This is a genomic window from Streptomyces sp. NBC_01077 (genome assembly GCF_045162855.1).
Lineage (GTDB): Bacteria > Actinomycetota > Actinomycetes > Streptomycetales > Streptomycetaceae > Streptomyces.
The window spans coordinates 7,518,367-8,441,112 of record NZ_CP108669.1; the positions used below are offsets into that span (position 1 = coordinate 7,518,367).

Sequence of the window (922,746 nt, forward strand, 5' to 3'; positions counted from 1 at the left end):
ACGCTGGCCCGCCACGTCGAGGGCGCGTCCCACATGGCCGAGGGCTACACCCGTGCCAAGGCCGGCAACATCGGTGTCTGCATCGGTACCTCGGGCCCCGCCGGCACCGACATGATCACCGGTCTGTACTCGGCGATCGCGGACTCGATCCCGATCCTGTGCATCACCGGCCAGGCCCCGGTCTCGAAGCTCCACAAGGAGGACTTCCAGGCCGTCGACATCGCCTCGATCGCCAAGCCGGTGACCAAGGCCGCCACGACCGTCCTGGAGGCCGCGCAGGTCCCCGGCGTCTTCCAGCAGGCCTTCCACCTGATGCGCTCCGGCCGCCCCGGCCCGGTCCTCATCGACCTCCCGATCGACGTCCAGCTGACCGAGATCGAGTTCGACCCGGAGACCTACGAGCCGCTGGCGGTCTACAAGCCGCAGGCCACCCGCGCCCAGGCCGCGAAGGCACTGAGCTTCCTCCTGGAGTCCGAGCGCCCGCTGATCGTCGCCGGTGGCGGCATCATCAACGCCGACGCGTCCGACCTCCTCGTCGAGTTCGCCGAGCTGATCAACGTCCCGGTCATCTCCACTCTGATGGGCTGGGGCACCATCCCGGACGACCACGAGCTGGCGGCCGGCATGGTCGGTGTCCAGACCGCGCACCGCTACGGCAACGCGACCTTCCTGGAGTCGGACTTCGTCCTCGGCATCGGCAACCGCTGGGCCAACCGTCACACCGGTTACAACATGGACGCGTACACCAAGGGCCGGAAGTTCGTCCACGTCGACATCGAGCCCACCCAGATCGGCAAGATCTTCGCTCCGGACTACGGCATCGCCTCCGACGCCAAGGTCGCGCTGGAGCTCTTCATCGAGATCGCCAAGGAGCTGAAGGCCGCCGGCGAGCTGCCGGACTTCTCCGCCTGGGCCGCCTCCGCGCAGGAGCGCAAGGCCACCCTCCAGCGCCGGACGAACTTCGACAACATCCCGATCAAGCCGCAGCGCGTCTACGAGGAGATGAACAAGGCCTTCGGCCCGGAGACCCGCTACGTCACCACCATCGGTCTCTCCCAGATCGCGGCCGCGCAGTTCCTGCACGTCTACAAGCCGCGCCACTGGATCAACTGCGGCCAGGCGGGCCCGCTCGGCTGGACCATCCCGGCCGCCATCGGTGCCGCCACCGCCGACCCGGAGACCCCGGTCGTCGCGCTCTCCGGCGACTACGACTTCCAGTTCATGATCGAGGAGCTGGCGGTCGCCGCTCAGCACAAGGTCCCCTACGTCCACGTCCTCGTGAACAACGCCTACCTGGGCCTGATCCGTCAGGCGCAGGGCAACCTGGGCATCAACTTCGAGGTCAACCTCGAGTTCGAGAACATCAACACCCCGGAGATCGGCGTCTACGGCGTCGACCACGTCAAGGTCGCCGAGGGCCTGGGCGTCAAGGCGATCCGCGTCACCGACCCGGAGAAGCTGGGCGAGGCCCTGGAGCAGGCCAAGAAGCTGGCCGTCGAGCACCAGGTCCCGGTCGTCGTCGAGGCCATCCTGGAGCGCATCACGAACATCGCGATGAGCAAGACGGTCGACATGAGCGACGTCACCGAGTTCGAGGAGCTGGCCACCGAGCCCGGCCACGCCCCGACCGCGATCAAGGCCCTCCAGGTCTGATCGGCCCGAGCAGCCAGATCCGTCTGAACGGTCGGATCCGTCCGAACGGTCAGATCCGTCTGAACGGTCGGATCCGTCTGATCCGGGAGTCCTGACACGGCCCCCGCCCCGAGGAGCACCGGGGCGGGGGCCGCCCCGCGTTCACGCGCCCGTCAGCGCTGCGCCCGTACGAGCACCGCGCCCGCCTCCGTCCACTCGTACAGGACCGACCGGCCCGCCCGGTCCCGCCGTACGAGCCCGGCGTCGAGCAGCACCTTCAGATGCCGTCCCACCGAGCCGAGTCCCTGCCCGGTCTGCGCCACCAACTGGCTGGTGGACTTGGGGTGTTCGAGCCGTACGAGCACCCCGGCGCGCATCCCGCCCAGCAGCGCGCCGAGCGCCTCGGGCACGACCGGTCCCGTCGCGTCCGTCAGGGCGCCGGAGCACGCGTACACGATCGCGAACCGTTCGGATCCCGCCCAGGAGACCCAACCCCGGTTCGGTGTCACGGGGACGAAGAGCAGCCGGCCGCCGTCGACCGATCTCGGGGGATAGGCGCGGGGGTTGACCTGGAGCCGCCCGTCGCCCAGCCACCGCATCTTCCCCGGGCACAGCTCGTCGAGTGCCGCCGCCCACCCGCCCCGGCCCAACAGGGCGGTCCGCGCCACCACATCGGCCTCCAGGACCCGGCGGCGGCGCGGCCAGTCGGGCAGCACCGTCTCCCGCCACACCCACTCCAGGACCTCCGTCATGCGCCGTGGCAGGTCCTTCGCCGTGTGCAGCGGTTCCGGTACGGGCCCGCCGACCGCGACCTCCAACTGGGTTACGGCATCGACTTGTTCGACCTCGCGGACCGCCACGACCTCCTCCTCGAAGGGACGCTCGGGCCCGCCCGTCGGCGTCGGCGTCAGGAAGTCGGCGTTCCACGTGCGTCCGATGGCCGCCCGTACGAGCAGCGCGTCGAGCGGTTCGGCGGCGAGGCGTTCCCGGTACGCGGGGAGGTGCGCGGTCAGCCAGGCGCGCTCGCCCGGGTGGGCGCCGGCGGCCGCGTGCAGGGTCATGAGGGCCGCGACCGTCTCGGCGAGCGGAGAGACGACGAATCGGCTCCCGGCGAGGGAGTCCGTACCGATCTGCCACCAGCCCATACCGCACGCCCCCGTCGTTTCGCCTCTCCGCGAAACAATAACGAGACCACCGCCGGCCCCCGAGACTCCCCGGCATGCCCCGCTACCGCGACCTCTTCCGTACTCCCGAGTTCACCCCGCTCTTCCTCACCGGCGCTGTCCACACCGCCGCCCAGACGGTCGTCGGGCTCGGGCTCGCCACGCTCGTGTTCCGCGCGACCGGCTCCCCGCTCCTCTCCGCGCTCGCGCTCTTCGGGCCCTCGCTCGCCCAGCTGATCGGCGCGACCACCCTGCTCTCGGCCGCCGACCGGCTGCCGCCGCGCGCCGCGATCGCCGGGATCGCGCTCTTCTTCGCCCTGGGCACCGCCCTCCTGGCGGTCCCCGGGCTGCCGACCTGGGCGGTCTTCGTGATCCTTCTCGCCGAGGGGCTGGCCGCCTCGCTCGGCGGCGGCGTGCGTCACGGGCTCCTCAACGAGATCCTCGCCCGCGAGGACTTCCTCCTCGGCCGCTCGGTGACGAACATGGCCGTCGGCGTCTGCCAGATCGGCGGGTTCGCGGCCGGCGGCCTCCTGATCGCCCTGCTCTCGCCGCGCGGCTCGGTCCTCGTGGGCGCCGGGCTCTACCTCGCCGCCGCGCTCCTCGCCCGTCTCGGCCTCGGGGCGCGTCCGCCCCGAGCCGCGGGCCGGGCCTCGGTCGGCGAGACCTGGCGCACCAATCGGCGGCTGTTGTCCTCGCCCGCGCGCCGCCGCTGCTACCTCGCCCTCTGGGTGCCCAACGGGCTGATCGTGGGCTGCGAGTCGCTCTTCGTGCCGTACGACCCCGAGCGGGCCGGCCTCTTCTTCGCCTGCGCCGCGCTCGGGATGCTCGCCGGGGACACCGCCGTCGGCCGCTTCGTACCGGCACGGCTGCGCGGCCGGATCCGCTTTCCGCTGCAGGCGCTGCTCGCGGCCCCGTTCCTGCTGTTCGCCCTGGACCCGGCGGTGCCGCTCGCGCTGCTCGCGGTGACGGTCTCGGCGGCCGGGTACGGGGCGAGCCTCCTGCACCAGGAGCGGCTGATGGCCCTGGTGCCGGAGGAACTGGGCGGTCACGCCCTCGGCCTCCACACCTCGGGGATGCTCGCGCTCCAGGGGGTGAGCGCGGCGCTGGCCGGCACCCTCGCCCAGTACACGTCACCGCGTACGGGGATGGTGCTCCTCGCCCTCGCCTCGCTCGCCGTGACGTTCTGGCTCGCGCGGGCCGACGGGAGGGCGCAGGGACCTACCGAGGCGTCGCCGAGCGGATCACGACCGTCTCCTCGCAAGGACCGTCGGCGAACAGCTTGAGCGACTCCACCTCGTCCTTGTCGGCCGACAGGCCCCAGCGCAGTTTGGTGGACACCCACTCGCCGACGTAACGGCAGTACTGCGCGGCGTCCGAGGGCACCCACTCGGCCGGGTCCCGTCCCGCCTTGTCCTGCCGGCTGCGGGCGGTGACGGCGACGAGGGTCGCGGTCGCGCCCTGGTCGTTCGCGAACCGTTCGCGCCGGGCCGCGGTCCAGCCGGAGGCCCCCGACTCCCAGGCCTCGGCGAGCGGGACGAGGTGGTCGACGCGGAGGGCGGCCGGGTCGGAGACGCTCTGGCCGTCGTAGTACGAGGTCCAGCGGCCCCCGGTCAGTGCGCAGCCCTTGCCGGCCGTGGGCGCGTCGACGGCCTCGGAGAGCAGGACCTCGGAGCGGGTGTCGCAGCCGTCCGACGCGTCGAGGCCGGCGTTCCAGTGGGGGAACGCGCTCTCCCGGAAGCCGTCCGGGTCCTCGGCCGCCTCGGTGAGCTCGGCGAGCGCGTCGGGCAGGAGGACGACGTTCGCGGAGAGGGCGGGGGAGGGGATGGCGAGCGGGGACAGGATGAGGGCGAGCGGGGTGAGCCCGCGCAGCAGGTTCTTGATCATGTGCGAGTGGATAGCGCCGGGCGCGGGGTGCGGCGGGCCCGAATCGCGGTGCACTCCTCCGAGCGGGTGCGGATCTTCACCGCAGAAACGATGCGCTGAGCGATGCGCTCCGGGGCTGTACGCACAAAGCCCCCCGGGGGTCGTACGTACAAAGCCCCCGGGGCCGTACGTACAAGGCCTCGGGGCCGTACGCACACAAAGAAGAGCGCGGAACCAGGGACCGTAAACCTGGTTCCGCGCTCTCCGGCTTGTGACCGCCCGACGGCACGAGGCTGGCGCGACAGGACGTTCGCGCCGCCGGGCGGAGTCTGGGGGATTCCCTCGGGGGACTCCTTCGGGAGGGGCCCTCGGGGGGGAGTCCTTCGAGAGAGGGCGTTGGGACCGCGGCGGTGCCGACGGGCGGCCGGTGCACCCCTCCTTTCAGGTCAAGAAGGGGGACCGGCGCCCTTACCACCGCACTGGCTCGGCGCCGCCGCGGTCCTCACGCTTGTCCGGATCACCGGCCACCCCTCATCCGGGTCGGCGATCCGGACCACGTACGACACTGACCTCCCGTCAGGTGTCGTACGCAGTCTGGGTGTTGCTGGTCGGTCAGTCCTCGCGCAGGGCGTTGACCGCCTCCGCCACGCGCTTGCCGTACTCCGCGTCGGCGGCGGCGAAGTGCGCGAGGTTCTTCTCGATGACGTCCTCGCGGGACACCTGGGACAGACCGCCGGCGATGTTCGCGATCAGGCGGCCCTTCTCGTCCTCGGACATCAGGCGGTAGAGCTCACCGGCCTGGAAGAAGTCGTCGTCCTTGGTGTGCTGCGGCGCCTCGTGGGTGCCGGTCCAGCCGTGGATCGCGAGCGGGGCGGAGAGCGCCGCTTCGGTCTGGGCCGGGCCCTGGTACGAGTTGGGCTCGTAGTTCTTGTCGTGGCGCGAGCCCTGGCGGGTGGCCATGAGACCGTCCCGGCCGTAGTTCTCGGCCACGGTCGCCTTGGGGGCGTTCACCGCGAGCTGGGTGTGGTTGACGCCGAGGCGGTAGCGGTGGGCGTCCGCGTAGGCGAAGAGGCGGCCCTGGAGCATCTTGTCCGGCGACGGGCCGATGCCCGGGACGAAGTTGTTCGGGGAGAACGCGGCCTGCTCGACCTCGGCGAAGACGTTGTCCGGGTTGCGGTCGAGGACCAGGCGGCCCACGCGCTGCAGCGGGTAGTCGCTGTGCGGCCAGACCTTGGTGAGGTCGAACGGGTTGAAGCGGTACTCCGCGGCCTCGGCGGCCGGCATCACCTGGACGTACAGGGTCCACGAGGGGTTCACACCGCGCTCGATGGCCTGCAGCAGGTCGGTCTGGTGCGAGTTGGCGTCCTTGCCGACGAGCTCGGCGGCCTGGTCGGCGGAGAGGCTCCGGATGCCCTGGTTCGTCTTGAAGTGGTACTTGACGAAGAAGGCCTCGCCCGCCTCGTTGGTCCACTGGTAGGTGTGCGAGCCGTAGCCGTTCATGTGACGGTACGAGGCCGGGATGCCGCGGTCGCCCATGAGCCAGGTGATCTGGTGGGTGGCCTCGGGGGCGTGTGCCCAGAAGTCCCAGACGTTGTCCGCCTCCTGCTTGCCCGTGAAGGGGTCGCGCTTCTGGGAGTGGATGAAGTCGGGGAACTTGATCGGGTCCTTGATGAAGAACACCGGGGTGTTGTTGCCGACGAGGTCGTAGTTGCCCTCTTCGGTGTAGAACTTCAGCGCGAAGCCGCGCGGGTCACGGACGGCGTCCGCGCCACCGAGCGAGTCGGCCACGGTGGAGAAGCGGATGAACGTCTCGGTCCGCTTGCCGACCTCGCCGAGGAAGTTCGCCCTGGTGAACCCGGTGACGTCGTCGGTCACCTCGAAGTAGCCGTACGCACCGGAGCCGCGGGCGTGCACCACGCGCTCCGGGATCCGCTCACGGTTGAAGCGCGCGAGCTTCTCCAGCAGGTGCTGGTCCTGGAGGAGGAGAGGGCCACCGACGCCGGCGGTGGCGGAGTTCTGGTTGTCGGCGACGGGGGCGCCGGACTCGGTCGTAAGCACGCGCTTCGACATCGTGACCTTCCGTACGGGAGCTCTGCTGACGGTCCGAGGAGCGTAAATTCGGCTCGAACGTGACGTCAACAGTTTGTTGAAAAGGAAGTGTGGTGTTCCGGTCGGCGGCGGCGCCTGGGCGCGACAGGACAGTTGTCAGCGCCGCCGCCGACCGGAAGTCTGGGGCCCCCGCTCGCGGGGGCGCTGGATCAGACCTGCTGGCCGGAGAGGCGCTCGACGGCGCGCAGCAGGGCCGAGTGGTCCAGGCCGCCGTCACCCTGGGCGCGCAGCGAGGCCACGAGCTGGGCGACGACCGCGCCGACCGGGAGGGCCGCACCGACATTGCGGGCGGCGTCGGTGACGATGCCCATGTCCTTGTGGTGCAGGTCGATCCGGAAGCCGGGCTTGAAGTCCCGGTTCAGGAAGTTGTCCTTCTTGCGGGTCAGCACGGTCGAGCCGGCCAGGCCGCCGTTGAGGACGTCGAGGGCGGCCTGGAGGTCCACACCGGACTTCTCCAGGAAGACCACGGCCTCGGCGCAGGCCTGGATGTTGACCGCGACGATCAGCTGGTTGGCGGCCTTCACCGTCTGGCCGGAGCCGTGCGGGCCGCACAGCACGATGGTCTTGCCGAGCGCCTCCAGGACCGGGAGGGCCTCGTCGAAGTCGGCCTTCTCGCCACCGACCATGATCGAGAGCACGGCCTCGATGGCGCCGGCCTCGCCGCCGGAGACCGGGGCGTCGATGACACGGATGCCCTTGGCGGCGGCGTTCTTGGCGAGGTCGACCGAGGTCTGCGGGGTGATCGACGACATGTCGACGATCAGCGCGCCCTGCCTGGCGTTCTCCAGGATGCCCTCGGGGCCGTAGGAGATGGCCTCGACGTGCGGGGAGGCGGGCACCATCGTGACGATGACGTCGGCGTCCTTGACGGCCTCCGCGATCGACGCGGCGGCGTTGCCGCCGGCCGCGGTGAGGCGGTCCAGCTTGTCCTGCTCCAGGGTGAAGCCGGTGACGGAGTAGCCCGCCTTGATCAGGTTCTCGGACATGGGGGAGCCCATGATGCCGAGGCCGATCCAGGCAATCTTGGGAAGGTTGCTCATGAGGGTGCCTCTCAAAACAAGGTGGTACGGGGAGGGGGCCTGCGTCAGCGAGCCGGGCGGGCCTCGGCGGGCAGCCACTCGAAGGACGCGGCGGCGTCGGCGGCCTTGTACTCCAGGCCGATCCAGCCGTCGTAGCCGGCCTTCTTCAGCTCGTCGAGGAGCTGTTCGAGCGGCAGGTCGCCGGTGCCCGGCGCGCCACGGCCCGGGTTGTCGGCGATCTGTACGTGGCCGGTCTTGGCCGCGTACTCCGCGATGACCTGGCTGACGTCCTCGCCGTTCATCGACAGGTGGTAGATGTCGAGGAGGAACTTGGCGTTGCCGAGGCCGGTGGCCGCGTTGACCTTGTCGATGACCTCGATCGCGGAGGGGGCGCTCACCAGCGGGTAGAGCGGCGACTCCGGCTTGTTGAGGGTCTCGACGAGGAGGATCGCGCCGATCCGGTCCGCCGCACGGGCGGCCAGGACCAGGTTCTCCAGGGCGAGGGAGTCCTGGATCTGCGGGTCCACGCCTTCGACGCGGTTGCCGTAGAGCGCGTTGAGCGCCTTGCAGCCGACCGAGGCGGCGAAGTCGGCGGCCACCTCGATGTTGGCGCGGAAGCGGTCCGACTCCTCCCCGGGCACGGAGAGGGCTCCGCGGTCCGGGCCGGGGAGCTGGCCGGCGTAGAAGTTCAGGCCCACCAGCTGGGTGCCGGCGTCCTCAAGGGCTTTCTTGAGGGCGTCGAGCTCGCTCTGCTCGGGGGTGGCGGTGTCGATCCAGGGCCACCACAGCTCGACCGCGGTGAAGCCCGCCGCGGCGGCGGCCGCGGGGCGCTCCAGGAGCGGGAGTTCCGTGAAGAGGATCGACAGGTTCACATCGAAGCGCTGGTCCGTGCCTGCGCCTACTGAGAAGCGGGCCATGAGGGGCGGCGCTCCTTCCGTATCGCGGAAGTAAGTTTCTGTCTGACGGAATGTTGCAAGGCAGGGGAGGCGCTTGTCAAGAGGTCCCCGCAGGTCCGGGGCTCCCGCAGGCCGGAGCGGGGCCGTAGCGTGGGGCCATGGTGCGTTTGAGAGTGGAGTTCACGACCGAGCCGTTCGACCTCGACGAGGCGCCGGCGCACGCGGTCGTGGCCCGTGAGGTCATCCAGTCGGCCCAGCTGGACGCGGTCGACGTCGGCCCCTTCGGCAACACGGCGGAAGGCGGCGCCGACGAGGTGCTCACCGCCGTCGACGCGCTGCTGCGCAAGTCGCTCGCGGCCGGGGCCACCCGCGTCTCGCTCCAGGTCAATGTGCTCGGGGAGGACGAGAAGTGAGCGAGCGCCCTGCGATCGATGCGGTGACCGAGCACCCCTCGGTCGATGCGATGGCCGAGCACCCTCTCGTCGCGGCCGTGAAGCCCCTGGTCGACGCCATGGGTGCGGAGCTGCTCGTCCCCGGGCAGGCGGAGGCCGACGATGTCGTTCTGTCCTGGGAGGGAGAGGACGTGCTCGCCGTACGGCTGCCGCAGCTGTCCGAATCCCTCGACCACATCCTCGCGGCGATGGAGCGGCGGCACGGGATGCCGCTGGCCGGACTGGACCGCAAGGCCAAGCAGGAAGCCGTCCGGCTCCTGGAGGCGCGCGGGGCCTTCGCGGTACGCCATGGAGTGGAGACGGTGGCGGGTGCACTGGGTGTCAGCCGCTTCACCGTGTACAACTACCTCAACAGGGAGACCGCCCTGAACAGGGAAAAGGCCGCCAAGGGCGAGTAGTTGATCATGTATGGCCACAAGCCGTCGTCCGCATGTCGGGACGACGGCTTTTGCATGGCCGAGTTTTCAACAAAGTGTTGACGTGATGTTGCGGAGGGCGTTAGCTATCCGCAGCCCGTCCGACGCACAGCGAAAAACAGCCACGGAGGCTTCCCGTGACTTCAGGTACGACACCGGGCCTCACCCGGTTCAACACCTCCGCGGACAGCGAGGCCCTCGCCGCGCTCCACGAGGTGTGTTCCAGTTCGGCGTGGGGGAGCAAGATCCTCGCCCAGCGCCCGTACTCCACCGCCGAAGCTCTCTTCCTCGCCAGCGACGCCGCCATGGCCGAGCTGACCGCAGAGGACCTGGCCGAGGCGATGGCGGGGCACCCGCCGATCGGTCGTCCGAAGGCAGGGGACCCGACCTCCTCCCGCGAACAGAGCGGGATGGCCGGCGCCTCGGCAGAGCTCAAGACCGAGATGCTCGAACTCAACCTGGCCTACCAGGACACGTTCGGACACGTCTTCCTCATCTGCGCCACCGGCCTGACCGGCGAGCAGATGCGCGACGCGCTCCGGCAGCGGATCGGCAACTCGTCCGGGGAGGAGCGGGAGATCGTCCGCACCGAACTGGGCAAGATCAACCGCATCCGGCTGACCCGACTCGCAGAGGAAGAGAGCTCCGCATGAGCACCGACACCACAGCCTCGGTGTCCACGCACATCCTGGACACCAGCATCGGCCGCCCCGCCGAGGGCGTCGCCATCACGCTCGCGGCCCGCAGCGGCTTCGACGCGGAGTGGGTCGCGCTCGGTGGCTCGGCCACCGACGCGGACGGGCGCTGCAAGGACCTGCCGGCGCTGCCGGAAGCAACCACCCACGTACGACTCGACTTCGAGGTCGAGACGTACTTCTCCAAGAAGCAAGCCGAGGCGCAGCAGGACGCCCCCCGCGTAAGGGACAGCGGTGCGTTCTTCCCGGAGGTGGCGATCACGTTCGCTGTCAAGCCGGGCGAGCACTATCACGTACCGCTGCTGCTCAACCCGTTCGGCTACTCCGTTTACCGAGGGAGCTAGCAGACATGCCCACGATTCTCGGCCAGAACCAGTACGGCAAAGCAGAGAACCGCGTCGTCAAGATCACGCGGGACGGCGACACCCACCACATCAAGGACCTCAACGTCTCCGTCGCCCTCTCCGGCGACCTCGACGACGTCCACCTCACCGGCTCGAACGCCCACTGCCTCCCCACCGACACGACGAAGAACACCATCTTCGCGTTCGCCAAGGAGTACGGCATCGAGTCCGCCGAGCAGTTCGGCATCCACCTCGCCCGCCACTTCGTGACGAGCCAGGAGCCGATCAAGACGGCGCGCATCCGGATCGAGGAGTACTCCTGGGAGCGCATCGCGTCCTCCGAGGCCAACTCCAAGTTCATCGGGGCCGAAGAGGTCAACCACTCCTTCGCCCGCAAGGGCCAGGAGACGCGGGTCACCCAGATCACCTACGACGGCGAGAAGTGGGAGGTCATCTCCGGCCTCAAGGACCTCGTCGTCATGAACTCCACCAACTCGGAGTTCTGGGGCTACATCAAGGACCAGTACACGACGCTCCAGGAGGCGTACGACCGCATCCTGGCCACGCAGGTGTCCGCCCGCTGGCGGTTCAACTGGACCGACGACGACCAGCGCATGCCCAACTGGGAACGGTCCTACGAGCAGACCAGGAAGCACATGCTCGAAGCCTTCTCGGAGACGTACTCGTACTCCCTCCAGCAGACGCTGTACCAGATGGCCACGCGCATCATCAACCACCGCTCGGAGATCGACGAAGTCCGCTTCTCGCTCCCGAACAAGCACCACTTCCTGGTCGACCTCGAGCCCTTCGGCCTCAAGAACGACAACGAGGTCTACTACGCCGCCGACCGCATGTACGGCCTCATCGAGGCCACCGTCCTCCGCGACGGAGCAACGGCGCAGATCCCGGTCGACATGACCAACCTCTAAGCGGCGTCCGAGTGACCGGCCCCCGCCCGCCCGCAGTCGGGCGGGGGCCGCACCGGACCGGAGGGACTCTCATGACACAGCCCGCAAAGGGGCCGGCACCCGCCGAAGGCCCGTGTTCCACCCCACCGGACACCACACACCAGGTCCATCCGGTGGACGAAAAGCTCCCCGCCTCGCGGCTCGTCCCCGCGGCGCTCCAGCACATCGCCGCCATGTACGCCGGCGTCGTGACCCCTCCGCTCATCATCGGTCAGGCCGTCGGCCTGGACGCCGCCGGAATGACCCGGCTCATCGCGGCCAGCCTGCTCATCGCCGGCTGCGCGACCATCCTGCAGACCCTCGGTGTACGAGGCTTCGCCGGCAACCGGCTGCCGTTCGTCAACGCCGCCTCCTCCGCCGGAATCGCGCCGATGCTCGCCATCGCCGAGACCAGCGCCCCCGGTCACCAACTCCCCGCCATCTACGGCGCGGTGATGGTCGCCGGAGTCTTCTGCCTCGCCGTCGGACCCTTCTTCGGCAGGCTCCTGCGCTTCTTCCCGCCGCTCGTCACCGGCGTCGTCATCACCCTCATCGGGGTCACCCTGATGCCCGTGCCGGTGAGCTGGGCGCAGGGCGGCGACAAGACCGCCGCCGACTTCGGCGCCATGAAGTACCTGGCGCTCGCCGGCTTCACCCTCGTCGTCATCCTGCTCTTCCAGCGCTTCGGCAAGGGCTTCGTCAAGCAGATCGCCCTGCTGCTCGGCCTCTTCATCGGCACCCTCGCCGCGATCCCCTTCGGGATGGCCGACTTCACCGCCCTGCGCGAGGCGCCCGTCGCGGCCCTGCCGGCCCCCTTCGCCTTCGGCGCCCCCGAGTTCCAGCCCGCCGCGATCCTCTCCCTGTGCATCGTCATGCTGGTCCTGATGACCGAGTCCAGCGCCGGCATGCTCGCCCTCGGCGAGATCTGCGAGCGGCGCAGCGACGGCCGGACCATCACCAGGGGACTGCGCACCGACGGCATCGCCACCCTGATCGGTCCCGTCTTCGGCGGCTTCCCGACCTCGGCCTTCGCCCAGAACGTCGGCGTCGTCTCGCTGACCCGGGTGCGCTCCCGGTACGTGGTGGCCGTCGCCGGCGGCGCCCTGCTGGTCCTCGGCGCCTTCCCGGTCCTCGGCGCGGTGGTCTCGATGGTCCCGATGCCCGTCCTCGGCGGCGCCGGCATCGTCCTCTTCGGCTCGATCGCGGTCAGCGGCATCCGCACCCTGTCGGAAGCCGGACTCGACGACAGCTCCAACATCATCCTGGTGGCCGTCGCGCTCGGAGCGGGCATCATCCCGCTCGCCGCGCCCACCTTCTACGCCGAGTTCCCCGCCTGGGCGCAGACCGTGCTCGGCTCCGGCATCAGCGCGGGCGCGCTCGTCGCCGTTCTGCTGAATCTGTTCTTCCATCATCTCGGCACCCGGAGCCGTCACGCGGCCCCGGCACTCAAATCCTCCTAGGGTCCTGCCGTGCCCACATCACCCCAGAGGAATGAAGGAACCACCGCCATGGCAGCACCTGCGGCAGCCCAGCGCATCGTCATCGAGAACGCGGCGATCGCGACCGTCGACGCGAACGACACCGAGTACGCCTCCGGCTACCTCGTCGTCGCGGACAACAAGATCGAGTCCATCGGTGCCGGCAAGGCTCCCGAGGGACTGGAGAACGTGGTCCGGCGCATCGACGCCACCGGCCATCTCGTCACGCCCGGTCTCGTCAACACCCACCACCACTTCTACCAGTGGATCACCCGGGGCCTGGCGACCGACCACAACCTCTTCAACTGGCTCGTGGCGCTCTACCCGACCTGGGCGCGGATCGACGAGCAGATGGTGCGCGCCGCAGCCCAGGGCTCGCTGGCCATGATGGCCCGCGGCGGTGTCACCACCGCCATGGACCACCACTACGTGTACCCGGTGAACTCCGGTGACCTGTCCGGTGCCATCATCGGCGCCGCCTCCGAGATGGGCGTCCGCTTCACCCTCGCCCGCGGCTCCATGGACCGCAGCGAGAAGGACGGCGGCCTGCCGCCGGACTTCGCCGTCGAGACCACCGAGGGCGCGCTCGCCGCGACCGAGGAGACGGTGAAGAAGTACCACGACGCCTCCTTCGACGCGATGACCCAGATCGCCGTCGCCCCCTGCTCGCCCTTCTCCATCTCCACCGAACTCCTCCGGGAGGGCGCGGCGCTCGGCCGCCGCCTCGGGGTGCGCATGCACACCCACGGCTCGGAGACCGTGGAGGAGGAGAAGTTCTGCCACGAGCTCTTCGGGATGGGCCCGACGGACTACTTCGAGTCCACCGGCTTCCTCGGCGAGGACGTGTGGATGGCGCACTGCGTCCACATGAACGACTCCGACATCGCGGCCTTCGCCCGCACCAAGACCGGTGTGGCGCACTGCCCCTCCTCCAACGCGCGTCTCGCCGCCGGCATCGCCCGCGTCCCCGACATGCTGAAGGCGGGCGTACCCGTCGGCCTCGGCGTCGACGGCACCGCCTCCAACGAGTCCGGCGAGCTCCACACCGAGCTGCGCAACGCGCTCCTCATCAACCGCCTCGGTGCCCACCGCGAGGCCGCGCTCAACGCCCGCCAGGCGCTGCGCCTCGGCACCTACGGCGGCGCCCAGGTCCTCGGCCGTGCCGACAACATCGGCTCCCTCGAAGCCGGCAAGCTCGCCGACTTCGTCCTGTGGAAGATCGACGGCCTCGGCCACTCCACGATCGCCGACCCGGTCACCGCCATCGTCTTCGGCGCGGCGGCCCCGGTCACGGCCTCCTTCGTCAACGGCAAGCAGATCGTCGAGAACGACCGACTGCTCACCGTCGACGAGGACACCATCGCGCGCGACGCGCGCGCGGAGGCACAGCGTCTGGCCCGCATCGCGGCCCAGGGCTGACCCTCCCCATGGAGTCCGACCGAGGGGGACGGCCCTCGGTCGGTCGCCGCGGACCCGAGCGGGGTCCGCGGCAGCCCGACCGGGAGGTGCCGTACGCAGAAGACGTACGGCACCTCCCGGGACGGTGATACCTGCCCGCACCCCCACCGGGCACGCTCACCGGGCATTCCGTCCCGCGTCGCGACTCCCCACGCACGCACACCGCACCATCCCGCAACGAGCCGCACCTCCTGCACCCGCACCGCATCGCACCACCTCCTTGACCCCCGCGTCGCCGCCGACGTGTAACCGACCGGAGGAACCGCCGTGGCCGCAAAGCCCCAGGTTCGCAATGCACAAGACGCAGGCTCCGCCCCCGACGACCGCGAGATACATCCGGTCGACGAGAAGCTGCCCCCGCTGAAGATGGTCACCAGCGGTCTCCAGCACGTGGCCGCCATGTACGCCGGGGTCGTCGCCCCGCCCCTGATCGTCGGAGCGGCCGTCGGCCTCTCCGGCACCGAACTCACCTTCCTGACCGGCGCCAGCCTCTTCACCGCGGGTCTCGCCACCTTCCTCCAGACGCTCGGGGTCTGGAAGATCGGCGCCCGGCTGCCGTTCGTCAACGGCGTCACCTTCGCCGGCGTCGCACCGATGCTCGCCATCGTCGACACCACCGACGACAAGACCGACGCGCTCCCCGTCATCTTCGGCGCGATCATCGTCGCCGGACTCCTCGGCTTCCTCGCCGCCCCCTGGTTCTCCCGCCTCGTGCGGTTCTTCCCGCCCGTCGTCACCGGCACCGTGATCACCCTCATCGGTGTCTCCCTCCTCCCGGTCGCCTTCGGCTGGGCCCAGGGGCCCAATCCCGCGGCCGAGGACTACGGTTCGACCACGTTCCTCTCGCTCGCCGGCATCACGCTCGTCGTCGTCCTGCTGCTCCGCCGCTTCACCCGCGGCTTCCTCAAGCAGATCGCCGTCCTCGTCGGCCTCGTCATCGGCACCCTGATCGCCATACCGTTCGGCGTCACCGACTTCTCCCCGGTGACCGAGGCGGACATCGTCGGCTTCCCGACGCCCTTCCACTTCGGCGGCCCGCAGTTCGCCCTTGCCGCGATCATCTCCATGTGTGTGGTCATGCTGGTCTCCATGACCGAGTCGACCGCCGACATGCTGGCGCTCGGCGAGATCGTCGACCGGCCCGCCGACGAGAAGACCATCGCGGCCGGACTGCGCGCCGACACCCTCGGCTCCGCCATCAGCCCGCTCTTCAACGGCTTCATGTGCAGCGCCTTCGCGCAGAACATCGGCCTCGTCGCCATGACCCGGATCCGCAGCCGCTTCGTCGTCGCCTGCGGCGGCGGCTTCCTCGTCCTGATGGGCCTCTCGCCGGTCGCCGCCTCGCTCATCTCGGTCGTCCCCCGGCCGGTCCTCGGTGGCGCGGGCGTCGTCCTCTTCGGTTCGGTCGCCGCCAGCGGCATCCAGACCCTGGTCAAGGCCGGTCTAGAGAAGGACAACAACGTGCTGATCGTGGCGGTGTCGCTCGCCGTCGGCATCATCCCGATCACCGCGCCGGAGTTCTACCACGCCTTCCCGGAGACGGCGAAGATCATCCTGGACTCCGGCATCTCGACCGGCTGCGTCGCGGCGGTCCTGCTCAACGTGGTCTTCAACCACCTGGGCAAGGGCCGGGACGACGACGAGGTCACCGCGCCGATGGAGCCCGGCGAGGAGATCTCCGGCAGCCACACGGCCAAGGCGGCGCACGTCCACTGAACCCGCCCGCTGCCCCACCGCCCGCCCCGGTCCCCGCGCACGCCGCGGGGCCCGGGGCCGTGGTGCTGATCAACCCCAACACCTCCACCGCCACGACCGCGATGATGACCGCCCTCGCCCGGCGCACCCTGGGCAGTGCCTTCCCCGTCCGTGGCGTGACGGTGCCGCGGGGCCCGCGCATGCTCACCGACCCGGCCGCGCTGAGGGCCGCCGCCCCGGAGGTCCTCGCCGCGGGCCTCCGCGCTGCGGCCGGCGGAGACTGCGCGGCCCTCCTCATCGGCGCCTTCGGCGACCCGGGCGCGGCGGAGCTGCGCGCGGCGACCGATGTGCCCGTGGTGGGCCTGGGCGAGGCTGCCCTCAGGGAAGCGGCCGCCGGCGGAACCCCCTTCGGCATCGCCACCACGACACCGCTCCTGGCCGAGGCCATCACGGCCCATGTGACGGCCCTGGGCCTCGCCGACCGGTACACGGGCCTCCGCCTCACCACCGGAGCACCCGAACGCCTCTCCGCCGAACCGGAGTCGCTCCTCGACGAACTGGAGCGCGCCGTCCGCGCCTGCGGGGAACGGGACGGGGCACGGGCGGTCGTCATCGGCGGCGGCCCACTGGGCGACGCGGCGGAGCAACTCCGCACCCGGTGCGCGGTCAGGATCGTGGCCCCGATCCCGGCGGCGTGCCGCGAGATCGCCCGCCTGCTGCGCGGGTGACGGCCGGGGCGCCCGGCAAGGCTCCGGTGGTGGTCACGGCGCCCGTTCACGCGCCCGTTCACCGATCCACTCACCGCTCCACCGCGAGCCGCCGACGGCACTCCTGGGCCAGCGCCGGGTACGCGGCGGCGATCGCCTCGTACAGCCGTCGCCGCAGCAGCCGCTCGGCCTCGCCGCGCCCGGTCTCCCCGTACAGGCCGTCGAGCAGTGCCTCGTACCGAGCGAGGGCCTGCCGCAGATAGCTCACCTGCCACCGTACGAGGGCGCCGGCAGGTGCTTCGCCCGATGCCTTCGGGGGTGTCCCGCCCGGAGGCGACCCCGGGCTCCGTGCCCCCAGCAGCTGCCGGTGCCGGACCGCCCGCCGCTCCAGCTCGGGCCCCGGCAGCCGGGGCACCTCGATCGGTTCCGCGCGGATCGCGGCCAGGACGGCGGCCCGGCGCCGCTCGGCGTAGGCCGCCGCGGCCGAGGAGCGGGCCGGCGAGAGCGCCGACGTCTCCGCGAACTCGGGTGTCCGCTCCACCGTTTCGACCCGCGCCAGGAGGTAGAGCCGCAGCGGCGCGAGGGACCAGCGGCGCGGGTCGCGGCCCTGTACATCGGGTGTGCCGAGCAGGTCCCGCACCATCGTGTCGGTCCAGCCGCGTCGGCGTACCCCGGCGAGCGTCACATAGGTCGTACGGTCCGTCATGATTCCCCCAGATTCGACTACGGAGCGTGATGTTCTCAGTGAAGCGCAGGCCACTGACAGCGCCCCCTTGCCGGAGCCGGTCCGACTGTGCGATATAGGTCTGGACCTTTCCGACGGACGGAGGCCGGCCCGTGCAACGCCCGCTCGCCGCAAGCCTGTTGACTGCTCTCACGCTCGCCCTCACCCTCACCCTCGCCGGGTGCCAGGGCGCCGCTGTCTCGGAGGTCGAGGACACCCGCGCCCCCACCGTCCCGTCCGGCGTCACCGCGACGGCGGGCAGCGCGAGCACGGTCCATGTGATGTGGAGCGCGGCCACCGACGACCGGGCCGTCACGGGGTACGCGGTCTACAGCGAGGGCCGCAAGGTCAAGGACCTCCCGGCCACCACCCTGATGACCGACGTGGTCGGCCTGGCCCCCGCCACCCTCCACCGCTTCACGGTCCGGGCCCGCGACGCCGCCGGCAACGTCTCGCCCCCGAGCGTCACCGTCACCGCGACCACCCTCCGCGCCGTCGCCGAGGACCGCAGGCCCCCCGGCGCGCCGTCCGGGCTCCGCGCCACCCCCGACGGCAGTCGCGCCGTGACCCTCCGCTGGTCCGCCTCCGAGGACGACACCCGGGTCACCGCGTACGACGTCTACCAGGCCGACACCCGCATCCACACCGTGCCCGGCACCGCCACCACCGCCCACGTCACCGGACTGCGCCCCGGCACCGCCTACGCGTTCACCGTCCGCGCCCGCGACGCCGCCGAGAACTCCTCCCCGGACAGCACTCCCGCCGACCTCACCACGGCCCCGTCCCCCGGCGCCCCCGCGAACACCGCACCCACCCGCCTCGCCGCCACGGCGACCAAGGGCGAGATCACCGTCACCTGGACCCCACCGGACACCGGCGCCCCGGTCACCCACCACGAACTCCACCTCAACGGCACGTTCGCCACGACCATCATCTGGGGCACCGCCCCACCCCCCGGCCGCGCCACCTACACCTTCCCGGTCCAGGACCCCCCGGGCACCCGCTACACCGTCACCCTCCGCGCCCAACTCCCGGACGGCACCTGGGGCGACTTCTCGGCACCGCGGACGGTGGTGGTGCGCTGACGGAGTCGCGGACTGGCCGAAACCGCCCCCTTTCGCCGCGCACCGCCTCCCCTCACCCTGCGAAGCAGGGGATGCAGCGGGCCGCTGGGGGGCGCCGATGTTCGAGCCGTTGTCCGGTCCGTCGTCCGACCGCCCGTCCGACCCGCTCTACGTACCCGCGTTGCCCGCGCGCCGGAACGCCCTCGACGCGTACGACTCTCTTCCGCCCCGGGTGGGCGCGTGCGTGACGCCGCTGTGGAGCATCCCGCCACGGGTCGGCCGGCTCCGCACCATGGGCCGGCGCCCGCCCCACCCGCTCGATCCCGACCCGGCCGCGCTCGCCGCCCATCTGGGGGCCGTACTGCACCGGATAGAGACCGTGCAGCACGGTCGGCCCGCGTGGGTGGACGCCTTCCACGTCGAGGACCAGGCGTGGCCCTTCGCCACGGCCGGCCTGCCGGGTGCGGCACGGACCTCGCTCCGGCCGGTGACGGGCGTCGGGCGCGCCGCCGGGCAGCAGACGGCCAGCGCCGAAGCGGCTCGCGCGAGCGGCAGCGGCCTCGGCATCCGGGTGTTCCTGACCGGGCTGCCCGACGAGGAGCTGAGGGACGAGGTCGTCCTTCTCCTGGACCGGATCGCGTTCGCGCACTGCCCGTTGGACCTGCTGCTCGACCTCGGGGCCGTCGTCGACGAGCACTGCCCGGCGGAGAAGTGGGCGCTGCGCGCCCTCGCCCTGCTGGGCCCCCTCCACCGCTGGCGGACGGTCGTCCTGCTCGCCGGTTCCTTCCCTCCCGCGTACCCCGACGACTACGGGGCACCGCTCGCGGAGGCGCAACGGTTCGACTGGGACGTCTGGCACATGCTCGTCGACGGGCCCGACCGCCCGGAGGTACGCGTCGTCTACGGCGATTACGGGGCCGACCACACCGGAGGCGCCGACCGGCCGGTGGCGGTGGGCGGCGGTTCCCCCTGGGGCATCGTGCGCTACACCACCGAGCGCACGTTCCTCCTCGCGCGCGTGCCCACCCGGGGACTCGACCACGCGGACGCGATCCGCGCGCTGGTCCAGGAGATCGTGTGCGCGGAGGGCTTCCGGGGAGCCGAGTTCAGCGCGGGGGAGCGCTGGCTGGTCTCCTGCGCGGCCGGAGCGGGCAGCGAGGGTGTCGGCGGTCCCACGATCTGGCTGCGCACGGGACACGTCCAGCACATGGCCCAGGTCGTCCGCGCCCTGCGGAGACGCCCCCTGACACCCCTGCCGAAGCGGGTGCGATGATTCCTGGCCCCCTCCGCCTGCGTCGTACGTCCGATTCGTCCCTGTCGAACTACCCTGGGAAGCGTGGCCGAGACCGTTCTCACCAACACCGGGCTCGACAGCTTCCTCGACGGAACCTCCGAGCGCCGCGACCCCGTCTTCGTGCGTGCCGCGGAAGCGGTGCTGGGGCTTCTGGCCCTTCGTGGGGCCGATCGGGGGTCCGGGGTGCCCGAGCCCACGCCCGGTCTCGTCCGGCAGCTGCTCGTCGAGGATCTGCCGACGTTCGTGTACGCGCCTCCAGGGGCGCTCGCCGTCTATCCCGACGTGGTCGGGCAGCTCGCGGCGCGCTTCGACGGGGCTCGGGGCGAGCAGGTCGCCGTGGCGGTCAGGGATGCCGTCGGTGACTTCGAGCGGGCCATGACCGACCCGGGGAACCTGACCTGGCACCGGTGGTACGCCTCGCTGCTGCGGACCTGTGGTGCCGACCTCGCCGACCCCGAGGACGTACGGCGCCGGCTCGCCGCCCTCGACGGGGCGCCGCTGCCCGACGGGGTGCACCGGGCCGATCTCATGGGGCGTACGGCCCTCGCGGACGTCCTGCTCGCGGAGGCCCTCACCCGCGCGTACGTACGGGACGCCGAGGCGCCGCCCGCCGCCGGGCCGCTGCTCACCGACCACGCCGTCGCGACCGGCATCGGGCAGGTGGCCGCCGCGCTTCAGGACCGGTGGACCGCCGCCGGGCTGGCCGAGCAGCTCGCCGGGCCGTACGCGCGCTTCGCGCCCGGGCCGGACGACTTCCCTCACCTCGTCCTCGCCGACGCCCTCCTCGACGAGCACCTCGACCACTACGGCGACATCGCCGTCCCCGTGCCCCCGCCGCCCGTGATCGAGGCCGGGCCCGTCGAGGAGGACGCGAACACCCTCATCACCGCCGTCGAGGAGCTGACCGAGGAGGAGTTCGAGCCGTACGGCGGGGAGGCTCCGCATCTGCTCTACGTGGTCTACCGGCGCGGATGCTCGGCCGAGTCCGTCGCCCGCAAGGCCGCCGAGTACGAGGACTGGGCCGTCGACCCGGCCCTGGAGGACCTGCCCGTACCGGTACCGGCCGAGGCACCCGACCCGTACGCGACCCCGCCCCTGCCGGAGCTCGTACGACTCCTCGGTACGGCCGAGCTGACCGAGGCCGACCGGGCGAAGCTCGAAGGGCCCGCCCGCGACCTCGCCGCCGTCCTCGACCGACTCGCCGCCACCGGCCTGGTCTTCCGCACCGGCGACGCCTTCGGGCTCACCCCGCGCGGCGCCGGCGTCGTGCGCTATCTGCTCGGGGTACGCGGGATCGCCGCGCCCGACGCCGCCGGGGCCAGGGCGTGGAGCGCGCCCGAGGTCGTGGCCGCCGCCGGGGGTTGGCCCGACTGCGTCGCCGCGCGCGTGCTCGCCGACTGGCTCCACGCGCGCGGGGACACCGCCGACGCCTGGTCGCGGCTGCTCGCCGCCCTCGGCACCGTCCACGCCGGCACCTCCGACGCCGCCGCCACCCGTGGGCTGTTCGCCGTCCTGGACACGGCCGCCGCCCCGCCCGAAGCCCTGCGCGGAGCCCTCCGTGACCCGGTGATCGGCGCATACGCCCATCAGGCCCTCCGTGCGTGCGGTGAGCCCTCCGACCTGATCCAGGTGGGGATCTCGGCGCGGGCGCTGTTCGTGCTCGACGCGCTGCCCGCCAAGAAGGGGCCCCTGGAGTCCCGCCGTACCGCCTTCGACACGGCGGCCGCGGCCTGGCCGGGCGGTTCCGCCGCCCTGGTCCGGGCGATGAGGGCGGCCGACCGGCACGAGGCCGAGCGGGTCCTCGGCCCGCTCGGCCTCGTGCCGCCGGCGTGATGCTCAGCCGGCCGTGAGGTACATCCCCGACGGTCCCGACCCCGCCGTGTTCCGGCAGGTCTGGTTGCCCGTCGGGCGGGCGTGGATCAGAGCCAGGCAGCGGCCGAGGGCCTGCTGGCCGTAGGCGTTGGGGTGCATGGACTCCTGGACGAGCCCCTGCGTGCTCTGGCTGTCGATCCAGCGCGCCCACTCGCTCGTCGTCCCCGACGCGGGCACCGTCGACGTGACCTGACGGCTCGCCTTCGCGCACACCTCACGCCCCTGGAGGGCGTCCCGGAGGTCCATGAACTGCACCCCCTTGGCCGCCGCGACGCCCTTCAGCCGGTTGGCGAGCTGCGGGACGAGGGAGTCACGGGCCCAGTCGGAGTCGCTGTTCCAGAAGGGGCAGCCGCCCGTGTTCGTACGGGACCAGCCGCTCTCCCCGTACCGGTTCTCGGCGGCGCGCGGGATGGGTGAGGGGTACGACTGAAGGACGATCCGGTAGTCGGAGGAGCTGTATCCGGCGCTCGTCATCACGGCCCGGATCTCGTCGACCGAGCGGCCGACGTCCGCCATGACGCCGTCGATCTTCGCGTCGACCTCGGCCTGCTGGTCGTCGGCGCAGTACGAGTACCAGACGATGTAGTCGGTCGCGCAGGCCGTGATGACGTCCGCGAACCCGAGGTCGTTGCCGCCGATGGAGAGGGCGATCAGCTCCACGTCGTGCGAGGCGGCCACGGCCGCGAGCTGGTCGGCCTGCGGGGCCTCGCCCTTGTACGCCCGGCCGCCCTGCGAGGCGCGGAAGAGGTTCTCCGTCGTCGCCCCGGAGCAGGCCAGGTTGATCAGGGAGCTCGCGATCGGTCCCGCGCTCCGCACCTCGGCGGTGTCCGAGCGGTGACAGCCGCCCGCGGTGGTGCCGTACACCCGGGACGGGTCGTAACCGCTGCCCGTCCAGGCCCGGTCGGTGCCGTTGCGGCTCCCCGAGTTGGTGAGGCTGTTGCCCAGCCAGCGGCCGGCTTCGCCGGAGATGTAGCTGTCGCCCATGGTGACGACGGCGGTGGGCCCGGTGCCGGGGGCGGCGTGGGCGGAGGGGGCGGCGACGGAGGCGAGCCCGGCGGCGGTACACAGTGCCAGGAGTGCGCGCAGCGCACGGTGGGGGGACGAAGGCATGGCTGTGCTCCTGCGGTACGCAGTGACGTGGGGGACAGCCGCCGGCCGGTGGCATGGCGGAATCTGTCACCCCCCGGCTTGTTACCGCTAGGTAGCTGCATATCTCGGTTCCGTCACGTCCCCTGTGACGACACAGGGCTCCGCCCCCGGTACGTGTGCGCGTACCGGGGGCGGAGCCCTGTTCAGTGGTTGTTCCGTGGTCGTACGGGAGGCTGTTCGGCAGCTGTGCGGGCAGCCGGTCAACAGGTTCCGCGTACGAGATCCACGAGGTCAGCCGACCAGCTGCTCGTACGCGGGCAGCGTCAGGAAGTCCGCGTAGTCGGCGTCGAGGGAGACGTGCAGCAGCAGGTCGTGGGCCTGCTGCCACTTGCCGGCCGCGAAGGCCTCCTCGCCGATCTCCGCGCGGATCGCGGCCAGTTCCTCTGCGGCGACCTTGCGGGCCAGCTCCGGAGTGGCCGTCTCGCCGTTCTCGAAGACGACGCCGGCGTTGATCCACTGCCAGATCTGCGAGCGCGAGATCTCGGCGGTGGCCGCGTCCTCCATCAGATTGAAGATCGCGACGGCGCCGAGGCCGCGCAGCCACGCCTCGATGTAGCGGGTGCCGACCTGCACGGCGCTGACCAGGCCCGCGTACGTGGGCCTGGCGTCCAGCGAGTCGATGGCGATCAGGTCGCCGGCCGCGACGGAGACGTCCTCGCGGAGGCGGTCCTTCTGGTTCGGCTTCTCGCCGAGGACGGCGTCGAAGGAGGCCATCGCGATCGGCACCAGGTCGGGGTGGGCGACCCAGGAGCCGTCGAAGCCGTCGCCGGCCTCGCGGTCCTTGTCGGCCTTGACCTTCTCGAAGGCGACCTTGTTGACCTCGGCGTCCTTGCGGGACGGGATGAACGCCGCCATGCCGCCGATCGCGTGCGCGCCGCGCTTGTGGCAGGTGCGCACGAGGAGCTCGGTGTACGCGCGCATGAACGGGGCCGTCATCGTGACCGCGTTGCGGTCGGGAAGGACGAACTTGGCGCCGCCGTCACGGAAGTTCTTGACGATGGAGAACAGGTAGTCCCAGCGGCCCGCGTTCAACCCGGCGGCGTGGTCGCGCAGTTCGTAGAGGATCTCCTCCATCTCGTACGCGGCCGTGATTGTCTCGATGAGGACCGTGGCGCGGACGGTGCCCTGCGGGATGCCGACGTAGTCCTGGGCGAAGACGAAGATCTCGTTCCAGAGGCGGGCCTCCAGGTGCGACTCCGTCTTCGGCAGGTAGAAGTACGGGCCCTTGCCGAGGTCGATCAGACGCTGGGCGTTGTGGAAGAAGTACAGGCCGAAGTCGACGAGCGCGCCCGGCACGGGGCGGCCGTCGAAGGTGAGGTGACGCTCCTCCAGGTGCCAGCCGCGGGGCCGCATGACGACGGTGGCCAGCTGATCGGCGGGCTTGAGGGCGTACGACTTGCCCGAGCGCGGGTCCGTGAAGTCGATCTTCCGGCTGTACGCGTCGATCAGGTTGAGCTGGCCCAGGACCACGTTCTCCCAGGTCGGCGCGGAGGCGTCCTCGAAGTCCGCGAGCCAGACGCGCGCGCCGGAGTTGAGCGCGTTGATCGTCATCTTGCGGTCGGTCGGGCCGGTGATCTCGACGCGGCGGTCGTTCAGAGCCGCCGGGGCCGGCGCGACCTTCCAGGAGTCGTCGGCACGGATCGCCGCGGTCTCCGGAAGGAAGTCCAGGGTGGAGGTGCGGGCGATCTCGGCGCGACGCTCCGTTCGGCGGGCGAGGAGCTCGTCCCGGCGCGGGGTGAACCGCCGGTGCAGTTCGGCGACGAAGGCCAGGGCGGCCTCGGTGAGCACCTCTTCCTGACGCGGCAGGGGCTCGGCATCGACGACGGCCAGGGGGGACGGCGCTGGTGCGGACATGAACTGTCACTTCCTTCAGCGGACTTCACGGGCGGTGCCAGGCGGCCGCCGGGCGTCGCGGGACGGCACGGAGTGCCGCAGGCGCCGAGATACGGCCGCAAGCGCCTTCTGTACGAGCAAGCGCTTCTGAACAGTGGATACTAGTTTCCTCATGGTGGAAGTTCAATGGTTTGTTGATGTCGAGATTCTCCGGATCGACAGACCATGGCGCTGGGTGCCACGCCCTTCACTCCAAGTGCGCCAGATCCTCCTCGGTGTCGATGTCATAGGGCTCGGCCACATCCGAACAGTCCACCGGGGTGATCGCATCCCGGTGCGCCGCCAGATAGTCCCGCGCGCCCCGGTCGCCCACCGCGAGCTCGGCGATCCCCGCCCAGTGCCCGGCGCCGAACAGCACCGGATGGCCCCGCTGCCCGTCGTACGAGGCCGCCGCGAGCGAATCCCGCGAGGCGTACGCCGCCCGGACCCGGGCCACCGCCTCCGCCCCGATCCCCGGCTGGTCCACCAGGAGGACGAGCGCCGCGTCCACCCCGCGCGGATCGGCGGCCAACGAGGCGAGCCCCGCCCGCAGCGACGAACCCATCCCCTCGGCCCACTCCGGGTTCTCCACGAGTACACACCCGGGCAGCTCCGCCCGCTCCCGTACGACATCGGCCGACGCGCCCAGGACCACGTGCACCACCTCGCACCCGGCCGCACGCAGCACCCCCACGGCGTACTCGACGAGGGGACGCCCCCGGTGGGTGAGGAGCGCCTTGGGCCGCCCGCCGAGCCGCCGCCCACCCCCGGCGGCGAGCAGCAGGCCGGCGACGACGGGGGAGCGGTCGGCGGTTCGATCATGCGCTGTTGTCATGAGGACGTCTTACCTCACCCGGCGGAATGACACGGTCGCCTGAATTCCGGTGGCGAAGGGTGGCGCGCCGGGGTGGCGAAGGAGTTAACTGACCGCTACTCACGGCGCCCGACCGACCACCGTCCGGCGGGTCGGCTCGGAGTGTTCGGAGTATGGAGTTCTGCGCACAGTGTCGTGCGAGGGGGAGAACCATGTTGCGAAGCGTGGGGCAGAGGCGAGTGACCGGCGAGGGCGTGGACCCCAGGGTGGCCGAACTGCGGTCCGCCGTGTCCCGGCTCCGACGAGAGCTGGCCGCCCATCGCGTCGAGTTCGCCGACCGGGGCATCGCCGAGGACGAGCTCGCCGCCCTGGACGCGATGGCGCTCAGCGGCGCGCCCGAGGTTCGGCGGCTGCGCCGCTCGCTGCTGCTCGTCGCGGGATCGGTCGGGTCCGTCAGCGCGCTCGCGGAGGGGCTTGCCGGGGTCCGGCGCGCGGTGGAACTCTTCGGGCCGCCGGCGCCGCGGGGGCCGGTCGACTGACAGCGGTGCGTCGACGCCGGCCTGTCCGGCGGATCGGGCTCGGACGGTGACTAGCGCCTGATCAGCCGGCGTGCCGTCGCCGTCGCCACCGCCGCCGTGCGCGAGTCCACGCCCAGCTTCGCGAACACGTGCACCAGATGGGACTTCACCGTCGCCTGGCTCAGGAACAGCACCTTGCTGATCTGCTGGTTCGACAGGCCCTCGCCCACCAGCTGGAGCACCTCCAGCTCCCGCCTCGTCAGCGCCTCCGCCGGCATCCGCATCCGGTCCATCAGCCGGTGCGCCACCGCCGGGGCGAGCGCCGACTGGCCCGCCGCCGCCGTTCGGACCGCCGCCGCCAGCTCCTCCGGCGGCGCGTCCTTCAGGAGGTAACCGGAGGCGCCCGCCTCCACTGCCGCCAGGATGTCCGCGTCCGTGTCGTACGTCGTCAGGACCAGCACCTTCGGCCCGCCGGGCGCCGCCGTGATTGCCGCCGTCGCCTCCGAGCCGTGCATCCCGGAGCCGAACTGCAGGTCCATCAGGACCACGTCCACATCCCCGGCGGCGGCCAGCTCCACCGCACGCTCGGCGGTCGCCGCCTCCGCGACGACGGCGAAGTCCGGCTCCGTGTCGAGGACCGCGCGCAGGCCCGCCCGTACCACCGGGTGGTCGTCGGCCAGGAGAAGGCGGATGGTCATGCTTCAGACTCCAGCGGGAAGAGGGAGGGACACGGCGACGGCCGTGCCCTGGCCGGGGGCGGACTCGACGGTGAACGTGCCGCCCAGCGACTCCGCGCGCGAGCGCATCGCCGGAAGCCCGAAACCGCCGTCGGAGGACGGCCGCACCGAACCGGGCTCAAAGCCCCCGCCGTCGTCGACCACGTCCAGGGTCACTGAGGCGTCCATGAACGACAGGGTGATCTCCGCCCGCGAGGCGCCCGCGTGCCGCACCGTGTTCGCGAGCGCCGACTGAGCGATACGGAGCAGCGCCACCTCGTAGGGGGTAGGCAGCTCGACCGGCGTACCGCTGATGGAGAAACGGACCCGCGGCCCGGCTCCCGGGCCGCCGTTCGGACTCGTGCCCGCGTCGCCGGCCCCCGGGTCGCCGTACTGACTCGTCCCCGCGTCGTCGGGATCCGGACCGGGCCCCGGCTCGCACAGGCGCTCCAGCGCCGCCGCCAGCGAGCCGTGCTCCAGGTCCGGTGGTGACAGCGCCCGGACGAAACGTCTGGCCTCCGCCAGGTTGTCCTGGGCCTCCCGCCGGGCCCGGTCGATGTGACCGGCCGCCGGTGAACCCGGCGGCAGCGCACGCTCGGCAGCCCGCAGCAACAGCTGGATCGAGGACAGGCCCTGGGCGAGCGTGTCGTGGATCTCGCGGGCGAGCCGCTCCCGCTCGGCGAGCGTCCCCGCGTGCCGTTCCGCCGCCGCAAGCTCCGCCCGCGTCTCGATCAGCTCCTCGATGAGCCGCCGCCGCCGCTCGCTCTCCCGGTAGAGCGCGTGGTAGCCGAGGACCGTCGCCACCGCGACCGCCGCGCCGAGCAGCGGCCCGATGAAGACCCCCGGGTTGAGCGCGGCGCCGTGCCCCACGTACGAGAGGATCGCCGCGCCCGCCGTCAGGGCGACCACCGGCAGCGACCAGCGGGCGGGCAGCAGGTGCAGCTGGAGGAAGTAGAGCGGGAAGGCCACCCAGAGTGCCTCCGGGGTCAGGCACAGCATCGCCAGCCAGGACGCGCCGAGGGCGGCCAGCCAGACGCCGGCGGCCCGCTGCGAGTTCCGTACGGACGGCAGGTACGAACCGGCTGCGTAGACGGCGCCCGTCAGCACCGCGAGCGCCGTCCCGGCGGCCGAGCCCGCCCGTACCGCCGCGAGGGCGAGCAGGCCCGCCATCAGCAGGTGCAGACAGAGGCGCAGTGCGCGGAGGGCGGGGGTGAGGGGACGCCGGGCGGGGTGGAGGGAGGAACGCCGGGTGGGGTGGAGGGAGAAACGCCGGGTGGGGTGGAGGGAGAAACGCAGATCCATGTTCCCTCCAGCCTAGACAGCGGCAGACAATCCGGACTCAACCGAAAGTTTGATTACGGAGCCATCCGTGGCGCGATGCCCGGGGGGTGCCCCGCCGACCACTCTGGTCAGCATGTTCGTCGCATGGAGAGACCTCAGATTCGCCAAGGGGCGATTCGCCCTCATGGGCACCGTGATCGTGCTGATCACCCTGCTCGTGGGGTTGTTGTCCGGGCTGACCGCCGGACTCGCGCGGGAGAACATCTCCGCGATCACCGGTCTGCCCGCCGACCGGCTGGCCTTCGCCGCGCCACCGGCCGGGCAGTCGGTCTCCTTCACCAACTCGACGGTGACGGAGGAGCAGTGGCGCGAGTGGGCGGGCCGGCCCGGAGTGACGGCGGCGGCGCCGCTCGGCATCCGTACGCTCAACGGCGCCGCCGGGGACCGTACCGCCGCCGTGTCCGCCTTCGGTACGGAGCCGGAGAGCGGGCTCGCACCCGTGGCGCCCGCCTCGGGGACGGCCGTCCTCTCGGAGTCGGCGGCGGAGGAGCTGGGCGTCTCGGCCGGTGACCCGGTCCGCCTCGGCCCCCTGGAGCTCACCGTCGCGGCGGTCGCCGGCGACGCCTCGTACAGCCACACCCCGGTGGTGTGGACCTCCCTCGACGACTGGCAGCGGCTCGGCCACAGCGGCACCACCGTGCAGGAACAGGCCACCGTGATCGCGCTGCGCGGGGAAGGGGCGACCGACTGGGGTGCGGGCGACAAGGCCGTCGGCACCGAGGCCCGGACCGTCGACGACGCCCTCACCGCCATAGGGTCCTACCAGGCCGAGAACGGCTCGCTCCAGCTCATGCGCGGCTTCCTCTTCGCCATCTCCGCTCTCGTCATAGGAGCCTTCTTCACCGTCTGGACGATTCAGCGAAGCGGTGACGTGGCCGTGCTGAAGGCGCTCGGCGCCTCGACCCCGTACCTGCTCAAGGACGCCCTCGGGCAGGCGGTGCTGATGCTCACGGCGGGCACGCTGCTCGGTACGGCGCTCGCAGTCGGCATCGGCGCGCTGGTCAGCGGCGGGAACGTGCCGTTCGTCCTCGAACCGCTGACCGTCCTCGGGCCGGCTGCCGTGATCGTGGTGCTCGGTGTGCTCGGAGCGGCGCTGTCCATCCGGCGGATCACCGCCGTCGACCCTCTCACCGCGCTCGGGAGTGCCCGATGAGTCTTGTCCTCGATGACGTCACCCTCACCTACCCGGACGGCGACGGTCGGCTGACCGCGCTCGACGCGGTCTCCCTCACGGTTCCCGCGGGCTCCCTCACGGCCGTCGTCGGTCCGTCCGGCTCCGGCAAGTCCAGCCTGCTCGCCGTCGCCGCGACCCTCGTGACGCCGGACCGGGGCCGGGTCGTCGTCGACGGTACGGACACGGGCGCGCTGGATGCGGCCGGGCGGGCGGCGCTGCGGCGGGAACGGATCGGGATCGTGTTCCAGCAGCCCAATCTGCTGCCCTCGCTCACGGCGGCCGAACAGCTCCAGGTCATGGCGCACCTGTCCGGCCGCCCGGCGAAGTCGGCCCGGAACCGGGCGCTGGAGCTGCTGGACGCGGTGGGCCTCGCGGACCTGGCCGAGCGGCGGCCGCACCAGCTCTCCGGCGGCCAGCGGCAGCGGGTCAACATCGCGCGGGCGCTGATGAACGAACCGGCGGTGCTGCTGGTCGACGAGCCGACGAGCGCGCTCGATCACGAGCGGGGGGCGGCGGTGGTGGAGCTGTTGGCGGGGCTGACGGTGGGGCGGGGGACGGCGACGGTGCTCGTCACCCACGACCGGACGCATGTCGCTCGCGCGGAGAGGGTGGTGGAGGTCCGGGACGGCCGGCTCTCGGAGCGGGTGGCCCGGGTCTGAGACGGTCTCGCCCCGCGGGCCCGTCCCCGCTGAGGGCACTTGCCCCCGTTGGAGGCGCCTGCCCCGTTGGGGCCCGCCCTGATGGGGGCACCCGCTCCCCGTGGGGCTTCGCCCCTGCCCCCGTTGGAGGCGCCTGCCCCCGTTGGGGGCACCCGCCCCGTCCGTTGGGCTTCGCCCCCGCCCCCGTTGGGGGCACCCGCCCCCGTCCGTTGGGCTTCGCACCCGCGCCCGCCGCCCGCCGTGTGGGCAATCGTCCCGCAGGGCGGGACGGGTGGGCACACGGGACGGCGCCCTCGGCGGCGCCTCCGCCCCTTGTGCCTGGACCCGCACCAAGCAGTGGCGGCGCACCTGTGGTGCGGGTTCAGGCGCGGAAGCCTAGGCCCGGCAAGGGGCGCCGTTCCGTTGTGCCCACCCGTTCCGCCCCTGGGGGTCCCCCCGGACGGAGTCTGGGGGAGGAACAGTTGCCCACAACGGGGGGTGCGGCCAGGGCCCGCACTCGGCCAGGGCCCGCACCCGTGCGAGGCGCGCACCGCAGGGGTTACGACCCCCCGTTGCCCGTCGTGTTCGCCAGGGCCGTCGAGAGTTCTCGGGCTACTTCCTGGAGGATCGGGACGATCTTCTCCGTGGCCGCTTCCGTGACGCGGCCCGCCGGGCCCGAGATCGAGATCGCCGCGGCGGTGGGGGAGTCCGGGACGGAGACCGCGAGGCAGCGGACTCCTATCTCCTGCTCGTTGTCGTCGACCGCGTACCCCGTCTCGCGGACCGCGACGAGTGCGTCGAGGAAGCCGTCCGGCGTGGTGATGGTCTTCTCCGTGGCGGCCGGCATGCCGGTACGGGCGAGGAGTGCGCGGACCTCCTCGGCCGGGGTGTGCGCGAGCAGTGCCTTGCCGACACCGGTCGAGTGCGGCAGCACCCGTCGGCCGACCTCGGTGAACATGCGCATGGAGTGCTTGGACGGCACCTGCGCCACGTACACGATCTCGTCGCCGTCGAGCAGCGCCATGTTCGCGGTCTCGCCGGTCTCCTCGACGAGCCGCGCGAGGTACGGGCGGGCCCAGGTGCCGAGGAGGCGGGAGGCGGACTCGCCGAGCCGGATGAGGCGGGGGCCGAGCGCGTACCGCCGGTTGGGCTGCTGGCGTACGTAGCCGCAGGCGACCAGGGTGCGCATCAGGCGGTGGATGGTGGGGAGCGGGAGTCCGCTGCTGGCGGAGAGCTCGCTCAGCCCGACCTCGCCGCCGGCGTCGGCCATCCGCTCCAGGAGGTCGAAGGCACGCTCAAGGGACTGGACGCCCCCGCTTGCGGCGGGTTTGGCGGCGTCGGTGGTGCTGGCGCTGGACGTCGGCACGTCAACGGTCCTTTCGGGGCAGGCGGGCAAGGCAGCAGCCTACCGGCCCATCGGCCGGGGTACACGGTCCCGGTGTCGGCGTCCGCGCCGGTCAGGACGTGTTTGTCCGGTGTCGCAGTCGGCCCGGAGCGGTCCGGGTCAGCCCCGCATGTACGGAGCTACGTTCTACTGTACGAAATTTACATTCCACTTCGTGGAAACATCCAAGCGACGTTCGGCGGCTGACGATGGAGGCGGCGATGCTGGAAGTGTGCCCTTGACGGCATGTCGTCCGGAAGTGAAGACTCCTTCAACAGTTCGTTGAATTTCTCCTTGAAGCACTGGAAGAAGGGGTACGGGGTGGACGTCAACCTGGTCCTGCGCTCGACGCGTGTCATCACCCCCGAGGGGACACGCCCGGCGTCGATCGCCGTGTCCGGTGGGACGATCGCGGCCGTACTGCCGTACGACGCCGAGGTACCCGCCGGCGCCCGGCTCGAGGACGTCGGCGACGACGTCGTCCTGCCCGGCCTCGTCGACACCCACGTGCACGTGAACGACCCCGGCCGCACCGAGTGGGAGGGCTTCTGGACCGCCACCCGCGCGGCCGCCGCCGGTGGCATCACCACGCTGCTCGACATGCCCCTCAACTCGCTGCCGCCGACCACCACCGTGGAGAACCTGCGCGTCAAGCAGGAGGTCGCCCGCGCCAAGGCCCATGTCGACGTCGGCTTCTGGGGCGGCGCCCTGCCCGACAACGTCAAGGACCTGCGCCCGCTCCACGACGCCGGCGTCTTCGGCTTCAAGTGCTTCCTGTCGCCCTCCGGCGTGGACGAGTTCCCCGAGCTCGACCAGGAGCAGCTGGCGACCTCCCTCGCCGAGATCTCCGGCTTCGGCGGCCTGATGATCGTGCACGCCGAGGACCCCCACCACCTCGCCGCCGCGCCCCAGCGCTCCGGCGGCGCGTACGTCGACTTCCTCGCCTCGCGGCCCCGCGACGCCGAGAACACGGCGATCGAGAACCTGATCAACCAGGCCCGCCGGCTCAACGCCCGCGTCCACGTCCTGCACCTCTCCTCCTCGGACGCGCTGCCGGTCATCGCCGCCGCCAAGGCCGAGGGTGTCAAGGTCACCGTCGAGTCCTGTCCGCACTTCCTCACCCTCACCGCCGAGGAGATCCCGGACGGCGCCACCGAGTTCAAGTGCTGCCCGCCCATCCGCGAGGCCGTCAACCAGGACGCGCTGTGGCAGGGGCTCGCGGACGGCACGATCGACTGCATCGTCTCCGACCACTCCCCGTCGACGACCGACCTCAAGACCCCCGACTTCGCGTCCGCCTGGGGCGGCATCTCCTCGCTCCAGCTCGGCCTGCCGGCCATCTGGACCGAGGCCCGCCGCCGCGGCTACGACCTGACGGACGTCGTCCGCTGGATGTCCGAGGGCCCGGCCCGGCTCGCCGGACTCGGCCGCAAGGGCGCCATCGAGGCCGGCCGCGACGCCGACTTCGCCGTCCTCGACCCGGAGGCCACCTTCACGGTCGACCCGGCCGAGCTCCAGCACCGCAACCGGATCACCGCCTACGCGGGCAAGACCCTCAGCGGCGTCGTCACCTCCACCTGGCTGCGTGGAGAGCGGATCGCCGACCGGGGCACCCTCGCCGAGCCCTCCGGCCGCCTCCTCGAAAGGAACAACTGACGTGTCCGCCACACCCAGCTCCGGCATACCCTCCTTCACCGGTGACGCGAGCCCCTACGGCGGCGGCGACCCCTACGCCGACTACCGGACGGCCGACTTCCCCTTCACCCAGTACGCGGACCTCGCCGACCGGCGCCTCGGCGCGGGCGTCATCGCCGCCAACGACGAGTTCTTCGCCGAGCGCGAGAACCTGCTCAAGCCCGAGGCCGCCGAGTTCGACCCCGAGCACTTCGGCCACAAGGGCAAGATCATGGACGGCTGGGAGACCCGCCGCCGCCGTGGCATCTCGGCCCAGCAGCCGCACCCCACCGAGGACGACCACGACTGGGCCCTCGTACGGCTCGGTGCGCCCGGCGTCGTCCGCGGCATCGTCCTCGACACGGCCCACTTCCGCGGCAACTACCCGCAGGCCGTCTCCGTCGAGGCCGCCTCCGTCCCCGGCTCGCCCTCGCCCGAGGAGCTCCTCGCCGACGACGTGAAGTGGACGACGCTCGTCCCGCGCACCCCCGTCGGCGGCCACGCCGCCAACGGCTTCGCCGTCGACGTCGAGCAGCGCTTCACGCACCTGCGCGTCAACCAGCACCCCGACGGCGGCATCGCCCGCCTCCGCGTGTACGGCGAGGTCGCCCCCGACCCGGCGTGGCTCGGGGTCCTCGGCACCTTCGACCTCGCGGCCCTGGAGTACGGCGGCCAGGTCGAGGACGCGTCCGACCGCTTCTACTCCCCGGCCACCAACACCATCCAGCCGGGCCGCTCCCGCAAGATGGACGACGGCTGGGAGACCCGCCGCCGGCGCGACAAGGGCAACGACTGGATCCGCTACCAGCTGGTCGCCGAGTCCGAGATCCGTGCCGTCGAGATCGACACCGCGTACCTCAAGGGCAACAGCGCCGGCTGGGCAGCGCTCTCCGTCGCGGCCGAGGGGTCGGAGGAGTGGACCGAGATCCTGCCCCGGACCCGCCTCCAGCCCGACACCAACCACCGCTTCGTGCTCGGCACGCCGGCGGTCGGCTCCCGCGTCCGGATCGACATCTACCCGGACGGCGGCATCTCCCGCCTCCGCCTCTTCGGCTCCCTCACGGAGGCCGGTACGGCCCGGCTCACGGCCCGCCACCAGGAACTGGGCGGCTGACCGGCCCCGTACGAGCAGGCCGGGGGTACGCCCCCGGCCGCCCATGAACTGGGTGGGCACGACACCCCGCCCGGCACGCGAGGGCGCACCGGACCGACAGCACCGGTGCGCCCTCGCGCCTCCTCTTTTTTTGGGGCTCGGTTCGCCTCCGGGGCGCTGCAGCCGGGCTCACAGGGCCGACCGTGCTCACCTCCTTCGTTCCTCAGGAGGCTCCGCGCGCTCGGCCCCGATCCCCCGGCGCGCCCCTTCGGCTCACTCGCCGAGGTCCTACCCCGACAGGGTGCCGTCCTGCCCCGGCCGGGGCCCCGCCCATGCGGCGAGGTCCCGTCGGTGTGGGTTACGCCGCGTGCCCGCCGTCCACCGAGAACTCCGCGCCCGTCACGTACCGCCCCTCCGGCCCCGCCAGGAAGGCGACCATCGCGGCCACCTCGTCCGCGGTGCCGAAGCGGCCGAGCGCCGTCATGGCCGTCTGGCCGTCCGCGTACGGTCCGTCCGCCGGGTTCATGTCGGTGTCGGTCGGGCCGGGGTGGACGACGTTCGCCGTGATGCCGCGCCCGCCCAGCTCCCGGGCGAGGCTCTTCGTCAGGCCGATCAGGGCCGTCTTGCTCATCGCGTACAGCACCCCGCCGGGACCCGGCACCCGCTGGGTCATGCAGCTGCCGATGGTGATGATCCGCCCGCCCTCCGGCAGGCGGCCGGCCGCCGCCTGAGAGGCGAGGAAAGCGCCCCGGACGTTCACGGCGAGGACTCGGTCCACGTCCGTGAGGGCCAGGGACTCCAGCGGGCCGAGGACACCGGCGCCGGCGTTGTTCACCAGTACGTCGAGCCGGCCCAGGGCGTCCGCCGCCCAGTTCACCGCGCCCGCCGCGTCCCCGGCGTCGCCCGCGTCCGCCCGCAGGGGCAGCGCCTTGCGGCCGGTCGCCTCGATCCGCGCGGCGACCTCCTTGGCCCGCGCCTCGTCCTGGACGTAGGTGAAGGCGACGTCGGCGCCTTCCTGGGCGAGGCGCACGGCCGTGGCCGCGCCGATCCCGCGGCTGCCGCCCGTCACCAGAACCGCCGTGCCGTTCATCGTGGACATCCCGATACCTCCGTGGACAAGAAGCCATTAGTGGTTGCGGGTTCAATGAAAGTCGGTGGGGCGTCCCGACGCTGGCGGGAATCGGACGGCGACCCGACCAGCGATGACTTTCGCCGGGCTGTGCCGTCTGCACTGGTGAGACACGATGGACCGGAGACGAAAGGGCACCACCATGGCCACGCTCAGCCTCACCCAGTTCCTGACCCTCGACGGCGTCCACCAGGCCCCCGGCGGCCCGGAGGAAGACCCCAGCGGCGGCTTCGTACACGGCGGCTGGTCCGTTCCGTACGGGGACGAGGACTTCGGTCGGTACATGCAGGACGTCTTCACCCGGCCGACCGCCTTCCTCCTCGGCCGCCGCACGTACGAGATCTTCGCCGGCTACTGGCCGAAGCAGACGGACCCCGCCAACCCGATCGCCACGAAGCTCAACGCCCTCCCCAAGTACGTCGCCACCACCACCCTCGACTCCGCCGACTGGGCCGGGACCACTCTGCTCCGCGGCGACGTCGTCGAGGAGGTCACGGCGCTCAAGGAGCGCACCGACGGCGAGATCCAGATGCACGGCAGCGCCGGTCTCGCCCGCACCCTGCTCGACCACGACCTGATCGACACCCTGCGTCTGCTCGTCTTCCCGGTGATCCTCGGCACCGGTGGCCGCCTCTTCGGCGACGGCGTACGCCCCACCGCCTTCCGGCAGACCGACGGGCGCATCACCGGTTCGGGCGTCGCCGTCAACACGTACGAACTGGCGGGCCGCCCGACGTACGGCAGCTACTGATCCGCCGGTCGGCGGCGGACGGCTGCGACGGCAGAAAGGTGTAGCCGCCACAGGCCCGTCCGGGTACGGTGATCGCTCCACGTGCGAGCCGTCGAAGTCTCCACCTCGCCCCGAGAGTTGGAGAAACGGCCGCAATGTCAGCTTCGTCCTCGATCGCCGCCCCCGTGCCGCTCGGCGCCCCGCGCCGGGCCTGGCTCACCGACCTGCCCGTCCTGCTCGTCGCCGTCGTCTGGGGCGCCAGCTATCTCGCGGCCAAGGGCATCACCACCACCCACACCGTCATCGCGGTCCTCGTGCTGCGGTTCGCGGTGGTGCTGCCCGTCCTCGTCGTCGCCGGACGGGCCAGACTCCGGGCGCTGAGCGCGGCCCAGTGGCGCGGCGCGGCGGCCCTCGGGCTGATCCTCAGCGGGATCTTCCTCCTGGAGACCTACGGCGTCGTCCACACCTCCGCCACCAACGCGGGCCTGATCATCAGCCTCACCATGATCTTCACCCCGCTCGCCGAGGCCGCCGTCACCAGGGTCAGGCCACCGCGCGCCTTCCTCGGCGCCGCCGCCCTCTCCGTGGCCGGCGTCGTGCTCCTCACCCAGGGAGGCGGGTTCACCGCCCCCTCCCTCGGCGACCTGCTCATGCTGCTCGCCGCCCTCGCCCGTACCGTCCATGTCCTGGCGATGTCCCGGATCAAGGCGGTCCGGTCGGCCGACTCGCTCTCCCTCACCACCGTGCAACTCGGCTCCGCCGTCGCCGTCTTCGCCGTCATCGCGGCCTTCCCCGGCACCGGCTCCTCACCCTGGGCGGTGGCCCTCGACTTCGGCCCGCGTGAGTGGGGCGGACTGCTCTTCCTCTCCGTCTTCTGCACGCTCTTCGCCTTCTTCGTGCAGATGTGGGCGGTCCGCCGCAGCTCCCCGTCCCGGGTCAGCCTCCTCCTCGGCACGGAACCGCTCTGGGCCGCCGCCGCGGGCATCGCCCTCGCCGGCGACCGCCCCGGGATCCTCGGCCTCGCGGGCGCGATCCTCGTTCTGGCGGGCACCAGTTGGGGCCGCCGGGCCGCCGACGACGACGCCGGGTAGGTTCTTCGATCATGCGTTCACTGGTCTATGACAACGAGTTCCGCGCCCGTGCCCGGCGTACCCAGGGCTGGGGCCTCGGCCTGTTCACCGTCGCCGCCCTCCTCTGGGTCTGGTTCGGTGTCCTGCTCCTCACCCCGTACGAGGACGGTGACGGCGGCGGCAGCCCCTGCCCCTCGCTCCTCACCAGCGAGTACGTCCACGACGAGGATTGCGTCGAGTCCCGGGACTGGCCCGGGCTCCTCGCCCTCCTCGGCGGTTCCGTCCCGTTCGCCGTCGTCGGCGGCGCCCTCTACACGAGCGGTTCCGTCTCGCACCGCATGGCCGAGCACCTCGCCGAGGTGACCCGCCTCAACGCGACCAGCGCCTCAGCCGTACGGGAGTGATCAGGACTTCGCCACCCGGTCCGACACGATCATGAGGACCAGGCCGAGCACCGCGATCACGATGTTGGCGAACAGCTCCCGGCCCTCCAGGAACCACACGTTCTCCGTGAGGAACCGGGTCACGCCGAGGAGGCGGAACCAGCCGTCCGTCAGCTCGCGCACCACCCCCGCCACACCGAAGAGAGCGAGCAGGAAACCGGCGACCTCCAGAAACTTCTTCATGAAGTGATCATGACGGGGGCGGGGGACCGGCCGCGTCCGCCTCAGGTCCACGGTCACCGCGACCAAAGTACCGACCTCCGCGACTTCGGTACCGGCCCGGCCGCCGATGCCCCGCCCGGCGCCCCCGGCTGCGTACATTGCCGATATGACTCGTACGGACCGGCAGCGCTGGCTGCTCCCCTCCCACCTGGTCGAACCGGGCGGGAACGGGGCGGCGCGGCCCCGCCGTACCGTCCGCGACTGGATCGTGGACACCTCGCTCTTCCTCCTCGCGGCCTTCGTCGGCCTCCTCGCCGCCGACACCAGCGCGCAGTACACCAGCGAGGCCGTCACCCTCGTAGACCAGCTCCTGGGCGCCGCCGCCTGCTGCGCCCTCTGGCTGCGCCGCCGCTGGCCGGCCGGGCTCGCGATCGCCCTCTCGCTGCTCAACATCGTGGCCCCGGTCGCCGCCGGCGCCCTCCTCGCGAGCCTCTTCAGCGTCGCCGTACGCAAACCCTTCCGCGAGGTCGCCGCGATCGGCGCGCTCGCCGTCGCCGCCTCCACCGCCCAGGCCTTCATCCGGCCCGACCCCACCACCAACACCGGGCTCTCCATCGCCCTCGGCTTCACCCTCATCCTGCTCGTCACCGCCTGGGGCATGCTCGTCCGCTCCCGCCGCCAGCTCGTCGAGGCCCTCAGGGAACGCGCCCGCCGCGCCGAGGCCGAGGCCGAACTGCGCGCCGCACAGGCCCAGCGGCTCGCCCGCGAGGCCATCGCCCGCGAGATGCACGACGTCCTCGCCCACCGGCTCACCCTGCTCAGCGTGCACGCCGGAGCCCTGGAGTTCCGGCCCGACGCCCCGCCCGAGCAGGTCGCCCGCGCCGCCGGGGTCATCCGCGACAGCGCCCACGAAGCCCTCCAGGACCTCCGCGAGATCATCGGCGTGCTGCGCGCGCCCGGCGAGAACGGCGACGGTGACCGGCCGCAGCCCACCCTCGCCACCCTCGACGCACTGATCGAGGAATCCCGCGAGGCCGGGGCGGACGTCGTCCTCGACACCACCGTGGCCGAACCGGCCGCCGTGCCCGCCGCCACCGGCCGTACCGTCTACCGCATCGCCCAGGAGGGCCTCACCAACGCCCGCAAGCACGCCCCCGGCACCACGGTCACCGTCACCGTGCGCGGCCGCCCCGGAGAGGGCCTCACCGTCGACATCCACAACCCGGCACCCGCCGGACCGGTCCCGCACGTCCCCGGCTCCGGCCAGGGCCTCATCGGACTCACGGAAAGAGCCGCCCTCGCCGGCGGCCGGATGGAACACGGACCGGCCCCCGACGGCGGGTTCGCCCTCCACGCCTGGCTACCGTGGCCCTCATGACCATCCGGCTGCTCATCGTCGACGACGACCCCCTGGTCCGCGCGGGCCTCACCTTCATGCTCGGCGGTGCCGAGGATCTGGAGATCGTCGGCGAGGGCGCCGACGGCCGCGAGGTCCCCGAACTCGTCGCCCGGTACGCCCCCGACGTCGTCCTCATGGACATCCGCATGCCGCACGTGGACGGGCTCACCGCCACCGAACGCCTCCGCGCCGAGCCCGGCGCCCCCGAGGTCGTCGTCCTCACCACCTTCCACGCCGACGAGCAGGTGCTGCGTGCCCTGCGGGCCGGTGCCGCGGGCTTTGTACTCAAGGACACCCCGCCGGCCGAGATCGTCGCCGCCGTCCGCCGGGTCGCCGCCGGGGACCCGGTGCTCTCCCCGGCCGTCACCCGCCAGCTGATGACCCATGTCGCCGGGCAGCCTGAACAGTCCCCGCGCACCGCGGCCGCCGGCCGCCTCACCGAACTCGCCGACCGTGAGCGCGAGGTGGCCGTCGCCGTCGGCCGCGGACTCTCCAACGCCGAGATCGCCGCCGAGCTGTACATGAGCGTGCCGACGGTCAAGACCCACGTCTCCCGAGTCCTCGCCAAACTCGGCCTCAACAACCGCGTCCAGATCGCCCTCCTCGTCCACGACGCGGGCCTCCTGGGCGAGGACGACCAGAACTGACCGGTCAGGTCCCGGACCGGTCGGCTAGGGTGATCCGATGTCCGTCATCGAACTGGGGGAGTACGGCGCGGACTTCACCGCGAACCCGTACCCCTACTACGCGAAGCTCCGTGAGGCCGGTCCCGTCCACGAGGTACGGATGCCCGACGGCTTCCAGTTCTGGCTGGTCGTCGGCCACGAGGAGGGGCGCGCGGCCCTCACCGACCCCAGGCTCGCCAAGTCCCCTTCCGTGATCGGCATACGGCCGCCGGAGGAGGACATCATCGGCGTCCACCTCCTCTCGGCGGACGCGCCCGACCACACCCGACTGCGCCGCCTCGTCACGGGCGAGTTCACCGGCCGCCGGGTGGAGAGCCTGCGCCCCCGCATCGAGCGGCTCACCGCGGAGCTCGCCGACGCGATGGAACCGGCCGGCCGCGCCGACCTCGTCGACGCCTTCGCGTACCCGCTGCCGATCACCGTCATCTGCGAGCTCCTCGGGGTCCCCGCGGCGGACCGCGACACCTTCCGCCGCTGGTCGACGGAGCTCGTCACCCCCACCGGTGACCGGAGCATCGCCGAGGCCATGGAGGCCTTCGCCGCCTACCTCGACGAGCTCATCGAGGACAAGCGGGCCGCGGGCCCCGCCGACGACCTGCTCTCCGGCCTGATCGCCGCCCGCGCCGAGGACGGCGACCGGCTCTCCGGGCCCGAACTCCGGGCCATGGCCTATCTGTTGCTCATCGCGGGTCACGAGACGACCGTCAACCTGATCGCCAACACCGTCCGTAATCTGCTCACCCACCCCGAGCAGCTCGCCGCCCTGCGCGCCGACCCGGCCCTCCTGGACGGGGCGATCGAGGAATCCCTGCGGTACGACGGTCCGGTGGAGACCGGCACCTTCCGCTTCACGCGGGAGGCCGTCACCCTCGGCGGGGCCGAGATCCCGGCGGGCCAGAGCGTTCTCGTCGGCATCGGGGCGCTCGACCGCGACCCGGCACGCTTCGCCGACCCGGACCGCTTCGACATCCGCCGGGACACCCGCGGCCACCTGGCCTTCGGCCACGGCATCCACTACTGCCTGGGCGCCCCGCTCGCCCGTCTCGAGGGCCGGATCGCGCTCCGGACGCTCCTGGACCGCTTCCCCCGCCTCGAACTCGACCCCGAGGGCGAGCCCTGGGAGTGGCTCCCCGGCCTCCTCATGCGCGGAGTCCGGCACCTCCCGGTCCGGTGGTGACGGTGGCCGGCGCCTAGGGAGGTGTCGTGTGGATCGGGCCGGGCCCGCCGAGGAGTGCCTTGTGGATCGGGTCGGGCCCGCCAGGGAGTGTCGTGCCGGTCAGGCCGGGCCTGCCGGGGAGTGCCTTGTGGATCGGGCCGGGCTCGCCAGGGAGTGTCGTGCCGGTCAGGCCGGGCCGGCCCGGGGGATGTCGTCCACCCGTACCGGACGACGCTCCCGCCGCGAGCGCTCGCACGCCTCGGCGATGCGGAGCGCCGCCAGGGCCTCCCGCCCGTCGCACGGGTTGGGCGCCTCGCCCCGGACCAGGCGTACGAAGGCGTCCAGCTCCGCCTCGTACGCGGGGGCGAACCGCTCCAGGAAGCCGGGCCAGGGCTTCCCCGGCGAGGCCGACGCCCAGGGTTCCACCGAGGTGAGCGGGGTGCGGTCGTCCAGGCCCACCGCGATCTGGTCCAGGTCGCCCGCCAGCTCCATGCGGACGTCGTACCCGGCGCCGTTGCAGCGGGTCGCCGTCGCCGTGACGAGCGTGCCGTCGTCCAGGGTGAGGAGCGCGGAGGCCGTGGACACGTCCCCGGCCTCCCGGAACATCGCGGGGCCCGCGTCCGACCCCGTCGCGTACACCTCCACGACCTCCCGCCCGGTCACCCAGCGGACGATGTCGAAGTCGTGCACCAGACAGTCCCGGAAGAGACCGCCGGAGAGCGGAAGGTACGCGGCAGGCGGCGGCTCCGGGTCGGAGGTCGCCGCCCGTACGGTGTGCAGCCGGCCGAGCCGCCCCGAGCGCACCGCCTCGCGCGCGGCCCGGTACCCCGCGTCGAAGCGCCGCATGAAGCCGAGCTGGAGCTCCGTACCGGCCTCCGCCACCGCCGTGAGCGCGGTCGCCGTCGCCGTCACGTCCAAGGCGATCGGCTTCTCGCAGAAGGCCGGGAGTCCGGCGCCCGCCGCGCGGGCGATCAGCTCCGCGTGCGCCGCCGTCGCCGAGGCGATCACCACGGCGTCCAGGGCGTGCGTGAACAGTGCACCGACGTCCGCCGCGGCCTCCGCGCCGAGCGCCCCCGCGACCCCGGCCGCCCGGCCGGCGACCGCATCCGCCACGACCAGCGACTCGACCTCCGGGTGGCGGGCCAGCACACCCGCGTGGAAGCTCCCGATCCGTCCCGTACCGATGAGTCCGATGCGCATGGCCCCACCGTGGAGCCGCCCGCCCCCGGTGTCAAGGATTTGTCAGGACAACCGGACGTCACGACTTCCCGTCATCTGCGCACCGGGCTACGCTCCCCCCGTGTCCAAGCAGTCCGGCTCCTCCCTGCCCCCGCTCTCCGTGGACCGCACCAGCCCGGTCCCGCTCTACTTCCAGCTGGCCCAGCAGCTGGAGAGCGCCGTGGAGAACGGGACGCTGACCCCGGGCACCCTCCTCGGCAACGAGATCGACCTCGCCACCCGCCTCGGCCTCTCCCGCCCCACCGTCCGCCAGGCCATCCAGACCCTCGTCGACAAGGGCCTCCTGGTCCGCCGCAGGGGCGTCGGCACCCAGGTCGTGCACAGCACCGTCCGCCGGCCGATGGAGCTGAGCAGCCTGTACGACGACCTGGACGCCGCCGGACAGCTCCCCGCCACCCGGGTCCTGGTCAACCGCGTCGAACCCGCGACCGGGCAGGTCGCGGCGGCCCTCCGCATCCCCGAGGGCAGCGAGGTCCACTACCTCGAACGGCTCCGCACCGCACACGGCGAGCCCATGGCGTACCTGCGCAACCACCTGCCCGCCGGGCTCGTGGACCCGGACACCGCGCGCCTGGAGACCACCGGCCTCTACCGGATGCTCCGCTCCGCCGCGCTCACCCTGCACAGCGCCCGCCAGGCCGTCGGCGCCCGCGCCGCGACCGCCGCCGAGGCGGCGCTGCTCGACGAGCGGGAGGGTGCCCCGCTGCTGACGATGGAACGCGTCACCTTCGACGACACCGGCCGTGCCGTCGAGTACGGCTCCCACCTCTACCGGGCCACCCGCTACTCCTTCGAGTTCCAGCTGATGGTCCGTCCGTAGGCCGTACCCCACCGGCGGGAGGGGCCGGACACAGGCCCCCTGACAAGCGCCACGACCCGCATGACCGATACTGCAATGCACGACTGCAATGCACGCAGAAGGACACAAAGGAGGGCACGGCCTCGTGACCAGGCTTCGGACAGGAGGGGTACGCGCCGCAGTCGGCGCCGTGCTCGCGCTCGCGCTCACAGGGGCGCTCGCCGGGTGCAGCAGCACCGGCGGAAAGCGGGCGGAGGACGCCCGCAAGGCCGCCGAGGCCCAGGGCAGGGCGGCCGTCGACACCCCCCGCTGGACCTTCGCCATGGTGACCCACTCGGGTGACGGCGACACCTTCTGGGACATCGTCCAGAAGGGCGCCAAGCAGGCCGCCGTCAAGGACAACATCAACTTCCTCTACGCCCACAGCGACGAGGCCCAGCAGCAGGCGCAGCTGATCGACTCGTACGTCGCCAAGGGCGTCGACGGTCTGATCGTCACCCTCGCCAAGCCCGACGCCATGAAGGCCGCCGTCGAGAAGGCCGTCAAGGCGGGCATCCCGGTGATCACCGTGAACTCGGGCGCCGCGCAGTCCAAGGCGTACGGGGCGCTCAGCCACATCGGCCAGGACGAGACCGTCGCCGGCGAGGCCGTCGGCGAGGAGCTCGACAAGCGGGGCAAGAAGAAGGCGCTCTGCGTCCTGCACGAGCAGGGCAACGTCGGCCACGAGCAGCGCTGCGCCGGAACGAAGAAGACCTTCGACGGCGAGCTCGTCAACCTCTACGTCGACGGCACCAACATGCCGGACGTCAAGGCCTCCATCGAGGCCAAGCTCCAGTCCGACAAGGACGTGGACGCCGTCGTGACCCTCGGCGCCCCCTTCGCCGATGCCGCCGTCCAGGCCGCCAAGAGCGCCGGGAGCAAGGCCGAGATCGACACCTTCGACCTCAACGCCAAGGTCGCGACCTCCCTCCAGGCCGGCACCCTCGGCTTCGCCGTCGACCAGCAGCCCTACCTCCAGGGCTACGAGGCCGTCGACCTGCTCTGGCTGTACCGCTACAACGCCAACGTCCTCGGCGGCGGCAAGCCGGTCCTGACCGGCCCGCAGATCATCACCAAGGACGACGCCGCGAAGCTCGTCGAGTACGCGGAGCGGGGCACCCGATGAGTTCCACCGCCCCGGTGTCCGGACCCTCGGGCCCCTCCGGCATCGACCACGTCGACGAGCGGCTGCTGCGCACCACCCCGCTGAAGAAGCTGCTCGCCCGCCCCGAGCTCGGCTCGGTCGTCGGCGCGATCGCCGTCTTCGTCTTCTTCTCGGTGGCGGCCGACAGCTTTCTGAACCCGTCCAGCCTCGGGACCGTGCTCTACGCGGCCTCCACCATCGGCATCATGGCGGTCCCGGTCGCGCTGCTCATGATCGGCGGCGAGTTCGACCTGTCCGCCGGTGTCATGGTCACCAGCTCGGCCCTGATCTCGTCGATGTTCAGCTACCAGATGACGGCGAACGTCTGGGTCGGCGTCGGCGTCTCGCTGCTCGTCACCCTGGCGATCGGCGTCTTCAACGGCTTCATGCTGACCCGTACGAAGCTGCCCAGCTTCATCATCACGCTCGGCACCTTCCTCATGCTGACCGGCCTGAACCTGGGCCTCACCAAGCTCATCAGCGGCACCGTCTCCACCAAGACCATCGCCGACATGGAGGGCTTCGACTCCGCCCGCAAGCTCTTCGCCTCGCAGGTGACCATCGGCGGCGTCGAGTTCAAGGTCACCATCCTGTGGTGGCTCGGCCTGGTCGCGCTCGCCACCTGGATCCTGCTCCGCACCCGCTTCGGCAACTGGATCTTCGCGGTCGGCGGCGGCGCCGACGCGGCCCGCGCGGTCGGCGTCCCGGTCTACCGGACGAAGATCGGCCTCTACATGGGCGTGGCGTTCTGCGCCTGGATCTCCGGCCAGCACCTGCTCTTCTCCTTCGACGTCGTCCAGTCGGGCGAAGGCGTCGGGAACGAGCTGATCTACATCATCGCGGCCGTCATCGGCGGCTGTCTGATCACCGGCGGATACGGCTCCGCCATCGGCTCGGCGGTCGGCGCCCTCATCTTCGGCATGACCAGCAAGGGCATCGTGTACGCCGAGTGGAACCCGGACTGGTTCAAGTTCTTCCTGGGAGCGATGCTCCTCCTGGCGACCCTGCTGAACGCCTGGATCCGCAAGCGCGTGGAGGCCACCAAGTGACGACGGCCACGAAGACCGAGTCCGCTCCCCTCGTCGAGCTCGACGACGTCAGCAAGTACTACGGCAACATCCGCGCCCTCGAAGGGGTCTCCCTGGAGGTCCGCTCCGGCGAGATCTCCTGCGTCCTCGGCGACAACGGCGCCGGCAAGTCCACCCTCATCAAGATCGTCGCCGGACTCCACCGGCACGACGCGGGCACCTTCCGCATCGAGGGCGAGGAGGTCACCCTCGCCAACCCGCGCGACGCCCTCGACCGGGGCATCGCCACCGTCTACCAGGACCTCGCCGTCGTCCCGCTCATGCCGGTCTGGCGGAACTTCTTCCTCGGTTCCGAGCCCACCAAGGGCTCCGGCCCCTTCAAGCGGCTCGATGTCGACCTGATGCGACGGACCACCCGCGAGGCGCTGCTCCGCATGGGCATCGACCTGCGCGACGTCGACCAGCCCATCGGCACCCTCTCCGGCGGCGAGCGGCAGTGCGTGGCCATCGCCCGGGCCGTCCACTTCGGCGCCAAGGTCCTCGTCCTCGACGAGCCGACCGCCGCGCTCGGCGTCAAGCAGTCCGGCGTCGTCCTGAAGTACGTGGCCGCCGCCCGCGACCAGGGGCTCGGCGTGGTTCTCATCACCCACAACCCGCACCACGCCTACCTCGTCGGCGACCGGTTCGTCCTGCTCAAGCGCGGGGTGATGGCCGGCAGCCACACCAAGGGCTCCGTCACACTCGACGAGTTGACCCGGCAGATGGCCGGCGGCACCGAGCTGGAGGACCTCCGCCACGAACTGGAGCGTCCGTCCGGAACGTGACGGTCTCCTCCCGCGCCCGTCCATGATGTAACGGCCCCTTGACACCCCACCTGGCAGAATCGGAGCCGATGAGTACCTACCGCGACCGCGCGCTCCCCCAAGCTCTGCGAGCAGGGGGTGGCTCCAGGGGCTCCGCCCGCGGCACCGTGCTGCGGACCGTCGGCACCCGGGAGCGGCGCTCCCATCTGACGGCGCCCCGGGTGCCGACCGTCGGCATCGACATCGGCGGTACGAAGGTGATGGCCGGTGTCGTCGACGCCGACGGCAACATCCTGGAGAAGCTCCGCACGGAGACCCCGGACAAGTCCAAGAGCGCCAAGGTCGTCGAGGACACCATCGTCGAACTGGTCCTGGACCTCTCCGACCGGCACGACGTGCACGCCGTCGGCATCGGCGCGGCCGGCTGGGTGGACGCCGAGCGCGCCACCGTGCTCTTCGCCCCGCACCTCGCCTGGCGCAACGAGCCCCTCCGGGACGCCCTCCAGAGCCGTCTCGCCGTCCCCGTCATGGTCGACAACGACGCCAACACCGCCGCCTGGGCCGAGTGGCGCTTCGGCGCCGGCCGCGGCGAGGACCACCTCGTCATGATCACCCTCGGCACCGGCATCGGCGGCGCCATCCTGGAGGGCGGCCAGGTCAAGCGCGGCAAGTACGGGGTCGCCGGCGAGTTCGGCCATATGCAGGTCGTCCCCGGTGGCCACCGCTGCCCCTGCGGCAACCGCGGCTGCTGGGAGCAGTACAGCTCCGGCAACGCCCTGGTCCGCGAGGCCCGCGAGCTGGCCGCGGCCGACTCCCCGGTCGCGTACGGGATCATCGAACGGGTCAAGGGCAACGTCCCCGAGATCACCGGACCGCTCATCACCGAGCTCGCCCGCGAGGGCGACGCCATGTGCATCGAGCTGTTCCAGGACATCGGCCAGTGGCTCGGCGTCGGCATCGCCAACCTCGCCGCCGCCCTCGACCCCTCCTGCTTCGTCATCGGCGGCGGCGTCTCGGCCGCCGACGACCTGCTCATCGGCCCCGCGAGGGACTCCTTCCGCCGCCACCTCACCGGCCGCGGCTACCGCCCCGAGGCCCGCATCATCCGCGCCCAGCTCGGCCCCGAGGCGGGCATGGTCGGCGCCGCCGACCTCGCCCGGCTCGTCGCCCGCCGCTTCCGCCGCGCCAACCGGCGCCGGGTGGAGCGGTACGAACGGTACGAGCGTTACGCCCAGGCCCTGCGCAACGGGACCTCGGGCCGGGCCGCCCGTACCCCCGAGGACCCGCCTTCATGACCGTGCCCCACCAGTCCACCCCTCCGCGCACCCCGCAGGACAAGCTGCCCGAGGACCGGCGCCACATGATCCGCCGCCGCTGGCTGACGGCGATCATCATCGTGCTGCTCGTGGGCATTCCGGCCGGCTATCTCGTCATCTCGGCAGGTCAGAGCCGCGACAGCGGCCGCGACAAGGAACGCGAGTCCTCGGCGGCCGGCCTCCAGACGAACTGGCCCTCGCTGATGAAGCGCCGGGTCTTCGAGGTCCCGGTCCCCGCCGGGGCCTGGGACGTCGCCTACTACGAGACCAGCAACTGGAAGACCAGCCGGCTGTACGTCCAGTTCACGACGACCGCCGCCGGCCTCGACGGCTTCCTCGCCGAGTCCGGCACCGGCCGAGCGGAACTCACCCCGGGCCGGATCACCGTCGGCGAACGCGACGCCGACATCGCGGGCTGGACCTTCGCCGAGGGCATGAACTGGGCGGGCACGACGGTGAAGCACGAGAAACCGCGCCCGACGACCGACCTCACGGTCGACCTCACCGACCCGGCGTTCCCCCGGGTCTACGCGGTCTCGACGACGAGCCCCTGACAGCGGGCGAATCAGCGGACACCGGTCGCGTCAGCGGCAGCCGGGGTCTGTTCCGAGGATCTGGCAAGAGCGCCCGACCGTCCTGCGGTCAGGCGTTCTTCTCCATGCCCGGGCGCAGGCGGGCCAGCAGGGCGTAGAGGGTGGTGGTCTCGTCCGCGTCGAGGGTGTCGAGTGCCCCGCTGGTGGCCTGCATCTCCTCGCGGACGCGGCGGATGATGTCCCGGCCCTCGTCGGTCGCCACGACGTTCTTGACGCGGCGGTCGGAGGGGTCGGGCTCGCGGCGGACCAGGGAGCGGGCCTCCAGGCGGTCGATGATGCCGGTGACGTTGGAGGCGTCGCACACGAGCAGGGTGGCGAGGGCACGCATCGGCAGCGGGCCGTTGAGCTGAGCGAGGACCTTGGCCTGGGTGGAGGTCAGACCGTGGTGGGCCGCGGCGGCCGCGAAGTCGCGCCACTGGGCCGTGCCGATGGCGGCGAGGAGCTCCATGAGCTGGAGCCTGGTGGGGGTCTGGGAGGTCGTCGCGCTCATGGGTCGAGCGTACTCAGAACACTTGACATTATCAATTGTTTACTTGACCACCTCAAGTATCCCGGTCTAACGTCGACGAAGTACTTGATGACATCAAACATCGACGATCTGAAGCAGTGACGCTCCGAAGCGCCGACGTTGCCGAAGCACTGAAAAGGCCCTCCTCTGCCATGAGCCACGCCCCCACGCCGTCCGCCGCCGATCCGCGGCGCGAGACGGTCATCGTCTTCGCCCTGAGCCTCGCCGCCATGGTCGTCTCGATGATGCAGACCCTGCCGGTCCCGATCCTCGGCCTCATCCGCACCGACCTCGGCACCTCGACCGCCAACGTCAGCTGGGTGACCACCGCCACGCTGCTCTCCGCCGCCGTCTTCACCCCGCTGCTCGGCCGCTTCGGCGACCAGCACGGCAAGAAGCCCACCCTGGTCGCCGTGCTCGGCGTCATGGTCGTCGGCTCCGTCGTCGCCGCCCTCGCGACCTCGCTGCCCCTGCTGATCCTCGGCCGCGTCCTCCAGGGCGCCGCCACCGCGATCTTCCCGCTCGCCCTGTCCGTGCTGCGCGAAGAGGTCAGGCCGCAGAAGCTGCCCGGCGCCATGTCGCTGGTCAGCGGCACCCTCGCCTTCGGCAGCGGCCTCGCGCTCGTCGCGACCGGCCTGCTCACCTCCGGCTCCGACGCCGACTACCGCAGCGCCTTCTGGATGGCGACCGGCTTCGCGGCGCTCGCCCTGCTCGCGGTCGTCTTCCTCGTCCCCGCGACCCGCCACAAGACGGGCGGCCGGACCGACTTCCTCGGCGCGCTGACCCTCGGCATCACCCTGCTGCTGCTCCTGCTGCCCATCTCGCAGGGCCACGAGTGGGGCTGGGCCTCGGCCCGCACGCTCGGCAGCTTCGCCGGCGCGGCGGTCATGGCCGTCGTCTGGGTGCTCACGGAACAGAAGGTCCGCGAACCGCTCGTCGACATGAAGATGTTCGTCCACCGTCCCGTGCTCATGGCCAACCTGGCCGGCATCCTCGTCGGCTTCGGCATGTTCGCGAACTTCCTGGGCGTCTCGTACCTGGTCCAGATGCCCGAGGCCCTCACCGGCTACGGCTTCGACGCCTCCATCCTGCGCGCCTCGGTCCAGTTCCTGCTGCCCGGCGCGATCGTCTCGCTGCTCGCCTCCCCGATCGGCGGTCAGCTGGTCCGCCACCGCGGCCCGCGCACGGCCCTCGCGCTGGCCGCCGGCCTCGGCGCCGTCGGCTTCGCCTGGCTCGCCCTCGACCACGGCCACACGGTGTCGGTGATCGGAGCGGGGGTCGTCGTCGGCGCGGCCGTCAGCTTCGGTTACGCGGCCATGCCGGCCGTCATCATGTCGAGCGTCCCGCACCACCAGAGCGGCATCGCGAACGGCATCAACTCCATCTCCCGCTCCACGGGCAGCGCGATCGGCAGCGCGGTCGTCACCACGATCCTCGCCTCGCAGACGATCGAGCACCTTCCGGCCGGGGTCCCGCCCCTGCCGGCGGAGTCCGGCTTCACCCTCACCTTCTGGATCGGTGCCACGGCGTTCGCCCTGGTCGCGGTGATCGCGGGCCTGGGTCTGCGTGGGCGCGCCGCGCCCCACCCGGCTGCCGCGCCCGCGCCCGCGCCTGCGCCCGAGTCCGAGTCCGAGTCCGCGACCGCCCCCGCTCCGGCTACGGAGAAGGCGACGGCGTCCTAGGCGAGGTCCGCTTCGCCGGAGCGGCGCTCGGGGTTCGGTCGACACCTGCTGTGTCGACGTCCTCACCGAGCGTCGCTCCGGCGAATCTTCACATGGTGGGAGTGGAGGGAACCCTTCCCCTTACATCGTTCCGCCGTGCGCCGGCCGTACTCCCGCCGTTTGAGGGGTCTATGTCCCCTTGCGTTCCGCCGGCGCGACAGAGGGTCGATTTCTGTTACTCGATCCTGCGGAGAACCTGTGGCGATCTGCCGGTGATCTGTCAAATAGATCGAAACGCCCTTCGTTTCGGTGATGAATTCGTGTGCCACGGCACGTCAACTCGGTTGGCCGGGCAACCCGTTCGCGTGCTTACATCTGCACATCGCGGCTGCCGTCGGAACGGTGCTTGATTCCGGCCGGGATAAAACATTCACATGAATTGAAGGGTGCGCCCACATGCGTAACGACATCGAGACCCGTGAGATCGCCGACGCCGAGCTGGACGCCGTTTCCGGCGGCCTTTCCATCTCCGGTGGCCTCGCCGGCGCCGTGGTCGGCGACGTCAGCACCGTCCTCGGCACCGTGACCTCCCTCCAGACGGTCCAGGGCGTGCAGGCCCTGCCGGGCGTCGTCACCGGCCTCGCCGGTGTCAACGTCGGTATCGCCGGTATCTGAGCGGTATATCCGTGAACCCCGGAACGCTTTCCCGTTCCGGGGTTCACGGCTGCCCGCCACGCCCTTGGCCGGTGGGCTTCGGCCGGTCAATTCGGCAGCCCCGTAAAGAATGCAGTCGAAGGAAGAGTCCGTGCAGTTCCGTCAGAAGGCGCTTTCTAAGCTGCAATCGCCCGAAGAACTCGACCTGCCCGTACGGTTCGCGCGCCCGCAGGGCCGGCTCGTGCTGGCCGTCACCGTCGTGGTCATGGCCGCCGCGAGCTTCTGGGCATTCACCGGATCCGTGTCCCCCAAGCTGAGCGCACCCGGCGTCCTCACCCGTGCCGAGGGCAGTTACCTCCTGCAGAGCCCGTTCGCGGGACAGGTCACCGCGGTCCTCGCCGAGGAGGGCCAGCTGGTGTCCCCGGGCGCACCCCTCCTCAGGGTCCGGACGGGTCAGGGGGACCGGGACGTCCGCGTGGTCGACGGAGGGCGGGTGACGACCCTCCTCGCCAAGACCGGTCTCGTCGTCACCACCGGCGCCGACGTCGCGACCGTGGAACGCGTGAAGAACCCGGACGACCCGCTGGTGGCCATGCTCTACGTGCCCGGCGGCAGCGGCGCGTCGATCCCCGTCGGCGCCCAGGTCGACCTCGGCGTCCAGTCCGCACCCCAGCAGAGGTTCGGCGTACTGCGCGGCCGGGTCAAGGCGGTCGGCCGCGCCCCCCAGACACCGGCGCAGATCAGCGGCTTCCTCGGCGACAGCGGGCTCGCCGCGCAGTTCGCCCGGCAGGGCAACCCCGTCGCGGTGCTCGTACAACTGGAGCGCTCGACCGCGACCCCGTCCGGCTACCGGTGGTCCTCGGCGGACGGGCCCCCGTACGCCGTCGACTCCACGACACCCGTCACCGGAACCGTCCACCTCGCCGCGCAGCGCCCTGTCGATTGGCTGCTTCCGTGACCGCGTCGCCCGACACGACTCCCCAGCTCGATTGGCTCCGCCCGTGACCGCGTCGCCCGACACGACTTCCCCGCTCCCGTCCGCCGGGCAGCGGCGCCGCCGTCCCGCGCCCCAGGGCGGTGCCCGTCGCCGCCGCCCGGAGCCGGCCGGCCGGAACCCCCGGCGGCGCCGGCCCGTCCCCAAGGGCCGTACGCCCCGCCCCGTACGCACCCCCACCGTGCTGCAGATGGAGGCCGTGGAGTGCGGCGCCGCCGCGCTCGCCATGGTGCTCGGTCACTACGGCCGGTTCGTCGCCCTGGAGGAGCTGCGCATCGCCTGTGGCGTCTCCCGCGACGGGTCCCGCGCCAGCAACCTCCTCAAGGCCGCACGCGGTTACGGCCTGAAGGCCAAGGGCATGCAGATGGATCTGGCCGCGCTCGCCGGCGTGGGCCCCCCGGCCATCCTGTTCTGGGAGTTCAACCACTACGTCGTCTACGAGGGCATCGGGCGCCGCCTCGGCCGCCGGGGCGTGTACATCAACGACCCGGCCAAGGGCCGGCGGTTCGTCCCCATGGACGAGTTCGACACCAGTTTCACCGGCGTCGTGCTCACCTTCGAGCCCGGCGAGGGCTTCCGCCGCACCGGGCGCAGGCCCGGCGTCATGGGCGCGATGCCGGCCCGCCTGCGCGGCACGTCGGGCACCCTGCTCGCCGCCGTGCTCGCCAGCCTCCTCCTCGTCGTGGTCGGCGCGGCGGTGCCCGCGCTGAGCCGTACGTACATCGACATGTTCCTGATCGGCGAGCAGACGTCCCTGCTCGGCGTGCTCTTCGCGTCGATGGCGGCGGCCCTGGTCCTCACGGCGGTGCTCACCTCCCTGCAGCAGTCCAATCTGCTGCGCGGCCGCATCATCTCCTCCACGCTGGGCAGCGCCCGCTTCCTGCGGCATCTGCTCAGACTCCCCGTCGCCTTCTTCTCCCAGCGCAACCCGGCCGACCTGGTCCAGCGCCTGCAGTCCAACGACGCGGTCGCCGAGACGCTGGCACGGGACCTCGCCGCCGCCGGCGTGGACGCGGTGGTCGTGGTCCTCTACGCGGTGCTCCTGTGGACGTACGACCCTCAGCTGACGGTCGTCGGCATCGGCATCGCGCTGCTCAACGTCGTGGCCATGCGGATCGTGATCCATGTGAGGGCCACCGACACCCAGAAGCTGCGCGCCGAGAGCGCCCGGCTGACCAACACCTCGTACAGCGGCCTGCAGCTCATCGAGACGATGAAGGCCACCGGCGGCGAGAACGGCTTCTTCCGTCGCTGGGCGGGCCAGCACGCCGTCACCCTCGACGTGCAGCAGCGCCTCGGCGTGCCCAGCATGTGGCTGGCGATCGTCGCCCCCACCCTCGCCGCGCTCAACAGCGCGCTGATCCTGATGATCGGCGGCCTGCGCGCGGTGGAGGGTCACCTCTCCGTCGGACTGCTCGTCGCCTTCCAGGCGCTGGTCACCAGTTTCACCGCGCCGATCACCCGCCTCAACGGTGTGGCCGGACGCATCCAGGACTTCGCGGCGGACGTCGCCCGCCTGAAGGACGTCGAGAACTTCCCCGTCGACCCGCTCTACTCGCGGCGCGAGCCCGCCGCCGCCACCCGCCGCCTCAAGGGCCACGTGGTCCTCGACGGCATCACCTTCGGCTACAGCCCGCTCGACGCCCCGCTCCTGAAGGACTTCTCGCTCTCGGTCGGCCCCGGGCAGCAGGTCGCGCTCGTCGGGGGCTCCGGCAGCGGCAAGTCCACCGTCTCGCGGCTGATATCCGGCCTGTACGCGCCCTGGGAGGGCACCATCCGCATCGACGGCATGCGGCTCGAGGACATCCCGCGAGGCGCGCTCGCCGCCTCCGTCTCCTTCGTCGACCAGGACGTCTTTCTCTTCGAGGGCACCGTCCGCGACAACGTCGCGCTGTGGGACCCCTCGATCCCCGACGAGGCGGTCGTGGCCGCCCTCGAGGACGCCGCCGTGTACGAGGTGATCGCGCGCCGCCCCGGCGGCATCCACAGCCGGGTCGAGCAGGACGGCCGCAACTTCTCCGGCGGCCAGCGCCAACGCCTGGAGATCGCACGGGCGTTGGTGCGCCGCCCCAGCGTCATGGTCCTGGACGAGGTGACCAGTGCCCTGGACGCGGCGACCGAGCGCCTCGTCATCGACAACCTGCGGCGCCGCGGCTGCGCCTGCGTGGTCATCGCCCACCGGCTGAGCACCGTCCGCGACAGCGACGAGATCGTCGTCCTGGACCGGGGCACGGTCGTCGAACGCGGGCGCCACGAGCACCTGCTCGCCGCGCGGGGCGCGTACGCCGAACTGGTCAAGGAGCACTGAGGTGACGTCCCCCCACCCCGCACCCGTCGCAGTGGACCCTGTCGTGGCCGCCCTGGGCGGACTCGGCTCGCCCGTCGACTGCACGAACATGCGCAGCCTGTCCCTGGAAGGGCCCCTGGTCCTGTGGCTCGTCGTCGAGGGCGAGCTGGACCTGTTCGCGATCGACGCCGCGCAGGAGGGCCACTGGCACTTCCTGGGCCGCCTCGCACCGGGCACGCTGCTGCTCGGCCCGGCCGAAGGCCCCGGACACACCCTGATCGGCCGCCCCCTGCAGGGCTGCCTGCTGCGCCGCATCGAGCTGCGCGAGCTGCCGTACGGGTACGGGGCGTACGGACCGGGGGAGCACGGGCAGGGGGAGTACGGATACGGGCAGGGCGAGTACGGATACGGGCAGGGGGAGTACGGCGTCGCCGAGGTGCCGTTGAGCCCCCTGGAGAACGCCTTCGCGCTCGGCATCGGGCGCGGCCTGCGCGTCCTCTACCAGGCTCCGCTGGAGAGCCGCGCCACCGCCGGCCCGGGCGCGGCCGACGACGACATCCTGTGGATGCAGATCAGCCCGGGCAGCGTCCAGTACAGCGCTGTGTACGAGGGCTACGACGGGTACGACACGGCGGCCGCGCTCCTCGTCGACGGGGCGATGTGGCAGGGCATGGTCGATCAGCAGTACCGGCTGCTGTACGCCCTGGACAACTGGATCGAGCAGGTCGAGCGCGCCCATGAGGACCGCACGGCGGCCGGCATCGAGGCCGGTGAGGCCGCCCGTACCCAGGCGGACCAGGCGCTGCTCGCCTCCATCGGCCGCTCCGGCGGCCGGTCGCGCAGGGCCTCCGGGCGCGGCGGGAGCGCCGCCGCCGATGACGCCGCCTTCGCCGTGTGCCGCCTGGTGGCCCGCGCGACGGGCATCACCCTGTCGGAACCGGTCGGGACCGGCGCCGACGCCGGGCGGATCGACCCCGTCGAACGCATCGCGCTCGCCTCTCGGATCCGCACCCGGGTCGTCAGCCTCCACGGGGCCTGGTGGCGCGAGAACAGCGGGCCCCTGGTGGGACGGCGCGAGGAGGACGGCGCGCCGGTCGCCCTGCTGTGGCGGCGCGGCGGATACGAGGCCGTCGACCCCGCCACCGGCAGCCGGGAGCGTGTCGGCAGCGCCGACGAGGGCACCTTCGAGCCGGCCGCCGTCATGTTCTACCGCCCGCTGCCCGACGGGAAGTTGGGCCTGCTGCGGCTGCTCCGCTTCAGTCTGCGGGGGACCGGCGGGGATCTGCGCAGCCTCCTCGTCGGCGGTCTGGTCGCCGTCGGCCTCGGCGCGCTCGTCCCCGTCGCCACCGGCAAGGTCCTCGGCGAGTACGTACCGCACGCCGAGGACAGCCTCATCGTGCAGACCGCGCTCGCACTCATCGCGACCAGCGTCGTCTCGGCCGCCTTCATGCTCCTGCAGAACATCGCCATCCTGCGCGTGGAGGGCCGCATCGAGGCCACGCTGCAACCAGCCGTCTGGGACCGGCTGTTGAGGCTGCCGGTGACGTTCTTCACCGGCAGCTCCACCGGGGAGCTGGCGAGCGCGGCCATGGGAGTGAGCGCCATCCGCAGCGTGCTGTCCGGCATCGGCTCGGTCTGCCTGCAGGCGAGCACCGTCGGCACGATGAACCTCGTCCTGCTCCTCTTCTACAGCGTGCCGCTGGCCATGGCCGCGCTCGCCATGCTGCTCGTCATCGCCTCGCTCTTCCTGGGGCTCGGACTCTGGCAGCTGCGCTACCAGCGGCAGCTGCTCGGGCTCGGCAACAAGCTCAACAACCAGGCGTTCCAGACCCTGCGCGGGCTGCCCAAGTTGCGCGTGGCCGCGGCCGAGAGCTTCGCCTACGCCGCCTGGGCACGCGAGTTCGCCCGCACCCGGGAGCTGCAGCAGCGGATCGGCCGGATCAAGAACGTCATCACGGTCCTCAACGCGGTCTGTCCGCCGCTGTGCATGCTCGTGATGTTCATGCTGCTCGCGGGACCGGCCCGGGGCAGCATGTCCGCCGCCGAGTTCCTCACCTTCAGCACCGCCGTGACGATCCTGCTGTCCTCGGTCACCCAGCTGACCGGCGCGCTCATCTCGGCCGCCGCCGTACAGCCGATGTTCGAGCAGATCGGGCCGGTCTTCCGGGAGACCCCCGAGGTACGCGGCTCCAGCACGCAGCCGGGGGTGCTGGGCGGAGGAGTCGAGGCGAAGAACCTGTCCTACCGGTACACCGAGGACGGTCCGCTCGTCCTGGACGACGTGTCGGTCCAGGTGCGGCCGGGCGAGTTCGTCGCGCTCGTCGGGGCCAGCGGCTGCGGCAAGTCGACCCTGCTCCGCCTGCTCATCGGCTTCGACAGGCCGGTCGCGGGCAGTGTGCTGTACGACGGGCAGGATCTGGCGGCGCTCGACCGGGCGGCCGTGCGCCGCCAGTGCGGCGTCGTCCTGCAGAACGCGCAGCCGTTCTCCGGATCGATCCTCGACTGCATCCGCGGGGCCGAGCCGTACGCACCGGAGGAGGCGTGGGAGGCGGCCGCCATGGCCGGTCTGGCCGAGGACATCAAGGCCATGCCGATGGGCATGCACACCATGCTGTCCGACGGCGGCGGCACGGTCTCGGGCGGCCAGCGCCAGCGGCTGATGATCGCCCAGGCCCTCATCCGCAAGCCGCGCATCCTCTTCCTGGACGAGGCCACCAGTGCCCTGGACAACGAGGCCCAGCGCGTGGTCATCGAGTCCACGCGCACGCTGCGCGCCACGCGCGTCGTGATCGCCCACCGGCTGTCCACGATCATGGACGCCGACCGGGTGATCGTCATGGCGGACGGCCGGGTCGCCCAGCAGGGACCGCCCGCCGATCTGCTCGCCGACACGAGCGGTCCGTTCCACGAGCTCGTACGCCGCCAGCTCGGCTGATCGACGGGCCGCGGCGGATACGTGGGGAGGGCATATTTCGGAATCCGAGCCTCCCGCACAGAAAAGGCCGAATGCCTCGACGGAAGGGTCTCCGATCGGGGAAGCTGTCCCCAACAGCCCCTCATATGGGCGCTGTTGAACATTTTCTGCATCATTCCGGGGGAGAAGATGACAAGACCCACTCGCCGTTGGCTCGCGCACGCGGCAGGCGTGGCAGCCGCGGCGGTACTGATAACCGGCGGTACGGCCGGCGTCACGTTCGCCGCCGAGACCGACCGCGCGGCCGTGGTCGCCGGCACGTGGTTGCCCACGGTCGACATCGCCTCGAACTTCGGCGTGGTCGCGACCCCGCATCCGGACACCGTCGGCTGCAACGGATACAACGTGGTCGGGACGGGGACCGCCACCGGCAAGCCGGTCGGCAGTGCCACCTGGGCGCAGACCGAGGTGGTGTGTCTCGCGACCATCCCCGGCAAGTACGACATCAAGGGGACGCTGACGCTCACCGAGGCCGACGGTGACAAGCTCAACTTCAGCTACGCGCTCACCGCGCCTGTGTCGACGGCCACCCTGGTCTACCCGACCGGAACGTTCAAGATCACCGGCGGCACGGGCAACTACGCGATGGTACGGGGCAGCGGCAAGATGAACGCCCGGGTCAACCTTCTCGATCACGATCACGTCAGCGCCACGCTGGTGGGCGACATCGAGTACCTGGGCTGATCCGACGCACTGACCTCAGGTCGGGCGGATGTGGGTGACGGCGGGCTGCCGTCACCCACCCTCAGGGCCAGCACCCTCAGGGCCAGCACCCTCAGGGCCAGCACCCTCAGGGCCAGCACCCTCAGAATCACCACCTTCAGAGCCGTCACCCACCCTCGGAGCCGGCTCCACCCTCGGAGCCGGCTTCGTCCTGCTGACGGCGCAACCTCCAAGGGGCCGCACCATGAAGAGCACGATGCAGGACCGCGAGCTGCTGGTCCGCGACCTCCTCGCACACGGGCAACGCGTCTACGGAGACAGCCGGGTGGTGCGATGTGCCGACGGGCGGACCGCACGGTCCTTACAGACCTTCGCCGACATCGCCGGCCAGGCCGAGCAACTCGCAGCGGCGTTGGCCAGGCTGGGCGTGCAGCTCGGCGAGCGGGTCGCCACACTGGCCTGGAACACCCCCGAACACCTGGTGGCCTATCTCGCCGTACCGAGCATGGGCGCCGTACTGCACACCCTCAACCTGCGCCTCCATCCCGACCAGTTGGGCTACATCGTCGAGCACGCCGAGGACGCCGTCCTCCTGGTCGACTCGACCCTCCAGGACATGCTCACCCCCCTGCGGGACCGGCTCGGCAGCGTACGCCACGTGGTCGTCATCGGCGGTGCGCCGGAGGTCGACCTGCCCGGGCACATCGCCGTGCACCGCTGGGACGAGCTCCTTGCGGCCGAGCGGCCCGGCTTCGTCTGGCCCGACCTGGACGAGCGGGAAGCGGCGGCGCTCTGTTACACCACCGGCACCACCGGCAACCCCAAGGGCGTGGCCTACAGCCACCGCTCGATCTCCCTGCACACGCTCGGCGTCTCGGGCGGCGCCGGGTTCGCGATGCACGACGGCGACCGCGTCCTGCCGATCGTGCCGATGTTCCACGCCAACGCCTGGGGCTGGCCGTACTCCGCCTGGCTGGCGGGCGCCGACCTGATCATGAACGGGCGCCAGCTGCACACCCCGGACCTGGCCCGGATCATCAACGAGGAGCGGCCCACCGCGGTGGCCGCCATCTGCACGATCTGGAACAGCCTGGTCCACCACGGCGAGCAGCACCCGCTGGACCTGAGCAGCGTACGGCTCGCGGGCTGCGGCGGTGCGACACCGCCCCGGGCCCTGCTCCAGCAGCTCAAGGACCGCTACGGGGTTAGCCTGAAGCAGGGCTGGGGACTGACCGAGACCAGCCCCCTGGCCACCTTCGCGGTCCCCCCGCACGGCACCCCGGACGAGGACGAGGTCGGCTGGCTCGCCAAGAGCGGCCGGGTGATGCCCTACGTCGAGGTGCGCCTGATCGCCGAGGACGGCACCGAACAGCCCTGGGACGGAACCTCGGTGGGCGAACTGGAGCTGCGCGGACCGTGGGTCACCGGGTCGTACTACAACACTCCGGACTCCCCGGAGAAGTTCCACGACGGCTGGCTGCGCACCGGCGACCTGGGAGTGATCGAGCCGGGTGGCTGGGTGGTGGTCAGCGACCGGCTCAAGGACGGCATCAAGAGCGGCGGCGAGTGGATCTCCACCATCGAGCTGGAGAACGCGATCATCGAGCACCCCGCGATCCTTGAGGCGATCGTGGTCGGTGTGCCCGACCCGCGCTGGGAGGAACGCCCCCTGGCCTGCGTCTCGTTGGTGCCGGGCGCCGAGGCCGACGGGGACGAGCTCCGGGAGTTCCTGACCGGGCGGGTGGCGCGCTGGTGGGTCCCGGAACGTTGGTCGTTCGTGGACGCGGTGCCCAAGACCAGCGTCGGCAAGTACGACAAGCGGGCGGTGCGAGCGCTGTACGCGGAAGGGGCGCTGGACGTCTGGGTCCCGCGCGCCCCCGCCGCGCAGGGCCCCACGGAGAGCGGGCCGCCGCAGGAGTGAACGGCGGAGCGGCGCGCCGGACGACCCGAACCACGTGGATCATCCGGCGCGCCGCTTGCCGCACGGCTCGGGCCGCCATTCGGTGCGCTGCTTCCCGTTCGCCTCAGGCCGCCATTCGGTGCGCCGCTTCCCGTACGCCTCAGGCCGTCATCCGGCGCGTCGCCTCGGTCAGCAACTCCCGCTGCTGGTCGAGGTCGAGGCCCAGCTCCCGTACCAGCCGGAGCGTCAGCACCAGACGGGCCTGGATCGTCGCCTCGGGATCCGGGTGCTCACCGCCGGGCGGCGTGCCCCCGTTCAGGCCGTCCGCCATCAGGCCCTCCAGGAACGCCGGGTCGAAGTCACCCGCGCCGGCGTCGAGCGAGCCGAGGAACTCCGCGACGTAACCGCCGATCTCCTGCGGTGTCGCGCCCTGCGGGAAGCGGCGACGCGCCGCGATCCCGAAGGCGGCGCCGACGGCCTGCCCGTAGTGCGGGTCGGTGGGGTCGAGGGCGGCGGACTTCTGTGCGAACCCGATGAAGTCGAACGCCAACAGTGCCCCCAGCACATCGAGTTCGGTGTCGGTGGCACTGGTCATGACGGCCGGCCTTCTGTCGTGGGCGGAGTGGTGGCGGTGGTGCGGGCGGCGGTGATCGCCGCCGCGACGTGCTCGGCATCCCGGCCGACGAAGCCGATCAGCGCCGAGCCGCGGGTACGCATCCGGTACAGCCCCAGGTAGTAGCTGCCGGGAAGCGCTCCCGTGCCCTCGGTGTGACGGGGCTGCCCGGCCTCGTCGAGCATGGCCGGGTCGAGCCAGCTCCAGTCGGTGCGGTAGCCGGTGGCCCAGATCACCGTGGACGGCTTGATGCGCTCACCGTCCGCGACGAGCAGTTCGGAGCCCTCGGCCGCGGTGATCCGCCCCACCGCCCGGATCCCGCCCGCCGCGACGAGCTCGGGCACGCGGTCGCCGACGATCGGGTCGGGGGCCTCCATGTTCACCGGCAGGCGCATCACGCCGAGGACGCTCATCCACCAGAACATGTCCCGTCCGAGGACGGTCTGCGGCAGGGGCGGCGAGACGGCCTCGCTGCAACTCAGCACCACACTGTGGGTCTTGGAAAGCTCCGCAGCTATCTGCCGACCGGAGTTGCCGTCCCCGACGACCACGACGGTGCCCGGCGGCACCTGCGACGGGCCCTGGTACTCACTGGTGTGCAGGGTGGGCACGTCCGGGCTCAGCCCGTCGGCGAAATCCGGGACGCGGGGGAGTCCGAACGCGCCGGTCGCGATCACGACCTGCTCGGCCCGGCACTCGCCGTGCGTGGTGGTCAGCAGATAGCCCCCACCGTCCCTGCGCACCGACAGCACCCGGTGGTCGGCAAGCACCGGAAGGCCGAACCGCTCGGCGTAGTCCCGAAGATACGCCACCACCTCGTCCTTGCCGGGGTAGTGCGCCCCGGGGCCGGGGAAGGCCAGGCCCGGCAGCCCGGAGAACTGCGCGGACGTGAACAGGGTCAGCGAGTCCCAGCGCCGCTCCCAGGTCTCGCCGACCTCGCTCCCCGCGTCGAGCAGCACACACCCCACGCCGGCCTGCCGCAGGTGGTACCCGACGGCGAGGCCGGACTGGCCCGCTCCGACGACTGCGACCGGCACGGTGGCCGGCAGCGCGCTCGTCGGCTCGCCCGCCTGCCGACCCTTCGGGTCGGCCTGATCAATTCGCATACCGAATGTCCTCACTTCTTGGACCAGGACCCGTGGAACCCGAAGGACCGGTCCGGGGTGGATCGGCCGGGCCGCCGCAGGGACGGCCCGGCCGGGCGGGTCAGTTGGCGTCGAGAGCCCGGCGCAGCTCGTCCGCGAGGACGCGCAGCCGCTCGCCGCTCATCACCGTGTAGTGGTCGCCGGGTACGTCGACGAGGGCGGCGTCGCCGGTGAAGTACTCCATCCAGCGGGACGCGGTCTCGACGGTCGCGCCGCCGTCCGCGGCCCGCAGCGACAGCACCCGCCCGGCGAAACCGGTGGGGGCGTGGCGCAGGAGGGCCCGGTAGTTGCTCTGGAAGCGGCCGACGATGGAGCTCAGCGTGTCGAGGTCGATGTCCTCGGACAACGCCCCCGCGGCACGGGCCTCGGCGTGCAGCACCTCGACCGGCGGGCGGCCGCCGAAGGCCTCGGGCGGCAGCTTCCAGTCCACTCCGGCCAGGCCCGCCAGGTCACGGGCGAACCAGGACAGCAGCACCTCGTCGGAGACCGGCGCGCCCGTGGCCGGGCCCGGCTGCTCCATCAGGTCGATCACTGCCAGCAGGTCCACCTCGGCGCCCGACGAGGAGAGTTGGGCCGCCATCTCCAGGGCGATCACTCCGCCCATCGACCAGCCACCGAGCCGGTACGGTCCCTCGGGCAGTGCCTCGCGGACCGCCGCGACGTAGTGGGTGGCCATGTCCTCGACGCCGATCAGCTCCGTGTCCGGCAGCTGCAGGGCGTAGAACGGCTGGTCGTGGCCGAGGAGTTCGGCGAGCTCCGCGTAGCAGAGCACGTCACCGCCGACCGGGTGGACGAACACCAGCGGAGTCCGCCAGCCGGTGGTGCGTACCGGTACGAGCGCCCTGCGGCCGTCCTCGCCGCTGCCGGCCTGCCGGACCGCCTCGGCGAGGAGTTCGATGGTCGGCCGGGCGAAGAGGGTGGACAGCGGCAGGCTGCGGCCCAGACCGCGGGCGATCCTGGCCATCAGCCGCACAGCGAGGAGCGAGTCCCCGCCGAGATCGAAGAAGCTCGCGGTCACCCCGATCTCGGTCACACCGAAGAACTCCGCCCAGATCTCGGCGAGTCGGCGTTCCACCTCGTCGCGGGGCGCGACGAAGCCGGTGCCTTCGACCGCGACCTCGTCCGGCGCGGGCAGCGCCGCCCGGTTGACCTTCCCGTTGTCGCTGAGCGGCAGCTCGTCCAGGACGAGGATCCGCTGCGGCACCAGATGCTGCGGGACGACCTTGCGCAGCGACTCGGTGATCCGCTGCTCGGTGTCGTCGCGCCCGTCGTCGAGGACGACGTAGGCGATGAGCCGCTTGGGCCCGTGCTGCTCGCCCGCCGCGACGACCGCCGCGGCCCGTACTCCCTCGCACTGGGTGAGGGCGGCTTCCACCTCGCCCAGTTCGATGCGGTAGCCCTGGATCTTGACCTGGGAGTCCTGCCGGCCGAGGAACTCGATGGTGCCGTCCGGCAGGAAGCGCCCGAGGTCGCCGGTGCGGTAGAGACGTTCACCGGAGACCGGGTGGTGCAGGAAGGCGGCGTCGGTCTTCGCCTCGTCGTTCAGATAGCCGCGGGCCAGACCGACCCCCGCGATGTAGAGGTCGCCCGGCACCCACACGGGGCAGGGCCGCATCGCGTCGTCGAGCACGTGGAAGCGCTGGTTACGCATCGCCTTGCCGTAGGGAATGCTCACGCAGTCGTCGTTGATCTCCCCGATGGGGTGCAGGATCGACCAGATCGACGCCTCGGTGGCACCGCCGAGGCTCCACAGCTCGGCGTCCTCGAGCAGCAGCCGGATCCGCCCCGGCAGGGTCACCGGGATCCAGTCCCCGCTCATCATGACCAGCCGCAGCGGCAGCCCGGTGAGCCGGTTCGCGAGGGCGTGCTCGGTGAACATCTCCATCAGCGCGGGCACGCTGTTCCAGATCGTCACCCCGTGCTCGGTGACGAGCTCCGCCCAGCGGGCGGGCTCGCGGTGCGCGGCCGGCTCGGGCAGCACGAGCGCGCCGCCCGCCGAGAGCAGTCCGAAGACGTCGTAGACCGACAGGTCGAAGTGCATCGCGGACAGTCCGAGGGCCCGGTCCGCCGACGTGACGCCGTAGCGCTCGTTGACGTCGACCACCGTGTTCAGGGCCGCGCCGTGCTCGATCATCACGCCCTTGGGCAGCCCGGTGGAGCCCGACGTGAAGATCACATAGGCGAGGTCGGTGGGCTGGGCGCCGGACGGGCCGAGCGGCTCCGCCTCCCCCTCCTCACCCTCGTCCTCGGCCCGCACCACGGTCCTGGCCACACCCTGCGGCCAGTCGGCCGACTCGTCCACCCACGGCTGGGTGACGACGCGGCTGATCCCGGCACTCTCGAGCAGCACCTGCAGCCGCTCGGCGGGCACCCGGGCGTCGATCGGGACGTACGCCGCCCCGGCCCGCAGGATGCCGAGGGCCGCGACGACCTGCTCCCAGCCCTTGTCCATCACGATCGCCACCAGGTCGCCGGGGCCGGCCCCCTGGGCACGCAGCCGGTGCCCCACCTGGTGGGACCTGCGGTCGAGGTCCGCGTACGTCAGGGTCAGCGCCTGCGAGATGACCGCGGGCGCGTCCGGCGTGGCCGCGGCCCGGGCGAGCACCGCGTCGTGCAGCAGTCCGTCGGGTACCGGCCCGTCGGTGGCGTTGGCCGCGGCCCGCACGTCCAGGTCGGCCGCCGGTGCGAGGGCGGGCCTGGGCCGTTGCCAGGCCGCCGGGTCGCGGGACAGGTCGCGCAGCGTCCGCTGGTAGGCGGCGAACATGGCGTCGACGCAGCCCGCCGGGAACAGTTCCTCGATCACGTCCCAGTTCAGGAGGAGCGCACCGGCCTCCTCGACGGCCTGGTGGTCCAGCCACACCTGCGGGGTGCGGACGGAGCTGCTCACCTGGCGGCCGTTCTCACCGATCCCGGCCAGGTACTGCACGACTCCGCCCTGCCCGCCGTCCTGCCGGTCCGCGATGTTCACCAGGCTGGTGAAGACGACCGGCGCGGCGGCCCGCACCGAGGCACCGCGGGCCCGGTTCAGCTCCCTCAGCACCTGCACACCGCTGACCTGGCTGTGCTCCATGTCGCTCCACAGCCGGCGCTGGACATCGGCGGCCTGCGTGGCGAACGTGTCGATGGCCGAGTCGCGGATCTCCAGCATCAGGGTGGTGGAGAACTGGCCTATGACGTCGCCGACCTGCGGATGCAGCGGCAGCCGGTTGAAGTAGAGCAGGTTCAGCGAGAAGTCGGGAGTGGCGCTCCACTCCGCGATCACCTGTGCGTACGCGGTGCACAGAGCCGCGGAGGGGCTGACCCCGGCTGCCGTGGCGTGCTGCTTGAACCGGTCCCAGTCCTCCTTCGGCAGGGTTGCGCCACGGTGGTTGAACACCGGCCGCTCCAGGCTCGACGGGCTGACGGCCAGCGGCAGTTGGGGAGCCGGCGGCAGGGTGTCGAGCCGGTCCCGCCAGTAGGCGAGCGCCCGGTCGTACTCGGGCCCGCCCTCCAGGGCGCGAGCCTCCTCGAGGTAGTCCCGGTAGCGCAGCCGCAGTTCGGGCAGCGTCTCACCGCGGTAGTGCGCGGCCCACTCCTTGAACAGGATCGACGTGCTGAAACCGTCGATGATCAGGGCGTCGAAGCCGGCGTGCAGCCGGATCACCCGGTCGTCGATCCGGGTCACCCGCACGTCGAACAGCGGCCAGCGGGCGGTGTCGAAGACCTGGTGCCGCATCTCCTCGTGGACGGCGGTCAGTTCGGCCTCGCGCCCGGCCGGGTCCAGGGCGGAGACGTCGGTCTCCCGGATCACGTAGGCCGGGACATCGCGCTGGATGCGCTGCTCGCCCTCGGACGTGAAGACGGCCCGCAGCATGTCGTGGCGTTCGATCATCGCCCGGAAGGACGCGCCGAGCCGGTCCAGGTCCACGCTCTCCAGGTCGATCTCGATCTGGAAGTACGTGGAGGTGTTGCCGAGTTCGAAGGCGTCGCCGCGGCCCACGAGGTACGCCTGCTGGAGGTCGGTCAGCCCGAACGGCTCGTAGCGCTCGGCGTCTTCCCCGGGCGCGACGGCGACTTCACCGTCGGCCTGCGGGGTCTCCGCCTCCTGCGGGGTCTCCGCCTCGGTGGCGCCGCCGAGGGCGGCGATGACGTCCTCGGCGATGTCCTCGGTGCTGCGGCCGTCGAGGAACGCCGTCATCGGCAGCAGGACGTCGAACTCCTTGTTCAGCGTCGTCCGGATCTTCATCGCGATCAGCGAGTCCAGGCCGAGCGCCTGCAACGACTGCCGGGCGTCGAGCCGGGCCGCCGTGGTGCCCAGCGCCCGGGCGACGGTCCGGATCACGAAGGCCCGCGCCGCGTCGGGTGCGACGCCGGGTATCGCCTCGGGCGCGTCGGCCGGGGCCGGGGTCATCGGGGTGAGGGCGGGCGTGGCCGGGGCCGTCGTGGTCGTGGCCGGCGGTCGGGGCGACGGGGCGGGTGTGCGTACAGCCGCAGGAGTGTGTCCGGCCGTGCGTACGTGCTCGGCCGCGGGTACCCGTACCCCCGCGGGTTCCGGCGTCGGCCGGGTCAGTGCGGGGGCGAAGCGGACGCCTTCGGCCTCGGCGACCAGTCGGCCGTGCGCGGAGACGAGCCGGATACGCGCCCGGGTGCCGCCGTCGAACAGTTCGGCGTGACATCGGAGCCCGTCCTGGGGCCCACCGCGGTCGTAGTGGACGAAGCGGTCGAGACCGACCGGCACGAGGGCCGGTCCGTCCGTGGGGAAGCAGGCCAGCGCGGTCTGGAACATCGCGTCGACGAGCCCGGGGTGGATCAGGTACGGCTCCGTCTCGCCGGGCACGGCGGGCCGGAGCTCGGCCGTGGCCTCGCCCCGGCCGAGCCTGATCCGCTCCACCCAGCGGGCGGCGGAGCCCAGATACATGGCGCGCTGCCACAGCAGCCGGTACAGCTCGTCGCCGGTCAGCTCGCGTCCCGAACCGACCGGTGCGAGCGTCACCGTGGGGGCGGCCGCCGCGCCCGACTGGGCCCGGCCCTGCGCGTGCAGCTGCCAACCGCCGGCCGAGTCCTGGGCGTAGTAGCGGAACGCGCCTTCGTCCACGATGAGTTGGGCGACACGCCGCCCGGTGGCTGGAGCCGTCGTCTGGTCGGCACCGGCCGGTTCAAGTACCAGGTCGACGGGCAGTTCCAGGTCCTCGACGGACACCGGTCCCGGCCCGGAGAGTTCGACGACCGCCTCGATCAGCGACTCCACGAACACCCCGGCGCTGACCACCGGCCGCCCGCCGACGACGAAGTCGTCGAGGCAGGGGTGCGCCAACGGGTCGAGCGTCGGGGCGAACTGCACCTCCGCGAGCGGCGACGACGGCAGCCGAACGCCCAACAGGCCCACCGGCTCGGCAGGGTGCTCCGCTGGACGCGACTCGCTGCGACGCGGGGCGGCTGCGGGTTCGGGTTCGAGCCAGAAGTGCTGGCGTTGGAAGGGGTAGGAGGGGAGTTCGATGGTGCGGGCGCGGTAGGGGGCGAGGATGCTCGGCCAGTCGATGGTGGCGCCGTGGGTCCAGGCTTCGGCGGCGGATTCGATGAAGCGTTCGAGGCTGCCGGTGTGGCGGTGGAGGGTGCCGACGACGGCGCCGGTGTCTTCGAGTGTTTCGGCGATGCCGGAGGTGAGTACGGGGTGTGCGCTGACTTCGATGAAGACGACGTCGGGTGCGGTGAGTTGTGTGATGACGTCGGCGAGGCGGACCTTGCTGCGCAGGTTGCGGAACCAGTAGGCGCCGTCGAGTTCGCTGGTGTCGAGGACGCTGCCGGTCACGGTGGAGTGGAAGGCGATGCGTCCGGTGCGCGGGGTGACGTCCTTCAGTTCCCGGGCGAGGGTTTCCTGGATCTCGTCGACGTGGGCGGAGTGGGACGCGTAGTCGACCGGGATTCGGCGGGCCCAGACGTTCGTGGCTTCGCACTGGGCGAGGAGCTCGTCCAGTGCTGCCGGTTCGCCGGCGACGACGGTCGAGGAGGGGCCGTTGACGGCTGCGATCGAGATGCGGTCGGGCCATGCGGTGATGAGTTCTTCGGCGTGGGTTTCGGGGATGCTCAGCCAGGCCATTCCGCCGCCGCCGGACAGGACGCGCAGGGCTTTGGATCGTAGGGCGACGACGCGGGCGCCGTCCTCCAGCGTGAGGCCGCCTGCGACGACGGCGGCGGCGATCTCGCCCTGGGAGTGGCCGACGACGGCCATCGGGTTGACGCCGCTGGCGCGCCAGAGTGCGGCGAGTGCGAGCATCATGGCCCAGGAGGCGGGCTGGACGACGTCGACGCGGTCGAGACCGGGTGCGTCGTCCTGGCCGCGCAGGACGGCGGTCAGTGACCAGTCCACGAACGGCGCCAGAGCCGCTTCACACTCGTCGATCACCTGAGCGAAGACGGGCGAGGAGTCCAGCAGCTCGACTGCCATCCCCACCCACTGCGACCCCTGCCCCGGGAACACGAACACGACAGAAGCTCCGGACGCGCGGCCCGGCTTCGCGCCGGAGACGGCCGCGGTGACGGCGTCGACCTCGCGGGAGGCGAGTGCGTCGAGGCCGGCGAGGAGCCCGTCACGGCCGTCGGTCCCGGGGACCAGGGCCCGCGACTCGAAGGCCGAACGGTTGGCGGCCAGGGAGAACGCCACGTCGGCCGGGCTGAGCTCGGGCCGGGTCCGTACGTACTCGGCCAACCGGCCCGCGGTCTCAGCCAGTGCGTCGGCCGAGCGGGCCGACACGAGCCACGGCAAGGCTGCGCCGTCGAGCCGGACGGCATGGTCCGGAGCCGTACGCGGCTCCTGGGGTTCCTGCGCCGCGTCCTCGGTGACCGGCTCGGTCGGGGCTTCGGCGAGGATGACGTGGGCGTTGGTGCCGCTGATGCCGAACGACGAGACGCCGGCCCGTCGGGTCCGGTCGCCGGACGCGGGCCACGGGCGCGGTTCGGTGAGGATCTCGACGCCGCCGGTGGCCCAGTCGACCAGTTCGCTGGGCTTGCCGACATTCAGGGTGGCGGGCAGCTCGGCATGCCGGAGCGCCATGACCATCTTGATGATGCCGCCGACACCGGCGGCCGCCTGCGCGTGTCCGAGGTTGGACTTGAGCGACCCGAGCATGAGCGGCTGGCCGCCGTCGCGCTCGCTGCCGTATGTGGAGAGGAGGGCCTGTGCCTCGATCGGGTCTCCGAGGACCGTGCCGGTGCCGTGCGCCTCGACCGCGTCGACTCCGGAGAAGGACACCCCGGCGTCGGCCACGGCGGCCCGGATCACTCGCTCCTGGGCGGGTCCGCTGGGTGCGGTGAGTCCATTGGACGCACCGTCCTGGTTGACGGCGGTGCCGGCGACCACGGCCAGGACCTCGTGGCCCAGCCTTCGGGCGTCGGACAGCCGCTCTACGACGAGTACGCCGACACCCTCGGCCCAAGCGGTGCCGTCCGCGTCGGCGGAGAACGACTTGCACCGGCCGTCGGCCGCGAGCCCCCGCTGGCGCGAGAACTCGATGAAGGTGTTGGGAGTGGACATCACGGCGGCGCCGCCCGCGAGGGCGAGCGAGCACTCGCCGGACCGCAGGGCCCGTACCGCGAGATGCAGTGCGACGAGGGACGACGAGCACGCCGTGTCGACCGTCAGTGCCTGACCCTGCAGCCCCAGCGTGTAGGCCACCCGGCCGGTGGCGACGCTACCGGCGGTGCCGGTCAGGAAGTGGCCCTCGGCCTCCTCCGGCATCCGGCCGCCACCGCCGTAGTCGTGGTACATCACTCCGGCGAACACGCCGGTGTCGCTGCCGTGCAGCGTGCCGGGCGCGATTCCGGCCCGCTCAAGGGCCTCCCACGACACCTCGAGCAGCAGCCGCTGCTGCGGGTCCATCGCCAGTGCCTCACGCGGCGAGATCCCGAAGAACGCGGGGTCGAACTCGGCGGCCTCGTGGAGGAACCCACCGTGTCGCACGTACGACGTGCCGGAGTGGTCCGGGTCGGGGTGGTAGAGGCCGTCGAGATCCCAGCCCCGGTCGGTCGGGAAGTCGGAGATGACATCGCGCTGCTGCGCGACGACCTGCCACAGCCCCTCGGGGGAGTCCACCCCACCCGGGAAACGGCACCCCATGCCGACGATCACGATCGGGTCGTCGTCCGTACGCGGTGCGACGGCGGCGACGGGCTGCGGGGCGGCACTCTCGGCACGCTCCCGCGCGAGCGCCAGCGTGAAGTCGACGACTGCGGTGGGCGTGGGGTGGTCGAAGACGAGGGTGGCCGGAAGGCGCAGGCCGGTCGCGGAGTTGAGGCGGTTGCGCAGCTGCACCGCGAGCAGCGAGTCGACGCCGAAGCTCTTGAACGGCTGGTCCGGGTCGATCCCGTCCGCCGAGTCGCGGCCGATGACCGCCGCGAGCTGCGTGTGGACGAGGTCGAGCAGCAGGCGGCGGCCCTCCTCCTCGGACATCCGGCCGAGCTTGCGGCGCAGGCTGGACTCGCCGGCGCGCCGCTGCGGGACCCGCACCAGCGAGCGCAGCACCGGGGACAGGGTCCCGTTGAGCGCGTCGGAGCGCAGCGCGGCCGGGTCGAGACGGGCCGGTACGAGTACCGCGTGGTCGTCGGCGAGCGCACGGTCGAGGAGTTCGAGGCCCTGCTCGGTGGAGAGCGGGGCGATTCCGCGGGTCGAGAGGGTCTCGTCGTCCAAGTGGCCGGTGAGACCGGTGCGTTCGGCCCACAGGCCCCAGGCGAGAGAGGTCGCGGGGCGACCGGCGGCCCGGCGGCGGGTCGCGAGTGCGTCGAGGAAGACATTGCCGGCGGCGTAGTTGGCCTGGCCGGGGTTGCCGAGCACACCCGCCACCGAGGAGAACAGGACGAAGGCCGCGAGATCCTGGTCCGCGGTCAGTTCGTCGAGGTGTGCGGCGGCGTCCACCTTGGGTCGCAGTACGGCGGTGAGCCGGTCCGCGGTCAGCGACTCGACCACGCCGTCGTCCAGCAGACCCGCGGTGTGGACGACGGCGGTGAGCCGCACGCCGGTCAGGAGCTGCGCGAGCGCCTCGCGGTCGGCGGTGTCACAGGCCGCGAGGGTGACCTCGGCACCCAACTCGGTGAGTTCGGCGGCGAGTTCCTCGGCACCGGGTGCGTCGGGGCCTCGTCGGCTGACAAGCAGCAGGCGGCGAGCACCGTGCTCGGTGACCAGGTGGCGCGCGACCGACGCGCCGAGCACGCCGGTTCCGCCGGTGATGAGCACGGAGCGGTCCGGGTCGAGCGGGGCGGCGCCGGCGGGATCGGCGACGGCGGTGTGCCGTACCAGCCGAGGGGCGAGGATCGTGCCCGCCCGCAGGGCGAGCTGGGGCTCGGTGAGTACGGCCCCGGGGGCGGTGGCGGTCTGGAGCGCCTCGTCCGAATCCAACAGGGCGAAACGGTCCGGGTGTTCGGACTGTGCGGTCCGGATCAGACCCCACACGGTGGCCTGGGCGGGGTTCCTGACGTCGGGGCCGACGGCGCCATCGGTCAGCACCAGCAGTCGGGAGCCGGTGAAGCGGGCGTCGGCCAGCCATTCCTGGACCAGACCGAGCGCCCAACCCGCCGCCCGATGTGCGTCCTCGGCGAGGCCGGCTCCCGTGATCTCCGAGTTCTGCGATGAGCCCGGACATCGTACGGCGACGATCTGCGGCACGGGGTCCGGGACGTCGGCCAGGTCCGCGACGAGGCAGACGTCGACGTCGGCCGTGGCGGCCGGGACCGGCTGCCACTCCACCCGGAACAGCGAGTCGGATCCGCGGTCGGCGGCGAGGTCGGCGGTGAAGGGCCGCATCGTGACGGCCTCCGCGGCCAGCACGGGCTTGCCCGCGCTGTCCGCGACGCGCAGGGTCACCCCGTCCTCGCCCCGCGCGCTGAGCCGCACCCGCAGGGCGTCCGCGCCCTCGGTGTAACGGGTCACGCCGGACCACGAGAAGGGCAGAACGGTACCGCCGTCCTCGCGGAGCAGGCCGACCGCGTGCAGGGCTGCGTCCAGCACTGCCGGGTGTACGCCGAAAGAGGCGGCGTCCAGCTCGGCGGGCAGGTTCACCTCGGCGTAGACGTCGCGACCGCTGCGCCAGGCGGCGCGCAGGCCCTGGAAGGCGGGGCCGTAGTCGTAGCCCGCCTCGGCGAGGGTGTCGTACCGCGTCTCGACGTCGATCTCGTGGGCGCCGGGCGGCGGCCACTCGGCGAAGTCGAAGTCAGCGGTGTCGTCGTCGAGGTCGAGAAGGGCCGCGGCGTGCCGCGTCCAGGGGGTACTCGGGTCGGCGTCCTGCGACCGGGAGTGCACGGCCAGCTCCCGCTGCCCGCTCGCGGTCGGCGGTTCGACGGTCACCCGGAGCTGTACGGCTTCGCCGGGTGCGAGCACCAGGGGTGTCTGGAGGGTGAGTTCGGCGAGCCGGCGCCAGCCCATCCGGGCGCCGACGGCCATCGCGAGTTCGAGGAACGCGGTGCCGGGCAGGAGCACGGTGCCGAGCACCGCGTGGTCGGCGAGCCACGGCTGTGTGTCGAGGGCGAGCCGCCCCGTGTACACCAGCCGGTCCTCCTCGACGAGCTCGACCACGGCGCCCAGCAGAGGGTGCCCGGCCGAGGCCAGACCTAGTCCGCGGGCGTCGGACGCTGCGGGTTCGGGTTCGAGCCAGAAGTGCTGGCGTTGGAAGGGGTAGGAGGGGAGTTCGATGGTGCGGGCGCGGTAGGGGGCGAGGATGCTCGGCCAGTCGATGGTGGCGCCGTGGGTCCAGGCTTCGGCGGCGGATTCGATGAAGCGTTCGAGGCTGCCGGTGTGGCGGTGGAGGGTGCCGACGACGGCGCCGGTGTCTTCGAGTGTTTCGGCGATGCCGGAGGTGAGTACGGGGTGTGCGCTGACTTCGATGAAGACGACGTCGGGTGCGGTGAGTTGTGTGATGACGTCGGCGAGGCGGACCTTGCTGCGCAGGTTGCGGAACCAGTAGGAGCCGTCGAGTTCGCTGGTGTCGAGGATGCTGCCGGTCACGGTGGAGTGGAAGGCGATGCGTCCGGTGCGCGGGGTGACGTCCTTCAGTTCCCGGGCGAGGGTTTCCTGGATCTCGTCGACGTGGGCGGAGTGGGACGCGTAGTCGACCGGGATTCGGCGGGCCCAGACGTTCGTGGCTTCGCACTGGGCGAGGAGCTCGTCGAGGGCTTCGGGCTGGCCGGCGACGACGGTCGAGGAGGGGCCGTTGACGGCTGCGATCGAGATGCGGCCGGGCCATGCGGTGATGAGTTCTTCGGCGTGGGTTTCGGGGATGCTCAGCCAGGCCATTCCGCCGCCGCCGGACAGGACGCGCAGGGCTTTGGATCGTAGGGCGACGACGCGGGCGCCGTCCTCGATGGTGAGGCCGCCTGCGACGACGGCGGCGGCGATCTCGCCCTGGGAGTGGCCGACGACGGCCATCGGGTTGACGCCGCTGGCGCGCCAGAGTGCGGCGAGTGCGAGCATCATGGCCCAGGAGGCGGGCTGGACGACGTCGACGCGGTCGAGGCCGGGTGCGTCGTCCTGGCCGCGCAGGACGGCGGTCAGTGACCAGTCCACGAACGGCGCCAGAGCCGCTTCGCACTCGTCGATCACCTGAGCGAAGACGGGCGAGGAGTCCAGCAGCTCGACTGCCATCCCCACCCACTGCGACCCCTGCCCCGGGAACACGAACACGGCTCGGGAAGAGGACACACCGTTCTCGCCGTCGACCTCGCCCGAGGCGAGTGCGTCGAGGCCGGCGAGGAGCCCGTCACGGCCGTCGGCTCCAGGGACCAGGGCCCGCGACTCGAAGGCCGAACGGTTGGCGGCCAGGGAGAACGCCACGTCGGCCGGGCTGAGCTCGGGCCGGGTCCGTACGTACTCGGCCAACCGGCCCGCGGACTGGGCCAGGGCATCGGCCGAACGCGCCGACACCACCCAGGGCAGGGCTGCGCCGTCCAGGCGAACCGCATCGTCCGGACTCTTCGGAGTCGCCGCCGAGGGTTCCTGCGCCGCGTCGTCGGTGACCGGCTCGGTCGGGGCTTCGGCGAGGATGACGTGGGCGTTGGTACCGCTGATGCCGAACGACGAGACGCCGGCCCGTCGGGCCTTGTCCTCCGTTGCGGGCCACGGACGAGGCTCGGTCAGCACCTGCACACCGCCTGAGGCCCAGTCCACGAGCTCGCTGGGCTTGCTCACGTTCAGCGTGGCGGGAAGTTCGCCGTGCTGCAGTGCCATGACCATCTTGATGACGCCGCCGACACCGGCGGCCGCCTGGGAGTGCCCCAGGTTCGACTTGAGCGATCCGAGCATGAGTGGCTGGCCGCCGTCGCGCTCGCTGCCGTACGTGGCGAGCAGGGCCTGTGCCTCGATGGGGTCTCCGAGGACGGTGCCGGTGCCGTGGGCCTCGACGGCGTCGACCCCGGAGAAGGACACTCCGGCATCCTGCACGGCGGCGCGGATCACTCGCTCCTGGGCGGGTCCGCTGGGGGCGGTGAGTCCGTTGGACGCACCGTCCTGGTTGACAGCCGTACCGGCGACCACGGCCAGGACCTCGTGGCCCAGCCGTCGGGCATCCGACAGCCGCTCCACGACGAGTACGCCGACACCCTCGGCCCACGCCGTACCGTCCGCGTCGGCGGAGAACGACTTGCAGCGGCCGTCGGCCGCGAGCCCCCGTTGGCGTGAGAACTCCACGAAGATGCCGGGTGTCGACATGACCGTCACGCCGCCGGCGAGGGCGAGTGAGCATTCGCCGGACCGCAGGGCCTGCACCGCGAGATGCAGTGCGACGAGGGATGAGGAGCATGCCGTGTCGACGGTCAGTGCGGGGCCCTGGAGTCCCAGGGTGTAGGCCACGCGGCCCGAGGCCACACTCGATGTCGTTCCGGTCAGTCCGAACCCGGCGGCACCCGCCGCCGCCTCACCCAGCCGCGGACCGTACTCCTGGGCGATCGCACCCAGGAATACGCCCGTTGACGTGCCGTGCAGCGTGCCGGGCGTGATTCCGGCCCGCTCCAGAGCCTCCCACGACACCTCGAGGAGCAGCCGCTGCTGCGGGTCCATCGCCAGTGCCTCACGGGGCGCGATCCCGAAGAAGGCGGGGTCGAACTCGGCCGCGCCCTGCAGGAATCCACCGTCGCGCACGTAGGACGTGCCGGAGTGGTCCGGGTCGGGGTGGTAGAGACCGTCGAGGTCCCAGCCCCGGTCGGTCGGGAGACCCGAGATGACATCGCGCTGCTGCGCGACGACCTGCCACAGCGACTCGGGGGAGTCCACCCCGCCCGGGAAGCGGCACCCCATGCCGACGATCACGATCGGATCGTTGGTGCCGGCCTCCAGCTCGCGGACCCGCTGACGGGACTGGTGGAGGTCGACGGTGAGGCGCTTGAGATAGTCGACGAGTTTGTCGTTGTCCGTTGTTGTCATGGCGATGATGCCCCCGTAGGCGTCGTGGAGCTGTGCGTGCGCGCGGGCCGGGCATGGCGGGCACGCCCGTGAGACGTGCCCGGGCGTGCCGCGCGCGGTGAACAGGATGAGCAGGGTGGGGTCCGGGCGATGCGGACCTGGAGTCAGAGTTCGGAGTCGATGAACGCGAGGAGTTCGTCGACCGAGGCCGACTGGACCCGTGCGGTCAGGTCGTTGTCGTCGGCCGGGGCCCGCTGAGCCGGTACACGGGCCACCAGTGCCTGGAGTCGTTGGACGATCTCGGCTCGGACGTCGTCCTGGGTGTCGTCCGGCAGTTCGGCGAGCGCCGCTTCGAGACCGTCGAGTTCGATCAGACCGGGGACGGCCTTCGAATCGGTGGCAGCGACGGATTCCGTGTCGGTCGGGGCCAGTTCGGTGTGCAGCTGGGCCACGACCGACAGCGGCGTGGGGTAGTTGAAGAGGAAGGTGGCGGGCAGCTTCAGACCGGCACTGGTCTGCAGCCTGTTGCGCAGTTCGACGAGGGTGAGCGAGTCGCAGCCCATGTCCTTGAAGGACCGGTCGGCGGGAATGCCGGCCGCGGAGGAGCGGCCGAGCACGGCGGCGGTCTGCACCCGGACGAGATCGAGGAGCAGTTCCTCCCGCTCGGCCGGGCTCAGCGTCGCCAGCCGGTCGCGCAGGGTCGCGGTCGTCGGGGCCGCGGCGGTGGTCGCCGCCTGGGCCGGTCGCGGTGCGGCCGGGGCGAGGTCCCTCAGTACGGGAGGGAGTTGGGTTCCCAGAGCGCCGAGGGCGCTGCGGTCGAGGGGTGCGGGCACGAGCGCGGCGGTGTCCATGCGCAGGGCCGCGTCGAGCAGGGCCAGGCCCTCCGCCCGGTCGATGGGTGCGAGGCCGGTTCGGGCGATCCGCCCCCGGTCGGCTTCGGACAGGGCCCCCGCCATTCCGGCGGCGCCCGGCCGTCCCGCGGTGTCCGCCCACATTCCCCAGGCCAGGGAGAGCGCGGGCAGGCGCTGTGCCCTGCGGTTCTGGGCCAGGGCGTCCAGGTAGGCGTTGGCGGCCGCGTAGTTGCCCTGGCCGGCCCCGCCGACGACGCCCATGACGGAGGAGAAGAGGACGAAGGCCGCGAGGTCCTGGTCCACGGTCAGTTCGTGCAGGTTGCGGGCCGCGATGGCCTTGGGTGCGAGCACCGTGTCGAGGCGTTCGGGAGTGAGCGCGGTGATCACACCGTCGTCGAGCACCCCTGCGGCATGGACGACGGCGGTGAGCCGTACGCCCGTCAGCAGCTGCGCGAGCGCGTCGCGGTCGGCGGTGTCGCAGGCGGCGAGGGTGACCGCGGCGCCCAACTCGGTGAGTTCGGTGGCGAGTTCCTGTGCATCCGGTGCGTCGGGGCCTCGTCGGCTGACAAGCAGCAGGCGGCGAGCGCCGTGCTCGGTGACCAGGTGCCGCGCGACCAGTCCGCCGAGGGCGCCGGTGGCGCCGGTGACCAGGACCGTACCGTCCGGGTCGAGGGCGGCGGGCAGGGTGAGCACCACCTTGCCGATGTGCCGGGCCTGGCTGACGTAGCGGAACGCCTCCGGCGCCCGGCGGACGTCCCACGTGCTGAGCGGCAGGGGGGTGAGGGCTCCCGACGACAGCAACCGCAGGACGTCCGTGAGCAGTTCGGCGATCCGCTCGGTCGGCTCCTGGAGCAGGTCGAAGAAGCGGTAGTCCACCCCGGGGTGGTCGGCCGCGATCAGGTCCGGGTCGCGCAGATCGGTCTTGCCCATCTCCACGAAGCGGCCGCCGCGCGGCAGCAGCCTCAGGGAGGCGTCCACGAATTCACCGGCGAGCGAGTTCAGGACGACGTCCATGCCGCGGCCTTCGGTGGCCGCGCCGAACGCGGTCTCGAAGTCCAGGGTGCGGGAGGACGCCAGGTTCGCCCCGCCCAGGCCGAGGGCCTGCAGGGCGTCCCACTTGCCGGGGCCCGCCGTGCCGTAGACCTCCGCGCCCAGATGACGCGCCAGCTGGACGGCGGCCATCCCGACGCCGCCCGCGGCGGCGTGGATCAGGACGCGCTCGCCCGCGGCCAGGCCGGCGAGGTCGACGAGGGCGTGGTAGGCGGTGAGGAACACGATGGGCGCGGACGCCGCCTGGGCGTACGTCCAGTCGGCGGGCATGGTGGCGACCCGCCGGTGGTCGGCGACGACCACCGGGCCGAACGCCCCGGAGAACAGGCCCATGACCCGGTCGCCGACGCCGAGACCGGTGACGCCGGGCCCGACCTCGGTGATCACACCGGCCCCTTCGAGGCCGAGCAGACCGGGGTCGCCGGGGTAGAGGCCGAGGGTGTTCAGTACGTCGCGGAAGTTGACGCCCGCGGCGCGCACGGCGATGCGTACCTCGCCGTCGGCGAGCGGGGCCAGGGCTTCCGGGCAGGGTTCGAGCGCCAGGTGGTCCAGGGTTCCGCGGTCGCGCACCCCGAGCCGCCAGGCGGTCACCCCGGCAGGGGGAACCAGGGAGCCGTCGGCCGTCGCCCGGCCGAGCATCGGCACCAGCAACGACTCGTCCCGTACGGCGAGTTGCGTCTCCGTGCCGATCAGCGGCAGCGCGGTACGGCAGTCGGAGGCGGACTGCACGTCGAGGAGCCCGACCCTTCCGGGGTTCTCGGTCTGCGCCGAGCGGGCCAGACCCCATACGGCGGCGCCGTCGGGGTCCACGTCGGCGTCCGGCGCCGTGGCCACGGCCGCCCGGGTGACGAGCACCAGCCGGGAGTCGGCGAGCCGGTCGTCGGCCAGCCACGCCTGGAGCAGAGCGAGCGCCCGGTGTGCGGCGGGCGGGGAGCCGGGCGCCGGACCGTCCCCGAGAGTCGCGAGGTCCCCGAGAGTCGCGAGGTCCCCGAGATCCCCGAGATCCCCGAGATCCGTGAGATCCCCGAGGTCCCCGAGATCCCTGAGATCCCCGAGATCCGTGAGATCCGTGAGCGGTGCGAAGACCACCGCGGGGGCGGGAAGCCCCGCGTCGAGGGACTGGCCCAGGGCCGTGAGGTCGGCGTACAGCGGGCCGACGCCCAGGTCGGCGGAGCCGAGCGCGGCGGCCGACGGAGCCGGTTCCTGGTCCGCCGTGGCCGGTATCCAGTCCAGTCGGTGGAGCGACCGTGGGACGGCCACGTCGTCGCTCACCGGGCGCAGGACCAGCTCCTCGACCTCGGCGATGACCGCCTGGGCCTCGTCGAGCAGCGTCAGCGACACCGCGTCCGGTCCGGTGGTGGTGATCAGGACGCGGGCGGTACGAGCGCCGGACTGACGGATCGTCACACCACGCCAGGAGAAGGGCAGCAGGCGACGGTTGCCGTCGTCCAGCGCGGTCATGACGATCGGGTGGAGGGCCGCGTCGAGCAGCGCCGGGTGCAGCCCGTAGGAGGCGGCGTCGGTGACGGACGGCGGCAGGGTGACCTCGGCGACCAGGTCCCCTCCGTGCCGTGACGCGGCGCGCAGGCCCTGGAAGACCGGGCCGTAGGCGTAGCCCGCGGCCGCCAGTTCGTCGTAGCAGCCGTCGACGGTCAGGGGTTCGGCCTCGGCGGTGGGACGGTCCACGGCGGTCGCGGGGGCTCCGTCGTGCGGGGCGAGGGTGCCGGTGGCGTGCAGGGTCCACGGCTCGATGGCGCCGTCCGGCGTCTCGGCGCGGGCGTGCACGGTCAGCGCGCGCTGACCGTCGTCGCCGGGCGCGGCCACGACGACCTGCACCTCGGTGCGGCCTTCCTCGGGGATCACCAGGGGGGCGATCAGAGTGAGTTCGGCGACCTGCGGCGTACCGGTCTGCGAGCCCGCGCGGGCGGCGAGTTCGAGGAACGCGGTGCCGGGAAGGAGGACCGAGCCGAGGACGGCGTGGTCGGCGAGCCAGGGGTGGGTGCGGCGGTCGAGCCGGGCGGTCAGCACGGCCTGCCCGGATTCGGCGAGTTCGACTGCGGGGCCGAGCAGCGGGTGACCGGCCGGACCTTCGGTGCCGTGCGCGGTCAGCCAGTAGCGCTCCCGCTGGAAGGAGTACGTGGGCAGGCCGGGCGTCGGTCCAGGGCCGAACACCGCGTGCCAGTCCGGGCCTCGGCCGCGGACGTGCAGGGAACCGAGTGCGGCGGCCAGGGTGCGGTTCTCGGACCGGCCGCGGCGCAGCACCGGGACGAACGCCAGCGCGTCGTCGTCCAGACAGTCCCGGCCCAGTGCCGACAGCACTCCGTCCGGGCCGAGTTCGAGGAAGGTCCGCATCCCGAGGCGGTGGAGTGTGGCCAGACCGTCGGACATGCGTACTTCCCGGCGCACCTGCCGGACCCAGTAGTCGGCGGTGACGTCGACGGGTTCGCCGGTGACCGTGGACACCATGGCGATACGCGGCTCCGCGTACCGCACGCCCGCGGTGACGGCCGCGAACGCGTCGAGCATCCCGTCCATGCGGTGGGAGTGGAAGGCGTGACTGACGACGAGGCGGCGCGTCTTGCGGCCGGCGGCGGCGAACGTCTCGGCGACCTGCTCGACGGCCTCGACGTCGCCGGAGACGACGACGGCCGTGGGGCCGTTGACGGCGGCGATGCTCACCTCGTGCTCGCGGCCTTCGAGCACGGCCCGGACATCGTCCTGCGTCGCCTGGACGGCCAGCATCGCGCCGCCGCTCGGCAGGGCCTGCATGAGCCGACCGCGCGCGGCGACCAGCGCACACGCGTCGGGCAGGGTGAGGATCCCGGCGACGTGGGCGGCGGCGAACTCGCCGATGGAATGGCCGAGTACGGCGTCCGGAGCCACACCCCGGTGCTCAAGGAGCCGGAACAGCGCGACCTGGAGGGCGAAGAGCGCGCTCTGGGTGTTCTCGGTCCGGTTGAGTGCCTCGGCGTCCTCGAACATCACCTCGCGGATCGGCGGGGTGCCGGGCACGGAGCTGCGGCAGGTGTCGAGTTCGCCGCACACCGCGTCGAGGGCGGCGGCGAAGACCGGCTCGCTCTCGTACAACTCACGCCCCATGCCGACACGTTGGCTGCCCTGCCCCGTGAAGAGGTAGGCGAGGCCGTCGTCGGGGCGTGCCGTGCCGAGGGCCAGGGCCGAGTGCGCCTCGCCGCGGCCGAGCGCGGCGAGCGCCGCGACGGCCTCTGCGCGATCCTCGGCGGTGACGGCCGCGCGGTGGTCGAGGGCGGTACGCGTGGTGGCCAGGGCGCGCCCGAGTTCACGGACGGACACCTCGCCGAGGGTGTCCAGCGCGCTGACGAGGGCGGTGGCCTGGGCGCGCAGCGCCGGTTCGGTACGCCCGGACAGCACCCACAGGGGGGCGGAGTCGTCGTCCTCGGGGTCGGTTCCGGACGCGAGGGCCGCGGTCGGGGCTTCGGCGAGGATGACGTGGGCGTTGGTGCCGCTGATGCCGAACGAGGAGACGCCGGCCCGTCGGGCCCTGTCCTCGGTGGCGGGCCACGGGCGCGGCTCGGTGAGGACTTCGACGCCGCCCGCGGCCCAGTCGACGAGCTGACTGGGCTTGCTCACGTTCAGGGATGCGGGAAGTTCGCCGTGCTGCAGTGCCATGACCATCTTGATGACGCCGCCGACACCGGCGGCTGCCTGCGCGTGCCCGAGATTGGACTTGAGGGATCCCAGCATCAGCGGTCGGCCGTCGCGCTCGCTGCCGTACGTGGCGAGGAGGGCCTGTGCCTCGATGGGGTCTCCGAGGACGGTGCCGGTGCCGTGGGCCTCGACGGCGTCGACCCCGGAGAAGGACACTCCGGCATCCTGCACGGCGGCGCGGATCACCCGCTCCTGGGCGGGTCCGCTGGGGGCGGTGAGTCCGTTGGACGCACCGTCCTGGTTGACAGCCGTGCCGGCGACCACGGCCAGGACCTCGTGGCCCAGCCGTCGGGCATCCGACAGCCGCTCTACGACGAGTACGCCGACACCCTCGGCCCACGCTGTGCCGTCCGCGTCGGCGGAGAACGACTTGCACCGGCCGTCGGCCGCGAGCCCCCGCTGGCGTGAGAACTCCACGAAGATGCCCGGTGTCGACATGACCGTCACGCCGCCCGCGAGGGCGAGTGAGCATTCGCCGGACCGCAGGGCCCGTACCGCGAGATGCAGTGCGACGAGGGATGACGAGCATGCCGTGTCGACGGTCAGCGCGGGGCCCTGGAGTCCCAGGGTGTAGGCCACGCGGCCCGAGGCCACACTCGATGTCGTTCCGGTCAGTCCGAACCCGGCGGCACCCGCACCCGCCTCACCCAGCCGCGGACCGTACTCCTGGGCCATGACACCGGCGAACACTCCCGCCTGGGTGCCGCGCAGCGAGTCCGGGGCGATTCCGGCCCGTTCCAGGGCCTCCCAGCACGTCTCGAGGAACGCGCGCTGCTGCGGATCCATCGCCAGCGCCTCACGCGGCGAGATCCCGAACAGCTCGGCGTCGAACTCCGCGGCGCCTTCGAGGAAGCCACCGTTGCGCACATAGGTGGTGCCCACGTGGGCGGGGTCGGGGTGGTAGAGGCCGCCGAGGTCCCAGCCCCGGTCGGCCGGGAAGCCCGAGATCACGTCGCGCTGCTGGGCGACGACCTGCCACAGCGACTCGGGGGAGTCCACCCCGCCCGGGAAACGGCACCCCATGCCGACGATCACGATCGGATCGTCGTCCTGATCGGGACGCTCCTCGGGGGCCGTCGCGTCATGCTGCCCGTCGGCGAGCAGCGCGGCCAGCGCGGCGGGGCTGGGGTGGTCGTACACCACGGTCGTGGGGAGCTTGCGCCCGGTGGCGGTGACGAGCCGGTTGCGCAGCTCGACGACCATCACCGAGTCGATGCCCAACTCCTTGAACGTCCGCCGCGGTTCGATCTCGGCGGCGGAGTCGTAGCGGAGAACGGCGGCGGTGTGCGCCCGTACGAGCTCCAGGGCGGCCGGGCCGGTCAGCGAGCGGCGCGGCTCGGCCTCCTGTGCGTCCGCCGTGTCCTCCGGCAAGGCCGAGGCCTGCGCCGAGGCCTGCGCCGAGGCCTGCGCCGAGGCCTGCGCCGAGGCCTGCGCCGAGGCCTGCGCCGAGGCCTGCGGCATCGGCGCGGTGGCGGCCGACGGCAGGGGCCGGGCGACGGCGGGCTGCCCGGAGATCCAGTGGCGGCGCCGCTGGAAGGCGTACGTCGGCAGCTCGGCGCGCGTGGTGCCGGCGGGCAGAACGGCGGACCAGTCCACGTCGGCGCCGTGGCAGAACGCCTCGCCGAACGCGAGCAGCAGTCGCTGCGGGCCACCCTCCTCGCGACGCAGCGTGCCCAGTGCGGCGACCGGCAGGTCCGCGGCCTCCGCGGTCTGCTGGACGGCGAGCGCGAGCACCGGGTGCGGGCTCATCTCGATGAACAGTTCGTGCCCGGCGTCGAGCAGCGCCCGTACGACGGGCTCGAACTGCACGGGCTCCCGCAGGTTGCGGTACCAGTAGTCGACGTCCAGCTCGGAGCCGTCGAGCGCCGTGGCGGTCACGGTGGAGTGCAGCGGCACGCTTCCGGCGCGCGGGGCGATCCCGGCCAGGTCGGCCGGCAGGGTGTCGCGTACGGCGTCGACGTGCGGGCTGTGCGAGGCGTAGGCGACCGGGACGCGCCGGGTGCGGACGTCCTCGCCGTACTGCGCGGCCAGGGCGTCCAGGGCGGCCCCGTCACCGGCGACCACGGTCATGCCGGGCGAGTTGACGGCGGCCACGCTCAACCCCGGGTATGCGGCGAGGTCCTCGCGTACCCGGTCGGCGGGCAGCGACACGGTGAGCATGCCCCCGCCTCGACCGGCCAGCGCGCCGAGGGCGGCGCTTCGTACGGCGACCAGTCGGGCCGCGTCGTCCAGGGTGAGGGCGCCGCTGACGGTGGCGGCGGCGATCTCGCCCTGCGAGTGACCGACGACCGCAGCGGGTTCGACACCCGCCGCCCGCCACAGGGCGGCCAGCGCGACCATCACGGCCCACAGGGCGGGTTGCACGACGTCGTCGCGGTCGAGGGCGGGCGCGCCGGGTCGGCCGCGCAGCACGTCGGTCAGCGACCATGCGCGGTACGGGCGTAGTGCGCGCTCGCAGTCCTCGATGACCTCGGCGAAGACGGGGGCGCTGTCGAGGAGTTCCGCGGCCATGCCGGCCCACTGCGAGCCCTGGCCGGGGAAGACGAACACCGCTTCACGGGCGGCCTGGTGACTGCTGCCCTCGACCGCGGTCCGGGTGACCCGGGCGTCGGCGACCGCGTCCAGGGCGGTCAGCAGCGCGGTCCGGTCGGCGCCGACGAGAACGGCCCGGTGGCTGAAGGCGGTGCGGTCGTGAGCGAGGGCCCGGGCGATGTCGGCGATATCGACATCCTGGTGTGCGGCGAGGTGTTCGCGGAGCCGGGCCGCCTGGGCGCGCAGCGCTTTGTCGCCGCGTCCGGACAGCACCCAGGCGAGGGAATTCTGCGCGTCCGCCTCCGTCGGCTCTTCTGTCTTGATCTCGGCGGTTAAGGTGGCGTCGCCCGGCCACTCGCCGAGCACCAGATGGCAGTTGGTGCCCCCCATTCCGACCGATGTCACACCTGCGACGAGCGGCCCGTCAGGATTCGGCCACGGACCGGCTCCGGTGACGGCGGCGAGCCGTAGATCGGCGAAGGGTATCTGCGGATTGGGGGTCCGGTAGTTCAGGGTCGGGACGAGTTCGCGCTCTTTGAGGCAGAGAATCGTTTTGACGAGTCCCGCGATGCCCGCGGCCCCTTCGAGGTGGCCGATATTCGTCTTGACGGAGCCGAGCCTGAGAGGATTGTCCGACGTGCGGGACGGGGCGAAAACGGCTCCCAGAGATGATGCCTCGATGGGGTCGCCGACCCGGGTGCCCGATCCGTGAATTTCGACGTACTGCGCTTGTTCCAACGGTATTCGCGCATTTTCCCAGGCATCGCGTATGACGCGTTCCTGGGCTTTTCCATTCGGGGTGGGAAGGGTTTCGCTCGCGCCGTCGCTGCCGATTGCTCCCCCGTGCAGCACGCAATGGATACGGTCCCCGTCGGCTATCGCCCGGCTGAGGAGTTTCAGCGCCACCACACCGCCGCCCTCACCCCGGACATAGCCGTTCGCCCGGGCGTCGAGAACGTAACATCGACTGTCGGGCGAGAGGCTGCCGAAGGCGGCCAGGGCCTGGGTGCTCTCCGGGGCGAGGTTGAGGTTGACGCCGCCGGCCAGCGCCATGACGGACTCGCCGCGGCGCAGACTCTCGCAGGCCAGATGCACCGCGACCAGCGCCGACGACTGCGCGGTGTCGACCACCATGCTGGGGCCCCGCAGGCCGAGGACGTAGGAGACCCGGTTGGCGATGATGCCCCGGTGCAGCCCGGTCACCGTGTGCGCGGAGGTGGCGCCGGGACCGGCCGCGTGGGTGAGGGCCGTGTAGTCGTCGGCGATCGCGCCCATGAAGACGCCGGTCACGGTGTCGGCGAGCGTGGCCGGGACGAGGCCGGCGTCCTCGAGCGCCTCCCAGGCGAGCTCGAGGACGAGTCGCTGCTGCGGGTCCATCGCGGCGGCTTCGCGCGGGGAGATGCCGAAGAACTCGGCATCGAAGGTGTCGACCTGCGGCAGAAATCCACCGGGGCGCGGCGAGCCGTCGTCCAGAGCGGCGAGGTGCGCGCGATCCGCGGGAGGCTCCGCTATGGCGTCGCGGCCGTTCCTGAGAAGGTCCCAGAATTCGGTGGGACTTGCCCCACCGGGAAAGCGGCAGGAAAGTCCGACGACGGCCACCGTACGGTCGTCGACCTGGTCGGATGCCTGCTGCGGCTGTCCGTCCCGGACCGGCCGTACCACGTTTTCCGCCGTACTGTCTGCTGAGCTTCGTACCGTGTTGTCTGTCGGCGTTTCTGCCGCCTGAATTTGGGCATGGCGGATCATGATGTTCTTGCTCCCCCCGTGAAGCACGATCAACGGCACGGCCGACTCGGCGGCCCAGCCTGACTCAATCTCAATTTGGACCCTAGCATCGAGTCGGCGCTCCGTAAACCAATGGCCAGGGCCCGGAGTTGGTCCAAGAATCAATTTGCCGCGTAATCGGGGGGAGCGGCTTCGAGGACTCGTCTGCCGTAACCGTCCGGTTAACCGCGAGGAAACAGCGCGTACTTGTGTGGAACGCGCATTCTCGCTTCAGGACGCATATGCCGCAGGAGAGACGGTCCTCCGTCGGCCAAAGCCTCCCGGCCCGATGACATCACCCTGGGTCGTGAGACAAGGGCGAAAATCAGCCGGGCCAGGAGTCCGGAATCCCCGGGGGCGAACCACGGAGAAATCGGTGGTGCGGGCGTTCGCGGGCTCGCGGACCACGGGTCGGGCCGTGGCCCGGTCACCGGGAGGCGGCCGGGATGTTTCTGTCGGCAGCCGGCTCGCCCGCGGCCTTCGCCGCCGGGTCCGCCTTGGTGAGGGTGCAGACACCGTCCACGCACTGGCGCTCCAGACGCCCTCGGGAGATGGTCTGCGCCAGGCCGACCATCCAGCAGGTGGGGCAGCCGCGGAAGGCGATCAGGGCCAACGGGGCCGCCAGCAGGGTGGCCGGTCCGGCGACGGGCACCATGGCGATCGAGCCGATGATCAGCCCGAAGCCGATGACGCCGCGCGCCAGGTGGCGCGGGACGGACTTGCTGGCGAAGTTCATGTCGTTCGCCGGGGGCTTTGTGGTGACCTGGATCTGGTCGCCCTGTGCGGGCTTCACGATGTTCACGGTCGTGACTCTCCTCCGACTGGGTGGTCGATGGCTTGATCAAGCCGCCTGGTCGGTGGCTTGATCGGGTGCTTGGTCGATCGCTTCCAGCGATTGACGCACTGCTGCGCGTGCTCTGTGCAGCCGGGACTTCATCGCGGCGTTGCTCAGGCCGAGAGAGTGGGCGACGGCCCTGCCCGGCAGGCCCTGAACGTCCCGCATGATCAGGACCTGCCGCTGGTCGCGAGGCAGGGCACCGACCGCGGCCGCGATCCGCTCCACCTCCAGCCTGTGCAGCACCGCTTCCTCGGCGGACGGCTCCGCGGACGCATCCGATCCGGCCGGCGTCTCGTCGTTGCGTGAGACGAGCGTCCGTACCTGGCGGAGGCATTCGTTGCGCACGATCCGGAACATCCATGAGGCGAGCGCGCCGGTGGCCCGCAGGGTGCCGATCTTCCGGTAGAGGATGATCAGCGCCTCCTGCGCCGCGTCCTCGGCGTCCTGCGGCGAGGCGCACAGCGACTTGGCGAACTTGCGCACATGGGGCTGCGATTCCATGACGACGGTGGTGAGCGACGTGACGTCGCCGTCCTGAGCTGCCTTGATGAGCCGCTCGTCCGGCCAGGAGAAACGTTGGTTCATGTGCTACTCATACCCGGAAGGCGCCCCGCGCGCAGGCACTCGTCAGCTTCGGCTCTTGTAGCGCCGCATGAGGTGCCAGCTGCACGCGCCCACGAGCAGGACTCCGATGACTACGATGGCCGTGACCATGGTGTTTCTCCTGTGTTCTGCCGGCGCCGTTCGGCCGGTACACACATAAGAGACGGCAGGGTCCGGAGAGGATTCACCTCCGGCCGAAGTTTTTTTCCGGACCCGTGCGCGGCCCCGCCGCCGCACCGAGGCGGGCCACGGCCTCGGCGACGGTCTCGGTGGACTTGCAGAAGGCGAAGCGGGCCAGCCACCGGGGGGCGTCGTCGCGGTGGTGGAAGGCGGAGCACGGGATCGCCACCACTCCGGCACGCGCCGGCAGGTCGCGGCAGAACTCCACGTCGTCGGTGTAACCCCAGCCCCGCACATCCGCCAGGACGAAATAGCCGCCCTCGCCGGGGAAGGCGGGCAGTCCCGCCGCATTGAGCCCGTCCGTCAGCAGATCGCGGCGGGCGGACAGCTCCTCGCGCAGTTCGGCGGTCCAGCCCTCGACGTCCCACAGCGCCCCGGCCACGGCGGCCTGGAAGGGCGTGCCGGCGGCGAAGGTGACGAACTGCTTCACGGAGAGGAGGGCGTCCACCAGCGGGGCCGGCCCGCAGGCCCAGCCGATCCGCCAGCCGGTGACGTTGAACGTCTTGCCCGCCCCGGAGACGACGAGGGTGCGCTCCCGCATGCCGGGCAGGGCGGCGATGGTGCGGTGGCGCCGCCCGTCGTACGTCAGGTGCTCGTAGACCTCGTCGGCGACGACGATCACCCCGTGCTCACGGCACAGGGCGGCGACGACGGCGAGCTCCTCGTCGGTGAAGACCTTTCCGGTCGGGTTGTGCGGGGTGTTGAACAGCAGCACCCGGGTGCGCGGCCCGAAGCCGGCCCGCAGCGCGGCCTCGTCCAGGGCGAAGCCGTCCTCCCCCGAGGCCAGGGGTACGGTCACCAGCCGGGCGCCTGCCAGGTCGGCGCAGGCGGAGTAGGCGTCGTAGCAGGGGTCGAAGGTGAGGACCTCGTCCCCCGGGTCGCAGAGAGCGAGCAGGGCGGCCGACAGCGCCTCGGTGGCACCGGTGGTGACGACCACCTCGGTGTCCGGCCGGTACCGGACACCGGTGGTGCGCCGCCGGTAGGAGGCCACGGCCTCGCGGAGCTCGGGGAGCCCTGCCGCGGGGGAGTACTGGTTGAGGCCCTTCTCCACGGCCGCGGTGACCGCGGCCGTCAGGGCGGCGGGGGCGGCCATGGCGGGCGCCCCCTGCCCCACGTCGACGGCCCCGGTACGGACGGCCAGGTCCCTCATCTCGCTGAAGACCGAGGGCCGGAAGTGCTGTATACGGACGGCCCGGTCACGGACCGGGGCCGTCGCGCGGGCGGCATCGTGCACGGTGTCCGGGGCCTCTTCTCGTGTGTTCCTGGACGTCAGGAGAGATCTAGCCCTGTGCCAGTTCCGCGCGGATGGTGTCCCCGTGGTACCAGGGGTTGCCGGCGGCCTCGGAGATCAGGTTCCGCGACTCGGTGTCGTAGACCCGGCCGAGGTCGAGGGTGAGGTACTGGATCAGTTCCAGCGCGGTGAAGTACTTCCGCATGAAGGTGGGCTGGTCCAGCGGGATCACGGTGACCTCGATGTTGCGGTTCTGCGGCAGGTCACTGGTCAGCAGGCGAATCAGGTTCGCCATCTTCTGCTTCGTGTACTCGTCGTCCTCGTCGTCCTGGAGGATCAGCACGCTGTGCTTGCGCGAGGGGTCGGAGAGGGTCGCGACCTCGCTGTGGCAGAACTCGTGGAAGTAGTTCCGCGTGGCCGGGACCATCGCGATCTCGTTGAGGTGCATCTTGGCCAGCTTCAGCAGGCTCTCGTGCCACTTGGGAGACGCCAGCATGATGACGTTGGCGTCCTCGCTGCGGGCCGCTGCCACGCGGGCCAGCTCCCGGTGGGCCGGGGTGAAGTCGCTCTCCAGGTGGTCGGGGAGCGCGGCCACCTCGGCACGGAAGTCCTGGGAGATCAGGCCCAGTTCGTAGAACATGTCGAGGAGGATCGCGAAGTACTGGCCGACGTGGAACAGCGGGTACTCACGGTCCGGCTCGCTGAGCTGCCAGCGGGCGATGGAGACGCCGTGCTCCGTGCCGAGGTCGCCCAGCTTGCCGCCCGAGGTGAGCAGCAGCACCCGGTCGTGGGCGTGCGCGAGCCGGTGGAAGACGTGCAGCGGCTCGGTGGAGTGGCCGCTGTAGGAGCTGAGGATGACGAGCGTCTGCTCGTCCTCGATGACGGACTCCGGTATGAGGTAGCGGAAGTCGTAGTCGTTGAAGACGTGGAATTCCAGCTCCGTGTCGATGGAGGTGAAGAAGGCCCGGACGACATCGGACACGATGGCCGAGCAGCCCATGCCGGTGAAGACGACACGCTTGAAGTGACCGTTCTTCATCCGGTCCCGGAGGGCGGGGGTGATCTCGGCGATCGAGTACTCCTCCGGCTTGTGGAAGCCGCCCCGGTACTGCTTGGTCAGGAACTCCTCGTACCGATCGATACGCGACTGCATGGGGTGTTGCCTTTCGATTGTCCGTGCGGTGGGAGGTTGAGGGCGCTTTCGGGTCCGGCGTCGCATGCCGCTACCACATGAACTGGCCGCCGTCGACGATGAACTTCTGGCCCGTGATGTAGGCGGCCTTCGTGCTCACGAGGAACTCCAGCGCGTCGGCCATCTCCTCCGGGCTGCCGATCCGGCCCTGGGGGATCTCGGCCAGCAGCCGGTCCCGGTGTTCTTCTTCGTCGGTGCGGAACCGCGTGCGCATCTCCTCGGTGTCGATCATTCCGGGGATCAGGGAGTTGACGCGGATGGTCGGCGCCAGTTCCAGCGCCAGGCACTTGGTGAGGTGCAGCAGACCGGCCTTGCTGGCGCAGTAGTTGGCGCCGTTCAGCCGCGGGCGGATGCCGGTGGTGGCCGCCACGTTGACCACCGATCCGCCGCCGGCCGCGAGCATGGCCGGGGCCAGGGCCCGGGTCATGTAGAAGGGGCCGGACAGATTGGCCGCGAGGACCTGGTCCCAGTCCGACGTGGACATCTCCAGGAACGGTCCGTCGATGTTGCGGCCCGCGTTGTTGACGAGCACGGAGGGGGTGCCGTGGGTGTCCAGGACGAGCTGTGTCACCCGGGCGACGTCATCGGGGTCGGACACGTCTGCGCGCAGGGCGGTGAACCCGTCGCCCAGTTCCTTCGCGGCGAGGTCGGCGGACTCCTGGTCGCTCCGGTAGAGGGCGACGACCCGGTGGCCCGTCGCGACCAGCCGCCGGCTGAGGCTCACTCCGATTCCCTTGGTGCCCCCGGTGACGACGGCAAGGCGTTCCTGCATTGAAGCTCCCTCGAACTGGCGGCTGTTCGGGGATCACCCTTCACGGCGGGAGCGCGCGTATCCAGAACGTCGCCATGCTGGTAGTCCGACTACCACTCCCGCCGCCCGCCTGCGGCACCCGCTGTGGGCTGCCCTTTCGCCTCCCGTGCCGCCCGGCGCGCCCGGTGCTCAGGCGGGGCGCTCGGCCATGACGACCAGGCCCGGCCCGCTGTACTCCTCCGGGGGAAGCCGAAGCTCGGCGACCGTGCGCAGTCCGGCCTGCTCGATCAGGTCCACGAGCTGTTCCGGCCGCCATTTGTGCGTCGTCCAACGTACGGGTACACCCCCGTACGCCTCGGTGCGCAGCAGGTCTTCGTCGCCGACGTGTGTCGCGGTGATGAAGTGCCCGCCCGGCTTCAGGGCGCGCGCGAAATGGGCGAGGACCTGAGGAAGGACGTCACGGGGGAGGTTGAAGAGCGACCACCACCCGAGCACACCGCCGAGGGACGCCTCGCCCAGATCGAGATCGGTGGCGGAGGCGACGTCGAAGCGGCATTGCGGATGAAGCCGGCGCGCGTTCTCGATCATCCGGGGCGAGAGGTCCACCCCGGACACGTCGAGTCCGCGTTCGGCCAGGTAGGCGGTCACCGTTCCCGGTCCGCAGCCGACATCGAGGACGGGCCCGAGCCCGTTCACGGTGTCGGCGAAGGCGTCGATCGACGCCTTGAGCCAGGGATGACGACGGATGTCGCCGATTCCCGTCGTCACCACCATGTCGGCGTAGTTGTCGGCCACTCGGTCATAGGACTCACGGACCACGTCGAGATCGGCCGGGCGGTCAATGTGGTGTTCACGCATCAGGCAACGATAGGGCTGCGTGCCGGCCTTGGGGCCGCTAGGGGTGGGACCGGATCACTCCGTCACGGGGAGGCACTCGGCGAGCAGGTCGACCACGTCCCGCCAGGCTCGCTGCGCGTGCCGCGGGTGGTAGCCGACGCCGGGTACCACGGCGTGGTCGACCGGCGGGTGGTGGAAGGCGTGCAGGGCGCCGCCGTAGACCACGAGGCGCCAGTCGACGCCCGCGGCCTCTATCTCGGCGGTGAACGCCTCCCGTTGCGGGGGCGGCATGATCGGGTCCTCCGACCCGACGCCGGCCCACACCGGGCAGCGAATGCGCGCCGCCTCGCCCGGTCGGCCCGTGGTCAGTGCGTTGACCGTCCCGATCGCGCGCAGGTCGACGCCGTCGCGCCCGAGTTCCAGCGCGATCGCACCCCCGGTGCCGTAGCCGACGGCGGCGATCCGGCCGGGGTCGGTGCGCGGTTCGGCGCGCAACACGTCGAGCGCCGCGTGGCCGATGTCCCGCATGCGGTCGGGGTCGGCGAGCAGGGGGGTCGCCCGCGCCAGTATCTCCCCGGGGTCGGTGAACCAGCGTCCGCCGTTGATGTCGAAGGCCAGTGCCACGTACCCCAGCTCGGCCAGGGTGTCGGCCCGTCGGCGCTGGAAGTCGTTCAGCCCCGGCCCCTCGGGCCCGACCAGGACCGCGGGCCGGCGGTCGACACCGGCCGGGAGTGCGAGGTGCCCGACCATCGTCAGGCCGTCGGCCGGGTACTCGACCGTGCGCGTTGTCACCCCTGTCATGGGACCGGAGTGTAGTGATCGCCGTGCCGTGCCGGGCCGGTCTCCTCATCGGCGGAACAGCGCGAGTGTGCCTCTGACATGCGGTGATGACCCACGGGAGCCGACACAAAGCCATGGTGCCGGAGGGAGTGTCGCCGAGACGCGGGTCGGAGGGGCCACGAGGTGATCCCCCTGTGCCGCGCGGTGTCGGGGCCGGACGCGGGACCGCCCCCGATGGCCGGAAGTGGCCGCCTCGGCCGCGGCGCGGCCGTCGACCGGCTTCCAGTCCGTGGATCACCGCTTCCGCATCCGGACCGTGCTGCCCTTCCCGGTGCCAGGCCGGTCGCGTCACACCTGGCCGGATTCGTTTCCCTATTCCTTCTGTATGTACCGTTCTTGACGGGACGGCAGTCGGCCGCCTGCGGGCAGCGGCGCTGTCGCACGCGCAAATAGCTGCGTTTTCAAGCCAATTGAACGCGCCGGAGGTGGGATCTCCGCTCTCAGCGAACGATTCGGCAGCCGTGCCGCCCCCGGCATGACTGCGTGTTAGCTTCGCCATATGTGAGGGTGGGGGGTGTTCGCTCCCACTTCGCTGACCGAATGGACGGAGCCCGGCCGGACCGGGACCTCGCAAGGATGAGGAGTGAAATCACATGGGCGATCAGCAGTTCCCGCTCGCATCACACCGGATGCCGCCTTACGGCCTCGACGGATACGGTGACGCAGCCGCCGGTGAGGCCGTTTACAACCGGCTTCTCAATGACCGGATCGTCTTCCTCGGAAAGGAAGTCGACGACGACATCGCGAACCGGATCACGGCGCAGTTGCTGATGCTCGCCGCGGACCCGACCCGTGACATTTACCTGTACATCAATTCCCCGGGCGGATCGGTCACCGCGGGAATGGCCGTGTACGACACGATGCAGTACATCAAGAACGACGTCGTCACCATCGCCATGGGATTCTGCGCCTCCATGGGCCAGTTCCTGCTCACCGCCGGCACGCCCGGCAAGCGCTTCGCGCTGCCGCACACCAAGATCCTCATGCACCAGCCGTCGGCCGGATTCGCCGGTACCGCCTCGGACATCAAGATCTACGTGGACCAGCTCAAGCGCACCAAGCTGGAGATGGCCGAGCTCATCGCCCAGCACTCCGGCCAGAGCACCGAGACGATCACCCGCGACTCGGACCGCGACCGCTGGTTCACCGCGCAGGAGGCCAAGGACTACGGCCTGATCGACGAGGTCATGCAGTCGACGTCGGCCCTGCCCGGCGTGGGCGCGGTGGCGCCCCGCTAGCTTTCCCCCGCCTCCCGGCGGATCCAGCACCCATTCCCACCCGGAGGTCCGTGCGCTGTGAGCACGCCCACTTCTTCCCCAGCACCCGTCCCGGCCGGCTCCGGTGCCATGCTCCCGCAGAGCCGCTACATCGTGCCGCGCTTCGTCGAGCGCACGTCGCAGGGCACCAGGGAGTACGACCCGTACGCCAAGCTCTTCGAAGAGCGCATCATCTTCCTCGGCCACGAGGTCGACGACGTCGTGGCGAACGACATCATGGCCCAGCTGTTATGCCTGGAGTCCATGGACGCCGACCGGGACATCTCCCTGTACATCAACTCGCCCGGCGGCTCGCTGACGGCGCTCACCGCCGTCTACGACACCATGCAGTTCGTCAAGCCAGACATCCAGACCGTCTGCCTGGGGCAGGCCAATTCGGTGGCCGCGGTGATCCTGGCCACCGGTACGCCCGGCAAGCGCTCGGCCCTGCCCAGCGCCCGGATCCTCCTGCAGCAGCCGCGCAGTCACGGTACGCAGGGCCAGGTCTCCGACCTGGTGATCGAGGCCACCGAGGTGCAGCGCCAGCGTGAGCTGGTGGAGGGCATGCTCGCCCAGCACACCCGGCGGGACCTGACCCAGATCCGTGAGGACGTCGATCGGGACTACGTCCTCACCGCGGAGCAGGCCCTGGAGTTCGGGCTGATCGACCACGTCATCAGCCCGCGCTCCCTCGTCCGCTGACGTAGGTACGCCCGTCGGATCGGTCACGTCCGCCGGGGTCTTCCGGTCACCGGCCTGACGTCCGCGCCAAGCCCGGCGGGGCCGGGGAGTTCGCTCCCCGGCCCCGCCGTCGTCGCTGCTCAGTGACCGGACAGCTGTGGCAGGTGGTAGACGACCTCCAGTGACGGGTGCATGCCGTCGGCGAGGATGACAAGGCGCATCGGGACCGTGCCGCGCCGCGGGTGGCGGAGCCGCCGGAACTGCGGCTCCGTGTTGAGCACCCGGGACTCGTCCCACCAGGTCCGGAAATCGCCGCTGACCTGCTTGAGGTCCTCGACCGTCTCGCTGAAGACGCTCCGGCCGGGGAAGCCGGCCGACACCGCGCGCAGCCTGCCCACCTGGTCCCGGGCGTCACGCCGCCAGTCGGCCAGCCGTACCCTCGCCTCGGGCGCGGTGAACAGCCACCAGAGCAGGTTCCGGCGGGCCTCCGGCATGCGCCCGAAGTCCGTGTACCACTCGGCGGCGGCCTCGTTCCAGCCCAGGATGTCGCCCATCTTGTTGACGACGTAGGCGGGGTTGGGGCTCAGCGAGTCGGCCACCTGCTGCAGTGCGCTCTCGGTGGGGGCGTGCCGCCTTTCGATGCGTTGGGGAAAGGTCCGGCTGTGGACGAGCTGGTGGATGTACTGGCGCTCGTGTTCGGCCAGATTGAGGGCGCCGGCCAGGCTGTCCAGGACCTTGTACGAGGGGGAAACGTTCCTTCCCTGTTCGAGCAGCGTGTACCAGGTGAGGCTCAACCCCGCGAGCGCTGCCACTTCTTCCCGACGGAGGCCAGGGGTACGCCGCCGGGGGCCGTTCGGTAGGTCGACGTCCGCCGGGCTGAGACTTTCACGTCGAGTGCGTAAGAAATGGGCGAGTTCTTGCCTGCTGACTTCGTTGTCCAAGGCAACGCAATTCATCAAATTTCTTCTTCCCCGCTAAAGAATTCCACGAATCCCCCGTCGTGAGGAGGTGCGCCGTGTCCACACGGAGTCGGCAGTCCCGGTCAGGCCCACCGGTACCGCAAACCTCCCTGCGACCAGGGGGTATTCCCTGTACTACGAAGGAGTCCATGTTCCATGGGCAGCCTAATGCATACGCGGCTGATGAATTGAGATGGAGATCAATGTTTGGGTGTGATGGCAAGCGGGTATTGCGGATTGTCTTGGGAGTGATTTCTGGCCACCATCGGCCCGGGGTGTCCAACCGGCCGTCAACGGGACGCAATTCCGGCTGCAAAGCATGTGGGGTCCGACAGGAAGCAGGCACGGCCCGGCGGAGGGGCGGCCCGTGCCTGCTTCCTGTGCTACTCGCTCACCTCTCCGAAGGGCCCCGCCCGAAGCCGTGCTCCGCCGCCCGCGCCACGTGCTCGGCGACGGCGGCGACGTGCGGCTCCTCCAGGAGCACCAGATGGTCACCGGGCACCTCGACCACCTCGACCCGGCCGGTGGTCAACTCCCGCCAGCCGTTGGACGGATCCTCGTGGAGGCTGCTGGCCGCACCGTGCATCGGCTCGAGCACCTTGGGCAGCGGGGCGGTGGCCCGGAGGAGTACGAGGTCCTCGTGGGCCTGCTCGGGCCGGTAGGTCAGCAGCGCGTGCCAGTGCGCCTTGAACATCGCGAACAGGCGGCGTATCGAGGCCTGCGACCCCTCCGTCGGCAGGATGCCCGCCGCCGTGGCGCGTTCCACGACGAAGTCGAACTTGCCGTCGGCGTCGAGGCCTTCGGGAATGGCCTCGAGCGGGGTCTCGCCACCGCGCTCCATCCACAGCAACTCCCAGAAGAACCACTCGAGGAGCGAGGCGTCGGCGACGCTCGGCCGCTCCCCGGGGGCGACCGCGATCGGGTCGATGAGGATCAGGGAGGCGACGTCCTCGGGATGGGTACGGCGCAGCTGCCGGGCCATCTCGAAGGCGATGAACCCGCCGAACGACCAGCCGCCGATGACGTACGGTCCGTCGGGCCGGGCCCGCCGGATCGCCTCCAGGTAGCGGGCCGCGATCTCGGGGATGGAGTCGGACGGTTCGACGCCCGGGTGGGTGCCCGCGGCCTGCAACGCGTACACCGGCCGGTCCTCGGGCAGGTGCTTGGCCAGCCCCATGTAGCAGAGAACGTTGCCGCCCAGCGGGTGGACGAGGAACATCGGCGGGAGACTGCCCGTCGTCCGGATCGGGACGACCGGGTCGTAGGCCACGCCCGCCTCCCGCTCCCGCAGCCGCTCGGCGAGGCCGGCGACGGTGGGGGTGCCGATGAGCGCCGACAGCGGGACGTTGACCCCGAAGAGCTTCTCGATCGTCACCACCAGCCGCATCGCGGTCAGCGAGGTGCCGCCGAGCGCGAAGAAGTCGTCGTGGACCCCGACCTCCGGCACGTGCAGGAGCTCCGCCAGCACCTCGGCCAGCGCGCGTTCCCGGGCGTCGCGCGGCGCCACCCGCCCGGCGCTCGCCCGGGAGGCCAGCGCGGTACGGCGCAGCTGCGCGTCGTCCCGCTTCCCGCTGGGGGTGAGCGGCAGCGCGGGCAGCCACTCGAAGTGCGAGGGCACCATGTAGTCGGGCAGGAGCCCGCGCAGCCGCGCCCGGAGGTCCTCGACCGGAGCCGCTCCCTCCGCGCCGACGAGGAAGGCCGCGAGGAAGGCGTCGGCGCCGTCGCGGTGCCGGGCCACGACCGCGATCTCGCGGACCCCGGGGTACTCGTCGGTCAGCTTGGCCAGCGCCAGCTCCACCTCGGCGAGTTCGACGCGGAAGCCGCGCACCTTGACCTGGGAGTCCTCCCGGCCGAGCCAGACGAGGTCGCCGCTCGGCAGGAGGCGGGCCAGGTCGCCCGTACGGTACAGGCGCTCGCCCGGCTCCCCGAAGGGGTGGGGGACGAAGCGCTCGTCGGTCAGGTCGGGCCGCCCCAGGTAGCCGTGGGCCAGGCAGACGCCGCCGATGTGGATGACGCCCTTCGCGCCGGGCGGCACGGGCCGCATGGCGGCGTCGAGCACGTACAGGTCGATGCCGTCCAGGGGCCTGCCGATCGGCGGCAGCGCCGGGAACTCCGCCGGGTCACCGGACATCGTGAAGCTGGTGAGGAGGTGGGTCTCGGTGGGGCCGTACTGGTTCTCCAGCACCGTTCCCGGCACCGCGGCGCAGAAGCGGCGGATCTCGTCGGTGACCCGCAGCTGCTCGCCGGAGGAGATGATCACGCGCAGCGCGGCCGGGCGGATGCCGAGGGCTTCGGACGCCTCTGCGAGTTGCTGCAGGGCGACGTACGGCAGGAACACCCGCTCGACCGCCTCCCGGTCGAGGAGCCGCAGCAGCGCGGGCATGTCCCGCCGCTCGTCCTCGCGGACGAGCTGGAGGGTGCCGCCGCCGCACAGCGTCGAGTAGATCTCCTGGAAGGAGACGTCGAAGCTCAGCGGCGCGAACTGCAGCGTCTTGCCGCCGGCCGCCCCGCTGGCCGCCGGGATCTGCCACTCCATGTAGTTGGCCAGCGTCCGGTGCGGCAGCACGACGCCCTTGGGCTCACCCGTCGACCCGGAGGTGAACAGGATGTACGCGGTCGTCTCCCCGGTGACGACGGGCAGCGTCACCGGCTCCGGGCCGTCGTCCACCGCGAGCGCCTCGTCCAGCGGCAGCACCTCGGCGCCCGGGAAGAGGGCGGCGTGGCGCGCGGGAGCGAGTACCCGGAAGGGATCCGAGCGGTCGACCATCAGCGCGAGCCGGTCCGCCGGGTACGTCACGTCCATGGGGACGCAGGCCGCGCCGGCCTTGGCGATGCCCAGCACCGCCGCGACGACCTCGGGCGAGCGGTCCATCGCCAGGCCGACGCGGGAGCCGGCGCCGGCGCCCAGGCGCACCAGGCGGCGGGCCACCCGGTCGGCGGCCTCGCCCAGTTCCCGGTACGTCCACCGCTGGTCCTCGAAGGCCACGGCGATCGCGTCCGGTGTCGCGGCGACCCGCTCGTCGAAGCGGTCGGTGACCAGGGCGGGCAGCTCGGCGCGGGGGGAGACGGCGGCGGCCGGGGCGAGGAAGCCGAAGTCGACGGCCTCGTCCGGCCGTTCGACGATCCGGCGCAGCAGATCCAGGTAGACGCGGCCGAGCCGGTCGGCCTGCGCCCGGGTGAAGACGCGGCCGTCGTGGTCCATGCGCAGCCAGATCCGCTTGTCGGCGGGGTCGACGACGGCGTTGACCAGGAGCTTGAAGTTCGTCTCCTCGTAGGTGCGGAAGTCCGTCAGCTCCACGCCGGTGTGGTGCAGCAGTTCGCTGAGGACGCGCGGGTTGACGTAGTTGAAGGCCGTCTCGATGACGGTGTCGCCGCCGAGGTCCTCCTGGATGGCGCTGAGGGGGTAGTGACGGTGAGGGTGTGCCTCCTGCTCCTGCAGATGGGCCTCGCGCACCACGTCCAGCCAGCTGCGGTGGCCCGGACCGATGCGCAGGGGCGTCGTACCGAGGAACAGGCCCGTGACCCGCTCGGCACCGGCGAGCTCCGGTCGCCCGTGCGTGACGAGGCCGGTGACCACGTCGTCCGTGCCGCCGAACAGCCGCAGCAGCAGGCAGTGCGCGGCGAACAGCACGGACTTGATGGGAACGGACCGCTCCCGGGTGAAGCCGCGCAGCGCGTCCCCCAGCCCGTCGGGGAGCTCCACCCGGTGCGCGAAGACGCCCTCCGAGCCCGGCGCCTCGTAGGGCCGGAAGCCGTCGAGCGGTACGGGCTCCGCCCCGGCGAGCTTGCGCCGCCAGAAGCTCCGGCCCGCCTCGGAGGCCAGGGCGCGCCGCTCGTCGACCACGTAGTGCGCGGCGGACGGCAGCGACCCGTCCGCGACGGGCTCCACGTCCTGCCCGGCCTCGTGCAGGTAGTCCTGGAGCAGCTCCCGGACCAGGGTCGCCACGCTCCAGCCGTCGAGGATCGCGTGGTGGAAGCTGAAGACGAGCTCCACCGAGTCCCGCAGGGCGTGGGCGCGGAAGAGGTAGAGCGGCGGGTGGTCGAAGTCGTAGGCGTGATGGCGGCGTTCCTCGATGTGCGCCCGGATGACGGCCTGGGCCTCCTCGGCACCGGCCTCGCGCAGATCGACGGTCTCAAGCCCGCTGTCCACCCGCGGGTGGACGGTCTGCAGGGGTTCGGAGAAGCCGGCCAGCGCGAAGCCGGAGCGCAGCACCGGGTGGCGCGCGGTCAGCCGGCCGAACGCGGTGCGCAGCGCCTCCTCGTGCCACGGGAGACGGAACGAGTAATGGAAGACGTCGTGGTAGACGGCCGAGTTCTCGTGCTCGCGGCTGTGATAGAGCAGGCCGAGCTGGAGACGGGTCGCGGGGTAGGCGTCGGCCAGGCCGGCCAGACGGGCCCGGTCCACGGTGGGCACCAGGGCGAAGGGCTCGAGCGGCGCCGCGTCCGCCGGGGCGGCCGAGCTGCGCACGCGGCCGGCAAGACCGGCCACCGTGGGGTTGAGCACCAGATCGGCCAGGGTGAAGCGGACGCCCCGCTTCTCCGCGAGGGCGCGGATCCTCAGCATGAGGATGGAGTCGCCGCCCAGGGCGTAGTAGTTCTGGTGCACCCCCACCCGCTCCACGCCCAGCACCTCGGACCAGACGGCGGCCAGCGCGGCCTCGACCTCGTCGCGCGGTGCCTCGTCACCTGCCGCCGAGGCGTCGGGCGCCGGGAGCCGGCGGCGGTCGGTCTTGCCGTTCGGGGTCAGCGGGATCGCGTCCAGCCGCTGGAAGTGGCCGGGGATCATGTACCCGGGCAGGGTTGTGGCCAGGTGACCGCGCAGCACCGCCGCGTCCAGCTCCTCCTCGGCGGTGTAGTAACCGACGAGGAAGGTGCCGCGGTCGGCCGACCGGTGGTCGGTGACGGCCGCCGTCCGGACGCCGGGGCAGGTCGCCAGGCGGTCCTGCACCTCGCCCAGTTCGACGCGGTTGCCGCGGATCTTCACCTGTCCGTCGATCCGGCCCAGGTACTCGATGTCACCGCCCGCCAGGCGGCGTACGAGGTCGCCGGTGCGGTACATGCGGCCGCCGGGCACGAACGGGTCGTCGGCGAACTTCTCCCGGGTCAGCTCCGGCCGGTTCAGATAGCCGCGGGCCACGCCCACGCCCGCGATGCACAGCTCGCCGGGCGCGCCGACCGGCTGCGGGCCGCCGTCCGGGTCCAGCACGTACAGACGGGTGTTGTCGATGGGCCGGCCGATCGGCACGCGGCCCACCGGCCGTGCGGGGTCGGCGGGGCAGTCGAAGAACGAGACGTCGACGGTGGCCTCGGTCGGCCCGTAGAGATTGACGAGCCGGGGCGCACCCTCTCCGGCGAAGAGCCGGTTGAAGCGGTCCACCAGGGCGGGCGGGAGCGCCTCGCCGCTGCAGAAGACGTGGTGCAGCGAGCGGGCGTCGTCGAGCAGCCCGGGGGAGTCCTCGAGGAGGTCCAGGAACGTGGCGAACATCGACGGGACGAAGTGGACGACGCCGACCCGGCGGCGGGCGATCGTGTGGAGGATCTCCCGCGGGTCCTTCTCGCCGCCCGGCGGCAGCAGGGCGAGGGAGGCCCCCTCGACGGCCCACCAGAACAGCTCCCACACCGAGACGTCGAAGGAGATCGGCGTCTTCTGCAGCAGGACGTCGCCCTCGCCCACGGGGTAGCGGTTCTGCATCCACGCCAGGCGGTTGATCACCGAATGGTGCTCGACGACCACCCCCTTGGGCTTGCCCGTGGAGCCCGAGGTGTAGATGACGTAGGCCGGGTCGCGCGGGCCGGCGGCCGGCTCCAGGGGCCCGCCGGAGGTCTGCGGGAGATCCTCCACGTCCAGGACGGGCACCTCGCCACCGGTCACCGCACCGGCCCCGCCGCCTGCCGCCCCGCCTGCCACCAGGACGGCCTTCGCACCCGAGTCCTCGATGAGGAAGCGGATCCGCTCCGCCGGGTAGTCCGGGGCCACCGGCGTGTAGGCGGCACCCGACTTCAGTACGCCGAGGATGGCGGCCGGCACGGAGAGGCAGCGCTCCATCAGCACCGCGACGCGGTCACCGGGCCGCACCCCCCGCTCCCGCAGCACGCGCGCGATGCGGTTGGCCCGCTCGTCGAGCCCGGCGAAGCTGAGCGACTGCCCGGTGGCGTCGTCGACGACGGCCGTACGGTCCGGGGTGCGGGCGGCCTGCTCCTCGAACAGCCCGTGGAGCGTCCGGTCCGCTGCGTACTCCCGGGCCGTGTCGTCGCAGCCGTCCACCAGCGCGGCCCGCTCGTCGTCGCCCAGCATGGAGATCCCGGCGAGCGGCCGGTCCGGGGCGTCGAGGGTGCGCTCGATGATGGCCTTCACGTGGCGGCCCACCGCCTCGACGGGGAAGTCCTCGTCGAAGATGTCGCAGCCGTAGTCCACGTCGACGAGAACGTCGCTGACGTCGTCGAGCTCGTTGACGACGACCGCCAGCGCGTCCGTGTCGTGGGCGCGGGCCTGCACCACGGTCCCGTAGGACAGGCCGGGTATCTCCAGTTGCCGCGGCCAGCGCAGGTGGGCGATGGTCACGTCGAACAGGCGGCGCGGCCCGTCGCTGCTGTGCAGGGAGGCGTCCCGCAGCACGTCGCCCAGGGCCAGCCGCTCGTGCGGCTTGAGGGCGCGGGTTGCGTCCCGGACCTCCGCCACGAGCTCGCCCATGGTCTTGCCGCCCGTCGGACGGGCCAGCAGCGGCAGGGTGTTGGCGAAGTGGCCCACCGTCCGCCGCTGTTCGTCGGTGGGACGGTTCAGCAGCGGGACGCCGAGCACGACCTCCTCGGTGCGCAGCACACGGGAGAGGTAGACGGAGAACGCGGCCGAGACGAAGGCGAAGACCGACTCGCCGCGCTCGCGGATGCGGTTCACCAGGGCCCGCTCGACCACGAAACTGTGGCGGGCGCTGCGCCGTGCGCCGCTGGCCTCCTTCCGCGGGAAGAACTCGGGGACGACGCCCGCCATGGTCGCGCGGAAGTGGTCCCGGTCCGCCTCGTGCTCCCGCGAGGCGCGGTAATCGCCCTCGGCGCCCACGAAGTCGACGTACTGCGGGGCCTCGGCCGTGAGCGGGGCACCGGTGCGCAGGACGTGCTCGTAGTCGGCACGGACCCGCGTCATGAACAGGTTGAGGCCCCAGCCGTCGGCGACGATGTGGTGGGCCTTGACGTGCGCGTGGACGACGGAACCGGACTCCACGAGGAGGGTCAGCTCGGACGTCCGTCCGCCGCGCAGGTCGAAGGGCCGGTCGAAGGAGTCGCGTATCCATCGGCGGCAGGCGGCCGCCGGATCGGGTGCGGTACTCAGATCGACGGTGCGGACCTCGGGGGCGTCGGCGAGCCACTGGTGGGGCGTGCCCTCCACCTCGCCGAACCGCAGCCGGAACGCGTCGCCGGCCTCGGCCGCCCGGTGCAGGCATCCCGCCAGTACACCGAGGTCGACGGAGCCCTGGAAGCTGTCGTAGATCTGGCAGTTGAACTGGGGGTTTCCCGGAAAGTTGGAGTTCGCCGCCCAAACGTCACGCTGATACGCCGTCAGTGGGGTACGCGCATTGGCATTCACAAGTTTGGTCCCCTCGCACAATTCTGCTGATCCGCGCCCGATCCTGCCCGGCCGTGCGGAACGCATCCAGAACGCGGGGATCCTGGTAGTCGCAGTACTGGGTTGATGGGGTGGTTTTCGGTCGTGTAGCCGAACAGGTTCCCGGTCGTCTTTGGGGCTCCGACGGCCTTGAGTGCAGGGATGCGGAAGGGAGCACCACACGATTCACGCCACCAAAGGTGGATGTCGAGGCATGAGGGGCCTTGTGTGATCACCGGAGTTTGTTGTTGCCTCTGGTGCATCGAAACCCGCCCAGGCAAGGCGTACTCCATGTCCGAGATGGAGCACTGGGAGGGCTGGCTGTGGCCATCGACCGGCAGCACCGGACGGTGCCGGACTTCACCACGATTCGGCCGAAGTCGCGTGCCCGAGGCCCGCGATATTGCGAAGGGGATCACCATGACCGAACCGTCGGCGACCGCCATGGACGAACTGTGGAAACTGGTGTACACCAGTTTCCGGTTCCCGTTCCTGCATGCCGCACAACGCCTGGAATTGTTCACCCGGCTCAACGAGCGGCCGGGCAGCACCCTCGAAGAGATCACCGAAGCGCTGGGTCTCGAAGAACGCGCGGGACACGTGCTGATGCTGGGGTGCAGCGCGTTCGAACTCGTCCGCAAGGACGGCGACGGGTATCACAACACCCCGGCGACCGATATCTTGGCGGGTGACCCCGACGCCTTTATGCCCGTCATCATCCGCTACACCCAGGAGATGTTGTACCGGCCGGTGGGCTGGCTCTACGAATCGCTTGTGCAGAACGAGAACCTGGGGCTGGATCGCGAACTCCTCGCCGGATCGGCGGCGACCACCCTCTACGAGCTTCTCGCCCAGGACGAGAACCTCGAGAAGGTGTTCACGGCGATGATGGAGCACCAGAGCCGCTCGGTGGTCGAGGACATCGTCAGCGCCGTGGACTTCTCGTCGTACCAGCGTGTCCTGGACGTCGGCGGGGGGACCGGAACCAACGCCATCAGCCTCGCCCAGCGATGGCCGCACCTCCGGGCGACCATCCTCGAACTGCCGAACGTGGCGAAGATGGCGAACGACCGGATCGCCGAGGCCGGCCTGTCCGAGCGGGTCAGCGCGGTCGGAACCGACATCATGCAGGACGAGTTCCCCACCTCGTCCCACGACTGCGTCCTCTACTCCCGGTTCCTCGAAATCTGGTCCCCGGAGCAGGTCCGCAACCTCTTCGCGAAGACCTACCGCGCACTGGAGCCGGGCGGTCACATGGTGATCGTCGCCTGCGCCCAGGACGACGACGAGACCGGTCCCGCCCACGCCGCGTTCATGTCGGCGTACGTCCAGACGGTCGCGTCGCCCGAGGGCCGCACCTACACGCCGCGGGAATTCGAGCAGTGGTACACCGAAGCGGGCTTCGAGCCGCTGGATCGCCAGTATCCCGGGCGGTTCGACGTCATCCTCCGCGCCCGCAAGCCCGCGGCCGGCTGAGTCGCCGTCGCCCAGAGAGTCGCAGAAGCGATGGCCGGCCGCCTTGCTCGGCGGCCGGCCGATAGGAGCGGGAAATGACGCAGCAATCCACACGCAAGGCCCTCATCGTCGGGGCCGGGATCGGCGGGCTGGCGGCCGCGGCCACGCTGCGCCGGGTCGGTGTCGAGGTCCAGATCTTCGAACGGGCTCCCGAGCTGCGTCCGGGGACCACGGCGGTCTCCCTGATGTCCAACGCGGTCCTCGCGTTGCGCACCCTGGGCATCGACATCGCGCCGGGTCTGGACAAGCGCGGTGAGATCTTCGACGAGCTGAAGTTCCTCACCAAGCGCGGCCGGACGATCAGGGCGCTTCCGTTCCGTGAACTCGCGGACCGGCTGGGCGCGTCGAACCACGCCGTCCACCGGGCCGATCTCCAGCAGACGCTCCTCGACGCGCTCGGCGACGACCAGGTCATCGAAGTGGACGCCGCTGCCACGGGGTTCGTGACCGGCGACGACGGCGTCGAGGTGACCTTCGAGGACGGACGGAAGGCCTCGGGCGACATCCTGATCGGCGCGGACGGCTTCAACTCCGCGATCCGCCGGCAGGTCGCGGGCGCCGACGAGCCCCGGCCCGGCAACTACGTGTGCTGGCTGGCGACGGTGCCCTTCAGCCATCCGCGGCTGACCAAGGGCTACGCCGCGCACTACTGGGGGCGGGGCCAGCGCTTCGGCCTCGCCGACATCGGCCACGGGCGCGCGTACTGGTGGGGGACGAAGAACGTCCCCGCCTGGGTCTCCGGGAACCCGCGGCTCGGCAAGGAGAAGATCGCCGGTCTCTTCGCCGGCTGGGCCGACGAGGTGCAGGAGGCGATCCGGGTCACCCCCGAGGAGACGATCGTCACCATCAACGCCCAGGACCGCCCGTTCCTGCAGCGGTGGGGCACCGGACGCATGACCCTGCTCGGGGACGCGGCGCACCCGATGCTGGTGAGCCTCGGCCAGGGCGCGGCGCTCGCCATCGAGGACGCCGTCGTCCTCGCCGAGCACCTCAAGGACGCCACGGACCTGTCCTCCGCCCTGCGCGGCTACGAGGACGAGCGCCGGCCACGGACCGAGGCCCTGGTCGCCGCGGCGCGTGCGCTCAGCGAGACCGAGCAGCTGGACGGCCAGTTCTCCTCCCGGATGCGCGACCTCTACTTCCGGTTCGCGCCCATGTCCAAGTTCACCAGCCAGAACGAAGCGGTCCTCACCTGGCCCCCGCTGGGATGACCACCCCGTGACCGTCGGCGGCCGGCCCGCGGCGAGCACACAGGCGCCCGCCGCGACGGCGGACCATCCGGCCTTCCCCCACGTCCGCGGGCCGGCCGCCCGCCGGCCGGCCGCATCCGTCCAGGAGCAGTCAGGGATCTGTCCCACCCACTGTTCAGCCTCGACCCGTACGCGACCGATGCCCACGCGGAGGCCGAACGGCTGCGCGCGGCCGGGCCCGTCGTACCGGTCGACGTGGTCGGCGTGGCCCCTGGGCGGTGAGCCGCCACGCCGCCGCCCAGCAGATACGGTCCCGTAGGTACATCTGCCAGTAGCGGTCGCGCGACGCCACGCGTCATGGGGGGCCGCCGCTACAGGGCGGCGTCCGCTCGCGGCTCCTGTCCGCGTGGGCTCGCGCCCGCTTCCGGCTTCTGCTGCTCGGCGCCGCCCGCCGGGACGCGTACCGTCGCAAAGACGAGCAGTGAGGCCGCCGCGCCCAGCGCCGCAGCCACGACCAGCACCGCGTTCAGGCCGGACGCGAACGCCTCACGCACCAGGTGCGCCATCTCGGCGCGTTCACCTTCCGGCCAGCCGGCGACGATCGACCGCGCTTGTCCGCCGCTCAGAGCGACGGCCGCCTCGTGCGGGTCCGGGACACTGCCGTCGGCCTTCAGCACCCTCTCGATCCGCGACTGGAAGATCACGCCGAACACGGCGATCCCCAGGGCGAAGCCCAACTGGCGGAAGGTGTTGACCGCACCGCCCACCATGCCGCCGCGCTCCGGCGGCACCGTGGCCAGGGCCGCCGCCGACAGACTCGGTGTCACGAGCCCGACCCCCAGACCGGAGACGACGAGCCCCGCCACGAGGCTGCTGCCCGAAGACTCCGCGCCGAGGGTGGCCTGCATTCCCGCGCCCAGGGCGATGAGCGCCAGCCCTCCTCCGATGGATGCCCGGGGCGGCCAGGGACCGAGGCGGCCCGCGAGCGCCGAGACGGCGAACGCGGAGGCGCACATGGGCAGGATGTACAGACCTGCTTCGACGGGCTCGTACCCCAGTACGGACTGCATCCACAGCGACTCGAACAGCAGATAGGCGAACGCGGCGCCCTGCAGGAACAGGGCGCTGATCATGATCCCGGTGAACGACGGCCTGCGGAACAGCGACAGGTCGAGGACGGGGTGCTCGTGCCTCGTCTCGACCACGACGAAGAGGGTGAGGGCGACGGCCGCCACTGCGAACAGGCCGAGCGTGGAGGATGCAGCCCAGCCGTCGGAGTGGGCTCGGATCAGCCCGAACGTGAGGGCCCCGCATGCCACCGTGAAGGTGACCATGCCGAGCACGTCCGCACGCTGCCGCCCCTGGCCCTTGGCCTCTCGTACCGAACGCAGGGTCATCACGACGGCGGCCAGGCAGACCGGCAGGTTGACGAAGAAGATCCATCGCCAGTCCAGGTACTGGGTGAGGACTCCGCCGACCACCGGCCCGGCCGCTGCGGCGACCGAGTTGGTGGCCCCCCACACGGCGAACGCCACACCCCGCTCCCGGCCGCTGTAGTGCATGCCGAGCAGGGCGATCGTCGTGCCGAACATCCCGGCGGCGCCCAGTCCCTGTACCGCCCGGGCGCCGATCAGCACACCCACGTTCGGGGCGACCGCGCACACCAGCGAAGCCGCGGTGAAGACGATCAGCCCGACGAGATACACCTTCCTGCGGCCGATCCGGTCGGCGCGGGAACCGACGCCGAGCAGCAGCGACGCCAGTGCCAGAGCGTAGATGTCGACCACCCACTCCACATCGGGGAGCGTGGTGCCGAGGTCCGCGGCCATGGCGGGCAGCGCCACGGTCACGATCGTGACGTCCAGCAGAAGCATGAAGGTGCCCAGACAGATCGCCGCCAAGGGCCACCACTTGCGCATCCGAACCCCTTACCTGCCCGCTGCACCGAAGAGGTGCCCCCGGCGGCCCCATGATCCACGGCGGAGCGCCGTTTCCCCCCAGGACCCGCGCGCCACGCCCATCGCGTGGACCGCAGGGAGGTATGCCTAGGGCCGCCTGGAGGATCAGCGGTGGCAGGTCGGAACACGCGCTCATAGCTTCGCCGTATGACCAGACGACAGATCGCCTACCTGGCATGCACCGTGACCCTCGTGGTCTCGGGGATGGGGGCCGCCGCTCCGACGGCCGACCATCGGACGGTGCACCGGGTCAAGCCGGGCGAATCGATCCAGCAAGCAGTGGACGCCGCGAAGCCCGGGGACACCGTCGTACTCTCCCCCGGCACCTACCGTGAGAGCGTCCGCATCACCACGTCGAACCTGACCCTGCGGGGCTCGACCGTCTTCCCCACCGTCCTCGTACCCGGCAAGGCCGCCGCCGACGACGTGTGCGCCAAGGCCGGCCACGGCATCTGCGTGACCGGCACGGACAGCAGTCCCGTCGAGGGCGTCACCGTGCGCTCGCTGACGCTCAGGAGCTTCACCAAGAACGGCCTGTGGGCGTCGCAGACCGACCGGCTGAAGGTCCACCGGGTGACCGCCGAGAAGAACGGCAACTGGGGCATCGCCCTGGAGCGCTCCGTACGCAGCGTGCTGACCCACAACGTCGCCCGGGACAACGCCGACGCCGGACTGTTCGTCTCCAACACCACCGACACGGAGGCGGGCGCCGTCGACACCAAGGGGACGGTGATCAGCCACAACCGAATCTCCGGCAACCGGATCGGCGTCACCGTGCGGCGCCTGCGGAACCTGACCGTCGAGCGCAACGAGGCGACCGGGAACTGCGCCGCCGTGTTCGTGGTGGGCGACGAGTCCACTCCGCGCGCCGGGGCGATGAGCCTGCGCCGGAACAACATCCACGCCAACAACAAGCACTGCCCCAAGACCCCCCGACTGCCCTTCCTGCAGGGCTCGGGAATCGTCCTCACCGGCGCCGAGGAGACGCTGGTGGCGGAGAACAGGATCGTGGACAACGTCGGCGCCTCGCCGCTGTCGGGCGGCATCGTGCTCTTCAAGAGCTTCGTGGGCGCCCTCAACGAGCGCAACGAGATCCGCGACAACGTCGTGCTCCGCAACGGCTCGGCCGACCTCGCCAACCGGGACACCGGCAAGGGCAACACCTTCCGTGGCAACACCTGTGGGGTCTCGGAGCCCGCAGGCATGTGCTGACGGTCTGCTCCGCTTCCCCACCCACGGCACCACAGCACAGACAAGGCGACAGATGACGACTGTTGATCCGGTTCCCCCGACTGTCGATCCGGCTCCGCCGCCGCCCATGCGGCTCAGGGAGCTCGTGTTCGGGGCGGCGCGCGCCGCCGCCGTACGCGCGGCCGTCCGCCTCGGTGTGGCGGACGCCCTGGCCGACACGCCCATGACCGTCGAGGACCTGGCGGCCGCGGTGAAGACCCAGCCGAGAACACTGCGGCGGCTGCTGCGCGCGCTGTCCTGCCAGGGCGTCTTCACGGAGCACCCCGACGGCACGTTCGCCCACACCGAGATGTCCCGGCTGCTGCGCGAGGACGATCCGCACAGCCTGCGGTACATCGCCCTGTGGTGCACGGAGCCGTGGACGTGGGACGTCTGGCCGAAGCTCGACGAGGCGGTGCGCTCGGGCCGCAACGTCTTCGAGGACGTGTACGAGAAGGAGTTCTTCACCTACCTCAACGAAGAGGCGCCCGAGTCCGCGTACGTGTTCAACCGGGCCATGACGACGTCCAGCCAGCAGTCCGCCCGGGACGTCGCCGACCTGCTCGATCTGCAGGGGGCCTCCTCGGTCGCGGACATCGGAGGGGGACAGGGGCACGTCCTGGCGAGTCTGCTGGAGCGGCACCCCACCCTGAACGGCACGCTGCTCGACCTGCCCGGGGTGGTGGACAACGCCGACCCGCGCCTGCGGGACGGCGGCGCGCTGAGCCCCCGGGTCCGTGTCGTGGCCGGCGACTGCCGTGAGGACATCCCGGTCCAGGCGGATGTGTACATCATCAAGAACATCCTGGAGTGGGACGACGACAGCACCCGCAGGGCGCTCGCCAACGTCCGCAAGGCGGCGCGTCCCGGCGCCCGGGTCGTCGTGATCGAGAACCTCGTGGACGACACGCCCTCGATGAGGTTCACGACGGCCATGGACCTGCTGCTGCTCCTCAATGTCGGCGGTGCGAAGCACACCCGGCAGAGCATGGTCGACCGGCTGACGGACGCGGGGCTCGTCATCGGCGAGATCCGGCCGGTCAACGCGTACCTCCACGCGTTCGAGTGCACCGTTCCCGTCTGACGGGGGCGAAGGAGGGAAACCCGAGGCCGCCCGCTCCGCGTAGTTCGCGGGGCGGGCGGCCTCGGGTTTCTCTGTCGTGCGTACGCGCGGGAGATCAGGAACGTGCGTCCCGCTCCCAGCGGTAGAAGCACTGCGCCATGGCGTCCTTGGGGCTGCGCCACGTCTGCGGGTCGTACGCGCTGACGTACGCCGACAGCTTCTCGCTGGCGTCCCGGAACTCCGGGTGCCCGGTCAGCTTCGCGATGGCCGGCGCCGGGTCCTGTTCCGACTCGATGAGGTGCAGGTACACGTCGCCGAACTGGAACAGGCGACGCCGGGTGACGCCGACCAGATGGGGGAGTTCGCCACGGTCGGAGGCGGCGAACACGTCGGCGATCGCCGGCGCCGAATCGGGCGCCATGCGGGCGACGATCAGAGCGTGGTGCATCGAGCGTCCTTCCTGGGTGTGCGGGTGTGCGGGTGTGCAGGCGTGCGCGGCCGAGTGCGGTCAGCCGGGCAGGACCGAGGCGCCCCGGCGGTCGCGGGCGACCTGCTCGATGCGGTCCCGGATGAGGGCCATCTGCGTGCGGGAGTTGCGGTTGATGTTGTCGGTCATCCAGGCGTCGTCGACCGGAGCCTCGGGCTTCATGGCGAAGTCCTGCACCCAGCGCATGTGGACGCCGGCCGGCGTCTCCTCGTACTCCCACCGGATGTTCATGTGGTCGAACGGGCCGGTCTCGACGCGACGGGCGCGGACGGTCCGCCCGGGGCGGTCCACCGTGCGCTCCGACACCCAGCTCCAGACCTTCCCGGACTCGTCCGGGTGCATGGTCAGGCGGAAGGTCGTCGAGTCGCCCTCGCGGGAGAGCACCTCGAGCGCGGCGTACTCGCTGAAGAGCTGGGGCCAGTTCTCGATGTCGTTGGTGATGTCCCAGACGAGGTCGAGCGGGGCGTCGATGGTGATGCTGTTGTCGGTGTGACCGGACACGTCAGGCTCCCGTCTTGAGGGCGCTGTTGACCAGGCCGAGGAACTCGACGGGCGTCTTGCAGCGCTCGGCGTCGGTGGGCAGCGCCACGCTGTACCGGTTCTCCAGCTCGCCGACGATCCCGAGCAGGCCGAGCGAGTCGAGGCCGAGGGTGGTGAACGGCGCGTCCGGCGCCTTCTCCAGCTCCCGGGCGTCGACGGTGACCCCGGCCGCCTGCTTCATCAGCGCGGCGAGTTCGTCGAAGGTCAGTGCGGTGGTGATCATCTGTGCTCTCCTTCCCGCCCGGTCCTACCGGGCGGAGTCGTCGCCGCGGCGCACGACCAGCGCCGCGTTGGATCCCATGAGTCCCCGGCTGAGGACGAGGGCCGTGCGCAGCTCGGCGGGGCGAGCGCGGGACATCACCAGATCGAGGTCGTGGCAGATGTCGAACACGTTGGGGGTGGGGGGCACCAGGCCGTGTTCCATCGCGAAGACCGCGGCGGCGGCGTCCAGGACGGGCGCCCCGCAGTAGGCGCGGCCGATGCCCGTCTTGGGCGCCGTGACGGGTACGCGGGTGGCGTGTGCCCCGAGGGCGTCGGCGATCGCCAGCGCCTCGGCGCGGTCCGCCTCCGGCACGCCCAGGGCGTCGGCGAAGACGACGTCGATCTCCTCGGGGGCGCACTCGGCCTCGTCGAGGGCGACACGGATGGCGCGGGCGAGTCCCTCCCGGGACTCCTCCCATCGGGAGGCGCCGGTGAACGTGGCGCCGTGGCCGGCCACGACGGCCCGGACGGCCGCTCCCCGGTCGCGGGCACGGGACTCGTCCTCCACGACGAGCATCGCGCCGCCCTCCGCCGGGACGAAGCCGCAGGCTCCGGCGGTGAAGGGCCGGTAGGCGCGGTCCGGGTCCTCGACGGTGCTGAGCTCCGGGTATCCGAGCTGGCACACCATCGAGTACGGGGCGAGGGGCGCCTCGGCGGCGCCGACGATCACCGCGCCCGTTCCGCGTCGTACGGCCCGAGCGGCGTGGGCGATGCCGTCCAGGCCGCCCGCCTCGTCGCTCGCGACCACTCCGCACGGCCCCTTGAACCCGCTCCGGATGGAGATCTGGCCGGTGCTCGCGGCGTAGAACCAGGCGATGGACTGGTACGGCCCGACGAACTTGGATCCCTGGCTCCACAGCTTCTGGAGCTCCCGCTGGCCGAACTCGCCGCCGCCCGAACCGGCAGCGGTGACCACGCCGATCGAGAAGGGCTCCTCCGGGTCGTCGCGGGCGAGGCCGGCGTCGTCGAGGGCGAGTTGGGCCGCGGCCATGGCGTAGTGGCTGAACCGGTCGGTCTGGACGAGGAAACGCTCCTCGATCAGGGCGGAGGCGTCGAAGCCCCGGACCTCGCCCGCGACCTTGAGCGGCATGTCCTCGCAACCCTCGCGGGTGATCCGGTCCAGTACGCCGAGCCCCTCCCGGACGGACTTCCAGTACGCGTCGGCGCGCAATCCGTTGGGGGCGATCACACCGATCCCGGTGACGACCGCGCGCCGTGGGCGCTCAGTGCTCATCGTGTCCTCCCACCCGGCCCTGTCAGGAGCACCGCGGACTGGAAGCCGCCGAATCCGCTGCCCACGGAGAGCACGTTCCTGAGCTTCCGGGGGCGGGCGGTGCGCGGCACGTAGTCCAGGTCGCACTCGGGGTCGGGGGTCTCGTAGTTCGCCGTCGGAGGTACCACCTGGTGCTTCAGCGCGAGGACGCAGGCGGCCACCTCTATCGCGCCGATCGCGCCGAGCGAGTGCCCCACCATGGATTTGATGGAGCTCATGGGCGTGTCGTAGGCGTGTGCGCCCAGGGACCGCTTCACGGCTGCGGTCTCGTGCCGGTCGTTCTGCCGGGTGCCCGAGCCGTGCGCGTTGACGTAGTCGATCAGCGTGGGGTCGAGCCGGGCCTGGTCGAGCGTGGAGTCGATCGCCCGGGACATCTCCAGTCCCTCGCCGGTCAGGCCGGTCATGTGGTACGCGTTGCCGAAGGTGGCGTAGCCGCCGATCTCGCAGTAGATGTGCGCACCGCGGGCCCTGGCGTGCTCGTACTCCTCCAGGACGAGGACCGCCGCGCCTTCGCCCATGACGAAACCGTTGCGGTTGTTGTCGAAGGGCCTGGAGGCGTGCTCCGGGTCGTCGTTGTCGGGCGACGTGGCCTTGATGGCGTCGAAGCAGGCCATGGTGATCGGGGAGATCGGGGAGTCCGACGCCCCGGCGATGCAGACGTCCGCGCGGCCTTCCTCGATGGTGTGGAAGGCGTAGCCGACGGCGTCGAGGCCGGAGGTGCATCCGGTGGAGACGGTCTGCACCGGGCCGCGGGCGCCGAACTGTTCGGCCACGACGGAGGCGAGCGTGCTCGGAGAGAACGCCATGTGCAGCTTGGGGTCGGCCGCGCGGTGGTCCACGTCCCACCGCCGGCCGCCCGCGCTGACCAGGACGTAGTCGTGTTCGAGCCGGGTGGTGCCGCCGACGGCGCTGCCCAGGGAGACGGCGACGCGCCAGGGGTCTTCGGTGTCGGTGTCGAGTGCGGCGTCGCGGACGGCTTCCCCGGCGGCGACGACGGCGAACTGGATGTACCGGTCGGCGTGGCGGCTCAGGTCCGGGTCCAGTCCGTGGTCCGCCGGATCGAAGTCGCACTCGGCGGCTATGCGGGAGCGCAGCCCGACCGGGTCGAACAGGGTGATGCCGCGGGTCGCGGTACGGCCGGCGGCGAGGAGGTCCCAGAACGCCTTCGCTCCGGTGCCGCCCGGAGCGACCACACCGATGCCGGTGACGGCCACTCGCCGGGTCACTCGATGGCCCCGCTTCGCTCGGAGACCTGTGCCGGGTCGTGCACGGTCGGGTGCGGGCCCGCGGCGGCGAACTGGGCCTCTTCGGTGACCTCCGTGTCGACGTGGCCGAGGCTCGGACGCGGGGCGAGCGGGCCCAGGTGGAAGACCATGCGGGCCTCCACGTCGCCGACGTTGCGGAAGCGGTGCCGCATGTCGATCGGGATCAGGAGCCCCTGATCGGGCTGGAGTGCGTACGTGTCGCCGTCCAGGTCCACTTCCAGCGCGCCCGAGACGACGTACACGAACTCCTCGGAGTACGGGTGGTAGTGCTCGCCGATGCGCTCGCCCGGCTGAACGATGGCCAGGCCCATGAAGCCGCTGGTGGCACCCACGGTGGCCGGCGTGAGCATGGCCCGCAGGTCACCTCCCCGCCTGCGGTTGGGTTCCGTCTCGCTCAGGTTCACGATGCGTGGACGTTGCTTGAGCATGGTTGATACCTCCGGATGTGCCAGGGACGTGCGGGGGAGCGGCTGCGGCGGGGGCAGCGAGGGGCCGTCAGGAATGCGCCGAGCGGTCGGTGACCGGCAGCATGTCGGCGTGCGACAGGAGCCGGTTGATGTTGCGCTCCGTCTCCAGGGAGCCCTCGACGCCGATCGCGGCGCCGTCGAGGAGGCGTTCCACCTCCGCGGCCTTCCGGGCGCCCTTGAGCCCGAGGGAGGCGACGGGGTCGAGGTCGAGGTCGCCCGTGATGTCGATGAGGCGCACCACGATGTCGTCGCGCTGGAACACGGTGCTGCCGTACACCGGGCTGCCCGGATCGTCCGCCGCGGCCCGGTCCTGCTGGGCGAGCAGCTGGGCAAGCTCCATCCCGCAGCCTTCCTTGGCCGGGTAGTACAGCGCGTGCCGTCGCAGGTCGGCCGGTGCCGCCCGGCCGGACACCACGTGCTGGACGGCCGGGAGCGCGGCCCGGGTGAAGAACACACGTGCCGACTCGGGGTCGGTCAGGTCCCGGTCCTGCTCCAGGTACGGGTTGATGGCCTCCTCGACCGCTCGTACCTCGGGCTGACGGGCGACGTGCCGCAGTGCCGCGAGGAGGTCGCCCTCCACCTCCACGGCACGGACGACGCGGTTGCCGTGCATGAAGAGCGAGGTGCGGCGCAGCCGGGTGTTCTCGTCGACCTGGGCCTTGGGCGACTCGTACCCGGCGAGGAGCTCCGCCACCTTCGACTCGGAGCCCGGCTTGACGGTGAAGGTGAGGGCGTGACGTGCCACACCGTCGCCCACGCGGGCCTCCACCTGCGCGCCCGCCGATGCCGCGGCCCGCGAGGCCGGCTGAGCAGGACTGGTCTCCCGGAGGATGCTGTAGCGCATCGAACGGGTGTCCCGGACGCAGCTGTGCATCGGCTTGACGGTTTCGACGTGCTCCTCGCTGTTCACCCACGCGAGGAACGGCGGCGCGCTCTCCCACTCGCTGGTGATGAGCCACTGCGAGGGGTTCTCGATGGACTGGCAGAGCTGGTCACTGATGTGACCGGGAACGGAGGCGACCTGCTTGCGCATGAGTTCGTACGCGTCCAGGAACTGCTGCTGAGCTCCTTCGTACAGGTCGAGCAGGAGGATCACCCGCAGCCTGGAGCCGTCGAACACAGACTGCGAGATGCGTCCCGAGGGGGCCATCCGGCACACCTCTTCTCTTCTCGGTGGGGGGTGGGAACGACCTACGCGAGCGAAACGCCGGGGTCGTCATGTGTTGATGGTTGACAGGAGCGCCGACAGCGCGCGAGCCCGATAAAGCGGACGAGTGAACCGCGTGTCATCCGGGTGCCCCCGGCACGCGGACCCGCCCCCGAAGGGCTTGACTCTGCATCCCATCCCCGACTCGCGTCGCAGTGGACGCCGGAGACGAACAATGAACCGATTCGACGTGGCCGGCGAAGCAGCCGGTCACCGCACGCCCGTACTCATCGTCGGCGGCTCGCTGGTGGGCCTGTCCACCTCGCTGTTCCTGGGGCGTCTCGGAGTGCCGCACACACTGGTCGAGCGCCATTCGGGCACCTCGATCCACCCGCGCGGCCGCGGCAACAACGTGCGCACGATGGAGCTGTTCCGTGGAGCCGGGGTCGAGCAGCGGATCAAGGAGGCCGCGTCGGTCCTGGCGCACAACAACGGCATCCTGCAGACGCCGAGCCTGGTGGGCGATGTCGGCGAGTGGCTGTTCAGGGAGATCGACCCGGGCGGCGGGGTCGCCCGCTTCAGCCCCAGCGGGTGGTGCCTGTGCAGCCAGAACGATCTCGAACCGGTGCTGCTCGAGCGCGCCGGGGAGCTGGGCGGAGATCTGCGGTTCTCGACGGAGCTGATGTCCTTCGAGCAGGACGCCGAAGGGGTGACCGCGCAGGTCAAGAGTCGCGACACCGGTGAGCACACCACCATCCGCGCGGACTACCTCGTCGCGGCGGACGGCCCGCGCAGCCCGGTTCGCGAGGGGCTCGGCATCGGGCAGAGCGGTCCGGGCGCCCTGTTCCACAACGTGAGCGTCACCTTTGTCTCCCGCGGTCTCGCGGACGTCGTCGGCGACCGGCACTTCGTCGTCTGCTACCTGACGAACCCGGAGGCCGACGGAGCCCTGCTGCCGGTCGACAATCGGGAGCGCTGGGTGTTCCACGCTCCTTGGCACCCCGAACACGGCGAGACGCTGGAGGAGTTCACCGACGAGCGGTGCAGGGAACACATCCGGCGGGCCGTGGGGGTGCCGGACCTCGATGTGGAGATCACGGGCAGAGCTCCCTGGCACGCGGCCGAGAGGGTCGCCGAACGGTACGCGGACGGCCGGGTGTTCCTCGTCGGCGACTCCGCCCACGAGATGCCGCCCACCGGGGCGTTCGGCTCCAACACCGGTATCCAGGACGCGCACAACCTCGCCTGGAAGCTCGCCGCCGTCCTGGGCGGCTGGGCAGGACCCGGCCTGCTCGCGTCCTACGACGCGGAGCGCCGGCCGGTGGCGGAGGCGACGAGCGCCCGGGCTTCGGCGCGGTCGGTCGAACACAGCCACCCCGGGTACGTCCCCGGCCCCGGATCCGGCGGCCCCCAGGGAAGGAAGGGCGGCATCCTCAACCAGGTGCTCGGCTACCGCTATCCGCAGGGCGCCGTCGTGGGCGCCGACCGGACGCTGCCGGCCGTGCCCGACGGACTGCGGTTGACGGGCGAACCCGGGAGCCGGGCACCCCACATGTGGCTGAACCGCGCCGGCACCCGGGTCTCCACCCTCGACCTGTACGAGCGGTCCCTGGTGCTCCTGAGTTCCGCGGACGGCGCCTGCACGTGGCACACCGCGGCGACACGCGTCGGGCAACAGCTGTCGGTGCCGCTCGACTCGTACCGGATCGGCGACGGGCCCGAAGCGGAGCTCTCCCCCGCGAGCGACACGGACTGGGCGGAGGCCCACGGCGTCACCACGGACGGCGCGGTGCTGGTCCGCCCCGACGGGTTCGTCGCGTGGCGGTCCGAAGGGGCGTCGGCTGATCCCGGAGCGGCGTTGCAGCAAGCCCTCACGGAGATCCTGGGCCGGGCTGGTCTTCGAGGCCGGTGATCGACCGGCCGGCTCATCGAGGAGACGCACTCTAGCCCGTTCGCGCGCAGGGCGCATGTTCGTTCCCGAGCACCGCACGGGCACCCGTGACCTGCGGCGATGATCACCAGCAAGGGAGATCAAGACCCCGACCGGGGGACATCGCGCTCGATCCTCGCGTTGCGGTGGCCGCCGGTCGGGGATCTTCTCGTGAACGGAGCACAGCACAGGCGCCGCGCGGTCCAGCCGGCCAGGAAAGCTCCGTCGAAGGAGAGAAGAAGCATGCGTCTCGTACGTACAGGTACCCAGCTCGCCCTGGTCCTGAGCGCCCTCGTCCTGTCCGCACCCTCCGCCGTCGCGGCGCCCGACGGTGGCGTCCGGGTCAATCCGGGGAAGGCGGCCCCCGGCACCACCGTCACCGTCAGCACCACCGCCTGCGGCAAGGAGACGTACGGCAAGGGCGAGTCGGTGGCGGGCGGGAAGTTCCACCTCCTGCCGGGCGACCGGAAGGGCGTCCTGGTGGGTGAGTTCACGCTCCCGCTGGACGCCGTCTCCGGCACGGACACCGTGACCCTCAAGTGCCCGCCCCGCATCAAGCAGACCGTCACCTACCAGATCTCCGGCCGGCCGAACGGTGCCGTGGAAGCGGGCTTCGGCTGGGCCGCCACCGCCACCGCCACCGCCACCGCAGCCGCGGACGGGGGCGACAGCGGCAGCCCGTACGCCCTCGGCGCGCTGCTCCTCGGCGGCGCCGCCGCGGGCGTCCTGATCAGGATGCGCCGCCGCGTCACCGCCGCCCGGAACTCCGTCTGAACCCCGCCCCACGCCCCACAGCCATGGCCCCGGCTCCGCGAGGAGATCCGGGGCCCGGCCACGCTGCGGAGGCGCGATCCGCATGAAGAACGGTTCCGGGCCGAAGCCCGACGGGGTCGACGTGTTCGGGCCCACCCGAGCTGCGGCTGATCACCTGCGGCGGCGACTGGGCGAGCGACACCGGCCATCGGGCCGACACGGTGGTCTACGCGACCCTGACAGGGACGAGACCGCGCCGGGACCGGATGCCCAGGTGCGGGGCAGGAGCCGTTAGGTTCGACCCGACGCTGTGAGTGACGGCGAGAGATGAGAGGGTCTTGCGGGTGAGTGAGACACCGACGAACACCCTGCAATACCGCGTCGACGGGCGAGAAGACGCTCCGGTCCTGGTCATCGGGCCCTCTTTGGGCACCACATGGCACAGGTCGTAGGACCCTTCCACGGCAGTCCGCGCAGTCCATGCAGTGCGAAAACTGCACGGTGCGCGGCGCTCAGTCCGCCTCACTCAGCAGAGACTGTGACACCTCGTGACACGAGGAAGCCCCGACCGGGAGACCCCCGAGCCGGGGCTTCGTCGTGTTTGTGCAGTACCGAGGCTTCGCCAAAACGTGCCAGTTGTGGGGTGCTCCCGGGCCACTGCCGGCACAACTACACGGCGCTGTCCTGTTCAAGGCCGCCAAGCGTCCTTGGTGGAGGCGCTGACCGGCCCGGTGCTGCACTCGGACTCCCCGCTTTCGAGCACACGAAGCAGGGAGGACGACATGACGCCTGAGCAGGCGTCGCGATCCTCGGCCACCCCGAAGAGCGACCGCTTCGGGCGTCCTGCTCGTCTTCGTCGAGGCGGGCGCGGAGGTTGTGATCCTCGGCCGTCCCGAAGGACGACCGCCATTGCTGCCAGTCTCAGCGCCTTCGTCGGCCGTTGTGATGTTGTGATCCTCGGCCGCCCCGAAGAGCGACCGCCGTTCGTGCCCCGTGAAGTGCCTCAGGGCCTTCTGATTCAGTTGCGATCCTCGGCCGCCCTAAAGGGCGCCCGCCATACTGGAGGCCAGTGCAGAGGGTCCACCACTGGTCGTTGCGTTCCCCGACCGCCATCCGTAGACGACGGGGTTTCCCGTGGTGAGCTCGATGTTGTGATCCTTGGCCGCACCGAAGAGCGACCGCCTTGTCTGTCCAGTCGATCTCGTCCCCGAGTACCACCGGGTTGCAATTCTCGGTCGCCTTGAGGGGCGACCGCCATGCGGCACTTGTCGGCGACTGCGAGCTTGTATACGCCGTTGCGATCCTCGGCCATGCTGAAGAGCGACCGCCGTCCTTGCCGGGGAGGCAGTTCGACGGCTTGTCGGCGGAGTCGCGATCCTCGGCCGCCCCGAGGTGCGACCGCCATCACATCCCGACTCGCGCCTCACCGCCAGCACGGAGGTTGCGATCCCCGGCCACCCCGCAGGACGACCGCCATGCGGGCGGGATGACAAGGCCGCCGCCGCCCTTGGGGTTGCGATCCTCGGCCGCCTCGAAGGGCGACCGCCATGTCGCTGTCCTGGTTCCTCGGTGACGGGGACGGGTGGTTGCAATCCTCAGCCGCCCCGAAAGGCGACCGCCATGCCGGAGGTGAGGACGACGCGGGCTGCGGCGTTGTCGTTGCGTTCCTCGGTCGTCCCGAAGGGCGACTGCCATAGGGCATCAAGCCGCGGCTGCGGCGCATCCCCTACGTTGCGATTCTCGGCCGCTCTGAAGGGCGACCACCATGCCGACGGCATCCAGTATGGGCCGCTGCTCATCGAGTTGCGATTCTCGGCCGCTCTGAAAGGCGACCGCCGTGTGCTGCAGGTGACGGTGCGGCGAGTCGACGAGGAGTTGCGATCCTCGGCCGCCCCGAAGGACGACCGCCATCGCCGAGCACCAGCTTGTGCGCGGTGTGCCCCAGGTCGCTGCGGCCCTCGGTCGCCGTAGCAGACGACCGCCACAAGTCGGCCCGGCCGGCCTAGCTCATGCGGGTGCGGTTGCGATCCTCGGCCACCCCGAAGAGCGACCGCCATCCGGTGCGATCGTCGCATACCCGACCCGACAGGGGTTGCGATCCTCTGCCACTCGAAAGGGCAACCGCCATCCTGGACCCGGCCGAGGAGGAGTACCTCGCCCTGTACGAGGTACGATCCTTGACCGCTCCGAAGAGCGACCGCCATATCGCAGGGCAGCAGCCACAGGTTGTCGCTGCCGGGGTTGTGATCCTCGGTCGCCTCAAAGGGCGACCGCCATTTCGCCGTGGTCCAGGCCCTGGCCATCACGGTGCCGACGTTGCGATCCACGACCGGTCCCGAAGGGCAACTGTCATCCGGCATCCCCTGGACGTCACCAGGGCCGTGTACGACGTTGCGATCCTCGGCCACCCCGAAGGGTGACTGCCATTCCTCGGCCCAGTCGTCCACGTGGGCCCGCAGACTGTTGCGATCCTCGGCCACCCCGAAGGGCGACCGCCATGTCGTCGGCCTCCCACCACGCGTCCTTCATGTCGTGGTTGCGATCTTCGGTCGCCCCGAAGGCCAGCCGCCATGAGACCGGCGGTTCGAGTCCGTCGCTTGGCACAGGGCTGTGATCCTGGTCGCCCTGAAGGGCGACCACCATGTCGGTCTCGCTGTCGACGCCGATGGTCTCTAGGTGCGGTTGCGATCCTCGGCCATCCCGAAGGGCGACCGCCACCCACTGGCGTGCGCCATGCCCTGTGTGAGCACCGTCTGGTTACGGTCCTCGTCCGCTCCGAAGGGCGACCGCCATGTCGTTCTGGGTGAGAACTCCACCCTGGCGATTGGGGTTGCGATTCTCGGCCGCCCCCGAAGGGTGACTGCCACAAGGACGGCGGCCTTGTCGGTGGGGGTGTAGGAGCCGTTGTGATCCTCGGTCGCTCCGAAGGGCGACCGCCATGATGCTCACCGCCTCCTACATTCCCAACATGCTGCCGTTGCGATCCCCGGTCGTCCTGAGGAGCGACCGTCATCCCGCCGGCAGCCTCCAGATCGGCCGTGGCGAGGAGGTGTTGCGATCCTCGGCCACCCCGAAGGGCGACCGCTATGCAGACGTCGACGCTGACCAGGGCCCGGTCGAGGCGGTTGCGATCCTCGATCGCCCCGAACGGCGACCGCCATGTCGGCGTTCGAGGTGTGCGTCAACGTGCCGAGGCAGTTGCGAACCTCGGTCGCCTCGAAGGGCGACCGCCACCTTGCCGATCACGAGGCCCGGCTCGATGCGCTGGAGTCGCGATCCTCGGTCGTCCCGAAGGACGGCCGCCGTCCGGTCACCGAAATCTTCCGGGCGTCCCCGGCGTGCACGTTGCGATCCTCGGCCACTCCGAAGGGCGACCGCCATGCGGGCTCAGCTTACGCAGGTTGATGACGATGTCGTTGTTGCGATCTTCGGCCGCCCAGAGGGGCGACCGCCATCCCACAGGGCGTCGCCCGCCTCGCCCGCCATGTCGCCGTTGCGAGCCTCGGCCGCCCCCAAGGGCGATCGCCATGGGACTGATCCTCCATGACCCGATCGGCCTCGTCGATGTTGCGATTCTCGGTGGCCCTGAAAAGCGATCGCCATCCTACGCACTCTCGGTCATCGCCTGCTTCTACGCCCTGTTGCGACCTTTGGTCGCCTCGACGGGCGACCGTCATCCGTGAGCGCTGCCGAGTCAATCCCCACGATCCTGACCGTTGCGACCCTCGGTTGCCCGAAGGGCGACCACCATTCAGCGAGCGGGTGCTGATCGACCCCCGCACCGCGAAGTTGCGATCCTCGGCGGCCTCGAAGGGCGGCCGCCATAGCGCAGGGTGTTCTCCACGCCGCTCACGCCAGCGTTGTTGCGAGCCTCGGCCGCCCGAAAGACGACCGCCATGCGGAGACGTTCTCCGGTGGCGGGGTCGGCGAGATCGTTGCGATCCTTGGTCGCCCCGAAGAGCGACCGCCATTCCACGTCGGGCCGTCGGCGTAGTCCGTGGTAACGCGGTTGCGATCCTCGGTTGCCTCGAAGGGCGACCGCCACTTGATGATCTCCATCGGCAAGCACCAGGCGTAGCCGTTGCGATCCTCAGCCGCCCCGAAGGGCGACCGCCATATGACGCCGACTCGATCTGGACCGTCGAGGGCAACACGTTGCGATCTTCGGCCACCCCGAAGGACGAACGCCATCTGGCCTCACGACCGTCCTCGGATATCTGAGTAAGGTTGCGACCCTCGGCCGCCCCAAGAAGCGACCGCCATGCCATGCTTGCCGCCCAGGGCGACGAAGCCTCGATGTTGCGATCCTCACCCTGCCATCTCGGCGGCCTTGCGGTAGGAGAGGGTGTTGCGACCCTCGGCCGCCTCGAATGGCGACCGCCATTCGAGGTTGGGCGTATCGATCGGCTGGTTCTCGAGGCTATTGCGATCCTCGGCCGCCACGCAGGGCGACCGCCATAAGGCCGGCTGGTACGCCCACGCGCACATCCCGGAGTTGCGATCCTCGGCCGACCCGAAGGACAACCGCCATCTCGGCGGGCTGTGACAGCCGGCCGTCGTTACGGCCTGTTGCGATCCTCGACCGTCCCGAAGGACGACCGCCATCTTGACCTCCTGCTCCGGCACTACGAAGTGTCGGTGGTTGCAATCCTCGGCCACCCCGAAGAACGACCGCCATTCTCCCAGTCCAGATCGACGCTGGTCTGCTCCTCGGTGCGATCCTCAGTCGCCCCAAAGGACGACCGCCATAACAAACTTCCCGCCGCCGGAGGAGGCGATGACGATTTTACAATCCTCAGCTGCCCCAAAGGACGAACGCCATAAACGGCTCGCATGTCGAAGCAGGTCTTCCTCGCTGTTGCGATCCTCGGCCGCCCCAAAGAGCGACCGCTATCTCTTCCCATTCGCGCCTTCGCCGTGCATGAAGACGTTACGATCCTCGGCCGCCCCGAAGGACGACCGCCATACTCGCGCTCCCCGCTTGCGAGCTTGCTCTCAGGGGGTTGCGATCCTTGGTCGCCCCAAGGGGTGACCGCCATCCCTCGACGGAGCAGCGGGCGTTGAGCTGGTCGTAGTTGCGATCCTCGGCGCCCCAAAGGCCGACCGCAACCCAGGGATCTTGAGGCCGGAGGCGGGATTCAGGGGGTTGCGATCCTCGGTCGTCCCGAAGGACGACCGCCATCGCGGCCGGCGTCGTGTGGATCGCCCAGCGAGAGAAGTTGCGATCCTTGACCGCCCCGAAGGATGACCGCCATTCAACACCCGGCCCGACTACCGCACCATCACCCGCGAGTTGCGATCCTCGGCCGCCCTGAAGAGCGACCACCCTTCAAAGTCGCCTCCGCGAAGTTGAAGTAGTCCTCGCCGTTGAGATCCTCGGCCGCTCCGAAGGACGACCGCCATCCCTGCCGGGGCATCGAACCGACCAGGAGCCCGAAGTTGCGATCCTCGGTCGCCCGAAGGGCGACCGCCATCAGCGCCCTTGCCGCCGAAGAGAGCGAGACCGGTGTAGTTGCGATTCTCGGCCGCCCCGAAGAGCGACCGTCATTCGACCTGGGCGAGGGTGCCCTCGGTGCCCTTCCAGTTGCGATCCTTAGCAGCCCCGAAGGACGACCGCCATGTCCCCGCAGCCGCTCGACACCTTCTGCCCCAAGACGTTGCGATCCTCGGTCGTCCCAAAGGACGACCGCCATCGGTCGACTGGCCCGTTAGAGCCTTGTCGAGGCCGTCGTTGTGATCCTCGGCCCCTTCGAAAGGCGACCGTCATTCACGGGCGACGATGCCCGGGAACACGACCTCCTTGTTGCGATCCTCGGCCGCCTTAAAGGACGACCGTCATCGGCCTGCCGACCGGCATCTACGGTACCGCCAAGCAGCTGCGATCCTCGGCCGTCCCAAGGAGCCCCACCATCCTGTTGGGGCCTCGGCTGTGTCAGTGGGCCATTTTAGGGTGCTGGTTCCAGGGAAGTCGTCGGTTCGGCGGTCAGGGGGTCAGGTGTCAGAGCGTGGATTGTTCGCCCATAGTCGTAGTCCGCGGTCGGGGTGCAGGCATCGGCTGGAGGATCATCTGCGTGGCTCGGCTGCTTTGGCCAGGGCTTTCGCCGAGGGTTTCGGTGCTGGGGATGTGGCCGAGTACCTGGCGTTGGTGCATGACGTCGGGAAGGGTTGTTGCGCCTGGCAGGATCGCTTGATTTTTCATGCCGAGTCGACGGGTAAGCCGGTGGGGATTCCTCATAAGGAAGCGGGCACGGCGCTTGCCGCGCGGACGGTGGGGCGTCAGCTCGCTGCAGTGGTGCAAGGGCATCACGGAGGGCTGCCGGATCAGAACAAGATCAAGGATGTTCTGGCCGAGCTCCGGGGGACCGGTGTGGATGCGGAGCGTGCTCGGGAGGCGACGGAGGCTGTGGCCCGGGTGGTGCCGGAAATTCTTCGAGAAGGCCGCATCCCGCCGCCGGCCTGGCTTTCGGGACTCGGATCGCCGCAGAGGCAAGCACTGGCGCTGGATGTGTTCACACGCATGGTGTTCAGCTGTGTGGTCGATGCGGACTATCTCGATACCGAGGCCCACTTCGCCGGCATAAAGCCTCGTGCTGCCGCGCGTGCGGACATGAAGATGCTACTGAAGCGCTTCGAGCAGCGCAGGCTGCGGCTGCTTGCCCGGCGTGTGGCTTCACCGGTGGATGAGTTGCGTGAGCGGGTGTACGCGCAGGCGCTGGCGGCGGCCGAGGGCGCGCCGGGTATGTATGTGCTGCATGTGCCGACGGGCGGGGCGAAGACGATCGCGGCGGGTGGGTTCGCGCTGCGGCATGCGGTTGAGCATGGTCGGGGCCGGGTGGTGTTCGTTGTTCCGTACATCAGCATTACGCAGCAGAACGCCGAGGTGTACCGGGAACTCCTCGACCCCGCCCCGGACAGTGACGAGCAGCCTGCCGTACTGGAGCACCACAGTTCGGTGGAGCTGGACGAGGAGGAGGGGGCGGGGGCCTGGGCGCGCATGGCGGCGGAGAACTGGGACGCGCCTGTTGTGGTTACGACGACGGTGCAACTGTTCCAGTCGTTGTTCGCGTGCAAGCCCTCCGTGATGCGCAAACTGCACCGGCTGGCCGGCTCGGTGATCGTGCTGGACGAGGTGCAGGCTCTTCCCGACCGGCTGCTGATCCCAATCCTGAGTGTGCTGCGCGACCTGGTGGAGCATTTCGGGGCCTCGGTGGTGCTGACGTCCGCAACCCAGCCTTCCTTCTGGTCTCTCGCGCAGTTGGACGGGCTGCCGCGGCACGGCGTGATCGAGGATGTGACCGGGCTGTTCGAAGAGCTGCGGCGGGTGGAGTACGACTGGCGTCTGGGGCCTGACGTCACGTGGGAGTCAATCGCACAGGACATCGCCTCCGAAGGCGGCGAGCAGGTCTTGACGATCGTGAACACCACACGGGACTCGGCGCGACTGCACCGCCTCTTGAGCAGTGCGGAGGGCGAGGCGCGGGTCACGGCGCCGGTGTGGCACTTGTCGACGAGGATGACGGGCGAGCACCGGCGCGAAGTGATCAGGCACGTACGCGGTGAGCTCGCGGCCGGCCGTCCTGTGCATGTGGTCTCCACGTCGTTGATCGAGGCGGGTGTGGATGTGGACTTCCCGCGGGTGTATCGGGCGTGGGCGCCGGCCGAGGCGTTGCAGCAGGCGGCGGGCCGCTGCAACAGGGACGGCCGTCTGGACAGGGGGACGGTGGTGGTGTTCCGGCCGGCCGACGGTGGCGTACCGAAGGACTTGTCGTACAGGGCAGCTCTGGAGGCGACGGGGGAGTTCTTCGGGCCCGGTGATGCTTCGGCTCCGGACGATCTGGAGGCCCTGGAGTGCTACTACGAGAAGCGCTGGGCGCTGCAGGGCACTGACGGACGGTCGATGGGCGAGGGAATTCAGCAACTGCGCCGACTCTGGGACTTTCCCGCCGTCGCAGAGGCGTTCCAGATGATCGACAACAGGTATGCGCAGTCCGTCGTCGTGATCCGTGCGGAGAACACCGACGAGGAGCGCGATGCCATCGAGTCCGACATCGCACTCCTGCGCTCTTCCTACCCGGCAGGTCCGGAGCCGTTGCGCCGCTTGCAGCCGCACATGGCGACCTTGCCGCGATATGAGGTCGCCGAGGCACTTCAGGCCGGTCTGGCGGAACCGGTGATCGGCGACCTTGTCGTGTGGCGGGGGCACTACGACCCGGTGCGCGGTCTGGATACGGATGATCCCGAGGATCGGGGCGGCTATGTTCTTTGATGAGGGATCGCGTCCTGCGGCTGGTGGCGCATGCGAGGATGGGTTAAGAACCATTTCTGAGGGTTCTTAGCGGTCATCTGATTTTGAGGTTGACCGAGGATCGCAATGTCTCGTCTACTTATCGTATCGACGGGTATCTGGGCGGTGGGCGACAGGCTTTTCCTGTCGCCCACCGCCTTTTGTGTGTGTCGTTGGAGAAATGCATCAACGGTTATGGAACGGTGCTGGAGTCAAGTGCTTTCGATAGGTAGAAGAGACGAAGGAGCGTTAGATGGCACGGTTTTACGTGGACGGGCTGCCAGTGCTGGCCGCAGTGGTGATGATCATTATTGTGGTTATGATCTTCCACCTTGACCTCTCCGCGCGAGTCGATCTGAAGTGCCGCCTCGGTGTGCAGCGCGGCTGAAGCCCCCCGTGAGCAGCGGTTTTTCCGATTCCGGGATGCATTGTCAGTGCCCCCGCCTACAGTGCGGAATCACTAGGGGGCAGAGCGTGACCTGATGCCCCGTTGGTTCCGCATGCCCTCGTCGGGCCCGTCGCCGGACGGGACCGACAAGGGCGGCTGTCAAGGATGGGGTGTGAGGGGATGAGGACGACGGTGCCCGCTTCCAGCAGGATGCGGCGCGGGAACGAGGGGTGGGTCTATCCCGACCTGGTGGTGGAGGTGTGGGGCGAGGCGGCGTGCTTCACCCGTCCGGAGCTGAAGACGGAGCGGGTCAGCTACCAGGTGATGACGCCGTCAGCGGCCCGCGGAGTGCTGGAAGCGATCTTCTGGCGCCCCCAGTTCCGCTACGTGGTGCGGAAGATCGAGGTGTTGCGGCCGGTGACCTGGCTACGGGTGCGCCGCAACGAGGTGAAGTCGGTGATCACCGCCCAGGAGGTGAAGAAGCTCCAGACGGACCGGCGTCACCGCTACGACGTAGAGAAGGACCGGGACCAGCGCAGCACACTGGCGCTGCGGGACGTCAGATACCGGATTCACGCGCAGATCGTGGTGAGTCCCGAGGCTCTGGCCGGTTCGGAGAAGTATCCGCCGGCGTCGGAGGAGAAGTACCGCGAGCAGCTGCGCCGCAGGGTGGAGCGCGGTGCGTGTTTCTCGCAGCCGTTCCTGGGGTGCCGGGAGTTCACCGCCTCGTTTGGGAAGGCCGATCCGCGGCAGCGGGCGGTCCCCTTCGACGAGGAGCTCGGGGTGATGCTGCACTCGATCGAGTACGGGCCGCAGGGGGAGCGCTATCGGTGGTTTCGTGCGTCGGTCGTTGACGGTGTGCTGGAGGTGCCGGAAGAGCCGCTGCCGGACGAGGCGGTCGCCATGCGGCTGACGGCCTGGCGTGCTGATGCGGCGGAGGGCTGATCGGTGCTGCTGCAGCGTTTGGTCGAGTACGGCGACAGGATTGCCGGTGAGTTGCCCGCCGAGTTCTACCGTGAGAAGCAGATCCACTGGGTGCTGGACATCGCCGCGGACGGTTCGGGCATGAAGCTCCGCAGCCACAAGGTGTCGGGCCGGCAGCGGGACCAGGCGGTGAGCATGCCGGTCCCCTACGTGCAGCGGTCCGGTACGAAGGTCCCTCCCTACCTTCTGGTGGACACGGCCGAGTTCGTGCTCGGTGTGCCGAAGAAAGCCAAGGACGGCAGTGTCACGGAGAAGGACCGGGACGAGGCGTGGCGGCGGCATGACGCCTACCGCGACTTCGTACGGCGCTGGGCGTCATCGGCGGACGAGCCGGAGGCGAAGGCAGCAGAGGTGTTCTTCTCGGCCGGCCGGGCCGGGCTGGAGCTGCCCGATGAGGTCGAGGCCAAGGACACGGTCGCGGTCATGGTCGGTACCCGTTGGCTGCACGAGCTGGACTCGGTGAAGCAGCTGTGGGCCGAGGAGGTACGGGCGCGTAAGGGCGGTGCCGCAGAGCGCACAGGACTGTGCCTGGTGTGCGGGGAGCACCGGGCCCTGCTGGCCACCATCCCCGAACCGGTGAAGAAGGGTGCCGTCCCGACAGCGGGCGGCAGCAACGAAGGCCAGCTCATCAGCATCAACGCCCCGGCCCAGGGACGCGCCGGAATGACGCAGCTGGTGAACACACCGGTCTGTCACCGATGCGGCGGCCGAGCCATGGCGGTCCTGAACCACTTGGTGGCCTCCGAGCGTCACCGGCGCCGTTTCCGGGACGACGGAGTACTGCTGTGGTGGACCAGGAAGCCCGACCCGGATTCCGTACTGGCCATGTTCTTCGACGACCAGCCGGAAGCGACCGACATCGAACACCTCATCGACTCGATGAACAAAACCCCGAGCCCCGCGGCCGCGCAGCGGACCGACACGGATGCTTTCTACAGCCTGTCCCTCGGACTGAACAACGCCCGCCTGGTCGTCCGAGACTGGATCGAGGTCCCCCTGGCCGAGGCGAAGAAGAACCTGGCCGCCTGGTACGCCGACCACGGCGTCTGGGACGGATGGACAAGGCGGACCCGCTATTTCCCCCTGTGGCAGATGGCGCTGTCCTGCGGCCGCTGGCAAGGCGAGCGCTACGCACCCGACAGCGCCCCCCACGGCCTGGAGGCCGAACTGCTCCACAGCGCCCTGCACCATCTGAGCCCACCCGCCCGCGCCCTGCCGCTCCTCCTGCAGCGCATCCACGCCGACCGGCGCGTCGACGCTCCGCGTCTGGCGCTGCTGCGGCTGCTCCTGACCCGTTCCTCCAACCCCCAGGACCGTTTGATGCCCCAGCTCGACAAGGACAGCGAAGATCCCGCCTACCTATGCGGCCGGCTCTTCGCCGTCCTCGAAGCCGTACAGGAAGCCGCCCTCCCCGACATCAACACCACGCTGCGCGACAAGTACTTCAGCGCCGCCGTCGCCGCCCCCGGGATCACCCTGCGCCGGCTGTTCACCGATGCGGGAGCGCACTTCAAACGGCTGCGCCGAGACAGGGTGGCCGCGCACAAGGCGCTGGAGAAGCGGCTCTTCGAGATCTACAGCAAGGTGAGCGACGACCTGCCCGGACATCTCACCGACGTCCAGCAGGGCCGCTTCATCATCGGCTACGCCCACCAGCGCCACGACGACATCCTCCAGAGGCAGGCCGCCAAGGAACGCAAGCAGGCCGCCATCCCCGCACAGCAGGACGCGCCCGCCCAGGAACCCGCAGCCGTCTGAGAAGGCGCACCCCGCTTCCGACCATACTCAGCCCACTCGAGGAGTCGCTCCCACCATGACCGCTGCCCACCTGGACCCCACGCGCAAGCACGACTTCGTCTTCCTCATCGAAGCCGTCGACTCCAACGCCAACGGCGACCCCGACAACGGCGGCCTGCCCCGCACCGACCCCGTCAGCGGACACGGCCTGATCACCGACGTCGCCATCAAGCGGAAGATCCGCAACACCGTCGCCCTCATCAACACCCTCGAACCCCGCGAAGGCCGCGAGATCTACGTCGAGGCCGGCACCGCCCTCAACACCCAGCACGAACGCGCCTACACCACCGGCTCCGCACACGACCAGAAGTCCGCGCAGGAATGGATGTGCCGCAACTTCTTCGACGTGCGCATGTTCGGAGCCGTCATGACCACCGGCAAGCGCGACAAGCAGGCCGGCCGCGTCCAGGGCCCCGTCCAGATCGGGTTCTCCCGCTCCATCGACCGCATCACCCCCCTCGACATCGGCATCACCCGCGTCACCCCCACCAAAGAGGAAGACCTCAAGGCGTGGCTCGAACGCGGCGAGAACACCGACGGTAAGAACAAGGGCAAGGAGACCGAGATGGGCTCCAAGCACGTCGTGCCCTACGCCCTGTACCGAGGCACCGGACACTTCAGCGCCCCCCTCGCCAAGCGGACCGGCGTCACCACCGACGACCTCACCCTGTTCTGGCGCGCCTTCGAGATCATGCTCGAACACGACCGCGCCGCCGCTCGCGCCAACCTCGCCCTGCGAGGTCTGTACGTCTTCACGCACGACGACGCCTTCGGCCGTGCCCCCGCCCACGAACTGTTCGAACGGATCACCGTCAAAGCCCGCGACGACGTCAACGCTCGCAGCTTCTCCGACTACGGCACCGTCGAGATCCGTGACACCGACCTTCCGCCCGGCGTCACCCTGACCACCCTCGCCCCACGTCCCCTGGGATGACGCCACCCGACCCCGCACAAGGCGGAGAGGGAGTCCCCTGCAGGTCTCCCTCTCTGCCTTGGAGCACTACGCCTACTGCCCCCCGCCGATGCGGCCTCAACCTCCTGGAAGACGCCTTCACCGATGATGCCGCCACCATCCGGGGCACCCACCTGCACCAACGTGACTACACCCCCTGGGGGACCTGCTCACCATGTACGGTATGGGACCTCACGTGGCGGTCGTCTTCTACGGCGACCGAGGGTCTCAACATCGAGCAGGTCACCGGCAAGGCGCAGCGATGGGCCGCGTGGCGGTCGTTTTCTACGGCGACCGAGCCCTGTCTGCCAGCGCCGGACGTCCCGCCCCCGGCCGCCGCACCCGCCCATCTGGCTCGACGGCGTCGAGTTCAGGCCAGGCCACGGCTGACGCAGCCCTTAGAGACCCCCGCTGCCCACGCCACCGCAGCAATCCCGCCGTGCCCCAGCTGCTGGGCCTCCGCGCAGTACAAGATCCGGCGCTGCCACTCGTTCAGATACGGCGTCACCGCCTCAAGCTTCACCTGTAACGACCCGTCGACCCATCAGAGCGCCCAATACCACACCAACGAACCCAACTACCACAAGCAACCCACTAATTCTGTGCCCGGGAGGCCGCTTCAGCTGGCGCCAGCGTTCCAGCCCGGAACTTTCTGATTCGTCCCCGCTCGGCTGTCTTCTGCCGGCCGCGGTCTGGACCCTGAGGTCCCGGCCGGAGTTACGTCGTCCACTGGGCCAGGGTCAGCCAGTGCGCTTGAGAGTGGTGGACGGCGGGGAGGCCGCTGCCGTCATCTGTTCGCGCGTACCGGAAGGGAGCGTCTGGCGTCAGACCCCCTTTTGCGCGTTGGAGACCGTCGAATTGCAGGCAGCGTACGGTGCCCGAGGCGGGTTCCGTGTGGGCCAGCAGCCACGGCGCCAAGGGGAGCAGGGTGCCGTCGCGGGAGGTGAGGATGGGTTGTCCCGTGATCACCGGTGTAGGCGTCGACACCGTGCTGGGGGCCGGCTTTCCGACCCCGTGAAGAGTGAGTACCTCAAGGGTGTACTGGGTGCCGTCGTAGGTCATGGAGGTGGGCACCGCGAGATCTGCGCACCAGGAGGATGTCGCGCGGTGCGCGAACCGGCGCAGCAGCTGGTCGAGTTGGTCAGCCTGGTCCGCTGTGGGGGTCTCCCGGCCGTGTGCGAGGGCGTTGCGTACGGAGATGAGGCTCTGGATCGGCTGGTGATCAGCTCGCTCCGGGGTGATCCAGGAATGTACTCGCCGGAAGTCGCTGCCCGCATCAGGCCGATTCGCGAGTGCGGTGCACAGGTCGAACCAGGTGCCCATGCTCGGGGCTGCCAGCCGGTCCGGCGTGATTCCCCGTAGTGGTGCGGGCGGGGTGCTGCTGAGCCCCAGAACGGCAGCGAAGCGCAGGATCGACTCCAGCGCGTGCAGGCCCTCGTGGATCTTCTTGTCGGGATCGGTGGCGCGGACATATCTGGCCAAGCGATGGGCCAGGGGAGTCGGCAGGCGGTGGGTGGCGACCTCCAGGGATGCGCCCAGGCGGTCGGTGAGGGTCGCTGCGCATCGGTCCAGCAGTTCTTCTCCGGCGGTGTCCTTGACGACCCAGTCGACTGCATCGAGGCGGAGCGCCTCGATGACCTGCTGCTTGGAGCCTTCGCCGGACAGGACGAGGCTGGGAATACGGCATTTCCGCTCTTTGAGCTGCCGCAGAAGCCACAGACCACCCCATTCCTCGGGCGGCATCTTCATATCGATCAGCAGGAGGTCGAACGGGTGGGTGTCGATCGCCTGCAGAGCGGTGTGGCCGTCCGCGGCGAAGCGCAGGCGGGCGCCTTCCTTGTGTAGCGGCCGGCACAGCGTGCGGGCCACGTCCATCTGGTCGTCGGCAACCAGGATGCGCAGGTTGGCCAGTCGCTGGGTCATCCAGACTCCGGTGGCGTAGAGGGAGTGAGTGGCAGGGTGGTGAGCCACGCGGTGCCGGAGGGCGTGGCGATGAGGCTGAGTTGTCCCCCGACCTTGGCCAGCAGCGAGCGGACTCCCAGGAGGCCGAGGCCGTTGCCTCCGCGCTTCGTGCTGCGGATTCGCTTGCCCGAGTTCAGGGCGGCGGCGATGTCCGAGGGGAGTCCGGGGCCGTCGTCGGAGATTTCGACGGCAGCTTCGTAGTCATCGGCGGTCCAGTCCAGGGCGATGGCCCCGCCGTTGCCCAGCACTTCGATCGCGTTGCCGACCAGGTTGTCGAAGATGGCGGTCAGGGAGCGTGCGCCCAGTGCGACGTGGACGGTGCTCTTGGCCGTGGGGATCGACAGCGAGATGTTGGCGGGGAGCCGGGTGAGGACTGCTCCGGCATACTGACGGAGGAAGGCTCCGAGCTCGACGCTCTCGGTGTCGCCCGAGGCGAGCATCGACGTTGCTGCGCGCAGGCGCAGCGCGATGGTGTGTGCCTCGTCGAGGTGCCGGCTCGCGGCGAGTTGTTGTTGCAGCCGGGCTGTGCGGCTCTCGGCGGGCTGGAAGTTGGCGAGGCGGGCGGCGACAAGTTGGTTCTTCAGATCGTGCAGGAGGTCCGCCACGGCTGCGCGGTAGGGCTCCGGGCTGGGTTGGAGTGCAGCGAGGACGGCATGGGTGATCGGTCCCGGTCGGGGCGGGGCCTCTGTCATGGCGACGATCACGTCGATGCCCTGTTCGGCCGTCTCTACGGTGATTGCTTTGCTGGCTGTGGACCAGAGCGAGCACACCTCCTCCAGGACGCTCGGGGAGGGTGGTTGAGTAGACCGGAATCCCAGCCGTAGCGGCTGCTCGGCGAGGACTTCGACGGAGGTTTCTCCTCCGTCGGAGGCGAGGGCGGACAGCGAGGCGTCGAGGACGGCTCGCGCCCGCCCGGAGATCCGGACCGGGGGAAGCGCCGGCAGGGCCTTCAGCCGGCCTCGGTGAAGGATCCGCCAGTCGTCGGCGAGATCGGGCAGCAGGATGTCGGGATCGTCGGAACCGAGGCACCGGTAGACGTCGCACAACTGCACCAGGTGACGTACATGTGCCGTGGTGATGGCTTCGGGGGTCTCGATCCGCTCCAGGGTGTCTATCGCCCGCACCAGGACGGTGTTGATGGGGTCTGGGACAGCGGGTTCCTCGACGGCCTTACGGAACGCGTCCCGCAGATGGCTGTCGGGATGCAGGGGAAGATCGAGGTTCAGTAGTTCATCCACGCCAACGGCCCACTTGAGCAGCGCCGGAGCGTCCGAGGCGAGATGCAGCCCGAAGAGGCGTGCGGTGATCCATCGTTGCGTGGGAACCGGGGCGGCGTTGAGCAGATAAGCCTGCTGAGCGAGGAGGAACCGGGCGAGGGAGCGGGCCGCTTCCTTGGCCCCGTCAAAGGACCGGGCCGGGGACCCGTCGGCGAGGCGTTCGAGGACACTGAGCACAGCCAAGGACGCACTGTGCTTCGCGGGTACCTTGCCCGCAGCGGCAGCGCCTTGCATTCTGAGCGTGACGCCCAGCGCCTTGCTGTCCAGGACGGCGGTCGCCGTATACCGCTGCAGGTGGTCAGGCCCGGTGACCGTGTGCTCGTAGGTCACGGGGAGCTTCATGAGGCTGGCCGTGCGGGCCAGGCGCGTGGTGGGTTCGACCGGTGGTGGTGCGCTCGGTGCCACCAACTGCCATGTGGGGGCCCATTCTTGCGGCCAGCGGTCGGCCAGCGATCCCTGGAAGCCCCCAGCTTCGGAGACTGCGCCGATCACGGCTTGGAAGGAGTCGGCCCCAATCTCCAAAGGTATGCCGAGGGATCGCTGACCTGCTCCGAGGAGTAACCCTGATGCCAACCCGACCTCGTGGAAGGCGGTGTTGTACACGCTGTTGGGGAGAGTGGTGAAAGCGAATTCGGCGGGGGGCGCCACGACGATGCGTCGTGCAGTGGCGAGCAGATGCTCGTAGCCGAGTATCTGGGCTCCCAGGTAGGCCAGGGCCTGGTAGTCCTGCTGATGGCATCTCTCCATCTGATGGCCGTTTTCGTACGCCCATGAGGCGTGGACGAGTGCCTGGGAGAGCAAGGGGCGTGACGTCTCCGGAAGGGAGAAGAGCGTCTCCAAGCGCCGCACGGTGTCTACATGGGCACGCGATGCGTGGATTTCCTGGGCGGGCGGCGGCGGTGAGACCGCGGAATCCCGCGCCGTAAGGACCTGAGGCAAGTGCCGTTGCAGGAAGTCGAGCGCGGCCAGCTGCGCGGCGGTCTTCTTGTTGCTGCCACTTCCCTCGCCGGCCCGCCGACGCGTGTCGGTGACGACGGCCCGGAACACCGGGGCGTGATCGGGACCACCGCGCCCATAACCCCAGGTCAACGCTGTGTGGCCCAAAGCTTCATACAGGGCGGTCTTCGGGTCGTTGATGCTGGATGCGATCTCGCGCTGCTGCGTGGCCAGGTGCCCATCGAGCAGTCGTCTTGCTACTTCCTCCTCGCCTTCCAGGCACAGCACACCAATGACTTGGTGGCACAGAAGAGTGGTCACCTTCGGCGGAAGCGCATGTCTGTCGAGTCCCACGCTCAGGGCCGCGGACTTTCGCAGCCACTCCTGACATGCGGCCCAGGCCGGGAAGGTAGCGACAATCCGGGCAACATCTGCGCTCATCGTCCCGGACGTGGGATTCGCGATCCTGCGGTACCGCTCTACTGCGGCCGTCTTCCACAGGAACGCGCTGCCCAGCCGACCAAGTGCGTCCAAGGAGGTCTGTGTGACACCTGGTAGCGCGCCCCGGCTCTCGAAGAGGTACGACCGGTGAACCAGCGCCGTGGCGATCGCGTTCCGTGCACCGTCTCTCGGAGCGGGAAGCCCCAGGGCGTCCAGGTGCGCGAACGCCGGCGCGGCCTCGCGGACTCGCGCCTCAACGGAATGTTCAAGCACGCCAAGGCGCGCCCTGCTCCGATCATCCTCAACGGCCGTCATGCACGCACCCCACCCCGCTGGACCGTCAGCTCCCGACGAAACAGTATGGCCGGGGCGCAGAGGGAGGAGATCAAACTTCGCGTGATTCAGGCGATGTTGGCCAGTCGGCACGGCCCGAATCCGTGCACTGCCTCCGCCGCCTGGGGCTCCATCGGCGACGTTGCCGCGTCCATCAGGTGCTGGAATCGCTGTACTCCGGCCCGCCGCTTTCGAGGACCCGGACCAAGGACGCGGTGACGACCCGCGTGCTGCGGCCGATGCGGAGCACGCGGCACGGGAACTGGCCTTGGCGCACCAGGGCGTAGCCCTTGGCCCGGGAGAATCCGAACGCCTTGGACGCTTGCGTCGTTGCCGGTCGCAAGTGGGTGGGGAATCAACCGATTACCTGTCTTCTCCGGCCAGGTTGAGCACCGGTTCGGGCGAAGTCCCCCGGGCTGTGGTCGGGTCATGCGGGTGTGCGGGATCGGTGGGACGGTTGTGCGGTGCCATCCCGGACGGGGTCTGACTCATGACATTTCTGACCGAGGTGTCCTGGTGTCACAGTGTCGGCTCTTGGGTGGGGATGGTGCGTTGTCGGTACCGGGGCGGCGGGGTGTGTCCCGATAGGGGCCTGCCGATTGTTGTGGCGTCCTCACGATTCTGACCGCCCGACGCGGCCCGGTACCGGCAACGCGACACGCCATCGGACCGGAAGGGGAACGGGCATGTCTGGTACGTCGCCTGCTCCGAAGACCCGTCGTCGCCCCCCTGGGGGGGAGGCGGTGCTGGGAGTGGACACGCACCGCGATACGCATGTGGCGGCGGTGCTCTCCTTGACGGGGGCAGTGCTTGCCACCGACGAGTTCCCGGCCACTGCGGTTGGATACCGCGATCTTCTGCAGTGGGCGAGGAAGTTGGGAGCCGTGAGGCAGGCCGGGGTGGAGGGGACCGGCTCCTACGGGGCGTCGCTGTCGCGTTATCTGCTGGGCCAGGGTATCGACGTGATTGATGTGAATCGGATGGACCGGGCCGATCGCCGCCGGCGCGGCAAATCGGATCCGTTCGATGCCCAGAACGCGGCGCGAGCCGTACTGAGCGGGCGGGCCCGCGCCCGGGCCAAATCGGGCGACGGACCGGTACAGATCGCGAGGATGTACAAACTCACGAAGGCGTCGGCGGTCAAGGCCCGCACGCAGGCCATCAACCAGCTCAAGGCCGTCCTCGTCACTGCTGATCCCGCCCTGCGGGAAGAGTTGGCCGGATTGGGTAATGCTGAACTCTTCCGTACCTGTGCGCGGTTCACCGACGCGAGCAGTCACGAAGAGGGCGGCGAGGAGTCGGTGCCGCAGGCCACCCGCACCACCCTGCGCCTGCTGGCCCACCGGATCGGCCAGCTCTCCGAGCAGATCCGGGACGTGGACGCACGTCTGGCCCGGCTCGTGAAACGCCATGCCCCGCAACTCCTCGACGTGATGGGCATCGGCCCGGATACCGCCGTGACCCTGCTGATCACGATGGGGGACAACCCTGAGCGTCTGGGCAGTGAGGCATCCTTCGCCGCGCTGTGCGGGGTCAGCCCCGTCGAGCGATCCTCAGGCGCGCGGCAGTACCGTCGCCTCAACCGCGGCGGCGACCGGCAGGCCAACGCCGCCCTGCACCGGATCGTGCAGACCCGCCTGCGCTTCGATCCCCGCACCCAGGAGTACTACGAGCGCCGTACCCAACAGGGCAAGACGCGGCGCGAAATCGTCCGATGCCTCAAACGCTACGCTGCCCGTGAGGTGTTCCACCTGGTCAGGACCACCCACTCGTACCCGACGCTATAGGGGCTGTCGTGACAGATGAAGGTGTGAACCGGTGAGCGAGACCAAGATCGATACGCTGCAGTACCGCGTTGACGGGCCAGAACAGGCTCCCGTCCTGGTCATGGGGCCGTCCCTCGGTACCACATGGCACATGTGGGACCGGCAGATACCTGAGCTCACCCGGGACTGGCGGGTCGTCCGTTTCGACCTTCCCGGGCACGGCGGTGCGCCTGCCGAGGCCTTCACCTCCGTAGCCGAGCTCGGTGACCGGCTCCTCGCCACCCTCGACACGATCGGCGTGCAGCGCTTCGGGTACGCGGGCTGCTCCCTCGGCGGAGCGGTGGGCCTCGACCTGGCTCTGCGAGCGCCCCACCGGGTCGCCTCGCTCGCCCTGGTCGCCACGTCGCCCCGGTTCGGCAGCGCCGACGAGTTCCGCCAGCGCGGTGTCATCGTCCGCGCCAACGGCCTGGAGCCGATGGCCCGCACCGCGCCCGAGCAGTGGTTCACCTCCGTGTTCGCCGGTGCGCAGCCCGCGATCGTGGACTGGGCCGTGCAGATGGTCCGGGCGACCGACCCCGCCTGCTACATCGCCGCCTGCGAGGCCCTCGCCGTCTTCGACGTGCGGGACGCCCTCGACCGGATCACCGTCCCCGCGCTCGTCCTCGTCGGCTCGGAGGACCAGGTCACCGGTCCCGCCGAGGCCCGCACCCTGGTCGCCGGGATCGCCGACGCCCGGCTCGCCGTCGTCCCCGGTGCCTCGCACCTGGCCCCCGTCGAGCAGCCCGCCGCCGTCACCGACCTGCTCGTCGAGCACTTCGCCGGCACCGCCCCGGACACCAGCGGCACCCTGACCGTGCCGCCCCTGCCCGCGGCCCCGGCACCCGTGGCCGAGCCCGCCCCGGCCGCCGAGCCCGCCGAGGCCGCCCGCCCCGACCCGTACGAGAAGGGGCTCGGGCTGCGTCGCGAGGTCCTCGGCGACGCGCATGTGGACCAGGCCCTCTCCGACGACGCCGACGGTGCCTTCCAGGACCTGGTCACGCGGTACGCCTGGGGCGAGGTCTGGAGCCGGGACGGTCTCGACCGGCGTACCCGGAGCGTCGTGACCCTCACGGCCCTGATCGCCGGAGGCCACCGGGAGGCCCTCGCCGACCACACCCGCGCGGCTCTCCGCAACGGGCTGTCGGCCGAGGAGCTGCGCGAGATCGTGCTCCACGCGGGCGTGTACTGCGGCTTCCCCGCCGCGGAGACCGCGCTGCGCGTGGTGGCCAGGGTTGTCGAGGAGGAGACGACGCCCCCGGCGTAGCCTGGCCCCGTGAAGCTGACGAAGAAGTCCCACGCGTGCGTGCGGCTGGAGAAGGACGGGCGGACGCTCGTCCTCGACCCCGGCATGTTCACCGAAGAGGACGCGGTCCTCGGGGCCGATGCCCTGCTCGTGACACACGAGCACCCCGACCACTTCGACGAGAGCCGTCTGCGGGCCGCCCTGGAGGCCAACCCGGCCGCCGAGATCTGGACGCTGCGCAGCGTCGCCGACCAGCTCTCGGCGGCCTTCCCGGGCCGTGTGCACACGGTCGGTCACGGCGACAGCTTCACGGCGGCCGGGTTCGACGTCCAGGTGCACGGCGAGCTGCACGCCGTGATCCACCCGGACATCCCGCGCATCACCAACGTGGGGTACCTCGTCGACGGTGGCGCCGTCTTCCACCCCGGCGACGCGCTCACCGTGCCCGACCGCCCCGTGGACACGCTGCTGCTCCCCGTCATGGCTCCGTGGAACAAGATCTCCGAGGTCATCGACTACGTGCGCGAGGTGAAGCCGCGCCGGGCGTACGACATCCACGACGCGCTGCTCACCGATCTCGCGCGGCCCATCTACGATCGCCAGATCGGCGCGCTCGGCGGCACCGACCACCTACGGCTCGCCCCCGGCGCCTCCGCCGAGCTCTGAGCCCGGCACGGCGGCGGCGGCCGCCCGGCGAGGCGTCGATTGTCGGACCCCGCACGTAGGCTTGCGCACATGCGCATCGCCACCTGGAACGTCAATTCGATCACCGCCCGGCTGCCCCGACTCCTTGCCTGGCTGGAGAGCAGCGGCACGGACGTGCTGTGCATCCAGGAGACCAAGTGCACCGCCGAGCAGTTCCCCACCGAGGAGCTGCGCGCCCTGGGGTACGAGTCCGTGGTCAATGCCACGGGCCGGTGGAACGGCGTGGCCCTGGTTTCCCGCGTCGGCCTCGCGGACGTGGTCACGGGCCTGCCCGGCGGCCCGGAGTACGACGGGGCCGAGGAGCCCCGGGCGATCTCCGCGACCTGCGGCCCGGTCCGCGTCTGGTCGGTGTACGTGCCGAACGGCCGGGAGGTCGCCCACGACCACTACGCGTACAAGCTGCGCTGGCTGGAGGCCCTGAAGGCGGCCGTCGCGGAGGACGCGGCCGGGGACCGCCCCTTCGCGGTCCTCGGCGACTACAACATCGCGCCGACCGACGACGACGTCTGGGACATCGCCGTCTTCGAGGGCGCCACGCACGTGACGGAGCCGGAGCGGGCCGCGCTCGCCGGCCTCCGTGAGACCGGTCTGACCGACGTGGTCCCGCGCCCCCTCAAGTACGACCACCCCTTCACGTACTGGGACTACCGCCAGCTCTGCTTCCCGAAGAACAGGGGCATGCGCATCGACCTGGTCTACGGCAACAAGCCCTTCGCCGAGGGGGTCACGGACAGCTACGTGGACCGCGAGGAGCGCAAGGGCAAGGGCGCCTCGGACCACGCACCCGTCGTGGTCGACCTCGACGTGTAGAGGCCGCCCGGCCCCGGTACGCATCCGGTGTCACCACCCGGCGGCGGGAACGATCTCCGCGCGCCGGGTGGTCGACCGGGAGGTGACGGTGCGAGGCTGTTCGGATGAACATTCCATTTCTGGACAACTGGCGCAAGCGGCATGAACCCGAGTCGGCCGACTCCCCGCTGGTCGCGGCCTTCGACCGTGACCCCGAGGGGGTGGCCGAGTTGCTCGCCGAGTGCGAGTTGCTGCGCGCCCGTGTCGGGGAGTCCGGGGTGACGCTCGACGACACCCCGAACTCCCTCCAGGAGCTCGACCAGCTGCCGCCCCGCTGGCGCGACGATGCGGAGGAGCTGCCCTGGTTCGGGAACGACGCCGGGCTCTACCTCGGCACCGTGATCGTGCGGAACGTGCCGGGTGCCCGCTGGCAGGTGTGGCCGGGTGGCGGTCCGGCGGTGCGGCTCGCCTCCGGCCGGGAGATCCAGGTCGTCGAGGCCGGTCTCGACTGGGCGATGACGGGCTCGCCGGAGCTCTCCCAGGTGTACGCCGAGGCCGCCGAGTACTGATGCCGGCACCCCGCACGGGCCGGTCCCGCACCGCTGTTTACGCCACCCTTTTGCAGTAAATACGGCTTATTCCTGTTTCATGCGTGTCGGGCGTGAAGTCCCTTTTCTGGTGGATAGTTTGCGCTGACTCGACACCGCTGAGAAATGGGGCAGGGCAGCGTATGGCCGTCGTCGATCCGCTGATCGAACTGCGTGGCGTCAACAAGCACTACGGCACGTTGCACGTCCTCCAGTCCATCGATCTCACCGTCGGCCGGGGAGAGGTGGTCGTCGTCATCGGCCCGTCCGGATCCGGCAAGTCCACTCTCTGCCGGGCGATGAACCGCCTGGAGAGCGTGGAGTCGGGCGAGATCGTCATCGACGGACAGCCGCTCCCCGAGGAGGGCAAGGCGCTCGCCCGGCTGCGCGCCGAGGTCGGCATGGTGTTCCAGTCGTTCAACCTCTTCGCGCACAAGACCGTCCTCGCGAACGTCTCCCTTGCGCAGAGCAAGGTACGCAAGCGCAAGAAGGAGGAGGCGGACCGGCGTTCGCGCGAACTCCTCGAACGCGTCGGACTCGCCGCGCACGCCGACAAGTACCCGGCCCAGCTCTCCGGCGGCCAGCAGCAGCGCGTGGCCATCGCCCGCGCCCTCGCCATGGACCCCAAGGCGCTCCTCTTCGACGAGCCGACCTCGGCCCTCGACCCCGAGATGATCAACGAGGTCCTGGAGGTCATGCAGCAACTCGCCCACGAGGGCATGACGATGGTGGTCGTCACCCACGAGATGGGCTTCGCCCGCTCCGCCGCCAACCGCGTCGTCTTCATGGCCGACGGGAAGATCGTCGAGGACCGCGCGCCGGAGGACTTCTTCACCGCCCCACGCAGCGAGCGCGCCAAGGACTTCCTGTCCAAGATCCTCAAGCACTGAGCGGGGTGGGAACCATGCAGCGTTCGCACCGCGCCCTGGCCGCGCTCACCCTGCTGCTCGCCGTGACGACGGCGCTCGGCGGCTGCGGCAGGGAGGGCAGCCCGCCCGTCAAGGGCCCCCAGCCCGACCAACTCCCCGTCTATCAGGTCCAGTCGGGCTTCACCCTGCCCGACTCCCCTACCTGGACCCGGGCGAAGAAGCGCGGGCATCTCGTCGTCGGCGCCAAGGAGGACCAGCCCTACATGGGTGAGCGGGACCCGGCCACCGGCCGCTACTCCGGCTTCGACATCGAGATCGCCAAGATGATGGCGGCCTCCCTCGGCTTCGACCCGGCCGGCATCGCCTTCCGTACGATCGCCTCGGCCAACCGCGAAACCGCCCTGCAGAACGGGCAGATCGACTACTACGTCGGCACCTACACCATCAACGACAACCGCAAGAAGCTCGTCGGCTTCGCCGGGCCCTACTACCTCGCCGGCCAGTCCCTCCTGGTCCGCACCGACGAGAACGACATCAAGGGCCCCCAGGACCTGGCGGGCAAACGGGTCTGCTCGGCCGCCGGCTCCACCCCGTACCAGCGGATCGAGAAGGACTACCCGAAGGCCGAACTCGTCGCCTACGACACGTACTCCGCCTGCGTGGACAACCTGCTGACCTACCAGGTCGACGCGGTCACCACCGACGACACGATCCTCATGGGCTACGCCGCCAAGGTGCCGGACGAACTCAAGGTCGTCGGCAAGCCGTTCTCCGAGGAGCCGTACGGCATCGGCGTCCCGCGCAACGACAACGCCCTGCGCTTCGCCCTCGACGACGCCCTCGCCGTCCACGAGAAGAACGGCGACTGGAAGAAGGCGTACGACGCCACTCTCGGCCTCTCCGGAATCCCCGCCCCGACACCGCCCGCCATCGACCGCTACCCGGCGAGCTGACCGGAGGAACCTCCCGACATGGACGTCCTGACCGACAACCTCTCGCTCTACTGGCAGGGATTCCTCGGCACCGTCGAACTCACCGTCTACGCCTCCGCGTTGGCCCTGGTCCTGGGCTTCCTCATGGCCTCGTTCCGGGTCGCGCCCGTGGGCTCCTTCCGGGTCTTCGGCACGGTCTGGGTCACCATCCTGCGCAACACCCCGCTGACCCTGCTCTTCTTCGCGGTCATGCTGGGCCTGCCCCGGTTCGGACTCGTGCTGCCCTTCGAGCTGTTCGCGGTCCTCGCGCTCGGCTGCTACACCTCGGCCTTCGTCTGCGAGGTGCTGCGCTCCGGCATCAACACCGTGCCGCGCGGGCAGGGCGAGGCCGCCCGCAGCCTGGGAATGAGCTTCGCCCAGACCCTCGGCACCGTCGTCCTGCCCCAGGCCTTCCGGACGGTCATCTCCCCGATCGGCTCCACCCTGATCGCCCTCGCCAAGAACTCGGCGATCGCCGGCGCGTTCAGCGTCACCGAACTCCTCGGCACCTACAAGACCTTGAGCGAACTCGGCTACAACATCGTCTGGACCTTCGTCTGGATCGCCGTCGGATACCTCATCATCACCCTCAGTATCAGCGCCCTCTTCCACGTCATGGAGAAGCGCTGGGGAGTCGCCCGATGACCGATTCCACCGCCCTCTACGACATCCCCGGGCCCCACACCCGGCGGCGCCACCTCCTCTACGGCCTCGCGTCCACCGTGGTGATCCTCGCGCTGGCCGGCTGGATCCTCTATCTCCTCTTCGACAACGACCAGTTCACCTCCACCAAGTGGTCGCCCTTCCTCTACAAGGGCATCCAGGAGCTGTTGCTCGAAGGGCTCGGCAACACCCTCAAGGCCTTCGCCTACGCCTCGGTGCTCTCGCTCGTCCTCGGCGGGGTCCTGGCCGCCGGGCGCCTCTCCGAGCACCGGGTGCTCCGCTGGATCTCGACCCTGTGCGTCGAGTTCTTCCGCGCCATGCCGGTCCTCGTGATGATCTTCTTCATCTTCGTGGCGCTCAAGGTGCAGCCGCTGCCCGCGCTCGTCGCCGGACTGACCCTCTACAACGGCTCGGTGCTCGCGGAGGTCTTCCGCACCGGCATCCACGCCGTCGCCCGCGGCCAGGGCGAGGCCGCGTACGCGCTCGGCATGCGCAAGACGCAGGTCATGACCTACGTCCTGGTGCCGCAGGCCGTCCGCGCGATGCTGCCGGCCATCATCAGCCAGTTGGTGGTCGCCCTCAAGGACACCTCGCTCGGATACCTCATCACCTACGAGGAGTTCCTGCACGCGGGCAAGCTGATCGCCTCCAACCTGGACTACGACCTGCCGTTCATCCCGGTCGTCCTGGTGATCTCACCGATCTACATCGGGATGTGCATGCTGCTCTCCTGGTTCGCCACCTGGGTGGCCAGGAAAGAGCGCCGCAGCCCGAAGACGAAGGCCGTGGACGTCGCTCCGGCCGAACCAGAGACGCTGCTGCCGGGACCGCAGTAGCGAGCGAGAGCCGCACCCGCCCGGCAGCAGCCGGTGATCACTCCTTCCGCAGCGGTACCGACACGAACGACGGGTCGGCCGAGGGGGAGGAGAAGGTCAGCTGCGCGCCGGTCGGGTTGTGCTCGATGTAGAGCGGATCGACGGTGTCGACGACCAGCGCGAGGCGGTGCCCCGCCGGTACGTCGTACGCCGTGGAGAACAGCTCCAGATCGACGCCGAACGGCTTCCCGGGGGTCCGGTCGTGGAAGGTGTACGGGGCGTTGCTGACCAGCTTGCCGACGCCGAGCGGACCCACGTCGTAGAGGTACGCGACGAGGGTGCCGCTCTCCTCGGTGGAGGTGACGGTGGTGTGCACCTTCACGGTGCCGCGCACCCGCTGCGGGGTGTCGTACCGCTCGGACTGCCAGACGCCGGCGAAGGCACGGGGGAGCAGGGGGACGGAGACGACGGGCGGGGTGCGGAGGAACTGGTCCAGGAGGTTGGTGAGCAGGGTGATGCCGCCGTTGGCTCCGGAGTCGACGTTCGCCCAGACCCGCTGCGTACCACCGAGGTCGAACTTCCGCTGGTTCGCGTTCACGGACTTCCAGTCCGCGTAGCCCTCGTAGCCGTCGGTCGAACGGGACTTGAGCTGGACCGGCTGCTCGCGGTCGATGCCGTTGTCGACGTCCTTGAGGTAGCGGTCGAACCAGCGGTGGGCGCTGGTCCAGGTGTCGTTGGGCAGCCCGAACAGGCCGGTGGCCTCGGCGGTGGCGTGGTCGCCGGGGCGGAACTCGAGCCGCTTGGGACCGGTGAGCTTCTCGAAGAAGCTCGCGTACTGGTTGGGCGGGAAGATGGTGTCGCCCCAGGCGTTGCCGAGCATGATCGCGGCGCCGTTGGCGTTGATCCGGTCCAGCTGCTCGACGGCGGAGCGCTTGCGGCCCCAGGCGATCATGTCCTCCTCCTTGTCCAGGTTGGAGGAGAGGAAGTCGCCCAGGATCTGCTTGAGTTCGGGCCCGGGGCGGCCGGTGAGGTAGCCGGCGCCGCCGAGCAGGGCGGCGGCTTGGAGGTGCTGGGTGCGGCCGCTGTAGATCGACTCGATGAGGTCCGCCCAGCCGCTGAGCGCGGCGACGGCCTTGATCCGCGGGTCGTGGGCGGCGGCGAGAAGACTGATCCCGGCGCCGTACGAGACGCCCGCCATGCCGATGTGGGCCGGGTCGGCGGAGGCGTTGGCGAGGGCCCAGTCGATCACCTTGGAGGCGTCGGCGATGTCCTTGGGTCCCGCGGTCTCGATCTCCCCGCCGGACTGCCAGAAGCCGCGCGAGTTGTAACTCACCACGATGTAGCCGGAGTCGGCGAGTTGTTTGGCCTGGGCGAGGTACTCGATCTGGGGCATGGCCCAGCTGGTGGGCAGCACGATCAGGGGGAGGCGGGCGCCGGCGACCGCTCCGGCGGGGGTGACGACGTTCGCCTTGAGGACGGTGCCGCCCTCCCCGGCGATGTCGACGAAGCGGATGCCGGTGCCGGTCGTCTCTCCGGTCTCACCGGCCTGGGCGGCGGGGGCGAGCCCGAGGGCCGCCCCGGCCACGAGTGCGGCCGAGACGGCGAGGGCCAGGGATGTGCGCACGGGTCACTCCTCGCTGGGGTACCGCTGGGGAGGCGGTACCGGTGCACTGATGGGGGGCAGTGAAAGTGACCCGACGGTAACCGGCGCGCTTTACCCGTGGTAACCGGTCGGTAAGTTACGTGCGGGTAACGATTGATGGCCGGGTGTCGCCGTCCAGGAGGGCGACGGCCTCCATGAAGTCCGTGTGGGCGTTCTCGTACCGCTTGGCGGCGACGAGGAACGTGGCGCCGGTGGCTGGGCTCGCCCGACTCTGCCAGCCGGGCGAGGATCCGCAGGGCCTCCTGTCGATCCGCTCCGGCCTCCTCCCGTCGACCGACCTTGAACCCGTACGAGACCAACGCCCGTGCCGGCTTCGGCAGATACGCCGCCGGCTCACCGTCGTCAGCACCCGGTCCTGGGAGAGGCTCGGCCGGTCCGATCCGAGCAGCATCGTCCGTGCCCGCAGCACAGCATCATGGTCGACGTTCTCGGAGTGATTCGCGACGGCGATTCCGGGATCCGGGGGGAGGGGCCGCACAAGGCTGTCGAGGTGTGCGATCAGTCCTACGAGAACCGCCTCTGACCCGTCATGATGGATACGTCTTCACCCCTGACTGGGAGGCGCGGTGCAGGAGTCGAGCGGCGTACCGGACGTCTTCGACCCACGGATCTACGCGGCCGGGATCCCGCACGACCGCTTCCGTGACCTGCGCGACCGCGCGCCCGTCGCCTGGCAGGAGGAGCCCGAGATCCTGGGCTGGCCCGCGGGCTCCGGGTTCTGGGCCGTCACCCGGCATGCCGATGTGGTCCGGGTGCTGAAGGACCCGGGCGCGTACTCGTCCTGTCTCGGCGCCACCCAGATCCGCGACCCCGATCCCGCCGATCTGCCCTTCATCCGGCGCATGATGCTCAATCAGGACCCTCCCGGACACGGTCGGTTGAGGCGTCTCGTCAGTCGGGCCTTCACCCCGGGCCGGATCGAGCGCTTCGGCGTCACCGCGCGCGAGCGGGCCCGGCAGCTGCTCGCGGACGCGATCGCCGGGGGCGGCGAGGTGGACCTCGTCCGGGCCGTCACCGACGACTACGCGCTGCTCAATCTCACCGATCTGCTCGGAGTGCCCCCGAGTGACCGGGGCCTGCTGCACTCCTGGACCGAGCGGGTCATCGCGTACCAGGACCCCGACGAGCCACCCGTCCTCGACGACGAGGGGCGGCCGGTCAACCCGCGGTCGCCCGCGATGCTCGCCGAGATGTTCGGCTACGCCCAGGAGCTCGCCGCGTACAAGCGCGCCCATCCCGCCGACGACGTGATGAGCGTGCTCGCCACGTCCGAACTCGCCGACGCCGAACTGGAGATGTTCTTCTTCCTGCTGACGGTCGCCGGAAACGACACGGTCCGCAGCGCCGCCCCCGGCGGACTCCTCGCCCTCACCGAACACCCCGACGAGCAGCGGAGGTTGTGGAAGGGTGAGGTCTCCATGGACACGGCGGTGGACGAACTGCTCCGCGTCCACCCGCCCGTGCTCTCGTTCCGGCGCACGGCCGCCACCGACACCGAGCTCGCGGGGCAGGCGCTCCGGCGCGGCGACAAGGTCGTCGTCTTCCACGCCTCCGCCAACCATGACGAGCGCGTCTTCCCCGACCCGCACCGCCTGGACCTCGGTCGAAGCCCGAACCCGCACGTGTCCTTCGGTGACGGCCCCCATGTCTGCCTGGGTGCGCACTTCGCCCGGCTTCAGCTCCGTGTGCTCCACGAGGAGGTGCGGCGGGCCTGTGGTGGTCTGGAGCTCGCCGGTTCGCCCCGGCGTCTCGTCTCCAACTTCATCAACGGCATCAAGTCGCTGCCGGTTCGGCTGCGGGAGCCGTCCTCGCCGCTCGCGTGACATCGGCCACGAGCTCGACCACATCGGGGCCGTACGCCTGCGAGTTGACCACCTTCAGGAGCAGTACGAAGGAGCCGGAACGATGGCGGCGCGCCAACTCCGGGTAGTGGCGGGCGAGATAGCGGGTCGCCGCCTGGTTGGTGATGGCCCGCTGGCCGCAGAAGAGGAAGACGGGCCGGCCGCCCTCGCCGGCGGTGAGCCGGGCGAGGATCACGTACTCGCAGACCCCCACCTCCGAGCGGTAGCTCTCTCCGCCGACCACGAACGCGCCGCGGTCCGGGCCGGGTTCGACCTCGACGTTCACCTCGATGCCCGGGAGAAGGGTCGCCAGATGGGCCGCCATCCGCCGATTCGAGTAGGGGCCGCCGACGCAGAACTCCGTCCGGTCGCCGAAGCCCTGGTGGGTCTGATCGTGCGAGAGGATCCGGGCCTGCGCTCCGCAGTCCTTGATCAGGGCGGACAGTTCGAGCAGCGCGAACACGTCGAAGCGGTGTACCGAGCGGTCGCCGCCCGACTCCCTGTTCACGACGAGCAGGCACTCCGAGTTCCCCGGAAGCCCGAAGAAGTCCTGCTTGCGGCGGAGCGTCCGCCGCCAGAGGTACGTGCGGCCCAGCCAGCCGAGCGAGGCGCTGACCCCCGTCGCGAGCACCCCGAGCACGATGTTGCGCAGGTCTTCGTCCATGGGCGCGCATGCTAGCGGGGAAACGGCCTCCTGTTCGAGGCGGTCCTGACGGAAGGTGCCGAGGGAAGTTACGCTGCGCGGACGGTCATTGACTGGAGGTAGGGAATGCGTCGCTCCGCCGCTGGCAAGGTCTCTGTTCTCGCCGTCGCGGCGACGGTGCTCTCGATGGGTGCCGCCGCCCCGCCCACGGCCCCACCGATCGTCCCACCGACCGCGCCACCACTCCCGGTCAAGGAACCCGTGGCCGTCGGCTACGGCGGCGCCGTCGCCAGTGTCGACGCCGACGCCTCGGCCGCCGGCGTCGAGGTGCTCCGCAAGGGCGGCAACGCGGTGGACGCGGCCGTCGCCGTCGCGGCCGCGCTGGGCGTCACCGAGCCCTACTCCGCGGGCATCGGGGGCGGCGGCTACTTCGTGTACTACGACGCGAAGAGCCGCACGGTACACACCGTCGACGGCCGCGAGACCGCCCCCCGCTCCGCCGACACGAGCCTCTTCGTCGAGAACGGTGCGCCGATCCCCTTCGAGGAGGGCATGACCAGCGGCCTCGGAGTCGGCACCCCCGGCACCCCGGCGACCTGGAAGACCGCCCTCGACGCCTGGGGCAGCAAGCGGCTCGGCACCCTGCTCGAACCCGCCGAGCGGCTGGCTCGCGAGGGCTTCACCGTCGACGCCACCTTCCGCGCCCAGACCGCCGGCAACGAGGCGCGGTTCCGCGACTTCCCCGCCAGCTCCGAACTCTTCCTGCCGGGAGGCCAGTTGCCCGCGGTCGGCTCGGTCTTCAAGAATCCCGACCTGGCCCGTACGTACAAGACGCTCGGCCGCGAGGGTGTCGGCGCCCTCTACCGGGGTCCGCTCGCCCGGGACATCGTGAACACCGTCCGTACGCCCCCGGTCCGCGAGGGCGCCACCCGGAAGGTCCGCCCGGGTGATCTGACGGAGCGGGATCTCGCCGCGTACCGCACCGAGTTCCGCAAGCCCACGAAGGTCTCGTACCGAGGTCTCGACGTCTACGGCATGCCTCCCTCCTCCTCCGGCGGTACGAGCGTCGGCGAGGCCCTCAACATCCTGGAGGGCACCGACCTCGCGAAAGCCTCCCAGGCCCGCTATCTGCACCGCTTCATCGAGGCGAGCCGCATCGCCTTCGCCGACCGGGGCCGCTGGGTCGGGGACCCGGCCTTCGAGTCCGTGCCGACGCGCGGGCTGCTCTCCCAGCGGTACGCCGACGCGCGCGCCTGCCTGATCCGGGACGATGCCGCCCTGACCAGCCCCCTCGCGCCCGGCGACCCGAACAGCCCGGTGCCGTGCGCGAGCGATGGTACGGCGGCCCCGACCACGTACGAGGGGGAGAACACCACCCACCTCACGGTGGCCGACAAGTGGGGCAACGTCGTCGCCTACACCCTCACCATCGAGTCCACCGGCGGCAGCGGGATCACCGTGCCCGGCCGGGGCTTCCTGCTCAACAACGAGCTGACCGACTTCTCCTTCGCCCCGGCGAACCCGGCCGTGCACGACCCGAACCTGCCCGGTCCGGGCAAGCGGCCGCGCTCCTCGATCTCCCCGACGATCGTCCTCGACCGGCACGACCGGCCCGTGCTCGCGCTCGGGTCCCCGGGCGGTGCGACCATCATCACGACGGTTCTCCAGACCCTCACCGGGGTCGTCGACCGGGGGCTCCCGCTCGTCGACGCGATCGCCGCGCCGCGTGCCAGCCAGCGCAACCAGGCCACCACCGAACTCGAACCCGGGCTGTGGAACAGCCCGGTCAGGGCGGAGCTCGAAGCCATCGGGCACGGCTTCCGGCAGAACCCGGAGATCGGGGCGGCGACGGGTGTCCAGAGGCTGCCGGACGGCCGCTGGGTGGCCGCCGCGGAGTCGGTTCGCAGGGGCGGCGGGTCGGCGATGGTGGTCCGGCCGGCGGGGAGGTAGCGCCGAGGGGGCGCGCATGTGCCCTTCCGAGAGGGGCCGGGCGGGTATGCGCCCTGCCGCGAGAGGCCGCGTGTGCGCCCCCTCGCGTCCTACAGCGCCGTCAGCACGCGCGGGCCCTCGTCCGTGATCGCCACCGTGTGCTCCGCGTGTGACGCGCGCGAGCCGTCGAGCGTGCGGATCGTCCAGCCGTCGCGCGCCGTGTAGTGGTCGTCCGTGCCGCCGCCGATGAGCATCGGCTCGATCGCGAGCACCATCCCGTGGCGCAGCTTCATGCCCCGGCCCGGGCGTCCCTCGTTGGGGACGCCCGGGTCCTCGTGCATCGTGCGGCCGATCCCGTGGCCGCCGAAGCCGTCCGGGACGCCGTACCCGGCGGCGCGGCACACCCGGCCGATCGCGTGTGCGATGTCGCCGATGCGGTTGCCGACGACGGCGGCGGCGATGCCCGCCTCCAGGGCCTCCTCCGCCGCGGCGATCAGCCGGGTGTCCTCCGGCCTGGCCCGGCCGACCGTGAAGCTGATCGCGGAGTCGCCCGCCCAGCCGCCGAGGAGCGCACCGCAGTCCGCGGAGACCAGGTCGCCCGGAGCGAGCCGGGTGTCGTCCGGGATGCCGTGGACGATGGCGTCGTTCACGGAGAGGCACACGACCGCGGGGAACGGCACGGGCGCCCACTCCGGGCGGTAGCCGAGGAAGGGCGAACCGGCGCCGGCCTCGGCCAGGACCTCCCGTGCGGCCCGGTCCAGCTCGGTCAGCGGGACCCCGGGCGCCGCCTTCTCCCGTACGGCCGCGAGGGCGCGGGCCACCACGCGTCCCGCCTCACGCATCGCGGCCAGGTTCTCGTTCGTCTTGATCTCCACCATGCCAATTACTATACCGGTATTAGTATGGCTTCATGGTGCGCACACCCCTGACCCCCGAAGAGCGCGAGCGCGGCGAGCGCCTCGGCCTGTTCCTGCGCGAAGCGCGCGGCGAACGGTCGATGGTCCAGATCGCCGCCGCTGCCGGCCTGTCCGCCGAGACGCTCCGCAAGATCGAGACCGGCCGGGCCCCGACCCCGGCGTTCTTCACCGTCGCGGCCCTCGCCCGGGTCCTCGGCCTCTCCATGGACGAGCTGGTCGTCCGGTGTGCGCTGGTGCCCGTCTGACGGGCCGGCCGGAGCCGAACGCCGAAGCGGGAATTCGGTGGCACACCGGACCGGTACAGACGATCATGCGACGCATGAGCGACGAACCCGCACGATGGACCACGGCGACCGTCTACCCCGACATGTGGGCGGACCCGGACGACGACCCCCGCAACAACAACGGGGGTTCCAGTCCGGAGGGCGAGGCGGCGACGCTGCGGGACTTCCTGAGGGACTACCGCCTGACCCTTCGGATGAAGTGCGAGGGGCTGGACGCGGAACAGCTGGCCCGCCGGTCGGTCCCGCCGTCGACCATGTCGCTGCTGGGTCTGATCCGGCACCTCGCCGAGGTGGAGCGGGACTGGCGCAACTGGATCAGCGACGGTGAACCGCTGCCGAAGCTGTACGGCAAGAAGGACTCGGACTTCGACGGGGCCGTCGCCGAACAGGTCGTGGTCGACGCCGCGTACGCCGATCTGGAGCGCGAGCAGGCGGCGCTCGACGCCGAGCTGGCCGAGCACGCGGACCTGGGCGCGCGCGTGGGGAAGGACAGGATCGCGATCCGGGAGCTGATGGTGCACCGGATCGACGAGTACGCCCGCCACTGCGGACACGCCGACCTGCTGCGCGAGTGCGTCGACGGCAGGGTGGGCCAGTAGACCGAAGGCCGAAGGCCGGGGTGGTCGGTCGGTAGTACGCGTGCCCCGGACGCCGGCGCGACATCCGGGGCCCCCTCGCCCGTCCTCCGGGCCGAGACCGCCGGCTAGACCGAGACCGCCAGCTGTACGCGGCTGTGCCGCGGCTCCTCGATCTCGTCGAGGAGCGCCCGGGCCAGGTCCGGGTGGGCGATCCGGCCGGGGCCGTCGATCACCGTGCCCACGGCCGTCCGGTAACCCCCGGTCACCTCGGCCTCCGCGTTCAGGTCCTGTGGCGGTACGACCATCAGCCAGTCGAGCTCCAGTCCCGCCTCGGCGGTCAGCAGCGCGAACTCGGCCACGTGGCCCTGTGAGAACACCCGCCACTGTTCCGGGAATTCGGGCGCGTCCATGATCCGCACCCCCGGCTCCGTCTCCAGTGTCGTGGCGATGCCCAGGGTCAACAGCCGTCGCACGCCCGCCTCCTCGAGTCCCGCGATCAACGCCTTGGCCGCCGTCGTGAAGTACTCCTCCGAGGAGACGTCGAGGCGGACCGACGCGTTCACGGCGGCGTCATGGCCGGCCGCCAGGGCGGCCACCGAGGCCGGGTCGGTGACATCACCCCGTACCAGCGTGACCGAACCCCCGGCCAGATCCGGGTACTTCGACGGATCGCGGACCACCGCGGTCACCCGGTGACCCCGGGCCACCGCCTCCGCGACGGCCGCGCGGCCGACCCGTCCACCCGCTCCGAAGATGACAATGTTCCTGCTCACGGCGTTGCTCATGTCGTTGCTCATGGCAGGACCGTAGAACCGGAGTACCTGGTTACTTCAACGGTACTGGGCTAGCTTCGGAGGCATGAACCAGCCGCTGCCCGCCGACCTCTTCCACGATCCGGACTGCTCCGACCGCGCCCAGCCCATCCGGGTCGGCGGCAAGTGGACCGCCCTGGTGCTCCGCTGCCTGGAGGACGGACAGCCGCGCCGCTTCTCCGAGCTGCGCGTCCCGCTCCACTGGATCACCCCCAAGGTGCTCACCGAGACCCTGCGCACGATGGAGCGCGACGGCTTCCTCACCCGCACCGTGTACGACGAGAACCCGCCGCGCGTCGAGTACGCGCTGACCGCGCTCGGCCGCTCGCTGATCGATCCGCTCGACTCCGCGTGCGCGTGGGCCCGCGCCCATGTCCCGGAGATCACCGAGGCCAGGACGGCGTACGCGCAGAGCGGCTGACCCCGGGGCCGGTCATCAGCGGTGACGGCCGCGCCGGCCGTCCCGGACGGCCTCTTCGTCGCCCGGGAGACCCTGACCCACGCCGCCGACCCGACCCCGGCATAGGCTCCCGGGCATGATGCCCGAAGAGCTGCGGCGCGGCCGCTACGTCAGCCTGACCACCTACCGGAAGAACGGCACGGGGGTCGCGACACCCGTCTGGTACGCGGTGGACGGTGACGAGCTGTACGCCTGGACCCGCACCGACTCGTGGAAGGTCAAGCGGCTGCGGAACGACCCGAGGGTCGAGGTCGCCGTCTGCGACGTGCGCGGCAACATCGCCGAGGGCGCCGAGCGCTTCAGGGGAAAGGGCCGCCTGGTGGCGGGGGAGGAGCTGCGCCGGATCCGGGGGCTGCTCTCACGCAAGTACACCTGGCAGTACTGGCTGACCGACGTGCCGGCCATGATCGTCCGGCTCGGGAAGCGCCCGCACACCGGGATCGTCGTGCGATTCGGGTGAATTGGGCGGTAGGGCACGCGTAGGAAAACGGTCCGTAGTCGTCCCGTAACACGACTGCGGTCCAATACCCGCGGACCGGAAGGTTCCAGTCGACGGCGGGGCAGGTGCGTAGCGCATGACGGTGTATCAACTCCCGGTGGAAGTCGCCACGTTCAGACACTGGCTGACGGATCTCGCGCGCCGCATCCCGCCCGGCGGCGGTTGGTACGGAGTCTTCGCCGAACGCGACCCGGAGGGGCTTCGCGCCTGCTTCGACGGGACGGAGATCCTGCCCTGGGACGTCGTCGAGTCCCTGCTCCGAGACGCCGGAGAGGCGGTCGAGGGGCCGCTCGCCGTCCGGGGCAGAACGCTGTACGCGGAGGCCGCCGGCGCCCACGACCGCCGCCCCGGCGGAGCGGCGGCGCTCACCGAACGCCGCGAGCTCATGGAACGCGAACGCCGGTACGCCGAGTCCCGGGCCCGCGAACTGGGCGACCGGCTCCGCGCGACCCCGGCCCCGGGCCCGGACGACACGGCCCGCCTGGAACACGACCTGGCCTGGACGCGCGACGACCACGCGAGGGCGGTGGCACGGGTCGCCGACCTGACGGCCCGGCTCGCGCGGCTGGCGGAGTGGGGGGACGGCGGAGGGACGGCGGGGCCGACCGGGCCGGGGCAGGCGGCTTCGGGCGGGGCCTGGTCGGGGCGGGGACCGGGACCGGCGCCGGAACCGGTTCTGTCGCAGGCCGGTCCGTCCTCGGCCCCCCTGCCCCCCGCCCCGCCCGCCGGGCCCCCCGCCCGCCCCGCCAAAGCCAAGCGCCGCCCCCGTGGCGCGCGCTACGCGTGGCTCGACGACAGCGCCGAGGACCAGGGGCCCGTGGTCGCGCCCGCACCCGTTCCCGTACTCCCGACCGGGGGCGCGGCTCCCCGAGGGGCCCGGTTCGGGGGCGCCGCCGCGCCCGGCGGGGCCGATGGCGCCCGTCCGGCCGCCGCCCCCGGGGCCGATCACGCCGAGGTCGCCCGCGCCGCCGCCAACGCGGTCTACGCCCTTCAGCGGCTCCGCGTCCAGGGCCGTAGCGGCGAAGCTCACGCCCTGCTCTGCGAGGCACTCAACGGGCCGCCCGCCCGGCTGCCCGCCCTCGCCGGGGAGCTGCACCGGGCCGGGCTCGGCGCCGACTGGTCCATCCTGCTCTGGGAGGCGGCCTCGCTCCCGCCCGGCCGGCTCGCCGCCGTCGCGGGGGTGCTCGCCGACGCGGGCCGGGCCGCCGACTGCGAGCAGCTCCTACGCCAGGGGGTGGCCCGCCCCGTCGAGGAGCTCGCCGGGGCGTGCGCCGCCCTGCGTGCCGAGGGTCACCACCGCGAGGCCCACGCGCTGCTCACCGCCTTCGTCCGGGTCCGCGCTCCCGAGGACGCGGCCCGCCTCGCGGCCGAGGACCCGCGCGGGCTCGCCCCCCAACTCCTCGAAGCCGCCCGAGCGGTGTCCGCGGCCCGCGAGCGCGACCTGCTGCACGCCCTCCGCGTGGCGGGTCTCGCGGGCGCCTGACAGGCCCGGCGGGGCGCCGGGGAGGGGTGGGATGCCCACCCGGTGAGGCGGTCCCCGCGCCGCATGTGTCAGGCATGCCCGTACGTGTCGGTACGTGTCCGACGTGGACCACTCGGGTATGAAACATGATCGACCCGGCCGCTTCCCGGCGGCGGTCTTGCTCCGGGGTGTGACGGGGCTTACGTTCTCCTCCTACGCACCGCATCTACGTGCGTAGAGGCTCTCTGACGCCGTGCCGAAGGAGCAGATCATGACCGACGTCGTACGCGCCGCGCTCGTCCAGGCGACCTGGACCGGCGACACCGAATCCATGATCGCCAAACACGAGGAGTACGCCCGGGAGGCCGCCCGTCAGGGTGCCAAGGTGATCGGCTTCCAGGAGGTGTTCAACGCCCCCTACTTCTGCCAGGTCCAGGAGCCCGAGCACTACCGCTGGGCCGAGCCCGTCCCCGACGGCCCCACCGTCAGCCGGATGCGGGACCTCGCCCGGGAGACCGGGATGGTGATCGTGGTGCCCGTCTTCGAGGTCGAGAGCGAGGGCTTCTACTACAACACCGCCGCCGTGATCGACGCCGACGGCAGCTACCTCGGCAAGTACCGCAAGCACCACATCCCCCAGGTCAAGGGCTTCTGGGAGAAGTACTACTTCCGCCCGGGGAACGCCGGCTGGCCGGTCTTCGACACCGCCGTCGGAAGGGTGGGGGTCTACATCTGCTACGACCGGCACTTCCCCGAGGGCTGGCGCCAACTCGGGCTCAACGGAGCCCAGCTGGTCTACAACCCGTCGGCCACCCACCGCGGTCTCTCCTCCTACCTCTGGCAGCTGGAGCAGCCCGCCGCGGCCGTCGCCAACGAGTACTTCGTCGCCGCGATCAACCGTGTCGGCATCGAGGAGTACGGCGACAACGACTTCTACGGCACGAGCTACTTCGTCGACCCGCGCGGCCGGTTCGTCGGTGACGTCGCCTCCGACAAGACCGAGGAACTCCTCGTCCGCGACCTCGACTTCGGGATGATCGAGGAGGTGCGCCAGCAGTGGGCGTTCTACCGGGACCGACGCCCCGACGCCTACGACGGGCTGGTGCAGCCGTGAGCAGTCTCTTCGACCGGCACAAAGCCGTCATCCCCGACTGGGTCGCCCTCTACTACCGCGACCCCATCGAGATCACCCACGGCGAGGGCCGCCACGTCTGGGACGCCGACGGACGCCGGTACCTCGACTTCTTCGGCGGCATCCTCACCACCATGACCGCCCACGCCCTGCCCGAGGTCACCAAGGCCGTGGCCGAGCAGGCCGGCCGGATCATCCACTCCTCGACGCTCTACCTCAACCGCCCGATGGTGGAGCTCGCCGAGCGGATCGCCGGACTCTCCGGCATCCCCGACGCCCGTGTCTTCTTCACCACCTCCGGCACCGAGGCCAACGACGCGGCGCTGCTCCTCGCGACCGCGTACCGGCGGTCGAACCAGATCCTGGCCATGCGGAACAGCTACCACGGCCGTTCCTTCTCCACGGTCGGCATCACCGGCAACCGTGCCTGGTCGCCCACCAGTCTCTCGCCGCTGCAGACCCTGTACGTCCACGGCGGCGTCCGCACCCGCGGCCCGTACGCCCAGTACACCGACGAGCGGTTCATCGAGGCCTGCGTCGCCGACCTCGAGGACCTCCTCGGCCACACCCGGGAAGTCGCCGCGCTCATCGCCGAACCCGTCCAGGGCGTCGGCGGCTTCACCGCCCCGCCCGACGGTCTGTACGCCGCGTTCCGCCGGGTGCTCGACCGGCACGGCATCCTGTGGATCTCCGACGAGGTGCAGACCGGCTGGGGCCGTACCGGCGAGCACTTCTGGGGCTGGCAGGCGCACGGCCAGGCCGGGCCGCCCGACATCCTCACCTTCGCCAAGGGCATCGGCAACGGCATGTCCGTCGGCGGGGTGGTGGCCCGCGCCGAGATCATGAACTGCCTCGACGCCAACTCCATCTCCACCTTCGGCGGTTCACCCGTCACCATGGCCGCCGGGCTCGCCAACCTCTCCTACCTCCTGGAGCACGACCTCCAGGGCAACGCGCGCCGGGTCGGCGGTCTGCTCATCGAGCGGATCAGGGCCGCCTGCGCAGGAGTCGAGGCGGTACGGGAGGTCCGCGGCCGCGGCCTCATGATCGGCATCGAACTCACCGAGCCGGGCACCGACCGGGCGAACCCGGACGCGGCCTCCGCCGTCCTGGAGGCCGCCCGCGAGAACGGCCTGCTGATCGGCAAGGGCGGCGGCCACAACACCAGCACCCTGCGCATCGCCCCACCGCTCTCCCTCACCGTCGCCGAGGCGGAGGAGGGCGCCGCGATGCTCGAACAGGCCCTCAGAGGCGTGTAGTTCCGCTGTCCCCCCGCCGTCCCGCCGTATCGAGCAGGGAGAGTCCCGTGAGCACCCGAACCGTCATCCGGGGCGGCCTCGTCGTCACCGCCGCCGACGAACTCCACGCCGACGTGCTGATCGAGGACGGCCGCGTGGTCGCCCTCGCGGCCCACGGCTCCGACGCGGCGGCCGCCTGGACCGCCGACCGGACGATCGACGCCACCGACCGCTACGTGCTGCCCGGTGGCGTCGACGCCCACACCCACATGGAGCTGCCCTTCGGCGGCACCTTCGCCTCCGACACCTTCGAGACGGGCACCCGCGCCGCCGCCTGGGGCGGCACCACCACCATCGTCGACTTCGCCGTCCAGACCGTCGGCCACAGCCTGCGTGAAGGACTCGACGCCTGGTACGCGAAGGCCGACGGCAACTGTGCGATCGACTACGCCTTCCACATGATCCTCTCCGACGTCAACGAGCACACGCTCAAGGAGATGGACCGGCTCGTCCAGGAGGGCATCACCTCCTTCAAGCTCTTCATGGCCTACCCCGGCGTCTTCTACAGCGACGACGGCAAGATCCTGCGCGCCATGCAGCGCTCCGCCGACAACGGCGGACTGATCATGATGCACGCCGAGAACGGCATCGCCATCGACGTGCTCGTCGAGCAGGCCCTCGCGCGCGGCGAGACCGACCCCCGCTACCACGGGGAGGTCCGCAAGGCGCTCCTGGAGGCCGAGGCCACTCACCGGGCGATCCAGCTCGCGCGGGTGGCGGGGGCGCCGCTCTACGTGGTCCACGTCTCGGCGGAGGAGGCGGTCGCGGAGATCGCGACCGCCCGGGACAAGGGGCTGCCCGTCTTCGGCGAGACCTGCCCCCAGTACCTCTTCCTCTCCACCGACAACCTCGCGGAGCCGGGCTTCGAGGGCGCGAAGTACGTGTGCAGCACCCCGCTCCGGCCGAAGGAGCACCAGGCGGCGCTCTGGCGCGGACTGCGGACGAACGACCTCCAGGTGGTCTCCACCGACCACTGCCCGTTCTGCTTCACGGGCCAGAAGGACCTCGGCCGCGGCGACTTCTCGAAGATCCCCAACGGCCTTCCGGGCGTGGAGAACCGGATGGACCTCCTTCACCAGGCCGTCGTCGACGGGCACATCTCGCGGCGCCGCTGGATCGAGATCGCCTGCGCGACGCCGGCCCGGATGTTCGGCCTGTACCCGCAGAAGGGCACGATCGCCCCGGGCGCCGACGCCGACGTCGTGATCTACGACCCGCACGCCGTCCAGACCCTGTCCGCGGACACCCACCACATGAACGTCGACTACTCCGCGTACGAGGGGAAGACGGTCACCGGCCAGGTCGAGACGGTCCTCTCACGCGGCGAGCTCGTGATCGACCAGCGCAAGTACGTCGGTCACGCCGGGCACGGCACCTTCACCCCCAGGTCCACCTGCCAGTACCTGGGCTGAGTCATCCCAGGACCGAACCGCACCGAATCGAACTTGGAGGTCCCGCGTGGACTTCGGACTTGTCCTGCAGACCGACCCGCCCGCCTCGCAGGTCGTCGGGCTGATGCGCCGGGCGGAACGCAACGGCTTCCGCTACGGCTGGACCTTCGACTCCGCCGTGCTCTGGCAGGAGCCCTTCGTCGTCTACAGCCAGATCCTGGAGCACACGACGAAGCTCCACGTCGGCACGATGGTGACGAACCCGGGAACGAGGACGTGGGAGGTCACGGCGTCGACCTTCGCCACGCTCAACGACATGTTCGGCAACCGGACCGTCTGCGGCATCGGCCGCGGCGACTCCGCGATGCGCGTTGCCGGCCGCAAGCCGAACACCCTGGCCCGCCTGGGCGAGGCCATCGACGTCATCCGCGACCTGGCGGAGGGCCGCGAGGCGGTGGTGGACGGCAGCCCGATCCGCATCCCGTGGATCAAGGACGGCAGGCTGCCGGTCTGGATGGCGGCGTACGGCCCGAAGGCGCTCGCCCTCGCGGGCCAGAAGGCGGACGGCTTCATCCTCCAGCTCGCCGACCCGTATCTGACGGAGTGGATGGTGAAGGCGGTGCGGGCCGCCGCCGAGGAGGCCGGCCGCGACCCCGCCGCGGTCAAGATCTGCGTCGCGGCACCGGCGTACGTGACGGCCGACGGCTCGGCGGACGCCCTGGCCCACGCCCGCGACCAGTGCCGCTGGTTCGGCGGCATGGTCGGCAACCACGTCGCCGACCTCGTCTCGCGCTACGGCGAGCACTCCGACATGGTCCCGGAGGCCCTGACCGCGTACATCAAGGACCGGCACGGTTACGACTACAGCCACCACGGCCGCGCCGACAACCCGTCCACCGACTTCGTCCCCGACGAGATCGTCGACCGCTTCTGCCTCCTCGGCCCGGCCGAGGCCCAGATCGAGAAACTACGGCGGCTGCGGGAGTTGGGCGTGGACCAGTTCGCCGTGTACGCCATGCACGACGCGAAGGAGACGACGATCGACGCGTACGGCTCCGAGATCATCCCGGCCCTCGGCTGACACCCGTTGCCGAGGCCCGGACGGGAGCGATGCCGGCGCTCCGGCGGGCCCGGCCGGCGCGTTCGGGCTGACTACGATCAACCGATGAACACCACCGTCCTGCTCAAGGCCCCCGCGACGCCGACTGCTCCCGCTCTTCTCCTGCGCCCCTGGCGCGTCGACGACGTGGCCGAGCTGGTCGAGTCGTACCGGGATCCCGATCTGCGCGGTCAGGTCAGTGTGCCGATGGAGAGCGAGGCCGACGGACTGGCCTGGGTGGGGGCCCAGGAGGGCGGCTGGGCGGCGGGCGTCCGGTTCTGCTTCGCCGTCCTTGAGGAGCCCTCCGGCGCGGAGCCGCAGCGGCTGGCGGGCAGCGTGGTGCTCAAGGAGGTCGCCCCCGGCAAGCCGTCCGCCGAGGTCGGCTACTGGACGGCGGCACGGGCCCGTGGGCGAGGCGTGGCGCCCCGAGCCCTGGAGGCCCTCACCGCCTGGGCGTTCGACACCTACGGGACCGACGGCCTGGAACGTCTCGAACTCCTGCACCAGGTCGACAACCTGGCTTCCTGTCGCGTGGCGGAGAAGTGCGGCTACGCGTTCGACAGGATCCTGCCGTCGGCGCCTCCCGCCTTCCCGCTGGACGGCCATCTCCACGTACAGGGGCGGGTCGTAGGCGTTCGGCGTACACCGGCGTGATGCGCGGGTCTACCCGCGCCTCACGCCGAGTGGAAGAATCGGAGCCCCACTCCGTGGCCACAAGTGGTCCTTGACAGACCACGATGGAGCCGCTCCGGCATGGCACCCCTCGCCCCTCATCGGGGCGACACCTCGTTCCGTCCTCCCCGCCGAACGAAGGGTTCCTCCGTATGACCGCAACCGTCCCCCCGGGAAGACCGACCGGATCCACCGAACTCACAGGACTCGACGGATCCACCGGACCCGCCGGATCCACTGCAGCCGGCGGCCGGGTCGAACTCGCCCCAGGCGCCGCCCCCGCCGACCCCCGCTTCGTCAACGAGGACCTGCTCCCCGTCCCCGTCGCCCAACGCCGCTGGACCACCTACAACTTCGCCGCCCTCTGGGTCGGCATGGCCCACAACATCCCCTCGTGGATGCTCGCCTCCGGTCTCGTCGCCCTGGGCATGGACTGGAAGCAGGCGGTCCTCACCATCGCCCTCGCCAATGTCGTCGTGCTGCTGCCGATGCTGCTCACGGGGCATGCCGGACCCAAGTACGGCATCCCCTTCCCCGTCCTCGCCCGCGCCTCCTTCGGGCTGCGCGGGGCGAACCTGCCCGCTCTCGTCCGGGCCGGGGTCGCCTGCGCCTGGTTCGGCATCCAGACCTGGATCGGCGGCCAGGGCGTCTTCGTCCTCCTCGACAAGGTCTTCGGCGGCGGCTGGGCGGACGCGGCGAGGATCGGCGGCCAGCCGTGGACGCTCTGGCTCTGCTTCGTCCTCTTCTGGGCCCTCGAACTCGCCATCATCTACCGGGGGATGGAGGCCCTGCGCCGCTTCGAGAACTGGGCCGCGCCCTTCGTCATCGTCGGCGCGCTCGTCCTTCTCACCTGGATCGCGGTCAAGGCGGGCGGCCTCGGACCGCTGCTCGACCAGCCGTCGAAGCTCGGCTGGGGCGCCGACTTCTGGTCCGTCTTCTTCCCCGCCCTCATGGGCATGATCGCCTTCTGGGCGACGCTCAGCCTCAACATCCCCGACTTCACCCGCTTCGGCGCCGGCCAGCGTTCCCAGATCCTCGGTCAGACCCTCGGACTCCCCACCACCATGACCTTGTTCGCGCTGCTCTCGGTGCTCGTCACCTCCGGCTCGCAGGCCGTGTACGGGGCGCCCGTCTGGGATCCGGTGGCGCTCGCCGCCAAGACCGACAACGTCTTCGGACTGCTCTTCGCCCTGGTGACCGTGCTGGTGGCGACCCTCTCCGTGAACATCGCGGCCAATGTCGTCTCCCCGGCGTACGACCTCGCCAACCTCGCCCCGAAGCTGATCAACTTCCGTACGGGCGCGCTGATCACCGGTGTCGTCGGCGTGCTCATCATGCCGTGGAAGCTCACCGCCACCCCCGAGCTGTACATCTTCACCTGGCTCGGCCTGGTCGGGGGTCTCCTCGGTACGGTCGCGGGCATCCTGATCGCCGACTACTGGCTCGTCCGCCGTGCCGTCCTCGACCTCGAAGGGCTCTACCGGGCCGACGGGCCCTACTGGTACCGGGGCGGCTGGAACCCGGCGGCCGTGCTCGCCTTCGCGGTCGGCGGCGTCCTCGCCGTCGGCGGCTCCCACTCGGCACCCGGCACCGGGCCCTTCCCCGAGGACGGGCTGATTCCCCTCCTGAAGCCCCTCGCCGACTACGGCTGGGCCGTCGGCCTGGCCGCCTCGCTGCTCCTCTACACCGTCCTCATGAGGCGCGGGGCAGCCGGCCGATCGTCCGCTCGATCCAGCTGAGGTAGGAGCGCACACGGGTGTTCACGGCGGGAGTGTCGGTGGCGCACTCCTTGCCGTAGGACACCAGACCGACGACGTACGGCCGCCCCCGGACCACCCGGACCAGGGGGCCGCCGGAGTCGTACTGACAGGTGTCCCGCCCGGGGGCGTACGTGCAGATCTGGGTGGGGGCGACCTGCGCCATGCCCCGGCTCGCGCAGACCGAGTTGCTCATGGTGGTGAGGGCCACGGTCCGCAGGACGTCGGAGGTGCGGCCGCCGAACGAGGTCGTGCCCCAGCCCGGAACCTCGACCCGGGTGTCGTCGGAGCTGCCGGGGGCGGACGCGGCCGGAAGGCCGATCGGGCGCACATCGCGGTTGAGGGCGACCGGCTCGGCGAGCTCGACGAGGGCGATGTCGTTCTGCTGGGTGCCGGAGTCGTAGTCCGGGTGCGGGACGAAGCGAGCGGCGGTCGCCAGGACCGCGTGCGGGCTGTCGGCCCCGGTGGTCAGATCGTGGTCGCCGAGCAGCACACCCACGCGCGGGGGGCTGCTGTACGAGCCCGTCAGACAGTGGGCGGCGGTGAGGACGTACCGGTCGCCGATCAGCGCCCCGCCGCACATCACCCGTCGTTCGAGGACGTCCACGAGTCCCGCCATGAACGGGTACTGGTGGGGCCGTGCCTCCTTTCCGCCGACCACCGCCTGCGCCGGCGGCGCGATTCCGAGGGGGCTCACCGTGAGCACCGCGCCCGCGACCGTCGCCATGAGCCTCTTCGCCCGTCCCACCTGATCTCCGTACCGTCGACGCCGTGTTCCCGGGCCGAGGGAGTGCGGAGACGTTTCCGCACGTCTCCCACACACTGTTCCGGCCCGCCTGGGCTCAACGACGCGGGCCCGATACGGTCACCTGAACACGGGGCCGGATCGGTGACCGATGCCGTGACCGATGCCGTGGTCGGTGAGTCGGTGAGTTGGTGAGTCGGTGAGTCGGTGAGTCGGTGAGTCGGGGACTCTGGCGACCAGGCGTGAGTCAGCGGTCGGCGTCCGGGGCCCAGCCAGGGACGTGCGCCGCCGCTGCCGCATCCCAGGCAGGGGCCCCGCCGGGGAAGGGCCAGGCGCGGGTGATGTCGGGGGAACCGAGGACCGACCGCAGCACGTCCGCGAGACGGCGGCTCTCGTACGCGATCCGCGACGCGGCGAGCGGGCCCTCCATGGCGGCGACCCGCTGCTCGTACTCCGCCACGGGACGGGCCGCGCAGAGCGCCACCCACTCGGCGTCCGCGGCCCGCGACAGCGTCAGCACCTCCGGTCGTCCACCCTCCGCGAGCGCCGCCGTCAGGCGGTCGTGGCCGTCGAGCACCACGGGGGAGTTGAGTCCGCTGATCCACCAGGCGAACACCGGCGGCAGAACACCCTCCCGGTACTGACGGCGGTACGCCTTCACCCGCGGCGCCTCCGGGTCCGACAGCGCCCGCAGGGGCAGCAGGTCGCGCGCGTCCTCCACCGGATCGCCGTAGCCGAACCAGGTCAGATGGCCCCGGTCCGGGTCGTGGGCGAGGAGTTTGGGCCAGTTGGCGTCCACGAACCACCGGTCGACGGGCGGGGCCAGCAGCCACTCGCCCGCGTGGAGCGGCCCCTCGGCGGCCCCGCGGAGCTCCGCCTCCGCGTACGAGGCCCAGCGCGCCGACCACTCCGCCGAGCCCGACGCCGCGAACTCCGCGACCGCACGCGCCCGCTCGGCCCGGAGCGGGGCGAGCGGGGAGGCGTAACAGCCGGTGCGCGCGTAGTGCAGGCCACGGTGGGTGGCCCGCTGCCGGGCGAAGAGCACGGGGACGGCGCCCTGCAAGAGCACCAACCGCCGCCCGTCGGCGCACTCCATCCGCAACTCCGGCTTCACCGGCCCCTCGACACGCATGCCGCCACCCTACGCAGCGGGCCCGCCTGCGGGGCGCGGGGGCCGGGGCGGCGCCCCCGGCGCGGCTACGGCACCCGCCCCGTCCACTCCGCCGTCCCGAACTTCGACTCCGCCAGCTCCTTCGCCCGCGTCAGCTCGTCCTCCGTGACATGGCCCTCCGACAGGCCGTACCGGACCCGGAAGGAGGCGATCATCCGCTCGATCACCGTCTCGCGCGGCAGGCCCGTCTGGCGCCGCAGCGGGTCGACCCGCTTCTTCGCGCTCTTCGTGCCCTTGTCGGAGAGCTTCTCGCGGCCGATCCGCAGGACCTCCGTCATCTTGTCCGCGTCGATGTCGTAGGCCATCGTCACGTGGTGCAGGACCGCCCCCTGGCCCGTCACCATCCGCTTCTGCGCGGCGCCCGCGATCTTGCCCGCGTCCGTGGCGATGTCGTTGAGCGGCTGGTACCAGGCCCGGATGCCCATGTCGCCGAGCGCGCCGAGGACCCAGTCGTCGAGGTAGGCGTAGCTGTCGGTGAAGGACAGGCCCTGCACGAGGGCGTCGGGCACCGAGAGCGAGTACGTGATCGTGTTGCCCGGCTCGATGAACATGGCCCCGCCACCGCTGATCCGGCGCACCACCTGGATCCCGTGCCGCTCGGCCGCCTCCGGGTCGACCTCGTTGCGCAGGGACTGGAAGCTGCCGATGACCACAGCCGGGGCGCCCCACTCCCAGACCCGCAGGGTCGGCGGCCGGCGGCCTGCGGCCACCTCGGCCGTGACGACCTCGTCGAGCGCCATGTGCAGGGCGGGGGACTGCGGCGGCTCGTGGATCAGCTGCCAGTCGTAGTCGGTCCAGTCCGTGGCGTGGGCGAGGGCGCGGCGGACCGCGATCCCGATGCCCTCCGTGGTCAGTCCGAACATCTGTGTGCCCGGCGGCAGCGTGGCGTCGATCCGTGCCGCGAGCCCGGGGGCGTCCGTGTCGACGGGGGCGCCCTCCAGAGCGCGGTCGATCGCCAGGATCGCCTCGTCCGGTTCCAGGAAGAAGTCGCCCGCGACCCGGACGTTCCGCAGGACCCCGTCCTCGGCGTCGAGGTCGACGACCACCAGCTTCCCACCGGGAACCTTGTACTCACCGTGGTACGCGCCGTGCACGGAACCCTCCCTGCATGTAAGGGGTGAACTCGGCCAAAGGGTACTCCCCGGGGAAACAGAGGGTGACAAATGCGCCGGTCCGCCTGTCAGTGCCCCGTGCTTAGCTGGACACATGAGCGAAGAGTTCCTTGACCACGTCCTCGCCGGCCGGACGACCGAGGTGGAGGAGGCGGTCCGCAAGGCGGCCGCCGCCGAGATCATGCCGCGCTTCCGGCAGCTCGCCGCCGACGACATAGTCGAGAAGAACGGTCCGCACGACCTGGTCACCGTCGCCGACCGGGCCGCCGAGGCCCATCTCACGGCCTCCCTGACCGCCCTGCTCCCCGGCTCGGTGGTGGTCGGCGAGGAGGCCGTCCACGCCGACCCCACCATCTACGACGCCCTGCGCGGCGACGCCCCCGTCTGGATCGTCGACCCCGTCGACGGCACCCGCCAGTTCGTCCACGGCGACCCCGGCTTCTGCACCCTCGTCGCGCTCGCCCAGCACGGCGAGCTGCTGGCCTCCTGGACCTTCGCGCCCGCCCTGGACGAGTTCGCCGTGGCCGTACGCGGCCGGGGCGCCACGCTCAACGGACAGCCGCTGCACGCCGGTTCGCCCGCCCCCGGCGCGGTCCTGGAAGTCGCCACCTCGCACCCCGACTACACCACCCCCGACCAGAAGCGCGCCCTGCTCGGCCTGGTCACCGAGGGTGTGAGCCCCCGGCCCTGCGGCTCCGCCGGACTCGAGTACCTGGCCGTGGCGCGCGGCACGCTCGACGCGACCGCCTTCTCCTGGGAGTACGCCTGGGACCATGCGGCCGGACTCCTCCTCGTCACCGAGGCGGGCGGCGCGCACACGACCCTCGCGGGGGAGCCGTTCAGGATCACCGGGGGGAACGCGCTGCCGTTCACCGCGGCCCGGGACACGGCGACCGCCAAGCGGATCCTGAGCCTCCTCGGGGGCCGATGAGGGCGGCACCACCACCGGCCTATCCTGGGAGCCTTGGCCATCGGCTGACGAAGGAGTCCGAAGGTGTCGAAGGTGACGTCGATGCTCGATGCCGTCGTCGTCGGGGCGGGTCCCAACGGACTGACCGCCGCCGTCGAACTGGCCCGCCGCGGCTTCTCCGTGGCCGTCTTCGAAGCCAGGCCGACCGTCGGCGGGGGCGCCAGGACCGAGGAGCTCACCCTCCCCGGCTTCCGCCACGACCCCTGCTCCGCCGTGCATCCCCTCGCGGCCGGTTCGCCGGTCTTCAAGTCGATGCCGTTGAAGCGGTACGGACTTGAGTGGCTCCACCCCGAACTGCCCATGGCGCACCCCTGGGACGACGGCACCGCCGCCGTCCTCGCCCGCTCGGTCGCCGAGACCGCCGCCTCCTTCGGGCCGCGCGACGCGGGGGCGTACCGCAGGCTCGTCGCGCCCTACGCCGGCAAGTGGGACACCCTCGCCCGGGACTTCATGCAGCTGCCGCTGACGGCGCTGCCCCGCGACCCGGTCACCCTCACCCGCTTCGGCCTCACCGGACTGCCGCCGTCGACCTGGCTGATGCGCCGCTTCCAGGACGAGAAGGCGCGGGGGCTCTTCGCCGGGCTCGTCGCCCATGTCATGGCCCCGCTCGGCGGCTTCGCCACCGGCGCCGTCGGCCTCGTCTTCGCCCTCGCCGCCCACGCCGGCGGTTGGCCCATGCCCCGGGGCGGCTCGCAGTCCATCTCCGACGCCCTCACCGCGTACCTCAAGGACCTCGGCGGCGCCGTCCACACCGACTTCGAGGTCAAGCGACTCGACGACCTGCCGCCCGCCCGCGCCTACGTCTTCGACACCTCACCCACGGCCCTCGCCCGGATCGCCGGCTTCGGCGGCCACTACGACCACTACCGGTACGGCGCGAGCGCCTTCAAGATCGACTACGCCCTGGACGGCCCCGTACCGTGGACCGCCGAGGAAGCCCGCCGCGCCGGAACCGTCCAGATCGGCCCCACCGCAGGGGAGATCGACACCGCCCTGCACCGGGCCTCCACCGGCACCGCGCCCGACGCGCCCTTCCTCATCACCGCCCAGCCCAGCCTCGTCGACCCCTCCCGTGCCCCCGAGGGCAAGCACGTGTTCTGGGCGTACGGACATGTGCCGAACGGCTGGCGGGGCGACCTCACCGAGGCGATCGAGCGCCAGATCGAGCGCTTCGCCCCCGGCTTCCGCGACCGCGTCCTGGCCCGCGCCACCGCGGGACCGCCCGAACTCGCCGCGCACAACGCCAACTACGTCGGCGGCGACATCGCCTGCGGCGCCGCCAGCGGCCTCCAGCTCCTGCTGCGCCCCACCCTCTCGCTCCGCCCCTACGCGACCCCGCACCCGGCGGTGTTCCTCTGCTCCTCCGCCACCCCGCCCGGCCCCGGCGTGCACGGCATGTCCGGCCACAACGCGGCGAAGGCGGTCTGGCGCCGGTTGCGAAAATAGACTGCCCCCATGGCGAAGTACTTTGACGTGCACCCCGACAACCCCCAGCAGCGCACCATCGGCACGGTGGCCGACAGCATCCGGAACGGCGCGCTCGTCGCGTACCCGACCGACTCCTGCTACGCGCTGGGCAGCCGACTCGGAAGCAAGGACGGCATCAGCCGCATCCGGGCGATCCGCGACCTCGACGACCGGCATCACTTCACACTCATGTGCCAGAACTTCTCCCAGCTGGGCCAGCTCGTGCACATCGACAACGACGTCTTCCGCGCGGTCAAGGCCGCCACCCCCGGCCCGTACACCTTCATCCTCCCCGCGACGAAGGAGGTTCCGCGCGCGCTGCTGCACCCCAAGAAGAAGACGGTCGGCGTGCGCATCCCCGACCACGTCGTCACCCAGGCCCTGCTCGCCGAACTCGGCGAACCGCTGCTCTCCAGCACCCTGCTGCTGCCCGACGAGGCGGAGCCGCTGACCGTGGGCTGGGAGATCAAGGAGCGGCTCGACCACCTGGTGGACGCGGTCCTCGACTCCGGCGACTGCGGAACCGAACCCACCACGGTCGTCGACTTCTCCAGCGGCGAGCCCGAGATCGTCCGGCGCGGGGCGGGGGACACCACGCGGTTCGAGTAGAGCGCGCCGCGAGCAGGCCACCGCTCGCGAACCGGCCCTTACGGTCAGGACCGTGACCGCCGTACGGTCGTGCGAGCACTTGCTCGCCACAGCCGAGGAGGACCGAGTCCCGTGATCGTCATCGCCCAGGTCAGCGACATCCATGTCGACGGGGAACCGCGCAGCGTCGACCGCACCCGTGCGGTCCTCAGGTACCTGGAGGAGCTGCCGTACGACCTGGCGGCCGTCCTCGTCACCGGGGACATCGCCGACCACGGGACGGCGGACGAGTACGCGGTCGTCCGGGAGCTGCTGAACTCCCGTCACCCGCTGCTCGTCTGCCCCGGCAACCACGACGACCGCGCCGCTTTCAGGGCGGGCCTCCTCGGTGGGACGGAGGGGGCCACCGCCCGCCCGGACGCGCCCGTCAACCAGGTGCTCCGGGGCGAGGGCTTCGTCGTGGCCCTCTGTGACTCCTCGGTGCCGGGCAAGGACGAGGGATTCCTTGAGGACGAAACGCTGGAGTGGCTGGACGGCGTCCTCGACGCCACCCCGCGCGAGGTGCCCGTCCTCGTCGCCTTCCACCACCCGCCGGTCCCGCTGCACACCCCGTACGTGGACGGGATCCGGCAGTTCGGCGAGGAGCGGCTCGCCGCCCTCGCCGAGCGCCACCCCCACCTCACGGCCTTCCTCGCGGGCCACGCCCACACGGCGGCCGCCACCACCTTCGCGGGGCGCCCGCTGCTCGTGGCCCCCGGGGTCGTCTCCGCCCTCCGCCTCCCCTGGGAGAACCCGGGCCCGGACTCCCCGCACGTCCACCTCGACCTGCCGCCCGCGCTCGCCTTCCACGTCCTGGGCGAGGACGGCAGGCTGACCACCCACTACCGGACGGTCACCGTCTGACCGCGACCGCTGTCAGAGGTCACCGTCTGACCGCGACCGCGACCGCGACCGCGACCGCAGCCTCGACCTCGACCGGGGACAGGGCGGCTCGACGACGATGTCGTTTTCTCGCCAGCCCGCGAGTCGTCCGTCCCCGATCCTGGACTCATGCACACCGACACCGAGCGCTGCGTCCGGGCCGTCCAGTCGAAGGACGCCCGCTTCGACGGCGTGTTCTTCACCGCCGTCCGCACCACCCGGATCTACTGCCGGCCCAGCTGCCCGGTCGTCCCGCCCAAGCCCGAGAACATGGAGTTCCACGCCAGCGCCGCCTCCTGCCAGCGCGCCGGATTCCGGGCCTGCAAACGGTGCCGGCCCGACACGAGCCCCGGCTCTCCCGAGTGGAACGTGCGCGCCGACGCCGTAGCCCGTGCCGTACGGCTCATCCAGGACGGGGTCGTCGACCGGGAGGGCGTTCCCGGGCTGGCCCGGCGGCTCGGCTGGTCCACCCGCCAGATCGAGCGCCAGCTCCTCGCAGAGCTGGGCGCGGGCCCGCTCGCCCTCGCCCGTGCCCAGCGCGCCCAGACCGCGCGGGTCCTCATCGAGACCACCCCGATGCCGCTGGGCGAGATCGCCTTCGCGGCCGGCTTCTCCTCGATCCGCACCTTCAACGACACCGTCCGCGAGGTCTTCGCGCTCACCCCCGGCGAGCTCCGCGCCCGCGCCGCCCGCCCCGCCCCCGACCGGGCGCCGACCCCCGGGGTGATCAGCCTCCGGCTGCCGTTCCGCACCCCGCTGGAACCCTCCAACGTCTTCGGCCACCTCGCCGCGACCGCCGTCCCGGGAGTGGAGGAGTGGCGCGACGGCGCCTACCGCCGGACCCTCACCCTGCCGTACGGGCACGGCATCGTCGCCCTCGCGCCCCGCGCCGACCACATCGCCTGCAGGCTCTCGCTCACGGACCCGCGCGACCTCACCCACGCCATCAGCCGCTGCCGCCGGCTCCTCGACCTCGACGCCGACCCCGTCGCCGTCGACGAGCGGCTGCGCGCCGACCCGCTGCTCGCACCGATCGTCGACGCGGCACCCGGCCGCCGGGTGCCCGGGACCGTCGACCCCGCCGAGTTCGCCGTACGCGCCGTCCTCGGCCAGCAGGTCTCCACGGCCGCCGCCCGTACCCACGCCGCCCGGCTCGTCACCGCGCACGGCACTCCCGTCGACGACCCCGAGGGCGGCCTCACCCATCTCTTCCCGAGCCCCGAGGCGCTCGCCGCCCTCGATCCCGAGACCCTGGCCCTGCCGCGCAGCCGCCGCACCACCCTCCTCACCCTGGTCCGGGCCCTCGCCGACGGTTCGCTCACCCTCGGTCCCGCCGACGACCGCGAGGAGGCCCGTGCCCGGCTGCTCGCCCTGCCCGGATTCGGTCCCTGGACCACCGAGATCATCGCCATGCGCGCCCTCGGCGATCCCGACGCCTTCCTCCCCGGCGACCTCGGTGTCCGCCGAGCCGCCGAAGGGCTCGGCCTGCCGGGCACGCCGGCCGCTCTCACGGCCCGCGCAGCGCACTGGCGCCCCTGGCGCGCGTACGCCGTCCAGTACCTCTGGGCGACCGACGACCACCCGATCAACCACCTGCCCAGCGAAGGACACTGAACCGCCATGGCCCCCATCGTCCGGCACACCGTCATGGACAGCCCGTACGAGCCGCTGACCCTGGTCGCCGTCGACGGCGTCCTCAGCCGCGTCCATATGACCGGGCAGCGCCACCGTCCGCCGGAGGAGAGCTTCGGCGAGCCCGACCCGCGTCCCTTCGGCGAGGCGATCCGCCAGCTCGACGCCTACTTCGCGGGCGAACTCACCGAGTTCGACCTGCCCTTGCGCCTGATCGGTACGGAATTCCAGCTCCGCGTCTGGGAGGAGCTGTGCCGCATCCCGTACGGGGAGACCCGGACGTACGGCGAACTCGCCGAGCTCCTCGGCAACCCCAGCGCCTCCCGGGCCGTGGGCCTGGCCAACGGCAAGAACCCGGTCAGCGTCATCGTCCCCTGCCACCGGGTGATCGGCGCGGGCGGCGGCCTCACCGGTTACGGGGGCGGGCTCGACCGCAAACAGCGTCTCCTCGCCTTCGAGTCGGGCCGCGACGCGACCCTCTTCTGACGGGACGCCTCGCGGTGTAGGTTCCGGGCATGGCCAAGGTCAACATCGCGCTCGACGCCGAACTCGTCGTGGAAGTCATGGTTCTCGCCGGTGTCGGCAACCCCCAGGACGCCGTCGAGGTGGTCGTCCGTGACTACATCGCCCGCGGACACCGCACGGAGGCACGAGCCGTCAGCCGCGACGAGGCGGAGCGCACCGGCGAGATCGTTCCGCCGGAGCCTCCGCAGGGCTGAGCGCCGAACAAGGTTGAGCGCCGAACAAGGCTGACCCCGAACAGGGCTGACGCCGAACAAGGCTGAGCGCGCGCATGGTTGAGCCCTGTGACCTCCTGACATTCTCCTGGCCTGTTTCTCTCCATAATTCAGTGCCGCCCCGACCATGATCGAAGTAGTGTGCGACCGGCTCCTGTGTGGCATGCACATGACGGGCCAATGTGGACGAAATGATCGGCAACAGGAGAGACTCATCATGCGCGTCAAGAGAACCGCCCGACTCGGGGCGTCCGTCGCTGCTTTCGCGATGGGCGTGCTGTGTCTGGCAGCACCCCAGGCCCAGGCTCAGGCTCAGGCGACCGGCTCCGATGCGACGGCCGCCGTCACCGTCGCACCGGACTGCCAGGGGATCTGCGTACTCGGCGTACGCGCCGCGACCCACCCGGAATTCGACCGCTTCGTCATCGACCTGGGCGAGGGTGCCATCCCCACCTGGACGACGAGCGTCCAGACGACCCCGCTGACCTGCTGCGGAGACGAGACCAACGAGCACGTCGTCCCGATCCAGGGCGCGCAGTACCTGAAGATCTACCTCTCCCCGGCGACCCGCTACGACTTCGCCAACCAGACGTCGGTGTACACCAGCCCGGACTTCCAGACGTACGGCTTCCCCAGCCTCAAGGGCCAGGGCCTGACCGACATCGTCGATCCCGAGGCGCGGGCGTTCCACATCGGACTGGCGCTCGGCGACCACTCCTCGTACCGGATCTTCAAGCTCACCGCCCCGAACCGCATCGTGGTCGACATCAACCACTGAGAGGTTCACGCACCACCGGCTGTGTCCCGCACCATCCTCCCTCTTGTGTAAAGGACAGAACCTCGTGCCACCTCGCATACGTCCGTCAGGACGTAGTGGATCGACCGCCTCCGGCGGCTCCGGCGGATCGCGGAGCAGGACCCTGACCGCGGCCCGTCTCACCACCGCCGCCGCGACCACCGCCCTCCTCGTGGGCCTCCTCCCCGGCATGGCGCTGGCCGCCGACGCCCCGCCGGCCGGCGCCGCCGCCGGCTGGTCGGCGCAGCCGGGGACGAACTCCGGCGGTGGGGCGACCCCCGACCGGGTACCCGCCGCCGACCGCGCGAAGACCATCGGCTCCGGCTACCGGGCGTCCAAGGACCGGGCGTGGACCACGTCCGGAGACGCCCGGGGCTTCCACGTCCTGGTCGCCGACGCCAAGGACGGCTACGCCTGGAAGACGGCGGCCACGCTGTACGAGCCCGGCTTCGACACCGACGCCTGGATCGGCAACGCCTGTCTGACCCGCTCCGGCAAGCGGGCCGTGGTGGCGTACGCGCCCCGCACCTTCACCAACAAGCCCGAGCTGATGGTCCGCGGCGCCTTCACTGCCGTCGTGGACCTGGCCACCGGCAAGGTCACCAAGCTGGCGAACACCGCCTCGCTCGCCTACTTCTCCCCGGGCTGCGGCACCGGCGAGAAAGCCGTCTTCACCCAGCTCACCCACGACGGCGAGAAGCAGAACGCCACCCGGCTGATCAGCGTCGACACCGTCACCGGCAAGAGCTCCGCGCCGGTACGCCTGGACGGACAGGTCACCTCCGCCGTCCCCACCGACCAGGGCATCGTCGCCGCCCACGGCTACCGCCTGGTCCGCATCGGCACCGACGGACGCGAGACGGAGATCGCCCGCACGGCCTCGGTCCCCTTCCAGCTCCGCCCCGACCGCTCCGGCGGTGTCACCTTCATCGAGCGCCTTCCCCAGGCAGCCGCCGGTACGAAGGCCGGGGGCGCCAGGTCCACCGCCAAGTCCGCCGGTGCCGACGCCACTTCGGCGACCGCCGAGGAGAGCGTGGCCCGGCGCGTCGACGCCCGGCAGATCCGACAGGGCAAGGCCGCCCCGACGACGCTCGCACGCGGCCCGCTCGCCGGCTGGGACCTGTCCTCCGCCGCCGACGGCACGGTGTACGTCACCGGAAAGGCCGCGACCCAGGGCGCGCTCCCGGACGCGGTGAAGAACCCCGGCACGCTCGCCAAGGACGACCGCATGTCCACCCTCGGCGACGCCGCCGTGGGCACCTCCTGGGCTCCCGGGTCCGACGCTCCGCTCGCCGACCAGAACACGGCCGACGAGCCCCGCTCCGTACGCACGCAGCTGCGCGTCCTCGACACGGGTGCGAAGGTGACCCTGCAGACCGAGCCCGGCGCCGAGCCCCTCGCGCCGCAGCAGGTCGCGTCCGGCGGTGCGATCTCGCCCGCTCTGAAGGTGCCGTCCGGCCCCACCCGCACCACCACGGGCGCCAAGTCCGGCTCCGGCGCCCAGAGTTCTGTCGCCGGTAAGGCCACGACCGCTGCCCTGGCCGCCGCGGCCGCCTCGCCCAACGACCCGGTGGAGGCCGAGCGCATGTGCGCCGTGCCCCGCGGTGACGTGAAGAAGCAGGCCCTGCAGCCGACCCCCCGCCAGGCGGAGTGGGCCGTGGACCAGGCCGTGATCGACGGTCTCTACTCGTGGGCCAACCGCCCGGCCAACTGGAACAACACCGGGATGTCCGCGTACAGCCCGCAGGTGCTCTTCCCGCTGCCCGTCCTTGAGGGCGACCCGAACGGTGTGGTCGACCGCGCCGACGAGTGGCACATCCCGGCCCAGATCCTGCTCGGTGTGACCGCGCAGGAGTCGAACATGTGGCAGGCCGCCCGGACCGTGGTCCCGGGTGTCTCCGGCAACCCCCTCATCGGCAACTACTACGGCATCGCGTACTCCGCGAGCGGCACCCAGTCCGACCCGTGGGCCGTCAACTGGGCCAAGGCCGACTGCGGTTACGGCATCACGCAGGTGACCGACGGCATGCGCCTGTCCGACACCCAGCTGTCGCTCAAGCAGAAGGAGGCCGCGGCGCTCGACTACTCGGCGAACATCGCGTACGGCGCCCAGATCCTCGCCTCCAAGTGGAACGAGACCCGGATCTCCGGCATGACCGTCAACGGCGGCAAGCCGAAGTACATCGAGAACTGGTTCTTCGCGCTCTGGGCCTACAACTCGGGCTTCCACCTGCAGTCCGCGGCCGGCAGCAACAGCGGCAAGTGGGGCGTGGGCTGGACCAACAACCCGGCCAACCCGCTGTGGAAGGAGAACCGCCTGCCGTTCCTGGAGTCCTCCTCCGGTGGCGACGACTACTCGCACGCCGCGCACCCGCAGGACTGGCCGTACCAGGAGAAGGTCATCGGCTGGGCTGCCCGCCCCATCTCGGCGCTGTTCAAGCCGGGTGACATGCAGGCCGGTTACAAGGGTGCGTGGTGGAACAACACCCCGGCCCGCACCCGGGCCAAGCCCCCGAACATGCTCTTCTGCACCGCGTCCAACGACTGCGACCAGAGCAAGATCGTCGACGGTGCCTCCAACAAGACCGGCATGGGCCCGTGCACGCTGCCGGGCGACCCCGACGACTCCAACCCGCTCTACCTGAAGTGCTGGTGGCACGAGTCGGTGACGTGGAAGAACTGTGAGGCGGCCGCCGAGTGCGGCAACCCCATCCACCGCTTCAACAACACCGACTATCCCGAGCAGCCGAACGAGAACTCCTCGTACCCGCCGCTCTGCAACTCCGGCCTCCCGTCCAGCACGTTCATCGTGGACGACGTCGCCGCCGGCGTGACACCCATGGGCCAGACGGGACACACCTGCGGCGTCAGCAACTCCGCCGGAACGTTCGGATTCACCTTCACCGACTCCAACGGCACCTACCCCGGCAAGATCGACCTGCACCAGATCGGCGCCGGCTACGGCGACCACTTCTGGTTCACCCACACCCGCAAGGCGTCCGACACCGACGGCGCCCGACTGAAGACCACCGGCACCTGGACCCTGGGCCGCACCCTGGACCAGTGGGTCCGCGTCATGGTGCACATCCCCGACCACGGCGCCCACACCCAGCAGGCCAAGTACGAGATCGACACCGGCAGCGGTTCCTTCACCCGTACCCGCACCCTGGGCCAGGAGCGCAAGGCCAACAGCTGGGTCTCGCTCGGCGTCTACAAGGTCTCCGGCACCCCGCGCGTGAGGCTCGCCAGCACCACGCTCGACGGCACCGGCGACGCGGACGTGGCCTGGGACGCCGTCGGCTTCCAGCCGCTGGCCGCCAAGCCGAAGCACATCGTCGCGGTCCTCGGCGACTCCTTCACCTCCGGTGAGGGCGCCGGTTCCTACTCCGTGGAGAGCAACAAGGACCACGGCACCAGCGAGTGGAACGCCTGCCGACGCAGCTCCAACGCGTGGGGACGCAAGCTCGTCCTGCCCGGCACCACCGAGTCGCTCGGCGCCATCGCCGACACCTGGGGCTCCGCCGCCGAGCTGGGCTTCGTCGCCTGCTCGGGCGCGATGACGAAGAACGTCGCGTACGTGCCGAGCGGCAACAACCCGCAGAGCTACGGCGAGGGCCAGTTCGGTGAGGTCCGCCAGGTCGACTCCGGTGTGCTCAGCGACGACACGACACTGGTCATGCTGACCCTCGGCGGCAACGACGAGGGCGGCTTCGCCACCGCCATGCAGGAGTGCGGCAGCCTGAGCGACTGCAGCAAGGACTCCGGCTTCCTGCCGAAGTACAAGGCGATCGTCGACCGCATGATCGCGGACCTCCGGCACGTCATGGACGGCATCGCGTACAAGGCGCCGAACGCGCAGATCATGCTCATGGGCTACCCGGAGCTGCTCAGCCGTACGGTGAAGTGCGCCGGTTCGCTCTACTACGACATGTCCGAGGTCGGCGCCCTCGCGCAGCTCGTCAACTACGCCGACGACCAGCAGAAGGCGATGGCCGACAGTCTGCGTGCGACCGGCATGAAGATCGAGTACGCCAACCCGGTCGGCACGTTCGTCGGCCACAGCGGCTGCGACGACCCCGAGTGGATCAACAAGTTCGTCCTCGGCCCCAACGGCGACGGCGACTTCCACCTCGGAGACCCGGCGGCCGTACCGGCCTCCTGCCTGTGGGGCGCGATGGGCGGCAGCTGCATCAGCCGCGAGTCCTTCCACCCCAAGAGCGCCGGCACCACCGGATACGCTGACGTCATGCGTCAGCGGTTGAGCGCCATCGGTTACGCCGGAACCCCCTGACGTGTCAGGAGATCCCGGCCGACGCACCCGCCTGCTCGCGGGCGGGTGCGTCTGGACCCTCATCGGCGCGCTGTTCCTGGCCGTCGTCGGCCTGCTGCTGGCGTCCGCCATGGTGACGGGGTTCTTCGACCGTCCCCAGGAGCCGCCCAAGAAGGACTTCGGCACGGCGTCCGGCGCCGAGGTGACCCGGCTCAAGCTCCAGGACGCCGCCGCCGACGGCACGCTGGGGTCCGAGGAGATCGCCGAGGCCGCAGGCACCGGCCGGTGGCACCGGGCGGACGCGGACACGCAGATCCGGATCACCGTCGCCTACCCGGACGCCCCTGGCGCACCGGGGGACTGCTACCGCTTCGACATCCCGCTCCCGCTCGACCAGGACACCCGGGTGGCGCTGCCGACACCGGGCCGGGGTTGTGAGGGAACGGGCGGGAACTGAGCCCGAAGGGCCGGCCGGAGACTCTCCGGCCGGCCTTTCCCCTGCCCGGGGGCGCGTCAGCCGGCCTTTCCCGTGCCCGGGGGTGCGTCAGCCGGACCGCTCGGCCAACCGCACGGTACGCGCCGCCAGTTCACCGATCCCCACCCCGTCGAAGCCGAAGACGGCGCTGCGCACCCGGTCCCGCAGCGGCTCCGACCACTGCGGCGGGATCGCCGCCGCCCCGCACATCACACCCGCCACAGAGCCGGCCGTCGCCCCGTTGGAGTCCGTGTCCAGGCCCCCGCGCACGGTCAGCGCGATCGTGCGGGTGAAGTCCCCCTCCCCGTACAGGAGTCCGGCGGTCAGCACGGCCGCGTTGGGGACGGTGTGGATCCAGCCGAGCCCCGACGTCCGCTCCGCCTGCGTGGTCAGCGTGGCGGACCGGTCGAGCCCCGCCTCGTACAGCGCGATCGTGTCCCGAACGGTCCGGGCGAGCCGGCAGCTCGCCGGGATCGGCTCCAGGGACGACTCCAGGGCGGACCGGATGTCCGGCGCGGTGAAGGCCGCCGCGATCAGCGCGGCCGCCCACATGGCCCCGTACACCCCGTTCCCGGTGTGCGAGAGGACCGCGTCCCGCCGGGCGAGCGAAGCGGCCCGGCGTGGATCTCCCGGACAGGTCCAGCCGTGGATGTCGGCCCGGATCAGCGCGCCGATCCATTCCTGGTACGGATTGTCGTACGTGGCCGTCAGGGGCGGCTTCAGCCCGTTGGCAAGGTTCCGGTAGGCGGCCCGTTCGGCGGTGAAGGTCTGCAGGTACGGCATCCGCAGCAGCCACTCCCGACCCACCTGCTCGGTCGTGAAGGCGGAGCCGTACGTCTCCAGGAGGTGCAGTCCCAGGATCGACCAGTCGATGTCGTCGTCCCGGCAGCTCCCGTCGATCCCCCCGCGCACACACCGCTCCCAGTCGGGCCGCAGCTCGAAACCGGAGGCCCCGGGCGGCGGGGGCGGCAGGTAGTCCGTCAGCGGGAGCGCGCCGGTCAGACGCAGATAGGCGTCGATGTGCTCCCGGGTCCAGTGGTCACCCTGCTCCACGGGCTTGCCGAGCATGTTCCCGGCGATCCGGCCCGTCCAGCCGCCCAGGACCCGGTCCGCGAGCTCCTCGTGCGTGAGGCCCATACCTCCGGTGTACCGAATCGGGCGGCCGGGCGCGCGCCGAGGCCGACCGCTCAGCCCTGGGGGCCGTCCTCCGGCGCGTCCGAGTCGGTACGGGCCTTCGCCGCCCGGCGCAGCCGGTGGTGACGGGCCCCGCCCTGCTCGGTGATCGCCTCGCCGACCAGGGCCCGTACCGCGTCCCCCAGACCATGCAGGGCGTGGTGCCGGGCCGCACCCGCGCCCGGATCCTCCCGCAGTTCCTTCAGGAGCGCCCAGCACAGCACCAGCATCACCACCACGAACGGCAGCGCCACCAGGATCGTCGCCGTCTGCAACGAGCTCAGACCGCCCACCACGAGCAGCACGGCCGCCACGGCGGCCATCAGAACACCCCAGGCCACCACCAGCCAGGTCGGCGGATTCAGCGAACCGCGACTCGTCAGCGAACCCATGACGAGCGAGGCCGAGTCCGCGCTGGTGATGAAGTACGTCATCACCAGGATCATCGCGATGACCGAGGTGACCGTGCCGATCGGCAGCGCCTCCAGCATCGCGAACAGCGAGGCCTCCGCCCCGTCCTTCATCGTCGCCGCCAGGTCCGCGGCGCCCGTGGACTCCAGCCGGATCGCCGTACCGCCCATCACGCAGAACCACACCACCGTCGCCCCGGACGGCACGAGCAGCACACCCACCAGGAACTCCCGGATCGTGCGGCCCCGCGAGATCCGGGCGATGAAGGTGCCGACGAACGGCGCCCAGGACAGCCACCACGCCCAGTAGAAGATCGTCCACGCCCCCAGCCACTTACGGTCGGTGAACGCGCCCGTCCGGCTCGCCATCGGCAGCAGCTGGTGCAGATAGCCACCGACCGAGGCCGGGATCGTGTCCAGGATGTAGACCGTCGGACCGAGCAGGAAGACGAACAGCATCAGACAGCCCGCGAGGACGATGTTCATCGTGGAGAGCCACTTCACGCCCTTGTGGAGCCCCGAGAAGGCCGACAGGACGAAGGCCGCGGAGAGCGACACGATGATGATCAGCTGCGTCGCCGTGGAGTCCGCCACGCCCATCGTCAGGTTCAGCCCCTCGGAGACCTGGAGCGCGCCGAGCCCCAGACTCGTCGCCGTGCCGAACACCGTCGCGAACACCGCGAGCAGATCGATCGCCCTGCCCGGCCACGAAGCCGCCCGGCGCGCCCCGATCAGCGGCACGAACGCGGAGCTCAGCCGGTTGCCGCGGCCCTTGCGGAAACCCGCGTACGCCAGGGCCAGGCCCGCGATGCCGTAGATCGCCCACGGGGTCAGCGTCCAGTGGAAGAACGAGTACTCCAGAGCCGTACGGGCAGCGGCACCGGTCCCCGCCGGGACGCCGGTCGCCGGGGGAGGGGCCAGGAAGTGGGTCAGCGGCTCCCCGACCCCGTAGAACATCAGCCCGATGCCCATGCCGGCGCTGAACATCATCGCGATCCACGCCACGTTGGTGAACTCGGGCTCCGAGTCGTCCGCGCCCAGCCGGATCCGGCCGAAACGGCTCAGCGCGATCACCACGCACAGCACCAGGAACGTGTCCGCGGCGACCACGAACAGCCAGGCGAAGTTGTCGAGCACCCACCGCAGGGCCGAGGACGAGGCGCTGTCGAAGGAGTCCTCGCCGAGGGCGGCCCACGCGACGACCGCCACGACCGCCGCCATCCCGATCCCGATGACCGTGCCGTCGGGCCTGTGCTGCTCCTGTGGGGCCCGTTCGAGCGGTTCCGTACTCATGTGACCCCACTATGGTGCGAAATATCAGCCGATCCGGGGGTGGCACGCCGTCCGGCGGTACGGATAGGGTCGGCCTCGGCGCGACTGCACGTTCGAAAGCAAGGGATGCAAGGTGACGGACGGGGCAGCAACTCAGGTCGCTCACGTACTCGTGGCAGCCGACAAGTTCAAGGGCTCGCTCACGGCCGTGCAGGTCGCGGAGCGGGTCACAGCAGGACTGCGACGGGTGATCCCGGAGCTCGCGGTGGAGACCCTGCCCGTCGCGGACGGCGGCGACGGCACCGTCGCGGCAGCCGTCGCGGCCGGATTCGAACGCCGCGAGGTCCAGGTGACGGGCCCGCTCGGCGAGCCGGTCACCGCCGCGTTCGCGCTGCGCGACACCACCGCCGTCGTCGAGATGGCGGAGGCCTCCGGCCTGCAGCTCCTCCCGGCCGGCGTGTTCGCCCCCCTCACCGCGACCACCTACGGCTCCGGTGAACTGCTCCGCGCGGCGCTCGACGCCGGCGCGACCACCGTCGTCTTCGGCGTCGGCGGCAGCGCCACCACCGACGGCGGAGCCGGCATGCTCGCCGCGCTCGGCGCCCGCTTCCTGGACGCGTCCGGCGCGCCCGTGGGCCCCGGCGGCGCGGCCCTCGCCGACCTCGCCACCGCCGACCTCACCGGCCTCGACGCCCGCTTCGCCACGGTCGACCTGATCCTCGCGAGCGACGTCGACAACCCGCTCACCGGCCCCAAGGGCGCCCCCGCCGTCTACGGCCCGCAGAAGGGCGCCACCCCGGACGACGTCCGCACCCTGGACGCGGCGCTCGCCCACTTCGCCACCGTCCTGGAGAAGGCCATCGGCCCCAAGGCGGCCGAGGCGGCCCTCGCCCCCGGCGCGGGCGGCGCGGGCGGCATCGGCTACGGCGCCCTCATCCTGGGCGCGAGCTTCCGGCCCGGCATCGAGCTGATGCTGGAGGTCCTCGGCTTCGCCCCCGCCCTGGAGCGCGCGACCCTGGTCATCACCGGCGAGGGCTCCCTCGACGAGCAGACCCTCCACGGCAAGGCCCCGGCGGGCGTCGCCGCGGCGGCCCGCGCGGCCGGCAAGGAGGTCGTCGCGGTCTGCGGCCGGCTGGCCCTCCCGCCGGAGGCCCTCGGCAAGGCGGGCATCCGCCGCGCGTACCCGCTCGCGGCCCTGGAACCCGACCCGGCGAAGTCCATGGCGAACGCGGGCCCGCTCCTGGAAGAGGCATCGGCGAACATCGCGCGCGACTTCCTGGCGTAAGCGCGCGGCCCGGTTGTGGGCCCTCGCTCCGCAGGGGCCGCCCCTTGCCGCGGCCGCCGAGCCCGGGGGGACCCCCATGCGGGACGATTGCCCACACGGGGAGTGGGCGGCGGGCACCGCCCTGGGGTGCAGGCGCAGGGCGGAGGCACCCCCTGGGGCGCAGGCCCAAGCAGGACGGGGTACAGCGGGGGTGGCGCGGTCGCCCCCGGCAGGGTTTCCGGCGCAGGGGAACGCCTCGGTCTCAGCCGCCCGACGCCGTCAGGCGGAACGCGTCCAGCGCCAGCGTCATCTCCGTCAGATCCCGCGGCCGCGACAGCGACCGCGCCGTCAGCTGCTCCAGCCGTCGCAACCGGTTGAAGACCGTGTTGCGGTGGCAGTACAGCCGCCCCGCCGCCCGCCCCGCCGACCCCTCGCACTCCAGCCACGCGTCCAGCGTCTCCAGGAGCACCGCCCGGTCCGCCGGGTCGAGTTCGAGCAGGCCCCCCAGGACGTCCGAGACCAGCAGGCTCGCCACCTCCGGCTGGCCCACCACCAGCGCGCCCGCCATCCGCCGGTCGAGCCGTACGATCTCGCGGCTGCCCGGCGGACAGGTCCGCAGCGCCAGCTCCGCGAGCCGCCGTGCCCGGCCCAGCTCGGTCAGGCCCACCACCACCGGACTGATCCCGCCGGGCCCCGGGCACCGCCCGTCGAGGAGTTCCGACAGCGCGTCCAGACCGGTGTCCCCGGCGAGCGCCACCACCCCCAGCTCACAGTCGGCCCCCATCCGCCACAGGAACCGCACCCCCTCGCCCTGCACCTGCCGGTGGAACGGCTCCCGCTCCTCCCGCCGGTCGTAGCGCAGCACCACCACCGCGTACCGCCCCTGCTCGGGCAGGTCCAGGCCCGCCGCCGCCCGCGACACCAGCTCGGGCGAGCGCTGGCCCTGGAGCAGCGCGTCCAGGAGTGCCTGGAGCTGCTCGTCCGTGCGGCGGCGCAGTTCGAGCTCCGTCGTCCGGTACGCCTCCGACGCCGTGTCCGCCTGCGCGTCCACGGCCGACCACACCGTCGTCGCCGACTGCATCAGCGCCGCCAGCTGCGCCGTGTCCGTGCCCGCGCCCTCGATCAGCGCGTCCCAGACGAGATGCCCGGCATGCCGGTAGGCGTGCACGACCAGTTCGAGGGGCATGCCCTGCGCGGCCCGCCGCCGGCCCATCTCGTCCGCGTGCTCCAGGTCCCGCCGGGGCGAGCTCCGGGGCGCCGAGATCATCTCGATCCCGATGCGTATCGCCTCCTCGGCCTCCTGCCAGTGCTGGTCGTACGGCAGGATCCGCCCGTAGGCGGGCTCGTACGCGTGGAGTTCCCTCAGATGCTCGTCCACCAGCTCCGGCACCCGCTCCAGAAGCGCCGTGCACGCCTGCGCGAGCACCTTCCAGTCGTCACCGGTCCGCCGTCTGCGCCGTCCCATGCCCGGAGGATCCACCGCCCCGGCCCCCGCCGCACAGCCCTGACGCGCAGCGTTGTGCGCATGCACAGCCCTTCGGCGCGCCCGCTGGTCACCGGCAGCGATTCGGCCGCGGGCCGTGGACGCGCGGTCCGGCGCGGTGTTGGGGTGAGCGCCATCGAACGGCCGAGTAACAGGAATCGGCCGGGAAAACCGGAAAAGGGGAACCATGGGAGGTACCGCACCCGCCCTCGAGGTGACGGACCTGACGGCGGGATACGGACCGGTACGCGCGTTGCGGCAGGTGTCGCTGACCGTACCGGCGGGTGAGGTCGTCACCGTCCTCGGAGGCAACGGAGCCGGTAAGTCGACACTGTTGCGGGCGGTCTCGCGCACCCTCCGGTTCCACGGCGGCGCCGTGGTCTCCGGCACGGTGAGCCGCGAAGGGCGGCCGCTCGACGGGCTGCCGCCCGACCGCGTCGTCGCAGCCGGAGTCTCCCAAGTGCCCGAGGGGCGCCAGGTCTTCGCCCGGATGACGGTCGAGGACAACCTGCGCGCCGGCGCGCTCGGCAGGCGCGGCGGCCGGGCGGCGAAGGCCGCTTCCCTCCGCCGGGTCCACGAGCTCTTCCCGGTCCTCGCGGAGCGCGCCCGTCAGCCGGCCGGGCTGCTCTCCGGCGGCGAGCAGCAGATGCTGGCCGTCGGCCGCGCCCTGATGGCCGGGCCCGGTCTGCTCCTGCTCGACGAACCCTCGCTCGGGCTCGCCCCGCTGATGGCGGCCCGGATCGCGGACGCGGTCCGGGAGATCAACGCCCAGGGCACGGCGGTGCTGCTCGTCGAGCAGAACGCGGCGCTCGCGCTGCGGCTCGCCTCCCGCGCGTACGTCCTGGAGGTCGGCGAGGTCACCCTCTCCGGCCCGGCCGCCGAACTCGCCGCCTCCGACGAGGTACGCCGCCGCTATCTGGGCGTGGTCGACGAGGACGCCGCCGCCGACGCGGCCCGCGCCCGCGCCACGCACCCGGTCCTGTCCCGCTGGGAGGAACCCCGATGACGTCGCTGCCCCCGCCACCCGGCGCCGAGCCGGAGCCCGGGGCCGGCAGCCCCGGCGGCCCCGCCCCCGAGCAGGCCGCCCCCAAGGCCCCCGCCCCCGACGTCCCCGCCCTCGAAGTCCGTGATCTCACCGTCCGCTTCGCCGGGCTCACCGCCCTCGACGGCGTCGGCTTCACCGTCCGGCCCGGCACCGTGCACGCCCTCATCGGGCCCAACGGCGCCGGAAAGTCCACCTGCTTCAACGTGCTCTCCGGCGTCTACCGGGCCACCGAGGGCTCCGTACGCCTCGGTCCGCACGAGCTGACCACGCTGCCCCCGCACCGGATCGCGGACCTCGGCGTCGGCCGGATCTTCCAGAACCTGGCCCTCCCGCCCCGCGCCACCGTCGAGGACAGCCTGATGCTCGGCCGCCACCGGCTGACCCGGACCGGCTTCGTCGCCGCCGGGCTCCGGCTCCCCTCGGCCGCCCGCGAGGAGGCGCGCCATCGCGCCAGGGTCCGGGAGATCGCCGCCTTCGTCGGCCTGGAGCAGCAGCTCGGGCGACCGGCGGGCTCCCTCCCGTACGGGCAGCAGAAGCTCGCCGAACTGGCCCGCGCCCTCTGCATGGAGCCGAAACTCCTGCTGCTCGACGAGCCCGTCGCCGGCATGACCGCCGACGAGCGGCGCCGTACCGCCTCGGTCATCGCGGGGGTCCGCGACAGCCTCGGCATCTCGGTGCTCCTCGTCGAGCACGACATGGGCCTGGTGATGCGGCTCGCCGACTCCGTCACCGTCCTCGACTTCGGCCGCCGGATCGCCGACGGGGCACCCACCGACGTCCAGAACGACCCGGCGGTCGTCCGCGCCTACCTCGGAGAGGAGTCCGCCGCGTGAGCACCTTCGCCGAGTTCCTGATCAACGGCATCTCACTGGGCTCGATCTACGCCCTCATCGCCCTCGGTTTCGTGGTCATCTTCCGCGCCACCGAGGTCGTCAACTTCGCCCACGCCTCCCTCCTCCTGGCCGGCGGCTACGTCACCGCCGTCCTCCACGACGAGATCGGCTTCTGGCCGGCCCTGCTCGCGGGCATCGCGGGCGCGGCGGTGGTCGGCGCGGCCGTCGAGTTCTTCGTGATGCGCCGTCACCGGGGCACCGACCACAGCGTCCTCGCCATCGTCACCATCGGCGTCGACATCCTCCTCGCCACCGAGCTGACCCGCCGGATCGGCACCGACATCCTCACCCTCGGCGACCCCTGGGGCGACGCCGTCGTCACCGTCGGCGGGGTCACCATCGCGGAGACCCGGATCGCCGCCCTGCTCGCCGCGGCCCTCCTCATCACCGCCTTCCTGCTCGCCTTCCGGTACACCTCCTGGGGGGTCGCCATGCGGGCCGCCGCCGAGAACCAGGAGACCGCCGCCCTCATGGGCATCCGGCTCGGCCGGGTCTCGATCGGCGCCTGGGCGGTCGCCGGCGGTCTCGCCGCCGTCGCCGCGCTCTTCCTCACCGTCTTCCCGACCCCGGGCCTGGAGCGGGCCACCTCGCTCGCCGCGCTCAAGGCCTTCCCGGCCGCCATCCTCGGCGGCCTGGACTCCACGACGGGCGCCCTCGTCGGTGGACTTCTCGTCGGTGTCACCGAGTCCCTCGCCACCGGCTACCAGGGCGACCTGGCGTTCCTCGGCCGGGGGATCGGCGATGTCGCCCCGTATCTCGTCATGGTCGCGGTGCTCCTGATCCGACCGGCCGGACTCTTCGGCACGAAGGAGCTTGCCCGTGTCTGAGACCCTCGCCCGGAGCGGTCTCCGGGTCCGTACCCCCGCGGTGTACGGGTGGGCCGCCGCGGCTCTCGTCCTCATCGCCGTCCCCTTCTACCTGGACCGGTTCTGGCTCCAGGCGGGCCTGTTCGCGATGGTCGCCGCCCTCGGCGCGATCGGCATCAACCTGCTGACCGGCGCCACCGGACAGCTCTCCATGGGGCACGCCTTCTTCCTCGCCGTCGGCGCCTACGGCTACTGCGCCTTCGCCGGGGACGGCACCGACGGGCTCGCGGGTCTCGGCCTGCCCGGCTGGCTCGCCGCCGTCCTCGCGGTCGCCCTCGCGGGCCTCGCGGGCGGCGTGTTCAGCCCCATCGCGGGCCGGCTACGGGGCGCGTACCTCGGTATCGCCACGCTCGCGCTGATCTTCATCGGTCAGCATGTGCTGTTCAACGCCCATGACCTCACCGGCGGTTACAACGGCCGCGCGGTCCCGCCGCTCTCCCTCTTCGGTCTCACCTTCGACGACACCGAACTCCTCGTCGCCCAGGTGCCGTTCGGAGCGGTGGAGAAGCTCTGGTACCTCGGTCTGGTCCTGCTTCTCGGCGGGGTGCTCTTCGCCCGGGGCGTCCTCCGGGGGCGCCCCGGGCGCGCGATGAACGCGATCCGCGACCACCGGATCGCCGCCGGCGTCATGGGTATCCCGGTGGCCCGCTACCGCGCCGCCGTCTTCGTCCTGTCCTCGATGTACGCGGGTCTCGCCGGCGTCCTGCTCGCGCTGGTCTTCCAGCGCACGGTGCCGGAGTACTTCGGCATGGCGCTCTCCCTCGAATACCTGGCCATGATCGTCATCGGCGGTCTCGGCTCGGTCGCGGGCGCGGTCGCCGGAGGCGTCTTCGTCTCCCTGCTGCCGCAGCTCCTCAACCGCTACAGCGACGCGCTCCCGCTGGTCTCCGCCCCGGGCACGGGCGGGATCGCACCGGGGGAGGCAGCGCGCTACCTGTACGGCGCCGCCGTCGTCGCGGTGGTCCTGTTCCTGCCCGGAGGCCTGGCCCGGCTGGCGGCCGGAAGGCCGGGAAAGCCCGGAAGACCCGGAGGATCCGGAGACCCCAAGGGCGCCAACAACCCCAAGAGCCCCACAGTCACCGACCCCACCCCCACCCCCACTCACACCCCGTCCAACGAACCCTCAGGGGAGGCACGATGAACCACAGACGACAGGCCGTGCGGGGCCTGGCCGCGGCGCTCGCCGCACTGGTCGCCCTCACCGCCGCCGGATGCAGCTCCAAGGCGAAGACCGGCGACGGCAAGCAGACCGGTGCGGGCGGGGTGAAGACCGGCGAGGGCGTCACCGACAAGACGATCTCGCTCGGCGCGCTCACCGACATGACCGGCGTGTACGCCACCCTCGGCAAGAGCGTCACCCAGGCCCAGCAGCTGTACGTGAAGCAGGTCAACGCCGCCGGCGGGATCTGCGGCCGGCAGCTGGAGCTGACGGTCCGTGACCACGGCTACGACCCGCAGAAGGCGCTCGCCGCCTACACCGAGCTGGAGCCGAAGGTCGTCGGCTACACCCAGTTCATCGGCTCCCCGTTCGTCGCCGCCGTCAAGCCCCGGGTCGACGGCCAGGACAAGGGCCTCGTCCTCCCGCAGGCCTGGTCGGCCTCGCTGCTCGGCTCCCCGTACATCCGTGTCCTGGGTGCCACGTACGACGTCGAGACGATCAACGCCGTCGACTTCCTGGTGAAGGAGAAGGGCCTGAAGTCGGGCGACAAGCTCGGCCACGTCTACTTCGAGGGCGACTACGGCGAGAACGCACTCAAGGGTTCGAAGTACGCGGCGGAGAAGGCGGGCCTGACCGTCGTCGAGCAGAAGATCAAGCCCACCGACAACGACATGTCGGCGCAGGTCGCGGCACTCAAGCAGGCCGGGGTGAAGGGCATCGTCATCAGCGCGGGTCCGCGCCAGGCGGCCTCCCTCGTCGGGGTCGCCGCCGCCACCGGCCTCCGCGTGCCGGTCGTCGGCAACAACTCGGCCTTCGCCCCGCAGCTGCTCGGCACCCAGGCGGGTCCCGCCCTGGAGAAGATGTACTGGTTCGCCTCCCCGAGCCTCCCCATCGGCGCGGACACCCCGACCGCGAAGAAGCTCGTCGCCGACTACAAGGCCGCCTACCCGAGCGACTCCCTCGACAACGGCATCGTCGCCGGCTGGACCGCGGCGAGCGTCTTCGGCGAGGCCCTGAAGAAGGCCTGCGAGGGCAAGGACCTCACCCGCGAGGGTGTCGACAAGGCGCTCCTGACGATGACGGCCTACGACGCCGGCTTCGGGATGAGCCACAACCTCGGCGACCCCAAGGCCCCGTCGTCCCGTGAGTCCGTCATCATCCAGCCGGACAAGACGGTCCCCGGCGGCATGCGCACGGTCCGTCAGCCCTTCGTCGCGGACGCCGCGAAGTCCTACACGCCCTGACCGGCCGGGCCCTGGTCCGCGAAGCCCGTCCGCCAGGACGCGTGGGCCGGGGTCCAGCCGAGGGCACGGGCCCGGGCGTTCGCCGCGCCCCGGGCCCAGGGCGCCCGGCCCTCGCTCCTCCCGGGCGCCGGGACACCCAGGGCCTGCGCCAGGACCGGTAGCCAGGCGTGGCCGGGCGCGGGCTCGTCGTCCACCACGTTGTACGCGCCCGAGGGCCACGCGAGAGCCCGTACGGCCGCCTCGGCGGCGTCGGCGACGTGCACGAAGGAGCTCACCGATCCGTCGGCCGCCGTGCTCCCGAGGAACCGGGCCGCCGGGTTCCCGGCGAGCGCGGCGGCCACGGCGCCCCCGGGGGCGTACCAGGTTCCGGGGCCGTACAGGATGCCGTACCGCAGGACCACCGCCTCCGGCAGCTCGGCCACCCCGGACTCCAGGCCCTGCACCCCCGCGACGATGCGGGACCGGGGCGCCTCCTCGGTCGGGTCGAGCGGGACGGACTCGTCCGCGGGCCCGTCCCCGGGGGCGTACGCCCAGCTGATCGACTGCGCGACGATCCGTCGCACGCCGGCCGCGCGCGCCGCGTCCACGAGGTTCCGGGTGCCGTCGATCCGGACCCGGTTGTTCGCGGCGCCATCCGCAGCCCCGAGGTCCGTCAGCTGATGGATCACCGCGTCCGGCGCGGCCTCGGCCACCGCACGGCGCACCGCCCCGGCGTCCAGGACGTCCACGGGGCGCGGTCCGCGCCGGGAGATGCCCACGACGTCGTGACCGGCCTCCTCGAGCAGGGGCACGAGCTGACGACCGACGGCGCCCGTGGCGCCCGCGACGAGTACACGCATGATCCACAGCCTAGAAGATCGTCACACGCGCGAAACAACGCGGTGTGAAGCTCCAGGCCATGAACACATCGATCGAGGAGAACCGCTCCCACCCGCGTCTCCCTGACCTGCTGGGCGCCTACCACCTGGTCAACCAGGCCGAGAAGGGCACGCCCGTCGCGACGGTCGCCGAGCTCCCGGCCGTATACCGGAGCGAGGTCGAGGACCCGGCCGCCGCCTTCACCGCCGACACGGTGCTGCTCGCCACTCCGCCGGGCGACGACCTCCCGGCCGGCTGTGTCGTCCTCAAGGCACCGCGCGAGGGCCGCGCGCCCGAGATCAAGCGGCTCTGGGTCGCCCCCGAGGCGCGCCGCAAGGGGATCGCGAAGGCCCTCATGGCCGAGGCCCTGCGCCGGGCGGCGGCCTCCGGCGCCTCCGCCGTTCGCCTCACGGTCTGGAACTGGCGGGAGGAGCCGGTGGCCCTCTACCGCGCCCTCGGCTTCGCGACCGTCGCGTCCTGGGACGAGCGGCCCGACCTCCTCTGCCTGGAGAAGACCCTGGAGGAGACCTTGGTGAAGCCCCTGGAGAAGCCCCTCGCGACGGCCGCCGACCGGATCGAGCGGCTCACCCCCGACGAGGTACGCGCGCATGCCTCCGCCGGTCTCGCCGCGCTCCTGGTCGACGCGGTGGACGGCGGGGCCTCCGTCGGCTTCCTGGCACCCCTGGAGGCCCCGGACGCGGCCGGTTGGTGGACCCGCGTCGCCGAGGAAGCAGCCGAGGGCGTACGGGACGTCTGGGCGGCCCACGGCCCCGACGGGAACCTGACCGGCGTCGTCACCCTGGTCCGCGGCGGCGCGGCCAACGGCGGGCACCGCGGCGAGATCGCCCGCCTCCTGGTGCACCGCTCGGCCCGGGGCCGAGGCCTCGGGTACCGGCTGCTCGCCACCGCCGAGGCCCACGCCGCCGCCTCCGGCCTCACCCTGCTCGTCCTGGACACTCAGACGGACAGCCCGGCCGAGCGCCTGTACCGGGGCGCGGGCTGGACGGCCGCCGGCACGATCCCGGACTTCGCCGCCGACCCGTCCGGCGTCCTGCGCCCCACCACGCTCTACTACAAGCGCCTCGGCTAGCCCCGGGCATGCGAAAGGGCCCCGGAGGCGATATCGCCTCCGGGGCCCTTCTCGTACATCTGCACCGTGCGCTACGGCAGCTGTGCCGCCCGCGCCTCCCGGCTCTCACGCCGGTTGCCGCGGAAGGTGTTCACTCGGCGGGCCGTCGCGAAGAGGGGGATCACGGCGCCCATCACGACCTGCAGCGCGCAGCCGGTCTGGAGCAGGAACTGTCCGCCCGGAGCGTCGAACGCCCAGGCCGCCAGCATGCCCATCGCACCGACGATCCAGCTGAGCATCGCCACCGCGAGGATGCCCCGCGGCTTGGGGTACTCGACCCGGCTCACCATCAGCCAGGCGACACCGATGATCGCGAGCAGCGTCGGGATGAACGGCAGCTCCAGGAGCACGATCGAGACCACCGTCAGCGCACCGAAGGGGCTCGGCATGCCCTGGAACATGCCGTCCTTCATGGTCACGCAGGAGAATCTCGCCAGCCGCAGCACCACCGCGAGGAGCACCACGATCGCGGCCACCGCCGAGACCTTCTGCTGCGCGTCGTCCGCGACCATCCCGTACACGAGTACGAAGTAGGCCGGGGCCAGACCGAAGCTGATCAGGTCCGACAGGTTGTCGAGCTCGGCGCCCATCGGGGAGGAGCGCAGCTTGCGGGCCACGATTCCGTCGAAGAGGTCGAAGATCGCCGCGGCCAGCATGAGGATCACGGCGGTGGCGGCGCTGTTGCGCGCCATGCCGGACTCGGTGCTGCCCGTCAGGTGCGGGATGAGGATGCCCGTGGTGGTGAAGTACACCGCCATGAATCCACACGTGGCGTTACCGAGCGTGAGGGCGTCCGCTATGGACAGCCTCAGCGACAGCGGCATCTCCTCGGCCTCTTCGGCCGCTTCCGCATCGGTGCCGGCGACCCAGTCGGCGGCCCGTGTGTCGGGATCAATCACGGTCAATGCGAGTCACCCCCGCTGTGGTGGCCTGGCCGACCTCGACGGCGACCTCGACACCCTCGGGGAGGTAGATGTCGACGCGCGAGCCGAAGCGGATCAGACCGATGCGGTCACCCTGCTCGACCTTGGTCCCCTGCGGGATGTACGGCACGATGCGCCGGGCGACGGCGCCCGCGATCTGCACCATCTCGATGTCGCCGAGCTCGGTGTCGAAGTGCCAGACAACGCGCTCGTTGTTCTCGCTCTCCTTGTTGAACGCCGGGACGAACCCGCCGGGAATGTGCTCCACGGACGTCACGGTGCCGGCCAGCGGCGCGCGGTTGACGTGGACGTTCAGCGGGCTCATGAAGATGGCGACCCGGGTGCGCCCGTCCTTCCACGGCATGATGCTCTGCACCACACCGTCGGCGGGGGAGATGACCCGGCCCTGAGCGATCTCACGCTCGGGGTCGCGGAAGAACCACAGCATGCCGGCCGCGAGCGCGGTGGTCGGCACGGCGATGGCCGCGGCCCGCCTCGACTTGCGCGCGCGCACGAGGCTGAGCGCCGCGGTGGCGACGGTCGGCAGAAGCCACGGCGATGCTCCGCGCGCGAGGCGTACGCCCGTGAGGCTGTCGCGGTGTGCAGAGGTTTGGCTGTGGGGCATGGATGACCTTCGTAGCGGATGATGCCGCACTGGCAACGGGGGACGGCGGCTTTCCCGCGATGCTATCGGTTGCGGGGCGCAACTGGGTAAGCCAGGAACCGAGTCGACGGCCGGAAGACGAACACAGGGTGTGATCTTCTTCGCGGCCGAAACGACTCAAAACCGACAATCAACCCTGGAATCGGTACTCCTCGAGCAGCCGACGACCAATGATCATTTTCTGGATCTCGGCGGTACCTTCACCGATGAGCAGCATCGGCGCCTCACGGTAGAGACGCTCGATCTCGTACTCCTTCGAGAACCCGTAGCCGCCGTGGATGCGGAAGGCATCCTCGACGACCTCCTTGCAGTATTCGGAGGCGAGGTACTTCGCCATCCCTGCTTCGAGGTCGTTTCGTTCCCCGGAGTCCTTTTTGCGTGCTGCATTCACCATCATCGCATGAGCGGCCTCGACCTTGGTAGCCATCTCGGCGAGCTTGAACTGAATCGCCTGGTGCTGGGCGATCGCCTTGCCGAAAGTGTGACGTTGCTGGGCATACGAGACGCCGAGCTCGAAGGCACGCTGCGCGACGCCACAGCCACGGGCCGCCACGTTCACGCGGCCGACCTCGACGCCGTCCATCATTTGGTAAAACCCTCGGCCGGTGACTCCGCCGAGGACCCGATTGGCCGGAATGCGCAGTCCGTCCATGATGAGTTCGGTGGTGTCGACGCCCTTGTAACCCATCTTGTCGATCTTCCCGGGGATGGTGAGGCCGGGGCGGACCTCTCCGAAGCCGGGCTCCTTCTCGACGAGGAAGGTCGTCATCGACTTGTGGGGGGCGGTGCCCTCCGGGTGTCCTTCGTCACTCCGGACGAGAACGGCCACCAGTGACGACGTGCCGCCGTTCGTCAGCCACATCTTCTGGCCGTTCAGGACGTACTCCTCGCCGTCCTTCACCGCCTTCGACGTGATGGCCGACACGTCCGAGCCGAGAGCCGGCTCCGACATCGAGAACGCGCCACGCGTCTCGCCGGCCGCCATCCGCGGAAGGAAGTAGTCCTTCTGCTCCTGGGTGCCGTGCTGCTTCAGCATGTACGCCACGATGAAGTGGGTGTTGATGATGCCGGAGACCGACATCCAGCCACGCGCGATCTCCTCCACGCACAGCGCGTAGGTGAGGAGCGACTCACCCAGACCGCCGTACTCCTCGGGGATCATCAGACCGAAGAGGCCGAGCTCCTTGAGCCCGTCGACGATCTGCTGGGGGTACTCGTCGCGGTGCTCCAGCTCGGTGGCGACCGGGATGATCTCCTTGTCGACGAACTCCCGGACGGTCTTGAGGATCTCCTGCTGGACGTCCGTGAGCCCGGCGGTCTGGGCGAGTCGGGCCATGGCTACTTCTCCGTCTTCTTGGCGGGCTCGATCAGCTCGGGGCGGCCGGGCTGCTCGCCGCCGCGCTCCTTGATGTACGTCTCGGTGGGGACCATCACCTTGCGGCGGAAGACACACACGAGGGTGCCGTCCTGCTTGTAGCCCTTGGTCTCGACGTAGACGATGCCGCGGTCGTTCTTCGACTTCGACGGGGTCTTGTCGAGGACCGTGGTCTCGCCGTAGATCGTGTCGCCGTGGAAGGTCGGCGCCACGTGCCGCAGCGACTCGATCTCCAGGTTGGCGATGGCCTTGCCGGAGACGTCCGGCACGGACATGCCGAGCAGCAGCGAGTAGATGTAGTTGCCGACGACGACGTTCTTGCCGAAGTCCGTCGTGTTCTCGGCGTAATTCACATCCATGTGCAGCGGATGGTGGTTCATCGTCAGCAGACAGAAGAGGTGGTCGTCGTACTCGGTGACCGTCTTCCCGGGCCAGTGCTTGTAGACGGCACCGATCTCGAACTCTTCGTAAGTGCGGCCGAACTGCATCGGAATCAGGCCTCCGGGATCTCGAACTTGCTGGTGCGCTGCATACCGGCGGCACGGCCCTTGCCGGAGATGACCAGGGCCATCTTGCGGGAGGCCTCGTCGATCATCTCGTCGCCGAGCATCGCGGAGCCCTTCTTCCCGCCGGCCTCGGACGTGTAGTAGTCGTACGCGTCGAGGATCAGCTCGGCGTGGTCGAAGTCCTCCTGCGAGGGCGAGAAGATCTCGTTCGCGGCGGCGACCTGGTCCGGGTGCAGCACCCACTTGCCGTCGAAGCCCAGGGCCGCGGCGCGCTGTGCGACGGCCTTGTAGCCCTCCGGGTTGCGGATCTGGAGGTACGGGCCGTCGATCGCCTGGAGGTTGTTGGCGCGGGCGGCCATCAGGATGCTCATCAGGATGTGGTGGTACGCGTCCGCCGGGTAGCCGGGCGGCTGCTCGCCCACGACCAGCGACTTCATGTTGATGGACGCCATGAAGTCGGCCGGGCCGAAGATGATCGTCTCGACGCGCTGGGAGGCCTGCGCGATCGCGTTGACGTTGGTGAGGCCCTGGGCGTTCTCGATCTGCGCCTCGATGCCGATCTTGCCGACCTCGAAGCCCATCGTCTTCTCGATCTGCGTCAGCAGGAGGTCGAGCGCCACGATCTGCTGGGCGTCCTGGACCTTCGGCAGCATGATGCAGTCGAGGTTCTGGCCGGCGCCCTCGACGACCGTGACGACGTCACGGTACGTCCAGTGGGTCGTCCAGTCGTTGACGCGGACGACGCGGGTCTTGCCGGTCCAGTCGCCCTCGTTGAGGAACTTCACGATGGTGTGCCGGGCCTCGGGCTTGGCCAGCGGGGCGCACGCGTCCTCCAGGTCCAGGAAGACCTGGTCGGCGGCGAGGCCCTGGGCCTTCTCGAGGAAGCGCGGGTTGGAACCGGGGACCGCCAGGCAGGAGCGGCGGGGGCGGAGCCGGTTCACGGGGCTGGTCATGCGGGGACCTCCAGGGAGTCGAGCTTGTTCGCTGTCCGGATCTCGTCGACGATACGTCCGATGATCTCCGTGATACCGAAGTCCTTCGGTGTGAAGACGGCGGCCACACCCGCACGCTTCAGTTCTGCGGCGTCGGCGTTCGGGATGATCCCGCCGACGATGACCGGCACGTCGGTCGCGCCCGCCTCACGGAGGCGGTCGAGGACGTCCGGGACCAGCTCGGCGTGCGAGCCGGAGAGGATCGACAGACCCACGCAGTGCACGTCCTCCGCGAGGGCCGCGTTCACGATCTGTTCGGGTGTCAGCCGGATGCCCTGGTAGACCACCTCGAAACCGGCGTCACGCGCGCGTACGGCGATCTGCTCGGCCCCGTTGGAGTGCCCGTCCAGACCCGGCTTGCCGACGAGCAGCCGCAGCCGCCCGACGCCCATCTCCTCGGCGGTCCGCGCCACCTTCTCCCGTACGAGAGCAAGCGGCGTGCCCGCTTCGGCCGTCACCGCGACCGGGGCCGAGGACACGCCCGTCGGGGCGCGGAACTCGCCGTAGACGTCCCGCAGCGCCCAGGACCACTCCCCGGTCGTGACGCCCGCACGCGCGCACTCCAGGGTGGCGGCGAAGAGGTTGCCGTCACCGGCAGCCGTCGCCTTCAGCGTCGCCAGGGATTCCTGGGCGCGGGTCTCGTCGCGGTTGTCGCGCCACTCGTGGAGGGCGGCGACCACGCGCGCCTCGTTCGCCGGGTCCACCGTCATGATCGCGGTGTCCAGGTCGGCGGTGAGGGGGTTCTCCTCGGTCGCCTGGAAGATGTTGACGCCGATGATCTTCTCGTCGCCGGCCTCGATCCGGGCGCGCCGCTCGGCGTGCGAGGAGACGAGCTGCGACTTGAGGTAGCCGGACTCGACGGCGGCCATCGCGCCGCCCATCTCCTGGATGCGCTCGATCTCGGCCAGGCACTCCTCGACGAGCGAGTCGACCTTGGCCTCGATGACGTGCGAGCCGGCGAAGATGTCCTCGTACTCCAGGAGGTCGGACTCGTGGGCCAGGACCTGCTGGATGCGGAGGGACCACTGCTGGTCCCAGGGCCGCGGCAGGCCGAGCGCCTCGTTCCAGGCGGGCAGCTGCACGGCACGCGCACGGGCGTCCTTGGAGAGGGTGACGGCCAGCATCTCCAGGACGATCCGCTGGACGTTGTTCTCCGGCTGGGCCTCGGTCAGACCGAGCGAGTTGACCTGCACGCCGTAGCGGAACCGGCGCTGCTTCTCGTTCTCGATGCCGTACCGCTCGCGGGTGACCTTGTCCCAGATGCGGCCGAAGGCGCGCATCTTGCACATCTCCTCGATGAAGCGGACGCCCGCGTTCACGAAGAAGGAGATACGGGCGACGACCTCGCCCTTGCGGTCCTCGGGGACCTGGCCGGAGGCGAACACCGCGTCGAGCACGGCGATCGCGGTGGACATCGCGTACGAGATCTCCTGGACCGGAGTGGCTCCGGCCTCCTGCAGGTGGTAGCTGCAGATGTTGATCGGGTTCCACTTCGGGATGTTGTTCACCGTGTAGGTGATCATGTCCGTCGTGAGGCGGAGGGAGGGGCCGGGCGGGAAGACGTGCGTCCCGCGCGACAGGTACTCCTTCACGATGTCGTTCTGGGTGGTGCCCTGGAGCCGGGTGACGTCCGCGCCCTGCTCCTCCGCGACCACCTGGTAGAGCGCCAGGAGCCACATCGCCGTGGCGTTGATGGTCATCGAGGTGTTCATCTGGTCCAGGGGGATGTCCTGGAACAGCCGCCGCATGTCACCGAGGTGCGAGACGGGGACGCCGACCCGGCCGACCTCGCCGCGGGCGAGGATGTGGTCGGGGTCGTACCCGGTCTGTGTCGGCAGGTCGAACGCGACCGACAGGCCGGTCTGGCCCTTGGCGAGGTTGCGCCGGTACAGCTCGTTGGACGCCTCGGCGGTCGAGTGACCGGCGTACGTCCGCATGAGCCACGGCCGGTCCTTCTGGCGCTCAGTCATCTATGGTCCCGGGCTCAGATGTTGCGGAAGCGGTTGATGGCGTCGATGTGCTGGGCGCGCATCTCCGGGTTGCGGACGCCGAGGCCCTCCTGCGGCGCGAGGGCGAGGACGCCGACCTTGCCCTGGTGGAGGTTGCGGTGGACGTCGTAGGCGGCCTGGCCGGTCTCCTCCAGGGAGTAGACCTTCGACAGGGTCGGGTGGATCTTGCCCTTGGCGACCAGGCGGTTGGCCTCCCACGCCTCGCGGTAGTTGGCGAAGTGCGAGCCGACGATCCGCTTGAGCGACATCCACAGGTAGCGGTTGTCGTACTCGTGGTTGTAGCCCGAGGTGGAGGCGCAGGTGACGATGGTGCCGCCCTTGCGGGTGACGTACACGGAGGCGCCGAAGGTCTCGCGGCCCGGGTGCTCGAAGACGATGTCCACGTCCTCGCCGCCGGTGAGCTCGCGGATGCGCTTGCCGAAGCGCTTCCACTCCTTCGGGTCCTGGGTGTGCTCGTCCTTCCAGAACTTGTAGCCCTCGGCGTTGCGGTCGATGACCGCCTCGGCGCCCATCGCCCGGCAGATGTCGGCCTTCTCCGGGGAGGAGACGACACAGATCGGGTTGGCGCCGCCGGCCAGGGCGAACTGCGTGGCGTACGAGCCGAGGCCGCCGCTCGCGCCCCAGATGAGGACGTTGTCGCCCTGCTTCATGCCGGCGCCGTTGCGGGAGACCAGCTGGCGGTACGCGGTGGAGTTGACGAGGCCCGGGGACGCCGCCTCCTCCCAGCTCAGGTGGTCGGGCTTCGGCATCAGCTGGTTCGACTTGACGAGCGCGATCTCCGCCAGGCCGCCGAAGTTGGTCTCGAAGCCCCAGATGCGCTGCTCGGGGTCGAGCATCGTGTCGTTGTGGCCGTCCGAGGACTCCAGCTCGACCGAGAGGCAGTGCGCGACGACCTCGTCACCGGGCTTCCACGAGTTCACGCCGGGGCCGGTGCGGAGCACGACGCCCGCGAGGTCGGAGCCGATGATGTGGTACGGCAGGTCGTGGCGCTTGCTGAGGTCGCTGAGCCGGCCGTAGCGCTCCAGGAAGCCGAAGGTCGAGACCGGCTCGAAGATCGACGTCCAGACCGAGTTGTAGTTCACGGAGCTGGCCATGACGGCGACCAGGGCCTCGCCCGGGCCGAGCTCGGGCACCGGCACGTTGTCGAGGTGCAGCGACTTGCGCGGGTCCTTGTCGCGGCTGGCGAGCCCGGCGAACATCTCCGTCTCGTCCTTGTGGACGGTGACGGCGCGGTACGACTCGGGGAGCGGGATGTTCGCGAAGTCGGCGGACGTGGAGTCCGAGGACTGGATCGCGTCCAGGATGTCCTTCACGGGGTTGCCTCCGGCGGTGCGGCGTCCTGAGGGGAGGACGCGCTGAGGGTTACGTCTGGGGCTGCTGCTGTGGAGGTGTGCCGTCGGTTCGGCGGGGTGGTGCGGGGCCGCGCCTGGTGGGCGCTGAGGGTGCCTGTGACGCAGGCGTCCGGGCGCACAATCACGATCGCTTGTGGGGACAGCCGGCGCACGAGGAGACCTCTGCGCGCCGGCCGCCCGGACAACATCAACGTATGGCACGCCGTGTCACGTGACAAGGCACTGCGTGCCAACAATTTCACTCATATGCAATCTGCCGGTCACATGTGAGCGATGATCGATCGAATCGCAGGTCAAAACGGACGAAGGCCGCCCCCGGAGAGGGGCGGCCTTCGTCGTGAGAAGCGTGGGGCGGATTCCGCGGGGCCCTGAGAGGGTCAGTTCTTCGTCAGCGCCTGCTGGATCGTGCGCATGACCTCGTCGAGCGGTGCGTCCGTACGGGCCACGGCGACCACCACGTCGCCCGTGGTGGAGGCCCGGACGGCCGGGGCCGGCTCGGTGGTCCCCGGGGAGGACGAGGAAGGGGCCGGACGGCCCGCGCCTATGCCCGAGCCGAAGGTCTCCCGGACGATCGCGAAGGCGTGGTCCAGCTGGCTCTCCACATCGCCCTGGCCGCCCGCCCGCAGCCAGCGGCGCAGGACGTGGTTGTGGGCCGTGACGACCGCGGAGGCCGCCACCTCGGCGAGCAGCGGGTCGTCGTTGCCGTCGTGGTGGTCGCGCTCGTCGAAGTGCCCGAGGAGATAGCGGGTGAACAGCCGCTCGTAGCGGGCCACCGAGGCGATCTCCCGCTCCCGCAGGGTCGGCACCTCGCGCGTGAGCCGGTAGCGCTCCACGGAGACCGCCGGGGACCCCGCGTACATCTTCATGACTTCCTTGATGCCCCGGCACACCGTGTCGAGCGGGTGCTCGTGCGGCGGCGCCGCGTTCAGCACCGCCTCCGCCCGCACCAGGGTGTCGTCGTGATCGGGGAAGATCGCCTCTTCCTTGGAGCGGAAGTGCCGGAAGAAGGTCCGCCGCGCGACGCCGGCCGTGGCCGCGATCTCGTCGACCGTCGTGGCCTCGTACCCCTTGGTCGCGAACAGCTCCATCGCGGCCGTTGCGAGCTCCCGGCGCATCTTGAGCCGCTGTGCGGCGGCACGAGTACCCGCCGCGCTCTCCGGAGCGTCGGACGGGGACGTGGCACGGGGTGTCTTCGCGGCCTTGGGCATGGTCCGAACGTACTGCATCGGAGGGGGAGTGTGCCCAGGTGGGGGCGGGGAGCCCCCCGGGACACCGACGGTGCCCGGGGGGCTCAGCAGACCACCCCAGCCGGCCGCTCCGGGCTCAGCGTCGGGCATATTCGCGGAAGCCGCGCCCCGTCTTGCGGCCCAGGCAGCCGGCCGCCACCAGGTGCTCCAGGAGCGGAGCCGGGGCGAGGCCCGGGTCCCGGAACTCGCGGTGCAGCACCTGCTCGATCGCCAGCGAGACGTCCAGACCGACCACGTCGAGCAGCTCGAACGGGCCCATCGGGTAGCCGCCGCCCAGCTTCATCGCGGCGTCGATGTCGTCCAGGGTCGCGTAGTGCTCCTGGACCATCTTGATCGCGTTGTTCAGGTACGGGAAGAGCAGCGCGTTCACGATGAAACCGGCCCGGTCGCCGCAGTCCACCGGGTGCTTGCGGATCTTCGTGGTGACCTCGCGGACGGTCGCGTGGACGTCGTCGCCGGTCAGCACCGTACGGACGATCTCGACCAGCTTCATCGCCGGCGCCGGGTTGAAGAAGTGCATCCCGATGACGTCCTGCGGACGCGAGGTGGCGCGGGCACAGGCCACGACCGGCAGCGAGGAGGTCGTGGTGGCGAGCACCGCGCCCGGCTTGCAGATCTTGTCGAGCCGCGCGAACAGCTCCTGCTTGATCTCCAGGTCCTCGGCGACCGCCTCGAGCGCCAGATCGACGTCGGCGAAGGCGTCGAGCGTGCCCGCCGGGGTGATCAGGGCGAGCGTCGCGTCGCGCGCCTCGCCCGTCATCCGGCCCTTGTCGACCGAGCGGGCCAGCGACTTCGCGATCCGGGCCTTGGCCGTGTCCGCCTTCTCCTGGGAGCGGGCGGCGAGGACGACCTGGTACCCGGCCTTCGCGAAGACCTCGGCGATGCCGGAGGCCATGGTGCCCGAACCGGCGACGCCGACCGAGCGGACCTCACGGCCGCCGGCCGCGTCGGCGGAGCCGAGCGGGGTCAGCGCGTCCCGCACGACCTCGCCGGAGCCCGGCGCCTCGTACGTGTAGAAGCCGCGGCCCGACTTGCGGCCGGTCAGACCCGCCTCGCTGAGCTGCTTGAGGATCGGGGCGGGGGCGTGCAGCCGGTCGTGCGAGTCCGCGTACATCGCTTCCAGGACCGTACGGGCCGTGTCGACGCCGATCAGGTCGAGCAGCGCCAACGGGCCCATCGGCAGACCGCAGCCCAGCTTCATCGCCGCGTCGATGTCCTCGCGGGAGGCGTACTTGGCCTCGTACATGGCGGCGGCCTGGTTCAGGTAGCCGAAGAGCAGCCCGTCCGCGATGAAACCGGCCCGGTCGCCGACCGCCACCGGCTCCTTGCCGAGGTCGAGGGCGAGCCGCGTGACGGCCTCGACGGCCCGCGGATCGGTCAGCACGGAGGAGACCACCTCGACCAGCTTCATGGCCTGGACCGGGGTGAAGAAGTGCAGGCCGAGGACCCGCTCGGGGTGCGCCGAGTCGGCGGCGAGCCGGGTGACGGAGAGCGCGTTCGTGCCCGTGGCGACGATCGTGCCGGGCCGGACGATCCCGTCGAGGGCCCGGAACACCTCCTGCTTCGCCTCGTACGACTCGGGCACGACCTCGATCACGAGGTCGGCCTCGGCGGCCGCCTGGAGGTCGGAGAAGGTACGGAAGCGGGCGAGGACGTCCTGCCGCTCCTCCTCGGTGATCCGCTCGCGGGCCACCGCACGGGCGGTGGAGGCCTCCAGGGCGGCGACGGCCTGGGCGGCGGCGGTGTCGCTGATGTCGATGCCGATGACCTCGCGGCCGGCACGGACGAGGACATCGGCGATACCGGTGCCCATGGTGCCGAGACCGACGACGGCGATGGTGGAGAGAGGGGTGTCCATCAGGGGACTCCTGAGAGGAAGAGTGACGACTGAGAGCAGTGCGCGCACGAAAGGGCGCGGGAAAGAACGAGGGCGCTGCCCGGAGAAAGGGCTATGCCCTGGGAAAAGGGGCGACGGACTCTGTCCCGGAGTCACGTCGAAACTGCCGAACCGACAAACACCCACAACGGCTGCGTCACCAGGCCGTTGTGAGAAGCGCGGGGGGTGGCCCGCTCACCTGAGACTAACCGGCGGGTAACGAGCGCGCCAGTCCCGGGAAGTTGAGGAAAATGTGATCTGGATCGCGGATAGGCTCGGATTCATGGAATGCGCCGAGGATCCGGAATTCTGCTCGATGATCGATCGATTGCGGGACGAGATCGAGAATGACACCGGAACCGTCCCGGCGGCATTCGAACAGCTCGCGGAAACCGGCGACCCCGAGGAACTGCACCACGTCCTCACCGCACCCGGACAACCCCTCTGGGCCCGCGAGATCGCCGCCTACGCCCTCGGTGTCGCGGGTGACCCGCGCGCCTTCGAGGCCCTCGTGCTTCTCCTCAACCACCGTGACCCGGAGCGCTGCGTCACCGCCGCACACGCCCTGACCCGGCTCGGCGACCCGCGCACCGCCCGGGCGGCCGCCTCCCTCGCCACCAACGAACTCCGCGTCGCCTACGCCCTGCTGCCCGTCCGGCTGCTCGCCGAACTCCGCGCCCCCGAGTCCGTACCGGCGCTGATCACCGTCCTCGAACGGCGCCTGCCCGCCGACGACCCCCACTGGCGGGTCGGCCTCGCCTGCGTCGAGGGCCTCGGCGTCCTCGGCGACCCCCGGGCCCGTCCCACCCTGGAGGCCGCGCTGCCGCACCCCCGGCTCGGCGCCGCGGCGGAAGCGTCACTGGGCCGACTCGACACCGCCCACTGAGCGAAGACGCGGGCGGGAGACGCCGGCCGTCCCGGGCTCCCGCACGTCATCCCGCGCCCGCTCCGGCACCCGCTCCCGCGTCTTCTCCGGCACCAGTGCGAACGCCTCGATCTCCACGAGCAGTTCCGGGCGGACGAGTGCCGACACCTGGACCGCCGAACTCGCCGGCAGCGGCGCCCCCGCGAAATGGGCGTCCCGGGCCTCCCGTACGGCCGGCAGGTGGGCGACGTCCGTGACGAAGTACGTCAGCTTCACCACGTCCCGGAACCCGGCGCCCGCCGCCGCGAGGCAGCGGTCCAGGTTCGCGAAGACCTGACGGGCCTGTGCCGCCGCGTCGCCCTCCCCGACCACCGCGCCCGAGGAGTCGAACGCGCACTGGCCGGATATCGCGACGAAGCGGCCCGTCCCCCACACGACATGGCTGTACTGCGGGCTGGCGGCGATCCCGTCGGGAGCGGGGACGTGGGTGAGGTGGCTCGTCATGCCCCACATCCTCGCGCACGCCACTGACAATGCCCGCGCCCCCTCGGGGCGCGGGCACGGGCGGGCATCGTCAGTGGGTTCTCCGACGTCAGCGCACGTGGCCGAGGAACCCGTGCAGGGCGCTGCCGGCCGACTCGCTCCTGGCCGGGACGGACCGCGTCATCGGCTCCGGCTTCGGCTCCGGGAGCGCCGCGCAGACCGCGTCCACCTCGGCCTCGCCCTCGGCGCGCGGGACCTCGCCCGTGGCCAGGTAGGTGGCCAGGTGCTCGTCCAGGCAGTCGTTCCCGCCGAGGCTCACCCCGTGGTTCCCGCCGCCCTCCTCGACGACGAGGCTGGAGCCGCGCATCAGCCGGTGCAGGGCGACCCCGCCCTCGTACGGCGTCGCCGCGTCGTCCGTGGCCTGGAGGATGAGGACCGGCGGCACCTGGTCGTTGGTGACGTCCGGCGGGGTCAGCGACTCCACCGGCCAGAACGCGCACGGCGCGTTGTACCAGGCGTTGTTCCAGGTGGAGAAGGGCGCCTTGGCGTGCACGTCCCAGCTGTCCTTGCGCCAGACGCTCCAGTCGCGGGGCCAGCCCGCGTCCCGGCACTGCACGCTCGTGTAGACCGAGTAGCCGTTGTCGGCGGCCGCGTCCGCCTCGCCGTACCGCTCGTACGCCTCCGTCAGCGGCGCCGCGTCGGCGTCGTTGACGTACGCGGAGAACGCCTTCGCGAGGCGGGGCCAGTAGCCGTTGTAGTACCCGCCGGGCAGGTAGGTGTCCTCCAGCTCGCCGGGTCCGACCTTCCCGCCGGCCGGCTTCGCGCGCAGGGCGTCGCGCATCCGGTACCAGGCCGCCTCGACCGCCGCCGGGTCGGTGCCCAGCTTGTACACGGTGTCCTGCTTGGCCACCCAGGCCATGAAGTCCTTGTGCCGGGTGTCGAAGGCGTAGTCCTGCGCGATGTTGTCCTCGTACCAGACGCCGTGCGGGTTGACGACGGAGTCCAGCGCCATGCGCCGCACCCGGTCCGGGTGGAGCCGCGCGTAGACCGCGCCCAGGTAGGTGCCGTACGAGTAGCCGAGGTAGTTGATCTTCGGGGCGCCGAGCGCGCGGCGGATGGCGTCCATGTCCCGGGCGGTGCTCACGGTGTCGATGTACGGCAGCACGTCCGCGTACTTCTTGCCGCAGGCCTCGGCGAAGGACTGCGCCCGCTCGACCGCGAGCCGCTCGCTCGCGGCGCCGTCCGGCACCGAGTCCGGGCGGACCGGGGCGAAGTGGCCGGGCTTGCAGTCGAGCGCGGGCTCGCTCTTGCCGACCCCGCGCGGGTCGAAGCCGATCACGTCGTACTCGGCGGCCACCTTCGGGGGCAGCGAGGCCGCCACGTACCCGGCCATGCCGCGGCCGCTGCCGCCGGGCCCGCCCGGGTTCACGAGCAGCGGCCCCTGGAAGGTCTTCGCGGTGTGCGGGACCCGGGTGAGGGCGAGGGTGACGGTCCGGCCGGCCGGGTCGTCGTGGTTGAGCGGCACCTTGAGGGTGGCGCACTGGAGCTTCGGGTACGCCTCGGTGGCGCAGCCGGTCCAGGCGAGCGGGGGGAGCGGGCGAGGGGTCGGTTCACCGGCACCCGCGGGGGCGGCGGGCAGGACGGTGACCGTCCCGGCGACCAGCGCTCCTGCGGCGATCAGCATTCCTGCGCGTGGGGTCATAGGGCGTCCGTGCCCCGAACGGGCCGTGGCAGGACCTGTTCCGGCCAGAGTTGACCCGAACGGACGGGATTCCGACGGCGTGTCAGGTGACCCGGTCCGATGATCGGAGGAGCGCGGTCGGGGGTGCGGCGGTCGCTCAGAGGAGGGTCAGCTGCTCCGGCGCCGCCGCCGACTCCGGTTCCTCCGGTACGGGTGTCCGGCGCGCCGCGCCCCGGTGAGCGGGTCCGATGCCGAACTCGGCGGCCAGTTCGTGCACCTGACGGGTGATCCGGCGCTGGTACCACGTGGGCGCGTAGGCCCCGTCGGCGTACATCCGCTCGTATCGCCGCACCAGGCCGGGGTGGTGGCGCCGCAGCCACTGCATGAACCACTCGCGGGCACCCGGCCGCAGATGCAGCACGAGCGGGGTGACCGAACTCGCCCCGGCCTCGGCGATCGCGCGGACCGTGTCCCGCAGCTGCTCGGGCCGGTCGCCGAGGAAGGGCACCACCGGGGCCATCAGGACCCCGCAGTCGATGCCGTGCTCGCCGAGGGTGCGGACCACGTCGAGCCGGCGCTGCGGCGAGGGGGTGCCCGGTTCGATCGTGCGCCACAGCTCCTCGTCGGTGAAGCCGACGGAGACGGAGATCCCGACCTCGGTGACCCGGGCCGCCTCGGTGAGCAGCTCCAGGTCGCGCAGGATCAGCGTGCCCTTGGTCAGGATCGAGAAGGGGTTGGCGCGGTCGCGCAGGGCGGTGAGGATGCCCGGCATCAGGCGGTACCGGCCTTCGGCCCGCTGGTAGCAGTCGACATTCGTGCCCATCGCGATGTGCGCGCCCTGCCAGCGGGCCGAGGCGAGCTGGCGGGCCAGCACCTCCGGGGCGTTGATCTTGACGACGATCTGGGAGTCGAAGCCGAGCCCGGTGTCGAGGTCGAGATAGCTGTGGGTCTTGCGGGCGAAGCAGTACACGCACGCGTGCGTGCAGCCCCGGTACGGGTTGACCGTCCATTCGAACGGCATCCGGGAGGCGCCCGGCACCCGGTTGAGGATGGAGCGGGCCCGCACTTCGTGGAAGGTGATGCCCCGGAACTCGGGGGTGTCGAAGGTGCGGGTGGTCACCGCGTCCGTACCGAACAGCGCGATGTCGGCGGGAGCGGCAGGGGTGTCGCCCAGATTGTCCCAGCGCATGGACGCCTCCTCGATGACTCTGCTTCGACCGTTCGCTCAGAATAGAACACGTGTTCCCTTGATCGCTGCAACCCGGATTTCGCACCCCGGAGCCCACGTGGTTCTCTTGGCCCACACCCCTGAGGAACCATGAGCTGGAGGAAGTCAATGGCGCAGGTCGAGGCCACCACGGAACGGATCATCGCCGCCGACGCGGAGACGGTGTTCGACGCGCTGGCCGACTACAGCGGCACGCGCGCGAAGCTGCTCCCCGAGCACTTCAGCGAGTACGAGGTGCGCGAGGGCGGCGACGGTGAGGGCACGCTCGTTCACTGGAAGCTGCAGGCCACCAGCAAGCGCGTCCGCGACTGCCTCCTGGAGGTCACCGAGCCCACCGACGGGCAGCTCGTCGAGAAGGACCGCAACTCCTCCATGGTCACCACCTGGCTCGTGACCCCCGCCGGTGAGGGCAAGTCCCGCGCCGTCGTCACCACCGTCTGGGACGGCGCCGGCGGCGTCGGCGGCTTCTTCGAGCGGACCTTCGCGCCCAAGGGCCTCGGCCGGATCTACGACGCCGTTCTCGCCAAGCTGGCGGACGAGGTCGAGAAGTAACGCCCGGAGCGTTCACCGATTCGAGTGGATCGCCCGCACCCCCGTATCGGCGCCCCCCGTGCGCCGGGGGCGCGGGCCCCCTCGTAAACACGCTGATGAGCGACCCAAGTGCGCCGTACCGCAGGGCCGTTCAGGTCTCCGGACGCCACTGACCTACCGTACCGCCCGACTTGCTCCCTCTTCGTGCCCAATGCGAAGAATGGCGCGGCGCAGACGCCGTGACGAGGGGAGCAGGTACGTGGGTGCGATCACGATCGTGAAATCCGCCGAGGACGGAGAGGTACCGGCGGATGCGGAGGGCGCGGAACGGCTCGCCGCGGGCGGCCCGCCCGCCGACCTCGCCCCACCGCCCGCCCCCGCGCCGGCCGACCACCTCGACCCGCGCCGCGTCCGGCTCGTCTTCTGCGGACTGGTGCTCGCGCTGCTCCTCGCCGCGCTCGAGCAGATGATCGTCGCCACCGCCCTGCCGAAGATCGTCGGCGAACTCCAGGGCCTCGACCGGATGTCCTGGGCGATCACCGCCTACCTGCTGACCGCCACCATCGGCCTGCCGGTCTACGGAAAGCTCGGCGACCTCCTCGGCCGCAAGGGCGTCTTCCTCTTCGCCATCGTCGTCTTCGTCATCGGCTCGGGACTCGCCGGCTGGTCCCGCAGCATGGACGAGCTCATCGCCTTCCGCGCCATCCAGGGCATCGGCGCCGGCGGCCTGATGATCGGCGTCCAGGCGATCATCGCCGACATCGTCCCCGCCCGGGAACGCGGCCGGTACATGGGCCTGATCGGTGCCGCCTTCGGCCTCGCCTCCGTCGCGGGACCCCTGCTCGGCGGCTTCTTCACCGACCACGTCTCCTGGCGCTGGTGCTTCTACTTCAACGTGCCCTTCGGGCTCGTCACCCTGGCCGTCGTCGCCGCCGTCCTCAAACTCCCCAAGCCCACGGCGCGCGGGCGCTTCGACGTCCTCGGCGCCCTCCTCCTCGCCGCCGCCTCCACCTGCCTGGTCCTGCTCACCAGCTGGGGCGGCACCGAGTACGCCTGGGACTCCCGCGTCGTCCTCGCCCTCGCCTGCGGCGCCGCCGGAACCACCCTGCTCTTCCTGGTCGTCGAGTACTTCGCGCCCGAACCCCTCATCCCGCTCCGGCTGTTCCGCGACTCCGTCTTCACCGTCACCGCCCTCGTCGGCGCCGTCGTCGGCATCGCGCTCTTCGGCGCCGCCAGCTACCTCCCCAGCTTCCTGCAGATGGTCGAGGGCGCCACCGCCACCGAGTCCGGCCTGCTGATGCTGCCCCTCATGGGAGGCATCGTCATCGCCTCCGTGGTCTCCGGCCAGCTCATCAGCCGCACCGGCCACTACAAGATCTACCCGCTGCTCGGCGGAGCCCTCTCCGTCCTCGGCATGTGGCTGCTCTCCCGCATGGACGTCGACACCCCGCGCCTCCAGCACAGCCTCTGGCAGGCCGTCCTCGGCACCGGCATCGGCCTCGTCATGCCGGTGCTCGTCCTCGCCGTGCAGAACTCCGTACGCCCCGCCGACCTCGGCACCGCCACCAGCGCCCACAACTACTTCCGCCAGATCGGCGGCAGTGTCGGCGCCGCCGTCTTCGGCACCGTCTTCGCCTCCCGGCTCGACGACGCGCTCGGCGACCGGCTCGCCGGCGTCCTCTCCGGCGGCGCGACCTCCCTGCCGCCCGCCGAGTCGATCACCCCGCAGACGGTGCACACCCTGCCGCCCGCCGTACGCGACGCCTACATCCAGGCGTACGCGGACGCGATGCCGCGCATCTTCCTCTACCTCGTGCCGGTCCTCGTGCTCGGCCTCGTCCTCGCCTTCTTCCTCAAGGAGAAACCGCTGGTGACCCACCACAGCCCCACCACCGAGGCCAACGACTTCGGCGGCGTCCAGGCCGTCCCGCACGCCCGGCACGCCGCCCCCGCCTCCGCGACCGCGTCCTTCGCCGCCCCGCACGCCGGGCTCCCCGTCTGCGGCACCGTCCAGCACCACGACGGCAGCCGCGTCCCCCGGGCCGCCCTCACCCTCATCGACGTCCAGGGCCGGCAGGTCGGCCGGGGCGCCAGTGGCGAGGACGGGCGGTACGCGCTGAGCGTCCCCGGCAGCGGTGCGTACGTCCTCATCGCGGCGGCCGGCGGGCACCAGCCCCAGGCCGTCTCCGTCACCGTCGGCGACCGGCCGGTCGAGCTCGACGTCGTCCTCGGCGGCGCCGGCCGGCTCGCCGGCAGTGTCGTCACCGCCGACGGGACACCCGTACGGGACGCGGCCGTCACCCTCACCGACGTACGCGGCGAGGTCGTCGCCTCCACCCGCAGCGGACGCGAGGGCGGGTACGTCATCTCCGAACTGGTCGCGGGCGAGTACACGCTCGCCGCCAGCGCCCCCGCCTTCCGGCCCGCCGCGCTCCCGGTGAGCGTCCAGGCCTCCCGCGAGACCCGCCAGGACATCGAGCTGGCCGGCGGAGCGGTGCTGCGCGGCACGGTACGCGCCGGTGGCGGGCGCCCGGTGGAGGACGCCCGGATCACCCTGCTCGACGCGGCCGGCAACGTGGTCGACACCCTCACCACCGGGGCCGACGGCACCTTCCGCTTCGTGGACCTGTCCTCCGGCGAGTACACCGTCATCGCGGCCGGCTACCCGCCCGTCGCGACCGTCCTCCAGATGGCCGGCGGGGGCCGCACCGAGCGCGACCTCCAGCTCGGCCACCAGGACTGAGGCCGCTCCGCGGGGCCTTCAGGCGGATCTCAGGAGGCGGTCGACGCCCTGCGCAGCGTGCTGATGCAGGAGCTGATCGCCTCCTGGAGCGCTTCGAGGCGCTGGAGCATGTCGTCCTCGAAGATCTCCTCCTCCAGGACCTCGTCCAGCGTCAGCTCCTCGAAGACCTTCGTCGCCTTCTGCAGGCTGTTGTAGAACTTCGTCCGCCGCTCCTGGACCCGCAGCGCCGGATCCTCCTCGACCGCCTTGGCGACCAGACCCTTGACGGTGTCGTACGCCTCACCGGCCCACTCGCCCGCCTCCTCGGAGTCGTCGAGCTCGTCGAGGAGCGACAGATGCCGCTCGGCCTCGGCCCGCAGCTCGGCCGGCGCCTCCACGGTCTGCCCGGCCGGGGTCTTGATCTGGCCGTTCTCGACGATCTGGCGCACGTACCCGATGCGGTCGGCCGCCTTCGCCTCGCTCGCCACCGCCTTCTTCAGATCGTCGGTACGCGCGAAGGCGCGGGCCATCTCGGTCTGAAGGGCCGGGTCCTCCTTCATCCGGTCGAGCAGCGCGCCGCGCGCCGCCTCCGCCGTCCCCGGGTCGGCGAGGATCGCGGCCCGCAGCGCCGTCGGGTTCTCCGCGACCTCCAGGGCCTTCGTCGGCCGGATGCCCTCCGCCTCGGCCGCCGCGCTGATCGCCTGACCGCGCACGGACGAGGCGCTGTTGCGGGACGTGTAGTACGAGAGCCAGACGTCCGCGTCGGGCAGTTCGACGTCCTCGCCCGGGACGAGCACCTCGAACTGCGGGACGAGACCGTCGTCGGCCGCCATGTCCCAGGCCTTGTAGTAGCGCATGACCCGCTCCGGCGAGCACCCCGCGAGCTCCGCGAACGCCTTCGCCGAGACCTTCGTCGCGGCCGTCCCCTCGGCGGGCTGGCCGCCGGGCCGGACACTGCGCGCCACCTTGAGCGCGAAGGCCCAGCCGCCGGTGCGCGCGTAGACCCCGAAGTCCTGGGCGTCACGGACGACGACGGGGTCGAGGTCGGCGGCGGGCTCCGCTGCCGAGGGCTCGTCGACGGCGGGGCTCGCGGAAGCCTCCGCGGCCTCCGGCTCCGGCTGCTGGACCCAGAACTCCTCCGACGTGTCGGCGGGCGCGGGGACGACGGGGGAGGTGTCGGACGGGTCGAGGGCGATGGTCACCGAGAGCACTCCGGAAGGTCGGGTACGAGAACTGCGGCCGACAGCCTATACGCACCCCTTGACGATGTTTCGTCCGATTCGATGTGCCGAATCTCCGGAAAATCGATGGCACGGTGCGCGGCCGACGGCCAGGATGCTGCCATGACCTACGGAATCGAGCTTCACTTCGCGCGATGAGCGCCCCGCACGAGCGCCCTACGCTCGCACCCTCCCTGTACGCGTACGCCAAGGGCCTGCGCGACAGCGGCCCCGACGGGCCGTCGCCCCGCCGCGGCCACCCCCTCCCCGACACGGCACGACCCCCCGGCCGCAGAGGCCTCCGCCACCACGAGGCCCGCGCCGCCGTCACCGACATCCTGCTCCCGCTCCTCGACGCCCCCGACCCCGCACGGGCCGCCGCCGAAGCGGAACGCGCGCTCGCTGCGACGGGCGTCGTCCGGGAGCAGACCGTCTTCCATGCGGCGGCCGCCGTCGAACCCCCCGAAGAACCCGCGGCCCGCGCCCGTACCCGGTCGTTCGCCCGACACCTCGTCCGGACCGGAACGACCGTCCCCGGCGTATCCGCCGGACTCGGGCTCCTGAGCCGACTCGCGGAACCCGAGGACATCCCGTACCTGCGCGTCCTCGGCCTGCTCGACGGACTCGTCCACCCCGTCGACGGCGCCCTCGCCCACCTGGACCGGGAGGCCGCCGCTCTGGTGTGGCTGATCCACCGGACCCAGGGCGAGGAACTGCGCGGCCTCGTCGACGTCCTCGCCACCGAGGACCGGGCCGCCGTGCCCGACCGGCTCCTGAAGATCCCCACGGAGGCGCGGGGAGTGGGGCCCGAGGTCGCCCGGCGGGTCGCCGAGGCCGTCGGCCTCGCCGGACTCCTCCGGACGGACCCGGCCCCCGGGCTCCTCGCACGGGCCGTGGACCTCCTCGCCCGGATGACCAGCAGCCGGGACTACCACGCGGAGGTCCTGCGGTACGGAGAAGCCGTCGACCTGTACGAGTCGGTGGCCGCCCACGCCCACCGACTGCCCCGCGACGTGGACCACCGGGCCCGGCTACTCACCCTTGCCCTCGACCTGCACAGCGGGGCCTCGCACCTCCTCCCCTGGCCGCCCGGCCGCCGTGAGGCGCTCCACCGCACCCTGCTGGACACGGCGGCGTGGCCGGGGCCGGCTCCGGCCGACCCGGACGGGCGGCGGCGCGCCGACTGGATCCGCCGTACGGCACGTCAGCTGCGCGCCGCTCCGCCGGACCCGCCCCGGTTCCGGATCGAGGTGGCCGTCGCCGACCCCGGAGACCCGGACGTCGTCGAGACCCGCGTCCTGATCGACGGACGACCCCTCGTGCCGGAGGCGTTCGGCCCGGGGCCGGGCGAGTCCCCCGAGCGGCTCCTCGACAGCGGAGCGCTACGGGCCACGCCCGAACCCCGGGAGGTGCGCCTCGCCGAGGCGTACTGCACCGAGGGCTGCTGCGGCGCGCTGTACGTGACCGTGCGGCGCGAGGGCGAGCACGTCGTGTGGAGCGACTGGCGGCGGCCGGGCGGACCTGTCGCCCGGCCGGACCTCCCCGCGTACCGCTTCGACGCCGTCGCATACGACGCCGAGATCGCGCGCGCCGAGCACGACCACGGCTGGACCTGGCCGGCCCGGCGCACGGCCCGGCTGATCACCGCCGGGCTACGCGACCACCCGGACCTCCTCACCCGCTGGGGCCTCCGCCAGGGCTGGATCAGCACGGACTTCCGCGAGCCGGACACGACCGTGGTCACCTTCACCGGACCGCCGCTCGGTGGCCCGGGCCGGAACGGGGCGGCGGGGGAGCCCCGCCAGTTCCTGTGGCGGTTGCCCGACGACGGCACCCCGCCCGAGGAGCGGTCCGCAGCCGCCCTGCGTCGCCTGGCCGAGGAGGACCCCAGGGGGTATCCGGAAGCGTCGGGGTGATCCTTACGGCCGTCCCGGTGAGCGCCAGTGGTCCACTCCAACGACGGTTTTCCACAGGGGTGGTGGGGCCGCCGGGCGGCGCGTACGGTGCCAGACATGAAGATCCTCATCAGCGCCGACATGGAGGGCGCGACCGGTGTGACCTGGCCCGCCGACGTGCTGCCCGGGACGCCCCAGTGGGAGCGGTGCCGCTCGATGTTCACCTCCGACGTGAACGCCGCCGTCCTGGGCTTCTTCGACGGCGGCGCGGACGAGGTCCTCATCAACGAGGCGCACTGGTCCATGCGGAACCTGCTCCTCGAGCGGCTCGACGAGCGGTGCGAGATGCTCACCGGGAAGCACAAGTCCCTCTCCATGGTCGAGGGCGTGCAGCACGGGGACGTCGACGGCATCGCCTTCGTCGGCTACCACACGGGCGCCGGCACCGAGGGCGTCCTCGCGCACACCTATCTCGCCAACTCGATCACCGGCGTCTGGATCAACGGCGAGCGGGCGAGCGAGGGCCTGCTCAACGCCCATGTGGTCGCGGAGTACGGCGTCCCCGTCGTCCTCGTCACCGGGGACGACCTCACCTGCGAGGACGCCCTCGGCTACGCGCCGGAGGCACCCAAGGTCGCCGTCAAGGACTACGTCTCGCGGTACGCGGCGGTGTGCCGGACCCCGGCCAGAACCGCCGCCGACATCCGGGCGGCGGCCAAGGCCGGCGCCGCGCTCGCGGTGCGCCACGAGCCGGTCCGCGGCGGCCCCTTCACCATGGAGCTGGAGTTCGACGCCGAGCACCTGGGAGCCGCCGCCACGGTGGTTCCCGGCGTGGCGCGCAGCGGGGAGCGGCGCGTCACGTACACCAGCGAGACGATGTACGAGGCAATTCGCACGTTCAAGGCGGTCACGACCATCGTCTCGGCCGCAGTGGAGGAGCAGTATGGCTGAGGAGGTCCGGGGCCCGGACACGACAGCGCTCGACGAGGTGGTCACCTTCACCTCGGAGCTCATCCGTATCGACACGACCAACCGGGGCGGCGGCGACTGCCGTGAGCGGCCCGCCGCCGAGTACGTCGCCGAGCGGCTCGCCGCCGCCGGCATCGAACCCACCCTCCTGGAGCGGACCCCCGGCCGCACCAACGTGGTGGCGCGCATCCCCGGCACCGACCCCTCGGCCGAGGCGCTCCTCGTCCACGGACACCTGGACGTGGTGCCCGCCGACCCCGCCGAGTGGACCACCCACCCCTTCTCCGGCGAGATCCGCGACGGGGTCGTCTGGGGACGCGGCGCCGTCGACATGAAGAACATGGACGCGATGGTCCTGGCCGTCGTCCGCTCCTGGGCCCGGCAGGGCATCCGGCCGCGCCGCGACATCGTCCTCGCCTACACCGCCGACGAGGAGGCGAGCGCCGAGGACGGCTCCGGCTTCCTCGCCGACCGGCACGCGGCGCTCTTCGAGGGCTGCACGGAGGGCATCAGCGAGTCCGGGGCGTTCAGCTTCCACCCGCAGCCCGGCACCACCCTCTACCCGATCGGGGCGGGGGAGCGGGGCACCGCCTGGCTCAAGCTGACCGCCCACGGCCGGGCCGGCCACGGCTCCAAGGTGAACACGGCCAACGCCGTCACCCGCCTCGCCGACGCCGTCGCCCGGATCGGCTCGCACACCTGGCCGGTCCGGCTCACCGCGACCGTCCGGGCCGCCCTCACCGAACTGGCCGCGCTGTACGCCATCGACATCGACACGCGCGCGCCCGACCTCGACGTGGACCTCCTCATCGACAAGCTCGGCCCCGCGGCCGCCCTCGTCGCGCCGACCGTCCGCAACAGCACCAACCCGACGATCCTCGACGCCGGTTACAAGGTCAACGTCATCCCGGGCCAGGCCGTCGCCTACATCGACGGGCGGACGCTGCCGGGCACCGATGAGGAGTTCGCCGCGACCATGGACGAGCTGGCCGGGCCGCACGTGGAGTGGGAGTTCCACCACCGCGAGGTCGCCCTGGAGGCTCCCGTGGACTCGCCGACCTTCGCGAAGCTGCGGGCCGCCGTCGAGCGCTTCGACCCGGACGGGCACGTCCTGCCGTTCACCATGTCCGGCGGCACCGACGCCAAGCAGTTCTCCCGGCTCGGCATCACCGGCTACGGCTTCTCGCCGCTCCGGCTGCCCCCGGACCTCGACTACGGGGCCCTCTTCCACGGCGTCGACGAACGCGTCCCCGTGGACGCCCTGCACTTCGGCGTCCGGGTGCTCGACCACTATCTGAGGACGGCGTAGAACCGTGACCGTTCGGGTATCGCCATGACCGTTCGCGCAACACCGTGACAGGGGGAGCAGAGATGGCCAGGACCACGGCCGCCCACGGCAGCTGGCCGTCACCCGTCGACGCGGCGCTCGCCGCCGCCCACGACGGGCGGCCCGAGTATCCCGGCGTCGTCGGCGACGAGCTGTGGTGGACCGCACCACGCCCCACCGAGGGCGGCCGTCGCGCCCTCGTGCGGCGGCGCGCCGACGGCACCGAGGAAAGCGTGCTGCCCGCCCCGTGGAACGTCCGCAGCCGGGTGATCGAGTACGGCGGCCTGCCCTGGGCGGCGGTCGCGCGCCCGGCGGGCGGACCGCTCGCCGTCTTCTGCCACTTCCCGGACCAGCGGCTCTACGCGTACGAGCCGGATGCCGCGCCCGGCACGGAGCCCCGGCCCCTCACGCCCGTCTCCGCGATCGGCGGCGGACTGCGCTGGGTGGACCCGGTGATCCACCCGGACCGGGGCGAGGTGTGGTGCGTCCTGGAGGAGTTCACGGGCCCCGCCCCGACCGATGTCCGCCGGGTGCTCGTCGCCGTACCCCTCGACGGCTCGGCCGCCGAGGACCGTGCGGCGGTACGTGAACTCTCCGACGGGCGGCACCGGTTCGTGACCGGCCCCCGGCTCTCCCCGGACGGGCGCCGGGCGGCCTGGATCGCTTGGGACCACCCCCGGATGCCCTGGGACGGCACCGAGGTCCAGCTGGCCGAGGTCGCCCCCGACGGTACCTTCCAGGGAGCGCGAACCGTCGCGGGCGGGCCCACCGAGTCGATCCCACAGGTCGACTGGGACGCGGCGGGACGGCTGCTCCTCACCAGTGACCGCACCGGTTGGTGGAACCTCTACCGGGCGGAGATCGACGCGCGCGGCGGCCTGGGCGAACCGGCAGCACTCTGCCCCCGCGCCGAGGAGTTCGGCGGACCGCTCTGGAAGATCGGGCTGAACTGGTTCACCCCCCTGGAGAACGGTCTCATCGCCGTCGTCCACGGCAAGGGCACCACCACCCTCGGCATCCTCGACCCCGAGCGCGGCGCACTCGTCGACGCGGCCGGCCCCTGGACCGGATGGGCCTCGACCCTCACCGCCCACGGCAGCCGCGTGGTCGGCATCGCCGCCTCCCCGCACAGCTCCTACGAACTCGTCGAACTCGACACCCGCACCGGCCGCAGCCGGGTCGTCGGCGCCGCGCACAGCGACGCCGTCGACCCCGCCTACCATCCCGAGCCCCGCCTCCGTACCTTCACCGGCCCCGGCGGGCGCGAGATCCACGCGCAGGTCTACCCGCCCCACCACCCCGGGTTCACCGGCCCGGAGGGCGAACTGCCGCCCTATGTGATCTGGGCGCACGGCGGCCCCACCGGACACGCCCCGCTCGTCCTCGACCTGGAGATCACCTACTTCACCTCGCGCGGCATCGGGGTGGCCGAGGTCAACTACGGCGGCTCCACCGGCTACGGCCGGGAGTACCGCGAGCGGCTGCGCGAGCAGTGGGGCGTCGTCGACGTCGAGGACTGCGCGGCCGTCGCCGAGGCGCTCGCCGCCGAGGGCACCGCCGACCCGGCCCGGCTCGCCGTCCGCGGCGGCAGCGCGGGCGGCTGGACGACCGCCGCCTCCCTCGTCGCCACCGACGTGTACGCCTGCGGCACGATCATCTACCCCATCCTCGACCTGCGGGGCTGGGCCACCGACGAGACCCACGACTTTGAATCCCAGTACCTCCACGGCCTCATCGGATCGATCGACGACGTCCCCGCCCGGTACAAGGAGCGCTCGCCCATCGAGCACGTCGACCGCGTCACCGCGCCCTTCCTGCTGCTCCAGGGCCTCGACGACGTCATCTGCCCGCCCGCGCAGGCCGAGCGCTTCCTCACCCGTACCGCCGGCCGGGGCGTCCCGCACGCCTACCTCGCCTTCGAGGGGGAGGGGCACGGCTTCCGCAGGGCCGACACGATGGTGCGCGCACTGGAGGCCGAACTCTCCCTGTACGCACGGACCTTCGGCGTCACCAGGACGGACGTGCCCGACCTGGAGTACCGGACGTGACCGTGCCCGATCCCGCCTCCGATCCAGGCCTCGACGGGGGCGCGGCCCTGCCGCACGTCAGGTCGCTCACCCGGCCCGAGCGGCTGCGGCCCGGCGCGCGGGTCGCCGTCGTCGCCCCCAGCGGGCCCGTTCCCGAGGAGCGGCTGAGGGCGGGGCTCGACATCCTCCGCGGCTGGGACCTCGATCCCGTCGTCGCCCCGCACGTCCTGGACACCCACCCCACCGTCGGCTACCTCGCGGGGGGCGACCGGGCCCGGGCCCGGGATCTGACCGAGGCCTGGTGCGACCCCTCGGTCTCCGCCGTCCTCTGTGCGCGCGGCGGGTTCGGCGCGCAGCGGATGGTCGACCTCCTCGACTGGCGGGCGATCCGCGAGGCCGGGCCCAAGGTGTTCGTCGGCTACAGCGACATCACCGCCCTGCACGAGGCCTTCGCCGTCCGGGCCGGTTTCTCCGCACTGCACGGTCCGATGGTCGCCGCGGGGACCTTCCTCTCGGACCCACGCACCCAGGAGTCGCTTCGGGCCACGCTGTTCGAGCCCGAGTCGGTACGGACGCTCGGCCTGGACACGGCACGGACCCTGGTGCCGGGCCGGGCCCGGGGCGTGACGCTCGGCGGCTGCGTCAGTCTCCTCGCCGCCGACCTCGGCACCCCGCACGGCCGGCCCACGGCCCGCGGCGGGCTGCTGCTCCTGGAGGACGTGGGGGAGGAGCCGTACCGGCTCGACCGCATCCTCACCCAACTCCTGCGCTCCGGCCGGCTCGACGGGGTCGCGGGCATCGCCCTCGGCTCCTGGGCGGAGTGCGGCCCGTACGAGGAGGTGCGGGCGGTCCTCGCCGACCGGCTCGGCGGGCTCGGGGTGCCGGTGGTGGAGGAGCTGGGTTTCGGCCACAGCGAGACGGCGCTGACCATGCCGCTCGGGGTGTCCGGCGTACTGGACGCGGAGGCGGGCACCCTCACCCTCGATGTGCCGGCCCTGCGCTGAGGAGCGGGCGCGGGGCCGCTGAGGCGGCTGCCGTCCGCGCCGATGCTCTCACCGATCGGTGACGACCGTCTTCACTGAATCTCCGTCAACAACCTTTGCCCGGCGCATTGACGGGGTCTTACACGTGTCACAGCATGGGCGCTGCCCGGTACCTACCAGTCGGTAGGTGCGGTGGGTCTCTCGGCGTCGTCCTCAGCGTGGAGGTCTCTGTGTCCCGTGCCGTGCCCCGTTCCCGCAAGGCCCTCGCGCTCGTGGCCGGTGCGGCCGCGCTCGCCGTTCCCCTGACGCTCGCCGCGCCCGCGAGCGCTGCCGAGGCCGAGACCCTCACCGGCGCGTACACCGTGGCCCCGCTCCGGTTCACCGTCGAGGCGGGTGGCCGGAGTTGTGTCGTCGACGCCGACCTCTACCGGCCGGCCGGTGTGGACGCCGGGCATCCCGCGCCCGCCGTCCTCGCCACCAACGGCTTCGGTGGCAGCAAGAGCGACGGTTCCACCGACGCCATCGGCAAGGCCTTCGCCGAGCGCGGCTATGTCGGCCTCGTCTACTCCGGCCTGGGTTTCGGGAAGTCCGGCTGTCTGATCTCCCTCGACGATCCGGCGATCGACGGCCGCGCCGCCGCCCGGCTCGTCGACTTCCTCGCCGGCAGCCGGGCCGCCGACGACGGTACCCGCGCCGACTTCGTCACCCAGGACCGTGAGGGCGACCCGCGCGTCGGCATGATCGGCGGCTCCTACGGCGGGGCCGTGCAGCTCGCCGCCGCCTCCGTCGACCGCCGTATCGACGCCATCGTCCCCCTCATCACCTGGAACGACCTCGCGTACTCCCTCGCCCCCAACGCCGCCGACCGTGACACCCCCGGCGTCTTCAAGTGGCAGTGGGCGAACGGCTTCTACCTGATGGGCGAGGGGCAGCCGCTGCTCGTCCCCTCCCTCGACCCCAGCCGGATCAACTCGCTCCGCTGTCTGCACTTCGTCACCGACGCCTGCGACACCGTGCGGCTCCTCAACTCCGGCCGCTACCCGAAGGCCGAGACCGAGAAGATGCTCGCCTACGCCCGCAGCGTCTCCCCGGTCTCGTACGTCGACCGCGTCACCGCCCCCACCCTGATCGTCCAGGGCCAGGCCGACACCCTCTTCAACCTCAACGAGGCGCGCGCCACCTACGACCGGCTGCGCGAGCGCGGTGTCGACACCCGGATGATCTGGCAGTCCTGGGGCCACAGCGGCGGCCAGAAGCCCGGTGAACTCGACCTGGGGCAGGGGAACCTGGAGTCCAGCTACGTCGGTCAGCGCGTCCTCGCCTGGTTCGACCGGTATCTGCGGCAGAACCCGACCGCGGACACCGGCCCCGCCTTCGCCTGGTACCGCGACTGGCAGAGCGGCTACGGCACCGCGGCCGGGGTCCCGGCGCTCAGCCGGCGGCTGTACCTCTCCGGCGACGGCAAGCTCGTCGACAACCGTACGAAGGTCGCCCGGGGCTCGCGGACGTACAGCAACTGGCTCTTCCCGACGAGCCATTCGGAGTCCTCGCTCGCCGGGTTGATCGGGCTGTCCGACCCCCGGCCGTACGACACCCCCAGCACGTACCTCGGCTGGACCAGCGCCCCGCTCACCGCGCCCGCCGACCTCGTCGGCGCGCCGAAGGCCACCCTGAAGGTGGACTCGCCGGTCGCCGAGCGCGTCCAGGGTTCCGGCGACGCCGCCGACAAGCTCGTGCTCTTCGCCAAGCTCTACGACATCGCCCCCGACGGCACGAAGACCCTGGTCAACCGCCTTGTCGCGCCGGTGCGAGTGCCGGACGTCACCCGCCCCTTCACGGTCGAGCTGCCCGCCGTCGTCCACCGCTACGAGACCGGCCACCGGCTGGAGCTGGTGATCGCGGCGAGCGACACGGCGTATTCCGGCAATCGCGGCATCAAGCCGGTGACGGTCGTCAGCGCCCCTGAGGACACCGGGACGCTCGAACTGCCCCTGGTTCAGGGGCGGGTGGGTTAGGACTGGAGCGTCGCGTACCCCGGGCGGACGATCTCGTCGATCAGCCGCTGCCGCTCCGGCAGCGGCAGGAAGGCGGCCTCGAGCGCGGCGACCGTGAACTCCTCGAAGACCTCCGGGCCGTACCCGAAGGCGTCCACCATGTGCTGGAACTCCTCGCTCATGGTGGTGCCGGAGACCAGCCGGTTGTCCGTGTTGAGCGTGATCCGGAAGCCGAGGCGGCGCAGCTCGTCGATCGGGTGTGAGGCGTAGTCCTTCGCGGCGCCCGTCTGGAGGTTGGACGTCGGGCAGACCTCCAGGGCGATGCGGTTGTCCCGGACGTACGAGGCGAGCCGGCCCAGGGTGCCGTCCTCGGCGATGTCGTCCGTGATCCGCACGCCGTGGCCGATCCGCTCGGTGCCGCAGACCTGCACGGCCTCCTGGATCGACTCCGCGCCGACGGCCTCTCCCGCGTGGATCGTGAAGTGGCAGTTCTCCCGCTTCAGGTGCTGGAAGGCGGGGAGGTGACGGGCCGGGGGGTTGCCGATCTCGCCGCCGGCGATGTCGAAGCCGGCCACGCCCTTGTCCCGGTGCGCGACCGTGAGCTGCGCGATCTCCAGGGAGCGGTCCGTGTGGCGCATCCCCGTCAGGAGGGTGCGGACGGTTATACGGCCGCCGGAGCGGCGCTCGCCCTCACGGAAACCGTCGTTGACGGCCTCGACGACCTCGTCGAGGGTCAGGCCGCCCTGGAGGTGCTGCTCCGGGGCGTAGCGGATCTCGGCGTAGACGACGCCGTCCGCCGCCAGGTCCTCGGCGCACTCGGCCGCGATGCGCGTGAGCGCCTCGCGGGTCTGCATCACCGCGCAGGTGTGGGCGAAGGTCTCCAGGTAGCGCTCCAGCGAACCGGAGTCGGCGGCGTCCCGGAACCAGACCGCGAGCGCGGCCGGGTCCTCGGTCGGCAGCGCGGTGTAGCCGCACTCCCGTGCCAGCTCGACGATGGTCGTGGCGCGCAGCCCACCGTCGAGGTGGTCGTGGAGGACGGCCTTGGGGGCCCGGCGGATCCACTCGGAGACGGTGGCGGCGGCAGGCGTGGCAGGGTTGTCAGACAAGTGCATGGCGGGGAAGTGTACGCCACGGGGGAGGGGTGCGCTGTGACGGCCCCGGCGGGGGGTCGGGACGGCTGTCCGGCAGGGGGTCGGGAAGGTGCCCGGCAGGGGGTTGGGAAGGTGCCCGGCGAGGTGGGGGAGGCGGTCCGGCAGAGGGTGGCGAAGGCGGTCCGGCAGGGGTGGGGAGCGCGGCCCGGCGGGGAATCCGCAGGGCCGCCCCCACCTAGTGGGACTGCAGCACCGGCAGTGCGGGTGCGCCCGTCGGGAGCATGTGCTTGGCGGCCAGGACCGGGGTCTCGCCGACCCGTACGACCTGGGTGATCAGCACGGCCGGGGTGTCCGCCGGGCGGCCCAGCTGGTCCCCGCGCCGCCGCCCGAGCAGTGTCGCCGTGATGCCGCTGTGTGCGCTGAGTGCCGTCTCGCGCGAGGCCCCGACCAGGACCGAGAGCATGGAGACGGCAGGCCCGCGCGCGGAGCCGCCGGCCGTCGCCGGGGTGCCCGTCCGTGCCGGAGTGCCCGCCTCCGTGAGCGCCCCGGTCCCCGCCCGGGTGCCCGACCCCGCCGGCGTCTCCGCATCCGCCGAGGTTCCCGTCTCCGTCGCCCGCAGGGCCCGTGCGAACTCCGGGTGCACCCGGTCGAGCAGCTCGTCGGCCGCCGCCCATTCGTGGCTCAGCGCCGCCGCCGTACCCTCTCCGGTCAGCACGGACTCCCAGAACCGGAGCTCCGCGCGGGCCGGGGCGAGGAGGTGCTGGGTGGTGAAGTCGGTCGGCTCCTCGACGGTCCGCAGCAGCGCCCGCACCCGCAGCGGCGTCCCCGCGCCGATCAGCTCCTCGAGCGGCTGGACGTGCTCGAACCCCCGCCGGGGCGGCCGGTCGTTGACCGTCCGGCCCACCCCGCGCCGTACAGTCAGCAGGCCGTCCTCCTGGAGCAGCAGCAGCGCCTCGCGCAGGGCGGGCCGGCTCACGCCCAGTTCGGCGGCGAGCTTCGGCTCGGAGGGGAGCGTCGAGCCCGGCGGGTAGGTGCCGTCGTGGACGGCGTCCGCGATCCGCTCGTAGAGCGCCACGACCGGTCGCCGCCGCTGTCCGCTGACCGCCACGGCCGCTCCTCGTCTCGGTTCCGGTCGGATCCGGCCGGTCCCTGCTGTGGTTCCGGCCCCGGCTCCGACGGTGTCCGGCACCACGGTAGTCGGCCCACGTTGTCTGACAAGTCACCCGTACGGCTCTCCTCGCCGTCACGGTGAGGCTCCGCCCACCTCATTCTGGTCCCACGGCTGTGGCCGGGTACGACCGACGGCACGACGGAGGAGAGGGCCGGGCATGAGTCCCAACGAGACGTCACGGACATCGGGCGGGGGCAGGTCCCGGTTCACCGAAGCCCTCACCCCTGGCCGGATCGGGATGATGGCGCTCGCCGTCATCACCCTGGTCTTCATCTTCCAGAACACCGGCGAGGTCAAGATCCGGCTCCTGATCCCCGAGGTGTCCATGCCGCTCTATCTGGCCCTGCTCGCGACCGCGCTCATCGGCGCCGCGTGCGGGTACTACGCCGCGACCCGGAGGCGGAAGTGAAGCGGCGCGCCGTGGTGGGGGCGGGCGCGGTCCTCGCCCTCGCGGCCGTCGCCGTCACCTCGACGGAGGAGGCCGGCGCGGCCGACGACGCCGGGACCCGTCCGGTGCCCGACTTCCTCGGCCGCGGCCTGTGGCGGGTCTTCACCCGGCTGGACCCCCGTACCCGGCTCGACGTCCACGACGTGAGCGGACGGGACCGGCGGGTGCTGTGGCCGCCGCGGTGGCAGGTCGTCACGCAGTACCCGGCGGCGGGCACGGGCCTCGACCGCCGCACCACCGTCATGATCGGAGTCGTACGGAAGGGAGAGAGCTGCCCGCCCCGGGTGCGCACGGCGCGGCGCTGAGCGCTCCGCACCCCACCCGCGGCCCTTGCCCTCCGCGCGGCTTAGCCTGGCCGTATGTCCGACGATCTTGGCCGGTATCTCGCCGCCGGGCCCCGTGTGGGCCTGCGCGCCTTCTCCCTCGACGACGCCGAGGAGTTCACCGCCCGCGCCCGCGAGAGCCGGGAGCTCCACCGGCCCTGGCTGTTCCCGCCGTGTACGGCGGAGGCCTACGGCGTCTACGCCTCCGCCCTCATCGAGGAACCGGCGCGCGAGGGGTTCCTGGTGTGCGAGCACGGAGACCCACACGGCGGGATCGCCGGCTTCCTCACCGTCAACAACATCGTCCGGGGCGCGTTCCGCAGCGGTGCCCTCGGTTACGGCGCCTTCGCGCACGCCGCCGGGCGCGGCCTGCTCACCGAGGCCCTCGGGCTGGTCCTCGCGTACGCCTTCGGGCCGCTCGGACTCCACCGTCTCGAAGCGAACATCCAGCCCGGCAACGCCCCCTCCCGCGCGCTCGTCCGCCGCGCGGGCTTCCGTCTGGAGGGCTTCTCGCCCGCGATGCTGCTCATCGACGGGGCCTGGCGCGACCACGAACGCTGGGCGATCACCGCGCCGGATCCCGAGGACGCGACCGGTGAGGGTGACGCCACTCAGCGCTTGTAGTTGATCTTCATCGTGTCGAGGTCGGTCACGGTCGAACGCAGTGCCTTGTACCCGTGGCCGAGCTCCCCGAGCGCGGTCTCCACCCGGTCCTCCGCGAGCGCGCCCGCCATCTCGTCGCCGTCCTCGGCGTCGGAGACGACGACCAGGCGGTACGAGAAGTGCTTCAGCGTCCGGTCGTAGGCCAGCGAGCCCTCCTCCGTGAACCGCATCGCGATCAGCCCGTGCGCGTCCACCTCGGCGAGCAGCCGAGTCCGGCTCTCCTCCGACAGACCGTCGAACGTGCCGCGCACGATGACCCGGTAGGTGTGCTGCGTGCCCATTCCTCGTACTCCCTGCGCCCTGGTTCCCCGGCCGCCCGACGGCGCACCGACCCTCCACCCTACGGCGGCGGCCGTCCGCGCCGCCGGGATTTTCCGGGCACCCCGCGCCCCCGGCCCGGCCGTAGCCCGAGCCCCCGGCTCGGTGAAGCCCGACGCCGAGAACCCCTGGTCAGGAAGGCCCCCGGCGTGTTCCATGGGGCGATGACGACCGTACGACGTGCCGTACTGACGCTGCCCGCCGCCCCGTTGGGCCCGGACAACCCTCTTCCCGCACTGCGGGCCCCCGCCGGGGCCGGGGCCCACGCGGTCGACCCGCGGACCCTCGCGGAACTCCCGCGCGACATGGCCCGGGGCATCGGCCGGGCACCCCTGCGCAGCCTGCTGCCCGCCCCCGTCCGCGACGGCTACGGCCGCGAGCGCACGCCCGCGGAACTCGACACGATCGTGATCGAGAACGACCGCCTCCGGGTGACCGTGCTGCCCGGTCTCGGCGGCCGGATCCACTCCCTCCACCACAAGCCCACCGGACGCGAACTCCTCTACCGCAACCCGGTGTTCCAGCCCGCGGCGTTCGCGCTCAACGGCGCCTGGTTCTCCGGCGGCGTCGAGTGGAACATCGGGGCCACCGGCCACACCACCCTGTCCTGCGCGGCCCTCCACGCGGCGACCGTCCGCGCACCCGACGGCGGGCCGATGCTCCGCCTCTGGGAGTGGGAGCGGCTGCGCGACCTGCCCTTCCAGGTCGACCTGTGGCTCCCGGAGGACTCCGACTTCCTGTACGTCGGGGTCCGGATCCGTAACCCCCACGAGCGCCCCGCCCCCGTCTACTGGTGGTCCAACATCGCCGTTCCCGAGGACCGCCGCGTCCTCGCGCCCGCCGACGCGGCCTGGCACCACGGCTACGAGCGGGGCCTGCGCCGGGTCCCCGTACCGGTCACGGAGGACGGCGCCGACCGCACGTACCCGCTGAACAGCACCCATGCCGCCGACTGGTTCTACGACCTGCCCGAGGAGCAGCGCCGCTGGATCGCCGCCCTCGACACGGACGGCACCGGACTCGTCCAGACCTCCACCGACCCGCTGCGCGGCCGCAAGCTCTTCGTGTGGGGTACCGGGCGCGGCGGCCGGCGCTGGCAGGAGTGGCTGACGGAACCGGGCACCCCCGGCTACGCCGAGATCCAGGCCGGACTCGCCCGTACCCAGCTGGAACACCTGGAGCTCGCGGGCGGCGCGGAGTTCAGCTGGCTGGAGGCCTACGGACCGCTCGCCGTCGACCCCGCCACGGCGCTCGGCGACGACTGGACGGCGGCCCGTTCCGGCGTCGAGTGCAGCCTGGCCGGCGCCCTGCCCCGTACCGCCGTCGACGCGGCGTACACGGCCTGGCGCGAGGGCGCGGCCGACAGCGCGCCGGAGGAGGTCCTCGCGGCCGGCTCCGGCTGGGGAGCGCTCGAAGTCCTGCGGGGAGGCTACGAGCTGCCCGGTACGCCGTTCCCGGAGTCGACGCTCGGACCCGAGCAGGAACCCTGGCGGGAACTGCTGCGCACCGGCGTCCTGCCACCGTCGGTGACCGGCGCCGCACCGGGAACGCCGCCGGTCCCACCACTGGTCGCGCCGCTGGTCGCTTCGCCCTGGCGGGACATGCTGGAGACCGCCCCCGCCGACCCGTCCACCGAGTACCAGCTCGGCATCGCCCAGTGGCACGCGGGTGATCGCGCCCAGGCGGTACGGAGTTGGGAGCGGGGACTCAAGGAGGCCACCGTGCGCTGGCCCCTGCTGTACTGCCTGGCCGTCGCCGACCGGGAGGACGGTCACCCGGAACGGGCGGCCGAGCACTTCACGGAGGCCTTCGCCGACCACCAGGGAACGGAGGGCGGCACGGATCGCGAAGGAGAGGACGGTGCGGATCGCGAGGGCGTGCGGGCCACCGTCGTCGCCGCTCTCGGTCGTGAGGCGCTCGACGCCCTCCTCGCCGTCGGCCGGCCCGACCGGGCGCGGACCCTCTGGCACCGGCTGCCCGAGCCGGTCCGGCGGCGCGGGGCCTTCCGGCTGTTCGATGTCCGGCTGCTGCTCGCCGAGGGCCGGCGGGACGAGGCCCGTGCCGTCTTCGACGAGGGCTTCGAGGTCGCGGACCTGAGCGAGGGCGCCGAGATCCTGGGCGAGCTCTGGGCGCGGGTCACCGACGAACTCCTCCCGGACACCTATGAGTTCAGGATGCGACCGAGCTGAGAGCGGGCCGCTCAGGGGGCGCGGTCGCTACCCTGGAAGGGGCGGCGACCGTGGGGTATCGGGGGTCCGGAGATGGCGGCATGGGCGACACAGGAGTGCCGGTGCGGTCATCCGCGATTCCGTCACGGGGCACCCCGGTTCTCGGGAGCCTGCGAGGCCTGCCTCTGCGGATCCTTCGAGATGCCCCCGGCCCCGGTCCTCAAGGACGAGCCGCCCCCGCCCCCGGAGCGGGACCGCACCCCCCATCCGAGCTGCCCTCTCCAGGACCCGGACTGCCTCGGATTCCACGACTTCTCCTAGACCCGCGCGGCAGATCACGGGCCGTGAAGAAGTACGTCGTCCTCACGTCGTACCCGCTCCCGCGGTAGTGCAGCGGCGACCATGGGAACGGGCACCTCTCGCGCCGAGGGGTGCCCGTTCCGCGGTTCCGCACAGGAGGTACGTGAATGGCGCGCACGCGCGAGGTCTACTCCTACGACTACGCGGCGGACTTCGGGCTCAGCGGCCTCGCCGGCACGCTCTGCGCCCGTGCGACGCTCCGTCTCGACGACCTGGTGGTGCTCGACATCGCCGAGTCCGAAGCGGAGGACGACGACCTCCAGCTCAGCGCCGACGTACGGCTCCTCCTCGGCTCCGCGCTGCCGGACGAGGTGCTCCACACCGTGTGGCTCGCGGCCGTACGCCGCTGCTTCGACCCCGCCGAGGAAGGCACGGACACCCGGGCCTGGCTGGACCGGGTCGCGGAGCTGTGCCCGCCGCGCGCACCGGAGCGCGAACCGTACGAGGTGAAGTCCCTGGACGAGGTGCGGCCCGTGGTGCCGGAGGGGGAGCTGCGGACGGCCGTGGCGGCGGAGATCGAGTCGGCCGCGGCCGGCCTGGAGCTCCGCGTCGCCGTACCGGGGATCGTCCCCGCCCTCCTCCGGGTCGTGCGGGAGGCGGACGCCGACCTCGGGTTCCGGCTGTTCCTGAGGGCGCTCAAGGCGTACTCCGTGCCCGTCGGGGCGGACGCGTACGAGCGGCTGCTCGCCATCGGTGACACGCTGGCCTACCCATGGGCCGTCGTCCACGACGAACTGACCGTGCGCTGGCGCCCCCTCGACCCGGGCCGTCGCGACTTCGCATCCGGCCGCTTCGGGCTGCCGACGCTCGCGGCCGTCCTCCGCGGGACGGAATGGACGTACCTGGGCACCCCGCGCGAGCACATCCAGCGGCTCGCCGACGACGGCCCGGGGCGTTCTCCGGGTGCGTCCGCCGCGGTACTTCTCGACGACGTGTGGCGGCTCCTCGACTCCGCCCTGCCGGAGGAGGCGGTCGGTCTGCTGTGGCGGACCGCCGCCAGGCGCCTGTACGTCCTCGGCGAGGAGGAGTTCGACGCCGACGGGCGGGCCTGGCTGGAGCAGGTGTCCCAGGTGTGCCACGCACACCTGGGAGAGGTCGACCCCGCCTACGCGCCCTTCCTGTCTCCCGCCAGGACCGATCTGACGGAGGCGGTCCTGCGGGAGGTCCGCGAGGCGGTCCACGCCGACGCGGAGGAGGTGCGGGGAGTGGCGCGGGTCCTGGAGCACGTGGTCACGGCGGTCGACCCGGACCTCGGCTTCCGCTTCCTCCTCCAGGTCCTCTCGGCGTACGGGGTCCCCGTCGCCGCCGACCGGCGGGCCCGGTACCGGGCGCTCGCCGGGCAGTTCGGGTTCGGCGACGACCACGTGGAGGACGTGCTGCCCGAGGACCGCCACGGAGGGGCGTAGCCCGTCCGTCAGGACACCCGGCACAGGATCTCGCCGTGCGGGACCATGAACCAGGCGTCCTCCCGCGTACCCCACTCCCGCCAGGCCTCCGCGATCGACGTCAGCTCGGCGCCGGTCGCGTGGCCGCCGTTCACGGCCAGGTCGGCGTAACCGGAGCCGGTCGTACGGTCCGCCCACATGCCGCTCCACCAGGCCCGCTCCTCGGGCGTGGCGAAGCACCAGGTGGCGGCCGTCGTCGTGATCTCGGTGAAGCCGGCCTGCCGGGCCCAGGAGAACAGACGCCGTCCCGCGTCCGGTTCGCCGCCGTTGGCGCGGGCGACCCGGTGGTACAGGTCCAGCCAGCCGTCCAGAGCGGGCCGTTCGGGATACCAGGCGAAGGCCCCGTAGTCGCTGTCGCGGGCCGCGACGACACCGCCGGGGCGGCACACCCGCCGCATCTCGCGCAGTGCCTGGACCGGGTCGCCGACGTGCTGGAGCACCTGATGGGCATGGACCACGTCGAAGGAGTCGTCGGGGAAGTCCAGGGCGTGCACGTCGGCGACCGCGAACTCGACGTTCTCCAGACCGCGTTCGGCCGCCACGGCGCGGGCCTTCGTCAGGACGTCCTCGGCCGCGTCGACGGCGGTCACCCGGCCGGGCGCGACCAGGGCGGCCAGGTCGGCGGTGATGGTGCCGGGCCCGCAGCCCACGTCCAGGACGTCCAGGCCGGCCGAGAGCGCGGGCAGCAGATAGGCCGCGGAGTTGGCGGCGGTCCGCCAGCTGTGCGAGCGCAGGACCGACTCGTGGTGACCGTGGGTGTAGACGGCCGTCTCATGGGCCGCGGGGCGCGCGGAAGGGGCGGAGGCATGCGTCATCGAAGCGACTCCCTCGGTGTGGGTGCGTGCTCACCACCGTACGCACGGATGTCGAATGATGAGACCCGCGTCTTGTCATTTGGACAGGATGCCGGTCGAACAGGACGCCCCGGTAGCGGAGTTCGTCGGGAACCGACCTGACGAACCCCGTGTGACAGCACCATGAACGGGCCGTCCGGACCGCCTTCGCGCCCCTAGGATCGGCCGCGCCGCCGCCCGGTGGCGCGCCTCTCCCACGTGCCGAGGAGTCCCGTGCCGAACTCGCCCGCGCCCGCCCGCCGCTCCCTGCTGAAGGTCCTCACAGCGGCCCCGGCGGTCTCCGCCCTCGGCGGGCTCGCCACCGCCGCACCCGCATCCGCACACGCCCGCACCGCACAGGCCGCGCCCGGAGCCACCGGCCCCGTCGGTCCACTCGCGCCGCCCCAGGTCCCCCTCGCCGCGCCCGGCATCGTCAAGGCCCTCCCGGCCGGGTACTTCACCGTCCGGGGCACCAACGCCGAGGCGCGCTTCGACAGCTTCGGGGACACCGGCGCCCTCACCCCCACCGACCGCTTCTTCGTCCGCAACCACACCACCACCCCCGTCCTCGACGCCGCCGACTGGCGCCTGACCCTCTGGGGCGACGGACTCCACGGCCGCAGCCCGGTCCACTTCACGTACGGGCAGCTCCGCGACCTGCCCTCCGTCACCCGTACGGCCCTGATCGAGTGCGCCGGAAACGGCCGCAGCCTCTACGCGAGCCAGCAGGGCGAGCCGGTCACCGGCACCGCCTGGACCCTCGGCGCCGTCGGAGCCGCCCGCTGGCGCGGGGTGCGCCTCGCCGACGTGCTGCGGAGGGCCGGCATCGCCCGTGACGCCGTCGACCTCCAGCCGCGCGGCCTCGACGACCCGTACGTCTCCGGCGGCGTCGACTACGGCCGGGTGCGCCGCCCGCTGCCGGTCGCCAAGGCCTTCGACGACGTGATCCTCGCGTACGAGATGAACGGCGAGCCCCTCCCGTACGACCACGGCCATCCCGTCCGGCTCGTCGTGCCCTCGTGGGTCGGCATCGCCTCCATCAAGTGGCTCGGCGACATCGAGGTCTCCACCCGCCCGCTCACCTCGCCCTGGTCCACCGACTGGTACCGCCTCTTCGGCCCCGCCCACCCCGAGGGCGGCTCCACCCCGATCAGCCGCCAGACGATCAAGTCCGCCTACCAGCTGCCCTTCGGCGCCACCCTGGAGGCCGGCCGCGTCCACCGGCTCACCGGCCGCGCCTGGTCCGCGCTCGCGCCCGTACGGACGGTCGAGGTGTCCACCGACGGCGGCGCCCACTGGCGGCGGGCCCACCTCCACGACACCCCCCGGCGGGACGGCTGGGTCCGCTGGAGCGTGCCGTGGCGCCCGCGCGGCACCGGTCCGGTCACCCTGCTCTCGCGGACCACCGACACCGCCGGCAACACCCAGCCCGAGCGGGCCGTCCACAACACCCAGGGCTATCTCTTCAACGCGATCGTCCGGCACCCGGTGACCGTCGTCTGACCCGCCCCACCCGCGGCCGGCGTCCGTCGCGTCCGGACCCGGCACCCCGGCCGTCGCCTGAAGCGACGCCTGGAGCGGCGGAACCGGCCGAACCTTCGTATAAAGGTCACGGGGTGCCGTGCCGGCGCCCCCGTGCGCTCAGGAGGTACGGGACATGCGGCAGACGGCTCCGGACGGCCGTGGCCCGGTGCGCTACGGCCCTCCCGCCCCCGACACCGGCCTGCCCGTCCTGCCGGTACTCGCCGGACTCCTCGCGGCCGCCGCCGGACGGACCACCCCCGAGCCGCCCGGCGGCGGCCCCCTCCTCCGCGAGGCCGCCTCCGGCTACTGGTGGCGCCGAGGCCTGCGCACCCACCCCGAGGACGTGGTGGCGGGCCCCGGAGCCCCCGCGCTGCTGCTCGCCCTGATCGCCGCCCACGGCGGCGACCTCCTCCTTCCCCGGCCCTGCCCCGCCTGGTGGACCCCGCAGGCCCGCCTCCTCGGCCGCCCGGCCTACCACGTGCCGACCCCCGCCGAGGCCGGCGGCGTACCCGACCCGTACGCCCTTCTGGAGACCGTCCGGCGGATCCGCGCCGAGGGCGGCACCCCGCGCGTCCTGCTCCTGTCGGTCGCCGACGACCCGACCGCCACCGTCGCCCCGCCCGAACTCGTCCGCGAGGCCTGCGAGGCCGCCGTCGCCGAGGGCCTGCACGTCATCAGCGACGAGACCTGGCGCGACACCCGCCACCACCCCGAGGACACCGTGCTCCTCAGCCCCGCCGAGATGTGCCCGGACGACGTGACCGTCCTCTCCGACCTCGGCGGCGCGCTCACCCCGGCCGCCTGGCCCTGCGCCGTCGCCCGCTTCCCGCCCACCGATCCGTCCCGCGCCGACCGCTGGACCGACCGCAGGGCCCGCGTCCTCGACGTGCTCACCGCCCTCGGGGCCGTCGTCCCCGGGCCCGTCGCACCCGCCGCCGCGCACGCCCTGGACGAACCCGAGGACGTCACCGTACGGGCCAGGCGCGCGGCCGCGATCCACGGTCGCGTGGCCGCGGCCGCGCACCGCGCGGTCCTCGCCGCCGGGGCCCTCGCCCGGCCGCCGCAGGCAGGCCGCCACCTCTACGCCGACCTCGGGCCGCTCCGGTCCGGACTCGCCGCCCGGGGCGTCACCGACTGCCTGGAACTGGAGAGCCACCTCACCGCGCGGCTCGGAGCCCCGGCGACCGGCGGCCACCGCTTCGGCGACGAACTCGGCGCCCTGCGCGTCAGGTTCGGCACGGGCATGTTCCTGGGGGACACGGAGGAGGAGCGGGCGGAGACGCTCGCCGCGCAGGACCCGGAGGGGCTTCCCCATGTGGCCCGCAGACTCGCGGAGTTCGAAGGAGCCCTGGAGGAACTCCGGTGACAAGGCCTCGAATCGAACTCCGGCAGCAGCCCCCGCCCCGTACCGCGCACGACGGAGGTGCCCCGTACCTGCGGCGGCCCTCACCCCGAGTTCCGCACGGCCGAAGCGCCCGGCACCGGCGACCCGCACCACCCGCACGAGCCGCCTCTCCGCACCGGCGACCCGCACCACCCGCACGAGCCGCGCAGAACGGAGCCCGCAGATGACGGAACGGACGGCACACCCCGCGCGGGCCGCACAGGCCCCGTACCAGCCCGATCCCGCCACGGCCCCGGCCCCTTCCCCCGCGCCCGCTCCCGTCCTCCAGCCCGTCGGGCGGCTGCGCCTCGACTGGCCCCGTAGCTTCGCCGACCGGCTCACCGCCCCCCTCCCCGGCGTGCGGGCCCTGGCGCGGCTCGCCCGCGAGGGTGCCGTACGTCCCCGCCCCGAAGGCCTCCGTGACATCCCGCTGCTGCCCTTCGAGCCGGGCCCGCTCCCGCCCGCCGGTCCCGACACGTTCGCCATCACCTGGGCGGGGCACGCCAGTTGGGTGCTGCGGATGGGAGGTCTCACCGTCCTCACCGACCCCGTCTGGTCCCGCCGCATCTTCGGCACCCCCGCCCGGCTCACCCCCGTCGGCGTCCGCTGGGATGACCTGCCGCGCGTCGACGCCGTCGTCATCAGCCACAACCACTTCGACCACCTCGACGCCCCCACCCTGAAACGCCTTCCCCGGCACACCCCGGTCTTCGTCCCCGCCGGCCTCGGCCGCTGGTTCGCCCGCCGACGGTTCAGCCGCGTGACCGAGCTCGACTGGTGGGAGGCGGCCGAACTCGACGGCGTGCGCTTCGACTTCGTCCCCGCCCACCACTGGTCCAAGCGCACCCTCCTGGACACCTGCCGCTCCCTGTGGGGCGGCTGGGTGCTCACCGACCGGGCCGGGCGGCGCGTCCACTTCGCGGGCGACACCGGCTACGGCCACTGGTTCGCGGAGATCGGCCGCCGGTACCCCGGCATCGACCTGGCACTGCTCCCGATCGGCGCCTACGACCCCCGCTGGTGGCTCAGCGACGTCCACACCGACCCGGAGGAGGCGGTCCGCGCCCACCAGGACCTGGGAGCGCGCCGCATGGCCCCCATGCACTGGGCGACCTTCGTCCTGTCCTCCGAGCCCGTCCTCGAACCCCTCACCCGGGTCAGGACCGCCTGGGAGCAGGCCGGGCTGCGCCGCGAGGACCTGTGGGACCTGCCGGTCGGCGGCTCACGGGTGCTCGTGCCCTGACACCCCGCTCACCTTCGGCCGTCCCCTGACCCGCCGCCACAGTGCGGGCACCGCGCTGATCAGCACCGTGAGGCCGACCGCGGCGACGACTCCCTGCCACGGCTCCGGAAAGAGCGAACCGCCCAGGATCCCGATCAGCTGGTACGTCGCCGCCCACGCCAGACAGGCCACCGCGTCGCCCCGGACGAAGCGCAGCAGCGGCATCTCCGACAGCAGGCACGCCAGCATCACCGGGATCCGCCCGGCCGGCACGAGCCGGGACAGCACGAGCACCGACACCTGATGGGTGTCGAGCCGCTCCTGCGCGTGGGCGAGCCGCTCCGGCGTCACCCGGCCCCGCAGCGCGGCGAGCCACCGCGATCCGTTGCGGGACCGGACCCCGCGCTGCCCGAGCCAGTAGAGGGCGGTGTCGCCGAGGAGCGCGGCGGCCGCGGCCACCAGGAAGACGAAGAGCAGCGCGAGCGGCGACGTCTGGTGGAACGCGACCACCGCCGCCGAACTGACGATCGCGCCCGTCGGCACGACCGGCACGAGCGCGCCGAGCGCCACGAGGAGGAACAGCGAGGGATAGCCGACGGCCTGCTGCGTCGACTCCGGCGGCAACTCCCGCACCGCCGTCACGATCCCGGTGAGCCCGTGGATCACCGGGCGCCCCCCGGCAGGACGGTCGTTCCGGGCGAGGACACGGTGCGTGTCGCTCCCCGCCTCACCGCGCCACCTCCGGACGTACCCGCTCGCCGTGGGCGAGCAGATGCACCGCCACCTTCGGTGCCAGCCGCGCCGCGTGCCGTACGAACTCGTCCCCCGGCGCGTGGAACTCGTGCGGCCGGATCCCGTCGAGCCCGATCGGCCAGTACGTGCCGTAGTGCACCGGGACCGCCGCCGCGGGCGACAGTGCGGCGAGCGCCTCGGCGGCCCGGCCCGCGTCGAGGTGGCCGTGCCCGAGGTACGGGCCCCAGCCGCCGACCGGCAGCAGCGCCACGTCCACCGGCCCCACCGCCTCCGCCATCCCGTCGAAGAGCCCGGTGTCCCCGGCGAAGTACGTCCGCGCCTCGCCCTCGACGACGTACCCGAGCGCGGGGGCGCGGTGCGGCCCGACCGGCAGCCGCCGTCCGTCGTGGAGCGCCGGCACGGCCCGTACCGTCACGCCCTCGACCGTCACCGTGTCGCCCGGCTCCACCTCGGTCAGCCGCACCCCGTTCCCGTCGAGGCGGCGCAGCCCCGGCACGGCGGCGGGGGCGCCGCGCGGCACGACGAGGAGCGTCCCGGGCGCGAGCCGGGCCAGCGAGGGCAGGTGCAGATGGTCGGAGTGCAGATGCGAGACGAGGACCGCCTCGGCGACCGCGGCCTCGGGCGGCGGCAGGGCTCCGCGCCGCCGCCGCAGGTGCGCGAGCCGTCGCGCGAACAGCGGATCGGTGAGGAAGCGGACCCCGGAGTCCTCGACCGTGCAGGTCGCGTGACCCCACCAGGTGACCTCCACCGGCATGCCGCCTTCCGTCGTCGCGGGCTCCGGCCGCCGTTCACGATGTCCGCGGTCGTACCCTCACTCCGTATCGAGGGTAAATGTCCGGAGCGGGCACCGGAGGATGTTCGGCCGCGCCGTCCCGCAGTAGGGTCGGCGCATGGACGACGTTCGGGTGGCGGCGATCGCCAGCCTCACCCCGCTCGAAGAGCTGGACAGCGACCCCTTCCTTGTCGACACGCGTGGTCAGCACGCGGTGTGTGCCCGCTGGGCCGACGACAAGGGGTACGTGGTCGCCCGCCAACTGCTGTTCTACGGGATCCGTCCCGACCACGCGGCGCTGTGGATGGACGTGGAGGCGGGGGCGGTCGACCTGTTCGTCGCCGCCAACGAGCGCGTCCTCGCGCGCGCGTTGACCTCTGTGCCCGGCTTCCGCGCCGAGTGTGCCCGGCGCGGGGTGCGGGTGGAGACCGCCTGTCCCGACGAGCCGGTGTACGAGCCGGTGTACGACGCGGCGGCCAAGGCGGGCGTGCACCGGCGGCTCTCCATGCCGACGGCCGGGTACGACGGTTCCTGAGCCGCCCCTGCGGGCCCGACCACCTGACGTACGACCTGGGCTACGACCGGGAGCCCCGGCCCCGTACGCGACCTGACGTACGACGTGACCGCAGGGCGGCAGCGGTCGGCCCCTCCCGCAGGCGACCTGACGTACGACCTGACACACCCGTGCCGATCGCCGTCATTCGTTTTCCCCGCCGACCGTGGGCGTTGTGCCACGCTTGAGGCAGGAAACGGGCGAAAGGTGAAGCGGGCGTGGGTGACGGGCGATGGGGTGGCGCCGACCGCTGGCGGGCCGCGGGCAGAGCGCTGGGGCGGGTGATCGTGGTGTGGGCGGTGTCCACGCTCACGATGCTGATCCTCGCCGGGCTGCTCCCGGCCTTCGAGCTCCAGTCCGCCGACGGCGACAGCTTCACGAGAACGGCGCTCACCGCCGCCGCCGCGGCCGGCGCGTTCGGTCTGCTCGGCGCGCTCGTCTGGCCCCTGATCGTGCGGGCCCTGCTGCTCGTCCCGGCCCTCGTGCTCGGCCTGCTCGTCTTCTTCCTCAACGGTTCGATGCTGCTCGTCGCGCTCTGGCTGATCCCCGACGGACGCGGCGCCGCCGACCCCGAGACCGCCGTCGTCGTCGCCGCCGTCATGTCCGCCGTCGCCTCCGCCACCTCCACCGGCCTCGCCGTCCGCGACGACGACGCCTACCGGCGCCGGCTCTACCGGCTCACCGGCCGCACCCGCCCCCGCGCCTCGGACGACGCTCCCGAGCAGATCCCCGGGACGGTCTTCCTCCAGCTCGACGGCGTCGGCCACCACGTCCTGCGCGGCGCCGTCGCCGACGGGCTCATGCCGACCGTCGCCGCCTGGATCGACGCCGGCCACCGGCTCACCCCCTGGCGCACCGACTGGTCCAGCCAGACCGGCGCGAGCCAGCTCGGCATCCTGCACGGCTCCAACGAGGACGTGCCCGCCTTCCGCTGGTACGAGAAGGACACCGGCAGGCTCATGGTGTCGAACAGGCCGGCCGGCGCCCTGGAGCTCCAGCGCCGGGCCGTGCGCCGCACCGGGGACGGCGGCCTGCTCACCGTCGACGGGGCCTCGCGCGGCAACCTGTTCAGCGGCGGTGCCGACCAGCTCGCGCTCGTCCTGTCGATGGCAGCCCGGCGAGGCCCGCGCAACCGCTCGCGCGCCGGCTACTTCGCGTACTTCTCCGACCCGGCCAACGCGGTCCGCACCGCCGGATCGCTCGTCACCGAGTGCGTCCGCGAGATGTTCCAGTCCACGCGGGCGCTGCTGCGCCGCGACACCCCGAGGGTCTCGCGCGGCGGCACGTACCCCTTCGTCCGCGCCTTCGCGACGGTCGTGGAGCGGGACGTGGTGGTCTCGGCCGTGATGGGGGACATGCTCGCCGGGCGGACCGCCGTCTACGCCGACCTCGTCGCCTACGACGAGGTGGCGCACCACTCGGGCCCGCACGGCAGGGACACCGACCAGGTCCTCCGCCGCCTCGACCGCTCGATCGCGCTGATCGCCACCGTCGCCGAGCACGCCCCCCGCCCGTACCGGATCGTGCTGCTCTCCGACCACGGGCAGAGCCCCGGCGAGACCTTCGAAGGCGCGTACGGGCTGACGCTCAAGGACCTCGTCAGGGCCGGGTGCGGACTTCCCGTGCCGCGGCGCGTACGCCGGACCCGCAGCGGTTCCGAGGCGCGGGACGCGGCCGGGGACGCGCTGCGGCTCGCGCTGCACCGGCCCGTGGACGAGACCGGCGAGCGCGCGCGGGAGCTGCCCGCCCGGCCCTCCGAACCCGTCGTCCTCGCCTCCGGCAACCTCGCTCTCATCTCGTTCCCCGACGTGCCGCACCGGATGACCCGGGAGGAGATCGACCGGCGCCACCCCGCCCTGCTCCGCACTCTCGCCCACCATCCGGGCGTCGGCTTCGTGCTCGTGGCGAGCGCCGAGCACGGCTCGGTGGTGCTCGCCCGCGACGGGGTGGAGGTGCCGGTGGCCGAGCTCGACGACGGGGGACCGCTCGCCGTCTTCGGGCGGGGCGCGGCGCGGGCGGTACGGCGCACGGACGGCTTCCCGCACGTCGCGGACATCATGGTCAACTCGATGTACGACCCGGCGACCGGCACCGTGCACGCCTTCGAGGAGCAGATCGGCTCGCACGGCGGCCTCGGCGGCGAGCAGTCGCACCCCTTCCTCCTCTCGCCGCCGGACCTGTCGCCGCCCGTCGGCGCGGGGGAGGAGATCGTCGGCGCGGAGCAGGTGCACCGGGTGCTGCGGCGCTGGCTGCGGGAGTGCTCGGGTCCGCAGGTCCCGCTGGAGATCGCGCCGCCCACGGACGGACCGGAGTCACTTCTCCCGGTCGACGAGCCCGTCGCGCAGGACAAGAACCACTAGATCCCGGGTCCCGACCGCCGCTGCGACGCCCGTGTGGTGAACCGGTGAATCACGCGCCTCACCCGTAGGCCGCCCGGGCGGATCTCGAGTCCGGGGCGCCGTGCCGGGACCCCGGCGGGGCAGTACGGATCTCCGTGAGCCCCACGCTCGAGCCGACCGTCACGCCCGCCACCCCGGCGGGCCTCCCGGCGCGCGCGAGGCCGGGGCACCGAGGTCGTCGCCCGGTCCCGGGGCGGCGCCTCTGGATCGTGTTGCTCCTCGTCCTCGCCGCGCTGCTCGGCACCGGGGCGTCCGGCACGCTCACCGGCGGCGCCGAACTCCGGCCCGCCGCCTCCCCGGCGTCCGACCCGAGCGGCGAGATCCACGACTCCGCCGCCACCGAGGCCGGACTCCCCGGACGCCCCCGACGGCACCGGACGGGCCGTCGCCCGGTCAGGCCCCTGCGCCTGCCGTACGGCGCCCGAAGGCACCGCCGGACCCCCGCCCCCGTACCCGCCGCGCGCGGCGACGCGCTCCGGTGCGTGGTGATGCGCTGCTGAGAGGCCCAAGCCTCCCCGCAGTCCCTCCGACATCACCCCCCCCGCACCATGAGGAGCTTCGCCATGCCCGTCGACCCGTTCGCCGTTCTCCAGGCCCTGCTGCGCGCCGAGGCCTCCCGGGCCCAGCGCTCCGAACGCCGGGCGCCCGAGCCCGCCGGCCAGGCGGCGGAGCCCGCCCCGGCTCCGGCCGCCGAGCCGCCCACGTACCGGGAGGACCCCGCCCGCTGATCCTCCGTCACCAAGCGGCGCGGGCCACGGCGAAATCCGATGTGCGTACCGGCATCCGGGCGTACGAGGGTGTTCCGATGACCTCGACCGACCGGAACACCAGCCCCGATCGGTCCGCCGGACCCGCGTCCGGCCCGGGCCAGGAGGCAGCGCAGGGCCCCGAGTCCACCCGGGACCCCACCCCCGGCACCGCCCCCGGAACCCCTCCCCGCCCGTCCCGCGCCGCGCCGCCGACCTCCTCGCCTCCACCGACGGCGCGCTCCTCATGGGCGCCCCCGACTTCTCCCCGATCTCGTACGGCGTCGACGCCCCCCACGGCCACCGCTACGGGGCCGGGGCGGTCGACGGCTGGGCCGCGGTCCTCCCGCCACCCGGCTGGACCGCGGCCGACACCACCCGGCTGCGCGCCTTCATCGGGCACCGGCCGGCGGAGTACTGAGACCGGGGCCGGCGCGGTGTTCGCGCGGTGTCAGGTCAGTACCGTGAACGCGTGTTCCCTCAGGCCCCGTTCCAGCCGCTCGCGCAGCCGGAGCGCGGTCGCGCCGAGGCGGTCCTCCTCGCTCACCGGCAGCGAGAAGCCCACCGCCGAGTGCACCCCGCCCACCGTGATCGGCACGGCAGCGCACACCGCGCCCAGGACGTACTCCTCCCGCTCCACCACCGGGGCGCCCCGCCGGACCCCGGCGAGACGGCGCATCAGCGCCTCCTCGTCCGGCACCGTCCGCGGCGTCAGCCGGTTCACCGGCCGCCGCGCCAGATAGGCCCGGCGGTCCTCCGCGTCCAGCTGGGCGAGCAGACACTGTCCGAGCGCGTGGGCGTGGGCGCTCGCACGGAACTCCACCCACTCCTCGACGGCCGGACGCTCCGGGGTGTCGACCACGGTCACGAGGTCGATCTCGCCTCCGGCCAGGACGGCGTAGTAGACGGCCGCGTCCAGCTCCTCGCCGAGCACCCGCAGCCACTCCGGAAGCCGGGCACCGCGCCCCTGCCCCGCCCCGGTGAGCCGCGGCGCGGCGGGCCCGAGCCGGAACGCCCCTCGCTCGTTCCGCAGATGCCCGTCGTGCACGAGGGTGCGCAGCAGGTGGTACGTGGTGGGGAGCGGCAGGCCCGCCATGCGGGAGAGACGCTTGGCGGTCAACTCGTCGTGTTCGGCGACCAGTTCGAGGAGGGCCAGGGCGCGCCGGACGGAGCCTATGAGAGTGGGGCCGGTGGGAGGCATGGGGCCAGTGTGACCACGCCGACGCGTCGGTGTGGTCACAGCGCACAAGCCTTGTCCGATCGGCCCGGTGAGGTACGGGGGAGCTCGACGATCCTCCAAGACGGGGGACGGGGGCGCGCGGTGGTGCGCGCCGCGGGCCCGTGCGTCAGACCCCTGCCGCAGGCCTCTGCCCTCCCGGCCCCCGGCGTCTGCCCGGCGGGCCCCTTGCCTCTGCCCCTGCCGCCCTCCTCCCTCAGCCCCGCCCTCTGCCCCTCCCTCGGCTCTCTCAGGCCTCCCCGGGTCCTCCCTCAGGCCGCCTTCACGGCCTCGAACGCCCGCGCCTGCCGGCGGCCGTGCAGCCAGACCAGGACCGCCGCGACGGTGGCGAGGGCCACCAGCGCCACCAGCGCCGGGACGAGACCGACGAGCGGGCCCGCCGCCAGACAGCACACGCCGCCCAGGGCGAGGGCCGTCGGTCGGCGCCCCGTGGTGCGCAGCACGATCGCGGCGGCGCCCAGCAGATACACACCGACGCCACCCGTCAACGACCAGGCCACGACCCCGTGGAGAGGTTCGGCGAGGCCGTAGTGGCCGGTGTCGGCGACCTGTTGGAGGACCTTCTTCATACCGAGAGCACAGAGCACGACGCCCGCGACCAGCGGCAGGTGCAGGAAGGTGTACACGTCCCGCGCGAACCGCGTGCGGTCGTCGCCCTGAAGGCCGGCGAGCCGGTGCTCGGCCGCCTCGCCGAGCTGCCGGAAGTACAGCCGCCACAGCCCGGCCGAGAGCAGCAGCCCGGCGGCGGAGGCGCCGAGCACGGCGACGGTGAGCGGGAAGCCGGAGACGCCGACACCCATCGCGACGATGGACTCGCCGAGCGCGATGATCACGATGAGGCCGTGCCGCTCGGAGAAGTGCCCGGGGGAGTTGACCCGCCAGCCGGTCGCGCCGGTGACGTAGATCCCGAGGTAGTCGATGGCCACCGCCCCCAGCCACAGCAGGAGTTGGACCCGGCCGCTGTACGCGCTGCCGATCAGGAGCAGCGCCAGCGGCGGGACGACGGACGTCAGGGCCGTACGGCGCAGAGTCGCACGCAGGCCCGGGTCGCCGGGGCTGGAGATCCAGTACGAGGCCAGATGCAGGACGCGCACCGCCCCGTAACAGAGCACGAACACCAGCGGCGCCGAGAGCCCGCCGGGCGCGTCCGCGAACACGTCGGGCACGGCGAGCGACACGATCAGGACGACGGCCATGACGGTGACGAGGACCCCGAACAGGGCGCCGGAATCGGCCCGTACGACATTCCCCAGCCAGGCGAAGCAGCACCAGCACCACCACAGCAGCGCCAGCACGACCATCGCACCGACCACTCGCACCGGCGAGGGCGCGGCCGCCATCAGGGCGGTGACCTGGGTGATCGCGTACACGAACACCAGGTCGAAGAAGAGCTCCGCGGGCGTCACCGCGTGATCGTCCCCGGTGGCCACCATGCGGGCCCGTTCCCTGTTCCACGCCATCTGTCTCTCCCCCTCCGGGGAGACCACTCCCGGCCACCCCGGCGCGAACAATACTCACGCCCGGGGCGCGCTGACACCGTGTTCCGCGTCCGGCCGAACCGCCCCCACGAGCCCCCGCACGACCACGCGTCGACCGCCCGCATTACCTCCGGCGTAATCGACCCCCGCCGGCCCGCGCGGCATGCTCAAGGACACCGGAACCCGGGCGGCGCACTCCGCTCGGGCTCCGGGTCCACCACCAGCACGAACGTCCCCCATGGAGGGTGATCCGCCATGTCCCAGGCCCTGCTCGCCGGTCTTGCCCGCACCACCCGTCCCCAGTCCGCGGTGCGCCGGTTCCTCGCCCTCGACGCCGTCGTCACCGGGGCCAACGGCATCGCCTACGCCGCCGCCTCCGGCCCGCTGGGAGAGTTCCTCGGGATCGACGCGGACCTCCTGCTCGCCCTCGGCGTCCTGCTCACCGTCTACGCCGCCGGGGTCGCCGGGCTCGCGAGCCGCCCGCAGCCCCCGGCGCTCGGCGTGAAGCTCGTCGTCGACATCAACGCGCTCTGGGCCGCCCTCAGCGTCGTCGCCCTCGTCGCCTGGCTGGAGCCGACCACCGCCGGCCTGGTGTGGACGCCGCTCCAGGCGGCCACCGTCGGCGGCTTCGCCCTGGCGCAGTGGGCGGCCCTGCGGGCCGTCGCCGCTAGCCGCTGAACGCCGGCAGGGCCTGCAGGTACGCGACCGTCGCCGGGTCGGCCGGGAGGAACGTCTCGATGGCAAGCTCGGCGACCGTCACGTCCAGCGGGGTGTTGAACGTCGAGATCGACGACACGAACGACAGCACCCGCCCGTCGTGCTCGATCCGCAGCGGCAGCGCGAAGTACGGGTACACGTCCTCCGGCCCCGGGGCGCCGGGCCCGCACCCGTCGTCCGCGCCCGGCGGCAGCGGATACGCCGTCACCTCCGCGTACAGCGCACGCAGCGACTCCGAACGGGCCAGACCGATCTGACGCTCCATCTGGTGCAGCAGATGCCCGCGCCACTCCGGCAGGTTCCGGATCCGGGGCGCGAGCCCCTCAGGATGCAGGGTGATCCGCATCGCGTTCAGCGGCGGGGTCAGCAGATGCTCCGGCAGCCCGTCGAGCAGCAGCCCGATGGCCCGGTTGGCCGCCACCACCGTGTACGAGCCGTCCACCACGAGCGCCGGAAACGGCTCGTACCCCTGCAACAGCCGCTCGATGCCCGCCCGCAGCGTCTCCAGCCGCGGCGCGTCGAGCGGCGACTCCGCGTACCGGGGCGCGTACCCGGCGGCGAGCAGCAGCGCGTTCCGCTCTCGCACCGGCACCTCCAGGTGCTCGGCGAGCCTCAGGACCATCTCCTCGCTCGGCCGCGACCGGCCCGTCTCCACGAACGAGATGTGCCGCGCCGAGGAGTCCGCACGCAGCGCCAGCTCCAGCTGGCTCAGCCGTCGCTGCTCACGCCAACCGCGCAGCAGCGGCCCCACCCCCGTGTCGCTCACGACAGTTGTCATGGCCAGACGGTATCCCAGAGGGGGACCCGGGTAGTTTCCCCCCGGGACCCCTGTCCGTCACCCGCGCCACCCGACCGGAGGGAGCACCGCCGTGCCCACACAGCCGCTGTCGCAGAAGGAGATCGAGGACCGACTGCGGGAGCTCCCCGGCTGGTCCGTCGGAGACGACCGCCTCACCCGTGAGTACCGGCTCGGCGACCACTTCGCGGCGACCGCGCTCGTCGTCCACGTGGCCCAGATCCAGCAGGAGCTCGACCACCACTCGGATCTGACCCTCGGCTACAACACCGTCGGCCTGTCCGTGAACACCCACTCCGCGGGCGGCGCCGTCACCGAGAAGGACTTCGAACTCGCCGAGCGGGTGGAGAGGATCGCCCCGGGCCACGGTGCCGCCTGACGTACAGTCACCTGCTTCACCTGCTTCACCTGCTTCACCTGCTTCACCTGCACCACCTGCTGCACCTGCCTCTGTCTCCTCGGGGCGCCCCGGAGTTCGTACGATCACCCGCTTCCGTCTCCTCGTACGATCATCGGCATGGCGGAGACCGTGCTCGACTACGAGGCCGAAGCAGCGCACTACGACCGGACCCGGGGCGGGGTGCCCCGGGCCGGCGCGGCGGCCGAGGCCGTCCTGCGGCTCGTGCCGCCCGGCGCCCGCACCCTGCTCGACCTGGCCTGCGGCACCGGCCTCGTCACCGAACGGCTCACCCGGACCGGACTGCGCGTCTACGGGGCCGACGCCGCGCACGCCATGCTGCGGGTCGCCGACGGACGCGCACCCGGCCGGGTCGTCCGCGCCGACGCCCGGCGACTGCCGCTGCCCGACGCCTCCGTGGACGCGGTCGGCGCCGTCTGGCTGCTGCACCTCGTACCGTTCGCGGCGGAGATCGTCGCCGAGGCCGGCCGCGTCCTGCGCCCCGGCGGCGTCCTGATCGCCACCGTCGACAAGGACGCCGCCCACGACGTCGGCAGCGACATCGACGCGATCCTCCGCCCCCACCGCTCGGCCGAAGCGGCCTCCGACCGCGCCGACCTGATCACCCGGTACGCCGCCGCCCACGGCCTCGAACCCGCCCCTGGCACCCACTTCACGGGACACGGCCAGGCCGCCACCCCGCGCGACACCGTACGGAAGCTGCGCGCCGGGTACTTCGCCTCCTGGTTCCCCGGCGACCCGGCGACCGTCGAGACGCTCGCCACCGCCCTTGCCGGCCTCCCGGACCAGGACCGTCCCCGCGGCGATCCCCGGTACCGGCTCGCCTGCTTCGTCCGACGGGCCTGAGGCTCCGCGACGCGCTGGGTCAGGCCCCCTCGCTCGCCCAGGCCGTGTCCGCGAACGCGCGGAAGGAGCGCGGCTCGCGGCCTAGGACCCGCTTCACACCGTCCGTCACCGAGGCGTTGTGGCCGTCGAGGAGCGTCGCGAAGAGCCCCGCGAGCCACGCGGCCTCCGGGGCCGGAAGCCCGAACCCGGTGAGGAGCCCGGCGTAGTCGGCCTCGGACACCGGCTCGTAGGCCACCGGACGCCCCGAGACGCGCGAGATCTCCGCCGCCACCTCCGCGAAGTCCACAGGCCGAGGCCCCGTCAGCTCGTGCACCCGCCCCGCGTGACCGTCCGCCGTCAGGGTCTCCACGACCACGTCCGCGAGGTCGTCCGCGTCGATGAACGGCTCCGCCGTGTCGCCCGCAGGGAAGACCACCGCGCCCGCCGCGACCCCGTCCGCGAGCAGCCCCTCGGAGAAGTTCTGCGCGAAGAACGAGGCCCGTACGACGGCCAGTTCCACCCCGTCGGCCGCCGCGCGCAGGGCCTCCTCCGCCACGACCGCCTCGGGCTCCCCCCGCCCGGACAGCAGCGTCAGCCGCCGTACGCCCTGCTCCACGGCCAGACGGCCGAAGGTCTCCATCGCCTCGACCGCCCCCGGGGCGGCGAGATCCGGGTAGTAGGCCACGTACGCGGCGTCCGCGCCCCGCAGCGCCGGGGCCCAGGTCTCCGGGGCCTCCCAGTCGAACGGGGTCGCGCCGGTACGGGACCCGGCACGCACGGTCGCCCCGCGCGCCGTGAGCCGCTCGGCCACGCGGTGCCCGGTCTTGCCGGTGGCGCTCGTGACCAGAATGGTGGTGCTCTGCTTGCTCTGCGTGTTGTTCGTCTGCGTCGTCATGGGTCAAGACTCCCGCCCACGGCCCCCGCCGCCCATGCTCCGCCGTCTCACGCCCCTATGTCTCCGTCTCACCGGCCCGCCTACGCTGGTGACATGGACGCACTCGCCGGACTCCTCGACGGACCCCGCGCCAGGGGCGCCTTCCTGCTCCGCATGATCATGGAGCCGCCGTGGTCCGTCCGCATCGAGGACGGCGCCCCGATCTGTCTGATGTGCGTCACCGAGGGCGAGGCCTGGATCGTCCCCGACTCCGGCGAGCCCGTCCTGCTGCGGCCCGGGGACATCGCCATCGCCCGTGGCCCGGAGCCGTACACCGTCGCCGACGCCCCTGACGCCCCGCCCCGCGCCCGGATCGGCCCCGACGGCCTCTGCACCACCCTCACCGGGGAGCCGCTCGCCGAGAGCATGCGGCTCGGAGTCCGCACCTGGGGCAACGCGCCCGACGGCAGCACCACCGTCCTCGTCGGCACGTACCTGATGGACGGTGAGGTCGGCCGGCGGCTGCTCGACGCCCTGCCGGGCCTTCTGCACCTGCCCGCCGACGTGTGGAACTGCCCGCTCATGCCCTTCCTCGACGAGGAGATCGCCCGCGACGAACCCGGGCAGACCGTCGTCCTCGACCGGGTCCTGGACCTGCTGCTCATCGCCGGGGTCCGCGCCTGGTTCTCCCGGCCCGGCGCCGAGGCCCCCGCCTGGTACCGGGCCATGGGCGATCCGGTCGTCGGCCGCGCCCTCCGGCTGCTCCAGGACGACCCCGCCCATACCTGGACCGTCGCCTCGCTCGCCGCGAAGGCGGGCGTGTCCCGGGCGGCGCTCGCCCGCCGGTTCACCGAGCTCGTCGGCGAGCCCCCGATGGCGTATCTGACCGGCTGGCGGCTCGCACTCGCCGCCGACCTGCTGCGCGAGACCGATGCCACCGTCGAGTCCGTCGCCCGCAAGGTCGGCTACAGCGGCGCCTTCGCCCTGAGCGCCGCGTTCAAGCGGGTCAGGGGCGTCAGCCCACAGGAGCACCGCGCAGGGGTATGACGATCTGAGCAACACAGGATCGATTTTCTTGCCGGAACGGCAACACTTCTCGCGCTCCGGACCGACTCGACGCACGCTGGACCCATGAGTCAGCACAGCGCAACGCACCACGGCCACTCGCACGGCGACGGGCACGGCCACACCCCCGCGGACCAGCACACCCCCGGGCACAAGCACAGCCACGGTTCCCACCACGACGGCACCCACCTGGACTGGAACGAGCTCGCCCCGCTCCTGGAGCGGCAGGCCGAGATCGAGAGCCCCGCCTACGCGGACGCCGCCGCCTGGCTGGGCACGCTCGCCCCCGTGCAGGGCGTCCGCCGGATCCTCGACGTCGGCAGCGGCCCCGGTGTCGTCACCGGCGTCCTCGCCGAGGCCTTCCCGGCCGCCCGGGCGGTCGCCGTCGACGGCGCCCCCGAACTCCTCGCCCGCGCCCGTGAACGCGCCGAGGCGCACGGCCTCGGCGCCCGGGTCTCCACGCTCCACACCGAACTCCCCGAAGGCATCGCCGACCTGGGGAAGGCCGACCTGATCTGGGCCGGCAACTCCCTCCACCACATCGGCGACCAGCGGGCCGCGCTCGTCGAGTTCGCCGGTCTGCTGAACCCCGGCGGCCTGATGGTCCTCGTCGAGGGCGGGCTGCCCGCCCGGCACCTGCCCTGGCACATCGGGTTCGGCCGGCCGGGCCTCGAAGCGCGCCTCGACGCCGCCAACGCCGACTGGTTCGGCGAGATGCGCGCCGAGACCCCCGGGCACAAGGACGAGCCGGACGACTGGCGGGCGCTCCTCGCCGGCGCGGGCCTCACCCCCGCCGGCACCCGCACCTTCCTCACCGACGTCCCCGCGCCGGTGTCCCAGGTCGTACGGGAGCTGGCCCTCACCCACTTCGGCCGGATCCGTGACGGCTTCGGTGACCGGCTCGACGCGGACGACCTGGCGATGGTCGAACGGCTCCTCGACCCGGCCGACGAACTGTCCCTGCACCACCGCACGGACCTTTTCCACCTCACCGCCCGCACGGTCCACACCGCCCGCAAGGGCTGAGAACCACCGCGCCCGAACACGCCCCCCCGCGAGGCCTCCACGGGCCCCCGCGGGTCAGGACACCGGCTCCAACCGCCACCACTGGAACGGGGAGTCGGTGTCCTCCCACTGCCGTACGTTGCCGCCGTCGTCCTTCGAACCGTCGGCCACCTCCAGGAACAGCCCGCTGATGAAGCTCACCAGCGCGACCGTCCCCGGCGACTGCAGGTCCTGCTCGATGATCCACTCCTGCGCGCCGAAGTTGTTCGCCTTCCACTGCTGGATGTTGGCGCCGTTCTCCGTGGACGCGTTGGCGACGTCGAGCCGCTTGCCGCTGGCCGCGTTCACCAGGTGGTAGAGCCCGCCGCCGTTCGGCACGGCGGTGATGTGCCAGTGCTGCCCGGCAGCGCCGCTCTCGACGCCCTGCTGCACGTTGGCACCGCTGCGGCCCGACCCCTCGTACACCTCCAGGAGCAGCCCGCTGGCCACGTTCCGCACCCGGTAGAGGCCCTCCTCGACGGGCACCGGAGAACCACCACTCACCGAATCGACTCCCTCACTCCACCACTCGGCCTCACGGTCCGCCGTCGACTCTATGCCGGGGGTACGACAACGGCGCCGAGGTCCGGATGGACCTCGGCGCCGTCGTCGTCGCGCCGTCGCACCTCTGCCGTGGCGCGGTTGTCACAGCGCCACCGTCACCGAGTCTTCAGGCGCCGAGTCTTCAGGCGCCGACGTTGAACTCCGCCGGGTTCGGGCCCAGACGGCGGTTCTCGTCGAGCGCGGCGATCGCCGCCAGGTCCTCGGCGTCCAGCTCGAAGCCGAACACGTCGATGTTCTCCTGGATACGGGACGGGGTGACCGACTTCGGAATCACCACGTTCCCCAGCTGGAGGTGCCAGCGCAGCACGACCTGGGCCGGGGTCCGCCCGTGCTTGCGGCCGATCGCGACGATCGCCGGCACGTCCAGGAGCCCCTTGCCCGAGCCGAGCGGCGACCACGCCTCGGTCGCGATGCCGTACCGGGCGTGCGCCTCGCGGGCGGCCTGCTGGGGAAGCTGGGGGTGGAGCTCGATCTGGTTGACGGAGGGCACGACCGAGGTCTCGCCGATCAGCCGCTCCAGGTGCTCCGGGAGGAAGTTCGAGACGCCGATCGCCTTGGCGCGCCCGTCCGCGTAGATCTTCTCGAACGCGCGGTACGTGTCGACGTACGCGTCCTTCGCGGGCACCGGCCAGTGGATCAGGTACAGGTCGACGTAGTCGAGACCCAGCTTGTCGAGCGAGGCGTCGAAGGCCTTCAGCGTCGAGTCGAAGCCCTGCTCGCTGTTCCACAGCTTGGTGGTGACGAACAGGTCCTCGCGGGCGATCCCGGACGCGGCGACGGCACGGCCCGTGCCCTCCTCGTTGCCGTAGATCGCGGCGGTGTCGATCGAGCGGTAGCCGGCCTCCAGAGCGGTCGCCACGGCCGCCGCCGCCTCGTCGTCCGGCACCTGCCAGACACCGAAGCCCAGCTGCGGCATCCGCACGCCGTTGTTCAGAGTGACCGAGGGAACCTTGCTGTCCGTGCTCACGTGGAGTGGATCCTTACGTCGTCGCGGGTCTTGCGTACTACTCCCAGCGTCAACGATCGGGGGCCGTCCCGCATTCCGCTTCCCGCGGTGCGTCCCCCCGGAACGGCTCAGCCGTACAGCGCCGCGACCTCCGCCGCGTACGCCCGCTCGATCGCCTTCCGCTTCAGCTTCAGCGAAGGCGTGAGCAGTCCGTGCTCCTCGCTGAACGGATGCGCGAGGATCCGGAAGGTGCGGATCGACTCGGCCTGCGAGACCAGCGTGTTCGCCGCCACCACCCCCCGCCGGATCTCCGTCTCCAGCGACGGATCGCGTACGAGCTCCGCCGCTGCCAGCGGCGCCCGCCCCTGCATCGCGAGCCAGTGCTCCACCGCCTCCTGGTCGATCGTGACGAGCGCGGCGATGTACGGCCGGTCGTTGCCGACGACGATGCACTGGGCGATCAGCGGATGCGCCCGCACCCGCTCCTCCAGACCCGTCGGAGCGACGCTCTTGCCGCCCGAGGTCACCAGGATCTCCTTCTTGCGCCCGGTGATCGTGAGATAGCCGTCCTCGTCGAGGGAGCCCAGGTCGCCGGTGGCCAGCCAGCCGTCGTTGAGGACGGCGGCGGTCGCCTCGGGAGCGTTGAGATAGCCGGAGAAGATCTGGCCGCCGTGCAGCCACACCTCACCGTCCTCCGCGATGTGCACCGTCGTCCCAGGCACCGGCTGCCCCACCGTGCCGTACCTCGTCCGCTCCGGCGGGTTCGCGGTCGCGGCCGCCGAGGACTCCGTCAGGCCGTACCCCTCGAAGACCGTGACCCCCGCACCCGCGAAGAACAGCCCCTGCCGGCGGTCCATCGCCGAACCGCCCGACATCGCGTGCCGCAGCCGCCCGCCGAGGGCCGCGCGGACCTTCCCGTACACCGTCTTCTCGAAGAACTGGTGCTGCATGCGCAGCGCCGCCGAAGGCCCCGGGCCCGTCCCGAAGGCCTTGTGCTCAAGCGCCTCCGCGTAGGCGACCGCCACCTCCACGGCCTTGTCGAACGGGCCTGTCTTCCCCTCGCGCTCCGCCTTGCGGCGCGCCGCGTTGAAGACCTTCTCGAAGACGTACGGAACGGCCAGCACGAAACTCGGCCGGAAGGCGGCAAGGTCCGGGATCAGCTCCGCGGCCGCCATCACCGGCTGATGTCCCAGCTTCACCCCGGTCCGGACCGCCGCGACCTCCACCATCCGCCCGAAGACGTGCGCGAGCGGCAGGAACAGCAGCGTCGACGCCTCCTCACCCGGCCGCGAACGGAACACCGACTCCCAGCGGCCCACCAGCATGTCCGTCTCGAACATGAAGTTGGAGTGGGTGATCACACAGCCCTTGGGGCGGCCGGTCGTCCCCGACGTGTAGATGACCGTCGCCACCGTCTCCGGGGTCACCGCCCGCCGGTGCCGGTGCACGACGTCCTCGTCGATGTCCGCCCCCGCCGCCGTCAGCTCGGCCACCGCGCCCGCGTCCAGCTGCCACAGGCGCTGGAGCCGGGGCAGCCGGTCGATCACCGAGCCGATCGTCATCGCGTGGTCCTCGTGCTCCACCACGCATGCCGTGACCTCGGAGTCGTGCAGCATCCAGAAGACCTGCTCGGCGGAGGACGTCGGATAGACGGGTACGGGCTGCGCGCCCAGCGTCCACAGCGCGAAGTCGAAGAGCGTCCACTCGTAACGGGTGCGGGCCATGATGGCGACCCGGTCGCCGAACCGCACACCCTCCGCGATCAGCCCCTTCGCGAGGCCGAGCACCTCGTCCCGGAACCGTGCGGCCGGCACGTCCCGCCACTGCCCGTCCGGGCCCTTCCGGCCGAACGTGATCCGGTCCGGCTCCGTCAGGGCACGCTCGAACACGGCGTCCGCCAGACCGCCGACCTGAGGCGCCGCCTCGACGGGCGGCACGGTGAACTCGCGCACTGACCTGCTCCTCGACGGCTCGATGGCTGGAAAAGCTCGTTGTAGCGCTCCGTACGGCGCGGGTGACGGTACCCCACCCGACTGCCCGGCGGGAGGGCCTTCACCAAGCCGGGACATTCCGTGTTCTCACAGGTCAGGATGGGTGGCAGAGTCAAGTCACAGGTGCTGCGGGGCCGTTACCGACCGCTCGGTACGTCCATCGGGCGCGAATCTCCACGGAATCTGTACGGGCCGCTCACGGGCCGCCACACCACGAGCCACGGCACCTGCACGCGCCGGGCCCCCTCAGCCCGGCCGGTGCAGCCGGTCGCCGCCCGCCAGGATCGCCTCCGCCAGCGCGTCCGCCGCCTCCTGCACCGTCCCGCCCCGGCGCCCCGCGCGCAGCACGAAGCCGACCTCGCCGAGCTCCGGCAGCCCCGCCCGCGCCGCGACCGGCACGAGCCCCGGCGGCACCAGGCCTCGCGTGTGCGCCATCACGCCGAGCCCCGCGCGGGCCGCCGCCACGTTCGCACTCAGGCTGGAACTCGTACACGCGATCCGCCACGACCGGCCCTGCGCCTCCAGGGCCTCCAGGGCCCGCGCCCGGGTGATCCCCGGCGGCGGGTACAGGATGAGCGGCACAGGACGGTCGGGATCCAGCCGAAGCCCCGGCGCGCCGATCCAGATCAGGGAGTCCTCCCACACGAGCCGCCCCTCGCTCTCCCCACCGCGCCGCTTGGCCAGGATCAGATCCAGCCGGCCCGCCGCGAGCCGGGCCTGGAGCGTGCCGGACAGTCCGACCGTCAGCTCCAGGTCGACCTCGGGATGCTCGCGCCGGAACGATTCCAGGATCTCCGGCAGCCGGGTCGTCACGAAGTCCTCCGACGCCCCGAAACGCAGCCGCCCGCGGAGCCGTGTCCCGCCGAAGTACGCCGCCGCCCGCTCGTGCGCCTGAAGGATCGTGCGCGCGAAACCGAGCATCGCCTCGCCGTCCTCGGTCAGCGCCACCCGATGCGTGTCCCGGGTGAACAGCGGCCGGCCGGTCGCCTCCTCAAGCCGTCGTACGTGCTGGCTGACGGTCGACTGACGCAGCCCGAGGCGGTCCGCGGCCCGGGTGAAGCTCAGCGTCTGGGCCACGGCGAGGAACGTGCGCAGGTGCGTGGGCTCGTACACAGGACGACCGTAGCGCCTGCCGAGCTGCTTATCGCGATCCGTGATGACAGTCAGTGCCCTGTACGGGATTCCCGATCACCGAGCCCTGGGCCAGGATGGAAGGCACGACCCACCCCCCCCGCAGTGCACAGAGCAGTGGAGCCCATGACCGTCCGTACGCCAGCCCCCACCCCACGGCGAAACCGCCCCCGTACGTCACGCCGCACCCTCCGGCTGCCGTCCTGGCTGCCCGTCGACGGGTACATCCTGGCGCTGCTCGGCACGGTCGCCCTCGCCGCGCTCCTCCCCGCGTCCGGAGGCGCCGCCGACGTCGCCGAAGGGGCGTCGACCGGCGCCGTGGCCTTCCTCTTCTTCCTCTACGGGGCCCGGCTCTCCACCCGCGAGGCCCTCGACGGCCTCAAGCACTGGCGGCTCCACCTCACCGTCCTCGGCAGCACCTTCCTGCTCTTCCCGCTCCTCGGACTCGCCGCACGAGGCCTCGTGCCGACCGTGCTCACCCCCCAGCTCTACAGCGGCCTCCTCTTCCTCTGTCTCGTGCCGTCCACCATCCAGTCCTCCATAGCCTTCACGTCGATCGCCCGCGGCAACGTCCCCGCCGCGATCTGCGCGGGGTCCTTCTCCTCCCTGGCCGGCATCGTCCTGACCCCGCTGCTCGCGGCGCTGCTCCTCGGCAACAGCGCGGGCGGCCTCTCCGCCGACGCGGTCATGAAGATCGTGCTCCAGCTCCTCGCGCCGTTCCTGGCCGGACAGGTCCTGCGGCGCTGGATCGGCGGCTTCCTCGTCCGCCACAAGAAGGTCCTCGGACACGTCGACCGGGGCTCGATACTCCTCGTCGTCTACACCGCCTTCAGCCAGGGCATGGTCGCCGGCATCTGGCACCTGGTGACCCCGGCCCGGCTCGGCCTGCTGCTCGCCGTCGAGGCCGTCCTGCTCGCCACGATGCTGGCCCTGACCTGGTACGGGGCCGGGCGCCTCGGCTTCGGCCGGGCGGACCGGATCGCGATCCAGTTCGCCGGCTCGAAGAAGAGCCTGGCGGCGGGACTGCCCATGGCCAGTGTCCTCTTCGGCCCCCAGGCCGCGCTGGCAGTGCTCCCGCTGATGCTCTTCCACCAGATGCAGCTGATGGTGTGCGCGGTGATCGCGAAGCGCCGCGCACGGGACGCAGAGGGCACGGCGGAGGGTGAGGTGGAGACGGACGCGACCCCGAGCGTCCCCTCCGTAGGCCGGATCACACCCACGACCGCCCCTCGATGATCATCGGGGCCGCTACGGTGCTCCCATGCCCGCATCCGATCCCGGCCTGACCGCACTCGATCCCCGCCGCACCGCGCTCGTCCTCGTCGACCTCATGGAACGCATCGTCGCGCTGCCCCTCGCACCCCGCCCCGGCACCGACGTCCTCACGGCCGCCGCCCGGCTCGCCGACACCTTCCGTGCCGCCGGCGCCCCCGTCGTCCACATCCGGGTCGAGCGGCCGAACGTCGACGCGCAGCCGCCCGGCAGCGAACTCGTCGCCGACCTCGTCCGGGACGGCGAACCCGTCGTCGTCAAGCGCACCATCGGCGGCTTCCAGGACACCGGACTCCACGAGCTGCTCACCGGCCTCGGCGCCACCACCCTGGTCCTCGGCGGCATCGCCACCAACCTCGGCGTCGAGTCCACCGCCCGCGCCGCCTGCGACCTCGGCTACGACCTCGTCTTCGCCGAGGACGCCATGACCGCGCTCACCGCCGACGAACACCGCGCCTCCGTCGACCTCGACTTCCCGCGCCTCGGCACCGTCGCCCCCGTCTCCGCGATCACCCTGGACTCCGAGATCACCCGGGACGGCCCCGCGTGACCCCGGTCCCGATACGGTACGGGGCCCGCCCCTGCTCCCTCGTCGTCTGCCGCGGCTGCTGCTGCGGCGACGCCCGCAAGAACCCCGGCACCGACCACGCCGGACAGCTCACCCGCCTCCGGGAGGCCGCCGCGGCCTCCGGCGGCCGCCTCGTCGTCCGTACGAGCGACTGCCTCGGCCCCTGCGCCCAGGCCAACATCGTCGTCGTCCAGCCGTCCACCGAGGGCCGGCGGCGCGGCGGCCGGGCCGCCTGGGTCGCCTTCACCCTCGACGACGACGCCCTCGACGACATCCTCGCCTGGACGGCCGCCGGCGGCCCCGGAATCACCCCGCCCCCGGCCACCCTCGCCCTCCAGATGATCGACCCACCGAAGAACTGACCCCACCCACGGCGTCCGCCGACGCCGTGGGGCCCGTGTCGCGCCCGGGCCGTTGTCACGGTCGGCCAAGGGGTGCGGGTGAATCTTGGTGGTTTACGTCACCTGTTACCCATCAGTCGCTGGCAAGACTGGGGAATCCTGCCGGACGATCGAACCACCGAGGGGGTCCCGGGATGACGGGCACTCGCATTGCCGCGCTCGGGCACTACCAGCCCGCCAAGGTGCTCACCAACCACGACCTCGCGGAGTTGGTCGACACCGACGACGCGTGGATCACCAGCCGGGTCGGTATCCGCACCCGGCACATCGGCGGGCCCGACGAACCCGTCGACGAACTCGCCGCGCACGCGGCGGGCAAGGCCCTGGCCACCGCCGGACTCACCCCCGACGACATCGACCTCGTCCTCGTCGCGACCTCCACGGCCATCGACCGCTCGCCCAACACGGCCGCCCGCGTCGCCGCCCGCCTCGGCATGGCCTCGCCCGCCACCATGGACCTCAACGTGGTCTGCGCCGGGTTCACCCACGCCCTGGCCACCGCCGACCACGCCGTACGGGCCGGCGGCTCCCGCCGCGCGCTGGTGATCGGCGCCGACAAGATGAGCGACGTGGCCGACTGGACCGACCGCACCACCTGCGTCCTCGTCGGCGACGGCGCGGGCGCCGCGATCGTCGAGGCCGTGGACGACGAGGTGCCGGGGGCCGCGCCCGGCATCGGCCCCGTCCTGTGGGGCTCGGTCCCGGAGATGGGCCACGCCGTCCGGATCGAGGGCACCCCGCCCCGCTTCGCGCAGGAGGGCCAGAGCGTCTACCGCTGGGCCACCCAGCAGCTGCCCGCCCTCGCCCGGCAGACCTGCGAGCGGTCCGGCATCTCCCCCGAGGAGCTGGCCGGCGTCGTCCTGCACCAGGCCAACCTGCGGATCATCGAGCCGCTCGCCGCGAAGATCGGCGCCGTCAACGCGATCGTCGCCCGCGATGTCGTCGACTCGGGCAACACCTCGGCCGCCTCGATCCCGCTGGCCCTGGCCAAGCTCGTCGAACGCGGCGAACTCGCCTCCGGCGCCCCGGTCCTCCTCTTCGGCTTCGGCGGAAACCTTTCGTACGCGGGCCAGGTCGTCCGGGTGCCGTAGGGCCTGTCCGGCGGATCAGGGTCGGACGGGCCCCAGGGGAGCTCTTCCGGTCCGGGGGCGGCGGGGCGGTCGCGCCCCACCGTGGTCGCGCCCGGTTCCGGCCGTGCCCGGGTTTCGGCCGTGCCTCGGTCGCGGCTGTGCTTCGGTGGCGGCCGTGCCCCGTTCGGCGGAGCCCGGTGGCGGCGCGCCGGTGGCGGACCTAGCTTCGATCGCGGTGAGGGTCGTCGCTTTCCGGGCACGGAATCGCTCCGTGGTCGAGCCCCTCCCGTGATCTGGAGGACCGCCATGCGCGCCATACGTGCCGCTTCCGCCGCCCTGCTGAGCGCCGCCGCCGTGGTGGTCACGGTCGCGCCGGCGGCCCTGGCGGGCGAGAACGACCAGAACATCACGTCGTTCGGCTTCTCCGTCAGCCCCGAGACCGTCGCCCCCGGCGGCACCGTGACGCTGAAGTCCGACGGCTGCGAGGTGCCGTCGGTGACCGTCACCTCCGGGGTGTTCGACACCGTGACCCTCAACGAGGGCCGCTCGGGCAACGCGACCGTGGACGTCGACGCCAAGGCCGGCGCCCAGTACGAGATCTCCTTCGACTGCAAGGGCGAGCGCGGCACCACCACCCTCACGATCGCCCAGGGCAACACCGGCGGGAACACGACCGGGCACAACGAGAGCATGCCTCCCGCAGCGCACAAGGGCGTGAAGGCCGGCTACGGCACAGCCGCCGCCTCCGGCGCGGACACCGAGGGCCTCGGCGTCACCGAGGTGGTCACGGGTGTCCTGCTCATCGCCGGAGCGCTCGGCGCGGCCGTCGTCCTGAGCCGCCGCCGCCGCGACGCCGACGGCCGCGTATGACGGCCGGGACCCCGGGGGCCTGAAACGGCCCCTCCGCCCCGGTGTGACGAGGTCCGGGGCGGAGGGGCGCCAGCACGGCGGGCGCCCGTACGCGGGCGCCACCGCGTGCGCGAACGCGGCGCGTCCCGAGCGAAGACGACCTGAACGACGGCCTGCGCGAGGGCCCGAGCGACGGTGCCAAGACGGCTCGCATCACGACGTGCGGACGGCGCGAAGACTGCGCTGCGGCGGTGCGGATACGGCGCGCTCACGGCGCGAGGAGGAGGGCGGGCGTGGGGCGGTCGGACGCGACGCAGCGGGTGCGACGGGACGGACGGACGTGACGGGGCGGCCGGACGGTGGGGCACGGCCGGACGCCGTGGGCCGGCACGGCGCCTGGGGCCTCATCGCCGTCCTCCTCCTCGTCGGCGTCCACCTCGTGCGCGGCGGTACCGAGGAACTCCGTGCCGACGGCCCCCCGCAGCCCCTCTCCGCCGCCGCACCCGACGTCGCCCGGGCCGAAGCCGCGCTCGCCCCCGCCTCCGTACCCGACCCGCTGCCCGCGTCGACCCCGGTCCGGGTCCGCGTCCCCGCCGTCCGGATCGACGCGCCGATCACCAAGGTCGGGCTCGACGCCGACGGCTGGATCGATGCCCCGCCGCCCGAGGAGAACCGGCTCGCGGGCTGGTTCACCGGCGCGGTCACCCCCGGCGAGCGCGGCACCGCCGTCGTCGTCGGCCATGTCGACACCCCCGGCGGCCGGGCCGTCTTCTACGACCTCGGCGCCCTCGGCAAGGGACACCGCGTGGAGATAGCGCGCCGCGACGGCCGGACCGCCGTCTTCGCCGTGTACGGGGTCGAGGTCGTCCCCAAGGAGGGCTTCCCCGCCGAGCGGGTCTACGGCGACGCCGGCGTGCCCGAGCTGCGCCTGATCACCTGCGGCGGCACGTTCACCGAGGAGCACGGCTACGCGGGCAACGTGGTGGTCTCGGCCCGCCTGGTCGAGGTCCGCTGATACCGCTCGCGCCGGACGGCGACCGGGCGGCCGAGCCTTCTCCCTCCCCCGACCCCGCCTTTGTCCCCAACCGGGAAAAAGTCGGGCTGGATTCCTGCTCAACTTCTTCCCACTCCGGTACGCCGCTGCTACGTTCCCCTCGAAAGCCCGCAGACGAGCGTGTGCGAGAGGGAGGGGCGCGTGAGACGCATGACGGCACGACCTGCCAACCGGCATCAGGCGCGACTCCTCAGGCTGTTGCGCGACGGAGGACCCAACTCCCGCGCCCAGCTGGGAGATCAGATCGATCTCTCCCGCTCCAAACTCGCCGTCGAGGTCGACCGGCTCCTGGAGACCGGTCTCGTCGTCGCCGACGGCTTCGCCGCCTCGCGGGGCGGCCGTCGCTCACACAACATCCGGCTCGCGCCCGAACTCCGCTTCCTCGGCATCGACATCGGCGCCACCTCCATCGATGTCGCCGTCACCAACGCCGAGTTGGAGGTGCTCGGGCACCTCAACCACCCCATGGACGTCCGCGAGGGCCCCGTCGCCGTCTTCGAACAGGCTCTGTCGATGGCGGCGAAGCTCCGCTCCACCGGACTCGCCGAGGGCTTCGACGGCGCCGGCATCGGCGTCCCCGGACCCGTCCGCTTCCCCGAGGGCGTCCCCGTCGCGCCGCCGATCATGCCCGGTTGGGACGGCTTCCCCGTACGGGAGGCGCTCAGTCAGGAACTCGGCTGCCCCGTCATGGTCGACAACGACGTGAACCTCATGGCCATGGGGGAGCAGCACGCCGGTGTCGCCCGCTCCGTCGGCGACTTCCTCTGCGTCAAGATCGGCACCGGTATCGGCTGCGGCATCGTCGTCGGCGGAGAGGTCTACCGCGGCACGACGGGCAGCGCCGGCGACATCGGACACATCCAGGTCGAACCCGACGGCCGCCCCTGCGCCTGCGGCAACAACGGCTGCCTGGAGGCCCACTTCAGCGGTGCAGCCCTGGCCCGCGACGCCGAGGACGCGGCGCGCGGCGGCAGGTCGGAGGAGCTCGCCGCCCGGCTCGCGGCGGCCGGCCGGCTCACCGCCGTCGACGTCGCCGCGGCCGCCGCCGCCGGTGACGCCACCTCGCTCGCCCTCATCCGTGAGGGCGGAAACCGGGTCGGGCAGGTCATCGCCGGACTCGTCAGCTTCTTCAACCCCGGTCTGGTGGTGATCGGAGGCGGTGTCACCGGCCTCGGTCACAACCTCCTCGCCAGTGTCCGCACCCAGGTCTACCGGCAGTCGCTGCCCCTGGCCACCGGCAACCTGCCCATCGTCCTGGGTGAACTGGGCCAGACCGCCGGCGTCACCGGCGCGGCCCGCCTCATCAGCGACCACCTCTTCTCCCCGGCGTAACGCGCCCGCGCAGCTCGCCGACTCCCTCCCCGGTGGTGTGTGGGCATTCGCTCCTCCCCCCCCCAACTCCGTCCGGGGGGACCCCCAGGGCGGAACGGGTGGGCACACACCGCCCACCGGCCCGCACCCCCGGCCCTCGCCCAGGCGCCACCCGCACCCGCCGTACCCACCCGCACCACGCACCCTGCCCCGCGTACCCCACACCCGCCGGACGGCCACCCGCACCCGCCGAGGGGATCCCCGCCATGCCCGAAGAACACCCGCCCCTGCTCACCATGTCCGGAATCACCAAGTCCTTCCCCGGCGTCCGCGCCCTCGACGGCGTCGACCTGGAAGTCGCGCCCGGCGAGGTCCACTGCCTCCTCGGCCAGAACGGCGCCGGCAAGTCCACCCTCATCAAGGTCCTCGCCGGCGCCCACCAGCCCGACGAGGGCCGGATCACCTGGAACGGCGAACCCGTACGGCTCCGCTCCCCGAGCGCCGCCGTCCGCCTCGGCATCGCCACCATCTACCAGGAACTCGACCTCGTCGAAGGCCTCTCCGTCGCCGAGAACGTCCACCTCGGCCACGAACCCACCACCGCCGGATTCGTCCGCACCCGCGCCGCGCGGGAGACCACCGCCGCACTCCTGAAACGCCTCGGCCACCCCGAGATCGACCCGGCCCGGCGCGTCGGCGAACTCTCCGCCGCCCAGCGGCAGATCGTCTCCATGGCCCGCGCCCTCTCCCACGACGTCCGCCTCATCGTCATGGACGAACCGTCCGCCGCCCTCGACCCCGACGAGGTCGCCAACCTCTTCCGGATCGTCGCCGACCTCACCGCCGACGGCGTCGCCGTCGTCTACATCTCCCACCGCCTGGAGGAGATCCGGCGGATCGGCGACCGCGTCACCGTCCTCAAGGACGGCCGCGCCGTCGCCCGCGGACTGCCCGCCGCGACCACCCCGACCCGTGACGTCGTCGCCCTCATGACCGGCCGGGACGTCCCGTACGTCTTCCCCGAACGCCCCGCCCGCCCGCCGACGGGCGAACCCGTCCTCCGAGTCCAAGGTCTCGCCAGGAAAGGGGAGTTCGAGGCCCTCGACCTCGAACTGCGCCCCGGCGAGATCGTCGGCCTCGCCGGGCTCGTCGGCTCCGGCCGCTCCGAGATCCTGGAGACCGTCTACGGAGCGCGGAAGCCCACCTCGGGCCGGGTGACCGTCGACGGACGGCCCCTGCGCCCCGGCAGCGTCCCCGCCGCCGTCGCCGCCGGACTCGGCCTCGCCCCCGAGGAACGCAAGGCGCAGGGCCTGCTCCTCCTCGAATCCGTCACCCGAAACGTCTCCGTCTCCTCCCTCGCCCGCTTCTCCCGGGCCGGCTGGATCGACCGCGCCACCGAACGCGAGACCGCCAGGACCGCCACCCGCACCCTGTCGCTGCGCCCCGACCTCCCCGACGCCCCGGTCCGCACGCTGTCCGGAGGCAACCAGCAGAAGGCGGTCCTCGCCCGCTGGCTGCTCCGGGGCTGCCGCGTCCTCCTCCTCGACGAACCCACCCGAGGCGTCGACGTCGGCGCCCGCGCCGAGCTGTACGCCGTCATCCGCGGCCTCGCCGACGACGGCCTCGCCGTCCTCCTCGTCTCCAGCGAGGTCCCCGAGGTCCTCGGCCTCGCCGACCGCGTCCTGGTACTCCGCGAAGGCCGCGTCGTCCACCAGGCGCCCGCCCGTGACCTCGACGAACACCGCGTACTCGACCTCGTGATGGAAGGGAGCCCTGCGGTATGACGCTCACCACCCCGGCCAAGGCGCGGCCCCAGGAGGGCCGTTGGCGCGCACTCGGCCTCAGGGCCGACGTCCGCAACCTGTCGCTGCTCGGCGTGCTCGCCGTACTGATCGCCGTCGGCGGTCTCACCCGGCCCGCCGAGTTCCTCGCCACCTCCAACCTCCAACTCGTCCTGACCCAGGCCTCCGTGATCGGTGTCGTCACCGTCGGCATGACCTTCGTCATCACCAGCGGCGGCATCGACCTCTCCGTCGGCGCGATCGTCGCCCTCGCCTCCGTATGGGCCACCACCCTCGCCACCCAGGAGTTCGGCTTCGCCGGCATCCTCTTCACGGCGGTCGCCGTCGGACTCGGCTGCGGACTCGTGAACGGCGTCCTCGTCGCGTACGGCGGGATGGTCCCGTTCATCGCGACCCTGGCCATGCTCGCCTCGGCCCGCGGTCTCGCGCTCCAGATCACCGACGGCAAGACCCAGATCGTCACGGTCCCGTCCGTCCTCGACCTCGGCGTCCCCGACGCCTACGTCCTCGGGATCCCGCCGCTCGTCCTCGTCTTCGCGGCCGTCACCGTCGCCGGATGGCTGCTGCTCAACCGGACCACCTTCGGCCGCCGCACGATCGCCGTCGGCGGCAACCCGGAGGCCGCCCGCCTCGCCGGCATCGACGTACGCCGCCAGAGGCTCTTCCTCTATCTGCTCTCCGGACTGTGCTGCGGCGTCGCCGCCTTCCTGCTCGTCGTGCTCGCCGGCTCCGGCCAGAACACCAACGGCAATCTGTACGAGCTCGACGCCATCGCCGCCGCCATCATCGGCGGCACCCTCCTGAGCGGCGGCCGGGGCACCATCGTCGGCTCCGTCCTCGGCGTCCTCGTCTTCACGACCATCACCAACATCTTCGCGCTCAACAACCTGCAGAGCGACGTCCAGCAGATCGCCAAGGGCGCGATCATCGTCGCCGCCGTCCTGGTCCAGCGCCGTACGGTCCGCGACGGCGACACCTGACCGGACACCGGAGACCGGACGGCGAGAGCCTGCCGGCCCGCCCCGCACCCCCCCCGCACCCGCCCCCTTCACCATCACCCCTCGGAAGGGATCCACCGCCATGCCCGAAACCAGCCGCAGACACCTCCTCCTCGGCGGCGCGGCCGTCTCCGCCGGCGCCCTGCTCACCGCCTGTACGAGCAACGAGCCCAAGAATCAGGCGCCCGTCGCGAGCGCCGCCCCCGCCGCCGACGACAAGCCCGGTACCCCCGTCACCATCGGTTTCGCCGGCCCGCAGGCCGACCACGGCTGGCTCAACGCCATCAACGAGAACGCCGAGCGGCGCGCGAAGAAGTACTCCGACGTCACCCTGGAGATCACCGAGGGCTCCAACGACACCGCCATCCAGATCGGCCAGGTCCAGACCCTCATCAACAAGAAGGTCGACGTCCTCGTCATCCTCCCCGCCGACGGCAAGGCCCTCACGCAGATCGGCCTCCAGGCCATGAAGGCCGGCATCCCCGTCATCAACCTCGACCGGATCTTCGCCTCACCGCAGGCCTACCGCTGCTGGATCGGCGGCGACAACTACGGCATGGGTCTCAACGCGGGCAACTTCATCGGCGAACAGCTCAAGGACAAGCCGAACGCCACGGTTGTCGAACTCGCCGGCATGGACAGCCTCGAACTCACCAAGCAGCGCACCCAGGGCTTCGACGACGCCCTCAAGAACTACCCCAACATCCGCAAGGTCGCCCGCCAGGCCGCCGACTTCACCGTCGAGTCCGGACAGGCCAAGATGGCCCAACTCCTTCAGGCCCAGCCCAAGTTCGACGCCCTGTGGAACCACGACGACGACCAGGGGGTCGGCGCGCTGCGGGCCGTCGCCCAGGCCGGCCGCAAGGACTTCCTGATGGTCGGCGGCGCCGGCGCCAAGGCCGCCATGGACGCCATCAAGGCCGACACCGGCGTCCTCAAGGCCACCGTCCTCTACCCGCCGACCATGGCCGCCTCCGCGATCGACCTCGCCCGCGCCCTCGGCCAGAAGAAGGGGATCGGCGGCATGTCCGAGCTGGAGATCCCCGCCTCGATCACCCTCTACTCGGCCGTCGTCACCAAGGAGAACGTCGACGAGTACCTGCCCACCGGCTTCAGCTGACCGGCCCGCACCCGGACGGCCCGCACCCGGGCCGTCCGACCGGACCGGCCCCCGGCGGCCCGACCGCCCCCGGGGAGCAGCAACTCGCCGCACCACGAAACGGAGGAACCGTATGGAACAGACGGAGAGCGGGGCCGCACCGCCGACGCTCGGCATCGGCATGGTCGGCTACGCGTTCATGGGAGCCGCCCACTCCCAGGGCTGGCGCACCGCAGGCCGCGTCTTCGACCTGCCGCTGCGCCCCGTCCTCGCCGCCGTCGCGGGCAGGGACGCCACCGCCGTACGGGCCGCCGCCCGCCGGCACGGCTGGGCCGCCGCCGAAACCGACTGGCGCGCGCTGATCGCCCGCGACGACGTCCAGCTCGTCGACGTCTGCACCCCCGGCGACAGCCATGCGGAGATCGCCGTCGCCGCCCTGGAGGCCGGCAAGCACGTGCTGTGCGAGAAGCCGCTCGCCAACTCGGTCGCCGAGGCCCAGACGATGGCCGCGGCCGCCGAGGCGGCCGCGGCCCGGGGCCAGATCGCCATGGTCGGCTTCAACTACCGCCGGGTGCCCGCCCTTTCGTACGCCCGGCAGCTCGTCGCCGACGGACGGATCGGCGCCCTGCGACACGTCCGCGTCACCTACCTCCAGGACTGGCTGGTCGACCCCGCCTTCCCGCTGACCTGGCGCCTGGAACGCGAACACGCGGGCTCCGGGGCCCTCGGAGACCTCGGCGCACACGCCGTCGACCTCGCCCAGTACCTGGCGGGGGAGCCGCTCGTCGGCGTGTCGGCGCTCACCGAGACCTTCGTACGGAAGCGCCCGCTGCTCGCGGGCGTCGCCGCGGGCGGTCTCGCCGGGGGAGCGGGATCGGAGGCGTACGGACAGGTCACCGTCGACGACGCGGCCCTGTTCACCGGGCGGCTCGCCTCCGGCGCGCTCGCCTCCTTCGAGGCCACCCGGATGGCCTCAGGCCGCAAGAACGCGCTCCGGCTCGAGATCAACGGGGAGCGTGGCTCGCTCGCCTTCGACCTGGAGCGGCTCAACGAACTCTCCTTCCACGACCACACCGAACCGGCCGTCTCGGCGGGCTTCCGCCGCATCCTCGTGACCGAACCCGACCACCCGTACCTGGAGGGCTGGTGGCCACCCGGTCATGCGCTCGGCTACGAGCACACCTTCGCCCACCAGGCCCGCGACCTGGTCCACGCCGTCGCCACCGGCATCGCCCCGGCGCCCTCCTTCGCCGACGGCCTCCAGGTCCAGCGGGTCCTGGCCGCGGTGGAGGAGAGCGCCCGGAGCAACGCCGTCTACACCCCGGTCCACACCCCCGTCGACACACCCGTACCGAGCTAGGAGGCGCCCGACCGTGCCACGACCCTTCACGCTCTTCACCGGCCAGTGGGCCGACCTGCCCCTGGAGGAGGTCTGCCGGCTCGCCCGCGATTTCGGCTACGACGGCCTCGAACTCGCCTGCTGGGGAGACCACTTCGAGGTGGACAAGGCCCTCGCCGACCCGGCGTACGTCAAGGGCAGGCGCGAACTGCTCGACGCGTACGGCCTGAAGTGCTGGGCGATCTCCAACCACCTGGTGGGGCAGGCCGTCTGCGACCATCCCATCGACGAGCGCCATCAGGCGATCGTGCCCGCCCGCATCTGGGGCGACGGCGACGCCGAGGGGGTGCGGCAGCGGGCCGCCCGTGAGCTCGCGGACACCGCGCGGGCCGCGGCGGCGCTCGGCGTCGACACCGTCGTCGGCTTCACCGGCTCCTCCATCTGGCATCTGGTGGCGATGTTCCCGCCGGTCCCCGAGCGCATGGTCGAGCGCGGCTTCGAGGACTTCGCCGAGCGATGGAACCCGATCCTCGACGTCTTCGACGCCGAAGGCGTCCGCTTCGCCCACGAGGTGCACCCCAGCGAGATCGCCTACGACTACTGGACCACCCAGCGGGCCCTGGAGGCGGTGGGCCGGCGCCCCGCCTTCGGGCTCAACTTCGACCCGAGCCACTTCGTGTGGCAGGACCTCGACCCCGTCGGGTTCCTGTGGGACTTCCGCGACCGGATCTACCACGTGGACTGCAAGGAGGCCCGGAAGCGGCTCGACGGCCGCAACGGGCGGCTCGGCTCCCATCTGCCCTGGGGCGACCCGCGGCGCGGCTGGGACTTCGTCTCCGCCGGACACGGCGACGTGCCCTGGGAGGACGTCTTCCGGATGCTCCGGTCCATCGACTACGCCGGGCCCGTCTCCGTGGAGTGGGAGGACGCCGGCATGGACCGGCTGACCGGCGCCCCCGAGGCGCTGTCCTTCCTCAAGCGGTACGACTTCGACCCCCCGGCTGCCTCCTTCGACGCCGCCTTCGGGAGCGCCGACTGAGGTGAACGCGCAGGTCCGTGCCTGGCGGTGGAACGCCGCCGGGCCGGTCCGCGCTGCCCCCGAGAGCCTTTGTCCTCTCGCGGGGAAAAGTTCGACCGCACAGGTGCACAAGGGCTTTCCGTGGTGGACGAACCCGGCTACGGTCCCTGATGTGTACATGGCGTAACAGCGTGATGTGACCAGCGTGACGGCGCACGCCGGTCCCCGGACAACCCGCACACCCGGCCCGACTCCGGAGGACACCCGTGCACAGAAAACGACTCCGCGCCAGGAAGTCGCTCGCCCTACTCACCATCGGACTGCTCGCCCTCGGCGCCCCCCAAGGCCTCGCCGCCGAACCCGAAGGCCCCGCCGCCTCCACCCCCTCCGACGCCTCAGCCGCCGAGGAGTTCCAGCAGATCACCCTCGCCAAGGGCGGCGAGGAGGTCGGCGAACCCATGTCCCTCGCCGTACTCCCGGACCGCAGCGTCCTCCACACCTCCCGCAACGGCGAACTCCGCCGCACCGACGCCGCCGGCAACACCACCGTCATCGGCACCGTCCCCGTCTACTCCCACGACGAGGAAGGCCTCCAAGGCATCGGCCTCGACCCGGACTTCGCACAGAACAGAGCCGTCTACCTCTACTACGCCCCACCACTGACCACCCCCACCGGCGACGCCCCCGAGAACGGCACCCCCGCCGAACTCGCCCCCTACGACGGCGTCAACCGCCTCTCCCGCTTCACGCTGAAAGCCGACGGCACCCTCGACAACGCCAGCGAGAAGAAGGTCATCGACATCCCCGCCACCCGCGGCATCTGCTGCCACGTCGGCGGCGACATCGACTTCGACGCCCAGGGCAACCTGTACCTGTCGACCGGCGACGACTCCAACCCCTTCGCCTCCGACGGCTACACCCCCATCGACGAACGCCCCGGCCGCAACCCCGCGTTCGACGCCCGCCGCACCTCCGGCAACACCAACGACCTCCGCGGCAAGATCCTCCGCATCAAAGTCGCCGACGACGGCACCTACACCGTCCCCGAAGGCAACCTCTTCGCCCCCGGCACCGCCAAGACCCGGCCCGAGATCTACGCCATGGGCTTCCGCAACCCCTTCCGCTTCAGCGTCGACAAGACCACCGGCGTCCTCTACGTCGGCGACTACGGCCCCGACGCCGGCGCCGCCGACCCCCAGCGAGGCCCCGCCGGACAGGTCGAATTCGCCCGCGTCACCAAGCCCGGCAACTTCGGCTGGCCCTTCTGCACCGGCAAGAACGACCCCTACGTCGACTACGACTTCGCCACCAAGACCTCCGGCGCCACCTACGACTGCGCCGCCCTCAAGAACGACTCCCCGTACAACACCGGACTCGTCGACCTGCCGCCGGCCGAACCCGCCTGGATCCCCTACAACGGCGGCTCCGTACCCGAGTTCGGCACCGGCTCGGAATCACCCATGGGCGGCCCCGTCTACCGCTACGACCCCGCCAACCCGTCCCCGGTGAAGTTCCCCGAGGCGTACGACGGCGACTTCTTCGCCGGCGAATTCGGCCGCCGCTGGATCAAGCGCATCGACCAGGACACCAACGGCACCGTCGCCTCCATCAACGCCGTCCCCTGGACCGGCACCCAGATCATGGACATGGCCTTCGGCCCCGACGGAGCCCTCTACGTCCTCGACTACGGCACCGCCTGGTTCGGCGGCGACCACAACTCCGGCCTCTACCGCATCGAGAACGCCACCGGCGGACGCTCCCCGGTCGCCGAGGCGAGCGTGAACAAGACCTCCGGCACCGCCCCGCTGAAGGTCGCCCTCTCCTCCGCCGGCACCACCGACGGCGACGGCGACGTCCTCACCTACACCTGGGACTTCGGCGACGGCGGTACGTCCACGGCCGCCAACCCCACCTACACGTACCGCAAGAACGGCACCTACACGGCGACCGTGACGGCGAAGGACGCGAGTGGCCGCACCGGCTCCGCCTCCGTCCACATCGTCGTCGGCAACACCGCACCCAAGGTCACCCTCGAACTCCCCGCAGAGGGCGCCCTCTTCTCCTTCGGCGACGACATCCCCTTCAAGGTCACGGCCACCGACCCCGAAGACGGCCCCGTCGACTGCGCCAAGGTCAAGGTCACCTACGTCCTCGGCCACGACAGCCACGGCCACCCCGTCACCTCCGCCAACGGCTGCACCGGCACCATCAAGACCTCCGCCGACGGCGGCCACGACGACGACGCCAACATCTTCGCCGTCTTCGACGCCGAATACACCGACGGCGGAGGCGGCGGCCAGGCCGCCCTCACCACCCACGACCAGGCCAAACTCCAGCCCCGCCACCGCCAGGCCGAGCACTTCGACGCCCAGAACGGCGTCAACCTCTTCGACAAGACCCAGGCCAACGGCGGACGCACCGTCGGCGACATCAACAACGGCGACTGGATCTCCTTCAAGCCCTACAACCTCGCCGGAGCCACCAAGCTCACCGCCCGCATCTCCTCCGGCGGCGCCGGCGGCTTCCTCGAAGTCCGCACCGGCTCACCCACCGGCACCCTCCACGGCTCCGCGCCCATCCCCGTCACCGGCGGCTGGGAGACCTTCCAGGACATCGACGTACCCCTGCGGAACCTGCCCCGGAAGACCACCGAACTCTTCCTCGTCTTCAAGGGCGGCACCGGCGCGCTCTACGACGTCGACGACTTCACGCTCTCCAGCACCCCCGCGAACCGCAACGCCAAGCGCGTCCTCGTCTTCTCCAAGACCGCCGGCTTCCGCCACGACTCCATCGGCACCGGCATCACCGCCCTCAAGGAACTCGGCGCCGACAGCGACATCATCGTCGACAGCACCGAAGAACCACGCCAGTTCACCACCAACAACCTCGCCCGCTACGACGCCGTCGTCTTCCTCTCCACCACCGGCGACGTCCTCGACACCGACCAGCAGAAGGCCTTCGAGAACTACGTCTCCACCGGCGGCGGCTACATGGGCATCCACGCCGCAGCCGACACCGAATACGACTGGAGCTTCTACGGCGGACTCGTCGGCGCCTACTTCCAGTCCCACCCCCAGATCCAGCCCGCCACCGTCCGCGCCGAAGACCACACCCACCCCGCCACCGCCCACCTCGACGGGCCCTGGCAGCGCACCGACGAGTGGTACAACTACCGCACCAACCCCCGCGACCAGGCCCGCGTCCTCGCCACCCTCGACGAAACCACCTACCAGGGCGGCACCATGAAGGGCGACCACCCCATCGCCTGGTGCCAGACCTACGGCGGCGGCCGCTCCTTCTACACCGGCGGCGGCCACACCAAGGAGTCGTACACCGAACCCGCCTTCCGCCAACACCTGCTGGGCGGCCTCCGCTACGCCACCGGACAGGTCAAGGCCGACTGCCGGCCCCAGACCGGCTACCGCGACCTCTTCAACGGCGAGACCCGCGAAGGCTGGAAGCAGGCCGGACCCGGCGGCTTCGACATCACCGACCGCGAACTCCACTCCACCGGCGGCATGGGCATGCTCTGGTACCAGGCCAAGGAACTCCGGTCCTACTCCCTCACCCTCGACTGGAAACTCACCGGCGACGACAACTCCGGCATCTTCGTCGGCTTCCCCGCCAGCGACGACCCCTGGTCCGCCGTGAACAACGGCTACGAGATCCAGATCGACGCCACCGACGCCGCCGACCGCACCACCGGAGCCGTCTACGGCTTCAAGTCCGCCAACCTCAAGGCCCGCGACCAGGCCCTCCGCCCGCCCGGCCAGTGGAACACGTACGAAATCCGCGTCCAGGGCGAACGCCTCCAGGTCTTCCTCAACGGCATCAAGATCAACGACTTCACCAACACCGACCCCGCCCGCAGCCTCACCAGCGGCCACATCGGCATCCAGAACCACGGAGCCGCAGACCAGGCCGCCTTCCGCGACATCCGACTCAAGGAACTCCCCTCCTGACGGGAGCCCCACTCCGGGCCCCCGCACTGACGGGGGCCCCACCCCGGGCTCCGCGCTGAGGAGAGCCCCAGCCCCACCCGGACTCCCGCACCGCCGGGAGTCCCACCCCGGGCCCCCGCACTGAGGGGACCCACCCCGGGCCCCCGTTCCCTCGGGAGCCCCCGGGGCTCCCCACCCGCGGGAGCCCCCACCCGGACGACGGTGGGCGGGGCGGCGCCGTACCCCCCGCCCACCGTCACCACCCCCAACCCTCTTTCCGTTGGACGAGCAGGGAGGCCGACGCCATGACCCACGCACCCCGCACCGGAATCTGGCTCATAGGCGCGAGAGGCTCCGTCGCCACCACGACCATCGCCGGCTGCGCCGCCCTCGTCGCCGGACTCCACCCACCCACCGGCATGGCCACCGAAACCCCCGAACTCGCCGACGCCGGCCTCCCCCCACTCGCCTCCCTCGTCTTCGGCGGACACGACACCACCGACTGCCCGCTCCCCAAACGTGCCGAACAGCTCACCACCGCCGGAGTCCTCCCGTACGGCCTCACCCCCGCCCTCACCAACGAACTCGAGACCGCCGACCGCGAGATCCGCCCCGGCGGCCCCGCCCCCGGCGACACCCGCACCGACGAACAACTCGTCACCGCCTTCACCCACGACCTGACGGACTTCCGCCACCGCATTGGCCTGGACCGCGTCGTGGTCGTCAATGTGGCCTCCACGGAGCCGGCGTCGGGGGGCGTCGGGCTCCCACCCAGCACCCTGTACGCGGCCGCCGCACTCCGCGCCGGGTGCCCGTACATCAACTTCACCCCGTCCACGGGCCTGCGCCACCCCACCCTCGCCGCCCCGCTCGCCGCGAGCGGACTGCCGCACGCGGGCCGCGACGGCAAGACCGGCCAAACCCTCCTGCGCGCCGTGCTCGCCCCGATGTTCCGCCAGCGGGCCCTGACCGTACGCGCCTGGTCCGGCAGCAACCTCCTCGGCGGCGGCGACGGAGCCGCCCTCGCCGACCCCGCGGCCGCGGCCGCCAAGAACGCCGGCAAGGAACGCGTCCTCACCGACACCCTCGGCCCCGGCGTCGAAGGCCAGGTCCACATCGACGACGTCCCGGCGATGGGGGAGTGGAAGACCGCCTGGGACCACATCGCCTTCGACGGCTTCCTCGGCACCCGCATGATCCTCCAGACCCTCTGGCAGGGCTGCGACTCGGCCCTCGCCGCACCTCTCGTCCTCGACCTGGCGCGCCTCACGGCCCGCGCCCACGAGAAGGGCCTCACCGGCCCGCTGGAAGACCTCGCCTTCTACTTCAAGGACCCGGAAGGCACCCCGCCGGCCTCGCTGGCGGACCAGTACGACCGCTTGCTGACCTTCGGCCGCACGCTGGGAGAGGCGTCTGGCCCGAAGGACGCGGGAACGGAGCCGACCCGATGACCAGGCGGCGTACCGGACGGGCACAGGCGTGGGCGGAACTCCTCCGCGTATCGGCGCTGTTCTCGGTGCCCGGCGACGCCCTCGCGGGCGCGGCGGCGGCCGGGGCCCGGCCGGGCCGGGGCACGCTCTGCGCGATCGGCGCCTCGCTCTGCCTGTACGAGGCGGGCATGGCCCTCAACGACTGGGCCGACCGCACGGAGGACGCCGCCGAACGCCCCCACCGCCCGCTGCCCTCCGGCCGCATCACGCCGAGCGCCGCCCTCACGGCCTCGGCGGCCCTGACGACGGCGGGTCTGGCGCTAGCCTCCCGCGCCGGACGCCCGGCCCTCGCGGTCGCCACCGCCCTCGCCACCACGGTCTGGGCCTACGACCTCGGCCTCAAACACACCCCGGCGGGCCCCGCCACCATGGCCACGGCCCGAGCCCTGGACCTCCTCCTGGGCGCAACAGCCTCGACCAGCGGGGACAGCGCCGCCCACCGCCGCGCCGCCCACGCCCTCCCGTCCGCCGCCCTCCTCGGGGCACACACCTACGCCGTCACCGCCGTCTCCCGCCACGAGACCCAGGGCGGCTCCACCCGCACCCCGCTCGCCGCACTCGCCGTAACCCTGACGGTGGCGGGCGTGGCATCGGGGGCGGCATCAGGGGCAGTGCCGGGAGTGGCATCGGGGGCGGTGTCGGGCGGCCTCACCGGGCGCCGATCCGGCAGCCCCGCCGCTGTCTCCCCCTCCGGGGGGCCCGCCCCCGCCCCCCGCCCCCGCCCCACCCTCCCCACCCGCCTGCCCCTCTCCTCCCGCCGGCCGCCCTCCCGTGGTCTCGGCTCCCTCCTCGCCCTGGCCTATGCGCGTACCCCCGCCACCCTCCTCCTCCATGCCGCGCTCAACCCGTCCGCGGCGCTCACCGAGCGGGCCGTCGGTGGGGGGATCCGCGCCACCATCCCGCTCCAGGCCGCGCTCGCCGCCCGCGCCGGGGCACCGGGCACCGCGCTCGCGCTGCTCGGTCTCGTCCCGGCCGCGCGTGCCCTCGCCCGGAAGGTGAGCCCCACATGAGCACCGCCCGCCCCGCCGCCCGCAACCTCGCCCCTTCCCGTATCGAGCCCGCCGCTCAGCTCACCGACCCGTCCCCGCTCCACTCCTCGGCGCGCCCCCGGCTCGGCTACGGCACCAACGGCCTCACCGATCTGCGGCTCGACGACGCCCTCGGGCTCCTCGCCGACCTCGGCTACGACGGCGTCGGGCTGACCCTCGACCACATGCACCTCGACCCCCTCGCCCCGGACCTGGCCGCCCGCACCGCCCGGATCGCGCGGCGCCTCGGCGAGTTGGGGCTCGGGGTGACCGTCGAGACCGGCGCCCGTTACGTCCTCGACCCCCGCCGCAAGCACGGCCCGTCCCTGCTCGACCCGGACCCCGAGGACCGCGCCGCCCGGGTACGGCTCCTGCTGCGGGCCGTGCGGGTCGCGGCCGACCTCGGCGCACACGCCGTGCACTGCTTCAGCGGCATCCTCCCCGCCGACACCCCGGCCGACGAGGCCTGGAAACGGCTCACCTCCTCGCTCACCCCTGTCCTGGAGGCCGCGGAAGCCGCCCGCGTCCCCCTGGCCGTCGAACCCGAACCCGGCCACCTCCTCGCCACCCTCGACGACTTCCACCACCTGCGCGGACTCCTCGGCGACCCCGCGCCCGCCGTCCTCGGCCTCACCCTCGACATCGGCCACTGCCAGTGCCTCGAACCCCTCCCTCCCGCCGACTGCGTACGCGCCGTCGCCCCCTGGGTGCACCACATCCAGATCGAGGACATGCGCCGCGGTGTGCACGAGCACCTGCCGTTCGGCGACGGTGAGATCGACTTCCCGCCCGTCCTCGCCGCCCTCGCCGAGCTGACCGCCGCCGGCTACCCCGGGCTGACCGTTGTCGAACTGCCCCGGCACTCCCACGCCGGCCCCGAACTCGCCCGCACCTCCCTCTCCTTCCTGCGCCGGGAGACCCCGACATGCTGACCCTCAGCGCCACCGCCGCCGCCCGCGCCTGGCTGGACTCCGCCCTCGCCGAGGCCGAGGCCCGCACCCCCGGGTGGGAGGAGCGCTTCGTCGCCGCCGGACGGCACTGCGGGCACGAGCACGCGGACGAGGCCCGCACCCTGCTCCTCCGGGCCGCCGGCGCCGACCCTGACACCCTCGCCCGCCTCTACCACCACGGCACCGCCGCCGAGCGCCGCGCCGTCCTCCTGGCCCTCCCCTCTCTCGTCACCGGCCCCGAGGCCCTTCCCCTCGTCGAGGACGCCCTCCGCACCCACGACACCACCCTGCTCGCCGCCGCCCTCGGCCCCTACGCCGCCACTCACCTCACCCCCCACGCCTGGCGGCACGCCCTCCTCAAATGTCTCTTCTCGGACGTCCCCGTCACCGTCGTCGCCGGACTCGCCGAGCGCGCCGCCGGTGACGGCGAACTCGCCCGGATGCTCACCGACCACGCCGCCGAACGCACCGCCGCCGGCCGTGCCGTCCCCGCCGATCTGTCCCGCGTCCTCGCCCTCACCGCCCCCACCGAGGAGTCCTGATGCGCATCTTCGACCCGCACATCCACATGACCTCGCGCACCACGGACGACTACCGGGCGATGTACGACGCCGGTGTCCTCGCCCTCGTCGAACCCTCCTTCTGGCTCGGCCAGCCGCGCACCTCGCCCGACTCCTTCCTCGACTACTTCGACTCCCTCCTCGGCTGGGAGCCCTTCCGCGCCGCCCAGCACGGCATCGCCCACCACTGCGCCCTCGCCCTCAATCCCAAGGAGGCCAACGACCCCCGCTGCGTCCCCGTCCTCGACGCCCTGCCCCGGTATCTCGCCAAGGACGGCGTCGTCGCCGTCGGCGAGATCGGCTACGACTCCCTGACGCCCGCCGAGGACACGGCGCTCGCCGCCCAGCTCCAGCTCGCCGCCGACCACGGCCTGCCCGCCCTCGTCCACACCCCGCACCGCGACAAGCTCACCGGCCTGCGCCGCACCATCGACGTCGTGCGCGAGTCCGCGCTCGCCCCGGACCGCGTCCTCCTCGACCACCTCAACGAGACGACCGTCAAGGAGGCCGCCGACAGCGGCGCCTGGCTCGGCTTCTCCGTCTATCCCGACACCAAGATGGACGAGGACCGTACGGTCGCGATCCTCCAGGAGTACGGAACCGCGCGCGTCCTGGTGAACTCGGCCGCCGACTGGGGCCGCAGCGACCCCCTCAAGACCCGCGCGGTCGCCGAGGCCATGCTCACCGCCGGCTTCACGGACGACGACGTCGACCAGGTCCTCTGGCGCAACCCCGTCGCCTTCTACGGGCTCAGCGGACGCCTCCACCTCGACCTCCCCACCCCGGCGGACCTGCACGAGGGCAACTCCGTCCTCCGCGGCGGGGAATGAGGCGCCCCCATGCGCTTCCGCCACCCCGACGGTTCCACCGTCCACCTCGCGTACTGCACCAACGTGCACCCGGCCGAGACCCTCGACGGCGTCCTCGCCCAGCTCCGCGACCACTGTGAGCCCGTCCGCCGCCGCCTCGGCCGCGACCGTCTCGGCATCGGCCTCTGGCTCGCCCGCGACGCCGCCCACTCCCTGATCACCGACCCGGCCTCGCTCCGCGCCCTGCGCGCCGAACTCGACCGCCGCGGGCTCGAAGTGGTCACCCTGAACGGCTTCCCGTACGAAGGCTTCGGTGCCGACGAGGTCAAGTACCGCGTCTACCAGCCCGACTGGACCCGCCCCGAACGCCTCGCCCACACCACCGACCTCGCCCGGCTCCTCGCCGCGCTGCTCCCCGAGGACGTCACCGAAGGGTCCGTCTCGACCCTGCCCCTCGCCTGGCGCACCCCCTTCGACGCCGGGGCCGCCGCCACCGCCCGTACCGCCCTGGCGACGCTCGCCACACGGCTCGACGCCCTGGAGGAACTCACCGGGAGGAGCATCCGCATCGGCCTCGAACCGGAGCCCGGCTGCATCGTCGAGACCGTCGCCGACGCCGTCGCCGCGCTCACCCCCGTACCGAACCCGAGCCCAGTACCGAGCCCGAGCCGCGTGCCGAGCCCGACCTCCGTATCGAACCCGAGCCGCGTACCGGGCTCGGCACCCGGCTCCGTGACCAACTCCGTACCGAACCCCCGTATCGGCGTCTGCCTCGACACCTGCCATCTCGCGACCTCCTTCGAGGACCCGCGCACCGCCCTGGACTCGCTCGCCGCCGCCGGAATCCCGGTGCCCAAAGCCCAGCTCTCCGCCGCGCTCCACGCGGAGCACCCGCACCTCCCCGAGGTCAGGGCGGCGCTCGCCGCGTTCGCCGAGCCCCGCTTCCTCCACCAGACCCGCACCAGAACCGCCGCCGGTCTGCGCGGCACGGACGACCTGCCCGAGGCCCTGGCCTCATCCGGCCACCACGCCACGACCACCCCCGGTCTCCCCGACGCGACACCCTGGCGCGCTCACTTCCACGTCCCCCTGCACGCTCCCCCCGCCCCTCCGCTCAGCTCCACGCTCCCCGTCCTCCAGGAGACCCTCGCCCTCCTCGTGGGCGGCCCGCACCCGCGCACCCATCACCTGGAGGTCGAGACGTACACCTGGCAGGCCCTTCCTCCCGAAAGCCGTCCCCGCACCAGGGCCCGGCTCGCCGACGGCATCGCCGCCGAACTGACCCTGGCCCGCGACCTGCTGACCGACCTCGGCCTCAAGGAACTGCCATGAGCGACCCCGCACCCGCAGCCGCACCTTCTGCCACACCCGCACCGGCACCCACCCCCCTCCTGGTCCTCGACGTCGTCGGTCTCACCCCACGTCTCCTGGCGCACATGCCCCACTTGGCCGCCCTCGCCCGAGGCGGATCCCAGGCGCCGCTCTCCACCGTCCTGCCCGCCGTCACCTGCACCGCCCAGACCACCTTCCTCACCGGCACCCTCCCCGCCCAGCACGGCATCGTCGGCAACGGCTGGTATTTCCGGGACCTCGGCGACGTCCTGCTGTGGCGCCAGCACAACGGCCTCGTCTCCGGCGACCGCCTCTGGGACGCCGCCCGCCGCACCCACCCCGGCTACACGGTCGCCAACATCTGCTGGTGGTACGCCATGGGCGCCGACACCGACATCACCGTCACCCCCCGCCCCGTCTACTACGCCGACGGACGCAAGGAACCCGACTGCTACACCCGGCCCCCCGCTCTGCACGACGAACTCACCGAGAAATTCGGCACGTTCCCCCTGTTCCACTTCTGGGGGCCCGGCGCCGACCTCGTCTCCAGCCGCTGGATCGTCGACGCCACCCGTCACATCCTCCGCACCCGCCGCCCCGACCTCGCCCTCTGTTACGTCCCGCACCTCGACTACGACCTCCAGCGCTACGGCCCCGACGACCCGCGCTCCTTCCGCGCCGCCGCCGCGCTCGACACCGTCCTCGCCCCGCTCCTCGCGGAGGCGCGGGCCGAGGGCCGTACGGTCGTGGTCCTCTCCGAGTACGGCATCACCCGGGTCGAGCGCCCCGTCGACATCAACCGCGCCCTGCGCCGTGCCGGCCTCCTGGAGGTCCACACCCAGGACGGCATGGAGTACCTGGACCCCATGACCTCCCGGGCGTTCGCCGTCGCCGACCACCAGATCGCCCATGTCTACGTCAAGCGCCCGACCGACCTGCCGGCCGTCCGGGAAGCCCTCGCGGACCTCCCCGGTCTGGAACGGCTCCTCGACGACGACGGCAAGAAGGAGCACGGCCTCGACCATCCGCGCTCGGGGGAACTGGTCGCCCTCGCCGAGCCCGACGCCTGGTTCACGTACTACTACTGGCTCGACGACGCACGCGCCCCCGACTTCGCGCAGCTCGTCGAGATCCACCGCAAGCCCGGCTACGACCCCGCCGAACTCCTCATGGACCCGCTCGACCCCTACGTGCGGATCAAGGCCGCGAGGGAGATCGCCCGCAAGAAGCTCGGTATGCGGTACCGGCTCGCGGTCGTCCCTCTCGACCCCTCACCTCTTCGCGGCAGCCATGGCCGCCTCCCCGCGAGCGATGACGAAGGTCCGCTCATCCTGTGCTCCACCCCCCGCGCCCTGGACGGCCGCGTCGCGGCCACCGATGTGAAGAACCTGCTGCTCAGGCTGGCCGGAGTCGACGAGACCCCGACCTGAATCCGTGCAGCCGACCGAATCGATCCAGCTGGATCACCAGCTGGATCACCAACTGAATCCAGTGAAGCAGGCCCCTCCGACAGCCAAGGAGTTATCCACAGATGAGTCGCACTCGCCGTACCGAAGCCGCCAACGACCCCGAGCTCGTCCACAGGCTCAGCCGGCGGAACATGCTGGGCGTCGCGGCCGGCGCGACCGCCGCCGCGCTCCTCGGCGCGGCGGCCCCCGCCGCCGCGGCGGCCGGGACCACCGAGTCGCCGGGCCACGGCCACGGACAGGGACACGGCCGCCCCGTCCTGCCGCCCGGCCGCCTCGGCATCCAGCTCTACTCACTGCGCGACAAGGTCTCGACCCTCGGCTTCGCCGCGGTCTTCGCCGAACTGCAGAAGTACGGCTACGACGAGGTCGAGTACGCCGGCTACAGCCAAGGCTCCGCAGGCCCCATCAGCCTCGCCCAGCTCAAGCGCCTCACCCGCGACCACGGCCTGCGTCCGATCGGGAGCCACGTCGGCTACTACGCCAGCGACCCGGCCGCGTACACCTTCGCCCAGAACCTCGACCGCGTCCTCGACGACGCCGCCGCCCTGGGCCTGCCCCACATCGGCACCGCCTCCGGGCCCTGGCGCTACGGCTCCACCGTCGACGGCTGGAAGCGCTGCGCCGAGGAGTTCAACCGATTCGGCGCCGCGGCACGGAAGCGCGGCATGAAGTTCTACCAGCACAACCACTCGGAGGAGTTCTCCTTCGCCAGCGACCGCCCCGACGTACGCCTCTACGACGTCCTCCTCGCCGAGACCGACCCCGACCTGGTGCACCTGGAGATGGACATCTTCTGGGCGTACGTCGGCCAGTACCGCTACTCGACCCGCCCTGACGGCACCCCCGCCCCCTTCGATCCGCTCGACTACGTCCTCGACCAGCCCCACCGCTACCCGCTCTTCCACGTGAAGGACGGCGACCGAGACGACTCCGCCGTCCCCTACGGCTACCGCATGACGGACGTCGGGGACGGAGACATCGACTACCGGCGGTTCATATCGGCGGTCAACCGCACCCGCCACGGCCGGAACGCCCACCACTGGCAGGCCGAGCACGACAACCCCGTCGACTCGCTGACCTTCGCCCGCAGGTCCAGCGCCCACCTCCACTCGCTGCGCGAGAAGGGCCGCTGATCCATCGGACCGCCTCGAACCCCCTCGACAGGGGGTTCGAGGCCGCCGAGCGGCGCACCGCCGCACTCTGTGTGAGTGAGCGGCAGCAGCCCGTACGTACAGTCGGGAGAATCCGGACTTGATCAAGGACTGCGAGGCGGCTTCACCCCACTGACCACGGAAAACGCTGGTGAAAGGCACCGGGAACCCCTGGTAGAGTTACACCTGTCGCCGCGAGGGAAACCCCGAAGCGACAGACACCTTGTCCGGGTGGCGGAATGGCAGACGCGCTAGCTTGAGGTGCTAGTGCCCTTTATCGGGCGTGGGGGTTCAAGTCCCCCCTCGGACACCAGCGGAAATGCCGGTCGATCTTGTATCGACCGGCATTTCGCATTGTGCGCGGGGCCCCCGCCGGCCCGGGGTGGCAGGGTGAGGGGCCGCTTATCCTGGGGGAGTGATCGAGAACCTTCCCCCTTGTCCCCAGTGCTCCAGCGAGTACACCTACGAGATGAACAATCTGGTGGTGTGCCCCGAGTGCGGCCACGAGTGGGTGCCGGCCGCCGACGGTACGAGCGGTGACGTCGCCGCGGAGGCGAGTGGGGAACGCGTGATCAAGGACGCCGTCGGCAACGTGCTGAACGACGGTGACACGGTGACCGTCGTCAAGGCCCTCAAGGTCAAGGGCAACCCCTCCGGGATCAAGGCGGGCACCAAGGTGCGCAACATCCGCCTGGTCGACGGCGTCGACGGTCACGACATCGACTGCAAGATCGACGGCTTCGGCGCCATGCAGCTCAAATCCAGCGTGGTCAAGAAGGCCTGAACCGCCACCGCCGCGGCCACCGCCACAGCCCCACCGGCGCCGCCTCCTGCCGTCGCCTCCCCTCGCCCCGTCCCTGCCCACCACCGCCCTACTTCTTGCGTGCCACCACCAGGCGGCACCGTGGGCTTCCGTCCTCCCGGTCACCCAAGGGCTCGACCGGGCTGAGGGTGACCTCGAAGCCCGCGTCCTCCAGGCGGGCGCGGACGTCCGCGAGGCGGAAGGTGCGGTAGTACATGACGAACGGCGGGCGCCAGAGCGCGTTGCGGACGCGCATCGTGGTGTCGAAGCCCCAGAGGATCCAGTAGAGGCGGGAGCCGACCGGGGGTGGGGCCGCGACGGGGAAGGCGAACGTGCCGCCGGGGCGGAGCGACGCGTGGACCTGGGCGAACAGGGTCCGCTGCTCGTCCGGGAGGAAGTGGCCGAAGGCTCCGAAGCTGACCGCCAGGTCGAAGACCGGGGCGAAGGGCAGGGCCAGGGCGTCGGCGCGGACCAGGCCGGCGGTGGGGTGGGCGTCGCGGGCCCGGGTCAGCATGCCCGTACTGAAGTCGACGCCGGTGATCGGGCCCGCGCAGACCGCCCGGAGGACGCCGAGTCCGGCGCCGGTGCCGCAGCAGACGTCGAGGCCCGAGCCGAAGGGGCCGAGGGTCTCCAGCGTGTGGGTGACCGCGCTCAGGAGGCGGTCGGAGGTGCGGAAGGGCGTCGCGTCGAACTTGTTCGCGAGCAGGTCGTAGCCGTGCTCGACGGAGGAGAGGGCCTGAACGGTCAGCTCGCGGAGGCTGGGACCCTGCGGGGTGAACATGTTCCCGACCCTATGCGTTCAGGGACCGCACGGGGCGAACATGCCCGACCCTGTCCCGCCACGGCCCGCTGACGTCAGAGCGCGCTGCGCACCGGCGGCCCGGCCCAGGACGGTGCGATCCCCGTCAGCTGGCAGACCAGCAGGTAGAGGGGGATGGGCGGCGTGTAGGGGGAGGTGCCGTCGGGGTGGTGGATGAGGCGCGGCAGGCGGTCCGGGATCTCGGCGCCACGCGCGTAGCAGGCGGGCAGCGGCCAGGTGACGTCGAGGTCGGAGCCGGCCGGGACCAGCCACCACCACCAGTCGGAGTCCGCGTAGACGCAGCCCTTGGCGGGGAGGCGGGAGAGGATCTTGAAGCCGAAGCGGGCCGGGACACCGACGGCGTCGCAGCCGAGGCCGGTGTGCAGTCCGACGGGGACGGCGAGGCGGGTGGCGCCCAGGTCGCGAGGGCGGGCGGAGCCGGTGGCACCTCGGGCGTCGGGGCGGGGCTCGGGTGAGCGGCGGGGTTCCGGGGCGCGGCCCGTGAGGGGGGACCTGCGGGCCCCGGGGAGCAGCGGGATCATGCGGGTGGCCATGGACCTCAGCATGTCTCCCCCATGCCGTGGGCCAGTTCCGCCCAGACGACCTGGGCCGTGCCGTGTCCGGTGCGGTCGGCGCCCCAGGCGGTGCACAGTGCGTCGACGATGAGGAGTCCGCGGCCGCGTTCGTCCTCGCCGCAGTCGCGTATCCGCGGTCCTGCCGGGCCGCCCTCGTCCCGGACGGCTATCCGCAGGGTGTCCTCGCCCTCGCGGAGCTCGCATATGAACCGGTCGCTGGCGGTGTGCACCACGGCGTTGGTGACGAGCTCGGAGACGACCAGGGCCACCGTGTCGCGGATGTCGGGGCCGCAGCCCCAGAGGATGAGCCGTTCCTCCGCGAGCAGGCGGGCCCGTGCGACCGCGGACGTGCGGGCCGGGAGCTCGAAGGCGAAGCGGCGGACGGTATCGGTCTGGGGCTGTGGGCGCGGGGCCATGACTCGGGGACTCATGAGACCTGAAGGCTGCGCGTTACCAGAAGCCACGACCGGTTCCTCACAACAGTGGGCAGGACTGCCGTACGGCGCTGTCGCCGTGGCGCGGTGGCGCACGGCGGCAGCGTGTACTGGTTCACCGGAACACTGTCCTCCTGAGTCGGACACTTGGCAAGTGGCACTCTGGAAATTGCAGAGTGCCGTGTTCTCTCTAGCCCTGCTTCGTGGCACACTCGTCGAAACAGTGCGTCGGGGAGGTCTGAGAGTGAGCGAGCCGCGGTCCGCCCCCACGGTGGGACAGGTCGTTCTCGGCAGGCGCCTGCAGGATCTGCGGGAGCGAGCCGGCCTGAAGAGGGAAGAGGCCGCGAAGATCCTCCGGGTGGCCCCGGCCACCGTCCGGCGGATGGAGACCGCCGAGGTCGCGCTGAAGATTCCGTATGTGCAGCTCCTGTTGAGGGAGTACGGGATCACGGACTCCGAGGCCGAGGGGTTCATCGCCCTCACGGAGGAGGCCAACCTCCCCGGCTGGTGGCAGCGGTTCCACGACGTGCTGCCCGGCTGGTTCTCCATGTACGTGAGCCTGGAGGGGGCGGCCAGCCTCATCCGGGCCTACGAGCCCCAGTTCGTCCCCGGTCTGCTCCAGACCGAGGACTACGCCCGCGCCATTCTGCGCAGCGGGGCGGTCGGTGGCGGCAGTGATGCCGGCAAGGACGAGGACGCCGAGCGGCATGTAGCCCTGCGGATGGAGCGCCAGTCCCTGCTGACCAGGGAGGACGCCCCGAAGTTCTGGGTGATCATGGACGAGACGGTGTTCCGCCGACCGGTCGGTGCCGGGCCCGAAGTGATGCGCGACCAGCTCGACCGGCTGCTCGAAGCGTCCGAGCTGCCGAACGTCACCCTGCAGATCGCGGAGTTCGCGTCCGGCCACCACCCCGGCACCTACGGACCGTTCGTCCTCTTCCGTTTCGCCATGCCCGAACTGCCGGACATGGTCTACAGCGAGTACCTGACCGGCGCCGTCTATCTCGACGCGCGCCCCGAGGTGGCATCCCACCTGGAGGTCATGGACCGCATGGCGGCTCAGGCCGCGACTGCACAACGCACGAAGGAGGTTCTCCGGAATCTCCGCAAGGAGCTGTGAATGGATCGCATATACAACGGCATGCCCGCCGCTGAGCTCGGTGCCGAGGGTTGGCACAAGCCGTGGAGCGGCGGGAACGGGGGCAACTGCGTGGAGGCCATGAAGCTGGCCGACGGCAGAGTCGCCGTGCGACAGTCCGCAGACCCTGAAGGACCAGCGCTCATCTACACCCACGGGGAGATCGCAGCTTTCATCCAGGGGGCAAAATCCGGTCAGGCTGACTTTCTGCTCACCTGACCCCTTCCGCCCCACCCCTACCGTCGCGTAACTCTTGCTGTAGCGCCACTCGTTCATCCCGACCAGGAGAGCCGATGACCCAGGACCCCGCATCCGTACGGATCGACACCAGCACGCCGCATCCGGCACGCATGTACGACTGGTTCCTGGGCGGCAAGGACAACTACCCGGTCGACGAGGCGATGGCGCGCCAGCTGCTCACCGTCGACGCCCGGGGCCGGGACATGGCCCGCGTCAACCGGGCCTTCATGCACCGCGCCATCCGCTGGCTCAGTGCCCACGGTGTGCGCCAGTACCTGGACGTCGGTACGGGCATCCCGACCGAGCCCAACCTGCACCAGATCGCGCAGGGGGCCGCGCCGGACTCCCGCATCGTCTACTGCGACAACGACCCGATCGTGCTCGCGCACGCGGCCGCCCTGCTGCGCTCGACCCCGGAAGGGGCCACCGAGTACATCCAGGCGGACGCCCGCGAACCCGAGATCATCCTCGAAAGGGCTGGAAAGGTCCTTGACTTCGACCAGCCCATCGCACTGTCGATGCTGGCACTGCTGCACTTCGTGGGGGACGGGGACGGCGCGTACGAGCTGGTCCGCAAGCTCGTGGACCAGCTGGCGCCGGGCAGTTACCTGGTCCTCTCGCATGTCACCGGGGACTTCAACCCCGAGGGCGCGGCGGAGGCGGTCGCGATGTACAAGGCGCGCGGGCTGACCCTGCGGCCCCGCTCGCGGGACGAGCTGGCCGCGTTCTTCGACGGACTGGAGTTCGTCGAGCCCGGGGTCTCGCTCACCGCCGAGTGGCACCCGGAGCTGGGCGAGCCGGTGCCGGTGCCGGGCGACGAGCCCATCCCGGGGTGGGCCGCAGTGGCCCGCAAGCCCTGACCCGACAGGAACAGCGCGAAGGAGGTCCGCCGACATGTCGTCGGCGGGCCTCCTTCTGTTTTACGACCTGTTCTGCGGCCTGGTCCATGGCTCCACCGGCCTGGTCCATGGCTCCACCGGCTTGGTCTACGGCTCCACCAGCGTCACCAGGAAACTCCGCGCCGGGCCGACATTGCCGGCCGCGTCGATCGTGCGGTACTCGATCGTGTGCGTGCCGTAGTCGGGCGTCGCATCGTCCCACGGCACCGCGCGGGACCGGCCCAGCTTCCCGTACACCAGGTCGTCGATCACCGTGCCGCCCGGCGAGAAGCGGAACGGCGCGTCCGCGTCCGTCGGCCAGCCGTAGTACGTGTACCAGCCGTCGCCGTCGACGCGGAACTGGTTCACCACCGCGCCCTCCTGGTCGTCCCGCGCGGTCAGCCGCATCGTGAACGGACCGTCGTAGACGTACTCCACGGGGCGTCCGGGTCGCCGTACCGTACGCAGGGGATCCGACAGCTCGTACGAGGCCGAGGCCGGGCGGGCGTCCACCGTCCAGTTCAACTTCTCGCCCGTACCCGCGAGATGTGCGGTCAGGGTGTGGATGCCCGGAGCGAGACGGAGCGAACGCAGGTCCAGGTCACGGTCGTTGGGACCCGTCCCGACGGGCCGGCCGTCAAGGCGCCAGCGCACGGACGGGGTCCGGTCCACCGGGTGGGTGGTGTCCGCGTGGACGACGGAACGGGCGCCGACGGGTGAGCCGGTGGGGGTGTGGCCGGTGAACGCCGGCCCGGTCCCGTCGGTGTGCACGGTGCCGAGGGACGGGTCCACCGTCCAGCTGACGGTCCGGGTGAGCGCCGCCGAGGCGCGGACCGCCGGGTCGCGGACGAAGGGCGTCGGGTCGGTGACCGTCGCCGTGAGCGTGTGCGGGCCGGGGGAGAGCCGCAGCTTCCGCAGGTCGACGGTGCGGGCGCCGTGTGTGGGCAGGGTCCGCCCGTCCAGTCGCCAGGTCACGGTGAGCGCACCGCCCACCGGGTGCAGGGTGTCGACCCACACCGTCCGGTCCGCGCCGATCGATGCCGTGGTCGGTGTGTGGTCCTGGACCAGGTTCACCTTGGCGGAGATCGCCTGGACCATCACCTCGCGCTCCACCTGGTCGAAGGCGTAGCCGAGGGTCTTCATCAGGGAGTGGCGGCTCGGGCGCCAGACGCCCTTCGTGCTGTACATGCCGCCCTCGAAGCGGCCGATGACGCCACCCGACTCGCTCTCCTCGCCGAGCCAGCGCCACCACTTGGCCCGCTGCTCCAGCATGTCACGCTCCGTCAGGAGCGTGTGGTGGGTGGACGAGGGCTCGGGACCGGAGTACGACTCGCCGGGCACGCCGCGCGCGTAGTAGTCGTACTCGTCCTGGAGGCCGCCGAGTGAATGGCCTATCTCGTGCGGGGTGATGAGGGAGGAGAGTGCGTTGCCGCCGGATGCGGTGGCGTAACTGCCGCCCGCGCCACCGTAGGTGGAGCTGTGCGCGAGGGCGACGATCTGCCGGTTGGCGCGGCTCGTGCCGGGGACGAGGTCGGCGAGTGCGGCGGCCTTCCGGCTGTCGACGGTCAGCAGCCGCTGGACGCTGTTCGGGTTGCAGCCGCCCCAGAACCCCATGTCGAGCGCAGTATCGCGCGCGGGGGCGTCCAGGGCGGGGTCGCAGTCGACGCCCGATTCGGCCGAAGGGGCCTCCACGGCCCACACGTTGATGTACGAGCGGTAGGAGGCGAAGGGCTCGATGCTCCACAGGGTGTTCAGATGCCGTTCGAGGTCCGCGCGGAACGCCGGCATCTCGGCGGTGGTGTAGCCGTCGCCCATGAACACCAGGTTGAACCGCCGGTCCGCCGGTCCGGTGGTCTGTACGGGGACGACGACCGGACCGTCACCGGCCGTCGGCGTCTCGGCCGCCGCCGGTACGGTTCCCACCAGACCGGCGGCCAGCAGGCAGACCGCGACGATGCGGGCCACCTCTCGTCGAACTCCCGTGCGCTGTGAGGTCATGGGGCGCGAGCCTAGGCCGCGCCCCCGGCCGCGTAAAGATGTTCGTCAGCCGTACAAGCAGGTGTCGATTCAGCGCCGGAGGTACGCCAGACCCGCATGCTCCGCCGTGTAGCCCTCCACCAGCCGGCGGGCCACCGTCACCGAGTCGACCAGTGGATGGAGGGCGAAGGCCTTGACCGCGGTCGCCCGCGAGCCGCTCTCCGCCGCCGCGAGGACCTCCCGCTCCACCGCCTTCACGGCCGTCACCAGGCCGACCGCGTGGTACGGCAGCGGGGACACCGACACCGGGTGGGCGCCGTTCGCGTCCACGAAGCAGGGCACCTCGATCACCGCGTCCGCGTCGAGCGCGGCGAGCGTCGTGCCGTTGCGCACGTTGAGGATCAGCGTGGCCCGCTCGCCCCGCGCGATCGCCCGCATGAGCGCCAGCGCCACCTTCTCGTAGCCGCCCGACTCCAGGTCCTCCTCGTCGCGCTCCCCGATCCCGGCGGCTTCCCGGTTGGCCGCCATGTAGGTGGCCTCCCGGTCGGCGAGCGTACGGTGCCAGGCGGCCAGGGCCGGCGTGTCGGGCTTCCCCATCTCCTCGTAGAAGCCGGCCTGTTGGTCGCGGAGATAGGCTCCGCGCGTCCGCTCCGCCGTCCGGTAGGCGTGCACGGCCTCCCGGTTGAAGTAGTAGTAGTGCAGGTACTCGTTGGGGATCGCACCCAGCGAGCGCAGCCACTCCGGGCCGAACAGCCTGCCCTCCTCGAAGGAACCGAGCGCCTCCTCGTCGGCGAGCAGTCGCGGCAGCTCGTCGCGGCCGCCGATCCTCAGACCCCGCAGCCAGCCCAGGTGGTTGAGGCCCACGTAGTCGATCCAGGCCTCGTCCGGGTCGGCGCCCAGGATGCGGGCGACCCGGCGGCCCAGGCCCACGGGGGAGTCGCAGATGCCGACGACCCGGTCGCCGAGGATCCGGGACATCGCCTCGGTGACCAGGCCCGCCGGGTTGGTGAAGTTGATGACCCAGGCGTCCGGGGCGAGTTCGGCGACCCTGCGTGCGATGTGCACCGCGACGGGTACGGTCCGCAGTCCGTACGCGATGCCGCCGGCCCCCACCGTCTCCTGGCCGAGCACGCCCTCGGCGAGCGCGATCCGCTCGTCGGCGGCCCTGCCCTCCAGACCGCCGACCCGGATCGCGGAGAACACGAAGTCGGCCCCGCGCAGCGCCTCGTCCAGGTCCGTCGTCGCCGTGACGCCGGGCGCGTCCGGCACCCCCTCGCCCTGCTCCGCGAGGACCCTGGCGATGGCCGAGAGCCGTCCCTCGTCGAGGTCGTACAGCGTGACGTGGGTGACCCGCCCCTCGGCGTGGTCGCCGAGGAGAGCGCCGTACACCAGCGGCACCCTGAACCCGCCGCCTCCGAGAATCGTCAGTTTCATGCTCGTACGCTACTCGGCTCCACCCGCTGAGCAGCGGGGTCCCGGCCCGGCGTCCACGCGGCCGTCCACATGCCGGTACCGGCCGCCGGCATCGCGGCGGCGACCGGACGCCCGTTCCCCGCCGCCCCGCCTCCCCGGTGGGCGCAGCGGCCCCGCGCACGCGGTGGGGGACAATGACGGCATGTCCCGACGCAAGACCCGCCCCCGTACGTCCCCGGCCCGCCCGGCCACGCCCGCCGTGACCCCGGAGTCCCCCTGCCCCTGCGGTCTCGATGCCTCCTACGGCGCGTGCTGCGGCCGGTTCCACACGGGCACGGGCGGCACCGCGCCCACCGCCGAGCAGCTCATGCGCTCCCGCTACAGCGCCTTCGTCGTCCGCGACGAGGCCTATCTGGTGCGCACCTGGGCGCCGGAGACACGTCCTGGCGAGGTCGACTTCGACCCCGGACTGCGCTGGACCGGCCTCGAGATCGAGTCGGCAACCGAGGGCTCCGCCTTCCATCAGCACGGCACCGTCACCTTCACCGCGCGTTACCTCCAGGGCGGCGAGCCCGGCGCGATGCGCGAGCGGAGCCGTTTCGCCCGCCATGAGGGCGCCTGGGTGTACGTGGACGGTGACGTCACCACGTAAGGCCGCGTCACCACGTAAGGCCGCGTCACCGAGTAAGGGCGCGTCACCACGTAAGACCGCGTCACCGAGTAGGGGCGCGTCACCACGTAGAGGAAAGCCGGGTCAGCTGACCCCCGCCGAGACCTTCGGCCGTGCCGCCGGGAGGCCGTTCGCCAGGTCCTCGGCGACGATCTTCTTGGCGATGGCGTCCGTCGCGACCCGCAGTTGGGGACCGCTGGGGCGGCCACTCTCCTGCTCGATCCGGTCGGAGAGCCAGTCGCCCCACGCGTGCGTGATGACATCCGCCTCGCGTTTGCCCGCCGGGGTGTGGGAGAGCAGGCTGCCGTCGCGGGTCAGGAAGCCCTCGTCGACCATCCGCTCGAAGACCGGCAGCAGCACCTCGGGCGGGACCCGCCGGCCCGCCGAGATCAGACCCAGGCTCGCGTGCCCGACCGTCCGCGTGAACAACTCGACCTGCATCACCGCCCACGCCCCGGCCATGTCGAGCCGGGTGTCGGAGGTGTCGACGATCCGCCGGGCCGTGTCACGGTCGATACGGCGCAGGATCCGGCCCACGGACAGCTCCAGGAGCTTCGCCGAGTCGCCCGACATGGTGGGGGAGGCGAAGCCCTCGCCCATGTCGGGTGCGGCGGCGCGCGCCGAGTCGCGGAGTGTCACCTGCTTGAGGAAGAGCGCGACGACGAAGCCGACGGCGGCGACCGGCACCGTCCAGAGGAAGACGGTGTGCAGGGTGTCGGCGTAGGCGTTGACGATCGGCTCCGCCACCTGGTCCGGCAGGCCGTGCACCCCGGCCGGGCTCTGCGCGGCCTGCGCGAGCCCTGCCGGGTCCACGCCGAGGCTCTCGGCGACGGCCGCGGCCTCGGCGACCCCGGCCGCGAGGTTGGGCTTGAGGGAGTTGACGTAGATCGTGCCGAAGACGGCGGTGCCGAAGGAGCTGCCGAGCGTACGGAAGAAGGTGACGCCGGAGGTGGCGGTGCCCAGGTCGGCGTAGTCGACCGTGTTCTGCACGGCGATGGTGAGGACCTGCATGCACAGGCCGATGCCGACGCCGAGCACGAACATGTACAGCGACGCGAGCCAGGTGCTGGTGCCCGGCTCCATGAGCGACAGCAGGTAGAGCCCGAGCCCCATCACCAGACAGCCGACGATCGGGAAGATCCGGTAGTGGCCCGTCTTGCTGACCACGTTGCCGCTGAAGATGGACGCGATGAGCAGGCCGACGACCATGGGGAGAGTGCGGATGCCGGAGACGGTGGCCGAGTCCCCGTCCACGTACTGGAGGTAGGTCGGCAGGAAGGTCATCGCGCCGAGCATGGCGAAGCCGACGACGAAGCTCAGCACGGAGCAGACGGTGAAGACCGGATTGCCGAACAGCCTCATGGGCAGCATGGGTTCGGCGGCGCGGGTCTCCACCCAGCAGAACAGGGCGAGGGCGATGACGCCGCCGGCGAAGAGGCCGATGATGACCCCGGACGTCCAGGCGTACTCGTTGCCGCCCCAACTGGTCGCCAGGATCAGGGCGCTGGAACCGGCGGCGACCAGCGCGATGCCGGCGTAGTCGATGATCGGCTTGCTCGCCGACCGTACGGAGGGGATCGTGCGGGCGGCGGCGATCACGACCAGGATCGCGATGGGCACGTTGACGTAGAACGCCCAGCGCCAGCTGAGATGGTCGGTGAACAGACCGCCGAGCAGCGGGCCGATGACGGTGGAGACACCGAACACGGCCCCGATCGCGCCCTGGTACTTGCCGCGTTCACGCAGCGGGATCACATCGGCGATGAGCGCCATCGAGGTGACCATGAGGCCGCCCGCGCCGATGCCCTGGAGGCCGCGCCAGACGATCAGCAGCGTCATGTTCGTGGCGAGTCCGCAGAGGAACGAGCCGGTGATGAAGACGACCGCCGAGATCTGGAAGATCACCTTGCGGCCGAAGAGATCGCCGAACTTGCCGACGAGGACGGTCGCGACCGTCTCGGCGAGCAGGTACGAGGTGACCACCCACGACATGTGGGCGGCGCCGCCGAGGTCCGACACGATCGTGGGCAGTGCGGTGCCGACGATCGTCTGGTCGAGGGCGGCGAGGAGGACACCCAGCATGATCGTGCCGAAGACGATGTTGCGGCGGCGGCTGTCGAGCACGGGTGGCTCGGTGGCGGCCGAGGGCGCGGGCGCTGCGTCGCTGGTCGTGGTCACTCTCGCAGCGTCACACCGGCCCCGACCGGGTGCATGCGGGGGACGGCCGAACGGGCGGACCGGCCGGGGCGTGACGGACCGGACCCGTCAGGGGTGAAGAGGCAGGGCCCGCCAGGGCGTGACAGGGCCGGACCCGTCAGGGCATGACGGGCAGTTTGGGGTGGTGCTTGGCGAGGATCTTGTTGGCCCGTGCGAGCGCGGCGAGGGCGTGCTCGCGGTCCGCCCGGTCCTCCGCGCAGAGCGGCCCCCGGAAGCGGTACACCTCGCGCGCCGCGCAGTCCGCGTCGATCTCGGCCTGAAGGACGTGCAGCGGCAGGCAGGAGCCGATCAGCGCGGCCACACGGTCGGGGATCGGGACGGGTACGAGGCGCGAGGGCGAGGTGATCACGGGTCAGTCCTAGTGGGTCCGGGAGGCGTACGGAAGGGTCTGCTCTCCATACGTACCGGATCGCCGTACAGGTTCCGGCACGGCGATGTCGCGGTGGGGCAACGACGCGGCGGCCCTCCGGCGGGGCGCGCGTGTACCGGAGCGGGGAAGCGGGTAAGGGCGCCGGGGGCGGACGGAGGCGTTCTCGCAGGTACGGGCGCGGGTGGCCGCCGCGGGAATGCGCACGCTCCCTGTGTATCGCCCGTATGTACGGCGAACGCATGGTCGATAAATGGGTGTTGGGCCCGTTCGGGCTCCGGCGGAGTGTGAAGCATCTCACTCTGCGGATTGGCGGATTCCGGACGGCGGCGCCGGCCGGCGCCGGCCTTCAGGATCTGTCCGACGGATCAGGCCCGGGGCCGCGGCGCGTTCGGCCCCGAGCCACCGGACACCCCCTAGGTCAAGATCTCGGACAGCTCGTACGAGACGGGCTCGTCCAGCTGCCCGTACCCGCAGGACTCCGGCGCCCGGTCCGGACGCCACCGCTTGAACTGGGCCGTGTGGCGGAAGCGGTCGCCCTCCATGTGGTCGTAGCCGACCTCGCAGACCCGCTCGGGCCGCAGCGCCACCCACGACAGGTCCTTCTTCCCCGACCAGCGGCTCGGCGCACCCGGCAGCCGCGCCCCCGCGTGCGCCGCCTCCTCCGCCCATGCCGCCCACGGGTGCCCGTCCGGCGGATCCATCCGGAGCGGTTCCAGCTCCTCGATCAGCTCGGCCCGCCGCTGCGCGGTGAAGGCCGCGCACACGCCGACGTGCTGCAGGGCGCCCTTGTCGTCGTACAGGCCGAGCAACAGCGAGCCGACCACCGGTCCGCTCTTGTGGAAGCGGTAGCCGGCCACCACGACATCTGCCGTCCGCTCGTGCTTGATCTTGTACATGAGGCGGGCGTCGGGCCGGTACGGCAGATCGAGCGGCTTGGCGATCACCCCGTCGAGGCCCGCGCCCTCGTACTGCTCGAACCAGCGCGCGGCCAGCTCGGCGTCGCGGGTCGCCGGGGCCAGATGGACCGGCGCGTCGACTCCGGCGAGCATCCGCTCCAGGGCCTCCCGGCGCTCGCTCAGCGGGGTGTCGAGCAGCGAGTCGTCCCCGAGGGCGAGCAGGTCGAAGGCGACGAACAGGGCCGGGGTCGTCGCGGCCAGCATGCGAACCCGGGAGTCGGCCGGATGGATCCGCTCGCTGAGCCGGTCGAAGTCGAGATGCCCGTCGTGCTCGATGACGATCTCGCCGTCGACCACGCAGCGCTCCGGCAGCCGGGCCGCGAGCGCCTCGACCAGCTCGGGGAAGTAGCGCGTGAGGGGCTTGCCGGTACGGCTGCCGATGACGAGCTCCGGCCCGTCGCGGTGCACGATCGCGCGGAAGCCGTCCCACTTCGCCTCGTACTGCATCCCGGACGGGATCCGCTTGACCGACTTGGCGAGCATCGGTTTCACGGGCGGCATCACCGGAAGATCCATGAGGCGATTGTCCGGTATGCGGGACTTGTCGGCGAGCCCTAGGCTGACCGGCATGGCAGGCAAGGCGGCAGCGGTGGAACTGGAAGTCGGCGACCGGACCGTACGCGTGTCCAACCCGGACAAGGTGTACTTCCCCGAACCCGGCTACACCAAGCTCGACATGGTCAGCTACTACCTGACCGTCGGCGACGGAATCACGCGCGCCCTGCGCAACCGCCCCACCACCCTGGAGCGCTACCCCGACGGGGTGACCGGCGAGTCGTTCTTCCAGAAACGCGCCCCGAAGTACCTGCCCGACTGGATCCCGACCGCCCACATCACCTTCCCCAGCGGCCGGTCGGCGGACGAGATGTGCCCCACCGAACCGGCGGCCGTGCTCTGGGCCGCCAACCTCGGCGCCGTCACCTTCCACCCGTGGCCGGTACGGCGGGACGACACCGACCACCCCGACGAACTCCGCATCGACCTCGACCCGCAGCCCGGTACCCACTACGCCGACGCCGTCCGCGCCGCCCACGAACTGCGGGCCGTCCTCGACGAACACGGACTGCGCGGCTGGCCGAAGACCTCCGGCGGACGCGGCATCCACGTCTTCGTCCCGATCCTGCCCAACTGGACGTTCACGCAGGTCAGGCGGGCGGCCATCGCCTGCGGCCGGGAGCTGGAGCGGCGGATGCCGGAGCAGGTCACCATCAAGTGGTGGAAGGAGGAGCGCGGCGAGCGGATCTTCGTCGACTACAACCAGACGGCCCGGGACCGCACGATCGCCTCCGCCTACTCCGTACGCCCGCGACCGCACGCACCCGTGTCGGCGCCGCTGCGGTGGGAGGAGGTCGACGACGCCGTGCCGCAGGACTTCGACATCAGGACGATGCCGGTCCGGTACGCCGAGGTGGGCGACGTCCACGCCGACATGGACGACGAGCGGTTCAGCCTGGAGTCCCTGCTCGAACTGGCTCGGCGGGACGAGGCGGAGCACGGCCTCGGTGACCTGCCGTACCCGCCGGAGTACCCGAAGATGCCGGGCGAACCGAAGCGGGTGCAGCCCAGCCGGGCGAAGAAGAAGCCGGCGGAGGAGACGGAGGCGACGAAGACATCGGACGGGGGCGCGGCGGAGGACGCGGACTGACGGGGAGGCGGGCGGAGGCTACCCGGTCCGTTCGCCGGGATCCCGTCGCTCCGCCGGGGCGAGCAGCAGGACCTCCAGGGCGCGAGCGCAGGCCCGCGCCTGCGCCAGGTACCAGTCGAGCCGGGCGTCGGTGATCAGCTCCGGGGTCGCCCGGACCGCGAGCGCGAAACGCGCGTGCCCCGCCCGCTCCAGGACCGGCACGGCCACGGTCCGCACCCCATGGGCCGACTCCCCGTCGTTGAGGGCGTACCCGGCCTCCCGTACGCGTGCCAACTCCGCAGCAAGGGCCGGAGGTTCGACGATGGTCCGCTCGGTGAACGCGTACAGCGGCGGCAGGGAGCGCGGGCCGGCCTCGCCCGCGCGGGGCCACGCGAGCAACACCTTTCCGAGCGCCGTCGAGTGCAGGGGCCGGCGCAGACCCACCTTCGGGGTCACCGAGCCACCCGCCACGATCACCACGTGCGGGCCGCTGCGCAGGGCCAAATCGGCCGTGGCGCCGGTCCGTTCGGCGAGATCGGAGAGCTCGGGAGCCGCCAGGTGCAGTCCCCGCTGGTGGTACGAGAGCCGTCCCAGCTCCGTCATCGCCGGGCCGAGCCGGTAACGGGCGGTCCGGGCGTCCTGCTCCAGGAACCCCGCGCCGAGCAGGGTCCGGGCGAGCCGGTGTGCGGTGGACGTGGAGAGCCCGAGCCGCCGCGCGAGGTCGGAGGCGCTCAGGTCGGGCCCGTTGTCGTGGAAACAGTGCAGCACATCCAGTGCGCGGCGGACCGCCTGGGCGCCCGCCGGGGGTCGGACGGTGCCGGCCTCGGTCGTCATAGGGTTCGCTCCCCGTGGGTGATCGGGCTCCCACGCTCCCACATCGCGGGAGCCGCATCGGGGTTCGGGCGAGGTCGGAAACACGCCGTTCATACGCAATCCCACATCGTGGGAGGCAAGTTGTCGGCGGCGGAACTTCCGTGGCAGGGTTCCGGCCAAGCCACCACAGCGGCACCGAGCCGGAGGGAGCAGGGCCAGCCATGAACGCACGACGTACCGCACGACGTACCCGGCGATGTGCGCCCACCGCCTCTCCCGTGCCGCTCGTCCTCACCCGACGCCGCCACATCGACCTGGAGCGCGTCGCAGGGGCCGGCTGTCGCTGACGTGTCGCAGGGCTGACCTCGTCGGACCTTGCCGAACCTTGCCGAACCTCGTCGGATTTCGTCGGCGGAGTCCCTTGCAGAGAACGTCTCGGCCGGTGGGCCGACGTCTGCCCGATGTGAGAACCGGTCTCACCGCGAGAGGCGCCTCCGGCCGAGAGTCGCCTCCTCGCGAGACCGTCCACGTTCCCGTCGCGTGCCCATCGACCCGACCAGCGCAGCCACTTCGCCGTCAGTTCTCTGTCACCTTCACCCCGGCCGCGCCTTCGCCGTCGCTCGACATCCCGACGCGACCGGCGTCGCCGCCCCCGCCGTCCCACCTCACCCCGGGAAGCCCTCCATGACGCATGCCCGCGTTCCCGACACGCTCTGGTTCACCCGCTGCCCCGTGCCCACCGCCACCGGTGTCGCCGCCGATCGCGGCTGGCTGGACCGGGAGTTCGCGCCCGACGGCATCGCCGTCCGCTCCCTCCAGGACGCCGAGCCCGGCGCCGACCGTGCCACCCACTTCACCCACGCCCTTCCCGGACTCTTCCGTGAGGGCGGCAACGTGCCCGCCCTGTGGGCCCGTTCGCGCGGCGAGCGGACCCGGCTCGTCGGGCTCACCTGGATCGAGGAGCGTCAGGTCGTGCTCGTCGCTCCCGGCTCCCCGGTGCGCGGAGCCGCCGCCCTGCACAGCCTGCGGCTCGCCCTGCCCCGGCACTCCGTCCCCATCGACTTCTGGCGGGCGATGGCCCTGCGAGGCTTCGAGGGGGTCCTCGCCTCCGCCGGGTACGGACTCGGCGACGCGGTCCTCGTCGACGTACCCGCCGACGGCCATCGGGGCCAGTGGGCCGCCGAGCTGGACGCCCTGCGCCGGGGCGAGGTCGACGCCGTCTACGTGAAGGGCGCACTCGCCGTCGAGGCGGCCCGCCGCGCCGGGGCCGAGGTGGCCGTGGAGCTGGACGCGCTCCCCGACCCCGCGCACCGCGTCAACAACGGCACCCCCCGTCCCCTCACCGTGCACCAGGACCTTCTGGACGAACACCCCGAGCTCGTGGCCCGATTCCTCGCCGTGCTGCTCCGCGCCGCCGACTGGGCCGCCGACGAGCCGGCCGAGGTCGCCCGGATCCTCGGCGCCGAGACCGGTGCGGGTGCCGAGGGCGTCGCGGGGGCCTACCGGCCCGGCATCCATCGCACCCTCCACCCGGACCTGTCCGACACCCGGCTCGATCTGCTCGCCCGGCAGGAGGTGGCCCTGCGTGCCCACGGCTTCCTGCCGGAGGTCGTGGACGTACACACCTGGGCAGACCCGGAGCCCCTACGACGGGCCCGGCAGCTGGCGGCCGCCGCCCGGGCGGAGCCGTCCCCGCAGCCGATTCCGTAACCCGCCGCGCCTCAACCCGCCGCTCCGTAACCCCGCTCCCGCCGCCCTCCCGAATCTTCCGAATCTTCCGAAGGACGACCGTCATGCGCCCAGTCACCCCGCCCGCCGCTCGCGCGGCTCTCGCGGCCGTCGCCGCACTCGCCACTCTCAGCGCCTGCGGCGGCAGCCCCGCCACGGACTCGGCCGCCGGCCAGGGCGGCGGTGGTGCGAAGGGCGCCGTCACCATCCGGATCCCGGACCCCGGGAACGCCGGCGTCCTCGCCCGTGGCAAGCAGGACGGCAGCCTCGACAGGGCTCTCGCCGCGGTCGGAGCCAAGGTGGCGTGGACCGGCAGCGCCGGTCCCTTCGCGCCCGCCGCCCAGGCGATGAACGCCGGCCGGCTCGACATCGCGACCGGCTCGATCACCTCCGGCATCACCTCCCTCTCCCAGAGCCCCGGCTTCGCCTTCTTCACCGCAACGGCCCCCGACCCCGTCGGCGAGGGCATCCTCGTCCGCGAGGGCTCGGACATCGACTCGGTCGAGGACCTCGTCGGCCGCAAGGTCGCCGTCAACAAGGGCGGCACCGGCGAGTACCTGCTCCTCAAGGCCCTCGCCAAGGCGGGTGTCCCCGCCGACAAGGTCGAACGGGTCTATCTGCGCCCCGACCAGACCGCCGCCGTCTTCAACGCCGGGCAGGTCGACGCCTGGGCCGTCTGGTCCACCTACGCCGTCGCCGAGATCGGCGCGGGCAAGGCCCGCTTCGTCGCCGACGGGACCGCCATCGGTTCCGACAACTACAGCCTCAACGCAGTCCGTTCGGGTTTCGCCAAGGACCACCCCGAGGTCGTCAAGGCGCTCTACGCCTACCTCCACGACAACAGCGCGAAGGAGAAGCGAGACCCGGCCGCCTATCTCAACGTCTTCACCGACGCGGGCCCCACCGCCGTCAACGGCAAGGCCAGGGAGGTCCAGATCTCCTTCACCGGCAAGGCCGGCACCGTCGACCCGATCAGGCCCGAGGACATCAGGCGCTTCGAGACCGTCGCGCAGTTCTACGCCGACCAGAAGGTCACTCCGCACAAGGTCGACATCGCCGACCATCTCCTCGACATCGAGAAGCTGTCATGACCGCCACCGCCTCCGAGCCGACCACCGTCGCGGAGCCGGCCCCCGCGTCCGTCAGCGAGCCGGCCACCGCCTCCGAGCCGGCCCCCGCGTCCGCCTCCGCGCCCACGAAGGCGGCACCGGCGGACGACGGCACCGCCGGACTCGTCACCCCCCGCCCCCAGGTTCGCCGTCCTCGCTCCCGTACGTACTCCCTCACCGTCCGCACCCTCGGGCCGGTCGCCCTCCTCGCCCTCTGGTGGACCTCCTCGGCCACCGGGCTCCTCACTCCCGACGTGCTTGCGTCACCCTCCCAAGTGATCGACGCGGTAGCGGAGTTGTGGGGCAACGGGCAGCTGTCCGACGCGCTCGCCACCTCCCTCACCCGCTCGGGGATCGGGCTCGTCATCGGTCTCGCCGCCGGACTCACCCTCGGCATCACCACCGGCTTCACCCGGCTCGGTGACGAGCTGCTCGACTCCTCGCTCCAGACCCTCCGCACCATCCCCTTCCTCTCCCTCGTCCCGCTCTTCATGGTCTGGTTCGGGATCAACGAGACCGCGAAGATCCTGCTCATCGCGGTCGCGACCACTTTCCCGATGTACGTCTCCACCAGCGGGGGCGTCCGCAACACCGACCGCAAGCTCGTCGAGGCCATGCGCAGCTTCGGGCTCGGCCGGCTCGCGATCGTCCGCCAGGTCGTCCTCCCCGGCGCCCTGCCCTCGCTCCTCGCCGGGCTGCGGCTCTCCATGACGCTGAGTGTCATCGCGCTCATCGCCGCCGAGGAGATCAACGCCACCGAAGGCATCGGCTATCTGATGTCCCAGGCCCAGAGCTACGCCCGTACCGACATCCTCGCCGTCTGCATCCTCGTCTACGGTCTGCTCGGCCTCACCGCCGACGTCCTCGTCCGCGGCCTGGAGCGGGTCCTCATGCCCTGGCGCACGGCCGGCCCCGGGGGAGGAGCCCGATGACCACGTCCACGACGTCCCCTCCGGCGGCGGTACGCGTGCGAGGTCTGCGTCGGGTCTTCGGTACCCGACCCGTCCTCGACGGTCTCGAACTGACTCTCGCTCGCGGCGAGTTCCTCGCCCTTCTCGGTGCGAGCGGCAGCGGAAAGACGACGCTGCTCCGCATCCTCGGCGCCCTCGACGGCGCCGACGGGGGAGAGGCCCTCGTCCCCGAGGCCCGCACCGTCGTCTTCCAGGAACCCCGGCTCATCCCCTCCAAGAAGGTCCTCGCCAATGTGACCGTCGGTCTCCCGCGCGGCGCCGCGACCCGGGCGACCGGTCTGCGGGCCCTCGCCGAGGTCGGTCTCGAACGTCACGCCGACGCCTGGCCGGCCACGCTCTCCGGCGGCGAGGCCCAGCGGGTCGCCCTCGCCCGGGCCCTGGTCCGCGAGCCCGAACTCCTGCTCCTCGACGAGCCGTTCGCCGCGCTCGACGCTCTGACACGGCTCCGGATGCAGGACCTGGTCGGCGAGCTGCGCCGGATCCATCGCCCGGCCGTGCTGCTCGTGACGCACGACGTCGACGAGGCCGTACGCCTCGCCGACCGGGTCGCGGTCCTGCGCGACGGCCGGCTGGTCACCGACGAGCCCGTCACCGTGGCCCGCCCCCGCGACCCGGGCGACCCGGCCTTCGTCGCCCTGCGCCGCCGCCTCCTCGCCGATCTCGGCGTCCACGCTCCCGAGGAATCTCCCGAATCCGCCACCGAGCCCAGCCCCGAACCGGCCCCCGAGCCCAGTCCTGGTCCCGCCGCCGATCCCGCCCCCGAATCCACCCCCGCATCCGTCCCTCTCGAAGGAGCGTCCGCATGAGCGTCGTCATCGGTGTCCACCGCAGCAACCCCTCCCTCTACCACCTCTCCCGGCTCGGTTATGCCGAGGAGGAGCTGGCCGCGCTCGGCGAGACCGTGACCTGGCACCCGTACACCGACGGCGTCCGCACCGGCGCCCATCTCGCCGACGGCACCATCGACTTCGGCGGCACCGGGTCCACCCCGCCCGTCACCGCACAGGCCGCGGGCCACGACATCGTCTACACCGCCGTTTCGGCGCCCCGTCCCGACCACGGCGCCCTCCTCGTCCCCGAGGACAGTCCGGTCCACACCGTCGCCGACCTCAAGGGCGGCACCGTCCACCTGGCCATCGGCTCCTGGCAGACCCATCTCGTGGCCAAGGCCCTGGACGACGCGGGCCTCTCGTACGCCACCGACATCACCCCCGTGCGCGCCGGCTCGGACAGCGAGGAGAAGCTCCGTACCGGCGCGATCACCGCCTGGGTCGCCCAGGGCGCCGAGCTCGCCGCCGCGCGACGCACCGGCGGCCTGCGCACCCTGGTTCGTACCGGCGAGGTCATCACCGACCGGTCCGTCTTCTTCACCCGCCGCGACCTCGCCGAGCAGCGGCCCGAGGTGGTCGAGGCGCTCACCCGGGCGCTCCGGCGGGCCGACGCCTGGGCCGCCGCGCACTCGCGCGAGGCCGCCGAGATCGCCGCCGCCGACCAGGGCGGCACGGTCGACGACTGGGAGACCGCGCTGCGCGCCCTGCCCTGGACGATCGAGGAGGTCGGCGAGGAGTTCGTCGCCGAGCAGCAGCAGGCGGCGGACATCTTCCACCGCACCGGATTCATCGACCGCGCGATCACCGTCGCCGACGCCCTGCCCCGGAAGGCCTGACCCTCATGACCTCCCCGGCACCCGAAGTCCTCTGGTACATCATCCCGCGCGAAGGCGCCTATCCGTGGGAGCCGGCGGGCCGCCGCCCCGTCGATCTCGGCTATCTCACGCAGCTCGCCGGGACCGTCGAACGCCTCGGCTACAGCGGTGCGTTGCTCGCGACCGACCTCTACGACGTGTGGCCGCTCGGGTCGGCGCTCGCGGCCGCCACGAGCACCCGGTTCAAGCCCCTGCTCGCCGTCCACCCGGGTCTGATCGCGCCGACCCTGCTCGCCAAGATGGCGCTGAGTTTCGACAACCTGTTCGGTGGGCGGCTCCGCTTCAACGTGGTCAACGGATCGACCGCGTCCCTGCGCGAGTACGGGCTCCACGTCGAGCACGACGAGCGGTACGAACTGAGCGCCGAGTACTGGTCGATCGTGAAGCGGCTCACGGCGGGCGAGGTCTTCGACCACAAGGGCCGCTTCTACGAACTCAAGGGCGCCGGCGCCTCGTTCCGCGATCTTCGGCCCGTCCAGGAGCCGCACGTCCCGCTCTGGTTCGGCGGGTCCTCGGCGCCCGGCGTCGAGATGGCGGCCGAGCACGTCGACGTGTACCTCACCTGGGGCGAGCCTCCGCACCTGCTGAAGGAGAAGCTCGACCACGTCAGGGCCCGGGCCGCCGCCCACGGCCGTACCCTCCGCATCGGCCTGCGCCTCCACCTCATCGTCCGTGACACCGAGGACGAGGCCTGGGCGGCGGCCGACCGCCTCCTTGACGTCACCAGCGAGGCGACGTACGCGCGGCAGCTCGGTGAGCGGGCGGGGGAGGACGGTGTGGGCTGGCAGCGCCAGTTCCGCCAACACGGCGGCAAGGTGCCGGCCAGGGCGCGTGAACTGGAGACGTACCCGAACCTGTGGCCCGGCATGGGCCTGTTCCGGCCCGGCCCGGGAACGGCGCTGGTCGGCTCCACGGCCCAGGTCGTGGAGCGGCTCAAGGAGTATCAGGACCTGGGCGTGGACACGTTCATCCTGTCCGGGAACCCGCTCCTGGAGGAGGCGTACCGGGTCGCCGAAACGGTCCTCCCGGCGTTGGGTGTCGCTCGCTGAGGTCGGAGCCGGTCCTGATCCTCGCCGGAGCCGCCGAAGAAGGCGGCCCGCCCGTCATGGACGGAGACGACCGGCGCGTCGAAGGGGCGGGCGTCGCCACCGGGCTCCGGAGCGTCTTCGGTGAGCGTCCGGCCTCGTGACAAACCCTTTCGGCGCGCCGCATTGATCGAACGTTGATGGCCCGTTTACGCCCCTCCGGCAGTGTCTACGGCATGCAGACCGACACGACCGTACTGACCGCACCGGAGCCCGACATGTCCTGGCAGGAGACCGCTCTGTGCGCCCAGGCCGGACCGGAGTTCTTCTTCCCGGCGCCCGGCTCCTCCACCCGCGAGGCCAAGCAGCTGTGCGGCGCCTGCGAGGGGCGGGTGGCGTGCCTGGAGTACGCGCTGAGCAACGACGAGCGGTTCGGCGTGTGGGGCGGGCTCTCCGAGAAGGAGCGGTTCCGCCTCAAGCGCCGAGCGGGTTGAGCGGGCGCGCGGACGCCTCGGCGCGGGGGTACGAGGGGTCCGGGGGCGCAGCAGGACGGGCGCGGCAGCTGATCACAGCCTGCCGCGCCCGTCTCGTGTCGTCGCTCGCGACCGGAGGGTCGCTCAGCCGGTCGTCCGTTCGGTCGTCCGGCCGGTTGCCCGGTCCGTCGCTCAGCCGGCCGCGCGCGCGGCCATGCGGGCCTTGCGGGCGGCGAGCTTCTCGTCGAACTTGCTCGCCTCGGAGTCCAGACCGTTCAAGTACAGACCCAGCTCCTCCTGTGCCTGCAGCCCCTCCGGCCCGAGGCCTTCGATCTGGAGGACCTTGAGGAAGCGCAGGACCGGCTGGATGACGTCGTCGTGGTGGATGCGCATGTTGTAGATCTCGCCGATCGCCATCTGCGCCGCCGCCCGCTCGAAGCCGGGCATGCCGTGTCCGGGCATCCGGAAGTTGACCACGACGTCCCGCACGGCCTGCATGGTCAGGTCGGGAGCCATCTCGAAGGCCGCGCCGAGCAGGTTGCGGTAGAAGACCATGTGCAGGTTCTCGTCGGTGGCGATACGGGCCAGCATCCGGTCGCAGACGGGGTCGCCGGACTGGTGGCCGGTGTTGCGGTGCGAGATGCGGGTGGCGAGCTCCTGGAACGCGACGTAGGCCACGGAGTGCAGCATCGAGTGGCGGTTGTCGGACTCGAAGCCCTCGCTCATGTGCGCCATCCGGAACTGCTCCAGCTTGTCCGGGTCGACGGCGCGCGAGGCGAGCAGGTAGTCGCGCATCACGATGCCGTGCCTGCCCTCCTCGGCGGTCCAGCGGTGCACCCAGGTGCCCCAGGCGCCGTCGCGGCCGAAGAGGCTGGCGATCTCGTGGTGGTAGCTGGGGAGGTTGTCCTCGGTGAGCAGGTTGACGACGAGCGCGATCTTGCCGATCTCGGTCACCTTGGACTGCGCCGGGTCCCAGGCCTCCCCGTCCTCGAAGAAGCCGGGGAAGTTACGGGCGTCGGACCACGGGACGTACTCGTGCGGCATCCAGTCCTTGGTGACCTTGAGGTGCCGGTTGAGCTCCTTCTCCACGACCTCTTCCAGCGCGTAGAGCAGCCGCGCATCGGTCCACCCTGTCGAGCTGCCGAGGTGGGGAGAGGTGAGCGTCACGGGGACTCCTGGGGACGGAGGAGGGCATACGGGCATACCTACGGATTCGTAGGTTACGAGACCGTAGGTTAAGGCTCCGTAAGGCGTCGGCCAAGCCCGTCCTGGCGATGTCCGGTTACGTTCCGTTATGTGCGCTGCTCTGGTGGGGTGCCGGAGACGCAGGTCACGTCCTGATGGCTGTTCGACGGTCGTGCGGCCGACTACGCAGAGCAGATACCCGGCGGCTCGGTGCAGTCGGTCGGCGCCCGAAGCGGATGGCGCTCCGGTGGGAGCGGAGGCCGGTCGTCCGGTCAGAGCAGGTGGTCGGCAGCGCCGGCCTTCACCGCGGAGATCAGCGCCCGCAGCGCCTCCACCGAGTCGCTGACGTACGCGCCGGGGGTCAGGGTCGAGCCGATGTAGGCCCGGCCCGTGTCGTCGAGGCCGAATCGGAAGCAGTTGGCGCCCTCGCTGCAGAAGGCCTCGTCCCAGTCGATCTCGACGGTGGGGTTGGCGGACCGGGGTGCGACGGGGGCGCCGGCGGCGGCAGGGGTGAGGGCGGTGGAGGTCGTGAGGTTCATGGCGTGGGGGTCCTTCACAGTTCCTGGGCGACGGTGCGGACGAACGCGCGTGAGTCTTCCGTGGACAGGGCGAGCGCGCGCAGTCGGTCCAACAGGCCTCGGTATCGGCGCAGTTGCATGTCGGCATCGAGGAGGAGGGAACCGTGGGAGGAGTCGAGCTGCACGGTGTCGAGCTGTGCCACGGGCGCGGCCACATAGGTGAACGACTGGCCCGCTCCGGGGAAACCCCCCGCGGTGAAGGGGATGACGCGCACGGACACCGTGTCCAGCTCGGAGTGCGCCAGGATGTGCTCCAGTTGCTCCCTGGCGACCTTCGGTCCGCCGAACTGCATGCGCAGTGCCGCCTCGTGGATCACCGCCTCGTACGGGACGGGCCGGTCCCGGTCGAGGACTTCCTGGCGGCGGAGCCGGAGGGCGAGCCGGGCCTCCAGGTCGGGTCCCGGCAGTGGGGGGACGGCGGTGTCGAAGACGGCCCGCGCGTGCTCCTCGGTCTGCAGGAGGCCCGGGATGTGTGTGGTGACGGCGGTGTGCAACTCCCGGGCGTGGTACTCCAGTTCCGCGATGTCGATGAGCGCGGGCGGCAGCAGCCCGCGGTGCTCCTCCCACCAGCCGCGGTCCCGCTCGTGGGCCATGGCGGCGAGGAGGTCGACGAGTCCGGTGTCCGGGCAGCCGTAGTTGAAGGCGAGGGTGCGGACGCGCTCGGCGCTGATGCCGAAGCGGCCCGACTCGATGTTCGGGATGCGGGTGCGGTCGACGCCCAGGAGGGCGGCGGCCTGCTGGGCCGACATCCCCGATTGTTCGCGCAGTCTGCGCAGCTCGCTCCCGAGTCGCTGCTGTCGCGCGGTCGGGCTGCTCCTGGGTGGCACGCTCGCTCTCCCCTTCGTCACGTGACGCCGTTATGGCCGGAATGGCACAAGTACCCGCAAGTAGTAGCACTGTGCTCCGCTTGTGCGCTACGGTCGGTAGCGCCAGTCTCACACGGGGCTACCGACCGTGTGGAGGGACCCCCATGCACCCCCATGCACAGGAAATGTGAGCAACCCGATGAAGGGCGCCCTGCGTTGCCTCCCGTCCGCCGTCGCGGCCGGGCCCATACCTCCCGCCACGGAGAACCTCAGCTACTCGATGCTCCTCCCAGGAGGCGCCTACTGTGCCGGACTCGCGCGCCGGTCGATCGAGTCACTCCTCGACCGGCACGGCCTCGACGACCTCGGTGAGACCGCCGCCCTCGCCGCCTCCGAACTCGTCGCCGCCGCCTACCGGTTCACCCCCGACCGGGAGATGATCCTGCGCGTCCGATGGCAGTACGAGGCGCTCCGGATCGTGTTGTACGACCAGCATCCGGCCCACAACTCACCCACCGAGGCCGAGGGATGCCGCGACCGCCGCAGCCGCAGCATGTGGCTGCTGGCCGCGGCGGTCGACGCGCACGGAGGGGACTGGGGACTCGCCCCCGTCCTCACCCCCGGCGGCGGCACGAAATCCTGGGCGTTACTCCACCGCTAGGGGGTGTCCCGCCGATCATGGCCGGGGCCGCGGCCGGGGCCTGATCCAGTCCTATCGAGGGCTCGGCGCCGTCCCCCGTACCTCCTCCTCCGTCGTCGGCCGCAGCTCACCGTCGAGCAGCAGCCAACGGGTGATCCCGAGCGACTCCAGGAACGTCACGTCGTGGCTCGCCACGATCAGCGCCCCCTCGTACGCGTCGAGGGCCGCCGTCAGCTTCCGTACCGATGCCATGTCCAGGTTGTTCGTCGGCTCGTCCAGCATCAGCAGCTGTGGAGCCGGCTCCGCGAGGAGCAGCGCCGCGAGCGTCGCCCGGAACCGCTCTCCGCCCGAGAGGGTGCCGACGGGCTGATCCGCCCGCGCACCCCGGAACAGAAACCGTGCGAGCCGTGCCCTGATCGCGTTCCCCGTCGCCGTGGGCGCGAACCGGGCCACGTTCTCCACCACACTCAGCGCGTCGTCGAGGGCATCGAGCCGCTGTGGCAGGAAGCGGAGCGGCACCCGCGCCTCCGTCTCGCCCGCCAGCGGCTCGAGCTCCCCGGCGATCGTCCGCAGCAGCGTCGTCTTCCCGGCGCCGTTCCTGCCGACCAGCGCGATCCGCTCCGGACCGCGCAACTCGAACTCGCCGGCCACCCGGGCCCCGTACCGCAGCTCCAGGTTCCGCAGGAACAGCACCTCGCGGCCCGGCGGCACGGACGTGCGCGGCAGCTCGACGCGGATCTCGTCGTCGTCCCGCACCGCCTCCACGGCCGCGTCGAGTCGCTCCCGGGCGTCCGAGAGGCGCTCCGTGTGCAGCGCCCGGTGCTTGCCCGCCGAGACCTGGGCCTCGCTCCTGCGGTTGTTCGCGACGATCTTCGGAACGACCTTGTTCTCGAAGCTCTTCTGCCCGTACCGCTTCCGGCGGGCCAACTTCATCTGGGATTCGGCGAGTTCGCGTTTCTGTCGCTGAACGTCCGCCTCGGCGACGCGTACCATCCGCTCCGCCGCGTCCTGTTCGGCGGCGAGCGCCGCCTCGTAGTCGGACCAGGCGCCGCCGTACCAGGCGACGGAACCGTCCCGCAGATCGGCGATCTGGTCGACGCGCTCCAGGAGTTCACGGTCGTGGCTGACCACGACCAGGACACCGGACCAGTTCTCCACCGCCTCGTACAGCCGCGCGCGGGCGTGCCGGTCCAGATTGTTGGTCGGCTCGTCGAGGAGCAGGACGTCGGGCCGGGCCAGCAGCAGCGCGGCCAGGCGCAGCAGGACGGACTCGCCGCCCGACACCTCGCCGACGGTCCGGTCGAGACCGACGGCGCCGAGCCCGAGCTGGTCGAGGGTGGCACGGGCCCGCTCCTCCACGTCCCAGTCGTCGGCGAGGGCGGTGAAGTGCTCCTCCGCCGGGTCGCCCGCCTCGATGGCGTGCAGGGCGGCCCGCTTCGCGGCGATGCCGAGGATGCCGTCCACCCGCCGGGACGTGTCCAGAACCAGGTTCTGGGGCAGGTAGCCGAGCTCGCCGGTCACCTGGACCGTGCCGGAGGCCGGGGTCAGTTCGCCGGCGATCAGCCTCAGGAGCGTGGACTTGCCGGAGCCGTTGACCCCGACGAGCCCGGTGCGGCCGGGGCCGACCGTGAGCCGGAAGTCGTCGAGGACCTCGGTGCCGTCGGGCCAGGAGAAGGAGAGTGAGGTGCAGGTGATGAACGTGGGGTGATGCGCCATGGAGGCCTCCCGGATGCGTGAGCGCAGGCGTGACGTGATGCGACGCGTGGAGACACCGAGGCGCGGGCTGTCTGTCGTAAGAACGGCTCGTACGCCGAGGTCGAGAACGGCACACGCGGCACAGGGGGCACGCGCGGCGCGGTGTCTCGCAACCTCAGACGAGCAACGTCCTTCTCCGATCAGACGACGACTTGGTCGGTATGAACCGTAGACCGGGGCGCGGGAGGGCGGCAAACGAATTACGGATCGACCCGTGGGCGACCCGGGATCGGGCGCCGGCGGGTGCTACGGATGGTCGCGCAGCAGTTCCGCCAGATCCTGGTCCCAGTCCAGGTACTGGTGCTCGCGCCCGGCCGGCACCAGGTGCTGCGAGCGCTCCAGGAAGAGGCGCAGTTCCGAGGTCCGGACGTGGACCATGGCCACCCCCTCCGGGGCGTGGAACTCGACCACCGTGCGGTCGTACCCGTACGGACGGAGGCGCACGTCCCCGACCCCGGCGGGGCGCTCGACACCCTGGACGAGCAGCTCCCGCGCGAAGGCCCAGGAGACCTCGACGCCCTCCAGGGTCGCCGGAGGCGGGAAGGCCATGCTCACGGCGTACGGGTCCTCGCGGTCGTACCGCAGGGTGGCGGGGACGGTCTCCATCCGCGGAGCGGATGCGACCAGTCGGGCCTGGACGGCCTGCTCGATGACGGCGGACAAGACAGGCTCCTTTCACACGGGTTTCGGATCCTGTGCGTCTCCCCGACACCAGGGCACCTGACACCTGACAAGACGAGCGGAGCGGCCGGAACGTGCACTCGGGACCCACGTGACCTGCGTCACCGCACGCGCACGGCGGCGCGCGGACGCGATCGGCGCAGGTCGGCGCAGGTCAGCGCGGGTCAGCGCTGTTCGGGGACGTCGTCCTCCGGTTCGGCGCAGGGGCCGGAGTGGTCGCAGTACGGCTGGTTTCCCGAGGCTCCGCAGCCGCAGAGCATCACCCGTGTCTCGTTCCGGTCGCCGTACGCACCGCTCACGAGCAGGTCCCCGCGCATCACGAGCTGGCCGGACGGCGTGCGGCGGACGGACGTGGGGGAGTCCGGGTGCTCGACGGAGCCGTCCGCCGGGTGGTACTGCAGCGCCCCGGAGGGACAGCGGCGGACGACCTCCGCCACCAGACCCGCCTCGGCCGCGTCGGGCAGCACCCACGGACGCCGGGAGAGATCGAAGACCTCGGGCAGGCCGTGCACGCACTCGGCCGCGTGAAGACAGCGCCGCGGCTCGAAGGTGACGGTGATGCCCTCGCCCTCGTACTCCTTGAGCTTCGGCTTCTCGTCGGGCGCCCGCTCGTTCGTACGGTCGGTCATGGCATCCAGCCTAGGAACGCCCGGCGGGGGACGCACCCTGGACGGGGAGCGGTCGGGGGTACTAGCTTCCGGCGCCATGACGTCCATGGGGAAGACGAGAAGAATGATGTCGGTGGGGCTGATCGGGGCGGCGCTCGCGCTGACCCTGGCCGCCCCGGCGCGGGCCGGGGAGACCCCCGCGGCAGCGACCGACGGGCAGCCGATACCGACGGGCACGGCCGACACCGCCCGGCGAGGAACACCGGCCGACAGGGTCCCGACCGATTCGACGGCGGCGACGGATACAACGGCGGCGACGGAAACGACGGCGGCGGCGAGGGATACGACAGCGGCGACGGACATGACGGCGACCGACACGGCGGCGGCGGGCTGGCAGCTGACGCCGACCGGTACCGACGCCCGCTTCCGCGGGCTCGCGCCCGTCGACCGCCGGACCGCCTGGGCAGCGGGCTCCAAGGGCACGGTGCTGCGCACCACCGACGGCGGCCGGAGCTGGCGAAACGTCTCGCCGCCGGGCGCGGCCGAGCTGGAGTTCCGCGACGTGGAGGCCTTCGACACCCGCCGGGCCGTCGTCCTCGCCATCGGGGAGGGCGAGGCCTCGCGCGTGCTGCGCACCGAGGACGGTGGCGCCACCTGGACCGAGTCCTTCCGCAACACCGACCCGCGCGCCTTCTACGACTGCATGACCTTCTTCGACCGCCGGCACGGACTCGCCATGAGCGACCCGGTCGACGGGAAGTACCGCATCCTCTCCACCCGCGACGGCGGCCGCTCCTGGCAGGTACTGCCGAGCGCCGGGATGCCGGACGCGCTCCCCGGTGAGGCGGGCTTCGCGGCGAGCGGCCAGTGCCTGGTGTCGGCCGGTCCGCGTGACGTGTGGCTGGCGACGGGCGGCGGGGCCACCGCGCGCGTGCTCCACTCCGCCGACCGGGGGCTGACCTGGACCGCCACCGTCTCCCCGATCCCGGCGGGGGACCCGGCCCGGGGGGTCTTCGGCCTCGCCTTCCGCGACCGCGCGCACGGCATCGCCGTCGGCGGCGACTACCGCAAGGACCAGCCGTCCCCGCAGGCCACCGCCGTCACGCGGGACGGGGGCCGCACCTGGCGTGCCTCGGCCACGCCGCCGCCCGCGTACCGCTCCGGTGTCACCTGGCTTCCGCACAGCAGGAACGCGGCGCTCGCCGTCGGCCCGACCGGCACGGACCTCACCACCGACGGCGGCCGCACCTGGCGCACGGTCGACACCGGCTCGTACGACACGGTGGACTGCACGCCCGACGGCTCCTGCTGGGCGGCGGGCGAGAAGGGCAGGATCGCCCGACTGGTCCGCCAGTAGCAGGAGGGACGGTCAGCAGGAAGGACCGTCAGGAGGGAAGCTGCTCCCGGTACGCGGCGAGTCCCTCGGCCGTCTTGGTCGCGTAGAACTCCGTGATCCGGTACGCGCACACGCCCTCGGCGCTGAACGGGTCGGCCGCCGCGATCTTCTCGATCTCCGTGCGGTCGACCCCGGCGGCCAGGATCACGCCGCCGTCGCGCGGGTTCTTGCGCCCCGAGGCGACGAAGACGCCGGCGGCGTACTGCGCGTCGAGCCACTCGATGTGCGCGTCGAGCAGCGCGTCCACGCGCTCGACGGGCGCGGTGTAGGTCAATTCCAGTACGAACATGATCGTCAGGCTACCGGGCGCGGCCCGGACGCCGGTGGCCCCGTCCCAGCCCCCGGACGCGGCCCGGGAGGCCCCGCCCAGCGGTTTCCGCGACACAGCTCTGGGTGCGGGTCGGCGGCCGAACATAGGGTGGCCCGCATCATGACGATCATCGAGATTCCGGCGGGCTGGCCCGCCGACGAGACTGCGGCCCGCGCTGTCCAGCAGGAGCTGTGCGGACGGCTCGTACGCGACGAGGAGGGGCCGGCGGTCGGTGAAGGGCATGTCACCGGGCTCGACGTGGCCTACGACGACGAGCGCGATCTCGTCGCCGCCGCGGCCGTCGTCCTCGACGCGCGGACCCTGGAGGTGGTGGAGCAGGCCACGGCGGTCGGCCGGGTCTCCTTCCCGTACGTCCCCGGGCTGCTCGCCTTCCGGGAGATCCCGACGGTCCTCGCCGCGCTCGACCACCTGACCGCCGACCCCGGCCTGCTCGTCTGCGACGGCTACGGCCTCGCCCACCCCCGCCGCTTCGGCCTCGCCAGCCACCTCGGGGTGCTCACGGGCCGGCCGTCGATCGGGGTCGCGAAGAACCCGTTCACCTTCACGTACGAGCAACCCGGCTCAGAGCGCGGTGACTTCGCCCCACTCCTGGCCGCCGGCGAGGAGGTGGGACGGGCCCTGCGCACCCGGGCCGGGGTGAAGCCGGTGTTCGTCTCCGTCGGCCACCGGGTCTCGCTGGCCAACGCCTGCGCCCACACCCTCCACCTCACCCCCCACTACCGCATCCCCGAGACCACCCGCCACGCGGACTCCCTGTGCCGCCGCGCACTGAAGGAGGCACTCGGCGAGGTCTGAGCCGGCTGGCGAGGGCGCCGAGGGCGGTCGTCAGGTCTCGGTCTTCCGCGTCTCCGTGCGTTCAGCAGGCGGCGTCGTCCACCCGTACTCACCGCTTCCTGAAGTATTCGATCAGACGCGAGTAGCTGTCATCGGCATGACCGTCCTCCACGGCCCTGTTCACCAGGTCGAGGGTGTAGCCGGGGAATTCGACGTCGATGTTCCGCGCCCGGCTCTCGCGGACCAGGTCCTCGACCGAGGGGCGATGGTGCTGGAGCGCTCCGTACGGCGTCGCGTACTCGCCACGGTCGATCTCGTCGGCGATCACCGGGAGGGACGACAGCAGAGCGGCAACGGATGCGCCGGCGTCGTCCAGGAACCGCTTCACCCCGATGCCCTCGCTGGACAGCAGCGCAGCCGCGTGCAGGAATCCGTTGAGCGCGCCCCACATCGTGCCGTGCACGGCCATCCCGTACAGGGCCGGCACCCCGGCGTCGGCCGAGATCAGCGTTCCCCGGCCACCGAGGAGCCGGAGCGTGGGATGAAACCGGTGGAACACGGCGTCGGAACCGCCGTAGAAGATCACCGTCTCCGCTCCGCCGATGCCGGGAGCGATCGTCATGATCTGCCCGTGGAGGTACTGAGCGCCCTGATCCTCGACCCACTCGGCCATGGACCTGGCCTCTGCCGATGTCCCGTCCGTGAGGTTGAGTACGGACCGGCCGGAGAGCGCGTCGCCCGACGATTCCAGAACCGCGCGGGCCGTCGCGTCGCCCTTCACGCTGACGACCACGAGAGGACTGGCGGCAACGGCGTCACGGACGGTCGCGGACCACTCGGCCCCCTTGGCGACCAGGCGATCGGCCTTCTCCGGCGTACGGTTCCACACCGTGGTCCGGTGCCCGCCGTCCAGGAACGCGTCGGCGAGTGCGAAGCCCATCTCGCCCAGACCGGTCACGGTCACGGCCGGCTGGGCATCGGTTCGTGCTGAGACAGTGTTCATCGAATAGCCCGCTTCCCGGTCGCAGTGGTCCAGCCCGTCCATGGCCGCCACAGGTGGTGCGCGAAACGCTAGAACCTGAACCGAAGTTGAGGTCAAGCGGATCTCACCCGCCCGCGTCCGGAGAGGGTTCAGAAGATCGAGCACGAAAGCCGACCCTCCGTCAGAGGGCGAGCTGACCAGCTGAGTACCTGTACGGATACCGGGCGGTGCGGACGACCGGCAGAGTGGGGGCATGACAACACCCCTTTCCGTTTCGCCGCGTTCCACCGGGCGCGGCCTGAACCTGATCCTCGACGGGGGCGCTCCGGTCGCCCTGGCCTGGGTCTGCGCCATGCTGTACGTTCTCGCCGCCTGGGCCCTGGTGTGATCGGGCGTCTGCGGTGCCTCGTTCTGGATTGCCCGGATGCCCGGGAACTCGCCGAGTTCTACCAGCAGTTGATAGGCGGCGAGGTGGACAGCCCCGAACCCCGGTGGGCCGTCGGGGAGGGGTCCGCCGTGTTGCGTGGTGACGGCGGTCCCGTCCTCGCCTTCCAGGGTGTGGCCGATCACCGGCCGCCCGTCTGGGGTGCGCCCGAGCAGCAGTTCCACCTCGACGTGCGGGTCGACGACCTGGATGTCGCCCACGAGGCCGTCCTCGCCCTCGGGGCCGAACCGCTCGACGACGGCGGTGGCGACGCGGCCTGGCGTGTCTACGCCGACCCGGCCGGTCACCCCTTCCGTCTCGTACGGCCCTGATTCCTCCCGTACCGTCGGCCCGCGCCGCTCAGCCTCGGTGCGCCACCCTGAAGCGGATGCCCGCCGCCCGGAGCCGGTCGATGAGCGCGTCGCCCATCGCCACCGCCGTCGTCACCTGGCCCGACGTCTTCGGCAGCGGGTCGAAGGCGAGGCTGAGGGCCGACTCGGCGAGCATCTTGGCCGTCTCGTCGTACCCCGGGTCACCGCCCGACACCTCGGTGAACACCCGGCGTCCGCCGCCCTCGCCGACGAAGCGCACCGAGAACCAACTCCGCGCGCGTCGCTCGGCGGACGGGCCCTGGCCCGCCTGGTATCGCTCCATCAGCCACGCGCGGAACGGCGGGAGTTGGGCCGCAGCGACGCCCGCGCCGACGGCCGCTGCGCCGCCGAGGGCCATGGGGAGCGTCTTCACGGAGGCGTAGTGCCGGTAGCGGAAGTCGGGCCCGTACCGGTCGAGGGCCGCCGCCGAGCGGGCCACGACCTGCGGGTCGAGCGTCGGCAGCGGCAGCGCCCAGGTCCCGGTCTCCCGGCTGAACCGCGGTCCGCCCAGCGGCGCACGGGCGCGTCGGCTCACCAACCTCGGTTCGTGCAGCCGCCGTTCGTGCGCCGCCCGCAGGATCTCCCGGCCCCGGCCGAACGCGGTCAGCGCGGACGCGAAGGTGCCACCGGAGAACTGCGCCCCGGCCCGGACGAATCCGTCCACCCGGAGCGGGACGTCCTCCGGGAGCTGCTGGACGGTGAAGTACACGCCAAGGTCGTGCGGGACGGAGTCGAAGCCGCAGGCGTGCACGATCCGGGCGCCGGTCTCCCGGGCGCGCGCGTCGTGCCGTACATACGTCAGGTCGACGAACTCGGCCTCGCCGGTCAGGTCCAGATAGTCCGTGCCCGCCTCGGCGCACGCGCCGACGAGCCCGTCGCCGTACCAGACGTAGGGGCCGACCGTCGTGGCCACGACCCGTGCGGACTCGGCGAGTTCGCGCAGCGAACCGGGGTCGGCGGCGTCGGCGACGACCAGCGGCAGCTCGGCGCAGTGCGGCCACCGGGCGGCGAGCCGTTCGCGCAGGGCCGTGAGTCCGGCCCGGTTGCGCCCCGCGAGCGCCCAGCGGCACTCCGCCGGGGCGTGTCCGGCCAGATACTCGGCGGTGAGCTCGCCCACGAATCCGGTCGCCCCGAAGAGGACCACGTCGTATCGCCCGGACCCGCTCTCCGGGCCGGTGCCGCCCTGCGGCTCCGTCCCGGCCCCGCGCCCCGCGCCCGCCCCTGTGTCCATCCAGCCCCTCATTTCGGCCGTACCGCGCCGCCGTGCGCGGTTGTCGTCGTCGGCGGAGGATAGCGGGTCCCGCGCCGTCCCCCCCTGCCGCCCTACCCCCGGTTACCCGACCCACGCCCCTCCGGCAATTTCCAAGCGCTTGCTCGGCCGGGGGGCTTGTGCCGAGTGGAACGCATTCCTAGCATCTCTGGTGTTACATCATTGGTGTCACACATGCCTGGGGGCTCGATGAGCACGACGCACACCGCCGGGAACGGCCCGCTCACCGGGGTACGCGTGGTCGAACTCGCCGGCATCGGCCCCGGCCCCTTCGCCGCGATGCTCCTCGCCGACCTCGGCGCAGACGTCGTCCGCGTCGACCGCCCCGGCGGTCCCGGCCTGGGCATCGACCCGGCCCGCGACCTCACCAACCGCAACAAGCGCTCCGTCCGCGTCGACCTCAAGGCGGCGGACGGCCCCGCCACCGTCCTCGACCTCGTCGCCCGCGCCGACATCCTCATCGAGGGCTACCGGCCCGGCGTCGCCGAACGCCTCGGCGTCGGCCCCGACACCTGCCTCGCCCGCAACCCGCGCCTCGTCTACGGCCGGATGACCGGCTGGGGCCAGGACGGGCCGCTCTCCGCGACCGCCGGACACGACATCGGCTACATCGCGATCACCGGCGCCCTCGGCATGATCGGCCCGGACCCGGACGGCCCGCCCACCATCCCCGCCAACCTGGTCGGCGACTACGCGGGCGGCTCCCTCTACCTCGTCATCGGCGTCCTCGCCGCCCTCCAGCACGCCCGCGCGCACGGCGAGGGCCAGGTCGTCGACGCGGCCATCGTCGACGGCACCGCCCACCTCACCACCATGATCCACGGCATGCTCGCGGCCGGCGGCTGGCAGGACCGCCGGGGCGTCAACCTCCTCGACGGCGGCTGCCCCTTCTACGGCGTCTACGAGACCTCCGACGGCGGCCACATGGCGGTCGGCGCCCTGGAGGAGCAGTTCTACGCGGAGTTCGTCCGCCTCCTCGACATCGAGGAGGTCGCCCCCGCCCGCCGCGACTTCGCCCGCTGGCCCGAGCTGCGCAAGGCCGTCGCCGACCGGTTCCGGAGCCGTACCCGCGAGGAATGGACGGCCGTCTTCGAGAACAGCGACGCCTGCGTCGCCCCCGTCCTCTCACTGCGCGAGGCGCCGTCCCACCCGCACCTCGCCGCGCGCGGCACCTTCGCCGAGCAGGGCGGAATCGCCCAGCCGGCCCCCGCGCCCCGCTTCTCCGTCACCCCCGGCACCCTCCGTACGGGACCCGCCCTGCCCGGCGCCGACACCGCCGAGGTCGCCCGCGACTGGGCCGTACCAGCCCTCGAGAGCCCGACCCGGACCCGGGAGTCCGACGCGTGAATCGCCCGACCCACACCCAGGAGACCGACGCATGAAGCGCCAGCTCTACACCGCCGACCACGAGGCCTTCCGGGCCACCGTCCGCACCTTCCTCGACAAGGAGGTGCTGCCCCACTACGCACAGTGGGAGAAGGACGGCATCGTCGCCCGCGAGGCCTGGCTCGCCGCCGGACGCCAGGGGCTGCTCGGCCTCGCCGTCGACGAGGAGTACGGAGGCGGCGGCAACCCCGACTTCCGCTACGGCGCCGTCCTCGCCGAGGAGTTCACCCGGGCCGGCGCCCCCGGGCTCGCCATCGGCCTGCACAACGACATCATCGGCCCGTACCTCACCTCGCTCGGCACCGAGGAGCAGAAGCGGCGCTGGCTGCCCGGCTTCTGCTCCGGTGAGACCGTCACGGCCATCGCCATGACGGAACCCGGCGCCGGTTCGGACCTCCAGGGCATCCGCACGACCGCCGAGGACCACGGCGACCACTGGATCCTCAACGGCTCCAAGACCTTCATCTCCAACGGCATCCTCGCCGACCTGGTGATCGTCGTCGCCCGCACCACCCCGGAGGGCGGCGCGCACGGCCTCTCCCTCCTCGTCGTCGAGCGCGGTGCCGAGGGCTTCGAGCGCGGCCGCAATCTCGACAAGATCGGCCAGAAGTCCCAGGACACCGCCGAACTCTTCTTCAACGACGTCCGCGTCCCCAAGGAGAACCTGCTCGGCGAGCTCAACGGGGCCTTCCTGCACCTCATGACCAACCTCGCCCAGGAACGCCTCGCCATCGCCGTCGCCGGTATCGCGGGCGCCGAGCACCTCCTGGAGATCACCACCCGCTACGTCAAGGAGCGCGAGGCCTTCGGCCGTCCGCTCGCCCGGCTGCAGCACATCCGCTTCGAGATCGCGGAGATGGCCACCGAGTGCGCCGTCACCCGGACCTTCGTCGACCGCTGCATCGAGGAGCACACCGATCCGGACGGGGCCGGTCTCGACGCCGTCCACGCATCCATGGCCAAGTGGTGGGCGACGGAACTCCAGAAGCGGGTCGCCGACCGCTGTCTGCAACTGCACGGCGGATACGGCTACATGAGCGAATTCCCGGTCGCCCGCGCCTACACCGACGGCCGGATCCAGACCATCTACGGCGGCACCACCGAGATCATGAAGGAGATCATCGGCCGTTCCCTCCTCGGCTGACCTCCCCCTCGACCTCCCCGCGGAACCCCACCACCCTCAACCCTCGCGAAAGGCTTTCCGTGAGCACCGAAGCGTACGTGTACGACGCGATCCGCACCCCGCGCGGACGCGGCAAGGCCAACGGCTCCCTGCACGGCACCAAGCCGATCGACCTGGTCGTCGGCCTCATCCGGGAGATCCAGACCCGGAACCCCGGCCTCGACCCGGCCGCCATCGACGACATCGTCCTCGGCGTCGTCGGCCCCGTCGGCGACCAGGGCTCCGACATCGCCCGCATCGCCGCCATCGCCGCCGGACTCCCCGACACCGTCGCCGGCGTCCAGGAGAACCGCTTCTGTGCCTCCGGCCTCGAAGCGGTCAACATGGCCGCGATGAAGATCCGCTCCGGCTGGGAGGACCTCGTCCTCGCCGGCGGCGTCGAGTCCATGTCCCGGGTGCCGATGGCCTCCGACGGCGGCGCCTGGTTCGCCGACCCGATGACCAACCTGGACACCAACTTCGTCCCCCAGGGCATCGGCGCCGACCTCATCGCCACCATCGAGGGCTTCACCCGCCGCGACGTCGACGAGTACGCCGCCCTCTCCCAGGAGCGGGCCGCGGCCGCCGTCAAGGACGGCCGCTTCGCCCGGTCGATCGTCCCCGTGAAGGACCGCGCGGGACTGACCGTCCTCGACCACGACGAGTTCCTGCGCCCCGGCACCACCGCCGACTCCCTCGCGCGGCTCAAGCCCTCCTTCGCCGACATCGGCGAGCTCGGCGGCTTCGACGCCGTCGCCCTGCAGAAGTACCACTGGATCGAGGAGATCGACCACGTCCACCACGCAGGCAACTCCTCCGGCATCGTCGACGGCGCCTCCCTCGTCGCCATCGGCTCGAAGGAGGTCGGCGAGCGGAACGGACTGACCCCCCGCGCGCGGATCGTCTCCGCAGCCGTCTCCGGCTCCGAGCCGACCATCATGCTGACCGGCCCCGCCCCGGCCGCCCGCAAGGCCCTCGCCAAGGCGGGCCTCACCATCGACGACATCGACCTGATCGAGATCAACGAGGCCTTCGCGGCCGTCGTCCTGCGCTTCGTCAAGGACATGGGCATCACCCTGGACAAGGTCAACGTCAACGGCGGCGCCATCGCCCTCGGCCACCCGCTCGGCGCCACCGGCGCGATGATCCTCGGCACCCTCGTCGACGAACTGGAGCGGCAGGACAAGCGCTACGGCCTGGCCACCCTCTGCGTGGGCGGCGGCATGGGCATCGCCACCGTCATCGAGCGCGTCTGACCGTCCCGTCCGAACCCCTCTTCACGGATCCACGGAGAAGCAGAGACATGAGCGAGAGCACCACCATCCGCTGGGAGCAGGACGCGACCGGGATCGTCACCCTCGTCCTCGACGACCCGAACCAGTCCGCCAACACCATGAACCAGGCCTTCAGGGCCTCGATCATCGCGATCGCCGACCGTGTGGAGGCCGAGAAGGACTCCATCCGCGGCATCATCTACACCTCCGCGAAGAAGACCTTCTTCGCCGGCGGCGACCTCAAGGACATGGTCAAGGCGGGCCCCGAGCACGCCCGGGACATCTTCGACTCCGCCATCGAGATCAAGAACGCGCTGCGCCGCATCGAGACCCTCGGCAAGCCCGTCGTCGCCGCGATCAACGGCGCCGCGCTCGGCGGCGGCTACGAGATCGCCCTCGCCTCCCACCACCGCGTCGCCCTCGACGCCCCCGGCTCCAAGATCGGCCTGCCCGAGGTCACCCTCGGGCTGCTGCCGGGCGGAGGCGGCGTCGCCCGTACCGTCCGTCTCATGGGCATCACCGACGCGCTGCTCAAGGTGCTGCTCCAGGGCACCCAGTACGCCCCCGGGCGCGCCCTCGACAGCGGCCTCGTCCACGAGGTGGCCGCCACCGCCGAGGAGATGATGGCCAAGGCCATCGCCTTCATCGACGCCCACCCCGAGTCCCGGCAGCCCTGGGACGTCCCCGGCTACCGGATCCCCGGCGGCACCCCGTCGAACCCGAAGTTCGCCGCCAACCTCCCCGCCTTCCCGGCCAACCTGCGCAAGCAGCTGAACGGCGCGCCCTACCCGGCGCCGCGCGCCATCATGGCCGCCGCCGTCGAGGGCTCCCAGGTCGACTTCGAGACCGCCATCACCATCGAGAGCCGCTACTTCACCGAGCTGGTCGTCGGGCAGACGGCGAAGAACATGATCCAGGCGTTCTTCTTCGACCTCCAGGCCGTCAACTCCGGCGCGAGCCGCCCGAAGGGCATCGAGCCCCGTCCGGTCCGCAAGGTCGCCGTCCTCGGCGCGGGCATGATGGGCGCCGGCATCGCGTACTCCTGCGCCCGCGCCGGCATCGAGGTCGTCCTCAAGGACGTCTCCGCCGAGTCCGCGGCGAAGGGCAAGGCGTACTCCGAGGCCCTCTGCGCCAAGGCGGTCTCCCGCGGCCGTACGACCCGGGAGAAGGCCGACGCGCTCCTCGCCCGGATCACCCCGACCTCCGAGGTCCGGGACCTGGCGGGCTGCGACGCGGTCATCGAGGCGGTCTTCGAGGACACCGCGCTCAAGCACAAGGTGTTCCAGGAGATCCAGGCCGTCGTCGAGCCCGACGCGCTGCTCTGCTCGAACACCTCGACCCTGCCGATCTCCGTCCTCGCCGAGGGCGTCGAGCGCCAGAGCGACTTCATCGGTCTGCACTTCTTCTCGCCCGTCGACAAGATGCCGCTCGTCGAGATCATCAAGGGCGAGCGGACCGGCGACGACACGCTCGCCCGCGCATTCGACCTGGTCCGGCAGATCAACAAGACGCCGATCGTCGTCAACGACTCGCGCGGCTTCTTCACCTCCCGGGTGATCGGCCACTTCATCAACGAGGGCGTCGCCATGGTCGGCGAGGGCATCGAGCCCGCCTCCGTCGAGCAGGCCGCCGCGCAGGCCGGCTACCCGGCCAAGGTCCTCTCCCTGATGGACGAGCTGACCCTCACGCTCCCGCGCAAGATCCGCAACGAGACGAAGCGGGCGATCGAGGAGGCCGGCGGGACCTGGGCCACCCACCCGGGCGAGGCCGTGATCGACCGCATGGTCGACGAGTTCGGGCGGCCCGGACGCAGCGGCGGCGCGGGCTTCTACGAGTACGCCGAGGACGGCAAGCGCGGGAAGCTCTGGCCCGGCCTGCGCGAGCACTTCGCCAAGCCCGGATACGAGATCCCCTTCCGCGACATGCAGGAGCGGATGCTCTTCGCCGAGGCCCTGGACACCGTCCGGCTCCTGGAGGAGGGCGTCCTCACCTCGGTCGCCGACGCCAACATCGGCTCCATCATGGGCATCGGCTTCCCGGCCTGGACCGGCGGTGTGCTCCAGTACATCAACGGTTACGACGGCGGTGTCGCCGGATTCACCGCACGCGCGCGTGAGCTGGCCGCGACGTACGGCGAGCGGTTCACCCCGCCCGCCCTCCTGGTGGCGAAGGCCGAGCGGGGCGAGGTCTTCACCGACGCCTGAACGGTGCCGGGAGCTGACTCCGCACCGGCCTTCACCGACGCCTGAACGCCGTCCTCAGTTCCTCGCTCAGCGAGCGCTGGAAGGCCGTGAGGAGGGCCTGGACCACCATCGGCTGCATGTGCGCCGAGAGCGACCTCATCGCGCTCAGGTGGTCCGGGTCCTCCCCGCTCTCCCGGTACGGGCTCCACACCTCGTCCCGGAACAGCCGGGAGAGCTCCTGGGCGGCGGCGCGCGCGTGCTCCAGGAGAACGGTGCGGGAGGCGAGGATCGTCTCGTGCTCGATGGGGACGTCGAGCAGCTCGACGCCGAGCCGCAGCAGCGCCCCGTCGAGCCGGAACGTGTCGCCGTCGACGGTCCGGTCGAGCACGCCCATCGCCGCCAGCCGGTCCACGTCACGCTCGGTCAGCTCCCGCCCGGCCCGCCGCTCCAGCTCGCGCCGGGTGATGGACTCGGCGGACTCCGGCGCCCAGGAGGCCACCAGGGCCCGATGGATCGCCAGGTCCTGCGCGCTGAGGTCGGCCGGCAGCTGCTCCAGGTACCGCTCGATCGCGGCGAGCGTCATCCCCTGCCGCTGGAGCTCCTCGATGAGCGCGAGCCGGGACAGATGCCCCTGCCCGTAGTGCCCGACCCGCCGCGCCCCGATGACGGGCGGCGGAAGGAGCCCGCGGGTCCCGTAGAACCGCACGGTCCGCACCGTGACCCCGGCCCGCGCGGCCAGTTCGTCGACGGTGTAGCTGGGCCCGCCCTCCTCGTCGCTCCCGACGCCCATCCGAGGTGCCTCGCTTCCGCTCCACTGCCGAATCCGGCCGCTGAGGCCGACTGGGACAGTATTGCTGTCTCACCAGAGCTGTAAAAGACCATCCACGCCGCCTGATCACGGTTGTAGCCTCGCGAGATGACTGCGACCTTCGACGAAGCCGTCCGCGCTCGGCTGCGCGCGCCTCTCATCTGGTACGTGGGCACGGTGTTCCCCGACGGTGCGCCCCAGGTCAGCCCGATGTGGGTGGATCTGGAGGGAGACGGGGAGCTGATGTTCAACACCTCGGTGGGCCGGGTGAAGGAGGAGAACCTGCGCCGCGACCCCCGCGTCTACCTCTCGCACGCGGACGCCGCCGATCCCTTCGACCGCGTGCAGATCAGCGGAGAGGTGGCCCGCTTCGTCGAGGGCGACGAGGCACATGCGCGCATGGACCACCTGGCCCGGAAGTACCTGGGCGTGGACCGTTTCGAGTGGACCATGCCGGGCGAACAGCGGGTGGCGGTGATCGTGCGCCCGCTCAAGGTCCGCCACATCGTCGGAGTGGAACGCTTCCGCCCCGGAGGCCCGGTCCCCGCACCCTGACCGGGCCGAGGACGGGGCGCTGTCAGACCCGCCCCATAGCGTGATCTTCACCGGGTCGAGCCCCTCGTCGTTCGGCGGGTCGTGGACCGGGGGATACCGGTCACCGTGTACGACTTCGGCGCGTAACGGGCGGGGGGCGGGGTGTCGCGGGGGTCGTCGGGCCCGGGGGGCTAGAGTCTGCGGCTGTTCGAACTGGGGAACGAGAACAGGGGAGTCAGATGTACACGCAACTCAGGGAGACGGCGCAAGAGTTGGCCGGAGTCCTGTGGCGGGAGCACACCGTCTACCGGGAGCGGGGCGGTGGTGTGGTCATCCGGGGAGAGCATGTGCGCCGCTGGATAAGCCTCGGTCCGACCGGGGGCAAGGACCAGGCGTTGCTGCGTGCCGGGCGGCTCCTCGACGGGGGCACCACGGCCCCGGCCCGTACCGAGGTGGTCGTCGACCTGACGGCCGGGACCACGGAGCTCGCGGCGGTCTGTCGTCGGCTGCTCGCCGATGTCGCCGCGGTCGTCGAGCCGGCTCCGGCTCCGTCGGGGCGGTCGGGGCGGATGGGTGCGTCCGGAAAGCCGGGCAGGCAGAGCGCGCAGGGCAAGCAGGGAAGGCCGGGTCGGACGGCGCGTGCCGCCCGACCCGGCCCGGCCCCGTAAGGAGCGGCACACGAGCCTGGGTTCCTGGGTCGTGCTGCTCTGTGTCGCCGGGGTGCTCGGTGCATGGCTCTACAGCCTCTTCGGCAGCGGATACGGGTACTGAGCCCCGTCAGCCGCCGGCCTTCGGGTCAGGTCAGGAGCCGGTGACCGGGTAGTGGTCCGAGAGGTTGGTGTACGTGTAGCTCGTGCCCCAGCTGGAGACCGTCCACGGGGCGCTCTTCTCCAGGATCACGTGGTTGGTCCAGTTGGCGGGCCGGGCGTTCCCCGACCGGTACAGGACGTAGTCGAGGTCCTCGCGCGGGTCGTCCGGGTACCGCTCGGAGGCGATCGAGTTCAGCTCGGTGTCGAAGGAGTACGGGTGGCCGGTGCGTGCGTCGGCCGCCACCAGGCCCGCGTCGGCGAGCATCGTGCCGTACTCGGGCGTGTGCGAGTCGACGTTCATGTCGCCGGCGACGACGACCTGCTCGCCGGCCGGGATGTTCTTGGCGTCGAGGAAGGCGTCGATCGCCTTGAACTGGCGGCTGCGCATCTGCGCCGCCTCGCCCGCCGAGCAGCCCGGGTCGGTGGACTGGGCGTGGGTGCCGAGGACGTGGACGCGGCTGCCGTTCACGTCGAGCACGGCGTACGCGAAGCCCTTGTTCGACCACCAGTCGGCGCCGCAGGCGTCCTTGTAGACGTGCTGTTCCTTGCGGATGATCGGCCACTTGCTGAGGATCGTCACCCCGCCGTCCTCGGGGGTGGTCGCGGAGTAGGAGCCGCCGGTGGCGTCCCAGCCGCTCTTGCTGCGGCCCACGACCGGGGTCTGGTACGGGTACTGACCGGCGGAGTTCGCCTTGAGGGCGTCCGAGGCGGCGTTGTCGAAGGCCTCCTGAAGGACGACGACGTCCTGCCCCTGGTACCAGGAGGCGGCGGGGATCGCCTTGGCCCGGTGGTCCTGGCCCCAGTTCGGGTAGAGCGTCTTGGAGAACAGGAACGCGTTGTACGTGAGCACCTTCAGCCGCGGGGCCTCGGCGGCCGCCTCGGCGGAGGCGGCGGTCGCGCTCGGGGCGGTCGCGGCCAGGGTGGCGGCGGCGAGGGCCAGGGAAAGGGCGGCGCCGGGGGCGCGGCGGAGCGCGGCGAACGACACGTGAACTCCCATGAGGGTGTGGGGGGTTGTGCTGGCGCGGCACATACAATCAGCCGGGGTTACCTTCCGGTAGCCTTTGGGTGCCGGGAATCTGGCCGGGCCCGCACGAACATGCCAACTCTCATGCGAGAGTCTGAATTGTCCCTTTTTGAACCAGGTAGAATGCGCGCATGACCCTCGCGAACTCGACGATCTTCAAGACGGACCTTGGTCCGCTCAACCCTGTCTGGGCGGAGCTCATCCTCGGCCTGGTGCTGTTCGGACTCACCTTCCTCTTCCTTGCGAAGGGCATCCTGCCGAAGATCCGGCGCACCCTCGACGAGCGCGAGGACGCCATCGACGGCGGCACCGAGCGTGCCGACGACCTGCGCTCCGAGGCCACCCAGATCCGTGAGCAGTACGAGGCCGAGCTGGCCGAGGCCCGCCACGAGGCCGCCCGTATCCGTTCCAAGGCCGTCGAGGAGGGCTCGGTCGCCATCGCCGCCGCCCGCGCCGAGGGCAACGCCGAGCGTGAGGCGATCCTCGCCGCCGGTGCCGAGAAGATCGCCACCGAGCGCGCCGCCGCCGAGCGCGAGCTCAACGCGGACGTCGACGCCTGGGCCCACGCCCTCGCCGCCCGCATCGTCGGCGAGCCGGTCGGCGCGGACCGCGGCTGACCCGTACTCCCCGGAAGGGGCCGTCACCAGGGGCCGAAGCGCCCGGGTGACGGCCCCTTCGTCATGGGTGCAGCCTGGAGTGTGAGGAGAAGCCCCATGGAACGTGTGAATCCCGGCGACCGCGTCGATCCCGTCGACCCAGAACATCTCGCTGACCCAGACCGTCTCGTCGATCCTGCCGATCCTGCCGATCCTGCCGATCCTGCCGATCCTGCGGATACCGTCGATCGCGATCGCGATCGGGGTCCGGCCGGCGATCCGGTGCCGCCGCCCGTCGGCGGCGTGCTGTGGAGCGTCGCCGGCGACATCCGGGCGCTTCTGATGCTTCCCGCCGCCCTCACGATGCAGGTCGCCCACCCCGCGATCGGTGCCGGAGTCGACGCCCACTCCGTCTTCCGCACCGACCCCTGGGGCCGGGGCGAACGCTCCCTGCGCTCGCTCCAGCTGTGGATCTACGGTGGCGAGGACGCCGCACGGGAAGGGCGCAGGCTTCGGAAGCTGCACCGCGACATCCAGGGCACCGACGCCCACGGGCGCCGCTACCACGCGCTCACCCCCGCCTACTACTCCTGGGTGCACGCGACCGGCTTCCCCGTCTACACCTGGGGGCTCGGCCTCCTCGCCCGCCCCCTCACCGAGGCGCAGGAACGGCAGCTGTACACCGAGTGGCTCCAGGTCGGCAGGATCCTCGGCATCCACGACCGGGACATGCCGCAGACGATCGAGGAGTTCTGGCCGTACTACCGGAAGGTCCTCGCGGAGGAGCTGGAGGCGACCGTCGTCGTCAAGGAGCTGCTCGACACCGACCAGCCGGTGCCCGCCCCCGACCGGGGCCCGTTGGCGCTCCGGCTCGCCCTCCGGCTGCTCTGGCCGGTCCTGCGCCGTCCGTTCCTGCGGCTGCGGGCCTTCCTCACCGTGGGGCTGATGCCGCCGGACGCCCGGGAGGCCATCGGGCTCGAATGGACGGACGGGCAGGAGCGCGCGCTGCGCCGGTTCGCCCGGGTGGTCAGGGTCGTGGTCCCCGTCCTGCCGGAGCGGCTGCGCTATCTGCCGCTGGCCCGAAAGGCCCGCGAGGCCGCCCGCCGCGGCACGCGCTGACGGACGGCCATGGTGACCGTACGGCTCCGGTGGCCCCGTAAGGCCTGCGCGACCGTACGGCTCCGGTGGCCGTACCGTCCGCGTGACCGTACGGCTCCGGAGCACGCACGAGTCCGCCGACTGACCGGTGGCCGTACGGCCACCGGTCACCTCACGGCTCAGTGCGTGCCGTGTCGCTCCGACTCGTGGACCGTGTTCGTCGCCGCGATCTTCTTCCAGGACTTCGGCTGTGCCGGCTTCGGCTGCGCGGCCCGCGGAGCCGCCGAGCGCGCGGCCGGGGTGCCGGACGCCGGCGTCGCGGCCGGCGCGGACAGGCCGACGGCCGCCGCCGTCGAGGCGGACGGCTTCGACGGCTGGTACAGCCAGGTGTCGAAGAGCTCGGCGAGCGGCTTGCCGGAGACCCGCTCCGCGTACCGCACGAAGTCGGCGACCCGCGCGTTGCCGTAGGCGAACTGCTGCGGCCAGCCCTTCAGGATCGCGAAGAAGTCCTCGTCGCCGATCTCGTTGCGCAGCGCCTGGAGTGCCAGCGCGCCCCGGTCGTAGACGGCGATGTGGAACTGGTTCTCCGCGCCCGGGTCACCCGGCTTCACCGTCCAGAACGGGTCCTCGGCGGTCCGCGTGGCGTACACGTAGTCCGCCAGCTCCTGGGCCGTGCCCTCGCCCTCCTTCTCCGACCACAGCCACTGGCTGTAGCGGGCGAAGCCCTCGTTGACCCAGATGTCCTTCCAGTCGCGGACGGACACGCTGTCGCCGTACCACTGGTGCGCCAGCTCGTGGACGACCACGGACGCGTTCGCGCCGTTGGCGAACTGCCGCGGGCTGTAGAACGGGCGGGTCTGCGTCTCCAGGGCGAAGCCGCTGGTCACGTTCGGCACGTACCCGCCGAGGGAGTTGAAGGGGTACGGCCCGAAGACCGACTCCAGCCACTCGGCGACCTCGGTCGTGCGCTCGACCGAGGCGCGCGCGGCGCCGTCGTTGTCGCCGAGGTCCTTGCTGTACGCGTTGAGGACGGGCAGCCCGTTCGCGGTCCTGTCCGTCGTGATGTCGAACTTGCCGACGGCGAGCGTGGCCAGATACGTGGCCTGCGGCTTGTTGGAGCGCCAGTTGAAGCGGGTCCAGCCGAGGCGCGAGGACTGCGACTGCAGCACGCCGTTGCTGATGGCCTGGGTGCCGTCCGGAACCGAGACGGAGACGTCGAAGGTGGCCTTGTCCAGCGGGTGGTCGTTGGACGGGAACCACCAGGCGGCCGAGTCCGGCTCCTGCGCGGCGACGCCGCCGTCGGGGGTGCGGGCCCAGGCCGTCCAGCCGTCGATCTTCACCTCGGAGGGCTTGCCCGCGTAGCGGACGACGACCGAGATCGCCTTGTTCTTCTCCAGCGGGGTGGCCGGGGTGACCTCCAGCTCGTGGGCGCCCGAAGCGGTGAACTTCGCCAGGCGGCCGTTGACCCGTACCTCGCTGACGGCCAGGCCGATGTCGAGGTTGAACCGGGACAGGTTCTGCTTGGTGGTGGCGACGATCGTCGCCGTGCCCTCCAGGAGGTCGGTGGTGGGCTGGTACTTCAGGCGCAGGTCGTAGTGGGAGACGTCGTAGCCGCCGTTGCCACTGGTCGGGTAATAGGAGTCGCCGATGCCCGGGGCCCCAGGGGTGAAGTCGGCCGCCGATGCCGGGATCGCCAGCAGCAGGGAGGCCGCGAGGGCGCTCGGAACGATGATTCTGCGGTGCACAGGTGCTCCCCAAGTCATAAGAAACGTAAGACGCGCGGGTGGTCGTCGGTCCTTAGTCCGGACACTATTCAGTCCCCCGACACACCGTCACGTCCAGAGGACCCCCTGTCACACGATCGCCATTCGGCCGACATGAACCCATCCGTCCCTGGAATCACCGCACGTCGCCGGCGGTCAGATCGAAGCCTCGTCGGCCGGCGAAGGCACGGCGCACGGACGGAGGACCATGAGCGAGTCCTCCAAGGTCGCCACCATGGCGAAGGGGAACCGGTCGAGCTCGAGACAGAGCGCGACGTCATCGGGATGGACTCCTTGACGCACGCCCTCCGCCAGCTCGTGGGCGGCGCGCGACTCGCCGGCGCGGCGGAGGAATTCGGCCGCATCCGTCGCAGCCCCGGTGGCCCTCCGGGCGATGTACTGAGCGCACGCCAGATCTTCGTCGGCGTGCCCGTCCTCGCCGGTGACCACGAACGTGACACTGCCGCACTCGCGGGTCCGCAGGACCCGAGCCGTCGCCTCCGCCACCACGAAGCCGGCACACAGCACCAGCGACGCCTCCTTGACCGCGAGGGCGCCGACCGTCCCGGCCGTGGTCTTCTGCACGACGGTCCGTCCGCCGAGGTCCAGAGACCGCAGCAGGCCCGGCGAGTTGACGGCGTCGAACCCGGGCGCGGACGGGCCGTCCTTGAGCGCCACCCACCCCGGGTGGCGAGTCTTGAGCGCCAGGGCCTCGTCCAGCGACTCGGCGAGAACGATCTTCTCCGCCCCTTGGGCAAACGCCCAGGCGGCCACCGTGAACGCACGCATGACGTCGACCACGACGGCCACGGACGGGGCTTCGACCAGCTCAGGGATACCAAGGAAACGAGCGTCCATGCGCTCATGATCACGCACGCTCGATCCGAAGCACCCGAACAGTGACGCGCATCACATCGACCCGGTCTCCGTGCGCGGAAGGCACTCTTTTGCGCGGGAGTTGACCGGGGTACCTTCCGGCCCATGCCGATGCGAATGCGGAGAACCCGCGGAGCCCGACTGCCGTACGGAACCCTCGTGGCCGCGGCCACGGCCGCCCTGCTCGCGACCCTGGTCACGCCCGCCGGGGCGCAGCCGGAGCCCGCCGGGCCCGCCGTGCGCGCGCCTTCCGGACCCGCCGTGTCGTCCTCGCCCTTCGTACGCGAGTCGCGGCCCGTTCACTCGTACGCCGACGCCATCCGTGAGTCCGTCTGGGTGGACACCGGCCTCGACGGCGACGGTGACGGGCGCGCGGACCGGGTCGCCGTCGACATCGTCCGCCCCCGGGAGGCCGCCGCGGCCGGCCGGAGGATCCCGGTCGTCATGGACGCCAGCCCGTACTACGCCTGTTGCGGACGCGGCAACGAGGGACAGAAGAAGACCTACGACGCCGACGGAAACCCCGTCCAGTTCCCGCTCTTCTACGACAACTTCTTCGTCCCGCGCGGCTACGCCTTCGTCGCCGTCGACCTCGCCGGCACCAATCGCTCCGACGGTTGCGACGACGTCGGCGGGCGTTCCGACGTCCAGTCGGCCAAGGCCGTCGTCGACTGGCTGAACGGCCGTGCCCGCGGCTACACCTCCCGTACGGGGGACACCCGGTCCCGCGCCACGACCTGGAGCACCGGGAACGTCGGCATGATCGGCAAGAGTTGGGACGGCACCATCGCCAACGGCGTCGCCGCCACCGGCGTCGAAGGGCTGAAAACGATCGTTCCGATCGGCGCCATCTCCTCCTGGTACGACTACTTCCACTCCCAGGGCGCCCCGCTCTACAACGCCAACCCGAGCTGGCTCTCCGAGTACGTCAACAGCCCCGAGGCGCAGGCCCGGTGCGGCGCCGTCCAGGACCGCATCGCCGCCGGCACCCCGTACAGCGGCGACCGCACGGCCGCCTGGGCCGAGCGCGACCACGTACGCGACGCCGGCAAGGTGAAGGCGAGCGTCTTCGTCGTGCACGGGCAGCAGGACCTCAACGTGCGCGCCAACCAGTTCGGCCAGTGGTGGGACGCCCTCGGCGCCCAGGGGGTCGAGCGGAAGATCTGGCTCTCCCAGGCCGGCCACGTCGACCCCTTCGACTTCCGGCGCGCCGACTGGGTCCGCACCCTGCACCGCTGGTTCGACCACTACCTCCTCGGCTACGACAACGGCATCGACCGTGAGCCGGTCGCCGACATCGAGCGCGCCCCGGACCGCTGGACCACCGACCGCCAGTGGCCGCCGCGCGCCACAGCGGCCACCACGCTGCGCCCCGCCCCCGGTACGGCAGCCGGTCCCGGCGTCCTCGGCCGGGCGCCCGCCGCCCCCGGCTCCACCGCGACCTTCACCGACGACCCGGGTCTGGGCGAACTCGACTGGGCGGCCCGGATCGACAGCGCGACCCCCGAGAAGGCCGGGTTCGTCACCCGTCCCCTCTCCCGTGAGCTGCGCGTCTCCGGCTCCTCCAAGGTGACGGTCACCGCCACCCCGACCACGGCCACCGCGCACCTCTCCGCCGTCCTCGTCGATCTCGGACCCGACACGATCCGCGACTACGGGGCCGCGGGCGAGGGCATCACGACCCTCACCGACCGCACCTGCTGGGGTGCGAGCACCTCCGGTGACAGCGCCTGCTTCAAGGAGACCGAGGCGCGCACGGCGGACGTCGGGTACACGGTCGTCAGCCGGGGCTGGGCCGATCTCGGCACCTGGGCCGACCCGCGCAAGGAGCGTCCGCTGACCCCCGGCAGGGCGTACACGATGACCCTCGACCTCGCCGCCACCGACCATGTCGTCCCGGCCGGCCACCGTCTCGCCCTGATCGTCGGCGGCACCGACAAGGACCTGCTCGACCCTCCGTCGACCACTCCGACCCTGACCCTCGACCTCGCCCGCACCTGGGCGAGACTGCCGCTGGTCGGCGGTGCCGAGGCCTTCGGCCGAGCCACGTCGGGGCCGTACCCGGTCGTGCCGTCACTCACCCCCGCCGTCCCCTCGCTGAGCGGTGCCGTACCGCCGGCCGCCGTCACCGGTCCGCGTCTCCCGGGATTCGGAGCCGCTCGATGAACCCCCGTACGGCGCACCGGAGTTCCCGGCGGGCCCTCGCCCTCGCGGCGGGCGCCGCCGCCCTCGCGCTGCCGCTCGTCACCGTCCCGGCGAAGGCGGCGGACAGCGCGCCCGTGAAGCCGCTCCCGCGCACCGGATTCGAGACGAGCCGGGGCGCCCGATGGACCACCGACGCGGAGGAGCGGGACTTCCTCGCGGCCGTCGACCGGGCGAGCGCACGGCTGTCGCTGCGGGTCATCGGCACCACCGCGCAGGGCCGCCCGCTCCGGCTCGCCACCCTCGGTACGGGCCGCACCACCGTGCTCCTCGTCTGCAGCCAGCACGGTGACGAGCCCGCGGGCCGCGAGGCCTGTCTGAGCACGGTGCGCGACCTCGCCCACGGCCAGGACCGGGAGACCCTGCGCTTCCTCGCCCGGACGACCCTCCTCGTCGTTCCCACCGCCAACCCCGACGGCCGCGAGGCCGACACCCGGGGCAACGCCGACGGCGTCGACGTCAACCGCGACCACCTCGCGCTGCGCACCGCCGAGGCGCGCGCGGTCGCCGTCGTCATCCGCGACCGGCGGCCCGAACTCGTCTACGACCTCCACGAGTACGGTGCCACCCCCCGGTACTACGACAAGGATCTGCTCGCCCTCTGGCCGCGCAGTCTCGACGCCGACCCGCACGTCCACGACGAGTCCCGGACCCTCTCCGAGGAGTACGTCAGGCCCGCCGCCGGGCTCGCCGGGTACAGCAGCGGCATCTACGGCATCTGGACCGACCCCCTCACCGGCAAGCCGCTCAAGCAGGTCGCGGGCGACGGCCAGGAGCGGATCCTGCGGAACACGGCCGGGATCAAGCACTCCGTGGGCCTGCTCGTCGAGACCCGGGTGGACGCGTTCGACGAGGCCGAGCAGAACGACCCGGCGCTCAACCACCGGCGCCGGGTAGCCACCCAGCACGCCGCCCTGGAAGGCGCCTTCGCCTACCTCGACGAGCGGCGCGGACCGCTCACCGCCGCCACCGCGGCCGCCCGGCGCGCCGGATACGCCGACCGGGGCCCGGTCTTCCTCGGCGGCGCCGACAACGATCCGCCGGAGGCTGCGGAGATCCTCGCCGACCCGCCGTGCGGCTACCGCCTGGACGCTGCCCAGTACGCCGAGGTGGGCGACGAACTCGCCCTGCACGGCGTCGCCGTACGGCCTGAGGGTGCAGGAGTGTTCGTCCCCCTCGCCCAGTCGCGGCGCGCGCTCGTCCCGCTGCTCCTGGACGCGCGGGCCACCTATCACCTCGTCAGTGGGAGTCCTGTGGAGGAGTGTTGACGATCACGTGGCCCACGGGCCCGGGTGGCGTGAATCCATCGTTTGCCGAGGTAAAGTTACCGACTGGTACTGACCATGCCTCGAACAGGTCCCCACGGCCTGGAAGTTGGAGAACACCATGCGCACCACCACGACCGCACGTCGTGCCCTCACGACGATGCTCGCCACGACGCTGCTTGCCGGCGGCGTGCTGCTCGGCCAGACGGTGACCGCCGAGCCCGCGGCCGCAGCCAAGATGACCTGCAACATCAGCCAGCTGAAGAACGAAGCCCGACAGGAGCGCAACCGCGCCGCGCAGCTCAGGGGTCTCGGCGCCCACGCGGAGGCCCGCAAGGCCCTCGCCCACGCCGACGCCCTGGAGACGCGCGCCCGCCAGTGCGAGGACGCGGAGAACAACAGCAAGCCGCCGATCTGGCAGTAGGAACACGCGCCGGAAAAGTAGTCCGGTGAGCAAACGCGGGGCGGACGGGGTCCGAAAGGACCCCGTCCGCCCCGCGGCCGTTCTCAGGCCTCCGCCAGCTCCGCCGCCCGCTCCGCACAGCCCCAGGCCACCGTCACGCCCGCGCCCCCGTGTCCGTAGTGGTGCACCAGGCGGCCGCCGCCCGGCAGCGGGACCGCCTCGATCCGGACCCCGCCCACCCGTGCCGGCCGCAGGCCCACCCGGTGGCCGAGCACCCGCGCCCCCGCGATCTCCGGCCGCACCCGCGCGCACCGCGCCACGATCGCCGCCGCCGTCGCCGGATCGGGCTCCGTCCGCTCGTCGTCCTCCTCGGCCGTCCCGCCCAGGATCAGCCGCCCCGGCTGTGGGAAGAAGTACGTCGTCTCGCTCGACCCGGCGTCCGCCGAGGTGAACCACTCCTCGATCCCCGGGTTCTCGACCAGGACCAACTGCCCCCGCACCGGCCGCAGTCCGGGATCCGGTACGAGCTCCCGCGCCGCCGCGCCGGTGCAGTCGACGACCACCCGCGCCCCGGCCGCCGCCTCCTCGAAGCCGGTGACCGTACGCCGCTCGACGACCCCGCCCGCCGCCTCGAACCGGCCCCGCAGCCACGCCAGATGGACCGGCATGTCGATCAGCGGCAGACGTGCGGCAAGACCCACGTCGTACGGCCCCGGCACCTCCTCGGGCGACAGCTGCCGCAGGCCCGGCACCTCCCGCGCCCAGGCGCCGAGTCCGTCCAGAACGGTGTCCGCGTGCACCCCGGGCACCCACCGCACCCCCGTCCGCTCCGGATCGGCGGCCAGTTCCTCGTACTCGCGCAGGGAGACCAGCGCCCAGGCGCCCGCCTCGTCCTCCGGTTCGATCCGGTACGGCCACCACAGCGCCCCCGCCACCGCCGAGGTCGTCGCCGTCACCTCGTCCCGTGACCAGACCCGTACCCGAAGGCCGCGCTCCGCCAGCGTCACCGCGGTCGTCAGTCCGACGACCCCGCCACCCACCACGATCACGTCGCTCTCCATGCCCGGGACCGTACCGGGACCGGGACATTTCCGGGACGGCCCAGCCATGGAACAGGGCCCCCGACCGCGGAATGCTGGATTCATGCCGGCCGCGTACACGACTCTCGACCTCGCCCCCGCCCTCCTCCCGGGCGGTGGGGGCCTCCTTCCCGGGGCCTTCCCCAGGCCCCGCCCCCGCCCCGAGGACGTCGACCTCGTCGTCGACGGCAGGCCGCTGCTCCACCGGCTCGACGAGGCCGACGGCATCGACACGGTCTCGCCCCTGGCGGGCGACCTCCCGCCGGCCCTCCGCGCCGAGCACGTCCGCGGGCTCCTCGACTCCGACGCCGACTCCACTCCCTCGCTCCCGGGCGGCCGCCGGGTGATCTACTCCTGCCCCGACTGCGAGGACCTCGGCTGCGGAGCCGTCACGGCCGTCGTCGAGCGGGACGGGGAGGACGTCGTCTGGCGCGACTTCGCCTGGCAGACCGGCCCCACCGCGGACCCGGCCCGCGACGGCTACCCCGGCGTCGGCCCGTACCGCTTCCACGGGGCGACCTACCGGGCCGTCCTGCGGCGCCTCGGGGCGGAGCCCGACACGGAGCCCGACACGGAGGAGCTCCGGACGGAGGCTCGTGCGGCGGCCCCCTGGGAGGCCCCCGCCCCGCGCCCCTGAGCGGGTTCTTCCGTCGCCTAGAATTCGTTCCCTGATGACTGCAACCCTCGTCGCCAAGGACCTCGCCGCCGGCCACGGCGAACGCACCCTCTTCGCCCAGCTCGACCTCGTCGTCGCCCCCGGCGACGTGATCGGCCTCGTCGGCGTCAACGGCGCAGGCAAGTCGACCCTGCTGCGGCTGCTCGCCGGGCTCGACACCCCGGAGGAGGGCGAGCTCCGGCTCTCCCCGCCCACCGCCGCCGTCGGCCACCTCCCGCAGGAGCCGGAGCGGCGCGCGGGGGAGACCGTGCGGGAGTTCCTCGCCCGGCGCACCGGCGTCGCCGCCGCCCAGATCGCCATGGACGAGGCCACCCAGGGCCTCGTCGACGGCACGCCCGGCGCCGACGACGCGTACGCGATCACCCTGGAGCGCTGGCTGAACCTCGGCGGCGCCGACCTCGACGAGCGCGCCGAGGAGGTCGCCGACTCCCTCGGCCTGACCGTCGGCCTCGACCAGCCGATGACCTCCCTCTCCGGCGGCCAGGCCGCCCGCGCGGGCCTCGCCTCCCTCCTGCTCTCCCGCTACGACGTCTTCCTGCTCGACGAGCCCACCAACGACCTCGACCTCGAAGGTCTGGAGCGCCTCGAAGCCTTCGTGAGGGGGCTGCGCGCCGGGACGGTCGTCATCAGCCACGACCGCGAGTTCCTCACGCGTACCGTCACCAAGGTCCTCGAACTCGACCTCGCCCAGCAGCAGATCACGCTGTACGGCGGCGGTTACGAGTCGTACCTGGACGAGCGGGACAGGGCCAGGCGGCACGCGCGCGAGGACTTCGAGGAGTACGCCGGCAAGAAGGCGGCCCTCGAAGCACGCGGTCACATGCAGCGGTCCTGGATGGACAAGGGCGTCAAGAACGCCCGCCGCAAGGCCACCGACGGCGACAAGCTCGGGCGCAACGCGCGCAGCGAGGCCAGCGAGAAGCAGGCCGCGAAGGCCCGCCAGACCCAGCGCATGATCGAGCGACTCGACGTCGTCGACGAGCCCCGCAAGGAGTGGGAGCTCCGCATGGAGATCGCGGCCGCGCCGCGCTCCGGCTCGGTCGTCGCGACCCTGCGCCAGGCCGAGGTGCGCCGGGGAGACTTCTCCTTCGGCCCCGTCACCCTGCAGATCGACTGGGCCGACCGGGTCGCCGTCACCGGGGCCAACGGCGCCGGGAAGTCGACCCTGCTCGCCGCCCTGCTCGGTCGGCTGCCGCTGGACTCCGGCGACGCGGTCCTCGGCTCGGGCGTCGTCGTCGGCGAGGTCGACCAGGCCCGCAAGCTCTTCCACGGTACGGAGACGCTCCTGGAGGCGTTCTGCGCGGCCGTGCCCGAGACGGAGCCCGCCGAGGTCCGCACCCTGCTGGCCAAGTTCGGTCTCAAGGCCGTCCATGTGATGCGGCCCGCCACCACGCTCTCCCCGGGCGAGCGGACCCGTGCCGCGCTCGCCCTGCTCCAGGGCCGGGGCGTGAACCTGCTCGTCCTCGACGAGCCGACCAACCATCTGGACCTGCCGGCGATCGAGCAGCTTGAGGCGGCGCTCGACTCGTACACCGGCACGCTGCTGCTCGTCACCCACGACCGGCGGATGCTCGACGCGGTCCGCACGACGCGGCGCATCGAGGTCGCCGACGGCAAGGTGACCGAGCTCTGATGACGGCCTCGTATCCGGTGTGCCGGGCCGCGAGGACGGCCCGGTGCGGCGGGCAGGACCCGCGATGACGGTTTCGTTCGGGTGGGGACCCGTCGAGGCGCGGGTTCTCGCCCCCTCGGCCGCCTGCGTGGTCGTCGTGGACGTGCTGTCCTTCACCACCACCGTGGGCGTCGCCGTCGAGGCCGGCGCGGCCGTGTATCCGTACCGGTGGCGGGATGCGACGGCCGTCGCGTACGCGAAGAGCGTCGGGGCGAGCCTCGCCGTGGGGCGAAGCGAGGCGACCCCCGAGCACCCCTGGACCCTCTCCCCGGCCGCCCTGCGAGCCGCCCCGACGCCGCCGCGCCTGGTCCTGCCCTCGCCGAACGGCTCCACCATCGCGGCCGAGGCCGGTGACGCGACCGTCGTCGCCGCCTCCCTGCGCAACCACTCGGCCGTCGCCCGCTGGCTCACGGACCGGGGGTACGGCTCCGCCGGACGCCCCCTCGCGGTGATCGCCTCGGGCGAGCGGTGGCCGGACGGTTCGCTGCGGCCGGCGCTCGAAGACCTGCTCGGCGCGGGCGCGGTCCTCGCCGGGCTGCGGGCCGCGGGCCCGCACGTCCTGACCCCGGAGGCGACCGCGGCGGCCACGCTGTGGTCGGCGACGGAGGACCCGGTCGCCGCGTTGCACGGCTGCGACTCGGGCCGTGAACTGTACGAGTACGGCTTTCCGCAGGACGTGGCCGTGGCCGCCGAGACCGACAGCTCGACGACCGTCCCCGTTCTCGTGGACGGCGCATTTCAGGAGGCACCATGACCGACGACGTCATCACCCGGCTCATCTCGATGCTGGACGACCTCGACGCGGACGTCGACGCGACGATCGACCTCGCCGACGAGATCGCGGCGGGCGGCGACCGGGCGCTGCTGCCGCGTCTGACGGCCGAGCTCGACCGGGCGATCGCCGAGCGGAACGCGTACGCGCGTGAGCTGCTCGGCGGTGTCGTCGCGGGCGTGGGCGGTACGGAGACCCTCCCGGTCCTGGTGCGCGCCTCCGCCGTCGACCTCGGTGACGACCAGGACGGCCTGGCGACCGAGATCGTCGACCTGGTCCAGGCGGACCCGAAGACCGCCCGGAGTCTGCTCCAGCCCCTCACGGAGGACGACGACCTCTCCGTCGCCAATCGCGCCGACTGGGCGCTGCGCTTCCTGCCGTAACGGCGCCCGCGCGCGAAGAGGCCACAGCCCGGTGGGCTGTGGCCTCGTTCACGTGGACGCGGGGGTCAGCGGTCTACCAGAAGGCGCTGCAGTCGATCTTCTCCGTGCCGGAGTCCTTGATGCAGACGCGGTAGTAGCTGGTGCTGCCGCCCAGCATGTTGGACCAGTCCGAACCGGGGTCGGGGAACGTGACCGAGAGGCTGCGCTGGAACCCGGTGCCGTAGCCCGACCACTTCTCGATGTAGCCGTACTTGTCCCACCAGTTGTTGGGCCCGGACGGGTCGGTGACGCGGACCCAGGCGGCCTGACACGCGGGGGACCAGCGCAGCTCGGCCTTGAGGCTGCCGTCGGCTGTGGCGGTCTGCTTGGTGACGGCGTCGCCGTCACAGCCCATGGAGACGGGACCCTTGTTGTCGCAGCCGGCGCCGGAGCAGCCGGCGGCGTACGAAGTGCCCGCCAACGGGATGAGGGCCATGGTCATCGCGGCGGCCGAGACCGTCGCCGCCTTCGCGATCATGCGCTTCATGGACGTGCAACCTCCAGGAACAAGGAAGATTTCAAGCCCCCCGTGGGGGCCGAAGCTGATCATGGTGGCTTGTTCTGAGCGCGTCAACGGGTAAATCGGGCGACCTTCCTGGCGTCTTGACGCCCGTACGTGAAGAGGCCACAGCCCGGTGGGCTGTGGCCTCGTTCATGCGGACGCGGGGGTCAGGGTCTACCAGAAGGGGGTGCAGTCCACCTGGTCCGTGGCGGCGGGGTCGCTGATGCAGGCGCGGTAGTAGGCGGTGGGGCTGCCCAGCATGTTGGTCCAGTCATTGCCCGAGCTGGGGAACGTCACCTGGAGGCTGCGCTGGAACCCGGTGCCGCGGCCCGACCACTTCTCGATGACGCCGTACCGCTCCCACCACATCTCACCGTTGGTCGTGACCCGGGCCCAGGCCGCCTGGCAGGTGGGGGACCACCGCAGCTCGACCCTGAGGCTGGAGTTGGTGCGGGACGTGGCGCTGCCCTTGGTGACGGCGTCGCCGTCACAGCCCATGGAGACGGGACCCTTGTTGTCGCAGCCGGTGCCGGAGCAACCGGCGGCGTACGAGGTGCCGGCGAGCGGGATGAGGGCCATGGTCATCGCGGCGGCCGAGACCGTCGCCGCCTTCGCGATCATGCGCTTCATGGTTGTGCAACCTCCAGGAACAGGAAGATCGTGCGCCCCCCCGTGGAGGCCGAAGCCGATCATGGTCGCCTGTTCTGTGCGCGTCAATGGATTAATTCGGGCCACCTCGGTGCGGTGGCCGGACGACGCGGGGCCGCCCCCGCGCCCCCGGTCGAGGGGTACGGGGACGGCCCCGGCGATCCGGTCGGAAACCGCCTCCGACCTCGGCGTTCATCGACGCTTGCGGTCGCCCTCGCCCAGCAGTCCTGCCTTGCGCAGCGCGTCCGCCATGGCACTGTTGGAGGGCGCCGGTGCCGGCGAACGTTCCCGGCCACCCCGGTCCCCGCGGTCGTTCCGGTTCCCGCCCTCGGCCTTGCGGCCGCCGCCGCCCTGCCGCTGCTGCGGCGGCCGGCCGGAGCGCTCGCCCCGGTCTCCCCGCTCGCCTCGCTCGCGCTTGGGCGCCCCGCCCTGGCCACCCTGGCCGGGCTCGTCGTCGAGCCGCAGCGTCAGCGCGATCCGCTTGCGCGGGATGTCCACGTCGAGGACCTTCACCTTGACCACGTCGCCGGGCTTCACCACATCGCGCGGGTCCTTGACGAAGGTCTTCGACAGGGCCGAGACGTGCACCAGGCCGTCTTGGTGCACGCCGATGTCCACGAACGCCCCGAAGGCGGCCACGTTGGTGACGACGCCCTCCAGGACCATGCCGGACGCCAGGTCGCCGATCTTCTCGACGCCCTCCTTGAAGGTGGCCGTCTTGAACGCCGGTCGCGGGTCGCGGCCCGGCTTCTCCAGCTCACGCAGGATGTCCGTCACCGTCGGCAGACCGAAGGTCTCGTCGACGAAGTCGTCGGCGCGCAGCGAGCGCAGCGTGCCCGTGTCACCGATCAGCGCGGCGACCTGGCCGCCCGTCGTCTTCGCCATCCGGCGCACCACCGGGTACGCCTCCGGGTGCACCGACGAGGAGTCGAGCGGGTCGTCGCCGCCACGGATGCGCAGGAAGCCCGCGCACTGCTCGTACGCCTTCGGGCCGAGCCGGGCCACGTCCTTCAGCGCCTTGCGGGAGCGGAAGGGACCGTTGGCGTCCCGGTGCGCGACGATGTTCTCCGCGAGACCGGAGCTGATGCCCGAAACCCGCGAAAGCAGCGGCGTGGAGGCGGTGTTGACGTCGACGCCGACACCGTTCACGCAGTCCTCGACCACGGCGTCCAGCGAGCGCGAGAGCTTCACCTCGGCCAGGTCGTGCTGGTACTGGCCGACGCCGATGGACTTCGGGTCGATCTTCACCAGCTCCGCGAGCGGGTCCTGGAGCCGCCGGGCGATGGAGACCGCGCCGCGCAACGACACGTCGAGGCCCGGGAGTTCCTGCGAGGCGAACGCGGAGGCCGAGTAGACCGAGGCGCCCGCCTCCGAGACCATCACCTTGGTCAGGTTCAACTCGGGGTGCTTGGCCAGGAGTTCGGTGGCCAGCTTGTCGGTCTCGCGGGAGGCCGTGCCGTTGCCGATCGCGATCAGTTCGACCGCGTGCTCCTTCGCGAGGCGCGCCAGCCTGTCAAGCGCCTGGTCCCACTTGTTGGCGGGGACGTGCGGGTAGATCGTGTCGGTGGCCACGACCTTGCCGGTCGCGTCGACCACGGCGACCTTCACGCCCGTACGGAAGCCGGGGTCGAGGCCCAGCGTCGCCCGGGTACCGGCCGGCGCGGCGAGCAGCAGATCGCGCAGGTTCGCCGCGAACACGCGGACCGCCTCGTCCTCGGCGGCCGTCCGCAGCCGCAGCCGGAGGTCGATGCCGAGGTGCACGAGGATGCGGGTCCGCCAGGCCCAACGGACCGTGTCCTGAAGCCACTTGTCGCCGGGGCGCCCCCGGTCGGCGACACCGAAGCGACTCGCGACGATCCCCTCGTACGAGGAGGGTCCGGGGGTCTCGGAAGGCTCCTCCGGCTCCAGGTCCAGGCTGAGCACGTCCTCCTTCTCGCCGCGCAGCATGGCGAGCACCCGGTGCGAGGGCAGGGCCGTGAAGGGCTCGGTGAAGTCGAAGTAGTCGGCGAACTTCGACCCGGTCTCCTCCTGCCCGTCGCGCACCTTGGCGGTCAGCCGGCCGCGGCTCCACATGCGCTCGCGCAGCTCGCCGATGAGGTCGGCGTCCTCGGAGAACTTCTCGGCGAGGATCGCCCGCGCGCCCTCCAGGGCCGCGGCGGCGTCCGCGACGCCCTTGTCCGCGTCCACGAAGGCCGCGGCGGCGGCCGTCGGCTCCACCGACGGATCGGCGAGCAGCCCCTCCGCCAGCGGTTCGAGGCCGGCCTCACGGGCGATCTGGGCCTTGGTCCTGCGCTTCGGCTTGAAGGGCAGGTAGATGTCCTCCAGGCGCGCCTTGGTGTCGGCGGCCCGGATGCGGGCCTCGAGCTCCTCCGTCAGTCTGCCCTGCTCGCGTACCGAGTCGAGGATCGCCGAGCGGCGGTCCTCGAGCTCGCGCAGATAGCGCAGCCGCTCCTCCAGGGTGCGGAGCTGCGCGTCGTCGAGCATCTCCGTCGCTTCCTTGCGGTAGCGCGCGATGAACGGCACGGTCGAACCGCCGTCGAGCAGCTCGACGGCTGCCTTCACCTGTCGCTCGCGTACGCCGAGCTCCTCGGCGATCCTTGCTTCGATGGACGTCGTCACGGTGTCCCGACTCGCCTTCTCGTGCCTCAAGCTTGCGAGTGCATTGTGCCGGGTCGGTCACCCGTACGCGGTAACCGACCCGTCCCGCGCGCGTCCCCGCGCGTGCGCAGCGCACTTCCGCGCGCCCGGGGTCACCCTCCTCGGCGGGTGAGGCCCGTGGTCATCCTTCGCCGGCGGGGCCCGCGGTCACTCCTTGCCGACGAGATCCGCCGGGAAGGCGCCCGCGACGGCCGCCGTGACCAGGAAGCCGCGCCCCAGCTCGGTGAGCCGCTCGACGCCGGCCGCGCCCAGGTGCTCGTACGGGGCGGCGTCGAGCCGGTCGGTGTGCTCCTCGACCTCGGCCCGCAGGGCCGTACCGGCCTCGGTGAGCTCACCGTCGGCGTCGAGCAGCCCGCGCCCGCGCAGCCGCTCCCTCGCGGCCTCCCAGTCGTCGCGCCGCCAGCCGCGGGAGCTGAGCGCCCAACGCGGCGCCATGCCCTTGCCGGTGGCGGTGTGGGAGGCGAGGGCCTCGACGGGGTCGAGCCCGGCCGAGAGGAGGGCCGCGAGGTGCCCGTCGCCCCGGTGCTCGCGCAGCAGCGTGGCGGCGTACCAGTAGGCGAGGTGGGGCTCCGCGGGCACGGGCAGGTCGGCGTGGGCCGAGTACAGCGGCCGGGCGTGCCGGGTGCAGGCCTCCGTGGCGCGCAGGGCGAGCCCGGCCGCCTCGGCCATCTCCGGGGAGGCGACGGTCTCCTCGCCGAGCAGTCGGCGCATGGTCGCGTCGGCGGTGCGCAGCCGCGCGTCCAGGACCTCGGCGGGGGAGGCGGTCTCCCAGACGGCGGGGAGGTGCTTGGAGAGCAGCTCGTGGTTGTAGTTGTAGAACGTCGCGGCGACGGTGCCCGCGCCGACCGCGCCGAGGGCGGCGCTGCGCGAGGCGAGCCGCATCGCGCTCTGGTCGGTGAAGCCGAGGGCGCCGAACTCGCGATCCATGTCGGGCGAGAAGTACAGCGTGGAGTGCAGTGGGTTGAGGGCGTTGTGGCAGCGGCGTCCCGCGCGCGGCGGCAGAGCAGTCGTCGTCATGCCCTGAACGTTACCGACTGGTCGGTACGACGGGAACCGCCGAGACCCCTCCCGCGTGCGCGATGGCAGAAAAGGTGGGGTCGGCGTCATTGCGGCCGTCGTCGCCCCCTCGGAGGATGGTGCCATGACGCAGCGACCCGTTCTCGTCGTTCTCTTCGACGGCGTGCAGAGCCTCGACGTGACCGGCCCCTTCGAGGTGTTCGCCGGTGCCGGCCGAGCCGCCGGCGACCCGTCCGCGTACCCCATCCGCACCGCCTCCCTGGACGGCGGACCGGTCCGTACGCACAGCGGGCTGCGGCTGCTCCCCGACACCACCCTCGACGAGGCCGTCGCCGGCGGCGCCCCGCACACCCTCGTCGTCCCCGGCGGCGACGGCACCCGCGCACCCGACCCCGCCCTGATCGACTGGCTGCGCACCCACGCCCCGGGCGCCGGGAGGCTGGTCTCCGTCTGCACGGGGGCGCTGCTCCTCGCCGAGGCCGGGCTCCTCGACGGACACCGGGCGACGACCCACTGGGCCGCCTGCGACCACTTCGCCCGCTCCTACCCCGAGGTCGACGTGGACCCGGACCCCATCTTCGTACGGGACGGACGGCTCTCCACCTCCGCCGGGGTCACCGCCGGCATCGACCTGGCGCTCGCCCTGGTCGAGGAGGACCTCGGCCGGGACGTGGCCCTCACCGTCGCCCGCCATCTGGTCGTCTTTCTGCGCCGCCCCGGCAACCAGGCCCAGTTCAGTGCCCAGCTGGCCGCCCAGACCGCCCGCCGGGAGCCGCTGCGCGACCTCCAGCAATGGATCAGCGAGCACCCCGACGGGGACCTCTCCGTGGAGACGCTCGCCTCCCGTGCCCGGCTCTCGCCCCGCCACTTCGCCCGCGCCTTCCAGGCGGAGACGGGTACGACCCCCGGCCGCTACGTCGACCGGGTGCGGCTCGAACACGCCCGCCGCCTCCTGGAGGAGAGCTCGCGCGGCGTCGAGGAGGTCGCCCGCGCCGCGGGCTACGGCACCCCCGAGGCGATGCGCCGCGCCTTCACCAAGGCCCTCGGCACCGCGCCGGCGGACTACCGACGCCGCTTCCACATACCTGTCGACTGACCACACATTCGTCCAACGAAAGGGACCATCGTGCAGATCGCCGTCCTGCTCTACCAGGGCTTCACCACGCTCGACGCCGTCGGACCGTACGAGCTCCTGGCCCGCCTCCCCGGGGCCGAGACCGTCTTCGTGGCCAAGGAGGCCGGCCCCGTCCGCAACGACCAGGGCAGCCTCGCCCTCGTCGCGGACAGGACGCTCGCCGAGGTCCCGAGCCCGGACATCGTCCTCGTCCCCGGCGGTCCCGACTCCCGGGAGGCCATGAACGACCCGGAGATCCAGGCCTGGCTCCGCACGGCCGACGAGACCAGTACCTGGACCACCTCGGTCTGCACCGGCTCCCTGATCCTGGCCGCCGCCGGAATCCTCGACGGCCGCCGCGCCACCACCCACTGGCTGGCCTACGAGGAGCTCAGGGCGCTGGGCGTCGAGCCCACCGGCGAGCGGGTCGTCTTCGACGGCAAGTACGTCACCGCCGCCGGGGTCTCCTCCGGCATCGACATGGCGCTGCACCTGCTCGGCCGGATCGGCGGGGACGAGCTCGCCCAGACGATCCAGCTGCTCACCGAGTACGACCCCCAGCCGCCGTACGACGCGGGATCGCCGGACAAGGCCCCGGCCGCGATCGTGGCGCACTGGCGGGGCGAGAAGGTGGAGACCCTGGGCCGGTAGCGCCGAGCCCGGGCCGTCCCCGGGTTCAGGTCCCGTACGTGAAGCGGGGCGCCCGGCGTTCCAGGAAGGCGGCGACACCCTCCGCGGTGTCGCCGCTGCCGCGCGCCTGCTCCGCCCAGTGGGCGTCCCGGTCCAGGCGCCCGTCGGCGAACTCCTTGGCCGCCGCCTGGGTCAGCAGTGAGCGAGAGGCGAGCACCCGGGCGAACTCGGCGACCCGCTTGTCCAGCTCGCCCACCGGGTGCAGCTCGTCCACGAACCCGGTCCGCAGCGCCCGCTCCCCGTCGATCAACTCACCCGAGAAAAGCAGGTACTTGGCGGTCGAGGGCCCCACGAGCGCGGCGAGCCTGCGGGTCGACGAGGACGGGTAGACGATGCCGAGTTTCGACGGGGTGATCCCGAAGCGGGCGCCCTCCTCGGCGAACCGCAGATCGCAGGCGGCGGCCAGCTGGCTGCCGCCCCCGACACAGAAGCCCCGGACGGCCGCCAGGGTCGGCCGGGGGAAGGCCGCGAGCGCCTCCTCGGCCCGTACCGCCAGCGTCTGCTGCTCGTCGCCGGGCTCCCGGAGCGCCGAGATGTCGGCGCCCGCACAGAAGGTGTCGCCCTCACCCGTCAGGACCAGGACCCGGACCGCGGGGTCGGCGGCGAGCCGGTCCAGCACGCCGGGCAGCGCGCGCCACATGCCGGCGCTCATCGCGTTGCGCTTGGCGGGATTGGCGATGGCGACGGTGGCGATCCCGTCCGTGACGCTGTCCTTCAGCTGCGGCTCCATGGGCCGGATGCTATCCGCCGTACCCGAACGTACGATCAAGAAGGGGTCGTCCCGAGGAGGCACCGCATGGCCAAGGACGCCCACGAGACGCACGAGGACCCGGATCCCGTACGGGACATGGTGCGCGAGGGGAAACGGCTCAACCGGAGCTTCAGCTGGCTGGCCGTGCTCGGCGTCCTGCTCGTCCTCGGGGGTGTCGTCGGCCTGATCTACACGGGCCTCGCCACCCTGACCTCCATGCTGCTCTTCGGCTGGCTGCTGCTGATCGGCGGGTTCGTGGGGCTGCTCCAGGCGATCCAGTCGCGGGGCACCAGCTACTTCTGGCTCGCGGTGGTGGTGGCCGCCCTGAACATCGCCGCCGGGGTCGTGGTGATCCGTCACCCGGAGGGCTCGGCGGAGGCGCTGACGATGTTCGCCGCCCTGCTGTTCCTGACCGGCGGTCTGTTCCGGCTGGTCGGCAGTGTGGTGGTGCGCGGGCCGCAGTTCGGCTGGACCCTGCTCCAGGGCGCCTTCGGGCTGCTGCTCGGTCTGCTCGTCCTGTTCGACTGGCCGGACAGCAGCCGGTACGTTCTCGGGGTCTTCTTCTCGCTCGCGCTGCTCTTCGACGGCCTCGGCCTGGTCGCCATCGGGGTGGGCGGGCGACGGATCGTCGGTATGGTGACGCCGACACCGGTGTCCGACGTGCCCGCGGAGCCGTCAGAAAGCGAACCCGATCGGTCGAACAACTGACGTCGGCATACTCACCCGATCAGAAAGCGGCCGATAAGTGTCGACTTCTGGTCAGTAGGCCGGTCCGCCCGCGCGCATTGCCAAGACTCGATCCGTGGCGAGAATCGAGCACGAGGGTGGGAACCGTACCGTGGAGAACCACGGGGGTGGCCCCACCCGGCAACCGTCCTACGAAGGAGTCTGGCGCTTCACCGCTGCCGCGGTCGACGTCTCCGTCCCGCAGGCCCGGCACGCCGTACGCGACCTGCTGGTCCGCCAGGGAGTCCCCCTCCATGAGGAGATCATGGACGGCCTGCTGCTGATCGTCTCCGAGCTGGTCACCAACGCCGTGCGGCACGCGGCGCTGCTCTCCCCGGAGATAGCGGTGGAGGTGGCCATCGGCCCCGAGTGGATCAGGGTGTCCGTCGAGGACAACCACCCGTACCGCCCCAAGGCCCTTGAGGCGGACTACGGGCAGACGGGCGGCCGCGGACTGCTTCTGGTCCGCGAGATCGCCCAGGAGGCCGGCGGCGCCTGCGACGTCGAGCACACCGCGAGCGGCGGCAAGATCATCTGGGCGGCGCTGCCCCTGGCCCCGATGGCACCGGGGCCGGGAGCCGCGATCCACCAGCCGGTCGTCACCAGCCCCCGGACGGACCCGTCAGTTCCCTGACGGCCGGACGCGCCGCGTCGAGCACCGTCATGAACCAGGCGGAGAAGGGCGCGGCGGCATGGCGCTCGGCCAGCTCGGCGGCGGTCACGAAGACGGTGTCCTCGATCTCCTCCGGGTCCGGCCGCGGCTCGGCCTGCACGAGGCCGACGAAGAGGTGGTTGAACTCCTGCTCCACCAGGCCGGAGGCCGGGTCCGGGTGGTTGTAGCGGACGGTGCCCGCCTCCGCGAGCAGCGTGGGCGAGACGCCGAGCTCCTCGAAGGTCCGCCGGGCCGCCGCGGCGAACGGCGCCTCGCCCGGGTAGGGGTGGCCGCAGCAGGTGTTCGACCAGACGCCGGGGGAGTGGTACTTGCCGAGCGCCCGGCGCTGGAGCAGCAGCCGGCCCGACTCGTCGAACAGGAAGACGGAGAAGGCGCGGTGCAGCAGGCCGGGCGCCTGGTGGGCGGCGAGCTTCTCCGCCGTGCCGATGGTCGTCCCGTCCTCGTCGACCAGTTCGAGCATGATCGGCGCCGGGGCTTCGGACGGCTGGACGCCGTTCGAAAGGATCTCCGGCATCTCCGGCGAGATCTGAGCCGCGGTGGCTGGTGTGGTCGGCATACCCATCCTTCGCTTCGGTCCTCGCCCCGGTGGGGCCACCTCAGTCTGCCGTACAAAAGCGGCTTGTCCGTACTTCGGAGGCCGGACGTGGCCGCTCCCACCGCACCGGAGTACAACCGGCGCGATGGGGGCGGAGTGACGGCGACGGGGCGACTAGACCCCGAAAGCCGCCGGATAGACGAGCGTGCCCGGCGGAACGGGTACGGCGTCGTCCAGGACGAGCGCCATCATCGTCTCGTCCGGAGCCTCGAAACCTGGCTTGATTCCGTACTCAGACGCACGTACGAACCCGAACCTCGGGTAGTACTCCGGATGGCCCAGGACGAGCACGAACGGCTCGCCCCGCAGCCGCGCCGCGTCGAGCACCGCCCGGACGACGGCCTGCCCGGCCCCCGTCCGCTGGTACGCGGGCGCCACCGAGACCGGGGCGAGTGCCGCCGCGGGGGCGTCCCCCACCCGGCAGCGGGTGATCAGCGCGTGCGCCGCGATCGAGCCGTCCGGGGCCTCGGCCACGTACGACAGGCCTGGGAGCCAGGCGTCGGGGTCCCGCCGGAGCGCGTCCACCAGATCGGCCTCCGCCTCCGATCCGAACGCGGCCGACACGACCGGCCAGATCGCCGAGGCGTCCTCGCCGGTCTCCGGACGGGTGCGCCACCGCGGATCCGCCGGCCGCAGGACGAAGCCCGCGTACCCGTAGTCGGAGCCGTGCTCGCGCCGCAGCGCGATCTCGGCGCGGGCCCCCGACACCGCCTCGGCCATGCCGGGCACGGTGGTGTCCGCCGCATCGGCGTGTGTGGCGAGCGGACCGTAGTACTCGGCCCAGTCGCTCTCGGGCTGCGGGACGGTCCCCAGGACGTGGTAGCCGGCCCCGATCGCCGCCGCCGAGAGCGCGGCGACGGTACGGAGCGGGTAGTGCTCCTCCCAGAACGCGCGGGCCACGGGGCCGGGCTCCTCGGTGGTCCAGACGCACTCGGTGAGCACCAGGGTGCCTCCGGGTGCCAGCAGCCTGCGCCACTCGGCGAGCGCCCGGTCGAAGCCCAGGACGAAGACCGAGCTCTCGGCCCAGACCAGGTCGAAGGAGCCGTCCGGGAACGGCAGTGCGCCCATGTCGGCGCGGAGGGTACGGATCGAGCCGTCGAGCCCGCGGACGGCGGCGGACCGCCGCAGCTCGGCGAGGAACGGTTCGTGAAGGTCGACGGCGGTCACCTCGGCGCCCGCCTCGGCGGCCAGGAGCAGCGCGGACCGGCCGGGGCCGCAGCCCAGGTCGAGCACGCGCGGACGCTCGGGCAGCATCCCGGAGAGCGCGAGGAGCCGACGCGTGGTGGCGTCGGAACCGGGACCCTGCCGCGGAAGGCCGTGGTGCAGGGTGAAGAAGGAGTCGTGCAGAGCGTTGTCGGACAACGTGGGAAACCCTTTGTGAGAGGGCCCCGGCCGACGACGTGACGGACCGGTGGGAACCGGGATCAGGTCAGCCGGAGACCCGGAGGCTGAGGAAGGACCGGGTGCTGCCGCTCGGGGCAGCCTCCATCGCGACGGTCATCAACCTCAGCTCCTCTCTCCACACGTTCGTGCGAAAAGACTAACAGGGCGCGGTCCTCACAGGCAGAGCTTCGCCTCGTGCTCCGCGTGCCCGACCGGCTCCAGCTGGAAGGTGCAGTGCTCCACGTCGAAGTGCGAGCCCAGGCATCCCTGGAGCGAGTGCAGCATCTTCTCGTGCCCGACCGAGTCGAGCGCGCCCTGGTCCACGACCACGTGCGCGGAGAGCACCGGCATCCCCGAGGTGATCGTCCAGGCGTGCAGGTCGTGGACGTCCTCGACCCCGGGCAGGGCCAGGATGTGCGCCCGTACCTCCGCCATGTCGACGCCCTTGGGGGCCGCCTCCAGGAGCACGTCCAGGGTCTCGCGCATCAGCTTGACCGTACGCGGGACGATCATCAGGCCGATCACGATCGAGGCGATCGGGTCGGCGTACTGCCAGCCCGTGGCCAGGATGATGCCGGCCGCGACGATGACGGTGACCGAGCCGAGCGCGTCGGCGAGCACCTCCAGGTAGGCCCCGCGCACGTTGAGGCTGTCCTTCTGGCCCCGCATGAGCAGCGACAGCGAGATCACGTTGGCGACCAGACCGATCACCGCGAACGCGATCGTGAGACCGCCCTTGGTCTCGGCCGGCTCGATGAACCGCTGGACCGCCTCGTACAGCACGTAGCCGCCGACGCCGAGGAGCAGCAGACAGTTGGCGAGCGCCGCGAGGATCTCGGCCCGCGCGAACCCGAAGGTGCGGTTCCCCGAGGGCGGCCGGTTGGCGAAGTGGATCGCGAGCAGCGCCATCGCGAGGCCGACCGCGTCGGTCGCCATGTGCGCCGCGTCGGCGATCAGCGCGAGCGAGTCGGCGAGCATGCCGCCGATGATTTCGATCACCATCACGGAGAGCGTGATGCCGAGCGCGATGCGCAGCCGGTTCTTGTACGCGGCCCCGGCTGTGCCCGTCGGCGCAGGACCGCCGTGGCTGTGCCCGTGGTCGTGTCCAGCCCCCATGGCGTGGCCTCCAGATCGTGTCGTCACGTGTGCCCCAAGTCGCAAGTGAACTACGGGTGGGGGGTATGCGCAACACGGTACTGAACACCGTTGTCATGTGCTCTGACCTGCGGTGATGCATTCAGGACCGGCCATGGCGGGAAGGCGACGCCGGGGGCCCCCGCGGGCGGCCGCGGCCGTCGTTTTGATCGGCGGGCCACCGATCGCCCATGATGATCTCCGCAGGGCGAGGCGCACCCGCGAGGACGTGCGTGGGCCCGGGGGAGTCCTGCCCGCGAAGCCTCGGTGAACTCACGCTCCGTTCATCCGATAGCCTCAGCCGACGTGTCGCCGCCCCGTGCCGGGCCGCACCGCCGCGCCCGGGGCCGCCATGGGTCCCGCCGGCCCCTCCGCCAGCTCCAAGGAGTGAGTTCGTCTGTCGACCGCCATCCTCACCGGCCCGCCGGCACCCGGATCCTCGCTCGACGGAGATCTGCGGTCGCTCGGCTTCGACGTCCGGACCGCCTCCGGCGCCGATGGGACCGGCGCCCTGCTGGCCACCGTCCCGGCGGGTGAGCGCGTCGCGCTCGTCGATCCCCGGTTCGTCGGGCATGTGCACGCGCTGCGCCTCGCCCTCACCGACCCCCGGTTCCCCGCGGCCGCCGCACCCGGCGCGCTCACCGTGCAGAACGGGGCCCGCCCCGCGCTGGTCCGCGCCCTGACCGCCACCGGGGCCGCCGGCACCGACGACCTCACCGGCACGCTCGCCGACGCCCTCGACGCCGACGGCGTCGCCGTGCACCGGCCCCAGCTCGGCACGCTCGTCGCCGCCGTGCCCACCGACGCCGAGGCCCGCCACGAGGCCCGCGCCGCCGTGGACGCCGTCGACGACGAGGCCGTACGCCTCCGCTCGGCCGTCAAGGCCCACGACGGCTTCTTCACCACCTTCTTCATCAGCCCGTACTCGCGCTACATCGCCCGCTGGTGCGCGCGGCGCGGACTGACCCCCAACCAGGTCACCACCGCCTCGCTGCTCACCGCGCTGATCGCGGCCGGCTGCGCGGCGACCGGCGAGCGCGGCGGCTACATCGCGGCCGGCGTCCTGCTCCTCGTCTCCTTCGTCCTCGACTGCACCGACGGGCAGCTCGCCCGGTACGCGCTGAAGTACTCGACGATGGGTGCCTGGCTCGACGCCACCTTCGACCGCGCCAAGGAGTACGCCTTCTACGCGGGCCTCGCCCTCGGCGCGGCGCGCAACGGCGACGACGTCTGGGCCCTGGCGCTCGGCGCGATGATCCTGATGACCTGCCGGCACGTCGTGGACTTCTCGTTCAACGAGGCCAACCACGACGCCACCGCCAACACGAGCCCCACCGCGGCCCTCTCCGACCGGCTCGACAGCCTCGGCTGGACCGTCTGGGCCCGCCGGATGATCATCCTGCCGATCGGCGAGCGCTGGGCGATGATCGCGGTCCTCACCGCCGTCACCACCCCCCGGATCGTCTTCTGGGCCCTGATCATCGGCTGCGCCTTCGGCGCCTGCTACACCACGGCCGGCCGCGTTCTGCGCTCGCTGACCCGCAAGGCGCAGCGCACCGACCGGGCCGCGCAGGCCCTGGCGGACCTCGCGGACTCGGGGCCGCTCGCCGCGATCACGAACCGGATCCTCGGCCGCACCGGCATCCTGATGCTTCCCCCGCTGGTCCTCGCGCTGATCGCCACGGGCGCGATGATCGCCGCGGCCCTCGCGACCCCCTTCGGGTCCGACCAGACCGTCGTCGCCGCCGTCTTCTACGTGGTGTTCTCCGGCGCAGCCGTCGCCCGCCCCCTCAAGGGCGCCCTCGACTGGCTGCTCCCGCCGCTCTTCCGGGCCGCCGAGTACGGCACGATCCTGATCCTCGCGGCCCGCTCCGAGGTGAACGGGGCCTTGCCCGCGGCCTACGGACTGGTGGCCGCCGTCGCCTACCATCACTACGACACGGTGTACCGCATCCGCGGCGGCACCGGCGCGCCGCCCACGTGGCTGGTGCGCACGATCGGCGGTCACGAGGGCCGCACGTTGCTGGTGACCGTCCTCGCCGCCCTGCTGGCGAGCCGTGGCAACGACTTCACCCTGGCGCTCACCGCCCTGGCGGTCACCATCGCGCTTGTGGTGCTCGCGGAGTCCATCCGCTTCTGGGTGTCCTCCGGAGCACCCGCCGTACATGACGAAGGAGAAACAGCATGATCGGTCTCGTACTGGCAGCCGGTGCCGGACGGCGTCTGCGCCCCTACACCGACACGCTTCCGAAGGCCCTCGTGCCTGTCGACGGTGACACCACCATCCTCGACCTCACGCTGAAGAACTTCGCCGAGATCGGTCTCACCGAGGTCGCGATCGTCGTCGGCTACCGCAAGGAGGCCGTCTACGACCGCAAGGACGCCCTCGAGGCGAAGTACGGCCTCAAGATCACCCTCGTCGACAACGACAAGGCCGAGGAGTGGAACAACGCCTACTCCCTGTGGTGCGCCCGTGAGGTCCTCAAGCGCGGTGTGATCCTCGCCAACGGCGACACCGTCCACCCGGTCTCCGTCGAGAAGACCCTGCTCGCCGCCCGCGGCGACGGCAAGAAGATCATCCTCGCCCTCGACGCGGTGAAGCACCTCGCCGACGAGGAGATGAAGGTCATCACCGCCGAGGGCAAGGGCGTCCAGCGCATCACCAAGCTGATGGACCCGGCCACCGCCACCGGCGAGTACATCGGTGTCACCCTCATCGAGGCCGAGGCCGCCGAGGAGCTCGCCGACGCCCTCAAGGTCACCTTCGAGCGCGACCCCGACCTGTACTACGAGGACGGCTACCAGGAGCTCGTCAACCGAGGCTTCACCATCGACGTCGAGCCCATCGGTGACGTCAAGTGGGTGGAGATCGACAACCACGACGACCTCGCGAAGGGCCGTGAGATCGCGTGCCAGTACTGACCCGGCTGATCCCCTCGCCGGTCGTCGTCGACATCCGCCGGGGAGCGCTGGACGACCTGTCCGCGCTCCTCGCGGACCAGCGGATCTCCAGCAACGGCAAGATCGCCGTCGCCATCAGCGGCGGTTCGGGCCTCAAGCTGCGTGACCACTTCGCCCCCGAGCTGCCCGGCGCCGACTGGTACCCGGTCGCCGGCGGCACCATCGACGAGGCCGTGAAGCTCGCCGACGCCATGCGCGGCAAGCGGTACGACGCCGTGGTCGCCCTCGGCGGCGGCAAGATCATCGACGTGACGAAGTACGCGGCGGCCCGGGTCGGGCTGCCGCTGGTGGCCATCGCCACCAACCTGTCGCACGACGGGATCTGCTCGCCGATCTCGACCCTGGACAACGACAACGGCCGGGGATCCTACGGTGTCCCCACCCCGATCGCCCTCGTCATCGACCTGGACGTGATCAGGGACGCGCCGGTCCGCTTCGTGCGCTCCGGCATCGGCGACGCGATCTCCAACCTCTCCGCCATCGCCGACTGGGAGCTCTCCCACCAGGTGACCGGGGAGCCCGTCGACGGCCTCGCGGCCGCGATGGCCCGCAGCGCCGGCGAGGCCGTACTCCGCCACCCCGGCGGCGTCGGCGACGACGACTTCCTCGTCACCCTCTCCGAGGGCCTGGTGATGTCCGGCATCGCCATGTCGATCAGCGGGGACAGCCGGCCCTCCTCGGGCGCCTGCCACGAGATCAGCCACGCCTTCGACCTGCTCTTCCCGGCCCGCGCCGCCAGCCACGGCGAGCAGTGCGGTCTCGGAGCGGCCTTCGCCATGCACCTGCGCGGCGCCGGCGACGGCTCCGCCCAGATGGTCGAGACCCTGCGCCGGCACGGGCTCCCCGTCAGGCCGGAGGAGATGGGCTTCACCGTGGACGAGTTCGTCCAGGCGGTGTCCTTCGCCCCGCAGACCCGGCCGGGCCGCTTCACCATCCTCGAACACCTCGACCTGTCCGACGACCAGATCAGGGACGCGTACGCCGACTATGCCAAAGCCATCGGTAGCTGAGCTCCGCCCGGTCGTCCACCCCCCGGGTGTGAAGGACCGGCGCAGCGGGGAGCACTGGGGCGGCCGCCTGTACATGCGGGAGATCTCGCTCAGGATCACCCGGCGGCTCGTCGGCACCAGGATCACGCCGAACCAGCTCACGTACGTGATGACGCTCGCGGGCGTCCTCGCGGCACCGGCCCTGCTCGTGCCCGGAATCCCCGGGGCGCTGCTCGGCGCGCTCATGGTCCAGCTCTACCTGCTGCTCGACTGCGTCGACGGCGAGGTGGCCCGCTGGAAGAAGCAGTTCTCGCTCGCCGGGGTGTACCTGGACCGGGTCGGCGCCTACCTGTGCGACGCGGCCGTGCTCGTCGGCTTCGGCCTGCGCGCGGCCGACCCGTGGGGTTCGGGCCGGATCGACTGGCTCTGGGCCTTCCTCGGCACCCTCGCGGCCCTCGGCGCCATCCTGATCAAGGCCGAGACCGACCTCGTCGGTGTCGCCCGTCACCAGGGCGGTCTGCCGCCGGTCAAGGAGTCGGCCTCCGAGCCGCGCTCCTCCGGCATGGCGCTGGCCCGCAGGGCGGCCGGGGCGCTGAAGTTCCACCGGCTCGTCCTCGGCATCGAGGCCTCGCTGCTGATCGTCGTCCTGGCGATCGCGGACCAGGTCAGGGGCGACCTGTTCTTCACCCGTCTCGGTGTCGCCGTCCTCGCCGGCATCGCCCTGCTCCAGACCGTGCTGCACCTGGTGTCGATCATGGTCTCCAGCAGGCTGAAGTGAGGCCTGCCGTGAGTGCGCCGCTCAAGGTGGGAGCCGTCGTCATCACGATGGGCGACCGCCCCGACGACCTGCGCGCGCTGATCGACTCGATCGCCGAGCAGGAGGGCGACCGCGTCGAGGTCGTCGTCGTCGGACAGGGCACCCCGGTCACCGGGGTGCCCGACCGGGTGCGGACCGTCGACCTGCCGGAGAACGTCGGCATCCCCGCCGGCCGGAACGTCGGCATCGAGGCCTTCGGCCCCGGCGGCACCGACGTCGACGTCCTGCTCTTCCTGGACGACGACGGGCAGCTCGCCCACGCGGACACCGTCGAACTGGTCCGGCAGGCCTTCACCGCCGACCCTCGCCTCGGCATCATCACCTTCCGGATCGCCGATCCGGAGACCGGGGTCACCCAGCGCCGGCACGTGCCGAGGCTCCGTGCCTCCGACCCGATGCGCTCCTCGCGGGTGACGACCTTCCTCGGCGGCGCCAACGCCGTCCGCACCAAGGTGTTCGCCGAAGTGGGCGATCTGCCGGGCGAGTTCTTCTACGCGCACGAGGAGACCGACCTCGCCTGGCGCGCGCTCGACGCCGACTGGATGATCGACTACCGTTCGGACATGGTGCTGCTGCACCCCACCACAGCGCCCTCCCGGCACGCCTCGTACCACTTCAACGTGGCCCGCAACCGAGTCTGGCTGGCACGCCGCAATCTTCCCGCGCCCCTGGTGCCGGTGTATCTCGGCGTCTGGCTTCTGCTCACCCTGGCCCGTCGGCCCTCGCTCCCCGCGCTGAAGGCATGGTTCGGCGGATTCCGCGAAGGCTGGAAGACCCCCTGCGGACCGCGCCGCCCCATGAGGTGGCGTACGGTGTGGCGGCTGACCCGGCTGGGTCGCCCCCCGGTCGTCTGACATCGTGGTACCGACGTGCCGCGCATCTTGAACACGAAAGTTTCGACTTGTGAGTGACACACAGCAGGGCGGGGCGGTCGCGACGAGCGCGCCCCCGTCCGTCGACGACGGCCTGACCCCGGCCGCGCTCGCCGAGAAGTACGGGCTCTCGGTCAGCGGCGCCCGGCCCGGACTGTTCGAGTACGTCCGCGAGCTGTGGAGCCGCCGCCACTTCATCCTGGCCTTCTCCTCGGCGAAGCTGACCGCCCAGTACAGCCAGGCCAAGCTGGGCCAGGTGTGGCAGGTGGCGACCCCGCTGCTGAACGCCCTGGTCTACTACCTGATCTTCGGGCTGATCCTGGACGCCGGCCGCGGCATGACCAAGGACGTCTACATCCCGTTCCTGGTCACCGGCATCTTCGTGTTCACCTTCACCCAGAGCTCGGTCATGGCCGGCGTCCGGGCGATCTCGGGGAACCTGGGCCTGGTCCGGGCCCTGCACTTCCCCCGGGCCACGCTGCCCATCTCGTTCTCGCTCCAGCAGCTCCAGCAGCTGCTGTTCTCGATGATCGTCCTGGTGGCGATCGCGATCGCCTTCGGCAGCTACCCCTCGGCCCGCTGGCTGCTCCTGCTCCCGGCGCTGTTCCTGCAGTTCGTGTTCAACATCGGCCTCGCCCTGATCATGGCCAGGATGGGCTCCAAGACGCCCGACCTCGCCCAGCTGATGCCGTTCGTGATGCGGACCTGGATGTACGCGTCCGGTGTGATGTTCTCGATCCAGACGATGCTCGCCGACAAGCCGGCCTGGATCGCCGACATCCTCATGTACAACCCGGCGGCCGTCTACATGGACCTCATCCGCTTCGCCCTCATCGACGGCTACGGCGCGGAGAACCTGCCGGCGCACGTCTGGATGACCGCGCTCGCCTGGGCCCTGGTCTTCGGCATCGGCGGCTTCGTCTACTTCTGGAAGGCCGAGGAGAGGTACGGCCGTGGCTGACATGAACACCAACCGGTCCGACGTTCCCACCGTCATCTGCGACGACGTCCACATCGTCTACCGGGTCAACACCGGAGGCGGCGGCAAGGGCAGCGCCACGGCGGCGCTGAGCCGGATCGTCGGCCGCGGCAAGGCCGAGGTCACCCGGGGCGTCCGCAAGGTCCACGCGGTCCGCGGCGTCACCTTCACCGCCTACCGGGGCGAGGCCATCGGCCTCATCGGCTCCAACGGCTCCGGCAAGTCCACGCTCCTGCGTGCCGTCGCCGGGCTGCTCCCCACCGAGAGCGGCAAGGTCTACACGGACGGTCAGCCCTCGCTCCTGGGCGTCAACGCGGCCCTCATGAACGACCTCACCGGTGAGCGCAACGTGATCCTGGGTGGCCTCGCCATGGGCATGAGCCGCGAGGAGGTGCGCGAGCGCTACGAGGGGATCGTCGACTTCTCCGGCATCAACGAGAAGGGCGACTTCATCAGCCTGCCCATGCGCACGTACTCCTCCGGCATGGGCGCCCGGCTCCGCTTCGCCATCGCGGCCGCCAAGAACCACGACGTCCTCCTCATCGACGAGGCGCTGGCGACCGGTGACCGCAAGTTCCAGATCCGCTCCGAGGAGCGCATCCGCGAGCTCCGCAAGGAGGCCGGCACGGTCTTCCTGGTGAGCCACAGCAACAAGTCCATCCGGGACACCTGCGACCGGGTGCTCTGGCTGGAGAAGGGTCAGCTCCTGATGGACGGGCCCACGGACGAGGTCCTCAAGGCGTACGAGCGGGAGACCGCCCGCTGATCCTGTGCCCCGTGTCGTCGTGCCGCCCCCGCCTCTTCCGGCGGGGGCGCTTCGTTTTCCGCGCGTCGCGCCGCCACCTGGAATGTTCATGCTGGCAACATCGGGCAGGATGAGCCCATGGCAGCGATCTCGGGGGGAAAGACCTATCACCACGGCGATCTGCGCAACGCGCTGATCTGCGCCGCCGTCGACCTGGCCACCGAGGGCGGCCCCGAACGGGTCGTCCTGCGCGAGGCGGCCCGCCGGGTCGGCGTCTCGCCCACCGCCGCCTACCGGCACTTCGACGGCCGGGGCGAACTCCTCCGTACCGTCAGGAGCCACGCCCAGCGCATGCTCGCCGACGCCATGGAACGGGCCGCGGGCCGCGAGCCCGGCGCCGACGACCCCGCCCTCGCGGCGGAGCGCCGGCTCGCCGCCCTCTGTCGGGGGTACGTCGGCTTCGCCGTCGACCAGCCCGGCCTCTACCGGGCCGCGTTCTGCGTGCCCCGCCCGGCCGAGCCCGACGAGCTGACCCCCGGGCAGCAGGTGCCCGAGGCCGAGATCCGCGCGTTCACCCTGCTCCGGGAAGCCCTTGAGGCCCTCGCCCGCGTCGGCACCCCGCGCCCGGCCGTCCGACCGGCCGCCGGTGCCGCAGCGTGGTCGGCCGTGCATGGACTGTCACTTCTCCTGCTCGACGGGCCTCTTCGGCGCCTTCCCGCGCAGCGCAGGAACGCCGTCGTCGAGACCACCCTCGCCATGGTCGTCTCCGGAACGCGCGCCCTCTGACCTCCGTACGGAGCCGAACTCCCTTGCGGTGCGGGAGGGTTGACGACTCGTACGGGTGAGGTCCGGGGCGCCGGGCACCCCGGAATGGCGACGGCCGTCGTACAACGTAAGCTGGACCGGTCTGTTTCGCGGCAAGTAGGGCGATACCCCACGGCCATCGGGCCACCAGGGGGCGGCTCTACGGGCAGGGGTCGGCGGCGTGTCCGAAATAGGATGGATTGACTCGGCAGTGTAGAACGGGAGACGTGACGGCCATGACGCAGAATCTCCAGCTCCACGAGGGTCTCGCCGTCCCTCCGTCGGGCAGTGACCTGTGACGGAAACCCGGCAGGCGCGCACCGACGCCTCCTCGCGCGCCACCCTCGGCAAGGCCGCGGACGAGAACTTCCCCGTGGCCCCCTTCTTCCTGCCCCGGGCCTGGCGTGACGACCTGATGGCGGTCTACGGCTTCGCCCGCCTCGTCGACGACATCGGAGACGGCGACCTCGCGCCCGGCGGCGCCGACGCCCGCCACCTCGGCCTCGACCCCGAGACGGCGCGGGACCGGCTCGCCTTCCTCGACGCCTTCGAGGCCGACCTCCGCCGCGTCTTCGACGGCACCCCCCGCCACCCGCTCCTCCAGGGGCTCCAGCCGACCGTGCGCCGGTGCGGGCTCACCCCCGAGCCCTTCCTCGGCCTGATCGCCGCCAACCGCCAGGACCAGCAGGTCAGCCGCTACGAGACGTACGACGACCTCCTCGCGTACTGCGAGCTGTCCGCCAACCCCGTCGGCCGGCTCGTCCTCGCGATCACCGGCACCGACACCCCCGAGCGGATCCGGCGCTCCGACGAGATCTGCACCGCCCTCCAGATCGTCGAGCACCTCCAGGACGTCGCCGAGGACCTCGGCAACGACCGCATCTACCTTCCCGCCGAGGACCTCCGGCAGTTCCACGTCACCGAGAGAGACCTGGCCGAGCCCACCGCCGGCGCCTCCGTCCGCGCCCTGATCGCCTTCGAGGCCGAGCGGGCCCGCGACCTGCTCCACGCGGGCACCCCGCTCGTCGGCAGCGTCCACGGGCGGCTCCGGCTCCTCCTGGCGGGCTTCACCGCCGGGGGACTCGCGGCGCTCGACGCGATCACCGACGCCGGATTCGACGTGCTGACCGGCCCGCCCAAGTCCACCAAGCCGAGCCTGATGCGCCAGGCAGGAGCGGTTCTGCTCCGGGCGCGGAGAGAGGGGTGAGCGCGACCGTGGAGGCACAGCCCCAGCCGTCCGCACCGGTACAAGCCGCCTACAGCTACTGCGAGGCGGTCACCGGACAACAGGCGCGGAACTTCGCCTACGGAATCCGGCTGCTGCCGACCGAGAAGCGCCAGGCGATGTCCGCGCTGTACGCGTTCTCCCGGCGCGTCGACGACATCGGCGACGGCACCCTCGCGCCCGAGGCCAAGCGGGAACGCCTGGAGGCCACCCGCGCCCTGCTCGACCGGATCCGCGCCGGCGGGATCGACGAGGACGACACCGACCCCGTCGCGGTCGCCCTCGCCGACTCGGCCCGCCGCTTCCCGATCCCGCTCGGCGGCCTCGACGAACTCATCGACGGCGTCCTCATGGACGTGCACGGCGCGACCTACGAGACCTGGGACGACCTCAAGGTCTACTGCCGCTGCGTCGCCGGGGCCATCGGCAGGCTCTCCCTCGGCGTCTTCGGTACCCAGCCCGGCGCCCCGGGCGCCGACCGCGCCCCCGAGTACGCCGACACCCTGGGCCTCGCGCTCCAACTCACCAACATCCTCAGGGACGTACGAGAGGACGCCGGGAACGGGCGGACCTATCTGCCCGCCGACGACCTCGCCAAGTTCGGCTGCGGCGAGGGGTTCGGCAGCGAGACGCCGCCCGCCGGCTCCGACTTCGCCGGGCTCGTCCACTTCGAAGTGCGCCGCGCCCGCGCCCTGTTCGCCGAGGGCTACCGGCTGCTGCCCATGCTCGACCGGCGCAGCGGCGCCTGCGTCGCCGCCATGGCGGGCATCTACCGCCGCCTCCTCGACCGGATCGAACGCGACCCCGAGGCCGTACTGCGCGGCCGCGTCTCGCTGCCGGGCCGCGAGAAGGCGTACGTCGCGGTGCGCGGTCTCTCCGGCCTCGACACCCGCACCATCGCCCGCCGCACCGTCAGGAGGCGCGCCTGATGCTCCCGTACGCCCCCGCCCGCCGGGCAACCCCGGACACCGTCCCGGCGTCCCTGCCCGCGACGACCCGAACGGAGGCCGCGTGACCCACGAAGGAACCGGGCAGCACACCCGGCAGCCCCACGCCGTCGTCGTCGGCGGAGGGCTCGCCGGGATCACCGCCGCGCTCCAGCTCGCCGACGCCGGCGTGGCCGTCACCCTCCTCGAAGGCCGGCCCCGGCTCGGCGGCCTCGTCTTCTCCTTCCGCCGGGGCGACCTCACCGTCGACAACGGCCAGCACGTCTATCTGCGCTGCTGCACCGCCTACCGCTGGTTCCTCGACCGGGTCGACGCCGCCCGGCTCGCCCCGCTCCAGGACCGTCTCGACGTCCCCGTCCTCGACGTCGGGCACCCGCGCGGGCCCCGGCTCGGCCGGATCCGCCGCGACAACCTCCCGGTACCGCTGCACCTGGCGCGCAGCCTCGCCACGTACCCGCACCTCTCCCTCGCGGAGCGGGCCTCCGTCGGCCGGGCCGCGCTCGCCCTGAAGAAGCTCGACCCCGCCGACCCGGCGCTCGACGGCATCGACTTCGCCACCTGGCTCGGCCGGCACGGACAGTCCCCGCGGACCGTCGACGCCCTCTGGGACCTCGTCGGCATCCCCACCCTCAACGCCCCCGCCCCGCAGGCCTCCATGGGGCTCGCCGCGATGGTCTTCAAAACCGGTCTGCTCTCCGAGCCCGGCGCCGCCGACATCGGCTGGGCCCACGTCCCGCTCGGCGAACTCCACGACACCCGGGCCGCGAAGGAGCTCGACGCCCTCGGGGTCCGCACCGCGCTCCGTACCAAGGCCGAGCGGATCTCCCGTACCGACGACGGGCGTTGGGCCGTCGACGTACCCGGCGAGACCCTCGTCGCGGACGCCGTCGTCCTCGCCGTACCGCAGACCGAGACCCACGGCCTGCTGCCCGAGGGCGCCCTCGACGACCCCGACCGGCTCCTCGACATCGCCACCGCGCCCATCCTCAACCTGCACGTGGTCTACGACCGCAAGGTGCTCAAGCGGCCGTTCTTCACCACCCTCGGCTCCCCGGTGCAGTGGGTCTTCGACCGCACCGACTCCTCCGGACTCACCGGCGGCGGCCAGTACCTCGCCGTCTCCCAGTCCGCCGCCCAGGACGAGATCGACGAACCCGTCGCCGCCCTCCGCGCGAAGTACCTCCCCGAGCTGGAGCGGCTGCTGCCCGCCGCCCGCGGCGCCGGGATCCGCGACTTCTTCGTCACCAGGGAGCGGACGGCCACGTTCGCCCCCACCCCGGGCGTCGGCCGGCTCCGCCCCGGCGCCCGCACCCAGGCACCGGGGCTCTACCTGGCCGGGGCCTGGACCGCCACCGGCTGGCCCGCGACCATGGAGGGTGCGGTCCGCAGTGGTTTCAGCGCCGCCGGCGCAGCGCTCTCCGCCCTCGGCCGCCGCCATGACCATCCGCTGCAGGAGGCGGCATGAGTGTGAGTACCGGAACAAGAGGAGAGACCGTGCCGACTGTGCCGCCGGGTAATCCGGCCGTCGACACCGCGGACGTGTCCGCACTGCTGGAGCGGGGGCGGACCCTGTCCACCCCCGTACTGCGGGCGGCCGTCGACCGCCTCGCGCCGCCCATGGACACCGTGGCCGCCTACCACTTCGGCTGGATCGACGCGCAGGGCAACCCCACGGAGGGGGACAGCGGCAAGGCCGTCCGCCCCGCGCTCGCCCTGCTGTCGGCCGAGGCCGCGGGTGTCGCCCCCGAGGTCGGGATCCCCGGCGCCGTCGCCGTGGAGCTCGTCCACAACTTCTCGCTGCTGCACGACGACCTGATGGACGGGGACGAGCAGCGCCGCCACCGCGACACCGTGTGGAAGGTGCACGGACCCGCGCAGGCCATCCTGGTCGGCGACGCACTGTTCGCCCTGGCCAACGAGATCCTGCTGGAGCTCGGCACGGTGGAGGCCGGCCGGGCGACCCGCCGGCTCACCACCGCCAGCCGCAAGCTCATCGACGGCCAGGCCCAGGACATCTCCTACGAGCACCGCGAGCGGGTCACCGTCGAGGAGTGCCTGGAGATGGAGGGCAACAAGACGGGCGCCCTGCTCGCCTGCGCCGTCTCCATCGGTGCCGTCCTCGGCGGGGCCGACGACCGCACCGCCGACAAACTGGAGGAGTACGGGTACCACCTCGGGCTCGCCTTCCAGGCCGTCGACGACCTGCTCGGCATCTGGGGCGACCCGGAGGCCACCGGCAAGCAGACCTGGAGCGACCTGCGCCAGCGCAAGAAGTCCCTGCCGGTCGTCGCCGCCCTCGCCGCCGGCGGCGAGGCCTCCGAGCGGCTCGGCGAACTGCTTGCCGCGGACGCCAAGTCCAACGACTTCGACACCTTCTCCGAGGAGGAGTTCGCCACCCGCGCGGCCCTCATCGAGGAGGCCGGAGGACGCGAGTGGACCTCCCAGGAGGCCCGCCGCCAGCACGCGATCGCGATCGAGGCCCTCGACGAGGTGGACATGCCCGCCCACGTGCGGGCGCAGCTCACCGCGCTGGCCGACTTCGTCGTCGTACGGAAGAGATGATCACCATCACCCTGATATGAGTTCGCGGTCGCCGGCCGGTGCCACGCGGCGCCGGCCGACGGCAGACCCGTAGAAGCAGAAGTAGCCGACTGCGCAAAGGGGAAGCCATGACAGCGACGACCGACGGAAGCGCCGGGGCCGTGGGCCCCCGGGCAGCCGCGGCCAGCACGACGAACGAGCCCCGACGTGGTGGTGCCGCCGCGTCGGGGCTCGACGGGACCATCGCGCCCGGCGCGTCCGGCCTCGACGAGGCCGCCGCGCGGGCGGCGGAACGGGCCGTCGGGCATCTGCTCGCCCGACAGGACCCCGAGGGCTGGTGGAAGGGCGACCTGGAGACCAACGTCACCATGGACGCCGAGGACCTCCTCCTCCGCCAGTTCCTGGGCATCCTCGACGCCGACACCACGCGCGCCGCGGCCCTCCACATCCGCCGCCAACAGCGCGAGGACGGCGCCTGGGCCACCTTCTACGGCGGCCCCGGCGAGCTCTCCGCCACCGTCGAGGCCTATGTGGCCCTCCGGCTCGCCGGAGACCTGCCCGAGGCCCCGCACATGGCCCGGGCCGCCGCCTGGGTCCGCGCCAGGGGCGGCATCGCCGCCGCCCGGGTCTTCACCCGGATCTGGCTCGCCCTCTTCGGCTGGTGGCGCTGGGAGGACCTGCCCGAGCTGCCACCGGAACTGCTCTTCCTGCCCAAGTGGTTCCCCCTCAACATCTACGACTTCGGCTGCTGGGCCCGGCAGACCATCGTGCCGCTCACCGTGGTCTCCGCGAAGCGCCCGGTCCGCCCCGCACCCTTCCCGCTCGACGAGCTGCACACCGACCCGGCCCGGCCGAACCCGGCCCGGCCGCTCGCCCCGGCCACCGGCTGGGACGGGCTCTTCCAGCGGCTCGACAAGGCCCTGCACGTCTACCACCGGGTGGCGCCGCGCGCCCTGCGCAGGACCGCCATGAACCTCGCCGCGCGGTGGATCGTCGAGCGCCAGGAGAACGACGGCTGCTGGGGCGGCATCCAGCCACCCGCCGTCTACTCGGTCATCGCCCTCCACCTCCTCGGCTACGACCTCCAGCACCCCGTCATGCGCGCCGGACTGGAATCGCTCGACCGGTTCGCCGTGTGGCGCGAGGACGGCTCGCGGATGATCGAGGCCTGCCAGTCGCCCGTCTGGGACACCTGTCTCGCCACGATCGCGCTCGCCGACGCGGGGCTCGACCCCGACCACCCGGCCCTGGTGAAGGCCGTGGACTGGATGCTTGACGAGGAGATCACCCGGACCGGGGACTGGGCCGTACGACGGCCCGGACTGCCCCCGGGCGGCTGGGCGTTCGAGTTCCACAACGACAACTACCCCGACATCGACGACACCGCCGAGGTGCTCCTCGCCCTCCGCCGGGTCAGCCACCCCGACCCCGCGCGGGTGGAGGCGGCCGTCGCCCGGGGCGCGCGCTGGACGCTCGGCATGCAGTCGCGGGGCGGCGCCTGGGGAGCCTTCGACGCCGACAACACCAGCGTCCTCCCCAACAAGCTCCCGTTCTGCGACTTCGGCGAGGTGATCGACCCGCCCTCCGCCGACGTGACCGCCCATGTGGTGGAGATGCTCGCCTTCGAGGGGCTGGCCAAGGACCCCCGTACCGGCAGGGGAATCGAATGGCTGCTCGCGAACCAGGAGTCGAACGGCGCCTGGTTCGGCCGCTGGGGTGTCAACCTCGTGTACGGCACGGGCTCGGTGCTCCCCGCGCTCACCGCCGCCGGGCTGCCCGTCTCCCATCCGGCGATCCGCCGGGCCGTCGGCTGGCTCGGGGCCGTGCAGAACGAGGACGGCGGCTGGGGCGAGGACCTCCGCTCCTACCAGGACGACGAGTGGATCGGGCGCGGCGCCTCCACCGCCTCGCAGACCGCATGGGCACTGATCGCCCTCCTCGCGGCCGGCGAGCGCGACTCCGGACCCGTCCGGCGGGGCGTCGCCTGGCTGGCCGAGACCCAGCGCGAGGACGGCTCCTGGGACGAGCCCTACTTCACCGGTACCGGCTTCCCCTGGGACTTCTCCATCAACTACCACCTCTACCGTCAGGTCTTCCCCCTCACGGCGCTGGGACGCTACGTGTACGGGGAGCCCTCGCCCGGCAAGGGCCGCTGATGGGGCGCGAGCCGGGCCCCGGCGCCCCACCGCCGCTGCTGATCGCCTGCGCCCTCGGCATCGAGCAGCTCGCCCTGCGCACCGGGGACCGCGCCGGGGCCCCCGGGCCCGTCACGGTGCTCCGTACGGGCATGGGGCCGGACCGGGCCCGCAGGGCCGTCTCCCGGGCCCTCGGCGAGCAGGGGTGGCAGGACGCCGCCGTCATCGCCTCCGGCTTCTGTGCCGGGCTCTCGCCCGGCATGCACCCGGGGGATCTGATCGTCGCCGACGAGACCCGCGGCCCCGACGGCAGGATCTCCTGCGCCGGGACCGAGCTCCTGGTGAAGGCCCTGGTCAGGGCCCTGCCCGGGCGGGCCGTCCACACCGGTCCGCTGACCGGATCCGACCACGTCGTGCGCGGTCCCGAGCGGGCCGCGCTGCGGGCCACCGGCGCCATCGCCGTCGACATGGAGTCCGCGGCGACCCTGCGGACGGCCCGGGCCGCCGGAGCGCTCGGGGACGGGCCCTACGCCCGCCCGGTTGCGGCCGTCCGGGTGGTCGTGGACGCTCCAGAACATGAACTGGTCCGGATCGGCACGGTACGCGGGGGAATATCGGCCTTCCGCGTTCTTCGTGCCGTCCTTCCCGCATTCTTCGAATGGCACCGTTCTTTGCTGCTCCCCAGGAGGTGAGCGAGTTATGGCCATGCCGCTCCGTCAGTCCATCCGGGTCGGGACCTACCTCTTCGAACAGAAGCTCCGCAAGCGTGAGAAGTTCCCGCTGATCGTCGAACTGGAGCCGCTGTTCGCCTGCAACCTCAAGTGCGAGGGCTGCGGAAAGATCCAGCACCCGGCAGGTGTCCTCAAGCAGCGCATGCCGGTCGCCCAGGCGGTCGGCGCCGTCCTCGAGTCCGGCGCCCCCATGGTGTCCATCGCGGGCGGCGAGCCCCTGATGCACCCTCAGATCGACGAGATCGTGCGCCAGCTGGTGGCCAAGAGGAAGTACGTGTTCCTCTGCACCAACGCGATGCTGCTGCGCAAGAAGCTGGAGAACTTCACGCCCTCGCCGTACTTCGCCTTCGCCGTGCACATCGACGGCCTGCGCGAGCGGCACGACGAATCCGTCGCCAAGGAAGGCGTGTTCGACGAGGCGGTGGCGGCCATCAAGGAGGCCAAGCGGCGCGGATTCCGCGTCACCACCAATTCGACGTTCTTCAACACCGACACCCCGCAGACCATCATCGAGGTCCTCAATTTCCTCAACGACGACCTCCAGGTCGACGAGATGATGATCTCGCCCGCGTACGCGTACGAGAAGGCCCCAGACCAGGAGCACTTCCTCGGCGTCGAGCAGACCCGCGAACTCTTCAAGAAGGCCTTCGCCGGCGGAAACCGGCGCCGCTGGCGGCTCAACCACTCGCCGCTCTTCCTGGACTTCCTGGAAGGAAAGGCGGACTTCCCGTGCACCGCCTGGGCCATTCCGAACTACTCGCTCTTCGGCTGGCAGCGACCCTGCTATCTCATGAGCGACGGATACGTCCCGACGTACCGCGAACTCATCGAGGACACCGACTGGGACAAGTACGGCCGCGGCAAGGACCCGCGCTGCGCCAACTGCATGGCGCACTGCGGCTACGAGCCCACCGCCGTCCTCGCCACCATGGGCTCCCTCAAGGAATCCCTGCGCGCGGTCAGGGAGACCGTCTCCGGGAACAACGCGTGAGGACGGGGCGGCGATGAGCGGCGAGGAGTTCGACCTGCGGGCGCTGCTCGCCGAGCGCGGCGGCGAGCGGTACGAGCTGCACGCCCGCTACCTCAACCACCAGCTGCCGCGCATGCTCCACACCATCGGCTTCGACAAGGTGTACGAGCGGGCCGAGGGCGCCCATTTCTGGGACGCCGACGGGGTCGACCACCTCGACATGCTCGCCGGCTTCGGCGTGATGGGCCTCGGACGGCACCACCCCGTCGTCCGCCAGGCCCTCCACGACGTCCTGGACGCCCAGCTCGCCGACCTCACCCGCTTCGACTGCCAGCCACTGCCCGGACTCCTCGCGGAGCGGCTGCTCGCCCACAGCCCGCACCTCGACCGGGTCTTCTTCGGCAACAGCGGCACGGAGGCCGTGGAGACCGCCCTCAAGTTCGCCCGGTACGCCACCGGGCGGCCGAGGGTCCTCTACTGCACCCACGCCTTCCACGGGCTCACCACCGGCTCCCTCTCCGTGAACGGCGAGAACGGCTTCCGGGACGGCTTCGCCCCGCTGCTGCCCGACACGGCGATCGGGCTCGGCGACCTCGACGCCCTGGAGCGGGAGCTGCGCAAGGGCGACGTGGCCGCCTTCGTCGTCGAACCCATCCAGGGCAAGGGCGTCCACGCGGCACCGCCGGGCTTCCTGCGCGCCGCCCAGGAGCTGCTCCACCGGCACGGGGCCCTGCTCATCGCCGACGAGGTGCAGACCGGCCTCGGCAGGACCGGCGACTTCTACGCGTACCAGCACGAGGAGGGCGTCGAACCCGACCTGGTCTGTGTCGCCAAGGCGCTCTCCGGCGGCTACGTGCCGGTCGGCGCCACCCTCGGCAAGGACTGGATCTTCAAGAAGGTCTACTCGTCGATGGACCGGGTCCTGGTCCACTCGGCGAGTTTCGGGTCCAACGCGCAGGCCATGGCGGCCGGGCTCGCCGTCCTCTCCGTCATGGAGAACGAGGGGACGGTCGCGCACGCCCGCCGGATCGGCGACCTGCTCTCCGGGCGGCTGAAGGAGCTCGTGCCCCGGTACGAGCTGCTCCACGAGATCCGCGGGCGCGGACTGATGATCGGGATCGAGTTCGGAAGGCCGTCCTCCCTGGGGCTGCGCGGGCGCTGGACGATGCTCCAGGCGGCCCGCAAGGGACTCTTCGCCCAGATGGTCGTCGTCCCGCTGCTCCAGCGGCACCAGATCCTCACCCAGGTCTCCGGGGACCATCTGGAGGTGATCAAGCTGATCCCGCCGCTGGTCATCGACGAGGCGGACGTGGACCGGTTCGTGACCGCCTTCACGGCGGTCATGGACGAGGCCCACGGCGGTGGCGGGCTGATGTGGGACTTCGGGAAGACCCTGGTCAAACAGGCGGTGGCGCAACGCTGACCCGTACGACCCCGGGTTTTTGCCTCGGAGGCAAGAAACTTGCCTCAGAGGCACGATCCTGGCGGAATGGACGCATGGACCACGTCCCCGGGGGAACCTCCCCGGACCCCGCCACCCCGGGCGTCCCGCCCGACGCCGCCACGTCCGGCGTCCTGGCCGACCCTGCCACGTCCGGCGCCCTGCCCGACGTCGCCCCACAGCTGCGGGCCCTGCGCCGCCGTCGGGGACTCACCCTGGAAGCCGCCGCCCAGCGGGCCGGCCTCTCGCCCGCCCACCTCTCGCGTCTGGAGACGGGGAACCGGCAGCCCTCGCTTCCGATGCTGCTGGCCCTCGCCCGCATCTACGGTACGACGGTCTCCGAGCTCCTCGGCGAGACACTGCCCGAGCGCGACCCCGTCGTCCGGGCCGGCCGCTCCGAACCCGTCGAGGCCGACGGCTGGATCTACCGCCAGCTGGGCGGCGCCGGGCGCGCCCTGCAGTGCCTGCGGGTGCATGTGCCGTACGCCACCCGGGCCGACATCGTGCGCGTCCACCCGGGTGAGGAGTGGATCCACGTCCTGGAGGGCCGGGTGCGGCTCGCACTCGGCGAGGCCGTGCACATCCTCGATCCAGGGGACAGCGCGCACTTCGACTCGCTGACCCCGCACCGGATCGGGGCGGCGACCCCGGGCGGGGCCGAGCTGCTCTTCGTCCACACCCTGATGCAGAGTCCCGCGGCCGAGCTGTGCCTCGGCGACGGAACTCCGCATCGGCGCTGATCCCGCGTACTTCCTTCGACAGAAAAGGACCGAGATGTCCGAGAAGTCACGACCTGTCACCGGCGAAGAGCGAGGCGAGGGCAAGTTCCCCAAGGGTCTCGTCCTGCGCCTCTTCGCCTATCTGATCGCCGGGCACCTCTTCGCCGGCTTCCTCTACCTGCTCTTCATGCTGGGCGGGCAGAACCAGTAGGTCCTGGTCACGCCTCCGTGAGGAGGCGCTCCCGCAGGCGCGCGAGGGTCTCCGGGGAGAGCTTCAGGCCCTCCGCGAGGTAGGTGTCCACCGAGCCCCAGGTCGCCTCGATCGTCTCGAAGGCGCCCCGCAGATACTCCACCCGCGCGTCGAACAGCGGGCTCAGCAGCTCCATCACCTCGGGCGACATCGCGTCCGGGGCGGTGGAGCTGCGGCGCACCTTGTAGCGGCGGTGCGGGTCGTTCGACTTCACGTAGTCGGCCTCGATCGCCTCCCGCTCGACCCCGAGGGCCAGCAGGGTGATCGCGATGGAGAGCCCGGCGCGGTCCTTGCCGGCCGCGCAGTGCATCAGGGCGGGGAGGCTGTCCTCCGCCAGGGAGTGCAGGATCCGGCTGTGCTCCCCGGTCCGCTCGACCACCATTTTCCGGTACGAGTCGGACATTCGGGTCGCGGCCTTGCCGTCGCCGAGGATGTCCCGCAGCTGCTCGATGTCGCCGTCGCGGACGAGCTTCCAGAACTCCTTGCCGTCGGCCGGGTCGTTGAGCGGTATGTTCACGTTCCGTACACCCGCAAGGTCGACGTCCGGGCCCTCGACCTTGCGGTCGGCCAGGTTCCGGAAGTCGAAGACGGTGTGCAGCCCGAGCGAGTCGAGGAAGGCGACGTCCTCCTCGGTGGCGTGGGCGAGGTGGCCGCTGCGGAAGAGGCGGCCGGGGTGCACGGCACGCCCGTCCGTCGTCGGCAGGCCGCCCACGTCCCGGAAGTTGCGGACCTCGGCCAGCTCGGGTTCGTTCGCTTCGGTGGGCGGGACCTGCGGCAGCTGCTGCGTCACGGATGCTCCTGGGGGTCGACGTTCGGGTACCCGACGCGTGGTCGGTTCCAGGGGCAATCATCCAGGTGAGGCCGTGATGGCGCACCCCCCTGGACGGGAATGGGCGATCTGTCCGAATTTGAGGCGTTGTGTATAACGCGCCCTGTTTACAGGCGAGATGAGACCCGGCGCGTGAGCAGGGTCATAGAAGTGACGGATCGTGGCCGACGGGCCGGAGCAATTGCCGTACGGAAAAAGGAAATCGAAGGTCCGTCATCCACGGAGGGTGACCGGAATTCCGGGTGAAAGGCCGTACGGGGAAAGCCGGAAGAAATCATTGGCTTGTTCGCGCCGACCCGGCTCGTCTAGCGTCACCGTCAATCCGGTCGGACCGCCGAATCCTGCCACCGTCCGGAATTCCACTCATCCCATGCGTGGCAGGAGCGGGGGACCCAGGAAGTACGCCGGTCCCGCGACGCAGGACGGCTCGGGGTGAAGCCGCGTGAGAGCGCGGCCGGACATCTCCAGTCCGAACCCGACAGCTCACCTCGTAGGCGCCGGAGAGGAATTCGCCATGCCCGCGAAGGGTAAGCACCGCCGTCCCAAGAGCAACCCCCTGACCCGCGGAATCGTCGCCGCCGGTACGGGAGGCGCCGTTGTCGCCCTCCCGCTCCTCGGTGCCACCGGCGCCCACGCCGCCGAGCAGGCCGCCCCGGCCGCCGCTCCCGGCCAGGCCGTCACCGCCGCCGCCCAGGTGAAGGCCCCCGCCGTCGCCGAGGCCGCGCCCACCACCGCCAAGGCCGCGCCGAAGACGTACTCCGTCGTGCGGGGCGACTACCTGTCGAAGATCGCCGCCGAGCACCACCTCACCGGTGGCTGGCAGAAGCTGTACGCGGACAACCGCCAGGTCGTCGGCGAGAACCCCTCGCTCATCCTGCCCGGAATGAGGCTCACCCTCGGCGCCAAGAGCACCGCTCCGGCCGCCGCGCCCAAGGCCGCCGCTCCCAAGAGCTCCGCGAAGGCCTCTTCGAGCGACTCCGCGAAGAACGGCGACACCTCGCGCGCCTCCCGAAGCAGCGAGCGTTCCGCCGCCCCGGCCGCGAGCACGCAGTCGTCCGGCTCCTCTTCCTCGGCCGGCGCGACCTCCTCCTCCGGCTGGGTCGCCCCGGTCAGCGGCGGCATGTCCACCCCGTACCGCGCCGCCGGCTCCATGTGGTCCTCCGGCTACCACACCGGTGTCGACTTCATGGCCTCCACCGGCACCACGATCGTCGCGGTCGGCCCCGGCACCGTCTACTCCGCCGGCGACGGCGGCGCGTACGGCAACCAGGTCGTCATCCAGCACGCCGACGGCACCTTCTCGCAGTACGCCCACCTCTCCTCGATCTCCGTCTCCGCCGGCCAGACCGTGAGCGGCGGCGAGCAGATCGGCCTCTCCGGCGCGACCGGCAACGTCACCGGCCCGCACCTGCACTTCGAGATGCGTACCGGGCCGGAGTACGGCTCCGACATCGACCCGATCTCCGCCCTGCGTCAGCACGGTGTGAACATCTGACGCCCCGTCGTCACTCGGAGGCCCGGCACACGCGTGCCGGGCCTCCGGCGTGTTCCCCGTCTATTCCGGCTTGGCAAATTCTTTATCGGTGGCATATGTCACCCGGCGTCAACCCCTCCTTACGGTCGCGTAGGTCACATCCGAAAGGGAAGGATGTGCTCCCGTGGCAGACGATTCGAGATCAAGAGACAAGAACGCATTCGGGTCGTACGCGGCGATCGGTGACAGCTTCACCGAGGGCGTCGGAGACCCCGGGCCCGACGGGACGTACGTGGGCTGGGCGGACCGCTTCGCGGTGCTGCTCGCCGACCAGCTGCCGGAGCACGACGCCTTCCGCTACGCCAACCTGGCCGTACGCGGGCGCCTCCTCGACCAGATCGTGGCGGAACAGGTCCCCCGGGCGAAGGAACTCGCCCCCGACCTGGTGACCTTCTGCGCCGGCGGAAACGACATCATCCGCCCCGGCACGGACCCCGACGACGTCGCCGAGCGCTTCGAGCGCGCCGTCGCCGAACTGACCTCCGCCGTCGGCACCGTCATGGTGACCACCGGCTTCGACACGCGCGGCGTCACGCTCCTCAAGCACCTGCGCGGCAAGATCGCCACGTACAACGGGCACGTCCGGGCCATCGCGGACCGCTACGGCTGTCCGGTCCTCGACCTCTGGTCCCTGAAGTCCGTGCAGGACCGGCGCGCCTGGGACGACGACCGGCTGCACCTCTCGTCCGACGGCCACACCCGGGTCGCCCTGCGCGCCGCCCAGGTCCTCGGCATGCCGGTGCCGGCCGACCCGGACCAGGCGTGGCCGCCGGTACCCCCGCGCGGCACGCTCGAGGTGCGCCGCGACGACATCCACTGGGCCAGGGAGTACCTCGTGCCCTGGATCGGCCGCCGGCTGCGCGGCGAGAGCTCCGGCGACCACGTCGAGGCGAAGCGCCCCGACCTCATGCCCCTGTAGTTCCGGGGACCGCAGGCGGGTGCACGCCGGCGGGGATCCGCTCCAGGATCCCGCCGGCGAACACGTCGTACAGCGGCAGCGTCTCCAGATGGACGTAGCCGATGTGGCAGTCGCAGACGGCGAGGGGGCAGGCCCGGGGGCGCAGGGCGGCGCGGTACGAGCCGTCGTACAGATTCCCCAGCTCGGCCTTGACGAAATGGCAGCGCCGTACCGTCCCCTCGCCGTCCACCGAGATCACCGACTCCCCGGTCCGGCAGGGCAGCCCCGCCGAGCGGTGCGGATGACGGCTGTACGGGAAGAGCGGGTCGATCCGCGTCCACCCCGCGGCCTCCGCGTCGGTGTACGAGTGGCCCTCCGCCGCGTTCACCCAGAGGTAGACGTGCGGCGGCAGCGCGGCCCGCAGCCGACGGGCGTGCTCCGTGTGCTCGGGGAGCCCGACGACGCCGACACTGAAGCGGATGCCCCGCTCCGCCAGCTCCCCGCACTTGGCGAGGAAGCGCTCGTACGGTGTCTGCCCCGGGTGGTACGTGCACCAGAGCGCCACGCTCTCCGGGTCCGCGTCCGCCAGCCATTCGGTCCGGCAGCTCAGATTGGTCTGGATCGCCACCCGCTCGACGTGCGGGAGCCGCGACAGCTCGACGAGCGCCCGCCGGTACCAGGAGCGGACCAGGCCCTCGCCCCACGGGGTGAAGAGGATGCGCAGCCGGTCCTCGGTCTGCCCGGTGGCCCAGCCGGTGAACCGCTCCAGTGCGGCCCGGTCCGCGCGCAGCTGTTCCCGGCTGTCCCGGCGCTTGGCGAAGGGGCAGTACGGACAGTCGAAGTCGCAGGAGGAGAGCGGCCCGCGGTAGAGCAGCGTCAGGTCCATGCCCGGGACCGGGATCGGTGACGGTGCCAGGTCGGTGCCCGTACCCGGGATCGGCGACGGTGTGAGGTCCATGGCCGCCCCCTACTTCGGCTCGTACGCGGCCATCGCGGCCCGCACCGAGGGGGAGAACAGCTCCGGGCCGAGGCCGTCCGAGTGGGCGAGGCCCTCCGGGGACAGCCGGAGCAGCCCGGCCGGCGCCTCCTCGTCCAGCCACCCGAACGCCTCGAACCGGCCCAGTTCCGCCGGGAAGTCCGCGAACGGCGAGGCACCGAACCGCTCCTCGTACCCCGCGAGCGGCATGCCCTCGGCCTGAAGCAGCGACTGGAGCAGATGGCGGCGGCGGGCCTCCCCGGCGTCGACCCACCGGCCGACCTCGGCCGTCGAGAAGTCCGCGGTCTCCGTGTAGGCGTCGATGATCGTGCGGATCTCCCGCATGTCGACCGCGTAGTCGAACGAGTAGTGCAGGGCCGAGGTGTACGAGCGGGCCCCGCAGCCCAGGCCGATCATCCCGTCCGTCTGGCAGGCGTAGTCGTCGGGGCCGAGCGGTGCGGCGTCCGTCCGCCGGAACATCCGCATCGACACCTGCTCGTAGCCGTGCGCGAGGAGATGGTCCCGGCCGTACCGGTAGAGGCGCAGCCGCTGCTCGTCCCACTCCCGGTCGGCGGCGGGGGAGATCCGGCCGAGGCCGGTGAGCGGCCGGACGTACAGCGGATAGAGGTACAGCTCCTCCGGGCGCCAGGCGAGGGCGGCGTCGAGCGAGTAACGCCAGGACTCCTCGGTCTGTCCGTCGATCCCGTAGATCAGGTCGATGTTGAGCACGGGGACGCCGGCGTCCCGGATCCGGCCGAGGGCCGACTCGACGTCGGCGCGGCGCTGGGGCCGGACGGCCGCCCGTGCCTCGGCCTCCACGAAGCTCTGCACCCCGATGCTGAGCCGGGTCGCGCCCCGCTCGGCGAGCAGGACGAGGCGGTCGGCGGTCGCCGTCGCGGGCGAGGTCTCCACGGAGAGCGGCACCGCCCGCAGATCCACCCCCATCCGCTTCTCGGCGATGTCGCAGAGCCGCTCCAGCTCGCCGGCGGTGAGGAAGGTGGGCGTGCCGCCGCCGAACGCCGCCGTCGCGAACCGCACCGGGGCCTCGTCGCCGAGGGCCTCGCGGACGGTGGCGGCCTGGCGGTCGAGGGCGTCGAGATAGCGGGTGGTCAGCTCGTCGGGGGCGCCGATCCGGGTGAAGAGGTTGCAGAAGCCGCAGCGGACCTCGCAGAACGGTATGTGCGCATAGAGGGAGAGCGCGTCCTTCGGTTCGTCCCGCCAGAGCGCGGCGAGGGAGGGCACCGGGCCGGGGAGGGGCCGGTACGCCGTCTTGTGCGGGTAGGCGTAGACGTAGCTCCGGTACGGACGCGGGGTGGCGCTGTCGCTCATGCCACGGCCTCCCGCTCCGGGCCCGCGAGCTCGAACTGCGCGTACGGGACGGTCCACACGACCTCGTGGCCGATCCGGTGACCGGTGTGGCCGTCCTCCCCGTACGCGGTGCCGTGGTCGGAGCAGACGATCGCGAGACACGGACGGCGGCCGCTCATCGCGGCGAAGAGCCGCCCGATGTGCCGGTCGACGTACTCGAGGGCGGCCGCGTGGGTGGCCCGGGAGTCACCGGTCTCGCGGGTGGCGCCCGGCAGGTGGAACCAGTTGGGCTGGTGCAGTGCGGACACGTTGACGAAGAGGAAGAGCCGCCGCTCGTGCGGGAGACCGGCGACGACCTCCTCGGCGCGGGCGACCTGGGACTCGAAGGACGTGGGAGAGGCGACGCCGAACGAGGGCTCCCAGTGGCTCTCCTGGAACAGGTCGGGGAGCACGCTGCCGAGCGGCGGCTGCCTGTTGAAGAAGCCGACACCACCGACGCAGACCGTCCGGTAGCCCTCGCCCGCGAGGGCGGACACGAAGTCCGGCGTGTCATGGACGTACGTGCCGTCTGCGGTCGTCTCGCTGCCCGCGAAGCGCGCCGCGAACAGGCGCGGGTGCGGGCCGGGGGAGGCCGGGGTCGGCAGGAAACCGGCGAAGATCGCCTGGTGCGAGGCGTACGTGAAGCTGCCGGGCGCGTGGCGCCGCTCCCAGACTCCGCCGGGGAGATGGCGGGCCAGGTTCGGGATGCGGCCCGCGGCCGCGAGTTCGACCGCGACGTCGTACCGCAGCGTGTCGAGGGTGACCAGGAGCAGATCGTGGCTCCCGACGATCGTGTTCATGTCGGGCTGGTTCACGCGGTGCTCGTTCCTGTGGTGCTGGTGCTGGTGCTGGTGCTGGTGCTGGTGCTGGTGCTGGTGCCGGGGCCGGGGGTGGGGGTTGGGGTGGGGAGGAGGGTGGTGCGGGTGGGGTGCTGGGTGTGACGGTCCGGGAACTGGGCGGCGACCTGCGCCGCGTACGTGTCGAGCCCCTCCGCTCCGCTGCCGGGCAGCCCCGTGAGGCCCGGCAGCAGATCGCCGAAGGCGTTGACCTCGCCCACGGCGAAGCGGCGCCAGCCCGTGGCGGGGAGCAGGTCCACGCCCACGCACCGCGTGCCGGGGAAGACCGCGGCGGCCCGCTCGCACACGTCGAGCGCGTCCGTCCACCGAGCGCCGGCCGCGGCGATCGCGGCCCGGGCCGCGTCCAGATCGCCCCTGGTCCCGCCCAGATGCAGATTGGTCATGGGGGAGCGGCTGGTGCGGAGCACCGCGTGGGTGGCCCGCCCGTCGATCACCACCACCCGCACGTCGGCCGACCGGCCGCCCTGGGCGGCCTTGGGCAGCCAGCGCTCGACGTGCAGGCCGTCGGGGGCGAGCGCGTCGACGATCGCGGCGACCTCGCGCTCACTCGTGTAGCGCCGTACCCGCAGGGAGTTGAAGAGCCGTCCGTCGGGGGCCCGCTCCACCGACGTGGTGGCCTGGACCCGGCCCGCGCCGTTCGACTCGACCGCGAGTACTCCCGAGGCGGAGGAGCCGTGCGCGAGCTTCACGAAGACCCGGCGCAGTCCGGGCCCGGCGGTCAGGGCCCTGACGTCCGCCCAGCCGCGTACGGCGGGGGCGGAGGGTCCGGACGTCGGCGACTCGGGCACGGGTACCGCGGCTTCGCGGAGCAGGCCGTGGCTCAGCCGCTTGTCGAAGAGGTCCGCCAGCTCGGCGGGATCGTCGACGAGAACGGCGCCCGCCGCGGCGACGGACCGGGCGAGCTCCGCCGTGGCGGTGACGAACCGCTCGTACCAGCGGCCGGTGCCCTCGACCCGCGCCGGATCGTCGACCTCGCGAAGCAGCCGGTCGGCCTCCGTGTCCTCGCCGGGCGAGTCCAGGCGTACGGTCTCGCCCGCCGCGAACCGTGCCCGGCCGCGCAGCACCTCGGGCCAGGACACCACCCGCGCCTCGGGCAGCCCGGCGGCCCGCAGCGCGTCCTGGAAGAACGCGACGCGGCGGCCCGCCGGATCGCCGACGACCACGAGGCGCGGGCGGGCGGTCATTCGGCGACCGCGACGTACCGGTAGACCTCGCCGTCGCCCTCGTCCTCCGGCTCCTGCGCGTCGTCGAGGTCGACGGTCACGCCGTGCGGGGCGAGTGCGGCGAGCAGCCGCTTCTGCACGGCCTCCGACAGGTAGTGGTGGGAGAGGTCGAGGTGGGTGAGGTGGGTCAGCGGCTGTCCGTCGAGCAGAGCAGCCGCGCCCTCGTCCGTGAGGACGCCCATCGACAGGTTGAGCCGCTCGATCCGGGCGAGGACGGGGGCGCCCGCCACGGCGGCGGCGACGGCGTCCTGGATCACGCTGTTGCACAGGCCGAGCGAACGCAGGGCGGGGAACGCCGATCCGGAGAGCAGCGGCGCCAGGTCGTCGGCCGTGCTGTCGCCGCCGTACTGGTCTGTCCCGAGCCAGAGTTCCAGGTTCTCCAGAGCCGGCAGGTCACTGCCCACGATCCCGCGCACGACCTCGGCACCCAGACCGCCGGTCTCCACGATCAGACTCTCCAGACCGTTGTGCCGGATCGAGGGGAAGGCCAGGTCCGTGCCGCCGCGCACCCCGAACTCCCGCAGGGCCGGATAGGCGGCGAGCAGCGGAGTCACGTCGGACTGGACGATCCATGAAATCTCGCAGTCCTCGCCGGCCATGTCCCCCAGGAAGACCGCCTCCAGGGCGGTGAACCGGTTGTTGGCGGCGATGAGCGCCGTGACGATGTCGGCCGACGAGGTCTCGTACGCCTCGTCCCAGCCGCCGACGACCAGCGCGCGCACCCGCCCCGCGTCGACCGACGTGAGGAACCGCTCGAACTGCGCCCCCCACTGCTCGTCGTCGCCCTCGCAGTAGGTCGGCGAGGAGAGCCGCCAGGCGACGGCCGCCGCGTCCGGGAGCTCGATCCGCGTGTCCGTGTCCGGGAAGTGGAACACGGGCAGGCCGTGGAATTCCTCGATGTAGTGGCCAACGGTCATGACTGCGCTCCCGGCAACGGACGGCGTGGATCGGCTGATGGCAAGAGTTCTACCAAGCGGCACCGACAACGCCCTCCGGCGGGTGGGCCTCCGAAGCGTGCGGCGTCGATTGTCAGACCCGGCCCCTAGCGTCGTTCTCGTGTTCGGCCGTACCGCGCCGAACGGGGAGGGAGAGCCATGTACCGGCAGGGAGACGTGCTGTTCGCGCCCGTCGAGGAGACGGCGGTTCCGGCGCGGGTGAAGGCGGCGACGGGGGAGCCGAGGGACGCCCGGCGCCGCCTGGTCCTCGCCCTAGGCGAGGTCACCGGGCACGCCCACGCGATCCCCGGGCCCGGCCGACTCGTGCGGGAGCCGGGGCCCTTCGGCCCGCTGCTGCTCGAACTGCCCGAGGGCGGCCGGGTGGTGCACGAGGAACACGCCCCGATACCGCTGCCCAAGGGCTGGTACCGGGTGGTGCGCCAGCGGGAGTACGTGCCCGGGGCGTACCGGATCGTCGCGGACTGACCGAGAAAGACCTGGGGGCTCCCACATGAACCACGCCGACATGAACCACACCACCGCACAGGACAGGTGGCGGTCCGTCGCCGCGGCCACCGGGCCCGCCGACCGGGCCGCCGCAGAGGCCGGAGTCCGGCTCGCCTACCGCACGGCGGGCCTCGCCGAACCCGCGCGCGTGCTCTGGGCGGACTCTCCGCTCGCGGCCGTCACGCTCGTACGGGGGCTGAGCGGGCAGGGCCGTTCGGTACGGGACGAGGTGCGCACCCGGCCGTGGGCCGAGGAGCGCCGGCGTCTCCACGACGCCCTCGGCCCCGCGGGCTGGGCGGCCCACTGGCAGGCGACCGGGGCCCACCTCTGGGACCTGACGCGCAGCCTCGCCGATCGGATACGGGCCGGGGTGACGGAGGCCGCGACGTCCGGCGGCTCGGCCGGTCCGGCGGGCTCCGCCGTTTCCGTGGAGTCCGGCAGGGCCGCCGGCCCGGCCCCTTCCGTGCGGGAGGCGACCGCCGTGCGGCTCGTGCTGCTCGACGCGGTGCTCGGCCAGCACGACGCCGCCTGGCTCGCCGCGTTCGACGGGCAGGGCGACCGCCTCGCCGGTCTCGCCGCCGTCGCCGAACACGCGGGCTGGTGGTGGCCGTACGAGAACGTCGCGGTGGTCTGCGAGCGGCCCGTCGAGCTGCACCGGGACGAGGCCGGGCGCCTCGACCGGGGCGACGGGCCCGCGCTCGCCTTCGCCGACGGCTTCGCCCTGCACGCCTGGCGGGGCATGACGGTGCCCGCCGCGTTCCTCGCGGGTCTCGCCGGCCTCACCCCCGAGCGGATACGGGAGGAGGAGAACGCCGAACTGCGGCGCGTGATGCTGGAGTACTACGGCTACGACCGCTACCTGGCCGCCTCGGGAGCCCGTCACCAGCACCGCGACGAGACCGGTGTCCTGTGGCGGATCGAGCTCGACGACGACGAGGACGTGGCGATGGTCGAGGTCGTCAACTCCACGCCCGAGCCGGACGGCAGCCACCGCACGTACTGGCTCCGGGTCCCGCCCACCACCCGGACCGCGCGGGAGGGCGTCGCCTGGACCTTCGGGCTGCACCCCGACGCGTACGAGCCGCTCGTCCAGACCTGAGCGCGCGACCCGGCAGCGGCGGACGGCGGCGGCAGCCCGGCCGGCACGGAGAAGTGACGGGTGGGGAGAGGTGACTGGTACGGAGAGGTGAAGGGAGCCGACGGTCAGGAGTGGCGCACGGGAGGCGGCGGCGCCGGGTGCTGGGATGTGCCCGCCGGAGCCCCGGCACCCAGCCTCGAAGGGACCGCCTGTGACGATCCGCCGGCCCAGCGCCGCCCGTACCGCCCGTCTGCTCGCCGCCACCGCCGTGCTCGGCGGCCTGCTCGTCGGCACCGCGGCCCCCGCCCTGGCCGCCGCGCCCGAGCGGACGGCCCCGCGGGTCGCCGCCCGGGCGGAGGCGCCCGCGACGGTCACCGTCACCGGCCACGGCCGCGCGGCCGCCGCGCCCGATCTGGCGATCCTCTCCGTGGGCGTCGAGGCCACCCGCAAGACCGCGAAGGAGGCGATGGCCGCGCAGAAGACCGCTGCCGAGTCCCTTCTCGCCGTGCTCCACAAGCAGGGGATCGCCGAGCGGGACATCCGTACCGACAGCCTCTCGCTGTCCCCGGTCTACACGCAGAACGCCGAGGGCGAGAGCAAGGTGACCGGGTACCAGGCCGGGCAGGCCTTCTCCGTGAAGGTCCGGGAGATCGACAGGGCCGGGCAGGTCATCGGCGCCGTCAACGACGCCACCGGGGACTCGGGCCGGATCAACGGTGTCGTCTTCGACGTCGCCGACCCGTCGGCACTGCGGGTGAAGGCACGCGAGGCCGCCTACCGGGACGCGTACGACAAGGCGGCGCAGCACGCCCGGCTCAGTGGCCACCAGCTCGGCCGGCTGGTCTCGCTCGGCGAGGGTGAGTCCGTGCGCCCCGGACCCGGCGCCGCCCCCGGCGTCGCCGCCGACGAGGCGAGCGTCCCGCTGGCCCCGGGCGAGATCGAGGAGCAGGTCACGGTCTCGGCGGTCTTCGAGCTGGTGTGACCGGGTGAGGGCCGCCCGGTGGCCCCATGAACCGGTGGCTAGCCGACGGCGGGCACGCCGTCGCCGGCGACGTCCTCGCCCACGCTCGTGCTCACACCCACGCTCCCGCCCTCTTCCGGCAGGTTCAGCTCGCGGTCGAGGGCGGCGTCGGCCCATCGCAGCATCGCGGTGCGGGAGAGGGAGCCGGCGTAGGCCGTCGTCTGGACAGCGAGGCCGTCGAGGAAGGCCGTGAGCCGCCAGGCCGCCGCGGCCGGGTCCGTGCAGCGGAACTCCCCGGCCTCGGCCCCCTCCGCGATCACCCGGGTCAGCGCCGCCTTCCACTCCTGGTCGAGGGAGGCAGCGACCCGACGGAGCTCGGGGTCGCGCAGGGAGGCCGCCCAGCCCTCGATCCACAGCCGCCAGCCCTTGGCCTGTCCGGTCGGCGCGTACCAGCGCACGGCGGCCCGGAGCCGGCGCACGGCGGTGGAGCGGCGCCCGAGGAGCCGGCGCAGATGGGCCAGGTCGGCCTCGGCGGCATGCGCGAAGGCCGCGGCGACCAGCTGTTCCTTGGACGAGAAGTGGTAGAGCACCAGGGCGTTGCTCACCCCGAGCGCCGAGGCCACGTCGGCGATCCGGACGGCCGCGACCCCGCGCGCCTCGATCTGCTCGACGGCAGCCCGCAGCAGCTCCTCGCGCCGCTCGGCCACGCTCAACCGCACTCTTGCCACGCCACGCAGCCTACACAGCACATGACAAGGGCATGATCGTCAACGGCTCCGGTTCGGGGCGGGCTCAGTACCAGCCGTAGCGTTCGGCGATCTGCGGCAGCCGCTCGTCCACCAGCGCGTGCGCCGCGGCGCGCGGGCTCGTGCCGTCCGCCTCCGACCGGTCGAGGATTCCGTCGACGAGCCCCCGCATCGCTCCGCGTACCCGGTCGAAGGCCTGGTCGGCGTCGGCCTCGATGTCGCCGAAGAGCGTCCACCACCACCAGGCGTTCGTGCACGAGTTCACGACCACATCGGGCAGCACCGTGACCCCACGCGCGGCGAGTGCCTCCTCGGCCTCCGGCAGGACCGGCATGTTCGCCGCCTCGGCGATCCAGCGGGCCGTGATCCGTCCCTGGTTCCCGGCGTCGATCGCATACGAGACGGCCGCCGGGACCAGGACCTCCGCCTCGGCCGCGAGCCAGGCGTCCCCGGGCTCCTCCCGGTCGCCGGGCCGCAGCGCGGAGCGGTCGACGGCGCCGTGGGCGTCGCGGGCCGCGAGCAGCGCCTCGACGTCGAGGCCGTCGGGGTTCACGATCGTGCCCCGGACGTCGGCCACGGCCACCACCCGCAGCCCGGCCCGCGCCAGGAACCGGGCGGTCGCCCCGCCCATCGTGCCGAGCCCCTGCACCGACACCCGGGTCCCGGCGTACGTCCGGTCGGCCCGGTCGAGGGCGGCGAGCACGGACTCGGCGACCCCGAGACCGCCGACCAGCTCGTCGAGGCCGATGCCGTCGACCTCGATGGCGAAGGCATCGGCGAGCCGCTTGCGGGCCGCGGCCTCGTCGTCCAGGAGCGGGTACACGGCCTGCACGGAGGAGACGAGGCCCGCCTCGGCCACCGCGCGGTCCACCAGGTCCTGGGTGAGCCCCAGGTCCTCCCCGGTGGTCCAGAACCGCTCGACGTACGGCCGCATCGCGCGCAGGTAGCGCACGAGGACGCCGTACGCCTCGGGGGAGCGGGGGTCGCAGTCGATGCCGCCCTTGGCGCCGCCCAGCGGGACGTACCGGGCCTTCGGGTCGTAGTGCAGGGCCTCCTTCATGGTCATTCCGCGGGCGAGTCCGGCGACCTCCTCCGCCGTGCAGCCCTCGCGCATCCGCAGGCCGCCGCTGGCCACTCCGCGCACCAGCCGGTCGACCACCAGGTGGCCCCGGCGGCCGGTGACGTGGTCGGTCCAGCCGACGGAAAGCAGGGGGGCGGTACTCATCGGACATCTCCTCGGGAGGGACGGGTGGGGCCGGGCGGGCCGGTGTGCCGGGCGGCCGCGCATGGCGGCCGGGCGGCTGCTCGGGACGGGCAGCAGTACTGAATGACGGTTCAGTATGGCTGACCGTCCCGACCGTTCGCGGCGCGGGCCGCCCATAATGGAACGACCCCCAGAGATCAGGAGGTCCTGTGACCGGTACCGGCTCCGACCGTTCGCCGCGGGCCCGGCTGCGCGCGCTGCGCCCCGAGTCCTTCGGCGCGGACCCCACGGGCGAGCGCCTCGCCCGCATCCACCGCTCGCCGAACTTCGCGGACGGGATCTTCCAGAACCCCGAACCCGCCCGACGCGGCCCCTCGGGCTCCAGTGTCGAGTTCGCCAAGATCTACTTCGACAAGGAAGGCCGCTCGCGCCGCGCCCCCACCGGCACGATCCCGGTCCACCCCACCACGGTCGCCGACCTGGCCAGGCCCCCGGCCACCGGCCTGCGCCTGACCTGGATGGGGCACTCCGGCGTCCTCGCCGAGATCGACGGCCACCGGGTGCTCTTCGACCCGGTCTGGGGCGAGCGCTGCTCCCCCTTCCCCTTCGCCGGCCCCAAGCGGCTCCACCCCGTGCCCGCCCCGCTCGCCGCGCTCGGCCCGGTCGACGTCGTCGTGATCTCGCACGACCACTACGACCACCTCGACCTGCCGACGATCAAGGCGCTCGCCACCACCGACACCGTCTTCGCGGTGCCGCTCGGCGTCGGCGCGCACCTGGAGCGGTGGGGGGTGCCCGCCTCCCGGCTGCGCGAGCTGGACTGGAACGAGTTCACCGAGATCGGTGAACTGCGGCTCACGGCGACCCCGGCCCGGCATTTCTGCGGCCGCGGACTGCGCAACCGGCAGATGACGCTCTGGGCCTCCTGGGTCGTGACGGGACCCTCCCACCGGATCTTCCACAGCGGGGACACCGGGTACTTCTCCGGATTCAAGGACATCGGCGCGGCCCACGGCCCCTTCGACGCCACCATGATCCAGATCGGTGCCTACTCGGAGTTCTGGACCGACATCCACATGACCCCCGCCGAGGGCATGCGGGCGCATCTCGACCTCCAGGGCGGCGGGCCCGCCGGTGTGATGCTGCCGATCCACTGGGGCACGTTCAACCTCGCCCCGCACCCGTGGGCCGAACCGGGGGAGGGCACCGTCGAGGCCGCCACCGGAGTCGCCCAGCGGATCGCCCTCCCCATCCCGGGCGAGCCCTTCGAGCCGGGTGCCGAGCGAGTGCCCGACAACCCCTGGTGGCGTCCCGTCGCCCGTGTCCCCGCCGGCGGCTGGGCGGGTCCGGCTCTCACCGACGGTGACGATTCGCTCGCCGGCGTTTCGCACGGGAAAGCAGACGCGAACGCGGACGTGAACGCCGGGCGGACGTCCGGCGAGCCCGGCACGGACGCCGGCCGGGGTGCGCCGGAGGCGGCACGGACTCCCTGAGGCCGAGAGCGGACCTGACGGTTCGCACCCCCTCCGGGGATTCCGGTCGGGAACGATTTCCGCAGAGGGCGGAGGTGTGAGAACACCTCCGCCCTCTTCCGTTCCCGGTGCCCAACGCCCCTCCGCGTCGCGACGTCGACTTTCGGCCGAACCTTCTCGGCCGGTCGTGCAAGGGGCGATACCAGAGCGGGCCGCTCAACGGGTAAGTTTGCCAACTGCGCACCGCACATGAACGGTTGACGACTACAGTGTGTGGTTGGTGATCATCGGTAGGCTCTTCGCACGCACGTCGCACACCCCGTGAACCGCCCCTTGCAGTCCCCCCGTAGTCCACCCCCGTAGCTCACCCGCAGTACGCCGATTCCTGGGCACGTACGTACCAAGGACACTCATGTCTCAACTTCGCGCACCCGCCTCGCGGTCCGATCGACGCGAGGGCGGGCGGCACGGCCGGTCAGGCGCCCGCCCCGCCCCCGGCACCGGTAGCAACCCCCCGGCGCAGCCCCCCGCGTCGCACCCGGCGGAAGCCCGCATACGCCCCCAACTCCTCCGCACCTCCGTGCTTCCCGCCGTCGCGGTCGCGCTGGGCGGAGCCGCGGCCGTGCTCTTCACCATTCGCTCCACCGGAGCCACGCCGACGCCCGGCCTCTGGGCCGCGCTCACCGGCGCCGCCGCGATCACGGTCGCCTCCGTGACGGCCGCCGCGCTCGGCGCGGACCGGGTCGCCAAGGCGGTCCTCGACCGCTGCAACGCCCTGCGCCGCACCAGCGCCCGCGGCCAGAGCGAACTGCATACGATCATCGAACAGTTGCGCAAGGGAGAGGGGCTGCCGCCCCGTCCCGCCATGCCGACCGGCACCGCGTCCGGCGACGAATTCGACCTGCTCTCCCAGGAGCTGACGCGTTCTCACGAGGCCGCCGTGGCAGCCGTCGTGCAGGCGTCCAGGCTCTCCAGCAGCGTCGGCAACGAACAGAAGGTCGAGGTCTTCGTCAACCTCGCCCGACGCCTGCAGTCCCTGGTCCACCGCGAGATCCAGCTCCTCGACGAGCTGGAGAACGAGGTCGAGGACCCGGAGCTGCTCAAGGGCCTGTTCCACGTCGACCACCTGGCCACCCGCATCCGCCGCCACGCCGAGAACCTCGCCGTGCTCGGCGGTGCCATCTCCCGCCGCCAGTGGTCGAACCCGGTCACCATGACCGAGGTGCTGCGCTCCTCCATCGCGGAGGTCGAGCAGTACCCCCGTGTGAAGCTCGTACCCCCGATCGACGGTACGCTCCGGGGCCATGCCGTGGCCGACGTCATCCACCTCCTCGCCGAACTCGTAGAGAACGCGACGCTGTTCTCCGCGCCGCACACCACGGTGCTGCTCCGCGCGCAGTACGTCACGGCCGGCCTCGCGATCGAGGTCGAGGACCGCGGTCTGGGTATGCCCGTCACCGAGCAGAACAAGATGAACGCCCTGCTCGCCGACCCCGACCAGGTCAACGTCGCGCACCTGCTCCAGGACGGCCGCATCGGACTCTTCGTCGTCTCGGCCCTCGCCCGCCGGCACGGCATCGCGGTACGTCTGCAGTCCAACATCTACGGCGGAGTCCAGGCCGTCCTCGTGCTCCCGCAGGGCCTTCTCGGCGCCGACCCGGAGGGGCTGGCCCAGCACGAGCGCCAGGCCGCGGCGACCGCCGGTTCCACCGCGGTCCCGCCGAACCAGGTGCAGATGCAGACCCAGCCGGCGACGCAGCCGCACGCGCCGTCGCAGCCCGCGCCCGCGGTCGCCGCCCCGATGACGGCCCCGGTCCCCATGCCGGCGCCGATGACGGCCCCGGCACCGGCCCACCCGCAGGCGCCCGTGCCCGTCGCCATGAGTACGACGGCCACCACCGGACCCGTACCACACTCCGTACCCTCCCCGGAGCGGACCGCCGTCCGCCACGAGGAGGCCCCCACCCCCGATCCGCTCGGCCACCCCCGTACCACCGGGCGGTCCAACGGGTACACGGACTCCGGTCGTACGCCCGCGATACCGGCGCAGTCGGCCGGCGCGGGACACTCCGGCCCGCCGGCCTCCCTCCTGTCGCCGCTCCCCCAGGCGCCCGAGGCCAACGGCCGGCCCGTGCTCCCCAAGCGGCGCGCCCAGGAGCACATCGTCCCGCAGCTGCGCGACGAGCCCGTGGCCCGCAAGCCCGAGGAGCACGCCCTGCACGACCCCGGCTTGATGGCCGCGTTCCAGCGCGGCATCGGTCTCGCCGAGTCCCAGCCCGCCCCCCATGAATCGCTGCGTCCAGGCGACGCGCACAAGGAGTAGACACCATGGCGAGCAATGTGCCGACCGGCCATTCCTCGGACCTCGACTGGCTGCTGAGCGGACTGGTCCAGCGGGTCCCGTACACCCGCAACGCCGTTCTGCTCTCCTCCGACGGCCTCGTGAAATCCGTCCACGGCCTCGACCCCGACGCCGCCGACCACATGGCGGCCCTCGCCTCCGGCCTGTACTCGCTCGGCCGCAGCGCGGGCGCCCGGTTCGGCGACGGCGGCGAGGTGCGTCAGGTGGTCGTGGAGCTCGACTCCACCCTCCTGTTCGTGTCCACCGCGGGCTCCGGAACCTGCCTGGCGGTCCTGGCCGGGCGCGAGGCCGACGCCGCGGTCCTCGGGTACGAGATGGCGATGCTCGTCAAGAGCGTCCGGCCGTACCTGGTCACCCCCGCCCGGCAGGCAGCCGGAGCGGTGGGCGGCATCGGCCGGCGAACGTGACGACCCCCCAGGAAGGGCCCTGGCTCGACGACGCGGCCGGCCGGCTGATCCGCCCGTACACCGTCAGCGGTGGCCGGACCAAGCCGACCACCGCACTGGATCTGCTGTCCATGGTGATGGCGACCGGATCGTCACCCCAGGTCCACATGGGTCCCGAGCACAGCCTGGCCCTCGGGCTGTGCGACGGGCCCACCTCGGTGGCCGAGATCGCGGCGCACTTACGGCTCCCCGCCGTGGTCACCAAGGTCCTGCTCTCCGACCTCGTGGACTGCGGGGCACTCACCGCCCGCGCTCCCCGGTTCCACGCCAACCCAACCGACCGTTCCTTGCTGGAGGCAGTGCTCGATGGCCTACGACAACGGCTCTGAGCGCCACGACAGTTTCGCGACCGACCCGTTCCCCACCGCGCTCAAGATCCTGGTGGCGGGCGGCTTCGGAGTGGGCAAGACGACCCTCGTGGGCGCGGTCAGCGAGATCGAACCGCTGAGCACCGAGGAACTGCTGACCTCGGTCAGCGCCGCCACCGACAGCCTGGAGGGCGTGGAGTCCAAGACCACGACCACTGTGGCCATGGACTTCGGCCGCATCACGCTCGACGACCGCCACGTCCTCTATCTCTTCGGCACCCCCGGCCAGGAACGCTTCTGGTTCATGTGGGACGAGCTCTCCGAGGGCGCGCTCGGGGCGGTCGTCCTCGCCGACACCCGCAGGCTCCAGGAGTGCTTCTCCGCCGTGGACTTCTTCGAGCGGCGGGGCATCCGGTTCGTCGTGGCGGTCAACGAGTTCGACGGCTCCTTCCGCTACGAACCGGACGAGATCCGGTCCGCGCTCGACCTCAAGCCGGACGTGCCGGTCGTCCTCTGCGACGCCCGGATCTCCAGCTCCGGCATCCGCACCCTGCTGACCCTCGTTCAGCATCTGCTCACCACCATCCCGGCCGCCGTGCCGAGCTACGGAGCCACGCCATGACGTACGACCCCACCGGTCACCTCCTGCTGACCCCCGTCGACAAGGACGCGCCGGCCCGCGTGGAGCGGCTGCGCGAACTCGGTCTCGGGGAGCGGCCGGAGCAGGCGTTCGACGAGTTCGCCCACCGCCTCGCGGACGTGACCGGAGCTCCGTTCTCGATGGTCAACTTCATCGACGAGAACCGGCAGTTCTTCGCGGGGCTGCACACCCCCGAGGGCACCCACTCGGGCAGCGACCTGGGTGCGGCCGCCGCGGGTGCCGGTGGCGTCGGCCGCTTCATGGCGCGCGACCACGGCTACTGCCCGCACGTGGTGGTGCGACGCAAGGCGCTCGTCCTGGAGGACGTCTGCGACTACCCGCGCTTCGCGGGGAACCCGGTCGTGGACGAGATCGGCATCCGCTCCTACATGGGGGCGCCGCTGATAGACCGCACCGGCGTCGCGCTCGGCACCATCTGCGTGGTCGACACCGACGTCCGGCCGTGGGGGCGCGCCGGACTCGAGACGATCAAGGCGATGGCGGCCGAGCTGATGGAGCAGATCAACCGTCGCGAGGACGGCATGTTCTGACCGTCACCCTGTGACACGCCGGGAGCCCCGGTACGGCGACGGCCGTACCGGGGCTCTTGGCATCGCGGGGGAGGGGCGGGCTGGGAGGGGTCGGTCCGTGTGTCAGGAGTGGACGGGCTCCAGATCCGGTGTGCGGACCAGCTCGGAGAGGCGCTCCGACCAGCTGCCCTTGTCCTGGCCGAGAGCGACCTCGGCCAGCCGCAGGAGCTGGATGTCGGAGGTGCCGGCCGGGGCGAAGATGTGGTGCGCGTCACGGAGGTACCGCTCGATGGCCCGGTCCGTGAAGAGACCGGCGGCGGCGTGGATCTCCATGGCGTTACGACCGGAGTCGATCGCCGATTCGACATTGACGAGCTTGGCGTTCATCAGCTCGGTGTCACAGGAAAGCCCCTGGTCGAGCAGGTGTACGGCGTGGTACGCGGCGAGCCGGGCGGTCATGAGGCGGGACTGCATCTGGCCCAGCTTCAGCTTGACCGTGGGGAGGTCGTGGAGGGGCTTGCCGTACCGGATGCGCTCGGAGGCGAACCGGGTGGTCTCCTCCAGGATCGCCTGGTGGATGCCGAGGGAGACGGCGGTGAGGTTGGCCCGCCCGTACAGAACGCTGGACGAGTACGCGACGGAGAGGCCGTCACCCTCGTCGCCGAGGCGGTTGGCGGCCGGAACCCGGCAGTTCTCGAAGATCAACTCGCCGAAGCTGAAGCCGTGGAGCCCCATGGACGGCTGCTGCGGACCGGTCCTGAACCCCGGGCGATCGGATTCGACCAGGAAGGCGGTGAGACCCTTCGAACCCGGACCGGTCCTGACCACGACGCCATGCAGATCGCCGACATGGCTGTTGCCGACGTAGACCTTGCTGCCGTTGAGGATGTAGTCGTCGCCGTCACGCACCGCACTGGCGCTCATACCGAGGACATGGCCACCGGAGTCGGGCTCGGTCACCGCGATGGTCGGCAGGCACTCGCCCGCGGCGACCGCCGGCAGCCACGTCTTGCGCTGCTCGTCGCTGCCGAAGTGGACGATCTTGGCCGTGCCCAGCTGCGAGGCCTGGACCATGGCGCCCATGGCGCCGCTGACTCGGGAGAGCTCCTCGATGATGATCGTTTTGGCTAAGTGGCCGGCGCCCATGCCGCCGTATTCCTGGCTGACAGTCGCACCCAGCCAGCCCTGCTCGGCGATCAATCGGGACAGCTCGTGGTGAACCGTACGGGACGCCTCCATCTCGGCTATCCGCGGTCGAACCTCACGTTCCGCGAAGTCGCGGACCGTCTCCCGGAGCTGATGATGAAGGCGACTACTGAAGTAACTGTCCATGCGAGTGCCTCTCCCCTGCGAAACGCCTGACCGGTTGTCCGGTCAGGTGGTGCATCGGCAGTGGTCCCGTCCCGAACAGGCCGACCACTTCATGGTGTTGATCTTTCTGGGACGGATCAATATCGCCACGATATTTGTCCGAAACCGGAGCGGTTGACGATTGAATCCGACTGTGTTTCGTGTGGTCTGGGCCTGCCGGGCCCGATCCGCCGGACATTCCCCGAGGGCGTCTTTCTGCCACATGCCAGCGGCAACCAGGCCGTGGGCATATGACCATGAGAGCGCCCGGCTCACCACATGAGCACCTTCATCCCCAGAGAAGTGGCATTTCGGAATGCCTTCCGGTCCCCTCCCTGCCCGGCTGACGCGCCCCTCCGACCCGCCGGACACCGCTTTCGCGCCCTGCGGACAGGCGCGCGGACGTGCACCCTGGCGCGCGGGAACGTCACGGAGGGTGAGTAATCGACTCCTCGCGCGCGCCGCCCCCCGGGGGCCGGAAAGGGTTCGTGAGCACCGGGGAAAGTGCGGTATTGTTCTCATGCGCGTCCAGCCAGGGGAAACCCCAGGTCAGACGGGCAACGGGACGTGGCGCAGCTTGGTAGCGCACTTGACTGGGGGTCAAGGGGTCGCAGGTTCAAATCCTGTCGTCCCGACTTGTGAAAGTCGGAGGTCAGAGGCCGTTTCAGAGTGATCTGAAACGGCCTCTGACTCGTTTTTGGGGACCAGTCGGGGACCAACTCGCCTTGACCGCTCAGCGGGCGACCACGATCGGGCTCGGCAGGGACCGCGGCGCGCGGAGCACGCTGAGGTGTGCGGAAAAGGCGGCGCCGACGGCGGTGATCTTGTGAACGTCGGGGTGCCGGTGCCCGGCGAGGCCTCCGGGAGCCGGGGTGGTCCGGCGCCGGACGGTCCAGATCCACTTGATGGTGTCGATGTCTCCCACCCGGCAGCCGGACGCCTTGCCGATGCGTGCGGCCGTGCACGCGGCGAAGAGGACGGCCTGGCCCCAACCCCGGTACTCGCCGCGGGAGGCGGCGGCCCGGTCAGGGCTTGAGGAGGGCGGCTGCCTCGCGGGCGGCGTCGATGGCTCCGGCGCGCGCGGCTTGCCGGTCGTCGTCGCTGCGGGCGTAGGCGACGGAGATCACCATGTTGCTGCGGCGGAAGACGACTTGCGCGGTGATGTTCTTGCCGGGGACGGGCGGCCGGTAGCGGAGGACGGCCTCGTCGCCGAGGCCGAGCAGGTCTTCCTGGGTGCCCTTCTCCCAGAGCGGGTCGACGTCGGCGCGCTGCTCGCGCATGTCCTCCTGGGCCAGCTCCGTGTTGAGGCGGCTGGCGAAGAGATGGACGTTGGCCCGGTACTTCCCCTTCTCGCGAGGCGCGGCCCAGGTGCAGGACGCCACGTCCTCGCGTCCGCCGTACGACTCCGGCACGAGCCGGTGGATCGTCTCGGGGGTGACGAGCCGGCAGAACGGCTTCGGATCGGCCTTGAAGTCGCCCTCCTGCGCGCGGTCCCACCACCGCCACGCTCCGAAGGCGGCGAGGGGTAGGGCGATCAGGGCGATCGCCGCGGCGAGGGCGCGATGCGAGGGCGCGGCGGGCTTGGAGGGTGTGGTCACCGCCGCAGCATAGGTGCCCCGGTCCCGAGGGAGCGCGGGGGACGACGACATGCACGAGCTCGTCAGCGGTCAGGGTGCGTTCAGTGGCCGGCCGGGCGGACCAGGCCGGTGTCGAAGGCGAAGACGGCCGCCTGGGTCCGGTCGCGGAGCCCCAGCTTGACCAGGATGCGGCTCACGTGGGTCTTGACGGTCTGTTCGGCCACGACGAGACAGGTCGCTATCTCCGCGTTCGACAGGCCCTGGGCGACGAGGGTCAGGACCTCGGTCTCCCGCTCCGTCAGCACCCCGACGCGGTCCTTCTGGGGGCTGCGCGGGGTGGCACTGAGCCGGGAGAACTCCATGATCAGACGTTTGGTGAGGTCCGGGGCGAGCAGGGCGTCGCCGCGCGCCACCACCCTTACCGCCTCGGCGAGTTCGGCGGCGGAGGCGTCCTTCAGCAGGAATCCCGAGGCGCCGGCCCGCAGGGCCTCGTAGACGTACTCGTCGAGGTCGAAGGTGGTCAGGACGAGGACCTTCACGGTGGAGCCGGCGGCCGCGGTGAGGACGCGGGTGGCCTCGATGCCGCCGGTGCCGGGCATGCGGATGTCCATGAGGACGACGTCGGGCGAGAGTTCCGCGACCTTGGTCACCGCGTCGGCGCCGTCCACGGCCTGACCGACGACCTCGATGCCGGGTTCGGCGTTGAGCAGCACCGTGAACCCCTGTCTGACCATCATCTGGTCGTCCGCGATGAGGACGCGGATGGTGCCGCTGGTCATGTGCCGTCCTTGGGGGTGTCGAGGGGCAGGGTGGCGGTCACCTCGTAGCCGCCGTCGGCGGTCGGCCCGGCGACCAGCTCGCCGCCCAGCATGGCGGTGCGTTCCCGCATGCCGAGCAGGCCGTGGCCGAGTCCCGGCGAGAGCGGAATGGTGGCGGGGTCGACGGGGCGCGTGGCCGGGGCGTTGGTGATCCGGAGGGTGAGTCCGGTGGTCAGGTAGCCGGTCTCCACCCGCACCGGGGCTCCCGGCGCGTGCCGCATCGCGTTGCTGAGCGCCTCCTGGACGATGCGGTACGCGGACAGCTCGACGCCAGGCGAGAGCCGGCGGCGTTCTCCGCTGGTGGCGGTGTCGACGGACAGGCCGGCGGCACGGACGTTGTCGAGCAGCTCGTCGAGCCGGTCCAGGGTGGGTTGCGGGGTGTGCCGTACGGAGTCGGCCGCCGCGTCCTCCGCGCGCAGGACGCCCAGGACGCGGCGCAGTTCGGTCAGCGCCTCGACGGCGTTCTGGCGGATGCCCGCCAGATTCTCCCGCAGTTCCTCGGAGGGGTTCTCGACGAGGTGCGGGGCCACCTGAGCCTGGATGGAGATCACGGACATGTGGTGGGCGACGACGTCGTGGAGTTCGCGGGCGATCCGTCCGCGCTCCTCCAGGACGGTGCGCATGGCCCGCTCCTCGGCGGTGAGGACCTCCTGCGCGACCAGTTTGTTCCGGGCCACCCGGCTCAGCCGCAGGGAGGCGCCGACGACCGCCGCGATCGAGAAGGCGAGCGTGCCGCCGGCCACGTCCTCGTTGTGCACGATGTCCGAGGGCACGGCCGCGCTGCCAAGGCCGGAGAGCACGGTGAGCAGGAGCGTGACGGCGGTGACAAGAGGGGGGACGCGCAGCGCGAGGAGCAGCACCACGAAGGTGTGCACGACGATGCCCCAGATGCTCCAGGGCCAGAGCAGGTCGGGGCCGACGGTCGCGTCGGTGATCTCGGCGGTCAGGAACAGGCTGAGCGTGGACAGCCACCAGGCCGGCACCGGTCGGCTCAGGGCGAGGACGAGGGAGGCGGCCTGGAGGACGACGAGGAGTTCGACCGGGGCGGTGAGGACGGTCATCGCCTCGCCGTACTCGGCCATCTTGGCGACGCCCGCGAAGACGGCGAGCAGCACGAGGTGTCCGTGCGGCAGCCAGCCGAACCAGGTCTGACGGGGCAGCGGGTCGCGGGCCGTCGTCCACAGGTTCCGGCGCAGCGTGCTCGGCGCCCCGCGCAGGGCAGCGCCCAGCGCCCGCCCGTAACCGTCCCCCACCCGTTCCCCCTTGTCGGTCACGTCCACCCTATGCACGCTGTACCTGCTTCCTCGCGGCGGGTCGCCGCGCCCGGGACGGACGGCGGCCGCCCGCTTCGTACGTACGGAAGACGGCGACGCACGCGAGCAGCGCGAGCCCGAACACGGGCAGCCAGGCGAGCCGTGCGAGGACCCAGTCGTATCCGTCGGGGACGGTGTGCAGACCGGTCAGCGGGCCGTGCCCGGTCAGTCCGCCGGCGAGGAGGCCCAGCATCGTGACGGCCATCATCGCGGTCTGGTGCCACAGGAAGACCGTCATGGCACTGAGGTTGAGGAGGGCCACGGCCGCCCACGCGGCGGGCCGGCTCAGGGTCCGGCGCAGCGGGCCGACGAGCAGGAACGCCGCTCCGCACTGGGTGATGCCGAAGGTGACGGCGGCGAGCGTGGGCGGGTTGAGGTTGGAGACGGCCGCGCCGGGCACGCCGACCATGGCCGCCGGATAGCCGGCGAGGACGACGAGCAGGACGGTGGCCGGCACGCCCGTGATCAGCAGGGTCCATCCGACGGGCCGTTCCCTGATGCCGTGCCGGGCCCACAGGGCGCCGAGGCAGTACGGAACGAGCCAGCCGGCCGCCACGTTCGTCCAGCCGAGCCACTCGGGTCCGCCGAAGCCGAAGCGGATCACGTCGATGTGCAGGACGACCGCGAACGGCCACAGCGGGTGCACCCTGGCGACCAGCGGGGTCGCCGCCGTGAGGGCGGCGAAGACCAGCAGGAACCAGAGCGGGGAGAGAACGAGCTTGCCGAGCGTGTACACGGTCTGCCAGGGCACCCCGCCCAGGGTCATCGCGAGCGCCGCGGCGGCCCACACGGCGAGGACCACGGCCACGGGCCGGAACAGCCGGCCGAGGCGCGCGGTCAGCCAGTCGCGGTAGGACGTGCCCTGGACGAGGGCGGCGGTGTGGCTTCCGGCGGCGACCCGCCCGCCGACCAGGAAGAAGACGGCCAGCGTCTGGAACACCCAGGAGACCGGGGTGAACTCGGGCAGTCGGCTCAGCGGGCTGACGGCCCGCAAGGTGCCGCTGTCGGTGTTCAGGGCGGTGACGAGCCAGTGTCCGAGGACCACGCCGAGGATGGCGAGGGCGCGCAGGGCGTCGAGGGCGCGGTCGCGGCCGGGCGGGGTGGCGGCGTCGATCCGGCGGGCGAGGTCACGCATCGGCCGGATCCCGTCCCGCGACGATCCGGGCCATGTTCCGCAGGGGTACGGAGCCGGGGAGGAGATAGTCACTGTGGCCGCCGGTGCCTGCGTCGAAGACCCGGGCGCCGAATTCCGGGGCGACGGGGTCGGTGCCGAAGCCGAGTTCCCCGAACGCCAGGGAGACGCGGACGTGGGGGACATGGGCGACCCAGTCGTCCGTGCCGCGGCCGGCCCAGACAGTGGCCGTGGTGGCGAGGTCGGCGGCGCGGTCGGCGCCGGTGCCGGGGCTGCCGTAGAGCACGAGGTCGGCGACGGGGAGGTGGTTCGCGGCCTCGGCGCAGACGACGGAGCCGTACGAGTGGCACAGCAGTGTCAGGCGCGCCCGCGGCGCGGCGGTGGCCAGTTCACGGACGAAGGAGGCGAGGAGCGGGGCGCCCTCCTCGGCGCGACCGGGAGTCGTCGCGGCGGCGCTGAGGGTGGCGGGGGTCCGGTAGCCGAGCCAGGCCAGGACGGCCGTCCCGCGGCCCAGTTCGCGCTGCAGCGCGGCGGCGCCGGACCGGAAGCGGTGGCTGTCGAGCCGGGTGTCCGAGCCGGGAACGAGGACGGCTATCCGGGTGGCGCCGACGAGGTCGCCGAACACCTCGACGCTGCGCCCGCCGTCTCGGCCGTCGAAGGAGAGGAGTTGGTGGTCCTCCCCGGCCATGGCCCGCAGGGTGGCGGCGCGTCGGTGGTCGCCGTGGGCGTCGGCCATGGCCTCGGCGGCCCGGACGGCGGAGCGGTTGGCGGCGTACCGCGCGGCGAGTTCGCCAGGAACGGCGAGCGAGAGGGGAGCGAGCGGGGCGGGGACGGGCGCGGGCACGGCGGCCGGGCCGGCAGCACCGACGGTGGGCACCGCCACCGAGGCGGCGACGAGGGTGGCGAGCAGGGTGCGGCGCAGGCGACGGCTGCGCGGGCGGGACGCCATGGAGTGGTCCTTCCGTACCGGGGTGCTTCTCGATTCCGGTGCCGAAACTATGGATCACGCCAGGTAACCGGCGTCCCACCAGGGGGGACACTTGCCGCGTAGCTCTGGAGTACTACGGGTATGGGGTGTCGAGGGGGCTGGTCCGGCTCCCTCGCACGGCTCCTCGCCCGACACACCGCGCATTCTGTGCGGTTCGGGCCGCGAACAACCGGCCGCCTGTCGCGGGCCGTGGCTTCCCGGCCGGTCGTCGCTCGCGACCGGTAGCGGCCTGCGACCGGTTGGTCAGACGAAGGCCGGTGCGGGAGCGGGCAGGTAGGGGGTGATGTTGCGCCAGGCGCGCTCGATGTATTCCTCCTTCTCGCCGACCGGGGCGACATAGTGCAGCGCGCTCTCGGCGGCGTCGGTGCCCTGGAGGCGGGCGATGATCCAGGCGGCGAGGTACTGCGAAGCCAGGCAGCCGCCGGCGGTGGCGATGTTGTCCTTGGCGTAGAAGGGCTGGTTCAGTACCTCGACGCCGGCGGCGACGACCCAGGGCTTGGTGATCAGGTCGGTGCAGGCGGGGATGTCGTTGAGCAGGCCGAGCCTGGACAGCACGAGGGCGCCGGAGCACTGCGCCGCGATGAGCTGGCGCGAGGGGTCCAGGCGGCGAAGGATGTCCATGATCGCCGGGTCTTCGACGACCTCACGGGTGGCGATGCCGCTGCCGACGATGACGGCGTCAGCGGCGCACGCCTCCTCAAGGGTGGACATCTGCTCGATGACCACTCCGTTCATCGACGTCACCTTGGGACCGGGGGTGGCGATGGTGACGCGCCAGTCGTCGGTCTTGATGCGGTTGAGCACACCGAGCGCGATCAGGGAGTCGAGCTCGTTGTAGCCCTCGAAGGTGAGGATGGCGATGTGCACGGCGGCTGTCCTTCCGGCTGGGTGGGTGGGTATGGACGTTAGGGACCCACGAACAGGACAGTCAAAGAATTGTCATGCGTACAATCCGGTGCCATGACAGCCCCGCGGTACAAGACGCTGGTCGACGCGCTCGCATCCGACATCCGGAGCGGGCGGCTCGCCGCAGGCGCGCGGCTGCCGACACACCGTGGGCTCGCCGCCCGTGAGGGCATCGCCGTGGTGACCGCGACGCGGGTGTACGCCGAGCTGGAAACGATGGGTCTGGTGAGCCGGGAACAGGGCCGCGGCACGTTCGTGCGTGACGTCGCGGTGCCCTCCGGTCACGGCATCGATCAGCAGGTCGTCGCCACCGGCGCGGTCGACCTCAACTTCAACTATCCGTCACTGCCCGGGCAAGCCGACCTCCTTCGGCAGGCCTTGCGAGAGATGGCCACCTCCGGTGATCTCGACACGCTACTGCGCTACCAGCCACATCCGGGGCGTCCCCAGGACAGAGCTTCGATCGCACGGCACCTGAGGCGTCGGGGAATCACCGCTGACGCGGAGCGGATCCTCGTCGTCAACGGTGCGCAACACGGCCTGGCCGTCACCGTCATGGCCGCGCTCAACGCCGGCGACGTCGTCGCGGTCGACACGCTCACCTACCCGGGTTTCAAGGTGCTGGCGCATGCCTTCCATCTCGACCTGGCGCCCATCCCCTCGACCGCCGACGGGCCGAATCTCGATGCCCTCGAGAAGCTGTGCGCGACCCGCCCCGTGCGCGCGATCTACACCATGCCCACCTTGCACAACCCGCTGGGCTGGGTCATGCCGGCAACCGACCGAAACCGCCTGATCAAGATCGCTCGGCAGCACGGGTCGCTCATCATCGAAGACGCCTCCTACGCCTACCTGGTCGAGGACCCTCCGCCGCCGCTGGCCGCCACCGCGCCGGACATCACCGTCTACGTCTCGGGACTGTCCAAGAGCATCGCCACCGGCCTCCGGGTCGGCTTCGTCGTCGCCCCGCCGTCTGTGGTGCCGTTGCTCGAACGCGCGATCCGGGCGACCACCTGGAACACCCCGGCCCTCACCACCGCGATCGCCTGCAGATGGCTCGACGACGGCACGGTGGATCACCTGGAAGCGCAGAAGCGAGACGACGCCAAGGCCCGCCAAGCACTGGCCGGACGAGAGCTGGCGGGTCTACCCCTCATCAGCCACCCCTCGTCCTATTTCACCTGGCTGCCGCTGCCGGAGGACGCACGCGCCGATCGCCTGACCGCCACCCTCGCGCGTCGGCACATCTCGGTAGCCACAGCCGAGCCGTTCTGCACCTCGATGCACACACCACAGGCAATCCGCCTCGCTCTGGGCTCGACCGATCTGGACAGTCTCCGGTCGACCCTGCGGACGGTGCGGCAAGTCGCTGTCGAGGACGCCTACGCCTGAACTCCTTCTGGTCGGCCGATTCGGGCACGACGTCGAAGGGCCCCGCTGCAAGCAGCGGGGCCCTTCGACGTTCCCCGCCCACCTGCGGTTGTGCAGGGCGGCCGACCCCGGCGCTCCGGTCGTCGCTCACACCGGATCCCGGGGGCCGCAGTGTCTCGGCGCGGTCGGCGGGAGCGATGGCGCGCATGCGGCTTCTTCCGGCCAACCCTTCGGTTGATAAAGGGATTTGACGCGTAGTCCTGCTAGTTTCGGCCGCAGTCTGACGGAGTCGGGGGGACTCATGGGACGAGAACGGGGCACAGGTACGTACGCGCACTCCCGCGCGGCGAGCGCGGCGTGCGGCACATGCGGCATGGGCGGGAGGCGTCGGTGAGTACGCCCACGCCGAGCCCGAGCCCGAGCCCGACCGGCACGGCGTCGCCGAGTGCCAGCCCGAGCCCGCAGCCCACCACGACACCGACACCCGGCACGACGCATCTGCCGTCGCCGGGGCAGCCGTCGGGCACGCCCAGCCAGCCGACGCCGTCGCCGAGCCCGAACGCGCCGCCGACCCCGCCGGTCTCCGGTCCGCCGCCCCAGCTGCCTCCGCCGACCCCGCCCGCCGTGACCAACCCGTGGACGGGCCCCGGTGGCTTCGACGTCCAGCCGCTTCATCTGTACCAGGTGTCGACGGCCCTCTCCGTCGAACAGCAGTCGTTCCACAAGGCGCTCGTACAGTTCCTCGACGTCCACGCCGGCTACTCCAAGGTCGGCGGATCCGGCACCGTCACGGCCGAGTTCGCCACCCAGTACGCCGCGGTCGTCGCCCTGCTCATGGAGGTGCACGGCAAGGCCGTGGTCGCCATCGGCGGCGCGGCGGTCGGCTTCACCACCACGGCCAACAACTTCCGGCAGGCGGACGCGGCCACCCACCCGCTCAATCCGCCCTTCACGCCACAGCCGCCGCCGCAGGTCATCTCCGCGCCGCCGGCGTACACGGCCCCGCCGCCGTTCGGCGTCCGTGACGGCAATGCCGTCGACGAATTCGCCGACATCTTCGACGACGGCGACATCCCCGGCTCCCTGATGCGCACCGTGATCGAGGAGGCGCTGCGCACCGGCCGCGCGCTGGAGATCCTGCCGCTCCCGAACTACCTCAGGGTCAACGACCTCTCGCAGGCCTGGCTGCCGTACCAGACGGGCCTCGGCATCATCCAGGGGCAGCTCAACGGCACCGTCGACGCCATCACGGACCATACCAAGGGCGACTGGCACGGGGCGATGCTGCAGTTCGTGTCGTCCCTGTGGGGCACGACGGCCTGGGGCAAGAACACGGTCGCCTACGAGTGGGGGCACAAGCCGCCGACCGGCGCGGGCACCAGCCTCCCGGTCTTCGGCGTCCTCAGCACCACGGCCCAGATGCTGGCCCAGGCCGTCCGCTCGTACGCGGAGGCCGCGGAGAAGGTCCGCACCGAGCTGCGCGAGATCCTGTACCGGGCCATCAAGGACGCCCTGGCTCTCCTCGACGTGACCGACCTCAAGGATTTCTTCGGGAACTTCTTCGAGCGCCTCAAGAAGCTGTGGAAGGGCCTGGGCGCCGCGGTGCTCCTCAGCATCGACACGGACGCCGTCAACCGGGCCGTCGACACCTACGAGACAGCGCTGCGGGCACAGATCCAGGTCGTGAAGAACCTGCTGGAGCCGCTGCGGGAGGCCTCGCGCGCGGTGCCGACCTTCCAGTCGGAGTCAGCGAGGGCGGAGGCGTTCGGGTCGCGTTCGCTCTTCGAGTTCGACCGGTCGATCGTCCCGCTCGACGAGCAGTCCCGGGACCCGAACGTCAGGTTCGGCATCGACCTCGCGTCCATGGAGTGGGAGCGCAACGATTTCCAGCCCCCGCCCCCGGAGGCGCTGAGGCCCGGCAAGGAGGCCCACACGATCGACAAGCACATCGGACTCACCCCGGAGCAGCTGATGCACCGGCTGCGCGACCAGGGCGGCGCCGACGCGTCGACGTTCCGCGACCTTCCGTCCGCCCAGCAGTACGTGCAGACCGCGGTGAACGACCCCGCGAAGAAGACCGAGCTGGAAACCTGGATGCGCAACCAGGAACGGAAGGTCGCCGACGGCACCTTCAAGCCGGGATCCGTCAAGGCCTGGGACTTCCCGGTCACGGACGGGAACGGGCAGCCGGTGGCCGTGGGAAGCTCCGTGAGCCAGGCGGACTTCGCCGCGTCGGGCTACTCGGCCCAGGCCAAGAACGTGCACACGGTGCACGTGGTCCTCGCCTACTCGCCCGAGTCGAAGTCCTTCTACGTGCTGACCGCCTATCCGAAGGCCCCTTAGCATGCGACAGGTGACCGAACCGACCGACGCCGTCCTCACCAGCGGGGTGCTTGCCCGCCTCGTCGACCTCGCCGCAGCCTCGCGGAACCCGGGGGCCGCCCCGTTGGAGGACGAACTCCAGCGCTTCTCCCGCCTGATGCAGGACTCGCACACCATCGCCTGGGTCATGCCGTTCGACGCGGTGGCCTCGCTCCTCGATGGTCTGGCGGACGAATACGGCACGGAGCGGTTCGCGGAACGGCCGACCGTGTTCCGTGACCGGCTCGCCCGGGCGGCCGGCGACGAACCTGTCGACACCTTCCTGAGTTCCCTGGCGGCACTCGTCCGCGCCCCCTGGTTCGGCGACTGCCCGGGCTACGACGAACTCCCGCTCTCGCAGTGGGAGGCACTCGCCCGTTTCGACGTCGTCAACGAGTTCGCGTCACAGCTGCCCACCGGTGAGTACGACAGAGACCCGGAGGCGGAGGCACGTGACCTGGTCGCCATGGACCACCCCGACTGCCACGGCAGAATCGCCGATCTCGCGGGCCAGCTCCAACGAGTCCTCTACATGTTCCGCTCGCCCGCCGAGCTCGACGCGGCCTTCGCGCCCGTCATGCCGTCGGTGACGACCGCGCGGCTGCGGCTGCTGCTCGACGCCGTCCACGCCCACTTCGCAGAACAGCACTGACCGGGGAGTCGCCGCCATGCCCATCGAACCGAACCTCGCCGTGACGGACGAGGACCTGAAGCGTCTCGCGGACGACCTGGACGCCATGCGGACGCACATCGACGGGCAGGTGCGCCGGATGGACGCGATCGTCGACCGGGCCGAGGCACGATGGCGCAGCGAGGCGGCGACGGCGTACCGGAAGCTGCACCGGGAGGCCGGCGCGGACGCCGTGCGGGTCCGGGAGATTCTGGGAGTCCTGGCGACGGCGGTGCGGATGAGCCGGGACGGGTTCACGCGCCAGGAGCTGGACACCCTGCGGCAGTTCCGGGCCGAGACGAAGAAGGTCGACATCGACGCCGAGGTACGGGAGCTGTCCGGCGAGGGGCCGAGCGGCGCGGATCCCGGTGAAGGTCCGGCACCGACCAGCCGGATCAGCGAGCTCTGAACATCCGCACCACAGAGGGGGAAACGTGAACGACGACGGCTCGATCACCGTCGACCTGGTCGCGCTGCGCGAGATAGGCGGCGACCTCGAGGACATCGTGAAGAAGCTCAACGAGCGCCTGAGCGCGCTGTACGACCGCACGGTGCCGGTCGTCCTCGCCTGGCAGGGCGAGGCCCGCGAGGCCTTCGTGGACGAACTCGACCGCTGGGACCGGCAGATGGAGGACCTGCAGGCCGCGCAGAAGTGGCTGCACGCCGTCGTCACCACCGGGCACGCCAACTACTCCGCCGCCCAGCGGGCCACCCTGCGCGGCTGGGGCGGGGCCTGACATGACGACACCCCCCGCACCCCCCGCCCCGGCCCGCGCCGACCGCGCCGCGACCTTCCCGGACCGGGCGACCGCCCAGTGGGCCACCCAGCAGGTGATCGCGCTGAACGAGCAGGTCATCCATCGCTGGCTCGCCCAGTCCACCCGGCAGCGGCTCGTGATCGAGGCCGCCTGGCCCTCGCGGCCCGGTCCGGTGGGCACACTGCTCACCACCGGGATGGCGCTGGCCGGCCAGGAGCCGATCGCGGTGCGCGCCGCCCGGGTCGTGCTCCGCCGGACCGGATCCGGCGAGCCCGGCGCGTACCCCTTCACCGTGCACTCCTCCCTGCCCGTCGACCTGTAGAGGCATCCGTGTCCCTGAACCCCGCCGAGCACGACCGCAAGTACGGCGAGCTCGACCAGGTCGTCCGCGCTCACCTGGGACTCGGTCCGCACGCCCCCGAGGCGGTGGCCGGCTATCTGCGGCAGACCTGGCGCACCCGGCCCTGGGCCATCGCCGTCGCCGCTGAGCAGCTTCGCGTCTACGCCGACAATCCGCCGGGACGGCTGCGGCTGCGGCTCGGCGAGTACTACCGACTGCCCGACGTGGGGCTGTCGCCCGACGAGCTCCGGGACTGGCTCACGGGCCTCGCCGGCCGGCTCGACGAGAGCCTGGCGAACGGTCAGGCGCCACCGCCTGCCGCGCCCACGACACCATGGGAGTGGCGGACCCGCTTCCCCGAGCTGGCGCAACTGCTCGGCGGCTGGTTCTCGCAGGACATGCCGGACGAGTTCGGCGACCACGAGGCCGCGCTGGCCGACTACCTGGAGGGCACCGACACGGGGCTCGTCGCCCAGCTGACGGGGGAGCTGCACGACCTCCTCGCCCTCGGCCTCGACGAGGACGGCCTGGCCCTGGCGCTGGTGACGCTCGGCGCGGAGGTCGAGCCCCCGGTGCCGTTCACTCCCGGCGCCTGGCTCGCCACGCTCGCCGTACGGCTGCGCGGCTGAGCCTGTCCGTGATGCGGCCCGCGGTGATGTGGTGTGCGCGCACGACCTGGGGCCGTCCCCTCGGTAAAGGCAGACCCGGGAAACCTGACGCAGCGCTGCCAGGCCGGCTCAGGTGGTGAAAGGGGTGCCGTCCAAGGTCCAGTGAGGGTCGGCCGTGATGCCGAGGGCGGTGTAGACGTGCGCGGCGACGTCGGCGTGGTGGAGGGGTGACGGGGCGGTGCCCGGGGTGAGGCCGGGGCCGCACGCGGCGATCCAGGCGGTGCGCTCCTGGTGGCTCCGTCCCCCGTGGCCTCCTTCGTCGCGGTGGCCGTGGTCCGTCACCACGATGACCGTCCACTGCTCCGCTCCGTGGCGGGGGCGGGCGCGTACGGCGGTCAGGAGCCGGCCGAGGCGCCGGTCCGCGGTCTCGATCGCCCGGCGGTACTCCTTGCCGCAGCCGAGGAAGTGGGCGGTCTCGTCGACGGCGCCGAGGTAGACGAAGCCGGCGTGGAGGGTCTCGTCGAGGCCGAGGAGGTGTTCCGCGTCGTCGGTCACCCTCTCGTCCACTTCCTCCCAGGCCTCGGGGGTCTCCTCCTGGGGTGCGATGTAGCGGAGCCTTGTGGGGGCGACGAAGAGGGGGCCGCCCTGTTGGGCGAGGAAGAGCGGCGCCCAGCCTCCGACGGCGAAGGTGCGTCGTCCGCAGTCGTTCGCGAGGCGGGTCGTGAAGTCGGGGAAGACGTCGAGGCGGTTGCCGTCGAGACGGTTGGCCCAGACGCCGTGCTTGGAGACACCGACGCCGGTGACGATGGTGGTCCAGCACGGGCCCGACATCGTGGGCGTCACGGAGTCCACCTCGACGGGGGCCAGGAAGCCCGCGCGGGCGATCCCGTCGAGGTGGGGGGTGTGCAGTTCGGGGAGCAGGTCGAGGCGTACGCCGTCGATGCCGATCACCAGTACGCGGGCGTTGTCCATGGGGGGTTCCAGGGGAGTCGGGGGTGGGCGCTGAGGGGGGTCAGGGGCCGAGGCGGCGGAGTCGGATCAGGCTGCTGGCGTGGTCGCCGGCGGGCAGCCGCGGGTCGATGCCGTGGTGTACGAGGGCGGCACCGCTGTGGACCTGGTTCAACTCCTGGTCCAGGTAGCGCGCTTCGGGGTCGAGGGCGGGCAGCCGCACAGGGTCGGGGCGGTGCCCGAAGCGGGTTGCGGGGCGCCAGGTGAGGAGCACGTGCTCGCTGTCGTCCGGTGCCGCGTAGTGGACGGCGGCCACGGGCCCGGCGGCCGGGGCGACCCGGTACTGGTGTCCCCTCTGGACGAGCGGGCGGATCAGCTTGTACGCGGCCACGAGTTCGGCGGCTTCCGCGAGTTCCTCCTCGGACCAGGAGGTCAGGTCTCCGCCGAGCCCCAGCGCGCCGGCCATGGCGACGTGGAAGCGGAAGCGCAGGGGGGTGCGCCGGCCGGTGGCGGGGTTGGGGCTGTCGGTCACCCACGCGGCCATGGCCTGGGCGGGGAAGAGCTGACCGAAGCCGTTCTGGATGCCGATCCGGTCGACCGGATCGGTGTTGTCCGAGGTCCAGGCCTGATCGGTGCGGGCGAGGATGCCGAGGTCGACGCGCCCGCCGCCGCCCGCGCAGGCCTCGATGCGCAGACCGGGGCGGGCGGCGCGGAGCCGGTCCATGATGCGGTGGACGGCCCGTGTGTGGTCGATCCACAGGCGGTCGGGGTCGGGGTGGCCGGCCCAACCCGCCTCGGTGAAGGCCCGGTTGGCGTCCCACTTGAGCCAGTCGACGTCGTTCTCGCGCACCAGGTGGTCGAGGGTCTGCTGGGCCCAGGCCTCGACCTCGGGCCGGGCGAGGTTCAGCACGAGCTGGTTGCGGAGTTCGGTCGCGTCGAGCCGGGGGGAGTGGACGACCCAGTCCGGATGGGCGCGGTACAACTCGCTGTCACGGTTGACCATTTCCGGTTCGACCCACAGCCCGAAGTCCATGCCGAGGCGGTGCACCTCGTCGGCGAGCGGGCGCAGTCCACGGGGGAAGGCTTCGGGGCGAGGAGTCCAGTCACCGAGTCCGGACCGGTCGTCGCGACGGGTGCCGAACCATCCGTCGTCCAGGACGAAGAGTTCGGCGCCGACGCGGGCGGCGAGGTGGGCGAGGCGGATCTGGCCGGCCTCGTCGACGTCGAATCCGGTGGCCTCCCACGAGTTGTAGAGCACCGGCCGGTCCCGCTCGGGTCCGGGCAGTACGTGCCCGCGGACGTAGTGGTGCCAGGCGTGACTGGCGGCGCCGAAACCGTGCGGCGTGTACAGCCCGGCGTACACCGGTGTGCGAAGGCTCTCGCCCGGCTGCAGGGTCCAACTGAGCCCTTCGTGACCGAAGCCGCCGGTCCAGGTGGTCCGACCGCTCGGGTCACGGTGGACCGTGACCCGCCAGCTCCCGCTCCAGGCGAGCGCCGTGCTCCAGACCTCACCCCGGTCCTCGGTCGCGGTGCCGTCGTCGAGGGCGAGCCAGGGACTGGCGTGGTGGCTGGTGAGACCGCGACGGCTGGTCAGTACGGTCTCGGCGACGGGAAGCCGGTCACGCCGGAGCTGGAACTCGCTGTTCCAGCCCCCGATCAGATGGCTGAGCCGGTAGTCGGGCAGCGGGGGAGCGGTCCAGGACGCCGAGTCCAGCCGGTCGACGGTGATCGGATCCGGCGGACCGTCAGCGGCCCCGGTGTGGGTCAGTTCCGTCCAGCGCTCGATGACGTCGGTATCGCTCCGGACGCGGTAACAGAGTTCGGCCCGCAAGGGGCGGTGCCGGTCGTCGAGGCGCAACCGCAGTTCGCCGCCGTCGACGGTGTGACCGGCGAAGCGCCACTGGGCGCCCCGGGTACCGTCGGCGAAGCGGACCTGAAGGCCGGCCGGGCCGAAGCGCGCCCCGGTCTGCGGAGCGAGTTCGTCCGCGGCGGCGTCGGCCTCGAAGCTGCTCGCCGAGGGGGAGATCGCGTCCGGGACCTCGGCGAGCGTCGCGGTGTCGAGCGGCCGGCCCCAGTAGAGGTGTCGGGGGCTGCCGTCGGAGGCGAGGCGCAGCGCGTAGAGGCTGTTCGGTGTGCGCAGGACCGCGAGGCCGAGGCCGGGATCGAAGGTGACGGGCGGAAGCGTGGCGTGCACGGATGGATCCCCTGAGGTGTGGTGAGGAACAGGGTTGAGTCCAGGGCGACTTGGCGACTACGTCGATACAACGCCGTTGAGGCGGTGAGGTGTTCGAGACGTCCTGGAGGGGGCACGGAGGCGGCCCTGAGCGTAGGTCGGCCCCAACTCCCAAATCAATACTGGAAGAAGTTATTTATTTGCTCTATGTTGCTCCCGTGTTTCGACATCACCCCCAGCCTCTGGTCAGTGCGCCGGCCGAGACGGCGGTCCTCTCCCTGCTCCTCGCGGAGGGACCCCTCAGCAGAGTGGAACTGGCACGGCGGACCGGACTCTCCTCGACCGCGGTCACCAAGGCGGCCAGGCCCCTCATCGACGACGGCTATCTGTACGAACTCCCGCCGGAGCGCACCGCGCCCGGTGCAGGCCGGCCGGTCAACCCGCTCGCGGTCGCTCCCGACCGGGAGTACTTCATCGGACTGAAGATCACCTCCGGCCAGGTCTTCGGCGCCGTATGCGATCTACGGGCCGGGATCAGGGCCACCGCCGCCCGACCGCTCGACGACTGCACCCCCGAGGTCGCCGTCGGCCTCGCCGCCGAGCTCGTCGACGAACTGCTCGACACCGAGCCCGAGTTCCGGGCCCGGACACGACACCTCGGTGTCGCGGTGAACGGGGACGTGGACCGCGACAGCGGCCGGGTCCGCCACTCCGGCCTCCTCGACTGGCGCGACGTCCCGCTCGCCGAACTGCTCACCGCTTCCACCGGCCTGGCCGTCACCGTCGAGAACGACGTCCGGGCCCTCACCGTCGCGGAGCACTGGTTCGGCGAAGGCATCGGTACCGAGTACTTCGCGCTGGTCACCATCGGTGCAGGCGTCGGCTCCGCCCTCGTCGTCAACGGGCACCTGCTCAGGGGCGCGTACGGTGTCGCGGGCGAGGTCGGACACTTCTGCGTCGACCCGACCGGTCCGCGCTGCCGCTGCGGCGCGCGCGGCTGCGTCGAGGCGATCGCATCGACCGGCGCGATCCTCGCGGCGGTCCGCCAGGTCACCACGAAGCCGCACCTCACGTTCGACGAGGTCGCCGACATGGCCCGGGACGGCCACCCGGCGGCGCGCGAGGCCTTCGCCAGGGCCGGACACGCCATCGGGGTCGGCATCTCCGCCCTGGTCAACCTCGTGGGCCCGGAGCGAGTCGTCGTCAGCGGTGAAGGCGTCGACGCGTACGACCTGTTCAGCCGCCACATCCAGGACGCGTACGCCGACCACGCCTTCGGAGCGGCTTCCCGGTGCCCGTTGTCCCTGCGGCCGCTCCCTTGGGAGAAATGGGCCCGGGGCGCCGCCGCCGTGGCCATCCAGGCACTCTTCCCGCAGTACGCCGCCACCACCACGATCGGCGCCGGCTGAACTTCCCGCAGCCGTCGCGTACGACTCCCTGGCCGACGCCCTCCTCTGCCGGCAAGCAATGACGAAGGCACCGGCCAGGCAGCACATCCGCCCCGCCACACCCACAGAGAAGGATGCGACATGAGCACACGCAGACCAGAGCTTAGCCGACGCGGATTCCTCGCCGGGTCGCTGCTCGTCGCCGCCGGGAGTGTCCTGTCGACCGCCTGCAGCACCGACCCCACCGGCGGCTCCTCCTCCGGAGCGAAGACCACCCTCAACGTCTGGTACCACGCCTACGGCGAGGCCGGGACCCAGCAGGCCGTGCTCCGCTACGCCACCGCCTTCACCAAGGCCAACCCCGACATAGCCGTGAAGGTGACGTGGGTTCCGGGCGACTACTCGAGCAAGGTCAACGCGACCCTGCTGACCGACGCCGCCCCCGACGTCTTCGAGATCGGCGACTTCAGCGAGAGCCTCGCCCGCCGCGGCCAGATCGCCGCGCTCGACGACGTGTACGGCACCGCCAGGAGCGACTTCAACAAGAACGCCGTCGAGGCCGTCACCGTCGACGGCAAGCTCTACGGCGTCAAGATGATCGACGACGTCATGATGCTCTACTACCGCAAGAGCGCCCTGGCGAAGGCCGGGATCACCCCGCCCACGACCTTCGACGGTCTCGTCAGCGCGGCGAAGGCCCTGAGCACGAAGAAGACCAAGGGCCTGTTCGTCGGCAACGACGGTCTCGGCGACTCCGGGAGCCTTGCCGTCTTCTCCAACGGCGGCGACCTCGTGACCCCCGACGGCAAGGTGGCCTTCGGATCGGCACAGGCACTCGAAGCGCTCAAGGACCTGAAGCGCCTGCACGACGACAAGTCGCTGCTGCTCGGGTTCACCACCGACTGGTGGGACCCCGCCGCCCTCACCCAGGGCGTCGTGCCGATGCAGTGGAGCGGCCTGTGGGCGATGCCCGCGATCAAGTCCGCGCTCGGCGACGACTTCGGCGTCCTGCCGTGGCCCGCCTTCAAGGCCGGCGGCACACCCGTCGTCCGCGTCGGCGGCTGGACCAGCTGTGTCAACGCCAAGGGCAGGAACGTGGCCGCGGCGAAGAAGTTCGTCCAGTGGCTGTGGGTCCAGCAGTCCGACCTGCAGAAGGACTTCGCCGAGAGCTACGGCTTCCACGTCCCGCCGCGCAGGACCGTCGCGGCATCCGCGGAGAAGCTCTCCCAGGGCGCGGCCAAGGAGACCGTGGTGCTCGCCGAGAAGCACGGGAAGCACTTCCCGGGAACCTGGGACACCGCGGTGAGCGGCGCGTTCAATGCTGCCGCGATGAAGATCGTCGAGGGGCAGGGCGATCCCGCCGCCCTCCTGGCCGACGCGGTGAAGAAGGCCCAGAGCGAGATCGACAAGCAGCTCGGCCGATGAGTCCGGCGACGGACCTCACGCTGAAGGGTGAGCGGGCCGGGCGCCCCGCGGCCGTCCCGCGGGGCGCCGCCCGGACCGGTCGGGCACGTCCCGGCCGGTCCGGCTGGGCCGCGTTCGTCCTGCTGACCGCGCCGATGCTGATCGGCCTCGGCCTCTTCAAGTACGTCGCGATCGGCTGGAGCTTCCTGCTCAGCCTCAGCGACGCGCGCGGCACCATCGCCCTCGGCCACTGGGTCGGACTCGAGAACTACCGTCGGCTCCTGTCCGACCAGGCGTTCCGCGACTCCCTCCTCCAGATCCTGCTGTTCACCGCCTTCATCGTGCCGCTCACCTTCGCCGCCTCGCTCGGTCTCGCCCTCCTTGTGCACCGGATCAGAAGGGGCCGGGCCCTGTTCCGTACCACCTTCCTCATCCCGGCGGCCGTCTCGTACGTCGCCGCGTCACTGCTGTGGAAGATGTCCCTGTTCAACGGCCTCCCGGCGGGCATCGCCAACACGATCGGAGGATGGTTCGGAGCAGAGCCAGTCCCCTGGCTCCAGTCCACCTCGCCGCCGCTCTACTGGGTCGCTCTCGTCACCCTGCGGCTCTGGCTCCAGGTCGGCTTCTACATGGTGCTGTTCCTCGCCGGACTGCAGGCCATCCCCAAGGAGCTGTACGAGGCCGCCGCACTCGACGGCGCCACCGGCCGGCGGCTCCTGGCCAGGATCACCCTGCCGATGCTGCGCAACACCTCCGTCGCCGTACTGATGCTGCTGTTCATCGCCGCCTTCCAGGCCTTCGACGAGTTCTACAACCTGTTCAACAGCGGCCTCTCCGGGACGGCCACCGCCCCCGTACAGACGCCACTGGTCCACCTCTACAACACCGCCATGGGCAGCCAGAACTACGGCATCGGCTCCGCCGGAGCCTTCGTGCTCACCGCCCTCATCGTCGGAGTCACCCTGCTCCAGGGCCGGTTCACCGGATTCGGCAGGAGCGGAGAGTGAGACGCACATGATCACCCTGCCCGGACTGTCCCGATCCGCTCGCCTCCTCGCACGTGGTCTGCTCGTCGGCCTCCTCACCACGGCCTTCCTCGCGCCCTTCTACCTCATGCTCCGCAACGCGCTCATGGACTCGCAGAGCCTGACGGCGCCGGAGTGGACGTGGTGGCCGTCGACGATGCACTTCGAGAACTTCACCGCCCTCTTCGACGACCCCGCCGTCGCCATGGGCCGGGCCCTCGGCAACTCGCTGCTCATCGCCGCCGTCACCGCGCCGGTCTCCACACTCCTCGCCTCCGCCGCCGGCTACGCCCTGGCCCGGATCCCGGTCCCGGGACGCGGCGTGGTGCTCGCACTGATCGTGGCCACGCTGATGATCCCCGGCTCGGTCACCTTCGTGCCGACGTTCGTCGTCGTCGGCTCCATGGGCGGCGTCAACACCCTGTGGGGCATCATCGTGCCCGGTCTCTTCAACCCGTTCGCGGTGCTGCTCTTCCGCAACTTCTACCTCCAGTTCCCCAGCGAGATCGAGGAGGCAGGCCGGCTCGACGGCCTCGGCTGGCTCGGCCTGTACCGCCGGATCGCCCTGCCGAGCTCCGGAGCCATGCTGGCCTCGCTGGGGGCACTGTCCTTCATCGACAGCTGGAACTCCTTCCTGTGGCCGCTGGTCATCGGACAGGACCCGTCCGCCTGGACCGCGCAGATCGCGCTGTCCACCTTCCTCACCTCGCAGACCGTCAACCTGCCCGGCCTCTTCGCCGGTGCCGTCGTCACCATCACGCCCCTCGTCGTCATGTTCCTCGTCGCCCAGCGGTACATCGTCGAAGGCATCGCCACCAGCGGCCTCAAGAGCTGACCCCCACACCGCACGCACCTGACCCCCACACCGCACGTACCCGTACCCGCACCACGTACAAGGCAGGCACAACTCCCCACCCGTAAGGAGCCCCCGTGACACCCCGATTCACCCTGCTCCGACGCGCGACCGCAGTCCTCGCCACGTCGTCCGCACTCCTCCTCGGCACCCTCACCCCGAACACCGCCGCGGCGGACCCAGGGGCGGCGCCTACCCCGGCCCTCACCGGCGAGCAGCTCGCCGCCTCGTGGACCGCCCCGCTGTCGACCCGGGACCGGTACGTCGTCGACGCCGACGGCGACCGGTTCAAGCTCAAGTCCGGAAACTGGGCCGGCGCGCAGGGCACCTGGCAGGGCAGCGGAGACGTCGGCGACGTCGCCAACCACCAGGCCAGGCAGATGTCGCACAACATTCCGCTCGGCCTGGACAGGAAGCCGATGGCCCAGATCCTGGCCGACTTCCACGCCCTCGGCCTGAACAGCATCCGGCTGCCGTTCGCCAACGCACTGATCCACGACACCAGCGTCGTTCCGGACTCGGCCGTCACCGCCAACCCGCAACTCAAGGGCAAGACCCCGCTTCAGGTGCTCGACGCCGTCGTCGGGGCCCTGACCACCGACGGCTTCGCCGTCGTCCTCAACAACCACACCACCAGCTACCGCTTCTGCTGCGGCCTGGACGGCAACGAACGCTGGAACAGCGGTCAGTCGACCCAGCAGTGGATCGACGACTGGGTGTTCCTCGCGAAGCGTTACCAGGCCGACAAGCGGGTCGTCGGAGCGGACCTGCGCAACGAGGTCCGCCGAGACACCTGGAACGACCCCAACTGGGGCTGGGGCAACGACCACGACCTCAACAAGGCAATGGAAGAGGCCGGCAACAAGATCCTGCAGGCCAACCCGGACATGCTCGTCGTCATGGAGGGCATCAACTGGCAGGGCATACCCACCGACCTGACGCCCCACGGCCGCCCGACGCTCACCCCGGTCGCCACCCTGTCCAACACGCTGATCCGCTCCGACAAGCTCGTCTACGCGGCCCACTTCTACGGCTACACGGGCCCCAACCACACCGGCGCCACCGGCACGGGCGAGACACACGACCCGCGCTACGAGGAGTTCACCCCCGCACAGCTCGCCCAGGTCGTCGACGACCAGGCCCTGTTCGTCACCCGAGCCGGCCAGCACTTCACGGCACCCGTGTGGATCAGCGAGTTCGGCGCCGCCGGCCGAGGAGACATCGACGCCAGGGAACGCGCCTGGTTCGGCAACTTCACCGACATCCTGGTGAGGAACGACACCGACTTCGCCATCTGGCCCCTGGTCGGCTGGACCGACACGAACGGCACGCCGCAGGACAACTGGGCCATGGTCAACTACAGCGCGAACGGCACACGGCTCGGTGTCATGGACGCCGGCGACTGGCGCGCCACCGACTGGAACAAGCTCGTCAACGCCCCCGGCCGAACCGGCCGGATCGCCCCGGCCCCGCGCTGGAACATGCTCAACCTGGACCACGCGGACTACAACGTCTCCGCCACCATGCTCGCCAAGCCGGACTGGTCCCCGGGCAACCGCAAGGGCAACTGCCCGGACGGCCAGCGCGTGACCGGCCTCGCCCGGAGCAGCGGCCGTGGCCTGTGCACCGACGCCGGGCAGCCGGCGAAGGCGAGCGGCTCCTGGACCGTCGTCACCGACGAGCGGTACGTGACCGGGGGCGACTGGGCGAGCGGCTACAACAAGCTCCAGTGCCCCGACCGCACCTTCGCCGTCGGCTACAGCGTCAGCGGCAGCGCCATGGCGGCCCTCCTCTGCGCGCCCGCCGCCGCCCCCCTTCCCACCACCGGCCGCGTCCTCTGGTTCGACCACGGCGACAACCGGCCCCTGACCGGAGGATCGACCGCCAGCGACTGGGCGCCCGGCTACTACAAGGGCCAGTGCGCCGACGGCGAGTACCTCGCCGGCGTCGCCTTCACCTGGAAGTGGAACCACGGCGGCGTCCCCGACGCCGTGCTGTGCCGCCCGCTCGCCTGAACCGCCCGACCCGACTCCGGCCGGCCGACCCGACTCAGGGTCGGCCGGCCACCGCCCTGCCCCTCGGGATCGAACCGCAGGCCCGGCCCCCCTCCGCCTCGACCACCAGGGAGCCTCCCGTGCCCACCGAACTCCAAGCGGTCCTCTTCGACATGGACGGCACGCTCGTCGACACCGAGCGACTCTGGCGACGTACGGTCGAGGATGCGGCCCTCGACCTCGGCCTCGTCCTCACGGACGCGGACCTGGCGTTCGTCCTCGGCAGGGCGATCGACGCCTGCGCGGAGTACCTCTCCGCCCGTGCGGCCGGCCGCGCCGAGCCGTGGAGGCTCTCCGGGTCCCTCGAACGGCGCTTCACGGAACTGGTACGACAGCGGGTCGACCCCCTGCCCGGCGCCGTGGAACTCCTTCGGGCGGTCCGCGCCGCGGGGGTGCCCATGGCACTGGTCTCGGCCTCGCCCCGGCCCGTCGTGGACACCGTCCTCGACGTGCTCGGGCGACACCGTTTCTCCACGTCCGTCGCCGCGGGGGAGACCCCCCGCACCAAGCCGTTCCCCGACCCCTACCGGGCGGCCTCGACCGCCCTCGGTGTCGATCCGACCCGCTGCGTCGCCGTCGAGGACACCCCGACCGGCATCGCGTCCGCGGAAGGGGCCGGCTGCACGGTCCTCGCGGTGCCCTCGTTCGCCGCCATCCCCCCGGCACCACGCAGGACGATCGTGCACAGCCTCCTGGACGTGGACCTCACGCTCCTCCGACGGCTCGCCGCCGCTCCGTGAGAGCACGGCGCCGGATGACGCCGTGCTCCCGGCCGGCGGCGGGCGACGACGGCGCCGCGTCACCCGTGGCCGCGCCTCGCGATCACGAAGGGCTCTTCGATGAGACGGACGGTCCGCGGTGTCACGGGCACCGGCCGCGTCCACGCGGCCGTGGTGTCCGCCACCTCCTCGAGGCGCCAGTCCCGGCAGATGCCGTCGAGCGCCAGCGGATAGAGGGTGAGTGCGCCGTCCCGTGCGATGTGCATCCTGACGAACCCCTTGTGGTCGTCGATGGACTGCCCGGACATCTGCCACTCGGCGACCAGCCCCTGGTTGGACCACAGCACCCACAGGGCGAAGAGCTGGGAGCCGAGGAACGCACCTGCCACCGCGGCGACGACCAGCAGGATCGCCAGGAACACGAGCCTGTTCCAGGAGGACGGGACCGACCGGGCGATGGTGACCGTGAGGGTCAGTGCCGCGGCGGTGACCGCCAACTGGAACAGCACGGCCACGACCGGACCGGACGGCGCCCTGGGCCGTCGTTCGCGCAGCAGCCCGCTCCACCAGCCGATCACGAAGGGCAGGAGGAAGAAGGCGGCACTCGTGCAGAGCAGGCCGATCAGGTCGTCGCCGCCGGCGGTCCGCAGGGCCTCGACGGGATTGTGTCTGCCCTCGGCCAGCGCGAACACGCCGCTCATGATCAGGGTCAGGACGATCTGCAGTGCCCCGGCAAGGACCGCGAACCCGGGGTTGCGCCGCGGGAGCCAGTGCCGCGACCAGGGCTTGGCGATCGCGCGGGCGAGCGAGCGGGACTCCGTCGCATCCGGATACGTGTGCTGTGCGAGGGCGAACTCCGGCGGCGGGTCGTCCTTCTCCCGCATACGCGAGGTGGCCGGCGGCAGCGGCAGAGCCTTGGGGAGCCTGTGCGTGGCCGCCAGGTACGCGCCGCCCAGGCCGCACGTCACCATCTGGCGCCGCCGGGGGTCCGGAGGCAGGGCGTCGTCGGCTTCGGGCCCGTCGTCGGGCAGCCGTTCCGCGTAGCGGGCGTAATGGTGCTTGTCACCGGTCAGCCAGAGTCGAATCGACGCGCCCGTCTCCTCACGCTTCCGCGTGGTCCGGTCGAACCGGGTCCGCACGATGTTGCGGTCGAACCAGTGCAGGGAGTTGAAGGCGTTGGGCTCCTCGTCGCTCTTCACCCAGGTGGGCGCGGCGGAGCAGACGATCACGCTGTCGCCCGGCTGCAGCCGCGGCGAGAGGTGGGACTCGAAGTAGCGCCGCTGCGGATCGTCGAAGTAGGAGCCGAGTTGGCTGTCCAGCCCGACGAGCCACCAGCGCTGCGGCAGCTCCACGGCGAAGTAGCTCCGGGTCTGCCGGGTCTGCCAGCCGCCGATGGGACTCTCCTGGGCGAACACCCGCAGGAACGCGGTGAGTCCGTCGTACCAGTCGTGGTTGCCGGGAAGCGCGACCATGAGCGGCTCGTCCGGCGCCGACGGGAGCGCGGCGCGGTAGGGCCCCTTCATCCGGTCCTCGTACGCGGTCGTCGACGCCACCGGGTACACCTGGTCCCCGCCGAGCACGAGCAGCGAGCCACGAGGGAGCGGGCCGGGTCCGGCGACGGCGAGGCGGTCCTCCGCCAGGGCGGACGCCACGGAAGCCGTCGCCTCGAATCCGTCGCCGAGGTCCGCGACGAAGTCGATCCAGATCTCCTCGGCGCTGGGATCAGCCAACGGTGCCCGCAGGAGTCCGGCTTCGAGCGCGCCCTGGATCTCGCGCTTGTCCGAGTAGTCGGCGAACACGGCGGCCAGCCCTACCTTGACCGCCGTACGTGTCAGTTCCTTCGGTGCCAGCCAGCGCACCGGTTCCTGGGGGGTGAACCTGAGCGCCTCCATATGCTTGCGCAGCTCATGGACGTCCACGACGGCTCCTCATCGGTCACAGCGGAGACCAGGGCAGGACTTTCTGCGCGTACACGTCCCACAACTTGCCGAGGAAGAACTGCCCGAAGCGCCCCAGCGTGGTCACTCTGCCGGGCAGCGTCGGGGCTTCGACCCGGAAGGTGGTGAGTTGCTTCAGGAAGTCGGTGGGGCGGATGTGCACGGATCCCGAGGCCACCGACTCGGCTTCGGACTCTTCGCCGGCGTCGACGTGGCCACGGAGAACGCGCGTGTAGAGGACGGACGTGTCCTTCCAGACTCCGCGCCGGGAGTCCTCACTGACGTCCTTGTACCCGGTGAGCGTGAGCGGGTGACCGGCCCGGTCGGTGAAGAACAGACGGTAGTGCATCCGCAGGTGCTGCGGGTCGGAGTGCTCCACGAACAGCTGGAAGGTTCCTCGCTCGACCGGCAGGCGCCCGCCCAGTTCCTGGCAGACGACCTCTCCGTACAGTGCGCCCTCGTGCTCCGGATCGACGAGGAAGCGGTCCACTCCCCGGATGTCGACCGTCAGGTGCACGGAGATGTCGGCGGTTGTGCCACCCTCCGACGCGACGGCCTTCCGGACGTCGCTCTCCCCGAAGACGACACGGCCGACCATGCGTTCCGTGAAGCGCAGGCGGGTGGGGTCGTCGGGGCGGCCCGGAGGGGCACCGGGCTTCCAGGGAATCCCCTGGGCCGTGCACCAGCGGCGAGCACCCTGGACTCCGAGTTCCACTGCCTGGGCGAAACGGTCCCTGCTGAAGTTGATGAGGTAGTTGAGGGGGACCTCGGCGCTCAGGAGCCGGACATCGATCAGGCGCCCGAACTCCCCGTCGCCCCCGCTGCGGATGGCCGTGTTGCTGGCCTCGATCCGGCGCAGCCAGTGCTGCAGCTGACCGTTGGCCACCGTCTCGATGATGTGGAAGTAGTTGGCCACGAAGCCGTTCCGCCAGCGGTGGCGTCGGCTCACGGTCCAGATGATCCACAGTTCGTCACAGCCTCGCCGGATCGCCTCCTCGACGTTTCCGTCGGTCAGATAGACCGGGTCGATGTACGTCTGTCCGTCGATGACGACGGGAGGGAACCACATGGGGAGCGCCACTCCGGCACAGAAGCGGTCCTCGTCCATGCGGTCGGCGGTCACCGCCTCCAGTTCGTTGGAGCTGAAGTTGTAGAGGTTGAAGGTGGCCTCCCGGTCGGTCGCCCGGATGCGATCCCAGTCCAGACCCCAGTCCGGGAAGACGCGACGCCGATAGCCGTCCATCGTGAAGAGGGAGCGGGCGTACGGCCCCTTCGGCCACTCGCGCCAGTTCAGGCTGACGCCCTTCAGAGGAGAGAGCGTGCGCCAGTTGTCCGCCATCTCGCGCCCGGACATCCCCTGGCAGTACATCGCGAGGTTGAACACACCTCCGCTGGCGCCGTCGACGTGGTCGAACGTGAGCTCGGCCTCGTCGAGCAGGACCTGGAGGACCCCGGCCTGGTAGGCCACCTTCAGCCCGCCGCCGGCGAGGAGGAGAGATCTGCGCGGGGATCCGCCGCGGCGCTCGGCGCCCTGTCCGGTCGTCATGAGGGGCTCACAGGGTTCTGGTGGTCCTCGATGATGCGGTCGGCCGACCGGTCGGCCAGCGCCGCGATCGTGAGCGAGGGGTTCGGGCCCACGGGACCGGGCAGCACCGAGCCGTCGGCGATCGACAACCCCGGATAGCCGTACACACGGCCGAAGGAGTCCACCACGCCTTCCCGCGCGGTGCGCCCCATCGGCGCGCCGCCCACGGGATGCACGGTGATGAGACGGTTGAGCAACCACAGGGGATTCGCGGCGTAGCGTCCGCCGAGACTGTGGGACACGCTCTTCATGGTCTCGTTCATCTGGTCGAAGTACTGATCGGACGCGGCGAGCTGCCAGTCGAGGTCCAGATACCCGTCCCGGAGGAACATCCGGCCGTTGGGGACGTCCCTTCCCATGCCGAGCAACGGCAAGGATGTGGCGGTGAACAGCCCCTTGCCCATGGCGTCACCGATCTGTCGTCCCACCCGGCTTCCGGCGGTCCTGGTCAGCTGCGACCAGCCTCGCCGCAGCAGGAACCTCGCGACCCGGTTGGACAGGGTGAGGACATTGTGTTCGACGAGCCAGTTGAGGAATTCCGGGTACCCGGCGTCCTCGATGTAGAAGCCGCGGTCGCTCGCGCCGCTGCCCTTGCGGTCCACCCGCATCGCACTGGTGATGACCGGGCCGAAGCTCGGCTCCAGCAGGCGCGGCACCGTCTCCCCGGGCCGGTCCTGACGCCTCTCCCGTGCTTTCAACACCAGCCCGAGGAAGTCGCCGTTCCCGGAGAAACGCGTACCCAGTGCCGGGCTGAGCGCGGGAAAGGCGCTGCGGTTCCTCAGCAGCAGATAGGTGGTGCCGAGCGTACCGGCGGAGAGAATCAGCCGCCTGGTCCTGACCGTGTGCTGTTCGGGGGGAGCCGAGGGATCTCCGTCCCCGGTGGCGTCGTGCTGGATGTACGAGACCAGGAACCCCTCTCGGACCGGTTCGAACGAACGGACCTCACAGAGGGTCCGGATGTCCGCCCCGAGCCGGTCCGCGGCACTGAGGTACGTGAAGTCCAGGCTGTTCTTGCTGCCGGAGTTGCACCCCAGGTCGCATTCCCCGACAAGCCGGCACGCATAGCGCGGGCTGTGGTGCAGATTGTCTTCTCCGCCCTCGAGAGGAGCGCCCGGCACCGGGGGGTCACCGAAGGAGACGGCCAGCAGCGGAAGTTCCCACGGAAGCCCCAGCCGTTCGGCCGCCTGTCGCATGGCGACGGTCTTGGGCGTGCTCCGGTAGGGCTCCACATCGAAGGGGTACCTCCGCGCACCCATCATGGTCTCGACGCGGCCGTAGTACGGATCGAGGTCCTCGCGTGTGACGGGCCAGTTCTCGTACCCGCCGTCGAACGCCTCGTGGACGAACCAGCTCTCCGGCTTCCGGATCATCACATTCGCGTAGATCAACGAGCCCCCGCCCAGCCCGCTGGACACCAGCGCGTCCATCTTCGAGAAGCTCCACATGTCGTACATCCCGAACAGCCGGGAATCCGGATCCCAGAAGTTCTTGGCCGCTTCGTGGGGACTCCGCGGAAAGGATCCGGGCGGGAACGGCTTTCCTCTTTCGAGGAGGCATACGCGAAGGTCGGCCTCGGCCAGGCGGTACGCGGTCACGGACCCGCCGAATCCGGACCCGACGACGACGGCATCAAAAACGTCCACGCTCGCCACCTCTGGAAGCCGAAAGCAAGGCGGAGCCGCAACTCACGCCTTGACTTCCCCCCGTCTGTAGCTACTGCATGCACGATCTCCTTCCATGGTCGGCCCACGTGTGGTGACGCGCATGTCGAAGGGCCGGTCCGGCCGGGGCGTCGACGACACCCGGACCGCACCACGACAGCGCGGCGTCACCACCTCGGGGTGGTGACGCCGCAGTGTCGGAATCGGTTACCGGGGGAGTGTCGCTCGACCGGTCACCGGGGGAGTGTCTACTTGCCGGACCACGCGTTGTGGATGGTCAGCGTCGACGTGTTGCCCTGCTTGTCCGTGACCACGGCGGAGAGCGAGATCGCGCGGTCCTTCGCCGGACTCTTCACGGAGATCGCGCCGTTCCGGACCTGCACGGGCTGCCAGGTCGTCCCGTTGTCGTAACTCACCGAGACCACGAGCGACTTGAGGTTCTTCCCGGCCGCCGAGCCCTGCACGGTCACCGGGACCACGACCGGCGCGTGCTCCGGGGAGCGCGAGGTGAGGTCGACGGGGGCCGCGAAGCGGACCGTGGACACCGGCAGCGCCGTGGTGGCCGTGACCTGCTTCGAACGGAACGTGAAACCGGCGTCGACGCGGGTGGCGGCCCCGGCGGCGTTCGCCGGGCGCTCCACGGAGGTCACCAGCCGGTACTCGGCGTCGCCGGCGTCGACCGTGAAGGGCTGCGAGCCGGTCAGCGGGTCGTCGTTCTCGCCGACCTTGACGCCGTCGCGGTACAGCGTCGACGTGGCCGAGGTGTACGGCGCGAGCCCCGGGTGACCCTTGCCGTCGGCGAACAGCGGCACGGACCCGATGAGCTGCTGCTCGCCCGTCGCCGGGTCGGGTGCGGTGCGGAAGACGCCCATGTTCGCGCCCAGGAGCGGTCCGAAGACGCCCGTGTTGAACGTCTCCCGATACGTCCCGCCGGCCTCGTAGCGCTTCGGCCGGACCATCTCCCAGCTTCCCTCGAACGCCGGGTAGCCCCACCGGTCGGGCTCGCCCACCTGGTTGAACCTGGTGAGCCACTCGACGCCGTCGGCGGTGGAGACGTAGAACGTGCGCGTGCCCGGCGCCGGCTGGGGATCGGAGAATCCGTTGCCCTCCGGCGCGCCCGGGATATGGGCGTACGGGGAGACGAGAGCGGACTTCCCGGGGGCGGAGGCACCGAGACCGACCTTGAGCGTGGCCAGCTCGTTCGCCTTCACGTGCTTGGTGTAGCCGGTGTCGACCTTGCTCGCCTTGCCGCCGAAGGCCACCGAGTACTGGCTGGTGGCGTCCTTGATGAAGTGCGCGTCCCAGGTCTGCAGGAGCGAGCCGTCGGTGACGGCCGGACCCATGTGAGCGGTACGGAAGCCCGTGAAGCCCCTGAGGACCCAGCCGTTGCCGACGCGGCCGATGTCGGTGGCGGTGCGCTCGTAGTACGTGCCCCCGTAGTCCACCGTGTCGAGGCCGGGCACGGTGAGGTCCACCGGCTTGGTGGTGCGTGCGTCGGCGGTGACCGTGGTGTCGCCGGAGATCTCCAGCTTCGGCTGGGCGATCCAGTCGGTGCCCTTGGTGTAGTCCGACGGGTCCTCGTAGACGGCCGTGTTGAACGTGTACGAGCCCTTGGGCACCCGGATCGTGTGGCTGCCCGGCTCGTTGTCGATACGGGTCTCGAAGCCGGCGGCGGGGCCGGCGACGCCGATCAGCGTGCTGGAGAAGTTCTGGGCGTCGGCGCCGTCGCGGCCGACGGCCCTGAGCGTGACGTCGTAGGACTCCGCCTCGCGGACGGCCACCGCGGCCGTCCGGACGGACTGGCCCGCGGCGGTGGCGGTGACGTAACCCGAGTAGGTGCCGTCGGCGTCGCCGATCCTGGTGTCGGCGGTCAGGTCGACCTCGGCCTTGCCCCCGGCGGGCACGGTCACCTTGGAGGCGCCGAGCGTGAAGAACCCGGCCGGGGCCGGCTTGCCCTTCGGGTCGAGCGGGGACACCGACAGGTCGAGGGTGACGTCGGTGGTCCCGAGGTTGCGGTACGCGACCTTCCGGGTGAGGGGCTGGTCGTCGGTGTGAGGCCACTGCGCCATGCCGAAGTTCAGCGAGACCGGATCGGCGATGACGCTCTGGGCCAGCGCCTTGTCGATCTGGATCCGGCCCGCGCCCTGCTGGAAGGCGGTGTAGTCGCCGCCCTTGGTGGACGCGGTCAGCGCGCCCTTGAGCTCGGTGGACTTCCAGTCCGGATGCTGCTGCTTCAGGATCGCCGCCGCGCCCGCGACGTGCGGGGTGGCCATGGAGGTGCCGTCGATCTGCAGGTACCCGGGTGCGGGGTGCGGTGTGCCGGGGCGCGTGTCGATGGCGCTGCCGGCGGCGGCGGCCGCGGTGATGGCCACGCCGGGCGCGGTCACGTCCGGCTTGACGGCGCCGTCGCCGACGCGCGGGCCGATGCTGGAGAACGGTGCCAGCTTGTCGTCCTTGTCGACGGCGCCGACGGTCAGCGCGGCGTCCGCACTGCCCGGCGAACCCACCGTCGAGTCGCCGTACTCGCCGTCGTTGCCCGCCGCGATGGCGAACAGGATGCCCTTCTCGGCGGACAGTCTGTCGACCGTGGCCTCCAGCGGGTCGACGCCGGGGCTGTCGGGGCCGCCGAGGCTGAGGTTGACCACGTCGGCGCCTTCGGCGGCGGCCCACTCCATGCCCGCGATGACGGCGGAGTCGTCGCCGAAGCCCTCGTCGTCGAGGACCTTTCCGCTGATCACCTTGGCGCCGGGGGCGACGCCCTTGTAGAGGCCACCGGACTTCGCGCCGGTGCCCACGGCGATCGACGCGACGTGGGTGCCGTGTCCGACGCGGTCCACCGCGTCGGGGGAGGCGGAGAAGTTCTTCTCGCCGACGACCTGGGGCCCGAGGTCGTCGTGGGTCTTGTCGACGCCGGTGTCGAGGACGGCGATCTTGACGCCGGTGCCGTCGTACCCGGACTCCCACGCCTTGTCGGCGCCGATCTGCCGGACGCTGCGGTCCAGGCTCGCCGTACGCACCCCGTCCAGCCAGACCTTGCCGATGCCGGAGGCGGTGGCGCGTGCGCCGCTCCTCTGCGGGTCGGTCAGCGCGTCCCACACCCTGGCGACGTCGTCCTGGGGCGTACGGATGGCGTCGGCGTCGAGGGTCGGGAACGTGCGCCGCAGTTGGGTGTCGCCGGCCGCACGGACCTCGGCCCGTGCGGCACCGGCACCCCCTTCGTACTGCACGATCAGCTTGAGCCCGTCCCGATGGCTCTTGCGCAGCTGCGCGTCGGTGAGCACGTCGAGGTCGAAGAGCCGCTGGTCCAGCCGGCCGGCGGATATCAGGCGCTGCGCGTCGCTGGGCACCACGAGAGTGCGGTCCTTGATGCGCTGCACCTGTACGGGTATGTGCTCACGGCCGGCGGCGGACTCGAAGCCCACCATCCGGCCCTTGGCGTCCACGACCACGCGGTCGCCCGTGATGAGCGGGATCCGCTGGTTGCCGTCGGCGCGTGCGGTGTCCGGTGCGGCCGTCGCGTACGCGGCGATCGCCGTCGCGGGGCCGGTCATGCCTGCTACGAGCGCCACCGATGTGGCCGCTGCGATGGTGAAGGCGCGTGCTCTCTTCACTTGTGCGCGCAAGTCTCCCCCAGGAGCTTGGGATGAGGTCGAATGGTCGGTTCCGGCCGGGGACGCGATGACGCCCGCCGCCGGTCAGCGCAGTATGTGAGGTGATCAACGGCGGGGCGGGCGTGGAGGATTGAGGCCGCGTGGTTTCAAGCCATCTCGAAGCCGGGGAGTTCGATGGGACCACGACGGCGGTGTGACGGCTGTGTGACGGCCGATCGATGCTTGTGCGACACCGGCCCGGACCGACCCGTCCGGATCGCAGTCCCCGCGCGCTTTTCGAGGGCCGGCGCCCTCACGGTCGGAGGCTGTCCCTCCCCTTGGCCGTATCCGCACCCGGAGGGAACGGCCTTCCCCCCCGGGCACGGGACACGACCGCCGAGCCGGCGGGGGTCAGCCGAAGTCGGGGATCGGATGGTTCGGGGCGAGCGCCGCGGCGATGCGCTGGGTGATGACGTGGGCGCTGTGGCCGTCCGTGGCGGTGGGGCCGTTCGTGGTCGAGACGGCGATGGCCAGGCGCTCGGACGGGAGGTAGGCCTGGGAGGCGGAGTAGCCGAAGAACAACGGGTGTTGGGCGACCCAGTCGCCCAGGACGAGCAGGCCCATGCCGTAGTGGGTGGCTTCGGTGTTCGCGAGGCAGACCGTCGCGGGGCACGTCCTGGTCTCGTGGCCCAGGCCGACCGTCCCCGGGTTCAGGAGCTCCTGGTACGAGGACGGGGACAGCAGCTCTCCCGAGCCGATGCCGACGGCCGAGCGGGCCAGGTCGCAGATGTCGGTGGTCTGTACGGCGCCGGGGGCCGTGGTCCACGAGGGGTTCCAGAAGGTGGACTCCTCGTACGTCCCGCGGTCGGCGGTGAAGGCGTGCAGGACGGGCTCGGGGATGTCGGGCGTGAAGCTGTTACGGGTCTCGCGCAGCCCGAGGGGGCCCAGGACCTGCCGCTTGAGCAGGACGTCCAGCCGGGTTCCGGTGATCTTCTCCAGGGCGGCGCCCAGCAGGACGAAGTTGGCGTGCGAGTAGCTCCAGTTGGTGCCCGGCTCGTACCACCGCTGCCTGCCGGTCGAGATGGCCACCAGTTCCCTGGCCGTCCACTGGCGGAAGGGATTCGCGGAGACGGTCTCACCGAAACCGGGGGTGGTGACGTAGTCCACGAGACCGGTGGTGGAGGCGGCCAGCATCCGCAAGGTGATCCTCTTGCCGTCCTTGAGGTCCGGCAGCCAGCGCGCCACGGGGTCGTCGAGACCGACCCTGCCCTGGTCGACCAGGCGCAGGAGAGCGGTGCCCAGGTAGCTGATCGCGATGTTGCCGTTCCTGAAGTGCATGGCGGGGGCGGCCGGTACGCCCGTCATCGACTCGCCGAGCGCGGTGGTGACGACCTCGCGGCGGTCGACCGTGACCCGCAGGATCACGGATTCGAGGTCCATCTCCGCCTTGGCCTGCTCGGCGATCCGAAGGACGTCGCGTGCCGGGCCGCGGTCGGGCAGCCGGGAAGCGTCGCAGGGCCGGCGATCGTGGCCGTCGCCGGTGGAGCCGCCGACGGCCGTGACGGGGGCGCCGAGCGCGAGGAGCGCGGCGAGTGCGGTGACCGCGACGGCGCGGGACCGGAACGGGGAGCGAGCTGATCTCATGGCGGGAGTATTGGCCGGGGCGCACCCGCACCGCGGCGGAGTCGCCGTCGACCCGCACCCATGTCACCCGTCAGGCCCGTCCGTGCGGGTCTTGCTCCGCCGGCCTGTCCGACCCTGACCCGCCGGGCTCCTCCTACGGGGTGTCCGCGCCCGCGGTCAGCCACGAGCCGATTCCCGGGAGCGCGTCCGGCCCGCTGTCACCCTCCACCGACACGACGAGATCGGCGATGGTCGTCGCTGCGAGCGAGGCCCGCCACGCGGCTTCCGCCGCCCCCATCGCCCGGGCGATCGGGCAGGGCTTCGTGCACTTCTCGGGTGGTGTCGCCAGCGGCCCGCGCTGCCGGATCTCGGTACAGACGAAGGCGGGATCGGGCCCGTCGACGGCCCGTACGACGTCGAGCAGCGTGATCTCGGCGGCCTGCCTGGTCAGCACGTATCCGCCGGTCTTGCCCTGGACGGATCGCACGAGACCCGCCCGCGACAGTGCCTGCAGCTGCTTGGCCAGGTAACTCGGCGACACGTCGTGCAGCTGTGCGAGGCGGGCCGCCGGTACCGGTCGGCTCGCCGCCGTCAGGACCACACAGCAGTGGAGCGCCCACTCCACGCCACCGGACAGTTTCATGTCGCCTCCCCATTTGACTCGGATACAGACTATCCGAGTATCATCTCGGACATCGGGTATCCGAGTTTGCGTCCCGGGGTCACGACCGACCCACGAAGGAAGGCACACCATGAAGATCACCGTCATCGGCGGCACCGGCCTCATCGGCTCACAGCTCGTCGCCGTGCTCCGGAAGGCCGGCCACGACGTGGTTCCGGCCTCACTGTCCTCGGGGGTCGACCTGCTCACCGGCGCCGGCCTGGACGAGGCTCTCGCCGGCGCCCACACGGTCGTCAACGTGTCCAACTCCCCGACCTTCGACGACCAGTCCCCCGCCTTCTTCCGCACCACCGTGAGCAACCTGCTCCGTGCGGGCGAGCGAGCCGGAGTGCGCCACCAGGTCGCCCTCTCCATCGTCGGCGTGGACCAGGTCCCCGACCTGGACTACTACCGCGCGAAGGTGGTCCAGGAGGACCTGCTGCGCAACGGCCCCACCCCGTACTCGATCGTCCGCGCCACCCAGTTCTTCGAGTTCATGGACGCCGTGATCTCCTGGACCGCGACCGACGGCGAGGTCCGTCTCCCCGCCACCCCGCTGCAGCCCATCGCGTCGGCCGACGTGGTCGCCGCCCTCGCCGGCGTCGCCACCGCGGAGCCGCTCGACGGGACCCTCGACGTCGCCGGACCCGACGTCCTCACGCTGGACGAGATCGGCCGGATCACCCTGGCCGCCCGGGGCGACGACCGCCGCGTCGTCGTCGACGACCAGGCGGGCATGTTCGCCGCCGTCCGCGGCGACGTCCTCACCCCCAGCCCCGACGCCCGCCGGGCCCCCACCCACTACCGCGACTGGCTGGGCGCCGTCCTCGCCGGCTGATCGGGATCCCGCGAGCGAGTCCTACGACGGCCGACGGCCGGCCGTCGTAGGGTCGGAACCGATCCCGAGGAGGACCTCTGATGCGCAGCGTGACCTACTCGATGGGCGTCTCACTCGACGGCTACATCGTCGGGCCGGACGGCGGCTTCGACTGGACGGTCCCCGACGAGGAGGTCTTTCGCTTCTGGATCGACGAGATCCGGGGGGTCGGCGTCCACCTGTTGGGGCGACGGCTGTACGAGACGATGCTGTACTGGGAGACCGCCGACCAGGACCCCTCGCTCGACGACTCCATGCGCGAGTGGACCGCGCTCTGGAAGCCGCTCCCCAAGGTGGTGTTCTCCACCACGCTGTCGACGGTGCAGGGCAATGCCCGCCTGGTCTCCGGCGGCCTCGCGGAGGAGATCGAGCGGCTGCGCGCCGAGCCGGGGGAGGGCGACATCGCGATCGGCGGCGCGACTCTCGCCGCCGAGGCGGCCTCGCTGGGTCTGATCGACGAGTACCAGGTCGTGGTCCACCCGGTGCTGGTCGGCGGCGGCATTCCGTTCTTTCCCCGGGACGAGCGCAGGGTGGATCTCGAACTCGTCGAGACCCGCACCTTCAGTGCGAGATTCGTCCACCTCCGCTACCGCGTGGCACGCCCGGCCGTGTAGCCGATCTCCCGGGTGATCGGCCCGACCGCGTCACGGCCTAGGGTCCGGCCGATCATGCCGCTCGTTACGGTGACGTCGAGGGAGGGGCCTGATGAGTGCAGTGGAGTTGAGTCGGGCGGAAGCGGTTGCGCTCGTGCAGCGGATCATGGAAGCGGACTACGTCTCCGAAGATGAGGTGAACGACAGGCTGGACATGGCTCTGGCCTGCCCGTCCGGTCACGTCAGCGGCCTGGTCTTTTGGCCGCCGGAGCGGGAGTTGTCGGCCGAGGAAGTGGTCGACCTGGCCTTGGCGCACCGGCCCATTGCCTTGTGACGCCGGTACTCAGCTGCGGAGCCAGATCATGAGGGCTGCTGCGGTAGCGGTGCCAAGGAAGACGTAGCCGCGTTTGTCGTAGCGAGTGGCGACTGCCCGGTGCTGCTTTAAGCGATTGATCGCCCGTTCGACCGTGTTGCGTCTCTTGTACCGCTCCTCGCTGAAGCCGGGTGGCCGTCCGCCGCGTGAGCCTTTGCGCAGGCGGGCGGCCCGGCTGTCGGTCTTCTCCGGGATCGTGTGTCGGATACCCCTCCGGCGTAGGTACTCGCGGACGGGGCCGTTGCTGTAGGCCTTGTCTGCTGCGACGCTGTCCGGCTTCTCGCGGGGCCTGCCCGGCCCGAACCGGGGGACGCGGATCTTCTCCAGCACCGGCTGGAACTGGGTGCAGTCGGCCCGCTGCCCTGGCGTAACGACCAGGGACAGCGGGCGGCAGCGGCCATCGGCACTCAGGTGGAGCTTGCTGGTGAACCCGCCGCGCGAGCGGCCCAGGCCCTCACCTCCTGCACCACCTCCACCAGGCGGGCGGTGAGGCTCTGCCACGCCGTCTCGTCCTGGTGTTCTAGCGGTTCGACCCCCTTTGACACAGGGGCAGGCGGCGGGTCAGTACGGGCTCCGGCCGCGTGCTGGTGGGCGCGGACGATGGTGGAGTCGACCGAGATGTCCCAGTCGATCTCGCCTGCGGCATCCGCTGCGGCCTGGACCTGCTGGAGGAGACGTTCCCAGGTGCCGTCGGCCGACCACAGGCGGTGGCGTTCGTAGACGGTCTTCCATGGTCCGAACCGTTCGGGCAGGTCACGCCACTGCACCCCGGTCCGCACCCGGTGCAGAATCCCGTCGATCACCTGCCGGTGATCCCGCCACCTGCCACAACGCCCATTGCTGACCGGCAGCAATGGCCGCAGCCGTTCCCACTCGGCATCACTCAGATCACCCCGCCCCATGCCCACATCAACGGCTGGGGCACGCCGGGCGTCACATGACCGGCACGACACCTTCGTGCCGGCCGCCCTGCGGCCTGGAGAGGAGGACCCGGCGTGTCGGCGGGTCGATCTTTATGACGATGACAGTGATCTCCTCTCCGACCTCGAAGTCTTCCAGCGGACTTACCGCAGGGCCGCCGTGGGTTTCTCTGAAGGGGACCAGCCCGGCAATCCCGTCCCCGAGGTCGACGATGATGCCGAAGGGAAGCACCTTCTCCACCGTCCCACGGAGTTCCTGACCCACCGCTGTACGGTCGCCGAAAGCCTGGAGGGGGTCGGGCTGCAGTGCCTTCAAGGACAGTCTGGCCTCCGCGTTGTAGGTGTCGAACTGGAGGAACTCGCACGAGACACGCTGGCCTACCTGAACGACATCGGTGGGAGCGTCCATGTGCCGCCAGGACAGTTCGGGGATGACGATGAACCCGACACCAGGGAAGAGGGGATGGGCAGGCCCGTCGTCCAGGGCCACGAAGACCCCGAACGGCTCGATCGCCGCGACGGTGCCGGACAGGATGTCGCCGCGGTGCAGGGACTCCAAAAATGCCCAGAGTTCTGGGCTCTCAGACTGCCAATCCATACCGTCACCCTGGCACACGACATCGCGGGCCGACCATGCCCTCGACCGGCTGGAGCCCCTGCCATGTCTCAGCAGCCGATCAGCGGCAAATGCTACCGCCGGCGGATCCTTCTGAATCGGGCTGTCAATTTGGTCTGGCGGGTGCTGAACCGATCCATCAGCCTGATCGCCATGTCGTGGCGGAGCTTGCAGGCCCAGTCGTAGGCAGCTTCACCGTTGACCACGAGATGTGGATCAGCACCGTATGCCAGGAGGATCGCGGTCAGTGCGCTGTCGATCGGTTCCCCCGACTGGTTCGCGACATCGACTTCTGTGTCGATGGCGTGCATCAGCAGAGTCATCTGGCTGCAGACCTCGTCAGCGTCGGCTCCCTCGTCGAGGATGCGCGTGAGCGTGGCATGGTCGCTCAGCTCCACCGCTTGGTGAGCGGGCGTCCAGGGGTTCTTGCGATTCAGGGCATCCGCCATGGTCATTGAGGCATCCACCCAGGGCATTCTGCCCGATGGAACGCGACCTTGATCGTCCGGACAGGTCCTAGTAGTGCTTTGTTAGGTGGTGTCGTAGGGCTGCCATGGGACGGTCTGTCGGCAGATGGGGCAGGTGCCGGTCCAGGTGGCGATGAGCTGTTGGAGGAGGTCCAGGGCCTGGTAGAGGGTCAGGCCCTGGCAGGGGCTTTTGGGTGTCTCCGCTGTTCGGTCAGGAACAGGTGGGCGGCGGTGACGAGGGTGACGTGCCGGTGCCAGCCGGCGAACGAACGGCCCTCGAAGTGGTCCAGGCCCAGGGCTGTTTTCAGCTCGCGGTAGTCGTGCTCGATCCGCCACCGGGCTTTTGCCAGCCGGACCAGATCCCTGGCGGGGATATCGGGTGGCAGGTTCGAGATCCAGTACTGCACCGGTTCGCGCTCGCCCTCGGGCCACCGGGCGATCAGCCAGGACAGCCCGATCGTGCCGTCGGCGGCCGGTTTCGGGCGACGGCCCGCGAGCCGGACGCGCAGGAAACGAAGTGCGAGCTCATCGCCGCCTTCGATCCCTTGCGCCAGGTCACGGTCCGACCGCGGCCGCGACCTGCGGCCAGTATGTGCTCGCGCAATGACACGGGCCGGGTGCGGTAGCGGGGCAGCGGCCTGGGGCCGAGCCCGCCGTACTCGGGCTGGTGCGGCACCGCGTCCCGGCCGTGGGCGGTCATCTCGCCCTTGGCCTGCAGCACCCAGGCCAGGCCGCGTTCGTCCAGGCCGTGGCGGAAGTCGGCGTTCGCGCCGTAGCCGGTATCGGCGACCAGGACGGCGGGCCGCAGCCCGGAGCCGGCGAGTTCGTCGAGCATGTCCAGGGCGAGCTGCCACTTGGGACGGTGGCGCTCGTCGTCGGGGATCCGGCAGGCCCGCCTGCGGGCCTGGGCGTCGGGACCGTCCCAGGCGGCGGGCAGGAACAGGCGCCAGGACAACGGGCACGAAGCCTCCTCGGAGGCGGCGTGGACACTGACGCCGATCTGGCAGTTGCCGACCTTGCCCAGGGTGCCCGAGTACTGCCGGGCCACCCCGGCCGAGGAACGGCCTTCCTTGGGGAAGCCGGTGTCGTCCACCACCCACACCTGCGGCTGCACGACGGCCACCGCCCGCCACGCCAGCCGGGCGCGCACGTCCCTGACCTGCCACGTCGAGGTCGTGATGAACTGCTGCAACTGCTGGTGATCGACACCGAGCCGTTCAGCCATCGGCTGCATCGACTTCCTGCGGCCGTCCAGCAGCAGCCCCCGCAGATATAACGCGCCCTTCGCTCTCTGGTCCCGACGCACCAACGGCGCGAACACCTCCGCCGCGAAACCCTCCAACCGGCCCCGCACCGCGGCAAGCTCCCCAGCCCTCATACAGCCAGCGAACTACCACCCACCCACCACGACAAGACCACCAAACAAAGCACTACTAGTCGAACGGGTCGAGCGTGACGTACGCCTGCTGCGGGTTGCCGTCGTGCACCAGCGATTCGTGGGCGCCGACGTCGTCGAAGGCGAAGCCGTACGCCTTGCCGTCGACCATCTGGGCATGGATCTTGCGGGAGTAGTGGTTGGTCACCGAGTCCTTGTAGAAGCCGGCCGACGAGGTGTCCGGCTGGTTCGGGTTGGTGAGCAGCGTGGAGCGGTTGTAGCCCGCGCAGAGGGTACGTGAGATGGGGCCGCGTACCTGGTCGTTCGGGGCGTCGAGGTGCTTGTAGCAGCCGAAGACGCTGTCGGAGTCGGGCTTCTGGAACGAGGTGACGACGGCGCCGGAGCCGTTGGTGAAGTTCATGACGTTGCCCGAGACCCGGCCGAAGTACTTCACCGAGGGCTGGTTCGCGAACGGCGTCACGGTCAGGGTGGATGTGGCGTACGTGCTCCAGACGCGGTTGATGTAGTCGTTCATGACCCCCGACGGCAGCGCGCCGGCCTCGATGCCGTGGCCCGGCGCCAGGGCACGCAGCACCGTGCCGTCGGCGCGGGTCTGGATGAGGTTGGCCCAGCCGCCGGGCTGGCCGCGCAGTGCGTCGTAGAAGCCCCGGTAGCCGCCGGGCTTGAGGTGTCCCGTGTTCGCGACGGTGCCGTCGGGGCGCTTCACGCCGACGGCGTACGGCGCCGAGACCATGTCGACCTGGGTGCTGTTGATCCAGAGGCCCGCGTCGTTGAGCGTGTACTCGGACCAGTTGAAGAGGATGTTCCTGTTGGGGTCGCTCGGATTCTGGACCGCGGGCTGTACGAGGCCGCCGGTCGCCAGCTTGAACACCAGCTTCTGTCCGTAGCTGAAGTAGATCCGGCCCGAGAACTTCGGCAGCCGGATGGTCATCGACCCGCCGTTGCTCGGACCGGCGATGGCGGCGTCGGGCGCCGGCACGGGGGTGGACCCTCCGGCAGGCCAGGGATGGAAGGTGCCGTTCGCGTCCGCCCATCCCTGCCGGCCCGTCGAGAGCTCGGTGCCGAGGTTGTAGACGTAGACCTGCTCGCCGCGGCCGGAGTTGTTCGTGAACGTGAGCGGAATCGTCGCGGGGACGGCGGCCTGGACGGAGTCGGAGGGCCCGGCGACGGTGACAGCGGTGCTGATCAACGCGGCGGCGACCAGGGGGACGAGTGGGGCGCGAGTGCGCCTGCGATGTGCGGACATGTGGGGCTCCTCGGAGGTGGGGGACTCCGTGCGTGGGGGAATCCGTGGGAGGGGTCTGCGAGAGAGGTCTGCGGGAGGGGTCTGTGGGAGGTAGCTGTGCGAGGTGTCCGTGGGAGGGGGAATCCTGGGGGAGCGGGTCCTGAGAGCGCTCTCAAGAATGGTGACGGTGAGATGGACCTGTCAATGCCTGCGGGTGATTCGCGTCCTCTCCGAGGGTGTCGGGGTGCGTTCGGGGCGGCCGATCGGCTCAGGCGCGGCGCGCCTCGGCCGTGCGGGCGGTGCCCGGTGGAGGATTGTCGGGAGGCGGTCTCGGCGCCGACGTCCAGGAGATCGACGACGATCGCCGGCTGCCCTCAACTCCCCCACTGCAAGAAGAGATTCGGCCATGAGACTGTTCGAGCGCCCTCCGTACCGTGACGAGAACCTCCGCGTCACCTCGGCGGCGACGTGACCACCGCCTCGCGCGGGGACGCGCCGGGCGACGGACGCTACGGCGAGGCCGTGTTCCGTCCCGAGCGGGCGGGTGAGGGCGAGCGCATCGACCTCGGCGCCCTCGCCTACGACGACATCACCCTCGCGCGGCTGCGTGCGCTCGGGGCCGGTCCGGGATGGCGGTGCCTGGACGTGGGCGCCGGCACGGGCTCGGTCTCCCGTCGGCTCCTCGACGAGGCCGGGGTGACGGGTGTGCTCGCCGTGGACCGTGACGTACGTTTTCTCTGCGAGCGGCCGGTGACCGGGCTCGACGTGCTGGAGGCCGACGTCACCGCCTCGGACTTCGCACCCGGGCGGTTCCGGCTCGTCCACGCGCGCTTCGTGCTGATGCACCTTCCCGAGCGGGAGCGCCTGATCACCCGACTCGCCGAACTCGTCGAGCCCGGCGGTGTGCTGGTGCTCAGCGACGCGGTCGACCTGACGAGCGACCGGACGCCCGCCACTCCGTACACCACGGTGATGCGGGCGATGTGGCGGGCGCTGCGGGACACCATCGGCACCGATGTCTCCTGGGTGCCGTCGTACCCGCAGCTGCTCCGCGGGGCGGGCCTCGTGCCCGTCGCCGCCGAGATTCATGTGCCGCCGCTGCTGCCGGGCAGTCCCATCAGCCGTTTCTGGGCGGACACATGGGAGCGGAGCAGGGCGCCGATGCGCGCCACCGGCCTGGTCGACGACGCTGTCGTCGACGCGGCGATCCGGTATCTGGGTTCCGACGCATGTGCCGCGCTGTCGGCAGGCATGCTCACGGCCTGGGGGTGGAAGCCGGAGGAGGGCCCGCGGTGATCCGCCGCCCCCGCGCTCTGCCCTGCCGTCGCCACCCGGCCGGCAGTTCTGATCACGGCCGTCAGATCTTTCACCACCTCTCCATGCAAGGCGCTTTCCCGGCCATGGGTGCGGGGTTCCCTCTGCGGATGGTCCGTTGAACGCCGTCGGCCAGGGGGAATGATCTCCGCCGGATGTGGCGGGACTGTCGTCGCCCGCCGGGCGGGGGCGATGTGCGGCCTTCCGCCCTCTTGTCATGCGCACATACCTTGTCCCCGGTCCGCAGTCAGGAAGCCACCGGACGGGGGAGATCGATGCCACCCACACGCCTGTCGACGCGCGCACGATCACTGGTCATCGGCGCGATTCTGCTCGCCTTACCGGCGCTCACGGTCACACCGTCGGCCGCCACCGCCGGCGAACGCCCCGGGACGCGGGAAAGAGCGGCCCAGGAGCAGCCGGATCTGCCGTACCCCGACATCGACGTACGCGGGAACAAGCGCGTCGCGCCCACGGCCGCGCAGCTGCGCGCCGCGAAGGAACTCGACGCCACGGCCGTCCGCTGGGGCCGGTTCGGTACGCCGAGGCTGCTCACCCCGCAGGGCCGCAACTCCCTCACCGCCGCCGGCACCACCACCGACCCGCGCACCCTCGCGCTGGACCACATACGCGACCACGCGGCCCTCTACGGCTTCTCCGCCGCCGATTTGGACACCCTCACCGTCGTCAGGTCGTACCGCACCGAACACAACGGCGTACGGCATGTCTTCATCGGCCAGAGCGACCAGGGCGACCGGGCTGTCCCCGTGCACGGCGCCCGTCTCTCGGTAGCCGTCGACGCGGCAGGCCGCATCCTCACCGTCACCGGCAGCCTCGTCCCGGACGCCCGCGCCACGGGCACGGTCACCCTCGACAAGCGCGCCGCGCTCGACCGGGCCGCGGCCTCCGTCGGCACCGATCCCGCCTCCGTCGCCCCGTCCGAGGCCTCGTCCGACACCGCCACCGGAACGCGGGTCACCTTCCCGCTCGCCGACGGCACCGCCCGCCCGGCCTGGCGCACCACCCTCACCGCCGACAACAAGCATCTGTACGACATCGTCGTCGACGCCGGGAACGGCACCGTCCTCCTGCGCACCGACCTCACCAGCAACGAGGGCCCCGAGGGCCGGGTCTTCACCGCCCAGAACCCCACCCTCGGCAGCGCGACGACCGTCCCCTTCAGCGGCCTGGGCCGCTCCTGGGTCACCGGCCGGGTCACCACCGGCAACAACGGCGAGGTGTCCCACGACCCCGACGGCCAGGAGACGCTCGGCCACCAGCCCCAGACCCCGGCCGCCGGAGACCCGGCCTACCAGCACTTCGACCACACCTTCACGGACGCCTTCCGCACCAGCGGCGGCACCGACCTCACCACCGACCGGGACGCGGTCGTCACCCAGGCCTTCTACTACGCCAACCGCATGCACGACCACCTCTACGGGCTCGGCTTCGACGAGGCGTCGGGCAACTTCCAGGAGGACAACCTCGGCAACGGCGGTGCCGGCGGCGACCGCGTGCAGGTCTACGTCGACTTCGACGCCAACGGGGACTCCGCCTGCAACGCCGACTTCGGCACCCCCGCCGACGGCCAGAACCCGACGATGCGGCTCTTCGTCGGACGCGCCTCCTGCGACAACCACAACGTGCACCGGGCCATGAACGGTGACACCATCGCCCACGAGTACAGCCACGGCCTGTCCCACCGGCTCGTCGGCGGCGGCGAGATGGGCGACGGCGTGCAGACCGGCGCGCTCGGCGAGGGCTGGAGCGACGCCGTGGCCACCTCGCTGTGGAACGACCCGGTGTACGGCGAGTACAACAACGGCCGAGCCACCGGCATACGCCGCGTCGCGTACAACAACAGCCACCTCACCTACGCCGATCTCTGCGACGACGGCAGCTGCAGCGTGCACGCCGACGGCGAGATCTGGGCCACCACCATGTGGGACATGCGGACCGCGCTCGTCGGCGCGTACGGCTCCGCCACCGGCAAGCAGCGACACGAGCAGCTGATGGTCGACGGCATGAAGCTCACGCCGTCCTCGCCCGACTTCCTGGACGCCCGCGACGGCATCCTCGCCGCCGACCGCGCCAATCACGGCGGCGCCGACCAGTGCCTGCTGTGGGGCGTGTTCGCCCGCCGGGGCATGGGTGCGAGCGCCACCTCGCCGAGCCAGGACCAGGCCAACCCGGCGACCGACTTCCCGGCGAGCTGCCGGCCCACCGCCGACGCGGGCGGGCCGTACACCACCAAGGAAGGCGCCGACGTACGGCTCGACGCGAGCGGCTCCACCGTCCCCGGTGGCGGCGGCAGCTACAGCTGGGACCTCGACGGCGACGGCGCCTACGACGATGCGACCGGCGTCAGCCCGCTCTTCGACCGGGTCGGGCAGGACGGCACGTACACCGTCGGCCTGCGCGTCGGCAACGCGGCCGGGGCCGACACCGACACGGCGACCGTGACCGTCACCAACGTGGCGCCCTCGGTCACCTTCAACGTCCAGGGCCCGCGTGAGGAGGGCGGCAAGCTCACCGTCTCCGGCACGGTCACCGACCCCGGCTGGCTCGACCCGCTCACCGCCACCATCGACCCCGGCGACGGCAAACCCGTCCCGCTGTCTGGGCAGTTGGAGAACAACCGCCCCGACGCCACCCTCACCTTCAGCCGCGCGCTCGCCTTCGGCGACAACGGCACCTTCACCGTGAAGATCTGCGGCAGCGACGACGACACCAGCACCTGCCGCGAGACCGAGGTCACCGTCGCCAACGTCGACCCGACCGTCGCCCTCGACAAGACCGGGGCCGTGCCGCTCGCCGGTGGGCGGACACTCGTCGTCCACGCGGGCGAGGAGAAGCGGTACACCGCCCGGATCACCGACCCCGGCAGCGACGACGAGACCATGCGCTGGGCGTGGGGCGACGGGACACCTGCCACCACGACCACCTCGCTCGTCAACCCGCCGGACACCGACCCGGCCCGCAGCCCCAGCGTCCAGCCGCGCGACCTGACGGACGCCCAGGCCCACACGTACACCAAGCCCTGCCTGTACGACCTGTCCCTCACGGCTCGCGACGACGACGGCGGCACGGGGACCGACGGGCTGCCCGTCATCGTCCAGGGCAACGCCCCGCTGTCGCTCCTCGCCGACATCTGGTACGTCAAGTACCTGACCGGCGACCTCACCGGGCTCGGCAAGGAGACGCTGGACTGCTATCTGAAGATCGTCCAGCACGCGAGCGCGGTGTTCTCCGAGAAGGTCGACGTATCCACCCAGGACAAGGCCGCGAACGTCCTCTTCCTCAACCTGCTCCTGGACCCGAAGCGTTCCCTCGACCGCCAACTGCTCGCCGCCTGGCTCAACTTCGCCAACGGATCCTTCGACCCGTACGAACTCGTCGACACCGACAACGACCTGAAGGCGGACACCCCCTTCCTGGAGGCCGTCCAGAACGCCGAGAAGGTACGCCTCGACCCCGACGCGACCAGGCAGCAGCTCTCCGCCCAGGCGGCCATCCTCACCTGCATCAACATCCCGCTGGTATGACCGCTCGTATGCCACGGACGACGTTCCTGCCGCGCGCCGCCGCCGCCCTGCTCCTCGGGGTGGCGGCGGCCGCGTGCACCGATGACGCCCCGCAGGAGCGGCCGACCCCGCCCGCCCGGACGTCCACCCGCGCCCCCGGCTCGACGCCGAGCCCGCCTCCCGCCCCTGCGACGACGACAACGGCACCCGCCCCTGCGACGACGACAGCAGCACCCGCGTCGCCGTCCGCCGCCCCGGCCGTCCTCACCCAGGACGACACCGGCCGCACCGTCACTCTGCCCCTCGGTGACACCACCCAGCTACGCCTCTCCGGCCGTTGGCGTGAGGCCGTCCCCACCGTCGAGGGCGCGGCGATCGTCCTCGTACCGGTCGACTTCGAGTCCGATCCGGGCTACCGCGCCTGGGACGTCCGAGCCGTCGGGCCGGGCGAGGCGGTGCTGCACACCGCCGGACAGCCGGGCCTGCGGTCGCTGCGGATCACCTTCCGGATTCGGTGAGGACTGAACGGTGCCTCCCGTCATGGCCGACACGCCGACACCCTGGCCCCGGGCCATCAGGGGCAGGTCCGGAACGCGCCGAGTGAGGCGAGCAGGGGCAGGAGCCGGCTCCGCGTCGTCGCCGGGGCGACGGGCGGTCACCCGCCGGGGGTCATCGCGGACAGGCCCTTGCGCAGGTCTTCGGGGTTCATGACCGGCGAGTAGTGGATCCTGGCGTGGAGCTTGAGGAAGAAGGGCTCCGAGATCTTCGGCATCTGCGAGGGATCGTCCAGGTCGAAGAACAGATACGCCGTCCGGCAGCCGTCCTCGACGGTGAAGTAGGCGGCTTCGGGGCGGATCGCCTGCAACGTCTCTTCCATGATCTTCTGCAGGGTGCCCTGTCTGATGGCCTCGTTGGAGGCCGGGGTGTCCATCTGAACCTTCAGGAGCATGCGCATGGCGTGGCCTCTCCCGACCGGGCGGGCGGTCCGTTCGCTACACCCTCGACACCCGGACGCACTCAGTTCCAGCGTCCTCCTTCCCCTCCGGCGCGACCACTCGGCGGGCGGTGCCCGTCGTGGCGCCGCCGAGGATGATCGAGCCCGGAAGGGCCGGGCCCGGCAACGGGCTTTCCGCCACCGACGTCCACCGCGTGGGGTCCGCCATCGCCGCCTCGGCCATCCGTACGCGCTCGTGCCCGTGTCCGTCCCCGTGCCCAGGCCCCGCCCACCACCCCGAGCGCCGCCGCCGCGTACGCGGCCGTCGCGGCATCGCCGCCCACGAGGTAGGCGACCGCCCCGGCGAGTGCGACGCCCAGCCACTCCCAGCGGCCGTCGAGAGCCACCAGGGCGACCAGAAGGAGGGCGTACCAGGAGTAACCGGGGGTGAGGAGGAGGAAGGCCGTGCCCGTGGTCAGCAGGGCGCCGCGCCACGGGTGCTCCGGGTCGCCGCGCCACCAGACCGCCACCGCGACCGCCGCCGTGACGAGCGCCGCGACCGGGGGCGCCCACGCGTCCGGCAGGACGAACCGGAGCAGGAGATAACGGCCGCCCGCGCCTGCGTCGTCGTACCCCTCCTCCCGCGCGTAGCCGCCCAGATACCCGAGGACGGAGCCGTCGGAGAGCAGGACGTACGGCAGATACAGCAACCCGACCGTGGCCACCGCCGGTGCGAGGACCGCCAGGGCCGTACGGGGTCGTCGGGCGCCGGACACCGCACCCGGCAGCAGCACGACGGGCAGCAGCTTCGCGGCGATCGCCAGGCCGAGCAGCACACCGCCGGTGACGCGGTGGCGCGCCACGACGAGGAGCCCGGCGACCGAGAAGAGGACGGCGAGGACGTCGACATGGGCGTTGTTCACGGCCTCGACGGGGACGACCGGGGACCAGGCCCAGAGAGCGGCCCGGTGGGGGTCGCCCCGGCGGCGCAGGGCCAGGACCAGGACGACGGTGACGGCCAGGGAGAGGAGGGCGGCGCCCGACTGGAGGCCTTTGTGGCGGGCGTCGTCCGGCGACAGGGCGTGGACCACGAGGAACCAGACCTCGGCGGTCGGCGGGTAGATGGTGTGCACGGTGGGGCGGTTGATGCGGGTGCATGTGCCGTCGCCGAGCGGAGCGAGGCCGACCACCTTGCCGCTGCCGTTGCCGTCCGTGCCGCTTCGCCCGCAGGTCGCGCCGTCGGGAAACAGCCATGCGTCACGCAGCCCGACGAGAGCCGGGTCGGCGGGTGCGTGGTCGTACGGGGAGATGCCGGCGGCCTGCACCCGGCCGTCCCACGCGTACCGGTAGGAGTCCGTGCTCGTACGCGGCGCCGCCACGAGCCCGGTGGCCGTGACCGCGACCGCCCCGGCGAGGACCAACGGGACGACCGCGCGTGCGGGCGCGTGGCGCAGGGCCACGACGGCCGCCGCGAACAGCGCCCACGCACCCGCGTATCCGGCGAGGAAGCCGGCGCCGCGTGCGTCCCCGTGGAGCAGGGCGGCGAGGGCGATGGTCAGGACGAGGAGCAGCAGGGCGGTGAGGACGACGGGTCGGGTGCGGGCCATGGGCGCAGCCTGGCAGCGCACGCGGGTGGTGAGGGGGCGACCCGTCGGGGCGTTCGGGTTTCGTAAGGTGTCGAACCCTCCGTGCGGGCGCTCGCGGCGGTGTCATGGACGGCATGACCTCCAGCAGGCCCTCCCGCAAGCCCGCTCCCAAGTCCGCCCGCAAGCGCGTCCACGAGCCCGCCCGCAAGCCCTTCCGGGTGCCCGGACCGTCGCGCTCCGCCCTGTCCGTGCTCCGCCCGCCCGCGTTCACCGGGCGGCTGCACGACGCGAGAACGGCGACGGCCGTCGGCCGGTGGCTCGGTGCGGCCTTCGCCGTCTGCTTCGTGACCGGTCTCGTCAGCCACTACCTCCAGCATCCGCCCGCCTGGCTCGCCGACGACCTGCCCGCCCGGCCGGTGTGGGGCTACTGGCTCACCCAGGGCCTGCACATCGCCACCGGCCTCGCCGCGATCGTGCTGCTCCTGGTCAAACTCTGGACGGTCTACCCCCGGTTGTTCGTCCGGCCCCCTGTGCGGTCCGTGCGGCACGCCCTGGAGCGACTGTCCGTCGCGGTCCTGGTGGCCGCGGCCGTCTTCGAACTGCTGACCGGGCTGCTCAACATCGTCGAGTGGTACCCGTGGCCGTTCTCGTTCATCCAGGTGCACTTCGCCGTCGCCTGGGTCGTGACCGGGTCGATCCTGCTGCACGTCGCCGTCAAGACCCCCGAGATCACGGCCCATTGGAGCAAGCGCTCGACGGGCACGCTCGCCCTGCCGGCCGAGGACGCCGTCGACCGCCGTTCCCTCCTGCTCGGCATGGGCGCCGCCGTCGGCGTGGTCACCCTGACGACGGTGGGACAGACCGTCACCCCGCTGAAGACGTTCGATCTGCTCGCGCCCCGACACCCCGACCACGGGCCTCAGGGACTGCCGGTCAACCGGACCGCCGCGGCGGCCGGCGTCACGGCGGGCGGTCTGGCGGAGTGGCGACTCGAGGTCGCGGGCCCCCGGCCGTACGCCCTCACGCTCGACGGACTGCGGGCGATGGAGCAAGCGCGGGCGCGGCTGCCGATCGCGTGTGTCGAGGGCTGGACCGTCCAGGCCGACTGGGGCGGCGTGCCGGTGCGGGCCCTGGTGGAGCGGGCCGGCGGGCGGCCGGGCCGGGTCGCCCTGCGGGTGACCTCGCTCGAAGTGAGCGGCGCCTACCGGGTGATGGAGATGGGCGAGGAGTACGTCGACGATCCGCTCACTCTGCTCGCCCTCACGCTCAACGGGCGTCCGCTCTCCCTCGACCACGGTTTCCCGGCCCGCGTCATCGCCCCCAACCGGCCGGGGGTCCTGCAGACCAAATGGGTACACCGACTGGAGGTGCTGTGAGCACGCCGCAAGGATCGATGCCAGAAGGACCGACGCCCCAAGGACCTGCGCCACAGGGGTCGATGCCGCGGGGGCCGACGACGACGCACGTGCTGCGGTACGTGGTCGGCGGGACCGGTCTGGCGATGATCGGTCTTGGGGCATGGCTCGTCGTGGAAGAGCCGGACCCGGTGGGCGTGTCGGTCTGGCTGGCCGGGGCGGTCGTCCTCCACGACGGGATCCTCGCCCCGCTGGTCCTGGCCGTGGGGCTGCTGCTCGCGGGCCGGCGCGTGGCGCCCGAACGGGGCCTGTTGCGAGGGGCGTTGATCGTCGCCGGCAGCGTGGTCCTGGTGACGCTTCCGCTGCTCGTACGGCCGGGGGAGCCGCCGAACCCGTCGGCACTGCCCCTGCCGTACGGGCGGAACCTCGCGATCGTCCTCGCGGCGGTGGCCGCGGCGACGGGCGCGCTGTATCTCGTACGGCGGAGGCATGGGCCCGTACGAAGCCCGCGGGTGATCGTACGGGCGTGGCGGGAGCGGCGTCAGAAGCGTGAGCCCGCCGGCGACTGAGGCGCGAGGGACAGGAAGGGGCGGTCCGCGACCGTCCAGCTCTCCCTCACCGCCCAACCCGCCCGGGCCGCGTGGGCGGACAGGGCCCGGGTGCCCACCCGGGCCCAGGGGAACGGCCCTCCCCGGCCCCCGCGGCCGTCGTCGACCCGTACCTCGCAGCGCTCGTCGACGTCCACGGGCGCGCACTCGGCGATGACGAGGCCGGTATGGGACACGACCTGGCGCAGCCGGCGCAACAGGGCGGCCGGGTCGCCGCCGATGCCCGCGTTCCCGTCGATCAGCAGGGCCGTGTCCCAGCGGCCCTCCGCGGGCAGTGGGTCGAAGACCGACCGGCACAGCGCCGTCCCGCCGAGCCGTTCGGTGTGGGACACCGCCTCCGGGCTGATGTCGATGCCGAGCGCGCGCCGGCCTTCGGCCGCGAGGGCGGCGACGAGCCGCCCGGGGCCGGAACCGATGTCCAGGACCGTGCCACGGCAGCGTTCCAGGACGGACCGGTCGGCGGAGTCGGGTGCCTCGCACCAGCGCTCGACATCGAGAGGCAGGAGCCATCCGTCGTCCCGGCGCAGGAACAGCGGGCCGCGCCCGGTGCGCAGGGCGTCGGTGTACGGGTCGGAGCGCCAGGTCGTCGTCGGGTGCAGGTGCCCTGTTCCGGTCGTTGTCGTGGCCACGTGGGCTGCTCCGGTCGGCACCGGCACGCGCGCTGATCCCGTGGTCGGGGTCACGCGACCGCTCCCGGCGCCGTGCTCGTTCCAGGTGCTGTGCTCGCGCTCGTTCCCGCGCCGCGCCGCATGCCCGCGCCCGCTCTCGGCCCCGCGCCGGGCTGCATGCCCGTGCCCGCCCTCGCCCCCGCTGTCGTCAACTCCCTGTAGAGGGTGGCGAATCGGGTCCCGGGTGCCGAAGCCGCCACCCGCCGCGCGTCCTCCGCCGTGTCCACATCACGGAGGACGGACAGGGTGCCGATCCGCAGGCCGGCGGCCCGCAGCCGGTCGTACTGCACGGCGCCCGTGTCGGGCCGGGACATCGGGACGCCGAGCAGGAGGGCCGGGTCCGGGACCGCGAGGCCGAGGGCCCAGAAGCCGCCGTCGGCCGCCGGGCCGAACCAGGCGTCGTGGCCGTCCCCGCGCAGGGCAGGGGCCAGGAGCTCCGGGGTGATCTGCGGGGTGTCCATGCCGATGAGCAGCGCGGGGCCGTCGCAGGCCGCGAACGCGGCCGCGAGCCGCACGTCGAGGCCGCCCTTCGCCTGGGGGACGACGACGAAACCGGGCGGGAGCCAGGGGCCGGGCTCCCCGTCGAGCACGAGGACGTGCCGGTCGGCGGGGACGCGCGCGGCGGCCATGAGCGTGTCCGCCAGCGCGGCCTCGGCGAGGAACGCGGCCTCGGCCGGTGTGAACGGGGGCGTGAGCCGGGTCTTCACGCGCCCCGGCAGCGGCTGCTTCGCGATGACGAGGAGCGTGGTCACGCGCGCCCACCTCCGGTGCGTACGGGCTCGTCCAGTACCCGCCGCATGTCGTGCACGGCCTGGTACGTGCCCCGCCAGGTGCCGGTGACCTTGGACCGGCCCGCCCGGGGTAGGTACGGCACGTCGACCTCGCGTACCCGCCAGCCCGCGTCGGCGGCCCGGACCACCATCTGCAGCGGGTAGCCGCTGCGCCGGTCGGTGAGACCGAGGCCGAGGAGCGCCTCGCGGCGGGCCGCACGCAGGGGCCCGAGGTCGTGCAGCCGCAGCCCGGTGCGGCGGCGCAGCAGCCACGACAGGGCGAAGTTGCCGGCCCGGGCGTGCGGCGGCCAGGCGCCGCGTCCGGTGGGGCGGCGGCGGCCGAGGACAAGGTCCGCCGAGCCGTCGGCGACGTCGCGGACGAGCCCGGGCAGCAGGCCGGGATCGAGGGAGGCGTCGCAGTCGCAGAAGCAGACGAACTCGGCTTCGGCGGCGAGGAGCCCGGCGTGGCAGGCGGAGCCGAAGCCCCGCCGGGGCTCGTGCACGACGGTGGCGCCGAGGCCGGCCGCGAGCGCGGCCGAACCGTCGGTGGAGCCGTTGTCGACGACGATCGGGCGCCAGCCGGCCGGGATCCGGGCCAGGACCCAGGGCAGGGCCTCGGCCTCGTCGAGACAGGGAAGGACGACATCTACGGTCATGGGTGTCACGCGTCTCACCGTAGGAACCGCAGGGCCCTTCGGGGCCGTTCCACTCCTTACGAAACGCGGACGTCGGCGCGCGTACCCCCTGGCGGCCGTGGCCGCCGGGGAGGGCGGATGCGAGGCTGTCCGCCATGAACGAGCGCGAAGCCCCCGGAACCGCCGCCCGGATTCTGGTGGTGGACGACGATCCGACGGTGGCCGAGGTGGTCACCGGCTATCTGGAGCGGGCGGGATGCGCCGTCGAGCACGCGGCCGACGGCCCCGACGCGCTGCGGAGGGCGGGGGAGCGGTGGCCGGACCTGGTCGTGCTCGACCTGATGCTGCCGGGTCTGGACGGTCTCGAGGTCTGCCGGAGGCTGCGCGCCACCGGTCCCGTACCGGTGATCATGCTGACCGCGCGCGGCGACGAGGAGGACCGGATCACCGGCCTGGAGGTGGGCGCCGACGACTACGTCATCAAGCCGTTCAGCCCGCGCGAGCTGGTGCTGCGCGTCGAGTCGGTGCTGCGGCGGACCCGTACGAGCACGGGAGCCGCGTCCGTACTCCGCTCGGGAGACCTCGTCGTCGACCCCGCGACCCGCAGGGCCACCCGATCCGGAAGCGAACTCGCGCTCACCCTGCGGGAGTTCGACCTCCTCGCGTACTTCCTCGCGCACCCCCGTACGGCGCATGCCAGGGAGGAGCTGATGCGACGGGTGTGGGGCTGGGACTTCGGCGACCTGTCCACCGTCACCGTCCATGTCCGGCGCCTGCGCGCCAAGATCGAGGACGACCCGGCCCGGCCCCGGCTCATCGAGACGGTGTGGGGCGTCGGCTACCGCTTCGAGCCCGGCCGCGAAGGCGCGGTGGCGTCGTGAAGGACGTCCTGCTCATCGCCGTGTTCGCGCTCGCGGGAGCCGCCGGCGCCGGCCTCGCCGGCGCGGTGGTCCTCCGGCTCGTCCGGCACCGTTCGGTCACCGTCTCGCTGACCGTCGTCGCCGCCGTCACCGTGACGGCGATGCTCGCCGGTACCCTAGCCGTCGCCCGGGCGATGTTCCTCTCCGCGCACGATCTGTGGGTCGTGACCGTCGTCATCGCGATGGCGGCCCTCGTCTCGCTCGGCACCGCGCTCCTCCTCGGCCGGTGGGTGGTGACGCGCAGCCGCGCGCTCGCCCGCGCGGCACGGGACTTCGGCGACGGCGGGAGCTTCTCCGCCCCCGACGGAGCGGCCACCGCCGAACTCGCCGCCCTCACCCGTGAACTGGCCGCCACCAGCGTGAAACTGGACGCCTCCCGGCGTCGTGAGCGCTCCCTGGAGGCCTCGCGCCGGGAGCTCGTCGCCTGGATCTCGCACGATCTGCGCACCCCGCTGGCCGGACTGCGGGCGATGTCGGAGGCCCTGGAGGACGGAATGGCGGCCGATCCGGCCCGCTACCACCGGCAGATCCGTACCGAGGTCGAACGCCTCACCGCCATGGTCACCGACCTGTTCGAACTCTCCCGCATCCACGCGGGTGCGCTCACCCTCAGTCCGAGCCGTCTCTCCGTGTACGACCTGGTCGGCGACGCCCTGAGCGGCGCCGACCCGCTCGCCCGGGAGAGCGGCGTCCGGTTGGTCGGGGAGGCGGTCGAGGCCGTTCCCGTCGAGGTGGACGGCAAGGAGATGACCCGGGTCCTCGCCAACCTCCTCGTCAACGCCATCCGCCACACCCCGGCCGACGGAACCGTCGCCGTGGCGACCGAGCGGCGCGACGGTGCCGTCGTCCTGTCCGTCACCGACGGCTGCGGCGGCATCCCTGCGGAGGACCTGCCCCGGGTCTTCGACACCGGCTGGCGCGGTACGGAGGCACGTACCCCTCCGGCGGGGGCCGGGGACACCCCCGCGGCGGGGGCGGGCCTCGGCCTCGCCATCGTTCGCGGCATCGTCGAGGCCCACGCCGGCCGCACCGAGGTACGCAACGTGCCCGGCGGCTGCCGCTTCGAGGTGACGCTGCCGGCTGCGGCGAGCTGATCACGCCCCTACCTGGCTGGGGGTCGCCGAGGCCCGCTGGCCCGCGTGGGCGAAGGCCGTCATGCCGGTGGTGAAGTCGATCCCGGGCCGCCAGCCGAGGTCCCGGCGCAGCCGGGACGAGTCCGCGGTGATGTGGCGGACGTCGCCCAGCCGGAACTCGCCGGTCACCACCGGAGCCGGTCCGCCGTGCGCGTGCGCCAGGGCGGCGGCCATCTCGCCGACGGTGTGCGGGTCCCCGCTGCCGGTGTTGTAGGCCGTGAGGGTGCCGGGGGGCAGTCCGGAGCCGGCGTCGAGGGCGAGCACGTTGGCCGCCGCCACGTCCCGTACGTGCACGAAGTCCCGGCGCTGGGCGCCGTCCTCGAAGACACGGGGCGCCTCGCCGCGCGCGAGCGCCGAGCGGAAGAAGGAGGCCACGCCCGCGTACGGGGTGTCCCGGGGCATCCCCGGGCCGTACACGTTGTGGTAGCGCAGCGCGAGCACCGTGCCGTCCACCGAGCGGGCCCATGCCGCCGCCAGGTGCTCCTGGGTCAGTTTGGTCGCGGCGTACACGTTCCGGGGGTCTGCGGGCGCGTCCTCGCCGACCAGGCCGGGGGCGAGGGCCGAGCCGCACGCGGGGCAGCGCGGTTCGAAACGGCCCGCCGCGAGGTCCTCGGGCCGGCGGGCCTCCGGCCGGACGGGACCGTGGCGGGGGCACTCGTACCGCCCCTCCCCGTACACGACCATGGAGCTCGCGAGGACGAGCCGGCGCACACCGGTCTCCGCCATGGCCGCGAGCAGTACGGCCGTGCCGAGGTCGTTGCAGCTCACGTACTGCGGGGCGTCGGCGAAGTCCTTGCCGAGACCGACCATCGCAGCCTGATGGCAGACGGCGTCGATCCCGCGCAGCGCCGCCCCGACGCTCCGGGGGTCCCTGACGTCGGCGTGCAGGAACTCCGCCGCCGCCGAGGTGGTCGACGGGTCCGGGGCGGTGTGGTCGGCGCCGGGGCGGGCGGCCGGGTGGGCGCTGGGCAACAGCGCGTCCAGTACGACCGCTTCGTGGCCGGCCCGCCGGAGCGCCGTGACGATGTGCGAGCCGATGAAACCGGCTCCTCCTGTGACGAGTACGCGCATGGGCACGACGCTACGGACGGGGGTCGTGGTGCGGGTCGGTCCACGCCGGGCCGTAAGACTTCCGTCATCCCGGCGGTGGGGTTCCGCGCGCCTCGTCCCGCTACTGGCCCACGGCCGTGTCCAGCGCGGGCTCGATCCGCCGCAGCAGGCCCGGCCAGCCGTGCCCCATCCCGTCGAACGCAGCCTTGCCGAGCGGCGAGTCGAGGTCGAATCCGGCGTGGTCGAGGAAGAGCCGCGTACCGGTCCCTTCGGCCTCGAGGCGCCAGGTGATGGTGGTGTCCAGGCTCCCCGGGGCGAAGCTGTAGCGCAGCAGGCGCTCCGGCTCCACGGCGAGTACCTCGCACTCCTGGTGACCCCACTGCCCCATGTCCAGGGTGAAGCGGTGCCCCACCTCGGGGCGCACGTCCCCGGCGGCCCACCAGCGCGCGTGCAGCTCCGGGTCGGTGAGCGCACGCCAGACGGTCCGGGGCGGGTGGGCGATGAACTGGTCGCAGTGGATGGTCCGGAGTTCGGCGGTCATGGGGATACGTCCTTAGCGCTGTTGCTGTCGCTGTTGCCCTTGTCGTCGGTGCTGCTGTCGCTGATCTCGTCCAGCACGTCCCGCAGGGCGCCCATGCGGGCGCGCCAGTAGTGCTCGAAGGGGTGCAGCCAGTCGCCGACCTCGGCGAGTGGCTCCGGCCGCAGGTGGTAGTAGCGATGGCGCCCGCGGGGCTCCTCGCGTACCAGCCCGGCCTTCCGCAGTACGGCGAGGTGCTCGGAGACGGCCGGACGGCTGAGGGAGAACTCCCCGGCCAGGTCGCCGGCCGGGCGTGGCCCACCGATCAGCCCTTCGAGCAGTTTGCGCCGGACCGGATTGGCCAGCGCGCTGTAGACGTCGACGGTTGGCATGTCGACAGGATGCGTCGGAGATCTCCGAAGTGTCGACTTCTTCCGACGCGTCGGGTGGGGAGTGGAGCGGTGGGCACGGCAGCCGTCGAACGGTCGGCGCGCGAGGGGCCGTGTCCGGTGCAAGGCTGAGGGCGTACCTGGCGTACCCCGGAAAAGTGAAAGGCCATCGCCATGATCACCACCGACTTCGTCCCCGGCTCCCCCTGCTGGCTCGACCTCGGCGCCCCCGACGTCCCGGCCGCCGCGGCCTTCTACGGCGGCGTACTCGGATGGGAGTACGAGTCGATGGGAGAGGAAGAGGGAGTGGGGGAGGGGGCGGCGGAGGACATGGAAGGCGGGATGTTCCGGAGCGACGGAAAGATCGTCGCCGGGCTCGGCAAGCTCACCGAGGAGGGCGCGCGCTCGGCCTGGATGATCTACTACAGCGTCGCCGACGCGGACGCCGCGACCCGGGCCGTGGAGGAGGCGGGCGGCACTGTCCGCGTCGCACCGATGGACCTCGGCGAGTGGGGTCGGATGGCGCAGTACAGCGATCCGCTGGGCGGGCAGTTCGCCGTCTGGCAGCCGGGCTCGAACAAGGGTGTCGAGCAGGTGGACGCGCCGGGCTCGCTGTCCTGGACCGAGCTGTACACGAGTGACGCCGCGGCCGCGAAGCAGTTCTACGGCAGCGTTTTCGGCTGGCAGTTCAGTGACATGCCGATGCCCGGCGGGGAGGGCACGTACACGATCATCACGCCCGCCGGACTCCCCGAGGAGCGCATGCACGGCGGCCTCATGCAGGTGGCCGAGGCGGACCTCGCCCTCGCGCACGGGAGGCCGTACTGGCACCCCGTCTTCGCGGTCGCCGACTGCGACACCGCGGCCGCCAGGGTCACCGCGAGCGGCGGCAACGTGCAGATGGGCCCGGACGACGCGGAGGGCGTGGGCCGGCTCGCCGTCTGCCTCGACCCGTCCAAAGCCGACTTCGTGGTCCTCGCCCCGTCCGCCCCGTCCGCCGGCTGAGCGACGACGGTTCGGCGCCCGGCCGGGGCGCTCCTGGCCTCCCGGCCGGCCGTCGGACTTGCCTCAGCGGCCCAGTCGCGCATCCAGCCACTGGAGGATCTCCGGTGTCACCGGGTCCGTGATGTCGGCGAACTCCTCGTGCTTCTTCAGGAACTTCGCCACGTACGGGCAGACCGGCACGATCCGCATCCCGGAGGCGCGCACGTCGGTCAGGGCCTCCTCGACCAGGATCGACGCGAGGCCCTGGCCCGCGTAGGCGTCGTCGATCTCGGTGTGGAAGAAGACGCGCCGGTCGTCGCGGTCGCGGTACGCCGTGAGGCCGGCGCGCCGGTCGTCGACCAGGATCTCGTAGCGGTGGCGGGCGTCGACGTTGCGGACGACGGGGGTGGTGGTTTCCTGCTCGCTCATGACGTGCCTTTCGGGTCGAAGGGTGCGTGGGCCTCGGGGGTCAGGCGCGAGGCGGGTCTCCGTGGGGAGGGTTTCCGCGGGGCGGGTTTCCGCGGGGCGGGTTTCCGCGGGGTGTGAGGGTGGCGTTCGGCAGGGTCGGGGCGGGGAGGCGGTCGCCGGGGTAGCCGTCGACGTGTCCGAAGCGGTCGGAGGCACGTTCCCATTCCTCCCTGGCCTCGACGATGTCCTGGTTGCTGCGGCCGACGAAGTTCCACCACATGACGATCTCCTCGCCGAAGGGAGTCCCGCCGATGAGGACCGCCCGCGCGCGGTGGTCGGATTCGTTCGTCAGGGTCAGGGTCTCGTGTCCGGTGCCGACGTAGCCGAGTTCGGCCGGGCGGAGGGACGTTCCGGCCAGCCGGACGTCTCCTTCGTCGACGAGCAGGCCGTGCTCGAAGTCCGGGTCGACGGGGAGCGTGACGGTGGCGCCCGGATCGAGGAGGAGTTCGGCGCCGAGGAGCGGGGTGAACGTGGCCACGGGGGAGGTCTCACCGGCGAGCGTGCCGAGGAACACCCGGAGTTCCGCGCCTTCGACCCGCACCGGCTTCGGGGCGTGGTGCTGGAAGTCGCGGTCGGCGTGGCGGTGTTCGTCGGGCAGCGCCACCCACAGCTGCACCCCGTGCAGGACGGTGGTGCCGGGCGTGGAGACCTCGGTGTGGCTGATGCCGTGGCCGCCGGTCATGAGGTTCAGTTCCCCGGGCCGTACGAACGCGTGGCTGCCCAGGCTGTCGCGGTGCTCGATCTCCCCGGTGAAGAGCCAGCTCACGGTCTGCAGGCCGGTGTGCGGGTGGGGGGCGACGTCCATGCCGCCGGACTCGGCGACCTCGTCGGGGCCGTAGTGATCGGCGAAGCACCATGCTCCGATCAGCGTCCGGGACCGCTGGGGCAGGGTGCGCCGTACGGTCATGGCGCGCGGGCCGCCCAGCGGGACCTCCCGCGCGGAGAGGATCTCGACCTCTGTGTCGTCCATGCCCGACCCCTCGCAATCCGCTCTCACGCAGCGATATAGTTTCGCTTTCAACAACTATGACGATCATAGCCCCCGAACCCGTGACGCGCACGGATTCCTCGAAGGAGCGCAAGGTGAGCGACGTGACAGTGGTCCAGGAGAGCCGACGGATCTACCTCGACAAGCAGAGCCCCGCGGCCTACCGGGCGCTGGTCCACACGGCCGACGCCGTCCGTGCGACCGCCGCCGAGGCGGGCCTCGACCGGATCCTGGTCGAACTGATCAACCTCCGCGTGTCGCAGATCAACGGCTGCGCCTCCTGCCTCGACGTCCACACCAGGGCCGCCCTCCGAGCCGGCGAGACCACCCGGCGCCTCGGCGTGCTCCCCGCCTGGCGGGACACCGAGCTCTTCACCGCACGGGAACGCGCGGCCCTCGCCCTGGCGGAGGCCACGACCGACCCGGCGGACGGCCGCGCGCAGGACCGGGCGTACGACGCGGCCCGCGCGGTCCTGAACGATGACGAGATCTCCGGGGTGATCTGGGTGGCGATCACCATCAACGCGTTCAACCGCGTCTCGATCCTGAGCCGTCATCCCGTACGGGAGTCGGGCCATGCCGTACGGGACGCAGTACCCGGACCGCCGGCAGCCGACGCCACTGCCTGACCCGCTCTCACCGGTCCCGCCTGCCGGGCGTGCCCGTTCAGGCAGCCGATGCTGCCCGGGTGTACCTGGCGGTCCGCTCCGCCGACCGGCTAGGCATGGAGGATCGCGTTCTCTCTTCGAATCGAGCCTCCTCGTGAATGCCCGAGACACTTCCGGAACGACTGACGCCGGGACGTCCGATCGCGTCCCGGCCCGTACGGCGGCCGACCGGGCGCCCGGAACCCACCCCACGGCCGGCTTGGCCCTGCAGCGCGGCGCAGGCAACGCCGCCGTCGTCCAGATGCTGCGCGAGGCCGGGCATCCCTGGGCCCAGGAACCGCACCAGCACGGTGCGGGCTGCGGCCACGGCGGCGAGCGGCACGATGTGCAGCGCTCCGCCGTGCACGACGTCCTGCGCACCGGCGGGCGGCCGCTCGACGAGGGCACCCGTACCGACATGGAGGCCCGGCTCGGCGCGGACTTCTCGGACGTCCGAATCCACGACGACGGTGCCGCGAAGGCGTCGGCCGCGGAGGTCGGCGCCCGCGCCTACACCTCCGGCAGTCACGTCGTGATCGGAGACGGCGGAGGTGACCGGCACACGCTCGCCCACGAGCTGACCCATGTCATCCAGCAGCGGCAGGGGCCTGTCGCGGGGACCGACAACGGCGCGGGCCTCCGTGTGTCCGATCCGTCCGACCGGTTCGAACGCGAAGCCGAGACCAACGCACGGCGGGTGATGTCGTCCTCCGGGTCCGCCCGCCCCGCCGCGCGGGAGACGGACGCGTCACCGCAGGTGTCGGATGCCGTCCAGCGTGCGCCCGTGGACTCCTCGAAACAGGGCGGCAGGGTGCAGCCCGACACGCCTTACGAGAGGCCGGCGGAGCAGATACCGCCGCTCGGTCTCGATGCCATCGAGATCTCGAATCTCGAACCGCCCGGTGTCGCCCCCCTGACGGATGACAACACGGTGGCCATTCGCGCGGATCACTCCGGCGACATGTACCACGTAAGAGCGGCCCTGGTGACCGCCCCGGACTGCAATCTGCTCATCTACGGTGTGACGGACGCGAATGAGCGTACGGCGCGAGCAATGGTGGCCCTCCACAAGGATCTTGAGACCGCTGGGCGGAAGATCTACTGTTCGCGCGATTCGGTGAACAAGCTCAACCGCAAGTCGAAGAAGGGGGGCAAGGTCTCCGCGAACGGGGACACGCTGTCCACCAGGTACTTCACCGATGTACTGCAAGGAACGGATCAGGAGGGGATCGAAGCGTTCCACAACGCGTACGCGCAGCCGGACGATGACACCCGTGCCGCTTTCGACGCATCACCCGAGGTGCAGAAGTTCAGCGAAGGTGTGCCGTACGTCCTCGTGAACTTCCGCGACAGCGGCCACAGCGGCGTGGGCAACGCCCCTGCGCTCGACACCGGCACGGAGGGGATGGGGCAGATCATCGAGGCGGTCCGGAGCCGACTGGGCAACGACGTCCAGATCGTTCCCATCGGAGGATTCCCGGCGGGGGAGACGGCCGAGACGTGGGGAGACCGGCCGCACCTGGTCAACTACTGGACATGGAACTGGGGTGACGGCGTTCCCAATGACCGGAGGAGTCAGCTCGGTCTTCTCCACTACCTCAAGAACAGATGCAACATTCGCGGCGCCATCGGAATGCGCAGTGGAGTCACCGACCAGTTCACCCTGGCGGGGATAAAGACGATCTCCATCGACATCACGCCCTACCAGAATCAGCGCGACCTCGCGGGCGGTGGCATGCTGAATCATCCCTCCAAGGGATGGGACCGCGGAATGAAGATGGAGCGGGTCTTCGGCCCGAAGTACGGCCGGGTCTTCCTCGGCGATGCCCGAGCGGCCGATACGGAGACGACCGGAGCCGACTGGGCCGGAGCCTTCACCGGGGCCGACGAGCAGACGATCGCCGACGCCATCTCCTTCTACCTCGGAGAACCGGGATCGATGTACGAGGAAGAAAGCGGCATTGCTTCGCAAGCGGCTTACCAGCACCGGTCGCATCCGATGCATGATCGTGCCATCGAACGGTGGATGTCGGCGGCGGACGCGGAGGACGTGTCCGTCGAGCGGAAGGCGATGGTGCTCCAGCAGATCCGGGATCAGCTGAAGGCAGCCCGTAGGACCATCCAGGACCCGGTCGTCAAGAAGCGGTTCGACAGAGCGTGCAGGGCGTACATCGGGTGACGGCAGGGCGTGCCGTCATGGCCGGCGAGCCGCCTGGGTCGGGCCGGGCTCGTACAGGAGCTGCAGCCCCGCCGCCCCGGTCGGCATCCCGTTGGTGGTGCTTTCGGACGGTGTGGGCAGGGAGCGGCCGTGTCCGTCGGCGCGGCGGGACGTTGTGAGGGTGTGACCTCTACACGACGTATCTCCTCAGTCCTCGCCGTCGCCGCCGCCTTCTCGTGCCTCGGCGCGTCCGCGGCGCAGGCCGTCGCCACCACCAGCCCGCTCGGTCCGCCGATCAATCCGGTCAGCGAGCTCGACGCCCTCGCCACGACCGGGATCCCGGAGGAGTCCAAGGCCCAGTTCCCCGGCATCGCCGGTCAGCTCGGTGGACTCGGCCGGCTGAACGAGGTGAACCAGCTCCACCAGCTCACCGACTTGGCAGCGCCGGCCACCGGGCTGCTCCCCGAGATCTCCTGACCGGTCCTCCGGGCGGACGAGCCGGCACCGTGCGGACAGCACGGTGCCGGCTTCTTCGTACGCGGGCGCGGTCCGGTGTCACCAGCCGAAGCGGCGGTCGACCAGCGCGGCGAACTCCTCGAACGACAGGACGCGGTCGCCGTTCTGGTCGGCCTCGTCGAACAGGGCCGAGGCGTCGTCGTCGTTCCCCACGCCCCAGACGGGGATCACTCCCTGTGCGGCGAGGGTCGGGCCCTTGGCCCGCAGGGCGTTGATGACCTCGATGCGCGTCAGGGTGCCGTCGTGGTCGAGGTCGAGCGCGTCGAAGAGAGTACGGGCCTTGTCGCTCATCATGTGTCCTGTCCCTGTGGCCGTGGCTGGTGCGTCGGCCGACGCGTCCCTGGGGTGAAGGACGCAGGGTTCGGCCCCCGCGTTGCCTCGGGCACGTCATCGAGCCTAGTCCCGCACGACGGACACGCGGCGGACCGGAGTCGTCGGGAGGTCGTCCGCAGGTTTCCCTCGGTGCGGCCGGGGTGTCCGTGGCGGCCGATAGGGTGGGTGAATGGTCCTTTCCGACGGTTCCGCCGTGATCTCCGAGGCAGCGCAGGTGCTCCACCGCGTCTTCGGTTACAGCTCCTTCCGGGGCGAGCAGCAGGAGATCATCGAGCAGGTCGTCGACGGCGGCGACGCCCTCGTGCTGATGCCGACCGGCGGCGGAAAGTCGCTCTGCTACCAGATCCCGGCCCTGGTCAGAGACGGCACCGGCGTCGTGGTCTCACCGCTCATCGCCCTCATGCAGGACCAGGTGGACGCGCTCAGGGCCCTCGGGGTGCGGGCCGGCTTCCTCAATTCGACCCAGGATCCGTACGAGCGGCAGGCCGTCGAGCAGGCCTTCCTCGCCGACGAGCTCGACCTGCTCTATCTGGCTCCCGAGCGCCTCCGCACCGAGGGCACCCAGCGGCTCCTCGACCGGGGCAAGGTGTCGCTCTTCGCCATCGACGAGGCGCACTGTGTCGCCCAGTGGGGCCACGACTTCCGGCCCGACTACCTCGCGCTGTCCATGCTCCACGAGCGCTGGCCCAAGGTGCCGCGGATCGCGCTGACCGCCACCGCCACCGAGGCCACCCACAAGGAGATCGCCGCGCGGCTCGGTCTGGAGGAGGCCCGGCACTTCGTCGCCGGCTTCGACCGGCCCAACATCCAGTACCGCATCGTCCCGAAGAACAGCCCGCACAAGCAGCTGCTCGAACTGATCAGGGCCGAGCACGACGGGGACGCCGGAGTCGTCTACTGCCTCTCCCGCGCCTCCGTGGAGAAGACCGCGGCCCTCCTCGTGGAGAACGGCATCGACGCCGTCCCCTACCACGCCGGCATGGACGCCCGTACGCGCGCGGCGAACCAGGCCCGCTTCCTGCGGGAGGACGGAGTCGTCGTGGTGGCGACCATCGCCTTCGGCATGGGCATCGACAAGCCCGACGTGCGCTTCGTGGCCCACCTCGACCTGCCGAAGTCCGTCGAGGGCTACTACCAGGAGACCGGCCGCGCCGGCCGCGACGGGGAGCCGGCCACCGCCTGGCTGGCGTACGGCCTCCAGGACGTGGTCCAGCAGCGCAAGCTCATCGACGGCTCCGAGGGCGACGATCAGCACCGGCGCGCCCTCGGCATGCACCTGGACGCCATGCTCGCGCTCTGCGAGACGGTCGACTGCCGCCGCGTGCGCCTCCTCGCCTACTTCGGCCAGGCGGGCGAGCCGTGCGGCAACTGCGACACGTGTCTGACCCCGGCCGAGTCCTGGGACGGCACCGTCGCCGCGCAGAAGCTGCTGTCCACGGTGTGGCGGCTGGCCAAGGAGCGGCGCCAGAAGTTCGGCGCCGGGCAGATCATCGACATCCTGCAGGGCAAGAAGACGGCCAAGGTCATCCAGTTCGACCACGACGGACTCTCGGTGTTCGGCGTCGGGTCGGACCTGGGCACCGCCGAGTGGCGAGGGGTCGTGCGCCAGCTCCTCGCGCTGGGGCTCCTCGCGGTGGAGGGCGACTACGGGACGCTCGTGCTCACGGAGGACAGCGGCGAGGTGCTCGGTGGCCGCCGCACGGTCACGATGCGCAAGGAGAAGGCCCCGGCCGCCGCCTCCCGCAAGGAGTCCGGAGCGCGCTCCGGGAAGGGCGCCCGCGTGCCGGTCGACCTGCCGGCGGCCGCCGTTCCGGTCTTCGAGGCGCTGCGCGCCTGGCGGGCCGCGACGGCGCGCGAGCAGGGCGTACCGGCGTACGTCGTCTTCCACGACGCCACGCTGCGGGAGATCGCGACGCGGCTCCCCGCGACGGTCGAGGAGCTCGGCACCATCGGTGGCGTCGGCGAGGCCAAGCTCACCAAGTACGCCGAGGGTGTGCTGGAGGCGCTGGCGGAGACCGGTACTGCTGGTTCGGGGACCGCCGCCGGTACGGAGACCGTGACCCGTGCGGCTCCCGCCGCCACGCCCGCCGCCGCGGCCTCCGAGGCTGCGCCCGCCGCGCCGGAGCCCGAAGCGCCGTACGACGAAGAGCCGCCCTACGACATGGACGGGATGGAGGAGCCGCCGCCCTGGGACGACTGGCGGTAGCCCCCGTACGGCTCAGGCGGGCTGCGGTGTGAGGCGGCGCAGGCCCCGGCGGTCGTAGTAGTGGGTCATGGCGAAGCCGAACGCCAGGGCCAGGGCCGAGCCGACCGCGATCATGATCCAGCCGCGGGCCAGGCCGGCGTCGGCGCGGGCGTCGAAGTACAGGATGGACCGCACACCGGAGCTGAGCTGGTGCATCGGCTCGAAGACGCCCAGGAAGCGGTAGAAGCCCGGGGTGGCCTCCAGTGGGACGGTCGCGCCGGAGGAGGGGAGGGCGAGGGCGATGAAGACGAACATGGAGACGAGCTGGCCGATGCCGCCGAACGCGGCGTTGATGGCCTGGACGCCCAGACCGACGGCGACCGTCGCGCAGTAGGAGAAGATCCACAGCATCGGCAGGTGCGAGGCGTCCATGCCCAGGACCGAGATCGTCGCCACCATGACGAGCGTGGTGGTGAGGACCGAGATGCCCGCCGTCATCAGCATCTTCAGGACGAGCGTCTGCGTGCGGCTGATGGGCACGGTGGGGTACCGGGAGTGCCAGGGGCCGATCTCGCTGTCGGCATAGCCGAGCGAGGTGTCGACGCCGCTGTTGACGAGGTTGCCGCCGATGAAGCCGCCGAGGACGAGCAGCAGCGTGTAGTAGAAGGCGGTCAGGCCCAGGCCGCTGTGACGGCCGATCGGATGGCCGACCTGGGTGGTGACGGCCACCGGGTCGGCCAGGAGCAGCCGGGTCGTCGGGACGTCGGTGGAGGCCGCGAGCTGCTTGCCGATGGTCAGCGAGGCCTGATGGGCCGCGCTCTGGTTGATCTGGGCCGTCAGCGACGAACCCAGACTGCCGAGGCCGGGATTGGTGAGCACGGTGAGCGTCGGCCGTACCGTCGCCCGGTTCGTCGTGAGGGCGGCGACGGAGGCGGTGAAGTTCTCGGGGACGACGAGGGCGCCGAAGATCTCGCCGGACGCCAGCGCGTCCTGGGCTTCCGCGCGGTCGAGCCGCCGCCAGTCCACGCTGGTCTTCGAGGAACCGGCGGCGACGATGGAATCGGTGATCTGCTTCCCCAGGGTCTCCCGCTGTCCGGGCAGCGGGGTGCCCCGGTCCTCGTCGACCAGGGCGACGGGCAGCCTGTGCAGGTTGTCGTTCGGGTTCAGGATGCCGCCCATGTAGAGGAGCGAGAGGCCCACGGCGACCAGTGCGCTCAGGACGGTCGGTACGAGCCACAGCTTGGGGTTCCGGGCGAGGGTCCCGGCGCGGACCTGCCGGCCGGGGGTGTGTGGGGGGATCGCGGACGTCATGGAGTCATCGTCGACGCGCGCGCCGTCGTGGCGGGGATTGCGGGCCGTACGGGTCGGGCGGGCGTGTCGGCCATGGCAGGTGTGTCGGCCCTGTCGGGCCCGCACCACGGCTCCTCCGCGCGTGAATTCCGCAGGGTCCCATTCCGGTTGCGGAGCCCAGGGCGTCACGTTTGAGTGGGAATGCCCCCTATACGTCCCTGGAGCTGGCATGTCGATGGCGTTCGGTTCACCCTTCGGTTCGTCCGACCCGTTCAGCGACATGCTGAACCGGTTCTTCGGCATGTCGCCGGCGTCGTCACCCCCGGCCGTACAGCGCGTACCGATCGGGCGCCTCCTCAGCGAGTCCTCGCACGAACTCCTCAACCTGGCCGCCCGCAAGGCCGTCGAGGACGGCACGTCCGACCTCGACACGGAACACCTGCTGTGGGCGGCGACGCAGGTCGACCCCTCGCGCAGACTGCTGTCCCAGGTCGGTGTCGACCCCGAGGCGCTCGCGGCCCAGCTCGACGAGGTGCTGCCCCGGGAGTCCGGCGAGCCCTCCTCGGAGCCCGGACTCACCCCGGCGGCCAAGCGCACCCTCGCCGCCGCCTACGGCCGCTCGCAGGAGGCGGGCGTGTCGTACATCGGCCCCGAGCACATCCTCGCGGCGCTCCTCGACGACGCCGACTCGGGGGCGACCCGGCTCCTGGGCGCCGACGACCACGACGTGAAGAAGCTGCGCGGCCTCACGGACCAGGCGGCCCGCTCCGAGGGTGGTGCCCCGGCCGCCGGGAAGCAGCAGAAGCAGCCGGCCACCACCCTGGACGAGTTCGGCAGGGACCTGACGGACGAGGCGAAGGCGGGCAGGCTCGACCCGGTGGTCGGCCGCGCCGAGGAGATCGAGCAGACCATCGAGATCCTCTCGCGGCGCTCCAAGAACAACCCCGTGCTCATCGGCGAGCCCGGCGTCGGCAAGACCGCCATCGTCGAGGGCCTCGCCCAGCGCATCGTGGCGGGTGAGGTGCCCGACACCCTGAAGGGCAAGCGGGTCGTCTCCCTCGACCTGTCGGGGCTGGTGGCCGGAGCGCAGTACCGCGGGCAGTTCGAGGAGCGCCTCAAGAAGGTCATCGAGGACGTCCAGCAGTCCGGCGGCGACATCATCCTCTTCATCGACGAACTGCACACGGTCGTCGGCGCGGGCGCCACGGGCGAGGGCGCGATGGACGCGGGCAACATGCTCAAGCCCGCCCTCGCGCGCGGCGAGCTGCACGTCGTGGGCGCGACGACGATCGACGAGTACCGCAAGCACATCGAGAAGGACGCCGCCCTCGAACGGCGCTTCCAGCCCGTCCTCATCCCGGAGCCGACGGTCGAGGAGACCGTGCAGATCCTCGAAGGACTGCGGGACGCGTACGAGGCCCACCACCAGGTCCGGTTCGCCGACGGGGCCCTCACGGCGGCGGCGGAGCTCTCCGACCGGTACATCGGCGACCGCTTCCTGCCCGACAAGGCCATCGACCTGATGGACCAGGCGGGTGCGCGCGTGCGGCTGCGCAGCGCCGGCCGCTCCACCGAGGTCGTCGGCCGCGAGGACCGGCTCGCCAAGCTGCAGCGCGAGAAGGACCAGGCCGTGGCCGCCGAGCAGTTCGAGAAGGCCTCGGACCTGAAGCGGCAGATCGCCGAGGCGGAGGGCGAACTCGCGGGCATCGAGGAGCGCCGCGAAGGCGTCGTCTCGGTCACCGCCGCCGACATCGCCGACATCGTCTCCCGCCGTACCGGCATCCCGGTCTCCCAGCTCACCGCCAGCGAGAAGGAGAAGCTCCTCAAGCTGGAGGAGGAGATGCACGCCAGGATCGTCGGCCAGGACGAGGCGGTCACCGCGGTCTCCGAAGCCGTGCGCCGCAGCCGCGCCGGCATGGGCGACCCGAACCGGCCCGTCGGCTCGTTCCTCTTCCTCGGGCCCACGGGTGTCGGCAAGACCGAACTCGCCAAGACGCTCGCCGACCTGTTGTTCGGCGACGAGGACCGCATGATCCGGTTCGACATGAGCGAGTTCCAGGAGAAGCACACCGTCGCCCGGCTCGTCGGAGCGCCTCCCGGTTATGTCGGGTACGAGGAGGCGGGCCAGCTCACCGAGAAGGTGCGGCGCAACCCGTACAGCGTGGTCCTCTTCGACGAGGTGGAGAAGGCCCACCCCGACGTCTTCAACACGCTGCTCCAGATCCTCGACGACGGGCGGCTCACCGACGGTCAGGGCCGCACGGTCGACTTCCGGCACTGCGTCATCATCATGACGTCCAACATCGGCGCCCACCGGATCCTCGCCCACGAGGGCGACGCGGCCGAGCTCAAGGACGAGCTGATGGAGGATCTGCGGGGCCGGTTCCTGCCCGAGTTCCTCAACCGTATCGACGACATCATCGTCTTCCACAGCCTCACCGAGAAGGACCTGTCGGAGATCGTCGACCACCTCCTGGACCGCAGCAAGCACCGCGTGCACGCGCAGGGCATCACCCTGGAGGTCACCGAGGCGGCGAAGAAGCTGCTCGTGGCCCACGGCTACCAGCCGGAGTTCGGCGCCCGCCCGCTCCGCCGCACCATCCAGACCGAGCTCGACAACCGCATCGCCTCCCTGCTGCTCGGCGGAGAAGCCGACCCGGGGGACACGATCGTCGCCGACGTCGTCGACGACTCGCTGCACTGCACGGTACGCAAGCACAAGGGCGGGGCCGACGGGGAGCCCGAGCCCCAGCACGAGGCCGCGGGAAGCGGCGCTGCGGCGTAACGCCTCAGGTCGTGTCCGGAAAGTCCCGCCTGGCCTGCGGGCAGACGGCGCTACTTTCCGGACACGACCTAGGTCAGTGAGGGCCCGGGTCTCCTGGGAGACGGTCGAGCGCGGCGGCGACGTCGGTGCCGCCCGCGATCTCCCGGAGCGCCCGGGCCATCACCGATCCCGGCTCCCGTGCGATCGTCACCAGGCCCATCGGCACCGTCCGGGCCGGTTCGACCAGCGGCACCGCCCGCATGCCGTGCGGCACGCCGAACACGTGCAGCCAGGTGTGCGGCACGATGCTGGCCCACCGGCCCGTCCTGACATGGGCGAAGAGCGCCGCCACGGAGTCCGTCTCGACCCGGGGCGACGGCCGCACGCCGACCTCCGCGAACAGCTCGTCCACGACCCGGCGCCCCTGCATCGCCTCCGTCAGCAGACAGAGCGGCAGCCGCGCGGCCTCCGCCCAGGTCGCCGTCGCGTGAGGGGCGGGGGCGTCGGCGGCGCCGGTGAGGAGCACGTACCGCTCCTCGTACAGCGGAATCGTCCGGTACTGCTCCCCGAGGTCCTCGCGCAGGTACGTCACGCCGGCGTCGATCTCGAAGTTCCGCAGCTGCCGGAGCACGTCCTCCGACTGGAGGTCCGCTATCACCTCCACCGTGACCAGCGGATGTGCCAGACAGAACGGGGCGGTCAGCAGCGCGACGGCGCCGGACGCCGTCGGGACCGAACCGATCCGCATCCGGCCGCTCAGCCCGGTACGGAGATGCCCGACCTCGTTCTTGAGGGCGTCACGGTCGGCCAGGATCCGCTGTGCCCACACGACGATGCGCTCGCCCTCGGGGGTGAGGCCCTCGTACTTGCGGCCGCGCAGCACCAGCGGGACGTCGAGCTCCTCCTCCAGCTTGCGGATCGCCTCCGAGAGCGCGGGCTGGGAGACGTGGCAGGCCTGGGCGGCGCGGGCGAAGTGGCGCTCGCGGGAGAGGGCCACCAGGTACTCGAGTTGACGGAACAGCACTCCACGGGTCTACCGGACGGTCTCGCACAAAGCCAATCGCCACACGTCAGGCCACGGGCAGCGGGTGCAGCCGCTCGTCGCCCGTGTACACGTTCATCGAGGATCCGCGCAGGAAGCCGACCAGCGTCAGACCGCTCTCCGCAGCGAGGTCCACCGCGAGCGAGGAGGGCGCCGAGACCGCCGCGAGCAGCGGGATTCCGGCCATCACCGCCTTCTGCACCAGCTCGAACGAGGCCCGGCCGCTCACCATCAGGACCGATCCGCGCAGCGGCAGGAGCCCCTCCCGCAGGGCGTGGCCGACGACCTTGTCCACGGCGTTGTGCCGGCCGACGTCCTCCCGCAGGCACACCAGCTCGCCCTCGGCCGTGAACAGCCCGGCCGCGTGCAGGCCGCCGGTGCTGTCGAACACCCGCTGGGCCGCGCGCAGCCGGTCCGGGAGGGCCGCGAGGACGTCCGTCCCGATCCGCAGCGGGTCCTCGGCGACCGACCAGGCGGCCGTCGTCCGCACCGCGTCCAGACTGGCCTTGCCGCACAGCCCGCACGAGGACGTCGTGTAGAAGTTCCGCTCAAGTGACGCGTCGGGGGCTGCCACGCCCGGCGCCAGGCCGACGTCGACCACGTTGTACGTGTTGCCGCCGTCGGCGGTGGCGCCCGCGCAGTAGCGGATGCCGGCCACGTCCTCGGCCGAGTGCACCACGCCCTCGCTCACCAGGAAGCCGACCGCGAGGTCGAAGTCGTCGCCGGGGGTCCGCATCGTCACCGTCAGCGGGCGTCCGCCGACGCGGATCTCCATCGGCTCCTCGGCGGCCAGGGTGTCCGGGCGGTAGGAGGAGTCCCCCTCGCGCACGCGCAGGACGCGCCGCCGTACGGTCACTCGTCCCATGGTTCGTTCCTCTCCTCGGAGCGCCGCTCCGACGCTGTGGTGTGATCGTGCCGTTCCGGGCGGCCTCGTACGACTGTGTCATGAGGTGCGTTCGAGGCGGACGACGACTCCCTTCGAGGTCGGGCAGTTGCTGATGTCGGCGACGCTGTCCAGCGGCACCAGGACGTTGGTCTCCGGGTAGTACGCCGCCGCCGAGCCACGGCTCGCGGGGTACGCCACGACCCGGAAGTTCTCCGCCCGGCGCTCCCGGCCGTCGTGCCAGACGCTCACCAGGTCCACGGTGTCACGGTCGGCGAGGCCGAGGGCCGCCAGGTCCGCGGGGTTCACGAGGACGACCCGGCGGGCGTCGTGGATGCCCCGGTAGCGGTCGTTCGGCGCGTACCAGACGGTGTTCCACTGGTCGTGCGAGCGCAGGGTCTGCAGCAGCAGATGGCCCTCGGGTATGTGCGGCATCGTGAAGTCGTTGCGGGTGAAGACGGCCTTGCCGCTCGGGGTCGGGAAGACCCCCCGGTTCACCGGGTTGGGCAGCGTGAAGCCGCCGGGCTCGGCCACCCGGGCGTTGAAGTCCTCGAAACCCGGAACGACGCGGGAGATCCGATCGCGGATGGTGCCGTAATCCGCCTCGAACAGCTCCCAGGGGACGGCCGGCTCGTCGCCCAGCGTCCTGCGGGCCAGCCGGGCGATGATCGCGACCTCGCTGAGCAGGTGCGGCGAGGCCGGGGGCAGTTTCCCCCGGGAGGCGTGGACGTCGCTCATCGAGTCCTCGACGGTCACGAACTGCTCGCCGGTCGCCTGGACGTCCCGGTCGCTGCGGCCGAGGGTGGGCAGGATGAGGGCGGTGTCGCCGCAGACCGTGTGGGAGCGGTTGAGCTTGGTGGAGATGTGCGCGGTGAGCCGGCACTTCCGCATCGCGGCCTCGGTGACCTCGCTGTCCGGGGTGGCCCGGACGAAGTTGCCGGCGACGCCCAGGAAGACCTTGGCGCGGCCCTCGTCCATGGCCCGGATGCTGTTCACCGCGTCCAGACCGTGGTGGGCGGGCGGTGCGAAGCCGAATTCGGCCTCCAGCGCGTCGAGGAACTCCTGCGGCATCTGCTCCCAGACCCCCATGGTGCGGTCGCCCTGGACGTTGCTGTGGCCGCGCACCGGGCACACGCCCGCGCCGGGCCTGCCGATGTTGCCCCGGGCGAGGAGGAAGTTCACCACCTCGCGGATGGTCGGGACCCCGTGCTTGTGCTGGGTGAGCCCCATCGCCCAGCACACGATGATCTTCTCGCTCCGCAGGACCCGCTCGAACACCTCCTGGATCTCCTCGCGGGACAGCCCGGTCGCCGCCAGGATGTCCTCCCAGGCGGTCTTCCGCGCGTGCTCGGCGAAGTCCTCGAAGCCGGTCGTGTGCGTACGGATGAAGTCGTGGTCGAGCACGGTCCCCGGCGCGGCGTCCTCGGCCTCCAGGAGCAGCCGGTTCAGGGCCTGGAACAGGGCCAGGTCGCCACCGGCGCGGATGTGCAGGAACTGATCGGCCAGGGGCGTGCCGCGGCCGAGGATCCCGCGGGCCTTCTGCGGGTGCTTGAAGCGCATGAGCCCGGCCTCGGGCAGCGTGTTGACCGCCACGACCCGGCCGCCGTTGCGCTTGGTCTCCTCAAGGGCCGAGAGCATCCGGGGGTGGTTGGTGCCCGGGTTCTGGCCGACGACGAAGATCAGGTCGGAGTCGTGGATGTCGTCGAGGGAGACACTGCCCTTGCCGATGCCGAGCGTCTCCGACATGGCGAATCCGCTGGACTCGTGACACATGTTGGAGCAGTCGGGCAGGTTGTTCGTGCCGTACGCGCGCGCGAAGAGCTGAAGGAGGAACGCGGCCTCGTTGTTCAGCCGGCCCGAGACGTAGAACAGGGCCTCGTCGGGGGAGTCAAGGCGCCGCAGCTCCTCGGCGAGCAGCCCGAGCGCCTCGTCCCAGCCGATCGGCTCGTAGTGGGTTCCGCCGGGCCGCTTCACCATCGGCTCGGTCAGCCGGCCCTGCTGGTTCAGCCAGTAGTCGGACATGCCGTCGAGCTCGGCGATCGAGTGCTCGCGGAAGAACTCCCGGGTGACGCGGCGGGAGGTCGCCTCGTCGTTGATGTGCTTGGCGCCGTTCTCGCAGTACTCGTTCATGTGCCGCTTGCCCGGCGCGGGCTCGGGCCAGGCGCAGCCGGGGCAGTCGATGCCCTTGGGCTGGTTGATGTTCAGCAGCGTCAACGCGGTACGACGCGGGGACGTCTGGCCCAGGGAGTACTCCAGTGCGTGCGTCACCGCGGGCAGACCTGTCGCCCAGGTCTTCGGCGGGGTGACCTTCAGATCGTCGCCCGGATCGTCCTCGATGCGGCTGCTCATGACGGGTGCGCCTCTTTTTCTTTGCCTGGGGCCCTGTGTGCCGGAGATCGTGAAGCGAATATCCGCTTATTCGCGGCGGGAAGTCAAAGAGGAGAATTCGATGAGCTGATAGGTGTGGCTTATCGCTGCGACATCGCAGGTCAGGTGGGTTCGATGAGGTCAGATCGGCGCCACCGATCACGTAATAGAGAAACCCTCTTTGACTTCTTCCCGGTATCCCTCGAAAGTGGTCGGCGGGTGAGAAATGCGCGACTGCCCCGCCGGGCAGAGGAAGAAGGCAACCGTGTCCCGACCGTTTCTCGACGAGGCCGCCCCGGCTCCGCTGACGGACCGCTTCGGCCGCGTCCACACGGACCTCCGGGTGTCGCTCACCGACCGCTGCAACCTGCGCTGCACGTACTGCATGCCCGCCGAGGGCCTCGACTGGCTGCCCCGGCCCGAGCTGCTCACCGACGACGAGGTCGTCAGGCTCGTCCGCGTCGCCGCCCGGCGCCTCGGCATCACCGAGGTACGGCTGACCGGCGGCGAACCGTTGCTGCGTCGCGGCCTGCCCGGACTCGTCGCCCGCCTGCACGCCCTGCCCGACGCCCCCGAACTGTCCCTCACCACCAACGGCATCGGCCTGGCGCGCAGCGCCGCCGCCCTGCGCGAGGCCGGGCTGAGCCGGGTCAACATCAGCCTCGACACCCTGCGCCCCGAGCGGTTCGCCGCGATCACCCGGCGCGACCGGCTCGCCGACGTCCTGGACGGTCTGCGCGCCGCCCGTGCCGCTGACCTCGCCCCCGTCAAGATCAACACCGTTCCGGTGCGCGGGGTCAACGACGACGAGATCGCCGACCTCGCCGCGTTCGCCGTCGAGCACGGCTACCGGGCGCGGTTCATCGAGTCGATGCCCCTCGACGCGCAGGGCGCCTGGGACCGGGACCGGATGGTCACCGCCGAGGAGATCCTCGACCGTCTCGGCGAGCGCTTCGAGCTGATCCCGGTCGGGCAGCGGGGCAACGCACCCGCCGAGGAGTGGCGGATCGCCGGGACGGACACGCTGGTGGGGGTCATCGCCAGCGTGACCCGCCCGTTCTGCGGCAGCTGCGACCGGGTCCGGCTCACGGCCGACGGACAGCTGCGCAACTGCCTCTTCGCCACCCAGGAGTCGGACCTGCGGGCGCTGCTGAGGGGCGGCGCCGACGACGCGGCGATCGAGGCGGCCTGGCGGAGCTCGATCGGCGGCAAGGGCCCCGGCCACGCGATCGACAGCCCGGAGTTCCGGCGGCCGGAGCGCCCGATGTCGGCGATCGGCGGATGAGAACGGAAGTGAGAAAGAGCGCATGGCCGTGGCACCCATGAGACACCCCACAGGGCACGCCCATGCCGTGGCCTGGGACCGGGCCCGGAGCGTCGCCCGCGACGTACCGCCCCTGCCCGTCGCCGGCCGTGGCCTCGCCGAGGCGCTCGGGCATGCGCTCGCCGTGCCGCTGACGGCGCTCACCGCCCTTCCGCCGTTCGACACTTCCGCGATGGACGGGTGGGCCGTGGCCGGACCCGGACCCGGGCCCTGGCGGCTGCGGGGCGGCGGCGTCCTGGCCGGTGGGCAGCCCGAGCCGTTGCGCCACGGCACCGCCGTCCCCATCGCCACCGGCGCCCGGCTGCCCTCGGGAGCCAGTGCGGTGCTCCGCCGCGAGTACGGGGAAGTCGACGCCCGGAGCGGGATGCTGCTCGACCGCTCCACCGGGCCCGGACCCCTGGCGCCCGGACACGACATCCGACTCCAGGGGCAGGAGAGCCGTGCGGGCGAGCCCCTGCTCCCCGTCGGCACGACCGTGACTCCCGCCGTCCTCGGCCTCGCGGCGGCGGCCGGGTACGACCGGCTCACCGTGCACCGCCGCCCGAGCGTCGAACTCCTCGTGCTCGGCGACGAGTTGCTGGAGTCGGGGCTGCCCCGGGACGGGCGCGTGCGCGACGCGCTCGGTCCGCTCCTGCGGCCCTGGCTGTGCGACCGGGGCGCGGACGTCACGGCCCGCCGCCCGGTGCCGGACGACTTCGGGCCGCTGTACGAGGCCGTACGCGACTCCACCGCCGATGTCGTCGTCACCACCGGCAGCACCGCCGCCGGGCCCGTGGACTTCCTGCACGACGTGCTCGCGGAGCTGGGCGCCCGGCTCCTCGTCGACTCCGTCGCCGTACGGCCCGGTCACCCCATGCTGCTCGCCGAACTGCCGCCGGGCGCCGACGGCCGGACCCGCCACCTCGTGGGCCTGCCCGGCAACCCGCTGGCCGCAGTCGCCGGCACGGTGACCCTCGCCGTACCGCTGCTGCGTCGGCTCGGCGGGCACACGGACGCCGAGCCGTACCGTGCGACCTGCGCCGCCGCCCTGCCCGGGCATCCGAGGGACACCCGGCTGCTGCCGGTACGCCGTACCGGGCGGGAGGTGGCCCCGCTGCCCTTCGACGGGCCGGCCATGCTGCGCGGGCTCGCCTTCGCCGACGGACTCGCGGTGGTGCCGCCCGGAGGCGTGGCCGCCGGGGGCTATGCCGAGGTGCTCGCCGTCCCCGGACCGTGACCGGCGTGCACAAGAACCCACCCGAGGAGGCACACCCGTGACGTCGTCGACGACACCCGCCGGAACCATCCGCTACTGGGCGGCCGCGAAGGCCGAGGCCGGAACGCCGGAGGAGCCCTATCGCGCCACGACCCTCGCCGAGGCACTGGCACAGGTCCGCGCCTCCCGCGTCGACCGGCCGCGCTTCGCCCGACTCCTGGGCCACTGCTCGTTCCTGGTGGACGGCCGGCCGGTCGGCAGCCGGGACCACTCCGCCGTACCGCTGGCCGAAGGAGGCACGGTCGAAGTACTGCCCCCGTTCGCGGGCGGCTGAGCCCCGCCCCCGTACCGCCGACGCCCCCACTGCTAGGACCTGGACCCATGACGCACCTGCCCGACGCCTCCGACACCCACGGCGACGCCGCCGACGATCCGATCCGGCTTCTCGCCGTACGGGACACCCCGCTCTCCCTCGACGAGGTGTACGCGGCGGTGGGCGACGATGCCGCCGGCGGTACCGCTCTCTTCGTCGGCACCGTGCGCGACCACGACGGCGGCAGGCCGGTGGCCTCGCTGGCGTACAGCGCCCACCCCGGCGCCGAGGCCGAGCTGCGCCGGGTGGCCGAGAAGGTCGCCGCCGGCTTCCCCGTACGCGCACTGGTCGCCGTCCACCGGACCGGCCACCTGGCCGTGGGGGACGTCGCCGTCATCGCGGCCGTCGCCTGCCCGCACCGCGCGGAGGCCTTCGCGGCCTGCGAGCGCCTGGTCGAGGACCTGAAGCACGAGGTGCCCATCTGGAAGCGGCAGATCTTCGTGGACGGCGACGAGGAGTGGGTCGGCGCGTGCTGAGCGACCGGGGGGAGCCGGACGGGCCGGGGGAGCCGGACGGACAGAGGGAGCCGGCCGGTGGGAGGAACCGGGCCGGTGGGGGCGGGGCCAAGGAGGGTGCAGTGCCTGGCGGTTGGCGGCGGGCGGCCGTCCGTGCCGGGCGGGCGCTCTCCCCTCGGGGTGCGCTGGCGCTCCAGAGCGTGGACGGCGCCCTGTCCTTCGCTCTGCGCGCCGCCCTCGCCATGGCCGTGCCCGCGCTGCCGATGGCCCTGGCAGGGCACGCCGATCTCGCCGTCTACACGATGCTCGGCTCCTTCACCACCACCTTCGGCCGCAACCTCCCCTACGCGCGGCGGGCCCGGGTGCTCGCCTTCGTCGCCGTGGCCATGACCGCGTGCGTGGGCTGTGGTTCGGCGCTCGCCGTCTGGGCCCAGCCGAGGGACGGGGGAGCGGGCGCCGCAGTGACGGTCGCGGCGACGGCCGTGGTGGCCGGTGCCGCGAAGTTCGCCTGTGACGCCGCCCGGCTGAGCGGCCTCGGCGCGGTGCTGCTGCTCTTCTCGTTCGCCGTGGCCGCCAACGGCTCGACCGATCCCGCGCAGATCCTTCCCCAGACGACCCTGGCCGCGACGGGCGCGGTCGTGGCCTGGGTCCTCGCCGTCCTCGGGTGGTTCGTGCACCCGGACCGGCCGCAGCGCCTCGCCGTGGCGGCGGCGCTGCGCGAACTGGCGGACCTGTGGGAGGCGGCGGGAGGAGGGAACGGCCGCGGCCTCGTACGGCACCGGGCGACGGCCGCCGTGCTCCAGGCGTACCGGACGCTCGGGGTCATGCCCCCGAGCGCCGCCCAGCGGGGCGGCCGGGGCGACACCTGCCTCCGTCTCACCGACCTCGCCTGGGCGCTGCTCATCGGTTCCGCCCGGCGGGTACCGGACGACCCCACCGGCCTGGCACGGAACCTGCGCCGACAGGTCCGACTGCTGGTGAGCCGCCGCCGACGGCTTCCCCGGATACTGCCCGAGCTCGCGGTCCCGTCCCTCATCGCCCAGGGCGCCGCCGTCCCGGGCGTGGCTACCGACGGTCCCACCACCCTGCGGGCCACCGAACTGCGGGCCGCGGAGCTGGTGATGGGGCGAGGCTTTCCCGGTGGTGGCACTTCCGGCGGCGGCGCCCCCGGTCGTACGGCGATCCTGCTCGTTCCCGCGCTGCGGATGGTCCTCGGCACCGGCCTCGCCGGTGCGGCCGCCCTGCTGCTCGGTCTCGGCCACGGCTACTGGGCGGCGATCTCAGCGGCCGCCGTCCTGCACTCGATCAACGTACGGACGGCGGCGCAGCGGGCCGTGCAGCGGACCCTCGGCACGATGGCCGGACTGATGCTCGCCCTCGGCGTGCTCGCCGCACGCCCCGACGCGGTCGTCCTCGTCCTGGTGATCGTGCTCCTCGAATTCCTCCTCGAATACGTCGTCGCCCGCAACTACGGTCTCGGCGTCGTCTTCCTCACCCCGCTCGCGCTGCTGCTCACCGACCTGGCCGCCCCCTCACCGACCGGGGACCTCGTGCAGGACCGGGCGCTGAGCAGTCTGCTCGGGGTCGGCATCGCGCTGGTCTGCGCGCTCGTCGTGGTGCACGACCGGGCGGCCGTACGGGCGCAGCGCGCACTCGCCGCGTGCGTGGCGGCGTCACGGCGTGCCGAGCGTGCGCTGGACGAGCGGGTTTCGGACGAGCGGACGCTGGACGTGCGGGCGCTGGACGGGCAGGTGTCGCACGAGCAGGTGTCGGACGAGGGCGTGGCGCGCTCGCTTCCCGTGATCCAGGAGCAACTGGCGGCCGCCGTCGTGGAGTTGCGGGAGGCGGACGACGCCGCCGCGGGCGAGCTCTGGCCGGCCGAGATCGACCCCACCGAGCTCGCCGCAGCGGAACGGCGCGCATACCTTCTCCTGGACCGGCTCGCCCGGTGGAGGTGAACTCCCTTCGCCCGCAGGGGAGTCAGGCGGCCGGCTCGATCGTCACCTTGACGTGCTTCATGATCGGCTGGTCGCTCTGCGTGCTGTAGTCGACCAGCGCGCACAGCACGTTCATCTCGGGCATGTAGCCGGCCGCGCAGCCCCGGGGAATGTCGTACGGAATCGCGAGGTAGCCGCTGAGGGACCGCTTGCTGCCGTCCTTCGCGGTGCTCGTGATCTCGACGGGCCCCATGTCGGCGATCCCGCGCTCCCGCATGTCGGCCCGGTTCATGAAGACCAGCGTGCGCAGGTTCTTGATGCCGCGGTAGCGGTCGTTGTCGGAGTAGATCGTGGTGTTCCACTGATCGTGGGACCGCATGGTGCCCAGGGCCAGGGTGCCGGGCTCGGGCACGACGTCGGGCAGCGGGGCACTGGAGAACTCGGCGCGCCCGGACGGGGTGAGGAAGACCAGTTCGCGGGCCGGCTGCTTGATGCGGAAGCCGAGCGGGAGGCGCACCCGCCGGTTGAAGTCCTCGAAGCCGTCGAGGGCCTTGGCCATGGTGTCCCGGATGCGGTCGTAGTCCTCGATGTACCACTCCCAGGGCGTGGCACTGTCGGGCAGCGCGGCCCGCGCCATGCCGGCGACGATGGCCGGCTCGGACAGCAGGTGCGAGGAGGCCGGGCGCTTCATGCCGATCGACAGATGGACCATGCTCATCGAGTCCTCGACGGAGGTGCTCTGGATGCCCTTGCGCTGATGGTCCTTCTCGGTCCGGCCGAGGCACGGCAGGATGAGGGCCTGCTTGCCGTGGACGATGTGACTGCGGTTCAGTTTGGTGCTGACCTGGACGGTGAGGTCGCAGGTGCGCAGCGCCGCGTAGGTGAGCGGGGTGTCGGGCGCGGCGAGCGCGAAGTTGCCGCCCATGCCGACGAACACCTTGATCTCGCCGCGTCCCATCGCCTCGATGGTGCGGACGGTGTCCATGCCGTGCTCGCGCGGCGGCTCGATCTCGCAGACCTCGCCGAGTCGGTCGAGGAACGCGTCGCTGGGGCGGTGGTCGATGCCGCAGGTGCGGTTGCCCTGGACGTTGCTGTGTCCGCGGACGGGGGACGGGCCGGCGCCCTCCCGTCCCAGGTTGCCGCGGAGCAGCAGCAGGTTGACGATCTCCCGGACGGTGTCGACCCCGTGCTCGTGCTGGGTGAGGCCCAGACACCAGCTGACGATGGAGCGGTCGGCCTCGCCGTACACGTGCGCGGCCTTGAGGATGTCGGCGCGGCTCAGCCCGGACTGGCTCTCGATCTCCTCCCACGGCGTGCCCTCGCACTGTGCGCGGTACTCGTCGAAGCCGGAGGTGTGGCGGTCGATGAACTCCTGGTCGAGGGCCTTGGGGTCGGTCGCGGACCGATCGAGGATCGCCTTGGCCATGCCACGGATCAGCGCCATGTCGCCGCCGATGCGCGGCTGGAGGTTCAGGGTGCTGGTCCTCGTCGTCTTGAGGAGGGCCATGTCCGTGAAGTCGTGCGGCACGATGGTCCGGGTGGCGGCCGCCTCGACGAGCGGGTTGACGTGCACGATCTGGGCGCCGCGGTGGTACGCCTCGGCGAGCGCGGTCAGCATCCGGGGCGCGTTGGAGGCGGCGTTCACCCCGAAGATGAACAGCGCGTCGGCGGTCTCCCAGTCCTTGAGGTCGACGGTGCCCTTGCCCGTGCCCAGGGAGGCCCGGAGGGCGCGGCCGCTGGCCTCGTGACACATGTTGGAGCAGTCGGGCAGATTGTTGGTGCCCAGCTCACGGGCCATCAGCTGGTAGAGGAAGGTGGCCTCGTTGCCGAGCCGCCCCGACGTGTAGAACGACGCCTGGTTCGGGTCGTCGAGGCCGCGCAGGGCACGGCCGACCACCTCGAACGCGTCCTTCCAGGTGATCGGGACGTAGTGGTCCGACTCGGGGTCGTAGACCATCGGCTCGGTCAGCCGGCCCTCGTTCTCCAGGTCGTAGTCGCTCCACCCGGCGAGCTCGGAGACCGAGTGCGCGGCGAAGAACTCGCTGCCGACGCGCTTACGGGTCATCTCCCAGGTGACGTGCTTGATCCCGTTCTCGCAGATGTCGAGGTGCAGGCCCTTGGTGTCGTCGGGCCACGCGCAGCCGGGGCAGTCGAAACCGGTGTTCTCGTGGTTCATCCGCATGATCGCGCGCGGGCCGTCCACCAGCGCTCCCTCGCGTACGAGGAAGTTGGTCACGCTCTTGGCGGCGCCCCAGCCCGCGGCGGGGTGGTGGTACGGGTGGAACTCCGGGTCGCCCTCGGGGGTGGGGCCCACGCGGGGCTCCCGGGGCTCCGGTGCGTCGGGCTCCAGGGATTCCTGCGCTTCCTGGTCGGTGCTCACGACTGGTTCACCCTTTCACCTGCGGATATTCAGGGCATAGCGGTACAAGAAACCACTCCTTGCGCAGGCTATGCCCGCCGGTTCACGGGTGCCACTCGGTCCCGGAAGGCCGTACGGGCTGCGTACCGGATCATGCGCGCCTACGCTGGCGCTGTCTTTCCTGTCCTTTTTGGCCATTGCTGCCAGCTATTGCCACCATTGTCTTTCGGCGGGAGTCCCATGGTCGTCGTCCAACCCGTCGTCGTCCCGCCCTCCCGGGCGGGCGTGTTCCTCGTGGCCACCGTCAACCCCGGCGGTGAGGCCACCGTGCGGGAGACGCTCCAGGACCTGACCGGCCTGATCCGGTCGGTGTCCTTCCGTTCCCCCGACTCCGGCCTCACCTGCGTCGCCGGGATCGGCTCCGAGGGCTGGGACCGGCTCGTCGGCGGTCCGCGCCCCCGTGAACTCCACCCCTTCCCGGCCCTCAGAGGGCCCGGGCACCGCGCCCCGGCCACCCCCGGTGACCTGCTGTTCCATGTACGCGCCCGGCGCATGGACCTCTGCTTCGAACTGGCCAGGCTGATCGTGGAGAGCCTGGGCGGCGCGGTGACCGTGGTCGACGAGGTGCACGGCTTCGCGTACTTCGACGAGCGCGACCTCCTCGGCTTCGTCGACGGCAGCGAGAACCCGGGCGGCCAGGTGGCGGCCGAGGCGGTCCACATCGGCGACGAGGATCCCGAATTCCGCGGCGGCAGCTACGTCATCGTGCAGAAGTACCTGCACGAGATGCCGGCCTGGGACGCCCTCACCGTCGAACAGCAGGAACACGTCATCGGACGCGGCAAGGCGTCCAATGTGGAGATGCCCGACGACGTCAAACCGGCGAACTCGCACGTCGCGCTGAACACGATCGTCGACGAGGACGGCGTCAGCAGGCAGATCTTCCGCGCGAACATGCCGTTCGGACAGATCGGCGGCGGTGAGTTCGGCACGTACTTCATCGGTTACGCGCGCACGCCTGCCGTGACCGAGCTGATGCTGCGCAACATGTTCCTCGGAGACCCCCCGGGCAACACGGACCGCATCCTCGACTTCTCCCGGGCCGTCACCGGCGGCCTCTTCTTCGTGCCGAGCGCCGACCTCCTCGACGACCTGCCCGCCTCGCCGCCGGACACCGCCGCCCGCCAGGGAGACTCCCTGGGCATCGGCGGCCTGAAAGGAGCCTGAGAGCCCATGACGACCCCCGACGCCCCGACCGACCCGTACCACGGCCCCGACACGAACAACCTGCACCGCGAACTCGCCCCGATCACCTCGGCGGCCTGGGCCGAGATCGAGGAGGAGGCCCGCCGCACCTTCCGCTGCAGCGTCGCCGGCCGCCGCGTCGTCGACGTCCCCGACTCCGGAGGTCCGGAACTCGCCGCCGTCGGTACGGGGCACCTCACCGACATGACCTCGCCCGCCCCCGGCGTCACCGCGCGCCTGCGCGAGGCGAAACCGCTCGTCGAACTCAGGGTGCCGTTCACCGTCGACCGGGCCGCCGTCGACGACGTCGAGCGCGGCTCGAAGGACTCCGACTGGCAGCCCGTCAAGGACGCGGCGCGGGCCATGGCGCTCGTCGAGGACCGGACGATCTTCGACGGGTACGGGGCGGCCGGCGTCGACGGTCTGCGCGCCCGGTCCTCGAACCCGGTCGTCCAGCTGCCCGCCGATCCGCGCGACTACCCCGACGCCGTCAGCCGGGCCCTGACCGCCCTGCGCCTCGCCGGTGTCGACGGCCCGTACGCGCTGCTGCTCGGCGCCGACGAGTACCGGGCGGTCAGCGAGACCTCCGACCACGGCTATCCGATCGCGGCGCACCTCGGCCGGATGCTCGACGGCTCCCCGATCTGGGCGCCCGCCCTCAGCGGCGGCTTCGTCCTGTCCACCCGGGGCGGCGACTTCGAGCTGTTCCTCGGCCAGGACCTGGCGATCGGCTACACGGGGCACGACGCGCACAGCATCCAGCTGTACTTCCAGGAGACGCTGACCTTCCGTACGTACACGGACGAGGCCGTGGTCGTCCTGGAGGCCCCGGGGGCCTGAGAGTCCGGGGAGCCGAGAGCCGACAGCCGACAGCCCGGAAACCAGAGTGCCGAGACCCGAGAGCCGGGAGACCCGACGTCATGACCAGTCCGTTGCTGCTCTCCGCCGTACCCCGACTCGCCGTCTCGGCGGTGGTCGCCGCGGCGGTCGGCGCCGTGGTCGGCACGTCCACCCACGCGCCCCTCGGCGTCCTCTCCGCGATCGCCGTGGGGGAGACCCTCTTCGTCGTCGCCGGGTGGATCGCCCTGTGGCCGATGGACGCCGCCACCACCCATCGCAACGTACGCCGCGAGGAGTTCCGGCCCGTCGTCGAGGAGCTGGTCGTCGTCGCGACGGCGGTGGGCGGACTCGTCGGCATCGTGGTCCTGCTCCTGGTCGGCAAGTCCGACCTGAGCCACGCCGCCGCCGCGACCGCGTTCGCCGGAGTGTTCATGGCGTGGGCGGCCCTGCACCTGATGTACGCCACCCGCTACGCGTACATCTACTACCTGAAACCCGGCGGCGGGATCGACTTCAACTCCCAGGAACCGCCCCGCTACAGCGACTTCCTCTACTTCAGCTACAACCTCGGCATGACCTACCAGGTCTCCGACACCAACGTCTCCAGCACGACGATCCGCTCGATCGCCCTCCGTCACTGCCTGCTGTCGTACGTCTTCGGCGTCAGTATCCTGGCCACCACCATCAACCTCGTCACCGGGATCGTCACGGGCTGAGGCAGGCCCGGGTCTGGAGACCACCTCATGACCTCCGCCGTCGTCGTCGGCGCCGGCCCCAACGGGCTGGCCGCCGCCGCCCTGCTCGCGCGCGAGGGCCTTGAGGTCACCGTCTTCGAGGCCGCCGAGGAGGTCGGCGGCGGCACCCGCAGCCACGAGGCCGTCCTGCCCGGCCTGCTGCACGACCACTGCTCGGCCATCCACCCGATGGCCGTCACCTCGCCCGCCCTGCGCTCACTCGGACTCGAGCGGTACGGGCTGCGCTGGCGGCAGCCGGAGATCGACTGTGTCCACCCCCTGGACGACGGCACGGCAGGTGTCCTGCTCCGGTCCGTGGCGGAGACCGCAGCGGGGCTCGGTGCCGACGGCGGCCGCTACCGGGCCCTGGTGGAGCCGTCCGTACGACGGTGGGACGCGCTCGCCGAGGACGTCATGGGCCCGCTGCTCCGGATCCCGGCGCATCCCCTGCTGCTCGCCCGCTTCGGTCTGCCGACCGTCCTGTCCGCGACGGCTCTCGCGCGGCTCTTCCGCACCCCGCAGGCGCGGGCGCTGTGGGCAGGAGTGGCGGCGCACTCCTTCCGTCCGCTCTCCGACCCGTTCGGCTCGGCCATCGGGCTCGGGATCATCGTCGCCGGTCATACCGCCGGCTGGGCCGTCGCCGAGGGGGGCTCGCAGTCCATCGCCCGCGGCATGGCCGCCGTACTCGCCGAGCACGGTGGCACGATCCACACCGGCGTACGGATCACCGACCGCCGGCAGCTCCCGCCCGCCGACGTGACCCTCCTCGACCTCGATCCCGGCCAGGTCGCCGACCTCTACGGCGACCGGTTGCCGCCTCGTGTGTCAGCCGCGTACCGACGCTTCCGGCGCGGCCCGGGCGCCTTCAAGGTCGACCTGGCCGTCGAGGGCGGTGTGCCCTGGACGGACCAGCGGGCGCGGCGCGCCGGGACCGTGCACCTCGGCGGCCCGCTCGCCGAAGTGGCGTTCACCGAAAAGGAGGTGACACAGGGCCGGATGCCCGCGCGGCCCTTCGTGCTCGTCGGCCAGCAGTACCTCGCCGACCCCTCCCGGTCCGTCGGCGACGTCCACCCCGTCTACACGTACGCCCATGTCCCGTACGGCTACGACGGCGACGCGACGGAGGCGATCCTCCGACAGCTCGAACGCTTCGCGCCCGGCGTCCGCGAACGCGTCGTGGGCCGAGACGTCACCCGCCCCGCCGACTTCGCCGCCACGAACCCCAACTTCACCGGCGGCGACATCCTCACCGGAGCCAAGTCGGTTCCCCAACTCCTCCTGGGCGCCCGCCCCGCACTCGACCCGTACTCCACCGGCCTGCCCGGCGTCTTCCTCTGCTCGGCCGCCACCCCGCCCGGCCCCGGCGCCCACGGCATGTGCGGCGCCGGAGCGGCGGCGTCGGCGCTGCGCCACCTCGGGACGCGGCCCACGTGGCAGGGCGATCAGCCGCGCCACCACGGTTCGCGTACGTAGCGGCTCTCGTCGCTCGTACGGCCCAGGCCGTTGGAGGCCTGCTCGGAGTCGAGGTTCAGGCCGAGGACGCCCTGTTCCGGTGGATCCTCGGCCGTCCGTGGCTGTGCGTCCCGCATGCCGGCTAGTCGCCGAGGGACAGCACGGCCGCCGTGGTCCGGCCCTCGGGCGTCACGTAGGTGACGGTGTCGCCCGCGTGGTGGCCGAGCAGCGCGGCGCCGAGCGGGCTGTCGGCGGTGACCATCGTCCGGTCGAGTACGGCGGCGACCTCGCCGATCTGGACGGTCGCCTCGGTGCCGTCCTCGAACCGCACCTTCACGGTGCTGCCCACGCCGACCGCGTCGGTACGGGGTGCTCCGGCGGCGTCCGCCTCGCCCAGCCGCCCGTTGATCTCGTCGATACGGCGGTCGAGCCGGTCGAGTTCCGTGGCGCGCTCGAGTTCGTCGGCCTGGTCGGCCCGGTCGCCCGTCTGGTCGCCGCCCCCGCCCCGGAGGGTGACGGCGACGGCCTCGCGTTCGGTGCGGAGGTCGTCGCGCTCCCGTTCCAGTGCTTCGCGGGCGACGGCGCTGATGGGCTCGGGTCCACCGGTCATTCGTGCTCCCGTTGTGCGGCGGCACGGTGACGTGTCGCAGGTCAAAAGCGGCATTTCTGACATTATCAGCCAGGCCGCTGGTCGGTGCCCTCACATCCGCCGGTACTCGCGGGCGCGGCAGGATCAGTACTTGGTGGGGCTGGGGCTGGTCGGGGCCGCCGCCGTGACCGGGATGTCATAGACGTGTTCCGGGGTCACGATGCGGGTGATGGCCTGGCCGAAGAGGGTGCTGGGTTCGTTGTTGTCGTGCAGCTCGTCCGTGTTGAGGAGGACGACCAGGGTGGCCTGCGACTCCGGCAGATAGATCGTCAGCGACTCGTACCCGGGCAGCGAGCCGTTGTGGCCGATCCAGCCCTGGATGTTGAAGATGCCGAGCCCGTATCCGGCACCGGGGATGGCCGTCGGATAGACCTTGAGGCGTTCGGCCTGGGTCTCGGGAGTCAGCAGGGTGCCGGTGGCGACCACCCGGGCCCAGGTACGCAGGTCCTGGAGGTTCGAGATCATCGCGCCGGCCGCCCAGCCCCACGAGGGGTTCCAGTCGGTGGCGTCCTCGACCTGGCCCGATGCGGTCTGGATGGTGTAGCCGTGGGCGTGCGGGCTGGGGAACGCGGCGTCGGTCGGGAAGACGGTGTTGCGCAGGCCCGCCGGGTCCAGGACGTTCTCCTGGATGAAGTCGTGCAGCGGCGTGCCGCTGATCTTCTCCACGACGAGCCCGAGCAGGATCAGGTTGGTGTTGCAGTAGTCGAACTCGGCCCCCGGCTGGAACTGGATCGGGTGCTTGAAGGCGAAGTCGAGCAACTCCTGCGGGGTGAACGGGCGATCGGGGTTCGAGGTGAACGCCTTGTAGAAGCCCTCGTCCGCCGAGTAGTTGAACAGGCCGCTGCGCATGGACGCGAGGTTGCGCAGGGTGATCTTGTCGCCGTTCGGCACGCCGTCGACGTACTTGGAGATCGGGTCGTCGATGCTCACCTTGCCCTGGTCGACGAGTTCGAGCAGGGCGGTGACGGTGAACGTCTTGGTCTCGCTGCCGATCCGCATGAACAGGTTGGGGGTCATCGGCCGGCCGGTGGCCTTGTCGGCGATACCGAAGGAGCGGATGTACGTGCCCTTGCCGGGAGCCGAGAGGCCGACCGTGACACCGGGGACGCCCGCCTCCTTCATCACGTCCTGGATGGCCTTGTCCAGGCGGGCGGCGACGGCCGGGGTGAGTTCGGGGAAGTCGCCCTGCGCCGCGGGTGCGGCGACCGAGTAGGGTCCGGGGACAGGTGGTTCGGCGGCGAAGGCCGTACCCGCGCCCAGTGGTGCGGCGAAGATTCCGAGGGCCGCGATTCCCGCGCAGACGCGCCTGCGGCATGTGCGTGAGTACCTCACGGCGGGCCTCCTGCCGGCCGGGGACAACACTCCATCTCCAGGCTAGGCCGGGCCGGTCCTGCTCGCACGGTGACCCCGCGCCGGGGTCTGTTACGTTGCGGAGGCCCGGGCCGCGGAGGAGGTGGGCCGGACCGTGAACGAGAGGGAGATCCGCACGATGGCCGTCATCCACCAGACCACCATGCAGCCCACCAAGCTGGAACTGCTCACCACGTGGCTCCCCACCCGCCAGTGGCACACGGGCGGGGAGGTGCGGCCGGCGCGGGTCGGCGGCTTCCGGCTCGACGACCCGGCGGGCGAGGTCGGCATCGAGTTCATGGCGATGACCGACGGAGAGGGCGACGAGGCGACCACGTACCTGGTCCCCATGACGTACCGCGCGGGCCCGCTGGAGGGCGCGGAGCACGCCCTCATCGGTACGTCCGAGCACGGCGTCCTCGGCACGCGCTGGATCTATGACGGTGCCCACGACCCGGTGCTGGCCGCCCAGTTGTACGCACTCCTCACCGGCCGTGCCCAGGCGCAGGCCCAGTCCCTGACCGACGTCCCCGACCCCACCGTCGCCGTCTCGCCGGTGGCGGTGGAGAGTGCGGCACCCGCCCCCGACGCGGAGCTCGTACGGGTCACGGACAGCCCCGACCACACGGACGTGGTGGTACGGGCCCCCGGCGCGTCCGCCGCCCTGACGCTGCGCGTACGGCGCGTCCTCGACGCCGCCACGGGCGCGGACCCGGGCGCCGACGGTCAGGTCACCGCCGAGTGGCGGCTCCCCGACGGAACCACCGCCCGAGGCGTGTTCGCCGTCGCCTTCACCGACCTCGGTTCCACGGTCTAGACCCAGTTGACCTCCGCCGCCGCGAGCAGCGGGTCGTCCACCAACTCCCACAGCGGGACGGCGAAGTTGCCCGTGCCGTAGCGGCCGCCGAAGTGGAGGCCGAGGACGCGGTGGTCGACGAGGTCGAAGACCGGGGAGCCGCTGTTGCCGCCCAGGGTCGAGCAGTCGTGCTTCAGCACCAGGCCGCCCGGCGTGAACTCGGTCGCCGCACCCGGCTGGAGCCGTTTCACGTTGTAGACGTCCATGAAGATCCGGCGCATCGACTCGGGTTCGTTGCGCCGGCCGTCCCAGGCCGGGTAGCCGACCACGTACACCTGGCGGCCCGGGAGGCTCGCCGGGGCGTCCGCGGCGACCGCGAGCGGGGTGGGCAGGGCGCCGTCCGCCGACGGCTCGATCCGCAGCAGGGCCATGTCGACATCCGGGTGGATGCCGATGATCTCCGTGATCTCGTACGGGACGGAGGCCCCCGGCGCCTCGCCCGCGACCGGCAGCTCCTCCGCCGGGTCGATCCGCGCCGACATGCCGTACTCGAAGGTCCACCGGCCGTCGCCGTTCGCCGAGCGGCTGAACTCCACCGCCACATGCCGGTTCGTCATCACCGTGCGTGGCCCGACCAGGAACGCCGTGCCGATCCAGTCCAGGCGTGGATGGCCGGTCACCTCGACCCGGCCGACCCGGGCCAAGGACTCGCGGATCGCGGGCCGTTGGCCGTCGAGGATCGCCCACTCGTCGTGCTGGGGGGCGAAGTCCTGGCGCTGTACCAGGATCGCCGGGCGGCCCTCCATGAGGACGATCGCCTCCACACCGAAGGACTCGTCGCCGTCGAGCTCGTCCTCCCGGTGCGCGGCCAGCTTCTCCAGACCACTGACTCCGGCCTCCAGGACGCGCGCCCGCTCCTCGCGGGCGAAGCGGGAGATCTCGGCCGCCGGCGCCACGTCGGCGGGAAGCTCGAAGGTGGACTCGGCGATCTCCGCCTCCAGTTGGCCGCGCACCCGCGCGGCGACCTCCCGCAGATCACCGAAGATCCGCTCGGTGGAGGTCGCGACCGGCGACACGCTCCGTGGTCCGTTCGGCATGGTCCACTCACCTCGGCTTCCCGTTCACGTTCGTCGTGTTCGGCCCGCCCGCCGGGCCCGTCGGGTTCGTCGCGTGGGACGGGACCGGACGGCCCGACTGGGCGGCCATGATCTCCTCGTACAACTCCGGTGAGAATTCCTGGAGATGGGCGAGGATGCCGCTCATCTGGGTGCCGACGTTCACGAACCGTGTCCTGGCGCCCTGGAACTCGACCTCGTCCACCTTGCGCGTCCCCCGGTGCAGCCCCACCACCGTCCAGTCGTCGAGGCAGACCGGGGAGCCGGAGGAGCCGCCCCGGGTGTCGGTGAAGTACAGGATGTCGTGCTCGTCCGCCCGGTAGACGAGGTTGTTGCGGAGCGCGACCCGCTTCGGCAGCCCGCCCGGGTGCTGGATGATGTTGACCGGGACCCGCTGCCGCTCGCGTACGAGCAGCGGCCGGGTGGCGACCCGGAGCGTGGGGCGCCGCTCCTGGTCGGGGGAGAGCCGGACGATCGCGTAGTCCAGCGCCGCGTCCCAGGCGGCGAGTTGACCGGCCGTCGCCTCCGCCGCCGCTGCCGCGTTCTCGACGAAGTCGAACCGCGAGCGGGACATGAGCGCCTGGAGCCGCAGATCCTCGTCGCTCACGTACGGCCGGACGCCTGCCTCGTACGAACGGGCCATCACCACATGGTGGTTGGTGATCAGCAGGTCGGGGGCGATCATCCAGCCCGTGCCGCCGTGCGGATAGGACGGGAGCAGCGGGGCCCCCGACTCGTACGGGGGGATGCGCAGGAGCGCGACGGAGGCCCCGGCCCGGATCCCGCCGTGCAGGAACTCGTACGGCACGGTGTCGTCCTGGAGGACGATCTCCTCCTTCATCTCCCCGGGCATCATCTCCGCGGGCAGTTCCGCCTCGCCGGTGATCACGCGGGCGACGGCGTCGAGGGCGCCCTGCAGGACGGCGCGGGGACCCGGTTCATGGGTCTGCTCGATCGTGTTGTGCAGCCAGATCTCCAGCGGCACGAGGCCGTCGATGAGCCGCTCGACCTGGTTCATCGCGTTCAGGTCGGCATGGATCTGCTCCCGGGGATCGTCGAGCGGTTCGAGGGTGGCCGTGAAGTAGCCGGGGATGCCCTTGAGGAGGGCCTGCCGGACAGCCCGGTCGGCGAGCCCCGCCTCCATGGCGGCGTTGCGGACCCGGACGAGCTCCTGCTGGCGAAGGAACGGCTCCTTGCGGAGCGCGGCCCCGGCGGCGTTCGGCGGCGGGCGCGTCCACAGACCCGCACCACCGCGGCGGGGGCGCGGGCCCGGCCACGGGTCCGATGCCATGCCGCCCGGGCTGCCGTCGGGTGCGGACCCCGGCCCCGATACGTCGTCCGGTGCCGCGCCGCGCGGCAGCGGGCCCGAGTCCATCGCGGAGGCGATCCCGAGCAGCAGGTCCCCGCTGGCGTCCCGGAGCGTCAGCACCTGCCGGGCCACGCTGTCCAGGGTGCCGCGCCGCCGTGCCTCCCGCAGGTCCTGCTCGATGCCCTCGCGGTCGAGAAGGGACGCGTCGACGGGGGACGCCGTGGCTGCCTCGCCGGCCGCCGACGCCAGAATGTGGGCCAGAGGCTCGCGGAGGCCGGGCTCGTCGGTGAGGGTGGTGTCGATCCAGCGGGCGAGCTCGGTCACCACCGCCTCCTCGTCCGCCGGAAGCCCCACCAGCCGCAGGGTGTGCTCCAGGAGCTGGGGGTCCTCGGGGCAGGCCGTGGCCGCCGCCGTACGGGCCAGGGACGGCTGCCGGGCCAGGTCGGCGTCGGGCATCCCGCGCAACGTCCGGGCGAGCCGCTGCCGCGCCGGAGCGGCGTCGATGTCCGCGAGGTCGGCGAGCCGCGACCGGGCGACGAGCACGCCCAGGGACTCGAACCGCAGCCCGAGGCCCGCCGCGATCTCCTCCGCCTCCTGGAGGTCCCGGTCCGCCTCCGCGAAGTCGCCCGTGTCCTGCGCGAGCCGCGCCGACAGCTGGAGGAGTTCGAGCTGGGTCTCCGCGCAGCCCGCCTCCGCCGCCCCGTCCACGGCCCGATCGGCGCTCGCCCGCGCCTCGGCCGTCCCCCCGGAGCGGGCGAGGGTCTCGGCGAGCAGCGCGTGGAGCCGGCTGCACGGCGTCCACGGGCGCCGCTCGGCGAGCCGCTGCGCCGCCGCGTCCACGTACCCCTGGGTGAGCAGGTCCTCGACCTCGCGCGCGGCGATCCGCTCCCAGTCCTCCTGGTCGGCCTCGGTCATGATCTGGTCGGGTACATGGCCGCCGATCCTGCCGAGGAGGAAGGCGGCCGACCGGTGCGGCATCTCCCGGTCCGTCGAACCGCCCAGGTAGGCGGCGACTCCCGGCTCCCAACGTTCCTCCACCGTACGGGGGTTCTCGCCGAGCCGGAGCCGGTGGTAGATCTCCTCGGCACGGTTCCGGGTTCCTTCGCGGGCCGCGTAGTAGGCGACTGCGCTGCGGTCCACGGCGCGCATCAGATCGGTCCGCGCGCTGTCCGACAGGCGCAGCATGATGGCCCGCAGATCGGCCCGGTGTCTGATGGCGTCGGGCCCCGCCGACTCCATGAGGTCGAGCCGCGAGGTGAGCAGCCCGTAGAGGCGGCGGGCTTCCGCGGGGGTCTCCACGCCGAGCCCCGCCGGACCGGCGAGCACCTCACGGACCAGCTCCGGGGTGATGAAGCGGAGCGCCAGGCCGGCCTGGACGAGGGCCCGGACGTCCTCCTCCGCGATGTGCTTGAGGATACGGTCGTACAGGGTGCCCTGGATGAGCATCTGGTCGACCTGCCGGTCGAAGTAGCGGCGCCGGGAGGGCAGTCCGCGCAGGAGCCCGCCGAGCGAGGGGGCGTCGCTGCCCACGGCGACCGCCGTACGGGCCGCCAGCCTGAGGCTCAGCGGATGGCCGCCGATCCGGCCGGCGAGGTCCTCGGCGAGCGCCTCGTCGGCGACCCCGGAGGACATGAGGAGTTCCACGGAAGCCTGGTGGTCGAGCTCGGTGAGCTCCATCGTGCGGGGGGTGAGGACCCGGGCGGGATGGTCGAAGGGCGCGCGCCCGGAGACGATGAACCGGAGGCGGGAGTAGTCCGCCCGCAGCGCCGCCCAGATGGCCCACATGCGGGAGATGAGGGGGGAGCCGCGGTACTGGGCCTCCTCGGCGGAGTCGAGGACGACGACGAGCGGCGGCGCCGTCCCGCCGGAAGCAGGCCGGACGGCCTCGGCGACCAGGGACGCGATCCGGCGGGCGAGTTCCTGCTCCCGGGCGCTGGCGCGGGCGTGGAAGTCGGCCGAGTAGTCGCGGGCGAGCGTGGCCCGGGTGCCGGACAGCTGGTGGAGCTCCTCCAGCTCGTTGCGTTCACCGCGCTGTGCCGCCGCGTTCCGCTCGCACTCGTCCGCGAGCGCCTCGAAGGAGGCATGCGCCCCGGGATACTGGACGCCGAGCTGCCGGGCCATCTCCGCGATCACGGTGGCGGGTTCGTGGACGGAGAGCGTGGGGCGCGCGAAGTCGATGTAGGTGAAGGGGAATCCGGTGGGCGAGGCGGCGAGGGCGTCGACGAGGAACTTGGCGAGCAGGGTGCTCTTGCCGATGCCGCCGATGCCGTGGAGGAGCACGGGGGGCTCCGCCGGCTCCTCGGGGAGCGCGATGTAGGCGTGCAGGGCGTCGAGTTCGACGGTGCGGCCGTGGAAGGTTCCCCGGATCAGCCGGTGCATCGGCTGGAGCAGCCGGGCCGTCTCCAGGCGCTGCTGGACGTCGTCGACGGAGGGCAGCCCGGTCAGCCCCGGCACCCGGCTGAGCCAGAGCACGGCCTGCAGGGTGTCGGACAGCTCCTCGACGTCGTTCCGGGACGCGACGGACGGCCCGCCCTGCGGGTGCGGGGCTTCCGGACGGAGGCCCGTGCCCGTGCCGGTGAGCAGGGCCAGGGCGGTGCGCTCCGGGCCGGGGCCGTCGGGGCGCAGGTCGATGTTGGTCCGCAGGGCGCTCAGCGCGGCCCCGGGGCCCGCGAGGCCGGCGAGTGTCGCGTCACGGATCTGGGGCTTGAGCGTCCAGACCGTCGCCCCCGGGGAGGGCAGCGCGGTGCAGTCGTCGACGAGTTCCAGGACGGCCCGCCCGGTGGACCGCTCTTCGCCGGGCAGACGCAGCAGCGCGGGGTCGAACTCCTGGAGCAGACACGCGGCCTCGCGGTAGGAGCGGCGCGGATCGGGCAGGGCGGCGGCGGGAGCGGTGAGGCTCACGCGCAGGGCGTCCCGCAGCTGGTGGGCGGCCTCGCCGTCCGGTGACGACATCGGGGGCAGGGCCCGGTGGAGCCGTACGACGTCCTCCACGGCCGTACACAGGCGGCGCATGTAACTGTCGCCGTTCGAGGGGGAGTCGACGGCGCGCATCACCTCGGCCACGGCCGTGTCCGTCAGTTCGTGGACGGCTCCTTCCTGCCCGATCTGGACCGTGTCCGTGAAGAACTCCCGGAAGAAGTCTCGGACATCACTCTCCTCCGCGAGCCGTGTCGTGTCACGGCACTCGTTCTTCCGTATCTCGTACGGGAGTTGGCGCATCGTCGTGGCGTATCCGAGCAGCACCAGGCGCGGCACGGTCTCGGTCCGTACGGGGGTGTGCTCGTAGATCGCCCGGGCCAGGACCCCGATGGCGTCCCATACGTCCGAGTGCGGGTCGAGCCGGTCGCAGTCGTCGAGGACCAGCCAGAAACGGTCCTCGGCGGCGGTCGCACGGGCGACGATCCGGTGCGCGGCATCCTCGAAGGACGGCAGTGGATCGTTCAACCGTGTGGGATTCAACGGAAATCTCTCGGTATCGGGACCCGCCACGAAGGCCGCGAGCCGCTCCATCAGAAGCGCCGCCGTCGAGGTGCGGGACAGGGTCACCCGTACTGGCCGGAAGTCGTGGTGCTGGCCGAGATGGCGGATCAGCTCGTACGTGTACGAGCGGCCGCTGTCCGGGGGGCCGTCGACGAGCAGCACCGTCTGCTCCGGGTCGGCGACGAAGTCCCGGAGCTTCTGGCGCAGCTCGGTCCGGTCGAGGAACACCTCCGTGCCGTGCTTCAGGAGCAGGCTGTCGAACGGGTCCTGCGGGGAGCGCCGCAGCCGCTCGTCCTCCCGCAGCCGGGTGAGCAGATTGCGGGCCTCGGCGCCCTGCTCGAAGGCGTGCGGGTCGTCGATGGCGGCCAGCGCGTCGAGACCCGCGAGGACGGCGAGGAGCCGGCGCTGATGGGCGATGTCCCGGCGGGCGGCCGAGACCACCAGGAGGGCGTTCCGGTCGGCGTCCGGGGTGAGCGGCAGATCGTCGACGAAGTCGGCCGGCAGCCCGGCGTGCGACAGTCGTTCGCGGGGCTCCGGGGTGTCGAGGAGATGATCCCGCACCCAACTTGCGACGAGCCCCCACTCGGTCTCGGTGAGCGGCATTCCGCACCTGCCCGGCGCTCTTGGCGCAGCGCCGGTCGCTCCGGCGCCGGGACGTGTCAGATCGGGCCAGACGGCCGATCTGACCCCATCGTTTCACCGGGCCGAACCGGCCGCAATCGCTGTGGGGCGGGCGCGTCTCAGGCGTGCAGCACGATGTCCTCGTACGACTCCAGGCGCCGCCACCGTTCCTCGGGTGCCCGCGTCGGCGGCATCACGTCCACGTCCGGCAGCGGCCCGAACTCCAGCTCGGTGATCTCCGCGACGTCCGAGACCGGCACCTGGTACGTACGGAACGGGCCGAGCGGCGGCGGCGCGCCGGCCGTCGCCCCCGCCAGCGCCCGCTCCGCGTCCCGGCTCAGGTCGGGGCTCTGGTCGAGGATGTACGCGGCGGCGGCCAGCGCCCCGTCCTGGAGGAACGCCGCCACCTTCCAGAACCGCATCGGCACCTGGATCCCGCGGTACGGCGGGTCGGAGTCCTGGAGCACCGGGCCCGTGAGGACCGTCAGCTTCCGGTCGAACTCGGCGGCGTGGTCGAGAAGGTAGTTCTCCAGGCCCTGCCAGAGCTGCTTCCCCTGGTTGAAGACATCCGCCTGGGGAGCGGCGTTGGTGAAGTGGAAGGTGTCCGTATTGGCTCGGAGAGCCACGGCCGACGCCCCCCAGACCGGGTCGAGCCGGCGGACCAGATGGCCGCGGTCGAGGCTGTTGTTCCGGTAGACGTCGTCGCCCGCCTGCTGCTCCTCGGGCAGCCGGGGATCGAACTCCCAGACGTCGTCCCGGGCTACGTCCTCCAGGAGCTCCCGCCCCTCGATGCACACGGCCGTCGAGGCCGCGAGACGCCGGTCGGGCCGGAAGACCACGGTGAAGTGGGTGTACGGCAGGATCACCGTCCGGACCGAGTCCCGGGCCGGGAGCGGCAGCGGGACGACCGGGCCGAGGAAGGCCTCGTCGTAGCCGGTGCGGTCGGCGAGCGCGTCACGCCGGGCGCCGCCCGGGTCCGGAGGGGGCGGGGGATCGGAAGGGTTCATACGATGTAAGTACCGCGTGGAGAGGGTCGCGCTCGGCGCCGGACCACAGGCCACTCGATCAGACGCCCCCGGTATCCCCTCCGCTTCCCCGCTTCCCTCCCTTTTCCGCCAGGAGACACCCCATGGCCACCGGACTCGCCCTGCACGTCGGACTCAACCAGGTCGACCCCGCCCGCTACGAAGGCTGGGACGGCACCCTGGTCGCCTGCGAGAACGACGCCCACGACATGGCGCGGCTCGCCCGCAGCGCCGGATTCGAAACCACCGTCCTGCTCACCCCGGACGGCACCGTCGCCAACGTCACCGCCGTGCTCGGAGAGGCGGCCGCCCGGCTCGGCACCGGCGACATCCTGCTCTTCACCTACTCGGGCCACGGCGGCCAGCTGCCCGACGCCGACGGCTCCGCCGCCACCGGGTCCGAGGACGAGCCCGACGCGCTCGACGAGACCCTGGTCCTCTACGACCGCCAGTTCCTCGACGACGAGGTCCATCGCGCCTTCCGCGCCTTCGCCGACGACGTACGCATCGTCTCGCTCTTCGACTGCTGCCACAGCGGCAGCAGCATCGAGATCCCCGGCGGACCCGAGGCCGACGGCACGGCCCGCTACCTGCCCGAACCCCAGCAGCGGCAGCTGTACGAGCGGGACCAGGGGTTCTACACCGAGCTCCGGCGCTCGATCGCCGAGTCCGCGCCCACCGACGGGCCGGGCCCCGACGTGCTCCTCGTCTCGGCCTGCCAGGACAACCAGGTCGCCGCCGACGGCGATGTCAACGGCGCCTTCACCGAGGCGCTGCTCCAGGTGTGGGACGACGGTTCCTTCCGGGGCGGCTATCGCGACTTCCACCGGGCGATCCAGCACAGACTGCCCCCGACCCAGAGCCCGAACCTCTACCTCACCGGCACACCGGACCAGGCCTTCCTGGACCAACGGCCGTTCACGGTCTGACGGCGGCCCGCCCACGGCCACGGCCCGGCCGTGGCCTCACACACCGGCGCGCGCCGCGACCACGACGCCGGCGCGCGTCGCCGCGACCACGACGCCGGCGCGTGCCGCGACTACGGCCTGAGCGCCGTGGCCAGCTGCGCCCGCGAGCGGACGTCGAGCTTCTGGTAGATCCGGGTCAGCCGCGCCTCGACCGTCTTCACGCTCAGGTACAACTTGGCCGCCGCCTCCTGGTTGCTGGCGCCCTGGCCCACGAGACGGGCGAGCCGCAGCTCGGCCTCCGTCAGCGAGGAGAGCGCGGGCAGCGACTCCTCGCTCCCGGAGCCACCGCCGGGGTTCTCGCCCGCCGCGCCCGCCGGGGACTCGCTCGCCAGGGCGAGCCACGGGGTCGCTCCGGCTCGCTCGAACACCGAGGCCGCCGTGTGCAGCGCGCTCTGCGCCGCCGACCGGCGACGTCTGCGGCGCTCCACCCGGGCCAGGGCGATCAACGCCCGCCCGCGTTCGAGCGGAAGGCCGGCCCGTCCGAAGGCCTCGGCCGTGCGGGTGAGCAGCTGCGCCGCCTCGTCCGTCCGCCCCTCCGCCGCGAGCCACAGCGCGTACGCCCGGTCGCAGCCCAGCAGGACCGTGGACCGGCCGAGCCGGGCCGCCACCGGCCGTACCTCGTCGAGGAGCGCCAGGGCCTCGTCGCAGGCGTCGTGGGCGAGCAGCGCCTCGGCCAGCTCCTCGTGCCAGCGCAGCATCGACGGGTCCACGGTCGACTGGGCACGCTCGTCGGCCTGTACGCGCCGCAGGGTCTCCAGGGCGGCCGCGACGTCCCCGTTGATCAACTGGACGCGGCCGAGCGCGTACCGGCTGCGGGAGAGGAAGACCCGGTCGCCCTCCTCCTCCGAGGCCTGGACGCTGCGGCGGGCGTAGCTGGCCGCCCGCGCGAAGCTGCCGCCGGCCGTCTCCGCGAGCGCCAGCGTGTACCAGGCGGGGCCGGGGGAGAGGCCCGCCTCCAGGGTCAGCGCGAGGGACTGCCCCGCGTGCGCGAGGGCGGCCGCGCAGGCGCCCCTGCGGGACTCGACGGCGGCCAGCGTGGAGAACAGCTCGATCGTGTCCTCCACCGAACCGCGCCGCTGGACCAGGGGAAGGAGCGCGTTCAGTTCGTCCCGGGCGTCCGTCAGACGGTCGTCGAACAGGGCGTGGCGGATCGTCAGGATCTGTGCGGCGTTGCGGATCCCGAGCGGGCGCTCGGCCAGCTCCAGGGCGCGGGCCTGCGTGAGCACCGCCTCCGCGTCCGGTGAACCGAGGGCCCGCTCCATCCGCGCCTGTACGGTCAGTGCCTGCGCCGCCGTGCGCGGATCGCCCATGGAGGCGGCGAGCGCGGCCGATTCGACGGCCGCCGTCCGGGAGCGCTGCGGATCGCCGTCCGCGAGCACGTACTTGACGGCGAGCCGGAGCTGTACGGCGGCCCGCAGCGCGGTGTCCCCCTCCGAGTCCTCCATGGCGTGGACGTACATCTCGTCGAGCCCGGTCAGTCCCTGCCCCGCGGTGTCGAGTACGGCGAGCCGTGCCCTCACCCGGTCGGCGGGCACCGCGTCGCGGGCGAGCAGATCGGTGGCGGCCCGCATGGCGAGGTCGGCGCGGGCCGCGCGGGCCGCCTCCTCGGCGGCGTCGACGAGCCGGGCGATCCGCTGCGTCCCGTGCCGCCCGGGTGTCGACTCGGCGGCCAGCAGGGCGAGTTCGGCGGCGAGCGCGCTGTTCCCGCGCCGCCGGGCCAGATCGGCGGCGGCCGCCACCTCGGCGGCGAGGTCCTCGTCCGGGATGTCGGTGGCGAGCGCCCGGTGCCGTACCGCCTCCACGGGGTCGTCCACGACCTCCGCGAGGGCCGCGTGACCGGCGCTCCGCTCGGCCCAACAGGCATCGTGCACCAGGGTGGAGGGCAGCAGCCCGGCGGTGAACGTCACCGAACCGTCCTCGGCGAGCGACACGAGTCCGGCCCGCTCGGCCGCCGCGAGGTCCGCCTCCGCGTTGGGCCGACCCGCCCGCCGTACCAGCGTCGACGAGGGACGCAGCGCGAGGGCCGCGAGCAGCAGCGTCTCGCGTACGGCGAGGGGCGCGGCGCCCAGGAGCTGACGGGCGAGGTCGCGGGCGCGCCCGGAGAGTGTCAGCGCCTCCGCGTGGTGCACCGGCGTCCGCGCGTCGGCCAACGAACGGCCCACGGCCAGCGCGAGCCGCGGATTGCCGCCGCTGGCGCGGTGGATGCGGCCGGCCATCCGGGAGGGCAGCCGGTGGTGGATGAGGAGTTCGGCGATCTCGTCGGCGTGCAGCGGCGGCACGAGCAGCACGTCCGCCTCGGACGGCACCCAGAGATGGGCGGCGTGCGGGTCGTCGGGGCGGTGGGATTCGCGATAGGGCTCGCCGGCCTCGCCGTACGGCTCCGGCGTCTCGACGGCCACCACCCGCAGCGCGGGCGGCGCCAGGTGGAGGGCGAAGCGGAGCAGGTCCGCGCTGTCCGCGTCGACGTGCTGCACGCCGTCGACGACGAGGAGGACGGGGCCCCGGTAGGTCAGGGTGCGCAGGATCTGGGCGATGCCGAGCCGGAGCGCGATGGGGTCCCAGCCGCCCGCGTCGAGCGGAGCCTCGCGGCAGAGCATGGCGACGGCGGTGCGCTGGGGCCCGGGCAGTTCGTCGAAGACCGCGGAGGCCTCGGGGCGGCTGCCGCCGCCGAGTTCCGGCCACGTCACGGTCGTCGCCACCGAGGCCACGAGCGCGGCGGCCGACGCCCCGGGTATCTCGCGGTCGGACGGCAGGGTGGCCAGCCACAGCACGGTCTCGCCGCGTGCCTCGGCACGGGTCGCCTCGGCGAGCGCGAGTTCGGTCTTGCCGACACCGGCGGGACCGGTGAGCAGGGCGCGGCCCCGGGTGTGGAGGGCGCGTTCGAGCCGGGCGAGGAGTTCCTCGCGGCCCACCGGTGCCGAAGGTCCCCCCGGACCCGCCGGGCGCAGGGCGGGGTACGGAGCTGTCGTCACTGTCCACCACCTCCGGCCCACGGGCCCCGGCCCATGAGCCCCGTGGGCAGAGAATACGGAGCCCACCGGCGGAGTCCAGGCCCCTTGTCCGGCATACGGACAGGGCGCCCCGGCGGGACGGCACCCCGGAACGCCAGGACGCGCCCGTGGTATAGACCACGAGCGCGTCGCTGACCAGCAATGATGCTGATGTGGGGGGTGGTTCAGAGGTGGAGCAGTGGTGCCTTAGAAGGTGAGGCTCCACGAGTTGATGTAGCCGGTGTCACCCGTGGCCACATCGCGGACCTGAAGCTTCCAGGTGCCGTTGGCGACCTCGCTCGACGCGTCGACCGTGTACGTGGTCAGGACGTTGTCGGCGCTGTCCGAGGAGGAGGACGCCTTGAGGTTGCGCACCGTGCCGTCGGGGGCGATCAGGTCGATGACCAGGTCCCCGCGCCAGGTGTGCTTGATGTCCACGCCGACCTGGAGGGCGGCGGGAGCGTTGCCGGTGCGGCCGGTGACGGCGATCGAGGACGTCACGGTGGTGTTGTCCGGAATCGACACATCGGTCGCGTTGGTGAAGACGGTGCCGGCCGGCGGGGTGGTGGTGACGGCGTCGACCGTCTTCGCGGAGTCGGCGATGCCGGTGCCGCAGCCGCCGGTGCAGGTGCCGGGCAGCGGGCGGGCGTTGGCCTTGATCGCGGACTCGATCTCGGCCGGGGTGAGGGTGCTCTTGGCCGACTTCAGCAGGGCGGCGAGGCCGGCGATGTGCGGCGCCGCCATCGACGTGCCCTGGTAGGGCTTGTAGTTCTCGGCCGACTGGGTCGTCGCGCCCGAGTTCAGCGTGGAGTAGATGCCGTTCTCGGGGGTGGTGACGGTGCCGGGCGTGTCGGTCGAGCGGCGGGTCTCGCCGCCGGGCGCGGCCACGTCCACGATGGCGCCGAAGTTGGAGTAGTACGACCGGTTGCCCTCACGGCTGGTCGACGCCACGTTGATGACGTTCGCGCAGTTCGCGGGGGTGAATCCGGAGGCGTTGGCGTTGCTGTTGCCCGCGGCGACGACGACGGTGGTACCGCGGGAGACGGCGCCGTTGATCGCGGTCTGGTAGACGCTCGGGCAGGTCGCGCTCGCGCCGCCCAGGCTCAGGTTGATGACCCTCGCCGGGGTCGCGTTGGCGGGCACGCCCGGCACGGTGCCGCCGGAGGCCCACGTGATGGCGTCGGCGATGTCGGCGGACGAGCCGCCGCACTTGCCGAGCACCCGCACGGGCTGGATCTTCGCGTTGTACGCGATGCCCGCGATGCCCTTGGTGTTGTTCGTGACGGCGCCGATGGTGCCGGCCACGTGGGTGCCGTGCCAGGAGGAGTTGGACGCCGTGGAACCGGCCCCGCACTCGCCGGCGGTGGCGTTCCAGTCGCCCTCGTCCTTGGCGTCCGCGTCGCGGCCGTTGCCGTCGCGGGCGTCGGCGGAGGTCGAGATGAAGTCGTAACCGGAGACGACGTTGGCCGCCACGTCCGTGTGGGCGGCGTAGCCGGTGTCGATGACGGCGACGGTGACGCCGGAGCCGGTCGTCTTGTCCCAGGCCGCAGGAACGTTCATGCCACCGGTGGGCTCGAAGAGGTCCCACTGCTTGGTGTAGTCGGTGTCGTTCGGCGTGACCGCCATCGCGTAGGCGCGAATGTCGGGCTCGACGGAGGCGACGGACGGGTCGGCGCGGAACGCGGCCATGACCTCCGTCAGATCCTGCTTGGTGGCGCTGTCGCCCAGATCGACCAGGGCGCCACCGCCGGCGAGGCGACGCTCGAAGGAGAGCTTCTCGCCCGTCTTCGCGGCCTTCTCGGCCGTGTCGCTCTTCGCGGCGGTGTTCGAGCCGGCCTCGGCGGCCTTGCTCTTGTAGGTGACGATGACCTTCTCGACCGGGGCGCTGGGGAGCGCCCGCATCGTCTGCGAAGCCGGTGCGGGCTTCGGGGTGGCAGCACCCGGGGCGGCGGCGATCGCCCCGGTCGTGGCAGCGGCGCCGAGGATCGCGGCGCTCGCGACCACGGATATGACTCTCCGCCTGGAACCGTTCAAGGTGTGGCCCTTTCGAGTACGACGTAGCTGCGGAGCAGTGGCGGCGGCGCGGGACACACGGGGCGAAGTGGGGTCGCGATCCGGTATTCCCTGGGCTGGGGGGCCCGTGCGCCGCCACCGGCGCGACGGCCCGGGTCAAGGCCGTCACCGGCGGAGGCCACCCTCCTCATGCACCTGACACGGTGCGTTCGGGGGATGATATCTGCCGGTGCGGAGGACAGTAGGGAACGGGGGGGTGAACCCGATACGGGGAAAACCCTTGTCACCCCTCACAGGGCGGCGGGGGGTCGGTGAGGGGAGGTGCGACCGGGGGTGCGGGCACGGGAGTCGGCGCCGCGTCACCCACGCGCCGAGCGGCAGGAGTACGCCCGGCTCGGCGGGCAGGAGGACGTCCGGCTCGACGGGAAGGTACGTACCTGCTCAGCGGGAAAGGTACACACCTCTCGGCGGGAGGCTGCGGGTGACCCCCATGTTCGGCTGCTCGGCGCGTGGCCGGCGGCGGTCGGCCGGTCGGGCCGTCGGCGGCCGGCACCGACGCACGGACGGTGTGACCTCAGCCGAGTTCCAGCGTCGTCACCCCGTAGACGCGCTCGCGTGCCACCGGGCGGACCGGGCCCGTGTACATCCGGGCCGTCTCGAACGTCGGCTCGAGACCGCGCTCCTCGGCCAGTCGCGCCGCCGCCGGATTCGACTCCGGCATGTCGACCGCGATCCGGGCCGAGCCGAACTCCCGCGCCGCGGCGGCGAGCGCGTCGAGCAGGGCGGCCGCGTCGGCGGGGGTGTCCGCGAACAGCGGCCCCACTCGCGCCTCGTCCTGCGCCGGGCGGACCACCCCGTACCCGGTCGGACGTCCGTCGACGATCCGGACCAGCGCGCGGTGGCCGGGCGTGGCCAGCCAGGTGGCGAGGAACCGCGGCCGGTCGGCGTGATGGCAGGCGCTGTCGTACGCGGCGAGGGCGGCCGGGTCCACGGATCCGGCGGGCACCACGCCGGTCGCCGGGCCGTCGGGGGCCGGGACCTCACCCACGTAACGGGCCGTGCGGTACGCCGTCGTGAAGCCGGAGAGCCGGTAGTTGTCCTGTTGCGCCGGCACCCCGTCGAGCCCGACGGACCGGTCGCCGGCGTGGGCGAGGGCGGCCCGCCAGGTGGCCAGACCGTGACCGAGGCCGCGGAGTTCGGGGCGGACGAGATAGAAGCCGAGGAACGCGTACGCGTCGTCGTAGGTGACCACCGAAATGGCGGAGACCGGCTCTCCGCCGACCCGGCCGAGGAAGAAGCCCCGGGGGTCCTGCGCGAAGAACGACGCGGCGTCCGAGCGTCCCGGATTCCACCCCTCCTCTGCCGCCCAGGAGCGCACGAGCTCCCAGTCCCGCTCCGAGGCGGGGGAGACGGACAGCGAGCCGGAGGAGGCGGATGCCATGGGGATCCCTTCAACAGCCGGGAGCGGGCGGGTGTTCGATCCGGAAACGTGGCAAACACTGACAGAACGCCTGCGGAAAGCCGGGCAAAGCGCGCCGAGCATAGCGCCCCGCGCGACCGCTCCCGCCCACGGCCGATCGATTCCGGCCGCGGGCTGCGGGGGCCAGGTCGTGTCCGGAAGGTCCCGCCTGGCCTGCGGGCAGACGGTGCTACTTTCCGGACACGACCCAGGGGTGTCCGGTTTGCGGAGCCCTCCGGGCTCCCCGGGAGGCGTACGGCGCCTCAGTGGACGAGACGGAGGCGCGGCCCCGCGACCGTGAGGCGCACGGTCTGACCCCAGGTCAGCTCCAGCGCGTCCGACTCGACGCCGTCGCCGAACACGACCAGACGGTCCGACTCGACGGTGAGGCACAGGCCCTGACCCGGGTCGAGGAGACCCTCGACCCGACTGGTTCCCGTCGTCGGCGAAGGCCAGGCCTCGCGGACGAACCAGGCGAGCCGGGCATCCGCCGGCGCGGGCAGGGCCAGCGGGCTGGAGCGCTGCTCCCACAGGGACCGCAGCCAGCCCGTGGCCCCCGTACCCGTGCCGACGAGCACACCCGAGGAGGCCTGGGCCTCGGGTGGAAGCTCCGTCGCGTCCAGATCCAGCGTGTACCGCGCGGTCTGATGGCTGCGCGGCCCGACGTAGATCTCGTTGAGTGCCAGGAGCCGCTGCGCGTCGTCGGTGACGGCCTCCACCATCGTCAGCTCGTCGACCGTCGCCCCGGCCCCCGCCGCGTACGGCAGCAGCCGCCGTGCCCGGTCCGCCCGGTGGCGGACCAGCACGCCCGGATTGCGCCCCGGGTCGGCGTCGATCCCGATGACGGGCTGCCCGGTCAGGTACTTCGCCGCGTTGGCGACCAGGCCGTCCTGACCGACGACCACGACCACGTCCTCGGGTCCGAACAGGAACCGGTCCAGATCGGCCCGTTCCACCCGGGTCTGCCGCCATGTCAGCGGCACCGCGGCCGCAGCCTCGGCCAGCGCACGGTGGGCGCGCTCGTGCCGCTCGCGCACGGCGTCGACCGAGCGGCCGCGCGCGGAGAGGAAGAACGCGGCCTGGCCGTGCGTACCGTGCCGGGCGAGCAGCTCCTCGTACTCCGTGGTCCGGTGCACGAGCACCGCGCGGGGCGCGAGGCTCACGGCCGGGCCCCGCCCTCGCCCAGCTTGGCGAGCAGCCCCGTCACGACGTCCGGCGAGAGCGTCAGGTGCTCGATCCGCGGCAGGTTCTCGGCGGCGCGGGTCACGGCGAGGGCGTGCAGGGTGGCGGGTTCCACCTCGGCGTGCGCCCGCAGCCATGCGGACTGCGCTCCGGCGCGCGCCTCGCCGACCTCGCGTGCAGCCTCCGCCTCGGCCCGTGCGAGGCGGACCTTCCGTAGGGCCTCGGCCTCGGCCCGTACCGCGTCGGCGGCGGCGTTCTCCTCGGCCTCGCGGCGCGCGTTGGTGCCGCGCTGCTCGACGAGCCGCTCCTCCTGGCGAGCCAGTTCGATCTTGCTCGCGAGCTCGTTCTCGGCGATGGTGCGCTCGCGCTCGACGGCGACCGCGCGGCGCTCGTACGTGGCCCGGTCGGCCTCCTGCTGGATCTGCTCGCGGGCGGGGGTCCGCAGCGCGCGCTCGACCTCGGGTTCGGGGCGGATCGCGACCACGCGGACGGCGACGACCTCGATGCCGGTGGCCGGCAGGCGCGGCTCGGCCGCGAGTCCGGCCGTGACGCGGTCCCGTACCGCCGCCACGCCGTCGACGAGCGCCTCGGCCAGCGCGGTGCGGGCGAGGACGTCGAGGGCGTGCTGCTGGGCGGTCTCGGTGAGGAGGGTGGCGATCTGCTCCAGCGGAGTGCCGCGCCACGCGCCCGTGTCGGGGTCGATGGAGAAGTCGAGCCGGGTGGCGGCGGCCGCCGGGTCGCCGATCCGGTACGTGACGGTGGACTGGACGCTGACGTCCTGGAAGTCGGCGGTCCGGGCGTGGAAGGCCATGGCCAGTTCGCGGTCGTTGACCGGGACCTCGGAGAGGGCGGCGGTGAGCGGCCGGAACCAGAAGCTCAGCCCTTCGCCGTCGTGTACGAGCTTGCCGCGGCGCTGGTGGCGGATGTGCGCGGTGGGCGCGGAGCGCAGATGGCGCCAGCCGGCCCGCCGGGTGATGTCGGCCATGAAGAAGCCCCCTTTTCGTCATGCTGACGATAGGGGGCTTCCGCAGTTGTCGTCAAGATGACGAATGCAAGGTCATCTCCTGCTCCCGGCCTCGCGCTCCGAGGTCGGCGACACGCGGCGCCGGCACCGCCTGAAGCTCCCGAGGAGCACGCACACGCGTGGACTCCACGCTCCCCGGCCCCACTGAGGGCGAGGGTGCGGCCAGGGTCACGGCCACGGGTGCAGGCAGGGGAGCGGGTACGGGCGTGGGCGCGGGCTCCATCACCGGAGCCGCCTCGGGGGAGCCCCCCTTCGTCAGCAGCACCACGCCCCGCGCCGCGACCATCGACGCACCGGCCGCGACCAGCCAGCCCCACGCGCCCGCGCGGAACGTCTCGCCGAGCAGCGCCACGCCGATGATCGCGGCCGCCGCCGGGTTGGAGAGGTTGACGACGGCGAGCGGCGCCGCGAGGCCACCCCGGTAGGCGGCCTGGGAGAGCAGGAGACCGCCCGTCGCGAAGCCCGAGATGAGGACCGCGAGCAGCGCGGTCTGCCACCAGGTCGGCTTGCCGCCCGGGAGTTCGAGCGCGAGCGCGGCCGTCAGCGTCTGGGTGAGCGCGGAGGCGACGCCCGAGGCGATCCCGGAGGCCGTGGCGTGTCCGAGCCCGCGAGGGGCCCGGCCCTTGGAGGGGTGGCGGCCCGAGGCGAGCGCCGCGATGAGGAGCGCCGTCGCCGCCGCGACGACCAGGGCCTCGCTGAGGCTGAGCGCCTCGCCGGGCGCGGCGGGCCCGGTCACGGCGACCAGTCCGACCAGGCCGGCCAGGGTCCACAGCGCCCCGCGCCACTCGGTACGGGTCACCCGCCGGCGTGCGGCGTACGCGCCGAGCGGCAGCGCCGCCACCAGGGTCAGCGCGCCGAGCGGCTGGACCAGGGTGAGCGGCCCGTAGTGCAGGGCGGCCACGTGGGCGAGGGCTCCGGCGGCGTTCAGGCCGACCGCCGACCACCACTGCCCGCGGGCGAGCAGTGCGCGCAGCGCCCCGCGCCCGTCCTGGGCGGGAGAGGCGGCGGCGAGCCGGGACTGGGCGACGGCGGCGAGTGCGTATCCGGCGGCGGAGACGAACGAGAGGAGCACCGCGATGACGGTGCCGATGGCGGGGTTCATCGGAGGGCTCCGACCGGGAGAGGGGCCGTACCGAGTCGGCGGGGTACGGGTGGGGGTGCCGTCCGGCGGCCGGGGGCGCGGACGGCGATCAGGGCGAGGCCGAGGAGCGCGGCGGCGGCGAGCGCGTCGAACCAGTAGTGGTTGGCGGTGCCGACGATGACGAGCAGGGTGAACAGCGGGTGCAGCAGCCACAGGACGCGCCAGCGGGACCGGGTGGCGGCGATCAGGCCGATCGCGACCATCAGGGCCCAGCCGAAGTGCAGCGACGGCATGGCCGCGAACTGGTTCGCCATCGAGTCGGTCTCCGGCGTCGCGCCGTACACCGAGGGCCCGTAGACCCGGGCGGTGTCGACGAGCCCGCTGGCGGCGAGCATCCGCGGCGGCGCGAGCGGCATCAGCAGGTGGAGGGCGAGCGCGGCGCCGGTGACGAGCGCGAGGACGCGGCGCGACCACACGTAGTGGGCGGGGCGGCGCAGGTACAGCCAGACGAGGAAGGCGAGCGTGGCCGGGAAGTGCACGGCCGCGTAGTACGTGTTCGCGGCCCGGATCAGCGGTTCGCCGTGCAGGAGCAGCTGCTGGATCGTTCCCTCGCCCGGCAGGTGGATCGCGCGCTCGGCGTCCCAGACGCGGTCGGCGTTCCGGAAGGCGCGGGACTCGTGGCCGTTGGCGAAGAGCCGGCCGAACTTGTAGATGAGGAAGAGCGCGGTGACGAGCGCGAGCTCGCGCAGGAGGGGCGGTCTGGCGGACTCGCCGCCGTCCCCCTCCGCGTTCCCGCTCCCGTGCTCGTCCGGTCCGGCGGGGCCGGGGGTAGGCGTCAGCCCCGGTCCTGCAGGACGTGGTCCTCGTATCCCGCGTATCCCGCCAACCATCGTGCGGCCCTCTAATCAGTCAAATCGCCAACAAACGGAGTGAGCCTAGATCCGATTTCATCGAGACGCAAGCGTCTCGATACGTTTGCGTCTCGATTGTGCACCCCCTACTCTCGTATGTGCAGAGACAGAGGTGTCCGTGGTGTCCGGGAGGGATCGATGTCCACACAGGCCGCGTCCGCCGCAGCCCGCCGCAGCAAGATCACGCCGGAGCGCGAGACGGAGCTGTACGACGCCGTGCTCTGCCTCCTGCGCGAGGGCGGCTACGACTCGGTGACCATGGAGGGCGTCGCGGCCCGCACCAAGTGCGGCAAGGCCACCCTCTACCGCCAGTGGGGCACCAAACCGCAGCTCGTCACGGCCGCGCTCGCCCAGCGCCGCTGCACCGTCTTCACCGGCATCGACACCGGTACCCTCGCCGGTGACCTGCGCGAGGCCGGCCGTATCGCGGCCTCCCACCACGAACGCGACGCCGAACTCATGGAGGCCGTCGCCCAGGCCTTCATCCAGCACCCCGACCTGCGCGCCGCACTCCGCGAGACCGTCATCGCCCCCGAGGTCGCGGCCATCGACGCGGTCGTGGCGCGCGCGGTCGCGCGGGGCGAGGTCGACGCCGACAACGCCGCGATCGGCTTCGTCGCGCCCTGTTTCCTCGGCATGCTCCGCATCGAGCGACTCTTCGAGGATCGCTTCGCGGACGTCTCGACCATGCGGACCTTCGTCGACGCCGTCCTTCTTCCGGCGCTGCGCGTCGAGGCGTGAGTCCCGGGGGCGTCCGTCACCCTGGAGTCATGCCCGGAGAGTCCACGCAGCCCCCGCACCGCCACGACGTCGACGTCCGCGTCCGCCGGATCTACGAGACCCCCTCGCCCGACGACGGCGTACGGGTCCTCGTCGACCGGCTCTGGCCGCGCGGACTCGCCAAGACCGACGCCCACATCGACGAATGGCCCAAGGCGCTCACCCCGTCCACGGAACTCCGCCGCTGGTACCACGGACCGGAAGGCGCGTACGAGGAGTTCTGCCGGCGCTACGAGGCCGAACTCGCGGCCCCCGAGGCCGCGGCGGCCCTCGACCGTCTGCGGAACCTCGCGGCGAAGGAGACGGTCACCCTCCTCACGGCGGCCAAGGACCCGTCGGTGAGCCACACGTCGGTCCTGCGGCGGCAGCTGGACCCGGGGTCGGGCGCGTAACCCTCAGACCCGGTCCCGCCGCAGCGTCGGAGCCTCGATGGCCGCGTCGACCACCGCGGACCCGCCTGCCCCTCCCGTGCGGTCGCCCCCCGCGCGATCGGCCAACTCCCGCGCCCACGCCACGAGTCCGCCGGCATCGATCCCGTACGCGGCGGCGCCCTTCCCGCTTCCCGGACCGCTCGCGAGGCGGTCGGCGCCACGGCGCAGCAGCCGCGCCCCGCCCGCCGTGTTGCCACGGGCGGCGTGCGTCAGGCCCACGGCGAGCTGCGCGAGGCCCTGCCACAGGTCCCGCTCCGACTCGGGTCCGGACTTCCAGGCGTCCTCGAAGACTTCGTGCGCGTGGAAGGGCAACCCGGCGTCGAGCAGCCGCTGCGCCTCGCGCAGGGTCTCGTCGGGAGTCCGTACGACCCCCTCGGGCTGCCGAGGTACGCCCTCCGCTCCGTACGGCAGAGGCCGGCCGAGCCCGTCGCGGGGACGCGCGCTACGGGCCCGCCCCTCCTCGTCGCGGTCCCTGCCACGGCCACTCGCTGTCCCGTTCACCCGTCCATTGTCACCCCCGGGCCGATCAGGACCGCTAGGGCCTGTCCGGCGGATCAAGGGTCCGCGCCTGCCCCGGGCGCAGGGCCGGCGTGGCCGCCACCTGCGGCGCGTGACAGCCCGTGCGTCAACCCACCCTCCGGCGTGAGGTAATGTTTTCCCTGCACGCCGACGAGGGGGAAAACCCACGGAGACGCGCATCGGGACGTGGCGCAGCTTGGTAGCGCACTTGACTGGGGGTCAAGGGGTCGCAGGTTCAAATCCTGTCGTCCCGACTCGTAAGAGTCGCAGGTCAGAGGCCGTTTCAGAGAAATCTGAAACGGCCTCTGACTCGTTTTGGGGGACCAGTTGGGGACCAGCGCACTTGACCGGGGCGAAGCGCACCTTGACCCGGTCAAGGTGCGTTGGTCGCCGCACGACTGTCCCGTCCAGGACAGGACTTCAGGGTGGTGTGGCGCTGGCCCGGATCACGTCGTACAGGTGGGTGCCGTGGGCCCATGTCTTCAGGCCCTTGCGACCGAGGGCGATGAGGTTGTGCTTCTCGGCGAAGTCGCTTGCGGGCGCGGTGAAGCCGTTGAGTCCGATGATGGTGGCGTGGTTGGCGCCGCGCTCAGGACGCCCGGTGCCGTTGAACTGCTGCGCAGCCGGGGATGAGACGGTACGGCTGAGCTGCTTGCACTGGACCGCGACGGTCAGGCCGGCGTGATCGACGGCGATGATGGCGGCGGCGAGGTCGCCCGCGCCGCCGACCAGGCGGGAGGTACCGGGGGCGCCGTTGGAGCCGTCCTGGCAGATGAAGACGCCCTGGGGGAAGGCGGGGCCGAGGTCGGCGGTGATGTTGCCGCCGGAGCCGCGGAGCCGCCGGAGTCGCCGGAGCCGCCGGAGCCGAGCTTGGTGCGGCCGGTGCCGACGGTGGGCTCGGCGCCGTACACCCAGACGCCGACGTCCTCGCCCGGTCGGGCCTGTGGGCGGGCTGGTCTCCGCCGCCGCGGCGATCGCCGCGTACGCCGTCCGCCGCATCCGGCCCACCTCGCCGGACCCCGCCCCCACCGGGGACCGCCGGATCCCTGAACCGGGGGCGGGGCGCCCGTCAGACGGGCTGGGTGGCGAAGACGAAGAGGCTCCCGGCGCTGCGGACGACGGCGTACCCGTTCGTCGTGAACTGCGGCATCTCCTCGATCCCGGAGGCCAGCAGCTTCTTGTCGAGGGCGCCGAGCGCGGCTCCGGTGCCGTCCAGGTACGCGTAGAGGACGCCGTTGCCCGGGAGGGCGCGCGGCGTGATGTTCACCTCGTCCGCGGCCTGGCGCCACAGCTCCTTGCCGGTCTCCGTGTTCCAGGCGACCGCGCCCTTGCCGTACTGCACCACGGCGGTCTTGCCGTCCGGGGAGATGGCGAGGCCGTCGTCGTCGATGGTGCCGTTGGTGTCGATGCCCGGCCCCTCCGCGAGCCGGCGGCCGCTCGTGACGTCGATCAGCGTCATGACCATTTCGGAATCGCCGTACGAGGACCATTCGAGGAGGGCCTTGTCGCCCTGGTACGGCATCAGCCGCGCACTGGTCGCCTTGTCCGAGGTGACCAGCTTGGCGATGGCGGCCGGCGGCGCGAGGTCCTTGGTGTTCCACGCCTTCTTGCCCGTGCGGATGTCCGTGGCGGTCAGCCAGTCGGCGGAGGGCTGGAAGGAGATGTCCTGCTGCGAGGAGTAGCCGAGACCGGAGCCGACCGCCCCCTTGAGGTCGATGTGCGAGGCCTCGGTGGTGAGGGTCTCCCCGTCACCGATCGGAATGAACTTGGCGCCGTCGTAGCTGCTGGTGTCCACGAGGTAGCCGTGCCGGACCGGGGTGGACATGTGGGTGTCCTCGTCGAAGGAGGAGCTCCCCAGCTTCTCGCCGGACGGCGCGTACATGGTCAGCACGGTCTGGGTCGAGGCCTTCTTCAGGCCGCTCGCCGGGGTGTCGACGCGGTTGCGGATCAGCAGGGCCGGCGAACCGTCCCGCCACTCGCCCACCTGCGCGAGGGCCACCGCCGGGGAGGACGTGGACCCGCCGCTCTCCTCGGGGAGGGCGAAGTCGAACTTCTTGCGCAGCTTGCCGCTCTTGGCGTCGAGGAGCCGGGCGGTGAAGGTGCTCGTGCCCGACTGCCCGTCGCCGTAGCCGGTGACGATGACGGCGTCCCCGACCGTGCAGACGTCGCGCTGCGACGTGTCCTTCTCGGACGCCTCGCTCGCGCAGTTCCCCGCCTGATCGTCCGTCAGGCTCCAGGCCGGCTGCGCGGCCAGCCCGGGTACCGGCTTGCCCTGGTAGACCGGGCTCTTCGGCGCCGCGGGCGCGGACTCCGCGGCCTTCCCCGTCTCCCCGCCGCCGGCCTTGGCATCGGGGTCCGCCCCTCCGGAGCACCCGGTCACGAGACCCGCGGACAGGACCAGACCGAGCGCCACCGTCTTACGTATGCGATTCAAATTCCTTGCCCGTCTTCCCTCTTGAGTGATCACGCCCAACGGACCACCTTACTTCGATCACGACCCGCCCCTGCCCGGCATGCCTGCGCCCCCGCATGCGTGCCGGCCGATGACGTGCGGCGGGTGCCGGTCAGTCGCAAGGGCGGAAACACGTTCAAGGCGAAGTCCGTTCACCCCGAACTCTCCGGCACCGACGGCTTCGTGAGCCTGCGGGCCGAGGTCTGGGACGCGGCGGGCAGCCGCACGGTCCAGGACATCACCAAGGCACGCGCCGAAGGGATCGCGTTCGTCGCGGCACTCCGGCGCCGCGACGAGCCCCTGACCGTGAGGGTCGTCGACCCCTCACGCGGGCGACGGCCCTTCATCCACTCGATGGGAGCCGTGTTCGTTTCGGTTCATCGGTGATCGACATCGAGGTCACCGTCGACCTGAGCAAGTTTCACGACGCGAGGATCGACGCGCAGCACATCCGCGGGGACAACCGTGTGGACGTCGTGCACGTGCAGACGGTCAACGACTTCCCGTACTGGAAGCAGCAGGGTCTGCTGGAGCCGTTCCGGCCCGACGGCCTCGACCAGGTCGACCCTGACTTCGTGGACCCCGACGGCGCCTTCTACGCGCTGTTCGTGTTCGCGTTCTCCAATGTGGTCGACACCAAGGTCATTCCCGAGGACCGGGCCCCGAGAGAGGCGACGGACTACCTTCGCCCGGAGCTGAAGGACCGCATCGTGCTGACGTATCCGCACGACGACGATGCCGTTCTCTTCCAGTTCGAGCAGATCATCGCCAAGCACGGCTACAGCTGGCTGGAGAAGCTGCTGGCCCAGAACCCGATGTGGGTGCGCGGGACGGCGACGCCGTTGGCCGTGATCGGCTCCGGTGAACGCGCGGCGACGTTCACTTCGTTCTACTACCTCAACCCGCCTGAAGGCGACTCGATGAGGTTCATCCTGCCGAAGGAGGACTTCTTCCAGGCCTGGTACCAGACCGGAGCGATCCTCAGGGACGCGCCGCACCCGGCGGCGGCCAGGCTGTACATGAGCTATCGGCTCTTCGTACAGGCCCAGCAGGCGTCGGCCCAGTGGCCGGCCTGCAGAGACGTGCAGATCCCCGGCTGGAAGCCGATCGATCAGTACCCCAACACCGACCCGCGCGGGTTCCGTGACGTCATGCTCGACCGAGCCCGGGTGGAACGACTGCGGGGAATCATGGAGGACTTCATCGGCCCCGTCCGGGGCGACAATCCCACCGGCGTCGAACGCGCCTGGCGCTGAGCGCGCCAGGCCCCGGCCACTTCGCCGAGACGCTCGGGGGCGGTCACGAGCACGCGGCCGCCTCCTGGCGACACCTGCTGCGCGCCGCCCCGGCAACGCCGTGCGCCGCCCCGGCGCGGGCCGGGGACCTGTTCGTCGCGGTGGTGTCCCGTGTGGTCCGAGTGGCCCCCGTGGCCGTGCGAGGGGCGGCCGGCTGCGTCAGCATCGACCTGACCCGGCAAGCGTGGGATGCGGGAGAGACGGAGACGGCCATGACAACAGGTTGGGATCCCCGGCCCTCGGCCGACGCCGAGGCCGACGGAGCCGAATGGCGGCCCGCTCTGGACGTGCCCCCGCCGGGGCAGCAGCGTCGCTGGACGGTACTGCTGCGCTGGCTGCTGCTCCTGCCGCAGTTCATCGTCGTCGCCCTGCTGTCCTTCGCCGCGTTCTTCGTCACCGTCGCGGGGTGGTTCAGCGCTCTGGTCCTGGGCCGACTGCCCGACCCGATCGCCTCCTTCCTCGGCTCGGTCCTCGCCTACCAGACCCGGGTCACGGCCAGCGCGACCCTGCTCGTCGACCGCTACCCGCCGTTCGCCTTCGACGCCCCCGACTACCCGGTGCGCATCGAGCTGCGCGCCACCCCGCTCAACCGGCTCGCCGTGCTGTTCCGGCTGATCCTGATGATTCCGGCGGCGATCATCAGCAGCCTCGCGCAGTCCGGCTGGTTCGCGATCAGCTGGGTGTTCTGGCTGATCGGCATCGTCCTGGGCCGCCTCCCCGAACCGGTCTTCGGCGCCACGGCGGCCGTCGTCCGGTACCGGATGCGGCTGGCGGCCTACGCGACGATGCTGACGCCGGTGTACCCCAAGGGATTCCTGGGCGACGACGTCGCCGCCGCCCAGCCCGCGTACTCCGCGACGCGTCCGCTCCGCCTGAGCACCGGCGCGCAGGTACTCCTCTGGCTCTTCCTGCTCCTCGGGCTCGCGGGCCATGTGACCTCGGGCACGATCGACTACGACGACATGGGCGACGACCGCCCGGACGCGGCCGCCGCACGGCCCGCGGGGTGACCGCCGGGCGCGTGAGGAGCTGGGCTTCGAAGTCCCGGCCCTCCCGGTTCGTTCGTCAGCTGAGCACGAGGGGCGTCAGGAGGAGGTCCAGGTGAAGGCGACCTGGTCGCCGTTCTCCATCTCGAACTGGCAGCCGCCGACCGGTGTCGGGGCGCCGTTGACCGAGATGCTCCAGTAGGCGGAGCCGCCGCCGCTGGCGCCCTCGACGGTGTCGACCGCGTAGTCGTCGAAGGACGCGTACCAGGTGCCGTCCCAGGTGAAGCCGTTCCGCTTCGCCGCGTGGTCCAGGGAGGCCGTCGGGGTCGGGACCTTCGTGGCGTGGGCGCTGCCGTTGGTGCCGTCGCACGTGTGGGTGCCGCCGGTGGCCGTCGTGACGTCGTGGCCCGAGGTGATGATCTTCTTCTGGAAGAGCAGGCCGTCGGGGCCCTGGACGGTGACGGTGACTCTCACCGGCGCGTTCGTGTACGGCGCGGTGGACTGCGCCTGCGCGGTCGTGGGTGTGATCGTGAGGGCGAGGCCGAGGGTCACGGTGGTCACGGCGGCGCGGCGGAGCAGGGTCTGGCGCATGGGGTTCCTCTCGGTGACGGTGACGGTGCGGTGTCCGGCCGTCGGCGGGGTGCCGGCGGCCGGGTTTCAGCCGGCCGCGGCGTCCGAGCCCTCACCGCTGCGTGCGAAGCGGATCGAGGCCTGGAAGCGGGCCTTGCGGGCGGCGCGGCGGAAGACGGTGAGGACGGCGGGGCCGGCCAGGGTGACGGCGACGAGGTTGGTGACGGCGCGGCCGGTGTCCCAGCCGAGCGAGGTCGCCAGGTCGAAGGCGAGGTAGCGCTGGAACTGCTCGGTGAAGGGCAGGCCGGGCAGGTAGGCAGGGCTACTTCGGTCAGTCCGCCAACTTCAACGGCACCGTCTTCGCCGCCCTTTCGCTCGGCGGGGCCAAGACCCAGGCCGGTGCCCCGCGCATCCCGCAGGCCCTCACCGACTCGATCGTCGCCCGCCTCCGGGCCAACCAGCACAACGACGGCGGCTGGACCTACCAGAAGGTGGAGGGCAACCCCACCGCCATCAACACCGCCGGTGACGTCGACATGACCGGCGCCGCGATGGCCGCCCTCTGTGCCTCCGGCGTCCCCAACACCGTCGCGGACGTCGTCCAGGCCAAGAACTTCCTCAAGGGCGAGCCGGTCGCCGGCTCCGGCGCGTTCACCTCCCTCTACGGCGTCAACACCAGCTCCAACGGTTGGGGCGTCGCCGGTCCGAACGCCTGCGGCATCAACCCGCAGTCCGCGGAGTTCACCACGATCAACAGCAAGACGCCGGTCGACTTCCTCATCGCCAACCAGTACAACCCGGGGGCGGCTTCACGTACAAGCCCGCCGACACCGTGCCCTCCGCCTACTCCTCGATCGACGCACTGCGCGCGGTCGCCGGAGGCGGCTTCACCACGGCCCCGCCCGTCCCGGTCACCCCGGGCGCCACGCAGTGGGTTGCACAGCCCACCTTCACCGCGGGCACCGCCGCCAAGCCGGCGCTGACCGTCGACGACGGCGCCGGCAGCCTCAAGGCGTGCTCCGTGGCCTTCACCCCGACCGGTACGACCACGACCCTCGGCGACGTCCTGGCCGCCGCGACGAGCGGCGCCACCCCGTCGGGCTGCGTCACGAGCGTGACCCCCTCGTCGGGCACCGGCACCATCACCGCGGTCAACGGCAAGGCCAACAGCGGTGCGAACACCTGGAAGGTCAGCGTCGACCGCTCCTCCTTCGCCGGCTCCCTCCGCGAGAAGGTGATCGACGTGGGCGACACCATCGCCCTGCGCTGGGGTGCCTGATCCCCTGCCGGGGGGCCGCCCGCACGCGAAGAGGCCACAGCCCGGGGGCTGTGGCCTCGTTCATGCGGACGTGGGGGTCAGGGTCTACCAGAAGACGCTGCAGTCCACGAGGTCCGTGGCGGTGTCACGGACACAGACGCGGTAGTACGCGGTGGGGCTGCCCAGCATGTTGGTCCAGTCCGAGCCCGGGTTGGGGAACTTCACCTCAAGGCTGCGCTGGAAGTCGGTGCCCTTGCCGCCCCACTTCTCGATGGAGCCGTATCTGTCCCACCACTGCTCGCCGGAGGCGCTGACCCGGGCCCAGGCCGCCTGACGTGCCACCTGCTCGCGAGGGGCGAAGTCGGCTACCGGACCTGCGCCGCAGCTCACCGAGCGGCGCCCCTGGCGAGCTCGTGACCGACGGCCTTCCGGTGACACGTAGCGGCCGGACGGCTCCGTGCGCGGTGGGGGGAGGGTTCCGCGTCCTACGGTGGGCTGATGCGATCCGTTCCCAGGTGGGCCCTGTTGTCCTCGGGGTGTGCCCCGGTCCTGTTGGTCGGCGGCTGGACCATCGCGGCGCACCTGCAGGGGCCCGCGTACGATCCCGTCACGCAGACGATCAGCGTCCTCGCGGCCTACGGGGCCGCCGGGTCCTGGGTCATGACCGGCGCGTTCCTCGCCCTGGGGGTCTGTCACCTCCTCACCGCCTGGGGGCTGCGGCCGGCCGCGCCCGCCGGGCGGGTGGCGCTCGCCGGCGGTGGCGTGGCGGCGCTGGTGGTGGCGCTGGTTCCGGCGCCGAGCAGCGGGGGGTCCCTGCATCACGGGGCGGTCGTCGCGGTCGGCTTCGGTCTGCTCGCGCTGTGGCCGGTGCTGGCCGCCGAACGCGGCGGCGCCACGCCGTGGGGGCTGCGATTCACGCCCTCCGTCGTGGTGACCGCGCTGATGGGACTCGGCGCGGCCTGGTTCCTCATCGAGTTGAACCGGCAGGGGTCCGTCGGCATCGCCGAACGGCTCGTCACCTGCGTGCAGTCCGTGTGGCCCCTGGTGGTGGTCGCCTCCTGTCTCCGGCACACCGGCGACGAGGGATCTGCGCCGTCGGGACGACCGCGGGGATGACCCCCGGATGACCGCTTGGATGACCGGACGTGTCGCCTACTGCCCGGCCGTCGTGCCTTCCCTCGGTGCCCGCTGACGCGAGCGAAGTGCGAGGGCGCACCAGACTCCCGCCGCGATCAGCGCGACCGCCGCCATCGCGGCGACGACGGGTGCCTCCGGGCGCCAGCCCAGGGAGAGCCGGGTGCCCAGGTAGGTGAGGGCGGCCGCGATCCGTCCGGGCGCATAGACGGGGACCTTGGCCGCGGCGGCCCGCAGGACGGCCGCCACGACAAGGCCGATCGCTGCCCAGGCGGCCAGGTACGGCCAGAGCGCACCGGAAGCGGCGGGCGGAAGTCCGTACTGTTCGGACCCGATGCGGAACAGGGAGGTGACCCAACCCACCGCGACCGCGGTGGCGGTGACACCCGTCACCCACAACGCGTGGCGCCAGAACGGGCCCGGGCGCACGGTCTCTTCGTCGCTGTCGGGGTCGGGGGAGTAGTCGGGCTCGAGAAGGTCCATCACGTCTTCTAGGACGTGGTGCGGCGGCCGAGGGTTGCCTTCGACAACCCCTCGAGATCGTCGGCGGGTCAGCCGGCCCAACGCCCGGTCAGATAGGTCAGCGCGAACAACGTCGACAGGGGTACGGCGAGACAGAAGTACGCGGTCCTGAAGCGTGGTGCGCGCAGGCTCCAGGCGGCGAGCGTGACCCACAGCGGCCACCACAGGAGGGTGGCCCGGGGGATGGACTGGTACCAGTAGGACGTGCCCAGGGCCCACAGGCTGAGGCCGATGTAGACGGCTTCGGGCCAGTGGCGGCGTCGGATCAGGAGGGCCGCGAGCGCCAGCCCGATGAGCATGGCGAGGAGTTCGGCCTGGAACATGAACGCGTAACCGGTGGTCTGGACGTGGCCGAACGCGGACTCCCAGGTCGTGCTCCAGGAGTCCCAGGGCGCGTGGAAGTGGCGGTACCACCCGCGCTCCTGGGCATGCTTCCAGGCCATCCAGTCACCGGTGTGGGAGTGCAGGTACCAGGCGTAGAGGACGGCCGGCAGGGCGGGAAGGGCGAGCCACGGCAGCGGGCGCCACTCGGCGCGGGTACGGGCGGTCAGGACGAAGTGCACGGCGAGGGCCGCGGCGAGGAAGAGGCCGCTGATGCGTACGGTCGTGGCCAGGGCGGCCAGCGTGGCGGCGAGGGGCCAGGCGCGGCGGTGGGCGGCGAGCCAGGCGGGCAGGGCGAGGGCGAGGAAGAGCGACTCGCTGTACCCGGCGGCCAGGAAGATCGCACACGGCGAGAGCAGCAGGAGCTGCGCAGTCCGCCGGCCGGCGTTCGCGTCGGGCAGGTAGAGGCGGGCGATCCGTACGAGCGCCAGAACCGCCACGCCTCCGGCGACGAACGAGATCAGCAGCCCGGCCGCGGTCCAGTGCGGGACGACGGTGTGGACGGCCCGGAGGGCGAGGGGGAACCCGGGGAAGAAGGCCTCGCGATTGTCCCAGTCGGCGTCCCACGGGCCGTCTCCCGCGGGGAAGTAGCCGTCGCGCGCCACGTTCAGGAAGTGCCCCCAGTCCCATCGTTCGAAGACTGCGAGGACGGGGCCGGGGTCGTGCGTGCCGGGATCGGCGGGGAAGAGCCATCGCGCGCAGTACGCGGTGGTCCACAGGGCGGTGCGCGTCAGCAGATACAGCCAGAGCACGTCCCGGTCCTCGGCGGTCAGCCGCAGGCGGAGGAGGTGGCGGGTGCGGCGGACGCGGTCGGCGCGGGCAACGCGACGGGCGCTCGCCTCCGCGCCGGAACGGGGGAGGGGGACCGACGTCGTCTCTTCCCGCGGCCACGACCGCGACCGCAACTGCGACCTCGACCTGGGGGATATCACAGACATAGGGAACTTTCGTCAGGGTGAGCGGGGTGAGCGGGGTGAGAAGGCATGGCGGATCGCGCGACGGCGGCGCGCGTCGCGAGGAAGGGCGGTGGTGATCAGACGGGTGCGGTGATCAGGGGGGTGTGGTGGTGACCTGCCCGGAGGGCTGCGTCGTGGTGGCCGACGGATCGCCCGGGGTGGTGCCCTCGCTGGTGGGGGAGGTCGACGAAGTCGTGCTGCTCCCGGGTGGCCGGGTGGTCTCCCCGGGAGACGGTGCGTGGGGCGAGGGGCTGGTGGCCGGGGCGACGGGAGCCGGTGCGTCCGACAGGAGAGCGGCCGCGGTCAGCCCGCCACCGGCGAAGAGCAGGCACGCGGCCCCCGCCGCGACGGCGACGCGGCGCCGGTGCGTGCGCCGGGCGCGCTCGGCGATGCGCGCGACCGGTACGGCACGGGCGCGGGACTGTCCGGAGGCGGCGGCCTGCCGGAACAGCTCGCGAAGGGGGTCCTGGGGTTCCTGGGGTTCAAGCACCGGGGTCCTCCTCGACGTTCCGGGGCTGCAGACGATCGGCGAGCGCGACCCGGCCGCGGACCAGGTGCGTCTTGACGGTGCTGGCGGACTGTCCCGTCTCGCCGGCGATCTGTTCGACGCTCAGGTCGCACAGGTAGTGCAGCGTCACCGAGCGGCGCTGCTGGGCGGGCAGCTCGCGCAGCGCGTCGATGAGCACCACGTACTCGGGGCCCGGGCCCTCGACGGGCGGTGGAGCGCCCGCGCGATCCCAGGCTTCCGACGCGCGCCTGCGAAAACGCCAACGACTCACGGCCAGGCGCCAGGCGACCGTACGGATCCACGCCTCCGGCTGCCCGTCGCGATCGAGCTGCCGTCGCCGGCTCCATCCCTTGACGAACGCCTCCTGTACGACGTCCTGAGCCTCGTGCAGATCGCCCAGCATCACGTACAGCTGCCCTGTGAGTCGCGCGACCGCCTGCTCGTAGAACGCCTCGAACTCCTCAACGGTCAACACTCGCTCCCGGATCTTTCGCTTCACCACGCATACGCCTGGCACCAGGCATCCGGTTGACACGGCCCACGCATCGAGAGAGTGATGGTGATCACGGAACCAAAGAGACGGGACACGCGTCGCCCCGATCCGACCATTTCCGGACGAAGAACGCCCGGCCCGTCGACGGCCCGTCAGCCGCTCGGCCGAGCGGCCCCGCCCGGTCGGCGTCGTGAGCGGTGGTCGGCGTGTGCCGTTGCGGGCGGCTCGAATGCGCTGTTTCCCCGCATGTGTCGCTCGGTTAACGTCGATGGCCGAACACAGCTTCGCCTTGCACGGCGTCGGCAGCGCTCGCTGCCGCGACACCGAGAGGGAGGTACCTGTGCGCGCACTCGTCTACCTGGGCCCCGGTTCCGTCGAGCTCCAAGAGCGTCCGGCACCGCGCGCGGCGGCTGCCGACGATGTGGTGGTGAAGGTCGTCGGCACCGGGATCTGCGGGACCGACCGGAAGATTCTGCACGGCCGCTTCCCGGCCAGACCGGGTGTCGTGCTCGGGCACGAATCGGTCGGTCTCGTCCAGGAGGTGGGCGCCGGGGTGCGCTCGCTCGCCGTGGGGGACCGGGTCGTGGTCAACCCGACCCTGTACTGCGGATGGTGCGTGCCGTGCATGCGCGGGGCGACGAACTTCTGCCGGAACAAGGCGGGGACGGAGGTCGGCGTGGACCGCGACGGGACCTACGCCGACGCGGTGGTGCTGCCGGAGCGTTTCGTCCGGCGCGTGCCCGACGGGATGTCCTTCCGCAGCGCGGTGCTCATCGAACCGCTCGCCTGCGTCCTGAACAACGTGCAGGCCGCCGAGCTGACGGTCGACGACACCGTGACCGTGCTCGGCGCGGGACCGATCGGCGCGCTCGTCGCCCTCGTGGCCGCCCGCACTGCGCGGTCCGTCACGGTGGCCGAGACGGACGACTACCGGCTGTCCAGGGCGCGCGAGCTGTTCGAAGCCGTGGTGGACGTGGTGGACGTGTCCCGAACGGACGCGGCGGAGGCCCTCGTGAAGGCCTCGGGCGGCGACCGGCCGGCCGTCGTGTTCGACACCACCGGGAGCGGTCTGGAGGACGCCCTGCGCCTGGTCGACGACGGAGGCCGGATCGTGCTCATGGGCTTCGACGACAGCTACAGCACGCCTCTGCGCCCACTTCAGCTGACCAATCGTGGAATCCGGCTGGTCGGAGCCGGTGACTTCCGGGGAGACACCTTCCCCGTGGCCGTCGACCTGGCGGGCGCTCTGGGATTGGAGCGCCTGGTGACGCACGAGTTCCCGCTGGAGGAGTACGAGGACGCGCTCGGCGCCTTGGGCGGGGTCGGTGGCGGCATCGGCGCCGATGGAGATGGCGATGGCGGGGGGACGAGTGGTCGGTACGACGCCATGAAGGTCGTCATCCGTTCCGACGCCGGCCCGGTCGGCGCCGACGGCTGGCCGGTGGGCGCGTGAGCGGGCCTCGGTTCGGGTCGCTGGAGTCCGGTGGGACGAAGTTCGTCTGCCTGGTCGGATCGGCGCCCGACCGGATCGAGGACGAGATCCGCTTCCCCACCGGAGCACCGGAACCGACGCTGGCCAGAGCCGTCGCCTTCTTCGAGGAGGCCGCGGTGAAGGGCCCGCTGGACGCCGTGGGCATCGCGTCCTTCGGCCCGCTGGAGCTGCGCCGCTCGCATCCCCTGTACGGGCATCTCGCCGCGACGCCGAAGCCAGGGTGGAGCGGGGTGGACGTCGCGGGGACGGTCGCGGCGGCGCTCGGCGTGCCGGTCGCCATCGACACCGACGTCAACGGCGCGGCGCTCGGCGAGGGCCGCTGGGGCGCCGCCCGGGACCGGGACACCTTCGTCTACCTGACGGTCGGCACCGGGATCGGCGGCGGCGCGGTGATCGGCGGCCGCGTCATCACCGGACTGGTCCACACCGAGATGGGGCATCTGAGCGTGCCCCGCGTACCGGACGACGACTTCCCGGGATCCTGCCCCTTCCACGGGGACTGCTGGGAGGGCATGGCGGGCGGCGAGGCGGTCGCCGCCCGCTGGGGACGGCCGGCCGAGGAGCTGACCGGCGAGACGCTCCGCCGCGCCCTGCACCTGGAGGCGGTCTATCTCGCCTCCGGGCTGCGCGACATCATCTACACCACCGCGCCCGAACGCATCGTGATCGGGGGCGGGATGGCCGTACTGCCCGGCCTCTTCCCCCTCGTACGGGACGAGCTCGCCCGTACCCTGGCCGGATACCCGGGCCTGCCGGAACACGCCGCCGACGACTTCGTGGTCCCGGCCGCCCTCGGCCGGCTCGCCGGGCCGGCGGGAGGCCTCGTACTGGCCGAGCGGGCCGCCGAGCAGGCACGGCGCGCGGCCGGCGGCGGGGCGTCGAGACCGTCCGCGCACGTCTCGGGCGTACCGCCGTTGGAGGAAGAGCCCGCGTGAGTCGGGCCGCGAACGGGAAGGCCCACCGGCATGACGTTCGGTGACCACGCCGCCCTGGACGCGCCGACCCGTGCGTGGCTGACGGAGCGGGCGCTGCCCGGCCTGAGCCTGTCGGACGTGAGGCTGCTGCCCGGCGGGTTCACCAACGACATGCGTCTGGTGACGACACGGCAGGGGGAGCGGTACGTCCTCCGTCGCTACCTCTCCAGCGGGACCCGGATGCGCCGCAACAACTGTGCCGTGGAGTCGGCCGTCCTGGAACGGGCGGCTCCGACCGTGCCGGTGGTCGATGTCGTCGCGTCCGATCCGTACGGGTCGGCCACGGGCAGGCCCGCGCTGGTGTACCGCTTCGCCGAGGGCATTCCGCTGAGCCGGGCGCTCGCCGAGCATCCGAGTGCGGCCGGGGCGGCGGAGCTCGGTGCGGCGGTGGGCGGGGTCCTGGCCCGCATCGCGGCAGTACGGCTGCCCCGACCGGGTCCCTTCCACGACCCCACCCTCGTACCGGCCGAGGACGGTGACGGGGCCGCCGACCTGCCGGACTTCGTCGAGCGCTGCCTGGCAACCGGCGGCGCCGGCCACGCTCTGACGCCCGCCGAGACCGACGCGCAGACGCCCGCCGAGGCCCATGCTCTGACGCCCGCCGAGGCCGACGCGTTGCGCGCACTCGCCGCGCGCACCGCTCACCGGGTCGCCGACGTGAGCGGCCACAGCCGCCTCGTCCACTGCGACTTCAACCCCAAGAACGTGCTGGTCTCGCGGGCGGGCGGCCGGTGGGACGTGGTGGCGGTACTGGACTGGGAGCAGGCGTTCAGCGGCTCGCCGCTCTACGACATCGGCAACATGCTGCGCTTCTCCCCTCTCTACCCGCCCGCGTTCGTCGACGGGTTCGTCTCCGGGTACCGGAACGCGGGTGGGGCGCTGCCGGACGACTGGCGCGAACTCAGCCGGATCCTCGATCTGTTCACCCTGGCGGACATTCTCACCGCACCACCGGACGCCGAATGCTTCGCTCAGGCGCGGACGGTGCTGCTGAGCCATCTGTCGGAAGAATGACCTTGGTGTTCGTTGCCCTTGATGTTCATGGCCAATAGCCGCTCCTCAACAGGCTGGTAATTTCTTCTCAGTCAATTGCGTGGCCGCTATGCTTCCGGGAGCCGAAAGATCCTTGAACAAGGGAGAATTTCGCAGTGGAGAACACGCTGACGCCGACCCCCACGGTCAGGTGCAACGGGACCCCGCCCACTCCCGAGCAGAAGGAAGGACCCTTCTACAAGCCCGACACCCCCCACAAGCCCGACTTCAGGGGGGATGTGGAAGGCGGCACGCCCCTGCTGTTGCACGGCAGCATCGTCACCCCCGAGGGCAAGCCCGTCGCCGGCGCGCTTCTCGACTTCTGGCAGGTCGGGGACGAGGGCGTCTACGACGAGGAGGGCTTCCGGCTCCGGGGCCACCTGTTCGCCGACAGCGACGGGAACTGGCAGCTGGAGACCGTGTTGCCGGCCGTGTACCCGGGTCGTACGCGCCACGTGCACGTCAAGGTGCAGCCCCCGGACGGCGAGGTGCTGACCACGATGCTGTACTTCCCGGACGAGCGGCGCAACCACCTGGACAAGTACTTCAGGCCGGAGTGCCTGATGGACGTCCGTCGCACCGAGGACGGCTGGGACGCCGCGTACACCTTCGTGCTGGACATCTGACATTCCAGCTCAGAGATTCCCTCGCAAGGACGCGACGCATTCGATGCATTCGACGGATGCGACGGATCCGTACGGGAAATTCTGATGCGCGGGGGCCGCTCACCTCGGATGGGGTGGCCCCCGTCGAAGGGCGCATGCCGGGCACGCAGAATTGTCGCGCCGTGAGCAGCCGGAGAAATAGCCGGAGACGCGGCGGGAGATACTCGGGAGATACATGGTCGACTTGACGCACGCCCAGAATTTGATCTATTACCCGGTCAGCGACTATCTGATGGATCACGGTGAAGGGATCTATCTGTACGACGCGGACGGGAATCAGTACATCGACTGCGCGTCCGGCACCTTCAACCTCAGTCTCGGCTACAGCCACCCCGAAGTGCTCAAGGCGATGCGCGACCAGATCGAGCGGCTCGTGCACGCGACCTCGACGTTCCAGACCACCCCGGTCAACGACCTGGTGCGGCGCCTGGTCGAGATCACCCCCGAGAACCTCACCAAGGTGCACCTCAAGGTCTCGGGCGGCTCCACCGCCAACGAGGGCGCGGTCAAGATGGCCCAGATCAGCACCGGCCGGCGTGACGTCGTCACCCTCTTCCGCAGTCATCACGGCCAGACGATGATGACGACCACCATGTCGGGCGAATCGTTCCGCAAGGCCCCGTTCCCGCATCTGATGCCCGGCGTGCTCCAGGTGCCCGACCCCTACTGCCTGCGCTGCTTCTACCGGCAGAGCCCCGACAGCTGCGGACTGCTCTGTGTCGAGCGGATCAACGACTTCCTCGACCACGCCAGTTCGGGCAGTGTCGCCTGTGTCGTCGTGGAACCGGTCTCGGGCAGCGGCGGGAACATCGTGCCGCCCGACGGGTACCTCGCAGCGCTGCGCACCCTCTGCGACGAGCGGGGCATCGCGCTGATCTTCGACGAGATACAGACGGGCATCGGCCGGGTCGGCCGGATGTTCGCCGCGGAGCACTTCGGCGTCCGGCCCGACATCCTGACCACAGGCAAGGGGCTCGGCGGCTCCGGCGCCCAGGTCGCCGCCATCATCGCCGACGAGCGGATGTCGGGACTCAGCGGTGACCATCACTCGTTCACCTACGGCGGCAACATCCTGGCGGCGGCGGCCGCGTCGGCGACCCTCGATGTCATCGGCCGCCCCGGCTTCCTGGAGAACGTACGCGAGGTGGGAGCCCACATCATGGAGCGCCTGCGGCTGCTGGCGGCGGCGCATCCGTCCGTCGTCGACGTGCGCGGACTCGGCCTGATGATCGGCATCGAGATCGGTGACGACGAGGGCCGCCCCCACAGTGAACGGGCCCAGGCCCTGGCGCGGCGCGGGATGGAGCACGGCCTGATCCTGCGTACCTCGCGGTACGGCCGTGGCAACGTGATCAAGATCCGGCCCCCGCTCGTCATCACCCGGGCCGAGGCAGATCTGCTCTGCGACCGCCTCGACGCCCTGTTCACCTCGGAGGCGGCATCAAGGAGGGCGGCATGAAGGACTACGTCGTACGGCTCGCCTCGTCGGTGCGCGACGCGGTGCTGGCCGCGCGGAACCGGCTCGACAGCCGACTCGTACGGGGCCATTCGCCCGGCGGCGACGCGCAGTTCGGTCTCGACGACGTGGCGGAGGCCGCGGTCTGGAAGCACGTCGTCGACGGGGGCGTACCCGTCGCCGTCTACTCCGAGGACCGGGGACTGCAGTTCCACGGCGACACACCCGAGTACCTGCTCGTCGTCGACCCCATCGACGGCACGCGGCCCGCCGTCGCCGGACTCGAATCGGCCACCGTCTCCGTCGCCGTGGCCCGGCTGACCGACCGGCCCCGCATCGCGGATGTGGAACACGCGCTGCTCATGGAGATGACGACAGGGGCCTATCTCTACGGGGAGCGCGGTTCGGACGGGGTGACCGCCCACGGCTACGGGCGCCCCGTACCGTCCCTGACGACGACCACCGACCTCTCCCGGATGTTCTGGTCACTCGAATTCAACGGCCACCCGGCCCGGCTCATGACCGACGCGTACGGCCACCTCATCGACCGCTCCGCCAACACCGGCGGTGTGTTCGTCTTCAACAGCGCCACCTACTCGATCTCCCGGCTGCTCACGGGCCAGCTCGACGCCTACGTCGATATCGGCAACCGGCTGCTGCGCGACGACCCCGGGCTCCTCCCCGAGTTCGAGCGGGTCGGCAACGGAAGCGTGCTCCACCTGTTCCCGTACGACATCGCCGCGGCGGTCTTCCTCGCCGAGAAGGCCGGCGTCGTCATCACCGACGGCTACGGCATGCCGCTCGGCGACACCGCGCTGACCGACCTGAGCGTCGACAACCAGCGCTCCTGCGTGGCCGCCTCCACCCCCGAACTCCACAAGGCACTGCTTGAGGAGATCCGATGGAGGGCCTGACCCGGCGCGAACACGCCAGGATCCCGCCCGTGCCCGATGCACCCACGTCCGATGCACCCGTGTCCGATGCCCCCACGTCCGAGGCACCCGATCCCGGTGACGCCGCCGAGTTCCGTGCGCTCCTGGATCGCCTCTCCGACAAGGCGACGGCGGACTACTACAACCCGTACACCACCTTCGACTGGCCCAAGTCGATCCCCACCGACGACTTCTGGATGTCCCCGGAACTCCTCACGGTCCACGGCACCGAGGCGATGGAGACACTGACCCCGGAGCAGCTGCGCGCGCTGAGCCGGTGGGAGAGCATCCACTTCTACAGCCTGAACGTGCACGGCATCAGGGAACTGCTCATCGAGGTCATGCGGCGGATCCACACGCCCGGCTTCGAGACCCCGTCGGAGTTCTTCCACCACTTCGTCGGCGAGGAGAACGACCACATGTGGTTCTTCGCCACGTTCTGCCTCACGTACGCCGGGAGGATCTACCCCGACAAGAAGCTGCGACTGCCCGAGACGCCACGGGACCCGGCGGTCGAGAACTTCCTGGTCTTCGTCCGCATCCTGGTCTTCGAGCAGATCGTCGACCACTACAACGTCCGGCTCGCGGCCGACGAACGGCTGCACCCCACCATCCGCCACATCAACCGCCTTCACCACCAGGACGAATCCCGCCACATCGCCTTCGGGCGGCGACTGGTCGAACTGCTGTGGGAGCGGCTCGTGGCGGCCGGCATGGACGAGCGGACCCGCCGCGCGACGGGTGCCTACGTCGACCGCTACATCACCACGAGCATGGAGTCGTTCTACAGCCCCGCCGTCTACCGCGACGCGGGGATCCCGGACGGATACGCGCTCCGGCAGCGGCTGCTCACCCACCCGGCCCGACGGGCCGCCCACGCCCGGGTGCTGCACAAGACCACGGACTTCCTCACCCGGATCGGGGTGCTCGATGCCGGGAAGTGACTCCGCGGCGGACATCACTCCCTGGACCGTGCGCGACGGACTCGCCTCCTTCGGGGAACCCGCGACCCTGCTGCTGCACGCCCTGGACGAGGTGTTCACGGAGTGGGGGACCCGGGCGGGAGCCGTACGGATGACGTTCCCGCCCCTGCTCGCCGCCGACGACCTGCGCACCCTCGACTACTTCCGCAACTTTCCGCACCTCGGCAGTACGGTCTCCCGCATCCGGACCGACCGCCTCGACACGCACAGCCGAGGCACCACAGGCGGCCCCGTGCCCGCGCGGGACCTCGCGGACGCCGGCCACCTGCTGCCCTCCGCCGCCTGCTACGGCTGCTTCGTGCACTTCTCCGGAACCACGACCGACACCCCGCTCCGGGTGAGCACGGTCGCCCGGTGCTTCCGCCACGAGGACCACTACGACGGACTGCGCAGACTCTGGGGCTTCACCATGCACGAGACCATCTGCATCGGCTCCGCCAGGCAGGTCGGCGAGCACCTCGAACAGCACCATGAGCGGCTCGCCGGCTTCGCCGCCGACCTGGGCCTCTCGCTCTCCCGGGAGCCGGCGACCGACCCCTTCTTCGAGAAGGAGGGCTCGCGCACCCTCATGCAGTTGCTCGCACCGGTCAAGGACGAGTACGTGCACACCGACGGCACCGCCGTGGCCTCGATGAACAACCACCGGAACTTCTTCGGGGAACGCCGCTCCCTCGCGTACGAAGGGAAGGCCGCGTTCACCGGCTGTGTCGCGTTCGGCCTGGAGCGCTGGGTGCATGTGCTGAACGAACGCTTCGAGGGCGACCTGCGGGCAGCGACTGTCGCCGTACGGAAGGCCGGGGAGGAGGCATGAGCCGTCTCCGGTCCGTTCTCGGCCTCGAACTCCCGCTGCTCCAGGCGGGCATGGGCGGCATCGCGGGGCCCGAACTGTGCGCCGCGGTCTCCGGGGCCGGGGCCGGGGGAACCCTCGCGCTGTACAAGGAGCCCCCGGAGCGGGTGCGTGAGCTCGTACGCGCCGTGGTCGCCTCGACCTCCCGCCCCTTCGGGGTGAACGTCATCCCCGAAGTGGCCGGACCGGTGCTCTGCCGGGCCCAACTGAGCGTCGCCCTTGAGGAGTTGCCCGGGCACGCCTTCGTCACCAGTTTCGGACTGCCGGACGCCTGGGTGGCCCACGACGTCGTGCGGTCGGGCCGTGCGCTGGTGATCCAGGTCGGCACGCTCCACGACGCCGCCGCGGCCCTCCGCCTGGGGGCGGGGGTCCTCGTTCTCCAGGGCACCGAGGCGGGCGGGCACCATCTCGGTGAACTGCCCGCCGAGCGGCTGCTGTACGACGTACGCGCGCGGTACCCAGATGCCGTGCTCGTGGTGGCGGGCGGCGTCGCCACCGGTCGCGACCTGGTACGGGTCCTGGCCCGGGGCGCGGACGGGGCGATGGCCGGGACCCTCTTCGTCCCCACGGTGGAGTCCGCCGCGCATCCGCACTACAAAGAGCGCGTGGCCGAGGCGACGGCCGACGACACCGTCGTCACCACACGCTTCGACATCGGCTGGCCCCGGCGTCCGCACCGCGTCCTGCGGAACCCCGTGACGGGGAACGATCCCCGCCGACCCGCGACCTTCATCGCGACGACCCTCGCGGGCGGGCGCCGGCTGCCCGTACCCCGCTACAGCGCGGCCGTGCCCGTGGCCGCGACGGTGGGCCGCATCGAGGAGATGGCGATGTACTGCGGCCGGTCCTGTTCCCGGGTCACCGGGCAGCGCCCGGCGGCCGTCGTCGTCGAGCAGTTCCGCCGCACGTACGAGGCGGCCGACCCGTCCCGCGAGACAACCACGGAAGGTGGGCCATGGACGTCGCGCTCAAACCGGTGACCGATTGGCTGCGGGCCAGGAACCCGGAGACCGGGGAGATCCCGGCCGATCTCGACCTGATCGAGAACCGGCTCATCGACTCCCTCGGCTTCATGGAGTTCATCCTGCTGCTCGAAGACCTCGTCGGCCGCGAACTCCCCCTGGAGGAACTGGACGTGGACCGCTTCCGCTCGCTCCGGGCCATCCACGACAACTTCCTGTCCCCGTAGGACGGCAGGGTTCTCAGCCGGAGGTCACACCGTGGAACACGGACAGGTCGTCTCGCTGCATCTGGCTCCTTTCGCCGGTGCTCCCACGTCGTCCGTCGGGTGGGCCCGCGCCGTCACCGGCCGCGGCCTCGTCGGAGACCGCAACTACTGGGCAGGCGCCGGGCCGCGTGCCGGACAGCGGGGTACCGGACGCGCGTCCGGGGTCTGCGACGTGACCCTGATCGAGCTCGAAGCACTGGAGGCCCTCACCGAGGACACCGGCATCGAGCTGTCCGTCGCGGAGTGCCGGCGGAACGTCATCTGCCGGGGGATACGGCTCAACCCCCTGGTGGGAACCGAGTTCCAGGTCGGCGGGGTGACGCTCCGGGGGCTCAAGCTGAGCGAACCCTGCCTCCGGCTCGAACAGCTGACCCGCCCCGGCCTGCTGCGCGGCCTCCTCCACCGGGGCGGGCTGCGCGCCGAAGTGACCCACGGCGGCCCGATCCTCGTCGGGGACCCGGTGGGCCAGGTCAGCGACATCACCGCCCGGCACCGCTGAGACGACCGCCCCGCACCGAGGAGCACCGCCCATGACCGACGCCGGCAGGGGCATCGGAAACCGTCCCTGCTCGGAGGTCCGGGTGCACGTACCCACGGCCGCCCCCGTCGACCTACGCGCCGCCGTCCGCGAAGCCGTACATGCCGTCCACGCCCCACTCGGGGCCGGGACCGCCCCGCCCGAGTGGCGCCGCACCACCTCCGGGGACGCCCGGTGGGCCGACACCCTGACGAGGCCGGTCGCCCACCAGCCCCGGCTCATCCAAGCGAGCGAAAGAAATTCGGGCGTCGATGTCGAGAACCCCCGACCGGCTCCGTCCCCGGGGTGAACGTGACCACAATGGGTCGCACCGCACCGAGGAGAACCATCATGGCCAAGTACCTGCTCCTGAAGCACTACCGAGGCGCTCCCTCCGCCGTCAACGACGTGCCCATGGACCAGTGGACGCCGGAGGAGATCTCGGCGCACGTCCAGTACATGCGCGACTTCGCGGACCGGCTCGAAAAGACCGGCGAGTACGTCGACGGTCAGGCGCTCTCCCCGGAGGGCACCTTCGTCCGGTACGACGGCGCGGGGCGCCCGCCGGTCACCGACGGCCCGTTCGCCGAGACCAAGGACCTGATCGCCGGATGGATGGTGATCGACGTCGAGACCTACGAGCGGGCGCTCGAACTGGCCGGCGAGCTGTCCGCGGCGCCGGGCGCGGGCGGAAAGCCGATCCACGAGTGGCTCGAACTGCGCCCGTTCCTGTCCACGCACCCCACCATCACGGAGTGACTCCTCAGGTGACTCTCCGACGACCTGCCCGCTGGTCCGCCCGATGACCTCCCCGACGGCCTCTCCCCTGGACGAGGCCCTGCTCAGGAGCCTCACGCCGAGCGTGCTCGGGATCCTCGTCCGCCGCGGAGCCGACTTCGCGGCGGGCGAGGACGCCGTACAGGACGCGCTGGTGGAGGCGATCCGCGTCTGGCCGGCAGGCCTGCCCCGGGACCCGAAGGGCTGGCTGGTCACCGTGGCATGGCGCAAGTTCCTCGACGCCACCCGGGCGGACACCGCCCGGCGCCGGCGCGAGGACCTGGTCGAGGAGCAGCCGCCGCCCGGGTCCGCGCCCGCGACGGACGACACGCTCCAGCTCTACTTCCTGTGCGCCCACCCCTCGCTGACGCCGTCGTCCGCGGTCGCCCTCACCCTGCGTGCCGTGGGCGGGCTGACCACCCGCCAGATCGCCCAGGCCTATCTGGTGCCCGAGGCGACGATGGCGCAGCGGATCAGCCGTGCCAAGCGCACGCTCTCCGGGAACGGGGCATCCCCTGCCCGAGCGGAGCCGAGGGCTCGGGGAATGTTCGACCGGCCCGGCGATGTCGCCACCGTGCTGCGCGTCCTCTACCTGGTCTTCAACGAGGGTTACTCCGGCGATGTCGACCTCGCCGCCGAGGCCATCCGGCTCACCCGGCAGCTCGCCGCCGTCATCGACCACCCCGAAGTCGCGGGCCTGCTCGCCCTCATGCTGCTCCACCATGCCCGGCGCGCCGGGCGCACCGCAGCCGACGGCAGCCTGGTGGCGCTCGCCGAACAGGACCGGGGCCGGTGGGACACCGCGCTGATCGCCGAGGGCGTCGAGATCCTGCAGGCGGCCCTCGCCCGTGACCGGCTCGGCGAGTTCCAGGCCCAGGCCGCCATCGCCGCGCTCCACGCCGACGCACCCACCGCCGACGAGACCGACTGGGTGCAGATCGTCGAGTGGTACGACGAGCTCGCGGGGCTGACCGACAGCCCCGTCGTCCGGCTCAATCGCGCGGTGGCCGTCGGCGAGGCCGACGGACCCCGCGCCGGGCTCGCGGCGCTCGCGGACCTGGCCGACTCCTCCCCGGGTTCCTCCACTCGGGGACATCCCCTGCCCCGCTACACCGCGGCGGCGGCGTACCTCCATGAGCGCGCCGGAGACCTGGCGACGGCGGCACGGCTGTACGCGGACGCGGCCCGCGAGGCACCCAACCTCGCCGAACGCGACTATCTGACACGCCAGGCGGCCCGCCTCAACACCCACAGGAGCCGCTGACGGATCACGCCGTACAAGGGGGCGGCGGGCAAGGCGGTGCGGACCTCCTGCGGCCGCTCGTACGGGCTCAGCCGCTCTCCTGCTCGCGGCTGAAAGCGGCCGCCAGGACCTTCGCCGCGACCAGCGGGTGGAACAGGACGGCGGGTGAGGCCGTCATGTTGACCACGCGGACGAAGCGCGACCACACCGCCGCGTCCTTCACCGCCACCCGGAACAGCCGCGTGTTGAACCAGTGCGCGATCCGGGCACCGGCCGGCTGCCGCAGGGGGGTCCACATCAGGTCCGAGTTGGTGGACAGCGTCCACGGCGCGAGGAGCAGCCGGCCGACGCGCCGCTGGAAGTTCCGCGCGACACCGTCGAGGGGCCGGCCCGCGGCCCGCTGCCGGGTGAGCGTCGTGTGCAGCAGATCGGCCTCCATCGCGGCGACGGTGAGCCCCTGCCCGTACACGGGGTTGAAGACGCAGACCGCGTCGCCGACCGCCACGAGCCGGTCGGGCCAGTCCTTGACGAGGTGGTACGGCGCCACCGGTTGTCCACGTTGGTGTAACGGTACGTGGGCTCCTGAACCGATCGCCGTGCCAGCTGCTCGGCCAGATGCGGGTTGTCCAGGGCGTGGGCGAACTCCAGGTATCCGTCGTCGTCGGTGGGCGGCTGCTGCTGGAACCCGAACAGGGAGCGCGTCCACCGGCCGCCCTCGACGGCCAGGAGCACACCCGCGCATGCCACGCGCGGCGCGAACAGCATCTGGTAGGCGATGAAGAAGTCCGGATGGCCTTCCTCGGGCCGGTCGAAGTTCATCGAGGTGTACGTGACCTTCGCCTTCACCGTCCGCTGCGCGGGCACCGTGACGCCGAACCCGCCCGGGAAACAGCTTCTCGAGGACCCTTGGCCAGCATCGCGTGCGCGTGATAGCCCTGCGGCGCGCCCGGGTGGCTGCCGGCGACCGGGCCGGCTACGGAGCCTGTCAGTTGAGGGCGTCGTCCATGGAGCTCTGCCAGTACGTCACGCGCAGCGAGCTGTCGACGTACACGCCCTTGCCGGCGAGCCGGGGCCTGGCGGTCGTGCCGTCGGTGAAGCCGACCGTGAGGCTCGCCGTCGTGTAGCCGTGCTGTCCGCTGCCGTCGGCGGCGGACAGGATCACGCCCGCGTACCCGGACTCACCCGGGGCGAGGGTCACGACCGCCTGAGGGTGGGTCTCCTCGATGACCGGCGGGACGGACTGGGCCTCACCGAAGCGGGCGACCGGATAGCCGAGGAGGTCGCAGAGGGCGGAGCCGGTGTTGGTGACGGTGAGCAGCATGTGGTTGAGCGGGCGGGCGACCGGGGTGGCGGTGGTCTTGGTGTCGCCCGCGCCGCACTGCTTGTTCCGCGAGGGCCCGCTCGTGTCGTCGCCGCCGCCGGATGTCGAGGTGTTCGCCCCGCTGTTGCCACCGGAGCCGCTGCTTCCGGCGGAGGTGGTGCCGCCGGACTTCCCGCCGGTGGTGGCGCCCGTGGTCGTACCGCCGTTCTTCGAACCGCCGGTCGATCCGCCGTTCGCCGAGCCGCCGTTCGATCCGGCCGTCGAGCCACTCGTGGAGCCCGCCGTCTTGCCGGACGAACCGCCCTGGGGCTTCGCCGTCGGGCTGCCCGCAGGGGTCGTGGTCGGGGTCTCGGCCGGCTGCGTGGCCGAGGCGGTGGGTTCGACGGAAGTCGCGGCGGCGCCTTCGTCCTTCGCGGCGCCGCTGCCGCAGGCGGTGAGCGAAAGCGTGGCGACCGCGAGCGTCGTGGCGACGAGAAGACGGGTGCGGGTGGTGCGTCCGGACATGGGAGTCCCCCTCAAGGATGGGGTCGGAAATCGGTCGTTGTGCGGCGTCGGCCGCCGGTTCCCCGTGGCGGCCTTGCTTCGCCGACCACAGCTTGTGACAAGATCCGTTCCAGCTGCCGCTCCTACCGGGTGGTACGGGACGCTGGAATGAAATCAAGGCGCTGACCTGCACTGATGTCCCTGTCCGGGGATGCGGGAACGAACGCCGGAAGAGGGTGGAACGGTGGCGGGGGACGAGTTCGCGGCGCTGTTGGGACAACTCAAGGAGCGCTCGGGGCTCAGCTACGGCACGCTCGGCAAGCGCCTGCACCTGAGCGCCTCGACCTTGCACCGGTACGTCAACGGGGACGCCGTGCCGGTGGATTACGCGCCCGTGGAGCGGTTCGCGCGACTGTGCCGCGCGACTCCTGACGAACTCGTCGAGCTGCACCGGCTGTGGGTGCGGGCGGACGTGTCGCGTCAGCGGAAGACCCCGGCCGTCGGGTCGGACAGGGGCACCGGGCCGGATGTGGCCGCAGAGCCGGAGCCGTCGTCCGAGGCGATGCCCGAGCCGTCCTCCGATGCGTCGACGACGAAACCGGCGCCCGCGGACGAACTCGCCGTGACAGCCCCGACTCCCGCGGCATCGGTCTCAGCCCCTCAGGCGCGCCGGCGGCTCCGGCGTACCGCCGTGATCGTCGGCACCGCCGCGGTCGCCGCCGCCGTGGCGGTCGCGCTCGTCATGAACATCTCGGGCGGGGACGGACCGGAGAAGGAACGGTGGGCGGGCGACGCGGCCGTTCCCTCCGGAGCGCCGGGGCAGTCCGGGCCCTCCGCCGGCAAGGCGACGGGGACGGCGTTCGCGCCGACCGTCGCCACCGCGCCCCACACCTGGGAAGGGCCCTGCAGTCAGCACTATCTGATCGACCGTGAGCCCGAGCAGGTTCCGCCGCCGCCCACGGAGCAGGACGCGCCGGGATGGATCGCCGCGCTCGATGCGGTGCCGGGCGGGGACCAGCTGCTCCGGCTGACCGTGCAGGGCACCGGGAAGCAGACGGTCGTCCTGGAGGCCCTCCACGTCCGGGTCGTGAGCAAGAAGGCGCCCCTGGCCTGGAACGACTACGTGATGGGCGTCGGATGCGGCGGCGCCGTGTCGACGAAGGCCTTCGCCGTCGATCTCGACGCCGGCCGGCCCACCGCCGTCCCCGCGGGCGGGCAGCGGACGTTCTCGTACAAGACGAGCGAGTCCGACCCCGTGATCTTCAACGTGGCCGCGCGCGCCCAGGCGCACGACGTCAGCTGGTACCTGGAACTCGTCTGGTCCAGCGGCAAGGAGCACGGCACGCTCCGCGTCGACGACCACGGCCGCCCGTTCCGTACCAGCGGCAACCTCGCCCGGCCCGCGTACGCCTACCCCTTGGGCTGGACCGAGTGGATCGACAACGACGTCGACACCGAAGGGCGTTAGCGGGGGTCGGGGCGGCCACCAGGCCGCCACCGACCGGATCGGGGACCGCCTCGGTGGCGGCGCGGTGTGATGGTCCGGCGACAATGACGTGACGTCGCCCGCACGCAACGCCACTTTCGATGACAACGAAGGCGAGACACGCCCATGAACGTCAGCGCACACATGGAAGCCGTCTACGCGGAGGTCCGCCGGCGCAACCCCGGGGAGGCGGAGTTCCACCAGGCGGCGGCCGAGGTCCTCGACTCCCTCGCGCCCGCGCTGGAGCGGCACCCCGAGTACGCCGAGACCGGGATCCTGGAGCGACTGTGCGAGCCCGAGCGGCAGTTGCTCTTCCGGGTTCCCTGGGTCGACGACCACGGCACCGTGCGGGTGAACCGGGGCTTCCGGGTGGAGTTCAACAGCGCCCTCGGCCCGTACAAGGGAGGGCTGCGGTTCCACCCGAGCGTCAACCTCGGCATCGTGAAGTTCCTCGGCTTCGAGCAGATCTTCAAGAACGCGCTGACCGGGATGGCGATCGGCGGCGGCAAGGGAGGCGCCGACTTCGACCCCAAGGGCCGCTCGGACGCCGAGATCATGCGCTTCTGCCAGTCCTTCATGACCGAGCTCTACCGTCACCTGGGCGAGCACACCGACGTGCCGGCCGGTGACATCGGTGTGGGCGCGCGGGAGATCGGTTACCTCTTCGGCCAGTACAAGCGGATCACCAACCGTTACGAGTCCGGCGTCCTCACCGGTAAGCCGGTGGGCTGGGGCGGCTCCCACGTCCGTACCGAGGCCACGGGCTACGGCGCGGTCTACTTCGCGGAGGAGATGCTCGCCACGCGCGGCCACGGCTTCGACGGGCGCCGGGTCGTGGTCTCCGGCTCCGGCAACGTGGCCGTGTACGCCGCGGAGAAGGTGCACGCCCTCGGCGGCCGGGTCGTGGCCTGCAGCGACTCCTCCGGGTACCTCGTCGACGAGGACGGCATCGACCTCGATCTGCTCAAGGACATCAAGGAGGTGCGCCGGGCCAGGATCTCCGCCTACGCGGAGGCGAAGCAGACCGCGCACTTCTCCGCCCGGGGCACGGTGTACGACGTCCCGTGCGACATCGCCCTGCCCTGCGCGACCCAGAACGAGCTGGGTCTCGACGACGCCGTGGCCCTGGTCAAGCACGGGGTCCTCGCCGTCGCCGAGGGCGCGAACATGCCCTGCACTCCGGAGGCGGTGAAGGTGTTCCGGGAGGCCGGTGTCCTCTTCGGCCCGGGCAAGGCCGCCAACGCGGGCGGCGTGGCCACGTCGGCCCTCGAAATGCAGCAGAACGCGGCCCGCGACAGCTGGACCTTCGAGCAGACCGAGGCCCGGCTCGCCTCGGTGATGCGCGGTGTCCATGCCCAGTGCCGCGCCACGGCGGAGGCGTACGGCGGCAACCCCGAGGACTACGTCCTCGGCGCCAATGTGGCCGGGTTCCTGCGGGTGGCGCAGGCGATGACGGCCCAGGGCGTCATCTGAGTCCTCCGCAGACCCGCTCCCGGGCGGAGGAACTGCCCCGTCCCGCGTGCCACTCGGCGCGCGGGGCGTTCAGGCGGCGGCCGACGGGGGTACGACAGGGGGCGGCCAAGCCCGGCAGCGTACCAGCGGCGACCCCTCCAGGGACGGAGATTCACATACTCTCCGCGCCTGTGCGTGTTCATACGGTAGTCATGAGGCCGGGAGGAACACATTGATCTTCAGTCGCAGCCGCCGCCGGAAGTCTGCCCCCAGCACGGGTATCTGCCCCTACGCGTCAGGGGACCTCGCGCCCGCCGCCCCTGTCCACGACGCCCGTGGCCAGGAGTCGCGCCTCGTGGACCGGCACGAGGCGGAACGGTTCATCCGGCAGTTCCACGACGAGCAGCCGGGCGCCGGAGACGTGCGGAGCCGGGTCCGCGAGGTGCTGGCCGAGGTCGATCGCACCGGCACCTATGAACACTCCCCGGCCGAACTCGCCTTCGGCGCGCGCGTCGCCTGGCGGAACGCTGCCCGCTGCATCGGCAGGCTCTACTGGCGCAGCCTCGTGGTGCGCGACCTGCGGCACCTCACCTCCGCCGACGACATCGCCGTCGCGTCCTTCGAGCACCTCCGCATCGCCGGCAACGGCGGCAGGATCCGGCCGGTGATCACCGTCTTCGCCCCCGACCGGCCGGGCCGGCCCGGCCCCCGGATCGTCAACGACCAGCTGGTGCGCTACGCCGGACACCGCACGCCCGAGGGGCGCCCGCTCGGCGACCCGCGCAGCGCACCCCTGACCGCCCGGGCCCGCGACCTGGGCTGGAAGCGCGACGAAGAACCCTTCCAGGTGCTGCCGTTGATGATCCGGGAGGCCCCCGACGCCCGGCCGGAGTGGTACGAGCTGCCGGACGACGCCGTCCGTGAGGTGCGGCTGAGTCACCCTGATCACCCGTGGTTCGCCGGCCTGGGGCTGCGGTGGTACGCCGTTCCCGCGATCAGCGACATGACGCTGGAGATCGGCGGCGTACGGTACCCGGCGGCGCCGTTCAACGGCTGGTACATGGGCACCGAGATAGGCGCCCGCAACCTCGCCGACACCGAGCGGTACGACCTCCTCCCGGTGGTCGCGGACCGGCTCGGGTTCGACCGGTCGAGCGAGCGCACGCTGTGGCGGGACCGGGCGCTCGTCGAGCTCAACGTGGCGGTGCTGCACTCCTTCCAGGAGGCAGGGGTGACGATGGCCGACCACCACACCGAGTCCCAGCGGTTCCTCCGGCACATAGCCCAGGAGAGCCGCCACGGGCGGGAGACGCCCGCCGACTGGAGCTGGATCGTCCCCCCGGTCTCCGGCTCCGCGACCCCGGTCTTCCACCGGTACTACGACCCGGTCGACCCGACCCTCCGGCCGGCCTTCCTCGCCCGAGCCTGAGCGGGCGCCTGAGCGGCTCGCCTGAGCGGGGCGGGGCGGGGCGGGGTGCGGCAGGCTGAGGGCGGGTGCCCGTCCGTCAGCCGCCCGTCCCGGGGACCCAGTAGTTGTACACGGTCATGATGCGGGGGCCCGCGTCGGTGACGGGCCAGCCCTCGTCGGCCGCGATCGGCATCATGCGTTCGGTGAACGCGTTCATCTGCTGCTCGGTCTCCCAGACGTCGAAGATCTCCAGGCCGCCGTCCACCTGCGCGCACGTGTGGGACACGCAGCCGTCGAAGATGTCGGGCGTCGTCTGGAGCCTGGCGTTGAGGGCGTCGTACTGGTCCGTGGTGATGCCCGAGAGGACGGCGTGCACGAAGATCGCCATGATGGATCACTCCTCCTGAGAGGGCGGCGGCACCTCCCCGCGCCGCCCCACCGGCGGCGTCCGCTCCCACCCACCAGCACAGCACGGCCCGCCGCCGGCGGCACGTCCGAGGGCGTGGCCCGCCCCACGGCGGGGGCGGCGGGTGGTCAGCGGCTGCGCGGGGGTGGCGTCTGGTCGACGAGGACGGCCGTCGCGCGGTCGAGGAGGTCGCACAGGGAGCCGTGCTCGGCGGGGGTGAACGCGTCGGTGAGTGCGCGTTCGAGGACGATGACCTCCTCGTAGGCGCGGTCCAGTACGGCCCGCCCTTCGTCGGTCGGCGTGGCGATCTGCACCTTGGCGTGCGCGGGGGACGCGTCGCGGCGGATGAGGCCCTTGTTCTCCATGGTGGTGAGCACGCTGGCCATGCTCTGCTGCGTCACCCCGCAGGCCCGGGCCGCCTGGGCGCCGGACAGGCCGCCCTCGCGGGAGAGGGTCAGCAGCACGGTGTACTGCGTCATGGTCAGCCCGTGGCCGCGCAGTACGGCCTCGTGGTGTGCCATCAACGCCTGTTCCGCGCGCCTGATGCGGGTGCAGAGGTATTCCTCGACCGGGATCTCCGCCATGCTCTCACTCCTAACACAGGCACCTGTGTTGACTCAGATACCTGTTACGCCTAGCGTTCCTCGTGACGTGACACAGGATACTGAGTCAGCTCAGGAGGCTGCATTCATGCGGGCGATCACTCTCGACAGCGACGACCACTACCGGATCACCGAACGCGACGAACCCGCCCCCGGCCCCGGCGAGGTGGCGGTCCGCGTGGCCTACGCGGGCATCCAGTGGGGCGACACGATGGTCAGGGACGGCCACTTCCCCGTGCCGCGCCCCTTCGTCCCCGGCTTCGAGGCCTCCGGGCACATCGTCGCCGTCGGCGCGGGCGTGGACGGAGACCGCGTCGGGGAAGCCGTCACCGCCCTCGCCACGGGCGGCACCTGGGCCGAGGTGGCCGTCGTGCCCGCGGCGCTCGCCCTGCCGATCGGCGACATCCCCCTGCGTACGGCGGCCGGGTTCGGCTGGGGCACCCCGACCGCCTACGACCTCGTCCACACCGCCGCACGCCTGCGGGAGGGCGAGAGCGTGCTCGTCCACGCCGCCGCCGGTGGAGTCGGCGGTCTCGCCGCCCAGTTCGCGAGACTCGCCGGCGCGGGCCGCGTCGTCGGCGTGGCCGGCAGTGCCCGCAGGGCGGAGTACGCGGCCGGAGGCGCCTTCGACCGGATCCTCCACCGCGAGGCGTTCCCGGCCGAGCTCGGCGACGAGCGGTTCGACGTGGTCCTCGATCCGGTCGGCGGCCGGACCCGGCACGAAGGGCTCCGGCTGCTCGCGCCGCACGGCCGTCTGGTGGCGTACGGCAGCCTCGGCGGCCACGAACCCGTCCCCACCGACGCCGACGACCTGCTCATGATGGGGAGGTCACTCGTGACGTACAACAGCAACCTGCTGAGCCGCACGCACCCCGACCGTCTCGCCGACTCCGCCCGGCAGGCACTCGACCTGCTGGCCCGGGGACGGATCCAGCTCGACATCACCGCCGAGTACGACCCGACGGAACTCGACCTCGCGGTGCGGCGACTGAGTGACGGCACCACCCTCGGCAAGAGCGTCCTGCGCGTCGCCGGGCGTCTCTGAACCGGCCCCTCAGCGGCGTCCCAGGACCTCGGCGACCCGCGTGAAGCCCTCCGTGCCGTGGCCGAGGGCCACCGTCCGGCGGGCCAGACCCTCGATGGAGCGCATCACGTTCGCCTCGATGCCATGGGCCTCGGAGGCGTGCACGACATGCGCCATAGTCGAGATTCCCGAGGTGATCGGGTTGCCCTCGCCCGAGTACCGGCCGCTCTCCACGTCCTCGGCCCACTCCTGGAACAGCGGCGGCAGGATCGCGCCGATGCCCTGGGCGAAGGGCGCCAGCTCGGTCGGGGAGATCCCCTCCGCCCGTGCCACCGCGAGAGCGTGGACGTAGCCCGCCATCGAGGTCCAGAAGATGTCGAGCAGCGCGATGTCGTACGCCGCTGCCCGGCTCACCTCCTCCCCGAGGTGGGTGTGGGTGCCGCCCAGGGTGCCGAGCACCGGCCGGTGCTCGCGGTAGAGCGCCTCGGGGCCACTGTGGAGGAACACCCCGGCGGGCGTCCCGATGGACGGGGTCGGGGTCATGATGGCGCCGTCGAGGTAGCCGATGCCGTGCTCGTCGGCCCAGCGGCCGGTGTCCCTGGCCCGCTCGGGGGTGTCGGCGCTGAGGTTCACGACGGTCCGCCCCTTGAGCGCGCCCGTCACGGCCTCCTGTCGCAGCACGGAGTCGGTCGCGTCGTAGTTGACCAGGCAGACCACGGTCAGCGGGCTCGCGGCGACCGCCTCCTCGGCGGTCGCGGCCGCGACGGCACCGGCCGCGATCAGCTCCCGGTCCTTGCCGGGCGTCCGGTTCCACACGGTGGTCCGTACGCCGGCCGCCAGGAACGCGGCGGCCAGCGCCCGTCCCATCGGTCCGAGACCGATGACGGTGACCGCGGGTGCGTGGGAAGAAGACATGGGTGAACTCCCTTGTAGACATGGAGACAGATGGATCGAGGGAAACGCCGGAGGAAGGAAGGACGCGGATGTCACGCGCCCGGGCCCAGGACACGAACGTGTGCGGAGTGAGCGCCGCGATCGTGGTCATCGAGGGCAAATGGAAGACGTACCTGCTGTGGCTGCTCGAGTCGGGCCCGCACAGACCCGGCGAACTGCGCCGGAAGATCCCCGAGATCAGCGAGAAGGTGCTGACCCAGGCCTTGCGCGAGATGGAGGGGGACGGCCTCGTGCACCGCGAGGTGCACGACGTCCTGCCGCCGAAGACCGTCTACTCGTTGACCGGCTTCGGGTACGAACTCTCCGAGGCGCTCGCCCCGTTGTCCGACTGGGGCCACCGCCGCCTGGACAGGCTCGCGGCCGTGCCCGAAGTACCCGCCGCGTCCTGAGGCCCTGTCCTGCTCCCTTCCTCCGGGCCGCTCTCAGCTTCGCCCGGCGCCCGCACCCCCGACAAGTACGCACAAAAAAGTGGGTATGCCGGAGCGCGCGAAAGGGGGCCTCCCCGAAAGGGAAGGCCCCCTGACCTGCGATTCGTCAGCCCCGTGCGGGGGAGTCGTCAGCCGCGCCGCTCCCCGAACGCGTCCAGGATCCGCTCGGCGGCCAGCGTCGCCGTCAGCTCGCCCGCGCGCACCCGCTGCTCCAGGCCGGGCGCGAGGTCCTTGACCGCCGGGTCCGTGTGGAGACGGCGCAGGAGCTCGTCGCGGACCATGGCCCAGGTCCAGTCGACCTGCTGGTCGTGGCGCTTGGCCGTGAGCCGGCCGGTCGAGTCGAGCAGGGCGCGGTGCTGCTCCAGGCGTCCCCAGACCTCGTCGAGGCCTGCCGACTCCCGGGCGCTGCAACTGAGCACCGGAGGCGTCCAGAAGGAGTCGGCGCCGTGCATCAGCCGCAGCGCGCCCGCGAGTTCGCGCGCGGCGGCGCGGGCGTCCCGCTCGTGCGGGCCGTCGGCCTTGTTGACGGTGACCACGTCGGCGAGTTCCAGGACGCCCTTCTTGATGCCCTGGAGCTGGTCGCCCGTGCGGGCCAGGGTGAGCAGCAGGAAGGAGTCGACCATGTTGGCGACGGCGGTCTCGGACTGGCCGACGCCCACGGTCTCGACGAGCACCACGTCGTAGCCCGCGGCCTCCATCACGACCATCGACTCCCGGGTCGCCTTGGCGACCCCGCCGAGGGTGCCGGCGCTGGGGGAGGGCCGTACGAAGGCCGCCGGGTCGACGGCCAGCCGCTCCATCCGCGTCTTGTCGCCGAGGATGGAGCCGCCGGTACGGGTCGACGACGGGTCGACGGCGAGCACCGCGACCCGGTGGCCGAGCCCGGTGAGCATCGTGCCGAACGCGTCGATGAACGTCGACTTGCCGACACCGGGCACTCCGCTGATCCCGATCCGCACGGCGTTCCCGCTGTGCGGAAGGAGTTCCGTCAGGAGCTCCTGGGCGAGTGCCCGGTGCTGGGGCCGGGTCGACTCGACGAGGGTGATCGCGCGGGCGACGAGCGCCCGCTTCCCCTCGCGCACGCCCCGGACATACGTGTCGAGATCGATCACCGCTCGTGTCCGAGGTCGGCCGACAGGCGCGTCACCAGGTCGTGGGCCGCGTCGGGGATCACCGTGCCCGGCGGGAACACGGCCGCCGCGCCCATTTCCAGGAGCGTCGCCACGTCCTGCGGAGGAATCACCCCGCCGACCACGATCATGATGTCCTCGCGGCCCTCCGCCGCCAGTTCCTCCCGCAGCGCCGGTACGAGCGTGAGGTGTCCGGCGGCGAGCGACGAGACCCCGACGATGTGCACGTCCGCCTCGACGGCCTGACGGGCCACCTCGGCCGGGGTCTGGAACAGCGGGCCGACGTCCACGTCGAAGCCCAGGTCGGCGAAGGCGGTGGCGATGACCTTCTGGCCGCGGTCGTGGCCGTCCTGGCCCATCTTGGCGACCAGGATGCGCGGTCGGCGTCCCTCGGCCTCGCCGAAGGCGTCCACGAGGGCCCGGGTGCGATCCACGGAGGGGGACGCGCCGGCTTCGTTGCGGTACACACCGGAGATCGTACGGATCTGGCCGGCGTGCCGTCCGTACACCTTCTCCAGGGCGTCCGAGATCTCGCCGACGGTCGCCATCGCGCGGGCCGCGTTCACCGCGAGCTCCAGGAGGTTGCCCTCGCCGCCCGCGGCCCGGGTGAGCGCGTCGAGCGCGTCCTGGCAGGCCCGCTCGTCGCGCTCCTCGCGCAGCCGCTTCAGCTTGGCGATCTGCTGGGCGCGTACGGAGGAGTTGTCGACCTTCAGGACGTCGATCTGCTCGTCGGTCGCCACCCGGTACTTGTTGACGCCGATCACCGGCTGCCGCCCGGAGTCGATCCGGGCCTGGGTGCGGGCCGCGGCCTCCTCCACGCGCAGCTTGGGGATGCCCGCGTCGATGGCCTTGGCCATGCCGCCGGCCTGCTCGACCTCCTGGATGTGCTTCCAGGCGCGCCGCGCGAGGTCGTAGGTGAGCTTCTCGACGTACGCGCTGCCGCCCCACGGGTCGATGGTCCGGCAGGTGCCCGACTCCTGCTGGATGAGCAGCTGGGTGTTGCGGGCGATCCGGGCGGAGAAGTCGGTCGGCAGGGCGAGCGCCTCGTCGAGGGCGTTGGTGTGCAGCGACTGGGTGTGGCCCTGGGTGGCCGCCATCGCCTCGACACAGGTGCGGGTGACGTTGTTGAACACGTCCTGCGCGGTGAGCGACCAGCCGGAGGTCTGCGAATGGGTCCGCAGGGAGAGGGACTTGGCGTTCTGCGGGTCGAACTGCTTGACCAGCTTGGCCCAGAGCAGTCGCGCCGCGCGCAGCTTGGCGATCTCCATGAAGAAGTTCATGCCGATCGCCCAGAAGAACGACAGGCGCGGCGCGAAGGCGTCCACGTCGAGCCCGGCCTCGCGGCCCGCGCGGATGTACTCCACGCCGTCGGCGAGCGTGTACGCCAGCTCCAGGTCGGCCGTCGCCCCCGCCTCCTGGATGTGGTACCCGGAGATGGAGATGGAGTTGTAGCGCGGCATCCGCTGCGAGGTGTAGGCGAAGATGTCGGAGATGATCCGCATCGACGGCCCGGGCGGATAGATGTACGTGTTGCGGACCATGAACTCCTTGAGGATGTCGTTCTGGATGGTCCCGGCCAGCTTCTCGGGCGGTACGCCCTGCTCCTCGGCGGCCACGATGTACAGCGCGAGGACCGGCAGCACGGCGCCGTTCATCGTCATCGACACCGTCATCCTGTCCAGCGGGATGCCGTCGAACAGCTGGCGCATGTCGTAGATCGAGTCGATGGCCACGCCGGCCATGCCGACGTCACCGGTGACGCGCGGGTGGTCGCTGTCGTAGCCGCGGTGGGTCGGCAGGTCGAAGGCGACCGACAGGCCCTTCTGGCCGGCTGCGAGGTTGCGCCGGTAGAAGGCGTTCGACTCCTCGGCCGTGGAGAAACCCGCGTACTGACGGATCGTCCAGGGCTGGTTGACGTACATCGTCGGGTACGGGCCGCGCAGGTACGGGGCCATGCCCGGGCGGGTGTCCAGGAAGTCCAGGCCCTCCAGGTCCTGCCCGGTGTAGAGCGGCTTGACGCCGATGCCCTCCGGGGTCTCCCAGAGCAGGTCGTCCCCGCCCGTGGCCTTCTTGACGGCCGTACGCCATGCGTCGGGACCACCGTCGGCGGTCGGCGCCCCGAGCTCGATCCCGGAGAAATCGGGGATGGACATCAGGACACTCCCATGCGGTCGAGGGCGGTGGAGAGCAGGGCGACGGCGTCACAGCCCGCGAAGAGGTACGAGTCGACACCGGGGTAATCCCCCGGGCGACCGGCGAGGAGGACGTGCGAGGCGCCCGCCGCGCGCAGCTCCGCCGCCACGGTCCCGGCCTGCTCCTCGTACAGCGCGTCGCTGGAGCAGAGGCAGACCTCGCGGGCGCCGCTCTCCTCGAACGTGCCCTCGGTGACCGGCTCGATGCCGCCCGCCTGGAAGAGGTTCGCGGCGAAGGAGAGGCGGGCCGAGTGCGCGGCCGCCGGGCCGAGCGCGGCCAGATAGACCCGGGGCCGGGCCCCGGTCGCCGCCAGGTGCGCGTCGGAGCGGGCGCGCAGTGCCTCGTACGCCTCGTCGCGGCGGACCCGCGGGAGGCCGCCGGTCGGCTGCGCGGGCGCGGGCGCCCGGTCGACGGGCTTCTCCGTGAGGTTGGGGAACTCGCTGACGCCGGTGATGGGTTCGCGGCGGGTGGCGAGCTTCTTGCTGCGCGCGGACCAGGTCTCGGCGAGGCGCTCGCCGATCGTCCCGGACCGCAGTGCGGCCTGCTGGCCGCCCGCCTGCTCGATGCCCTGGAAGAACTCCCAGGCCGCGTGCGCGAGTTCGTCGGTGAGCCGCTCCACGTACCAGGAGCCGCCCGCCGGGTCGATCACCCGGGAGAGGTGCGACTCCTCGATGAGGACGGTGGAGGTGTTGCGGGCGATCCGGCGCGCGAACGCGTCCGGCAGGCCGAGGGCGTCGTCGAAGGGGAGCACGGTGACGCTGTCGGCGCCGCCCACACCGGCGGCGAGGGTGGCCACCGTCGTGCGCAGCATGTTCACCCACGGGTCGCGGCGCGTCATCATCACCGTCGAGGTCACCGCGTGCTGGCGCTGCGCGCCCGCCTCCGGGGCGCCGCAGACCTCGGCCACCCGGGCCCAGAGCCGGCGCGCGGCGCGGAGCTTGGCGATGGTCAGGAACTGGTCGGCGGTCGCCGAGTACCGGAACTCCAGCTGCGCGCTCGCTTCGGCGACGCTCAGCCCGGCCTCGGTCAGACCGCGCAGATAGGCCACGCCGGTCGCGAGGGAGCAGCCGAGCTCCTGCGCGGCCGAGCCGCCGGCCTCGTGGTACGGCAGGGCGTCCACGGTCAGGGTCCGCAGCCCCGGGTACCGGTCGGCGCAGCGGCGCGCGAGACCGGCCACGGGCGCGAGGTCGTACGCCGGGCGGCCGGTACGGGCCTCGTGGCCCAGCGGGTCCGCGCCCAGGTTCCCCCGGGCCGCGTCGTCGGCGACGCCCCGCTCCTCGTACAGCGCGAACAGCCGCTCGGCGGCCGTCGCCGTCTCGTCGCCCGCGTCGAGGACCACCGGCGCCAGGTCGAGATAGACGCCGTCGAGGACCGTGGGGAGCGAGGAGACCGGGATGGCGGTGCCGCCGACGCCCAGCCAGAGGGAGGTGACGCCGTTCTCCAGGTCGGCGAGGACCGCGTCGTTGTCGGCGGCGAGGTGCCGCTGGCGTACGTCCCAGCCGGCCAGGGTGTTGCCCTCGGCGCGGCCGCCGCGTACGAAGGGCGCGAAGCCGGGGAGTCCGGCGTCGGGCGCGGTCTCGCGCGCCGTGTAGAGCGGACGGGTGTCGAGGCCGTCCTCGAGGAGTGTGGAGAGGGCGTCCTCGGCGGCGTCGCCGGTGACCTCTTTGCCGGACTTGCGCAGGACACCTGCCACAAGGTGTTGCCACTGTTCGTGTGGCGCGTCGGGAAATTCGGACGCCAGGGAGAGCCCGTCGTCAGGCAGGACCGTCATGCTCGGATGCTAGGGGAGATCGACAAAGCAGCAGGAGGGCGTACGACTGTGACCTTCTTCTCTTCGACCTGGAGCGTTCGATGTGGTGGGCGCGGTTCGCGGCGTTGTCAGTGGTGCCTGGGACGCTGAGTCGTATGGACAGGGACGAGGAGCTGCTGAGAGGCCGGGTCTACGGCCAGGACCACGACGACCCCCGCCCGGGCCCGCGGCCCGGCCGTGTCTACGCCGAGCTGGTCGGCGGCCCGCTGGACGGCCTGTTGTTCGACGTCACCGACCGGACGCCGGAGCAGAGGGCGGCCGGCGTGGCCCTGGAGACGGAGCTCGGCCGGTACGGGGCGGGTGGGCGCTCGCTGTACGACCCGCGTCCCGGCGACGCGGGTCACTTCGACTGGTCGGGCGACACGCCCTGATTCGACCGGTTCGATGGCATTCCCTGATGTGGTGTGAGGAGTCCCGGGAGGGGCGGTTCTTGGTGTCCGTGCGGCGTGCCGCACCCTTCCGTGCATGCGGGATGTGAGTTAGCTTAGGCTTACCTAAGTAACAGTGTCTCCGTCACCTGTCCCGGGAGAACTCGGATGCGTCCCTTCAGTACCCGCGTCACACGGCCCACCTCCGCCGAGCGCGTGCGCTCGATCCTCGCCGCCGCCCACTCGATGACGGTCGTGTCCGACGGAGCCCACCAGGAGGTGCACCTCCTGGACGGGACCGGGCCCATGGGACACATCCACCTCCACGACCCGTCCGAGGACAGCCGCGCCGGGCACTCCGCGCGCACTCCCGTGCGCCTGGAGTTCACCGACATCGCCCCCACCCCCGTACGCGAGCGGCTGCGGGCACGTGTCACCTTGACGGGGCTCCTCGCCGCCCCCTACGAGCCCGGGGCGACCACGAGCATCTGCATGGAGTTCGGCCAGGCACTCCTCGAGGACGCCGAGGGCCGGAACTTCATCGCCCTGGAGGAACTCCACGCGACCGACATCGACCCGATGGCCTCCTGCGAGGCGTCCATGCTGACCCACCTCGTCGACAGCCACAGCGAGCTCGTCCCCCTCCTGCTGCGCCTGGTCCGGCCGCGTCCCGAACGGGACATGGTCCGCGCCCTCCCCGTCGCCCTGGACCGGTACGGCATCACCCTGCGCCTCGAACACCCCACCGGCCACCAGGACGTCCGGCTGCCGTTCCCCACGCCCGTCACCGACATCGACCAGGCCGGTTCCCGGATCCACGCCCTCCTCTCCGCCGCCCGCCGCTTCTCCCACCCCAACCACCTGCTGACCTGAGCGAACGCCCGCGTGCCCCGGCCGAGATGCCGGGGGGCCGCAGCAGGCGAAGAATGGACGGGGTAGCCCGCGCATCGTCGGGGCGGGACCGCTCGGGGACTTCCCAACCGGACACGGCCTTGCCATGAACGCAGGAAGCCCGGCCGCAGGCCGGCCGACACCGCCCAAGGGTGCCCTGTACCGACTGGGGCACTGGTGCGCCCGTCACTTCATCGTCGTCATCGCCCTGTGGCTGGCGGCGATGGTGGGACTCCAGATCACCGACCGGGCCGTCGGAGGACAGTACTCCGACGACTTCGACCTCCCGGGTGTGCAGTCGGCGGAAGGTCTCGACGTCCTCAAGGAGCACGATCCCGCAGCCGGTGGCTACGGCGCCCAGATCGTCCTGAACAGGCCCTCCGGGCCCCTCACGGACGAGGCGTCCGCCGTCAACTCGACCGTCGCCGCCCTGGAGAAGCTGCCGGACGTCCTCGGCGCCCAGAACCCGCTGCCGCCGCCGGGCACCACCCCGCCGGCGCTGCCCGCCGGGGTGCCCAACACGGGCCCGCTGTCCACGGACGGCAAGACCGCGTACATCACCGTCCGATTCAGCGTGCCGCCCTCCACCCTCGGCACCGACTACCTGACCGGCGTCGACACCGCCGTGCAGCCGCTCCGTGACGCCGGGGTCACCGTCGAGTACGGCGGAACGCTCGGCGAACTGGCCCGGCCCGAGGCCGACGACCGCACCAGCGAGGCCATCGGCTTCGCCGTGGCGATCGTGGTCCTCCTCATCGGCTTCGGCAGCATCATCGCCGCCGTCCTGCCCCTGATCACGGCGCTCCTCGGGGCGATCTGCGGCCTCGCACTGCTCGGCCTGATGGCGGCCGCCTTCACCTTCGGCACGGTCTCGCCCACCCTGGCCACCATGATCGGCCTGGGCGTCGGCATCGACTACGCGCTGTTCCTCATCACCCGGCACCGCCAGAACCTCATGAACGGGCACGATCCCGCCGACTCGGCCGGCCTCGCGACCACCACCAGCGGCCGCGCCGTGCTGGTCTCCGGCTGCACGGTCATCATCGCCCTCTCCGGCCTGTGGGTCTCCGGCGTCAGCTTCATCGGCAAACTGGGCCTGGCGGCCGCCTTCACGGTCGTCACCGCCGTCATCGCCGCGCTCACCCTGGTCCCGGCCATGCTCGGACTCGTCGGCAAGCGCATCGACCGGTACCACGTCCGCAAGCCGGTGGCGGAGACCGACGCGGAGCCCGGAGCGCCCGCGCACGGCACCTGGCACCGCTACGCGCAGCGGGTGGAGAGGCGCCCCTGGTGGTTCCTGACCGGCGGAGTCCTGGTGCTGCTCGTCCTGGCGTTCCCGCTGCTCTTCATCCAGCTCGGCCACATCGGCGACGGCGCCGACCCCAAGTCGTTCACGGACCGGCGGGCGTACGACCTCATCTCCACGGCCTTCGGGCCCGGCGCGAACGGGCCGCTGACCGTCGTCGTCGACCAGTCGGCCGTGCCCGCGGCCGACCGGGCGGACCTCGCCGACAAGCTCAAGCAGGCGCTGACCGGAGTCCCGGACGCGGCCTCCATCACCCCGCTCCAGGCCACCTCCGACGGGGACGTGCTGGTCGGCACCGCCTACTCGGTGGCCTCTCCGCAGGACGAGAAGACCACCCAGCTGACCGACCACCTCGTCGACGACGTGCTGCCGCAGGCCGTGGCCGGCACTGAGGCGCAGACCTACGTCACCGGCACCACGGCCGCCCAGGTGGACTTCCTCGACATCGTCTCCAGCCGGCTCCCGCTGATCATCGCCGTGGTGGTGGGGCTCGCCTTCCTCGTCATCCTCATCGTCTTCCGGGGCCTGCTCGTCGCGGTGAAGGCCGCCGTCCTCAACGTGCTCTCCATCGCCGCCTCGTACGGCGTGGTCGTGGCCGTCTTCCAATGGGGCTGGGGCGGGCCCGCGCTCGGAGTCTCCGGCAAGGTGCCCATCGAGAGCTATGTGCCCATGATGATGTTCGCCATCGTCTTCGGCCTGAGCATGGACTACGAGATCTTCCTGCTGTCCCGCGTCCGCGAGGCATGGCTGCGCACCGGAGATCCGAAGGCCAGCGTGGCCCACGCCCTCGAAATCACCGCCCGGGTGATCACCTGCGCCGCACTGATCATGGTGAGCGTCTTCGCGGCCTTCATCGTCTCGGACAACATCGTCGTCAAGATGCTCGGCCTCGGCCTCGCGGCCAGCGTCCTCATCGACGCCACCGTGGTGCGCCTGCTGCTCGTGCCCGCGGTGATGACCCTCCTCGGCAAGCACGCCTGGTGGACCCCGCGCTGGCTGGACCGGCTGCTCCCGCACCTGGACACCGAGGGCGAGGGAGAGCCGGAACCGGCCGTGGGCACGGCGAAGAGCGGCCCGGGCTCAGCTGCGTGACAGTTCGCCGAGCAGTTTCCAGGTGCGGCCACGGCCGGCCTCGCCGTTCAGTTCCGTCGCGGTGAAGACCACCTCCGTCGCCCCCGCCTCGTGGTAGCGCCGTACCTCCGCGGCGACGGTCTCCTCGTCGCCGATCACGGCGAGTTCGGCCGCCCGGGTGGCGCCGGAGCGTTCGATGGCGCGCTGGTAGGAGGGAATCCGCTCGTACAGCGCGAGCGCCTCGGCGGCGCTCTCCCGTACCGCGTCGGCCTCGGCGTTCGAGGTGACCACGCCCGGCACGAGGGCCACGATCCGGGGCGCGGGCCGGCCGGCCGCCGTGGCGGCGGCGGTGACGGCCGGGACGATGTGCTCGGCGAGTGCCCGCGGTCCCGCCAGGAACGGCAGGATTCCGTCGGCCAGTTCACCACTGACGCGCAGCGCCTGCGGCCCCATCGCGGCGACCAGGAGCGGCACCGGAGGCTGGGCGCCCGGCACCGCCGCCGAGTACGGCGTCGTCGCCGTGAGGAGTTCGCCGTGGAAGTCGGCGCTCCCCGTTTCGAGCAGCGGGCGAAGCGCCGTCAGGAACTCCCTGAGCAGACCGATGGGCCGCTGGTACGGGATGCCGAAACCGGTCTCGGTCAGGTGCTGGGTGCCGAGGGCGAGCCCGAGGTGGTAGCGGCCGCCGGTGGCGGCCTGGGCGGTCTGCGCCTGGCTGGAGACGAGCAGCGGATGGCGGCCGAAGATCGGGATCGCGGAGGTGCCGACCTGGAGGCCGGGCACCTCGCGGCCGACGATCGCGGCCAGGGAGGGTGAGTCGTACGCGAAGGTCTGGCCGAACCAGGCCGAGTGGAGGCCTGCGTCGCGCGCCTCCCGCGCGAGCTGCACCGTGCTGTCGATCGTGCGCTGGACGGCGGTCGAGCCGAGCGTTACTCCGAGAGTCATGTACCCGGCAACCGGCCCGTCCGTGAGCGGGATTCCCGCCCGTGTGTGAAGAGTGTGTGGCAACGGAGGCGGGGGAGCGGGCGGGGCATCCGCCGGGGGAGGAGCGGGGCCGACCACGCCGCCCCGCGATGATGGGGCGATGACGACTCTCACCGAGGTGGACGCGCTCGCCGACCGCGCGCACGCCGGACAGACCGACAAGACCGGTGTCCCGTACGTCGAGCACGTCCGTGCCGTCGCCGCCGGCCTGGAACCGCTCGGCCCGCACCTGGCCATGGCCGGGCTGCTCCACGACGTCATCGAGGACACCCCCTGGACGGCGGAACAGCTCCGCGCCGCAGGGGTCCCGGACCGCGTCGTCTCCGTCGTCGAGGCCGTGACCAACACGCCCGGCACGGCGTACGAGGAGAAGATCCGCCGCATCACGGCGGACCCCGACGCCACCCTCGTGAAGATCGCCGACAACGCCCACAACAGCCGCTCGGACCGGGCCGCAGCCCTGCCGCCCGACCAGCGGGAACGGTTCGCCGCCAAATACCGCGCGGCTCGGGAGACGCTGTGGGCGGCGGCCGATCCCGAGCACGTCGCGACCATCCTGCGCATCGTCAACCCCGAACTCCTGCAAGAACTGGGCTCCCGCCGTGACGCAGGTCACGGGAACCCGCTCCGGGGGCCGGACAGACGAGAGACGTGAACATCGACATGCGCGCACGCATCCGGGACGGAGACCCCTCGGCCTTCGCCGAACTCTTCGACACCTACGCCCGGAGCGTCTACAACCACGCCTTCCGGCTGACCGGCGACTGGTCGGTCGCCGAGGACGTGATGGCGGCGACCTTCCTGGAGGCCTGGCGGCTCCGGCAGAAGGTGGACCCGGACGGGGGTTCGCTCCGGCCCTGGCTGCTCGGGGTCGCCACCAACGTCTCCCGCAACCACTGCCGCGGCAACCGCCGTTACCGGGCGGCCGCCGCCGCGTACGCCGCCGCCGGCCCGGCGGAGGCCTCGGTACCCGACCACGCCTCCGAGGTCGCGGGCCGGATCGACGACCGGCGCCGTATCGCCGCCACCCTGCGTGCGCTCGGCACCCTCCGCCGCACCGAACGCGAAGTCCTCGTGCTCTGCCTCTGGGAGGGCCTCGCCTACACCGAGGCCGCCCAGGCCCTGCACGTTCCCGTCGGCACCGTCCGCTCCCGGCTCTCCCGGGCCCGCACCAAGCTCCGCATCGGCGCAGAGGAAGAACTCGCCCGGGAAAGACGAGAACCCGGCCGGGAAAGTCGAGAACCCGGCCGGGGAGAACGAGAACCCGGCCGGGAAAAACGGGAACCCGCCTCCCGCACCCGACAGACAACAGGTGATCGCGTGAACGCGGTCCGGCCCGCGCAGGAAGGAATCCGATGAACCCCGACCCGAACAAGACCCGTACGGCGAACCGGCACGAGACCGGAGGCCTCCCCGCGATCGAGGAGCACGACCTTCCTCGGGGCCGCCACCAGTTCCACAAGGAGCGCCTGATGAGCCAGATCCACGACGACCGCCACGCCGCCGCCGAGACGCGCGCCTCCGCCGGGCGCGCGCGCAACCCCTTCCTGCGGAAGGCCATCCTCCTGCCGGCCGCCACCGCACTCGCCGGAGCGCTCGCCGTCGGCGTTCTCGTCCTCACCCCGGGCGGCTCCCAGGGCCCCGACGACCGCGCCACCGGCCCCGCCCTCACCACCAGCATCGGCACCGTCGACGCCCAGGGCGCGCCCCGGCTCCTCGACCGGATCTCGCTCGCCGCCGCCGAGGCGGACGCCCCGCAGAGCCGTGCCGGCCAGTACGTCTACATCGAGACGCGATCCGCGAACACACACGTGAGGACCGTCGACGGCGAGAGCACCCTCGTCGGCGAGCCCCTGCACACCCGGCAGTCCTGGCGGTCCCCCGACGGCCTCAGGGGCTGGCTGATCGAACCCGGCAACACCGGCCCCGAGGGCATCACCCTGGGAGGCTCCGACGAGACCGGCAACGTGCCGGTACCGCACCTCGGCGCGCCCTCTCACGACTACCTCGCGAGTCTTCCCACGGACCCCGACGCGCTCCTGCGGAAGATCTACAAGGAGACCGAGGGGCAGGGCAACGGCAAGGACCAGCAGGCTTTCACCACCATCGGCGACCTGCTCGTCGAGAGCTGGCCGTCCCCGAAGCTGACGGCGGCGCTCTATCGGGCCGCCGCGAAGATCCCCGGCGTCGTCATGGTGGACAGTGCCACCGACGCCGCCGGCCGCAAGGGCGTCGCCGTCGCGCGGCTCGACGAGACCAGCGGACAGCGCACCGAGTGGATCTTCGACAGCAAGACCCTCACCTTCCTGGGCGAGCGCACGGTCCAGGTGAAGGGGAACGCCGGCGAAGGCGGCCTGATCAAGCCCGGGACCGTCGTCTTCACCCACGCGATCATGGTCCGGGCCTTCGTCGACGACATCAAGGTCACGCCGTAGGGCCACAGCCCGGGAACATGCCCGAGGGGCACGGATCGGGGTGTGCCCGATCCGTGCCCCTCGGGCGACTCGGCAGGGCTCAGCTGGTCCGGCCGGACGACCAACCGCCCAGCTCCGTCGGGCGGTTGGTGATGATCCCGTCCACGCCGAGCGCGTCCAGGGCCTTCCAGCGGGCCGGGGTGTCGACCGTCCAGACGTTCACGGTGACGCCCGCCGCGTGCAGGTCGCGGACAAGGCCCGGGCGGGTGGAGAGGGCCCGGTCCGAGGGGTTGTACGCCGCGAGGTGCAGGTCCCGGGCGAGGGCGACGGGGTCGGCGTCCAGGGTGTCGCGCAGCAGGCCGAGCGGCAGCTCGGGGGCCAGCTCGTGGACGTACCGCAGGGAAGGCAGGTCGAAGCTCTGGACGAAGACCCGCTCGGTCATGCCCTCGGCGCGTACCACCTCGACGATCCGGCGTACCTGGGCGTAGGTGTGAGGGCCCTTCACCTCCAGGAGGAGCTTCCCGCCGCGCTCGCGCAGGTCGGTCAGCTGGGCGGCGAGCGTGGGCACCTGGGTGCCCGCGTACGCGGGGGCGAACCAGGAACCGGCGTCCAGCGCGTCCAGCTCGGCGGAGGTCAGGTTCCGGATCGGCCCGGTGCCGTCGGTCGTCCGGTCGACGTTCGGGTCGTGAAGGATGTACGGCACGCCGTCCTTGCTGGGCTGGACGTCGTTCTCGATCCAGACGGCCCCGCCCCGCCGGGCCACCTCGTCGGAGATCAGGGTGTTCTCGGGGGCGGCGGAGGAAGCGCCCCGATGGGCGATGACGGTGACCGGAGCCCCGGCCCGACGCAGCCAGGGGCTCGCGACGGGCGCACCCGGAGCCGCGCGCCGGGTCGTCTTGGGGTGCGGCGTCGAGCCGGCCGGCTCGGCGGACAGGGAAGGCGGGGTGACCAGCACCAGGGCGGCGGCGAGCGCCACCGCTCCGAGGCCGAAGCGCCAGGGGTGCCGCGGCCGTGGGGGAAGCGGTGCAACAACGTTCATGAATGTGGAGCTTAGGCAGATCGGGTGGCGACGCCGGGACCACACACCGCACGACACGTGACATGTGGGCAACAGCACGTCGTGCGGCCCCGGCATGGAGCGATTCCGGAGAACTTTCTCCGGTGTCCTCACCGGACCTCGTGGCAACCTTCACCCCTTCCTCACCGGATGGGCCGCCGGCCGCCGTAGTGGCTCCGGTATGCCCCCATCCTCCCCAACTGCGCCCCGGGAAAGCGCTGTTGTCGGCGACGCGAACATGTTTGCGTTTCGCTCAAGCGTTCTGGAACCCTCCGTTCGACTTACTCACCTGAGCAACGGAGACAACCTCACATGCCCTCAAGGCGCATACGTCGCGCTTGGCTCACGGCCGCCGCCGCGGCCTCGCTCGCGTTCACCGGCCTCGCGGCGCCGGCCCAGGCGGAGGACGTTCCGCCGGACGTTCCGCAGAGCTGGATCCAGGAGCCCCTGACGACCGAGGGGACCGCTTCGCCGTTCACGACCCGCGCCTGGACCGCGCCCGGTGGCGCTGCCTCGCCGGGTGACTTCACGATGTCGCCCGGCGCGCTGAACGCCGAGACCACCACGCGCGTCACCCGCCTGGACTCGGTGCTGCCCAAGTCGGGCGTCCAGAACCTGCTGGCCGGGGCCAACCGCACCGCACAGCCGTGGTGCTCCCGGGACCCGTTCGGCACGGGCCCGGACCCCGACATCAAGTACTGCCTGCAGGACGACGACTCCGTCTCGCAGGAATGGGTCCCCCAGGGCATGACCGGCGTCTCCGACGCCAAGATCGACGAGCTGTGGGGCGACGCCGGGAACATCCAGCTGTTCGCCTCCTACGACGGCTGGGACCCGGGCCGGGAGAACGACCCGCTCCCGACGGCCGGCGACTGCACCACGGACGAGCTGGAGGCGAACGACGCCTGCAACCAGAAGGGCGTCCGCATCACCTTCGTACAGACCCGGACCAACCCGGCCACCGGCAGCCCCGAGGTCAAGTACCGGCACGTTCTCCTGGGCTGGACCTATGTGAACTCGGCCGACCACGTCTCCTTCGACGGGCTGCACGCGGCCGAGTACCCGATCCAGAAGGGCGTGCACGCCGGCGGGATCGTCTGGTACGGCAACTACCTCTACGTCGCGGACACCCGCAACGGCCTGCGCGTCTTCGACATGCGCACCATCATGGACATGGACCCGGACGGCGACCCCAGCACGCACGACGCGATGGGGGCCGACACGGACGGGGTGAAGACCACCTCCGACGTCGAGGACAAGACGAAGGTCGGCCGGCACGACAACGTCTGGTACAGCTTCGGCTACCGCTACGTGATGCCCCAGGTGGCCGCCTGGAAGTTCAAGGCGACGCAGGACAACCCCCAGGGTTCCTACGCCTGTGTCTCCACCGGCGCCCCGAAGGCCTCCTACATCTCGCTCGACCGCAGCACCGTCCCTGACCGTCTGATCATGGGCGAGTACTGCCGTCCGGAGAGCGGCTACCCGTCCACCGGCCGCATCGCCTCCTACCCGGTCGCGGCCCTGGAGGGACGCTCCGCCGACGTCGCCGCGGAAGGCTGGGCGAACTACCTGCCGATGGCCAACGGCGGCGCGCAGGGCGCGGCGTCGTACAACGGCACGCTGTTCGTGAACGAGTCGAAGGGCACCGACGAGCCGGGCAACCTCTGGCGCTACAAGTGGAGCGGCGGCGAGCTGGTCCAGAACGGCCAGGCCGTCAAGACCGCCCGCGGCGCCGAGGACCTCTATGTCGAGCGCGGCACGGGCCGGCTGTGGTCCCTCTCCGAGCACCGCCCGGGGCAGGCCAAGGACTGCGGGGCGACCCCCGGCGCGGGCGATCCGGAGGGGACGGACTACTGCCAGCGGGTGCTCTACGGGCACAAGCTGAGCTGGCTCGACGGCCGGCCGTAGCCGGAGAGAGGGGAGGGCCGCGCCGGTGGCCCGGCACGGCCCTCCCCTCATGAACGCGGATCAGCCGCCGTCGGGCGCCTGGAGTTCACCCGACCGGGCCACCCGCGCGTACCAGCGGGCGCTGGACTTCGGAGTCCGCTCCAGGGTGTCGTAGTCCACCCGCACCGCGCCGAAGCGCTTCGCGTAGCCGTACGCCCACTCGAAGTTGTCGAGCAGCGACCAGAGGAAGTAACCGCGGACGTCCACCCCGTCCGTGAGGGCCCGGTGCACCGCCTCCAGATGCGCGTGCACGTACGCGGCGCGCTCCGGGTCGTGCACCGAGCCGTCCGGGGACACCACGTCCTCGTACGCCGCCCCGTTCTCGCTGATGACCAGCGGGAGTCGGGGGTACGCATCCGACACCCGGGTCAGCAGGTCGTACAGGGCGCTCGCGTCGACCGGCCAGCCCATCGCCGTCCGCTCGCCCGGCGCCCGGTGGAAGGCGACCGCGTCCGCGCCGGGCCACGGCGAGTGCTCGCTGTTCCCGTGACCGTCGTCCTGCGGCTTCTCCGCCCCTTCCGGCACCTGCGAAACGACCGTCGGCGTGTAGTAGTTGATCGCGAGCAGGTCCAGCGGCTGCCCGGCCGTCGCGGTGTCGCCGTCCTTGACGAAGGACCAGTCGGTCAGCCGCGCCGTGTCGCGGATCAGGTCCTCGGGGTAGGCGCCCTCCAGCATCGGACCCAGCCAGATCCGGTTGCCGACGGCGTCGATCCGGCGGGCCGCGTCCCGGTCCTCGGCGGACCCGGTCAGCGGCCGCACCTCGTGCAGATTGAGCGAGACGGCGATCTGCCGGTCGGCGGGCAGCGAGGACCGCAGCGCCTGCACCGCGAGCCCGTGTCCGAGGTTGAGGTGGTGGGCGGCACGCAGCGAGGCCACCGGGTCGGTACGGCCCGGCGCATGCACCCCGGAGCCGTACCCCAGAAAGGCGCTGCACCAGGGCTCGTTGAGGGTGGTCCAGCGGGTCACCCGGTCGCCGAGGGCATCGGCGACGATCCCCGCGTACTCGGCGAACCGCTCGGCGGTCGCCCGCTCCGGCCAGCCGCCCGCGTCCTCCAACTCCTGCGGCAGGTCCCAGTGGTAGAGGGTGAGCGCCGGCTCGATCCCGGCGGCGAGCAGCTCGTCGACGAGCGCCCGGTAGAAGTCCAGCCCCTTCTGGACGGCCGGCCCCCGCCCGGTGGGCTGCACCCGGGACCAGGAGACGGAGAACCGGTAGGCGTTCAGGCCGAGTTCGGACATGATCGCCACGTCCTCGCGGAACCGGTGGTAGTGGTCCACGGCCACGTCGCCGGTGTGGCCCTCGAAGACCTTGCCGGGGGTGTGCGAGAAGGTGTCCCAGATGGACGGGGTACGGCCGTCCTCGGCCGCCGCTCCCTCGATCTGGTACGCGGCGGTGGCCGCGCCCCAGAGGAAGTCGGACGGGAACGAGCGGGTGGCGGTGAGCGGCCGGGTTTCGGACGCGGTCATAGGAGAGCGCTCCCAACGCGGGTACGGGGTCGGTACGTTCGGTTCCGTGCGGTACGGAGAAGGGGCGGGCCGTCAGCTCTTGACGGCGCCGGCCGTGATGCCGCCCACGATGTGCTTGCCCAGGAAGGCGAAGACCAGGAGGAGCGGCACGGTGGAAATGAGCGCGCCGGTCAGCACGACGGCGTGGTCCACGGTGTGGTTGCCCGCGCCGAGTCCGGCGAGTGCCACCTGAAGGGTGGGGTTGCCGTCCGGGGTGAGGGCGATGAAGGGCCAGAAGAAGTCGTTCCACGCCTGGACGAAGACCAGCATCCCGAGCACGGCCATGGCGGGCCTGGCCACCGGGAAGACCACGTGCCAGATGATGCGGAGGCTGTGCGCACCGTCCATCCGGGCCGCCTCCACCAGCTCCATCGGCAGTGCCTCCACCAGGAACTGGCGCATGAAGAACACGCCGAAGGCGGCGACGAGCGACGGCAGCACGACCGACTGGAGCTGGTCGAACCAGCCGAGGTCGGTGATGATCTGGTACAGCGGGATGACGCTGAGCTGCGGAGGGATCGTCATCGTGGCGACCACCAGGGAGAGCAGCATGCCCCGGCCCCGGAACGGCAGCTTGGCGAAGGCGAATCCGGCGAGCGTGGAGAACAGCACGGTGGACAGGGCCACCAGGCTCGCCACGATCGTGGTGTTGATCAGCGCCCCGCCCATGTCGACCTGGTTCCAGGCGAAGCTGAGGTTGTCCAGGAGGCGCTTGCCGGGCAGCAGCGGCGCCGGGGCCTCCACGACCCGCTCGCCGGAGTGCGAGGCGGCGACCACGTTCCAGTACAGCGGGAAGAGCGAGACGAACGCGGCCACGACGAGCAGCGCGTAGGTGAGCGGTCCGGCATGGTGCTGGCGGCCGGCGGTCTGCCGGAAGCGGTTTCCCGGGCGGGCCTTCGGCACGCCCGGGGGCCGGTCTGCCGGTGAGGCCGTCGAGGGCGTCCCGGCCGGTGTCGTGTCGAGTGTGCGGGCCATGGGTCAGCCCCCCAGCTTCTTGCGGTTGTGGCGGGAGACGAGCGCCTGGACGCCGCCGACGAGCAGCAGGAGCAGCAGCATGACCCACGCGATGGCCGAAGCCTGGCCCAGCGCGCCGGTCACCCAGCCCTTCTCGTACATGAGCAGGCTCAGCGTCTGGAACTGGTTGCCGCTGCCGCCACTGATCCCGACGCTGCCGCCGAAGAGCATCGGCTCGCCGAACAGCTGGGTGGCGCCGATCGTGGACACGATGATGGTGAAGAGGATGGTCGGCCGGATGGACGGGATCGTGACGCTGACGAACTGGCGCCAGCGCGAGGCCCCGTCGAGCGAGGCCGCCTCGTACAGGTCCTGCGGCACGGCCTGCATCGCGGCCAGGTAGATCAGCGCGTTGTAGCCGGTCCAGCGCCAGGTGACGATCACCGAGATCGCGATCTGCGCCGGCCACTTGGACGACTCCCAGTTCACCGGGTCGAAGCCGAACCAGCCGAGGACGCCGTTGATCATGCCGTAGTCGGTGTTGAACAGCTGGGCGAAGACCAGGGTCGCCGCCGCGATCGAGGTGGCGTACGGGGCGAGGATCGCGACCCGGAAGAAGCCCCGGCCGCGGAGCTTGTAGTTGAGCAGATGCGCCAGGCCCAGGGCGATGAGCAGCTGGGGAACGGTCGAGATGACGCCGATGGTGAAGGTGTTGAGGAGCGCGTTCCAGAAGAACTCGCTGGTCGCGAGGTCGGTGTAGTTCTCCAGGCCCTTCCACGTCGGGTCCCCGCCGAGTTCGACCCGGTTGAGCGAGAGCCAGCCGGTGTAGATCAGCGGGAAGAGACCGAAGGCGGCGAAGGTGAGGAAGAAGGGGGCGACGAAGACGTACGGGATCGCCTTGAGGTCCCAGCGGTAGAGCGTGCTGCGCAGGCCGCCGGGGGAGCGGCGGCCGCGGGGGCCGGGGGAGGAGGGCGGTGCGGCGGGCGGCGGGGAGCCGTCCGGCCTCGCCCGAACGGAGGTGGCCACGGGGGCGTCCTTCCAGGGTCGATGCGTGCGGTGGTGCGGACGGTGCCGGTCCGCCGCCCGCGGACGGCGGCGGACCGGCAGGCGTCCCCGCTACTGGTCGATCTTGTCGTCGACCAGCTTCTTGACGTTCTCCCAGGCCTTGGCCGGGTCGGTGCCGCGCTGCTCGATGTCGAGGATGCCGTTGTCGGTGAGGAAGGTCTTCACCTGGCCGTCGTAGCGGCTGATGACGGCGGGGGTGATCCCGGCCGCCGCGCTGGAGAAGATCTTGCCGACGGGGGTCTCACCGAAGTACGGCAGTTTCGCCTCCTGGACGGCCGAGGAGGCCAGCGTGTCCTTGGACGAGGGGATGTTGCCGTTGACCGCGAACACCTTGGCGTGCTGCTCAGGGGCGGTCAGCCAGGCGGCCAGCTCCGCGGCCTCCTTGGTGTGCTTGCCGGCCTTGGGCACGGCGAGGAAGGACCCGCCCCAGTTGCCGGCGACCGGCGGAGCGGCGATGTCCCACTTGCCCTGGTTGGCCGGGCCCGCCTGGTCCTTGATGATGCCGGTCATCCAGCTGGGGCAGGCGACGGTGGCGAACTTGCCGTTCTTGAAGGCCGCGTTCCAGGTGCCCTTCTCGTCGAACTGGCGGAGCTTGGCGGTGAGTCCGCCCTGGGCGGCCGTGACGGCGGTGTCCCAGGCCTTCTTCACACCGGGGCTGTTCTCCCAGTCGAGTGCGCCGCTCGTGTCGGCGTACTGCACCGGGTCGCTGGAGACGACGGCGTTGAAGAGACCGCTCGCCGAGTCGTGGAAGGCGGTGCCGGCGGGCGCGGCCGCCTTGTACTTCTCGCCGGTCGCGAGGAACTTGGCCCAGTCGCCGTCCCACAGCTTGCCGACGGCGTCGCGGTCGGTGGGCAGCTTGGCCTTGGCGAAGAGGTCCTTGTTGTAGCAGATGGCCATGGGGCCGATGTCGGTGCCGAGGGCGATGACCTTGCCGTCGCCGGTCGTCGCCTGCTTGACCTTCCAGTCGAGGAAGGCGTCGATCTTCGCGCCGCCCTCCTTGCTCAGGTCGACCCACTTGTTCGCCATCGCCGTGCCGGTCGCCTCGGCGATGTAGCCGACCTCGACGGCCTGGATGTCGGCGACGCCGCTGTTCTGGGCGAGGCGCAGCTTCAGCGTGTCCCAGTACTTCTGGCCGTCGGAGACGTTCGATTCCTCGATCTTGATGTTCGGGTGGAGCCGCTCGTACTCGGCGTAGAGCTTCGCGCCGGTCTTGTTGTCGTAGCCGAAGGAACCGAAGGTCCCGATCCGCAGCGTGATCTTCTCGGCGCCCTGGCCGCCCTTGCCGCCGTTGTCGTCGTCGCTGCCGCAACCGGTGAGCAGGGTCGTGCCGGTCACGACGGCGGCGACCGCCGCGATCGCCGCACGGCGGCCGCGTCTGCTGCTGGAAGTGCGCATTCCACTCTCCTCGTCCAAGGTGGTGCTCGTTGTGCGCCAAGAGGTCCGGCCGGCTGATCGCGGCTCGGCGGCGCCTGCCAGGACCTGATGCAAGGCTGTGCGCATCCCGGATGGGAGCGCTCCCACGTCGTTGCCGGAAGGTTGCTGCCTGACGGGTGCGGGTGTCAAGACATGAACGCGGATTCGTTACCGGAAGGTTTTCCGGGGGTTTCCCGGGCCTGGGCGGGGGTGGTCGCGTCATCTCCTGAACGCACCCTCGTGGCGTGGGGTGTCGGCTTGGACTACTGTGGGAGCGCTCCCATCGCTGCTTCTGTTCCCGGTAGTGCCGTGGTGAGCAGCGCGTTGTCCTACGAGGGGAGTTCGGGAGTTGTGAGTGGACGGCAGAGCGGCAGACCCACCCTGGAAGAGGTCGCGGCCAGGGCCGGGGTCGGCCGGGGCACGGTCTCCCGGGTGATCAACGGCTCCCCCCGGGTGAGTGAGCAGACCAGAACGGCCGTCGCCAGAGCCGTCTCCGAACTCGGCTACGTACCCAACCAGGCCGCCCGCGCGCTCGCCGGCAGCCGTACGGACGCGATCGCGCTCGTCATCCCCGAGGTCGAGGCCCGGCTCTTCGCGGAGCCGTACTTCCTCGATCTCATCCGCGGAGTCAGCGCCGAACTCGCCGAGGCCGACAAGCAGTTGCTGCTCACCCTGGTCCGCAGCGAGCAGGAGCGGCAGCGCTTCGAGCAGTACCTCGCCGCCCAGCGCGTCGACGGCGTCCTGCTCGCCTCCGTCCACGGCGACGATCCCCTGCCCGACCGGATCAGGGAACTAGGCCTCCCGGTCGTCATGAACGGCCGCCGCTCGGAGGCCGAACCCGTGCCGTACGTCGACTCCGACAACATCGGGGCCGGACGGGCGGCCGTCGCCCACCTCGTGGGGCGCGGGCGGAGCAGGATCGCGACCGTCACCGGGCCGCTCGACATGTACGTGGCACGCGCCCGGCTGGGCGGCTACCGTGCCGGCCTCGCCGAGGCAGGACTCGGGCCCGACGAGGCGCTGGTCTCGGCGGGCGACTTCACCGAGGAGGGCGGCCGGCGGGCCATGCGGCTGCTGCTCGACCGCAGCCCGGACCTGGACGCCGTCTTCGCCGCTTCCGACGTCATGGCGGCCGGGGCGCGCGCCGCGCTGCGGGAGGCGGGCCGTCGGGTGCCCGAGGACGTGGCGCTCGTCGGGGTCGACGACTCGCCGGTGGCGCGGCTGATGGACCCGCCGCTGACGAGCGTGCGGCAGCCCATCGAGGAGATGGGCCGCACGATGGCCCGGATGCTGATCCAGGAGATCCAGGAGATCGCAGCGACACCGGAGGAGCCCCGCCGGCGTGTGCTGCCGACGGAGCTGATCGTGCGGGAGTCGTGCTGAGCCCGCGCGTGGGTCCGGACGGTGCGTGTGAAGACTCCCGCGGCCGGCCGGGACCCGGAGGTCCGGCCGGCCGCGGGGCCTGGGCGGGGTGTTACAGCGCCGGGTAGGCGTTCTTCATGAGCTCCTGGAACTGGGCCGAGAACCACTGGCCCGAGAGCGGGGCGTCCGGCAGCGAGCCCGACATGCTGTTCCCGTTACGGGCGTTGCCCGTGTACGTCGGGTCGCACATCCGGTCGAAGCCCTTGCCCTCGTTGTTCGGGATCTCCTTGCTGGCGCCGTCGGACTCGCCCGGGGGCTTCACCCAGACGTACGCGTCGATGCCCGCGGCGGGCGCCGCCTGGGGCCGCTCGCCGAGACCCGCGCCGGACTGGTTGCACCAGTTGCCGAGGTGGATGCGACGGTCGTACTTGCCGCCGTTGACGTACGTGTCGACGGTGGTCGTCGGGCCCGCGGCGGTGGGCCGGGCGGTGCCGCCCCAGCCGTTGCGGGAGGTGTCGATCAGCATGCCGAGGTTGCTGTCGAAGCCGAGCGAGACCAGCTTGGTGCGCATCGCCTGGGCGTACGACAGCTCGTCGGTGTACCGGTTCCAGTCGACCCACTTCGACTGGCGCACGGAGACGCCGTTCACGCTGTCGTTGATGGTGAAGTGGTCCTCCTTCAGGGCGCTGTAGTTGGCGGTGTTGACGATGAAGCCGTGGACGTTGGCGACCGTGGAGCCCTCGGCCGTGGCGGCCTGCTTGAACAGCTCGGCGGAGGCGCCGAAGTTGTCGTCCCAGCCCAGCCAGCCGTGGTGGCCGGCGTCCACGTAGTTGTAGACGTTGCCGATCGCGCCCAGCTTCTTCAGCGCGTAGCCGACGCCGGTGATGTAGTTGCCGTTGGCCTTCATGACGTCGCAGTTGGCCGTGGCGGTCGGGCGTCCGGAGACATTGGTGACCAGGTTGGGCAGCGAGTCGATCTCGACCGTGGTGACGATCCGCAGGCCCGCGTACTTCGAGTCGGCGAGGATCGCGGCGATCGGGTCGATGTACTCGGTCTTGTAGCGGCCGATCTCGGTCGGGCCGAGCTCACCGTTCGAGGCGAGGGCGGCACAGTCGCGACCCGGCAGGTTGTAGACGACCAGCTGGACGACGAGTTCGCCGGTGCCCTTCTGCTTCAGGGCCTCGTCGAGGTGGGCGCGCAGGCCCATGGAGGTGGCGGATCCGTTGACGGCGGCGATCCGGTCCAGCCAGACGCCGGTGGGCTGGTTGGAGATCTTGGTGCCGCCCGGCTCGGCCGCCGCCTTCGCGGACCACTCGGGGTTCACGTACACCTTGGCGCCGGCATACGGGTTGTCGGCCTTGGTGCCGGCCGGCGGAGTGGTCGGAGGCGTCGTCGGCGGGGTGGTCGGGGGAGTGGTGGGCGGCGTGGTCGGGGGTGTCGTCGGCTCCGTGGCGCCGTTGCAGACGACCCCGTTGAGCTTGAAGGTCGCGGGCACGGCGTTGGTGCCGCTGTACGAGCCGTTGAAGCCGAAGGAGGTCGAACCGCCCGTGGCCAGGGTCCCGTTGTAGGAGACGTTCTTCGCGGTGACGGCGGCGCCGGACTGGGTGATGGTGGCGTTCCAGCCCTGCGTGACCTGCTGGTTGCCGGCGTAGGTCCACTCGAGGGTCCAGGTGGCCACCGGGTCACCGGTGTTGGTGACGGTCACGTTGGTGCCGAAGCCGGTGCTCCACTGGTTGGTGATCTGGTAGTCGACCTTGCAGCCGGGGGCGGCGGCACCTGCGGTGGCGGTGCCGAGGACGGTGGCGGTGGCGCCGGTGGCCGTGATGAGGCCGAGGGCCGCCAGGAGGGCGGTGCGGCTGGTGCTTCTGGTGCGGCTCATGCGGGTGGGGATTCCTTTCAGGGGATCGCTCAGGGGGTGAGGGCGCGCAGGTGGTCGCGCAGCCCGATGCCGAATGCGGTGGGAGTGCCGTCGTACGAACTGATCAGTGCGGGACCGGAGTTGCAGTTCCAGGTGTTCCAGGTCCAGCCCAGGTACGAGAGGCCGCGGTCGTCGAACCACTTCATGACGCGGTCGATGAACGCGTGTCCGCAGGTGTTCTCGCCGATCTCGCCCGCGAGGAGAGGAACCTCGGCGGCTACCGGGGCGAGGGTGTTGTTCCAGCACGTCTCGTCGGCGCAGGTGTTGAAGTTGTAGACGTGCCAGGCGGCGGCCAGATTGTCCGCCGGGTCGGTGGGGGCGTACGCGAGCCACTGGCTGAGGTCGTTGGAGTACGCGATGCCCGGGACGAGAACGAGGTTCTTCGATCCCGTGGCGCGGACCGCGTCCAGCAGGTCCTGCATGCCGGCGACCTCGTAACCGATGCCGGGGCAGGCGCCGCCGTCGCGCCAGCAGGACCAGGCCTGGGCCGCGGTGGACGTCGCCCGGTCCGGGTAGGGCTCGTTGAACAGGTCGAAGACGACCCGCTTGTCGTTCTTGAAGGTGTTCGCCACCGAGGTCCAGAACGCCGGCGTGTACTGGGCGTCGGGCATCGGCTTCTGGCAGGTGGCGTGGACGTCGGCGCAGCCCGCGGAGTTGCCCGTGTACTGGCCGTACGTCCAGTGGAGTTCGACCACCGGGGTCATGCCGTGCGCGATGACCTTGGTGACCAGGTCCTTCACGGCGTTGATGTAGTTGGTGCCCCGGTATTCGGGCTTGATGTCGTCCAGGCCGAGCCAGCACTCCTCGTTGAGGGGGATCCGGACCGTGTTGGCCTTCCAGTCGGCGATGGCCTTGACGGAGGCGTCGTCGACGGGACCGTCCCAGATGCCGTAGCCCTGGACGCACATGAACTCGCCGCCGGAGCGGTTGACGCCGAGAAGGCGTCGGGTGGCGCCGTTCTGGTCGGTGAACTTGTTGCCGGACACGCTGAGTTCGGGCGCGCCGGAGACCGGGGTCGGCGTCGTCGGGGGAGTAGTGGGCGGTGTAGTGGGTGGCGTGGTCGGGGGCGTCGTGGGTGGGGTGGTCGGCGGTGTGGTGGGCGGGGTCGTCGGAGCGGTGGGAGTCGGCGTCGGGGTGGTGCCCGAGTCGCACGGCGTGCCGTTGAGCGTGAACGCGGCCGGCGCCGTGTCGGCACCCGACCAGGAGGCGATGAAGCCGCCCGAGATCTTCGCGCCCGTGCCGAGCGCGGCGTTCCAGCTCTCGTTCACGACCGTGACGCCGGTCCCGGACTGGGACCACTTGCCGCCCCAGCCCTGACTGACGACCTGGCCGGCCGGGAAGGCGAAGCCGAGGCTCCAACCATTCAGCGCGGCACTGTTGTTGGTGACGGTGACGGCACCCTGGTAGCCGCCGGCCCACTGGCCGACGACCGAGTACTCCACCGTGCAAGCGGGTGCGGCCGCGGCTCCTGAGGCCGTACCCATGAGGGCGAACGCGGTGCTCGCCATCGTGAGCGCCACTCCGGAGAGCAGCGCGGACAGACGTGGGGGATGTCGCATGAGCGAGTCCTCGCAGCGAGGGCACACCCCTGACGGTGTGCCGACCGGACGGATTCGCTCCCACTGGTCGGGCAGACCGTAGCGGCAACTGACGCCAAGGAAAAGAGGTGTTGGGTAAATTCCCCCGCCAATTGCCTTCGACTCTTCACGCACCTTGACGCCGATGCGTCCCAACTGCACAGTGGGAGCGCTCCCACTGGTTCAGAGCTTGTCTCCATGCACGTTTCGCTCTTCGCTCCCCCGACCTCCCGAGCCGCGAGGAGAACCACCCGCATGCCACGCCTCCGACCAAGAACGCGACCACGCCGGCAGCTGACCGCGCTGGCCGCGGCACTGTCCCTCCCGCTGGGTCTCACGGCCGTCGGTGCCACCACGGCCCAGGCCGCCGACGTGCAGTGCAGCGTCGACTACAAGACCAACGACTGGGGTTCGGGCTTCACCGCCGAACTCACCCTCACCAACCGGGCCGCCACCGCGCTCAACGGCTGGACCCTCACCTACGCCTACGCCGGTGATCAGAAGCTCACCAACGGCTGGAGCGGTGTCTGGTCCCAGTCCGGCAAGAACGTCACCGTGACCAACGCCTCCTGGAACGGCACCCTCGCCGCCGGGGCCGCGGCCACCACCGGCGCCCAGTTCACCTACAGCGGTGCCAATGCCGCCCCCAGCTCCTTCGCGGTCAACGGCACCCCGTGCACAGGCGCCCATCAGCCCCCGGTCGCGGTCCTGACCAGCCCGGCCGCCGGGGCCGTATACAGCCAGGGCGACGCGGTGCCGCTCGCCGCCACCGCCGCCGCGGCCGACAGCGCCACCGTGAGCAAGGTGGAGTTCTACAGCGACACCACGCTCCTCGGCACCGACACCACCGCGCCCTTCACCTTCGGCGCGGCCGGCCTGGCGACCGGTTCCCACTCCCTCTACGCCAAGGCGTACGACAGTCTCGGCGCCTCCGCCGAGTCCGCGCCCGTCGGCATCACCGTCGCCGCCGGCCCCGCGCTCGTCGCCGCCCCGAGCCAGCTCGGCGTACGCCAGGGCGCCACCGGCACGTTCGACCTGAAGCTCTCCACCGCCCCCACCACCAACGTCACGGTGGGCGTCGCCCGTACCTCCGGCAACACCAACCTCACCGCGACCCCGGCCGCGCTCACCTTCACCCCGGCGAACTGGAACACCGCCCAGAAGGTGACCGTCGCCGCCGCGGCCACCGGTACCGGCTCCGCCGTCTTCACCGCGACCGCCCCCGGCCACGCCGAGGCCGAGGTCACCGTCGCCCAGCTGGCCGCGAACTCCACGTACGACGCCCGTTTCCTCGACCTCCACGGGAAGATCACCAACCCGGCCAACGGCTACTTCTCGCCCGAGGGGATCCCGTACCACTCCGTCGAGACGCTGATCGTCGAGGCCCCCGACCACGGGCACGAGACGACCTCGGAGGCGTACAGCTACCTCATCTGGCTCCAGGCCATGTACGGCAAGATCACCGGCGACTGGACCAAGTTCAACGGCGCCTGGGAGACCATGGAGAAATTCATGATCCCCACCCACGCCGACACGCCCACCACCTCCTCGTACAACGCCTCCAAGCCGGCCACGTACGCCCCCGAGTGGGACCTGCCGTCCCAGTACCCGGCGCGGCTCGACTCCGGAGTGACCTCGGGCTCCGACCCGATCGCCGCCGAACTCAAGAGCGCGTACGGCACCGACGACATCTACGGCATGCACTGGATCCAGGACGTCGACAACGTCTACGGCTACGGCAACGAGCCCGGGAAGTGCTCCGCCGGACCGACGGCGACCGGCCCCTCCTACATCAACACCTTCCAGCGCGGCCCGCAGGAGTCCGTCTGGGAGACCGTCACCCACCCCACCTGCGACAACTTCACCTACGGCGGCAGGAACGGCTACCTCGACCTCTTCACCGGGGACGCCTCCTACGCCAAGCAGTGGAAGTTCACCAACGCCCCCGACGCCGACGCCCGCGCCGTCCAGGCCGCCTACTGGGCCGACCTCTGGGCCAAGCAGCAGGGCAAGGGCACCCAGGTGTCCGCCACCGTCGGCAAGGCCGCGAAGATGGGCGACTACCTGCGGTACGCCATGTTCGACAAGTACTTCAAGAAGGCCGGGAACTGTGTCGGCCCCACCGCCTGCCCCGCCGGCACCGGCAAGGACAGCGCGCACTACCTGATGTCCTGGTACTACGCCTGGGGCGGCGCCACCGACACCTCCGCCGGCTGGTCCTGGCGCATCGGCTCCAGCCACGCGCACGGCGGCTACCAGAACCCGCTCGCCGCCTACGCGCTCAGCGAGTACGCCCCGCTCAAGCCCAAGTCGACGACGGGCGCGGCGGACTGGGCGACCAGCCTCGACCGGCAGCTGGAGTTCTACCGCTGGCTCCAGTCCGACGAGGGCGCCATCGCGGGCGGCGCCACCAACAGCTGGCAGGGCCGCTACGCCACCCCGCCGGCCGGCACGCCCACCTTCCACGGCCTCTTCTACGACGAGAAGCCCGTCTATCACGACCCGGCGTCCAACCAGTGGTTCGGCTTCCAGGCCTGGTCCATGGAGCGCGTCGCCGAGTACTACCAGCAGACCGGTGACGCCGGGGCGAAGACCGTCCTCGACAAGTGGGTCTCGTGGGCGCTGTCCAAGACCACGATCAACCCGGACGGCACCTACCGCATCCCCTCCACCCTCCAGTGGTCCGGGGCGCCCGACACCTGGAACGCGGCGAACCCCGGCGCCAACGCCGGACTGCACGTCACCGTCGCCGACTACACGAACGATGTCGGTGTCGCCGCCGCCTACGCCAAGACCCTCACCTACTACGCGGCCAAGTCCGGCCACGCCGAGGCCAAGCGCGTCGCCAAGGCCCTGCTCGACGGCATGTGGGACCACCACCAGGACCCGCTGGGCGTCGCCGTCGAGGAGACCCGCGCCGACTACAACCGCTTCGACGACCCCGTGTACGTACCGAGCGGCTGGACCGGCGCCATGCCGAACGGCGACACGGTGAACACCTCCTCCACCTTCGCCTCGATCCGCACCTTCTACCAGGACGATCCGGCCTGGCCGAAGATCGAGGCCTATCTGGCGGGCGGCGCCGCGCCCGTCTTCACGTACCACCGGTTCTGGGCCCAGGCGGACATCGCCCTGGCCATGGGCTCGTACGCGGAGCTGCTCGAATAGCAGCCGCCCCGCACGGAGCGGCTCCGCGTACGACGAGACCGGGCGGACCCCGTAGAGGGGACCGCCCGGTCTTCACGCGTGCGCGCGCGCCGCCGGGGGCGCCGCCCGATGCGGTCCATTGACGTGCGAAGTTCCGGCTCCTACGTTCTCGTTCGGACATACGGCCACTGGTCGATATTTCGAACGAGAGGGACGCGCATGTCAACCACGGAACCCGCCGCCCGCTTCACCCTCGACCCCGACTTCACCGTCGGCCCCGTCGACCCGCGCCTCTTCGGTTCCTTCGTCGAGCACCTCGGGCGCTGCGTCTACACCGGCGTCCACGAGCCCGGCCACCCCACCGCCGACGAGGGCGGGCTCCGCACCGACGTCCTCGAACTCGTCCGCGAGCTGGGCGTCACCGCGATCCGCTACCCCGGCGGCAACTTCGTCTCGGGCTACCGCTGGGAGGACGGCGTCGGCCCGGCCGAGGCGCGCCCGCGCCGCCTCGACGTCGCCTGGCGGTCCACCGAGACCAACCGCTTCGGCCTGAGCGAGTTCATCGCCTTTCTGAAGAAGCTCGGTCCGCAGGCCGAGCCGATGATGGCGCTCAACCTCGGTACCCGGGGCATCACCGAGGCGATGGACCTCGTCGAGTACGCCAACCACCCCGGCGGCACCGAGCTCTCCGACCGCCGCATCGCCCACGGGGACAAGGACCCCTTCGGCATCCGCCTCTGGTGCCTGGGCAACGAGATGGACGGCACCTGGCAGACCGGGCAGAAGACGGCCGAGGAGTACGGCCGGCTCGCCGCGCAGACCGCGCGCGCCCTGCGCCAGATCGACCCCGGCCTCGAACTCGTCGCCTGCGGCAGTTCGGCGCGCGGCCTGCCGACCTTCGCCGCCTGGGAGGCCGTCGTCCTCGCGGAGACGTACGAGGTCGTCGACCACGTCTCGCTGCACGCCTACTACGAGGAGACCGACGGCGACCGCGACTCCTTCCTCGCCTCCGCAGTCGAGATGGAAGCCTTCATCGAGGAGGTCGTCGCCACCTGCGACCACGTCGGCGCGCGGCTGAAGTCGGCGAAGAGGCTCACCCTCTCCTTCGACGAGTGGAACGTCTGGTACCAGCGCCGGCCCAACCCGCATCCCGTGGAGGACTGGCAGGAGGCCCCGCGTCTCCTGGAGGACGTCTACACCGTCACCGACGCCGTCGTGTTCGGCACCCTCCTGATCGCCCTGCTGCGCCATGCCGACCGGGTCGCGGTGGCCTGTCTCGCCCAGCTCGTCAACGTGATCGCCCCGATCATGACCGAGCCGGGCGGCCCCGCCTGGCGTCAGACCACCTTCTTCCCCTTCGCCCAGGCCTCCCGGTACGGCCGGGGGACCGTCCTCGATGTGCGCGTGGACTCGCCGACGTACCCCACGGAGCGGTACGGGGACGTCCCGCTGCTGCACGCCACCGCCGTACGCGACGAGGACGGCGGGGTCACCGTCTTCGCGGTCAACCGTGGCCGGAACACGCCCCTGACACTCGACGTCGCCCTGCGCGGTCTCGGAGTGAGCCGGGTGGTCGAGCACACCGCGCTGGCGGACGCGGACCCGGAGGCGTGCAACACCCTCGCTGATCCGGAGCGGGTCACGCCGCACGCGGTGGAGGGTGCGAGGCTCGTGGACGGGACGCTGCGGGCCGTCCTGGAGCCGATGTCGTGGAACGTCATCAGGCTGCTGTGAGGGCCTGAAGTTGAATCCTTTCAGACCGCTTGTCCCGACCTACCCTTCGAAGCGCTTCGAAAGATCCTGTCCGAAGCGTTGACGTGGCTGGCGGGCGAACCTACTTTGTCCCAGCAAGCGCTTTCCTGAAACGTTCTAATCACGCGCGGGAGGACGAACTGTGCGTACTCAAGGCACTGTTGACCGTCGGAATCTGCTGAAGCTCGCGGGCGGGTCACTGGCGGCTGTCGGCCTGACCGCCGCGGGCTGTGGCACCGGCTCCGGATCCGAGGGTGGCACCGTCACCCTCCGGTACGCCTGGTGGGGCTCCGACGACCGCGCCAAGCGGATCAACCAGTCGATCGCCCTCTTCGAGAAGAAGTACCCGAAGATCAAGATCAAGACCGACTTCCAGCCGTACGCGGACTTCTGGAAGAAGTTCAACACCCAGGCCTCGGGCGGCAACGCGCCCGACGTCTTCCAGAACGCCATCGGCTTCCTGCGCAAGTACGACGCGAAGAACGTCCTGCTCGACCTGCGGGAGCAGGCCGAGCAGGGCAACCTCCGCCTCGACGGCTTCCGGGCCGGTCTGGAGAAGTTCGGCGAGGTCGACGGCAAGCTCCTCGGCATACCCGTCGGCAGCAACTCGATGGCCCTGGTCGTGGACCAGACCGTCTTCGACAAGGCCGGCGTCACCCCCAAGGCCGGCTGGACCTGGGACGAGTACCACGCCGCCCTCGCGAAGATCCGCGACAGCCAGGGACGGGCCGGCGACGCCGGCCCCTACGGGATCATGTACCTCTACGACCTGTACCTGCGCCAGCACGGCAAGGCCTTCTTCACCACCTCCGGACTCGGCTTCACCGAGGCGGATCTGACGGACTGGTGGACGAAGGCGTACGCGGGGGTCACGTCGGGCGTCTACGCCGACCCGAAGAAGACGATCCAGGCCAAGCCCAAGTCGGCGGTCACCGCCGAACTCGCGGCCTGCGAGTTCACCTGGGACAACTTCACCGTCCGCTACGCCTCCGAGGGCAAGAGCCAGTACGGTCTCGCCCCCATCCCGACCACGGACGGCCGCAAGACCGGCCAGTACCTCGGCTCGCTCATGCTCAGCGGCTCCCGGCGCACCAAGCACCCCAAGGAAGTCGCCCAGTTCATCGACTTCATGGTCCACGACCCCGAGGTCGGCAAGATCATGGGCTACGACCGCGGCGTCCCGGCCACCACGGCCCAGTACGAGGCGTACGTGCCGAACGACCCGATCGGCAAGCAGATCGCCGCGTACGAGAAGCAGCTGGTGGAATCCCGCGTCCTGGAGCCGATCACGCCGCACCCGGCGGGCGCCGACGTCACCGAGGCCGCCTTCCTGCGGCTCGGCGAGGAGATGTCCCTGGGCACGAGGCCCGTCCCGGACGCGGTGAAGCAGTTCTTCACCGAGGCGAAGACGGCGCTCTCCTCCTGATGGACGCCGCCGTGACCGCCGCACCGAACCCCGCGCCGGCGACCCCGCCGGACGGGGCGACCGCACCCGCGGACGCCCCGTCCGGCGGGGGACGCCCGCGCCGGACGCCCGGCAGCGCCGAACAGCGCCGCCGGGCCCGCCGGGAGAACCTCGCGGGCTACCTCTTCATGTCCCCCTGGATCACGGGCTTCCTGCTGCTCACCGCGGGACCGATGGTCGCCTCGCTCTACTTCGCCTTCACCGACTACAACCTCTTCGACGCCCCGCAGTGGATCGGCTTCGGCAACTTCACCGAGATGTTCGGCGACCCCCGCTGGCGCACCTCGGTCGAGGTGACCAGCTGGTACGTGGTGATCGGCACCCCGCTGAAGCTCGCCGCCGCGCTCGGTGTGGCCCTGCTGCTCAACCAGAGCCGCCGGGGCCAGGGCTTCTACCGGGCCGCCTTCTACGCGCCGTCGCTCGTGGGGGCCAGCGTCTCCATCGCCATCGTCTGGCGGGCGCTGTTCTCCGACGGCGCCGCGATCGACCGGGGGCAGCAGTTCCTCGGCATGGAGGCCGGCGGCTGGATCGGCGACCCGGACCGGATCATCTACAGCCTGGTCGCGCTGACCGTCTGGCAGTTCGGCGCCCCGATGGTCATCTTCCTCGCCGGACTCAAGCAGGTGCCGCGGGAGCTGTACGAGGCGGCGGAGGTCGACGGCGCGGGCCCGTTGCGACGGTTCTGGAGCATCACCCTGCCGATGATCTCGCCGGTCCTCTTCTTCAACGTGCTCCTGGAGACCATCCACTCCTTCCAGATCTTCGGGTCCGCCTACATCATCGGCAGCCAGGGCAACGCCTGCGGACCGGCGGACGGCACGCTCGTCTACACCTGCTACCTCTACATCCAGGGCTTCGAGAACAGCCGGATGGGCCTTGCCTCGGCGATGGCCTGGATGCTGCTGCTGGCCGTCGCCCTGGTCACGGCGTTCCTTTTCTGGTCCCAGCGGCGCTGGGTGCACTACGAGGAGGGGGCCCGATGAGCCTCGCACGCACCGCCACGCGCCCCGCGAGGAAGCGGACGGCGGGCTCGCTCGCCTGGCACCTCGGGGCGCTCGCCGTCCTCGCGGTCATCCTCTACCCCGTGGTGTGGGTCATCGGCGGTTCCTTCAAGCCGAACGACGAGATCGTCGGCAGCCTGACCCTCTTCCCCGCCGACCCCATCACCGACAACTACCGGCGTCTCGCCGACGGCATCGCCGACATCCCCATCACCACCTTCTTCGGCAACTCCCTTTTCCTGGCGGTCGGTTCGGTCATCGGCGTGGTGCTCTCCAGCTCGCTCGCGGCCTACGCCTTCGCCAAGGTCGGCTTCGCCGGACGCGGACTGCTCTTCACGGCGATGATCGGCACGCTGCTCCTGCCGTACCACGTGCTGCTCATCCCGCAGTACGTGCTGTTCCAGAAGCTCGAACTCATCAACACCTACACGCCGTTGCTCCTCGGCAAGTACCTGGCCACCGACGCCTTCTTCGTCTTCCTGATGCTCCAGTTCATGCGAGGGCTGCCGAAGGAGCTGGACGAGGCGGCGCGCCTCGACGGCTGCGGGCACCTGCGGACGTACTGGTCGATCGTGCTGCCGCTGTGCCGGCCCGCGCTCATCACCAGCGCGATCTTCACGTTCATCAACGCGTGGAACGACTTCATGGGGCCGCTGATCTATCTCAACGAACCCGAGAAGTACACGGTCTCGCTCGGCCTCAAGATGTTCGTCGACCAGGACGGCGTCGCCAACTACGGCGGCATGATCGCGATGTCGCTCGTGGCGCTGCTCCCGGTGGTCGCGTTCTTCCTCGCCTTCCAGCGGTACCTCATCGACGGCATGGCCACCTCCGGCCTCAAGGGCTGAGGGGCGGTGCCGAGATGAGTACGCGAAGCGTTCCGACCGGGGGAGTGGGAGACGGGACGCGGGCACGGTTCCTCGCCCGGTTCGCCGTCTTCGCGGAGTGTCTGCTCGTCGGGGTGTGGATCGCCGTCGCCGCGCTGCCCCTCTTCACCCTTCCGGCCGCGCTCGCGGCCGGCGCCGCGCATCTGCGGCGCTGGACCGGCGACGAGGAGACCGGACTGCGGTACTTCGTCGCCGACCTGCGCGCGGCGCTGCGGGGCGGGGGCCGGTCGGCGGGGCTCGGCTACGGGGCCGTGCTCGCCCTGGTGGGCGCGGACCTCGCGTTCGTACGGGCGCTGCCCGTGCCCGGCGGGCGGGCGGCGGGGGCCCTCGCGATCCTCGCGGCGCTCTGGCTGACGGTCACCCTCCTGCGGGCGGCCACGGCCTGGCGCCCTGGCCTGCGCTGGCGGGACCTGCTGGGCCCCGCCGCCCGCCGTGCGCTGCGCGACCCGGCGGGCTCCCTGCTCGTCGTCTGCGGCCTGGCGGTGATCGCCGCGTCGGCCTGGTTCTCCGCACCACTGGCGCTGCCGGCCCTCGGCATCCTCGTCGCCTCTGCCCTGGCGGCCGAGCGCCGCCGGGCGGCCCCGGCGGCCGCCTGATCCACACCGCCCGGGGCCGCGTCCCCATGGCGGGCATCGCTCCGGGGGTCGCGGCCCGATGGCCGGGATCAGAGCCCGGTCACCGGCTACCGGCCGGGGCCGTAGCAGGGCTCCCGCCCGGAGGCCGTAGTCGCGCTCCCGCCCCCGGGCCTGTGCCCCGTGCCCCTCCCCGGCCCGCAGTCGTGCTCCCGACCCCGGACCCTCAGCCGGGCTCCCGCCCCAGGGACGGACCCGTCCCCCCCCGCACCCTCCCGCTTCCGCAGGCATGCCGTCGGCATGCCCATGAAAGGAGTTCCCGTGTCCTCGATACCTCGCCGCTCCCTCCTCAAGGCCGCCGCCGTGGCCGGAGCCGCCGCACAGTTCAGCTGGGCGCTCGGACGCGGGGACGCCCGGGCCGCCGCGCCCGCCGAGACACCGGCGGCCGACCGGCCCGCGACCGTCACCTGGCTGGAGCCCGGCGGGCTCGGCGCCGCCGCCGGATCGACCTTCGGCGTCGCCTGGCCCAAGGGCGTCCACCCCGACGACCGGGCCTTCGCGCTCACCGGCGCCGACGGCGCCGACGTCCCCGTACAGACCTGGACCACCGCCCGCTGGCCCGACGGCTCCCTCAAGTGGACCGCGCACGCCGTCGGACCCGAGGCCGCCGGGGCCGAGCGCTTCACCCTCGCCCCCGGCATCCCCGCGACCGCCGCGAGGACCGTCTCCGTCACCGAGACCGGCCGCCGGATCACCATCGACACGGGCACCGTCCGGGCCGTCGTGTCGAAGGACGGCGGGAAGCTCGTCGAATCCGTCACCCGCGACGGCGTGAAGATCGCCACCGACGGCCGGCTCGTCCTGCTGCGCCAGAGCGACCTGGACGACGGCGACCACGGCAACGCCAAGTGGGACCGGTTCGACGGAGAGATCTCCGGAGCCGTCGTCGAACAGAGCGGCCCCGTCCGGGCCGTGGTCCGCATCGACGGCAAACATCGCAAGGGGAGCAGGAGTTGGCTGCCCTTCTCCGTCCGCCTCTACTTCTACGCGGGCTCCGAGTCCTTCCGTATGGTCCACACCATCACCTACGACGGCGACCAGCAGAAGGACTTCATCCGCGGCCTCGGCGTCCGCTTCACCGTGCCCATGCGGGACGCCGCGTACGACCGGCACATCCGGATCGCCGGTGAGGGCGCCGGATTCCTCACCGAGGCCGTCCAGGGCATCACCGGGCTCCGCCGCGACCCCGGGGCCGCCGTCCGCACCGCCCAGGTCAAGGGCGAGAAGCTGCCCGACCCCGCCACCTGGGACCAGCGCGTCACCACCCGCATGCAGTACGTCCCGACCTGGGGCGACTACACGCTCGCCCAGCTCTCCGCAGACGGCTTCACCCTCCGCAAGCGCACCAAGCCCGGCCACGGCTGGATCCCGGCCGGCGGCGGCCGCCGCGCCGACGGGTTCGGCTACGTCGGCGGCGTGACCGGCGGACTCTCCTTCGGCCTGCGGGACTTCTGGCAGAAGCACCCCGCCCAGCTCGACATCCGGGGCGCCGCCGGTGACGCCGCCGAGGTCACCCTCTGGCTCTGGTCGCCCGAGGCCCAGCCCATGGACCTGCGCTTCTATCACGACGGCATGGGCCAGGACACCTTCCCCGAGCAGCTCGAAGGCCTCAACATCACCTACGAGGACCACGAGCCGGGCTTCGGCACCCCCTACGGCATCGCCCGCACCAGCGAGCTGATGTTCTGGGCCAACGCCGCCACCCCCACGGCCTCGACGCTCGTCGCCCAGGCCGAGGCCGTCCGCACCCCGCCGCAGCTCGCCGTCAGCCCCGAAGACCTCGTCCGCGCCCGGGTGTTCGGCGGGCTGTTCTCACCCGTCGACCGCTCCACCCCCGCCAGGGCGACGATCGAGGACCACCTCGACTACCTCTTCACCTACTACAAGGACCAGGCGGAGCAGCGCCGTTGGTACGGCTTCTGGGACTACGGCGACATCATGCACACCTACGACGAGGACCGGCACCAGTGGCGGTACGACGTCGGCGGCTACGCCTGGGACAACTCCGAACTCTCGCCCGACCTGTGGCTCTGGTACGCATACCTCCGCTCCGGCCGCGCCGACATCTTCCGCTTCGCCGAGGCCATGACCCGCCACACCGGCGAGGTCGACGTCTACCACCTCGGCACCTGGGCCGGCCTCGGCACCCGCCACGGCGTCCAGCACTTCGCCGACAGCGCGAAGCAGCAGCGCATCTCCACCGCCGTCTACCGCCGCCCCTACTACTTCCTCACCGCCGACGAACGCGTCGGCGACCTCATGCACGACCTGGTGGACTCCGACGAGACCTTCCTCGTCCTCGACCCCATCCGCAAGATCCGCACCGAGCCCTACACCCCCGACCGGCACGCCCTCTCCGTCGGCTTCGGCACCGACTGGAGCGGCCTCGCCGCCGCCTGGCTGACCGAGTGGGAGCGCGGCGGCCCCAAGGCCGCCAAGGCCGAGGCCCGGCTCCGCTCCACCATGGAGACGATCGCCGCCCAGCCCAACGGCTTCGTCCAGGGCACCGGCCTCTACGACCTCGACACCGGCCGCTTCGCCGTCGCCGACAAGCCCGTCGTGGGCGTCTCCCACCTCTCCGCGATGTTCGGCCTGGTCGAGATGTGCGCCGAGCTGATCGACCTCGTCGACCAGCCGAAGTTCAAGGAGGCCTGGCTCGACTACTGCCGCTACTTCAACGCCTCCAAGACCGAGCAGGCCGCCCGCTACGGCCAGAACTTCGGCACCCTCCTCCTCTTCCAGGGCCACTCGCGCCAGGACGCCTACGCCGCCGCCCAGTTGAACGACACCGGACTCGCCCAGCGTGCCTGGGCCAAGTTCGACAAGAGCGATGGCTACACTGCGGCCATGGTGTGGGACAAAACGCCCGTACAGGGATCAGCCGCCCTCGAACCGGGCTACGAGCACCTGTGGATCAGCACCAACACCACGGCCCTGTACGGCCTGGCCGCCATCCAGAACCTCGCCCTTGTCGGCGATCACCTGCCGAAGTGACCACCGGAGGCCACACGATGAGGAAGAGAATGCTGCTCGCCGTCGCGGCGACCCTGCTCGGCACCCTGGCAGCGGCACCCGCCGCCCACGCCGACGGGCCCTACGGCCAGGGTCTCGACCACTGCACCACCGCGGACACCGGGACCCTCGCCTGCCACTTCGACGTGGCACCCGGCACGTACGACGTCTCCGTGACCCTCGGCGGTGACGAGGCCGGGTCCACCGCCGTCACGGGCGAGACCCGGCGGGCGCTGCTCGCCGAGACCGCCACCGAGACCGGACAGCGCGTCCGGCGCTCGTTCACCGTGGACGTACGCGACCCGGAGGGCGAGCCCACCGGACCGACCGGCAGTCCCGGTCTCGACCTGGTGCTCGGCGGCTCCGCTCCCCGCGTCACCGAGCTCCGGGTGACCCCCGCCCGGGCAGCCCGCCGGCTCTTCCTCGTCGGGGACTCGACCGTCTGCGACCAGCCGGGCGACCCGTACACCGGCTGGGGCCAGCGACTGCCCGCCCGTCTGAAGCGGGGGATCGCGGTCGCCAACCACGCCGACTCCGGTGAGAGCACCGTCAGTTTCCTGGAGAACCCGGCCCTCTTCGACCGGGTCGAGGCCGCGATCCGGCCCGGCGACCCCGTCCTGATCCAGCTCGCCCACAACGACAAGCAGACGGACGCGGCCACCTACCGGGCCAACCTCACCACCCTGGTCGAGCGCGTACGGGCCCGGGGCGGCGAACCCGTCCTCGTCACCCCGATCGTTCGCCGCTGGTTCAACGCCGACGGCACCCTGGACAACGGCATCGCCCTGCTCGTCAACGGCCTCGGTGTGGACCACCCCGCCGAGATCCGCGCCCTCGCCGCCACCCTCGGCACCCCGCTGATCGACCTCACCGCCCTCACCAGGGCGCGGGTCGAGGAGCTGGGCCCCGAGGCCTCCAAGGCGCTCTATCTGACGACGGAGAAACGGGACAACACCCACACCTCGGTGCGCGGGGCCACGGAGTACGCGGCCCTCGTCGCGGCGGAACTGCGCGCCCGGGGAATCGTCCCGGCGCAGCTGCTCCGCTAGGCCGAGCCCGAGGGGCGCCACCCTTGGACTCCCTGGCCGAAACGCACCTACTATGCCGGTGATCACCGCCGCCGTGACGCTCCACGGCGGCGTCACCGTATCCCGGGGGGGGATTCCATGGACGCCTACAACGTGCCGGTCGGACCGGCCGCCGCGCGGGGCCCGCGCTTCAGATTCCGCAACCCGATCGGACCGGCGCTCGTCGTCCAGTCCCTGATCGCCACCCAGGCCCTGACCGACGTCTACATCATCGCGAGCGGCGGCAAGGACTCGCCCTGGCTCGCCGAGGACATGGTCCCGTTCCCGGCCGTGCTCCAGGTGTCGTGCTGGATCGCGTTCCTCGTCTGGTTCTTCCGCGTCCGCAGCAACGCCGAGGTCCTCGCCCCGGGCAGCCACAAGTACCCGGTGGGCTTCTCCATCGGCGCCTGGGCCATCCCGCTCGCCATGTGGTGGCTGCCGCGCCGCATCACCCTCGACATCCACCGGGCCGGCGGCCCGCCCCGCGACGCCTGGCTGATCAACGCCTGGTGGTTCGTCTGGCTCCTCGACGGCCCGCTCTCGGTCGCCTTCCACTTCCAGGTCCTCGACCACTTCGACTACCGCAACCCGGTCGACCAGAGCCTCAACATCCTGTGCGCGATCCTCGCGATCGCGGTCGTCCGCCGGGTGACCGCCGCCCAGCCCGCCGGCCCCCTGCCGTACTTCAACATGACCTGAGCCCCGGCCCCCCTCCGGGGACCGGGGAAAGAGGTCAGCCGAGCGGGGTGAAGGCGAGGGAGAACGCGGCCGGGGCCGCGTCGAGCCGGTACTCCGGCAGCACCCCCGGTCCGCAGGACTGGGAGCCGATGCCGTGCTGGGCGTGGTCCAGGTGCAGCCACAGGGTGTCGCCCGCCATGAGATCGGTGTGGTGGGCGGCCGCGTCCAGCTGCTCCGTGCTCCAGCGACGGGCGGTGAACGCGAAGACGGGGTCGCCCTCCACCCGTACCCCTGCCGTCGGGGAGGTCAGCTCGACCCACCGGGTGTCGATCCGCGCCCCGTTCTCCTGCGGTCGCAGGTACGGGGTCTGGAGCGCGTCCACCGCCGCGTCCCAGCGACCGAGCCGCGCCGCCGCCCGGGTGTCGGGGTACGCCTCGCCCGGCCCCGCCCCGTACCAGTCCACCCGGTCCAGGGCCGCCGGCAGACCGAGCCGGACCCCGAGCCGGGGAAGGGGCACCCGCCAGTCGCCCTCGGGGACCACGTCGACGTCGAGCCGGAGCGTGGTGCCGTCCGAGGTCCAGCGGTACGTGGTGCGGAGCCCGACGTCAGAGGCGGCCGGCGCGACCCTCGACCGTACGGTCAACCCCATGTCTTCCAGGATGACTTCGTCCGTGCGGTGCCGCATCCGGTGCAGGCCGAGCTCGCGCCAGAGCGGGCCGTGGCGCTCGTCGGGCTGCCAGGGCGCGCCCTCGTCGTTGTCCGTCGGCGCCCGCCAGACGTCGAGGCGCGGTCCGGCCGTGACGGGGAGGGGGCCGAGGGTCAGGAGCGCACCGGTCCGGGCGTCGAGGACGCCGGGGCCGAGGGCGATCCGGCCTCCGGTACGCGCCGGGCGGACGCGCGTCAGGGGAGCCCGGCGGATGGGCGCGGAGGCCGGGATCTGTCCCCAGGCGACCTCGTGTCCGGCGGGCGCCCACGCGGTGTCGTGCGCGAGCAACGCCCTTACCGCCCACAGGGTTTCCGACCCCTGGGGGTGCGTGGGCGGTGCGGGAAGCGCGACCCGGGCGCTTGCTCCGGCGGTGAGCGCGGACACCTCCAGGGGGCCGGTGGCGAGCGTCTCGCCGTCGGCCAGGAAGGACCAGGTGAAGACGAGATGCGCGAGATCGGCCACGTCGTGACGGTTCGTCACCAGGACGGAGCCCGGTCCTCCGTCGGTGATGTGGACCGGCTCGACGACCTTCTTGTACTCCAGGAGCCCCGGCGACGGCGTCCGGTCGGGGAAGAGCAGCCCGTCGCAGACGAAGTTCCCGTCGTGCAGCTCCTCCCCGAAGTCACCTCCGTAGCCGTACCCGTGGACCGGATGGACGAGGCCGTGGTCGATCCACTCCCAGACGAAGCCGCCCTGGCAGCGCTCGTACGTCTCGAAGAGCCGCTGGTAGTCGGCGAGCCCGCCGGGGCCGTTGCCCATGGCGTGCGCGTACTCGCAGAGGATGAAGGGGAGTTGCGCACGGGCTTCGGGTCCGGCGTCGGCCCGGCGGCCGATCTCGTCGACCTCCGGGTGCGGCGGGTACATCCGCGCGTACACGTCGGTGTCCGCGCAGGAGCGGTCGCCCTCGTAGTGGACCAGCCGGGAGGGGTCCCGGTCGCGGATCCACCGGGCCATCGCGGTGAGTCCGGCGCCGGTCCCGCACTCGTTGCCCAGCGACCACATGACGACCGAGGGATGGTTCTTGTCCCGCTCGACGAGGCGGGCCGCCCGGTCGAGCAGGGCGGGGGTCCAGCGCGCGTCGTCGACGGGATTGCCCTGCCAGGCCAGGTCCTCGAAGCCGTGGGTCTCCAGGTCGGCCTCGTCGATCACCCAGAGCCCGTACGTGTCGCAGAGGTCGAGGAAGGCGGGGTGCGGCGGATAGTGGGAGGTGCGGACGGCGTTGATGTTGTGCCGCTTCATCAGCTCGACGTCCTGCCGCATGGTCGCGAGGTCCAGGCTCCGGCCGCGCTCCGGATGGAACTCGTGCCGGTTCACACCCCGGAAGAGCACCCGGCGCCCGTTCACCGTCATGACGCCGTTCTCGACGGCCACCGTCCGGAAACCGATGCGCAGCGGGACGCGCTCCCCGCCGGCCGCGAGCTCACCCTCGTACAGGCGGGGGATCTCGGCGCTCCACGGCTCGACCGCGACCGTGACCGCCTCCCCGGCGGCGAAGTCGAGGCCGAGCTCCGGCACCGTGACCCGGCCCGCCACGTCGCCCCCGCACTCCACCCGCAGGGTGCCGGTGCCGGTGACGTGGTCGTACGAGGCGTGGGTGAAGAAGTCGCCGAGCGCGCCCTCCGGCCGGTGCAGCAGGGTCACGTCACGGAAGACCCCCGGCAGCCACCACTGGTCCTGGTCCTCCAGGTAGGAGCCGGAGGACCACTGGTGGACGCGGAGGGCGAGGACGTTGTCCCGTGCCTTCAGCAGGTGGCCGACGGCGAACTCGTGGGCGAGGCGCGAGCCCTTGAACTCACCCAGCTCCGTCCCGTTGAGCCAGACCCGGGCGCAGGACTCGACCCCGTCGAGGCGGAGGACCGCCCCACCGGACGCCGGCCAGTCGGCGGGCAGGTCGAACCGGCGCAGATGGTCGCCGGTCGGGTTCTCGGTGGGGACGCGGGGCGGATCGACGGGGAAGGGATAGCGGACATTGGTGTAGGCGGGTCCGCCGTACGCCTCCCCCGAGGGTCCGCCGTGCGCCTCCCCCGCGGGGCCGCCGTGCTCCTTGCCCTGGAGCACCCAGTGGCCCGGCACCGCGACGGTCCCCCAGGCGCCGGCGTCGAAGCCCGGCGCGGCGAAGGACTCGTCCTCGGCGTCGGCGGTGGGGGAGAGCCGGAAGGCCCAGTCGCCGTTCAGCGAGAGGGCGGGGGCGTCGGAACGGGCGTACCAGGCGCGGGGAGGGAGCGTGCCGCGGCCGGGGGAGACGTCTTCGTACCAGGGCAGGGCGGACATGGTCCTCCTGTCGGAGAGAGGGAGAGAAAGGGGAGACCCATGACGCAGAAAGCGCTTGTGCTCCGAGATTCATCCCATCGCGCGGGACGCCCGCGCACAACCCCGTCCGGGCGCCGGACCCTTGGACTCTTCGCGGCCCGCCTGGACAGCTCGACGAGCGGCCGCTTAGGGTCGGGGTCCGAATCATCGACGGGCGCCGTTCGCCCGGAACACCGGGAACAGCCGAGGAGCGCACACGTGGTCACCCTCGCCGATGTCGCCCGCCACGCCGGGGTGTCGGCCAGCACCGTCAGCTACGTGCTCAGCGGCAAACGCTCCATATCCGCCCCCACCCGCGAGCGGATCCAGCACAGCATCGACACCCTCGGCTACCGACCGCACGCCGGCGCCCGCGCGCTCGCCAGCAGCCGCACCGACATCCTCGCCCTGATGATGCCGCTGCGCACCGGCCTCTACGTGCCGGTCATGATGGAGATCGCGATGGCCGTCACCACCACGGCCCGCTCCCACGGCTACGACGTGCTGCTGCTCACCGGCGAGGAGGGCCCCGAGGCCGTCCGCCGCGTCGAGGGCAGCGCCATCGCCGACGCCATGATCGTCATGGACGTCGGACTCGACGACCCGCGCCTGCCCTGCCTCCAGGAGGCCGAGCGGCCCGCCGTCCTCATCGGACTCCCCACCGAATCCGCGGAAGCCGCTGACACCGCCGGACTCGACTGCGTCGACCTCGACTTCGAGGCCGCCGGAACGCGCTGTGTGGAGCACCTCGCCGGACTCGGTCACACCCGCATCGCCGTACTCGGCGAGCCCCCCGCCGTCTACGAGCGGGGTACGGGCTTCGCCGCCCGCACCCTCACGGGACTGCGCGCCGCCGCCGAGAACCACGGCGTCGGCCTGCTCCACCGGCCCGTCGACGGCACCTACGCGGCCGTCGCCGCCGCCGTCACCCGCGTCTTCGAGGAACGCCCCGGCACCACGGCCCTCGTCGTCCAGAACGAGGCCGCGGTCGAACCGCTGCTCGCCCTCCTGCGCCATCAGGGCCGCGCCGTGCCCGAGGACGTCTCCGTCGTCGCCATCTGCCCCGACCAGGTCGCCGACCACGCCTCCGTGCCGCTCACCGCCGTCTCCGTGCCCGGGCAGGAGATGGGCCGCCTCGCCGTCGAACGGCTCGTCGGGCGCCTCGCCGGGGAGGAGCCCCGGGGTACGGAGCTCATCCCGCCCCTGCTGACCGCGCGTGCCAGCACCGGCCCCGCCCCGTCCGGCCCCTTCTTGCCCGGCCCCGCCGTCACCGAGGACCGTCGTGGTCACGGCGGACGCTGAGGCCGACGGCAGCGCGGCCGAGTTCCGGGCCTTCTTCGAGCGCCACTACGCCGAACTCGCGCGTCTCGCCCATCTGTTGACTGGCGAGACCGACGCCGCCGACGACCTCGCCGCCGACGCCATGCTCGCGCTCTGGCACCGCTGGGACCGGGTCCGCGCTGCCGACCACCCCGCCGCCTACGCCCGGGGTGTCGTCGCCAACCTCGTCCGCACCCGGATCCGGGGCACCGTCCGCGAGCGGCGCCGGATCGCCGCTTTCTGGGACCGGCGGCCCGACCACACCGAGGACCCGGACGTGCCCGCCGTCGTCGACGTACGGACGGCACTGCGCGCCCTGCCCTTCCGCAAGCGCGCCTGTGTCGTGCTCCGGCACGCCTTCGACCTCTCCGAACGCGACACCGCCCTCGCGCTCGGCGTCTCGGTCGGTACGGTCAAGAGCCAGACCGCCAAGGGCATGGCCGAACTCCAGCGGCTGCTCGGCCCCCACGCCGTCACCGAACTCGCCGCGGGGAGGCGCTGATGGACGAGACACAGCTCCGCCATGAGCTGCGGGAGGCAGCGCTCGCGCACCGGCCCGACCACGCCCGCATGCTCGCCCGGGTGGAACGCGGCCTCGCCGCGCCCGCCCCGGCGACCCGGCCGCCCCGGCCCGCGAGCCGCTGGACCGCGCGGCGCTGGACGGCGGCCGTGGCCGTGGCCGCGGCCGTCGCCGGAGTCGTCGGCCTCGGTGGTCTCGCGGCGACCAGGCTGAACGACCGGCCCACCGCGCCCGCCACCACGCTGCCCGCGCCCGGCCCGGGCGCCCGGGCGGCCGGCACGATCGACCCGGGCAGCAACCGCTGGTGGGCGCAGAACGACCTCGGCCTGACGACGGACACCCCCGTCACCGGCCTCACCGTCGAACTGCGGATCGTGCGCACCGCCGGCGTCGTGAGCACGGGCCACTGGCGCACCCGTCCCGCCGAGGACTTCACCGTGACGGTGACGGAGGAGGGCCGGGACCTCGTCTACCGCTGGACGCTCAAGCCGGGCCGGACGGTCCCGCCGGGCCCCCATGTCTTCGCCGGCCAGTACAACCACGCCGAAGGGGTACGGGACGCCTCGGCCGACACGTACACCGTCGTCCTGACCGGTACGGACGGCGGCCGGTCCACACTGCGCGGCGACTTCGGGACGGCGACGCCGGGGCGGTGACCCACGCGCGACACGCGCCCCCCCGCGCCCCCTTGAAACGTTTCGAGTCATCCCGGCAACCCCACCCTCCTCGGGCGGCGACTTAGGGCTACCTGCCACCGTCGCACCGAAGGAGCCGCACCCCCATGAGTCCGAACGACACAGTTGGATCGCCCCTCCGCCGCCGTACCCTCCTCGGGGCCGCGGTCGCCGGGACGGCCGCCGCCGGTGGCCTCGTGCCCGCCGCTGCCACGGCTGCGGCCACCGCGTTCGGCTGGAGCGACGACGGCGCCCAGTACGTCGTCGACACCGGCGCGGGACTGGTCTTCAAGGTCTCCAAGTCGACCGGCGACCTCACGTCCCTCGTCTACAAGGGCAAGGAGTACGAGGGGTACGGCGGCAAGCACTCGCACGTCGAGTCCGGCCTCGGCGCCTCCACCGTCACCCTGGCGCAGACCGGCTCCACCGTGCTGATCACCGTCGTCCACGGCACCCTGCGCCACTACCTCGCGGCCCGTTCGGGACGGAACAACGTCTATCTGTGGACCGACAAGGCCGACACGTCCTTCACGGCCACCCGCTTCATCGCCCGCCTCAAGCCCGGGATCTTCCCCAACGAGGGCCCCGACTCCTGGGTCGAGGGTGCGGACACCGTCATCGAGGCCGGGGACGTCTGGCAGCGCGCCGACGGACACACCCGGTCCAAGCACTACTCCGGGGTCCGCGTCATGGACTACGACCACATCGGCTACACCACCGGCGCCGTCGGCCTCTGGATGATCCGCTCGAACCACGAGAAGGCCTCCGGCGGCCCCTTCTACCGCTCGCTGCTCCGCCACTCCAACGAACTCGGCGTCGGTCTCTACGAGATCCTCCACTACAACCAGTCCCAGACCGAGGCCATGCGCTTCGGCCTCCAGGGCCCCTGTCTGCTCGCTTTCACCGACGGCGGCACCCCCGACCCGGCCCTCTTCGCCGCCGACCACGACACCACCTGGGTCGACGGTCTCGGCATTCCCGGCTGGGTCGGCGCCGCGGGCCGAGGCCGCGTCGCGGGCGTCGGACTCCAGGGCATGGCCACAAGCCACGCGTACACCGTCGGCTTCGCCAACGCCGACGCCCAGTACTGGGCCCGCGCCGCCGCCGGAACCGGCGCCTTCTCCTGCCGGGGCATGCTCCCCGGTACGTACACCCTCACCGTGTTCAAGGGCGAACTCGCCGTCCACACAGGCACGGTGACCGTGGCCGCCGGCGGCGCCACCGCCCTTCACACGATCACTCCCGCCAACGACCCCGGCACCGCACCCGCCCTCTGGCGGATCGGCGACTGGGACGGCACACCCGGCGCGTTCAAGAACGCCGCCCTCATGACGTACGCCCACCCCGCCGACGTCCGGGCCGCGCCCTGGACCGGGAACGTCGTCCTCGACGGCGGCGACGTCTCCGCCTCCTTCCCCTGCTACCTGTGGAAGGGCGTCAACGACGGCGTCCTCGTGTACTTCCGGCTGACCGCCGTCCAGGCCGCCGCCGCGCACACCCTGCGGATCGGGGTCACCACGGCCTTCCTCAACGGGCGCCCCCAGGTGACCGTCAACGACTGGGTCTCCGCGATCCCCTCACCGCCCACCCAGCCCTCGACCCGGTCGCTGACCAACGGCTCCTACCGGGGCAACAACCACACCTTCACCTACGTCGTCCCGGCGAGCGCCTGGAAGACCGACCCGAGTCAGTACAACGTGCTCAAGTTGAGCGTCGTCAGCGGCTCCTCCGGCACCGGATTCCTGAGCCCGGGCACGGCGATCGACTGCGTCGACCTGCTGGTCTGAGGAAGACGGTGCGGGGAGGGGCTCGGAAAGCCCCTCCCCGCACCGCGCTCCACACCTCACGGGCGTCAGGGACAGGGTGTGCGCGGGTCCCAGTCGCCGAGGTAGCCGGCCCGGGTCGCGGACGCGGCCTCGGCGGACGTGAGTTGAGGACGGTTCTCCGGCACGGTGATCCAGGCGCCCGGGCCGGAGTTGCGGTACTCGGCGAAGCGCTGCGCCTGCCACGGGTAGGTGTCGCGCATGTTCGCGTACGGGGCGACCGCGTCGATTCCCGGACCGAGGACGCTGTCCCGGACCACGAGCGACGGCCAGGCCGTGAGGTCCGAGCCGGGCACCCAGGGCCGGGCCAGCTTGTAGTAACCGTCCGGGGCTTCACCGGTGACCCGGCAGTGGGCGGCGAGGAACCCGTTCGGGTTCTCCCGGGCCGTGGACGGGGCGAAGACGAAGCCGTGCGGGGCCACCGCCAGATCGGGGCGGAGCAGCGTACGGAAGTGGCAGTGCTCGAAGACGGCGGTGGCCCGGCCGAAGACGAAGTCGACGTCACCCTCCACGGAGCAGTGCGCGAAGTACTGGCGGGCGAAGGCCGTCAGGGCCACGGAGTCGGCGTACAGGGTGTCCTGGTGGCCGAGGAAGCGGCAGTGGAAGAAGGCCGACCGGTCGCCCTGCACCTTGAGGGCGACGGCCTGGGTGCCCGGGTTGCCGGGGAGGTCGGTGCGGAGGAAGTCGTTGGCGAAGGTGATGCCGTGGGCGGTGAAGCCGGCCGCCTGGACGGTGGTGGTCGCGGAGCCGGTGGTGCCGTAGGTGCCCCCCTCGGGGCGCGGTGTGCCGGCGGCGTTGGCGTACACCACGACGACGTCCCGGGGGTCGCCGCTCGCGCCGATCCAGGTCATGGCCGTACGGGTGGCACTCACGGCGACCGTCTCCCGGTACGTGCCGGGGGCGAGCACAAGGGTCCGGTCGGTGCCGTTCGCGGCGGTGACCGCCGCCTGCACGGTGGTGTGGTCGCCGAGACCGCCGGGGTGTACGTACAGGGTCCCCTCGGTGAGCCGGTGCGCGGGCGAACCGTACCGGCCGAAGGGGCGGGCGCGTGGCGGAGCGGTGGCCGAGGCGGGTGCGGCGGGCAGGGCCAGGGCGAGTGCGGTTCCGGCGGCGCCCAGAAGCAGGGAGCGGCGTCCTGGTACTGCTCCGGTGGGGTATGAGGGCATGCGGGGGTCCTCCTGGAAGCGGGTGGGGCTCAGCAGGAGCGGCCGGCGCCGGCGCCGTGGCCGACGAGGGCGGGTACGGCCCGCGGGTGGTCGACCCGGGTGCGCAGGACGGGGGTCCAGCCGGCGTCGGCCCGCAACAGCTCCTCGGGGAACTGGGTGTTGTGGACGGCGAGGAGGTCGACCGGCCTGCCGTTCACGTAGTTGCCGACGGTCGTGACGGGCGCGTCCTTCCACTTCTTCAGGATCTTCCCGGCCGGCACGCCCTCGGCGAGCGTGAACGCGTTCTTCTCCGCGAAGAGTTGGGACTCCTGCCCGACGCCGAGGCTGTACGCGTAGGCCGAACTCGCAACCACGAAGTGGTTGTTGTACACGTCGACCTGTCCGAACCGGACCCGGGGCGCCCGCTCGATCACGTTCTTGAAGAGGTTGTGATGGAGGGTGACCCGCAGCTTGCCCCGGTCGGTGGCGCCCGCGCTGTCGCTGTTGCCGATCATCAGGGTCTTGTCGTGGTCGGTGAAGACGTTCCACGAGATCGTGACGAGGTCCGCGCCCCGCACGACGTCCAGCTCGCCGTCGTGCTGCTGGTAGACCTCGCCGTAGTACGAGGGCAGCGAACTGTCCGGGTGGGTCCCGTCGGTGAAGGTGTTGTGGTCGATCCAGACATGGGTGGAGCCGTACACGACGAGGCTGTCGTACTCGGAGTTCCACGCCCCGGTCGCACCGTCCGTCGGGTCCCACTGCGGGAAGCAGTCGAGCGGGCTCTCCAGGGTGAGGTCGCGGACCACGACGTTGTCGACGCCCTGCACCTGGAGGCTGCCGCCGGTGATCCCGGCGTCCTTGCCCACGCCGACGATGGTCGTGTTCGCGGGCACCTTGACCTTGATGGCGTCGCCCTGGGTGGTCGCGGAGGCCGCCCGCAGGTCCTCCTGGGGGCCGCTGACCACGTTCTCGTACCCCCAGACGGCGGGGTCGTAGTCGGCGAGGTAGCGGGCGAAGTCGTAGCCGGGGGCCTCGAAGGCGGCGCAGCCGGCGGCGGTGGCGTTGAGCGTGCCCACCACCTTGACGATCCTGGGCTCGGTGCCGGGCACGGCCAGCGCGTTCCGGAACTCCTCCCAGGTGGTGACGGTGAAGACCCTGGAGGTGACGGCGGCGGCCCCGCCGGTGGTGCCGGTCCCCTCGGACGCCCAGCCGTCACCGGCCGGCAGCGTGGCGCGGGCGGGGTCGGCGCCGGGGCGCGGGGCGGCGTGGGCACCTGCGGCGGGGGCGGTGACCGTCAGGGTGAGGGCGGCCGCGGCCACCACCCCCCGTCGTGTGCGTCGGTTCACGATCGGCTCTCCTCGAACTCGGAAGCGATAAGGGAGGGTTCGGGCCAGGTGATCAGGTCTGCGGGTATCTCGTCGTCCGTGCGGCGCGTCTCGCGCGGTGCGAGGACATGGGTGCGGAGCAGCTCGGCGGCGGCCAGCCGGGCCACCTCGATCGCTCCCGGCGGGTTGAAGTGGGTGTTGTCCTGCTCGGTCGCCGTCCAGTTGAAGTACGTCTTGGTGGCCTCGGGGCCGAGCCGCTGCCACAGGGCGAGCGACAGCGCCTCGATGTCGAGGAGCGGGACGTCCGCCTCGCGGGCGGTCTCCCGCATCGCCGCCGGGTACGCGCCGAGCGTCCGCACCGCGGTGCCGTCCACGTCGAACTTGCGTCGCTCGACGGAGGTGGCGAACACGGGGAGGGCGCCGCGGGACCGCGCGCCCTCGACGAAGACCCGCAGGTTGTCCTGGTAGGTGGTCCAGGGCTCGGTGTAGCGGGTGGGGTCGGCGACCTTCTGGTCGTTGTGGCCGAACTGGATGAGGAGCAGGTCGCCGGGCCGGAGCGCCGCCAGGATGACGTCGAGCCCTCCCTCGTCGAGGAAGCTCTTGCTGCTGCGTCCGTTGACGGCGTGGTTGGCGACCCGCACGCTCCGGTGCAGGAAGAAGGGGAGGGCCATGCCCCAGCCGGTCTCGGGCGCGGCGTCGGCGTACTTCTGGGCGGCGGTGGAGTCGCCGGCGATGAAGAGGGTGCGCATACGGGGGTGTCCTTGGGAACGGGCCGGGGGAGCCCCGGCCAGGGCGAGCGCGAGGCCCGCCCCGGCCGTGACCACCGCGCGGCGGCCTACGCTCACTGGTTCTGCTGCTTCCATTCGGCCTGCGCCGCGTTCAGCTGCTCGGCCAGGTGGTCGAGGAACTCCTTGGCCGTGGACTTGCCGAGCAGGACCTTCTGGAAGCCGGGCTCGTTGTCGGCCTTGGAGATCGTGTTCCAGTCCGGCAGGTAGTACGGCAGCTCCACGATCGTGGCCTTGCCGCTGAAGAGGACCTCGGCGCCGAGCTTGGTCGGCTCCGCCTCCTGGAGCCACGGGTCCAGCGCGGCCTCCGTGTTGGCGGGGATGGCGCCGGCCGACTTGTTCCACTTGCTGTTGGAGGCGTGCGAGGCCGCGAACTCGATGAACTTCCAGGCGGCGGCCTTGTTCTTGCCGGAGGAGAAGAGACCGAGACCGTCGACCGGGTTGGAGACCTGCACCCGGGTGCCGTCGTCGAGGGTCGGGTTGGGGATGCCCCGGAACCTGTCCGTGCCGAGTGCCTTCACATGGTCCTGGTAGGAGCCCAGGTTGTGGTTCAGCATGCCGATCTGGCCGCTGTCCCACTGGGCGACCATCTTGGTGAAGTCGTTGTTGACGTCGGCGGCCGGGGTCGTCTTCTTGAACAGGCCGGCGTACTTCTCCAGGGCGGCCACGTTCTTCGGATCGTTGACGGTGGTCTTGTCGCCGTTCCAGAAGCTCGTGATGCCGCTCTGGCCGTACATGGCGTCCAGGGCCTGCGCGATCGAGCCCGCGCCGCCGCGGATCGTGTAGCCGAAACGGTTCTTGTCGGTGGCGGTCAGCTTCTCCGCCGCCGCGTAGAACGCCGACCAGGTGGAGGGCTCCTGCAGCCCGGCCGCCTTGAACAGATCGGTGCGGTAGTACAGCACGCCGTTGCTCGCGGAGGTCGGGACGGTGAACAGCTTGTCCTGTCCGCCCGCCGCCCTCACGCTCGCGACCATGCCGGCGTTCAGCCTGCCCTTGAGCGCGCTGTCCTCGATCCGCGCGTCCAGCGGCTCCAGGGCGTTCTGCGCGGCGATCCCGGCGAGCATCGCCGCGCCGACACCGCCGACGTCCGGCAGGGCACCGCCCTGGATCGCGGTGTCGTACTTCGACTGGACCTCCTTGGAGGCGATCCCGACGTACTCGACGTCGATGTCGGGGTTCGCCTTCTCGAAGTCCGCGATGATCTCCTTCCACACGTCGGTGCGGACACCGCCGTTGTTGTCCCAGAAGGTGATCTTTCCCTTGCCCGATCCCTCGGTGCCCTTGTCGCCGCCCGCGCCGCTGCCGTCGTCACCGCAGGCGGTGGCGGTCAGGGCGAGGACACCGGACAGGGCGAGGGCGAGGGCGGCTCTGCGCCGTCCGCCGGGGAAGATGGTCATCGTCGGCTCTCTTCTCTCGGGGTGTTACGGGATCTCTCGGGGTGTTACGGGGATGAGGTGTGGGGGAGTTCGGGGCGGGGCGCCGAGGAAGGAGCGCCCCGGGGGGATGTCGTTCAGGCGGTGGTGACGCGGAAGGCGGAGAACACGGCCGTCCCGGCGTGTCCCGCGCCCTCCGGCGCCCCGGCGAACAGGCCGAGCAGCGCGCCGACCCAGCGCCAGGGCGTGGCGGCGAACTCCGGACCGAGTCGGACCGGGCCGTCAGCTGTGTCGTCGGCGGTATATGAGAAACGGCAGCGCGCGTCCGCCGTGACCTCGATCCGGAGCAGGACCCGCTCCCCGGTCACCGGCCGGGAGTGCGCCGCGTCCCGTTCGTGGTCCGCATGGGACGGGGCGAAACGGTGCACGAGCCGGGCCGTACCGTCGGGGGCACGCTCCAGGCCGATCCACGCGTACGCGTCCCCCAGGACGACGAGCCCCGCGCGGGCCCCGGCCGCCTCCGAGTCGAGCCGCAGCCCGACCTCGACGACCACGGCCCCGGCGGGCAGCCGCTGGGTGAGGACGTGCGGTCGGGAGCGGAGATCGTCGAGCCGGTCCGTACGGACGCAGCCGAGGCGCAGGCCGTCGCCCGTGTGCTGACTGGCCCAGCCCTCGCCCGGGTTGGCGGTCCACTGCCACTGACGGCCGAACCGGCCGCCGGGAAACGTGTCGTCCACCGCCGGCCGCGCGGGCGGCTGCTCCGGAAGGTCCGGCTTGCGGTGCACCCGGACCGGGGCGCCCTCGTCTCCGAGCACGGGCCAGCCGTCCGCGTCCCAGCGCATCGGCTGGAGATGGACGAGCCGGCCGTGCGCCCCCGACTGCTGGAAGTGCAGGAACCAGTCCTCACCGCGCTGGGTGCGCACCCAGCCGCCCTGGTGCGGGCCGTTGACGTCGGTGTCGCCCTGCGCGAGGACGGTCCGTTCCTCGTACGGACCGAGGAACGACCGCGACCGGAACGCGCCCTGCCAGCCGGTGGCCACACCTCCGGCCGGTGCGAAGATCCAGAATTGGCCGTCGTGCCGGTACAGCTTCGGGCCCTCCAGGGTGAACCAGCCCGGTATCCGGTCGGCATCGACGAGGATCCGGCCCTCGTCGAGGACCTTCGTCCCGTCCGGGCTCATCCGGTGCCCGGTGAGCCGATTGTTGAAGCCGGCTCGGGACCTGGCCCAGCCGTGCACGAGATACGCCTCGCCCGACTCCTCGTTCCACAGCGGGCAGGCGTCGATGAGACCCGGGCCTGCCTTCACCAGGTGCGGGGCCGTCCACGGGCCGCGTACGGAAGGGGCGTTGACCTGGAAGATCCCGTGGTCGGGGTCGCCCCAGAAGATCCAGAACCGCCCGTCGTGGTGCCGGAACGAGGGGGCCCACACCCCGCGGTCGTGCCGGGGCTCCGTGAACGCGGCGGCCGGTTCGAGCCGCTCCAGGGCATGGCCGACGAGCGTCCAGTTGACCAGGTCCCGGGAGTGCAGCAGGGGGAGGCCGGGCGCGCGGCCGAAGCTGGAGGCCGTCAGGTAGTAGTCCTCGCCGACCCGGACCACGTCGGGGTCGGACCAGTCGGCGGCGAGGACGGGGTTGCGGTAGGTGCCGTCCCCGAGGTCCCCGGTCGCGGTGACCGCACCGGCCCCCTTCACGACGCCACCGCCTTGCGGACCAGGGCCGCCGCCTCGTCGCGGTCGAGGCGGCCGTCGGCGACGACGGTCACCACCCGGCGTACGAAGGTCTCCCCGGCCGTCACCGGAAGACGCCCGTCGTGGGCGAGCGAGGAGCCGACCCCCGGGTACTCGGCCGCCCGGACGAACCACGGGTCCTCACGGGTCCGGGCCGTCGCCCCGGCGAACACCAGGGTCCAGCCCTCGCCCACGAGCGCCACCCAGTCCGAGCGGACCCCGTGCACCGCCTCCTCGCCGTCCGCGTCCGCCGCCGCCCCGAACACCACCGGCGCCTTCGTCTCCTTCGGCGCGCGCCAGAAGAAGCCGCCGTACGCGGCACCCGGCCGGCCGTTCGTCGCGGGGCTGCCGATCGACAGGTCGCGGCCGGACACATTGGCGAGGGAGAACGTGAGGTCGAGCGCCCAGGCGGCCTCGGTGAGCGCGGTGGCCGCCACCGTCCGGTGCTCGCGGAGCAGCCGCTCGCCCCCGGCCGTCCAGGTCAGCTCCTCCACGAAGCCGTCCGGGTCGCACAACTTGAACCCGTCGTGCCGCTGCACGCCGTGGTTGTCGAGCTCGACGGACCCACGGTCGCGTACGAAGGTGCGTCCGCCCCAGAAGTTGTGGCCCGCGACATCGGGCACGGCGATGCCCGCCCCGAGATGGTGCGGATGGTCCTCGGGCACGGTCTCGGTCACCGGGCGACCGGCGAGCGTGGTGACCGGGTGCAGGTACGGCCGGGGGGAGTGGTCGAGGGCGAGACCGGGCCGGGTCGTGTAGCGGGCGACGGTGCGGCCCGCGCAGCGCAGGACCGCCGGAGGCTCGGGGTTCATCGGGCCTCCGCCCGGGTCGACGGGGCCCAGGAGGCGCCGAGTTCGGAGAACAGCCTGAGTCCGGCGGCACTGGCGTCCACCAGGGCGTCGACACCGTCGACGACCCGGCGCGGCGCGCTCTCGCCGGGCTCGGTGTGCCAGTGCGCGGCAGGTATCGCCAGCGGGTCGGGAGCCGTCCGTACCGCCTCCACGACCCGCATGAACGCGCCGGTCGCCGCCGGCGGCACCCACAACGGCTCGCCGTCGGTGACGTGCGCGACGAGGTTCTCCAGGAGGTCGGTGCGGCCGTACTCGGTCTCCACCGGGCCGTGCCCGGCCCGCTGCACGAGCACCCGGTCCTGCCGGTACCAGAAGGTGATCCGCCCTTGGGTGCCGTGGACGACGACGTACGGCTCCGAGGACTGCTCGGCACAGAGCGTCGCCGCGACGGTGACCTGGGTGCCGGCCGAGGTGACGACCCGTACGGCGGAGGTGTCGTCCGACTCGATGGCGTGGGCGTGCAGCAGCTCGGTCTCGATGTGGTCGACGTCCTCGGCCCGGGTGGAGCCCGACAGCGCGAGCGCCGTGGCGACGGCGTGGGCGAGGGGGTTGGTGAGCGCCCCGTCGACGACGTCGACCCCGCCGAGGCGCCGGTGGCCCGCCCAGGGGGCGCGCCGGAAGTAGGCCTCGTCACGGACCCAGGCCCCGGCAGCGCCGACGCCGAGGAGTTCGCCGATCGCGCCCTCCGTGACCATCCGGCGGATCGCGGGCACCGCGTGCGAACCCAGCGACTGGAAACCGATCTGGCAGGCCACCCCGGCCGCCTCGACGCCGTCGGCCATCCGGCGGAACTCCGCGTACGACGGGGCGGGTGGCTTCTCCAGGAGGATGTGCGCCCCGTGCCGGGCAGCGGCGAGCGTCATGTCGGTGTGGGTCTGGATGGGGGTGCTGAGCACGGCGATCCGGGCGCCGGTGGAGGCGAGGAGCGCCTCGAAGTCGGCGGACTGCTCCGGGTCTCCGATGCCGTCGAGCTCGGCCGCGTCGAGCGGGCGCAGCTCGCAGACCCCGGCGAGCCGGACGAGTCCCCGCTCTTCGAGACGGCGGATGTTGAGGAGGTGGCTGCGGCCGTGGCCGCGGGCGCCGGCGAGGACGACCGGCAGGGGGGTACGGGTGTCACGGGGGCCCGCGGTGGGTGCGGTGTCCGGGGTGCGTGCGGTGTTCATGTCTTCCCTGTTGGTACGTGCTGTGTCGGTTCCGGCCGTCTCGCTCATCCCTTCACCGCCCCGGCACTGAACCCGGTGACCAGCCACTTCTGGATGAAGGCGAAGACGATGACGACGGGCACGGCGGCGACGACCCCGCCCGCGGCGAGCGCCCCGAGGTCGACGCTGTCGGCGCCCATGAGGGTGTTGAGGCCGACGGGGATCGTCTGCTTGTCCTGGCTGCTGAGGAACATCAGGGCGAAGAGGAAGTGGTTCCAGGCGTGCACGAAGGCGAAGGAGCCGACGGCGACGAGACCGGGCCGGAGCAGCGGGAGGACGACGATCCGGAAGGCGGAGAAGCGGTTGCAGCCGTCCACCCAGGCCGCCTCCTCCAGGGAGTACGGCACGTTCCTGATGAAGCCGCTGATCAGGATCATCGAGAGGGGGAGCTGGAAGACGGTCTCGGCGATGATCACGCTGCCCAGGGAGTTGATCATCCGTAGCTCGGCGAAGATCTGGAACAGCGGGACGAGGAGCAGGGCGCCCGGCACGAACTGCGAACAGAGCAGGGCCAGCATGAAGCCCTTCTTGATCCTGAAGTCGAAGCGGGCGAGCGCGTAACCGCCGGCCAGCGCGACGACGGTGGTGCTGATGAGCACCGCGACCCCGATGAGCAGGCTGTTCTGGAAGAAGACGCCGAAACTCCGCTCGTTCCAGACCTTCTCGAAGTGCGCGGTCGTCATCGGCCAGGGCAGCAATGAGGTGGAGCCGGCCGGGCGTACGGCGAAGAGCAGGATCCAGTAGAAGGGGATCAGGGTGAAGAGGAGGTAGATCCCGAGAGGCAGGTAGATCTGCCAGCGGGGCACCTCGTCCCAGGCCCTGCGCTTGGCGCGGGCGACGGAGGGCGGGGTCCGGTCGGGCGGCTGCGCGGCCCGGGGCGGGGTCACGTCGGCCGGGGCCGGGCTCAGGGTGGACTCGGCTGTCACTTGCCGTCGCCTCCGAACTTGCTCAGGCGCAGATAGACCATCGAGCAGAAGAGAAGGATCACGAACGCCACCGTGGTGAGGGCGGAGGCGTATCCGAAGTTGTGGGCGTCGACGCTGGTGTGGGCGATGTACAGCGGCAGGGTGGTCGTCTCGCCCGCGGGGCCGCCGCCGGTCAGCGTGTACAGCAGGTCGACGTTGTTGAACTCCCAGACCGCGCGCAGCAGCGTGGACAGGACGATCGCGTCCCGGATGTGCGGCAGGGTGATGTGGACGAACTGGCGGACCCGGCCCGCCCCGTCGACCTCGGCCGCCTCGTACAGGTCCTTCGGAACGGACTGGAGGTCGGCCAGGATGAGGATGGCGAAGAAGGGCACTCCGCGCCAGAGATCGGCGATGATCGCCGCCGGGAACACGGTCGAGGTGTCGGATAGCCAGGACGTGCCGTAGGTGCCGAGGCCCATGTCCGCCAGGTAACGGCTGATCCCGGTCTGGGAGTTGTAGAGCAGCACCCAGATCGCGGAGGTCAGCACGCCCGAGACGGCCCACGGGGAGAAGACGAGGGCCCGGCCCAGGGCGCGGCCGACGAACGTCTGGTTCACGATGAGGGCGAGTGCGAGACCGAAGAGGAGCTGGAGCGTCACCTCGACGACGACCCACTTGAGGCTGAACGTCAACGTCCCCCAGAAATGCGGGTCGTCCGTGAAGATCCGGGTGAAGTTGTCCGGGCCGGCGAAGCCGTTCCGCCAGGGCTTCGTCGGGTTGTAGTGCTGGAGGCTGTAGTAGAAGACGCTGAGCACCGGGTAGGCGATGAAGCCCAGCATCAGCAGTCCGGCGGGGGCGATCAGCAGGTACGGCAGTCGGCGGGGGGTCGCTCCCGTGCGACGGCGGCGCCGTGCCGTGACGGCTTGGGGCGGTGGGGTCACAGCTGAGGCCATGACGGCGGCTCCGTTCTCGGTGAAGCGCTTCGCGAACGACGTTCGAGATTTCGGACAGGGTGGGGCGGGTGGAGCTGATGGCGCTGATGGGGTCGGCGGGGCGGTGCGGAGGGACGGACCGGCCGTGCGGTGCGGTGCGGCGGGGTCTCAGCCCGCGTACGGATCGGGGGTGGTGCCCGGACGCGCCAGGAACTCGAAGTCGCAGCCGGTGTCGGCCTGGGAGATCTGCTCCATGTAGAGCGCGCCGTAGCCGCGCTCGTACCGCGCCGGCGGAGGTGTCCACGAGGCCCGGCGGACGTCCAGCTCCTCGTCCGTGACGTGCAGGTGGAGGGAGCGTGCCGCGACGTCGAGGGTGATCGTATCGCCCGTACGGACGAGGGCAAGGGGTCCGCCGACATGGGACTCGGGAGCCACGTGCAGCACGCACGTCCCGTAGCTCGTGCCGCTCATCCGGGCGTCGGAGATCCGCACCATGTCCCGTACGCCCTGTTCGAGCAGGTACCGGGGGATGGGCAGCATGCCGTACTCCGGCATCCCGGGCCCGCCCTTGGGGCCCGCGCCGCGCAGGACGAGCACGTGCTCGGGCGTGATGCCGAGCGCCGGGTCGTCGATGGTCCGCTGCATCGACCGGTAGTCGTCGAAGACGACCGCCGGACCGGTGTGCTTGAGCAGGTGCGGCTCGGCCGCGATGTGCTTGACGACCGCACCGTCGGGGCAGAGGTTGCCCCGCAGCACCGCGACCCCGCCCTCGGTGGCCAGCGGCCTCGAACGGTCGCGGATCACCTCCGCGTTGTGGATCAGCGCGCCGTCGAGCTGCTCCCGCAGGGTGACGTGGGAGACGGTCGGGCGGTCCAGATGCAGGACGTCCGTGAGCCGGGAGAGGAAGCCCGGCATTCCGCCCGCGAAGTGGAAGTCCTCCATCAGGTACTGCCCGCCGGGCCGCAGATTCGCGAGCACCGGAACCGTCCGCGCGATCCGGTCGAAGTCGTCGAGCGTCAGCTTCACCCCCGAGCGCCCCGCCATCGCGATCAGATGGATCACCGCGTTGGTCGAGCCGCCGAGCGCCAGGACGGCGGCCACCGCGTCCTCGTACGCCTCCCTCGTCAGGATCCGCGACAGCCGCAGGTCCTGCCGTACGAGCTCCACGATGCGCAGCCCCGAAGCGGCCGCCATGCGGTCGTGCCCCGAGTCCACCGCCGGGACCGAGGAGGCACCCGGCACGGTCACGCCGAGCGTCTCGGCGGCGGCGGTCAGCGTGGACGCCGTCCCCATCGTCATGCAGTGCCCGGGGGAGCGGGCGAGACCGCTCTCCAGCTCCGCCATCTCGCAGTCGCCGAGGTTCCCGGCCCGCTTCTCGTCCCAGTACTTCCACATGTCCGTACCGGAACCGAGGGTCTCGCCCCGCCAGTGCCCCGGCAGCATCGGCCCCGCCGGAACGAACACCGTCGGCAGGTCGACCGAGGCCGCGCCCATCAGCAGTGCCGGAGTCGTCTTGTCGCAGCCGCCCATCAGCACCGCCCCGTCCACCGGGTACGAGCGCAGCAGCTCCTCCGTCTCCAGGGCGAGGAGGTTGCGGTAGAGCATCGGGGTCGGCTTCTGGAAGGTCTCGGAGAGGGTGGAGACCGGGAACTCGAGCGGGAAGCCACCGGCCTGCCACACCCCCCGCTTCACGGCCTGGGCGCGGTCGCGCAGGTGCACGTGGCAGGGGTTGATGTCGGACCAGGTGTTGAGGATCGCGATCACCGGCTTGCCGAGGTGCTCCTCGGGGAGGTAGCCGAGCTGCCGGGTGCGGGCCCGGTGGCTGAACGAACGGAGGCCGTCGGTGCCGTACCACTGGTGACTGCGCAGATCCTCGGGGCGGCGGGGCGTGCCCGCGGCGGCCGTGTCCGGGTCGCCGCTCATATCGGCCACCCGGCGGCGATCGTGGCGACCTCGGACCGCTCGCTCTCGGGGAGTTCGCGGCTCGGCGGGCGGACCGCGCGGCGGCAGAGGCCGAGGGAGGCGAGTGCCTCCTTGACCACGGTCACGTTGTCCGCGCTGCCGTTGGCCGCGCGCAGCTCCTCGAAGCGGCGGATCCGCTCCCAGACCTTCATCGCTGTCGGGTAGTCGCCGGCCCGCAGCGCGCCCAGCATCTCCAGGGAGAGCGCGGGGGAGACGTTGACCAGGCCGGAGGTGAATCCGGTGGCGCCGCTCGCGAAGTAGGCGGGCGCGTACGGCTCGGCCAGCCCGGCCACCCACACGAAGCGGTCGAGGCCCGCGTCCCGGGCGAAGCCGGCGAACCGGGCCGCGTCGGGGACCGCGTACTTCACCCCGACGACATTGGGGCAGACGGCGCCGAGCTCGGCGAGCCGGGCCCCGCCGATCAGCGGGTTACGGATGTAGGGGACGACCCCGAGTTCCGGGACGGCCTCGGCGATGGCCCGGTGGTAGTCGACCCAGCCGCTCTCGGAGACGTACGGGTGGACCGGCTGGTGGACCATCACCATGTGGGCGCCCGTGGCGCGGGCGTGCTGGGCCGCCTCGACCGCTGTCGGCACGTCGTGGCCGACGCCGACCAGGATCGCGGCGCGGTCGCCGGCCTCGTCGACGGTGACCTCGGTGAGGGAACGGCGCTCGTCGGGGGTGAGGGCGTAGAACTCGCCGGTGTTGCCGTTGGGGGTGAGGGTGCGGACCCCGCCGTCGAGGAGCCGGCGCAGCAGCGCGCGGTGGGTGACGGTGTCCACGGAGCCGTCCTCGGCGAACGGGGTGACCGGGATGGCCACGACGTCGGCCAGGGCGGTCCTCAGGGTGTCGAATTCGATGCTCACGTGCTGCCCGCTCATTCGCTGATCAGGGGGGACTGGGGGAAGGCGCGCTCGACGAACGAGGCGATGTGGTCGTGCACGGCCAGGCCCGCGGCGTCGACGTCGCCCGCGTCGGCCAGCCGCAGGATCTCCTCGTGCTCGGCGGCCTCGCGCTCCCAGGAGGGGACGGCGGCCCAGGCGACCGTGGAGACCAGTGCGGCCTGGTCACGGACCTCGTCGAGCATCCGGCCGAGCAGCGGGTTGCCGCAGGGCAGGTAGAGCGCGCGGTGGAAGTCCCGGTTGGCCAGGGACCGTTCGGCCGGGTCCTCCGCCCCGGCGGCACGGCGCAGGGCCTCGTGCGCCGCGTCGAGCGGGGCGCGGGAGGCGACGGCGCGGCGGACCGCCTCGGGCTCCAGGAGCAGCCGTACGTCGTAGACGGCGCGGGCCATGTCCGCGTCGACCATCCGGACCGTGACGCCCTTGTACTGGCTCATCACCACGAGCCCGCTGCCCGCGAGGGTCTTGAGCGCTTCGCGGACCGGGGTCTTCGACACCCCGAAGCGCGCGGCGAGTTCGGTCTCCACGAGTGCCTGGCCGGGTCTCAGTCCCCCGGTGAGGATGTCGTGCTTGATCGCTTCCAGGACGTACTGGGTGCGGGAGGGGATGGGACTGGGGGCGAAGGCCATGGCGCGCTCTCAGATCTCATGTATCGCGTCTCATATATGACGTACGAAGTGCAACGGGCATGAAGCTAAGGGGGCGTTCGTGTTTCGTCAATGCTTCGCGCAAACGCTTTCTACGAAGTGACCCGGCCTGACGCTGCTGGTGGCCCCGGGGGTGCGGGGGAAGGCCAGGGCCCGGTGACCGTCACGGTCCCCGACCACACGGGCGCACCGGCGGCCGTCTACGAGGTGACCCGTACGCCGGAAGGGCCCCGGGCGACGGTGACCGGGACGGACCTCCCGTACGCGGTACGGGTCCTGCAAGCGGATGGATCATGACGGGGACGGCCCGTAGGGTCGGGCCATGACGAACACTCGGACGATACGAGGTCCCGAACAGCGCAAGAAGGACGTCCTCGCGCGGCTGGCGCAGGAGGTGGACATCTGGGTCGCCTCGGCGAGCGCCGAGGGGACGCCGTACCTCGTACCGCTGGCCTTCCACTGGGACGGCACGGACATCTGGCTGTGCACCCGGCTGACGAACCCCACCGGCCGCAACCTCCATGACGGAGGACGGGCCCGCCTTTCACTCGGGCACACCCGGGACGTCGTCCTGCTCGACGGCGAGGTGACGACCCTCGCCGTCGATGACGTGCCGACGGCGGCCATCGAGGCGTTCGCCGCGAAGTCGGGCTGGGACCCTCGCAGCTCCGGCCCCGCGTACGTCTGGTTCCGGGTCAGGCCCACCGCCGTGGAGGCATGGCACGAGGAGCCTGAGATCGTCGGGCGTCACCTCATGCGGGACGGCGTCTGGGCGGTCTGAGGCAGACGGAGAGCCCCGGCACCGGAAGGCTCGGTGCCGGGCTCTCGGGTCGGTTCCGCCGGTCCCTCAGCCGGCGACGTGAGGGGGGCCCGAACTGTCCCGTACGGTCAGGGCGGGCGTGAGGAGTTCGACCCCGGCCGTGTCCTCCCCGGCAGGCCGGCCGAGGCCGGCGATGAGCCGTTCCACCGCCCTGCGGCCCAGCTCCTGCGCGGGGATCGCCACCGAGCTGAGCGGCACCGAGGCCTGGGCGGCGATCTGGCCGGCGCAGACCGCGACCACCGACACGTCCTCGGGCACGGCCCTGCCGGTGCGCCGCAGCAGTGCGAGCAGCGGCTCGACGGCCGTCTCGTTCTGCACGACGAAGGCGGTGACCCCGGGCCGCTCGTCGAAGATCCGGGCGAGCACCCCCGCGACGGCGTCATGACCGCCCTCGCACGGCCGGTGCAGCAGCCGGACCCCGAGCTCGGCCGCCCGGTCGCGCAGCCCGCGCAGGGTGCGCTCGGCGAAGCCCGTATGCCGCGCGTAGACACCGGGGGACTCGCCGATGACCGCGATCTCCCGGTGCCCGAGGCCGGTCAGATGCTCGATGCACAGCGCTCCGGCCGCCGCGAAGTCCAGATCGACGCAGTTCAGCCCCGTGGGGTCGGCGGGCAGCCCGACCAGGACGGCCGGCGGGCCCGCCGCGCGCAGCACCGGCAGCCGCTCGTCGTCGAGCTGGACGTCCATCAGGATCACCGCCTCGGCGAGCCCGCTGCCCGTCACGCGGCGCAGCGCCGAGGGCCCTTCCTCACCGGTGAGGAGCAGCACGTCGTAACCGTGGGCGCGGGCTGCCGTCGCGACGGCGACCGCGATCTCCAGCATCACCGGCACGTACATGTCGGTGCGCAGCGGGACCATCAGTGCGATGATCCGGGAACGGCTGCTGGCGAGCGCGCGGGCGCCCGCGTGGGGCTGGTATCCGAGCTGCTCGATGCTGGCCCGCACCCGCTCCCGGGTGGGGTCGGAGATGGGTCGCTTGCCGCTGAGGACATAGCTCACCGTGCTGGCCGACACTCCGGCGTGCCGGGCGACCTCGGCAAGCGTGACCATCCGTTCTCCCCGCGGGCCGTGACTGAGGTGAAGCGATGCCCATGGTGGTGAATCGCTTCGACGACGGCTGTCGAACGATCGCTTCGACGGCTCAGCGAGACCGTAACGCGGGTGTGTTGACGTGTCCAGAGAAGTGGGTCAAGAAGATCGAAGCGCTTCGACGAGCGAGGCGTCGCCGCTGAATCGCCGGAGTTCGCCCGGGTGTCGGGAGCCGAGCGGGGACATGCCTCCGTCCGCCCCGTGCCGGGCGAGCAGATCCAGGACGAGCCGGTACGGGATGGCCGCGGGTCGCGGTTCAGGGGCGGAGGAGGACCTTGCCCACGCTCGGGTCGCCGCCGCCCACCAGGGCGAGCGCCTCGCCGAACCGCTCAAGGGGCAACTCGTGGGTGATGAGCGGGGCCGGGTCGAGCAGTCCGAGCGCGAGGGCGCGGACGGCGTCGGCCCAGGCGGCGGAGGAGGCGCCGAAGACGCTGCGGATCTCCAGCTGGCTGACGGACAGATGGAACGGGTCGATCCCGGTGGCCCCCGCCGTGAACATGCCGGTGAGTACGACCCGGCCGCCCCGGCGGGCGAGCAGGCACGAGGAGGCGGCCGTGGTGGGCGCCCCGGCGGTCTCCACGACCAGGTCGAAGCGTCCGGTCTCGCCGTCGGCCTCGGCCGGGGTGAGGGCCCTGCTCGCGCCGAAGGCCAGGGCTTGTGCCGCCCGGGCCGTACGCGGGTCCACGACGGCCAACTCGGCCGGGGAGGAGGCGGCGAGCCACTGGACGGCGAGCAGGCCGAGCGTTCCGGCGCCGACCACGGCGATCCGCTCTCCCGGGCGCGGCCCGCCCGCGCGTACTGCCGCGGCGACGACGGCGGCGGGTTCGAGCAGGGCGGCGGCCCGGAGATCCACCTCGTCCGGCAGCGGGCGAAGAAGCCGGGCGGGTACGAGGACGTGGTCGGCGAACGCGCCCGGTTCGGTGAAGCCGGTCTCGGCGTACCCCGCGGTGCAGAGGCTGGTCTCCCCGTACCGGCAGCGCTCGCACCGGCCGCAGGACCGGAAGCCCTCGGCGACGCACGGCCGGCCCAGGAGCGCGGGATCGACTCCCGGACCGATGGCGTCCACGGTGCCGGACCACTCATGGCCGGGGACGATCGGGTAGCGGACGTACCCGGGGGCGCGGCGGCCCTCGTACACCTCGCGGTCACTCATGCAGATCCCGGCGGCGGCGACCCTCACCCGTACCTCGCCGGGGCCGGGTGAGGGGACCTCCCGTTCGACCAGCCGGTGCACGCCGGGCCGTTCGACGAGCACGGCGCGGCTCGTGGCGGTGGAATGGCCGACGGCCTCGGCGTCGCGATCGGGGCTCGCGGCGGCGGATTCGAGGGTACTCACTTCGGCGGATTCGGCGGCGCTCACTTGGGTTGCCTCTTCTCCCAGCCCTCGGCCCACAGGTCGAACCGGGCGTGCTGCTGGGGGAATTCGGCGGCGGCGTCCGCGTCGAACTCCACCCCGAGACCGGGCTCGTGGGAGACGGTGAAGCAACCGGTCTGCGGGTCGACCTCGGGGGCGCCGCGTACGATTTTCTTGATCTCCGCGTCCGCGAAGTCGTTGAAGTGTTCCAGGATCTTGAAGTTGGGTGTGCAGGCGGCGAGTTGGAGGGTCGCGGCGGTGAGGACCGAGCCGCCGACGTTGTGCGGGGCGACGAGGACGTAGTGGGTCTCGGCGGTCGCGGCGAGCTTCCTGGCTTCCAGGATGCCGCCGATGTGCCCGACGTCGGGCTGCACGATATCGGCGGCCTGTGACTCGAAGAGCTCCCTGAACTCGATCCGGTCGTGGATCCGTTCACCCGTCGCGATCGGCAGGTCCACCTTCTCGGCGACCTTCGCCAGGGCCTTGAGGTTCTCCGGCGGCACCGGCTCCTCCAGCCAGGCCGGCCGGAAGGGGGCGAGTTCGCGCGCGAGGCGGACCGCGGTCGAGGGCGAGAACCGGCCGTGCATCTCCACCATCAGCTCGGCATCCGGGCCGATCGCGTCCCGTACTGCCTCGATGAGCGCGACGGCCTCCCGCGACCGTGCGGCGTCCAGTTCGTAGTGACCGGTCCCGAACGGGTCTATCTTCAGGGCCCGGTAGCCGCGTGCCACGACCTCACGCGCCGCCGCGTGATAGGCCTGCGGGGTGCGCTCGGTGGTGTACCAGCCGTTGGCGTACGCCTTCACCCGATCGGTCACCTGGCCGCCGAGCAGCTGCCAGACCGGCACGCCGAGGGCCTTGCCCTTGATGTCCCAACAGGCCATCTCGACGACCGCGATGCCCGACATGACGATCTCGCCGGCCCGCCCGAAGTCCCCGTACTTCATGCGCCGCACGAGATCCTCCACCGCGAACGGGTCCGAACCGGCGATGTGACGGGACTCCGCCTCACGGAGGTAGCCCACGAGCGCGTCGGTGTGCCCGAGCATCCGGGTCTCACCGACACCGGTCAGACCCTCGTCGGTGTGGACCAGGACGTAGGTGAGGTTGCGCCAGGGCGTGCCGACGACATGTGTGGTGATTCCCGTGATGCGCACGGTGGTTGCTCCCCGGGGACGCGGACGTGTGGTGCGGGATGCCGGATTGTTCGAGATGCCGAATCTCGTTCGGTGGATCGGCGAGACCGTAGGCAGCGGCCCGCCGGAGTGTCAATGGGAGCGTGCCCACCCTTCCCGCCTGCGGTTCCGGCCATTGCCCGGTGTGAGGCGCGCCGCTAGTCTCTGTTCGCGATTTCGGTCGCAGTACGGGATATCGAACGGGCAGAGGCGAGGTGGGGGACCCATGGGACGACTCGTTCCGGCGGTGACCAGGGCATTCGACGTACTGGAGCTCTTCCTGGAGGGCGACGGGACACTGTCCGCCCCCGAGATCACCCGCAGGCTCCAGCTGCCGCGCACGACCACCCACGAGCTGGTCACCACCCTGACCGCCCGCAACTACCTCGTCCCGGTGCCGGAACAGCCCGGCCGCTACCGGCTCGGCGTCCGCACCTACCAGCTCGGCAGCCGGTACGCCGAGCAGCTCGACCTCGCCGCCGAGGGCCACCAGGTCGCCCGCGACGTGGCCGACACGTGCGGCGAGACCGTGCACGTGGCCGTCCTGGAGGCCATGGACGTCATCTACATCGCGAAGGTCGACTCGACCCACGCGGTACGGATGGTCTCCGCGGCAGGACGCCGACTGCCCGCCCACTGCACGGCCGTCGGCAAGATGCTGCTCGCGACCCTCCCCGAGGCCGAGCTCGACGAGCGCCTCGACGGGTACGAACTCACCGGCATGACGCCCCGCAGCATCACCGCCCCGGACGCGCTGCGCGCCGCGCTCGCCGAGATCCGGATCCTCGGTGTCGCCGGCGAGCAGCAGGAGTCCAACCCCGACGTCAGCTGTGTCGCCGCGCCGGTACGGGACCGCACCGGCCGGGTCGTCGCCGCGTTGTCGGTCTCGGTACCGGTGCACCGCTGGAGCGAGGGCCGCGAGAACGAACTCACGGCACTCGCGGTGAAGGGCGCGAACGAGCTGTCGGAGCGGCTGGGACACCGGATCGCGCACTGACGCCCCCTAGGGGGTGTCAGGACTCCGCGCCGGCGGACCCGGCGCGCCTGCCGTCCCGTCGCTCCCGGGGCTGACGCATCCGGCTGACCGGGCCGAAGACCTCCCGGTCGTCGAGGAATCCCTCCAGGGCGAAGGCGGCCGCACCCCGCGTGACCGCGTTGTGCGGCACGGAGCTGCGCCGCAGGGTCGCCGCCCGGTGCGGCAGCGGCAGCGCGTGCCGGGTGACAGCCTCGTACGTGGCGGTCAGCAGTCGCTCTCCCAGCAGATCGACGACCTGATTGCCGAGGACGACGGCCCGGGGGTTGAGCAGATTGACCAGATTGGCCACCGCCGCCCCCAGGTAGCGCCCGGTCCGGTCGATGACGGCGGCGGCCGTCGGGTCCTGCTCCGCCGCCGCACGCGCGAGGGCGGCGACCGTGGCCGCGTCGTCCGGCCCGGCCGCCCGCTCGTCACCGGGGGCGAGCTCGCGCCAGGTCTGGGCGATCCCCCGGGTGCTGACGTACGCCTCCACGCAACCCCGATTGCCGCAGGTGCAGAGCCGGCCGTCGATCGCGAGACAGGTGTGGCCCCATTCGCCGGCGCTGTTGGTGAACCCCCGGTAGAGCTGCCCGTCGATCGCGATCCCGGCGCCGACACCGGCCCGCAGGGTGAGGACGACCAGGTCGTCCACCTCGCGGCCGGCGCCGAACCACAACTCGGCGACCGTGCTGGCCCGCAGGGGGTTGTCGAGCCAGAGGGGCAGGCCGAGGCGTTCGTCGAGCAGGGCGCGGAGCGGCACCTCGTGCCAGGACCAGTAGGGGGAGAAGGAGGAGACCCCGCCCTCGCGCTCCACCATGCCGGGCACGCTGACGCCCGCTCCGAGTACGCGCGCGCGGGGGACCCCGGAGCCGTGCAGCAACTCCTCGACGCAGGCGGCGAGCTGTTCGACCACGTCGGCGGGCCGGACGTCGCCCGGGGGGAGCGGGCGCTCGACGGAGTGGCGGACCTCCAGGGCGAGATCGAACAGCTCGGCGTGGACCGAGGTCTCGGCGATGTCGATCCCGATCAGCGCGCCCCGGTCGGCGTTGACGGCGAGCCGCGCGCGCGGCCGGCCGCCGCTGGAGTCCTCGTGGCCCGCCTCGACGAGGACGCCGGCCTCCAGGAGTTCGGAGGTCAGATTGGCGACGGTGGCGAAGGAGAGGCCGGTCGCGGCGGCGAGGTCCTGACGGCTCATCGCACCGGACCCCGCGTAGAAGCGCCGCAGGACCTCGAAGCGGTTGAGGCGGCGAATGTCCTGGGACGTCCGCTTGATCATGTGTGCTGTCCTCCGCTCGTGCGGCCCGTATCCCCGGCCCGTACTTCGGCATCTTATTCAAAGGGTTGGAAGAAGGGGTGGGCGGGATATTTACAACCGTTAGACGAACCCGTAGTTTTTCGTGTGCGGCGCCACTCAGCGCCACTCCGCACCACTTCCCCGACCGAGGAGGCCAGATGCAGCACCTCAGGGCCCAGCCCTGCTCCCCCCTGCCCGGACGCCTGACGGAAGGGCCCGTCTGGGACACCCGGCGCCAGGAACTGCTCTGGGTGGACATTCCCGACGGCCTCGTCCACCGGGCCGCCCTGACGCAGGACGTGACGCCGGACCTGGTCGCCGTCTCGACGCTCCGCTTCGACCGCCCCGTCGGCGCGGTCCAGCCCTGTGCCTCAGGAGCCCTGCTCGCGGCAGCCGGCACGTCCTTCCTCCGCCTGGAGCAGGACCGCCCGGTCGCGGAGGCCGTCGAACTGGCGGCGCCGGTGCTGCCCGAGGACGGCCTGCCCCGCCGGATGAACGACGCCGCCGTCGACCCGGCGGGCCGGCTCCTCGCCGGAACGATGGCGTACGACGAGAGCCCGGGCGCGGGCGCGCTCTACCGCCTCGACGGCGAAGGCCTCGTCACCCTCCTGGACGCGGTCACCATCTCGAACGGCCTCGGCTGGAGCCCCGACGGCACGCTCCTCTACTACGCGGACAGCCCGACCGGGCGGGTCGACGTCTTCGCGTACGACGCGGTGACGGGCGCCCTGAGCGACCGCCGGCCGTTCGCCGTCCTCGACCGCGGTGTGCCGGACGGGCTCACGGTGGACGGAGCGGGGCGGGTGTGGGTGGCGGTGTGGGGAGGCGGTGAAGTCCTCGCCCTCACGCCGGAAGGCACCCTTCACGCGCGCGTGGAGGTGCCTGCCTCCCACGTGACGAGCTGCGCCTTCGCCGGACCGGACCTGGACGTCCTGGTCATCACGACGGCGACGGAGGGCCTCGACGAGACCCGCCGCCGCGCGGAGCCGGACGCGGGCCGCCTGTTCGTCTGCCGCCCCGGCGCGAGGGGACTGCCGAGCGTTCCGTACGCCGATCGCTGACGCATCGCCGGGGGCCCGCCCCGGCCGCCCGTCACCCGCTCCGTACCCCCACTCCCAAGGGAGCCCCGCCCAGCCATGACCACCCCGCCCGCAGCAACCACTCCGCCCGAGCGGCACACCGCACCCGGGGGTGCCACCCCGTCCGAGGAGCGCACCCGGGCCCGGGCAGCCGGCCACGGCTTCCGCGCCGCCCTCGCCTCCGCGCCCGTCATCGCGATCCTTCGTTCCACCTCCGCCACCCGGTTCGCCGAGGTCACCGACACCCTCCTCGCCTCCGGCATTCGCGCCGCCGAGTTCACCCTCACCACTCCCGGCGTGCTCGACGCTCTGCGCGAGTACGCCGCCGACGCCCCGCCCGGGCTCGCCCTCGGCGCCGGGACCGTGACCACGCCCGCCGAGGCTCAGGCCGCCGTCGCGGCCGGGGCGACGTACCTCATCACCCCGACCACCTCCACCGAGGTCATCGCGGAGGCGGCCCGCCTCGACGTCCCGGTGCTCCCCGGCGCGTACACCCCCACCGAGATCCTCACCGCCTGGCGCGCCGGGGCCACCATGGTGAAGCTCTTCCCCGCCGCCACCGGCGGGCCCGCGTACCTCCGCGCCGTCCGCGCCCCGCTGCCCCACATCCCCCTCGTCCCGACCGGGGGCATCGGCGCCGGCGACGCCCCCGCGTATCTGGCCGCGGGCGCCGCCGCGCTCGGCATCGGCAGCCCTCTCGTCGGCGACGCCTGCGAGGGCGGCTCCCTCGCCGCCCTCGGCGAGCGCGCCGCCGCCTTCCTCGACGGCATACGCCGATGACGCCGATCGGCAGGCAGCCCGCCCTCGTCACCCTCGGCGAGGCCATGGCGGTGGTCGCGGCGACCGAGCCCGGACCGCTCGCCTCGGGTGCCCCGCTCCGCCTCGGCTGGGCGGGCGCCGAGGCGACCGTCGCCATCGGCGTCAGCCGGCTCGGCCACCCGGCCGCCTGGACCGGGCGGGTCGGCGAGGACGCGGCGGGCGCGATGGTCCTCGCCGGCCTTCGCGCCGAGGGCGTCGACGTGTCCGCCGCCCGTACGGACCCGGCCGCGGCCACCGGTCTGATGCTCCGCGAGCGCCGCACCGCCGACCGGCTCCGCGTCAGCTACTACCGGGCCGGCCTGGCGGGCTCCCGCCTCGCCCCCGAGGACCTCGACGAGGCGCAGCTCACCGGGGCCCGGGTGCTCCATGTCACCGGCATCACCCCGGCGTTGAGCGGCACGGCGCGCGCCGCCGTGGAACACGCCGTGTCCCTCGCCCGCGCCGCCGGCGTCACCGTCTCCTTCGACGTCAACCACCGAGAACGCCTCTGGGGCCGCGCCGAGGCCGCCGACGTGCTGGCCGGGCTCCTTCCGTACGCCGACATCGTCTTCGCCGGACCCGAGGAGGCCGCCCTCTTCGTGCCCGAGCAGGCGCCGGAACGGATGGCTCGCGCCCTCACCCGGCTCGGGCCGGGTCAGGCGGTGCTCAAACTCGGTGCGCAGGGGGCCCTCGTGGCCACCGGCGACGGTGAAGCCGAGGGCGGACTCCACGTCCGGCCCGCCGTCCCCGTCACCGCCGTCGACCCCGTCGGCGCGGGCGACGCCTTCGTCTCCGGCTATCTCGCCGCCGTCCTCGACGGCGCCCCGGTGGAGGAACGACTGCACCTCGCCGCGCTCTGCGGCGCCTTCGCGGTCTCGGTCCCGGGCGACTGGGAAGGCCTCCCGCGCCGCGCCGAACTCGGCCTCCTCGCGGCCCAGGACATCAGCCGCTGACGCGTCCGAGCCCGACGGTCCCGCCGTCCCGCCGTCCCGCCGTACCCCAGTACCGCAGTGCGACTTCCCTTCCGTCCCGACACCCCAGGAACCCACACCCATGAACCGTTTCTCCGGGCAGACCGCCGTAGTCACCGGCGCCGCCTCCGGTATCGGGGCGGCCAGTGCCGTTCGGCTCGCCTCCGAGGGCGCGGCCGTGCTGCTCTCCGACATCGCCGACGAGGCGGGCGAGGCCGTCGCCGCCGCGATCCGCGCCGACGGCGGCCGCGCCGCCTACGTCCGCTGCGACGTCTCCGCCGAGGAGGACTGGACCGCCCTCCGTGCAGAGGCCCACACGCGTTTCGGCCAGGTGAGCATCCTCCACAGCAACGCCTTCACCCACACCCCGGCCGCCGCCCACGAACTCCCCGTCGCCACCTGGGACCGCGAGATGGCCGTCAACCTGCGGGCCCTCTACCTCGCCACCCGCACCTTCCTCGACGATCTGCGCGCCGGGCGCGGCAGCCTCGTCGCGACCTCCAGCGTGCACGCCGACTTCGGCCTGCCCGGCTATCCGGCGTACGCCGCCGCCAAGGGCGGCATGTGCGCGCTCGTCCGCCAGTTCGCCGTCGAGTACGGGCCCGACGTCCGCTTCAACTCCGTGCTGCCCGGCCCGATCCTCACCGATGTCTGGAACGACGTCGACGAGGAGGGACGCAGGCTCTCCGCCGACGCCACCGCGCTCGCCCGGCTGGGCCGGCCCGAGGAGGTCGCCGCGGCCGTCGCCTTCCTCGCCTCCGCCGACGCCGCCTACATCACCGGAACCAACCTGGTCGTCGACGGCGGCTGGACCGTGAAGAAGGACTCCAAGTGAAGATCACCTCCCTGCGCACCTACCTCGTCGCCCCGCGCTGGTGCTTCCTGCGCATCGACACCGACGAGGGCATCACGGGCTGGGGCGAGCCCGTCGTCGAGGGCCGCGCCCACACCGTCGCCGCCGCCGTCGACGAGCTGTCCGACCACCTGATCGGCCAGGACCCGATGAAGATCGAGGACCACTGGCAGGTCCTCACCAAGGGCGGCTTCTACCGCGGCGGCCCCGTCCTCTCCAGCGCCGTCGCCGGCATCGACCAGGCGCTCTGGGACATCACCGGCAAGGCCCTCGGCGTCCCCGTCTGGCAGCTGCTCGGCGGCAACGTCCGCGACCGCGCCCGGGTGTACAGCTGGATCGGCGGCGACCGGCCCGACGACGTCGCGTCCGAGGCCCTGGCCCGGAAGAACGAGGGCTTCACCGCGATCAAGATGAACGCCTCCGCGCAGCTGCGGCTCATCGACACCCCCGCCGCCGTCCACGGGATCGTGGACCGGGTCGCCTCGATCCGGGAGGCGGTCGGCGACGAGTTCGACATCGCCATCGACTTCCACGGGCGGCTCACCGCCCCGATGGCCCGCCGGGTCCTCCCGCTCCTGGAGCCGTACCTCCCCTTCTTCGTGGAGGAGCCGGTCGTCCCCGAGATGAGCGACCACATCGGCGACATCGTCCGCTCCACCTCCATCCCCATCGCGACCGGCGAACGCCTCTACTCCCGCTGGGACTTCAAGAAGGTTCTCGACCAGGGCATCGCCGTCGCCCAGCCCGACCTCTCGCACGCCGGCGGCATCTCGGAGGTGCGCAGGATCGCCGCGATGGCGGAGGCGTACGACGTCTCCCTCGCCCCGCACTGCCCGCTGGGTCCGATCGCCCTGGCCTCCTGTCTCCAGGTCGGCTTCGCCGCGCCGAACCTGCTGATCCAGGAGCAGAGCCTCGGGATCCACTACAACACCGGCTCCGATCTGCTCGACTACCTGGTCGACCCCTCGGTCTTCCGCTACGAGGACGGACACGTGGGCCTGCCCACGGGACCCGGTCTCGGCATCGAGGTCGACGCGAAGGCCGTCGAGCGGGCCGCCGAGGTCGGGCACCGCTGGCGCAACCCGGCCTGGCGGCGCGACGACGGCTCCCTCGCCGAGTGGTAGCAGGACATGCCGAAGGGGCCGGACTCGTGGGAGAGTCCGGCCCCTTCAGGGTGTGTCAGCGGTGCGCGAGCCGGCTTGCCGCCGGCAGCAGCTTGCTGTCGTAGTCGAACAGGGCCTGGTTCTCCCAGCCGTTGCCGGAGGAGGAGTCGGCCGGGTCCCAGCCGTTGCCGGTGACGGCGGTCCAGGCCGGCTCCCAGTAGAAGACGCCGAGTCCTCGGCCGTTCGGGACCGCCTCGACGACGTTCATGATGTCCCGGAGCCAGGCCGACTGCCCGGCGCTGCTTGCCGGGTAGCCGGAGACCAGCTCGCTCGACAGGTCGATGATGTTCTCGTGACCGTCCTCGCTGTCGAGGCGGAACGGGTACGCGGTCTCCGCGACCATGACCTTCTTGCCGTAACGGGCCGAGATGTCGTCCAGGTTGGCCTGGAGCGAGGACAGCGCGCCGTGCCAGTACCCGTAGAAGGAGAACGCGATGACGTCGTAACTCACGCCCTGAGCGGTCGCGTTGTCGAACCATGTCCGGTAGAGGGCGTTGTCGCCGCCGTTGGCGAGGTGCAGCGCGATCTGGGTGCTCGACGAGACCGCCTTGGCCGCCGAGATGCCGGACTTGAGCAGCCCGCCGAGCTGGGACCAGTTGGACGTCGAGCCCTCCGGCCAGAGCATGCCGGTGTTGATCTCGTTGCCGATCTGCACCATGTCGGCCGTGGTGCCCTGTGCCTTGAGGGCGTTCAGGACGTCGTACGTGTGGTTGTAGACGTCGGTCGTGAGCTGGCTGTACGAGTGGCCCGACCAGGCGGTGGGCTTGGTCTGGGCGCCGGGGTCGGCCCAGATGTCGGAGTAGTGGAAGTCGACGAGGAGCTTCATGCCCTGCGCCTTGATCTTCTGGGCGGTGGCGAGGACGCGGGCCTTGTTGTTGTAGCCGTCCGCCGGGTTCACCCACACCTTGAGGCGGCCGTAGTTCGCCCCCGCGTTCTTGAGGAGGGCGACCGCGTCACCGGTGGCGCCGGTGCTCGACTTGTAGGTCCCGCCGAGGTCCTCGCTCTTCTTGAGCGCGGAGAGGTCGACGCCCCTGACCGCGAGACCGGTCGTGCCGGACGTGAACGTCAGGTCGTCGACGTTGAGCCAGTTCCCGGCGTTGGCATCGGAGTTGACGCTGATCGTGCACGCGCCGCCCGTCACGGTGATCGGGGTGACGATCCGTATCCAGGTGGACGTGACCGGCAGGTCGGTGCGCTGCTCGGCGGACCCGCAGTTGCGCAGGGCCAGATAGGCGGCGTTCTGACCGCCGCCGGAGCGGACCCAGGCGCTCAGCGTGTACGTGCCGTCGGTGAGCCCGGAGAGGTACTGGTACGTCTCGACCTTGTACGCGGCCGCCGACCAGTGGCTGAGGCGGTGGCTGCCGCCGTGGCCCCCGGCCTCGGTGAACGAGGCGGCGTTCTGGCCGGCGGCCGAGTAGCTGGACCAGCCGGTCGGGGTGGCGGTGCCGGTGGCGTCGCTCTCGAACCCGGCGTTGGTGAGGGTGGCGGCTGCCTCGGCGTGCTGGGCGGCGGGCAGCGGGGCCAGGAGCAGAGCGGCGAGCGCCGCGGCGACGGCCGCGGCTCGCAGGCGGATGCGGCTTCGTGCGGGGTGCATCGTCGAGTCCCTTCGACGGTGGCCAATGTGATGTGTGGTGCGGGTGGTTCCTTACGGGTGGTACGGCTCACCCGGGGACGGCGCATGCGGTACGGCCGCCCCCGGGGAGATCAGGGGGTCCGGCGCAAGGCCGGGGGAGGGGAGGGAGGGTGAGGGGAGGGAGGGTGAGCCGGTCAGGCGTCCAGGCGGACGACTCCGACGGCACCGGCCGGGACGGTGACCTTCCCGTCGACCGGCGTACCGGCGAGGAGCTCCACACCGGAGCCGCCCAGCGGCACCACGACGTCCTCGGCGGAGTGGTTGAGCGCGAAGAGGTACCGCTGCCCGCTCGCCCCGGCGCGGCACACGACCTCCACGTCACGCGGGAGCGAGGCACGGGCCGAGACCCCGGCGTCCTCGCAGGCGGCGGCCACGATCGCGTCCAGCGAGGCCGCGTCGAGCCGGGTGGAGACGTACCAGGCGGTGCCCCGCCCGAGCCGGTGCCGCGTCACCGCGGGCCCGCCGGCGGCCGGCCCGTCCGCGTACGTCCACACGGTCTCGGCACCGCGCGGCCGGACGAACTCCGTCCACACGTCACCGGTGAGCGAGGCGCCGTCGGGTCCGGCGATCCGCACCCGCTCGCCGTCCAGGAGCGGCGACCACTCCTCCACGGTGAGACCGAGGACGTCCCGCAGGGCACCCGGGTAGGCGCCGGGGTGCACGGCGTCGTGCTCGTCGACGATGCCGGAGAAATACGAGACGACGAGCGTGCCGCCGTTCTCGACGTATTCGCGGAGGTTCTGGCCCGCGGCCTCGGTCATCAGGTAGAGCGCGGGCACGACGACCAGCGGGTAGGCGGACAGGTCGGCCTCGGGGTGGGCGAAGTCGACGGTGAGGTGCCGGTCGTAGAGGGTCTCGTAGAAGCTGTCGGCGCGCTCGCGGGCGTCGTGGGCCTCGTTCGGCCGCCACTCCAGGTTCTGCGCCCACCAGGAGTGCCAGTCCCAGAGCACGGCGACGTCCGGCACGGTCCGGGTGCCGCGTACCTCCCCCAGGGCCTCCAGGTCGGAGCCGAGGGCGACGACCTCGCGCCAGATCCGGGTGTCGGTCCCGCCGTGCGGGACCATCGCGGAGTGGAACTTCTCGGCGCCGCGCCGGGACTGGCGCCACTGGAAGAACATGGCGCCCTCGGAGCCGCGGGCCACATGGGCGAGGGAGTTGCGGGCCATCTCGCCGGGGCGCTTGGCCGGGTTGCGGGCCTGCCAGTTCACGCCGGACGTGGAGTGTTCGAGGAGCAGCCAGGGTGCGCCGCCGGCGACGGAGCGGGTGAGGTCGGCGGCCATGGCCAGATTGACGTGGGTGCGGCGGCCGTCGGTCATCAGATAGTGGTCGTTGGTGACGAGGTCGACCTCGCGGCCCCAGGCCCAGTAGTCGATCGAGTCGCACTGGCTGAGCGCGGTCATGAAGTTGGTGGTGACGGGGATGCCGGGCGCGAGCTCGTGCAGGATGTCCCGTTCCGTCCTGAAGTTCTCCCGGATGGTGGCGTCGGCGAAGCGCCGGTAGTCGAGCTGCTGGGCCGGGTTGCCGACGGTGGGCGTGACCCGGGGCGGGTCGATCTCCTCGTACGAGGAGTAGTGCTGCCCCCAGAACGCGGTGCCCCAGGCCTCGTTCACGGCTTCCGCCGAACCGTACGTGTCGTCGAGCCAGCGGCGGAAGTGGGCGGCGCAGTTGTCGCAGTAGCAGGCGCTGACCGGGACGCCGTACTCGTTGTGGACGTGCCAGAGGGCGAGCGCCGGGTGGCTGCCGTAGCGGCGGGCCAGTTCGGTGGTGATGCCCGCGGCGGCCGTGCGGTAGGCGGAGGAACTATGGCAGATCGCCCCGCGTGAGCCGTACGAGTAGCGCACGCCCTCGGCGGTGACGGGCAGCGCCTCGGGGTGTGCCCGGTAGAACCAGGCGGGCGGTGCCACGGTGGGCGTGCCCAGGTCGACGCGGACGCCGTGCTCGTGGAGCAGGTCGAGGAGCCGGTCCAGCCAGCCGAAGTCGTACCGGCCCTGCTCCGGTTCGAGGAGGGCCCAGGAGAAGATCCCGACGCTCACCATGGTGACGCCGGCCTTCCGCATGAGGCGGACGTCCTCCTGCCAGACGCTTTCCGGCCACTGTTCAGGGTTGTAGTCCCCGCCGAACGCGAGCCGGTGCAGGCCCTTGGGGGTGGTCTGCGGCATGAGTCTCTCCTGAAGCATCGAACGAGCATCGTACGAACGTCACACAGCAAAAGCTTTGTTCGTTTGGGAACGTGCACACACCCGGTCTCGATGTGGCAACGCAACATAACCGCACACGAACAACCATTGACAAGTGTCCGGAACGTTTCTCTACTGTGAACGCTCACAGATGCATGGTCGGCCTCCCCGTTCGAGGGAGAGGCCCCTTTCGGTCAGGGAGAAGTACCCATGCCCCACACGATGCGCCGCAGCCTCGCCGCCGCCACCGCCGTCCTCCTCGGCGCCACCGCGCTCACCGCCTGTGGATCCTCCGACTCCGGCGACGAGGCGGCGGCCGAATCCGGCCCCGTCTCGCTCACGTACTGGGCGTGGGCCCCCGGGATGGACAAGGTCGTCGCCCTCTGGAACGCCGAACACCCCGACATCAAGGTCACGGTGCAGAAGCAGGCCTCCGGCGACGACCTCGTCACCAAGGTCATCACCGCGGCCAAGGCGCACAAGGCCCCCGACCTCGTCCAGGCCGAGTACCAGGCGCTGCCGACCCTGGTCTCCAACGACGCCCTCGCGGACATCGCCGGCGAGGTCGCGGGCGTCAAGGACAGGTTCGCCCCCGGCATCTGGCAGCAGACCACCTTCGGCAGCGAGGCCGTGTACGCCCTGCCGCAGGACTCGGGGCCGCTGATGTTCTTCTACCGCCAGGACCTCTTCACGCAGTACGGCCTCTCCGTCCCCACCACCTGGGAGGAGTTCGCCACCACCGCGCGCGACCTGAAGAAGAAGGCCCCGGACAAGTCCCTGACCACCTTCTCCGCCAACGACTCCGGCCTCTTCGCCGGCCTCTCGCAGCAGGCCGGCGCCAAGTGGTGGACCTTCGAGGGCGACACCTGGAAGGTCGGCGTCGACGACGCCGCCACCAAGAAGGTCACCGACTTCTGGGGCGGCCTGGTCGGTGAAGGTGCCGTCGACAACCAGCCGATGTACACCCCCGCCTGGAACAAGGCCCTCAACACCGGCGAGCAGCTCGCCTGGGTCAGCGCCGTCTGGGCACCCGGCGTCCTCACCACCGCGGCCCCCGACACCCAGGGCAAGTGGGCCATGGCCCCCCTCCCGAAGTGGACCGAGGGCGGCTCCTCCACCGGCAGCTGGGGCGGCTCCTCCACCGCCGTCACCACCGACTCGAAGCACAAGAAGGCCGCCGCCCAGTTCGCCACCTGGCTCAACACCGACCCGGTCGCCCTCGCCGCGCTCGTGAAGGAGGGCGGCATCTACCCGGCCGCCACCGCGGCCCAGACCAGCGGCGCCCTCGCCCAGGCCCCCGCCTTCTTCCCGAACCAGCCCGACTTCTACACCCGCGCCGCCGAGATAGCGAAGACCACCGCGCCGGCCGCCTGGGGCCCCAACGTCAACGTGGCCTACACCGCCTTCAAGGACGAGTTCGGCAAGGCCGCCAAGGCCAAGTCGGGCTTCGACACCGCCCTGTCCGCCGTTCAGTCCGCCACCGTCGCGGACCTGAAGAAGCAGGGCTTCGAGGTCGCCAAGTGACGCAGCCCCCTCAGGGCGTGCGCCGGTCGTACGGGGTCAAGGCGGCCCCGTACGGCTTCCTCCTCCCCGCCGCCGTCCTCTTCGCCCTCTTCTTCGCCCTGCCCATCGGTTACGCGGTCTGGCTCAGCTTCCACAAGATCGAGATCAAGGGCCTCGGCCTGGGCAAGGGAGCCCGCAGCGAGGTCTGGGCCGGCCTGGGGAACTACACCTCCGCCCTCACCGACTCCGAACTCGCCGCCAGCGCCCTGCGCATCCTCGGCTACGGCGCCATCGTCGTCCCCGTCATGCTGGGCCTCGCGCTCTTCTTCGCGCTCCTCCTCGACTCGGAGCGCGTCCGGGCCCGCAGCTTCTCGCGGCTCGCGATCTTCCTCCCGTACGCCGTCCCCGGGGTCATCGCGGCGCTCCTCTGGGGCTTCCTCTACCTCCCGGACGTCAGCCCCTTCTTCTACGTCCTCGACGCCGTCGGCCTCCCGCAGCCCGACCTCATGGACGGCACGCCGCTCTACCTCGCCATGGCGAACATCGCCGTCTGGGGCGGCACCGGCTTCAACATGATCGTCATCTACACCGCACTGCGCTCCCTGCCCACCGAGGTCTACGAGGCGGCCAAGCTCGACGGCTGCTCCGAGTTCCAGATCGCGCTCCGCATCAAGATCCCGATGGTGGCGCCCTCGCTCGTGCTCACCTTCTTCTTCTCGATCATCGCGACCCTCCAGGTCTTCAACGAGCCCACCACGCTCCGGCCGCTCACCAACGGCATCCCCACCACCTGGAGCCCCTTGATGAAGGTCTACAACGACGCCTTCACCGGCGGGAACATCCACGCCGCCTCGGCCACCGCCGTCGTGCTCGCCCTCGCCACCTTCGTCCTCTCCTTCGCCCTCCTCAGGATCTCCAACCGCCGCACCACGCAAGGAGCAACCCGATGACCGGGCTCGCCTCCCCGCCGCTCCACAAAGCGGCCCCGGCCGCGGGCACCACCCCCGGCACCTCCCAGGGTCCTCCCCGGCCCCGCCGGACCGCCCTGCTTCCCACGACCGCCCTCGTCCTCGGCGCCGTCTACTGCCTGCTGCCCGTCGCCTGGGTCCTCGTCGCCGCCACCAAGTCGGGCGCCGACCTCTTCTCCACCTTCACCTTCCTGCCCGGCGACGGCTTCACCGACAACCTCGCCGACCTGGGGGCGTACCGCGACGGCATCTACTGGCGCTGGATGGGCAACTCGCTGCTCTACGCGGGCCTCGGCGCCGTCCTGTCGACCATCGTCTCGGCGCTCGCCGGCTACGGCCTCGCCGTCTACCGCTTCCGCGGCCGCGAGACCTTCTTCAACGTGATGCTCGCCGGCGTCCTCATGCCCCCGGTCATCCTCGCCATCCCGCAGTACCTGCTCATGGCCGAGGCCGACATGACGGACACCTACGCCTCCGTCCTGCTGCCCCTGATCCTCTCCCCGTACGGCGTCTACCTCGGCCGGGTCTACGCCGAGGCCGCCGTCCCCATGGAACTCGTCGAGGCCGGCCGCATGGACGGCGCCGGGGAGTGGCGGATCTTCCTGCGGATCGCCGCCCCGATGATGTCCCCGGGCCTGGTGACGATCTTCCTCTTCCAGTTCGTCGCCATCTGGAACAACTTCCTGCTGCCGTTCATCATGCTCGGCGACGACGAGAAGTTCCCCATGACCGTCGGCCTGTTCACCCTCCTCAAGCAGGGCGCCGGACAGCCCGCCCTCTACACCCTGGTGATCACCGGTGCACTCCTCGCCATCGTCCCGCTCATCGCCCTCTTCCTCCTCATCCAGCGCTTCTGGAGCCTCGACCTGCTCTCCGGCGCCGTAAAGTCCTGAGCACAGGGGATCGAGGGGAAACACACAGCATGAGCACAGCAGCGAGCAGGCGCCGCCCGGCGACCATCCACGACGTGGCCCGCGAGGCCGGCGTCTCGCGCGGCACCGTCTCCCGCGTCCTCAACGGCGGCCACTACGTCAGCCCGACGGCCAAAGCGGCCGTCGACGCCGCGATCCGAAGAACGGGCTACGTCGTCAACCGGCACGCCCGCTCGCTGATCACCGGCAAGTCCGACTCGGTCGCCTTCCTCCTCACCGAACCGCAGGAACGCTTCTTCGAGGACCCCAACTTCAACGTGCTGCTCCGCGCGTGCACCCAGGCGCTCGCGGCCAAGGACATCCCCCTGCTCCTGATGATCGCGGGCACCGAGGACGAGCGCCGCCGCAACCTCCGCTACATCGAGGCCGGTCACGTCGACGGAGTCCTCCTCGTCTCCAGCCACTCCGGGGACCCCGTGGTGGCCCGGCTGCACGAGGCCGGCGTCCCCGTCGTAGCCTGCGGCAAGCCGCTCGGCCAGACCGCCAAGATCGGCTACGTCGCCGCCGACGACCGCGACGGCGCCCGCGACATGGTCCGCCACCTGTACGCCTCCGGGCGGCGCAGGATCGCCACCGTCAGCGGCCCGCTCGACACCCCCGGCGGGGTGGAGCGCCTCGCCGGATACCGCGAGACGCTCGCCGAGTTCGGGCTGCCCGCCGACGAGACGCTCGTCGCCACCGGCGACTACAGCCGCGCCAGCGGCGAGGACGCGGCCCGCGCCCTCCTGGAGCGCGCCCCGGACATCGACGCCGTCTTCGTCGCCTCCGACCTGATGGCGCAGGGCGTCCTCGACGCCCTCGCCCGCGCGGGCCGGAAGGTCCCCGAGGACATCGCCGTCGGAGGCTTCGACGACTCTCCGGCGGCCCTGTCCTCCCGCCCCTCGCTCACCACGATCCGCCAGCCCTGGGACCGGATCAGCACCGAGATGGTACGGACGCTGCTCGCCCGGATAGCGGGGGAGGAACCGGCGGCGGTCATCCTGCCGACGGAGCTCGTCCGGAGGGAATCGGCATAGCGAGTACGTCAGGGCATCGGCGTAGCGCGAATGGCAGGGAATCGGCGTAGCGCGTGCGTCAGGGGAGCGACACAGCGCGTGCGTCAGGGGAGCGGCCGCACCTTTCAGGGTGCGGCCGCTCCTTCGCCTTCGCCGTGTCAGCCGCCGGTCACCAGGATCACTTCCAGCGTCCGGGGCCCGTGGACGCCCTCGACCCGGTCGAGTTCGATGTCGCTCGTCGCGGACGGGCCCGAGATCCAGGTCAGCGGGCGCGTCAGGTCGAGCCGGGGGAGCGCCTCCGGGACGGAGGCCACGACCTGTTCCGGGGCCCGGACCACACAGAGGTGCAGATCGGGAACGAGGGTGAGGGCGCGACGGCCCTGCCCCGGGCCACCGTCGAGGACGATCGTGCCGGTCTCGGCAATGGCGAGCGCGCACCCCGTCACCACGGCGTCGATCCCGTCGAGCTCGTACGCGGTGAGCAGGGGCTCGTCGATCCGCCGCTCGGCCTCCGCCGATGCGAGCCACCCCTCGGGCAGTCCGGCCGGTACGGCGACGCTGCGGGCACCGCGCTCCGCGAGGAGCCGTGCGACCAGGCCCGCCAGACCGTCCGGCGCGGTGCGGTGGACGTGGGCGCGGTAGTCGGCGAGGTTCTCGTGGAGCAGGTCGAGGAGGCCGTCGGGACCCTCGTTCGTGTGGCGCGTCAGGTAGTCGCGGGTGACGTCCGGGGCCTCGGACGCGTCGGCGACGGCGGCGCGGATCCGGGCGAGGATCCGCTCACGGGAGCCGCTCGGCCGGCCGCCCGGGGTGTCGGCGGGGGAGTCGGTCACGTGCGGTTCCTCTTCCACCAGTCGCGGAACGGTTCGGCGGGCAGTTCGGGCAGGTTGCGGTGCTCGGACCACTGACGGGCGCCCGGGCCCGGCAGTCGTTTCGGGTGCAACGCGCGCGTGGCGGAGGCGAGGCGTTCGCCCGCCGCGAGGGCGGTGGGGTGGTCGAGTACCCAGGAGGCGGCTTTGATCGCCGCCCGTTCGAGGCGGTGTCCCTTCCCGCCCTCCCCGGCGACCCGCTCGCGCAGGTGCACCAGGACCTCGGGGATGTCGATGGCCACCGGGCACACCTCGTAACAGGCCCCGCAGAGCGAGGAGGCGTACGGCAGGGAGGCGTCGATCTCGCTCACCGTGCCCCGCAGCTGGGGGGTGAGGATCGCGCCGATCGGCCCGGGATAGACGGAGCCGTACGCGTGACCGCCGGCCCGCTCGTACACCGGGCAGACATTGAGACAGGCCGAGCAGCGGATGCAGCGCAGCGCCTGCCGTCCCACCTCGTCGGCGAGTGCGTCCGTGCGCCCGTTGTCGAGCAGCACCAGATGGAAGTGGTCGGGCCCGTCGGCGTCGCTCGTGCCGGTCCACATGCTCGTGTACGGGTTCATGCGCTCGGCCGTCGACGAGCGCGGCAGGGTCTGGAGGAACACCTCCAGGTCCCGCCCGCTCGGCACCACCTTCTCCACGCCCACGACGGAGATCAGGGTCTCCGGCAGGGTCAGGCACATGCGGCCGTTGCCCTCGGACTCGACGACGACGAGGGTGCCGGTCTCGGCGACCATGAAGTTCGCCCCGGAGATCCCGACCTTGGCCCGCAGGAACTTCTCCCGCAGGTGCAGCCGGGCCGCCTCGGCGAGCTCGGCCGGGGTGTCGCTCAGCCCCTCCGGCGCCGGCCTCCCCCAACTCCCCATCCTCTCCAGGAAGATGTCTCGGATCTCGCCCCGGTTGCGGTGGATGGCCGGGACCAGGATGTGCGAGGGGCGGTCGTCGCCGAGCTGCACGATCAGCTCCGCCAGATCCGTCTCGAACGCGGCGATCCCCTCGGCCTCCAGATACTCGTTGAGCCCGATCTCCTGGGTGGCCATCGACTTGACCTTGACCACCTCCGTCTCACCGGTGGCCTTGACGAGGTCGGTGACGATCCGGTTCGCCTCGGCCGCGTCGGCGGCCCAGTGCACGGTGCCGCCCGCCGCCGTCACCGCCTCCTCCAACTGGACCAGGTAGCGATCGAGATGACGGAGCGTCCGGTCCTTGATCGCCTTCCCGGCCTCGCGCAGTGCGGCCCAGTCGTCGAGTTCGGCCACGGCACGCGCCCGCTTGTCGCGGATGGTGTGGGTCGCGTGCTTCAGGTTGGCACGCAGCGTCGGGTCCCCGACCGCCTCCCGCGCCGCCTCGGGGAAGGACGGCATGCCGACATACGTTCCGCTCACTGCCAGGGCTCCTCTTCCGTGCTCGCCAGGATGTCCGCCAGGTGCACCGCGCGCAGCGGCGCCCCCTGCCGGCTCAGCATGCCTCCCACGTGCAGCAGGCAGGAGTTGTCCGCGCCGCATAGGACCTCGGCGCCCGTGGACAGCGCGTTCGCGATCTTGTCGGCGCCCATCGCCGCCGACACGTCCGGGTTCTTCACCGCGAACGTGCCGCCGAAGCCGCAGCACTCCTCCGCGCCCGGCAGCTCCACGAGCTCCAGACCCTTCACCGCCTCCAGGAGCCGCCGGGGCCGCTCCCCGAGCCCGAGGAGACGCAGACCGTGACAGGACGGGTGGTACGTCACCCGGTGCGGGAAGTACGCGCCCACGTCCGTCACCCCGAGCACGTCCACCAGGAACTCCGTCAGCTCGTACACGCGCGGGGCCAGGCCCGCCGCCTCCGCGCCGAACGAGGCGTAGTGGTGGCGCACCATCGCCGCGCACGAACCCGACGGGGTGACGACGTACTCGTACCCCTCGAAGGCCCGGACCGTCCGGCGTACCAACGGCGCGGTCTCCGCTCGGTACCCGGTGTTGAACTGCGGCTGCCCGCAACAGGTCTGTGCAGCAGGGAAGTCGACCTCCACGCCGAGGCGTTCGAGGACCCGGACGGTGGCCACGCCCGTCGCGGGGAAGACGGCGTCGTTGACGCAGGTGACGAAGAGGGCGACACGCATCACGGGTTCCTCGGGGACGGTTCGAGTCGGTCGGCGGCCGCGTCCCAGGCGGCCCGGCCGGCGCGGTCGTCGCGCGGTTCGTAGTGTCGCAGGGGCTGCGTGCGTGCGACGAGCCGACGCATCGAGTCGAGGTCGCCGACGAGCCCGGCGGCCCGCGCCTGGACGAGGACGTTCCCGAGGGCGGTGGCCTCCACGGGTCCCGCGACGACGGGCAGCCCCGTGGCGTCGGCGGTCCACTGGCAGAGCAGTGCGTTACGGGCTCCGCCGCCCACCAGATGGACCCGCGCGACCTCCCGGCCCGCCAGTCCGGCGGCCCGCCTCAGCGTGCGGCGGTGGGCGAGCGCCAGACTCTCCAGGACGCACCGGACCACAGCACCCGGGCTCCCGGGGGCGGGCTGCCCGGTGCGGCGGCAGTACGCCCGGATCCGCTCCGGCATGTCACCGGGGGCGAGGAACTCCGGCGCGTCCGGATCGACGAGTGCCGCGAACGGCTCCGTGCGCGCCGCCTCCGCGAGCAGCTCGTCGAGCCCGACGGGCAGTCCCTGTCCCTCCCATGTCCGGCGGCACTCCTCCAGGATCCACAGGCCCATGATGTTCCGCAGGAATCGTATGGTTCCGTCGACCCCGCGCTCGTTGGTGAAGTTCGCCGCCCGGGACTCCTCGGTCAGGACCGGGGAGTCCAGTTCGAGGCCGGCGAGCGACCAGGTCCCGCAGGAGAGGTAGGCGAAGTCCGGTGCCGTGGCGGGGACGGCGACGACGGCCGACGCGGTGTCGTGCGAGGCGACCGTCGTCACCGGCGTACCGGCGGGCAGGCCGGTGGACTCGGTGACGTACGGCAGGAGTTCACCCGCCGGGTCGCCCGGAGCGCGGAGCGGCGGAAGAAGCCCGGGCTCGATGCCGAGCCCGGCGAGCAGCGTCTTGGCCCAGACACCCTCACGGGCGTCGAAGAGGCCCGTGGTGGAGGCGTTCGTCTCCTCGGCGCCGACGCTTCCGGTCAGCCAGTGGACCATCAGGTCGGGCATCAGCAACATCGTCCGGGCCGTGGAGAGCTGGACGCTGCCGGCGGCGGAGGCGAGCTGGAAGACGGTGTTGAACGGCAGGTGCTGGAGACCGGTGATCCGGTACAGCTCCGCCGCGCCGACCCGTGCCAGGACGCCCTCCGCGACCCCCTCCGTACGCCGGTCGCGATAGTGGAACGGAGCGCCGAGCAGGGATCCGTCCGCGTCGAGGAGTCCGTAGTCCACCGCCCAGGCGTCGACGCCGACGGAGGCGACTTCGCCGGAGCGGCCGGCCACCCGCAGCCCGTCCAGGATCCCCCGGAACAGGGCGAGGACGTCCCAGCGCAGCCCGTCGGGCAGCAGGACCGGGGTGTTGGGGAAGCGGTGGACCTCGCTGAGGCCGAGCCGTCCGGGACCCACCCGGCCGAGCATCACCCGCCCACTGGTGGCGCCGAGATCGGCGGCGGCGAAGACGCCGGCGGCCGAGGAGCGGAACGGGACGCTCATCGGAGGAAGGCCGCCGCCACGCCCGCGTCCACCGGCACGTGCAGCCCGGTGGTGTGGCTGAGTTCGCCGCCCGTCAGCGCGAAGACCGCGTTGGCCACGTGCTCGGGCAGCACCTCCCGCTTGAGCAGCGTGCGGCCCGCGTAGAACGCGCCGAGCTCCTCCTCCGCGATGCCGTACGTGGCCGCCCGCTGCGCGCCCCAGCCGCCCGCGAAGATGCCCGAGCCGCGCACGACCCCGTCCGGGTTGACGCCGTTGACACGGATCCCGTGCTCACCCAGTTCGGCGGCCAGAAGGCGTACTTGATGGGCCTGGTCGGCCTTGGTGGCGGAGTACGCGATGTTGTGGGGGCCCGCGAACACCGCGTTCTTGGAGGCGATGTACACGATGTCGCCGCCCAGGCCCTGCGCGGTCATGACCCGCGCGGCCTCCCGCGAGACGAGGAACGAACCCCGGGCCATGATCGCGTGCTGGACGTCCCAGTCCCGCGCCGTGGTGTCCAGGAGCGGCTTGGAGATGGAGATGCCGGCGTTGTTGACGACCAGGTCCACCCCGCCGAAGGCGAGCAGCGCCGCCCGGAGCGCGGCCCCGATCGCCTCCTCCGACGTGACGTCCATGGCGACGGCCACCGCCTTGTCGGGGCCGCCCAGTTCCTCCGCGACGGCCTCGGCGCTCGCCGCGTTCAGATCGGCGACCACCACACAGGCCCCCTCGGCGACGAGCCGGTGCGCGATCGCACGGCCGATGCCGCTGCCCGCCCCCGTCACGAGCGCCACCCGGGTCGCCAGCGGCCTCGGCTTCGGCATCCGCCGCAGCTTGGCCTCCTCAAGGTCCCAGTACTCGATCCGGAACTTCTCGGACTCCTCGATCGGCGCGTACGACGAGACCGCCTCGGCACCCCGCATCACCTGGACGGCATTGACGTAGAACTCGCCCGCCACCCGCGCGGTCTGCTTGTCCCGGCCGAAGGAGAACATGCCGACCCCGGGCACGAGCACGATCGCCGGGTCGGCGCCCCGCATCGCAGGGGAGCCCTCGGTGGCGTGCCGCGCGTAGTAGGCCGCGTACTCCTCGCGGTACGCCGAGTGCAGCTCCCGCAGTCGTTCGACCGCCCGGTCGAGCGGCGCGTCGGCCGGCAGGTCAAGGACGAGCGGCCGGACCTTGGTCCGCAGGAAGTGGTCGGGGCAGGACGTCCCCAGGGCCGCGAGTCGGGGGTGCTCGGCGCGCGCGAGGAAGTCGAGCACCGCGTCGGAGTCCGTGAAGTGACCGACCTGCGGATGGTCCTGGGAGGCGAGACCCCGGACGTACGGGGCGAGGGCGGCGGCGCGCTCCCGCCGTTCGGCCTCGGGCAGCGGACCGAACCCCTCGACCTCCGGCCCGAACGGCTCCGGCCCGCCCCGCTCGGCGAGGAAGGCCTCGGCGGTCCGGATGATGTGCAGCGCACGGCGCTCGCATTCCTCCGAGGTGTCGCCCCACGCGGTGATGCCGTGACCGCCGAGGACACAGCCGATCGCCTGCGGATGAGCCTCCTCGACCGCCGCGATGTCCAGGCCCAGCTGGAAGCCGGGACGGCGCCACGGCACCCAGACCACCGTGTCGCCGAAGCAGTCGGCGGTCAGTTTCTCGCCGTCGGCCGCGCAGGCGAGCGCGATCCCCGCGTCGGGATGGAGGTGGTCGACGTGGACCGCGTCCACCAGGCCGTGCATGGCGGTGTCGATGGACGGGGCCGCGCCCCCCTTCCCGTACAGACAGTGGTCGAAGGCGGCGACCATCTCGTCCTCGCGCTCCACGCCCGGGTACACGTCGGCGAGTGCGCGCAGCCGGTCGAGGCGGAGCACCGCAAGCCCGTCCTCGGTGAGTGTGCCCAGGTCACCGCCGGAGCCCTTGACCCACATGAGGGTGGTCGCGGCCCCGGTCACGGGGTCGGTGACGGAGCCCTTGGCGGAGGCGTTGCCGCCCGCGTAGTTGGTGGTGCGGGGGTCGGAGCCGAGCCGGTGGGCGCGTGCGAGGAGGTCGGCGACTTCGGGAGGGGTGGCGCCGGGAGCGGTGACGTCGAGAGGAGTGGCATCTGGAGGGGTGGCGTCGAGCGGAGTGGCGTCTGGAGGGGTGGCGGAGGCGGCCATGGAAGTCCTTCGGGGTGAGAGCGGAGGGAGTGCGGGGGCGGTCACGCGCCCCAGCCGGCCTGTTCGCCGCCGACGCGTTCCGCGGCGATCCGCTCCTGGCGTCCGGAGCGGAGGTAGGCGGCGACCGGGTCCGGGTCGAGACCCCGCTCCTCGCGCAGCGCGCGCAGCAGGGGGCGTACGTCGGTGGCGTAGGCGTCCATCAGGACGGCGTTGGCGGCGAGCACGTCACCGTCGCGCTGGGCGGCGGCGAGGGCGTCGGCGTCGACGAGCAGCGCCTTGGCCGTGGCCTCCTGCACGTTCATGACCGAGCGGATGACGGCGGGGACCTTCGCCTCGATGTTGTGGCACTGGTCGAGCATGAAGGCGATGTTCGCCGTGGGAGCCAGGCCGCCGTTCCTGACGACCTCATGCATGATCCGGAAGAGCTGGAAGGGGTCGGCGGCGCCGGCCATCAGGTCGTCGTCCGCGTAGAAGCGCGAGTTGAAGTCGAAGCCGCCGAGGCGTGCCTCCCGCAGCAGCAGGGCGACGATGAACTCGATGTTGGTGCCCGGCGCATGGTGGCCGGTGTCCACGACCACCTGTGCCTTCGGGCCGAGCTTGAGGCAGTGGGCGTACGCGGTCCCCCAGTCCGGCACGTCGGTGGCGTAGAAGGCGGGCTCGAAGAACTTGTACTCCAGGAGCAGCCGCTGGCCCTCGCCGAGCCGCGCGTACACCTCGGCGAGGGACTCCGCGAGCCGCTCCTGCCGGGCGGTGACGTCGTCCTGCCCCGGGTAGTTGGTGCCGTCCGCGAACCAGAGCTTCAGATCCGCCGAGCCGGTGGCGTCCATGATGTCGACGCAGTCGAGCAGATGCTCCACGGCCCTGCGGCGCACGGCGGGATCGGGATGGCAGACGCTCCCCAGCTTGTAGGCGTCGTCCTGGAAGGTGTTGGAGTTGATCGCGCCCAGTTCGACCCCGCGCTCCTTCGCGTACGCGGCGAGGCCGGCCCAGTCGTCGACCCGGTCCCAGGGGATGTGCAGGGACACCTTGGGGGCGATGCCGGTGTACGCGTGGACCTGCGCCGCGTCGTCGAGCTTCTCGTACGGGGTGCGGGGCACGCCCGGCTGGGCGAACACCTTGAAGCGGGTGCCGGAGTTGCCGTAGCCCCAGGAGGGGGTCTCGATCCGCTGGGCGGCGAGTGCGGCCTTCACGGCAGCGATGTCGGGCATGTCCACCTCGGAGTCCTCGAAGCCTTGAAATGAATCGATTCAGATATCCGGGGAAGCTAGCTATCGCGCCGGGTGTCGTCAAGACTCTTGACCACGATCATGTGGACGCCCTAGCGTCCGGACGCACGGAAATGAAACATTTCAGTGAAGGGGAGGCAGGATGTCGGGGACGGGGGCGGGGAGCATCCGGCGGGTCTGTTTCCTGCTCAAGGTCCGGGCCGAGCGGGTGGAGGAGTACCGGGCGCGCCACGCGGACGTCTGGGCCGACATGCTGACGGCGCTCTCCGCGGCCGGCTGGCACAACTACTCCCTCTTCCTCCGCGAGGACGGGCTGCTCGTCGGCTACCTGGAGACACCGGACTTCGACCGGGCGCGTGCCGCGATGGAGGCCACCGAGGTCAACGCACGCTGGCAGGCCGAGATGGCGGAGTTCTTCGAGGAACTCGACGGGCAGGCACCCGATGCCGCCATGCGCCCGCTGACGGAGGTGTTCCACCTCGCGTGAGGGACCGAGGGAGGACGGCGGGCGCCGGGCCCCGGAACCCGGGAGCCTCCGAGGGGCCGCATAGGATGAAAACCGGGGCGGGACCTCGCCCGGACGGGGCGGTAGGGGCAGGACGGGCCAGGTGGGACGGATGACGGACACCGCGCGGACGGTCGGGATCAAGGACGTGGCCCGTGAGGCGGGAGTCTCCGTCGGCACCGTCTCGAACGTGATCAACCAGCCGGACCGGGTCTCGCCCGCGACGCTCCAGCACGTGCGGCGGGTCATCGCCCGCCTCGGCTACGTACGCAGCGAGTCCGCCCGCCAGCTGCGGGCCGGCCGCAGCAGGATCATGGCGCTGCTCGTCCTCGACATGGGCAACCCCTTCTTCGTCGACATCGCCCGGGGCGCCGAGCGCACCGCCCGGGCCGCCGGTCTGGGCGTCATGGTCTGCAACAGCGACCAGAACGCCCGGGACGAGGCCGACTACCTCTCCCTCTTCGCCGAGCAGCGCGTCCGGGGCGTCCTCGTCACCCCCGCCGACCCCAGCGGCGCGAACCTGCGCGAGTTCCGCCGCCACGGCATCGCGTCCGTACTCGTCGACCGGGTGGCGGGCGACGGCGCCGGCTGCTCGGTCTCCGTCGACGATGTCGTCGGCGGCTCGCTGGCGATCCGGCACCTCGCCGCGACGGGACACCGCTCCTTCGCGTACGTCAGCGGCCCGTCCCATCTCCAGCAGATCCGCGACCGGCGCGAGGGCGCCCTCCTCGCGCTCGCCGAGGCCGGACTGCCCGCGTCGGCGCTCCGGGAGATTCCGGCCGAGCGCCTCGACGTGGCCTCGGGGCGCGACGCGGGCTCCCGCCTGCTCGGCCTCGCCGACCGGCCGACGGCCGTCTTCTGCGCCAACGACCTGCTGGCGCTCGGTGTGCTCCAGTCCCTGTACGCGGCGGGGGTCCGGGTCCCGGAGGACATGGCCATCGTCGGCTACGACGACATCGAGTTCGCGGCGGCCGCGACCGTACCCCTGACGTCGGTGCGCCAGCCGGCGCTGACGCTCGGCGCCAAGGCGGCCGAGCTGCTCCTGGACGAAACCGGCGAGCAGGCGGCCGACCACCGGCACGAACACGTGGTGCTCCAGCCGGAACTGGTCGTCCGCCGCTCGACCCTCGCCGGGCACTGACCTCCCCGGGGCGCGGGCGTCAGCGGACGCCGAGCAGGTGCTCCAGGGCCAGCTGGTCGAGGCGTTCGAAGGCCATGGAGCGGGCCGCCGCCACGTCCGGGTCGAAGGTCTCGTACGCCGTGGGGTCGGCGAGCAGCCCCGCGAGGCCGTCGGCGGCCGTGGGGACGGCGAGTTCGGGCAGACGGGAGGCGGCCAGGGCCTGCTGGACGTCCGGGTCGGCGCGGAAGGCCGCCGCGCGCTCCTTGAGGATCAGGTAGTTGCGCATGCAGTTCTTCGCGGACTCCCACACCCCGTCGGCGCCGTCCGTCCGCACCGGCTTGAAGTCGAAGTGACGCGGCCCCTCGTACCCGGCGGTCTCCAGGAGATCCACCAGCCAGAACGCCTGGCGCAGATCGCCCGCGCCGAAGCGGAAGTCCTGGTCGTACTTGATGCCGGACTGGCCGTTCAGGTCGATGTGGAAGAGCTTGCCCGCCCACAGGGCCTGCGCGATGCCGTGCGGGAAGTTGAGGCCGGCCATCTGCTCGTGGCCCGTCTCCGGGTTCACGCCGACCAGTTCGGGGCGCTCCAGACGCTCGATGAAGGCCAGAGCGTGCCCGATCGTGGGCAGCAGGATGTCACCGCGCGGCTCGTTCGGCTTGGGCTCGATGGCGAAGCGCAGGTCGTAGCCCTGCTCGGTGACGTACTGGCCGAGCAGGTCGAAGGCCTCCTTCATGCGGTCGAGGGCGACCCGGACGTCCTTCGCCGCGCCGGACTCGGCGCCTTCCCGGCCGCCCCAGGCCACGTAGACCGTGGCGCCGAGTTCGACGGCCAGGTCGATGTTGCGGAGGGTCTTGCGCAGGGCGAAGCGGCGGACGTCCCGGTCGTTGGCGGTGAAGCCGCCGTCCTTGAAGACGGGGTGGGTGAAGAGGTTCGTGGTGGCCATCGGCACCGCGAGCCCCGTGCGGTCGAGCGCGGCCCGGAAGCGCTTGACGATCGCGTCGCGCTCGGCGTCCGGGGTGCCGAAGGGGATCAGGTCGTCGTCGTGGAAGGTGACGCCGTACGCGCCGAGGGCGGCGAGCTGCTCCACCGCCTCGACGGGGTCGAGGGCCGGGCGGGTGGCCTCGCCGAACGGGTCGCGGCCCTGCCAGCCGACGGTCCACAGGCCGAAGGTGAACCGGTCCTCGGGGGTGGGGGAGAAGAGATCCGGCATGGTGTGTCCTTCTCTTGGGATTTGTTTTCTGAGATAACTAATACGGGATGGACGCACCGGGGCGCCAGTCCCTGCCATGAATCGCCCCCGGACGAACCACAGGAAAGAGGTGAGGGCGTGCCCACGAGCCGCTCCGTCGTGATCGGCGTGGACAGCTCCACGCAGTCCACCAAGGCCGTGGCCGTCGACGCCGACACCGGCGAGCTCCTCGCCCTCGGCCGCGCCCCGCACACCGTCACCGGCTCCGCCGGCGCGCGCGAGAGCGATCCCGAGGAGTGGTGGACCGCCCTCGTCACGGCCGTCCGTGCGGCGGTACGCGACGCGGGCGTCCCGGCCGACGCCGTCACCGGCATCGCCGTCGCCGGACAGCAGCACGGCCTCGTCACCCTCGGCGCCGACGGACGCCCCCTGCGCCCCGCCCTGCTCTGGAACGACACCCGCTCCGCACCTCAGGCCGCCGCCCTCGCCGCCCGCCTCGGCGGCCCCGCCGCCTGGCTGGAACGCACCGGCTCGGTGCCCGTCGCCTCCATGACCGCAGCCAAGTGGCAGTGGCTGCGCGCACACGAACCCCAGCACGCGGCGGCGGTCGCCGGGGTGCGTCTCCCGCACGACCACCTCACCGAGCGCCTCGCCGGAGTCGCCGTGACCGACCCCGGGGACGCCTCGGGAACCTGCTGGTACGGGACCGCCGCCGGCACGTACGACCACGAGGACGTCACCGGCGCCTCCGCCCGCCGGGACCTCCCCGGCGCCCACGACGGCGCCTCCGGCGCCCACGACAGCCGCTCCGGCGACCACGACGGCACGGGTCCCGCCCGCGCCTACGACCGCGAGATCCTCGACCTCATCGGTCTCGACCCGGCCCTGCTGCCCGCCGTCGCGCCCGGCGGCGCCACCCGCGTCGGCACCCTGACCCAGGCCGCCGCCGAAGCCCTCGGGCTCCCGCGAACCGTCGTCGTCGCCGCCGGGACCGGCGACAACATGGCCGCCGCCGTCGGCCTCGGCCTCGGCGGCGCGGGACTCCTCGACCACCCGGTCGTCAGCCTCGGCACCTCCGGCACCGTCTTCGCCGCGACCCACACCCGCCCGGCCGACCCCGGACTCGCCGGATTCGCCGCCACCGACGGCGCGTACCTCCCGCTCGGCTGCACCCTCAACTGCACGCTCGCCGTGGACCGGTTCGCCACGCTCCTCGGCCTGGACCGCGAGGACGCGGCGCCGGGCGGAGGCGGCGGAGTCGTCGTACTGCCGTATCTCGACGGCGAACGCACCCCCGACCTGCCCCACGCCTCGGGGCTCGTCACCGGCCTCAGGCACAGCACCGACCCCCGGTCGGTCCTCGGCGCCGCCTACGAAGGCGCGGCCTTCACGGTGCTGCGCGCCCTCGACCACCTCCTCGCCGCCTGCGGCCTCGACCCGGCAGACCCTGCCGTACGGGACCGGCCGCTGCGCCTCATCGGCGGCGGCGCACGGGGCCGCGCCTGGACCGAGACCGTGCGCAGGCTGTCCGGCCGCCCGCTGATCGTCCCCGCCGCCGACGAGCTCGTCGCCCTCGGCGCGGCGGCCCTCGCGGCCGGCGCGGTGACGGGCGCGGACCCGGTGGCCCTGACGACGGCCTGGGGAACGGGGTCGGGCGAGGTCCTGCCCCCGGTGGGACGCGACGAGGAGACCTGGAACCGCATCGAGGGGGTCCTGGCGGCCGCCACGCCGACGCTGCTGAGCGGCCCGGTCGCGTCATGAGGTGACCCGCGACCCTGGCCCGCCGACGACCGGCGCCTTACCCTGCGATAAACGACGGGGGAGGCACACGTGATAGCAGTCATGATCCTGTTCGGGATCCTCGGCGGTGCGGGGGCGCTGATGGTCGTCACGTTGGTACGCCGAGGACGTGGCCGGAGGACGGACACGGTCGAGGGCCTGCTCCTGGAGCAGGAGGCCCTGCGCCAGGCCCGCCACGACCGGGTGTCCTACGGCGCCGCGGCCGTCCACAACTCCGTCCCCACGGCGAGCGACACGTACAGCCGCCGGAGCGGTCGCCCCTAGGGCCTGTCCGGCGAGGGGCTGCCTTCACGTCTCGGCGCGGCGGAACTTACGGTTTGTGGGTTACCCAGAGCAGTTCCGCCGGCCAGCGGTGTGCCCAGTCGGGTGGGTCGGTTTCGTTGTAGCCGTTGGGTGTTCCGAGTTCGGGCCGCGGCTCGATGAGGTCGTCGATGATGAGACCCGCGCCGCGCAGGACCTTGACCCAGTCGCCGTAGGTGAGCTGGTAGCTGGTCGCGCCGTCGTCTTCGGCGATGGTGTTCAGCCCGAAGTAGTCCTGCTGCAGCGTCGTGGTCACGCGGCCGGCGGCTTCGTCGTAGCAGGCTTCGAACCATGGGCTGGCGACGTTGAACACCAGGCGCCCACCGCGGCGCAGGATGCGTGCGGCCTGCGGGACGGCCAGGTGCGGGGGCGCCCAGCTGAGCCCACCGAAGTCGCAGAACACCAGGTCGAAGCTGTCGGCGGCGAAGGGGAGTTGTTCGGCGGCGCCTTGCACCAGCGGGTAGCGGGCCGCTCCCATCGCGCGGGCCGCTGCGGCGAGTTGGGCTTCGGACAGGTCGAGCCCGACCACGGTGGCGCCCTCGGCGGCGAGCGCCCTGGACCACTGGCCGGCGCCGCAGCCGAGTTCGAGGACGCGCTTGCCGGTGACGTCGCCCAGGGCCTGCAGGTGCGCGTCGGGGATGGAGTACATGCCCCACAGCCGGGGTGCGGCGCCGATTTGCGGGTCGTGCTCGTGCTGGTAGGCGTTGCTGATCTGGTTCCAGAGCCGCCGGTTGGCGGGGATGCTGTCCACGTGCCGACTCCAGCACTGCCTGCCGGGGGCGGTCAACACGATTAGGGCACTGGCCGGTCCTCGCCTCGGTCCGGCCCTGGCTCGGCCCGTGATCCGCCGGACGAGCCCCAGGTCGTGTCCGGAAAGTCCCGCCTGGCCCGCGACGCCTGGCAGCGCATCCTCACCCGGCTCCAGGCCCTGACCGAGGCGCCACGATCGCGGCCAACCCCTCCTGGGCGTGGTCCGCCCCGGCCCGGCCGCCGTGTCCCTGACGACGTACACGCCGCCCGAGCTCCCGGCGGGGGCCACGGACGGCACGGACGAGGGGCACGACCGGGGTGCGGCCCGAGCACCCTTCGCCCAGCGAGGGCCGGTGCACTGAAGCGGACAGAGCGGAGGAAGACGTTCCGATTTCTGTCATCAAGTGGTGTTCCGGAGAGATCAGTTGATGCGGACACTTATGCGATCATGACAATGATTTCCGGCCATAGGCCGGAGCCTTCCTGATTGCAGAGGACCATGAAGTTCAACCCGATCGTCCGCGCCCGTCGCGGCCTGCTCGTTCTTGCCGCATCCCTCGGTCTCGTCTTCGGCGTCTCGGCCGTTCCGGCCCAGGCGGCCGAGCCCTCCTTCACCTACCTCGGCACCGTCGAGATCCGCGTGGACCACTCCGGCCAGTGTCTTGAGGTGGCGGACTGGAGCACGGCGAACGGCGCGGCCGTCCGCCAGTGGCCCTGCACCGGTGGCGCCAACCAGAAGTGGCACCGCTTCTGGCGGTCGAACGATCTCGTCGGGTCGTCCTACTACGTCAACGTCAACAGCAACAAGTGCCTGGAGATCGGCGGCTGGGGGCGCAACAACGGTGCGACCGCCAACCAGTGGGACTGCCACTACGGCCTCAACCAGCTCTTCCACGGCGGCGACGGCATTCTCTACATGGACTACTCGTACGTCCAGGGCAAGTGCCTGGAGATAGCCGACTGGAGCACGCAGCCGGGCGCCCGCGCGCGGCTGTGGGACTGCCACTACGGCGACAACCAGGGCTTCAGGAACAGGCCCGTGGACTGGTAAGCCCCTGGGCGGGCGCCGGGCATCTGCCCGGCGCCCGCCCGCCTTCTCCCGTGACCGTCAGGCCCCGGCCACCGGCGCCAGGTAGGAAGTGCAGCGGATCCCCCGGCGGCGCAGATGGGCACGGATCCTGCGGAAGGCGTACGCCTTGTCAGCCCGCACACGATCGGGACGGACGCGCGGCCGGCCCAACCTGATACGGGGCACGCGGACCTTCTCCAGCACTGGTTCGAACTGCGGCGAGTCTCCACGCCGGCCTGCCGTCACCACGATCGACATGGGCTTCTGGCCTTGCTCGACGGCCAGGTGCAGCTTGGTGGTGAACCCGCCGCGCGAACGTCCCGGCCCGTGATCACCAGGCTCGGCGAACACACGACCCGGCGGTTCATTCTGCAGATCGCCCTGTCGGGCCCCGGCCGCATGCTGACGGGCACGGCATACCGTGGAGTCGACGCCCAAGTCCCACGCGATCGCACCCTTCGCGTCGGCCAAGGACTGCAGGCGGGTGGTCGCGTACGAGGGCCACGTACAGGTGTTACGGCGGTGTCATCGGCCGTCGAAGAGGTGGGCCAGGCTCGTCGGGGTGAGGTGGAGGTCGTCGAAGTCGACGCGGCACCCCTCGCCGACGGGTGACTGGACCTCGATGCCGACCCGTGGAGGACGGGGGCCTTCCAGGGCGAACTGCCGTACCAGGCGCCAGAAGTCGCCGTCGTCAGAGACGTGGAAGGCGAACCCCTCCGCGATCCGGCTGATCCGCAGCCACAGCGCGTCTCCTGCCACGGGGCCCGCGAGCGCGTCGTCGGACCGCCCGCGGGTCACGACCGAGTAGATGCTGGGAACCCCGTCGGGCGCCTGCTCGAAGTTGAGCTTGGCCCAGTGGTCGTCGTCGGACCGGACGACGAGCGCACCCGCGTCCCACGCGGACCGGAACCCGACGCGCAGCCGGGCCGAGAACTGCCAGTCGCCGTCCGGGGGAGTGGTGAAGGCCATGGCGGCGTCACGTCGCGCCGCCCCGCCGAGGGGGTCCGTGAAGACGTCCGTGCGCGGGGCGGCGGTGACGGTCAGGACGTCTCCGGCGAGGGACCAGGCGGCCGGCTCGGTCAGCCAGTTCAGGCCGAGCGGGAGCGAGTTGTCGACGTTCATGGCGTCATGATCGCGAGCCGGGCGGGAGCTCGCCACGGACTCCGCCAAGGATCCAAGAGCTGGTACGAGAGTCCAACTCGGCACATCCGCTTCCGGGGCCGTCCCCGAACGGCCGCCCTGCGGCCGCCCAGTGTCCCAGCCGCCCCGCTCTCTGGCCCGTTCCCTGCCGTGCCCCCGGCCGACGCCCCCCCCGTCAGGCCCCGACACCCGCCCCCGCCGTGACCCGCCGCTGGTGCACCCGCAGGTGCAGCGTCGCCAGGTCCAGGAGGGGCGTCGCCACGCCCAGGGCACGCGCGCGGGCCGTCAGGTCGCCGAAGAGGTGCTCGACCTCGGTCGGACGGCCGGCCGTCAGATCGCGGTAGAGGGACGGGACCATCGGCGAACCCGACGCGGACACCACGGCGAGCGTCGCCGCCCGCTCCGCCTCCGTCACGGGGTGTCCGGCCGCGGCGGCGACCGCGGCCGCCTCGTCGAGCAGCGCCGGGGCCAGGGCGGGACCGCCCGGCGTGTCGTACACATCGCCGACCGTGCCCCGCATCAGGCTCGTCACGGCGCCGAAGGTCGTGATGAACACCCACTTCGACCACATCGCCGTGACCGCGTGCTCCGGCTCGGGGGAGGCGATGCCCGCCTCCTCCAGCACTGCCCGGAACTTCGCCACGCGCGCGGAGGCCGTGCCGTCCTGCTCGCCGAGCGTCAGATGGGCCAGCGGGGCGAGCCGCCGGATGTCACCCGTCTCGTCGAGCGTGGTGACCACCTTGGCCACGCCGCCGAGGACGGCCGAGCTCCCGAAGCGGGCGTTGAGGGCGTCGATGTGGGCGAGACCGTTGAGGAGCGGCACGACGGCCGTGTCCGGTCCGACGGCCGGCGCGACGTCATCGATCGCCTGATCCAGGCCGGTGGACTTCACCGACAGCAGGACGAGGTCGTACGGGGTGTCGAGCGCGTCGGCCGTCACGAGGCGGGGCGTGAGGACCCACTCCTCGTCCCGGCCCACCACGCGCAGCCCGCGTTCGCGCAGCGCTGCCGCCCGGGCCGGGCGGACCAGGAAGGTGACGTCCTGTCCGGCACGGGCGAGCAGGGCACCGAAGTAGCCACCGGTGGCACCGGCGCCGACGACCAGGATCTTCATCGTAGGGGACCTCTCGTGGAGCGCCCCGAGGGCGCGATGGTGAGCAGGGGTTGGAGCAGTCGGTGCGGCCGGGCGAGCGCGGCCGTCACGGGGTCGTCGTCCGGGGTGGAGGGGGCGAGCCCCGGGCCGGGGGCGACCAGGACGTCCGCGACGGGAACGGCCGTGCCGCAGCCCGTACAGCGACCGTCCCCGTCGAGCGGGGCCTCGTCCCCGGCGTGCAGGAAGACGCGGCGCGGGCCGCCGTCCGCCGCGTGGAACTCCTCGCCCCACGCGGTGAGCGCGCGGACCGCCGGCCAGAGGGCGACCCCCTTGGGCGTGAGCGCGTACACCTCGCGGCGGCCGGTGCCCGTCTCGGGGCGGCGCTCCAGGACGCGCGCCTCGGTGAGGGTGGTGAGCCGGTCGGTGAGGACGGCCCGGGGCACGCCCAGATGTGCGGCGAACTCCCCGAACCTGCGGACCCCGTAGAAGGCGTCGCGCAGGATCAGCAGTGTCCAGCGCTCGCCGACGATCTCCATCGAGCGGGCGAGGGCACAGGTCTGGCCGCGGTAGTCACGCGGAAGCGTCATACCCGGACCCTAGCGCAGAACAGTTCGGTGACTGAACTGTTTTGGTGGACGGAGCCGTTCTCCGCAGGCGGAGTCGCCTTCGGGCGGCGGAGTTGTTTTCAGGTGAGCGAATCGGGCGACTAGGCTCGCGCTCGATGAACCAGCCCACGGAACCCAAGGCCGACAAGTCGGGCGTGCGCCGGCACAACCTGAGCCTCGTCCTGCGGACCGTCCACGACGCGGGCGAGACGACACGGGCGGCCGTCGCCGCCCGCGTCGGCCTGACCCGCCCCGCCGTCTCCTCTCTCGTCGAGCAACTCCTCGACCTCGGCTTCCTCGTCGAATCGGGCAAGACGTTCAGTGGGCAGGCGGGACGGCCGGGCACCGTCCTGAAACCCGCGGACACCGGAGCCGCCGGACTCGGCGTCGAGATCAACGTCGACTACGTGACGGTCTGCGTCGTCGACCTCACCGGCACCGACCGCGTCCGCCGCACCGAGCGCCTCGACAACCGTGCCGCCGCCCCCGAGGTGCTGGCCCGCGCCGCCCGTATCGCCGCCGACGTCCTGGACAGCGCCGCCGAACGACGCCTCCTCCCGGCGGGCGCCGGACTCGCCCTGCCCGGCCTCGTCTCCGGCGGAGCCGTCCGGCAGGCCCCCAACCTCGGCTGGTACGAGGTCGACGCCGAGCGTCTCTTCGGCGAGGCCCTCACCGCCCTGCGCCCCGGCACCGCGGGCCTCGCCCTGACCTCCGACAACGAGGCCAACATGGCGGCCCTCGCCGAGCTGTGGTTCGGCACGCTCGGCGACCTCCGCACCTTTCTGCACCTGACGGGGGAGATCGGCGTCGGCGGCGCGATCGTCGTCCACGGCGAACTCCTCCGCGGCGCGCACGGCTTCGCCGGCGAGATCGGCCACCTCGTCGTCGACGCGGAAGGGCCCCGCTGCCGCTGCGGCTCACGCGGTTGTCTGGAGCAGTACGCCGGCCAGGCCGCGCTCCTCCGGGCGGCGCAGTCCACCGGCGTCCCGGACCTGACGGACCGCGCCGGGGCGGGCGATCCGCGGGCCCTCGCCGCGCTCGCGGAGGCGGGCAGGATGCTCGGGCGGGCCCTGTCCGGTGCCGTGAACCTTCTCGACCCCGAGGCGGTCGTCCTCGGCGGCATCTATCCGCAGCTGATGCCGTGGCTCGTCCCTGCCCTGGCCGAGGAGCTCTCCGACCGCGCCGTCTCCGGGCTCTGGACCCCGGACGCGGGCCGCCTCCGCCCCGCGTCCGCCGCCGCCGACGCCTCCCGGGGCGCGGCGGCCCTCGTTCTCCACGACGTGCTGGCCGACCCACTGGCGTACGCCACGGTCGCGGGGGCCTGACGGAGGTACGCGCCGGGAAGGCCCGGCCGGCGGTGTCGGCGGCCCAGCCGGTGTGATCCTGGCGCAGCCCTGGAGTTCGACCACTCTCATCCCGCTCTCACGCCGGCCTTATCCCGTCATCACACGTCGCCCCTAGCTTCACGCCCATGTTCTTCACCTACCTCCGGCGCGAACTGCGCCGTCGCAGAAAGGCGGCGCTCGTCGTCGCCTCCGGGCTCGCGCTCGGAATCGCGCTGGTCATCGTCGTCAACTCCGTCTCCGCCGGCATGAATCAGGCCCAGGGAAAGGTTCTGGAGTCCCTCTACGGCCTCGGTACGGACCTGACGGTGACCAAGGCGCAGGAACGGCCGGCGGACGGCGCGCAGCCGCAGCGTCCCCGGTTCGAGTTCCAGGGCAAGGAGGAGGGCGAGGAGCAGAGCAGCGACCGTCTGATGGTCCAGGGCTTCCAGACCCTCCCGGACTCCACCGTCGCCACGGTCGCCGGACAGCCCGGTGTCGACCGTGCGGTGGGCGGACTCAGCCTCGTCAATCTGAAGATCGACGGCGAGTTCGCGCGCGGCCGGATCCAGCGCGGCCAGACCCAGCAGGGCCGGTCGGGCGGCGAGAACGGCGGCAACGGCAGTGGCAGCGGTGGCGGCTCCGGGCCGGGTGACACCGTCACCGGCGGCGGCGCCGCCTTCGACGTCGACTCCTTCACGCTCTACGGCACCGACGTCACCGCCCCCGACCTCGGCCCCCTCACCACCTCCACCGTCTCTCAGGGACGCACGTTCAGGACCACCGAGACCGACGCCGAGGTCGCCGTCGTCGACAGCGCCTACGCCCAGGAGAAGGATCTCGCCCTCGGCGCCGAACTGACCGTCAAGAACGTGAAGTTCGAGATCATCGGCATCGCGACCGCCGACCGCGGCCAGTCCGCCGCCCAGGTCTATCTGCCGCTGAAGCAGGCGCAGACGCTCTCCGCCTCCGCGGCCGAGATCACCACGATCTATGTGAAGGCGACCGACTCGACGCGCATCGACGCGGTCAAGACCGCCATCCAGAAGAACGTCACCGGCACCACCGTCACCACCTCGGCCGACCTCGCCCAGACGGTCTCCGGCTCGCTCGACACGGCGGCCGATCTCGCCTCGAACGTGGGCAGGTGGCTCTCGTACGCCGTGCTGCTCGCCGCCATCCTCGTCGCGGGTCTCCTCACCTCCTCCGCCGTCACCCGCCGGGTCCGTGAGTTCGGCACGCTCAAGGCGCTCGGCTGGAAGAGCGGTCGCGTCACCCGTCAGGTGGTCGGCGAGGCCCTAGTCAACGGCTTCATCGGCGGAGCCCTCGGCATCGTGGTCGGTCTGGCCGGAGCGTACGCGGTGACCGCCGCCAGTCCGACGCTGACCGCCGAACTCGGTGCGACCGGCAGTGCGTTCGGAGGCCGTGGCGGACGCGGCGGCATGGTCTTCGGTGGTGGGCCCGGCAGCACGGCCGCCGCCAAGACCGTCGACATCGCCCTCACCGCACCGGTCAGCGTCACCACGGTGGGTCTCGCCGTTCTCCTCGCCCTCGGCGGCGGCCTCGTCGCGGGTGCCTTCGGCGCCTGGCGCGCCTCGCGACTGCGTCCCGCCGACGCGCTGCGCCGCGTCGAGTAGTCACCCGAACCCGCCTACGTACCACAGGAGTTGCACCATGTACGAACTCATCGGCGTCACCAAGCAGTACCGTCGGGGGCAGGAGAGAGTCGACGCGCTCGCGGGGGTCGACCTCACCCTGGCGCAGGGCGACCGGCTGGTCATCCAAGGGCCCACGGGCGGCGGCAAGTCGACGCTTCTCCAGATGCTCGGCGGCCTCGACCGCCCGACCTCCGGCCAGGTCCTGCTCGACGGCACCGACCTCGCCGCACTCCCGGAGCGCAAGCTGACGGCCGTACGCGGGCAGAACATCGGCTTCGTCTTCCAGAGCTTCAACCTCATTCCCACGCTCACCGCGCAGGAGAACGTGGAGACCGCGCTCGTCCCGCTCGGCGTCAGGCCCGCCGAGCGGCGGAGCCGGGCCGCCGAGGCCCTGGAGTCGGTGGGGCTCGGCGAACGCAGCGGACATCTGCCGTCCGAGCTCTCCGGCGGCCAGCAGCAGCGGGTGGCGATCGCCCGCGCGCTCGTGAAGCGCCCGAAGGTGCTGCTCGCCGACGAACCCACCGGAAATCTCGACGAGTCGATGCGCGACGAGATCGTCGATCTGCTCGAAGGGCTGTGGAAGGAACACGGGTTGACCTTCGTCATGGTCACCCACGACAGCGCGATCGCCCGCCGGGCGCCCCGCCTCGCCACGATCCGCAAGGGCCGGATCACGATCAAGGAGAACCGCGCGGCGGGGACGCCCGACCCGGCACCGAACCCGACGCCGAACCCGACGCCGAACCAGTCGTCGAACTCGACGCCGGATCCGGTCGAGGCCTGAGCAACTACCGTCGTGGCCCAGGTTCGTGGGCCGCTACACGGTCACGCCGTGGCCGCGCAGATAGGCCAGCGGGTTGATGTCCGACCCGAAGTACGGCGTGGTCCGCACCTCGAAGTGCAGATGCGGACCCGTCACCCGCCCGGTCGCGCCGGACCGCGCGATGCGCCGGCCGGCCGACACGCTCTGGCCGGGTGACACGTCGATGCGGGAAAGATGGGCGTACTGGGTGTAGCGGCCGTCCGGGTGGCGGATCACCACCTCGTAGCCGTACGAGCGGCCGTACCCGGCGGTCACCACCCGGCCGGGACCGACCGAGCGGACCGTCGTCCCCGTCGGCACGGCGAAGTCCTGCCCCGTGTGGTAGCCCTTCGACCAGGAACCGCGCTGCCCGTAGTAGCCCGTGTAGACGAACGAGGAGACCGGCGCCGTCCAGTCCCGCGAGGAGCCGGAGGGTGCAGACGGCTTCGAAGCGCCGGGCGGCCTGGACGGATCGGACGGCTTCGACGGCTCGGACGTGTCGCCGGACAGGCCCGTTCGCTGCTGGTACTTCCAGGCGTGGCTGGTCCAGTACCAGTGGCCACGGGACTTGTACCAGTAGACCCGGTCCTGGGCGTCCCAGCCCTGGCGGCCCCGGAAGACCGGCTCACCGCTCCGGCCGCCGCTCCCGGGGGAGGCGGCGGCCGAGGCTCCGGTGCGCTGCTCGTACGTCGTGGCGTGGCTGGTCCAGCGCCACTCGCCGGCCGCGTTCCTGAACCAGTACTTCGAGCCGTCCCAGCCCGCGTGCGCCGGGGCGGGTTCGGCGGCCGCCGTCCCCGCGGCCGCGCCGGCCAGGGCGACCGCGCCCACGGTCGCGACGACCGCGCGGCGTACTCCGTGCAGGGTGACCATCGTGCGCGGTCCGTCCACGGCCGCGCGCCGGGCGGCGTCGGCGCAGCCCGCGCAGCCGCAGTCCACGGGTATCTCATCGCTGAATGCGGGAGCGGTGAATGCGGCGGCGGTGCATGCGGGGGCGGTGCATGTGGGGGTCGTGCATGTGGGGGTCGTGCATGCGAAGGTGTCCACGTTCCTCTTCACTCCTGATTCGGGTCGGCCGGGCCGCCACTCCGGGTGTAGAAGGCCACGGTCAAGTCCTTGACCAGGGCCTGGCGTTCGAAGGTGTCGAGTTCGACGAGCCCGCGCGTGGTCAGCCGGGTCACGGTGTCGTCCACGGCGTCGATCACGCAGGTGAGGACCGAGTCCCGGTGCTTGGCGTCCAGGGCGGCGATCTGCCGCCGACGCATGGCGTCGGCGACCTCGGGGGCGTACTCGATCCGGGTCGGCTGCGCGGAGAAGACGGTGATGCCGACCGGCCGGCACTCGGCCGCGAGCATGCGCGTCAGCGCGTCGCCGACCGCCTCGGCGTCCCGCAGGGTCGGCGCGTCGCCCCGGAAGGCGTCGGCGGGGAGCTGCGAGAGCACCCGCGCGGCCGCCGCCTCCACCTGCTCGCGGAGATAGCCGAGATGGTCGTCGACGGAGAGCAGTGCGCGGGCCGTGTCCCGTACGGACCACACGACCAGGACCACCACGCGCAGCGCCGAACCCTCGGCGTCGACGACGGCGATCGGTTCGCTGCGCCAGTGCCGCAGCCGTACGTCGATCCGGCGACGCAGCACGAAGGGGCTGATCCAGACGAGGCCGGTGCGGCGCACGCTGCCCCGGTAGCGGCCGAAGAGCGAGAGCACCCAGGCGGAGCCGGTCCTGCCACGGGTCAGCCCGCCGAAGGAGACGACGGCGACGACGACACAGGCCGCGAGCGCGGCCCATTCCCAGGGCAGCAGCTCGACTTCGCGGAGCGGGCGGGCCCGCCACAGCGTCGTGGCGACCCCGGCGAGCGCGGTCAGCCCGGTCAGGACGGCCACCCAGCCGGGGAGCGCGGGACCGGGTCGTTCCTTGACGTCGGGGTCGGTGGGCGGGGGGCGACGGGGGAGCCGGGTGGCGAGGGTGGCGGCCGGGAGGGTGGCCACGGTGGCGGCGGGGGTTGCGGCCGGGGTGGGGGACTCGGCGGGGGCGGTCGTGCGGGGCCGGGCGGCCCGCCCGGGGGAGCTCTGCCCGGCGCGCACGGTCGAGGCGATCCGATCGGCCGTCAGGTTCGTACTCCTCGGCAGGGTGGTGGTCGGCTGCTGGGAGGGGGCCGACCGGAAGAGGTCGTCCATCGGTATGCCGTCCGTGTGCCGGCGCACACGGACGGGCAGGGGCCGCTTCTGTGGCTCGGTCATGAGGCCCTTCCGGCCGTTCCTGAGGTGACGGCACGTCGGATGATCTTCACGCACCATCGTCACAGGGGTGTATGTCCGGAATGCCGCGACGAACGTCCCGAATGTCCAGGACCTAAGTCCCTTGGCCAAGGCTTCACCCGGGGCCGTTGTCAGTGGGTGCCCCTACCGTTTTCACCATGACGACGACCTACCTGGAGCTGTCGCAGGACGACGGCGCTGCCCACAAGTTCTACGAGGTGACCGTCGACGACCTCACGGTGTCGGTCCGTTACGGCCGGATCGGCGCGGCGGGCCAGACGCAGCGCTCCACGTTCCCGACGCAGGCGAAGGCGCAGGCCGCCGCGGCGAGGAAGATAGGGGAGAAGGTCCGCAAGGGATACGCCCCCGCTGTGCGGGGACAGCGAGCTGCCCGCGCCGTGACGCGCCGTGCGGTGACCTCCGCGCCCTCCACCGCGCGCGCCGTGGCCCCCGTGCTCTGGCGTTTCCGGACGGGGTCGGCGGCCTTCGGCATCCACGTCGACGAGGAGCGCTGCTGGGTCGGCAACCAGGCGGGGGACGTCTTCACGCTCGACCGCTCCGGCGAGGTGCAGGCCCGGTTCAGCCTGCCCGACGGGGTCAAGTGCCTGGTCGCCGACGACTTCTGGATCTACGCGGGCTGTGACGACGGCAAGGTGTACGACCTGTCGTCGAAGCTGCCCTTCGCCGCGTACGACATCGCCACCGACGTCGACATCTTCTGGCTCGACATCCACGAGGGCGTTCTCCACGTCGCCGACCGCTCGGGCCGGCTCACCGTCATCGACCACGAGGACGAGCACCAGTGGGCGCGCGGCGGCCAGGGTGAGCACGCCTGGATGGTCCGTGCCGACGGGGACGCCGTCTACTACGGCGACACGCGGGGCGTCGCCGCCCACGCGCCGGACGGCGGCGGCGAGCTGTGGCACACGGCCACCGAGGGCGGGGTGCTCTTCGGCTGGCAGGAGGACACCGCCGTCTACGCGGGCACGGCCCGCAAGAAGGTCCAGCGGCTCGCGAAGAAGGACGGGCGCGTCGAGGCGGTCTACGCCTGCGACAGCCCGGTGTACTCCTGCGCGACCTCGCCCGGCGGCCGGTTCGTCTTCGCGGCCGACTCGGCCTCCTCCGTCTACTGCTTCGCGGAGGACGGCACCCGGCTGTGGAAGCTCGGTACGGGAGGGGGCTCGGCGCTCTCCATGCAGTACCGCGACGAGCGCCTCTACCTGGTGACCACGGACGGTTCGCTGGTGTGCGTGGACGCGAGCGAGGCGGCGATCGAGGCCGCCCAGGGGGGTACGGTGCCGGTCGCCCGGGACATCAAGCTCGCCGCGGCCATGCCGGTGTACGAGCCGGCGACGACCGTCACCGCCGTGACCACCGTCAGCGCGGCCCCGGCGGGTTCGGTGGTCGTGGAGTGCGTGAACGAGTCGGGCAGGACGCGGGTACGGGTCGTCTCCCAGGGCTACGACTCCGGGTGGAACGTGCAGTTCCCGCGCGCGATCCGGGAACCCGGCGCGCGGTACGTGGTCGATGCCCTGCACTCGGCCGCGGGAGGCTTCTACCGGGTCCGCGGTGACATCCGGCGGCTGCAGTGACAGCGGGCCAGGGGGGTGGCACGTTCGAGGCGGCCACGGGGGACGGCCCGCCGGTGCCTCCGGCGGACGTCGAGCAGCGGTCGAGGGAGGTCCGGGCCGCCCTCGACGGGCTGCTCCAGATCAGACGGCTGACCCATCGCCAGGACGGAGGTGACCCGAAGGCCGGGCCGGCCGACTGGGAGCGCCGGCAGCCGGTCCGCGCGGTGGCGCTCGCCCTGGAGTCGGGCGGTCTCCTGCCCTCGTCGGTGGACGCCTCCGGAGCGCGGATCGCCACCGGATACCGGGTCCGGACGGGGGACCGGCCGGACACGGCAGTGGTCGAGTGGCTGGGCCCGGCGGGCTCGGGCGTCGCCCAGGAGGAGGTGACGGCCCTCGGCGCGTGCGTCCCCGCCCTGGCGCGGCTCGGCTGGGAGGCCCTGCTGTACAAGGGGCCGCGCGGACGCCGCTTCCTGGAGGTGGAGCCGATGAGCGGCTGAGTGTCCGCCGCGGCCGGCTGGACCGGTGTCAGGCGATGGAGGCCGAGACGATCGCCGAGACCGCGATGTTGCAGGAGGCGGTCACCCAGACCGCAGGGTGCGGTTCGGGGTCGACCAGGGTGGCGCCCAGCTTGCCCGGCGTGACCAGGTCCACGACCAGGAACGCCACGGCCATCATCACCAGGCCGAGAAGACCGAACGCGGCCGTCGAGACGAGGCCCTTGCCGAAGTTCTCGTACGTCGTCCAGATCGAGGTGAAGACGATGCCGCCGATACCGAGGAGCGCCGAGCTCAGCAGGATCGAGGCGTTGCGGTTGCGGTCCTCCCAGATCTGCCGCCGGAGCTTCCCGGGGGTCAGGACGTCCACGAGGACTATGCCGAGGATCAGCAGGACCACGCCGAGGGCGCCGTAGGCGCCGGCCCGGCCGAGGCCGTTGACGATGTCGCTCATGGTGTGCCGGTCTCCGGGAAGTCACGATCACGGGGGATCGGTGGTCAAGGACCGGCAAAATGTAGCGCACGCGTCAACAGCGCTCGCCGCCCGCCCGGGAATCGGGCGGACGGCGAGCGGTCGGGCGAGGGCGGCGCGGACGCCGTCAGGCCCCCGGCGGCAGGGTCTTGGCGCGCGAGCGCACCCGGAAGGCCGTGACGATCTCGACCGCGCCGACGGCGATGAGCCAGATGCCTCCCAGGACCATCAGCACCGCCGCCGACTCCAGCGGGGAGACGATGAGGACCACACCGGCGAGCGCGTTGACGATGCCGAGGAAGATGTGCCAGCCGCGCGCCGGCATCGCGGGGTCGGAGGCCGCAGCGATGGTCTCCATGATGCCGCGGAAGAGCCAGCCGATGCCGATCCAGAGCGCGAGCAGCAGAATCGACTGCGTCGCGCCCCGGAAGCAGAGCAGACCGAGCAGGATCGAGAGGGCGCCGCTGATGAAGGCCATGACGCGCAGCGCGGTCGTGGTGTGCGTGCCGAAGGCGGCGACCAGTTGCATCACACCGCTGAACAACAGGAAGAGGCCGAAGAGCACACCGGCCACGAACAGCGAGGCGCCCGGCCACACCAGGACGAGGACGCCGAGGACCAGCGCCGCGAGTCCGGCGACGAGCAGCGCCTGCCAGGCGGCGCCCGCGAGCGCGCCCAGGGGGCCGGGAGGTATGTCGTGGTCCTGCTGGGGCGGGCGGCCCTGAGTCTGTGTCATGGAGGATTCCTTCGACGGAGGGGACGGAAGGGGAGGGGAGGGGAAGGGGGTCAGAGCGGGGTCGCGTAGGTGCTGAGGAAGAGGGCCTCGGCCAGCGCCATGTGCTCGATCTCGGAGGGGTCCACGCTCTCGTTGGGCGCGTGGATGAGGCAGCCGGGCTCCTCGACACCGATCAGGGCGATCTCCGCCTCGGGGAAGTGGGTGGCGAGCACGTTGCACAGCGGGATCGAACCGCCCTGACCCGACTGGACCATGTCCTTCCCGTACGCCTCGCGGAGCGCCGTCGCCAGGGCCCGGTAGGCGGGGCCGTCGGTACGCGCCCGGAAGGGCTGGCCGGCGCTCTCCGGCTCCACCTCCACCCGGGCACCCCACGGGGCGGCCGCGGTCAGATGGTCGGTGAGGGCGCGCAGGGCGTCGTCGGCGTCGATCCCGGGCGGGATCCGCAGGCTGACCCGGGCGCGTACTCTCGCCTGCACGGCGGCCGAGGAGCCCACCACCGGCGGGCAGTCGATGCCGAGCACGGTGACCGCGGGCCGGGCCCACAACGCGTCGGCGACCGAGCCCGTACCGACGAGGGACACCCCGTCGAGGGCGCCCACGTCGGCGCGGAACTGCTCGGCCGGGTAGTCCACCCCGTCCCAGACGCCGTCGCCGGGCAAGCCCTTGACTGCGGTGTTGCCGTGTTCGTCGCGGAGGCTGTCGAGGATCCGGACGAGCGCGGCCAGCGCGTCGGGCGCGGGGCCGCCGAACATGCCGGAGTGCATCGCGCCCTCGAGGGTGGAGACGGTGACGACGACATCGGCGAGTCCGCGCAGTGATGTGGTCGTGGTGGGCAGGCCGCGCGCGAAGTTGCCGGTGTCGCAGATCAACAGGGTGTCGGCGGCGAAGAGTCCGGGCTGGAGCGGAACCAGTTGCTCGAGTCCGGCCGTGCCCTGCTCCTCCGAACCCTCCGCCACGAACTTGATGTTCACCGGGAAGCCCCGGCCGTCCGGACCGCCGAGCGCACGGAGGGCCGTGAGGTGCATGGCGATGTTGCCCTTGCAGTCGGCCGCGCCGCGCCCGAACCAGCGCCCGTCGCGCTCGGTGAGCTCGAAGGGCGGGGTCTCCCATGCCGCGTCGTCCAACGGCGGCTGGACGTCGTAGTGGCAGTACAGGAGCACGGTGGGCGCCCCTTCGGGGCCCGGCGCGTGCCCTACGACCGCGTCCGTGCCGTCCGGGGTCGTCACCCGCCGCATGTCATGGAGTCCGGCCTCGGTGAAGGCCCGTACGAGGAAGTCGGCCGCCTTCGCGCACTCCTCGGGAGGGAACTGGCGTGCGTCGGCGACCGACCGCATCGCCACCAGCTCGGTGAGGTCCTCCTTCGCCCGGGGCATCAGCGCCCGGACCTTCTCCCGCAGGGCTGCGGTCTCGGTGGACGCGTCGGACTCGGTGGACTCGGCGGTCAAGGCGTACCCACTTCCCTCGGGCCGCCGCGGGGGCGAGGCTCCCCCGGGACGGCGACAGCCCTCTCACCCAAGCACCGGTGAACAAGTGCCGCAAAACATGACTCGAACGGAGTATTCGCCCGAGGTCCCGGGCGGCGGGAGCCGGTGACGGCGACGACAGTGGACTGCGTACGTGTCCGCCCCTCCACCTCCCCGCACCTGGAGAACCACATGGGCCACCTCAACCGACGCGACCTCGGGCTCCTCGTGCTGCGGGTCGGCACCGGAGCCGTACTCGCCGCGCACGGCACCCAGAAGCTCTTCGGCTGGTTCGGCGGAGGCGGCATCGACGGCACCACCAAGGCGATGGAGGCCATGGGCTTCCACCCCGGCCGGGAGAGCGCCGTCGCCGCCGGGCTCGGCGAGGCGGGCGGCGGCGCCCTGCTCGCCCTCGGCCTCGCCACCCCGGCCGCCGGAGCCGCGGCCGCAGGGGCCATGGCCGGCGCCGTCGCCGTCCACGCCCCGGCAGGTTTCTTCGCCCAGGGCGGTGGCTACGAGTACCCGGCGTTCCTCGGCTTCGTCGCCGCGGCCATCGGGGTCACCGGCGCCGGCCGGTACTCCCTCGACCACGCCACGGACCACGTCCTCGACCGGCCCTGGGTGGTGGCCACCGCCTTCATCGGCACCGCGATCGCCGCCGCGGCCGTGGTCAACCGCCGTGCCGACGAGCAGGCCGCCGCCGAGGCCGCTTCGGAGGAGCCGGAGTCCGCGTGACACCGTCCCGCGGCGGGGGTCCGTACGCGACCGCCGCGCGGGAGGGTTAGGCTCGCCGCAGAGGAAGGGACGGTCGCCGCGCATGAAGATCGATCTGACGGACACCAACTCCAGCAAGATCAACAAGGCGATCCTGGAAGGCCGCAGGGCCGTCGGCACACCCGCCGCCGGCGCCGTGCTCACCCTTGTCGTCGTCACCGACGAGGAGAACGCCTACGACGCGGTCAAGGCCGCCAACGACGCCTCCCGGGAACACCCCTCCCGCACCCTGGTGGTCATCAAGCGCCATGCCCGCTCGCCCCGCGAACGCCACGGGACCCGACTGGACGCCGAGGTCCGCCTCGGCAGCGACGCCGGTTCGGGCGAGACGGTCCTGCTCCGGCTCCACGGCGAACTCGGCGCCCGCGCCGACTCCGTGGTCCTGCCGCTGCTCCTGCCGGACGCGCCCGTCGTCGTCTGGTGGCCCGTCGACGCCCCCGAGGTGCCGTCCCGTGACCCGCTGGGCTCACTCGCCCAGCGTCGTATCACCGACATGTACGCGGTCGAGGACCCCCTCGCCGCCCTCGAAGCCCGGGCCGCCTCGTACGCCCCCGGCGACACGGACCTCGCCTGGACCCGGCTCACCCCGTGGCGCTCGATGCTGGCCGCCGCGCTCGACCAGGCCACGGTGACCGTGACCTCGGCCGCCGTCGAGAGCGAGGCGGAGAACCCGAGCGCCGAACTCCTCGCCCGCTGGTTCGAGGTCCGGCTCGGCGTCCCCGTCGACCGGGTCGTCACCGACGGGCCCGTCGTCACCGCCGTCCGCATGGGCACCGAGGGTGGCGAGATCCGCATCGACCGCCCCGAGGGCCCGGTCGCCCGGCTCGCCATCCCCGGTCAGCCCAGCCGGGTCCTCGCCCTGAAGGTCCGGACGACGGCCGAGCTGATCGCCGAGGAACTGCGCCGCCTCGACCCCGACGAGGCCTACGCGGCAGCCCTGCGGGGCCGCGCCTGACCCGGCGCCCGGCCCCGAGCGGAGCAGGCCGCGCCTGACCTGGCGCTGCCCCGCCTCATGGTTTCTCGAACACCATGACGAAGTCGGCCATCTCCCGTACGCGGGGGGTGTCCGGGTCCGGGAGGGCGAGGAGCCGCTCCTGTGTCTCGGCCACCAGCCGGGTGGCCTCGCCCGTGACCGACCACGCGCCGGTGAAGAGGCCGCCCGACAGGGACCGGGCCATCGCGCGGGGCGACACCCGGAAGGTCGTGGGGCGTTCGGAGGCCGTGCCCCGGTAGACGAGCCCCCGTGCCTCGGCGATCGGCGCGAGGATCCGGGGCCCGTCCTGACGGGTCCGGCCCGGGTCGAGCCGGTCCTCCAAGTCGCCCACCACGACCCCGATGTCGTCCGTGGGACGCGTGCCCCCGGCCGGGATCACCAGATAGCGGCCGCCCGGGCGCAGGACCCGGGCGACCTCGTCGAAGACCCGGCCGTGGTCGGCCCCGGTGTGCAGCAGCCAGGTGGACACGGCCTGGCCCACCGAAGCGGTCCGAACCGGAAGGCGGCAGGCGTCCGCGACCGCCACCCGCGGGCCGAGCCGGTCCAGGGCCCGGGCGAGCATCCCGGTCGACAGGTCGAGCCCGTACACCACGTGCCCGCGCGCCGTCAGTTCGGCCGCCACGATGCCCGTGCCCACGCCGATGTCGAGGACCGGACGGGCGGGGTCGAGCAGCGGCGCGAGCTGCTCGGCGAAGCCGGCCGCCCGGGCCGTGCCCCCGCGCGAGGCGTCGTACCCGGGGGCGATCGTGTCGAACTCCGCGGTGCCGGAGGCCGGTGTCATCCGTCTGTCTCCGTTCGTCTCTCCGTCGTCGGGCGGCGGATCAGGCCTCGGGCGTGAAGGTCACGGGCAGTGTCGCCATGCCGCGCAGGATGCCCTCGCGCCGGCTCAGGTCCGCGTCCGGGTCGGTGAGCCGCAGGTCGGGGAAGCGGCGCAGCAACGTGCCGATGGCGATCCTCGCCTCGGCGCGGGCCAGTGGCGCCCCCAGGCAGAAGTGCACACCGTGGCCGAAAGCGAGCTGTTGCGGCACCTCGCGGCGTGCCACGTCGAGGATGTCGGGGCGGTCGTAGCGGGCCGGGTCGCGGTTGGCGGCGGCAAGCCCGATGATGATCATCTCGCCCGGCGGGACGGTGACCCCGCCGATCTCGTACGCGTCGGTGGTGAAGCGCGCGACGCCACGGCTCACCGGGCCCTCGTAGCGCAGGAGTTCCTCGATCGCGCCCGGCAGCATCGAGGGGTCGTCGCGCAGCGCGGCGAACTGGTCGGGGTGGCGCAGGAGGGCGTGGACGCCGTTGGCGATGAGGCTCGCCGTCGTCTCGTGCCCGGCGAGCGTGAGCAGGATCGTCATGGCCGTGAGCTCGCGGTCGCTGATCCGCTCCTCCGCCTGCGCGGCACACAGCGCGCTCAGCAGATCGTCCTTCGGGTCCTTCTTGCGCTCGGCTATCAACGGCTCGAAGAACTCGGTGAGTTCGGCGCGCGCCCGGGCGCCTTTGGCCAGTCGCTCCGGGGTGTTGGGCGGCATGATCAGGCCGACCGCGAGCCGGGCGAAGTCCGGCTGCCCCTCGGCCGGGATGCCGATGAGCTCGCTGAGCACGGCCATGGGCAGCGGCAGGGCGAACTCGGAGACCAGGTCGGCGGTTCCGCGTGCCGCGACGGCGTCGAGGAAGGCGTCGGTGTGCGCCTGGACGCGGGGTGCGAGCTGCTCCACCCGCCGGGCCGTGAAGGCCTTCGAGACGAGGTTGCGCAGGCGGGTGTGGTCCTCACCGTTGGCGACGAGCATGCTGGCCATCAGGACGTTGGTGCGCTCCTGATGGGCCATCTCCTCCTCGAGTCCGTTCACCCCGACGGGACTACTGCTGAGCCGGGGGTCGGTGAGCGCGGCCACCGCCTCGTCGTAACCGGTGACCATCCAGACTTCAAGAGTGGGATTCAGCCGTACGCGCTGCACGACGCCGTGCTCGCGGATGCGCTCGAAGAGCGGGTAGGGGTTGGGCTGTTGAGCGACGTTTACCGGGACATCGTGAACGATTGTCTGCTCTTGACCGGTCATCTTCCGTAACTCCCCGACGTTTTGTGAAAGATCTCTGGCAAGTAGTCATACCAGCCACCCCAGTTGCGTGGTAGCGTCACCGGCGCTCGGCTCGGATGATGTACGGCGAAGGACCGGCGAACTGTCGGTGACAAGATCAGCGAGGCGCTCCACCTACCGGTGACCGGTGCCTCGTCCCGCTCGACTCGGTAGCAGCCAAGGCCTCAACCAGGCCCTATGCGCAGGGGGAGACGTTTCGTGGAGCAAGCGGCAGCCGTGGACCCGATTCTGGATCTGGCCCGTCCGTCGATCCTGCGGAACCCGTACCCGTCGTACGCCCGGATGCGTGAGACCTCCCCCCTCTTCTGGCACGAACTGCTCGGTTCCTGGGTGCTCACCCGGCATGCCGACTGCCTCGACGTACTCACCGACAGCAACCGTTTCGCCTCCGACTGGCGGCGTGCCGGCGAGGACATCCCCGCCCCGCTCCTCAGCGTGCAGACCCTCGACCCGCCGGAGCACACCGCCATCCGGCACCTGCTGCTCGACGGCTTCCGGGCGCAGGACCGCCAGGCGCTGCACGACGGCCTGGAGGGGCAGATCGACGATCTGCTCGCCGGGTTGGCCCGGCGCCCGTCCTTCGACTTCGTCGGAGAGCTCGCCGAGCCGGTGGCCCTCCGCTTCGTGACCGCGTTCCTCGGAGTCCCGGCCCCCGAGCTCGACTGGTTCGTGCCCATGTCCCGCACCGTCGTCGACGGCATGGACGCCGGGCTGTGGCCCGAGAAGCACGAGCCGGCCGTCGCCGCGCGTGCCCGCCTCGCGGAGTACGCGGGCGGGTGGCTGGCAGACCCGCCCAAGGAAGGCCTCATCGCGTACGTCGCCGAACACCCGGCGGACAGCGGCGTGGCAGAAACGGTTCTGCGGAACAGTCTGCGCGCCGTCCTCCACGCCGGCTACGAATCCGCCTCCCGGCTCCTTGGCAACGCGGCGGCCGCTCTGCTCACCACCCCCGGCGCGCTCGAAGCGTTCCGGGCGACCCCGGCCACGGCCGTGGACGAACTCATCCGGTACGACGCACCGGTCCAGGCGGACGCCCGGGTCTGCGTCGCCGACACCGAACTGGGTGGCGTCGCGATGAAGGCGGGTGATCCGGTCACGCTCTTCCTGGGCGCGGCCAACCACGACCCGCTCCGCTTCCCCCACCCCACTGAGCTGCGACTCGACCGCGCCCCGAACCCGCACCTCGGGTTCGGCCGCGGGGCCCATGCCTGTCTGGGCGCGTCCATGGCGATCCGTCTCACCGGATCGGTCCTCGGGGCCCTGGCCAAGGACTATCCCGACGCACGGGCAGTCGCGGAACCGGACCACCGGCGCAATCTGACCCTTCGCGGTCTCGACCGCTTCGAGGTCACCCTGCGTCCAGACACGGGGGAGGAGGTACGACCATGAAGTACTGGCACTGAAACCAGTGAGCGTGCGGCCCGCCCGGGAGGCGGGTACCACGCCTGTGCACGACACCCGTGCACCTCGCCGGAGCCCGAGCCCGCTGCACGGCTCGGGCTCCGGCCCATGCGCACCACGCCCCCGACGGGGGAGGGGCCGGATCCCGCCCTCAGCCGCGCAGCTTCCCCGGCAGCCAGCGGAGTTGGGCCGCCTGCTGGAAGGCACCGCCGCCCTCGTGGTCGTTGAAGTCGTACACCTCGATCGCCTTCTCGTCCCCGGCGTACGCGTTGAAGGCCGCGAACACCGTCGACGGCGGGCACGTCAGGTCCTCCAGGGCCGTCGAGAAGAGGGCCGGGGCCGTGGCGCGGGCCGCGAAGTGGACCCCGTCGAAGTAGCCGAGCGTGTCCTGGACCTGGCGCACCCGGCCACGATGCGTCTTGAGGTAGTTGCCTATCTCGCGGTACGGCGGCCGGTCCGTGATCGTCGTCGCGCGCGGGAAGTCGCACAGGAACGGCACGTCCGCCGCCACCGCCACCAGGTTCCGTACGAGCCCCGCCACGGCGAGCGTGATCCCGCCGCCCTGGCTGACGCCGGTCACCGCCGTGCGGCCCGCGTCCACCAGAGGATGCGAACGGGCCGCCTCCACGGCGCGGACCGCGTCGGTGAAGAGCCGCCGGTAGTAGTAGGCGTACGGATCCTCGACGCCCCGCGTCATGAAGCCGGGGAACGAGGGCGCGCTGCCCACCGGGTCGGGGGTGTCACCGGTGGCCCAGCCGCTGCCCTGGCCACGCGTGTCCATCACGAAGTGCGCGAACCCGGCGGAGGCCCAGAGCAGATGGGTGTGCGGAAGGCCGCGCCCACCGCCGTATCCGAGGAACTCCACCACGACCGGGAGCGGTTGGGTCGTGCCGGCGGGCAGGACGAACCAGCCCTTGACCGGGTGCCCGTCGAAGCCGGCGAAGGTCACGTCGAACGCCTCCACCGTGGAGAGCCCCGTCGGAACGGGCTCGAAGCGCGCGTCCAGCTCGTGCTCGCGGGCCCCGCCCAGGGTCTTCGCCCAGAAGGCGTCGAAGTCCTCGGGCTCCACGGACGCGCTCCGGTACGTGCGGAGTTGGTCGAGGGGCAGGTCGAACTGGGTCATGAACACCGCCTGGTGAGTAGCCTGGTGAGAGAGGGTCACGTTCGAGATCTCGACCGGTTCACCCGGCCTGACCCACCCTAGTCCTCGGGCCGCCGGGATTCATATACGTGAATTTCCAGCGGCCCGGCCGGACACTCCGCGCCGTCGACGTCACGAGAAGGGCACCGGGCCCGTCCCCGTGGCATCCTCGGACGAACCGCCCACAGCGTGTCCAGTTGTGGGCCTTCGTCGTCCTGCGCGGAGGGACACCATGCTCATCGACCACGTCGTACGTCACCATGTGCTGCACGTGACGCTCCACCGCGACCTGGACGTCACCAACCGGGCCGCCGTCGCCCTCCAGATCCAGGCCCTGGTCCAGACGCACCGGCCGAACCGGGTGGTCGTCGCCGTTCCGACCGCCGACCCCACCCCGGCCACCCTCAGCGCTCTCGCCCGCGTCGACCGCATGTGCGCGAGCCTCGGCATCCCGCTCGTGCTCAGCGGGGCGAGCGCCCGTACCCGCAGACTCCTGGACGTCACCGGCGACTGAACCCGGCCTTCCGGACGGGCCCCGGGAGGGCGTGCGCCGCCCCGACGGACGGGCCCGGGAGAGGCGTGCGCCGCCCCGACGGGCGGGGCCCGGGAGGGGCATGCGCCGCCTCCCGGGCCCCGTCCGATCGAGGCCGTCCCTCACTCGCCCGCCCGCAGGCCCTCCGCCCCCCTCAGCAGGGCGGCCCCGTACCGCTCGCCCTCGGCGGACAGCGGGACGTACGCCGGCATCAAGGTCAGCGGGAACCGGATGACCTGGGAGAACACCTTCTCCACCTCACGGTCCTGCGCGGTCAGCGGCAGCCATTCCGGAACCGCACGGCGGGGCGCGGGGCTCAGACTCAGGCCCAGCCGCGCGAGGCGGGTCATCAGCGGAGCGTCCTCCTGGAGGCGCTCGGCCGAGGAGAGCCGGCCGACCGACGCGAGCAGCCCGCGCGCCACCTTCCCCGCCTCGCCCTGCTCCAGAAGGGTCGGACGTCCCGTCACGGCACGCGCGAAGCCCTCCACCGACGTCACCTGGCCGGGCCGCAGATACCGGGCCATCGACACCGACCTGAGCCGGCGCCAGTCACCTGCGAGGAGGTGCCGCTCCGGCCTGGTCAGCCACTCGGTGACGAGTGCCTCCGTGTGCAGCGAACTCACCGCCCGCTCACCCACCCGCGCCAGGAGGTAGGCCACCCAGCCGTGCGGCAGCCCGGACTCCTGCCGGGTCAGCAGGGCGCCGATCCGGCAGACCGCGAGCACCGGCGCCAGGTCGGCAGGGGCGTCCTCCTGGAGGACCACCGTCCGGCCGAGCGGCGAACGGATCCAGTCGGCGACCGCCGCCGCGGCCGTCTCCTTCGCCTCCGCGTCGTTCCGGCCGGAGGGCGCCTCCAGCGCGCCGAGCGCGCGGAGCACCTTCCCCGCGGAGTTCCCCGTCGCGAGCGGCTTGCCCTCGATCCCGGCCTGGTACGCGGCCCGGTACTGGGCGAAATCGTCCGGTACCAGGCCGGTGACGGGTTCCGCGGGCGAGGCGAACGTGGGGAGCCACAGTCTGCCGAGGCTGCGGCAGAGCCAGTCCGGCAGGTCCACGACCGTGCGGCGGGAGCCGGGCTCCACGAACTGGACGGTGCCGCGTCCGGCCACCTCTTCGAGCCGGGACACCTCGGCCATCATGCTCTCGCCCGGCCGGTGCGTGCCGACGCCGGACGTGTAGAGCGCCAGGACGCCCAGGGACCCGACGGACACCAGCAGGGCACGTGCCCGCTTCGCCGCCGCGGCGGTCTCACCCACGACGCCCACGACGCCCACGCGGGCCAACTGGCCCGCGGCCAGGTTCTCGTACTCGCGCGCGACCAGCGGATGGTGGACGAGGCTGACCGCACTGCCACCGCGACGTGCGACGGTGAGCCGGCGCGCGGCCCTCAGATGCGCGACGAGCAGCTCGCCGGGCACGCCGCCGGTCCAGGCCGCGTCCCTCGCCGGGAGCCAGCACAGTGCCTGGCTCCGCTCGTCCCGGCACAGGACACCGAGGCAGGTGCCGTCCGGTCCGTTCACCGCGAGCAGCGCGCGGACGACCGTCTCGCCCTGCGCGCTCCGGACGGTCGGCAGACCGCTGGTGAGCTTCCGATGCCCCCTGTCCCAGTGCAGTCGCAGCAACCTCCGGTCCGCGACGAGGGTCGCCGCCGTCGCCTCCGCGGCCTCCGTGGGCAGTCCGGGGAGCAGGTCGTTCACATGCGTGCGGACGAGCGCCGCTCCGGCCCGCATCACGAGATGCCCGCCGCCCAGATCCGCGACCGGGCGGGCCAGGATCGTCCCGTCCGGCCAGAATCCGGCGCGCTGGTGACGCCGGGACACGGTGACCACCCGACCGCCTCCCTGCTCCGCCGCCACGACGGACTCCACGGTGACCGGCAGGGCGCCGAGCGCCCGCAGCACGGTGCTGCCCCGGCCGGCGGCGGCCGCCAGATCGTCGCGCAGCCACTGGGAACGGAGCCAGCGGTTCCTCGACTGCTCGGAGACCTCGGCGAGTTCGACCCCGGCCCCCGGCAGTCCCGCGATCCGAAGCCCGCCGCCCGCCGGGTCCGCGGTGAGAAGCACGACATCGCCCCGCGAGGGAGACCGGTCGGACGCAGCCGTCAGCTCGTTGGCCTCGTCCAGCCAGACGGCGCTCCCGGCGGGATGACGTGCGATCAGATCGCGCTCCGCCGGATACGGCAGGGACGCCTCGCCCTCGCCCAGGTACAGGGCGCCGCGCTCCTCGTCGGCATGCGACACCGACAGCAGGACGCGGTAGGGGCGGTCGGCGGGCAGGGAACCGCGCAGCCCCGGCCGCCAGTCGTCGAGGACAAGGTGCCCGCACTCGTTCACGCCGCCCTCGACATGCCCGTACAGCAGGTCTCCCGGCGCGAACCGGGACCAGTCGAGGCCGGCGAGCGAGTGCCCGTCGGTGAACCGGACCAGCTCGCCGCGGACCTCGGCGACCCGGCCCGGCGTGAGCTCCAGCCAGACGCTGCCCTCGTGCGCCCGGGCAACGGCCCAGTGGGTGCGCCGGGCGCCGGGCAGATCCTGGAAGGTCTCCTCCAGGAGCTCGGTGGCGGGGAAACCGTACTGGCGCAGGGCCGACGGCTCGTGACGTAGGGTCCAGCCGCCTCCGCGCGCCGAGAAGAACACGGGCTCGTCGACGGACCGGGCGACCGCCGCCAGGTAGTGCGCGACCGGCGCGTCCCCGTTCTCCGGCCAGGTCCTGGTCCGGGAGTCGTGATAGTGCCAGCCCCAGTTCTCGCAGGCCGTCGCGAGCTGCTGCGCGGGCGCGTCGAGGAAGGACAACTGGGCCCAGGGGACGGGGTGTCGGCCGGTGGTCGTGCCGCCCGTCGCGCTGTCCGCCGGCCCGTCGGCGACGACGTCCGGCGGGCCCGACGAGCTCGATGTACTCGTCGTACTCGAAGTGTTCGACGTATCCGTCGCACCCGTCGGCCCGTTCGCGGCACCGCCGACCGGCACCACCCGGACCCCGCCCGGCGCGTCCTCGGCGTCGAACGCGAGTGTCCCGGCGCGCAGTTCGCCCGGCGGGACCAGCTGGGGGTGCACCTTCCCGTTCGGCTTCACCCTGCGGACCACGCCCGCGATCTTGGGGTGCGGGGTACGCAGCAGACCCGCCCCGAGGTTCGGCCGCGCCGTGGCGTTGAGCCCCGGCAGGCCCGCCACGGTGAAGCGCCCGATGCGGTCCGCGTCCCGGATGTCCTCGGCATACTTCAGACTGTCCTTGGGGAACACCACCATGGGCCGTGCCACGTCGTCGAGATACGTGATGTCCGCCGGGATGGCCTGGTGGACCCGTACCCCGTCCGGCCCGTCATCGCCGTCCGGTCCCGCCAGGGTCAGCCGGACCACCGAGCCCGGCGCGATCCCGTCCACCCCCGTCATCCCGGCGATGTCGAAGACCACACCGGGGCGGAGTTCGATCCGCTCCGCATGGGCGTCGACGACCCCGAAGCAGCCCTCGGGCCGCAGCCGGAGGTAGCTGCGCAGGGTCTCGATGCCCCGCGCGGGCGGCGACTTCGTCATGCCGTGCCACTGGTTCGTGTGGCCGCCGCTGTTGTGGTTGCCCAGCTGGACGAGCATCCGGGCCCGCCCCTGGTAGGCGCCGAGCCCCTCGGTCTTGGCCGCGCGCCGCAGACAGCTCTCGCGGTGCGAGAAGTCCCGCCGGGGCACCACCACGGTCAGCGGCTCGCCCTCCTGACGCAGTTCCGCGGGCAGCGCGAAACGCAGCAGATGGTCGTTGCGGGTCTCCTGGATGGGGCCGGCCTCCAGATAGAGCTGGTCGTCCCGGTGGAGCCCCGCGTCCCCCTCGCCCGTCGCCGCCGACGGTCTGACCGTGGCGAAGCGAAGCGCCCGCTGTCGTCGCGCCGTCGTCTCGGGGATGAGGCGGCCCAGGAGCAGTCGCCGTTCCGTGCCCGCGTCGAGGCCCGCGAGCAGGGCATCTTGGTCGCGCCGGTCGATCACGGCGCTCACCGGGCGTGCCTCGGTGTGGTCGTCCTCGCGGGTACGGCCGAGGCCCCGGCTGCGGGTGACGGCACGGTGCACGGTGACCCGCCCGCGATCCCGGTCGACGGTGACGTCGAGCAGGTGCACGATGCTCGCCGTGGTCGCCTCCCAGTGGATCTGGCGCTCCGCGTTCTTGTCGATGTCGGTGAGCTCGATCGCGACGGAGATCCCGCCGGGCACCGCGTCCGTCTCGTCGGCGGTGAACGTCATCGCGTCGATCTGGTCGCCGTGGAAGAGCGTCAGGCCGTCCGGGTCGAGCGGCTCCCCACCGACGAGCAGCGCCTCGACCGGCACGTCGACGAACCAACCGAACCCGAACTCGAAGCGGGCGGCCGTGCCGGAGTCGTTCTCCTCCACCCCTACGTACTGGGGCCTGCCCTTGGTGTGCCGCCGGTCCCGGAAGTCGCAGCGGCGCCCGTCCGCCGTCGCGTACGGGGCGAACGCCGCCATGAAGTCGACGACGGAGAGCGGCGCGGCCCTCAGGAACGAGGCCCGGTAGCCGGCCCCGTGCTCCACCGGGACGGCCCGCACCTGGTCGGTGGGATAGTTCCGGCCGGCCACCCAGGCGCGCGGTTCGTCGAGCAGTTCCAGCCAGGGCCGGTGGACGCCCTGGTCGTCCGGAGCCGCGCAGGTGGACAGCAGCATGCGGTCGCCGTCGTCGGTCAGCTGCCCGGTCAGCGTGAGACCGGGCTGCTCCAGGAGCCGGTGCCACTCCGCCACCGGGTCGTGGACCCGCCGTACCGGAGCGGCGGCGGGGCGGCGTGCCGATCCGACGGGTGAGAGCTCGAACTCCCGGCGAGCCCGGACGAATCGGGTCCCGGCAGCCCAGGTGGGCAGGCCCGTGACCTCGTGGCCGACGTCCCACACGTCCACCACGGTCTGTTCGAGGTGCGCGGGCCGGAAGGCGTCCGCGAGCTCGATCCCGGCCGCGTGGCCCACCAGATGGGCGCCCTCGTGCTGCACCACGACCGGGAACGAGTCACCGGTCCGCTTGGTGCTGCCGCGCCGCACGCTGACCCGGCCGCCCGCCTCCGGCTCACCGGATGCGGGCTCGGTGGCCAGCCGCGGTCCCCGCGGATCCTGGAGTACGACCAGGGGAGCGCCGTCGTCGTCGCGCGCCTGCCCGACCTGCTTCCAGTCCGTTCCCGGCTGCGGGACACGCTCCCAGAGGGCCTCCAGGTGCAGCATGCGCCGCTGCACCTCGAACAGCCAGCCGCCGGGACCCCGTACGCCGGTCAGATGGTCACCGGTCTGCGGGGTCTCGATGTTCAGGCAGGTCACCGGCAGAACCGCCACGGCCACATACGTCCCGAGGTCGAACCAGACCCGCACCAGGGTGACCTGGCCGCCCTCCTTGATCTGTGCCACGACGATTCCGCCGAGTCGGGCGCGGTCGAGCAGGGCCGGATCGCACGCCGGGACGCGGTGGTCCGTCAGCCGCTCGGCGGGCAGCGGCGCCGGCGCGGTACGCAGCAGGCTCTCCTTCGGATCCGCCACGTAGTCGCTGAGGACCACCGCCCAGCGGCGCGAGGTCGGGGTCGGCCCGGAGAACAGGCCGGTGAGGGTGAGGGAATCCGTGGCGACCAGGCCGCGCAGCCCGTCCTTGGTGGTGGCGCTGTTGAAGGCGTTGAACGCCTTGTGCGAGGTCCAGCCCAGCTCGACCACCGTGTTCCTCGGCACGCGCGCGTACCAGGCGTACTGCTCCGGGGTCGGCTTCGGCTCCAGGATGCCGTGCTCCGGGAACGGCTGGACCGTCACCTCGGGCTTCCGGGCCCCCGCGTCGCCCCAGGACTCCACGCTGCAAAGGACGGACCGCGCCTGGGGCACCGCCGCGGTGAAGAGGGCCTTGACCGTGCGGGGGAAGCCGTCGATCTCGGGGACGTCGATCTGCCATTCGGGCCGCCCCGCGGTGTCGGTCCGCAGGTGGGCCTCCTCGTGCGTGTGGCGATCCCGCGCCAGTCCCTCCTCCTCGGCCCGCTCGTCGTCCTCCCCGTGGTCCCGTACGCCGCCGGTGTGGTCGAAGACCCCCAGCCACTGGACGTTGCCGAGGTCGAACGGATCCTTCGGGGCCAGGCTCAGCCGGCTCCCGCCGGGCCGGAACTCGGCGTGTACGACGAGCCCGGCGGGCGCCGCCAGACACGCTTCCTCCAGCCGGTGCCAGTCCTCGGTGTCCCAGGCGGGGGGCCCGAGGACGTAGCAGTTGCCGGGTGTGGTGACGAACCGCCAGGCGGCTCCGAAGCCGGACCGCTCGGTGGCGGGCCCGGCGAGCACGAGCCGTACGGGGGTGGCCTCGCCCAGACCGGGATCACCGGCGGGTGTCGTCGTGAGCGCTTGGGGCGGCCCGGCGGCGGTGTCCGTGGCGGTGCGCGCGGTCGTGCCCGCCGCGACCGCCAGTTCGGGGAGGCCGGCGTCGAGCGGGACCCACTCGTCGAGCCGCTGGTGCCAGCGGGCCAGGACGTGGGAGCGCCCGGGCGGGCCCTCGACGCGGAACGCGCGCGCGAGATCGGGGTCCCAGCGGCTGCGGGCCTTGACCGCCCGATCGGTGGCGGCCCGGGGATACGTGTCGCTGGGGATGCCGTCCACGAAGAGGCGCAGCCCGGGGAAGCGGTCCGTATGGTGGAGCCACGCCTCGCGTACCTCTCCGTCCCGCGGCGGCAGCGGGGCGAGCGGGACGACGTACGGGCGAGGCCGTTCGGTGTTCGGCTGCCCCTCGTCGGCGGGCTGGGGGAACCGGACCGCCACGGTCTGCCCGAGGTGCCGACGTTTCTCGCCCGGCTCGATCCGGCACAGCACGGGCCGTTCGAGTCCACAGTTGACCCAGAGGTCCCCCGCCTGGGTGCCGAGCGGCGCGGAACACACGATCCCGAGCACGTACGAACCCGGCGCCGGGTACGGCACGGGATGCGCCGCGTCGGGCGCGGGACGGAACAGGTCCTGCACGAAGGGGCGCCTGGAGAGGTCGACGCCGGCGGAGCCGTTCTCGTTGCGCGCGTAGACCACGGTCTCCCCGGCGCGCCGGTCGTGGGTGGCGGCCACCACGAACCGGGGGTCGGCGGCCACCCGGCCCGATGGCTCCCGCACGGCCGGCGGGCCGGCCGGCCGCTGGGTGCGGTGCCAGAGCGTGTCCATGACGTGGGCCAGCGGGATCCCCTGGCCCTGGAGCTGCTCGGCGGCCGTCGCCCGCAGGAACCGGACGAGCGCCGCCTCCGTGCCCCGGCCGGAGACCCGGCCGAGGTACGTGCCCCACGGACTCTCGTGCGACGCGACGGTCGGCCTGCCGCCCCACCGGTGGTACAGCGCCCGGAGCACCCGCACCCGCAGCCGGTTCGCCATCTCCGGCGGCAGCCCGCTGGAGGTCAGCTCGTCCAGCAGGCGGTCGTAGAAGAACTGGGCGTTGCCGCACAGGTCGACGATGACGTCCACGACGTGTTCGAGGACTGTACGCAGCCGCTCCTGGGAGCCCGCTCCCTCGACCTCCGAGCGGAACATGTCGAACATCCGGGAACGGATGGTGCGCGGCAGATGCGTGGGCGTGTTGAGGGAGGTGACCCTGCCGCTCCACTCCGTCACCCAGTCCTGGTAGGCGCCCTGGTCGCCGAGCTCGGGCCGGCCGAGGAGCGCCGCGAGCCGCAGCGTGTGCACCGCCACCGGGACGATGGCGTGCTTGTCCCCGACCTTGAGGAGGTCGGTGAGTCCCTGGGCCATCTCCCGCCACTCCTCCACCGAGAAGGAGTCCCGTCCCGGGTCGCCGGGGCCGCTCAGCGTCAGGACGCCCAGCGTGAGCCTCGGCGCGGGTGAGAGGCCGGGGAAATGCGGGCCGTCCGGGGTCCAGTCCCAGCGCAGGACGTCGTGCCGGGAGTGGGCGTGCAGGTCGCGGTGGAGCCGCGCAGCCCGTACCGCGGTGGAGGTGTACGGGCTCCGCTCCTGTTCCCGGATGAGCGTGAGCAGGGCGTCGGCGGGCGGCGCGTCACCGGAGAACCAGCGGCCGCCCGCCTCGGTCCTGTGCGGGCCCGCGCCGCCCGCGAGCGCCTCCTGCACCCAGTGCAGAGCGACGTTACGGGCGCCCCAGGCGGGGAGCGGGGAGTCCGGGGGCCCCGGCGGCGCGGACACCACCCGCACGATCTCGGCCGGGTGGACGCCGACGCGGGCGCCCTTGCCGATCCAGTCGACGGCCACCGAGGCGTGCAGCAGCAGGGAGGTCAGCTGCCCGGCGTACGGAACGGCCTTGCGCGGGTCGCCGTGGACGGTGTCCATGAGGTCGACGAACGTGCGGTGCAGGGTGTCCCGTAGGTGGACGACCAGGAGGAGGAGATGATCCCGCTCGCCGACCGCGCTCCCGGCGGCCTTCCGCTCCTCCTCGCCCTCCCCGTCGGGGGTGCCCGGGGACGTGTCGTCCTCAGACGGGACGTATGTCAGCAGGCGCGCCGCGAGCAGGCCGGCACCGAGGAGACGTACGAGCTGTTCCGGCTGGTCGTCCCGCAGGTGCGGGGTCGGAGCCGGCACCGCCGCCGCGGCCCCCTGCTTGCCCGCCCTGGCCGGGATCCGAGGCGTGTGGTGGTGGAGCCAGGGCGACCACAGCCACGCCGCCGCCTGCGGATCGGTCCCCTCGGCCGGTCCGTCCGTGAGCATCGGCAGCGGGTACTGGCCCGCCGGATGACGCAGGGTCAGCAGCCGGTGGACGTGCCTGACGACATCCCCGTACGAGGTGTGGGGCAGAGTGACCGGGAACTGGGACGGCTTGCCGACGCGCCATCGCGGTTCGGGCGAACGCCACCAGCGGACCAGCCGGTTCGTCGTCCCCGTGGGATCGTGCCCGGCGGCCAGGGACCACAGGACGGACTCCCAGAGCACCGACGGCATGGCCGATACGCCGAGGTTGCCCACGCCCCCGAGACGCAGGTACGCCGCCCGGCGCGCGTCGTCCTCCCCGCGGGCCGGCAGCACGCCCGCCCGCCGCCACTCCTCGATCCAGCCGAGCAGGGCCTCGCCGGACAGGGCCTCCCGCTCGACGGCGTCGAGGGTACGGGCGGTCTCCTCCGGCCCGACGTCCCGGGCGAGCGGGAACGTGACCCGCGCCGCTGTCGCGAGCAGGTCGGGTTCCATGTCGAAGGCGCCGCGCGATGCCGTGGCGAGAGCTGTCCGGATCTTTTCGGTGCTGTCCGGGTGCAGTGCGCCACGCACCTCGGCGGCCTGGAGCAGCGCGAACCGGCCGTGCCGTCCCGCCAGCGCCTCGTCGATCAAGGCGGGGTGATCGTCGAGGAGTTCGCCCGCGGCCCGGGGGTCCCGCCCGGCCAGGAACCGCGCGACGACCAGGGTCGCGGTCGGAGCCAGCTGCTCGATCAGATCGTGGTAGGGCGGGATCGAGGGGTCCGCCTCGGCCACGTCCTCGGGCAGCTCCCGCAGCAGGTCACCCAGGGCCGCCAGCGCCTTGGGCGTCTCCGAACCGCCGGCCGCCCGCAGCGCAGCGCCCAGCCGGGCCCGCACCTCCTCCGGCGCCACGGAGGCGATGTCCCGGTAGAGCGCGGACGCCCGCGCGCTCACCTCGGTCACTCCCGCGAACCGGCGCTGGGCCGCCAGGACATGGGGGAGCGCGTACAGCGCGGTCGCCGTTCCGGCGCGCGAGAGCGACTCGATCGACGAGGAGACGAGCTCCTCGGACCGGTCCGTCCCGGGCTCTTCGGCGAGCGCCGTGAGGAGCTCCAGCTGGGTCGCGGCCGTCTGCGGGGGAAGGCCCAAAGAGGAGCAGAAATACCAGTGTTCGAGCATGCACGTCCCTTTGCCTGCGGTGCCGGACGCCGCCGGTCCGCGGTCAGTCGCGGACTGGCGAGAACGAGTTGTCCAGCATACGAACAGAAAGGCGCGAAGCGACAGATTCCTGCCATGAGGGGAAGACGACGGGGGAGGAAGGGGCAGCCGTCAGCCGTCAGCCGTCAGCCGTCAGCCGTCAGCGGTCGCCGTCACCCGTTGGCCGTCAGCCGTCGGCCCCGGGGTGGCGCAGGGGAGGAGTGAAGGCCTCTCGAATGGCCACGAGTTGGTCCTCGAAGACCAGATCGAACCGGTCGGACGCGGGCGCGATGCCGAGGGCGCGACGCTGCCCCTCGTCGAGGCCGTAGAGCCATCCGGCGGTCTCCATGGTCAGGGGACGCCGTGCGAGCAGGGCCCAGCTGCCCGGCCAGCGGCCCCCAGGATCCAGGTCCTTGAGATGCGCGGCCGCGAGAACGCCCGCCCGGTCGAGCGCCACCGCGACCTCCGGCAGTTCCATGTCGGGCCCGCCGAACGGGGATTCCGGCCGTTCGAGCAGGGCCACGGCGGCGGAGACCGCCCCGGAGGCCTCGTCCAGCCACTCCTCGAAGGCTCCGTTGCCCCGCAGCCCGGTCCGCACCATGCCGAGGACGACGGAGTCCGCGAACGGGGTCGACCGGTCGAGCGGACCGATGTGCCACGGGAGGGGGAGGTCCCCGCCGGCCGCCCTCAGCCACCGGTCGAGGTCGTCGTCACGGTCGGCGGCGAGCCGCAGGGACATCGCCCGGCCCGGTCCGGTCCGGCCGGCCGAGCAGGCTTCGAGCAGGGGGCCGTACAGCGAGGGCCACCACAGGCGGACGGCGGCGAGCACCTTGCGCTCGTCGGCCGGATCCCCCCACACCGCACCGGAGTTCAGGTCCTCGACGACGGTCCGGACGTCGACGGCGGGCGCCGGTCCCGGCATCACCGGATCGGTCACCGCGCGCGCCACCTCCAGCAGCCTTCCGGCGCCCCGGTCCTCGGCGCCGAGCGCCGACAGGCCCGCAAGTGGCGACGGCCGCGACGGGCCGGGCGTATCGCCTTCCGGCCGGTGGGCCCGCACCAGGTATTCGTCCCTCCCCAGCGTGCGCGCCAGGTGCTCGGCGGCCTCCTGGACCTCGCTCGCGTGTTCCCCGTACACCTGGAGGACGACCGCGCGCAGGTCCCAGCCGAAACCGTCCAGCCGGTCGAGCGCGCCGGGGAACCCGGCCGCGGGCACGTCGGCGGCGCGACAGCGCAGCACCAGCCCGACGCCCCGGTGGCTCTCGGGGGGAAGCCCGGTGTACGCCGGTGAGACGGCGACCCGGAGTTCGGCCTCCGTCCCGGGGAGCCGGCCGGCGATCACATCGTGGACGTACCAGCGGCGCAGATCCTCGTGGGGGAGCCCCTTCGCGCCGCGGGCGCGCAGCAGGACCCACTCCGCCTCGGTCAGCGGAGTGGGCAGGTCGTCGGCCCCGGGATCGGCCAGGACGTCCCGCACGGGCCGCTCGGCCAGGCACCAGCGGACGTCGAGCTGGACCCGGTGCCGCTCGTCCGGCAGCGTGAGCGCCGTTCCGCCGCCGATCGGCATCCGATGGGCCACGGGTGCCAGTTGTGCGGGCCGGAGGGTGGGCAGGAGCCCGACCGCCAGTCGCGCGCTGTCGTGCCGGGCGTACAGGACGGGCACGGCGGCGGCACCCTCAAGAGCCTCCGTTCCCTCCCGCAGGGCGAGGTCGATGTCGAGCCCGCCGACGAGCGCGGTGAAGAACCGTCCGGCGAATCTCGCCGCCTGATCATGACTCACCTTCCCCTGGACGGCGACGACATGGGGGACACCGGCCCGGACGAGCCGCTCCGCGGCGGAGCCGCCGGGCTCCTCCCCGTGGGAGGCGCCTCCCGGGCGGCCCACGGGGGTACTGTCCGCGGAGCCCGTCGGCCCGGTGTCCGACGGCCCGGCCGAGTCGCAGGCCATCAGCACCGCGAGCCCGACCCCGCCGTCCCTCAGCCACGCGGACAGCACGTCCACGTCGAGCCAGGCGGCACCCCCACCACCCGGAGAGTCGCCCACGACCAGACCACCGGCGACGTGGTGACCACCGAAGTAGAACACCTGCGCGCCGCCCGCGAGGGTCTGCCGGATCGCCTCCGCCGTGGCGGGGGAGTCCACGGCGCGCGCGGTGAGCCGTGAATCGCGCACAGCGGCCTCGACCCGCCGCCCGTCGGCGTCCCCGAGCGCCCCGGGCGCCGGCTCGGGCACCGTCGCCGCCCGGCCGCCCCGCGTCGTGATCGCGCCGTGGACGGACGTGGCGTCGGCGACCGTTACGAGCCCCGGCGCGGCCCCGACGGAGGGTGACGGCGGGTGCTTCGGCACCACGTCACGGACGAGGGTGAACCAGGGGTGGCGCCCCAACGGGGTGCCCCCGTCCGGCGGCAGCTCCAGGGTGTCGGCCCACGCCGTCCACGCGTCACGGCCGGCGAGGGCCGAGGGCACCCGCACCGCCTCCCAGCGCAGTGTCCCGAGGTCGTACGGCCCGAGCTCCTCGACGTCCGGCAGCAGCAGCCGAATCCGCAGGTACCGCCGGGGGCCGAGGGGCGCGGTCCGGTCGGCGACGAGGTGGCGTACGGGCGGGGGGAAGAGCACCTTCGCCAGCAACTCGGCCGTGCCGGGGGGAACGTCACGGTCCCAGGGGGCGAAGCTCGTCCGGCCCACGGGCCGTGCGGGCGCCGCCCCGTGGGCGGGCAGGCCGTTCTCGAGGACGACCGAGGTGACTCTCGCGCCGTGCCACGCCAACCGCACCGCGATGTCCGCTTCCTTCTCCACCCGTTGCTCCCCGCGTCGGTGTCGGCTCCAGAATGACACCACCGGCAGACGCGGAACGACGGAGGCATGACCGTGCAGCACGACAACACGTACGCGTGGGAGGCATGCTGTGAGCGGGAGGAGGAACTGCGCACTCTGCGCGCCTCCTCGCTGTGGAACAGACCGGAGCTGGAAGACGAAGCCCGGCGGCTCTGGGAGGAGCTCCTCCGTGAGGAGGGGCACGACGAGGACGAGTTCGACATCGAGTTCGACGAGGTCCTGAGTCACTACGCGGGCGCCAGGAAGACGTTCGAACTCTTCCGCGACCTGCGCCGTGAGGACTTCCGCGGCATCCCCGACGACGTCGTTCTCGGGAGTGTCCCACCGGCCAAGGCCGGGCCCGACACCTCACCCACCCCCGTCGAGGAGGACCGCTTCCTCAACCTCGCGATCGTGTGGCCCACCTCCCGCCGCACCGTGCCCGACGACCGTGGCCTCGCCTCGCGACAGCGGTACGAACTGCGTCTGGACATCGGAGAGGAGTCCGGGGAGAGCCTGCTCGCGGGGCAGGCTGAGCCCTTTCCCGACCGTCGGCTTCCCCACGAGGACGACGACGGCAAGGGGGACTGGCTCGAAGTCACCGTCATCAGCGACGACTTCGCCTTCCCCGCGAAGCCCCGAGCGCTCTATCTGCCGCTGAAGGGCGCCAGTTGGGTGTGCCCCTGCCCGCCCGGTGGGCGGCATCACTGCGAGCCGGAGCACCGGGGCCGGCACCTGTACATTCCGTTCACCGCCCCGGACGAGCCGGGTCCGGCCGGCATGAGGGTCTTCGTGGCCTACCGGGGCAACCAGCTTCAGTCGGTGACGCTGACCACCCGGGTCGCCGCCCGGGAGAGTCCGGGCGGCGCCACGAGGGCCTTCGTCGACTACACCCTCACCTCCGGATTCGCGGAACTCGCCGATCTGCCCGAACGCACAGCGGCGGTCCGGGTCGGTTGTCTCCCCGACGGCACGATGAGCCTCGACGTCACCGCGCAGGACGGCCCGGTCGCCACGTTCTGGCTCAGCGACCACCAGGTGCGCGACGTCCTGAAGAAGGCGCGGGCCGCGCTCTACGACTGTCACGCGGTGTGGCAGGGCGAGGGGGCGGACCGGCGGCCGGTGAACGTGCTCGACCCCGACAACGGCAAGCCGCGCGCGGCCCTGATCGAGGACATGACGAAGCTCGCCAAGCTCGGCTGGACCTTCCTCCAGATGATCGCGCGAGGCCGGACCGAGCGGGAGGCGCTGAGCCGCGTACTGAGGGAACCCGCCGAGATCCAGATCTGCCGCGAGGAACTCAGGCATCTGGTCTTCCCCTGGGGCCTGTTGTACGACATTCCCGTCGAGAGCGGGGCGAGCCTGGAGCTCTGCGCCCCCGGATGGGAGCAGGTCGCACAGGACGGATCGGCCCGCTCCTGCCCCGCCGAGCCGAACCACGGCCTCAACGCGCTCTGCCCGTACGGGTTCTGGGGCTATCGCCACTTCATCGAACAGCCCCCGTCCGTCCCGCGCGGGCGTCGCCTGAGGCTGACCGCCGGCCGTTCGGGAGCCGCCCCCGCCCTGACCGTGGCACGGAGCAACCGTCTCGACGGAGAACTGGCGGAACGTCATCTCACGCTGGTGGGATCGGGGTTCGGCCGGGTGGGCGTGTACGACCGGATCGCAACCCTTCGCGGGGCGCTGGTCGACGACCCGGGAGACTGCCTGTACTTCTACGGGCACGGGCGCCGGCCCGAGGATGACACCGAGTACGCCGGCCCGACGGTCCTGGAGATCGGACACGCCGACCGGATCGTCCCCCAGGACCTCGACGCCTGGGCCGTGGCCGAGGGATGGGCCCGGTGGGAGGAGCGCGCGCCGCTCGTCTTCCTCAATGGCTGTCACACCGCCGACCACGACCCCAGCGCCTGGCTCGGCTTCGTCGACACGTTCACCGGACTCCACGCCTCCGGCGTCATCGGCACCGAGATCACCGTGGACCAGGGCCTCGCCAGTGAGTTCGCCGAGGGCTTCTGGAAGTTGCTGCTCGCGGGGGAGGAGGTCGGTCCCGCCCTGCACCGCGTCCGGATGGAGCTGCTGCGCAAGGGAAACGTCCTCGGGCTCGCGTACACGGCCTACTGCTCCGCCGCGCTCAGGCTGCGCTCCACCGGCTGACCCGGCGCGGGACAGCCGATCAAGGGATGCCCCGGCGCGGGGCCGCGGCCGATCAGGGGGTGCCCATCCAGCGGGAGGTCTGCGGTCCGGTGTCGGCCCCTGCCGACGCCTCCAGCGCCGACGCCTCCACGGGGGCGTCGGCACCCGCGGGCGCCGACGCCTGTGCGGGGACCTGCGCCCGTGGGTGCGCCTTCGCCTTGCGCTCGGACCGGTCGATCAGCAGACCGACGACGAAGTAGAGGAAGAAGCCGGCGAACAGCCCGAGGCCGTACGCGGCGAACAGATCCGGCTCGGCGAACTGGGTGTTGACGACCGCCCCGCCGCCCAACGCCGCGACCACCGTGACGAGATCGGCGATCTTCGACCCGTCGGCCGCGCGCCGCAGGGTCCGGTAGGCGATCCACCCGATGACCGCGCCGAACGCCCCGGCGCCCCAGAGGCTGAGCATCGAAACCTGCACCTGTGCTCCTCACTTCGCCGTCCGCCGCCACCTCGCGGCGGTACGCGGGACAAACTACCGGCGTGACCAGGCTCTCGGTGCGGCCCGCCGGACCGTTCCGTACCCTGCATCTCGCGTCACGGTCGAACCGGGGCGGGATCCGGGTCCGCTGTAGAGTGATGAAACGCCCGTGTGTTCCGCAGGTCGAAGTGGCCGGCATCCTCGAGCCCGCGTACGACGTGGCCGGCGACAGTTTCGACTACGCCCTCAGCGGCGACATCCTTCATGTGGCCATGATCGACGCAATGGGCCACGGCCTGGACGCGGCGACCATGGCGACGGTGGCGATCGGCGCCTACCGTCACGCGCGACGGGCCAACATCGGACTGCCCCAGGTGTATGCGTTCATGGACAGGGCCATCAACGAGCAGTTCGGCCACGACCACTTCGTCACCGCGCAGATGATGTGTCTGAACATCTCTACGGGCCGACTGCAATGGGTCAATGCCGGCCACCCAGCGCCGTTCCTGATCCGTGGCCGCGCCGTGGTGGACCGGTTGGAGAGCCCGACCACGTTGCCGGTCGGCTTCCGTGGTGAGGAGCCGGTGGTCAGCGAGCGGATGCTGCAGCCCGAGGACCGGCTGCTGTGTTTCACCGACGGCCTGCTCGAAGAGCATCAACCCGGTGGGGAAGAGTTCGGTGAGGAGCAAGTCATCGAGTTGACCAACCGAGCCAGTCAGAACCACACGGCGGTGCGGACGGTGGTGCGCGCGCTCTCCCACGCCCTGAAACAGGAACGAGGCGGCGTCACCAGCGACGACGCGACGATCTTCCTGATCGAGTGGCGTGGCGGCGACGCCGATCATCTCGCCACCCTCGACTGAGGCACGGGCGCCCCGCTGCCACGGGGCAGAACGCCGCACGGCCCAACCGCCGTTCGCCACTGGGTCCTCGGCCGCGCCAGGTCGGCCTCGCGGCCGGCACTCGGCCTACCGGCGCGTCAGCCCGTGGCGGTCGGCCCAGTCGTTGATCGCCGCGGCCAGTTCCTCGGGGCGGTCCTCCGGGGAGTGGTGGCCGGCGACCCCGTGGCGGGAGATCTCCAGGCCGGCGATGTTCTCTTCGCACCAGGCCACCGCGCGCTGGTCGGTCATCGCGCCCGGTCCCGGTTCGAACGCGGCGAGCAGCTTGGGGGTTTCGGGGCTGGCGGCCAGCCAGGCGTCGTAGCGTTCGATGCGTGCCACGACGTCGGCCGGCTCGCCGTCCAGCGGCATCATGCGCGTCCACGCCAGGACCGGACGGCGGCTCTGTGGGGTCGGGAACGGGCGGCGGTAGACATCCAGGTCGACGGGGTCGAGCGGGGTGGCGAGCGTGCCCGGGAGCCCCTCGATGAACAGCGCCTTCTCCAGGATCATCTCCTCGCCGACCCCGGGGGCGCGCAGGAGGGTGAACAGCTCCCGCCCGGCTGCCGGGAATTCGTCGCCGACGAGCGGCTTGATGATCGTCTCGGTGAAGGCGAGGCCACGGACGCGGCCCGGGAGGCGGGCGGCGCGGTCGAACGCGAGGGCGCCGCCCCAGTCGTGGCCGACGAGGACGGCCTCGTCGAGCCCGAGGGCGTCGAACCAGGCGTCGAGGTAGCGGGCGTGGTCGTCGAAGGAGTAGGCGAGGTCGGGCTTCCCGGAGTCGCCCATGCCGATGAGGTCGGGGGCGAGAAGGCGGCGACCGGGCGCGGCCACGCCCGGCAGGACGTTGCGCCAGAGGTGGGAGGAGGTGGGGTTGCCGTGGAGGAAGACGAACGGCAGTCCGTCGGGGTCGCCGGACTCGCGGTAGTGGAGGGTGGAGTCGAGTACGGGGATGGTGGGCATGGCAGTGTCACTTCGCTTTCGGTGATTCGGGGAATTCAACGGGGGAATGCGTATCGGGGACTCGTGCCGGGAGTCAGAGGTTGAGGCTCAGGACGCGGTCGACGGCGATCTCGATGACGGTCAGGTCCGGTGGGGCGGGCGGGGCCGCTCGGTAGCGGGCGGTGTAGCGGCGGACCGCCTCGGCCAGGTGCAGGGGGTCGTCGGTGACGGTGGCCCGGCCTTCCAGGGTGGCCCAGCGCACGCCGTCCACCTGGCAGAGCGCGACACGGGCCACCGGGCCGGCTGCTGCCACGTTGTGGGCCTTGCGGGCTCCCGCCCGGGTGGTTACGCGGGCCAGGCCGGTGGCCGCGTCGAAGGTGAAGCGGACGGGGGTGACGTGCGGGGTGCCGTCGGGGCGGAGGGTGGTCAGGGTGGCCGTGTGGGGGCGGGTGAGGAACCCCTGGATGCCGCCCGTGAGTTCGATGGTCGTCCGGCTCACTTCTTTTTCACGCCCTCGTTCCAGATCAGCTTGGCGATGTTCGGCTTCACTGCCGTGGTGATGACGCCCATGGCCGTTCGGACGTACCGCCGCTCCTCCAGCTCGCGCAGCATGCTCGCGGCGAGGTCGCAGCGGGCGGTGAAGACGCCGTCGGCGCTGGTCTCGGCAGTGCGATAGTCCGTGACGGCGGAGTGCTCGAAGAGGCCCGAGGGCCGTACGAGGGTCCAGTCGAGGTCCGTGGCGCGGATCTCGGCCTCCATGCGACGCATGTCCTCGTGGAGGGTGCGGCCGAGACGCCGGTTCACCAGCGGGTCGAGCACGTGGTTGAAGAAGTGCGCGCCGGTGGGGCGCCAGTTCGGGTCGGCGATGCTGGAGCTGACGACGAGGAGCGGCTTGATGCCGTGGCGGGTCATGCCCTCGGTGATGGCCGTCGCGCTCGCCGAGTACGTGGTGATGGTCTCCTTGCTGAAGCGTGCACCCAGCGCGGACAGGACGGCGTCTGTCCCGCCGAGCGCGGCGTGGACAGCAGCCGGATCGGTGGCGTCGGCGACGGCCACGGTGAGACCGGGCCGCGCGGGGAGGGAGCCGGGCCGGCGGGTCACGGCCACGACCTCATGGCCGGCGGCGAGGGCTTGGTCGGTGAGGTGGCGGCCGGTCGGTCCGTTGGCGCCGAAGACTGCGATACGCATGATGCCGGGTGATCCCTTCGTGTGATTGTCGGAACGCCCTTGACTGTGCCGATCACGAAACGCAGGCTCAACGCTGATGAATAACGCCGCCCCTGCCCCCGCCCGCACCCGAGGCCGCCCCCGAGGCAACCCGCCGACCCGCGATTCGATCGTCTCGGCGGCCCGTGCGCTCTTCCTGGAGCGCGGCTACCGGCGCACCACCTTGCGTGCGGTGGCCGGGGTCGCCGGGGTCGACCCCGCGCTGATCGCCTATCACTTCGGCTCGAAGAAGGGCCTGTTCGCGGACGTGATGCAGTTCCAGTGCGCCAACGCGCTCGCGGTGGAGGACGTCCTGGGCGGCGACCCGGCCACACTCCCCGGCCGTCTGATCGACGCAGTGACGGATCTGTGGGAGGACGCCGACTTCCGGCGGCTCACCGAGCAGGGCGACGAGGCCGCGGAGGTGATCCGCGAGTACCTGGAACACGAGTTGCTGGCCCGGCTTGTTGAATTTCTCGGCGGTCGGGAAGCGACCGCCCGCGCCACGGCCGTGGTGACCATCCTCGGCGGCCTCATCTACACCCGCTACCTCAACCCGCTCCCCACCCCCGCCACCCTCACCCCGTCCGAGACGCGCCGCGTACTGACCCCGGCACTCCGCGCGGCCCTGACCCCACGGCCGCGCACCGCGTGACGGCTGCTCGGGGCGCCCATGGGGAGACGAAACGGATCAGTGGGACCAGGGGCGTAGCAGTTACAGCGAGTAGGGACTTTGCAGAGGTTGAGCCAGAACCCGTTTTCATGGACAGGGCCAGGTAGTGGATGCGCCCTGACGGTCCCTGCCGGCGGCACCTCCGTGCGGCTCGGAGAGGCGAACACAGATGGGCCGGAGAGGGAGCCCGGGGCGAATAGGCCTCACATCATGACGCTGAGGTATGGACCTTCTGTTGCTCCAGCCATTTGAAGATCTCAGCCCTCTTGTACAGGACCTTGGCGTTCTTTCCTCGGCCGAGCTTGTACCCCTTCAAGCCCAGTTTTGACGCCTCCCTGAAGACTCAGCTCGTTGACATGCTGAGCATCGTGGCGACCTCGGAAGTGTCCATGAGGACGGGCTCGACAGGCTGGCGCCTACGGGGTCGGCTGTTGTCGGAGGGGCGGGGCTGCGGTTCCATGGGGGAGACGGCTCCTTGATGCTGGCCTGAGGCTAGGCGCAGTGTTTGGTCGCGTTCTGTTCTGGCCGGATTTCGAAGATTTTGGACACTCGCCTGGTGTCGTTGCAGAGAGACGCCGGACGAGCCATGGTCATGGTTGCGAGAGCCGTCGGCTTTGTTGAACCGGGATTCGCTGATGGGCAGCTGCGCTGCTTCGAGGGTTCTTGCCCGGTGACAGGGCCCTCGTGCACGTCGTGGTCGTCGTCGTACTGTCGGGGTGACGACGATCACGAGGGCTCTTCGAGGAGTGCTGCGTAGGCTTGTGGGGTCGCTGCGGTGGAGCCAGGGAGAGCGGGCGAAGTCCCCTAGCGCTACCTGATGACATGTCAGGGAAGTCGGCAAGTGGTCAGCGTGAGTCCTGAAGAACCCGGGGAAAGCTGACCGAGCATGCGACTCGTTGTAGGGTGAGCAAACAGCCCTTGACCTGCAAAAACGCAGGCAGGGAGCCTATGTCCAGGAGTACCTCGATGATGCGAACGATATTCAAGTCCAAGATTCACCGGGCGACCGTGACCCAGGCGGACCTGCACTACGTCGGTTCGGTCACCGTCGACGCCGACCTGATGGAGGCGGCCGACCTGCTGCCCGGCGAACTCGTGCACATCGTCGACATCGACAACGGGGCCCGCCTGGAGACCTATGTCATCGAGGGCGAGCGCGGATCCGGCGTCATCGGGATCAACGGCGCCGCCGCCCACCTGGTGCACCCCGGCGACCTCGTGATCCTCATCAGCTACGCGCAGGTCGAGGACGCGGAGGCACGGACGTTCGTCCCGCGCGTCGTGCACGTCGACGGCGACAACCGCATCGTGGAGCTGGGGACCGACGCGTCCGCGCCCGTCCCCGGGAGCGACACGGTGCGCGGCCCGCACACCGTGCCCGCGTCCGCGTCTGCGCCCGTACCGGTGCAGATCTGACCGATCCCAGCCGAGGGAGCGCCACCGCATGGCCGAGCTGAAGATGCGTGACGACCGGGCGAACGGACGTCTTGAGGCGTTCGAGGACGACATCCATGTCGGTGTCATCGTCTACTTCGTCCTGGAGGCCGAGCCCCACGCGCTCGTCGCCGTGCACACCGTCGTCGAGGACGGCCACGAGGGCAAGGGGATCGCCGGGGCGCTCGTACGCGAGTTCTACACGATCGCCGCCGGTGCGGGCGTGCCCGTCGTGCCGCTCTGCCCGTACGCCGCGAAATGGGCCGCACGTCACCCGGACGAGGCCCCGGTCGCGCCGTCCGACGCGGTCCGCGCGGCGAAGCTCCAGCTCAAAGCCACCCCGGGCCTGTGGTGACCGCCTGCTGACCGGGGGACGCGACCGGCCCTGCGGCATGTCCGGCCCGCGTGGTCGGGGATGACCCGAAGGACGGGATCCGGCGGGCGCCGCAGCGCCCGTCGGGCCACCCTGGAGGGGGACGAACCCGTCGACCGAGAGGTCCGTGATGACCCACCCGTACCCCGATCCGCTGCCCCCCTCGCCCATTCCCCCGCCGGTTCCCTCACCGCCGCCGGTCCCCCCGCCGAACCCGGTCCCGGTCCCTCCGGAACCCGATCCGAGCCCGGCGCCGCAGCCCGGCGGACCCGTACCGGAACCCGAGCCTCAGCCCGAGCCGGGTCCCGCCGGTCGTCGTCCGGCGTCAACGGGAAGGTGACAGAAGGGCCTTGGGCTTTCGCGTATCCCTTGTCACGGAGCGTGCGCCACCCCTAACTTGGACGGCTGCTGCTGTGTTCAAGGGGGGCCCATGGCCGTACGCGGACGTCACCGCCGCCACCAGCCGAGCCGGATCAACCGTGCCTCGCTCACCGTCACCGCGGGAGGCGCCGGAATGGCGCTGCCGTTCATCGGCGCGGGCACCGTACAGGCCGCCTCGCTCGACGTCTGGGAGAAGGTCGCGGCCTGCGAGTCGACCTCCAACTGGCGCATCAACACGGGCAACGGCTACTTCGGCGGTCTGCAGTTCAGCCAGTCCACCTGGGAGGCCTACGGCGGCACGCACTTCGCGCCGCGCGCCGACCTCGCCTCCAAGGACCAGCAGATCGCGATCGCCGAGCGCGTCCTGAAGGGGCAGGGGCCCGGCGCCTGGCCGTCCTGCGGCCCCGGTGCGGGGCTCGCCCGGGGCGGCGGCGCCCCGGACGTCACCCCCGGCGGTACGGCGACGACGAAGGCGTCCGGCGGAGGGAACGCGGCAAGCACCGCCTCCCTGCCCGGGCAGCGCGCCTTACCCGCGCAGCCGGCCAGGAACGTCGGTCCGACCGCCGTCCCCACCGTCCGCGAGATGTACACGGTGACGCCCGGCGACTCGCTGTCGAAGATCGCCCGCGACGAGCGGGTCCAGGGCGGCTGGAAGCGCCTGTACGACGCGAACCGGCCCGTCGTCGGCGACGACCCCGACCTCATCCACCCCGGCCAGCGCCTGACCCTGCGCATCGCCGCCCCGAAGAAGCCCCCGACGAAGGCCCCCACGGCCACGACGCCCCCGGCCAAGCCCTCCGCCCGGGCCACCGTGCCCCGCACCCGGCCCGCGGCGCAGCCGCCGACGAAGCCGCCTGTGAAGGCCGTGACCAGGCCCGTGGCCCCACCGGCGGCCAAGCCCGCATCGAAGCCGACCGCCCGGCCCGAGTCGCGACCGACGGCCGAGCCGAGCACCAGGCCGGCGGCGAAGCAGACGCCCAAGCCCGCCGCGAAGCAGACGCCCAAGCCCCGGACGAAACCCGCTCCCCGGCCCGCCTCCACGCCGCGGCCGCCCGCCGCGGCGGAGAACCGCTACGCCGCCCCCGTCTCCGCGGACATCGGCACCCGCTACGGCAAGCCCGGCTCCTCCTGGTCCAGCGGCTACCACACCGGCGTCGACTTCCCCGTGCCCACCGGCACCTCCGTCAAGGCCGTGGCCGGGGGGCGGATCGTCTCCGCCGGGTGGGGCGGCGCGTACGGCTATCAGATCGTGCTCCGCCACGACGACGGCCGCTACAGCCAGTACGCGCACCTCTCCGCGCTCGCCGTCCGCGAGGGCCAGCGGGTCACCGCCGGTCAGCGCATCGGGCGCTCAGGATCGACCGGCAACAGCTCGGGACCGCATCTTCACTTCGAGGTTCGGACGGGTCCCGGGTACGGCTCCGACATCGACCCCCTGGCCTACCTCAGGGCGCGCGGGGTCTCCCTCTGACCCCGCCCCTGGTCCGGAGTCCGGCTCACGCCCCTGATCTGACGCCGACAGCGACTCGGCCGGCACAGTCATCCGGTCGAGCGTGAGCTGGACCAGGCCGCCCGCGGCCACCGCGCCGCTGATCAGCGCGGCGACGGTGCCCGCCGTGCCGTAGCGGAAGCTCTCGCCGAACAGGGTCAGGCCCACGGCCGCGGCGACCACCGGGTTGACCACCGTGACGGTGGCCAGCGGGGCGGCGAGCCCCGCGCCCCGGTACGAGGCCTGGGACAGGAGCAGGCCGGTCACGGCGAGCGCCGAGAGCACGAGGAGTGCGGTCCACTCGGCGAGCGGCGCCCCGGGCGTCCACTCCTCGGCCACCGACTTCGTGAAGACCGAGGCGATGCCGAAGGAGACACCCGCCGCGGCGGCCAGGACGACGCTGCGCAGCACGGACCTGCCCACCAGGTGCGCGGCCGTGAACAGCACGGCCACTACGGCGAAGGTGCAGCCCGCGAGCAGCCACCGGTCGCCGTCGGACAGGGACCGCGCCTCGGCACCGGTCGTCAGGCTGAGCAGCCCGGCCAGGCCCACCGTGGCCATCAGGGCACCGCGCCAGGCCCGCGACCCGGCCCTGCGGCCGACGAAGAGGGCCGCCATGGGCAGCGCGAACACGATCGTGAGGGCACCCAGCGGCTGGACCAGGCTGAGCGGTCCGTACGCGAGGGCCGCGACGTGCAGGGTCGCGCCGACGCCGTTGAGCAGGACGGAGCCCCACCAGGCCGGGCTGCGCAGCGGCGCGTAGCGCGGACCTGCGGCGGAGGCCGCGACCCGCTCCTGCACGATCGCCGCGGCCGCGTAGGCGACCGCCGAGACCAGGGCGAGGAGGACGGACAGCAGGAGGGGACTCATACCTTCCACGATCTCTCTTCCCGGCCGATCGCGTCGTCGTACCAGGGGACGTCTTCGCGGGTACACCTGGCGCAGTACGCGGCCCCCACGTACGCCTGGAGATGTACACCTGCCCAGGTCAGAACGGGTGCAAAGCGACTTTTTCGAGCTGTCCGGGAGTGCCGGGGCGCGGGCGCTACGGTGGTCGGAAATCGTTGGAACAGGGACCAGGGGGAACACCGGTGGATCTTGCCGAGAGCCGATCGGTGGGCGGATTCTTCGCCCTGCGCACCACCCCGCCGGAGACCGGCGGGGCGCACCGCCCGCTCGCGCGCCTGTACGAGGGCGACGACGGCCCCCTCCACGCGCGCGTGGACCGGGTCGCCGCCCGGCTGGGCGCCCCCGAGCGGCGCGTCGGTGCCTCCGTCGCCCACCTCGGGCTCGCGGCCCGGCTCTGGTCGACCGCGCTCGGGCCGGCCGCCCTCCACGGCCGCTTCCCCGGCCTCGACCCCGCCGAGCTGTCCTGGGACGGGGCGCTGACCTCCCCCGACGACCTGTGGTGGGCCGGCTCCGACACCCGCCCCGCGACCGTGGACGAGCTCCGCGCGGCCGTTCAGGAGGCTCATCTCGTGCCGCTCCACGCGGCACTGCGCCGTGACGGCCGCATCTCCCCGCGCCTGCTCTGGGGCAACGCGGGCTCCGCCCTCGCCGGCGCCCTGCGCGAACTGACCCGCTGGGCGCACGCCCACGACCGCCCGGAGGTGGCCGAACGGGCCGCCGTCCTGGTCTCCGGACTCCTCGACCACCCCGACCTCGCGGGCACGGTCCGCGGCCCCCGGCTGCGCCGCGCCAGCTGCTGCCTCTACTACCGCTGCCCCGGTGCGGGACTGTGCGGTGACTGTGTCTTCGACCACGCCCCCCGAACGGGTTTGGAGGCGCGGCCCTCTGCTCCGTAAAGTTGCCGAGGTTGCCGTTTCACAAGCCCACGAACGGCGACAGCCCACGAAGGCGACGTACGAGCGAACGAGGAACCCGAAGGCCATGACGGTGACCGAAGAAAACCAGGACTACGGGCCGGGAGTCGACCCCGAGCGCCTGGCCGTCTGCCTCGACGTCCTCGACGAGCTCGACAAGCTGGACGTCGACCACCCGGACGCGATCCGCGTCCGGCGCGCCACCGCCGGGATCTACCGGACCGTGAAGCAGCGCCGCCGCCAGGAGCGCCGGGCGTCCAAGACCGCCAACGACAAGGCGGTCACCGAGGCCACAGCCACCGGCTCCGCGCAGCGCATCGACGACGAGACCGAGGGCATCCTGCCCTCCTCCGTCACCGGGGAAGGCCGGATCGCCGGGATACTCCAGCGTCCGCGCTCCTGCTACGTCTGCAAGACGCGGTTCGTCGAGGTCGACTACTTCTACCACCAGCTCTGCCAGAAGTGCGCGGCCGAGAACCGGGCCAAGCGCGAGGTCCGCGCCGACCTCACCGGCAAGCGCGCCCTGCTCACCGGCGGCCGGGCGAAGATCGGCATGTACATCGCGCTGCGGCTGCTGCGCGACGGCGCCCACACCACCATCACCACCCGCTTCCCCAAGGACGCGATCCGTCGTTTCAAGGCGATGGACGACTCCGCGGACTGGATGCACCGTCTGGAGGTCGTCGGCATCGACCTGCGCGACCCGGCCCAGGCCGTGGCCCTCGCCGACCAGATGACCGACGCCGGGCCGCTGGACATCCTGATCAACAACGCGACGCAGACCGTACGCCGGCTGCCGTCCGCGTACGCCGCCCTGGTCGACGGCGAGAGCGCCCCGCTGCCCGCCGGTGAGCTGCCCGCCCATCACGTCATCGGCGCCTTCAACTCCGGCGCGGTCGGCGAGCTCGGCGGCGCGGCCGCGCTGCCCGCCGGCGTGAGCGACCTCGACGCCCAGCAGGTCGCGGACCTCGCCCTGGTCGCGGGCAACGCCAGCATCGCCCGGCACCTCGACGGCACCGCCATCGACGCGGGCGGCCTCGTGCCGGACGTCGTCGACTCCAACACCTGGGTGCAGAGCATCGAGCAGATCTCCCCGGTGGAGCTGCTCGAGACCCAGCTGTGCAACTACACGGCGCCGTTCATCCTCATCAGCAAGCTGCGTCCGGTGATGGCCGAGGCCGCGAAGAAGGCCGCCAGCGGGCGTTCCTACGTCGTGAACGTCTCCGCCATGGAGGGCGTCTTCAGCCGCGGCTACAAGGGGGCGGGGCACCCGAACACCAACGCCGCCAAGGCCGCGATGAACATGGTGACGCGGACCAGCGGCGAGGAGATGTTCAAGACCGACGGCATCCTCATGACCTCGGTCGACACCGGCTGGATCACCGACGAGCGTCCGCACTTCGACAAGCTGCGCCTCGCCGAGGCCGGTTTCCACGCCCCGCTCGACCTGGTCGACGGCGCGGCCCGCGTCTACGACCCGATCGTGCGTGGTGAGGACGGCGAGGACCTCTACGGCTGCTTCCTGAAGGACTACGCCCAGGCGAACTGGTAGCCCAACGGCAGAAACCGCCCCCAAGCGGCAGAAATGCTGTTCCCGCCGTCCTGACAAGAGCGCCCCACCGGCCTGGTGGGGCGCTTTTTCGGCTCGGTTCACCCGATCGCGTCACACTTCGGAGCCCGGTAGAGCGCGGACGTGCTCATTTGGTTACTCTGATGTTCACGGTCGGCCACCGAGGAGACACACCATCCTCACGGCCTTCCAGGGACTGGCCTGCCACCAAGGCCGCGGTCCTGCCCGACGAACGGCGCCACCGCGACCGACCGGCACTTGTCCTACAGGTACGCGACACAGAGGAGTGCGCGGTGACACCCGAACTGACGAAGCAGGAACCGCGACCGGCCGAACCCAACGACCGGCCGCGCAGGAACGGCGAGCTGGGGAGCCTCGAAGTCTGGGCCCACGCGGCCCCGATCCGGCTCGCGGGCTACGAGGACGACCTCGCCGAGCCCCACATTCTGCCCGGTATCGACTGATCCCTTGCTTCACCCCGGTACCCCCGGCCGCCGTTCGCGGCCGGGGGTACCGGCGCGTTCGGCGCTCGGCAAGGAGTTCAGCGAGGTCCCTCCGCCCGTTCCCGCAGCCGGATCGGCGGCAGGTACTCCCGTACGAGCGTCCGGTGCCACCAGGCCCCGGTCGTACGGAGCTCGCGCCAGGTCGTGTACCGGTACCGGTACAGCCGGGCGCGGACGAAGGTCGGCGGCGCCCCGGGGAAGGGGTTGTGGGCGAGCAGCCGCAGCGTGTCCCGGTCGCCGTCGAGCAGCCGCTCGACGAACGGACCGAACCAGTCGCGCGCGTACCCCGGGCTGAGCGCCGCGAACCACATCAGCCAGTCGAGGCGCAGGTGGTACGGGGCGAACTGCCGGGGCAGCCGGCGCGGATCGCCGGGCTTGCCCTTGAAGCCGTATTCCCGCCACACCGTGCCCGCGTGCGGCACCGGGTCGTCGGTGCCCTCGACGACGATCTCGTCCCTGATCCGGCCGACCGTGCCGAACGCTCCGTACGTGTTGACCAGGTGGTAGGGGTCGTACGAGCGGTTCATCGCCTGGTTCCGGGAGAGCAGGTTGCGCACCGGGCGGTAGCTCCGTACCAGGACGGACACGGTGGCCGCCACGACCACGACCACGTACCAGAGCGGTGGATCCGGCTGGGGGTGCTCGCCGGTGACGGGGGAGGCGTCCACGACGGACAGGGCGAGCACGATGGTGATCCAGTTCAGCCACGCGAAGTTGCCGGAGAGCACCAGCCACAACTGGGTCGCCACCATCAGACCGGCCGCGACCGTGGCCACCGGCTGCGGGGTGAACAGCAGGAACGGTACGAGCAGCTGCACGACGTGGTTGGCCGCCACCTCCACCCGGTGCAGCGGACGCGGCAGACGGTGGAAGAACCAGCTCAGCGGGCCGGGCATCGGCTGGGTCTCGTGGTGGTGGTAGAGGCAGGTCAGATTGCGCCAGCAGGGGTCGCCGCGGATCTTGATGAGCCCGGCGCCGAACTCGACCCGGAAGAGCAGCCAGCGCAGCAGGAACAGCACGAGGACCGCCGGCCCCGTGTCGTCGTTGCCGAGGAAGACCGCAAGGAACCCGGTCTCCAGGAGCAGCGACTCCCAGCCGAAGGCGTACCAGGTCTGGCCCACGTTCACGATCGACAGGTACAGCGCCCAGAGCAGCAGCCAGAACAGCATCGACACCGGCAGCGGTACGGCGTCCCCCGCGCCCGCCACGAGCGCGAGGGCGAGCGCGGCGCCGGACCAGGCGACGCTCGCGAAGAGCCGGTCGGAGTAGCGCCAGTGGAAGAGCGACGGGGTGGAGCGGGGCCGGGTCCTGCGCATGTACTCCGGTACCGGGAGCATGCCGCGCTCCCCGATCAGCGCCCGGAACTGCAGGGCTGCCGATAGGAACGCCACGCAGTACAGCCCGGCGAGGCCCCGCTGGAAGACGATCCGGCTCAGCCAGTGGTCGGGTGCGGTGAACCACTCCATCGCTTCCAGTATCGGCCCGGGATCACGTCCTGACGAGACGCCGCAGGGTCCGGCCCAGGCGACGCGCGTACGCCCGCTGGAGCACGGGGACCACGGGGCCGCCGAGCCGGGTGTACCAGGCGGCGGGGCGGCTGAAGGCGGTGACCGCGAACCGGACCGTGCCGTCGGGTTCCAGGTGGACCATGAAGGATTCCTCGCCGCACTCCGGATGCCCGGTGAGGGTTCCGTAGGCGAAGCCGATGCGCTGTTCCTCGTACGCCGTCCAGATCACCGAGCAGGGGACACCGAGCCGCAGCGGGCCGAGGCCCGCCGACACCTCGATGGTCACGCCGGGCTCGGCGCGGTCGGCGTCGGCGAGGACGCGCGCCCCGGTGGCGCGGTGCATCCGCCAGGTGGTGACGGCGGCTCCGGCGGCCTCGAAGGCGGCGCGGCCGTGGCCGACGACCGCGCTGTGCCGGAGGTGGTGGTAGCCCTCGGGGAGGGCCGCGGGAGTCCGCGTGGCGCCGACCTCGCGGTAGGTGAGGGTCGGGCGGGGACGGTCGGGCCGGGACAGGCTGTTCATGAGGCGGGTCATGCCGGAAGCTCCGTTCGCGGGCGGGCTGTGAGAGAAGGGGCCGTGAGAGAAGGGGACGCGAGGTTCGTCGCAGGGGGCGGGGGCGGGGGCGTGCGGTCCGAGCGGATCCGGCGGTGGGCGAGCAGCGCGCAGACCGCGAAGCCCAGGGCGTTGCCCAGGCCGTGGGTCGCGGCCGTCCACGTCAGGTCGAGGTGCGGCAGGCCGGTCGCCTCGCCGAGCGCCCAGCTCAGCGCCAGCAGCATGGTGACGAAGAGGACCAGGGCCGAGAGGGCGAGGAGTCCCCGGGTGAGCCGGTCGGCCGCCAGGGCACGGCGCTCGCGCAGGGTCAGGACCGCGACCGCCGTCATGCCGGCGGTCAGGACGACGGCCCCGGCGAGCTCGGCCCAGTCGTCGACGAAGTAGCCGAGCAGCACGAGCAGGGTGCCCGCGGGGACGCTGAGCGCGGCGAAGCGGGCGGTGGGGCCGTCGGAGACACGGCAGAGGAGACCGGTGACCAGGGCGGCGGCGAAGCCCGCGAAGTGGAAGTGCGGGACGGTCAGCGCCAGGATGTCCAGGTCGAAGCCGAAGAGCGGGTACGAGGCCCGTTCGGCGACGAGCGCGAGACCGGCGACGGAGGGCGCGACGAGGGACGTGAGGACGGCGACTTCGCCCGGCGCGAGGGAGCGGGTCAGGATCAGGCGGGCCGGGGCCTGGAGCGCGAGCGCCAGCGTGGCGAGGGCGTAGACGGCGGCGAGCCCGGTCGAGAGTCCGGAGCGGGGCAGCCACAGGGCGAGGGCGCCGGGGGCGGCGAACAGCGGCCAGGCGCGCCGGAGCGCGTCCCAGCCGGGTGGCCGGGGGCCGTCGAGGAGCGCGAGCCCCGTCGGGACCACCCAGAACATCCCGATCGTCACGACCGAGCCCACCAGGACCGACAGCGCGGTCATGTGCCACCACCCCCACTTGAACGTGTTCAACTGGCGAGTCCGAGCGTAGGGCCTTTCTTGAACGTGTTCAAGTGTGGTTCGCCGACCCGGTCGGCCGCCCTTGGCTTGCGGGCCCCGGCCCGCTGCGACAGACATGAAGGACTGGCCGGAACCGGGCGCCGTGGCCCGGCGGAGAGAAAGCGGGAGAACCAGGTGCGCTCAGCCCTCCGCCGGACGCGGCGAACACCCGCCGCTCCCGGCGCGACCCACCCCGCCGCTCCCCGAGCGACCCACCCGGTCGATCCCCGCGCGACTCGCCCGGTCGCCCCCCGCACGACCACGAACGCCGTGACCCGCTCCGCGCTCGCGGCGCTCACCGCCTCCCTCCTCCTCGCGGGGTGCACCTCCGTCTGGGAGGGGTCCCGCGGCGGCGCCCAGCCGGCCGCGGCCGGTTCGGCGCAGGACGTCTTCCTCCAGCCGGTCGCCGCGCAGGGCCCCGACCCCTTCACCGCGTCCACGGCCCGGACCACCGCGCAGGTGTCCTCCCCGGGCCGGGCCCCGAACCCCGACGCCGAACAGGTCCGCGAGGTCACCGGCTCCACCCCCGGTCTCTATGGCGGCACGCGCGCGGAGGGCAGCTGTGACGTCGAACAGCAGGTCTCGTACCTCGCCGCCGACCAGGACAGGACCCGCGTCTTCGCCGAGGCCGCCGGCATCCCCGAGACCAGCGTCGCCGACTGGCTGCGCGGGCTGACCCCCGTCGTCCTGCGCGCGGACGCCCGCGTCACCAACCACGGCTACCGCCAGGGCAGGGCCAAGGCCTTCCAGTCCGTCCTCCAGACCGGTACGGCGGTCCTCGTCGACCAGTACGGCTCCCCGCGCGTCCGCTGCGCCTGCGGCAACCCGCTCCGCACCCCGGCGGCGGCCCGGGACGGCGTCCACCAGGGCGACCCCTGGGACGGCTTCGACCCCGACCGCGTGATCGTCGTCCTGCCGACCACCACCGTCGTCACCAGCCTGGTCATCGTGAACGCCGCCGACCGCAGCTGGATCGAGCGCGCCACGGGCAGCGACGGGGCCGAGGACCGCAAGCCCGCCGTGGAGCCGGACTGCGACCCCGACGCCTGCGCCCTGGCCGGCGCCGCCACGCCCGACCCGGCCAGCCCCGACGCCGCCACGCCCGACCCGAGCGCCCCGGACCGCCGCACCTCCCCGGACACCCCCTCCCGGGCCCCCGTCCCGCCCGCTCCCGTCCCCCCGGCCCCGGAGAGCCCGCTTCCCGACGCCTCCGGTGGCACCGGTACCGACCCGACCCCGGCCGACCCCGGCCCGTACCCCGTACCCGACGCGGATCCCTACCCGGACCCTCACACCGAGCCGGACCCCGACCCGTACGCCGAGCCGACCGTGCCGGACGGCGAGCTGCCGCCGGAGGAGCTCTTCCCCGCCGAAGCGGTCCCGGATCAGCCCGAGACCTTCGAGGGGTGAAACGGATCTTCATGGTGCGCACGGGCGGGGCTGCGCCTAGCGTGGCCCCATGAACGCGGGCAACGGGGGTGGGGAAGCGGTCGAGCGGCTCAGCCGCGCCCCGGAGGGAAGGGGCGTCGGCGCCGCCAGGATCCTGGCCGCGTTCGGTTCCGCCTTCCGGATGGGCGGCTTCGACTGGGACCTCGCAAGCGGCACGATGATCATGGATGATGCCGCCCTCGACGTCTTCGACCTGGACCGCGCGGAGTACGACGACCGCCCCGAGTCGCTCGGCTCGCGGGTCCTGCCGGACGAGGGCCGCCGCCTCGACACCCTGGTCGCCCAGGCGCTCAAGGACGGCAGCGAGGAGTACGGCGCGTACTTCCGCATCCGGCGGCGCGACGGCAGCCACCAGTGGACCCACACCCAGGGGCTCGTCCACCGCGACGACACCGGCCGCCCGGTCCGGATCGTCGGAGTCGTCCGTGACGCCACCCATGAACTCACCGAGTCCGCCGCCCGGCTCGGCCTCGACGAGGGACGGCGTCAGCGCGCCGGTGTCGTCGAGGGCACCACCGCCGCCCTCGCCTACGCGCGGACCGTGCAGGACGTCATCGACCTGCTCAACGACTCGCACGCGCTCGAACACTTCGGCGCCGCGAGCCTCGTCATGGGCCTCCTCGACGCGGGCCGGATCCATCTGGTCGCCGAGGGCCCCGAGGGCGCCTTCGTGCCGGGCACCCGATTCACCCGGGTGGACGAGCCGTACCCGATGAGCGAGGTGATCCGCACCCTGCGGCCCCGGTTCATCGACTCGCCGCGGGACTTCGCCGCCTCCTTCCCGGTCCTCTGGCCGCACATCAGCGGACTCGGCATCACCGCCGCCGCCTATCTGCCGCTCATCGCCCAGGCCCGTCCCATCGGCGCGCTCGGACTCCTCTACAGCGACAAGACCGGCTTCAGCGAGGACGAGCGGACGCTGCTCGTCGCCCTCGGCAGCAGCATCGCCCAGAGCCTCCAGCGGGCCATGCTGTACGAGCAGGAGCACGACCTTGCCGAGGGCCTCCAGCAGGCGATGCTGCCGCGCCGCATCCCCGAGGTGCCCGGCGCGCAGACCGCCGTCCGCTACCGCTCGGCCCGCCTCGGCCGGGACATCGGCGGCGACTGGTACGACATCATCCCGCTGCCCGGCGGGCGGGTCGGCGCCGTCATCGGGGACGTACAGGGCCATGACACCCACGCGGCGGCCGTCATGGGCCAACTGCGGATCGTGCTGCGCGCGTACGCCGCCGAGGGGCACACCCCGGCCACGGTGATGGCCCGCGCCTCCGTCTTCCTGCACGAACTCGACACCGAACGTTTCGCCACCTGCACGTACGCGGAGGTCGACCTCGGCACCGGAGTCGTCCAGGTGGTGCGCGCCGGCCATGTCGACCCGCTGCTCCGTGAGATGGACGGGCGCTGCCGCAGACTCCCGGTGGAGGGCGGACTGCCGCTCGGACTCTCGGCCGAGTTCGGCCGGCTCGACTATCCGGTGACCACGCTGGAAGTGGACCCCGGGCAGACCCTGATGCTCTACACCGACGGTCTCGTCGAGAAGCCCGGCTCCGACCTCGACGAGGGCCTCCAGTGGCTCTCCGCCCTCGTCCGGCGCGGGCCCGCCGACCTCCAGGAGCTCGCCGACCACCTCTGCGACGTGGTCGCCGACCGGGGCGGCGAGGACGATGTGGCGATTCTGCTCCTGCGTCGCCAGAGCGCGTCCGCCGGCCACGGAGCCGGGCGCTTCCAGCAGCACGTGGCCCAGAACGACCCCGAGGCGCTGAGCTCGGCCCGGCACATGATCAGGGCCGCCGTCCGGGCCTGGGGGGCCGAGGAGCGGGCGGACGAGATCGAGCTGGTCGCCGACGAGCTGATGACCAACGCGCTGATGCACACCGACGGCGGGGCGATCGTGACCCTGAGGATCCTAGGCGGGGCCGAACGGCGGCTCCGGGTGGAGGTCGAGGACCGCTCCAGCGCGCTGCCCCGGCGCCGTGAGGCGGGGGAGGCGGGCGTGTCGGGGCGGGGGCTGCTGCTCGTCGACCGGATCTCCGACGTCTGGGGCGTGGAGTCGCGAGGCGGCGGCAAGTGCGTGTGGTGCGAATTCACCGTGGAGAACTGAGCCCGTTACAGAGGGATGACACTCTAGACAGCAGGCCGAGGGTGTTGGTGGAAGACTCGCAGTGTTAACTGAGCGTGCACTGATCGTACTTGAACGTAACTGTCGGTCGCGATTGACTTCGTGCTCCCGGCTCTCCGCGCAGCACGTACCTGAGGACACCCGTGAGCAGCGAGCTACTGGCACCGCTAGACCTGGCCTTCTGGCACCTGGAATCCACCGCGCACCCCCTGCACCTCGGGGCACTCGCCCACTTCGGCCCCGCCCCCACCGGCAACGGCCACGAGCCGCCGGACCTCCTCGACCTCCTCGCCCGCCGCGCCGCCGCCGTTCCCCGGCTCCGGATGCGCGTCCGTGACGTTCTGCTCCCCGTCGGCGGCGCCGCCTGGAGCGCCGACCCGGACTTCGACGTACGCAACCACGTCCACGAGATCACCCTCGCCGGCGCCGACTTCCCCGCCGAGACCGCCCGGCTCGCCGCCGAACTCATGGAACGGCCCGTCGCCCGCGGCCTGCCGCCCTGGGAGATGTACCTGCTCAGCGGCGCCCCCGACGGCTCCTTCGCCGTCCTCGTCAAACTCCACCACGCCCTCGCCGACGGCATGCGCGCCGTCGCCATCGGCGCCGGGATCTTCGACGAGATCGCCGCCGGACGTCGACCCGCCGGCCGCGCCCGGCCGGTACCCCCACGCTCCTCGCTCCCCGGCCCCGGACGGCTCCTCGGCATGGCCCGCGACCGGCTCGGCGACCTCGGCCGGGCCGTCGAGGTCGGCGCCTCCGTCGTCCGCGCCAGCCGCCTCGACGGACGGCCCACCGCCGCACTCGCCGCCGAGTCCAGCGGGACCCGCCGGATCGCCACCGCGACCCTGCCCCTGGAGCGTGTCCACCGGATCCGCCGCAGCACGGGCGGCACCGCCAACGACGTCCTCCTCGCCCTCGTCGCCGGAGCCCTCCGCCGCTGGTTCGACGGGCGCGGGCTGCCCCTCCCCGGCGCCGACCCCCGGGCCCTCGTCCCCGTCTCCCGACGCCGCCCCGGCTCCCCGCCCGGCCCCGGCAACAGCCTGTCCGGCTACCTCCTCGACCTGCCGGTCACCGAGGCCGACCCGGCGGCCCGGCTCGCGGCCGTCCGGAGCGCCATGGACCGCAACAAGGCCGCGGGTCCCCTCAGGGGCGCCGGGGCCGTCGCCCTCCTCGCCGACCAACTGCCACCGCTCGCCCACCGCTTCGGCGCCCCGTTCGCCGCCGGCGCCGCCCGGCTCCTCTTCGACCTCCTGGTCACCCAGGTGCCGCTGCCCCGCTCCGCACTCTCCCTCGGCGGCGCGCCGCTGCGCGCGCTCTTCCCCATGGCCCCGCTGGCCCGTGGACAGTCCCTCGCCGTCGCCATGTCCCCGTACGGCGGCCAGGTCCACATCGGCCTCGTCGCCGACGGAGAGGCCGTCCCCGACCTCGACGCGCTGGCCGACGCGCTCATGGTCGAACTCGACCTCCTGGACCCGCCGGACACGCCGTAGGCCGTGCCCGAAAGGGCCCGCCCGGCCCACCCAGGGGGGGGTGCCTCATGCCGTACAGGTGGTGCCGGGCCGGACCTTCGTGAGGCTGATCAGGTACTCCTCGACCTTCTTGTCGACACAGGGGTTACGGCCGTAGCCGGTGTGGCCGGGGGCCTCGAAGGACAGGAGCATGCCGCCGGGGAACTGACGCGCCAGACTCACCGCCTCCCCGTACGGCGTCGCCGGGTCTCCTGCCGTACCCACGACGAGGACCGGCGGAACACCCGTGGCCCGCACCCGGTGCGGGCGCTGGGCACCGGCCGGCCAGTCCTTGCAGACCAGCTCGCTCGTCACACCGGTCGTGCCGTAGACGCCCGCGGCCTTCTCGGCGGGGGCGAGCGCGTCCCAGTAGGCCTGGGCGTCACGCGGGTGGGGGACGTCGAGGCAGTTGATCGCGAGGAGGGCGGCCTCGCTGTTGTCCTCGGGCACGGTGCCGGCGGAGGGCTCGGTCCTGTCGGCGCCGGTCTCGCCGGTGTCGGTCTCCTCGGCGTCGTTCTCCGCGGATCCGGTCTCGGTGGATCCTGTCTCCTCGGACCCGTCGGACGAGCCCGTGTCGCCGTCCGCCGGCCCGTCCTCTCCCGCCGCCAGGGCCGCCAGTTTCGTACCGTCCCCGTCGTCCGTCGCACGCAGCGCCTCGGACAGGGCCTCCCACTGGGACTCGGGCGTGTACATGGACAGGCTGAGCGCGGAGACCAGGGTCGCGGCGTCGAGACCGTAGGCGGAGCCGTCGACCGGCAGCGGCTCGCGCTGCGTCCGCTCGACGAGCCGGTCGATCAGCGCGCGTATCTCCTCGGGCGTCGCACCGGGGCAGGCGTCACCGACCACGTCGGCGCAGGACGCGGCGTACTCCTCGACCGCCTTCCGGAACCCGGTGGACTGGCCGAGCATCCGCTGCCGCCAGTCGAGCGACGGATCGACCGCCCCGTCCAGGACCATCGCGCGGACGCGGCGCGGGAACTGCTCGGCGTACGAGGTGCCCAGGCTCGTGCCGTACGACCAGCCGACGTACGTCAGCCGCCGCTCGCCGAGCGCCGCCCGCAGGACGTCCAGATCGCGGGCGGCGTCGTCCGTTCCGACGTGCGGGAGCAGCGGACCGCTGGCCTTCCGGCAGTCGGCGGCCGTCGCCCGCGCGCCGGCGAGGGCGGCGGCGCGCTCGGAGTCCGTACGGGGATGGAGAGGAGCGACAGGTGCGTCGCCGTCGCCCGAGGCGGAATCCGTGGATCCCGCGGGAGTACAGGTCAGAGCCGGCTTGCTCTCCCCGACCCCGCGCGGGTCGAAGGACACGACGTCGAACCGCTCGCGCACGCCCCGGCCGATCTCGTCGGCCACGCCGTCCTTGATGAGCTGCACACCGCGCTCGCCCGGCCCGCCGGGGTTGAGAACGACCGATCCGACGCGCTTCCCCGGGACCGCGGTGACCGCCTTCGCGACCGGGAGGACGAAGGTCCTGCCGTTTCCGGGGCGGGAGTAGTCCATCGGAACGGTGAGCGAGGCGCATGTGTGGTCGCCGCACGGCTTCCAGGCGAGCTTCTGGCCGTAGAAGCGCCGCAGGTCGGGGCGGTCGGCGGGGTCGGCGGTCGCGGCCGACGACCTGGGCCGGCTCCCGTCCGGGCCGGACCCGACCGTGCAGGCGCCCAGCGAGGTGGCGCCGACGACGGCGAGGGCGAGAACGAGGGCCTGACGGCGGCGGGTGGGGGCGGTGATCACGAGGTACTCCCATGGGTGGTCGGTCCAGGGAAGGATCGCGCGCGGATGCTGAGGATTTGCTGAGGCGGGGGAGCCGCCCGCCTCAGCAAATCCGGAGGTCTTGGCCCGGACGGTGACCCGGACGGGAATTCGCGTTCCGTAGGGCGGCTCGTTCCGTGGGGCGGCTCGCTCCGTCCGGCGGGTCGGTTCAGTCCGGTGTCGGCAGCCTCAGTACGAACCGGGCGCCGCCGCCTTCCCCCCGTGCCGCCGTGAGCGTGCCGCCGTGGGCGTGGGCGACCCAGGACGCGATCGACAGACCGAGGCCGGTCGATCCGGAGCCGCTGCGGAAGCGTTCGAACAGGTCGTTCGCGACCTCCGGCGGCAGTCCCGGACCCGCGTCCTCGACCGTCAGCGTGCCGTCCCGGGCCACTGTGATCCGTACGTCCGCCGGTACACCGGGCGCGTGGCCGTGCGTGAGAGCGTTGCCCAGCAGGTTGCCGACCGCCCGGCGCACCAGGTCGGGGTCGGCGACCACGACCGTGTCCTCGGCCTCGACCCGGACGCGATGGCCCTCCGTGGCTTCCTCGGCGGCTTCCTCGGCGACTGCCTCCACCAGCTGGTCGAGCCGGAGCGGCTGGCGCGCCACCGCGGCCGTACCGGACATGAGGCGGGCCCGGGTCAGCAGCCCGTCGACCAGCCGGCCCATGCCCTCCGCCTGACGCAACGTGCGCCGGTGCACGTCCGTGCTGTCCGTCTCGCCGCGCAGTGCCGTCTCCGCGAGTGTCCGGAGCGAGGCCGCCGGGGTCCGGAGATCGTGCGCGGCGTCCGCGAGGAACGCCTCCTGCCGGCCGAGCGCGGCAAGCGCCGGCCGGATCGCCCGTCCCGACAGGACGTGCCCGACCGCCGCCGAGAGGAGTACGAGCACCGCGCAGCCGCCGGTCACCACCCACACCAGCCGCCGGTGGTCGTCCCCCTGTGCCGTCGCATCGGTCATCGTCACCAGGACACCCTGCGGCCCCTCGTCCTCCGCCGCCTCCGGCGCGTAGAAGGGCAGCGCGAACACCCGCACCGGCTCACCGCTCGTCGTACGCCGGTCGAAGCCCCGCGCTTCCCCGGCCCGCGCCGCCACGCGCCCGGCCTCCAGGACCACGCCGTGGCTCACCGTCAGGCACGGCGCGGCCGGCGCGTGCTGGACGGTCAGGTCGCCGGAGCCGGTCCCGCCGGAGCCGGTCCCGCCGGAGCCGGTCCCGTCGTCACCGGTCACGAGGAGCACGGTCAGCGGCGGGCAGGCGGTGTTCACCGTGTCCGCCAGGACGTCCGTGGCCAGCCGGCCGTTCTCGTCGGTCTCCAGGAGACCGAGGGCCCAGCTGCTGTCCGCCTCCATCACGTGGTCGAGCTGCTCCCGCCAGCGCGCGCTGTCGCTGCGCACCGCGAGCGCGGCCATCGCGATCAGGCCCACGGCGCTGGTCAGTGCGAACAACAGGCTGATCCGACGGCGCAGCCGCAACACCCGCGCCGTCGGCGTGAGCGCGGGCGAGCGGCGCCGGAGCCGGAGCCGGTGGAAGCGAACGCGCCTCACCGTGTGCCGGCGGGCGCGAGCCGGTAGCCGACCCCGCGCACGGTGTGGATCAGCAGCGGGTCCCCGAGCTTGCGACGGAGCTGGGAGACGAGTACCTCCAGGACGTTGGACTGCGGCTCGGCCATCTCGTCCCAGCAGCTCTCGATCAGCTCGGCACGCGAGACCGCCTGGTCGGCGCGGGCCGCGAGGACCTCAAGGACGGCGAACTCCCTGGTGGTGAGCGTGAGAAGCACCCCGGCCCGGCGGACGAACCGACGGGCGGTGTCGATCTCCAGGTCACCCACGCGATGCACCGGGGGACGTACGACCGCGGAGCGCCGGCACAGGCTGCGCACCCGGGCCACCAGCTCGGGCACGGCGAACGGCTTCACGAGATAGTCGTCACCGCCGCTCGCGAATCCCTCCACCCGGTCCGCCACGGTGTCGCGCGCGGTCAGAAAGAGGACGGGCACGCCACGGCCGTCGCGCCGCAGGCCCTCGACATACGCGGCGGCGTCCCCGGACGGCAGCATCCGGTCGAAGACCGCGCAGTCGTACGCCGTCACGAACAGGGCCTCGTCGGCCCGGGTCAGATCGGCGGCCTCGTCGACGGCGAGCCCGGCGGCCCGCAGAGCGGCGGCCACCCCGAACCGGAGGTCTTCGTCGTCCTCGACGAGCAGTACACGCACGTCACCCACCCTAGGGGGTGTCTCGTCGATCAGGCCGGGCTCGCGGCGTGATCGACAAGACACCCCAAGGGGGTGCCCGGGAAGCCCCGTCCTGCGGGCAGCCGGCGCTACGTTCCGGACACGACCTGGGCAGTGTCCCCGCGCGCGGCCCCGTCACCCGTGCGGCAGGGTGGAACCATGCCCGAACTCCCCGAGGTGGAAGCGCTCCGCGCGTTCCTCGACACGCACCTGGTGGGCAAGGAGATCGCCCGCGTGCTGCCCGTCGCGATCAGCGTCCTCAAGACGTACGAGCCGCCCCTGAGCGCCGTCGAGGGCGCCGAGGTCACCGCGGTCGGACGGCACGGGAAGTTCCTCGACCTCACCACTTCGGGACCCGCGGGCGAGCTCCACCTCCTGTTCCATCTCGCCCGGGCGGGCTGGCTGCGCTGGCAGGACCCGCTGCCCTCGGGCCCGCCCAAGCCCGGTAAGGGCCCGCTGGCGCTGCGTACCGCGCTCACCGGCGGCGACGGCTTCGACCTCACCGAGGCGGGCACCACCAAGCGTCTCGCCGTGTACGTGGTGCACGACCCGCCGGAGGTACCGGGCGTGGCACGGCTCGGACCCGACCCGCTCGCCGAGGACTTCGGCCCCGAGGAGTTCGCCGCGCTGCTCTCCGGCGAACGGCGCCAGATCAAGGGCGCCCTGCGCGACCAGAGCCTCATCGCCGGCATCGGCAACGCGTACAGCGACGAGATCCTCCACGCCGCCGGAATGTCCCCGTTCAAACCCACCCAGAACCTCACCCCGGAGGAGACGGCCGCCCTCTACGCGGCGATGCGGACCACCCTCCACGAGGCCGTCGAACGCTCCCACGGCCTCGCCGCCGGCAAGCTCAAGGCCGAGAAGAAGAGCGGCCTGCGCGTCCACGGCCGCACCGGCGAACCCTGCCCCGTGTGCGGCGACACCATCCGCGAGGTCTCCTTCAGCGACTCCTCCCTCCAGTACTGCCCCACCTGCCAGACCGGCGGAAAGCCGCTCGCCGACCGCCGCCTGTCCAAGCTCCTCAAGTAGGCCTCAGGGACCCGCGCGGCCGCCCGTTACACTCCGCCGCATGCTGCGCGTACTGGCCGTCGACGACGAGGAACCCGCCCTCGGGGAGCTGCTCTACCTGCTGCGCGCCGACCCCCGCGTCCGGTCCGCCGAGGGCGCGGGCGACGCCACCGCCGCGCTCCGCAGGATCGGGCGCGCCCTGGAGACCGGGCCGGACGGCGACGACGCCGTCGACGTCGTCTTCCTCGACATCCACATGCCCGGTCTCACCGGACTCGACGTGGCCCGGCTGCTCGCCGGCTTCGCCCGCCCGCCCCTGGTCGTCTTCGTCACCGCCCACGAGGGCTTCGCGCTCCAGGCCTTCGACCTGAAGGCGGTCGACTACGTCCTGAAGCCCGTCCGCCGCGAGCGCCTCGCCGAGGCCGTCCGCCGCGTCCACGACCTGGTCCACGCCACCGCCGCTCCGGTCCCGGCGACGCCCACCGCACCCGCCGTGCCCGAGCAGATCCCCGTCGAGCTCGGCGGGGTCACCCGCTTCGTCTCGGTCGACGACATCGCGTACGTCGAGGCCCACGGCGACTACGCCCGTCTCCACACGGATCACGGCAGCCACCTCGTGCGCATTCCGCTCTCCACCCTCGAGGAGCGATGGGCGTCCCGGGGCTTCGTCCGCATCCACCGCAGTCATCTCGTGGCCCTCGCCCGGATCGACGAGCTCCGTCTCGACGGCGGCGCCACCTCCGTACGGCTCGGCGACACCGACCTGGCGGTCAGCCGGCGGCACGCCCGCCATCTGCGGGACCTGCTGATGCGGCGCGCCGGGGGTTGAGCGCATCCCCTTCCACCCCTACCGCAGGTGCTCCCACCTGCGTAGACTCCACGCGACCCGGGCCAGGGGGCCGCCGTTGCGAGGGGAGCCGAGAGATGCCGGAGCGGACGCCGCCTTCCGAGCAGCACCCTTCCCCGGCCTTCGGCCGGGGGGACCCCCAGCGCAGACCGCGCCGCGAGACCGTCACATACGCCTCCGCCCACGGCGCGGGGACGGTGCCGGACCCCGCCCGGCGGCGCCCCGTCCATCCGCCGGCCCGCTCCGAGATCGACGAGCAGACCACCCTCGGCCACACGTACGTCCGTTCTCTGATGCGCAGCCAGCTGCGCGCCGCCCTCACCGCCCTGGGCGCCCTCGCCCTGCTCGTCGGCTCGCTGCCGCTGCTCCTCGCGCTGCCCGCGCCCGAGGCCTTCGTCTGGATCGCCCTCGGTGTCGGGGTCTACCCCGTGGTCTGGGGGATAGCCCATTGGTACGTGCGCCGCGCCGAACGCAACGAGCGCGACTTCACCGGCCTCGTCGAGCGGTGAAGCACCCCGCATGAACGAGCCCGGCATGAACGAGCCCGGCATGAACGGGCCCTCTACGGACGAGCCCCGCATGAACGAGTCCCGCACGGTCACCGCGTGAACCAGACCTACGCCGTCGCGGCCGTCACCGCAGTCGTCCTCGCCACCGTCCTCATCGGCGCCCTCGGCCTGCGGATATCCCGTACGACCTCCGACTTCTACGTGGCCTCGCGCACCGTCCGGCCCGGCCTCAACGCCGCCGCGATCAGCGGCGAGTACCTCTCCGCCGCGTCCTTCCTCGGCATCGCCGGGCTGGTCCTCGTCCAGGGCCCCGCCATGCTCTGGTACCCGGTCGGCTACACCGCCGGATACCTCGTGCTGCTGGTCCTCGTCGCCGCCCCGCTGCGCCGCTCCGGGGCGTACACCCTCTCCGACTTCGCCGAGGCCCGCCTCGAATCCCCGCAGGCCCGCCGCCTGGCCAGCCTCTTCGTCGTCGGTATCGGCTGGCTCTACCTGCTGCCCCAACTCCAGGGCGCCGGGCTCACCCTGGAGATCCTCACCGGCGCCCCCGACTGGGTCGGCGGGCTCCTCGTCGCCCTCGTCGTCACGGGCACGGTCGCCGCGGGCGGGATGCGCAGCATCACCTTCGTGCAGGCCTTCCAGTACTGGCTGAAGCTCACCGCCCTGCTCGTCCCCGTCCTCTTCCTGCTCGCCGCCTGGTACGGCGACGGGGCCCCCAGAGCCCGCTTCGACGCCCCAGCCGTCCTGCGCGGCCACACCGTCGTCAAGGTCGCCGACACGGTACGGATCGGGCTCGACGCCCCCCTCACCCTCACCGTCACCGGCAGCGTCGACTCGGTCCCGTACGAGCGGCGGACCGTGACCCTCGCCCCCGGCACCCATCACGTCCTCGGCGGCACCACGCTCGCCTTCGCCCCCGGAGCGGCACTGCCCGAGAGGGTCGCCAGCGGGACGGACCCGCTCGGCTGGTCCCAGCCGCTGGCCGGCGGCCGCGACGGGCACCAGCTGTACGCCACGTACGGACTGATCCTCGCGACCTTCCTCGGCACCATGGGCCTGCCGCACGTCGCCGTCCGCTTCTACACGAGCCCGCACGGCCGCGCCGCCCGCCGCACCACCCTCGTCGTGCTCGGACTGGTCGGCGCCTTCTACCTGTTGCCGCCGCTGTACGGAGCCCTCGGCCGGATCTACGCCCCCGAGCTCGCCCTCACCGGCTCCGCCGACGCCGCCGTGCTCGTGCTGCCCGACCGGATCCTCGGCGGGCTGCTCGGTGACCTCCTCGGGGCGCTCCTCGCGGGCGGCGCGTTCGCGGCGTTCCTCTCCACCGCCTCGGGACTCACCATGTCCGTCGCCGGAGTCCTCACCCAGGACGTGCTGCCGTCCCGGGGCGTACGGCACTTCCGCCTCGCGACCCTGCTCGCCACCGCCGTACCGCTCGCCGTCGGGGTGTTCGCCTCGAAGGTCCCGGTCGCCGACGCCGTCGGCCTCGCCTTCGCCGTCTCCGCCTCCTCCTTCTGCCCCCTGCTCGTCCTCGGCATCTGGTGGCGGCGCCTCACCCCGCCCGGCGCGATGGCAGGGCTTCTGCTGGGCGGCGGCTCCGCCCTCGCGGCCGTGATGGCGACCCGGGCGGGGCTCGCCCCCGAGGGCTGGCCGCACACCCTGATGGCCTGGCCGGCCGTCTGGTCGGTCCCGCTCGGCTTCCTCACCATGGTCCTGGTCTCCCTGGCCACTCCCCGCCGGATCCCGCCCGGCACCCCGGCGCTCCTCGCGCGCCTCCATCTGCCGGAGGAGTTCACGGGCACCGTCCCCGCTCCCGCCCCGGAGGTCCGCCGATGAGCGGCATCGCCCTCGCCGCCGCGGCCGCCGCCGGGGCCGTGCTGCTCGCCGCGGGCTTCGTCCTGGGGCGGTTCGCCGCCCGGCGCGGTGGCCGCACCGCCGATCCCGACCTCGGTACACCCGTCGAGCGGGCCACCTTCCACACCCTGCACACCGCGTCCCTCGCAGCGCCGCCGCTCCGCGCCGGACTCACCGAGGAGACCGCCCGCAGGGCGGCCGGCACCCTCCGCTCGCTGCTCGGCACGGAGGCGCTCTGTCTCACCGACAGGGGCGCCGTCCTCGCCTGGGACGGACCGGGCGAGGACCATCACCGCGCCCACGTCCCGGAGCAGGCCGCCGAGACCCTGGAGACCGGCCGCAGCCGGTCCGCGCACACCGGCTGCGCCGACCCCGCGTGCCCGCTGCGCTGGGCGGTGATCGCCCCGCTCACCGGGGAGGACGGGGTGCTGGGCGCGCTCGTCGCCTACGGTTCGCGGGAGTCGGCCGTCCTGGTGCGGGCCGCGACCGAGGTGGCCCGCTGGGCCTCCGTCCAGCTGGAGCTCGCCGAACTCGACCGCTCGCGCACGCGGATCGTGGAGGCGGAGATCCGCGCGCTCCGTGCCCAGATCTCTCCGCACTTCATCTTCAACTCCCTCGCCGCCATCGCCTCGTTCGTCCGTACCGACCCCGAACAGGCCCGCGAGCTGCTCCTCGAATTCGCCGACTTCACCCGCTACTCCTTCAGGAAGCACGGTGAGTTCGCCCAGCTCGCCGACGAACTGCGTTCCATCGAGCAGTACTTGGCGCTCGCCGGGGCGCGGTTCGGGGACCGGCTGAAGGTGACGCTGCAGATCGCCCCCGAGGTGCTGCCGGTCACGCTGCCCTTCCTCTGTCTCCAGCCCCTGGTGGAGAACGCCGTGAAGCACGGTCTGGAGGACCGGGAGCGGGGCTGTCGGGTCACGATCGCGGCCCGCGACGCCGGCGCGGAGGCCGTGGTGACCGTCGAGGACGACGGGATCGGCATGGACCCGGAGCTGTTGCGCGCCGTTCTGCGCGGCGAGCACCCCGCCGGCTCCGGCATCGGTCTCTCCAACGTGGACGAGCGGCTGCGCCAGGTGTACGGGGTGGAGTACGGGCTCGTCATCGAGACCGGGGTCGGCGCGGGGATGAAGGTGACGGTACGCATCCCCAAGTACCGTCCGGGAGTGCACCGTTCGGCACCCTGAGCGCCTGCGGCCCGGTCAGCGCAGGTGCAGCGAGAGATGCGCCAGCGGCAGGCCCAGCTTCCAGGCGGGCAGCCAGATCTGCTCGTCCTCGTCGACCGGGCAGCCGGCCTCGTCGCCCGTCCGGCCGTCGAGGTCGGCGGCGCGGACCCAGGTGTCCCGCAGGCACCGCCATGCGGTCTCCGCGAGTGCCAGGTCGGGGCTGTCGCCGCCGGCCGTGCGGCGCGCGGCGAGCCGCTCCTCGACCCAGGGCGGCCAGGGCCGGTCGTACGCCGTGTGGCGCAGCCACTCGTCGATCCGTCCGGCGGGCCGGCCGGCCGTCGGTCCGTCCGGCTCCTCCGAGAGGTGGACGGTGAGGGCGAGCGCCTGGAGGCCCGCCCGGTACTCCAGTGAGCGGGGCGCCACGAGTGCGGCGGCCCGCAGCACCTCGTCGGCCAGGTACTCGGCGCACAGCCAGGCCATCGGGACGGCGAGTCCGCCGCCACTCGTGCCTCCGGCGCCGTTCGTGCTCTCGGGGCGCAACGCTCCCACCTTCTCCCGGACATGGGGGACCCGGACGTGTGGGACCCGGGGAGAGCTTCCTCCGTGAAGGGCGCCCGCGTGTCCCGCTTTGCTCAACTCGCCCGTGTGGTTTCGGATACGTTTCCCGGCCGGATCGGTGCCGGTGGGATTCCCGATGTCATGGGAGGCGTACGAGGCGGGAGAGGTGTTTCGAGCAGAGGCCGCGAGGGGGTGCGGCGGCTCAGCCGAGGAGCGCGTACACCGCCGTCGCGTGGGCCGCGGTCTCCTCCGTGCCCTCGGCCGTCATGGTGATGTCGGCGAAGGCCATCCGCTTTCCCGCCTTGGTGAGCCGGGCCCGAAGGAGGACGTCGGAGCCGACGACCGCCCGCTGGAAGCTGATGGACTGCTGGACGGTGGTCATCGGCACGAAGCCGCCCCGGGCCGCGGCGACCGCGATCACCGTCGCCGTGTCGGCGGCGGCCATCAGGGCCTGACCGGAGAGACCCCCGCCCTCCCGGGCGAGCCGGTCCGACCAGGGGAGCCGGAGGACGGCCTCCTGGCCGTCGACGGAGACGACGGTGAGTCCCAGATCGAGGACCCAGGGTGCGAAGTTGTCGGCGAGGATCTTTTCGGCGGCGGCGAGTGTCAGCGTCACGGCGTCATTGTGGGGCCGTGACGCGGGGCCGGGCAACGGCGCTGCGATGCGGCCGGTAGCCGGGCAGCGACCGGCCGAGCTGCCGCAGTGCGTAGTGGGAGCGGGACTTGACGGTCCCGGCCGGGATGCCGAGGTCGACGGCGGCCTCGTTGACGGTCAGACCGTGGAAGTAGATCCGGACGAGGACGGCGCGGTGCTCGGGGCTCAGTTCGCGGACGGCCGCCCGTACGTCCAGCGCGGCCTCGGCCGAGGCGGTGGCGTCGGCGGGGTCGGGGGTCACCGCGAGGACGCCGTCCCCGATCTCGGCGGGCCGGGCGAGCCGTGAGCGCCGGGCGTCGATGGCGAGGCGGCGGGCCACGGTGAAGAGCCAGGGCCGCATCGACTCGTAGGGGCCGTCGAAGGCCTCGGGGTGGAGCCATGCCCGAACCAGGGTCTCCTGAGCGAGGTCCTCGGCGCGCTGGCGGTCCCCGTAGGTGAGCCCGAGCAGGAACGAGAGGAGCGCGGGGCCGTGGTCCCGCTGCAGCTCCTCGAGGGTCCGTTCGTCGGTGGTCGCCGTTGTCATGCTTCCCGCCTCTCTGCGGCTCGTCGTCCGGGGCGTATCGGAACGCATTCGGACGGCCGGGGACAGGGAACGGACATCGGTCTGCGACGAACGGTCGCACCGAGCGGCGAGTGGTACGGCGAGCGGTCATCGGGCGGGCGAGCGGAGTCGTTGCGTCCGTTTCAGCGGGGTTCCTGACCCTCTGCGGCCTTGACCCTTGACTGCGGCTTTCCTGAGAGATCAATTCATAGGAACAGATGTTCATCACATGACTCGGGTGGAGTGCCGCACATGACCACACGCACCAGACCCGTGGGCGTGGTGGCGCTCGCCGCCGTCCTGCTCGCGGCGGCGACCGGCTGCACCGACGGGAGCGGCCCGGCCGACGGAACTCCCACCCCCGAGGCCACGGCCGCCCGACCGGACTCCGCGCGGCCCGCTGCCCCCTCGGCCGCGCCCGGTGGGGCGTCCGCGCCCGCCGGGTTCACCCTCGTCGCCTCCGGAGACGTCCTCCCGCACGACTCGATCATCCGCCGCGCGGCCCAGGACGCGGCCGGCGACGGCTACGACTTCGCGCCCATGCTCTCCGGGGCGAAGTCCGTCGTCTCCCGGGCCGACCTGGCCATCTGCCACATGGAGACCGTGTACGGGAGGGACGGCGGGCCCTACACCGGCTACCCCGCCTTCAAGTCGCCGCCCGAGGTCGCCGCCGCGCTCAAGGCCACCGGCTACGACTCCTGCTCCACCGCCTCCAACCACACCCTCGACGACGGCGCGGCGGGCCTCGGCCGTACCCTCGACGCCCTGGACCGGGCCGGTGTCCGTCACGCCGGGTCGGCCCGTACGGCGGAGGAGGCCGCGAAGCCCACCCTGCTCAAGGCGGGCGGCGCCACGGTGGCCCAGCTCGCCTACACGTACGACACCAACGGCTATCCGATGCCCGAGGGGCAGCCCTGGGCGGTGCAGACGCTCGACGAGCAGAAGGTGATCGCCGACGCCCGCGCGGCCCGCGCGGCCGGCGCCGACGTGGTGGTCGTCAGCGTCCACTGGGGCAGCGAGTGGCAGACCGAACCCGACGACCGGCAGCTCTCGCTCGGCCGCGCGCTCACCGCATCGCAGAGCGGCGGCCGCCCCGACATCGACCTGGTCCTCGGCACCCACGCCCACGTCCCGCAGGCGTACGAGAAGGTCAACGGCACCTGGATCATCTACGGGATGGGCGACCAGATCGCCGGGGACATGATCAACCACGAGGGCGCCTTCGACCCCCGCGGCAACCAGGGGAGCATCGGCCGCTTCACCTTCGGCCCGCCGAGGACCGCCGGCGGGCGCTGGGAGGTCACCAAGGCCGAGTTCGTCCCCCAATGGTTCGACACCGCGCGCGGCCGGGTGGTCAACCTCGGCGCCGCCGACGGCTCCGACCCGCGCCACACCGACATCCGGGACACCATCCGGCAGGTGGTGCTCAGTCGGGGCGCGGACCGGGACGGCCTGGTGATGGGCAAGTAGGGCCTGCCCGGCGGATCACGGCGGGGGCTGCGGCCCGCCACCCACGCGCCGGCCGGTCACGGTACGACGGTGACCGGCCAGCGGCCCGCCTTCACGAGCCGGACGGCCACCGAGCCCACGAACCGGTGGCCGGCCGACTCGGAGGCACCCACGACCACGGCGTCCGCCGTCAGCTCCTCCGCCGCCTGCACCAGGCCCGCGTAGGCATCGCCGCGGAAGGTGTGGAACTCCCACCGCATCTGCCAGAGGTCCTTCACGCGCTCCGCCGACGCACGGATCTCCGCGACCAGGTCCTCGGCGATCTCCGCGGTGGTGCCGGCTGTCGGAGCGCCCATGGCGGCACCCGCCGTGATCACCGGCTGTACGTACACGAGCGCGAGCAGGGCGTTCTGGCGCCGCGCGAGCCCGGCCGCGTACGCCGTCGCGCGCAGGGAAGAGGCGGAGCCGTCGACTCCTGCCATGATCACTTTCGGGCCGTCGGTACCCCGTTCGAACCGTCCGGGCTGCTGTTCGCTCACGCTGGGAGGCTATCGGCTCATCGGGTGCTTTCGGGCCGGTGGTCGGTGTCGATGAGCCGGGCGAGGCCTCATCCGTATGAACCATTAGTCATGAAAAAGGATCAAATGCCCCATGGGCGCCGCGCGGTGCTGCGGCTTGCCGCCGCCCTCGGGGCCACCGCCACGGTCGGAGTCGTCGCGGCGGACCTGCTCGCTGCGCCCGAGCGTGCCACCGGGGACGCCGCGCCCGCGGCCCCGCCCCGCCGGGGAGCGGGCCCCGCCGCGGGACCGCAGGCGCAGGCCGCACGGCTGCGCCCCACCTCGTACCGGCTCCAGCCGATGACCGCGTACGAGCCCCCGGCGTTCCGGCGCGCGGTGCCGCCGGTGCGGCAGCGGCCCTTCCTCGGCATGTCCGGGGTCGGCCGCTCGATGGTGCTGAGCTTCGACGACGGCCCGGACCCCCGCTACACCCCGGGCATCCTGGAGACACTGCGCCGCTACGACTGCCGGGCCATGTTCTTCGTCTGCGGCGAGATGGCCGTCGAGAACCCGGACCTGCTGCGGGAGATGGCCGCGGACGGCCATGTCGTCGGCAACCATTCCTGGTCCCATCCCCTCATCCCCAAGCTGCGGCCCTCCCGCATCCGCGACGAGCTCGGATCCACCAGCGAGGTCGTCGAGCGGACCCTCGGCACGGCCCCGCTCTGGTACCGCGCGCCCTACGGGGCGTGGAACCGGCACTCCTTCGAGATCGGGGCCGAGCTCGGCATGGAGCCGCTCGCCTGGACCGTCGACACCCTGGACTGGACGGAACCCGGCGCCGGCACCATCGTCCGCCGGGTCCTCGACGGCGCCGCCCCCGGCGCCGTCATCCTCTCCCACGACGCCGGTGGCGACCGTGCCCAGAGCGTGACCGCGCTCCGCCGCTATCTGCCCGAACTCCTCGACGCCGGCTACCACATCACCGTGCCCCGGCGCTGACCGCTCTCGGTACGGACGCCGGTACGGGCTCCGGTCGGGGAAAGGGCCCCGGCACCTGAGGTGCCGGGGCCCTTCGCCGTACCCGCTCGGCATCCGCTCAGCGGGAGCCGACCATGCGCGCGTACACGACGACGTTCCCGTCGTAGCCACGCCCGCGCGTGTAGCCGCCGCCGCAGGTGATGACCCGCAGCTCGGGCTCACCGGTGTCGGCGTACACCTGCACGCCCGGGAAGTTGTCCTTCGAGTACACCTCGAGCCCGTAGATCTCGAAGACCGCGACCCGGCCGTCGTAGCGCTCGACCTCGATGTGCTGGCCCTTCTCCAGGGAGCCCAGGCCGTAGAAGACCGCGGGGCCCTGCGCGTTGTCGACATGGCCGACGACCACCGCAGTGCCGCGCTGGCCGGGGGAGATGCCGTTCTGGTACCAGCCGGCGAGGTTGGTGTCCTGGGGCGGAGGAGCCGCGACCCAGCCGTCCGGGTCCAGGCCCACGTCCATGATCGGCGCCGCGACCTGGATCGCCGGGATCTTGATCCGGGAGGCCGGGGCGAAGGGCAGCGGCTCCAGACCCTCCGTCGCCCCGTCCGGTGGCGGGGTGACAGGGCGCGCCACCGGACGGGCCGCCGCGGCGGGCTGCGGAGGCCCGAGCGCGACGTCCACTCCGTTGCGCATCATCGCGATCCCGGACAGCATGGCGAGGGCCAGGACGCCCCAGGGTCGGCGTCTGCTGCGCTCGAAGACGCGGAAGTCCTTCGGGGGCATGGTTCTCCCTTCGTGGCGTCGTGTGAACGGTAAGTGCGGTCCGACGGACCGTCGCGCCGGACGGTGCGAACGGGTGGGGGCCGCCGCCGGACGGGTGCCGGAGCGCGGGTACGGGGGTGCGCCGACGTCCCTCCTGCCCCCGTGCGCGCCCGGGGGCGGCGTGGAGCACGCCCCGGGCGACGGGCGGCCGACAGGTGGGTGACACGGGGCTGACCCATCCGAGTAATCGTCAGATAAGCGACCCGGTCCGCTCTGACCTGTGGTTCTTCCTCCTTCAAGGGCCCGATTCCGGGCGTGTCGCCTCACCGGGGTGGACCAGTGCCGAAATGCACAGCTCGCCACGACTTGTGATGGTTCGTCATGGAAGGCGTACTCGTCGAAACTCCCGGAGCACCGCTTTGGGGCGTCTTCCACTGGAGGTTCAACCATGCGTGCTGCACGCACTCTGGCGGTGACCGCCACCGCGATCGCGGCGGTCGGGCTCGCGGCCCCTCTCGCCGCCGCCACCTACGGTCCGGGCAACGTCCTCAGCGGTGGCTCGGACAACACCCCGAGGGACGTCACCGTCAGCCCCTTCGAGGTCCACCCCGGGTCGACGCTCACGATCACCGCCAGGGGCTGCAACCGTGGCGGCACGGTCACGTCCAACGCCTTCCCGGACGCCAGCCTCTCGGGGAACTCCAACGGGCAGTCCACCGCCGTCGCCCGTGTCTACAACAGCGCCACTCCCGGCAACTACAACCTGGCCGTCAGGTGCAACGGCGGCTCTTCCGTGGTCACCGAGCCGTTCCGGGTCCTCCCGGGCCGCGGCGCGCAGGGTGGTCTCGGTGGCTCGCTGGCGCCCAGCTCCACCGAGATGGCCGTCGGCGGCAGCCTGGTCGCCGCCGCCGCGCTCGGCGGCGGTCTCTTCATCGCCCGCCGCCGTCGTATGACCGGTGCGGGGGTCTGACCGGCCGAACCTCCCGGTCCGGCCCGCTACGCCCGTCGCCCCCGAGTCCCCGCGAGGGACCCGGGGGCGACGGGCGTCCGGGGCGTCCGGGGACGCACCACCCACCGCTCCTGCCCGGTCCGCGACATGCCCTCAGTGGCGACGGGCCGAGCCGGAGCGGCGACGGATCACGTACACGCCGCCGACGGTCGCGGCCAGGACGAGTGCTCCGCCCGCGGCCAGTTGGAGCGGTTCGAAGCCGCCCACCGAGCCGCCCAGACCGCCCTGCACCCCACGCGGGGGAGTGAGCAGGGTGGAGCTGATGGTCGGGGTGACGGTGGGGACGCCGCTGATCGTCAGATCCACGGTGTCGGCGATCCCGCCGGTGCAGTTGAACGACACCGTGTACACGGCGCCGCGCCGGGCGTCCATGTCCACGGTGGCGGTCGCCGCCGAGCCCGGCGCGATGGCGACGGTGTCGAAGATGCCGGCCGAGGCCGTCGCCGTACTGGCGCAGCCGGGGGCGCTCAGCGTCACCCGGCCGCCCGGGCTGACGAGCGAGGGCGACACGACGAAATCGCCCGGTGCCTTGGCCCGCGCTGCCCGCGGGTTCGGTGCGGGAGCGCCGTCCGCCGCGACGGCGGCGGGGGCGGCCAGGGCGAGGGCGGCCGCCCCCAGCAGGGCAGTGGTCGCGGCACGTATCGCGCGCATGGTGAATCCTCCGGGTCCCGAGGGGCAGCCGCGGAAGGGGGTTTCCGCGAAAGACAGTGCGTGCACCTCGATGTCCGAAACGCTAGGAGCGCACTACCACAGCCGCGATTCCAGACGTGCGAATGGGGCACGAATGTCCCCCGGGTGGCCCACGCGGCCGTGTCGCCTCACGGTGTGAGCTGCGGGAACAGGTCGGTGAACGGCGCGGCGGTGGCGGAGATGCCCCGGCCGAACGGCGCGTCGAAGTCCCAGATGAGGAACAGCAGGAATGCGATCAGCACGCTGAAGAGCCCGGCGAGCAGCAGTTCGCGCCCGGTCCTGCGGATCTGCAGGGTGAAGATCAGGCCGACCGTCACCAGAGCGCCGATGATCAGTCCGAACCAGACCACCCCCGGCATGGTCTCCCCCGCGTTCTGCCCCCGGGCTCCGCGGGCGTCGTCGGCCACCGCGACCTGGTCGACCAGGGGCTGGTAGGCCTGTCCCTCGAAGTCGTTGGCCGGCTGGTAGTCGGTGACGCTGCGCCGCACCTTCTCCAGGAGCGCGGTGCCCTCCTCGCTCAGCTCGCCGTTCTCGGCCATGTACGTCCACTCGTCGCTGACCACGTAGGTGACGTACGCGTCGACATCGGCGCGGATGCGTTCGCGGACCGCCTGCGGGTACACCTCGACGCGGGCGGAGATCTCGTGCATCGCCTGCGCCTCCTGCCGCACGGTCTCCTGGGCGGCGCCGCGGGCCTCCCAGACGCCGGCGATGGCGAGGCCGAGGACGATCGCGTAGATCACGCCGATCATCATCGTCATGTACTCGATGACGTCCGGGGTCTCGCTGGGGTCGTCGTCCTCGGGGATCCGGCGGTGGTTGATGACGACGATGGTGAGGACGACGGCGCACGCGGCGGCCATCGCAAGGGTGAGAACAAGCCATTCAGACATGGGACTTCTCCGGTGGGATCAGCGGGAGCGGGGGCGCAGGATGGCGGTCGCGAGGACCGCGGGGGCGATGATCACCAGCGTCATGGTGACGACGGACGTCCCGCCCTTCGGCTGGGGTCGCGACGTCCGCTGGTAGTGGGGAAGTGCGACGGGCCCCGCGGCGGGCGATGGCGGACGCGTGGTGGGCGGCGCGGGCGCGGGAGGCGGCGCGGGCGCCGGAGCGCTCTCCGGCGGCTCCGTGGTGGGCGGTACGGGCGACGCCGGCTCGGGGCGCGGTACCGGCGTGGTGGCCGGGGGAGCGGGCGGCGCGGTGGTCCGTACGGGAGGCGGTGGCGCCGGGACCGTGGAGGGCGGCGGAGGCTGGGGCGTCGTGGGCCGGGGTGGCGCCGGCGTCGTGGGCCGCGGCGGCGGTGGCGGGGTGGGTGTGGGCGAGCAGGCACCCGGTCCGATGACCGACACCGAGGTGTTCGACCCGTCGGGGCCGGTGGTGGCGTAGGCGCAGGAGTCGGCGGCGACGGGTACGGGTGTGGCGAGAAGCCACACCAGTGCGAGGGCCGCCAGCGGCCGCGCGAGGAGTGATCCGTACAGAGACACGCCGTCGAGCTTGATCACAGACGCGGCGCGCCGGGGCGGAATCGAGCGGGATTCGCCGGATGGAGGGGATCTCCGGAGGTGCTGGTTTGACGTTTCGCCTCGTTCGAAGGCGGTCCCGAGGCGGCTGCGGCGCAATGCCCGCGTATCGCCGCGTCCTTGGATTCCGGAAGACGGCGTACCGGGTCCGATCCGGCCTCGGATCGATAACTGTCCGGTTGTCGCCCTGTCGGACGGGAAGGAGAACGAGGCATCCTGCACCGGCGACCGGGCCCCTCCGACGGCAACAGCCGAGGTACGGGCGGGACCTGGGCGTCCATCGCGGGGAACCGCGCTCGGCCGAAGAGCCGACGCACACTCATATGCACGTGAATTTGCACAGCCTGAAGGCGTGAACTCTTCGTTCCGAGAGCACGTGCCAATGGCGTGTGACCAAGAACGGACCGCGAATTTCCGTTTCTACTCGCTCTCTCGGCGGGCGATCAGTAGCCTCACCTCGAACACCGGCCGCGAACACATGGCCGCATCCCCCATGGCGACTTGTTGGAGACATTGATGGAGCGTCCCGCCTGGGCTCCGCCTGGTATCGACATTTCGGTGCCGAGCGTGTCCCGTATGTACGACTTCTATCTGGGCGGCTCGCACAATTTCGAAGTGGACCGGGAAGCGGCGCGCAAGGCCATGGAGTTCATGCCTGGCCTGCCCAAGGTCATGCAGGCGAACCGTGCCTTCATGCGGCGCGCCGTCCGCCACGCCGTTGACAACGACGTCACCCAGTTCCTGGACATCGGCTCCGGCATACCCACCTTCGGCAACGTGCACGAGGTCGCCCGTACCGCCGACCCCGCCGCGCGCGTCGTCTACGTCGACCACGACCCGGTCGCCGTCGCCCACAGCCGCGCCGTCCTGGAGGGCGACGAGGGCGCCGCGGTCGTCGCCGCCGACCTGCGCAAGCCGGCCGACATCCTCTACAGCCCCGAGGTGTCCCGACTCCTCGACCTGGAGCGGCCGGTGGCGCTGCTCCTCGTCGCCGTCCTGCACTTCCTGGAGGACGAGGACCGGCCGTACGAGGCCGTCACCGAACTGCTCGACTCCCTCGCGCCCGGCAGCCTCCTCGTCCTCACCCACGCCTCGTACGAGGGCATCCCGCTCTCCGAGGAACAGGCCGGCGGCACCGTCGGGGTCTACCGGAACATCCGCAGCCCCCTGGTGATGCGCTCCGGCGCCGAGATCACCCGCTTCTTCGAGGGCACCGAACTGATCGAGCCCGGCCTCGTCCCGATGCCCCTCTGGCGTCCGGACAGCCCGCCCGAGGAGGAGGATCCCTACGCCTTCTCCGGTTTCGCAGGGGTGGGGCGCAAGGCGTGAAGGTCCCGTCTCAGCCGTCCGGCAGCGTTGCCGAAGCCGACGGCCCGGAGGACAGACTCAGGCGGTTCGTCACCATCTGGAGCCGTGCGATCTTCCCGGTGACCGCCACCTCGCTGACCCGCGCCGAGTTCGAGGGCCATCTGCTGCCGCTGGCCCGCACCCTGTACGACGCGCTGCACGCCCGGCCCTTCGACACGGCCCCGGCCCAGCGCACCGGTGCGGCCCTCGTCGCCGCCCACTGCACCGACCCGGACGCCCTCGGCCGCAGCCTCGGCGTCGTCGACTCGTACCTGGTGCTCTACTGCGGTACGGAGTCGGACCTCCCGGCCGAGGAACTCCGGGCCCGCTGCTCCCGGCTCCAGCACGCCATGGCCACCGGCTACGCCCAGGCCCTGCGCGAGCGGACCCGCGCCGAGCAGGAGGCCATCGCACGCTCCGCGCTCTCCGCCCGCAGCGCCGCCGAGATCGCCCTGCACGCCACCGAGAGCCGCTTCCGGGCGGTCTTCGACGGGGCGGCGATCGGCATCGGCATCGCCGACCTCGACGGCAACGTCCTGGAGGTCAACGAGACCCTCACCCGTATGTTCGGCGGCATGGAGGGCCCGCTGCGCAGCCGGAACGTCAGCGAGTGGGTCCACCCGGAGGACGGTCCGCACGTCTGGAAGCTGTACGAGGAGCTGGTCCGCGGCGACCGTGAGCACTACCGGGTGGAGAAGCCGTACCACCGCGGTGACGGAACGGTTCTCTGGACCAACCTCACCGTCTCGCTCCTCCGCGACGCCGAGGGCAACCCCCAGTACCAGCTGGCCCTCATGGAGGACACCACCGAGCGGCGCCTCCTCCATCTGCGCCTGCGGTACGAGGCCACCCATGACGCGCTCACGGGGCTGCCCAACCGGACCCTCTTCTTCGAGCGTCTGGAGAAGGCCCTCGCGCCCGGCGACAACGCCCGCTTCGGCCTCTGCTACCTGGACCTCGACGGCTTCAAGGTCATCAACGACAGCCTCGGCCACTCCACCGGCGACCGACTGCTCGTCGAGGTCGCCGACCGGCTCCAGACCTGTGTCACCGGGTCCGGCGAGATGGTGGCCCGGCTCGGCGGGGACGAGTTCGTCGCCCTCACCACCGCCGCCGCCGGCCAACAGGACGTCACCGAACTCGCCGACCGCATCCTCGCGGCCCTCGCCACCCCCCTCCGCATCGACGGCCGCGAACTGACCGTCCGCGGCAGCCTCGGCGTCGTCGAGGGCCCGGCAGGCGAGCGCACCCCGGCCGAGGTGCTGCGGAGCGCCGACATCACGATGTACCGGGCCAAGTCCGCCGGCGGCAACCGCTTCGAGCTCGCCGACCCGGAGGCCGACGCCCGCGCCATCACCCGGCACGGCCTCACCACGGCCCTGCCGACCGCCCTGGAACGCGGCGAGTTCTTCATCGAGTACCAGCCGCTCGTCCACCTCGACGACGGCAGCGTGCACGGCGCCGAGGCGCTCGTACGGTGGTGCCACCCGCAGCACGGCGTGCTCGGTCCCGACCGCTTCATCCCGCTCGCCGAGGACACCGGCCTCATCGTGCCGCTCGGCCGCTGGGTGCTCCAGGAGGCCGTGCGCCAGGCCCGCTTCTGGCAGGCCCGGCACGCCGACGGCGGCCCGCTGCGGATCAACGTCAACCTCTCCCCGACCCAGCTCCACCACCCGCGCCTGGTCGCCGACACCGTCGACGTCCTGGAACGGTCGGGGCTCGAACCGGGCGCGCTCTGCCTGGAGGTGACCGAATCGGCGCTCATCGGCGCCGACGAGGACCTGCTCAAGCCGCTGCGGCAGCTCGCCGAGATGGGCGTGGACATCGCGCTCGACGACTTCGGCACCGGCTACTCGAACCTGGCCAATCTGCGCCGGCTGCCGGTGAGCGTCCTCAAGCTCGACCGCTCCTTCACCCGGGGCATGCAGCAGCACCCGGTGGACCCGGTCGACCTGAAGATCGTCGAGGGGATCGTCTCCCTGGCGCACAGTCTGGAACTCGCCGTCACCGTCGAGGGCGTGGAGACCGGAGCCCAGGCCCGCCAGCTCCGCGACCTCGGCTGCGACACGGCCCAGGGCTGGTACTACGCCCGCCCCGGCGCCCCGGACCGCATCCACTCGCTGCTCCTGGCGGACGCGGTCTGAGACCCGAGCGTACAAAACCGGCCTCCCCGCGCGAAGCGGGGAGGCCGGGAAGAGATACGGGGGAGGAAAGCGGAGAGGCTATTTCATTGGAGTGTGAGAAGGAAGCCTCTCCATGGCCTCGCCCCGGAACGACCGTAGCACTCAGGCGGGCAGCAGGTCGCGCAGATTTTCCGGGGTGAGCACGCGCGAGCCCGGAGCCAGGCCGTCCGGACGTTCCAGACCGATGTACGTGACCGGGGCGTCCGGCAGCGTACGACCGTCCCACAGCGTCGTCGGCGCCCCCGACTCCTCCATCAGCGCCACAAGATGACGAACCGTCAGAGGGGTCCGGCCGAAGAGACCGCGCAGCAGGACCGCGATCGACACCCGGTGCTCCTCGACCCGGTTCGCCGACGGTGTGCCCCGCAGGTACAGATGCAGCCAGTGCGCGTGCCAGCGGCCCTCGTCGTCCCGCCGGAACGCGAGCGGCAGCGCGACCCGGCCGGGCCCCCGCAGATCCGACTTCATCCGGACGGTCCGCGGCTCGAACGGCCGGCCCTGCTGCGCGGACTCGCGCAGCATGAACCCGAAGAAGCACTCCGCCGCCTCGTCGAAGCCCTCGCCCGAGAAGACGTGCACCTGCGGAACGATGAAGGTGCCGCGCACCGCGCCCAGCCGCAGATCGATGAACTCGGAAGCGCCGTCCGGCGCTGCGGTGATGTCACCGGAGTGACTGCCCTCGACGTCGGTGAGCGCCGTGTACGAAAGCCAGGTGATCGTCGCGTAGTTCTCGTCCAGGACGAGCGCCGACAGATCGTGGTCCGTGGTGCGCCCGGCCTCCCTCCAGTACGTGAAGAAGCGCAGCAGCTCGCCCTCGACCGGTGAGACCGAGCCGCGCGGCAGGACACCGAGCCCCGCCGAGGCCGCCCGGCCGCTCAACGGCAGGGCCACGTCCAGCACATCGGGATCGATCAGGAGATGCCCGGGGTCCGGGAGCCGACGCCGGGTCTCCGCGTCGAGCACCTCGACGAGTCGCTCGCGGACGGCGTCCGCCAGCGGCGGGCGCGTGTCGGCGGTGACCCAGGCCTTGCCCTCCCGGTTCACGAACACGCGGCGCTCACGGCTCCCGCCCGCGCGATTCTGGACGTGCTCGCGCACCGACAGGACGACCCGGCCCGACACCTCCGGCGCGGCCCGCTCGACGGCCGCGAGGACGGCCTCCCGCTCCTTGCCCTCCGCGGCGCCGCGAAGAAGCCGGTCCAGGGCGCGGAACAGGCGCCCGGGGGCCGCCGAGGCCAACAGCTCCGCCGCGCCCGTGACATCACCCTGTACGAGCAACTCCTCCACGCGGCTGTCGAGCGACGGCGCCTTCCGCTCACCCCGGGCCACGGCGAACACCTCGGCGGCGTGCGGCCAGTGCGGGTACTCGTGGGGGTGCAGCCGCTCCCCGAGCCGCTTCCACGCCTCCGCGTGCGCGGACACGTCCGCGAGCTTGGCCGGGGACGAGGCCACCACCGCGTCGAGCCCCGCGAGCAGGGCGCGGCGGTACGGGCGGGACAGCGCGCGGAAACGGGTCGGCTCGCGCAGGGTGACATCGCCCTCCGCGAGGGCGCAGGCCAGCCGCAGGACGTCGGTCACGGTGTCGAGCAGCGGGGCGGCGCCCGCGCGCAGCCGGGCGCGGTTGACCACGGCGCGGTTCTCCCGAACGGTGATCGTCTCGGGCTGGGGGCCGTCCGCGCAGTGCTCGGCGAGCACGGCCAGATCGCGCAGATGCTCCTCGCCGAGCGGGGTCGTGCTGCCGGCCAGGGCGAGATAGAGCCCGGTGACCTCGGCGTCCCCGTCCGCGCCGAGGTGCAGCACCGTCAGACGGTCACCGGCCGCCGCGATCAGCTCGTCGTGTGCGGCGAGCATCTCCTCGTACGTGTGCCGGTAACGGCCGTACGACGGGAGGGTCAGCAGGTCGAGGACGCCCGCGCGCAGCTGGTCGACCGTACCGGCGCGGGCGTCGCCGTCGTCGAGCGCCTCGGCCACGCACGCCATCCAGAAGTCGAGCGTGTCCGGCACATTGGCCGGGAAGTCGACGAAGTAGACGTTGTGCCGCACATGGTCGCCGACGAGTTCGCGGACCGTGGCCAGGGTGCGGACAGCCGTCTCGACGACCGTCGGCTCGGCGAACGCGGACAGGCGCTCGATCAGCTCGCCCGACAGCTTGAACCCGGCGGTCATCAGGGCCGCGTCGAACCTGCGCGCGGCGGCGGCCCCGTCCCCGGCCGGACCGGTGGGGGAGGGGAGACGGCGGGTGTGCCGGACGACCAGGTGTTCGAGAGCGTGGACCATGAGGGCATGCTCGCAGCCGCCGGCCGCCCCTCGCACGCGGATTTACGGGGGTTCGGGAGAAGACTCACCGGGGTTCAGGGGAAGACTCACGGGGGTTCGGGAGAAGACTCACGGGGGTTCGGGAGAAGCGGCCTGCTCGCGCGGCGACCGCCTCAGCGGGCGCCTGCCGCCCGCTCGGGCCCACCCCGGCGCGAGGCGAGCAGCATCCGCTGGAGTTCCCGCGCCGCCCGAGGCGGTGCCACGTCGCTGCGGTGCGCCAGGGCGATCGTCCGGCGCAGGCCCGGCCGGGCGAGGGCGGTCACGCGGAGGTCCCGGCCCGCCCGCGCCGCCACCATCGCGGGAACGACCGCGAGCCCGAGCCCGGAACGTACGAAACCGAGAACCGCGTCCAGCTCGCCGCCCTCGACCGTGAACGTGGGCTCGAAGCCCTCCGCCCGGCAGGCCGCCACCGTCAGCTCCCGCAGGTCGTAGCCGTGCCGGAACATCACGAGCGGCTGGTCCCGCAGGTCGGTGATCCGTACCGGTCGGCGCGGCGCGGGCGCCGACGCCGAGGAGACCACCACGAGGTCCTCCCGGAGCAGCTCCACCGTCGTCAGGGCCGGTGACGGCGTCGGCAGCGGCAGCACCACGAGCGCCAGATCCAGGGCCCCGCGGGCCAGCTCCCGTACGAGGTCGTGCGAGCCGCCCTCCTCGATGAGCAGCTCGATCCCCGGGTGCAGGTCGTGGAAGGCGCGCAGCACGTCCGGCAGCAGCCCCGTGCACAGGCTCGGGGTCGCGCCGAGCCGCACCCGGCCCCGCTTCAGCTGGGCCAGCTCCTGCACCTCGATCCGGGCCGTCTCCGTGTCGGCGAGGATCCGGCGCGCGAGCGGCAGCAGGGCCTCGCCCGCGTCGGTGAGCGTGATGTTCCCCCGGGCGCGGCTGAACAGCTCGGCGCCCAACTCCTGTTCCAGGGCCTTGATCTGCTGGGAGAGCGAGGGCTGCGAGACATGGACGCGCTCGGCGGCCCGAGTGAAGTGACGGGTCTCGGCCACGGCGACGAAGTAGAGGAGCTGCTGGAACTGCATGCTCCCAGGTTAGAGCAAGTGAATAGGCTGGGCCTATCGAGATCAGCCGGACCATGTCTTGGACCTCTCGGGCCCTTCGGCCCTAGCGTCATGAACATGGCTCTGGCACCCACGAGGGACCGGACGACGGGCCGCCCGCCGTCCCCCACACCGTCACGCGGATTCCTGTCATCGACCCTCGGCAAGAAGACGGTCATGGCCGTCAGCGGGCTGCTCATGCTCGGCTATCTCGTCGCCCATGTCGCAGGCAACCTGAAGGTCTTCTTCGGCCCCGAGGAGTTCAACGCCTACGGCCACTGGCTGCGGGTCATGGGCGCCCCCGTACTGCACCACGAGTGGGCCCTCTGGCTCGTCCGGATCGTGCTCCTCGCCGCCGTCGTGGCCCACGCCGTCTCCGCGTACCAGCTCAGCCGCCGCGACATGAAGGCCCGCCCCACCGCGTACGTCCACCGCCGCCGCCGCGCCTCCTACGCCACCCGCACCATGCGCTGGGGCGGGATCATCCTCGCCCTCTTCATCGTCTGGCACGTCCTCGACCTGACCACCGGCACCGTCCACCCCGGCGGCTTCGAGGAGGGCAAGCCCTACCAGAACGTCGTCGACACCTTCTCCACCTGGTACGGCAACGTCATCTACATCGTCGCCATGCTCGCCGTCGGCCTCCACGTCCGGCACGGCTTCTGGAGCGCCGCCCAGACCCTCGGCATCGGCAACGCCCGCCGCGAGCGCCTCCTGCGGGCCCTCGCCGACACCCTCGCGCTCGTCCTGACCGCGGGCTTCATCTCCGTACCCGTAGCCGTCATGACCGGAGTGGTGAGCTGACATGAGCTTCCTCGACTTCGCGACCGGTGAGCCGGTCGTCGATCACAAGGCCCCCGCCGGCCCCATCGCCGAACGCTGGGACACCCGCCGCTTCCAGGCCAAACTGGTCAACCCCGCCAACCGGCGCAAGCACCGGATCATCGTCGTCGGCACCGGCCTCGCCGGCGGCTCCGCCGGCGCCACCCTCGCCGAACAGGGCTACCACGTCGTCCAGTTCTGCTTCCAGGACTCCCCGCGCCGCGCCCACTCCATCGCCGCGCAGGGCGGCATCAACGCCGCCAAGAACTACCGCAACGACGGCGACTCGATCCACCGCCTCTTCTACGACACCGTCAAGGGCGGCGACTTCCGCGCCCGCGAGTCCAACGTCCACCGCCTCGCCCAGATCTCCGTCGAGATCATCGACCAGTGCGTCGCCCAGGGCGTCCCCTTCGCCCGCGAGTACGGCGGACTCCTCGACACCCGCTCCTTCGGCGGCGTCCAGGTCTCCCGCACCTTCTACGCCCGCGGCCAGACCGGTCAGCAGCTCCTCCTCGGCGCCTACCAGGCGCTGTCCCGCCAGATCGCCGCCGGAAACGTCGAGATGCACGCCCGTACGGAGATGCTCGACCTGGTCGTCGTCGACGGGCGGGCCCGCGGCATCGTCGCCCGCGACCTGATCACCGGCGAGATCTCCACGCACTACGCCGACGCGGTGGTCCTCGCCTCCGGCGGCTACGGCAACGTCTTCTACCTGTCGACGAACGCCATGAACTCCAACGCCACCGCCGTCTGGCGGGCCCACCGGCGCGGCGCCTACTTCGCCAACCCCTGCTTCACCCAGATCCACCCCACCTGCATCCCGCGCACCGGCGACCACCAGTCCAAGCTGACCCTGATGAGCGAGTCCCTCCGCAACGACGGACGCATCTGGGTCCCCAGGGCCAAGGGCGACACCCGGCCCGCCGCCGACATCCCCGAGGACGAGCGCGACTACTACCTGGAGCGCATCTACCCCTCCTTCGGCAATCTCGTCCCCCGTGACATCGCCTCCCGCGCCGCCAAGAACGTCTGCGACGAGGGACGTGGCGTCGGACCCGGCGGCCAGGGTGTCTACCTCGACTTCGCCGACGCGATCCGCCGCATGGGCCGGGCCGCCGTCGAGGAGAAGTACGGCAACCTCTTCGACATGTACGCGCGGATCACCGCCGAGAACCCGTACGAGGTCCCGATGCGGATCTACCCCGCCGTCCACTACACGATGGGCGGACTCTGGGTCGACTACGACCTCCAGACCACGGTTCCCGGCCTCTTCGCCATCGGCGAGGCCAACTTCTCCGACCACGGGGCCAACCGGCTCGGCGCCTCCGCCCTCATGCAGGGCCTCGCCGACGGCTACTTCGTCCTCCCCGCCACCATCAACGACTACCTCGCCCGCCACCCCCACGCCGAACCCGTCACCGATGACCACCCGGCCGTACGGGAGGTGCTCGCCGAGACCGAGGACTGGCTGAACCTCCTCCTCGCCGTCGACGGCGACCGCACCCCCGACTCCTTCCACCGCGAACTCGGCGAACTCATGTGGGAGTACTGCGGAATGGCCCGCACGGAGGCGGGTCTCCGGACCGCACTCGCCCGCATCCCCGAGATCCGCGAGGAGTTCTGGAGCCGGATCAAGGTCCCGGGCGTCGGCGCGGAGTTCAACCAGTCCCTGGAGAAGGCCAACCGCATCGTCGACTACCTGGAACTCGCCGAGCTGATGTGCCTCGACGCGCTCCACCGTGTCGAGTCCTGCGGCGGCCACTTCCGCCAGGAGTCCCAGACGCCCGACGGCGAAGCCGCCCGCCACGACGAGGAGTTCGCGTACGCGGCGGCCTGGGAGTTCGGCGGAACCGGCGCATCCCCCGTCCTCCACAAGGAGGACCTCACCTTCGAGTACGTCCACCCCACCCAGCGGAGCTACGCATGAAGCTCACCCTGCGCGTCTGGCGCCAGCGGAACACCGACGCCCCCGGCGCGATGTCCACCTACGAGGTGGACGGCATCTCCGCCGACATGTCGTTCCTGGAGATGCTCGACACCCTCAACGAGGCCCTCATCCTGCGCGGTGAGGACCCCGTGGCCTTCGACCACGACTGCCGCGAGGGCATCTGCGGCGCGTGCAGCCTCGTCATCAACGGCGACGCACACGGGCCCGAGCGCACCACGACCTGCCAGCTTCACATGCGGTCGTTCCGCGACGGCGACACGATCGACATCGAACCCTGGCGGGCCTCCGCCTTCCCCGTCGTCAAGGACCTCGTCGTCGACCGCTCCGCCTTCGACCGCGTCATCCAGGCCGGCGGCTACATCTCCGCCCCCACGGGCTCGGCCCCCGAGGCCCACGCGACCCCGGTCCCCAAGGCGGACGCGGACTTCGCCTTCGAACACGCCGAGTGCATCGGCTGCGGGGCGTGCGTGGCTGCCTGCCCCAACGGCTCGGCGATGCTCTTCACCTCCGCCAAGATCAACCACCTGAACGTCCTGCCCCAGGGCTCCCCGGAGCGCGAGACCCGGGTCCTCGACATGGTGGCCCAGATGGACGCCGAGGGCTTCGGCGGCTGCACGCTGACGGGCGAGTGCGCGACGGCCTGCCCGAAGGGGATCCCCCTGCCGTCGATCGCGGCGATGAACAGGGAGTGGCTGCGGGCGACGCGCAAGTCCGCCCGCCGGTAGGGGGATCGGCTCCGCCGCTCTATACTCCCTTTGCTCTGCCGGAGGGCCGGGCCGGGAGACACGGGGGAAGCATGGCGGAGCTCGCCGAGACATCGCTGGTGCTGGACGTCCTGGCGGTGGTCGGACCGGCACTGGTGCTGAGAGCGGTCACTGTGCCCCTGCTGATCAGGGCTCAGCAGGCCGTACGGCGGCAGGCGTTGGCGGACCCCGCCACGCCGCCGCGGTCGGTCCCGGGTGCGGTCGTGGGGGAGCTGGCCCTGGGAGTGGTCGGCGGTGTTGCCCTGTGGTTCCTGGTGCGCACCGTCGCGTCGGCCGACAACTTCTTCCTCTTCGTCCATCCGGGCGTCCTCCAGAACGGGGTGTGGGTGTCGAGCGTCTACGGCTACTCCCTGGCGATGGGGTGGATCCTGTACGTCCTCGTCGTCGTCCTGGCGTCGGTGATCTGGCCGGTGCTGTGGGCCCGGACCCAGCGCACCCTGGTGACCGCCGGAGTGCCGGGGGATTCGTGGACCGCGACCCCTGCGGGGCGCCTGCGGCTGGGCGGCTCGGTGGCCCTCCGCATCGCGCTGGGACTCCTTCTCCCGCCGGGTCTCGCCCTGGCGGCCGTCGCATGCCAGGCCGTCGCGTACGGGGTGAGCCGCAGGTACCGGCACGGGGCCGGGGTCCCGGACCGCGGCGCTCCGATCCCGGTGGGCCGGACCCCCGTGGTCCAGGCTCACGTCGGGCGGACTCCCGCCGGGCAGGCCCGCGCCGACGCGCCGACCGTGGGGCCGGCGGCGGCCCGGCCCGCCGCGTACGTGCCGACGCAGCCCGATCCGGTCGCCCACGCCGTGCCGCAGTTCCCCCACCGGCAACTCCTCCCCGGCGAGCCGCGGACGATCGGCGGTTACCAGCTGCTCGGCCGTATCGGCGCCGGCGGGATGGGCACGGTCTACCTCGCCCGGCGCGAAGGAGCGGCGACCCAGGTCGCGCTGAAGACCATCAACCCCGAACTCCTCGACAACGCCGAGTTGTTGCGCCGGTTCCAGCGCGAGTCCGAGGTGCTGTCCATGGTCTCCGGCGCCTACACCGCCCGCGTCCTCGACTCCGGCGTCGACGCCGGACGGCCGTACCTGGCCATGGAGTTGCTGGACGGACGACCCCTCGACGCACACCTGGGGGAGCAGGGGCCCATCCGTACCCCCGAAGCGCTGCGGGCGCTGGCGCTCGCGCTGGCCGTCGCGCTGTCCGGGGTCCACCGGCTCGGCCTGGTCCACCGCGACCTCAAGCCCGCCAACATCATGCTGACCACGGCAGGCCCGCGCCTGCTCGACTTCGGCATCGCGGACCTGGTCGACGGCACCAGGCTGACCCGCACCGGCGTCGGACCGGGGACCCTGACGTACATGGCGCCGGAGCAGTTCGGCGAGGAGCGCGTCGGTCCGGCCGCCGATGTGTGGGCATGGGCGTGCTGTATGGTCTGCGCGGCACACGGCACCAGCCCGTTCGCGGCGACCAGTACGGGCGCGGTGATCCGCCGGATCGTGGACACGGGCCCCGAGCCGGCCGCGCTGGCGGCGGTGCGGGCCCTCGATCCGGAGCTCGCGGCCGCCGTCGAACGGGCGTTGACCGTCGACCCGGCGGACCGTCCGGCGGACGGTGCGGGCCTGGTGGATCTGCTCACCTCGCAGGGGAGCCCGCACCACGAGCCGACGCAGGTGGACGCCGTCCGCGAGGAGATCACCCGGGGCTGGCGCACCCTGGCCCTCTGACGGCCGCGCCCGGCTCACCGGACCGGCCCGACGTCACGCCCCGCTCAGCCGCCGACCGCGCGCAAGGTCCCCGGGCGGCGGCCCATCAGGCCGTCGAGGGCCGACGACGTCGCCTCGTCGGCCGGCAGGTGCACCACCATGTGCTGGCCGTCGGTCTCCGGAAGCTCCAGCACCTCGTACGCGAGTCGCAGTTCCCCCGCCTCCGGATGGACGAACCGCTCGACGCCCGAGCGGGCCCGCAGCAGTCCCGGTGACCGCAGCCGGTCGGAGAACGCCCGGCCCGCCGTCACCGTCAGCTCCTGGGCCAGCTCCGCCATGTGCGCATCGGAACCGGTCACCGCGAACGACAGCGCCCCCACCTCTTGATCGGCCACCCGGTCCCAGTCGGGGAACACCTCACGGGCCCGCGGATCGGTGAACACGAAACGCAGACGGTTCGGCGGATCCCCGTCCAGCAGACCCACCGGACCCGCGAGCCGGGCGTAGCCGTCGGTGTGCGCCACGGTCTCGCCCAGCATGTTCGCCACCACGGCCGGCGTCGGACCCAGCCGGTCCAGCAGCGCCCGGACCGTCGCCCGCACCTCGCGGGCCGGACCGGGCCGCACCGCACACATCTGTCGCTGCATGCCCGACTTCATCAGGTTGCGCAGATGCACCCGGGCGTCCAGCGGCAGCCGCAGCGCCTCACTGAGCGCGCCCAGGACCTGCGGAGACGGGTTACGGTCCCGGCCCTGCTCCAGCCGGGCCAGGTACTCGACACTGATCCCGGCCAGCATCGCCAGTTCCGTCCGGCGCAGGCCCGGCGTCCGCCGCCGCGGGCCCGCCGGAAGCCCGGCCTCCGCGGGAGTCACCGCCTCGCGTCGGGCGCGCAGGAACGCCCCCAGTTCGTTGTCGCTCATCCGCCGATCGTACGAGCGCGGGACGAGCCGAGGGTGGCCCTGTCACTACCAGCCTCGGCACGGCCTTCCTCGCATCCATGCCAGGCGGCAGCGTGAAGCCCATGACCACCGAATCGCAGAGCAGCACCACCGTCCTTCCGCTCGTCCCCGGCGACTGGACCTTCGACCCGCTGCACTCCTCCGCCGGCTTCACCGTCCGCCACCTCGGCATCTCCAAGGTGCGCGGCCGCTTCAACGAGCTCACGGCCGAACTCCTCGTCGGCGACACCCTCGACACCTCCTCCATCACCGCGACCGTGGCCCTCGCCTCCATCGACACCGGCAACGCCGACCGCGACGCCCATGTGCGCGCAGCGGACCTCCTCGACGTGGAGAAGCGACCCACGATGAGCTTCCGCTCCACCCGCATCGCCGGCGCCGGCGAGGACTGGACCCTGGAGGGCGACCTCACCATCGGCGAGGTGACCCGGCCCATCACCTTCGACGTCGATTTCGGCGGCGTCGTCGACGTCCCCATGGACGGCAGCAGGCACGCGGGCTTCGACGCCGCCGGCGAGTTCCGGCGCAGCGACTTCGGGCTCGACTTCGCCCCCGGCTTCCTCGGCGACGTGATCAAGGTGAACCTGGAGGTCCAGTTCGTCGAGCCCAAGTAGGCGCGAGCGGGTTTCACGCGCCGAGTCGGGCCGCCTTCACGCACCGAGTCGGGCCGCCAGATACGGCGCGGTCCGGCTCGCCGCCACGCGTGCCACCTCGGCGGGCGGCCCCTCGGCGACGATCCGCCCGCCCGCGTCGCCACCGCCCGGCCCGAGGTCGAGCACCCAGTCCGCCGTGGCGACCACGTCCATGTCGTGTTCGACGACGATCACCGAATGCCCGGCGTCGACGAGCCCGTGCAGCTGGCTCATCAGCACCTCGACATCGGCCGGGTGGAGGCCGGTCGTCGGCTCGTCCAGGACGTAGAGGGTGTGGCCGCGGCGCAGCCGCTGGAGCTCGGAGGCGAGCTTGATGCGCTGCGCCTCGCCGCCGGAGAGCTCGGTGGCGGGCTGCCCGAGCCGCAGGTAGCCGAGGCCGACATCGAGCAGGGTGCGCAGACTGCGCGCGGCGGCGGGGATGTCGGCGAAGAACCCGGCCGCTGCCTCGACCGTGAGGTCGAGCACCTCGGCGATGGTGAGCCCCCGCAGCCGGACCTCCAGGGTCTCCGGGTTGTAGCGGGCGCCGTGGCAGTCGGGGCAGGGCGCGTACGTGCTGGGCAGGAAGAGGAGCTCGACGGAGACGAAGCCCTCGCCCTGGCAGGTCTCGCAGCGCCCGCCCGGCACGTTGAAGGAGAAGCGGCCCGCCTTGTAGCCGCGCGCCCGTGCCTCCTCGGTCTCCGTGAACAGCTTCCGCACGACGTCGAAGAGACCCGTGTACGTGGCCAGGTTGGAGCGCGGGGTGCGCCCGATCGGTCGCTGATCCACCGTCACCAGACGGCCCACCCCGGAGAGTTCCTCGGTGAGCGCGCCCACGAGCGTCGACTTCCCGGAGCCCGAGACCCCGGTGACGGCGGTCAGGACCCCGACCGGGAAGGCCGCGTCGACGGCCCGCAGGTTGTGCCGGGTGACCGGGCCCGTCCGTAGCCAGCCGGCCGGTGCACGGACCTCGCGCGCGGGTGTCGGCCCCCGGTCGAAGAGAAAACGGCGGGTCGCGGACGCCTCGACGTCCGCGAGTCCGCCCGGCGGGCCGCTGTGCAGCACCCGCCCGCCGTGCACCCCGGCGAGCGGGCCCACGTCCACGAGCCAGTCGGCGTGCCGGATCACGTCGAGATGGTGCTCGACGACGAAGACGGAGTTCCCGGCGGCCTTGAGCCGGTCGAGCACCACGAGCAGGGCCTCCGTGTCGGCCGGGTGCAGTCCGGCGGACGGCTCGTCCAGGACGTACACCACACCGAAGAGCCCCGACCGCAGCTGGGTGGCGAGCCGCAGCCGCTGGAGTTCGCCATTGGAGAGGGTGGGGGTGGCGCGGTCCAGGCTGAGGTAGCTCAGACCGAGTTCGGTCACGGTCGCGATCCGGGCGACGAGGTCACCGGTGAGGACGCGCGCGGTCTCCCCGTCCTCGGACGTCGTGGTGGAGAGCAGTCCGGACAGTTCCGTCAGCGGCAGCGACGCGAGCTCGGCGATGGTCCGGCCCGCGAACGTCACCGCGAGCGCCTCGGGCCGCAGCCGCCCGCCGCCGCACACCGGGCAGGGCGCGCTGGTGAGGAAGCGCTCGGCCTTCGCGCGCAGCGTCGGGCTCTTCGAGTCGGAGAAGGTGCGCAGAACATAGCGCCGGGCACTCATGTACGTGCCCTGGTAAGGGCGTTGGATGCGGTCGGCATCCCGTACCGGATGAACGGTGACGACCGGCTGTTCGTCCGTGAAGAGGATCCACTCCCGGTCCTTCGCGTCGAGCTCGCGCCACGGCCGGTCGACGTCGTACCCGAGGGTGTCGAGGACGTCCCGCAGGTTCTTCCCCTGCCAGGCACCCGGCCAGGCGGCGATGGCGCCCTGCCGGATCGACAGCTCCGGGTCGGGCACGAGGAGTTCCTCACCGGTCTCGTGGACGCGCCCGAGGCCGTGGCACGAAGGGCAGGCTCCGGCAGCCGTGTTGGGGGAGAAGGCGTCGGAGTCGAGCCGCTCGGCGCCCTCCGGATAGCTGCCGGCCCGGGAGAACAGCATGCGGAGGGAGTTGGAGAGCGTGGTGACCGTACCGACGGAGGAGCGGGCGTTGGGCGTGGATCTGCGCTGCTCCAGGGAGACGGCAGGCGGGAGCCCCGTGATCTCGCCGACCACGGGCGCCCCCACCTGGTGGATCAGTCGCCGCGCGTACGGCGCCACCGACTCGAAGTAGCGCCGCTGGGCCTCCGCGTAGATCGTGCCGAAGGCCAGGGACGACTTGCCGGAGCCGGAGACCCCGGTGAAGACGACGAGCGCGTCACGGGGGATGTCGACGTCCACCCCGGCGAGGTTGTGTTCGCGGGCACCACGGACACGGACGTACGGATCATGGTCACTGTCGGGCATAAGGTGATTTTATCCGTGGGGCCACTCCCGTCCTGGTCAGGGCGGTAGGGCGGCGGTGTCGGGCCGGGAGCGCGAGGGCGTCAGGCCGGGGGCGCGGGCGTCAGACCGACGGCCTTCGCCAGCCTCCGGTACGACTCGCTCAGCGCCGCCCGGTCGTACGTGCTCGTGGTGACGAGGACCTCCTGCGCCCCGGTCTCCTTCACGGCCTGCTCCAGCGCCTCGGCCACCTGCTCCTCCGTGCCGTGCACATGGCCGCCCAGCCCCGACTCGTAGAACCCGCGCTGCTTCTCCGTCATCGCGAGGCCCTCGATCCGCTCGGGCGCGACGAGCGGAGGGAAGACGCCCTGGGTGCGCGAGTACGCGAGCGACCAGGCCTCCGGCATCAGCAGCCGCCGGGCCTCCGCCCCGGTCGCGGCCACCGCGACCGTCCCGGCGACGACCACGTACGGCTCGGCGGACCACGAGGAGGGGACGAAGCCGGCGCGGTACGTGTCGACGGCGGCGAGCAGCCGGTCACGGCCGCGCAGGTCGCCGATGACCAGCGGCAGCCCGGCCGTGGCGGCGATCGACGCGCCCTCGCCGGTCGCCAGGACGAAGGGCGGCACGCGCAGGCCCTCGGCGGGCCGGGCGTGCACCTGCGGATGGGCGGTCTGCTCGCCGGTGAACCAGCCGAGCAGTTCGTCGAGCTGCTCCCCGAAGCGGTCGGCGTCGTCCTTGTCCCGGCCGAGCGCCCGGCGGATGCCGTCGGTGAAGCCGACCGAGCGGCCGACACCCATGTCGATCCGGCCGGGGAAGAGGGATTCGAGGACACCGAACTGCTCGGCGACGACCAGGGGTTGATGGTTGGGGAGCATCACCCCGCCCGTACCGACCCGGATGCCCGACGTGGCGGCGGCGACGGCTGCCGCGAGGATCGTCGGCGCGGAGCCGGCGACCCCGGGCACGCTGTGGTGCTCCGACACCCAGAAGCGGTGGTACCCGAGGGCCTCCACCTCCTGGGCGAGGCGCACGGTGTCGCGCAGCGCCTGGGGGGCGTCCTCGCCCTCCCGGGTACGGGAGCGGTCGAGGACGGAGAAGCGGATGCCGCCGGGAAAGATGCTCACAAGGGCTTCAACGTCCGAGGCGGGGAGGGATTCCCGAATCGCCGGCCTGCGAAAATCCGACCGGCCGCGCACGCCGCGCTAGCGGCCCGCGGCCCAACGGAGGGCGCCGGAGAGGTGGGCGCGGAAGGCGGGGGACGCGTACGACTCCGGGGTGTGGCCGAGGGCCGTGAAGAAGAACCGGCCGCCGGCCTTCTCGTGGCACCAGGAGAGCGGATGGTCGGCGCCGTGCGTGCCGCCGGTGTACGTGGACTCGTCCGCGCGCAGCAGGACGTGGACGTCCGCGTCGCGCGGGGGCGAGGTGAAGTCGTACCACTCGTCGGTCCAGGCCCATTCCGCGGGCAGGTGCGCGGTCGCCGGGTGCGCGGGGTCCTCCACGTGGACCAGACCGGGCTGCAGCGGGGGGTGGCCCGCGAAGCGGGTGCCGAGCAGGTCGCCGTAGAACGGCCAGTCGGGCTCGGCGTTGGCTGCCGCGTGGACGGCGAGGAGCCCGCCGCCGCGCCGTACGTATGCCTCCAGGGCCGAGCGGCCCTGGTCGGTGAGGACCGACCCGGTGGTGGACAGGAGGACCACGGCTGCGCACCGCTCCAGCCGTTCCGCCGTGAACATCTCAGGATCGTCCGTCGCCTCTGCCTCGAGTCCACCCTCCCGGCTCAGCTCGACGAACGCGTCCGCGCCCGTCGGGATGGAGTCGTGGCGATAGCCGGCGGTACGTGTGTAGACGAGGACGTCCGAGGTCGGCACGGGTTCCCTTCCGTGGAAAGCGCTTTCTGTTCGACTGTAGCCACCGGTTCCGCCTCGCTGCAAGAGGCCCGCTGTGCGGGACTGCCGGTCGATGTCGGCATCGGCACGTGTCATCACTTGGTTGATACCTTTCACTTGTCGAGTGAAAGCAAATGGCTTCGCTCACGATGAGAGGGGGCACGTGAGTGCTGGCTGAAGAGCGGCGTGAGGTGCTCCTGCGCCTGGTCGAGCGCCGGGGTGCGATCAAGGTGAAGGACGTGGCGGAGGAGATGGGGGTCTCCGCGGTCACCGTGCGCCAGGACGTCCGGGAGCTGGCGGGCCGGGGGCTGGTGGTCCGTGTGCACGGAGGTGCCATGTCGCCGACCGCGGCGCAGGCGGCCGACGTGGCCGGCCCTGCCGCTCCCCGGCCCGCGATGCGGCAGGGGGATTCCTTCGGGCTGATCGTCCCGCCGGGCGGCTACTACTACCCCGAGATCATCCGAGGGGTGCAGGACGCGGCGCGCACGCACGGAGTGCGCATTGTGCTCGCGGTTTCCGGCGAGACGCTGACGGACAACCGGGAGCAGGTGCGACGGCTGATCGCGGCGGGCGTCGACGGTCTGCTGCTGATGCCGCGCGCCGGACTCGAACCCGTGGACCTGGCCGAGGAGTGGCTGGCCGGGCTCGAGGTACCGGTCGTCCTCGTGGACCGCAGGGCCGGTACGCAGGCCGGGCGGCTGGAGCAGGTGGCGTCGGACCACGCCCATGGCGCGGGCCTGGCGGTCCGGCACCTTGCCGAGCTGGGGCACGAGCGGATCGCTCTGGTCGCCCGGACGGAGAGCCCCAACACCCCTTTGATCCGCGAGGGTTATGAGGCGGCCTGCCAGGCCCTGGGGCTGACGGCGGGCCCGGAATACGGCATCGACCCGACCGACGGACCGATGTCGGCCGAGTGGTTCGAGGAGCTCGCAGGGGCGGTCGAGGCAGGTGACGTCCGGGCCGCCCTGGTCCACAACGACCTCGATGCCGTCGCCATGGTCGGCCTCCTCCAGGCGCGCGGCCTGCGCGTTCCGGGGGATCTGGCGATCGTGACGTACGACGACGAGGTCGCCGAGCTGAGCGATGTGCCGCTCACGGCTGTGGCGCCGCCCAAGAGGGCCGTCGGGGCTTGGGCGGTCGACCTGATGAGGCGGCGACTCGCCGAGCCGACCGCACCTCTGGCCGAGCTGCTGCTCCGCCCGGAGCTGCGTGTGCGGGACTCCAGCGGGGCCTCCCTCGCAGCCGGCAGGCGCGCGTAGAACGCGAACAGGGGGCCGCCATCACATCCCTTCGATTTCTTTCGTTATCTATCGAATGAAGCTTCAGGCATTGACGAAGCATGTTTGCTGACGAATGATTCCGGTCAACGCCCCAGCGAACGATCGGTGCACATCATGCTTCGCAGAACCACGGCCGCCCTGGCAGGCTCCGTCACAGCTCTCGCCCTGCTCGCCACCGCCTGCGGTGGAGGAGCGGATCAGGGTGCTTCACCGACCGCCGGGAAGACCGGCGAGGTCACCTTCTGGTCGTTCGTCAAGGGTTCCGACAAGGTGGCTGCGGCCTTCAACCGCAGCCACCCCGACATCAAGGTGACCTTCGAGACGGTTCCGTCGGGCCAGGAGTACTACTCGAAGCTCACCAACGCCGTGAAGGCCGGCACCGCGCCGGACGTCGCGGTGGTCGAGTACCCGCACCTGCCGGAGTTCGCGGCCCAGGGCAAGATCGAGGACCTGACCGACACGCTCGGCCCGGTGGTGAAGGACCGGTTCCCCGAGGCGGCGCGGCAGCTGGTCGACCTCGGTGACAGGACGTGGGCCGTCCCGCGCGACGCGGCGCCCCTGACGATGATGTACCGCAAGGACTTCTTCACCCGGCACGAGATCGACGTCCCCACCACGTGGGACGCGTACCGGAACATGACCGAGCAGGTGAGGAAGGCGGACCCCGCCGCCCGCGGCGGCGTCCTGTACACCGACAACCCCGGGCTTCTGGAGGCCCTTTCCTGGCAGGCCGGTGGCCAGTGGTTCGCGGCCGGGAAGGACTCCTGGAAGGTCACCGTCGACGACGGTCCGTCGAAGAAGGTCGCCGCCTACTGGGGCGACCTCGCCCGCAAGGACCTCGTCCGCTCGCTGAGCCAGCTGGACCCCTTCTGGACGAGCGTCCAGAAGGGCCGGACCGTCGCCTACGTGTGCGCCAGCTGGTGCGCCGGAGCGCACCAGGCGACCGTCCCCGACCAGAAGGGCAAGTGGGCCGTGGCGCCCGTGCCCACCTGGGACGGCAAGCCGGCCTCGGGCATGTACGGAGGTTCGTCCTTCGTGATCCCGAAGGGGTCCGACAACAGCGGGGCCGCCGCCGAGTTCATCAAGTGGATCACCACTGACCCCGAGGGCATGAAGGCGTGGGTGTCGTCCGGCACCAGCAGCCTGTTCCCCGCCGACCCGAAGCTGGTGCCGGTCACGAAGGCGGCCTTCAGGACCGACTACTTCGGCGGGCAGGACGTCTACTCCCTCATGGCGCGGTCCTACGACGCCATCCGGCCCGGCTGGACGTGGGGCCCGGTCATGGGCGCCACCAACACCGCCATCGTGGACCAGCTCCCGAAGGTCGCCGACGGCTCGGTGACCCTGCCCGGTGTCCTCGCCACCGCCGAGCAGGCCACGATCGCGCAGATGAAGCATCGAGGCCTGGCGGTCACCGCTCCGTAGGAGCCCGCAGCCCGCAGCCCGCAGCCCGCAGCCCGCAGCCCGCAGCCCGGAGCCCGGAGCCGGAAGCCCGTAGCTCGCAGCCCGGAACGCGGAGAGTCGGCCCCGCCCGTGCGGCGGGCCGACCCCCGGCTCCCTCCCGCACCCGCTCACCCCGCCCCACCCAAGGAAGGCCGGTATGGCAAGCCCATCCGCCCGAGGACAGCGCCGGACCGCCGCACTGCTCCTCACACCGTTCTTCGGCCTGTTCGCGGCCGTCACCCTCGCCCCGCTGCTGTACGCGGCATGGCTGAGCCTGTTCACCACCCGCACCTCCGGCCTCGGGTTCGGCGGCACCGAAAACGTCTTCACCGGGCTGAGCAACTACGCCCGAGCGCTCTCCGACGAGGCGTTCCGCGACGGGTTCCTCGTCATCGCCGCGTACTGCGCGATCTACATCCCCGTGATGATCGGCGGATCGCTGGTCCTGGCCCTGCTGCTCGACTCGGGTCTGGCCAAGGCGCGTTCGTTCTTCCAGCTGGCGCTGTTCCTGCCGCACGCGGTGCCGGGGCTGATCGCCGCGCTGATCTGGGTGTACCTCTACACCCCCGGCCTGAGCCCGGTGATCGACTTCCTGGAATCCGGCGGCATCGACATCAACTTCCTGTCGGTCGACAACGCCGTGTTCTCCGCGGCCAACATCGCCGTCTGGGAGTGGACCGGCTACAACATGGTCATCTTCTACGCGGCTCTCCAGGCGGTGCCCCGCGAGACCCTGGACGCGGCGAAGGTCGACGGCGCCGGCGCCGTGCGGACGGCACTGTCCATCAAGGTCCCGATGATCAGCCCCGCGATAGCGCTCGCCGTACTGTTCACCGTCATCGGCTCGATCCAGCTCTTCACCGAGCCGAAGGTCATCTACAACGCCTCCAGCGCGATCGGCAGCAGCTGGACCCCCAACATGTACGTCCAGACGGCCGCCTTCCAGAACAACGACTTCGGCCTGGCGGCAGCCGCCTCACTGCTGATCGCCCTGTTCGCCGCGGTGCTGTCGTTCGCCGTCACCCGTATCTCACGCCGCGGGAGCAAGCCGTGACCAAGTCCTCCACACTCGATGCACCGGCCCCCACACCCGTGACATCGTCGTCGTCCGGCCGCCGGCCGGCGCCGCGCAGACACAAGGGCGCCGGGAAGTCATCGTCCGTCCTGCTGTCCAAGGCCGGGGTCACGGCGATGCTGGGCCTCGCCACCCTCTACACTCTGCTGCCGCTGACCTGGCTGCTGCTGTCCTCCACCAAGAGCCGCGAGGACCTGTTCGGTACGAACGGCTTCGCGCCCGGCGACGAGATCCACCTCGCCGACAACCTCGGGCACCTGTTCACGGCGGACGACGGCATCTATCTGCGCTGGCTGCTCAACACGGTGCTGTACGCGGGTGTCGGTGCCCTGCTGGCAGCGGTGTTCAGCGTCGCCGCCGGCTACGCGTTCGACAAGCTCGCCTTTCCCGGCAAGGAGCGCCTGTTCTCGCTCGTGCTGCTCGGCGTGATGGTGCCCGGCACGGCGATGGCGATCCCGCTGTACCTGCTCGCCGCCAAGGCCGGCCTGGTGAACACGTTCTGGGGGGTGTTCCTCCCCGGACTGGTCTTCCCGTTCGGCGTGTACCTGGCCCGGGTCTTCAGCGCTTCCCATGTGCCGGACGAGGTTCTCGAAGCGGCGCGGATGGACGGGGCCAGTGAGTTCCGGACCTTCTGCCGCATCGCGTTCCCGATGATCGCGCCCGGTTTCGTCACCATCTTCCTCTTCCAGTTCACCCAGATCTGGAACAGCTTCTTCCTGCCCCTGGTGATGCTGTCCGACCAGGACCTCTACCCGGTCAACCTCGGCCTGTACGTGTGGTATTCGTCCGCGCTCACGCAGGGCCACCCCGAGGACTACCTGCTGGCCGTCGTCGGCTCACTGGTGGCCGTGGCCCCGCTCATCGCCGTCTTCCTGATGCTCCAGCGGTTCTGGAAGTCCGGCATGACCGCCGGCGCCGTCAAGTAGGCCGCCACCGTGAGGAATCCATCCATGCGCCCGACCCCGACCGCGACGCCGACCACCCGCCCCCGCGCCCTGTTCGCCATGGGCCGGCGTCACCGGGACGCGCTGTTCGCACCCGCCGAGATCCAGCGCCTGACGGCGTACGTCGACATCGACCCGGACCACGTCGCCGAGAACCTCACCGAGGACCCGGCCCTGGAGGACGTGGAGATCCTGATCACGTCCTGGGGCTGTCCCGTCCTCGACGAGGAGGTCCTGGCACGGGCACCGGCTCTGAAGGCGGTCGTCCACGCGGCGGGCAGCGTCAAGCACCATGTGACACAGGCGTGCTGGGACCGGGGGCTGGCCGTGTCCTCGGCCGCCGCGGCCAATGCCGTTCCCGTCGCCGAGTACACGGTCGCCGCGATCCTCTTCGCCAACAAGCGGGTCCTCGACATCGGCGGCCTCTACCGCGACCACCGCGCGGCCCTCGACTGGTCCGGGCGATTCCCCGGCTTCGGCAACTACCGCCGGACCGTGGGACTGGTCGGCGCGTCCCTCGTGGGCCGCAAGGTCCTCGAACTGCTGCGGCCCTACGACCTCGACCTGCTCCTCGCCGACCCCCACGTCGACGCCGCACAGGCCGCGGAGCTGGGCGCCCGCCACGTGGACCTCGACGAACTCGTCGCCCACTCGGACGTCGTCTCCCTGCACGCACCGGCACTGCCGGAGACGGATCACCTGCTGGACGCGCGGCGTCTCTCGCTGATGCGGGACGGCGCCACGCTCATCAACACAGCACGCGGGTCCCTCGTCGACACCGAGGCCCTCACCGCCGAGGCCGTCACCGGACGTATCCGCGCGGTCATCGACGTCACCGAACCGGAGGTGCTCCCCGCCACCTCACCGCTCTACTCCCTGCCCAACGTCCTCCTCACCCCGCACATCGCCGGCTCGCTCGGCGGCGAACTCCACCGGATCACCAGCAGCGCCCTCGACGAGGTCGCGCGCTACTGCTCCGGAGAACCGTTCGCGCACGCCGTGCACCACGCCGCCCTCGCGACGTCGGCCTGACACGTCCGGCCCTCCCCGGATTCCGTCGATCCGGGGACCGGCCGGCCCCGCCGTGAGTTCCCCACCACGGCGCTTGCTCCTTCCCGCTCCGTGTCCCCGCACAACGACCCAAGGAGTCCCCCCATGCAGCACTCTCCGTCGATGGGCAGGCGTCAGCTGCTCGTGGCAGGCGGTGCCCTCGGGCTCGCCGCAGCCGCGGCCCCGCTGCTCACGGCACCGGCGCAGGCCACGTCCCACGGCCCCTGCACCCGCATCACCGATCTCGGCCCCGGCATCGAGCAGTTCGCGCTCATGAGCGCGATCCAGGTCGGCGACACCGTCTACATCGGCTCCCGCAACCTCGAACCGACCCGGGTGATCGCCTTCCACCTGCCGACCCGCAAGGTGACCGCGCAGACCGTGCTCGGCACGGGACACTCGATTCAGGCGCTCGCCGCGGACTCCACCGGCAGGTACCTGTACGCGGGCATCCTGACGAAGGCCGACGAGGGCAGGCCGAACCTCTTCCGCTGGGACCTGACCACGCCGGACAAGCCCGCCGTGGCGGTCGGCCGGACCGAGGACCGCGACATCCGCGATCTCGCCGTCGCCCCGGACGGCACCGTGTACGCCGTCGGCGGCGTGCCGGGGAAGGCGCCCGCCCTGTGGATGTACGACCCGGCCACCGGCGCGGTGACCAAGCTCGGCATCCCCGACCCGAAGGCCACCCTGGCCAGGACCGTCGCCGCCACGGACACCGCCGTCTTCTTCGGAGCCGGCAGCACCCTGGCCGGCGGAGACGGGGCGAGCAAGGCGTCGCTGTACGCGTACGACCGGTCGGCGGGCACCTTCACGAACGTCACCCCGCCGGAGATGGAGAAGGACCCCAGCCTGCGCGAACTCCTCGTCGTCGGTGACCGCCTCGTCGTCAGCACAGCGGGCTCGACCGAGCCCGCGAAGCTGGCCGTGATGGACCTCGCCGACCTCTCCTCGTACACCGTGACGCCCTCCACCGGCAAGGTGGTCAAGAACCTGACCGCGAACGGCGACACGATCTACTTCGCCACCGATGCGGGTCTGCACTCCTACTCGACGGCGACCGAGGTCGTCGCCCCCGTCGCGTTCGACGGCGACCTCGGCGAGATCTGGGGCCTGGACCACGTCGACGGCACACTGACCGCCGTCTCGGGTTACGGCTTCGTCGCCGAGATCGACGTGGCCGCCGGTACGTCCGTCGTCACCGAACTCGGTCCGGCAGGCGCACCCGTCAGTGCTCAGACCGGCATGGGAATCGCCGCCGACCACCGGTACGTCTACGTGGGCGGCAACAACGGCATCGCCCGCCACGACCTGCGCAACGGGAAGGTGGTCAACCTCCGCGCGCCCGGCGAGGCGAAGGACGCCGTGGTGTTGAACGGCGTGCTCTACACCGGCCAGTACAGCTCGCAGGGCATGTGGACGTACGACCCCACGCGCGACGAGCAGCCCCACCAGCTGGCGGCGTTCCCGAGCGAACAGAACCGTCCGCTCGACGTCTGCCACGACACGGTCAACGGGCTCCTGCTGGTCGGCGCGCAGTCCGACACCGAGGGCGGCGGCTCCCTGTGGACCTACTCCCTGAAGACCGGTGAGAAGGCCGCCCACATCAACCCGGTCGACGGGAACCAGCTGGTGCGTGCCGTCGCCACCCGGGACGGCGTCGCGTACCTCGGCGGTGACAATCCCACCACCCAGGGGCCGCGCGGCACGCTCGTCGCCTTCGACCCGGTCGCCGGGCGGGAGCTGTGGCGCATCGATCTCCCCGCCACCCTGACCACGGGAGTGGCCGCGCTGGCGGTGCACGGCCGGCACCTGTACGGACTCACGCGGAAGGGCGGCTTCTTCGTCGTCGACGTCACGATCCGCCGGGTGATCCACACCGCCGACCACCGGGCCCTCTGCCCCGGCTTCGCGGCCATGGTCACCAGCCGCGGCATCGTCTACGGCGTCTCCGACACCACCCTCTTCCGCTTCGATCCCAAGACGTTCGCCGTCAGCACCGTCGTCCCCGAGATCAACGGCGCCTGGTACAGCGGTCCGCACGTCAACGCCGACAGCCGGGGCCTGCTCTACACGATGCGCGGCCACAACCTCGTCCGTATCGAAGACAGGCCGGTGATCTGACCATGGAGAAGTCGACGAGGCGGTCGATCATCGCAGTGGCGGCGGCGGGGGCGCTCACCCTCGCGGGCCTGGCCACCGCGCAGGCAGGGCAGGAAGGCGTGAGCCGGGCTTCGGGGGGATCCTGCAGCACGAGCAGCGGCTCCTCGACCCTGCTGACCGTCAACTACAGGAACGGCACACTGAACTCCGGCATTCCGGACCTGACCACGACGCACGCGACCGCGGCCGACGCGTCGTACGTCGTCGACGCAGGCGAGGACCACGCCGTCGCGCACAAGGTGACCCTGGGCGATCCCGGCTACGTCTCCGACGGCGCCCCGCGCAGCGAGAGCGCCACGAACGAAGTCCACGAGGGGAAGTTCGTCGTGGGCGACGAGCAACGGTACGAGTTCAGCGTCCTGTTGAAGGACTGGAAGACCTATGAGCCCGGGGACTCCGAAACCGGCGACATCATCTTCCAGGGGAAGCACGCCGGCGGAAACCTTCCCTCCTTCTACCTCATGACCAAGCGGAACAGCATCGCGTTCCGGTCGCCGACCCTCGACCTCCAGTCCACCGTGGTCGGCGACTTCCGCCCGCACCTCGGTGCGTGGATGCACTTCCGCGTGGACGTGAGCTGGACGGACGACAACACCGGCTACTACAAGGTCTCCACCCGGATGCCCGGCGAATCGCAGTTCACACTGCGTCAGGCGTACGAGGGCGTGAAGACCTTCCACCCCGTGAACCCGGCGGATTTCGGCTACATCAAGTGGGGTCTCTACCGCCCCGGCCAGACACTCGAAAAGGGAGACGTACCGACGCGCGTCGTCTATCACGACGACATCCGCATCCTGGACATCTCCCAGGGATGAGCCAGCCCACCCTGTGGTCGGACCCACTGGAAGTCACCAGTGAGAGTGTTCCCGTGAGACATGTCATCGCCCTCGACGTCGGCAGCACCGTCATGACGGCAGCTCTTGTCGGTCTGGACGGGTCGTTCTTGTACGAGGCGCGGCGGGCCACCGGGCGCGAAGGCGGGCCCGACGCCGTCGTGGAGTCGATCCTCGGCTTCGCGAAGGAGCTGCGTGCCCACGGACAGACCCGCTTCGGTACGGTGGCGGAGGCCGCCGGGGTCGTCGTGCCCGGCATCGTCGACGCGGAGCAGGGCGTCGCCGTCCGATCCGCCGACCTCGGCTGGCGGAACCTCCCGCTGCGGGGGCTGCTCAGCCAGAGGCTCGGGCGGATCCCCGTCGTGCTCGGGCACGACGTGCGCACCGGCGGCCTCGCCGAGGGCCGCATCGGGGCGGGCCGGGGCACCGGCCGCTTCCTGTTCGTGTCACTCGGTACCCGCATCGCCGGTGCGATCGGCATGGACGACGGCATCGAGGCCGGTGCCCGCGGCTGCGCCGGCGAGATCGGCCACATCGTCGTACGACCCGGCGGCCCGGTGTGCGGCTGCGGCGGGCGTGGCTGCCTGGAGGCCGTGGCCTCCGCAGCCGTGGTCGGTCGTGCCTGGGCCACCGCGAGCGGCGACCCCGCCGCCGACGCCGCCGGCTGCGCCCGGGCCGTCGAGGCGGGCGACGACACCGCGTCCGGGGTGTGGCGGGCGGCGGTCGACGCCCTCGCCGACGGCCTGGTCACCGCGCTGACGGTGCTGGATCCCGGCACGCTGATCATCGGCGGCGGCCTCGCCGAGGCCGGCGACACCTTGTTCACACCCCTACGCGCGGCAGTGGCGGAACGGGTCACGTTCCAGAAGCTGCCCGCGATCGTCCCGGCGGCCCTCGGGGACGCCGCCGGGTGTGTGGGCGCGGGCCTGCTCGCCCGGGACCTGCTGCCTCTCCGGCCGTGGCCGGAGAGGCAGGGGGGCGGCGGGTGATCAGCCGATGCGGTCACGCACGAAGGCGAGTTGGACCTGCTCGTGCATACGGCCGCCGCCCTCGTGGCCGTTGAAGGGGTACACCTCGACCGACTTCTCCGCGGCGTACCGGTGATAGGCGGTGAAGCAGGTGGAGGGCGGGCAGATCGGGTCCATCAGTGCGATCGAGAAGAGCGCGGGCGCGTCCGCCCTGGCCGCGAAGTGCATGCCGTCGAAGTAGGACAGGGTGGTGAACACCTGCTCGGCGCGGTCGCGGTGGAGGGCGAGATACTGGGCGATCTCGGTGTACGGCGGCTCCGGCGCGATCTCGGCGCCGCGCCGGATGTGGCACAGGAACGGCACGTCCGGCATCACGCCGGCCAGACCGGGCACGAGTCCGGCGACGGCGAGGGCTATGCCGCCGCCCTGGCTGAACCCGGTGACGACGATCCGGGCCGGGTCGACCATCGGCAGGCGGCGGGCCGCCTCGGTCCACCGCACGGCGTCGGTGAACAGCCGCCGGTAGTAGTGCGCCTGGGGGTCGTGGATGCCTCGGGTGAGGAAGCCGGGGACGGTGCCACTCGTGCCCGGTGCCGGGTCGTCGGTGGCTCCGGGGGCGGCGGACCAGCCCTGGCCGCGGGTGTCCATGAGGAAGTGGGCGTGTCCGGCGGCCGGATGGAGCAGGTTCTCGTGGGGCAGGCCGCGACCGCGGCCGTATCCGAGGAATTCGACGACGCACCCCAGAGGCCCGGTCGCGCCGGACGGGACGCGCAGCCAGCCACGTACCGGCCGGCCGTCGAATCCGGCGACGGTCACGTCGTACGTGTCGATCAGTGTCAGGCCGTTGTGGACCGGGCGGAGCTCCGGAGTGGTGCCCACGGTCGCGACGGCGGTCGCGGCGAGAGTGCGGGACCAGAAGGCATCGAAATCGGCCGGCGCCGGCAGCTCGGGCCGGTATGCCAGGCACTCCTCGAGAGTCAGATCGGTCAGCGGCACGGATGCCTCCTCGGTGCTGGGATCAGACGTACGATGTCTGATGTCCCGTGACTCTAAGGAGCGCTGCGCCGGCCGGTCAAGGCCGGTCGAGGAGCGGCCCGCAAGTGGGACGGCGCCCGCCCGGATCTGTCCGGGCGGGCGCCGTCGTGGCGGTCGAGGCTGCGGGGGATCAGGCCGTGATGTCGCCCGTCCGGCTCCGGGCGGCGGCGAGTCGGCGCCGCACCGGGGCGTAGTGGTCGGCGACGGCGGCGACGAAGGCGACAGGGTCGCCTGCGCGCGCCGCCTCGACGATCCGGCGGTGGACGTCCACGGTCACCTTCTCGTCCTCGATGGTCATCAGGTTCAGATGGGGCGAGACGATCGAGTAGACGTCCCAGAACGCGAGCGTCAGCTGACTGACCAGCTCGTTGCCGAGCGGCTCCACGAGCAGCGCGTGGAAGGCCCGGTCCGAGGACACGAATCCGTCGCCGCCGCCCGCACCCTGTCGTTCCATCTCGGCGACCAGTCCGTCGAGCGTGTCGAGGTGCTGCGGGCTCAGCGCGCCGATGATGCGTTCGGCGTTGCCGCGCTCGAAGAGTTCCCGTACGTCGACGAGGTCCGCGTACACCTGGAAGTCGTCGTCCGGGCTCAGCATGCCGCGGAAGGTCATGGATTCGACCAGTGCGGAGAGGCTCAGTCGGCCCACGTACGTGCCGTGGCCATGGCGCACTTCGACGATGTCGAGCGCGGCCAGGGTCTTGACCGCCTCGCGGACGCTGGAGCGACTCGCGCTCAGCGCGATGCAGAGCTCGGCCTCGGTCGGCAGGGGATCGCCGGGCCGCATGCGGTTGTCGAGCATGTAGCGCTTGATCTCCTCCGCGACCTCCTTGCGGAGCGACGCGCGCCCCCGGCGCGTTTCGGAAATCTCAGGACTGGCCACCTATTGACCCCTCTCCCTCGTCCAGCTAGGTTCACACGCTATCAAGCCATCGGACATCAGACGTCTGAACTTTAGGCTCTTCCCCGAGTGAACGTTGCCCCTAGGAGGACCCCGTGTCGCAGCGGACACCCGCAGGATTCAACCGCCGCAGTTTCCTGCGCTACACCGGAGCCGTCGGCGCGGCAGCCATGCTGACCGGCACTCTCGCCGCGTGTGGCGGTCCCGCCTCCACCGGTTCCACCGCCGGTTCGGGCAGCAGCTCCATCGAGGCAGGGATCTCGTACGCGCTCTCCACGGGATTCGACCCGATGACGGCGTCCGGTGCCACCCCCGTCGCCGCGAACACACACGTCTTCGAAGGGCTCGCCGACCTCGACCCGGCCACCCTGGTCGCCCGTCCCGCGCTTGCCACCGCCCTGCCGACGAAGGTCGACGCGACCACCTATCGGGCGACCCTGCGGGCCGGTGCCACCTTCCACGACGGCTCGCCGGTGACCACCGAGGACGTGGTCTTCAGTTTCGAGCGCATCCTCGACCCGAAGAACGCCTCGCTGATGGCGCAGTTCCTGCCCTTCCTCGACGAGGTGAAGGCCGTCGACGCCTCGACGGTCGAGTTCAAGCTCAAGTACGCGTTCGACCTGTTCCCGTCCCGGGTCACCGTCGCGAAGATCGTCCCCAAGAAACTGGTGCTGGCCGACCCCAAGGGGTTCGACGCCAAGCCCGTCGGCTCGGGCCCGTACCGCCTGGTCTCCGCGACCAAGGAAGACAAGATCGTCTTCGAGGCGTACGACAAGTACAACGGCCGTGACAAGGCCAAGGTCAAGAACATGACCTGGCGTCTCATGTCGGACCCGGCCGCCCGGGTCAGCGCCCTGGAGTCCGGCCGGGTCCAGGCCATCGAGGACGTCCCCTACATCGACGCCGAGCGCCTCTCCGCAAAGGCCACCGTCGACTCCGTGCAGTCCTTCGGCCAGCTCTTCATGATGTTCAACACCGCGCAGAAGCCCTTCGACGACAAGCGGGTCCGTCAGGCCCTGCACTACGCGCTCGACGTCGACAAGATCATCAGCACCGCGATGATGGGCAACGGAACCGCCGCGCAGGGCTACCTGCAGACGACCCACCCCGACTTCCACAAGGCCTCCACCGTCTACACCTACGACCCGGCGAAGGCGAAGAAGCTGCTCGCCGAGGCGGGCGCGACCAACCTCTCCATCGAGCTGCTCACCACCGACACCGGCTGGGTCAAGGACATCGCCCCGCTGATCAAGGAGAGCCTCGACGCGGTCGGCGTGAAGACCACGCTCGACATCGGCCAGTCCTCCGCCCAGTACGGGAAGGTCGACAAGGGCCAGTTCCAGGTCCTCGTCGCACCGGGCGACCCGTCCGTCTTCGGCAACGACGTCGACCTGCTGCTGCGCTGGTTCTACGAGGGAACCTGGCCGACCAAGCGGTACCGCTGGGCCGGCAGCGCGCCGGACAAGCAGGTCCGCGCCCTGCTGGACCAGGCCGCCCGCAGCTCCGACGCGGCCGAGCGCAAGCGGCTGTGGGGGCAGGTGACCGACATCGTCGCCGACGAGGCGCCCCTCTACCCGATCCTGCACCGCAAGCTGCCCACCGCCTGGAACGACAAGGCGCTGCCGGGCTTCGCCCCGCTGCCCACCACCGGTATGTCGTTCCTCGACGTCGGCCGCGACTGACCGGGTCCGGGCCGGCCCGTCCCCCCGGGTCGGCCGGGTTCCCCTCCAACCCCTAGGAACCGAAAGATGGTTGTCCTCCTCCGGCTCGCGTTGCGCCGCATCGCGATCATGCCGGTGATGATCCTCGGCATCACCCTGCTGGTCTTCGTGGTGCTGCAGTTCTCTCCCGCCGACCCCGCGTTCAACGCACTCGGCGAAGGTGCCACCCCCGAAGCCCGCGCCGCATTCGCCGCGGAGCACGGGCTCGACGACCCGCTGCCCCTGCGGTACGTGGACTTCCTCGGCCAACTGCTGCGCGGCGACCTCGGCGTCACCATGCCGCCGAGTCAGCCCGTCGCCGACCGGATCGCGATCGCGCTCCCCGTCACCATGCAGCTCACCGCACTGGGACTCGTCCTCGCGATCGTCCTCGCCGTCGCCATGGGTGTGACCGGCGCGGTCCAGCGCGACCGCTGGCCCGACCAGGTCACCCGGGTGCTGTCCATGGCCGGCATCGCGATTCCCTCCTTCTGGCTCGGTGTCGTACTCATCCAGCAGTTCGCCCTCAACACCCCCGTCTTCCCGACGGGCGGCTACGTCAACCCGGCCGAATCGTTCTCCGGGTGGCTGCGGGCGATGGCCCTCCCCGCGATCTCCCTGGCCATCCCCGTCGCCGCGTCGCTCGCCCGGCTGATCCGGACCTCGATGGTCGCCGAGCTCGACCGGGACTACGTCCGCACCGCGACGGGCAACGGTCTCCCGCGGTCGCTGGTCGTCCGAGGGGTGCTGCGCAACGCCCTGGTCACCCCGCTGACCGTGCTCGGCATCAAGGTCGGCTATCTCCTCAGCGGCGCCGTCGTCATCGAGACGATCTTCGACCTGCCCGGCATGGGCAAGCTGATCCTCGAAGGCGTCACCGGCGGCGACACGGCCCTCGTCCAGGGCACCGTGCTCACCATCGCCCTCGCGTTCCTGGTCGTCAACGTCGTCGTCGACCTCCTGTACCTGCTGGTCAACCCCCGTATCAGGACGGTGTGACGCATGTTCACAGGTCGCCTCGCCAAGAGGCTCTCCCGTCCCGGCATCCGCCTCCGCTCGCTGCCGGTCACGTCACGCATCGCCGTCGGCATCCTGCTGCTCGTCACCGTGGCCGCCGTTCTCGCGCCGCTGATCGCCTCCGACCCGCTGGCCACCGGCTCCCCGGTACAGCCGCCCGGCGCCGACCACTGGTTCGGCACCGACCGCGTCGGCCGCGACGTCTTCTCCCGGGTCGTCCACGGCGCCCGCTACTCGCTTCTCATCGGCCTCGGCGCCACCGCCCTCGCGGTGGTCGGCGGCGCGTTCCTCGGTGCTCTGGCCGCCACCTCGCGCAAGCTGGGCGACGAGTCGGTGATGCGCACGCTCGACGTCGTCATGTCCTTCCCGCCGATCGCGCTGGCCGCCGTGCTCGTGGCCGTGTTCGGGCCGAGTGTCCCCGTGATCGTCGGCAGCATCGCCTTCGTGTACGTGCCGTCCCTGGCGCGCGTCGTCCGCGCCAACGTCCTCGCCCAGTACGGCGAGGACTACGTGGCCGCCGAGAAGGTGATCGGCGCCCGGCGCGGCCACATCGTGCTGAGGCACGTCGCGGTCAACTGCGCCGCGCCCGTGATGGTCTTCGCGACCGTCCTGGTCGCCGAGGCGATCATCTTCGAGGCCAGTCTGTCCTTCATCGGCGCCGGCGTGCAGGACCCGGACCCCAGCTGGGGCAACGTCCTGTCCTACGGGCGGCAGATCCTGCTCTCCGGTGGCTGGTGGGCCACCTTCTTCCCCGGCCTCGTCCTGCTGGTGACCGTCCTGGCGCTCAACATCCTCTCCGAGGGACTCACCGATGCCTCGGCCGCTCCCAGGACGGGCCGCACGGAGGACGGGAACACCAAGCGGGAGGCGGCCCGTCCGGCGCCGGAGCCCCGCTCCCACGAGGAGGTCGACGCCGCGCTCGCCCGGCTCGCGGCGGTCGTCCGCGCCACCCCGCCGGCCACCCGGCCGGTGGCGGACGACGCCCCCGAGCTGCTCGTCGTGAAGGACCTCGCGATCCGTTTCCCGGACCGGTACGGCGACGTGAACGTCGTCGACGGCATCTCCTTCACCGTCCGTGAGGGCGAGACGCTCGGCCTGGTCGGCGAGTCCGGCTGCGGCAAGTCGATCACCAGCCTCGCCGTCATGGGCCTGCTCGCCCGCAACGCCGAGGTCTCCGGCACCATCGAGTACCGCGGCCGGAACCTGCTGACGATGGACCGCAAGGAACGGCAGACGCTCGCCGGACCCGAGATCGCGATGGTCTACCAGGACGCCCTGTCGTCCCTCAACCCGTCGATCCTGGTCGGCAAGCAGCTGCGTCAGCTCACCTCGCGCGGCGGCACCCGGACCCCCGCCGAGCTCCTGGAGCTGGTCGGCCTCGACCCGCGGCGCACGCTCAGCAGTTACCCGCACGAGCTGTCCGGCGGCCAGCGCCAGCGCGTCCTCATCGCCATGGCGCTCTCCCGAAGCCCCCGGCTCCTCATCGCCGACGAACCGACCACGGCCCTGGACGTCACCGTCCAGGCCCAGGTGGTGGAACTCCTCGTCCGGCTCCGCGACGAGCTCGGCTTCGCGATGGTCCTGGTCTCGCACGATCTGGCGCTCGTGGGCGACCTCTCCCACCGGGTCGCGGTCATGTACGCCGGACAGCTCGCCGAGGTCGGCGACACCCGGTCCGTGCTGCTCGCCCCCTCGCACCACTACAGCCGTGGTCTGCTCGGCTCGGTCGTCTCCCTGGAGGGAGGCGCGGAGCGGCTGCACCAGATCCACGGCGTGGTCCCCGCCCCGAAGCAGTTCGACGCCGGCTGCCGGTTCGCCTCGCGCTGCGATGCGGTCACGGAGCTCTGCCGTACGACGCCTCCGGAGCTGACCGACCTCGGCGGCCGGACCCACGGATTCGCCTGTCACCACCCGGCGATGGCCGTCGAGCACCAGAAGGAGGCCGTCCGATGATCCGCCTGGAGAACATCCACGTCCGGCACAAGGCGCGCGGCGGCGGACTGTTCCGCCACGACGCGGTCCACGCGCTGACCGATGCCTCGCTGGAGGTCGCCAAGGGCGAGATCCTCGGCCTGGTCGGCGAGTCCGGCTGCGGCAAGTCGACGCTGGCCCGCGTCCTGACCGGCCTTCAGAAGCCCACTGAGGGAACCGTGCACTTCCGCGGCGAGGACCTGTGGCAGATGCCCGGCGCCCGCCGTCGCAAGGAGTTCGGCGCCTCGGTCGGTGTGGTCTTCCAGGACCCGGCCACCGCGCTCAACCCGCGCATGTCCGTGGGGCGGATCCTCCGCGACCCGCTCGACGTCCACCGCCGCGGTACCGCGGCGGAGCGGGAGGAGCGGGTCGAGGAGCTGCTCGACCTCGTGGGCCTGCCCGGTCACACGCTCCGGGCCCTGCCCGGTCAGCTGTCCGGCGGCCAGCGCCAGCGGGTCGCCATCGCACGGGCGCTCGCCCTCGAGCCCGACGTCATCGTGGCCGACGAGCCGACCTCCGCGCTCGACGTCTCCGTCCGGGCCCAGGTCCTGAACCTGCTCGTCGACCTGCGTGCCCGGCTCGGCCTCGGCATGGTGTTCATCTCGCACGACATCCAGACGGTGCGTCACCTCTCCGACCGCCTCGCCGTGCTGTACCTGGGGCGGATCGTCGAGGAGGGCCCGGCCCGCGCCGTGTCGGCCGCGCCCACACACCCGTACACCGAGGCCCTGTTCTCCGCGACGCCGAGTCTGCTGGAGCACACCGAGCGGATCGTCCTGACCGGCCCGGTGCCCTCCGCCGTCAATCCGCCCAGCGGCTGCCCGTTCCGCACGCGCTGCTGGAAGGCGGACGACGACTGCGCGACCGACTTCCCAGCCGCGGGAAGCACCCCTGACGGCCACCGCTGGCACTGCGTCCATCCGCTGACGGACGACGCCCCGACTTCCTCCCTCCCCCGTTCCACATCCCCCGCACACATCGCCAGGAGCACGTCGTGAACGCCCGTACCCCCCGCTTCACCGGTGTCATTCCGCCCGTGGTCACCCCGCTGACCGCTGACGGCGACATCGACACCGCCTCGCTGGAGCGGCTTGTCGGCTTCCTCATCGAGGGCGGGGTGACCGGCCTCTTCGCCCTCGGCAGTTCCGGCGAGACCGCGTATCTGACCGACACCCAGAAGGACATCGTCGTCGACACGATCGTCGGCGCCGCCGGCGGGCAGGTCCCCGTCGTCGTCGGCACGATCGAGCAGACCACCAACCGCGCCGCCGAGCGCGCGGTGGCCGCCCACAAGAGCGGTGCGGACGCCGTCGTCGCGACCGCCCCCTTCTACACCCGCACCCACGAGACCGAGATCGACCGGCACTTCCGGCTCCTCGCCGACGCGGTGGATCTGCCGCTCCTCGCCTACGACGTGCCGGTCTGCGTCCACAGCAAGCTGTCGACCGACCTGGTGCTGCGGCTCGCCGCCGACGGGGTCCTCGCCGGCATCAAGGACTCCAGCGGCGACGACGTCGGCCTGCGCTACCTGTGCCTCGGGGCCCAGGAGCTGCCGGACTTCGCCGTGCTCACCGGCCACGAGGTCGTCGTCGACGCGATGCTGCTCGGCGGCGCCGACGGCGCCGTGCCCGGTCTGGGCAACGTCGATCCGCACGGCTACGTGCGACTGGACCGGCTGGCCGCGGCCGGCGACTGGGTGGCGGCGAAGGCCGAGCAGGACCGGATCGCCCGGCTCTTCGAGATCGTGACCGTCGCGGTTCCGGGCACCGCCTCCGCGACGGCGGGCGGTCTCGGCGCGTTCAAGACGGCACTGAAGGTCCGCGGCATCATCGACACCAACCTCGTCAGCCCGCCGATGCGCCCGCTGGACGAGGCGGAGACCGCGCGGATCGCGGAGATCCTGGAGCGGGCGGGCCTGCGATGAGCCTGGTCGCCGGAATCGACATCGGCGGCACGAAGACCGCCGCCGGTCTGGTCGACCCGAACGGCACCCTGATGCGGCGCCACACGCTGCCCACCCCGGCAGCGGACGGCCCGGAAGCCGTGGTCGCCGCCGCGGTGCGGGCCGTACGGGAGCTGGGCGAGCCGGTGGCGGCGGTCGGCGTCGGCAGCGCCGGCGTCGTCGATCCGACGGCCGGCCGGATCGTCTCGGCCACCGACGCACTCCCCGGCTGGGCCGGGACCGAGCTGCGCCGGGACCTGGAACAGGCGCTCGGCGTCCCCGTCTCGGTCGACAACGACGTCCACGCGCACGCCCTGGGCGAGGCGTGGCTCGGGGCCGCCGCCGGCCACCGCCATGTCCTCCTTGTCGCGGTCGGCACCGGGATCGGGGGCTCGCTCCTGATCGACGGCCGCGTGCACCACGGTGCCCGGTCGGTGGCGGGCCACGCCGGTCACGTCCCCGTGCCGTCGGCCGCCGGGGCGCCCTGCACCTGCGGCGGGACCGGACACGCCGAGGCGGTCGGCAGCGGCCCCGCGCTGCTCGCCGCGTACCTCCGGCGCGGCACCGCGCCCGCCGCCTCCGTGTCAGAGGTCTCCGCCCTGGCCTCGGCGGGCGACGCCGAGGCCCGTCGGGTGCTCGGGCTCGGTGCACGGGCCCTCGGGGAGGCTCTCGGCGGCATCGTGAACATGACCGACCCCGAGCTGGTGCTCGTCGGCGGTGGTGTCAGCGGCTGCGGCCCGGAATGGTGGGAGCCACTGCGGGAGGCCTTCGCCGCCGAACTCCTGCCGCCCTTGAGGGGCGTGGAGTTGCGGCCGGGGTCGCTCGGCGGCGACGCGGCCGTCCTCGGCGCGGCACGTCTCGCCCTGGAGGTTCTGCGATGAGCGGGCGTCCCACGGCCGGTACGGTCGTCGACCGTCTCCACGGCGCGCTGATCGTGTCCTGCCAGGCGTACCCGGGCGAGCCGATGCGCGACCCCGACACCATGCGCAGGGTGGCGCTGGCCGCCCGCGACGGCGGCGCGGCCGGCATCCGGGCCCAGGGCCTGGACGACCTCCGGGCCATCCGCGGTGCCCTCGACCTGCCGCTGATCGGGCTGTGGAAGGACGGGGCGGAGGGCGTGTACATCACTCCGACGGCCCGTCACGCGCTCGCCGTTCTGGAGGCCGGGGCGGACATCGTGGCTCTGGACGCCACGGACCGGCCCCGCCCGGACAGCCGGCCGGTGGCCGAGTCGATCGAGGCGGTGCGGGCCGCGGGCGGACTGGTGATGGCCGACGTGTCCACGTACGAGGAAGGGGTACGGGCCGCGGAGCTCGGCGCCGCTCTGGTGGGCACCACGCTGTCCGGCTACACCCCCGCCACGTACGGCCGCAAGGACGCGGGGCCGGACCTGGAGCTGGTGGAGCGTCTCGCGGGTTCGATCGGCGTGCCGGTCGTCGCGGAGGGACGCGTCCACACCCCCGCGCAGGCGGCGCGGGCCCTGGAGTGCGGCGCCCACGCCGTCGTCGTGGGGACGGCGATCACCCATCCCACCACCCTGACGGGGTGGTTCGTGGAGTCCTTGGGACACCGAGGGGCCTGAGCAGCCGTCGCCGGCGGACGGTCACGGGTCCGCCGGCGACGTCCTCGTCTCACCGGGGCGTGTGCCCCCGGGCGTCGGCGCACACGCCCGCGTCCGGGCAACCGGCGACGGCAGAGGAGGGACGGAGCGGGACGCCGTTCGCTCGCAGCACCTTCCGTACGTCGAGGATCAGCGGGAAGACCTCCTGGTTCCAGTCCTCCCCCTGCTCGTCCCAGGCTCGCTGCTCGGCCTCGACGGCCATCCTGTCCTGGGCGAACACGCGCTCGGTGAAACGTCGGATGAGCGGCCAGGCCAGCGTGAGCGCTCCGGGGAACGCAGGCTTCGCGATCGTGAGCAGCCCGAACACGCGGCTGACCCGCTGTTCGAGGTCTTCCGGCACGTAGGCGGCCCACAGCGAGAACGCGGCCGTCCCCGACGTCTCGGGGACCGCCCGGAGGGTCTGGTAGGGGTACCCGGTGCGGATGGTGACGACGTCGGGTGTCGAAGCGCCGCCCACGCCCTCGGCGGACAGCAGGCCGGCTCCCCGGTCCTTCCTCCCGCCGGAGGGGACGAAGAGGTACCGGGCCTCCACGAAGCTCGGGCCCGTGTCGTACCCGAGGAGCTCCGGCTGGATCCGGCCGAGGACGCCCCTGTGCAGGAACTGGTGGTTCATGTCGAGCAGGTTCTCGTGCATGAACGAGTAGTGGCAGCGCACCGTGCGCGAGAACATCATGGTCCGGTGCCGGGCCGAGTCCGCCTCGGGGAGCGCGGGCAGGGGAGTGACCTCCGCCCTGTCGGGGGCACCGGGGAAGACGAAGACCAGCCCGTAGCGCTCGCGGACGGGGTAGGAGCGCACCCCGCGGGGTGGCCGTTCGGCGCCCTTGGGCAGGTAGGGGATCTGTGAGATGCGGCCGTTCCCGCGATAGGCCCACGCGTGGTAGCAGCAGCGGAGCACCTCTCCTTCCACCACCCCCAGGCTCAGCGGCACCTGGCGGTGGGCACAGCGGTCCTCCAGGGCGTACACTGTCCCGCCGGCGCCCCGGTACAGCGCGATGCGCCGTCCCGCGAACGAGGCCGCGCGGACCTTGTTCCTGGGCACGCCCGCGGACCGGGCGACGGGGTACCAGAAGTCCGGATCGATCCCGACACGCCGCAGATCGACCTCGCCCGTGCCGCCGTCGCCGGACTCCGGTGCGTACCCGCTCCGCGCGTGCGTGGCGTTCGCCTCCTCGGTCATCCGCCTCTCCCTCTCGCACAGGACGTTCGCCTCGTGGGCATACCAGGACAAGCGGACCACGGTCCGTCCGGTCGCGCGATTCGTCCTCCGGCGAGGCCGGCCCCGTACGCCTGACCCGGACGGCCCGGCACGCGCGCGGACGAGGTGTACGGGCCCGCCCCGCCCGGCACCGGGCGTGGCGGGCCCGGGCGGAGAGGACCACGCCCCTCATGCTGTCGACCGTGGACGACGACGCGCGAGACCCGCGCCCCTGGTACCGGCAGATCGGACGGGCCCGCTGGAAGGCGTTCGCGGGTGCCTGGATCGGCTATCTCCTCGACGGTTTCGACTTCGTCCTGATCACCCTGGTGCTCACCGAGGTGAGCGAGGAGTTCGGTCTTGACCCCGTGGAGGCGGCGAGTCTCGTCTCGGCCGCCTTCATCACCCGGTGGCTGGGCGGCGCGGTCCTGGGCGCGATCGGCGACCGGTACGGCCGCAGGACGGCCATGGTGATCAGCATCTGGCTGTTCTCCCTGGGGACCCTGGCGTGCGGCTTCGCGTGGAACTACGAGAGCCTCTTCGCGGCGCGGCTGGTGATCGGGCTCGGGATGGCCGGCGAGTACAGCGCGAGCGCGACCTACGTGATGGAGAGCTGGCCGGCCCGGCTGCGGGGGAGGGCCAGCGGGTTCCTCATCTCGGGCTACGCGATGGGCACCGTGCTGGCCGCCGAGACGTACAGCGTCGTCGTGCCGGAGCACGGCTGGCGATGGATGTTCTACCTCGGCGTGCTGCCGGTCGTGGTGGCCCTGTGGGTGCGGCGCGCGCTGCCGGAGGCCGAGGACTGGGAGGAGGCCGTGGCGGAGACCTCCACCCGGCCGAATCCCTTCCGGCCGCTCTTCGCCGACCGGCGGCGGGCGGTGGTCAACGCGCTGCTCGCGGCTGTGGCGCTGGGAGCGCTGTTCACGGTCTTCGCCGGACGGGCGGGCGGTGCGACGGCGGCGCTGTCGGTCCTGGCGGGTTCGGTCATGGCGGCGTTCGCGGTGCAGCTGGGAGGCCGACGGGGGCGGACCCTGTATCTGGCGTTGATCGGGGCGGTGTTCGCCGCGTTCCTGTACAGCTGGCCGATCCAGGCGCTGCTGCCCACGTACCTGAAGACCGAACTGGGCTACTCGCCGGAGCAGGTGGCGCAGGTGCTGTACTTTGCCGGGTTCGGCACGATGGCGGGCTGCTGGCTGTCCGGGTTCACCGGAGACCGGTTCGGCCCTTCGCGGGCGTATGCGTGGACCCTGCTCGCCTCGTTGGCCTTCGTGTTCCCCGTCTTCGCGGTGGACGATAACCTGCCGCTCCTGGGGGTGCTGCTGTTCGCGCTGCAGGCGCTGAGCTTCGGCATCTCGGGGCTGCTGCCGCGCTACATCGGAGGGCACTTCCCGACGGAGCGGCGGGCGGCCGGGCTGGGGTTCACGTACAACGTGGGCGCGCTGGGCGGTGCCGTCGCGCCGGTGCTCGGGGCTCGGCTGGCCGAGGGCATGGCGCTGGGGACGTCGCTGGCGGTGCTGACGTTCGGGCTGAGTCTGGTGGTGGTCGTGATTGTGGGATTCGACGTGCCGAGGCGGCTGCACCGGCGGATGGATCCGGCGGGTGCGGTCGACCATCTGGCGACAGATCGATGAGACGACGATCAGGTGACGATCCGTCGAAGAGCAGGCATGAGATGTCTGATGTCCGATGCCTGCTCGACTCTAGGGTTCCGTTCGGCCGCCCGCAAGCGTTCATGTGGGGGAGTTTCGAGCGGTGCGAAGGGGTTGACGGTCCGTTGGGGGAGCCCTAGGTTCGCCGCAACGTCTGATGTCCGATGCCTCCCTGTCATCTGTTGTGGAGGTGTCGGTGAAAACCGCCCGTTCTGCTTCCCTGATCCTTCTGCTGGCACTCGGAGCCGGCCTGCTCGGAGCGCCGTCGGCCCCGGCCGCAGAGCCCCCGGTGGCCGAATCGCCCGCCGCCGCGGCACGCGAGCGCCGACTGACCGCCGACGAACCCCTCTATGAGAGCGCCGTCCTCGCCACCTCCGGCCAGGGCGCGCACACCTACCGCATCCCGGCCCTCGACACCCTGCCGGACGGCACGCTCATCGCCGCGTACGACCGGCGCAACGACAGCGCCGGCGATCTGCCCGGCAACCTCGACGTCATGGTCCGGCGCAGCACCGACAACGGCCGCACCTGGAGCGCCCCGCAGGCGATCGCGGACTACGCCGACGGCGTCGGCGCGGGCGATCCCAGCCTGATCGTCGACCGGGTCACCGGCCGCGTCTTCGTGTTCTACGCGTACGGCCCCAAGGGCATCGGCTTCTTCAACTCCGGTACCGGCAACAGCAACAGCGCAACCGACTCCCTGCAGGCCGACTACGCCTACTCGGACGACAACGGCGTCACCTGGCAGAGCCGCCGGATCACCCAGGACATCAAGGACCCGTCCTGGAAGGGCATGTTCGCCTCCTCCGGCACCGGTATCCAGCTGTCCACCGGCCGGCTCGTGCAGCAGTACGCCTTCCGGAAGGCCGACGGCAGCATCTGGGCGGCCGGCGCGTACAGCGACGACCACGGCACCACCTGGAAGATGGGCAACCCGGTCGGCCCCCTGATGGACGAGAACAAGACCGTCGAGCTCGCCGACGGCCGCATCATGCTCAACAGCCGTACCTCCAGCGCCAAGACCCGGCTCATCGCGTACTCGAACGACGGCGGGATCACCTACAGCACCCCCGTCCCGGACGACGAGCTGATCGACCCCACCAACAACGCGGCGATCATGCGGTACGACGCCACCGCGGGCGCCCAGCGGCCGGAGTCGCACTGGCTGCTGTTCAGCAACACCGCGAGCACCACCACCCGTCACAACCTGACGGTACGGATGTCCTGCAACGACGGCCTGACCTGGCCGACGTCCAGGGTGATCGAGGCCGGTGGTACGGCGTACTCGACCCTCACCCGACTGTCGGACGGCACCTTCGGCCTGCTCTACGAGTCCGGGCCGTACCAGCGGATCACCTTCGCCCGCTTCAACGCCTCCTGGCTGGGCGTGGACTGCCCGACCGACGCCGGGTACCCGAAGCTCGCCGCGCAGACCGCCGTCCTCGGCGGCCTGCTGACGGCCGGCGCCCCCGGCACGGTGGAGGTGCGTGTCACCAACCACGGACACCTCAGGAGCGTCCCCGGCCGAGCGACGCTGAGCGTGCCCGCCGGCTGGTCCGGAACCGCGGAGCAGGCTCTGCCGGCCATCGCCCCGGGCGCCACCGCCACGGTCCGCTTCCCGGTCCTGCCGCCGGCGGGCACGGCGGCCGGCGAACAGGACTTCACCGTCACCCTCAAGTCCGGTGCGGCCAGGACCTCCACGACCACGCGGATGCTCGTCGTCGGAGGGACCAAGGCCCTCGACGCGGCCCTCGCGAAGGACTTCGACGGCACGACCTCGTACACCGATCTGACCACGTCCCTGCCGGACGTCGCGCCGCTCACCCGCGGCGTGCTCACCGTCCGGTTCCGCACCGCGAAGACCCCCGTCGCGGGGACGCTGCTGTCCGCCTCGGACACCTCGGCCCCGTCGACCAACGTGACGCTCTCGCTGAACGGCGGAGTGCCGCACTTCGAGGCCCGCGCCGGCGGCGTCTACAGCGCCCGGCTCGACGGCACCCGGTCACTGGCCGACGGACTCGACCACACCCTCGCGGTCGCGGTCACCGACGCGGGCACCGCGCTGTACGCGGACGGCGTGCGCATCGCATCGACGACGACCCCGTCGCTCCTCGGACAGACCCCGGGCCTCAACGGCATGTGGGCGGGACGCAACGTCGACAACGGCGGACCCCAGTGGCTGTACGACGGCCGGATCGACCGGATCACCGTCCACCGGGCGGGCTGAACGACCCGAGGGACTCCTGCCGCCGGACGCGCTCCGGCGGCAGGGCCCCGAGCCCCGCAAGGCCGAGCCCCGCAAGGGCGAGCCCCGCAAGGCCAAGCCCCGTAGGACAGCTCCGCAGGACAACTCAGCAGGACAGCTCCCCCCTCGTCGCCCCGCCCTCCGGCAGGAGCGCCACCTTCCACCGAAGAGGAACCACTGTGCGCAGACGTTCCGTCCTCCTCGCCGCAGGAACCCTGACCGCCACGCTGGCCGCACCGCTCAGCCGGGCCTTCGCCGCATCGTCGGCGGAGCCCGTACTGGAGCACCGGGTCGAGCGGGCCTACGACGGGCAGTCGTACACCGACCTGTCCGCGGAGATCACGAAGGTGCGGGGGCTCGCGTCGGGCACCGTCCTGGCCACCTTCAGCACGACGAGCCGCAACCTCGCCATGACGCTGCTCAGCGCCTCGGACCCCACACGGCCGTCGACGGACGTCACCGCCTGCGTCAGCGCCGGCAGGCTGCAGTTCTCCGTCCGTGACAACGGCGTCGTCAAGCAGAACCACCTCACGCGCACCATGTACGACGACGGCATCGCCCACACGGTCGCCATCACCGTCACCAGTGCCGGGACCGTCTTCTACGCCGACGGCCGCCCCGTCTTCACCACCGGTCAGGCGAACTTCTTCGCCGGCGCCTCCCCGCTCACCGCGCTCAACATCGCCCGGAACCTCGACAGCGACCATCCGGCCGGCGAATGGTTCTACACCGGCACCATCAAGCGCGTCGCCGTCTACGACCGTGCACTGTCCGCGCAGGAGGTGGCCGCCGAGAGCGCTCGCGTCGACCTCGCCGACCTCGGCACGATCTCCTCGATCCTCAACTCCGATGTTCCGGCCGTCTGGCTGACCACGGGTGACAGCATCACCCATGGTGCGCTGTGGACCAACGGCTGGCGCAGCTACTCCGAGCACTTCCAGGAGCGGGTGCGCTGGGAACTCGGCAAGCCGAAGAACAGCGACTTCGTCATCGACACCGGAGTCAGCGGCAGCACCACCGACGACCTGGTCGCCAAGTTCGCGGAGAGGGTCTCCGCGTTCCGGCCCAAGGTCGTGTCGATCATGCTGGGGACGAACGACGCCGCCACGGCCTCCATCACCCCCGGTGCGTACCGGGCCAACTTGCGCCGGCTCGTGGCACATGTCCGCGCCCTGCCCGGCAGCGCTGTACCGCTGTTCCAGACCCCCAACCCGGTCGACGTGAACCGATGGCCGAACCGAGCCGCCCTCGCCGACTACGCCCAGATCATGCGCGAGGTGGCGGCGGAGCTGGATGTCGTACTCATCGACCACCACGCCCATTGGTTGGCGACCAACGGCGGCTCCGTGCCTCTCGGCCTCCTCGGTGACGGGCTGCACCCGGACCAGCGCGGCCACCTCCTGCTGGCCAAGAAGATGATCACAGACCTACGCGTCTTCGACCCCGCCAGCCGCGTGTGCGCGCTGGCCATTCCTTAGGAGCCGGGGCGAGAAGCCGTCTGGACGTGAGGACGGGGCGGCTGGGCATGCGGGTCGAGGGCACCCGGCGCGAACGGGATCGCCCCCCCCGCCTCCTAGGCTGGGCCCTGTGACAGCGCACAACCGGCCTCTGGCCGTCTTCGACCTCGACAACACGCTCGCCGCGACCGCCCACCGACAGCACTTCCTGGAGCGGCGCCCCAAGGACTGGGACGCCTTCCTCGCGGCGGCGCCGGACGATCCGCCGCTGGACGAGGGGGTCGCGCTGTGCCGCGAGGCGGCCGAGGAGTGCGACATCGTCTACCTCACCGGACGTCCTGAGCGGTGTCGGCGGGACACCCTGGCCTGGCTGGCCGCGCAGGGGCTCCCGGAGGGGCCGATCCACATGCGCCGCAACCGGGACTTCCGGCCGGCCCGGGTGACCAAGGTGGAGATCCTGCGCCGACTGGGCGCCGACCGTGCGATCAGGATGCTCGTCGACGACGACCTGCTGGTCTGCGACGCGGCCGAGGAGGCCGGCTTCCCCGTCGTACGCGCCCTGTGGGCGACCCCGTCCGATGAGCTGAGGGACGCCCAGGAGAAGGAGGGCCGGACCTGATGAATGAAGATCCGTAGTCCGCCGACGTGACGGAGGGAGGGTGGCCCACCTCGACTCGCGGCGGTCCCCGGTTCCGTGCAGTGTGGATGGAGTCGGAACGCGAAGGAGAGGCCGCCATGGGAGACCACGTTTACCGCGTCACGGAGATCGTCGGATCCTCCTCGGAAGGCGTGGACACCGCCATCCGGAACGGGATCACTCGCGCCTGCGAAACGCTGCGCGCAGTGGATTGGTTCGAGGTCACGGAAGTCCGCGGTCATGTCGAGAACGGGCAGATCGCGCACTACCAGGTGGGCATGAAGATCGGCTTCCGGCTGGAAGAGCCGGGCGCCTAGGGCCTGTCCGGCGGACCGGATCTGATCGGACCGGCGGATCGGGCCGGATCGGATCCGGTCCGGACAGGCCCCAGCGACGTCCGGGGCCGCGGCGCGGGCGCGACAGTGCGTCAGAGCATGAGCAGCAGCCGCGTGTTCGGTACGAGCTTCCGGTTCACGCTGGTGCTCTGCACGAAGATCGTGAAGTCCTCGTTGTGGTTCGGCCTCACGCGGGCCTCCACGTCCGGCAGGCCGAGCAGGGCCCGGGCCTCGGGCCCCGTGTACACCCGGTCCGTCTTCTTCTCCAGCACCGCGATCTGCTTCCGTGCCTGGATCTTCTCCGACTTGCTCAGCTGGTAGAACGCGCCACCGGTACGGTAGGTGTGCCCGGATTCGACGACCCAGTCCCGGATCGCCGCGTCACGAGCCACCGGGATCAGCTGGTACTCCGACGGATTCACCGGAGCGAGGCCGGCCGCCTCGACGGTGTCCTTGTTCACCGCGTCCGCACCCGTGGAGAAGACCGCCCGCGATCCCCGGATGCCCTTGGTGCGGCCCACCATGAACTTCTCGGTGGCCTCCTGGATGACCTGCCCGGCCTCCTCCAGACCCCGGGTGCTGGTGGCGTCCCAGATGGCGACGTTGTCCTTCGGGAAGCCGCTCTGCATGGCCTCGCGCTTGCCCATCTGGTCCGGTACGAGGACGGCCAGCGTCCAGTTGTCCTCCTGCGTCTCGATCATCTGGGCCACGGCCCCGACGAGTGCACGCGCATCCCTGGTGGGGGCATCGGGGCAGCGATGGCTCGCGTTCTCCTGCCCGTCGGTGAGCACGAAGGTCAGGAAGCTGTGGTCGCCGTACAGCTGGGCCGTCTGCGCGAGCTCCCGCTGCGACTTCAGCGCGGCAGCCAGCAGAGCCGTCATTCCACCGACCCGGTACAGCTGCTTCAGCGACGGCATCCGTAGCACGTCCTTGTCGTAGATGACGCACTCCACCTTGTCGGCGAAGACGTACACCGTGACGCGGGTCTCCTGGTCCAGCTCCCTCGACCGGCGGGCGAGGTACGCGATCTGCTGGTCGGCGACGTCGACGACCTTGCGGCTCAGGTGCGACATCGACGAACTGGCATCCAGCACGAGAGCGACGTGATTGATGTAGTTCTGGGTTCCGGACATGGCAACTCCCCCTGCTTTCCGAGCTTTCCGACTCGATGCCTCTACGGTCTCACCCACCACTGACAATCGAACGGGTGTCTGTGCAGTGCGCTTCACTGTCCGTCATGGATCTCACGCAAGCGACCGTCGATGACCTGTTGGCCCGACTCGGGCCGGGGGACGGCTACGTATACCTGCCCGACGACGTGCCCCCGCAGGAACTGACCGACCTGCTCGCCGACAGGTACGGCGCCCCACGCACCCTCGTCCTCGACGGCTTCACCGATCCGACCGTCGACGACTCCAGGGGCGCGGCTCTCCTCGCCCCCTTCGGGGACCGGGCCGTGACGATACGGGCGTGGGCGTGCGGGGACCGGTGGGTCGGCACGGGTGCGGTGCGGGAGCCCGAGGGGGCCCGGCGGCCGGTGATGTGGTCGCTCGCAGGGTGGTGCCGGAACCCTGGCCGGTCGCTCCGGATGAGGGCGGGGGCGAGGGGGAGAGCGAGGGTCTCGGCGAGAGCGGGGGCGTCGACTGGACCGAGCGGCTCGGTCGGATCACCGGCTGGACGCGGCCCGCGCAGCGGCCGGACGTGGACTGGGTGGAGGTGGAGTCGCGGCTGGGCGGTGCGCTGCCGAGCGACTGCAAGCGCATGGTCGAGACGTTCGGGGAGGGTGCGTTCGACGGATTCCTGGCCCTGAACCAGGAGCCGTGGGTGGATCTCAGGGGGGAGGGCCTGTTGATCTGGGCGGGAACGGAGCACGAGGACCTGTACTGCTGGAGGGTCGACGATGGCGACCCCGACCGGTGGCCCGTCGTGGTCCGGTCCTTCGACATGGGGGACGTCCCCTTCGGCTGCGGGGCCGCGGAGTTCGTCTGCCGCGTCCTCACCGACCGGCATCACCCATACACGCTGGCCCGCTATTTCGACACGCACTGGTTCATGAGCTACCGGGAATCGGCCGACTAAAAGCGACTGACGGGTAGTTACCGTAGGTAATGGATCAGAAGGTGCGTCCACGGCGCGGAACGGGATGGTCAAGGACTTGACCATCCCGTTGGTCCAGACCAGAATCCAGGCCACATACCCGCGCGAACACCCCGTTCGGTCCCCCCATGTCGGGTCAGCCCCCCATGCCGCACGACCCTGTGCTGAACCGCAGAAGGTGACCTACGTGAAGAACCGCCATCTGGCCTGCCCCCTGGCAGCCGCCACCGCGCTCGCCCTCGCCGGCTGCGGGATGCTGCCGGGCGGGGGCGGCGGGACGAAGACCGTCAACATCTGGCTCATGCGGGACAGCGTCAGCGAGGACTTCCTCAACCGCTTCACCGAGGCGTACGAGGACGAGCACGACGTCGAACTCCAGGTCACCATCCAGGAGTGGACGGGCATCGGGAAGAAGGTCACCGAGGCCATCCGTGGCTCCGGCGGCCCCGACGTCATCGAGGTCGGCAACACCCAGGTCGCCCAGTACGCCGACACCGAGAAGCTCTTCGACCTCACCCTGGAGTCGGTCCGCGACCTCGGCAGCCAGGACTGGCTGCCCGGTCTCGCCGAGCCCGGCAGCATCGGCGGATCCCAGTACGGCATCCCCTGGTACGCGGCGAACCGCATCGTCATCTACAACAAGGACCTCTTCGAGGACGCCGGCATCGACAAGCCGCCGGCCACCCGCGCCCAGTGGCTCACCGACACCGAGAAGCTCAACAGCAAGGGCTCCCAGGGCATCTACCTCGCCGGACAGGACTGGTACACCCTCGCCGGCTTCATCTGGGACGAGGGAGGCGAACTCGCCACCGACGAGAGCGGCGAATGGACCGGCACGCTCCACAGCCCGGCGGCGCAGCGCGGCATGGCCTACTACAAGGAGCTCCAGTCCCTCGGCTCCGGCCCGAAGGACGCCGACGAACAGAACCCGCCGCAGGCCGACGTCTTCGCCAAGGGTGACGTGGCCCAGCTCATCGCCCCGCCCAGCGCGGTCGCCGCGATCCTCAAGGCCAACCCGGGCCTCAAGGACAAGCTCGGCTACTTCCCGATACCCGGTGCGAAGGCGGGCCAGCCCTGTGCCGTCTTCACCGGCGGGTCCGACCTCATCATCCCCGAGAACGCGCCCCAGCGAGGGGCCGCCCTCGACGTCGTGAAGGCGCTCGCCGGCGAGAAGTGGCAGACCGAGCTCGCCCGCACCATGGGCTACGTGCCCAACAAGAAGGGCCTCGCCTCCGTCGTCGCCGGCCAGGAGGCCACCGCCGTCATGGCCAAGGGCGCCGCGCGCGGCCGGGCCACTCCCAACTCCCCGCAGTGGGCCGACGTGGAGGGCGACAACCCCATCAAGCCCTACATGACGGCCGTCCTCCAGGGAGAGGACCCGCTGAAGGCCGCCAAGCAGGCTTCGGCCGCGATCACGGACACCCTCGCCGAATAGCATTCAGCGCCTCCACACCCGCGGGCCCCCGGACGGTCATGTCGAATCCAGCCGGTCACGGAAGAAGTAAGGAGCCGGGCCACCGCTCACACGGTCCGGCGCCGCCCCTTCCCCTTCCGTACGCCGGAGGAGCCCGACATGGCCGCACCGACCCCCACGCTCGCCGTCCCCGCGCAGCCGCTCGCCGTCCCCGCGCAGCCGCTCGCCGTCCCCGCCCAGCCCCAGCCCCTCGTGGAGCAGGCCGCGCCCCAGCCCCTCGTGGAACAGCCCGCGGCACAGCCCCTCGTGGAGCAGCCCGCGCCACAGGCCCGGGCCGAGGAGCCCACGCCCCGGTACCTCGTCGGTCTCGCCCGTGACCAGGAGGACGTCCGCGCCGCCCAGCGGCTGCGCCACCAGGTCTTCGCCGGCGAGCTCGGCGCCCGGCTCGACGGCCCGGAGCCCGGCCTCGACATCGACGCCTTCGACGCGTACTGCGACCACCTCCTCGTACGGGAGGAGACCACCGGCGAGGTCGTCGGCACGTACCGCATCCTGCCGCCCGACCGGGCCGCCGTCGCCGGGCGCCTCTACTCCGAGAGCGAGTTCGACCTCACCCGGCTCGCCCCGATCCGGCACGACCTGGTGGAGGTCGGCCGCTCCTGCGTCCACCCGGCCCACCGCAACGGCGCCGTCATCGCCCTCATCTGGGCCGGGCTCGCCCGCTACATGACGGACACGGGCCACAACTGGCTCGCCGGCTGCTGCTCCCTCCCGCTCGCCGACGGCGGCACCCTCGCCGCCGCCACCTGGGACACGGTCAAGGCCAAGCACCTCGCCCCGGAGGAGTACTGGGTCACCCCGCACAAGCTCTGGAGCCCCGAGGGCATCACCCGCCCCGAGGGCCGCACCGAGCTCCCGCCGCTGCTCCGCGGCTACCTCCGGCTCGGCGCCTGGGTCTGCGGCGCCCCCGCGCACGACCCCGACTTCGGCGTCGCCGACCTCTACGTCCTGCTCTCGCTGCGCCGGACCAACCCGCGCTACCTCAACCACTTCCTCTCGCTCGCCCCGGCACGGTGAACGGGACCACGGCCCTCTCGCCGTGGCTCCCCACGGCGCCCTGCACCCCGGGCCACTGCGCAGCCCACCCCGAGTCCGCCCGCCCCGGGCGCGCCCACGTCTGGTCCGCCCATCCCGGGGCCATCCGTCCCGGGTCCGTCGACCCCGGGGCGGCCCCCGGTCGTGCGGCGGACCCGGCCGGGACCGTCCGGGCCGTGGTCCGGCTCATCGCCGGACTCGGCACCGTCCTCCTCGGCATCCTGTGCGCCCCGGCCTCCGGCCTGCTGCCGGCCGCCACCCGGCTCGCCCTCGCCCGGCACTGGATGCGGGCGGTGGTCCGCGCCTTCGGCGTACGCGTCCGGTACGAGGGAACGGCCGCCCCGGCCGGCGGCCCGCTCCTCGTCGTCGCCAACCACATCTCCTGGCTCGACATACCGCTGATCGCCGCCGTCCTGCCCGGCCGGATGGTGGCCAAGTCGGAGGTGCGCCGCTGGCCCCTCCTCGGCACGCTCGCCGCGCTCGGCGGCACCCTGTTCATCGACCGGGACGGGATCATGGCCCTGCCCGGCACCGTACGGACGATGGCCGGGGTGCTCGGGGGCGGCGGCCGGGTGGTCGTCTTCCCCGAGGGTTCGACCTGGTGCGGACGGGAACGCGGCCGGTTCCGCCCGGCCGCGTTCCAGGCCGCCCTCGACGCCGGGTGCGCCGTGCAGCCGGTACGGATCGACTACCGGCCCACGGACGCCGCCGCGTACGTCGGGGCCGATCCGCTCGGATCCTCACTGTGGCGGGTCGTCTCCACCCGCCGGCTCACCGCGGTCGTCCGGCTCCGGGAGCCCCTTCCCGGCGCCCTGTACCCGGACCGTCGCGCCCTGGCGGCCGCCGCTCAGCGGGCCGTCGCCAGCGACAGCGCGAACCTGCCCTCGCTGTCGGTCCACCAGCGGTCGAGGTCGAGTCCGGCCTCCGCGAGCTCGGCCCGGACGCCCGCCTGACGGAACTTCGCGGACACCTCCGTCCGCATCTCCTCGCCCGCCGCGAACGGCACCACGAGATCCAGCTCCGGGATCTTCACGGTCAGCGCGCGGCGGGCCCGCAGCCGCATCTCGATCCACTCCCGCTCGCGGTCCCACACCGACACATGGTCGAAGGCGTCCGGATCGAAGTCCGCGCCCAGCTCCCGGTCGATCACCGACAGGACGTTCTTGTTGAAGGCGGCCGTCACCCCGGCCGTGTCGTCGTACGCGGCCACGAGCGTCGCCTCGTCCTTCACCAGGTCCGTGCCGAGCAGGAGCGCGTCGCCCGGAGTGAGCATCGCCCGGACCGACCGCAGGAAGGTCCGCCGCTCACCGGGCAGCAGATTGCCGATGGTGCCGCCCAGGAAGGCCACCAGACGCGGCCCGGGCGTCCCGGGCAGCGCGAGCCCCCGGGTGAAATCGGCGACCAGCGCGTGCACGTGCAGCCCCGGCCGCTCGGCGAGCAGCGACTCCGCGGCCCCGGTCAGCGCGGACTCGCTCACGTCCACCGGTACGTAGCTGTCCAGGCCGGGAAGCAGCGCGTCGATCAGGAACCTGGTCTTCTCGGAGGAACCGGAGCCCAGCTCCACCAGGGTCCTGGCCCCGGTGGCGGCGGCGATCTCCGGAGCCCGCTCCACCAGGATCTCCCGCTCCGCCCGCGTCGGGTAGTACTCGGGCAGCCGGGTGATCTCCTCGAAGAGCTCGCTGCCCCGGGCGTCGTAGAACCATTTCGGCGGCAGCTCCTTGGGGGAGCGGTTGAGGCCGTGGAGGACGTCGGCGCGCAGATCGGCGCCGGCGGCGTCCGGGGCGAGGGTACGGGTCAGCTGGAACGGGCTCACGCGGAGGGCTCCTTGAGCGGGGTGAGGGTGACGTCGGCGCGGGTGGCGGTCACGAGCGTGTGCTCGGGGACCTCCCGCCAGCGCGGATCGTCGTCGTACGGTTCGGAGGCCACGACCACGCGGTCGGGACCCGTCAGGTACCAGAGGCTGTTCTCCCAGGCGGTCGCGGCGATCAGCGACCCGTCGGTGAGCAGCAGGGTGAGGCCGGAGCCGGGGGCCGCCTCGGCGGCCTCCCTGACCGTGTCGGCCAGGGCGCGCCCCGGCGGGTCGCCGGACCGCAGCCGGTGGAGGACGAGCGCCCAGAGCAGCGCCGAGTCGGTCCGGGCCTCAAGGCCGAGCAGGTCGCCGGCCGGGAGGGTCGCGGCGAGCGGTGTGAGCGAGTCCGGCCAGCCCTTGACGGCGCCGTTGTGGCTGAACAGCCAGGGCCCGGCGGCGAACGGCGCGGCGGCGGCCTCCCCGTCGGCGCCCGGCAGCGTGGCCCCGCGGACCGCGGCGAGCAGCGCGCCGGAGCGCACCACCCGCGCGAGGTCCGCGAACGAGAGGTCGCCCCAGATGGGGCCGGAGCGCCGGTACCGGGCCGGCACCGGATCACCCTCGGCGTACCAGCCCACCCCGAAGCCGTCTGCGTTCACCACACCGCTGGTCTGTGTACGCGGCTCCCAGGACTGGCGCAGCAGGGCGTGCTCCGGCCGGACGATCAGCTCTCCCAGCGCCACCGGCTCGCCCACGTACGCGATATGACGGCACATCAGTCGAGCTCCGCATTGCGTGCGGTGCGGAAGCCGGAGAAGATCTGGCGCCGCACCGGCAGGTCCCAGTTGCGGAAGGTGCCCCGGCAGGCGACCGGATCCACCGCGAAGGAGCCACCGCGCAACACCTTGTGGTCCGGCCCGAAGAACACCTCCGAGTACTCCTTGTACGGGAAGACGGTGAACCCCGGGTACGGCAGGAAGTCGCTCGCTGTCCACTCCCACACGTCACCGATCAACTGCCGTACGCCGAGCGGCGACGCGCCCTCGGGATAGCTGCCCGCCGCCGCCGGACGCAGGTGCCGCTGCCCGAGGTTGGCGTGCTCCGGACCCGGGTCGGCGTCGCCCCACGGGTAGCGGCGCGAGCGTCCGGAAGCCGGGTCGTGACGGGCGGCCTTCTCCCACTCGGCCTCGGTCGGCAGCCGCCGGCCCGCCCAGCGCGCGTACGCGTCCGCCTCGTACCAGCTGACGTGCAGGACCGGCTCGTCCTCGGGTACCGGCTCCGTCACGCCGAACCGGCGGCGCAGCCACTGGCCGCCGTCCCGGCGCCAGAACAGCGGGGCCGCGATGTCGTGCTCCCTGATCTGCGCCCAGCCCTCGGGCCGCCACCAGCGCCGATCCGTGTAGCCGCCGTCGGCCATGAAGGCCAGATAGGCGCCGTTGGTGACCGGAACGGTGTCGATGTGGAAGGCGGGCACGACCCGGGTGTGCGCCGGACGTTCGTTGTCCAGGGCCCACGGCTCGTCCGAGGTCCCCATGGTGAACGGGCCACCGGGGACGAGGACTTCGGCGGGCAGCGGCCCGCTCCGCAGGGGCGGCGGCGGGGGAGCGGTCAGCACGGCAGGACCCTTGCGCAGCTGATGGGTGATCAGCATCGTCTCGTCGTGCTGCTGTTCGTGCTGGGCGACCAGACCGAAGGCGAAGCCGGCGTGGAGCAGCGGCCGCTCGTCGAACTCGGCGCGCTCCAGGACGTCGAGGACACGGAGCCGTACGTCCGCCGCGTAGGTCCGGGCCTCGCCCGGCGCGAGCAGTGGCAGCGACGGGCGGGTGGCCCGCGGGTGCTCGAAGGCGTCGTAGAGGGAGTCGATCTCGGGCCGCAGGGCCTCCTGCCCGGCGACGGCCCGCCACAGCCACAGCTCCTCCTGGTTGCCGATGTGCGCCAGGTCCCAGACCAGCGGAGACATCAAGGGGGAGTGCTGGGCGGTGAGTTCACCGTCCTCGACGCAGGAGGTGAGCAGGGCCGTACGGGCCCGCGCGGCGGTCAGCGCCTCCAGGGCATGCCGGCGCAGGGCCTCGGGGCCGAGCTCGGTCCGTGTCTCCGTCATGACGTCACCACCTCCAGGTCGTCGGCCGGGCAGCTCCCGGGGACCACGTACCGCTCGTGGAAGGCGGCGACGGCCCGCCGCACCTCCTCGCTCGCCCCGATCCGGGGCAGCGCCTCCAGAGCCGTGGCGAACACGGTGAGCGCCGTGGCATGGAGCTCGGGGTCGGTCAGGCCGTCACGGGCCGCCGCCAGCCAGAGCGGATTGCGCGGGGCGGGAGCGAAACCGGCCCGCTCCGCGAGCGGCTTCACCGCCCGGTACACGGTCTCCGCCGCCGCCGGATCGTCGAACACCGCCGTGGTCACGGCCACCGGCACCATCCAGCCGTCCGCGCCCGGCTGCGCGTCGACCATCCGCAGCTCCAGATGGCCGCGCGGCCGCACCGGCGGGAAGAGCGTCGTCATGTGATAGCGCAGGTCGTCGGCGTCGGCCGGCCTCGGCAGGCCCGAGCGCAGCCAATCGCGGAAGGTCAGCCCCTCCGGCACGTCCCACGGCCCCTCGTCCGCCCGTACGCACAGCACCGGGGTGTCCAGGACGTGCGCCGCGTACTCGGCGCGCGGCTCCCCGTCCGGCAGGGGCGCGAGGGTCCGCCGGGGGTCGAGGTCCGTCCACAGCGCCTGCCGCGTCGACCGCCAACCGGTGCGACGGCCGCCGTGCAGCGGGGAGTTGGCGAACGCGGCCACGAGTACCGCACCGAGGAGATGGGCGACCTGCCAGCGGCGGTGGTAGCCCAGCGGCCCCGGCTCCTCCAGGCCCGCGTCGAGGCAGATCTGCACCGAGGCCGAGTCGCACATCATCGCCCGCCCGGCCGGGCCCGTACGGTCGAGCGCGGCCTCCATGGCGTCGTACCGCGGTTCGTGGAGCACCCGGCCGCGCGGGGAGTGCCAGGGGTCCACGCCGTATCCGCTGAGGGTGAGGCCGAGCGGTCCGAGCGCCGACCGTACCGCCCGGAGGTCGGCGGCGAGGGAGTCGAGACATTCCATGAGCGATCCGGCCGGGCGCGAGCTGAGCTCCAGCTGCCCGCCGGGTTCGAAGGTCAGGGACGACACCAGCGGCAGGGATCGCACGGTGTCGAGGGCCGCCGCGAGCCTCGGCGGCCGAACGGGGAGCCGGGGGTCACGCAGCTCGTGCACGAGCCATTCCAGCTCCACCCCCACGGTGCGGGGTGGACCGGTCTTGAAGCAGATACATCGCAGCAGTTCCTCCGCCTCCGCCTCGGCGAGAGCGGGGCCGCCGCGCGGTATGCCGCTGGACGACATCCGTACACCTCCTGGTCTTCGGGCCGGCCGTCGGGACCGGCCCCGGGGAGTTGCTGCTTCCACCTAAAGCCACCTCCGAGCGGCGTGCAAGAGCGCCCCGAACCCGCCGGACGCGCCTCCTGTGCCCCTGTCCGGCCGAAACCGCCCGCTCCCGCGGCCGTCCCCGGAAATCCGCCGCGGAGTCCCGGGAGATCCCGGCCGGATCCCGGGAAATCCCGTTGCCCCGGGACGGACGAAACGATCATTCTGAGGGCATGAGTGCACGACTGCGCGCGATCGCGCGGCAGACCGAGGAGATCGTCGCCGCGGGCCGCTACCGGGCCCCGGACGGCCGCACCGTCTCCGTCGCCGAGGACCTCAGCGCCGCCCTGGCCGGAACGCGCCTCCACGGCCCCGAACCCGTCGCGGTCACCCCCGACACCGACCGGACGCCCACCCTCGACGTCACCGGCGAGAGCAGCCTGGCCGCCGCCCGGCGGATGACCGCCGCCGACGCGACCCGCCCCGTGGCCGTCCTGAACTTCGCCTCCGCCCGCAACCCCGGCGGCGGCTACCTCAACGGCGCCCAGGCCCAGGAGGAGGCGCTCTGCCGCTCGTCCGCCCTCCACACCACGCTGCTCCGCGCCCCCGACTACTACGCCCACCACCGTGCGGACCGGGACGTCTTCTACACCGACCGGGTCATCCACTCGCCCCGGGTGCCCGTCTTCCGCGACGACCGGGGCGCCCTCCTCGCCGAGCCCTTCACCGTCGGCTTCCTCACCTCGCCCGCGCCCAACGCGGGCGTCGTCCGCCGCCGCACCCCCGAGCACACCGGCCGCCTGCCGGCCGCCCTCGCATCCCGCGCCGAGCGGGTCCTGGAGACGGCGGCCGCGTCCGGGTACCGGCGGCTCGTGCTCGGCGCCTGGGGCTGCGGGGTCTTCCAGAACGACCCCGAGCAGGTGGCCGGCACGTTCACGGCGCTGCTCACCGGGGAAGGCCGCTTCGCCGGCCACTTCGAGGAGATCGTCTTCGCCGTACTGGACCGCGCCGCGGGTACGCCGACCCTGGCCGCCTTCACCCGGGTCGTCGGAGCGGCCGCCGTCTGACATGCGGCGCTCGCACCCCCGTGCCAGGCTGAGGGGATACGGACCACAGTCCGACACCCGTCACGGGAGGCACGATCGTGGGCAAGAAACAGACCCGGACGAACCGGGGAGCCCGTACCGGCGGCCATGAGCACCGCACCGAGGCAACCACGAAGGAACAGACCTCGGCGGCTCCCAAGAGCGAGACGTCGATGCCCCTCGTGGAGCACGCGTCGCACCGCAAGGAACGGAAGTTCGGCCACAACTGAGGCGGACGGCCGCACCTGAGACAGAGGCTTGCAACAGAGGTTTGCATCTGAGGTTTGCGACAGACGCAGTCGCCCGCGACAGAGGCAGGCGGCGAAAACCGAGGCAAACAGAGCGGGACGGCCGAGCCGAGCACGGAGCGAGGCGGGCAGACGGCGCTACTTTCCGGACACAGCCGAGGCCGGGGCCCGGCGCCGATGACGGCACCGGGCCCCGGCCCGTTCTCCCTCCATGGTTCCGCGCCGGTTACTCCCCGTCGCCGACCGTGATCTCGATGCTCTCCTCCGACGCCCGGGGCGCCGGAGGCACTCCGGTGCCCGGCCGCTCCTGAGCGCCCGGGTTCATCGTGGAGAGCAGCTGCCGGGCCAGACCGAGCCCGGTCCCGCCCATGGTCAGCGCCTTGGCGAACACGTCCGCCATGCCGTCGGCGCCGTTGAGCAGCACCATCTGGTCCACGTTCCCGAACGCGGACGCACCCGCGGAGACGATCTCCGGCCACTTCTCGGCCAGCTGCTGGGCGACCACGGCCTCCTGGTTCTCCGCGAGCGCCGCCGCACGGGCCTTGATCGACTCCGCCTCCGCCAGACCCTTCGCCCGGGTCGCCTCGGCGACCGCGAGCCCCTTGGCGTGCTGCGCCGCCGCCTCCGCCTCACCGGTGAGCCGGGTCGCCGTCGCCTTGGCCGCGCTCGCCAGCTCGGTCTCCTTCGCATCGGCCTCGGCCGCCGAGATCCGGGCGTCACGCTCGGCCGCGGCCAGCGTCCGGGTCTCGTACGCCATCGCGTCCGCCGGCTTGCGGACCTCCGCCTGGAGCTGCTGCTCCTTACGGTGTCCCTCCAGCTCGGCGACCCGGGTCTCCTGGACGACGACCTCCTGGCGCGAGGCCGCCTCGGCCAGCGGGCCGGCCTGCCGGGCCGTCGCGGAGGCCTGGTCCCGCTCGGCCTGGTATCCCGCCTGGAGGATCTCGCTGTCGCGGGTCGCCTCCGACATGCGCGCCGCGGCCTGCTGTTCGGCCTCGGTCGCCCGCCGGTTCGCCTCGGCCTGTGCGATCCGTGCGTCCCGCTGGACGGCGGCCGCGTGCGGAGCGGCCAGGTTCTTGATGTACCCGGTCGGGTCCTCGATCTCGTGGATCTGCAGGGAGTCGACGATCAGACCGAGCTTCTCCATCTCCGTGCCACAGGCCGAACGCGCCTGCCCGGTCAGCTTCTCCCGGTCACGGATCATGTCCTCCACGGTCAACCCGCCGACGATGGCGCGGAGATGACCGGCGAAGACGATGTGCACCCGCTCGCTCATGAGCTTCTGCTGATCGAGGAAGCGGCGCGCGGCGTTGGCGATCGACACGAAGTCGTCACCGACCTTGAAGATCACCACACCGCGGACCTTCAGCGGAATGCCCTGGTGGGTGACGCACTCGACGGACAGCTGGGTCTCGTTGAGGTCGAGCGAGAGCTTGCGCACCGCCTGCACGCCGGGCAGGACCATCGTGCCGCGGCCCGTGACGATGCGGAACCCCATGCCCGCGCCGAGGCCCTCGTTCTTGTGGTTGGAGCCGGAGATGATCAGCGCCTCGTTGGGTTCCGCGACGCGCCACATCATCTTGAAGACGATGATGAGGACGGCGAAGGCGCCGACGACGACGCCCGCGAGAATGCCGATACCCATGGACAAGGTCCCCCTTCACCGGATCCGGTGCGGATCCGGTGAAGGGAGTGTGCGCCTGTGGCGGGCGCCGCTCAACGGTTGCGTCAACTGTCGTACGCGGCTGTGACATAGACGGTGCGTGGAGGGAGATGTTCCATGACCATCACCACCGTTCCGACGCCGATCTGCTCCTTCGGGGAGGCCGGATGGGCGAGGAAGTGCTCGGCACCGCCCCGGATCCGGACGATCACCTCACCGACGAGTCCGGGCCCGACGGTGCCGGTCACCCGGCCGAGCAGTCCCACCATCGAGGAGTCCATCGACGCGTCGTCCATGGCTGAACGGTACGTCAGATCCACTCGCCCAGCGTGGACATGAACCCGTCGAAGTCGTCCCGGTGGATGGTGTGACCCGCCTTCGCCACCGTACGGACGGTGAATCCGCGGCTCGCCAGCATCCGGGCCGCGTCCGGCGGGATCAGCATGCTCGGGTCGGCCAGGGTGACCAGGGAGGGGACGGTGGCGCGGGCCGGCCACAGGTCCGCGCCCACGAACTCCCGCAGACCGTACGCCGATCGCTCGTCCCAGAGCCGTACCGCCGCCCCCTCGGCGTCCAGGTCCTCCTCCGACCAGTGCGGGTTGAAGCCCCTGATCTGCTCCCTGGTCATCGACTTGCCCCGGACGAAGACCTCGGCGCGATATCCGGCGGGACCCGCCCCCAGGTGCCAGGCGGGGTCGGAGTAGACCGCGCGGGCCGGCTCGAGCCGCTCCAGGGCCTGGGCCAGCGCCAGCCCGCCCAGCGAGTGCCCGACCGCCAACTCCGCCCCGGCCGGAAGGGTTTCGACGAGATCGTCGGCGTAGTCCTCCGGCCGGTACTCCTCCGGCCCCGCGGCCCGCCCGCTCAGCCCGTGCCCCCGCAGGTCCACCGCGATCACCCGGTAGCCGAGCTCCGCGAGCGCCGGTCCGACCCGCCGCCAGGTGCGGTGGTCGGCCATGAGGCCGTGGACGAGCAGGGCGATCCGGTCACCCGAACCCCACGTGGACGTGTGCAGGCGCACGGTGCCGCCTTTCTGACGGTGCTCTGCGGGCGCCGACGGGGTCAGCGCACGCTGCGGATGGGGCGCACGGCGAGTGCGCCGAGTACCGACAGTACGGCGGCGATCAAGAACAGTGCCGTGTACCCGCCACTCAGCGAGACGACGAGGGAGGCCACGAACGGGGCGACGATCTGCGGCCCCGCGTTGGCGACGTTGAGGACGCCCATGTCACGGGCCGCGTCCTCGGCCTTCGGCAGCACCATGGTCACCAGGGCCGTGTCGACGGCCATGTAGCAGCCGAAGCCGAGGCCGTTGACGGCGGAGAAGGCGAGCATCGCCGTCCAGCTCGTCGACACGGCCGGGATGAGCAGGGCGACGGCGGCGAGCGCGGCGGAGGCGCCCACGAAGAGCTTGCGCCGGTCGTAGCGGTCCGACAGCCAGCCGCCGAGCACGGTGGAGACCACCATGGCGACCGCGTTGAGCGGCATGAGGACGGCCACGGCCTCCTCGGGGCTGAGCCCGGCGGGCAGCTCGGTGTGGTCCTTGAGGATGTACAGCTGGAATCCGGCCACGGCGAAGTAGCCGAGGACCAGCAGGGCCCGGCCGATGAAGGCCCAGCGGAAGTCGTGGTCCTTGAGCGCGCTGCCGAAGGCCGCGACCTGCTCCTTGACCGGCAGCGGGGCCTTGGCGGGCATGCGCTGCTCGCGGGCGCAGGCCGTGAACAGCACGGCGGTGGCCGCGATGATCGCGCCGAAGACGAGGTACCCGGTGCGGTAGTCCTCGGAGAAGGCGGCGCCGACGAGGGCGCCGATCGTCGAGCCGACGGGCAGACCGAGACCGACGGCGGCGGAGGCCTTGCCCCGGGCGGCCATGGGGACCCGGTCGGGCACCACGGAGGTCAGGGCCGCCTGGTAGACGTTCATGACGGCCTGGCCCAGACACCAGGCGATGGTCACCAGCAGGATCGTGTGGACGCTGCCGAGGAGCAGCATCACCGGCAGGGCGAGCAGACCACCGGCGAGGATCCACGGGTTGCGGCGCCCGGTGCGGTCCGAGAGGGCGCCGGCGACCGGGTTGAAGACGGTGGCGAAGATCGCGGATATGCCGGAGACGAGACCGAAGTTCGCCACCTTGCCGGCCGGGTCGATCTCCTCGATCTGGAGCGCGAGGAGCAGACCGGGAACACCGATGTACAGGGCGTACATCGCGGTGTTGCCGGCGAGGAGCAGGGGCAGCAGGCCGCGCGTCGGCCGACCGGCCGCGGGGGAGCCGGGGCCGTCCGTCGTACCGGCGGGGACGCCGGGGGCGGCTGCCGTGCCGACGGGAGTGCCGGGGTCGCCCGTCGCGGCGGCGGGGGTGCCTGACGAGCCGGTTTCGGAGCCGGTCCCAGGGGAGGAAAGGGCCACAGTGCCCTCCTGAGGAGATCGCCCGACGAGGGGGCGAGAAGCGGATCGAACGAGTTAGTTACACGTGTCAGTGACGCGTGTGAGCATTGTGTAGCACTCGATTCCGGCCATCCGCCAGACCCCGGGCCGGATTGTTCTGGAAAGATGCCGAAGCGATGAGTCAGCCAACCGAACACACCCCCGAACGCCTCACCGGGCGCGCGGTCCCGACCAGCGCCGACGTCGCCCGCCTCGCGGGCGTCTCCCGGGCCACCGTCTCGTACGTCCTGAACAACACCTCGGCCGTCCGCATCAGCGAGCCCACCCGCCGCCGGGTGCGCGAAGCGGCCGAGGAGCTGGGGTACGTGCCGCACGCCGCCGCCCGCAGCCTGCGGGCCGGCCACAGCCGGATGGTGCTGCTGCCGGCCTCCCACGTCCCGGTCGGACCGCTGTACAGCCAGTTCTTCAACGAGTTCCAGTGGGCCCTGCGGCGCCTCGACTACACGGTGGTCCAGTACGGCAGCGTCGGCCTGGAAGGTGAGGAGGCCGCCCGCGCCTGGGCCGAGCTCCGGCCGGTGGCCGTGGTCTCGCTCGGCGAGGTCCAGCTGACCGGCCAGGGCGTCGAGATCCTCAAGCGGTCCGGGGCGCGGGCCGTGATCACCCTCGGCACCCAGGGTGTCGAGGGCACCCACGCCCTCGTCATGGACCAGGGGCGGGTGGGCGAGGTCGCCACCGCCCACCTCGTGGAGAGCGGCCGGCGGCGGATCGGCGTCGTGATCCCCGAGGAGCCTGGCCTCGCCATGTTCTCGGGGCCCCGCCTCGAAGGCGCGCGGCGCGCGGTCGAGGGCACCGACGCCACCGTCGCACCGCTGCCGCTGCGGTACGAGGAGGAGTCGGCGAACGCGCTCGCGGGGCGCTGGCGGGAGCTCGGCCTCGACGCTGTCTTCGCGTACAACGACGAGTACGCGATGCTCCTGATGCGGGCGCTCCAGGACGTCGGCGTCGCGGTGCCGGAGGAGACCGCCGTCGTCGGCGCGGACGACCTGCTCCTGGGCCGGCTGCTGCGTCCCCGGCTCAGCACCGTACGGATCGACATGGTGCTCGGGCGCGAACTGGCGGAACTGGTCGACCGGGCGGTACGGGAACCGGACGCCCCGCCCCGCACCCGCTCGCTCCTCGCCTCGCAGGTCGTCCGGCGCGAGTCCAGCTGAGCGGCCGTCCGGCGGGAGCACGGGCGAGCGCTTAGCGTCGATGCATGAGCACAGTTCCGCAGCGTTTCGAGATCCTGCTGGTGCCCGCGCACGTCGAGGACCGGGGCGGCGCCTCCGTGACGGACAGCGCCGTCCGTACGGCCGTCGTGGAGGCCACCGGGCGGCACGGCGAGTCGGGTTATCCGATCTACGAGGGCCACGGCATCAGGGCCGACATCGACCCCGAGACGCGCACGGTGGAGGCGCTGCTCGTCGACGGACGCGAGCTCGACTACGGCCTCACGGCCCTCGCCCGCCCGACGGGACGCGACTGACCTGGGACGCTTTCCCGTGCCGTGTCGCGAAACGGCCCGTTGACACGGCGGGTCGTCCGGCAGAGACTCTGCGCGCGCGCCAAGACGAAAGTCTTCGAGGTGAAAGCCTTCGAGGCAAAGGTCTTTCACCAGGCGAACAGAGTCGTTCCGAAGGTCACGTGGGAGAGAACCGATGAGCATCCGCGACGTCTACATCGTCGACGCCGTCCGCACCCCGATCGGGAAGTTCGGGGGCGCCCTCGCCCCGGTCCGCCCGGACGACCTCGCGGGGCACGTCGTCCGGGCCCTCGTGGACCGCACGCCCGCGCTCGACCCCGCGCGCGTCGACGACGTCTACTTCGGCGACGCCAACGGCGCCGGCGAGGACAACCGCGACGTCGCGAGGATGGCCGTCCTGCTCGCCGGACTGCCCGTGTCCGTACCCGGCGTCACCGTCAACCGCCTCTGCGGCTCCGGTCTCGAGGCCGTCATCCAGGCGGCCCGCGCCATCGCCCTCGGCGACGCCTCCGTGGCGATCGCCGGCGGTGTCGAGTCGATGTCCCGCGCCCCCTGGGTCCTGCAGAAGCCCGAGCGGGCCTTCCCCGCAGGCCACCAGCAGCTCCACTCGACCACCCTCGGCTGGCGCATGACGAACCCCCGTATGCCCGCCGAGTGGACGGTCCCGCTCGGCGAGGGCGCCGAGCTGATCGCGGACAAGCACGGCATCACCCGCGAGCAGCAGGACGCCTTCGCCCTCGCCAGTCACCGCAAGGCGGCCGAGGCCTGGGCCAAGGGTCTGTACGACGACGAGGTCGTCCCCTACCCGGGGGTGGAACTCGCCCGCGACGAGTGCATCCGCGACTCCACGTCCATGGAGGCCCTCGCCAGGCTCAAGCCCTCCTTCCGCCCCGAGGGAGGCACCGTCACGGCGGGCAACGCCTCGCCGCTCAACGACGGCGCGGCCGCCCTGCTCCTCGTCGACGAGGACGGGCTGCGCGAGACCGGCCGGGAGCCGCTCGCCCGGATCCGTACCTCCGCCGTCACCGGCATCGAGCCCCAGCTCTTCGGCCTCGGCCCCGTCGAGGCGGTTCGGAGGGCCCTGGAGAAGTCCGGTCGTTCCTTCGCCGACCTGCGGACCTTCGAGCTGAACGAGGCCTTCGCGGCCCAGTCGCTCGGCTGCCTCGCCGAATGGCCGGAACTCGACCCCGAGATCGTGAATCCCCGCGGCGGAGCCATCGCCATCGGCCATCCGCTGGGCGCCTCGGGCGCCCGGCTCGCCGGTTCGGTGGCCCACCAGCTTGCGGCGGCCGGCTCGGGCACGGGCCTCGCCGCCCTCTGCATCGGCGTCGGCCAGGGTCTCGCCCTGGTCCTGGAGCGCTGAGCCACCCGGACAGCACGCGAGGGGGGGTACGGGAGAGACTCCCGTACCCCCCCTCGCGGTGGGTCACTTCTGCTTGGCGTCCTCGACGGACTTGCGGACCTCGTCCATGTCCAGCTTCCGTGCCTGGCCGATGACGTCCTCAAGGGCCGCTTCCGGCAGCGCGCCGGGCTGGGCGAAGATCGCCACGTTGTCGCGCACGATCATCAGCGTCGGGATCGAGCGGATCTCGAACGCCGCCGCCAGCTCCGGCTGCGCCTCCGTGTCCACCTTGGCGAAGACCAGGTCCTCGTGACGCTTCGACGCCGCCTCGTAGACCGGCCCGAACTGACGGCAGGGACCGCACCAGGAAGCCCAGAAGTCGATCAGGACGAATTCGTTCCCGCTCACGACCTCGTCGAAGTTGTCCTTGGTGAGCTCTACGGTGCTCATGCTTCCTACCTTTCGGGGATCTCCTGGCGGTGTCCTCACGGTCCCCTGGGGACTCGCCCGGCACAACGGCGTATCGAGCCGCGCTATTCCGCACCGCTGACGCCAGACTGGGACCCATGACACGAACGGTGGAAGACGGGCACGAGCACGAGTACGACGTGGTGGTCCTGGGCGCGGGCCCGGTGGGGGAGAACGTCGTCGACAGGGTACGGGCCGCCGGCCTGACTGCCGCGATCGTCGAGAGCGAGTTGATCGGCGGCGAGTGTTCGTACTGGGCCTGCATGCCCAGCAAGGCCCTCCTCCGCCCCGTGATCGCCCGCTCCGACGCGCGAAAGGTGGCGGGCCTGCGCGAGTCGGTCTACGGCCCGCTCGACGCCCTGGAGGTCTTCGCCCACCGCGATGCGGTCGTCGGCGACTGGAAGGACGACGGCCAGGTGGACTGGCTCGACTCGATCGGCGTACGGATCTTCCGGGGCCACGGCCGCCTCCTCGGGGTGCGCCGGGTCGAGGTCGCGGGGCCCGAGGGCGAGCGCCATGTCCTCACCGCCCGGCACGCGGTCGCCGTCTGCACCGGCAGCCGCGCCGTTCTCCCCGATCTGCCCGGCCTGTCCGGGGCGCGGCCCTGGACCAGCCGCGAGGCGACCAGCTCCGACCGGGTGCCCGGGCGGCTGATCGTGGTCGGCGGGGGAGTCGTGGGCGTCGAGATGGCAACCGCCTGGCACGCCTTCGGCGCGAAGGTCACGATGCTCGTACGGGGCGAGGGGCTGCTGCCCCGGATGGAACCCTTCGTCGGCGAGCACGTGGCCGCGGCCCTCACCGCGCGCGGCGCGGACATCCGTACCGGCGTCTCGGTCAGCGCGGTGGTACGCGACGGGGGTACGGGACCGGTCACCGTGGTCCTGGAGGGCGGCGACCACGTCGAGGGCGACCAGGTGCTCTTCGCCACCGGCCGGGCCCCGCGCACCGAGGACATCGGCCTGGAGAACGTCGGTCTGAAGCCGGGCTCCTGGCTCGACGTCGACGACAGCCTCAAGGTGACCGGTAGCGACTGGCTCTACGCCGTCGGGGACGTCAACCACCGCGCGCTCCTGACGCATCAGGGCAAGTACCAGGCCCGGATCGCCGGTGCCGCGATCGCCGCCCGCGCGAAGGCCACCGAGCCGCTGGACGAGGCGAGTTGGGGCGCTCACGCGGCCACCGCCGACCACGCGGCCGTACCGCAGGTGGTGTTCAGCGATCCCGAGGCGGCCGCCGTCGGCCTCTCGCTCGCCGAGGCCGAGCGGGCCGGGTACCGGGTCCGGGCCGTGGACCTCGACATGAGCCAGGTCGCCGGAGCCGGGCTCTACGCCCAGGGCTACCGGGGGCACGCCCGGATCGTCGTCGACCTCGACCGGGAGGTGATCCTCGGCGCCTCCTTCGTCGGCCCCGGCATCGGCGAACTCGTCCACTCGGCGACCGTCGCGGTCGTCGGCGAGGTGCCGATCGCCCGCCTGTGGCACGCCGTTCCCTCGTACCCGACGCTGAGCGAGGCGTGGCTGCGCCTGTTGGAGGCCTACCGGGGCTGACGAGCCGTCATTCCGCGGTACCGCGCGGGGGGTCGTCGGCATCGGGGGCGCACGGGGTGATGAGCGCCCGGGCCGCCGAGCGCGCCACCTCCAGGGTGGGCCGCGGATCACGGCCGGACTCCTGGCCCAGGACGGCCCGGGTGCTCAACCCGTCGAGCAGGGCCAGGAGTTCGGAGGCGCGCGCCGCCGTGTCGAGCGGGGCGAAGCGCCGCCGTGCGACGCCTGCCGTGAGCAGCGCCTCCAGGTCCTCGTGCCAGCCCCGGTCCAGCTCCTCCTGGGCCTCGCCGAGCGCGCTGTTGCCGGGTGTGCGCGCCCACAGCTCGATCCACAGGGTCCAGCGCGGATCGCGCGGGCCGCGCGGCAGATAGAGCCGGAGGAAGTGGTCGAGCTTGCGCTCGGCCGTGATCCGCCGGGACAGCAGTGCGCGGCGCTCCTCGGCGAGCGCGGCCTCGCTCCACCGGAGGGCCGCGAGCAGCAGCAGGTCCTTGCTGCCGAAGTAGTACAGGATGTGGCCGCCGCTGGTGCCGAGCCGCTCCGCGAGCGCCGACATCGTGAGCGAGGAGAGGCCGTCCTCGGCGATCGCCGTCATGGCCTCCTCCAGCATCCGTTCCTGGGTGACGTGCCCGTCCCGCCGCCTTGCCGCCCCTGCCACCGCCACCGTCCCCGTTCCGCCGTTTCGCCGCCGGGCGCCGGATCGGGCGCCGCATCGACCTTAGTCGCACTCAATCGCAACCTGCGAAGGTCTTGACGTGGCCTGAATCTATCGCACATCTTGAATGCCGTTCTAAGACTTAGAACAGCATTCAAGACAGGAGTGCGGTGTGCTCGGACATGAGACGGCGCCCGTGACCACGGGGACCCCCGGCCGCGACGAGGTGTTCCAGGTCGAGGAACACGGGATCGACCCCATACCCGACGCCGAACGGCACGGCAGCGCCAAGGACGTCTTCTGGCTCTGGTTCGGCTCGAACCTCACCTTCACCTACGTCATCAACGGCGCCCTCGCCGTCGCCTTCGGGCTCTCGTTCTGGCAGGCCACCGCCGTCGTCGTGATCGGCGGCCTCTCCTTCCTCGCCATCGGCGCGGCCGGCCTCAGCGGCGTACGCACCGGCACCGCCACCCTCGTCATCTCCCGCGCGGCCTTCGGCCTGCGCGGCAACTGGCCGGCCGGTCTGCTCAACTGGATCGTCAGCATCGGCTACACCATCGTGAACACCGTGGTGGGCACCCTCGCCCTCGAAGCCTTCTTCGCCGACCTCGGCTGGAGCGGCGGATCCGCCACCCGTGCCCTCGCCCTCGGCGTCACCCTCGCGCTGACCTTCGCCGTCGCCCTCTGGGGCCACGCCACGGTCCAGTTCGCCGAACGCTGGATGGCCTACGTCCTCGCCGTCGGCTTCGCCGCCCTGCTCGTCCTCGTCCTGCCGGGCGCCGACACCTCCGCACCCTCCGCCGCGCCCGGCGCCGCCGGCTGGAGCCTCGCCTTCGTCGTGATGTTCGCAGGCCCCTTCTCGTACCTCCCCATGCCCGCCGACTACACCCGCTATCTGCCCCGCACGACCTCCCTCAAGGCCGTGACCTGGAGCGGAGCCCTCGGCGGCTTCGTCTCCTCCGTCGCCCTCGGGGTCGCCGGGGTGGCCGCCGCGACCCAGGTCGACATGACCGACGCCGTCGCCGGCACCGAGAGCCTGCTCCCCGGCTGGTTCCAGCCACTCTTCCTCGCCCTGGTCCTCGGCGGGTCGGTCACCAACTCGATCATCACGCTCTACTCGTCGAGCCTGAACCTCCAGGTCCTCGGCATCCCCTGGAGCCGGGCCCGCGCCATCGTCATCAGCGCCGCCGTGACGGCCGTCGGCTCCCTCGGTGCCCTCTTCCTCACCGACTTCACCACCTCGCTCCTCTCCTTCCTCTCCCTCCTGATCATCGTCTTCGCTCCCTGGGGCGGGGTCTTCCTCGCCGACATGGTGCTCCGCCGCTGCACCTACGACTCCGCCGGACTCCACGCGAGCACCGGTGGCGCCTACTGGTACCGCTCCGGCTGGCACCCGGCCGGAGTGACCGCGCTCCTCGCAGGCCTGCTCTTCTCGGCGCTGACCTGCGACTCCGAGCTGTGGACCGGCCCGCTCGTCGCCCCGCTCGGCGGCGCCGACCTCACCCTGCTCGGCGCGGGAGTCTCGGCGCTGGTGTACGTGCTCCTCGCACGCCGGACGGTCGCGCCGGTACGCGTACCCGCCTGAGCCTCCGCACCCCCGAACCGCCTGAACACCCCTCGTACGTACGTCACGGAGTCACCCCGCATGAACGGCCCCACCCCTTCCCCCGCCCCCGCCGACCTCCTCCTCACCGGCGCCCGGATCCACACCGTCGACCCCGCGCTTCCCGAGGCCGAAGCCCTCGCGGTCCGTGACGGCCGGATCGTCTGGATCGGCTCCGACGCCGCGTCCGGCGCCTGGGCCGGTCCCGGCACCCGGGTCCTCGACGCCGGCGGACGGCTCGTCCTGCCCGGCTTCGTCGACGCCCACAACCACGTCCGCCTCGGCTCCGACGACGCCTGCGTCCAGCTCGCCGGAGCCCGCACCCTCGACACGATCCACGACCGCATCCGCGCCTGGCACACGGCACACCCGGACGCCGAGTGGATCGAGGCCGAGGCCTTCGACTACTCCGCGATCCCCGACGGGCGCATGCCCACCGCCGCCGACCTCGACCCGGCCACCGGCGACACCCCCGCCCTCGTCCTCAGCTACGACGTCCACACCGCCTGGCTCAACACCGCCGCCCTCCGCCGGCTCGGCGTCGACCGCGACCACACCGACCTCCCCTTCGGGCGGGCCGTCACCGACCCGACGACCGGCGAACCCACCGGATTCGTCAAGGACTTCGCCGTCAAGGGGCTCTCCCGCGACGGCCACCGCGCCTTGCGCGACCTCGGCGTCCCGTGGGCCGCGCCGGACCGGCAGTACGGCCGGCTCGCCAAGAGCCTCGACGACGCCATCGGGTTCGGCATCACCACCGTCGTCGAACCCCAGAACTCCCTCGACGACCTCGCCCTCTTCCAGCGCGCCCGCGCCGAGGGGCGCCTGCGCTCGCGGATCGTCGCCGCGCTCTTCCACCCGCGCGGTACGACCGAGTCCGACCTGGACGAATTCCGGGCGGCGGCCGAGGAGTTCGCGGACGACCGGCTGCGGGTCGGACCGCTCAAGCTGTACATCGACGACGTCGTGGAACCCCGTACGGCCGCGCTCCTGGAACCGTACGCGGGCTGCTCCCACCACCGCGGCGACACCTTCTACCCGCCCGAGGAGTTCGGCGAGCTGCTCACCCGGCTCGACGCGCGCGGCTTCCAGTGCTTCGTCCACGCCACCGGCGACCGCGGCATCCGTACCGTCCTCGACGCCGTCGAGCGGGCCCGAGGGGTCAACGGGCCGCGCGACGCCCGCCACCAGATCGTCCACGTCGAGTGCCTCGACCCGGCCGACACCCCGCGCTTCGCCGAGCTCGGGGTCGTCGCCTGCATGCAGCCCCGGCACGCCGCCCCGGACATCGCGGGCCCCGGCCAGGACTGGGCCGAGAACGTCGGCCCCGACCGCTGGCACAAGGCCTGGCCGCTGCGCAGCCTGAGCGAGGCGGGCGCCGTCCTCGCCCTCTCCAGCGACTGGAACGTCGCCGAGATGGACCCCATGGTCGGCATCCACGCCGCCGTGACCCGCCGCCCGCCCGGCGGCGGGGAGGCCTGGACGGCGGGCGAGACGATCGACGTCGTCGCCGCGGTCGAGGGCTACACGATGGGCTCCGCGTACGCCAACTTCCTGGAGCACGAGCGGGGTTCGCTGACGGTCGGCAAACTGGCCGACTTCGTCGTCCTCTCCCGCGACATCCTGCGCATCGCCCCGGAGGAGATCCCCGGCACGGTGGCGGAGACGGTCGTGGTGGGCGGGCACGTGGTCGTGGAGGTGGTCGCGCAGCACTGAGCGGGGAGCGACGGCCACCGGCCCGGGGGTGTCCGGCCTGATCGGCAAGACACCCCCCCAGGGCCTGTCCGGCGGACGCCGGTACCGCAGTCGGTCAGTGGTCGTCGTTCCCGGGCTTCACCGCCATGCGGCGCTCGAAGGTGAGACCGGCGTCCCGGGACTCGTACACGCCGTCCTGAGTCGCGACGAGCAGCCGGCGGGCGTCCACGACCGTGAGCGCCTGCGGGGCTCCGCCCGGCACGGTGGAGACGCGGGTCCATCCGGTGCCGCCGTCCCTACCGCGGAAGAGGACCCCGTTCGGGTCGACGCCGAAGAGTGCGTCGGGGGCACCCCAGGAGACGTACGCGAGGACCTGGTCCGTGCCCGAGGTGAAGGTCCTGCCGCCGTCCGTGCTGCGGGCTACGCCGGACTCGGTGGTGGCGACGACGGTCCCGGGCGTGGTGGGGGAGACGGCGATGTCGAGGGCGCGCAGCGTGGCGCGGTCGTCCCAGGTGACGCCGTCGGTGCTGACCCGGAGGAGCCCGTTCGCGCTGTCGTACCCGTAGACGGTGGAGTCCGGCGCGGTGTCGAGGGCGTGAAAGTCGACCTTCCCGGCGAGCGACTTCTCCTGCCAGGTGCGTCCGGAGTCCGTCGACGCCACGAGACCGAGGTCGGCGGGCCCGTCGCCGCCGGGGGCGGGGTGGCCGCTCGCGAGGAAGACGCCGTCGGACGTGACCGTGAAGCCCATGAAGTCGTCCCGGCGGTCGCCGACCAGTGTCGGCCGGCCGTCGGCGTCGGGGGTGTGGAGGCCTTGGTGCGTGGCGACGTAGAGGGTGCTGCCGCGGACGCCGAGTCCGTGGATGTGGCTGAGGACCGCGCCGGAGTCGGCACCGGGTGCCCCGTCCCCGGACGACGAACACGCGGTGAGGGTCAGAGCCAGGGCCAGGGCGGCGGCGGTGAGGGGGAGGACCGAGAGGCCGGGGAGGTGTTTCTTCATCGTTCTTTCGCCTGGGGAGCGTGGGTACGGCGGCGGGGCGGCCCGCCCCGGGGAGGGACGGGCCGCCTGTGACGCGCCTGTGTACGTGTGTGTACGGGAAGGGTGGGGAGGGAGGGGCGAGCCGGACCGGATCAGAGCCGGTCGAGGATCTTCCGCAGGGCGGCGACCTCGGCGGACTGGGTCCGCACGACGTCGTCGGCGAGCGCCTTGGCCGTGACGTTGCGGCCGTTCTTCCGCTCGTCCTCCGCCATGTCGACGGCGCCGTTGTGGTGGGCGATCATCAGCTCGGCGAACGTGCGGTCGAAGGCCTTGCCCTTGGCGGCGGCGAGGTCCTTCATGTCCTGCTCGGACATCATCCCGGCCATGCCGTGACCGCCCCCGCCACCGGTGCCGTGACCGGCGGACTCGGGCTTGCCCCAGCCCTTGAGCCAGGCCTTCATCTTCTGGATCTCCGGGTCCTGGGCCTGGTGGATCGCGGTGACCAGGTTCTTGACCTCGGGGTCCTCGGCCCGGCCCTCGGCGAGCTTCGCCATCTCCAGGGCCTGCTCGTGATGGGGGATCATCATCTGCGCGAACATCACGTCCGCGTCGTTGAAGGCGCCGGAGGCGGCGGCCGCCGTGGCCGAGCCGGAAGCGGAGGCGGAAACCGTGGCGGAAGCGGACGCGGACGGGGACGCCGAAGCGGACGCACCGCCGTGGTCCATTCCGCTCTTGCCGTCGTCCGTGCCGCAGGCGGTGAGCAGGAGCCCGGTCGCGGTGGCGGCGCCGGCGAGGGCGAACTTCCTGGCGGTGCGGTGGGTGAAGGAACGCATGGGGTGATACCTCGTGTGCTGTCGTACATACGGAAAAGGACAGGCCGAAGACGTTCACGGGCAGCGCGAGGCGCCCGCGGTGGCGGTACGGCCTAGATCCGCAGGACGGACAGTAGGGCGAGGTCGGGGGGTCGGGGCGGGGGCGCGTGCGGCCCCAGCGCGGACGTGAGCCGCGCGAGCAGGAGGGTGAGCCAGTCGGGGCGGCGCCCGAGCGCGGCCCTGACGAGTCCCGCGAACAGCCAGCCGGTCAGGACGGCCACGCACAGGGTCGTCATGTCCATCCCCGTACCCGGCTCGTGCCCGGCGTCGGAGCCGTCGCCACCGTGGGGAGCGTCGGAGTGGGCGGAGGCGGATGCGGAGGCGGAGGTGGTCTCCATGCCGCCGCCGGACCCCTCGGGGTGGCCGACGGCGTGCATCAGGAACACTCCGAGCGCGAGCACGACGACGAGCAGAAGGTGCGCCAGGGCACCTTCTGCTCGTCTGCGGCGTTCCGCTCGATGTGTACGCACGACCAGGACCTCCCGGCCGCCGAATATACCGGACGGGGGTATCAGAGCGGCGTCAGCGCGGTGCGTCGGGAAGTCGCGTCGGGATCCGCGTCGGGGTCCGTGTCGGGCGTCCGGCGTCAGACCGGCGGTGTCTCGCCCGTCATCGCGGCGGCCATCCGCAGGTGCGGCGCGGCCTCGTCCGAGCGTCCCAGGCGCTCCAGGGTGCGACCGAGCATCAGCCGGGCGTAGTGCTCGACCGGGTCGCGCTCCAGGATCGCCCGCAGCTCCGCTTCGGCCCGGGAGAGCTGGGCCGAGTGGTAGTAGGCCCGCGCGAGCAGGAGCCGCTGGGCCGTCTGCTCCGGGTGCTCGGCGACCAGGCCGTGCAGGATGCGGACGGCGGTTCCGTACTCCTTCGCGTCGAAGAAGAACCGGGCCCTGTCCCAGCGTTCTCCGGCCGTTCCGAACTCGTAGTACGTGTCGCTCACTTGCTCACCCTTTCCCGAGGCCCGGATCTGCCACCCTGTGAGGTGGTCGACCAGGTCAACACACCGAGATGGTTGAACATTCCACTATGGTCACTCTCTCCGGACAGGAACAGGTTGAGCATGAGCAATCTTGATCGCCAGGCCGCGCTGACCGTGTGCGGCGGCCGCGGATTCGTCGTCGCCGAGCCGGTACGGGAACTCCTCAGCCCCCGCCACGTCCAGCTCGGCGAGTCGACCGAGGTCCGCCGGCTGCTCCCGAACCTGGGCCGGCGGATGGTCGGAGCCTGGGCATTCGTCGACCACTACGGCCCCGACGACATCGCCGACGAGCCGGGCATGCAGGTCCCGCCGCACCCGCACATGGGACTCCAGACCGTCAGCTGGCTCCACGACGGCGAGGTCCTGCACCGCGACTCCACCGGCAGCCTCCAGACCATCCGGCCGCGCGAGCTGGGCCTGATGACCTCGGGCCGGGCCATCTCCCACTCGGAGGAGAGCCCCGAGCCGCACGCCCGCTTCCTGCACGGCGCCCAGCTCTGGGTGGCCCTCCCGGACGCCCACCGCCATGTGGAGCCGCACTTCCAGCACCATGCCGACCTGCCCCGGATCACGGCTCCGGGCCTGACGGCCACGGTGATCCTCGGTGAGCTCGACGGCGCTGCGTCGCCCGGTACGACGTACACCCCGATCGTCGGCGCCGACCTCGCGCTCACGGCCGGCACCGAGACGAACCTTCCCCTGGACCCCGACTTCGAGTACGCGGTCCTGGCCATGTCCGGCGAGGCCCATGTCGACGGCGTACCGGTCCTCCCCGGCTCCATGCTCTACCTCGGCTGCGGCCGCACCGAACTCCCCCTCCGTGCGGCCTCCGACGCCGGCCTGATGCTCCTCGGCGGCGAGCCGTTCGAGGAGGAGATCGTCATGTGGTGGAACTTCGTGGGCCGCACGGACGAGGAGATCCGCACGGCCCGGGAGCAGTGGATGACGGGCGACCGCTTCGGCGAGGTGAAGGGGTACGACGGCGGTCCGCTGCCGGCACCCGAGCTCCCCGCGACACACATCAAGGCCCGTGGTCGAGTGCGGTGACCTGGGGTTTCCTTGTTCCAGGTGATGCCGGAAGGGGGTTTGCCCAGCGATGCCTCCGGCCTTCGGCGTGTCCGAGGGAAGGGTAGGCGGCATCGCTGCCCCTCCCGGCGGCGCTGCCGATGGGGTGCGCCACCGGGGTGTGGTCGTGTGTGATCAGGTCTGGTCGGCAGGGCGGTGACACGGCAGAGCCCCTCCGGGTTCGGAGTGTGGGTCTACGCCTGTTCTGCCTTGGTGGCGGCGTCGTCGAGGAAGCCGCCCGACTGGTGCTGCCACAGCTTCGCGTAGGCACCCTCCGTGGCGAGCAGCTCCTGATGCGTGCCCTGCTCGACGATGCGTCCGCCGTCGAGGACGACGAGCTGGTCCATGGTGGCGACCGTGCTGAGCCGATGCGCCACCACGAGCGCCGTCCGCCCGTCCATGAGGCGCCAGAGCGCGTCCTGTACGAGGATCTCGCTCTCGGAGTCCAGGGCGCTGGTCGCCTCGTCGAGCAGCAGGATCGGCGCGTCGCGCAGAATCGCCCGCGCGAGGGCGACCCGCTGGCGCTGGCCGCCGGACAGCTTCACTCCGCGCTCTCCCACCATCGTGTCGAAGCCTTCGGGCAGCGTGTCGACGAACTCCGTGACGTGCGCGGCTTCGGCCGCACGGCGGATCTCGGCGTCGGTGGCGTCCGGTCGGGCGAACACGATGTTCTCCCGCAGCGTGCGGTGGAACATCGCCGGGTCCTGCGGCACATAGGCGATCAGGCTGCGCAGTTCGGCCTGCCGCAGCCTGCTGATGTCCTGTCCGCCGATCGTGATCCGCCCGCCGTCGATGTCGGTCATCCGCAGCAGCAGCCGGGTGAGCGTTGTCTTGCCGCCGCCGGACCGGCCGACGAAACCCACCTTCGCCCCGCTGGGCACGGCCAGCTCGAGGCCGTCGAAGAGCGGCTTCGCGCCCGCGTGGGCGAAGGTCACCTCCTCGAAGCGCACATCGGCGCCGTCGGAGAGGAGAGGTTCCGGCTTCTCGGGGTCCCGTACGGTCGGCGGGGTCCGAAGCAGTTCGGTGAACTGCGCGGCTTCGGTCATCGAGCTTTCCAGGCGGCGGTAGATCTGGTTGAACTCGAACATGATCCGTGTGGCGTTGGAGTAGTAGGTGAAGGCGACGACGAGGGCCTCGACGCCGTGCTCGCCCGCGCCGAGAGAGAGCGCGAGCACCAGGCCGAGGACGTTGGTCAGCACGGACATCGGTGCGATCAGCGTGTCGATGCGCAGGTTGCCGTAGTCCCACGAACGCAGCGTGAGGCGGCGCGATTCGGCCACACGGGAGCGGTGTTCGGCTGCCTCACGTTCCTCGGCGGCGAACGACCGGACCGTGTCCATGTTCATCAGGCTGTCGGCGACGTGGCCCGACACGCGGGCGATCGCCTCCTCACGCTGGTCGACGAGCGCCTGGCGGCGACGGATCAGTGGCCGCACGCACAGCGTCGTGACCGCGATCATCGTCAGGAGCCCGACCACGAGCAGGGGTTCGTACGTCCACAGCACCACCGACGCGAACACCAGGGGCACGAACTTGCCCATCACCGAGAAGGTGAGCGTGTCGACGAACTCCTCGAACCGCGAGGCGAAACTGAGTACCCGCTTGGTCAGCGAGCCGGCGAAGTTGTCGTGGAAGAAGGCGGCGTCCTTGGCGAACAGCGCGTCCATCCCGATCACGTACAGGTGCTCGATGCCGAGGGCGTCCAGACGGTTCAGACAGTGCAGCCCGACGCGCCACAGCGCCTCGGCGAGCAGCAGCACGCCGGCGAAGCCGAGGACGTACGGCAGCATCGGGCCGACGCCATCGTCGGCGTCCCCCGCGATGCGGCCGACGAGCTTGGCGACGATCAGCGGCACGATGTAGAAGATTCCGATGTTGCCCAGTGCCGGTAGCAGCATCGCCGGCACGGTCCACCATTTGAGCCGGGTCAGCTCCCGTCCGTAGAAACGAAGCGCGAGGAGCACCGAGCCCCTCCCTGGCGAACTCTTGCGCGATTCAGGCTTTCCCATCCAATCCTGCCTTTCGGATCAAAGTGGACAGGATGGGTAGTTTTCCGTGTGGGGACTCACGCCGTCCAAGGGTTTTCCGGTCTGCCTCCAGCGGAGCCCGTCGAGGTCCATGGGTACAACTGGCCGAATCGTCCCCTTGATTGATGAGTCGTCACGGATCGGTGAACAGCAGTGAGGTCTTGCGATTCGGATCCCCGGGTCACGATTGTTGGAGCCGGTAGCGGTGCGGGGTGTTGCCCCGGGCGTCGGAGCGTTGGCGGGGACGGCCACCACGGATCTGTTCGAGATGCGTGGGCGCAGCGGCATCAGCCTGGCGGGTGATGGCCGCCGTGCACATCACCAGGGCACTACGCCGGCGTCGTCGAAGAACTGTCCGGTGGGGCCGTCGTCGGGCAGGGTCGCGAGTTTGATGGCGATCGCCGCGCCCTGTTCGGGGGTGCGCACGCCGCGGAAGCCGTTGAGGTCGGTGGCGACGTAGCCGGGGCAGCCGGTGTTGATCAGGATGTTCGTGTCGCTCAGCTCCCGGGCGTATTGGAGGGTGACGGCGTTCAGGAACGTCTTCGACGGCGCGTACGCCGCGGACACCGGACCTGCCGTCTGCTCGGCGGCGGGTCCTGACTGCCGGGTGAGGGAGCCGACGCTGCTGGACATGTTCACGATGCGTGGTGCGGCGGAGCGGCGCAGCAGCGGCAGCATCGCGTTGGTGACGCGGATGACGCCGATCACGTTGGTGTCCACGACCGTGTGGATGGTGGCGGGGTCGATCCGGGTGGGCTGCTGCGGCATGTCGCCTGCGATGGCGGCGTTGTTGACGAGCACGTCGAGGCGTCCGGCCTGTTCGTCGATCAGCCGTGCGGCGGCGGTCGCGCTCGCGTCGTCGGTCACGTCCAGCGGTACGGCGAACGCGTCGATGCCGGCGGCGCGCAGTTTCTCCACCGTGGCGCTTCGGCGCTGGTCGTCGCGGGCGCCGACGCCGACGCTCCAGCCGAGGGTGCCCAGGCCTGCGGCGATCTCGTAGCCGATTCCCTTGTTCGCGCCGGTGACCAGCGCGATCGTCCGTTCAGTCATGGGGACGATGCTGCCTTCGGACCTCGGCGGGGGTCCAAGACCGATCGGGTGCGCAACGATACCGTCAGGGTATTGATCCGGGATAGCGTGGCCGGATGGAGACCCGGGAACTGCGGTATTTCGTCGCTGTCGCCGAAGAGCTGCACTTCGGGCATGCCGCGCAGCGGCTCGGGATCGCGCAGCCACCGTTGTCACGGGCGATCCAGCGGCTCGAACGCCGGCTCGGGGCAGTGCTGTTGGATCGGACCAGTCGCACGGTCACGCTGACCGAGGCCGGCTCGGTGCTGTTGGTCGAGGGCCGGGCGGCTCTCGACGCGGTCGAGGCAGCCGAGCGTCGGACCCGCCGCGCCGCCCTTTCCGTGACCGGCCGCCCCGGCCTGGTCCTGGTCACGAAGGCCAGCGCGTCCAGGGATCTGCTGGCGAGACTGCTCGACGCGTACGCCGCCGAACCCGGCGCGGTCCCCGTCGACGTCATCCTGTGCGGTCCGGCCGAGCAGGGACGACTCCTGCGCGAGGGCCGGGCCGACGTGGCGCTGCTGCACCGGCCGTTCGACTCGACGGCCGGATTCCACACCGAAGAGCTCAGCACGGAGAGTCAGGTCGTGGTCCTGCCGGCCGGGCATCCGCTCACCGTCCGGGCCCATGTGCACATGGCCGACATCACCGGGCTGCCGGGCCTGCCCCTTCCACGCTGGCCCGACCCCGACGGCACCTACCCGCCCGGCCCGGGCCCGCAGGTCCGCGACCATGCGCAGTTGTTGCAGCTCGTCGCGCTCGGCCGTGCCTGTGCGGTCTCACCGGAGTCGTGCCGAGCCCAACTGCACGGTGACCTAGCCGCCGTGCCCGTGCTGGATGCGCCGGCAGTCACCACCGTGATCGCCTGGCCACCGCACAGCCGGTCCAGAGCCGTCGCCGACCTCATCCGGACTGCGACACGTCTCCAGGAGCTCCCACACGCCCGGCCGGGCTCCACCCATCGTGGCCCGGCTCAGGCGGCAGATCGCGGTGGGTGCACACGGCTGGTGTCAGTCTGCGCGACCAGGTGACATCCATCTCGACCACTCACACCTTGGCGTCATTCAGCTAGGAGGCGCGCCGCCTTATCTCGTCGCGTGCCTTCAGCGCGCTCTCGTGCACCTTCTCGATCGCCGCGCGGGCCTTGGCCGCCATCCGGTCGGCCGTTCCCTCCGCCTCCAGCCGCCTGTCACCTTGCCCGTGACCTCCTTGATCCGGCCCTTGCCCTTCTGCACGGTGCTCTTGCGCATGATCGGGTTCCTCTCGTGTGGTGCTCAGCCGGCCCGGTCCTCAAGGGTGCGGACGATCGCCGCCGCGAAGGCGTCGAGGTCGCGCGGTCTGCGTGACGTGATCAGTGGATGACCGCCGGAGCCGTCGACGACGACCTCCTGGTCCACCCACGTGGCGCCCGCGTTCTCCAGGTCCGAGCGGAGTGACGGGTACGAGGTGAGCCGCCGGTCCCGGGCCAGGCCGCTGTCCACGAGGAGCCAGGGGCCGTGACAGATCGCCGCGACGGGTTTGTCCGCGTCGGCGAACGCCGAGATCAGATGCTGCGCCCGGCTGTCGGTGCGCAGCCGGTCGGCGTTGAGCGTGCCGCCCGGCACGACGACTGCGTCGTACTCCTCCGCGTCGGCATCGGCGAGGGCCGTGTCCGGCATGACGTCGGCGCCCGGCCGCCGGTCCGAGACCAGGGTGTGGACGGGCTCGCGCCGCTGCGCGGCGACCGTGACGCGGGCGCCCGCCTCACGCAGTACCGCCACCGGCTTGTTGAGTTCGTCCTGTTCCGTCCCGTAGTTCGTGGTGAGGACGAGAACGTTCATCCCGTCGAGCGTCATGCCGACTCGCTCCTTCCGCAGGATGTCGCCCCGCTCCGGCGCGGGGCGCGGCGACCCCTCTACCGGCCGCTGCCCGTGTCGCCGGGTTTCATGCGGCCGGGACCCACAGCAGTCACGTCAGTCGGCCCTCCGGCGGGCCGCCGCGCTCCTTCGCCGCTCCACCGTCCGCTGCAGGAGCCGTATCAGGCACACCGCCGTGACCACCCACGCAGCGGCGAAGAACCACAGCGGTGCGGCCGACGAGGACGCGGCCGCGAGGACGAACAGGGCCACACAGGCGACGCCGAGGACGGTGGTGCACCAGCCGAGGCGGTGCCGCACGACCGCGCCCCACGAGCCTCCCGTACCCGCAGGGCCGTGTCCGAGCGAACGCAGCCTGCGGTTGAGGGAGTCATCGCTCCGAAGGCCCTCCTCGATGCCTTCGAGGATCTTCCGTTCCTGATGGGTGAGCTTCGGATTGGGATCGTGCATGACGAACTCCCGTCGAGCGGTCCGGTCACGGTCAGTCGCCCATGGCGCCACGTCGTCACCGGTCACGTCCAGGTGGTGCGCAGACGGTCCTGGTGCGCCGCGAGCCATGTGCCGAAGTCCTGGAGGGCGGGGTTGAGGCCCCGGACGGCGTCGATGTCCCGGGCCTCGGTGAAGTGCTGCTCGCAGTCCTTGTAGTACTGGAACATGTTCCCCGTCTCGTCCGCGCCCGGGAATCCCTGCGCACGCCATTCGTCCGGAGTGAGGGGCCGGTAGCGCACCGGTTCGCCGAGCGCTCCCGTCAGGGCGGCGGCCATGTCGGCGACCTTGAGGTGCTCGCCGGCGATGCTGACCGTCGCCGCGATCAGATCCGTACCGCGTTCGAAGACGGCCCGTGCCGTCTTGCCGATGTCGTCCGCCGCGAGCCCGGAGAGCCTGGCCTCGCCCATCGGGTACGTCAGCCACGGTGCGCCGTCCGCACCGCGCTGCGGGGCGAAGGCGCCGAGCAGGTTCTCCCAGAAGAAGGTGGTGCGGAGGAACGTCGTCGGGACGCCCTCGTCGAGGAAGTAGTGGTCCGCCTCCGCCTTGCCGTCGAAGTGCGGCACCTTGTAGTGCTCCTGGAGCGTCGGCATCCGCTCGTCGTCGAGCGGAACGCACTCGCGCGTGTCCTCCAGCGTCGACCAGATCGCGTGCTGCACGCCCGCGTGCGAGGCGGCTCGCGCCAGGGCTTCGGCCTGGGTTTTCTCCCGCTCCGCGGACATGTGTTCCCAGAAGTTGGTGACCAGAAAGGCACCGTACGCGTGTTCGAATGCGGGTTCCAGGCTCGATGGGTCGTCCATGTCGGCCCGTACGATCTCGGCGCCCAGCCGCTTGAGCTCCGCGGCGGGTTCTCCGTCGGGGTGCCTCGTGACGGCGCGGACCGAGAACGCTCCGTCCCGGTCCGCAAGAACGGCCCGCGCGAGGCCCCCGCCCTGCCGGCCGGTCGCGCCGAACACCGTGATGATCTTCGTGACGGTCATGACTGGATTCGCCTCACAGCTGCGTGCGGTACCCGTGGAGCCCGAGGGCTCTCCCTCCCCATGTTCCCGGGAACGGCCACGGCATGCCAGGCGCGGCCGATGCGTCGTCGCGTCCTTCGTCGGCATTCCCGGGCAGGATGGGCCTGTGAGGCTAGGCGTCCGCGGTCTCCGTAGCTGTCGATGTTTCCGTCGCGGTCGCCTCCTCCGTCGCCGGTGACTCCTTCGGTGACCGCCCCAGCGCGCGGATGGCCGGTACGGCGAGCATGACGCCGATGAGGGCGATGCCCATGACCGAGGAGAACAGCAGTACCCGGTCCGCGCCGTACGCGTCCGCCGCCGGCCCGGCCAGGGCTCGGCCCAGCGGGATGACCATGATGGAACCGGCCACGTCGTACGCCGAGACGCGGCTCAGCACGGCCAGCGGAATGTGGGACTGCACGCTCGTCGCCCACATGACTCCCCAGAACGCGAACCCGCAGCCCGCCACGACCCCCGTGAGCGCCGTCACCGTGAAGGACCAACCCAGAGCCGGAGCAAGGGGGTTGAGGGCGAAGAAGAACATCGCGCAGGCCCCCGCGACCAGGGGGCGGCGCGGTCGGACCCGCATGCCGAGCAGGCCGCCGATGATCGTGCCGGCGCCGTCGGCCGAGGCGATCCAGCCGTACCCGCCGGCGCCGTGCTGTTCGGTGAGCAGCGCCGCGCCCAGCGGCAGTGCGGGGCCGAAGACGAAGAGGCCGTACACCGCCCACACGGCGATGACCCCCCACAGCCAGGAGCGCGTCCTGAACTCGTGCCATCCTGTGGCGAGTCGGTGCCACATCGGGTCGTCGGTCTCGTCCTTGGCGGTGCTGAGCTTCCGCAGCGGCGCCAGGCCGAGCGCGCTCAGCGCATACGCCGCCGCGATGACCACGAAGGAGCCCGCGACGTTCCAGTAGGCCACGAGCAGGCCTGCCACGCCCGGCCCGAGCAGGGTGCAGATCGCCTCGGAGATGCGCAGCAGCGCGTTCGCCCGCTGGATGTCCTCGGCGACCTGGGGGACCAGGCTCGCCAGACCCGGCTGGAACATCGCGGTCGCGGCGCCGCTGAGCGCCAGCAACGCCATGATGTGCCACAGCCGCACGTCCGAGCCGATCAGCAGCACCGCGAGCGCGAGCATGGCCACCATGCGCACCACGTCCGCGCCGACCATCATCACCTGCGGCGTGAACCGGTCGGCGAGCACGCCGCCGAAGAGCACGAGGAGCACGATCGGCGCCATCCACGCGGCCAGCGCGTATCCCACACCTCCCGCCCCGTAGCCCGCGCCGAGGACGGCGGTCGTGAGCGACACCATCAGCATGCCGTCGGCGAGCAGCGACGTGCTGCGCGCGGTGAAGAACAACCGGAAGCGACTCGACCGCCACGGGCTGGGGGGAGAGCCCTGCTCCGACTGCGCGGTTACCTCATCCATCGTCATGTCACATCCCGGTCCCGGCCGGTCCCTTCCCTGAGAATCTGCTGCCGGAGCCAAGCGCTGCTCCGGTCCGCCTCCGCCGGCGGGTCCTGGACGATCACGTACCGGCGCGGCGCCAGTACTCCCGGGCGGCCGGGGAGCGCGTCCATCAGTGCGGTGTGGGCCCGTTCCGGCGTCAGCGGGGTGTCGCCGGCGGCGATGTACGCCGTCAGGGCCGGCTCGTCCGGCGTGCTTCCGTACGGGGCCGGGGCCTCCACGGTGACGTGTACGGGCACGCCCTCCAGGGCCTCGCGCAGCGCCTCCGCCACGAGCGGCGGCGATGTCCAGGAGCCGTCCACGCGGCACCACCGCGGACCGCGTTCGACCGGCCTGACCCCCGTCACCTCGGTGAGCGACGCGAGCGGTACGTCGTCCGCGGCGGCCGCTTCCAGGAGCCGTACCAGGCCGAGCAGGAAGGCCTCCGCCTCGTCCCGCTTGAACAGTGCGGGATCCGCCCAGGTGCTCAGGTGGATCAGCGGTTCGGTCGCGTAGACGAAGGTCAGCACACGGGTCGGCAGGACCTGGTCCGGGCCCCAACTCAGTTCCAGATCCGGGCCGGTGGCCGTATCCGACTCCACGTCCGGCGCATCCGGCTCCGCGTCCGCCGGCCCCGCCTCGGTCGCGGACGTGACCGAGGCGACCGTCGCGGGAAGCGTGCTGACGTCGTTGAAGACGACATCGCGCGCGAACTGGCTGCCCCGCTCGTGCGTGGCCTTCCCTATCATCCCCCAGAGGGCCACCGCGTCGAACTGGCTGTGCCGGTACGCGTTGAGCGCGGCCCCCCAGGCCTTCTTGAGCAGCGCGTCGAAGGTCGGCACCCGGACGTCGAGGGAGAGCAGCGCGTCCTGGGACAGGGTGTTCACCGACCGGGCGAGCCGGGGGTGGTAACGGTTGGAGGTGGGGACGGCCGCCACGCACGCGGGCTGAGCCGTACGGTGGGCGATGAGCGCGCACCATGCGGTCAGCAGCACGGTGGACGGCATACCGCCGGTGCGTTCGGCCACGAGTGCCAGGGCCCGGGCGGCCCGCCGGGACCGGAGGGTGAGCTGCGGCACCCGCACCTCGGTGCCCTCGGCGCCCGGCTCCGCGAACATGGCCTGGGGTCCGGTCCGGATGATCCGATCCCAATACCGCAGCGAGGCCTCGGACTTACGGAGACCGGCCGGCGTCGCCTCCTCGGCGGCGAGGTCGAGCGGCGTGAGGGACGTCGGCGGCGGGAGCGTCTCACCGGCGAGCAGACTCAGCCATTCCTCCTTGAGGACCGCGAGGGCGCTGACGTCGGTCACCGCGTGGCTCGCCGCCATGGTCACGAAGACGGGTGCGCCGGACAGGGCGACGAGGGAGATGCGGAGGGGGAAGTCCCGGTCCAGATGGAAGCGTTCGGCGCGGGCCCGGCGGGCCGACGACTCGGCGTACGCGGCGGGATCGGCGGGCAGGTCGTCGTGGTCGAGGACGGTGACCGTGAACGTCCCCTCGGATGCGACCGCTTGCTCGCGGGGAGCGCTCCCGGGGGTGTGCGGAAACGTCGTACGCAGCGCCTCGTGCCGTACCGCGAGTTCCCGGAGCGCCTCGATCGCGGACTCCGTCCGGGTCCCCCGGGGGACCGGCCACACGTCGTGGATGTTGATGTGCTCGGGCTCGTCCCGCAGCATGCAGCGGATCATGTTGGCCTGGCCCATGGTGACGGGGCCCCGGCGCTCCTCGCCGCCGGCATAGGCGACCGTGAGGGTCTGCGCGCTCCTCGGGCGAAGGTCACGTTCGCGGTCACGGTGCGGGTTCATGCGATGCCTCTCACGGGCTCGTGAAACAGGTCCGGGCCCAGCTCGGGGCGGTGATGCGCCCGGCTCGCGGCGGTCAGTGCCTCCCACGCGTCGGTCAGGAGGGCGAACTCCTCCATGTCCTGCCGGGCCTCGTCGAGGAGCTGCTCGCGGACGGAGACGAGGACGCCGGCGGCCGTGGCGTAGCGGCCGCCCAGGGTGCGGTACGAGCGGTCCAGGACAGCGAGCCGTCCGGCGTTCTCCGACCGGTCCACGCGGGTGCTGTCCCTGACGAACCCGGCGACCGTGGACGCCCGGACGTGGCCCTCGGTGTCGAGCAGCGCGTCACCGGCCTCCTTCATCGCGGCGTACACGGCGTTGAAGTGCGGGGCGGAGAGCAGGAACTTGGCGAACCGCAGCTGGTAGGCGAGGAACCCTGCGTCGGAACGGCGCTCGCCCGTATGGAAATTGACGATGTGTCGGTTGTGGAGAACGCCCGGCAGCCGGGCGTCGTGGACCAGATGGATGAGGAAGTAGTCACTGCCGATGGTGTCGGTGGCGGGTGGCAGCGGTACCCGGCCGTACACCTCGCGGTCGAGAGCGATGTTGCACATGTCCACACGCATCGGGCTGACGCTCATGAGGGTGGTCCGGTCGCCGGTGTGCGGGGCCGTCCCGGCGCCCCGGAAGGACTCGGCGATCAGGTTCCTGCGCCAGATCTCCGGGTAGCCGGAGGGGATCGACAGGCCGACGACGTCCTCGTAGACATCCGGGTCGAGCCGGCGGATCTCCTCGACGTCCACGGACATCTCACCGACGAAGGATCCGCCGACCAGGGCCACCGGCCGGTCCGCGCAGGCGGGGTCGAGCCTGCTCCGGGACACCAGACCGGTCATGTCGGCGGCCCGCCGCCCCAGAGCCGTGAGCTCGTGGTGGAGCGGGAAGACGGGTTCGCCGTCCAGGTACTGGTAGCGGCTGTCCGAGTCCCTGCGGTGGACCGACGTACAGCCCAGGGCCTCCGCGATGAGGAAGGCGCGATTGGTGCAGGCCCCGTAGGAGACGCGGTCCGGCAGCATCAGATCGAGCACGTGGTCGGGTGCGGGGATGCCGGACCGGGCGATCACCTCCCGCAGGAAGGTCCGCTGATCGTCCTCGTCGAAGTGGTGCACGACCACACCGGCGACCGTGGGCAGCGAGGCCACGACCTCCCGGTGCTCGGCGAGGACCTCCGCCCCGGAGGAGTCCAGGACGAGGAGATGTACCTCGACGCCGAACGAACGGGCGCCGTAGCCGGCCTCCTCGGCCACGGCCCTGATGGTCGCGCCGCAGGCCCGGTCGGTGGGAAGGGTCAGACAGACACGGCGCACGCCGGCTCCCCGCCCTGGCCGCGAGCGGCGGACCCGCCGGTGTCCGCGCCGGTGTCCGTGTTCGTACCCGCGCCCGCGCCCGTGCCCGCGCTCCCCTCGGCCGTGCCCGTGCCCGCGCTCCCCTCGGCCGTCGAGGCTCCGCCCGCGTCCTTCCACGAGGTGAGTCCGAGGAGACGGCTGCCGAGTTCGTTCAAGGTGGCCGTGGGGTACCGCTTGGACTCGTGGAGTACGGGGTCGCCGACCAGGGTCCGGTTCCAGCGCGGGGTCCGCAGGTGCCGCCAGGAGTCGACGCGGGACCGCTTCAGCCGCTCGTGCTCCTCGAGGGCCGGCATCATCGACAGGTACTGGACGGCCCGCACCTGGTCCTGGGACACGTTGCGCGCCACGCCGTGGGCGAGCAGACCGTTCCAGATCAGCAGGTCGCCGGGGCGCAGGTCGGGGCGTACGACGGGGTACTCCGAGCGGTCCACGTCGGGGCGCAGCGGGTCGCGGTCGGCCGGCTGGACGATCTTCCACTCCTCGAACCGGCGGAACAGCTCCGGGTCGCACTGGAAGCCGCCCGACTCCGGCCGGGTGTCGTTGAGCGCGATGATCCCCTGCACCCGCTGCGGCGGGACCCCGAGCGTGGTGTCGATGTCCCAGTGCAGTTCGATGTCGAAGCCGCGGTCCGTGGGCTCGATCAGGGCGCGGTCACGGTTTCCGCGGTTGGGCGGGTTGAGGTTGAGCCGGTCCTGGGTGACCCACAGCTCCTCGCAGTCCCAGACGTCCACGAAGGCGTCGTAGACGCGCTGGGCCTGCCGGTTGTCCCAGAGGAGCTGGTGGTGGTACGCCTCCACGAATCCGTAGACGTGCAGCTGCTGGTCCAGCTCGGAACGGAACGGCCGGTCCTCGTACCAGCTCTCCGGCTTGTCCGGGTCGAGGCCCTGGAAGTCCCAGGTGAAGTCGAGCAGGCGCTTCGCGGCTTCCGCCGGTATCGCCTCGCGGACGATGACGTAGCCGTACGTCTGCCAGTGCGCGAAGTCCTCCTCGGACAGCACGCGCAGCGGCTGGGACTTCTTCAGCTCCCGCAGGGTGGTCTGGGCGAGATAGGACTCGCCGTCCGCGCTGAAGTACGGCAGGTCCGAGGCCGCCCGGTGGAGATGGGGGCGGCGGCGGGGGCGGTGGGGTGCGGGCGTCGTCATGTGGTCCCTCCAGGGCGGGAGTCGGGGCACGCGTTCCCCGGCCGGTGGACAGCACGGAGAAACCCTCGGCGCGGGGCCGGTGGCGAGCGGCATGGACGGACGGCGGGGTGGACGGCATGGACGGACGGCTGCGCCGTGGCGCGGGTACGACGGCCACGCCGTTCAGAACGATTGGTTTAGACCATAGTCGTTGTCAAGTGTCATCTCAATATGCGGAGTTGCGGAGCCGACCCTGTCGACGTTGGTCTAGACAACCTGCGCGCGGCTGACCTAGTGTCCCCCTGCGCGGTCCGATCCCTCCAGGGACGTCAGCCGGCTTCACTGCTGCCGCGCATCGCGGTCAACGGCGACCACATCCAGGGGCGTTCACCCGTACGTCGTCCGCCCACGCCCAGAGGGAGCGGTTTCCATGAGCACAACCAGCACCACGGCCCTGCCGGACGGCGGCCTGAAGAGCCCAGGTGCGGGCCTGATCACGCTGGACCCGGTCCGGACCGCGCTCCTGCACGGTCTGGACGAGCTGCTCACCGGACTCGCCGCGCGGCTCTCGGCGCCCGAGGTCGTCGGCCCGCCGCTGCTGTCCGTGGAGGGCCTGGCGCGCCTCGACTTCTTCCGGAACTTCCCCCATCTCGGCGTCTCCGCAGGGCGTTTCGCCCCGGACGCGCTCGACGGGCTCGCGGCCGGTGAGGCGCCGGGGGAGCTGCCGCTGCGGCCGACCGGCTACCTGCTGCCGTCCGCGACCTGCTACGGACTGCTGCTCTCCCTGGAGGGCCGGGACGTCGGAGAGGCAGGCCTCCGCCTCTCCGCCGCCGGCCGCTGCTTCCGCAACGAGACCCACTACGACGGCCTGCGCCGTCTGTGGGGCTTCCACATGCGCGAAGTCCTCTACCTCGGCACCAAGCAGGGCTCGGTCGAACACCTTGAGCAGGGCGCCGAGTTCATCCTGGAGGCGGCCGCGCGCCTCGGTCTGGAACTGAACAGGGCCGTGGCCGACGACCCGTTCTACGACAAGGGCGGCTCCCGCGCCAAGCTGATGGCGCTCGACCCGGTCAAGCACGAGTTCTGCGCGCCCGACGGCACGGCCATCGCCTCCGTGAACCGGCACCGCAACTTCTTCGGCGAACGGCTGGACATCCGCGCGGGCTCGGAGGGGCCGGCGTACAGCGCATGCGTCGCCTTCGGGATCGAGCGCTGGGTCCACGCGATGATCCTCGCCCACGGCACCCCCGAGCAGGCCCTGGACCGCCTCCGCGACGCCCGCCTCTGAGACCCGAATCTCCGCGACCCCCCGACCCGCGACCCCGCGGCAGCAGCAAGGAGCGACCCCTCCCCATGGAACGCATCGCCGAGTGGCTTCACGAGAAGAACCCCGGCCTGGACGGCCCGATCGCCGACGACGAGGACCTCATCGAGGCGCGTCTCATCGATTCGATGGATTTCCTGGAGTTCATCGACCTCCTGGAGGAGCTCTCCGGGAGCACCATCGACCTCCAGGAAGTCACCATCGACGACTTCCGTACGCTGGGCCGCGTCCAGGAGCGCTTCCTGAGCGCCGCCGCCGGCTGAGCGCCCCTCCGATGTGGGCGGTCCGATGACACGTGGTCCGGGGCCGACTGCTCCGGGGCCGATTGCTCTGGGGCCGATTGCTCTGGGGCCGGCCGATCCAACGTCGGCCGGTCCGAGGTCTGCCGATCCGAGGCCGGGCCGGGACACGGCCCTGGCCGTGGTCGCGACCACCCGGGAGGTCCTCGCCCACCCCGACCTGGACGAGGGCCTGCTGGCCCCCTGGGAGCAGCGACGCCTCACCGGGATACGGCTGCCCAGCCGCCGCGACGACGTCGTCGCGGCACGACTCCTCGTCCGCCTGTGCATCGCCCGCTTCACCGGCCTGCCGCTGGACGCGGCGGCCCCGGCCCAGCTGTGCCCCGTGTGCGGTCGGCACGGCCACGGACGCCCGTACCTGCGCGGCCACCCCGGGGTGGGCGTCAGCCTCAGCCACGCCGACGGCCTGGTCGCGGCAGCCGTGGGCCCGGGCGCGATCGGCATCGACGTCGAGCCCGCGACACGCCGCCCCGGCCCCGTACACGTACTCCGCCGTCTGCTCCCCGAAGCGGATCTGGCGGAGGCCGCGGCCCAACCGGATCCCGGCCCGGCGCTGCTCCGCCTGTGGGTCCGCGGCGAAGCCCGGCTCAAGGCGGGCCAGGGCGACCTCCGCCTGCTGGAGTGGACGGACCGGGCCCGCGCGGCCGTCGCCGCGGTGGCCTGCACGACCGGGATCGCGATCGCCCCGGCCTGACCGCTGCCTCCGCCTCTACCCCAGCGGGTCCCTCCGTGTCCCTCCGGAAGGTTCCGGGTGCTCCGGCGCGCGTCCTCGTCGCTAACTTCCAAGCGGCCAGGAACCACGTTCGTCACGCTCCCCAGCAGGAGGTCACGTTGACCGCGCAGCGCCCCACCCGCAGAAGCATCCTCAAGTCCGCCGGCGGGCTCACGGCCGCGATGGCCCTGGGCGCCGGAGGCGTCCTCGCGGGGGCGTCGGCGGCCTCGGCGGCCGGTGACGGCTTCGGTCTGCACATCGTGGACCGCAACGAGAGCGACCACCGGATGTGGTACTACCGCTTCGCGACCGACGCGATCGGCTGGAACCCCGCGGTGAACGTACTGCTCCCCGACGACTACCACTGGAGCGGTCGCACCTACCCCGTCCTCTACCTCTTCCACGGGGGCGGTACGGACCAGGACTTCATCACCTTCGACCGCGAGGGCATCCGCGCCTGGACCGCCGGCAAGCCGATCATCGTGGTCATGCCCGACGGCGGCCACGCGGGCTGGTACTCCAACCCCGTCAGCTCCAACGTCGGCCCCCGGAACTGGGAGCACTTCCACATCGCCCAGCTGCTTCCCTGGGTGGAGGCGAACTTCCGTACCTTCGCGGAGTACGACGGCCGCGCGGTGGCGGGGTTCTCCATGGGCGGCTTCGGCGCGCTGAAGTACGCAGCCAAGTACTACGGTCACTTCGCCTCGGTCAGCGCCCACTCCGGCCCCGCCAGCCTGCGCCGGGACGGCGGCCTCGTGGGCCACTGGGCCAACGCCTCGGCCGCGGCGCTCGACCTGAACGGCGGCACGATCTACGGCGCACCGCTGTGGGACGAGGCCCGGGTCAGCGCCGACAACCCCGTGCAGCGGATCGAGAGCTACCGCAACAAGCGGGTCTTCCTCGTGGCCGGCACCAGCCCGGATCCGATCAACTGGTTCGACACCGCGAACGAGTCCCAAGTTCTCGCCGGCCAGCGGGAGTTCCGCTCGCTCCTCGGCAACGCGGGGATTCCCCACGAGTGGTACGAGCTGCCCGGTGGCCACTTCATCCGCCACGACATGATGCAGCGCGACATCGACGGCATCATCGGCCGGCTCCGCAAGGCGTGACGGCGCGCTTCCGGCGCCGCTGACAGCGACCATCCCACCCACCCCGAGCCGACCAAGGGGAGGAGCCTCTCGTGTTTCTCGGACCTTCGATGTCCCCGAAATCCCCGATGCCCGCACTGTCCCGACGCGCGATGACCTGTGTGCTCGCGCTGATCGCCACCCTTCTGCCGGGACTGGTGGCCGCGACCCCGGCCGCCGCCCGGGCCGCCACCTCCGCAGCCGCGTGCCCGACCACCGGCGAAGTCACCCAGCCCTATCACAGCGGTCACAACGGCGTGGACATCGGCGACGTGATCGGCACGCCGATCTACGCCGTGGGTGACGGCGAAGTGACCATCTCCGGCTACACCGGCGACTACGGCCAGTGGATCCGCATCCAGCACTCCGACGGGCGGATCTCCGAGTACGGGCACATGTACCAGCGGGACGTCTTCGTCGGCGACCGCGTCGTGGCCGGGCAGCGGATCGCCCTGATGGGAGCCGAGGGCAACTCGACCGGCTCCCACCTCCATCTGCGGATCTGGGGAGACCCGTCCGCCACGTACGGCATCGACCCCGAGCTCTACCTCGCCGAGGGTGGCATCACGCTGCCCTGCACCCCGGGCGGTGGCGGTCAGCCGCCCAGGCCGCCGCTGATGTATCCGGTGGAGTCGGGGCGGGTGGTGTCGGCGCGGTCGGCGGACGGGCGTCTTGAGGTGTTCGCGGCCGCCGCGGACGGTGTGCATCACGCCTGGCAGATGGAGTCGAACGGCAACTGGTCGGCCTGGGAGTCGCTCGGCGGGCCGGGCAATGCGGAGCTCGCCATCGCGCCCAATGCCGATGGGCGTCTGGAGATGTTCGCGATCAACGGGAGCACCTTCCAGCACCGCTACCAGCTGAACCCGTCCGGTGGTTGGTCGGGCTGGGAGAGCTTCGGCGGCGGTGGTCGCGACATCGCGGCCGGCGTCAACGCGGACGGGAGGATCGAGGTCTACGCATCGGGGCCCGTGGGGTTGTTCCACCGGTATCAGGCGGCTCCGAACGGTGGCTGGTCGGAGTGGGAGTCCGCCGGTGGTGGTCCCGCGGACAGTCGGGTGGAGATGGAGAAGTCCCCGGACGGGCGTCTTGAGGTGTTCGCCATGAACGGGAACAGTTTCCAGCATCAGTACCAGACCGCCCCGAACGGTGGCTGGTCGCAGTGGGACACCTTCGGGGGTGGCGGTCACGACCTGACCGTGGACCACAACGCTGACGGTCGTTTGGAGGTGTTCGCCTCCGGTCCGGTGGGTGTCTTCCACAAGTACCAGACGAGTCCGACCAGTTGGTCGGAGTGGGAGCCGACCGGTGGTCCCGCGAATGCGCAGCTCAGCAGTGAGCGGACGCCCGACGGGCGCGTGGAGGTCTTCGCCATGAACGGTGAGACCGCCATGCACAGCTGGCAGACCGGTGCCAACGCGCCCTACGGCGAGTGGGTCACGTTCGGCACGGGCGGCACCGAAGTCACGGCGACCACGAACGCGGACGGGCGCATCGAGGTCTTCGGCAGCAGCCACGCCGGCACCTATCACCGGTGGCAGACCGGTCCCGCCACCTGGTCCGAATGGGCCTGGGTCAGCAACACCGCGGGTCCCGTCCTCAACTGACCCACCACGACAGCCGAAGGAGGCAGTAGGTGACCAGCGTCCAGCGCTCCTCGCCGACGAAACCCACGTCAACCCGGCGCGGTGCTCCGCACCGGATCGTCCTGTCGCTGCTGACGTCGTTGCTCGTCGCAGGAGGTGTCCTCGTCGGCGCCTCGCCGGCGCAGGCCGCACCCAGCGACCTCTGCGCCCAGACCGGCTACAGCGCCGGCTTCCGGGGCGACGGTCTGGTGACCGCCGTCGCCGTCGCTCTCGCGGAGTCCAGCTGCAACCCGTCGGCGACCAACGTCCAGAACAACACGCCCCCCTCCAGGGACCGCGGCCTCTGGCAGATCAACGACTACTGGCATCCCGAGGTCGACGACGCCTGCGCCTACGACGCCCAGTGCAACGCGAACGCCGCCTTCGAGATCTCCAACGGCGGTACGTACTGGCAGCCCTGGTCCACCTACAACCAGGGCCATCACTGGCGGCACATGGACGAAGCGCAGGCCGCCGTGGACCGACTCGGGCATCACGAACCGGGGCCCGGACCCCTGGTATACCCGGTGGAGTCGGGGCGGGTGGTGTCGGCGCGGTCGGCGGACGGGCGTCTTGAGGTGTTCGCGGCCGGTGCCGACGGTGTCCACCACGCCTGGCAACTCCAGGCGAACGGTGAGTGGTCGGCCTGGGAGTCGCTCGGCGGGCCGGGCAACGCGGAGCTCGCCATCGCGCCCAATGCCGATGGGCGTCTGGAGATGTTCGCGATCAACGGGAGCACCTTCCAGCACCGCTACCAGCTGAACCCGTCCGGTGGTTGGTCGGGCTGGGAGAGCTTCGGCGGCGGTGGTCGCGACATCGCGGCCGGCGTCAACGCGGACGGGAGGATCGAGGTCTACGCATCGGGGCCCGTGGGGTTGTTCCACCGGTATCAGGCGGCTCCGAACGGTGGCTGGTCGGAGTGGGAGTCCGCCGGTGGTGGTCCCGCGGACAGTCGGGTGGAGATGGAGAAGTCCCCGGACGGGCGTCTTGAGGTGTTCGCCATGAACGGGAACAGTTTCCAGCATCAGTACCAGACCGCCCCGAACGGTGGCTGGTCGCAGTGGGACACCTTCGGGGGTGGCGGTCACGACCTGACCGTGGACCACAACGCCGATGGTCGTTTGGAGGTGTTCGCCTCCGGTCCGGTGGGTGTCTTCCACAAGTACCAGACGAGTCCGACCAGTTGGTCGGAGTGGGAGCCGACCGGTGGTCCCGCGAATGCGCAGCTCAGCAGTGAGCGGACGCCCGACGGGCGCGTGGAGGTCTTCGCCATGAACGGTGAGACCGCCATGCACAGCTGGCAGACCGGTGCCAACGCGCCCTACGGCGAGTGGGTCACGTTCGGCACGGGCGGCACCGAAGTCACGGCGACCACGAACGCGGACGGGCGCATCGAGGTCTTCGGCAGCAGCCACGCCGGCACCTATCACCGGTGGCAGACCGGATTCTCGAGCTGGTCCGAGTGGGGCTGGGTGAACAACACCGCGGGTCCCGTAATGAACTGAACCATCGTCCGACCGCCGCCCATCCCCGACCCGTGGCCGGCCGTGCCCCAGCGGCACGGCCGGCCACGAAGGTCCTCTGGAGAGACGAGCATGCTTCCGATCAGCCGCCGGAACCTGTTGCGCGGCGCCGCCGGGGCGGGTGCAGTCCCGCTCCTGGTCCCCGGCCGAGCCGCGACCGCCGCCCCCATCGGCCCCGACCGCGCCCGAGCCTCCGCACCGACCGCCGCCGCCCCGCCCGCCTCATGGCTCGGCGTCGCCGCCCCCTCCACCCACGTCTACGACCCGTCCACCCCCACCCGTCCGCGCTACCTCAACGACCACACCCTCATCAAGGCCCAGGGGCGCTGGCACCTGTTCAGCATCGTCGGAGACAGCGCACCGCCCGGTGAATCCCCGGACAGCTCCGGGGAGATCTCCTTCGCCCATGCCTCCGCGTCGACTCCGCACGGACCGTGGACCACCCACGCCGACGCCCTCACCGTCGACCCCTCCTACTTCGGGGAGGAACACCTCTGGGCGCCGCACGTCGTCGAGGCGGGCGGGACGTTCTGGATGTTCTACGCCGCCGGCGGAGCGAGCGGTGCCGCCGTCAACCTCGCCACCTCGACCGACCTGTTCACCTGGACCCGTGAGCCGTCCGGCCCTCTCTTCCGGGGACTCGCGGCCCGCGATCCGATGGTGGTCCGGATCGGCGGCGAGTGGGTCATGTACTACACCGAACTGTCCGGCCCGGGCGGCCACCATGTCGTGGCCCACCGGCGGTCCGCCGATCTCGTCCACTGGAGCGCGCCGGGTGTCGCGTTCACCGATGAGAGCACGGACGCCACCGTGTCCGTCACCGAGTCGCCCTTCCTCGTCGAACGGGACGGCTGGTACTACCTGTTCATCGGGCCGCGCAACGGCTACGAGGGCACCGACGTGCTGGCGTCGCGCGACCCCTTCCACTTCGACCTGACCGGCTACGCGGGCCACGTCCCCGGTCATGCCGCCGAGGTCTTCGCCGACGGGGAATCCTGGTACGCGAGCACCGCCGGATGGTTCCGGCAGGGACTGTACGTGGCTCCGCTGGCCTGGCGGGACACGCCACCACCGTGGCAGAGCCCGGACAATCCCGTCGCCGGCCTCGACGTCGACGGGCGCCTGACCGTCTTCGCGCTCGACGCCGGTGACCGCTCCATGCTGCGGCGCGTCCAGCTCGACCCGTACACCGACACCTGGTCGGAGTGGGAGACCTTCGGCGGGCCGGCCGGGGCCGTCCCCACGCTCGGCCGTGACTCCGACGGCCGCCTCGAGGTCTTCTCGCTCGCGCCGGGAGGCATCAATCTGCACCACCGGGCGCAGCGGCCCAACGGCGGCTGGCACGACTGGGAGGAGTTCGGCGGCCCGGCGGGCGCAGCCCCCGCCGTCGCACGCAACGCCGACGGCCGTCTTGAGGTGTTCGCCCTGAGCCCCGGCGGTGCCTCCGTCGCGCGCCGGCGGCAGTCGTCCCCGGGGTCGCCGGTCTGGGAGCCGTGGGACGGCGCATTCGGCGGTCCTGCGGGCGCACCGCCGGTCGTCGCGGCCAACGACGACGGACGCCTGGAGGTGTTCGCCCTCGCGCCCGGCGGGACGGCCGTCAACCACCGGTGGCAGACGTCGGCCAACGGCCCCTGGACGGAGTGGAACCGTTTCGGCACCGCGGCCGGCTCCGCGCCCCGGGTGACCCGCGACGGCAGCGGGAGGCTGGCCGTCGTCGCGATCGGCCCGTCCGGCGTGGGGGCCTTCCAGCGGCGCCAGTCCGTGCCGAGCGGCGGCTGGGACGCCTGGGAGTCGCTGTTCGGCTGGACGGACGCGGCCCCGATGCTCGCCCCCGGCGCCGACGGGCGCCTGGAGGCCTTCGCGCTGTCTCCCGGGGGCGCGCGGCTCAGCCACCGCCGGCAGCACACGCCCGGCGGGGCCTGGGACCCCGGCGACGACTTCGGTGAGCCCGGAGTCCCGCTCGCCGCCACGCCGACGGCGGCGGCCGACGCCACCGGACGGCTCCATGTCTTCGCCGTCACGACGGACGGCCGGATCCGTACCCGCGTACAGGACCGGCCCGGCGGCGCCTGGCGCCCGTGGACCCCGTTCGGCGATCGGCGGGTCGACCCGCTCCGGCCGGGCGTCCCCACCCACTGACCGTTGTGTCCCGTCGCGTTGGTCGCCACGGAGGCGTGCCGTCCGTCCTCGGGACGAGGGTCTGCGAGCAGAGTCGTGGACAGCGATGCGATTTTCGGCTCCCCGTACGCCCCTCTCCGACGACCGGATCTGGAACGAGGTCAACCCCGCCTCCCCGGCCGATCTGCGCACACTCTCGGACACCGGCATCACCCTCTGCACGGGGACCGTGGCCTGATCGACGGCAGGACGGCCGTCGCCTCCACGAACGTGAGGAAGCGCCTCGACCAGCTCGGCATCCCGAGCCGGCTCGTCGACCACGGCGACGGAAGCTCCCTCTCGACGCGCTGCAACGGCGGGCACGGTTACGGCTGTTGGTCCGCCACCTTCACCGAACACATCCCCCGTCCGGCGGACGCGTTCGCCCGGACGGAGTGAGCGAAGCCGCTCACCCTTCTCCCGCTTGCGCACGGTTCGGCCGGGTCACGGAAGTGGCCGATGCCATACGGTGAACCGCCGCGTACTACCGGTAGCGTTCTGTGTGCATGACAGCTGTCAACGCGCGGGACGGGGGGATCGGTGAGCGGCATAGTCGTCCATCTGCCGCAGGGGAGCGGCGGCGCCGTCGGCGGAGAGCCGTACGGCGAGGCGGTGACCCTCAGGCTCGGACCCGGGGAGCGGGCGCGCTTCGGGCGGGGCTCTGCGAGGACTCCCGTCGAGCTCCGCCTCGCCGACGAGGCCATCTCCCGCCTCGCGGGCGAGATCCGCGTCACGGACGACCACTGGCAGTTGAGCAACCACAGCACGACCCACAGCTATCTCGTGGAGAACCCGGAAGGCGCGGGCGAGTACCTGCGGGTGCCTCCCCGCCGGGCCGGCGCGCCGATCCCCTTCGAGTTCTCCCGGGTGGTGCTGCCCACCCGCCGTGACACCACGGTCTCCTTCCAGGTGTTCGCGCCCGACCACGTCTATCTGGACCCGCACGGCATGGGCGGCTCCTGGGAGAGCCGTACGGTCACGGCGTACTCGCTCGACGAGACGGCCACGTACTTCCTGGTCCTCGCGGCGCTCTGCGAACCCTGGTTACGGGATCAGTCCCCGGTCGCGGTGCCGACGACCCCGCAGGTCGTCGAGCGGCTCAGAGGGCACTCATCCTGCGCCAAACTGACTCCCCGCGCGGTGAGTTCGCACATCGACTACCTCGCCGAGGAAAAGCTGAGGGTCGGCGGTGGACCGGCCGCAGAAGCGGGCAGAACGGACCGCCGGCACGGCAAGCGCGAGGCCGTGGTCGGTGTGGCCCTGAGATTCGGGATCGTACGGGAGGAGCATCTCGCGCTGTTGCCGCCCCGGGCCGAACCGGCCGCACGGGGACGGTAGCGGACGTGTCGCGGGTACGGGGCCGCAGCATGTCATGGGGGAGCGACCGGACCGAACTCCTGCCCCAGGGACATCGGTTGGGGAACTGGGTGGTCGCCGAACCGATCGGGGCCGGCGGCTGGGCGACCGTCTACGCGGGACGGCCGGCGGCGGACGCGCAAACCTCCCCAGGGCGGGCCGAGGTCGCGCTCAAGGTCATGCCGACCGCCGGACTCGCACCCCGCCAGGCCGCTCGCGTGGCCGAAGCAGCCCGGCGTGAAGTCGAACTCGGCCGCGGGGCAGGCCATCCGAGGCTCGTCCGGCTGCTCGACTCCCTCGTCCTCTCCTCACCGGGACACCCGCCCCTGGACGGCGCGATCGTCCTGGTCATGGAGCGCGCCCGGTGCAGTCTGCGGGACCTGATCGACGCGGGGACGACCGGGGCCGGGACGACCGGGGCCGGGACGACCGACGCGGGGACGACCGCGGCCGGGACGACCGAGGCCGAGGGTGGACGCCTGATCGCCGGCATCTGCGAGGGACTCGCCCATCTGCACGCGGCGGGCTGGGTGCACGCCGACCTCAAGCCGGAGAACGTCCTGATCGGCGAGGACGGTTCGGTGAAGCTCTCGGACTTCGGCCTCGCCACCGAACTGACCGGAACGCACGGGTACGCGCCTCCGATGGGGACCCTGGACTACCTCCCGCCCGAGCGGTGGAAGGCCCCGCTGGGAGAGCTCGGCGTGGAGATCCGGCCGAGCGCCGACATCTGGGCCCTGGGCATCGTGATCCACGAGGTCTTCGCGTCGGGTGCGCCACCGTTCACCGGCGCCACGCCGATGGCGCGCGGCGCCGCCGTACAGGAGTACGCGGAGGGCCGCGCGCCGCTGCGGATGGACCAGGCGGTACCGGAGTTCTGGCGGACCCTGGCCGCCGACTGCCTCGCCCCCACCCACGCCGCGCGCGCGGCGCACACGGCCGAGAGCCTGAGCGGGCGGATCGCCGCCCACGCGGCCGGGAGGACGGGGACGGCGCTCGCTCCCTCGCTTCGTACCGTACGGCGGGGGCGCCGGGCCGGAGCCGCGCTCCTTGCCGTCGCGGTGTGCGGGGCGGTCGCCGCGGCGATCTGGACGTACGCGGGCCGGGAGGGCGGGCCCGGGTCGGGGCGCTCGGACGGCTCCGGTGGATCCCCGGTCCGGATCCGGGTGTTCAACGCCGAGCGGGGCTGCCAGGAGCGCGCCGACCGGGACCGGCAGTGCAGTCTCGGCCTGGCGATCGACCCCCGGCGGCCGTACACCGCCGAGAACGTCGTCCCGACCCGGGTCTGGCACGGCGACGTCCTCGACGCCGACTGCGAGCTCCCCCAAGGCCAGTTGATCATCGACGAGGAGGACCGGGAGTCCACCCGCTGGATCCGCGTCCGCCTGCCGGGCGGGTACGTGCGGGAGGCCTGGCTGCCCGCCGTACGCACGAAGGACCGCCCGGTGCTCCCGCGCTGCGCGCCCCCTGCCTCGTGACGTCCGACTGTTCCGGCCCGGCGCTCAGGGCCTGTCCGGCCCTGATCCGCCGGACAGGCCGTATGCGATCCGGGTGCTGACCGTCCGTACGACGTCTCGCCGACCCCAGGAGCGAAGACGCCGGACATGCGCCCATTGTGACCGCGGCCGCACCGCCGATCGGCGGAGTTCCCGGCATCGGACCTGTGGTCCTCACGACAGGAGGTCGTTGCGGGTGGTAGGTCGGTGGCATGCAGCCAGGCGCACCACCGACGGTCACGGTCAGCCCCTTCCTTCGTACGGCCGCCGCCTACGCGTGGCGGCTGATCGTCGTCGGTGCGCTCGTCTACAGCCTGTTCGCGGTGCTCGGGCGCTTCCACGAGATCGGCGTGGCCGTGTTCCTGGGGCTCGTGATCACCGCGCTGCTCCGTCCCCTCGCCGATGTGGTCGCCCGGGGGCTGCCCCGGCCGTTCGCGGTCGCCCTCACCGTCCTCGGGAGCATCGCGCTCGTCCTCGGCGTGCTGACACTGGTCGGCGAGGCGGTGGCGGGGGAGCGGACGACCCTGGTACGCGAGTTCCGGGTAGGGATCGGCCGGATCGAGGACTGGCTGGAACAGCCGCCTTTCCGGCTGAACCCCGGGGCGCTGGGCGACCTCCAGGCCAAGCTCGGGGAGTACCTTTCCAGTCACCGCTCGACCCTGGTCAGTACGGCGCTGAGCGGCGCCCATCATGTGGTGGCCGTGCTGACGACGCTGGCCCTCGCGTTGTTCAGCGCGGTGTTCTTCATCCACTCGGGGGACCGGCAGTGGGCCTGGTTCCAGAAGCAGTTGCCCTGTTCGGTCCGCGACCGGGTGGCGGTCGGCGGGCGCGCCGCCTGGCGGACCTTCACCGGGTACACCCACGGGATCGTCCTCGTGGCTGCGGTGAACGCGGTGCTCGTCGGGCTCGCCCTGTGGCTCCTCGGCGTCCCCCTGGCGGTGCCGCTGGCCCTCCTGGAGTTCGTGGCAGCGTTCGTGCCGCTGATCGGCTCGCCGATCGCCCTGGCGGTCGCCGCCGTCGTGGCGCTGGCGTCACAGGGCCCGCTGGTGGCCACGATCGTGATCGGCCTGATCGTGGTGATCGGCCAGATCGAGGGGCATCTGCTGCACCCGCTCGTCATGAGCTGGGCCGTGCGGCTCCACCCGCTGGTGGTGGCGATCTCGGTCATCGCGGGGTCGATCGCCGCCGGCATCGTGGGCGCCGTGGTGGCTGTCCCGTTGGTCTCGGTGTTCTGGTCGGTCCACACGGCGCTACGGGACGCCCGCGCGGCAGCGGCAGCGGGAGGGGCGGAAGGCGGAGGCGCGGCGACGGAGGAGGGCTGAGGCGCGGCGCCGCGAAGGTGCCGGTCGACGGGCAGGTGCGGGTGGGCAGCAACACCAAGACCTTCACCGCAGTGGTCGTCCTGCAGCTGGCCGGCGAGGGGAAGGCCGCGCTCGACGCGCCCTGATCGGCGGCGAGCTCCTGAAGCCCGTGCAGCTCGCCCAGATGCGGCTGCGGCGGTCTGATGTGGGGTCACGGCGGTGACATTCCCGGCTACCACACCTACCTCGGAGTCACCGACCGCGGGCGCGCCGCCACGATCGCCGTCACCGCCCGCCGGCCGCCCACGGCGAAGGGGTTCACCAGCGCGGACGCCGTCGTCGACACGGCGCTGTGCACGAACTGACGAAGCGTCAAAAAGGTTACCCGCAACCCTGGGTCAGGCCCCCGTTGTCGTGCGGGGTCTTGCGCGGCACCGTCCGGTCTCTCTACTCTCCCGGCCAATGGTTAGGAATATTTCCTAACCATTGGCCATGGAGGGAAAGGGAGTTGTCATGCGTCGACGAAGCGTCTCGCTTCTCGGGCTAGCGGGTCTGCTGGCGGTGCCCCTGACGGTGATGCCACAGGCACAGGCCGCCGACGGTCTGGTGTCCACCGGAAAGGCGGTGACGGCCTCCTCCGTCGAGACCTCGGCCTTCGGCCCCGGTCTCGCGGTGGACGGCAGCGCGGCCACTCGCTGGGCGAGCCTCGAAGGGGTCGATCCGCAGTGGATCCGTATCGACCTCGGGGCCGACCACACGATCTCCCGCGTCAAGCTCAACTGGGAGGACGCGTACGGGAAGACGTACCGGATCCAGACCTCGGCCGACGGATCGACCTGGTCCGACGTCTACTCCACCACCGCCGGTGACGGCGCGACCGACGACCTGACGGTCTCCGGCAGCGGCCGCTACGTCCGGATGTACGGCACCGGCCGCGGCACGGCGTACGGCTACTCCCTCTGGGAGTTCGAGGTGTACGGCGCGCCCACCGGCACCGGGGGTGGCGGCGGCAACGCCGTCCCCTTCGGCAGCCACCTCAAGCCCTACGCCGCCGGCATGCTGAAGCCCTCCGGCTCCCAGGCGGCCATCGACCAGAAGGTCGTCGAGTACTACAACAAGTGGAAGACCGCCTTCGTCCGGCAGAACTGTGGCAACGGCTGGTACCAGATCATCTCGCCCGACGCCGACCACCCGTACGTCGCGGAGGCGCAGGGCTACGGCATGGTCGTCACCGCGACCATGGCGGGCGCCGACCCCGACGCGAAGAAGATCTTCGACGGCCTCGTGAAGTGGAAGATAGACCACCCCTCCTCCGTCAACCCGAACCTGCTCGCCGCCGAACAGGACGTCGCCTGCAAGAGCGTCAACGGCGGTGACGGCGCCACCGACGGCGACATGGACGTGGCCTACGGCCTGCTCCTCGCCGACAAGCAGTGGGGCAGCACCGGCACCTACAACTACAAGGACCTCGCGCTCAAGCACATCGCCGCGATCAAGAAGGACGAGCTCAACCCGACGACCAAGCTCCTGAAGCTCGGCGACTGGAGCAGCTCCGGCGACCAGTACTACTACATCACCCGTACCTCGGACTGGATGGTCGACCACTTCCGCGCCTTCCGTACGGCCTCCGGCGACACGACATGGGACTCCGTGCGCACCGCGCACCAGACCCAGATCTCCCGTCTCCAGTCGACGTACGCCTCCGGCACCGGGCTCCTCCCCGACTTCGTCGTCGAGACCAACACCACGCCCAAGCCCGCCCCGGGCCAGGTCCTGGAGGACCCGAACGACGGCGCGTACTGGTGGAACGCCTGTCGTACCCCGTGGCGCATCGCCGACGACGCGGTGACCAGCGGAGACGCCACGTCGCTCGCGGCCGCGCGGAAGCTCAACAGCTGGATCAAGACGAAGACCGGCGGCGACCCCAACAAGATCGCCATCGGCTACAAGCTCAACGGCACGCAGATCTCCGCGGGCAGCGAGGCCGCCTTCTTCGCCCCGTTCGCGGTGGCGGCGATGACCGACTCGGGCAGCCAGGCCTGGCTGGACGCGCTGTGGAACAAGATGCTGGCCACCCCGATCGACACCAGCAGCTACTTCTCCGCGAGCATCCAGCTCCAGGTCATGATCACGGCCTCAGGCAACCACTGGGTCCCGTAGCGGCACGGACAACATCCTGAGGCAGTCGGACAGGGCCGCCGTGGTCCCGCCGAGCGGGAACCGGGCGGCGAGCTGCCCGTCAGGGCGTACGACGAAGCCGGTGGCGCCGCCGGGGAGGTAGAGCTGCGCGAACTCCCCGGCGGCGTCACGGTATGTGGGAGCGCCGAGGGAGCGGCCGGCCCGTGGATCGGCTTCCCGGGGGAGGACGGCGAGGACATCGAGGGGGAGGCGCTCTCCCGAGGCGCTCGCCGCCTCGACCGCCCGCGCCAGCTCGGCGGCATCGGCTCCGTACAGCACGACCACGTGGCCCGGGCGGCCGCGCAGGATGTCGAGCAGCCGCAGCGGATGGACGGCGATCGGGGTGGTCAGCCCGGCACAGTCCGGGGCGAGGTCGCCGGGCTGCGGGGCGTCGAGCGGCCCGTACGGGGTGCCGGAGAGCGGGCCGTCCCGGTAGGCGACGAGCAGTTGGGCCTCGCGGAGGAGCAGGGTCCGCCGGTCGTCCGGGTCGTTCTCGAAGCCCTGGGTGGAATGCCGGACGGTACGGCCGACGACCTCCTCGCCCACCGGGCGGCGCTCGGCGTCATAACTGCCGAGCAACCCGGGCCCGGCCTCGCCCCGCACGACGAGGGCGAGCTTCCACGCCAGATTGGCCGCGTCCTGGACACCGGTGTTCATGCCCTGGGCGCCGGTCGGCGGGTGGATGTGCGCGGCGTCGCCCGCGACGAAGACCCGCCCCTCGCCGTAGCGGCCGACGATCCGGTGGCTGATGCGGAAGACCGAGGACCAGCGCAGATCGGAGAGACGGGAGGGGCCCGGAGCGAGCCGGTCGACGACGGCCTGGAGATGGGACAGGTCGGGGCCGTGTCCGCCTTCGAGGCCATGGGCGAGACCGTCCGGTGGGGGCATGGCCGGCGCCCGGCGAGGGGCGGTCTCGGCCGGTTGCGCCGCTTGCGCCGGTTCGGCCAGGTCGGTCGGGACGTTCATCGACATCCGGTAGCGGCCGGCTCCGGGCAACGGGATGCAGACGAGGACGTCGTCGAGGGACCCGTCGGCGGCACGGTGCTCGGAACGGAGCCCGTACCCCTCGGGCAGGTCCCAGTCGGACTCGGCCACGACGTCACCCAGCATGTACGACGCCGGGAACGCACCGCCCTCGTACGACAGGCCCAGTGTCTTGCGGACGACGCTGTGCGCCCCGTCGCAGCCGATGAGATAGGGGACCCGCAGCTCCTCGGTGGCCCCCGACGCGGTGCGCAGCTGTGCGGTGACCCCGTCCGGATCCTGGGTGAACGAGACCAGTTCGGTGCCGCGTTCGATGACCGTCCCCAGACCGGCGACGTACTCCTCCAGGAGCCGCTCGGTCTCGTACTGCGGCAGCGCGGCGAACCCGTACGGCACCTCCGGCGGCAGCTCCAGGTCGATCCGCCCCGCCTCCGCGCCGTTGACGTAGGTCAGTTGGCCGCGCATCGGGACGGCGGCCTCCAGAACGGCACGCACCAGGCCCATCCGGTCCCACAGCTCCAGGGTGCGCGGCTGGATCCCGACCGCCTTGGCGTACGGCAGCCGGGCGGGGAGCCGGTCGACGAGCCGGCAGCGCACCCCGTGGCGGCGGAGCTCGGCGGCGGCGCTCAGTCCGACGGGACCCGCGCCCACGATCAGTACGTCGGTGGTGGTGCCGGTGTGTGCCACGGGTGCCTCCAGTGCTGGCCGGCTGCTGGGCAGGTCCCGTCTTCCATGGTCGCCCGAGGCCACGCCTTCGGCGAACCGTGCGGGCGGCGGAGGATCTGCGTCGGCGCGTCCCGCAGCCGGGACGTGACCGGTGGGGGTGCCGATCTGCCCGTCGAACCGGTGTACGGAACCGGGCGGGGGAGTCAGGCGTCCCTCCCGGGCATGAGCGAGAACCCCTCCACCGCGCCGGACGACGTCAGCAAGGTCAGCGACGGCGGTCAGGTCCAGGGCGCCGTCGGCTGTCTGCTCGCCCTCGGCGGGATCGTCGTCGCCGGGGCCTTCGCGCTGCCCCGAGCCGCGTACAGCATCGACGGAGGGTTCGAGGCGCACGCCCGGGACTGGAGCGTCATCCTCGTCGAGCTCCCGCTGATCCTCCTCGCCGGTCTCCTCGGCCCGCCCATGACCTTGGCGGCGGCGACGCGGTGGCTTCGGCCGTGGGCGGCGTTCCTCGTCTGTGCCGCCGTCGCCGCACTCGGCCTCTGGGGCCTCGCGGCCGTGTGGCATCCGCGCCAGGGCCCGGATCCGGGGTACGGGCCCGGAATCTGAGGGTCGTCGGGGGAGCGATGCGGTGCCGGTCGGGCACCCTTCGGGGGCATGGGAAGGGACGAGGAATCCATGGCGCAGGAGCACACCCCACCGGCAGTCGTCTCCCACCCGGTCGGACACGTCGTCGGAGGCCGCGACGAGGTGCGGGACGACGAGTGGGGCGACGTCGTGTCGGTCATCCGGCTGGACGCGGAGGCCTTCGGCCCCGAGGCGCTCGCCGGCCTCGACGCCTTCTCGCACCTGGAGGTCGTCTACCACTTCGACCGCGTACGACCGGACGCCGTCGAGACCGGAGCCCGCCACCCGCGCGGCAACACGGAGTGGCCGCTGGTCGGGATCTTCGCCCAGCGCGGCAAGAACCGCCCCAACCGCATCGGCCTCTCCCGATGCCTGCTGCTGCGCACGGACGGCCTGGACGTCCATGTGCGGGGCCTGGACGCGGTCGACGGCACGCCGGTCCTCGACATCAAGCCGTACATGGCGGAGTTCGGCCCCCAGGGCCCGACCACCCAGCCCGCCTGGGCCGACGAGATCATGCGCCGCTACTACTGACCCGCGCCGCCGCGCCGCCGGCGCCGACCGGTTCGAGAACCCCGTGCCAGCTGCGGCGATAGCCCTCGCGCAGGGGGCCGCCGACGAGCTCCAGGACCGTGCTCGCCGCCGCGACGAGAAGTGCGGGGTCGCCCGATGCGCACAGGTGGAGATGACCTTCGAGGAGGGCGGCGCCACGCACGGGATCCGCCGCCAGGAGGCGGCGGGGCAGCCACTTCCCGCTGCCGAGCCACGCACGACGTCGGTCGCACAGCAGGTCGGTGGCGGCGCCGAGGACGAAACCGCCCACCGCGAGGCACTCGATCCGGTCGCTCGCGTCGGCGAGATCGTCGAGCGCGTCCGTCAGCCCGTACCGCTTCGTCTCGACGGCCCCAGGGGCGAGCGCGGGCGGCCCGGTGCGGAGATCGGCCTCCGCGAGCGCGCGGGCCTCCCCGGCCGCGCCGTCCCGGTCGACGAGGACGAGACCCCCGGCGTACATGCTCTGCAGGACCGCACGCCGGTTGGCGGCGTCCGCGGCGAAGAGCTCCCGGAGCCCGGTCCCGGTGTGGACGAACAACTCCACGACCCGCCCCTCGAACCGGATCGTCTCGCGGTACGACTCGCCGCCGTCGGGGACCAGCACCGCGATGTCCAGGTCACTGCCCGCGGTGGCCCGCCCCGCAGCGGTCGAACCGGCGAGGACCACGGCGCGCGCCTCGGGGAAGCGGGCGTGTGCGAGACGTCGAGCCTGGTCGACGGGGTCGGCGATCATGCGCCACAGGGTGTCAAGATCCAGGATCCTCCGCGAGCCGATTCCGGGCGGAGCTCGTCGAGGACCTGTCGGATCACGCTCAGCCGTGCCGACCGACGACAACGCGGCGACCTGCGGTGCCGGGCGCCCCGAGCCCGGCCCGATCGGCAGGACACCCCTGGGGCCGATCCGGCCCTGATCCGGCGGACAGGCTCTACGTCTCCACGATGCCCCGGACGACGCCCAGATCCAGGAGGTCCTCTGGGCGCAGGCGGAGTCGGTCCGCCGTCGTGGCGGATTCCTCCGGCGGGCGCTTGAGGATGGACGCGGCCGCCTCCGGGGCGATCACCGAGAAGTAACTGTCGGGCGTGGCCCAGAGGTTGTCGGGGGCGGCGAGGGCGAGCGCGCCGCCCGAGCCGCCCTCGCCGATGAGGAGGGAGGTGACGGGGACGCGAGCGGTGGCGACGGCGGCGAACAGGTCGGCGATCGCGGGTCCCGCGCCGGCGCGTTCCGCCGCGGGGTCGTTGGCCGCCCCCGGTGTGTCGATGAGCGTGAGGATCGGGATCCCCAGCCGGTCGGCGAGCCGTACGAGCCGGGCGGCCGTACGGAAGCCGGACGGGCGGGTCGCGGTCCCGCACTGCGCGGCGTACGCGACCGTACGGCCGTCGGGGAGCCGCCCGAAGCCGCACCGCATGCCCGGGTCGACACCCCCGGAGCGGTCCCCCGAGATCTCCGCGCGGACGGAGAAGTGCGCGTCGAGGTACGCGGCTGCCCGGGGCCGCTCGGGGTGCCGGGCCCGCGCCACCGCCTCCCGGCCGTTCGCGGCGGGCGGCGCGCCCGGGTCGCCGAGCGCGCGCGGCGGATCGGTCGGGCCTTCGGCGGGGCGGGTGAGCAGGGACAGCCAGCGCCCGAGCGTGTCACGCAGCGCGTCCGGAGCCACGATCGCGTCGACGTGGCCGTGGGCGAGCTGCGCCTCCGCGGTGTACGCGGCGGGGTCCGCGCCCGGGGGGCGGACCCGGGAACCCGCGAAGCCGACCTGGGCGCCGGGCAGGGCGAGCACCACATCCGAGCCGGCGCCCAGCGTGGCCCAGCCGCCGCCCGTCGTCGGGTCCCTCAGAACGGCGATCTGCGGCAGACCGGCGGCCCGTGTGAGGGCCGACTCGCCTGCCAGGAGCTGGAGTTGGAGCAGCGCCCGCATGCCCTCGTGCATCCGGCTGCCGCCGGTGGCCGGAAGCACGACCACGGGCAGCCGTCGCGCCCGCGCCAGAGCGTGGGCCGCGGCGGCCCGCGCACCCGTCCGTTCCCCGAGGGAGCCGCCGAGGAACCGGAACTCGAAGGAGATCAGGGCGGCCCGTACCCCGCCGATCTCGCCCGTGCCGCAGACCACCGACTCCGTCTCACCGGTCCGGGCGGAGGCACGCGCGTGCGCGGCGGAGTAGCCGGGCCAGCCGATCGGCCCGTCACCCGTCAAAGGCCCCTCGGCGAAGGGAAGTTCGGTGAAGTCGTCGCCGGTGACGAGGGCGATCGCCTCGCGTGCCGTCGTCGGGTCGCTCATACGGGGCCTCGCAGCTCGTCGACGGAGTGTGGGGGAGGGGTATCCGCCGGATACGCCTGCCCTGCGGAACCCGCCGAGACCGGCCCCGCCGATGCGCCACCACCGTACCGTCCGGCCGGGTGAGGGCTCCGGCCCGCCCCTGCCGCCGGCTCCCGGAACCCCCGTACTCCAGGGCCCGGCCGGCAGCCGGGCTCCCTGCCGTGGCCCGTCACACGCCCGCCCGTCAGGCCAGGATGCCGCTCCCGTGCGGGGCGTACAGGTCGAGGAGCCGGACCCGGGTCACATGGAGGCGGTGAGCCAGGATCGAGCCCACCCAGAACGTGACCGAGGCCCCGAACTCCATGTCCGAGCGGCACATCGAGCGGACGGCCGGGGCATCGAACTCGTGCGCCCGGACAGGGGTCATGGCCTCGGCACCTGACTGGCACAGATAAGGAGGGAACAGCCACGACAGGCCGACCAGCTCACCGTGGCGCAAGGTCTCGATGACCGGCGACCCGCGCCCCGGCACCCTCGCGTCGAGCGTCACCGCGCCCGTCTTCACGATCCAGAACCGGTCGGCGTGCTGCTGCTCCTCGAACAGCCGGTGACCGGATTCGAAGTACACGTCCTCGGCGAAGGCCATCAGCCGCTCCCGGTGCTCCGGCGGCAACGTGCTGACCTTGGGTGCGGCGCTGCTCATGGCGGACCCTCCTCGCGCACTCGGCTCCCACCCCCAGTGTCCGCCAGGCCGCCCCCGCGCGCGCGTACTCGGGGCGTACGACCACCGTGCGGCCTCGCGCGGGTGCTCCGGCCGGACATGCGGGCCCTCCGCCCCTCCCGTAGCGTGACGGCGGGGGCACGGGGCGGGAGCAGGGGCGGGACCCATTCCTCGCGCAGATCGGTACGGAACCCATGGCAGACAAGCCCGCGATCGTCCTCGTCCACGGCTTCTGGGGCGGCGCAGCCCACTGGTCGAAGGTGATCGTCGAACTCCACCGCCGCGGCCACGACCGGCTCCACGCCGTCGAGAACCCGCTCACCTCGCTCTCCGACGACGCCGAGCGCACCCGGAAGATGGTCCGGCAGGTCGACGGGCCCGTGCTGCTCGTCGGCCATTCCTACGGCGGCGCCGTCATCACCGAGGCGGGCGACCTGCCGAACGTGACCGGCCTGGTCTACATCGCCGCGTTCGCCCCGGACGCCGGGGAGAGCCCCGGACAGATCAGCCAGGAGCACCCGCCGGCCGCCTTCGAGAACATCGTCCCCGACTCCGACGGCTACCTCTGGATCAAGCAGGACAAGTTCCACGACAGCTTCGCCCAGGACCTGACCCAGGAAGAGGCCCTGGTCATGGGCGTCACGCAGAAGGCGCCGCTCGGCTCCACCTTCGGTGACAACGTCACCGCTCCGGCCTGGCGGGCCAAGCCGACGTACTACCAGGTCTCCACCGAGGACCGCATGATCCACCCCGACAACGAGCGCCGCATGGCCGCGCGCATGAACCCGCGCAAGACCGTCGAGCTCGACGCGAGCCACGCCTCGCTCGCCTCCCGGCCCGTCGAGGTCTGCGACCTGATCGAGCTGGCCGCACGCGAGACCGCCGCCTGACCGCCCCTGCCGTTTCGCTCTCCCGCCGCGTGACCCCCGGCTTCCGCCGGGGGTCACGTTTCGGCGTACCCGCTCACCCTCCGTGCACCCCCTCCGGCGTGCGGGGGCAGGACGGAGGGCGGAGCATGAACGTGAGAAGGAGCGGCAAGCGGGGGCGTGAGCCAGGAGGGTGACATGCCCGTCCCGGAAGGTGGCGACGCGCTCGTCGTGCTGCGCGGGGTCGACAAGCACTTCGGCACCCTGCACGTCCTCCAGTCCATCGACCTGACCATCCACCGCGGCGAGGTCGTGGTCGTCATCGGGCCGTCGGGATCGGGGAAGTCGACGCTCTGCCGTGCGATCAACCGCCTGGAGAGCATCGACAAGGGCGAGATCGTCGTCGACGGACGCCCCCTGCCGGCCGAAGGGCGTGAACTCGCGGCCCTGCGGGCCGACGTCGGCATGGTCTTCCAGTCCTTCAACCTCTTCGCGCACAAGACGGTCCTCGGCAACGTCACCCTGGGCCAGATCAAGGTCCGCAAGAAGGACCGGAAGGCGGCCGAGCAGCGCGCCCGCGCACTCCTCGACCGGGTCGGGGTCGCCTCGCAGGTGGAGAAGTACCCGGCCCAGCTGTCCGGCGGCCAGCAACAGAGGGTGGCGATCGCCCGCGCCCTCGCCATGGATCCGAAGGTGATGCTCTTCGACGAGCCGACCTCCGCGCTCGACCCCGAGATGATCAACGAGGTCCTGGAGGTCATGCAGCAACTCGCCCGGGACGGCATGACGATGGTGGTCGTCACCCATGAGATGGGCTTCGCCCGCTCCGCCGCCAACCGCGTCGTCTTCATGGCCGACGGCAGGATCGTCGAGGAGACGACCCCGGACGAGTTCTTCAGCAACCCGCGCAGCGACCGTGCCAAGGACTTCCTGTCCAAGATCCTCCACCACTGAACCGACGCCACGGCACGGCCGCCCGACCAGCAGCCCCCAGGGGTGATCCTCATGAACTCGACCAGGACCGGCAGGGCGACCGTCCGGACCGGCAGGGCCACCGTGGCCGTCGCCGCGGCCGTCGTCCTCTCCTTCACCTCCGCAGGATTCGCGAACGGCGCGACCGGTGCCGTGCCACGCGACCACGGTGGCGACAAGATCACCGTCGGCATCAAGTACGACCAGCCGGGCATCGGCCTGAAGACCCCCGACGGCACCTACACCGGCTTCGACGTCGACGTGGCCACCTACATCGCCAAGGAACTCGGCCACGACCCGTCCGACATCGTGTGGAAGGAGGCCAAGAGCGCCGACCGGGAGACGCTGCTCCAGCGCGGTGACGTCGACTTCATCGCGGCCTCGTACTCGATCAACGACAAGCGGGCGGAGAAGGTCGACTTCGCGGGTCCCTACCTCCTGGCCCACCAGGACGTCCTGATCCGGGCCGACGACGACTCGATCAAGAAGCCGTCCGACCTGAACAACAAGAAGCTCTGCTCGGTCACGGGCTCGACGTCCGCGCAGAACGTGAAGGACAAGATCGCCCCCGACGCCCAACTCCAGGAGTTCGGAGGCTACTCCGAGTGCCTGACCGGACTCGAGAACGGAGTCATCGACGCCCTCACCACCGATGACTCGATCCTCGCCGGATACGCCGCGCAGAGCCAGTTCAAGGACAAGTTCAAGCTCGGCGGCTTCAAGCTGAGCAACGAGAACTACGGCATCGGCGTCCAGAAGGGCAGCGACCTCAAGGCCAAGATCAACACCGCCCTGGAGAAGATGGTCGCCGACGGTTCCTGGGACGCGGCGGTGAAGAAGAACTTCGGCCCCGCGAACTACCAGAACGAACCCGCGCCCAAGATCGGCGTCGTCGTGAAGTGAGCGGACCGTCGTGTTCGACTTCCTCCAGGGGTACAACCTGCTCGGAGCCTTCTGGGTGACGGTGCAGCTCACCGTCTACTCGGCGATCGGCTCCCTCGTCTGGGGGACGCTGCTGGCCGCGATGCGCGTCAGCCCCGTCCCCCTCATGCGGGGCTTCGGCACCGTCTACGTCAACATCGTCCGCAACATCCCCCTCACCGTCATCATCGTCTTCACCTCGCTCGGCCTCTTCCAGACCCTCGGGGTCGACATGGGCGCCGACCGATTCACCACGATCAACTTCCGGCTCGCCGTCCTCGGCCTCACCGCGTACACCAGCGCCTTCGTCTGTGAGGCACTGCGCTCCGGGATCAACACCGTCCCCCTCGGGCAGGTCGAGGCCGCCCGCGCCATCGGGCTCAGCTTCCCCCAGGTCCTGCGGATCATCGTGCTCCCGCAGGCCTTCCGCTCCGTCGTGGGCCCCCTCGCCAACGTCCTCATCGCCCTCACCAAGAACACCACCGTGGCCGCCGCCATCGGCGTCGCCGAAGCGGCCCTGCTGATGCGGGAGATGATCGAGAACGAGGCCCAACTCATCCTCATCTCCGCGATCTTCGCCGTCGGCTTCATCTGCCTGACCCTGCCCACCGGCCTCTTCCTCGGCTGGGTGGCCAAGAAGGTGGCGGTGAAACGGTGAAGACCAGACCCACCGTCCTCTACGACGCCCCCGGACCGCGCGCCCGGCGGCGCAACCTCCTCTGGACGCTGCTGTTCCTGGTCGCGCTCGCCGGCGTCGTGTGGTGGGTCGTGGCGAGCCTCGCCGACAAGAACCAGCTCGAATGGTCCAAGTGGGCGCCCTTCTTCACCGACGCCCGCGTCTGGGAGACGTACATTCTCCCCGCCCTCAAGAACACCGTGATCGCCGCCGCGCTCGCCATGGTGATCGCCCTGCCCCTCGGCGCCCTCCTCGGCATCTCCCGCCTCTCCGACCACCGGGCCGTGCGCGGCGCGGCGGGCACCGTCGTCGAGTTCTTCCGCGCGATCCCCGTCCTGATCCTCATGCTCTTCGCCAACGCGGCCTACTCCGAGTTCACCGACATCAGCCCGGAGACCCGCCCGCTGTACGCCGTCGTCACCGGCCTCGTCCTCTACAACGCCTCCGTGCTCGCCGAAGTCGTCCGCGCCGGCATCCTCGCCCTCCCCGCAGGTCAGACCGACGCGGCGAAGGCCATCGGCATGCGCAAGGGCCAGACCATGACGTACGTGCTCCTCCCGCAGTCGGTCACGGCCATGCTGCCCGCCCTCGTCAGCCAGCTCGTCGTCATCGTCAAGGACACCGCGCTCGGCGGCGCGATGCTCGGCTTCTCCGAACTCCTCGCCTCCGTCCGCCCGATGAGCGCCAACTACGGGGCCAACACGATCGCCTGCTTCACCGTCGTCGCCGTGATCTTCGTCATCCTCAACTTCGCGCTCACCACCTTCGCCTCCTGGCTCGAAGGCCGGCTGCGGCGCGGCAAGAAGTCCACGGGCGCGGTCGTCGGAGCCGACGCCGTGGAGGAACTGGCCACGCCGGGCGAACACATGGGTCCGACCGACGAGACCAAGTGACCCTCCGGGGGTGCACACGCGCGGCCGCGGCGAACCACCGGCCGGTTCGACGGTGACTCCCACCCCGACGCCCGGTTCACGGGGCCGTCGAGGAGGGACGCCTCGACGGCCTGTGCATCCGCGGCGGCCGAACCCATGGAAGAGAGAGGGAAGAGAGCAGGAGGAACCCCCGGGCCGGTGGGCGAGCCTGGCACCGCCCCCGGCAGTGGAACGGAGCAGACCATGAGCGACGCCTCAGGGCGCCAGACCCCGGGACCGCTGTGCCTGGTCACGGGCGCCAGCGGCTATATCGGCGGGCGCCTCGTCCCCGAACTCCTGAAGGCCGGTTTCCGGGTGCGGTGCCTGGCCCGTACCCCGGCCAAACTCCGGGACCATCCCTGGGCCGGGGAGGTGGAGATCGTCCGGGGCGACGTCACCGATGCCGAGACCCTCGCTCCCGCTTTCCGCGACGTCGACGTCGCGTACTACCTGGTGCACGCCCTGGGCGCCGGGCGCGGCTTTGAACGCACCGACCGCTCGGCGGCCCTGACCTTCGCCGGACAGGCCCGCGCCGCCGGTGTGGGCCGCATCGTCTACCTGGGCGGCCTGACCCCTCGCGGCGTCCCCGACGAGGAGCTCTCGCCGCATCTGCGCTCACGCGCCGAGGTGGGACGCATCCTCCTGGAATCCGGGGTTCCCACCACGGTGCTCCGCGCCGCCGTCATCATCGGATCCGGCTCCGCCTCGTTCGAGATGCTCCGCTACCTCACCGAACGCCTGCCCGTGATGGTCACCCCGAGCTGGGTCCGCACCCGGATCCAGCCGATCGCCGTCCGGGACGTCCTGCGCTACCTGGTCGGCAGCGCGCGGATGCCCTCGGAGGTCAGCCGGGTCTTCGACATCGGCGGCCCCGACATCCTCACGTACCTCGGCATGATGCGCCGCTACGCCGCCGTCGCCGGGCTGCCCCGGCGGCTCATCCTCCCCGTGCCGGTCCTCACCCCGCGTCTGTCCAGCCACTGGATCGGACTGGTCACCCCGGTGCCCCGTTCCATCGCCCGCCCCCTCGCGGAGTCGCTCCGGTACGAGGTCGTCTGCGACGAGCACGACATCGCCGACCGGGTGCCGGACCCGCCCGGCACCCCTCTCGACTTCGACAGTGCGCTCGCGCTCGCCCTCCAACGGGTCCGCGAGGCCCGGACCACCACCCGTTGGTCGTCCGCGTCCGTGCCCGGCGCGCCGAGCGATCCCCTGCCCACCGACCCCGACTGGGCGGGCGGCAGCCTCTACACCGACGAGCGAGAACTCACCGTCGGCGCGTCACCGCAAGCGCTGTGGCGGGTCGTCGAGGGCATCGGCGGGGAGAACGGCTGGTACTCCTTCCCCCTGGCCTGGGCCGTCCGCGGCTGGCTCGACCGGCTCGTCGGAGGCATCGGTCTGCGCCGGGGCAGGCGCGACGCCCTGCGCCTGAGAGCCGGCGACTCGCTGGACTTCTGGCGGGTGGAGGAGATCGAGCGGGGCCGGCTGCTGCGGTTGCGCGCCGAGATGAGGCTCCCCGGACTGGCCTGGCTCGAGATGTATGCCGAGCGCGACCCCGGCGGGGCGACCCGCTACCGCCAGCGGGCTCTGTTCCACCCGCACGGCCTGGCCGGACACGCCTACTGGTGGAGCGTCTCGCCGTTCCACGCCGTGGTCTTCGGCGGAATGGCCCGCAACATCGCACTGACCGCGGAGGCGAACGAAGCCGAGGGACCCGGGGCGACACCGGGAGAGACCGGGGCCACCGGGCCCACGGGGCGCGCGGCGTCGCCCGCATCCGGATCGCCCCCGCAGGGCGAATGACCTCCGCACGTCAGTACAGCGACCATCGGGGCGGCGGCTCGCGGAGCCGGTCGGTGGCCCCATGCCAGGAGCGGTGCCATGAACGTCTCGGTCGTCCTGTTCACCTCGGACCTCCGCGTCCACGACCATCCGCCCCTGCGCGCCGCACTGGGCCGGGGGAACGAGGTCGTCCCCCTGTTCGTACGAGATCCGGCCGTGGCCCGCGCGGGTCACGCGGCGCCGAACCGGGACGCTTTCCTCGCGGACTGCCTGGCCGGTCTCGACGCCGGTCTGCGCGAGCGCGGCGGCCGGCTCGTGGTGCGCACGGGCGACCCCGTCGCCGAGGTGTGCGCCGTCGTGCGGGAGGCCGACGCCGACGACGTCCACATGGCTGCCGGTTGCAGCGGGTTCGCCCGGCGCCGTGAGGACCGGCTCCGTCGCGCCCTCGAGGCGGACGGGCGGCGCCTGTACGTCCACGACGCCGTCGTCACCGCGCTGCCCCCAGGCGCCGTGACACCGGACGGCTCGGACCACTACGCGGTCTTCACCCCCTACTTCCGCCGCTGGTCGAGCGAGCGGCTGCGCGAGCCGCTCACGGCGCCGCGCGTGGTCCGGACGCCCCGGGGCATCCGCTCCGAGGACCTTCCGGCCCGCGCGGACGTCCCGTACGTCTCCGAGGGCCTCGCCACCGGCGGCGAGAAGGAGGGCCGCAGGCGGCTCACCGCCTGGCTTGCGCGGGGTGCCGACACGTACGAGGAAGGTCACGACGACCTCGCGGGCGACGCGACGTCCCGCCTCTCGCCGTACCTCCACTTCGGTGCCGTCTCGGCGGCCGAGGCGGTCCACCGGGCCCGGTCGCGCGGCGGGGCGGGCGCGGAGGCGTTCGTACGCCAGCTCTGCTGGCGCGACTTCCACCACCAGGTCCTCGCCGCGCGCCCCGAAGCCGCCGCCGACGACTACCGCGCCCGGCACGACCACTGGAGGCACGGGAAGGAGGCGGACGCCGACCTCGCGGCGTGGCGGGACGGCCGCACCGGCTACCCCGTCGTCGACGCCGCGATGCGCCAGCTCGCCCACGAGGGCTGGATGCACAACCGGGGGCGGCTGCTCGCCGCCTCGTTCCTGACCAAGACGCTGTACATCGACTGGCGCGAGGGGGCGCGGCACTTCCTGGACCTGTTGGTCGACGGTGATGTCGCCAACAACCAGCTCAACTGGCAGTGGATGGCCGGCACGGGCACCGACAGCCGCCCCAACAGGGTGCTCAACCCGGTGATCCAGGGCAAGCGGTACGACCCCGACGGCGCGTACGTACGGCGATGGGTTCCGGAACTCGCCGGGCTCCAAGGCCCCGCGGTCCACGAGCCGTGGAAGCTGCCCGGGCTCGAACGGGCCCGGTACGACTACCCCGACCCCGTGGTCGAACTCGCCGACGGCCTCGCCCGCTTCCGGCACGCCCGGGGCCAGGACTGACGGGCGGATCACAGGACCGGGCCGGGCGGCGGAGCCCACGAGCCGCGCCGAGCGACGGAGCCCAGGAGCGCGCCGAGCGGTGTGCAGCTCAGGAGTCCGCCGAGCGGCGCTGCTCAAGGCCCCGCTGAGGAGGCGGTGGGCCCCTCGCCGTCCCGTGCCGCGGCGCAGAGACCGCGCAGCAGGGACAGGGCCTCCCGCAGACCGGCCGGCCGCAGCATCCCCGGCCCGGGAGTCCGGCCCGCCCAGCCGGGACCCGCGAGGAGGACCGCCGTCCGGGTCCGGGCGCCTCTGACGCCCCATGAGGTGTCGGCGAGGTGCCGTGCCAGGGGGTGGTGCGCCGTCGACCGTGCCTGGGACCAGAGCACGACCGCGGCGGGACCGGTCCTCCGTACCGCCTGGTCGAGAGCCTCCGGCGGCACGGCGGCCCCGAACATCAGGGTGGGCACCCCGAGTTCGGCAAGCCCCGCGGCGAGTGCCTCCAGTGGCAGCGTGTGCTGCTCGTCGGGCACGCAGGCGAGCAGAACGGGGGGAGTGGCGGCCTCCGGGGTCCCGGTGCGCCCCGCCGCGCCGACCCGGCGGAGTGCCGTCGACACGTGCCAGGACAACAGGTGTTCCACCTCGACGTAGCGGTCCTCCGAGGTCTCCCACTTGCGGCCCACGGCATGCAGGGCCGGAGCCATCACCTGCTCCCAGGCGGCGACCAGACCGTGCCGGGCGATCACGGACCCCAGCAGCTCGTCCATGGCCCCGGAGTCGAGCCGGACGGCCGCGCGGCCCAGGCCCCGCAGCTCCCGTCGTACGTCGCCGACGGACGGTTCGTGGGCAGACGGCCCGATGGGTGCTTCCCCTGCGGCGGGCGTGGCCGGCGCGGCTCCGGCCCGGGCGGCGCGGGCCGCCTCCGCCGGAGGGACTCCGGACGCCGTCAGCCGGCACATCTCCTGAAGCACGGCGATGTCGCCCGGAGTCCACCGCCGGTGCCGGCCGCTCTCATGGGCGACGGGACCGATGCCGTAGCGCCGGTCCCATGAGCGCAGGGTCGTGGGCGCGACGCCCAGGCGCCGCGCGACCGCGCCGCTGGTGAGACCCGGCGAGGGTTCGGTCATGCAGCCACGATACGACGCACAACCGATGCGAATGGTGCGGTCGTCGTGCCGGGACGGAGTCTTGGGGTGCCCCGCGAGGGGACCCCCGCCCGCCGACCGGTCGCCTCCGGTCCCGGCCAGAGGAGCAGTCGCCATGACCGCACCGGGTGTCGTCGCCCAGCCGTCGCTCCACAGCGAGACGCGGTCCCTGTCCGACCGCGAGGTCGCCGACGGGTTCGTGCGCGGCGACGAGCGCTGTCTGGCCGCCGCGTACGCCCGGTGGTACGGCCTCGTGCACATCCTCGCCGCCCGCACTCTCGGAGACGCCGGCGAGGCCGAGGACGTCGGCCAGCAGGTCTTCCTCGCGGCCTGGCGGGGCCGTGCAGGCTACCGGCCGGAGCGCGGTCCGTTCCCCGGCTGGCTCGTCGGCATCACGCGGCGGAAGATCGCCGACGCTCTCTCGGCCCGTACCCGCCGCCGCGACCTGGTGGTCGCGGCCGGGACGCGGATGTCGTCTCCCGACGGCGTGTCCGTCCCGGATCCCGACAGGGTCGTCGACCGGCTGGTGGTCACCGGCGAGCTGGCGAGACTTCCCGCCGCGCAACGCCAGGTACTCGCCATGGCCTTCTACGGGGACCTCACCCAGGTCCAGATCGCCGAGCGCACCGGAATGCCGCTCGGCACCGTGAAGAGTCACGCGCGGCGCGGTCTCGACCGGATGCGCCGTTCGCTGAGGGAGACATCGGGTGGGAGCGCCACGGCCCCCGCGAGCTGAGATCCGTGCCATGGCCACGCGAGCTGAGATCCGTGCCACGCCCCCCCGCGAGGCGGCAACGACGCACGGGCGACGTACGGGCGACGCGCGACCGGGGCAGCGGTCCGAGGAAGGCACCGGGACCGAGGGCACCGGGACCGAGGGCACCGGGGCCCCATGACTTTCCACCTTCCAGGTGAATCGGCCCATCCGGAGCGCCGCCGATGCCGAATGAGAAGCATGACCCTCTCCGAGCCACCACGTGAGCCGACTCGTACGGACCGACTCCTGGCCGCCGTCGGCGGCCTGCTCGCCGCATACGTCTCCCTCGCCGTCGCGGACCTCGCCGCCTACTGGGTACGGCCCGAGGCGAGCCCCGTCCCCGCCGTCGGCGGCGCCGTCGTCGACCGGACACCGGCGGCCGTCAAGGAGTGGGCGATCCGTGCGTTCGGCGAGAGCGACAAGGCCGTCCTCCAGCTCGGCATCCTGATCATCCTCGGGGCCCTCGCCGCCGGGATCGGGCTCCTCGCGCTCCGCCACCGGCTGCTCGGCTCGGCGGCGGTCGGTGCCTTCGGCGTGCTCGGGGCCCTGGCCGCCGTCACCCGCCCCGACTCGGACTCCGCGCTCGACGCCGTGCCCTCCCTCGTGGGCGCCGCCGTGGGTGCGGCCCTGCTGTACGCCCTGACCGGCCTCCTCGCCCGGCGAGCGGGGACGGGTTCACCGGCCGCCCGCGCCGACCGCCGGACCTTCCTGGTCGTCGCCGCCTCCGCCGGGCTCGCCGCGACCGGCGCCGCCGCCCTCGGCAGGGCCGCCGGAAGCCCCGTCGAGGAGAACGCCGCCGCCTCCCGCGCGGCCCTGCGCCTGCCCCGGCCCGCGTCCCCCGCACCGCCCGTACCCGCCGGAGCCCAGCTCCGCGTCCCCGGCATCAGCCCCTTCGTCACCCCCAACCGGGACTTCTACCGCGTCGACACCGCACTCGTCGTCCCCAGGGTCGACGCCGACCGCTGGCGGCTGCGCCTCCACGGCAGCGGCGTCCGCGAGGAACTCACCCTCACACTGCCGCAGCTCATGACCCGGCGGATCGTGGAGCGGGACATCACGCTCGCCTGCGTCTCCAACGAGGTCGGCGGCCCGTACGTCGGCAACGCCCGCTGGCTCGGCGTGTCCCTCGCCGCCCTCCTCCGTGAGGCCGGCGTCCGTCCGCCCTCCGAAGGCGGCCCCGCCGACCAGCTCGTCGCCCGCTCCGTCGACGGCATGACCATCGGCACCCCCGTCGAGCAGGTCATGGACGGCCGCGACGCCCTCCTCGCCTTCGGCATGAACGGCGAACCCCTCCCCTTCACCCACGGCTTCCCCGTCCGCATGCTCGTCCCAGGCCTCTACGGCTACGTCTCCGCCTGCAAGTGGATCGAGTCGATCGAACTCACCACCTTCGCCGCCTACAACGCCTACTGGGTCCCGCGCGGCTGGGCCGCCCAGGCCCCCGTGAAGACCCAGTCCCGCATCGACACCCCCCGCTCCTTCGCCCGCCCCGCCGCCGGCACCGTGATGATCGCCGGGGTCGCCTGGGCCCAGCACCGGGGCATCAGAAGGGTCGAGGTACGGATCGACGACGACCCCTGGCAGGAGGCCCGGCTCGCCGCCGAGGACAGCAGCGACACCTGGCGCCAGTGGCTGTACCCGTGGACGGCGACCCCCGGCCGGCACACCCTCACCGTCCGCGCCACCGACGGCACCGGCGCCACTCAGCCGGAAGAGCGCACCGACACCATGCCCGACGGGGCGCAGGGATGGCACTCGGTCGTCGTGACCGTCGAAGAGGGGTAGCCGTGACGGTCGGGGTGCGGCATCGTGACGGTCGGGAAGGCGTCCCCTCCTCGGTCCGAGGACCGTAACGAACCGGTGCCGCCCGCCCGTTCGTCGCTCTCATGAGGGAGACTGCTCCCGTGCGTGGACATCTGCCGGACGAGAACCCCGGTTTCGTGGGGCGCCGCACGGAACTGGAGCGAATCTCCGCCGCGTTGGCGGAGCATCGCCTTGTCACCGTGACCGGCGTCGGGGGAGTCGGGAAGACCCGGCTCGCCCTGCGCGCCGCGCATCTCGCCGCAGGCCTGTACCCCGACGGCGTCTGGTGGACCGACCTCACCCCGCTCGACGGCGACCGGCTCCTCGTCGCCCTCGTCGCCGACTCCGTCGACCTCGCCGACCACACCCCCGGCATGGCCCCCACCGGACTCTGCCGCCGGCTCGCCGACGACCGGCTGCTGCTCGTCCTCGACTCCTGCGAGCACCTCGCCGAACCCTGCGCCCGGCTCGTGGCGGAACTCCTCGCCGCCGCCCCCGGACTCACCGTCCTCGCCACCAGCCGACGCCCCCTCGACGTCGAAGGGGAGCGGGTCGTCGCCCTCGACCCGCTGCCGCCCGCCGGAGGCGACGCCCTGGAACTGCTCCGCCGGGCCGCCGGGGAGGAGTTCCCCGCCGCCGGTCCGGCCGGCGAGATCTGCGTACGCCTCGAAGGCATTCCGCTCGCCCTGGAACTGGCCGCCGCCCAGATCCGCCTCCAGGGCGCCGAAGCCGTCCGGGACCAGCTCGGCACCCGCTTCGACGCCCCGCCGTCCGCCCGCTTCGACCTGCTCGCCCACACCGAGCGGGTGTGGCCGAGCCGCCACCAGACCCTGCGCGCAGCCATCGGCTGGAGCCACGAGCTGGCCGCCCCGCTCGAACGCCTCCTCTGGGCCAGGCTCTCCGTCTTCCGGGGCCCCTTCGACCTCGCGTCGGCGACCGCCGTGTGCATCGGCGGCCCCCTCGACCGGGCCACCCTGCCGGGAGCCCTCGACGGGCTCGTCCGCGCCTCCGTCGTCCGCCCGCCGGACGCCGCCGGCCGACTGCGGATGCTCGACACGATCCGTGCGTACGGGGCGACCTGGCTGGACCGCACCGGCGAGACCGGGACGGTCGCCGACCGGCACGCCGCCCACTTCCGGGGGCTCGCGCGCCGGGGCGACACCGCATGGCACGGCGCCCGCCAACTGCGCTGGTTCCGGACCGTCGACGCCCACCACACCGACCTGCGCACCGCCCTCGACCGGCTGCTGCGGACCGACCCCGACGCGGCCCTCGACCTCATCGGCTCCGTCGCCTTCGCCTGGTCCTGCCGGGGCCGCCTCCGCGAGGCCCGCGACGGTCTCGAACAGGCCCTGCTGCTGAGCGGGGCGCGCGGCCGCACCCGGGCCCGCGCTCTGTGGGCGCTCGGCGTCACCCTCGTACTCCAGGGGGAGTTCGGCCCTGCCCAGGAGGTGAGCGAACGCTGTGCCCGGGAGGCCCGGTACGCGGAGTACACGGAGACCACCGAGACCACCGAGTACACGGAGACCACCGAGAACCCGCCCACGGGGTACGGGGAGGGCCACCACCCGGCCGGCGCCCAGGCACGGCCCAGGCCCGGTGACCTGACCCTGGACGCCGCCGCCCTCGCCGGGCTCCTCGCCCTGACCACCGGCCGGCCGATGGCCGCGTACGTCGTGGTGGGCCATGTCCTCGACGCCGCCGCGGGCGGCGCCGCCGACTCCGCCGCCCGGCTCCGCTGCCACCTCGTGCGCGTCTTCGCCCTCACCGGCCTCGGCCGGCTCGGCGAAGCCCGGGACCGGGCCCTGGCCCTGCGCACCCAGTGCGAGGGCCTGGACGAGCACTGGACCCGGACCGCCCTGGAGTACCAGCTCGCCCTCACCGGCCTCCTGGAGGGCGACCCGGCGACCGCCGCCGGGCACGCGCGCGCGATGCTCGAAGGCACCCGGGGACTCGGCGCGAGCCTGGGTGTCGCCCTCGGGCTCGATGTCCTGGCCACCGCCCTCGCGGCGGCCGGCGACGGGGAACGTGCGGCCGACGTCTCCGGCACGGGGGAGGCGTACTGGCGCTCCACCGGCCAGCCCCGGCGCGGCCTGCCGGGCCTGCGGGCCCTGCGCGAGAAGTACACGGACACGGTCCGCGCGACGATCGGCGAGCCGGCCTACGAGGAGATCTTCGTACGCGCCCTCACCGGCCTCCCCCAGGACGGCCTGGACCGAGCGCTGCGCGGCCCCCGGCACACCTGAGGCCGTTCGGGCCGAGGTGCCCGCCCCGGCCCGCGGCGCACCTTCGGGCCGAGGTGCCCCGCCCCGGGCCGCGGCGCACCATGAGGGCATGGACGGATCCCTGAGTGGTCTGAGTGACATCAGCACACCGGGACGCGTGGCCGACCCGGACGAGGGCGTCACCGCGCAGGAGCTGGCCCTCGCCGCCCGGAACCACGGACTGCCCCTGGAAGCCCTGCGGTACGACGTCACCCCGCCCGGGCTCCACTACGTCCTCGTGCACTACGACATCCCCGACACCGCCGCCGACGACTGGCGGCTCACCGTCGGCGGCCGGGTCCTCCGGACCCTCACCCTGGACCTGGACGCGCTCCGTGCCCGGCCCTCCGTCACCCGCCGGGTGACCCTGGAATGCGCGGGGAACGGGCGGGCCCGGCTGTCGCCCCGCCCGGTCAGCCAGCCCTGGCTGGTCGAGGCCGTCGGGACCGCCGACTGGACCGGAGTCCCCCTCGCGACGCTCCTCGCGGAGGCGGGTACGGCGGAGGACGCCGTCGAGGCGGTGTTCACCGGCGCCGACCACGGTGTGGAGCGGGGCGTCGAGCAGGACTACCGGCGGAGCCTCCCCCTCACGACGGCCGCCGACCCGGCCCGGGACGTCCTCGTCGCGTACGCCATGAACGGGGCACCGCTGCCCCCGCAGCACGGCAGCCCGCTCCGGCTCGTCGTCCCCGGCTGGTACGGCATGGCGCATGTGAAGTGGCTCCGCGACATCACGCTCACCGACACCCCGTACACCGGCTTCCAGCAGAGCGTGGCCTATCGCGTACGGCAGGCGCGCGAGGACCCGGGGGAGCCGGTCACGCTCATCGCGCCCCGGGCCCTGATGGTGCCGCCCGGATTCCCCGACTTCATGTCCAGGACCCGCGTGGTCCGCCCCGGCCCCGTCCCGCTCGCCGGGCGCGCCTGGTCGGGGCACGGCCCGGTCACCCGCGTCGAGGTGAGCGAGGACGGCGGGGTGGCCTGGACGGAGGCCGAACTCGTACGGGATCCCGCGCACCCCTGGGCCTGGTCCGCCTGGCGCACCACCTGGGCGGCGACCCCGGGCCTGCGCCATCTGACCGTGCGGGCCACCGACGCGGAGGGCAACGTCCAGCCGCTGGTCGAACCCTGGAACCGCGGCGGCTTCGCGAACAACCTCGTCCAGCGGGTCGAGGTCCTCTGCACCCCTGATTCCTGAGGGCCTGCGGAGTTAGCGTGCGCTGGAGGCCCCTTCCGAAGCCTGACCTGCCTTTTCGGGTACGGGGCAGGGCGACGTGCCCCGGCCCGGGTGCGTAAAGTCGACCCTCGCAGCCCCTGACCTGACGAGGAGACCCCCGTGACCGACCCGGCGTCCACCGCCCTCCAGCAGCAGATCGCCCGGGACCTCCAGGTGGCCGAGACCTTCGACCCGAGGGCCGAGATCGAGCGCCGCGTGGCCTTCCTCACCGACCGGCTCACCTCCACCGGTCTGCGCTCCCTCGTCCTCGGCATCAGCGGCGGCGTCGACTCCACCACCGCGGGACGGCTCTGCCAGCTCGCCGTGGAGCGGGCCCGCGCCGCCGGCCACGAGGCCACCTTCTACGCGATGCGCCTGCCGTACGGCGTCCAGGCCGACGAGAAGGACGCACAGACCGCCCTCGGCTTCATCCGCGCCGACGAGGTCCTGACCGTGGACGTCAAGGCCGCGAGCGACGGCGCCCTGGAGGCCTGCCTCGCCGGTGGCGTGACCTTCCGCGACGCCCACCACCAGGACTTCGTGCAGGGCAACATCAAGGCCCGCCAGCGGATGATCGCCCAGTACGCGGTCGCCGGTGCCAACGACGGGTTCGTCGTCGGCACCGACCACGCCGCCGAGGCCGTCTCCGGCTTCTTCACCAAGTTCGGCGACGGCGCCGCCGACGTCGTCCCGCTGACCGGACTGACCAAGCGGCGCGTCCGCGCGGTCGCGGCCGAGCTCGGCGCCCCGGCCGAGCTGGTCTGGAAGACCCCCACGGCCGACCTGGAGACCCTGGACCCGGGCAAGCCCGACGAGGACGCCCTCGGCGTCACCTACGACGACATCGACGACTTCCTGGAGGGGAAGCCGGTCGCGGAGGCCGCCTTCGCCTCGATCGTGCGCCGCTACGAGCTCACCGAGCACAAGCGGCAGCTGCCGATCGCGCCCTGAGCGTCCCGCGCCCCACCCTGAGCGGCGGGCGGCGGACACTCGGCGGATCCTGGAAGGGGTGCCTCGGAACGGGCCCCGGAAAGGAGCACGCCATGTTCGGCGAAACCACGGCATTCAGCGGTTTCTCGGTCGACGACCTGGACGCCGCCCGGCGCTTCTACGGCGAGACCCTCGGCCTGGAGGTGGGCGAGGAGGGTCAGGGCGACATGCGGATGCTCTTCCTCACCCTGGCCGGCGGGACCCGGATCTTCGTCTATCCCAAGGAGAACCACGCCCCCGCCACCTTCACGATCCTCAACTTCCAGGTCGACGACATCGACCGGGCCGTGGACGAGCTGACGGGGCGCGGAGTGACCCTGGAGCGCTACGACGGTTTCGAGGCCGACGAGAAGGGCATCGTGCGGACCGACGGCGGACCGGCCATCGCGTGGTTCACGGACCCCGCGGGCAACGTCCTGTCGGTCCTCCAGGAGAACCGCTGACCGGCGTCGCCCGGGCCTCGGCAGAACCGCTGACCGGCGTCGCCCGGGCGGCGACCCAGGGCCTGTCCGGCGTGGTCCCCGCCCACGAACGGTTCCCGTCCCCGAACGGACCGGCCCGCGTGCGCGGCGGCCCCGTACCGCCTCGAATGGGAGGGTGACCGCGCCGCCCGACGACTGCCTCGCCCGCAACGAGTGGATCTGCGGCGCCTATCTCTCCACCCGGAGCGAGATCCTCAGCGACGCCGTCGTCCAGCACCTCCAGCTGACCGGCGTCTCCGTCGCCCTCGGCCTGGTGCTCGCCCTGCCCCTGGCCGTCGCGGCCCGCCGCTGGCGCTGGGCGGCCGGGCCGGTCCTCGGGGTCACCACGCTCCTGTACACGGTTCCGGCGCTCGCGATGTTCTCGCTGCTCCTCCCCGTGTACGGACTTTCCGCCACGCTGGTCGTGGCCGGCCTCGTCCTGTACTCCCTCACCCTCCTCGTCCGGAACATCCTCGCCGGGCTCCGCGCCGTCCCCGAGGAGACCCGCCAGGCCGCCCGCGGCCTCGGATACGGGCCGGTCCGGCTCCTGCTCGCCGTCGAGCTGCCACTCGCCGTGCCCGCCGCCATGGCCGGGCTCCGGATCGCCACCGTCTCCGCCGTCTCCCTCGTCACGATCGGCGCGATCGTCGGCCACGGCGGCCTCGGCAACCTCATCTACTCCGGGATGAACACCTACTTCAAGGCCCAGGTCCTCACCGCCTCGGTGCTCTGCGTCCTGATCGCCGTCGCCGCGGACCTGCTCCTCCTCGGCGCCCAACGCCTGCTCACCCCCTGGACCCGCGGGCAGGCCGCATGACCACCCCCCGGACCCATGGGCAGGCCGCGTGACCACCCTCGCCGACGCCTGGTCCTGGCTCACCACCTCCGCGCACTGGTCCGGCGAGAACGGCGTCTGGCACCGGCTCGGCGAGCACCTCTTCCTCACCGTCGTCTGCCTCCTCATCAGTTGCGCGATCGCCCTCCCGGTCGCCCTCGTCCTCGGGCACCTCGGCAAGGGCGGCGCGCTCGCCGTGAACCTCTCCAACGTCGGCCGGGCCGTCCCCACCTTCGCCGTCCTCGTCCTCCTCCTGCTCAGCCCGATCGGCTCGTACGGCGAGTGGCCGACGATCATCGCGCTCGTCCTGTTCGCCCTACCGCCGCTGCTGACCAACGCGTACGTGGGGATGCGGGGCGTCGACCCCGACGTCGTACGGGCCTCCCGGGGCATGGGCATGACGGGCCGCCAGACCCTCGCCCTGGTGGAACTGCCGCTCGCGCTGCCGCTGGTCCTCACCGGGGTACGGATCGCCGCCGTCCAGCTCGTCGCCACCGCCACCGTGGCCGCGCTCGCCGGTGGCGGCGGGCTCGGCCGGATCATCACGGCCGGTTTCAACCTCGCCTCCACCCCTCAGGTCGTCGCCGGGGCCTGCCTCGTCGCGGTGCTCGCACTGCTCGTGGAAGGGGTCTTCGAGGGCGTCCAGCGCCTCGCTCCCGCCGTCGCGCGGGGGAGCGGCAGGTGAGCCCGGCGTCCCGGCAACGCCGGGCCGCCGTCCTCGGTCTCCTCCTGGCGGCCTGTGCCGCCCTCGGCGGCTGTGCCACGGGCCCGTCCCTGGAGGCCCAGGGCGACGTGACGGCCCCGCCGGGTGACACCCGGCATCTGACCGTCGGCTCGGCCGGGTTCACCGAGAGCGACCTGCTGGCCCAGATGTACGCCCTGCTGCTCGAGGAGGCCGGTTATGGTACGAAGATCCTCTCCGTCACCAACCGCGAGCTGTACGAACCGGCCCTGGAGCGCGGTCAGATCGATGTCGTACCGGAGTACGCGGCGACCTTCGCCGACTGGCTGAACGCCAAGGTCAACGGGGCGGACGCGCCGACCGTCGGCTCGCCCGACCTGGCCGCCACCATGACCGCCCTCCGCGCGCTCGCCGCCCCGCGCGGGCTCACCGTCCTCGACGCCGGCCGCGCCGTCGACCAGAACGCCTTCGCCGTCACCGCCGCCTTCGCCGACGAGCACCGGCTGAAGACCCTCAGCGACCTCGGCGCCACCGGCCTTCCCATCCGGCTCGCGGCCGGCGACGAATGCGTCCGGAGGCCGTACTGCGCCCCGGGTCTGAGGGAGGTCTACGGGATCGACATCACGGCTGTCGATCCCAAGGGTGTCGGTACCACCCCGGCCAAACAGGCCGTCCAGAGCGGCCAGGATCAGCTGGTGCTCACCACGACCACCGATGCCACACTCGACGTGTTCGGGCTCGTCCTGCTCGACGACGACAGACACCTGCAGAACGCCGACCACGTCGTTCCCGTCGTGAACCGCGCCCGTGCCGGCGGCGAGGGCGTCAGCCGGGCGCTCTCCCGCCTCAACACGGTCCTGACCACGGCCGATCTGGCGCAGCTCAACGAGCAGGTGGACAGCTGGCGGCGCCTCCCGGGGGACGTGGCGCGGAACTACCTCGTGGGGAAGGGTCTCGTCCCGCGCTGAGTTCGCGGGAACTCTGCTGTCAGCCCGCTGAACAGCGTCTCTTGTCATGACCCTTGCGAGGCACTTCGAGACCCTGCTATTCATCCGTTAGGAAAGTTTCCTTCCAGTCCAGTTGTGCCTTCCCCGGCCTTCCTCAGGCCTCGTTCGTCGTTCCGTGGAGACCCCCATGACTTCGGCACGATCCGCACAAGCCCGTACCCGCATCGGCCATCGACCCGGCATCCGGCGCCTCGGCGTCGCCGGAACCGCCCTCGGAGCCCTGCTCCTCGGCCTCGCCACCGCGCCGCCCACCGCGAGCGCCGCCCCCGTCACCCACGAGGCGGAGACGGCCACCGTCTCCCAGGGTGTCGTCGAGTCCAACCACACCGGATTCACCGGCAACGGATTCGTCAACTACGACAACTCCACCGGCAGTTACGTCCAGTGGAACGTCAACGCCGCCCAGGCGGGCCCCGCGACCCTCACCCTGCGCTACGCCAACGGCACCACCACCGACCGCCCCATGGACATCGCCGTCAACGGCGCCGTCGCCGCCTCCGGCAAGTCCTTCGCCGGCACCGGCGCCTGGACCAGCTGGGCGACCACCACCGTCACCACCACCCTCAAGGCCGGCGACAACACGATCCGCGCCACCGCCACCACCGCCAACGGCGGCCCCAACGTCGACCACCTCGCCGTCGACAACGCCACCACCCCGCCCCCCACCGGCAGCACCCCCGCCGCGATCAACGGCCAGCTCAAGGTCTGCGGCACCAAGCTCTGCAACACGTACGACAAGCCGATCCAGCTCCGCGGCATGTCCAGCCACGGCACCCAGTGGTACAGCCAGTGTCTGACCGGCGGTTCGCTCGACGCCCTCGCCAAGGACTGGAACGCCGACGTCCTGCGCGTCTCCACGTACGTCCAGGAGGAGGGCTACGAGACCGACCCGCGCAAGTACACCGACCTCGCCCACTCCCTCATCGAGCAGGCCACCGCGCGCGGCATGTACGTGATCGTCGACTGGCACATGCTCGACCCGGGCGACCCGCACTACAACCTCGCCCGTGCCAAGACCTTCTTCACCGAGATCGCCCAGCGCCACGGCTCCAAGACCAACCTGCTGTACGAGATCGCCAACGAGCCCAGCGGCGTCGCCTGGTCCCGGATCAAGAGCTACGCCGAGCAGCTCATCCCGGTCATCCGCGCCAAGGACGCCGAGACCCCGATCCTCGTCGGCACGCGCGCGTGGTCCTCGTTCGGAGTCTCCGACGGCGCGAACGAGTCCGAGGTCGTGTCCAACCCGGTGAACGCCACCAACATCATGTACACCTTCCACTTCTACGCGTTCTCGCACCGGGACGAGTACCTGAACACCCTCTCCCGCGCCGCCGACAAGCTGCCCGTCTTCGTCACCGAGTTCGGCACCCAGAACTACGCCGGTGAGGGCAGCAACGACTTCGCGATGTCGCAGCGGTTCCTCGACCTCATGGCCGCCAAGAAGATCAGCTGGGTCAACTGGAACTTCTCCGACGACGAGCGCAGCGGCGCCGTCTTCAAGACGGGCACCTGCGACGCGGGCGGCCCCTGGGCCGGCACCGGCTCGCTGAAGCCCGCCGGTGTCTGGGTCCGTGACCGCATCAGGACCGCGGACGACTTCCCGACCTCCTGACCATCCCGACCTGACACGTCCAGGCTCCCTGCCTCCGGTACGCCCCCGCCATGTGATCCACTGTCCCGGCGGGGGCGTACCGAACAGGAACAGGAACAGCGTGACCACCTACCGGCAGCCGGGACTCGTCCTCACCGACCACCGCTTCCCCGTCCCCCTCGACCACTCCCGTCCCGACGGCGAGCGGATCGAGGTCTTCGGCCGTGAGGTCGTCGCGGCCGGCAATGCCGGCGCGGACCCGGAACGACTCCCCTGGCTGGTCTACCTGGAGGGCGGACCCGGCTTCGGCGCCCGCCGGTTCATCGGTCCGCAGGCCTGGCTCGGCCGGGCCGTCAGGGATTTCCGCGTCCTCCTCCTCGACCAGCGGGGCACCGGCCGCTCCACCCCCGCCAACCGCCAGACCCTGCCTCTCCGCGGCACCCCGGCCGAGCAGGCCGACTACCTCACCCACTTCCGCGCCGACTCGATCGTCAAGGACTGCGAGCTCATCCGGCGCCGGCTCACCGGCGGCGCCCCCTGGACCGTCCTCGGCCAGAGCTTCGGCGGCTTCTGCGCCACCCACTACCTCTCCACCGCGCCCCAAGGCCTGGAGCGGGTCCTGATCACCGGCGGCCTCCCCTCCCTGTACGCCACCGCCGACGAGGTCTACCGCGCCGCCTACCCCCGGATCCGGCGCAAGAACGCGGCCCACTTCGCCCGCTACCCGCAGGACGCCGAACGGGCCCGGGCCGTCGTCACCCACCTCCTCGACCACGAGGTCACCCTCCCCGGCGGCGGCCGGCTCACCCCCGAGGCCTTCCAGTCCCTCGGCATCGTCCTCGGCTCCGGCGAGGGCACCCACCAGCTCCATCTGCTCCTCGAAGGCGCCTTCGTCCCCACCCCCGGCGGACCCGCGCTCGCCGACGCCTTCCTGGAGCAGGTCCAGACCCACCTGTCGTACGCCGGACACCCGCTGTACGCCGTGCTCCACGAAGCCATCTACGCCCAGGGGCAGGGCCCCACCGACTGGGCCGCCGAGCGGGTCCGCGCCGAGTACCCCGAATTCGACGCCCGCACCGCGCTCGCCGAAGGCCGGCCGCTCCTCTTCACCGGCGAGACCGTCCACCCCTGGCACTTCACCACCGACCCCGCCCTGCGCCCGCTCCGCGAGACCGCGGAACTGCTGGCCGCCCGCACCGACTGGGCCCCGCTCTACGACCCCGAGCGGCTCGCCGCCAACACGGTCCCGGTCGCGGCCGCCGTCTACCACGACGACATGTACGTGGACACCGCCCACTCCCTCGACGCCGCGCACACGATCCGGGGACTGCGCACCTGGGTGACGGACGAGTTCGAGCACGACGGGCTGCGGGCCGGGGGACCGCGCGTCCTCGACCGGCTGCTCGCGCTCGCCCGCGACGAGATCTGACCGCCGGGGAGCGGAAGGGGACCGGCGGCGCGCAAAAGTCCAAGGGGTGGCATGCCCTTGCTCATGGAGTGCTCCGGACGGATGCCGGTATGACTCGGTGAGGGCCCCGTGAGGGGCCCTCCGAGGAGAGGAACCGGGACATGAGCACCCACGTCAGCGCGGAGATCGCCGGCCAGCCCGACTGCTGGCGCCGCGCCGCCGAGATCGCCGACCGCGACGCCGACCTGCTGCCGGCACGCGGCGAGCGCGTGGCGGTGGTCGGCTGCGGCACCTCGTACTTCATCGCCCGCGCCTACGCGGCCCTGCGCGAATCGCTCGGCGCGGGCGAGACCGACGCCTTCCCCGCCTCCGACTCCACGCCGCTCGGGCGCGGTTACGACCGGATCGTGGCCCTCACCCGCTCCGGCACCACCACGGAGGTCGTGCAGCTGCTCGCCGGCGCGGCGGGACGGATCCCGACCCTCGTCCTCACCGGCGTACCCGACAGCCCCGCCGGGCAGCTCGCCGACCGGGTGCTCGACCTCGGCTTCGCCGACGAACGCTCCGTCGTCCAGACCCGGTTCGCGACCACGGCCCTCCAACTCCTGCGCGCGGGACTCGGGGTGGACCTCGGCCCCGCCATCGCCGACGCCGAACTCGTCCTGTACGAGCGGCTGCCCGCCGCCTGGGAGCGGCGCGGCCAGTTCACCTTCCTCGGCACCGGCTGGACCGTCGGACTCGCCGACGAGGCGGCCCTCAAACTGCGCGAAGTGGCCCGCGTCTGGACGGAGTCGTACGCGGCGATGGAGTACCGCCACGGACCGATCAGCATCAGCGACCGGTCCAGCCTCGTCTGGTGCCTCGGTCCTGCCCCCTCTGGGCTGAAGGACGAAGTGGAGTCCACGGGAGCCCTGTTCGCCGCCGACGCGATCGACCCGGTCGCCGCGCTCGTCCGGGCCCAGCGGCTCGCGGTCGCCCTCGCGGTCCGGCGCGGCCTCAACCCCGACCGGCCCCGGAACGTCTCGCGTTCGGTGATCCTTTCCGGAGCGTTCCGCCCGACGGCCGCGGAGGCGGCCCGTATCCTGCGGTCATGACCGGAACCGATGTCATGGACCTCGCGGAGATGCCCGGCGACTGGCAGCGCGCCCTCGCCGTCGTCGCCCACCCCGACGACCTGGAGTACGGCTGCGCGGCGGCCGTCGCCGCCTGGACGGACGCCGGGAAGGAGGTGGTCTACGTCCTCGCGACCCGCGGTGAGGCCGGCATCGACACCCTCGCGCCGGACGTCTGCGGTCCGCTGCGCGAGCGGGAGCAGCGCGACAGCGCCGCCGTCGTCGGAGTGGACACGGTCGAGTTCCTGGATCACCGCGACGGTGTGATCGAGTACGGGATCGGGCTGCGCCGCGACATCGCGGCCGCGATCCGCCGGCACCGCCCGGAGCTTGTGATCACCCTCAACCACCGTGACACCTGGGGCGGGGGCCCCGGTGCTCCCTGGAACACCCCGGACCACCTGGCCGTCGGCCGCGCCACCCTGGACGCGGCGTCGGACGCCGGAAACCGCTGGATCTTCCCCGAACTCGCCGACCAGGGCCTGGAGCCCTGGAACGGCGTGCACTGGGTGGCGGTCGCCGCCTCCAGCACGCCGACCCACGCGGTCGACGCGGGCCCGGGCCTGGACCGTGCGATCCGCTCGCTGCTCTGCCACCGTGCCTACATCGAGGCCCTGACGGACGAGGACCCGGAGCAGTACGTCCGTTCCTTCCTCACCGCGGCGACGAGCCGGGCGTCGGCCCGCTTCGGCGACCGCCCGGCGGTGACGTTCGAGCTCTTCGGGCGTTGACGGAGCCGGAGCCGGAGCCGGAGCCGGAGCCGGAGCCGGAGCCGGAGCCGGAGCCGGAGCCGGAGCCGGGCCGTACGGCCCGGCCCCGGGGCTCGGTCGTCAGGGGCGACGGGTCAGCACGTGGGTGGTGCTGCCGTCGTCCTCGGTGATGTCCCGGACGTGCTCGAATCCGATCCTGCCGAGCAACTTCAGCGAAGCGACGTTGGGTTCGGCCACGGTGGCGTGCACCTCGGGCAGGCCGAGCGTGCCGAAGCCGTAGGCCACGAGGGCCTCGGCCACCTCCGTACCCAGGCCCGACCCCCAGGCCGCCGGGGCGAGGGCGTAGACGATCTCGTGGCCCCCGACGTCCTCGGTCGGCTTGATCTCGGCATGCCCGACCAGCAGACCGTCCCGGCGAACGGCCCAGACGGCGAACAGCTCCTGGGCGTAGACCTTCGTGAAGATCCGGCCGAACAGCGCCCGGTCGTCCGCCTCGGGAACCGGTCCGTCACCCATCCACCCCGACACCCTCGGATCCTGAAAGAGGGCGACGAAGGCCTCCTCGTCCGCGGGGACGTAGGGCTCCAGCAGGAGTCGCTCGGTGCGCAGCGTCGGAATCATGAACGGCGACGCTACCCACCGTGCGCCGGCCCGGCAATCCACTTTCACCGGCGTGAACGAGTGCTGTCCGGTCAGCCCATCGGGGCCGGCTTCAGGACCGCGAAGGTCGCGCCGAAGGGGTCGGTGAGCCAGGCGATGCGGCCGACGTCCGGGATGTCGGCCGCGGGCATCACGACCGTGCCGCCGTTGCCCTGGGCCGAGAGGGCGATCGCGTCGGCGTCCTCGACGTCGAAGTACGGGATCCAGCGCGCGGTCTCGCTCGTGTCCTGGAGTTCGGCCACGCCGCCGAAGGAGGCGTCCTGCTGGTCGCCCTCGGCCGTGGAGATGACCCGGTACATCATGCCGGGCGCCTCCATCTCCGCCCACCGCCAGCCGAACAGCGTCCGGTAGAAGCCGAGGACGGCCTCCGGCTCGGCGACGTGCAGTTCCGCCCAGACGAGGGTGTTCGTCGATGACGTCCGGTCGAGGCCCTTGGTCGTACCGGGCTGCCAGATGGCGAACTGGGCGCCGCCCGGGTCCGTGAGGGCGGCCATCCGTCCCGCCTCCATGACGTCGAAGGCCTCGGCGCGGACCGTCCCGCCCACCGACTCGGCGGCCTTCTGCGTCGCGTCCGCGTCCGGGGTCTGGAAGTACACGGTCCAGGCGCTGCTCGCGCCGTCCTCGGTGAGCGGCCCGAGCGCGGCGACCGTCCTGCCGTCCTGCTGGAAGAAGCCGTAGCCGCCGGCTTCGGGTCCCGCCGAGAAGAACTCCCAGCCGAAGACGGCGGTGTAGAAGGCGGCGGCCGCCTTCGTGTCGGGGCTGCCGAGATCGATCCAGCAGGGAGAGCCCTTGGTGAACTGCGTACCGAGCATGGGAGGTGTCCCGTCCTTCCGTGAGCCGTGAGCCGTGAGCCGTGAGCCGTGAGCCGTGAGCCGTGAGTCCGTGTGTCGTTTCCGGCCACCATGACCGATCCTCGCCCCTTGCCCTGTGCGGCGCAGCCTCAGCCACCGCGGTTCATCCGACCGGCCGACCGGCCACCTTCTCCTCGAGCGCGCCGAACACCAGCTCGTTGTTGAGTGCGGTACCGGCCCGGTAGCCCCGGCTCACCGCGTTGACCACCTGTTCCTGCGGACCTGTCACGTTCCCGGCCGCCCACACACCCGGCACGCTCGTCCGGCCCACCTCGTCCACCACCACGAACTCCCCGAACGGGGTCGCGCGCAGCTCCGCGCCGAGCTGGCGCAGCACCCCGTCCCGGGGAGCGAGGCGTGACGCCGCGGCGAAGACCACCGAGCGGGCCACGGTGCGGCCGTCGGCGAGCCGCACCCCGGTCAGCCGGTCGTCCGCCACCGCCAACCCCACCACCTCACCCCGCTCGACCCGGACGCCCGCCGCGTCGAGGAGCGCCGCCTCGTGCTCCGTCGGCTCGGCGGAGGTGTGCAGGAACAAGGTCACGTCCTTCGACCAGTGCGCGACCATCAGCGCCTGGTGCGCGGGCATCGTCGGGTGCGCGATGACCCCGAAGGCCTCGTCACGGACCTCCCAGCCGTGGCAGTACGGGCAGTGCAGCACGTCCCGCCCCCACCGCTCGGCGAGCCCGTCGATCACGGGGAGCTCGTCGACGAGTCCGGTGGTGACGACGAGCCGCCGCGCGCCGACCGTGTCCCCGTCCGCCAGGGTGAGGACGAATCCGCCGTTCCCGTCCGGAGCCGCGCCCGTCACCTCGCCGGCCCGCAGGTCGACCCCGTACCCGGCGATCTCGGCCCGCCCGGCCGCCAGGTAGTCGGCCGGGCTCATGCCGTCCCGGGACAGGACGCCCTGCATGTGCGCGGCGGGCGCGTTGCGCGGCCGGCCGGCGTCGACGACCAGGGTCCGGCGCCGCGACCGGCCCAGGATCAGGGCGGCGCTGAGCCCCGCCGCGCCCCCTCCGACCACCACTGCCTCGTACGTGTTCTCCAGATGTGCGTTCATGCAGCGAGGGTCACCCGCATCCGGCGCGACCAGCAAGCGAACTTGCCGTTTCTGCAAGAATGGACGTATGACCGAAGACGATCGCATCGACGCCGTTCTCCACGAGGTCGGCCCCCGGCTCCGCCGGGTCCGCCGCGACCGCGGGGTGACCCTGGCCGAGCTCTCCGCCGACACCGGCATCTCCGTGAGCACGCTCTCCCGGCTGGAGTCCGGGCAGCGCAGGCCGAGCCTCGAACTGCTCCTGCCGCTGGCCCGCGCCCATCAGGTCGCGCTCGACGAGCTGGTCGGCGCCCCGGCGACGGGTGACCCCCGGATCCGGACGAAGCCGATCGTGCGCCACGGCCGCACGATGTTCCCGCTGACCAGGCAGCCGGGCGGCCTCCAGGCGTACAAGGTCATCCAGGAGAAGCCGCAGCAGGAGGAGCCGGAGCCGCGCGTCCACGAGGGCTACGAGTGGCTGTACGTGCTCTCCGGGAGGCTCCGGCTCGTCCTCGGGGAGCACGACGTCGTCCTCGGCCCCGGAGAGGCGGCCGAGTTCGACACCCGCGTCCCGCACTGGTTCGGTCCGACGCCGGACGGCCCGGTGGAGTTCCTGAGCCTGTACGGGCCGCAGGGGGAGCGGATACACGTCAGGGCCCGCCCGAAGAAGTCCGACTGAGCGGTTCCCCTGACATCAAGCGACCGCTTAGTATGCCACCGACCGCTCGGTACGGAGGAGGCTTCCGGATGCAGGCATGGCGTGTGTACGAGAACGGGGAACCGCGCGCGGTGATGCGCCGCGAGGAGGTGGCACCGCCCACACCCGGCGACGGCCAGGTCCTCCTCAAGGTCCGCGCGGCGAACGTCAACTTCCCCGACGCGCTGCTCTGCCGCGGCCACTACCAGGTGCGTCCCCCGCTGCCCTTCACCCCCGGCGTGGAGGTCTGCGCCGAGACGGAGGACGGCCGCAGGGTCATCACCACCGCCGCCCTCCCGCACGGCGGCTTCGCCGACCACGTCCTCGCCGACGCCGCCGGGCTGCTCCCGGCCCCCGAGTCGCTCGACGACGCCGAGGCCGCCGCGCTCCACATCGGCTACCAGACCGGCTGGTTCGGTCTGCACCGCCGCGCCGCCCTCCAGGAGGGCGAGACCCTCCTGGTCCACGCGGCGGCCGGCGGCGTCGGCAGCGCGGCCGTCCAGCTCGGCAAGGCCGCCGGCGCCACCGTCATCGGGGTCGTCGGCGGACCGGAGAAGGCAGCCGTCGCCCGCGCGCTCGGCTGCGACGTGGTGATCGACCGGCGCTCCGAGGACGTCGTCGCCGCCGTCAAGGCCGCGACCGGCGGGCGCGGCGCCGACGTCATCTACGACCCCGTCGGCGGCGAGGCCTACCAGCAGTCCGCGAAGTGCGTCGCCTTCGAGGGCCGGATCGTGATCGTCGGCTTCGCGAGCGGCACCGTCCCCGCCCCCGCCCTCAACCACGCCCTGGTGAAGAACTACTCGATCCTCGGCCTCCACTGGGGTCTGTACGCGGCGAAGGACCCGGCCTCGATCGGCCGCTGCCACGAGACCCTCACGACCTACGCGGCCAAGGGCCTCATCAAGCCCCTCATCGCCGAACGCGTCCCCTTCGCGGGCGCGGCGGACGCCGTCCAGCGGGTCGCCGACGGCACCACCACCGGCCGCCTGGTCGTCCTCCCGGAAGGAGCCCACGCATGACCGACGCCGAGGAACTGCGCGTACTCACCAGGAAGCTGCTGGACGAGCACCCGCCCGCCACCACCGACCGCACCGACTTCCTGCGCGCCCGCTTCGACGCCGGACTCGCCTGGGTGCACTACCCGGTCGGCCTCGGCGGACTCGACGCGCCCCGCGCGCTCCAGACCGTCGTCGACGCCGAACTCACCGCCGCCGGCGCCCCCGACAACGACCCGCGCAAGATCGGCATCGGCCTGGGCATGGCGGCTCCCACCGTCCTCGCCCACGGCTCCGACGAAGTCAGGCGACGCTTCCTCCGGCCGCTCTGGGTGGGCGAGGAGGTGTGGTGCCAGCTGTTCAGCGAGCCCGGCGCGGGCTCCGACCTCGCCGCGCTCGCCACCCGTGCCGTCCGGGACGGCGACACCTGGGTGGTGGACGGGCAGAAGGTGTGGACCTCCAGCGCGCACACGGCCCGCTGGGCCATCCTCATCGCCCGCACCGACCCGGACGCGCCCAAGCACCGGGGCATCACCTACTTCGTCTGCGACATGACCGACCCTGGCGTGGAGGTCCGGCCGCTGCGCCAGATCACCGGCGAGGCCGAGTTCAACGAGGTCTTCCTCACCGGCGTCCGCATCCCCGACGCGCACCGCCTCGGCGAGGTCGGCGACGGCTGGCGGGTCGCCCAGACCACCCTCATGAACGAGCGGGTCTCCATCGGCGGAGCCCGTATCCCCCGTGAGGGCGGCATGATCGGGAAGATCGCCACGACCTGGCGCGAGCGCCCCGAGCTGCGCACCCACGACCTGCACCGGCGCCTGCTCGACCACTGGGTCGACGCCGAGGTCGCCAGGCTCGCCGGTGAACGGCTCCGCCAGCAGCTCGTCGCGGGCCGCCCCGGCCCCGAGGGCAGCGCCATGAAGCTCGCGTTCGCCCGCCTCAACCAGGCCATCAGCGGGCTTGAGGTGGAACTCCTCGGCGACGAGGGCCTGTTGTACGGGGAGTGGGAGATGCGCCGCCCCGAACTCGTCGACTTCACCGGCCGCGACGCCGGCTACCGCTATCTGCGGTCCAAGGGCAACTCGATCGAGGGCGGCACCAGCGAGGTGCTGCTCAACATCGTCGCCGAGCGGGTCCTGGGCCTGCCGCCCGAGCCGCGTAACGACAAGGACGTCGCCTGGAAGGACCTCGCCCGATGACCGAGACGACACAGTCGACGACGACACAGCCGACGGAACAGCCGCTGGACCTCCTCTACTCCGAGACCGAGGACGACCTGAGGGCCGCCGTCCGCGCCCTGCTCGCCGACCGGGCGGGACACCAGACCCTCCTCGGCCGGATCGAGACGGACAGCCCCTATGTTCCCGGCCTGTGGAAGTCCCTCGCCGCCGACATCGGTGCCGCCGGACTCCTCGTCCCGGAGAAGCTCGGCGGCCAGGGCGCGAGCCACCGCGAGGCCGCCGTCGTCCTGGAGGAACTGGGCCGTGCGGTGACCCCGCTGCCGTACCTCACGAGCGCGGTGGTGGCCGCCGAGACCCTGCTCGCCCTGGTGGGGGAGGGCGATGCGGCGGCCGGGCTGCTCGCGGAGCTCGCGGGCGGCCGCACGGTCGCGGTCCTCGCCGTACCGCTGTCGACGGCGCCCGACGCGGAGCTCCCGCTCGGCGAGTCGGTCGCCGCGGTCGCCGACGCGACCGCCGCCGACGTGTTCCTCGTCCTCCGTGCGGACGGCCTGTACGCCGTACCGGCCGAAGAGGCGACCGTCGAGCCGCAGACTCCGCTCGACCTCACCCGCCCGCTGGCCCGGGTCACCACCGGGGCGGGGAGCGGCACTTGGCTCGCGGGCCCCGACGCGGCCCGTACGGCGGTCCGGCGCGGGCTGCTCGCCGGGGCGGGACTCCTCGCCTCCGAGCAGCTCGGTCTCGCCGAGTGGTGCCTGGAGGAGACCGTCCGGTACACCCGTGAGCGCCACCAGTTCAACCGTCCGGTCGGCTCCTTCCAGGCCCTCAAGCACCGGATGGCCCAGCTCTGGCTCGACCTCGTCGGGGCCAGGGCGGCGGCCCGCGCCGCCGCCGACGCCCTCGCCACCGGCAACGCGGACGCCCCGCTGATCGTGGCCGTCGCGCAGGCGTACTGCTCCAAGGTCGCCGTCCGGGCCGCCGAGGAGTGCGTCCAGTTGCACGGCGGGATCGGAATGACCTGGGAACACCCGGCGCATCTGGCGCTCAAGCGGGCCAAGTCGGACCAGATCGCCCTGGGCTCGGCGGGCCGGCACCAGGACGCGATTGCCGCCCTGGTCGGCCTGGCGCCTCCGATGTAAGGGGCCCCTGCGTCCACACCCCTTTACATACTGTTTAATTGCAAGCTGTTCGCAATAACAGTTGATCTCCAAAAGGGGTGTGGACACGATGACCGCCCGATTCCTCCGCGGCACGGCCGCCGCGACGCTCGCGGGGGCCGTGGCCCTCACCGCGGCGGCCTGCACGAACCCCGGCTCCACCGCCGGGGGCTCCGGCGGACCCAAGGATTCCGCGGTCGTCGGCATCGCCTACGAGCCCGAGACCCTCAGCCCCCTCCTCGGCTACGGCAAGGACGGCAACTCCAAGATCTTCGACGGGCTCCTCGCCTTCGACGCCGACATGAAACTGAAGCCGGCGCTCGCCACCGAGCTGCCGCACATCAGTGACGGCGGGCTCACCTACACGTACACCCTCCGCGACGGGGTCACCTTCAGCGACGGTGCCCCCTTCACGGCGAAGGACGTCGTCTTCACCTACCGGACGATCCTCGACCCGAAGACGAACAACGCCTCCCGCACCGAGCTCGACGCCCTCAAGAGCGTCGAGGCGATCGGCGACGACACCGTCGTCTTCCGGCTGAAGTACCCCTACGCGCCCTTCGCCGAGCGCACCGTCCACGCCATCGCCCCCGAGCACGTCGCCGCGAAGCAGGACGTGAACACCGGCGCCTTCACCAGCGAGCCGATCGGCACCGGTCCGTACGTGCTCACCGGCTGGTCCAAGGGCGAGAAGCTCAGCTTCAAGGCCAATCCGACCTACTGGAACGGCGCGCCCGCGGTGAAGAAGTTCACCATGGCGATCATCAAGGACGACGACGTCCGCGCCACCCGGCTCCGGGCCGGCGACCTCGACGGCGCCGTTCTGCCGCCCAACCTCGCCGCCGGGTTCAAGGGCGACAAGGCGAAGAAGACCTGGACGGCGAAGACGTACGACTACCGTACGGTCACCCTCCCCACCCACAACAAGGTCGCGGGCGACACCGCCGTCCGCCGGGCCCTCGACATCGCCGTCGACCGCCAGGCCATGGTCGACAAGATCCTCGAAGGGGCCGGAAAGCCCGCCTACGGCCCCGTCCCCACCGACAGCCCCTGGTTCACCCGGGGCACCGAGCGCCGTCACGACCTCGCCGGTGCGCAGAAGATCCTCGACGAGGCGGGCTGGAAGCCCGGCCCCGACGGCATCCGCGTCAAGAACGGCGTCCGCGCCGCCTTCCCGCTCTGGTACCTCTCCGGCGACAAGCTCCGCCAGGACCACGCACTGGCGTACGTCTCCGACGCCAAGAAGGCCGGCATCGACATCACCGCCCAGGCCGGCACCTGGGAGGTCATCGAGCCCCGGATGAAGACCGACGCCGTCCTCGCGGGCGGCGGCTCGCCCGGCGACCCCGACTTCGACCAGTACCTGCTCCTCACGTCGAGCCTCGCCGGCGACGGCTTCAACAACATGGCCTGGTACGACAACAAGACGGTCGACCGCGCCCTGGAGGACGGCCGCCGGACGAACGACGTCACCGAGCGCCGGGCCGCGTACGACACCGTCCAGCGCGAACTGGTGAAGAACCCCGGCTACACCTTCCTCACCCACATCGACCACCTCTACGTCGTCGACGACGCCTGGGACGGCCCGAGCACCCAGACCGAGCCGCACGACCACGGCCTGGCCTCCGGCCCCTGGTGGAACGTCGAGAGCTGGAAGCCGAAGAAGGCCGGGGCGACGGAGAAGTGAAGCGCCGCCTCCCCTGGGGGGCCATGGCACGGATGACGGGACGGCGCGCCCTGGCCGCCGTCCCCGTCCTCCTCGCCGTCACCCTCGCGGTGTTCGCCGTCGCCGAAGCCTCCCCGTTCGACCCCGTCAAGGCCTACGCAGGCACCGCCGGACTCACCGCCTCGCAGGAGAACCTCGACCAGCTCCGCGCCAACCTCGGCGTCGACCGGCCCCTCCTCACCCGCTGGTGGGAGTGGCTCACCTCCGCCCTCACCGGCGACCTCGGCGACTCCGCCGTCATGCGCCGGCCCGTGGCCGAGGTCATCGGGGAGCGCCTCGGCTGGTCCGTCCTCCTCGCCGTCACCGCCTTCCTCGTCGCGATCGCCCTCGGCACCTTCCTCGGCGTCCTCGCCGGGCGCCGCCGCGGCGGCATCGTCGACCGGGCCGTCAGCTCCGTCGCCTACACCCTGGAAGCCGCCCCCGCCTTCTGGCTCGGCCTGCTCGCCATCTGGTTCTTCGCCCTGCAGTTCGGCGCCCTGCCCGCCGGCGGACTCACCGACACCGCCAGCGACACCGTCATCGCGGACCAGGTCGCCCGCCACCTCGTCCTGCCCGCGCTCGTCCTCGGCGTCTCCCAGCTGCCCTGGTTCTTCCTGTACGTCCGCCAGGGCGTCGGCGACGCCCTCGACGAGGACCCCGTGCGCGGCGCCCGCGCCCGCGGCCTGCGCGAACGCACCGTCCTCACCGGCCACGCCCTCCGCTCCGGAATGCTGCCCATGCTCACCCTCATCGGCTCCCGGGTACCCGAACTGATCACCGGCGCCCTGCTCGTGGAGACCGTCTTCAGCTGGCCCGGCATCGCCGCCGCCACCGTCCAGGCCGCCACCTCCGTGGACTTCCCGCTGCTCGCCGCCCTCACGGTCCTGGCCACCGCCGCCGTCCTCCTGGGCAACCTCGTCTCCGACCTCCTGTACGGACTCGCCGACCCGAGGGTGGGCTTCGATGGCTGACCCGCGCACCCACCGACTGCGGCTCTGGAGCTCCGCCCTCGTCGTCGGCGTCGTCCTCCTCGCCGTCCTGGTCGTGCCGCCGCTCGTCCAGCTCGACGAGCAGGCCGTCGACCTCTCCCGCAAGCTCCTCCCGCCGTCCTGGGAGCACCCCTTCGGCACCGACGACCTCGGCCGCGACCTGCTGCTGCGCTGCGTCTACGGCCTACGGATCTCGCTGCTCGTCGGACTGGTCGCCGCGCTCGTCGCCACCGTCGTCGGCACCGCCGTCGGTGCGGCCGCCGGGGCGCTCGGCGGCTGGACCGACCGCACCCTCATGCGGCTCGTCGACGCCTTCTCCTCCGTGCCGCACCTGCTGCTCGGCATCTTCGTGGTCGCGCTCTTCCGGCCCGGCGTCTGGCCCGTGATCGCCTCCGTGGCCGTCACCCACTGGCTGTCCACCGCCCGGATCGTGCGCTCCGAGGTCCTCTCCCTGCGCACCCGACCCTTCGTCGACGCCGCCGTCTCCGGCGGCGCCACCCGGTGGCGCGTCGCCGTCCGGCACCTGCTCCCCGCCGTCCTGCCGCAGGCCGGACTCGCCGCCGTCCTGATGGTCCCGCACGCCATGTGGCACGAGTCCGCGCTGTCCTTCCTCGGCCTCGGCCTCCCCAGCCACCAGGCGAGCCTCGGCAACCTCGTGCAGAACGCGCGCTCCTCGCTCCTCGCCGGGTACGGCTGGCCCACCCTCTTCCCCGGCCTCCTGCTCATCGTGCCGACCCTCGCCATCGCCGGACTCGCCGGCGTCTGGCGCGACCGGCTCAACCCGCGCCGCCGATCGGAGCTCATGCTGTGAACGCCCCGCACGCTCCAGGGCACAGGGTGTTGCGCGCCCTCGACGCCGTCACCGCCGAACGGGCCGGGGACGCCGTCCTCAGCGTCCGCGACCTGAGCGTCCGGTTCCGGCTGCGCGGCGGCCGGACCGTCGCCGCCGTCAGCGACGCCGACTTCGACCTCGGAGCGGGGGAGTGCCTCGCTCTGGTCGGCGAGAGCGGCTGCGGCAAGTCCGTCCTCGCCTCCGCCCTCCTCGGCCTGCTCCCCGCCAACGCCGAGACGTCCGGTACGGCCCTGCTCGCGGGTCCCGAGGGCCACGACGGCACCGACCTGCTCGCCGCCGACGAGAAGACCCTCGCCCGCACCGTACGAGGTCGCCGCGTCGGCCTGGTACCGCAGAGTCCCGCCGCCCACCTCACCCCCGTCCGCACCGTACGGTCCCAGCTGGAGGAGACCGTCCGCGCGCTGACCGGCACCACCCGCCGGGCCCGCCGCAAGGCCGCCGAGGACGCCGCCGAACGGGCCGCCTTCCCGGCCGGGCACCTCGACCGCTATCCGCACGAACTCTCCGGGGGCCTCGCCCAGCGCGCCGCCACCGCCCTCGCCCTCATCGGCGACGCCCGGCTCCTGCTCGCCGACGAACCGACCACCGGCCTCGACCGCGACCTCGTCGACCGCACCGTCGACGAACTGCGCCGCCACGCCGACGACGGCCGCGCCCTGCTCCTCATCACCCACGACCTGGCCGCCGCCGCACGCATCGCCGACCGCGTCGCCGTCATGTACGCGGGCCGCATCGTCGAAATCGCCCCCGCCCAGCGCTTCTTCGGCCCCACGGGCCCCCGCCACCCCTACGCCCGAGGTCTCCTCGACGCCCTGCCCGACCGGGCTTTCACCCCGATCCCCGGCATGCCGCCGGAACTCTCCGCCCTGCCGGAAGGCTGCGCCTTCGCCCCGCGCTGCCCCCTCGCCACCGAACTCTGCGCAGACCGCCCCGCGTTCACCGCCGGACTGGCCTGCCACCACCCGGAGCACCCCCGTGCTTGAACTCGACACCGTCACCGCCGGATACGACCGTCGCGCCCCCGTCTTCCGTGGCGCCTCGCTCACCGTCGCCCCCGGCGAGTCCGTCGGACTCCTCGGCCCCAGCGGCTGCGGCAAGTCCACCCTCGCCCGGGTCGCGGCCCTGCTCCACCGCCCCGACGCGGGCCGCCTCGTCCTCGACGGCACCGAGGTCACGGCCTGGCGCCACCGGGCCCCGCGTGAACTCCGCACCGCCGTCGGCGTCGTGTTCCAGCAGCCCCGCACCGCCGCCGACCCCCGGCTCACCCTCGCCGACCTCCTCGTCGAGCCCCTCCGCGCCACCGGCCGACGTGCCGAGGCGCAGGCCCGCCTCGCCGAACTCGCCCCGGCCGTCGGCCTCACCCCCGACCTGCTCGGCCGCCGCCCGCACGAGGTCAGCGACGGCCAGCTCCAACGCGCCTGCCTGGGGCGGGCCCTGGCCCTGCGCCCCCGCTGGCTGATCTGCGACGAGATGACCGCCATGCTCGACGCCTCCACCACGGCCGCCCTGGTCGCCGCCGTCGAGAACTACCGCGAGGAGACCGGCGCGGGCCTTCTCGCCGTGGGTCACGACCGCGTCCTGCTGCGCCGCTGGTGCGACCGAACGGTGGAGTGGAAGGACTGTCTGCCCGCGGCGGAAGGCCCCTGACCGGACCCCTGCCGGATGCCTGACCGCCCCGCCATGGACCCTTCGGCGACCGGGCCCGGCCGAATCTCACCCGTATGGCCGCCCCGCCATTCGCCCGGACGGACCGCGCATTCCGCCACACTGTCCGCCGAACGCCGCAATTCCGGTGCGGCGCAAGGAGGACGTGAGAGCGATGGCCGTTTCCATTTCTGTCGTGGTGCTGCTGCTGGTCCTGGCCGTGATCTTCCTGCGGAACGGCGGTCTCAAGGTCTCCCACGCCCTCGTCTGCGCGCTCCTCGGCTTCTTCCTCGCCGGCACCAGCATGGCGCCCACCATCCACAACGGCGTTGCCGCCACCGCGAACGTGGTCTCCCATCTCAAACCGTGAGCATGATCGTTGCCGGGTTGTGAACTCGTGTGAACGGCCGTGAACTGCCCATGAAACGCGGGGCAGTTCCATGTACATCTCACGCACTCGGGCCTAGCGTCGGCCGCCGGCGCGACCGACGCACGGACCCGAGGAGCCGCTTTGACCACGCAACCGCCCCGAAGACGAGCCCGCGCACTCGCGCTGATCGCGCTCGCCGCCGCCGTCCTGGTGGGGTCCGCCCCCGTCGCCCAGGCCGAGGAGATCCCCCTCGGCCTCGGCCACCGCCTCGTCGGGCACTACGAGGGCGCCCCCGCCACCGCACAGCCCGTGCCCGGCAAGGGCCCCGCCCAGCACCCGTACCTCGCCCCCAACGGGCGCAGCGGTATGCACGCCGACGGCGCGGGCAGCGGAACCCACCCCTTCCCCGGGCCGCTCGGGCGCGACCCGCGCGTGGACAGCGAGAAGATCGCCCCCGTCGGCGGCGAGTGTGCCACCGTCACCTTCGACTCCGGCGGCCGGCTCGTCAGCGTGTGCGGCACCTTCAGCGGCTTCCTGCTGAAGCTGCTCGACCCGCGCACCCTGGACACCCTCGCCGAGTACAAGCTGCCGCAGCGCTCCTCCACCGTCGAGGCCATCACCCGCCTCGACTTCGAGAAGATCTTCAAGAAGTCCTCGCCCTCAACGAGCTGACCTGTGCAGATTGCTCCAGAAGGCTGCCTGAGCTGCGGCTTTGCATGTTTCCGAGGCTTTCAATGTGACGCCGATTTGCGTGGTCGATTCTCCCCAGGCGCTCCCCAGTGGGGTTCATTCCCCCCAGATTCTCCCCAGCCGACGGTGATTGTCGAGGCGGGAAGGGAGTGAAGCGGCGGCTACCTGCCGTGTCCACGTACGGCGTGGGCACGGGCGGTGTTGTGGTGGAACTTCGTGGGCCGCACGGACGAGGAGATCCGGGAGGCGCGCGAGGCCTGGATGACGGGCACCCGCTTCGGTGACGTCAAGGGCTACGACGGTGACCGCCTGGACGCCCCGGAGGTCCCGGCGACGCAGCTGAAGGCGTGGGGTCGGGTGCGCTGAACTGGGGTTTTCTCCACCGATCCGATGGAGGGGCGGGGAGCCCGGGGATGTCGTCGTGACTGTGGGAGGGGGCGTATCGCTGCCCCTCCCGGTCGTGCGGTCGGCGGGTGTGCGTCCCGTGTGTGCTCGTGTGAGCAGGTCTGGTCAGCTGAAGGCTGACCTTTTGCTGACTTTCCTGACGAGGAGTCAGTAATGCCCGACGGCGTGTCGCGGGGTGTCTTGTCCAACCGGAGGGCGACGCGAGCATGTCGGGTCAGCTCTGGGGAGTGGGCTCCGGTGCCACGAGTACGCAGCGGGTGCCGCTGTAGATGGTCGGCATGCAGCGGTTGCAGTGGATACACAGGGACCTGCTGCTTGTTCCGGCGGCGTAGCGGTTGACCAGGTCGGGCTCGCGCAGCAGGGCGCGGCCCATGGCCACGAAGTCGAAGCCCTCGGACATGGCCTGCCGCGCGGTGGCGAGGTCGGAGATGCCGCCGAGCAGGATCAGCGGCAGGTCCAGCGCGGCGCGGAACTGGCGGGCCGACTCCAGCAAGTACGCCTCCTGGTATGGGTACTCGATCAGGAAATGCCGGCCGAACGCCCGAATGCCCAGCCGCTGCGGCAGCGGGAAGGCGGCGGCGAACTGGCGTAGTGGCGCCTTGCCGCGGAAGAGGTACATCGGGTTGAGCAGTGAGCTGCCCGCGGTGAGCTCCAGCGCGTCGACTGTGCCGTCGTCCTGGAGCCAGCGGGCGAGCTGCAGACTCTCGTCCAGCCAGATGCCACCGGGGACGCCGTCATCCATGTTCAGCTTGGCCGTGATGGCGACGCGGTCGCCGACCGCGTCGCGCACCGCGCGGGCGGCACCGCGGGCGGCCGTTGCCCGGTTGGCGAGGCTGCCGCCGAACCGATCCCGACGGCGGTTGAGCTTGGGGCTGAGGAACGCGCTGGCGAAGTAGTTGTGCCCGAGATGGATCTCCACGGCGTCGAAGCCGGAGGCGACGGCGGCCTTCGCGGCCTCACCATGCGCACGGGTGATCCGGGAGATATCGGCCTCCGTCGCGGCCCTGGTCGTTCTCATGCCGAGCGGACTGAACCGACGGGTGGGGCCGAGTGCCGGGCTGCGGTTGGAGGCGGCGTTGGCGACCGGTCCGGCGTGCCCGATCTGGGCCGACACCGCGGCGCCTTCGGCGTGCACAGCGTCTGTCAGACGGCGCAGTCCGGGGACGGCTTCGGGGCGCATCCAGATCTGACAGCGTTCGGTGCGGCCCTCCGGCGCGACCGCCAGATAGGCGACCGTGGTCATGCCCACCCCTCCGGCGGCGGGCCTGCGGTGGTACTCGATCAGCTGGTCGGTGACCAGCGCCTCCGGGGTGGCGCCCTCGAAGGTCGCCGCCTTGATGACGCGGTTGCGCAGGGTCAGGGGGCCGAGCCTCGCCGGGGCGAGAACATCGGGGACATCACGCGGCACCGATATGACCATCAGTCAGGCACCCTTCCTGTGCAGGCAGGTATCGGAGCGGATTCCACGCCGACTGTCCGGTGAACAGCATGTCCGCGCCCTGCAGGAGAACATAGTGCCCCTGAAATTTCAATCCATGAGCGACGATGTGCGCGTAGCCTTTCCTGAACGATGCCTCATCAAAATGATCTCGTCCGCAGCGCTTTCATTGTTAACGCATGTGCGTTAGCTTCCGAGTCATGGACAGCCAGAGCGTATCGACCAAGCTCAACCTGATCGCGACCGCCGAGCGACTCTTCGCGGAGCACGGCATCAACGCGGTCTCCCTGCGGAAGATCGCCACGGATGCCGGTCAGCGCAACGACAACGCGGTCACATACCACTTCGGCTCCAAGCAGAGCCTGGTGGACGCGATCTTCGAGCATCGCCAGGTGCCGATCGACGTGCGTCGCCGGGCCCTGATCGCCGCATTCGACGGCGAGGGGCGGGACGGCGACCCGTACGCGATCGCCGAGGCGTTCGCCCGGCCCCTGGTCGAGCTGATGGACGGTTCGCCGTCAGGCAGCTGGTACCTGCGCTTCTGTGTACAGGCCGCCTACACCGTGCACAGCGACGTCGCCACGCTGACGTTGAGCGACCTCGAAGCGCGTCCCGGGTCGCTCGGACTGGCGGTGCTGCGTGAGCGTGCCTGTCGGATGCTGCGCGACACCCTGCCCGAAGCGCTGGTCGCGCAGCGCTGGTGGCACTTCACGGGCTTCATCGCCCACATGCTCGCCGACCTCGAAGCCCGTCGGCACGTCGGCGGGCTGCGTGAACTGGGTTCCGCCGAGCTGTTCGTGGCCGGCCTGCTCGACTCGGCCACGGCCGTACTGACGGCACCGTGCCGCCCCGCGACCTCGCGACTGGTGAAGAACGAGGCCGGGGCCGGTCCGTGACGGCTGGAACCCGCGCGGTCCGCATGTCGCGGACCCGAGGCCTCGCACTCCCTGACGGCATCCGTCTCTGGAAGGACCTCATGACCAATCCCGTGTCCGCGCCCGACCGTCCGGTCTTCGACAACGGCGTATCGGCCGTGCCCGTCCGTGAACTGAGTCCCACCGGGGACTTCAGGCCCAGTGCACCGTACGAGCTCTTCGAGCTCGCGCCGTGCAGCCCGACCATCGGCGCCGAGATCTCCGGCGTCGATCTGGCCCGGCCTCTCGTACCGGAGTTGCACCAGGAGCTGCACCGGGCGCTGCTGGAGTGGAAGGTGCTCTTCTTCCGCGACCAGCACCTGACGCCGCACCAGCACCTTGACTTCGCGCGCTGGTGGGGGACTCCGGAAGACCACCCCTTCCTCCCCAAGGCCGGTCTGCCCGAGGTGGTCCGGCTCTCCCGCGGTGCCGACTCCCCGGCCGTTGAGAACGTCTGGCACTCCGACGTCTCCTTCGACGCCACGCCGCCCATGGGATCCATCCTGCGTGCCGTGCACGTGCCCGAAGTGGGTGGCGACACGCTGTGGGTGGACATGGCGGCCGCCTACGACGGACTGCCCAAGGCGACCAAGTTGCGACTGGAGGACCTGCGCGCCGTTCACGACTTCACCCAGTCGTTCGGCAAACAACTCGGAGCGGAGGATCTCGCACGCGCGCAGCGGAAGTACCCCCCGGTGGTGCATCCCGTGGTCCGGACCCTTCCCGAGGCCGGCCGCAAGCTCATCTACGTCAACCGGATCTTCACCAGCCACATCCAGGGGCTGGAGCCGGAGGAGAGCCGAGAACTCCTGGAATTCCTCTTCGACCAGGCCCGCCACCCCGAATACCAATGCCGCCTGCGCTGGCGCCCCGGCACGGTCGCCTTCTGGGACAACCGCGCCACCCAGCACTACGCGAACGGCGACTACTACCCCCGTACCCGTGTCATGGAACGCGTGACCATTCTGGGCGACAGCCCCGAGTGAGCACGGGCGCACGTGCCCCGAGCAGCACAGTCCACCGATACGCGAGCACCGCCAGGAATTCGGCTCTCCAACACCGGACAGGGGCATCGTGTTTTCAGCCCGATCACAAGAACGGCGCCTCGGAGATCGCGGAATGCGCGTGATCTTCTGGGTTGCCGGCGCCTATTTCGGCTGGCGTTGGGCCAGTGAAACCGGTCCGGCATGGCGGCACGCCCTGCAATTGCTGTTCATCATGCTCGCCGCCATGGGTGCGATGCATCTGGTCCTGTGGTGGCGCAGTCGACACCACAAAGGCGAGGGTGCTTTCGGGAGACTTCCCCTGCATGCACTCTTCCTCGCCAAGATCGCTCTGGTCGCTTCGGCCCTCGCCGCCGAGTACCTGTTGCGGGGCTGGGCCTCCCCACAACTCGCACGAGCCATCGCCGGAGCCGGACTGGGGGTGGCGTTCGCCGTGATCGGCGTCGTCCTGCACCGGCAACACAACAGTCCGTGACTCACGCCGACCGTCGCGGGGCCCTCGACAGCGCCGAGGGGACTTGCGGCGACTCGGTGAGCTTCCTGTGAATCAGGCCGCGATTCAGGCCGTCTCACGGGGATACGGGGCAGCGGCCTCGCCATGGCGCTCGAAACTCTCAGGAAGTTCCCAGGATCTCACCGGAGGTGATCAGGACGGGCTGACAGCGTCGGTGCCTGTTCCCATACGCACCGACCTGACGTGGAGCCTTCGCTGTGGCCACATTCCTTTCCCGGCTAGGCCGGCTCTCCTTTCGGAGGCGCTGGCCGGTCGCCTTGCTGTGGGTGGTACTGCTTGTGGGGACGGGGGTGCTGGCCGGGAAGGCTCCCGCCGCACCACCGAACGACTTCTCGATGCCCGGCACGGAAGCACAGCAGGCGTACGACCTGCTGGAGGAGCGCTTCCCGGAGCTGAACGCCGACGGCGCGACGGCCCGCGTCGTGTTCCGTGCGGAGGACGGCAGGATCACCGACCCCGACGCCGAGAAGGCCGTCCAGAAGACGGTCCGGGACCTCGGGAACGATCCCCAGGTCGCCCGGGTCACCGACCCGTACGCGACCCGGTCCGTGAGCGAGGACGGCTCCACCGCCTACGCGCAGGTCTCCTACCAGGTGCCCGCCTCGAAACTCGAGGAGACTCACGCACCGCACTGCAGGACACCGTCGAGCAGGCAGGCTCACAGGAGCTGTCGGTCGAGGTCGGCGGCAGCGCCGTCAGCGCGGTGGCCGGCGGGCACTCCTCCGAGGCCATGGGCCTCGCGGTGGCCGCCGTGGTACTCGTCCTCACCTTCGGCTCGCTGCTCGCCGCCGGGCTTCCGCTCCTCACGGCCATCCTCGGCGTGGGCATCGGCAGCCTGGCGATCAAGGTACTCGCGGAGCCGCTCGGCCTCGGCTCGACCACCAGCGGCCTCGCCACCATGATCGGCCTGGCCGTCGGCATCGACTACGCCCTGTTCGTCGTCTCCCGCTACCGCGCCGAACTCGCCCGCGGCCGCAGCCGTGAGGAGGCGGCCGGACACGCGGTCGGCACAGCGGGCTCGGCCGTGGTCTTCGCCGGGCTGACCGTGGTCATCGCCCTGGCCGGACTCGGCGTGGTCGGTATCCCGCTGCTGACGCAGATGGGCCTTGCCGCAGCCGGCACGGTCGTCATCGCCGTACTCATCGCCGTCACGCTGATCCCCGCGCTGCTCGGGATCTGCGGCCGCCGGATCGGTCCGCCCCGCGCCAAGCGGCGCCGCGGCGAGGACGACCGACCGAAGCCGGCCATGGGCGTGCGCTGGGCCCGGTTCGTCGTCCGGCGACCGGTCGCAGTCCTCCTGGGAGGGATCGCCCTGCTCGGCGTGATCGCCGTGCCGGCGGCGTCGCTGGAGATGGGACTTCCGGGCGACGAGAGCAAGCCCGCCTCGACCACGCAGCGCCGTGCCTACGACCTGGTCGCCGAAGGCTTCGGCCCCGGCTACAACGGCCCGCTCACCGTCGTCGTCCAGGCCGACGACGGCGGCAGCGCCAAGACGGCCGCCCAAGACGTCGCCGAAGAGATCCGCGGCAGGAAGGACGTCGCCGCGGTGGGGCAGCCCCGGCTCAGCGAGTCCGGCGACACCGCCGTCCTCAACGTCGTCCCGGCGACCACGCCGTCGAGCGCCGAGACGGCCGACCTCGTGCACGCGCTGCGCGACCCGGGGCTCGCGAGCGAGAACGACGCCCACGTCCTGGTCGCCGGATCGACGGCCATGAACGTGGACGTCTCGCAGAAACTGTCCGACGCGCTGCTCCCGTACCTGGGACTCGTGGTCGGTCTGGCCTTCCTGCTGCTCATCGCCGTCTTCCGCTCCCTCCTCGTTCCGCTCAAGGCAGCCCTGGGCTTCCTGCTGTCCGTCCTCGCCGGCCTCGGCGCGGTGGTCGCGGTCTTCCAGTGGGGCTGGCTGGCGTCCTTCTTCGGGGTCGCGGAGCCGGGCCCGGTGATGTCGATGATGCCGATCTTCATGGTCGGCGTCGTCTTCGGCCTCGCCATGGACTATGAGGTGTTCCTCGTGGCCCGGATGCGCGAGGCGTACGTCCACGGGCAGTCCCCGTCCGACGCCGTGATCAGCGGATTCGAGCACAGCGCGCGGGTGGTGACTGCCGCCGCCGTGATCATGATCTCGGTGTTCGGCTCGTTCATGGGCAGCGACGAGCAGATGCTCAAGACCATCGGTTTCGGACTCGCGGCCGCGGTCCTCTTCGACGCCTTCCTCGTCCGCATGGCACTCGTACCCGCCGTCCTCGCCCTCCTCGGCCGGCGTGCGTGGCGCCTGCCCCCATGGTTGGACCGCCTCGTGCCCGACCTGGACGTCGAGGGCGAGCGGCTCGAACGAGACGCGGCCGATCCCACGCGGCCAGGCGTCGAAGGGGCACCCGATGGCGAACCGGATCTGATCGCCGAAACCGCGGGAAGTGGCAGCGGCCACTGAGCCCGGGCCCATGAACAGGGCTGTACGCCTCGAGCCCGCGCCCGAGTCCACGGGGCGGCGGTCCCCTCCCGCCGCCCCGTACCCCACTCCGAAATCCCGTACACGCACACAGGAGCCTGCCCATGTCCTCCGCCCCGCCGTCCCTCCGCCCATCCGGCTCGCCTTGGCGCCACGCTCTCGAAGGAGCCCTTTCCGTCGTGACCGCCGTCACGGCGATGACCGTCGTCGCATGGGCGGCGCTCGCCGTCCTCGGTGCCGGCGCGATCGCCCCCGTATCCCGCCTCGTGCCGATGATGGTGAGCATGGCCGTCGGCGGAGGTGTCACGGTCGAGTCGTCGCCCTCCGCCGCATCCGCTGACAGCGACGCGCTCGGCGGCGGCTTCGGCGGGCTACTCGGGGGACTGGGCGGTGGTGGCGGCCTGAGCCTCGGTCTCGCCGGGGAGGCGGCGGTGACGCCACTGACGCTGACTTTCCTCGGCACGGCCGTCCTGGCGATCGGCTTCTTCCGGCCCTTGCGCAGGCGGCAACGGCCAGCCCCGGCGTTGCTGTGGGCCCGCTGCGGTGGAGCGCTGGTGACCACGGCGGTGGTCCTTCCGATCCTGGCCGGCATGGCCCAGGGCACGGCCCGGCTGCCGGAGAGCGTGACGGAGCGCTTCGGGAAGGGCGCCTCGTCCGGAGCGTTGAGCCGGTTCGGGGGCGGCGGAGGCGGGGGTCTGACCAAGGGGCTGTCCTCGATCGTCTTCGAGACCGATGCCGCGGCGACCGCCATCCTCGGCCTGCTGTGGGTGGGCGCCGTCCTCGCCCTCGGCTGCCTCGCGGCGCGCCGTACGACACTGCCGCGCCCCCTCGCCCTCAGCCGCCTGCGGCTGAAGTGGAACGCCGTCACGTCCACCGTGACCGGAATCGCCGTCGTGCTGTGCTGCTCGACCTTCGTCATCGCGCTCCTGGCCGGCACCGCGGCCCTGACCGGCCGGGACCAGGCGGCCAAGGCGGCCGGCCTGCTGTTGCTCCTCGGGCCCAACCTGATCGGCGTCCTGCTCACCACCGGCCTCGGCACCTCCTGGGAGGCGGGCGTGCACCGACTGCAGGCCGAGGGCGGCGGCGGGATGCTCGGCATGCTCGGCGGCGCGGCCCAGGGCGACACGGCGGGCACGGACAAGTCCGTCGACGTCGGAGGCTGGTCGGGCGCCGGCGTGCCGCTGTGGCTGATCGCCATGGCCCTCATGCTGATCCTCCTGACGATCGCCGGGTACGTGGCCTGTGCCCGCACCCCGGCCCGCACGCCGCGCGAGGACTCCGAGGCCCTGCTCGACCGCCACTCGGAGATCGCCCTGCGCATGGGCATCGCGGTCGGCGTCTCGGCCCTGTTGCTCCCCCTGCTCACGCAAGGGTCGGTGCGGATCGGCATCAGCATCATGGGCAACGAGATGGGCGGCATGACCGCAGGACTGGACGGAACCATGGGACTGTCCGCGCTGACCGGCTTTGTCCTGGCCGCCCTGGCCTCGTACGCTGGCAGCCGCCTGCACAGTCGGCGGGCCCGGCGTTCGGGCCTCGCCCCGCACCGGCCCGGCGGCACGAGCCGGGGACCGGCCGGCACCCGGCCGACGCCTCGGGTCCCGTCGGACTCGGCGTCGTGAGCAGGACCTGATCTCCTGAGAAGCCCTGTCAGCGCCCAGCCCCCGTCCCCCAGTTCGTGAAGGCGTCGATCCACACCATGGCGGCATCCGCACCTCCTCCGCACCCGGCGGGTCGCCCCGACCGGCACCACCTGCTGGTCGTCGACGACGAGCCCACCGTCCGGGAACTGCTGCGCACCGCGCTGAGCTACGCCGGCTTCGACGTCGACGCCGCCGCCACAGGCCAGGAAGCCCTCGACCTGGCTGCGGTCCGCACCCCCGACCTCGTTCTGCTCGACGTGATGCTCCCCGACATGGACGGGTTCGAAGTGATCCGCCGCCTGCGGGCCCAGCCACGCTCCGTTCTGCCCGGCCGGGGCGGTGGCGTGCCCGTCCTCTTCGTCACCGCGCGCGACGAACGGGAGGACCGGCTGCACGGCCTGCGTCTCGGTGGCGACGACTACGTCACCAAACCGTTCGACCTCGAAGAACTGATCGCCCGCATCCACGCCGTACTGCGCCGTACCTTGGGCGAGCAGCCGGCGCGGATCACCGTCGGCGACCTGGCACTGGAACCCGACAGCCACCACGTCACCCGTGCGGGACGGACCGTGCGGCTGTCCCCGACCGAGTTCCGTCTCCTGCACTTCCTCGTCGCCAACGCCGAAAGGACTATGACGAAGCACCAGATCCTGAACAGCGTGTGGGAGTACGACTTCGGCGGCGACCAAAGCATCGTCGACACCTACATCAGTTATCTGCGCCGCAAGGTCGACCGGGTCGAGCCCAAGCTGATCCACACTGTCCGGGGCGTGGGCTACGTGATTCGCGAGCCACGGTCGTGAAGCGTCCCGCCCCGCGGCTGCCTGGGCTCCGACGGCTGGAGCGGCTGTCGCTCCGCACACGACTGCTGTGCCTGTCCACGGCCCTGGTCGCCGTCGGTCTCCTCGGCACCGGTGTGATCGTCACCACGGCCCTGCGGGGTTATCTTCAGGATCGAGTCGACGACCGCCTCGTCCTGACCGGCCAGATCGCCGCCCGCCTCGTTCCGCCCGCCGGCACCGACACCCCGCCGAGCGTGCAGGCCCTCAGTGTCCTCGGCGACACCACAGTGACTTATCTGGACGACGACGGCACCACTCGTAGGGCGTTCGACGCGAGCACCGTGCCACCGGGCGGCGGCCCCGAACTGCCTGCCCTCGACCACGCGGCCGTGCTCTCCCACGAGGGCCGCCCCTTCACCGTCTCCGCGAAGGACGGTGATCACAGTTGGCGCGTCATCGCCCTCACCCAACCCGCCCAGGTCTTCCCGCCCGGGCGCTCGGACACCAGGGGCAGCGTCGTCGTGGCCACCTCCCTTGACGAGGTCGAGCGGACCGTCGCCAAGACCCGCAACCTCTCCCTGACCGTGGGCGCTGCCCTGCTCGCGGCTCTCACCGCCGCCGGCTGGTTCGCCGTCCGCTCCGGACTGCGTCCCCTGACCCGGATCGAGGAGACCACGACGGCGATCACCGCCGGTGACTACTCCCACCGGGTCCCCGAACTGGCCGCTCCCCACACCGAGGTGGGACGCCTGACCGACTGCCTCAATCAGATGCTCACCCAGATCGACACGGCCTTCCAGGCCCGCGCGGTGGCCGAGGCGAGGACCCGGCGCTTCTTCGCCGACGCCAGCCACGAACTCCGTACGCCCCTTGTCGGCATCAAGGGCTACACCGACCTCTACCGCATGGGAGCCCTGCCCACCCGCACGGACGTCGACCAGACCATGACCCGCATCGCCGCGGAGTCCGAACGCCTCACCCGGCTGGTGGAGGAGATGCTCCTCCTGGCCCGGATCGACGAGGACGCCGTGGGCGCGGACCGCGACGGAGAACCGTCCTTCGCGCTCGACGTCGCCCCCATGGACCTGCGCACCCTCGCCGCCGACGCGATCCACGACGTACGAGCCTTGGACACCACCCGACCGGTCACCCTGACCGGCCCCGGCGGCGGAAAGCCGTCCACCGCGCCCGCCGTCGCCGACGAGGCCCGACTCCGACAGGTCGTCACCAACCTCATCGGCAACGCCGTCACCCACACACCACCCGGCACCCCGATCCGCGTCGGCGTCGGCACCGTCGACGACCGGGCCGTCCTCGAAGTCGCCGACCAAGGCCCCGGCCTCACCCCGGAGGAACGCGAGCGCGTCTTCGACCGCTTCTACCGCACCGACTACTCCCGCACCCGCACCACAGGCGGCTCCGGACTCGGCCTCGCCATCGCCCACGCCCTCGTGACGGCTCATGGCGGGCGCATCGTTCTCGACACCGCCCCCGGGCAGGGCTGCACGTTCCAGATCCTGCTGCCCCTGACCGACCACTCGCTCCGATGAGCCGCGAGGCGCAGCTGCTGGGACTCGCTGCCGTACACATTGCTCGATAAGTCGGCCAGAGGGGTCGGCCCCCTCGCCGGCCCGGCCCGCTGTCACTCACGGTGATTTGCCGCGACATCGACGAGCCGTCCAGAGGGTGGCGAACTGTCCGGCGAACGGGCTTGATGGCGTAGGTGCGAGGTGCTGCTGACGGCTCCGTTCTCCCCAGATCCTCCCCAGCGCTTCCGGATCCCCAAAAGGCCAGCTCAGAGGGCCTGTGGAGGGGAGGACGAGGAGATCACTCGCATCACTTCTCCCCAGCGCCCCGCATGGGCGGTTCGCGCGGCGATGCATGCGCAAACAGTGCGCGGCGCGTGTTTGAGACAGGTACCCGCTACAGCCGGCCTCGCCGCTTGAAAATCACGTACAAACAGCCTCATACCACCCCTATCAAGCCGATGGCGAAGGGTACCCGAGGCCCCAGCGCAGCTCCGGCATGGAGTCGAAGCTCATGCCATAAATAGTTCCCACCAGTGTGGGAGCAAAGGGAATCGCCGCCCACGAGAAGATCTTCAAGAAGTCCTCGCCTTCGGGGCGCTGACCTGCGTAGACGTCCAAATTAGGCGGCCTGACCAGCGAGTTTGCTCCTTTCTGGAGCTTTCACGGTGACGCTGTTTTGCGCGGTCGATTCTCCCCAGCCGCTCCCCCGGGCGGCTCATTCTCCCCAGATTCTCCCCAGCGGGAGTTGGATTGGGGGGCGGATCGTTGCTGGTCAGGAGCAGGTCACGAAATGCTGCCCGTCTCGCGCGGCGTAGCCACCTCGCAAGTCGGGAATCGATGGTGTCTTCTAGAGGGGGTCGGCAGCTGCATCGGTCGTGGTGTGGTGCCCCGGGCCGGCGCCGGGCAGCCCAGCGTCAGGCCTGACACGGTCATCGCAAGCAAGGCGTACTCGCCCCGGGCTATCCGCCAGGTCCTGCGCAGGCGGGGCATCCGGAGTCGGACCCGTGGCGCCGGGTGACAGTGAGCACAGGGCCAGGTGCCGCAGATAGTGTCAGCTCGGCCCCCGTGTTCGCTGGATCACCCGCATCGCCTACTCGACCGCCGCGCCCCTGATCAGGGCTGCGTGCGCGGCGGCAAGGATCTCCTCCGAGAGCGGTGAGCCCTTGGTGGCCCGGGACAGGACCAGCGCACCGAACAGGGTGCAGAGGCGGACGAGGCCGTCCTGGTCGTCACCGCCGAGGAAGTCGGCGAAGTCGGCCACCCCCTCGGTGTAGACACGCCGGGCCTCATGCCCCCCGCCCTCGCGCGCGATGTCCGTGGCGAGCGCGGCGACCGGGCAGCCGTTCGCCGGGTCGTCGCGGTGTTCGACGGAGAGGTAGGTGTCGATCAGCGCCCGCCGGGCGGCGTCGCGCTGCCCGTCGTACTGGGCGAGCCCTGCGGTGTGGCTCCGGGTGAGCTCGTCGAAGGCGTGGGCGGTGGCCTCGTCGACGAGCGCCTCCTTGGAGGTGAACTGCTTGTAGAAAGCGCCGTGGGTCAGGCCGGCCGCCTTCATCAGGTCGGCGACGCTCACCTGGGTGCCCTGCTCCCGGAACAGTCGCGAGGCGGTGTCCACCACCCGCCTGCGGTTCTCCTCCGCCTGCGCCTGCGATACGCGCCCCATGATGACCCTCCCATTTGGATGTCGACTGGAATCTATCGTAGACCCGTGTTTAGATTGGATACATAATCTAAACCGTGCGGGTGACCCGACGGAACCCGCCGAAGACCAGGAGCAGGCATGGAACTGAACAACGCGGTCGCGGTCGTCACGGGCGCCAACCGGGGCCTCGGGAGGCACCTCGCCGCCCAGCTCGTGGAGCGCGGCGCGAAGGTGTACGCGGCGGCCCGCCGCCCCGAGACGGTCGACGTACCGGGCGTCATCCCGCTGCGCCTCGACGTGACGGACGAGGCGTCGATACAGGAGGCTGCCCGCGTCGCGTCGGATGCGACCCTGCTGATCAACAACGCGGGCATCTCCACCGGCGCGACGCTGATCGAAGGCGACACCGACGAGGTGCGCCGGGAGATGGAGACCAACTTCTTCGGCCCGCTCGCCGCGACCCGCGCCTTCGCCCCCGTCATCGAGGGCAACGGCGGCGGCGCCGTGCTCAACGTCCTGTCCGCCCTGTCCTGGTTCCACCCGGCAGGACTCGGCTCCTACGCGGCCTCCAAGGCCGCCGCCTGGGCGCTGAGCGACGCGACCCGCGAAGAGCTGGCCCCGCGCGGGATCACCGTCTCGGCGCTGCACGTCGGATACATGGACACCGACATGGCCGCCGGCGTCCCCGCCGACCAGAAGGTCGCCGCCGCCGACGTCGCGGCCCAGGCCCTGTACGGCATCGAGACGGGCCTGCCCGAGATCCTCGCCGACGAGACCAGCCGGTACGTCAAGCAGAGCCTGGCCGCGGCACCCCAGCCGAACGCAGGCTGACGCTCACCCTGCCACCGCGGCGCGCCCCCTTCCCATCCCTCGTGCAAGGACACCTCTCATGCGTTACACGACCTTCGGACACCGGACCGGACTGCGCGTATCCGAGTACGCGCTCGGCACCGCGAACTTCGGCACCGGCTGGGGTGCAGGAGCCGAGCCGGACGAGGCACGCCGGATCTTCGACCGGTTCGCCGAGGCCGGCGGCACCTTCCTCGACAGCGCGGACGGCTACCAGTTCGGCGAGTCGGAGGAACTGACCGGAAAGCTGATCGCCGCCGACCGCGACCATTTCGTCCTGGCCACGAAGTTCGCCCTCGGCGCGACTCCGCAGCCGGACATCTCCAAGACGGGCAACAGCCGCAAGAACATGGTCGCCTCGGTAGAGGCCAGCCTGAAGCGCCTGGGCACCGACTACATCGACCTGCTGTGGGTGCACTTCCCCGACGAGCTCACTCCGATGGAGGAACTCCTGCGCGGACTCGACGACCTGGTGAGCGCCGGCAAGATCCACCACGCCGCACTGTCCAACTTCCCCGCCTGGCGCGTCTCGCGCGCGGTAACCCTCGCGGACCTGAAGAGCTGGGCCCCGATCGTGGGCATCCAGCATGAGTACAGCCTCGTCGAACGCACCGCCGACCGCGAACTCCTGCCCATGGCCGAGAGCCTCGGACTCGGTGCCGCCCTGTGGTCCCCGCTCGGCGGCGGACTGCTCACCGGCAAATACCGCGGCTCCGCCGAGGGACGTCTGAGCGACCTGGGCATGGTCATCCACACCGAGAGCACCGACCAGAAGACCGCCGTCGTCGACACCGTCCTGGCCATCGCCCAGGAGACCGGCGTGACACCCGCCCAGGTAGCGGCGGCCTGGGTGCGCGAGCGCGCAGCCCGCTCCGTGGCCACACTCGTCCCGATCATCGGCCCGCGCAACCTTGCCCAGCTCGACAGCTACCTCGGCGCCCTCGACGTCCAGCTGACCGACGCGCAGTACACCCGCCTGACCGAGGTCAGCGCGGTGCCGCTCGGCGCGCCCCACGAAGGGATCGGCGCATCCCTGGACCGCCTCCAGGGAGGCGCCGCCGATCGCGTCACCGCCCCGGTCGTGCCGGTGGCCTGATGGGTGAACGCGACTGAGGACGCAGTGCGCCCATGTGCCGCAGCCAGGAAAACAACACAAACTATCTCGTACTGGGAGAAGCCCGGGGCGAGCACAGACCCCGCCCCCTTCCACGGACGGGACACGGAACGGAGACGACGATGAGGGCCTTCATGGTCGAGAAGTACGGCGGCCAGGCCGGGATGCGCGCCGCCGAAATGCCCGACCCGCAGATGGGCGCCGACGACGTCCTGGTCAAGATCCACGCGGCGGGCGTCAACCCCCTGGACCTCAGGATCCGCAACGGGGACTTCAAGGCGTTCCTGCCCTACCGTCTCCCCCTTGTCCTGGGCAACGACCTCGCCGGAGAGGTCCTGCAGGTCGGGTCCTCCGTCACCCGCTTCGCGGTGGGCGACGAGGTCTACGCCCGGCCCGACAAGGACCGCATCGGCACCTTCGCCGAACTCCTCGCAGTCCACCAGGACGACCTGGCGCCCAAACCCGCCACCCTCACCATGACCGAGGCCGCCTCCCTGCCCCTGGTCGCCCTGACCGCATGGCAGGCACTGGTCGAACGCGCCCGCGTGCGACCGGGGCAGAAGGTCCTCATCCACGCGGGCGCCGGCGGCCTCGGCTCCATCGCCGTCCAGCTGGCCAAGGAACTTGGCGCGCACGTGGCCACCACCGTGAGCACCGCCAAGGTCGACCTGGTCAAGAACCTCGGCGCGGACGAAGTCATCGACTACCGCACCCAGGACTTCACCAAGATCCTCGACGGCTACGACGTCGTCCTCGACAGCCTCGGTGGCGACAACCTGGCCAGGTCGTTGCGTGTCCTCAAGCCCGGCGGCATCGCCATCAGCGTCGCGGGCCCGCCCGACCTGGCCTTCGCCCGCGAACTCGGCGCGAACCCGGTCCTCCGCCTGGCCATGACCGCGCTCAGTTCCAAGACCCGGCGCCAGGCCAAGCGGCTGGGCGTGACGTACTCCTTCCTGTTCATGAAGGCCAGTGGCGATCAACTGCGGGAACTCACCCCCCTCATCGACACCGGGAAGATCCGCCCCGTCGTCGACACCGTCTTCCCGTTCGACGAAACCCTCCAGGCCATGGAGTACGTCGAAAAGGGCCGGGCGAAGGCCGGCAAGGTCGTCGTCTCGATGACGTAGGTCGGGCGCGCCGGCATCGACCGGCTCCGCCAGATCACCACCCGCATCGAGCAAGGCGTGGTGCGCCCGGTCGCGGGCAAGGCACCCGGCTTCGACAGGGCAGCCGTGCCCCGGCTGACCCTCCGCCACCCGCGGCGGGCGACCAGAAACACACCGGGAGAAACCATCATGAGCAGCACCGGCACCCCGAACGAACCCGTCATCACCTCGTACGCTCACGCCCCGACCCGCACCGTCACCGCCGGGGGCGTCACCTACGCCTACCGCGAGCTGGGCCCTAAGGGCGGCGTTCCCGTCGTGTTCTTCGTGCACCTCGCCGCGACCCTGGACAACTGGGACCCGCGCATCATCGACCCCATCGCGAAGGGCCGTCACGTCATCGCCTTCGATCAGCGCGGTGTCGGGGCCTCCACGGGCCAGGTGCCGGACAGCATCGAGGCGATGGCTGATGACGCCTACACCTTCATCACGGCGCTCGGCTTCGACAAGATCGACATCTTCTCCTTCTCCCTCGGTGGCATGATCGCCCAGGCCCTGGTGGTGAAGCACCCCGAGCTCGTCCGCAAACTCGTCCTCACCGGCACCGGGCCCAAGGGCGGCAAGGACATCGACAAGGTCGCCGGCACCACGTACTGGGACATGCTGCGCGCCACCCTGACCCGGTCGGACCCCAAGGAATTCCTGTTCTTCAACCGCGACACCACCGGCAAGCTCGCCGCACGCGCGTTCGTCAACCGGCTCAAGGAACGCAAGGCCGACCGCGATGCGAAGATCAAGATCAAAGCGTTCCAGACGCAGCTGAAGGCGATCAAGAAGTGGGGGCGCTCCGCCCCCGACGACCTGTCGCAGCTCACCCAGCCCACCCTGATCGCCAACGGCGACAACGACCGCATGGTGCCTTCGGTCCTCTCCGAGGACCTGCACCGGCGCATCAAGGACAGCGAGCTGATCATCTACCCCGACTCCGGTCACGGCGGCATCTTCCAGTACCACCAGCAGTTCGCCCCCCTCGCGGTCGAGTTCCTCGCCCGTTGACCTCTGGCGAACACCGCAGCTGCACGTTCGGCGACCAGGGAGAGAAGAGCAGCACCATGAGCACCTCACCGTCCGCCGCTCAGCTGGGCGTGGAGAAGAAGCACCTCACTTCCTCGATCCTGCTGTGGGTGCGTACCGACCAGCCCCGCCAGACCGGCATGGACCACTGGAAGGGACCGCACTCAGGGATCATCTCCGCCACCCCGGGCCTGGAGGAGTACCGGCAGATCCACCTCGCCGAGCACAACCCGGGCCGGTGGCCGGCGACCGATGGGGTGCAGACCTCGATCCCCGAGGACCGGAAGATCGACGGCGTCGCCGAGGTCACCTTCCAATCGGCGCTTGCGCCCCTGAAAGGGCGCAAGCAGGCGAAGCTGGCCCACGCCGACGAGATCAACGTGTTCCGTCGCACCCTGCTGTACGCCGGCCCGCCGAACTCCTCCCGCTGGTATGACGTCGCCGGCCCTGGCGAGACGGTCGGTGCCCGCACCCTGATCTACCTGCGCCGCAGAGACGGGGTCGGCGCGTCGAACGCAAGCGCCGGCAGGCTCCTCGCGGGAAGCGGAAGGCGCGGGCTGCCACTCGTTTCTCCCCTGATTCTCCCCAGCGCTTATTGGAGGCCAAAAGCCCTGTTCAGGGGCGTGCCAGGGGCAGGGCGAGGAGATCTTCAAGGACACCTCCGGCGGCGCCTACTTCTACCTCGACAACCAGGACAGGGTCGTCCTCGCCGACTCCCGGCAGCACATCCAGCGCATCGCACACCGTCAGAAGGTGGACGGAACCTGGGAGTTCGTCGTCGAGAACGACTGGGACCTCACCTCCCTCGTCCCGCACGACTGCGTCACCTGGACCAACCTCTTCCCCAGTGGCGTCTGCGACCCCGTCACCTCCGTCATGCCGGACTGGCACGGCCGCATCTGGTGGGTCACCCGGCTCGGCCGCGTCGGCACCGTCGACCCCGCCACGGGCGCGCTGCGCGCGATCCGCCTGGAAGGAGAGGAGATCCAGAACTCCTTCTCCGTCGCCGAGGACGGCGTCTCCCTCGTCACCGACCACGCCCTGTACGGCTTCGAGGCCGACGCGGACGGTGTCCCGCGCGTGCGGTGGCGTGAGACCTACGACCGGGGGACCGGCACCAAGCCCGGTTCGGTGAACCAGGGTTCGGGCACCACCCCCGACCTGTTCGGCACCCGTGACGAGTACGTCGCCATCACCGACAACGCCGACGACCGCATGAACGTCCTCGTCTACCGCAGGGGCGCCGACGTCCCCGCCGCAGAGCGCCTCGTCTGCAAGGTGCCGGTCTTCGGATCCGGGGCGTCGACCACCGACAACTCGTTGATCAGCTGGGGCGACAGCCTCGTCGTCGAGAACAACTACGGGTACGAGAACCCGAGTACGCTCCTCCTCGGCCGCAGCGTCGTCGGCGGCGCGACCCGGATCGACGTCCGCGCCGACGGCAGCGGCTGCGACACCGTCTGGGAGAGCGACGTCCGTTCCCCCTCGACCGTTCCGAAGCTCTCCACCGCCAACGGGCTGCTCTACTTCTACGAGAAGCGGCCCAACTCCTGGGGCATCGACGCCTGGTACCTCACGGCCGTCGACTTCCGCACCGGAAAGCGGGCCTTCAGTCGCTTCACCGGCACCGGCCTGGCGTACGACAACAACTGGGCCCCGATCACCCTCGGCCCCGACGGCACCGCCTATGTGGGCGTCTTCAACGGCATCGTCGCGGTCCGCGACACCGCCTGACCCGCCCGCCCACACGGAACCGCCCCGGGACACGTGTCCCGGGGCGGTCCCCCGTACCGCTCACTCCATCTCGGGCATCTCGCCGACGGTGGTCTTCATGTCGATCACGGCGAAGGCGGCACCCTGCGGGTCCAGGATCGCAGCGAAACGGCCGAACGGGCTGTCCATCGGCCCGAACACCTTCCGCCCGTTGAGACGTTCGGCCGCCTCGACGGCCTTGTCGCAGTTGTCGACGGCGAAGTACAGCTGGATGTACGACGGGATCTCCGGGGGAAAGTCCTCCGCCGTCATCACCATCCGTCCGAGCACCGGCTGGGGACCACCGAGGTCGAAGACCCGGTAGTCCATGTGCTCGTCCTTCATCTTCTTCGAGTTGTAGCCGAAGACGTCGGTGAAGAACTTGTCCGCCTTCGCCGGCTCCCGCGTGAAGACCTCGGCCCAGGCGAACGAGCCGCTCTCGCCCTCCAGCTCGAAGCCCTCGTGCACACCCGCCTGCCAGATGCCGAACGTGACGCCCGACGGGTCCTTCGCGATGCACATCGAGCCGAAGTCGCCGACCTGCATCGGCTCCATCAGCACGGTGCCGCCCGCGTTCCGGATCTTCTCCGCCGTGGCGGCGACGTCGGGTGAGGCGAAGTACAGACACCAGGCCGACTGCGGTTCGCCGTCCTGCCCCGGCATCGGCGGCACGACGGCCGCGACCGCCTTCCCGTTCTTGTACGCCTGCGTGTAGTTGCCGAATTCCGAGGAGGACTCGCCGAAGGTCCAGCCGAGCACGTCGCCGTAGAACGTCTTGGCGCCCTCGACGTCGGTGAACATCGCGTCGGTCCAGACCGGCGTGCCTTCAGGTCGTGCGGCCATGACGGTGACTCCCACTTCCGATTCGATGACGTGTTCCTGTGAGCCACGCTAGCCACGCTCGCGGCAGCCCGCTCGGTGACACGGCGTGGCCGGACGCGCATGCTGCGATCATGCAGTCATGGGGACACGGGGGGACAGGACGATGATCGAGGTACCCGCGGGGCGGGTCACGCTGTCGGACCGGCGCACGGAGCGCAGCTGGACGGTCGACGTCCGCCCGTACGGCCTGAGCGCCGTCCCGGTCACGCAGGAGCTGTACGAGCAGGTCACGGGCGAGCGGCCGAGCAGCGCGCGGGGCGACCGGCTGCCGGTGGAAGGGGTGTCCTGGCAGGAAGCGGTCCGCTTCTGCGACGCCCTCTCCGCCCGCGAGGGGCTGAGCCCGGCGTACCGCGTCACGGCGGACGGCCCGGAGTGGGACAGGACCGCCGACGGATACCGCCTCCCCACCGAGGCAGAATGGGAACACGCCTGCCGCGCCGGCACCACCGAGGCGCGCTACGGCCCGCTCGACGAGATCGCCTGGCATCGCGGGAACTCCGGCGAGCGCCTCCACGAGGCCGGCGGCCGCCGACCCAACGCCTGGGGTCTCCACGACATGCTGGGCAACGTGTGGGAGTGGTGCTGGGACGTGTACGACCCCGAGGTCTACGGCAGCTACCGGGTCCTGCGCGGCGGCGGCTGGTTCGACGAGCACTGGAGCTGCCGCGCCTCGGTCCGCCGCCGCAGCCACCCCACCCTCCGCATCGACGACGTGGGCTTCCGCCTCGCCCGCACGCTTCCGGGCTGAGCGGCGAGACGCCCCCTAGGTCGTGTCCGGAGAGCAGCGCCGTCTGCCCGCCGGGCCAGGCGGGGACTTCCCGGACACGACCCAGCGGCTCCGAGCGACGAAGCGGGTCAGCCCGGCAGTCGGCCCAGGGTGTAGCGGTGGAAGGGCCCGTCGGGGAGCGGAAGCTCGGGCCGCCACATCCGCAGCACCTGGGCGGAGGGCAGGAACAGCGCCTCCGGCAGACGGTCGGGGTCCGTCCACTCCCAGCGCTCGATGGTGTCCGGTTCGGCCACGGCGGGAACGCCCCGGACGTTCCGTACCGCCGTGGCGGCCGTCATCCGGGTCATCCGGGCCGAGGTGACCGAGTCCAGGATCAGCCCGATGACCTCCACGTCGGCGGCGTCCGCGACGAGCGTGGTCTCCTCGGCCAGCTCGCGGAGCGCCGCTTCCTCCACGGACTCACCGGGCTCGACCTTTCCGCCCGGCAGCTCCCACACCCCCGAGCGGTGCAGTCCGAGGAGCACCCGGCCGGCCTTGTCGGTGACCACGACCCCCGCGCCGAGAGAGGCCTGGGCGGGCGGCGGCTGGACATTGCGCTGGGCGGCGGCGGCCCCTTCGGCGGTGGTCATGGCTCCCCTTCTACCAGCAGCATTCCCCACGCCACAAAGCTCCGCGTAACAAATGCCCATACCCCCTTGAATCGGTCGCGAAAAGGAGGAAACTCGTTTCTACACCGGACAACCGGAGAGAGCCGCACCCGCCGACGGAGACGTCCGAAGGCCCGCGTGACCCTTGCATCGGCTCTGGCCAGGCCCCCGGCGGGGCCGGTCGGGCACGGAGCCGTCGGCGACGGCCGACGACCGCGCGAACCGACCAGGACCGCCGGGGACTGTCTTGTCCGGGCTCTCCCGTCATCCCTGGGGCGCGGGCGGAACCACGGCGACCGGACAGTGCGCATGGTGCAGCACTGCATGGGCGACCGAGCCGACCAGCAGCGAACCGAAGCGATGCCGGTGGTGCCGTCCCACGACCAACAGACCGGCGCCACGCGAGCCCTCCACCAGCAGGCCCGCCGCGCCCGCCGGAACCACCGTCGGGACGAGCTCGACCTTCGGCCAGCGCGCGACGAAGGGCCGCAGCCGCTCCCTCTGCTCCCGCTCGGCCTCCCGCACGAACCTCTCCGACCGGTCCGCGAGGGGCAGCGTCGGGGGTACCTGGAGCGCCGGGGCAGGGGAGACGACGGGGCTGGTCGGCTGGGGAGGCGGCCGGAACGCCGTCACGGCCTCCAGCGGCACGCCCCGGTCGTGCGCCGCCTCGAACGCGAAGTCCACCACTTCGTCCGGTGTCTCCTCCGTGTGCAGACCGAGCAGCACCCGGCCGGCCTCCGCACCGCCCTCCAAGGCGGCCGCGCGTGCCTCGTGCGGAACGACGACGAGCGGGCAGGGCGCGGTCGCGGCCAGCGTACGGCTGGTCGAGCCGAGCAACAGGCTCGCGAAGCCGCCGTGCCCACGCGACCCGGTCACCAGGAGCCGCGCGCCCCGCGCGGCCGCCGGCAGGGCGTCGGTCACGGACCCGTCGAGGGACTCGTACCGCACGGGAATCCTGTGCCCGCGCTCCTCGACCACCGTCCGCACGGCCGCCATGACGGTGTCGGGAAGCTCTGGGGACGGCCCCAGAGAGGCGATACGGGCGGCGCCGAGCTGAAGGGCGTCGGAGCGCACATGGGCCACGACCAGCGGCGCTCCCAGGTGCTCGGCGGCGCTCACGGCCCACTCGAGGGCCCGGAGACTGTGCTCGGACCCGTCCACGCCGACGACGACCGGCGGCTCGGACGCGGTGTTCGTGTCACTCATGGGGGAATGACTCCCGCGCCCGGGCGTGCGCCACACCGGTCCGGACGGGTCACGACCGGTCCGGCGGGGAAACGACACCGGACCGGTCCGATGGCGAAACCATCAGAACCGGTCCGGCGGTGAAACGGTCAGGCGTCCTGGTCGCGTCGCGCCGCGCGCTCCGCGTCGCGCTCCTTGATACGGACGGTCTCCTTGCGGACGTCCGCCTGAGTGGCGCGCTCCTTCTGCAGCCACTCGGGGAGCTCCTGCCGGAGCGCCTCGATCTGCTCGGTGGTGAGCGGGTCGGTGATGCCGCCGCGCGCGAGACCGGCGATGGAGATGCCGAGCCGCTGCGCGACCACCGGGCGGGGGTGCGGGCCGTTCTTCCGGAGCTCCTGGAGCCAGGCAGGCGGATTGGCCTGGAGCTCGTTCAGCTCGGTGCGCGAGACGACACCCTCCTGGAACTCTGCGGGGGTGGCCTCGAGGTACACACCCAGCTTCTTCGCCGCGGTGGCGGGCTTCATCGTCTGGGTGCTCTGGTGCGACGTCATGGGGTCAAGGGTATCGAGCGTGCGGGCGAACTCCGACCACGGCAGCTACCGGTAACCTGGCGGAGTGACAGGCTCGGACGCTTCCCCCGCGGATTTCCCCTCTTCCCCCTCCTCCTTCCGGCTCGTGTACGTGCCCGGAGTGACGCCCTCGAAGTGGGTGCGGGTCTGGAACGAGCGCCTGCCCGACGTGCCCCTGACGCTGCTCGCCCTGACGCCCGCCGAGGCCTTCGGCGCCCTGCGGGAGGGCGCGGCGGACGCCGGCCTGGTCCGGCTGCCCGTCGACGGGGACGACCTCAGCGCCATCCCGCTCTACACGGAGACGACGGTCGTCGTCATCCCCAAGGACCACCTGCTCGCGGCGGCGGAGGAGGTCGCGGCCGAGGACCTCGCCGAGGAGCTCGTCCTGCACCCGCTCGACGACACCCTCGGCTGGGAGCAGCCGATCGGCCTCCCGGCGAACGAGCGCCCCGCCACGACCGCCGACGCGATCGAGCTGGTCGCGGCGGGCGTCGGCCTGCTCGCCGTGCCCCAGTCGCTGGCCCGGCTGCACCACCGCAAGGACCTCACCTACCGGACGCTGACGGAGGTCCCGCAGTCGCGCGTGGCCCTGTCGTGGCAGGCCGCCGACGAGGCCCCCGATCTGGTGGAGGAGTTCATCGGCATCGTCCGCGGCCGTACGGTGAACAGCACCCGGGGCCGTCGTGCCGAGGCCCAGAAGGGCCAGAAGCAGCCGAAGGACCAGAAGGAGCGGAAGTCCGCCAAGCCCGGCGGCAAGCCAGGGAAGCCGGGTGCCGGTTCGCGTACGGCGGGCAAGCCCACCGCCCGCAAGCCCGGCGGCGCCGGAGGCTCGGGCCGGGGGCGTACGGGCGGAAAGCCCCGCAAGAGGTCCTGAGCCTGTCCCGAAGCCGTCTGCCGTCCCCCGTCCGTACGGCGGACGCCGCTCCCTCGGGCGGGCGGGCGCTCGGCATACTGACCCCTCCTGATCATCGAGATCACCCAGGAGGAGCTTTGGCCGCCAGTTTCAGGACCGTCGTCGAGGTGGGAGCGGATCATCTCGCGCAGGCCCGGTCCATCGACCGGGTGTTCCAGGAGGCGATCGCGCCGGCGACCGTCAACTTCGACTTCGACGCGATACGGGAGGCCGCCGCGGCCGTCCCCGACAGCACCGTGGTGAAGATGGTGCGGGGCTGGGGGCTCCAGGAGTACGCCCCCGTCCTGGTCATGGTCCTCTCCCTCAAGGAGGCCGTCCGGCAGGCACTTCCGCCGGAGTGCGCGGAGGCAGGGTTCTGGGCCACCGTCGAGCGGGAGCTCGTCCAGGCCTTCACCGGTCTCGCCGCGCAGGAGGGGCAGCCCGGTCTCTCGTTCTACGAGGAGTCGGGGGAGCGGACCCGGTTCTACCGGGACCTGTTCTTCGCCCTGCAGGACGAGGAGACCGGGGAGCACATGTACGCCCTGGCCTTCTGCATCGATGTGACCGTCGAGCTGCCGAAGGCGGAGGCCGTCGCCCTGGAGCTGACGGACATCGTGCCGTTCGCGGTGCGGCTCAACGCGATCGTGGTCCGCCAGGCCCTGGACCTCGCGGCCTGACGTCCCACGTCGCGGTGGTTCACCGGCCCGCCGTCCCGGGCCGGACGTCCGACGGTGCGGCCCCTCAGAACCTCAGGCGCCGGCGGCCGCTCCGCGCCGCCGCGACGAGCTCCGGCACCGTGGCGAGTTTGACCCGGGGGCGTCCCGTGTCCCGGCCCCTGGACCGCTCGGTCCGGTCGATGGCCGCGAGACCGCGCGCGTCGACGAGATGCCGACTACGCCTCCGCGCCAGCCGGCGGAATTCCCGCTCCGTGCCCGTCGGAGTCGGCAGCGTGCCGGCGACCGCGTCCGCGAGCAGTGTCCCGACGGTCTCCTCCGCGCAGGCCCGGTTGGCCCCGATGCCACCGGAGGGCCCCCGCTTTATCCAGCCGACGACATAGCCTCCGGGCAGCCCGGCCACCCGCCCGGCCACGTGCGGCACCGTGCCGGTCGCCTCGTCGAAGGGCAGCCCCGCCAGCGGGACGCCCCGGTAGCCGATCGCCCGGACGAGGAGACCCGCCCCGATCTCCGTACCGGACGACGATCCGTCCTCCGTGATCCGGACCGCGCGCACGGCGTCGGTGCCGACGGCCTCGACCGGGGCGGAGTGGAAGCGGAGCACGATCCGGCGCCGGTCCGGCGCCGGAGCCCCCGCCCAGTCCACGGTCTCCCGCGCCACGTCCCGCAGCAGCGCGGCCTTCTCCCCGTCCGCCGCCGCGTCCACGGCCGCGCCGGTGCGCGGGTCGCGGTCGTCGACGACCAGCTCCACGCCCGGCAGGTGCTTCAGGGCGAGCAGTTCGGAGTTCGTGTACGCCGCGTCCTCGGGACCCCGCCGGCCGAGCAGCACCACCTCGCGGACCCGGCTGCCGCGCAGCGCCGCGAGGGCGTGGTCGGCGATGTCCGTACCGGCGAGGGTGTCGGGGTCCGTGACGAGGACGCGGGCGACGTCGAGCGCCACGTTGCCGTTGCCGACGACGACGACCCGCTCCGCGGAGAGCCGGACGGCGTCCGCGTCGGTCTCGGGGTGCGCGTTGTACCAGGAGACGACGGAGGTCGCCGATACGCTGCCCGGCAGCTCCTCGCCGGGGATGCCGAGCCGCCGGTCGGAGGGCGCGCCCACCGCGTAGATCACCGCGTCGTGGTGCGCGGCCAGTTCCTCGACGGTGACCTCCTTGCCGATCTCCACACCCAGCCGCATCCGGACCCGGGGGTGGGCGTGGAAGCGGGCGAAGGTCTCGCCGGCTCCCCTGGTCGCCGGGTGGTCCGGCGCCACGCCGTACCGGACGAGCCCCCCGGCCACCGGCAGCCGGTCGATCAGGGTGACCTCGGCGCCGGTGTGCAGGAGCAGGTCCTCGGCGGCGTACATGCCCGCGGGTCCCGTGCCGACGACCGCGATCCGCAGCGGGGCGAAGTCGGCGGGCAGCGAGCGGGGGAACGAGGGCTCGGCCCATGGGTGGAAGTTCGGTGAGGCGAGGGCCGGTTCGGGCTTCCGGTCCGCGTAGTACTCGGCGTTGATGGCCTCGTACTCCCGCAGCCGTCCGGTGAGCCGGTCCGCCGGGAAGATCGCGTCGACGGGGCAGGCGTCGGCGCAGGCGCCGCAGTCGATGCATGCCACCGGGTCGACGTACAGCATCTCCGTGGTGCCGAAGTCCGGCTCCTCGGGCGTCGGATGGATGCAGTTGACCGGGCAGACGGCGACGCAGGTGGCGTCGTTGCAGCAGGTCTGGGTGATCGCGTAGGTCATGTCGTCGGCTCTGCTCTGCTCGGCTCGGAGGGATCAGACGAGGTGGGCGCGCTGGTAGAAGAAGAGCGCGGGCCGGGTCAGCATCCCGACGTCGGCCAGGAACTCCATCAGTCCGGCGCAACTGGCGCGCAGCTGTGCCTTGTAGTGCTCGTTGGCGGCCGCCTCGCGGCGGGCCCGCTCGGGGTCGAGTCCGGCCCGCACGTACACCTCCGGGTTCACCAGGCTGGTGACGATGTAGTACGCGGCGATGGCGACCACGAGGGCCTGGAAGTGACGGCGCGCCCTGCTCGCTCGTGCCAGGTTGCGGCGCGTCTCGTCGCGGGCGAACTTCATGTGCCGGGATTCCTCGACGACATGGATGTTGCTGATGGTGCGGACGAAGGGGACGACCCGCTCGTCGCGCATCCAGTCGCGCTGCATGACGTCGAGGACCTCCTCGGCGACGAGGATTCCCGCGTACGCGGCCTCGCCGAAGCCGACGGTCTTCAAGAAGCGCCCGAGTTCCAGCACGGCCCGCTTGGGCCGGTACGCGGGCGCGCCGAGCTTCTGGGAGCCGCGGGCGAACATGATCGAGTGCCGGCATTCGTCGGCGATCTCGGTGAGGGCCCACTGGAACCGGGGATCGGTGTGGTCCATGAGGTAGATGTCGCGGAGCACCATCTGCTGGAGGATCATCTCGAACCAGATGCCGGTGCTGGCGACCGAGGCGGTCTCCTGCCGGGTCAGCTCCTTGCGCTGCTCGTCGGTCATCTCGTTCCAGTAGGCCGTGCCGTAGAGGGAGTTCCACTCCGGGCTCTGTCCGTGGAAGTCCTTGTCGAGCGGAGTGTCCCAGTCGACCTCGACGGCGGGGTCGTACGAGAGCTTCGCGGCCGACCTGAGCAGCCGCTCGGCCGTGGAGCTGTCGTACTGACCCTCGTTCTCCGGGCGAACGGTGCTGTGTGCCATGGTGCGGCTCCTTGGATCGCGCGATCGGCGGCTCGGGCGCTTATTAGACATCACGTCTAGCAAGCTTGTTGGACGGAACGTATAGCAAGGGTCCCGGGCAGGCCTACCCCTCGGTACGGACTTTTTCTCGCGGGCACGCGAACGGGGCCGGAGCCCGTTGGGCTCCGGCCCCGTCAAGAGGTCGCGCGGTGTCGGAGGTTCAGGATCAGAAGGTCAGGTTCCAGGCGTCGATCTTGCCCGTGTCCTGGCTCGCGTTGTCGTTCACGCGGAGCTTCCAGACCCCGTTCGCGACCTCCGCCGAGGCGTTGACCGTGAACGTCTGGACGATGTTGTCCGTACCGCTGCCGGTCCGGTTGTGCACCGTGTACACGGTGCCGTCCGGAGCCACCAGATCGACCTTCAGGTCACCGATGTAGGTGTGCTTGACGTCCACGCCCACCTTGAGGGTGGCCGGGGCGTTGCCCGTCACGCCGCTGACCGTGATCGGGCTCTCCACCGTGGCGTTGTCGGCGATCGTGACATCGGTGAGGTTCTCGAAGTACGCGCCGGGCGGCGGGGTGGTGCCCCCGACGGCCTTCAGGGCGTCGGCCGCACCCTCACCGAAGAAGCCGTTCTTGGTCGTGGTGCCCTTGCAACGGGTGTCCGAGGGGCAGGCCTTGTCCGTGGCCTGGGCGCCCAGCTGGTCCCGGATCTGCGCCGGGGTGAACGTCGGGTTCACGCTCGCGATCAGTGCCGCGACACCCGTCACGTGCGGGGAGGCCATCGACGTACCGCTCATGGAGCCGTACTTGCCGCCCGGGAGCGTCGAGTAGACGCCGGTGGCACCGTCGCCGCCGGGGGCCGCGATGTCGATGACGCCGTTGCCGAAGTTCGAGTACGAGGCCTTGGCGCCGCCGCTGGCCTGCGAGGCGACCGTCACGACGCCCGGCAGCTCCGTCGGGATGTCGATGCAGGCGTTGGTGAGGGTGCGGGTGACCGGGGTCGAGTCGTTGGGGCTCTCGGAGTCGGTCGTCTTGTTCGCCAGGTCGTAGTCGGAGTTGCCGGCGGCGGCCACCTGGAGCGAACCCTTGCCCTCGGCGTACACCTGCGCCCGGCGGACACCTTCGATGATGGCGGCCTGGTCCACGTTGTCCGGGCAGTTGAACTGCCACGGGTCCGTGTAGTAGCTGTTGTTGGTGACCTTGAAGCCGTGGTCGCCGGCCCACATGAAGCCGCAGATCGTGTTCTCCGCGAAGAACAGGCTGCTGGTCGGCTCCGCGATGCGGACGGAGGAGATCTTCACGCCCGGCGCGACGCCGATGACGCCCTTGCCGTTCTTGGCGGCCGCGATCGTGCCCGCGACGTGCGTGCCGTGGGTGCCGACGTCACGCCAGGCACCCGCGCGCGTGTCCGCCTTGCCGTAGGCGCAGGAGGCCGAGTCGGCGGCGTTGAAGTTGGGAGCGATGTCCTGGTGCTGGTCGTCCACGCCGGTGTCGAGGACGCCGACCTTCACCGTCGCCGAACCGGTGGTGACCGCCCAGGCCTGCTCGGCCTTGATCTGCGTCATGTCCCAGCGGTTCGACTCCGTGAGCGTGGTCGTCGACTGCGCGGGGTTGGCGGGAAGCGCCGGGTTGTAGGCGTCGGCGGGGATGTCGGAGGTACGGGTCGCCCCGACCTGCTGGACACCGCCGACGGTACGCATCGCCGAGGCGAACGACGTGGACGTCGAGTGCGCCACGATCACGCCGATCGCGTCATAGGTGGCGAAGACCGAACCGCCGTTGGTCGCGACCGCGGCGCTGACCGCCGAGGTGCCGCCGGGCGCCGTGATCACCAGGTAGGCGCGGGTGCCCGCGGCCCAGGCGGCCGGAGCCGCCGCTGCCTTGGCGGACTGCGTCGTGGTGGCCGGGGTCGCCCCCGCCGAACGGGCCGCGACGGGCGCCGTGTCGGTCGGTGCTGCCTGGGCGAATCCCGCGGGAGCGGCGAGCGCCACGGCCGTGCCGAGCGCCGCGACGGCTATGGCCGACATTCTCGAGCGGCTGGATATGAGGGAAAACAATGCGTCCTCCGATGACCCGGTGGCGCGGGTGGCGCCCGCCGGGCCCTGTGATGTGTGGGGTGGACGCAAGATCCCAGAGTCGCGAGGCGGAAGGAAGCGTTCTGTCCGAGAAGCCTGTTCGTGTTACGCACTGTTGACCGGACGGGCGGATTTACTGGACAGGTGTCCATGTATAGTGGACATCTGTCCAGGAAATATGAACGCAGAGGAGACGACGGTGGAGACGACGGCGAACGTGCTGGTGGGCCTGGTGGCCGCCCTGCACGCGTACATCCTGGTTCTGGAGATGTTCCTGTGGGAGAAGAAGCCGGGGCGCAGCCTCTCGGGCTTCGACGCCGACATGGCCCGCGCGACCGCGCCGCTCGCCGCGAACCAGGGCCTCTACAACGGCTTCCTGGCCGCCGGACTCGTCTGGGGCCTGATCGCCGACGACCCGACCGGTTTCCGGGTCCAGGTCTTCTTCCTCAGCTGCGTCCTCATCGCCGGTCTCTACGGCGGCGTCACCGCCAACCGCCGCATCCTGGTCGCCCAGGCGCTCCCGGGGGCGCTCGCCCTCGGCGCCGTCCTGCTGAGCCGGTGACCGGACCGTGACCGCGATGCCCGGAGACCCCCGGGCGACCAGGACACGCGCCAAGCTCCGGCAGGCTCTCTTCGACGAGTGCGCCGAGCGCCCGCTGGCGGAGGTCACCATCGCCACGCTGGTGCGCAGGGCCGGGGTCGGCCGCGCCACCTTCTATGTCCACTACAGCGACCTGGAGGCGCTCGCCGTCGACGCCTGCGCCGACGTGGTCCGCGACGCGGTGGACGCCCTGCACGCCTGGCGGGGCACCCCCGACCCGGCCTCCCCGCCGCCCGCACTGCTCGGCTTCCTCGCCGAACTCGCCCCGCACGCGGGTCTCTACCGCGCCCTGCTGCGCCCGGGAGGCGGCGGACCGCTCGGCCTCGTCCTCCACGAGGACCTAAGGGCCCGCAGCTTCCACGAGCGCAGTCTGGCCGGCGCCCCCGAACCGGAGCTGATCGCCTCGGCGGTGGCCGCGACGTTCGCCGGAGTGCTCGCCGACTGGCTCCACGGCCTCGTCGAGGGCGACTCGGACCGGATCGCCCACCAGATCTGGCGCCTGCTGGTCACCCTGCACCGCACGCCGCTGACGTGAGCGGAGCCCGGCGACCAGGGGAACGGGCGGGAGGGTGTGCCTCCCGCCCCCTTCCTGTCGCCTGTGCGTGGGCTACTTCAGGTACGGGCCCGAGACGCCGATCCTGCCGGGGCCGTTCAGGACGTACACCCGCAGGTTGCCCTTGCCGGGGGCGCCGACCGAGAGCGTGCCGTTGCCGACGGTCTTCACGTCGCCGGTCACGGCGTCGGTGTACGTGCCGTTCGGGATGCCCGTGTACGTGGCGCCGCCGGAGATCGTGACCAGGGCGAAGCTGTCCGTACTCCCGCTGGTGTAGCGGCGCTTGAACGCCATGCCGCCCGAGATGCCCTCCGTGGAGTACTGGCCCGTCTGGAGCGCGGGGATCGCCCGGCGGATCTGGTTGAGCCGCTGCACGTGCTTCACCAGGGGCTGCTCCAGTGTGGTCGCGACCGCGCCGGAGGCCGAGGAGACCTGCGAGAAGTCGGAGGCCGTGACGGAGCCGGCGACGTGGTCGCCGAAGTACGCGCGGCCGGTCGTGGCGAGCGGGCAGGAGGGCCCGCAGTCGATCTTCTTGCCCTTCTGGAACTCGATCTCGGAGCCGTAGTACAGGGTCGGGATGCCGCGGAAGGTCCACATCAGGGACATGTTCTCGGCCCAGGCGTCGGTGCCGCCCGTGTACCGCTCGCTCGACTTGTTGGGGCCGTAGTCGTGGCTGTCGACGTAGACGACGTTGTAGGTGGCGTCGTTGTAACTGTCGTCCGAGTCCTTGCCGTTGGAGAAGGCGTTGTACGCGTCACCGAAGTTCATGTGCATGCGCATGTCGATGACGTTCATGCCCGAGAAGCGGCTGTGGTCGGGGGTGTGGTAACTGTTTCCGGACAGGAAGGCGTTGGTGGAGGTGGGCTGGCTCCCGGTGCCCTGCTGCTGCTCGTAGTCGTACATCTCCAGGGCGGCCTTGGCGTCGTCCGCGTCGTACTCCTTCCGCTCCTTCCAGGTGTAGAACTGCGCCGAGTGGTTCACCGAGCCGCGGTTCCACTTGTCGTTCACGAACGCGGCGACCTCGCCGAAGACGAAGAAGTTCTTCGCCGCCTCGGCACCGTGGCTCTGCGTCACCCGCTCCTGGATGGCGGGCAGGAAGCGGCGGTTCCAGGTGGTGCGCGGGATGTGCACGGCGGTGTCCACGCGGAAGCCGTCGACACCCATGTCGATGTACTTGTCGTAGGCGCCGATCAGGTAGTTCTGCACGGTCGGGTTCTCGGTGTCGAAGTCGGCGAGGTCCTCGTGCAGCCAGCACGAACGGGAGTCCTCCCCCTCCCAGTTGCCGATCCAGCACTGGTGGAAGAGCGCCTTCGGGAACATCCCGGACGTCGGGCTCGGCCACTGGCAGTTGTAGACGGTGTAGCCCTCGGCGCTCTTGCCGCCGGTGGGCTTGCCCCAGTTGAGGCAGGTGTTGCCGGCCGGCTCGGCCGTCGACCACAGATCGCCGTTGTAGTACGACTTCCCGGTCTTCGCGTCGATCGTCAGGCCGTCGTACTCGAAGCCCGGCTGCTTCTCGTCGTAGTACCAGCTCCACTGGCTGTCCCGCACGCCGTACACGGTGGGCGTGAAGAGGCCCTTGGCGCCCCAGCGGGAGGAGTGGTTGTAGACGACGTCCTGGTAGATCTTCATGCCCTTGGCGTGCGCGGCGTCGATCAGGTCCTGGTAGGAGGCGCCGGCCGACTCCAGGCGCGGGTCGACCTTGTAGAAGTCCCAGCCGTGGTAGCCGTGGTAGTCGTAGTCGGACCGGTTGAGCACCACCGGGGTGACCCATATCGCCGAGAAGCCGAGGGCTTTGACGTAGTCGAGCTTCTGGACGAGGCCCTTGAAGTCGCCCCGGAACATGGGGTCGTCGTTGGCCGCGTTGCCCGACTCGGTGTGCTGGCTTCCCCCGCGGTTGTTCGACGGGTCGCCGTCGTTGAAACGGGCGGTGAGGACGAAGTAGATCGGGTCCTTGCGCGGGTCGGTGCCGAGCGGCTTCCCCGTGCCTGGGTTCGCCGGCCTGGCCCCGGTGGTGGCGGTCGCGGGCGCCGACGCGGCGGAGACGTTGCCCGCGGCGTCCACGGCCTTCACCGTGTAGGTGTACGCGGTCCGCTCGGCGAGGCCCGTGTCGGAGAACACGGTGGAACCGACGTCGGTGACGACCGTCCCACCGCTGCCGCCCACCCGGGTGACCTGGTACTTCGTCACGCCCTTGTTGTCGGTGGCGGGGTCCCAGGTGAGCAGCACCGAGACGCCGTCCGCTGCGGCGGTGACCTTCGCGGGGGCGGTCGGGGCCTGGGTGTCGGGCACCTCGGCGGCGCACGGGTCGGCCGCGTTCGCCGTCACCACGTTGTTCCGTACGGTGCTGACGCCCGTGCCGATGGTGTAGTCGGCGCCCCCGTTGTTGTCCCAGGTGCCGTTGCCGTTGTTGAAGGCGGCCTTGAGGGAGGTGGCCGTCCCGAGGTCGGCCTCCCGCTTCCACCAGCCGGTGCAGGCGGCCTGCATGCCGACACCGGGGACCGTGGTCCAGGCGCCACCTGCCGGCTGGTAGTGGAAGTTGACGGTCGACCAGCCCAGGGCCTCGGTCGAGTAGTAGACGGTGGCCTTGGCGCCCGAGGTCGGCGTCGGCGTCGGCTCGGGTTCGGTTCCGGCGCAGGGGTCGGAGTGGGCGATCACCCCGTCCTTGACGGTGAGGGAGCCGGTGCCGAGGGCGTAGTTCTTGCCGCCGTTGTTGTCCCAGGTGCCGCTGCCGTTGTTGAAGGTGGCCTGGAGCCCGGCGGCCGTACCGAGGGTGACGGTCTTCTTCACCCAGTCCGTACAGGCGGCCTCCATGGCCACGCCGGGGACGGTGGTCCAGGAGCCGCCGTCGGGGGCCCAATGGAGGTTGTACAGCGCCCAGTTCTTGGTCTTCGTCCAGTAGAAGACCGTCGCGGTGTTCTCGGCGGTCGCCGCGACCGGGGCGGTGCGCGGGTCGGCGTCGGGGGAGAGGGCGCCGGACGGCGCGGCCACCAGGCCGAGGATGCCGGCGCCGACGGCCAGGGCGGCCGACGGACGTAGGGGCAGCCGTCTGTGAGTGCGTGTCAGTCCGCGGGTGCGTGTCATCCGAATCTCCAGGCAGGACCGCGCGTCACCGGGCAGACCTCTGCCCCGGACGGGAGTCGAAGCCCTTTGGAAACGCTGTCGGAAACTTGCAGAAACATCTTGCGTGGCCGGAACGTATCGCCACGCGACTGCCTCGTAAAGGGTTCTGGCGGAAGTCCGGCGTGCGGAAGCGTGGAAGTGTGATGATCTCTGTCGGTCGCACCGGTGACGTAGGAAGGCACATCCGATGAAGCTCCCCGGCCCCCTGTATGTGCTCAACGAGGGGCTGGCGTTCCTCCTGGAGCTGGCGGCCCTGGCCGTCCTCGCCCGGTGGGGATGGGAGAGCGCGGAGACCTTCGCTCCGCGCCTCCTGCTCGCTGTCGCCGCGCCCACGGCGGCGGCCGTCCTGTGGGGGATGTTCGCCGCTCCGAAGGCCCGTGTGCGGGTGCCCTTGGCGGGTGTTCTGGCCGTGAAGGCGCTGGTGTTCGGCGCCGCGGCGGCCGCGCTCCACGCCCTGGGGCGGGACGGCTGGGCCATCGCCTTCGCCGTCGTCGTCGTGGTCAACACCGCCCTGGCCACGGCGGATCGCCGGGGCCGGGTGGCGGCCCGAGCGGCTCTCTGACGACCCCTTGCGGGGGTGGTCGCGTCAGGGTCGCGGCCAGGGGCGCCCCTCCAGGCGCTCGATGTCCCGGTTGAAGCGTTCGAGGAAGGCCGCGAAGCGGGCCACGTCCTCGGGCGACCAGTGCTCCATGACCCGGTCGAGACCCTCGATGTTCGAGGTCCGGTCGGCCTCCAGGCGCTGCTCGCCCTCCTCCGTGATGCGGAACTTACGGGCGATCCCGCCCTCGGGGTCGGGGATGCGCTCCACGACCCCGGCGCGCAGCATCGCCGCGGTCTGCCGGTTGAGGGTGGAGGCGTCGAGCCCGAAGGCCTCGCTGAGCTGCCCGATGGACATCGGCCCGTGCATGCGGATACGGCTCAGCAGGACGTAGGCGCTGCGGTCCAGGTGGCCGCCGGCGGCCCGGGAGCGGGGCGCGTACAGATGGGCGTGCCGACCGAGCAGCATGGTCTCGAACTCGACCAGGTGAATGGGTTTGTCCACGGGCTTGTCCATGAGGCCATTGTCCCTCGCGGAGATCGAATGTGCATCATGCACGACTTGTGTATGACGCCAATGATGTGCAGTATGCATAGAGAGCTATGGCGGACGACCGCCGTGGACGATCGAGGGAGAACACGTGGACGGCTCCAAGCCCGACGCCCGAACCGGAGGCGTCGTCGGCGTCCTCGCGCTCGCGGGCATCGTGGCCGCACTCATGCAGACCCTGGTGGTGCCGCTCATCGGCGACCTCCCGAAGCTGCTCGACACCAGCGCGTCCAACGCCTCCTGGGTGATCACCGCCACCCTGCTCGCGGGCGCCGTCGCCACTCCCGTGGCCGGCCGGCTCGGCGACACCCTCGGCAAGCGGCGGGTCCTGCTCGTCTCCGTCATCCCGCTGATCGCCGGCTCGGTGGTCTGCGCGCTCGCCTCCTCCGTCGTCCCGATGATCGTCGGACGCGGTCTCCAGGGCCTCGGCATGGGCGTCGTACCGCTCGGCATCAGCCTGCTGCGCGACATCCTCCCGCCCGAGAAGCTGGGCGGCTCCATCGCCCTGATGAGCGCCTCCATGGGCGTCGGCGGCGCCCTCGGCCTGCCGTTCTCCGCCGCCGTCGCCGAGAACGCCAGCTGGCGCGTCCTCTTCTGGGTCGCCGCGGCACTCAGCATCGTGGTGGGCTTCCTGATCTGGCGCGTCGCCCCCGCCGGACACCGCGCCGCCGCCCCCGGCCGTTTCGACATGGCGGGCGCGCTCGGTCTCGGCGTCGGGCTCGTCGCCCTGCTGCTCGCCGTCTCCAAGGGGGCCACCTGGGGCTGGGACAGCGGCACCACCCTCGGCCTGCTCGCTGTCGCAGTGGTCGTCCTGCTCACCTGGGGCTGGTGGGAGCTGCGTACCAGGGATCCCCTCGTCGACCTGCGCGTCACCGCCCGCCCGGTCGTCCTGATGACCAACATGGCGTCGATCCTGGTCGGATTCGCCATGTACGCGCAGTCCCTGGTCGTCCCGCAGCTCTTCCAGCTGCCCGAGGCGACCGGCTACGGGCTCGGCCAGTCGATGATGGCCATGGGCCTGTGGATGGCCCCGGCCGGCCTGATGATGATGATCCTCGCGCCGCTCGGCGCCAAGCTCTCCGCCGCCCGCGGCCCCAAGGTCACGCTCTCCGTCGGCGCCCTCGTCATCGCCACCGGATACGGTTCCTCGCTCGCGCTGATGGGCACCACCTGGGGCCTGCTCGTCGTGACCCTCATCTGCAACACGGGTGTGGGACTCGCCTACGGGGCCATGCCGGCGCTCATCATGGGCGCGGTCCCGCAGGAGGAGACCGCGTCCGCCAACAGCTTCAACACCCTGATGCGGTCCATCGGCACCTCCGTCTCGGCCGCCGTGATCGGTGTCGTCCTCGCCCAGATGACCACCACCCTGGGCGGCCACGCGCTGCCGTCCGAGGACGGCTTCCGCGTCGCCATGCTCATCGGCTGCGGCGTCGGCCTGGTGGCCGCTGTCGTCGCCGCGTTCATCCCGAGCAGGGTCGCCGCCGCGCCGGCCGGCGACGCGGCGGGCGTGGAACCGGGGGCCGCACCGCGCGCCGCCACCGAGGCCGCTGCCTGAGTGACGGCGGGCACCGGCCGACGAGCGGTGCGGGCACGGGAAGAAGACCCGGGCCCGCACCGCTCACCGGTTCACCGGTCAGCCCTTGTCGTCCTCGGCCGCGTCGAGGGTGAACAGCGCACCCTCCGGGTCCCGTACGACCACCGCCCGGCGCTCGTCGGCCGCCTTCGCGCCGCGCACCCCGCCCCAGTCGCCGCCGGGTACGACCGACCCGCCGTGAGCCACGACCGCCACCGCGGCCGCCTCCGGATCCGGCACCCGGAACCGCACCAGCCAGCGCGGACGCAGCTGCGGCCGGGGCGAACCGGACTCGACCGGCCCGCTGTTCAGCCGGGCGACGGCCTCGCCGTCGCGCCGCAGCACCACCTTGTCCTGCTCGTACGAGACCTCCACACCGCCGGGCCCCCCGTCCGCCCAGCGGAGCACCTCCCCGTAGAACACGGCCGCCTCGAAGGCGTCCCGGGTGTGCAACTCCAGCCAGGCGGGCGCCGAGTGCATCCCGATGTGCAGGCGGGTCTCCGTCCGTCCCTCCCAGACGCCGAACGCCGCGCCCTCGCGGTCGGTGGCGAGCGCGGCACGCCCGTGGGGCGGATAGGCGACCGGCCCCACGCCGACCGTGCCGCCACGCTCCCGGATCCGCGCCACCGCCTCGTCCGCGTCCTCCACGGTGAAGATCGCCGTCCAGGCCACCCGTACGGACAGCTCGTTCGCCACCGCCGCGATCACGGCGACGGGCTTCTCGCCCAGCTGACCCACCGAGTACTCCCGCTCCTCGCCGCCCCGCCGGAACGTCCAGCCCAGCACGGCCCCGTAGAAGCGCTCCGCCACGTCGAGATCCCGCGCGGTCAGACTCAGCCAGCACGGTGCTCCCACCGCCTCTCCGGTCGTCGGCCCCGACACCGGCACCACCTCCTCGTCGTCCTGCTCGCTGCGTGCGTCGTGCGCCCCTTCCCCGGTACGCCTCCCCGCATGCGCGCACTCACCCGAGTGCCGCCGATCACCACACGCCCGGGTGCGCGGACCCCCGGTCGCGGGGGTTACCGTCCGGTCATGAACCGCCCGCAGCCCCCACTCCGAGAAACCACCGGCACCGGTACGGACCCGTCGGCCCCGCCCCTGCTGCTGCGGCCCTGGTCGTACGAGGACGCCGAGCCGCTCGTACGCCACCACCGGGACCCGCAGCTGCGCGCTTGGCTCGCCACCCATCTGGACACGACCCGGCAGGCGCGCGCGTGGGTGGACGCGCAGAACGCCGGCTGGGCGGCCGGGACGAGGGCGGCCTTCGCGGTCGTCGAAGAGACGACGACCGGGCTCACGGAGCCGCTCGGTCACATCGCCGTCACCGGTGGGGGAGCGGCAGCCGTACGCGTCGGCTACTGGACCGCGCCGGAGGCACGCGGGCGCGGGATCGCCTCCCGGGCGCTGTCCCTCGTCGCCCGGTGGGCGGCGGACGAGGACAGCCCCTTCGCCGGCCGCGCCCTGGAACTCGTCCACGCCGTCGGCAACGAGGGATCGTGCCGGACCGCGCTCGCCTGCGGCTTTCCCCTCACCGGGACGCTTCCCGCCGAGCCGCCCGCCCGGCCGCGCGCCCAGCACCTCCACACGGCGACCGCCCCGTGGACTCCGCCCCGGCTTCAGCGCGCCGCGCGGGCGGCGTAGGCACGTACGTCCGCGTCGGGGTCGTCGGACGCCCCGGCGAGTGCCGTACGGGCCGTGGGATCGGCCCGGTGGGCGAGAAGCGAGAGGACGGCGGCCTTCCTGACGTCCGCGTTCGCGTCGGCGAGCGCTTTCGCCAGTGCGGGGACGGCCAGGTCGGCCGGAGCGGCCCGGAGGGCGGTCGCGGCGCCGGACCGGACCTGCCAGGCGGCATCGCCGAGAGCGGCCCCGGTGCTCGCCGCGTACGCGGGCGGGCAGCCGGTGCCCGCCAGGGCCGCGAGCGCCGCGCCCCGGACCAGCGGGTCGGGGTCGTCGAGCAGCGGGCCGAGCGGTTCGGGCGCCGGATTCCGTACGGCGGCGAGACCCCGGGCCACCGCGACCCGGACCTCACGGGCCGGATCGGCGGCCGCCACCGCCAGCTCCGTGACCGCGTCCACCGAGACGAGGGCCCGCACAGCCTGGACCCGTACCTCCACCGTCGTGTCGGTGAGCGCCCCGCCGTACAGGGCGGCGTCCCCGAGCCGCAGGGCCCGCAGGACCTCCAGCGCGGCGGACCGTACGGCCGGGTCGGGCAAGGCGAGCGCCTCCCGCAGACCGTCCCCGAGCTCCGGCTCGGCGGGCAGGACCTCGACCAGCTCACGCAGGGCGGCCGAGGCGGCGGCCCGTACGAGAGGCGAGTCGTCCCGCAGCCGCGCGGCGAGCACGGGTCCGGTGCCGACGGGCGCGGTCTCGCCGAGAGCGGTGACGGCGGCGGCCCGTACGGCGGGATCGGTGTCGTCCAGGTAGGGGCCGAGGGCGTCGAGGTCGGGGGAGTCCTCGACGAGCGAGAGGAGTCGGAGCAGACGGGGGTGAGGGGCCTCGACCGGTGGGGCTCCGACCGCGATCTGCGGGTCCGTGTCCGTGTTCGTGTCCGCGCTCGCGTCCGTGTGCGGACGCGCCGCCGGAGCCGTGTCCCGGGGGCCGGCCGTGGCGACAGGGACCAGCTCCACCTCGCCGAGGTGCCGTTCCGGACCACCGGGCGGCGCGAACTCGGGCACCGGCACCAGATACGGCTCGACCGGCCGCGCCGTGAACTCCATAGCCCCGGAAGGCGACTTGCGCAGATCCAGGTGGTGCAGCCAGCCCGCGTCGTCCCGCTCCGGGTGGTCGAGCCGCTCGTGGTAGAGACCCCAGCGCGACTCCGTCCGGGCGAGCGAGGCCCGCGCCGCCATCTCGGCGCAGTCCCGGATGAACGACACCTCCGCGCACCGCATCAACTCGTGCGCCGTACGCGCCCCCATCCCTGCGATCTCGCCCGACATGCGGGTGAACGCCTCGACGGCCAGGGAGAGTTTTGCGCCGGTCTTCGGCGGCGCCACGTAGTCGTTGACGAACCGACGCAGTTTGTACTCGACCTGGGGCTGCGGCGGCCCCTCCGGACGGCGCAGCGGCCGGTACACGAGTTCATGGGCGGCCGCGAGCTGCTCGCCGTCCAACTCTCCCTCGTACGCGGTGTACTGGGACGCGTCCTCGCCCGCCAGGTCGCCGAAGACGAACGCGCCGATCATGTAGTTGTGCGGTACGGAGGCCAGGTCGCCGGCCGCGTACAGCCGGGGCACGGTCGTCCGGGCGTGGGAGTCCACCCGTACCCCCGAGGCCGAGTGACCGCCGCACAGGCCGATCTCCGAGATGTGCATCTCGATGTCATGGGTCCGGTAGTCGTGCCCGCGGCCCTCGTGGAAGGTGCCGCGCGTGGGCCGCTCCGTGGTGTGCAGGATCGACTCGACCGCGCCGATGGTCTCCTCGGGGAGATGGCTCAGCTTGAGGTACACCGGGGCCCGGTCCGAGGCGAGTTCGGCCGCGAACTCGGCCATCATCTGCCCCGACCAGTAGTCCGACTCCACGAACCGTTCGCCGTGCCGGTTCACCTGGTAGCCGCCGAAGGGGTTGGCGACATAGGCGCAGGCCGGGCCGTTGTAGTCCTTGATCAGGGGGTTGATCTGGAAGCACTCGATCCCGGTGAGCGCCGCGCCCGCGTGGTACGCCATGGCATAGCCGTCGCCCGCGTTCGTCGGGTTCTCGTAGGTGCCGTACAGATAGCCGGAGGCCGGCAGACCGAGGCGCCCGCACGGGCCCGTGGCCAGGATCACGGCGCCCGCCCGGACGACGACGAACTCGCCCGTGCGGGTGTGGAACCCGGCCGCGCCGATCGCCCGCCCGTCGTCGGGGTGGGTGAGGACGCGGACCGGCATGACCCGGTTCTCGATCCGGATCCGCTCCCGCATCTCGCGCCGCCGCAACTGCCGGTAGAGGACCTTCTTGACGTCCTTGCCCTCGGGCATCGGCAGGACGTACGAGCCGGACCGGTGCACCTGCCGGACCGCGTACTCGCCGTGCTCGTCCTTCTCGAACTTCACCCCGTACGACTCGAGGCGCTGGACCATGCCGAAGCCGCGGGTCGCCGTCTGGCGGACCGTCGACTGGTCCACGAGGCCGTCGTTGGCGCGGGTGATCTCGGCGACGTAGTCGTCGGGTTCGGCGCGGCCGGGCACGACCGCGTTGTTGACGCCGTCCATGCCCATGGCGAGGGCGCCGGAATGCCGGACGTGTGCCTTCTCCAGGAGCAGGACGTTCGCCCCGCGCTCGGCGGCGGTCAGCGCGGCCATCGTGCCGGCGGTGCCGCCGCCGATGACGAGCACGTCGCAGGAGAGCTCGGTGGCGTCGGCGAGGTCGGGCACGGTCAGGGGGGTGTCCACGGGGTGCCTTTCGAAGCTTCGGGGATCGGCTGGCCGGGGCCGGGGCGAGGTCCGGGGGTCCGGGGTCCGGATGTGTGTCGCGGTGTCGGTGTCCTTCCGGCGGAGGTCCGGCGGACCTCCCGCGGACGCTCGGCGGGCCTCAGAGGGAGTCGAGGACGCGGCGGCGCAGCGCGGCCGTGTCCGGCGCCTGCCGCGCTTCCCGCGAGCGCGGGTGCGGCACGTCCAGGACCTCGCCGGTCGCGAACAGAGCGACCCGGTCGCCCAGATGGAGCGCCTCGTCGACGTCGTGCGTGACGAAGACGACGGTCGCGCCCGTGCCCCGCAGGATCTCCACCAGGAGGTCCTGCATCCCGGCCCGGGTGTGGGCGTCGAGCGCGCCGAACGGCTCGTCCATCAGGACGGCCCGGGGGCGTGCCGCGAGGGCGCGGGCCAGCTGGACGCGTTGCCTCTGCCCGCCGGACAGCTGGTGCGGGAGCTTGCGGGCGTGCCCGCCGAGCCCGACCCGCTCCAGCCACTCCTCGGCCGAGCGGCGCCGCTCGGCGCGGGGCACCCGGCGGATGGCGAGCGGCAGTTCGACGTTGGCGCGGACCGAACGCCAGGGCAGCAGCGCGTCGTGCTGGAAGACCAGGGCCCGGTCGGCGGCGGGCCGGCGGATCGGCTCCCCGTCCTGCGTGACGCGACCCTCCAGCGGGGGCAGCAGCCCGGCGAGCGTACGGAGCAGGGTGGTCTTGCCGCAGCCGGAGGGGCCGACCACGGTCAGCAGTTCGCCGGGCGCGATCCGCAGCTCGACGGGGCCGGGCACGGCGACCCCGTCGGGGTGGCCGAGCCGGACTGCGTGCAGGGCGAGTTCCGCACCGGCGGGGGCCGGCACCGTCGTCGGCTTCGCGGACACGGCGGTCGGGCTCACGGTGCTCATGGAACCGGCTCCTTCTCGGGGCGGCGGACACGGGAAGCGGTGGGTACGGGGGTGCTCGTCGTCCGGGCGGGTCCGCCGGCCGGGACCCGGGCGGTCGGGCGCGGCAGCCACGCCGTGACGCGGCGGCCGAGCGTCTCGACCGCGGTCGAGGTGAGCCAGCCCAGGGTGCCGATGGTGGCCATGCCGACGAAGACGCCGGGGTAGTCGACGACCGTGTAGTCCTGCCAGGTGCGGTAGCCCACGCCGTACTCGCCGGAGATCATCTCCGCCGAGATCACACAGATCCACGAGACGCCGATGCCCACCGACAGACCGCCGAAGATCCCCGGCAGGGCGCCCGGCAGCACGACCGAGAACAGCACGCGGGCCCGGCCACCGCCCAGGGTGAGCACCGCCTCCTCCCACACCGGGTCGAGGGCCCGCACGGCGTGCCGGGTCGACACGAGCACGGGGAAGAGGGCCGCGGCGCAGGTGATGAAGACGATGCCCTGCTCGTTGGTGGGCAGCAGCAGGATCGCGACCGGCACCAGGGCGATGGCCGGGATCGGCCGTACCACCTCGACCAGCGGGCCCAGGATGTCGGCGGTCCACCGGGACCGGGCGACGGCCGTCCCGGCCGCCACGCCGAGGACGGCGGCGAGGAGGAATCCGACCGCGATCCGGCGCAGACTGTGCCCGAGATCCTGCCAGTACGCCTCGGTGCCGATCCGGTCCGCGAGGGCGGAGGCGACCTCGACGACCGTGGGGAACTGTTCGAACCGCAGCCACAGATCGACGTCCAGGGACGTCAGCACCTGCCAGAGCCCGAGGGCCGCGAGCGGGGAGGCGATCCGGACCAGACGGCGGCCGGCGGCTCCGGTGCGCGCCTCACGACGACCGGCGGTCCGGACGGGAGCCGCACGGCGTTCCGCGCCCGTGACACCGGTCTCACGGCGTTCCGTGCTCATGACGCCGGTCTCACGGCTTCCCGTGCTCATGACGCGAGCCGCACGGCGTCCGGGTACGGGACGATCCGCGAGCCGGCGTGCCCGGTCACGTACCGCTCGGCGCCCGACCGGGTCACGAAGGCCCGCCAGTCGCCACCGTCCGCGACCCACACCGCCCGGTCCGCGAACCACAGCGTCCCCGTCACCGCGTCCGGCACGTAGGCGGCCCGTACGGAGGCCCCCTTGACGGCCTTGAGGAGAGCGGCGGGGCTGTCGAAGGTACGGGTCGAGCTCTGACCCTTCAGCCACAGCTCGGACCTCGGGGCGCTCGCCTTCGGGTAGGCGGGGTCCGGCACCGCCCGGCGCAGCGGCGCCGTGTCGACGAAGGCGTCCACGTCGACGTCCTCGACCAGACCCGCCTCCTTGAGGACCGGCACGTCCTCCTTGAGCGCTGCGACCAGCTCCGGGCGGAGCGCCGGGTCGAAGGTGGCGATGCCCTGGGCGCCGTTGTAGAGGTAGACCACCTCGGCGGGCAGCCCGGTCTCCTTCGCGACCGACTCGGCGGCGGCCACCGGCCGCGTGCGCAGGTGGTCGGTCGCCCGGTGCTGCGCGCGGAGGAAGGCGTCGAGGACGGCGGGTCGTCGCCGGGCGAACTCCTCCCGGACGGTGACCCCGTGGAAGGTCGGCAGGTTCAGCTCGGCGCCGTCGTACAGGGCCTCGGCCTTGCCCTGGAAGGCGAGCAGACCGGGCCAGGCGACGAACTGGGACAGCGCGTCGACACTTCCGGCCGACAGGGCCGAAGCCCCCACGCTCGGCTGCTGGTTGAGCTTGCGGACATCCTTCGCGGGGTCGATCCCGGCCCGCCGCAGCGCCCGTACGAGGGTGCCGTCGGCGGCCGAACCGACACTGGTGGACACCTTGCGGCCCTTCAGGTCCGCGAGCGACCGCAGCGACGAACCGGGTTTGGTGACCACGGTGTTGAGGCCCCCGTGCAGGTTGTAACCGGTGACCGCGACGAGCCGTGTCGGCTCCTTGAGCTGTTTTCCCCGCGCCGCGTTGATCAACAGCGGGAAGTCGCCCATCGAGCCGATGTCGATCTTCCCCGCCGTCATCTGTGCCGTGATCGGGGCCCCGGTCGCGTAGTCCTGCCAGACCACCCGGTAGGTGACGCCGTCCTTCCGGCCCCGGGCGGCGAGTTCCTCCTCGAAGTAGCCGAGGGAGCGCAACAGGGTTCCGGCGGTCACGGTGTTGATGGTCTTCGACTGGTAGCCGACCGTCACCGTGACCGACTTCCCGTCGGACGAGCCTCCGGCGTCGGTCCCGCAGGCGGCGGCGAGGGGCAGGAGGAGCGCGAGGGGGAGGGCGAGTCGCCCGGCCCTCCGGTGGTGGAGCAGAGGAAGTCTTCCTCGGAACATGGGAGTTCGGCCTTTCACCGGAGCAGGTAGGGCATGTTGACGGTGACCGCGCCGGTGGGGCAGCGGGCGGCGCACGGGCCGCAGTACCAGCACTCGTCCACGTGCATGTACGCCTTGCCGTCCTCCTCGCGGATCGCGAGCGAGTCCAGCGGACACATGTCGACGCAGAGAGTGCATCCGTCGATGCACTTCGACTCGTCGATGGTCACGGGCACGTCGGCGCGCTGAGGGACCAGAGGCATGGCTGTCTCCAGGAAAGGGGTCGGCGGAGCGGGGAGGGGATCAGAGCGAGCGGCGCAGCACGCCGCCCATGGTGATGCGGTCGCCGCGGAACCGGATGAACTCCAGGTCCACCGGCCGCCCGTCGGGCAGACAGGTCAGCCGCTCCAGCATCAGGACGGCGGCCCCGCGAGGGGCCTGGAGCACGGCGGCGGAGTGCGCGTCGGCGTTGACGGCCTCCAGGGTGATCTCGGCGTGCCCGAGCGGGCCGCCGGTCAGCTGCTCAAGGAGCCGGAACACATCCGTGTTCTCCAGGTCGCAGCCGAGGAGTTCACTCCCGATGTCCATCGGGAGGTACGACAGGTCGAGGGAGAGCGGCAGCCCGTTGAGCCGACGCAGCCGCTCGATGCAGAGCACGTCGGAGTGCTCCGGCAGCCCGAGCCGGTGGGCCACCGGGCCCGGCGCGCCGACCGGCCCCACGGTCCGGACCTCGTTGGTGACCCGCCCGTGCTCGCGCAGCGTCTCGGCGAGCCCCTGGAGCCGGTCCAGGCCGTGCGGGTACTTCTCGCACACCACCACCGTGCCGACGCCCGGCTGCCGCTCGACGATCTGCTCGCCGCGCAGCAGGTCCAGGGACTGCCGGACGGTGTTCCGGCTGGCCCGGAAGTCGGCCGCGATCACGTCCTCGAGAGGAAGGATCCCGCCCGGGAAGCCACCCGCCAGGATCTGGTGGCGCAGCAGGTCGGCGAGCTGCCGCGCCCGGTCCGCGCGCAGCCGCCGACGGCGGGCGGCGGCGACGGGGCGGGCGGCGGAAGCGGGTTCGGCGGGCATGGCAAGGAACGTAGCGGCGCGGCGTACCGGATGGTGTTGCGGCAGTATTGCGCCACCTGACGCACCCTACGCACCGCTCTGACCTGCGGCGATGCCGGATGGACGCCGACATCCGCCACCACACCGCCCACCACGTGGACGCCCGGCGGCCCACCATGCGGGAAGGGTCAGCCGGCCTGGGCCTCGACCTGGACGTGGAGAGCGACGGAGAGGTGATGATGGAGGGCGCCGAGGACCGGCTCACCCGGGGCGAACAAGCCGGTGGCGAGCTTCCAGTACCGGGTGATCACGGGCCCGTCGCTCCGGGCGAGCAGCGGGAGGAGCCCGCGCCGGAAGGCGGGCGAGTCCGCCGTCCCGCGCGCGTCGGCGTAGGCGGCGACGAAACAGTGCAGGGCCCCGCCGTCCCGCAGGTCGCGTCCGTCCCGCAGCTCCGCCGACGCCAGGGTGTACGCCTCCGCCAGACCCTCGTACAGCACCGCCAGCCGGTACTCGCCGTCCGGCAGCGGCGGCGCCGGCCGCGACCCCGGCCGGTCGAGGCGCGGATCGGACACCAGCGCGTGCAGCCGGGCGAAGGCGAGGACCTGCGCGGGGCTCGGCTCCTCCGGGAGCTCCGGCACCACCGCGTCGAGAACCATGGACACCACCCGCCCCGGCAGCCGTACCGGCAGGATCCGACGCCAGAACCTGGCCAGGGCCGCCGTGTCGGGCGGCACGGACACCGCCCCGATCAGCCGCAATCGCGCCGCCCGCTCCTCGCCCGTGCAGTCCTGGAGGAGGCGCAACGAGGCCTCGCGCCAGCGCAGCGCGGCCAGTTGGGACCCCAGCTCCCGCAACTGCCCCGCGACGACCTCTTCCAGGGCCTCGTCCCGTTCGAGGACCCGTTCCACATCCGGGACGGGCAGATCCAGGACCCGCAGCGAGCGGATCAGCCGGAGCCGGTCGAGGGCCTCGGGCCCGTAGCGGCGATGCCCGCCGGAGCTGCGCCCCGCCTCGGGCAGCAGACCCCGGTCGGAGTAGTACCGCACGGTCTTCACGGTGGCACCGGCCCGCTCGGCGAGCTCCCCGATGCTCCACAGCGCCTCGGCCACCACGGAGTGAGCCTCCTTCGTGGGCCCTCAGCAGGTGCCCTTCCACATGGTCGGCTTCAGTGTGACGTACGGCGTCCGCGCGAGGTCGACGAATCCGGCCGTCGACCACGCGCCGCAGCTCCTTGAATCTCCCGCAGGGGGAGTTCCTAGCGTGGCGGCGGGACATCCCCGAGGAGTTGAGGAGACGATCATGACCGTTTTCGTGCTGGTGTCCGGCCCCTTCACCGGTGGCTGGGTCTGGGAGGAGACCGTGTCCCGGCTCCGGGCGACGGGCTCGGAGGCGTACCCGGTGACCCTCCCGGGACTGGGTGACCGACGGATCGACAACGGATCCGGCATCGGTCTGGAGACGCACATCCAGGACCTGGTACGGCTGATCGACGGCATCCGGCCGCCCCGGATCGTCCTCGTCGGGCACGGTTACGGGCTCCACCCGGTCCTCGGCGCCGCCGACCGGCGCCCCGAGCGCGTCGCCCGGATCGTCTCCCTCGACACGGGGCTGCCGGAGGACGGCGAGGCCGCGCTGCGCTCCGTACCCGACCCCGAGGTACGGGCGCGGCTCGCGGACGGCGCCGGCGAGGACCACGGGTGGGTCGCGCCGCCGGAGCCCGGCACCTGGTCCCGCTGGGGCAGTACCGAGGGTGTGTCGCACGAGGCACTGGAACGGCTTGAGAGCCTTGCCGCGCCCCAGCCGGTGGGCACGCTCACCCAGCGGCTCCGGCTGACCGGCGCGGCCGCCGGCCTGCCCATCACCGGGGTGCTGTGCACCGCCAACGGGAACAGCGTCGACCTGGTGCAGATGCTGGTGGACTCCGGGCCGCCGCAGTTCCGGGCGCTCGCCGACGACAGGACGCGGTTCCTCGACCTCGACACCGGGCACTGGCCGATGCTCTCCGCGCCCGGGGAGCTGGCCGAGCTGCTGTGCCGGGCGGCGGCGGGGGAGGGGCACCGGGTGACCGCGTCCGAGCCCGTGGACGAGCGGCCGACGCACCTCCTGCCCTTCCTCCTCGACGTACCCGAAGTACCGCGTGAGCGGAGGGGACGGGTGGATCTCCACCTACCGGCCGACGTTCAGCCGCAGGCCGATCTCCACCTCCCGGACGACCTCCACCTCCCGGACGCCGATCGGCCCCGGCCGGCCGTCGTCTTCGTCCACGGCGGCCCCGTCGCCCCCGACCAGCGGCCCACCCCACGGGACACCCCGTTCCTCCTCGGGTACGCCCGCTACGCGGCGAGCCTCGGCGCGGTCGGCGTGACCCTGGACCACCGGCTGTACGGCATCGCCGACTTCGCCCTCGCGGCCGAGGACCTCGCCGAGGCGGTCGCCCTCGTCCGCGCCGATCCGCGCGTCGACGAGGAGCGGATCGCGCTCTGGTGCTTCTCCGCGGGCGGGCTGTTGGCGGCCGACTGGCTGGCCGCGCCTCCGCCGTGGCTGCGCTGTGTGGCGGCGACCTACCCCGTCCTGGCGCCGCTGCCCGGCTGGGGCGCGGTGGAGTCCCGCTTCCGGCCCGTCGATGTCGTGGGTACGGCGGACGGGCCGCCGATCGTCCTGACGCGGGCCGGACGTGAGCATCCGGCTTTCGCGGCGACGGTCGAGGAGTTCCTGACCGCCGCCGCGAGTAAGGGGGCCGACGTCGAGATCGTCGACGTTCCGCACGGCCACCACAGCTTCGAACTGGTCGATCCCACCGAGGAGTCCAGGGCGGCGGTGGAGCGGGCGATGCGAGCCGTCCTCGCGCGGCTGGGGAGCTAGGTCGTGTCCGGAAAGCAGCGTCGTCTGCCCGCGGGCCAGGCGGGACTTTCCGGACACGACCTGGGTCAACGGCCCGCCGGCCGCCGGCCGCGCCGGGGAACGGAGTCCAGGAGCAGCCGGGTGTACGGGTGTTCCGGGGCGTCCAGGACTCGCGCAGTGGGGCCCGACTCCACGACCCTGCCGGACTTGAGCACCAGGACCTCGTCGGCGACGTGCCGGACCACCGCCAGGTCATGGGTGACGAACAGGTAGCTGATCCCCGACGCGCGGCGGATCGCGCCGAGGAGTTCGAGTATCTGAGCCTGGATCGACACGTCGAGCGCCGCGACCGCCTCGTCGAGGACGAGGACGCGGGGCTCCACGGCCAGCGCGCGGGCGATCGCCACGCGCTGCCGCTGCCCGCCGGAGAGGCCGCGGGGGAGGGCCGAGGCCTCGCGTGCCCCCAGGCCGACCTGGTCGAGGAGTTCGGCGACGCGCGCCCGGCGGCCCGTACCGTCGAGTCCGGAGTGGAGGCGCAGTACCTCGTCCAGGCAGCCGGACACGGTCACCCGGGGGTCGAGCGACAGGTACGGGTCCTGGAAGACCATCTGGATCTCCCGGGCCCTGGCCAGGCGTTCCGCCCGGCCCCGGGGGCGGGCGGAACGGTCCCGGCCGTGCAGGCGGACGGTGCCGCCGTCCGGGCGCTCCAGGCCGACGAGCATCCGGACCGTGGTCGTCTTGCCGCTGCCCGACTCCCCGACGAGGGCGAGACAGGAGCCCGGTGCCAGGGCGAAGGACACGCCGTCGACCGCCGAGTGGTCCCCGTACCGCTTGTGCAGGCCTTCGACGACCAGCCCCTCGACGACCGGTGCCTTCGTTGCTGAGGCGGTCACAGCGCGATCCCTTCGTCGGCGCGGTGGCAGGCGGCGAGTCCGTCGCCGTGCCGGGCGAGTACGGGCTTCTCCTCGGAGCAGCGGGGCAGCGCGTGGGCGCAGCGCGCCGCGAAAGCGCAGCCGGGCGGAGCCTCGGCGAGCGAGACGGGACGTCCCGGGATGGGCCGCGGCGCCGGGGCGCCCGGTTCGATGCTCGGCGTGCAGGCGAGCAGCCCCGCCGTGTACGGGTGGCGCGGCCGGTCGAACAGCTCGTCGGTGGACCGGGTCTCCACGATCCGGCCCGCGTACATGACGTACACCCGGTCGCAGACGGCGGCGGCCAGTTCGAGGTCGTGGGTGACGAAGAGCATGCCCGTGCCGCGTTCGGCCCGCAGCCGGGTGAGGATCCCGACGATCTCGGCCTGGGTCGTCACGTCCAGGGCGGTGGTCGGTTCGTCGGCGACGAGCAGTGCGGGTTCGGCGGCGAGCGCCGCGGCGATGACCACCCGCTGGAGCATGCCGCCGGAGAACTCGTGCGGCCGGCGGCGCAGGGCGCCGTGCGGGTCGCGGATGCCGACCGCTTCGAGGAGCTCCAGGGCCCGCCCGGTCGCCGTGGCGGCCGGGGTGCCGGCCGCGCGCAGCCCCTCGGTGAGGAAGTCGCCGACGCGGCGCAGCGGGTTCACGGAGGCCCGCGGGTCCTGGAAGACCATCGAGACCTGCCGGGCCCGCAGCGCGGCCAGCTCCGTACGGTTCATGGTGAGCACGTCCCGGCCGGCGACCCGGACCTCACCGCTGGTGCGCGAGCCCCCGGGCAGCAGTCCGAGGACGCTGCGGCAGGCCACCGACTTGCCGGAGCCGGACTCGCCGACCAGGCCGACGCTCTCCCCGGGGCCGACCCGCAGGCTGACGCCGTCGAGGATCGGCCGCGCGGCCCGGTCGTCGGGGAGCCGGACCCCGAGGCCGTCGATCTCCAGGACCGGGGTCGTGTCCCGCTGTTCCCTCATGCCGTTCACCGCTCACGCTTCGCGATCCGGTCGGCGAGCCCCTCGCCGACGATGCCGAACGCCACCACGGCGAGCACGATGCACGCGGAGGGCGCGAGGGCCGGCAGCATCGCCCCCTGCTGGACGGCCGACTGGCCTTCGTTGATCATGGCGCCCCAGTCGGCGGTCGGCGGCTGCACGCCGAAGCCGAGGTAGGAGAGGGCCGCCAGGTCCATCAGCGCGTACCCGAAGTTCATCGCGGACTGGGCGAAGACGGTGGGGGCGATGTTCGGCAGCAGATGGCGCAGGCAGACGGTCCAGCCGGACCAGCCCTGCACCCGGTACGCGTCGATGTACGGACGAGCCTTCTCCTGGCGGGCGATGCCGCGTACGAGCCGTCCCACGTACGGGGTGTAGGCCACCGCCATGGCGATCACCGGCGCGGTCATCCCGGAGCCGACGACGGTCACGAGCAGGATGGCGAGGAGCAGCCCGGGGATCGCGAAGACCATGTCCATCGAGCGGGACAGGATCGTGTCCGCCCAGCCGCCCCGCCAGGCCGCCACGACGCCGATCAGGGTGCCGAGGAGGGTGGAGACGGCGACGACGAGCAGCGGTCCGAGGAGTCCGGTGCGGGCGCCGTGGAGCAGCCGGGACAGGATGTCGCGCCCGGACTGGTCGGTGCCGAGCAGATGGTCGGCACCGGTCCCGACGAGGCTCGACGAGAGGTCGACGGCCTCGGGGTCGTACGGGGCGAGGACGGTGGCGAGGAGGGCGACCAGGACGAGTGCGATGAGCACCGCGACCGAGACGGTGAACAGGGGGCCCTGGCCGAGGCCGCGCAGTCGGCGGAGTCCGGGCCTGCGGTACGGCACCGAGGAGGTGGTGGTGGTCATGAGGAGCCTTCCCCGTGGAGCGACAGCCGGGGGTCGATGAGGGGCGCGAGCAGGTCGACGGCGAGGTTCACGAGGACGAAGGCGGCGACGCTGAGCAGGGTGATCGCCTGCACGACCGCGAAGTCCTGGGCCGTCACCGACGACACGAGCAGCGAGCCGAGCCCGGGCACGTCGAACGCGGTCTCGACGATCGAGGTGCTGATGAGGAGGCCGGCGAGCATCGTGCCGCCGACCGTGACGACCGGACCGAGGGCGTTGCGCAGGACGTGCCGGCGGACCACGGTCCGGCCCGCGACGCCACGGGCGCGGGCCACCTCGACGTGCTCCCGGCCGAGCTCGTCGAGCATCGCGGAGCGGGTGACCCGGGCGAGCAGCCCCGCGAAGGTCATCGCCAGGGCGAAGGCCGGCAGGGTCAGGTGGTGGATCTGCTGGGAGAACCCCACCGGGGTGCCGCCGGGGCCGGGGAACCAGCCCAGCTGCACCGAGAAGAGCGACACGAGCACGATGGCGCTCACGAAGGACGGGGTCGCCGTGGCGACACCGGTGCCGATGAGCACCGTCCGGTCCAGCGGGCCGGGGCGCAGCGCGGCGAGGATGCCGGACCCGACGCCGATCAGCGTGACGAGCAGCGCCGCGTACGCGACGAGCAGCGCCGTGCTGGGCAGCCGGGAGCCGATGAGGTCGGCCACGTCCTGGTGGAACTGGGCGGAGGTGCCGAAGTCGCCGGTGAGGACGCCGCCGAGCCACTTCGCGTACTGGACGGCCAGCGGGTCGTCCAGGTGGTACTGGGTGCGTAGGGCCGCCACGGCCTCGGGCGTCGCGGGGCGGCCGTGGAGCAGGAAGGTCACCGGGTCGCCGGGGGCCAGGTGGATGGCGCCGAAGACCACGAGAGAGGTCACGAACAGCACCGCCACCAGCCCGAGGAGCCGGCCGACGAGGTATCGGGTCATTACTTCGCGGCCCCGATCGTCGCGGCCCACGGGTAGTACAGCTGGGCGATGCCGGTGGGGGCACCGGTGATGCGCTTGCCGAGGAAGACGTTGTAGGGCGCCTCGTACACGGGGATGCTCGGCAGCTCGCGCAGCGCGATCTTCTGGAGCTCGGCGGTCTTCTCGGCGCGCTTGCCCGGGTCGGGCTCCGAGTTGGCGCGGTCGAAGGCGACGTCGTACTCGGCGTTCGACCAGTTGCCGTAGTTCCCGAAGTCCCCGGTGCGGAAGTACTGGTAGAACTCCAGCGGGTCGGGCGTGTTGTCGTACCCGTTGGTGATCACCAGGTCGAGACCGGCGCGGGCGTCGGGGTCGACGAAGATGCTGCTGTACGCCTCGGGGGCGACGGACTTCAGCTTGACGTCGAGGCCGATCTGCCGGCCGGCGGCCTGCACGGCGGTGGCGACGATGCTGATCTCGGGGGCGAGCGTGCTGGTGACCAGGGTGATGGTGCGACCGGAGGCGCCGGCCTCCCGCACGAGCTTCTTCGCGGCCTCGACGTCGTAGACGGGCTCGGGCAGCGTGTCGTACAGCTCGGCGGTCTTCTCCGGGGCGAGCGACCAGGCACCGCGCGCGGCGGGGGCCTTCGCGGGGACGCCGACACCGCCGGCCGCGGCCTTGACGATGTTCTTCCGGTCGAGGGCCATGGAGAGGGCCTGGCGGACCTTGAGGTTGCCGAGCGGGCCGTGGAGGTCGAGGACGGCGAGGTCCGCGGCGGCGGTGTTCGGGCCGAAGAGCAGCGTGCCCTTGCCGCTGGTGCGGAGCTGCTGGATCGAGGACGTGGGCACCATGTACCCGCCGTCGGCGGTGCCGGAGAGCATGGCGCTGGTGCGCGCCGCCGGGTCCTCGATGAAGGTGAACTTGACGGACTCCGACTTGGGCGCGAGCTTCGGGTCCCAGTAGGCGGCGTTCTTCTTCAGGGTGATGCCGGAGCCCGCGTCCCAGGATTCGAGGGAGAAGGGGCCGGTGCAGTTCACGCCGCCCTTGGGGGTGCCGTAGTCCTTGCCGGCCTTCTTCAGGTACGCGGCGCTCTCGATGGTGCCGGGGGAGGCGGCCATCAGCTCGTGCAGCAGGACGTCGGCCTTGCCGAGGCGGAGGGTCACCTCCAGCGGGCCGGTCTTCTCGATGGCGTCGACGTTCTTGAAGGCCGATCCCCACGGCGAGCCGGTTGCCGGGTCCATCTGGCGCTTGAGAGAGGCGACGACGTCGTCGGCGGTCATGGTCGTGCCGTCGTGGAACTTCACCCCGGAACGCAGGGTGTAGACGAGCGTGCGCGGGTCGGGCTGCTTGTACGCGACCGCGAGACCGGGCTCGATCTTCATGTCGGGCGTGACCCGGAAGAGCTGCTCGCACACGTTCGCGAGCACCGTGTTCGGCGGGTAGTCGTACGCGAGGGCGTAGTCGAGCGTGTACGGCTCGGCGTACAGGGACCAGGTGAACGAGTCCAGGGAGCCCTTCGCGGGCGGCGAGGTCGGGGTGACCTCGTAGCCGGCGCCGCCGTCGGGGGCGGCCTGGGGCTTCGTGGCGCCGGAGCAGGCGGCAGTCGTGGCCGCGAGGGCGGCGGTACAGGTGAGGAGCGCGATGGTTCTCGACATGCGCATGCAGACCCACCCCTTTACGGGTGTAGTGACGGGCGCTGGGGGATGGAGCGAGTATTAATGCGGGAACGTTCCCGCACAAGGTCTTGCGGGAACGGTTTTGCAAAGGTCAGGAGGGTGGCAACATCGGTTCATGACCTCTGGATCACGGCACGGCGGGCAGCCCTCTTCACCCACCCCGCGCGTCCGCCTCGTCGACGTCGCCCGCGAGGCGGGCCTGTCCAAGACGACCGTCTCGGCAGCTCTCAACGACACCGGAAGGCTCTCTCCCGAAGTGCGGGAGAAGGCCCGCGAGACCGCGCGCAGAATGGGCTACCGGCCCAATGCCACCGCGCGCCAACTACGCGCGGGTCGAGCCAGGTTGATCGGATACGTGGTCGGCGAACCGGCCGACGTCTCCTCGGTCTTCCTGGAGTCGCCGTACTTCGCCCGGCTGACCGGGGCCACGGCGGCGACCGCACTGCGACGCGGCTACGCCATGGTCCTGCTGCCCTCCGGGTCCCTGCAGAGCGAGTGGGCCGACCTGCCGCTCGAGGCCGTGGTCGTCACCGATCCCGGTGCCGACGACCGGATCGTCGACGACGTGCTCGCCGCAGGCATCCCGGTCTTCAGCGACCGCTCCGTGGAGGGGCGGCCCGGGGCGCACTGGGTGGACGTCGACACCGACGCGGCCGTGCGCTCCGTTCTGGACCACTTCCGGGAGCAGGGCGCCCGGAGGCCCGTCCTCGTCGTACCCGACAGCACCACCCGCTTCCATGCCGAGGTCTTCGCCGCCCACCGGGTGTGGTGCGCGGAGCACGGCCTGCCGGAGCGTGTCGTACGGGTCGGGGCACCCGGCAACGGACCGGTGGTCCGCGCCGTCGAGACCGCCCTGGCGGGAGCTCCGGAGGCCGGTGGAGACCCTTCTGATGGAGGTGGCAGGTCTGATGGACGTGACAGGTCTGACGGAGGAGGCCGGCCTGACGCCCTCCTCGTCGTCGCCGAGGCGAGCCCGCCCCTCGTCCTGGACGCGGCCCGCCGCCACGGCTACGACGTACCCGGCGATCTGCTCCTCGTCTGTGTGAGCGAGGACGTCACGGCCGAGCACACCGAGCCGCCCGTGACCACCCTGAGTCTGCGGCCCGAGGCGATCGCGGAGGCCGGCATCGACCACCTGGTGAGGGTTCTGGAGCGCGGCAGCCAGGAGCCGGCCGGGACGCTCGTCCCGACCCGCCTCGATGTACGGGCTTCCTCGGTACGCAAGCACGGCTAGACCGCCCGGTCAGCTCGCGTGGACGAGCTTGCCGCCGACGTAGGTCCGCTCCACTCGGGCCCGGCCGATCTCCTCCGGCGGAGCCGTCAGGATGTCGCGGTCCAGGACCACGAGGTCGGCGAGGTTCCCGGGGCGCAGGCTGCCCGCGTCGTCGTGACCGTTCACGTGCGCGGTGCCGGCGGTGTAGGCGGCCAGCGCGGTCGGGAGGTCGAGCCGCTGCTCGGGGTAGAAGACCGGCGCGTCGGCGGATTCGGGGTCGCGGCGGTTCACGGCCACGTGGATGCCCGCGATCGGGTCGGGACTGCTGACGGGCCAGTCGCTGCCGGCGGCGAGCGTGGCCCCGGCGCGGACGAGATCGCCGAAGGGGTACTGCCAGGCGGCGCGCTCCGTGCCGAGGAACGGGATCGTCAGCTCGTCCATCTGCGGCTCGTGGGCCGCCCACAGGGGCTGGATGTTGGCGATGGCGCCGAGCGCGGCGAACCGGGCCAGGTCGCTGGGGTGGACGACCTGGAGGTGGGCGAGGTGGTGGCGGTTGCCCCGACGGCCGTTGGCCTCCGTCGCGGCCTCGATCGCGTCGAGGGCCTCCCGGACGGCCCGGTCGCCCAGGGCGTGGAAGTGCACCTGGAAGCCGAGGGCGTCGAGCTCGGTCACGTAGCCGCGCAGCGCGTCCGGGTCGACGAAGCTCAGGCCGGAGTTGGCGGTGGCGCAGCCGCAGCCGTCCAGGTACGGGGTGGTCATCGCGGCGGTGAAGTTCTCCGCGACACCGTCCTGCATGATCTTGATGGAGGTCGCACGGAACCGGCCGGCGTTCAGCTTCTCGCGCCGCGCGACCAGTTCGGGGATCTGCTCGGCGCCGCGCTCCCGGTCCCACCAGAGAGCCCCGGTCACCCGGGCGGTCAGCGTGCCGTCGAGCGCGGCCGTCATGTAGGCGTCGGAGGGGTCGGGCTGCCCGTGGAACTCCCCGAGCATCGCGTCCTGCCAGCCGGTGACGCCGAGGGAGTGCAGCAGCGACTGGGCGCGGTAGAGCCCGGCGAGGCGGTCCGCGTCCGACATCGGCGGCACCAGGTGGCCGACGAGGCCGGCGGCGCCCTCCTGGAGCATGCCGCTGGGGGTGCCGTCCGCCTCGCGCTCGATGCGGCCGTCGGCGGGGTCGGGGGTGTCGGCGGTGATCCCCGCCAGCTCCAGCGCCCGCGTGTTGGCCCAGGCGCCGTGGTGGTCACGGTTCGACAGCAGGACCGGCCGGTCCTGGACGACCGAGTCGAGCAGCTGCCGGGTCGGCAGACCGCCCTCGAAGCTCTCCATCGACCAGCCGCCGCCGGAGATCCACTCACGGTCCGGGTTCGCGTCCGCGTAGGCACGGACCAGGCGCAGGTACTCGTCGACGCTCACGGTCTCCGACAGGTCGCACTGGGCGAGCTCCGCCCCGGCGAACACCGCGTGGACGTGGGCGTCCTGGAAGCCCGGGAGCAGCAGCTTCCCCGTCAGGTCGACGACCTCGGTGTCCGGGCCGATGAGCTCGCGCACCTCGTCGTGGCCGACGGCGGCGATCCGGTCGCCGATGACGGCGAGAGACGTCGCCCGGGTACGGGCCGGGTCCACCGTGAAGACGGGACCGCGGGTGAAGACCAGATCGGCCTTGGCCATGCGCATGCTCCAGAACGTGAGGCGGCGAGGGGTTGGGCGCTATGGAAGCGGCAAGGGCGTTTACACGTCAATGGTGTTGACGTAAGGTCCCGGCCATGTCCGAACGCGTGGTCCCCGAAGGCAATCGCCGGCGCCGTCGCCCGACCAAGCAGGGTGCCGTCCTCTCGGAGCAGCTGATCGTCGACACGGCGCTCCGCCTCGTCGCCCAGCACGGTGCCGACGCCCTGTCGGTACGGAGGCTCGGCGCCGCGCTCGGCGCCGACCCGAGCGCGCTCTACCGCTACTTCCGCAACACGGACGCCCTCCTCCTCGCGATCGCGGACGAGCTGATCGGCCGGGCGCAGGACGGGTGGACGGCGACGGGCGACTGGCGGACGGACCTCCGCTCGATGGGGCTGCGGATCCACGCGCGCTACCTCTCCCATCCGCAGGCCGCGGTCCTCGGGGCGTACCGCACGACGGGGCGACCGCACGAGACCCGCGCCGTCGAGCGGATCCTCGGCATCCTGCGTACCTCGGGCTTCCCGGACGGCCTCGCGGTCCGGATCTACCACGCCTTCGTCGATCAGGCCCTCGCCTTCGCGGCCCAGGACGCGGCCGCACTCGCCCTGCCGCCCGCCGCGCGGGAGAAGGAGGCGGAGGTCTGGCACGCGGTGTACGGCAAGCTGCCGCCCGACACCCACCCGCACGTCGCCGCCACGTTCCCCCGGCTCGCCGCCGACATGCAGGGCAGCGGTTACCCGTTCGCCCTGGAACTCCTCCTCGCCGGGGCGGCGGCGCTCCACCCGGAGGCGGGCTCCACGAGCGCGTGAGCGGCGCGATCGCTACTCCGCCCGGCTCACCGAGTGTGCGGCCGGCCGGGTGTGCGGCTGAGTGAATGCTCGGCTGCTCGACGCTCGCGGGGAAAATAGTAGCCATGTACATAGTAGCCATGTACCGTATTCAAAGTGAGTTCAACAGCCAAGGGCGCCACCGCGGGATTCCTCGTCTGGCGCTTGTCGATGAAGTGGCGGGTGGCGGTCGACCGGGCGGTCGCGCCGCTGGGTCTGACTCATGCCCAGTACGTGTTCATGGCGTCGTTGTACGGCATGTCGCGCTCCGGGCTGCGGCCCAGTCAGCGTGGGCTCGCCGACCGGACGGGCCTGGAGCCGCTGTACGTCTCCAAGCTCGCCCGCGCCCTGGAGGCCTCCGGCCTCGTCGCCCGCACCCGGGACCCGAACGATCCGCGCGCCATGCAACTGTCGCTCACCGAGCAGGGGCTCGACGTCACACGCCGGGCGATCAAGATCGTCCAGCGCCTTCTGGACCGGTTGCTGGAGCCGCTCGGGGGGCAGGACAGCCCGCGTGCACGGGAGTTCACCCGCGAACTGGCGACCTTGCTCGACGCACCTCTTGATCCGCACACCGAGAACGACGAGGAGCAGTCATGACCACCACCGCACCCAGTGTCAACGGCCGGGTTCTGGCCCTGGCACACCATGCCGGACGCGCCCTCCTGGAGGGCGTGCTGGCCGACCACGGCATCACCTTCCACCAGAGTGTGACGCTCCGGGCCGTCGTGACCGCGGGCGAGTCCACCGGCCGCGAGGAGCTCGTGGGCGACGTCACCGGTTCACTGAAGACCGACGCGTCGGTCGTACGCGGCGTCATCGAGGAGCTGACGGCGGCGAAGCTGCTGGAACAGGACCCGGAGGAGCCGACGCGGCTGCGACTCACCGACTCCGGACGGGAGTTGTACGAGGTCTCCTCCGCCGAGTCCGCCGGGATCGCCGCCCGGCTGTACGGCGGCATCCCGGCCGAGGACCTGGCGGTCGCGGGCCGCGTACTGACCCTGATCACGGACCGCGCGAACGCGGAGCTGGCCGGCGCCTGACGCTCCGTACGGTCGGTTCGCATTCACGTGCCCGTTCGGTACGGGGAGGGTGGTGTGCGTCATGGCCGGAGGGCCCCGGCTTCTGATCAACTCCTCCCATGCGCCTCACCCGCCTCACCCGTCTCAACGGCTTGCCCCTCGCCGTCGCCGGTCTCCTCCTGCTCACCGCCTGTGGAACCGAGCAGCCGGGGGCCGACTCCGCCGGCCCCACCTCACCGCCCGCGTGCGGGCCCGGGGCCGACCCCTCCGAGGCCACCCGCGTACCGGAGGCATCCGCCTCGCCGGCCCAGGACGGCGTCACGATCATCGGGACCGGCTCCGGAGGCGCCGGCTCCGGAGCCCGTCCCTGTGCGGCGTACTCCGTCACCAGCCGGGAGACCGAGCCCTTCACCTACGTCGTCACGGTCGGGTTCCTGTCGGACACGGGCCAGGCCCTCGCCGACGTCGAGGACACGGTCCAGGCCGTCGCCCCCGGAAAGACCGTCCGGCGTACGGTCACCGCCCCCGACCTTCCCCCGGACGCTCCCGCCGGAAGGGGCCGTGCGCGGATCGTGAAGGTGCGGAGCCTCCCGGCCTCCGAGGCGCCGAGCGCAGGCGGTACCTGCCCGTCCACGGGCCTGCGGGTGTACGCCGACGAAGGCGACGCCGCCATGGGTCTTCGCGTCGTCGGCCTCCACCTGGAGAACTGCGGCACCCGGCCGTACCGGCTCAGCGGCTACCCCCGTGTCGAGATCCGCGACGAGGACCACGACCGCGTCGGAAGCGTGTCGATCGTCCAGGGCGGCGAGGCCATCGCCGGAGGCACCGGCGCGGACGGGCCGCCGCGGCAGCTCGAACTGCGGCCGGGTGAGCGCGCCCACGCCGGTCTGGTCTGGCGCAACACCGTCGAAGGGGGAGCCGGCGATCCCGTGAACGCCCCCTACGCGCGCGTGTGGGCGAAGCCCGGCGCGGCCCCGGTGACGGTGATCCCCGAGCTCGACCTCGGCACGACGGGGAAGCTCGGCGTCGGACCCTGGAAGAAGGACGAGGGCCAGGGCGGGACGGGCTGACCCGGGTCCTCCCTTCCCCCCCCCGCAACGCGTCACGGATGCGAGAACACGCCCACCATCCGGGTGTCCGGGTTGCTGCTCATCCCCACGATCGCGCCCCCGTCGGCGCGGTTGGCACGCGCGTGCGTGCCCGCGTACCCCTCGTCCGTGAGGAAGATGCCGAGCGCCGCGATCCAGTCGTCGACGGAACCGCTCTCCGGGTCGTACACCGGCTCGGGGCGCGGTACGACCCGCTCCTGCGCCACGTAACCGCCGCGCTCGACGGCGACGCGCAGCGCCTTGTCCCAGTCGGCGGCCGTGGACTCCCAGCCGACGAAGGTGTCCAGACCGCCGTACCCGGCGCCCGGCTTGAGGATGAGCCGCTCCCTCCGCTCCCGGCAGAGGTCGATCAGCTCGGCGGGAGCGGTGGCGCCGAGCGTACGGCTCCACGGCAGGACCCTTTCGATCAGGGCCCGTTCGCCGGCGTCGAAGGAGCCGCTCCGGCGCGGGTCGGTGAGCAGCGCGAGGGCGCTCTTGTTCGCGTAGAAGCCGCTGTCGAGCGAGGTGAACAGTACGGTCCTGCCGGCCTCATGGGCGCGGAAGAACGGTTCCGCGACCCCGGGACCCTCCGGGTCTTCGAGCAGCTGACTCGCCGCGAAGTTCCGCAGCACCAGGTCGAGCGGGGTGCCGTCCAGGGTGAGTTTGCCGTCGGCCCGGGTGCGTACGTCGCCGATCTCGCCGATCCGCACGTCGAGGCCCTGCTCGGCCATCGCCTCCACCGTGGCGCGCATCAGCCTCCCGTACGGGGCGACGCCGCCGCGCCCCTCGATCAGCCCGACCACCGGGTCCCCGCCACCGGACAGCGCGGGCTCGGCACGGTCGCGCAGGACGGCGGCCGTCCGAGCGGCGATGTCCACATGGTCGAGCCGGTGCACGCGCGCGAAGTCGGCGAACTCCGGGACCCGCAGCAGCCGCTGGTTGAACACGGCCATGTCGACACCGCCGACCTCGCTGCCGAGGTTCAACTCCAGGAGCTTGTACGAGGTGCCGTCGTGGTACGCGTCCGCGCGGCCGAACCTGGCGGGCACGCCGGAACCGCCCCGGCGGAGCAGCGCCGCGAGCGCGGGTTCGATCCCGACCTCCGCCGCGTACCGGTCGAGGTCCCCGTCGAAGAGCCGGAGCGGCAGCGACACGAGCAGCTCGAAGAGTCCCTCCAGATCGCGCGCGAAGGCGGCCGTCTCCGTGGCCCGCACGAACCAGGGCCGGGGCAGCAAGTGCGCGCGCCAGGCCTCCTCGAAGGCCGGCGGCAGCTCGGCCCGCGCCACGGCCCCGGCGAGCCCGCTGTTCCCGCGCAGGCACTCGTCCACGTATGTCCGGCTCAGATCGGTCATCTGCGTCGCTCGCTCCCCTGAAGGATCGGGTACGTGTGCGGAAGGCGAGCAGACTACCGCGCGGCCCTCGGCGCTCGCCGCTCGCGCGCCCGGCGCCTGGGGAGCGGGCCAGATCGCGGCGCCGGAAGGTGACGGTCGGCGTTAGCGGAACGTGAGTGAGACGTGAGCGGCGGCGGGGAGAGTGGTGCCGGACCCGGGGCGGGCCGTGGGGGCCCGCCCCGGGTCCACCTCCGTACGGCGTCGGGGAGCGCCCCCGTCGGTCGTCAGCTGGTGACCGTCACCATCGTGGCGACCGTGACCGCCACCATCGCGGCCTGCATGTCACGGATCGCCCGGCGCACGCCCTCCGCGGCCCACTGGCCGGCCGTGAGCTCCTCCAGGCGGGACGTGACCTCCTTGCGCGGCAGGTCGGGGAAGGCGAGGCGGTGGAGCTTGGCGCCGTGGATCAGGGCGAGGAGACCCGTGGTGCGGGCGCTGTGGGTGGGACCGGTGACGAGCACCGCGTGCAGCCTGGCCCGCAACTCGCGCTCGACGGAGGCGTCCGCCTCCGGATAGCGGGCGACGGGGAAGAGGCCCATCACCCGCTGCCGCTCCTCACGTATCAGGCCGCGCTCGCGGAGGCTCGCGACCGTGGCCTTCACGGCCTTGGTGTGGTCCTTCGTCAGCCACTCGGTGACCTTCGGGGCCTTGCCCTTCTTCGCGCACCAGGTGTCGACCTGCCGCAGCCGCTCGTCGAGCAGCGGCACCTCGGTGGGCGTCGCGTCCGTCACCCGCAGCCTCCCGTCGTCGACCGACACACGCCCGGCCAGCACGAGATCGAGCAGGATGCCGCCCGCCACGGCCCACGCGGCGGACTGCCGTTCCTTCGCGACCCCGGACACGTCGTCCAGGGACAGCAGCATGATCTCCTCCGCGAGCGTGACCGCCACCCCGTACCCCTTACCTTCCGCAATGCGCGCGTGTGCGGTGCCACGGGACGGTCGACCGTCCCAGGGCACCCTTCGCCCCTGAGGACGACCGGAGTACCTCGACGGTTCCCTGGACCGGGCCGTCGGCCGCCGTGACCTGCGTCGTTCCGGACGAGCGGGGGCATTCAGGCCCCGCTTTGGTCTGGACCGCGGCGGGCCGGGGCGTCAAGCTCTCGATTATGGACTTGGAGTTGCGCCACCTCAAGACGATCCGGGCCATCGCGGACGCGGGGAGTCTCACACGTGCCGCGACCGCGCTCGGGCTCGCGCAGCCGGCGCTCAGTGCTCAGCTCAAGCGGATCGAACGGGCTCTGGGCGGCGCCCTGTTCGAGCGCGGACGGGAGGGCGTACGCGCCACGGCGCTCGGCGACCTGGTGCTCGACCGGGCGCGCGTGGTGCTGCCCGCCGTCTGCGAGCTGCAGGAGGAGGCGGTGCGGTTCGCCCGGGGTGGGGCGGAGGGCTACCGACTCGGCGGTACCCACGGGCCGCTGCTCGGAGGCCTGGTCGATCGCATCGCGCGCCACGACCCCGGTGCCCCCGTCACCACGTACATCTCGTGGTCGGAGCGGGAGATCGCCGGCGGGGTCGCCGACGGCCGCCTCGACTTCGCCCTGGTCGGGGTCTGCGGGGAGAGCGGCCCGCCCGAGGCGGGACGGCTGGCGTGGACGGAGGTCGCCCGCGACCCGGTGTACGTGATGCTGGCCGCCGACCATCCGCTGGCGCCCCGCGCCGAGATCGACCTGGCCGAACTGGCGGCGGAGGCCTGGACCGATGTGCCGGGCGACGGCTGCTTCGGCGACTGTTTCGCGGCCGCGTGCGTACGAGCCGGGTTCACTCCGGCCTGTGTGTACGAGACGGACACCGCCTCCTGTGTGCACCTGGTGCAGGTCGGCCGGGCCGTCGGTCTCTGCCGGGCCACCTTCCCCGTCACACCGGGCCTCGTCACCCGCCCGCTCGCGGGCGCCCCGCTGATGTGGCGGCACCTGCTCGGCTGGCATCCCGAAGGGCGCGGTGCCTCCCGGTCCGCCGCCGTCCTCGGCCACACCCGGGCCGTCCATGCCGAGGCGCTCGCGACCAGCGCGGGCCGGGTGCACGCGGGGGTGGCACCCCCGGCATAACGCCATGGCAGGGGCCGACTGGCACCTGCCGTCTCCTCGTTGCGATCCCTACGGTTCCAGCAGATCCCCCACCGAGAACCGATCGTGATCCGAGATCTCGTGATCCGAGAACCGAGGAGACTCCCCATGCTCCGACGACACGCCCGCGCGGCGTGTACCGCCCTGGTCGCCGTCGGTATGGCGCTGGCCGGGCTCCAGGCCGGTTCCGCCGCCGCGGCCCCGGACGCCCGTGACCCCCATCCCGCCCCGGCCGTCAAGACCGCCGCCCAGGCGCTCGGCGCCGACTCCGCCCGGCCCGAGCTGCTCGACGCCATGCGGCGCGACCTGGGACTCACCCACTCCCAGGCCCTGACCCGCCTCACCAACGAGGCCGAGGCCGGCGCCACCGCCGCCCGGCTCCGCCAGGGCCTGGGCGGCGCCTTCGCCGGTGCCTGGGTGGACGGCGCCGAGTCCGGCACCCTGACCGTGGCCACCACCCGCGCCGCCGACGCGGCCGCGATACGGGCCACGGGCGCGCGGGCCCGGCTCGTGACGCACAGCCTGACCACCCTGGAACGCGCCAAGGAGAGCCTGGACCGTTCCGCCGGCACCGACGCACCCGCCCGCTACGTCGACGTGCGCGCCAATGTCCTGGTCGTCGAGGAGACGAGGGCCGGGGCCGGTGCGCGGCTCATCCACACCACCGGGGTCCCGAGCGAGCTGGTACGTGTCGTCCGCACCGGTCAGGCACCCCGCCCGCTCTACGACATCCGGGGCGGCGACGCGTACTACATGGGCGGCGGCCGCTGCTCGGTCGGCTTCGCGGTGACGCGCGGCACCACCCAGGGCTTCGCCACCGCCGGCCACTGCGGTCGCGCGGGCACCACCACCAGCGGGTTCAACCAGGTGGCCCAGGGCAGCTTCCAGGGCTCGATCTTCCCCGGCAACGACATGGCCTGGGTCGCCGCCAACACCAACTGGACCTCGACCCCGTACGTCAAGGGATCCGGCGGCGCGAACGTCCAGGTGACCGGCTCGGTCCTCCAGCCCGTCGGCTCCTCCGTGTGCCGCTCCGGCTCGACCACCGGCTGGCACTGCGGCACCGTGCAGCAGCACAACACGAGCGTCACCTACCCCGAGGGCACCATCTCCGGGGTGACCCGTACGACGGTCTGCGCCGAACCCGGCGACTCCGGAGGTTCGTACATCTCCGGGAGCCAGGCCCAGGGCGTGACCTCCGGCGGTTCCGGCAACTGCTCCAGCGGCGGTACCACCTTCTTCCAGCCACTGAACCCGCTGCTGCAGAACTACGGCCTCACCCTCAAGACGACCGGCACCGACCCGGGCCCCGGACCCGGCGAGCCGGAGCCGGGCGGTACATGGGCGGTCGGCAAGGTCTACGCGGCCGGTGACGTCGTCACGTACGGCGGCGCGAGCTACCGCTGCCTCCAGGGCCACCAGGCCCAGGCCGGCTGGCAGCCGCCCGACGTTCCGGCGCTGTGGCAGCGCCTGTGACCCTGGCCGGAAAGTGACCGGGGTGCCGCGAACCCGAGGGGGGTGTCGCGGCACCCCCCTCGGGTTCCCCGTAGGATCACCGCGATCTTGATCAACAACTGGGTGCCGCCATCGGTTCGGCACGTGCGCCTCGCGGGGGAGTCGGCACATGAACAGGTTTCGGGCAGTCGTGGCTTCGGTCGTTCTGGTCTCGTCCGTGGCGGTGACACTGGCCGGGTGCGGCTCCGCCGAGCCGTCGGACGACACCGCACCGGCAGGGAAGCCGTCGGCCGGCAAGGCGTCGGCGGGGCAGTCCTCCGGCGGTGGTACGACCACCGGCGGCGGAGAGGCCGGGAACTCCCCGTCCGCCGAGAAGCTCGCCGCCGACCCGGGCACCCGCTACACGGCCATCGTCGTCCCCGCCCTGGAAGGCCTCGTCTGCGACGAGGGCGACGGCGGCTTCCACTACGGCAGCGGCCTCGACATGAGCATCACCGGCGACGACGACCTCAAGGAGATCGAGGGCGACAGCCACGACGTCGCCGACGAGGTGTCCTGCTTCGGCAGCCCGCGCAATGTCCTCCGCAAGGGCACCATGTCGGCCTCGGCGCCCATGTTCACGGCCAGGACCAACCTGTACGAGAGGGTGACGGACCCCACCGCCGCCCTGAACAGGATCTTCGCCGCGTCCGTGGAACTCGAGACGGGCTACGGCCGCAACTTCACCGGCAAGGCGAAGACCGTCACGGACAGCACTCTCGTCGTGAAGTGCCAGCAGAACGTCACCGACACCTTCCCCATGACCACCTGCCTCTGGGCGAACTACGGGGCCGTCGGGTCCGTGGACTTCTTCCCGGCGGACGACCAGTACATCCCCATCGAGTCGGCCGTCCCGTGGACCCGGTCCTTCGTCGCCGGCGCGCTGGCGACGTAGCGGTCGGGGCCGGGCGGCCCCTCAGGCCTCCTCCAGGCCCCCTCGCGCGATGACCTCCGCGTACCAGCGGGCGCTGTCCTTCAACGTCCGGCGCTGCGTCGCGAAGTCCACGTGCACGATGCCGAAGCGCTTGCTGTAGCCGTACGCCCACTCGAAGTTGTCCAGGAGCGACCACAGGAAGTACCCCCGGACGTCTGCGCCGTCCGCGAGCGCGCGGTGCACCGCCGCCAGATGCGCGTGGAGGTACGCCACCCGCTCCGGGTCCTTCACGTTGCCCGAGGGGTCGGCGTAGTCGTCGTACGCCGCACCGTTCTCGGTGATCACCAGCGGTACGTTCGGCAGCTCGTCCCGCAGACGGGTCAGGAGCTCGTACAGCCCGTCCGCGTCCACCGGCCAGTCCATCGCCGTGCGCGGCCCCGGGGCCGGCTCGAACCGGACGTGCCGCTCCGCGCCCGCCCACGGCGAGGGCGCCTCCGACGTACCCGCCCCGACGACCGACGGGGAGTAGTAGTTGATGCCGAGGGAGTCGATCGGCGCGGCCGCCGCCGCCAGATCGCCGTCCTGGACGAAGGACCAGTCCGTGACCGAGGCCGTGTCGCGGATCAGGTCCTCAGGGAGCCGGCCGTGGAAGACGGGGTCGAGGAAGACGCGGTTGCCGACCGCGTCGATTCGACGGGCCGCGTCCAGATCCTCGGGCGCCTGCGAAATGGCCCGTACCGCATGGAGGTTGAGGGTCAGCGACACCTCCGCCGCGCCGGGCAGCGCACCGCGCAGGGTGCGCGCCGCGAGCCCGTGCGCCAGGTTCAGGTGGTGCGCGGCGCGCAGTGAGGCGAGGGCGCTGGTGCGGCCCGGGGCGTGCACGCCGTTGCCGTAGCCGAGAAAGGCCGCGCACCAGGGCTCGTTGAGCGTGGTCCAGGTCGCCACCCGGTCGCCGAGGGCGTCCGCCATGATGGCCGCGTAATCGGCGAACCGGTACGAGGTCTCCCGGTGCGGCCAGCCGCCCGCGTCCTCCAACTCCTGCGGCAGGTCCCAGTGGTAGAGCGTCGCCACCGGGCGGATACCGGCGTCGAGGAGGCGGTCGACGAGACGCCGGTAGAAGTCCAGGCCCTTGCGTACGGCGGGGCCGCGCCCGGTGGGCTGCACCCGGGGCCAGGCGATCGAGAAGCGGTAGTCGGTCACGCCGAGCCGCCGCATCAACGCGACGTCCTCGTCGACCCGGTGGTAGTGGTCGGCGGCGATGTCACCGGTGTCACCGTTGCGCACCTTGCCGGGCGTACGGCTGAAGGTGTCCCAGATGGAGGGGGTGCGGCCGTCCTCGCCCGCCGCCCCCTCGATCTGGTAGGCGGCCGTGGCGGTGCCCCAGCGGAAGCCCTCGGGGAAGCGGAGGTCGGTCGTCGTGCCGGTACGGGCGTCGAGCGCGGTCATGGGGTGGGAACTCCCTGGAGTGAGTCGTCTTGTGTGTGGGGGAGCGGACGGGTCAGCCCTTGACCGCGCCCTGCATGATGCCGCCGACGATCTGCCGGCCGAGCAGGCCGAAGACGAGCAGCACCGGCAGGGTGCCGAGCAGCGTGCCGGCCATGATCACGGACTGGTCGTGGACGTAGCCGCCGCCGAGCTGGCGCAGCGCGACCTGGACGGTGGGCTCGGAGGAGGTGAGGGCGACGACCGGCCAGAAGAAGTCGTTCCAGGCGGCCATGAAGGTCAGCAGGCCGAGCACGGCCATCCCGGGCCGGGCGATCGGCACCACGATCGACCAGAAGATCCGGGCGGTGGACGCGCCGTCGACCCGCGCGGCCTCGATCAGCTCGTCCGGCAGCGTCTGCGTCAGGTACTGGCGCATGAAGAACACCCCGAACGCGGACACCAGGCCAGGCAGGATCACCGCCTGGAGCTGGTTCACCCACCCCAGCTCGGCGATCAGCATGAACAGCGGGATCACCCCCAGCTGCGGCGGGATCATCATGGTGCCGACGGTGATCGCCAGGAGTGCGCCCCGGCCCCGGAAGCGGAGCTTGGCGAAGGCGAAGCCGGCGAGCGTGCAGCACAGCACGGTGCCGAGGGTGATCGAACCGGAGACGATGAAGGAGTTGAGCAGCGCCTTGCCGATGTCCGCCTCTTCGAGCACTGCCTCGAAGTTGCGGATCAGGTTCGGGCCCGGCAGCAGCGTCGGCGGGACCTTCGCCAGATCGGCGTTGGAGCGGCTCGCGGCGACGATGGTCCAGTAGAACGGGAACGCGGAGAACAGGACGGCGACGACGAGGATCCCGTACGTGAGGGGGCCCGCGTGCAGGGTGCGGCCCGCGCGGGAGGGGCCTCCGGGACGGCCCGTTCGCCCGCGCCGTGGTACGCGTGCGCGTACGGAGGCCGGGGGAGCGGCCGGAGGGTCGGTGGGGGCGTTCGACGCCGAGGTCGTCGCCGGGGCGATGGGCGCGGTCATCGGCCGGCCTCCTTGCGGGAACGGCGGCGCGCGACCAGGGCGTTGACCCCGACGAGCACCACGATGAGCAGGAACATCACCCAGGCGATGGCGGCGGCCCGGCCCAGATGGAAGAAGCCCCAGCCCTGCTCGTACATGTAGAGACCGAGGGTCTGGTACTGGTGCGAGATGCCGCCCGAGATGGAGCCTTCGAGCAGCAGCGGCTCGCCGAACAGCTGGGTCGCGCCGATCGTCGAGACGATGACGGTGAACACGATCGTGGGCCGCAGTCCGGGCAGCGTGACGTGGAAGAACTGGCGCCACCGCGACGCCCCGTCCATCGCGGCGGCCTCGTACAACTCATGAGGGATGGACTGCATGCCGGCCAGGTAGATCAGCGCGTTGTAGCCGGTCCAGCGCCAGATGACGACCGTCGACACGGCGATCTGCGAGGCGACCGTGCCGTTCTGCCAGTCGACGGGGTCGATGCCGACCAGGCCCAGCGCGTAGTTGATCAGCCCGAAGTCGCGCCCGAAGAGCTGGGCGAAGACCAGGGTGGCGGCGGCCACCGAGGTCGCGTACGGCAGGAGGACCGCGGTCCGCAGGAAGGTGCGGCCGCGCATCCGGTAGTTCAGCAGGTGCGCGAGCCCGAGGGCCATGACGAGCTGCGGGACCGTGGAGAGCACACCGATGGTGAACGTGTTGCGCAGCGAGAGCCAGAAGTACTCGTCGCCGAGGAGCGCGGTGTAGTTGCCGAGGCCGCGCCACTCCATGTCACCGGGCGTCTGGAGCTCCACCCGGTAGAGGGAGACGAAGGCCGTGTAGATCAGCGGGAAGAGACCGAAGGCGAGGAACAGGGTGAAGAACGGGGCGAGGTAGGCGTACGGCGAGAACGACTGCCAGGCCCGCCGGGCGGACCCCCGCCGCGCGGGCGGCGGGACCGGCTTCGGCGGGGCCGGTGTCTCGGATGCGGTGAGGGTCACGGCGCGGCCCTTCGGAGAGGAGCGGGGAGGAGGCGTGGAGGGAAGGGAGGGCGGGGTCAGCCGATGGTGTTCTCGACGCCCTTCTTCGCGTTCGACCAGGCCTTCTCCGGCGAGGTCCCCTTGCGCTCGACCTCGCTCAGCGCGTTGGTGATCTGCGTCGTGATGTTCTGGTCGTGGACGCCGAGCACCTGGACCGGGGCCGCCTTCGCCGCGTCGCCGAAGATCTGCCCGATGGGGGCGTCGGAGAAGAACGGGTCCTTCGCACCGGCGACCTTCTCGATCGCACCTGTGGCGGAGGGGAAGTTGCCCTGCTTCTGGAAGAGCTTCGTCTGCTGCTCGGGGGCGGTGAGCCACTTCACCAGCTCGTACGCCTCCTTCTTGTGCTTCGCGGCCTTGGGCACCGCCAGGTAGGAGCCGCCCCAGTTGCCGGCGCCGCCGGGGAGCGTGGCGACGTCCCACTTGCCCTTGCCGGCCTCACCGGCCTGGCCCTTGATGTAGCCGAGCATCCAGGCGGGGCACGGGATGGTGGCGAAGGAGCCGCCCGCGAAGGCCTGGTTCCACTGCGGGGACCACTGGTCGAGCTTGGCGGTCAGCCCGTCCTGGGCCGCCTGGACGGCGTGGTCCCAGGCGCTGCGCAGCGCGGGGTTGTTCTCCCAGATCAGCTTCCCGGAGGCGTCGTAGTACCGCTCCTTCTCCTGCCCGATGATGATCGAGTAGAGGCTGCCGGTGCTGTCGATCCAGGCGCTCTTGCCGCCGGCCTTCGCCTTGTACTGCTTCCCGAGGTCCAGGTATCCGTCCCAGGTCGCCCACTTCTTGGCGAGCTCGTCTCGGCCGGTCGGCAGACCGGCCTTCTTGAAGAGGTCCGTGCGGTAGCACATGGCCTCCGGGCCGACGTCCGTGCCGAGGCCGAGGACCTCACCGCCCTTGCCGGCGGCGGCCGCCCACTTGGCCGGGGCGAACTGGCTCTTGAGGGTGTCGGCGCCGTACTTCCTCAGGTCCTCGAAGCGCTCGGACTGCTGCTGGGTGACGGAGGCGATCCGGCCCACCTCGATGCCCTGGACGTCCGCCAGGCCGGCGCCGCCGGCGAGCCGGGTCTGCAGGGACTTCCAGTAGTCGGCCTCGTCCTCGGTGTCCGTCTGCTTGATGCTGACACCGGGGTGGAGCTTCTCGTACTCGGCGTACAGCCCGGCCTCCTTGTACCCGAAGGAGCCGAACAGGTCGACGGTGATCGTGACCTCGCCTCCCGCGCCGTCGGTGGACGCGTCGTCCGACGTGCCTCCGCAGGCGGCGAGCAGGGCCCCGGTGAGTGCGACGGCCCCCAGGCGGACGACGGCTCTCCTGGCGGTGGTCGTGGTGGCGGCTCGGGCGATGGGCATGGGAAGCCTCCCTTGGCTCCGGAACGAGCGAGAGCGACTGAGAGCGCTCTCAAGCGTGCGGAGGGAGCGTGCCTGTGGACGAGGCCATCCGTCAAGGCTCGAAGGCGTAACGGACGGGAAGTGCCGTCAAGTCCGGCCTGTGTTCAATCTCTTGACACACGCGTTTCGAGAGTTTTACGTTTCCGGCGTCTTGAGAGCGCTCTCTCGGAGCGTTCGCCCGGAGCTCGCCACCCCCCTCTCTCTCCCCGCGCATCCCCTCCGTGCCCCCACTCGTCGCGACGACATGAGGTGCCGTACATGCCAGCCCCCCGCACCAGGCCGGCCGCCGCGCTGGTCCTGGTCTCCGCCCTCGCAGCCCTGGGACTCGGTCCCGCCGCCGCCCCCGCGGCCGCGGCCACCGTCCCCACGGGCGCCGGAAGTTACTCCGACACCCGCCCCGCCGGAACCTCCGGCCCCACGACCAACACCGGCGCACCGGTCACCCCCAAGGTCACCCCCGCCGCCCAGGGCAAGCCGGTCCCCACCAACGACTGGTGGTCCTCCCTCGCCTTCCAGCGCTACGGGGGCAACCCGTACTCCACTCCCATGTACGGCCACCCGCTCACCTACCAGGCCGTCGCCGGCGGCCTCGAGCTCGGCTACCCGACCACCCCCGCCATCGTCGGCGAGGGACGCCAGTACGAGTTCGCCCACAAGGGCGACCTCACCCTCGGCCTCACCGGGCTCAACTCGCCCGACACCAAGGCCGACGCCTGGTCCGACTGGACCGTCACCCCCTACTGGTCCGACGGCGCCCGCACCCTGCGCACCACCATCGGCCACGGCATGCCCTTCGTATACGCCAAGGGCACCGGCGGCGACGCACGGATCACCACCGCCACCGCGCCCACCGTCTTCGCTGACCAGGGCAACGTCCTCGGCATCACCGTCGCGGGCCACCACTACGCCCTGTTCTCGCCCACCGGCACCGACTGGACCGTCTCCGGCTCCACCGTCACCGCCGGGCTCGGCGGCAAGGACTACTTCTCCGTCGCCGTCCTGCCCTCCACCGACGCCCTCGCGACCTACCGGAAGTACGCCTTCAGCTTCGTCACCGGATCCACCGTGAACTGGAGCTACGACGCGGGCACCGTCCGCGCCACCTACGCCCTCACCACCGAGGCGAAGGAGGGCACCGAGCGCGGCACCCTCCAGGCGCTCTACCGCCACCAGTGGCTGAACACCACCGACCCGCTCACCCCGTACACCTACGTCTCACCCCGCGGCACCATGAAGGTCCGGGAGTCGGCCGCCTTCACCACCAGCCAGAAGGCCGCCGCCACCCTGCCCGCACTGCCGGGCGGCACCGGTGCGGACACCGCACGCCTGCGCGGCTATCTGAACGAGGTCGCGAGCTCCGCCGACCCCTTCTCCGGAGCCGTCGACACCTACTGGACCGGCAAGGCGCTCGGCAAGCTCGCCCAACTCGTGCCGCTCGCCGACCAGATCGGCGAGACCGCGCTCCGCGACAAGCTCCTCGGCCAGATCAAGGGCCGCCTCCAGGACTGGTTCACGGCCGGCGGCGCGAACGAGTTCTCGTACGACACGGCCTGGAAGACCCTCACCGGCTACCCGGCCTCCTACGGCAGCGACACCGAACTCAACGACCACCACTTCCACTACGGCTACTACGTGTACGCCGCCGCGATCGTCGCCCAATACGACGCGGGCTGGGCCGCCGACTCCGCCTGGGGCGCCATGGTCAAGACCCTGGTCCGCGACACCGCCAACCCCAGCCGTACGGACACCGCCTTCCCCTTCCTCCGCGGCTTCGACGTCTACGCCGGACACAGCTGGGCCAGCGGCCACCAGGGCTTCGCCGCCGGCAACAACCAGGAGTCCTCCTCCGAGTCGACCAACCTCAGCGCCGCGCTCGTCCTCTGGGGCTCGGCCACCGGAAACACCGAACTCCGGGACCTCGGCACGTATTTGCTCACCACCGAGGGCGAAGCCATCGCCCAGTACTGGTTCGACGCCGACCAGCAGGTATTCCCCGCGGCCTTCCAGCACGACACCGCCGGCATGGTGTGGGGCAGCGGCGCCGCCTACGCCACCTGGTGGACCGCCAACCCCGAGGAGATCCACGGCATCAACGTCCTCCCGGTGACCGGAGGTTCACTCCACCTCGGCGGCCACAAGGAAGCCGTCCGGCGCAACATCGCCGAGATGGAACGCGAGAACCCGGGACCCGCCGTCGAATGGCGGGACATCCTCTGGGAATTCCAGTCCTTCGCCGACCCGGCCGCCGCCAAGGCCAAGTGGGACGCGGGCAACGCCGGTTACACCCCGGAGGCGGGCGAGTCCAAGGCCCACACCTACCACTGGCTCACCGCACTCGACACGCTCGGCACGCCCGACGCGACGGTCACCGGCTCCATCCCCACCTCCGCCGTCTTCGCCAAGGGCGCCACACGCACCTACGTGGCCCACAACCACGGTGCCACCGCGCGGACCGTCACCTTCTCCGACGGGAAGTCCCTCTCCGTACCCGCGCGTTCCACCGTCACCGGCACCGGGACGGGTAGCCCCGATCCCGATCCCGATCCGGAGCCGTCCACCGGCAACACCTTCCAGCTCCGCACGGGCGGCGCGCTCACCACGGCCACCGGCGCCACGGCGGGCAGCGACACCGTCCTCTCGGCACAGGGCGGCAACTACGACGGCACCCCGAACCGGCCGGTCGTCTACGAGGTCAAGGGAGTCAACGGCACGCTCAAGGCAGGCGGTTCCACCGCCTTCCGCCTCCAGATCGACGCCGGCGCGGGCGTCGGACTCGGTCAGCAGGCCCGGATCAGCTACGACCTCACCGGCGACGGCACCTTCGAACGGACGGAGACGTACCACTACTTCGCGACCGACCCGGTGACGGGCTGGGAGGAGTACGCCCAGTCCCGCGGCCTCAAGTCCGCCACGGGAACACTCGGGAACCTGACGGGCGGAACCGTGCGGCTGGAGGTCTGGAGCGCGATCGGCAACGGCGACTCGCGCGTCCAGACGGGCACGGACCGGTCCGTGGTGGTCATCCCGTACGACTGACCGCCCGAGCCCCTCGGGGAGCGGAGCGGCGGGACCGGGTTCCTCCTCACCCGGTCCCGCCGCCTCACGCATTCCTGTCCGGTGCTCCTGCCTCTCGCCTCTCGCCTCAGGCCTCAGGCCTCTCGCCTCAGGCCTCTTGCCTCTTGCCTCAGGCCGAGTCGCGGAGCACGAGTGACGTCGGCGTGATCACGGATGCCGGGACCTCGGGCCCGGCCCCGTCGAGCAGCCGCATGAGGAGCTTCACCATCAGCCGGCCCATGCCTTCGATGTCCTGGTGCACGGTGGTCAGGGACGGGGAGGTCCTGCGGACCACCGAGTCCATGTCGTCGAAACCGACGATCGCCACGTCCTCCGGAACGCGCACCCCGCGCTCCCGGAGGGTCAGCAACGCGCCCGACGCCATCAGGTCGTTGGCGACGAACACGCCGTCGACGTCCGGCCGCCGGTCGAGCAGCTCCGCCATGGCGCGGGCACCGCTCTCCTCCGTGAAGTCGCCCCGGCACAGCAGGGCGGGGTCGGCGTCGACGAGGACGTCGCGGTAACCGTGGATCCGGTCGAGCGCCGACGTCTGGTCGTCCGGCCCGGAGATGTGGGCGATGGTCCGGCGGCCGAGCCCCACCAGGTGCCGCACCGCCTCCCGGGCGCCACCACGGTTGTCGCAGTCGACGAAGGGCACGGTCGGACTGGTGCCGGGAGCCGGCCGCCCACCGAAGACCACCGGGATGCGGGTCCGGTCGATGACGGCGGGCAGGGCATCGTCGTTGTGCAGGGAGAAGGCCAGCGCGCCGTCCACGTGCCCGCCCCCGAGATAGCGGGCGATCCGGTCGTGATCTCCCGGGCCCTCCACCCACAGCAGCACCAGCTGGGCGTCGTGCGCGGTCAGCTCCCGGCTGATGCCCCGCACCTGCTGCTCGAAGAAGGGGTCGGAGAAGATCCGGAACTCCGGCTCCGCGATGATCACCGCCACGGCGCCGTTGCGCCGGGTGACCAGGGTGCGGGCCGCGTGGTTGGGCACGTAACCGAGCTCGTCGACGGCCCTGCGTACCTTCTCGACCAGCGGAGGGCGCACGCCCGCGCCCCCGTTGACGACCCGGGAGGCCGTGGCGCGGGACACGCCGGCGCGAGCGGCGACGGCTTCCAGCGTGGGGCGGGGCCCCGTGGTCTGCTCGGGCAAGGCGGGCGCTCCTCGGCTGCGTGGTGTGGGCTGCGGTGTGTGGCGTGCGGTGTGCGTTCCTGTGCGGATCAGGATATCTGTAGCCCCCACCCTCTGAGAGCGCTCCCAGCCGGAACGCCTCCCTGTGAGCCCGCTCAGGCGGGGGCACCCGCTGCCTCGGGCCGTGTCAGTGGTGCGTGCGACGATCCAGGACATGATCGCCTCGCTCGAAGCCCTGTTGCCCGCCACCGGCAAGACGCACGTCTCGACCACGTACGCCGACTGGGTCGCCGCCCATGACCCGGACGCCGCCGCGGCGGCACGCGACCTGACCGAGGCCATGGGGCCCGAACTCAGCCGGTCCTGGACCAAGCCCGGCGCGTTCGTCGACGCGATGGCGTGGCGGGCGCGCCGGCTGCCGCCTGCCCATCTGCCGTGGTTCTGGGACACCGTGGGGCATCGGCTGATCGGTTACGGGAGCCGGCCGGGCGGCCGGGCCTACGTGGCGGCGCGGGCGGCCGAGGCCGAGCAAGGGCTGGCGGTGGATCCCGCCTACCGCCGGGCCAACGGGCTGCTGTTCGCCACGGGCGGGGCCATGCCGGCCAAGGAGTTCGGGGCCCATCAGCGGTTCCTCACCGAGACCCTGGAGCCGGTCGAGGCGCACGCCGCCCTGGGCGCGTTCCTGACCGCGTGGGCGGGCTCGAAGGCGGACCTGCCGGCGGACCTCGTGCGCCGGGTACGGGCCTCCGCCAAAGCCGCCGGTCACGGGGACGACGAGGTCGCGCGCGTGGTGGCGGCGATCCTGTCCGTCACCCGGAAGAAGTCGGTGCCGGACGCCCTCCTCGTAGCCGCCGAGCCGGTTCTGACGGCCCATCCGCCGACGGACGCGGTCGCCGCGGGATTCGTCGAGGTCTTCCCCGAGAGCGTCACCGACGGCGGGGCCTGGCTGCGGGTGCTGATCGGCTGTGGCGCGACGGAGGCGATGGAGACCGGACGGCTGGTGCCGGAGGGGGGACTGCACCACTGGGTCGGGCACTTCGTCCACATGTACCAGTACGCGCGCCAGCCCCGCGGCGGAGTCGGGCGCCAGCAGCTGCCGCCCGAGTTCCTCGACCTGGTGGGCCGACTGGGCCCCCGCCTGCGGGCGACAGGTGACGCCGTGACGGTGCACACCACCCGCCACCACTACCAGGGCTTCGACGCGGACGTCCTCGACGCTTGCCTGGCGGCCGGGGTCACCGTCGTCGATCCGGGTCCGGAGACCCGGATGCGCTTCTGGGGCGAGCGGTCCGAGCGGGACCTCACCGCCCTCGCCGCGGACCCGGTGTTCGGCCCCCGACTCGAAGGAACCGTGCACGCCGGACTGAAGCCCACCTGGTACGGGGCGCCCGCACGCAAGCCCGGATCGGCGGTGACGCTGCTCCCCGGCAACGAGGGCATCGCCCACGAGGTGGCCGGGCGGGTCGGCAAGCTCGTCGACACCGTCGGGGGCGGCGGCATGGCGGGTGCCGAGGAGTCCGTCGCCGAGCTGGAGACCCTCCTCGACCGGCCGACGGTGACGGCCCTCGGCGGGATCGTCGACGCCCTCGCGGGCGCGTCCGCCGGCGGCGCGCTGCGGCGCTCGCTCGCGGCCGGTCTGCCGGAGGAACTCGCCTGGCCCGCGCTGGAGGCCGTGTACCAGGAGTTCGCGGCCGACGCCGCGCGCGCGGAGGGCGAGACGGGCACGACCGGGGACGCGGAAGCGGCCGGCGGGGCCGTCGCCGTCGGTGCGGTCGGACTGCCCGGGGTGGCCGGTGTGACCTCCACCTGGCCCGTGCTGACGGTCTTCGGGCGCGACCGGGCCGTCGCCGTCGCCCCGGACGGGGTGCGCGGCTCCTGCCGGTTCACGGTCCCGGAGGACGCGACCATGTTCGCCGTCCACTACGTCGGAGGGTCCTTCCTCGTCAGCTGGAGCCTCAAGCCGAGCCCGTACTACTGCGACACCGCCGTCTGGTCCGACCGTCCCGAGGAGCCTTTCACGCCGGAGGAGCTGGGCGGCCTGGTGCCCTTCGGCGGCAGCCTGGACGGGGCGTACGGCTTCCAGTTCGAGACCGCCGACGGCGGTGGACGGCACGGTGGCCTCCGCGTGACCCGGCCGGGCGGCACGGAGGGGATCGACCGGGAGGAGCTGCAGCTGAGTGACGGCTCCCGGATCTGGACCAACGCCGTCTACGGGAGGCGGCCGTGGGAGGTCGTGGACCCGGTCACCGGCGAGCGGCAGGGCGCGACGCCGCTGCCGGAATTCCCCGGCCGACCCGCGAGCACCGATCCGTCCGTGGAGCCGTCCGAGGCGGACAAGACCCTCGCACGCGAGGCCCTGCAGCTGGCGCCCCTGCCCGCCGGTACGGCCGATTCCCCGCTGGGCAGCCGGGACGGACTCGTCGGCACCCGCGTGCTGTTCCGTACCCGCTACCGCGACAACGCGCCCGACCACTACCTCCTGGAGAGCATCGACGGCCGCAGGGCCCGGTTCGACATCGACCGGCCGGGCCAGGAGCCCTGGGGCCTCTGGGCGCCACCGGAGGGCGCGGTGGAGGACGTCGTCCTCGCCGAGGCGCAGACCCGCACGGGCGTGCGCGCGTACACCGCCGACGGCGTCCTGCTCTGGGAGCTCGACGGGCACCACTCGCCCACGCACCCGCGCGTGAAGCCGGCCAGGCGGGTCACGGTCTCCCACGGAGTGGCCCTGCCGCCCGCGTTCTGGTACCTGCTGCGGACTCGGGACGCGGTCGGTTCCAAGGCCCTGCGGACCGTGGAACAGCAGACGGCGGACACCCTCCTGGCCGCCGCCTTCGACAGTGCGGAGGCGCTGCGCGCCGCCGTGGCACGGGAGTTGCCGGAGGTCACCGACCCGGTCCTGGTCGAGGGCGTCGTGGCGGTGGTTGAGCGGGCCGCCCGGGTGGAGGAGCGACGGCGTGCCCTGCACCGGCGCGTCACCCGGCTCGCCGAGGCGCCGCCGGTCCTGCCGAGTCGTTCCGTGCCCGACACCGAGCTGATGCCCGCGCTGTTCGGCCTCGTCGTGGACGGGAAGCGCGACACCTGGCAGCGGACCGCGGACGCCGCCCAGCCCGCGACCCTGAGCGCGCTGGCAGCCGACGGCGCCTGCCTGACCGGAACGATCGAGGAGGAGGTCCGGCGGCTGTCGCCGCCCGCCGCGCCGCACGACTGGTCGCAGCTTCTCGGCGCGATCGACGCGGTGGCCTGGCGGGCGGCGGTGGCACCGACGCCGGACACGGAGCGGTCCGCCCTGCGCGCGCTCCTGGACACCTGGGCCGACCAGCCGTTCGCCCGTGCGGGCAGCCGGTGGTGGGTCGGCCGCACGTCCGACACCGGCACCCTGGACGGGCTGCGGGAGGGAGGGACCGCCGTGGCGTCCGCCGGACTGTGGGACGGCGGGAAGACCTGCTGGTTCGTCGCCCCCGCCGCCGACGCGACGGACGGCGACCCTGTCCCGTCGGCCGTCCCCGAAGCCCGGCTCGTCCGGGTGGAGCGGGACGACGCCGCCCGCCTGCGGGCCCTGCTCGCGGCGATCGACGCGCACGGACCTCTCCCCGTGCCGGAGTCGGCGGCCGCGCGGTTCGCCGAACTGACCGGCGTCCGCAGGCCCGTGGCACGGCTCGTGGTCGCCGGTATGGTCGGCCGCGCGGACCGGGACGCGGACCGCTCGCTCGCCCGCAAGGCCCCGTACAAGGCGAGCCCGATGACCGCCGAGTTGTACGAGGAGCTGCGCGCGCGGCTCGGAGCCGCCGGCCGACGGGCCGTCCTGGCGGCCGCGCTGCCCGGGGACCCGGCCGAGCTGTGGCGGCCCGGCGGGGTCGAGGCGGCCGTGGAGCGGATGGCCGGCGTGTGGCGGGAGATCGTCGGGGAGCGGCCCGCCGTGCACGACGAGGCGGCCGACGCACTGGAGGCCGACCTGGGCCTCTCGGAGGTCTGGGCGCGACGCCTCGCGGGCGGCTACGAGGCCGCCGAGGACGCGACGGTACCCGCAGCCGACTGGGACCTGGCCGCGCCCAGGTACGGCCTGGGCGTGGAGGTGCGGGCCCTGCCGCCGGCGGGACCCGAGCTGCCCTACGGCACCCCGGTGGGTCTCGCGATCGAGGAGATCGCCAGTGCGCTGGTCTGGGCGTGGACCGATCGGCCCGCCGGGGACCCGGCGGTGGCCGGCGCGACAGCCCTGTACGAGCGACTGCGGGCCGAGCTGGCCCGTCCGGAACTGCTCGTCGAGCTGCCCGGCGGGCGGGTCCAGGACACCTCGGTGAGCATTGCCGAGCGGTTCGGGCCGGCACGACTGCCCGTGTCGATGGACCGCCGGAAGGAGAAGGGGGAGATGCCGTCGATGACCGCGTACGACTCGGGCCCGCTGGTGGTGTGCGCACCCGGCGGCGACGTCTTCCTGCGGCCCGCCCGGGTCGCCGACCCCGAGGCCTGGCGACGGGTCCGTGAGATCACCGACCTCGCGGAGGAGCTGGACCGGGTGGCGCCGCTGCTCGCCGGCGGCGGTCTCGACCGGATGATGCGGCGGGCCGGCTCCGGAGCCGTACCGGACGGGGCGTACGAGGCGGATCCCCGGCAGTCCTGCCCGGAACTGGTCGCGCGCGTGGCCGAGGAGCTCGGTGTGGGAACGGACGCCGCCGCGCTGTACCTCCAGCTCGCGACGCTGGCCGCGCCCACCGACCGGAACGTACGGAGGTGGAACGGCTGGACGAGCAAGCGGCACGCGGAGGTCCGGGCGGAACTCCTCGCCACCGGCGCGGTCCTCGAGGCCAAGCGGGCGCGGGCGGGCCGGACCCAGTTCCTGCCCGGCGAGTGGACCGAGCTGAAGGCCCCGCACCTCCCGCTCGAACAGGTGAAGCTGGCGAGCCACCGGGTGCGCCCGCTGTGGAGCAACCAGCTCCGCTCCCCGTTCGTACGGGTGCTGCCGACGGCCCCCCTGCACGAGATGTTCGCGGAGGCGTGGGAGCGCGGCCGGGAGCAGCGCGCCTGAGGTACTCGCACGACCTCCGGGTGCGGTGCCCGGGCAGAACGGCCGCACCGCACCCGGAGGCCACGGGCCACGGCCCCCGGCTCAGTCGTCGCCGAGTCCCGCCACGAAGGCGTGCGCCAGGGTGTGGGTGTGGGTGAGGGTGATCAGCCAGGACCTGATCCCCGTCTCCTCGGCCAGCGCCGCGGCCCGGCCCGTCAGCCGGAGCGACGGGCTCCCGGACGCGGCACGCACCACCTCGACCTCGGTGAGGACGGAACCGGTGAGCCCCACGCCCAGCGCCTTGAGCACCGCTTCCTTGGCGGCGAAGCGTACGGCGTAGCGCTCGGCCGAGTCGGCCGGGATGTCGCAGTAGGCGCGCTCGCCGGTCGTGAACACGCGGGCGGCGAAGCGTGGCTGGCGGGCGAGGACGGCTCGCATCTCGTCCACCTCCACCAGGTCCGTGCCCACGCGGAGGACCCGCCTGCCGACCAGGGCGTACGCGCCGGCCGCAGTCGCTTCGCCGATTGCCCCGCCGCCCGCACCGGGGCCTTCGCCGAGCCTTCCGGCGTTCTCCGCGCCGCCCACCGGACCGATCATCATGCCAAGATCCAACTCTCTTGCTCCGTCTGGCGATCGGCCGATATGGTGCCGAGCCGTCACCCATGATGGAGTACGCGCGCCGTCACCGAGCGCCGACCGAGAGGGTCCCGCGATGAGTCTGCGGTTCACGCTTCAGCCCAACCCCGCTCCCGCGAGTCCCGAGCGGCGCGCCGAGATCCTGGCCGACCCCAAGTTCGGCCAGTACTTCACCGATCACATGGCGCGCGCGGTGTGGACGGCGGACGGCGGGTGGAGCGACGCCGCCGTGGTTCCGTTCGCGCCGATCCCCATGCACCCGGCGGCGGCGGTCCTGCACTACGCGCAGGAGATCTTCGAGGGGATGAAGGCCTACCGGCACGCGGACGGATCGGTCTGGACGTTCCGTCCGGAGGCCAACGGCGAGCGGTTCGCACGCTCCGCCAGGCGCCTGGCCCTTCCCGAGCTCCCGCTGCCGGCCTTCCTCGACTCGGTCACCGAACTCGTGCGCGCCGACCGGGTATGGGTGCCGAACGGAGGCGAACAGAGCCTCTACCTGCGCCCGTTCATGTTCGCCTCGGAGGCCTTCCTCGGCGTACGGCCCGCCGCCGAGGTCACGTACATGGTCATCGCCTCGCCCGTCGGCCCGTACTTCTCCGGCGGCGTCAAGCCGGTCTCGATCTGGCTCTCCACGGACTACACCCGCGCCGGACGCGGCGGGACCGGGGCCGCCAAGTGCGGCGGCAACTACGCGGCCAGCCTGGCGCCGATGCTGGAGGCCGGCGAGCACGGCTGCGACCAGGTCTGCTTCCTCGACGCGGCCGAGGGCCGGTACGTCGAGGAACTCGGCGGCATGAACCTGTACTTCGTCACGGACGACGGCCGGCTCGTCACCCCGGAGCTCGGAACCATCCTCGAAGGCGTCACCCGCGCGTCCATCCTCGCCCTCGCCAAGGAGATGGGGCTCGACGTCGAGGAGCGGGCCGTCGAGATCACCGAATGGCAGGAGGGCGCGCGGACCGGCGCGATCCGTGAGGTCTTCGCCTGCGGCACCGGCGCGGTGGTGACTCCCGTCGGGCGGCTCGTCTGGACCGACGGAGAGGTCGTCGCCCCGGACACCGGCGCCGAGGACTCGGTGACGATGCGACTGCGGCGGCGTCTGGTGGACATCCAGTTCGGCCGGGCGGACGACCCCCACGGGTGGATGCGGCGCCTCGTCTGACCGGACGGTGGAAGGCCCGGGGCGCCCTCAGAGGTGTCCCGGGCCCGCCGTCAGCAGGCCGAGTCCCACTGCCTCGTTCGGGCACGCGCCCCCGCAGTCGTCCCCGGTGAAGGTGGCTCCCTCGGTGACCGGGACGCAGTCGGCCGCCAGGTCCTCGGCCCGGAGGGCGCGGCCCTTGCCCACGCCCCGCTGCACGGCGAGCGCCACCACTCCGGCCGCGTACGCGGTCGCGCCCGAGGTGCCGCTGGAGACCAGCCAGCCGTCGTCCGGGGCGGTCCCGTCGTAGGCGCTGTTCCGGCGGTCGAACAGACAGCCCGGCTGCGTCGGGAAGACGATGTAGTCGCCGTGCGGCATCGTCCCGCAGGGGCCGGAGAAGTCGGGGACGCTCCGGCCCGGGAACACCGACGAACGGTAGCTCGACGCCAGGTCGGAGGCGCGCCGTTCCCCACCGGGGCCGACATGGACCCCACCGACCGTCAGCGCGCCCGGCGTGGCCACCGACTGGAACATGGCACTACGCCGATCGGTGGAACCGTTGCCCGCGGCGAACAGGACGGTGATGCCCTGCCGGATCGCGGCGGTGACCTCCAGGTGCAGAGTGGGCTCCTCCCGCAGGGTGCCCCAGCTGCAGGAGATGACGTCCGGCCGCAGCTCCACCGCCCGCTGGAACGCCGCCAGCGGGAAGGAGAACGCCTCGCTCGCCATCTTGACCATGGTGAGTTCCACCCGGGGAGCGACGGCGAGGAGCAGGGCCGACATGGCGGTGCCGTGCCCGCGCTCGTCGGCCGTGGGGTCGAGGCAGCCGAGGGCGGGCACCACGGACGTCGAGTAGCCGTGGGCGCGGTGGTGCGGATGCCCGTACAACCCGGTGTCGACCATCACCACCCGTACCCCGTCGCCCCGGATTCCGGCGGTGTGGAGCGGCTCGGCGCCGGCCACGCGGACGGCGTCCTCGGGCAGCCGCAGGTAGCGGTCGGTACGGGGCAGCGGCGGGGCGGCGCTCGCCGTCAGCTCGAAGCCTGAGCGGGGGACCCGTACCTCGGCGACCAGCTCCGGGTGCAGGCGCGACCGGAGCGCGTGCGGCGCCTTGAGTTCGTAACGGACGGAGCCCCGGATGTACTTGTTGCGCACCGGGAGGACGGGGCCGCCGAAGACCTCCGCGAGCTGCGCGTTGTCGCCGGAGACGGTGAGACCGACCTCCGTACGCGCCTCGACGGCCAGGCCCTCGCGGCCGAAGGAGTCCGCGAGGCGGTCGACGACACCGGGGGCGGGAAGGAACTCCTCCACCGGGTGACGCGACAGCTGGGCGGGATCACCGCCCAGCTGAAGCCCGGAGGCCGAGCGGGGAACGACGGTGACCACGCCGCGCCGCTCGAACCGGGCGAGCTCGTCCTCCACCATGCGGTGCCTTCCCTTCAGCTGTTCGCGAGTGCGCGCAGGCGGTGCCGGTCGAGCTTCCCGGACGGTGTCAGGTTCACGTCCTCGTCGGTGAGGAAGTCGATCCGGCCCGGGAGCATGTAGCCCGGCAGCCGCAGGGCCAGCTCCAGGCGCAGCTCGGTCTCGTCGGGACCGGATCCGTCCCCCCGGCCGAGGACGAAGAGCGTGATCGCCTTCCCCGTCACGGGGTGTTCGGCCGGTACCGCGCAGCAGTCCGTCACCCCGGACACGGCGAGCGTCGCCGCCTCGACCTCGGACAGGTGGACGAGATTGCCGTTGATCTTGAGGGCGTCGTCGCGGCGCCCCAGGAACAGCAGCGCGCCGTCCGCCCGCCGCCGCACGTAGTCGCCGGAGCGGTAGAACCGGGCCCCGCCCGGGCCCGGCAGCTCGACGACCGCCCGGGCCGTACGGTCGGGTTCGCCGCAGTAGCCCACCATCACCTGAGGTCCGCCGATGAGCAGCTCCCCGGTCTCACCGTCCGGGACCGGCCGGAGCGCGTCGTCGACGACGAGCAGGTCGACACCGGGCAGGGGGCCGCCGATGGGGAGGAACTCCTCCTCGTACCCGGCGAGGTCGTCGACGAGGAAGAGCGTCGCGCTGTGGGTGGTCTCGGTCGGCCCGTACCCGTGGACGTACGTGAGTCCCGGCACCGTGGTGGCGAACGCGCGGAGCACCGCGACCGGGCAGGACTCGCCGCCGAACCAGAGCCGCCGCAGCGAGCTCAGGTCGCGACGGCCGGCGTCGCTGAAGCGGCCCACCAGCATGCGGATCACCGAGGGCACGAGCAGCGTGTCGGTGATCCGCCACTCCTCGACGGCCCGGGTGATCTGCGTGGGCATCCGCAGCCGGGGCAGCAGATGCACGCTGCCGCCGACCAGGAAGGTCGACCAGAGGTCGACGACCGAGGCGTCGAAGAAGAGCGGCGCCACGTTGAGGAAGCGCATGCCGTCCTCGAAGCCGACGACCTTCTGCACTCCTTCGAGGAGGGCGCACAGCGACCGGTGGCTGATCACGACGCCCTTGGGCGAGCCGGTCGAGCCCGAGGTGAAGACCACGTACGCGTGGTCGTCGGGGCTCCGGTCCGCGAAGGGCACGGGACGCACGTCGCTCTCGGCCACCGGGTCCCACCCCGGGTCCCCGGCCTCCTTCCCGACGGTCACCACGGCGCCCGCCGGCGCGCCGTCGAGCAGCCCCCGGTGGTCGGGGTGGACCACCGTGACCGTGGGCTCGCACAGGCCGAGCAGCAGGGCGACGCGGGCCGCCGGCAGCGACTCGTCCACCGGCACGTACCGGGCCCCGAGCCGCAGCGCCGCCCACATCACCGTCACCGAGGCGACGGACTTGTCCATCACCATGGCGACCGTGGAGCCCCGGCCGACGCCGAGCCCGGCCAGGACGTCGGTCAGCGACTGGGTCCGGCGGGCCAGCGTCCGGTACGAGACCGCCTCACCGGTGTCGAGCGCCACCACGGCCCTGGCGTCGCTCTCGTACCGGCGCTCCAGGATCTCGTCGGCGAAGAGCGGCACATCGCCCCCGCCCACGTACTCGTTCATCCGTCCTCCTGCCAGGTGAGAGGGGACTCGAGCCGCAGCCGGATCGCGTCGAGCAGCTCCGGGAAGGTCTCCATCTTCTGGTCGTACGAGCCGAAGTGGCCCATGCCGTCCATCGCCGTGAACTCGCTTGCGGTCAGCTCGTGCAGCTCCTCGGCGACCTCGAAGGGGACCCAGGGGTCGTCCTTCGAGTGGAACTGAGCGATGAAGCGCTGGTTGGCGCGGATGGCGTCCCAGTCCCACGGCCGGTCGAAGAACCCACTGCGGCGCTCCAGTTCGAAGCCGCAGTCGGTGTGGTGACCGGCCACCGCGAAGGTACCGAGCAGCGGCGCCGTCTCGGCGTAACGGAACGCGGTGAGCGCGCCGGAGGAGTGCCCGACGATCACCGTGTTCTCGTCCGGCCGGATGACGTCCGTGAGGTACGGCAGCCAGAACCGCATCCGGCCCTTGATCGGGTCCGGAAAGGTCTCGGCCACCACCTGGTGGCCGAGGGCCTCCAACTCCCGTCTGAGGTACGGGAACCAGATGCCCTCGACGCTCGCCCCGGCGTTCCCGTGGATCAGCACGATCCGCACGTCCGCCCGGGAACGGGGCCGGACCGGCCCCGCCCCCGGCCGCGGACCGGTCTCGGGCTCCGGACCCGGCCCCACCCCCGTCGTGGAGATCTCAGACAGGGGACACCTCGTCGTCCAGGAGCTCTTCGAGCAGCTCGGACAGCGAACCCAGGGTCGCGAAGTTCTCGACGGTCAGCAGCTCCGGTTCGAGCTCGATGTCGTAGAACGTCTCGAAGGCCAGGGTCAGTTCGATCATCTGGGTCGAGTTCAGCGAGAGCCCGCCGTTGAACAGCGGGGTCGCGGAGGTCAGTTCGACCCGTTGGTGCGGGAAGATCACGGCGATGACCTCGCGGAGGTCGTCCTCGATGCCCGCCTGCGTCTTGCGGTCGCTCACCCTCGGTTCAACTCCTCTCGGGCGCCGCGGCGGTGCCCTCGCCCTGTGCTTTCGGACCGCCCTCGGACTGCGTCGCCGCCGCGGCGCTCTCCTCCGGCGTCTTCGGGCGGGTCTGCAGGAAGAGCGGGGTCCGCGGGATGTTCTGCGCGTCCTGGTGGAACGGGTTGCGCTTGTTCTTCAGCGAGAGGTACATGGTGCGGCGGGCGCGCGCCTTCTCCTCGTCGGAGTAGAAGAGGAAGGCGATGTTGCCGGCGTTCTCCCGGCCGACCTCGGTGAGGGTGACGTCCTCGTCGGTCTCCACGGCGTAGCCGCCCTCGACGAGCCAGTCGATCTCCCGGCGGTACTTCTCGAAGTTGGCGACATCCGCCTTCTTCACGCTCCCGAAGACCGGGAAGAAGACCATGACGCGGTTCTCGACCTCGTCCTCGCTGCAGATACGGCCCTGCTCGATGGGGATGATCCCGGCCTCGACCTCCCGCATCCACCGCTCGACGTCCGTGTGGTTGCGGTAGCTGCGCTCGCCCATGTAGTTCTCGGCGGCCGGACCGATGCCGAGCGTGTAGCTGGCGCGGTAACCATTGCCGCCGCAGGCGTGGTTGAGGCCGATCTCGCCCGGGTCGTCGAGGCGGGTGAAGAAGTTGATCAGCAGCTGCTTGTCGTAGCCGTACGCCGCGAGACCGTCCTTGATCTGCCGGTACTGCTCGCGCTCGATGGCGCCCGACGGCTTGACGTCGGCGACCTTCCCCGCGCGGATCTGCTGGTCGAGCCGGGTGCCCTCCCACTGGTTGAAGCGGTACGTCTGCACGAAGCTGGGGCGCAGCTCGGCGCAGATGCCCTGGAGGTCCTTGGCGAGGACCTCGTCGTCCTGCCCCGGCAGGTTGTACATGAGGTCGAGCGCGAAGGTGCGGATGCCGGCCTTGCGGATGTTCTCGGCCGTCTGGTGGACCTGCTCGACGGTGGCCTTGATGGTGAGCTTCTTGCGGATCTCCGGGTCGAGCGTCTGGACGCCGAAGGAGATACGGGTGATGCCGAGCGACTTCAGCATCTCGATGTAGCCGTCCTTGGAGAGCCCGAGCGGGCTGCCCTCCAGGGAGATGCCGTCGGCCTCGCTGAGGTCGAACTCGCGGTGCACGGCCTCCAGGATGGTGGCCATGGAGTCCTGTTCGAGCGCGGAGGGCGTACCGCCGCCGAACTGGACGTACTTGATCTTCGTCCCCTGGAAGTACTTCGAGCGCGCGTTGCGCTCGATCTCCTTCACCATCGCCTGGACGAAGCGCTTCTGCCGCTCGCCCTGGTACTTCGCCGCGGACTCCTTGAAGCACGCGCAGAAGTTGCAGAACGCCTCGCAGAACGGGATGTGGAAGTAGAGCAGGATGTCGGTCTGCTCCGGGTGGGACTGCCGGTCCAGGAAGGAGAAGTACTCCGCCTTCTTCGCCTCGTCGTCGAGGGAGTCCTGGAAGGCGCAGATCTTGGGGTAGAACCAGGTGACGTTGGTGCGCTTCTCGGGGCTCTCGAACTCGTCCTTCAGATAGAAGTTCGAGTCGAGCCCGAGCATGAAGGGGTTCTCGACGTGGGTCGTCATGGCCTCGGTTCCCGCTCTCTGATCAGGAAGGCTGGCTGGAGGGCTGTCCCTGGGGACCCCGGCTCTCATGGAGGACCGGGTAGGTGGCGCTCATCTCTCCGTTGATCTCGATCCACTGGAGCTTGTCCTCCGGCAGGTCGACGTCCGCCCAGATGGCCTCGGGCGGGCACTCGGCGACGCACGCGTTGCAGTCGATGCATTCCTCGGGGTTGATGTAGAGCATCTCGGGGCCCTCGTGGAAACAGCTCACGGGGCAGACGTCCACACAGTCCGTGTACTTGCAGCCGATGCACTCGTCGGTGACGACGTACGCCATTTTCTCGGTACCTCCACGCTCTGTGTTCCCGGCGGTTCCGCGTTCCCGCCGCGGCTCGTGTCACAAGGGGTGTGACGCCCTCACGCGTGGACCGGCGCGACCTCGGTCAGCCGGCGCATCCAGCCGAAGCGGTCGACCGCCTCGCCCCGGTGGATGCCGTCGAGCAGCCCGTGGAAGCGCGCGGTCACCGGACCGGCCTCCTCGGCGGCGAACCGGTACTCCTCGCCCTGGTGGCCGAGTGCGGTGACCGGCACCACGCCGACCTCGGTGCCGGTGGCGAAGCACTCGGTGACGGTGCCGTCGGCGATGCCCTTGAGGACCTCCGCCAGCTCCACCGGCCGCTCGACGACCCGCGTTCCGGAGTCCCGAGCCAGCTTGACGACGGAGTCGCGGGTCACCCCGGGCAGCACGGAACGGTCGAGCGCCGGAGTGGTCAGAACCCCGTCGATCACGAAGAAGGCGTTGAGGTTCCCGATCTGCTGCACGAAGCGGCCCTGCGGCCCGTCGAGCCACAGCACGTGGTCGTAGCCGTAGTTGGCGGCGACCTCGGTGGGCACCACGCCCGCCGCCAGGGACCCGGCGTCGTTGACGTCGCCGGTGCCGCCGGGCCAGGCCCGTACGTAACCGTCGAGCGTCATCGCCCGGACCGGCCTCCCGGCCGCCCCGGCCGGGGCGGCGACCGAGGCGAGGACGTAGAAGAGGCAGTGGTCGGCGGGGGAGGGGGCGAGGCCCGTGCCGTCGGCGGCGAGCACCGCACGCAGGTGCAGGGCCGCGCCGGGCGTCTCGGGGAGCCACTCCTGGTCCAGCTCCACCAGGGCGCGGACGGACGTCCACACCCGGTCGAAGTCGACCTGCGGCAGCGCGAGCCGCCGGGCGCCGTTGTTGAGGCGCTTGATGTGGCTGTCCGGACGGAACACGGCGATCGTGCCGTCCGCCGTACGGTACGCCGTGAACGTGTCCACGACCGTCTGGCCGGCCAGCACGGCGGCGGCGGTCGGCCGCAGCGCCGGGATCGTGTCCCGGTCGGCCACGGTCGGACCCTGCCAGGTACGGCGCTTGCCGGTCCGCATGAAGAAGGCGTGATCGGTGAGGACCGGCGCGGTCGACCCGTCCGCCTCCGGCCGCGGGCGGGGGGTTGCGGTGGGTGTGACCACCAGTTCGTTGCTCATGCGCGGACACCTTCCTTGTCCTTGAGGTCGACGCCCTCGATGTCGACCTCGACGTCTGCGATGACCGAGGCGACAAGACGCTCGACCTGGTCGAGGGCTCCCTCGAAGTGGATGCGGGCGACCCGGTTGCTGAAGATGTCGTCCGGGTCGAGAACCGTGCCCGGCTCCGCCTCCGGGACGAGGTCCCGGAACTCGGCGGCCCCGGTGAACGGTTCGACACCGGTCAGCGTCCCGGCGTACGGCCCGGGCCGGGTGGTGGTGACGAACGCCAGGCCGGCGCTCACCGGTGACAGCGGACCCGGCTCGTGCCGCAGCCCCCGGGCGGCGTCCGCCGCCGCGGCGCACAGGTCCACCCCGGGCCCGGCGAGCACGAGTTCGGGGATGTTGTCCCCGGCGAGCCGGGCGCCGACCTCGATCAGCACCGGGCGACCGTCACGGTCGATGCGCGTCTCGATGTGGAAGGGACCCACCGACAGCTCGAAGGCCTTCACGACCCGCCGGGCGAAGTCTTCGAGGAGCACCCCGTGCGGCGACTGCGCCGGCGCGGTGGCGATGTGGCCCATCTCGAAGAAGTCGGGCTCCGCCGACAGGAACTTGGTGGTGACGCTGGCGAGATGCGGCCCTGCGGCATCGACCCAGCCGTCCAGGGAGAACTCCGGCCCCTCTACGTACTCCTCGACCAGGGCCGCCCGCCGCGGGTTCGGGTGGAACTTCACCGCGCCCGGGCCGTGGACGGTCGCGCAGGCCCGCGCGTACTCCTCCTCGTCACGGCAGAGGCTCACCATCAGGCTCCCACCGCAGTCGACGGGCTTCACGACGACCGGGAACGGCAGCGGACACCGGCCCGCCGACCCCGGCTCCACGAGCACCGAGCGCGGGAAGGCGACACCCCGCTCGGCGCACCACCGGCGCATCACGTCCTTCTGCCGCACCGCCTCGGCCGCCTCCGCGCCCAGCGCCGGAAGCCCGAGCGCCCTGGCCAGCTCGGCGCTCTCCGGCACCACGTACTCGAAGCCCGCGACGACGCCGGTGGGCCGTACCCCGGACTCCTCGACGATACGGAGCAGTTCCGGCACGCCCCGGTCGGGATGCCAGTCGACGACCGTCGCGGCCGCCGCGACCTCCGGCGGCAGCAGCTCGGGGAACTGGGTGGGGATCAGACAGGGGATCCCCGACTCCACCACCCGGGCGGCGAGCCGGCTGCCTGCCGACAGGGGCTGGACGACGATCAGCACGGCAGGACCTCCGACGACGCTCCGGCGAGGAACCGCTCGTCGTCCCCGAGGAAACCCCAGTCGGGAGCGGGAACGGGCAGCCGCCGGTCGGTACGGGACATGAACAGGGTGCGGCGCGCGTGGAGTTCGGCCCCACGCAGCGACTTCGCGCGGTACGAGGTGACCCCGAGGTGGACGGCGTCGAGACCCCGCTCCAGGGCGAGCCGCAGCGGGCCGTACACCGTGGCCTCGAAGTACTCGCCGGAGGTCCCGTGCCCGGCCGCGTAGTCGCAGCCGAAGACACGCATGTGGAGCGTCCGGCCGTGGACGATGCCCAGGGCGAACGCGGCCGGCCGGTCGTGCTCGTCGAGTACCTCGGTGATCACGACGTCGGCGCCGGCGGCGCCACGACCGTCGTCGGTGACGCCCTCGCCGTCACCGGTGGCGCCGTCGCCTCCGCCGATGCTCAGACAGCGGCGCAGATAGCGGATCGCGCCCTCCTCGCTCAGCTCCTCGCCGTGCCGGGCCTGGACCTGGACGACGAGCGGCGCGTACCGCTCCAGGCCGGCCGGATCGGCGGCCACGCTCCGCGACCGGTAGCCGCCGCCGGCCAGCCGCTTCAGGTCACGGCGTACCAGCGAACGCCGTGAACCGGGCAGCGCCGCCACGTGCTCGTCGAAGCTCGCACCACGCGGCCGTACCACCGCCGTCGGCAGACAGGGCGTGGCGACGGTGGCGAAGCCGGGCAGCGCGGCGAGCGCGTCGGCCTCCTCCTCCGGCAGGTACCACCAGGAGACGTGCCCGGCGCCGCGCTCCTCCGCCCGCTCCAGAAGGCGGTCGCAGAGAGCGGTGAGGAGCCGGGTGCGGTCCGCGCCGGACAGGCCGGGGCCGATCAGCACCCGGTTGTCGTACCCGGTGCGCGATCCGGCCAGGACCTGCACGTCCGGGGTGTACCCGAGGAGCGTGGTCTCGTTGTAGAGCGGGTTGCTGTCGCCGCCGGACGCTGTGTGGAAGGGCACGAGAGCACCGGTCCGGCCGCTCGCCTCGTCCCGGGCGACCAGATAGGCCGTGTCGAAGCCGCGGTCGCCCTCCTGGGAGACCGTCCACCGCCGGGACGAGTAGAACCCGCCTTCGTCCAGCCACGACGTGTCGGCACCGGAGGGGCCGAGGTGGGACCGCTCTCCCACCACGAAGGGGGTCAGGGTGTCGTCCATGCCTCGTCCTGCCTCTCGGTCGTGTACGTCCCCCCGGCGAGGACCCAGGTGGCGACGACGCTCAGCACCGCGACGGAGGTGGCCGCCACCGGGGCCGTGGTGAAGAGCAGCAGGAGGGCGGCGGCGCCGGCGCCGATCGGAATGGTCCCGAAGGCGAACGTCCGGTACACCGCGTTCACCCGGCCCAGCATCCCCTCGGGCGAGACGAGTTGACGTCTCGTCAGGGAGTGCACGTTGTAGAACGCCATGGCCGCGCCGTACACGAGCATGCTCGCCAGGAACGCCACCGCACCCCAGACGCCGAAGTCCAGCGACCAGAGCGCCGCGAGGAGTGCCGCCTGGGACGCGAGCAGCGCCCACACCCAGGACCGGGCGCCGTCCCCGCCGCCGTACCGGGCGGTGGCCCTGGCGCCGATCACACTGCCGACGCCCGCCGCGCTGAAGCCGAAGCCGAGGAACGCGACCGAGTGGTCCGTCTCCTGCACCACGGCGATGAACAGCACGCTCAGGGCGACCTGTTCGGCCAGATTGAACAGGGAACCCGCCGCCACCAGACGCCGCAGCGGGTCGGAGGCCGCGACGGCGGCGAACCCGGCGCGGATGGACGCGTTCTCCCGGGTCGCCCGGTTCCGCGAGGGCTTCTGGCGGGCCCGCAGGGCCGCCCCGCCGAACAGATAGGAGACCGCGTCCAGGGCGACGGCGAGCCCGGGCCCGAGCCCCGAGACGACCAGACCGCCGATGGCGGGTCCCGCGGTCTGCGAGACCGCGTTGACCGCCGCCAACTGCCCGTTGGCACGCGTCAGATCCTCGGTGTCGACGGTGTCCGGGACGTACGCGAGGAGCGAGGTGTCGAACAGCGCGGTGAACGCGCCGAGCAGCACCGCCGCCGCGAACAGCGTCGCGTAGTTCAGCCAGGCCGCGGCGGCGAGCGTCACCACGAGGAACAGGACGACGGCGCGCGCGAAATGGGACGCGTAGAGCAACGGGGCCCGGTCCCGCAGGTCCGCCAGCCTCCCCGCGAACGGGGTCACCAGGAGGACGGGGACGAACTGCGCGCCGCTCAGCAGCGCGATCTGCGACGGAGACGCCTTCAGATCGGCGGCGGCGAGCACCGGCAGTGCGACCAGGGTCAGTTGGGAACCCGCCGAGGACACCGCCTCGCTCACCATGAGCGCCTGGAAAGCGGCGGGGAGTCGGCCTCGCCTTGCCGGTGGTGCCGTGTTCCGAGCGGTCTTGCGCATCACACCGTCCCGGTCGTGGAGCCGGTGGCGGCCTTGCCCACGTGCAGCGTGAAGACCATCGGGACCGGCCCGAAGTTCTCCAGGACCCGCAGCCCCTCGGCCTGGGCGGCCCGGCCCGTGGTCACACACGCGTCGTACTCGCCGGCCGCGCACAGAGCGGCGGCCCGGGAGTTGCTGCTCGCGAGGGAGACGGTTCCCCGGTCGGTCACCAGGCAGCTGGGGGCCGGGTGGGAGACGATCGTACGGACCTCGACCTGGTCCGACCGGCCCGCGAGGACCATGTCGTGGGTGTCCAGGATGAAGCTGTCGACCATCTCAAGACGGTGCAGGTTGCCGAAGACGAGGTCGTGCAGCCGGGGATAGACGGCGCACGCCAGTATGGCCTCGCTCCCGTCGAAGCCCATCACGTCGAG

The 922,746-nt window shown here is 71.9% G+C and carries 791 protein-coding genes, 3 tRNA genes, 12 pseudogenes and 1 riboswitch (2 of these 807 cut by a window edge); of the genes and pseudogenes, 466 read left to right on the forward strand and 340 right to left on the reverse strand.

Translation table 11 applies throughout. The features are described from left to right. Window positions 1-1,653, forward strand: partial view of a glyoxylate carboligase gene (gene gcl / locus OG462_RS34015; RefSeq protein WP_406066828.1) — the 3' portion only. Its footprint begins 126 nt before the window's first position; 1,653 of the gene's 1,779 nt are visible here — the last part of the coding sequence; its start codon lies beyond the left edge, outside the window; it ends in the stop codon at window positions 1,651-1,653. Window positions 1,654-1,805: 152 nt separating this feature from the next. Here gcl and OG462_RS34020 read toward each other — a convergent pair whose 3' ends face one another. Then, window positions 1,806-2,777 (reverse strand): ArsR family transcriptional regulator, encoded by a 972-nt coding sequence (locus OG462_RS34020; RefSeq protein ID WP_406063638.1) that lies wholly within the window; start codon window positions 2,775-2,777, stop codon window positions 1,806-1,808. A 74-nt stretch (window positions 2,778-2,851) separates the two neighbouring features. Here OG462_RS34020 and OG462_RS34025 point away from each other — a divergent pair, with 74 nt between their 5' ends. After that, window positions 2,852-4,078: an MFS transporter gene (locus OG462_RS34025; protein ID WP_406063640.1), complete on the forward strand. Its 1,227-nt coding sequence runs from the start codon at window positions 2,852-2,854 to the stop codon at window positions 4,076-4,078. Here OG462_RS34025 and OG462_RS34030 read toward each other — a convergent pair. The 4 genes from OG462_RS34030 to OG462_RS34045 form a co-directional block, all read right to left on the reverse strand. Next, entirely contained in the window at window positions 4,014-4,679 is a 666-nt protein-coding gene (locus tag OG462_RS34030) for an HNH endonuclease (protein WP_406063642.1), read from the reverse strand. The genes OG462_RS34025 and OG462_RS34030 overlap by 65 nt on opposite strands. Before the next feature lie 591 nt (window positions 4,680-5,270). After that, the gene (locus tag OG462_RS34035) at window positions 5,271-6,728 is read right to left on the reverse strand and encodes a catalase (RefSeq protein ID WP_406063644.1); all 1,458 of its coding nucleotides are present in this window, start codon (window positions 6,726-6,728) and stop codon (window positions 5,271-5,273) included. A 188-nt stretch (window positions 6,729-6,916) separates the two neighbouring features. Continuing rightward, on the reverse strand, window positions 6,917-7,807 hold the full coding sequence (locus OG462_RS34040) for a 2-hydroxy-3-oxopropionate reductase (RefSeq protein WP_406063646.1): 891 nt from the start codon (window positions 7,805-7,807) through the stop codon (window positions 6,917-6,919). A 44-nt stretch (window positions 7,808-7,851) separates the two neighbouring features. Continuing rightward, on the reverse strand, window positions 7,852-8,703 hold the full coding sequence (locus tag OG462_RS34045) for a TIM barrel protein (RefSeq protein ID WP_406063648.1): 852 nt from the start codon (window positions 8,701-8,703) through the stop codon (window positions 7,852-7,854). A 137-nt stretch (window positions 8,704-8,840) separates the two neighbouring features. Here OG462_RS34045 and OG462_RS34050 point away from each other — a divergent pair, with 137 nt between their 5' ends. The 9 genes from OG462_RS34050 (at window position 8,841) to OG462_RS34090 (ending at window position 16,895) form a co-directional block, all read left to right on the forward strand. Then, window positions 8,841-9,095 carry a thiamine-binding protein gene (locus tag OG462_RS34050; RefSeq protein WP_406063650.1) on the forward strand — a complete coding sequence of 85 codons (255 nt, stop codon included), beginning with the start codon at window positions 8,841-8,843 and terminating at the stop codon, window positions 9,093-9,095. A 50-nt stretch (window positions 9,096-9,145) separates the two neighbouring features. Then, window positions 9,146-9,532, forward strand: coding sequence for a helix-turn-helix domain-containing protein (locus tag OG462_RS34055; RefSeq protein WP_406066829.1), 387 nt, complete (start codon window positions 9,146-9,148; stop codon window positions 9,530-9,532). A 155-nt stretch (window positions 9,533-9,687) separates the two neighbouring features. Beyond that, window positions 9,688-10,203 carry a 2-oxo-4-hydroxy-4-carboxy-5-ureidoimidazoline decarboxylase gene (uraD, locus tag OG462_RS34060; protein ID WP_406063652.1) on the forward strand — a complete coding sequence of 172 codons (516 nt, stop codon included), beginning with the start codon at window positions 9,688-9,690 and terminating at the stop codon, window positions 10,201-10,203. Next, on the forward strand, window positions 10,200-10,589 hold the full coding sequence (uraH, locus tag OG462_RS34065; protein WP_406063654.1) for a hydroxyisourate hydrolase: 390 nt from the start codon (window positions 10,200-10,202) through the stop codon (window positions 10,587-10,589). Before uraD ends, uraH begins: the two co-directional genes overlap by 4 nt. 5 nt (window positions 10,590-10,594) lie before the next feature. Next, a complete protein-coding gene (pucL, locus tag OG462_RS34070) occupies window positions 10,595-11,518 on the forward strand; it encodes a factor-independent urate hydroxylase (protein ID WP_406063656.1) in 924 nt (307 codons plus the stop codon). 71 nt (window positions 11,519-11,589) lie between these two features. Continuing rightward, on the forward strand, window positions 11,590-12,996 hold the full coding sequence (locus tag OG462_RS34075) for a nucleobase:cation symporter-2 family protein (RefSeq protein ID WP_406063658.1): 1,407 nt from the start codon (window positions 11,590-11,592) through the stop codon (window positions 12,994-12,996). 48 nt (window positions 12,997-13,044) lie between these two features. After that, window positions 13,045-14,433, forward strand: a complete 1,389-nt coding sequence (locus tag OG462_RS34080) for an 8-oxoguanine deaminase (RefSeq protein ID WP_406063660.1) — start codon at window positions 13,045-13,047, stop codon at window positions 14,431-14,433. Between the two features lie 405 nt (window positions 14,434-14,838). Then, window positions 14,839-16,188 carry a nucleobase:cation symporter-2 family protein gene (locus OG462_RS34085; protein ID WP_406066830.1) on the forward strand — a complete coding sequence of 450 codons (1,350 nt, stop codon included), beginning with the start codon at window positions 14,839-14,841 and terminating at the stop codon, window positions 16,186-16,188. Window positions 16,189-16,247: 59 nt separating this feature from the next. After that, window positions 16,248-16,895, forward strand: coding sequence for an aspartate/glutamate racemase family protein (locus tag OG462_RS34090; RefSeq protein WP_406063662.1), 648 nt, complete (start codon window positions 16,248-16,250; stop codon window positions 16,893-16,895). Window positions 16,896-16,965: 70 nt separating this feature from the next. On the opposite strand, the gene OG462_RS34095 is transcribed toward OG462_RS34090, so the two are convergent. Next, complete coding sequence (locus tag OG462_RS34095) at window positions 16,966-17,580, reverse strand: hypothetical protein (RefSeq protein WP_406063664.1); 615 nt, start codon at window positions 17,578-17,580, stop codon at window positions 16,966-16,968. 131 nt (window positions 17,581-17,711) lie between these two features. Here OG462_RS34095 and OG462_RS34100 point away from each other — a divergent pair, with 131 nt between their 5' ends. From OG462_RS34100 to OG462_RS34110, 3 genes are all read left to right on the forward strand, one after another. Beyond that, window positions 17,712-18,683: a fibronectin type III domain-containing protein gene (locus OG462_RS34100; RefSeq protein ID WP_406063666.1), complete on the forward strand. Its 972-nt coding sequence runs from the start codon at window positions 17,712-17,714 to the stop codon at window positions 18,681-18,683. Between the two features lie 97 nt (window positions 18,684-18,780). Next, on the forward strand, window positions 18,781-19,935 hold the full coding sequence (locus OG462_RS34105) for a beta family protein (RefSeq protein ID WP_406063668.1): 1,155 nt from the start codon (window positions 18,781-18,783) through the stop codon (window positions 19,933-19,935). Window positions 19,936-19,998: 63 nt separating this feature from the next. Further along, a complete protein-coding gene (locus tag OG462_RS34110) occupies window positions 19,999-21,789 on the forward strand; it encodes a hypothetical protein (RefSeq protein WP_406063670.1) in 1,791 nt (596 codons plus the stop codon). Between the two features lie 3 nt (window positions 21,790-21,792). Here the strand turns inward: OG462_RS34110 and OG462_RS34115 are convergent, their stop codons facing one another. From OG462_RS34115 to OG462_RS34125, 3 genes are all read right to left on the reverse strand, one after another. Continuing rightward, window positions 21,793-22,938 (reverse strand): GDSL-type esterase/lipase family protein, encoded by a 1,146-nt coding sequence (locus OG462_RS34115; RefSeq protein ID WP_406063672.1) that lies wholly within the window; start codon window positions 22,936-22,938, stop codon window positions 21,793-21,795. Between the two features lie 270 nt (window positions 22,939-23,208). Further along, window positions 23,209-24,831 carry a malate synthase A gene (aceB, locus tag OG462_RS34120; RefSeq protein ID WP_406063673.1) on the reverse strand — a complete coding sequence of 541 codons (1,623 nt, stop codon included), beginning with the start codon at window positions 24,829-24,831 and terminating at the stop codon, window positions 23,209-23,211. A 226-nt stretch (window positions 24,832-25,057) separates the two neighbouring features. After that, window positions 25,058-25,684 carry an NTP transferase domain-containing protein gene (locus tag OG462_RS34125; RefSeq protein ID WP_406063675.1) on the reverse strand — a complete coding sequence of 209 codons (627 nt, stop codon included), beginning with the start codon at window positions 25,682-25,684 and terminating at the stop codon, window positions 25,058-25,060. Between the two features lie 191 nt (window positions 25,685-25,875). Here OG462_RS34125 and OG462_RS34130 point away from each other — a divergent pair, with 191 nt between their 5' ends. Continuing rightward, a complete protein-coding gene (locus OG462_RS34130) occupies window positions 25,876-26,202 on the forward strand; it encodes a DUF5955 family protein (protein WP_055602862.1) in 327 nt (108 codons plus the stop codon). A gap of 50 nt (window positions 26,203-26,252) precedes the next feature. On the opposite strand, the gene OG462_RS34135 is transcribed toward OG462_RS34130, so the two are convergent. Both OG462_RS34135 and OG462_RS34140 read right to left on the reverse strand, forming a co-directional pair. After that, window positions 26,253-26,879: a response regulator gene (locus tag OG462_RS34135; RefSeq protein WP_406063678.1), complete on the reverse strand. Its 627-nt coding sequence runs from the start codon at window positions 26,877-26,879 to the stop codon at window positions 26,253-26,255. A gap of 3 nt (window positions 26,880-26,882) precedes the next feature. Further along, window positions 26,883-28,067 carry a sensor histidine kinase gene (locus OG462_RS34140; RefSeq protein ID WP_406066831.1) on the reverse strand — a complete coding sequence of 395 codons (1,185 nt, stop codon included), beginning with the start codon at window positions 28,065-28,067 and terminating at the stop codon, window positions 26,883-26,885. Window positions 28,068-28,311: 244 nt separating this feature from the next. Between OG462_RS34140 and OG462_RS34145 the strand changes: the two genes are divergently transcribed. Both OG462_RS34145 and OG462_RS34150 read left to right on the forward strand, forming a co-directional pair. Continuing rightward, complete coding sequence (locus OG462_RS34145) at window positions 28,312-29,391, forward strand: ABC transporter permease (protein WP_406063680.1); 1,080 nt, start codon at window positions 28,312-28,314, stop codon at window positions 29,389-29,391. Further along, window positions 29,388-30,071, forward strand: coding sequence for an ABC transporter ATP-binding protein (locus OG462_RS34150; protein WP_406063682.1), 684 nt, complete (start codon window positions 29,388-29,390; stop codon window positions 30,069-30,071). Before OG462_RS34145 ends, OG462_RS34150 begins: the two co-directional genes overlap by 4 nt. 538 nt (window positions 30,072-30,609) lie before the next feature. On the opposite strand, the gene OG462_RS34155 is transcribed toward OG462_RS34150, so the two are convergent. Continuing rightward, on the reverse strand, window positions 30,610-31,416 hold the full coding sequence (locus OG462_RS34155) for an IclR family transcriptional regulator (RefSeq protein ID WP_406063684.1): 807 nt from the start codon (window positions 31,414-31,416) through the stop codon (window positions 30,610-30,612). A gap of 339 nt (window positions 31,417-31,755) precedes the next feature. Here OG462_RS34155 and allB point away from each other — a divergent pair, with 339 nt between their 5' ends. Both allB and alc read left to right on the forward strand, forming a co-directional pair. Beyond that, window positions 31,756-33,090 carry an allantoinase AllB gene (gene allB / locus OG462_RS34160; protein ID WP_406066832.1) on the forward strand — a complete coding sequence of 445 codons (1,335 nt, stop codon included), beginning with the start codon at window positions 31,756-31,758 and terminating at the stop codon, window positions 33,088-33,090. 1 nt (window position 33,091) lies between these two features. Continuing rightward, window positions 33,092-34,222 (forward strand): allantoicase, encoded by a 1,131-nt coding sequence (alc, locus tag OG462_RS34165; protein WP_406063686.1) that lies wholly within the window; start codon window positions 33,092-33,094, stop codon window positions 34,220-34,222. A gap of 337 nt (window positions 34,223-34,559) precedes the next feature. Here alc and OG462_RS34170 read toward each other — a convergent pair whose 3' ends face one another. After that, window positions 34,560-35,300: an SDR family NAD(P)-dependent oxidoreductase gene (locus OG462_RS34170; protein ID WP_406063688.1), complete on the reverse strand. Its 741-nt coding sequence runs from the start codon at window positions 35,298-35,300 to the stop codon at window positions 34,560-34,562. Between the two features lie 172 nt (window positions 35,301-35,472). Here OG462_RS34170 and OG462_RS34175 point away from each other — a divergent pair, with 172 nt between their 5' ends. The 3 genes from OG462_RS34175 (at window position 35,473) to OG462_RS34185 (ending at window position 37,534) form a co-directional block, all read left to right on the forward strand. Beyond that, window positions 35,473-36,081 (forward strand): dihydrofolate reductase family protein, encoded by a 609-nt coding sequence (locus OG462_RS34175; protein WP_406066833.1) that lies wholly within the window; start codon window positions 35,473-35,475, stop codon window positions 36,079-36,081. Window positions 36,082-36,215: 134 nt separating this feature from the next. After that, on the forward strand, window positions 36,216-37,151 hold the full coding sequence (locus OG462_RS34180; protein WP_406063690.1) for a DMT family transporter: 936 nt from the start codon (window positions 36,216-36,218) through the stop codon (window positions 37,149-37,151). 11 nt (window positions 37,152-37,162) lie between these two features. Continuing rightward, window positions 37,163-37,534, forward strand: a complete 372-nt coding sequence (locus OG462_RS34185; protein WP_406063692.1) for a hypothetical protein — start codon at window positions 37,163-37,165, stop codon at window positions 37,532-37,534. Here OG462_RS34185 and OG462_RS34190 read toward each other — a convergent pair whose 3' ends face one another. Further along, entirely contained in the window at window positions 37,535-37,756 is a 222-nt protein-coding gene (locus OG462_RS34190; protein ID WP_361849945.1) for a hypothetical protein, read from the reverse strand. 145 nt (window positions 37,757-37,901) lie between these two features. Between OG462_RS34190 and OG462_RS34195 the strand changes: the two genes are divergently transcribed. From OG462_RS34195 to OG462_RS34205, 3 genes are read left to right on the forward strand one after another with little or no spacing between them, the layout of a single operon-like run. Then, window positions 37,902-39,113: a sensor histidine kinase gene (locus OG462_RS34195; protein ID WP_406063694.1), complete on the forward strand. Its 1,212-nt coding sequence runs from the start codon at window positions 37,902-37,904 to the stop codon at window positions 39,111-39,113. Then, complete coding sequence (locus tag OG462_RS34200; protein ID WP_406063696.1) at window positions 39,110-39,781, forward strand: response regulator; 672 nt, start codon at window positions 39,110-39,112, stop codon at window positions 39,779-39,781. The genes OG462_RS34195 and OG462_RS34200 overlap by 4 nt, the downstream gene beginning before the upstream one ends. A gap of 37 nt (window positions 39,782-39,818) precedes the next feature. Then, window positions 39,819-40,997, forward strand: coding sequence for a cytochrome P450 (locus OG462_RS34205; protein WP_406063698.1), 1,179 nt, complete (start codon window positions 39,819-39,821; stop codon window positions 40,995-40,997). Between the two features lie 165 nt (window positions 40,998-41,162). Here OG462_RS34205 and OG462_RS34210 read toward each other — a convergent pair whose 3' ends face one another. Next, entirely contained in the window at window positions 41,163-42,176 is a 1,014-nt protein-coding gene (locus OG462_RS34210; protein WP_406063700.1) for a Gfo/Idh/MocA family oxidoreductase, read from the reverse strand. Window positions 42,177-42,315: 139 nt separating this feature from the next. Here OG462_RS34210 and OG462_RS34215 point away from each other — a divergent pair, with 139 nt between their 5' ends. The 6 genes from OG462_RS34215 to OG462_RS34240 all read left to right on the forward strand — a co-directional run bounded on the left by OG462_RS34215 (window position 42,316) and on the right by OG462_RS34240 (window position 47,898). Continuing rightward, window positions 42,316-43,035 (forward strand): GntR family transcriptional regulator, encoded by a 720-nt coding sequence (locus OG462_RS34215; RefSeq protein WP_406066834.1) that lies wholly within the window; start codon window positions 42,316-42,318, stop codon window positions 43,033-43,035. 124 nt (window positions 43,036-43,159) lie between these two features. Next, entirely contained in the window at window positions 43,160-44,179 is a 1,020-nt protein-coding gene (locus OG462_RS34220) for a sugar ABC transporter substrate-binding protein (protein ID WP_406063702.1), read from the forward strand. After that, window positions 44,176-45,246 carry an ABC transporter permease gene (locus tag OG462_RS34225; RefSeq protein ID WP_406063704.1) on the forward strand — a complete coding sequence of 357 codons (1,071 nt, stop codon included), beginning with the start codon at window positions 44,176-44,178 and terminating at the stop codon, window positions 45,244-45,246. The genes OG462_RS34220 and OG462_RS34225 overlap by 4 nt, the downstream gene beginning before the upstream one ends. Continuing rightward, complete coding sequence (locus tag OG462_RS34230) at window positions 45,243-46,049, forward strand: ATP-binding cassette domain-containing protein (protein ID WP_406063706.1); 807 nt, start codon at window positions 45,243-45,245, stop codon at window positions 46,047-46,049. The genes OG462_RS34225 and OG462_RS34230 overlap by 4 nt, the downstream gene beginning before the upstream one ends. A 68-nt stretch (window positions 46,050-46,117) precedes the next feature. Continuing rightward, on the forward strand, window positions 46,118-47,323 hold the full coding sequence (locus OG462_RS34235; protein ID WP_406063708.1) for an ROK family glucokinase: 1,206 nt from the start codon (window positions 46,118-46,120) through the stop codon (window positions 47,321-47,323). After that, window positions 47,320-47,898, forward strand: coding sequence for a hypothetical protein (locus OG462_RS34240; protein WP_406063710.1), 579 nt, complete (start codon window positions 47,320-47,322; stop codon window positions 47,896-47,898). Before OG462_RS34235 ends, OG462_RS34240 begins: the two co-directional genes overlap by 4 nt. 88 nt (window positions 47,899-47,986) lie before the next feature. Here the strand turns inward: OG462_RS34240 and OG462_RS34245 are convergent, their stop codons facing one another. Further along, window positions 47,987-48,427 carry a MarR family winged helix-turn-helix transcriptional regulator gene (locus tag OG462_RS34245; RefSeq protein ID WP_406063712.1) on the reverse strand — a complete coding sequence of 147 codons (441 nt, stop codon included), beginning with the start codon at window positions 48,425-48,427 and terminating at the stop codon, window positions 47,987-47,989. A gap of 170 nt (window positions 48,428-48,597) precedes the next feature. On the opposite strand from OG462_RS34245, the gene OG462_RS34250 reads away from it, so the two are divergent. The 7 genes from OG462_RS34250 (at window position 48,598) to OG462_RS34280 (ending at window position 59,599) form a co-directional block, all read left to right on the forward strand. Further along, window positions 48,598-50,127, forward strand: a complete 1,530-nt coding sequence (locus OG462_RS34250) for an MFS transporter (RefSeq protein WP_406063713.1) — start codon at window positions 48,598-48,600, stop codon at window positions 50,125-50,127. Between the two features lie 435 nt (window positions 50,128-50,562). Continuing rightward, window positions 50,563-50,781 (forward strand): hypothetical protein, encoded by a 219-nt coding sequence (locus OG462_RS34255; protein WP_406063715.1) that lies wholly within the window; start codon window positions 50,563-50,565, stop codon window positions 50,779-50,781. A gap of 130 nt (window positions 50,782-50,911) precedes the next feature. Further along, window positions 50,912-51,718, forward strand: coding sequence for a hypothetical protein (locus tag OG462_RS34260; RefSeq protein ID WP_406063717.1), 807 nt, complete (start codon window positions 50,912-50,914; stop codon window positions 51,716-51,718). 43 nt (window positions 51,719-51,761) lie between these two features. Continuing rightward, window positions 51,762-54,062, forward strand: coding sequence for an NHLP family bacteriocin export ABC transporter peptidase/permease/ATPase subunit (locus OG462_RS34265; protein WP_406063719.1), 2,301 nt, complete (start codon window positions 51,762-51,764; stop codon window positions 54,060-54,062). Between the two features lies 1 nt (window position 54,063). After that, on the forward strand, window positions 54,064-56,976 hold the full coding sequence (locus tag OG462_RS34270) for an NHLP bacteriocin export ABC transporter permease/ATPase subunit (RefSeq protein ID WP_406063721.1): 2,913 nt from the start codon (window positions 54,064-54,066) through the stop codon (window positions 56,974-56,976). Window positions 56,977-57,144: 168 nt separating this feature from the next. Further along, window positions 57,145-57,699 carry a hypothetical protein gene (locus tag OG462_RS34275; RefSeq protein ID WP_406063723.1) on the forward strand — a complete coding sequence of 185 codons (555 nt, stop codon included), beginning with the start codon at window positions 57,145-57,147 and terminating at the stop codon, window positions 57,697-57,699. A gap of 223 nt (window positions 57,700-57,922) precedes the next feature. Beyond that, complete coding sequence (locus tag OG462_RS34280; RefSeq protein WP_406063725.1) at window positions 57,923-59,599, forward strand: long-chain-fatty-acid--CoA ligase; 1,677 nt, start codon at window positions 57,923-57,925, stop codon at window positions 59,597-59,599. A 139-nt stretch (window positions 59,600-59,738) separates the two neighbouring features. On the opposite strand, the gene OG462_RS34285 is transcribed toward OG462_RS34280, so the two are convergent. The 11 genes from OG462_RS34285 to OG462_RS34335 all read right to left on the reverse strand — a co-directional run bounded on the left by OG462_RS34285 (window position 59,739) and on the right by OG462_RS34335 (window position 91,010). After that, complete coding sequence (locus OG462_RS34285; RefSeq protein WP_406063727.1) at window positions 59,739-60,173, reverse strand: hypothetical protein; 435 nt, start codon at window positions 60,171-60,173, stop codon at window positions 59,739-59,741. Continuing rightward, on the reverse strand, window positions 60,170-61,297 hold the full coding sequence (locus OG462_RS34290; protein WP_406063729.1) for a flavin-containing monooxygenase: 1,128 nt from the start codon (window positions 61,295-61,297) through the stop codon (window positions 60,170-60,172). The genes OG462_RS34285 and OG462_RS34290 overlap by 4 nt, the downstream gene beginning before the upstream one ends. A 100-nt stretch (window positions 61,298-61,397) precedes the next feature. Then, window positions 61,398-74,714 (reverse strand): amino acid adenylation domain-containing protein, encoded by a 13,317-nt coding sequence (locus OG462_RS34295; protein ID WP_406063731.1) that lies wholly within the window; start codon window positions 74,712-74,714, stop codon window positions 61,398-61,400. A 143-nt stretch (window positions 74,715-74,857) separates the two neighbouring features. Next, window positions 74,858-84,475 carry an SDR family NAD(P)-dependent oxidoreductase gene (locus OG462_RS34300; protein ID WP_406063733.1) on the reverse strand — a complete coding sequence of 3,206 codons (9,618 nt, stop codon included), beginning with the start codon at window positions 84,473-84,475 and terminating at the stop codon, window positions 74,858-74,860. Between the two features lie 529 nt (window positions 84,476-85,004). Continuing rightward, window positions 85,005-85,379, reverse strand: a complete 375-nt coding sequence (locus OG462_RS34305) for a hypothetical protein (RefSeq protein ID WP_406063735.1) — start codon at window positions 85,377-85,379, stop codon at window positions 85,005-85,007. Between the two features lie 39 nt (window positions 85,380-85,418). Continuing rightward, window positions 85,419-86,000 (reverse strand): RNA polymerase sigma factor, encoded by a 582-nt coding sequence (locus OG462_RS34310; RefSeq protein WP_406063737.1) that lies wholly within the window; start codon window positions 85,998-86,000, stop codon window positions 85,419-85,421. Window positions 86,001-86,202: 202 nt separating this feature from the next. Continuing rightward, entirely contained in the window at window positions 86,203-87,432 is a 1,230-nt protein-coding gene (locus OG462_RS34315) for an aminotransferase class I/II-fold pyridoxal phosphate-dependent enzyme (protein ID WP_406063739.1), read from the reverse strand. A 46-nt stretch (window positions 87,433-87,478) separates the two neighbouring features. After that, entirely contained in the window at window positions 87,479-88,582 is a 1,104-nt protein-coding gene (locus OG462_RS34320) for an SIS domain-containing protein (protein ID WP_406063741.1), read from the reverse strand. Between the two features lie 70 nt (window positions 88,583-88,652). Further along, complete coding sequence (locus OG462_RS34325) at window positions 88,653-89,393, reverse strand: SDR family NAD(P)-dependent oxidoreductase (RefSeq protein WP_406063743.1); 741 nt, start codon at window positions 89,391-89,393, stop codon at window positions 88,653-88,655. Between the two features lie 168 nt (window positions 89,394-89,561). Then, entirely contained in the window at window positions 89,562-90,230 is a 669-nt protein-coding gene (locus OG462_RS34330) for a methyltransferase domain-containing protein (RefSeq protein WP_406063745.1), read from the reverse strand. 54 nt (window positions 90,231-90,284) lie between these two features. After that, complete coding sequence (locus OG462_RS34335; protein WP_406063747.1) at window positions 90,285-91,010, reverse strand: dienelactone hydrolase family protein; 726 nt, start codon at window positions 91,008-91,010, stop codon at window positions 90,285-90,287. A 668-nt stretch (window positions 91,011-91,678) separates the two neighbouring features. Here OG462_RS34335 and OG462_RS34340 point away from each other — a divergent pair. Further along, window positions 91,679-92,287, forward strand: coding sequence for an ATP-dependent Clp protease proteolytic subunit (locus OG462_RS34340; protein WP_406066835.1), 609 nt, complete (start codon window positions 91,679-91,681; stop codon window positions 92,285-92,287). A 108-nt stretch (window positions 92,288-92,395) separates the two neighbouring features. Then, window positions 92,396-93,007 carry an ATP-dependent Clp protease proteolytic subunit gene (locus OG462_RS34345; RefSeq protein ID WP_406066836.1) on the forward strand — a complete coding sequence of 204 codons (612 nt, stop codon included), beginning with the start codon at window positions 92,396-92,398 and terminating at the stop codon, window positions 93,005-93,007. 119 nt (window positions 93,008-93,126) lie between these two features. Here OG462_RS34345 and OG462_RS34350 read toward each other — a convergent pair whose 3' ends face one another. Continuing rightward, window positions 93,127-93,942 carry a helix-turn-helix transcriptional regulator gene (locus tag OG462_RS34350; protein ID WP_406063749.1) on the reverse strand — a complete coding sequence of 272 codons (816 nt, stop codon included), beginning with the start codon at window positions 93,940-93,942 and terminating at the stop codon, window positions 93,127-93,129. A gap of 394 nt (window positions 93,943-94,336) precedes the next feature. Further along, a complete protein-coding gene (locus tag OG462_RS34355; protein ID WP_406063751.1) occupies window positions 94,337-101,527 on the reverse strand; it encodes an amino acid adenylation domain-containing protein in 7,191 nt (2,396 codons plus the stop codon). 309 nt (window positions 101,528-101,836) lie between these two features. Between OG462_RS34355 and OG462_RS34360 the strand changes: the two genes are divergently transcribed. Together OG462_RS34360 and OG462_RS34365 are read left to right on the forward strand one after the other, a co-directional pair. Further along, the gene (locus tag OG462_RS34360) at window positions 101,837-103,021 is read left to right on the forward strand and encodes a methyltransferase (RefSeq protein WP_406063753.1); all 1,185 of its coding nucleotides are present in this window, start codon (window positions 101,837-101,839) and stop codon (window positions 103,019-103,021) included. A 74-nt stretch (window positions 103,022-103,095) separates the two neighbouring features. Further along, window positions 103,096-104,271: an FAD-dependent monooxygenase gene (locus OG462_RS34365; RefSeq protein ID WP_406063754.1), complete on the forward strand. Its 1,176-nt coding sequence runs from the start codon at window positions 103,096-103,098 to the stop codon at window positions 104,269-104,271. A 350-nt stretch (window positions 104,272-104,621) separates the two neighbouring features. Here OG462_RS34365 and OG462_RS34370 read toward each other — a convergent pair whose 3' ends face one another. Continuing rightward, on the reverse strand, window positions 104,622-106,169 hold the full coding sequence (locus OG462_RS34370; protein WP_406063756.1) for an MFS transporter: 1,548 nt from the start codon (window positions 106,167-106,169) through the stop codon (window positions 104,622-104,624). Window positions 106,170-106,355: 186 nt separating this feature from the next. Between OG462_RS34370 and OG462_RS34375 the strand changes: the two genes are divergently transcribed. After that, window positions 106,356-107,420: a nitrous oxide reductase family maturation protein NosD gene (locus OG462_RS34375; protein WP_406063758.1), complete on the forward strand. Its 1,065-nt coding sequence runs from the start codon at window positions 106,356-106,358 to the stop codon at window positions 107,418-107,420. Window positions 107,421-107,472: 52 nt separating this feature from the next. After that, window positions 107,473-108,522, forward strand: a complete 1,050-nt coding sequence (locus OG462_RS34380) for a methyltransferase (RefSeq protein ID WP_406063760.1) — start codon at window positions 107,473-107,475, stop codon at window positions 108,520-108,522. Between the two features lie 94 nt (window positions 108,523-108,616). On the opposite strand, the gene OG462_RS34385 is transcribed toward OG462_RS34380, so the two are convergent. The 7 genes from OG462_RS34385 to OG462_RS34415 all read right to left on the reverse strand — a co-directional run bounded on the left by OG462_RS34385 (window position 108,617) and on the right by OG462_RS34415 (window position 113,944). Then, entirely contained in the window at window positions 108,617-108,949 is a 333-nt protein-coding gene (locus OG462_RS34385; RefSeq protein ID WP_250760612.1) for a TcmI family type II polyketide cyclase, read from the reverse strand. A gap of 60 nt (window positions 108,950-109,009) precedes the next feature. Continuing rightward, a complete protein-coding gene (locus OG462_RS34390; protein ID WP_406063763.1) occupies window positions 109,010-109,489 on the reverse strand; it encodes an SRPBCC family protein in 480 nt (159 codons plus the stop codon). A 1-nt stretch (window position 109,490) separates the two neighbouring features. Continuing rightward, window positions 109,491-109,751 carry a phosphopantetheine-binding protein gene (locus tag OG462_RS34395; protein WP_406063765.1) on the reverse strand — a complete coding sequence of 87 codons (261 nt, stop codon included), beginning with the start codon at window positions 109,749-109,751 and terminating at the stop codon, window positions 109,491-109,493. 24 nt (window positions 109,752-109,775) lie between these two features. Beyond that, complete coding sequence (locus OG462_RS34400; RefSeq protein WP_406063766.1) at window positions 109,776-111,023, reverse strand: ketosynthase chain-length factor; 1,248 nt, start codon at window positions 111,021-111,023, stop codon at window positions 109,776-109,778. Then, window positions 111,020-112,288, reverse strand: a complete 1,269-nt coding sequence (locus tag OG462_RS34405; protein WP_406063768.1) for a beta-ketoacyl-[acyl-carrier-protein] synthase family protein — start codon at window positions 112,286-112,288, stop codon at window positions 111,020-111,022. Before OG462_RS34405 ends, OG462_RS34400 begins: the two co-directional genes overlap by 4 nt. Further along, window positions 112,285-112,755 carry a cupin domain-containing protein gene (locus OG462_RS34410; RefSeq protein WP_406063770.1) on the reverse strand — a complete coding sequence of 157 codons (471 nt, stop codon included), beginning with the start codon at window positions 112,753-112,755 and terminating at the stop codon, window positions 112,285-112,287. Before OG462_RS34410 ends, OG462_RS34405 begins: the two co-directional genes overlap by 4 nt. Before the next feature lie 67 nt (window positions 112,756-112,822). Further along, window positions 112,823-113,944: a SchA/CurD-like domain-containing protein gene (locus OG462_RS34415; RefSeq protein WP_406063772.1), complete on the reverse strand. Its 1,122-nt coding sequence runs from the start codon at window positions 113,942-113,944 to the stop codon at window positions 112,823-112,825. Between the two features lie 232 nt (window positions 113,945-114,176). Here OG462_RS34415 and OG462_RS34420 point away from each other — a divergent pair, with 232 nt between their 5' ends. The 4 genes from OG462_RS34420 (at window position 114,177) to OG462_RS34435 (ending at window position 120,307) form a co-directional block, all read left to right on the forward strand. After that, window positions 114,177-115,853: an FAD-dependent oxidoreductase gene (locus OG462_RS34420; protein WP_406063774.1), complete on the forward strand. Its 1,677-nt coding sequence runs from the start codon at window positions 114,177-114,179 to the stop codon at window positions 115,851-115,853. Window positions 115,854-116,114: 261 nt separating this feature from the next. Beyond that, complete coding sequence (locus tag OG462_RS34425; protein WP_406063776.1) at window positions 116,115-116,645, forward strand: sortase; 531 nt, start codon at window positions 116,115-116,117, stop codon at window positions 116,643-116,645. A gap of 3,138 nt (window positions 116,646-119,783) precedes the next feature. Beyond that, entirely contained in the window at window positions 119,784-120,029 is a 246-nt protein-coding gene (locus tag OG462_RS34430; RefSeq protein WP_406063778.1) for a hypothetical protein, read from the forward strand. A 122-nt stretch (window positions 120,030-120,151) separates the two neighbouring features. Then, complete coding sequence (locus OG462_RS34435) at window positions 120,152-120,307, forward strand: hypothetical protein (RefSeq protein WP_406063780.1); 156 nt, start codon at window positions 120,152-120,154, stop codon at window positions 120,305-120,307. A 625-nt stretch (window positions 120,308-120,932) separates the two neighbouring features. Here the strand turns inward: OG462_RS34435 and OG462_RS34440 are convergent. Then, window positions 120,933-121,229, reverse strand: a complete 297-nt coding sequence (locus tag OG462_RS34440) for a hypothetical protein (RefSeq protein WP_406063782.1) — start codon at window positions 121,227-121,229, stop codon at window positions 120,933-120,935. 1,174 nt (window positions 121,230-122,403) lie between these two features. Here OG462_RS34440 and OG462_RS34445 point away from each other — a divergent pair. The 5 genes from OG462_RS34445 (at window position 122,404) to cas7c (ending at window position 129,011) form a co-directional block, all read left to right on the forward strand. Beyond that, the gene (locus OG462_RS34445; RefSeq protein ID WP_406063784.1) at window positions 122,404-124,890 is read left to right on the forward strand and encodes a CRISPR-associated endonuclease Cas3''; all 2,487 of its coding nucleotides are present in this window, start codon (window positions 122,404-122,406) and stop codon (window positions 124,888-124,890) included. Between the two features lie 271 nt (window positions 124,891-125,161). Beyond that, complete coding sequence (locus tag OG462_RS34450; protein ID WP_406063786.1) at window positions 125,162-125,296, forward strand: hypothetical protein; 135 nt, start codon at window positions 125,162-125,164, stop codon at window positions 125,294-125,296. Window positions 125,297-125,554: 258 nt separating this feature from the next. Further along, window positions 125,555-126,241 (forward strand): type I-C CRISPR-associated protein Cas5c, encoded by a 687-nt coding sequence (gene cas5c / locus OG462_RS34455; RefSeq protein WP_406063788.1) that lies wholly within the window; start codon window positions 125,555-125,557, stop codon window positions 126,239-126,241. 3 nt (window positions 126,242-126,244) lie between these two features. Then, on the forward strand, window positions 126,245-128,038 hold the full coding sequence (cas8c, locus tag OG462_RS34460) for a type I-C CRISPR-associated protein Cas8c/Csd1 (RefSeq protein WP_406063790.1): 1,794 nt from the start codon (window positions 126,245-126,247) through the stop codon (window positions 128,036-128,038). Between the two features lie 55 nt (window positions 128,039-128,093). Then, window positions 128,094-129,011 carry a type I-C CRISPR-associated protein Cas7/Csd2 gene (cas7c, locus tag OG462_RS34465; RefSeq protein WP_406063792.1) on the forward strand — a complete coding sequence of 306 codons (918 nt, stop codon included), beginning with the start codon at window positions 128,094-128,096 and terminating at the stop codon, window positions 129,009-129,011. Between the two features lie 735 nt (window positions 129,012-129,746). Here the strand turns inward: cas7c and OG462_RS34470 are convergent. Beyond that, window positions 129,747-130,952 (reverse strand): PleD family two-component system response regulator, encoded by a 1,206-nt coding sequence (locus OG462_RS34470; protein WP_406063794.1) that lies wholly within the window; start codon window positions 130,950-130,952, stop codon window positions 129,747-129,749. Continuing rightward, window positions 130,949-133,960: an ATP-binding protein gene (locus OG462_RS34475; RefSeq protein ID WP_406063796.1), complete on the reverse strand. Its 3,012-nt coding sequence runs from the start codon at window positions 133,958-133,960 to the stop codon at window positions 130,949-130,951. The genes OG462_RS34470 and OG462_RS34475 overlap by 4 nt, the downstream gene beginning before the upstream one ends. Before the next feature lie 770 nt (window positions 133,961-134,730). Here OG462_RS34475 and OG462_RS34480 point away from each other — a divergent pair. The 9 genes from OG462_RS34480 to OG462_RS34520 all read left to right on the forward strand — a co-directional run bounded on the left by OG462_RS34480 (window position 134,731) and on the right by OG462_RS34520 (window position 142,446). Next, entirely contained in the window at window positions 134,731-135,765 is a 1,035-nt protein-coding gene (locus tag OG462_RS34480; RefSeq protein ID WP_406063797.1) for an IS110 family transposase, read from the forward strand. A gap of 31 nt (window positions 135,766-135,796) precedes the next feature. Continuing rightward, entirely contained in the window at window positions 135,797-137,047 is a 1,251-nt protein-coding gene (locus OG462_RS34485; RefSeq protein WP_406063799.1) for an alpha/beta fold hydrolase, read from the forward strand. A gap of 9 nt (window positions 137,048-137,056) precedes the next feature. Next, entirely contained in the window at window positions 137,057-137,692 is a 636-nt protein-coding gene (locus OG462_RS34490) for an MBL fold metallo-hydrolase (protein ID WP_406063801.1), read from the forward strand. 69 nt (window positions 137,693-137,761) lie between these two features. Then, window positions 137,762-138,541: an exodeoxyribonuclease III gene (locus OG462_RS34495; RefSeq protein WP_406063803.1), complete on the forward strand. Its 780-nt coding sequence runs from the start codon at window positions 137,762-137,764 to the stop codon at window positions 138,539-138,541. A 104-nt stretch (window positions 138,542-138,645) separates the two neighbouring features. Then, a complete protein-coding gene (locus tag OG462_RS34500; RefSeq protein ID WP_406063806.1) occupies window positions 138,646-139,089 on the forward strand; it encodes a DUF6278 family protein in 444 nt (147 codons plus the stop codon). A 161-nt stretch (window positions 139,090-139,250) separates the two neighbouring features. Beyond that, complete coding sequence (locus OG462_RS34505) at window positions 139,251-139,997, forward strand: amino acid ABC transporter ATP-binding protein (RefSeq protein WP_406063808.1); 747 nt, start codon at window positions 139,251-139,253, stop codon at window positions 139,995-139,997. A 14-nt stretch (window positions 139,998-140,011) separates the two neighbouring features. After that, on the forward strand, window positions 140,012-140,929 hold the full coding sequence (locus OG462_RS34510; RefSeq protein ID WP_406063810.1) for a glutamate ABC transporter substrate-binding protein: 918 nt from the start codon (window positions 140,012-140,014) through the stop codon (window positions 140,927-140,929). Between the two features lie 18 nt (window positions 140,930-140,947). Continuing rightward, the gene (locus OG462_RS34515; protein ID WP_406063812.1) at window positions 140,948-141,592 is read left to right on the forward strand and encodes an amino acid ABC transporter permease; all 645 of its coding nucleotides are present in this window, start codon (window positions 140,948-140,950) and stop codon (window positions 141,590-141,592) included. Further along, window positions 141,589-142,446, forward strand: coding sequence for an amino acid ABC transporter permease (locus tag OG462_RS34520; protein ID WP_406063814.1), 858 nt, complete (start codon window positions 141,589-141,591; stop codon window positions 142,444-142,446). Before OG462_RS34515 ends, OG462_RS34520 begins: the two co-directional genes overlap by 4 nt. 37 nt (window positions 142,447-142,483) lie before the next feature. Here OG462_RS34520 and OG462_RS34525 read toward each other — a convergent pair whose 3' ends face one another. Both OG462_RS34525 and OG462_RS34530 read right to left on the reverse strand, forming a co-directional pair. Next, window positions 142,484-144,049: an alpha/beta fold hydrolase gene (locus tag OG462_RS34525; RefSeq protein ID WP_406063816.1), complete on the reverse strand. Its 1,566-nt coding sequence runs from the start codon at window positions 144,047-144,049 to the stop codon at window positions 142,484-142,486. 115 nt (window positions 144,050-144,164) lie between these two features. Beyond that, window positions 144,165-144,497 carry a hypothetical protein gene (locus OG462_RS34530; protein ID WP_406063817.1) on the reverse strand — a complete coding sequence of 111 codons (333 nt, stop codon included), beginning with the start codon at window positions 144,495-144,497 and terminating at the stop codon, window positions 144,165-144,167. Between the two features lie 157 nt (window positions 144,498-144,654). Here OG462_RS34530 and OG462_RS34535 point away from each other — a divergent pair, with 157 nt between their 5' ends. Continuing rightward, window positions 144,655-145,911, forward strand: coding sequence for a cytochrome P450 (locus OG462_RS34535; protein ID WP_406063819.1), 1,257 nt, complete (start codon window positions 144,655-144,657; stop codon window positions 145,909-145,911). Here OG462_RS34535 and OG462_RS34540 read toward each other — a convergent pair. After that, entirely contained in the window at window positions 145,862-146,593 is a 732-nt protein-coding gene (locus OG462_RS34540) for a hypothetical protein (RefSeq protein WP_406063821.1), read from the reverse strand. The two genes, OG462_RS34535 and OG462_RS34540, sit on opposite strands and share 50 nt — an antisense overlap. A 105-nt stretch (window positions 146,594-146,698) precedes the next feature. On the opposite strand from OG462_RS34540, the gene ggt reads away from it, so the two are divergent. After that, window positions 146,699-148,522, forward strand: a complete 1,824-nt coding sequence (gene ggt, locus OG462_RS34545) for a gamma-glutamyltransferase (RefSeq protein ID WP_406063823.1) — start codon at window positions 146,699-146,701, stop codon at window positions 148,520-148,522. A gap of 89 nt (window positions 148,523-148,611) precedes the next feature. Here ggt and map read toward each other — a convergent pair whose 3' ends face one another. Continuing rightward, the gene (map, locus tag OG462_RS34550; protein WP_406063825.1) at window positions 148,612-149,379 is read right to left on the reverse strand and encodes a type I methionyl aminopeptidase; all 768 of its coding nucleotides are present in this window, start codon (window positions 149,377-149,379) and stop codon (window positions 148,612-148,614) included. A gap of 32 nt (window positions 149,380-149,411) precedes the next feature. On the opposite strand from map, the gene OG462_RS34555 reads away from it, so the two are divergent. Both OG462_RS34555 and OG462_RS34560 read left to right on the forward strand, forming a co-directional pair. Next, window positions 149,412-149,663, forward strand: a complete 252-nt coding sequence (locus tag OG462_RS34555; RefSeq protein ID WP_406063827.1) for a helix-turn-helix domain-containing protein — start codon at window positions 149,412-149,414, stop codon at window positions 149,661-149,663. 65 nt (window positions 149,664-149,728) lie between these two features. Next, window positions 149,729-150,301: a DinB family protein gene (locus OG462_RS34560; protein ID WP_406063829.1), complete on the forward strand. Its 573-nt coding sequence runs from the start codon at window positions 149,729-149,731 to the stop codon at window positions 150,299-150,301. A 104-nt stretch (window positions 150,302-150,405) separates the two neighbouring features. On the opposite strand, the gene OG462_RS34565 is transcribed toward OG462_RS34560, so the two are convergent. After that, entirely contained in the window at window positions 150,406-151,077 is a 672-nt protein-coding gene (locus OG462_RS34565) for an NAD(P)-dependent oxidoreductase (protein WP_406063831.1), read from the reverse strand. A 61-nt stretch (window positions 151,078-151,138) separates the two neighbouring features. Between OG462_RS34565 and OG462_RS34570 the strand changes: the two genes are divergently transcribed. From OG462_RS34570 to OG462_RS34610, 9 genes are all read left to right on the forward strand, one after another. Next, window positions 151,139-151,513, forward strand: a complete 375-nt coding sequence (locus OG462_RS34570; RefSeq protein WP_406063833.1) for a winged helix-turn-helix transcriptional regulator — start codon at window positions 151,139-151,141, stop codon at window positions 151,511-151,513. Window positions 151,514-151,628: 115 nt separating this feature from the next. Further along, window positions 151,629-152,012, forward strand: a complete 384-nt coding sequence (locus OG462_RS34575) for a PPOX class F420-dependent oxidoreductase (protein ID WP_406063835.1) — start codon at window positions 151,629-151,631, stop codon at window positions 152,010-152,012. A 115-nt stretch (window positions 152,013-152,127) separates the two neighbouring features. Continuing rightward, window positions 152,128-153,534 carry a UL36 very large tegument protein gene (locus OG462_RS34580; RefSeq protein ID WP_406063837.1) on the forward strand — a complete coding sequence of 469 codons (1,407 nt, stop codon included), beginning with the start codon at window positions 152,128-152,130 and terminating at the stop codon, window positions 153,532-153,534. A 250-nt stretch (window positions 153,535-153,784) separates the two neighbouring features. Then, window positions 153,785-154,627 (forward strand): nitrilase-related carbon-nitrogen hydrolase, encoded by an 843-nt coding sequence (locus OG462_RS34585; protein ID WP_406063838.1) that lies wholly within the window; start codon window positions 153,785-153,787, stop codon window positions 154,625-154,627. Then, window positions 154,624-155,904 carry an aspartate aminotransferase family protein gene (locus tag OG462_RS34590; protein WP_406063840.1) on the forward strand — a complete coding sequence of 427 codons (1,281 nt, stop codon included), beginning with the start codon at window positions 154,624-154,626 and terminating at the stop codon, window positions 155,902-155,904. Before OG462_RS34585 ends, OG462_RS34590 begins: the two co-directional genes overlap by 4 nt. A 47-nt stretch (window positions 155,905-155,951) precedes the next feature. Continuing rightward, window positions 155,952-157,355: a dihydropyrimidinase gene (hydA, locus tag OG462_RS34595; protein WP_406063842.1), complete on the forward strand. Its 1,404-nt coding sequence runs from the start codon at window positions 155,952-155,954 to the stop codon at window positions 157,353-157,355. Window positions 157,356-157,401: 46 nt separating this feature from the next. Continuing rightward, window positions 157,402-158,415, forward strand: a complete 1,014-nt coding sequence (locus OG462_RS34600; protein ID WP_406063844.1) for a TIGR03842 family LLM class F420-dependent oxidoreductase — start codon at window positions 157,402-157,404, stop codon at window positions 158,413-158,415. Window positions 158,416-158,499: 84 nt separating this feature from the next. Continuing rightward, window positions 158,500-159,087: a GNAT family N-acetyltransferase gene (locus OG462_RS34605; RefSeq protein ID WP_406063846.1), complete on the forward strand. Its 588-nt coding sequence runs from the start codon at window positions 158,500-158,502 to the stop codon at window positions 159,085-159,087. A gap of 170 nt (window positions 159,088-159,257) precedes the next feature. Then, on the forward strand, window positions 159,258-160,844 hold the full coding sequence (locus tag OG462_RS34610) for an NCS1 family nucleobase:cation symporter-1 (RefSeq protein ID WP_406063848.1): 1,587 nt from the start codon (window positions 159,258-159,260) through the stop codon (window positions 160,842-160,844). Here OG462_RS34610 and OG462_RS34615 read toward each other — a convergent pair. The 3 genes from OG462_RS34615 to OG462_RS34625 form a co-directional block, all read right to left on the reverse strand. Beyond that, window positions 160,798-161,589: a serine protease gene (locus OG462_RS34615; RefSeq protein ID WP_406063850.1), complete on the reverse strand. Its 792-nt coding sequence runs from the start codon at window positions 161,587-161,589 to the stop codon at window positions 160,798-160,800. The two genes, OG462_RS34610 and OG462_RS34615, sit on opposite strands and share 47 nt — an antisense overlap. Before the next feature lie 265 nt (window positions 161,590-161,854). Next, entirely contained in the window at window positions 161,855-162,739 is an 885-nt protein-coding gene (locus OG462_RS34620) for a hypothetical protein (RefSeq protein ID WP_406063852.1), read from the reverse strand. A 65-nt stretch (window positions 162,740-162,804) separates the two neighbouring features. Next, window positions 162,805-163,872 (reverse strand): biotin/lipoate A/B protein ligase family protein, encoded by a 1,068-nt coding sequence (locus tag OG462_RS34625; protein WP_406063853.1) that lies wholly within the window; start codon window positions 163,870-163,872, stop codon window positions 162,805-162,807. 112 nt (window positions 163,873-163,984) lie between these two features. On the opposite strand from OG462_RS34625, the gene OG462_RS34630 reads away from it, so the two are divergent. The 10 genes from OG462_RS34630 (at window position 163,985) to OG462_RS34675 (ending at window position 175,728) form a co-directional block, all read left to right on the forward strand. Then, on the forward strand, window positions 163,985-164,821 hold the full coding sequence (locus OG462_RS34630; protein WP_406063855.1) for an inositol monophosphatase family protein: 837 nt from the start codon (window positions 163,985-163,987) through the stop codon (window positions 164,819-164,821). A 72-nt stretch (window positions 164,822-164,893) separates the two neighbouring features. Next, window positions 164,894-166,306 (forward strand): phytoene desaturase family protein, encoded by a 1,413-nt coding sequence (locus OG462_RS34635; RefSeq protein ID WP_406066837.1) that lies wholly within the window; start codon window positions 164,894-164,896, stop codon window positions 166,304-166,306. A gap of 9 nt (window positions 166,307-166,315) precedes the next feature. Next, window positions 166,316-166,936 carry an L-threonylcarbamoyladenylate synthase gene (locus tag OG462_RS34640; protein ID WP_406063856.1) on the forward strand — a complete coding sequence of 207 codons (621 nt, stop codon included), beginning with the start codon at window positions 166,316-166,318 and terminating at the stop codon, window positions 166,934-166,936. A 111-nt stretch (window positions 166,937-167,047) separates the two neighbouring features. Further along, window positions 167,048-167,818, forward strand: coding sequence for a metallophosphoesterase (locus OG462_RS34645; protein ID WP_406063858.1), 771 nt, complete (start codon window positions 167,048-167,050; stop codon window positions 167,816-167,818). A 147-nt stretch (window positions 167,819-167,965) separates the two neighbouring features. Then, window positions 167,966-169,450, forward strand: a complete 1,485-nt coding sequence (locus OG462_RS34650; protein ID WP_406063860.1) for an AlkA N-terminal domain-containing protein — start codon at window positions 167,966-167,968, stop codon at window positions 169,448-169,450. A gap of 6 nt (window positions 169,451-169,456) precedes the next feature. Continuing rightward, window positions 169,457-169,954: a methylated-DNA--[protein]-cysteine S-methyltransferase gene (locus tag OG462_RS34655; protein ID WP_406063862.1), complete on the forward strand. Its 498-nt coding sequence runs from the start codon at window positions 169,457-169,459 to the stop codon at window positions 169,952-169,954. Between the two features lie 29 nt (window positions 169,955-169,983). After that, the gene (locus OG462_RS34660; RefSeq protein WP_406063864.1) at window positions 169,984-170,187 is read left to right on the forward strand and encodes a type II toxin-antitoxin system VapB family antitoxin; all 204 of its coding nucleotides are present in this window, start codon (window positions 169,984-169,986) and stop codon (window positions 170,185-170,187) included. A 235-nt stretch (window positions 170,188-170,422) separates the two neighbouring features. Continuing rightward, a complete protein-coding gene (locus OG462_RS34665) occupies window positions 170,423-170,983 on the forward strand; it encodes a hypothetical protein (protein WP_406063866.1) in 561 nt (186 codons plus the stop codon). Between the two features lie 64 nt (window positions 170,984-171,047). After that, on the forward strand, window positions 171,048-175,292 hold the full coding sequence (locus OG462_RS34670; protein ID WP_406063867.1) for an SGNH/GDSL hydrolase family protein: 4,245 nt from the start codon (window positions 171,048-171,050) through the stop codon (window positions 175,290-175,292). 1 nt (window position 175,293) lies between these two features. After that, window positions 175,294-175,728 (forward strand): hypothetical protein, encoded by a 435-nt coding sequence (locus tag OG462_RS34675; protein WP_406063869.1) that lies wholly within the window; start codon window positions 175,294-175,296, stop codon window positions 175,726-175,728. Between the two features lie 87 nt (window positions 175,729-175,815). Here the strand turns inward: OG462_RS34675 and OG462_RS34680 are convergent, their stop codons facing one another. Both OG462_RS34680 and OG462_RS34685 read right to left on the reverse strand, forming a co-directional pair. Then, window positions 175,816-176,883: an ADP-ribosylglycohydrolase family protein gene (locus OG462_RS34680; protein WP_406063871.1), complete on the reverse strand. Its 1,068-nt coding sequence runs from the start codon at window positions 176,881-176,883 to the stop codon at window positions 175,816-175,818. A gap of 50 nt (window positions 176,884-176,933) precedes the next feature. Continuing rightward, window positions 176,934-178,622, reverse strand: coding sequence for a BCCT family transporter (locus OG462_RS34685; RefSeq protein ID WP_406063873.1), 1,689 nt, complete (start codon window positions 178,620-178,622; stop codon window positions 176,934-176,936). A 112-nt stretch (window positions 178,623-178,734) separates the two neighbouring features. Between OG462_RS34685 and OG462_RS34690 the strand changes: the two genes are divergently transcribed. Next, window positions 178,735-179,886, forward strand: coding sequence for a glycerate kinase (locus OG462_RS34690; protein WP_406063875.1), 1,152 nt, complete (start codon window positions 178,735-178,737; stop codon window positions 179,884-179,886). Window positions 179,887-180,127: 241 nt separating this feature from the next. On the opposite strand, the gene OG462_RS34695 is transcribed toward OG462_RS34690, so the two are convergent. Next, a complete protein-coding gene (locus OG462_RS34695; protein ID WP_406063877.1) occupies window positions 180,128-181,330 on the reverse strand; it encodes a PucR family transcriptional regulator in 1,203 nt (400 codons plus the stop codon). A gap of 205 nt (window positions 181,331-181,535) precedes the next feature. On the opposite strand from OG462_RS34695, the gene OG462_RS34700 reads away from it, so the two are divergent. The 5 genes from OG462_RS34700 to OG462_RS34720 are packed head-to-tail and all read left to right on the forward strand — an operon-like array spanning window position 181,536 to window position 186,555. Continuing rightward, entirely contained in the window at window positions 181,536-182,354 is an 819-nt protein-coding gene (locus tag OG462_RS34700) for an ABC transporter ATP-binding protein (protein WP_406063879.1), read from the forward strand. Then, window positions 182,351-183,226, forward strand: coding sequence for an ABC transporter ATP-binding protein (locus tag OG462_RS34705; RefSeq protein WP_406063881.1), 876 nt, complete (start codon window positions 182,351-182,353; stop codon window positions 183,224-183,226). Before OG462_RS34700 ends, OG462_RS34705 begins: the two co-directional genes overlap by 4 nt. Continuing rightward, window positions 183,223-184,113, forward strand: a complete 891-nt coding sequence (locus OG462_RS34710; protein ID WP_406063883.1) for a branched-chain amino acid ABC transporter permease — start codon at window positions 183,223-183,225, stop codon at window positions 184,111-184,113. Before OG462_RS34705 ends, OG462_RS34710 begins: the two co-directional genes overlap by 4 nt. After that, the gene (locus OG462_RS34715) at window positions 184,106-185,293 is read left to right on the forward strand and encodes a branched-chain amino acid ABC transporter permease (RefSeq protein WP_406063885.1); all 1,188 of its coding nucleotides are present in this window, start codon (window positions 184,106-184,108) and stop codon (window positions 185,291-185,293) included. The genes OG462_RS34710 and OG462_RS34715 overlap by 8 nt, the downstream gene beginning before the upstream one ends. After that, window positions 185,290-186,555, forward strand: a complete 1,266-nt coding sequence (locus tag OG462_RS34720; protein WP_406063887.1) for an ABC transporter substrate-binding protein — start codon at window positions 185,290-185,292, stop codon at window positions 186,553-186,555. The genes OG462_RS34715 and OG462_RS34720 overlap by 4 nt, the downstream gene beginning before the upstream one ends. Here OG462_RS34720 and OG462_RS34725 read toward each other — a convergent pair. Next, complete coding sequence (locus OG462_RS34725) at window positions 186,543-187,394, reverse strand: NAD-dependent epimerase/dehydratase family protein (protein ID WP_406063889.1); 852 nt, start codon at window positions 187,392-187,394, stop codon at window positions 186,543-186,545. The two genes, OG462_RS34720 and OG462_RS34725, sit on opposite strands and share 13 nt — an antisense overlap. A 59-nt stretch (window positions 187,395-187,453) precedes the next feature. Here OG462_RS34725 and OG462_RS34730 point away from each other — a divergent pair, with 59 nt between their 5' ends. Further along, a complete protein-coding gene (locus OG462_RS34730) occupies window positions 187,454-188,503 on the forward strand; it encodes a GNAT family N-acetyltransferase (RefSeq protein ID WP_406063891.1) in 1,050 nt (349 codons plus the stop codon). Window positions 188,504-188,574: 71 nt separating this feature from the next. On the opposite strand, the gene pssA is transcribed toward OG462_RS34730, so the two are convergent. The 9 genes from pssA to OG462_RS34775 form a co-directional block, all read right to left on the reverse strand. Then, the gene (gene pssA / locus OG462_RS34735; protein WP_406066838.1) at window positions 188,575-189,441 is read right to left on the reverse strand and encodes a CDP-diacylglycerol--serine O-phosphatidyltransferase; all 867 of its coding nucleotides are present in this window, start codon (window positions 189,439-189,441) and stop codon (window positions 188,575-188,577) included. Beyond that, window positions 189,434-190,090: a phosphatidylserine decarboxylase gene (locus OG462_RS34740; protein ID WP_351857778.1), complete on the reverse strand. Its 657-nt coding sequence runs from the start codon at window positions 190,088-190,090 to the stop codon at window positions 189,434-189,436. The genes pssA and OG462_RS34740 overlap by 8 nt, the downstream gene beginning before the upstream one ends. Before the next feature lie 169 nt (window positions 190,091-190,259). Continuing rightward, the gene (locus tag OG462_RS34745; RefSeq protein ID WP_056562931.1) at window positions 190,260-191,465 is read right to left on the reverse strand and encodes an acyl-CoA dehydrogenase family protein; all 1,206 of its coding nucleotides are present in this window, start codon (window positions 191,463-191,465) and stop codon (window positions 190,260-190,262) included. Window positions 191,466-191,467: 2 nt separating this feature from the next. Next, window positions 191,468-191,992 carry a MaoC family dehydratase gene (locus tag OG462_RS34750; RefSeq protein WP_229315537.1) on the reverse strand — a complete coding sequence of 175 codons (525 nt, stop codon included), beginning with the start codon at window positions 191,990-191,992 and terminating at the stop codon, window positions 191,468-191,470. Window positions 191,993-191,997: 5 nt separating this feature from the next. Next, window positions 191,998-192,963, reverse strand: a complete 966-nt coding sequence (locus tag OG462_RS34755; protein ID WP_055640579.1) for a CoA ester lyase — start codon at window positions 192,961-192,963, stop codon at window positions 191,998-192,000. Continuing rightward, complete coding sequence (locus tag OG462_RS34760; protein WP_406063893.1) at window positions 192,960-194,972, reverse strand: protein meaA; 2,013 nt, start codon at window positions 194,970-194,972, stop codon at window positions 192,960-192,962. The genes OG462_RS34755 and OG462_RS34760 overlap by 4 nt, the downstream gene beginning before the upstream one ends. 14 nt (window positions 194,973-194,986) lie before the next feature. Next, the gene (ccrA, locus tag OG462_RS34765; protein WP_406063895.1) at window positions 194,987-196,324 is read right to left on the reverse strand and encodes a crotonyl-CoA carboxylase/reductase; all 1,338 of its coding nucleotides are present in this window, start codon (window positions 196,322-196,324) and stop codon (window positions 194,987-194,989) included. 416 nt (window positions 196,325-196,740) lie between these two features. Further along, entirely contained in the window at window positions 196,741-197,571 is an 831-nt protein-coding gene (locus OG462_RS34770; protein ID WP_406063897.1) for a TetR family transcriptional regulator, read from the reverse strand. A 115-nt stretch (window positions 197,572-197,686) separates the two neighbouring features. Continuing rightward, a complete protein-coding gene (locus OG462_RS34775; RefSeq protein ID WP_406063898.1) occupies window positions 197,687-199,468 on the reverse strand; it encodes a 3-hydroxyacyl-CoA dehydrogenase family protein in 1,782 nt (593 codons plus the stop codon). Window positions 199,469-199,769: 301 nt separating this feature from the next. Between OG462_RS34775 and OG462_RS34780 the strand changes: the two genes are divergently transcribed. Beyond that, the gene (locus OG462_RS34780) at window positions 199,770-200,372 is read left to right on the forward strand and encodes a HEAT repeat domain-containing protein (RefSeq protein ID WP_406063900.1); all 603 of its coding nucleotides are present in this window, start codon (window positions 199,770-199,772) and stop codon (window positions 200,370-200,372) included. 87 nt (window positions 200,373-200,459) lie between these two features. Here OG462_RS34780 and OG462_RS34785 read toward each other — a convergent pair. From OG462_RS34785 to OG462_RS34795, 3 genes and pseudogenes are all read right to left on the reverse strand, one after another. Then, window positions 200,460-200,855 (reverse strand): annotated as a pseudogene (locus tag OG462_RS34785) (RidA family protein); the annotation flags it as partial. Between the two features lie 88 nt (window positions 200,856-200,943). Continuing rightward, entirely contained in the window at window positions 200,944-202,536 is a 1,593-nt protein-coding gene (locus tag OG462_RS34790; RefSeq protein ID WP_406063901.1) for an alpha/beta hydrolase, read from the reverse strand. Window positions 202,537-202,672: 136 nt separating this feature from the next. Then, window positions 202,673-203,704, reverse strand: a complete 1,032-nt coding sequence (locus tag OG462_RS34795) for an Rv2578c family radical SAM protein (protein ID WP_406063903.1) — start codon at window positions 203,702-203,704, stop codon at window positions 202,673-202,675. 147 nt (window positions 203,705-203,851) lie between these two features. Here OG462_RS34795 and OG462_RS34800 point away from each other — a divergent pair, with 147 nt between their 5' ends. Next, window positions 203,852-204,295 carry an SRPBCC family protein gene (locus tag OG462_RS34800; RefSeq protein ID WP_073907439.1) on the forward strand — a complete coding sequence of 148 codons (444 nt, stop codon included), beginning with the start codon at window positions 203,852-203,854 and terminating at the stop codon, window positions 204,293-204,295. 238 nt (window positions 204,296-204,533) lie between these two features. Then, entirely contained in the window at window positions 204,534-207,017 is a 2,484-nt protein-coding gene (locus OG462_RS34805) for an MFS transporter (protein ID WP_406063905.1), read from the forward strand. Between the two features lie 29 nt (window positions 207,018-207,046). On the opposite strand, the gene OG462_RS34810 is transcribed toward OG462_RS34805, so the two are convergent. Continuing rightward, window positions 207,047-208,198 carry a hypothetical protein gene (locus OG462_RS34810; RefSeq protein WP_406063907.1) on the reverse strand — a complete coding sequence of 384 codons (1,152 nt, stop codon included), beginning with the start codon at window positions 208,196-208,198 and terminating at the stop codon, window positions 207,047-207,049. A gap of 173 nt (window positions 208,199-208,371) precedes the next feature. Here OG462_RS34810 and OG462_RS34815 point away from each other — a divergent pair, with 173 nt between their 5' ends. From OG462_RS34815 to OG462_RS34840, 6 genes are all read left to right on the forward strand, one after another. Then, on the forward strand, window positions 208,372-210,132 hold the full coding sequence (locus OG462_RS34815) for a hypothetical protein (protein WP_406063909.1): 1,761 nt from the start codon (window positions 208,372-208,374) through the stop codon (window positions 210,130-210,132). Between the two features lie 96 nt (window positions 210,133-210,228). Continuing rightward, on the forward strand, window positions 210,229-211,062 hold the full coding sequence (locus OG462_RS34820) for a M55 family metallopeptidase (protein ID WP_406063911.1): 834 nt from the start codon (window positions 210,229-210,231) through the stop codon (window positions 211,060-211,062). Continuing rightward, window positions 211,055-212,389 carry a M20/M25/M40 family metallo-hydrolase gene (locus tag OG462_RS34825; RefSeq protein WP_406063912.1) on the forward strand — a complete coding sequence of 445 codons (1,335 nt, stop codon included), beginning with the start codon at window positions 211,055-211,057 and terminating at the stop codon, window positions 212,387-212,389. Before OG462_RS34820 ends, OG462_RS34825 begins: the two co-directional genes overlap by 8 nt. 62 nt (window positions 212,390-212,451) lie before the next feature. Then, window positions 212,452-214,455: a prolyl oligopeptidase family serine peptidase gene (locus OG462_RS34830; protein WP_406063914.1), complete on the forward strand. Its 2,004-nt coding sequence runs from the start codon at window positions 212,452-212,454 to the stop codon at window positions 214,453-214,455. A gap of 47 nt (window positions 214,456-214,502) precedes the next feature. Then, window positions 214,503-215,438 carry an LD-carboxypeptidase gene (locus tag OG462_RS34835; protein ID WP_406066839.1) on the forward strand — a complete coding sequence of 312 codons (936 nt, stop codon included), beginning with the start codon at window positions 214,503-214,505 and terminating at the stop codon, window positions 215,436-215,438. Window positions 215,439-215,647: 209 nt separating this feature from the next. After that, window positions 215,648-217,432 (forward strand): CocE/NonD family hydrolase, encoded by a 1,785-nt coding sequence (locus OG462_RS34840; RefSeq protein WP_406063916.1) that lies wholly within the window; start codon window positions 215,648-215,650, stop codon window positions 217,430-217,432. Here the strand turns inward: OG462_RS34840 and OG462_RS34845 are convergent. Both OG462_RS34845 and OG462_RS34850 read right to left on the reverse strand, forming a co-directional pair. Further along, the gene (locus OG462_RS34845) at window positions 217,429-218,523 is read right to left on the reverse strand and encodes an adenosine deaminase (RefSeq protein WP_406063918.1); all 1,095 of its coding nucleotides are present in this window, start codon (window positions 218,521-218,523) and stop codon (window positions 217,429-217,431) included. The genes OG462_RS34840 and OG462_RS34845 overlap by 4 nt on opposite strands. Before the next feature lie 214 nt (window positions 218,524-218,737). Continuing rightward, on the reverse strand, window positions 218,738-219,610 hold the full coding sequence (locus OG462_RS34850) for a GntR family transcriptional regulator (RefSeq protein ID WP_406063920.1): 873 nt from the start codon (window positions 219,608-219,610) through the stop codon (window positions 218,738-218,740). A 220-nt stretch (window positions 219,611-219,830) separates the two neighbouring features. Between OG462_RS34850 and OG462_RS34855 the strand changes: the two genes are divergently transcribed. From OG462_RS34855 to OG462_RS34865, 3 genes are read left to right on the forward strand one after another with little or no spacing between them, the layout of a single operon-like run. Next, entirely contained in the window at window positions 219,831-220,082 is a 252-nt protein-coding gene (locus tag OG462_RS34855; protein ID WP_406063922.1) for a lipopolysaccharide assembly protein LapA domain-containing protein, read from the forward strand. Beyond that, complete coding sequence (locus OG462_RS34860) at window positions 220,079-220,426, forward strand: hypothetical protein (RefSeq protein WP_406063924.1); 348 nt, start codon at window positions 220,079-220,081, stop codon at window positions 220,424-220,426. Before OG462_RS34855 ends, OG462_RS34860 begins: the two co-directional genes overlap by 4 nt. Before the next feature lie 54 nt (window positions 220,427-220,480). Beyond that, window positions 220,481-221,068 carry a GNAT family N-acetyltransferase gene (locus OG462_RS34865; protein WP_406063926.1) on the forward strand — a complete coding sequence of 196 codons (588 nt, stop codon included), beginning with the start codon at window positions 220,481-220,483 and terminating at the stop codon, window positions 221,066-221,068. Here OG462_RS34865 and OG462_RS34870 read toward each other — a convergent pair. Further along, the gene (locus OG462_RS34870) at window positions 221,056-221,388 is read right to left on the reverse strand and encodes a DUF6204 family protein (RefSeq protein ID WP_406063928.1); all 333 of its coding nucleotides are present in this window, start codon (window positions 221,386-221,388) and stop codon (window positions 221,056-221,058) included. The genes OG462_RS34865 and OG462_RS34870 overlap by 13 nt on opposite strands. Before the next feature lie 201 nt (window positions 221,389-221,589). Here OG462_RS34870 and OG462_RS34875 point away from each other — a divergent pair, with 201 nt between their 5' ends. Continuing rightward, entirely contained in the window at window positions 221,590-223,614 is a 2,025-nt protein-coding gene (locus tag OG462_RS34875) for a DUF5107 domain-containing protein (RefSeq protein WP_406063930.1), read from the forward strand. A gap of 446 nt (window positions 223,615-224,060) precedes the next feature. Further along, window positions 224,061-225,359 (forward strand): hypothetical protein, encoded by a 1,299-nt coding sequence (locus tag OG462_RS34880; protein ID WP_406063932.1) that lies wholly within the window; start codon window positions 224,061-224,063, stop codon window positions 225,357-225,359. An 8-nt stretch (window positions 225,360-225,367) separates the two neighbouring features. Here OG462_RS34880 and OG462_RS34885 read toward each other — a convergent pair whose 3' ends face one another. Beyond that, on the reverse strand, window positions 225,368-226,213 hold the full coding sequence (locus tag OG462_RS34885; protein WP_406063934.1) for a methyltransferase domain-containing protein: 846 nt from the start codon (window positions 226,211-226,213) through the stop codon (window positions 225,368-225,370). A 252-nt stretch (window positions 226,214-226,465) separates the two neighbouring features. On the opposite strand from OG462_RS34885, the gene OG462_RS34890 reads away from it, so the two are divergent. The 3 genes from OG462_RS34890 (at window position 226,466) to OG462_RS34900 (ending at window position 230,382) form a co-directional block, all read left to right on the forward strand. After that, window positions 226,466-227,734, forward strand: coding sequence for a sulfite oxidase (locus OG462_RS34890; RefSeq protein WP_406063935.1), 1,269 nt, complete (start codon window positions 226,466-226,468; stop codon window positions 227,732-227,734). A 154-nt stretch (window positions 227,735-227,888) separates the two neighbouring features. Beyond that, window positions 227,889-229,121, forward strand: a complete 1,233-nt coding sequence (locus OG462_RS34895) for an aminotransferase class I/II-fold pyridoxal phosphate-dependent enzyme (protein WP_406063937.1) — start codon at window positions 227,889-227,891, stop codon at window positions 229,119-229,121. A 202-nt stretch (window positions 229,122-229,323) separates the two neighbouring features. Next, complete coding sequence (locus OG462_RS34900) at window positions 229,324-230,382, forward strand: MBL fold metallo-hydrolase (RefSeq protein ID WP_406063939.1); 1,059 nt, start codon at window positions 229,324-229,326, stop codon at window positions 230,380-230,382. On the opposite strand, the gene OG462_RS34905 is transcribed toward OG462_RS34900, so the two are convergent. Both OG462_RS34905 and OG462_RS34910 read right to left on the reverse strand, forming a co-directional pair. After that, the gene (locus OG462_RS34905; protein ID WP_406063940.1) at window positions 230,362-231,027 is read right to left on the reverse strand and encodes a DedA family protein; all 666 of its coding nucleotides are present in this window, start codon (window positions 231,025-231,027) and stop codon (window positions 230,362-230,364) included. The genes OG462_RS34900 and OG462_RS34905 overlap by 21 nt on opposite strands. Before the next feature lie 61 nt (window positions 231,028-231,088). After that, window positions 231,089-231,868, reverse strand: a complete 780-nt coding sequence (locus OG462_RS34910) for an MBL fold metallo-hydrolase (RefSeq protein WP_406063942.1) — start codon at window positions 231,866-231,868, stop codon at window positions 231,089-231,091. A gap of 136 nt (window positions 231,869-232,004) precedes the next feature. Between OG462_RS34910 and OG462_RS34915 the strand changes: the two genes are divergently transcribed. The 5 genes from OG462_RS34915 to OG462_RS34935 all read left to right on the forward strand — a co-directional run bounded on the left by OG462_RS34915 (window position 232,005) and on the right by OG462_RS34935 (window position 236,005). Then, on the forward strand, window positions 232,005-232,421 hold the full coding sequence (locus tag OG462_RS34915; RefSeq protein WP_406063944.1) for a hypothetical protein: 417 nt from the start codon (window positions 232,005-232,007) through the stop codon (window positions 232,419-232,421). Between the two features lie 236 nt (window positions 232,422-232,657). Further along, window positions 232,658-234,799 carry a phage holin family protein gene (locus OG462_RS34920; protein ID WP_406063946.1) on the forward strand — a complete coding sequence of 714 codons (2,142 nt, stop codon included), beginning with the start codon at window positions 232,658-232,660 and terminating at the stop codon, window positions 234,797-234,799. A gap of 134 nt (window positions 234,800-234,933) precedes the next feature. Then, on the forward strand, window positions 234,934-235,338 hold the full coding sequence (locus OG462_RS34925) for a hypothetical protein (protein WP_406063948.1): 405 nt from the start codon (window positions 234,934-234,936) through the stop codon (window positions 235,336-235,338). 63 nt (window positions 235,339-235,401) lie between these two features. Beyond that, window positions 235,402-235,566: a hypothetical protein gene (locus OG462_RS34930; protein ID WP_406063950.1), complete on the forward strand. Its 165-nt coding sequence runs from the start codon at window positions 235,402-235,404 to the stop codon at window positions 235,564-235,566. Window positions 235,567-235,831: 265 nt separating this feature from the next. Then, a complete protein-coding gene (locus OG462_RS34935) occupies window positions 235,832-236,005 on the forward strand; it encodes an alpha/beta-hydrolase family protein (RefSeq protein ID WP_406063952.1) in 174 nt (57 codons plus the stop codon). Window positions 236,006-236,035: 30 nt separating this feature from the next. Here OG462_RS34935 and OG462_RS34940 read toward each other — a convergent pair whose 3' ends face one another. Both OG462_RS34940 and OG462_RS34945 read right to left on the reverse strand, forming a co-directional pair. Next, window positions 236,036-236,785, reverse strand: coding sequence for an IclR family transcriptional regulator (locus tag OG462_RS34940; RefSeq protein ID WP_406063954.1), 750 nt, complete (start codon window positions 236,783-236,785; stop codon window positions 236,036-236,038). Window positions 236,786-237,072: 287 nt separating this feature from the next. Beyond that, the gene (locus OG462_RS34945) at window positions 237,073-238,281 is read right to left on the reverse strand and encodes a low temperature requirement protein A (protein WP_406063956.1); all 1,209 of its coding nucleotides are present in this window, start codon (window positions 238,279-238,281) and stop codon (window positions 237,073-237,075) included. A 273-nt stretch (window positions 238,282-238,554) separates the two neighbouring features. Here OG462_RS34945 and OG462_RS34950 point away from each other — a divergent pair, with 273 nt between their 5' ends. Beyond that, window positions 238,555-238,977, forward strand: coding sequence for a hypothetical protein (locus OG462_RS34950; RefSeq protein ID WP_406063958.1), 423 nt, complete (start codon window positions 238,555-238,557; stop codon window positions 238,975-238,977). Here OG462_RS34950 and OG462_RS34955 read toward each other — a convergent pair. After that, window positions 238,967-239,794, reverse strand: a complete 828-nt coding sequence (locus OG462_RS34955) for a helix-turn-helix domain-containing protein (protein WP_406063959.1) — start codon at window positions 239,792-239,794, stop codon at window positions 238,967-238,969. The two genes, OG462_RS34950 and OG462_RS34955, sit on opposite strands and share 11 nt — an antisense overlap. A gap of 91 nt (window positions 239,795-239,885) precedes the next feature. Between OG462_RS34955 and OG462_RS34960 the strand changes: the two genes are divergently transcribed. Next, on the forward strand, window positions 239,886-240,191 hold the full coding sequence (locus tag OG462_RS34960; protein ID WP_266898696.1) for a 4a-hydroxytetrahydrobiopterin dehydratase: 306 nt from the start codon (window positions 239,886-239,888) through the stop codon (window positions 240,189-240,191). 138 nt (window positions 240,192-240,329) lie between these two features. Continuing rightward, complete coding sequence (locus OG462_RS34965; protein WP_406063961.1) at window positions 240,330-241,076, forward strand: class I SAM-dependent methyltransferase; 747 nt, start codon at window positions 240,330-240,332, stop codon at window positions 241,074-241,076. 19 nt (window positions 241,077-241,095) lie between these two features. Here OG462_RS34965 and OG462_RS34970 read toward each other — a convergent pair whose 3' ends face one another. Next, on the reverse strand, window positions 241,096-241,950 hold the full coding sequence (locus OG462_RS34970; RefSeq protein WP_406063963.1) for an NmrA family transcriptional regulator: 855 nt from the start codon (window positions 241,948-241,950) through the stop codon (window positions 241,096-241,098). A gap of 93 nt (window positions 241,951-242,043) precedes the next feature. Between OG462_RS34970 and OG462_RS34975 the strand changes: the two genes are divergently transcribed. Both OG462_RS34975 and OG462_RS34980 read left to right on the forward strand, forming a co-directional pair. Continuing rightward, window positions 242,044-242,976 carry an AraC family transcriptional regulator gene (locus tag OG462_RS34975; protein WP_406063965.1) on the forward strand — a complete coding sequence of 311 codons (933 nt, stop codon included), beginning with the start codon at window positions 242,044-242,046 and terminating at the stop codon, window positions 242,974-242,976. 84 nt (window positions 242,977-243,060) lie between these two features. Further along, window positions 243,061-244,020: a class I SAM-dependent methyltransferase gene (locus OG462_RS34980; RefSeq protein WP_406063967.1), complete on the forward strand. Its 960-nt coding sequence runs from the start codon at window positions 243,061-243,063 to the stop codon at window positions 244,018-244,020. A 54-nt stretch (window positions 244,021-244,074) separates the two neighbouring features. On the opposite strand, the gene OG462_RS34985 is transcribed toward OG462_RS34980, so the two are convergent. The 4 genes from OG462_RS34985 to OG462_RS35000 all read right to left on the reverse strand — a co-directional run bounded on the left by OG462_RS34985 (window position 244,075) and on the right by OG462_RS35000 (window position 248,652). After that, the gene (locus tag OG462_RS34985; protein WP_406063969.1) at window positions 244,075-244,542 is read right to left on the reverse strand and encodes an RICIN domain-containing protein; all 468 of its coding nucleotides are present in this window, start codon (window positions 244,540-244,542) and stop codon (window positions 244,075-244,077) included. A gap of 181 nt (window positions 244,543-244,723) precedes the next feature. Beyond that, window positions 244,724-245,518, reverse strand: a complete 795-nt coding sequence (locus OG462_RS34990; RefSeq protein ID WP_406066840.1) for an aldo/keto reductase — start codon at window positions 245,516-245,518, stop codon at window positions 244,724-244,726. Window positions 245,519-245,676: 158 nt separating this feature from the next. Continuing rightward, on the reverse strand, window positions 245,677-247,500 hold the full coding sequence (locus OG462_RS34995) for an AMP-dependent synthetase/ligase (RefSeq protein WP_406063971.1): 1,824 nt from the start codon (window positions 247,498-247,500) through the stop codon (window positions 245,677-245,679). Between the two features lie 285 nt (window positions 247,501-247,785). Next, complete coding sequence (locus OG462_RS35000) at window positions 247,786-248,652, reverse strand: LysR substrate-binding domain-containing protein (RefSeq protein WP_406063973.1); 867 nt, start codon at window positions 248,650-248,652, stop codon at window positions 247,786-247,788. Between the two features lie 144 nt (window positions 248,653-248,796). Between OG462_RS35000 and OG462_RS35005 the strand changes: the two genes are divergently transcribed. From OG462_RS35005 to OG462_RS35115, 23 genes are all read left to right on the forward strand, one after another. Further along, window positions 248,797-249,906: a bile acid:sodium symporter family protein gene (locus OG462_RS35005; protein WP_406063975.1), complete on the forward strand. Its 1,110-nt coding sequence runs from the start codon at window positions 248,797-248,799 to the stop codon at window positions 249,904-249,906. 25 nt (window positions 249,907-249,931) lie between these two features. Then, window positions 249,932-250,492: an isochorismatase family protein gene (locus tag OG462_RS35010; RefSeq protein WP_406063977.1), complete on the forward strand. Its 561-nt coding sequence runs from the start codon at window positions 249,932-249,934 to the stop codon at window positions 250,490-250,492. After that, the gene (locus OG462_RS35015) at window positions 250,489-250,872 is read left to right on the forward strand and encodes a (2Fe-2S) ferredoxin domain-containing protein (protein ID WP_406063979.1); all 384 of its coding nucleotides are present in this window, start codon (window positions 250,489-250,491) and stop codon (window positions 250,870-250,872) included. The genes OG462_RS35010 and OG462_RS35015 overlap by 4 nt, the downstream gene beginning before the upstream one ends. 173 nt (window positions 250,873-251,045) lie before the next feature. Next, window positions 251,046-252,002: a beta-ketoacyl-ACP synthase III gene (locus OG462_RS35020; protein WP_406063981.1), complete on the forward strand. Its 957-nt coding sequence runs from the start codon at window positions 251,046-251,048 to the stop codon at window positions 252,000-252,002. 285 nt (window positions 252,003-252,287) lie between these two features. After that, window positions 252,288-252,851, forward strand: a complete 564-nt coding sequence (locus OG462_RS35025; RefSeq protein WP_406063983.1) for a hypothetical protein — start codon at window positions 252,288-252,290, stop codon at window positions 252,849-252,851. A gap of 319 nt (window positions 252,852-253,170) precedes the next feature. Beyond that, window positions 253,171-253,845 (forward strand): class F sortase, encoded by a 675-nt coding sequence (locus OG462_RS35030; protein WP_406063985.1) that lies wholly within the window; start codon window positions 253,171-253,173, stop codon window positions 253,843-253,845. Window positions 253,846-254,034: 189 nt separating this feature from the next. Then, window positions 254,035-255,216 (forward strand): ROK family protein, encoded by a 1,182-nt coding sequence (locus tag OG462_RS35035; protein ID WP_406063986.1) that lies wholly within the window; start codon window positions 254,035-254,037, stop codon window positions 255,214-255,216. 245 nt (window positions 255,217-255,461) lie between these two features. Continuing rightward, complete coding sequence (locus tag OG462_RS35040) at window positions 255,462-256,979, forward strand: sugar ABC transporter ATP-binding protein (protein WP_406063989.1); 1,518 nt, start codon at window positions 255,462-255,464, stop codon at window positions 256,977-256,979. Beyond that, window positions 256,976-257,977 (forward strand): ABC transporter permease, encoded by a 1,002-nt coding sequence (locus tag OG462_RS35045; protein ID WP_406063991.1) that lies wholly within the window; start codon window positions 256,976-256,978, stop codon window positions 257,975-257,977. Before OG462_RS35040 ends, OG462_RS35045 begins: the two co-directional genes overlap by 4 nt. Before the next feature lie 100 nt (window positions 257,978-258,077). Then, window positions 258,078-259,115: a substrate-binding domain-containing protein gene (locus tag OG462_RS35050; protein ID WP_406063993.1), complete on the forward strand. Its 1,038-nt coding sequence runs from the start codon at window positions 258,078-258,080 to the stop codon at window positions 259,113-259,115. A 112-nt stretch (window positions 259,116-259,227) separates the two neighbouring features. Further along, window positions 259,228-260,454 carry a Gfo/Idh/MocA family protein gene (locus OG462_RS35055; protein WP_406063995.1) on the forward strand — a complete coding sequence of 409 codons (1,227 nt, stop codon included), beginning with the start codon at window positions 259,228-259,230 and terminating at the stop codon, window positions 260,452-260,454. A 13-nt stretch (window positions 260,455-260,467) separates the two neighbouring features. Next, window positions 260,468-261,472, forward strand: a complete 1,005-nt coding sequence (locus OG462_RS35060; RefSeq protein ID WP_406063996.1) for a sugar phosphate isomerase/epimerase family protein — start codon at window positions 260,468-260,470, stop codon at window positions 261,470-261,472. A gap of 245 nt (window positions 261,473-261,717) precedes the next feature. Further along, the gene (locus OG462_RS35065; protein WP_406063998.1) at window positions 261,718-265,413 is read left to right on the forward strand and encodes a ThuA domain-containing protein; all 3,696 of its coding nucleotides are present in this window, start codon (window positions 261,718-261,720) and stop codon (window positions 265,411-265,413) included. A gap of 284 nt (window positions 265,414-265,697) precedes the next feature. Continuing rightward, window positions 265,698-266,843 (forward strand): inositol-3-phosphate synthase, encoded by a 1,146-nt coding sequence (locus OG462_RS35070; RefSeq protein WP_406064000.1) that lies wholly within the window; start codon window positions 265,698-265,700, stop codon window positions 266,841-266,843. Continuing rightward, window positions 266,840-267,892 carry an SCO3242 family prenyltransferase gene (locus OG462_RS35075; RefSeq protein WP_406064002.1) on the forward strand — a complete coding sequence of 351 codons (1,053 nt, stop codon included), beginning with the start codon at window positions 266,840-266,842 and terminating at the stop codon, window positions 267,890-267,892. The genes OG462_RS35070 and OG462_RS35075 overlap by 4 nt, the downstream gene beginning before the upstream one ends. Further along, complete coding sequence (locus OG462_RS35080; RefSeq protein ID WP_406064004.1) at window positions 267,889-268,842, forward strand: sugar phosphate isomerase/epimerase family protein; 954 nt, start codon at window positions 267,889-267,891, stop codon at window positions 268,840-268,842. Before OG462_RS35075 ends, OG462_RS35080 begins: the two co-directional genes overlap by 4 nt. Then, the gene (locus OG462_RS35085) at window positions 268,836-269,402 is read left to right on the forward strand and encodes an EboA domain-containing protein (protein WP_406064006.1); all 567 of its coding nucleotides are present in this window, start codon (window positions 268,836-268,838) and stop codon (window positions 269,400-269,402) included. The genes OG462_RS35080 and OG462_RS35085 overlap by 7 nt, the downstream gene beginning before the upstream one ends. Continuing rightward, on the forward strand, window positions 269,402-270,250 hold the full coding sequence (locus OG462_RS35090; RefSeq protein WP_406064008.1) for a TatD family hydrolase: 849 nt from the start codon (window positions 269,402-269,404) through the stop codon (window positions 270,248-270,250). The genes OG462_RS35085 and OG462_RS35090 overlap by 1 nt, the downstream gene beginning before the upstream one ends. Window positions 270,251-270,259: 9 nt before the next feature. Beyond that, a complete protein-coding gene (gene eboE, locus OG462_RS35095; RefSeq protein WP_406064009.1) occupies window positions 270,260-271,561 on the forward strand; it encodes a metabolite traffic protein EboE in 1,302 nt (433 codons plus the stop codon). Further along, complete coding sequence (locus tag OG462_RS35100) at window positions 271,558-272,991, forward strand: nucleotide pyrophosphatase/phosphodiesterase family protein (protein ID WP_406064011.1); 1,434 nt, start codon at window positions 271,558-271,560, stop codon at window positions 272,989-272,991. Before eboE ends, OG462_RS35100 begins: the two co-directional genes overlap by 4 nt. A 101-nt stretch (window positions 272,992-273,092) precedes the next feature. Beyond that, on the forward strand, window positions 273,093-274,163 hold the full coding sequence (locus OG462_RS35105) for a sugar phosphate isomerase/epimerase family protein (RefSeq protein ID WP_406064013.1): 1,071 nt from the start codon (window positions 273,093-273,095) through the stop codon (window positions 274,161-274,163). 243 nt (window positions 274,164-274,406) lie between these two features. Continuing rightward, a tRNA-Leu gene (locus OG462_RS35110) sits at window positions 274,407-274,494 on the forward strand. Window positions 274,495-274,596: 102 nt separating this feature from the next. Beyond that, window positions 274,597-274,965 (forward strand): zinc ribbon domain-containing protein YjdM, encoded by a 369-nt coding sequence (locus tag OG462_RS35115; RefSeq protein WP_406064015.1) that lies wholly within the window; start codon window positions 274,597-274,599, stop codon window positions 274,963-274,965. Window positions 274,966-275,053: 88 nt separating this feature from the next. Here OG462_RS35115 and OG462_RS35120 read toward each other — a convergent pair whose 3' ends face one another. From OG462_RS35120 to OG462_RS35130, 3 genes are all read right to left on the reverse strand, one after another. Continuing rightward, on the reverse strand, window positions 275,054-275,764 hold the full coding sequence (locus tag OG462_RS35120) for a class I SAM-dependent methyltransferase (protein WP_406064017.1): 711 nt from the start codon (window positions 275,762-275,764) through the stop codon (window positions 275,054-275,056). 74 nt (window positions 275,765-275,838) lie between these two features. Next, window positions 275,839-276,336, reverse strand: a complete 498-nt coding sequence (locus tag OG462_RS35125; protein WP_406064019.1) for a hypothetical protein — start codon at window positions 276,334-276,336, stop codon at window positions 275,839-275,841. A gap of 5 nt (window positions 276,337-276,341) precedes the next feature. Beyond that, complete coding sequence (locus OG462_RS35130; RefSeq protein ID WP_406066841.1) at window positions 276,342-276,773, reverse strand: ATP-binding protein; 432 nt, start codon at window positions 276,771-276,773, stop codon at window positions 276,342-276,344. Window positions 276,774-277,035: 262 nt separating this feature from the next. Here OG462_RS35130 and OG462_RS35135 point away from each other — a divergent pair, with 262 nt between their 5' ends. The 3 genes from OG462_RS35135 to OG462_RS35145 all read left to right on the forward strand — a co-directional run bounded on the left by OG462_RS35135 (window position 277,036) and on the right by OG462_RS35145 (window position 279,029). Then, window positions 277,036-277,911 carry a helix-turn-helix domain-containing protein gene (locus tag OG462_RS35135; protein ID WP_406064020.1) on the forward strand — a complete coding sequence of 292 codons (876 nt, stop codon included), beginning with the start codon at window positions 277,036-277,038 and terminating at the stop codon, window positions 277,909-277,911. Further along, window positions 277,912-278,148 (forward strand): DUF397 domain-containing protein, encoded by a 237-nt coding sequence (locus OG462_RS35140; protein WP_015037566.1) that lies wholly within the window; start codon window positions 277,912-277,914, stop codon window positions 278,146-278,148. 74 nt (window positions 278,149-278,222) lie between these two features. Further along, window positions 278,223-279,029 (forward strand): SAM-dependent methyltransferase, encoded by an 807-nt coding sequence (locus OG462_RS35145; protein ID WP_406064022.1) that lies wholly within the window; start codon window positions 278,223-278,225, stop codon window positions 279,027-279,029. Between the two features lie 126 nt (window positions 279,030-279,155). Here OG462_RS35145 and OG462_RS35150 read toward each other — a convergent pair whose 3' ends face one another. Then, the gene (locus OG462_RS35150) at window positions 279,156-281,045 is read right to left on the reverse strand and encodes a M64 family metallopeptidase (RefSeq protein WP_406064024.1); all 1,890 of its coding nucleotides are present in this window, start codon (window positions 281,043-281,045) and stop codon (window positions 279,156-279,158) included. A 69-nt stretch (window positions 281,046-281,114) separates the two neighbouring features. Then, window positions 281,115-282,458, reverse strand: a complete 1,344-nt coding sequence (locus OG462_RS35155; RefSeq protein ID WP_406064026.1) for a 6-phospho-beta-glucosidase — start codon at window positions 282,456-282,458, stop codon at window positions 281,115-281,117. Between the two features lie 181 nt (window positions 282,459-282,639). Here OG462_RS35155 and OG462_RS35160 point away from each other — a divergent pair, with 181 nt between their 5' ends. Next, window positions 282,640-283,089 carry a YchJ family protein gene (locus OG462_RS35160; protein WP_406064028.1) on the forward strand — a complete coding sequence of 150 codons (450 nt, stop codon included), beginning with the start codon at window positions 282,640-282,642 and terminating at the stop codon, window positions 283,087-283,089. A 102-nt stretch (window positions 283,090-283,191) separates the two neighbouring features. Here the strand turns inward: OG462_RS35160 and OG462_RS35165 are convergent, their stop codons facing one another. The 3 genes from OG462_RS35165 to OG462_RS35175 form a co-directional block, all read right to left on the reverse strand. Then, window positions 283,192-285,285, reverse strand: coding sequence for an MDR family MFS transporter (locus OG462_RS35165; RefSeq protein ID WP_406064030.1), 2,094 nt, complete (start codon window positions 285,283-285,285; stop codon window positions 283,192-283,194). A gap of 136 nt (window positions 285,286-285,421) precedes the next feature. Continuing rightward, complete coding sequence (locus OG462_RS35170; RefSeq protein ID WP_406064032.1) at window positions 285,422-285,673, reverse strand: hypothetical protein; 252 nt, start codon at window positions 285,671-285,673, stop codon at window positions 285,422-285,424. Window positions 285,674-286,107: 434 nt separating this feature from the next. Then, window positions 286,108-287,166, reverse strand: coding sequence for an ATP-dependent DNA ligase (locus OG462_RS35175; RefSeq protein ID WP_406064035.1), 1,059 nt, complete (start codon window positions 287,164-287,166; stop codon window positions 286,108-286,110). 52 nt (window positions 287,167-287,218) lie between these two features. Here OG462_RS35175 and ligD point away from each other — a divergent pair, with 52 nt between their 5' ends. Beyond that, window positions 287,219-288,295, forward strand: coding sequence for a non-homologous end-joining DNA ligase (gene ligD / locus OG462_RS35180; RefSeq protein ID WP_406064037.1), 1,077 nt, complete (start codon window positions 287,219-287,221; stop codon window positions 288,293-288,295). Between the two features lie 18 nt (window positions 288,296-288,313). Here the strand turns inward: ligD and OG462_RS35185 are convergent, their stop codons facing one another. Next, a complete protein-coding gene (locus tag OG462_RS35185) occupies window positions 288,314-289,108 on the reverse strand; it encodes an IclR family transcriptional regulator (RefSeq protein WP_406064039.1) in 795 nt (264 codons plus the stop codon). A 200-nt stretch (window positions 289,109-289,308) separates the two neighbouring features. Here OG462_RS35185 and OG462_RS35190 point away from each other — a divergent pair, with 200 nt between their 5' ends. From OG462_RS35190 to OG462_RS35225, 8 genes are all read left to right on the forward strand, one after another. Then, entirely contained in the window at window positions 289,309-289,434 is a 126-nt protein-coding gene (locus OG462_RS35190) for a putative leader peptide (RefSeq protein ID WP_406064041.1), read from the forward strand. Between the two features lie 337 nt (window positions 289,435-289,771). Beyond that, window positions 289,772-290,797: an ABC transporter substrate-binding protein gene (locus OG462_RS35195; RefSeq protein ID WP_406064043.1), complete on the forward strand. Its 1,026-nt coding sequence runs from the start codon at window positions 289,772-289,774 to the stop codon at window positions 290,795-290,797. Between the two features lie 83 nt (window positions 290,798-290,880). Then, window positions 290,881-291,906, forward strand: coding sequence for an ABC transporter substrate-binding protein (locus tag OG462_RS35200; protein ID WP_406064045.1), 1,026 nt, complete (start codon window positions 290,881-290,883; stop codon window positions 291,904-291,906). Continuing rightward, the gene (locus tag OG462_RS35205; protein WP_406064047.1) at window positions 291,903-292,856 is read left to right on the forward strand and encodes an ABC transporter permease subunit; all 954 of its coding nucleotides are present in this window, start codon (window positions 291,903-291,905) and stop codon (window positions 292,854-292,856) included. The genes OG462_RS35200 and OG462_RS35205 overlap by 4 nt, the downstream gene beginning before the upstream one ends. After that, on the forward strand, window positions 292,853-293,701 hold the full coding sequence (locus OG462_RS35210; protein ID WP_406064049.1) for an ABC transporter ATP-binding protein: 849 nt from the start codon (window positions 292,853-292,855) through the stop codon (window positions 293,699-293,701). The genes OG462_RS35205 and OG462_RS35210 overlap by 4 nt, the downstream gene beginning before the upstream one ends. Further along, window positions 293,698-294,561 carry an ABC transporter substrate-binding protein gene (locus tag OG462_RS35215; RefSeq protein WP_406064050.1) on the forward strand — a complete coding sequence of 288 codons (864 nt, stop codon included), beginning with the start codon at window positions 293,698-293,700 and terminating at the stop codon, window positions 294,559-294,561. The genes OG462_RS35210 and OG462_RS35215 overlap by 4 nt, the downstream gene beginning before the upstream one ends. A 5-nt stretch (window positions 294,562-294,566) precedes the next feature. Beyond that, the gene (locus OG462_RS35220; RefSeq protein ID WP_406064052.1) at window positions 294,567-295,649 is read left to right on the forward strand and encodes an LLM class flavin-dependent oxidoreductase; all 1,083 of its coding nucleotides are present in this window, start codon (window positions 294,567-294,569) and stop codon (window positions 295,647-295,649) included. A 212-nt stretch (window positions 295,650-295,861) separates the two neighbouring features. Further along, window positions 295,862-296,119, forward strand: a complete 258-nt coding sequence (locus OG462_RS35225; protein WP_406064054.1) for a WhiB family transcriptional regulator — start codon at window positions 295,862-295,864, stop codon at window positions 296,117-296,119. 171 nt (window positions 296,120-296,290) lie between these two features. Here the strand turns inward: OG462_RS35225 and OG462_RS35230 are convergent, their stop codons facing one another. The 3 genes from OG462_RS35230 to OG462_RS35240 all read right to left on the reverse strand — a co-directional run bounded on the left by OG462_RS35230 (window position 296,291) and on the right by OG462_RS35240 (window position 298,688). Next, window positions 296,291-297,265: an acyl-ACP desaturase gene (locus OG462_RS35230; protein ID WP_406064055.1), complete on the reverse strand. Its 975-nt coding sequence runs from the start codon at window positions 297,263-297,265 to the stop codon at window positions 296,291-296,293. 290 nt (window positions 297,266-297,555) lie between these two features. Continuing rightward, the gene (locus tag OG462_RS35235; protein ID WP_406064057.1) at window positions 297,556-297,822 is read right to left on the reverse strand and encodes a hypothetical protein; all 267 of its coding nucleotides are present in this window, start codon (window positions 297,820-297,822) and stop codon (window positions 297,556-297,558) included. A gap of 14 nt (window positions 297,823-297,836) precedes the next feature. Beyond that, complete coding sequence (locus tag OG462_RS35240) at window positions 297,837-298,688, reverse strand: helix-turn-helix domain-containing protein (protein WP_406064059.1); 852 nt, start codon at window positions 298,686-298,688, stop codon at window positions 297,837-297,839. A 166-nt stretch (window positions 298,689-298,854) separates the two neighbouring features. Here OG462_RS35240 and OG462_RS35245 point away from each other — a divergent pair, with 166 nt between their 5' ends. Next, window positions 298,855-299,328: an ATP-binding protein gene (locus tag OG462_RS35245; protein ID WP_406064061.1), complete on the forward strand. Its 474-nt coding sequence runs from the start codon at window positions 298,855-298,857 to the stop codon at window positions 299,326-299,328. 51 nt (window positions 299,329-299,379) lie between these two features. Here OG462_RS35245 and OG462_RS35250 read toward each other — a convergent pair whose 3' ends face one another. The 3 genes from OG462_RS35250 to OG462_RS35260 form a co-directional block, all read right to left on the reverse strand. Continuing rightward, window positions 299,380-301,023 carry an ABC-F family ATP-binding cassette domain-containing protein gene (locus OG462_RS35250; RefSeq protein ID WP_406064063.1) on the reverse strand — a complete coding sequence of 548 codons (1,644 nt, stop codon included), beginning with the start codon at window positions 301,021-301,023 and terminating at the stop codon, window positions 299,380-299,382. A gap of 285 nt (window positions 301,024-301,308) precedes the next feature. Further along, window positions 301,309-301,725 (reverse strand): SsgA family sporulation/cell division regulator, encoded by a 417-nt coding sequence (locus tag OG462_RS35255; protein WP_406064065.1) that lies wholly within the window; start codon window positions 301,723-301,725, stop codon window positions 301,309-301,311. Window positions 301,726-301,907: 182 nt separating this feature from the next. Further along, entirely contained in the window at window positions 301,908-302,372 is a 465-nt protein-coding gene (locus OG462_RS35260; protein ID WP_406064067.1) for a (4Fe-4S)-binding protein, read from the reverse strand. Between the two features lie 76 nt (window positions 302,373-302,448). On the opposite strand from OG462_RS35260, the gene OG462_RS35265 reads away from it, so the two are divergent. Beyond that, window positions 302,449-303,708 carry a WD40/YVTN/BNR-like repeat-containing protein gene (locus tag OG462_RS35265; protein ID WP_406064069.1) on the forward strand — a complete coding sequence of 420 codons (1,260 nt, stop codon included), beginning with the start codon at window positions 302,449-302,451 and terminating at the stop codon, window positions 303,706-303,708. Between the two features lie 28 nt (window positions 303,709-303,736). Here OG462_RS35265 and OG462_RS35270 read toward each other — a convergent pair whose 3' ends face one another. Continuing rightward, window positions 303,737-304,036 carry a YciI family protein gene (locus OG462_RS35270; RefSeq protein ID WP_406064071.1) on the reverse strand — a complete coding sequence of 100 codons (300 nt, stop codon included), beginning with the start codon at window positions 304,034-304,036 and terminating at the stop codon, window positions 303,737-303,739. Window positions 304,037-304,177: 141 nt separating this feature from the next. Here OG462_RS35270 and OG462_RS35275 point away from each other — a divergent pair, with 141 nt between their 5' ends. Continuing rightward, window positions 304,178-304,873 carry an endonuclease V gene (locus OG462_RS35275; protein ID WP_406064072.1) on the forward strand — a complete coding sequence of 232 codons (696 nt, stop codon included), beginning with the start codon at window positions 304,178-304,180 and terminating at the stop codon, window positions 304,871-304,873. A gap of 88 nt (window positions 304,874-304,961) precedes the next feature. Here OG462_RS35275 and OG462_RS35280 read toward each other — a convergent pair whose 3' ends face one another. Further along, window positions 304,962-305,855, reverse strand: a complete 894-nt coding sequence (locus OG462_RS35280) for an NAD(P)-dependent oxidoreductase (RefSeq protein ID WP_406064073.1) — start codon at window positions 305,853-305,855, stop codon at window positions 304,962-304,964. A 232-nt stretch (window positions 305,856-306,087) separates the two neighbouring features. Between OG462_RS35280 and mmpA the strand changes: the two genes are divergently transcribed. Continuing rightward, a complete protein-coding gene (gene mmpA, locus OG462_RS35285) occupies window positions 306,088-306,222 on the forward strand; it encodes a morphogenic membrane protein MmpA (protein WP_406064075.1) in 135 nt (44 codons plus the stop codon). After that, window positions 306,219-306,590, forward strand: coding sequence for a VOC family protein (locus OG462_RS35290; protein ID WP_406064077.1), 372 nt, complete (start codon window positions 306,219-306,221; stop codon window positions 306,588-306,590). Before mmpA ends, OG462_RS35290 begins: the two co-directional genes overlap by 4 nt. A 28-nt stretch (window positions 306,591-306,618) precedes the next feature. Here the strand turns inward: OG462_RS35290 and OG462_RS35295 are convergent, their stop codons facing one another. Next, window positions 306,619-307,860, reverse strand: a complete 1,242-nt coding sequence (locus OG462_RS35295; RefSeq protein ID WP_406064078.1) for a saccharopine dehydrogenase family protein — start codon at window positions 307,858-307,860, stop codon at window positions 306,619-306,621. 228 nt (window positions 307,861-308,088) lie between these two features. Between OG462_RS35295 and OG462_RS35300 the strand changes: the two genes are divergently transcribed. Genes OG462_RS35300 through OG462_RS35315 form a run of 4 tightly spaced genes read left to right on the forward strand, consistent with a single transcriptional unit; the run spans window position 308,089 to window position 313,925 of the window. Beyond that, window positions 308,089-309,246: a CaiB/BaiF CoA transferase family protein gene (locus OG462_RS35300; protein WP_406064080.1), complete on the forward strand. Its 1,158-nt coding sequence runs from the start codon at window positions 308,089-308,091 to the stop codon at window positions 309,244-309,246. A 31-nt stretch (window positions 309,247-309,277) separates the two neighbouring features. After that, entirely contained in the window at window positions 309,278-310,429 is a 1,152-nt protein-coding gene (locus OG462_RS35305) for an acyl-CoA dehydrogenase family protein (RefSeq protein WP_406064082.1), read from the forward strand. A 59-nt stretch (window positions 310,430-310,488) separates the two neighbouring features. Next, window positions 310,489-311,703 carry an acetyl-CoA C-acetyltransferase gene (locus OG462_RS35310; RefSeq protein ID WP_406064084.1) on the forward strand — a complete coding sequence of 405 codons (1,215 nt, stop codon included), beginning with the start codon at window positions 310,489-310,491 and terminating at the stop codon, window positions 311,701-311,703. Between the two features lie 47 nt (window positions 311,704-311,750). Then, entirely contained in the window at window positions 311,751-313,925 is a 2,175-nt protein-coding gene (locus OG462_RS35315; protein ID WP_406064086.1) for a 3-hydroxyacyl-CoA dehydrogenase NAD-binding domain-containing protein, read from the forward strand. Between the two features lie 31 nt (window positions 313,926-313,956). On the opposite strand, the gene OG462_RS35320 is transcribed toward OG462_RS35315, so the two are convergent. Continuing rightward, window positions 313,957-314,694: a MerR family transcriptional regulator gene (locus OG462_RS35320; RefSeq protein ID WP_406064088.1), complete on the reverse strand. Its 738-nt coding sequence runs from the start codon at window positions 314,692-314,694 to the stop codon at window positions 313,957-313,959. A gap of 126 nt (window positions 314,695-314,820) precedes the next feature. Between OG462_RS35320 and OG462_RS35325 the strand changes: the two genes are divergently transcribed. After that, window positions 314,821-315,267: a TIGR03618 family F420-dependent PPOX class oxidoreductase gene (locus tag OG462_RS35325; protein ID WP_406064090.1), complete on the forward strand. Its 447-nt coding sequence runs from the start codon at window positions 314,821-314,823 to the stop codon at window positions 315,265-315,267. 218 nt (window positions 315,268-315,485) lie between these two features. Further along, a complete protein-coding gene (locus tag OG462_RS35330; RefSeq protein ID WP_406064092.1) occupies window positions 315,486-315,914 on the forward strand; it encodes a hypothetical protein in 429 nt (142 codons plus the stop codon). A gap of 133 nt (window positions 315,915-316,047) precedes the next feature. Here the strand turns inward: OG462_RS35330 and sph are convergent, their stop codons facing one another. Next, a complete protein-coding gene (gene sph / locus OG462_RS35335) occupies window positions 316,048-317,052 on the reverse strand; it encodes a sphingomyelin phosphodiesterase (protein WP_406064094.1) in 1,005 nt (334 codons plus the stop codon). 158 nt (window positions 317,053-317,210) lie between these two features. On the opposite strand from sph, the gene OG462_RS35340 reads away from it, so the two are divergent. Then, on the forward strand, window positions 317,211-317,696 hold the full coding sequence (locus OG462_RS35340; RefSeq protein WP_406064096.1) for a hypothetical protein: 486 nt from the start codon (window positions 317,211-317,213) through the stop codon (window positions 317,694-317,696). Between the two features lie 261 nt (window positions 317,697-317,957). Continuing rightward, window positions 317,958-318,794 (forward strand): oxygenase MpaB family protein, encoded by an 837-nt coding sequence (locus tag OG462_RS35345; RefSeq protein WP_406064097.1) that lies wholly within the window; start codon window positions 317,958-317,960, stop codon window positions 318,792-318,794. A 158-nt stretch (window positions 318,795-318,952) separates the two neighbouring features. Here OG462_RS35345 and OG462_RS35350 read toward each other — a convergent pair whose 3' ends face one another. Then, on the reverse strand, window positions 318,953-320,518 hold the full coding sequence (locus tag OG462_RS35350; protein WP_406064099.1) for a M1 family metallopeptidase: 1,566 nt from the start codon (window positions 320,516-320,518) through the stop codon (window positions 318,953-318,955). Window positions 320,519-320,692: 174 nt separating this feature from the next. Continuing rightward, window positions 320,693-321,394, reverse strand: a complete 702-nt coding sequence (locus OG462_RS35355) for a 2-phosphosulfolactate phosphatase (protein WP_406064101.1) — start codon at window positions 321,392-321,394, stop codon at window positions 320,693-320,695. 123 nt (window positions 321,395-321,517) lie between these two features. Between OG462_RS35355 and OG462_RS35360 the strand changes: the two genes are divergently transcribed. The 3 genes from OG462_RS35360 to OG462_RS35370 all read left to right on the forward strand — a co-directional run bounded on the left by OG462_RS35360 (window position 321,518) and on the right by OG462_RS35370 (window position 325,303). Further along, on the forward strand, window positions 321,518-323,578 hold the full coding sequence (locus OG462_RS35360) for a Xaa-Pro dipeptidyl-peptidase (protein ID WP_406064103.1): 2,061 nt from the start codon (window positions 321,518-321,520) through the stop codon (window positions 323,576-323,578). Continuing rightward, entirely contained in the window at window positions 323,575-324,882 is a 1,308-nt protein-coding gene (locus OG462_RS35365; RefSeq protein WP_406064104.1) for a M14 family metallocarboxypeptidase, read from the forward strand. Before OG462_RS35360 ends, OG462_RS35365 begins: the two co-directional genes overlap by 4 nt. 118 nt (window positions 324,883-325,000) lie before the next feature. Next, window positions 325,001-325,303: a hypothetical protein gene (locus OG462_RS35370; protein WP_406064106.1), complete on the forward strand. Its 303-nt coding sequence runs from the start codon at window positions 325,001-325,003 to the stop codon at window positions 325,301-325,303. A gap of 83 nt (window positions 325,304-325,386) precedes the next feature. On the opposite strand, the gene OG462_RS35375 is transcribed toward OG462_RS35370, so the two are convergent. Further along, window positions 325,387-326,343 (reverse strand): FAD-dependent oxidoreductase, encoded by a 957-nt coding sequence (locus tag OG462_RS35375; RefSeq protein ID WP_406064108.1) that lies wholly within the window; start codon window positions 326,341-326,343, stop codon window positions 325,387-325,389. Between the two features lie 82 nt (window positions 326,344-326,425). On the opposite strand from OG462_RS35375, the gene OG462_RS35380 reads away from it, so the two are divergent. From OG462_RS35380 to OG462_RS35395, 4 genes are all read left to right on the forward strand, one after another. Next, on the forward strand, window positions 326,426-326,998 hold the full coding sequence (locus tag OG462_RS35380; RefSeq protein WP_406064109.1) for a hypothetical protein: 573 nt from the start codon (window positions 326,426-326,428) through the stop codon (window positions 326,996-326,998). Window positions 326,999-327,032: 34 nt separating this feature from the next. Continuing rightward, complete coding sequence (locus OG462_RS35385) at window positions 327,033-328,670, forward strand: ABC-F family ATP-binding cassette domain-containing protein (RefSeq protein ID WP_406064111.1); 1,638 nt, start codon at window positions 327,033-327,035, stop codon at window positions 328,668-328,670. A gap of 64 nt (window positions 328,671-328,734) precedes the next feature. After that, window positions 328,735-329,463 carry a 2-phosphosulfolactate phosphatase gene (locus OG462_RS35390; protein WP_406064113.1) on the forward strand — a complete coding sequence of 243 codons (729 nt, stop codon included), beginning with the start codon at window positions 328,735-328,737 and terminating at the stop codon, window positions 329,461-329,463. Continuing rightward, window positions 329,460-329,864 (forward strand): hypothetical protein, encoded by a 405-nt coding sequence (locus OG462_RS35395; RefSeq protein WP_406064115.1) that lies wholly within the window; start codon window positions 329,460-329,462, stop codon window positions 329,862-329,864. The genes OG462_RS35390 and OG462_RS35395 overlap by 4 nt, the downstream gene beginning before the upstream one ends. Window positions 329,865-329,937: 73 nt before the next feature. Here the strand turns inward: OG462_RS35395 and OG462_RS35400 are convergent, their stop codons facing one another. From OG462_RS35400 to OG462_RS35415, 4 genes are all read right to left on the reverse strand, one after another. Continuing rightward, window positions 329,938-330,390: a DUF2690 domain-containing protein gene (locus tag OG462_RS35400; protein WP_406064117.1), complete on the reverse strand. Its 453-nt coding sequence runs from the start codon at window positions 330,388-330,390 to the stop codon at window positions 329,938-329,940. Window positions 330,391-330,579: 189 nt separating this feature from the next. Further along, complete coding sequence (locus OG462_RS35405) at window positions 330,580-331,035, reverse strand: DUF2690 domain-containing protein (protein ID WP_406064119.1); 456 nt, start codon at window positions 331,033-331,035, stop codon at window positions 330,580-330,582. A gap of 210 nt (window positions 331,036-331,245) precedes the next feature. Continuing rightward, the gene (locus OG462_RS35410; RefSeq protein ID WP_406064121.1) at window positions 331,246-333,672 is read right to left on the reverse strand and encodes a Tex family protein; all 2,427 of its coding nucleotides are present in this window, start codon (window positions 333,670-333,672) and stop codon (window positions 331,246-331,248) included. Window positions 333,673-333,858: 186 nt separating this feature from the next. After that, on the reverse strand, window positions 333,859-334,728 hold the full coding sequence (locus OG462_RS35415; RefSeq protein WP_406064123.1) for an SCO6745 family protein: 870 nt from the start codon (window positions 334,726-334,728) through the stop codon (window positions 333,859-333,861). A gap of 124 nt (window positions 334,729-334,852) precedes the next feature. Between OG462_RS35415 and OG462_RS35420 the strand changes: the two genes are divergently transcribed. Then, window positions 334,853-335,824, forward strand: coding sequence for a GlxA family transcriptional regulator (locus OG462_RS35420; protein WP_406064125.1), 972 nt, complete (start codon window positions 334,853-334,855; stop codon window positions 335,822-335,824). 30 nt (window positions 335,825-335,854) lie between these two features. Further along, window positions 335,855-336,493 (forward strand): DJ-1/PfpI family protein, encoded by a 639-nt coding sequence (locus OG462_RS35425; protein WP_406064127.1) that lies wholly within the window; start codon window positions 335,855-335,857, stop codon window positions 336,491-336,493. A gap of 25 nt (window positions 336,494-336,518) precedes the next feature. Here OG462_RS35425 and OG462_RS35430 read toward each other — a convergent pair whose 3' ends face one another. Then, complete coding sequence (locus tag OG462_RS35430) at window positions 336,519-337,262, reverse strand: enoyl-CoA hydratase/isomerase family protein (RefSeq protein WP_406064129.1); 744 nt, start codon at window positions 337,260-337,262, stop codon at window positions 336,519-336,521. A gap of 66 nt (window positions 337,263-337,328) precedes the next feature. Here OG462_RS35430 and OG462_RS35435 point away from each other — a divergent pair, with 66 nt between their 5' ends. Together OG462_RS35435 and OG462_RS35440 are read left to right on the forward strand one after the other, a co-directional pair. Then, window positions 337,329-337,991, forward strand: a complete 663-nt coding sequence (locus OG462_RS35435) for an HdeD family acid-resistance protein (RefSeq protein ID WP_406064131.1) — start codon at window positions 337,329-337,331, stop codon at window positions 337,989-337,991. A 130-nt stretch (window positions 337,992-338,121) separates the two neighbouring features. Then, entirely contained in the window at window positions 338,122-338,643 is a 522-nt protein-coding gene (locus OG462_RS35440; protein WP_406066842.1) for an ATP-binding protein, read from the forward strand. On the opposite strand, the gene idi is transcribed toward OG462_RS35440, so the two are convergent. The 3 genes from idi to OG462_RS35455 all read right to left on the reverse strand — a co-directional run bounded on the left by idi (window position 338,609) and on the right by OG462_RS35455 (window position 341,776). Next, a complete protein-coding gene (idi, locus tag OG462_RS35445) occupies window positions 338,609-339,238 on the reverse strand; it encodes an isopentenyl-diphosphate Delta-isomerase (RefSeq protein WP_406064132.1) in 630 nt (209 codons plus the stop codon). The genes OG462_RS35440 and idi overlap by 35 nt on opposite strands. 153 nt (window positions 339,239-339,391) lie before the next feature. Further along, window positions 339,392-340,639, reverse strand: a complete 1,248-nt coding sequence (locus OG462_RS35450; RefSeq protein ID WP_406064134.1) for a GNAT family N-acetyltransferase — start codon at window positions 340,637-340,639, stop codon at window positions 339,392-339,394. 195 nt (window positions 340,640-340,834) lie between these two features. After that, window positions 340,835-341,776, reverse strand: a complete 942-nt coding sequence (locus OG462_RS35455) for a cation diffusion facilitator family transporter (RefSeq protein ID WP_406064136.1) — start codon at window positions 341,774-341,776, stop codon at window positions 340,835-340,837. A 415-nt stretch (window positions 341,777-342,191) separates the two neighbouring features. On the opposite strand from OG462_RS35455, the gene OG462_RS35460 reads away from it, so the two are divergent. From OG462_RS35460 to OG462_RS35545, 18 genes are all read left to right on the forward strand, one after another. Next, window positions 342,192-343,982, forward strand: a complete 1,791-nt coding sequence (locus tag OG462_RS35460; protein ID WP_406066843.1) for a DUF5941 domain-containing protein — start codon at window positions 342,192-342,194, stop codon at window positions 343,980-343,982. Continuing rightward, complete coding sequence (locus tag OG462_RS35465) at window positions 343,979-344,716, forward strand: sugar phosphate nucleotidyltransferase (RefSeq protein ID WP_406064138.1); 738 nt, start codon at window positions 343,979-343,981, stop codon at window positions 344,714-344,716. Before OG462_RS35460 ends, OG462_RS35465 begins: the two co-directional genes overlap by 4 nt. Next, complete coding sequence (locus OG462_RS35470) at window positions 344,704-345,765, forward strand: iron-containing alcohol dehydrogenase family protein (protein ID WP_406064140.1); 1,062 nt, start codon at window positions 344,704-344,706, stop codon at window positions 345,763-345,765. Before OG462_RS35465 ends, OG462_RS35470 begins: the two co-directional genes overlap by 13 nt. Then, window positions 345,743-346,522 (forward strand): CDP-alcohol phosphatidyltransferase family protein, encoded by a 780-nt coding sequence (locus OG462_RS35475; protein ID WP_406064142.1) that lies wholly within the window; start codon window positions 345,743-345,745, stop codon window positions 346,520-346,522. The genes OG462_RS35470 and OG462_RS35475 overlap by 23 nt, the downstream gene beginning before the upstream one ends. A gap of 47 nt (window positions 346,523-346,569) precedes the next feature. Then, on the forward strand, window positions 346,570-347,415 hold the full coding sequence (locus tag OG462_RS35480) for a glycosyltransferase family 2 protein (protein WP_406066844.1): 846 nt from the start codon (window positions 346,570-346,572) through the stop codon (window positions 347,413-347,415). A 49-nt stretch (window positions 347,416-347,464) separates the two neighbouring features. Next, window positions 347,465-348,394, forward strand: coding sequence for an ABC transporter permease (locus OG462_RS35485; RefSeq protein WP_406064144.1), 930 nt, complete (start codon window positions 347,465-347,467; stop codon window positions 348,392-348,394). A gap of 1 nt (window position 348,395) precedes the next feature. Then, window positions 348,396-349,178 (forward strand): ABC transporter ATP-binding protein, encoded by a 783-nt coding sequence (locus OG462_RS35490; protein WP_406066845.1) that lies wholly within the window; start codon window positions 348,396-348,398, stop codon window positions 349,176-349,178. A 117-nt stretch (window positions 349,179-349,295) separates the two neighbouring features. Then, a complete protein-coding gene (locus tag OG462_RS35495; protein WP_406064146.1) occupies window positions 349,296-349,943 on the forward strand; it encodes a TetR/AcrR family transcriptional regulator in 648 nt (215 codons plus the stop codon). A 313-nt stretch (window positions 349,944-350,256) separates the two neighbouring features. After that, window positions 350,257-351,168: a squalene synthase HpnC gene (hpnC, locus tag OG462_RS35500; RefSeq protein ID WP_406064148.1), complete on the forward strand. Its 912-nt coding sequence runs from the start codon at window positions 350,257-350,259 to the stop codon at window positions 351,166-351,168. Next, a complete protein-coding gene (gene hpnD / locus OG462_RS35505) occupies window positions 351,165-352,115 on the forward strand; it encodes a presqualene diphosphate synthase HpnD (RefSeq protein WP_406064149.1) in 951 nt (316 codons plus the stop codon). The genes hpnC and hpnD overlap by 4 nt, the downstream gene beginning before the upstream one ends. Window positions 352,116-352,197: 82 nt before the next feature. Then, complete coding sequence (gene hpnE / locus OG462_RS35510; protein ID WP_406064151.1) at window positions 352,198-353,598, forward strand: hydroxysqualene dehydroxylase HpnE; 1,401 nt, start codon at window positions 352,198-352,200, stop codon at window positions 353,596-353,598. Then, window positions 353,595-354,695, forward strand: a complete 1,101-nt coding sequence (locus OG462_RS35515; RefSeq protein WP_406064153.1) for a polyprenyl synthetase family protein — start codon at window positions 353,595-353,597, stop codon at window positions 354,693-354,695. Before hpnE ends, OG462_RS35515 begins: the two co-directional genes overlap by 4 nt. Before the next feature lie 107 nt (window positions 354,696-354,802). Next, window positions 354,803-356,830 carry a squalene--hopene cyclase gene (shc, locus tag OG462_RS35520; protein ID WP_406064155.1) on the forward strand — a complete coding sequence of 676 codons (2,028 nt, stop codon included), beginning with the start codon at window positions 354,803-354,805 and terminating at the stop codon, window positions 356,828-356,830. Continuing rightward, window positions 356,830-357,501 carry a 1-hydroxy-2-methyl-2-butenyl 4-diphosphate reductase gene (locus tag OG462_RS35525; RefSeq protein WP_406064157.1) on the forward strand — a complete coding sequence of 224 codons (672 nt, stop codon included), beginning with the start codon at window positions 356,830-356,832 and terminating at the stop codon, window positions 357,499-357,501. The genes shc and OG462_RS35525 overlap by 1 nt, the downstream gene beginning before the upstream one ends. 7 nt (window positions 357,502-357,508) lie before the next feature. Next, entirely contained in the window at window positions 357,509-358,531 is a 1,023-nt protein-coding gene (gene hpnH, locus OG462_RS35530; RefSeq protein ID WP_397996532.1) for an adenosyl-hopene transferase HpnH, read from the forward strand. A 13-nt stretch (window positions 358,532-358,544) separates the two neighbouring features. After that, on the forward strand, window positions 358,545-359,933 hold the full coding sequence (locus OG462_RS35535; protein WP_406064159.1) for an aspartate aminotransferase family protein: 1,389 nt from the start codon (window positions 358,545-358,547) through the stop codon (window positions 359,931-359,933). 74 nt (window positions 359,934-360,007) lie between these two features. Beyond that, the gene (locus tag OG462_RS35540; protein ID WP_406064161.1) at window positions 360,008-360,691 is read left to right on the forward strand and encodes a helix-turn-helix domain-containing protein; all 684 of its coding nucleotides are present in this window, start codon (window positions 360,008-360,010) and stop codon (window positions 360,689-360,691) included. 34 nt (window positions 360,692-360,725) lie between these two features. Beyond that, complete coding sequence (locus OG462_RS35545) at window positions 360,726-360,881, forward strand: DUF6126 family protein (protein WP_015037637.1); 156 nt, start codon at window positions 360,726-360,728, stop codon at window positions 360,879-360,881. Between the two features lie 7 nt (window positions 360,882-360,888). Here the strand turns inward: OG462_RS35545 and OG462_RS35550 are convergent, their stop codons facing one another. Next, complete coding sequence (locus tag OG462_RS35550; protein ID WP_406064163.1) at window positions 360,889-361,710, reverse strand: tyrosine-protein phosphatase; 822 nt, start codon at window positions 361,708-361,710, stop codon at window positions 360,889-360,891. A gap of 361 nt (window positions 361,711-362,071) precedes the next feature. Beyond that, window positions 362,072-362,259: riboswitch (cyclic di-AMP (ydaO/yuaA leader) on the forward strand. A gap of 4 nt (window positions 362,260-362,263) precedes the next feature. Between OG462_RS35550 and OG462_RS35555 the strand changes: the two genes are divergently transcribed. Both OG462_RS35555 and OG462_RS35560 read left to right on the forward strand, forming a co-directional pair. Further along, a complete protein-coding gene (locus OG462_RS35555; protein ID WP_406064165.1) occupies window positions 362,264-363,244 on the forward strand; it encodes a peptidoglycan DD-metalloendopeptidase family protein in 981 nt (326 codons plus the stop codon). Between the two features lie 163 nt (window positions 363,245-363,407). Then, window positions 363,408-364,202, forward strand: a complete 795-nt coding sequence (locus OG462_RS35560; protein WP_406064167.1) for an SGNH/GDSL hydrolase family protein — start codon at window positions 363,408-363,410, stop codon at window positions 364,200-364,202. Here OG462_RS35560 and OG462_RS35565 read toward each other — a convergent pair. The 5 genes from OG462_RS35565 to OG462_RS35585 form a co-directional block, all read right to left on the reverse strand. After that, on the reverse strand, window positions 364,189-365,067 hold the full coding sequence (locus tag OG462_RS35565; RefSeq protein WP_406066846.1) for an STM4011 family radical SAM protein: 879 nt from the start codon (window positions 365,065-365,067) through the stop codon (window positions 364,189-364,191). The two genes, OG462_RS35560 and OG462_RS35565, sit on opposite strands and share 14 nt — an antisense overlap. Window positions 365,068-365,148: 81 nt before the next feature. Then, a complete protein-coding gene (locus tag OG462_RS35570; protein ID WP_406064169.1) occupies window positions 365,149-366,486 on the reverse strand; it encodes an STM4012 family radical SAM protein in 1,338 nt (445 codons plus the stop codon). Further along, a complete protein-coding gene (locus tag OG462_RS35575) occupies window positions 366,483-367,304 on the reverse strand; it encodes an STM4013/SEN3800 family hydrolase (RefSeq protein WP_406066847.1) in 822 nt (273 codons plus the stop codon). The genes OG462_RS35570 and OG462_RS35575 overlap by 4 nt, the downstream gene beginning before the upstream one ends. An 11-nt stretch (window positions 367,305-367,315) precedes the next feature. Next, window positions 367,316-368,545 (reverse strand): STM4014 family protein, encoded by a 1,230-nt coding sequence (locus OG462_RS35580; RefSeq protein ID WP_406064171.1) that lies wholly within the window; start codon window positions 368,543-368,545, stop codon window positions 367,316-367,318. Then, window positions 368,542-369,501, reverse strand: a complete 960-nt coding sequence (locus tag OG462_RS35585) for an STM4015 family protein (RefSeq protein WP_406064173.1) — start codon at window positions 369,499-369,501, stop codon at window positions 368,542-368,544. The genes OG462_RS35580 and OG462_RS35585 overlap by 4 nt, the downstream gene beginning before the upstream one ends. Window positions 369,502-369,678: 177 nt before the next feature. Here OG462_RS35585 and OG462_RS35590 point away from each other — a divergent pair, with 177 nt between their 5' ends. The 3 genes from OG462_RS35590 to OG462_RS35600 all read left to right on the forward strand — a co-directional run bounded on the left by OG462_RS35590 (window position 369,679) and on the right by OG462_RS35600 (window position 372,086). Continuing rightward, window positions 369,679-370,005 (forward strand): hypothetical protein, encoded by a 327-nt coding sequence (locus OG462_RS35590; protein WP_406064175.1) that lies wholly within the window; start codon window positions 369,679-369,681, stop codon window positions 370,003-370,005. 25 nt (window positions 370,006-370,030) lie between these two features. Next, window positions 370,031-371,125 (forward strand): DUF6745 domain-containing protein, encoded by a 1,095-nt coding sequence (locus OG462_RS35595; RefSeq protein WP_406064177.1) that lies wholly within the window; start codon window positions 370,031-370,033, stop codon window positions 371,123-371,125. Window positions 371,126-371,315: 190 nt separating this feature from the next. Then, window positions 371,316-372,086 carry an SIMPL domain-containing protein gene (locus OG462_RS35600; protein ID WP_406064179.1) on the forward strand — a complete coding sequence of 257 codons (771 nt, stop codon included), beginning with the start codon at window positions 371,316-371,318 and terminating at the stop codon, window positions 372,084-372,086. Between the two features lie 38 nt (window positions 372,087-372,124). Here OG462_RS35600 and OG462_RS35605 read toward each other — a convergent pair whose 3' ends face one another. Both OG462_RS35605 and OG462_RS35610 read right to left on the reverse strand, forming a co-directional pair. Further along, a complete protein-coding gene (locus OG462_RS35605; RefSeq protein WP_406064181.1) occupies window positions 372,125-372,793 on the reverse strand; it encodes a TetR/AcrR family transcriptional regulator in 669 nt (222 codons plus the stop codon). 64 nt (window positions 372,794-372,857) lie between these two features. After that, the gene (locus OG462_RS35610; protein WP_406064183.1) at window positions 372,858-374,036 is read right to left on the reverse strand and encodes a Glu/Leu/Phe/Val dehydrogenase dimerization domain-containing protein; all 1,179 of its coding nucleotides are present in this window, start codon (window positions 374,034-374,036) and stop codon (window positions 372,858-372,860) included. A gap of 188 nt (window positions 374,037-374,224) precedes the next feature. Here OG462_RS35610 and OG462_RS35615 point away from each other — a divergent pair, with 188 nt between their 5' ends. From OG462_RS35615 to OG462_RS35640, 6 genes are all read left to right on the forward strand, one after another. Beyond that, window positions 374,225-375,508, forward strand: a complete 1,284-nt coding sequence (locus OG462_RS35615) for an MBL fold metallo-hydrolase (RefSeq protein WP_406064185.1) — start codon at window positions 374,225-374,227, stop codon at window positions 375,506-375,508. A 391-nt stretch (window positions 375,509-375,899) separates the two neighbouring features. Beyond that, a complete protein-coding gene (locus tag OG462_RS35620) occupies window positions 375,900-377,810 on the forward strand; it encodes an ATP-binding protein (protein WP_406064187.1) in 1,911 nt (636 codons plus the stop codon). A gap of 5 nt (window positions 377,811-377,815) precedes the next feature. After that, entirely contained in the window at window positions 377,816-378,256 is a 441-nt protein-coding gene (locus tag OG462_RS35625) for a roadblock/LC7 domain-containing protein (RefSeq protein WP_389041396.1), read from the forward strand. Continuing rightward, the gene (locus tag OG462_RS35630; protein WP_406064189.1) at window positions 378,253-378,624 is read left to right on the forward strand and encodes a DUF742 domain-containing protein; all 372 of its coding nucleotides are present in this window, start codon (window positions 378,253-378,255) and stop codon (window positions 378,622-378,624) included. Before OG462_RS35625 ends, OG462_RS35630 begins: the two co-directional genes overlap by 4 nt. Next, a complete protein-coding gene (locus OG462_RS35635) occupies window positions 378,602-379,225 on the forward strand; it encodes a GTP-binding protein (protein ID WP_406064191.1) in 624 nt (207 codons plus the stop codon). The genes OG462_RS35630 and OG462_RS35635 overlap by 23 nt, the downstream gene beginning before the upstream one ends. Next, window positions 379,222-379,794: a GAF domain-containing protein gene (locus tag OG462_RS35640; RefSeq protein WP_406064193.1), complete on the forward strand. Its 573-nt coding sequence runs from the start codon at window positions 379,222-379,224 to the stop codon at window positions 379,792-379,794. The genes OG462_RS35635 and OG462_RS35640 overlap by 4 nt, the downstream gene beginning before the upstream one ends. A 102-nt stretch (window positions 379,795-379,896) precedes the next feature. On the opposite strand, the gene OG462_RS35645 is transcribed toward OG462_RS35640, so the two are convergent. Further along, a complete protein-coding gene (locus tag OG462_RS35645; RefSeq protein WP_406064195.1) occupies window positions 379,897-381,105 on the reverse strand; it encodes an acyl-CoA dehydrogenase family protein in 1,209 nt (402 codons plus the stop codon). 579 nt (window positions 381,106-381,684) lie between these two features. On the opposite strand from OG462_RS35645, the gene OG462_RS35650 reads away from it, so the two are divergent. Next, window positions 381,685-381,758 (forward strand) — tRNA-Pro (locus OG462_RS35650). Window positions 381,759-381,856: 98 nt separating this feature from the next. Here OG462_RS35650 and OG462_RS35655 read toward each other — a convergent pair. The 7 genes from OG462_RS35655 to OG462_RS35685 form a co-directional block, all read right to left on the reverse strand. Continuing rightward, the gene (locus OG462_RS35655; RefSeq protein ID WP_406064197.1) at window positions 381,857-382,048 is read right to left on the reverse strand and encodes a hypothetical protein; all 192 of its coding nucleotides are present in this window, start codon (window positions 382,046-382,048) and stop codon (window positions 381,857-381,859) included. Between the two features lie 100 nt (window positions 382,049-382,148). Then, window positions 382,149-382,721 (reverse strand): hypothetical protein, encoded by a 573-nt coding sequence (locus OG462_RS35660; RefSeq protein WP_406064199.1) that lies wholly within the window; start codon window positions 382,719-382,721, stop codon window positions 382,149-382,151. An 80-nt stretch (window positions 382,722-382,801) separates the two neighbouring features. Next, the gene (locus tag OG462_RS35665) at window positions 382,802-383,479 is read right to left on the reverse strand and encodes a response regulator (protein ID WP_406064201.1); all 678 of its coding nucleotides are present in this window, start codon (window positions 383,477-383,479) and stop codon (window positions 382,802-382,804) included. After that, window positions 383,476-384,798 (reverse strand): sensor histidine kinase, encoded by a 1,323-nt coding sequence (locus OG462_RS35670; protein WP_406064203.1) that lies wholly within the window; start codon window positions 384,796-384,798, stop codon window positions 383,476-383,478. The genes OG462_RS35665 and OG462_RS35670 overlap by 4 nt, the downstream gene beginning before the upstream one ends. A gap of 1 nt (window position 384,799) precedes the next feature. Further along, entirely contained in the window at window positions 384,800-385,966 is a 1,167-nt protein-coding gene (locus tag OG462_RS35675; protein ID WP_406064205.1) for an acyltransferase, read from the reverse strand. After that, window positions 385,959-386,912, reverse strand: coding sequence for an alpha/beta hydrolase (locus OG462_RS35680; protein WP_406064207.1), 954 nt, complete (start codon window positions 386,910-386,912; stop codon window positions 385,959-385,961). The genes OG462_RS35675 and OG462_RS35680 overlap by 8 nt, the downstream gene beginning before the upstream one ends. 282 nt (window positions 386,913-387,194) lie before the next feature. Continuing rightward, a complete protein-coding gene (locus OG462_RS35685; RefSeq protein WP_406064209.1) occupies window positions 387,195-387,818 on the reverse strand; it encodes a DJ-1/PfpI family protein in 624 nt (207 codons plus the stop codon). Between the two features lie 93 nt (window positions 387,819-387,911). Here OG462_RS35685 and OG462_RS35690 point away from each other — a divergent pair, with 93 nt between their 5' ends. After that, entirely contained in the window at window positions 387,912-389,249 is a 1,338-nt protein-coding gene (locus OG462_RS35690; RefSeq protein ID WP_406064211.1) for a PLP-dependent aminotransferase family protein, read from the forward strand. A gap of 278 nt (window positions 389,250-389,527) precedes the next feature. Here the strand turns inward: OG462_RS35690 and OG462_RS35695 are convergent, their stop codons facing one another. Further along, entirely contained in the window at window positions 389,528-389,860 is a 333-nt protein-coding gene (locus OG462_RS35695) for a hypothetical protein (RefSeq protein ID WP_406064213.1), read from the reverse strand. On the opposite strand from OG462_RS35695, the gene OG462_RS35700 reads away from it, so the two are divergent. The 6 genes from OG462_RS35700 to OG462_RS35725 are packed head-to-tail and all read left to right on the forward strand — an operon-like array spanning window position 389,853 to window position 393,986. Further along, window positions 389,853-391,571 carry an RNase A-like domain-containing protein gene (locus OG462_RS35700; RefSeq protein WP_406064214.1) on the forward strand — a complete coding sequence of 573 codons (1,719 nt, stop codon included), beginning with the start codon at window positions 389,853-389,855 and terminating at the stop codon, window positions 391,569-391,571. The two genes, OG462_RS35695 and OG462_RS35700, sit on opposite strands and share 8 nt — an antisense overlap. A gap of 10 nt (window positions 391,572-391,581) precedes the next feature. Next, entirely contained in the window at window positions 391,582-392,241 is a 660-nt protein-coding gene (locus tag OG462_RS35705) for a hypothetical protein (protein ID WP_406064216.1), read from the forward strand. Between the two features lie 16 nt (window positions 392,242-392,257). Further along, complete coding sequence (locus OG462_RS35710; protein WP_406064218.1) at window positions 392,258-392,668, forward strand: WXG100 family type VII secretion target; 411 nt, start codon at window positions 392,258-392,260, stop codon at window positions 392,666-392,668. A 25-nt stretch (window positions 392,669-392,693) separates the two neighbouring features. After that, a complete protein-coding gene (locus OG462_RS35715) occupies window positions 392,694-392,996 on the forward strand; it encodes a WXG100 family type VII secretion target (RefSeq protein WP_406064220.1) in 303 nt (100 codons plus the stop codon). 1 nt (window position 392,997) lies between these two features. Beyond that, complete coding sequence (locus tag OG462_RS35720) at window positions 392,998-393,339, forward strand: RNase A-like domain-containing protein (RefSeq protein WP_406064222.1); 342 nt, start codon at window positions 392,998-393,000, stop codon at window positions 393,337-393,339. 8 nt (window positions 393,340-393,347) lie between these two features. Then, window positions 393,348-393,986: a contact-dependent growth inhibition system immunity protein gene (locus tag OG462_RS35725; protein WP_406064223.1), complete on the forward strand. Its 639-nt coding sequence runs from the start codon at window positions 393,348-393,350 to the stop codon at window positions 393,984-393,986. 108 nt (window positions 393,987-394,094) lie between these two features. On the opposite strand, the gene OG462_RS35730 is transcribed toward OG462_RS35725, so the two are convergent. Further along, on the reverse strand, window positions 394,095-394,937 hold the full coding sequence (locus OG462_RS35730; protein ID WP_406064225.1) for an alkaline phosphatase family protein: 843 nt from the start codon (window positions 394,935-394,937) through the stop codon (window positions 394,095-394,097). 40 nt (window positions 394,938-394,977) lie between these two features. Then, the gene (locus OG462_RS35735) at window positions 394,978-397,107 is read right to left on the reverse strand and encodes an alpha-galactosidase (protein WP_406064226.1); all 2,130 of its coding nucleotides are present in this window, start codon (window positions 397,105-397,107) and stop codon (window positions 394,978-394,980) included. 197 nt (window positions 397,108-397,304) lie between these two features. On the opposite strand from OG462_RS35735, the gene OG462_RS35740 reads away from it, so the two are divergent. From OG462_RS35740 to OG462_RS35765, 6 genes are all read left to right on the forward strand, one after another. Beyond that, entirely contained in the window at window positions 397,305-398,495 is a 1,191-nt protein-coding gene (locus OG462_RS35740; protein ID WP_406064228.1) for an ROK family protein, read from the forward strand. A 120-nt stretch (window positions 398,496-398,615) separates the two neighbouring features. After that, on the forward strand, window positions 398,616-399,899 hold the full coding sequence (locus OG462_RS35745; protein WP_406064230.1) for an ABC transporter substrate-binding protein: 1,284 nt from the start codon (window positions 398,616-398,618) through the stop codon (window positions 399,897-399,899). Beyond that, a complete protein-coding gene (locus OG462_RS35750; protein WP_406064232.1) occupies window positions 399,896-400,885 on the forward strand; it encodes a carbohydrate ABC transporter permease in 990 nt (329 codons plus the stop codon). Before OG462_RS35745 ends, OG462_RS35750 begins: the two co-directional genes overlap by 4 nt. Before the next feature lie 7 nt (window positions 400,886-400,892). After that, entirely contained in the window at window positions 400,893-401,738 is an 846-nt protein-coding gene (locus tag OG462_RS35755) for a carbohydrate ABC transporter permease (RefSeq protein WP_406064233.1), read from the forward strand. 95 nt (window positions 401,739-401,833) lie between these two features. Continuing rightward, entirely contained in the window at window positions 401,834-403,771 is a 1,938-nt protein-coding gene (locus tag OG462_RS35760) for a glycoside hydrolase family 5 protein (protein ID WP_406064235.1), read from the forward strand. Between the two features lie 119 nt (window positions 403,772-403,890). Further along, window positions 403,891-404,550 (forward strand): HAD family hydrolase, encoded by a 660-nt coding sequence (locus OG462_RS35765; protein ID WP_406064237.1) that lies wholly within the window; start codon window positions 403,891-403,893, stop codon window positions 404,548-404,550. 59 nt (window positions 404,551-404,609) lie between these two features. On the opposite strand, the gene OG462_RS35770 is transcribed toward OG462_RS35765, so the two are convergent. The 6 genes from OG462_RS35770 to OG462_RS35795 form a co-directional block, all read right to left on the reverse strand. Continuing rightward, on the reverse strand, window positions 404,610-406,448 hold the full coding sequence (locus OG462_RS35770) for a hypothetical protein (protein ID WP_406064238.1): 1,839 nt from the start codon (window positions 406,446-406,448) through the stop codon (window positions 404,610-404,612). 16 nt (window positions 406,449-406,464) lie between these two features. Further along, entirely contained in the window at window positions 406,465-408,012 is a 1,548-nt protein-coding gene (locus OG462_RS35775; protein ID WP_406064240.1) for a patatin-like phospholipase family protein, read from the reverse strand. After that, the gene (locus OG462_RS35780) at window positions 408,009-409,703 is read right to left on the reverse strand and encodes a GMC oxidoreductase (RefSeq protein WP_406064242.1); all 1,695 of its coding nucleotides are present in this window, start codon (window positions 409,701-409,703) and stop codon (window positions 408,009-408,011) included. Before OG462_RS35780 ends, OG462_RS35775 begins: the two co-directional genes overlap by 4 nt. Before the next feature lie 257 nt (window positions 409,704-409,960). Next, complete coding sequence (locus tag OG462_RS35785; protein ID WP_406066848.1) at window positions 409,961-413,263, reverse strand: S8 family peptidase; 3,303 nt, start codon at window positions 413,261-413,263, stop codon at window positions 409,961-409,963. A gap of 450 nt (window positions 413,264-413,713) precedes the next feature. Beyond that, a complete protein-coding gene (locus tag OG462_RS35790) occupies window positions 413,714-414,946 on the reverse strand; it encodes a serine hydrolase domain-containing protein (protein ID WP_406064244.1) in 1,233 nt (410 codons plus the stop codon). Window positions 414,947-415,079: 133 nt separating this feature from the next. After that, the gene (locus OG462_RS35795; protein ID WP_406064246.1) at window positions 415,080-415,568 is read right to left on the reverse strand and encodes an RrF2 family transcriptional regulator; all 489 of its coding nucleotides are present in this window, start codon (window positions 415,566-415,568) and stop codon (window positions 415,080-415,082) included. 109 nt (window positions 415,569-415,677) lie between these two features. Between OG462_RS35795 and OG462_RS35800 the strand changes: the two genes are divergently transcribed. From OG462_RS35800 to OG462_RS35810, 3 genes are all read left to right on the forward strand, one after another. Continuing rightward, the gene (locus OG462_RS35800; RefSeq protein ID WP_406064248.1) at window positions 415,678-416,424 is read left to right on the forward strand and encodes an SDR family oxidoreductase; all 747 of its coding nucleotides are present in this window, start codon (window positions 415,678-415,680) and stop codon (window positions 416,422-416,424) included. Window positions 416,425-416,504: 80 nt separating this feature from the next. Further along, the gene (locus OG462_RS35805) at window positions 416,505-417,077 is read left to right on the forward strand and encodes a dihydrofolate reductase family protein (protein WP_406064250.1); all 573 of its coding nucleotides are present in this window, start codon (window positions 416,505-416,507) and stop codon (window positions 417,075-417,077) included. Between the two features lie 91 nt (window positions 417,078-417,168). Next, the gene (locus tag OG462_RS35810) at window positions 417,169-417,390 is read left to right on the forward strand and encodes an e9imm peptide (protein ID WP_406064252.1); all 222 of its coding nucleotides are present in this window, start codon (window positions 417,169-417,171) and stop codon (window positions 417,388-417,390) included. Between the two features lie 9 nt (window positions 417,391-417,399). Here OG462_RS35810 and OG462_RS35815 read toward each other — a convergent pair. The 5 genes and pseudogenes from OG462_RS35815 to OG462_RS35835 form a co-directional block, all read right to left on the reverse strand. Beyond that, a pseudogene (locus OG462_RS35815) lies at window positions 417,400-418,331 on the reverse strand (IS5 family transposase). A gap of 31 nt (window positions 418,332-418,362) precedes the next feature. Further along, window positions 418,363-418,947, reverse strand: a complete 585-nt coding sequence (locus OG462_RS35820; protein WP_406064253.1) for a S1 RNA-binding domain-containing protein — start codon at window positions 418,945-418,947, stop codon at window positions 418,363-418,365. A 92-nt stretch (window positions 418,948-419,039) separates the two neighbouring features. Beyond that, window positions 419,040-419,420, reverse strand: a complete 381-nt coding sequence (locus OG462_RS35825; protein WP_406064255.1) for an ankyrin repeat domain-containing protein — start codon at window positions 419,418-419,420, stop codon at window positions 419,040-419,042. Window positions 419,421-419,602: 182 nt separating this feature from the next. After that, window positions 419,603-420,810, reverse strand: a pseudogene (locus OG462_RS35830) (IS701 family transposase). A 55-nt stretch (window positions 420,811-420,865) separates the two neighbouring features. Then, entirely contained in the window at window positions 420,866-422,074 is a 1,209-nt protein-coding gene (locus OG462_RS35835) for a glycoside hydrolase family 64 protein (RefSeq protein WP_406064257.1), read from the reverse strand. 447 nt (window positions 422,075-422,521) lie between these two features. Here OG462_RS35835 and OG462_RS35840 point away from each other — a divergent pair, with 447 nt between their 5' ends. The 3 genes from OG462_RS35840 to OG462_RS35850 all read left to right on the forward strand — a co-directional run bounded on the left by OG462_RS35840 (window position 422,522) and on the right by OG462_RS35850 (window position 427,409). After that, window positions 422,522-423,349, forward strand: a complete 828-nt coding sequence (locus OG462_RS35840) for a class I SAM-dependent methyltransferase (protein WP_406064259.1) — start codon at window positions 422,522-422,524, stop codon at window positions 423,347-423,349. Window positions 423,350-423,642: 293 nt separating this feature from the next. After that, window positions 423,643-426,912: a M36 family metallopeptidase gene (locus tag OG462_RS35845; protein WP_406064261.1), complete on the forward strand. Its 3,270-nt coding sequence runs from the start codon at window positions 423,643-423,645 to the stop codon at window positions 426,910-426,912. 8 nt (window positions 426,913-426,920) lie between these two features. Then, window positions 426,921-427,409 carry a hypothetical protein gene (locus OG462_RS35850; RefSeq protein WP_406064263.1) on the forward strand — a complete coding sequence of 163 codons (489 nt, stop codon included), beginning with the start codon at window positions 426,921-426,923 and terminating at the stop codon, window positions 427,407-427,409. Between the two features lie 137 nt (window positions 427,410-427,546). Here OG462_RS35850 and OG462_RS35855 read toward each other — a convergent pair whose 3' ends face one another. Together OG462_RS35855 and OG462_RS35860 are read right to left on the reverse strand one after the other, a co-directional pair. Then, on the reverse strand, window positions 427,547-427,846 hold the full coding sequence (locus OG462_RS35855; RefSeq protein ID WP_406064265.1) for a hypothetical protein: 300 nt from the start codon (window positions 427,844-427,846) through the stop codon (window positions 427,547-427,549). 62 nt (window positions 427,847-427,908) lie between these two features. After that, complete coding sequence (locus tag OG462_RS35860) at window positions 427,909-429,432, reverse strand: glycosyltransferase 87 family protein (RefSeq protein ID WP_406064267.1); 1,524 nt, start codon at window positions 429,430-429,432, stop codon at window positions 427,909-427,911. Between the two features lie 113 nt (window positions 429,433-429,545). Between OG462_RS35860 and OG462_RS35865 the strand changes: the two genes are divergently transcribed. Next, on the forward strand, window positions 429,546-430,787 hold the full coding sequence (locus tag OG462_RS35865; RefSeq protein WP_406064269.1) for a molybdopterin-dependent oxidoreductase: 1,242 nt from the start codon (window positions 429,546-429,548) through the stop codon (window positions 430,785-430,787). Between the two features lie 89 nt (window positions 430,788-430,876). Then, on the forward strand, window positions 430,877-431,335 hold the full coding sequence (locus tag OG462_RS35870; RefSeq protein WP_406064271.1) for a hypothetical protein: 459 nt from the start codon (window positions 430,877-430,879) through the stop codon (window positions 431,333-431,335). On the opposite strand, the gene OG462_RS35875 is transcribed toward OG462_RS35870, so the two are convergent. Genes OG462_RS35875 through OG462_RS35885 form a run of 3 tightly spaced genes read right to left on the reverse strand, consistent with a single transcriptional unit; the run spans window position 431,308 to window position 433,468 of the window. After that, complete coding sequence (locus OG462_RS35875; RefSeq protein WP_406064273.1) at window positions 431,308-432,003, reverse strand: class I SAM-dependent methyltransferase; 696 nt, start codon at window positions 432,001-432,003, stop codon at window positions 431,308-431,310. The two genes, OG462_RS35870 and OG462_RS35875, sit on opposite strands and share 28 nt — an antisense overlap. Before the next feature lie 50 nt (window positions 432,004-432,053). Continuing rightward, window positions 432,054-432,794, reverse strand: coding sequence for a DUF2064 domain-containing protein (locus OG462_RS35880; protein WP_406064275.1), 741 nt, complete (start codon window positions 432,792-432,794; stop codon window positions 432,054-432,056). After that, window positions 432,791-433,468, reverse strand: coding sequence for a glycosyltransferase family 2 protein (locus tag OG462_RS35885; RefSeq protein ID WP_406066849.1), 678 nt, complete (start codon window positions 433,466-433,468; stop codon window positions 432,791-432,793). Before OG462_RS35885 ends, OG462_RS35880 begins: the two co-directional genes overlap by 4 nt. A gap of 134 nt (window positions 433,469-433,602) precedes the next feature. Here OG462_RS35885 and OG462_RS35890 point away from each other — a divergent pair, with 134 nt between their 5' ends. Together OG462_RS35890 and OG462_RS35895 are read left to right on the forward strand one after the other, a co-directional pair. Further along, entirely contained in the window at window positions 433,603-434,328 is a 726-nt protein-coding gene (locus OG462_RS35890; RefSeq protein ID WP_406064277.1) for a response regulator transcription factor, read from the forward strand. Then, on the forward strand, window positions 434,325-435,461 hold the full coding sequence (locus OG462_RS35895; RefSeq protein ID WP_406064279.1) for a sensor histidine kinase: 1,137 nt from the start codon (window positions 434,325-434,327) through the stop codon (window positions 435,459-435,461). The genes OG462_RS35890 and OG462_RS35895 overlap by 4 nt, the downstream gene beginning before the upstream one ends. Here OG462_RS35895 and OG462_RS35900 read toward each other — a convergent pair whose 3' ends face one another. The 3 genes from OG462_RS35900 to OG462_RS35910 form a co-directional block, all read right to left on the reverse strand. Continuing rightward, window positions 435,462-436,571: an NAD-dependent epimerase/dehydratase family protein gene (locus tag OG462_RS35900; RefSeq protein WP_406064281.1), complete on the reverse strand. Its 1,110-nt coding sequence runs from the start codon at window positions 436,569-436,571 to the stop codon at window positions 435,462-435,464. It abuts the gene before it with no gap. 100 nt (window positions 436,572-436,671) lie between these two features. Then, complete coding sequence (locus OG462_RS35905; RefSeq protein ID WP_406064283.1) at window positions 436,672-437,091, reverse strand: SRPBCC domain-containing protein; 420 nt, start codon at window positions 437,089-437,091, stop codon at window positions 436,672-436,674. Further along, window positions 437,088-437,459 (reverse strand): ArsR/SmtB family transcription factor, encoded by a 372-nt coding sequence (locus OG462_RS35910; RefSeq protein WP_406064285.1) that lies wholly within the window; start codon window positions 437,457-437,459, stop codon window positions 437,088-437,090. Before OG462_RS35910 ends, OG462_RS35905 begins: the two co-directional genes overlap by 4 nt. A 171-nt stretch (window positions 437,460-437,630) precedes the next feature. Here OG462_RS35910 and OG462_RS35915 point away from each other — a divergent pair, with 171 nt between their 5' ends. Beyond that, window positions 437,631-438,461, forward strand: coding sequence for a VOC family protein (locus OG462_RS35915; protein ID WP_406064286.1), 831 nt, complete (start codon window positions 437,631-437,633; stop codon window positions 438,459-438,461). 63 nt (window positions 438,462-438,524) lie between these two features. Here OG462_RS35915 and OG462_RS35920 read toward each other — a convergent pair whose 3' ends face one another. Both OG462_RS35920 and OG462_RS35925 read right to left on the reverse strand, forming a co-directional pair. After that, complete coding sequence (locus tag OG462_RS35920) at window positions 438,525-438,869, reverse strand: GNAT family N-acetyltransferase (RefSeq protein ID WP_406064288.1); 345 nt, start codon at window positions 438,867-438,869, stop codon at window positions 438,525-438,527. Between the two features lie 40 nt (window positions 438,870-438,909). Further along, complete coding sequence (locus OG462_RS35925) at window positions 438,910-439,878, reverse strand: pirin family protein (RefSeq protein ID WP_406064290.1); 969 nt, start codon at window positions 439,876-439,878, stop codon at window positions 438,910-438,912. A 113-nt stretch (window positions 439,879-439,991) separates the two neighbouring features. Here OG462_RS35925 and OG462_RS35930 point away from each other — a divergent pair, with 113 nt between their 5' ends. The 3 genes from OG462_RS35930 to OG462_RS35940 all read left to right on the forward strand — a co-directional run bounded on the left by OG462_RS35930 (window position 439,992) and on the right by OG462_RS35940 (window position 443,178). Next, window positions 439,992-440,525, forward strand: a complete 534-nt coding sequence (locus OG462_RS35930; protein WP_406064292.1) for a carboxymuconolactone decarboxylase family protein — start codon at window positions 439,992-439,994, stop codon at window positions 440,523-440,525. A gap of 133 nt (window positions 440,526-440,658) precedes the next feature. Beyond that, window positions 440,659-442,722: a DUF4157 domain-containing protein gene (locus tag OG462_RS35935; RefSeq protein WP_406064294.1), complete on the forward strand. Its 2,064-nt coding sequence runs from the start codon at window positions 440,659-440,661 to the stop codon at window positions 442,720-442,722. Window positions 442,723-442,884: 162 nt separating this feature from the next. Further along, entirely contained in the window at window positions 442,885-443,178 is a 294-nt protein-coding gene (locus OG462_RS35940) for a hypothetical protein (RefSeq protein ID WP_406064296.1), read from the forward strand. Window positions 443,179-443,256: 78 nt separating this feature from the next. Here OG462_RS35940 and OG462_RS35945 read toward each other — a convergent pair whose 3' ends face one another. Beyond that, a complete protein-coding gene (locus tag OG462_RS35945; RefSeq protein WP_406064298.1) occupies window positions 443,257-443,511 on the reverse strand; it encodes an EF-hand domain-containing protein in 255 nt (84 codons plus the stop codon). A 208-nt stretch (window positions 443,512-443,719) separates the two neighbouring features. On the opposite strand from OG462_RS35945, the gene recQ reads away from it, so the two are divergent. Further along, window positions 443,720-445,756 carry a DNA helicase RecQ gene (gene recQ, locus OG462_RS35950; protein WP_406064299.1) on the forward strand — a complete coding sequence of 679 codons (2,037 nt, stop codon included), beginning with the start codon at window positions 443,720-443,722 and terminating at the stop codon, window positions 445,754-445,756. 12 nt (window positions 445,757-445,768) lie between these two features. On the opposite strand, the gene OG462_RS35955 is transcribed toward recQ, so the two are convergent. Further along, a complete protein-coding gene (locus OG462_RS35955) occupies window positions 445,769-447,046 on the reverse strand; it encodes a YhgE/Pip domain-containing protein (RefSeq protein WP_406064301.1) in 1,278 nt (425 codons plus the stop codon). 208 nt (window positions 447,047-447,254) lie between these two features. On the opposite strand from OG462_RS35955, the gene OG462_RS35960 reads away from it, so the two are divergent. Beyond that, complete coding sequence (locus tag OG462_RS35960; RefSeq protein WP_406064303.1) at window positions 447,255-449,810, forward strand: ATP-dependent Clp protease ATP-binding subunit; 2,556 nt, start codon at window positions 447,255-447,257, stop codon at window positions 449,808-449,810. A gap of 73 nt (window positions 449,811-449,883) precedes the next feature. On the opposite strand, the gene OG462_RS35965 is transcribed toward OG462_RS35960, so the two are convergent. The 3 genes from OG462_RS35965 to OG462_RS35975 form a co-directional block, all read right to left on the reverse strand. Continuing rightward, window positions 449,884-450,813 carry a LysR family transcriptional regulator gene (locus tag OG462_RS35965; protein ID WP_406064305.1) on the reverse strand — a complete coding sequence of 310 codons (930 nt, stop codon included), beginning with the start codon at window positions 450,811-450,813 and terminating at the stop codon, window positions 449,884-449,886. Between the two features lie 46 nt (window positions 450,814-450,859). Continuing rightward, on the reverse strand, window positions 450,860-451,696 hold the full coding sequence (gene fdhD, locus OG462_RS35970; RefSeq protein WP_406064307.1) for a formate dehydrogenase accessory sulfurtransferase FdhD: 837 nt from the start codon (window positions 451,694-451,696) through the stop codon (window positions 450,860-450,862). Window positions 451,697-451,774: 78 nt separating this feature from the next. Continuing rightward, entirely contained in the window at window positions 451,775-454,063 is a 2,289-nt protein-coding gene (locus OG462_RS35975; protein ID WP_406064309.1) for an FdhF/YdeP family oxidoreductase, read from the reverse strand. A gap of 283 nt (window positions 454,064-454,346) precedes the next feature. Between OG462_RS35975 and moaA the strand changes: the two genes are divergently transcribed. From moaA to OG462_RS36000, 5 genes are all read left to right on the forward strand, one after another. Further along, a complete protein-coding gene (gene moaA, locus OG462_RS35980; protein WP_406064310.1) occupies window positions 454,347-455,366 on the forward strand; it encodes a GTP 3',8-cyclase MoaA in 1,020 nt (339 codons plus the stop codon). Window positions 455,367-455,403: 37 nt separating this feature from the next. Continuing rightward, complete coding sequence (locus OG462_RS35985) at window positions 455,404-456,621, forward strand: molybdopterin molybdotransferase MoeA (protein WP_406064312.1); 1,218 nt, start codon at window positions 455,404-455,406, stop codon at window positions 456,619-456,621. Window positions 456,622-456,658: 37 nt separating this feature from the next. Then, window positions 456,659-456,934, forward strand: coding sequence for a MoaD/ThiS family protein (locus tag OG462_RS35990; RefSeq protein ID WP_406064314.1), 276 nt, complete (start codon window positions 456,659-456,661; stop codon window positions 456,932-456,934). A 47-nt stretch (window positions 456,935-456,981) separates the two neighbouring features. Continuing rightward, on the forward strand, window positions 456,982-457,449 hold the full coding sequence (locus OG462_RS35995) for a molybdenum cofactor biosynthesis protein MoaE (protein WP_406064316.1): 468 nt from the start codon (window positions 456,982-456,984) through the stop codon (window positions 457,447-457,449). A gap of 221 nt (window positions 457,450-457,670) precedes the next feature. Then, the gene (locus OG462_RS36000; RefSeq protein ID WP_406066850.1) at window positions 457,671-459,386 is read left to right on the forward strand and encodes an FUSC family protein; all 1,716 of its coding nucleotides are present in this window, start codon (window positions 457,671-457,673) and stop codon (window positions 459,384-459,386) included. A gap of 22 nt (window positions 459,387-459,408) precedes the next feature. Here OG462_RS36000 and OG462_RS36005 read toward each other — a convergent pair whose 3' ends face one another. After that, window positions 459,409-461,745: an FdhF/YdeP family oxidoreductase gene (locus tag OG462_RS36005; protein ID WP_406064318.1), complete on the reverse strand. Its 2,337-nt coding sequence runs from the start codon at window positions 461,743-461,745 to the stop codon at window positions 459,409-459,411. A 219-nt stretch (window positions 461,746-461,964) separates the two neighbouring features. Between OG462_RS36005 and OG462_RS36010 the strand changes: the two genes are divergently transcribed. The 4 genes from OG462_RS36010 (at window position 461,965) to OG462_RS36025 (ending at window position 466,016) form a co-directional block, all read left to right on the forward strand. Then, a complete protein-coding gene (locus tag OG462_RS36010) occupies window positions 461,965-462,951 on the forward strand; it encodes a Dyp-type peroxidase (RefSeq protein WP_406064320.1) in 987 nt (328 codons plus the stop codon). 6 nt (window positions 462,952-462,957) lie between these two features. After that, window positions 462,958-463,809: a family 1 encapsulin nanocompartment shell protein gene (locus OG462_RS36015; RefSeq protein ID WP_406064321.1), complete on the forward strand. Its 852-nt coding sequence runs from the start codon at window positions 462,958-462,960 to the stop codon at window positions 463,807-463,809. An 80-nt stretch (window positions 463,810-463,889) separates the two neighbouring features. Further along, entirely contained in the window at window positions 463,890-464,525 is a 636-nt protein-coding gene (locus OG462_RS36020; RefSeq protein WP_406064323.1) for a DUF1345 domain-containing protein, read from the forward strand. Between the two features lie 27 nt (window positions 464,526-464,552). Continuing rightward, window positions 464,553-466,016 (forward strand): phytoene desaturase family protein, encoded by a 1,464-nt coding sequence (locus OG462_RS36025; protein WP_406064325.1) that lies wholly within the window; start codon window positions 464,553-464,555, stop codon window positions 466,014-466,016. Here the strand turns inward: OG462_RS36025 and OG462_RS36030 are convergent. The 3 genes from OG462_RS36030 to OG462_RS36040 all read right to left on the reverse strand — a co-directional run bounded on the left by OG462_RS36030 (window position 465,986) and on the right by OG462_RS36040 (window position 467,976). After that, the gene (locus OG462_RS36030) at window positions 465,986-466,132 is read right to left on the reverse strand and encodes a hypothetical protein (RefSeq protein WP_406064327.1); all 147 of its coding nucleotides are present in this window, start codon (window positions 466,130-466,132) and stop codon (window positions 465,986-465,988) included. The genes OG462_RS36025 and OG462_RS36030 overlap by 31 nt on opposite strands. Window positions 466,133-466,137: 5 nt before the next feature. Continuing rightward, window positions 466,138-466,605 (reverse strand): GreA/GreB family elongation factor, encoded by a 468-nt coding sequence (locus OG462_RS36035; protein WP_406064329.1) that lies wholly within the window; start codon window positions 466,603-466,605, stop codon window positions 466,138-466,140. Between the two features lie 123 nt (window positions 466,606-466,728). Next, entirely contained in the window at window positions 466,729-467,976 is a 1,248-nt protein-coding gene (locus OG462_RS36040; protein WP_406064331.1) for a serine hydrolase domain-containing protein, read from the reverse strand. A gap of 157 nt (window positions 467,977-468,133) precedes the next feature. Here OG462_RS36040 and OG462_RS36045 point away from each other — a divergent pair, with 157 nt between their 5' ends. Further along, window positions 468,134-468,811, forward strand: a complete 678-nt coding sequence (locus OG462_RS36045) for a maltokinase N-terminal cap-like domain-containing protein (RefSeq protein WP_406066851.1) — start codon at window positions 468,134-468,136, stop codon at window positions 468,809-468,811. Here OG462_RS36045 and OG462_RS36050 read toward each other — a convergent pair. From OG462_RS36050 to OG462_RS36060, 3 genes are all read right to left on the reverse strand, one after another. Then, entirely contained in the window at window positions 468,808-469,887 is a 1,080-nt protein-coding gene (locus OG462_RS36050; RefSeq protein ID WP_406064333.1) for a trypsin-like serine peptidase, read from the reverse strand. The two genes, OG462_RS36045 and OG462_RS36050, sit on opposite strands and share 4 nt — an antisense overlap. 7 nt (window positions 469,888-469,894) lie before the next feature. Then, entirely contained in the window at window positions 469,895-475,297 is a 5,403-nt protein-coding gene (locus OG462_RS36055; protein ID WP_406064335.1) for a trypsin-like peptidase domain-containing protein, read from the reverse strand. 137 nt (window positions 475,298-475,434) lie between these two features. Then, entirely contained in the window at window positions 475,435-476,322 is an 888-nt protein-coding gene (locus tag OG462_RS36060; RefSeq protein WP_406064337.1) for a DNA/RNA non-specific endonuclease, read from the reverse strand. A gap of 122 nt (window positions 476,323-476,444) precedes the next feature. Here OG462_RS36060 and OG462_RS36065 point away from each other — a divergent pair, with 122 nt between their 5' ends. Then, window positions 476,445-477,269: a caspase domain-containing protein gene (locus tag OG462_RS36065; RefSeq protein ID WP_406064339.1), complete on the forward strand. Its 825-nt coding sequence runs from the start codon at window positions 476,445-476,447 to the stop codon at window positions 477,267-477,269. 110 nt (window positions 477,270-477,379) lie between these two features. Here the strand turns inward: OG462_RS36065 and OG462_RS36070 are convergent, their stop codons facing one another. The 7 genes from OG462_RS36070 to OG462_RS36100 form a co-directional block, all read right to left on the reverse strand. Continuing rightward, on the reverse strand, window positions 477,380-480,280 hold the full coding sequence (locus OG462_RS36070) for an AAA family ATPase (protein ID WP_406064341.1): 2,901 nt from the start codon (window positions 480,278-480,280) through the stop codon (window positions 477,380-477,382). Between the two features lie 225 nt (window positions 480,281-480,505). Then, complete coding sequence (locus OG462_RS36075) at window positions 480,506-482,200, reverse strand: S8 family serine peptidase (RefSeq protein WP_406066852.1); 1,695 nt, start codon at window positions 482,198-482,200, stop codon at window positions 480,506-480,508. Window positions 482,201-482,885: 685 nt separating this feature from the next. Beyond that, window positions 482,886-483,752 (reverse strand): GNAT family N-acetyltransferase, encoded by an 867-nt coding sequence (locus OG462_RS36080; RefSeq protein ID WP_406064343.1) that lies wholly within the window; start codon window positions 483,750-483,752, stop codon window positions 482,886-482,888. Window positions 483,753-484,033: 281 nt separating this feature from the next. Beyond that, window positions 484,034-484,933: a hypothetical protein gene (locus OG462_RS36085; protein WP_406064345.1), complete on the reverse strand. Its 900-nt coding sequence runs from the start codon at window positions 484,931-484,933 to the stop codon at window positions 484,034-484,036. Next, window positions 484,930-485,937, reverse strand: a complete 1,008-nt coding sequence (locus OG462_RS36090; protein WP_406064346.1) for an SPFH domain-containing protein — start codon at window positions 485,935-485,937, stop codon at window positions 484,930-484,932. Before OG462_RS36090 ends, OG462_RS36085 begins: the two co-directional genes overlap by 4 nt. A 52-nt stretch (window positions 485,938-485,989) precedes the next feature. Next, window positions 485,990-487,078, reverse strand: coding sequence for a DMT family transporter (locus OG462_RS36095; RefSeq protein WP_406064348.1), 1,089 nt, complete (start codon window positions 487,076-487,078; stop codon window positions 485,990-485,992). Then, the gene (locus OG462_RS36100; RefSeq protein WP_406066853.1) at window positions 487,075-487,896 is read right to left on the reverse strand and encodes a phosphatase PAP2 family protein; all 822 of its coding nucleotides are present in this window, start codon (window positions 487,894-487,896) and stop codon (window positions 487,075-487,077) included. Before OG462_RS36100 ends, OG462_RS36095 begins: the two co-directional genes overlap by 4 nt. A 210-nt stretch (window positions 487,897-488,106) precedes the next feature. Between OG462_RS36100 and OG462_RS36105 the strand changes: the two genes are divergently transcribed. Continuing rightward, window positions 488,107-488,709, forward strand: a complete 603-nt coding sequence (locus tag OG462_RS36105) for a TetR/AcrR family transcriptional regulator (RefSeq protein ID WP_406064350.1) — start codon at window positions 488,107-488,109, stop codon at window positions 488,707-488,709. Between the two features lie 29 nt (window positions 488,710-488,738). After that, window positions 488,739-489,140: a DUF488 domain-containing protein gene (locus tag OG462_RS36110; RefSeq protein WP_406064352.1), complete on the forward strand. Its 402-nt coding sequence runs from the start codon at window positions 488,739-488,741 to the stop codon at window positions 489,138-489,140. Window positions 489,141-489,143: 3 nt separating this feature from the next. Here OG462_RS36110 and OG462_RS36115 read toward each other — a convergent pair whose 3' ends face one another. Beyond that, complete coding sequence (locus tag OG462_RS36115; RefSeq protein ID WP_406064354.1) at window positions 489,144-489,680, reverse strand: DUF309 domain-containing protein; 537 nt, start codon at window positions 489,678-489,680, stop codon at window positions 489,144-489,146. A 198-nt stretch (window positions 489,681-489,878) separates the two neighbouring features. On the opposite strand from OG462_RS36115, the gene OG462_RS36120 reads away from it, so the two are divergent. Next, window positions 489,879-489,952 (forward strand) — tRNA-Pro (locus OG462_RS36120). Window positions 489,953-490,118: 166 nt separating this feature from the next. On the opposite strand, the gene OG462_RS36125 is transcribed toward OG462_RS36120, so the two are convergent. Next, a complete protein-coding gene (locus OG462_RS36125) occupies window positions 490,119-490,697 on the reverse strand; it encodes a restriction endonuclease (RefSeq protein ID WP_406064356.1) in 579 nt (192 codons plus the stop codon). Between the two features lie 70 nt (window positions 490,698-490,767). Next, window positions 490,768-492,132, reverse strand: a complete 1,365-nt coding sequence (locus OG462_RS36130; protein ID WP_406064358.1) for a PQQ-binding-like beta-propeller repeat protein — start codon at window positions 492,130-492,132, stop codon at window positions 490,768-490,770. Window positions 492,133-492,255: 123 nt separating this feature from the next. Between OG462_RS36130 and OG462_RS36135 the strand changes: the two genes are divergently transcribed. From OG462_RS36135 to OG462_RS36145, 3 genes are all read left to right on the forward strand, one after another. Beyond that, a complete protein-coding gene (locus tag OG462_RS36135) occupies window positions 492,256-492,537 on the forward strand; it encodes a hypothetical protein (RefSeq protein ID WP_406064360.1) in 282 nt (93 codons plus the stop codon). After that, complete coding sequence (locus OG462_RS36140) at window positions 492,534-493,406, forward strand: ABC transporter substrate-binding protein (RefSeq protein WP_406064362.1); 873 nt, start codon at window positions 492,534-492,536, stop codon at window positions 493,404-493,406. The genes OG462_RS36135 and OG462_RS36140 overlap by 4 nt, the downstream gene beginning before the upstream one ends. 251 nt (window positions 493,407-493,657) lie before the next feature. Further along, window positions 493,658-494,455: a DUF4389 domain-containing protein gene (locus OG462_RS36145; RefSeq protein WP_406064364.1), complete on the forward strand. Its 798-nt coding sequence runs from the start codon at window positions 493,658-493,660 to the stop codon at window positions 494,453-494,455. Window positions 494,456-494,530: 75 nt separating this feature from the next. Here OG462_RS36145 and OG462_RS36150 read toward each other — a convergent pair whose 3' ends face one another. Together OG462_RS36150 and OG462_RS36155 are read right to left on the reverse strand one after the other, a co-directional pair. Further along, entirely contained in the window at window positions 494,531-495,022 is a 492-nt protein-coding gene (locus tag OG462_RS36150) for a DUF4430 domain-containing protein (RefSeq protein ID WP_406064366.1), read from the reverse strand. Window positions 495,023-495,088: 66 nt separating this feature from the next. Continuing rightward, window positions 495,089-495,328 (reverse strand): annotated as a pseudogene (locus OG462_RS36155) (ECF transporter S component); the annotation flags it as partial. Here OG462_RS36155 and OG462_RS36160 point away from each other — a divergent pair. Further along, window positions 495,322-496,280, forward strand: a pseudogene (locus OG462_RS36160) (hypothetical protein); the annotation flags it as partial. The pseudogenes OG462_RS36155 and OG462_RS36160 overlap by 7 nt on opposite strands. 84 nt (window positions 496,281-496,364) lie before the next feature. Here OG462_RS36160 and OG462_RS36165 read toward each other — a convergent pair. Continuing rightward, entirely contained in the window at window positions 496,365-496,649 is a 285-nt protein-coding gene (locus tag OG462_RS36165; protein ID WP_406064368.1) for a hypothetical protein, read from the reverse strand. A 108-nt stretch (window positions 496,650-496,757) separates the two neighbouring features. Here OG462_RS36165 and OG462_RS36170 point away from each other — a divergent pair, with 108 nt between their 5' ends. Next, on the forward strand, window positions 496,758-497,375 hold the full coding sequence (locus tag OG462_RS36170) for a DUF998 domain-containing protein (RefSeq protein WP_406064370.1): 618 nt from the start codon (window positions 496,758-496,760) through the stop codon (window positions 497,373-497,375). A gap of 36 nt (window positions 497,376-497,411) precedes the next feature. Here OG462_RS36170 and OG462_RS36175 read toward each other — a convergent pair whose 3' ends face one another. From OG462_RS36175 to OG462_RS36190, 4 genes are all read right to left on the reverse strand, one after another. Further along, a complete protein-coding gene (locus tag OG462_RS36175) occupies window positions 497,412-497,876 on the reverse strand; it encodes a hypothetical protein (protein ID WP_406064372.1) in 465 nt (154 codons plus the stop codon). A 68-nt stretch (window positions 497,877-497,944) separates the two neighbouring features. Continuing rightward, window positions 497,945-499,234 carry a mannosyltransferase family protein gene (locus OG462_RS36180; RefSeq protein ID WP_406064374.1) on the reverse strand — a complete coding sequence of 430 codons (1,290 nt, stop codon included), beginning with the start codon at window positions 499,232-499,234 and terminating at the stop codon, window positions 497,945-497,947. Between the two features lie 112 nt (window positions 499,235-499,346). After that, on the reverse strand, window positions 499,347-499,742 hold the full coding sequence (locus OG462_RS36185) for a hypothetical protein (RefSeq protein ID WP_406064376.1): 396 nt from the start codon (window positions 499,740-499,742) through the stop codon (window positions 499,347-499,349). Beyond that, entirely contained in the window at window positions 499,735-500,232 is a 498-nt protein-coding gene (locus OG462_RS36190) for a SigE family RNA polymerase sigma factor (protein ID WP_406064378.1), read from the reverse strand. The genes OG462_RS36185 and OG462_RS36190 overlap by 8 nt, the downstream gene beginning before the upstream one ends. Before the next feature lie 361 nt (window positions 500,233-500,593). On the opposite strand from OG462_RS36190, the gene OG462_RS36195 reads away from it, so the two are divergent. The 14 genes from OG462_RS36195 to OG462_RS36260 all read left to right on the forward strand — a co-directional run bounded on the left by OG462_RS36195 (window position 500,594) and on the right by OG462_RS36260 (window position 512,420). Further along, window positions 500,594-501,706, forward strand: a complete 1,113-nt coding sequence (locus OG462_RS36195; RefSeq protein ID WP_406064380.1) for a zinc-binding dehydrogenase — start codon at window positions 500,594-500,596, stop codon at window positions 501,704-501,706. Next, on the forward strand, window positions 501,703-502,680 hold the full coding sequence (locus tag OG462_RS36200; RefSeq protein WP_406064382.1) for an ROK family protein: 978 nt from the start codon (window positions 501,703-501,705) through the stop codon (window positions 502,678-502,680). The genes OG462_RS36195 and OG462_RS36200 overlap by 4 nt, the downstream gene beginning before the upstream one ends. Before the next feature lie 30 nt (window positions 502,681-502,710). After that, window positions 502,711-503,733 (forward strand): phosphotransferase family protein, encoded by a 1,023-nt coding sequence (locus tag OG462_RS36205; protein ID WP_406064384.1) that lies wholly within the window; start codon window positions 502,711-502,713, stop codon window positions 503,731-503,733. 134 nt (window positions 503,734-503,867) lie between these two features. After that, window positions 503,868-504,377, forward strand: coding sequence for a hypothetical protein (locus OG462_RS36210; RefSeq protein WP_406064386.1), 510 nt, complete (start codon window positions 503,868-503,870; stop codon window positions 504,375-504,377). Window positions 504,378-504,648: 271 nt separating this feature from the next. After that, a complete protein-coding gene (locus tag OG462_RS36215; RefSeq protein WP_406064388.1) occupies window positions 504,649-505,875 on the forward strand; it encodes an aspartate aminotransferase family protein in 1,227 nt (408 codons plus the stop codon). Continuing rightward, window positions 505,872-506,786, forward strand: a complete 915-nt coding sequence (locus OG462_RS36220) for an inositol monophosphatase family protein (protein WP_406064390.1) — start codon at window positions 505,872-505,874, stop codon at window positions 506,784-506,786. Before OG462_RS36215 ends, OG462_RS36220 begins: the two co-directional genes overlap by 4 nt. 59 nt (window positions 506,787-506,845) lie before the next feature. Beyond that, window positions 506,846-507,748, forward strand: coding sequence for a diiron oxygenase (locus OG462_RS36225; protein WP_406064392.1), 903 nt, complete (start codon window positions 506,846-506,848; stop codon window positions 507,746-507,748). Continuing rightward, the gene (locus tag OG462_RS36230; protein WP_406064394.1) at window positions 507,735-508,598 is read left to right on the forward strand and encodes a hypothetical protein; all 864 of its coding nucleotides are present in this window, start codon (window positions 507,735-507,737) and stop codon (window positions 508,596-508,598) included. The genes OG462_RS36225 and OG462_RS36230 overlap by 14 nt, the downstream gene beginning before the upstream one ends. Beyond that, window positions 508,595-509,614 carry an NAD(P)H-dependent flavin oxidoreductase gene (locus OG462_RS36235; protein ID WP_406064396.1) on the forward strand — a complete coding sequence of 340 codons (1,020 nt, stop codon included), beginning with the start codon at window positions 508,595-508,597 and terminating at the stop codon, window positions 509,612-509,614. Before OG462_RS36230 ends, OG462_RS36235 begins: the two co-directional genes overlap by 4 nt. Beyond that, the gene (locus tag OG462_RS36240) at window positions 509,590-509,823 is read left to right on the forward strand and encodes an acyl carrier protein (protein WP_406064398.1); all 234 of its coding nucleotides are present in this window, start codon (window positions 509,590-509,592) and stop codon (window positions 509,821-509,823) included. Before OG462_RS36235 ends, OG462_RS36240 begins: the two co-directional genes overlap by 25 nt. Window positions 509,824-509,854: 31 nt before the next feature. Next, window positions 509,855-510,361, forward strand: coding sequence for an MOSC domain-containing protein (locus OG462_RS36245; protein WP_406064399.1), 507 nt, complete (start codon window positions 509,855-509,857; stop codon window positions 510,359-510,361). A gap of 31 nt (window positions 510,362-510,392) precedes the next feature. Then, window positions 510,393-510,689 (forward strand): hypothetical protein, encoded by a 297-nt coding sequence (locus tag OG462_RS36250; protein ID WP_406064401.1) that lies wholly within the window; start codon window positions 510,393-510,395, stop codon window positions 510,687-510,689. Between the two features lie 41 nt (window positions 510,690-510,730). Beyond that, window positions 510,731-511,138, forward strand: coding sequence for a YciI family protein (locus OG462_RS36255; protein ID WP_406064403.1), 408 nt, complete (start codon window positions 510,731-510,733; stop codon window positions 511,136-511,138). A 67-nt stretch (window positions 511,139-511,205) separates the two neighbouring features. After that, window positions 511,206-512,420, forward strand: a complete 1,215-nt coding sequence (locus OG462_RS36260) for an RNA polymerase sigma factor (protein ID WP_406066854.1) — start codon at window positions 511,206-511,208, stop codon at window positions 512,418-512,420. A 67-nt stretch (window positions 512,421-512,487) separates the two neighbouring features. On the opposite strand, the gene OG462_RS36265 is transcribed toward OG462_RS36260, so the two are convergent. After that, on the reverse strand, window positions 512,488-512,946 hold the full coding sequence (locus OG462_RS36265; protein WP_406064404.1) for an NAD(P)/FAD-dependent oxidoreductase: 459 nt from the start codon (window positions 512,944-512,946) through the stop codon (window positions 512,488-512,490). A gap of 438 nt (window positions 512,947-513,384) precedes the next feature. After that, window positions 513,385-514,224 (reverse strand): DUF4232 domain-containing protein, encoded by an 840-nt coding sequence (locus tag OG462_RS36270; RefSeq protein WP_406064406.1) that lies wholly within the window; start codon window positions 514,222-514,224, stop codon window positions 513,385-513,387. Window positions 514,225-514,447: 223 nt separating this feature from the next. Between OG462_RS36270 and OG462_RS36275 the strand changes: the two genes are divergently transcribed. The 3 genes from OG462_RS36275 to OG462_RS36285 all read left to right on the forward strand — a co-directional run bounded on the left by OG462_RS36275 (window position 514,448) and on the right by OG462_RS36285 (window position 518,570). Next, entirely contained in the window at window positions 514,448-515,671 is a 1,224-nt protein-coding gene (locus OG462_RS36275) for a helix-turn-helix domain-containing protein (RefSeq protein WP_406064408.1), read from the forward strand. Between the two features lie 144 nt (window positions 515,672-515,815). Continuing rightward, window positions 515,816-517,162, forward strand: coding sequence for an NADP-specific glutamate dehydrogenase (gdhA, locus tag OG462_RS36280; RefSeq protein WP_406064410.1), 1,347 nt, complete (start codon window positions 515,816-515,818; stop codon window positions 517,160-517,162). 334 nt (window positions 517,163-517,496) lie between these two features. Next, entirely contained in the window at window positions 517,497-518,570 is a 1,074-nt protein-coding gene (locus OG462_RS36285; RefSeq protein ID WP_406064412.1) for a nitric oxide synthase oxygenase, read from the forward strand. A 76-nt stretch (window positions 518,571-518,646) separates the two neighbouring features. Here the strand turns inward: OG462_RS36285 and OG462_RS36290 are convergent, their stop codons facing one another. Both OG462_RS36290 and OG462_RS36295 read right to left on the reverse strand, forming a co-directional pair. Continuing rightward, window positions 518,647-518,937, reverse strand: coding sequence for a hypothetical protein (locus OG462_RS36290; protein ID WP_406064414.1), 291 nt, complete (start codon window positions 518,935-518,937; stop codon window positions 518,647-518,649). Between the two features lie 146 nt (window positions 518,938-519,083). After that, on the reverse strand, window positions 519,084-519,539 hold the full coding sequence (locus OG462_RS36295) for a MarR family winged helix-turn-helix transcriptional regulator (protein WP_406064416.1): 456 nt from the start codon (window positions 519,537-519,539) through the stop codon (window positions 519,084-519,086). Between the two features lie 106 nt (window positions 519,540-519,645). Here OG462_RS36295 and OG462_RS36300 point away from each other — a divergent pair, with 106 nt between their 5' ends. Then, window positions 519,646-520,602, forward strand: a complete 957-nt coding sequence (locus OG462_RS36300) for a zinc-binding alcohol dehydrogenase family protein (RefSeq protein ID WP_406064418.1) — start codon at window positions 519,646-519,648, stop codon at window positions 520,600-520,602. Between the two features lie 9 nt (window positions 520,603-520,611). On the opposite strand, the gene OG462_RS36305 is transcribed toward OG462_RS36300, so the two are convergent. Next, window positions 520,612-521,496, reverse strand: a complete 885-nt coding sequence (locus OG462_RS36305; RefSeq protein ID WP_406064420.1) for an NAD(P)-dependent oxidoreductase — start codon at window positions 521,494-521,496, stop codon at window positions 520,612-520,614. A 68-nt stretch (window positions 521,497-521,564) separates the two neighbouring features. Between OG462_RS36305 and OG462_RS36310 the strand changes: the two genes are divergently transcribed. Further along, complete coding sequence (locus OG462_RS36310) at window positions 521,565-521,924, forward strand: winged helix-turn-helix transcriptional regulator (protein ID WP_406064422.1); 360 nt, start codon at window positions 521,565-521,567, stop codon at window positions 521,922-521,924. Between the two features lie 167 nt (window positions 521,925-522,091). Here OG462_RS36310 and meaB read toward each other — a convergent pair whose 3' ends face one another. The 3 genes from meaB to OG462_RS36325 are packed head-to-tail and all read right to left on the reverse strand — an operon-like array spanning window position 522,092 to window position 527,057. Next, entirely contained in the window at window positions 522,092-523,075 is a 984-nt protein-coding gene (gene meaB / locus OG462_RS36315; RefSeq protein WP_406064424.1) for a methylmalonyl Co-A mutase-associated GTPase MeaB, read from the reverse strand. After that, window positions 523,072-525,246, reverse strand: a complete 2,175-nt coding sequence (gene scpA / locus OG462_RS36320; RefSeq protein WP_406064426.1) for a methylmalonyl-CoA mutase — start codon at window positions 525,244-525,246, stop codon at window positions 523,072-523,074. The genes meaB and scpA overlap by 4 nt, the downstream gene beginning before the upstream one ends. Further along, a complete protein-coding gene (locus OG462_RS36325; protein ID WP_406064428.1) occupies window positions 525,246-527,057 on the reverse strand; it encodes a methylmalonyl-CoA mutase family protein in 1,812 nt (603 codons plus the stop codon). Before OG462_RS36325 ends, scpA begins: the two co-directional genes overlap by 1 nt. Window positions 527,058-527,191: 134 nt before the next feature. Between OG462_RS36325 and OG462_RS36330 the strand changes: the two genes are divergently transcribed. The 3 genes from OG462_RS36330 to OG462_RS36340 all read left to right on the forward strand — a co-directional run bounded on the left by OG462_RS36330 (window position 527,192) and on the right by OG462_RS36340 (window position 530,753). Then, a complete protein-coding gene (locus tag OG462_RS36330) occupies window positions 527,192-527,467 on the forward strand; it encodes a hypothetical protein (RefSeq protein ID WP_406064430.1) in 276 nt (91 codons plus the stop codon). 165 nt (window positions 527,468-527,632) lie between these two features. Continuing rightward, a complete protein-coding gene (locus OG462_RS36335) occupies window positions 527,633-528,337 on the forward strand; it encodes a DUF2470 domain-containing protein (RefSeq protein ID WP_406064432.1) in 705 nt (234 codons plus the stop codon). Window positions 528,338-528,461: 124 nt separating this feature from the next. Beyond that, window positions 528,462-530,753 carry an MMPL family transporter gene (locus tag OG462_RS36340; RefSeq protein WP_406064434.1) on the forward strand — a complete coding sequence of 764 codons (2,292 nt, stop codon included), beginning with the start codon at window positions 528,462-528,464 and terminating at the stop codon, window positions 530,751-530,753. On the opposite strand, the gene OG462_RS36345 is transcribed toward OG462_RS36340, so the two are convergent. Then, complete coding sequence (locus tag OG462_RS36345) at window positions 530,742-531,674, reverse strand: TIGR03564 family F420-dependent LLM class oxidoreductase (protein WP_406064436.1); 933 nt, start codon at window positions 531,672-531,674, stop codon at window positions 530,742-530,744. The genes OG462_RS36340 and OG462_RS36345 overlap by 12 nt on opposite strands. A gap of 139 nt (window positions 531,675-531,813) precedes the next feature. Here OG462_RS36345 and OG462_RS36350 point away from each other — a divergent pair, with 139 nt between their 5' ends. The 3 genes from OG462_RS36350 to OG462_RS36360 are packed head-to-tail and all read left to right on the forward strand — an operon-like array spanning window position 531,814 to window position 534,148. Further along, window positions 531,814-532,368, forward strand: a complete 555-nt coding sequence (locus tag OG462_RS36350; protein WP_406064438.1) for an HD domain-containing protein — start codon at window positions 531,814-531,816, stop codon at window positions 532,366-532,368. Window positions 532,369-532,376: 8 nt separating this feature from the next. Then, window positions 532,377-533,072, forward strand: coding sequence for an RNA polymerase sigma factor (locus OG462_RS36355; RefSeq protein ID WP_406064440.1), 696 nt, complete (start codon window positions 532,377-532,379; stop codon window positions 533,070-533,072). Beyond that, window positions 533,069-534,148 carry a CU044_5270 family protein gene (locus OG462_RS36360; RefSeq protein WP_406064442.1) on the forward strand — a complete coding sequence of 360 codons (1,080 nt, stop codon included), beginning with the start codon at window positions 533,069-533,071 and terminating at the stop codon, window positions 534,146-534,148. The genes OG462_RS36355 and OG462_RS36360 overlap by 4 nt, the downstream gene beginning before the upstream one ends. A gap of 79 nt (window positions 534,149-534,227) precedes the next feature. On the opposite strand, the gene OG462_RS36365 is transcribed toward OG462_RS36360, so the two are convergent. Next, window positions 534,228-535,166: a glycerophosphodiester phosphodiesterase gene (locus OG462_RS36365; protein WP_406064444.1), complete on the reverse strand. Its 939-nt coding sequence runs from the start codon at window positions 535,164-535,166 to the stop codon at window positions 534,228-534,230. A gap of 330 nt (window positions 535,167-535,496) precedes the next feature. Between OG462_RS36365 and OG462_RS36370 the strand changes: the two genes are divergently transcribed. After that, window positions 535,497-537,092 (forward strand): hypothetical protein, encoded by a 1,596-nt coding sequence (locus tag OG462_RS36370; protein WP_406064446.1) that lies wholly within the window; start codon window positions 535,497-535,499, stop codon window positions 537,090-537,092. Window positions 537,093-537,152: 60 nt separating this feature from the next. Here OG462_RS36370 and OG462_RS36375 read toward each other — a convergent pair whose 3' ends face one another. From OG462_RS36375 to OG462_RS36390, 4 genes are all read right to left on the reverse strand, one after another. Then, window positions 537,153-538,595: a GH1 family beta-glucosidase gene (locus OG462_RS36375; protein ID WP_406064448.1), complete on the reverse strand. Its 1,443-nt coding sequence runs from the start codon at window positions 538,593-538,595 to the stop codon at window positions 537,153-537,155. 72 nt (window positions 538,596-538,667) lie between these two features. After that, window positions 538,668-539,609, reverse strand: coding sequence for a carbohydrate ABC transporter permease (locus OG462_RS36380; RefSeq protein WP_406064450.1), 942 nt, complete (start codon window positions 539,607-539,609; stop codon window positions 538,668-538,670). A gap of 3 nt (window positions 539,610-539,612) precedes the next feature. Continuing rightward, a complete protein-coding gene (locus OG462_RS36385; protein WP_406064452.1) occupies window positions 539,613-540,614 on the reverse strand; it encodes a carbohydrate ABC transporter permease in 1,002 nt (333 codons plus the stop codon). 90 nt (window positions 540,615-540,704) lie between these two features. Then, window positions 540,705-542,048, reverse strand: coding sequence for an ABC transporter substrate-binding protein (locus OG462_RS36390; protein WP_406064454.1), 1,344 nt, complete (start codon window positions 542,046-542,048; stop codon window positions 540,705-540,707). Between the two features lie 369 nt (window positions 542,049-542,417). Between OG462_RS36390 and OG462_RS36395 the strand changes: the two genes are divergently transcribed. Then, on the forward strand, window positions 542,418-543,449 hold the full coding sequence (locus OG462_RS36395; RefSeq protein ID WP_406064456.1) for a LacI family DNA-binding transcriptional regulator: 1,032 nt from the start codon (window positions 542,418-542,420) through the stop codon (window positions 543,447-543,449). A 91-nt stretch (window positions 543,450-543,540) separates the two neighbouring features. On the opposite strand, the gene OG462_RS36400 is transcribed toward OG462_RS36395, so the two are convergent. Together OG462_RS36400 and OG462_RS36405 are read right to left on the reverse strand one after the other, a co-directional pair. Next, the gene (locus OG462_RS36400; protein WP_406064458.1) at window positions 543,541-545,307 is read right to left on the reverse strand and encodes a glycoside hydrolase family 6 protein; all 1,767 of its coding nucleotides are present in this window, start codon (window positions 545,305-545,307) and stop codon (window positions 543,541-543,543) included. Window positions 545,308-545,336: 29 nt separating this feature from the next. Beyond that, window positions 545,337-546,905 (reverse strand): cellulase family glycosylhydrolase, encoded by a 1,569-nt coding sequence (locus OG462_RS36405; protein WP_406064460.1) that lies wholly within the window; start codon window positions 546,903-546,905, stop codon window positions 545,337-545,339. A gap of 273 nt (window positions 546,906-547,178) precedes the next feature. On the opposite strand from OG462_RS36405, the gene OG462_RS36410 reads away from it, so the two are divergent. The 9 genes from OG462_RS36410 to OG462_RS36450 all read left to right on the forward strand — a co-directional run bounded on the left by OG462_RS36410 (window position 547,179) and on the right by OG462_RS36450 (window position 560,585). After that, on the forward strand, window positions 547,179-550,091 hold the full coding sequence (locus OG462_RS36410; protein ID WP_406064462.1) for a glycoside hydrolase family 48 protein: 2,913 nt from the start codon (window positions 547,179-547,181) through the stop codon (window positions 550,089-550,091). Between the two features lie 198 nt (window positions 550,092-550,289). Beyond that, the gene (locus tag OG462_RS36415) at window positions 550,290-551,804 is read left to right on the forward strand and encodes an alpha-N-arabinofuranosidase (protein WP_406064464.1); all 1,515 of its coding nucleotides are present in this window, start codon (window positions 550,290-550,292) and stop codon (window positions 551,802-551,804) included. Between the two features lie 160 nt (window positions 551,805-551,964). After that, window positions 551,965-553,248 (forward strand): ABC transporter substrate-binding protein, encoded by a 1,284-nt coding sequence (locus OG462_RS36420; protein WP_406064466.1) that lies wholly within the window; start codon window positions 551,965-551,967, stop codon window positions 553,246-553,248. After that, window positions 553,248-554,270 (forward strand): carbohydrate ABC transporter permease, encoded by a 1,023-nt coding sequence (locus tag OG462_RS36425; RefSeq protein WP_406064467.1) that lies wholly within the window; start codon window positions 553,248-553,250, stop codon window positions 554,268-554,270. The genes OG462_RS36420 and OG462_RS36425 overlap by 1 nt, the downstream gene beginning before the upstream one ends. Then, entirely contained in the window at window positions 554,267-555,136 is an 870-nt protein-coding gene (locus tag OG462_RS36430) for a carbohydrate ABC transporter permease (RefSeq protein WP_406064469.1), read from the forward strand. The genes OG462_RS36425 and OG462_RS36430 overlap by 4 nt, the downstream gene beginning before the upstream one ends. Window positions 555,137-555,150: 14 nt before the next feature. Then, window positions 555,151-555,771 (forward strand): hypothetical protein, encoded by a 621-nt coding sequence (locus OG462_RS36435; RefSeq protein WP_406064471.1) that lies wholly within the window; start codon window positions 555,151-555,153, stop codon window positions 555,769-555,771. A gap of 297 nt (window positions 555,772-556,068) precedes the next feature. Then, on the forward strand, window positions 556,069-558,801 hold the full coding sequence (locus OG462_RS36440; protein WP_406064473.1) for a Tat pathway signal sequence domain protein: 2,733 nt from the start codon (window positions 556,069-556,071) through the stop codon (window positions 558,799-558,801). 17 nt (window positions 558,802-558,818) lie between these two features. Continuing rightward, the gene (locus OG462_RS36445; protein WP_406064474.1) at window positions 558,819-559,868 is read left to right on the forward strand and encodes a rhamnogalacturonan acetylesterase; all 1,050 of its coding nucleotides are present in this window, start codon (window positions 558,819-558,821) and stop codon (window positions 559,866-559,868) included. A 117-nt stretch (window positions 559,869-559,985) separates the two neighbouring features. Then, window positions 559,986-560,585: a DUF4328 domain-containing protein gene (locus tag OG462_RS36450; RefSeq protein ID WP_406064476.1), complete on the forward strand. Its 600-nt coding sequence runs from the start codon at window positions 559,986-559,988 to the stop codon at window positions 560,583-560,585. 34 nt (window positions 560,586-560,619) lie between these two features. On the opposite strand, the gene OG462_RS36455 is transcribed toward OG462_RS36450, so the two are convergent. Beyond that, window positions 560,620-563,541: a glycoside hydrolase family 2 TIM barrel-domain containing protein gene (locus OG462_RS36455; RefSeq protein WP_406064478.1), complete on the reverse strand. Its 2,922-nt coding sequence runs from the start codon at window positions 563,539-563,541 to the stop codon at window positions 560,620-560,622. Window positions 563,542-563,778: 237 nt separating this feature from the next. Between OG462_RS36455 and OG462_RS36460 the strand changes: the two genes are divergently transcribed. The 4 genes from OG462_RS36460 (at window position 563,779) to OG462_RS36475 (ending at window position 567,860) form a co-directional block, all read left to right on the forward strand. Beyond that, complete coding sequence (locus OG462_RS36460; protein ID WP_406064480.1) at window positions 563,779-564,861, forward strand: LacI family DNA-binding transcriptional regulator; 1,083 nt, start codon at window positions 563,779-563,781, stop codon at window positions 564,859-564,861. Then, window positions 564,842-565,381 (forward strand): SigE family RNA polymerase sigma factor, encoded by a 540-nt coding sequence (locus OG462_RS36465; protein ID WP_406064482.1) that lies wholly within the window; start codon window positions 564,842-564,844, stop codon window positions 565,379-565,381. Before OG462_RS36460 ends, OG462_RS36465 begins: the two co-directional genes overlap by 20 nt. Next, on the forward strand, window positions 565,381-566,055 hold the full coding sequence (locus OG462_RS36470) for a hypothetical protein (RefSeq protein WP_406064483.1): 675 nt from the start codon (window positions 565,381-565,383) through the stop codon (window positions 566,053-566,055). Before OG462_RS36465 ends, OG462_RS36470 begins: the two co-directional genes overlap by 1 nt. A 125-nt stretch (window positions 566,056-566,180) precedes the next feature. Continuing rightward, window positions 566,181-567,860, forward strand: coding sequence for a rhamnogalacturonan lyase B N-terminal domain-containing protein (locus OG462_RS36475; RefSeq protein WP_406064485.1), 1,680 nt, complete (start codon window positions 566,181-566,183; stop codon window positions 567,858-567,860). A gap of 65 nt (window positions 567,861-567,925) precedes the next feature. Here the strand turns inward: OG462_RS36475 and OG462_RS36480 are convergent, their stop codons facing one another. From OG462_RS36480 to OG462_RS36535, 12 genes are all read right to left on the reverse strand, one after another. After that, a complete protein-coding gene (locus OG462_RS36480) occupies window positions 567,926-569,062 on the reverse strand; it encodes a pectinesterase family protein (RefSeq protein ID WP_406064487.1) in 1,137 nt (378 codons plus the stop codon). Window positions 569,063-569,091: 29 nt separating this feature from the next. Beyond that, window positions 569,092-570,387, reverse strand: a complete 1,296-nt coding sequence (locus tag OG462_RS36485; RefSeq protein ID WP_406064489.1) for a polysaccharide lyase family 1 protein — start codon at window positions 570,385-570,387, stop codon at window positions 569,092-569,094. After that, window positions 570,384-571,211: a rhamnogalacturonan acetylesterase gene (locus tag OG462_RS36490; RefSeq protein WP_406064491.1), complete on the reverse strand. Its 828-nt coding sequence runs from the start codon at window positions 571,209-571,211 to the stop codon at window positions 570,384-570,386. The genes OG462_RS36485 and OG462_RS36490 overlap by 4 nt, the downstream gene beginning before the upstream one ends. Further along, the gene (locus tag OG462_RS36495) at window positions 571,208-572,548 is read right to left on the reverse strand and encodes an ABC transporter substrate-binding protein (protein WP_406064493.1); all 1,341 of its coding nucleotides are present in this window, start codon (window positions 572,546-572,548) and stop codon (window positions 571,208-571,210) included. Before OG462_RS36495 ends, OG462_RS36490 begins: the two co-directional genes overlap by 4 nt. A 113-nt stretch (window positions 572,549-572,661) precedes the next feature. After that, a complete protein-coding gene (locus OG462_RS36500) occupies window positions 572,662-574,215 on the reverse strand; it encodes a family 43 glycosylhydrolase (protein ID WP_406064495.1) in 1,554 nt (517 codons plus the stop codon). Beyond that, window positions 574,212-575,063: a PmoA family protein gene (locus OG462_RS36505; RefSeq protein WP_406064497.1), complete on the reverse strand. Its 852-nt coding sequence runs from the start codon at window positions 575,061-575,063 to the stop codon at window positions 574,212-574,214. Before OG462_RS36505 ends, OG462_RS36500 begins: the two co-directional genes overlap by 4 nt. Next, window positions 575,060-576,265, reverse strand: coding sequence for a Gfo/Idh/MocA family protein (locus OG462_RS36510; RefSeq protein WP_406064499.1), 1,206 nt, complete (start codon window positions 576,263-576,265; stop codon window positions 575,060-575,062). Before OG462_RS36510 ends, OG462_RS36505 begins: the two co-directional genes overlap by 4 nt. A gap of 44 nt (window positions 576,266-576,309) precedes the next feature. Then, window positions 576,310-577,191, reverse strand: a complete 882-nt coding sequence (locus OG462_RS36515) for a carbohydrate ABC transporter permease (RefSeq protein ID WP_406066855.1) — start codon at window positions 577,189-577,191, stop codon at window positions 576,310-576,312. Between the two features lie 35 nt (window positions 577,192-577,226). Beyond that, the gene (locus tag OG462_RS36520; RefSeq protein WP_406064501.1) at window positions 577,227-578,165 is read right to left on the reverse strand and encodes a carbohydrate ABC transporter permease; all 939 of its coding nucleotides are present in this window, start codon (window positions 578,163-578,165) and stop codon (window positions 577,227-577,229) included. 147 nt (window positions 578,166-578,312) lie between these two features. Then, window positions 578,313-580,067 (reverse strand): L-arabinonate dehydratase, encoded by a 1,755-nt coding sequence (gene araD, locus OG462_RS36525; protein WP_406064503.1) that lies wholly within the window; start codon window positions 580,065-580,067, stop codon window positions 578,313-578,315. Continuing rightward, window positions 580,064-580,987 (reverse strand): dihydrodipicolinate synthase family protein, encoded by a 924-nt coding sequence (locus OG462_RS36530; RefSeq protein ID WP_406064505.1) that lies wholly within the window; start codon window positions 580,985-580,987, stop codon window positions 580,064-580,066. Before OG462_RS36530 ends, araD begins: the two co-directional genes overlap by 4 nt. Then, window positions 580,984-581,634, reverse strand: coding sequence for a GntR family transcriptional regulator (locus OG462_RS36535; protein ID WP_406064507.1), 651 nt, complete (start codon window positions 581,632-581,634; stop codon window positions 580,984-580,986). Before OG462_RS36535 ends, OG462_RS36530 begins: the two co-directional genes overlap by 4 nt. 174 nt (window positions 581,635-581,808) lie before the next feature. Between OG462_RS36535 and OG462_RS36540 the strand changes: the two genes are divergently transcribed. Beyond that, window positions 581,809-581,949 carry a hypothetical protein gene (locus OG462_RS36540; protein WP_406064509.1) on the forward strand — a complete coding sequence of 47 codons (141 nt, stop codon included), beginning with the start codon at window positions 581,809-581,811 and terminating at the stop codon, window positions 581,947-581,949. 25 nt (window positions 581,950-581,974) lie between these two features. Then, entirely contained in the window at window positions 581,975-582,433 is a 459-nt protein-coding gene (locus OG462_RS36545; protein ID WP_406064511.1) for a pyridoxamine 5'-phosphate oxidase family protein, read from the forward strand. Window positions 582,434-582,499: 66 nt separating this feature from the next. Here OG462_RS36545 and OG462_RS36550 read toward each other — a convergent pair whose 3' ends face one another. The 3 genes from OG462_RS36550 to OG462_RS36560 form a co-directional block, all read right to left on the reverse strand. Then, window positions 582,500-583,522: a LacI family DNA-binding transcriptional regulator gene (locus OG462_RS36550; protein ID WP_406064513.1), complete on the reverse strand. Its 1,023-nt coding sequence runs from the start codon at window positions 583,520-583,522 to the stop codon at window positions 582,500-582,502. A 295-nt stretch (window positions 583,523-583,817) separates the two neighbouring features. Next, window positions 583,818-584,816 carry a zinc-binding dehydrogenase gene (locus OG462_RS36555; protein ID WP_406066856.1) on the reverse strand — a complete coding sequence of 333 codons (999 nt, stop codon included), beginning with the start codon at window positions 584,814-584,816 and terminating at the stop codon, window positions 583,818-583,820. A gap of 101 nt (window positions 584,817-584,917) precedes the next feature. Continuing rightward, window positions 584,918-586,072, reverse strand: coding sequence for a mandelate racemase/muconate lactonizing enzyme family protein (locus OG462_RS36560; protein ID WP_406064515.1), 1,155 nt, complete (start codon window positions 586,070-586,072; stop codon window positions 584,918-584,920). A gap of 244 nt (window positions 586,073-586,316) precedes the next feature. On the opposite strand from OG462_RS36560, the gene OG462_RS36565 reads away from it, so the two are divergent. Continuing rightward, window positions 586,317-587,087: an IclR family transcriptional regulator gene (locus OG462_RS36565; RefSeq protein ID WP_406064517.1), complete on the forward strand. Its 771-nt coding sequence runs from the start codon at window positions 586,317-586,319 to the stop codon at window positions 587,085-587,087. 16 nt (window positions 587,088-587,103) lie between these two features. Here the strand turns inward: OG462_RS36565 and OG462_RS36570 are convergent, their stop codons facing one another. Further along, on the reverse strand, window positions 587,104-588,381 hold the full coding sequence (locus OG462_RS36570; protein WP_406064519.1) for an ROK family protein: 1,278 nt from the start codon (window positions 588,379-588,381) through the stop codon (window positions 587,104-587,106). A gap of 176 nt (window positions 588,382-588,557) precedes the next feature. On the opposite strand from OG462_RS36570, the gene OG462_RS36575 reads away from it, so the two are divergent. From OG462_RS36575 to dgoD, 5 genes are all read left to right on the forward strand, one after another. Further along, on the forward strand, window positions 588,558-589,460 hold the full coding sequence (locus OG462_RS36575; RefSeq protein ID WP_406064521.1) for an SMP-30/gluconolactonase/LRE family protein: 903 nt from the start codon (window positions 588,558-588,560) through the stop codon (window positions 589,458-589,460). Window positions 589,461-589,535: 75 nt separating this feature from the next. Then, complete coding sequence (locus OG462_RS36580) at window positions 589,536-590,258, forward strand: bifunctional 4-hydroxy-2-oxoglutarate aldolase/2-dehydro-3-deoxy-phosphogluconate aldolase (RefSeq protein WP_406064523.1); 723 nt, start codon at window positions 589,536-589,538, stop codon at window positions 590,256-590,258. Next, window positions 590,255-591,229, forward strand: coding sequence for a sugar kinase (locus OG462_RS36585; RefSeq protein ID WP_406064524.1), 975 nt, complete (start codon window positions 590,255-590,257; stop codon window positions 591,227-591,229). Before OG462_RS36580 ends, OG462_RS36585 begins: the two co-directional genes overlap by 4 nt. Before the next feature lie 100 nt (window positions 591,230-591,329). Continuing rightward, entirely contained in the window at window positions 591,330-592,082 is a 753-nt protein-coding gene (locus OG462_RS36590) for an SDR family NAD(P)-dependent oxidoreductase (RefSeq protein ID WP_406064527.1), read from the forward strand. Beyond that, window positions 592,079-593,224: a galactonate dehydratase gene (gene dgoD / locus OG462_RS36595; protein ID WP_406064529.1), complete on the forward strand. Its 1,146-nt coding sequence runs from the start codon at window positions 592,079-592,081 to the stop codon at window positions 593,222-593,224. The genes OG462_RS36590 and dgoD overlap by 4 nt, the downstream gene beginning before the upstream one ends. 55 nt (window positions 593,225-593,279) lie before the next feature. Here the strand turns inward: dgoD and OG462_RS36600 are convergent, their stop codons facing one another. After that, window positions 593,280-594,857: an arabinogalactan endo-beta-1,4-galactanase gene (locus OG462_RS36600; RefSeq protein WP_406064531.1), complete on the reverse strand. Its 1,578-nt coding sequence runs from the start codon at window positions 594,855-594,857 to the stop codon at window positions 593,280-593,282. A 173-nt stretch (window positions 594,858-595,030) separates the two neighbouring features. Then, entirely contained in the window at window positions 595,031-597,055 is a 2,025-nt protein-coding gene (locus OG462_RS36605) for a beta-galactosidase (RefSeq protein WP_406064533.1), read from the reverse strand. Window positions 597,056-597,283: 228 nt separating this feature from the next. Between OG462_RS36605 and OG462_RS36610 the strand changes: the two genes are divergently transcribed. From OG462_RS36610 to OG462_RS36625, 4 genes are read left to right on the forward strand one after another with little or no spacing between them, the layout of a single operon-like run. After that, window positions 597,284-598,597: an ABC transporter substrate-binding protein gene (locus OG462_RS36610; RefSeq protein WP_406064535.1), complete on the forward strand. Its 1,314-nt coding sequence runs from the start codon at window positions 597,284-597,286 to the stop codon at window positions 598,595-598,597. Further along, on the forward strand, window positions 598,594-599,526 hold the full coding sequence (locus OG462_RS36615; protein ID WP_406064537.1) for a carbohydrate ABC transporter permease: 933 nt from the start codon (window positions 598,594-598,596) through the stop codon (window positions 599,524-599,526). The genes OG462_RS36610 and OG462_RS36615 overlap by 4 nt, the downstream gene beginning before the upstream one ends. Continuing rightward, a complete protein-coding gene (locus OG462_RS36620; RefSeq protein WP_406064539.1) occupies window positions 599,523-600,437 on the forward strand; it encodes a carbohydrate ABC transporter permease in 915 nt (304 codons plus the stop codon). Before OG462_RS36615 ends, OG462_RS36620 begins: the two co-directional genes overlap by 4 nt. 29 nt (window positions 600,438-600,466) lie before the next feature. Continuing rightward, window positions 600,467-601,492 carry a LacI family DNA-binding transcriptional regulator gene (locus OG462_RS36625; RefSeq protein WP_406064541.1) on the forward strand — a complete coding sequence of 342 codons (1,026 nt, stop codon included), beginning with the start codon at window positions 600,467-600,469 and terminating at the stop codon, window positions 601,490-601,492. A 137-nt stretch (window positions 601,493-601,629) separates the two neighbouring features. Here the strand turns inward: OG462_RS36625 and OG462_RS36630 are convergent, their stop codons facing one another. Genes OG462_RS36630 through rhaI form a run of 6 tightly spaced genes read right to left on the reverse strand, consistent with a single transcriptional unit; the run spans window position 601,630 to window position 609,268 of the window. Further along, complete coding sequence (locus tag OG462_RS36630; RefSeq protein ID WP_406064543.1) at window positions 601,630-602,301, reverse strand: lactate utilization protein C; 672 nt, start codon at window positions 602,299-602,301, stop codon at window positions 601,630-601,632. Further along, complete coding sequence (locus OG462_RS36635) at window positions 602,298-603,722, reverse strand: LutB/LldF family L-lactate oxidation iron-sulfur protein (protein WP_406064545.1); 1,425 nt, start codon at window positions 603,720-603,722, stop codon at window positions 602,298-602,300. Before OG462_RS36635 ends, OG462_RS36630 begins: the two co-directional genes overlap by 4 nt. Then, window positions 603,719-604,435 carry a (Fe-S)-binding protein gene (locus tag OG462_RS36640; RefSeq protein WP_406064547.1) on the reverse strand — a complete coding sequence of 239 codons (717 nt, stop codon included), beginning with the start codon at window positions 604,433-604,435 and terminating at the stop codon, window positions 603,719-603,721. The genes OG462_RS36635 and OG462_RS36640 overlap by 4 nt, the downstream gene beginning before the upstream one ends. Then, window positions 604,435-605,940 carry a rhamnulokinase family protein gene (locus OG462_RS36645; RefSeq protein WP_406064549.1) on the reverse strand — a complete coding sequence of 502 codons (1,506 nt, stop codon included), beginning with the start codon at window positions 605,938-605,940 and terminating at the stop codon, window positions 604,435-604,437. Before OG462_RS36645 ends, OG462_RS36640 begins: the two co-directional genes overlap by 1 nt. After that, entirely contained in the window at window positions 605,937-608,060 is a 2,124-nt protein-coding gene (locus OG462_RS36650; protein WP_406064551.1) for a bifunctional aldolase/short-chain dehydrogenase, read from the reverse strand. Before OG462_RS36650 ends, OG462_RS36645 begins: the two co-directional genes overlap by 4 nt. Before the next feature lie 41 nt (window positions 608,061-608,101). Next, window positions 608,102-609,268, reverse strand: a complete 1,167-nt coding sequence (gene rhaI / locus OG462_RS36655; RefSeq protein WP_406064553.1) for an L-rhamnose isomerase — start codon at window positions 609,266-609,268, stop codon at window positions 608,102-608,104. Window positions 609,269-609,452: 184 nt separating this feature from the next. Here rhaI and OG462_RS36660 point away from each other — a divergent pair, with 184 nt between their 5' ends. Together OG462_RS36660 and OG462_RS36665 are read left to right on the forward strand one after the other, a co-directional pair. Continuing rightward, on the forward strand, window positions 609,453-609,773 hold the full coding sequence (locus OG462_RS36660) for an L-rhamnose mutarotase (RefSeq protein ID WP_406066857.1): 321 nt from the start codon (window positions 609,453-609,455) through the stop codon (window positions 609,771-609,773). 130 nt (window positions 609,774-609,903) lie between these two features. Continuing rightward, a complete protein-coding gene (locus OG462_RS36665) occupies window positions 609,904-610,932 on the forward strand; it encodes a LacI family DNA-binding transcriptional regulator (protein ID WP_406064555.1) in 1,029 nt (342 codons plus the stop codon). A 19-nt stretch (window positions 610,933-610,951) separates the two neighbouring features. Here the strand turns inward: OG462_RS36665 and xylA are convergent, their stop codons facing one another. After that, entirely contained in the window at window positions 610,952-612,121 is a 1,170-nt protein-coding gene (gene xylA / locus OG462_RS36670; RefSeq protein WP_406064557.1) for a xylose isomerase, read from the reverse strand. Between the two features lie 117 nt (window positions 612,122-612,238). Here xylA and OG462_RS36675 point away from each other — a divergent pair, with 117 nt between their 5' ends. Both OG462_RS36675 and OG462_RS36680 read left to right on the forward strand, forming a co-directional pair. Next, window positions 612,239-613,861: an FGGY family carbohydrate kinase gene (locus OG462_RS36675; protein WP_406064559.1), complete on the forward strand. Its 1,623-nt coding sequence runs from the start codon at window positions 612,239-612,241 to the stop codon at window positions 613,859-613,861. A 69-nt stretch (window positions 613,862-613,930) separates the two neighbouring features. Beyond that, window positions 613,931-614,164, forward strand: a complete 234-nt coding sequence (locus OG462_RS36680; protein WP_406064561.1) for a hypothetical protein — start codon at window positions 613,931-613,933, stop codon at window positions 614,162-614,164. Between the two features lie 46 nt (window positions 614,165-614,210). Here OG462_RS36680 and OG462_RS36685 read toward each other — a convergent pair whose 3' ends face one another. Continuing rightward, the gene (locus OG462_RS36685) at window positions 614,211-614,951 is read right to left on the reverse strand and encodes a class I SAM-dependent methyltransferase (protein WP_406064563.1); all 741 of its coding nucleotides are present in this window, start codon (window positions 614,949-614,951) and stop codon (window positions 614,211-614,213) included. Window positions 614,952-615,449: 498 nt separating this feature from the next. On the opposite strand from OG462_RS36685, the gene OG462_RS36690 reads away from it, so the two are divergent. After that, window positions 615,450-616,001: an RICIN domain-containing protein gene (locus OG462_RS36690; protein WP_406064564.1), complete on the forward strand. Its 552-nt coding sequence runs from the start codon at window positions 615,450-615,452 to the stop codon at window positions 615,999-616,001. A 57-nt stretch (window positions 616,002-616,058) separates the two neighbouring features. On the opposite strand, the gene OG462_RS36695 is transcribed toward OG462_RS36690, so the two are convergent. The 4 genes from OG462_RS36695 to OG462_RS36710 all read right to left on the reverse strand — a co-directional run bounded on the left by OG462_RS36695 (window position 616,059) and on the right by OG462_RS36710 (window position 618,839). Beyond that, window positions 616,059-616,490 (reverse strand): transposase, encoded by a 432-nt coding sequence (locus tag OG462_RS36695; protein ID WP_406064566.1) that lies wholly within the window; start codon window positions 616,488-616,490, stop codon window positions 616,059-616,061. A gap of 54 nt (window positions 616,491-616,544) precedes the next feature. After that, window positions 616,545-617,141, reverse strand: a complete 597-nt coding sequence (locus OG462_RS36700) for a DUF1349 domain-containing protein (RefSeq protein WP_406064568.1) — start codon at window positions 617,139-617,141, stop codon at window positions 616,545-616,547. A gap of 193 nt (window positions 617,142-617,334) precedes the next feature. Next, window positions 617,335-618,273: a ketopantoate reductase family protein gene (locus OG462_RS36705; RefSeq protein WP_406064570.1), complete on the reverse strand. Its 939-nt coding sequence runs from the start codon at window positions 618,271-618,273 to the stop codon at window positions 617,335-617,337. Further along, complete coding sequence (locus OG462_RS36710; protein WP_406064572.1) at window positions 618,270-618,839, reverse strand: winged helix-turn-helix transcriptional regulator; 570 nt, start codon at window positions 618,837-618,839, stop codon at window positions 618,270-618,272. The genes OG462_RS36705 and OG462_RS36710 overlap by 4 nt, the downstream gene beginning before the upstream one ends. A 134-nt stretch (window positions 618,840-618,973) precedes the next feature. On the opposite strand from OG462_RS36710, the gene OG462_RS36715 reads away from it, so the two are divergent. From OG462_RS36715 to OG462_RS36725, 3 genes and pseudogenes are all read left to right on the forward strand, one after another. Next, on the forward strand, window positions 618,974-620,182 hold the full coding sequence (locus tag OG462_RS36715) for an ROK family protein (RefSeq protein ID WP_406064574.1): 1,209 nt from the start codon (window positions 618,974-618,976) through the stop codon (window positions 620,180-620,182). Between the two features lie 146 nt (window positions 620,183-620,328). Then, a complete protein-coding gene (locus tag OG462_RS36720) occupies window positions 620,329-621,816 on the forward strand; it encodes an ABC transporter permease (RefSeq protein ID WP_406064576.1) in 1,488 nt (495 codons plus the stop codon). A 37-nt stretch (window positions 621,817-621,853) separates the two neighbouring features. Next, a pseudogene (locus OG462_RS36725) lies at window positions 621,854-622,534 on the forward strand (ABC transporter ATP-binding protein); the annotation flags it as partial. 120 nt (window positions 622,535-622,654) lie between these two features. Here OG462_RS36725 and OG462_RS36730 read toward each other — a convergent pair. Together OG462_RS36730 and OG462_RS36735 are read right to left on the reverse strand one after the other, a co-directional pair. Next, entirely contained in the window at window positions 622,655-623,575 is a 921-nt protein-coding gene (locus tag OG462_RS36730; RefSeq protein ID WP_406064578.1) for a M23 family metallopeptidase, read from the reverse strand. Between the two features lie 116 nt (window positions 623,576-623,691). Next, a complete protein-coding gene (locus OG462_RS36735; RefSeq protein WP_406064580.1) occupies window positions 623,692-624,876 on the reverse strand; it encodes an SPFH domain-containing protein in 1,185 nt (394 codons plus the stop codon). Window positions 624,877-625,052: 176 nt separating this feature from the next. Between OG462_RS36735 and OG462_RS36740 the strand changes: the two genes are divergently transcribed. Next, on the forward strand, window positions 625,053-626,486 hold the full coding sequence (locus tag OG462_RS36740; RefSeq protein WP_406064581.1) for a WGR domain-containing protein: 1,434 nt from the start codon (window positions 625,053-625,055) through the stop codon (window positions 626,484-626,486). A 53-nt stretch (window positions 626,487-626,539) separates the two neighbouring features. After that, entirely contained in the window at window positions 626,540-626,962 is a 423-nt protein-coding gene (locus OG462_RS36745) for a hypothetical protein (protein WP_406064583.1), read from the forward strand. 28 nt (window positions 626,963-626,990) lie between these two features. Here OG462_RS36745 and OG462_RS36750 read toward each other — a convergent pair whose 3' ends face one another. The 3 genes from OG462_RS36750 to OG462_RS36760 form a co-directional block, all read right to left on the reverse strand. Continuing rightward, window positions 626,991-627,413 (reverse strand): DUF350 domain-containing protein, encoded by a 423-nt coding sequence (locus tag OG462_RS36750; protein ID WP_406064585.1) that lies wholly within the window; start codon window positions 627,411-627,413, stop codon window positions 626,991-626,993. 145 nt (window positions 627,414-627,558) lie between these two features. Then, entirely contained in the window at window positions 627,559-628,167 is a 609-nt protein-coding gene (locus OG462_RS36755) for an HdeD family acid-resistance protein (protein ID WP_406064587.1), read from the reverse strand. Window positions 628,168-628,217: 50 nt separating this feature from the next. Then, window positions 628,218-629,540, reverse strand: a complete 1,323-nt coding sequence (locus OG462_RS36760; protein ID WP_406066858.1) for a dipeptidase — start codon at window positions 629,538-629,540, stop codon at window positions 628,218-628,220. 282 nt (window positions 629,541-629,822) lie between these two features. On the opposite strand from OG462_RS36760, the gene OG462_RS36765 reads away from it, so the two are divergent. Both OG462_RS36765 and opcA read left to right on the forward strand, forming a co-directional pair. Then, window positions 629,823-630,365 carry a DoxX family protein gene (locus tag OG462_RS36765; protein WP_406066859.1) on the forward strand — a complete coding sequence of 181 codons (543 nt, stop codon included), beginning with the start codon at window positions 629,823-629,825 and terminating at the stop codon, window positions 630,363-630,365. Between the two features lie 82 nt (window positions 630,366-630,447). Beyond that, window positions 630,448-631,359, forward strand: a complete 912-nt coding sequence (opcA, locus tag OG462_RS36770; RefSeq protein ID WP_406064589.1) for a glucose-6-phosphate dehydrogenase assembly protein OpcA — start codon at window positions 630,448-630,450, stop codon at window positions 631,357-631,359. Window positions 631,360-631,414: 55 nt separating this feature from the next. Here opcA and OG462_RS36775 read toward each other — a convergent pair whose 3' ends face one another. Together OG462_RS36775 and OG462_RS36780 are read right to left on the reverse strand one after the other, a co-directional pair. Next, entirely contained in the window at window positions 631,415-632,179 is a 765-nt protein-coding gene (locus OG462_RS36775; RefSeq protein ID WP_406064591.1) for a class I SAM-dependent methyltransferase, read from the reverse strand. 40 nt (window positions 632,180-632,219) lie between these two features. After that, window positions 632,220-633,446: a cytochrome P450 gene (locus OG462_RS36780; protein WP_406064593.1), complete on the reverse strand. Its 1,227-nt coding sequence runs from the start codon at window positions 633,444-633,446 to the stop codon at window positions 632,220-632,222. A gap of 255 nt (window positions 633,447-633,701) precedes the next feature. Here OG462_RS36780 and OG462_RS36785 point away from each other — a divergent pair, with 255 nt between their 5' ends. Then, window positions 633,702-634,874 carry a cytochrome P450 gene (locus OG462_RS36785; protein ID WP_406064594.1) on the forward strand — a complete coding sequence of 391 codons (1,173 nt, stop codon included), beginning with the start codon at window positions 633,702-633,704 and terminating at the stop codon, window positions 634,872-634,874. A gap of 163 nt (window positions 634,875-635,037) precedes the next feature. Here the strand turns inward: OG462_RS36785 and OG462_RS36790 are convergent, their stop codons facing one another. Next, on the reverse strand, window positions 635,038-636,009 hold the full coding sequence (locus tag OG462_RS36790; RefSeq protein ID WP_406064596.1) for an acetylxylan esterase: 972 nt from the start codon (window positions 636,007-636,009) through the stop codon (window positions 635,038-635,040). A 250-nt stretch (window positions 636,010-636,259) separates the two neighbouring features. Here OG462_RS36790 and OG462_RS36795 point away from each other — a divergent pair, with 250 nt between their 5' ends. Next, window positions 636,260-636,541: a hypothetical protein gene (locus tag OG462_RS36795; protein ID WP_406064598.1), complete on the forward strand. Its 282-nt coding sequence runs from the start codon at window positions 636,260-636,262 to the stop codon at window positions 636,539-636,541. A gap of 140 nt (window positions 636,542-636,681) precedes the next feature. Here OG462_RS36795 and OG462_RS36800 read toward each other — a convergent pair whose 3' ends face one another. Together OG462_RS36800 and OG462_RS36805 are read right to left on the reverse strand one after the other, a co-directional pair. After that, window positions 636,682-646,332: a hypothetical protein gene (locus OG462_RS36800; protein ID WP_406064600.1), complete on the reverse strand. Its 9,651-nt coding sequence runs from the start codon at window positions 646,330-646,332 to the stop codon at window positions 636,682-636,684. 205 nt (window positions 646,333-646,537) lie between these two features. After that, window positions 646,538-649,147: a CHAT domain-containing protein gene (locus OG462_RS36805; protein ID WP_406064602.1), complete on the reverse strand. Its 2,610-nt coding sequence runs from the start codon at window positions 649,145-649,147 to the stop codon at window positions 646,538-646,540. Between the two features lie 66 nt (window positions 649,148-649,213). Between OG462_RS36805 and OG462_RS36810 the strand changes: the two genes are divergently transcribed. Continuing rightward, the gene (locus OG462_RS36810) at window positions 649,214-651,322 is read left to right on the forward strand and encodes a CHAT domain-containing protein (protein WP_406064604.1); all 2,109 of its coding nucleotides are present in this window, start codon (window positions 649,214-649,216) and stop codon (window positions 651,320-651,322) included. A 52-nt stretch (window positions 651,323-651,374) separates the two neighbouring features. On the opposite strand, the gene OG462_RS36815 is transcribed toward OG462_RS36810, so the two are convergent. Then, window positions 651,375-651,782 carry a hypothetical protein gene (locus OG462_RS36815; protein WP_406064606.1) on the reverse strand — a complete coding sequence of 136 codons (408 nt, stop codon included), beginning with the start codon at window positions 651,780-651,782 and terminating at the stop codon, window positions 651,375-651,377. A 173-nt stretch (window positions 651,783-651,955) separates the two neighbouring features. On the opposite strand from OG462_RS36815, the pseudogene OG462_RS36820 reads away from it, so the two are divergent. Further along, a pseudogene (locus OG462_RS36820) lies at window positions 651,956-652,645 on the forward strand (PP2C family protein-serine/threonine phosphatase); the annotation flags it as partial. A gap of 105 nt (window positions 652,646-652,750) precedes the next feature. On the opposite strand, the gene OG462_RS36825 reads toward OG462_RS36820, so the two are convergent. From OG462_RS36825 to OG462_RS36835, 3 genes are read right to left on the reverse strand one after another with little or no spacing between them, the layout of a single operon-like run. Next, entirely contained in the window at window positions 652,751-653,662 is a 912-nt protein-coding gene (locus tag OG462_RS36825) for a haloalkane dehalogenase (RefSeq protein ID WP_406064608.1), read from the reverse strand. A gap of 34 nt (window positions 653,663-653,696) precedes the next feature. Further along, window positions 653,697-654,101, reverse strand: coding sequence for a pyridoxamine 5'-phosphate oxidase family protein (locus tag OG462_RS36830; RefSeq protein ID WP_406064610.1), 405 nt, complete (start codon window positions 654,099-654,101; stop codon window positions 653,697-653,699). Then, window positions 654,098-654,790 carry an NAD(P)-dependent oxidoreductase gene (locus OG462_RS36835; protein WP_406064612.1) on the reverse strand — a complete coding sequence of 231 codons (693 nt, stop codon included), beginning with the start codon at window positions 654,788-654,790 and terminating at the stop codon, window positions 654,098-654,100. The genes OG462_RS36830 and OG462_RS36835 overlap by 4 nt, the downstream gene beginning before the upstream one ends. Window positions 654,791-654,866: 76 nt before the next feature. Here OG462_RS36835 and OG462_RS36840 point away from each other — a divergent pair, with 76 nt between their 5' ends. The 4 genes from OG462_RS36840 to OG462_RS36855 all read left to right on the forward strand — a co-directional run bounded on the left by OG462_RS36840 (window position 654,867) and on the right by OG462_RS36855 (window position 659,140). Then, the gene (locus OG462_RS36840; RefSeq protein WP_406064613.1) at window positions 654,867-655,463 is read left to right on the forward strand and encodes a TetR/AcrR family transcriptional regulator; all 597 of its coding nucleotides are present in this window, start codon (window positions 654,867-654,869) and stop codon (window positions 655,461-655,463) included. Between the two features lie 984 nt (window positions 655,464-656,447). Further along, the gene (gene panD, locus OG462_RS36845) at window positions 656,448-656,897 is read left to right on the forward strand and encodes an aspartate 1-decarboxylase (RefSeq protein WP_406064615.1); all 450 of its coding nucleotides are present in this window, start codon (window positions 656,448-656,450) and stop codon (window positions 656,895-656,897) included. Between the two features lie 28 nt (window positions 656,898-656,925). Beyond that, window positions 656,926-657,270 carry a GNAT family N-acetyltransferase gene (locus OG462_RS36850; protein WP_406064617.1) on the forward strand — a complete coding sequence of 115 codons (345 nt, stop codon included), beginning with the start codon at window positions 656,926-656,928 and terminating at the stop codon, window positions 657,268-657,270. 448 nt (window positions 657,271-657,718) lie between these two features. After that, entirely contained in the window at window positions 657,719-659,140 is a 1,422-nt protein-coding gene (locus tag OG462_RS36855) for a transglycosylase family protein (protein ID WP_406064618.1), read from the forward strand. Here the strand turns inward: OG462_RS36855 and OG462_RS36860 are convergent. Continuing rightward, window positions 659,021-660,028 (reverse strand): DMT family transporter, encoded by a 1,008-nt coding sequence (locus OG462_RS36860; RefSeq protein WP_406064620.1) that lies wholly within the window; start codon window positions 660,026-660,028, stop codon window positions 659,021-659,023. The two genes, OG462_RS36855 and OG462_RS36860, sit on opposite strands and share 120 nt — an antisense overlap. A 221-nt stretch (window positions 660,029-660,249) precedes the next feature. Between OG462_RS36860 and OG462_RS36865 the strand changes: the two genes are divergently transcribed. From OG462_RS36865 to OG462_RS36875, 3 genes are all read left to right on the forward strand, one after another. Continuing rightward, window positions 660,250-660,963 carry a (2Fe-2S)-binding protein gene (locus OG462_RS36865; RefSeq protein WP_406064622.1) on the forward strand — a complete coding sequence of 238 codons (714 nt, stop codon included), beginning with the start codon at window positions 660,250-660,252 and terminating at the stop codon, window positions 660,961-660,963. Window positions 660,964-661,048: 85 nt separating this feature from the next. Then, the gene (locus tag OG462_RS36870) at window positions 661,049-662,533 is read left to right on the forward strand and encodes an SDR family NAD(P)-dependent oxidoreductase (RefSeq protein WP_406064624.1); all 1,485 of its coding nucleotides are present in this window, start codon (window positions 661,049-661,051) and stop codon (window positions 662,531-662,533) included. Between the two features lie 311 nt (window positions 662,534-662,844). Then, window positions 662,845-663,015 carry a hypothetical protein gene (locus tag OG462_RS36875; RefSeq protein ID WP_406064626.1) on the forward strand — a complete coding sequence of 57 codons (171 nt, stop codon included), beginning with the start codon at window positions 662,845-662,847 and terminating at the stop codon, window positions 663,013-663,015. A 77-nt stretch (window positions 663,016-663,092) separates the two neighbouring features. Here the strand turns inward: OG462_RS36875 and OG462_RS36880 are convergent, their stop codons facing one another. Genes OG462_RS36880 through OG462_RS36890 form a run of 3 tightly spaced genes read right to left on the reverse strand, consistent with a single transcriptional unit; the run spans window position 663,093 to window position 666,008 of the window. Further along, window positions 663,093-664,520, reverse strand: a complete 1,428-nt coding sequence (locus tag OG462_RS36880) for a lipase maturation factor family protein (protein ID WP_406064628.1) — start codon at window positions 664,518-664,520, stop codon at window positions 663,093-663,095. Window positions 664,521-664,542: 22 nt separating this feature from the next. Beyond that, window positions 664,543-665,094 (reverse strand): DUF1990 family protein, encoded by a 552-nt coding sequence (locus tag OG462_RS36885; RefSeq protein ID WP_406064630.1) that lies wholly within the window; start codon window positions 665,092-665,094, stop codon window positions 664,543-664,545. Continuing rightward, complete coding sequence (locus OG462_RS36890; protein WP_406066860.1) at window positions 665,091-666,008, reverse strand: YndJ family protein; 918 nt, start codon at window positions 666,006-666,008, stop codon at window positions 665,091-665,093. Before OG462_RS36890 ends, OG462_RS36885 begins: the two co-directional genes overlap by 4 nt. Before the next feature lie 336 nt (window positions 666,009-666,344). On the opposite strand from OG462_RS36890, the gene OG462_RS36895 reads away from it, so the two are divergent. From OG462_RS36895 to OG462_RS36905, 3 genes are all read left to right on the forward strand, one after another. Continuing rightward, window positions 666,345-667,484 (forward strand): DUF6777 domain-containing protein, encoded by a 1,140-nt coding sequence (locus OG462_RS36895; RefSeq protein ID WP_406064631.1) that lies wholly within the window; start codon window positions 666,345-666,347, stop codon window positions 667,482-667,484. A gap of 49 nt (window positions 667,485-667,533) precedes the next feature. Continuing rightward, a complete protein-coding gene (locus OG462_RS36900) occupies window positions 667,534-669,624 on the forward strand; it encodes a SpoIIE family protein phosphatase (protein ID WP_406064633.1) in 2,091 nt (696 codons plus the stop codon). Window positions 669,625-669,785: 161 nt separating this feature from the next. Continuing rightward, window positions 669,786-671,132 (forward strand): wax ester/triacylglycerol synthase family O-acyltransferase, encoded by a 1,347-nt coding sequence (locus OG462_RS36905; RefSeq protein WP_406064635.1) that lies wholly within the window; start codon window positions 669,786-669,788, stop codon window positions 671,130-671,132. 45 nt (window positions 671,133-671,177) lie between these two features. Here the strand turns inward: OG462_RS36905 and OG462_RS36910 are convergent, their stop codons facing one another. From OG462_RS36910 to OG462_RS36920, 3 genes are all read right to left on the reverse strand, one after another. Continuing rightward, entirely contained in the window at window positions 671,178-672,878 is a 1,701-nt protein-coding gene (locus OG462_RS36910; RefSeq protein WP_406064637.1) for an alpha/beta hydrolase, read from the reverse strand. A 187-nt stretch (window positions 672,879-673,065) separates the two neighbouring features. After that, window positions 673,066-674,337 (reverse strand): sensor histidine kinase, encoded by a 1,272-nt coding sequence (locus OG462_RS36915; protein WP_406064639.1) that lies wholly within the window; start codon window positions 674,335-674,337, stop codon window positions 673,066-673,068. Between the two features lie 95 nt (window positions 674,338-674,432). Then, window positions 674,433-675,104 carry a response regulator transcription factor gene (locus OG462_RS36920; protein WP_406064641.1) on the reverse strand — a complete coding sequence of 224 codons (672 nt, stop codon included), beginning with the start codon at window positions 675,102-675,104 and terminating at the stop codon, window positions 674,433-674,435. A gap of 177 nt (window positions 675,105-675,281) precedes the next feature. On the opposite strand from OG462_RS36920, the gene OG462_RS36925 reads away from it, so the two are divergent. The 5 genes from OG462_RS36925 to OG462_RS36945 all read left to right on the forward strand — a co-directional run bounded on the left by OG462_RS36925 (window position 675,282) and on the right by OG462_RS36945 (window position 680,530). Beyond that, window positions 675,282-676,154 carry an Fpg/Nei family DNA glycosylase gene (locus OG462_RS36925; RefSeq protein ID WP_406064643.1) on the forward strand — a complete coding sequence of 291 codons (873 nt, stop codon included), beginning with the start codon at window positions 675,282-675,284 and terminating at the stop codon, window positions 676,152-676,154. 40 nt (window positions 676,155-676,194) lie between these two features. Continuing rightward, entirely contained in the window at window positions 676,195-676,962 is a 768-nt protein-coding gene (locus tag OG462_RS36930) for a LytR/AlgR family response regulator transcription factor (RefSeq protein ID WP_406064645.1), read from the forward strand. A gap of 95 nt (window positions 676,963-677,057) precedes the next feature. Beyond that, entirely contained in the window at window positions 677,058-677,489 is a 432-nt protein-coding gene (locus tag OG462_RS36935; protein WP_406064647.1) for a hypothetical protein, read from the forward strand. Between the two features lie 96 nt (window positions 677,490-677,585). After that, entirely contained in the window at window positions 677,586-679,325 is a 1,740-nt protein-coding gene (locus tag OG462_RS36940; RefSeq protein ID WP_406064649.1) for a cation acetate symporter, read from the forward strand. Next, window positions 679,322-680,530, forward strand: a complete 1,209-nt coding sequence (locus OG462_RS36945; RefSeq protein ID WP_406064651.1) for a histidine kinase — start codon at window positions 679,322-679,324, stop codon at window positions 680,528-680,530. The genes OG462_RS36940 and OG462_RS36945 overlap by 4 nt, the downstream gene beginning before the upstream one ends. A gap of 15 nt (window positions 680,531-680,545) precedes the next feature. On the opposite strand, the gene OG462_RS36950 is transcribed toward OG462_RS36945, so the two are convergent. The 3 genes from OG462_RS36950 to OG462_RS36960 all read right to left on the reverse strand — a co-directional run bounded on the left by OG462_RS36950 (window position 680,546) and on the right by OG462_RS36960 (window position 682,245). Next, window positions 680,546-681,049, reverse strand: a complete 504-nt coding sequence (locus OG462_RS36950; protein ID WP_406064652.1) for a hypothetical protein — start codon at window positions 681,047-681,049, stop codon at window positions 680,546-680,548. 220 nt (window positions 681,050-681,269) lie between these two features. Next, window positions 681,270-681,683 (reverse strand): PaaI family thioesterase, encoded by a 414-nt coding sequence (locus tag OG462_RS36955; RefSeq protein WP_406064654.1) that lies wholly within the window; start codon window positions 681,681-681,683, stop codon window positions 681,270-681,272. Window positions 681,684-681,687: 4 nt separating this feature from the next. Next, window positions 681,688-682,245 carry a sigma-70 family RNA polymerase sigma factor gene (locus OG462_RS36960; protein WP_406064656.1) on the reverse strand — a complete coding sequence of 186 codons (558 nt, stop codon included), beginning with the start codon at window positions 682,243-682,245 and terminating at the stop codon, window positions 681,688-681,690. 270 nt (window positions 682,246-682,515) lie between these two features. On the opposite strand from OG462_RS36960, the gene OG462_RS36965 reads away from it, so the two are divergent. Then, complete coding sequence (locus OG462_RS36965; protein WP_406064658.1) at window positions 682,516-683,733, forward strand: CapA family protein; 1,218 nt, start codon at window positions 682,516-682,518, stop codon at window positions 683,731-683,733. A 56-nt stretch (window positions 683,734-683,789) separates the two neighbouring features. Here the strand turns inward: OG462_RS36965 and OG462_RS36970 are convergent, their stop codons facing one another. Continuing rightward, entirely contained in the window at window positions 683,790-684,251 is a 462-nt protein-coding gene (locus OG462_RS36970) for a universal stress protein (RefSeq protein ID WP_406064660.1), read from the reverse strand. A 90-nt stretch (window positions 684,252-684,341) separates the two neighbouring features. Here OG462_RS36970 and OG462_RS36975 point away from each other — a divergent pair, with 90 nt between their 5' ends. Then, window positions 684,342-685,211, forward strand: coding sequence for a polysaccharide deacetylase family protein (locus OG462_RS36975; protein ID WP_406064662.1), 870 nt, complete (start codon window positions 684,342-684,344; stop codon window positions 685,209-685,211). A 97-nt stretch (window positions 685,212-685,308) separates the two neighbouring features. Here the strand turns inward: OG462_RS36975 and OG462_RS36980 are convergent, their stop codons facing one another. Then, a complete protein-coding gene (locus OG462_RS36980) occupies window positions 685,309-685,971 on the reverse strand; it encodes a class F sortase (RefSeq protein WP_406064664.1) in 663 nt (220 codons plus the stop codon). Window positions 685,972-686,398: 427 nt separating this feature from the next. Here OG462_RS36980 and OG462_RS36985 point away from each other — a divergent pair, with 427 nt between their 5' ends. Continuing rightward, window positions 686,399-686,920 (forward strand): hypothetical protein, encoded by a 522-nt coding sequence (locus OG462_RS36985; RefSeq protein ID WP_406064666.1) that lies wholly within the window; start codon window positions 686,399-686,401, stop codon window positions 686,918-686,920. A gap of 132 nt (window positions 686,921-687,052) precedes the next feature. On the opposite strand, the gene OG462_RS36990 is transcribed toward OG462_RS36985, so the two are convergent. Next, window positions 687,053-687,610: a hypothetical protein gene (locus tag OG462_RS36990; RefSeq protein ID WP_406064668.1), complete on the reverse strand. Its 558-nt coding sequence runs from the start codon at window positions 687,608-687,610 to the stop codon at window positions 687,053-687,055. Between the two features lie 167 nt (window positions 687,611-687,777). Next, on the reverse strand, window positions 687,778-688,542 hold the full coding sequence (locus OG462_RS36995) for a hypothetical protein (RefSeq protein ID WP_406064670.1): 765 nt from the start codon (window positions 688,540-688,542) through the stop codon (window positions 687,778-687,780). Window positions 688,543-688,720: 178 nt separating this feature from the next. Here OG462_RS36995 and OG462_RS37000 point away from each other — a divergent pair, with 178 nt between their 5' ends. The 3 genes from OG462_RS37000 to OG462_RS37010 all read left to right on the forward strand — a co-directional run bounded on the left by OG462_RS37000 (window position 688,721) and on the right by OG462_RS37010 (window position 692,663). Continuing rightward, window positions 688,721-689,038, forward strand: a complete 318-nt coding sequence (locus OG462_RS37000; protein WP_406064672.1) for a hypothetical protein — start codon at window positions 688,721-688,723, stop codon at window positions 689,036-689,038. Between the two features lie 650 nt (window positions 689,039-689,688). Then, on the forward strand, window positions 689,689-690,501 hold the full coding sequence (locus OG462_RS37005; protein ID WP_406064674.1) for an SAM-dependent methyltransferase: 813 nt from the start codon (window positions 689,689-689,691) through the stop codon (window positions 690,499-690,501). Continuing rightward, the gene (locus OG462_RS37010; protein WP_406064676.1) at window positions 690,498-692,663 is read left to right on the forward strand and encodes a putative bifunctional diguanylate cyclase/phosphodiesterase; all 2,166 of its coding nucleotides are present in this window, start codon (window positions 690,498-690,500) and stop codon (window positions 692,661-692,663) included. The genes OG462_RS37005 and OG462_RS37010 overlap by 4 nt, the downstream gene beginning before the upstream one ends. Before the next feature lie 141 nt (window positions 692,664-692,804). On the opposite strand, the gene OG462_RS37015 is transcribed toward OG462_RS37010, so the two are convergent. Both OG462_RS37015 and OG462_RS37020 read right to left on the reverse strand, forming a co-directional pair. Next, a complete protein-coding gene (locus OG462_RS37015) occupies window positions 692,805-694,979 on the reverse strand; it encodes a hypothetical protein (RefSeq protein ID WP_406064678.1) in 2,175 nt (724 codons plus the stop codon). A 152-nt stretch (window positions 694,980-695,131) separates the two neighbouring features. Next, a complete protein-coding gene (locus OG462_RS37020) occupies window positions 695,132-696,043 on the reverse strand; it encodes a LysR family transcriptional regulator (RefSeq protein ID WP_406064680.1) in 912 nt (303 codons plus the stop codon). A gap of 195 nt (window positions 696,044-696,238) precedes the next feature. Here OG462_RS37020 and OG462_RS37025 point away from each other — a divergent pair, with 195 nt between their 5' ends. The 4 genes from OG462_RS37025 to OG462_RS37040 all read left to right on the forward strand — a co-directional run bounded on the left by OG462_RS37025 (window position 696,239) and on the right by OG462_RS37040 (window position 701,310). Next, window positions 696,239-696,865, forward strand: a complete 627-nt coding sequence (locus tag OG462_RS37025; protein WP_406066861.1) for a succinate dehydrogenase — start codon at window positions 696,239-696,241, stop codon at window positions 696,863-696,865. Between the two features lies 1 nt (window position 696,866). Next, window positions 696,867-698,813, forward strand: coding sequence for a fumarate reductase/succinate dehydrogenase flavoprotein subunit (locus OG462_RS37030; RefSeq protein WP_406064682.1), 1,947 nt, complete (start codon window positions 696,867-696,869; stop codon window positions 698,811-698,813). After that, a complete protein-coding gene (locus tag OG462_RS37035; RefSeq protein ID WP_406064684.1) occupies window positions 698,810-699,559 on the forward strand; it encodes a succinate dehydrogenase/fumarate reductase iron-sulfur subunit in 750 nt (249 codons plus the stop codon). The genes OG462_RS37030 and OG462_RS37035 overlap by 4 nt, the downstream gene beginning before the upstream one ends. A gap of 71 nt (window positions 699,560-699,630) precedes the next feature. After that, window positions 699,631-701,310, forward strand: a complete 1,680-nt coding sequence (locus OG462_RS37040) for a serine/threonine-protein kinase (protein WP_406064686.1) — start codon at window positions 699,631-699,633, stop codon at window positions 701,308-701,310. A 44-nt stretch (window positions 701,311-701,354) separates the two neighbouring features. Here OG462_RS37040 and OG462_RS37045 read toward each other — a convergent pair whose 3' ends face one another. Continuing rightward, window positions 701,355-702,209, reverse strand: a complete 855-nt coding sequence (locus OG462_RS37045) for a helix-turn-helix domain-containing protein (protein ID WP_406064688.1) — start codon at window positions 702,207-702,209, stop codon at window positions 701,355-701,357. 101 nt (window positions 702,210-702,310) lie between these two features. Here OG462_RS37045 and OG462_RS37050 point away from each other — a divergent pair, with 101 nt between their 5' ends. Continuing rightward, a complete protein-coding gene (locus OG462_RS37050; RefSeq protein ID WP_406064691.1) occupies window positions 702,311-702,862 on the forward strand; it encodes a YceI family protein in 552 nt (183 codons plus the stop codon). A gap of 36 nt (window positions 702,863-702,898) precedes the next feature. Here OG462_RS37050 and OG462_RS37055 read toward each other — a convergent pair whose 3' ends face one another. The 3 genes from OG462_RS37055 to OG462_RS37065 form a co-directional block, all read right to left on the reverse strand. After that, entirely contained in the window at window positions 702,899-705,247 is a 2,349-nt protein-coding gene (locus OG462_RS37055) for an ATP-binding cassette domain-containing protein (RefSeq protein ID WP_406064693.1), read from the reverse strand. An 80-nt stretch (window positions 705,248-705,327) separates the two neighbouring features. Further along, window positions 705,328-706,350: an LLM class flavin-dependent oxidoreductase gene (locus tag OG462_RS37060; RefSeq protein ID WP_406064695.1), complete on the reverse strand. Its 1,023-nt coding sequence runs from the start codon at window positions 706,348-706,350 to the stop codon at window positions 705,328-705,330. Window positions 706,351-706,428: 78 nt separating this feature from the next. Further along, window positions 706,429-707,091 carry a ThuA domain-containing protein gene (locus OG462_RS37065; RefSeq protein ID WP_406064696.1) on the reverse strand — a complete coding sequence of 221 codons (663 nt, stop codon included), beginning with the start codon at window positions 707,089-707,091 and terminating at the stop codon, window positions 706,429-706,431. 185 nt (window positions 707,092-707,276) lie between these two features. Between OG462_RS37065 and OG462_RS37070 the strand changes: the two genes are divergently transcribed. From OG462_RS37070 to OG462_RS37105, 8 genes are all read left to right on the forward strand, one after another. Beyond that, window positions 707,277-708,368: a LacI family DNA-binding transcriptional regulator gene (locus OG462_RS37070; RefSeq protein ID WP_406064698.1), complete on the forward strand. Its 1,092-nt coding sequence runs from the start codon at window positions 707,277-707,279 to the stop codon at window positions 708,366-708,368. Between the two features lie 135 nt (window positions 708,369-708,503). Then, window positions 708,504-709,814, forward strand: coding sequence for an ABC transporter substrate-binding protein (locus OG462_RS37075; protein ID WP_406064700.1), 1,311 nt, complete (start codon window positions 708,504-708,506; stop codon window positions 709,812-709,814). A 175-nt stretch (window positions 709,815-709,989) separates the two neighbouring features. Then, entirely contained in the window at window positions 709,990-710,886 is an 897-nt protein-coding gene (locus tag OG462_RS37080; protein WP_406064702.1) for a carbohydrate ABC transporter permease, read from the forward strand. Then, the gene (locus OG462_RS37085; RefSeq protein WP_406064704.1) at window positions 710,883-711,833 is read left to right on the forward strand and encodes a carbohydrate ABC transporter permease; all 951 of its coding nucleotides are present in this window, start codon (window positions 710,883-710,885) and stop codon (window positions 711,831-711,833) included. Before OG462_RS37080 ends, OG462_RS37085 begins: the two co-directional genes overlap by 4 nt. A gap of 24 nt (window positions 711,834-711,857) precedes the next feature. Next, entirely contained in the window at window positions 711,858-712,883 is a 1,026-nt protein-coding gene (locus tag OG462_RS37090) for a hydroxyacid dehydrogenase (RefSeq protein ID WP_406064706.1), read from the forward strand. A 123-nt stretch (window positions 712,884-713,006) separates the two neighbouring features. Then, window positions 713,007-715,025, forward strand: a complete 2,019-nt coding sequence (locus tag OG462_RS37095; RefSeq protein ID WP_406064708.1) for a PQQ-binding-like beta-propeller repeat protein — start codon at window positions 713,007-713,009, stop codon at window positions 715,023-715,025. Window positions 715,026-715,027: 2 nt separating this feature from the next. Continuing rightward, window positions 715,028-715,879 carry a heparin lyase I family protein gene (locus tag OG462_RS37100; RefSeq protein ID WP_406064710.1) on the forward strand — a complete coding sequence of 284 codons (852 nt, stop codon included), beginning with the start codon at window positions 715,028-715,030 and terminating at the stop codon, window positions 715,877-715,879. Window positions 715,880-715,932: 53 nt separating this feature from the next. After that, window positions 715,933-716,886 (forward strand): ROK family protein, encoded by a 954-nt coding sequence (locus OG462_RS37105; RefSeq protein WP_406064712.1) that lies wholly within the window; start codon window positions 715,933-715,935, stop codon window positions 716,884-716,886. Here OG462_RS37105 and OG462_RS37110 read toward each other — a convergent pair whose 3' ends face one another. Further along, entirely contained in the window at window positions 716,887-717,861 is a 975-nt protein-coding gene (locus OG462_RS37110; RefSeq protein WP_406064714.1) for an acetylxylan esterase, read from the reverse strand. 169 nt (window positions 717,862-718,030) lie between these two features. Continuing rightward, a complete protein-coding gene (locus tag OG462_RS37115; RefSeq protein ID WP_406066862.1) occupies window positions 718,031-718,765 on the reverse strand; it encodes a FadR/GntR family transcriptional regulator in 735 nt (244 codons plus the stop codon). Between the two features lie 128 nt (window positions 718,766-718,893). Here OG462_RS37115 and OG462_RS37120 point away from each other — a divergent pair, with 128 nt between their 5' ends. The 7 genes from OG462_RS37120 (at window position 718,894) to OG462_RS37150 (ending at window position 727,010) form a co-directional block, all read left to right on the forward strand. After that, entirely contained in the window at window positions 718,894-720,480 is a 1,587-nt protein-coding gene (locus OG462_RS37120) for an ABC transporter substrate-binding protein (RefSeq protein WP_406064716.1), read from the forward strand. 66 nt (window positions 720,481-720,546) lie between these two features. Continuing rightward, the gene (locus tag OG462_RS37125) at window positions 720,547-721,497 is read left to right on the forward strand and encodes an ABC transporter permease (protein ID WP_406064718.1); all 951 of its coding nucleotides are present in this window, start codon (window positions 720,547-720,549) and stop codon (window positions 721,495-721,497) included. Between the two features lie 3 nt (window positions 721,498-721,500). Further along, a complete protein-coding gene (locus OG462_RS37130; RefSeq protein WP_406064720.1) occupies window positions 721,501-723,468 on the forward strand; it encodes a dipeptide/oligopeptide/nickel ABC transporter permease/ATP-binding protein in 1,968 nt (655 codons plus the stop codon). Continuing rightward, complete coding sequence (locus OG462_RS37135; RefSeq protein ID WP_406064721.1) at window positions 723,465-724,484, forward strand: oligopeptide/dipeptide ABC transporter ATP-binding protein; 1,020 nt, start codon at window positions 723,465-723,467, stop codon at window positions 724,482-724,484. The genes OG462_RS37130 and OG462_RS37135 overlap by 4 nt, the downstream gene beginning before the upstream one ends. Beyond that, complete coding sequence (locus OG462_RS37140) at window positions 724,481-725,410, forward strand: dihydrodipicolinate synthase family protein (protein ID WP_406064723.1); 930 nt, start codon at window positions 724,481-724,483, stop codon at window positions 725,408-725,410. The genes OG462_RS37135 and OG462_RS37140 overlap by 4 nt, the downstream gene beginning before the upstream one ends. Further along, window positions 725,407-726,309, forward strand: a complete 903-nt coding sequence (locus OG462_RS37145) for an ROK family protein (protein ID WP_406064725.1) — start codon at window positions 725,407-725,409, stop codon at window positions 726,307-726,309. The genes OG462_RS37140 and OG462_RS37145 overlap by 4 nt, the downstream gene beginning before the upstream one ends. Then, a complete protein-coding gene (locus OG462_RS37150) occupies window positions 726,306-727,010 on the forward strand; it encodes an N-acetylmannosamine-6-phosphate 2-epimerase (protein WP_406064727.1) in 705 nt (234 codons plus the stop codon). Before OG462_RS37145 ends, OG462_RS37150 begins: the two co-directional genes overlap by 4 nt. Before the next feature lie 49 nt (window positions 727,011-727,059). On the opposite strand, the gene OG462_RS37155 is transcribed toward OG462_RS37150, so the two are convergent. Next, window positions 727,060-728,226: a Rieske 2Fe-2S domain-containing protein gene (locus tag OG462_RS37155; RefSeq protein ID WP_406064729.1), complete on the reverse strand. Its 1,167-nt coding sequence runs from the start codon at window positions 728,224-728,226 to the stop codon at window positions 727,060-727,062. 209 nt (window positions 728,227-728,435) lie between these two features. On the opposite strand from OG462_RS37155, the gene OG462_RS37160 reads away from it, so the two are divergent. The 5 genes from OG462_RS37160 (at window position 728,436) to OG462_RS37180 (ending at window position 734,549) form a co-directional block, all read left to right on the forward strand. Beyond that, entirely contained in the window at window positions 728,436-729,875 is a 1,440-nt protein-coding gene (locus OG462_RS37160) for a sialate:H+ symport family MFS transporter (protein ID WP_406064731.1), read from the forward strand. 214 nt (window positions 729,876-730,089) lie between these two features. Beyond that, window positions 730,090-732,120 (forward strand): exo-alpha-sialidase, encoded by a 2,031-nt coding sequence (locus tag OG462_RS37165; RefSeq protein ID WP_406064733.1) that lies wholly within the window; start codon window positions 730,090-730,092, stop codon window positions 732,118-732,120. 197 nt (window positions 732,121-732,317) lie between these two features. Continuing rightward, on the forward strand, window positions 732,318-733,616 hold the full coding sequence (locus OG462_RS37170) for a GDSL-type esterase/lipase family protein (protein WP_406064735.1): 1,299 nt from the start codon (window positions 732,318-732,320) through the stop codon (window positions 733,614-733,616). A 109-nt stretch (window positions 733,617-733,725) separates the two neighbouring features. Continuing rightward, on the forward strand, window positions 733,726-734,214 hold the full coding sequence (locus OG462_RS37175; protein WP_406064737.1) for a hypothetical protein: 489 nt from the start codon (window positions 733,726-733,728) through the stop codon (window positions 734,212-734,214). Between the two features lie 116 nt (window positions 734,215-734,330). Further along, window positions 734,331-734,549 (forward strand): dodecin, encoded by a 219-nt coding sequence (locus OG462_RS37180; RefSeq protein WP_406064739.1) that lies wholly within the window; start codon window positions 734,331-734,333, stop codon window positions 734,547-734,549. A 110-nt stretch (window positions 734,550-734,659) separates the two neighbouring features. Here the strand turns inward: OG462_RS37180 and OG462_RS37185 are convergent, their stop codons facing one another. Continuing rightward, window positions 734,660-735,700 (reverse strand): vWA domain-containing protein, encoded by a 1,041-nt coding sequence (locus tag OG462_RS37185; RefSeq protein WP_406064741.1) that lies wholly within the window; start codon window positions 735,698-735,700, stop codon window positions 734,660-734,662. Window positions 735,701-736,124: 424 nt separating this feature from the next. Here OG462_RS37185 and OG462_RS37190 point away from each other — a divergent pair, with 424 nt between their 5' ends. The 4 genes from OG462_RS37190 to OG462_RS37205 all read left to right on the forward strand — a co-directional run bounded on the left by OG462_RS37190 (window position 736,125) and on the right by OG462_RS37205 (window position 740,126). Then, the gene (locus OG462_RS37190; RefSeq protein ID WP_406064743.1) at window positions 736,125-736,646 is read left to right on the forward strand and encodes a hypothetical protein; all 522 of its coding nucleotides are present in this window, start codon (window positions 736,125-736,127) and stop codon (window positions 736,644-736,646) included. A gap of 205 nt (window positions 736,647-736,851) precedes the next feature. Further along, window positions 736,852-738,099 (forward strand): extracellular solute-binding protein, encoded by a 1,248-nt coding sequence (locus OG462_RS37195; RefSeq protein ID WP_406064744.1) that lies wholly within the window; start codon window positions 736,852-736,854, stop codon window positions 738,097-738,099. Between the two features lie 138 nt (window positions 738,100-738,237). After that, entirely contained in the window at window positions 738,238-739,155 is a 918-nt protein-coding gene (locus OG462_RS37200; protein ID WP_406064746.1) for a GNAT family N-acyltransferase, read from the forward strand. Further along, on the forward strand, window positions 739,152-740,126 hold the full coding sequence (locus OG462_RS37205; protein ID WP_406064748.1) for a 1-acyl-sn-glycerol-3-phosphate acyltransferase: 975 nt from the start codon (window positions 739,152-739,154) through the stop codon (window positions 740,124-740,126). The genes OG462_RS37200 and OG462_RS37205 overlap by 4 nt, the downstream gene beginning before the upstream one ends. Here the strand turns inward: OG462_RS37205 and egtD are convergent. The 4 genes from egtD to egtA are packed head-to-tail and all read right to left on the reverse strand — an operon-like array spanning window position 740,021 to window position 744,316. Beyond that, on the reverse strand, window positions 740,021-740,986 hold the full coding sequence (gene egtD / locus OG462_RS37210) for an L-histidine N(alpha)-methyltransferase (protein WP_406064750.1): 966 nt from the start codon (window positions 740,984-740,986) through the stop codon (window positions 740,021-740,023). The two genes, OG462_RS37205 and egtD, sit on opposite strands and share 106 nt — an antisense overlap. Continuing rightward, window positions 740,983-741,735 carry an ergothioneine biosynthesis protein EgtC gene (gene egtC, locus OG462_RS37215; protein ID WP_406064752.1) on the reverse strand — a complete coding sequence of 251 codons (753 nt, stop codon included), beginning with the start codon at window positions 741,733-741,735 and terminating at the stop codon, window positions 740,983-740,985. The genes egtD and egtC overlap by 4 nt, the downstream gene beginning before the upstream one ends. Then, on the reverse strand, window positions 741,735-743,060 hold the full coding sequence (gene egtB, locus OG462_RS37220) for an ergothioneine biosynthesis protein EgtB (protein ID WP_406064754.1): 1,326 nt from the start codon (window positions 743,058-743,060) through the stop codon (window positions 741,735-741,737). Before egtB ends, egtC begins: the two co-directional genes overlap by 1 nt. Continuing rightward, window positions 743,057-744,316, reverse strand: coding sequence for an ergothioneine biosynthesis glutamate--cysteine ligase EgtA (gene egtA / locus OG462_RS37225; RefSeq protein WP_406064755.1), 1,260 nt, complete (start codon window positions 744,314-744,316; stop codon window positions 743,057-743,059). Before egtA ends, egtB begins: the two co-directional genes overlap by 4 nt. 254 nt (window positions 744,317-744,570) lie before the next feature. Between egtA and OG462_RS37230 the strand changes: the two genes are divergently transcribed. Further along, the gene (locus OG462_RS37230) at window positions 744,571-745,404 is read left to right on the forward strand and encodes a TIGR02452 family protein (RefSeq protein ID WP_406064757.1); all 834 of its coding nucleotides are present in this window, start codon (window positions 744,571-744,573) and stop codon (window positions 745,402-745,404) included. 77 nt (window positions 745,405-745,481) lie between these two features. Next, window positions 745,482-745,652: a hypothetical protein gene (locus tag OG462_RS37235; protein ID WP_167346832.1), complete on the forward strand. Its 171-nt coding sequence runs from the start codon at window positions 745,482-745,484 to the stop codon at window positions 745,650-745,652. Window positions 745,653-745,896: 244 nt separating this feature from the next. On the opposite strand, the gene OG462_RS37240 is transcribed toward OG462_RS37235, so the two are convergent. The 4 genes from OG462_RS37240 to OG462_RS37255 form a co-directional block, all read right to left on the reverse strand. Then, window positions 745,897-747,312, reverse strand: a complete 1,416-nt coding sequence (locus tag OG462_RS37240; protein WP_406064759.1) for a flotillin family protein — start codon at window positions 747,310-747,312, stop codon at window positions 745,897-745,899. Between the two features lie 83 nt (window positions 747,313-747,395). Continuing rightward, window positions 747,396-747,626 carry a hypothetical protein gene (locus tag OG462_RS37245; RefSeq protein WP_406064761.1) on the reverse strand — a complete coding sequence of 77 codons (231 nt, stop codon included), beginning with the start codon at window positions 747,624-747,626 and terminating at the stop codon, window positions 747,396-747,398. Window positions 747,627-747,640: 14 nt separating this feature from the next. Next, window positions 747,641-748,348 (reverse strand): alpha/beta fold hydrolase, encoded by a 708-nt coding sequence (locus OG462_RS37250; protein WP_406064763.1) that lies wholly within the window; start codon window positions 748,346-748,348, stop codon window positions 747,641-747,643. A 41-nt stretch (window positions 748,349-748,389) separates the two neighbouring features. Continuing rightward, window positions 748,390-749,733: an MFS transporter gene (locus tag OG462_RS37255; RefSeq protein WP_406064764.1), complete on the reverse strand. Its 1,344-nt coding sequence runs from the start codon at window positions 749,731-749,733 to the stop codon at window positions 748,390-748,392. A gap of 155 nt (window positions 749,734-749,888) precedes the next feature. Here OG462_RS37255 and OG462_RS37260 point away from each other — a divergent pair, with 155 nt between their 5' ends. From OG462_RS37260 to OG462_RS37270, 3 genes are all read left to right on the forward strand, one after another. After that, complete coding sequence (locus OG462_RS37260) at window positions 749,889-750,923, forward strand: LacI family DNA-binding transcriptional regulator (protein ID WP_406064766.1); 1,035 nt, start codon at window positions 749,889-749,891, stop codon at window positions 750,921-750,923. Between the two features lie 44 nt (window positions 750,924-750,967). Then, window positions 750,968-751,237 carry a hypothetical protein gene (locus OG462_RS37265; RefSeq protein WP_406064767.1) on the forward strand — a complete coding sequence of 90 codons (270 nt, stop codon included), beginning with the start codon at window positions 750,968-750,970 and terminating at the stop codon, window positions 751,235-751,237. A 172-nt stretch (window positions 751,238-751,409) separates the two neighbouring features. Beyond that, window positions 751,410-752,597 carry a thiolase family protein gene (locus tag OG462_RS37270; RefSeq protein WP_406064768.1) on the forward strand — a complete coding sequence of 396 codons (1,188 nt, stop codon included), beginning with the start codon at window positions 751,410-751,412 and terminating at the stop codon, window positions 752,595-752,597. A 63-nt stretch (window positions 752,598-752,660) separates the two neighbouring features. Here the strand turns inward: OG462_RS37270 and trxA are convergent, their stop codons facing one another. Beyond that, window positions 752,661-753,026 (reverse strand): thioredoxin, encoded by a 366-nt coding sequence (gene trxA, locus OG462_RS37275; protein ID WP_406064770.1) that lies wholly within the window; start codon window positions 753,024-753,026, stop codon window positions 752,661-752,663. Between the two features lie 116 nt (window positions 753,027-753,142). Between trxA and OG462_RS37280 the strand changes: the two genes are divergently transcribed. Continuing rightward, window positions 753,143-754,591 (forward strand): dihydrolipoyl dehydrogenase family protein, encoded by a 1,449-nt coding sequence (locus OG462_RS37280; protein ID WP_406064772.1) that lies wholly within the window; start codon window positions 753,143-753,145, stop codon window positions 754,589-754,591. A gap of 7 nt (window positions 754,592-754,598) precedes the next feature. On the opposite strand, the gene OG462_RS37285 is transcribed toward OG462_RS37280, so the two are convergent. Next, window positions 754,599-755,243: a TetR/AcrR family transcriptional regulator gene (locus OG462_RS37285; RefSeq protein ID WP_406064774.1), complete on the reverse strand. Its 645-nt coding sequence runs from the start codon at window positions 755,241-755,243 to the stop codon at window positions 754,599-754,601. Between the two features lie 169 nt (window positions 755,244-755,412). Here OG462_RS37285 and OG462_RS37290 point away from each other — a divergent pair, with 169 nt between their 5' ends. Continuing rightward, window positions 755,413-756,825 (forward strand): purine-cytosine permease family protein, encoded by a 1,413-nt coding sequence (locus tag OG462_RS37290; RefSeq protein WP_406064776.1) that lies wholly within the window; start codon window positions 755,413-755,415, stop codon window positions 756,823-756,825. 60 nt (window positions 756,826-756,885) lie between these two features. Further along, a complete protein-coding gene (locus OG462_RS37295) occupies window positions 756,886-758,559 on the forward strand; it encodes an amidohydrolase (protein WP_406064778.1) in 1,674 nt (557 codons plus the stop codon). 94 nt (window positions 758,560-758,653) lie between these two features. Here OG462_RS37295 and OG462_RS37300 read toward each other — a convergent pair whose 3' ends face one another. The 4 genes from OG462_RS37300 to OG462_RS37315 form a co-directional block, all read right to left on the reverse strand. Beyond that, the gene (locus OG462_RS37300) at window positions 758,654-759,535 is read right to left on the reverse strand and encodes a F510_1955 family glycosylhydrolase (protein WP_406064780.1); all 882 of its coding nucleotides are present in this window, start codon (window positions 759,533-759,535) and stop codon (window positions 758,654-758,656) included. 131 nt (window positions 759,536-759,666) lie between these two features. Beyond that, complete coding sequence (locus OG462_RS37305) at window positions 759,667-760,347, reverse strand: DUF305 domain-containing protein (RefSeq protein WP_406064782.1); 681 nt, start codon at window positions 760,345-760,347, stop codon at window positions 759,667-759,669. Between the two features lie 92 nt (window positions 760,348-760,439). After that, on the reverse strand, window positions 760,440-760,856 hold the full coding sequence (locus OG462_RS37310) for a DUF6153 family protein (RefSeq protein WP_406064784.1): 417 nt from the start codon (window positions 760,854-760,856) through the stop codon (window positions 760,440-760,442). A 116-nt stretch (window positions 760,857-760,972) separates the two neighbouring features. Next, window positions 760,973-761,320, reverse strand: coding sequence for a tetratricopeptide repeat protein (locus OG462_RS37315; RefSeq protein ID WP_406064786.1), 348 nt, complete (start codon window positions 761,318-761,320; stop codon window positions 760,973-760,975). Window positions 761,321-761,440: 120 nt separating this feature from the next. On the opposite strand from OG462_RS37315, the gene OG462_RS37320 reads away from it, so the two are divergent. Then, a complete protein-coding gene (locus tag OG462_RS37320; protein WP_406064788.1) occupies window positions 761,441-762,406 on the forward strand; it encodes a pirin family protein in 966 nt (321 codons plus the stop codon). A 212-nt stretch (window positions 762,407-762,618) separates the two neighbouring features. On the opposite strand, the gene OG462_RS37325 is transcribed toward OG462_RS37320, so the two are convergent. Continuing rightward, window positions 762,619-764,433: an ABC transporter ATP-binding protein gene (locus OG462_RS37325; RefSeq protein WP_406064790.1), complete on the reverse strand. Its 1,815-nt coding sequence runs from the start codon at window positions 764,431-764,433 to the stop codon at window positions 762,619-762,621. A gap of 336 nt (window positions 764,434-764,769) precedes the next feature. After that, the gene (locus OG462_RS37330) at window positions 764,770-765,501 is read right to left on the reverse strand and encodes an SDR family oxidoreductase (RefSeq protein WP_406064791.1); all 732 of its coding nucleotides are present in this window, start codon (window positions 765,499-765,501) and stop codon (window positions 764,770-764,772) included. Between the two features lie 95 nt (window positions 765,502-765,596). Here OG462_RS37330 and OG462_RS37335 point away from each other — a divergent pair, with 95 nt between their 5' ends. Further along, complete coding sequence (locus tag OG462_RS37335) at window positions 765,597-766,547, forward strand: LysR family transcriptional regulator (RefSeq protein WP_406064793.1); 951 nt, start codon at window positions 765,597-765,599, stop codon at window positions 766,545-766,547. A 243-nt stretch (window positions 766,548-766,790) separates the two neighbouring features. Here OG462_RS37335 and OG462_RS37340 read toward each other — a convergent pair whose 3' ends face one another. The 7 genes from OG462_RS37340 to OG462_RS37370 all read right to left on the reverse strand — a co-directional run bounded on the left by OG462_RS37340 (window position 766,791) and on the right by OG462_RS37370 (window position 774,635). Further along, entirely contained in the window at window positions 766,791-767,351 is a 561-nt protein-coding gene (locus OG462_RS37340) for a type 1 glutamine amidotransferase domain-containing protein (protein WP_406064795.1), read from the reverse strand. 117 nt (window positions 767,352-767,468) lie between these two features. Continuing rightward, window positions 767,469-767,822, reverse strand: coding sequence for a DUF3040 domain-containing protein (locus tag OG462_RS37345; protein ID WP_406064797.1), 354 nt, complete (start codon window positions 767,820-767,822; stop codon window positions 767,469-767,471). Between the two features lie 62 nt (window positions 767,823-767,884). Then, the gene (locus OG462_RS37350) at window positions 767,885-768,838 is read right to left on the reverse strand and encodes an NmrA/HSCARG family protein (RefSeq protein ID WP_406064798.1); all 954 of its coding nucleotides are present in this window, start codon (window positions 768,836-768,838) and stop codon (window positions 767,885-767,887) included. A gap of 151 nt (window positions 768,839-768,989) precedes the next feature. Further along, window positions 768,990-770,294 carry an MFS transporter gene (locus OG462_RS37355; protein WP_406064800.1) on the reverse strand — a complete coding sequence of 435 codons (1,305 nt, stop codon included), beginning with the start codon at window positions 770,292-770,294 and terminating at the stop codon, window positions 768,990-768,992. Continuing rightward, window positions 770,291-772,111 carry a condensation domain-containing protein gene (locus OG462_RS37360; RefSeq protein WP_406064802.1) on the reverse strand — a complete coding sequence of 607 codons (1,821 nt, stop codon included), beginning with the start codon at window positions 772,109-772,111 and terminating at the stop codon, window positions 770,291-770,293. Before OG462_RS37360 ends, OG462_RS37355 begins: the two co-directional genes overlap by 4 nt. Next, entirely contained in the window at window positions 772,108-773,454 is a 1,347-nt protein-coding gene (locus OG462_RS37365; protein WP_406064804.1) for a DUF6271 family protein, read from the reverse strand. The genes OG462_RS37360 and OG462_RS37365 overlap by 4 nt, the downstream gene beginning before the upstream one ends. Next, window positions 773,436-774,635 carry a phytanoyl-CoA dioxygenase family protein gene (locus OG462_RS37370; protein WP_406064806.1) on the reverse strand — a complete coding sequence of 400 codons (1,200 nt, stop codon included), beginning with the start codon at window positions 774,633-774,635 and terminating at the stop codon, window positions 773,436-773,438. The genes OG462_RS37365 and OG462_RS37370 overlap by 19 nt, the downstream gene beginning before the upstream one ends. A gap of 409 nt (window positions 774,636-775,044) precedes the next feature. Here OG462_RS37370 and OG462_RS37375 point away from each other — a divergent pair, with 409 nt between their 5' ends. The 15 genes from OG462_RS37375 (at window position 775,045) to OG462_RS37445 (ending at window position 789,691) form a co-directional block, all read left to right on the forward strand. Further along, complete coding sequence (locus tag OG462_RS37375; protein WP_406064808.1) at window positions 775,045-775,902, forward strand: aminoacyl--tRNA ligase-related protein; 858 nt, start codon at window positions 775,045-775,047, stop codon at window positions 775,900-775,902. A 65-nt stretch (window positions 775,903-775,967) separates the two neighbouring features. Further along, the gene (locus OG462_RS37380) at window positions 775,968-776,201 is read left to right on the forward strand and encodes an acyl carrier protein (protein WP_406064809.1); all 234 of its coding nucleotides are present in this window, start codon (window positions 775,968-775,970) and stop codon (window positions 776,199-776,201) included. Between the two features lie 67 nt (window positions 776,202-776,268). After that, window positions 776,269-776,931: a 4'-phosphopantetheinyl transferase family protein gene (locus OG462_RS37385; protein ID WP_406066863.1), complete on the forward strand. Its 663-nt coding sequence runs from the start codon at window positions 776,269-776,271 to the stop codon at window positions 776,929-776,931. A 137-nt stretch (window positions 776,932-777,068) separates the two neighbouring features. Next, window positions 777,069-778,058 (forward strand): alpha/beta hydrolase, encoded by a 990-nt coding sequence (locus OG462_RS37390; RefSeq protein ID WP_406064811.1) that lies wholly within the window; start codon window positions 777,069-777,071, stop codon window positions 778,056-778,058. 107 nt (window positions 778,059-778,165) lie between these two features. Further along, a complete protein-coding gene (locus tag OG462_RS37395; RefSeq protein ID WP_406066864.1) occupies window positions 778,166-779,680 on the forward strand; it encodes a peptidoglycan DD-metalloendopeptidase family protein in 1,515 nt (504 codons plus the stop codon). Between the two features lie 29 nt (window positions 779,681-779,709). Then, a complete protein-coding gene (locus OG462_RS37400) occupies window positions 779,710-781,203 on the forward strand; it encodes a hypothetical protein (RefSeq protein WP_406064812.1) in 1,494 nt (497 codons plus the stop codon). A 90-nt stretch (window positions 781,204-781,293) separates the two neighbouring features. Further along, window positions 781,294-783,360 carry a family 43 glycosylhydrolase gene (locus OG462_RS37405; RefSeq protein WP_406064813.1) on the forward strand — a complete coding sequence of 689 codons (2,067 nt, stop codon included), beginning with the start codon at window positions 781,294-781,296 and terminating at the stop codon, window positions 783,358-783,360. A gap of 85 nt (window positions 783,361-783,445) precedes the next feature. Further along, a complete protein-coding gene (locus OG462_RS37410; protein WP_406064815.1) occupies window positions 783,446-783,577 on the forward strand; it encodes a hypothetical protein in 132 nt (43 codons plus the stop codon). Window positions 783,578-783,609: 32 nt separating this feature from the next. Beyond that, complete coding sequence (locus OG462_RS37415; RefSeq protein WP_406064818.1) at window positions 783,610-783,777, forward strand: hypothetical protein; 168 nt, start codon at window positions 783,610-783,612, stop codon at window positions 783,775-783,777. Between the two features lie 141 nt (window positions 783,778-783,918). After that, complete coding sequence (locus OG462_RS37420; protein ID WP_406064820.1) at window positions 783,919-784,716, forward strand: serine/threonine protein kinase; 798 nt, start codon at window positions 783,919-783,921, stop codon at window positions 784,714-784,716. Between the two features lie 29 nt (window positions 784,717-784,745). Next, a complete protein-coding gene (locus OG462_RS37425) occupies window positions 784,746-786,212 on the forward strand; it encodes a protein kinase domain-containing protein (RefSeq protein WP_406064822.1) in 1,467 nt (488 codons plus the stop codon). Window positions 786,213-786,442: 230 nt separating this feature from the next. Next, the gene (locus OG462_RS37430) at window positions 786,443-787,552 is read left to right on the forward strand and encodes an AI-2E family transporter (protein ID WP_406064824.1); all 1,110 of its coding nucleotides are present in this window, start codon (window positions 786,443-786,445) and stop codon (window positions 787,550-787,552) included. A gap of 17 nt (window positions 787,553-787,569) precedes the next feature. Then, window positions 787,570-787,677 (forward strand): serine hydrolase, encoded by a 108-nt coding sequence (locus OG462_RS37435; protein ID WP_406064826.1) that lies wholly within the window; start codon window positions 787,570-787,572, stop codon window positions 787,675-787,677. Between the two features lie 57 nt (window positions 787,678-787,734). Next, the gene (locus tag OG462_RS37440) at window positions 787,735-787,896 is read left to right on the forward strand and encodes a hypothetical protein (RefSeq protein WP_406064828.1); all 162 of its coding nucleotides are present in this window, start codon (window positions 787,735-787,737) and stop codon (window positions 787,894-787,896) included. Window positions 787,897-788,044: 148 nt separating this feature from the next. Further along, window positions 788,045-789,691 (forward strand): glycosyl hydrolase family 8, encoded by a 1,647-nt coding sequence (locus tag OG462_RS37445; protein WP_406064830.1) that lies wholly within the window; start codon window positions 788,045-788,047, stop codon window positions 789,689-789,691. Here the strand turns inward: OG462_RS37445 and OG462_RS37450 are convergent. Beyond that, the gene (locus OG462_RS37450) at window positions 789,668-791,380 is read right to left on the reverse strand and encodes an FAD-dependent monooxygenase (RefSeq protein WP_406064832.1); all 1,713 of its coding nucleotides are present in this window, start codon (window positions 791,378-791,380) and stop codon (window positions 789,668-789,670) included. The two genes, OG462_RS37445 and OG462_RS37450, sit on opposite strands and share 24 nt — an antisense overlap. Before the next feature lie 201 nt (window positions 791,381-791,581). On the opposite strand from OG462_RS37450, the gene OG462_RS37455 reads away from it, so the two are divergent. After that, window positions 791,582-791,965 (forward strand): hypothetical protein, encoded by a 384-nt coding sequence (locus OG462_RS37455; RefSeq protein WP_406064833.1) that lies wholly within the window; start codon window positions 791,582-791,584, stop codon window positions 791,963-791,965. A 48-nt stretch (window positions 791,966-792,013) separates the two neighbouring features. Then, complete coding sequence (locus OG462_RS37460) at window positions 792,014-792,517, forward strand: SAM-dependent methyltransferase (RefSeq protein ID WP_406064835.1); 504 nt, start codon at window positions 792,014-792,016, stop codon at window positions 792,515-792,517. Here the strand turns inward: OG462_RS37460 and OG462_RS37465 are convergent. The 3 genes from OG462_RS37465 to OG462_RS37475 form a co-directional block, all read right to left on the reverse strand. Continuing rightward, complete coding sequence (locus tag OG462_RS37465; protein ID WP_406064837.1) at window positions 792,498-793,268, reverse strand: nucleotidyltransferase domain-containing protein; 771 nt, start codon at window positions 793,266-793,268, stop codon at window positions 792,498-792,500. The genes OG462_RS37460 and OG462_RS37465 overlap by 20 nt on opposite strands. 193 nt (window positions 793,269-793,461) lie before the next feature. Next, the gene (locus OG462_RS37470) at window positions 793,462-794,802 is read right to left on the reverse strand and encodes a carboxyl transferase domain-containing protein (protein ID WP_406064839.1); all 1,341 of its coding nucleotides are present in this window, start codon (window positions 794,800-794,802) and stop codon (window positions 793,462-793,464) included. A gap of 223 nt (window positions 794,803-795,025) precedes the next feature. Then, window positions 795,026-795,484 (reverse strand): cyclic nucleotide-binding domain-containing protein, encoded by a 459-nt coding sequence (locus OG462_RS37475; protein ID WP_406064841.1) that lies wholly within the window; start codon window positions 795,482-795,484, stop codon window positions 795,026-795,028. A 212-nt stretch (window positions 795,485-795,696) separates the two neighbouring features. On the opposite strand from OG462_RS37475, the gene OG462_RS37480 reads away from it, so the two are divergent. The 7 genes from OG462_RS37480 (at window position 795,697) to OG462_RS37510 (ending at window position 803,103) form a co-directional block, all read left to right on the forward strand. Next, complete coding sequence (locus tag OG462_RS37480) at window positions 795,697-796,392, forward strand: alpha/beta hydrolase (protein ID WP_406064843.1); 696 nt, start codon at window positions 795,697-795,699, stop codon at window positions 796,390-796,392. 174 nt (window positions 796,393-796,566) lie between these two features. Continuing rightward, on the forward strand, window positions 796,567-797,322 hold the full coding sequence (locus OG462_RS37485; protein WP_406064844.1) for an amino acid ABC transporter ATP-binding protein: 756 nt from the start codon (window positions 796,567-796,569) through the stop codon (window positions 797,320-797,322). Between the two features lie 51 nt (window positions 797,323-797,373). Continuing rightward, complete coding sequence (locus OG462_RS37490; protein WP_406064846.1) at window positions 797,374-798,243, forward strand: glutamate ABC transporter substrate-binding protein; 870 nt, start codon at window positions 797,374-797,376, stop codon at window positions 798,241-798,243. Window positions 798,244-798,253: 10 nt separating this feature from the next. Beyond that, window positions 798,254-798,919 (forward strand): amino acid ABC transporter permease, encoded by a 666-nt coding sequence (locus OG462_RS37495; protein WP_406064848.1) that lies wholly within the window; start codon window positions 798,254-798,256, stop codon window positions 798,917-798,919. Next, window positions 798,916-799,830: an amino acid ABC transporter permease gene (locus OG462_RS37500; RefSeq protein ID WP_406064850.1), complete on the forward strand. Its 915-nt coding sequence runs from the start codon at window positions 798,916-798,918 to the stop codon at window positions 799,828-799,830. The genes OG462_RS37495 and OG462_RS37500 overlap by 4 nt, the downstream gene beginning before the upstream one ends. A gap of 222 nt (window positions 799,831-800,052) precedes the next feature. After that, entirely contained in the window at window positions 800,053-801,651 is a 1,599-nt protein-coding gene (locus tag OG462_RS37505) for an SDR family oxidoreductase (protein WP_406064852.1), read from the forward strand. 78 nt (window positions 801,652-801,729) lie between these two features. Continuing rightward, window positions 801,730-803,103 (forward strand): cryptochrome/photolyase family protein, encoded by a 1,374-nt coding sequence (locus OG462_RS37510; RefSeq protein WP_406064854.1) that lies wholly within the window; start codon window positions 801,730-801,732, stop codon window positions 803,101-803,103. A gap of 113 nt (window positions 803,104-803,216) precedes the next feature. Here OG462_RS37510 and OG462_RS37515 read toward each other — a convergent pair whose 3' ends face one another. Then, window positions 803,217-804,206, reverse strand: coding sequence for a MerR family transcriptional regulator (locus tag OG462_RS37515; protein ID WP_406064856.1), 990 nt, complete (start codon window positions 804,204-804,206; stop codon window positions 803,217-803,219). Between the two features lie 133 nt (window positions 804,207-804,339). Here OG462_RS37515 and OG462_RS37520 point away from each other — a divergent pair, with 133 nt between their 5' ends. From OG462_RS37520 to OG462_RS37580, 13 genes are all read left to right on the forward strand, one after another. After that, window positions 804,340-804,960 (forward strand): sigma-70 family RNA polymerase sigma factor, encoded by a 621-nt coding sequence (locus OG462_RS37520; RefSeq protein WP_406064858.1) that lies wholly within the window; start codon window positions 804,340-804,342, stop codon window positions 804,958-804,960. 219 nt (window positions 804,961-805,179) lie between these two features. Further along, window positions 805,180-806,766, forward strand: a complete 1,587-nt coding sequence (locus tag OG462_RS37525; RefSeq protein WP_406064860.1) for a molybdopterin-dependent oxidoreductase — start codon at window positions 805,180-805,182, stop codon at window positions 806,764-806,766. 101 nt (window positions 806,767-806,867) lie between these two features. Next, window positions 806,868-809,030 carry an ATP-binding protein gene (locus OG462_RS37530; RefSeq protein WP_406064862.1) on the forward strand — a complete coding sequence of 721 codons (2,163 nt, stop codon included), beginning with the start codon at window positions 806,868-806,870 and terminating at the stop codon, window positions 809,028-809,030. 88 nt (window positions 809,031-809,118) lie between these two features. Further along, complete coding sequence (locus OG462_RS37535) at window positions 809,119-810,246, forward strand: sulfite oxidase (protein ID WP_406064864.1); 1,128 nt, start codon at window positions 809,119-809,121, stop codon at window positions 810,244-810,246. Between the two features lie 138 nt (window positions 810,247-810,384). Beyond that, a complete protein-coding gene (nadE, locus tag OG462_RS37540; RefSeq protein WP_406064866.1) occupies window positions 810,385-811,215 on the forward strand; it encodes an ammonia-dependent NAD(+) synthetase in 831 nt (276 codons plus the stop codon). A gap of 92 nt (window positions 811,216-811,307) precedes the next feature. After that, a complete protein-coding gene (locus OG462_RS37545) occupies window positions 811,308-811,697 on the forward strand; it encodes a VOC family protein (RefSeq protein WP_406064868.1) in 390 nt (129 codons plus the stop codon). A gap of 154 nt (window positions 811,698-811,851) precedes the next feature. Beyond that, window positions 811,852-812,532 carry an ABC transporter permease gene (locus tag OG462_RS37550; RefSeq protein WP_406064870.1) on the forward strand — a complete coding sequence of 227 codons (681 nt, stop codon included), beginning with the start codon at window positions 811,852-811,854 and terminating at the stop codon, window positions 812,530-812,532. A gap of 28 nt (window positions 812,533-812,560) precedes the next feature. Continuing rightward, window positions 812,561-813,235, forward strand: a complete 675-nt coding sequence (locus OG462_RS37555) for an ABC transporter permease (protein ID WP_406064872.1) — start codon at window positions 812,561-812,563, stop codon at window positions 813,233-813,235. Next, window positions 813,232-814,200 (forward strand): ABC transporter substrate-binding protein, encoded by a 969-nt coding sequence (locus OG462_RS37560; protein ID WP_406064874.1) that lies wholly within the window; start codon window positions 813,232-813,234, stop codon window positions 814,198-814,200. Before OG462_RS37555 ends, OG462_RS37560 begins: the two co-directional genes overlap by 4 nt. Window positions 814,201-814,366: 166 nt before the next feature. Next, window positions 814,367-815,851: a cellulase family glycosylhydrolase gene (locus OG462_RS37565; RefSeq protein WP_406064876.1), complete on the forward strand. Its 1,485-nt coding sequence runs from the start codon at window positions 814,367-814,369 to the stop codon at window positions 815,849-815,851. Between the two features lie 100 nt (window positions 815,852-815,951). Then, complete coding sequence (locus OG462_RS37570) at window positions 815,952-817,259, forward strand: alpha/beta fold hydrolase (protein ID WP_406064878.1); 1,308 nt, start codon at window positions 815,952-815,954, stop codon at window positions 817,257-817,259. Between the two features lie 140 nt (window positions 817,260-817,399). Further along, the gene (locus tag OG462_RS37575; protein ID WP_406064880.1) at window positions 817,400-818,332 is read left to right on the forward strand and encodes an SIS domain-containing protein; all 933 of its coding nucleotides are present in this window, start codon (window positions 817,400-817,402) and stop codon (window positions 818,330-818,332) included. Beyond that, the gene (locus OG462_RS37580; protein WP_406064882.1) at window positions 818,329-819,081 is read left to right on the forward strand and encodes a PIG-L deacetylase family protein; all 753 of its coding nucleotides are present in this window, start codon (window positions 818,329-818,331) and stop codon (window positions 819,079-819,081) included. The genes OG462_RS37575 and OG462_RS37580 overlap by 4 nt, the downstream gene beginning before the upstream one ends. Before the next feature lie 99 nt (window positions 819,082-819,180). Here the strand turns inward: OG462_RS37580 and OG462_RS37585 are convergent, their stop codons facing one another. The 3 genes from OG462_RS37585 to OG462_RS37595 all read right to left on the reverse strand — a co-directional run bounded on the left by OG462_RS37585 (window position 819,181) and on the right by OG462_RS37595 (window position 821,631). Next, a complete protein-coding gene (locus tag OG462_RS37585; protein ID WP_406064884.1) occupies window positions 819,181-819,681 on the reverse strand; it encodes a GNAT family N-acetyltransferase in 501 nt (166 codons plus the stop codon). A gap of 71 nt (window positions 819,682-819,752) precedes the next feature. Beyond that, a complete protein-coding gene (locus OG462_RS37590; protein WP_406064886.1) occupies window positions 819,753-820,532 on the reverse strand; it encodes a VOC family protein in 780 nt (259 codons plus the stop codon). 142 nt (window positions 820,533-820,674) lie between these two features. Then, window positions 820,675-821,631: an NAD(P)/FAD-dependent oxidoreductase gene (locus tag OG462_RS37595; RefSeq protein ID WP_406064888.1), complete on the reverse strand. Its 957-nt coding sequence runs from the start codon at window positions 821,629-821,631 to the stop codon at window positions 820,675-820,677. Between the two features lie 67 nt (window positions 821,632-821,698). Between OG462_RS37595 and OG462_RS37600 the strand changes: the two genes are divergently transcribed. From OG462_RS37600 to OG462_RS37655, 12 genes and pseudogenes are all read left to right on the forward strand, one after another. Next, complete coding sequence (locus OG462_RS37600) at window positions 821,699-822,289, forward strand: helix-turn-helix domain-containing protein (RefSeq protein WP_406064890.1); 591 nt, start codon at window positions 821,699-821,701, stop codon at window positions 822,287-822,289. Between the two features lie 68 nt (window positions 822,290-822,357). After that, window positions 822,358-823,326, forward strand: a complete 969-nt coding sequence (locus OG462_RS37605) for an NADPH:quinone oxidoreductase family protein (protein WP_406064892.1) — start codon at window positions 822,358-822,360, stop codon at window positions 823,324-823,326. Then, the gene (locus OG462_RS37610) at window positions 823,323-824,504 is read left to right on the forward strand and encodes an acyl-CoA dehydrogenase family protein (RefSeq protein ID WP_406064894.1); all 1,182 of its coding nucleotides are present in this window, start codon (window positions 823,323-823,325) and stop codon (window positions 824,502-824,504) included. The genes OG462_RS37605 and OG462_RS37610 overlap by 4 nt, the downstream gene beginning before the upstream one ends. Continuing rightward, window positions 824,501-825,622, forward strand: a complete 1,122-nt coding sequence (locus tag OG462_RS37615) for an acyl-CoA dehydrogenase family protein (protein ID WP_406064896.1) — start codon at window positions 824,501-824,503, stop codon at window positions 825,620-825,622. Before OG462_RS37610 ends, OG462_RS37615 begins: the two co-directional genes overlap by 4 nt. 88 nt (window positions 825,623-825,710) lie before the next feature. Further along, window positions 825,711-827,327, forward strand: coding sequence for an ABC transporter substrate-binding protein (locus OG462_RS37620; RefSeq protein ID WP_406064898.1), 1,617 nt, complete (start codon window positions 825,711-825,713; stop codon window positions 827,325-827,327). A gap of 23 nt (window positions 827,328-827,350) precedes the next feature. Continuing rightward, the gene (locus tag OG462_RS37625) at window positions 827,351-828,316 is read left to right on the forward strand and encodes an ABC transporter permease (protein WP_406064900.1); all 966 of its coding nucleotides are present in this window, start codon (window positions 827,351-827,353) and stop codon (window positions 828,314-828,316) included. After that, window positions 828,309-829,145 (forward strand): ABC transporter permease, encoded by an 837-nt coding sequence (locus OG462_RS37630; RefSeq protein WP_406064902.1) that lies wholly within the window; start codon window positions 828,309-828,311, stop codon window positions 829,143-829,145. Before OG462_RS37625 ends, OG462_RS37630 begins: the two co-directional genes overlap by 8 nt. Before the next feature lie 26 nt (window positions 829,146-829,171). Beyond that, window positions 829,172-830,170, forward strand: coding sequence for an ABC transporter ATP-binding protein (locus OG462_RS37635; protein WP_406066865.1), 999 nt, complete (start codon window positions 829,172-829,174; stop codon window positions 830,168-830,170). Then, window positions 830,163-830,834, forward strand: coding sequence for an ABC transporter ATP-binding protein (locus OG462_RS37640; RefSeq protein WP_406064904.1), 672 nt, complete (start codon window positions 830,163-830,165; stop codon window positions 830,832-830,834). Before OG462_RS37635 ends, OG462_RS37640 begins: the two co-directional genes overlap by 8 nt. Window positions 830,835-831,006: 172 nt before the next feature. Beyond that, entirely contained in the window at window positions 831,007-831,201 is a 195-nt protein-coding gene (locus OG462_RS37645) for a hypothetical protein (protein ID WP_406064905.1), read from the forward strand. 141 nt (window positions 831,202-831,342) lie between these two features. Next, window positions 831,343-831,858: pseudogene (locus OG462_RS37650) on the forward strand (hypothetical protein); the annotation flags it as partial. 231 nt (window positions 831,859-832,089) lie between these two features. Further along, a pseudogene (locus tag OG462_RS37655) lies at window positions 832,090-832,257 on the forward strand (pirin family protein); the annotation flags it as partial. 253 nt (window positions 832,258-832,510) lie between these two features. On the opposite strand, the gene OG462_RS37660 reads toward OG462_RS37655, so the two are convergent. Then, the gene (locus tag OG462_RS37660) at window positions 832,511-833,716 is read right to left on the reverse strand and encodes an NADH:flavin oxidoreductase (RefSeq protein ID WP_406064907.1); all 1,206 of its coding nucleotides are present in this window, start codon (window positions 833,714-833,716) and stop codon (window positions 832,511-832,513) included. A 218-nt stretch (window positions 833,717-833,934) separates the two neighbouring features. Here OG462_RS37660 and OG462_RS37665 point away from each other — a divergent pair, with 218 nt between their 5' ends. From OG462_RS37665 to OG462_RS37695, 7 genes and pseudogenes are all read left to right on the forward strand, one after another. Then, window positions 833,935-834,630 (forward strand): TetR/AcrR family transcriptional regulator, encoded by a 696-nt coding sequence (locus OG462_RS37665; RefSeq protein WP_406064909.1) that lies wholly within the window; start codon window positions 833,935-833,937, stop codon window positions 834,628-834,630. An 80-nt stretch (window positions 834,631-834,710) separates the two neighbouring features. Then, complete coding sequence (locus OG462_RS37670) at window positions 834,711-835,634, forward strand: TauD/TfdA dioxygenase family protein (RefSeq protein ID WP_406064911.1); 924 nt, start codon at window positions 834,711-834,713, stop codon at window positions 835,632-835,634. A gap of 133 nt (window positions 835,635-835,767) precedes the next feature. Further along, window positions 835,768-836,127 carry a hypothetical protein gene (locus OG462_RS37675; protein ID WP_406064913.1) on the forward strand — a complete coding sequence of 120 codons (360 nt, stop codon included), beginning with the start codon at window positions 835,768-835,770 and terminating at the stop codon, window positions 836,125-836,127. Window positions 836,128-836,363: 236 nt separating this feature from the next. Further along, window positions 836,364-838,597: pseudogene (locus OG462_RS37680) on the forward strand (MMPL family transporter). A 197-nt stretch (window positions 838,598-838,794) separates the two neighbouring features. Next, window positions 838,795-840,237 (forward strand): streptophobe family protein, encoded by a 1,443-nt coding sequence (locus OG462_RS37685; protein WP_406064915.1) that lies wholly within the window; start codon window positions 838,795-838,797, stop codon window positions 840,235-840,237. A gap of 77 nt (window positions 840,238-840,314) precedes the next feature. Continuing rightward, window positions 840,315-841,061, forward strand: a complete 747-nt coding sequence (locus OG462_RS37690; protein ID WP_406064917.1) for a response regulator transcription factor — start codon at window positions 840,315-840,317, stop codon at window positions 841,059-841,061. Continuing rightward, window positions 841,058-842,590 (forward strand): ATP-binding protein, encoded by a 1,533-nt coding sequence (locus OG462_RS37695; RefSeq protein WP_406064919.1) that lies wholly within the window; start codon window positions 841,058-841,060, stop codon window positions 842,588-842,590. Before OG462_RS37690 ends, OG462_RS37695 begins: the two co-directional genes overlap by 4 nt. A 415-nt stretch (window positions 842,591-843,005) precedes the next feature. Here the strand turns inward: OG462_RS37695 and OG462_RS37700 are convergent. Together OG462_RS37700 and OG462_RS37705 are read right to left on the reverse strand one after the other, a co-directional pair. Next, a pseudogene (locus tag OG462_RS37700) lies at window positions 843,006-843,148 on the reverse strand (CorA family divalent cation transporter); the annotation flags it as partial. A gap of 511 nt (window positions 843,149-843,659) precedes the next feature. Further along, window positions 843,660-844,229, reverse strand: coding sequence for a TetR/AcrR family transcriptional regulator (locus OG462_RS37705; RefSeq protein WP_406064921.1), 570 nt, complete (start codon window positions 844,227-844,229; stop codon window positions 843,660-843,662). A gap of 117 nt (window positions 844,230-844,346) precedes the next feature. Here OG462_RS37705 and OG462_RS37710 point away from each other — a divergent pair, with 117 nt between their 5' ends. The 5 genes and pseudogenes from OG462_RS37710 to OG462_RS37730 all read left to right on the forward strand — a co-directional run. Beyond that, the gene (locus tag OG462_RS37710; protein WP_406064924.1) at window positions 844,347-845,039 is read left to right on the forward strand and encodes an SDR family oxidoreductase; all 693 of its coding nucleotides are present in this window, start codon (window positions 844,347-844,349) and stop codon (window positions 845,037-845,039) included. A gap of 58 nt (window positions 845,040-845,097) precedes the next feature. Then, window positions 845,098-846,153 carry an aldo/keto reductase gene (locus tag OG462_RS37715; protein ID WP_406064926.1) on the forward strand — a complete coding sequence of 352 codons (1,056 nt, stop codon included), beginning with the start codon at window positions 845,098-845,100 and terminating at the stop codon, window positions 846,151-846,153. A 140-nt stretch (window positions 846,154-846,293) separates the two neighbouring features. Continuing rightward, entirely contained in the window at window positions 846,294-847,298 is a 1,005-nt protein-coding gene (locus OG462_RS37720) for an NADP-dependent oxidoreductase (protein ID WP_406064928.1), read from the forward strand. A gap of 168 nt (window positions 847,299-847,466) precedes the next feature. Beyond that, window positions 847,467-848,333, forward strand: coding sequence for an alpha/beta fold hydrolase (locus tag OG462_RS37725; protein ID WP_406064930.1), 867 nt, complete (start codon window positions 847,467-847,469; stop codon window positions 848,331-848,333). 660 nt (window positions 848,334-848,993) lie between these two features. Next, window positions 848,994-850,085: pseudogene (locus tag OG462_RS37730) on the forward strand (hypothetical protein); the annotation flags it as partial. Window positions 850,086-850,145: 60 nt separating this feature from the next. Here OG462_RS37730 and OG462_RS37735 read toward each other — a convergent pair. Next, on the reverse strand, window positions 850,146-850,946 hold the full coding sequence (locus tag OG462_RS37735) for a VOC family protein (protein WP_406064932.1): 801 nt from the start codon (window positions 850,944-850,946) through the stop codon (window positions 850,146-850,148). A 142-nt stretch (window positions 850,947-851,088) separates the two neighbouring features. Here OG462_RS37735 and OG462_RS37740 point away from each other — a divergent pair, with 142 nt between their 5' ends. Continuing rightward, window positions 851,089-851,733: a formylglycine-generating enzyme family protein gene (locus tag OG462_RS37740; RefSeq protein WP_406064934.1), complete on the forward strand. Its 645-nt coding sequence runs from the start codon at window positions 851,089-851,091 to the stop codon at window positions 851,731-851,733. A 107-nt stretch (window positions 851,734-851,840) separates the two neighbouring features. Here the strand turns inward: OG462_RS37740 and OG462_RS37745 are convergent, their stop codons facing one another. The 3 genes from OG462_RS37745 to OG462_RS37755 form a co-directional block, all read right to left on the reverse strand. Continuing rightward, window positions 851,841-852,341 (reverse strand): NUDIX hydrolase, encoded by a 501-nt coding sequence (locus OG462_RS37745; RefSeq protein ID WP_406064935.1) that lies wholly within the window; start codon window positions 852,339-852,341, stop codon window positions 851,841-851,843. 282 nt (window positions 852,342-852,623) lie between these two features. Beyond that, the gene (locus OG462_RS37750; protein ID WP_406064937.1) at window positions 852,624-853,565 is read right to left on the reverse strand and encodes a universal stress protein; all 942 of its coding nucleotides are present in this window, start codon (window positions 853,563-853,565) and stop codon (window positions 852,624-852,626) included. A 128-nt stretch (window positions 853,566-853,693) separates the two neighbouring features. After that, window positions 853,694-854,095 carry a DUF5997 family protein gene (locus OG462_RS37755; RefSeq protein WP_406064938.1) on the reverse strand — a complete coding sequence of 134 codons (402 nt, stop codon included), beginning with the start codon at window positions 854,093-854,095 and terminating at the stop codon, window positions 853,694-853,696. A gap of 64 nt (window positions 854,096-854,159) precedes the next feature. Between OG462_RS37755 and OG462_RS37760 the strand changes: the two genes are divergently transcribed. Both OG462_RS37760 and OG462_RS37765 read left to right on the forward strand, forming a co-directional pair. Next, entirely contained in the window at window positions 854,160-854,987 is an 828-nt protein-coding gene (locus OG462_RS37760; RefSeq protein ID WP_406064940.1) for a LysR substrate-binding domain-containing protein, read from the forward strand. A gap of 116 nt (window positions 854,988-855,103) precedes the next feature. Then, window positions 855,104-855,682, forward strand: a complete 579-nt coding sequence (locus OG462_RS37765) for a Type-2Aa cytolytic delta-endotoxin (RefSeq protein WP_406064942.1) — start codon at window positions 855,104-855,106, stop codon at window positions 855,680-855,682. A gap of 64 nt (window positions 855,683-855,746) precedes the next feature. On the opposite strand, the gene OG462_RS37770 is transcribed toward OG462_RS37765, so the two are convergent. The 3 genes from OG462_RS37770 to OG462_RS37780 form a co-directional block, all read right to left on the reverse strand. Continuing rightward, window positions 855,747-857,405: an FAD-dependent oxidoreductase gene (locus OG462_RS37770; protein ID WP_406064943.1), complete on the reverse strand. Its 1,659-nt coding sequence runs from the start codon at window positions 857,403-857,405 to the stop codon at window positions 855,747-855,749. Window positions 857,406-857,438: 33 nt separating this feature from the next. Further along, the gene (locus OG462_RS37775) at window positions 857,439-858,350 is read right to left on the reverse strand and encodes a diiron oxygenase (RefSeq protein ID WP_406064945.1); all 912 of its coding nucleotides are present in this window, start codon (window positions 858,348-858,350) and stop codon (window positions 857,439-857,441) included. Window positions 858,351-858,555: 205 nt separating this feature from the next. Further along, window positions 858,556-860,358, reverse strand: coding sequence for a S8 family peptidase (locus tag OG462_RS37780; protein ID WP_406064946.1), 1,803 nt, complete (start codon window positions 860,356-860,358; stop codon window positions 858,556-858,558). A 247-nt stretch (window positions 860,359-860,605) separates the two neighbouring features. On the opposite strand from OG462_RS37780, the gene OG462_RS37785 reads away from it, so the two are divergent. Next, window positions 860,606-860,968: a DUF1304 domain-containing protein gene (locus tag OG462_RS37785; protein WP_406066866.1), complete on the forward strand. Its 363-nt coding sequence runs from the start codon at window positions 860,606-860,608 to the stop codon at window positions 860,966-860,968. A gap of 16 nt (window positions 860,969-860,984) precedes the next feature. Next, window positions 860,985-861,542, forward strand: coding sequence for a TetR/AcrR family transcriptional regulator (locus OG462_RS37790; RefSeq protein ID WP_406064948.1), 558 nt, complete (start codon window positions 860,985-860,987; stop codon window positions 861,540-861,542). Window positions 861,543-861,614: 72 nt separating this feature from the next. Here OG462_RS37790 and OG462_RS37795 read toward each other — a convergent pair whose 3' ends face one another. Continuing rightward, window positions 861,615-864,641: a carbohydrate binding domain-containing protein gene (locus tag OG462_RS37795; RefSeq protein WP_406064950.1), complete on the reverse strand. Its 3,027-nt coding sequence runs from the start codon at window positions 864,639-864,641 to the stop codon at window positions 861,615-861,617. Between the two features lie 226 nt (window positions 864,642-864,867). Between OG462_RS37795 and OG462_RS37800 the strand changes: the two genes are divergently transcribed. Then, window positions 864,868-865,242: a DUF2568 domain-containing protein gene (locus tag OG462_RS37800; protein ID WP_406064952.1), complete on the forward strand. Its 375-nt coding sequence runs from the start codon at window positions 864,868-864,870 to the stop codon at window positions 865,240-865,242. A 24-nt stretch (window positions 865,243-865,266) separates the two neighbouring features. Here OG462_RS37800 and OG462_RS37805 read toward each other — a convergent pair whose 3' ends face one another. After that, a complete protein-coding gene (locus OG462_RS37805) occupies window positions 865,267-865,734 on the reverse strand; it encodes a MarR family winged helix-turn-helix transcriptional regulator (RefSeq protein ID WP_406064954.1) in 468 nt (155 codons plus the stop codon). 124 nt (window positions 865,735-865,858) lie between these two features. Here OG462_RS37805 and OG462_RS37810 point away from each other — a divergent pair, with 124 nt between their 5' ends. Continuing rightward, on the forward strand, window positions 865,859-867,325 hold the full coding sequence (locus OG462_RS37810) for an MFS transporter (RefSeq protein WP_406064956.1): 1,467 nt from the start codon (window positions 865,859-865,861) through the stop codon (window positions 867,323-867,325). Between the two features lie 78 nt (window positions 867,326-867,403). Here the strand turns inward: OG462_RS37810 and OG462_RS37815 are convergent, their stop codons facing one another. Next, a complete protein-coding gene (locus OG462_RS37815) occupies window positions 867,404-868,234 on the reverse strand; it encodes a VOC family protein (RefSeq protein WP_406064958.1) in 831 nt (276 codons plus the stop codon). Window positions 868,235-868,375: 141 nt separating this feature from the next. Here OG462_RS37815 and OG462_RS37820 point away from each other — a divergent pair, with 141 nt between their 5' ends. After that, complete coding sequence (locus OG462_RS37820; RefSeq protein WP_406064960.1) at window positions 868,376-868,984, forward strand: GNAT family N-acetyltransferase; 609 nt, start codon at window positions 868,376-868,378, stop codon at window positions 868,982-868,984. Here the strand turns inward: OG462_RS37820 and OG462_RS37825 are convergent. From OG462_RS37825 to OG462_RS37855, 7 genes are all read right to left on the reverse strand, one after another. After that, on the reverse strand, window positions 868,960-871,716 hold the full coding sequence (locus OG462_RS37825) for a fumarate reductase/succinate dehydrogenase flavoprotein subunit (protein ID WP_406064962.1): 2,757 nt from the start codon (window positions 871,714-871,716) through the stop codon (window positions 868,960-868,962). The two genes, OG462_RS37820 and OG462_RS37825, sit on opposite strands and share 25 nt — an antisense overlap. A 139-nt stretch (window positions 871,717-871,855) precedes the next feature. Further along, window positions 871,856-872,632 carry an ABC transporter ATP-binding protein gene (locus OG462_RS37830; RefSeq protein WP_406064964.1) on the reverse strand — a complete coding sequence of 259 codons (777 nt, stop codon included), beginning with the start codon at window positions 872,630-872,632 and terminating at the stop codon, window positions 871,856-871,858. Then, the gene (locus OG462_RS37835) at window positions 872,629-873,579 is read right to left on the reverse strand and encodes an ABC transporter permease (protein WP_406064966.1); all 951 of its coding nucleotides are present in this window, start codon (window positions 873,577-873,579) and stop codon (window positions 872,629-872,631) included. The genes OG462_RS37830 and OG462_RS37835 overlap by 4 nt, the downstream gene beginning before the upstream one ends. A 26-nt stretch (window positions 873,580-873,605) precedes the next feature. Beyond that, entirely contained in the window at window positions 873,606-874,973 is a 1,368-nt protein-coding gene (locus OG462_RS37840) for an ABC transporter substrate-binding protein (RefSeq protein WP_406064967.1), read from the reverse strand. Window positions 874,974-874,987: 14 nt separating this feature from the next. After that, on the reverse strand, window positions 874,988-875,215 hold the full coding sequence (locus OG462_RS37845) for a ferredoxin family protein (RefSeq protein WP_030313017.1): 228 nt from the start codon (window positions 875,213-875,215) through the stop codon (window positions 874,988-874,990). A 40-nt stretch (window positions 875,216-875,255) separates the two neighbouring features. Further along, entirely contained in the window at window positions 875,256-876,023 is a 768-nt protein-coding gene (locus OG462_RS37850) for a GntR family transcriptional regulator (protein WP_406064969.1), read from the reverse strand. A 167-nt stretch (window positions 876,024-876,190) separates the two neighbouring features. Next, window positions 876,191-877,114, reverse strand: a complete 924-nt coding sequence (locus tag OG462_RS37855; RefSeq protein WP_406064971.1) for a MerR family transcriptional regulator — start codon at window positions 877,112-877,114, stop codon at window positions 876,191-876,193. Window positions 877,115-877,301: 187 nt separating this feature from the next. Here OG462_RS37855 and OG462_RS37860 point away from each other — a divergent pair, with 187 nt between their 5' ends. Then, window positions 877,302-878,864, forward strand: a complete 1,563-nt coding sequence (locus tag OG462_RS37860) for a dienelactone hydrolase family protein (protein WP_406064973.1) — start codon at window positions 877,302-877,304, stop codon at window positions 878,862-878,864. Between the two features lie 65 nt (window positions 878,865-878,929). On the opposite strand, the gene OG462_RS37865 is transcribed toward OG462_RS37860, so the two are convergent. From OG462_RS37865 to OG462_RS37885, 5 genes are read right to left on the reverse strand one after another with little or no spacing between them, the layout of a single operon-like run. Next, window positions 878,930-879,736, reverse strand: a complete 807-nt coding sequence (locus OG462_RS37865; RefSeq protein ID WP_406064975.1) for an ABC transporter ATP-binding protein — start codon at window positions 879,734-879,736, stop codon at window positions 878,930-878,932. Beyond that, complete coding sequence (locus OG462_RS37870) at window positions 879,733-880,719, reverse strand: ABC transporter ATP-binding protein (RefSeq protein WP_406064977.1); 987 nt, start codon at window positions 880,717-880,719, stop codon at window positions 879,733-879,735. The genes OG462_RS37865 and OG462_RS37870 overlap by 4 nt, the downstream gene beginning before the upstream one ends. A gap of 5 nt (window positions 880,720-880,724) precedes the next feature. Further along, a complete protein-coding gene (locus OG462_RS37875; protein WP_406064980.1) occupies window positions 880,725-881,594 on the reverse strand; it encodes an ABC transporter permease in 870 nt (289 codons plus the stop codon). Then, window positions 881,591-882,544 (reverse strand): ABC transporter permease, encoded by a 954-nt coding sequence (locus tag OG462_RS37880; protein WP_406064982.1) that lies wholly within the window; start codon window positions 882,542-882,544, stop codon window positions 881,591-881,593. The genes OG462_RS37875 and OG462_RS37880 overlap by 4 nt, the downstream gene beginning before the upstream one ends. Further along, the gene (locus OG462_RS37885; protein WP_406064984.1) at window positions 882,544-884,181 is read right to left on the reverse strand and encodes an ABC transporter substrate-binding protein; all 1,638 of its coding nucleotides are present in this window, start codon (window positions 884,179-884,181) and stop codon (window positions 882,544-882,546) included. The genes OG462_RS37880 and OG462_RS37885 overlap by 1 nt, the downstream gene beginning before the upstream one ends. A 130-nt stretch (window positions 884,182-884,311) precedes the next feature. On the opposite strand from OG462_RS37885, the gene OG462_RS37890 reads away from it, so the two are divergent. Continuing rightward, on the forward strand, window positions 884,312-885,430 hold the full coding sequence (locus tag OG462_RS37890; protein WP_406064986.1) for a LacI family DNA-binding transcriptional regulator: 1,119 nt from the start codon (window positions 884,312-884,314) through the stop codon (window positions 885,428-885,430). Window positions 885,431-885,439: 9 nt separating this feature from the next. Here OG462_RS37890 and OG462_RS37895 read toward each other — a convergent pair whose 3' ends face one another. After that, the gene (locus OG462_RS37895; protein WP_406066867.1) at window positions 885,440-887,074 is read right to left on the reverse strand and encodes an amidohydrolase; all 1,635 of its coding nucleotides are present in this window, start codon (window positions 887,072-887,074) and stop codon (window positions 885,440-885,442) included. A 95-nt stretch (window positions 887,075-887,169) separates the two neighbouring features. Here OG462_RS37895 and OG462_RS37900 point away from each other — a divergent pair, with 95 nt between their 5' ends. The 4 genes from OG462_RS37900 to OG462_RS37915 all read left to right on the forward strand — a co-directional run bounded on the left by OG462_RS37900 (window position 887,170) and on the right by OG462_RS37915 (window position 889,996). Then, entirely contained in the window at window positions 887,170-887,886 is a 717-nt protein-coding gene (locus tag OG462_RS37900) for a TetR/AcrR family transcriptional regulator (RefSeq protein WP_406064988.1), read from the forward strand. Between the two features lie 135 nt (window positions 887,887-888,021). After that, entirely contained in the window at window positions 888,022-888,504 is a 483-nt protein-coding gene (locus OG462_RS37905; protein ID WP_406064990.1) for a MarR family winged helix-turn-helix transcriptional regulator, read from the forward strand. Continuing rightward, a complete protein-coding gene (locus OG462_RS37910; RefSeq protein WP_406064992.1) occupies window positions 888,501-888,947 on the forward strand; it encodes a MarR family winged helix-turn-helix transcriptional regulator in 447 nt (148 codons plus the stop codon). Before OG462_RS37905 ends, OG462_RS37910 begins: the two co-directional genes overlap by 4 nt. A 98-nt stretch (window positions 888,948-889,045) precedes the next feature. Beyond that, window positions 889,046-889,996, forward strand: a complete 951-nt coding sequence (locus OG462_RS37915; RefSeq protein ID WP_406064994.1) for a DUF4232 domain-containing protein — start codon at window positions 889,046-889,048, stop codon at window positions 889,994-889,996. Window positions 889,997-890,028: 32 nt separating this feature from the next. On the opposite strand, the gene OG462_RS37920 is transcribed toward OG462_RS37915, so the two are convergent. Both OG462_RS37920 and OG462_RS37925 read right to left on the reverse strand, forming a co-directional pair. Continuing rightward, window positions 890,029-891,366 carry a hypothetical protein gene (locus tag OG462_RS37920; RefSeq protein ID WP_406064996.1) on the reverse strand — a complete coding sequence of 446 codons (1,338 nt, stop codon included), beginning with the start codon at window positions 891,364-891,366 and terminating at the stop codon, window positions 890,029-890,031. 263 nt (window positions 891,367-891,629) lie between these two features. After that, complete coding sequence (locus tag OG462_RS37925) at window positions 891,630-892,295, reverse strand: GPP34 family phosphoprotein (protein ID WP_406064997.1); 666 nt, start codon at window positions 892,293-892,295, stop codon at window positions 891,630-891,632. A gap of 218 nt (window positions 892,296-892,513) precedes the next feature. Between OG462_RS37925 and OG462_RS37930 the strand changes: the two genes are divergently transcribed. From OG462_RS37930 to OG462_RS37940, 3 genes are all read left to right on the forward strand, one after another. Next, window positions 892,514-893,452 (forward strand): LysR substrate-binding domain-containing protein, encoded by a 939-nt coding sequence (locus tag OG462_RS37930; RefSeq protein WP_406064999.1) that lies wholly within the window; start codon window positions 892,514-892,516, stop codon window positions 893,450-893,452. 126 nt (window positions 893,453-893,578) lie between these two features. Further along, window positions 893,579-894,946, forward strand: a complete 1,368-nt coding sequence (locus OG462_RS37935; protein WP_406065001.1) for a carbohydrate-binding protein — start codon at window positions 893,579-893,581, stop codon at window positions 894,944-894,946. 148 nt (window positions 894,947-895,094) lie between these two features. Next, window positions 895,095-895,859 (forward strand): hypothetical protein, encoded by a 765-nt coding sequence (locus OG462_RS37940; protein WP_406065003.1) that lies wholly within the window; start codon window positions 895,095-895,097, stop codon window positions 895,857-895,859. 21 nt (window positions 895,860-895,880) lie between these two features. Here the strand turns inward: OG462_RS37940 and OG462_RS37945 are convergent, their stop codons facing one another. From OG462_RS37945 to OG462_RS37960, 4 genes are read right to left on the reverse strand one after another with little or no spacing between them, the layout of a single operon-like run. Continuing rightward, the gene (locus OG462_RS37945) at window positions 895,881-897,284 is read right to left on the reverse strand and encodes a GH1 family beta-glucosidase (protein ID WP_406065005.1); all 1,404 of its coding nucleotides are present in this window, start codon (window positions 897,282-897,284) and stop codon (window positions 895,881-895,883) included. Between the two features lie 52 nt (window positions 897,285-897,336). Then, complete coding sequence (locus OG462_RS37950) at window positions 897,337-898,296, reverse strand: carbohydrate ABC transporter permease (RefSeq protein WP_406065007.1); 960 nt, start codon at window positions 898,294-898,296, stop codon at window positions 897,337-897,339. Then, entirely contained in the window at window positions 898,293-899,258 is a 966-nt protein-coding gene (locus tag OG462_RS37955) for a carbohydrate ABC transporter permease (protein WP_406065009.1), read from the reverse strand. The genes OG462_RS37950 and OG462_RS37955 overlap by 4 nt, the downstream gene beginning before the upstream one ends. Window positions 899,259-899,314: 56 nt before the next feature. After that, window positions 899,315-900,634, reverse strand: coding sequence for an extracellular solute-binding protein (locus OG462_RS37960; RefSeq protein WP_406065011.1), 1,320 nt, complete (start codon window positions 900,632-900,634; stop codon window positions 899,315-899,317). Between the two features lie 297 nt (window positions 900,635-900,931). Here OG462_RS37960 and OG462_RS37965 point away from each other — a divergent pair, with 297 nt between their 5' ends. Beyond that, complete coding sequence (locus OG462_RS37965) at window positions 900,932-903,709, forward strand: glycosyl hydrolase (protein ID WP_406065012.1); 2,778 nt, start codon at window positions 900,932-900,934, stop codon at window positions 903,707-903,709. Window positions 903,710-903,857: 148 nt separating this feature from the next. On the opposite strand, the gene OG462_RS37970 is transcribed toward OG462_RS37965, so the two are convergent. After that, complete coding sequence (locus OG462_RS37970; protein ID WP_406065014.1) at window positions 903,858-904,883, reverse strand: LacI family DNA-binding transcriptional regulator; 1,026 nt, start codon at window positions 904,881-904,883, stop codon at window positions 903,858-903,860. Window positions 904,884-905,046: 163 nt separating this feature from the next. On the opposite strand from OG462_RS37970, the gene OG462_RS37975 reads away from it, so the two are divergent. Further along, window positions 905,047-909,885, forward strand: a complete 4,839-nt coding sequence (locus OG462_RS37975) for a hypothetical protein (RefSeq protein WP_406065015.1) — start codon at window positions 905,047-905,049, stop codon at window positions 909,883-909,885. Between the two features lie 81 nt (window positions 909,886-909,966). Here OG462_RS37975 and acpS read toward each other — a convergent pair whose 3' ends face one another. After that, window positions 909,967-910,464, reverse strand: a complete 498-nt coding sequence (gene acpS, locus OG462_RS37980; protein ID WP_406065017.1) for a holo-ACP synthase — start codon at window positions 910,462-910,464, stop codon at window positions 909,967-909,969. 112 nt (window positions 910,465-910,576) lie between these two features. Between acpS and OG462_RS37985 the strand changes: the two genes are divergently transcribed. Further along, complete coding sequence (locus tag OG462_RS37985) at window positions 910,577-911,662, forward strand: branched-chain amino acid aminotransferase (protein ID WP_406065019.1); 1,086 nt, start codon at window positions 910,577-910,579, stop codon at window positions 911,660-911,662. Window positions 911,663-911,689: 27 nt separating this feature from the next. On the opposite strand, the gene OG462_RS37990 is transcribed toward OG462_RS37985, so the two are convergent. From OG462_RS37990 to OG462_RS38040, 11 genes are all read right to left on the reverse strand, one after another. Continuing rightward, the gene (locus OG462_RS37990; RefSeq protein ID WP_406065021.1) at window positions 911,690-913,063 is read right to left on the reverse strand and encodes a S8 family serine peptidase; all 1,374 of its coding nucleotides are present in this window, start codon (window positions 913,061-913,063) and stop codon (window positions 911,690-911,692) included. A gap of 14 nt (window positions 913,064-913,077) precedes the next feature. Then, window positions 913,078-914,652, reverse strand: coding sequence for an amino acid adenylation domain-containing protein (locus OG462_RS37995; RefSeq protein ID WP_406065023.1), 1,575 nt, complete (start codon window positions 914,650-914,652; stop codon window positions 913,078-913,080). After that, complete coding sequence (locus OG462_RS38000) at window positions 914,649-915,215, reverse strand: RBBP9/YdeN family alpha/beta hydrolase (RefSeq protein ID WP_406065024.1); 567 nt, start codon at window positions 915,213-915,215, stop codon at window positions 914,649-914,651. Before OG462_RS38000 ends, OG462_RS37995 begins: the two co-directional genes overlap by 4 nt. A gap of 100 nt (window positions 915,216-915,315) precedes the next feature. After that, the gene (locus OG462_RS38005; RefSeq protein WP_406065026.1) at window positions 915,316-915,597 is read right to left on the reverse strand and encodes an acyl carrier protein; all 282 of its coding nucleotides are present in this window, start codon (window positions 915,595-915,597) and stop codon (window positions 915,316-915,318) included. 7 nt (window positions 915,598-915,604) lie between these two features. Continuing rightward, window positions 915,605-917,179, reverse strand: a complete 1,575-nt coding sequence (locus OG462_RS38010) for a coproporphyrinogen-III oxidase family protein (protein ID WP_406065028.1) — start codon at window positions 917,177-917,179, stop codon at window positions 915,605-915,607. Between the two features lie 22 nt (window positions 917,180-917,201). Next, the gene (locus OG462_RS38015; protein WP_406065030.1) at window positions 917,202-917,495 is read right to left on the reverse strand and encodes a ferredoxin family protein; all 294 of its coding nucleotides are present in this window, start codon (window positions 917,493-917,495) and stop codon (window positions 917,202-917,204) included. 80 nt (window positions 917,496-917,575) lie between these two features. Then, window positions 917,576-918,664 (reverse strand): aminotransferase class IV, encoded by a 1,089-nt coding sequence (locus OG462_RS38020; protein ID WP_406065032.1) that lies wholly within the window; start codon window positions 918,662-918,664, stop codon window positions 917,576-917,578. Then, the gene (locus OG462_RS38025) at window positions 918,661-919,899 is read right to left on the reverse strand and encodes an acetyl-CoA carboxylase biotin carboxylase subunit family protein (RefSeq protein ID WP_406065034.1); all 1,239 of its coding nucleotides are present in this window, start codon (window positions 919,897-919,899) and stop codon (window positions 918,661-918,663) included. Before OG462_RS38025 ends, OG462_RS38020 begins: the two co-directional genes overlap by 4 nt. Continuing rightward, window positions 919,893-921,092 (reverse strand): hypothetical protein, encoded by a 1,200-nt coding sequence (locus tag OG462_RS38030; protein ID WP_406065036.1) that lies wholly within the window; start codon window positions 921,090-921,092, stop codon window positions 919,893-919,895. The genes OG462_RS38025 and OG462_RS38030 overlap by 7 nt, the downstream gene beginning before the upstream one ends. Continuing rightward, window positions 921,077-922,333: an MFS transporter gene (locus tag OG462_RS38035; protein ID WP_406065037.1), complete on the reverse strand. Its 1,257-nt coding sequence runs from the start codon at window positions 922,331-922,333 to the stop codon at window positions 921,077-921,079. The genes OG462_RS38030 and OG462_RS38035 overlap by 16 nt, the downstream gene beginning before the upstream one ends. Next, window positions 922,333-922,746, reverse strand: the 3' portion of a protein-coding gene (locus tag OG462_RS38040; protein ID WP_406065039.1) for a bacilysin biosynthesis protein BacA. Its footprint extends 171 nt past the window's final position; the window shows 414 of its 585 coding nt (coding positions 172-585); the start codon falls outside the window, past its right edge — the gene reads right to left on this strand; the stop codon is at window positions 922,333-922,335. Before OG462_RS38040 ends, OG462_RS38035 begins: the two co-directional genes overlap by 1 nt.

Excerpts from the sequence above, each read along its gene's own strand:
- OG462_RS34020 (WP_406063638.1), bottom strand. The coding sequence starts at position 2,777 with ATGGGCTGGTGGCAGATCGGTACGGACTCCCTCGCCGGGAGCCGATTC.
- OG462_RS34025 (WP_406063640.1), top strand. The coding sequence starts at position 2,852 with ATGCCCCGCTACCGCGACCTCTTCCGTACTCCCGAGTTCACCCCGCTC.
- OG462_RS34030 (WP_406063642.1), bottom strand. The coding sequence starts at position 4,679 with ATGATCAAGAACCTGCTGCGCGGGCTCACCCCGCTCGCCCTCATCCTG.
- OG462_RS34035 (WP_406063644.1), bottom strand. The coding sequence starts at position 6,728 with ATGTCGAAGCGCGTGCTTACGACCGAGTCCGGCGCCCCCGTCGCCGAC.
- OG462_RS34040 (WP_406063646.1), bottom strand. The coding sequence starts at position 7,807 with ATGAGCAACCTTCCCAAGATTGCCTGGATCGGCCTCGGCATCATGGGC.
- OG462_RS34045 (WP_406063648.1), bottom strand. The coding sequence starts at position 8,703 with ATGGCCCGCTTCTCAGTAGGCGCAGGCACGGACCAGCGCTTCGATGTG.
- OG462_RS34050 (WP_406063650.1), top strand. The coding sequence starts at position 8,841 with ATGGTGCGTTTGAGAGTGGAGTTCACGACCGAGCCGTTCGACCTCGAC.
- OG462_RS34055 (WP_406066829.1), top strand. The coding sequence starts at position 9,146 with ATGGCCGAGCACCCTCTCGTCGCGGCCGTGAAGCCCCTGGTCGACGCC.
- uraH (WP_406063654.1), top strand. The coding sequence starts at position 10,200 with ATGAGCACCGACACCACAGCCTCGGTGTCCACGCACATCCTGGACACC.
- pucL (WP_406063656.1), top strand. The coding sequence starts at position 10,595 with ATGCCCACGATTCTCGGCCAGAACCAGTACGGCAAAGCAGAGAACCGC.
- OG462_RS34075 (WP_406063658.1), top strand. The coding sequence starts at position 11,590 with ATGACACAGCCCGCAAAGGGGCCGGCACCCGCCGAAGGCCCGTGTTCC.
- OG462_RS34080 (WP_406063660.1), top strand. The coding sequence starts at position 13,045 with ATGGCAGCACCTGCGGCAGCCCAGCGCATCGTCATCGAGAACGCGGCG.
- OG462_RS34085 (WP_406066830.1), top strand. The coding sequence starts at position 14,839 with ATGGTCACCAGCGGTCTCCAGCACGTGGCCGCCATGTACGCCGGGGTC.
- OG462_RS34095 (WP_406063664.1), bottom strand. The coding sequence starts at position 17,580 with ATGACGGACCGTACGACCTATGTGACGCTCGCCGGGGTACGCCGACGC.
- OG462_RS34105 (WP_406063668.1), top strand. The coding sequence starts at position 18,781 with ATGTTCGAGCCGTTGTCCGGTCCGTCGTCCGACCGCCCGTCCGACCCG.
- OG462_RS34115 (WP_406063672.1), bottom strand. The coding sequence starts at position 22,938 with ATGCCTTCGTCCCCCCACCGTGCGCTGCGCGCACTCCTGGCACTGTGT.
- aceB (WP_406063673.1), bottom strand. The coding sequence starts at position 24,831 with ATGTCCGCACCAGCGCCGTCCCCCCTGGCCGTCGTCGATGCCGAGCCC.
- OG462_RS34125 (WP_406063675.1), bottom strand. The coding sequence starts at position 25,684 with ATGACAACAGCGCATGATCGAACCGCCGACCGCTCCCCCGTCGTCGCC.
- OG462_RS34130 (WP_055602862.1), top strand. The coding sequence starts at position 25,876 with ATGTTGCGAAGCGTGGGGCAGAGGCGAGTGACCGGCGAGGGCGTGGAC.
- OG462_RS34135 (WP_406063678.1), bottom strand. The coding sequence starts at position 26,879 with ATGACCATCCGCCTTCTCCTGGCCGACGACCACCCGGTGGTACGGGCG.
- OG462_RS34140 (WP_406066831.1), bottom strand. The coding sequence starts at position 28,067 with ATGGCGGGCCTGCTCGCCCTCGCGGCGGTACGGGCGGGCTCGGCCGCC.
- OG462_RS34145 (WP_406063680.1), top strand. The coding sequence starts at position 28,312 with ATGTTCGTCGCATGGAGAGACCTCAGATTCGCCAAGGGGCGATTCGCC.
- OG462_RS34150 (WP_406063682.1), top strand. The coding sequence starts at position 29,388 with ATGAGTCTTGTCCTCGATGACGTCACCCTCACCTACCCGGACGGCGAC.
- OG462_RS34170 (WP_406063688.1), bottom strand. The coding sequence starts at position 35,300 with ATGTCCACGATGAACGGCACGGCGGTTCTGGTGACGGGCGGCAGCCGC.
- OG462_RS34175 (WP_406066833.1), top strand. The coding sequence starts at position 35,473 with ATGGCCACGCTCAGCCTCACCCAGTTCCTGACCCTCGACGGCGTCCAC.
- OG462_RS34180 (WP_406063690.1), top strand. The coding sequence starts at position 36,216 with ATGTCAGCTTCGTCCTCGATCGCCGCCCCCGTGCCGCTCGGCGCCCCG.
- OG462_RS34185 (WP_406063692.1), top strand. The coding sequence starts at position 37,163 with ATGCGTTCACTGGTCTATGACAACGAGTTCCGCGCCCGTGCCCGGCGT.
- OG462_RS34190 (WP_361849945.1), bottom strand. The coding sequence starts at position 37,756 with ATGAAGAAGTTTCTGGAGGTCGCCGGTTTCCTGCTCGCTCTCTTCGGT.
- OG462_RS34195 (WP_406063694.1), top strand. The coding sequence starts at position 37,902 with ATGACTCGTACGGACCGGCAGCGCTGGCTGCTCCCCTCCCACCTGGTC.
- OG462_RS34200 (WP_406063696.1), top strand. The coding sequence starts at position 39,110 with ATGACCATCCGGCTGCTCATCGTCGACGACGACCCCCTGGTCCGCGCG.
- OG462_RS34205 (WP_406063698.1), top strand. The coding sequence starts at position 39,819 with ATGTCCGTCATCGAACTGGGGGAGTACGGCGCGGACTTCACCGCGAAC.
- OG462_RS34210 (WP_406063700.1), bottom strand. The coding sequence starts at position 42,176 with ATGCGCATCGGACTCATCGGTACGGGACGGATCGGGAGCTTCCACGCG.
- OG462_RS34225 (WP_406063704.1), top strand. The coding sequence starts at position 44,176 with ATGAGTTCCACCGCCCCGGTGTCCGGACCCTCGGGCCCCTCCGGCATC.
- OG462_RS34235 (WP_406063708.1), top strand. The coding sequence starts at position 46,118 with ATGAGTACCTACCGCGACCGCGCGCTCCCCCAAGCTCTGCGAGCAGGG.
- OG462_RS34240 (WP_406063710.1), top strand. The coding sequence starts at position 47,320 with ATGACCGTGCCCCACCAGTCCACCCCTCCGCGCACCCCGCAGGACAAG.
- OG462_RS34245 (WP_406063712.1), bottom strand. The coding sequence starts at position 48,427 with ATGAGCGCGACGACCTCCCAGACCCCCACCAGGCTCCAGCTCATGGAG.
- OG462_RS34250 (WP_406063713.1), top strand. The coding sequence starts at position 48,598 with ATGAGCCACGCCCCCACGCCGTCCGCCGCCGATCCGCGGCGCGAGACG.
- OG462_RS34255 (WP_406063715.1), top strand. The coding sequence starts at position 50,563 with ATGCGTAACGACATCGAGACCCGTGAGATCGCCGACGCCGAGCTGGAC.
- OG462_RS34275 (WP_406063723.1), top strand. The coding sequence starts at position 57,145 with ATGACAAGACCCACTCGCCGTTGGCTCGCGCACGCGGCAGGCGTGGCA.
- OG462_RS34280 (WP_406063725.1), top strand. The coding sequence starts at position 57,923 with ATGAAGAGCACGATGCAGGACCGCGAGCTGCTGGTCCGCGACCTCCTC.
- OG462_RS34285 (WP_406063727.1), bottom strand. The coding sequence starts at position 60,173 with ATGACCAGTGCCACCGACACCGAACTCGATGTGCTGGGGGCACTGTTG.
- OG462_RS34290 (WP_406063729.1), bottom strand. The coding sequence starts at position 61,297 with ATGCGAATTGATCAGGCCGACCCGAAGGGTCGGCAGGCGGGCGAGCCG.
- OG462_RS34295 (WP_406063731.1), bottom strand. The coding sequence starts at position 74,714 with ATGACAACAACGGACAACGACAAACTCGTCGACTATCTCAAGCGCCTC.
- OG462_RS34310 (WP_406063737.1), bottom strand. The coding sequence starts at position 86,000 with ATGAACCAACGTTTCTCCTGGCCGGACGAGCGGCTCATCAAGGCAGCT.
- OG462_RS34320 (WP_406063741.1), bottom strand. The coding sequence starts at position 88,582 with ATGCAGTCGCGTATCGATCGGTACGAGGAGTTCCTGACCAAGCAGTAC.
- OG462_RS34325 (WP_406063743.1), bottom strand. The coding sequence starts at position 89,393 with ATGCAGGAACGCCTTGCCGTCGTCACCGGGGGCACCAAGGGAATCGGA.
- OG462_RS34330 (WP_406063745.1), bottom strand. The coding sequence starts at position 90,230 with ATGCGTGAACACCACATTGACCGCCCGGCCGATCTCGACGTGGTCCGT.
- OG462_RS34335 (WP_406063747.1), bottom strand. The coding sequence starts at position 91,010 with ATGACAGGGGTGACAACGCGCACGGTCGAGTACCCGGCCGACGGCCTG.
- OG462_RS34340 (WP_406066835.1), top strand. The coding sequence starts at position 91,679 with ATGCCGCCTTACGGCCTCGACGGATACGGTGACGCAGCCGCCGGTGAG.
- OG462_RS34345 (WP_406066836.1), top strand. The coding sequence starts at position 92,396 with ATGCTCCCGCAGAGCCGCTACATCGTGCCGCGCTTCGTCGAGCGCACG.
- OG462_RS34350 (WP_406063749.1), bottom strand. The coding sequence starts at position 93,942 with ATGAATTGCGTTGCCTTGGACAACGAAGTCAGCAGGCAAGAACTCGCC.
- OG462_RS34360 (WP_406063753.1), top strand. The coding sequence starts at position 101,837 with ATGTCCGAGATGGAGCACTGGGAGGGCTGGCTGTGGCCATCGACCGGC.
- OG462_RS34365 (WP_406063754.1), top strand. The coding sequence starts at position 103,096 with ATGACGCAGCAATCCACACGCAAGGCCCTCATCGTCGGGGCCGGGATC.
- OG462_RS34370 (WP_406063756.1), bottom strand. The coding sequence starts at position 106,169 with ATGCGCAAGTGGTGGCCCTTGGCGGCGATCTGTCTGGGCACCTTCATG.
- OG462_RS34375 (WP_406063758.1), top strand. The coding sequence starts at position 106,356 with ATGACCAGACGACAGATCGCCTACCTGGCATGCACCGTGACCCTCGTG.
- OG462_RS34380 (WP_406063760.1), top strand. The coding sequence starts at position 107,473 with ATGACGACTGTTGATCCGGTTCCCCCGACTGTCGATCCGGCTCCGCCG.
- OG462_RS34385 (WP_250760612.1), bottom strand. The coding sequence starts at position 108,949 with ATGCACCACGCTCTGATCGTCGCCCGCATGGCGCCCGATTCGGCGCCG.
- OG462_RS34395 (WP_406063765.1), bottom strand. The coding sequence starts at position 109,751 with ATGATCACCACCGCACTGACCTTCGACGAACTCGCCGCGCTGATGAAG.
- OG462_RS34400 (WP_406063766.1), bottom strand. The coding sequence starts at position 111,023 with ATGAGCACTGAGCGCCCACGGCGCGCGGTCGTCACCGGGATCGGTGTG.
- OG462_RS34410 (WP_406063770.1), bottom strand. The coding sequence starts at position 112,755 with ATGCTCAAGCAACGTCCACGCATCGTGAACCTGAGCGAGACGGAACCC.
- OG462_RS34415 (WP_406063772.1), bottom strand. The coding sequence starts at position 113,944 with ATGGCCCCCTCGGGACGCATCTCGCAGTCTGTGTTCGACGGCTCCAGG.
- OG462_RS34420 (WP_406063774.1), top strand. The coding sequence starts at position 114,177 with ATGAACCGATTCGACGTGGCCGGCGAAGCAGCCGGTCACCGCACGCCC.
- OG462_RS34425 (WP_406063776.1), top strand. The coding sequence starts at position 116,115 with ATGCGTCTCGTACGTACAGGTACCCAGCTCGCCCTGGTCCTGAGCGCC.
- OG462_RS34430 (WP_406063778.1), top strand. The coding sequence starts at position 119,784 with ATGTCGGCGTTCGAGGTGTGCGTCAACGTGCCGAGGCAGTTGCGAACC.
- OG462_RS34435 (WP_406063780.1), top strand. The coding sequence starts at position 120,152 with ATGGGACTGATCCTCCATGACCCGATCGGCCTCGTCGATGTTGCGATT.
- OG462_RS34440 (WP_406063782.1), bottom strand. The coding sequence starts at position 121,229 with ATGGCGGTCGTCCTTCGGGACGGTCGAGGATCGCAACAGGCCGTAACG.
- OG462_RS34445 (WP_406063784.1), top strand. The coding sequence starts at position 122,404 with ATGCCCGGGAACACGACCTCCTTGTTGCGATCCTCGGCCGCCTTAAAG.
- OG462_RS34450 (WP_406063786.1), top strand. The coding sequence starts at position 125,162 with ATGGCACGGTTTTACGTGGACGGGCTGCCAGTGCTGGCCGCAGTGGTG.
- cas7c (WP_406063792.1), top strand. The coding sequence starts at position 128,094 with ATGACCGCTGCCCACCTGGACCCCACGCGCAAGCACGACTTCGTCTTC.
- OG462_RS34470 (WP_406063794.1), bottom strand. The coding sequence starts at position 130,952 with ATGACCCAGCGACTGGCCAACCTGCGCATCCTGGTTGCCGACGACCAG.
- OG462_RS34475 (WP_406063796.1), bottom strand. The coding sequence starts at position 133,960 with ATGACGGCCGTTGAGGATGATCGGAGCAGGGCGCGCCTTGGCGTGCTT.
- OG462_RS34495 (WP_406063803.1), top strand. The coding sequence starts at position 137,762 with ATGCGCATCGCCACCTGGAACGTCAATTCGATCACCGCCCGGCTGCCC.
- OG462_RS34500 (WP_406063806.1), top strand. The coding sequence starts at position 138,646 with ATGAACATTCCATTTCTGGACAACTGGCGCAAGCGGCATGAACCCGAG.
- OG462_RS34505 (WP_406063808.1), top strand. The coding sequence starts at position 139,251 with ATGGCCGTCGTCGATCCGCTGATCGAACTGCGTGGCGTCAACAAGCAC.
- OG462_RS34510 (WP_406063810.1), top strand. The coding sequence starts at position 140,012 with ATGCAGCGTTCGCACCGCGCCCTGGCCGCGCTCACCCTGCTGCTCGCC.
- OG462_RS34515 (WP_406063812.1), top strand. The coding sequence starts at position 140,948 with ATGGACGTCCTGACCGACAACCTCTCGCTCTACTGGCAGGGATTCCTC.
- OG462_RS34520 (WP_406063814.1), top strand. The coding sequence starts at position 141,589 with ATGACCGATTCCACCGCCCTCTACGACATCCCCGGGCCCCACACCCGG.
- OG462_RS34540 (WP_406063821.1), bottom strand. The coding sequence starts at position 146,593 with ATGGACGAAGACCTGCGCAACATCGTGCTCGGGGTGCTCGCGACGGGG.
- ggt (WP_406063823.1), top strand. The coding sequence starts at position 146,699 with ATGCGTCGCTCCGCCGCTGGCAAGGTCTCTGTTCTCGCCGTCGCGGCG.
- map (WP_406063825.1), bottom strand. The coding sequence starts at position 149,379 with ATGGTGGAGATCAAGACGAACGAGAACCTGGCCGCGATGCGTGAGGCG.
- OG462_RS34555 (WP_406063827.1), top strand. The coding sequence starts at position 149,412 with ATGGTGCGCACACCCCTGACCCCCGAAGAGCGCGAGCGCGGCGAGCGC.
- OG462_RS34560 (WP_406063829.1), top strand. The coding sequence starts at position 149,729 with ATGCGACGCATGAGCGACGAACCCGCACGATGGACCACGGCGACCGTC.
- OG462_RS34565 (WP_406063831.1), bottom strand. The coding sequence starts at position 151,077 with ATGAGCAACGACATGAGCAACGCCGTGAGCAGGAACATTGTCATCTTC.
- OG462_RS34570 (WP_406063833.1), top strand. The coding sequence starts at position 151,139 with ATGAACCAGCCGCTGCCCGCCGACCTCTTCCACGATCCGGACTGCTCC.
- OG462_RS34575 (WP_406063835.1), top strand. The coding sequence starts at position 151,629 with ATGATGCCCGAAGAGCTGCGGCGCGGCCGCTACGTCAGCCTGACCACC.
- OG462_RS34580 (WP_406063837.1), top strand. The coding sequence starts at position 152,128 with ATGACGGTGTATCAACTCCCGGTGGAAGTCGCCACGTTCAGACACTGG.
- OG462_RS34585 (WP_406063838.1), top strand. The coding sequence starts at position 153,785 with ATGACCGACGTCGTACGCGCCGCGCTCGTCCAGGCGACCTGGACCGGC.
- OG462_RS34605 (WP_406063846.1), top strand. The coding sequence starts at position 158,500 with ATGAACACCACCGTCCTGCTCAAGGCCCCCGCGACGCCGACTGCTCCC.
- OG462_RS34610 (WP_406063848.1), top strand. The coding sequence starts at position 159,258 with ATGACCGCAACCGTCCCCCCGGGAAGACCGACCGGATCCACCGAACTC.
- OG462_RS34615 (WP_406063850.1), bottom strand. The coding sequence starts at position 161,589 with ATGGCGACGGTCGCGGGCGCGGTGCTCACGGTGAGCCCCCTCGGAATC.
- OG462_RS34620 (WP_406063852.1), bottom strand. The coding sequence starts at position 162,739 with ATGCGTGTCGAGGGGCCGGTGAAGCCGGAGTTGCGGATGGAGTGCGCC.
- OG462_RS34630 (WP_406063855.1), top strand. The coding sequence starts at position 163,985 with ATGAGCGAAGAGTTCCTTGACCACGTCCTCGCCGGCCGGACGACCGAG.
- OG462_RS34640 (WP_406063856.1), top strand. The coding sequence starts at position 166,316 with ATGGCGAAGTACTTTGACGTGCACCCCGACAACCCCCAGCAGCGCACC.
- OG462_RS34650 (WP_406063860.1), top strand. The coding sequence starts at position 167,966 with ATGCACACCGACACCGAGCGCTGCGTCCGGGCCGTCCAGTCGAAGGAC.
- OG462_RS34655 (WP_406063862.1), top strand. The coding sequence starts at position 169,457 with ATGGCCCCCATCGTCCGGCACACCGTCATGGACAGCCCGTACGAGCCG.
- OG462_RS34660 (WP_406063864.1), top strand. The coding sequence starts at position 169,984 with ATGGCCAAGGTCAACATCGCGCTCGACGCCGAACTCGTCGTGGAAGTC.
- OG462_RS34665 (WP_406063866.1), top strand. The coding sequence starts at position 170,423 with ATGCGCGTCAAGAGAACCGCCCGACTCGGGGCGTCCGTCGCTGCTTTC.
- OG462_RS34680 (WP_406063871.1), bottom strand. The coding sequence starts at position 176,883 with ATGGGCCTCACGCACGAGGAGCTCGCGGACCGGGTCCTGGGCGGCTGG.
- OG462_RS34685 (WP_406063873.1), bottom strand. The coding sequence starts at position 178,622 with ATGAGTACGGAACCGCTCGAACGGGCCCCACAGGAGCAGCACAGGCCC.
- OG462_RS34695 (WP_406063877.1), bottom strand. The coding sequence starts at position 181,330 with ATGGGACGGCGCAGACGGCGGACCGGTGACGACTGGAAGGTGCTCGCG.
- OG462_RS34700 (WP_406063879.1), top strand. The coding sequence starts at position 181,536 with ATGGGAGGTACCGCACCCGCCCTCGAGGTGACGGACCTGACGGCGGGA.
- OG462_RS34705 (WP_406063881.1), top strand. The coding sequence starts at position 182,351 with ATGACGTCGCTGCCCCCGCCACCCGGCGCCGAGCCGGAGCCCGGGGCC.
- OG462_RS34720 (WP_406063887.1), top strand. The coding sequence starts at position 185,290 with ATGAACCACAGACGACAGGCCGTGCGGGGCCTGGCCGCGGCGCTCGCC.
- OG462_RS34725 (WP_406063889.1), bottom strand. The coding sequence starts at position 187,394 with ATGCGTGTACTCGTCGCGGGCGCCACGGGCGCCGTCGGTCGTCAGCTC.
- OG462_RS34730 (WP_406063891.1), top strand. The coding sequence starts at position 187,454 with ATGAACACATCGATCGAGGAGAACCGCTCCCACCCGCGTCTCCCTGAC.
- OG462_RS34740 (WP_351857778.1), bottom strand. The coding sequence starts at position 190,090 with ATGCCCCACAGCCAAACCTCTGCACACCGCGACAGCCTCACGGGCGTA.
- OG462_RS34745 (WP_056562931.1), bottom strand. The coding sequence starts at position 191,465 with ATGGCCCGACTCGCCCAGACCGCCGGGCTCACGGACGTCCAGCAGGAG.
- OG462_RS34750 (WP_229315537.1), bottom strand. The coding sequence starts at position 191,992 with ATGCAGTTCGGCCGCACTTACGAAGAGTTCGAGATCGGTGCCGTCTAC.
- OG462_RS34755 (WP_055640579.1), bottom strand. The coding sequence starts at position 192,963 with ATGACCAGCCCCGTGAACCGGCTCCGCCCCCGCCGCTCCTGCCTGGCG.
- OG462_RS34760 (WP_406063893.1), bottom strand. The coding sequence starts at position 194,972 with ATGACTGAGCGCCAGAAGGACCGGCCGTGGCTCATGCGGACGTACGCC.
- OG462_RS34770 (WP_406063897.1), bottom strand. The coding sequence starts at position 197,571 with ATGCCCAAGGCCGCGAAGACACCCCGTGCCACGTCCCCGTCCGACGCT.
- OG462_RS34775 (WP_406063898.1), bottom strand. The coding sequence starts at position 199,468 with ATGGACACCCCTCTCTCCACCATCGCCGTCGTCGGTCTCGGCACCATG.
- OG462_RS34780 (WP_406063900.1), top strand. The coding sequence starts at position 199,770 with ATGGAATGCGCCGAGGATCCGGAATTCTGCTCGATGATCGATCGATTG.
- OG462_RS34790 (WP_406063901.1), bottom strand. The coding sequence starts at position 202,536 with ATGACCCCACGCGCAGGAATGCTGATCGCCGCAGGAGCGCTGGTCGCC.
- OG462_RS34795 (WP_406063903.1), bottom strand. The coding sequence starts at position 203,704 with ATGCGCTGGGACAATCTGGGCGACACCCCTGCCGCTCCCGCCGACATC.
- OG462_RS34800 (WP_073907439.1), top strand. The coding sequence starts at position 203,852 with ATGGCGCAGGTCGAGGCCACCACGGAACGGATCATCGCCGCCGACGCG.
- OG462_RS34815 (WP_406063909.1), top strand. The coding sequence starts at position 208,372 with ATGAGCGCCCCGCACGAGCGCCCTACGCTCGCACCCTCCCTGTACGCG.
- OG462_RS34820 (WP_406063911.1), top strand. The coding sequence starts at position 210,229 with ATGAAGATCCTCATCAGCGCCGACATGGAGGGCGCGACCGGTGTGACC.
- OG462_RS34825 (WP_406063912.1), top strand. The coding sequence starts at position 211,055 with ATGGCTGAGGAGGTCCGGGGCCCGGACACGACAGCGCTCGACGAGGTG.
- OG462_RS34830 (WP_406063914.1), top strand. The coding sequence starts at position 212,452 with ATGGCCAGGACCACGGCCGCCCACGGCAGCTGGCCGTCACCCGTCGAC.
- OG462_RS34845 (WP_406063918.1), bottom strand. The coding sequence starts at position 218,523 with ATGCACTTGTCTGACAACCCTGCCACGCCTGCCGCCGCCACCGTCTCC.
- OG462_RS34855 (WP_406063922.1), top strand. The coding sequence starts at position 219,831 with ATGAGTCCCAACGAGACGTCACGGACATCGGGCGGGGGCAGGTCCCGG.
- OG462_RS34865 (WP_406063926.1), top strand. The coding sequence starts at position 220,481 with ATGTCCGACGATCTTGGCCGGTATCTCGCCGCCGGGCCCCGTGTGGGC.
- OG462_RS34870 (WP_406063928.1), bottom strand. The coding sequence starts at position 221,388 with ATGGGCACGCAGCACACCTACCGGGTCATCGTGCGCGGCACGTTCGAC.
- OG462_RS34875 (WP_406063930.1), top strand. The coding sequence starts at position 221,590 with ATGACGACCGTACGACGTGCCGTACTGACGCTGCCCGCCGCCCCGTTG.
- OG462_RS34880 (WP_406063932.1), top strand. The coding sequence starts at position 224,061 with ATGGCGCGCACGCGCGAGGTCTACTCCTACGACTACGCGGCGGACTTC.
- OG462_RS34885 (WP_406063934.1), bottom strand. The coding sequence starts at position 226,213 with ATGACGCATGCCTCCGCCCCTTCCGCGCGCCCCGCGGCCCATGAGACG.
- OG462_RS34895 (WP_406063937.1), top strand. The coding sequence starts at position 227,889 with ATGCGGCAGACGGCTCCGGACGGCCGTGGCCCGGTGCGCTACGGCCCT.
- OG462_RS34900 (WP_406063939.1), top strand. The coding sequence starts at position 229,324 with ATGACGGAACGGACGGCACACCCCGCGCGGGCCGCACAGGCCCCGTAC.
- OG462_RS34910 (WP_406063942.1), bottom strand. The coding sequence starts at position 231,868 with ATGCCGGTGGAGGTCACCTGGTGGGGTCACGCGACCTGCACGGTCGAG.
- OG462_RS34915 (WP_406063944.1), top strand. The coding sequence starts at position 232,005 with ATGGACGACGTTCGGGTGGCGGCGATCGCCAGCCTCACCCCGCTCGAA.
- OG462_RS34930 (WP_406063950.1), top strand. The coding sequence starts at position 235,402 with ATGCCCGTCGACCCGTTCGCCGTTCTCCAGGCCCTGCTGCGCGCCGAG.
- OG462_RS34935 (WP_406063952.1), top strand. The coding sequence starts at position 235,832 with ATGGGCGCCCCCGACTTCTCCCCGATCTCGTACGGCGTCGACGCCCCC.
- OG462_RS34940 (WP_406063954.1), bottom strand. The coding sequence starts at position 236,785 with ATGCCTCCCACCGGCCCCACTCTCATAGGCTCCGTCCGGCGCGCCCTG.
- OG462_RS34945 (WP_406063956.1), bottom strand. The coding sequence starts at position 238,281 with ATGGCGTGGAACAGGGAACGGGCCCGCATGGTGGCCACCGGGGACGAT.
- OG462_RS34950 (WP_406063958.1), top strand. The coding sequence starts at position 238,555 with ATGTCCCAGGCCCTGCTCGCCGGTCTTGCCCGCACCACCCGTCCCCAG.
- OG462_RS34955 (WP_406063959.1), bottom strand. The coding sequence starts at position 239,794 with ATGACAACTGTCGTGAGCGACACGGGGGTGGGGCCGCTGCTGCGCGGT.
- OG462_RS34965 (WP_406063961.1), top strand. The coding sequence starts at position 240,330 with ATGGCGGAGACCGTGCTCGACTACGAGGCCGAAGCAGCGCACTACGAC.
- OG462_RS34970 (WP_406063963.1), bottom strand. The coding sequence starts at position 241,950 with ATGACGACGCAGACGAACAACACGCAGAGCAAGCAGAGCACCACCATT.
- OG462_RS34975 (WP_406063965.1), top strand. The coding sequence starts at position 242,044 with ATGGACGCACTCGCCGGACTCCTCGACGGACCCCGCGCCAGGGGCGCC.
- OG462_RS34980 (WP_406063967.1), top strand. The coding sequence starts at position 243,061 with ATGAGTCAGCACAGCGCAACGCACCACGGCCACTCGCACGGCGACGGG.
- OG462_RS34990 (WP_406066840.1), bottom strand. The coding sequence starts at position 245,518 with ATGCCGCAGCTGGGCTTCGGTGTCTGGCAGGTGCCGGACGACGAGGCG.
- OG462_RS35005 (WP_406063975.1), top strand. The coding sequence starts at position 248,797 with ATGACCGTCCGTACGCCAGCCCCCACCCCACGGCGAAACCGCCCCCGT.
- OG462_RS35010 (WP_406063977.1), top strand. The coding sequence starts at position 249,932 with ATGCCCGCATCCGATCCCGGCCTGACCGCACTCGATCCCCGCCGCACC.
- OG462_RS35020 (WP_406063981.1), top strand. The coding sequence starts at position 251,046 with ATGACGGGCACTCGCATTGCCGCGCTCGGGCACTACCAGCCCGCCAAG.
- OG462_RS35025 (WP_406063983.1), top strand. The coding sequence starts at position 252,288 with ATGCGCGCCATACGTGCCGCTTCCGCCGCCCTGCTGAGCGCCGCCGCC.
- OG462_RS35035 (WP_406063986.1), top strand. The coding sequence starts at position 254,035 with ATGACGGCACGACCTGCCAACCGGCATCAGGCGCGACTCCTCAGGCTG.
- OG462_RS35040 (WP_406063989.1), top strand. The coding sequence starts at position 255,462 with ATGCCCGAAGAACACCCGCCCCTGCTCACCATGTCCGGAATCACCAAG.
- OG462_RS35045 (WP_406063991.1), top strand. The coding sequence starts at position 256,976 with ATGACGCTCACCACCCCGGCCAAGGCGCGGCCCCAGGAGGGCCGTTGG.
- OG462_RS35050 (WP_406063993.1), top strand. The coding sequence starts at position 258,078 with ATGCCCGAAACCAGCCGCAGACACCTCCTCCTCGGCGGCGCGGCCGTC.
- OG462_RS35055 (WP_406063995.1), top strand. The coding sequence starts at position 259,228 with ATGGAACAGACGGAGAGCGGGGCCGCACCGCCGACGCTCGGCATCGGC.
- OG462_RS35070 (WP_406064000.1), top strand. The coding sequence starts at position 265,698 with ATGACCCACGCACCCCGCACCGGAATCTGGCTCATAGGCGCGAGAGGC.
- OG462_RS35075 (WP_406064002.1), top strand. The coding sequence starts at position 266,840 with ATGACCAGGCGGCGTACCGGACGGGCACAGGCGTGGGCGGAACTCCTC.
- OG462_RS35080 (WP_406064004.1), top strand. The coding sequence starts at position 267,889 with ATGAGCACCGCCCGCCCCGCCGCCCGCAACCTCGCCCCTTCCCGTATC.
- OG462_RS35085 (WP_406064006.1), top strand. The coding sequence starts at position 268,836 with ATGCTGACCCTCAGCGCCACCGCCGCCGCCCGCGCCTGGCTGGACTCC.
- OG462_RS35090 (WP_406064008.1), top strand. The coding sequence starts at position 269,402 with ATGCGCATCTTCGACCCGCACATCCACATGACCTCGCGCACCACGGAC.
- eboE (WP_406064009.1), top strand. The coding sequence starts at position 270,260 with ATGCGCTTCCGCCACCCCGACGGTTCCACCGTCCACCTCGCGTACTGC.
- OG462_RS35100 (WP_406064011.1), top strand. The coding sequence starts at position 271,558 with ATGAGCGACCCCGCACCCGCAGCCGCACCTTCTGCCACACCCGCACCG.
- OG462_RS35105 (WP_406064013.1), top strand. The coding sequence starts at position 273,093 with ATGAGTCGCACTCGCCGTACCGAAGCCGCCAACGACCCCGAGCTCGTC.
- OG462_RS35120 (WP_406064017.1), bottom strand. The coding sequence starts at position 275,764 with ATGTTCACCCCGCAGGGTCCCAGCCTCCGCGAGCTGACCGTTCAGGCC.
- OG462_RS35125 (WP_406064019.1), bottom strand. The coding sequence starts at position 276,336 with ATGGCCACCCGCATGATCCCGCTGCTCCCCGGGGCCCGCAGGTCCCCC.
- OG462_RS35130 (WP_406066841.1), bottom strand. The coding sequence starts at position 276,773 with ATGGCCCCGCGCCCACAGCCCCAGACCGATACCGTCCGCCGCTTCGCC.
- OG462_RS35140 (WP_015037566.1), top strand. The coding sequence starts at position 277,912 with ATGGATCGCATATACAACGGCATGCCCGCCGCTGAGCTCGGTGCCGAG.
- OG462_RS35145 (WP_406064022.1), top strand. The coding sequence starts at position 278,223 with ATGACCCAGGACCCCGCATCCGTACGGATCGACACCAGCACGCCGCAT.
- OG462_RS35150 (WP_406064024.1), bottom strand. The coding sequence starts at position 281,045 with ATGACCTCACAGCGCACGGGAGTTCGACGAGAGGTGGCCCGCATCGTC.
- OG462_RS35155 (WP_406064026.1), bottom strand. The coding sequence starts at position 282,458 with ATGAAACTGACGATTCTCGGAGGCGGCGGGTTCAGGGTGCCGCTGGTG.
- OG462_RS35160 (WP_406064028.1), top strand. The coding sequence starts at position 282,640 with ATGTCCCGACGCAAGACCCGCCCCCGTACGTCCCCGGCCCGCCCGGCC.
- OG462_RS35175 (WP_406064035.1), bottom strand. The coding sequence starts at position 287,166 with ATGGATCTTCCGGTGATGCCGCCCGTGAAACCGATGCTCGCCAAGTCG.
- ligD (WP_406064037.1), top strand. The coding sequence starts at position 287,219 with ATGGCAGGCAAGGCGGCAGCGGTGGAACTGGAAGTCGGCGACCGGACC.
- OG462_RS35185 (WP_406064039.1), bottom strand. The coding sequence starts at position 289,108 with ATGACGACCGAGGCCGGCACCGTCCGACCCCCGGCGGGCGCCCAGGCG.
- OG462_RS35190 (WP_406064041.1), top strand. The coding sequence starts at position 289,309 with ATGAACGCACGACGTACCGCACGACGTACCCGGCGATGTGCGCCCACC.
- OG462_RS35195 (WP_406064043.1), top strand. The coding sequence starts at position 289,772 with ATGACGCATGCCCGCGTTCCCGACACGCTCTGGTTCACCCGCTGCCCC.
- OG462_RS35200 (WP_406064045.1), top strand. The coding sequence starts at position 290,881 with ATGCGCCCAGTCACCCCGCCCGCCGCTCGCGCGGCTCTCGCGGCCGTC.
- OG462_RS35205 (WP_406064047.1), top strand. The coding sequence starts at position 291,903 with ATGACCGCCACCGCCTCCGAGCCGACCACCGTCGCGGAGCCGGCCCCC.
- OG462_RS35210 (WP_406064049.1), top strand. The coding sequence starts at position 292,853 with ATGACCACGTCCACGACGTCCCCTCCGGCGGCGGTACGCGTGCGAGGT.
- OG462_RS35215 (WP_406064050.1), top strand. The coding sequence starts at position 293,698 with ATGAGCGTCGTCATCGGTGTCCACCGCAGCAACCCCTCCCTCTACCAC.
- OG462_RS35220 (WP_406064052.1), top strand. The coding sequence starts at position 294,567 with ATGACCTCCCCGGCACCCGAAGTCCTCTGGTACATCATCCCGCGCGAA.
- OG462_RS35225 (WP_406064054.1), top strand. The coding sequence starts at position 295,862 with ATGCAGACCGACACGACCGTACTGACCGCACCGGAGCCCGACATGTCC.
- OG462_RS35235 (WP_406064057.1), bottom strand. The coding sequence starts at position 297,822 with ATGAACCTCACGACCTCCACCGCCCTCACCCCTGCCGCCGCCGGCGCC.
- OG462_RS35250 (WP_406064063.1), bottom strand. The coding sequence starts at position 301,023 with ATGGCGCATCACCCCACGTTCATCACCTGCACCTCACTCTCCTTCTCC.
- OG462_RS35260 (WP_406064067.1), bottom strand. The coding sequence starts at position 302,372 with ATGACCGACCGTACGAACGAGCGGGCGCCCGACGAGAAGCCGAAGCTC.
- OG462_RS35265 (WP_406064069.1), top strand. The coding sequence starts at position 302,449 with ATGACGTCCATGGGGAAGACGAGAAGAATGATGTCGGTGGGGCTGATC.
- OG462_RS35270 (WP_406064071.1), bottom strand. The coding sequence starts at position 304,036 with ATGTTCGTACTGGAATTGACCTACACCGCGCCCGTCGAGCGCGTGGAC.
- OG462_RS35275 (WP_406064072.1), top strand. The coding sequence starts at position 304,178 with ATGACGATCATCGAGATTCCGGCGGGCTGGCCCGCCGACGAGACTGCG.
- OG462_RS35280 (WP_406064073.1), bottom strand. The coding sequence starts at position 305,855 with ATGAACACTGTCTCAGCACGAACCGATGCCCAGCCGGCCGTGACCGTG.
- mmpA (WP_406064075.1), top strand. The coding sequence starts at position 306,088 with ATGACAACACCCCTTTCCGTTTCGCCGCGTTCCACCGGGCGCGGCCTG.
- OG462_RS35295 (WP_406064078.1), bottom strand. The coding sequence starts at position 307,860 with ATGGACACAGGGGCGGGCGCGGGGCGCGGGGCCGGGACGGAGCCGCAG.
- OG462_RS35300 (WP_406064080.1), top strand. The coding sequence starts at position 308,089 with ATGAGCACGACGCACACCGCCGGGAACGGCCCGCTCACCGGGGTACGC.
- OG462_RS35305 (WP_406064082.1), top strand. The coding sequence starts at position 309,278 with ATGAAGCGCCAGCTCTACACCGCCGACCACGAGGCCTTCCGGGCCACC.
- OG462_RS35315 (WP_406064086.1), top strand. The coding sequence starts at position 311,751 with ATGAGCGAGAGCACCACCATCCGCTGGGAGCAGGACGCGACCGGGATC.
- OG462_RS35320 (WP_406064088.1), bottom strand. The coding sequence starts at position 314,694 with ATGGGCGTCGGGAGCGACGAGGAGGGCGGGCCCAGCTACACCGTCGAC.
- OG462_RS35325 (WP_406064090.1), top strand. The coding sequence starts at position 314,821 with ATGACTGCGACCTTCGACGAAGCCGTCCGCGCTCGGCTGCGCGCGCCT.
- OG462_RS35330 (WP_406064092.1), top strand. The coding sequence starts at position 315,486 with ATGTACACGCAACTCAGGGAGACGGCGCAAGAGTTGGCCGGAGTCCTG.
- sph (WP_406064094.1), bottom strand. The coding sequence starts at position 317,052 with ATGGGAGTTCACGTGTCGTTCGCCGCGCTCCGCCGCGCCCCCGGCGCC.
- OG462_RS35340 (WP_406064096.1), top strand. The coding sequence starts at position 317,211 with ATGACCCTCGCGAACTCGACGATCTTCAAGACGGACCTTGGTCCGCTC.
- OG462_RS35355 (WP_406064101.1), bottom strand. The coding sequence starts at position 321,394 with ATGGACGCTCGTTTCCTTGGTATCCCTGAGCTGGTCGAAGCCCCGTCC.
- OG462_RS35360 (WP_406064103.1), top strand. The coding sequence starts at position 321,518 with ATGCCGATGCGAATGCGGAGAACCCGCGGAGCCCGACTGCCGTACGGA.
- OG462_RS35365 (WP_406064104.1), top strand. The coding sequence starts at position 323,575 with ATGAACCCCCGTACGGCGCACCGGAGTTCCCGGCGGGCCCTCGCCCTC.
- OG462_RS35370 (WP_406064106.1), top strand. The coding sequence starts at position 325,001 with ATGCGCACCACCACGACCGCACGTCGTGCCCTCACGACGATGCTCGCC.
- OG462_RS35375 (WP_406064108.1), bottom strand. The coding sequence starts at position 326,343 with ATGGAGAGCGACGTGATCGTGGTGGGTGGCGGGGTCGTCGGACTGACG.
- OG462_RS35380 (WP_406064109.1), top strand. The coding sequence starts at position 326,426 with ATGCCGGCCGCGTACACGACTCTCGACCTCGCCCCCGCCCTCCTCCCG.
- OG462_RS35385 (WP_406064111.1), top strand. The coding sequence starts at position 327,033 with ATGACTGCAACCCTCGTCGCCAAGGACCTCGCCGCCGGCCACGGCGAA.
- OG462_RS35390 (WP_406064113.1), top strand. The coding sequence starts at position 328,735 with ATGACGGTTTCGTTCGGGTGGGGACCCGTCGAGGCGCGGGTTCTCGCC.
- OG462_RS35395 (WP_406064115.1), top strand. The coding sequence starts at position 329,460 with ATGACCGACGACGTCATCACCCGGCTCATCTCGATGCTGGACGACCTC.
- OG462_RS35400 (WP_406064117.1), bottom strand. The coding sequence starts at position 330,390 with ATGAAGCGCATGATCGCGAAGGCGGCGACGGTCTCGGCCGCCGCGATG.
- OG462_RS35405 (WP_406064119.1), bottom strand. The coding sequence starts at position 331,035 with ATGAAGCGCATGATCGCGAAGGCGGCGACGGTCTCGGCCGCCGCGATG.
- OG462_RS35415 (WP_406064123.1), bottom strand. The coding sequence starts at position 334,728 with ATGACGACGACTGCTCTGCCGCCGCGCGCGGGACGCCGCTGCCACAAC.
- OG462_RS35420 (WP_406064125.1), top strand. The coding sequence starts at position 334,853 with ATGACGCAGCGACCCGTTCTCGTCGTTCTCTTCGACGGCGTGCAGAGC.
- OG462_RS35430 (WP_406064129.1), bottom strand. The coding sequence starts at position 337,262 with ATGGAGCCGCAGCTGAAGGACAGCGTCACGGACGGGATCGCCACCGTC.
- OG462_RS35435 (WP_406064131.1), top strand. The coding sequence starts at position 337,329 with ATGGCCAAGGACGCCCACGAGACGCACGAGGACCCGGATCCCGTACGG.
- idi (WP_406064132.1), bottom strand. The coding sequence starts at position 339,238 with ATGCCGACCACACCAGCCACCGCGGCTCAGATCTCGCCGGAGATGCCG.
- OG462_RS35455 (WP_406064136.1), bottom strand. The coding sequence starts at position 341,776 with ATGGGGGCTGGACACGACCACGGGCACAGCCACGGCGGTCCTGCGCCG.
- OG462_RS35465 (WP_406064138.1), top strand. The coding sequence starts at position 343,979 with ATGATCGGTCTCGTACTGGCAGCCGGTGCCGGACGGCGTCTGCGCCCC.
- OG462_RS35475 (WP_406064142.1), top strand. The coding sequence starts at position 345,743 with ATGCCAAAGCCATCGGTAGCTGAGCTCCGCCCGGTCGTCCACCCCCCG.
- OG462_RS35480 (WP_406066844.1), top strand. The coding sequence starts at position 346,570 with ATGGGCGACCGCCCCGACGACCTGCGCGCGCTGATCGACTCGATCGCC.
- OG462_RS35490 (WP_406066845.1), top strand. The coding sequence starts at position 348,396 with ATGAACACCAACCGGTCCGACGTTCCCACCGTCATCTGCGACGACGTC.
- OG462_RS35495 (WP_406064146.1), top strand. The coding sequence starts at position 349,296 with ATGGCAGCGATCTCGGGGGGAAAGACCTATCACCACGGCGATCTGCGC.
- OG462_RS35515 (WP_406064153.1), top strand. The coding sequence starts at position 353,595 with ATGAGTGTGAGTACCGGAACAAGAGGAGAGACCGTGCCGACTGTGCCG.
- shc (WP_406064155.1), top strand. The coding sequence starts at position 354,803 with ATGACAGCGACGACCGACGGAAGCGCCGGGGCCGTGGGCCCCCGGGCA.
- OG462_RS35525 (WP_406064157.1), top strand. The coding sequence starts at position 356,830 with ATGGGGCGCGAGCCGGGCCCCGGCGCCCCACCGCCGCTGCTGATCGCC.
- hpnH (WP_397996532.1), top strand. The coding sequence starts at position 357,509 with ATGGCCATGCCGCTCCGTCAGTCCATCCGGGTCGGGACCTACCTCTTC.
- OG462_RS35535 (WP_406064159.1), top strand. The coding sequence starts at position 358,545 with ATGAGCGGCGAGGAGTTCGACCTGCGGGCGCTGCTCGCCGAGCGCGGC.
- OG462_RS35540 (WP_406064161.1), top strand. The coding sequence starts at position 360,008 with ATGGACCACGTCCCCGGGGGAACCTCCCCGGACCCCGCCACCCCGGGC.
- OG462_RS35545 (WP_015037637.1), top strand. The coding sequence starts at position 360,726 with ATGTCCGAGAAGTCACGACCTGTCACCGGCGAAGAGCGAGGCGAGGGC.
- OG462_RS35555 (WP_406064165.1), top strand. The coding sequence starts at position 362,264 with ATGCCCGCGAAGGGTAAGCACCGCCGTCCCAAGAGCAACCCCCTGACC.
- OG462_RS35565 (WP_406066846.1), bottom strand. The coding sequence starts at position 365,067 with ATGGACCTGACGCTGCTCTACCGCGGGCCGCTCTCCTCCTGCGACTTC.
- OG462_RS35570 (WP_406064169.1), bottom strand. The coding sequence starts at position 366,486 with ATGAGCGACAGCGCCACCCCGCGTCCGTACCGGAGCTACGTCTACGCC.
- OG462_RS35575 (WP_406066847.1), bottom strand. The coding sequence starts at position 367,304 with ATGAACACGATCGTCGGGAGCCACGATCTGCTCCTGGTCACCCTCGAC.
- OG462_RS35580 (WP_406064171.1), bottom strand. The coding sequence starts at position 368,545 with ATGACCGCCCGCCCGCGCCTCGTGGTCGTCGGCGATCCGGCGGGCCGC.
- OG462_RS35585 (WP_406064173.1), bottom strand. The coding sequence starts at position 369,501 with ATGACCGTTGGCCACTACATCGAGGAATTCCACGGCCTGCCCGTGTTC.
- OG462_RS35590 (WP_406064175.1), top strand. The coding sequence starts at position 369,679 with ATGTACCGGCAGGGAGACGTGCTGTTCGCGCCCGTCGAGGAGACGGCG.
- OG462_RS35595 (WP_406064177.1), top strand. The coding sequence starts at position 370,031 with ATGAACCACGCCGACATGAACCACACCACCGCACAGGACAGGTGGCGG.
- OG462_RS35610 (WP_406064183.1), bottom strand. The coding sequence starts at position 374,036 with ATGAGTACCGCCCCCCTGCTTTCCGTCGGCTGGACCGACCACGTCACC.
- OG462_RS35620 (WP_406064187.1), top strand. The coding sequence starts at position 375,900 with ATGTCTCAACTTCGCGCACCCGCCTCGCGGTCCGATCGACGCGAGGGC.
- OG462_RS35625 (WP_389041396.1), top strand. The coding sequence starts at position 377,816 with ATGGCGAGCAATGTGCCGACCGGCCATTCCTCGGACCTCGACTGGCTG.
- OG462_RS35635 (WP_406064191.1), top strand. The coding sequence starts at position 378,602 with ATGGCCTACGACAACGGCTCTGAGCGCCACGACAGTTTCGCGACCGAC.
- OG462_RS35640 (WP_406064193.1), top strand. The coding sequence starts at position 379,222 with ATGACGTACGACCCCACCGGTCACCTCCTGCTGACCCCCGTCGACAAG.
- OG462_RS35645 (WP_406064195.1), bottom strand. The coding sequence starts at position 381,105 with ATGGACAGTTACTTCAGTAGTCGCCTTCATCATCAGCTCCGGGAGACG.
- OG462_RS35665 (WP_406064201.1), bottom strand. The coding sequence starts at position 383,479 with ATGACCAGCGGCACCATCCGCGTCCTCATCGCGGACGACCAGATGATG.
- OG462_RS35675 (WP_406064205.1), bottom strand. The coding sequence starts at position 385,966 with ATGCGTGACCTCGCCCGCCGGATCGACGCCGCCACCCCGCCCGGCCGC.
- OG462_RS35680 (WP_406064207.1), bottom strand. The coding sequence starts at position 386,912 with ATGGCGTCCCGCCCGCGCAGCCGTCGCCTGCGCCGCACCCTGCTCGCC.
- OG462_RS35690 (WP_406064211.1), top strand. The coding sequence starts at position 387,912 with ATGACAGCCCCGCGGTACAAGACGCTGGTCGACGCGCTCGCATCCGAC.
- OG462_RS35710 (WP_406064218.1), top strand. The coding sequence starts at position 392,258 with ATGCCCATCGAACCGAACCTCGCCGTGACGGACGAGGACCTGAAGCGT.
- OG462_RS35720 (WP_406064222.1), top strand. The coding sequence starts at position 392,998 with ATGACGACACCCCCCGCACCCCCCGCCCCGGCCCGCGCCGACCGCGCC.
- OG462_RS35730 (WP_406064225.1), bottom strand. The coding sequence starts at position 394,937 with ATGGACAACGCCCGCGTACTGGTGATCGGCATCGACGGCGTACGCCTC.
- OG462_RS35745 (WP_406064230.1), top strand. The coding sequence starts at position 398,616 with ATGAGCACACGCAGACCAGAGCTTAGCCGACGCGGATTCCTCGCCGGG.
- OG462_RS35750 (WP_406064232.1), top strand. The coding sequence starts at position 399,896 with ATGAGTCCGGCGACGGACCTCACGCTGAAGGGTGAGCGGGCCGGGCGC.
- OG462_RS35755 (WP_406064233.1), top strand. The coding sequence starts at position 400,893 with ATGATCACCCTGCCCGGACTGTCCCGATCCGCTCGCCTCCTCGCACGT.
- OG462_RS35775 (WP_406064240.1), bottom strand. The coding sequence starts at position 408,012 with ATGACGACCGGACAGGGCGCCGAGCGCCGCGGCGGATCCCCGCGCAGA.
- OG462_RS35785 (WP_406066848.1), bottom strand. The coding sequence starts at position 413,263 with ATGACCGGCCCCGCGACGGCGATCGCCGCGTACGCGACGGCCGCACCG.
- OG462_RS35790 (WP_406064244.1), bottom strand. The coding sequence starts at position 414,946 with ATGAGATCAGCTCGCTCCCCGTTCCGGTCCCGCGCCGTCGCGGTCACC.
- OG462_RS35795 (WP_406064246.1), bottom strand. The coding sequence starts at position 415,568 with ATGAAACTGTCCGGTGGCGTGGAGTGGGCGCTCCACTGCTGTGTGGTC.
- OG462_RS35800 (WP_406064248.1), top strand. The coding sequence starts at position 415,678 with ATGAAGATCACCGTCATCGGCGGCACCGGCCTCATCGGCTCACAGCTC.
- OG462_RS35805 (WP_406064250.1), top strand. The coding sequence starts at position 416,505 with ATGCGCAGCGTGACCTACTCGATGGGCGTCTCACTCGACGGCTACATC.
- OG462_RS35810 (WP_406064252.1), top strand. The coding sequence starts at position 417,169 with ATGAGTGCAGTGGAGTTGAGTCGGGCGGAAGCGGTTGCGCTCGTGCAG.
- OG462_RS35820 (WP_406064253.1), bottom strand. The coding sequence starts at position 418,947 with ATGGATTGGCAGTCTGAGAGCCCAGAACTCTGGGCATTTTTGGAGTCC.
- OG462_RS35825 (WP_406064255.1), bottom strand. The coding sequence starts at position 419,420 with ATGACCATGGCGGATGCCCTGAATCGCAAGAACCCCTGGACGCCCGCT.
- OG462_RS35835 (WP_406064257.1), bottom strand. The coding sequence starts at position 422,074 with ATGTCCGCACATCGCAGGCGCACTCGCGCCCCACTCGTCCCCCTGGTC.
- OG462_RS35845 (WP_406064261.1), top strand. The coding sequence starts at position 423,643 with ATGCCACCCACACGCCTGTCGACGCGCGCACGATCACTGGTCATCGGC.
- OG462_RS35850 (WP_406064263.1), top strand. The coding sequence starts at position 426,921 with ATGCCACGGACGACGTTCCTGCCGCGCGCCGCCGCCGCCCTGCTCCTC.
- OG462_RS35855 (WP_406064265.1), bottom strand. The coding sequence starts at position 427,846 with ATGCGCATGCTCCTGAAGGTTCAGATGGACACCCCGGCCTCCAACGAG.
- OG462_RS35860 (WP_406064267.1), bottom strand. The coding sequence starts at position 429,432 with ATGGCCCGCACCCGACCCGTCGTCCTCACCGCCCTGCTGCTCCTCGTC.
- OG462_RS35865 (WP_406064269.1), top strand. The coding sequence starts at position 429,546 with ATGACCTCCAGCAGGCCCTCCCGCAAGCCCGCTCCCAAGTCCGCCCGC.
- OG462_RS35885 (WP_406066849.1), bottom strand. The coding sequence starts at position 433,468 with ATGACCGTAGATGTCGTCCTTCCCTGTCTCGACGAGGCCGAGGCCCTG.
- OG462_RS35890 (WP_406064277.1), top strand. The coding sequence starts at position 433,603 with ATGAACGAGCGCGAAGCCCCCGGAACCGCCGCCCGGATTCTGGTGGTG.
- OG462_RS35900 (WP_406064281.1), bottom strand. The coding sequence starts at position 436,571 with ATGCGCGTACTCGTCACAGGAGGAGCCGGTTTCATCGGCTCGCACATC.
- OG462_RS35905 (WP_406064283.1), bottom strand. The coding sequence starts at position 437,091 with ATGACCGCCGAACTCCGGACCATCCACTGCGACCAGTTCATCGCCCAC.
- OG462_RS35910 (WP_406064285.1), bottom strand. The coding sequence starts at position 437,459 with ATGCCAACCGTCGACGTCTACAGCGCGCTGGCCAATCCGGTCCGGCGC.
- OG462_RS35915 (WP_406064286.1), top strand. The coding sequence starts at position 437,631 with ATGATCACCACCGACTTCGTCCCCGGCTCCCCCTGCTGGCTCGACCTC.
- OG462_RS35920 (WP_406064288.1), bottom strand. The coding sequence starts at position 438,869 with ATGAGCGAGCAGGAAACCACCACCCCCGTCGTCCGCAACGTCGACGCC.
- OG462_RS35925 (WP_406064290.1), bottom strand. The coding sequence starts at position 439,878 with ATGGACGACACAGAGGTCGAGATCCTCTCCGCGCGGGAGGTCCCGCTG.
- OG462_RS35945 (WP_406064298.1), bottom strand. The coding sequence starts at position 443,511 with ATGATGAGCGACAAGGCCCGTACTCTCTTCGACGCGCTCGACCTCGAC.
- recQ (WP_406064299.1), top strand. The coding sequence starts at position 443,720 with ATGGTCCTTTCCGACGGTTCCGCCGTGATCTCCGAGGCAGCGCAGGTG.
- OG462_RS35955 (WP_406064301.1), bottom strand. The coding sequence starts at position 447,046 with ATGACGTCCGCGATCCCCCCACACACCCCCGGCCGGCAGGTCCGCGCC.
- OG462_RS35960 (WP_406064303.1), top strand. The coding sequence starts at position 447,255 with ATGTCGATGGCGTTCGGTTCACCCTTCGGTTCGTCCGACCCGTTCAGC.
- fdhD (WP_406064307.1), bottom strand. The coding sequence starts at position 451,696 with ATGGGACGAGTGACCGTACGGCGGCGCGTCCTGCGCGTGCGCGAGGGG.
- OG462_RS35975 (WP_406064309.1), bottom strand. The coding sequence starts at position 454,063 with ATGAGCAGCCGCATCGAGGACGATCCGGGCGACGATCTGAAGGTCACC.
- OG462_RS35985 (WP_406064312.1), top strand. The coding sequence starts at position 455,404 with ATGAGACACCCCACAGGGCACGCCCATGCCGTGGCCTGGGACCGGGCC.
- OG462_RS35995 (WP_406064316.1), top strand. The coding sequence starts at position 456,982 with ATGACGCACCTGCCCGACGCCTCCGACACCCACGGCGACGCCGCCGAC.
- OG462_RS36000 (WP_406066850.1), top strand. The coding sequence starts at position 457,671 with ATGGCCGTGCCCGCGCTGCCGATGGCCCTGGCAGGGCACGCCGATCTC.
- OG462_RS36010 (WP_406064320.1), top strand. The coding sequence starts at position 461,965 with ATGGTCGTCGTCCAACCCGTCGTCGTCCCGCCCTCCCGGGCGGGCGTG.
- OG462_RS36015 (WP_406064321.1), top strand. The coding sequence starts at position 462,958 with ATGACGACCCCCGACGCCCCGACCGACCCGTACCACGGCCCCGACACG.
- OG462_RS36020 (WP_406064323.1), top strand. The coding sequence starts at position 463,890 with ATGACCAGTCCGTTGCTGCTCTCCGCCGTACCCCGACTCGCCGTCTCG.
- OG462_RS36025 (WP_406064325.1), top strand. The coding sequence starts at position 464,553 with ATGACCTCCGCCGTCGTCGTCGGCGCCGGCCCCAACGGGCTGGCCGCC.
- OG462_RS36030 (WP_406064327.1), bottom strand. The coding sequence starts at position 466,132 with ATGCGGGACGCACAGCCACGGACGGCCGAGGATCCACCGGAACAGGGC.
- OG462_RS36035 (WP_406064329.1), bottom strand. The coding sequence starts at position 466,605 with ATGACCGGTGGACCCGAGCCCATCAGCGCCGTCGCCCGCGAAGCACTG.
- OG462_RS36045 (WP_406066851.1), top strand. The coding sequence starts at position 468,134 with ATGGCCGTCATCCACCAGACCACCATGCAGCCCACCAAGCTGGAACTG.
- OG462_RS36050 (WP_406064333.1), bottom strand. The coding sequence starts at position 469,887 with ATGCCGAACGGACCACGGAGCGTGTCGCCGGTCGCGACCTCCACCGAG.
- OG462_RS36055 (WP_406064335.1), bottom strand. The coding sequence starts at position 475,297 with ATGCCGCTCACCGAGACCGAGTGGGGGCTCGTCGCAAGTTGGGTGCGG.
- OG462_RS36060 (WP_406064337.1), bottom strand. The coding sequence starts at position 476,322 with ATGAACCCTTCCGATCCCCCGCCCCCTCCGGACCCGGGCGGCGCCCGG.
- OG462_RS36065 (WP_406064339.1), top strand. The coding sequence starts at position 476,445 with ATGGCCACCGGACTCGCCCTGCACGTCGGACTCAACCAGGTCGACCCC.
- OG462_RS36075 (WP_406066852.1), bottom strand. The coding sequence starts at position 482,200 with ATGCGGGCGCTCCCCAGCGCCCCGGTCGAGAAGGTCATCGTCACCTAC.
- OG462_RS36080 (WP_406064343.1), bottom strand. The coding sequence starts at position 483,752 with ATGGCATCCGCCTCCTCCGGCTCGCTGTCCGTCTCCCCCGCCTCGGAG.
- OG462_RS36090 (WP_406064346.1), bottom strand. The coding sequence starts at position 485,937 with ATGGCCGACATCACCCGGCGGGCCGGCTGGCGCCATCTGCGCTCCGCG.
- OG462_RS36095 (WP_406064348.1), bottom strand. The coding sequence starts at position 487,078 with ATGAACCCCGCCATCGGCACCGTCATCGCGGTGCTCCTCTCGTTCGTC.
- OG462_RS36105 (WP_406064350.1), top strand. The coding sequence starts at position 488,107 with ATGTCCACACAGGCCGCGTCCGCCGCAGCCCGCCGCAGCAAGATCACG.
- OG462_RS36110 (WP_406064352.1), top strand. The coding sequence starts at position 488,739 with ATGCCCGGAGAGTCCACGCAGCCCCCGCACCGCCACGACGTCGACGTC.
- OG462_RS36125 (WP_406064356.1), bottom strand. The coding sequence starts at position 490,697 with ATGCGGCGGACGGCGTACGCGGCGATCGCCGCGGCGGCGGAGACCAGC.
- OG462_RS36145 (WP_406064364.1), top strand. The coding sequence starts at position 493,658 with ATGACAACAGGTTGGGATCCCCGGCCCTCGGCCGACGCCGAGGCCGAC.
- OG462_RS36150 (WP_406064366.1), bottom strand. The coding sequence starts at position 495,022 with ATGCGCCAGACCCTGCTCCGCCGCGCCGCCGTGACCACCGTGACCCTC.
- OG462_RS36170 (WP_406064370.1), top strand. The coding sequence starts at position 496,758 with ATGCGATCCGTTCCCAGGTGGGCCCTGTTGTCCTCGGGGTGTGCCCCG.
- OG462_RS36175 (WP_406064372.1), bottom strand. The coding sequence starts at position 497,876 with ATGGACCTTCTCGAGCCCGACTACTCCCCCGACCCCGACAGCGACGAA.
- OG462_RS36180 (WP_406064374.1), bottom strand. The coding sequence starts at position 499,234 with ATGTCTGTGATATCCCCCAGGTCGAGGTCGCAGTTGCGGTCGCGGTCG.
- OG462_RS36205 (WP_406064384.1), top strand. The coding sequence starts at position 502,711 with ATGACGTTCGGTGACCACGCCGCCCTGGACGCGCCGACCCGTGCGTGG.
- OG462_RS36215 (WP_406064388.1), top strand. The coding sequence starts at position 504,649 with ATGGATCACGGTGAAGGGATCTATCTGTACGACGCGGACGGGAATCAG.
- OG462_RS36220 (WP_406064390.1), top strand. The coding sequence starts at position 505,872 with ATGAAGGACTACGTCGTACGGCTCGCCTCGTCGGTGCGCGACGCGGTG.
- OG462_RS36230 (WP_406064394.1), top strand. The coding sequence starts at position 507,735 with ATGCCGGGAAGTGACTCCGCGGCGGACATCACTCCCTGGACCGTGCGC.
- OG462_RS36235 (WP_406064396.1), top strand. The coding sequence starts at position 508,595 with ATGAGCCGTCTCCGGTCCGTTCTCGGCCTCGAACTCCCGCTGCTCCAG.
- OG462_RS36240 (WP_406064398.1), top strand. The coding sequence starts at position 509,590 with ATGGACGTCGCGCTCAAACCGGTGACCGATTGGCTGCGGGCCAGGAAC.
- OG462_RS36250 (WP_406064401.1), top strand. The coding sequence starts at position 510,393 with ATGACCGACGCCGGCAGGGGCATCGGAAACCGTCCCTGCTCGGAGGTC.
- OG462_RS36255 (WP_406064403.1), top strand. The coding sequence starts at position 510,731 with ATGGCCAAGTACCTGCTCCTGAAGCACTACCGAGGCGCTCCCTCCGCC.
- OG462_RS36270 (WP_406064406.1), bottom strand. The coding sequence starts at position 514,224 with ATGTCCGGACGCACCACCCGCACCCGTCTTCTCGTCGCCACGACGCTC.
- gdhA (WP_406064410.1), top strand. The coding sequence starts at position 515,816 with ATGAACGTCAGCGCACACATGGAAGCCGTCTACGCGGAGGTCCGCCGG.
- OG462_RS36290 (WP_406064414.1), bottom strand. The coding sequence starts at position 518,937 with ATGGCGATCTTCGTGCACGCCGTCCTCTCGGGCATCACCACGGACCAG.
- OG462_RS36295 (WP_406064416.1), bottom strand. The coding sequence starts at position 519,539 with ATGGCGGAGATCCCGGTCGAGGAATACCTCTGCACCCGCATCAGGCGC.
- OG462_RS36300 (WP_406064418.1), top strand. The coding sequence starts at position 519,646 with ATGCGGGCGATCACTCTCGACAGCGACGACCACTACCGGATCACCGAA.
- OG462_RS36305 (WP_406064420.1), bottom strand. The coding sequence starts at position 521,496 with ATGTCTTCTTCCCACGCACCCGCGGTCACCGTCATCGGTCTCGGACCG.
- OG462_RS36310 (WP_406064422.1), top strand. The coding sequence starts at position 521,565 with ATGTCACGCGCCCGGGCCCAGGACACGAACGTGTGCGGAGTGAGCGCC.
- scpA (WP_406064426.1), bottom strand. The coding sequence starts at position 525,246 with ATGTCCATCCCCGATTTCTCCGGGATCGAGCTCGGGGCGCCGACCGCC.
- OG462_RS36325 (WP_406064428.1), bottom strand. The coding sequence starts at position 527,057 with ATGACGGTCCTGCCTGACGACGGGCTCTCCCTGGCGTCCGAATTTCCC.
- OG462_RS36330 (WP_406064430.1), top strand. The coding sequence starts at position 527,192 with ATGGACAGGGACGAGGAGCTGCTGAGAGGCCGGGTCTACGGCCAGGAC.
- OG462_RS36335 (WP_406064432.1), top strand. The coding sequence starts at position 527,633 with ATGCGTCCCTTCAGTACCCGCGTCACACGGCCCACCTCCGCCGAGCGC.
- OG462_RS36340 (WP_406064434.1), top strand. The coding sequence starts at position 528,462 with ATGAACGCAGGAAGCCCGGCCGCAGGCCGGCCGACACCGCCCAAGGGT.
- OG462_RS36345 (WP_406064436.1), bottom strand. The coding sequence starts at position 531,674 with ATGACTCTCGGAGTAACGCTCGGCTCGACCGCCGTCCAGCGCACGATC.
- OG462_RS36350 (WP_406064438.1), top strand. The coding sequence starts at position 531,814 with ATGACGACTCTCACCGAGGTGGACGCGCTCGCCGACCGCGCGCACGCC.
- OG462_RS36355 (WP_406064440.1), top strand. The coding sequence starts at position 532,377 with ATGCGCGCACGCATCCGGGACGGAGACCCCTCGGCCTTCGCCGAACTC.
- OG462_RS36360 (WP_406064442.1), top strand. The coding sequence starts at position 533,069 with ATGAACCCCGACCCGAACAAGACCCGTACGGCGAACCGGCACGAGACC.
- OG462_RS36365 (WP_406064444.1), bottom strand. The coding sequence starts at position 535,166 with ATGAACGTTGTTGCACCGCTTCCCCCACGGCCGCGGCACCCCTGGCGC.
- OG462_RS36370 (WP_406064446.1), top strand. The coding sequence starts at position 535,497 with ATGCCCTCAAGGCGCATACGTCGCGCTTGGCTCACGGCCGCCGCCGCG.
- OG462_RS36375 (WP_406064448.1), bottom strand. The coding sequence starts at position 538,595 with ATGACCGCGTCCGAAACCCGGCCGCTCACCGCCACCCGCTCGTTCCCG.
- OG462_RS36380 (WP_406064450.1), bottom strand. The coding sequence starts at position 539,609 with ATGGCCCGCACACTCGACACGACACCGGCCGGGACGCCCTCGACGGCC.
- OG462_RS36390 (WP_406064454.1), bottom strand. The coding sequence starts at position 542,048 with ATGCGCACTTCCAGCAGCAGACGCGGCCGCCGTGCGGCGATCGCGGCG.
- OG462_RS36400 (WP_406064458.1), bottom strand. The coding sequence starts at position 545,307 with ATGAGCCGCACCAGAAGCACCAGCCGCACCGCCCTCCTGGCGGCCCTC.
- OG462_RS36405 (WP_406064460.1), bottom strand. The coding sequence starts at position 546,905 with ATGCGACATCCCCCACGTCTGTCCGCGCTGCTCTCCGGAGTGGCGCTC.
- OG462_RS36410 (WP_406064462.1), top strand. The coding sequence starts at position 547,179 with ATGCCACGCCTCCGACCAAGAACGCGACCACGCCGGCAGCTGACCGCG.
- OG462_RS36415 (WP_406064464.1), top strand. The coding sequence starts at position 550,290 with ATGTCAACCACGGAACCCGCCGCCCGCTTCACCCTCGACCCCGACTTC.
- OG462_RS36425 (WP_406064467.1), top strand. The coding sequence starts at position 553,248 with ATGGACGCCGCCGTGACCGCCGCACCGAACCCCGCGCCGGCGACCCCG.
- OG462_RS36430 (WP_406064469.1), top strand. The coding sequence starts at position 554,267 with ATGAGCCTCGCACGCACCGCCACGCGCCCCGCGAGGAAGCGGACGGCG.
- OG462_RS36435 (WP_406064471.1), top strand. The coding sequence starts at position 555,151 with ATGAGTACGCGAAGCGTTCCGACCGGGGGAGTGGGAGACGGGACGCGG.
- OG462_RS36445 (WP_406064474.1), top strand. The coding sequence starts at position 558,819 with ATGAGGAAGAGAATGCTGCTCGCCGTCGCGGCGACCCTGCTCGGCACC.
- OG462_RS36450 (WP_406064476.1), top strand. The coding sequence starts at position 559,986 with ATGGACGCCTACAACGTGCCGGTCGGACCGGCCGCCGCGCGGGGCCCG.
- OG462_RS36455 (WP_406064478.1), bottom strand. The coding sequence starts at position 563,541 with ATGTCCGCCCTGCCCTGGTACGAAGACGTCTCCCCCGGCCGCGGCACG.
- OG462_RS36470 (WP_406064483.1), top strand. The coding sequence starts at position 565,381 with ATGGACGAGACACAGCTCCGCCATGAGCTGCGGGAGGCAGCGCTCGCG.
- OG462_RS36475 (WP_406064485.1), top strand. The coding sequence starts at position 566,181 with ATGAGTCCGAACGACACAGTTGGATCGCCCCTCCGCCGCCGTACCCTC.
- OG462_RS36480 (WP_406064487.1), bottom strand. The coding sequence starts at position 569,062 with ATGCCCTCATACCCCACCGGAGCAGTACCAGGACGCCGCTCCCTGCTT.
- OG462_RS36495 (WP_406064493.1), bottom strand. The coding sequence starts at position 572,548 with ATGACCATCTTCCCCGGCGGACGGCGCAGAGCCGCCCTCGCCCTCGCC.
- OG462_RS36505 (WP_406064497.1), bottom strand. The coding sequence starts at position 575,063 with ATGAACCCCGAGCCTCCGGCGGTCCTGCGCTGCGCGGGCCGCACCGTC.
- OG462_RS36510 (WP_406064499.1), bottom strand. The coding sequence starts at position 576,265 with ATGAACACCGCACGCACCCCGGACACCGCACCCACCGCGGGCCCCCGT.
- OG462_RS36520 (WP_406064501.1), bottom strand. The coding sequence starts at position 578,165 with ATGGCCTCAGCTGTGACCCCACCGCCCCAAGCCGTCACGGCACGGCGC.
- araD (WP_406064503.1), bottom strand. The coding sequence starts at position 580,067 with ATGAGCGGCGACCCGGACACGGCCGCCGCGGGCACGCCCCGCCGCCCC.
- OG462_RS36530 (WP_406064505.1), bottom strand. The coding sequence starts at position 580,987 with ATGAGCGGGCAGCACGTGAGCATCGAATTCGACACCCTGAGGACCGCC.
- OG462_RS36535 (WP_406064507.1), bottom strand. The coding sequence starts at position 581,634 with ATGGCCTTCGCCCCCAGTCCCATCCCCTCCCGCACCCAGTACGTCCTG.
- OG462_RS36545 (WP_406064511.1), top strand. The coding sequence starts at position 581,975 with ATGACGAACACTCGGACGATACGAGGTCCCGAACAGCGCAAGAAGGAC.
- OG462_RS36550 (WP_406064513.1), bottom strand. The coding sequence starts at position 583,522 with ATGGTCACGCTTGCCGAGGTCGCCCGGCACGCCGGAGTGTCGGCCAGC.
- OG462_RS36565 (WP_406064517.1), top strand. The coding sequence starts at position 586,317 with ATGGGACGACTCGTTCCGGCGGTGACCAGGGCATTCGACGTACTGGAG.
- OG462_RS36570 (WP_406064519.1), bottom strand. The coding sequence starts at position 588,381 with ATGATCAAGCGGACGTCCCAGGACATTCGCCGCCTCAACCGCTTCGAG.
- OG462_RS36575 (WP_406064521.1), top strand. The coding sequence starts at position 588,558 with ATGCAGCACCTCAGGGCCCAGCCCTGCTCCCCCCTGCCCGGACGCCTG.
- OG462_RS36580 (WP_406064523.1), top strand. The coding sequence starts at position 589,536 with ATGACCACCCCGCCCGCAGCAACCACTCCGCCCGAGCGGCACACCGCA.
- OG462_RS36585 (WP_406064524.1), top strand. The coding sequence starts at position 590,255 with ATGACGCCGATCGGCAGGCAGCCCGCCCTCGTCACCCTCGGCGAGGCC.
- OG462_RS36590 (WP_406064527.1), top strand. The coding sequence starts at position 591,330 with ATGAACCGTTTCTCCGGGCAGACCGCCGTAGTCACCGGCGCCGCCTCC.
- OG462_RS36600 (WP_406064531.1), bottom strand. The coding sequence starts at position 594,857 with ATGCACCCCGCACGAAGCCGCATCCGCCTGCGAGCCGCGGCCGTCGCC.
- OG462_RS36605 (WP_406064533.1), bottom strand. The coding sequence starts at position 597,055 with ATGCCGCAGACCACCCCCAAGGGCCTGCACCGGCTCGCGTTCGGCGGG.
- OG462_RS36610 (WP_406064535.1), top strand. The coding sequence starts at position 597,284 with ATGCCCCACACGATGCGCCGCAGCCTCGCCGCCGCCACCGCCGTCCTC.
- OG462_RS36620 (WP_406064539.1), top strand. The coding sequence starts at position 599,523 with ATGACCGGGCTCGCCTCCCCGCCGCTCCACAAAGCGGCCCCGGCCGCG.
- OG462_RS36625 (WP_406064541.1), top strand. The coding sequence starts at position 600,467 with ATGAGCACAGCAGCGAGCAGGCGCCGCCCGGCGACCATCCACGACGTG.
- OG462_RS36640 (WP_406064547.1), bottom strand. The coding sequence starts at position 604,435 with ATGCGTGTCGCCCTCTTCGTCACCTGCGTCAACGACGCCGTCTTCCCC.
- OG462_RS36645 (WP_406064549.1), bottom strand. The coding sequence starts at position 605,940 with ATGAGCGTCCCGTTCCGCTCCTCGGCCGCCGGCGTCTTCGCCGCCGCC.
- OG462_RS36650 (WP_406064551.1), bottom strand. The coding sequence starts at position 608,060 with ATGGCCGCCTCCGCCACCCCTCCAGACGCCACTCCGCTCGACGCCACC.
- rhaI (WP_406064553.1), bottom strand. The coding sequence starts at position 609,268 with ATGCCCGACATCGCTGCCGTGAAGGCCGCACTCGCCGCCCAGCGGATC.
- OG462_RS36665 (WP_406064555.1), top strand. The coding sequence starts at position 609,904 with ATGACGGACACCGCGCGGACGGTCGGGATCAAGGACGTGGCCCGTGAG.
- xylA (WP_406064557.1), bottom strand. The coding sequence starts at position 612,121 with ATGCCGGATCTCTTCTCCCCCACCCCCGAGGACCGGTTCACCTTCGGC.
- OG462_RS36690 (WP_406064564.1), top strand. The coding sequence starts at position 615,450 with ATGAAGTTCAACCCGATCGTCCGCGCCCGTCGCGGCCTGCTCGTTCTT.
- OG462_RS36700 (WP_406064568.1), bottom strand. The coding sequence starts at position 617,141 with ATGAACGTCGACAACTCGCTCCCGCTCGGCCTGAACTGGCTGACCGAG.
- OG462_RS36705 (WP_406064570.1), bottom strand. The coding sequence starts at position 618,273 with ATGAAGATCCTGGTCGTCGGCGCCGGTGCCACCGGTGGCTACTTCGGT.
- OG462_RS36710 (WP_406064572.1), bottom strand. The coding sequence starts at position 618,839 with ATGACGCTTCCGCGTGACTACCGCGGCCAGACCTGTGCCCTCGCCCGC.
- OG462_RS36715 (WP_406064574.1), top strand. The coding sequence starts at position 618,974 with ATGAACCAGCCCACGGAACCCAAGGCCGACAAGTCGGGCGTGCGCCGG.
- OG462_RS36720 (WP_406064576.1), top strand. The coding sequence starts at position 620,329 with ATGTTCTTCACCTACCTCCGGCGCGAACTGCGCCGTCGCAGAAAGGCG.
- OG462_RS36735 (WP_406064580.1), bottom strand. The coding sequence starts at position 624,876 with ATGACCGAGCCACAGAAGCGGCCCCTGCCCGTCCGTGTGCGCCGGCAC.
- OG462_RS36740 (WP_406064581.1), top strand. The coding sequence starts at position 625,053 with ATGACGACGACCTACCTGGAGCTGTCGCAGGACGACGGCGCTGCCCAC.
- OG462_RS36750 (WP_406064585.1), bottom strand. The coding sequence starts at position 627,413 with ATGAGCGACATCGTCAACGGCCTCGGCCGGGCCGGCGCCTACGGCGCC.
- OG462_RS36755 (WP_406064587.1), bottom strand. The coding sequence starts at position 628,167 with ATGACACAGACTCAGGGCCGCCCGCCCCAGCAGGACCACGACATACCT.
- OG462_RS36760 (WP_406066858.1), bottom strand. The coding sequence starts at position 629,540 with ATGCCCCGGGCGAAGGAGGACCTCACCGAGCTGGTGGCGATGCGGTCG.
- OG462_RS36765 (WP_406066859.1), top strand. The coding sequence starts at position 629,823 with ATGGGCCACCTCAACCGACGCGACCTCGGGCTCCTCGTGCTGCGGGTC.
- opcA (WP_406064589.1), top strand. The coding sequence starts at position 630,448 with ATGAAGATCGATCTGACGGACACCAACTCCAGCAAGATCAACAAGGCG.
- OG462_RS36775 (WP_406064591.1), bottom strand. The coding sequence starts at position 632,179 with ATGACACCGGCCTCCGGCACCGCGGAGTTCGACACGATCGCCCCCGGG.
- OG462_RS36780 (WP_406064593.1), bottom strand. The coding sequence starts at position 633,446 with ATGACCGGTCAAGAGCAGACAATCGTTCACGATGTCCCGGTAAACGTC.
- OG462_RS36790 (WP_406064596.1), bottom strand. The coding sequence starts at position 636,009 with ATGACCCAGTTCGACCTGCCCCTCGACCAACTCCGCACGTACCGGAGC.
- OG462_RS36795 (WP_406064598.1), top strand. The coding sequence starts at position 636,260 with ATGCTCATCGACCACGTCGTACGTCACCATGTGCTGCACGTGACGCTC.
- OG462_RS36800 (WP_406064600.1), bottom strand. The coding sequence starts at position 646,332 with ATGCTCGAACACTGGTATTTCTGCTCCTCTTTGGGCCTTCCCCCGCAG.
- OG462_RS36810 (WP_406064604.1), top strand. The coding sequence starts at position 649,214 with ATGACCGTGCAGCACGACAACACGTACGCGTGGGAGGCATGCTGTGAG.
- OG462_RS36835 (WP_406064612.1), bottom strand. The coding sequence starts at position 654,790 with ATGCGTATCGCAGTCTTCGGCGCCAACGGACCGACCGGCCGCCACCTC.
- OG462_RS36840 (WP_406064613.1), top strand. The coding sequence starts at position 654,867 with ATGAATAACGCCGCCCCTGCCCCCGCCCGCACCCGAGGCCGCCCCCGA.
- panD (WP_406064615.1), top strand. The coding sequence starts at position 656,448 with ATGATGCGAACGATATTCAAGTCCAAGATTCACCGGGCGACCGTGACC.
- OG462_RS36850 (WP_406064617.1), top strand. The coding sequence starts at position 656,926 with ATGGCCGAGCTGAAGATGCGTGACGACCGGGCGAACGGACGTCTTGAG.
- OG462_RS36855 (WP_406064618.1), top strand. The coding sequence starts at position 657,719 with ATGGCCGTACGCGGACGTCACCGCCGCCACCAGCCGAGCCGGATCAAC.
- OG462_RS36860 (WP_406064620.1), bottom strand. The coding sequence starts at position 660,028 with ATGAGTCCCCTCCTGCTGTCCGTCCTCCTCGCCCTGGTCTCGGCGGTC.
- OG462_RS36870 (WP_406064624.1), top strand. The coding sequence starts at position 661,049 with ATGACGGTGACCGAAGAAAACCAGGACTACGGGCCGGGAGTCGACCCC.
- OG462_RS36880 (WP_406064628.1), bottom strand. The coding sequence starts at position 664,520 with ATGGAGTGGTTCACCGCACCCGACCACTGGCTGAGCCGGATCGTCTTC.
- OG462_RS36885 (WP_406064630.1), bottom strand. The coding sequence starts at position 665,094 with ATGACCCGCCTCATGAACAGCCTGTCCCGGCCCGACCGTCCCCGCCCG.
- OG462_RS36900 (WP_406064633.1), top strand. The coding sequence starts at position 667,534 with ATGAACGCGGGCAACGGGGGTGGGGAAGCGGTCGAGCGGCTCAGCCGC.
- OG462_RS36925 (WP_406064643.1), top strand. The coding sequence starts at position 675,282 with ATGCCCGAACTCCCCGAGGTGGAAGCGCTCCGCGCGTTCCTCGACACG.
- OG462_RS36930 (WP_406064645.1), top strand. The coding sequence starts at position 676,195 with ATGCTGCGCGTACTGGCCGTCGACGACGAGGAACCCGCCCTCGGGGAG.
- OG462_RS36935 (WP_406064647.1), top strand. The coding sequence starts at position 677,058 with ATGCCGGAGCGGACGCCGCCTTCCGAGCAGCACCCTTCCCCGGCCTTC.
- OG462_RS36945 (WP_406064651.1), top strand. The coding sequence starts at position 679,322 with ATGAGCGGCATCGCCCTCGCCGCCGCGGCCGCCGCCGGGGCCGTGCTG.
- OG462_RS36960 (WP_406064656.1), bottom strand. The coding sequence starts at position 682,245 with ATGACAACGGCGACCACCGACGAACGGACCCTCGAGGAGCTGCAGCGG.
- OG462_RS36965 (WP_406064658.1), top strand. The coding sequence starts at position 682,516 with ATGACCACACGCACCAGACCCGTGGGCGTGGTGGCGCTCGCCGCCGTC.
- OG462_RS36975 (WP_406064662.1), top strand. The coding sequence starts at position 684,342 with ATGAAAAAGGATCAAATGCCCCATGGGCGCCGCGCGGTGCTGCGGCTT.
- OG462_RS36980 (WP_406064664.1), bottom strand. The coding sequence starts at position 685,971 with ATGCCCCCGAAGGACTTCCGCGTCTTCGAGCGCAGCAGACGCCGACCC.
- OG462_RS36985 (WP_406064666.1), top strand. The coding sequence starts at position 686,399 with ATGCGTGCTGCACGCACTCTGGCGGTGACCGCCACCGCGATCGCGGCG.
- OG462_RS36990 (WP_406064668.1), bottom strand. The coding sequence starts at position 687,610 with ATGCGCGCGATACGTGCCGCGACCACTGCCCTGCTGGGGGCGGCCGCC.
- OG462_RS36995 (WP_406064670.1), bottom strand. The coding sequence starts at position 688,542 with ATGTCTGAATGGCTTGTTCTCACCCTTGCGATGGCCGCCGCGTGCGCC.
- OG462_RS37005 (WP_406064674.1), top strand. The coding sequence starts at position 689,689 with ATGGAGCGTCCCGCCTGGGCTCCGCCTGGTATCGACATTTCGGTGCCG.
- OG462_RS37015 (WP_406064678.1), bottom strand. The coding sequence starts at position 694,979 with ATGGTCCACGCTCTCGAACACCTGGTCGTCCGGCACACCCGCCGTCTC.
- OG462_RS37020 (WP_406064680.1), bottom strand. The coding sequence starts at position 696,043 with ATGCAGTTCCAGCAGCTCCTCTACTTCGTCGCCGTGGCCGAGACCCGT.
- OG462_RS37025 (WP_406066861.1), top strand. The coding sequence starts at position 696,239 with ATGGCCGTCAGCGGGCTGCTCATGCTCGGCTATCTCGTCGCCCATGTC.
- OG462_RS37030 (WP_406064682.1), top strand. The coding sequence starts at position 696,867 with ATGAGCTTCCTCGACTTCGCGACCGGTGAGCCGGTCGTCGATCACAAG.
- OG462_RS37035 (WP_406064684.1), top strand. The coding sequence starts at position 698,810 with ATGAAGCTCACCCTGCGCGTCTGGCGCCAGCGGAACACCGACGCCCCC.
- OG462_RS37040 (WP_406064686.1), top strand. The coding sequence starts at position 699,631 with ATGGCGGAGCTCGCCGAGACATCGCTGGTGCTGGACGTCCTGGCGGTG.
- OG462_RS37045 (WP_406064688.1), bottom strand. The coding sequence starts at position 702,209 with ATGAGCGACAACGAACTGGGGGCGTTCCTGCGCGCCCGACGCGAGGCG.
- OG462_RS37050 (WP_406064691.1), top strand. The coding sequence starts at position 702,311 with ATGACCACCGAATCGCAGAGCAGCACCACCGTCCTTCCGCTCGTCCCC.
- OG462_RS37055 (WP_406064693.1), bottom strand. The coding sequence starts at position 705,247 with ATGCCCGACAGTGACCATGATCCGTACGTCCGTGTCCGTGGTGCCCGC.
- OG462_RS37075 (WP_406064700.1), top strand. The coding sequence starts at position 708,504 with ATGCTTCGCAGAACCACGGCCGCCCTGGCAGGCTCCGTCACAGCTCTC.
- OG462_RS37080 (WP_406064702.1), top strand. The coding sequence starts at position 709,990 with ATGGCAAGCCCATCCGCCCGAGGACAGCGCCGGACCGCCGCACTGCTC.
- OG462_RS37090 (WP_406064706.1), top strand. The coding sequence starts at position 711,858 with ATGCGCCCGACCCCGACCGCGACGCCGACCACCCGCCCCCGCGCCCTG.
- OG462_RS37095 (WP_406064708.1), top strand. The coding sequence starts at position 713,007 with ATGCAGCACTCTCCGTCGATGGGCAGGCGTCAGCTGCTCGTGGCAGGC.
- OG462_RS37100 (WP_406064710.1), top strand. The coding sequence starts at position 715,028 with ATGGAGAAGTCGACGAGGCGGTCGATCATCGCAGTGGCGGCGGCGGGG.
- OG462_RS37125 (WP_406064718.1), top strand. The coding sequence starts at position 720,547 with ATGGTTGTCCTCCTCCGGCTCGCGTTGCGCCGCATCGCGATCATGCCG.
- OG462_RS37130 (WP_406064720.1), top strand. The coding sequence starts at position 721,501 with ATGTTCACAGGTCGCCTCGCCAAGAGGCTCTCCCGTCCCGGCATCCGC.
- OG462_RS37135 (WP_406064721.1), top strand. The coding sequence starts at position 723,465 with ATGATCCGCCTGGAGAACATCCACGTCCGGCACAAGGCGCGCGGCGGC.
- OG462_RS37145 (WP_406064725.1), top strand. The coding sequence starts at position 725,407 with ATGAGCCTGGTCGCCGGAATCGACATCGGCGGCACGAAGACCGCCGCC.
- OG462_RS37150 (WP_406064727.1), top strand. The coding sequence starts at position 726,306 with ATGAGCGGGCGTCCCACGGCCGGTACGGTCGTCGACCGTCTCCACGGC.
- OG462_RS37155 (WP_406064729.1), bottom strand. The coding sequence starts at position 728,226 with ATGACCGAGGAGGCGAACGCCACGCACGCGCGGAGCGGGTACGCACCG.
- OG462_RS37160 (WP_406064731.1), top strand. The coding sequence starts at position 728,436 with ATGCTGTCGACCGTGGACGACGACGCGCGAGACCCGCGCCCCTGGTAC.
- OG462_RS37180 (WP_406064739.1), top strand. The coding sequence starts at position 734,331 with ATGGGAGACCACGTTTACCGCGTCACGGAGATCGTCGGATCCTCCTCG.
- OG462_RS37185 (WP_406064741.1), bottom strand. The coding sequence starts at position 735,700 with ATGTCCGGAACCCAGAACTACATCAATCACGTCGCTCTCGTGCTGGAT.
- OG462_RS37200 (WP_406064746.1), top strand. The coding sequence starts at position 738,238 with ATGGCCGCACCGACCCCCACGCTCGCCGTCCCCGCGCAGCCGCTCGCC.
- egtC (WP_406064752.1), bottom strand. The coding sequence starts at position 741,735 with ATGTGCCGTCATATCGCGTACGTGGGCGAGCCGGTGGCGCTGGGAGAG.
- egtB (WP_406064754.1), bottom strand. The coding sequence starts at position 743,060 with ATGACGGAGACACGGACCGAGCTCGGCCCCGAGGCCCTGCGCCGGCAT.
- egtA (WP_406064755.1), bottom strand. The coding sequence starts at position 744,316 with ATGTCGTCCAGCGGCATACCGCGCGGCGGCCCCGCTCTCGCCGAGGCG.
- OG462_RS37230 (WP_406064757.1), top strand. The coding sequence starts at position 744,571 with ATGAGTGCACGACTGCGCGCGATCGCGCGGCAGACCGAGGAGATCGTC.
- OG462_RS37240 (WP_406064759.1), bottom strand. The coding sequence starts at position 747,312 with ATGGGTATCGGCATTCTCGCGGGCGTCGTCGTCGGCGCCTTCGCCGTC.
- OG462_RS37245 (WP_406064761.1), bottom strand. The coding sequence starts at position 747,626 with ATGGACGACGCGTCGATGGACTCCTCGATGGTGGGACTGCTCGGCCGG.
- OG462_RS37260 (WP_406064766.1), top strand. The coding sequence starts at position 749,889 with ATGAGTCAGCCAACCGAACACACCCCCGAACGCCTCACCGGGCGCGCG.
- OG462_RS37265 (WP_406064767.1), top strand. The coding sequence starts at position 750,968 with ATGAGCACAGTTCCGCAGCGTTTCGAGATCCTGCTGGTGCCCGCGCAC.
- OG462_RS37270 (WP_406064768.1), top strand. The coding sequence starts at position 751,410 with ATGAGCATCCGCGACGTCTACATCGTCGACGCCGTCCGCACCCCGATC.
- trxA (WP_406064770.1), bottom strand. The coding sequence starts at position 753,026 with ATGAGCACCGTAGAGCTCACCAAGGACAACTTCGACGAGGTCGTGAGC.
- OG462_RS37280 (WP_406064772.1), top strand. The coding sequence starts at position 753,143 with ATGACACGAACGGTGGAAGACGGGCACGAGCACGAGTACGACGTGGTG.
- OG462_RS37295 (WP_406064778.1), top strand. The coding sequence starts at position 756,886 with ATGAACGGCCCCACCCCTTCCCCCGCCCCCGCCGACCTCCTCCTCACC.
- OG462_RS37300 (WP_406064780.1), bottom strand. The coding sequence starts at position 759,535 with ATGAAGAAACACCTCCCCGGCCTCTCGGTCCTCCCCCTCACCGCCGCC.
- OG462_RS37305 (WP_406064782.1), bottom strand. The coding sequence starts at position 760,347 with ATGCGTTCCTTCACCCACCGCACCGCCAGGAAGTTCGCCCTCGCCGGC.
- OG462_RS37320 (WP_406064788.1), top strand. The coding sequence starts at position 761,441 with ATGAGCAATCTTGATCGCCAGGCCGCGCTGACCGTGTGCGGCGGCCGC.
- OG462_RS37325 (WP_406064790.1), bottom strand. The coding sequence starts at position 764,433 with ATGGGAAAGCCTGAATCGCGCAAGAGTTCGCCAGGGAGGGGCTCGGTG.
- OG462_RS37330 (WP_406064791.1), bottom strand. The coding sequence starts at position 765,501 with ATGACTGAACGGACGATCGCGCTGGTCACCGGCGCGAACAAGGGAATC.
- OG462_RS37335 (WP_406064793.1), top strand. The coding sequence starts at position 765,597 with ATGGAGACCCGGGAACTGCGGTATTTCGTCGCTGTCGCCGAAGAGCTG.
- OG462_RS37340 (WP_406064795.1), bottom strand. The coding sequence starts at position 767,351 with ATGACGCTCGACGGGATGAACGTTCTCGTCCTCACCACGAACTACGGG.
- OG462_RS37345 (WP_406064797.1), bottom strand. The coding sequence starts at position 767,822 with ATGCACGATCCCAATCCGAAGCTCACCCATCAGGAACGGAAGATCCTC.
- OG462_RS37350 (WP_406064798.1), bottom strand. The coding sequence starts at position 768,838 with ATGACCGTCACGAAGATCATCACGGTGTTCGGCGCGACCGGCCGGCAG.
- OG462_RS37355 (WP_406064800.1), bottom strand. The coding sequence starts at position 770,294 with ATGACGATGGATGAGGTAACCGCGCAGTCGGAGCAGGGCTCTCCCCCC.
- OG462_RS37360 (WP_406064802.1), bottom strand. The coding sequence starts at position 772,111 with ATGAACCCGCACCGTGACCGCGAACGTGACCTTCGCCCGAGGAGCGCG.
- OG462_RS37370 (WP_406064806.1), bottom strand. The coding sequence starts at position 774,635 with ATGACGACGCCCGCACCCCACCGCCCCCGCCGCCGCCCCCATCTCCAC.
- OG462_RS37375 (WP_406064808.1), top strand. The coding sequence starts at position 775,045 with ATGAGCACAACCAGCACCACGGCCCTGCCGGACGGCGGCCTGAAGAGC.
- OG462_RS37380 (WP_406064809.1), top strand. The coding sequence starts at position 775,968 with ATGGAACGCATCGCCGAGTGGCTTCACGAGAAGAACCCCGGCCTGGAC.
- OG462_RS37395 (WP_406066864.1), top strand. The coding sequence starts at position 778,166 with ATGCCCGCACTGTCCCGACGCGCGATGACCTGTGTGCTCGCGCTGATC.
- OG462_RS37405 (WP_406064813.1), top strand. The coding sequence starts at position 781,294 with ATGCTTCCGATCAGCCGCCGGAACCTGTTGCGCGGCGCCGCCGGGGCG.
- OG462_RS37410 (WP_406064815.1), top strand. The coding sequence starts at position 783,446 with ATGCGATTTTCGGCTCCCCGTACGCCCCTCTCCGACGACCGGATCTGG.
- OG462_RS37425 (WP_406064822.1), top strand. The coding sequence starts at position 784,746 with ATGTCATGGGGGAGCGACCGGACCGAACTCCTGCCCCAGGGACATCGG.
- OG462_RS37430 (WP_406064824.1), top strand. The coding sequence starts at position 786,443 with ATGCAGCCAGGCGCACCACCGACGGTCACGGTCAGCCCCTTCCTTCGT.
- OG462_RS37440 (WP_406064828.1), top strand. The coding sequence starts at position 787,735 with ATGTGGGGTCACGGCGGTGACATTCCCGGCTACCACACCTACCTCGGA.
- OG462_RS37445 (WP_406064830.1), top strand. The coding sequence starts at position 788,045 with ATGCGTCGACGAAGCGTCTCGCTTCTCGGGCTAGCGGGTCTGCTGGCG.
- OG462_RS37455 (WP_406064833.1), top strand. The coding sequence starts at position 791,582 with ATGAGCGAGAACCCCTCCACCGCGCCGGACGACGTCAGCAAGGTCAGC.
- OG462_RS37460 (WP_406064835.1), top strand. The coding sequence starts at position 792,014 with ATGGGAAGGGACGAGGAATCCATGGCGCAGGAGCACACCCCACCGGCA.
- OG462_RS37465 (WP_406064837.1), bottom strand. The coding sequence starts at position 793,268 with ATGATCGCCGACCCCGTCGACCAGGCTCGACGTCTCGCACACGCCCGC.
- OG462_RS37470 (WP_406064839.1), bottom strand. The coding sequence starts at position 794,802 with ATGAGCGACCCGACGACGGCACGCGAGGCGATCGCCCTCGTCACCGGC.
- OG462_RS37475 (WP_406064841.1), bottom strand. The coding sequence starts at position 795,484 with ATGAGCAGCGCCGCACCCAAGGTCAGCACGTTGCCGCCGGAGCACCGG.
- OG462_RS37480 (WP_406064843.1), top strand. The coding sequence starts at position 795,697 with ATGGCAGACAAGCCCGCGATCGTCCTCGTCCACGGCTTCTGGGGCGGC.
- OG462_RS37485 (WP_406064844.1), top strand. The coding sequence starts at position 796,567 with ATGCCCGTCCCGGAAGGTGGCGACGCGCTCGTCGTGCTGCGCGGGGTC.
- OG462_RS37490 (WP_406064846.1), top strand. The coding sequence starts at position 797,374 with ATGAACTCGACCAGGACCGGCAGGGCGACCGTCCGGACCGGCAGGGCC.
- OG462_RS37505 (WP_406064852.1), top strand. The coding sequence starts at position 800,053 with ATGAGCGACGCCTCAGGGCGCCAGACCCCGGGACCGCTGTGCCTGGTC.
- OG462_RS37510 (WP_406064854.1), top strand. The coding sequence starts at position 801,730 with ATGAACGTCTCGGTCGTCCTGTTCACCTCGGACCTCCGCGTCCACGAC.
- OG462_RS37515 (WP_406064856.1), bottom strand. The coding sequence starts at position 804,206 with ATGACCGAACCCTCGCCGGGTCTCACCAGCGGCGCGGTCGCGCGGCGC.
- OG462_RS37520 (WP_406064858.1), top strand. The coding sequence starts at position 804,340 with ATGACCGCACCGGGTGTCGTCGCCCAGCCGTCGCTCCACAGCGAGACG.
- OG462_RS37525 (WP_406064860.1), top strand. The coding sequence starts at position 805,180 with ATGACCCTCTCCGAGCCACCACGTGAGCCGACTCGTACGGACCGACTC.
- OG462_RS37530 (WP_406064862.1), top strand. The coding sequence starts at position 806,868 with ATGAGGGAGACTGCTCCCGTGCGTGGACATCTGCCGGACGAGAACCCC.
- OG462_RS37535 (WP_406064864.1), top strand. The coding sequence starts at position 809,119 with ATGGACGGATCCCTGAGTGGTCTGAGTGACATCAGCACACCGGGACGC.
- OG462_RS37545 (WP_406064868.1), top strand. The coding sequence starts at position 811,308 with ATGTTCGGCGAAACCACGGCATTCAGCGGTTTCTCGGTCGACGACCTG.
- OG462_RS37565 (WP_406064876.1), top strand. The coding sequence starts at position 814,367 with ATGACTTCGGCACGATCCGCACAAGCCCGTACCCGCATCGGCCATCGA.
- OG462_RS37575 (WP_406064880.1), top strand. The coding sequence starts at position 817,400 with ATGAGCACCCACGTCAGCGCGGAGATCGCCGGCCAGCCCGACTGCTGG.
- OG462_RS37580 (WP_406064882.1), top strand. The coding sequence starts at position 818,329 with ATGACCGGAACCGATGTCATGGACCTCGCGGAGATGCCCGGCGACTGG.
- OG462_RS37585 (WP_406064884.1), bottom strand. The coding sequence starts at position 819,681 with ATGATTCCGACGCTGCGCACCGAGCGACTCCTGCTGGAGCCCTACGTC.
- OG462_RS37590 (WP_406064886.1), bottom strand. The coding sequence starts at position 820,532 with ATGCTCGGTACGCAGTTCACCAAGGGCTCTCCCTGCTGGATCGATCTC.
- OG462_RS37595 (WP_406064888.1), bottom strand. The coding sequence starts at position 821,631 with ATGAACGCACATCTGGAGAACACGTACGAGGCAGTGGTGGTCGGAGGG.
- OG462_RS37600 (WP_406064890.1), top strand. The coding sequence starts at position 821,699 with ATGACCGAAGACGATCGCATCGACGCCGTTCTCCACGAGGTCGGCCCC.
- OG462_RS37605 (WP_406064892.1), top strand. The coding sequence starts at position 822,358 with ATGCAGGCATGGCGTGTGTACGAGAACGGGGAACCGCGCGCGGTGATG.
- OG462_RS37610 (WP_406064894.1), top strand. The coding sequence starts at position 823,323 with ATGACCGACGCCGAGGAACTGCGCGTACTCACCAGGAAGCTGCTGGAC.
- OG462_RS37615 (WP_406064896.1), top strand. The coding sequence starts at position 824,501 with ATGACCGAGACGACACAGTCGACGACGACACAGCCGACGGAACAGCCG.
- OG462_RS37620 (WP_406064898.1), top strand. The coding sequence starts at position 825,711 with ATGACCGCCCGATTCCTCCGCGGCACGGCCGCCGCGACGCTCGCGGGG.
- OG462_RS37625 (WP_406064900.1), top strand. The coding sequence starts at position 827,351 with ATGGCACGGATGACGGGACGGCGCGCCCTGGCCGCCGTCCCCGTCCTC.
- OG462_RS37630 (WP_406064902.1), top strand. The coding sequence starts at position 828,309 with ATGGCTGACCCGCGCACCCACCGACTGCGGCTCTGGAGCTCCGCCCTC.
- OG462_RS37645 (WP_406064905.1), top strand. The coding sequence starts at position 831,007 with ATGGCCGTTTCCATTTCTGTCGTGGTGCTGCTGCTGGTCCTGGCCGTG.
- OG462_RS37660 (WP_406064907.1), bottom strand. The coding sequence starts at position 833,716 with ATGGTCATATCGGTGCCGCGTGATGTCCCCGATGTTCTCGCCCCGGCG.
- OG462_RS37665 (WP_406064909.1), top strand. The coding sequence starts at position 833,935 with ATGGACAGCCAGAGCGTATCGACCAAGCTCAACCTGATCGCGACCGCC.
- OG462_RS37670 (WP_406064911.1), top strand. The coding sequence starts at position 834,711 with ATGACCAATCCCGTGTCCGCGCCCGACCGTCCGGTCTTCGACAACGGC.
- OG462_RS37675 (WP_406064913.1), top strand. The coding sequence starts at position 835,768 with ATGCGCGTGATCTTCTGGGTTGCCGGCGCCTATTTCGGCTGGCGTTGG.
- OG462_RS37690 (WP_406064917.1), top strand. The coding sequence starts at position 840,315 with ATGGCGGCATCCGCACCTCCTCCGCACCCGGCGGGTCGCCCCGACCGG.
- OG462_RS37705 (WP_406064921.1), bottom strand. The coding sequence starts at position 844,229 with ATGGGGCGCGTATCGCAGGCGCAGGCGGAGGAGAACCGCAGGCGGGTG.
- OG462_RS37710 (WP_406064924.1), top strand. The coding sequence starts at position 844,347 with ATGGAACTGAACAACGCGGTCGCGGTCGTCACGGGCGCCAACCGGGGC.
- OG462_RS37715 (WP_406064926.1), top strand. The coding sequence starts at position 845,098 with ATGCGTTACACGACCTTCGGACACCGGACCGGACTGCGCGTATCCGAG.
- OG462_RS37720 (WP_406064928.1), top strand. The coding sequence starts at position 846,294 with ATGAGGGCCTTCATGGTCGAGAAGTACGGCGGCCAGGCCGGGATGCGC.
- OG462_RS37725 (WP_406064930.1), top strand. The coding sequence starts at position 847,467 with ATGAGCAGCACCGGCACCCCGAACGAACCCGTCATCACCTCGTACGCT.
- OG462_RS37735 (WP_406064932.1), bottom strand. The coding sequence starts at position 850,946 with ATGGCCGCACGACCTGAAGGCACGCCGGTCTGGACCGACGCGATGTTC.
- OG462_RS37740 (WP_406064934.1), top strand. The coding sequence starts at position 851,089 with ATGATCGAGGTACCCGCGGGGCGGGTCACGCTGTCGGACCGGCGCACG.
- OG462_RS37745 (WP_406064935.1), bottom strand. The coding sequence starts at position 852,341 with ATGACCACCGCCGAAGGGGCCGCCGCCGCCCAGCGCAATGTCCAGCCG.
- OG462_RS37750 (WP_406064937.1), bottom strand. The coding sequence starts at position 853,565 with ATGAGTGACACGAACACCGCGTCCGAGCCGCCGGTCGTCGTCGGCGTG.
- OG462_RS37755 (WP_406064938.1), bottom strand. The coding sequence starts at position 854,095 with ATGACGTCGCACCAGAGCACCCAGACGATGAAGCCCGCCACCGCGGCG.
- OG462_RS37770 (WP_406064943.1), bottom strand. The coding sequence starts at position 857,405 with ATGACCTACGCGATCACCCAGACCTGCTGCAACGACGCCACCTGCGTC.
- OG462_RS37775 (WP_406064945.1), bottom strand. The coding sequence starts at position 858,350 with ATGGCACACAGCACCGTTCGCCCGGAGAACGAGGGTCAGTACGACAGC.
- OG462_RS37780 (WP_406064946.1), bottom strand. The coding sequence starts at position 860,358 with ATGTCGGCCATAGCCGTCGCGGCGCTCGGCACGGCCGTGGCGCTCGCC.
- OG462_RS37790 (WP_406064948.1), top strand. The coding sequence starts at position 860,985 with ATGCCCGGAGACCCCCGGGCGACCAGGACACGCGCCAAGCTCCGGCAG.
- OG462_RS37795 (WP_406064950.1), bottom strand. The coding sequence starts at position 864,641 with ATGACACGCACCCGCGGACTGACACGCACTCACAGACGGCTGCCCCTA.
- OG462_RS37800 (WP_406064952.1), top strand. The coding sequence starts at position 864,868 with ATGAAGCTCCCCGGCCCCCTGTATGTGCTCAACGAGGGGCTGGCGTTC.
- OG462_RS37805 (WP_406064954.1), bottom strand. The coding sequence starts at position 865,734 with ATGGACAAGCCCGTGGACAAACCCATTCACCTGGTCGAGTTCGAGACC.
- OG462_RS37820 (WP_406064960.1), top strand. The coding sequence starts at position 868,376 with ATGAACCGCCCGCAGCCCCCACTCCGAGAAACCACCGGCACCGGTACG.
- OG462_RS37830 (WP_406064964.1), bottom strand. The coding sequence starts at position 872,632 with ATGAGCACCGTGAGCCCGACCGCCGTGTCCGCGAAGCCGACGACGGTG.
- OG462_RS37835 (WP_406064966.1), bottom strand. The coding sequence starts at position 873,579 with ATGAGCACGGAACGCCGTGAGACCGGTGTCACGGGCGCGGAACGCCGT.
- OG462_RS37840 (WP_406064967.1), bottom strand. The coding sequence starts at position 874,973 with ATGTTCCGAGGAAGACTTCCTCTGCTCCACCACCGGAGGGCCGGGCGA.
- OG462_RS37845 (WP_030313017.1), bottom strand. The coding sequence starts at position 875,215 with ATGCCTCTGGTCCCTCAGCGCGCCGACGTGCCCGTGACCATCGACGAG.
- OG462_RS37850 (WP_406064969.1), bottom strand. The coding sequence starts at position 876,023 with ATGCCCGCCGAACCCGCTTCCGCCGCCCGCCCCGTCGCCGCCGCCCGC.
- OG462_RS37860 (WP_406064973.1), top strand. The coding sequence starts at position 877,302 with ATGACCGTTTTCGTGCTGGTGTCCGGCCCCTTCACCGGTGGCTGGGTC.
- OG462_RS37870 (WP_406064977.1), bottom strand. The coding sequence starts at position 880,719 with ATGAGGGAACAGCGGGACACGACCCCGGTCCTGGAGATCGACGGCCTC.
- OG462_RS37875 (WP_406064980.1), bottom strand. The coding sequence starts at position 881,594 with ATGACCACCACCACCTCCTCGGTGCCGTACCGCAGGCCCGGACTCCGC.
- OG462_RS37880 (WP_406064982.1), bottom strand. The coding sequence starts at position 882,544 with ATGACCCGATACCTCGTCGGCCGGCTCCTCGGGCTGGTGGCGGTGCTG.
- OG462_RS37885 (WP_406064984.1), bottom strand. The coding sequence starts at position 884,181 with ATGCGCATGTCGAGAACCATCGCGCTCCTCACCTGTACCGCCGCCCTC.
- OG462_RS37890 (WP_406064986.1), top strand. The coding sequence starts at position 884,312 with ATGACCTCTGGATCACGGCACGGCGGGCAGCCCTCTTCACCCACCCCG.
- OG462_RS37895 (WP_406066867.1), bottom strand. The coding sequence starts at position 887,074 with ATGGCCAAGGCCGATCTGGTCTTCACCCGCGGTCCCGTCTTCACGGTG.
- OG462_RS37900 (WP_406064988.1), top strand. The coding sequence starts at position 887,170 with ATGTCCGAACGCGTGGTCCCCGAAGGCAATCGCCGGCGCCGTCGCCCG.
- OG462_RS37910 (WP_406064992.1), top strand. The coding sequence starts at position 888,501 with ATGACCACCACCGCACCCAGTGTCAACGGCCGGGTTCTGGCCCTGGCA.
- OG462_RS37915 (WP_406064994.1), top strand. The coding sequence starts at position 889,046 with ATGCGCCTCACCCGCCTCACCCGTCTCAACGGCTTGCCCCTCGCCGTC.
- OG462_RS37920 (WP_406064996.1), bottom strand. The coding sequence starts at position 891,366 with ATGACCGATCTGAGCCGGACATACGTGGACGAGTGCCTGCGCGGGAAC.
- OG462_RS37930 (WP_406064999.1), top strand. The coding sequence starts at position 892,514 with ATGGACTTGGAGTTGCGCCACCTCAAGACGATCCGGGCCATCGCGGAC.
- OG462_RS37935 (WP_406065001.1), top strand. The coding sequence starts at position 893,579 with ATGCTCCGACGACACGCCCGCGCGGCGTGTACCGCCCTGGTCGCCGTC.
- OG462_RS37940 (WP_406065003.1), top strand. The coding sequence starts at position 895,095 with ATGAACAGGTTTCGGGCAGTCGTGGCTTCGGTCGTTCTGGTCTCGTCC.
- OG462_RS37945 (WP_406065005.1), bottom strand. The coding sequence starts at position 897,284 with ATGACCGCGCTCGACGCCCGTACCGGCACGACGACCGACCTCCGCTTC.
- OG462_RS37950 (WP_406065007.1), bottom strand. The coding sequence starts at position 898,296 with ATGACCGCGCCCATCGCCCCGGCGACGACCTCGGCGTCGAACGCCCCC.
- OG462_RS37960 (WP_406065011.1), bottom strand. The coding sequence starts at position 900,634 with ATGCCCATCGCCCGAGCCGCCACCACGACCACCGCCAGGAGAGCCGTC.
- OG462_RS37965 (WP_406065012.1), top strand. The coding sequence starts at position 900,932 with ATGCCAGCCCCCCGCACCAGGCCGGCCGCCGCGCTGGTCCTGGTCTCC.
- acpS (WP_406065017.1), bottom strand. The coding sequence starts at position 910,464 with ATGATGATCGGTCCGGTGGGCGGCGCGGAGAACGCCGGAAGGCTCGGC.
- OG462_RS37985 (WP_406065019.1), top strand. The coding sequence starts at position 910,577 with ATGAGTCTGCGGTTCACGCTTCAGCCCAACCCCGCTCCCGCGAGTCCC.
- OG462_RS37990 (WP_406065021.1), bottom strand. The coding sequence starts at position 913,063 with ATGGTGGAGGACGAGCTCGCCCGGTTCGAGCGGCGCGGCGTGGTCACC.
- OG462_RS37995 (WP_406065023.1), bottom strand. The coding sequence starts at position 914,652 with ATGAACGAGTACGTGGGCGGGGGCGATGTGCCGCTCTTCGCCGACGAG.
- OG462_RS38010 (WP_406065028.1), bottom strand. The coding sequence starts at position 917,179 with ATGACGACCCACGTCGAGAACCCCTTCATGCTCGGGCTCGACTCGAAC.
- OG462_RS38015 (WP_406065030.1), bottom strand. The coding sequence starts at position 917,495 with ATGGCGTACGTCGTCACCGACGAGTGCATCGGCTGCAAGTACACGGAC.
- OG462_RS38020 (WP_406065032.1), bottom strand. The coding sequence starts at position 918,664 with ATGAGCAACGAACTGGTGGTCACACCCACCGCAACCCCCCGCCCGCGG.
- OG462_RS38030 (WP_406065036.1), bottom strand. The coding sequence starts at position 921,092 with ATGGACGACACCCTGACCCCCTTCGTGGTGGGAGAGCGGTCCCACCTC.
- OG462_RS38035 (WP_406065037.1), bottom strand. The coding sequence starts at position 922,333 with ATGCGCAAGACCGCTCGGAACACGGCACCACCGGCAAGGCGAGGCCGA.